This is a genomic window from Nonlabens sp. Asnod3-H03 (assembly GCF_045063665.1).
GTDB lineage: Bacteria > Bacteroidota > Bacteroidia > Flavobacteriales > Flavobacteriaceae > Nonlabens > Nonlabens ulvanivorans.
The window spans coordinates 461372-1283306 of the sequence record NZ_JBEFOD010000008.1 but is presented as its reverse complement, the minus strand read 5'-3'; the positions used below and the strand labels follow the sequence as shown (position 1 = coordinate 1283306).

Here is an 821935-nt window from a genome sequence, read left to right as displayed (position 1 = left end):
TGAGGGCCAGGTAGGTGGTATGTGGTATGTGGTATGTGGTATGTGGTATGTGGTATGTGGTATGTGGTATGTGGTATGTGGTATGTGGTATGTGGTATGTGGTATGTGGTAAATTATTATTTATTTAATCGTTGACGAATTTTAGATCGCAAACTTGTCAACATTTTCTGTATTGTAGTGATTTGTTTACGAATTTCTTCCCTTTGTTCATAGGAGATATACTCACGCATTAAAGCTTTCTCATTTGCTGACACACATTCGTTTGAACTATGCAGTGCATGATTAATATGTTTCACAAATTGCGCATCACTTCCTGGATAACCTTCAGCAATATTAAGTGCTATAGAGTCAGCTGCTCTTCTAAATTGAGAACTTAAGGCATATAATTCTCTTTGCGGAAAATTAATTACCAATTGGTCTACTTCCTCACCAAAACTCATAGCTTTTTGATAGACCAACAAATCTTCAAATTTAAAATGATACTGACTTTTCATAATGTTTTAACTAAACCTCATCCCACATACCACATACCTATAACCTATGCGAAGCGCTTCAAGGTCTCCTTAGTAAACTCACTCAAAACAAGTCTCCCTGAAATCTTTGCTCTCTCAAAAAGTAATTGATCCCAGTTTTCACAACCAGTCCAGAACATCTTTTTCATTTCTGCCATAGCATCTGGATTATAAGTACAAAGGTTTTCGGCAAATGCTTTTATTCCTGCATCCATCTCTTCTGTGGATTCATAAACCTCAGCAAAAAGGCCGTTATCCTTTGCCCATTGCGGTGTGTAGAATTCGTTTGCATTGATAGCAATCTGACTCATTCCTGTCAATCCAAGTTTGCGCTCTACCGCTGGACCTACTACAAATGGCCCGATTCCTATGTTGAGTTCGCTTAATTTAATACTGGCAAATTTAGTCGCAAAGCAATAGTCCGTTGCACTAGCTATACCTACTCCACCACCAACGGTTTTACCTTGTACACGACCTAAGATAAACTTAGGACACTTGCGCATGGCATTAATCACATTTGCAAAACCAGAGAAGAATATCTCTCCTGTTTTTGCATCGTTTACAGCTATTAATTCTTTAAAGCTAGCTCCTGCACAAAAAGTGCGTTCTCCACCAGATTTTAAGATGATCACCTTAGTAGCGTCATCATTACCAGCATCTGTAATAGCTTGCGCAAGTTGAGTTAGAATATCTCCTGGTAGCGAGTTGTGCGCTGGATGGAAAAATTCTATGGTTTGTATTTGATTTTCTGTTGTTGTTTTTACGTATTCTTTAGTCATAGCCGTAGGCTGCATCCGCGCAGGCGGATGTCTCTTTATTTGAGCAACTACCGTTTATGAAATTCACAAACCAAGAAGTTACTCTTGTTAAACTTATATTTTTATTCCCATCATCTCAAAACTCAAATCCCAATCTGAACTCAAATCTATCCACTCTGGATTTTTTTCTTCTATAATTCTTATTTTCCAAGCTCGATTCCACTTCTTGAGCTGTTTTTCTCGTTTAAGACCAAGCTCTTTTGAATCTACTACTTCAAAATACATCAGTTTATCCAAATTATATCTTGCTGAAAATGTGGACGGATGTACTTTTCTCTTATGCTGGCTACTTCTATTCTTAATGTTTCCTGTTTCACCTACATACAATGTTCCATTCTTCTTATTGCTAATTGTATATATGTAGTGGTTCACTCAACTTTTTGTTTATTGCTATAATCGGTTGTCGGTTTCTTTTCATCCTAGAGACATCCGCCTACGCGGATGTTTTGAACAGTTTAACCTATCAGGTTAAACTGTTCAAAATGATGACTCAAATGCTTTCTCTCCAACAAAGTCCACTCATACTTACTCAACGGTCCAAAAACAGCATTCTTAGTAGTTGCTTTTGGATTCTTTTTATAGAAATCTAGATATTCATTTCTAGCTTCTAGCATTTGTTGCTTTGCTGTTTCTAGGTCTTCATGCTTCAGATCTTCTAGCTCGCCATCTTTCATTAATGGCATTTTGTGATTTTGTGGCATTTTATCATAATTCCACAAAGTCGCTGCTACTTTTTCTAGATATTCATCTGGTGTAGCCACTTCAAAATCTTGAATCTCTCCACTAGCAATTCTATAACTCATCTCGAGATGTTCTACCATGTGCTGTGGAGTCATTGTACCCCATTGAGGTTTTGAATTTTCGCTAAGTTTTGATAAAGCAGACTTTATGTAACCTTCCGTAATTTCTGGAAAAACGGTTTGTTTTTTCTCTACCATAGTAAGAATAGTCGCTACCGCTACAAGTGCTGTTGCTTCTTCATCAGTCTTACCATTTTCATAATCTACTGGCTCTGCATCAAAAACTTCTACATACCATTTTACAATTCCCGATGGATGCTCACGACCAGCAACGTCTCTTTCTCGTTTTTCTTTACAAGTCAAGCGTACGTATATCGTGTCATTATGATATAAAGGTCTCAAAAAACGGATGTCTTCTAGACCATAATTTGCACTTACTGGTCCCTTATTAGGGTATACAAAAAGTCCTGCCGCTGCACTGATGATAAAGTAACCATGCGCGGTACGTTTCTTAAAAATACTACCATCTAAACTGGTAATATCTGTATGTGCATAGAAATGATCCCAAGTTAAGTTTGCAAAATTCTGGATATCATTATCAGTCAATGTTCTTTTATGAGTTTCTAGACTCATTCCTGGTTTAATATCTTCATAATGGTATGAGAATGGATGATTCTCTGATTTTTTATAAGCTCCATTAGGCTGATAAATTCCAGTGATTTCGGTAAGCGATGTTGGACTTCCTTGAACAGCACAACGCTGCATATAGTGTTTAATGCCTCGCAGTCCACCCATTTCCTCGCCGCCACCAGCACGTCCTGGTCCACCATGTACTAACAATGGTAATGGAGAGCCATGTCCTGTGGATTGTGGTGCGCTATCTCTATTTAAAGTCAATATTCTACCATGTGACGATGCTGCGTTTATGGTATACGCTTTCGCGAAAGCGTCATCACTAGTTACTACACTGCTCACCAACGAACCTTTACCCATGTGAGCCAATTCAATCGCCTCATCTAGATTTTTATAAGGCATCAACGTACTCACAGGACCAAAACATTCTATTTCATGAGCTGCGGTATTTTTAAACGGTTGATCTTCTCGCATTAAAACAGGTGACATAAACGCTCCTTTTTGGGCGCGATCTCCTAAAATTTCTACCTCATCTAGGTTACCATAAACCATTTGTGCGGTTTGAGCAATTTTTGAGATTTGTGATTTAGTAGTCTCTCTTTGATCGTTATTAATAAGAGCACCCATGCGAGTTTCTCTCAATAATGGATCTCCTATAACGGTTTTAGAAAGTTGTTTTCCTAATGCGATTTGCACGTCTTCCATCAGGTTTTCTGGGACAAGAATTCTTCTAATCGCTGTACATTTTTGTCCAGCTTTAGAGGTCATCTCTTTACGTACTTCTTTTACAAATATGTCAAATTCTGGAGTTCCAGGAACAGCATCTGGTCCTAAGACAGATGAATTTAATGAATCTGCCTCCATCGTGAATGGAACTGATTCTTCTAATAATCGTGGATGTGCTTTTAATTTTCTACCTGTATGAGCACTACCTGTAAAGGTTACAACGTCTTGCGAGTTTACCGTATCTAGAATACTTGTAGTAAGACCACTTAAGAGTTGTAAAGAACCTTCTGGAAGGATTCCTGAATTTATTATTTCGCGCACTACAGCTTCCGTTAAAAACGCTGTTTGCGGCGCTGGCAAAACTACTGCTGGCATACCAGCCATCCAGTTTACAGCACATTTTTCTAACATTCCCCAAACTGGAAAATTGAATGCATTGATATGCACTGCGACACCTTTGCGAGGTACTAGAATGTGATGTGCCATAAAACGACCACCACGCGATAAATCAATAGGATCACCTTCTACGGCATAACTCTGATCTGGAAAGAGTTTTCTCAAACTAGCATTTGCAAATAGATTTCCAAAACCACCTTCTATATCTACCCAACTATCTGCACGTGTAGCACCAGTTTTGTAACTAATGTCGTAAAACGCTTTTTTTCTTTTATTGAGATAAAGTGCTAATTTCTTAATCATATTACCACGTTGCTGAAAGGTCATATCCCTCAACACTTTACCATGATCGCGACCATATTGTAACGCACTAGCAATATCTAAACCTTCAGTACTTGTAAGACCTATGATGTCACCAGTAATGGCGTCATACATATTACGTGTAGATTTCTCTTCACCAGCTTGCCACTGGCCATTGATGTAACTTTCTAAGATCATATTCTTTTTAATAGATGGTTATGATCTCGCTTTCGCGAAAGCATAAATTTAACCTTCAACGAAAATACAAAAAGTGAATGGAAAGACTAACAGTTGTTAGTTATTTTGAATGATGTAATTATCTGATTACTCTTTTATAAATTTAATCATCTTATCTGAGTTAATTGAGCTAACCGAAAGAAAGAAAATACCTTTACCAAGATGTGATATATCTATTCCATTTTGATAAGAAATATTATTTAAAACTTTTTTTCCATTCATATCAAAAATGGAAATAGCAGTGATATCTGAAACTTGGTTACCGGTTAATAAAAGTTTATTATTGACTGGATTTTCAGCCAAAGTGATGTCTAAACTTGATGGTATGTTATCAATGGACATTGTTGCATTACCATATAAGGCAAAATCGCCATTAGGTTTTGTTACTCTTAAAGTAACCGTATTTGCAATAGTATTGATTTCGTAATCATAATTAGTATTTGAAGGACCATTCCAAAACATAAAATAGTCAGCACTAAACCCTAAAAGAGCCACACAATCTGGATCAGGCGGCATAGTGATATCTACTTGCGGATTACAACACATTCCTAAGGCTTGAGCCGAAGATAAAAAAGTAAACCTTTCTGTAGTTGTACCAGCAAAAGGATAACTTACAGTACCAGCTATAGCTTCATTTGAACAAACATAAGTATCAAAACTATAATCTGTTCCTGTATCCGTAAATTGAAGAACAACATCTTGTGTTCCTAGATAGACTATACCAGAAGGTAAGGTTATAGTTCCATTCACATTTAACTCTGTTAAAACCCAATCATTTACTGTAAGCGCTGGATTTTGAGCGTTAATTTTTAAAATGCATAACAAACAAACTACTGTGAAAAGCAATACCTTATTCATAACTGTAAGATTCACCCTTAAATGTACATAAATTTATTGAACATTTTCAATCACCATCGCATAGCCTTGTCCTACTCCTACACACATAGTTATTAAAGCATATTTCTTATTAGTTAATTGAAGTTCTAAAGCAGCACTATAAGCTAGTCGAGTTCCTGTAACACCTAGTGGATGACCTATCGCGATAGAACCACCGTTAGGATTGAGGCGCATATCATCGTCTGCAAGTCCCCAAGCTCTAGTGCAAGCCAATGCTTGCGATGCAAATGCCTCATTAAGTTCTATCACGTCCATATCAGCTAGCGTTAGACCTGCTTTTTCTAATGCTTTATTACTCGCTGTAACTGGACCTATTCCCATAATGCGTGGCTCTACTCCAACTACCGCACTACTTACTACTCTTGCTATCGGTTTGAGGTCATACTTTTTTACAGCATCTTCACTAGCAATAATTGTTGCAGCAGCACCATCATTCAAACCGCTGGAATTCCCTGCAGTTACAGATCCACCTTCTTTTTTAAAGGCTGGACGTAGTTTTGCAAGAACTTCTTTTGTAGTAGTTGGTTTGATGAACTCATCATCTTTAAAGATGATTGGATCTTTTTTGCGTTGAGGTATTTCTACAGCAACAATTTCCTTAGCAAGTCTTCCTGATTGTTGAGCTGCTGTGGCTTTTTGTTGGGACCATGCTGCAAATGCATCTTGATCTTCTCGAGAGATCGTAAATTTCTCTACGAGGTTTTCAGCAGTGTTTCCCATTCCGTCCACTCCATACATTTCAGCCATTTTGTGATTGACAAAACGCCATCCAAAGCTAGAATCGTACATCTTTGAATCAGTACCAAAAGCACTACTAGGTTTTGCAATTACCAGTGGTCCACGAGTCATGTTCTCTACACCACCAGAAATAAAAACATCTCCATCACCAGTTTGTATGGCTCTATGAGCGTGTACAATAGCACTTAATCCAGAACTACACAATCTGTTTACTGTTTCTCCAGGAACTGTAACTGGTAACCCAGCCAATAATCCTGCCATGCGAGCGACATTACGATTGTCTTCTCCAGCTTGGTTGGCACAACCCATGATCACGTCTGCATAAGCATCTGTTGGGATATTAGGGTTTCTATCTACTACGGTTTTGATTACATGCGCTGCAAGATCATCTGGTCTTATAGTAGATAATGTCCCTTTGTAATTTCCTATCGGTGTACGTACACCGTCTATTATATATGTGTTTTTCATGTCGTTCTATTATTTCGCTTTCGCGAAAGCGTATTCAAAAATACAACATCCAGATTTTTATAAGATAATGTTCAATTATTTGATTTTGAGGAATTATCTTGCATATCTAAACCAAAGCTTTTGAAAACCAACTATTTATTTATTGCCATCACCTTCATTTTATGTATAAATGCAAGTGCTCAAATTATCAACATACCTGATAACACCCTTAAAAATCTACTAGTAAACACAAACGTAACTGACACCACTGGTAATGGTGGTGCAGATTCTGATGTAGACACAAACAATGATGGAGAAATTCAACAGTCTGAAGCTAACAATGTTACAACCTTATATTTAGGCTTCAATACTGGTGTTCAATCTTTGGAAGGAATTCAGTTTTTCAACAATTTAGAAGAACTAAGAATAAGAAATAGTCAGGTTAGCAATGTTCCTGTTTTTACAATGAATTCATTGAGATTAATAATTTTAGATGATAATCAAGTTTCTAACATAGACGTTAGCAATCTTCCCAACCTAGAAGTATTATTGCTAGATGACACATTAGTTAGCAACATCGATGTTACTCAAAATCCTAACTTGGAACAGCTTTCATCTGCAAACAATAATTTAAGCAACATTGATGTAACTCAAAATCCAAATTTGCAACAGTTGATACTTAATAACAACTCCTTAAGCAGCATCAATATCACTCAAAACCCGAACTTAGTCGCTCTTGAATTAAACGATAATAACTTGAGCACAATTGACTTAAGCCAAAATTCACTTTTAAGCAAAATAGCCTTAAACAATAACCCAATTAGCTCACTAGATGTAAGCTCTAGTCCTGATATAAACACCTTTGAATTAGACAATACTCTTATTACAAATCTAGATTTATCTAATCAATTAACCATTTATTACTTAACGGTTGTTAACACGCCACTTGTCTCATTTACTGGATTATCAAATAAATTAGAGTTAGACTCACTAATAATTAAAAACACTAGCTTAACTTCATTAGTTATCAATAACAACAGCTCTTTTGTATCTGGTATTGAAATTGAGAACAATTCTTTACTCACTTCTATCCAAATGAATAATAATGATGGTTTTTTTGGTAATAATATTATAAACAACCCCAACCTGCTCAATTTAGAAGCGAATAATAATTCCACCTTTGGATTATATACCGACAATAATGGACTAGAAAACATCAGAATAGAAAATGGTACGCAATTAGATTATATTCAATTCAATAATGAAGCAAATCTCCAAGAATTATCGTTTTTAAAAACAGACACTTCAACATTTGGCAATAACTTTATTATTAATAATTGTATCATAGATCGACTTATTATTAAAAACGGCATTTCAGACGTCATAAATTTTACAGGAACAAATAGTATCAATTACATCTGTGGTGATAATGATGAAATACTAGCCTTATCAGCAACGCTAAACAACGGTGGAATCACTAACGTAAATTTGAATACCTATTGTACTTTTACACCAGGAGGAGATTTACATAAAATCACTGGAGACGTGCGAATCGATTCGGATTTGAATGGCTGCTCCGTAAGCGACACTAGATTTACCGACTTTAAATTTACGGTAGATAACGGTACTACTAGCGCCATATTTTTTGAATCTCCTGGTTATGATTATGAAATTGCTGTACCTCAAGGGAATTATACAATTAGACCAGAACCAGTAGCTCCAGCTTTATACAATCCACTAAACACTTTTAATGCTAACTTTTCAATGGGTTCTCCTGATGTTATACAAGACATTTGTCTAGTTCCTAATGGAAGTGATATAGATTTAGCTATTATAATCGATGAGATTTTACCAGCCAGGCCAGGTTTTGTATCTGGTTACAGATTGATTTGCTCAAATTTAGGCACAGCTGCTTCAAACGGTACGGTCTTCTTAAATTACAATAATAGTCTAGTTCAATATCAAGGATCATCAGAGTCTCCTGCTTCAGTTAATAATGGAATTTTGAGCTGGAATTTGAATACCCTACAACCTGGACAAACACACATAATAACGACAGATTTCAGAATCAATTCTCCAATGGATATTCCTGCTGTTAACGGTGGTGATGTCCTTGTTTATTTTGGGGATATTGCGGCGCCGTCTGGAGTTGCTGATGTAAACACCAGTAACAACACATTTGAATTTGCTCAGACGATTGTTAACTCTTATGACCCTAATGACATTGCTTGTCTAGAAGGAGCTATTCTAGATCCTGCAAACGTAGGTGAAGATTTACACTATAAAATTAGATTTGAAAACACTGGAACGGCTAGTGCTATAAATGTTGTTGTTAAAAACACAATTGACACTTCTAGACTAGATATTACCAGTTTTCAACCTTTAACAAGTAGTCACCCTATGCGAACTAGAATCATAGATGGAAATGTGGTAGAATTTATCTTTGAAAACATCAATTTAGATTTCAACGATGCGACTAACGATGGTTACTTGATTTACAAAATACAGTCATTGCCTACACTTCAATTAGGAGATATGATAGGCAATCAGGCAGAGATTTACTTTGACTTTAATTTCCCAATTATTACAAACGATTATATGGTCACTGTAAATCAAACGGCAAGTTTAAATGATGTAAATTCAAACTCAGTATCACTTTTCCCTAACCCATCATACGGAAAAGTTACCATTAATTCATCCTCTTATATTCAAGCTATTCAAATATTTGATCATTTAGGTAGAAAAGTGAAGTCATTATCAGTAAAGCAAGAAAACTTAGAAATGAACATTGATATTTCTGAATTGAATACTGGACTTTATTTCATCAAGGTGATAAATGAGTCAGGAGAACAAAGCATGAAGTTAATCAAAGAATAATCAATATAAGAGTTTAGAAATGCCTTGTAATTCAATGTAACACTAGAAAATTCATTAAAAAACTGATAAACGAACTTCTTACAGTTCTAGATTCAGTACTTAAAATAAAAAAATGTTTAAATCACTCCAATTAAAAGGCAATTACACGTTACTTTTAGTAAGCCTATTCTTTTCAATAAACGTCTATTCTCAAATTGTCAATATCCCTGATCCAGTTTTAAAAAATGCGTTGACCACCAGAAATGTGGTAGACACTACTAATAATAATATAGGAGATTCTAACGCAGACCTCAATGGAGATGGCGAAATTCAAATATCTGAGGCACTTCAGGTGAGAATGATAGATTTAGGAATAGTTTCTAATACTATAAACTCACTTCAAGGTATAGAAGCTTTTCAAAATATGGAAGCTTTTTATGCTTCTTACAATCAAATAAGCAGTTTCCCGATAATGAACTCTACATCACTGACCGAGTTAAGACTTAGCAGTAATAATTTAACAAGTATCGATTTGAGCATGCTCCCTAATTTGAGTTATCTAGATCTAGAATATAATAATCTTTCTAGTTTAAACATATTGTCTCAAACAAGTTTAACTGAACTATATCTCTCATCAAATAGTCTAACCAATTTAGATTTGACTAATAATATTTCTTTAACTAACCTGAAACTAGATTCAAACCCTATAACAACGCTAGATCTAAGTACAAACACTTTGTTATCTGAATTATTTTTAATGAATACTCAATTAACTTCTCTCGATTTAAGTGCACAGAATTCTATGTTTGAAGTTTGGATCGACAACACTCCTCTTAACTCTTTGACAGGACTTTCTAATCTTACAATAAGCAGTAATCTCGTAATCTCCAGCACTAATCTAACATCTATACAAATGAACAATGTAGATGCTTCTAGTGCACTAGTAGATATCTTCTACAATAACCAATTAACCTCTATCGATATAGTAGACACCAAAGTATTATACTTTAATCTATCAAGTAATAATTCTTTGAACACTTTAAATCAAAATAATTTTGACTGTCAAAATCTCAACATAAGTTATAATAATTTCTTTGAAATAGATTTTAGTGATAATCCTTATCTCAATTCTCTTGATATAAGTAATGAATATAACTTGCAAGAAATTAACTTAAATAACACCACAAATCTTTCATCAGTGGGAATCAATGATTCTGTTAAGAGGTTATTTCTAAAAAACGGACAAAATGAGACACTCAATTTGTATCAACTTACGAATCTAGAATACGTATGCGCAGACAATGATGATTTTCAAAACATTACTAATGCAATTAATAGCTCAAATTCAGGTAATTTAAACTACACAATGAATTCTTATTGCACATTTACTCCAGGAGGAATTCCGTATTTGATAGAAGGAGAAGTGCGCGTAGACGCAGATTTAAACGGTTGCAGCCTTTCTGACCTTAATGAGGTTGACTTTAAGTTTAATATTACAGATAATACGACAAATGAATCTGGCACTTATTTCATTACTCCTTCATTTGACTATGATATATTTTTGAGACAAGGAAATTATACCATTGTACCACAACCATTGATCCATCAATCCTTATTCTCGCCCTTAACTAGCTTTAATGCAAATCTGGATTCGAGTAATACATTGATTACTCAAGATATATGCATCACTCCTACTGGTAATAACATCGACCTATCTGTTATAATGATTGAAGACTTACCTGCGAGACCAGGATTTGATTCAGACTATAAAATTATCTGTAAAAATAAAGGCCTTACAGCAACTACTGGAACACTATACCTTAACTATGATGATTCTAGATTAGATTACATAAGCACCGACCTAGCATTTTTAAGTGATTCTAATGGTACGATTATATGGAATATTCCTTCATTAGAGCCTAATGAAGAAATAATTATAAATATCACGTTTAATGTGAATACACCTATGGAAACTCCTGCTGTTAATGGAGGCGATATTCTTTTTTATGGAGGTACTATAAGTGGACCTACAGGAATTCAAGATACGAATACCTCAAATGACACCTTTGAATATCCACAAACGGTTGTTAACTCTTATGACCCTAATGACATTACTTGCCTAGAAGGAGCAATCCTAGATCCTGCAAACATAGGTGAAGATTTACACTATAAAATTAGATTTGAAAACACTGGAACGGCTAGTGCTATAAATGTTGTTGTTAAAAACACAATTGACACTTCTAGACTAGATATTACCAGTTTTCAACCTTTATCAAGTAGTCACCCTATGCAAACTAGAATCACAGATGGAAATGTGGTAGAATTTATCTTTGAAAACATCAATTTAGATTTCAACGATGCGACTAACGATGGTTACTTGATTTACAAAATACAGTCATTGCCTACACTTCAATTAGGAGATATGATAGGCAATCAGGCAGAGATTTACTTTGACTTTAATTTCCCAATTATTACAAACGATTATATGGTCACTGTAAATCAAACGGCAAGTTTAAATGATGTAAATTCAAACTCAGTATCACTTTTCCCTAACCCATCATACGGAAAAGTTACCATTAATTCATCCTCTTATATTCAAGCTATTCAAATATTTGATCATTTAGGTAGAAAAGTGAAGTCATTATCAGTAAAGCAAGAAAACTTAGAAATGAACATTGATATTTCTGAATTGAATACTGGACTTTATTTCATCAAGGTGAAAAATGAGTCAGGAGAACAAAGCATGAAGTTAATCAAAGAGTAATTATAGCCAATCTTTATTAGTCCTATAAACCACTCCTTTAAAAAGCGCCACCAAATCATCGCCTTTTTTAACCTCAACGATGTTGAAACCTACTTTGGTTTTGGTTTTGTCTAGCGTACATTCTGCTGTGATGTAGTCGCCTTCTTCTAGTGCTTCTATGTGGTTGATGCTGGTCTCTATAGAAACGGCAAATTTACCATGCGTGTTTGATGAAAAACCAAAAGCAGTATCTGCCAGCGAGTATGTAATCCCACCATGTGCTTTTCCCATACTATTGAGCATTTCTGGTCTTATAGTCATTCCCAACTTCACACAACCTATTTCTACAGAAAGGATTTCTATTCCTAACCAAGTTGAGTATGGATCAAGCGAAAGCATTTTTGCTGGAATCTTTTTTCCGTCCATAGTTATAATTCTGTCAATTTAAGTGTCGTATTATAGTTTCTCATGGTAGATGTCACACCAAGCTTCTTTTCAAACCAAGCGTTAGTCATTTTAGTCTTGCCAAAACCTACTCCACAATAGAAATAAATAACGTCATCTATTATTTTAAAAGTTTCCATATCATTTGAAAATTCTTCAGTAGTGTTTACTTTCTCTTGAACAGGACTTTCATTTAAAAAGCCGAAACTCATAAATTTTGAATTCTCTATAGTTCTCGTTTTGAAAGGGCTTGCTTTTAAGGTTTTAGAAATCTCTTCTTGTTCCTTTACCATAACAGGAACAGCTAAATCAAATTCTGATTTCAGTAATTCGCTGATAATATCAGCACATTGCGCCGATTTTAAATCACTACTAAAAAGGATATTTCCAGACTGGATGTAAGTAGTCACTCCATAAAAAGGAGTCTTTTCTAAAGCATTTCTTAACAAAGCCATAGGCAGCTTGTTTTTACCGCCTACGTTAACACCTCGCAATAGTGCTACATATCTCATTACAGTGAGAATTTAGTTCCAGCAGCCTTCATTTTACGTAATATTGGTGAGCATCTATATCGATCTTCTCGATATAAATCATACATCGCGTCCAGTCCGTTTACACACCATTCTATTCCTTTTTCGTTTGCCCAAGTGAGCAATCCTTTTGGATAGTTCACACCTTTAGTCATCGCGCTATCTATTCCTTGAGCCGTTGCTATGTTTAAAAACAAGGCATCTGCTGCCTCATTGATAAGCATTATGAGTACTCGATCTTGAATTTCTTTTATGAGTTCAGGAGATTTTACTGGGTCCGCTTTCGCGAAAGCGTGTTCACTATCCACATTTACATAATCATAAAAACCACGTCCAGATTTGCGCCCTAGCCAGCCGGCTTCCATCAATCGTTTCTGAGTTAACGACGGCTTGTAACGTGGATCAAAGTAGAAAGCTGCAAAAACAGTTTCTGTCACCACATAATTCACATCGTGACCTATATAATCCATCAATTCAAAAGGTCCCATTTTAAAACCAAGTCCTTTCAAGGCATAATCTATAGTGGCAAAACTCGCCATTCCTTCTTCATAAATACGCAAGGATTCACTGTAAAATGGACGCGCCACACGATTGACTATAAAGCCAGGAGTATCTTTTGCTACGGCAACTACTTTATTCCAATTCTCGATAGTAGCCACACAAGTATCTGTGACGTTTTGGGAGGTTTGTACAGCAGGGATGACCTCAACAAGTTTCATTAACGGCGCAGGATTAAAGAAGTGAATTCCTATACAACGCTCAGGTTTATCGAGTGAAGCTGCAATACTAGCGATACTCAAACTAGAAGTGTTAGAAGCTATTATACAGCTGTCAGACACGTGAGATTCCAATTCTTGAAATACCTTTTTCTTAATATCTAGGTTTTCAATAATCGCCTCGATAGTAAGATCCGAGTCCGCTAATTCTTTTACCGTACTTACATAAGAGATATTAGATTGAATGCGAGTTTTCTCAGCAGCATCTATTCTGCCTTTTTCAATAAGTCGGTTCATTATCTTTTCAAGAGCAGCTTGCGCTTTATCCAGTTGCGCCTGATTTACATCAAACAATTTCACTTGACAGCCAGCTGTGGCAGCTACTTGAGCGATACCACTACCCATGGTTCCTGCTCCTATGACTCCTACTTTATTTATATCCATAGATTTAATAATTCACCTTTAATTTTTCGCTATTATTAGTTTCTTTTGCTCACCAAATATAATAAGTTAGTTAGTGAAGTTATTTAATAAACTCATAAGTCTTGACCGGATACAGAATATAAACACGTTGATTATTTACCCTTACAAATAAATTGTTTTGAACTATTGGGCAATAGGACCTAGATTTGTTTATAAGCTCAAGGCATTAAGTTACTTTTATAACTTGCCAACTAAAAAACATTGAACTATGCTTTCTTCTTTTTATGATACTAAAAATTTAAAAGGTGATCTCACTGGTGGTCTAGTCGCTGGTGTTGTTGCACTACCGCTTGCACTAGCATTTGGTGTTCAATCTGGTTTAGGAGCTATTGCTGGACTATATGGTGCTATCGCAGTTGGGATTTTTGCAGCTATCTTTGGTGGTACTGCAACTCAAGCCAGTGGACCTACTGGACCTATGACGGTAGTATCTGCTGCTTTAGTGGTAAAAGCTATTGAACTTACCGGCAGCGTAGAAGCCGCGATGCCTATAATCATACTTACGTTTTTAACTGGTGGGATTATTCAAATGCTTTTTGGCTTTATCAACATAGCTGGATACATTAAATACTTCCCTTATCCTGTGGTTTCTGGTTTTATGAGCGGTGTAGGTTTAATCATTATTTTACTTCAAATATTCCCGCTTTTTGGAATGGTATCGCCTAAAAACACATTGAAAGTTCTAGGTGACATGCCGTTATTATTAGAAGGTTTTAATTGGCAAGCACTAGTATTAGGATCGTTAACTGTATTCATTTATTATACATTTCCTAAAATTACTAAAGCAATACCTAGTGCACTTGTGGCGTTGATAGTTGTTTCTGTTGTTGCTTATTTCTTACCGTGGCAAGTGCCTATCATAGGCGATATCCCATCTGGATTACCTTCTTTAAAATTGAATGGAATTTTAGATATTGACTCGAGTGCCTATGCACTTGTGGCCGAATATGCCTTAGTACTAGCTGTTTTAGGGTCTATAGACTCTTTGCTTACATCAGTCATTGCAGATAATATGACCAAAACAAAACATAATAGCAATAGAGAATTAATAGGTCAAGGAATAGGGAACATGGTTGCTGCGATATTTGGTGGTATTCCAGGTGCAGGAGCTACAAAAGGAACAGTAGTAAATATAAATTCTGGTGGAAAAACGCGCTTATCAGGTGTGTTACATGGATTATTTCTTGCAGCAGTTTTGCTAGGTTTAAGTGGTCTTGCAGCGCATATTCCTCTAGCGGTTCTTGCCGGAATCTTGATTCCTATCGGTTTTAAAATTATAGATACAAAAGGACTTAAGCATTTACTTGCGGTACCACGTGCAGATGCCGTAGTATTAATTATCGTACTGTTGATGACTACATTTGGTAGTCTAATACAAGCGGTAGGTATAGGAGTTATACTGGCATCCTTACTATTTATGAAACGCGCAAGCGATCTAGGAGAAAAAGGACTAGAAGTAGGAACTCTTGCAGGATTTGACGGTGAACAACCTTGGAAAGACGAGCAAGAGTTATATAATACTTTTAAGGATCAAATTTATATAAAGCACCTCTATGGACCGCTGTTCTTCGGTTTCACCTCACACTTTCAAGAAACTATTAAAGCTCTTTCTCCAGAAGTAAAAGCGTTGATAATTCGTCTGGATCGAGTTCCTTACATAGATCAATCTGGTTTGTATGCTTTAGAAAATGCGGTTCTAGATTTAGAAAAACGTGATGTAAGGGTAGTTCTTACCGGTTTACAAGAACAACCTAAAGATAAATTAGAATCGATTGATATCATACCAGATCTGGTAAGTGAATCTGAGACTTTTGAAACTATAGAAGAGGCCTTTGAATACTTAAAAAATCATTTTAAATTATAAAAACGGTTCTATTTTCCCTTAAAAACAGGCTTACGTTTCTCCATAAAACTAGCCACACCTTCAGCATAATCTTCTGTAGAAGCGCTTTCAATCTGTAGTTTAGACTCAAGCGTTAGTTGCTCTTCTACCGTATTGTAAAACGATTGATTCAGTGCTTTTTTAGTATTGGCTAACGCTACTGTAGGTAATGCGGCTAACTTTTGTGCTGTTTTTTGAGCGGTAGCTAGAAAATCTGCGTCAGGAACAGCTTTGTAGATCATTCCCATCTGGTCAGCCTCTGAAGCTGTAATTTTATCGGCAAGCATCATAGCAGCGCTTGCTTTTCCAAAACCTATTAATCTAGGTAAAAAGAAAGTTCCTGCACTATCTGGTATCAAACCGATTTTAGAAAATGCTTGTATAAAAGCAGCACTTTCTGTGGCGATTACCACATCGCAACATAAGGCTATATTTGCTCCTGCACCAGCGGCAACGCCATTTACGGCAGCAACTACTGGTTTTTCAAGGTTTCTAATTTTAAGGACTATCGGATTATAATGATCGTCTAGAATCGCTTTAAAACCTGGGTTCAATTCTGGATCGGTAATTTCTTGAATATCCTGACCAGCACAGAAGGCTTTTCCTTCTCCTACGATCATCACCGATCTCACCTCATCATTTGAAGCACATTGATCCAGTGCATCTTGCATAGCAAATGCCATCTCGCGATTAAAAGAATTGAATACTTGTGGTCTATTTAAAGTTATGGTTGCAACGCCGTTGTCGACTTGTAAGAGTATCGTTGACATATAAAAATCTGTTTTTTTGTAAAGGTATTGGGTTTTCCGCTTTCGCGAAAGCGTAAAGAACACATCTCTGAAGATTCTAAAAAAAAATATATTAAATTTCTTACTTTTATAAAAATTGAGTTATCATGAAATATATCTTAGTACTAATAGTGTTTTTTATATCACTACTAATGAATGCGCAGGCGGAATTAGATTTTGACATGGATGTAACCAACGGTCCTATTGGTGGTTATGCAGATGTGACCTATACTATTACTAATCTTTCACCTAATGACACCTATTCAAATGTCACAATAAATCATCCCGATGCTTTAATCCCAAATATAGTTTTAAACCCTTCTACTATAGGACCTGGTATACAAGTAACCGCTACGGGACAAATACCTCTTTCTGGAGACTCTTACTCGGTAGGACTTTTAATCACACAAGCAACAGCTACAGGAATAATGAACGGTTCTATGATTACAGAACTTTCTGATGGAATAGATTCTATGGGAAATCGAATCGATGATGGTCAATCTGTATATTTCCGCCATGAATCTTCAAGCTATGGAGTTATTTATTTAGATACTAATGGAAACTCGATTTATGATGATGGTATAGACACAACAATTCCTGGAGCAGTTATCAACCTCTATGACGACCAAGGAAATACAGATAGTTTAGTGACTAATGAAACAGGTTGGTGGTATTTTGACAATAGTTTTATAAATACAACTTTACCCGATTATTATGCCGCTATCATAGACGTTAACTCTTTTCCTAGTCCTGCAAATTCATACCATCTAGTAGATGGCCCAGCATCTCCTTTTACACCTAATGGATGGTTTGCATCCAATATTAGAATGAGTCATGGCTATGTGGATGATAATTTTGGAACTATTGAGGCGAGTAGTTTTTTAGATACTAATGGCAATGGTTCTCGAGATAATGGCGAAGTCAATATACCTTACACAAGTTTTGAATTTATTAAAGATAATGATCCGGCGACTAGCGAGGTCATTTTTAACGGTTTTGGCAATACGATAAGACGAACAGATCTAAATCCAGGAGTTCAATTAAATGATATAAATGCAGCTCTCACTGCTCAGCAAGCTTTCTACAACATTACCACGGCTAATTATGACGATATTCAAACCGTTGCCAACCAAATAACCTCAACAGCTTTTGCGGTGACCGAAGTTTCCAGTAGCAACAGAGATACCTCTCTATCGTTAACGCCTATGATATGGCCTAATCCTGGATTTGACAGTACTCTTGAAGCTACCATTAACAATCTACATGCTGGAAATAGCACCGGTACTTTACAATTCAATCCTGACCCTATGGCGTCTATAATCGCAGTTTATGACCGCAATGGAATAGATATTCTGGCAAATGGAACGGCGACGGTAACTTCAAGCGGTTTTAGCACACCATATAATATTATGGCGTTTGGTCAGTATGATTTAGAGGTTGTAATGGCAACTCCTGTCACAGGCGTTCAATTAGGCGATATATTTACTCATAACGCAAGTATTAATCCTAACTCTACTGATAGTGACGCTACTAACAATAATACCTCTGTAGATGTAACTGTTGTCGCATCTTACGACCCAAATGATGTTACTGAAGCAAGAGGTCCTGGTATTCCTATTGATACTTTTTCTACTAACGATTTTTTAGAATATACTATTAGGTTTCAAAACCTAGGAACGGCTAGTGCTCAATTTGTAAGAGTCTTATCTAGCTTGCACCCAAGTCTAGATGAAAGTACTTTTGAAGTCATCGCTACTAGTCATGCGTATTTATATACTAAAAATGGTCGCCAGCTCGATTTCTTCTTTGACAGTATACAACTGCCGCCAGAAGTCGTGGACGAGCCTGGAAGTAACGGCTTTATTAAATACAGAATCAAACCACTTTCTGGCTTTGCCGTAGGAGATCTTATTAGTGCGAGAGCTGAAATCTTTTTTGACTACAATCCAGCTGTGATTACTGAAACTTGGATCACGACTTTTGACGCTCCTGCATCAACTTCTGATTGGCAACAAACCTCTATTTATCCTAATCCATTAGTCGGGAATACATTATTTTTTGAGAAATTAGATTCTGGCCAAGCTCAGCTTTTCTCTCTAGACGGAAAAGAAATTTGGAACGGAAATGTTGAGAATGGACGGATAGAATTTAATGATCTCCATGCTGGTTTTTATATTTTAAAAGTGAATAATAATGATCAGACTATCAGTATGAAGTTGCTAAAGAAATAGTTTTTTGATTTCTGTTACGCTTTCGCGGAAGCGAGATTACTTCAAACACTTAAAATAATCAAATGGCTCTAAGCAATCCTCACACTGGAACATAGCCTTGCAAGCTGTAGAACCAAACTGACTGACCAACTTAGTGTTTTTTGAACCGCAGTTGGTACATTTCACGAGTTTCTTCTCATTGAGAAGTACATCTTTATCGGCGGTTTCTTCTAGTGGTGCGGCGATTCCATACTCTTCCAGTGCTTTACGACCACGCTCGGTAATCCAGTCAGTCGTCCACGGCGGACTCATAATTAATTGTATGTGAGTTGTGTAACCGTGAACTGCAAATGCTCGTTCTAAATCATCACCTATAACATCCATCGCTGGACAGCCACTATAGGTAGGTGTCAATTTTATAGTAATCTCTTTTCCTTCAACTATAACTTCTCGGATTACCCCAAGGTCTACCACGTTTAATACAGGTATTTCAGGATCTTTCACAGATTCTAAAACATCTAATAATTCTTGAGATATGTTATAATTTTGGATCATATTGAATATCGAAAATCGATTGAATTACCACTTACTATCAGGATAAGCACGCTGCATATACTGCATATCGGCTAGAATGTAACCCATGTGTTCACTGTGTAAACCTTCTTTTCCACCTTTTTGGAAATATTCTACTTCCGGAATTTCTAGTGTTGCTGTAGAAAGCAACTCACCTACTTTATCATAGTAGTATTCTTTTAACTGTAACATATCTGGTGCTACACCAGCTTCAATCATAGCATCATCTGCCTTGGTGGTGTGAAACAACTCATCTGTATAAATCCACAGATCGTTTACAGCCTGTTGCACACGTATTTTACTTTCCTCAGTTCCATCACCTAAACGTTTTAACCAATCTCCAGAAAAACGCTCATGATAGCTCGCTTCTTTGATACCTTTAAAGGCCAAAGCTCTTAAGGTCTCGTCTGCACTTTGTTGTAATGCTCCTAAAAACATTCTGTTATAGACATCAAAGAAAAACTGACGTACAATTACATAACCAAAATCTGTGTTAGGCTGCTCTACCAGTAATACATTCTTATACTCACGTTCTTTTCTTAAAAATGCGATATCATCTTCAGTAGACTTATCACCTCTTAATTGCGCTATATACTGGTAAAAACTACGCACCTGCCCTAACATATCTAGTGAGATATTAGTAAGCGCGATATCTGGCTCTAAATTAGGTCCGTGACCACAAAGTTCTCCTAGACGCTGACCAAGAATCAAATAGTTATCTGCCACACCTAAAAGATAGTCGATCAGGTGTTTCTTATTTTCTGTTGATTCAAGGAATTGTGGGTTTAATTCCTTAATAGGCACTGCAGAATTTGAAATCACTTTTGTTTTTGAATTTGAAATGGTTTCCATAATGGATATTGTGGTATTAAATTTAAATCTAAACTGAAATTTAAATTTAAAAGGGTTTATCGTTTATTTATAATAGCAACTAGAATTCTAACAATCTGTTCAGCTTCATCTTGAAGTTTTTTCAAATGCTTAACATCTCCCAAACCAGCTTTTAGTTGAATTCTCAAATTATTGTTACACTCTTTTATTTCTTTAAGAGCAATTCTTAATTTATTAATTTTATCCTTTTCAGTACCAGCTCCAGCAAACTCACTAAAATTTAGAGATACAGAACCTGAGGATCTTATCAATTGTTCAGCATAATATTTAGAAGCATAGGTATTTGCTGGTTTATCAAAAAATAAAACCACATCAGCAGCAAAACTGATTAATCTTTCTTCTAAATCATAAGCCTTACTCATTGCCTTTAAATTTAAATTTCAACTTAAGTTTGGATTTAAGAATTAAAACACATGTAAAAAGCTTTGCTTTTTACATGTGTTTTAATTCTTCAGGTAACTCATAAAAAGTAGGATGTCTGTAAACTTTATCTGTTGCCGGTTCAAATAACTCGCCACTTGCTTCTGGACTACTGGCTGTTATATTTTTAGATTCTACGACCCATATGCTCACACCTTCATTTCTACGTGTATAAACGTCTCGAGCGTTATTCATTGCCATTTCAGCATCTTCGGCATGTAAGCTACCGCAGTGTCTGTGTTCTAATCCGTTTTTAGATCTTATAAAAACTTCCCAAAGTGGAATTTCTTGACTCATATATTTTTTAAATTTAAGTTTAAACTTAAGTTTAAGTTTAAAAATTTGCTCGTACGCTGATTAAATAGCCTGAGCAGTTTGTGCTTTTTGTTTTGCTGCATAAGCAGTAGCTGCTTCACGTACCCAAGCGCCATTGTTCCAAGCGTTACGTCTATCATCTAGGCGTTTTTTATTCATAGGTCCGTGGCCTTTTACTACTTGCCAGAATTCGTCCCAGTCAATTGCGCCAAAATCATAACTTCCCTTTTCATCATTCCATTTTAAATCTGGATCTGGAATAGTAAGTCCTAAAAGTTCTGCTTGTGGTACTGTTTGATCTATAAATTGCTGACGTAATTCATCATTAGTCTTACGCTTCAACTTCCATTTCATGGATTGCTCGGTATGCGTACTTGCCGCATCTGTAGGACCTAACATCATTAATGACGGCCACCACCAGCGATTCAATGCATCTTGTGCCATTTCTTTTTGCTCTTCACTACCGTTACATAGGGATAACATAATTTCATATCCTTGGCGCTGGTGAAAACTTTCTTCCTTACATACACGCACCATCGCACGAGCATATGGACCGAAAGAAGTACTACACAACGGTACCTGATTGATAATCGCAGCACCATCCACTAGCCAGCCTATCGCTCCCATGTCTGCCCAAGTCATCGTAGGGTAGTTGAAAATCGAAGAATACTTTGCTTTACCAGAATGTAAATCTTCATACAATTGTTCACGAGTGATTCCTAAAGTTTCACATGCACTGTACAAATAAAGTCCATGTCCAGCCTCATCCTGCACCTTTGCCAGTAGCGCTACTTTGCGTCGCAATGACGGCGCACGAGTAATCCAGTTCCCTTCTGGTAACATCCCTACTATTTCAGAATGAGCATGCTGGGATATCTGTCTGATGTGCGTCTTGCGATACTTCTCAGGCATCCAGTCCTTAGGCTCAATCTTTTCGTCTCTCGCAATTTTAGCATCAAATTGCGCTTCTAAATTTTTGATTTCTGCTTCACTCATGGTTTATATGTTATTGACGCATCGCATGCGTCGATGATACTTCGTTCATGTTCGCATGCGATGCGAACTTACTTTTCTTTCTATATACTTGTTGCGGTTCCGCTTTCGCGAAAGCGATATAACAACATACTTTTTTTTATACTCTAGACATCGTAGTCTACAACAAGTTTCTTACTCGTTGGTACACTTACACAACTAAGCACAAATCCCTTTTCTACTTCTTCATCAGTCAGTGCATAGTTCACTTTCATGGCTACACTACCTTCTACCACTTTACATTTACATGTACTGCACACACCACCTTTACAGGCATATGGCAAATCTGCTCCAGCACCTATGGCACCATCTAGGACGTTATCATAATCATCACCTAGTACAAAATGAAATTCTTTACTACCGTCTATAATGGTCACATCTACACCATCTACCTTTTTCTCTAGTGCAGCAGCGGCACGGGCTTTATCTGCATCGCTTAATCCGCTTACAAAGAGTTCAAAATGAACATTTTCTTTCTTCATTCCTGCAGCGACTAATTCATCTCTTATTAAGAAAATCATCTCTTCTGGACCACAGATAAAAGCATGGTCTGTATGCGGTGCATTTATTAAAGTTTTAGTAAGCGTTTGTAATTTTTCTTGGTCAAAACGTCCATTAAACAATGGAATATCTCTGTGCTCACGACTTAAGAAATAAAAGACTTCAAAACGACTTAAATACTTGTTTTTGAGTGCTTCTATCTCTTCTTTAAATATAATTGATTTTACGGTTCTATTAAGGTAGAATAACTTGAATTTTGCATTAGGCTCGCTAGCAAGATGTGTCTTAATGATACTCAACATAGGTGTAATTCCACTACCCGCGGCAAATGCGATATAGTTTTTGGCATCATTCTCTTCTGATACTTCGATTCCAAAATCACCACTAGGTGCTGATACCTGTAACAGATCACCAGTCTTTAACTCACGATTTACATAAGTTGAAAATTTACCTTCAAAGATTTCTTTAACCGCAACTTTCCACTCATTATCCAGCGGACTGCTGCATAAAGAATAACTGCGTCGCACATCTTCACCATTTATCATAGCGCGCAAGGTCAAAAACTGACCTGGACGATAGTTAAATTCTTCTTTAAGTTCTTGTGGAACGTCAAAGGCGATTACCGTAGTATCGTCTGTCTCTTTATAGACTTGAGATAATGTTATGTTATGAAAGTTGCTCACAGATATTAGGTCGTTAAGTTTACACAAAACTAACACTTGTTAGTTTGGAAAGCAAGCGCCTTTTTAAAGGATGCATTTTATGGTATCGTTAATTAACCTTTAACGCTATTTTCACGACATCAAATCATTACCTCTCGTATATTGCTATATATGCAATACCCTAATATTACAGCTCCAGATTCCATTTTAAAAGAAGCCGAAAAAGCGATGTCTTTTTATCCTGCCTTAAAGGATACTGAAATAGAATTTAAGTTCAATGATATGGTGCGCAAGAATTTCATGCAAGCACAACCTACTTATAAAAGTATTTTTAGAAGTAAAGAAAATCGCGGTTATATCATTTTAATAAGCAAAGAATTTAAAGTAGAAAATGAAATCTTTACTATAAATGAAATACCAAGCGATGTCCTTACAGGATGGTTGGGTCATGAACTAGGCCATGTCATGGATTATCGTTCTCGATCTACTGTAGATATGATTTTCTTTGGATTAAAATACTTATACTCACATGCACACATTCAAGAAGTAGAACGTGCCGCAGACGACTATGCCGTGCGCCACGGCATGGGTGAATATATTTTAAAGACTAAAGAATTTATTTTAAATCACACGAGTCTGTCTGAGAAATATAAAAAGCACATGCGTAAATTCTACCTATCTCCTGAAGAGATTTTAGAATTGATTAATCGTTATGGAGAAACTGGAGAAAAGCCTAGTCAAGATGAATTAGCGCCTAATTAGTTGGTGAGTTTTTTCCTCATATAAGCTAACATACTCAAAGACTACTCACAAACTCTTCCCATGCTTTAAACTTCTCTTCGTCCATGACTTTTTCCATTTTTACCTGACCGCCTTTTTTCTTATTGTGATCGTTCCATTGTGCAAACGTTTCTGGTTGTACTTTATGAACTTGCACACCTTTTAGTGCCTTGGTTCTTGCTACTTTATAGTTTTTATTAGCTTCTTGTAGCGATTGATCTAGAGCCTCAGCAAGTTCTTTTTCTGAAGTTTCTGTTTCTGTACCTAGATACCATACATGCTGAAAGTTGCCATCAATTTTCTTTGCAGAAACGGTAAACTCTTTAATGCTGGTATTAAATTTTTCTTGCAATTCTGTAATCGCGGTTTCCATTTTAAGAACTGATAACTGACTACCTACTACGTTTAAGAAAAACTTAGTTCTACCAGTTATTTTAATTTCGGCTTTTTCTACGTCTGTAAATTTTATTGTATCACCTATTAAGTAACGCCATGCACCAGATACTGTCGATATGATTAAAGCATAATCGACCTCTGGTTCTACCTCATCCATAGTTAGAACTGGCGCATCATCAGAAATGCTACCATCTTGTTCCACATAGTCTGGTTGAAAAGGCACAAATTCAAAATAAATACCACCATCGGTAATCAACTGCATAGAACTAGATTCTGGACGTTGTTGACAGGCTATAAAACCTTCACTAGCTAGATAGGTATCTACTATCTGAACTGGTTTTGTAAATAGCTTTTCAAAGCTCGAGCGATAAGGTTCAAATGCTACACCACCAGAAGTATAAACCGACAGATTAGGCCATATTTCATGAATAGAATCTACCTTGTGATAATCCATTACTTTTCTAAGCATCATTTCTAACCATGATGGAATACCGCTTAACATACCTATATCCCAATTTTTAGCTTCCTCTGCTATTCTTTGAACGCGCTCATCCCAATCGTCTATGGAAGATATTTCTTTTCCTGGTCTGTAAAAAGAGTCTAAAAACTCTGGAATATTACTGGCAGATATTCCACTAATTTCTCCTATCGTAAAACCATTTTCTTCACTCAAATCTGTAGAACTACCTAGTGCTAGGACTTCACTCTCAAATACATCTGTGGGCAAATTGAAATTAGTCAATGCACTTACCTGTCTGGTTCCTGCAGCTTTTATCGCCGCAATCATCTCATCTGTGACTGGAATTGTTTTAGATTTTTTACCTGTAGTACCACTAGATCTAGCAAGAAAATTCGGTACGCCTGGCCATGCGATATCGGGCTTTCCTTCTTTCATGCGAGACCACCATTGCTCGTCCATTTTGTGATAGTCGTAAAACGGTACCGCTTTCGCGAAAGCGTGCTCCATATCATCTCCTTCTAAAACACTATTAAAGTCATAATACAAGCCGAAAGAAGTGCTCTTTGCCGTTTTTAATAAATGCTCCAATACTTTGCGTTGCGCAACCACATGGTCTGACGTGGCGGTAATCGTCTCGTGAAGATTTAATGCTGTCTTAATAATAGGACCTAAAAGTGCCATGAAATAGTGGTTTATTCCAAAAATAGACCTTTAAACACCTGTGCTAGGTTAAGATTCTGATAAGATTTTAAATATGAATAAAATTAAATTTCGATCCCAATGACTCTAGAAATGTCACTGTTTAAATATAGCCTAATGATACTTAGTAAAGATTTTTGTCGCTTCATTGTAACTGCTTTCAAAGGACATCGCGTTTACATTAGAATCTGCTTTTACGGCATTAAAATAACTCACCATTTTCTCTGTAGGCATATTACCTGTAAGTTCATCCTTTGCCATGGGGCAACCACCAAAACCTTGAATCGCACCATCAAAACGACGGCAACCAGCTTTATAAGCAGCGTCTACTTTTTCATGCCACGTGGTAGGTGTGGTATGTAAATGTGCACCAAATTCTATTTCAGGATATTTAGGAATCAAGTTAGAGAACAAATAGGTAATCGTCTCAGGATCTGAACTACCTATGGTATCAGAAAGCGATAAAATCTTAACGTCCATCTTGTATAATTTCTCTGTCCATTCTCCTACTATCTCCACATTCCATGGATCTCCATAAGGATTACCAAATCCCATCGAGATATAAACTACTAACTCTTTATCATGCTTTTGTGCGAGATCAATTACTTCTTGCAACAACTCCACACTTTGAGCAATAGTTTTATGGGTATTACGCATCTGGAAATTCTCTGAAATAGAGAATGGATAACCCAAATATTGAATCTCTGGATGCTCACATGCCGCTTTTGCACCACGTAGATTTGCAATAATGGCAAGCAGTTTAGATTCTGTTTTAGAAAGGTCAAGTTTTGAAAGAACCTCAGCCGTATCCACTAGTTGTGGTATTGCTTTAGGAGACACAAAACTCCCAAAATCTATGGTATCAAATCCGCATCGCAATAAGGATTGAAGGTATTGCACCTTCAAATCTGTAGGAATCATTTCTTTAATTCCTTGCATTGCGTCACGCGGACATTCTATGATTTTTACCTTTTCCATCAGAGTGTAAAGATAATGTGGATTTAAGGTTTACGAAAACGATTTCAACTTCTTATTTTTAACGCAAAAAGCCTCTTAAAAACTAAGAGGCCTTAAGGTTCAAGCAAAAATTAAGGGGAAGTTTAATTTTCAATTGTAATTTCTTTTCTATCAAATCTGAGTTCAAATATGAATGATAAGAATCACATAATTATCACAACGCCACTTAATTGATTACAACCACTCTTTTTTAAGATATAAACAAACTCAACAAACCTGCAACATCTTCTTGTCGTTCTATATAATATCGTGCGGCAGTATTTACACGTCCTACTTTTACAGTAACGGCATCTTCTGGTAGATCTTGGAACATAAATTCATCAGTCCAGTCGTCTCCAATAGCAAAAACAAAATCTTTTTCTGAACTTAATATATGATTAGTTGCCGCTTTACCCTTGTGAACATTCATACTTTTTATTTCAATGACTTTGTTACCATAAAGAACGCTTAAACCACGGTTGATGCTTAGCTCTTTAATAACGTTAGAGAGCTCTGTAGCTCGTTGCTCACCTAAATCAGGATCTGCTTTACGATAGTGCCATACTAAGGAATATTTCTTTTTCTCTATGAATGTACCAGGAGTACGATCAACATATTTTTGAAGAATAGGCTCTATAGTCGGAAACCAGTCTGTATTCATGGTCTCAGTTAGACGCCATTTTTCATCACCTAGGTTCTTTTTAAGCACTCCATGTTCTGCAATAAGAACCACTGGAATATCCTTAAACCATTCTCCCAAAGTATCTGCATCGCGGCCACTGATAATCACAACTTCAGTACATGGCAATTCATTTAAACCGCGTACTAAATTTAAAATTTCTTCATCTGGATGTGCTTCGCTAGGGTCGTTAACAAAACCTCTTAAAGTCCCATCATAATCTAAAAAGAAGATTCTATTCTGAGATTCTTTATATCGTTGTAACAATTCCTCTTTACAATTAGAGTTTATTAATTTAGTCTTTACCAACTCTTCATTTCTTTTAACGGATTTAAGCTTGTTCATAAAATCTTCTGCCCATTTCTCTACATTGTAGCGTTTCAGGCGACTTTGCATATATTTATTACGTTTTTTTTGCTCAATCACAGGCATCTCTATAGCTTTCTTTATGGTGTCTGCAATCAATTCGAGGTCATTAGGATTAATGAGTAATGCCTCATTCATTTCCTTTGCTGCACCTGCCATCTCACTTAAAATCAATACACCTGTGCGATCAGTACGACAGGCGATATATTCTTTAGCAACTAAATTCATTCCGTCGCGTATAGGTGTAATAAGAGCCACTTCACAAGAAGTATAAAGATCTATTAAGTTGGTAAATGGCATAGACCTATAGAAGTACCAGATAGGCGTCCAACTTACGGTGGCAAATTTTCCATTAATACGTCCTACTAGCTCGTCAATTTCTTTTTTCAATCGTTTATATTGTTTAACGTTTGAACGACTGGGAACCGCTAACATGACTAGTCGCACCTTTTCAATATAATCTGGATATTTCTCTAGGAACCGCTCATAAGCCTTGATACGGTTTGCGATACCTTTTGTATAATCTAGTCTATCAATAGACAGAATCATTTTAGCCTCAGGAGTTTCTTCTTGATGATGATATAATCTGCGTTGTAGTTCACTCTGCGTTATATCTGTTTGTTGTTGGTTCGCTTTTGAAAAAGAAGAAAACTTTTCATAATCAATACCCATAGGAAAGGAATCTACTGTCACGACACGATCTGCCAGAGTGATACTATTAAAACTAGTCGCATAGCCTAAAATCCTACTTACCGAACTTAAAAAATGTCGCTCATAATCATAAGTATGAAACCCAATAAGATCAGCACCTAAAAGTCCATTTAAAATCTGCTCACGCCATGGAATTGTTCTGAAAACTTCAAACGATGGAAATGGAATATGTAAAAAGAAACCAACAGACACATCTGGACGTTCTTCTTTTATAAGTTGTGGCAACAACATAAGTTGATAATCATGCACCCAGACGGTATCACCTTCTTCTAAGTTTTCTAATACTACTTGCGCAAATTTTTCATTTACCCTTTTATAGGATTCCCAATATTTGTTACTAAATTTTGCATATTCCATAAAATAATGAAACATGGGCCATATGGTATGATTGCTAAATCCATAGTAAAAGCCGTCTAAGTCTTCTTGAGACAATGCTACAGAGGCACATTGTTGCTCTTGAACCGCTTTTTCCACAGCACTTTCTAGCTGTGAATCAACATCTTCCTGTATAAGTCCATTCCACCCTATCCATATTCCATTACTCTCTTTATGTACAGATTTAAGTCCTGTAGCCAGCCCACCAACACTAGGAGAAGAGGAAACTTTACCGTTTTCAATGTTTAATTGTAAGGGTAATCTATTAGAAACTATTAATGTTTTTAACATAAAGATAAATCCTTTGGTTTGAATTATTGATTAATCCTTAAATTTCGGAAAAATCTGTTTGCCCTAAAGAAAATTATACGATTATTATGAATAATTTAAATTATGGAATTATAGGTAACTGCCAAAGCGCAGCCCTTATTTCTGAAAAAGGTTCAATTGACTGGTGCTGTCTTCCTATATTTGATTCTGCATCTGTGTTTGCAAAATTACTAGATGACAAAAAAGGTGGTTCTCTCAGTTTTATAATCACTGATGATTATTCTATATCTCAGGAATATCTATGGCAAACTAATATCCTAAGCACCACTTACGATAATGGAATCGATGCGTTTCAGGTAATTGATTTTATGCCACGTTACCAGCAAGAAGATGGCAGTTATTATACGCCGCCAGATATCATAAGATTTATAAGACTGTTGAAAGGAAAGCCCCAATTTTCCGTGCAGTATGATCCACGTCTAGAATATGCTTCTAGTAAAGTATTTACTACGATTGAAGAAGAGTATATCCATAGCCAGACTAAAGATGGTAAATATGATTCTTTGTTTTTATACAGCGATCTCAATTATAGCGACATTGTCAACCAGCAAACTATAACATTGACTGGTAACGCCTATTTATTAGTGAGTTATCATGAGAAATTGAGTCCGCAAAGTCTAGACAGATGCTATCTTAAATTCCAGCGTACTAAAACCTACTGGATGGACTGGAGTGAAAAAACGACTCGCTATCCGATCTATCAAAATGAAATTGTACGTAGTGCTCTTACTCTCAAAGTACTTTCTTATGAAAAATCTGGAGCTGTACTAGCTGCTGCTACCACAAGTTTACCAGAAACCATCGGTGAGGTAAGAAACTGGGATTATCGTTTTTGTTGGATACGAGATGCTTCTATGGTAATTAAAGTCATTGCAGATTTAGGGCATCCATTAAGTGCACGTAAATTTTTACAATTTGTTATAAATACCATACCTGATAAAGATGAAAAAATTCAAATCATGTATGGAATTAATGGTGAGCGTGACCTTACAGAGAGTTTTCTAGACCATCTAGATGGGTATCAGAATTCGCAGCCTGTGCGCATAGGCAACGCTGCTTACATACAGAAGCAAAATGATATCTATGGGATTTTAATGGAGGTTATATATCGCCAGTTTGTAGAATTTGAAACCACTCTAGAAAACCGCGAAGAACTGTGGACCATTATTAAAGGAATTACTAAAATAGTAGAACAGCACTGGCAAGAACCAGATAAAGGTATATGGGAGCTGCGTACAGAAGATAGACATTTCACGTTTTCAAAATTACTTTGTTGGGTCGCCATGGATCGAGCTATTAAAGTAGGTGAAATATTAGGGCGTAATGAGCCTTTGAAAGATTGGAAAACATTACGAGCAGAAATTTATGAGGATATTTACCAAAATTCTTGGAGCGAAGAAGTACAAGCATACACCCAATCTTATGGTTCAAAAGATTTAGACGCCTCGACGTTATTAATGGAACAGTATGGATTTATTAAAGCCACTGATTCTCGTTTTATAAGCACCGTACAAGCAACAGAAAAAGAATTATGCCGCGATGGATTAATGTATAGATATAAGAATCAAGACGACTTTGGTGAGCCGTCTTCTAGTTTTACGATTTGCTCATTCTGGTTTATAGATAGTCTTAACAAAATAGGAGAAACCAAGAAAGCTCGTAAGTATTTTGACCAGTTGTTATCGTACAGTAATCACTTAGGATTGTTTAGTGAGGATATAGATTTTGAAACCAAAAGACTACTAGGAAACTTTCCACAGGCCTATTCACATCTTGCGCTTATAGAAACTGCCATCAATTTTTCAAAAACCATGGAGAATAATTAGTCAAGAAATCTAAATATGCAAATTGTTTAAAAACATTTTATTTTATTAAGGAATCAAAATAGCAACAGCAATACCTATAAAAACTACAATTTGTGTCCATTTCATGGCTGGTGCAAACCAAGTGTAAGTTTTTATGAAACTTGCTGCTTTTCCAGCTAATAGCGCTATTGTATAAAATGTAAGTAATGATACTAACATAAAAACGCCACCTAACATATAGATTTGAATCCAATCTGGATAAGAGTTTGCCATTACAAATTGCGGTAACAATGCGAGAAAAAACAAAGTCACTTTAGGATTGAGCAAATTCATAGTAATTCCTACTTTGTAAAGCTTCCATAGACTTTGGGAAGAAGTTTTTGAATCACCAAATTCAATACTCGCATCTGATTTATAAATTTTAAAAGCGAGATAAAGCAAATAAATAGCACCAGCAATTTTAATAGAATACAACAACCACTCATTATCTCGGATAACAACAGCAAAACCTAATGCAACTACTGATGTATGAACAATACATCCTGTAATTAATCCACTGGCGATGGCAATTCCATATTTAGAACCTCTTGCCACCGATTGTGTGAGAACAAAAATATTATCTGGTCCTGGAGATAATGCCAGAATCAAAGTTGCGATTGAAAAGGATATAAGAGTTTCTAACAAATAATTGATTGAAATATTTACTACTCAAATTTAAACCATTAAAAAAGGCTATCAAACAAATGATAGCCTTGAATAAAGATTCGTGATAATCCTACTTTTCGTATTTGTAAATTTCTTGTTGATTTTGTGGAACAGCTGTGCCGTTTCTTTCAATCACTACGACTTGTAATTGAGTTGAATTAACTACAATTACTTCATTAACAAAAGTCCCTTCTCCGGTAACCGATTGTGTTATCAAATCTCCATTTCTTACCCAAGTAAAACTGGTGGTGGAAAAATCACACGGAGCCATTTGATTCTCTGGAAACCTCTCTCCACCTGTCAAATCAGAATTAAAAGTAATGGTTTGTTCAGTTTGACAATTCATTGTAGGAACATCTACACCTTGATTCTCTACTGATTTCAGAGTCCAAATTCCAACAATATCATCTTGATTTACTGTTTGAACATCATCGTCTGAACCACAAGATGTAAAACTGAAAAATATAACAAGGACTAAAATGTGTACTAAATACTTTTTCATAAAATTAAATTTTGTCGAAAGAAAAACTAACGAGCTTTCCTAATTATTTCTCGATTAATATCCCTAATCAAAGCAGGACCTTCATAAACAAATCCAGTATATAATTGCACCAGACTCGCACCAGCGTTCATTTTATCAATAGCATCTTGTGCGGTCATGATTCCACCTACACCTATTATTGGAAAAGCGCCGTTGCTTTTATCGTGTAAAAAAGCGATTACCTCTGTTGCTCTTTTAGTCAGTGGCGCACCGCTTAATCCGCCGGCTTGTTTTACTAGACTTTCTTCTGATTGTAATCCTTCTCTAGAAATGGTTGTATTACTAGATATGACTCCATCAATTTGAGTGTCTTCTACGATTCCTATGATATCCAGCAATTGATCGTCGGTAAGATCTGGAGCGATTTTAAGGAGTATTGGTTTTCTTTGAGCCTTTTCATTATTTAAGTCTTGAAGTGTTTGAAGTATGTGCGTTAGCGGTTTGCGATCTTGCAGCTCGCGTAATCCTGGTGTATTGGGTGAGCTCACATTTACTGTAAAATAATCTACATAATCAAACAGCTTTTCAAAACAAATGATGTAATCGTTTACCGCATCCTCATTAGGCGTGAGTTTGTTCTTCCCAATATTTCCACCTATTAAGACGTGATTAGATTGGCCTAGCTTTGGATTTCTTTTCAATCGTTCTACAGCAGCATCTACTCCACCGTTATTGAAACCCATTCTGTTTACAATCGCTTGATCTTTCTTTAATCTGAACAATCGTTGCTTAGGATTTCCATCTTGCGGCTTTGGTGTCAGCGTTCCTATTTCTATAAATCCAAAACCAAGATTTGAAAATTCTTTAAATGCTTTAGCATCTTTATCAAATCCTGCTGCCATTCCTACTGGATTCTCAAACTGTAAACCAAAGAGTTCTCTTTTTAAAGCAGGATGATTTTGTTTATAACGCTTTCGCGAAAGCGCACTAAAACCAGGCACTTTGCTCAATAATTTGATGCTTTTAAAAGAAAAATGATGAACTGCCTCTGGATCAAAGGAGAAAAGGAACGGTCGTACTATAGATTTATACATAAGAATAAGGTTGTGCAAATTTACAATCCGTTAGACTTTATTCCATATTTTTGTGACTCTTAAAAATTGACAGATATGAGTAAATATGATGTAATCGTTTTAGGTAGTGGACCTGGTGGATATGTAACTGCAATACGCGCGTCTCAATTAGGTTTGAAAACTGCTATTGTAGAGAAGGAATCTCTAGGTGGAGTATGTTTGAATTGGGGTTGTATCCCTACAAAAGCACTAATTAAAAGTGCTGATGTTTTCAATTACCTCAACCATGCCGAAGATTATGGTCTTAAAGTTACTGGTGTAGATAAAGATTTTAACGCGGTTGTGAAACGTTCTCGTGATGTTGCTAACGGAATGAGTAAAGGTGTACAATTCTTATTAAAAAAGAATAAGATAGATGTCATCATGGGTTACGGTACCGTTAAAAAGGGAAAGAAAATAGAGGTAAAAGCTGAAGATGGTTCTACTTCAACTGTTGAAGGAAAGCATATTATTATAGCTACTGGTGCAAAGTCTCGTGTACTTCCTAATTTACCACAGGATGGTAAAAAAGTAATAGGTTACCGTGAAGCTATGACTTTAGAAAAGCAGCCTAAGAAAATGATCGTAGTAGGATCTGGAGCGATAGGTGTTGAGTTTGCTTATTTCTATAACTCTATGGGAACTGAGGTTACTATAGTAGAGTATGTAGATCGTATTGTACCTGTTGAAGATATTGACGTTTCTAAGCAAATGGAACGTAGCTTTAAAAAAGCAGGCATTAAAATCATGACGTCTAGTGAAGTTACTGGTGTAGATACATCTGGTAATGGCGTTAAAGCAACGGTAAAAACTAAAAAAGGAGAAGAAGTTCTTGAAGCTGATATCGTTTTAAGTGCGGTAGGAATTGAGACTAACTTATCTAACATAGGTCTAGAAGAAATAGGAATATCTACAGATCGTGGTAAAGTACTAGTTAATGACTGGTATCAAACTAACATACCTGGATATTATGCCATAGGTGATATTACAGCTGGTCCAGCTCTAGCTCACGTGGCAAGTGCCGAAGGTATTTTGTGTGTAGAGAAAATTGCAGACATGCATGTAGAACCACTTGATTATGGTAACATACCTGGTTGTACATACTCTACTCCAGAAATTGCGAGTGTAGGTATGACAGAAGCACAAGCTAAAGAAGCTGGTTATGAATTAAAGGTTGGTAAATTTCCATTCAGCGCATCTGGAAAAGCAAGTGCCTCTGGCGCAAAAGATGGTTTTGTAAAAGTGATTTTTGATGCTAAGTATGGTGAATGGTTAGGATGTCACATGATAGGAGCTGGTGTTACTGATATGATTGCCGAGGCAGTTCTAGGTCGTAAACTAGAAACTACTGGTCACGAAGTATTAAAAGCGATACATCCACACCCTACAATGAGTGAAGCGGTAATGGAAGCTGTAGCAGACGCATATGGTGAAGTGATTCACTTATAAAGTAAGATTGATAATAAATCAAAAGCCTCAATTTCTTATTGAAATTGAGGCTTTTTTAATTTGTTTTAGAAATTAAACTTTTAAAATTTAATTCCCATACCTAATGTAACTGTATGTATCCTACCTCTAGATGTAGATAAATTTTGAAGCTGAGTTCTTTTAAGAATATCTCCTTCATACCTTAAATCTATAAAAATACTTTTACTTGCCTGATACCGGACACCTAGTTGAAATCTAGGCATTATAGATCTGTATTGAGGATTATTTTCTCTACCATCATAGAAATTATAACTGCCAGCATACTCAACTGCCAGACCACCGTAAGCAGTCCAACGAGGCGCAAATTGATAACCGTATTGTAAAGATATGGTAGGAGCTAATCTGTAGTATAAACCAGCACTTAATTCCATTTTAAGATTGGAATTCTTATTGATTTGATACTGTGCAAAAAATGCTAGTCTGGTAATTCCATCAGTTTGAGAAAAACCACCTGTGCCCTGAAAATTAGAATAAGTACTTCGCTCTAATCCTTGATTCACTTGCAATCCAAAATCCCATGACTTGGGTTCTGGGAATAAATAAGATAAATCTGTCGATCTCTCTTCTTGCGCGTTTGTAAGTAAGGCACAAGAAAATGCGAGCAGCATAGCCGCAAAAAATTTGTTTTTCATCATTTAGTTTTTTAGTTCAGGAGATAACGATATTTAAAACACAATTATTTGTTAATCAAATTGTTAAATGCTCCCAATTAACAAATGAACATCTCGACCAAAGTATTTTCCTATAAATTGAAATTTTATTTAATAAATTAGATACATTAGGGCCTTAACTAACCAAATTTATAATATGAAAAAACTATTATTAACTTTAATCACCTGTGTATCATTAAGCTTAACTGGACAAGCACAAGAAAAAGGGCTTATTGAAGTGATGGGAAGTGCAGGATTAAATATCTCTAACGTCTCTAACGCATTTGACAATACTAAATCTGATTTCAACTTTAATGCAGCTGTAGGTGCAGAATATTATTTTAGTGATCGATGGGGAATTAAAGCTAAAATTATACTAGATCAAAAAGGCTGGGCAGATGGTTTTGTATCTGATGAATTCGGTACTTTAATAACAGACTTCAGACTCAGCTACACGACAATTCCTGTAACTGGTGTTTTACATTTTGGAAGAAGTGATAATTGGTATTTACACTTTGGAGGTTATGTAGGTTTTCTAAATGATGCAACAGCTCTTGCAAATGACTCGGATGTTTCTGAAGCATTTAGTAGTACCGATTTTGGATTTAATACAGGTATAGGTGTTCGCATTCCTATTTCAGATCAAGCAAAAATATTCTTTGAATACGATGCACAATCCGGATTAAACGATGTATTTAAGGAGAATAACGGTGAAGCAGCTAGAAATGGCCGCAGTAGTATAAATGCAGGAATTGTGTTTAGTCTTTAAAAACATTTTAAAAAATAAAAAAAGCTCTAAAATAATATTTTAGAGCTTTTTTTATTTTTTATTGATCTGTGGCTTTTCTTTATAAAAGACTAGAGTAACTTCTTCACCTACAACAAGACTTGATAATAGATCGATGGTCTCTCCTTTTCCATCAGATAATTTAATTTTTGCTGTATTTGGAGCTTCTTGCCCTTCATTTAATGCTGTGACAGTGATTGTGTTAACTTCTTTTGTAAGTTGTAGTTCTATTTCTTTTTGCTTCTTTACCGTACTATAGGAAGATAAAATATCTTTACCATTTAAAGTGATTTTAATGATATCACCATCTACTGTTCCTGGATCCCAAATCATCAATTTCAAATAATCTTGATTCCATATAATATTTACCTTTTCTCCACCTTTCAATCTATTATCTTCAAAACGACTCATGAATTGATTCATGTCTATTTTTTGCTTAGTGCTATCTGCAATTTTATTAGACTTTGCGACTAATCTCTCAAATCGTTCAGTTCGCTTTTCAATTTTATCAGCAGCGTTAAGACTCAACTCACCATCAATGCAACTCGTTAAGTCATCATAGTAGCTTTTGAAAGTTCCTTCTACTGCAGCCTTACCGTTAAGTTTTCTAGTTTTACCAGTAAAGTACACGTAACAAAAATCAAGTTCGGTAATATCAGACTTGGTATAAATAGTTGAAACCTCTCTAAATTCTAAAGTATTCTTACGATCATTAAATCGTCCAACAATTGACGATTTAGTCTCGTGATCTCCATTCATATCTGTATAAGAATATCCTTTAATAAGACCTTCTTTCTCAGTAAAATTAACTTTATAAGATATAAATGTACTGTCTGGTAATTTCAAAAAACCTAGGTATTCATGTTCTTGTGCATTAGAGAATATTGAGAAGAAGATTACTACAATAAGAAGGTGCTTATTCATTATAAATTATATATTTGGTAAATATAACTAACTAAATTTTCTAATATGAAAACTAAATTGACTCTAGCTCTTATGAGCATTTTCATGCTGGTAAGCACATTAAGTTTTGCTTCTTTCCCAGTAGAACGCAACGTTGTTACTACAGTTAACACGACAACAACTGTTGAGGAATCTACTACAACGGTTACTCTTTCTTCTCCAGCTGCTGCGGCACTTGATGAAGAAATGTGGATTGCAGCTGCTTTATGGTTCTTCTTAGGAGGATTTGCTGCTCACAGATGGTACTTAGGTAGCCCATGGTACTGGAATGTACTTTTCATTATCACTTTAGGTGGTATAGGTATATGGTGGCTAGTTGATGGTATTCAAATACTTTCTGACAACTGGTAGAAATCAGTTCTCGACATTATTAAAAAGGCCACTATTTCTAGTGGCCTTTTTTTATAACTTAAAACTTTTAATGGCTAGTTCATAGCCTTTAAGACCAAGACCACTAATGATCCCAGCAGCATTTTTTGAGATATAGGAGACATGTCTAAATTCTTCCCGATCCATCACATTAGAGATATGGACCTCAATTACAGGAACGCTTATACCTGCAACGGCATCTCCTATCGCTACAGAGGTATGCGTGTAGCCACCGGCGTTAAAGATCACACCATCTACTCCATTTTCTTGAGCAGCATGTAATTCATTAATTAGTTCTCCTTCAATATTGGACTGATAATATGAAAGCTCAATTTCTTTAAAAGCGAATTGTAGCTCTCTAAAATATTCTTCAAAACTTTTAGAACCATATGTTTCTGGTTCTCTCTTCCCTAATAGATTTAAATTAGGACCATTAATGATGTGTATTTTCATGGTTTAAAGATATTGGTAATTACGCTTTCGCGAAAGCGTGAAACAAAAAAAGCAGCCCTGCGGCTGCTTTTTAAATCATCGTTTATAATCTCCTTAGAATTTATATCCTAATGAAATCTGTAAATTTGAATTAGTGATATCATCACCGAAAGTGTCATTATCTTTATACACATTACTTAACCCAATCATATAACGTGCGCTAACATTAAATCCTTCTAGAGAAGTTCCTTCTTTGAATTTATAAGCTAGTCCACCACCTACACTTAGGTCAATAGTTTCTGCATTAAGTTCTTCATCAACATTTTCACCGTTAACTTCATACTTATCACTTACTAAGAAACCTATTTGTGGTCCTGCATCAATAGAGAATCCAGAATCAGCGATATAAAATTTAGCTAACACTGGTACATTGATGTAGTCTAATTTTAATACTTGTTCAACATTTTGCCCTAAAATCTCATCTTCTGATTGTAATCCTTGCGTAGAGTATACTACCTCACCTTGTAATCCAAAAGTGTCGTTGAACATATATTCACCTGTAAGACCTACATGAAAACCAGTTCTACCATCTGCGTCTTCAACACTATCGCCTGTTAATTTTGCAAAGTTAACACCACCTTTAACTCCAAAATCAATTTCTTGAGCTGATGATAATCCAAAAGCAAACACCCCTAAAATTAAACTTAATGCAATTTTTTTCATAATATTTTGATTTTTTATTAGTTCGGTGCAAATATAATTGCGTCCTAAACCGGTATGTATTAAAAAAAATATAAGGAGTCTTAAAGGATGTTAATTGAAAAATGCCAATTATTAACTGTCAACCTTTTAAGCCGATGTATTAATTTTTAATTAACACGACCTCATTATCCTAATTTATAAATAGTAATACTTCTACCTTTACAATTATGAAATGGGAACACAGCATTAAGGACTTTTTGACATACTCTAGATTGGAACGCAGTCTAGCAGATAATACCATAAAAGCTTATAAACGCGACCTAGAGAAGTTTACGACTTGGTTAACAGATTACAAGATATCTCAATCACCGATACACATTACCACAAATACAATCAGAGATTATATTTATGAACTCGCAAAAAACGTATCTGCTAGATCCCAAGCAAGAGCTTTAAGCAGTTTAAAAGCATTTTTCAATTACCTGATTCTTGAAGATTATAGAAAAGACAACCCACTAGAATTAATAGAATCGCCTAAAATAGGTCGCAAACTTCCAGACACTTTAAGCACAAGTGAGATTGACACACTTATTAATTCCATAGATCGATCTACACCACAAGGCGAGCGCAATCGTGCTATACTAGAAACATTGTACGGTTGTGGACTACGCGTGAGTGAACTCATTACACTGAAGATAAGTGACCTATTTTTTGAAGAAGGCTTTATAAAGGTAACTGGTAAAGGAGATAAACAACGATTTATACCTATAGGTGAATTTACTATAAACGTTATCAATCTTTATACAGATGAGATACGTTGCCACATACCTATTAAACCACAACATACAGACACTCTTTTCCTTAATAGACGTGGTGCAGGACTGACTAGAGCAATGATTTTTCACATTATAAAAGAGCTTAAAATTAAAGTAGGTATTACAAAAAAAATTAGTCCACACACGTTCAGACACTCATTTGCCACGCACCTCTTAGAAAATGGTGCTGACCTTAGATCTATTCAAATGATGCTAGGACATGAAAGCATCACCACCACAGAAATATATATGCACGTCGATCGTGCTCACCTCACTAAAATTATGGAAAAACACCATCCTAGGGCTTAGTTATTTTCTATTAAAGTTATGTCAAAGTAGTAGAATTGCTTTTATCTCGCTTACGCGAAAGCTAACTTTATAAAAAAACTAAAACTTATGAAATCTTTAAAATTTAAAAATGGTGATGAGCTATTCCCTATAGGATTAGGAACATGGAAATCAAAACCAGGCGAGGTTAAAAATGCTGTAATCAGCGCTTTAGAATCCGGTTATAAACACATAGACTGCGCCGCTATATATGGTAATGAGAAAGAAATAGGAGAAGCATTTAATGAGGTATTCTCTAAAGGAGAAATAAAAAGAGAAGATGTATGGATTACATCAAAACTATGGAACAATGCTCACTTACCTAAAGATGTAGAGCCAGCGATGAAACAAACGCTCAAGGATTTACAACTGGATTATCTAGATTTATATTTAATACACTGGCCAGTCGCATTTAAACCCGATGTACAGTCGCCAGAAGGTCCTGAAGATTATTTAACACCACAAGAGGCGCCTATCACTGATACATGGAACGCCATGGGAGAATTAAAACGAAAAGGTCTTGCAAAACATATAGGAGTTTCTAATTTCAGCAAACAAAAATTAGAAGAACTTATCGCAAATACAGATGAAGTGCCTGAAATGAATCAAGTTGAGCTTCATCCATTATTACAGCAAAATGAACTTTTTGAGTATTGCAGTAATAAAGGAATACATCTTACAGGCTATTCACCACTAGGTAGTGGAGACAGATCTGAAGGAATGAAACAAGAGAACGAACCTAATATGTTTGAAAAAACTGAAGTTCAAAATATTGCAAATAAGCATAATGTTTCTCCTGCACAAGTTCTAATCAACTGGTCAGCTCAAAGAGGAACTGCCGTGATTCCTAAATCTACAAATCCAGGTAGGATTAAGCAAAATCTTGAGTCTGCACAATTGCAGTTAGATAAAGATGACCTTAAAAACCTTGCCCAACTCGATGAACATTATAGGTATGTAACTGGTAAGTTTTTTGAAGTCGAAGAAAAAGGTTATAAGAATATTTATGACGAATAAACAAATGTTTAATTTAATGTAATTAAACATGTTACATAAAAAATACCCTTTAAAGGGTATTTTTTATGAGCTAGATTTTCTTAACTTTATACCGTAGTAATTAAGCAAAACTTTTTAAGTACGCATTAATTAAAAAGCTGTGAGAGATTTATTTTAATCACATCACTAATTATTATGAATATGAAAACCTGTAAAAAGGTGATCAAAAAGAAAACTCTAGACGTGTAGGGGCGACTAGAGTTTTACTTTATAATAAAAGAGCGCTGCATGATGCAGCGCTCTTTTTAGTTTAAGAAAACATAGCTTAATTACTTTGCTATATTAACAGCTCTAGTTTCTCTTATAACAGTTACTTTAACCTGACCAGGATAAGTCATGTCTGTTTGAATTTTTTGTGAAATTTCAAACGATAACTGTGCTGCCTTATCATCGCTTACTTTTTCACTTTCTACAATCACACGTAACTCGCGTCCTGCTTGAATGGCATATGCTTTTTCAACACCGTTGAAACCAAATGCAATTTCTTCAAGATCTTTTAATCGCTGAATGTACGAGTCTAGTACCTGACGTCTAGCTCCTGGACGTGCACCGCTTATAGCATCACACACCTGTACGATAGGAGAAAGTAATGATGTCATTTCAATTTCATCGTGGTGAGCACCTATAGCATTACAAACTTCTGGTTTCTCACCATGCTTTTCAGCTAGGTTCATACCTAAGATTGCGTGAGGAGTTTCATCTTCTGTTTCTGGCACCTTACCTATATCATGTAGTAATCCAGCGCGTTTTGCAAGTTTAGGATTCAACCCTAACTCTGCTGCCATAGTACCACATAACTTTGCTACTTCCCTACTGTGCTGCAATAAGTTTTGTCCATAAGAAGAACGATACTTCATTCTACCTACCATTTTAATTAATTCTGGATGTAGACCATGTATTCCTAAATCAATCACAGTACGTTTCCCAACCTCAGCAATTTCTTGATCAATCTGCTTTCTTGTTTTTGCAACAACCTCTTCAATTCTAGCTGGGTGAATACGTCCATCAGTTACTAATTTGTGTAATGATAAACGAGCTACCTCTCTACGTACTGAGTCAAAACAAGAAAGAATAATTGCGTCTGGTGTATCATCAACTATAATCTCAACACCAGTAGCAGCTTCAATAGCTCTAATATTGCGACCTTCTCGTCCTATTATACGACCTTTTACGTCGTCTGACTCAAGATTGAATACAGATACACAATTTTCTACAGCCTCTTCAGTACCTATGCGCTGTATTGTATTAATAATAACTTTACGTGCTTCTTGTGTTGCGGTAAGTTTTGCCTCTTCGATAGTACTTTGTACAATACTCATCGCTTCGGTCTTTGCCTTATCTTTTAAAGACTCTACTAATTGTTTTTTAGCATCTTCACCGGACATTCCACTAATAACCTCAAGTTGTTTTACCTGAGACTCGTGCATTTTTTCAACTTCGGCTTGTTTTTTAAGAATAGACTCTCTTTTAGAATCTAAGTCATTTATTTTATTGGATAATTTTTGCTCTAATTGTTTAGTTTTTGCAAGTTCACTAGACACTTTAGACTCTTTATCCCTTGTACGCTTTTCAGCATCGCTCATTTTCTTTTCGCGATTCATGATTTCTTTCTCATGTTGCGATTTAAGCTCTATAAATTTCTCTTTTGCCTTAAAAGTTTTTTCATTTTTAATTTTTTCGCCTTCTACTTGGGCTTCTTTAACTAAAGATTTTGCTTCTTTCTGTGCATCGGCTATAAGTTGTGAGGCTTTGCCTTTTTCAACTATTGATTTTGCTATGAAGTAGCCTATTGCTAGACCTACTATTAATGCTACGATAGCATATATGATTGGTGTCATTGCTGATGTTTCCATTGGTTATTATATATAAAAAAACCTGCACAAGTTGGGTTTTGAATGAACTCCTTAAATAAAGTTTAAGGTTAACTGGTTGATCAAGGATCCGGCTCATAGGTTCGGCTTGCTTTTACAACCACGACTCACCTTTTTTAAAGAATTACGTGTTGAGTTCACCAAAAAATGAAACAAGTGCAGGTAGTAACTGTTTATGTTTAAAGAACGACTAAGATAATTGTTGTGATAATAACTGGCTCAAGACTTCTAACTGTTCTTGTGCCTGGGCTACATCTTCACTACTATCTATATTTATTTGTTCAGCTTTTGCTGCAAATTGAAGAGCACACATTGCTAGAACGTCTTGCTTATCTCTTACGGCATAACTGCTTTCAAGCTGTTTAATCATCGCCTCGATATTTTTTGCTGCTTTACGCAAACCTTCTTCACGAGAAGGATCTATGGTTAGTGGATAAACACGATCTGCAATTGAAATCTTTATTTTTAGTTTATCTGCCACTATGAAGCTATTTGATCTATACACTGATCGAGTTCACGAATCAATGCGTTTATTTTGAGCTTGGTTTTTGTTTTATAATCGTCACTACCCAGCATAGCATTTGCGGTTTTAAGTGCCACAATTCTCTCTTCACTAACTTTTAACGCCTCAACGAGCTCTTTATTATCGTCTTCTAGCAAGGACATTTCAGCCTTTTGCTGTTCATTCTGCGTTTTTAATCGCACATTTTCTTCAATTAAAGCTTTGATTTTAAGCTCTATGGTTGCAATTTGGGAAGAAAGTGTTGGCACTTGAGCAAATTTTATACTGTTCTTACAAAATTAGGATTACCGCGAGACTTATCAAACATTATTGGAACAAAGTTTGAAAGACCAGTAAGAAATCTCTTTGCAAGTTGGCGCAAGCCTATTATATTTAGCCTATGTTACATAAAAAAATAATTTTCTTCTTCTCTTTGCTCGTTGTGTCCAATTTTGGCGCAAGCCAAAACCAAAAAAATATTCCTGAAGGTTATTTCAAGAATCCACTAGATATTGAATTAAAATTATCTGGAACTTTTGGAGAATTGCGCTCTAATCACTTTCATAGTGGTTTAGATATTAAAACAAACCAGCGCACTGGTTTAAAAGTTTATGCTACAGCTTCTGGTTATGTTAGTCGTATTAAAATTGAACGCTATGGTTATGGTAAAGCTATTTACATCACACATCCTAACGGATACACTAGCGTATATGCACACCTAGATAAATTATCTCCTCGTATAGAAGAGTATCTTAAAAAAAGACAGTACGATAATGAAACTTATGAAATCCAACTTTTCCCAACTGATCTTGAATTGAGAGTAGATCAAGGTGAGGTAGTTGCCTTTAGTGGTAATAGTGGCGGTAGCGGTGGACCTCACTTACATTTTGAAATTAGGGACAGTGCTGCAAGACCTATCAACCCAATGATGATGGGTATTAATGTACCTGACACTAAAAAGCCGTTAGTAAAGCAAGTAATGGCCTATCCACTAGATGAAAACGCAACTATAAATGGAAAGAATGAACCTACTCTTTTAAGGCTTATACCTTTAAAAACTGGTGGGTTTAAAACAGAAAAGCTAAATGCATATGGTACGATAGGTATAGGCGTTAATACCAGTGACCGTCAAAATGGTGGTAATAACCAGAATGGTGTTTATCAAATTAAAACCAGCTTTAACGGTACTCCTAATTTTGAAATTTGTTTTGACACTTATGCATTTAGTGAGACTAGATATTTGAATCAAATGATTGATTATGAGTTTTTCAAAGAAAAGAAAAGTCGTATTTCAAAATTATTTATTCCACCAGGAAGTCCATTAAGCCTTTACGGCAATTCAATTAATGACGGTAAACTATCCCTTTATGAACCTGGATCTAATAGTAGCTATCATATTGAAATCAAAGATTACCAAAACAATACCAGTAAGATTGTTGTAGACATCATTAATGATGAACCGCCTACAGAATTATTAGCACCTGATAATGACGGATTAGAATATGTAAGTCATTCAACCACATTCAATAGTAAAATGGGGAAATTTAACCTCACAATTCCCAAAGGTGCTTTATATGAAGACCAACTATTAGAAATCAAAGAAAACTTAGACACCATAACTATTCATAGAGACGTTGTACCGTTGCATAAAAACTTTATACTTGAATATGATATAAGCTCAAAAGCTGGTGATAATCTGGATCAATATTACATTGCACGTATTACCTCATGGGGTGCTGCCTATCACGTTAACACAAAACGCAATGGCAACAAACTGACTGCTTACAGTAAAATAATGGGAACTTATGCCATTACTAAGGATGATAAAAAACCTACTATTAAGCCCATCAATTTTAAAAACAAACAATGGATCAGTAAGAATAAAACATTAAAACTATCTATTGCAGATAAAGACAGTGGCATTGACGGATATCGAGCAACAGTAAATGGCAAATTCATTCTCATGGAGTACGATTATAAAACTGGTATCATCAAACACGATTTTTCAGATAATGTCGTTACAGATAGTGAAAACCACCTTAAAGTCATCGTAACGGACAATGCTGGAAATAGCACTACATTTGAAGCTACGTTTTTCCGCAAGATTTAATTAAGACATTTGAAGACCTACCTTTTCCTCGCTGCATTCCTTTTAAGCCTTATCACAATGGCTCAACAAGCCACTATACAAGGTGTTATTCTAGATGAATTTAATGAACCTGTAAAAGATGTAAATGTATCTATACAAGGCACTACAATTGGAACAGCCTCTAATGAAAATGGATTCTATCAATTAAAAGTGCCTGCAAATCAAAAAGTGGTCATCACATTTACCGCAATAAGTTATAAAGGTGGACAAAAGGAATTAACCCTTAAAAATCTTCAGGTTTATGAATTAAATCCTGTGATGGTTTCAAGTATTGAGATTATAGACACAGTAGTTTTAAACACTACCACACGCGAAGACCTAGAAGGTATTACAACCATAAGTGCAAAGGTGATACGTAAAATCCCTGGAGCACAGCCTGGTGTAGAGAACATTTTAAAATCATTACCTGGTGTAAGCGGCAGTAATGAATTAAGCACACAATATCGTGCTCGCGGTGGAAACTTTGATGAAAATCTCGTTTACATTAATGAAATCGAAGTATACAGGCCATTCTTAATACGCAGCGGTCAGCAAGAAGGATTGAGTTTTGTGAATTCTGACATGGTGCGTAGTGTAGACTTTAGTGCTGGTGGCTTTCAATCTAAATATGGTGATAAGTTAAGCTCTGTATTAGACATTGACTATCGTCGCCCTACAGCCTTTGGTGCAGGAATAGACGCTAGTTTACTAGGTGTGAATGCGTTTGTTGAAGGAGACGCTTTCGAGAAAGCGTTTACAGGAATACTAGGTGTGCGTTACAGAGATAATAGCTTATTAGTAAACTCTAGAGAAACCGAAGCTAATGCTATACCAAGATTCTTTGACGCACAGACCTACTTGACATATAAAATCAATTCAAAGTTAGAACTGGGCTTTCTAGGTAACATTGCGATTAACAGTTATGAATTTGAACCGAAACTTAGAGAAGCCAATTTTGGGACATTACAAGATGTCCAAGGAATTATAATCAATTATGAAGGTCGTGAAGATGACCAGTATGAAACCTATTTTGGAGCCCTTAAAGCTAGTTATGATGCTACCGAAAATTTAAGCCTAAGGTTTATTACTAGTGTTTATCATACTCAAGAACAAGAGCATTATGATATTTTAGCTAACTATGGTCTTGGAAGACCAAACACGGATATAGGAAGTAGTGATTTAGGGCAAATAGATTTTGTTACATCTGTAGGTTCTGAGCTAGAACATGGTCGTAATGACCTAGATGCTCTTATTATGACCGCAGAGCATCGTGGAACTCTGGAAATACCAAGTGAGAAAAAGGAAAACGATCGCCTCGATTGGGGAATTAAATTCTCTAAAGAAGATATAAGAGATCGTGTACGAGAATATAACGTGATCGACAGTGCAGGTTTTAATATAAGACCACCATTTGCTGACCTAGCAAACGATCAACCTTATGAACCTTTTACTGGACCACTCGTTCCTTTTGAATCTACTAGTGCAGATAATGATGTACAAGTGACACGTTATCAATTATTTGGTCAATATAGCAGTCGTGGTTATATCAAAGACACAGAGGTTTTTTGGAACGCTGGGATACGTTCCCATACCTGGAATGTAAGTGGTGACGGCATTGAAAGCACAACACAAACGGTAGTCTCGCCACGTGGTCAACTCGCTATAAAACCAGCCTGGAATAATACTGATATGCTCTTCCGTATTTCTGGTGGACTATATTACCAACCACCATTTTATAGAGAGTTACGTGACCAGCAAGGTGTAGTAAATCCTGCTGTAAAAGCACAAAAATCCATTCATGCTGTAATAGGAAACGACTGGAGTTTTAACTGGATATCTAGCGATGGTAAAAAACGACCTTTTAAATTAACAACTGAAGTTTATTACAAAGATCTGACAGATGTAAATACTTATACGCTAGAAAACGTACGCATCAGGTACAGAGCAAATAATGATGCCGTTGCATATGCCTATGGTGTAGACTTGCGTATTAATGGTGAATTTGTACCAGGTACCGAAAGCTGGTTCAGTGCTGGATATTTAAAGACAGAAGAGAATTTAAATGATAGAGGCTACATCGCAAGACCAACAGATCAGCGATTAAAATTTGCTGCATTATTTCAAGACTATGTTCCTAACATGCCGCATTTAAAAATGTATTTAAACTTAGTGTATAATACAGGCTTACCAGGTGGATCACCTAATTATGCAGACCCATATGATTTTCAGTTCCGTTTACAGGATTATCGTAGAGCAGATATAGGTATTAATTTAGTATTGAAAGACGATAAAAAGTCTAGTAAATTATTCAGCAATTTTGCTGAAGTGACCATTGGTGCAGAGATCTACAACATCTTTGATGAAAGTAACTCGATCACTAATATTTGGGTACGTGACGTTTCTAGCCAGCAGCAATTTGCTATTCCTAATGAGTTAACACCACGAGTATTTAACGTTAGACTGGTAGCGAGATTGTAAAAGTTTAGCTTTAAAATGACGCTTTCGCGAAAGCGTATTAAATAGACTCTAAATACTCTACTAAAACATCCACCACATAATCCAGCTCTTCTTTGGTATTAAAAATAGAGAAGCTAAATCTCAGACTAGGTTTATTTAAATCCTCGTCTGCCAAAACATTAGTTAATACGTGAGAGCCTTTTTGAGAACCACTCTGACAAGCACTACCTTTAGAACAAGCAATTCCTTTAAGATCCATTGTGAAAAGCAACATCGCTGCCTTATCTGCAGGACAAGGAAGACAGACGTTTAATAAGGTAAACGTACTGTTTTCATGATCACCACAGTTACCATTAAATTTCACACCAGGTATTTTTTCTAAAAGCTGAGCTTTAAAATAATCTTTAAGATCTTTAACATACTCGCGTTCTTTTTCTAGATTTTCATAAGCCATAGATAAAGACTTATCCATACCTACAATATTATGCACGCTTTCTGTACCAGCGCGGTAACCACGTTCTTGTGCACCACCTAAAATTAATGGTTTTAAACCGGTACCTTTTCTAATAAAAGCAAATCCAACACCTTTAGGACCATGAAACTTATGAGCACTTACCGCGGTAAAATCAACAGGTAGTTTAGAGAAATCCATTTCATAATGACCGATAGATTGCACACAATCACTATGAAAAAGTGTATTATATTTTTTACACATATTCCCTACTCGATCGATATCTAATTTGTTACCTATCTCATTATTAATATGCATCAAGCTTACAAGAGTTTTTTGAGACTCATCTTTAAGTAACTCTTGTAGGTGATCATAACTAGGCGTTCCACAATCTTGTAAATCTAAATATTCAACATGAGTTCCATATTTTTCTTTACAGTAGTCTACAATATAAAGAACAGCATGGTGCTCAATTTTTGTGGTAATGATACGTTGTACTCCTAGATCACGAACACAACTGTGAATGGCTAGATTATCTGCTTCAGTACCACCAGATGTAAAAATGATTTCTGCTGCTGTAACACCTAGTTGAGCTGCGATGTTCTTACGAGCATTTTCTATTAATGATTTTGCACTGCGACCATAACTATGTGTGCTGCTAGGGTTACCATAAACGTCCTGCATTACACGAGTCATCTCGTCGATTACTTCAGTTCTCATTTGTGTGGTAGCGGCACTATCTAAATATACTTGTCTCATGCCGGCAAAAGTAAAAGAAATGACCTTAAAAATTAACTTTAAAGCTCGAATAGTAATCCTTATTTTTGAAGATATGAAAAAACTGCTTTACCTAATAATCCCTATAGCTTTAATAGGCTGTGATGATGGCGACTTAATTCTAGAAGATTTAGATTTTGAAGGCGCAACTGTTCAAGCATGTGAAATCCCTGACGATGGTGACACATCAGACTATCTATTCTATATGATTAACGATACCGAAACAATATCATTACAGTTATCTACAATAGACGATATTTTGAGTTCTGAGGCAACACATGGTCCATACTCTTTAATTACTAATGATTTAGAATACCGTAAACTTAGTGACGCAGCAGGTAGTGATTATTTTTGTAATGATATACCACCGTCGAGCCCTACTACATTACAAACTTTTATAGGAGAAGATGGCGATGTCTATATTACAACTAGTATTGAAGAAGAAGATAATGATGGAATCAGTGCTGTGGACGAAGGAATAGCCACGTTACAAGACACAGATATGGATGGCCTACCAGATTACATCGATGAAGACGATGATGGTGATAATGTGTTAACTATCAATGAAGGTATTAATCTTACCGACCTTTCTTTAAGCCAAGACACAGATGGTGATGGAACACCAGATTATCTAGATAATGACGACGATGATGATGGTATCCCTACCATACAAGAAGACCTTAACCGAGATTTAAGTCCTGCAAATGACCGTCTTTTAGTCGGGACAGATTTACAACCCTACTACCTTATCAATTCTACAGAAATGGCTAGTCCAGCAATTGACACATTTAGACCACATGAATATTCAAGTACAGCAAATTTAGATATTAGTATAGAAGATTTAACAGCAACTAGTGATAGTCGCGAAATTATCATTGCTTTTTATGAGTTCGGAACATTTGTAAGAACAGTTACAACGACTATAACACCTAATTTCGTTCCTTAGAACATTTATTTAGGATTCTGATAGATGTAAACCTCTGTGGCGCCTCTTCCATATTTCTGAAAATCTGCATCATAATAGGTTATATCACTATAACGATCAAACAAAAATTCTAGTTCTTTTTTAAGCACACCTTCACCTATACCATGAATAAAAACTAGTTTAGGAATGCGTTCTTTACGAGCCCATTCTAGTTTATATCGAGCAGTATCCATTTGTGTATTAAGCTTATCATAGGCGTCCATACCACGTTCACTCTTTACTAATTGATGTATGTGTAAATCCACCTCAATGGCAGGTATTTCTTTAGATTTTTTACGAGAAACCTGTCGCTTTTTTCCTTTTTGAATAGGTACTTCTTCCTTAACAACAACACGGTCTACCTTAAACCTTTGATCTAAAATAAGCTCTGATTCATTATATTCAATTTCAATATCATCGTCAGTAATAATCGTTATTTGTTCCGCTTTCGCGGAAGCGACCACTCCACCAAACTCATCGTCCAACACCAATACTCGATCACCTACTTGAAATTTACTCATTTTCATCAATATTATCATCTTCTCGATTACGACTATAAAGATAAGCAGCAATCATAAGTGAAACTATCCCAGCGACTTGAAAGAACAAAACACCTTTTTCAAAATACATAGAGCACAGGAAAAATAGTATACCTGCAACAAGTGCAATCCCGTTAAATTGTTTTATATTTATCATATTCATCGTCAAATTTACACCATACATCTAATTTAAGTGTACATAATTAATATTTACATGAAACTTTTACGGTATAGGTATGAAAAGCTTTTATTTTGTAGTCGCTAGTTAATAGTATTTATATGAAAAATTTTATTTTAAGCATTCTCGCAGTTCTATTCATCAGTTCATTATCTGCACAGGTATATGTAGGTGATGGATTCATTTATTCAAAAGGAACTAATCTATATGCTAAAGGGAAAATAAATCTTTCTACTAACGGAAAGTTATATTTAAGAAACGAAGCTCAATTAATTCAAGGTGATGATGTAGATAATGAAGGAGCTGGTGTTTTATCTGTATTTCAAGAAGGAACATCAAATGAGTACACTTATAATTATTGGGGTTCACCTGTTGGACAAGCCACCAGTATCGGTAATCAAGATTTTGATTTAAACTCACAAATATATTTTCCTACATTACAAGAAGGGTTTACGGAAACAGGTTTTAATTCAAGTGCTCCTAACGCAGACTTGAGAACTAATCTAGTTATTGATGCCAGTATAGCTACTATTTCTGGTACATCTGACGCGACAGGAACTACGGATGCGCAAGACGCTAGTCTATTACCTGGAGACCCAGTAACTAATCCTTTAAAAATTTCAGGAAGATGGTTGTATAAATATGACACTAGCGGCGCTACTGCTTCTTATGGATCATGGAGAAGTGTTCAAGGTTCAACAGACGTAGAACCAGGAGTCGGTTTTACAATGAAAGGTGTGGTACAGTCTTCTGGTCCTAACCTAGTAAATGTAGGTACATACAGCACATTTTTCGGGCAGCGTTATGACTTTAGAGGCCGACCTAATAATGGAACGATTAACGTAAATGTTAACGTAGATAATGTTGCAGTAGTTGGTAATCCTTATCCTTCTGCATTAGACTTAAAAAGCTTTTTGGAAGATAATGTAGCTTATGATGGGATGGGTGATTTTGACACCAGTATGTCACAGATTGACGCAGTGGTTTATTTCTGGGAATCAAAAAGTACAAGTCATCAGCTTACTGATTACATAGGTGGTTATGGTTCTTATGTGCCTAACGGTTTTGATCCAGGAACAGAAGATGGATATGACAACAATGGTACTTATGTTCAAGCTGCTTATAGTAGATATAATACTGATGGAACACCTTCATCAGGAAGTACAGCTGGTGGTACTGATGGTCTTACTGGACCTATCGGAACATTAAGTAGAAGATACGCACCAATAGGTCAAGGTTTTGTTGTTACAAGATCACTAGTAAGTGGAACAAATCCTGATGGTTTTAATGTATCAGACGGTTTAGGTTCTGTAGAATTTAATAATTCACAACGCGCATTTTACAAGGAAAGCGATGGTAGTCTTTCATTTTTCGCAGCTGCTCCAGGTAGCAACAATAACAATCCTATCAACAGCACACCAGCACATGTATTACCTAAGATAAGATTTAATGTCGCGGTTAATGATTTATATGTTCGTGAATTAGTACTTCAATTCCATACATCAACTACGATGGGTAGAGATATAGGTTGGGAAGCACCTGTTTCACAAAACAAACAAGCAAATGATGTATATATGCCAGTTGCAAATCAAGGATTAATTATTAATTCTATTCCTTTTTCTACAGATAAAAAAGTGCCATTAAGTTTTGATCTTACTAGTAATAGTTCATTTGATTTCAGTATCAAAACACTAGAAAACTTTGATACACCATTTATTCTGTTGCATGACAAACAAACTAATACGATTTATGACTTAAAGAATGGTACATCTACTATTTCTTTAGCAGCAGGAACTATTGATGATCGTTTTGAAATTATTTTTCAAGACCCGACAACACTTTCTAATGATGAAATTGTTAACGCTGAAAAAGAATTTGATATAGTACAAAACAATAGTCGTCAAGAATTAACTATCTTCAATCCTAATGGAATCGAGGTAAGCAACATCTCTTTATTTGACCTTGCTGGAAAAGAACTAATCTCAAGTAAAGAAGGAACTTCTAATAGTGCTTATACTTTTGAAACAAGTAACTTTAGCACAGGAATCTACATCGTAAGAGTGATTACTGCTGACCAAAGAGAAGCTGCTGTAAAAGTGAGTATCAGTAATTAATATGAATATACTAAATGCCGATGATAGCTGGATGCTACCATGCATGAGTAAAAAAATGACTGGAATGGACTGTCCTGGATGTGGTATCCAGCGGTCCATTTCCTTTTTAATGAAAGGCGAAGTTGTTGATGCATTCTTTATGTATCCGGGAATTTACCCGATGTTTTTTCTTTTTGTTTTTCTTACATTTGACTGGTTCTTTAAAATTAAACATGGAGAGAAAATCAAGCTAACGCTTGCCATACTCACCATAGGAACTATTTTAATTAACTATATCATTAAATTAATCTTTTAACCAATCAATCATTATGCAAAAATTAAACACAACCCTAGTTTACATACTATCTGTAGTAGGTTTTATATGCTGTTGCTTCAGTGGTGTCGGAGTGATACCAGCCGGAATAGCCTTTTACCTTGCAAACAAAGGAGTTAAAGAATATGAAGCTAATCCAGAGGCATACTCTAATGGACCAGCGATGAAAACAGCAAAAACTGTTTCATTAGTAGTTACTGTAATAGCAGGACTAATGGCTCTTTATAGTATTTACAACTTTGTTTCTACAACTCCAGAAGAAAGAGCTCAACAACAACGTGAAATGCTAGAACAATTTGGTATGGATCCAGAAATGATGGAAGACGCTGGATATTAATCCGATCTTTTCATAAATTTTATAAGGGAACGCAATGCGTTCCCTTTTTTATTATTTTTACGTTTTAATCAAAATATAAATCATGCAAAAATTAAACACCACTGCCATATACATCCTTTCGGTTGTTGGTTTCTTATGTTGTTGTTTCTATGGAATAGGTACTATTGCAGCCATCATAGCACTAGTTCTAGCAAATAAGGAACTAGCTAAGTACAATGCAGATCCTGAACTTTACAGTAATGGAAAAGCAATGAAAACAGCAAAAACACTAGCTATAGTATCATTAGTTATTTCTCTAATCGGATTAGCGTTTATCATTTGGTTTTATTTCAACCAATGTGAATTTTATGAATGGTATATAGAATTTGCTTTAAATAATCCAGGCGTTACTGAAGAGCAACTAGCTCCATTATACGATGCCATGGAAGAAGCAGGATGTAGATAACATTACGACATCTTTTAAAATAAAAAAGGCTCGCAATTGCGAGCCTTTTTTATTTTAATTAATTGGTTTACTCAAAACTCTTAAGAGTATGAATAATGATATCGATACATTCATCTAGTTGCTCTTGAGTCATTACCAATGGTGGTGCAAATCTAATAATATTACCATGTGTAGGTTTAGCTAGCAATCCGTTATCACGAAGCTTTAAGCATATGTTCCACGCTGTATCACCTTCTTCAGTATCGTTAATCACAATCGCGTTTAATAAACCACGACCTCTTACTAAAGTAACTGTATCAGTAGTCTCTATATATTCATTAATTCGAGATCTAAAGTGATTACCTAATTCACGTGCATTTTGAGCTAACTTCTCATCCTTTACAACATCAAGTGCTGCCATACCTACTACCGCTGCTACTGGATTACCACCAAAGGTACTTCCATGCTGTCCAGGTTTAATGACATTCATTATTTCATTATTTGACAGTACTGCACTTACGGGATAAGCTCCACCAGATAAAGCTTTTCCTAATATCAGAACATCTGGCTGCGCATAAGTTGCGGCTTGCTTTTCACAATGTCCAGCACAATCACATTTACCACATACCGCAAGTAAAGCACCGGTTCTAGCGATTCCTGTTTGTATTTCATCTGCAATAAAAAGAGCGTTGTACTTTTTACAAAGTTCTTGCGATGCTCTCATATAATTATCATCTGGAGTATAAACACCAGCTTCACCTTGAATAGGCTCTACAAGAAAACCTGCCACATTATCTTGCTGCAATGCTTCTTCTAGGGCAGCCGTATCATCATAAGGAATCTTAATAAAACCAGGAGTATAAGGACCAAAGTTCTTACGTGCACCTTCATCATTTGAGAATGATATAATGGTTGTAGTACGACCGTGAAAATTATTCTCGGCAACTATAATTTTTGCTTCATGCTCTGCAACACCTTTTTTCTCATAAGCCCATTTACGAGCAATTTTGATAGCGGTCTCCACTGCTTCAGCACCAGTATTCATCGGCAGTACTTTATCAAAGCCAAAATACTCGGTCATGTATTTTTCATAAACGCCTAACTTATCGTTATGAAAAGCTCGCGATGTTAAGGTTAATGTTTGTGCTTGCTGGTTCATAGCATCTACAATCGCAGGATGACAATGTCCTTGATTTACTGCAGAGTAAGCACTTAAAAAGTCATAGTAACGCTTACCTTCTACATCCCATACATATACACCATCACCTTTCTCAAGTACCACTGGTAGTGGATGATAATTATGTGCTCCATGTTCATCTTCTAGATCTATGTAATGTTGACTTCCATTTTTAGTCGCTGTGCTCATAAGTTGTTTTTTATCTAAGTCGCAATTTACAAAAAGAGCTGTCCAAGACATGAAGCTATAGCTTAAATTTTATAGAAATTATGAGCTACACCTCAGTCTATTCTCTTAAATTTGGACACATGTCAAAAAGAAGAAATCGAGCAAATAAAACCTTTGAAAATGTTCCTGTAGTAGATGCCGGAGCAAAAGGGAAAAGCGTAGCCAAAACTGAAGATGGCGCCGTGATATTTTTAAAAAATGCAGTGCCAGGTGATGTGGTAGACATCAAAACTTTCAAAAAGAGAAAATCTTTTTATGAAGGAGAAGCGACTGTGTTTCACACCCTTTCAGATCGTCGTACAAAGCCGGTCTGCAAGCACTTTGGAACCTGTGGTGGTTGTAAGTGGCAACATATGGCTTATGATAGCCAGCTGTTTTTTAAACAGAAAGAAGTTGTTGAAAACCTTACCAGAATAGGTCATTTAGACTTACCAGAGGTTACTCCTATTGCAGGATCTGCAGATCAGTATTACTATCGCAATAAGATGGAATTCAGCTTTTCAGCCAGCAGATGGTTGACCTTAGAAGAAATTCAGAGTGATGTTCAAATCGAAGATAAAAAAGCGTTAGGCTTTCACATTCCAGGAATGTGGGATAAAATATTGCACCTAGATGAATGTCATTTACATCCTACCATTGGAGAGCAGATAAGGTTGAGTGTTCACGCTTTCGCGGAAGCGGAACATATAGAATACTTTAATCCTAGAGAAAAAACAGGTGTTTTAAGGACATTAATGCTGCGTATGTCATCCATAGGAGAAACGATGGTTGTGATACAATTCTTTAAGGAAGATGAAAATGCTAGAATAGCTTTATTGGAGCACTTGAAAACTTCTTTTCCTCAAATTAAATCGTTGCAGTACATTATAAATGAAAAGGCTAACGATACTATTTATGATCAAGAAGTTATATGTTATGATGGACGTGATCATATCTTTGAAGAAATGGAAGGATTACAGTTTAAAATCAACGCAAAATCTTTCTATCAAACTAACTCACAGCAAGCCTATGAATTATATAAAATCACAAGAGACTTTGCAGGATTAACAGGTAAGGAATTAGTTTATGACTTATATACAGGTACTGGAACTATTGCACAATTTGTAGCAAAGAAGGCTAAACATGTAGTAGGAATCGAATCTGTTCCTGTAGCGATTGAAGATGCAAAGGCAAACGCAGCACACAATAATATAGACAATTCCACATTTTTTGCTGGTGATATGAGAGATGTTTTTACTGCAGATTTTATAGCTGAACATGGCGCACCAGATGTGGTTATCACAGATCCACCACGTGATGGTATGCATAAAGATGTTGTAGCACAATTACTAGCTCTTGCTGCACCACGAATCGTTTATGTAAGTTGTAACAGTGCAACACAAGCTAGAGATCTTGCGTTATTAAAAGAACAATATAAAGTGGTAAAATATCAACCAGTAGATATGTTCCCGCAAACGCATCATGTAGAAAGTGTTGTGCTTTTAGAAATAATAAAATAATTCTATTATGAAAAAATCACTCTTTATCGTTCTTATTATTGCAAGCTTTATAGCCTGTGGTGATAAACAAGATAACGAATCGATACGTAAAGAAGCTCAAATATCAGGTAAAATCACTGCTGTTGACTCAATAGATATTCCAGAAAAATTGGTTACTTATCTATACAATGAAACCAAAGCAGATTATGACCAGATAGAAATTGAAGTAGGGAAAGATGGTGCTTTTACATCTACACTACCGGTAGACAGATCTATGAGTATATCTATATATGGTGATTATGGCGTTCAATTACTGATTAGTCCTGGTGATTCTATTCATATTGCTACAGATGCGAGATTTGAAAAGGTAACGTATGATGGGAAAGGTGGCGATGTCAACACAGCACTTACTGCCTATAAAGACAACAATCCAACAGAGAAATTATTAGAATCTGAAGAAGTCTTATCTCCACAAGATTATGCTTTATTACTAGACAGTATATCTATTGAAGTTCAATCTTATAATAAGGATTTTCTAGCTAATCATGACCAGCAAGTTTTACAAGATTATGTAATGTCTGAAGAGGCATTTTTAATACCTGCAAAAAAACTCGCCTATGCTCTTTATAGTCCACAAGGAGCTGTTGCGTTAAACGATAGTACATTCACAAATAGCTTTAATAATTTACCAGAGTACAAAATAGAATATGACCTCAACACCAATAACCCTGCGATGATTGCAAATTATCTAGGTTATGTATGGGAAGTAGATGCTTTAGAAAATACAACTGAGTCGAGAGAAAAAGCTTTTATGAACCGTTTAATGTCGTTAGAAAACAATGACTACTTAAAAAAGAAAATATTACAAAGTAAGGTAATGAATAAGTTAGAAGACAACAATGTTTCTTTTTATGAAAACCATAAAGATGAAGTTGACCTTGTTTTTAATAATACTCCTATTCTAGCAACAGTGTCACAGAAATATGACGAAGTAAAAAAATTACTTAATAACCCAGAATTACCTGTAGATACAGAGCTTTTAACTTTTAAATCTGAAGATGCTACTCAATTCATAGATGAAATTATAGAAAATGCTGATGGTAAAGTGATCTATATTGATAATTGGGCAACATGGTGTGGACCATGTAAAAGTGAGTTTAAAAATGCCTCACCAGCATTGCATGAGAAATTTAAGGATGATGTTGAATTTGTGTATTTATGTCACCAAAGTAAGGAAGCTGGTTATGTACCTTCTATTTCAAAATTCAAAATCGCTGGAAAGCATTACTTTTTAACTGAAGATCAATCAAGACCTATCTTCAAACAAATAAATTTAGAAGGTTTTCCTACTTACACAATTATAAATAAAAACGGAGACATCGTTTTATCTGACTACATTCACAGACCTAGTTATGCTAAAACTACCGAGATTCTTACAGGCTTAATTAATGAAGAAATATAACTACACTTTATTACTAAGTATTATCCTTTTAATGACTGGTTTATCTAGTTGTGAAAAAGATGATTTATGCGACCCTTCATTAAGCGTGACACCGCGTTTAATTATTAAATTCACTGATATAGGTAATCCGGAAGAATCTAAAGAGGTAGAACAATTACAAATAAGAGAAATAGGTTTTACAGAATTTGCTCCTTTAGACAGTGAAGGTTCAACCTTACTCACCGCCGTTGACTCTATTGCAATACCATTAAGAACAGATAGCAATAACACTAGCTATGAATTTTTCTTAGATGATGATGACGGCACTAATATAGATAGCATAGACTTTAATTATAATCTTGATGAAATTTACATTAATAGAGCATGTGGTTTTAAAATTGTTTATAATGAACTAGGCGCATTCAGATTACCAGAACCTACTGGTGATGAATGGATTATAAACATTCAAGTAGTTACTCCTGAAGTTACATCAAATAACGACATACACATTGAGATACGTCACTAACATATTAATATTACTTGTAGGTTTAGTAGCGTTTTCACAAACGCAAGAGAAAACTGCAGTTGACAGCGTTCAGTATAAACGCACCTATGGTTTGCGGTTAGGAATAGATGCAGCCAGTTTAATACGCACTGGTATTGATCCAGAATATAATGGGTTTCAAATCTTAGCAGATTACAGAATAAAAAATAAGCTATACATCGCTGGGGAATTAGGTAATGAAAATATAGATCGTAATTCTGACAGAATAGATTTTAAAACCAGCGGTTCATATTTTAAAGCAGGTATTGATTACAACTTATATCAAAACTGGCTAGACATGGATAACATGATTTATTTTGGCGCACGACTAGGTGCCGCAAATTTTTCACAGAATTTATTGAGGTATGACTATGCTCAAGACAATAGTTATTTCCCTGTTTTCACTAATGTTGTAGACAGAGAGTTTAAAGGTCTTACCGCAGTATGGTTAGAATTACAACTAGGTATTAAGGTTGAAGTATTACCTAATTTATATATGGTGGCAAACGTGCAGTTAAAGAGAATGATTACAGAAAAAACTCCTGATAATTTTGACAACTTGTATGTACCAGGCTTTGGTAAAACTTATGACACTAGTGAAATAGGTGTAGGTTATACTTATGGTCTGATGTACCGTATTCCATTTTTTAAGAAATAAAAGCATTAAACTATCACACTTATAAAAAAAGCCTTTCAATTCAGAAAGGCTTTTTTTATCTTCTTATATCATAATCTAACTCTATTCTTCTTCTTGACTAAGAGAATTTAATAAATCATTAGATTGAAGTAAGTTATACCATTGCACTACCTTTTTAATATCACTAGCATATACTCGATCCTCGTCATAGTTAGGTAACACCTCACTAAAATAAGACTGTAGTTCTTTCTTACTTACTTTGTGATTGATTGAAGGACCTTGATTTTCTTTTTCAGCAATCTTTTGAAACACTTCCTTAAGCGGTACTTCAGTCTCATAAGTATAAATAGAGATATCTTTAAGTACACTCACGTTATGGTTGATTCCTATTATAGCTGTTTTCTTATCGATTAAAGATTCGACTACAAAACCATTACGGGTTTTAGTCTTTAATTGATATAAACCTGGCTTACCTGTTACTGATAAAATGTTTTCTAAACTCATATTCTTCTTTTTCTGAGGACGGCAAATATATTAAACCTCATCTTTAAAATGGTGATTATTTTCTTCCTTTCACTTCTGGAAAACGCATGCGATAATCGATACTTACTTTTCCTTTAGAAATATTAGCAAGCTTCCCTTTTATTAATCGCTTTTTTAGGGAAGATATTTTATCAGTAAATAAAATTCCTTCAATATGATCATACTCATGTTGAATAACACGAGCCATTAAACCCGTATAAGTCTCGGTTACTTCATTAAAATTTTCATCACTGTATCTAATGGTCACTTCTTCTGGTCTAAAAACATCTTCTCTTACATTAGGTATACTTAGACAACCTTCATTAAAAGCCCATTCTTCTCCATTCTCTTCTACGATATGTGCATTTATAAAAGCCTTTTTAAAAGAACCTAACTGTTCCTGCTCTTCAGGTGATAAATCTGGATCATCTCCAAAAGGTGATGTATCTACCAAAAAAATACGAATAGGCATACCTACCTGTGGTGCCGCCAGCCCTACTCCGCTCGCCCCATACATGGTTTCCCACATATTTTCTAGAACTTTATCTAGATTAGGATAATCAGGTGTGATATCCTTTGCTACTTTTCTTAATACTGGATCGCCATAAGCGACTATAGGATAAATCATGTGTTCTGAATGATTAATTTTAATAATTCTATTTAAAAAGGACTTTTCTTGTCCATAAATGTTTGCAATATAATAGTCGCGGCTATTTCATCTACTAGCGCCTTATTCCTACGCTTGGATTTACTCAATCCACTATCAATCATAGTCTGAAAAGCCATCTTTGAAGTAAATCGCTCATCGACTCTTTCGATAGTTATGTGAGGATATTTTTCTTGTAACGCTTTCGCGAAAGCGTGAATAACACTACCCAACTCACTATCTGTATAGTCCATCTGTTTAGGCTCACCAATGACAATGGTTTCTACATCTTCTGACTTTAAATACTTTTCTATAAAAACCGACAATTCATGCGTCGCAACAGTAGTCAGTCCAGACGCAATAATTTGCATAGGATCTGTTACCGCGATACCGGTTCGTTTTTTACCATAATCTATAGCCAGTATTCTACTCATAAGAACTGCAAAAATAAGGTTATTTGTGAACTAGTTGCTAAAATCGAGCCAAGGCATGAAAACCTATAAATGTTTCCATTTATATTTGTAAAAAATCAAAAGCTTTGGATCAATTACAAAACGTTATAGAAGCAGCATGGGATGATCGTTCCCAGCTAGAGAATGCAGTAACTCAAACTGCTATTAGAGAGGTTGTAGAAATGTTAGATCGCGGTACTTTGCGAGTGGCACAACCTAGTGAAGATGGTTGGGTCGTAAATGAATGGGTTAAAAAAGCAGTAGTTCTTTATTTCCCTATACAGAAAATGGAGACTATTGAATGTGGTCCATTAGAATTTCACGATAAAATTCCACTTAAAACTGGATATGCAGATAAAGGAATACGTGTTGTACCACATGCCGTTGCTAGACATGGTGCTTATATTTCAAAAGGTGTCATAATGATGCCTAGTTATATCAACATAGGTGCCTATGTAGATGAAGGTACCATGGTTGACACTTGGGCTACCGTAGGTAGTTGTGCTCAAATTGGAAAAAATGTACACTTAAGTGGTGGTGTAGGTATAGGTGGTGTTCTTGAACCATTACAAGCCGCACCAGTAATTATAGAAGATGGCGCGTTTATAGGATCTAGATGCATCGTTGTAGAAGGAGTACATGTAGAAAAAGAAGCCGTGTTAGGTGCAAATGTTGTACTTACAATGAGTACAAAGATTATAGATGTTACCGGTGATGAGCCAGTTGAAATGAAAGGACGTGTACCTGAAAGATCAGTAGTGATTCCTGGCAGTTATTCGAAAGAGTTTCCTTCTGGAACTTATAATGTACCATGTGCATTAATCATAGGTAAACGCAAAGAAAGTACTAATAAAAAGACTTCTTTGAACGACGCGTTGCGTGAGTATAATGTAGCAGTTTAGTGAATATACTGCTCATTCAATATAAAATGATAGGTGATGTACTGACCAGTACTATCATCGCAGAGCAGTTAAAAATCATCTATCCAGACGCTCAAATTCATTATCTGATTTCTAAAACAGCACTTGCTGTTGTGGAAGGTAACACAGCTATTGATAAATTTATTTGTGTAGACAATAAAGAGTTTGATAGCTGGAGAGGTGTGTTCACGCTTGCGCGAAAGCTCAAAAAAAACAACTATTCTATTTCCATAGATGCCTATGGAAAAAATAACAGCGCATTACTATCTAGAATAGTGGGCGCTGTTCAAAGAATAGGATATAAAAAGTGGTTTGCACCATGGGCTTACACAACCGCTATAAAAAATAGTCCTGATCCTGAAATTTATAAAACAGGATTATCATTAGGTAGTCGCTTGCTTTTAACCGCATCATTGACTCAAAACGTACAATGGGATTTATTACCTAAAATTCATCTTTCTGAATCCGAAAAGCAGGAAGGTAAGAATTGGTTGATAGAAAACGGGCTTGATTTGAACTCACCTATTACAATGGTGAGTGCTTTAGGGTCTAGTATGAACAAGACTCTACCTTTGATTTATATGGCACAAGTTGTTGACCTAACGGTTCAAAAAACTGGTAGCCAGGTACTTTTCAATTACCTGCCTTCCCAAAAAGATCAAGCTTTTGAAATATACAATGCTTGTCTACCTGAAACACAAAAACATATTTTTATAAACGCAATTACTCCTAGTTTACGTGACTATCTAAAAGTTCTTCACCACTGTACTACTGTAATAGGCAATGAAGGTGGCGCTATAAATATGGGTAAGGCACTGGATATACCTAGCTTTGCTATTTTCAGCCCATGGATCAATAAACGTTCTTGGAACGCTGGTGAAGATGGAAAGAAACACATTTCTGTTCACCTTAAAGACTTTAAGCCAGAACTTTATGGCACAAAAAAAGCGAGTGCTTTTAAAAAACAAGCGCAAGAACTATATCAACATTTTAAGCCTGTGTTAATGTTTGAAAATTTGAAAAAGTTCGTGGATGGGAATTATTAAAATTACCGTCTCAATTAAGATTTTTTCACAATTCCATAAGGCGTGTAGTCCTTCTTTTCAGTGCGAGTAGCTTTTCTTATGGCTAGATTTTTATCTATTGATTCTTGGTTTTTATAACCACGCGCATGGTCTAAATGTAGACATATAGCACTATATCTAATCTGTTTAGACTTAATACCATAATTGAATAAGCGTTCTCCTAGTTCTCTATCCTGTCCGCCATATTGCATACGCTCGTCAAAACCATTTACAGCTTTTAAATCGGTTAACCAGCCACTAGAGTTATGACCATTCCAACTAGCATTAGTAGGTGTTAAACGTTCCATAACTCCTGCCTGAACAAATCCTGAAGTAAGCTTTTGGTTTTTATAAGAAGATGGCAACCCATTTTCTTTCAACCATTTTAAATCAAAACACTTTTGCGTTGCTATATCTTCCTTAGTAATGGATTGAGATAAATCAAGAGGTAATTTATAGTAACCACCAGATAGAAAATATCCTGGCGAACGGCGCTCGTAATGAATCTGTAAAAAGTCTTCTCTAGCAATACAGTCTCCGTCAGTCATGACTACATATGGAGAAGTACAAGCCATCAATGCTTTGTTAAGAATCTCACTTTTTTGAAAACCATTATCCTCATGCCAGACATGAATGATAGGTTTTGAAGAAATGGTTCTATAATGATCTATAAAATCTTTAGTTTCTTGACCACTTCCATCATCTGCAATTACGATTTCAAATTCCCTAAAGATTTGATGCTCATAACTCCACAAGGTTTTTTCTAACCACTCTACTGAGTTATATGTACTAATGACAACAGATATAGACGGATTTTCTATCATAAAAAAGAATAATACTGTAAATTTCGACAAATTTAGTGATTCATAAGCGGTTATATGAATTACAAGTTTATTTTTGCTCAGTAAACCCCAGAACCTACCTGCCATATGTCCAAAGTTTCATTATCTGCTATAGTACCTGCATACAATGAGGCACACAATATTGTTGAAGTTTTAAAGAGTGTTGATTTTTGTGATGAAGTTATCTTAGTAGACAGTAATAGTACTGACAATACTATAGAACTAGCACAACCACATATCACAAAACTATTAACTAGAGAGTACGTACATAGTGCTTCTCAAAAAAACTGGGCAATCCCGCAAGCAAAACATGAATGGATTCTATTAGTAGATGCAGATGAGCGAGTAACGCCTGCATTAAGAGAAGAAATCCTCACACTACTAGAAACTATAGATGATCGTGAAGAAGTAGGTTACTGGATGAAGCGTCGCAACTTCTTCATGGGAAAGCAAATACGCCATAGTGGATGGAAAAATGATCGCGTTATACGTCTCTTTAAAAAATCTAAATGTAAATATGTTGATAAACATGTACATTCAGAAATTGAGGCCGATGGTAAAGTAGGTTGGTTAGAAAACAAACTATTACACTACAAGTATATAAGCATCGATCATCATGTCGATAAGTTACAACGATACGCAGGTTTACAAGCTCGTGATTTTGATAAAAAAGTAGGGAAAATAACAGCCTTTCACGTCGTTATTAAGCCCATGTGGGGTTTTACAAAACATTACTTTGTACAACTAGGGTTTTTAGACGGTTTTGTAGGGTTCTCTATCGCTTACTTAAGAAGCTATGGAATATTTATGCGTTATGTAAAGTTATGGCTTTATCGTCGCGGTCTGGATTAATAATATCTAATAACTCTTTGCCATAATGATTCTCTATCTGTTCCCATTGAACACGTTTTTGATCTAAATTATTATTAGTCTTCTTTAATGCTACTTTTTGCGTTCCCCAAATAGGAATAGGCTCTGGAGCAGGAATTATCGATGCTACTGATTTTTTGTGGTTAAGAATAGTCATTGTTTTAAACCATAAATCATCACTACGCGGCGATATTTTTGTAAATAAATCAATATTTGTTGCGTCTTTATTTAAAATACCTGGTGGATATAATACTAGAAATGCACCTACTGGCATTAACAACAATTCATTCCTTAAAGGCTTTCTAGTAAAAGGCCATTTCAGGTATGGTAGCGCCTCACCATTCTCATAAGTAATTTCACGGCAGTTATGAGCTACAACATGACCTTGTTGTTTTAAATGTGATTGATATAAATTCCCTAAAGTCTCACTAGGATATATTAAATCATCATCTGAGGTGACTAATATTTTATCTGGAAAGGCATCCAAACTATGAATCAATTTACGATGAGAAAACAGATAAGGAGAGAATCTAATTTCAAATACATCACCTACTAGTTTACTTAAATTTTTAGGCACTCGATTTTTAAAGTCGTCATTAAGCCACAACACAATTTTCTCAGGTTGTGCATCTTGTAAAATTAAACTACGTATTGTTAAGTGTAATGTACTTATTCTACTCGGGATAGTTGTCAGAGTTACTATCACAGGTATTTGGTCTGACTTTCTTTTTCTAAGATCCTTAAGACTTTTAAACTTCATCTTTAAAGATGATATTAAAGAATTAGGTATTTCGTTTAATTTCATAATTACTTTTTTCCTTTAATTAAAGATTTAAACTTTTTCTTCAAACGCTTCTTCCGATGAAAAGCTTCTTGAAATTCCTGTGTGTACTTCCACATTTGTGCAATGGTTTCCTCAGGACGCTTTCGCGAAAGCGTAGCATATTCCTTTCCCATTACTTCATACATCCATTTATGAGGTGATAGTCTTTCAAAATTTTTAAGACGGTCATCCCACGGAATCTCATAAAACTTCATGCGGTTCAAATCGACCAAAGCAAATTCATAATGATCACCTACCTTAGTGATTAAGGTGTTTCCTGGTGAATTATCTAAAAAATAAACACCGGACTCGTGCATATGATAAATAAATCTAGTAAACTCTTTTAGAATTTGTTCCTTATCTTCTATTGAGTCGTCATTAATAAGCTCTCGATAGGTAAAATCGCAATTTAATTGCTTTGAAATATAGAAACTAGTACCAAAATTAAACAAGGATTTTTGTTCTAGATAGGCGATAGGATCTGGTGTACCTATTCCTTTTTCCATAAGGATTGTAGCATACTCAAAAGAACGTTGTGCTTTTGATTTTCTTAAAAATCTATATACTATTTTATTAATAGCATTAGGCTTTCTGAATCTCTTAAAATTAAGAGATTCACCATCTACATCAATAACTTTTACCACATTACGTCCATCGTGTAATGACCTTCCTATCTGGTCAAAACGAGTAATCGCTCCTTCTATTGAAGGTTTTAAATATTGATATGAATCTTGATAAACGCTTTTCATGTGTCAAAACTACGAGAAGTTGATAAATACACATCCTTTGTTTTCATTTATCTTTACATCTATACCTACATAAAATAGTAAATCCCGATTTTTGTACCCTAAGAGACCTCGATGATTCAGAAAATAAAATCAAGTTATTATAAAAAGGCAACGTTTAAAAAGATTCTAGGTATGGATCAAAAAAATGATGGCGTTATCAACATACATCGTTATGACGTGTCCAACGTAGGTGATCTTTATTGCGCACCACATCAATACTTTAAAGAACTAGAAGGTAAATATTCTGATATTTTTTTATATAAACGCACTGATCAAAAAGACAGAAATCAGCTAGTAAACGACATCGTTGATAATTCTTTAATTATAGGCGGTGGTGGTTTATTAAACAGAGGAAGCTTTACTAATCAAATGAAATTTTATGAAAAAATAGCCCAGCAAGGAAAAAAAACAGTCTTATGGGGTATAGGTCATAATGAGAAAAAATCCAGTCTTTATGGCAAGATCAATTCATATGATGTGGATGTTACCAAATTTGGAATAGCCGGAACAAGAGATTATAAAATGCCAGGAGAATGGTTACCATGCGTGAGTTGTTTACATGAACTATTTGATAATTCATACAAAACGACACAAGAAATAGGTGTTATTTTCCATAAAAAAACGATTCAGCAACCTAGTATAACTTCAAAATTTAAAGAATACCCTAGCACCTCAAATACTGTTGACCTAGAAGGATTAATAAATTTTATAGGAAGAAGTGAACACATTATAACAGATAGTTATCATGCTATGTATTGGTCCATGTTATTAGGAAAAAAAGTAGCCGTTATTCCTAATTCTTCTAAATTTTACGATTTTAAATACGATCCTGTTTTTACAGATTTTGACAACGCTCTTAAACAAGTTAAGAATGCCACGATAAAGGACGGATTGTTAGAGGAATGTCGTGAGCTTAATCGTAATTTTGCCAAAAGAGCTTTTGAATACCTAGAAGTCTAATAATACAGTAGATTATGCCACGACGCAGTGAACGCGATAGAAACAGAAGAGATCAAGTAAGAGGACGCACTCCTAGCAAGAAAAAGCAAGAAGTTGTAGACTTACCTATGGAAGATGTAAGAGAAGCAGTTACTGCTTTAAAGAAAGGTAAAATTATTCTTTATCCTACAGACACGATTTATGGTATAGGCTGTGATGCCACTAACTATGATGCTGTAGAAGAACTTTATAAAATTAAAGAAAGAGATCCAGCAAAATCACTAATTATCTTAGTAGATAGTTTTGACATGCTAGACCGTTATATTGAAGAAGTGCCAGAGATGGCATGGCAAGTTTTAAAATTAAATAAAAAGCCACTTACTATAATCTATGACAGGCCTAAAGCTGTTGCAGAGAATCTAATCGCCACAGATAATACACTAGCCATAAGAGTGACTAACGATCCAGTATGTCGTGCATTGATCAGAGGATTAAGAAAGCCTATCGTTTCAACTAGCGCAAACTTAAGTGGAGAAAAAACTCCCGTAGGATTTATAGATATAAGTGAAGAATTGAAAAGTAGAATAGATCATATCCTAGATTTACCACTTGCCAAAACTAATGTCCCACCATCATCCATCATTAAAATATCAAATGATGGAACAATGAAAATATTGAGAAAGTAACATCATGGAGCAACTGCAATTTAAAGATGCAATCTCACATCCAGTATTCAAAACCATTAGTGAAGCTGCAGCAGCAATAGGAGTTGACGCATATGTTATAGGTGGATTTGTAAGAGACTATTTTCTCAAACGTGGTGCAAAACAAGATATAGATATCGTCGCAGTAGGCAGCGGTATCGAACTTGCTCAAAAAGTAGCAGAATTGTTACCGCAAAGCACTAAGGTATCTGTTTTTAAAACCTACGGTACCGCCATGGTAAAAACCGATAATTTTGAACTTGAATTTGTAGGTGCTCGCAAAGAAAGTTACACTAGAGACAGCCGCAATCCCATCGTTGAGGATGGTACTCTAGAAGATGATCAAAACCGTAGAGACTTTACCATTAACGCCATGGCTTTCTCATTAAACCCAGAAAACTACGGACTTTTAGTAGACCCATTTAATGGAATGGCAGATCTTGAAAAAAAGATTATTAAAACCCCATTAGCACCGGACGTTACTTATAGTGATGACCCATTACGCATGATGCGAGCCATTAGATTTGCTGCTCAATTAAACTTTAGGATTAACGATGATTCATTTCACAGTATAAAGAATAATGCAAGTCGCATCAAAATCATCACAAACGAACGTATTATCACAGAATTAAATAAAATCATGATGTGTAATGAGCCATCTCATGGATTTATTTTATTAGAGAAAACAGGTTTGCTATCTTATTTCTTGCCAGAGCTTACTGCACTAAAAGGCATTGAAGAAGTAGAAGGTCAGAAACATAAAGACAACTTTTATCATACCCTAGAAGTAGTCGATAACATCTCTCGCAATACAGACAATTTATGGTTGCGATGGGCTGCTTTATTACATGATATAGGTAAGGCGCCGACAAAGAAATTTAGTAAAAAAGTAGGCTGGACCTTCCATGGTCACGAATTTAAAGGAGCTAAGATGGTCTATCATCTTTTCAAACGTTTAAAGATGCCACTTAATGATAAAATGAAATTTGTGCAATTAATGGTGCGCATGTCCTCTAGACCTATAGCAGTCATTGATGAAAGTGCTACAGATAGTGCTGTACGGAGACTAGTCCATGATGCTGGCGATCATATTGAAGACTTAATGACATTATGTGAGGCAGACATCACTACAAAAAATCCATATCGCTTTAAAAAGTACCATAACAACTTCCAAAAAGTAAGAGATAAAATTATAGAAGTTGAAGAACGTGATCATGTACGTAATTTTCAGCCACCAGTTAGTGGAGAGGAAATCATGAAAGCTTTTAACTTACAACCATGTCGAGAGATAGGTATGATTAAAAGCGCGATTAAAAACTCCATCCTCGATGGCGATATCCCTAATGAACATGATGCAGCCTATGCTTTTATGATTGAAAAAGGTATAAAACTAGGCCTTACAAAAGTAGAAGAACTTTAAGAGTATCGCTTTCGCGAAAGCGGAACACAATTGCTATCTTTAACCTATGAAAAGGAATGTTTTATATATTATTCTATTGTATTTGATAAGTTGGAACGCTAACTCACAAATAGACAACGACAGCAACCTAGAACAATTCAATTTATATGTATTGCCACAAGCACAAATTGAGGTTCAACTAAGTTTTGATAGTAGAATACTGCGCAACGACCCTAGAGCATTCTCTGTAACACCAGGTCGAGAAGGAATAGATATGATGGCTATTTATAGAGAAAAACAAGATCTAGAAGAGAAAGAATACATACCTTTTGTAGTTGCTCATTTTGAACGTAAAAGACAGCAACAGCAGGAACAACAACAAAGTACTTTATCTAGACCATCGAGTCTTACCGTTCAAAATCCGTACTATAGTAATTCAAACTACACGCTTCAACAACTACGACGACAGAGTTACTTTAATCAATTATACAGACCTATTTACAGATATTAAATGATCAATAAACAAGAAATTACAGACAGATTTATTAGCTACATCACTATTGATACAGAATCTGACCCTAACAGCGAGACGACACCTAGTACCGAAAAGCAATGGGATCTAGCACGTAAGCTTCATCAAGAACTAACTGACATGGGAATGAGTGATGTGAGTATTGATGAGAATGCATATGTCATGGCTACACTGCCATCTAATGTTGATCATGATGTTCCGGTTATAGGTTTCATATCACATTTTGATAGCACGCCAGACTTTACAGGAAAAAATATCAAACCTCAAATCATCCATGATTATGATGGTGGAGATATACCGCTTAAAGGCAGTGACCTTATTTTAACACCAGACTATTTTGAATCTTTAATTCAATATAAAGGGCAAACGATAATAACCACTGACGGTACTACCCTACTCGCAGCAGATGATAAAGCAGGTATCACAGAAATCATGACTGCAATGAAGATAATGATTGATAATCCGTCTATAAAACACGGTACTATTAAAGTAGGCTTTACACCTGATGAAGAAATAGGACGTGGCGCACATAAATTTGATGTAGAAAAATTTGGAGCAGATTGGGCATATACAATGGATGGTAGTCAGATAGGTGAGCTAGAATATGAAAACTTTAATGCTGCTGGAGCCGTGGTAACATTCCATGGTAAAATTGTACATCCAGGATATGCAAAAGGTAAGATGATTAACTCTATGTACATCGCCCAAGAGTTTATCGAGTCACTTCCTAGAATGGAAACTCCAGAACATACTGAGGACTATCAAGGCTTTTTTCATTTACACAACATGAAAGGTGCAGTGGAAAAAACAGAACTACAATATATTATTAGAGATCATGACCGTGGCCATTTTGAAGCCCGTAAAGAAGTAATGATGAAACTTGTTACTGATTTAAATGCACAATATGATCGTGAGGCTGTAACCATTGAAATTAAAGATCAGTATTTTAACATGCGTGAAAAAGTTGAGCCAGTAATGCATATTGTTGATGTGGCAGAGAAAGCTATGCGTGAACTAGGTATCGAACCACTTATCAAACCAATTCGCGGCGGAACAGACGGCTCTCAATTAAGTTATATGGGATTACCATGTCCTAATATATTTGCAGGTGGCCATAACTTTCATGGACCTTATGAGTACGTGCCAGTTGAAAGCATGATGAAAGCTACAGAAGTTATTGTGAAAATAGCAGAGTTAGTCGCTGTGGACGCTAACAGTTAAACGATTAACTTTAAATTAGATATCGACGCAACGTTATCTCAATAATTACATCTAGTCACTACAAACTAAACTATGAAAAAAATAATTTTAACAGCGATTGCAATTTGTACATTAAGCATTGCTATGGGGCAACAAGAAGAACTAACAGATTCACAAGAACGTATGGAAAGTTTCAATTCTGTTAAAAAACATGAAGTCAGTCTTGATGTTGTCGCAGCTATAGGTGGTTTAGGCATCAACCCAAGATATGAGTATGTTTTAGGAAGGTATTCTGGTGTTGGAGTTGATCTTAATATCGGGATTTTTGATAACGATGATAATTTTGAATACATAGAAACATTTAGTTTAACGCCGTATTATAGACAATACTTCTTTTCAAAAGAAGATTATGGTGCTAAAGGCTTTTATGGAGAAGGCTTTGTAAAAGTTTTCACCTTTGATGACGGGTATTATGAAAATGATATTTTTGGTTCTGGAAGCTACAGGACTGAGTCTTATACCGAGGCTGCCATCGGTGTTGGTATAGGATGGAAATGGGTAAGCGACAGTGGTTTTTTAATAGATGTAGGTTTTGGAGTTGGTCGTAATTTAGGCATTGCGAGTGACCCACAAGATTATGAACTACCTGCCGTTACTGGTCGTGGTGGAGTCAACTTCGGGTGGAGATTCTAATTAGAAATTTATACTTAAAACGAGCCTAGCGGCTCGTTTTTTTTATCCCACAATCCTTAATAACAGCTAACATGGCAAATCCTAAGGCAAAGAACACACAAGAATACATCTCCTTTTTTCCAAAATGGAAATCTCATTTCAATACTATTTACAATGTGTTACAAAACACAGAACTTGAAGAGTCCATAAAATGGGGAGCACCATGTTATACCTTAAAAGGTAAAAACTTAATAGGTATGGTAGGTTTTAAAAATCATTGTGCCGTATGGTTTCACAAAGGTGCTCTTTTAAAAGACAATAAAAATGCATTGATAAATGCGCAACCTGGCAAAACCCAATTATTAAGACAATTACGCTATTGTGAATCTGACATGGTAGATATTGAATTACTTGAAGAATATATTATAGAGGCTATCGCGATAGAAAAAAACAATACATAATGCCAGAGTTACATTTAAAGACTTATATAAAAGCTCCTATTCAAATAGTTTTTGATCTAGCTAGAAGCATCGATTTACACATGCTATCACTAGAACACACTAATGAAAAAGCGGTAGCGGGCAGAACTACTGGCCTAGTTGAGAAAAACGAGACCGTTACCTGGCAAGCTAAACATCTAGGAATAACGCAAAAACTTACTAGTCATATCACTGACGTAGAACCTTATCATTTTTTTGCAGATGAAATGATCAGTGGAGCTTTTAAAAGTTTCAGACACGAGCATCATTTCGAACAATTGGAAAATGGTGACACTTTTATGCGTGATGTATTTTCATACACTTCACCATTGTGGTTTTTAGGCAAAATTGCAGATAAATTTTTCTTAGAAAACTATATGACTAAATTATTAGAGCAGCGCAATTTAACACTCAAACAGGTCGCCGAAGATGGTAGATGGAAAGAGTTGCCCGGTATGGACAAACACTTATAACTAGCAAAGCTTTCTTTTAAGTCTTCAATACAACCTATAACCAGCGACAATTTTAAATATAAAAAGCCCTTGATTTCTCAAGGGCTTTTTATTTACGAAGTAAAACTTCTTAATTTTCTTTAGGTGCTGCAGTTAGCTTTTTAGATAACTCAGTAGAAATCGCTGATCTCTCAAAAGTTATTTTTCCTGCTCCAGTTTCAACTTGAACAGTACCTTTATCTGCATTGATCTGGCTTATTTTTCCGTGTATCCCACTGGACATAATAACCTTATCACCTATTTTAAGAGTCTCTGCAAACTCTTTTTCTTCTTTTCTGCGTCGGGCCTGTGGTCTTAAGATGAGGAAATAAAAAATCACCACCATAAGTGCAATAGGTCCCCATTGCATGATCAAATCTTGATTCATCAATTATGCGTTAGGAGCAGCAGGCTTAGCCTTAGGAGTAACAAATCCTTTGATACGAATAGACTCAGTACCAGATTCAGTGTTTGCCTTAATTGTAACCGTTTTAGTCTGGTTATTAGGTTTTCCGTTAGTGTTAAATTTAACTAACATAGATCCTTCTTCACCTGGAGCGATAGGCTCTTTAGACCAAGTAGGAACAGTACATCCACAGCTACCTTTTGCGTTAACAACGATAAGTGGTGCGCTACCTGTATTTTTAAATTTATATTCATGCTCTACAACAGTACCTTCATCAACAGTACCAAAATCATACTCTACTTGCTCAAATGTCATTGCAGGAAAATCTCCAGCAACTGACTCACGCTCTGCAGCGGCAGTTAAGTTTGCTTCATCAATCGTTGCAGCAGCTTTCTCATTACAACCTGTAATTGCCATTGTAGCTATAGCAGCTACCATTAAAACCAATTTTTTCATAATATAATTTTTAAATTCTTTTTTAGAGTATTGCAAATGTAACTAAAAGAACGATTTACATCAAGCCACGACCTGATTTATTAAGAACACCTTCCGTTTCATATTCTTTAGACAGGTTATCTAAGATACCGTTTATAAAGAAGCTACTTTTAGGAGTAGAATAATCCTTAGATATTTCTAAATATTCATTAAGACTTACTTTAACTGGTATGCTATTGAATTTAAGGAACTCACATTGCGCCATCATGATTAATACCAGATCGATTTGTGCAATACGATCTTGTTCCCAATTAGGTGTTTTTCCTTCAATACGTTCTAGAAACTCTTCTCTATTAAACAAAGTTTTTCTAAAAAGGTCCATCGTGAACTTTACGTCATCCTCATCTTTAATAAGCTCTGGTAATTTAATTTCCTTTCCAGGTTTTATCTTGCGCAAGAACATTATCATAGCAGAGTTTACTAATGGATAATCGTCTGTCCATGTGATATTCTCATCTTCTAAAAAGTCAAGAATTTCATCGTTAGGAGCAATTATGTCTGTATATATTTGAGTTAAGAATTTAAGATCTGCTTTAAGCGACTGATCTGGTTCACTCATATAGATGACATATGTTTTACTCGTTGTAATCTGGTTATACAGATTTTCTACATATCTAACATTAAGATGCCATGGTTTAAGATCACGCTGTTTAAGAGCATCAACTAGAACCTGACTTTCTCGCAGTTTCGTTAGTATTTTATTATCTATAAAATTACGGGTTGGATTAAGATCAGAATCTGTTGCCAGATGACGTTGCTGTCCTTTAATTACTTTATCCTCTGCTAATTTGTGTATTTCTACAAGTAATTGAGTCATGTACAAAAACAAAGAATAGGTCTTTGTCATGCTTTGATTTAAGAAAGTTTCAAATTCTTTAATCTCTGCATTCTCCTGCTTCTGAAAAGCAAAAATGGCTTGCATCACTTTGATACGTAGTTGTCGACGGGTAAGCATAAGAACGTTTTTTAAGTATACGCTTTCGCGGAAGCGTTATTTAAATATTAATAAGGCCCAACGGACCATAATTGAAAGGACAAAGTTACTACTTTACTGGCAACTTATCCACGGTTTTCCTGACGACGAGCATCAATACGGGCTTGTGCAATTTGCAACGCTGCGGTATGAGTAGTCACGCCATTTTGTTGCGCTTTGTTTAAAATCTCGATGGTCGTAGTATATATGTTCTCTGTTTTACGCATGATTTCAGAACGGTCATAACCTTCTAACTCTGCATAAACATTAATAATTCCACCTGCATTGATTAAGAAATCTGGTGCGTAAACAATACCACGTTGTTGTAGAAGCATACCATGTTTACTTTCATCTGCTAGTTGATTATTTGCTGCTCCAGCAACAATATCTGCTTGTAATTTCTGGATGGTATTATCGTTTACCGTGGCACCTAATGCACATGGTGCATAGATATCCATCTTTTCGGCATGAAGATCAGCGCCTGTATAGATTTTTGCTCCGTACTTTGAACTTACTTCTTCTAAACGATCTTGATTAATATCGGCGATATAAACTTGAGCTCCTTCTTGAGTAAGATATTCTACAAGAGTTTCTCCTACGTTACCTATTCCTTCTACATAAACTATTTTATCTTCTAGAACATCGCTTCCATATTTATATTTTGCAGCCGCTTTCATTCCCATAAACACACCATATGCAGTTATAGGAGATGGATTACCTGCTCCACCTTTTTCTTGAGAAATACCGGTAACATATGGCGTTACCTCACGCACTGTATCCATATCACCTGTAGTCATTCCTACATCCTCGGCAGTGATATACTTTCCACTTAAAGAATGTACAAACTCTCCAAAACGACGCATCATTTCTGGAGTTTTTTGAGTTTTGGCATCACCAATTATAACGGCCTTTCCTCCACCTAGATTTAATCCGGTAATAGCACTTTTAAATGTCATTCCACGAGAAAGACGTAAAGCGTCATTTAATGCAGCCCATTCATTGTCATACTGCCACATACGTGTCCCACCTAAAGCTGGACCTAGAACAGTATTGTGAATTCCTATGATGGCTTTTAAACCTGTATCTTTGTCATTACAGAAAACGACTTGTTCGTGATCGTCAAAAGACAACTGTCCAAAAACAGGATCTTGGTTAATAATCTTTTCCAATGTAGTATGTTGAGACATGAATGATTTTTTAATGGCTGTTTTAAATACTCTTAAAAAGCGTGCAAAAATAACGTCATTTTAGCAACTTAACAATAACACTGACTTAAATTCGCGTTTAGAATATAGAAAGTAAATTCTTTGAAGGATTTTTACCTATTATGAAGGAACTTAAAAAGCTCAATAAACTTTTTGTAAAGTACAAGTGGCAACTGCTAGGAGGATTTCTAGTTACCATAATTGCACGAGTACTTTCCATCTTCTTACCTAAATATATAGGTAAAATCATCAACTTACTTAATGATTGGGGTAATGGTAACATTACAGATGAGTCATTTCTCAATGATCAATTGTTATTATACATCGGTATTATTCTAGGTACAACATTACTTTCTGCAGGACTTACTTTTGTAATGCGTCAGTTAATTATTGTGGTATCTAGACATTTAGAATATGATCTCAAAAATATCATCTATAATCAGTATCAAAGATTATCACTAGGCTTTTACAAGCAAAACCGAACTGGTGATCTAATGAATCGTATTAGCGAAGACGTCTCAAAAGTACGCATGTACATGGGACCAGCTTTAATGTATAGTGTTAATATGATTACCTTATTTGCTGTAGTGATACCTGCCATGATTTACACGGCTCCTACTCTAGCTATTTACACCATCATACCACTTCCCTTTTTATCAGTAGCGATATATTTAGTTAGCCGCGAGATTCAGAAACGTTCAAAACTGGTTCAAGAACAACTCTCTAGTTTAAACACAATTGCCCAAGAATCTTTTAGCGGAATATCTGTTATAAAGGCTTACAATTTATCACAGCAAATGAATGAGCAGTTCACTGTTGTTGCAAATGACAGTAAAGAAAAAAACATAGACCTAGCTCGTATTCAAGCCTTGTTTTTTCCTTTAATGGTCTTACTTATAGGCCTTAGTAACATTCTTGTCTTATATATAGGAGGAAAACAAGCAGCAGAAGGCATTATTGAAGTAGGTGTCATTCCAGAGTTCTTAATTTATGTCAACATGTTAACCTGGCCAGTAGCCGTTGTCGGTTGGGTGACTAATATGGTACAACAAGCAGCCGCATCACAAAAACGTATCAACGAATTTCTAGATATCAATCCCGCAATTCAAAACCTGGTTGAAACAGATACGCCGGTTACCGGAAACATCACTTTTGACCATGTGAATTTTGTTTATGAAGATACTAATATACAAGCACTTAAAGATGTAAGCTTCACTATTGAAGCAGGTAAAACATTAGCCATTTTAGGTAAAACCGGTAGTGGTAAATCTACCGTACTTGAATTAATAGGTAGATTATATGATGTTACCGACGGCACTATAATAGTAGACGACTACCCTATTAAAGACCTTAACCTAGATAGATTACGACAGGCTATAGGATATGTACCGCAAGATGCGTTTCTATTCTCTGATACAATAGGTAATAATATTGCATTCGGTAAAAAGGATGCTAGTAAGGATGAAATAATTGAAGCTGCAAAAAATGCAGTAGTTCACAAAAACATTATAGACTTCACTAAAGAATATGATACGGTATTAGGTGAACGAGGTATAACCTTAAGTGGTGGACAAAAGCAACGTGTTTCAATAGCGCGAGCGATTATCAAAAAACCACAAATCTTATTATTTGACGATTGTCTAAGCGCGGTAGACACAGAAACTGAAGAAAAGATTCTAAATAATCTCAAAAAAGTGACTGAAAACACTACCACTATCATCGTTAGTCACCGAGTAAGTAGTGCAAAAAATGCAGATCAAATTATTGTATTAGATGAAGGTCGTGTTGTTGAAAATGGCAATCATGACTCTTTAATTAAAAACAATGGCTATTATGCAGAACTGTATACAAATCAAATGATGGAAGACGATCGTTAAATAATCTAGAATCTAGCGATTCTAAAAAAACATGATAGTTTAACCTTTTTAAATCCCTTTTTAAACCACAAACTATCAACTACTTCACACAATAAACCGATAATCTCTTTCCCATTTAACATTTTTTTATATTTTTGGGCTTATTGACAACCTTGAAATAGCATAATGAGCGATAGAGATTACAAAGATCAAGAAGATATTTTTTCAAAAGTAGTACGTGCAGGACGACGCACCTATTTCTTTGACGTGAGGTCAACTAAAGCAGATGATTATTACCTAACCATCACTGAAAGTAAAAAGTTCACCAATGACGATGGTAGTTTTCACTTTAAAAAACATAAAATTTATCTTTATAAAGAAGATTTTGCCGAGTTTGAAAGTACTCTTGCAGAAATGACACAATTCATCATCAAAGAAAAAGGTGATACGGTCATTTCAGAAAGACATCAGGCAGATTATAATCCGGCTGCTCATGCAACAGAAACGGTACAAACAGAAACTACTGAAGCAGCACAAAGCTTCACAGACGTTAGTTTTGATGACATATAAGTACATCACAAAGATTTCTTAAAGCCTTTCATTTTGAAAGGCTTTTTTTATTTTTAAACTTTAACAACCTACTATGTATAAAGCAATACTGATGGTGGCTTGTCTCGCTTTCGCGAAAGCGTTAACAGCACAAACACTAGTCGATCCTACATTAAGCTATTATTTACCAAATCCATCAACCACTTACAATAGTGAGATTTCTACACCACAAGAAGTACTAGGTTACGTACCGGGAAAATGGCATGTAACGCATGATAAACTCACAGAATACATGCGTGTACTAGCTAGAGAATCTGATCGCATTACACTAGAAAATCGTGGAACCACTTATGAAGGCAGACCACTGTTGCTACTGACAATTACGTCGCCTCAAAACCATGCAAATATTGAACAGATACAGGCTGATCACATAGCATTATCTGATGGCAGCAATGCATCTACCGCAAATATGCCTATCGTAGTTTATCAAGGGTTTTCTATACATGGTAATGAGCCCAGTGGATCAAATGCGGCTCTTCTTCTCGCCTATCATCTTGCTGCTGGACAAGGAGCTGAGATGGATGAATTACTGAATAATACTGTCATACTTTTTGATCCTAGTTTTAATCCAGATGGATTGCAGCGATTTGCTGGTTGGGTCAACCAACATAAAAATGAGAATATAAATCCAGATTCTTATGACCGTGAATATAGCGAGGCATGGCCTGGTGGACGTACTAATCACTATTGGTTTGATATGAATCGTGACTGGCTACCTGTTCAATTACCAGAATCTCAAGCAAGAATTGAGACCTTTCATAATTGGATGCCTAATATTCTAACAGATCATCACGAAATGGGAACTAATGCAACTTTCTTTTTCCAGCCAGGAATTCCATCACGCACGCATCCCCTAACACCAGCAATGAATCAACAGTTGACTCGTAAAATAGGAGATTTTCATGCAGCCGAATTAGATAAAATAGGATCACTTTATTATACTGAAGAAAGCTATGACGACTTCTACTATGGTAAAGGATCAACGTTCCCAGACGTTAATGGCTCTATAGGAATTCTTTTTGAGCAAGCTAGTTCTCGTGGACATGCTCAAAATTCTGAAAATGGAGTGTTGACGTTTCCATTTACTATACGCAACCAGTTTACGGCAGGCATTTCTACACTAAAAGCCGCAGTAAGTATGCGTCAAGAAATCCTAGATTATCACAAAAAGTTTTATGCCGATGCTCGTAAAGAAAATAATAATGGTGCCATCATTTTCGGAGATTATACTGATGCTGGTAGAACTGATGCACTTGCAGATATTTTAATGAGGCACAAAATAGAAGTGCGTTCTTTAAAAAATGATGTCACTAAAAACGGTAAAACTTATAAAAAGGACTTTGCTTACATCGTTCCAAAAAATCAAAAGAATTCGCGATTGATTAAAGCGATGTTTGAAAAACGCACCACTTTTCAAGACAGTTTGTTTTATGATATCAGTGCGTGGACTTTTCCGCTAGCCTTTGATATGGATTATGATGAGAATGCTAGTTTAAATGATGCTATGGATGAAATAGCATATAAGAACGGTATTGGTAAAATAAATTCGTCTGACTATGCTTATCTCATGCCGTGGAATGAGTATAAAACGCCTAAGATTTTAAATATTTTGCTTTCTGAAGGAATACGCGCAAAGGTGGCAATGAAAGAATTTACTATTGAAGGTAAAGATTATGACTATGGAACCATATTAATTCCTGTTCAAAATCAAAAATGGGATGCGTCTGAGTTTGCAGATCGTCTAGGTGATATTGCCATCCATGAAGGCTTAAGCTTTTATGGTGTTCAATCTGGACTTACTAAAGGTATCGATCTAGGTTCTCGACAGTTTAGAGCATTAACCTTACCTAAAGTTGCTTTAATAATAGGCGATGGAGTTAATCCTTATGATGCTGGCGAGATTTGGCACTTACTAGACCAGCGTTATGACATGGTGGTAACTAAGATAGATGTTAATGATATTAATCGTAAAGATTTATCGCGCTACAACACCATTATTGTTCCAGCAACCTATGGTAGCCCAGAAAATGAGGTTGTCGATCAACTTAAAGAATGGACACGTGCTGGTGGAACTTTAATAGGTTATCGCAGTGCGTTAAGATGGATGAGTAGTTCTAAATTGTTACCGCTTACTTTTAGGAGTATCGATAATCCAACAAACAACATCACCTTTGAACAACGTTCTGATTTTTATGGAGCACAAAATATAGGTGGTGCCATTTTTGAAACTCAACTAGATCGTTCACATCCTATCGCATTTGGATTTAAAGATGATCAATTACCTATGTTTAGAAACACACGACTATTTATTGAACCTCATTCAGACTCTTTCAGAAACCCGATACGTTATACAGATAACCCTTTAATGAGTGGTTATATCTCAGACCTGAATTTAGAAGCGTTGAAAAACACGGTTCCTTTTCAGCATAACAATTATGGGCGAGGTGATGTTATAGGTTTTACTGACAACACACAGTTTAGAGCTTTCTGGTATGGAACAAATAAACTATTAATGAATGCTATTTTCTTTGCAGAGGAGATGTAGGTTTTATTTTAAGCTTTAGATTGCTGGGCTGTTAGGATGCTGGGTTAATTAAAAGTAAATAATGTTAGACAATATTATACATGTATTAATAGCTATTTTGAATCTGGTTTGTTTTGGGTATTTAATTCATGTGATTGGTGGATTGATTAAATATAGAAAAAAATGTATTTGAACATAGAAACAAAGCTTTAAGCATTATTATATCAGTTCCAACCATATTCCAAGTATCTAAAAAACAACAAGAAGAATTACAATCATTTAATGTAAAACCTCTAAATTCTAGTAACATAAAGATATCTATTGAAGATAACTGGTTCAGTGATTTGAATGTCATAAGTTATAATTCAAATCAGCATCAACCACGCATAGCGACTTTATCTCACACCGGTCTTATAATGGGAATCGACTATCAGGCTATTTCAATTAATTTCACAATAAATTCAAATCAAGAATATATAAAAGTACAATACTTCAAAAACTATAGAATCTATGGCAATACCATTTATAGAAGTTTAAAATCATCAACTATGCGTATTGAATAGATGAATTAAAAAAGCTCTAACCATAGTTAGAGCTTTCTTTTTAAACATTATTTTCTTTTTTGTTTACGACGTCTTTTCACTCTCCATGGGGCATTCTTATCGACATCGCCTGCCATGATACAACCATACGGCATCACTTTCTCTATCACTTTACCTAAACCAAATTCACTCATTTGACTTCTTACAGAATCAGCGTCTTTATAAGCACTAGGTAATTCAGATATATCAATTTCATTTGAATAAAACCTAATATCTAATCCTTCTGTCTCCTCTTCAAAAATTTGTTCATTCGTTTTATGAGCTAAGTTTCTTTTATGTTGAGATCGACTCATATTTCTACCTGCACCATGAGGAGCAAATCCTAAATTATCATCTGTAGTATCTCCTTCGACAATTAAGATAGGCTCTGACATATTTAACGGTATCAATCGAAGGCCAGTGGTTTAATGATTTTAACGTATCCCAATTTATAAATCAAAAAAGAGGATTTACACATCGCTTTTCTATCTAATTCTGGTCTTGTATTTCAAACAGAGTATTTGGAAAGAATTAGATGATGCATCTTTGAAAAAATCAAATGTTTTTGAAATTACTTATTTAAAACATTCTGAAATTAAGGATTTACATGATTGAAGGTCTTTAAATCATAGAACGATTGCATTAGATTAAGCTTAAAAATCAGATGCCGTTACAGCTGGTTAAAACTTTTTTTATAATAAGATTAAAAATTATAGGACACGATCTCCATTAAGAGCACTACTATCCGGCTGTAAAAGTATCACGTCTTTATTATCTCCTACTACTCCTAACACAAGGCATTCACTCATGAAATTTGCAATTTGTTTCTTGGGGAAATTTATCACAGCAACGACTTGTTTTCCTACCAGTTCATTTTTATCATATCGCGTTGTGATTTGAGCACTTGTTTTTTTAATACCTAAAGGACCAAAGTCAATTTGTAATTGATAAGCAGGGTTTCTAGCCTCTGGAAAATTACTTACCGTAAGCACAGTTCCTACTCGCATGTCTATCTTTTCAAAATCGCTCCAAGAAATCTCCATTAATGCATTCTTAATTTCTCTATCATTTCACGAGATATAGCAACATCTGCTCCATAAGCATCTAACAATAATCCTTTTTCACCATCTGAACATTCCAGTGCATACAATATCATATTATCACCAGGATTAGTCATTCCCTCAAATCTAAAAAATTGCACAACCTCTATATCGCCTGCCTTCCATTCTTTTTTTAAATGTTTAGAATGCACGCCATCTTCTACCAAGTCAAAATCTATCGTGTATCCTTTGGACTGTAAATCCTCTACTGCTTCTGTTACTGTGTCGTATCCTTTTTTCATCTTTTTATTTTAAATTTAAAAAAATTAAAACCAATCTTCACAGGTTTAAAAAAACTTTAAGTAATCTTTTTATGGCTATTTTTTATAATTACGCTTTCGCGAAAGCGTAACAAAAATCATTTTCATACTACTAATAATAAAAAACTAAATGGCTCTAACTCCTTCTACCATGCTGCCTTTAAATACAAAGGCACCTCAATTTCAATTACTGGATACTATTAGTGGTGATATGTTGTCTTTTAATCAAATTAAAGGCAAAAGAGGAACTGTAGTCATGTTTATATGCAATCACTGTCCATTTGTTATTCATGTTAATGAAGAAATTGTAAGAATGGCAAATGATTACAGAATCCTTGGTTTTGGATTTGTAGCGATATCTAGTAATGATATTGAAAGGTATCCACAAGATTCACCAGATATGATGTATAAAACGGCTATGGAAAACGATTATACTTTTCCATATTTATACGACCAAAGTCAAGAAGTTGCAAAAGCATATGATGCGGCGTGCACTCCAGATTTTTATCTTTTTGATAGTGAAGACTTCCTGGTTTATAGAGGTCAACTAGACGATTCTAGACCTGGAAATGGCATACCATTAACGGGACGTTCTTTAAGAGAAGCGATGGATGCCATAATGGGAAATAAAAAAGTCCCTACAGTTCAAAAACCTAGTATGGGTTGTGGTATTAAATGGATCTAATTAAGGTTGCACGTTTTAAAGTTGATGACACCTGATACAGCAACTTTAGGCTTTGAATTATTGACCTAAATGAATCATCGCAAAAATGGCGTAATTAATCATGTCCTGATAATTTGCGTCTAGTCCTTCAGAGACAATGGTTTTACCTTTATTATCTTCAATTTGTTTTACTCTTAAAAGTTTTTGAAGAATTAAGTCTGTAAGCGAGCTTACTCTCATATCTCGCCATGCCTCGCCATAATCATGATTTTTATCCATCATCAACTTTTTAGTAACTGCTACATGATGGTCGTATAATTCTAAAGATTGCTCTAACGTTAAATCAGGCTGCTCTACCACACCTTTTTCTAGCTGTACTAGCGCCATGATAGAATAATTGATAATTCCTATAAACTCACTTTCCTGACCTTCGTCAACTTTAGATTCTGCAAGTGTTTGTAGTCCTCTAATGCGTTGTGCTTTAATAAAAATCTGATCTGTAAGCGATGGCAGTCTTAAAATGCGCCATGCACTACCATAATCTTTCATTTTCTTTGAGAAAAGATCTCTACAGGTTGTAACTACTGCATCATATTGCTGACTGGTCTGGGACATAAACGGATAATATTTTGTGTAAATTTCGGCTTTAAATTTTAAATAACCATAATTTAATGCATACCATCAACTGTAACGGTAGATTAATAGACCTGTCCACACCACGCGTGATGGGTATTGTTAATGTGACACCAGATTCTTTTTATGATGGCGGTAAATTAAAATCAGACTCAGATATATTAAATCAGGTCACTAAAATGTTAACTGATGGCGCTACATTTATAGATATAGGTGGTTATAGTTCTAGACCCGATGGAGTCAACATATCAGTTGACGAAGAGTTGAACCGTGTAATTCCGGTGCTAGAAGTATTGAGTAAAGAATTTAATAATCTGAATATAAGTATAGATAGTTTCAGAGCTAAAGTAATGGACCAAGCAATACAACATGGCGCAAATATGGTTAATGATATAAGTGCTGGAACGCTAGATGAAAAAGTCATAGAAACGGTGGCTCATCATCAAATTCCTTACATAATGATGCACATGCGTGGCACGCCACAAACTATGAAGTCTTTAACTGATTATGACAACCTTATAAAAGATATTAATATTTATTTTTCCCAACGCATTGCTACCGCAAGGGCTGCAGGTATTAATGATGTTATTATTGATCCAGGCTATGGGTTTGCAAAAACAATTGATCAAAATTATCATTTACTTAAAAACCAAAGACTATTAAAATTTCATGATGTACCTATCCTATCAGGTATATCCCGTAAGTCCATGATATACAAAACACTAGACATTAAAGCATCGCAAGCACTTAACGGCACTAGTGCTTTACATATGATCTGCCTACAACAAGAAGCTTCTATCTTACGCGTTCACGATGTTAAAGAAGCCATGGAAGTGATTCAACTATATCATATATTAGAATCAAATTAAACTCTATTTTTACAAAAACCGATACCATTGGAATTACCAGATTTAAGAATTCTCGACGTTATAGATATTTTGTTAGTGGCAGCACTAACCTTTTATCTATATAGACTGGTAAAAGGCACACCTGCAATAAACATTTTTATTGGGATAGTGATTATCTATATCATTTATAGCATTACAGAAACGCTTAAAATGGAATTACTTAGTCGTGCTTTAGGTGCTTTTACTGGTGCCGGAGTTTTTGCTTTGATTGTTGTATTTCAACAAGAGATTAGAAAATTTTTATTAATGCTGGGCTCTACAAATTTTACTTCTCGTAAAGGTTTCTTAAAGCAGCTTCACTTTTTTAAAGATGATATCGATACAGATCATACTGCTGTAGATCAAATTGTAAAGGCCTGTGGTGAGATGTCTAACACGTTTACAGGTGCATTAATAGTAATTAAAAGAGATGGATCACTAGATTTTGTGAAAAACACTGGTGATGAGCAAGATATCGTAGTGAACACTTCAATTATTAAAAGTATCTTTTTTAAAAATTCGCCATTACATGATGGTGCCATGATCATTGAAGGCAACCGTATCACTGCTACTCGAGTTATTTTACCGGTATCTGATAATAGAAGTATCCCTCAACGTTTTGGATTACGTCATCGTGCAGCAGTAGGCGTTACTGAAAGAAGTAATGCCATCGCTATTGCAGTAAGTGAAGAAACCGGTCAAATTTCTCTAATTAATAATGCTGAATTTGAAACTTTTGAGAATTTAGAAGACCTATCTGTAAGGATAAAAAAACATCTCGAGTGAAAACCTGTAAAAATTGTACCACCAGATACTCTAGTAAATTCAATTATTGTCCGCATTGCGGTGCACAATGGTTGGACTACAGACTTACACCTCGTAAAATCACAGCAGAGTTTACTGAACGTTATTTAGGAACTGAAAATGTTTTTATTAAAACTTGTGTTACACTATTCCGATATCCTGAAGATGTTATAAATGGATATATCACAGGACAACGCAAGAAGTATGTTAATGTGATTAATTTCTTCTTTATTAGTTTAACGCTATTCGGAATTCACATATTTGTGCTTAAAAACTTTTACCCAGAATTACTAGGGTTTGACACAGTATCTTCAAATGAAAAAAACGCAGAAGAACACCTTTCCTATTTCTATGACTATATGGGGCTATTAACCTCATTATTCATCCCATTTTATGCATTAACTGGCTGGGTGACATTTTATAAAAAGTCATATAATTTTGTAGAACATCTTGTGCTATTCGGCTATGTTTTTGGATTAATAAATCTGATAACGGTCTTATTAACGCCTGTAATCATTATTACATCTCTGAATTATTTTCAGATGTCTTCGGTTCTATCTATTTTCTCTTTTATTTTAATAGGTTGGTACTATAAAAGGATATTTAAATTATCATTTTGGAAAACGGTTTGGAAAACTTTCTTAATGACCATCCTCTACTTTATTGTACAGTCCATCATCACTTTAATCATAGGTATGATTATAATTGCAGGAATAGTTATTTTTTATCCTGATTTACTAGAAGGTCTTAATATCAAATTGAATGGAACGCAACTGTAAAAACTGTAGAAGTCTCGTATATGCTGGTAAATCATACTGTGCAGACTGTGGTGCAAAATGGATTGAAAAACGTATCACAATGCGCAATGTAGGTGCTGATGTCGCAGACATGTATCTGGGAATAGATACTAAATTTGGACGTAATTTCATAGACCTATTCACTAAACCACACCACGTCATTAATGGATATATAAAAGGTGCCCGCATGAACTATGTGGACGCCATACGATATGTCTTTATCGCTATTTTCATGAGTGGTATCTATATGTTTGTTGTGAAAACTTTTAATATCGACATAACCGCAGGCCTTGCCAATAACGATGAATTTTACAGATCATTAGGTTATACTGAAGAAAGAATAGCCGAAACCAATGTAATGAATGGTAAAGTTTTTGATTTTGTCACTAAGTATCAAGGCTTAATCATTTTCATGACCTTACCTATACTTGCGTTTATTGGACGTATTACGTTCTGGAAAAACAAGAAATACAACTTTACAGAGCATCTGGTATTTCATATGTACACTTATAGTCATTTTGTAATTGTAACAACTCCTATATCAATATTATTGAGTTTTATTAACGTAGATATTTTAATGGCGTGGTCCATGATGGCATACCCAATGCTATTCATATACAATACTTATTGCTATAAAAAATGCATGTATTTAAACTGGCAAGAAGCTATCCTTAAAGCACTTATCGCTATTCTGATATCGGTTGCTCTTGCAATAACTTCATTTTTAGCAGGTATAATAATTACTATAATAGTTGTTGTTATTTATAAAAAATATGTGAATCCAGCTTAAGAATAGATTTACAAATACGCTTTCGCGAAAGCGAACTCACAACAAGCTAATTGAAATTATGCGACCTCTTCTTGAGCAAATTGAACCTCATAAAGATTTTTGTAATAGCCATCTTCCTTTTGAAGAAGTTCTAAATGCGATCCTATTTCAACAATTTGACCAGAATCCATCACAATAATCTTATCGGCTTTTTTAATAGTAGCCAGCCTATGAGCTATAACTATTGAAGTACGGTTCTTTGTAATCTTTTCTGTAGCAACTTGTATTAATTGCTCACTATAACCATCTACAGAACTTGTTGCTTCATCTAATACGAGAATACTAGGATTAGACACATATGCCCTTAAAAAGGCGATTAACTGTCGCTGACCAGAGCTTAACATCACGCCACGCTCCTTGACATTATAGTGGTATCCACCAGGTAATGACGATATGAATTTATGGACGCCTATTTCTTTAGCAGCATTTACAACGTCATCTTCTGTTATATTAACATCGTTGAGTGTAATGTTATTAAGTATCGTGTCTGCAAACAGGAAAACATCTTGAAGGACCACAGCAATTTCTGATCGCAAGCTGTATAAATCATAGTCCTTTGTATTTACACCATCAATTAAAATATCGCCAGCATCTATCTCATAGAACCTAGATAGCAAATTAATGATTGTTGATTTACCAGCACCTGTAGCCCCAACAATAGCCACGGTGTTTCCAGGATTAACTTTAAAACTAATACCCTTGAGTACAAGTTCATCATCAACATAACTAAATTTTACGTCTTCAAAAACAATTTCACCTTTAAGATGATTAGCCTGCACATTACCAGTGTTTTCAATAGTAGAGTCTGTGTCTAATATACCAAATACTCTATTTGCTGCCACCATACCCATTTGCAGCGTGTTAAACTTATCTGCGATCTGTCGTAGTGGTCTAAAGAGCATTTGAGCTAGCTGTATAAACATTACAATCGTACCTATTTGCAAACTAGCATCTTCTAATGTTTCACTAGAAACCATCAACTTAAAACCTAAAAACACAATTAGTGCTATCGTTATACTTGAAGCCATTTCGGCAATAGGGAAGAATATAGAATTATACCACACCGTTTTAACCCATGCATTACGATGCTTATCATTAATTTCTTTAAACTGGTCGTACTCTACTTTTTCACGATTGAAAATCTGAACGATTTTCATTCCAGTTACTCGTTCTTGAACAAATGAATTTAAATTACTTACCTGATTACGCACATCTTCAAATGCCTTTTTCATTGCCTTTTGAAAAACCCGAGTTGCATAAAGTATAAAAGGCATTACAATTAGAGAAACTAAAGTTAGTTGCCAGCTAGAAATACCCATAAAAACAAGAACTACAAGCATTTTTAATAAATCAGATATAATCACAAATAGTCCTTGTGAAAAAATACTTGCTATAGTCTCTATATCACTTACAGCTCTCGTTACCAATTTACCGACAGCACTTTTATCAAAGTACTTCATTTTAAAACTGAGCATGTGACTAAATAGCTTTAACCTCAAATCTCTAATCACCTGTTGACCTAACCAGTTTGCATAAAATATAAATGAAAATTGTAATAACACCTCAAGTAACAGAGCAGCGATCATTACACAAATCACTATATAAATACCACTTAATTCTTGTGGGATAATGTAGTCATCTATTAAAACTTTAATTAAATATGGCATTGCAATAGCAAGACCTGAAAGTAAAATAGCAGAAACAGCTACAAAATAATATGTAGTCTTATATGGTTTTGTATAAGAGATCAGCCTCTTAAACAATTTAAAGTTAAATGCATTACCTGTAGTAGATGCCATAATTATTATAATAAATGTGCAATACTAGATTGCAATTCTTTTTCTTTTTGTGTACCGATTACATATTGACGATCAGCCATTTTGATATGCAATCCTTTTGAGCCAGTTACATTGTAAACGGTTCCATAATTAGTCCATAATCTTATTCCCCATCCACCTACAAAACCATAGTCAATCACTTGTGCTTCTGACAATTCAGACCATTTAAACACCTTTTTAATAAAAGGAATATATCTAACGGTAATTTCATCGTCCGTTATTGTCGTTGTCAAGGTGAGTGATAAAAATAAAACCAAAATAAAACCTATAATAACACTTGGCATAACTTTATCAATAGTGAGTTGACCTAGAAGATCTTCATCCCAATTAAATTGGAACGTTATGACTACTACTAAACCTATAATTATCAGCCACAACCACCACTGCGTAAAACGTTGCTTTTCTTGAAATATAATTTTACCTTTCATAAAAACAGCTCCTCTGGATAATGAATTTTAGTAAGAAACAATCCTCCTGCAGGAGCACTTGCGCCAGCGTTACTACGATTTTTAGAAGCAATTATTTCGTGCAAATCTTCAATTGTTTTTTTACCATACCCGATATCTAATAAAGTTCCAACTACTGCCCTAACCATATTACGTAAAAATCTATTTGCGGTGATATGAAAAATCACTTTATGATCTTTAAATTCAAAATAGGCCTCTGTTAGGTCACAGATATAAGTCTTTACATCAGTATTAGACCTTGAGAAACATTCAAAATCTTTATACTCTGGTAAAATGGCTGCAGCTTCCTGCATTAATTTAAAATCAGGTTTTCTAAACAGGACATAAGCCTGCATTACCTGAAAAGGATCTGGTCTTAATAAAAAATGATATTCATAGGATCTTTTATAAGCATGGAATCGCGCATGTGCATTTTCTACAACAGGTTTCACTTCATACACAGCAATATCTTTAGGCAACCACCTATTTAATCTATAAACTAGATGTTCTAGATCTATTTCTCCTTTATAATCAAAATGGGCTACCATAAATGCCGCGTGCACACCAGCATCAGTCCTACCAGCACCTTGAACCGCTATTTTTTCTCTCAGCATTTTATTCAATCCATCTTCTAAGACTTCTTGCACAGAAATACTTTGTGGTTGTCGTTGCCATCCATGATAAGCTGTTCCATCATAAGCGAGCTCAATAAAATAACGTCTTTTCTCTTGCATCAATACAAAGATAAGTGGATATGCCGAATAATGAATCAGTTTTATAACCAGTAAAGACCTAAGAATGACAGGAAGTATAACCATTACAAAACTCTATCAACACATATTCTCACACTATCTTTGAATTATGAAAATATTACTTCTTTCAGATACACATAGTCATATTGATGATTTCATCATTAAGTATGTAAAACAAGCAGATGAGGTCTGGCACGCTGGCGACATCGGTGATTTAAAGGTTACTGATCAGATTGCAGCAATCAAACCGCTACGTGCGGTATGGGGAAATATTGATGATGATAAAGCAAGAATGCAGTTCCCAGAACATAATCGCTTTAAATGTGAAGGTATGGACGTATGGATTACCCACATAGGTGGTTATCCTGGCAGGTACAACCAGCGAGTAAGACCAGAGATTTATAATAATCCACCAGATCTATTTATTTGTGGCCACTCACACATTCTTAAAGTAATCAACGATAAAAAAATTAATTGTCTTCATATCAATCCCGGAGCTATCGGCATACATGGATTTCATAAGAAACGCACCATGTTGCGGTTTGAAATTAATGAGGGAAAGATTTCAAATTTAGAATTAATAGAGAAAGATCGTTAAAATTGAAAGAGTACAGATGGTAATAATGACGCTTTCGCGAAAGCATAAAAACAAAAACCTGCAAGGTGGCGCCTCGCAGGTTTTTCACTAAATAAACTAAGATACAGTGTTTAACGAAAACGATCTGCAGATTTTACGAGTTGCTCATCCCTACGAATAGCTCTGTTTGCCAGAACTAAAAAAACGATAGATAAGATAGGTAAAAGCATCCCAATGCCTTTCTCAGAAACCGCCGTTTCTCCAGACATAGTTAGCAATCGATAAACGAAAACTCCTAGCAAAATAAGGTTCAATAAAATATTAAGACGGTTAATTACCGTTTGTAACTTTCTGTTATTGTAAATAAATATAGCCACTAGTGATAACAGCGCACTAGCAACAAAGGCACCAAAATAGCTAGACTCATCCATGGCCACAACTTCATTACCTTCTCCATCAATCCATAAACTCACTAAAAAAATAAGACCACCAGAAACAGCTGCTGCTAGTATTAAATAAATGGTTTGAATACGTTGTATCATAAAATAAAAGTAGGCTATTAGCTTTCCTTAACTATTGCCAAAAATAATATATATCCTTAAAAAAGCATAGCCCATATTAATATTTATATGTATTATTGTATCACCGATTGGTTAACCATCTCTTACTAGGTTAACTAACCCCAAAATAATTTCTTATTCTTTCGGTTCATCTATAGAATGATATATCACACACATTATAATTTATGTTTCAAATCGCTGATTTAAAATCAAAAAAGCTACCTGAATTACAGGAAATAGCCAAAGGACTTAACGTACCTAAATACAAGCAGCTCAGAAAATTAGACCTCGTATATAAAATACTAGATCTTCAAGCCGCAAATCCAGATGTGGTGAAAAAACTAGATGTTGAAGCTACACCTGCTCCAGTCGAAAAAGCACCTGTTGCTGAGAAAAAAGAAGCTCCTAAGCAACAGCGCAAGCCCAATCCAAGACCTAGAAAAACGGCTGAAAAGAAAACAGAACCTAAAGAGAACAAGACAAACTCTAATAAAGAGGAAACTAATAAAAAAGAAGATTCTCCTAAAAAAGAGGCTCGCACACCACGTCCTAAGCAAAACGACAATCGTAATGAGAAGTCTGATCGCTCAAATGACAAAAAGGCCAAGAACTCTCAAAACGATAAACGCAATGATCAAAACGGCGATCGCAACGATAGAAATGATCGTAATAGCCGTAATAAAAATCAGCGCAACAATAATCAAAACAACGTTCCCAAAGGCAATAAAGATACCCGTAATCGCTATCGTGATCCTGATTTTGAATTTGACGGAATTATAGAAAGTGAAGGATGTTTAGACATGATGCCTGATGGATATGGATTCTTGCGCAGTAGTGACTATAACTACCTCGCTTCACCAGATGACATTTATGTATCACAATCGCAAGTACGCCTTTTTGGACTTAAAACTGGCGATACCGTATTAGGAATGGTTCGTCCTCCTAAAGAAGGAGAAAAATATTTTCCATTAATTAAAATCATTAAGATTAATGGATTAGATCCTAGTGTAGTTAGAGACCGCGTGTCTTTTGAACACTTAACACCTCTATTTCCTGATGAGAAGTTTAACATTGCAGAACGTCAATCATCCCTTTCAACACGAATAATGGATCTTTTTGCACCTATCGGTAAAGGTCAACGTGGAATGATTGTAGCGCAACCTAAAACTGGTAAAACGATGTTACTAAAAGACATCGCAAATGCAATCGCAGCAAATAATCCAGAGGTTTACCAACTAGTTCTACTTATTGATGAGCGCCCTGAAGAAGTTACGGACATGCAACGTAATGTTGATGGAGAGGTCATTGCTTCCACATTTGATAAAGAGGCTCATGATCACGTAAAGGTGGCAAATATAGTTTTAGAGAAAGCAAAACGTATGGTAGAATGTGGACACGATGTTGTGATTCTATTAGACTCGATAACACGTCTTGCTAGAGCTTATAACACTGTCCAACCTGCTAGTGGTAAAGTATTATCTGGTGGTGTAGATGCAAATGCATTACACAAGCCAAAACGATTCTTTGGAGCAGCACGTAACATTGAAGGCGGCGGATCATTAACAATTATTGCTACCGCATTAACAGAAACTGGCTCTAAAATGGACGAGGTTATCTTTGAAGAATTCAAAGGAACAGGTAATATGGAATTACAATTAGATCGTAATATATCAAACAGACGTATTTTCCCAGCTATAGACTTAACTTCTTCTTCTACAAGACGTGATGACTTACTACTAGATGAACAAGCTATCAAACACATGTGGATTCTAAGAAAGTATCTTGCTGACATGAATGCTGTTGAAGCCATGGAATTTATTTCTCAAAGAATGAGACAAACTCGCAATAACGAAGAATTTATCGCTACGATGAATAGCTAACGATAAACAAATCAAATTTTTAAAAAAGAGCTTATTATTTAATAAGCTCTTTTTTTTTATGCATTTGTAAAAAGGGTAAACTTTCAAACTAATGGATTAGTACTAATAGATTAGATATTAAAAACAAATAATCACTATTTTTAAGGGCATTTTACCCTAAAAATCAAAAAATTGAAACACACCACATTAATACTTAGTTCTTTATTATGTTTAAATGCCTTGGCTCAGGAAAACGAACCTATCCAAGAGATAACAACTATCAAAGCGAAATTTGAGCAAACAATTGACGAAGCAAATCGCTATCAAGATTTTAAAGTAATTAAACAAAGTAAGCTTCAAGAACTTAAAAAACAGACCGTAAAGCGCATCGATGGCCTTAAGGACTCTATAAAGGTATTAGAAGAACAAATAGTAACTAAAGATAAAAAAACGATAGCTTTAGAAGATCAGATCACATCAAAAGATGCTGAATTAGAAAAAATAGACCAAGAAAAAGATTCTATTTCTTTATTCGGTATTATGCTTGACAAAGTCACTTACAATTTAATACTATGGTCTATAATTGGCATACTGCTATTAGCACTCGTTATTTTTATATTTAAATATCGTAGTAGCAATGAAATCACCAACGTATCACAGACCAATTTAAAACTTGCAGAAGAAGAACTTGAAAGTTATAAACGTAGATCTTTAGAAAAGGAGCAACAATTAAGTAGACAATTAATGGATGAGCGCAAGAAAAATACTGGGAATAATTAAACATAGTTTTACACTCCTTAAACTTAAAAAAGGTCGTTCTGTTCAGAATGACCTTTTTTTTATTTAGACCATTATCATAAAAAATTAAAAAGTATTTATAAAAATAACACTCTAAAATATAAGGAATAGGATTACTTTTTAAATAGGATCAACTTTGATAACAAACATATAAATCCCTCTGACTGACAGAAAACAAAAAAGCCTTTCATAAATGAAAGGCTTTAAATTTTAAAAGTAGCAAATACTATAACGCATTAACAAACTTGGCAAGTTTTGACTTAATATTAGAAGCCTTGTTATCATGTATGATATTACGCTTAGCAAGCTTATCTACCATAGAAGTAACTTCTATATAAAGCTTCTGAGCCTCAGACTTATCTTCAGTCTCACGTAATTTTTTAATAGCATTACGAGTTGTTTTGTGCTGGTACTTATTTCTAAGTCTAGCAACTTCGTTTCTTCTAATTCTTTTTAAAGCACTTTTATGATTTGCCATATACTTTCTAAATGTGGTTTTTTAAAACCTAATTTGTTGTAGCCCGTAGGGGAATCGAACCCCTCTTACATGGATGAAAACCATGCGTCCTAGCCGATAGACGAACGGGCCATTAATGTTTTGCTCGTTTAGCGGATGCAAAAATAAGTACTTTTTTCAATCTCGCAAACATCAAAGGCAACTTTTTTTAAAAAATTTTAATAAGCCTTTGCAAATAACACCCTTTTTAAAGATTTATTACCGCTAAAAACACAAATACCTTCCTCATTATCAGCATCTAAAGGCACACACCTGATTGTAGCTTTAGTAATTTCTTTTATTTTATCTTCTGTTTCAATTGTTCCATCCCAATGCGCAGAAATAAACCCACCTTTAGTCTCAAGCACATCTTTAAACTCTTCAAAAGTATCCACTTTGGTAGTATGTGTATCTTTATACTCCAATGCTCGATTATATAACGACGACTGTATTTCTTCTAAAAGCCCCACTACTTTATCCTCTATACCATCTATAGCAGTTGTCTCTTTAGAAAGGGTATCTCGCCTCGCTAATTCCACCGTTCCATTCTCAAGATCTCTAGCTCCTATAGCGATTCTTAACGGAACACCTTGTAATTCATGCTGAGCAAATTTTGCACCTGGTCTTAAAGTGTCTCTCTTATCATACTTCACAGTAACACCTTTTGATCTTAAAGATTTCATCAATCCATTTACCACATTTGTAATCTCATCAAATTGCTCTTCTGTTTTAAAAATAGGGACAATAACTACTTGATTAGGCGCTAAGTTTGGCGGTAAAACCAATCCTTTATCATCACTGTGAGTCATGATAAGCGCACCCATTAGACGTGTGGAAACACCCCAAGAAGTTGCCCACACATATTCTTGCTTACCTTCATTTGAAGTAAATTTCACATCAAAAGCCTTAGCAAAATTTTGACCCAGAAAATGTGATGTTCCTGCTTGTAATGCTTTACCATCCTGCATTAAAGCCTCAATACAATAAGTTTCGTCTGCCCCAGCAAAACGCTCACTCTCAGTCTTAAGCCCTTTGACCACTGGTATCGCCATAAAGTCTTGAGCAAACTCTGCATAAACATCATTCATCTGCTCTGCTTCAGCAATCGCCTCATCTCTGGTTGCATGAGCCGTATGTCCTTCTTGCCATAAAAACTCTGCTGTACGCAAAAATAATCTAGTACGCATTTCCCATCTTACGACATTAGCCCATTGATTAATAAGTAATGGTAAATCTCTATAAGATTGAATCCATCCTTTATAAGTATTCCATATTATAGCCTCACTTGTAGGCCTTACCACTAACTCTTCTTCAAGTTTTGCCTCAGGATCAACTCTTAACTTACCAGGATTATCAGGATCATTTTGTAACCTATAATGAGTTACAACAGCACATTCTTTTGCAAATCCTTCAGCATTTTTCTCTTCAGCTTCAAAAAGGCTTTTAGGAACAAAAAGTGGAAAGTAAGCATTTTGATGTCCTGTTTCCTTAAACATACGATCCAACTCTGCTTGCATCTTTTCCCATATTGCATAGCCATACGGTTTAATGACCATACATCCTCTAACCGCACTATTTTCTGCTAGATCTGCTTTTACAACTAGCTCATTATACCATTTTGAATAGTCTTCACTTCTACTGGTTAAGTTCTTTCCCATGTACTTTATTTTGGCACAAAACTTGATGATTATTATTAAGTTTTGTTAAAAGGTTTATTTAGCCCTCAAAACTACTTATTTTTATACTATCATCATAAATTATTACGCTATGAGAACATCTACTTTAAAATTTCCAAAATTATTGAGCATTTATGCCCTAATGGCACTGATGATAACTATAACATCATGTGGCTCGTTTGATGCGGTATCCTATAATGATGGAATTTACGGCGATAGTTACGATGACGAAGAAATAGATCAAGTGAGCTATGAAGAGAATAGCGGATCTTATTATAAAAATTTATTTGCTGAAAAAGCTGAACAATATGGACAAAACTTTGGTCAGGACAGTGTGTTTACAGATGTAGACAGTTATTCTTCTCAAAGCTATGATCAATCTAATCCAGACTATACCTCAAATTATGGCGGTGGAGAAAGTGGTTTTGGTGAAACTCCAAGTACGGTAGTTATTAACTATTACGATAACGGATGGAATAATTGGGGCTGGAATAGAGGATTCGGTTGGGGAAACTCATGGTATGGTGGTTACGGTTGGAACAATTGGGGTTGGAATCGAGGATTTGGATGGGGAAACCCATGGCACGGTGGATATGGTTGGAACAATTGGGGTTGGAATCAAGGCTTTGGATGGGGTGGCGGATTCGGTTGGAATTATTGGGGTTACAACAACGGCTTTGCTTGGGGTAATCGCTGGGGCAACTATTACAATAGAAACAATTACGCATTTGTAAATGGTAATAGAAATTACTATTCTAGAAATGCCATAGGAAATACTTCAAGAAACTCTAGAGCAACAACTTCGGTGAATAATAGAAATACAACAAGACGTAACGTAGGTAGAGGTACTAACGGTGTAAGTCGAGGTCGCTCAACAACTGCAACGAACTCGCGTAGTACTAGTAGAAATAGCACTGGAGTTTCTAGACGCAGTTCAACGAGATCTAGTAACTCTACAGCAAGAAGCAATTCTTCTAGCCGTAGTAATAGAAGCAGTACAATGGGTCGTTCAAGCTCTAGCTCAAGAAGCTCTTCAAGCTCTACCCGATCTTCTAGTAGTTCATCTGGAAGATCATCTAGCGGAACAAGATCTAGTGGTCGTAGAGGATAGTTTTAAACTCATTATTTTATTATGAAAAAATCAATAATATTATGCGCTTGCCTTTTAGGCGCAGTAAGCAGTTATGGACAAACGATAGCTGATGGATTACTATATGGCCAACAAGGCTCATATGGAACCGCTCGCTATCGTAGTATGAGTGGAGCCTTTGGAGCCTTAGGAGGAGACCTTACAGCCATAGGAAGCAACCCTGCAGGATCTGTCATATTTGCTAACCATTTCGCAAGTGTCTCGCTAGGGTATACCGGTAATCAGACAGACAGTAATTTCAACAGCTCATTTGCAGAAAATAACGATAATGACTTTACCTTAAACCAAGCTGGAGCTGTTTTAGTATATAAAAATCAAAATGAGAACGCAGCTGTAACAAAGTTCTCGTTTGGACTTAATTATGACGATACTCGTAATTACGATAACAATCTTTTTATAGCTGGCACTAATAACATCTCTATTTCTGAATATTTTTTAAGTTTTGCAAATGGAGTCGAACTCGATAATTTTCAATTAAGGCCTGATGAAACCGTTTCTGGCCTTTATCGATTCTTAGGTGAAGATCAAGGATTCGGAGCTCAACAGGGTTTTTTAGGTTATCAATCTTTTGTCATTGATGCCGTTGATAACAACGATGAATTTAATACTGCCTATGTTTCTAATACTGGGACAGGAACATTTGACCAACAACTTTCTCAAAACACTTCTGGCTATCAAAGTAAATTATCTTTTAATGGAGCGTTAGAAATTAAAAACAAATTGAGTTTAGGACTCAACATAAACACTCATTATATAGACTATCAACGTTCTACATCATTTTCAGAACAAAATAACAATGGAGCATTAGTAGATGCTGTAAGATTTAATAATTATCTAGATGTTCAAGCCTCTGGTATCTCTCTTCAAGTAGGCGCTATAGCAAAATTAACAGACGCCATAAGAATAGGTGCTGCTTATGAATCGCCTACATGGTATGATGTAGAAGAATCTATCACACAATCTGTATCTGCAAGACGTGCTGATGGAAGTGGTGGCACCATAACTGAGATTATTGACCCTAATGTAGTTAATATCTTTGCACCTTACGATTTAAGAACACCTGGCAGTATCAGTGGAAGCCTAGCTTACATCTTTGGAAAGAAAGGTCTAATAAGCATAGATTACAGTTCAAAAAACTACTCTAGTCTAAAGTTTAAGCCTTCCAGCGATCCTCTTTTTGCTGAAAACAATCGACAAATCAATCAAGATTTAACGAATGCTGGTACGTTACGTATAGGTGGAGAATACCGAGTTAGCAATTGGTCATTACGTGCAGGATACCGTAATGAGCAGTCTCCTTATAAAAACAAAGATATCATGGATGATCTAACTGGATACAGCTTAGGTTTAGGATACACTTGGGGACAAACTACGCTAGACATCTCTTACGATCGTGCAGAAAGAGATTACAGCCAGCAACTATTTGAGTCTGGCTTAACTTCTAGCGCTGCAATTAATAATGTTCAAAATAACATTATCGCTACCATAGGTTTTAATTTCTAGAAACTATTGGACATAACAAAAAAAGCCTTTGAGAAATCTCTCAAAGGCTTTTTTTGTTAACGAAGATTAAAAGATTCATATTGGTAATATGATTTTGCTTTCGCGAAAGCGAAATACAAACTAATCTATCGTTTCAATGCAAAGTGACCAGTTGCTTCACCTTTTCTTCCATCTTGTTCATACTCTATCTTAAACCAATAATCTGAGCTAGGTAATGGCTGTCCATTATAATTCCCGTCCCATCCAGGTCCTACGGTATCTAGTTGTTTTAACAATTTACCATATCTATCAAAGATGTATAGGGTTGTAATAGGTAATCGATCTGCACCGATGATATTCCAAGTATCATGATAACCATCATTATTAGGTGTAAAGTAGTCCGGATAACCAAATACAAACACCTCAACGATTATTTCACCACAACCAGAACGTTCAGCTATCGTTACATTATGTAATCCTGGTGATACGTTATTAAACACTCCATTGTTTACATATGGTCCATCATCAAGTCTAAACCAGTATTCATCTGGACCTGTTGCAGTCGCGATTATCTGATGATCTACTGCATAGGTTTCTGTTGTTACGTCGACACTATATGCTGTAGGAATACCTGATTGTCTCACATTGGTCGTAGTTGAATTATCACATCCAGTAGCAATGTTAGTAACGATTACTTCATAGTCACCAGGCTCTATTGCATCGTGTGAAGCACTGTTAGAACCTGCGATAACAGCTCCATTTAAAAACCACTCAAAGGTATAATCTGTGTTGTTCAAACCAGTGTCCAGAACCTCTGGACCATTTAATAAAACTCCATTATTATCAATACATAAAACGTATTGTGACAACAGGCTAGGCTGTGGTAATGGATCGATAATTAAATTAACAGTGGTAAAACTTACACAATCTGTGTTATCATCTTCTACCCTTATGAATAAAGTGGTATCTAAACTGTAAGCATAAGTGGATGCTACTGCATTTAAATCATTGTCAGCATCGGCTTGTGACTCATGATAACTCACAGTAACACCTGTTTGAGTACCGATCACTTGAGTAGTAACTGGCGCTAAATCTGCAATAGCATTTCCAGTACCATCGTCACAATTATTTACATCCATAGGCGTAATTACCATTGGTGCAGCAACTGCTTCTATAATAAAGTCCCCTATTGCATAACAGCCAGAAGCATTAGTTAGTCTATAACTTATAGTTTGAGGATTTGCGGTATTAGAATAAGAGTTTTCATCTAATGCATTGGTATTAGTTAAAGCATCTGCATTAGAAGCATAATATAATACAGTCACACCGGTCTGGCCATTTATAATATCGGACTCTCGATCGCTTAAAGAAAATATCGCAACCGTATCACCATCTTCATCACATTCTTCAAGATTAGAAACGGTTGCTATAGCAGGAATAGCATCTACTATTAAATCAAAACTAGTGGTGTTATAACATCCTGTATTAATGTTTTCTACTCTTACATAAATTGTTTCTGGCGAGGATGTGTTATCATAAGCTGTGGCAATGGATGGCGCATCAGCATCTGCATTTGCTTGACTCATATGGTAGGTAAACATAAAATCTGCTGGTGCTAGACCATTAAGAATTGCAGTTTCATTAACCGTTAAATCAAAATTCTCTACACCATCACCACTAGGATCATCACATAATTGTAAATCTGCAGCAGCTGCAATAGTAGGTGCTGGATTTAATATTAAATCAAAACTTGTCGTTGTATAACAATCAGTATTATTAACATTTTCTGCACGAACATAAATTGTTTGTGGACTTGAAGTATTAGGATAGTTTAAGGCTAAAGATCCTGTGTCCGCATCAGCATCTGCTTGTGATGCATGATAAGTCACCTCAACATCAGCAGGTAATTGTGTTCCTAATACCGTTGCTGTTTGTGTAGATAAGTCGAATACTTCAGTACCATCATTTGAAGAATCATCACACAATGTCATATCAGTAACAGGATTTGCAACAGCTGTAGGACTTACTTCAATATCAAAGGTACCCGTTGCATAACAATTCACGTTTCCATTAGGAGAAATTCTAACATAAATGGTTTCAACAGGTGTTGAAATATTAGTATAACTTCCTGGATTAGGAATGGACGCCGTATTCATATCTGCATCCATCTGAGTATTATGATAAGTAATCGTAAAATTTGTTGGATTTTGAGTTCCTAAAATATCAGTTTCATTGCTTGTTATATCAAAAATTTCAAAACCATCGTTAGAAGTATCATCGCACAAATTGATAGTTTGAGCCGTATTAAACACAGCTTGAGGATCAACTCTAATTAAAAATGAAGTTGTGTTATAGCATTCATCGTTAAGTACACTTTCTATACGAACATAAATCGTTTCAGGACCAGTACCTGCATTCATATAACCACTACTAGTTAAAGCTGCTGTATTTGAATCTGCATCAGCTTGAGTACTGTGATAAGAAATACTAAAATCTGCTGGGTTTTGAGCTCCCAACACCATACTATTTCTAGACGAAAGAATAAACGTTGCTATTCCATCATTAGACACATCATCACACGCGATTATATCCATAGGAATATTTGCTATTGGTGTAGGAGAAACAGTGATGTCAAAACTTCCTGTATCATTACATGTAGCATCTGTAACACTTTCTATACGCGCATAAATTGTTTCTGCTGGTGTCTGCACATTTACATAACTAGTAGGATTAGGTATAGCATTTATACCAGCATCAGCATCTAGTTGAGTAGTATGATAAGTAACGGTAAAATCCATAGCCGATTGACTACCCAAGATACCAGCCTCTTGTGAAGTTAAATCAAAAATCTCAAACCCATCATTACTAGGATCGTCACATAAGTCAATGTCTGGAACTGTATTATAAGCTGCACTACCCACAGAGATATCAAATGATTCAACAACCACACACATAGTTGTGCTATCTGTGATTGCTGCATAAATAGTTTGTGGATTTGATGTGTTTGTATATGCCGTAGGAGTTGTTATTGCTCCTACTCCATTCTCTGCATCTGACTGTGTCAAATGATAAGTAATAGGAAAATCTGTTGCTGCAAGACCATTTAATATCTCTACATCACGAGTTGTTAAATCTACTGTAGCGGCTGTTCCAGTAGGATCACAAATGACAAATCCAGATGGAACACCGTTAGTTATTTCTGGAAGTACAGTAATACAAACAGTATCAGTATAGGTACATCCAAAATTATCAATAAATTCATAAGTATAACAATTCACACCTTCAGTAGTAGGCGTTACTGTTATCGTACTTCCTACCGTATTAGTTATAGAAGGATCTGCTAGCCATTGCTCACTGGTCGCGTTAGGTGTAAATGATAAGTCTGCTGGGATAATTGCTGGATTAAAATTAAGTCCCCAGTAAAAAATATAACCATTATCAGACGACAAATTATCTGTAATGTTAATACACCACTGTCCATTAAGCGGTGTACCTACAAAGGTACTATAAGGATCAACTGGTAAATAATCACCTGCTGGCAAAGTAGTTACACCAGCCTGAGCTTGCGCCCAAGTTTGCGTTGCACTTTCTGTAAAAACATAATCAAATCCAGTACCTGGATTTAAATCAGTATCAATATCAATAGGTACTCCTAAAAAAGTTCCTCCACCACCACTTCCATAGGTATGTAAAGAAACAGTTGCTCCGTTAGGTGCAGTAACTGATATATCTAAATCACCTAAATAGGAATGTTCCATATTTAAAAAGATATCTATAAGATCAGATGCGTTAGTCATCGTCGCTCCAGGTGGGAACAAATCAACACTAACACAAGTTTGATAACTGGTTGTCCCATTATCATCTGGTAAAAATGTTCTACCAGTAATAGGTGGTGATGGCGTTATTGCAAATTCTATAGGTGTTACATTACCATTAATATCAGTAGACTCTCCATAACAGATGGTATTATCTACCGCTGCGGTTCCTGTAAAATCTGGATCTGTAGATACATGAACAACGACATCTCTAGATTCTCGATCAGAACAACCGGTTGCATCAGTAACTACAAAGTCTATTAAATAAATACCAGATGTGGTATAAGTTTCACTTTGAATTGCTCCAGCATTTAATCCTCCACCGTTACCTAAATCCCACTCATAGGTAGCTCCAGTTCCGTCAACACTAAAGGTTGCAGACCCATCAAAGTTTACAGTATCACCTTGACAAATACGAACAATCCCATCCGCATCGGGTGCTGGTGTTGTTAAAATTGTAGTGCTTATCGCTTGACAAGGATCAAAACAGCTTATCCCAGCTCTCCATCCTGCACCTGTTCCACTACCATTAGAAGTAAAGGTCACCGTTAAACAACCCGTAGGATTTCCTGCGCTAGCCTGAAACATTCCTGGTGCGGTAGTCGTATTAGTAAAAGTTCCTAATTGCGGCGCTGCTGTAGAATCACCATCATAGATAGTTAACACATCTCCGGTTTGGATAATCATTTGGATAAAGTTGAGCTGCATCCTATCGGTCTGTATACCTGGACAAAAAACGGCATAACCATTTATATTATTTCCATAATCTCCATTTTGACCATCATCATTAAAGGAACCACTACAGGTTACAAACCTGGTAGGAACGCCGTTATTATCGGGCATATTAATAATTCCTTGACCAGTGGCAAATAACCCTATAAAGATTATCGCAATTGTTAATAAATGTCTCATCGTTTTAAATTTGCTTTTTTCACTTTTTCATCTGCTTCTACAAATATGCAGAAAATCCTTAACACCATCTTAACGTAACAACACTTTTCTTTAGTCTAAATCCCTTAAAACACCCGTATTACGTCCGTATTCCATACCTTTGCTTTTTAATATTTATGGCTCCTTTTAGAGCAAATGTGCACATGAAAATAGAAGACTTAATTAATAATGTAGATGATCACGATCATTTATCATCAAACGAACAAACTCCTTTAAGACCTGACGCTTTTGAAAAAAGTGATGCAGAAAAAATAGAAATCATTAAAAAAGATGTCCACCATATCCTTGAAACACTAGGAATGGACATGACTGATGATAGCTTAAAAGGTACACCTAACCGTGTTGCAAAAATGTTTGTGAAAGAAATTTTTGGCGGTTTACGTCCAGATGCAAAACCTAGTGCATCTACCTTTGACAACAAGTATAAATACGGCGAGATGCTCGTAGAAAAGAACATTGTACTTTATTCTACCTGTGAGCACCACTTACTTCCTATAGTAGGTAGAGCACACGTTGCTTATATCTCAAACGGATCTGTCGTTGGACTTTCTAAAATGAACCGTATTGTAGATTATTATGCAAAACGTCCACAGGTTCAAGAACGATTAAACATACAGATTGTACGTGAACTGCAACAGGTCATGAATACAGAAGATGTAGCCTGCGTTATCGATGCAAAACACTTATGCGTTAATAGTCGCGGTATACGTGATATAGAAAGCAGTACGGTGACCGGTGAATTTGGCGGTGCGTTTAAAGATCCTATTGTACGTCGAGAATTTCTCGATTACATTAAAATGGAAACAAAATTTTAATTAGTATAGAATCGTAAGTTTGTAGATAGTTTTGCCCCATAAATTTTATTGGGTAAAAAGCTTTTATATTATGCTTTCGCGAAAGCGTATTTTTAAAAATCAATCACCTACAACTACTTCAAATAATATATAAATCATGGTGCGATATCAAGATCAAAAGCTCCAATTGTACAACTCTCTTACGGGAGAAAAAGAAATTTTTAAATCTATAAACGAAGGTCTAGTAGGTATGTATGTCTGCGGTCCTACGGTATATAGCAATGTACATTTAGGAAACTGTCGTACGTTCATTTCTTTTGACATGATTTATCGTTATTTACAGCATTTAGGTTATAAAGTGCGTTATGTGCGCAATATTACAGATGCTGGTCACCTAACTGATGATGCTGATGAAGGTGAAGATAAAATATCAAAAAAGGCTCGTGTAGAAAAACTAGAACCTATGGAAATCGTACAGCAATACACGCTAGATTTTCATAACGTTCTAAATAAATTCAACAATCTACCGCCTAATATTGAACCTACAGCAACTGGTCATATCGTTGAACAAATAGAAATTATCAAAACAATTATTGATAACGGATATGCTTACGAACGTAATGGATCTATCTATTTTAATGTTCTTAAATTTAATGAGGACCATGATTATGGTAAACTAAGTGGTCGTAAGTTAGAAGATATGATTGCTAATACTCGGGCGCTAGATGCGCAGAGTGAAAAAGATAATCCACAGGATTTTGCATTGTGGAAAAAAGCAAGTCCAGCACACATCATGCGATGGCCTAGTCCATGGGGCGATGGTTTTCCAGGATGGCATCTAGAGTGTACCGTTATGAGTTCAAAATATCTAGGAGAGACTTTTGACATACATGGTGGCGGTATGGATTTAAAATTCCCACATCATGAATGTGAGATTGCACAAGGTGAGGCAGCGCATGGCCACAGTCCAGTAAATTACTGGCTGCACGCTAACATGTTAACGCTTAACGGTAAAAAGATGTCTAAATCTACTGGTAATTCTATATTACCAGAAGAACTCTTTACTGGCGATAATGACTTTATGGAAAAGGCATTTTCACCTAGTGTCGTACGTTTCTTTATGATGCAAGCGCATTATAGAAGTGTTTTAGACTTTAGTAACGATGCGATCCTAGCAGCAGAAAAAGGATTCAATAGATTAAGTGAAGCCATTAAAACTATCGCTGATCTAACATCAAGTAAAGAAACCAGCATAGATGTGCCTGCATGGGTAGAGCGTTGTTATGCAGCCATGAATGACGACTTTAATTCACCTATTCTTATCGCCGAGCTTTTTGAAGGTACCAAAATGATCCATGCGGTTAAAGAAGGTAAACAAACGGCTACAGTTGCTGACATAGAATTGATTAAGGAAACATTTAATGCATTTTTCTATGATGTGTTGGGTCTAGAAACCAGTTCAAAAACGGGCTCTACAGACTCTAAACACCTGGATGGCGCGATGCAATTAATTATAGATTTAAGAACGCAAGCAAGAGCTAATAAAGATTGGGCCACTAGTGACCAGATAAGAGATCAATTAGTTGCTGCAGGTATTCAATTAAAAGATGGTGCAGATGGCACTACTTATACCGTAAAATAAAAATGAAGTATTCGATACTGGCATATCCGTTATTGTGGATTGTAAGGTTTTATCAAGTTGCGATATCTCCTTTCACACCAGCGAGTTGCCGGTACTCGCCTACTTGCTCTCATTATGCTGTCGGTGCCTTAAAAAAACATGGTGCTTTTAAAGGTGGCTGGCTAGCCCTTAAAAGAATACTGAGCTGTCATCCATGGGGCGGCAGTGGTTATGATCCGGTTCCCTGATTTAAGTTTAAGTTTAAGTTTAAGTTTAAGTTTAAAAGCTACATATTTTCCTTTTACTCACTTACAAGTTATTATACCATAAAATAGAAATATATCTAGGTCTCGACTGTCGCTAAACCAAACACGGCTTTTACTTTTATAATAATCATATTATATAACAACTTTAAAATCCGAAAATATCTTAGCCCACATTTTCATTCTTATTGCAAGACAAACTCACTACTCAAAAACTAAAACCTCACAACTAAAATCCTTAATTTAGCCACTCAATAAAAGCATATGTATTCATTAAAAGTTATCTGGAACCCATTAGAAGGGATTGATCTAGGATTTTTTACCATTCATTTTTACAGTTTATCTTACGTCATTGCCTTTGTTCTAGGCTGGTATATCATTAAACCAATTTTTAAGCGCGATGGTGTAGGAATGGATAAGTTAGATCCTTTGTTTATGTATACCGTTATAGGTTGCCTTGCTGGTGCGCGTATCGGGCATTACCTTTTTTATGAGACAGAGGTACTTTTTAATGACCCATTACACGTTTTACTACCTTTTTCTTTAGACCCATTTGAATGGACGGGATTTGCTGGTATGGCTAGCCATGGTGCAGCATTAGGAATCATCATAGCCATGTTTTTTTACAGTAGAAAACATTTAAAAAAACATATGTTTTGGGTATTGGACCGTATTGTAATCCCTACCGCAATAGGAGGAACTTTTGTACGATTAGGAAACCTATTCAATAGTGAGATTAACGGAAAGGAAAGTGGAGATTTCTGGGCTGGATTTAAATTTGTAAGGGATACGTCAGATCCACATGTGGCTGCCGCATTACAAAAAACGGGCTATACTGATACCGATAAAGCCATAGATACGGTCGTAAATAATCCGCAATTTACTGAGGTTCTAGAGTCCATACCTTTTAAACATCCTGCGCAGTTATATGAAGCTATATGTTATGTCGGTGTATTTGTAATTTTATATCTGGTTTATTGGAAAACAGAGAAACGTCATAAACTAGGTTATATCCTTGGCCTTTTCTTTGTTCTCTTATTTACAGTACGTTTCTTTATAGAGTTTATCAAAGCTTCGCAAACAAACGCAGATCAAGAACTGCTTTTAGAATACGGTTTAAATACTGGTCAATTCTTAAGTATACCGTTTATACTGATCGGACTCTTTTTAATGTTTAGTCCTAAAGGGCTATTCAAAAACCCAGAACCTAAAGCCAATGCGTAATTCAATCTTTACTATTATTATTGCTACTATGTCACTTACAGGTTGTCGCGATGAAAAATCTGCTTCCTTAAGTACTGACGAAATCTCTTTCACCAAAGAAGCTACAGGTTACTTGATCAAAAAAGCTACTCGAGATACTATACAAACTCTAGAGGTTGAAATTGCCGATACGGATTATGATATTCAAACAGGATTGATGTACCGTACCAGCATGAATAGTGATCAAGCGATGTTATTTGTTTTTAAAGAAGAACAAGAACTTTCTTTTTACATGAAGAATACGCAAATCGCTCTTGACATCATCTATCTTAAAGCAGATGGCACTATTGTAAGTTTTGTAGAGAACGCAAAACCTATGGATGAAACACTGTTACCTAGTGCTGGATCTGCACAATATGCCTTAGAAATAAAAGCTGGCCTTGCAGAAAAATGGGGCCTAGATGTAGGTGATGTTTTTGTTTGGGAATAGAAATAATCAAGTCTTACTAAGAAATATTCTGTCATGCTGAGTTTATCTCAGCATCTGATTTTACAGCGATGAAGACTTATTTTGCAACTCAATCTCTAGCTTTTCATGATCAGCAGATTCTGAAACGAGTTCAGAATGACAGATTTATTTTTTATACTATAAAACCCAATTTCCAGATAAATCATCCCAATCAGGATTATCTTTTTCTATGAGATTTATTTTCCACTGTCGATGCCAGTTTTTAATTTGTTTTTCACGGGTAATAGCATCATTAACATATTGAAATTCTTCAAAATAGACCAACTTATTAGCGTTGTATTTTTTAGTAAACTTTGATCCTTCCCCTAAACGATGCCTTAATAACCTATCGTCTAATCCTCCAGTCATGCCTGTATATAGTACTCCTAATTTTTATTGGTTAGGAAATAAACAGTATAATTATGATGAGCTCTTTTTGGCATAGATTTTAAATTTACTAAAAAAGACACAACACCTGTTATGCTGAATTTATCTCAGCATCTCTTACTACAGAGACGATGGATGATCATTTAGAACATAACTTAGTTTTACAGCACTAGCAGATTCTGAAACGAGTTCAGAATGACAGTATATAAAAAGAGCTTCTCAAATGAGAAGCTCTTTTAGATTTTTTAGTACGCTATTGCGAAAAAGTAATTCTAAACAACTCACTAAACTAACTTCTATGATTCATAAAAAAAGGAAAACTGTTTCTAGCTTTCCTTTTTTAATAATTACTTTATAATGACTGTGTATCGCATTACAAATGCTAGACTTTAACGAACGCGTTGCAAACGCGCGCGACGTGGGTTATCACTATAAAGGGCTTAATTAACCACTAAAACCTTTTGCAGAATCATTTTACATTTATCAAAATGAAAGTAATAATTAACAGTCGATTCATATTTATTGCCATCTTCTATGTATTCATAATTCAACTTTACAATTAAATCGTTAGAACTAGAACTATAAGTCGTTTTAAAGTAAAATCTGTCCACATCTAAATCGCTGCTTATCAACTCAGATTCTGTTTCTCCATTTTTAAAAAGAGCAGCTCCATTGATTGATTTGATTCCGTTTATGAAATCTTCTGGAAACACAAGATTTTGATACTTTAGAAAATCTTGGAGATTCAATTCATATAAATTTATTTCTTCTTCTGAATTAAAAGAAAGCAAGACTCCTACTGGCATCTTTCCATTATCAAAATCTATATAATTTTGCCATTTGCTAGGCTCGAGAATATCATTTTGAAAATCAAGAAAACCATCTGCATTAAAACAGTTATAATATTCACGATTAGCGGAATTATCAACCTGATTCAAACTTTTACAACTAAAAATCAAAGTACAAACTAACAATATTTTCATCATATTAATCTTCTTTTATGGTTCCAGTTTTGGAAACAGTTAAAACTGGCAATGTGTAATTTGGAGTATATCCATTCGGGTAATTAAATTGTAAGATGTCTTTCGAATATGCAGTGTAATTTACTGAATCATTCTGATTACCTCCTAAAAGTACTATTTTACCGTCCGATGTTATACCTGCCACAAAACCTACATGTCCACCACCTTTTCTACTTTTAGTAGCAATTGCCCCTATTGCAGGTTTAGTTAGGCTTACACCTAATGTTCTATAACTTTTAGCTCTAGCCTTATGTGTAGAATGATCCGCAGCATTTGGCACTGTCTCCATATCGTTTTGTTCCAAAGTCCAATTTACAAAAGCTCCACACCAAGGATTCTCCGTAGGAAGACCTGTTGTTTTCAAGTACTTATCTACTTTGGTTCCTCCATTTCTTTTAGTCTCTTTCACTCCTAATTGAGACCTTGCTGTATCCATCCATGGGGTAGCAGCCATTCTTTCTTGTTCGGCCTTTGCTGCTTCAGCTTTTTGAGCAGCAATCTTTTCGTCGCTTTTTTTAATGTACTCGGCTATTGCTTTGAAAGCGGCAATTAGTTTTTCCTTTTTCTTTACCTTATCGGGATCTGGACCATATCGATCAGGCCCTTCAGCTGCTCTACCATCCGGATCTATCATATTGATAGGGTTGTTCATGGTATAATTATAAGGTGAGAAGTTAGGGAACTGCTCTGCGAGTGGATCTACACTCATCCATATACTTAAACTAGGGTCATAATAGCGTGCTCCGTAATAATACATACCTGTTTCATTGTCCAGTTCTTTACCGTTGAACTTGAACTCGGTCTGGTAATATGATATGGATGTTTGCTCTGCCATGGTTTCTCCAAAGGGTAAGTTAAGGAAAAACTGGTACATATTTCCGTTTGCATCTGTGAGTGCATTTGTAGTTCCTAGATGGTCTGAAAATTACTTCTAACTTTCCTTTTCTATTTCCTAATATCACACGTTAACAACAATGAAACGTATTTTAAATGCTACATTATAACAAACGCGTTGCAAACGCACACGACGTGGCTAAATAAAATAACGAGAACTATTCAAAATCATTTTGTTTTCTATTGCTGAATTTATCTCAACATCTCATTTTATAGCGACGATGGATGATCATATAAAACAAAACTCAGTTTTACAGCGCCAGCAGATTCTGAAACGAGTTCAGAATGACAGTATAAAAAAAGAGCCTCTCAAATGAAAGGCTCTTTTTAAAAATTCAGATGTCTGTAATACGCTTTCGCGAAAGCGTAATTACTACATTATTAATAGTTGATATAAACCCAACTAGCTACATCTTCTGTTTCGGCATCGTTGTACTTAATTACATAGAAATAGGTTCCTACTGGAAGAAGTCCGTCGCCTGCTAATGCTCCTTTATTAGGCACACCAGCAAACTCTTCATAATTAGATGCTTTAGTTTCATAAACAGTACTACCGTTTCTATTAAATACGGTAAGCTCAAAATTAGGATATTGTTCTAAATTAGGAATAGAGAACGTGTCGTTAATTCCATCATTATTAGGTGAGAATCCTTCTGGTATAACTACTTCACATACTTCAACAGTAATGTTGAATGAGGTGTAGTCAAAACATCCTGTAGCGTTGTCTGTAATACGTGCATAGATCGTTTCTTGATCTGTTGATGCATAAGGCGAGCTTAATGCACTTGCTCCACTTTGTGCATTTGCCTCACTATTGTAGTAAGTAATAGTGTAGGCTGCTGCGCTCTGTCCATTTAATACTGCGGCGTCATAGTCTGCAAGTACTAAATCTAATTGATTTGTGATAGGATTAGTAGCACAATCAGACACGTCTGACACTGCTCCTATCGCTGGAGCGCTTAATACTTCTATATTAAATTGTCCTGTCTGGTAACAATCTTGATCTTGAGCGTTTGAAACACGAACAAATATAGCTTCTGGATTAGAAACATTATCATATGCTGCAGGAGTTGTAATCGCTCCTGTATTAGCATCTGCATCTGCCTGACTATTGAAAAAGGCAATATTAAAGTCTGCTGCTGACTGTGAACCTAATATGCCTGCAATTTGAGATGTTAAGTCAAATGTCTCTACTTGATCTGCAGATAAATCATCACAAAGTTCAAGATCTGCAACAGTATTATAATTCACTTCTTGGAAAGTAACATTTACTTGTTCTGTTTTAAAGCAAGAATTTACATTATCAAATACTCTTGCCCAAACCGTAGTACTAGTAGTAACCGCAAAAGCATCTGGTGTTAAAATAGGGTTCATGTCTGCTTGTGCGTCTGCATCACTATTGAAATAGGTCACATCATAATCTGTAGCGACTAGGCCATTTCTGATCTCATCATCTTTGGCTGTTAAGTCAACCGTAACAGATCCTGTATTTTGACAAACAATAATATCTGCTGGTTGAACACTTGTAATTTCTGGTGCCACATCGATACAAACTGTTTCTGTATATGTACAACCGAAACTGTCTGTTAATTCAAAATCATAACAATTTTGTCCTGCTGTAGTCGGTGTTACTGTAATGTCTGAACCATTAGTATTTGTTATATCAGGATTAGTCAACCATAGTTCTGTTACTTCACCTGGCTGATAAGAACCTGCTGTAGGTATGATTGCAGGATTAAAGTTAAGACCCCAATAAAATATATATCCATTATCAATTTGAAGATTATCTACAATATCTAAACACCATAAACCATTTAAAGTAGTACCTACCAAAGCAGAAAAAGGAGTCTCTGGTGCGTAGTTACCTGCTGGCATAGAGGTTCCGCCACCTACTCCAGGAGTAGAAGCATCTAATGTTGCCCCAGCAGATTCTGTAAACACATAGTCAAATCCAATACCAGGAGTTGTTGTACCATCATCTAGGGCATTCCCTAAGAATATTCCTCCACCACTGTTTGGATAATTAAGTAATTCAACTTGAGCTCCATTTGGCGCTGTTAATGTAATGTCTAAATCACCCATATAAGAGTGTTCCATATTAATGAAAATATCTACTAAGTCAGAACCACTTTGGAAAGTTGTTCCAGGATTAAAACCAGTAACATCGATACAAGTTTGATATGCTACACCACTTCCGTCTGGTAAGAATGTTTGGCCAGTTACCGGTGGAGCAACATCAGCAATAAATTGAGTTGTTACTACCTGACCCGATATCGTAGTTGATTCTCCAAAACACAAAGAGGTATCTGCAGCTAGCGTTCCAGTAAAATCTGGAGTAGTAGACACCAATACAGTAACATCTACTAACAATCTATCTCTACATCCTGTAGAATCAAAGGTGACGTAATCAATCTCATATATCCCAGGACCTGAGAAAGTTTGTGAAGCTGTAGTTCCAGAAACTACTGTACCATCTGCTAATCTATACTCATGTGTTGCACCAGTACCGTCAACACTGTAAGTTGAAGTAGCACTAAAAGAAACTGTCTCTCCTTGACAAACTCTTAATATACCATCGCCATCAGGAGCTGGAACTGTAGTCACCACATTAGATATTGTTTGACAACTATCAATACAAGCCATTGTTGCTTGCCATCCTGGTCCTGTACTGGTCGCATTTGAAATAAATCTAAATGTTAGACAACCTGAAGTATTTGCCGCCGAAGCCGTTATTACTGTTGGTGTAATAGCAGAATTAAATACGCCGATTGGTGAACCAGTAGCTGTATCTCCATCATAAGCCAAAAGAATATCACCACTTCCTACATTCCATAAAGTAAAAGTTGCCTGAACATCATCTGTTGGAAAAGGAGAACAAAAAGTTATTGTAAAATCTTCACCATTTGTATAGTCTCCCGCTAAACCGCCAGAATCAGTAAAATCCCCACTACAGGTTACGAAGCTACCGTCAGTCATGGCAAATTCTTGCGCAGTTGCTATCGTGGCTGTAAACAACAAGCTTAAAGTTAAAAGTAATAATTTTTTCATGAGTTAGAGTTTAATCTCAGTTAGTAATAGAGTGTTCTTGCTCTCGCTAAAACACCATGCAAAATAATAAAATAGTATGACACCAAGCTATATCATGAATAATTCTATTAACTTATTATTAAGAATGAACTTTTGTTTTAGATAAAAAGTAAAAAAAAGCTATTAATAGGTATAAAAAAACCGCTGTGAAAAATCACAGCGGTTTTAAATTTAGAGGAAAATGTTCTTATAATTCTTCCTTAGCCGGTTTAGGCTCTTTAGGAAGTAATTTACCATTTGACTTCTCCATAGTATCAAACATGATAGGAGTTGCAATAAATACAGATGAATACGTACCTACTAAAACACCTATAATTAATGCTAACATAAATCCTTGAATAGACTCACCACCAAATGTAAAAATAGCAAGAAGTACAATTAATGTTGTTAACGATGTATTCAATGTTCTAGAGATAGTACTGCTTATTGCCGCATTTACCGTACGTGCAAATTCCCAGTTTGTTCTCTCGTTAATAAATTCACGAATTCTATCAAATACAACTACCGTATCATTCAGTGAGTAACCAATAACCGTTAGTATAGCTGCAATAAAAGCTTGATCAATCTCCATATTGAATGGTAGAATATCATATGTTAAAGAGAATATACCTAATACTATTAATACATCATGGAACACAGCGATAACCGCTCCTAAAGAGAACTGCCATTTACGGAAACGAATTAATATATAAAGGAATACTACAATTAGAGAACCAAAAATAGCATATAGCGATCCTGTTAAGATATCATCTGCAATTGTAGGTCCTACTTGGAAGTTAGACATAATCCCATATTGCTTATCGTCTTTACTCACATCAACAAACGTAGCCATATCCATATCGGCTGGCATATATTGCTTCAAGTTTGCAAATAATTTGTCTTCAATCTCTTTAGTAACCTCAGCATCTACTCCATCAATACCATACTTTGTACTAATTTTCAATTGATTATCTGAACCATAAGTTTTAGCCTCTGCACTTCCGAAAACATCTTCTGCAGACAACATTTTAGTTACTTCAGTAGCGTTAACCGGTTGTTCAAAACGAACTGTATACGTACGACCACCTGAGAAGTCAATACCAAAGTTCAAACTCTTTGTAAATAATGAGATAGCACTAATCAATACAAAAGCAAGAGATATCATGTATGCTACTTTTCTCTTCTTTAAGAAATCAATATTTACATTTCTGAACCAGTTCTTAGTTATAGGTGTTGAAAATGCAAGTGACTTACCATTTTTACCGTACCCATCAATAAATAATCTAGTGATGAAAATTGCCGTAAATAATGAAGTAAGAATACCGATCATTAAAGTTGTTGCAAATCCTTGAATTGGACCTGTACCAAAAATGAAAAGAATTAATGCAGTAAGGAAAGTTGTAATGTTTGCATCAAGAATAGAACTTAAGGCGTTATTAAAACCATCTTTAATACTATCTGCTTGAGATTTACCTTTTGCTAACTCTTCCCTAATACGTTCAAAAATCAGAACGTTTGCATCCACAGATATACCTATGGTCAATACGATACCGGCAATACCAGGTAAGGTCAATACTGCCTTAAGAGAAGCAAGTGCACCAAAAATAAACAAGATGTTCACTACTAATGCAATATCTGCATAAAGTCCAGCTCTACCGTAATAAAACACCATCCAAACTAATACTAGTAATAATGCAATACCAAAAGACCATAAACCACTACTAATAGCCTCTTTACCTAAAGATGGTCCTACTACTGCTTTTTGAATAATTTCTGCTCCTGCAGGTAATTTACCAGCTCGTAAAACGTTTGCTAAATCTTCAGCATCTGCAACCGTAAAGTTTCCAGATATCTGGCTGCTTCCTCCTGTAATAGGTCCATTAGTAATACCAGGTGCACTATAAACAGTATCATCTAAAACTACCGCTATTTGAGACCCATTTTGATAAGCCTCAGTAGTCATGTCTTCCCAGATTTTTGCTCCTTCTGAGTTCATAGACATACTTACTACTACCTGACCACTCATTTCAAAATCTTGACGTGCATCAGTAATTACAGCTCCACCTAATGGCGCTTCACCTTCACGGTTAGAACGTATCGCATATAAGTCTGTAATTTCATATCCTAACTCATCATTTAATACTGGTAAACCCCACGCAAATTTAACGTTACGCAATTCTGCTGGTAATTTAGAACGAACTTGAGCATCATTTAAATAACCTACTATTAAATCTTTATCAGAAGCTTTAAAAGTTGCGATAACTGGACCTGTACCATTACCTGGCGCAAGCATTCTTGATAAGATTGGATTTTGGTCGTAATTGAACTCTGCGTCATCTCCTTCAACATCTGCTGTAACATCATTACCTAAGATATCACCTACTGCATCTACAGCCTCATCTGCAGCATCTTGAGCAGCGTCTGTAACAGCGTCAGCCACCTCGTCAGCTTCCGTAGAATCAGCTGGTTGAGATTCTTGATTTTTTGCAGCTAACTTTTCTGCCCAGTAAGTATCTGCTTCAATCACAAATTGTGAAACTTCTGAAGCCTTGTACACATGCCAGAATTCTAATTGAGCCGTACTTGTTAAGATATCTTCAACACGCTTAATATCTTTTGCACCTGGCAATTCAATTAAAATACGTCCTGAATCACCTAAACGTTGAATATTAGGTTGAGTTACACCAAATTTATCAATACGCTTTCTTAGTACTTCAAAAGCACTAACCATATATTCCTTAAGCTTCACTCTTAATTTAGGCTCAATTTCTGAGTTAGACATATTAAAGTCTATTACTCCATCCATTTCTTGATTAGAGAAAATATCAGGAGAGCCTAGCTTTGCACCATCGATAGCATTAAATTCTTCTAAGAAGTAGTCAAAGTAATCTGCCTGACCATCTTTTATACGCTCATCTGCTCGCTCTAAAGCCGTTCTGAAATCTGGGTCTTTAGATCCATCTGCCATACCTATTAATAGATCCTTTACAGAAATTTGAAGAATTACGTTAATTCCTCCTTTAAGGTCTAGTCCTTTTTGAAGTTCCTGTTCCTTTGCGTCGGCATAGGTAGTATATCCACCCCATACGTCTTTAGACGCAATAGAATCTAGATAAGATTTTGTAGCCTCATCTCTTAGTGTGGCTGCATTTTGATCATCTGCGTTTACAATTGTATTTGCATACGTATCTGCATCTCCTTCTACTTTATTAGTAATAAAAGTATAGGTTAATTGGTAAATACTTACCAATGCAAAAACGATCGCAAAAACTCTGATCAGTCCTTTATTTTGCATAATTAATTGTTTTTAATAAAATTTTTCAATCCGGCAAATATATAGTGAGCCATAGGATTGTATGTGATTTTTTTGATATAAATAATGGTATTCTTTAACGGTAAGAAATAGTTAAAGAAATAGACCTTGGTTAAAGGTTATAAAAAACAGAAAGAAAAAGTCTTTCTTAAGATAAAATGGGTCCAGCTCTCACAGCAGGAACAGCATATGGACGATTTGCTATAGTATGACCTAAAACACAATTTGTGTCCTGCAAAGAATCTATAAAAACAGTATCTAAACTTGGATATAATTCACCAGAAAAAAATGGGTGACTTACTTGAGAACCACGTGAATAATCCTGTTTGATTTCAAATAATAGTGCATTATCAGTATCTGCAAACCCACCTGCATCTTGCTGGATATCATACACATCCATTAACAACACCACTTCATCATCCTGAACAGGAACATCAGATAAAGGTGATTGTTGATTTATAAAGCCAGTAAATGCATCAACATCGATATGATTTTTAATACTAGTCACGCTAAGATCGCTATGGTAACTAATTTTGTAACCACCACTAGGTTGTAGTTCAGTTTTAATATCAACAACTCCAACATCGGTAAGTTGATTCTTCAATAAACTGAGAGAACACTGAACGTCTTCTGTAGAAATTGCATCATTATTAAAGTGTAATACAATTTCCTGATTAGGCATCATAGATTCCTGTTGCTGAACAACAAAAATTGAAATAAGGCCAATAAATATGCCTATGTACCATTTAAAACTCATGCGGCAAATATAACAAAATAGAACGTTCTAGAAATGATGGGCAAAAAGCTAATTCTTCTGCTTACGATAATGATATACCAAGCTGTCTTTTAACTCACGCTTTCGCGAAAGCGTAATACCAGTAACCACTGAAGAATAACATTTCTTCCATAAAAAAACCGCTCTAAAAATAGAGCGGTTTTAAGCTTTTACCAAAGGTAAATATTAGATAAGGCCGTTAGTTACTTTAACACCTTCGGCACTTTCTTGAAGTTTTGCCTTTTCTGCATCACTCAAGTTAATTTCAACAATTTTTTCAATACCGTTGCGACCTAACACAACTGGCACTCCTATACAAAGATCAGAAAGCCCGTACTCACCATCTAACAATACACTACATGGGAAGATTTTTTTCTGGTCACATGCGATTGCTTGCACTAATCCTGACACAGCTGCACCTGGCGCATACCATGCGCTAGTACCTAATAATTTAGTTAATGTTGCTCCACCTACCTTAGTATCTTCTAAAACTTGATTAAGTCTATCTTCACTTAAAAATTCACTAGCTGGCACTGAATTGCGAGTAGCTAGACGTGTTAAAGGCACCATACCTTTATCACTATGACCACCGATTACCATACCGTCAACATCTGATATAGGAGCTTCAAGAGCTTCTGCCAGACGATACTTAAAACGAGCGCTATCTAAAGCTCCACCCATTCCTATGATACGGTGTTTAGGTAAACCTGTTACTTTGTGAGCTAAATAGGTCATGGTATCCATAGGGTTAGAAACCACAATAAGAATTACATTAGGCGAGTGCTCCACTAAACTAGTCGCTACCGACTTAACAATTCCTGCATTAATACCTATTAACTCTTCACGAGTCATACCTGGCTTGCGAGGAATTCCAGATGTAATTACTGCGATATCACTACCTGCAGTTTTAGAATAATCACTAGTAGAACCAGTAATTTTAGTATCAAAACCGTTCAAAGAAGCCGTCTGCATTAAATCCATGGCTTTACCTTCTGCAAATCCTTCTTTAATATCTAAGATGACTACTTCACTTGCAAAGTCTTTAATAGCGATATACTCTGCACAACTTGCGCCTACTGCGCCTGCTCCTACTACGGTTACTTTCATTATTATATTTTTTAAATTTATTAAATTAAATGGTCTATCTGTTGGACTTCCAGCAGATTGTAAAAATACAAAACGGCAACCACAAATTAGAATTAGAGCTTATGAAATAAGGAATATATTAACAGGATTAAATTCTGAAAAATACACTGGCTGTTGCTGTACTATATTCTCCAAAAGTATAGTCTGCATTAATGTTAAATGCTCCTAGAGTAAGCTTTACACCTGCAGTTCCTAAAAAGCCATTGATATCTGTATCTACTGATATTGGATCTTCAACAGTTGCAGCTATAGGAAATATAACTGTATTAGAGGCAAATGTATACGTACCTAGTAAGTCCGTTTGAGTTGTTCCTCTATTATAATTTAAACCACCATAAAAATTAAGAACCTTATAATTAGTACTAACTATTGCTGATAGATTTAAACTACTAATTTGTGTCTCTATGGACTGATTTGCTCCATCAACGACAACTCCATCTTCAAAATCATAGGAAGCGTCTAAACGAGTATAACCAGCAAGAAATGATGCCGCTATAGGTAGCGTTGAATCATCACTAGGTTGTAAAAGTTTAGTAAATTCCCATTGTAGTCCTACCCCATACAAACTGGTTTCTGCCTCCTCAAAGGTTATTTTAGGAACTAACCTTGCTTTTAACTCTAGTCCAGCACCTAATCCTACACCAGCTTGTAAAAAAGCAGTAGGAACAAGATCTAAACCTTCATTACCTAAACCATTTGGTAAATTAATCACATCTTCTTGTAATAAAATCCCACTTGTAGCCTCTCTACTCCTTATTATTAATTGTTGTTCCATAGCGTTTTCTCCTAAAGCTGTCGCAATAGAACGTGGCGCTGTAGAGCCATCGCCAAAACTAACTTCTATATTTGCCGGCGGATTATTAGTGTTATCATAGCTATCTTGAATAATAGCCTCATATTCAGCAGGATCTAGAAGAAAATTCTTTTTACTATCAGGTGCAAATGTACCGTGGGCTTTAACCTGAATTTTAAATTTACCAGGCTTTAAAACTCGCGCGTCATCGTACCATCCAGAACTTAAGTTAAAACTTAATGCCTCACCTGCTGGTGCCATGTAGGAATTTGAATAACGTTCTCCAGCTTCTACACCAGCGGCTAGTATGTCTGAGAATCCGTCTTGAGCAGTTGTAATAATAGAACCTAATAAAACACTTATTAATAAAAAGAACTTTTTCATACCAATCATATTTTGTTTAATAATTACGAAAATAAAGAGTTAATGGTTCAATTAATGAAAAAGGCCCTTTAAATATAAAGGACCCTTTTTATTAAAATAATAAGAAACAACAATTACTATGCGTCAATATTTGCATAGATAGCATTCTTTTCAATAAATTCTCTACGTGGCGGCACCTCATCACCCATTAACATAGAGAATATACGATCTGCCTCTGGAAGGCTATCTATAGTCACTTGTCTTAAAGTTCTAAATTCTGGATTCATCGTTGTATCCCATAACTGATCAGCATTCATCTCTCCTAGACCTTTATAGCGTTGGATATTCACTCCACCACCAAAACTCTCTGCGATTTCATCACGCTCTTTATCAGACCATGCATATCGCTTCTTAGCACCTTTTTTTACTAAATATAAAGGTGGAGTAGCAATATATATATAACCTTTCTCAATCATTTCACGCATGTAGCGGAAGAAGAATGTTAATATTAAAGTAGCAATGTGAGAACCATCAATATCGGCATCACACATGATGACTACTTTATGATATCTAAGCTTTTCTAGATTAAGCGCCTTTGAGTCCTCTTCTGTACCTATAGTTACACCTAATGCAGTATAAATATTCCTAATTTCTTCATTTTCAAAAACCTTATGAGTCATGGCCTTTTCTACATTTAGAATCTTACCACGCAACGGCATAATTGCTTGAAATTCACGGTCACGACCTTGCTTAGCCGTTCCACCTGCAGAATCTCCCTCAACAAGGAACACCTCACATAACGTAGGATCAGTCTCAGAACAATCAGATAACTTACCTGGCAATCCACCACCACTCATCACGGTCTTACGCTGCACCATTTCGCGAGCTTTACGAGCGGCATGACGTGCCTGTGCCGCTAGAATAACTTTTTGCACAATCGTTTTGGCATCATTAGGATTCTCTTCTAGATATGCTTCAAGCATTTGAGAAACAGCTTGAGACACCGCACTGGTAACCTCACGGTTACCTAGTTTAGTTTTAGTTTGACCTTCAAATTGAGGTTCTTGAACTTTTACAGAGATAATAGCGGTTAAACCTTCACGGAAATCATCACCTGCAATATCAAATTTCAATTTATCAAGAAGACCAGACGCATCTGCATACTTCTTAAGTGTTGAAGTTAATCCACGACGAAAACCTGCTAAATGTGTTCCACCTTCATGAGTATTAATATTATTTACATAGGAATGAAGATTCTCTGCATAACTATCATTATAAATCATAGCTACTTCTACAGGGATACCATTTTTCTCGCCTTCCATAGAGATCACATCTGCAATGATAGGTTGACGCGTGTCATCTAGAAAACGTATAAATTCTTTTAATCCTTCTTCAGATTGAAAAACGTCTGTAACAAAGTTTCCTTCCTCATCTTTATGACGTTTATCAGTAAGAATGATTTTAATACCTTTATTAAGGAAAGCTAATTCTCTCAAACGATTTGCCAAAGTTTCATAGCTAAATTCAGTAGTTTGTGTAAAAATACTTCTATCTGGCAAGAAGGTCACATCTGTACCTCTTTTATCAGTATCACCTATTGCTTTAACAGGATACATCGCCTTACCACGTTCATACTCTTGCTCCCATATCTTACCGTCACGGTAAACAGTTGCTTTTAAATGATCAGAAAGTGCATTCACACAAGAAACACCTACACCGTGTAATCCACCAGAAACTTTATAAGAATCTTTATCAAATTTTCCACCAGCACCAATCTTAGTCATTACAACTTGTAGGGCTGAAACACCTTCTTTCTTATGTATTCCAACTGGAATACCACGACCATCATCGGTAACGGTAATACTATTATTTTCATTAATTGCCACTGTAATATTATCACAATGACCGGCAAGCGCTTCATCAATAGAATTATCTACCACCTCATACACTAGATGGTGCAATCCACGCACTCCTACATCACCGATATACATCGATGGACGCATGCGTACGTGCTCCATACCTTCTAGTGCCTGAATCTGATCAGCACCATATCCACTTTTATCGTTTTCTTCGCTCATAATTTGAGTGTAAATTTTACTTAAATTCCGTAACAAACAAATATAAGGAACCATCAAGGTTTATAGGCTTTTGAGCCTTATTTATGACCCTAAGTTATTAACAAATTATTAATATCAAATCTCTTTTTAATTGTTGATTTTTATAACTTACAGTCACTTAAACATCACCACATGAAATACTTTGTTTTTATATTTTCTTTTTTCACGGCAATTAGTGCTACTCAAGCTCAAGAAATAGCTTTTTCTAAAATAGATAAAAGTCCACTAGACGTGGTTATTCACAGAGACGACAACAATCAAGCTATCGCTCGCGTGATTTACAGTAGGCCTGCAAAAAGAGACCGCACTATTTTTGGAGAATTGGTAAAATATGGAGAAGTATGGCGTACAGGCGCAAATGAAGCTACAGAAATAGATTTCTTTTATGATGTAACCATAAACGGAAATTTAGTAAAAGCTGGTGCATACTCTATATACACAATCCCTGGTGAAGATAAATGGACCTTCATTCTTAACTCACAGACTAATCAATGGGGAACAAAACACGATCCTGAAAAAGATGTTTTAAAAGTAACGATGGATAGCATGCCATCACCGCAAACTATAGAAGAATTCTCAATCAGTTTTGTTGAAGATCCAGATGGACTTATTTTGTTTATGGGATGGGATGACACGCTAGTGAACTTACCTATACAAGTTGCTCAACTTTAAGGTATATTTAAATACTTGTGTGTTTGTAAAGAGACGTGCCATTCTGGATTATCCATTACAAACTCTGTAATTAAAGGAATCATCTTTTCACGTACAGACCATTCTGGTTGCAAATAAAGCTTACAGTTTGAGGAAACTTTTTCGGCTTCCGCTTTCGCGAAAGCGAAATCATGCTTATTAAATATTATCACCTTAAGTTCGTGAGCTGCCTCATAGACTTCAGGCAATGGCATTTTCATTTTTTTAGGAGATAGACAAATCCAATCCCAAGAACCTGAAAGCGGATAAGCACCGCTGGTCTCAATATGAACCTGCATTCCTTCACTTTTAAGTCCTTTAGTTAAGGGCCCCATATCCCATGTTAAAGGTTCTCCACCAGTAACAACGATAGTCTTACTGTATTTTGCCGCATTAGCAACAATAGCATCAACCGCTGTAGGTGGATGTTTTTCTGGGTCCCAGCTTTCCTTCACATCACACCAGTGACAACCTACATCACAACCACCTACTCTTATAAAGTATGCTGCTTTTCCTGTATGACTACCTTCACCTTGAATTGTATAAAACTCTTCCATAAGCGGAAGCATTTCACCCTTTTCAACTGCTTGAGAAATTGATTTTTCTAACATACTGCAAAAATAAGACTTATATATAATCGGCGACCATTTATATTCTAGTTAAATTTTTGATCTTCATTTTAATTGAAAATCTTTTATCTTTTATTTGCAAAATGAAAAGAAATATACTGTTACACATTTTATTATTAATAAGTTTTTTGAGTGCCGCGCAGGTAGGAATTAATACAGACACACCTGATGATGGTAGCGCATTACAAATAGAAAGCACTACTGGTGGTTTGGTGCCTCCCAGAATGAACACCTCTCAAATGCTTTCTATACCTACACCACTCGAGGGCAGTATTATTTTCAACACGACAGAATCTGCGCTTTTTATTTTCAACAATGGAAGTTGGGAATCAAAGAAAAATAATTCTAGCGTTGTACTTAACAGAAACTTTGCTGGTTCTGAAACGATTCCATCAAATGGCACCTTCAACAATTTACCTATAGGAGCGTCAACATCAGAAATAGTTGAAACAGACACTGCTGACTTTACTATAAATGGTGACAGCAGCATTACCGTATTAAAAAACGGCATCTATCAGATATCTGGCGGTATATCTATACGCAGTATGACCGCTGGAACTCATAAATATATATTGGCAGCTTTTATAAACGGCTCTCGATCTGGTTATTTAAGTAGAGGTTATACAACTTTACCTAGTTCAGATTACTGGGGTACATCAGGTACAGTAACACTTAAGTTAAATGCAAATCAGACCATCACGGTTGAATTTTGGCTAAATAGCGGCAGTACAGAGAACCTAGACTTTTGTAATATCAGTATCGTAAAACTGAATTAAACTGCAGAGTTTATTGTCTCATAAATTTACAAATTCCCAGACGGGCTAACTTTGTTACGTCTTAATTTGATTATTTTTGATTTTAAATCAACTTATAATGTCAGATAAAGATTCTTTACATAAAATAATAACTGAAGGTTATAACCCAAAAGGTGACTCAATCATCATGGGTGCAGCCATGCTCAACGGTGAAACCTTAACGGGTGCACATGTAAAAATCCCACTTAAGACCATGAACAGACATGGCCTTATCGCTGGTGCAACAGGAACTGGTAAAACTAAAACCCTGCAAATCATAGCAGAACAGCTTTCTCAAAAAGGAATTCCATCTTTATTAATGGATATTAAAGGTGACTTATCGGGTATAGCTGCCGCTAGTGATGGACATCCTAAGATTGATGAACGCCATGAAAAAATAGGCCTTGATTATACCGCACACAATTCTCCTGTCGAGATCATGACCATCTCTGAGCAAGAAGGAATAAGAATGAGAGCAACGGTCAGTGAATTTGGGCCGGTATTGCTTTCGCGAATTTTAGACGTAACAGAAACTCAGGCAGGAATTATTTCGGTAGTATTTAAATATTGTGACGATAATAAATTACCACTATTAGATTTAGAAGATCTTAAAAAAGTATTACAATATGCTACTGGAACAGGAAAAGAAGAGTTTCAAGCAGAATATGGGCGTATATCAACTTCTTCAACAGGAGCGATTTTAAGAAAAATTATTGAACTAGAACAACAAGGCGCAGATCAATTCTTTGGTGAACGCAGTTTTGAAGTAAAAGATTTAGTACGTAGAGACAGAGAAGGACGTGGTTATGTTAATGTAATACGTCTGACAGATATTCAAGATAGACCTAAATTATTCTCAACATTTATGTTGAGCCAACTGGCGGAGATTTATAGCACATTCCCTGAGCAAGGTGATGCAGATCAACCAGAACTCATCATGTTTATTGATGAAGCGCATTTGATTTTTGATCAAGCGAGTGGTGCTTTATTAGATCAAATAGAAAGTATTGTAAAGTTAATACGATCAAAAGGTATAGGTCTTTATTTTGTAACTCAAAATCCTACTGATATACCTGAAGGTGTTTTGAGTCAGTTAGGTCTTAAAATTCAACATGCATTACGTGCATTTACAGCAAAGGATCGTAAAGCTATTAAACTGACTGCTCAAAACTATCCTGAAACAGAATTTTATGATACTGCCGAAGTATTAACTTCTTTGGGAATTGGAGAAGCTTTAATATCTGCTCTAGATGAAAAAGGAAGACCTAGTCCACTTGCGGCAACTCTTTTAAGAGCACCAGCGAGTAGAATGGATGTGTTAACCGACAGAGAGTTAAGTGACCTCATCGCAGACTCTGAACTGACTGATAAGTACAATGAAGAAATCAATCGTGAAAGCGCTGAAGAAATTCTTCAAGAGAAAATAGAAAAAGCAAACGAAGACGAAATAAAAGAAAAGGCTAAAGTAGAAAAAGCCAAAGCTAAAAAAAGCTCCTCTAGACGCACTAGCACTAGACAAAACCCTATTATTAAAGTGCTTACTAGTGCCAGTTTCATAAGAGGTGTCATGGGAATATTAGGAAAAGCTCTCAAGTAAAATTTATAATCATTTTAATCGTTTGTTATCATAACTAAAAGTAGTTTTGCAACTTCAAAAAACCCACCGCATGAAAAAGACTCTCTTATTACTTATCCTAGTCATCGCAGTAGCATCCTGTACTAAAAAACAAAATCCATTTGAATGGAACAAAGATCGAGTAGGACATCTGACTAAAGAAATGATGGTTTATCAATTAGACAGCTTATACTCTAATGATAGTATTGTAAAAAACATCAAAGGTGATGAATTCAGTAATGGACCAAGTGCTATTGAAATTTATGAAAAAGGCGGTAAACATTTGTTGACACTTACACCTGTGGAAGAGGACAGCACATCTACAATCGAATATGTACGCATAAGGGATAATCGTTATACTACAGAAAAAGGCATCACTATTGAAAGCGATTATAAAACGATAAGTTCTGCATACAATGTATCTAGTATTGATAATATGATAAAAGATGCTGTCGTAAGAATAGACGATCAAAATTTTTACTTTACGATCAGTAAAGACTTGTTGCCACCAGAAATCAGATTTGATATGACGGCACCTATTGAAAAAACAATGATTCCTGATACAGCCGCGCCTAAATATGTTTTTGTAAGCTGGTAAAATTATTTCATGAAACAATTATTACAAAAAGCCATACCTAAACTGTATGGCTTTTATTTTAACCTCATTAGCCTATTCTCTAAGAAAAAGGCAGCACAATTAGCTCTAGAAGTTTTCAGTACTCCACGTAGAGGTCGTATTCTAGAACATCAAGCTACATTTTTAAACACGGCACGTCAACAGCGCATCACGTCTGAAGATTGTCTCTATATGCTTTATCATTGGAAAGGTAATGGTCCTACTGTCTTATTAAACCATGGATGGGAATCAAACGCTTTTAGATGGAAATATTTATTTGATGATTTAAAGAAATTAGATTTAAACATTATTGCTGTAGATGGACCTGCTCACGGTAATTCTAGCGGCAAATTATTTACCGCTATTAAGTACTCAAAGGTTATCAAATCTACCATTGAATTGTATGAACCGGAAATAATCATTTCTCATAGTGTAGGCGCGATGGCGACCATTTATAATGAATACCACCATCCTTCTCCTAGTCTTAAAAAATTAATTTTATTAGGTGGCCCTAACTCACTAGAGACAATTATGCAAGACTATCAAAAGCTACTCAGTTTCAATAACCGTGTTTATAATGGGTTAAACGCAACGCTAAAAGAGAAATTTGGTTATGAAATAGAGAAATTTAATGCTGCAGATTTTGCAGTAAATATAGAAGCTGACACATTATTATTACATGCTCAACAAGACGCAATAGTTCCTTGCTCAGCGAGTAAAGCTATTGCAGGACGCATGAAAAATGCTACCTATATTGAGACACAAACAGGTGGCCATAGTTTGCATACTGAAGAAAACACTAAGCACATTCTTGATTTCTTATCAAAAGCTTAATTAGAGTCATTTTAACAGAGTTATTATTGAGATTGAATTATCTTAAAAATAAAAATGGATTCAATTAAGAATAGAGATCAGTATGAAGCCTTGCGTGACCAAGGTTACTCTAAAGAAAAAGCGGCTCGCATTGCTAATACTAAAAAAGCTGGTGAAAAAGGCGGTAAAGCTAGTAACTATGAGTCTAGAACAAAAGATGAACTCTACCAGAAAGCTAAGGAAATAGACATAGATGGTAGGTCCAATATGAATAAACAAGAACTTATAGACGCCTTGCGCAACAATTAATTTATGTCTCGTCAAATCCCTACGATTAAAATTCGTCAGATATTTATTCTGATTGTGATAATGTATATCCTTTACCTTATTGGTAAAGAGCTAGCACCATACCTAGGTGGTTTGCTAGGTGCGATTACTTTATACGTGCTATTAGAACCAGTGCAAAAATGGTTAGAAGCAAAAAAATGGAAACCGTCTGTAGCCTCTTCACTTCTTATCGCATTTTCCTTTGTAATCATATTACTACCTATAGTAGGTATAGGTTTAATGATGAGTTCAAAGGTAAAGACCGCTATAGATAATAGTACTCAAATCACAGAAACCATAAAGTCAAAAGTAGCAGAAACAGAGAATCTTATAGGAGTGAATTTATCTGAAAACATCAATACTGAAGAAGTGAGCAGTTGGGTTTCTAGTAATGTTCAAAATCTTGCCAACTCTAGCCTTACCGTTTCCATTTCTATAGGGATCATGTTTTTCTTATTATACTTCATGCTGGTTGATCGTAAAAAATGGCTTGAAGCAGCATTAGTTTATATGCCATTAAAAGAAAAGAATTTAAAAATTATTGGAAAAGAAAGTATCGACTTAGTAAAATCTAACGCTATAGGCATACCGCTAGTGGCATTATTACAAGGTATCGTCGCACTGATTGGCTACTTCATTTTTGGTGTTGAAAATCCATTTTTCTGGTTTGTAATTACAGTTATAGGAAGTATGATACCTTTTGTAGGAACAGCATTGGGTATCTTACCAGTGACTATATTATTATTTTCTCAAGGAGAAACTGCAGCGGCAATCGGTATATTAATATACGGCGTGATTGTGGTAGGCTCTACAGACAACCTGTTCAGACTCGTTGTTCAAAAAAGACTCGCAGATGTACATCCTTTGGTAACATTGATAGGTGTAGTTGTAGGTGTGCCTTTATTTGGATTCATAGGTTTAATTTTTGGACCACTTTTAGTTAGCTTATTTTTGCTACTTCTAAAAATTTATAAAAACGAATACGGTAAAGAAGGTGAGACCATATAGTCTTGTTAAATCGGTAATTATTTTTTTTAGATTCCTTATTTTTAACACTTAAATAAAATTGAATGAGCAAAACATCTAAACTTCAAGATAAGATAGATAATGTCCATATAGAACAACGTAAAATTTTTATATGGGGAATGGTTAATGATCAAACTGCAAAGCATTGTGTAGATAGATTACTTTATCTAGATTCAGTAAGCCATGAAGAAATTACATTTGTCATCAATAGCCCAGGTGGTTATGTGACTTCAGGTTTCTCCATTTATGATACGATGCAGCAAATTAAAAGTCCAGTAAGCACTGTATGTTCTGGTCTTGCCGCATCTATGGGATCTCTTTTACTTTCTGGAGGAGAAAAAGGACGCCGTTTTATTCAAAAGCACGGTCGTGTTATGATACACCAGCCTAGTGGTGGAGCACGTGGAACAAGTGCAGATATAGAAATCACAGCTGCCGAAATTCTTAAAACTAAAGAACTAAGCGCTCACATTCTTGCAGACAATTGTGGCCAAACATTTGAAAAGGTAATGAAAGACTTTAATCGTGATTACTGGATGGGAGCAGATGAAGCTGTTGCATATGGTATTGTAGATGGAATCGTTTAATAAAACATTTCAAGATATTTTAAAAAGCCACCTTATATTTAGGGTGGCTTTTTAAATTTATGCTATTATGAAATTATCACCTTTCCACCTCGCTATTCCTGTTAAGGAAATCACCACTACCCGTGCATTTTATCGCGATACTTTAGGTTGTGAAGAAGGACGTAGTTCAGACCATTGGGTAGATTTTAATTTCTTCGGTCATCAACTCGTGATTCATATTTCTGACAATGCTCCTATAAACGCAACAAATGCCGTAGATGGAAAAGCTGTGCCAGTTCCTCATTTTGGTGTGGTGCTAGAGTGGGATGTTTTTCACGCTTTCGCGAAAGCGGTTCAAGAAAAAGGCATCGAGTTCATCATAGAACCATATATAAGATTTGAAGGATTGCCAGGTGAGCAAGCCACCATGTTCTTTAAAGACCCTAGTGGTAATGCATTAGAATTCAAAGCGTTCAAGGATATGAGTCAGGTATTTGCTACTTAGACTCATAAACCTGTTCTCCATTTATGAATGTTGACTTTACAGTTGCCTGATGTAATTGAGTTACTGGAATCTCCATGATATTATCATTCAATATCACAAAGTCTGCGACTTTTCCTGGCTCTAGACTTCCTTTTTCTGTTTCTTCAAAATTGAAATAAGCCGCCCAAATAGTCATACCTCTTAAGGCATCTTCTCTGCTCAATGCTTGTTCTGGTAAAAAGCCACCTTCTGGATAACCGCTCGTATCTTGACGAGCTACGGCAGCATAAAATGTCAAGAATGGATTTACTTGCTCCACTGGATAATCTGTTCCTAGTGCGATTCTTTTAGATTGCTTGAGCAATGTTTGATAAGCATAAGCTCCTTTGATACGGTCTGCTCCTACTCGATCTTGTGCCCAGTACATATCACTGGTCGCATGTGTAGGCTGTACAGATGGCAGAATATTCTCTTCATCAAAAAGATTGAAATCTATAGGATCAACAATTTGAGCATGCTCAATTCTCCAGCGTCTGTCTGTTTTATCTTTTAATAATTCTTGATAAGTTTTAAGTACCACATAATTGGCGCTATCTCCTATAGCGTGCGTGTTCATTTGGTATTCTGTTGCTGCAATACGAGCCGCTGTTTCTTTAATGGTTTCTATAGGGCTAAGTAGCGCTCCATAATGATCGTGTCTATCAGAATAAGGCTCTTTCATCGCTGCACCACGACTTCCTAGAGCACCATCTGCATAAAACTTAACAGATCTTACATTTAAACGATCTGTTTTTATAATTCCTTTATTGAGGTAATAATCTAGATTCTCTGGCGTGTTGCTAATCATCGCATACATCTTAACTTTTAAATCTCCAGCTTGTTGTAAACTGTCTATTAACTCTATAGTTTCTCTATATAATCCTGCATCATCTACCGTGGTTAATCCATAACTCAAATTGATGTCTTGTGCCGCCATTAACGATGCGATAGATTCTTGAGTAGTTTCTTTAGGAAAAACAGCCTCTACTAATTCCATAGGATTATCAACTAAAATCCCTGTGAGTTTGCCGTCTTTAATCTCAATAGCTCCGCCAGATGCGTCTGTAGTTGTGGTTATTCCTGCTGCGTCTAGTGCGGCCTGATTTGCAATCATGGCGTGACCGTCTATACGAGTAATGGCGACTGGTGTGTCAGGAAACATTTCATTAAGCTCTTGATTTGAAGGGAATTCTTGAATTTCCCAGTCGTTTTGATCCCAACCACGACCTATGATAAAAGATTTATTTTTCTCTTTTTGGAAACTAGAGATTCTTTCTAGGACCTCATCATAGCTTTTAGTTCCTACTAGATCTACGCGTTGTAATTGCTGTCCTAATCCATAGAAATGGCAATGCCCATCTATCAATCCTGGAACGATGGCTTTTCCTTGTGCATCTATGGTTTGTGTTGTGCTATAGGCTGCCATATCAGCATCAATTCCTGTAGCGAGGATTTTACCATCTTTTACAGCCATTGCTGTTGCCATAGAGAAGTCATTATCTACGGTATAAATTTTTGCATTGGTAATAACTAAATCGGCAGTTGCTTGCTGCTCCTTATTACAAGAAATTAAAATAATAGATAGTGCGAGTAGGTAGATTTTTTTCATGTCCGAAAATTAAGCTATAGAAAACGAACAGAAATATAAAATGCTGTGAAAGTTTTGGTGGAGTATCACATAAACTATATCCTATCGAGGATTGTTTTTAAGCGTGCTTTACCAATGGAACTCATAGCTCCGTATTTCATATTGGGAGAAAACGGCTCTGATTTTGTCATCCCACAGCCTTCTAAACAAAGCCAAATTTTTCCAATTTCTTTATTCCCTGAATTGTAAAATCTTAAGATGTATTCTGACTCTTTTATATCCCAAGTGGTCTCAGACCAATCAAAATTATCAGGATTATTAAAGAACTCTAATAGTCTATTTTTATCTTTTTCAGAAACTGTAGTTGAAGTTAAACGACTTATCAAAAAATCATTTTTAAGTAACTTTACTTTATTAACCTCATCTCTGGGAAACCTATATTTTCCGGAACCAAAATTTTCTTGAAAAGCTTCTTTTTGTTGAGCTGGTGTTTTATACAAATAAAACTCCTCCAACTCATCTTCTGGAATATATCTAGAATAATATTGACCTCTATCAACAACATCTACCACTATAAGAAATCCTATAAAAGCAACTCCAACTAAAATTAAAATTGTTCTTAGTAATGTTTTCATAACACCATGTTTTATTGACTAACAACTATAGAAATCACTGACAACAAAACGTTTAAGACATTACTACTAACGATTCATTCTGGTTGATGTCTTAACTCAAACATTTCACTCATACTACTAGTATATAAAGACAACTTAATGGTAAGTCATACACTTTCGCGAAAGCGAAATTTTAAAAATCAAACTTATATACAGCACCACCTAAAATCTGTAAATTCTGTACTGGATAATCTAGGTAGTACTGATAATTACCACCAGTAAGGTTGTGACCTCTTAAGAAAGCGGTCAACTTAGGATTAATTTTGTAATTGATATCTAGGTTCAAATCTATAAAAGAATCTAAAGTTTCTGTTGCCGTTGTGTTACCGGTTCTGAAAACATCACGTTCTCCGACGAAGTATAGCGTTGTCCCGATGTTCCATTTATCATTGATATCATAGTTACCGACAATATCTGCCGTAAAGGTTGGTAACTGCGATGCTACGTTATCAAAATCGTCGCCATTAGTGACATCATAACTCATGAACTGAGTATTTAAAGTTAGATTAAATTGAGTATTTAAATCCACACTTGCAGATCCTCCAAAAGTCAATGTGTTTAAATCACCATATTGAGTCGCAAATGTATTTGCATAATTGTAGGATGGTCGCTCAACTCCGATTCCTGTAAAAATGGCATTATTATCTTTAGTATAGAAATATCTGTTTTCTTCTAAACTATAACCTCCGTAAAGCTTGTAACCAAAATTAGAAGATAGCTTTCCTTTGATCCCTAATTGTGCATCTACTTGACGATTAGTAGGCGCTACGGTTATTGCTGGAGCGATAAATACGTTCTCATCTGCAAAATTTTGTAATGTATTCATATCTAATCCACCACCGATGACCGTATAAGCAATCACTTTTTCTTCCATCAATATATAGCTGGCATTAATATCTGGATAGACATAAAAGTTACTTTCAGAATTCTCACTGTCTGTGATATAATTTAATCGAGCTCCTAACTCTACTTTAAACTTATCGCCATAAAGATTGATACTAGGATTTGCTCCGATGTTTAAATAAGAATATGCGTCTGGCGCTGGTTGCGATCCTTGTGTATCAAAAGAACCGGTTAAGTAATCTACCTCAACTCCTAATGCAATTTCTTCCTCAAGCACTTCAAATGCTAATTGTGGTTGTAATCTTACTCGAGTTTCTGAACCATCATTACCAGAACTTATATTAGAAAGCCCTACCTCAACTTTTTCTAAAACAGAATCAAAAAACTGTGCTTTACCAGACAGGCCTATCGTTAAATAAGAAGTTCCAGCATCTACCTCTATACCGGTAGGAACACTAGATAACGCTACTGGTGCTACACCATACCAATTTGCGGTTTGATACCTACCACCAGCGGTAATTCCCCAATTTGAATCGCGGTTGCGTTTTCCATAAGATATGTCTAGAGACGTATCTGAAAAATCATCGTCAAAAGCAATGTCATCGATACCACCTTGCGATGAGTTATGATTAAAAAACACGCCTACATCTGAGTCTCTATCTATTTCAAAATTACCTGCAAACTCTCCTAAGATGTTCACGTAATTACCAACACCTAATCGTGCATAATTATCAAAGAATTTTGCTCTTTTAGGAGCTTTGCGTCTAGACAATTTTCCTTTGTCTGGTGTAAAAGTAGATGCTACCGGCACAGAGAAAATGCTATAGGTAACTGGCTTTTTCTTAACCTTGGTCGTGTCAATTACTGATGGTGTGCTTTTAACTTTAAACGCATCACTAATGGTAGGATCATAAGGTTTTACAACCGTAATGGTTCCTCCATTCAATTCACTTTCTTCTTCTACTTGTGCCTGCACATTGCTAAAAGCTATTAATGCGATGACAACTGATATATATGATTGATATAATTTCATAATGCTTCTTATTAATTTCCTGCAGGAACTACTGATGAATTTGTTTTGGCGGCGTTAGTTTTTATAGCGTCTAATTCTGCTTGAGCGCTAGCGACTACTTCTGGGTATTGAGCAAAATTACCAACGACATATTCTAGTATAGTAGTTGCATTTAATGTTTGTCCTTGTGCGTTATAACATTTACCCATAATTACTAAACCTTTTGAGGTCCATAATTTATAACCAGCATAGTTTTTAGTAAGACTTTGCACAGTAGCGATGGCAGCGTCATAATTACTTGCTTTATGTTCAAAATAAGCTTTAAAGTAAGTAGCCTCTGCCGCTAGTGTACCACTTGCATTCAATCTTACCGCTTCATAAGCTGATTTTGCAGCAGCTTCATTTCCTGTTTTCCAACTTGAGCGAGCAATAATCACGTTTGCATCTGATCTTACATTATCACTTATAGTAACGTCTGACATCACCTTATTTGCATAACTCACAGACTGGTTATAATTTTCTTGCTCATAATATGCTTTCATCAGGTTAGATTGTGCATAAATCACATTTTGAGGAAAATCTGCTAGTTGTTCTAATTGAGTGAGCACTGGGATCGCTTTTGCATAAGCTTTATCGCCCAAGTAAATCTCACTTAAACGTGCCAAAGCTTGTTCTGTAAACTCACTGCGTTCTTTATTAATCACATATTCATAACTAGCGATAGACTCTTGTTTTTTATCTTGAGAAAACAATGCTTGTGCTAGATAAAAGTGTGCTTGTAATGCGTGTTTACCATTAGGATATTCTTCTAGATATTTTCTCATGGAACGTGTTGTACCAGACATATCATTTTGTAGATAAGGCTGCTCTGCACTTTCATAAGCCGTATCATCCAACTCAGAATCGCTCACATCTACAAAGTCCAGTGTGCGCACCCATGCGGCATAGTCATTAGTACGGTTTTGATCCACATAAATCAATCGTGCACTACTTACAGCTTCATTTGCTTGTGGCGTACCTGGATATTTTGCTACAACATCTTTAAACACTACTAATGCATCATCTAGTTTTGAATCGTTATAAAGCTGTAACCCTTTACGCATCATCGCTTGCGAGGTGTAACTACTTTGTGGAAATTCATTAATTAATCGGTCATAGGTCTGTATACCTTTATCAACATTATTTGTATTGATGTATGTATTTCCTAATTCATACAACACGTCATCGCGATAAGCAGATTTATTGAATTTATTTAAAAAACCGTTAAGATCTTCAATCTTACGATCATTCTTACCTACAAAACCATATGAAATAGCTTTTTGAAATGCCGCATAATCTGCATTAAAACCATTCATTGAAATGGATTTATTATAAGCCTCCATTGCTGGCCAGTATTGCTTACTTACAAAGTTTGCATCACCTATACGCAGGTAAGCATCATTCAATCTAGCTGGCTCATTATCAATACCAGATTGTTTTGTATAAGCCGTGAATGTATTGATAGCATTAGTATAATCTTTAAGTTTAAACTGCGTGTACGCTAGATCATAATTTAATAAATTATCTTCTTCAATACTATTATTCATTTTCTTCACAGCATTAAAAGCGGTAAGTGCTGCCGGAAAATCATTGAGTTCATAATAACTTTCTGCCTTCCAAAAAGTTGCTTTCTTTTTTAAATCTGCAGACTGCGCATATTGAATGGTTTTATTAAGGTTTTCAATAGATTTTTTATAATCTCCTGATTTAAATTGACTCAAACCTTCATAAAGCGCCACTTTACCATATACATCTTCATTACCAGCAATACGTCCATCTTCCATAAGGCGCAAAGCCTCAGTATAGTTTTTTGAAGAGAAATATGAATCAATTAAGAATTCATTCATCTCTGCATTTTTATCCGTGTTTGGATATTTTTCTAGATAAGCCAGTATTACAGCAGGTACGCTATCATACGGGTTTCCATATTCATAACTGATCTTAGCATAGTTGTAACTCGCATCTTGCTGGATCTGAGCGTCAAAATCCATCTCGCTCGCTTTCTTAAAAGCGTTCAATGCATCTTCACTTTTATTAAGTTTAATATAGCTTTGCGCTAGATGGTAGTATGCATTTTGTGCCGTTTTGTTCTCACCATCTACGATTTTATTAAAAGTCTCTACAGCCTTTTCAAAATCGCCTTGTTTATAATAAGCATATCCTAGCTGATAGTAATCGTTATTATTCAACCTGCCGCGCACACCTTTATATTCTTGTAAATAAGGTAGTGCTTGATCATATTTACCTTGATTAAAAAGACTTTGTCCTATAATTCTATTTAGTTCAGACTGTTCTTGCTTTGTAGATTTAGGCATTTGCTCGGTCGCTAGAGCTATTGCTTTATCAAAATTCCCCAACTTATAATTTAAATCTGCCTGATAGTAAGAAAGCTTTTCATCCTCATCAGGTGATTCTCCAGCTTCATCAAATAAATCACTAGCCTCTTGATAATCGTCGCCTTCATAAGCGATGTATCCTAAATAATATTTAGCCTGCGAGCCATATTCTGGATCATCACTAACTCGATTTAGATAAGGTTTTGCCTCTTCATACTTTTTGCTTTGTACAAGAGTATATCCAGTATTGAAATTGTATCTACTTTTTTGCTTTCGCGAAAGCGTGCTCTCATCAACCTTTTCATACCATTTTGCTGCCTGGTTGTATTTACCATTGTCAAAATAGAAATCTGCCACATCGATAAAAGCCGTATTGCGTTTTGTAGAAGTAGGATACTCTTCAACGAAAGACTCCATAAGCGCGTCTGCATTGCGCTGGTTCAAACGCACGGCACAATTTGCGATGTAATATGCCGCATTACCTTGAATGGCATCATCTTCTACCTGATTTTTTACTTTTTCAAATAAACGTTGCGCTGCAATGTATTGCTGCTCTTGATATAAATCAATCGCCTGATTATAAGTGCGCAGGTCATCTGTAAATATTTTGGACTGTTGTGCGTTAACCTCTATAAAAGAAGTAGCAGCCAGCAACAGAGTAAGCACGATTTTTTTCATAACGGGTTATGTTATTTATAGGAAAGTAAAGTTAAAATCTTACGATACTATAACGTCATAAAGTCTGTTTAATTATTCATAATCTTATTCACAGCATTGTGTAACTTTACAGCAAAACCTATACTTATGTCAGACCACGTTTTATCATTGAACCATGTAGACATCTACCAGCAAGAAAATCTGATACTTAAGGACGTCAACTTGAGTATTAAGAAAGGTGAGTTTGTCTATCTTATAGGTAAAACAGGTAGTGGTAAAAGTTCTTTAATGAAGACACTTTATGGCGATATACCACTTAAAAAGGGCGAAGGAACCATAGTAGAACATAATCTATCGACCTTAAAAGAGCGTGACATACCGTATTTAAGACGTAAACTAGGTGTGGTTTTTCAAGATTTTAAACTCTTAACTGATCGTACAATTAAGGACAATCTCAAATTTGTTTTAAAGGCCACTGGCTGGAAGAAAAAGGCAGAGATGGAAGAGAAAATTGATCAGGTACTGGATAAAGTAGGTATGAAAACGACCGGCTTTAAATATCCGCACGAGCTATCTGGTGGAGAACAACAACGCATTGCCATTGCAAGAGCGCTTTTAAATGACCCAGAACTTATCATTGCAGACGAGCCTACAGGAAACCTAGATCCACAAACTAGTGTCGAGATTATGGAAGTGTTACAACAAATCAATAAAAATGGAAATACCATTCTTATGGCGACACATGATTATGCATTGTTATTGAAATATCCGTCAAAAACTTTAAAATGCGATGGTGGCGAAGTATTTGAAGTAGTTCAAAAAACACTATAAGTTCATACAGATGCAAGAAGTTCGCCCATTTTTTAGCATTATCATACCTACTTATAACGCGTCTTCAACTCTTGCTACAGCTATAGACAGTATTCTTTCTCAAACCTTTACTAGTTTTGAAATTATAATCATGGACGGCGAGTCCAGCGATACTACTGTACAGATTGCCAAGTCTTTTTTGAATCTTGACCATCCTATTTCTATCACCTCTCAATCAGATGATGGAATTTATGATGCTATGAATAATGGAATTAAAAAGGCAAATGGTATATACCTTTATTTTTTGGGCGCAGACGATTATCTTATCGACACTACAGTTCTAGCAGACATTCACCAGCAACTTATCTTAACCAGTACAGATGTTATATATGGTAATGTACAAAGCCCATCATTAGGCTCTAGCTATATGGGTAAATGCGACGATCAATTAATATTTCACAAAAACATTGCACATCAATCGATCTTTTTTCACAGAAGAGTTTTTGAACTCACTGGCTATTTTAATTTAAAATATAGAACTCACGCAGACTGGGCTCATAATATCAATTGGTTTTTTAATTCTGAAATAACAAATCAGTATTTCAACAGAGTTATTGCACATTATGCAGATGGTGGATACAGTTCTAGAACAAAGGATCATTACTTTAGAAAAGACTTGTTTTCAATTTATTATCTTAACGCAATAAATAGAAACAGTAAATTAAAAGTTATTTTTAATATAACGAAAGGATTGTTTTCAAGAATAACTCGATGAGTAACCCTAACATACTTGTTATTATACCTGTGTACAATAAACAGGCTACTATTGAACGTGCTATAAATTCAGTTTTAGAACAAACTGTTTCTTGTGATTTACTAGTTATAGATGACGGTTCTACAGACTATAGCGCTTCAGTTGTTGAAAAAGTTGATAATCCTAGACTATCCTATATATCACAACCTAATCATGGTGTGAGTTTTACTAGAAATAGAGGAATTAAAACTGCCCTAAAAAATGGTTATGAATATGTAGCATTTCTAGACGCTGACGATTACTGGTTAGATAATCACATGGAGCAAATAGAACAGCTGATTGAAAAATTTCCAGAAGCTTCTGTATTTGCAAATAACTATCACCTTAAAATAGGTGAATCGCGATGGAACCGAACTAAATTCAGCAACCTTAAAGATCAAGAGACTCAAATAGTGAAACCTTTTTTTAAGGCAAACTACCTCAACTCTATTTTAAGCTCTTCTAGTTACTGCATGCGTTTAATAGGAAACGATCCTATTTATTACAATGAAGAACTGACGCATACTGAGGACACTGATTTTTTAATAAAAGTCGGGTTAACAAAAACTGTTGCTTTTAATAATAAAGCTACTGTAATTATTGACAAACAAGCAGATAACAGATCTGATGCTGTACACATTCTTAAAAGAACGGTAACCAACTTTGACTGTTATGAAGAAAAATATGAAGCCGTTGAAGGATTAAAAAAATATCTAGACATTAATAGGTTCTCAATAGCAGTAAATTATAGAATGTACGGCCTTATAGAAAGAGCTGTATACTATCAAAGAAAAATCGACTTGGACCATCTATCATGTAAACAACAACAGTTATTAAAAATGAGTCGTTTGCAACTTAAAGCACTTCACAAGACCAAAAAAATTCTTGAAGTAATTGGGTTAGATTTAAGAACTGGCTAAGTCTTTAAATTCATTATAGTCTCTGATGTAGTCATCTTCACTAAACTCCATAGAAGCAACAACCATACATACAGAGCCACTAGAGAAATTCTCTAATTCGCGCCAAACCATGGTAGGTATTAACAGACCTTTATCTGGCTTATTAAGCGTGACAGTTTTTTGCTCATTACCATCATCTAGGACTACATCAAAGCTACCACTTAACGCTACAATAAGCTGTCTCAACTCTTTATGCGCATGACCACCACGTTGTGATGAGCTAGGAACATCATATAAATAGTAGACGCGTTCCATTTTAAAAGGAATGGTATCACCTTCTATGACCGCAAGATTTCCTCTTGGGTCTGTAATTTTAGGAATATCAATAATTTTTACATCCATGTGGTAAATATAACTATAAGTCTGGATGACCTATACGATGACCTTCAAAACCAGTCAAGTAATCATTCATGCCGTGATTAAAAACCATGTATTTATCATATAAATTGCGCCAACCTTTCACATAGCCTTTACGCCACAAGAAAAATACATATTTAAACTGCTTCATTTGTGCTGTCCATAGATTTTCTCTAGCCGCTAGTGCTCCACGTGCATAAATCACTCGATTATTTACTGGTTCATCACTGCTGGTATGAGCATCATGTTTAACAATGGTTTGTGGTACAAATTGAACTCTTAGATTCTTATCAATAGCATCAGTCAAGAATACATAATTCTCACTATCTCCAAATTGAGCACCTAATCCAAATCTTGTGTCAAATTGAATTGAACTCTCATGAATAGATTCTCTTTTAAAAGTTATTTCTGGAGAAAGCACATTTTCTACTTGCTTACGCGAAAGCGTTTCTTCAACAACAGCATAGTTTCTAAAAAGTAAATCTTTCCTTATTGCTGTCTGAAAAGTAATTATCTCGTGTTCACAATGGTTATGAGCTGCAATAACTTTGTCAACAGCATTATCCATAAGAATACAGTCATCATCTAATATCCAACAAATAGCAGCAGAAGCTTTTTCAATAGCAAGGTTGCGACTGCGAGAAAGACCAAAACTGTGATCATTAATAACCTGAATGTTGTCGTATTCTGAGCTAAGGTTTTCGGTTTTAGACTGATTAACAACAATAAGGTGATACTTAATCTCACTTACCTTACATTGAAACATAGCCTCAAGAAAAGACAAATCGCTCCTATTCATCGTTGCGATAAGGATTTGTAAATCTTGATTAGTGTATGAATTCAACAGTGTATCTTTACGTCAAAGATAACTTTTATGCGCATTTTGCTCATAGGCGAGTACAGTGGTTTTCACAATTCTCTTAAATATGGACTTCAACAATTAGGTCACGAGGTAACTCTTGTGGGCGATGGTGATGGTTTTAAAAAATTTCCTGTAGACATAGAAGTAGGCAGCGATTACTTTAGAAGAGACTGGTTAAGAGAAAAAGTTAAAGTAGCCTGGTGGAAACTCACCGGTCATAATCTAGAGGATAATATCCGTTTAGCACGCTTCCGCGAAAGCGAGCATCTTATGAAAGGTTATGATATCGTTCAATTTATCAATTCAAACGCGCTGGGTTGTGAACCACCGATCGAGTGGCAAATGATTGATTATCTTCTTAAAAATAATAACAAAGCTTTTTTAGTAGCTTGTGGAGATGACTATCCATATGCACAGTTTCTAACCAAAAAACATCAAGGCTACAGTATACTGACACCATATCTAGAAGACACTTCTCTAAAAAACCAATATCTCCATACTTTTAAATACCTTAAAAAAGGATATCGAGAGAATTATGATCGATTATTAAGCAAGTGCAAAGCCATCATACCATCTCATACTGATTTTCAAATGGCATTAAGTGACGAGTCTAAATGTGCTAATATGATTCCCAGCGCAATAATTATGGAGCAACTTGAATTGCATCAAAATCATATCGCGCAACCTATAGAAATTTTTATGGGAATTAATAGAGGTAACTATTTTAAAAAAGGGATTCCTTATTTTGAAAAAGCTCTTGATATTTTAAAATCTAAATATGGCCAAAAAGTAAACATCACTATTGCCGAAAATTTGCCTTATGATGAATATATCAAATCCTATCGAAAAAGTCACATCTTACTAGATCAAGCCCTTAGTTATGATCAAGGTTATAATGCGCTAGAAGCTATGGCACAAGGTAAAGTTGTTTTTGCAGGAGCTGGGACGCCATTTTTAAAGGCTTATGAACTTGAAAAGGCTCCACTTATAGATGCAAAACCAGATGTTAATTATCTAGTGCAAGAACTATCTAACCTCATCGAACATCCTGATGAAATTTTTAAATTAGGTAAAGAAGCTAGAGAATTTGTAGAGAGACATCATAATGCTATTGACACTGCTAGAAAGTATCAGGCTTTATATATCGCTTAAAAAAGAAATCCAAAAATAAGTGGATTATCTATTCTTCCACTGGATATCGATACCATTAAAATCTGTCGCAGCTTGTTCTTTTGCCTGTTTAGGAATCATAAATTCGAATTCTAAGACCACTTCTAGACCATCATCTAGATAGAACAACATGGTTTCTTCGCCTTCATAATCACAGATAACAACAGCGTGAATTTCATGAACATTGAAATATTCGTCCTTCACTTCTTGTGGCTCTACAAACTCAAAATAATGCAGTACCCTAGCACCTTTAAAGTAATCGATTTGCTGTAAGTAGATATCTTTTTCCATGTGACAAAGGTAAGGTGTTTTTAAGTAATTGTTTATGAATCATGAGTTATGAAACCTAAGTAAATTGAAAAACCGCTTCAGAATACTGAAGCGGTTTTTCAATAAAAATATGATAAAGTAATTATTTAATTCTAGATCTCACGTTTATCATCAAATCCTTCTAATAATTGCGCTACTCGTTGAACAAACTGTCCACCTAGCGCTCCATTGACTACTCTGTGATCATAACTGTGTGATAAGAACATCTTCATACGTATTCCTATAAAATCACCTTGTGGTGTTTCTACAACTGCAGGAACTTTTCTGATTGCTCCTAGCGCAAGAATACCAACTTGCGGTTGATTGATAATAGGAGTTCCTAATACAGACCCGAAAGTACCGACATTAGTAACTGTATAAGTCCCACCTTGTGTATCATCTGGCTTTAACTTACCATCTCTAGATCTTCTAGCCAGGTCATTTACAGCTTTTGCCATTCCCATCAGATTTAATTGATCAGCATTTTTAATAACTGGTACAATTAAATTACCATCTGGTAGAGCAGCTGCCATACCTAGATTAATATTCTTGCGCTTGATAATGTTATCACCATCTACCGCTATGTTCATCATCGGGAATTCTTTAAGAGCCTTAGCAACGGCTTCCATAAAAATAGGTGTGAACGTCAGGTTTTCTCCTTCTCTTTTTGCAAAGGCGTCTTTATGTTTCTTTCTCCAGTTCCAGATATTAGTAACATCACATTCAATAAAACTTTGAACATGAGCACTAGTTTGAACTGATGCAATCATGTGATGAGAAATAAGTTTCCCCATACGCGTCATTTCAATTATCTCATCACCACCGTTTACACTAACTGGCGCCGCTGGTTTTTGAACTGGCGCACTGGCTGGCGCAGTTGTTTTAGCTTGTGGTGCAGCAGCGGTAGTTGTTTTACCAGCTTTCTTATCTGCTACGTAACTAAGTATATCATTTTTAGTCACACGACCATTACTACCAGTACCTTTTATAGACTCTAGTTCTTGCAAAGAAATATTTTCTTCTTTGGCAATGTTTTTTACTAATGGAGAATAAAAACTATCTGAATCAGTATAATCTACTGGTGCAGCAGTTTCCATACCTTTTTCTACCTGTGCACTTGCTGTCTCAACAGTTATCGCTGCTGGTGCAGTAGTTTCTGTTGCAGCTGGTGCTGGAACAGATGCGTTATCGCCATCTGTCTCAATAATAGCTATCGTCTGGCCTACTTGAACTACATCATCTACTTGAAAGAGTACTTCTACAAGCGTTCCATCCACTTCACTAGGGACTTCACTATCTACCTTATCTGTTGCGATTTCAAGAATGGCCTCATCAGCCTCTATCGTGTCACCTACATTTTTAAGCCATGAAGTAATTGTAGCCTCAGCCACAGACTCACCCATTTTAGGTAATTTAAGTTCAAATTTTGCCATATCGTATAGTAACTATATCGTTTTCTTAGAAGTTGCAAAAGTAAGAATTCTAAAGAAAGAAAAGCACAATTTATCTCGCGTTAGGACTATTTTAAGTTTCAGCTATTCAAGTATCAGCTCTTTAACCTCTCCACGAGAAGAACTACTATCACTTCCTATAATCAAATTACGTTTAAAATTTAAGAAACGATAGGTATATTGTGAGGATGTATTGCCGGCCATAAAGTTGATTATTTCATCAAAGGAAAGTGTGGCCGTATCCCAGATAAATTGTGTTTGAGAATTCCACTTAAGATCAGACAACTGCTTATAAGTAGCTACCTTATCACAAAAACCTATTTGAAGCTTATTATCATTGGTAACCAAAACTCTATATGAGTTACTTGTACTTACAACGCTTTCATTTTCAATAGATTTTGTAGCAATAATACCTTTTAAAGCCAAATCTACTAATGCTTTTTCAATTTTAGACTTCTTAAAATGTTTATTGTAAAACAGCCCCATCGCGCCATAAAAACGCTCTAAGTATTTTCTATCCTTTACAGTACTTTCGCCTTTAAAATGTATAACTTTAAGCTTGCCTAAATAATAATTCTGATAGCCATGTTGTAACGCAGTGTAACTTAGATCAATGTCTTCACCATACATAAAATATATTGAGTCAAAACCACCTAACTTCTCATAAACCGACTTTTTACAAACCATCATTGCTCCTACTAAGACTTCAACCTCTCCATTATCATCTTTTTGTAAATGACTAGCATAATATTTAGAATCATTACCTAAAATCTTTTGTCTAGCTATTTGTGGAGTTGGGACGTTGCGCTTGCTTTCTGGCAGGTAGGTTCCGGTACCATCTATAAGCTGTGTAGTAGTAAATGCTATTTGTGGATTCGCTTTCGCGAAAGCGAGAACCTCATCAAACACAGTTTCTCCAACAACCGTATCGGGATTAAGAATGCATAGGTAATCACCTTGCGCGTGTTGCACTCCAATATTATTACCTTTTGAAAACCCTAGATTTTCATGATTTGTAATCAACTTAACTTGTGGAAAAATGTTTTGCAACATCTCAATACTGTGATCTGTAGAGTCGTTATCAACCACAATTACTTCTGCATCAATATTGTTGACCGCTTTTAGAACACTATATAAACACTGCTCTAGAAAAGCTGCGGCATTATAATTAAGTATGATAATGGATAAATCCAAATTTAGTTTTTTAGCGAGTTTTCATAAGGAACACGATGTAAGATACTGCGCCCCAAAGTAACCTCATCTGCAAATTCTAGTTCATCACCTACAGCGATTCCTCTGGCTATGGTAGATGTGTTCACCTCTAAACCATTGAGCTGTTTAAATATATAAAAATTAGTCGTGTCTCCTTCTATAGTTGGACTGAGCGCAAAAATTAGTTCTTGAACTCCATCATTCTGAATGCGTTGTATCAAAGATTTAATATTTAAATCTTGTGGACCTATACCGTCCATCGGGCTTATTTTTCCACCAAGAACATGATATAAACCTCTATACTGGCTGGTATTTTCTATCGCCATTACATCGCGTATATCTTCTACCACACAAACGATGGTTTTATCTCTATTATGACTGGCACATATCTCACAGATATCGACATCACTTACATTATGACAGTTTTTACAAAATTTTAAATCATGACGCATATTAGTAAGCGCTTGTGATAAAACGTCTGTCTGATTTGCGGGCTGTCGCATTAAATGTAATACTAATCGCAAGGCCGTGCGCTTACCTATACCTGGTAATTGCGAGACTTGATTAACAGCTTCTTCTAATATTTTTGAGGAAAAATTCATGTGCTACAAATATAAGAGATGTGTTATTAGCGATAAGTCTTGTGTGGTAAGGAATTGATCAATTTTAATTTACCCATGAAACGCATCCTATTTAGATATTAAAAAAGTAGTTATTAAATACACCTATAAATAAAACCAGCAATACCACTAAATCACTAAAGCGTTTGTCTCTTAAATTAGAAATTCTATCAGTATTTTAGCATTAAAATTCAATCTGTGTCTTCTACTCAAATTCTTATAACCATTGCGGTATACTTTGCCGTGCTTATTTTGATTTCTTTCATTGTAGGTCGTAAAGGCGATAGCGCTACATTTTTTAGAGGTAATCGCAGCTCGCCGTGGTATGTAGTAGCTTTTGGGATGATAGGCGCTTCATTAAGTGGCGTGACTTTTATATCTGTGCCTGGCGCGGTAGAACTGGGCGCGATGAATTATTTTCAAGTGGTACTGGGCTATATATTAGGCTATGTGGTTATAGGATTAGTACTGTTACCACTGTACTATCGGATGAACCTAACTTCTATTTATAGTTATTTGAACGACCGTTATGGAAGTGCAGCACAATACACAGGTTCTAGTTTCTTTTTATTATCTAGAGTCGTAGGTGCGAGTTTCCGCCTTTACTTAATTGCTGGAGTTTTACAGGATTTTGTTTTTGAAAGTATGGGAATTCAGTTCTGGCAAACGGTTACGTTAACGGTTATACTTATATGGCTATATACGTTCAAATCTGGAATCAAAACGATTGTCTGGACTGATACATTGCAAACTCTCTTTATGCTTATTGCTGTAGGAGTTGCCATCTATTTTGTGTCGGACGGACTAGGTTTAAATGGAATAGGAGAAATCACCTCTTTTATAGGTGATAGTGAGATCTCACAAATATTCTTTTGGGATGACTGGAAAAGCGGTCAACATTTTGTCAAACAATTTATGGCTGGTGCCTTTATCGCTATAGTTATGACAGGACTGGACCAAGACATGATGCAAAAGAACTTAACCTGCCGTAGTTTAAAAGAGGCACAAAAGAACATGTTTTGGTTTACCATCGTATTGACTTTTGTCAATCTGATCTTTTTAGGATTAGGAGTTCTATTGACAGAGTATGCGATATCAACTGGAATAGATGCTCACAAAGACGCCTTATTCCCTACAATCGCATTACAGACCAAAATGGGAATAGGTCTAGGTCTCGTATTTATATTAGGTTTAATTGCTGCAGCTTATTCTAGCGCAGACAGTGCACTTACATCACTTACCACTTCATTTTCTGTCGACATCTTAAAAATAGAAGAACGCTATGAAGTAAAAAAGCAAAACCTACTGCGCAAATTGATACATGTAAGTTTTTCAGTAATTCTTATTCTAGTTATTGTGAGTTTTGAATACCTGATAAAAGATGATAGCGTTATTAATAAGCTGTTCACATTTGCAGGTTATACTTATGGCCCATTGCTGGGGTTATTCTCATTCGGAATCTTGACGAGACTCAGAGTACATCATATCGCAACACCTTTTATTGCGGTAGCATCACCATTTATAGCCTATATACTAAGTTGGCTAGCTCTTGAAATGTTCGGGTTTGAATTTGGCTTTTTTATCTTGCTACTTAATGGAGCAGTGACGTTTATTGGACTACTAACTGCATCCTTATTTACAAAAAACTAATATTGTCCTGTACCTAAAAGTACTAAGGTACAAGCTACCTCAGATGCAATACCAGCTTGATTTAATTTCTCATAGAACTCTGGATTCTCAGTTCCTGGATTAAATATAACGCGTTGAGGCTTTAAACTTATGATGTAATCATAATACTGAGTTTGACGTTGTGCATTAAGGTATAGCGTTACTGTATCAACACCTATAAATGGCAATAGTTCTTTATGAATTTTTACATCGTCCACCATACCTGTGCGCATACCTATGGCCACAGTCTCAATATTAAACTTGCGCAATCTATAGATAGCGATATTTGAATAACGTTCTTCTTTAAGTGACGCTCCAAGTACTAATGTTTTTTTAGACATATTTTAAGATAATTGCTGTAACAATAATACAAATGTATCGTCTTTTAGATGAAGAGGTTGATTACCCTTTGATTTATTTGATTAAGATTGAATTTTATGAAAAAGAAAAGTTCAAGATAACAATCGTATGATTCATAATTAATGGTTAGTGTTATTATACGATTTAGAAAACCCGAGCTTGCAGGCTCGGGTTTTTGATTTGTAAAAGTTTAAGAGATTATCGTAATAATCAGTAATAAAGCTTTATAGGTATATAGCCTGAATATCAAGGCGATCACCATTACCAAAAGAGGCACTAAACGCAGCGTCACTATTCAATCCACCTCCATAAACAGCACCTTGTAAGTGAATACTATGAGTACCTGCTTCTAAGGCGATTGTCATGGATCTAGAATTATAGATATATCCAGTGGTAGTATCACAATTGACATTTGAATATACAACACTAGTCATCCCATAAGATTTTGTAGTATCGGCAGTTGTACCATCTCCTAAATAAAAGTAATTGTGAGCAACCTTTGCCCTACCATCATCTATCATATTTGTTCCATCATATGTTTTAAAATCAACAGCTACATAAAATGTTATTACAACGAGTGCTCTTTCTTCTAGCACAAAGTTTCTAGTATATAATTCTTCTGAATTTAAACCAGAATCAGGTAGAGTTTGTACAACCACGGGCGATGCTAAGTTAGAAACTGAAAGAAGCTCTCCAGATTGTTTTCCTAAAGTCATCGTTCCTTCAGAATCGACCATGACGTTATAATTTGTAGAACCACCTAAATTACGTGAATGACTTGAACTATTTAAGCCATCAACACGTACTGTACTATTAACTCCAGACACATGAAGAGTCTCTTGAGGATTAGTTGTACCAATTCCAACCTGAGCAACGGAAATAGTTGTAACAAACAACACTAGAATTAGTAGAATATTTAATTTATTCATAATTGCACTCTTAAATTTGATAATTTTTAGTTGCCCAACATTGGGGCATTGGCATTTCCTGAACTACAGACACACGCTGCACCAGTCTGAAAATTAATAGTAACTACCTCTCGATCACATGTAGTGTCATTAGGCGCTGGTAAACAAATCTCGTACTCAAAAACTACGTCCCCTATAAACCCAGGGCTAGGTGTATATGTATAATCACCATTGCTTGAAAAAGTAAAACTTTCTCCCGCCGGATCTGGTGAAGAGATTACTGTAAACGTAGATCCTGCTGGACTGCTACTATCTTTTACTGTTCCATTAAAGGTGTTGTTTCTACATCCTTCTTCGTTTTTTGATGATGCATATCGCTGTAAAATTAACATTTTACCATCTCCATGATCATTTGAAGATGCCGTGAAATCAACTCTTGTAATTACTGAACCGACAGGAGCTAAATCCTCTAAAGTAAAAATTGCAATTCCAATCGTCCCATTATTATGGACTACACGACCAGAGTTCCAATAATCGACACCTACTGGAGGAGCATTAAATAAAGGACCACTTTGAGTAGTATTTGGCAATACAAACGTATCCCCTAAAAAAACCTCAGGACCACCACCGGAAGGTTCTCCATAAAACGAAATGTAAAAGCAGTTGTTAGAATTACGCTCTGTTATTGCAATTATCCCACCTTCATTTGACGGTATACCAGGACTATACCTTAAAGTTTGAATTTGTGAGTCAGTAGTTGCTACAGCAGGAAAATCAGTACATATGTCATCGCCATTATGATTTGAAGTAAAATAATGCGTTAAATCTCTATCTTGAAATGATTTCAGAGCATCATCATTCCAATCGATGTTAGAACTATTATTGTTGATTATTACATTTCCATGTCTTATCTCATTTCTACCATGCCCATCTGGCCCTAGACGAGTTAATTCATAAGCAGAAGGAACAGCCATAATATCATAAACCTCAGTGCCAATAGTTATCGATTCTAAAGTAGCTGGCTGATTATTATTAGCCTGAACATCCAACCATTGAAAAGTTACGTCAGTACGAATAGAATTTGCTTGGGACTGACTTAAGGCACTAATGGTAAAAGAAAAAAATAAAGCAATTGTAAAAAACAATTCTAAATTAAGTCTACAAAAAAAGTTTAATCTCATGAATACCTTAAATTGGACTGCAATATTAAAGTAGTAAACTAACTTACTGGTTAAATGTATCTCAGTAAGTTAAAATACTCCATAAATGGGCTGCAATTAACGATTAAAGTTGACAACACTAGGTTATTCAACCCATTAGATAAATAATGTGAAGATGATCTTAAAGAATAAAAATTTAATAAACTACCATTTGATCACAGCACTAGCCCATGTAAATCCACTACCAAAGGCTGCTAATACAACCGTATCACCTTCCTTAACCTTACCTTCTTCCCATGCCTCACATAATGCGATAGGAATGGATGCCGCAGTGGTATTACCATATCTCTGGATGTTATTGTAAACCTGATAGTCTGATAACTGAAATTTCTTTTGAATAAATTGAGAAATACGCAAGTTCGCTTGGTGTGGAACTAGCATATCAATATCACTTACCTCAAGATTGTTTGCCTTTAAACCTTCCATAATCACCTCGCTAAAACGTACAACTGCATTTTTAAACACAAACTGACCGTTCATATATGGATAATAAGGAATATCCTCTTGCGGATTTTCTTCAATTAATTGAGGTACCCAATGGTTAGTAGATGGACCTTTAAGCGATAACTCTAGCGCATGTTTACCTTCACTATGTAAATGTGTAGAAAGAATTCCGTGACCATCCACTTCACTTCTTGAAAGAACTGCAGCTCCTGCACCATCACCAAAAATCACTGACACAGATCTACCGCGAGTGGTAAAATCTAATCCACCGCTATGATTCTCTGATCCTATCACGAGTACATTTTTATACATACCGGTTTTAATAAATTGATCTGCAACTGACAGAGCATATACAAAACCACTACACTGGTTGCGCACATCTATCGCCGGACAGGTATGAATACCCATCAATTCTTGAACTTGTACACCACAACCAGGGAAATAATAATCTGGCGATAAGGTGGCAAACACGATCATATCGATGTCATCTTTTGAGACCTTAGCACGTTCTAGTGCCATTTCTGCAGCTTTAACACCCATGACAGCAGTAGAATTTCCGTCACCTTTTTTAATATGACGTCTTTCCTTAATACCAGTGCGTTCCTGAATCCACGCGTCGTTAGTATCCATTAATTTAGAAAGGTCATCGTTAGTAACTATATTTTCTGGGACATATTTTCCCATTCCGGTAATGCGAGAAGTATACATATTTATCTTTGTAAGGGTCGCAAGATAAGACCTACTCTACATAAGGTACTAGAAGTTTTCCTTAATTTAATATGCATGCATAACAATTTGTTCCCATCAGATTTTCCAGATATACCAGATGCTCGAGTGCATTATGATGGTAACTTTTACGCTTTCGCGGAAGCGCAACAACTACTATCCAAACTACTTAACGAAACACCATGGAGACAAAATAAGATTACGGTTTATGGTAAAGAACACGACGAACCTAGACTAACGCAACTCTATGGCGATCCAGGAATAAAATATGGATACAGCAATATCTCTTATGATGCCTTACTATGGACTACCACATTACAAAAAATCAAAGAAGATGTTGAAAAAGCTACAGGCGCAACTTTTAATATATGTCTAATCAACAGGTATAGAGATGGACAAGACTCCAACGGCTGGCACGCAGATAATGAAAAAGAACTAGGAATCAATCCGGTAATTGCTTCTATAAGTCTAGGTCAAGAAAGGTTTTTTCATTTAAAACATCGTAATAATAAAGACTGGAAATTTAAATTCCCACTACAACATGGTAGCTTATTAGTTATGGCAGGTCAAACACAACATACCTATAAACATCAAATTGCCAAAACGAAAAGACTTATTGATGAACGCATCAACCTTACTTTTAGAAAGATCGTTGAGTTGTAAAATCATTTATACTTATCTTTAAATCAAATTTCATTTTATGAAAATCACATATGTTACGATAAATTTGATTCTTATTTTATTTTCTAGTAGTCTACTTTTTTCATCTGAAAAAGTAAAAAACGATGAGAAGGAATTTCTAATATCAATAGAAATGCTAGAAAACAACGAACTCCAATTAGTTTGTACTGAAGGTTGTGCTTGGGAGACGTTAAGCTTTACCCTATCCAATAATGAAAACGACCGAATGGTAAATACATATGGTCTTAACGTTATAGAAAATCAAGATACTAATCCTAATAAAGGCCTAGCTCTATTTCTATTTTCTGTTCAAAAAAGCGGTAATGGATTGCAGCTCAAAGGAATTAAAGGAACTCGATGGACTGATTTAAATTTCTCTCTTAGAAAAGACAAACCTGCAAGCGTTGATAATGCTGGTGTGACCCTTTAAAATAAAGTTTTCTCAAAACGTAAAGCTTAGGGATTATTTACGACTTCACTCATATGGCAAGAGCAAAAGATATTTTAAAAGACCTAGATGAACGAGCAATAGACCGTATTATAGAAATGGGCTGGGAAGATCGTACGCCTTTTGATGCTATCGAGGCACAGTTTGGCGTTACAGAAAGTCAAGTAATTAAAATCATGCGTAACCAGATGAAGGAAAGTAGTTTCCGTATGTGGCGAGCACGAGTGCAAGGTCGATCTACAAAACATGTCGCACAACGTGATCCAGAAATGGACCGTTTCCGCTGCTCTAGACAACGTCATATATCAAATAATAAAGTATCAAAACGATAGTTATAATCCTTTTAAGGAGCTAAAGGAGCTAAAGGAGCAAATTAAGTTTGCTCCTTTTTTAATGACAACTTTTTTCAACACGTTTATTTTCAGAAAATTATCAAAATAAGTTGTAACAAATTAGTTTTATTACATACTTATTTAGAAATTTGTCTAAATACCTAATTAAGTGAATAGCCTTTTTAAAGCCTTAAATGATCATACCAGAAGAGCGATTCTTGAGCTTCTCAAAGAAAACGACCTCAACGCTGGAGAAATAGCAAATCATTTTGATATTTCTAAACCCAGTATATCGCATCATCTCGATTTATTAAAGCAAGCTGGTTTAGTAACGGCTATAAAAAATGGGCAGTACATCACCTACTCTATTAACACTACAGTTATGGATGAGTTAGTTCAATGGATTATGAAACTTAAAGACTAAAAAAAATGAGAAATTCATCTTTACAAGAAACAGTTATTATCATCCTTACATTGATTCCCTTTATCTATCTAGGACTGGTTTATAGCGATTTACCAGACTCCTTACCTATGCATTGGAATGCACAAGGTGAAGTGGACCATATGGGTAACAAAAGAGAACTATGGTTAATCCCTATCTTACTTACTGGATTGATGTACGTCATACTTAAATATGTACCTAAACTAGATCCAAAAGGTCAAATTAAAAAAATGGGTAACAAATTTGGACATTTAAGAGTTGCTATTACTTTATTTCAGACAGCACTTGCGGTAGGTATTATATATATGTCTACCACTTATAAGGATGGTGATACCAGTTCACCTACGTGGATTTTTATGCTCATCGGACTATTATTTATAGTTTTAGGGAATTACATGCCAGCTATGAAACCTAACTATTTTGTAGGCATAAGAACACCATGGACACTTGAAAATGAGAATGTATGGCGCAAGACACATCGTGTAGGTGCTATTTTATTTATTACATCTGGCATTATAATACTGATCACGTCATTGCTATTTGATATGCAAATCGCTTTCTATGCAACCATTGGCACAGCATTTGCCATAGTAGCATGGACCTTTATTTATAGTTACACACTTTATAAAAAACTACAGTAATCATGAAAAAAATAATCATTTTATTCGCGCTACTTCCTCTACTAGGTTTTTCACAAAACCTATTTGATAAAGGCAATAAAGAAGTAGAAAAAGATCCTACAGAATTAAACATTACAGAAAATGTTCAAGGAACACTATGGTTCCCTGATGGAGAGTCTAATCCACCTCTAGTGATTATGTTAACTGGTAGTGGTCCTAATGATAGAGATGGTAATAGTGTAATGACTAAAAACGATAGTCATAAACAACTTGCACTAGCCTTGAAAAAAGAAGGTATTGCTACCTATCGATATGACAAGCGAGTAGTAACACAAATGAAAAAGAAAAAAGTAGATCCTAATACTAGCTTTGACGATTTTATCACTGATGCACGTGATGTCGTTGCATATTTTGAGAAAGACAAACGCTTTTCAAAAATTTACATCGCCGGTCATAGTCAAGGTTCATTAGTAGGCATGCTAGCCGTTAATAAAAATATTGACGGATTTATATCACTAGCTGGTGCTGGAGAAGTTATTGATAACGTCATTGTCTCTCAAATAGCAGCACAAAGTCCCGGACTGGACACCATAGCGAGAACTACTTTTGATAAAATGCGTGCTCAAGAAGAAATTGTAGAAGATGTAAATCCTTATTTGATGCAATTACAAGGTCCGCAAATGCAACCTTTTATGGAGTCCTGGATGGCGTATGATCCAGCAATAGAAATCGCAAAATTAAAAACACCTGTTTTGATTATTAATGGAGATCGCGATTTTCAAGTATCTATAGAACAGGCAAAAATACTACATGCTGCAGCACCTTCTAGTCAATTAGAAATCATAGAAGGATTGAACCATGTACTTAAAAAAGTAGGTAGCGATGATATAGAAGCTGCCAAAAGTTATACCGATGTAAATTTCCCTATTCATCCTGTTTTAATAGAAAAAATGGTCGCCTTTATAAAAGAATAATTTCTTAATAATTACGCTTCCGCGAAAGCGTGATTTCAACCACACAATATATATAAAGTCGTATTTTGCAATCATTCAAAATACGACTTTATGATTTTTCAAGAGATAGTAGAAAAGGCCATCGACACAACTCCTTTCATCACTAAGGACACCATCGTTTTTGGTTTATTGATGATATGTCTCGCATTGGTATTTTATTCTTCTTCTTTAAAAAAAGGCTTTTGGACTGGATTTTATAAAATTGTACCGGCTTTACTAATGTGCTATTTATTACCATCTATCTTAAGCTCGCTGGGAATTATTGCTCCAGAATGGACTACTATAGCTGAGGATGGTACGGTTACCGAGAATAGCTCATCTTTATATTACATGGCGTCGCGTTACTTATTACCAGCAGCACTAGTGTTGATGACCTTATCTATAGACTTAAAGGCCGTATTTAATCTAGGACCTAAGGCACTTGTTATGTTTCTTACAGGAACGGTAGGAATTGTTATAGGTGGACCAATCGCTATTTTAATTATAGGTTCCTTTTCTCCAGAAACAGTCGGTGGCGAAGGTTTTGACGCGGTATGGCGTGGACTTTCTACTCTTGCTGGTAGTTGGATAGGTGGTGGTGCAAATCAGACAGCCATGCTTGAAGTTTATGAGTTTAATCAAGCAAAATATGGCGGTATGGTTCTGGTTGATATAGTGGTGGCTAACTTATGGATGGGAATTCTTCTTTTTGGTATAGGGAAAGCTGCAAAAATAGATCGATGGTTTGGTGCGGACAGTCGTGCGATAGAAGATCTTAAAAAACGAGTATCCGATTATACAGCAAGTGTAAAACGAGAAGCTACTTTTACGGATACAATGGTAATGTTAGGAATCGGTTTTGGAGCTGTCGCCATAGCTCATTTTGGAGCAAATTATCTATCTGATTTAACAAGTAACATCGATGGAATTTCTGATAATATTTATTTAAGCTTTTTAACCAGTCAATTTTTCTGGATGATATCTATTGCTACATTAATAGGTATCATATTATCCTTTACACCAGCAAAGAGTTATGAAGGCACTGGTGCTAGTAGTATAGGAAGTATTTTTATTTATGTGCTAGTAGCAACGATAGGAATGAAAATGGACTTGACACAAATTGTAGAAAACCCATTATTAATTTTAGTAGGTATAGTATGGATGGCTATCCATGCTGGATTATTAATCCTTATGGCTAAGCTGATTAAAGCTCCCTATTTTTTCCTTGCGGTAGGATCACAGGCAAATGTAGGTGGTGCAGCCAGTGCTCCTATCGTCGCGGCCGAATTTCATCCTTCACTGACTAGTGTCGGTGTATTACTAGCAGTATTTGGTTATGTTGTAGGTACTATAGGTGCTCTTACCTGTACGATTCTAATGCAAATTGTAGCGACATCTTAAAGATTTTTAGAATAACAATTTCAAATGACTATATGGTATAAGTCAAACTTATACATCATATTTGCAGCCCAATAAAAAGCTCATGAAAAACACATTTATAGCCATAATTACTTTATTAATTTTAACTTCTTGCGGTAATGATAAGAACGGTAATCTGATTGTTAATGGAACCGTAGATGGACTTAAGATAGGTAAGTTATACCTACAACAATTGCAGGATACTACTTTAGTAAACGTAGATTCTGTTATTGTAGATGGAGAAGCGCCTTTTCAAATGAGCGCGACTATAGATGAACCACAATTAATGTACTTATATCTAGATAAAAAAGACGGTACCATTTATGATGACAGACTAACATTTTTTGCAGAGGATACGATCATTACAATCAATACAACACTCGATAAATTTGAAACTAACGCAGTCGTTTCTGGTTCAAAAAACCAAAAATTATATAATGAGTTTAATGAGGTGAACAAGCAGCTATCAGAACGTTATACAGATTTATTTAAGCGCAGTATGAATTTGAGTCAAGCAGAGGTAAGAGATCAAGACTCTATCAATGCATTGTCCAGTGATATCAATAAGCATCTGAAAAGAAAAGTAGGTTATGCCTTAAATTTTGCAATGCTTAATAAAGATTATGAAATAGCACCGTTTATACTATTAAAAGAAGGCTATGAAGCAAATCCAGTATATCTAGATAGTGCTTATAACATGATGCCAAAAAAAATTCAGAGCAGTCGTTATGGAAAACAACTGTCTGAATTTATTAAAGAAAGAAAAGAGGAATTATAACTTATTGATACGCTCAATAAGTTCTCCACCTTTAGTTTCAAGATCTGTGCGTACACTTTTTAAGTGAGCTTTACGGTTTTCAACACTTTTGTCGTTCACTTTTGCGATTAATTCATCAAAGACAACGATACTGTCGTCTACAATTGCTTCAGTTGCTGCTACATCTGCATCTGGGTTAGCATCTTGTTGAATTAATGCTGCGTCTATAATATCTCCTATTACAAAGTTGATATCTTGTTTAAGGTCTCTAATACTTGCCATGGTAAATTATTTTATGCAAAAATACACCAAAATTAAACGCTATAGATGAACGCTCAACAATTTTGCCTCATTACTCGATTTCACTAATATATAAGGAACTGCAGCTGGTATTAAAATAGTTTGTGCAGGCTCTAGTTTATGGTTTACACCATTACAAAAAACATCGCAAGACTCACCTACATTCATTAACACCATAAAGCTTTGGTGAGTATTTACCGCAATACGTTTGCATCCTTTGAAGAAAAGATAATCTGTAGTAAAATATTGATTGGTGGCTAGATTCTGTTTTCCCGATTGTATGGGATTATAATCAATCACATGGTTATGAGATTCTTGATAATCACTTACTTCAATAGAATCTTCAATGTGTAATTCCCTTGCATTTCCTAAGTGATCTCTTCTATCAAAATCATAAACTCTATAGGTAATATCGCTAGACTGTTGAATTTCGGCCAGTGTAATACCTGCACCTATAGCATGTATCAAACCAGGTTTAATAAAAAAAGAATCGCCTTCCTTCACCTTGATTTGATTAAATAGATTCATTACGGTATTTTCAGAAATCGCTTTCGCGAAAGCGTCTTTATTACTCTCTTCCTTAAATCCTAGAATCAATCGTGAATCTGGCTGTGCATCCATGATATACCACATTTCAGTTTTACCAAAACTGTTGTGTTTCTTCATAGCTACAGAATCATCTGGATGTACTTGAATCGATAAATCCTGTGCTGCGTTGATATATTTGATAAGTAGTGGAAACTGTTTGCCGTGTAGTTCAATAACTTTTTTACCCAGCAATTCTAATGGAAATTTTTCAATCAACTCATTAAGATCAAGACCGCTGTAGGCTCCAGTATTAACGACACTAACATCATTTTCAACAACTGAAATTTCCCAACTCTCACCTAATTGAGATATGGGTGGCTCTATATTTTTAATGGCATTGAGTTCTTCTCCACCCCAAATTTTTTCTTTAAAAATAGGCTTGAAACTTAACGGGTATAATTTCATTATTCTCCTTTATAGACTACAAAGTTGCGTTCTGTTTCATAGAGTTTTATTTCTATATCGTACTTTGAGTCGAGTTTTGCTTTTATTTTATTATAAATCACATAAGCAATATTTTCTGCCGTGGGATTTAATGTTTTGAAATCTGGGACTTCAATATTTAAATTCTTATGATCAAATGCATCTTCAACCTCAGATTTAATGACATCTTTTAAAATTTTTAAATCTATAAGATATCCTGTTTCTGGATCAACTTCTCCAGTAACACCTACTTCAAGATCATAATTATGACCATGAAAATTAGGATTATTACACTTACCAAATATAGCCGCATTTTTTTGATCACTCCAGTCAGGTCTATGTAGTCTGTGCGCTGCATTAAAGTGCGCTTTACGATATGCCGTTATTCTCATGAGATATGATTATAATATTTATCAAAAATGATCTTAAACCATGCTGTATAAAGATCTGGTTGCGCTATCATGTCTTCTTTAATATCGTTTGCCGTCATCCATTTATAACTTGCTACTTCATCCGGATTAATATTAGGATTTTCATTTGAGTATCCTACCATAACATGATCTAGCTCGTGTTCAGTAAGACCATTGTCAAATGGAGCTATATAGATAAAATGAAAAAGTTCTTTTAGATTTGCTGTCATACCCATTTCTTCTACAAGTCTTCTCTTGCCAGCCTCAATATTACTTTCTCCATCACGTTGGTGGCTGCAACATGTATTAGTCCATAAGCCAGGTGAATGATATTTACTTAGCGCTCTTTGCTGAAGTAATATTTCATCCTTGTCATTAATAATGAAAACTGAAAACGCTCTATGTAAAAGTGCTTTTTCATGGGCCTCAATTTTTTCCATAAGGCCTACTTTTTCATCCTCAGGATTTACTAATATAACGTACTCTTTATTATCCATTATTTTAATTATAGTTTCAAATTTACGAAATGACGTTATATCTTTTCCTAGTCACCATGTTAACAAAAAAAAACCGTCAGAGATCGTCTGACGGTTTTTTTGTTGAACAGAAATTTATTATTTCAATTTCATAATTATAAATTCTGAACGTCTGTTAAGTTGATGTTGTTCTTCAGTACAATCCACACCATTAGAACATTCATTCACTAATTGATACTCTCCATAGCCTCTAGCCGTTAAGCGATTTGCCTTAATACCCTTCATAATTAGGTAAGCTCTCGTACTTTTTGCTCTACGATCACTTAATTTAATATTATAACCGTCAGTTGCACGACTATCTGTGTGTGATCTTATGTCAATAATCGAGTTAGGGTACGCATTCATGAATGCAAGGACTTTTTGTAATTCAATCTCTGCATCATACCTAATATTGTGTTTGTCAAAATCAAAATAGATCATATTAAGATCTAGTATATCATTTAAATCATCACCTACCTTAATATCAACAACCTTATCTTCTACTGCTTTTGCTACAGCAAGTGGTTGCTCTAATGTAGTAGAAACCTTAGGTGTTTGAACAAACTCTTCAGCAATAGAGAAATCTTCTTTTTGCGCTCTTATTGAATAATTCTGCCCACACTCTAGCACAAAGCTGTAAGCTGCGTCCTCACCAACTACTATAGATTTTATTTTCTTGTTGTCTTTATCAAATAGAGTTACTGTTGCAAACGGCATTAATTCACCGTTTTCTTGATTAGTAACTATCCCATTAATATCTACAACACATTTCAAATCTTTAGTTTGTTTGAAACTGTAAATATCATCTAGCCCTTTACCAGATTTCCTGTTAGAACTAAAATATCCAGTCTTTAAACTATCTTTAATAATAAAAGCAAAATCATCATATGAGCTATTGACTGGCTTACCTATGTTGATTACTTCTTTAACAGGCATTCCTTTATCATTAGTTTGCACAACATAAACATCTAAACCACCTAAACCTTGATGACCTGTTGATGAATAATAAAAATCGCCATTATCACTTATAAAAGGAAATAAATCATTACCAATTGTATTCACTGACTTCACATTAACAGGCTCACTGAATTCACCATTTTCATCGATGGTAACATACCAAATATCTGATGTCAATCTATTATTACCGTCGGTCATACTACCTGGGCGATCACTAGCAAAAAATAATCTTTTCCCATCCTTACTTAAAGCTGGATGGGCTGTTGAAAATTCATCGCTGTTAAAAGGTAGCTCTGTAATATTCTCCCATGGAGCAGAGGAGCTCACTCTTGTCGCTTTTAAAATTTTAAGTTTATTGATTTCATCAGAGCTAGTTTTATAACTACGCTTTACATAATTATTTCTAGTGAAGAACATAGTATTACCATCACTTGTAAAAACAGCATTACTCTCGTGAAATTTAGTATTAAGTGCCTTGTTTAATTTTACTTCATCGTTTAATTCTAATGTTGTCGAATCTGCATTGGCTTTATAAAGATTTAAAAACACTCTTTCATTCCATTTGTGACGTCTCTTAACTAAAGATGCGGTATCCTGAGAACTTGCATAAACGATAGTATTTGAATTTGGTAAATAAGATGTTCCAAAATCTTGAATCTCACTATTCATCTCAAGATTTTTTATCTCATATCTACCAGATTGTCTTTTAATCATTTCTAAATAATTAGGCTGATTAAGATAATTATCGAGGTATTGATCTTCCCCTTTTACATCTGCATAAAGGTCCAAAATCTTATCAGCTTTATCATAGTCTCGGATCGCTTTTAAAGTCTGGATATATTTGAAATAATAATTACGATCAATTGATTCCGCATCATACTGAAATACTTTGGCGTACCAAATATTAGCATTTGTGTAATCATTATTGTAATAATAAGTATCTCCTAATTTCTCAAAAACCTCTTTGTTTTCGTATCCATTTTTAACAATGCTTAAATACATTTTTTGAGCATCGATATAAGCAAGGTCTTTATAATCTTGATTAGATTCTTTCACCTTTTCCTTTTGTCCAAAAGTCACTCCTGACAGTAAGACAAATAGTATAAATAGTTTTTTAGTCATAATCTGTATATTTTAAAAGAATCGAGGCGTTATTATTCTATCGTAACTATTGAAAAGTTCAAACCTTACAAATAGCTCATAACTTCCATCATTGTATAAAGCATTTCCTAGCTCTGTAGTTTCTCGATCATATGCAAATCCTATCATCATTTGATCATCTGCTGTTGGTATTAAATCATTATCATCATCAGTATCTCTATAGTCTGGCTCGTCGGTACCATCCGTATTGTTCAGCTCATTGGCTGGATCATTCGTTACCGTAGCTCCACTTGGATCACTGTAACCAGTTGTATCAGCATCAAAAATATCATCCAATCCGTCATTATCAACATCATTACCGCTTGGCATTGTTTCTGCTACTCCGTCATTGTCTAAATCAAAACCTTCTATAGCGTCTATTACGCCATCATTATCACTATCATCATCTAAGTAATCTGGATCATCTGTTCCATCTGTGTTCTCTGGCGTGATTCCTTCTCCACTTCCTGGAGTCGTCTCATAGACATCATCCAATCCATTCATGTCACTATCTACACCACTAGGAACCACATACCCAGATGTTGTTTGTCCCTCAACATTGTCAGGAATACCATCATCATCACTATCTAAGTCCAAGCTATCAGGAACACCATCATTGTCCGAATCCGTACAACTATTTTTAGTTATACTAACAAAATCAATATTAGCTCCGTCGGCTGTTCTTCCGGAAGGAGGAGTTGCTTCAAATTGTAAAGTTGTTTGACTTGTTGTAGCTGTAAACGTCTGACTGAAATAAAACCAAGCTTTTGATCCAATAACACCATCAACTTCCCCTTGAGCAATAGCTGATAAATTTTGACTTAAAATAGAATTACTTGAAGAATCTAAAAGATCAACATCTAAAGTTACAATTTGACCAGTTGCGTGACCAACATCCTCACCCCAGAAAAATGACAAGGTATAAGTTGTTCCTGGCTCAGTATTAATGGTTTGAGACAAAACATTATTAACACCACCTGACAAATTATTATTCCCTAAAACATCTACATATTGGCTTCCATTATAAGCACTAGCAAAATTATTTGAAGACCAAACTGGTGATTCATCACCAACCCAACCGTCTAAATTTTGAGTATACGTCCAACCACGTAATGTGTTCGTATTAAGATTCGTGCCAATAAAAGTACCTGAGGCATCTGTATTTGTGGCGTTAGGAAACTCTGCAAGACTAGAGAAATCTTGATCTTCAAAATTACCATTTATCAATAAATTCCCACATCCTTCCTCTGTATCAATGATACCGTCATTATCATCATCAATATCTACACTATCAGGTACACCATCACCATCCGTATCTTGAAAATCAAGATAATTTGGAATCCCATCTAAATCATCATCATCATTGGTAGGGTCACCATCGTTATTAGCATCCTCACCAATACCTACTGTTGGAAGACCATCATTATCATCATCCTGATCTCTATAATCTGGTTCATCTGTACCATCCGTATTATTAAGTTCTGATCCTGGATCAGATATAGTAGGCATACCATTAGGATCGCCATAACCTGTCAAGTCATTATCAAAAGCATCATCTAGACCGTCATTATCTACATCATTTCCACTAGGAAGAGTATCAGGAACACCATCATTAGTGAAATCAAAGCCTTCAGTAGAATCGGGTACATTATCATTATCTGAATCATCATCAAGATAATCTGGAGAATCTAACGCATCCGTATTAACCGGAGTCACTCCATCACCACTACCAGGCGTTGACTCATATACGTCATCTAATCCATTTAAGTCACTATCCACACCACTAGGAACTATATAACCTGAAGTTGTTTGCCCTTCAACATTGTCTGGAATACCATCGTTGTCAGCATCTTGATCGTATTGATTAATAATACCATCATTATCAGTATCAAAACTATCAACAACACCATCTCCATTTGCATCATTAGCAGGAGTTACGTCTTGATAATTTAAAATTCCATCATTATCAGTATCACCAAATGGATCTACGCCACCATTCTCTACCGTATCTAAGATACCATCATTATCATCGTCGATATCAATAGAATCAACTATTCCATCATTATCATTATCATCACAGGCCATTGAATATCCTATTTCAAGGAAATCATATATACCATTATTATCAATATCGTTAGGTTCAGTATAACCATCAGAACCTTCTCCTGAGGTAACTAAACCATTACCATCTACGGTCTCTGGTGCTGAATTACCTAAAATGCCGTCTCTATCTGCATTCGCGAAAGCATCAATATAACCAGCCTCTAAAGTATCATTACAACCATCACCATCTGAGTCAGAATCTAGATAATCAGGTATTAGGTCTCCATCAGTATCTGGAGCATCTACGAAAGAATGTGACGGATCATTATATAAATTTATACGACATTCATCAAATCGAACGCTGTAAAAACGTTGAGAAGCTGCCGTTGTATTTTTAGTTACCCCAATAGTAAAATTAAATTGAGATACTTCTCTTTTTTGGAAGAAAACTCTATACCTATTATCTATATCAATAGGCTCGATAGGCGCACTACCAGAACCATCAGCTCTTAATTGAATTACGCCGGCTGCTAATTCTTGAGCAACTACCCTTGTAGGATTACCTATACTGTATCCTACTAGATTTTGTAAGCGATAGAATTCACGTACCGTACCGTTACCGTTACTATCAACATCTTGAATGAATCCACCAACTCTATTTACAACAGCCGCTGTAGTAGTTCCTGCATTTACAAATCTTACTTGGAAAGACATTGTTAAATCTCCAGTAGAACCATTTGCATAATTCAATACAGGTTGCCATGCCAAATTATCAGTTGCATTAGTATCTATATTATTAAGTGTAACTCCTGCACTACGTTGCGTTATTTCAATAATAGCATCAACACCAACCGTAGCAGTATTAAATCTATACTGAGCTCCAACAGAACCTGCTGTACCAGAAATCAAAGTTCCTCCAGTAAAGTCATAGGATTGTCCCGTACAATTAGCACCACCATTTTCAAAATCCGGAAAGAAGCCATAGCCTTCAGTTACATCATCTATACCGTCATTATCATCATCACGGTCTTCCTTATCTTTTATACCATCTCCATCTGCATCATCTGGAGCCGTTCTATCTCTAAAATCTACGTTACCACCTTCAGTTAAATCATTATCTGTATCTGGCAATTGTGAGGTTAAATTAATTGTCCCGTTAGGATCACCGTAACCTGTAGTTGTATCTATACTATCATCAAGACCATCACCGTCTGCGTCATTATTTGCAAGTGCAAGAGCAGCCTCAGTAGTATCATCAGTCCCTTGATTATCTGAATTAAGATCTAAATAGTCAGAATTATCTACATTATCCGTATTTACCGGCAAAATACCTTGCTCTTCACCGTAATCGTATGTGACCGGAAGACCATTGACTGTGACATCAGGAACACCATCTCCATTTGAATCCAAAGGTGCCGTATAATCCCCTGTAGATTGTGCTTCATTATTATCTGGAATACCATCGCCGTCTGAGTCTAAATCTAAATGATTAGGTATGCCATCATTATCTGAATCAAGAACCGAACAGACTCCATCAGCATTTAAGCTACAGAAATCAGAATCTTGATAGTTAAGTATACCATCACCATCAGAGTCTACCGAAGGATCACCAAGACCTTGTGACTCAACAGTATCTAAGATACCATCATTATCATCATCGATATCTAAATTATCAAAAACACCATCACCATCTGTATCAATTGGAGGCATACAGGCATCAGCAATCCCATCATTATTAACATCAGGACCATCTTCTCTAAAATCTAAGGTACCGTTACCGTCGATATCTACTGGAGTAGTAGCAGCATAAGAGGAAGCAACCACCAAACCATTTGCAGGATTTACGGTCGCAGGATCTGCACCGTATTGACCAGCATCTCCACCATCAGCATTTTGATCATTATAAGCTTCATTAGCATCTGAACATCCATCATTATCAGAATCTGTATCTAAATAGTCAGGATTATCTAAGCTATCAGAATTTGCTAATGTATAATTCACTAAACCACTATCCTCGTCACCAGTGTTTTGAACACTATCAGGAACACCATCCACACCAACTGGACCCGTCAATTGGCCATTTGCATTAACCTGATCATGACCAGCTTCTACTGCATCGTAAATTCCATCATTGTCAGAATCCAAATCCAAACTATCAATTACTCCATCACCATCACTATCCTTACAAGTGAATACCTCTGTAACAATAAAGACTTTACCATCACCACCATCACCATTAATAGACGGAGAAACAGTTATAGATTTAATCACTGAACCAGCAGTTGCAAATTGTGAAAGCGGATACAATGCAATTCCAATTTCTTGACCTATTGAGGTATTTATGCCCGTTCCAATATAATCACTAGTTAGAACATCTAAGCTACCAATCAGTACTCCATTTGCATCAAATGCTTCTAAATTAAATCCATTATTTAAATTTCTTTCAGAGACCAAAATAAAAGACTCACCAGAAACTGGTATTGGCACATCATAAGTAAGTGTATAAAAATCAGAGTTCAATACAGAACCTGTCAATTCTTGAAAGTGATTAAAATTATTACTACGGAAGGCATTTAATATTATATTGTTCCAATTAGGATTAGAAATATTATTACCAGAAGCCCCAGTACCAGAACCACTAATTCCATTAAAATTTTCAAAAACTACTTGATCACTATTAGAAGCAAAACTTTCTGCATAAGCATCAGGAACAAGAAATTGCGAGTATTGAACACCATTAATTGTAACAAAATTAAGGTCTGCATTATTCGAACCTCCGTTACCTGTAAAATCAAAAGAAGCATTCCCAGAGTTAATCGGACCAACAGTTACTGGAGTCTCAAAACACTCTACAGAATCTAGAATACCATCATTATCATCATCAAGATCTGCTTCATCAAATATTCCATCTCCATCAGAATCAGTTGAAGACTCTGTATCCCTAAAATCAACATCTCCACCTCCATTAACATCACCGTCAGCATCTGGTAAACCAGAAGTATTATTTATAGTCCCATCCGGATCTAAATAATCATCAGAAGTACTATCAACAGCATCATCAAGACCATCATTATCACTATCAGAATTAGACAAGCTAACTCCTGCTTCGACAGTATCAGTAACACCATCGCCATCACTATCTGTATCTTTATAATCAGGAACACCATCCGAATCAGTATCAACAGGAACCAATCCTGTCGTACCATTATCATATGTATTCACCAACCCATCATTATCAGAATCTGTCAAACCGCCTTGAGCAGTAAAATCCTGAGTCCCTTGAGCCTCATTATTATCAGGTATCCCATCACCATCAGAATCTAAATCGAATTGATCAATTACACCATCTCCATCAACATCATACTGATCACTAACACCATCATCATTAGCATCTACAAAGTTAGGGTTAGCTGGCCCATCATCACCAGGTCCAGTGGTAGGGTCAAAATAGTTAAATAAACCATCACCATCATCATCACCTAAAGGATCTCCACCGGATACACCAAAAAGTTCGTCAACATCTGCAATACCGTCATTATCATCATCGATATCGACACTATCATCAATTCCATCACCATCCTTATCACAAGAAGGCAATCTTAAAGAAACAGGATTAGATTCTTGAACATACCCATAAAACCAAGTATTTATTACACGATCATTACCATAATCATCACAAAGCAAAGCTGTATCAGTCCCTAAAGCACCAGGAGCAGCAGGAACATTTTGATCAGGATTAGAACCGTTCCAACCATGAGTAGGACCCAATAAAGGATCTAACAAATCCACTCTCTGATAAGAACCTACAGTAATATTATTCCCACTATTATCACTTTCATCAATACATGATCCAAAAGCTACAAGACCTGAATCATCCCAATATAAACTCTGAGTTGAAAAAGCAGGCGCAATAGCCTCAATTGACAATCCATCAACATTAAACTCTGCATCATACATTGGTAAATTAGTACGACCTCTAAAAGTAGTTACAGTCACACTGACATTCGTATTCTCAGAAACAACAACTCCATTCCCATCTACACCATCCCAGAACAAAACTTTATCACCAGGCTGCTCTTCAAACGACTCAACAACTACATCTGCAGTATTTGGTTGATATCCAGCAACACCATTTAAATCTAAAAGAATTGCTATATCACCAGCAGCATCTAATTTATAAGGTATATAATATGCTCCTGGACATCCTAATATATTACCCGTCACCACTGGAGCAGCAACAGGAGTAGGAACAAAAACATTTTGATCAGGCGAAGTAATAAATACCTTATAACCATTATTTAATCCAGGCGAGGTACTTGAAGGTCTATTAGTAGACATTCTAGAGGTAAGAAAGTCGTTAGCTGGATCAGCATCATCTTCAACCACACCAAATCTATTCATAGACAACTCATAAGCCAAAGGCCTAAAATCAGTAGCGAAATCAACCTTTACAATCACCCCATCATCAGTAAAAGCAAAAAATTCACCTTCTACCGAGGCATCCAAGCTTGGTGTTGGAACATCAGCAGTACCAGCGTTCCCATCAGCATCATCAAACAAATAAGCGATAAAACTCCATTTATCAGACCAAACCCTTCCTAAAATCGGACCAGCAATAGTTCCAACCGTAAAATCAAAATAAGGCATGAAAAAATTCAACTCATTTCCACTTGGAAAAACAAAAGGTGTAACACCACCATCGTCACTTACATAAATCTCGATATAGAAATCACCATCAGTCGATGGATCAAATATAAATGGATTGTAACCATTTGTAACACCACCAACTCCGTTAGGACCATTGAAGGCTTCAAGGTAGGTAGCAATATATCCTGAATCACCAGGCGTAGGATTAATATTATTAGCAGACCCATCATTAAATCTACCTTGCTGGACTAAAGTGTTAGATTCATCAAAAATCCTATAGTATGTAAATCGACCTATTGCCGGATTATTTAACGCCTCTAATCGTTGCAGTGAATTTAAACCAAAATAAAAGTTTTCATTTGCATTATCAACAATCGTAAACCTTATCCTATTAGAATTCGGCGCATTGAAATAAGAACCTCTAATATTATTAGTGATATAAAGAGCCGTACCATTAGTAGGCTCAACACCTGTAGCAGATGGCGTTACCTGTTTGGTTCCATCAGCATACAATAAATTACTAGAAAATAAAAGAAGTGAAAATGTAAAAAACAAAAATTTGAAAAACAAATTTTTGGAATTTTTTGGGGAGGTAAAAATGTCCATATATTGAAATACCTTGTTAAATTCATAAGGTACGACACTGTTTCTTGGGAGAATCCAGCGTGTACAGGCTGCAAAAATAAATCTATTGACACAGCTAGAGTGATTATATATATGAATTAAAAAAAGTATTCGTTTATTAACAATATTTCATCGTTAAATAGCACGTTCATTTTAAATCGTTTTGATAACAACTAAAAATAGATAGAATTAACATTAGTTAAAGCTATTAGCGGTGGTGATAAAACAAGAATAATAAAAATCAATTTAAAGCCTTTTAAACAACTTTAACACCGCGACAATGTAACGTTATATCAATTTTTTCAATAACGCATTAAAAGAGTTTTGACAAACCCTCTTATTCAGTTATCATCAATAATACTTATTGATAATACAGATTAAATAAGAAAGCCTGATGAAAACATCAGGCTTTTATTTACGCTTGTCCCGTAGGACCAAAATTTAACGGAATCGGAGGTTGTTCATAATCCTTGATATCACCATTAGCTTTTTCAAATTTTCGAACATTCTCGGCAAGAGCTTTTGCAAGTCGCTTAGCATGTTGCGGTGTTAAGACAATTCTCGATTTGACTTTACTCTTTGGATTACCAGGCATTATATTAACAAAATCTACAACAAACTCAGACATAGAATGATTTATAATAGCAAGATTACTATACTGTCCTTCCGCTATTTCTGCATCAATTTCTATATTTAATTTATTATGATCTTGTTTCTCCATCTTAATTATAATTAGGTGTTGGCTCTTCTTTAGACGCCATTAGTTTTTCAAATTCTTCCTTAGAACCTACAATTATATCATCGTAATTACGCATTCCAGTACCTGCCGGAATTCTGTGACCCACAATAACATTTTCCTTAAGACCTTCTAACGAATCAACCTTACCACTAACAGCTGCTTCATTCAATACTTTAGTCGTTTCTTGGAAAGAAGCCGCACTAATGAATGATTTAGTTTGAAGAGAAGCTCTCGTAATTCCTTGTAAAACAGGCTCTGCCGTAGCAGGAACAACGTCTCTAGCAACTACTAATCCTTTATCCTCACGACGTAATAAAGAGTTTTCATCTCTTAATTCTCTTGAAGAAATTAATTGACCTAGTTTCAGTGAATCTGAATCTCCAGCATCTTCTACTACTTTCATACCGTAAAGTTTATCATTTTCAACAATAAAATCTTCCGTATGAATCAGTTGGTTCTCTAAGAATACTCCATCACCTGGATCTACTATTCTTACTTTACGCATCATTTGACGTACAACTACCTCAAAGTGCTTATCATTTATTTTCACACCTTGCAAACGATAAACTTCCTGCACCTCATTTACGAGATACTGTTGTACAGCACTAGGACCTTTAATTGCAAGAATATCTTTAGGAGTAATTGAACCATCAGATAAAGGCATACCAGCTCTTACGTAATCATTTTCTTGTACAAGAATTTGATTAGAAAGTTTTACTAGGTACTTCTTAACTTCATCAGTCTTAGAAGTAACAATGATTTCACGATTACCTCTTTTAATCTTACCGAAGGCAACAACTCCATCAATCTCACTAACTACCGCAGGGTTAGAAGGGTTACGTGCTTCAAATAATTCTGTTACACGTGGAAGACCTCCTGTAATATCACCAGCCTTTGCAGACTTACGTGGTATTTTAACAAGAACCTTACCTACCTTAATTTTTTCCGAATCGTTCACCATTAGATGCGACCCAACAGGCAAGTTATAAGATATCTGTGTATCTCCTTTACTATCTACAATATGTAGCGTTGGAATTAACTTCTTATCTCTAGAGTCCGTAATCACTTTCTCTTCATAACCAGTTTGCTCATCCGTTTCAACTTGAAAGGTTGTTCCTTGAATAATATTTTCGAATTTAATTTTACCAGCAAACTCGGAAATAATTACTCCATTAAATGGATCCCATTTAGCAAGAACATCTCCTTTTTTAACTTTAGAACCAGCCGTAGCATATAGCTCAGAACCATAAGGAATGTTATTTGAATTAAGCAACATCTTTGTTGCAGGATGAAGCACTTTAGCTTCTGCAGTTCTGGATATCACAACATTTACCGGATTACCAGTATTATCCTCGCTCTTAACCAGTTTAAGATCCTCAATTTCTAATATACCATCATGCTTAGCAACGATAGTATTTTCTTGAGAAACGTTACCTGCAACACCACCCACGTGGAACGTACGTAATGTCAACTGAGTACCAGGCTCTCCAATAGACTGTGCAGCTATTACACCAACCGCCTCACCACGCATCACTAATTTATTAGTTGCAAGGTTACGACCATAACATTTCACACAAATACCTTTCTTAGCCTCACAAGTTAATGGTGAACGTACCTCTACAGATTCTAAATCTGAAGCTTCAATTATATCTGCAATTTCTTCTGTAATTAATTCTCCAGCCTCAACTATAACAGTTTGTGTCGCCGGGTCGATAACATCGTGAAGAGCAACTCTACCTAGCACACGTGCACTAAGTTTTTCCATTACCTCTTCATTCTTCTTAAGTGCAGAAACATCAATACCTCTCAATGTCTCACAATCCTCCACATTTACAATTACGTCTTGAGCAACATCATGTAGACGACGTGTTAGGTAACCTGCATCTGCCGTTTTAAGAGCCGTATCTGCAAGACCTTTACGTGCACCGTGAGTAGAGATAAAGTATTCAAGAATCGATAATCCTTCTTTAAAGTTAGAAAGAATTGGATTCTCAATAATTTCTCCACCACCAGAGTTAGATTTTTTAGGCTTCGCCATTAATCCACGCATACCTGTTAACTGACGAATCTGTTCTTTAGATCCACGAGCTCCAGAGTCAAGCATCATAAACACCGAGTTGAAACCTTGGTTATCTTCTCTAATGTTCTTCATCGCTAATTCAGTAAGTTCAGCATTAGTAGCTGTCCATACATCAATAACTTGATTATATCTTTCGTTTTGCGTTATAAGACCCATACCATAGTTTCCGCGTATTGCATCAACTTTAGTATTAGCTGCATCAATCATAGCTTGCTTCTCATCTGGTATCATAATATCACCTAAAGAGAATGATAATCCACCACGGAATGCAAAACCATAACCCATGTCTTTAATTTCATCAAGTAAAGCTGCTGTTCTCGGTACATCAGTTACTTTAAGAATGTCTCCTATAATATCACGTAATGCTTTTTTAGTAAGTACTTCATTGATATACCCAGCTTCATCCGGTACCGCTTGATTAAATATCACACGACCAGCTGTTGTCTCTATAACCTCCGCTTTGTAAGAACCATCTGGTTGTAGTAAGTCAATTCTACACTTAACCGGCGCATTAATATCAACACGCTTTTCATTAAATGCAATTACTAATTCTTCAGGACCATAAAAAGTTAATCCTTCACCTATAACTTTATGCTCTGACGTTGAACGACGTAGCTTAGTCATGTAGTAAAGACCCAAAACCATATCCTGAGACGGTACAGCAATAGGGCTACCATTTGCCGGATTTAATATGTTATGAGATGCAAGCATCAATAACTGACATTCTAATATAGCCTCAGGACCTAACGGTAAGTGAACAGCCATTTGATCTCCATCAAAATCGGCGTTAAATGCAGTACACACTAATGGGTGTAATTGAATCGCCTTACCTTCAATCAACTTTGGTTGGAATGCTTGAATCCCTAACCTGTGAAGTGTAGGAGCACGGTTTAGCATAACTGGATGTCCTTTAAGAACATTCTCCAAGATATCCCAAACTACTGGCTCTTTTTTGTCTATAATTTTCTTTGCAGATTTTACAGTCTTAACGATTCCACGCTCTATAAGCTTGCGTATAACGAAAGGTTTATAAAGCTCTGCAGCCATATCTTTAGGAATACCACACTCATATAATTTAAGTTCTGGTCCAACTACGATTACAGAACGAGCAGAATAATCCACACGTTTACCTAATAAGTTCTGACGGAAACGTCCTTGCTTACCTTTTAATGAATCTGATAAAGATTTAAGAGGTCTGTTTGAATCTGTTTTTACAGCACTAGACTTTCTAGTATTATCAAGAAGTGAATCTACCGCTTCTTGTAACATACGTTTCTCATTACGTAAGATTACTTCTGGAGCTTTTATCTCCATCAATCTTTTCAAACGATTGTTACGTATGATTACACGACGGTATAAATCATTTAAATCTGATGTCGCAAAACGACCACCATCAAGTGGTACTAGAGGTCTTAATTCTGGCGGTATAACCGGGATCACTTTCATGATCATCCATTCTGCCTTATTTTCTCTTAGAACGTTAGATTCCTTAAGAGCTTCTACTACTTGCAGACGCTTTAAAGCCTCAGTCTTACGTTGCTTAGATGTTTCATTATTTGCCTTATGACGTAAATCATAAGATAATCCCTCTAAATCGATACGTTGCAATAGATCGATAAGACACTCTGCACCCATCTTTGCAATAAATTTATTAGGGTCAGAATCTTCAAGATATAAATTCTCTTGAGGAAGACTATCTAAAATATTAAGATACTCTTCTTCCGTAAGAAATTCTAATTTTTGAACTGGTTCGCCTTCTTCATTCTTTGCAATACCTGGTTGAATCACTACGTAGCGTTCGTAGTAGATAATCATATCAAGCTTCTTTGAAGGAAGCCCTAAAAGATAACCAATTTTGTTAGGAAGACTACGGAAATACCAGATGTGCGCCACAGGCACAACAAGGTTTATATGTCCAATACGGTCACGACGTACTTTCTTTTCAGTCACCTCTACACCACATCGATCACATACGATTCCTTTATAACGTATGCGCTTATACTTTCCACAGGCACACTCATAATCCTTTACAGGACCGAAAATGCGCTCACAAAAAAGTCCGTCACGCTCAGGTTTGTGCGTACGGTAATTAATCGTCTCAGGTTTCAAAACCTCACCTTTAGACTCTGCGAGAATAGATTCTGGTGATGCGAGACCGATTGAAATTTTTGAAAATTTCTTCTGGGTTGGGGCGTCTTTATATCTAGCCATAATTATGGTACTATTTTTAGTTAAAGCTGGTGAGAGTTATGATTACGCTTTCGCGAAAGCGTAATCATAAAAACCACCGTTAAAAAATTAATCCTCAAGTCTTAAATCTAATCCTAGACCTTTCAACTCGTGCATTAATACATTAAATGATTCTGGAAGACCAGGTTCTGGCATAGGCTCACCTTTTACAATTGCCTCATAAGTCTTAGCACGTCCTATAACGTCATCAGACTTAACTGTCAAGATTTCACGTAGAGTACTAGATGCTCCATAAGCCTCGAGTGCCCATACTTCCATCTCTCCAAAACGTTGACCTCCAAACTGTGCTTTACCACCAAGTGGTTGCTGTGTAATCAATGAATATGGTCCGATAGAACGCGCGTGCATCTTATCATCTACCATGTGTCCTAGTTTCAACATATAAATCACACCTACTGTTGCAGGTTGATCAAATCTATCTCCAGTACCACCATCATATAAGTATGTATGACCGAAACGTGGTATACCTGCTTCATCAGTGTAAGCATTAATCTGATCTAAGGTTGCTCCATCAAAAATAGGAGTAGCAAAAGTTTTACCTAACTTCTGTCCAGCCCACCCTAAAACGGTTTCATAAATCTGACCAATATTCATACGAGAAGGTACCCCAAGTGGATTCAATACGATATCCACAGGTGTTCCATCTTCAAGGAAAGGCATATCCTCTTGACGTACTATACGTGCAACAATACCTTTGTTACCGTGACGACCTGCCATTTTATCTCCTACTTTTAGTTTACGCTTTTTAGCGATATACACTTTAGCAAGCTTGATAATTCCTGCAGGAAGTTCATCTCCTACAGAGATGGTAAACTTCTCACGACGTAATGATCCTTGAAGATCATTTTCTTTAATTTTATAATTGTGAAGTAAATCAGCAATCATCTCATTAGTATCTTTACTTGTAGTCCAAGTACCTGAAACTAAGTGAGTATAATCATCAACTGAATGCAACATCTTAAGTGTATACTTTTTACCTTTAGGAAGAACTTCCTCTCCTAAATCGTTAAATACACCTTGCGAAGTTTTACCACTTACAATTTCGAATAATTTTTCAATTAAACGCTCTTGAAGATTATCAAATTTAGATTGGTAAGCCTGCTCTAATTTTGCAATATCTTCTTTATCCTGAGCTCTTTTTCTCTTATCCTTTACGGCTCTAGAGAATAACTTCTTGTCTATAACAACACCACGTAATGAAGGTGAAGCTTTAAGTGATGCATCTTTTACATCACCTGCTTTATCTCCAAAAATAGCGCGTAGTAGTTTCTCCTCTGGTGTAGGATCCGATTCTCCTTTAGGAGTGATTTTACCTATCAAAATATCACCAGGTTTAACCTCTGCACCGATACGAATCATACCTTGCTCATCAAGATCTGCCGTTGCTTCTTCAGAAACATTTGGAATATCTGGCGTGAGCTCTTCATTACCTAACTTAGTATCTCTAACATCTAAAGAATACTCGTCAACGTGTATAGAAGTAAAAATATCTTCACGAACTACTTTCTCGGAAATTACAATTGCATCTTCAAAGTTATAACCCTTCCAAGGCATAAACGCCACTTTCATATTGCGTCCTAAAGCTAGTTCTCCAGCCTCTGTAGCATATCCTTGACATAAAACCTGACCTCTATTAACTCTATCACCTTTTTTAACAATAGGTTTTAGTGTTATACTGGTTCCTTGATTCGTTTTACGGAATTTAATAAGATTATAAGTTGTTTCCTCTGGCTCAAAGCTAATTGCTTTTTCACGATCTGTTCTATCATATTTAATACTGATGTGTTGAGCATCAACATAGGTTACTTCACCATCTCCTTCTGCATTGATAAGAACTCGAGAATCCGTTGCAACCTGTCTCTCTAAACCGGTACCTACTATAGGTGCATCCACTCTTAAAAGTGGTACAGCCTGACGCATCATGTTTGATCCCATCAAAGCACGGTTTGCATCATCATGTTCTAAGAAAGGAATTAAAGAAGCTGAAATAGAAGCTATTTGGTTAGGTGCAACATCAGCATAAACAACCTCTGTCGGGTCTACTACTGGGAAGTCACCTTCCATACGAGCAATTACCTTATCCTGATCTATTTTACCCTTACCATCTAACGGTAAGTTCGCTTGTGCAATATGCATTCCTTCTTCTTCCTCAGCACTTAAATAAGTAGGCTCCTCTTCAAGGTTTACTACTCCATCTTTAACTGAGCGATATGGTGTCTCAATGAATCCCATACTATTCACTTTAGCAAACACAGCTAAAGATGAAATCAGTCCGATATTTGGACCTTCAGGAGTTTCAATAGGACATAATCTACCATAGTGAGTATAGTGAACATCACGAACCTCAAATCCAGCTCTCTCTCTCGAAAGACCACCAGGCCCAAGTGCAGACAACCTACGCTTGTGCGTGATTTCAGCAAGTGGATTAGTTTGATCCATAAATTGAGATAACTGATTTGTCCCAAAGAAAGAATTAATTACAGAAGATAATGTCTTCGCATTAATCAAATCGATAGGAGTAAATACTTCGTTATCTCGAACATTCATGCGCTCACGAATTGTTCTAGCCATACGCGCTAGCCCAACACCAAATTGTTGTGAAAGTTGTTCACCAACAGTTCTAACACGACGATTTGATAAGTGATCAATATCATCAATCTCTGCTTTAGAGTTAATTAACTCAATAAGATATTTGATAATGGTAATGATATCTTCTTTGGTAAGCACTTGCTTATCCATCGCAATATCAAGACCTAATTTCTTGTTCATTCTATAACGACCAACTTCACCTAAGTTGTAACGTTGATCAGAAAAGAACAATTTATCTATAATACCACGAGCTGTTTCCTCATCAGGCGGCTCAGCATTACGTAGTTGTCTATATATATGTTCTACAGCCTCTTTTTCAGAATTTGTAGGATCCTTTTGTAAAGTATTATGAATAATTGCGTAATCTGCAGACTGATTATCTTCCTTATGAAGTAAAATAGTTTTTGCCTGAGACTCCATAATCTCATCGATATGCTCCTTATCTAAAACCGTATCACGATCAAGAACAATCTCATTACGCTCAATAGAAACAACCTCACCAGTATCTTCATCAACAAAATCTTCATGCCATGTTCTTAAAACACGAGCAGCTAATTTACGGCCAAGATATTTTTTTAAACCAGTCTTTGAAGCCTTAACTTCTTCTGCAAGATCAAAAATACCTAGGATATCTTTATCTCTTTCGAAACCAATTGCACGGAAAAGGGTTGTTACGGGTAATTTCTTTTTACGATCGATATAAGCATACATAACGCTATTAATATCAGTCGCAAACTCAATCCATGAACCTTTGAAAGGAATAACACGAGCTGAGTAAAGTTTAGTTCCATTTGCATGGAAAGATTGACCAAAGAAAACTCCAGGAGAACGGTGTAGTTGAGAAACTACTACTCGTTCAGCACCATTAATAACAAATGTTCCAGAAGGAGTCATGTAAGGAATGGTCCCTAGATAAACGTCCTGAACAATCGTTTCAAAGTCTTCATGCTCTGGGTCAGTACAGTATAATTTAAGACGTGACTTTAAAGGCACGCTATAAGTTAAACCTCTTTCAATACACTCTTGAATGGAGTATCTAGGAGGATCTACGAAGTAATCAAGAAACTCCAATACAAATTGATTGCGAGTATCTGTAATTGGAAAGTTTTCCATGAAGGTGTTATAAAGACCTTCTACTTCTCTTTTATCGGATTTCGTTTCTAATTGAAAGAAATCTTGAAAAGATTTAATTTGGATATCTAGCAGATCAGGATAATCTGCTTTAGTTGTTACCGTCGAAAAATTAATTCTCTCTGTGTTTGTTGCCAGCATCAATGCACGGTATTAAAGGTTAAAAAAAGCGTTATCGATGACGTCTCATCTTTATACGCAAAATGGTCTAAACCTGTGAGCCTTGCTCACAGGTTTAAACCGATAATGTTTAGTTAAGAAGAATTACTTCAACTCAACCTCAGCACCAGCTTCTTCAAGCTGAGCTTTAAGTGCTTCTGCCTCATCTTTAGATACACCTTCCTTAATTGGAGATGGCGCATTATCAACTAGGTCTTTTGCATCTTTAAGTCCAGCACCTGTAAGTTCTTTTACAAGTTTAACAACTGCTAACTTAGCACCACCTGGAGCCTTAAGGATAACATCAAATTCAGTTTGCTCATCAGCTGCAGCGTCTCCACCACCAGCTGGTCCAGCCATAGCTACAGCAGCAGCTGCAGGCTCAATACCATACTCTTCTTTAAGAATGGTTGCTAGTTCATTTACTTCTTTAACAGTTAAGTTAACTAACTGCTCAGCGAAATCTTTTAAATCTGCCATTTTTCTATCGTTTAATAAAATTTATAAATAATTGTTTGCGTACTCGTTAATACTATCTTTCTGATAGTGTCTTAATTAAACCTGCAATTGTACTACCACCTGATTTAAGTGCAGATACAACATTCTTAGCAGGTGATTGAAGAAGGCCAATAACCTCACCAATCATTTCTTCCTTAGATTTGATATTACTTAACTCATCAAATCTATCTCCTACATAAATAGCTTCCTCAATATAAGCTCCTTTAAGAATAGGTTTATCTGATTTCTTTCTAAACGTTTGAATAACTTTTGCCGGAGCATTAGCTACCTCAGAAATCATTATTGAAGTGTTCCCCTTTAACAATTCCGGTAATTCACCGAAATCTTTATCTGAAGCCTCCATTGCTTTTGAAAGCAAGGTGTTTTTAACTACAGAAAGAGAAACATTTGCTTTAAAACAAGCTCTTCTCAAATTAGATGTATCCGAAGCATTTAAACCAGAAATATCTGCTAAATAGATTGTTGAACTAGTACCTAACGTAGCAGTCAAATCTTGAATAACATTTGCTTTTTCTTCTCTTGTCATGATCTAGATTTTTTAGTCGTCTGCAAAACGTTTAGCGTCAATAGCAATTCCAGGACTCATAGTACTAGACATGAATATACTTTTGATGTATACACCTTTTGACGTTGTTGGTTTCAGTTTAACTAACGTATTAATTAATTCTTTTGCATTACCAGCAATTTTATCAGCATCAAACGACGCCTTACCAATTGCAGCATGTATAATACCTGTCTTATCAACCTTAAAGTCGATTTTACCAGCTTTAACATCTGAGACAGCTTTTGCTACATCCATAGTAACTGTTCCAGTTTTAGGATTAGGCATAAGACCTCTTGGTCCTAAAACACGACCCAAAGGTCCTAGTTTACCCATAACGCTAGGCATAGTGATAATAACATCAACATCTGTCCAACCTCCTTTAATTTTATCTAAATATTCATCAAGACCTACAAAGTCAGCTCCAGCAGCAGTAGCTTCCGCTTCTTTATCCGGAGTAACTAATGCTAGTACTTTAACATCCTTTCCTGTACCATGAGGTAACGTTACCACACCTCTAACCATCTGATTAGCTTTACGTGGATCAACATTAAGTCTCACAGCAAGATCTACAGAAGCATCAAACTTTACAGTTGAAACTTCTTTTACCAATTTAGAAGCATCAGCCAACGAGTACATCTCAGAACTGTCGATTTTTGAATGAGCTTCTTTTTGCTTTTTAGTTAATTTTGCCATTGTTACCTTTTTTTAAGCTGGAGATTCCCCACCTTTAACGTTAACACCCATTGATCTAGCAGTACCCGCAACCATTCTCATAGCGCTATCTACTGTAAATGCATTCAGGTCAGGCATTTTATCCTCTGCAATCAATCTTACTTGATCCCAGCTGATAGTTGCTACCTTTTTACGATTTGGTTCTCCACTACCACCTTTAAGTTTTGCTGCTTCTAGGATTTGAACTGCTGCTGGAGGCGTTTTAATAACAAAGTCAAAAGACTTGTCCTTATAAACAGTGATTGCTACTGGTAATACTTTACCAGGCTTATCTTGAGTTCTAGCATTAAATTGCTTACAGAACTCCATGATATTCACACCAGCCGCACCTAATGCAGGTCCTACAGGAGGAGATGGATTTGCCGCACCACCTCTAACTTGTAACTTTACAACCTTAGATACTTCTTTAGCCATTTTTAAAAAATTTCAATTTATACAATTATCAAAAAGTGGAAGCCTTTTGATAATCTAAAACGCAACATTTATATTTTCTCTACTTGCATATAGCTTAGTTCTAATGGTGTTTTTCTTCCGAAAATCTTAACCATAACTTCTAACTTACGCTTTTCTTCATTCACTTTTTCAATCGTACCATTAAAACCATTGAAAGGACCATCTACAACCTTAACGGTTTCACCCATTTTAAACGGAATCGATATATTGTCCACTTGTTCAGCAAGCTCATCGACTTTACCTAACATCCTATTAACCTCACTCTTTCTCAACGGCACAGGCTCTCCACCCTTAGTTTCACCCAAGAAACCTATCACACCATTAACGGATTTAATAATATGAGGAACCTCACCTTCAAGCCTAGCCTGAATCATAATATAACCAGGAAAGTAAACCTTTTCCTTATTTATCTTCTTACCGTTACGAATCTGTACAACTTTCTCAGTAGGAACTAAGATTTGCTTCAAATAATCTTGTAAGTTATGATGAGCAATTTCCGACTCTATATAATCTTTTATTTTATTTTCTTGACCACTAACCGATCTAACCACATACCAATGCATCACTTCATTACTATCAACTGCCATAACGTGGTTTTTAACTATTCTTAATCCAAGAGAAATAATTAGTAATCACTTTACTGAACACTGAGTCAATACCCCAAATAATCAGAGCAAACACTATTGAAAAAACAGCAACCGTAACAGTTAATTTCTGAGCTTCTGACCACGTCGGCCATGAAACATGATTTGTCAATTCGCTATACGACTCTTTTACGTAACTTACTAATCCCATAAATATAGAACTCTATTATAAAATCTCTAAAAGATTTCAGTTATTAATTTCGAGTACAAACTCGATAATGCACGGGTTGAGAGGCTCGAACTCCCGACACCTGGTTTTGGAGACCAGTGCTCTACCAACTGAGCTAAACCCGTATTTGTTAAAAAATAATTCTAACAAAGGGAAAGTATCCTATCTAAAAAAGATAGGATACTTAAATATTAAAATCAGATAATTAATCTAGTATCTCAGTAACCTGACCAGCACCTACTGTTCTACCACCTTCACGGATAGCGAAACGTAAACCTAAGTTTAACGCAATAGGTTGAATCAAATCAACTGTAATTGTCAAGTTATCACCAGGCATAACCATTTCAACACCTGAAGGTAAAGCAATATTACCAGTTACATCAGTTGTTCTTACATAGAACTGCGGACGATAGTTATTATGGAAAGGCGTGTGACGACCACCTTCTTCTTTCTTAAGGATGTAAACCTCAGCTTTAAATTTAGCATGCGGAGTAACAGAACCAGGCTTAACAATAACCATACCTCTTGAAATCTGTGACTTCTCAATACCTCTTAACAAGATACCTGCATTATCACCAGCCTCACCTCTATCAAGGATTTGACGAAACATTTCAATACCAGTAATAGTAGATGTCAACTTTTCAGCTCCCATACCGATTATCTCAACAGGATCTCCAGTATTACCAACCCCAGTCTCAATACGACCAGTCGCTACAGTACCACGTCCAGTGATAGAGAAAACATCTTCAATCGGCATTAAGAAAGGCTTATCCATATCACGAACAGGCTCTTCAATCCAAGCATCAACAGCTTCCATTAATTCAAGAACTGTATTCACCCATTTTTCCTCACCATTAAGCGCACCAAGTGCAGAACCTGAAACAACAGGACCATTATCACCATCATACTCATAGAAAGATAATAAATCACGAACTTCCATATCCACTAGCTCAAGTAGCTCTTCATCATCTACCATATCCACTTTATTAAGGAATACAACAATACGAGGAATACCAACCTGACGACCTAACAAGATGTGCTCACGAGTTTGAGGCATAGGACCATCAGTTGCAGCAACAACAAGAATAGCACCATCCATTTGCGCCGCACCAGTAACCATGTTTTTCACATAATCGGCGTGACCAGGACAATCTACGTGTGCATAGTGTCTGTTTTGAGTTTGATACTCTACGTGTGAAGAGTTAATAGTAATTCCACGCTCTTTTTCTTCAGGAGCATTGTCAATTTGTTCAAAATTTACCGCATTAGAGAAACCAGCATCAGCAAGAACTTTTGTAATTGCAGCAGTAAGTGTAGTTTTACCGTGGTCAACGTGACCAATTGTTCCTACATTTAGGTGGGGTTTCGAACGATCGTACGTTTCTTTAGCCATAATTTATAATCTTAATTTATATTAGTGTTCAATTCAAATACTAACAAGGCAAAACCAAATCAGCATATACAAGTAATGGCCTCAACTAGAGACCTTTTTCTTCAGAGCCAATGACGAGATTTGAACTCGTGACCTCTTCCTTACCAAGGAAACGCTCTACCCCTGAGCTACACCGGCGATTAAACCATTATAGATTTAAGGAACAGAGTTGACCTTAAAAAAACGCGCTTCACATGCACATTTAAAATTAGAGCGAGAGACCGGGTTCGAACCGGCGACATTCAGCTTGGAAGGCTGACGCTCTACCAACTGAGCTACTCTCGCATTTATCGACAACAAAATTGTCAAAAGGTATTCAATATTTCAACAAGCCTCAAACAATAATTTGAGTCAATGTGTGGGGAGAGCAGGATTCGAACCTGCGAAGGTTTCCCAACGGAGTTACAGTCCGTCCTCGTTGGCCGCTTGAGTATCTCCCCAAAAGATCAATTAAGATCTAGTATTTTAAAGAGCCGATGGAGGGACTCGAACCCACGACCTGCTGATTACAAATCAGCTGCTCTAGCCAGCTGAGCTACATCGGCTTTTAATCAATTTTACTTGCGTAAAAAAGCCCGCTATTTCTAACGGACTGCAAATGTAAGAGTATTTTTTAATTCTCAAAATTTTTTTTGAAAAAATTAATGAGAATTCTGTTTTTCTTTTCTTTTTTTGAGTTGGCGCTCTAGTGCATCGGAACATTCATCTATGCATTGCTCAAAGGACTTACATGTTTTTGAGGCAATTAGGTCTTCACCAGGAACAAACAACCTAACTTCAATTATTTTATTTTCAGGAGCAGAAGTTTTTTGAACTTTCATATAAACATCAGCATTTATTATCTTACTGTAAAAATGTTCAAGTTTATCTAATCGTTCTTGAATAAATTCTACAAGTTTAACGTCTGCATTAAAATTTACAGACTGCACATTTACCTTCATAAGCTATTTATTTAATTAATCCTTCTTTGAGCGCGGATGCGCGTTTTTATAAACCCCTTTCAACATTTTCATACTTGAATGGGTGTAAACCTGAGTAGAAGCAAGACTCGCATGACCTAACAACTCCTTAACAGCATTTAAATCAGCACCTTCATCTAAAAGATGTGTAGCGAAAGAATGCCTTAAAATATGCGGACTCGTTTTTACCTTCTCAGATACCTTACTAAAATACGATTTTATAATCCTATAAACAAGAACTGGATACAGTTTATGCCCTTTACCCGTCAAGAACAATTCATTAAATCCGTTAACATTTATCAGATCACGCAACACCAAATATGACTCTAGTTTATTTGAAATAGAGTACAATAAGGGAATAATACGTTCTTTGTTACGTTTCCCCATCACTTTAATACTTCTTGTGGAGAGACTAATATCTTGTAACTTTAAATTAATCAACTCTTCTCTCCTCATTCCGGTAACATAAAACAGTTCAATTAGCAATAAATCCCTAGTTGTTTCAAAATCTGAAGAATCATAGGAATTGTCTAGGATTTGTTGAACTTCTTTTTTTGAAAACGGAATTTGAACATTAATTGCAACCTTTAGACTCTTGTGTTGAGATAAAGGGTGAAAATCAATTTGCCCTGTCAATAATAAAAACTTATAATAGCTCTTCAAGGATGCAACTTTACGATTGATGGTCCTCGTACTTAAGTCATCATCGAGCAAGTTACTTAACCAAGTTCTTATTAGAGGATATGACGCATTTTCTATTTCTATATCATATTCTTCCTTTAAAAAAGACTTCATTTGTTCTAAATCCTTTTTGTAAGCCACAACGGTATGACGAGAATATTTTTTCTCAAAAGATAAGTAATCGAAAAAGGATTGTAATGACATAAAAAAACCGCTAGAAAGTAAAATTAAGAATTTTACCACTAGCGGCCTTTATAAATTTAAGAAATACTAGATGTTTTCTGCATCTCTTAAGTGCTGTATGTAAGAAGCTTTTATTCTTTGAGCTCTTTTAGCAACAGATGGTTTAGTAAACTGCTGTCTTCTACGTAGTTCACGCATCTTCCCTGTACGATCAAATTTTCTTTTGAAACGCTTTAGGGCTCTATCGATATTTTCTCCGTCTTTAACTGGTATTATTAACATAGTGTCATCACCTCCTTTCTTTGGGATGGCAAAAATACATATTTATTTATAATTACAATACTTTTTATCAATTACACTTTCGCGACAGCGGTACAAAAAGACACTAATTACTTTGCAGCTGGTTTATAATCCTTACCATCCATAACCATCTTTGCAATAATTTCACGCATGATTTCACTAGTACCTCCACCAATTGGACCTAAACGGCTATCTCTCCACATACGAGCGAGTGGATACTCTTCAATGTATCCATAACCACCCAGATATTGCAAACATTTATAAATAACCTCATCAGCGATTTTGGTAGAGACAAGCTTGGACATACTAGCTTCCTTAACTGGATACAAGCCTTGATCTAGTTGTTCAGAAATTGAATAATTGAAGTTTTTTGCCATTTCTACTTCACTATACATATCTGCCATGCCATGACGTAAGGCTTGAAACTTATCTATTGTGGTACCAAAGGCGGTTCGCTCTTTCATATACTGAGCCGTATATTCTAAAGCATATTCTGCTCTAGCATGCGCATTAATTCCCATAATTAAACGCTCCAAAGCAAAATGTTGCATGATATAAGGAAAACCTTTCCCTTCTTCTCCCATTAAATTCTCAGCAGGAATGCGTACGTTGTCAAATCCTATTTCTCCAGTGTCACTAGCTCTCCATCCCAGCTTATTCAATTTTGTAGCGCTTATACCTGGAGTATCCCTATCCATAACAAATATGGAAATTCCACGACCATTTGCTTCTGGATCTGTCTTTGCAGCGATAACTAGATAATCGCTATAAACACCATTAGTAATAAAAGTTTTTGAACCATTAATCACGTAATGATCACCATCTTTAACCGCAGTAGTTCTCATTCCTGCAACATCACTACCTCCAAAAGGCTCTGTAATACCTAAGCATCCTATTTTCTCTCCTGTTAAAGTTGGAACTAAGTATTCTTGTTTAATGCGTTCATCTCCTTCTTTAAGCAAGTGTTGCGCTCCTAGAAAAGCTTGAACCCACATCGCTGCTGCGAACCCACCAGAGTTGATGCGTTGCATTTCTTCAAGAAATATTACTGTGTAAAAGAAATCTAAATTTAAACCACCATATTCTTCTGGGTAGTACAAAGCAAAGTAGCCCATTTCACCCATTTTTTCAAAAATCTCTCGATCAATTTTACCCGTTTCTTCCCATCTATCGATATGAGGAACAGCCTCTTTATTGAGAAAATCTCTAAAACTCTGTCTGAAGACATTATGTTCTTCAGTAAAATATTTTGAATACATATAAAGTAGTTAAACTGTTGATTTAGTTAAGTGTCAAATATAGCTGAATTAGCTCTAATTTTTCTTCTGGAAACCTAGAGGTTAACACAACTTTATCCCAACTTTTAAAGCCATCCCTTAGCGTACGCTGTTTAATAAGTTCATCAACGAGATAGTCGTTAAAATAAGGAATACTTAACAATTCATCTTTACTTGCGTTATTAAGAGCAATTCTATTTTGAGTAGAGGAAAGTGTAATGTAAAAATGTTTTTTTAGCTGGATCATAGTAGAATCGGTAAGGCCGTAAACACCTCGCACCTGCTTCATATCTATAAAGCCCTTTAAAAATTCTCGCTCTTTAATGATTCTACCCGATAATGCTGGACCTATACCATAAACTGCCTTAAGCTCTTCTTGTGTAGCAGTGTTAATATCCTTGGCAACAACCTTACGTTCTTTGAACGGAACAAATTTGTTTTGCTTTTTAGGATTAGTAACCCATTCTGGAAATTTAAAATATGGACTAATACTATCTAGCCACTGATCTGAAACACCTGTTACATTTTGAAAATCTTTTTTGGAATTAATCCATTTATCGCTTTCGCGAAAGCGATGTAACCTTTCTAACTCCTCTTCACTAAGTCCCAACACATAACCTCGATAGTCTGTTATATAGTTAGGATTAAAAGGATAAATTTTGTTTCGTTTTGCAATCGCAACAGATTTCAAAGAATCTACTTGTCTTTGATATTCGCTTGTATCCTCAACAATAAGCGGTTGCGATGATCTACTATTTGAAAAAATGTAAATCGCAACAACTATAGACAAGACAATTATTAATATAAAAATCCCTCTTTGCTGTTTACGGTTAAACAAAAAGAGGGATTTAAAATTTTTCATTTATCAAGGATTAGTCGATAGCTTTTGACTTTAATTTGATAGCGCTCATATATCTATTCAGCTCCTTCTTAACCTTAGGAGCTAATAAGACAATACCTATCATATTAGGCACCATCATTGAGAATATCATCGCATCAGAGAAACCGATAACATTACCTAAACTAGCAGCTGAACCTATCACTACAAATACACAGAATAAAATCTTATAAGTATACTCAGTTCTAGTGGTTCTGCCAAAAAGGTATGCCCAAGCTTGATATCCGTAATAAGACCAAGATATCATCGTTGAAAATGCAAATAATACTACCGCTAGGGTTAGTACATATGGGAACCAGCTTATCACTGATTCAAATGCTCCAGAAGTTAATAAAATCGCATCTGCATCATTAAGTCCAGCATTTTCAGAACTTACGTTACCTGTGATAATTAGAACCAAGGCAGTCATTGTACAAACTACCACGGTATCAATAAACGGTTCTAATAACGCCACTAAGCCTTCACTTGCCGCATATTTAGTTTTTACCGCAGAGTGTGCAATAGATGCACTACCTACACCAGCTTCATTTGAGAATGCTGCTCTACGGAAACCTTGTATTAAAACTCCTATAGCTCCACCTGCAACTCCTTCTGGGCTAAAAGCTCCATCAATAATTTGAGTAAATGCCTCACCTATCAAATCAAAACGAGCAAAAATCACCCATAAAGATGCTCCTACATATATCACCACCATAAAAGGAACAATTTTATCAGTCACCTTGGCAATTGATTTAATTCCTCCGATGATTACAATACCTACAAATACTGCCATAAATAAACCAAATGCCCATTTATAACCATATAAAAAAGATTCTGTTCCACCAGTGATATTTTCAACCATTTGAGCAGCTTGATTAGCTTGGAACATATTTCCACCACCAAACGATCCACCGATACACATTATAGCAAATAATACAGCTAAAACCTTTCCTAAACCGGTAAGTCCCATGGACTTCAATCCTTTAGTTAAATAATACATCGGTCCGCCATAAACAGTTCCATCTGGACCGACATCTCTATATTTTACACCCAAGGTACATTCTACAAACTTTGAAGCCATACCTAAAAATCCTGCAACAATCATCCAGAAGGTTGCTCCTGCACCACCAACAGAAACAGCAACGGCAACACCGGCGATATTTCCTAATCCAACAGTAGCAGACAACGCAGCTGTTAAGGCCTGAAAGTGTGATACCTCACCATCTGAGCTTTCATCTCTAATAGTATCTTTAATATCTCCATCGTTAGCAATTTCGTCACTGAACTCATCGATGTGAGCCTCTATATCATCAACGTTATTGATATCTACACCATTTGCAATACCATCTTCACCATAAAGAGTTTCTGCTCCGAATTTCTCTATATCTTCATACTTACCTCTTACAACCTGAATAGCTCTCCATACTCCGGTGAAGTTTATAAACTTAAAATAAAATGTGAAAAATAGTGCTCCTAGAATAAGTGGGAAAAGCACCCAGTAGATTTTTATTTCATCTGTAAAAGGAATTTGATAGAAGACTCCTTGAACATAATCTCCAGTTGCCCAACCAAAGGCATCATCAATCTTTTCATCTAATCCTTTCTCTGCAGCTTCCTGCGCAAAAACAAATGCAGGCATAATAAAAGCCAGCATTGATAAACATACTTTATAAATACGTTTCATTCTTTTTTTGATTTAAATTTTGGTTAAGTCAGCAAGATGCACAAAAATCTTGCTTTTTAAAAGTTTTAAAGGCACTTATGTTACCTCATTGTTAATTCGATAGACCTTCTGTAGGTTCAAAATTTGCTGTGTATTTCCTACAACTATAATTTTTGAACCTGTAGTAAGCATCATTTTAGGATCTGGATTAACGGTATAATTCCCATCTGCTGATTTATATCCTATAATAGTACAACCTGTTTTTTGTCTTAAATTAAGATCAATTATTGAGCAATCTCCATTATCATCAAACATTTGCTCAAAGGACACTTGTTCAAGGTTTACTCCTTCATCACCACCATAACTTAAGTTATCCCAAAACTCAATCAGGTCAGGACTTACAATAAGTGAAGCCATATGCTCTCCACCTATTTTATCTGGTAATATAACATTATCAGCTCCTGCAAGTTTTAGTTTCTTATAACTGGTTTCTTCACTAGCACGTGAAATAATCTTAAGAGATTTATTAAGTTGTCTTGCGCTCAATACGGTAAAAAGATTATCTGCATCATCGGGCAAGGCTGTAATAAGAGTAGACGCCCTTTCTATTCCAGCTTTAATAAGGACCTCATCTTCATTTGCATTTCCTCTTAAAAACATATTACTATCTAACCCACAATCATCTATAACCTCTTGATTCTTCTCAATGATTATAAATTCTCTGTGATAATCTCTTAGCTTCTCAACGGCCTGTCTACCATTGCGACCATAACCACAAACTATAATATGATTCTCCATAGCATCTATATGTTTTTGTTTTCTTTTTTCTCTCATATCTTTCAATGAACTACGTGATATTAAATACTCTGTAATAACAGACACCGCATAACCTACGATTACAACACTAAATAATAAGAGTAAAACAATAAAAATCTTAGTCTGTTCATTTGGAAGCTCTACCTCACGATAACCTACAGTTGAAATAGTTATTACTGTCATGTAAATAGCATCTACCCAAGAGAGACCTTGAATAAATTTAAATCCCAAAACACCTATAAGCAAGATGGTAATAAGTAAGGAAATCGCAACAGCTATTTTTGAACGCACGTGATTAAATTATTTTAGAGATCAAATACAGAGCTTCTTTTAACATACAGCATATCTTTGATTTTGAGCCAAAAGGCGATAATGAGATACACTCCAAAACCTGCTCCCAATGTTGCAAACGTGAAATAAATGAAGGTGATACGTACATTACGAGCACGCATTCCCATACGATCTGCAATACGAGTTGACACATAGAAACCGTACTTCTCCATGTAATGTCTTAAACCTGTAACTATTCCCATGTGGTAAATTTAATGATAAGCGATTAAATTATATACCTCAACTAGATTTATCTCTAAGGAGCGACACACCTATATCACAACTCAAACATTTATTAACATCACAGTAATGTGACTTTAATTGAAGTACGGCTTGCGATTCCAATGCATTATTAATTTCAGTTCGTTTTTTAAACTCACCGACTATAGTATTGGATTCAAATTTTAAGTCATACATCAATTGAAGTAACTCTTCGGTTTTATCCTTTCCGGCAAACTGTGCATGAGCAAATTTTACTGGCACAATGCAATTTATAATTACCAAATCAATAAACGATGCTGTAAGTGATTTTTCTCTAAATACATTTTCTTTATCAAAGACATGATGGGTATCCCAGTAAGAGGACGATTTTACATCAAATAATTTGTGAATATCTTCTCTGGTTTTTGCAAGTAAAACTTCTCCGAAGAGATGTGGCGAGTTATGATAAAGCATGGCTAGTTGAGATATCCGTATCGTAGGATAATTTGCTGGCCTTAACCTGAAAAACTTCATAGGTATTAAAGCAGGCTGTAATTGAAATTTCGCTTTCGCGAAAGCGTATTCATCAACTAACAATTTATAATAACGATCCTTTTTAATATCATTAAGTAATCCTGCCTGACCTAAAAGCGTTGCTTCTAATTGAAACGCGTCTTTTGCAAGTTTGCGTATCGTAGTTGAATCTATACTTTGTGCTAATTGTTCAAAAGCATCGCCGTTAATTTTAGTTCCAAAACTTCTACATAATAATTGAAAAAATAAAGCTTCCCAATCGTTTTGGGTTTGTCTTAATATTTCATTTATATGAATACTGCGCTGTTCTAATCTTTCAAAAAACAACTTTTCAAACCATTGGGCTTTTTTAAAACCATCTACCTCAGCTATGTCATTTTCACAGTTAATGAATTGATCTTTCTTAATCGCAAAAAGTTTTTGATAGCTCTTAACTAATGATTCTGGCACATATTTACTCACTTCTAGCACGGGTATGTTTATCTCATCACGACGAGTAATCTCTGCATCATGTATCCATACCACATGCAATATGACATTATCGTAAGCAGGATCATCATCATGACCATGCAAGTACCAGTCACTTGCTTTTACATGCATTTCCACATTTCCTGCCCATTCCTGACCATCGATTTCTAATCTACCGTTAAAAAAATCGGGACCTGAATGAAAATTGTGTGTTCCTAAAGATTTAACCACGATCGACTTACCTTCTGTGGTTTGCAATTGCTGGCCACTTAGTTTTTTAAACTTCCAGAGATAATGAATAAAATCTTCTTGCATGAACAATCTTAAATTATGTAGGAAGATATGATAATTTTAGTTTTTAGAAAATGAATACCTTGTAGCTTAAACTTTTATTATGGCCGAAAGCTTTCAACTTGAAAAAAACCTAGAACGCATTGTAAGCACTAAAAACAGATTAGATGCTTTGATGATCTCACTCGTCCTAGCAACTACATTTGCTTTCTTTTATAGAGATTGTAAGTTTGAACATGCTCAAATATTCGGATTAGACATTACCCATCATGATCCATACTATCACTATTCTATAGCTATATTGTTGATTACAATATTTGGATTAGTTGGTTCTCATTTTATAGAATACGTTCTTAAAAGAAGTACTTATGATAAACTCGTGCAATCAGAAAATGTGGATTTCAAAGAAATGATTAAATCTACAGTACCAGGTTCTTTCTATGAATTCACTTATCAATTAACCAAATTCAAAAAAAACGATCCGTTAAGAGAACTAGCTGTAGGAGTATTATTGAGTATATTTTTTGCTTCTCATTATATAGCAATACTTCATATCATTGAACGATTTCAAGAACAGTCTACAAAAAGCATCATTATCCTTATTGTTTGTGGAGTTGTTCTTATTGGTCTTTATTATGGCTTTGTAAAATCAATGGGGAAATCTAAAAAGAAACTTGATAAACAAGTGACGCAAAGAATAATCGCATGGATTATCATAATAGCAATAGTAAGTGTAATCTTCAATTTCATTTCATGAAAAAAGCCCCAAAATCTATATTAGATTTTGGGGCTTTTTTGACTTAATTAAATTCTTATTTATCATCTTCTGGATAAGAGCCATCCTCATTAATATATCCTTTTTCAAGCATCCAATCATCGTTAAAAAACTTCCCTACATAACGACTACCATGATCATGGAATAAGATTACTACCACATCATCTTTAGTAAAGCCATGCTCCTTATGAATTTGTTTTAAACCTTTAATGGCTGCTCCGGCGCTGTTTCCTAAAAACATTCCTTCCTCTTTTGCCAGTCTTCTAGTGTAAACAGCGGCATCTTTATCAGTCACTTTAGTAAAACCATCTATGACTTCAAAACGCACATTAAGAGGTAAAATATCTTCACCTATTCCTTCAGTAACATAAGAGTGAATTTCATTCTCATCAAAAATTCCCGTCTCGTGATATTTTTTAAAAACTGAACCATAGGTATCTATTCCCCAAATCTTAACATTGGGATTTTGTAACTTTAAATAAGTTCCTACTCCAGATATTGTTCCTCCAGTTCCTACACCTACTACAAAGTGAGTCACCTTACCTTCGGTTTGTTTCCATATCTCTGGACCTGTACTTTGATAATGAGCCTTACAATTAGACGGGTTATCATATTGATTCACATACCAAGAATTAGGAATCTCCTCACTCAATCTTTTACTGGTAGAATAATAAGAACGTGGATCATCGGGCTCTACGTTAGTTGGGCACACGTGAACTTCAGCTCCTACAGCACGTAGGATATCCATTTTTTCCTTAGACTGCTTATCTGCAAGAACGCATATAAGCTTGTAACCCTTCATTATAGCGGCTAGGGCAAGTCCCATTCCTGTATTACCACTAGTTCCTTCTATGATAGTACCACCTGGTTGTAATCTTCCATCAGCCTCTGCGTCTTCAATCATTGTTAAAGCCATGCGATCTTTTACAGAATTCCCTGGATTAAAAGTTTCATACTTTGCAAGTACAAGACATGGTAAGTCCTCTACTAGTTTATTCATCTTAACTAGAGGTGTATTACCTATCGTACCTAATATATTTTCTACGTATTCCATATTCCTATTTGAAATGCAAAAATAATGTTTTGCATAAGTTCTTAGACCTCAATAGCCATATTGATTTGTTAATTGATTTTAATGACGCTTTTGCGGAAGCGAAATAAAAAGAAACTATCCTCTTAAATAGCTGATTACTCAAATCTCATCGCCTTAACGGGTGATATTTTACTTATTATAAACGAAGGTATTATGAGAACTAATAAACACAATATAAACGTCCCTAAATTAAGAGCAATCACATGCCAAAGTGATAGATAAACTGGCGCCTCAGTGACATAATAGGTTGATGGATCTAAAGTAAATGGACTAAAGAAATATTGAATACCTATCAGCCCTAGACCGATAACATTCCCTATAACGAGTCCTTGTAAAATCAGGCTCATCGCATTATATAAAAAGATTTTGCGGACTAGCCAGTTACCAGCACCTAGTGCTTTTAATATACCTATCATACGTGTGCGATCTAATATAAGAACCAGTAATGCGGTGATCATATTTATGATACCTACGATAAGAATAATCGCTATAATACCATAAACATTAGAATCTAATAATGCAAGCCATGAGAAAATGGTTGGATATTGCTGTATTATGGTTTGACTGTTTAATAGCGAGTCAGTGTTTTGAAATATCTTTATACCTAATTGATCTAGATTATCAAAGTCATCGATAAAGACTTCAAATTTTCCAATTTGGTCATTTTCCCATTTATTAATTTTTTGAATATGCCTTATATCACCTATAATAAATTTAGTATCGTACTCTTCTAGACCGCTATCATAAATTCCTGAAACTGTAAATCCTCTTGAAATGGTCGGATTACCGTTTGATGATGCATTAGGTTTCACAAAATAAGTAGGTGCCTTATCACCTACTTTAAGTTGCAACCTGCGTGCAATATCATCTGATATTAGAATTTCTCTTGTAACACTTTCTAAAGTCATATCAGGCAATGCACCATCTATTAAAAAGTCTTTAAAGTAAGTCCAGTCATAATCGGTACCTACACCTTTAAGAATGATACCTTCAAAATCTTTTTCGGTTCTAATCATTCCACCTAATGTGGCCACTGCTTGCACGTGTACTACCTCAGGAACAGATTCAAACTCTGGATAAAAAACTTGATTTATAGAGATAGGTTTTACAGTTGTAATAGAGTTATTGCGGTCATAAAGGGAAATACTGACGTGTCCATTAAAGGCACTCACTTTTTCTTTTATCTTTTTTTGCAGCCCAACACCAGTAGCAATGGCTATTAACATAACTATCACTCCTATCGCGATTGCTGCAATTGCAATTTTTATAATCGGTGCACTTACGCTATTTTTATAGGCGGCACTACTTTGCACTCTTTTTGCTATGAAATACTCTAAATTCACTTATTCTTTTATGATTTTCAAATATACCATATTAGCTATCGCTTTAACCATGATTTCTTGCGATGCAAAAATCAATCATAAAAATAAAACGACTGCTAAGGCTGAAAAAGTATCTGATTCTTTAGTTGCTAGTCGCAAAGTGATACAATCTAAAAATGCTTTAGAAAACCAACCTACTCCTGCCGCAGACAACATACAACAGTGGATCGCCTTATTTAAAGGACGCAATGTTGCTGTTGTAAGCAATCAAACTAGCGTGGTAAGATCGAGTGTAAAAAACAATAAAACTAACTGGGATGAACCTGAGGTTGTTACCTACACACATTTAGTAGACACCTTATTAAGTCGTGGTGTACTAGTCAAAAAAGTTTTTGCACCAGAGCATGGTTTCCGTGGTACGGCAGATGCTGGTGCGAGCATAAAAGATGGAATCGATTCAAAAACTGGACTACCTATCATCTCTCTTTACGGTTCTAATAAAAAACCTACTGAAGAACAACTTGCAGATGTTGACATTGTCATTTTTGATATACAGGATGTAGGAGCAAGATTCTACACATATATCTCTACGTTGCACTATGTAATGGAAGCCTGCTCCAGACTAGATAAAAAAGTAGTGGTATTAGACAGACCTAACCCAAATGGACATTATATCGACGGACCTATCTTAGAACCTGCGCACAAAAGTTTTGTAGGTATGCATCCAGTACCTGTTGTACATGGTATGACGATAGGTGAGTATGCGCAAATGATAAATGGCGAACGCTGGCTAGAATATGGTTTAAAATGTGACCTGATGGTATTGAAAATGAACAATTATCGAAGAACAGATTATTATTCTTTACCTATAAAACCTTCTCCCAACTTACCTAACGATCAAGCCATAAACCTTTATCCTAGTTTATGTTTTTTTGAAGGAACAGACATTAGTGTAGGTCGTGGTACTGAAATGCAGTTTCAGGTCTATGGATCACCTGTACTTGCAAAATACAGAGACTTTTCTTTTACGCCTACACCTAACGAAGGAGCAAAAAGACCATTGCATAACGGGAAGAAATGTTTCGGCGTAGATTTGAGAAGCTACCCAAAACTTGATCAAATAAATCTAGATTTTTTAATTGACGCTTACGCGAAAGCGCCTTCAAAAAAGAACTTTTTTAATTCATTTTTCACCAATCTAGCCGGTACAGAAAACTTGCAAAAACAAATTGAAGCGGGAATGACCGCTAGCGAGATAAGAGCTAGTTGGGAAAATGACCTAAAAGCTTATGACGTGATGAGGCAACCATACTTATTGTACTAACTTATAATTATTACTTATGAAATCTTTTTTTGAAATTGAGGCCTATCAAGAATTACAAGAACGTATTGATAATATAACCATAGATAGCAATGCGCAATGGGGAAAAATGAATGGTTCACAAATGCTAAACCACTGTCAGGCGCCTATAAAAATCGCGTTAGGTAAATCAGATGTCACCATGAAATCTAACTGGCTGATTAAAGTCCTATTTAAAAAAATGATGTACAGTCCAAAGCCATTTAAGAAAAACGCACCTACACCACCACAGTTTAGAAGTTTAGGGGACTATGATTTTAATATAGAAAAAATAGAATTACAGAAATGGATGAATGAGTTGTGGGAAGATCGCAATAATGAGAATCGTGTGCCGCATCCTGTTTTTGGTGATTTTACTAAAGATCAATGGGGCATCATGCAATGGAAACACTTAAACCATCACTTTGAACAGTTTGGTGTTTAAAAAGTGTAAGTTTTATACTTATTCTCTAACCATATATAAGTAAGTCTTCTCTTTTAGATGTTGAACGATCATGTATTCCTCAGACACTTGAATTATAGCATACATTCTATTCTCTTCAGCATCAGGCTTTATGAATACTAGTTCTTGAGTATCCATATCGATTTGATATTCTTCTACAGTTTGTATACCTGAAATACCTAGAGCAACCTCTTCTTCTGTTATAAAATTAAAGGTTATCATCATACCTATCATCTCATACATTCCACCACCTTCAACACCTTCTGCCGCTTTTACCTCTTGCACCTTCCACTTACCCAATAAAGATTCTGTTTTAAATGATTGTAAGGCATATTTATCTTCAGTTAGATAACTATAAGTTTTTTGATTTTTGAAGTCTCCTTTTACAAATAACAATCTCGCATTTCCAGATTCCATTCTAGCCGTTCCATCGTCCAGCAAAATAAATTTATCACCTTTATCTAAAAGCAAAGTATCGCCAGATTTAGTATAACTAGACTCTTGTACTTCACCCATAAACTGCATCTGATAAATTTCAGTATCTAGTATTTCAAGTTTCATCTCTTGAAACATATTAGTTACTAACCTGATTTTTTCTTCATCAATACTTTCCATAGCGCTACGGTCCAATTCTTTAAAAGACCATAAACCTATATAATCCAAGGACTCTTGGGCTACAGAAACAAAAGAAACCGTAAATAGCAAAAAACAGATAATTAACTTCATTATATAAGGTATGTATTAATAAATATTCAAATAAAGATAGTACAAATAAAACAGCCCTTTGAAATGATTTCAAAGGGCTGTTTTATTTACTCATTAAGCATTTGCCACAAGCGATCTTTCAATTCTTGCATATGAAATTGTGATAACGAAGAAATGAACATATAAGGCGCGCCATCAAAAGCACCTTCCTCATCAAGACCTTCTTTCATTTGCTCCATTAATTCTTCATCCAGCATATCGGCTTTTGAAATACAGACAAATCTATTTTTATCAAGCAATTCTGGATTGTATTTTTTCAATTCCCGTAACAGGATATCATACTCTGCACTGATATCATCTGAATCTGCAGGAATAAGAAATAATAAAGTAGAATTACGTTCTATGTGTCTTAAAAAACGATGCCCAAGACCTTTCCCGTCTGCTGCACCTTCAATAATTCCAGGTATATCTGCAATTACAAATGATTTAAAATCACGGTATTCTACAATTCCAAGATTAGGTTTTAAAGTAGTAAACTCATAGTTAGCAATCTTAGGTTTTGCACTAGTAATTACAGAAAGCAATGTTGATTTTCCAGCATTAGGAAATCCTACCAGACCAACATCTGCCAGTACTTTCATTTCAAATACAGCATCTAGAGATGTACCTTCCATACCTTGCTGTGCATAACGAGGCGTTTGTCTAGTAGAGCTTTTAAAATGCCAGTTACCACGACCGCCTTTACCACCTTCACAGATTACAAATTCTGCTCCATCTTCAAGCATTTCATAAATCACGTTACCGGTTTCAGAATCTTTAACAACTGTTCCTAGTGGTAAATCGATATATACATCATCTCCATCTTCACCAGTACGTCGTTGCTTTGCTCCATTTCCACCTTGAGCAGATTTAAAGTGACGTTTATACTTAAAATGATATAATGTCCATAAGTTCTTGCTACCACGCAAGATTATATGACCACCACGACCACCATCACCACCATCTGGACCACCTTTATCGATGTACTTTTCTCTGTGCAAGTGCGTGCTTCCTTTACCGCCGCGACCTGACTCAAGATGTACTTTAGTATAGTCTACAAAATTTCCTTCGGTCATTGTTTTTTATCTAATGTCTGATAACGGTTCATCGTCATCAGTTAATTGTTTGTATGTAACTCGTGTAAAACTCGTTGTTACCTACTATAAAAGTAGAAACATCAAGATTATAATTTAAAACACCTAAACCTTCCGTTTATTTAACTTCAGTTTTTTATAGTCTTAAAGCTTATCAAACTCCACACTTAATCGAGCTGTTATTTCATCTAGTGCTCCTACACCATCTACTCCATGATACTTATCTTGTGCTGTATAGTAATCTTTAAGTGGCGCTGTTTGCTTGTAATAGACAGCGATACGATCTCTTATCACTCCTTCATTTGCATCATCTGCTCTACCGCTTGCTTTTCCTCTTTCTAATAATCTTTCAACTAGAACTTCATCATCTACTTCTAGCGCAACCATACCGGCAATCTCAGATCCTTTTGAAGCTAATAATTCATCTAATGCCTTTGCTTGCGCATCAGTTCTAGGAAAACCATCAAAAATAAATCCTGCTGCATCTGGTGTTTTTTCCACCTCAGCGTTAAGCATTTTAATGGTTACTTCATCTGGCACTAGGTTTCCTTTATCCATAAAGGATTTTGCAAGTGTTCCTAATTCTGTTCCATTTTTGATGTTATAACGAAACACGTCTCCTGTAGAGATATGAACTAGTCCGTATTTTTCTTTTAAACGTTCTGCTTGGGTTCCTTTTCCGGCTCCTGGAGGACCGAATAAAACAATGTTTTTCATGCGTTGTGTTTGTACGTAAAGTTCAGGCAAATTGCGCCCTAAATTATCATAATCCATGCCGTATCCCACGACAAATTTGTTCTCAATATTTAAACCCACAAAATCTATTTTCAATTCTCGATTATAAACTTCTGGCTTTAAAAATAGCGTCGCTATATGTAAAGCAGTAGGATTGTGTTTTAGCAGCTTTCGCGAAAGCTTGTCAACAGTTAATCCTGTATCTACAATATCTTCTACGATAACAACTGTTCTATCGGTAAGGTCTATATCAACATTTAAAGTCTCTACTAACTCACCAGTGGAAGATGTCCCTTCATAACTAGAAGCTCTTAAAAAAGCAATCTCACAATCATGATTAAACTTGCGTGTCAAGTCTGCCATGACCATGTAACTACCATTGAGTATTCCTAAAAAGACGGGTTTTTTATCTGCAAGATCTCTATTGAGCTGGTATGCGAGGTTGTTAACGGCATCGCTTATTTGAGTTGCCGTTAGAAAAGGTTTGAAATAGAGGTCGTGAATCTTAATCACTTCTTAAATATTTTATGCAAAGATAGTATTTAGTAGGCAGTTGACAGCCGCTGTTGATAGTGCTTCTTCATGTCATTTGATATTGTTGTTCAAATTCATCTTCAAGTTCAAGTTCAAGTTCAATTTATCCTCTTATTTTTGCCTAATGAGCACACCACTTTTTTCTTCACCGTTTACGCTTGGGATTCTGGGCGGCGGACAACTAGGTAAAATGATGTTATACACCACGCGTAAATGGGATATCGCCACTTATGTGATGGATAAAGATGATACAGCACCTGCTTTTGAAGGTTGTACTGTCTTTTTTGAAGGAGATATTATGGACTATCAGGCCGTGATGGAGTTTGGCGAACAAGTCGATGTGTTAACTATAGAAATAGAAAACGTCAACGTACAAGCTCTTCAGGATCTAGAGGATAAAGGTATCGCGGTTTCTCCTAGTGCTCGTGTATTGAACCTAATTAGAAATAAAGCGGTTCAAAAACAATTTTATCTAGATAGCAATATTCCTACGGCTCCATTTCAAATTCATGAACAACCAATTTTAAATCATGGAAAGGACTATCCATTCATATGGAAAAGCGCTGAAGGTGGCTATGACGGTAAAGGTGTTAAAGTGATCCGTCAAGAAAGTGATCTTACCGACTTGCCTAAGGTGGAATGTATCTATGAAGATATGATCGATTTTAAGCTGGAACTGGCTGTAATAGTCGCTCGTAATGCTAGTGGAGATATGAAAACTTATCCTGTGGTAGAGATGGAATTTCACCCAGAAGCTAATCAGGTAGAATATGTAATATGCCCAGCACGTATAGATGATGCCGTTTCTGAAAAAGCTCGTGCTATTGCTCTAGAAGTGAGTGCTGCTTATGACCATGTAGGCCTATTAGCTGTAGAAATGTTCTTAACTAAAAATGGAGACATTCTAGTAAATGAAGTGGCACCTAGACCACATAATTCTGGTCATTATTCTATAGAAGGTTCTGTAACAGATCAGTTTGAACAACACGTGCGTTGTGTACTTGACTTACCTTTAGGAAATACGGATAGTACGGTTGCTGCAGTTATGGTCAACTTAGTAGGTGAAGAAGGTCATACTGGGAATGTGATTTATGATGGTATAGAAGATATTCTAGCCATGCCAGGAGTTACTCCACATATCTACGGTAAAAAACAAACCCGACCTTTTAGAAAAATGGGTCATGTTACTGTGGTGGATAAAGATGTCGCATTAGCACGTGAAATTGCTGAACGGGTTAAAGATCGAATTAAGGTTGTTGCGGAGGATTAATTTGACAATGTGAAAATATGGTAATTGCTTTTCTTAATTGCTATCGTAAAAAATTATCTTTTTATTACTGATTGCAGCTTCAATTACCTTAAGTCCAATAAAGTGAAGAATATTATTCTTTTCTATTGTTCTGATGTTTTTTCATTTTCCAGTAACCATAAATCGCAAAGCCGATTATAATGGTTACAACTAAACAAATAACATATTCAGCACCAGGAGCAAAACCTTCTGCAAGTCGGCTAGTTGTTTTAAAACGAGATGATTGAAACATTATAAAAGTTAAGTCCATACTTCTATATTCAGCATTCCAAATCCCCTACGGTGTACTAGCACTCACCTGCATTACTTTACCGTTGTAAAACTTATTTCCTGTAAGGGCAAAATTCATGATATAGTCTGCCATTTCTGAAGCTGTGAGTGGTGCTTTATATCCGGGAAAGGCTTCTTCTAGCATCTCTGTTTGTACGGCTCCTAGGGCAAGTGTATTGAATGATGGTCCGTTTTCTTTATATTCTTCGGCAAGAAGTTCAAAAAGAGTGATTACGGCCGCTTTTGCACTTGAATAAGCGGCAAGACCAGGAAACTTTGCACTACCTTGAATTCCACCCATGGAGCTAATAGCAACAACATGAGAATCCCTAGTCATTACCGGCAATAACTTTTGCGTTAACGATGCAACACCAAAAACATTTACCGCATAACAGTTCTGAAAATCTTGAGCTGTTAATTCTTCAAAGGGTTTATTCACTAGCATACCTGCATTATGAATCAAGATATCTATGTGATCCCATTTAGCCAGAATGGCTTTTGCAGATTCAATAATACTTTGTTCACTTGTTAAATCACAAGATAAAGACATGATACTATTGCGCTCTAAGGCCTCTATAGAACTTGTTTTTCGCGAAAGCGTTATAACATGATGCCCTGCACCAGCTAATAATTGTGCTAGTTCAAATCCTATACCGCGACTGGTACCTGTAATAACGATATTTTTACTCATTTGCCATCATTTTAAGACGTTCATTATTTAGTACAGCCATGATACCAGGCATTACTGCATCCACTACAGCAGCCATATGTGGAGCGTTTACTTCTGATACTTCATCACCAGGCTGGTGATAGTATTTAAAATTAGTGAAGTCAAACGTACTGAATGTTTGTGCTGGCACTTGAAATTCATTAAAAAATGGATAATTATCTGATCGCATGAATAGATTATACTCTACTGCTTTATCTAACTTACCAGTTACTAGTCTATTATTATTTGCAGCATTAAAAACACTCGCCATGTTGGACTTATCATGTCCAGTTATGTAAGCTATATATTCACGACCTACCATAGGTGTACCTATCATCTCAAAATTGAGCATAGCTACTACATTTTCTTTTTCGGCTTTCATACGTTTTGCAAGATGTTTAGAACCTAGAAGTCCCTTTTCCTCTGCAGAGAATAATGCAAAAACTACAGTTCTTCTATTAAAATCAACTTGTTTTAACGCTTGCGCAATTGCTAAAACACTTGCTGTTCCTGTAGCATTATCATTTGCACCATTTGCAAGACTGTCACCAGCTACCGCTTTCATAAAACCTATATGATCGTAGTGTGCACCTATTACTACTATTTCATCTTTTAAAACACCATCTGTACCTGGCAACATACCTACTACATTAAAAGCTTGAGCACCTTTTGCCTCAAAATCATCAAAGAAGTCACCTTTATACGGTTGTAGGCCTATTTCATGTAATCGGTTTTGTAGATACTTAGCAGCTGCAAGAATACCGTCGGAACCGGTATCACGACCTTCTAAATCATCACTTGCAAGAAAAGCTACATCTGCTGCAATTTGAGATGCATTTGCTTTAGGTATTTTAACCTTAGGTAAAACTTCAGACATAGTACCTGTTGCTTTTTCTAACTTAGCCACCTTATTGCCCTGACTACCACAGCTAGCAATAAGAACTGCTGCCGATAGTATAAGTACCATTCTTTTCATAGTATAATTTTAAAGTTTAAATATAGGTATTTTGTGATGTATGGTTAGTTAGGTTAATAGGTATTTTAATGAAAATGAGTAACAATCATTTCAATCCTAGAAACAAAAAAGCCGAATCTCTCGATTCGGCTTTTCCATAAATATTAGTTGATGTTATACATACATCACTATAGGGTTTTCTATATACGATTTAAACGTCTGTAAAAATGCTGCGCCTGTTGCACCATCTACCGTTCTATGATCACATGCCAGTGTAATTTTCATCACATTACCTACTACAATCTGACCATTCTTCACGACTGGCTTTTGCACAATAGCTCCTACGGACATGATTGCACTATTAGGCTGATTAATGATTGAAGTAAACTCTGTAATACCAAACATTCCTAAATTAGAGATTGTAAATGTACTTCCTTGCATTTCTGCAGGTTGTAATTTTTTATTACGTGCCTTACCAGCAAGCTCTCTTACTTTTGCTCCTATTTGTTGCATACTCATCTGATCTGCAAATGGCAATACAGGAACAAGAAGCCCATCATCTACCGCTACAGCAACACCAACGTGAATATGCTTTGCAATAATTGTATTTTTATCAGTCCACTGTGTATTTACTTTAGGATGTAATCTTAACGCCATTGCTGCCGCTTTAATTACCATATCGTTAAAGCTGATTTTAGTGTCCGGCAATTCATTAATAGCTTTTCTACTAGCAATTGCATTATCCATATCTAGATCTAAACCTAGATAGTAATGTGGTGCAGTAAACTTAGACTCACCCAAACGCTTTGCAATCGTTTTGCGCATTTGTGAATTAGGAACTTCTTCAAAAGTTTCTGTACCAACCGCAACAAATGAACTGGCAGAAGCACTTCCACCTGCACTAGGTTTAAAGTTCTCTATATCGCTTTTTACTATACGTCCATTTTCACCAGAACCAGAAACCTGATTAAGATCAATTCCTTTATCTTCAGCCATTTTCTTAGCAAGTGGAGAAGCAAAAATTCTTCCTGAAGAGTTTGAACTTGAATTTGAGCTAGTGTTTGAACTCGATGAAGCTGGCGTTGACACCTTAGAAGTTTCTTTTTTCTCTTCTTTCTTAACTTCTTTTTTCTCTTCTTTTTTAGGAGCTGCCGCTTTTGCGCTCGCATCGATATTTATTCCAGAAACATCTGTACCTGCAGGACCAATGATTGCTAACAAGGCATCAACCTTTGCCGTTTTACCTTCTTGAATTCCTATTTTTAATAATGTACCTGCATTGAAAGATTCAAATTCCATGGTCGCTTTGTCGGTCTCAATCTCTGCAAGAATATCACCTTCTTCAACAGCATCGCCTTCAGCTTTTAACCATGATGCTACCGTTCCTTCTTCCATGGTATCACTAAGGCGAGGCATATTTATAATAATTACGCCTTCAGGAAGTTCATTATCAGAATTAGATTCTTTACTAGAAGAAGTCTTTGATTCATCAGACTCTTCTTTTTCAGCAGCTGCGTCATTAGAGGCAGTACTAGCTTCTCCACTAAGCAGTCCAGAGATATCTTCTCCTTCTTCACCTATGATACAAAGCAACTGATCTACTGGAGCCGTTTCTCCTTCTTGAACACCTATATGCAACAAAACACCTTCTTGGAATGATTCAAATTCCATAGTTGCTTTATCGGTTTCAATTTCAGCAAGGATGTCACCTTCTTCAACCTTATCACCTACGTTTTTCAACCACGCTGCAACTACACCTTCTTCCATGGTGTCGCTCAATCGTGGCATGTTTACAATCTCTGCCATGAATTATAATTTTGATGGTAAAAATGGATAATCTTCTTGCTCATAAACAGCGTCATACATAACGCTTTTATCTGGGTAAGGAGAGTCCTCAGCAAACTTCTCACATTCTGCAACGCGAGATTTTACTCTTTTCCCCATTTCTTTTATCTCTTCCTCAGTAACACCGTGATCTTTCATCAATCGGTCTTTTATTTGAGTAATAGGATCTATTTTTTGATATTCAGCTACTTCATCTTTGGTACGATAGTGCTGTGCATCACTCATCGAGTGACCTCTATATCTATATGTTTTTAATTCTAAGAAAGTTGGTCCACCACCAGAACGAGCTCTTTCTATTGCTTCAGACATTGCTTCTGCAACTTTTTCTGGATCCATCGCATCTACAGGTCCACACGGCATTTCATAACCTAAACCTAATTTCCAGATATCAGTATGGTTTGCTGTTCTTTCAACACTTGTTCCCATCGCATACCCATTGTTTTCCACACAGAAAACTACCGGTAAATTCCATAACATTGCTAGATTGAAAGCCTCATGTAAAGAACCTTGACGTGCTGCGCCATCACCAAAAAAGGTCAGTGTTACCGCATCTACATTATGGTATTTATCTCCAAAGGCAATACCAGCACCTAAAGGAATTTGTCCTCCTACAATACCGTGACCACCATAGAAACGATGCTCTTTTGAAAAAATATGCATTGATCCACCTAATCCTTGTGAGGTACCCGTTGCTTTTCCATAAAGCTCTGCCATGACTCTTTTAGGATCTACTCCCATACCTATAGGTTGTACGTGATTACGATAAGCAGTAATCATTTTATCCTTAGTAAGGTCCATCGCGTGCAGAGAACCGGCAAGAATTGCTTCTTGTCCATTGTAAAGGTGAAGGAATCCACGAACTTTCTGTTGTATGTAAACTTGTGCTAGTTTATCTTCAAACTTTCTCCAGAAAAGCATCTCCTCATACCAATTGAGAAGTACGTCTTTAGTGACTTTTTTCATTTAAGTGGTTGTTTTAAGTGCGCTTTCGCGAAAGCGAATTAATACAACAATAGTACTACTTAACTTTCACAGCTCAAAGCAAAAATAGACCAAAAAAGGGTAATGAAAAACCTATTGAAGGGTTAAAAATGTCCGAAAACGTTATAGATAGCTCTTATCAAAGATAAGTGGTAGTAAATCTTTAAGGGAATCTGACTTCACAATAGTGCCTGAAGCTCCCATAAAATATATAGGAATAGAATCTTGTTGTCTGTTTTCATATTCTGCAATAGCCTGTCTGCAAGCACCGCATGGTGGTACAGGAACAGTAAGAGAATCATCAATAGGACTTGCTGTAAGCGCCATCATTTTAATCGCCACGCCAGGATATTGAGCACCTGCTGCATAGATAGCTACTCGCTCTGCACAAAGGCCTGATGGGTAAGCGGCATTTTCTTGATTATTACCTGTAATAACTTTTCCATTCTCAAGTAAAATCGCGCACCCTACCGTAAAATTTGAATATGGGGCATATGCATTATGACGTGCTGTAATGGATTGCTGCATTAAAGACTGCACGTTACTATCAAGCTCAGACATATCATCGTAAGCCTCTAGCGTAGTATGGATTTCTATTTTTTTCAAATGATCTAGTATTCTGTATACTCGTCTCCAAAATTGAAGGTCAAGCCAAATCTAAGTGTACCTTCTAAAGGACTTCTTACACGACTAGTAGAGAACAAGTAAGATAAATCGATACCGATTGAAGAAAACTCAAATCCTGCGCCCATGGCTAGAAATTTACGAGCTCCTTTATCATCTGCTTCATTAAAATAACCTGCTCTTAACGCAAAACTGTCGTCATAAGTATACTCTGCGCTTAATGCCCATGTAAATTCTCTAAGCTCTTCACTAAAACCACCTGGTGCATCACCAAAAGATTGAAAAATACCATTAATAAAAGTTACATCGTCATCCTGCCCTGAGATAATCTCGCGAGAAACACCGTTATTATTATCATCTCCATCTTCCCTTATCGGCGGTGTAGGAACTAAAAGTTTATTAACCTCAGCAGTTACTCCTATCTTACTAAAACCGTCATTAAGGATAAAATCGAATCCACCACCTAATGCAAGATTGGTTGGTATGAAATTTTCTTGTCCACCTTCATCGTAAGAAACTTTAGGACCGATGTTAGATATATTAAATCCACCTCTCCAGCGTCCATTAAAATCTGCCAGAGCTAATTCTTCTGATTGATAATAACCTGATATATCAACACCAAAGCTATTTGCTGCGCTTGCATCACTATCCACACCTTGTATTCTCAAATCGCTTCTTAAAAAACGACCTGTTACTGCAAGTGCAAATTGCTCAGAAAGTTTCAATGAATAGGTACCATCTAATACGAACTCGTTAGGACTTTCTTCACGTCCAGGATCATTTTGATCTTGTCTTAAAGTAATACTTCCTAAACTGAAGTACCTTAAACTACCTGCAAAGGCACTATTATCATTAATACGATTTGCATAAACTAATTGTGCAATCGCAATATCGTTCACTAGATTCCCTAAATAAGGAGTGTATGCAACCCCAAATTTATGCTCTCGTAACCCGAATGCGTATTTGGATGGATTCCATTGTTGGGACCATGCATCTGGACTGGTGGCAACACCCATATCACCTAAACCGGCAGAACGTGCATCACCAGCAATTCTTAAAAATGGTAGTGCTGTGGTTATTACTCTTGTATCGTTATCTTGAGCGTTACTTATGCTAGGCACCGCTAAAACTAAAGCGATAAATACTAAAAAAACTTTTTTCATCAATGCTTATTAATCTGAAACAAATATATGTTAATCCTTACGAGTTACAATATCACCAGCTTTTCCACCTTACTGGTTTGCTGATTAGATAACGTAGACTTTACTGTTATCTTATAAATATAGACACCTTTTCCTAATCGCTGGCCAAAATCGTCTGTACCATCCCATGTAATTTCTCTAGAGGTAAAACCAGTCGTCGTCACAGACTGATTCTTACTCCAAATAACTTTCCCAGAAATGGTCATTACTTGTATTTGAACATTTAATGGCTCAAATGGCTTATTATGATTGAACCAAAACTCTGTATAAGTAGTAAATGGATTAGGATAATTAAGGACCCGTTCTAGTTTAATACCGTCATTTTCTGCAACAATGAATTGTATTTCTTGTTCTGCAGAGTTATTGTAGGTATCCCAAGCTTTTAATTTTAAGGTATGCAATCCAGGCTCTAAATCTCTAAGTGGAAAATAAACCTGACCACGAGCAAAGTTATCTACGTCTGCCTCATAATAATCATTGAGTATAAAGGGATCTACATCATTACCGTCTAATGTTGCAGTAATATCATGACCTATACCACTAGATGTGTTAATCCCATTATCATCACTTAAAAAAGCTAAAATAAATGGATTTTCATCTGTAATTCCACCATTTACAAAATTAGTATCATTCATATACAAGTCAATCTCAGGACCTATATCATCGGCAGGAGCGGCTGTATTAACTCCACCTATGCGAACATCTAAGTTATAACCATTTTTATCTTCTTGAACACCATCCCTTTTTGCATAAAAAGAGATCCTACCATTACCTATAGGAACCTGAGTATCGAGCGGCATTACAAAATTTACATCAAAAACACCATTTGTTACCGTAGCCTGACCTCTAAAAAGAACCTCGCCTTGCTGCTTAAAATCTAAAAGAATTAATTGACCCGTCGAATCTCTAGCATCATCATTCCCCAAGGTAGTGCGATCAATTTCTTTATCAAAAACAGTCACTGAAACCTCACCATTATAATTAGGTATTAAATTCCCCTGTAAATCGTGCACCTCTCCACTTAACACAACAGGATCTAGCGCTCTTAACACATCAGTATTACTTGCTATAGGATTTCCATTAACGGCAGTTAATACAACATTAGGATCTGGTATTGCAAGTTTTAAGGCTGGATCACCTATAAACGCAACAACTCTTCTGGTTGCATCATTATTAAGCGCCGGATCTACTTTGGCAAGCCTAAGAGATTCGGCCATTGAAATAGCTTGTGCGTTATTATATGAAAACAAATATTGATCTAGAGTACGATTTAAGGTGACTCCAGTAGAAATAAAGATTAATCGATTAGTAGCTACTAAACCTATCGCACCACCATCTGGATTAAGATATACTTTTTCCCCACCACTAGGTCTTAAAGGATTATCAAATCTTGTAAACTCACAAGTAACAGTTATGAACAACGGTAAATTATTTGGATTACGTAAATTTTCAACAGATGACTGTGTCACAATAAACTCTTGAGCAAGGCCATCTTCATTCCCATGACCAAAATAATTAATCACTAACGAACCTCTTTCAAAAGCATTTTTCACAGCTTCCTCTACGTCTGGATACCTAAAACCACCAGCTGTACTCAATTGCTGATAACTATCCATCATTATTTTACGCACATTATAATCTGGCCTGTTCAATTCTATTTGATCAGCAAGATCATTTACATTAACCTGAAGATTACTATCTGTTTGCGGATCATCGATATCATCTCCTATTAACACAACATCATTGCGCCATCTTTCAAAAGCTGGCTGCGCAGTATAGCTTACAACTTTATCAACCATTTCCCTCGCTTCTGTGATATCGGTAACAATCATACGTCCTACCGCCAGATCCATCAAGTTATTAGTAGCTACATTTCCTTCATTAGGATTCATGTATGTAAAAAAATCATCTGTCACATAAGACTGTGTAAGTGACGTGGCCTCAGCCGTTAGAAATGAAGGCACAATATTTTCTCTTACAGAAATACGGTTTTTATAATCAAAACTAGCGTCACCAAACATATTTAAATACTTCACTCTATTTGCAGGGCTAGAAGCATTATCATAAACATATTTTACAAAATTTCTGATTGCTGCAATATCCTGTTCTCCTTCAGAAAACTCATTATAGATATCTGAAAGAGTCACAACTTTAGTATTTAAGTTACTAGAAGTAATGTGGTAATTTGCAAGTCTTTGGGCTTCACTTTCAAGAAATGATGGAGTAATAATTAAATAATCTATATCCTTAAAATTTCCGTTGCTATCAATAAAAATGGTTCCTTTCAAGTTCTGATTTGCTACTCGTCTATTTGAAACTGAGATAGGGTTAAAAAAATCATTATTATCCACGACAATGTATTCCTTTACCTCACCACCGCTATCTACAAAAGAAAAATTAGCATCACTAGTATTGTTCAAAACGGTCGTGACATTATAAGGATCTGATATATTCCAAACTTCAGAAATGCTAGTAGCGTTAGAAAATTGAAATTGCACAACTCCAGGCTGTAAAGCAGCTTCCGTATTTCTAAACCTATAAGACTCACCTATCCCTACTAAAGATTGAGGCACCTCTAACTCTATATAATCTAGATAGCCTTCGGCACCAGGATTTCCAGAATTATCAAAAGTAATTTTCACATCAACATCATCACTAGAAACATTAATATTATTTGCAATCAATTGTCCTCTTCTTGAAACCAAAGTATTAACACCTGCTAAACCAAAATGACCTATAGTTCCCGCAGACACGCCATTAACCTCACAAGTAAAAGAACTACCAATATCTGATATGGCACCTGTCACTACTTTTAAACTTGCTGGTCTAGAACCTATCACATTGTTAAATTCAAATTCAAAAGTCTGTTCTGGCTCAAAATCAAAACGTTCACCATACCATATGCGACCTATTTGCCCTATATTTCTTTCATCAATTTCATGATGCTGTCTAGCCTGAAAATAATCATAGGTAATTGCAGGAGCACCCATAGGTTGTACAAAAGGCAAAATACGTTTACCATTACCTGAACTTATAGTTATATAATAAAATGATTCATCTATATAAGGATTAATATGACTATCGTTTTCCAGGACATATTCAGAGTTAGCGGCCGTGGCATAAAATAAAATCTCATCACCATTATCAAAACTACCATCATTTTCACCTCGCACACTAATTGCAATCTCCGCAGGATCATAAGCCACAGTTTGAGAATTTACTAAAGGCAATGATGGACCACCATTTCCATAAACTTTAATCGTACGAGGATCAATATCACTCACATTTATACCTAGGCTACTTAAAAAAGACCTGGTGATTCTATGCACACCCGTATTCTCCACTTTAAAGCGGAACCATTCACCTGATGTAAGTAAAGAGTTCCCATAATTAGTAGATTTAGTAGTAAATATTGGTTCTCCATCTGTAAAAAATGGAGTAAAAGATACAACCTTACGATATTGATTTCCATCCTTGAATATAGGAGACACTCTTATTTGTGCATAATTACGCTTTCGCGAAAGCGCATTTCTTAAACTATACTGCAATCCATCAACAATAAATTCTTTATCAAGATCTGCAAGTTCACTGTTTGATAAGACCTCTGTTTGTAAATTCTCTAAAACCAAACTTGATTCATTAACCAAAGATGAAGTCTCAACAGACTTAGAAAACCAAATTTGAGAACCATTAAACTGATATCCATTTTCAAAATACGGAACTAAAACCGTGTAATCACCAATCGACTGTTTTAAAGCAGGCTGCCATTTCAACTCTTCTTTCTGGCCTTGAGCCATTAGTAAAAGGGGAAAACTAACAATTATTAAAAAAAAATATCTCATCAAACCGATAACGTCTATTTATAAAATCTAGTATAAAAAATAAAAACTTAAAAAAATGTGAACACTCATGAAATAAACGGCATTCAAGCTCGTTTAAAAACATGGAACGACAAATGTAATGGGAATATTAACAATTTATGCTTTTGGTTTTCTCCGAAGTTGTTATATTGCGAGACATTTTTCAAAATAATATCTTAAAATGAAGAAGTACTTTGCATTAAAAGCAGTATTTACACTAATCGCTGGTGTGGCACTAGTGAGCTGTGGTGGTGGTGGAAACGATTATTCTAGCACATCTCGAGGAACTGGATGGGACGTTACCGGTAAAAACGGTGGTTTTGAATTAAATACTAAATACAAGGAGCAGGAAACTGGACCAGGATTAGTATTTGTTGAAGGAGGAACATTCACAATGGGACGTGTAAAAGATGATCCTATGCATGATTGGAACAACACTCCTAACCAGCAACACGTTCAGTCGTTCTATATAGACGAAACTGAAGTTACTAATGGTATGTATCTTGAGATGCTAGATTGGATAAAAGGTGTATTCCCTCCAGAAGATGAAGAATATCGTAATATTTACAATGGTGCGGTACCTGACACTCTAGTATGGAGAAACCGTTTAGGATTCAATGAAGAGATGACTAAGAATTACTTACGTCACCCTGCATACCAAAACTACCCAGTAGTAGGTGTGACTTGGATTCAAGCTGTTGAATTTTCAGAATGGAGAACGGATCGTGTAAATGAATTAATTCTTAATCAAGAAGGATTTACGTCTAAAGACGCTTTAGCTAATCAAGAAGCTGGATCTACATTCAGCACTGAGACCTATTTAAATGCGCCTACTCTAGCTTATGGAGGAGATGACGAAAAGACTCGTGGAGGTAAAAGAAGTGAATCATTAGAAAAAAGAAAAACACAAAAAGCTGCAAAGCAAGGTGAAGGTGGCGGCGAGGCATCTGGACTTTACGTAACTCGTAAAGACGGTATTATTTTACCTGGATACAGACTACCTACAGAAGCAGAATGGGAATATGCAGCACTTGCTGAAGTTTCTCAAAGAGAATATAACGCTTATCGTGGTAGAAAGAAATACCCGTGGGATGGTCAGTATACTCGTAGCGGTAAGAGACAAACTCGTGGAGACCACATGGCAAACTTTAAGCAAGGTGATGGAGATTATGGTGGTATCGCAGGATGGAGTGATGATGGAGCAGATATTACTGCTGAAGTTATGACTTATGAACCTAATGAATTTGGTGTATACGACATGGCCGGTAACGTATCTGAATGGGTAGCTGATGTTTATCGTCCTATCGTTGATGATGAATTTAATGACTTTAATTACTATCGTGGTAACCAATACACAAAAAATAAAATTGGAGCTGATGGTATGATTGCTGTCGTAGAAGCTGACTCAATCGTTTATGACACTTTAAGTAATGGTAAAACTATTGCTAGAGCATTACCTGGTGAAATCCAACAGGTAGAAGTTGATGAAAACGAAACTTATTTAAGAACAAACTTTGACAGAAGTGACAACCGTGACTTCCGTGATGGTGACCGTCGTTCTTCTAAGTATTTTGACAACACTGATCAATTAGAAGATAACAAAAGAATGTATGATTCTCCATTGCATACAGTGGACTCTGATTCCTTAGGTACCTTAGACAGACAATACGATCAAGAAAACACTCGTACAACACTTATCGATAATGAAGTTCGTGTTATCAAAGGTGGTTCATGGAGAGATAGAGCTTATTGGTTAGATCCTGCATCCCGCAGATTCTATCCACAAGACATGGCAAAAGATGACCTAGGTTTCCGATGCGCAATGTCACGTGTAGGTTCTAAATCAAAGAAAAACAAAAGACCTCGTAATTAATTCTGCGAATCTTTATAAATTAAAAAGAAGCCCTTATTTTTAAGGGCTTTTTTTATGCATTACTTTTATGAAGGAATTATACCAAATATTCTTAACCAGCAATGGCGTTCAGACTGATACTCGTAAGATAATTGACGGTCAATTATTCTATGCTTTATCAGGGGAGAACTTCGACGGTAATACCTATGTAGAACAAGCTTTAAGCAAAGGAGCTATCCATGCAGTTTCCAGTGACCTGAAATGGGAGAACGATTCTAGAGTCACTGTTGTAAAAGACACTTTAAAAAACCTACAACAATTAGCAACTTACCATAGAAAAAAAATAAACATACCCATTCTCTCTCTAACAGGTAGCAATGGAAAAACAACAACCAAAGAGTTAATCATATCAGTTTTGCACCAGCAATTTAATGTTAAAGGAACTGCAGGCAACCTTAATAATCATATAGGCGTTCCATTAACTCTTTTAAGTTTTAATGAGTCTACAGACATAGGTATTGTAGAAATGGGAGCTAATCATTTAAAAGAAATTGAAACTCTCTCTAACATCACCTTACCCGATTATGGCTTGATAACTAATTATGGTAAAGCACATTTAGAAGGTTTCGGTAGTGAAGAAAATATAAGAATAGGCAAAAGCGAATTGTTTGAACACTTGAGAAAACATAGCAAAACAGCCATTGTAGGTCACTGGGACAAAGAACAATTAAAAAGATCTAAAGGAATCGAGCGTTTTTTAACAAGTAGCGATAGTAAGCTTATCAAAGCTGAGCCCTACATCAGTCTAGAATTTGAAGGCAAACAATGCGACACACAGTTAGTAGGTGAATACAATTATCACAACATGCTACTCGCTGCTGCAGTAGGTCAGATTTTTAACATGAGTACGACTAACATAATAAAAGGGCTCGCTCATTACACACCTAATAACAATAGATCTCAGATCATACAAAAAGGAAAACTTAAAATAATACTAGACGCATACAATGCAAACCCTAGCAGCATGGTTGTTGCTTTAAAAAACCTAAGTAAACAATCAGAACGTAAAAAAATAGCCATTCTGGGCGATATGTTTGAATTGGGGACATACTCGACGACAGAACATCAAAATATTGCTGAGTTAACACAACAGCTTCAAATAGACCAAACTTATTTAATTGGTGAGGCCTTTTCAAAAGTAAACTGTGAACAAGCTCAATTATTTGAAAACCTCGAGAATTTCAATAAGCAGTTTAACATTGACAAAACACAAGAATCTGTACTACTTATAAAAGGATCTAGAGGCATGGCATTAGAACGGATATTAGAGAAAATTAAGTAGATTTAAAAAAAAATGAAAATAATTAGCAAAAAGCTTTTTACAAAAATAAAATTATGTAAATTTGCCACCGCTTTAGAGCAAAAGGTACCTTAGCTCAGTTGGTAGAGCAATGGACTGAAAATCCATGTGTCCCTGGTTCGATTCCTGGAGGTACCACAAAAGGCTGTCTGTTTTAGACAGCCTTTTTTGTTTTCTATAACTTTATTATTACAAAGTCAGTTTATATTTATCACCTTAAAATGTGGGATTAGCTCAGTTGGTTTAGAGCGTTACGTTGACATCGTAAAGGTCACTGGTTCGAATCCAGTATTTCACACAACTTTATATTTATGATATTAGTTATAGACATAGGCAACACTTCGATTAAAATCGCTGCAACGGATAACTATAAAATCATTTCTTACAAGAGAACAACTGAGATCGATTTCATTAATGATTGTAAAAGTGTTATTACACAATTTCCGCAAATAAAAAACGCAGCCCTATGCCAAGTAGGTAGAATCAATCTAGACAAAATCAAACAGTTAGAAAAGCTAGTGTCTGTTTTCAAGATTGAGAACCACATTAAACTACCTTTTACAAATCTGTATCAATCAACAACTTTAGGAAATGACAGAATAGCACTAGTATCTGGAGCCATTTCGAGAATTGAAAAAGAAGAAAGTTGCTTAATAATTGACGCAGGGACCTGCGTGACTTATGACTACATTGATAAGAATTTAAACTATCACGGCGGTGCAATTTCACCAGGTTTAAGATTACGTTATGAATCACTTCATAATTTTACAGCAAACCTTCCGTTATTAACTGCACAAACTATAGATAACTTCATTGGCAATTCTACCACAACAAGCATTCACAGTGGTGTTATTAATGGTTTAGCACAAGAAATAAAAGGCTGCATTAGACAGTACGAACAAAAAAACAAAGACATTAAAGTTTTTATGACCGGTGGAGACGCTCAACTATTGTCAACTCAACTAAAAAGCCGTTTCTTTGCCACGCCTTTTTTGATGCTCGAGGGCATCTATTATTTATATCAATTTAATAAAGACTTATGATCAGAAGTATTTTAATCGTTTTAGTGGCATGTACTTGCTTTACAGGAATGGCACAACAGCGTACTTCATCTCCCTATTCCTTCTTTGGTTTAGGTCAACAAACATTTAAAGGCACAATTGAAAATCGCAGTATGGGAGGAATTCGAACATACAGTGACAGTATACATGTGAACTTACGAAATCCTGCTTCTTACGGTAACTTGAGACTGACTACCTACACCGTAGGAGCTGTCCATACTGAAACATGGGCTGAAACAAATACAGCAAAAGAAACTTACGACAATACAACTATAGAATACATAAGTATTGGTGTACCTCTAGGTAAAAAAGCAGCATTCGGATTTGGACTTATACCTTTTCAATCAGTCGGATATGAGTTAGGAACATTAACAGATGAAATTTACACCAACTTTAAAGGTGAAGGAAGTCTTAATAGAGCATACTTCGGCTTAGGCTACCAGTTAATAAAAGGTCTTAACATAGGTGGAGAATTGAGGTATAATTTTGGAGAAGAAATCAATTCTTCAAGTGTTGTTCTAGCAGACGTACAATTTGGCTCCAATGAAGTTAATGAAACCGACTTTAGTGGCGTTTCATATAATTTCGGTCTACATTACAATGGTAATATTAGTGAAAAATATATCATGCAAGCAAGCGCTACTTTTTCACCTGAAAGCAACATTACCGGTGATAATAATCGAATTTTATCAACTATTGTACTTACCGGACCTTCTGCAGAAGTTATTGTAAACACACAGGACGTCGATGTGCCTCGTACGAAATTTAAACTACCATCTGAAATATCCTTAGGCCTAGGTGTAGGAGAGCGATTAAAATGGTTTGCAGCAGCAGAGTATACGTTACAAGGGACTAGCAGCACTACTAATCGTTCATTTGCGCCAGCTTCAGCGACATTTACCGATGCTGCATCGTATAGAATAGGTGGATATTTTATACCTGACTACAATAGCATCTCTAATTACTGGAAAAGAGCAACCTATCGAGCAGGATTACGTTATGAAGAAACCGGATTACAATTGAACGGACAAGACATAACTGAGTTTGGCATGTCTTTTGGAATAGGAATACCTGTAGGACAAACTAGCGCGTTTTCTAATGTAAATATTGGATTAGAATACGGTCAAAGAGGAACTACATCAAATGGTTTAGTTAAAGAAGACTTCTTTAGCATTTCCCTAGGGTTATCTTTAAATGACAGGTGGTTCCAGAAAAGAAAATATAATTAAGAACGATAAATTAAGTATTATGAACCTTAAAACTACATTTTTAACTTTTGTTGCTGTTATCAGTATCGCTTTCGCGAAAGCGCAAGAAGCAGGAGACTGTAATGTCATGTTGAGCATATTTGCAGAAAATGCAAAAGCAAAAAATTATGACGAAGCCTATAAGCAACTTGGAGACTTAGTAACTAATTGTCCAGATGCTAGTGCAGCCATTTATCAATATGGTGAAATAATTTATGAACACCGTTTAAGAAAAAAAATAGGTGATGAAGGAGCAAATGCTCAAGGATTAATTGATATGCTAAACGCTCAAATCACAAAATTTGGTGATAAGGTAAATACTAGTAAGAAAAAAATTGAAATGGCTAGTAAAATGTATAAGTACGGAATTGGTGAGCAGTCTAATCAATACATGATGTTAGAAGATGTTTTCACAAAAGATCCAGACAACTTTACAGACCCTAACGGAATGATTACCTACTTCAAGTTAGCAGAGAAAGAATACAAATCAAGTAAAATAGATCTTCAGAAGTTATTTGATACTTATGATGCTTTAACTGAAAGAATAGCACAAGTACAAGATGAGCGTTCTACAGTTATTCAACAATTACTTGACAAAAAAGAAACTGAAGGTTCATTAACTGAAAAAGAAGAAAAAACTATTGTTAATCAAGAAAAAAACTTGAAAAACTACAACATAGTTAACAAGAGTGTTAATGGTACACTAGGACAATTAGCAGATTGTGATAAACTAATCCCTTTATATGAGCAAGATTTTGACTCACAGCAAAGCGATGAGAAATGGTTAGGTAATGTATTAAGAAGATTGCAAAGTAAAGATTGTACGGATGCACCTTTATATGTAAGATCAGTAAAAGCTTTACATGTATTAAAGCCTAGTTGGAAGACCGCTTACGGACTAGGGAACATAGCAACTACTCAATCGGAAAAATTTCAATACTGGGATCAAGCGATTGAACTAGGTGCTGATAATGATACAAAATCAAGAATTCACTACAAGAAAGCTGAAATCTTTAAAGGTAAAGGTCAATATGGTAGTGCAAAGAAAGAATATCTTGCCTCTAATGCTGCAAAACCTTCTTTTGGATTACCTTTCTTAAGAATTGCAAACCTAGTTGCTAGCAGTGCAAACAGCTGTGGTACTACTCCATTTGAAAAAAGAGCTGTGAATTGGCTAGCGGCACGTTATGCTGATAAAGCAGGAAGTGTAGACGCAAGTTTAAAATCTACAGCAGCAAAGACTGCAGCTAGTTACAGAGGTAGAGCTCCACAAAAATCTGAGATTTTCATGGAGAAAGCTTACAATTCTGGTGACACTATTAGATTTAACTGTTGGGTTGGAGATTCTGTAAGAATACCTTAAGAATGAAACAACTTATTCACTTATTAAAAATTACAATCACGGCTATGGCCGTGATTTGTGTTTTATCCTGTGATGATAATTTAAAGGCTATTCAAAAAATGCAAATCGCATCTAATGAGCCTATGGGAGAAGTAAAAGAAATGCTTCTTAAACATACTGATAGCGGATTAATTAAAGTGAAAATGAGCGGTGAAACTATGTTAGATTTCTCTAACGATATTTATCCTTACACAGAGTTCCCTGACGGCATTCATGTCGTCGTTTATGAACATAAAAAAGACAGCGTACTAGAAACCCATATAACTGCAGACTATGCTATTATGTATAGTGAATCAGATTTAGTAGATTTGAAAGGAAATGTGACTATAGTCAATCATGACGGAAATACTTTTCACGGAGAACAACTTTACTGGGATCAAACTGCAAAGTGGATTTTTACTGATCAGTCATTTTCTACCCAACTTAAAAACGCATCAACATCTGGCACCATGCTCGACGCAGATGAAGAGTACAATAAAATAACTGTACGAGATAATAACGACCAGTTTTACAGAACACCTTTGAAAAAATGACAAAATTCTTTAAATACTTCCAATACGCTTATCTAATTTTTGCTGGATTCTTTTTAGTTCGCGGTTTTTATGAACTTGAAGAGAATCCTAACATGGCTTATGTATTATGGGCAATGGCTGCATTAGTCTTATTCATGTTTTTCTTTAGGAGAAGATATATCAGTAAATTTGATAATCGCAATAATAACAGCGATTCAAAATAATGCTTACAGCGGTACTGATTATATTCACCATGCTAGTTCTTAGCGCCTTTTTCTCAGGTATGGAAATAGCATATGTATCTTCTAATAAGATACACATAGAGCTAGAAAAACGTCAAGAAGACTTTATAGGTCGAGTTTTGCGCAATCTTACAGCTCACCCATCAAAGTTCATTATCTCCATGCTAATAGGCAACAGTATCGCGCTTGTTGTCTATGGATTATATATGGGAGATTTAGTTACAGAAGAGCTTATTATACCGCACCTAGAACTGACAGAAAGCTTGCAATTAGTCGTTCAAACCATCATTTCCACCTTAGTCATCTTACTAACTGCTGAATTTCTTCCTAAAGTATTTTTTCAAATTTACTCTAACGAATTACTAAAATTCTTTGCGCTACCAGCTTATATATTTTACCTATTATTCACTCCGGTATCTTGGATTTGCATAAAAATATCTGATTTTTTCCTGCGCATATTTTTTAAATCTAATGGTGATAATATACAGTTATCATTTTCAAAAATTGAACTAGGTAATTACATTACCGAACAAATGGAAAGCGCTCAAGAACAGGATGAAGTGGATACTGAAATTCAGATATTTCAAAACGCATTAGACTTCTCTGCTGTTAAAGCTCGTGAAGTAATGGTGCCACGTACAGAAATGATCTCAGTACAACAAGATATTGACATTAAAGAACTAAACAAAAAATTTGTAAATACTGGGCTTTCAAAGATTTTAATTCATCATGAAACCATCGATGACATTACTGGATACGTACACAGTTTTGATTTATTTAAATCTCCCGATGATTTAAACAGCATCGTGCGCAGTGTTATAAACGTCCCAGAGACTATGCTTGCAAAAGACGTTCTTAATCTATTAATGAAACGACGTAAAAGTATTGCCATTGTATTAGATGAATACGGTGGTACATCTGGATTAATAACCGTAGAAGATATTGTTGAAGAGCTCTTTGGTGAAATTGAAGATGAGCATGATTCTGATACTCTAATCGACACTCAAATTAGTGATACAGAATTTAAATTCAGTGCTAGATTAGAGGTAGACACCATCAATGAGAACTACAAACTAGACCTACCAGAAAACGAACAATACGAGACACTAGGTGGACTCATTGTATTTGAAACTGAAGGTATCCCTACAGAAGGTGACATTGTCACTATTGAACAATACAAATTCACGATTCTTGAGACCTCAAATAACAAGATTGACCTTGTTGAATTAGAGATTTTAGACAAGGAATAAGTTAAGGAGTTATCGAGCGTTTGAGAATACGCTTTCGCGAAAGCATATTTATCACCCAACTTACTGCTATAAAGCACCGTTTAAGCTTTAATTATTAGAGGGAAAACACTATTTTCGCCGACACTTTAAAATTAAACCCATTTAAGATGGCCATATTAGGTAAAATCAGATCACAAGGATTAATCCTTATTCTAGTAATCGCTCTTGCATTATTTGCATTTATTATTCAAGGTTTACTGACCTCTAACGGTGCTGCAAAGGCGTCTTCATTAGGATCAGTAGGAAGTACTGAGCTAGACAGAGAAGCATTTGCTCGTAGAGTTGAGGCGACAATGCAACAACGTGGCGCTGGGACATCTACCGTTCAAGCAGTAAATAGCGTATGGGATGCAGAGGTTAGAGATGCTGTTTTAAACATGCAAATCAACGAAGCAGGTATTGAAGTATCTGACGAGGCTGTGAAGAATCAAGTAAAAAGCATGTATGCAAATGCTCCTATTTTCTTAGATGAAAACGGACAGTTCTCTGAAATTAAAATGAACACATTTGTTGCAGACTTAAAAAATAATCAACCAGAACGTTACCAATTATGGTTGCAGGATGTTGAGAATGCAGCAGATCAGTCTAAGCAAACTCAATTCTTTAATCTTTTAAAATCTGGTATTATTGGCACACAGGCGTCAGGAGAAATGGAATATCGCCTGGCAAATGATAATCGTAGCTTTACTTTTGTAAACATACCTTACACCAGCATTGCAGATTCAGAAGTAGAAATTTCAAAATCTGAGATATCTTCTTATATCGCAAAGAACGAATCTAAGTTTAAGTCTGAAGCACAACGCGACATTCAATATGTAGTATTTGAAGACAAAGCTTCTGAGGCAGATAAAGCAGCCATGAAATCTGATATGACTAAGCTATTAAGCTCTTATGAAGAGTTTAGCGAAAATACTAACAGAACCGAAACATACCAAGGTCTTAACACTGTGGAAGACGTAGAAACGTTTGTAAATTCTCAATCTGACCTGCCATATGACGGCTCTTATTTATTAACTTCTAAGTTACCAGCAACCGCAAAAGCTATAGCTGCTTTAGAAGAAGGATCTACTTATGGTCCTTATGAGGATGGTGAATACATGAAAATATCACGTCTTGAAGACAAGAAAACAATCATGGATAGTGTTCAAACTAAACACATCCTTGTCGCATATGCTGGTGCAACGCGTTCAGCTTCTACACGATCAAAAGAAGATGCAAAAAAGGTAGCAGACAGTATTTTTGCAACAATAGGTCAAAGTAATAGTAAGTTTAATGCTAAGTGGGACTACTTCAACGAGAATACTGAAGTAGCTAAAGGTGAAGACATAGGTTGGGTAGTTTACTCTGGAAATGCTAGAAACTTTGCGCCTGGATTCACAAAATTTCTTTTTGAAAATGATAAAGGTTCTGTAGGTATATCAGAAAGCTCTTTCGGTTACCACATTATCCATATACAAGACACTAAAGCACCAACTGAAGCTGTTAAAATAGCGACTATTGCAAAGAAAGTAGAAGCTTCTAAAGCGACTGGAAAGCAATTATTTACTGATGCTCAAAAATTCCAACAAGGTGCTGCTGAAAAAGATTTTACTGAAGTTGCTAAAGAATTCACACTGGATGTAAAGCCTGTAAAAAACTTAAAAGCAATGGATGAGAATTTACCAGGCTTACAGAGAAACCGTTCTGTAGTTCAATGGGCTTTTAAAGAAGGAACAAACATAGGTGATACAGAACGTTTTGAAACTCCTGAAGGATATGTAATCGTGCAATTGACTAGAAAAGCTGAAGCAGGGCTTATGTCTGCTGAAGAAGCTAGCGCAACTGTTACTCCTATCCTACGTAACAAGAAGAAGGCAAAAATGATCATGGATCAAATTACAGCAACTGAAGTCAATGACATCGCATCTGCACAAGGCTTAAATGCTAGAGCAGCAACTGCTGTTAATCGTAAATCGCCTACAATACCAGGAGTTGGTGAAGAGCCTAAAGTAGTAGGTACTGCATTTGGTCTTGCCGAAGGAGAAACTTCAAAACCTATTGCTGGTGAAAAAGGTGTATTTGTTGTTAAAGTAACGGCAATTGAAAACGCACCAGATCTAGGAAGCTATAAAGCAGATGCTAATGAGGTTGCTAATCGTACGGCAAACCAGGCGACATCTAAGTTAGTAGAGGCTCTTAAGAAGTCTATAGAGATTACAGATAATAGATCTACTTTTTACTAGAAAGCAGATTACAGCATATTAAAAAAAGCCACTCAAAGAGTGGCTTTTTTTATTGATGACTCATTCCTTTTTATATTAATAATAAAATATCTCTAACTCGTATCCTAACCCTAATTGTTTCATCGGTCCACCAATCGTTCTGGGATATTGTCTTTCCGATACTTCTCTCCATTCAGCCTTATCGGAATACCTAGAATGAAAATAATCAATAGACTCATTCTTCTTTTTTGGATGTAGTGCAATTAAAGGTACATCATATATATTGTTGATCGTCTTAATGGTATCTCCATTACGCTTTAAATATTTAAACCTAGGAATAGCAAGCATATCACCATTTTCGTCACAAGGACCCATATTCAATATACTCACAAGAATACCTTTATCTGGAAATACTATTTCCTCATTTGAGTAATCCAACTCATACTTAAATTTCTTACCTGAAACTATAAAATCTTTAGTAGGATAATTCAATTTTACAAATGAAGAATCGGAAAGCATTTCATAAAATTGAACGCGAAACAAAAAATTAGTTTCAAGTCTTTTACTTTTAACAGGATATGATTTCTTGCCAGGTTTTTTCTTCATCAATTCATTTGATTGTTCCCAATCAGCATTTTTCTTAATAATTGGCACTGTTAATTGGGTTAACCTCACATCAGTTCTATCATTCTCCTTGATAAGAAACAACCCATATTCTTGCCCGTGATAATGCGGCATACCATCTAACCAATGTTTCTTTCTAGATGGTGGTTGCTTAAGTTTCTTAGTCTTTATAGGTTCACCTTTAAGTACGACTGCATCTAGAAACTGATCTTTTTTTATCAAAATAATCTGATAATCATCTATATCAGACACTTTTATTTTTAAGACCTCATAACCTAGACCATCTAGATATAATTCCCCATCTTTTAACTCTTCAGGTAAAAAAAATGAACCGTCAACATTTGAGTAAATACTATTATCCTCATAATAAACTAGGACATTTGAAATCGGCTCTTTAGACTGGTTATCTATTATCTGATACTCGATTTGAGCATGTAATAAAACTGAATAACTTAATAGAAGTAAGAACAGCAGTTTCTTTATGGCTTTCATAGATAAGTGTTTTTAACCTTAAAAATATACTACTTATCAAAGCAAAAGGCGAGATATTATAAAATCAATTCAATTCTCTAGGCCTCAAGCTTAAGTTTATTTGAGTTTCAATTTCCTGAAACAACATCATCCCATTCCAGAACAATTTCAAATCCTTTAGATTTAAAATAAGCTCGTTCTTCAATATCACCAGTGCACATTATAAAATCGCCACCCCAACCACCTAAACTTTTTATAGCTTGTGTATAATCTGGAAAAAGCTTTTGCTTTACTGGCTCTAATCCTATTAAACTAGAAATGATAACTTCGTGTCTATTGACAACCTCATTAAAGTAAGCTAGATCATTAGAGGCATCCTTAAATCTTTGTGGCATCTCATCCAATTCCTTCCTTAATTCATCCGTAATTAATGAATTATCAAAACGTGCTATAGAGTCTCTACTATTTTGTTTTCTGTTGAGATACACAAAGAAAATAGATTCCATTATAGTGGGATTCCAATCAAATGGTTCAACAATTGGTAGCCCGTTATTATAATTATAGATCAGTCTACTATTTTCAGTAGCACAAGCTATATCATATCCACTACCACCGAAACAAGCAAACTGTAACATATAGGCATCACATTCTAGCCATTGCGCTATAAGGGAAATTAATGTAGAACTAGTTCCCATACCGTATTTTCGATTAAAATCTAATGTCGTGATTGCATTGAATCCATCAGCCATTTTATCCAGCGCTTGAGGATACAACTCTATTGCTTTTCTTAAAATCTCAACAAGTTTAACTGTAACCGCATTATCAGATTTAAAAGTGTCTAGATTTTTCAAAACATTTAAATCAAGTGTAGCTTCAAACCACAAACTACCATCATGGTCATAGCTTTTCCAAGCGAACTGACCATCATTTCTAGAATTAATATTAAGATACTGATTTAACTTCAAAGGCATCGCTAGCGCAGATACGTTATCGAGCACGACATATTCACCTGTGATAAGGAATTTACCATGAGCGCTATATTTCTTTTTGATGACTTCTTTATTCAATTGTTTTTATTTGTCGTTGTGTTTTCTTTAAAGTGCAATACTATTGATACTTATTAATCGATTAGCGCTTTTTTAATTAAAACTATTTGGCCCAAGTGATAGTAACTATGCTCGATAATAGCATCGATATTTCTATAAAAATCACCATACTTAGGATCTACAAAATCTTTTTTAAGTTCCTCGTCAGTTAATCGCTCGACATACAAGGCTAGATCCTCACAATCCTGCCAGAACCGATTTAAAAAACGATCCCAATCTTGTTGTGATTTGATTTCAGGAAAATCAAAACTATATATATCACTAATTTCTAACCTACCGTTTGCAAATACATTTTTAACACCTGCGATATAATAGTGAATATGTTGAGCAAGTGCGGCTATAGTATTAAATGAATGTAATTCAGTAATTGCAACATGCCAGTCTAGACTTATTAACTGGTCTTTATAATTAGTATTGGCAATCCACATTCCATTGAGAAAAACTTCTCTCAAGCGATCAGCAAGGACATTTGAATTAGCCATAACCTCTTTATTTTTTTCTTATATCTGCTAGCATTTCTCGCAATCCTGAGAAACTAGGTGTCTTATCTTGAAAAGCTTTTTTGAGCAATAACTTTTCATCATCATTTGCTCCTATTTGTTCTAACATATTCACTAAATGCATTTTCATGTGTCCCGCCTGTATTCCAGTAGTCACAAGTGAATGTAAAGCGGCAAAGTTTTGCGCCAGTCCACAAACGGCAGTTACCTTCATTAAATCCTGCGCACTTGGATTTTCTAAAATCTGCATGGCAAGTTTAGAAAGTGGATGTAGCGATGTGAGACCACCTACCGTACCTAAGGCTAATGGAAAATCTGCTTCAAAAGTAAAGACATCGTTTTCTACTCTTGCTCTAGTTAAACTTCTATATTGTCCATCTCTAGCCGCATAAGCATGCACTCCTGCCTCAACAGCTCTAAAATCATTACCCGTTGCAATCACTACAGCATCTATACCATTCATAATCCCTTTATTGTGAGTTACCGCTCGATAAGGTTCTACCGTAGCGATATCTACAGCACGAGTAAATTTACGGGCAAAGTCTGCACCGCTCACACCATTAATTGTTCCTATCTGATCAATTTTACACGATACAGATACATTCACCACACATTCTGGCACATAATTACTTAATATACTCATAATTACTTCAGGTATTCCCAGTGAGAACCCTTGAAACTCATTTGCTTTTTCTCTTAGCGTGTTTGCTAGCTGCTCCAGTGTAGTATTGATGAAATTTGCACCCATCGCATCCTTTGTCTCAAAAGTAGCATGCAGTTGATAATAACCAGATAGCACATCGGTCTTGTTTATCAATTGTACGTCTAATAATCCACCGCCGCGTTTTTTCATACTGGCATTTATGGACTGGATAGATTGTAGTAAGTCCGCTTTCGCGAAAGCGTAAAACGCATCCATCTCACCATGTAAACCTTTGTACATAATATGCACTTGACCAGATTTTATCGTCGACTTTATAGTAGTTTTAAATCCACCACGTTCTAACCAAAACTTAGCTGCTTTACTTGCTGCAGCCACCACAGAACTTTCCTCTATCGCCATGGGAATGGTCACCAATTTCCCATCAATTAAAAAATTAGGAGCTAGTCCAAACGGCAAATAGTAATTAGTAATCGTATTCTCACTAAAACCATCATGTAATTCTTGTAGTTTTTGGTCCTGATTCCAGTAACGTGTTATCGTATCATGTGCTATGATATCACCATCAAAATAAGTATCTACTAGCCAGTTAACTTTTTCTGTTTTAGAGAGTTTTGAAAAACCGATTACGGGTGCATCCATTGAAAAAAATTTAAGAGACAAAGATACAATTACAAGCGTTAATCCTAGTTTAAGGATAATGCAATAATCGGCGGGATTTTTGCGATTTTTTCTGTATACTTGATACTTTAACCCATTTTGCAATTACATGATTAAGAAAACACTTTTTGCTGCCCTATTTTTATTGACCAGTTCAGTGATGATTGCACAGCAAAACATTACTGTAGAAGATATTTACACAGGTCAATTCCGTACGGCTGGTTTACAATCTTTGGAATCTTTAAACAATGGAAAAGAGTACATTGTCCTAAATTATAATCGCGATCGTACACAAACCATAGATAAATATAGCTATGCGACTGGTGAAAAAACAGGTACGTTAGTAAGCAGTATAGATCTTAAATTACCGATTCGTTCTTACACTTTAAGTGATGATGAATCTCAAATGCTTATCGTTTCAGAAAGTCAACCTATTTTTAGATACAGTTCACATGATAAAGTACATGTTTATGACATGAACTCTAAAGAATTGACGCTCGTTAGTGAAGAGTTGGTGCGCAGTCCGGCACTTTCTCCAGATGGTAAAAAAGTGGCTTATGTGTTTGAGAACAATATTTATTACAAAGATTTAGCCTCAGGAAAAACTACTCAAGTTACTACTGATGGTATAGACAACAAACTCATCAATGGTGTTTCTGATTGGGTTTATGAAGAAGAATTTGCCATAGTACGTGCTTACCAATGGAGTCCAGACAGTAAGCAAATCGCTTTTATCTCGTTTGACGAGAGTGATGTTCCAGAATTTTCTATGGATGTTTATGGTAACGGACTATATCAAAAACAAGACGTTTTTAAATACCCTAAAGCTGGTGAAAAGAATGCCGTAGTAGGATTGCATGTATATGATCTGCTTTCGCGAAAGCGTAATAAAATTAACTTAAATCGCAATGAAGAATTTTACATTGCAAGAATTAATTACTCGCCTAATGGTAAACTTGCGGCGCAAGTATTGAATAGACATCAAGATGTACTAGACTTTTATTATGTAGACCAATCGGGTAATGCTAGCATTGCATTTACAGAAAAAGATAAAGCTTATGTAGATGTTACTGATGACTTAACGTTCCTAGAAGATGGTAGTTTTTTATGGACCAGCGAAAAAGACAACTGGAGACATATCTATCACTATGATGCTAATGGAAATGAAAAAAAACAAATCACAACGGGTAATTGGGATGTCACTTCTTATTACGGTTATGATGCTAAAAACAAGCGCATTTTTTACCAAAGTACAGAAGACGGAAGTATTAATCGCGGAATTTATTCTATTTCTTTAAAAGGTAAGAAAAAGTCGAAGTTGTCGAACCAAATAGGTTCGAACAGTGCTTCTTTTAGTAGTGATTTCAGTTATTTCATTAACACTTACTCGAGCGCTACTACTCCACCTATGTATACTTTACATACTTCTAAAAAAGGCGAGCAGGTTCGAGAAATTCAAAATAACAATGCATTATTAGATAAACTTGATAATTACAAGTTTGCTCAAAAAGAGTTTTCTACAATCAACATTAACGGGAATGATTTGAACATGTGGACTATGAAGCCTGCAAATTTTGACCCTAGCAAGAAATACCCTTTATTAATGTTTCAATATAGTGGTCCTGGATCACAACAAGTGGCCAATCGCTGGTATGGTGCAAATGATTACTGGCACAGTATGCTAGCAAATGACGGTTATATAGTAATATGTGTAGATGGTCGAGGTACCGGCTACAAAGGAGCCGACTTTAAAAAAGTGACTCAAAAAGAGTTAGGTAAATATGAAGTTGAAGATCAAATTGCGGTAGCTAAAAAAATGGGCGCAATGGATTATATCGACAGTTCTAGAATAGGGATTTGGGGTTGGTCTTATGGTGGATTTATGAGTTCTAACTGTATTCTTCAAGGTAATGATACTTTTAGCACTGCTATCGCAGTTGCTCCGGTTACATCTTGGAGGTTTTATGATAGCATTTATACAGAACGTTATATGACAACACCACAAGAAAATGCAAGTGGATACGATAACAATAGCCCGATGAGTCATGTAGATAAGCTCAAAGGCAAGTACCTACTTATACATGGTAGTGCAGATGATAATGTACATGTACAAAACACCATGCGCATGGTTGAAGCTCTTGTACAGGCTAACAAACAATTTGACTGGGCGATTTACCCAGATAAAAACCACGGAATTTATGGAGGCAATACACGCATCCATTTATTCAACAAGATGACAAACTTTATTCATAATAACCTTTAATAACACTAATCTTAATTAATAATCAAATGGAATATAAATTTGGTGGTTCACTTACGAACCAAAAAACAGTTCTAGGACATCCATCAGGATTGTTCGTTCTTTTCTTTACTGAAATGTGGGAACGATTCTCTTATTATGGAATGAGAGCATTACTTGTTCTTTTCTTAGTCGCATCAGTCTTTGATGAAGGTTGGGGCTGGGATAGAGCTGACGCGTTGACTTTGTATGCTTTTTATACAGGTCTTGTTTATGTAACTCCAATTTTTGGTGGATTAATAGCAGATAAGATTACAGGATATAGAAAAGCCGTTGTTATAGGGGCTTTATTAATGACTTTAGGCCATGCCTCTATGGCACTTGAAGGACTTACAGGAACTTTCTTTTATTTAGGTCTCGTTCTTCTTATTATAGGTAATGGAATGTTTAAACCGAACATTTCATCGATGGTCGGTAAATTATACAAAACAGAAGACAAAGAGAAAGATGCTGGATACACGATATTCTATATGGGTATTAATGCTGGTGCTTTCTTGGGTATTTTACTTTGTGGCTACATAGGTGAATCTGTTGGATGGCACTATGGTTTTGGACTAGCTGGAATATTTATGTTTGTCGGAATGTTGCAATTCTATTTTGCTCAAGAAATTTTTGGTAAAATAGGATTATCTCCTAAAGGCGCTGAAGATTTTGATGATGCGATGGAAGACGCCTTAGAAGAAACTGAAGACGCCATTGAAGACACTATAGAAGAAGCAAAAAGCTCTAAAGTTGTATCAGATCGACTAATTGTAATTGGTGTACTAGCATTCTTTACCATCTTTTTCTGGTGGGCTTTTGAGCAAGCTGGTGGATCTATGACTATTTTTGCTGCAGACTATACAGATCGTGTATTAGAAGGTGATGGTGCATTAATATTTAAGATTTTCAATACACTATTAACAGTAATACCTATGATAATTATCACATGGGTATTAGGTATGTTATTCAAACAGACATATGCAAAGTTTGCTTTATCCAACATATTACTAGGTTTAAGTTTTGTTATCATATGGGCAATTGTAATATGGATGTTATATCGTCAATTCACTGATCCTGCTCCTGAAGTTCCTGCTTCATGGTTTGGAATTTTAAACTCATTCTTCATCATTGCATTTGCACCTATTTTTTCTAAAATTTGGGAAAGTAAATTAAATCCTTCTGGACCCGTAAAATTTGCTATCGGACTAATTCTACTAGGTATTGGTTTCGGAATTTTGGCATTTGGTTCTATGGGAATTCCGTTAGGAGCAAAAACGGCATCGGTAAGCATGATTTTCTTAATACTAGCATATTTGTTCCATACACTAGGTGAACTATGTGTTTCTCCTGTAGGATTATCCTATGTGAGTAAACTATCACCAGGAAAACTAGTCGGGTTAATGTTCGGTATATGGTTTGTTGCAAACTTTATTGCAAATACAGCAGCTGGACTAACAGGTCGATATATTGATCCTATTGTTGAAGATTATGGTATGGCTACATTCTTTATGATATTTACCATCATTCCTATTGCCGCTGGTTTTATAATGTTGGCACTTAGTAGACTTTTGGTAAAAATGATGCACGGAATCAGATAACCACATCTTCCTAATATTTTATAAAAAACGCACCATGGTGGTGCGTTTTTTGTTACCTTGAATTTTCAAAAGAAGGATACCTATGAAATGGATGTTTGTAATGATATTATTAATAGGTTCATTTGCTACCGCACAAGTGAACTGGATGACCATGGATGAAGCGCTTGCAGCTCAAAAGAAAGAACCTAGAAAGATTTTATTAAAGGCATATACAGAATGGTGTACCAACTGTAAGTGGATGGATAAATATGCCTTTGACAAACCAGAAATTGCTGCCTTTATTAATGAAAATTATTACCCAGTAAAATTCGACGCAGAAGGTACAGAAGTGATCAACTATAAAGGGGCTACTTATGGTAACCCGATGAAACAACGTAACGAACGTTCACAACATGAATTTGCTGGATTTATGCGCATTTTTGAATATCCTACATTAGTTTTCTTTGATGAAACCGGACGTATTATCAATCCAGTACCAGGAAAAATGGGACCTAAAAAACTAGAGATCTACATTACCATGCTGGCAGATGAAACGTATAAATCAATAAACACCGGTCAAAAGTGGTCGGATTACCAAGCTAATTTTGTTTATGAACTTCAAGGTGACACAAATTAATAGCACCTTCTTCATAAGTACTTAAAAATTCAATATTCCTTTTTTCACTAGTTAACCTCCAACGGTTTACATAAGTTCTATAATTAGAACCATCTGCAATAATTATTTGCGGTCTTAAGGCAGTTATTATTTTATCTAAATGTATTTTTGGAGAGTGAGACAAAAGTAAAATTGGGGTTTCGGCGCTTTTTATAATCACACCAGACTCATCTAAAACAACTACTTCTGTATCATTAAACTTCACTTTATTATTTAAAGAATCAATAGTTATAATTTTATTTCTATGTAATGAAGAAGATTTAATACGATCTAGAGCTGCCATGGACCTAGTTGAATCCATAGCGTGAAAATCAACTAGTAGTAAAACCTCTTCACGATTACTGATACTTATTACACTACCAGATGCTTGATGCATTACTACCACCTTAGAGTCTTCAGTTTTCAACTTTTTGAAAGACTGAAACCCTATAAAGCATATAATACTAATTATAGCTATATGTAAATTATAACCTGGTTCTTTAATGAGCACTCGTTCTCTCCTACTTTTTCTTACAGAACGATAGAAAAACAACGCACTACTTATCATAAATATGTAAATAAAAATAAGCTCTATGAGATCAAGATGTATTCCTTTAATAATAAACTGATCTTGAGAGCTAATTTTTTCAATGATAGTTACAATCCAATCCAAGCTTAAATTAAGTATTTCAACTAACCAATAAGACGGAATACCTGACCACAAAGATGCTAATAATAGGATTGAGAGCCCTATTATTAATGGCAATACAGGAAGTAATAACATATTACCTAAAAGAAATAGCCCTGGAAACTGATGAAAATAAAAAAGGCTTAATGGTGCAACGCCTATTTGAGCAGCAATGGTTACAGTGCCTATTTTCCAGAAGTAATCAATCACCTTCCACCGTGGTTGTATTAAATTGTATAAAATAGGCTGGATTAGCACGATAGCTATTACTGCAGTATAACTCAATTGAAAACCTACGTGAAATAGTAGCTTAGGATTAATTAATAATAATAAAAAAGCAGATAGTGCTAAGCTATGAAAAATGGAAGTTTTACGATTCACATTCATACCTATCGCAATAAAAGAGAACATAGTTACCGCTCTCATTATAGAAGGTGACATGCCTGTAATTAGAGCAAAAATCCATAACAATATTATTATAACGGCACTTTGTAGCCAGCGACCATTTTTTACAACTTTTAACCAATTCGTAAACCAGCGCAAAATGAGTAAGATAATACCAACGTGTAAACCACTTAAAGCAAGTATATGGATAACACCAGCATCTCTAAAACTTTGCGTGACTGATGACTCCACATTATTGCGTTGTCCTAATATCAAGGCCTGAATTATTCCTAGTGGCTTATCTTGTAAGCCTGATGTTTCAAGAGAATTCATTAATTGATTTCTTAAAGCAATAATCCACGATTTGTTCTCACCGACATAGACATTGAGTATATGATCATCATCGACATAAATCTGCCCATGGACATCAATCAAAGCGAGATACTCCTTATAATTAAAATCCCCTGGATTGCGCTCATCACTAGCTTGACTAATATCATCATAAACAGTAAGTCTATGACCGATTTTGTATTCAACACTATCTGATTTTTTAAATAAGACCAGAACCTTACCTGTAACATTTTTACCATCGATTTCATTAATACGCGCATAAAATCGATCATTGTAAGCATTAGGATTTAACTGATCCGTTAATTGAAACGTAATCATTTGCTCCTTACCGTGTATGGTGTGATTAGAAAAATGATGGGATTGATTAATAGGTCTCTTACTTACCATATTTAACACTCCTAAGGCAATAAGGAAGAATATTACTGAAAAACTAAAAAGCGCCTTGAATACGGTATTAGTTCTACTGAAAAAAATGGAAAAACATAAGACAAGAAAAGATGTGGATAGAACTATAAATGCAATATCTATAGTAATTTGCAGATACATCGCAATCAACAATCCTATCACGTATGCTAACAGTAACCTATAAATAGGATATCCTAACCACTTCATTATATGAAGTTAACAAAATAGTTTCAGAAAATAAAGAAATGCCCTACTCTAATCTACCAGCACTTAAATAGGCATTGAGCCAGTAACCTTCATTCATGGTAGAAACGATTACACCACGTGAGGTGGTAGAATGAACAAAACTAATTTCGGCAGGTGTCGTTTTTACTACTAGTCCTACATGGTTCACTCTAGTTTTGTTTTTTCCTGTAGCAAAGAATAATAAATCACCTTTCTCAACTTGTTTAAAATCAATAGCACTAGCAGCATTATATAAACTAGCACTTGTACGCGGCACCGATTTACCAGCTTCTTTAAAACTTACATGTATAAGACCACTACAGTCCATACCACTGCGTGAACTACCACCGTATTTGTACTTTGTGCCTTTATAACTTAGCGCAGTTTCAATGGCGTCTTTCAGTATTGGCGCTGTCTTTTCATCATCTACTCGAGAAGGCGCTGTGCTAGCTACGGGTTTCTCTACAGACTCTGCTTTCACCTCTCGAGAAGAAGTGTATACTCTATCTGGATAACGTTTTGCTGCTTCTTTTTTTGTGGTAACTATTCTAGGCTTAGAACTCTTACAAGACGAAGTCCCTAAGAGCATCATGCTGGTTAAACTAACAACAAATATTTTTGTTAAGTTGACTTTATAAATACGCTTTCGCGAAAGCGAGAACAACATCATCATACTACTTCTGTGAGTTTTTAATAATTAAAGAAGCTACTTTATCACTAGCACCTATGCCGCCTAGACGCTTTTCGAGCTCATAATAGTCAGCAAAAACGCGATTGCGCTGTGTGGGATTAAGTATCATATCAAGCTCCTTCTTAAGGTTTGTAGCGTTAAAATCTTTCTGTATCAACTCTGTAACGACCATTTTATCCATAATTAAATTAACTAGCGAGATATAATCTAGTTTGATAATTAATTTTGCTATACGATATGAGATAGAACTGCCTTTATAACAAACTACCTGAGGTACTTTAAACAATGCTGTTTCTAATGTTGCCGTACCAGAGGTCACTAGTGCAGCATGACAAAGGCTTAAAATATCGTAAGTACGATTCATCACTAGGGTAACATTCTTTTTTAAAAATGGCTTATAAAAACTTGCTTCCTGACCAGGAGATCCTGCAATTAGAAATTGATAGTCAGGATACTGATCTACCATTTGTAACATAACACCTAGCATTTTACTAATTTCTTGCTTGCGACTACCTGGCAATAATGCTATTAATGGTCTATCGTCTAACTGATACTCTTTTAGAAACTCAACATGATTAACTTGATGATGCTGATCAATCGCATCTATGATAGGATGCCCTACAAAATCGACTGGATAATTATGTTTTTGCTCGTAAAAATCTTTTACAAAAGGAAGTATCACATACATGTGATTGATATTTGCCTTAATGGTTTTTACACGGCTTTCTCTAGAAGCCCATACTTGTGGACTTATATAGTAATGTGTATTAAAGCCTTGAGGTTTTGCCCATTTTGCAATACGTAGATTGAATCCAGAGTAATCCATAAATATGAGCGCATCCGGCTGGTATCGCACTATATCTTCTTTACAATATTTGATGTTTTTGAGAGCTGTACCCAGTTTTCTAATCACCTCAGTAAAACCCATTATTGCACGTTCTTTGTAGTGTATGACCTGCTCGCCACCTACTGCTTCCATAAGATCACCACCCCAAAACCTAAATTGTGCATCTGGATCTTGCTGACGTAAAGATTTCATAAGATTAGAACCGTGCAAATCGCCACTAGCCTCACCTACAATGATATAGTATTTCATATTCTAGAATTCAAAGTACATAACTGCTAGAGCTGCCAGTATTGTGGCCATTAAAACACCACGTGCTTCATAAGGCTGAGCTACTTTTTTAAATTTATAAATTTTTGTAGTCAAGAAAAAGAAAAACAGCAACAGATTTAATACTGCTCCCAGACCTATAAGTCCGCCCATAAAGCCCTTTTCTACCGCGCTTTCCATCATTGTTTCAAAACTGTAAGGAGCAAAGAAGTATACATATAGATATGTACCTATAAAATTTGCTAAAAGACCTAATAGAAAACCTTTTATAATTTTAATTACCAAAATCCCAAGTATTAAGTTCGCTTATATAATGATGTGCCGTCAGATCATATTGTGTAGGTACGATAGAAATATAATTATGAGCTAGTGCCCATTCATCTGTATCTTCTCCTTTATCGTCATTAACAAATTTACCGGTAAGCCAGTAATAATCCTTCCCATATGGATTCGTGCGCTTATCAAATTCTTCTACCCAATAAGCATTTGCCTGACGACAAATTTTAATTCCTTTTATTTCTTCTCTTTTTGCTTTAGGAATATTTACATTAAAAACCACTCCTCTTGCCATTCCATTATGAATAACATTTTCGATTATTGTTTTAATAAATGGTCTTGCAGCATCAAAATCTGCATCATGGTCATAGTCACAAAGTGAGAAACCGATTGCTGGTATACCTTCAATACCTGCTTCTACCGCTGCACTCATAGTACCGCTATATATAACATTAATAGCACTGTTGCTTCCATGGTTAATACCACTAAGGCACAAATCTGGTTTTCTATCTAAAATCTCGTGGCTAGCCATTTTTACACAATCAACAGGCGTACCACTCGTTGTGTATTCCTTATGATCATGACTATGCTCTTTAAATTCTTTTACATGTAAAGTATTATTAATCGTTATTGCATGACCCATTGCGCTTTGAGGACTGTCCGGTGCTACTACAACAACCTCACCTAATTCTCTAGCTATTTCAATTAGCATTCTTATTCCTGGAGCTGTGATACCATCATCATTAGTAACGAGAATAAGTGGTTTTTTAATGTTTTCCATAAAATTTTTATCGAGGTTAAAATTAAGTAAATTAGCGATAGCATATCAATCTCTTGTTATACATTGTGCAATGTAAAGTGGCACGATTTTTACATCACTAGAATAGACAAATGAAAGGACTTATGAATTTTATAAAAAATAACGTGGCAATTGCCATATTAGTTTTGCTCGCAGCTACTGCCAGTTGTAGTTTTACTAAAGATATCGATCCAGGAGATAAAGATAAGGAAGAGCTTTTAGTAAACCTTATATCACATGTATTACAACGCAATCACTACTCACCTGCTGATCTAACAGATGAATTTTCTCAAAAGGTTTTTAAAAATTACATCAATGATTTAGATCCAGCAAAAAGATATTTTCTAGAATCTGATTATCAAGAGTTTGCTAACTATGAGTTTTTATTAGATGATGAAATCAGAGATAGTAGAGTTCAGTTATTTACACTTACTTATGAGAGATTAGAGCAAAGACGCAAAGAAGCTGAGAAGCTATTTTCTCAGGTTATCAAAGAACCTTTTGATTTTAATAAAGATGAGGTTATGGATACGGATTATGAAAACATCCCTTATGCAAAAGATTCAAAAGAACTTAAAAACCACTGGCGCAAGTTGTTAAAATTGAGTGCTCTGGGTAGTTATTATGACAAAATGGAGGAGCAGGAAGACAAGCCTGAAAATGAAAGAAAAACTGCAATTGCCATTGAAAAAGAAGTACGTGATGAAGTTAAGCGTTCTATGGAAGAAAACTTTGACTTCAGTAAAGACATTGAAAGATTAGATTATTTCTCCCTATACTTAAATAGCGTGATGGCTTACTTTGATCCTCACACGAGTTACTTTGCTCCACAAAATAAAGATCGTTTTGACACAGCAATGAGCGGTAAGCTAGAAGGTATAGGCGCTCGATTACAAAAGAAAATGGATTACATCAAGGTTTTAGAAATTATATCTGGTGGACCAGCATGGAGAAGTCAAGATGTAGAAGTAGGTGATGTAATTTTAAAAGTAGCACAAGAAAAAGATACTGTAGCAACAAGTATTGTCGGAATGCGTATTAGTGATGCAGTGGATCTTATTAAAGGTCCTAAAGGAACTAAAGTGATTTTAACTCTTAAACGTGTTGACGGTACAATAGAAGATGTAACTCTAACACGTGATGTAGTTGAAATAGAAGAAACATTTGCAAAGTCAGTAATTGTAAAAGATCTTGAAGGCAGTATTAACTATGGATTGATCAATCTACCTAAGTTTTATTTTGACATGGAAAATAGAAATGGTCGTGCGTCTGGAGATGATATTAAAAAAGAAATCGAGCGTCTTAAAATGCAGGGCATGGACGGTCTTGTGTTAGACTTGCGTAATAATGGTGGTGGATCATTAAGAGAAGTTATAGAAATGGCAGGACTTTTTATAGAAAAAGGACCTGTTGTGCAGGTGGCACTTAAAAATGAACGTACTCAAACATATAGTGATGATGACCCTAGTATTATATGGGATGGTCCATTAGTAATTATGGTTAATGAATTATCGGCAAGTGCCTCAGAAATTCTAGCAGCCGCATTACAGGATTATGAACGTGCTGTTATCATTGGGTCTAAGCAAACATTCGGAAAAGGAACTGTTCAAAATTTTGAAGATTTGAATAGATGGGTGCGCAATAGCGATCTAGGTGACCTAGGAGCCATTAAATTGACTACTCAAAAATTCTATAGAATCAATGGAAAAAGCACCCAATTAGAAGGTGTAAAAAGTGATATCATAACTCCAGATCGTTATAGCTATATTGACATAGGTGAACGTGATGAGGAATTCCCATTACCTTATGATGAAATTCCAGCTGCATCGTATACTAAATTTAATAAGTATATAGATTTTAATAGCACCATTGCAAAATCCCAAGCTAGAATTAATTCTAATGAAACGTTTCAACTTATCGATGAAAATGCAAAATGGATGAGTGATCAACGAGAAGAAAATATAATACCATTAAACTATACAGCTTACAAAGAAAGACTTCATCGTTTAGAAAAAGAAACAGAAAAGTTTGAAAAACTAGAGGACTATAAAAACGATTTATCTTTTGAATATGTAAATTATGAAAAAGAATTAATTGCAAAAGATAGCTTACTTGCAGAAAAGCGTGAACGCTGGCACAAGAGTCTTTCTCAAGATGTGTATCTTGCAGAAGCAATTAACGTACTCAAAGATTTGAAAGTTTCTAATATTCAAAATGCAAGAGTATCTACCATTAAAAATTAATGTCACATAAATCGGCATCATTAACGACTTTAGCGCTCCAAAAATTCAAGAGGAATTTTTGGGGCGTTTTGAGTTTAAGCGTGATTGCTTTTTATATAGTAATCGCTTTATTTGCTTATATCATTGCACCAGACAACACAGCATATGCCAACCAGATGCACCTATCTATTCACTCACAACCACCAGGTTTTGAAGTAAACATGTTAGAGCTTCCTGTGGCTAGTCTTCCTTCTAGTATTTGGGACTGGTGGAATGGCCGCAAATCAAATCAAGAAGAAATACCTTATTCCGAACTAAAAATTGAAAATGGTCGGAGTTATTATAGACCTTATGATGTTAATGGTTCCCAATTAGATTTTGTAGATGCAAACTTTGCTGTAGCAGATGGGATGGAATTATCACGCTTTCGCGAAAGCTACACCTCGCATAAAACATTTCTATTAGGTACTGATAAATATGGTCGTGATTTATTAAGCCGCATGATGATAGGTGCAAGAATTAGCATCTCGATAGGTTTTATCGCCGTTTTTATATCATTAATCATAGGTATTACACTGGGCGCAATAGCTGGATATTTTGGCGGCTTCATAGACACCATCATTATGTGGTTGATTAATGTTACTTGGTCCATACCTACTCTATTAATGGTTATTGCTATAAGCATCGCTTTAGAAAAAGGCTTCTTTACAGTTTTTATAGCGGTAGGACTCACCATGTGGGTAGAAGTAGCCCGTGTAGTCCGAGGACAAATAATTGTCGCTAAAGAATTCCAGTATGTTACCGCAGCAAGAGCATTAGGATTCAACAGTTATCGAATTATTACAAAACATATCTTACCTAATATCATGGCACCTATTATTGTAATCAGTGCAGCTAACTTTGCAGCAGCAATTCTTATAGAAAGTGGTTTAAGCTTCTTAGGAATAGGAGCACAACCACCTATGCCTAGTTGGGGTAGTATGATAAAAGATCACTATCAATACATCATTTTAGATAAAGCTTATCTTGCGCTTGTACCTGGAATAGCAATCATGACACTAGTAATGGCATTCATGCTCTTAGGAAATGCCTTAAGAGATGCGCTAGATGTAAAAACTACTTAATATGAAAAAATCGATCTACGCAATCATACTTATAGTTATCGCTGTATGTTTTTATTTTTATGAAACGCACCGTAATGAAGAAGCTTCTCAGCATATACTTGAACAAGAAAATCAGCAGACTATAAATGATCAAGATGCTGATGGATTCAAACCTTTATCACGTAAAGACTTTTTGCCTAGTTCAAACAATCAGGTCATACACCACAGTACCTACAGCCTCTCTTATAGTGAAAAACATGAGCAAGCCGAATGGACAGCTCATGTACTAAGAGAAAGCGACATTACTAATAATAACTTTAAAAGACCTTATTTTGAAATTGATAACTCAGTAAAAACTGGTGCTGCGCACTGGCGCAATTATAAAAAAAGTGGATATGATAGAGGTCATTTAGTACCAGCAGGTGATAGAACAGGTAGCAAAAAGGTATATGAAGAAACCTTCCTAACATCAAATATAAGTCCACAAGAACACGAGTTCAATGCTGGTATATGGAATCGACTAGAACAAAAAACGCGATACTATGCTAAACGATACGATGAACTATATGTAGTGACCGGACCTGTTTTTAAAGGTAACATGGATGAAATAGGCACAGAAAATGTGACGGTACCATCTGCATTTTATAAAATAATTTATAGACAAGATAAAAGTGGTAATGAAAAAATACTAGCCTTTTTAATGCCTCATAAAGCTAGTAGTAAACCTATCTACGATTATGTTACGTCAGTAGACGAAATAGAAAAACAAACTGGTATTGATTTCTTCTCTCAAATACCCGATCATGTAGAGAATGAACTAGAAGCCTCAAATAGTAGTAAAGGATGGTAATTCTCAATTAAGGGATTACTTGAAAATGAATATGATCATCGTGCCTTACCGCATGACAGCCATGAAACCTTAATTTAGTATTTATATTTTTAATATTTAAGCGTTTGATTAAATGAGGCTCGATAAATACCTTTTGCACCTTAGGATGCGACTGTATTTGCTCAATTAGTTGTTTAGTAAGCTGTTCATTTAACGACACATCTTTATCTACATTGAATCCTAGCGCTTTAGCATAACCGTACTGCCAGTAACCAGCATCTTCACAAGCCTGTGTTTGATTGAACTCATTATCTCGAGGCTCTTCATAAACTCCGTATCCAATTAACGAAGGATTCAAATTGTAATGAGAACCTCTAGTTCCATCCTTATATACAAAAGCCACATCCACTTTGCGCCCATCATTATGACTTAGATGTGGTAATAATGGAAAACCATTTATGAAAGGAAAGCCTGCATCTAGGTACACCAATTGCAATCCATTATATTTTGAATCTCTATAATTATCAGAAACATCTTCTAGAACTGTGTACAAATCATAGCGCACATAATTGCGACATAATAGAACGTACCCCATGTTATGTGGTCGTATGGTTTCATGAAACACTGGCAACATTTTACGATTATCGATACTTGCCGCTATAGGTACTATAGTAAAAATAGAAAAGATGTAAACGACACAGAAAACACTAAGTCTTTTCCATAAAATCCAATTTGATTTACAATATTTAAAATAGCCGAAAACTAGAATCCATATCAATCCACCTACTTGGGTAACTAATGTCAATATTATGACCATTAGAACATGGAATAAACCTTTCAGTAATTTCATAAACTCATTTAATGTTCATAGCTCATTCTATGACCATCTAATTTCACAAAAATGAATAATAATATGGTAAAACCCCATAAACCACTACCACCATAACTCATAAATGGCAAAGGTATTCCAACGGTAGGTAGTAAGCCCAATACCATACCTATATTTACGAAAAAATGTATAAAGAAAATTCCTGCCACACTATAACCATATATACGGGCAAATTGATTCTTCTGTCTTTCGGCCATAATAATCAATCGATAGCATAAGGACATGAATAAGATAATGACTAACGACGCACCTATAAATCCCCATTCTTCACCTATGGCGCTAAAGATAAAGTCAGTTTCTTGCTCCGGCACAAATCCACCTTGCGTCTGTGTACCTTCTAAAAGTCCTTTACCAGCAAAACCGCCACTTCCCACAGCAATAACACTTTGATTAATATTATAACCTACACCTTGATTATCCTCTACCCTACCTAATACGATATCGATACGATTTCTGTGTCTGTCTTCTAACAAGTTATTAAATATATAATTTGTGGAAAGAGAATACAAAACACATACACCAGATATGATTAAAAACAGAAAGATTCTAGGTTTAGGCAATCGCTTTTTATGTCTACGCTTTTGCGAAAGCAAGTAAATAACGGTCATCGCGATTAAAATAATCAATGCAATCCACCATGTTCCTAAAACTAAAGTCCCCAAGAACAAACCTATTGCTACTAATACCAGACTGAGATACCACAAGGATAAACCTTCTCTATGAAGAGCAAAGAAAAATGCGCCGTAGACTAGTGCACTTCCTGGATCTGGTTGTGGTATAATAAACAAAGCTGGTAACGCTATGATAAGACCTACTAGTAGTAAGTCTTTAGTATTTTTAAGTGATATATTAATACCACTTAAAAATTTTGCGACGGCTAGAGCTGTTGCCGCCTTTGCAAATTCACTGGGCTGTAAGGTCATACTACCTAAAGAGTACCAAGATTTTGCTCCGTTTAACTCTTTACCAAAAACGAACAAGCCTAATAATGATAAAAGTGAAATAATATAAATAATACTTCCAAAACGTTCAAAAAACTTCACATCCATTGCCAGTATGAAGCTGATAATTAGAAACGCTAATCCAATCCATAAGATTTGCTTGCCATACAGTTGATCCATATCTAGAATACCATGGTATTGAGAAACTTGAGCAGCAGAGTATATGGTCAACCAACCTATCAATAGTAAGGCTAGATAGATTAAAATGATATAGATATCAAACTTAGGCTTATCTCCTATTCCCATTTTACGGATTTAAAGCATTAGGTTGTGGTGCAATAAGGCCTTTATCCACTTTAGGGTTTATTTCAAAGGGCTCGCCACTATATTGCTTTTCATACTCATACTCTAAACTATGCGTAAGTAAATATTCTTCTAAATCTTTACGAGTAATCTCACCTTTGATATGTTTTTCAATGAGTAAACTGGCAATCTTTGCAGCATATCGAGAACCCCAATAACCATTTTCAACAAATACTGCAATCGCTATTTGAGGATTATCTTTTGGTGCAAAAGCTATAAATACGGAATGATCTGTAAGTTGTGTGCGTTTACCATCAATCTTAACAAAGTTTTCTACGGTACCAGTCTTACCACAAATTTCTATTCCTGGGATTTGTGCATACTTTGCTGTTCCAGTTTTATAAACGGCTGTCATTCCTTCCACTACTGGTTCAAAATGTCGAGCATCAACGGTGGTGTAATTTTTTACTGTATAATCTGGATTATCAATAGGTTCGCCATCAATAGCTTTAATAATATGTGGTCTATAAAAATATCCACGATTTGCTATCGCTGCCGTCATATTAGCCAGTTGTATAGGTGTTGTGATTACCTCACCTTGCCCTATCGCATTTGAAATCGTAGTAGGTGCATACCATTTATATTTATATCGGCTAGAATAGTATTTGCCATCTGGTATTAATCCTGCTCGACCTACCGGAAGATCGTAACCTAAATAATCTCCTAGACCAAAACTAGTAACATGCCTATTCCAATTATCCATTCCTTCTTCAGGAGTGCTTCCTTTTTCTATAATACGTCGGTAAACCTGCGCAAAATAAGCATTACATGATTCGGCAATACCGGTATTTAAAGCAAGAGGTGATTGATGACTATGGCATCCTAATGGTTTTCTACCGCCATAATCATATCCATGATTACACCTCAATTTCTCAGTCGTTGTGATTACACCTTCTTGTAGACCTACTAACGCATTGATAACTTTAAAAGGTGAGCCTGGTGCATACTCTGCCTGAAGAGCTCTATTAACACCAGGCTTTTTTATGGTATCATTAAAAATGAGAACAGAGTTTTTAGAACGATCACGTCCCATCAACAGTGCAGGATCATAATATGGTGCAGTAACTAGAGTTAGAATTTCACCAGTCTGTGGTTCAATCGCAACTATTCCACCTCGTTTATTTTTCATCAATAATTCCGCATATGCCTGCAAGTCATTATCTAATGTTACCGTCAGGTCTAATCCAGAATTAGGTATGGTATCATATCTACCATTTTCATAAGATTCTTTAGGTCGCCCATAGTGATCTCTTATAAAGTGTTTCACTCCTTTTTTACCTCTTAATTCTTGCTCATATTGGAGTTCAATTCCTGCTTTACCAGATAAATCTCCAGATTGATATCGAGGATCTTTTTTAATTTTCTCAGGACTTACCTCACGTATATAGCCTAAGACACTAGCACTATGATCTACCATATATTTACGCAAGGATCTTTTCTGAGCATAAAACCCAGGGAACTTACGTAATTTCTCTTGCAAGGGCGCAAACTCTTCTTGTGTGAGTTGAGGAACGATTACGCTTCCTTTTTGCCATGACCAATCTTTTGCATCCTGAATTTTAGACTTTAATCTAGTCTTATCCATTTGCAATAGCGTGCATAATTGTAGGGTATCAAATTTTTTAAGTTCCTTAGGAATCATCATGATATCGTAAGCGACTTGGTTTGCAACCATTAAATCTCCATCACGATCGTAAATAAAGCCTCGTTCTGGGATGTCATAAATACTTTTAACAGCATTTAATTCTGATTTAAGCTTATATGAATCACCCTTAATTATTTGAAGGTAGAAAACCCTACCTATTAAAGTAAGTCCCACTATGGTTACTAAGAAAAAGAATAATAATCTTTTCATGATTTATTGCGCCATCCAAATAAAACAAACAAAACGACTCCCATAAAGACAGAAGACAAGCCTATAAACAACGTCATTTGCAACACCTGAAGTACCTGACTGATGTTAAAATATATGAGCAAATACAATATTAAATGATGTATTAAAACACCTAGTACAAGTAATAAAGAAAATCGATCTAATGGTGATTTTAAGATTTTAAGGTTCTTGGTAAGATATCCTTCTCCATAAACCAGTTTAAGCAGTACTGGTCTCACGAATGCAAGTGTTAATGAGGCTGCGGCGTGAGCACCACCGGTGTCTTGAAAAGTATCAACAATTAAACCTAGTAAAAAAGATAGAATTAAAAAAGACCATCTGTTATTATCAACAGGATACAACACAATAAATAACAAATAAACTAATGGACTGATATACCCCATAAAATTTACTTCATCCATTACAAATACTTGTAATAATAGTAAGGCTATAAATCGTACGACGTTATTTAACAATGTGCTATTCATTGACATTAATAGTTAGTGTGTCAATAATTTGTAATGGTTTCACATCGCGACTTTTAATCACATATGCAGTCCCTATATCTGTCATATCGTTAAACAGTGCAACATCAATTTTATAGCGACTACCATTTTCTACCAGTTGAGCGTCTCTAATAGTACCTATAAGAATATCTGGCGGGAATGTAGTACTTTGTCTTCCTGTAACTATAGTGTCTCCTTTAGTTACTTTAGCAAGTCTAGGGACATCTACTAAGGACATCATATAAGGATCATTCCCATCCCATGTCAACGATCCTATGACATTACTACCTTTAATTTGTGCGTTTAGAGAAATTTCAGAATTTAAAATCGAGATAACCCTTGAAAAACGATTGCTTGAAATATCAATGATCCCCAAAATACCATTAGTAGTAACCACACCCATATCAGGTTCTATACCTTGATCAATTCCTATATCTAACGTGATAAAATTATCTCGTTTTGAATAATCATTTTTAATCACGCGAGAAGGAAATACTCGATAAGGGACATCTTCAGAAAATAAAAATGTGGTCTCATCACCTAGTAAGGTATCTGCTGTAACTAAAGCTTTCATGCGTAGCATCGCATTTTCTTTACGCAGTTTATCATTCTCTTCTTTCAGATTTAGGTAATCATAAATTCCACTACGAGAACTTAAAAAAGAACCCGTTATATTACCTGTAGAATGTACAAATGAATTGCGATGATAGCTATGCGATTGAACGGTAAAAACAAGTGCAATCAATAATAAGCTCAGGTAGAGCAGCAAGTTTCTGTACTTGATCAGAAAATTGATAATTTGCTGCATCTAGTAACTTTTATTTAGCTAATACACTTTTGTAACGCTCGATATTTTTAAGAGTCAAACCAGTACCACGCACTACAGCTCGTAGTGGATCTTCTGCAATATAAACAGGTAAATCTGTTTTTTGAGAAAGACGCTTATCAAGACCACGCAACATCGATCCACCACCTGCTAGATATATTCCTGTGTTGTATATATCTGCAGCAAGTTCAGGTGGAGTTTGTGATAACGTCTCCATAACAGCATCTTCTACTCGTAAAATTGATTTATCCAGAGCTTTGGCTATTTCTCTGTATCCAATTTTTACCTCTTTAGGCTTCCCAGTAAGTAAATCACGTCCTTGAACGCTCATCTCTTCTGGCGGCACCTCTAGATCTTCAGTTGCGGCACCTATCTGTATTTTAATTTTCTCAGCAGTACGTTCTCCAACATATAAGTTATGTTGTGTACGCATGTAGTAAACAATGTCATTAGTAAATACATCACCTGCAATCTTTACAGACTTATCACATACAATTCCTCCTAAAGCGATTACTGCAATCTCAGTTGTTCCACCACCTATATCAACGATCATATTACCTTTAGGTTGCATGATATCTACACCTATACCTATGGCCGCAGCCATAGGCTCGTGTATTAGATAAACTTCTTTTCCATTAACACGCTCTGCACTATCTTTTACCGCACGCATTTCCACTTCTGTAATACCTGATGGAATACAAATCACCATGCGCAATGATGGAGTAAAAAGCTTCTTTTTTAACGCAGGTATTTCTTTAATGAACATCGAGATCATCTTCTCACTTGCGTCAAAATCTGCAATAACGCCATCCTTCAATGGTCTTATAGTTTTGATATTCTCATGCGTTTTTCCTTGCATCATTGCCGCTTCTTTACCTACTGCAATAATTTTTCCAGTAGTGCGATCGCGTGCAACAATAGATGGACTGTCTACAACGACTTTACCGTTGTGGACTATAAGAGTATTTGCCGTACCTAAATCGATAGCAATATCTTCTGTTAGAAAATCAAAAAATCCCATAAGTGTTAAGGAGGAAAAAGGGTTTAATTACTTGAGCTTTACAAAGCTAACACAATTCTTAGTGTTTAAAGTGTCTTGTACCGGTGAAAACCATCGCAATATCATTTTTATTGCAATAATCTATCGATAATTCATCTTTTATAGATCCACCTGGTTGTATCACGGCATTAACACCTGCATTATCTGCAATTTCTACACAATCTGGAAAAGGGAAAAATGCATCACTTGCCATCACAGCACCTTGTAAATCAAATTTAAAAGACTGCGCTTTATGAATTGCCTGATTTAACGCATCAACTCGTGACGTCTGACCGGTTCCACTAGCACACAATTGCTTATTCTTTGCCAGCACGATGGTGTTAGACTTAGTATGTTTACAAAGCTTTGAAGCAAATAATAAATCTTCTATTTGTGCTTCCGTTGGAGCTAATTCAGTTGCCGTTTTTAAATCTTCCTTAGTATCTGTTTTTAGATTAGCATCTTGGACTAGATAACCATTTAAGCTAGCTCTTACTTCTAGAGCGTTAGTATTACGCTTTCGCGAAAGCGCATCTCCAACAAGCTCCAGCATGATTCTATTCTTCTTACCTTTTAAAATTTCAAGTGCTGCAGGATCGAATGAAGGTGCAATTACTACCTCACAAAATAGTTTATGAATTTCTGTCGCTGTAGCTACATCGATCTCCACATTAGATATTAAAATCCCTCCAAATGCAGATACTGGATCACCAGCAAGAGCGTCTACATATGCCTGGTGAATGGTATCTCTTTGAGCCACTCCACAAGCATTATTATGTTTAAACACTGCAAATGTCGGAGCGTCATCTACAAACTCACTCATCAAATTAACAGCGGCATCTACATCTAGTAAATTGTTATAAGAAAGCGCCTTACCATGTAACTTAGTAAACATACTTTCAAAATCACCATAGAACCAGCCACGTTGATGAGGATTTTCTCCATAACGCAATGGCATGACATCTTGTTGACTCATTTTAAGAGACTTATTCACAGAATCACCAGCAAAATAATTATATATCGCACTGTCATAATGAGAAGAAATATCAAAGGCTGTTGCGGCAAATTCTTTGCGCTGATCTACAGTTGTTGTTCCATTTCCTTCTTCTAGCACGTTTAACAACTTACCATAATCATCCATGGTAGATACACAAAGTGTGTCTTTAAAGTTTTTTGCAGCTGCGCGTATAAGTGAGATACCACCTATGTCAATTTTTTCAATAATATCTTGTTCTGGTGCTCCACTAGCTACGGTCTTTTCAAAAGGATATAAATCGACTATAACAATATCAATTTGCGGTATATCATACTCTGTAAGTTGCGCCACATCACCTTCATGATCACGACGATTTAAAATACCTCCAAATACCTTAGGATGTAATGTCTTAACTCGACCACCTAAAATAGATGGATATGACGTTACATTTTCTACTGGAATCACAGGTATCCCTAAGTCGTTAATAAATTTTTCTGTACCACCAGTTGAGTAAATAGCGATTCCTAATTCGCTCATTTTCTTAACAATAGGTTCTAATCCGTCTTTATGGAAAACAGAAATTAATGCAGATTTTGCGGTGATGTTGCTCATGTTGTGAAATGCTTAAAAAAGTAAGTTGCAAAAGTAATGGATTAGAGCGGTTTTGGTATTAAAAATTAATTCTCAAAACATAATTGTTTTGCACGGTTACTTAACAAATTTTAAGCTTTCAGAAAGCGACTATAAACTAAAGTCTCCAGTAAAAGCAAATTCTACCATATCGCCACTAGGATCAACCGTTCCTTGAAATGATATTTTTTGCTGGCCATTTTGCAAATCTTCAACTGTCGTTTGAGCGTTTGAATAAAACTGCAAAAGAGTATTTTCTTCATTTTCCAAGTCTGTATCGATTACCACAGAGCAAAATGGCAATTGATTTACATTACCACCTTCAGGATAAACTCCGGCTACTAATTGATCTAGATAAAAAAACTGTACAGTAATAAAAGCCCCATTACCTTTTACAACATTATTATCATAGAGCCTTGAACTACTTGTTGCAAAGTTATAAGTCAGTCTAGTACTGTCAAAAAAATCCTCTTTACTCTTGTAAAGATTTGTCATAATGAAAGACTCGTTTTCTACATCCAACTCACCTTGAATTAAATCTGGAGTTAACAAGGTTGCATCATCATCACCATCACAGGAAATAAAGAAGAAAGGTATTGCGACAAATAACAGTTTTAAAAAAGCAGTTTTCATAGTTGTAGTTTTTAAGTTTCCAAAGAAAACTCTTACTAATTCAATTTATTATGAGAATTATATTGTTTAACTTTTTTTTTAACGAAATAAATAATTTGCTCAACGCGCTCAGGAATTAGTAATTAATTTCTGTAACATTTCTACAACATCATAGTCCAATGAGATAACGTAGATTTAACCATCCTAAAATCCGGCTGCAGTAATGCTCATTTATTTAAGTCTTTTAAAAGAAAGTTTCTCTTTTGCATGGAGTGCATTGCGCACAAACTTGTTGCGCACCTTTCTTTCATTACTAGGTGTTACCATTGGGATTTTCTCTATTATCGGTGTACTTGCTGCTGTAGATTCTTTAGAACAAGAAATCAACGACGGATTAAGCTCCTTAGACATTTCTACTATTTATGTTTTAAAAGTTTCTTTTGGACCTACTGAACTAGAGCGCTATCAATATGAAAACTTTCCCAACGTTTCTTATGACGAGTTTCAAATGTTGAAACGCAGTATGGAAGACATAGACGCCATGACTTTTACCATGTTCTCTGCACCCGAAAGCATTAAGTATGAAGATAAAATAGCTACCGGAGTTAGCATCGTACCAGGCACTAATGAGTTTTATGATCTAGAAAACCTAAAGCTTGATCAAGGTAGATTTTTCAGCGAGAGCGAGAGTGTAAGCGGCGCACCAGTTGCTGTGATAGGTTATGAGGTGGCACAAAATTTATTTAAAAACACTAATCCATTAGGCAAAAGAGTGCGCTTGTATGGTAATAAATTTACTATTATAGGCGTGATCAGTAAGCAAGGATCTGGTCTAGACTTAGGTGCTCCTAAGGACGAAAGTGCGTTTATCCCTGTAAATTTTGTTAGAAAAATCTATGGTGATAACAATAAGTCTAAGACGACTGCACTGATTTTAAAACCTAAAAAAGGTGTGGATCAAGATGAGTTTATTGCAACACTAGAGCAAAAACTACGTAATTATCGAGGTTTGAAAAATGATGAAATCAGTACCTTTTTTATCAATCCATTAAAAGGTTTTGCAGACTTTCTTGATCAGGTCACCGGAACCCTAACTATTATAGGTCTTATCATTTCTGGATTCTCAATGTTAGTAGGTGGATTTGGGATTGCAAACATCATGTTTGTAAGTGTAAAAGAACGCACCAACTTGATTGGTATTCAAAAATCCTTGGGTGCAAAAAATAGTTTCATATTGTTTCAATTCTTATTTGAAGCTGTGATTTTAGCCCTTTTTGGTGGTTTATTTGGTCTACTTTTCGTGTGGTTAGGTACCGTCGTCGCAAATTCAATGGTTGAAGACTTTAACTTTATCCTATCTACTAAAAACATCATTCTAGGTACTAGCGTCAGTGCCATTATAGGTCTTATTGCAGGTATTATTCCCGCAATAACAGCATCTCGTTTAGACCCAGTAGAGGCGATACGTACAGGAATGTAAATCATAATATTTCTAAGACAATTAAGTACCTCGTTTTTTAGTCCAGTATGCCCAAATCATTATCTTAGCGGCATGGAGATTAACTTACACAATAAAACGGCATTAGTTTGCGGTAGCAGCGCCGGAATAGGAAAAGCAACAGCTCAACAATTTGCAAGCGCTGGTGCACGAGTAATACTTTTAGCTCGTAATGAAGATAAGCTTAAGGATGTTTTAAAAACACTAGATCAATCACACGGTCAAAACCACGATTACCTAGTAGCTGATTTTTCAAAACCAGATGAGTTAAGTGATGTAATAAACGCTTTCGCGAAAGCGAACCCTATACACATCCTTATCAATAACACTGGTGGACCTGCCGCTGGATGGCTTATCGATGCAGAGGTGAGTGCGCTAGAATCAGGATTTACACAACATATAAAATGCAACCAAATTCTGGCTAAAGCTTGTTTCCCTAGTATGAAAGAAGCTGGTTATGGACGTATTATCAATATTATTTCCACTAGCGTGAAAGCACCTATCGACTTTCTAGGAGTTTCTAATGTAATACGCGGCGCGGTAGCAAATTGGGCTAAGACTTTATCCAACGAACTAGGACCTCATGGTATTACTGTTAACAATGTACTACCAGGTTTTACAGCGACGGAACGTCTAGACGCTATTATCAAAGGTAAAGCACAACGTGCTAATCATAGTGAAGATGAAGCTGCAGCCATAATGAAAAGTTATGTGCCAGTAAGAAGATTTGCAGAAGCTGATGAGGTGGCAAATGCCATCACATTTCTAGCAAGTGAAAAAGCTTCTTATATCAATGGTATTAATTTACCTGTGGATGGAGGAAGAACTAAAAGTCTTTAATAAAGAGATTTTACAATTTTTCAGCACTATTTTTTTATGGTCCAATAAGGCAAGGCGTAAAATACATAGCAGATTTTAAACGATGATTTACTTTATCCTAGTTGCAGTACTACTTCTTCTTTTTAGTTACAGAAGAAATAGAGAATTTAAAAGACGTAAGAAACTCATTAATGGGTACGTTGAAGAACGTCAACTTATGAATTACGACTGGGATGAATTTAACAATCATTATCTAGCCCAAGGATTTCATCAGCAGCAAATAGATGCCGTTAAAACAAGTATTCAAGATTATTCTGCCGTAGCAAAAGAAGCCTTGTTTCCCGAAGACCATATTTATAACGATCTACTGATCAGCAACCACGGAGCAGAGCAAACAGAGATTCTAATAGAAATAGAAAAAAAGTTAAACTTAGACACTATTGATGATGAACTCTTTTCTTCTTACGAACCTATTGTAGATTCATATTTCAAGGTATTAAGAATAGTATTAAATTAGCAACATGTCAAAAAAACTACGCATTAACGGTCACTCGCATTTACTTCCATATCCAGAGCAGATTCCGGATTTCATGCGTGAAAAAGGAATTTTTTGGGTAGATCCTGAACGCAAGAACATGTTACAAAAGGATTGGTCACGTCCTGTTACGGATTCCAGCTTTTTTCTAGATGAAAAACTAGAATGGATGGATAAGTACAAAATAGATCATGCTGTTATCTTGAATCTAAGCCAGCTATATGGAAACGGTTTGCGCCTAGAAGAAATGAAACAGGCCTTGCGTTTTCAAAATGATTTTAATGCAAAGGTGCAACATGATCATCCTTCTAAATTCACAAGTGGTTTTGTGGTTCACCCAGGTTTTGTAAGAGGTGCTTTATGGGAAATAGAACGTTGTGTAAAAGTGCTAGGCATGAAACTGCTTTGTTTACCAACACACTACATGGATACAATAGGTACCTGGCGATGTATTTTTGATGAGGAAAACGAACCCATTTTTGAATTAGCTAGTGAACTAAATCTAGCTGTAGAAATTCATCCTTATGATGGTGAGAAATTTATCAAATTACAAAATACCTCTTGGCGTTTTCATTTGATATGGATGCTCGCTCAGTGTGCAGATGCTTATCACTTTCTAACTTTGAATGGGTATGCTTTTAAATATCCAGGTATGCGCATATGCTTTGCCCATGGTGGACAGCTTGCGCAAATGAACCTCGGTCGTAGAATTCAAGGTTTTGACGGTAGACCTGATTTGTTTGAAGGTAAAACACATCCACGTAAATCAGTAGGTCATCCTAATATCTTTTTTGACACGTTAGTACACGACACTGGTTCACTGAAACTACTGGTAGAAAATCAAGGAGCAAAACAAGTTCTTATGGGACTAGATGATCCTTACCCATTAGGAGAAATGGATAGCGAAAAACAATCTAGTTATCCTGGTAAAATTTTAGACCTTGCTATGGATCGTAAAATCATAAGTCAAGAAGATTATGATGGCATGTGGGATGAACATGTGGTGCGATGGTTATTTGGAGATAACGACACCGCCAAAAAAGAGTTTTACAATAGGATTACTGGATAGATTGACATTAAACATTTGTAGATACTTACTAACCATTTCCAATAATACAATTCAAGTTAGAGAATAAACATGTTTTTCCTACCAACCGACCTAGACGATTACATTGTAGCGCATACCCAAGATGAGCCACAAATTTTAAAAGATCTTACTCGCGAGACACATCAAAAGGTCTTACAGGCCATTATGTTATCTGGAGCTTATCAAGGACGTGTACTGAGTATGATTTCCCATTTAAAAGCACCAATGCGTGTCCTAGAATTAGGAACTTTTACAGGCTACTCAGCACTTTGTATTGCTGAAGGTATGCCTGCTGGCAGTGAGCTCATAACAATAGATATTAATGAAGAGCTTGAAGATCTGGCAGGAGGATATTTTACACGCTTCTGCGAAAGCGCAAATCACAGCATCACTATTACACAGAAAGTAGGTCCAGCATTAGACATTATCCCATCGTTAGAAGGTAAGTTTGATATGATTTTTATAGATGCTGATAAGCCTAATTACATCAATTATTTTCACGCCATTATGGAGAAAGTAAATCCTGGTGCTTTAATACTATCTGATAACGTTTTGTGGCATGGAAAGGTTGTAGAAACGGTTAATCCTAAAGATAATTCTACTCCTATTTTACTAGAGTTTAATCAACTACTAAAGGAAGATCCACGCTTGCAAACTGTACTATTTTCTATTAGAGATGGATTAACTTTAAGTCGTGTGTTGTAATCGATTAAATAAATTCATCAACAACTTATAAAAGGCAGCTCCCAGAAACAATCCTACAAGAGCGCCCACAAGCACATCTAATGGGTAGTGCACACCTACAAAAATGCGCGATGTGGCAAACAGTAAAGGCCATATAAAAAACAGCAGCCACATCTTGGACTTCTTATATTTTGACAATATCAAATACATAAGTAAACTTACCGTCATGCTTACTGCAGTATGTCCAGACCAGAAGCTAAAATTCTCTGGTCGCTGTAAAATATTAATACTATCCAGTAAAACAGGCTCGTTATTAGGCCTTAACCTTGCGACAGCGTTTTTAACTAGGTCTGTTAGACCTATCGCAGTAAGGGTTGCTACAATAACAGTTAGTGAAGCGATGTAGTTTAACCGTTTAGGTAGTTTTACAATAAGTAAAATAAAAAAGGTAATATATAGCGGCAACCAAGTTTCTAAGCTTGTCACAAATAGCCAGAAGGCATCAAATCGATTAAAATAAGAACCATTAATGTATCTAAAAATTTGCTGATCTAATTCAACAAGCCATTCCCACATTAAAACCTTCTTTTAATAGAGCCAGTTTCTTCGATTTGGTCCTTTACTTCTTCTATTTTAGAGGTGATTTGTTTTACGTCTTCTGTAAAGCCGTGCTCATCTGCCGTTTTAGAAATTTCGTTCTTAATATCATCTGTGGCATTACGCACCGTATTCATTGCGCGAGCAATTCCACGAGCGATCTCTGGAAGTTTATCTGACCCAAAGACCAAAATAACCACTAGGCCTACTATCATAAGCTCTGGTGTACTGATAAAAAGAGGTAGACTTATCATATTGCAAATATACTATTTGCACCATTCATAGTTATTTAAGAATGTTATAATTTATCATCGATAATTAAAGAATTCAAAGTAAAAAGTAGTCATTAACCCTTCTGTCACGGATAGCTCTCTAGAAACTGGATAACCTTCAGAATCTAGTACATATTGATAATCAATACTGCGCTCTAATATAGCAGTACCAGTAGAAAGATCGTAATCTAAACGAGTTGCTGGCAAATAACGACTATAAGGAACAAACTCATCAAACATATAAAGCCTGATGATATCATTCATATCTGTAAACGGATTATTATTAAAGTTATAAGTAAAATCAGAATATCCCGTTATAGTAAAGCCATCATTTGCAATTTCTTCAATACGTAAAACATTAAAATTTTGAGAATATTCAAGTCTCAACTCCTCAACTTGTGATGTAACGCCAGATAGATCAGTTTCTCTAGTCACTACCCTATTAAATCTATTTTGCGGATCTATATACAAAGTTTTATGATGCGTAACACCTGCCATGTCTATATAGCTTAACTCAACGTTTGATATAGCTTGCACACTGTCATCGTTTCCGTAAGCTACATTAACATTAACCGCAGGCACTACAGCTTCCTCGATAATTAAGTTTTCTAATTTATTACCGTTACTATAATTGGCAGTTGTAGATTGATTAAGGTTACCTGTCTCCATTATACTAGAAAGTAAATCTAGCCCATTATATATAAAATTTATGTCACGAGTAATGTTAGTTGGTGTATTGATAGCTACCTGTATTGAAGATAGCTGCCTTAAGTCTTGTATAGGCTCTATTACCTCATCTATACCAGAATTTGGATCCTCTAATGATGGATCATCACAACTAAATATGAAAAAACTGAGTATAAAAATAATGCTGTACTTCATATGACGAATATAATGCTTAACCTTATAACACAAAAAAACCAGATTCATTGTGAATCTGGTTTTTAAAAATATTAGTTAAATACTTCTTATTGTTTCATCTCTTCAAACTTATCAACTTTTGGTTCTTGTGGCCATGAGTTATTAGAGGTATCAATATCTGCAGTCTCTAACTTAGGATCGATAACGATTCCTACAATCTCTTTTTGAGTCGCTTTAGATAGACTTACTTCTTTATCATTCAATCTCCAGATTTCTGCTGGATGAGTAGCTGTTTCAGTAGTACCGTCAGCATAAGTGTACTCAATGATAATAGGCATTACTAGTCCACCTGGCTTTTCAACCGTGATTTGATAGAAATACTTAGGCTCTTTCATTGCAGCACGTTGCTCTGCAGTAAAGTTGTCCATCATATAATCTTTTAAATCGCTTACAACTTCACTAGGAGCTTTTCCTTTCATTTCTTCTTTATAGTCTTCACTACCTTCTTTAACCATGTAAACAAGTTGTGGAACTCGATCTTTAGGAATACTTCTTTCTTCAAGGTAGTCTTTCATCTCTTGATTCATATCAGCAGATACATAAAATTTATCTACAGACTTAATTCCCATGTCATTGAATTGAGTGGTATAGAACCAACCTCTCCAGAACCAATCTAGGTCCATTGCACTTGCATCTTCCATAGTACGGAAGAAATCCTCTGGTGTTGGATGCTTAAACATCCATCGTTGAGAATAAGTACGGAAAGAGTAATCAAATAACTCACGTCCCATTACCGTTTCACGCAAAATATTTAAAGCGGTACCTGGCTTACCATAAGCATTAGAACCAAACTGATAAGTATTCAAACCTTTACTCATTATAGGAGCAATATACCTTTGATCTCCTGCCATGTAAGGAACAATTGCTGCTGCAGGTCCACGACGAGATGGATATGCATCCAATCCTTCAATAGACGCTGGATAATTTTCTCCCATATCCTGCTCTGCAACATATTGAACAAATGTATTCAATCCTTCATCCATCCATGTCCACTGGCGTTCATCACTATTCACAATCATAGGGAAATAGTTATGACCTACTTCATGTATAATAACTGATATCATACCAAACTTAACACGATCACTATAGTTTCCTTCTGCATCTGGACGTCCATAGTTCCAACAGATCATAGGATATTCCATTCCTTGATTTTTTGCGTGAACTGATATCGCCTTGTGATAAGGATAGTCGAATGTCATTCTAGAATAAGACTTTAATGTTTGAGCTACAGCCTTAGTAGACCATTGCTCCCATAAAGGATTACCTTCTGGTGCATATATAGATACAGCCATCACATCTTTATCTCCTACTTTTACAGCCATAGCATCTGCAATATAGCGGCGAGAAGAAGTCCATCCAAAGTCACGAACATAATCTGCTTTTAACTTCCAAGTTTTCATCTTAGTTGCACCTGGCATCATCGCTAGCTTTTCAGCCTCTTGTTGCGTACGTATCACTACAGGCTCATCATAAGTACGTTGAGCCATTTCATATCTTCTCAACTCTTCACTACTGTAAACATCTTTACGGTTAGTCAATTTACCTGTTCCATCTAACCAGTGATCTTCTGGTACTGTGATATTAACTTCAAAAGAACCGAATGGTAATGCAAATTCATCACGTCCCCAGAACTGGCTGTTTTGCCATCCTTCAACATCATTATAAACACACATACGTGGATAGAATTGTGCAATCACATAAGCTCTGTGTCCATCAGGAAATTCTTCATAACCACTACGTCCACGTCCTTCAACATGATTATTAACGTTATAGTCCCATTCAATATCAAATTCAAATTTCTTACCTGGAGCAAGTGCTTTAGGCATTTCAACTCTCATCATGGTCTGATTGATCATGTACTTTAAAGGATTACCCTTTGAGTCCAAAACCTTTTTAATATTAAATCCACCATCAAAAGGCTCTGAAAGATACTCACCTGCAAAACCTGCAGGCTGTGCAAATGGAGCTACTCCACCACCTTCAATTAAAGGTGTTTTAGAATCTTTTGCACGCATGTTTTGATCTAACTGTACCCATAGATAATCTAATACATCTGGAGAATTGTTAGTATAAGTAATCGTTTCATAACCATAGATGTGGTGATTCTCATCATCTAATCTAATGTCCATTTCATAATCAGCACGTTGCTGGTAATATTTAGGACCTGGAGCACCACTAGCACTACGATACTGATTAGGAGTAGAAAACTCCTGATATAGCTGGCGGAATTTGTTAATGTTGTAATGTTCTTCTGCCTTAGGCTCTTCTGCTTGTTCTGCTTCTTGAGCAAAACCTGAAAAAGAAACCATCAACATACTGACAAACAATAGTTTAATAGCTTTCATTTTTTTGATTTAGTTTATAGAGTTGCTAAAATAAGAATAATAGATTACTCAAAAGAAATTTAACTAAAACTTCACAGAGTCTATTTTCTTTTTTGCAATCATAAGTAATGTCTTACGCTCACCTTTAATTTTAAGATGCACCATATTTTTCTGATCTTCAAAAAGCTCCATAAGCGCTGTAAATCGCATCTCAATTTCTGAAGGCTCTTGATTCACTGGTATTTCAATATAAAGTACTAATTGATCATTCTCGACCTCTGCACCTAGATATTCAATTAGAATTAATTCTCCGTCCACCTTCACACGCAATCGTGACTTAAAATAATCACCAATTAAAGATTTATGAATTTCTAAGCTACCTTTTTCAGTAAGCACAACACTCTTATCTGCCCTTGCAGAAAGTACGTCCTCAAGGTCGTCAATGAAAAAACGAGAAGTCATTTGTAGAGCACCTACCTTTGAATTGTATTTTACATTAGACACAGAAAGGTAATACTTATGTGCTGTGTTGGTTACGCTTTCGCGAAAGCGTAATTCATCAGCATCATGATTTCCATAAGATGCCTGTGATAGAAATGGCATCAATAAGAATAGGAATATGTATTTCATACAGAAGTAAGGATTTAATCCTTTTAAAATTAGTCTATTGTAAAAGAGCTACGTTTCCTAGATAAACACCATGAAATTCATCACCATTTGTATCTAGTCCATCTACCGTAATAGCATATCCAGTTTGATAAGTCTCCACTCTTATGAATCCGCTTTCTAAAGCTGTTGATGAATTAAACATCGCGGTAGAATCAAAATCGAGACTGTAACTTAGGGATGCGTCTGCTGGCTCTTCAGTGCTCGCAATCTGATAGAGTCCTGTTTGAAAGTTATCTACAGAATTACCATAAAAATTGATTTGCATCAAAACGCCAGCTCCTTCTATTTCATCCATATCGTTGAGTTGTAACCCGTCACCTAATACGGTAACTTCTGTTAATACGCCTGTGCCACCACTAAGTTGAGGCTCTTCTCTAATGGCACCTATGGTTTCAAAATTAGTCGTCTGGTCTCCATAGCAAAAAGTATTTACTTGAATAGGTTGCGAGACCGGTAAGTCATCATCACTATCGCAGGATGTCGTCATTACCAAGGCAGCTGCCATGAATAATAATGTGGTTATTTTTTTCATCATTGTATCTTTTAATTATTGCTTTCTTTCTTTATAGGCTGTTGCAGTGTCTGACAAGAACTGCAGTAAAACGAGTTCATTTTCTGGTTGCATGAGTTGATTATTCAATCCTCGATCTGTTGCAAAATAAATGAAATCGTAAAGATTCTCTTTATCAATATCTAAAAACTCTACTAGATAATCTGCATCAAACTGATTTTTCAAAACTGCAACATCAAAACGTTCTTCAACCGTGTCTGCTGATCCAAAATCAAAATTAATAGCATTTAGTGCCGTGTTTAATACTACTGCTGCTAGCAAACCTACCAGATTAAACATGTTGTAACGTGGCTGGGATTGCATCATAGCCTCATGGCGTATATCATAATCTTCTGGCTGGCGTACCATATCAGACAACGTGTTCTCAGTTCTATCGATTGCTGGTGTCCACATGTTTTGTCCAGAAATTTTTTCGAGTCTAGTGTCTGCCTTTTCAAGTCGTTTGAGGTTTAAGCTGATGTTTTGATCACCTTCTAAGAGTACCTCATCCAGCACATTCACTCCACTACCTAATGTAATTGCAACTACTTTTTCTTTTATGGTACGATCTGTAACTATAAGTGTGACCGGCTCATGATCAACAGATTTAAAAACAATTTTGTCGCCAGCCATAACATCTATTCGATAAGAACCTGTTGCAGATGTTACTGTTACCTCATAACTGTTTTCATTGAAAATAGTAATCCCTTCAACAGGTTCATCTAGCTCATTTTGAATATAACCAGAAATCTGAACGCGCTCTTGCTGGCCTATGGCCATATAAGAGATCAAAAACAAAAGTAGAAACTTATTCATTTGTTGTCTTTTTACGCTTTTTAAATATAACAGCTTGCTGAGATAGAAACTCTAAAAGATCTAACTCATTATCGGCCTGAACAAGATCTTTAGTAAGACCATTATCTTGCACAAAATACCCATATTCAATAAAGTCCTTTTCTTCCAAATCTAGATAATTTAAAAGGTATTCTTTACTGTATTTATTTTTGAGTAATACTAGCGCATTAGTCTCAATGGGCACACTATCATCTTTAGATATATTCTTTACATCAAGGCTTCTCGCAATATTAGCAGTATTTATAGTAGTTGAAAGACCTACCATATTAAATCGTGGCTGACTTTGCTGAAAGGCTTCTGCACGCACCTCGTACTCTTCTGGTTGTCTCACACGATTAGAAAATGTGTTATCAATACGATCAACTGCTGCTGTTTTAATATTTTCAAGAGACACTTTCTCTAATCCAGAATCTACGGTTTCTATTCTTTTAACCGGAATCATAAAACTAGTGGTGCTTAAATTAACGGTCTCTAAATCTTTAACGTCTGGATTAAGACCTAAATCAATTCTCTTTTCTTCAACAACCTTTTCAGACACGTTTAAAGAGAATGATTCAAATTGAATTGCCTTAAAGGATAGTTGATCTCCTTTTTTTACATCGATATAAAACACTCCACTATCGTTTGTAACTGTACCTTCTAGAGAACTGTTGTTAAAAATTGTAATACCGCTTAAATCTGTATTTAATTCTGAACTTATGGTTCCTTTGATCTGTACACGTTGTACTTGGGCATTAGATAACATTCCCAATAACAGAAATATGTAAATGAAATTTTTCATAATTGAATTTATGTTAAGCAATTTAAATCAAATTGCCTTTTAGATAACGATAACATTATCCAATTAATTGTTAAATACCTTTGCTCAAAAGCTTTCTTATGAGAAACATGATTGTTGCAAGTACATCAACCATACATGGCAGTGGTTACCTTCAATATTTGCTAGAAGATTTACTAACTGTTTTTAAAGAAGAAAATATCACAGACCTATTGTTTATTCCCTTTGCAAGACCAGGTGGCATATCACATGATGCGTATACTCAAAAAGTACACCAAGTTTTACAACCTCACGGAATCAGTGTTACTGGCCTACATACCGCAGAAGATAAAGAAGATGCGCTATTGCAAGCAACAGCAATTTTTACAGGTGGTGGTAATACATTTCAACTAGTAAAAGCGCTTCACGATCTAGAATTAATGACATCATTAAGAAAAGTTATTTTTAATGGTACCTTTTACATGGGAACTAGTGCTGGTAGTAACATTTGTGGTCTTAACATGCGCACAACAAATGACATGCCTATTGTAGAACCTGCAACCTTTAAAACCACAGGTGCCCTAGGATACAACATTAATCCACATTATCTAGACCCTATTGAAGGCTCTACTCATATGGGAGAAACACGCGAGCAACGTATTAAGGAATTTCATTTTTACAACGCCATTCCAGTAATAGGACTTAGAGAAGGTAGTTATATTAGGGTGAAAAATGACCAAGAAATTTTACATGGACCACATACAGCTCGTGTATTCCTTAAAGATCAAGAGCCTCTAGAAGTGAAAACCGGATATAATTTTGCACAATTAGTGTAATAAAGTAATTTTAAAATAAAAATAATGGACTTTCCTATTCAACATAAACAGAACGATAAAAGAGGAATCTTTTACATGAAGAAGGACGGCAACACTGTTGCTGAACTAACTTACACCTTAGAAAATCAAATCATGACCATTGATCATACTGAAGTTAACCCAAGTATGGAAGGTAATGGTTTAGGTAGTAAATTGATAGAAGCAAGTTATACTTTCGCGAAAGCGGAAAACTTAAAAATCAATCCATTATGTCCATTTGCCGAAGTTGTTTTTGACAGACATAGTGACTGGAGTGATACTCGTGTATGATACTAAGATTTGAAACAGATCGATTAATTCTAAGGCCTTTTGAAGAGTCTGATGCACCCTATTTATTTGAACTTAATGATGATGAAGAGGTCATGCGCTACACAGGTGACATACCTTTTAAAGATGTAGAAGACGCACGCAAATTTGCTATAGACTACAGTTATAATCCTCAAGGTCAGATTAGAAAATATCATATGGGTAGACTGGCTGTGATACGTAAGGAAGATGATGTATTTATAGGCTGGACGGGACTAAAATATCATGTAGACGGCGACTTTGTGGATACCGGCTATCGTTTTATGAAAAAATATTGGGGTAAAGGATATGCAACAGAATCGACTAGACGCGTATTACAACACGCGTTTGAAGATCATCATTTAAAAGTTGTTGAAGCTCATATACATGAGCATAATTATGGTTCACAAAAAGTAGCACAACGATTAAAAATGAAGTTAGACCATCGATTTTTATGGTCTGGAGTTAAACCTGCGCGATGCTATAAAATCACAAATGATGAATTTAGAAATTCGTAATATTTCTGGTATTGAGACTTATCCAGTACGTCATCCAGTCTTAAGAGCTGGTAGACCTATAACAGATTGTTATTTTGAGGGCGATGATTTAAATACGACCATTCATTTAGGCATCTTTGTAGAAGAACGACTCCATGGCGTTGCAACATTTTTAATGAATAAAGATCTTAATATTGAAGAATTAATTTCGCTAGAACATCAACAGTGCTATCAATTAAGAGGAATGGCGATAAAGGCAGAAATTCAAGGTCAACAACTAGGTAGTCAACTAATTAATCATGCCGAAGAAATGCTGAAGAATAAAAATGTGCTCGCATTATGGTTCAACGCTCGTGAAAGCGCCGTATCTTTTTATAAGAAAAAAGGATATCAAATAGTAAGTGAACCATTTGAAATTGCTACAGTAGGTATCCATTATAAAATGTATAAAGCATTATGAAATTAACAACCATATTCTTTTTATTCATCTTTGCAAGCACTACTGCGCAAATAAGCACTCAGCAACTTACTGGACAAACTACAAATGTTGAGAATGTGCTAGAGTCAAATGCACAAAGTGCGTTCAATAAAATGCGAGCCGCTGCACTTAAAGATGGTATCGATCTAAAAATCGTCTCTGGCTATCGCAGTTTTAATAGACAGCGGCAAATCTGGAATAGAAAATATAAAAAATATGCCGCTCAAGGCCTTGCTCCAGATGCTATATTTGATAAAATCGTAGAATATTCAACCGTTCCAGGAACGAGTAGACATCACTGGGGAACAGACATGGATATTATAGATCAAGGCGCTTCATACAGCGGTGATGTACTAGTACCCAATAAATTCCACGGAGAAGGACCTTTTTGTAAAATGAAAGATTGGATGGAACAACACGCAGCCACCTATGGTTTTGAACTGGTCTATACACTAAATGAAAATCGAACAGGTTTTAAGTATGAACCATGGCATTATAGCTATGCACCGCTTTCGCGTAAGTTGCTCAAAGAATACCTTTCAGAAACCGACTTCTTGATCTTTTTAAGAAGTCAAGACATTCTAGGGATGGAAAAAATAAGCGATGAACGTTTATTAAGGTATTATAACGAACACATTAAAGGAGTGAATCCTTCACTTCAATAAAAAAATGATTCCGTTATTTTTTTTCTAATTTAGGCATGTTATAAAACTAACCATCATGAGAGGCGGATCAGGAAAAATCAGATTATTTATAGGACTAGCCATTGTTGCTTTTGCTGTTCTTAAATATTGCTCAAGTGCAGAAACGAACAACTTCACTGGCGAAACCCAATATGTAGACTTGAGCACAGACCAAGAAATCGCCATGGGATTAAGTGCTGCTCCTAGTATGATTGCTGAATACGGCGGCTTGCATCCAGATCAAAATGCACAAGCTCAACTAGATCGTGTAGGTAAAAAATTAGTCAATAGCAGCATAGGTAGAAATACTGATTATCAGTATGATTTTCATCTCCTCGCAGATGACAGAACAATAAACGCATTTGCATTACCTGGTGGACAGTGTTTCATTACTGCAGCTCTTTATAGTCAGCTAGAAAATGAAGATCAACTCGCAGGCGTTATGGGACATGAAATAGGTCACGTCATAGCAAGACATAGTGCAGAGCGTATGAGCCAGCAAGGACTGGCACAAGGCGTTATCACTGGCGTAAGTGTTGGGACAGATGGCGGCGGCGAGGCAGCAGCCTCTATCGCTCAAATGTTAACCATGAAATATGGTCGTGATGACGAATTACAGAGTGATGATCTAGGTGTTAAAATGATGATAGACGCCGGTTATGACCCTTATGAAATGATAGGTGTCATGGAAATTTTAAAAAATGCCGCTGGACCCAATCGTGCTCCAGAGTTTCAAAGCACGCATCCAGATCCAGAAAACCGTGTTGAACGCATTAAAGAAGCCATCCGTAAATACGGGAAATAATACATAGCATTTATGAGTATCATGTTAGAAAGCAATATTAAAATTTTATGGAACGATGGAAAGCAGTGGCACACCTCGCCATATCACTATTATCCAAATCGTCAACTAGATGCTAATGCAACATTGTTTTACAATAATTGCATGATGACATTGGACTTTCTGTATGAAACTAAAGCACTAGAAGTAGAATTTAATGATGGCAAAACAGTCAACATTTTAGAAGAGTTTATCCAGCGACACGGAAAAAGCATCACCATACGTGACGGAGAAAAAAACACTTATAGCCCATCAACAGATACGATAACTTTTTTTGATACTGACGGAGCAATGTTTCGTAAAAACTTAAGAAAACCGTGGTCTAAACATAATACAGGTAGAGTTTCCAGCGCTTCTCTTCTAGGTCATGAGTTTATACATGCATACCATGAGCAATTCACTCCTCAGGAATACATTAAACGTAAATCTAAAAAAATACTAGGCTGGAAAGTAAAGTTCCCACATTTCCCTAATCAAGAGGAAATACTAGTTACTAAAAACCTAGGGAATCAAGTCATTAAAAAACTGGGCGAAGATGAACGCGAACACTACAAGCGTAACTACTACCCTACGATAAGTCCTATTACTACAGAGCCTATGAGGCTAGATGAAGAGGTAGCTTAAGTGATCCGAAAAAAAGTTCAACCATTAATGAGCTTTAAAAGTTACAATCAAATATAAAATTGTTCTCGACTGAAATTAATGTTTTAAACTCTACTTCAATCTAAGGTAACCTCGCCATTTAGGATATTGGAATGGTTCTACATTCCAGTTAGAATTACCTTTCAAAAAATACAGTTCTACAAGCTCAGTCTGACATTTTTACCCTATTCGAGTCTGAATTCAAATACAATACCTACTCCTCTATCTTCACTCTCATTCCTTCACTGTGACTTGAGAATTCTGGAGCATACATACATTCTAGTTGTGTAATACCATTAGAAAATTGTCCAGCATTGCTGGCTCGCACGTCGTATTCAAAAACATAAGTTCCTTTATTCATCTGATCTAAAAAGAAATGCGTTGCTACATCTTTAGTGCTTTGATAATAGCCTAATCCATCTTGCCATTTATATTTTGAAATCACATCTACAGGTTCAAAACCACTGGCACGCATGTCTTTTAAATGGACAAAATCCATATCAGCATTTGTTTTTATAATGAGTCTTACTGTTATTAAATCGCCTATTGTCAATGGCTCTTCACTAGTTATTTCTTCTAGTTTCTCACCACTATCGGTCATTACTTTTTTGAATAGTTTTTTCTTTACAGATAATGGCAAATCATCATCTACTTTAATCTTATCTAGATCCTCAAAATACTGCCAGTAAAGCGCACCATAACCTGTTACATCACTCTTGTTTTTTACCGTTACCGTTCCCAATTCCTTATAAACCTCAGGGGCATTCATGGTGATTTTAAAGTAACCAGTTCCGGCTTCTTTCTCTACTGCTTTCATCTTATCTACTGGCAATGGTTTATTTCCCCATGTGATTTTATTATTTTCTTCTACGTCCAGCCATTTTCCACCTTGTAGCAATAATGCATATGTAGCATCGGCAGTTGCTTTTGTGGATTTCCACTGGTTAGTTCTTTTATTTTTAAGTAACCATATTTTAAGTTCTTCGACACTATTTAAATCGGCGGTGACTTCTTGAAATGCTTCTATGGCAAGAGCTTGCGTTTCGATATCGCTACTGTACCAGTACCAGCTATTTTTATTTTCTTTCCAGAACATTCCATTTTCATCGCTTTTAACGGCAGTTTGTTTCAATCCTTCCATGATGGAGCTGGCTAGTTTGGTCTTACCATTGCGATGCAGTGTGATGGCCATAAGCAACTTAGTATATAGTGGCTGTGAGGAATATGATTTTTCCGCTTTCGCGAAAGCGTACTCCATAGCCTTCTCTAATACTTCGTCACTGTTTTCTGTAATAGAAACATCAAAACTTCTCGCATACTGATAATGCCAAAACGCATTTCCATAACTATAATCTTTAAGTGTTTGATGGCTTTCTAGATAGCGATTGAATCTTTTTTTCCACTCTGTATCCAGTGCATCTATCGCATTTTTATACATGCGATCGGTCTGTGGCGTGTCATCATTTTTAATACCTAATTTTTTCATGTGACCTAATCCAGCGGCAATGTGACGCGTGATATACTCATTAGTATATCCACCATTAAACCATGGGAAACCACCAGAATCACCTTGTAGCTTTTCTAATTTTGCAAGTGTTTTCTTTTTCTGTTTGGCAGTTTCGGCCAGATCAAATAATGTGGCGATTCGCTGTTGTTTTTGCGCTTCACTTTGTGCATCACGCAGCCATGGCGTGTGCGATAACATCACTGTTTTTAACTCCTCATTTTTCTCAAGCGCACTTACATTGGTGCCGTTTTGTGCCCAACTATCAAAAACGGTTTTTACCTTAGGATTACTCGTTAAAATATGATGTGCCATAGCGTTTGCATAGTAAAGAGAAAAAGTTTGCTCTGCACATTCATGTTCATATTCCATTAAATACGGCAATGATTTAATCGCATACCATGACGGGTTAGAAGTGTATTCAAACACCATTTGATGATGTGCCATCGTACCAGAATCGCTGTTGAGCAAATTATCCATAACAGCAGTTTTAGTTTCACCAGCACGTACCCAAAGCGCTCTCGACTCACTCACCAGCATGCGGTTAGATAGTACCGGCAATGTATTTTCTTCTCCATCAGAAAAGTTTCCTGCAGCAGCCACCACTCGATACGTCACCGCTTGCGTCCCTAGCGGAATTCTAAAAGTCCAGTTTACTGAGGTGTTGCCATCTTTTTCTATGGTAAAATCTCTGTTGTTATTTACGTTGCCTAATTCTACATCAATCGCTTTCATAGTCATGGCGTCGAAGAGCTGCAGTCGCGCTGTTCCATCCATAGCAGCGTCTGACAGATTTGCGATTTTTGCAGAGAAACGTATGGTGTCCGTTTCTCTTAAAAAACGTGGTGCATTAGGTATAACGTTGAGTTCCTTTTGAGTCACCACTAGTTGTTCCAATTGTGCTGTTTTTCCTTTTTTATCGTGCGCTAGTAGTCGTAGTTTCCATTGGGTTAATGCCTCTGGTGAAGTGAATGAGAATTTTAAATTCCCCTTTTCATCAGTTCTTAATTCAGGAAAAAAGAAAGCGGTTTCTTGAAGGTTTTTGCGGGCTTGAACATTATTTAAATTCATTTCTCGTAGAATCAAATCATTTGAAGTGACTCCATCCTTAGTAGAAATAACTATAACACCAGCCGCAGCTCTACTACCGTAAAGAGCAGTGGCTTGTGCATCTTTTAAAACACTAACCGAATTGAAACTGTTAGCATTCATTTTTGCAAATTCCCCACCTGTAACTACTTCACCATCTACAATGTATAGTGGATCATTTGCACCATCTATACTTACAGTTCCTCTTATTCTTACTTTGGCAGCTACACCAGGTTGACCTGAACCTGCATTTACTAATAATCCTGGAGCTTTGCCATCTATAATCATCTCAAAATCACCAACAGGCTCATTTTGAATCATTTCACTAGACATCATTGCTGTTCCATATGCCGTTACAATTACTGCATTTAAACTTTCTTTCATAACAACATTGACAACTTCCTGACTTCCCACTGTAATTTCTTGAGGAGTGTACCCAGCAAACGAAAACGCTAATACATCTTCTGGAATAGCTTGGATAGAAAACACACCGTCAAAGTCAGTAGTTACAGCACGTCCAGAACCCTTAATTAATATGGTAGCTCCTAAAACAGGCTCGCCAGTGGTATCCATAACTTGACCCGTGATAAAACCCTTTTTAGCCTCCAGTTTTTTAAATTTTCTTCTAGTAGTTTCTTTATAATAATTATAGTTGCGATAAAAATTATTAAAACTTAATCCAAAAAAATTAAATGAATCATAACATAAAGAGCTATTGTAATTATTATTTCTAGGAAACTGAACATAGAGCGATTGAGATCTATTATAAGAAGTGTTTTGATAAAGACTAGGAGAAAAAGAATACTGATTATTTCTAATAAATGGCGCATTCCAATTTGCCGTTGCAAACTCATCCAGACTCTTATCATACATACTCGCTAGCACCTCAGCCTGCATTGGAATTTGATTATCATCTTTTATGGTAAATGACCAAGTTTCTTCGCCACCAGGTTGTAATTTATTTCTAAAGCTTTGTGTTTTGATTTGATACTGAGCTACTGGATCTACTGGTTTTTCGACTGTAGCCGTATTAGTTTGTTCAAATCCATTTTCTTTTTGAACTTGTAATTGAATACTTATTTGCTTTCCGTTAATTTGAGACCATGGATATTTTAATTCTGTTTTTCCTTTTTTAAGGAAAATGAGTTTTTCTTCTATCAACTCTTTATCCGTCCATAAGGTAAGTGTTGCATAAACACCGTTCATGGAAGTAAAGGCATTAAAAATAGCGGCTTCCTCTGTGTAGTCACTATATACAGAAATAATTTCAGGTTTTAATGGCTGCTCTAAATTTGCCCAAATTGTCTTTTCTGTTCTAGAGTCTATTACATCATCTTCATTATCAAAACTTTGATCCGATTCTACAGCTTTTATGTAAACATAATAAGCACCATTATCCCAGTTCTCTGTTATTGGAAGCTCTACAGTTGTTAACGAATCTGTAGTGAGCTCTTTTCTAAATATAATAGGTGCTTTTTTCCAGTCGGTTTCTATTTCATCTTTTCTCAATTCGGCATATGGGAATGTTTTGCGGAACGTCGTGTTTTCTATTTCTTGAAACTCGGCTTGCGGTAATCCTGAAGCTATTATAACATGAGATGCTTGCGGTTGCTTGCGTAATTCCACGATAAGTTTACCATTAACAAACTGACCGTTCAAGTTTTTAACGCCTACCTTTAAAGTGTTTTTTTCTGTTGTAAATTGATAAGGCAATTGAGAAGCTATTTGAATAGCATTTGTTCCAACTCGCATGGTTGTGCTAGCACTTCTAGTTTCTCCGTTAAGATCAGTAAGATCTGCTTCTATTTTATAGGTGTACAGCGGTTGATATTCTGAGTCGGCATCTTTATCGTTTTCGGCTAGGAATTTTATTTTAAAAACTCCATCTGCATCTGTGGTGGTTTCTCCTTGTAAAATCACTTTTTCACTATTCCCGTAATAACCACTGCGCCATCTTGCATAATTATAGCTTCTTATTACTTTATAGGTTACTGTTGCGTTAGTTACATTACTACCCAAAAAGGCTTTCCCAAATCCAGAAACCGTAACACTATCACCCAACTTATAAGTTTCAGTGATTTCGTTAAAATCTACTTCAAAAGTAGGACGTTTATATTCCTCTACTTTAAAGTAGATTTCACCATCTTCCCAATCATTTACTGTATTGTAAAAAGCCGTTTCTTCATCAGGCTCGTCAATATATAGAGTAAACTCTCCGGTAAGTACATCTTTAGGAATTTCAAAAGATCCATGAATACTACCAAACTCATTAGTCTTTAACTTAGTTCTATAAATCTCTGTCCCATTGACATCTTCGGCATAGATTTCTAGAAGTTCATTTGAGACAACACTCGATTGCTTATCACTTTCTTTTTTCTTTAATAGAATCGCTTTAAAATAAACCGTTTGTCCTGGTCTATAAATCGCTCGATCTAGATAAGTAAATGTCTTTACATCAAAAATTTCTTGATCTACAGCTACATCATTTTTATCACGATAATATCCATAGTAGTTTGTTGATAAACTATCTCCATTATTGCTAATTAAAACTTCTTGACGACCTCTAATGCTTTTTATATTATACATCGCTATGCCGTCACAATCTGATTTAAAATCCCTTGATTTTTTATTATAAGTTACTTGAATAACAGCTCCTTCTATAGGCTTACCGGTAGTTCTATCTTTTACAAGTAATGCTGTTCCTAGTCCGCTATCTTTTTTAAACAAAGTCAGATTAGTCACTGTTATAAAAGTATGTGCATATTTCACTTCATCAGCTTTATCGGCTTTTGCCATCACCACATAACGACCTTTTTCAATGGCTGGTGCAACATATTCATAGGTGTGGTTAAAAGTGTCGTCGCCTTTAGGTAGTTGAATAGATTCTTTATGAGCTAAATTTTGAGAATCAATTGCTTTATCGATAAACTGTTGATATAAACTGTCTGCAAATCGCAAATCCTTCAAATCTTCATCCACAGAGACTTTAATGTAGTATAAATCAATCTGTTCTACATTCCTATAATTGACTACTCCACGATGTGGCCTGTTGGGAATAATTAAATTTTCTACCTGAACATTGATGCTCGATTGATACATCTGATTTTTCAATTGCTCGCACAACGCAGCTCCATAGGATTTAGGATATAAATCAATAGCTTTATTAACTAATTGAATAGCTTTCTGTCTATGACTATACTGCTGTTCTTCACCTACCTGATTACTTAGATTTTGATGATATAAAGCTAGATAATAATAAGCCTCAGTAACAGCTGGATTAGCATCATAAGACGTTATTATACTTTGCAGTTGTTTTTCATAATCTTCATAAACCTGATAATTTCCTAGCTGATTTTGTGCATACCATAATCGATCAGTAATGACATGAATAAAAGCAGCGTCATTGTTTGATTTTAAATGCATGGCTTCTAGATGTGCATACTGCTGCATCACATCATATTTTGAAAAAACGGTATCTCCAGCTGGCCGTTTTAACTTCAATAAATGTGCTGTGTTGAGAAAAGCATTTTCTTTAGTTATTATAAACTCTTCTTTGGGTTTTGTAAGATTGAAATAGCCGCTTTTATAAAAGTTTAAAGCCTGGTGCGATAATATGTCCAGTAAACTAGGTCTTAGAAAACGTGCTGGCGCCATAGGTCCTATGATAGCGCTGTAATCACTAAGCGGAATCTTAACTAATTTCTCTGGCTGATCTAGAGAAGCCTGATAGCTATTATGAATCTCGCTATAAAAACGTGTTGCATCCCATGTTTTAAAATCTACATCATCATTCCCTACTGCTGTTCTTTGTCTAATTTTCCATTGATTTGCACGAGCATAATCATCTAATAATTTAGCTCTTATTCCGTTATAAATATTCTTATTAGGGAATTGAGCTTTTACGATCATTTTATCCAGCTCAGCGATAATTTTATACTGCGCTTCTTCCTCGTTAATCAATTGGTATTTTGATTTGAATAAGAAAACCTTGATATATTGATCATGATCATTTTTACGTCTAGCATATTTATAAATTTCATCTACTACTTGAGTAGCATCTTCAATTCTATCTTGTAATTCAAATTGCTCTACCTCGCGCCATTTATCGATATAAAAATTTTGTGCAATACCTTGTTGCATCGCAAACAATATTAAAACAGCAGTGATATAGTGGTTAGGTCTCATAATTCTTTAATTCTTGTATAAATCTACACATAGTTCATACCATTCTACAATCTATAATGAGGGAAATAGCCTTTTGAATTAGGGAAATCCTTTTTAACAACTCTATTGATGGCATTGGCTCACTTTTTGATAAATTTAGAGCATGAAAAAAATGTTTTTTATCATATTACTGTTGTGCAGTGCAATGGGTTGGAGTCAGGACGCTTTCGCGAAAGCGGAATCATTATTCAACTCTGAGCAATATGAAGCCGCAAAGCCCATATATAAATCCTTACTGCAAGACAACAAAAAAGACCCCATAATATTGCGCAGACTAGGCGATATTGAATCACATGCTCAACGTTATAAAAAAGCATTTCCATACTATAAAAGATTATTAGATCTAGATGACTCTAATCCAGATTACCATTTTTTATATGGTGGTACATTAGGTTTGCACGCTAAAGAAAGTTCAAAACTTGAGGCGCTAGGTTATCTGGACGATATTAAATTTCATCTTAAAAAAGCGGCTAGCTTAGACCCTAATCATGTAGAGGCTAGATGGGCACTGGTGCAATTATATTGTGAGTTGCCTGGAATCGTAGGTGGATCCTTAAGAACCAGTCGTAAATATGCCGATGAGCTTTTAAAAATATCACCAGTAGATGGTCATCTAGCCCAAGGTTATATTGAAGAGTATGATAAAGAATATCGCGCTGCAGAGAAATGTTATAAAAAAGCCATAGAAATAGGTGGTTCTCTTACCACTTATAAAAAACTGGCCTCACTTTATGAGAAAAAGACTAAAGAGTATCTCAAGGCTTTGATCACATTACAGGATGCGTATGCAGCTCACAAAGAATCCAGTTTGTTAGAAGAAATCTCTAGACTTAAGAAAGATCATGATCTAGTAGGTGATTAAGCTCATAAAGCACTCCATTCCTTAGTCATTCCAGCCTTTTATTAGTAGCTTTACGTCTTATAAAGTTACTTATTATGCGCGTACATTTTATCGCAATAGGCGGCAGTGCCATGCACAATCTCGCTCTTGCGTTACATCATAAAGGTTACCAGGTTACTGGTAGTGACGATACCATTTTTGAACCTAGTAAATCCAGATTGGACAAATACGGTTTACTACCAGAACATATGGGATGGAATTCAGAGAACATTAATGCTGACCTAGATGCGGTCATTTTAGGCATGCATGCAAAAGCCGATAATCCTGAGTTATTGAAGGCTCAAGAACTATGTTTAAAAATATATAGCTATCCAGAGTATTTATATGAACAGTCTAAAAATAAAACACGTGTTGTTATAGGTGGTTCTCATGGAAAAACAACGATTACTTCTATGATACTGCACGTGATGCATTATCACGATCGTGAGGTAGATTATATGGTAGGTGCACAATTAGAAGGTTTTGAAACCATGGTGCATCTTACAGATGATAATGAATTTATGATTCTAGAAGGTGATGAGTATTTATCAAGTCCTATAGATCGTAGACCTAAATTTCATTTATACCAGCCTAATATTGCTCTGATCTCTGGAATTGCGTGGGATCACATTAATGTATTTCCAACTTGGGAAAATTACTTAAGTCAGTTTTCAGAATTTGTAGAATGTATGCGAGATGGAAGTATCCTTGTTTACAACGAGGACGACGAAGCCGTAAAAACGATTGCGGAGGCAGCGACCAAACCTACTCGCAAACACGCCTACTCTATTCCTGCTCATTCCATCATTAATGGAACGACTTACCTAGAAACACCAGAAGGTGATATGCCTATAGAGATTTTTGGAAAGCATAATCTTTCTAATCTCGCAGGTGCAAAATGGATTTGCCAGCACATGGGAATAGATGAAGATGATTTCTATGAGGCGATCGCTTCTTTTAAAGGCGCTTCAAAACGTTTAGAAAAAGTAGCTCAAAATGAGAACTGCGTGATTTATAAAGATTTTGCGCACTCACCAAGTAAAGTAGAAGCTACTACCAGAGCGGTTCATAATCAATATTCAGAACGCAAGCTTATCGCTTGTCTAGAACTACATACCTATTCTAGTTTGAATCCCGAATTTCTAGCTCAGTATAAAAACACACTCGATGCAGCAGATGTTGCTGTGGTGTTTTACAGTCCACATGCGGTGGAGATTAAGAAACTAGAACCTATTAGTGAGCAACAAATTTTTGAATCTTTTGATAGAGATGACCTTATCGTAAAAACAGATCCAACCGACTTTAAAAAATGGTTATTCAGTCAGGATTTTAATAACACAGCGGTTTTAATGATGAGCAGTGGTAATTATGGCGGATTGGACTTTGAGGAGTTAAAAAATGTATTATAACGCTTAAACTTTTAGCCTACAGTCAGTTGTGCCATTTATCGAACTCTACATGATCATTTAAATTGACTATGAGATTTGGTAGCATTGTCGTAAAAATCACAAAAAAGCAATAATGATTAAGAGTCTAATAGTTTATACGTTACTTTCTTTGTTGATTTTCTTCAGCATCTCATTTTTTACATTGTTTAATGATATTCACTCTCCATTAGGTGATATAGACTTAAGTCAAGAGTTTACTATTGGTTTTCCTTTTACTTACTATTACGAGTTCCGGTTAGATGACCATTCTATTCCTAACGCTGGTTGGAATTTAAAGAATCTATTGCTAGATTGTTGTTCAACTTGGTTAACGGTTGTATTCATGGCATTTTTATTCAAAAAGTATTTTAAAAAATGAACGAAGTTTTAAAAAACCTCATCGCTGCCGAATCTAAAGCAGCACAACTGTTTCAAGAAATAGAAAACAGAAGTATCATTGTGGCTGGTAAAACCGAAAAAGAAATAAACACTGAAGTATTTCAACTTGCCGATGAGCTATTTGGGATTAAAAAATACTGGCACAAACGCATCGTCAGAGCTGGAGCAAACACTTTACATCCCTATGACGAGAACCCAGCAGATTTACGAATTCAGGAAGATGACATTGTTTTTTTAGACTTCGGCCCGATACTGGAAGAATGGGAAGCAGACTACGGACGTACTTATGTGATAGGAACCGATCCACTGAAAATAAAATTAAAAAAAGACATAGAAACCGCCTGGCAAGAATGTAGAGATTACTACTTCTCACAAACTGATCTGACTGGTGCGGCTTTTTATGATTATTGCGTTCAAAAAGCGACGGAATATGGCTGGGAATTTGGTGGTCCTATCGCCGGTCATTTAATCGGTCATTTCCCGCATGAGAATCTAGAAAGCGAGAACAAACTCAATTATATCCATCCCGAGAATAATAAAAATCTTTTTGCACCCGATGGAAACGGTAATAAAAGAGAATGGATTCTAGAAATTCACTTTGTAGATAGAGCTAGAGAAATTGGTGGATTTTTTGAGCAATTGTTGGTTTAGAACGATGAATTTATAAAACCATCCTTGTTTTTAAGTTCAAATATGACTTTAATTTTCATTACTAGCAGATTCCGAAATAAATTCGGAATGACAGGTTCAACGGCTGCTCTTAAATATTTACCTTTGTAGCTTAATTCAAGGCTATTGGAAACTCAGTTTAAGTTAGAAGGCGATTTTACTTTAATAGATAATTTATCTACAAAATGGCAAGCGCCATCTAATATTGCGCTTGTAAAATATTGGGGTAAATATGGCATGCAGTTACCTGCAAATCCGTCGATAAGTTTTACCTTAAATGCTTGTAGAACCATTACTACAGTAACGGCTAGTAAAGGAACTCACGGTTTCAGCATTTCTTATGACGGCACTCCTAAACCTGAATTTGCTCCTAAAATTGAAGCTTATTTTAAACGCATTGCCGACTATTGTCCATGGATTGCAAACTATCATTTTGATATTGATACGCACAATACGTTTCCGCATAGTTCGGGAATTGCGAGTAGTGCCAGTAGTATGGCGGCGATGTCAGTTTGTATGATGGATTTTGAGAGCACGCTTACTGGTCAGGAAATGGATTTTCATAAAGCATCCTTTCTCGCTCGATTGGGATCTGGAAGTGCTTGTCGTAGCTTGAAAGGTAGCGCCGTGGTTTGGGGAACGCATGATGAGGTTGACGGCAGTTCACAATACTTCGGTATTGATAAAAGTGACTATCTACATCCTGTTTTTCAGGATTTTCAGGACACGATTTTACTGGTAGATAAAGGTGAAAAAGTGGTGAGTTCTACGGTAGGACACGAGTTGATGAATGGGCACGCTTTCGCGAAAGCGAGATTTGAACAAGCCCACGAGAACCTTTCCACTCTTAAAAAAGCGTTGCAGGAAGGTGATCTTGAGACTTTTATAAAAATTACTGAAAGTGAAGCACTCACATTACATGCTATGATGATGACCTCACATCCTTATTTTATATTAATGAAGCCCAAAACACTGTCGATTATCGAGGAAATATGGGCGTTCAGAAAAGAGACTGGCATACCTGTATGCTTTACACTAGATGCTGGTGCTAACGTGCACATGCTTTATCCACATGAAAATAATGAGGCTGTGCAAGGATTGATTAACAGCAAATTAGCGCAATATTGTCAAAATGGTCACTATATTTGTGATCAAGTAGGCACAGGTGCAAAAAAGTGCTAACTTTAACGCTATGAAAGGACCACTTTTTTATTCAAAGATTTTACTCTTCGGTGAGTATGGGATTATTAAAGATTCTAAAGGTCTTTCTATACCCTATAATTTTTATAAAGGCGCACTTCAGATAAGTGACCATCCTACCGAAGAACAAATTAAATCAAACGGCAATTTATCTCGTCTTACTAGTCATATTGAGCAGTTGATGAAAGAAGATAGTGATTTCCCAAGATTTGATGTTGAGACTTTAAAGGCAGATGTTGCTGCTGGAATGTATTTTGACTCTAGTATACCACAAGGTTATGGTGTGGGAAGTAGCGGTGCTCTTGTGGCATCTATCTATGATAAATATGCGATTGAAAAAATCACGGTTCTTGAGAATTTAACTCGAGAAAAACTGCTGATTTTAAAAGATATATTCGGAAAAATCGAATGCTTTTTCCATGGTAAAAGTTCAGGATTAGATCCTTTAAATTCTTACTTAAGTTTACCAATTCTTATTAATAGTAAAGAAGATATCGAGCCAGCTGGTATCCCATCACAATCGACTACTGGTAAAGGCGCTGTGTTTTTACTAGACTCTGGGATAGTAGGAGAAACAGCTCCAATGGTAAATATCTTTATGGAAAACATGAAGCAAGAAGGTTTCCGTAGTATGTTGAAAGATAAGTTTGTCAAATACACAGATATGTGTGTGGAAGATTTCTTGAGTGGCGATGTGAAAGGACTTTTTGGTAACGTAAAGAAATTGTCTCACGTCGTTCTCGATAATTTTAAACCTATGATTCCAGCACAATTCCACGGCTTATGGAAAAAAGGACTGGACACTGGTGATTACTACTTGAAGCTTTGTGGCTCTGGTGGTGGTGGCTATATCTTAGGATTTACAGAAGACTTAGAAAAAGCAGAACAAAGCTTGAAAGATTATAAACTGGAAGTGGTTTATAATTTTTAAAAACTCATTAAGACATATTGAAAAAGTCCCATCATTTTTTGATGGGACTTTTTTTTGTTTTAGTCTATTTTCTTTTTGACAAAGTAAAAGAATCCAATTCCTAGAATGTTTAAGACTAACATTATAAGAAAGATTATAAAACCTATTTTAGAATAATCATATTTCCATTCCGATTCTGTCCCAAAAAACTCTTTTTGATTCAAGTATATATTATATGAAAACAAAGTGGCGATTGAAATAATAATCAAACCTGTCAAAAGTGATTTTAAGATATAATTTTTCATTTAAATTATTTTGCAATTACCATTCACATCACGGCGCATAATCTATTCACAATAAACCTGTACACCTTATAAAGGTATAAAATTAATGCTTTTCTAAAATCTATATTGTAGAAAAGTCCTACTTATTTCTTTAATAATTTTTAATACTAAGGCATTATTTACTTTTCACATACCATTATCATTTAAAAAACAGAAACTGCTTAACTTAGTCCAGTGAATCAAGAGCAAACATATACCATGAGTACAAAGGCTAGTATAAAAACACTGGTCATAAAAGCATTGAGTCTTTTCTCTACGGTAAGACTTTATAACATCTCTATAATAGCGATAGCGCAATTACTAGCGGCTGTTTTTATTATCGCCCCAGAATTATCTGTTAAGGAGATTGTGCTGGATTATAAGTTGTGGTTGATTATTCTCGCTAGCGCCGCAGCTATAGCAGGTGGTTACATCATTAATAATTTTTACGACCGTGAAAAAGACCTTATTAATAGACCGCAAAAAACCATGCTAGAAAATCAAGTAAGTCGCTCTACCTTATGGACGGTTTATTTTACAGTTAATGCTGTTGCGTTTATCTTAGGACTTATTGTTTCGTGGCGAGCAGGACTCTTTTTTGCCGCTTATATTTTTGCCATGTGGCTCTACTCACATAAAATCAAACGAGTCCTTTTTGTTGGCAATCTTACCGCAGCCCTACTGGCTATTACTCCATTTTTTGTGCTATTCATGTATTACCGTAATTTATATCTAGTCGTATTTGTACATGGTAGTTTCTTATTTCTAATACTTGCGATGCGCGAGCTCATTAAAGATCTCGAAAACTTAAGAGGTGATCTCGCTCAAAATTACCATACCATACCAGTAGTACTAGGAGAAAAAGCAAGCAAGCGTTTTTACACCTTACTAACATTGCTTACTATTATACCCATTACAGCATTGATACTCTATTTTAATATAGGATATATGCGTTATTACTTTGCTTTAATAGGCGGTGCCTTACTAGTATGTTTACCATTATTATGGAGCTCGCGACGTAAAAGAGAATATCTGTTAATACATTTTATACTTAAAATAGTCATTGTAGGTGGCGTGCTTTCTATATTATTAATTGATTTGCCTGCCATCATAGAACGACTTCAAAATTTCTTTTAATGAAAAAAATACTGTCATTTATTTTTCTTTTGTCGGTCGTTCAGGTTTATGGTCAGGAGAAACTAGATTTAGGTGAAAAAGCTCCAGCTATTAACATATCAGAATGGATAGCAAATGTTCCTGAGAATAAAGATTTAGATAACAAATTTAAAGTGCTGGAGTTTTGGACAACTTGGTGTGGACCTTGCTTGGGTGCTGTTCCTCATATGAACGAACTTGTCAAAGAATTTGGAGATGAGATTCTATTTCTTTCTATCACTAATGAATCTTCAGAGAAAGTTAATCGCACTTTAAAAAGAATGGAATTCTTAAGTACAGTGGTTACTGATCAAACTTCATATACGCAACAAGAATACGGTGATGGAAAAAGTGAATACACTGTTCTACCTATGACAGTTCTTATTGATGATAAAAACATCATTAAATGGATAGGACAACCACAAATGCTTGATAGAGATATTTTAGAATCCTTATTAGACGGAAGTATTGAAGAGAGAAATGCCTTTAAAAATAGTGTAGAAGAAGAATATGATGACGTATTGGCTTTTGCTAAGAAAGTGAAAAGGCTGAAAGATTCGGGAATGAACTACTATCTTGAACTTAAAAAAGTTGAAAATAGCATGAATAATATAACCATGAATAGTAGCAGTTTATATATCAATTCAAATGCTAGCATAAAATCATTATTCAGTGAACTGTTAGGCACTTATCCACGTTTCATAGAAGTACCTGAGGAATATGAAACTCAACAGTTTGAAATTATATATAAGAATAAATATCCAAGTATCGATTTTGAAACTCATTTTTTAATTGACGCCACTAACAGATTGAACTTAAAATGGGAAAAAGAAGAAATTATCACTGAAGGATATCAATTATCTATAAAAGATAAATCTAAACTTGAAAAAACCTTAGATGACGCTGGTAATGGTAGATCCGATATTTTTAATGCTAGCATAAACAAAGTTACTGGCGTTAATTATACCAGTTACTCCTTAAAAGAATTAACTATTGATCTATCTAAAACGACCAGATATTTAATTAGTTATGAAAGTAATGATATTGACAAATATGATTTCACTATTGAAACTGGCTCGATAGCTGACATCAAAAAAAGTTTAGAATATTACGGTATAACGATTGAATTAGGTGACGTTAAATCAGTGAAAAATATTTTCACAAAACTCTAATTAGAAATAATGAAGAACCTCATCAACGTGGCACTTGCTCAAATCTCTCCAGTATGGCTAGATAAAAAAGCGACATTAGATAAAATACTTTACACGCTAGAAGAGGCTAAGAAGCAAGATGCTGAATTAGTTGTTTTTGGAGAAGGATTATTGCCTGGTTATCCTTTTTGGCTTGCGCTAACTGATGGTGCTACTTGGAATAAAAAAGAGGTGAAAGAACTGCACCGTCATTATGTGCTAAATAGTATTTCTATTGAAGATGGTGAATTGGATGCGGTATGCGCTTTCGCGAAAGCGAACTCCATAGCCATCTATTTAGGTATTATAGAAAGACCTGAAGATCGTGGTGGTCATAGTGTTTATGCGAGCATGGTTTACATCAATCAAAGTGGAAGTATAGAAAGTGTACACCGTAAATTACAACCTACTTATGATGAGCGACTCACCTGGTCGCCTGGTGATGGAAATGGTTTAGTGACACACAAACTCAAAGATTTTACCGTAAGCGGTTTGAATTGCTGGGAAAACTGGATGCCATTACCACGTGCGGCCATGTATGCGCAAGGAACGAATCTACATGTTGCTTGCTGGCCTGGTAGCGATCATAATACTAAAGACATTACTCGTTTTATAGCACGTGAAGGACGCACTTTTGTCCTATCTGTTTCAAGCATGATGTTTAAAGAAGACTTCCCAGCAAACACACCTCATCTAGAAGCTATTCTAGATAAATGTCCAGATGTGCTTGCTAATGGTGGCAGCTGCATCGCTGGTCCTGATGGTGAGTGGATCATAGAACCACAGATAGGAAAAGAAGAAATCATAACTGCTACTTTAGATTTTAATCGTGTATTGGAAGAGCGACAAAACTTTGACGCGGTAGGTCATTATTCACGACCTGATGTGACGCAATTACATATTAATAGAGAGCGACAATCTACAGTGAGATTTAAAGATTAATGAATAGATAAATCTTAAAAAACAACACTTTAAAGTGCTCGAGTAACTCCTCTAAATTATTCTTTTTGAGGAACTAAATACTTTAGAATTCTTTTTGCAACATCACATTTTTAAAAACTTATCTTTGCAAAAAATTTAATACCATGGGAAGAGGTAATGATGGAGCAAGAGGAAAAGGAACTGGCCGCCAAGGCGGCAGAGATTCTTCTAGCTCAAAAGGTGGCAACAGACGTAATGCTGGAAGCACAGACCATAGAGGAAAATCTCAAGCTAGAGGAAATGCACCTACCGGAAAACCAACAACTCGAGGTGGTAAAAATCAAGTAGTAGGAACATCACGCACAGGTAATCCAGTAACAAAGAAGGAATATATCATGCGTAAAAAATCTGAAGGCGCTAAGTCTAAGCCTGATGATGGAACAATACGATTGAATAAATATATTTCAAATTCTGGAATATGCAGTCGTCGCGATGCAGATATATACATTAAAGCTGGTAGTGTAACCGTAAACGGTAAACCTGTGTCTGAAATGGGTTATCGTGTTAAATTAACTGACGAAGTGAAATTTGACGGACAGAACATACAACCATATCAAAAGCAGTATTTACTACTTAATAAACCTAAAGGTTTTATTGCACCTCGCAAAGGAGAACGTGCTAGTAAAACTGTACTAGACCTAATGCAAAGTGCTGGTGTTGCTAATTTGCACTATGTAGGACGTCTAGGAAGACAGTCTGTAGGTTTAATGTTATTTACTAACGACTTAGAGATGGCTAACAAGCTCAACAATCCTAATCTAGAAATGCGTAAGATTTATCAAGTTGCCCTAGATCGTAGTTTTAAACACGAGGATTTAATGCAATTACGTAATGGAATCGCTATCAACGGCGAAGTCATTGATGTAAAAGAAATTAACTATGTAGAAGATGGACGTAACAATGAAATCGGAATTGAAATACATAGTGGAAAAGACAATATCGTTCAGGCCTTATTTGAGGCAGTTAAATATGAAATTAAAGTTTTAGATCGCGTTGTACTAGGTGGATTGACTAAAAAAGACCTTCCACGTGGTCACTACCGTTCTTTAACAGAGCAAGAAATCATCAATTTAAAGATGATATAAGCTACAATCACTTATAAACACTAGCGTTGTCTAAATTTTTAGGCAACGCTATTTTTTTTGCAATTATTTCAAAAAAAGGAATATTATTGTCCCTTCTTATCGCCATTCAATTTTAATATTTAGGTAATACACTTCTTTCTATTATTAATCTTTTATTGTTTAGCTTGTAGTTCACTTTAAACTACACTTAACCTATCGCTATTGAATACTAAATACATTGATCTCATTGATCAAACGTACTTCTTCCCGACGGAAGAGTTCAAACTAGAAGACAAAACTCTTCATTTTCACGACATCGATCTGATGGAACTGGTGGAAAAGTATGGATCTCCATTAAAATTCACCTACTTACCTAAGATCTCTGATAATATTCAGCGTGCACAGAAATGGTTTAATGACGCTTTCGCGAAAGCGGATTACAAAGCAAAATATCACTATTGCTATTGTACAAAAAGCTCACACTTTAAGCATGTACTGGATACGGCATTAAGCAATGATATACATCTAGAAACCAGCAGTGCTTTTGATATAGATATCATCAAAAAACTAAAAGCTGAAGGTAAAATTAAAGACGATACCTATATCATAAGCAATGGCTTTAAACGTGAAAAGTATATAGACAATATTGCAGACCTAATCAACTCTGGTCACAAGAATTGTATTCCTATCATTGACAACTATGAAGAACTGAACTTACTAACTAATGTTACTGATAAGAAGTTTAAAGTAGGAATACGCATTGCCAGTGAGGAAGAACCAAAGTTTGAATTTTATACCAGTCGTTTAGGCATAGGTTATAAAAACATTCTTTCTTTCTATAAAAATCAGATTCAGGAGAACCAACAGGTATCTCTTAAGATGCTTCACTTTTTCATTAATACCGGAATACGTGATAATGCATATTACTGGAATGAATTACACAAATGTCTCAAAGTATACATAAGCCTTAAGAAAATATGCCCTTCATTAGACAGTCTCAATATAGGTGGTGGTTTCCCGATTAAGAACTCACTTGCATTTGAATTTGACTATGAGTACATGATTAATGAGATTGTAACTCAAATAAAGCAGGTGTGTGATGAGGCAGATGTGGACGTACCACATATTTTTACAGAATTCGGTTCTTTTACAGTAGGTGAAAGTGGTGGTGCGATCTACAAAGTGTTGTATCAAAAACAACAAAACGATCGTGAAAAGTGGAATATGATTAACAGTTCATTTATCACAACTTTACCAGATTCGTGGGCAATAAGTAAACGTTTTATTATGCTAGCCTTAAACCGCTGGAATGAAGAATATGAACGTGTATTATTAGGTGGACTAACTTGCGATAGTGATGACTATTACAACAGCGAGCAAAACGTTAACGCTATCTATTTACCCAAATATCATAAAGATAAACCGCTTTACATAGGCTTTTTTAATACTGGAGCATATCAAGAAAGTATAGGTGGATATGGCGGTATACAACACTGTTTAATACCAGCACCTAAACATATTTTAATAGACCGCGATGAAAATGGCGCTATACAAACTAGAGTTTTTAAAGAGCAACAAAGCTCAGAACAAATGCTCGATATTTTAGGATATTAATATTTTTTATAAACCGATTAACTTTAAACAAATCTTTAATTTCAAGACATGAGCAATTCAAACTATGCAGGAATTCCAGATGAATATGCTGGATTAGATAATGCATCAATTGTTTTAATTCCAGTTCCTTATGATGGAACAAGCACCTGGCAAAAAGGCGCAGATAAAGGTCCAGAAGCCTTTCTAGACGCCAGTGCAAATATGGAATTATACGATATTGAAACGGATACAGAAGTGTATCATCATGGAGTCTTTCTTGCAGATGCTGTTACAGAAAACAGTTCGCCAGAAGCAATGGTAGATGCCGTTCACGCAACTACTAAAAAGTATATTAAGAAAAATAAGTTTGTAACCCTTTTCGGTGGAGAACACTCCATTTCTATAGGTAGTATACGTGCCTTTAATGAAATGTATGAGAACCTAAGTGTACTTCAAATTGATGCTCATGCAGACTTAAGAAAAGAATACGATGGTAGTTCTTGTAATCATGCTTGTGCCGTTTATGAAGCAAGTCAAAAAACAAACCTAGTTCAAGTAGGAATACGCTCTATGGATAGTATAGAAGTAGGTATTAATGATGACGATAAAATATTTTTGGCTCATGAAATGGTTCAAGATGACTACTGGCAAGAAAAAGCTACTGAAGCACTTACAGAAAATGTATTTATCACCATCGATTTAGATGCTTTTGACCCATCGATATGTCCATCTACTGGCACGCCTGAACCTGGTGGGCTTTTCTGGTATGAAACATTAGATTTCTTAAAAATGGTATTTACCGAGAAGAACGTGGTAGGTTTTGACATTGTTGAATTATGTCCTAATCCATCAGAGAAATCATCAGATTTTCTTGCTGCAAAATTGTATTATAAAATGCTGAGTTATAAATTTAAAGATATCGCTCTAGAAGGAGAAGATGGTTATGAAGCAAATAATGCTTTTACCAAATCTGGATTAAAAAAAATGAAAAACATAGAAGATTAATCTTCAAAAACATCATGGGAAAACCTATTACTGATTTTATAGAAAACTACTTCTTACATTTTAACAGCGCTGCACTAGTAGACGCTGCAAAAGGTTATGAAGCACAATTAAACCAAGGCTCTAAAATGCTGGTCTCACTTGCTGGAGCAATGAGTACTGCAGAGATTGGAAAGATCTTTGGCGAGATGATTCGTCAGGATAAGGTACATATCATTTCTTGTACAGGTGCAAACCTAGAAGAAGACTTGATGAATCTAGTAGCGCACAGCCATTATAAAAGAGTCCCTAACTATCGCGATTTAACACCGCAAGATGAATGGGATTTATTAGAAAAAGGATTGAATCGTGTTACAGATACTTGTATTCCAGAAGAAGAGGCTTTTAGAAGACTACAAGAACACATCGTGAAAATATGGAAAGATGCAGAGGCAAAAGGCGAGCGTTATTTCCCTCATGAATATATGTACAAACTACTTTTAAGTGGTGTCCTAGAACAGTATTATGAAATCCCTATTGAGAACTCATGGATGTATGCCGCTGCCAAAGCCAATTTACCAATCGTCGTTCCTGGATGGGAAGATAGTACCATGGGTAATATTTTTGCTAGTTATGTATTAAAAGGTGAGTTAAAAGCGAGCACTGTAAAAAGTGGTATCGAGTACATGACTTTCCTTGCAGACTGGTATACTGACAACTCACAGAAAGGAATCGGTTTCTTCCAGATAGGTGGTGGAATCGCAGGAGATTTCCCTATTTGTGTAGTGCCTATGTTGTATCAAGATATGGAACGTACCGACACACCGTTTTGGAGTTACTTCTGTCAGATATCTGATTCAACGACCAGTTATGGAAGTTATTCTGGAGCCGTACCTAATGAAAAAATTACTTGGGGAAAACTAGATCAAGACACACCTAAGTTTATAGTAGAAAGTGATGCAACTATTGTAGCGCCGCTGATCTTTGCTTATTTGTTAGAGATGTAAATTTTTAATTACGCTTTCGCGAAAGCGGAACTAGAATACAACCTGTAAGTTGCTCAACACATAGCGGTTTACAGGTTTTTTATGCTTAAAAAATTAACTTTTTAGGCGCTTAAAACAATTGAATTCCCATTACATTTAGATACAACTAAGACACTATGAGTGATATTAATATGAGTAAGATTGACAACTTAAATCTAGAGTTTTTACAGCTTAAAGATTATGAAGAGTTAAAGCACGCGATGATAGATTCTTATAGCAATCTACCAGATTCTTACTGGCGAGAAGAACAGATCAAAACGCTTATAAATAAATTTCCAGAAGGTCAAGTTGTCCTCAAAGTGAATGAAGAGATTGTAGCTTGTGCGCTTTCTATAGTGGTAAAGTATGACGATTTTAGTGGTCAGTACACTTATGAGCAAGTGACCGGAAATTACAAGTTCACCACGCACGATGATGATGGTGATGTACTTTATGGAATTGAGGTATTTATAAAACCACAATATCGTGGTATGCGATTAGGTCGTCGCTTATATGATTACCGTAAAGAGCTGTGTGAGAATTTGAATTTAAGAGGTATAGCCTTCGGTGGTCGTATTCCTAACTATCATAATCACGCGAGTGAAATGACACCTAAGGAATACATCGAAAAAGTGCGCAATAAAGAGATTACAGACTCTGTACTGAACTTTCAACTATCAAACGACTTCCATGTTTCTCGTGTTCTTAAAAACTATCTGGATGGCGATAAAGCCTCTATGGAGTTTGCCGTATTACTAGAATGGGATAATATTTACTATACAAAACCAGTTACAGAAACCACAGCATTAAAAAGCACGGTACGACTAGGTTTAATTCAGTGGCAAATGCGTCCTTACTCAGGCTTTGACGAGTTGATGCAACAGGTAGAATACTTTGTAGATGCTGTTGCAGCTTACAGATCTGATTTTGCTTTATTCCCTGAATATTTTAATGCGCCACTTATGGCTGCTTACAATAAGTTGAGTGTTAGTGATTCTATTAGAGAACTAGCAAAATATACCGAGATGATCAGAAACAAGTTTTCTGAATTATCCATTAAGTATAACATCAACATTATTACAGGTTCTATGCCTGAAATCATTGATGGACAATTGTATAATGTAGGGAATTTGTGCCGTCGAGATGGTACGATAGAACGTTATGAAAAAATACATGTCACACCAGATGAGCAAAAAGTATGGGGACTTCAAGGTGGAAGTAAGATCCAGACTTTTGACACCGATTGTGGTAAAATAGGAATCTTGATTTGCTATGACAGTGAATTCCCAGAATTGAGTCGTATTATGGCACAAGAAGGGATGCAAATTCTTTTTGTACCATTCTTGACAGATACACAAAATGCTTATGCTCGTGTACGCCTTTGCTCTCAAGCTAGAGCGGTAGAGAATGAATGTTATGTAGCTATCGCTGGTAGCGTAGGTAATTTACCGGCAGTTGAGAATATGGATATTTCTTATGCGCAAAGTGCTGTATTCACTCCTTGTGATTTTGCGTTCCCATCAAATGGAGTAAAGGCAGAGGCCACAGCAAACACAGAAATGATCTTGGTGGCAGATGTCGATCTAGATTTATTAAAAGAACTGCACAATTATGGCGCTGTAAAGAATTTAAAAGACCGAAGAACAGATTTGTATGAGGTGAGTAAAAAGTAAGGTTTGTCTAGAATTTCATTTGTAAAAGGATTTCTTATAACAATATAAGAAATCCTTTTTTTTATTTAATCATAGGTATAATACTTGGGTAGGTGATTTGCTTACCACGAAAGTTTAAAATAGCAAAAGCTATAGCCAAGATGGCATTTATTATCATCATTACAATTGGTATTAACATAATGCTCGTCATAACTTTAATACCAGGTACTCCTTGATTGAAAATAAGCACAAACCCAATGGCTGGAATTATTATCATAAAAATTAACCACCAAATTTGAAAATTTAATGTACGAGCTCCAATACGTTGTAGACCATTAATTTTATCTTTTTTAGTCATCCACAATATTAAAGGAATAAGAATACTTCCTACTCCAAAAAGAGTTCCTAGAATGATAGATAAATGAAATAAACCTAAAAACTGATGATCTTCATGCTTACCGTAATCAAGCAACTCTTCAATGTTAATATCAAGCGTTTCACAAATAAGCTGCAAGGTTTTACCACGAGGTTCATTTTCATTATTCTCGATACGTTGAATGGTTCGTAAACTGACTTGAGATTCTGTCGCAAGCTCCTCTTGAGACATGCCTTTTTTGAGACGTATTTCTTTGATTTTAGTCCCTACTGGATTCATCTGTTTCATGATTTAAAATTAGTGAAACAAATCTAAGAATGAAGTCATTTGAAGAACAAATTAGATCCTTGACTTGTTTACGTCACTCTTATGACAATCATGTCAAATCACTGATATACAAAGTTTTAATAACCTATTTTAATAAAGCCTCAAAAGTTAGCACATCTATTTTCCCATCTGGGAAAAGATTGTTTTTTGATTCAAAATTGGCCAGAGCTTCCATAGTAGCTTTTGCAAAAACACCATCTAGAGACATATCATAACCTTGTGCTATGAGTTTTTTCTGTATCTCAAAAATCAACACGTTTTTTGCTCCTATGCGTTGACTATTTTCCCAATGATTATTATAGAGTTTCTTCATTAAGTTCTTTTGTCCTATGGTTTTGATTTCTTCTGGACTACTGTGATTATTTTCAAAATCGATTATCTGTTGATTGTTCCATCCATTAGATTTATAACTTGCAGACTGCGCTAGTTTTTGCTCTAGATAAGTAACACGCGCTAATTTATGAGCATACTCTTCTACAGCAAGTGTTGTTTCTAAATCATCATCTTCTGGTAATCTTACATCTATATCATTTGCTGTCCATTGTAACTTAATAAAGCTATTTAAATCGGTAATAGCATCGTGATACATCATGACTACGTCTTGATTATGATATTCTTGATCGATTATCGTTTCTGTAGAGTAATGATATTCTGGAGCATGAAATCGATCCCAGTCTTTATAGAAATCATAGACGATAAATCCTAATATAATTATCAGGATTAAAATAATTAATTGCTTCATGACAGGTGGTTTAATGGTTAGTTATTTCCCCTTTACTTTCTGGTAGTATTGTTTTGGTTAAAAACAGTTCAAAAATAAATATAAATAACACTAAAATGTATTCAATAGCGATAAACCAGCTATTCTCAGTAAAACTTTCACTCGAGTAGGCCGAATAACTAAGAAAGATCGTAAAGCTCCATAGTAACATAAAACGATACTTAGTGAAAACAGAAAATAACAATGGTATGGTCAGGTACCATGGATGCACAGTAGTCGAGAGTATTAAGTAAGTGAAAAAAGAAAATACGACACTGGATAGAAGTATTTCAGGAAATTCATTCTTTCTTACAAAAGATATCCCTAAAATAATTACTAAGGTAATTACAGGTAAAATCTTTCCTACGGTTTGTATAATATTATAACCTGTTACTTGATAACCTATTGCCCTAATGATGTAATATACACTAGCATTAAATTCAAAATTACCAAACCACAATCCTACCGATGCCGAATATTTATCAATCAAGTCTTGAGAGAAAAAAGGAAGAAAGCCTAAAACAACAACAATTAAAACAGTGATGTAATAGATAAATGCTTTTTTAAATTTCAATTTTCTCAAAAGTAAAGGCAACACCATAACTGGTAATAATTTGAGCAATATACCATAACCCATAAAGAGAACGCTTTGCCAATGTTTATAGACGAGTAAGTAATAAACTGACGCTAATAAAAAGAATGCCATCATTCCTTCCCAGTGAAGATTACCTGTAAGTTCAATGATTATAAACGGATTCAAATAATATAGCGCTATTAACCACATGGGCTTACCTAGTAATCTTAGTAATTTAATGCCGTAGATGAAAATGGCAACATCTGCTAGGATAATTAATATGCGCATCCATATTATACTAGCTAGAATACTATCGCCACCCAACAATGCCGCGATTGCAAAGAACAATTGATTTAAAGGCGGATAATTTGTGTAATGTCCACTTGATAATTCGCCCATAGATGCATGCAAGAATGAAGCATTAGGGATATGGCTGGCTCCAGATTTAATGATATCATCTGGCAAGTACAAATAAGGGTTATTTCCATTTAACAATTGATGTCCGTCCCATATAAATCTAAAAAAATCTTGAGACAGATGTGGTGTATTGTCTATTAAAAGTAACCTTAAAATAAGTCCAATAAAAAATATACCGCCAATGAGCGATGCCCCATAAAACCACTTACCGAGAAAATCAGGAAACAGTTTTAAATTTTCTTGAGATCCTTTTTTAGATATATAACTATAACCCAGAAAAGCAACGAAGAGTAGTATATAAACAATGAGTAGGTTTGAAAAATCTTTTCGCGCAAGCGAGAAAAACCACCCATATAAAATTGCGCTAGTAATGGTTAAGATACCGAAGGCATTTGTTAACCTGCGTTCCATTATTGCTTATCTGTGATACTACGGAAAAACACAAAACCAAAACCTATAAATAGCATTAAGTGAAAAGGAAAGAGTCCAAAATCACCACCTTGATCACCAACGATAAATGCCGAGTACATTCCAAATCCAAAGTAGAGCATTAATATACCTTCTAATATCACGTTGCGACTTATTTTTTTCTTGAGGTATTTATTGGTTTTCCAATTGCCTCCTACCGCTGCGAGATTAAACTTAGGTGTACGCACAAACTCGCTACGTTTCCCTAAGTGACCTTCTATTACTGCTATTGAATTGTGCAGTGAAAAACCCATTGCGATTGAGAAAAAAGTGAAAAACATTCCTATATAGCTAATGAAGTTTTTAAAACCGCCACCATACGTGTTTTTGTACATATACCAATAACATATAAAAAATATGATAGTACTTATGACAAAAAAGCTCATCACAATAAAGTACACTCTTAAGTGAGCGTATTCATTCTTTATATAAAGCATCGGTATGCTAAGTAACCCAACAATCAATACGTTTAAAAACATGGTACTGTTTAATAAATGTAAGACACCATGCAGTTTTGTTTTAAAATCTATGTTTGAACTGCCTACGACACGTTTAAACATTTTTCTGAAATTTTCTGCACCACCTTTATTCCATCTAAACTGTTGTGAACGCGCTGCACTAATAACAATAGGAAGTTCTGCCGGTGTGGTAACATCTTCTAGGTATTTAAACTTCCAGTTTTTGAGCTGCGCTCTATAACTTAAGTCTAAATCTTCAGTAAGTGTATCGCCTTCCCAATTACCTGCATCGATGATGGTTTCTTTACGCCATATTCCTGCAGTTCCATTAAAGTTAATGAAGTGTCCTTTTGAATTGCGTCCTACTTGTTCTAAAGTAAAATGAGCATCTAAAGCAAAGGCTTGTATCTGTGTAAGAATAGAATAATCCCTATTTAAATGTCCCCAACGTGTTTGAACAACGCCTATTTCTGGGTCTTTAAAATGAATTACCGTTTTTTTCAGCCAATCTGTTTGTGGTAAAAAATCTGCATCAAAAATGGCTATAAGTTCTCCTTTTGCCTCTACTAAACCTTCTTTAAGTGCTCCTGCTTTAAAACCTACACGATTTTCTCTAGTAATATGAGTTATATCGATACCGGTAGCAGCTAGCTTTTCTACATGTGCTTTAGTAGTAACAACAGTTTCATCTGTAGAATCATCTAAAACCTGAATTTCTAACTTTTCATGAGGATAATCCAACAAGACGATGTTATCTAAAAGTCGCTCCATCACATAAGCCTCATTAAAAACAGGCAACTGTATGGTTACATAAGGAATCTCTGCAGGGTTATCTAGGTTAAAGGTAGGTCCGTCGACTGTGTTTTTGCGAGCTGCCAGATAATTAAATAGTAAATTGAGTTGAGCAAATGCATAGAACAAAATCATCACAAGTGATGTTGAGTAAATTATGATGCAAATCCATTCTAAAATCATTTTTTAAAGCCGTATTTAAATATCCAAGTTAATATTTTAACGCCTGCAAATATAGCACCTTTAACAGTACCCGAAACCTTAGAAACACCTATTCTATTGCGGTATTTCATAGGTTTTTCAACATAAGAATATTTTTTACGCAATGCTTTCAATTGCATCTCTACAGTCCAACCATAGGTTTTATCCTCCATTTCGAGAGCTAATAATTTTTCATATTTAATGGCGCGGAAAGGACCTAAATCTGTAAAACGAGATCTAAAAAGTATCGACATAAGTGTGGTTGCTAGCCAATTACCAAAGATTTGTGGCGCAGTCATAGAGCCTTTTTCACGCAATGATTTTACACGAGCGCCTATGACAAAATCAATATTTTCATCAATAATAGGCTGCACTAACTCTAATAATTGTTCTGGATAATCGCTATAGTCACCATCCAAAAAAACAATAATATCTGTGGTATCGCTTAATTGAGACACATATTCCATACCCTTTAAACAGGCATATCCATAGCCTCGTTGTAGTTCTTCTAGAACTGTGGCACCAGCTTTTTGTGCATTTACAATAGTGTCATCACTAGAATTATTGCTTACTACAATAACTTCAGTAACTAATGAAGGTATATCTTTAATGACCAGCGGTATAGAGTCTGCTTCATTATAGGCAGGTATAATTACTCTAATGATAGGATTAGTGGATTGCAATAGGGAATTTTAAAGGTGGAAAGTTAAGAAATATCAGACTTACATGGCATTGCTTAACGCAAATCGCTCATAGAAAATCCTGGGTGGTCTCTTTTAAATTTGAAATAACTGGTCCAAGCTCCTATCTTCTTACTACTCTCATATTCTTCTACCATAGATAGAGATGATTTTTTATAATAAAGAGCATACCCATGCTGGAGACCTTTTTTAAATTGTTTTTTAATAGTACGGTATCCTTTTTTATTATGACAGGTCCACCAATCTGTTTTCAGATCGTTGGTATAATGTCCTTCAGAACTAATTAAACCGGACTTATACTCGTGCCAATAACCCGTTTTTTGATTGTTAATATAGTGGCCTGAAAAGGATAGATGTTGTTGCTTATCATAAAATTTCCAATATCCATCTTTGGCACCATTCAACATCCAGCCTTCACTGACTAGGTTTCCGTTATTGTCAACTTGCTTTACATACTCTTTTTGCATAGGTACAAAAGGCAATAATGTACTGATGCACAGCATGACTGTTATTAAAAACTTCATCGATTAATTACTTTGGTTGCAGCAAAGTAATCTGTTCTAAATCACAAAGTGTTCACAGAATCTTAAAAGGTTCTTCACGCGGGAATGATGTTATATGGAAAAGGAAATATTTACCAGTTGTTCAAACAATATGATTAAATACGCTTTCGCGAAAGCGTCATAAAACAAACCTTTTTATTCTCTATTTGGATCCTTACCACCAAATTTTGAGAATTTATAAGTGAAGCTAAGCATGAAATACTGGCGTAACACTAAGCTACTGGAATCTGAAATAAAATCTTGTGAAATGGTACGACGTGTGTCTATGACCTGATTTAAAATATCATAAGCTTTAAGTTTTACAACAGCTTTATCTTTTGCAAACTTATATCCCAGACTACCTATAAGTACAAAGGAATCGTTATCAAACTCTTCTGTCACATTACCAAAGACATTATACTCGCCTCGCAATCCCATGATCAAACTCTTAGGCCAGAAAGTCGTTAAATCTATCGCGGCGGTATGGTTGGTAAAGCTTTGATCATCGATATTGTCTAGTGAAAACTTACTAGAATTAAAACTTATATTGTACTCTGTTTCTAACTCAAAAATGTCATCAATGCTATATTCAAAACTTACGTTAGGAGAAAGATTTACATTATTAGTTTCAAAAGAAACACCGTTAGTAAAACCTTTATTTAAAGACAGGTTTGCGTCTAATCCAAGTGACACATCAATAGAACGCTCGTCTTTTTTAAACTGCATGCTATAACCAGAGTACAAATAACCGTTATAAGTGCCATCTACATTTGTATAAGTGGTAGTCCTAACTAAATTATCATCAGTTGTTGTTGTGGCTGCGACTTGATTATTTGTGTATGTAAATCCTGCGCCAGAATAAATACCTTTTCCTTCTTCCCAGTTATAATTATTGAAATTCAAATAAATATTATGAGTATTAGTAGCTTCTAGATCTGGATTACCTTTTATAATGTTTTGAGGATTAGTACTATCTTCTACAGGTTGTAATTGATTAACACTAGGCACATTAATATTATTACTATAATTGAAATAAATCCTACCGAATTTACCAAACTGCTTACTTAAATATGCTCTGATGTAAGGATTAGAAAAAGAACGATCAAAAGAACTGTCTAGCGCAACATTGTCCGTATTTAAAGTTTGATATAAAAGTCCCGCCGTGATTTCCCATCTCGTTTTATCTTTGTTATATGATAACCCTACGCTAGGTCTTTGTTGCGTATTATCAGTTTCAAAATCATTACTTAATGCATCATTAAAAATAGTGGCTTCTCCTGTGACCATATCTCTATCAAAGACATTACGACTTTGCTCTTGCTTATTTGCAGACACACGATAAGAAATATTTAGTCTATAATCATCACTCAAGGATTTGCGCCATGTAGGTGTTATAGAAAAGTTAGTTCCTTTACTTTCTTGATTAATGATTTGATTTTGAATCTCAGTTTCATCAATAACACCATTATCTGAAATGACGCGTTCAGAAAAGAAGTCATTTATAGATTCTGAATCATTGACATTTATTGTCGTAAAAAGAGATATGGAATTTCCTTTCTTCTTAAACCTGCGACTGAAGTACAAATTTGCACCAGCAGTGTAATTATCTGAATTTGAATTATTAGATGTTTCTATGTCAATTTCTTGACCAGTATCATCTTGAGTATTTGAGATACGATTACTCAAGCTATTATTAGAGCTTTGATTATAACTAGGTTCAATACTGATGGTGGTTAAAGTATCCAATTTTACTTCAACTCTCGTATTGATCCTATGAGAGTCTCCCATACTTCTACCTCTAGAAGAAGATGTTGTCGTGAATTCTCGATCTGGCAAAAAAGTAGTCGTTCTATTATTGGTTTGTGTTTCTGTATCGTTATTCCCATAAAAGTAGCTACCAGTGAGTTCTACTTTTTCATCCCAATCATTTGCAAGACTTAATCCCGCTGATCTACTAGAAGTAATACCACCAGAACCACCGAAACTAATTCCGTTGATACCAAAACTTCCATTTGAATTACGTGAAATAGAGTATGCGCTGTTTCCCATGGCATCATAGATTTCATCAAAAGAAAAGCCTGGACTATTAATATTGTTACTACTACCTAAAACACTAACTCTAAAAGAGTCCTTAAAATAATTTACTATACCACTCATAGAGTATCGATCATCAGTACCGGCACCAGCGGTTAATCTTGAGAACCATCCTCTATTTTTATCTTCATCAATGGTGATGTTTATCTCACTCGCATTTGCATCTCCAGCCTCACCATTTGCTTTTTGTTCCTCAGTTTTTGATTCTGTAACCTGTATTTTATCTATGATTTCTTTAGGCAAGTTCTTTAATGCTACTTGAGGATCATCACCAAAAAACTCTTTACCGTTCACTAAAATTTTAGTAACCTCTTTACCGTTTACCGTAATTTTACCATCCTTATCAATCTCTACACCTGGTAATTCTTTAATAACATCTTCTAGATTTGCATCTGCTTTTGTATTAAATGATTTGGCATTAAACTCTAATGTATCTTGTTTTACAGTTACGGGCGCTTTACGTGCATTAACCACAATTCCTTCTAGAAACTCAACATCACTAGATAAATTAATAGTCCCTAGATCAATGATTGTCCCATTTTCAAACGTGATTATCTTATTATATTCTTTATAACCTGTAAATGATGTAAAAAAGTTGAATTCTTTAACCGCAGTATTTCCTACTAGTTTAAAAAATCCATTTTCATCAGTAATGGAGTATGATATTAAAGTTGAGTCTATCTTACTCTCTAGAAATACCGTGGCACTTTGTAATAATTCTTGATTTGTAGAATCCTTCACAATTCCTTTAATTTCAAACCTTTGTGCATGCACAAAAGCCATAGCAAGAATTGCTATTGCGGTTAAAATCAGTCTTTTCATAGTTTAGTTAGCTAGTGGGATGAAATTACTTACATCTTAAAAGTCAAACGTTAATGTTATATCAAAATTGTAGACAAGCAGCTAGTTAAGAATCTTTAAAAATAAAAAGAGCCGGCAATGCCGGCTCTTTTTATATCAATATCTATAGTTTTCTTATTTCTTTCTCATGTATACACTTACAGGCACACCATTAAAGTCAAAATTCTTTCTCAATTGATTCTCAAGGTATCTTTTATAAGGATCTCTTACATATTGAGGTAAATTACAGAAAAATGCAAATTGAGGCTGTGGCGTAGGTAATTGAGTAACAAATTTTATTTTCACAAATTTACCTTTCAAAGATGGCGGCGGATAGTGTTCAATGATAGGTAACATCACCTCGTTAAGCTCACTAGTTTTAATACGTTTAGTTCTATTTTTAAAGACGTCAACAGCAGTTTCAATTGCTTTGAAAATACGCTGCTTATTTAAAACAGATATAAAGACAATAGGCACATCAGTAAAAGGCTCCATTTCTCTTCTTATTTGCGCTTCAAACTCCTTAGCAGTATTAGTTTCCTTGTCAACAAGATCCCACTTATTAACGAGAACGACAATACCTTTACGGTTGCGTTCTGCCAGCCAGAAAATGTTTTGTACCTGTCCATCAAATCCTCGAGTAGCGTCTAATATAAGTATACAAACATCAGCATGCTCAATAGCACGTACACTGCGCATGACACTATAAAACTCTAGATCTTCTTTTACTTTTTTCTTCCTTCTAATTCCAGCAGTATCTACGAGATTAAACTCAAAGCCAAAACGATTATACTTTGTATCAATAGAATCTCTGGTAGTACCAGCAATATCGGTAACAATGTACCTATCCTCGCCAATTAATGCATTTATAAAAGATGATTTACCTGCATTAGGTCTTCCTACTACGGCAAATCGAGGTAAATCGCTATCCTCTCTAACTGGTGTGTCTGGTAACAACTCTACAATTTTATCTAGTAAATCTCCAGTACCACTACCACTGGTACTAGAAAGCGTAAAGAAATCTCCAAGACCCAAATTGTAAAATTCGACAGCGTTTGCCTCACGTTCTGGGTTATCAACTTTATTAACCGCTAGAACCACTGGCTTTTTAACCTTGCGTAATAAATTGGCGACATCTTCATCCATTCCAGTGATTCCGTCCTCAGCGTCGACCATAAAGAGTATAACATCTGCTTCATCAATAGCCAGTTCAACCTGGTGGTCAATCTCTGCCTCAAAAACGTCATCACTACCCAAGACGTATCCACCTGTATCTATTATAGAAAATTCCTTTCCATTCCAGTCACTTTTCCCATAATGACGATCTCTAGTGACACCACTTACCGCATCGGTAATGGCCTCACGACGTTGTATCAATCTATTAAAAAGTGTAGACTTTCCTACGTTAGGTCGTCCTACTATTGCTACTATGCTCATGCTGTTTTATTTGCGGTTGCAAAGGTACGTTTTTGTTATGAGGTAGTGAATAGTAAAAGTGCAGGTTTTTATAACGCTTTCGCGAAAGCGTGTATGCAGAATTCATGAAGTAATTTAATTATTTCTTACGGTCGATAACATACTCTACCATAAGCTCTAGAGATCTTTTATACTCAGAATCAGGATAAGTATTTAAAATTTCCATTGCTTTATCACGGTAATCGTACATTGCTTTAACGGCATATTCTAAACCACCATTATTCTTTACAAAATCAATAACCTCTTTAACTCGCTTTTTATCTCTATTATGCTTTTTTACAGAATTGATTAACCACTTGCGATCTTTTTTACTTGCCACTTGCAAGGTATGGATAAGCGGCAATGTCATTTTTTGTTCTTTGATATCAATTCCCGTAGGCTTACCGATGCGTTCATTACCGTAGTCAAAAAGATCATCTTTAATTTGAAAAGCGATTCCTATCATCTCACCAAATTCTCTCATCTTTTCAACATCAGGAGATCCTGGGGAAACGGCACATGCTCCTAGACTACAACAAGCCGCTATAAGTGTCGCAGTTTTTTTGCGTATAATGTCATAATATACATCTTCAGTGATATCTAATCTACGAGCTTTTTCTATTTGAAGTAATTCACCTTCACTCATCTCTCGTACAGCAACACTAATAATCTGCAGCAAGTCAAAATCGCCATTATCGATACTTAACAACAACCCTTTAGATAATAAATAATCACCTACTAGGACTGCTATTTTATTTTTCCATAGTGCGTTAACTGAAAAAAAACCACGTCTTTTGAGACTATCATCTACAACATCATCATGTACTAAGGTAGCTGTATGAATTAGCTCTATTACAGAAGCGCCTCTGTAGGTACGATCATTTACCTCTCCATCTCCTATCATTTTAGCTACTAGAAAAACAAACATAGGTCGCATTTGTTTCCCTTTGCGATTAACTATAAAATGAGTAATTCTATTGAGCAAGGCGATGCGAGATGCCATAGCTAACTGAAACTTTTTTTCAAAGAGTTCCATCTCGTGTGCAACGGGTGCTTTTATTTGCTCAACTATTTTCATGACTACAAATATACTTACCCTAGGACGAACCTTTTAAAGACTTTTACCTTTTTGAAGGATGAAATTGTAATTTATCAAATATTTAACGTGGTCATTTTCACACTTGAACCGATTAAAATGCAGTACGTCTAAATTTTAAAGGAAATCTAGAAAAAGACAATAATTGTTAAACAAATGACAAGTCGGTTTTTTGAGATATGGCTATATTTAGCCGAAATAATTAAATTACTAGATATGAAAAAAATTACTTTAATACTTGCCCTGATTGCAAGTTGTTTAACTTACGGACAGAGCTCATGTGCTACTGCGGTTGCGGTTAACACTGTTGGTACTAATACAGTATCTGCATACGGTACAGAAATAGCAACCACCTGTACTGGTAATAGCGATGCTACTGGATCTGCATGGTACTCATACACAGCGACAGCAACAGGTGTATTAAACCTTTCTAGTGATCTACCTGCTAATAACAATAATGATACTAGAGTAAATGTTTATACAGGAACTTGCTTAAACTTAACTTGTGCGGGTGGTAGTGATGATGTTTCTTATCCAGCAAACCTAGCTACCAATGCAAACATAAATGTTACTGCCGGAACTACTTATTTTATCGCATGGGATAATAGATGGTCAACTACGGTCCCTTTCAGTTTCACAGCAAGCTTTACACCTGTTACGGGTCCTCCAAATGCAGTTTCTACTCCATCTCCAGTTGACATGGCAACAAACGTAGCAATTGACCCAGCAGACAATAATGCAGATGGTTCACCTGACAATTCAGTACCATTATCTTGGGTACCAGACACGACTGGTTCACCAGCCACAGAATATGACATTTACTACGGAACAGACCCTACAATGCTCAACAATTTAACTGCCGCAACAACTTACACTGCAACATCAGTTAGTATTACAGGAAACCTTTATGCAACGACTTATTATTGGCAAATTGTAGCAATTAATGGTTCTGGAAGTTCAACAAGCAACCCTATTTGGTCATTCACAACGGCAGCTGCTTCTGGTACTGCTCCTAGTAATGCTACCACACCAACACCTACTGATGGTGCGACTATGGTTGTAATTGACACTGCTGATGCTGATGCTGATGGTAGTCCAGATAACGCAGTTGATATTGCTTGGGTTCAGGACGCTACTGGTCAACAACCAAATGCTTATACGATTAGACTTGGAGATTCTCCAACAACACTTCAAACTCTTACCACTACTTTTACAGGGATGGCAGCTAGGTTTGTGAACCAATCTGCTGGCACTACATATTATTGGCAAGTTGTTCCAACTAATAATGGAGTTGAAGCAGTTAACCAACCAATATGGTCCTATACGACTGCAGGAACTGCTTCTGTTGAAGATGATTCTATCAACTTTTTCACAATAAGCCCTAATCCAGCAAATTCTATTATAAATATCATAACTGATGAAAATATTAATTCAGTAGATTTATATAATGCTTTAGGTCAAAAAGTACTTGAAGATATAACCATAATTAACAATCAAATCAACATTACCGATGTTCATTCTGGAATATATTTTTTAAGAGCTACTAGCAATTTAGGCGTGCAAACAGTTCAAATTATCAAAAATTAAATAAGTTTACTTAATCTTAATAAAAAGCGCTCTATTTTTAGAGCGCTTTTTTTATCCTTATGAAATTTCTATTTATACTCTTTAGTTTACTAGCGATCTCTTCCTGTAAAAATGATGATGACCTAATGAACACTGCTTCAAACTTAAAACCTAATGATGCAGTAACTATCTTTATCCCTAATGAAGTCCCCGAAGATTTTATACTAATAACTCCTATACGAAGTGACACTACATATTTAATTAACAGAGAAGGGAAAGAAGTTCATAAATGGTATGCTACAAGCAGCCCTACCTTAATGGCTTATTTAATGGATGATGGCTCATTAATACGCACCGTTTATACAGATATAGATAATGGTATAGCCATAGGAGGAAAAACAGGTAAATTACAAATCATTGATAAAGACAATAATCTCAAATGGGAATGGCTATTAGATAACTCAACTGAAAGTTTACATCATGACATTGCCATATTACCTAATGGTAATTTATTAGCGAGTGTATGGGAAGTTAAAGATGAAAATAGCAGTATATCCAATGGTAGGGATCCACAAAAGCTTTTTGAGAACAGGCTCATCATAGATAAGATAATTGAAATTGAACCTATAGGGAGTAATCAAGCAAATGTAATTTGGGAATGGAGTTTATGGGACCATCTTATTCAAGATTTTGATGCTGCTCAATTAAATTTTGGAACCGTAGCATCGCATCCAGAATTATTTGATATAAACATGGGAGTAGGGATAGCAAATTTCTCTCATGGAAATGGTTTAGACTACATACTAGAACATGATCAGATAGTCTTAAATAGCAGAGAATTAAGTGAGTTTTTTCTTATAGACCACAGCACTACGACTGCTGAGGCTGCTAGTTCTTCTGGAGGGAACTCTGGAAAAGGTGGTGATCTTCTATTTAGATATGGAAATCCACAAAATTTCAAAACGGGCTCTAGTAATGATCAAATTTTTAATGGACCACACGATGGGACCTATGTAGGAAGTAATGTAAACTCGTTGGGATCTTTCTTAATCTTTGATAACTTGGATGGAATTGATTTTTCTACTGTAAAAGAGATTAATGTTCCTATTAGTATAGATGGAAGATATCCCAGTATTATAAATCAAGGCAATGTCCCAGACTCACCTATATGGAGTTATTCGGATACTGCCATATACTCAAAACGTACTTCTGGAGCCCAAAGACTTCCTTCAGGTAATACTCTAATCACCAGCAACTCTGGTTTAATCATTAGAGAAGTAAACCCATTGAACCAAATTGTATGGGAATATAATTTTGAAAATGAAGCCGCAAATCAATTAATGCTGCAAAGTAATGGATTTAAAAACAGAAGTTACCCTGTAAACTTTGCTGGAATACAAGCATTAGAATTGATAGAAGATTAGTAAACGACCTTACTCCTTATTTGCCAGTTGTCCACAAGCTGCATCAATATCCTTTCCTCTACTACGCCTTACATTTACAGTAAAACCATATCGGTTGAGTTCTCGCTCATAAGCATCTACTGCTTGTTTTGACGCTTGTTCAAAACGGGCGTCATCTATGGAGTTATATTCTATGATGTTAACCTTACAAGGTATTACTTTACAAAAATCGATCAACGCATCAATGTCTTCTTTAGTGTCATTGATCCCTTTCCAAACTACATATTCATAGGTTACACGAGTTCCTGTTTTATCATACCAGTAACGTAGAGCATCTTTAATATCCTCTAGAGGAAATTGCTCATTAAAAGGCATGATTTTAACACGCTTTTCATCTATCGCGCTATGCAATGAAAGTGCTAAATTAAACCTAGGCCTATCGTCTGCCAACTTTTTCATCATTTTAGGCACACCACTAGTGGATAAAGTGATACGTTTAGGAGACATCCCTAGACCATCATCACCTGTTATTTTATCGATAGACTTAATGACATTATTATAATTCATTAACGGCTCACCCATTCCCATAAAGACAATATTTGAAAGTGGCCTGTTATGATAACTTCTACTTTGTTGATCTATGGCAACGACTTGATCATATATTTCATCAGGATTCAAATTACGCATGCGTTTTAAACGCGCCGTAGCACAAAACTCACAATTTAAACTACATCCTACTTGAGAAGAAACACAAGCTGTTGTTCTAGTTGGGGTAGGTATCATTACAGACTCTACAGTTAGACCATCATGTAATTTTACTGCGTTTTTAATAGTACCATCTTTACTGCGCTGCATGTGATCTACTCTTATGTGATTGATCACAAAATGCTCTTGAAGAAATGCTCTTGTTTCTTTAGAAAGATTAGTCATGTCCTCAAAGTGATGCGCTCCTTTTTTCCATAACCATTCATACACCTGATTACCTCTAAAAGCCTGTTGACCTTGATCTACAAAATACTCTCTCAATTCATCTTGAGTATATGATCTAATATCTTTTTTAGTTTCTTTCAATGGAACTTTTTATAAATAAAATGCGCTACAAAATTAGACAATCTTGCAGCGCGTTTTAAAGTTGTTGAGTTAAAAATTACTCTTTGATTAATTTTGCTGTTGCCTTACCATTAATAGTTTGCACATTGATAAAGTAGATACCATTTGATACAGCACTAAGATCAACACTGTTACTATTATCTGTAAATTCTCCTGTAGCAATTACTTTTCCAGATAGGTCATATACTTGATAAGAAGCTTCTTGATCTAAATCAAAATTAAAAATATCTTTAGATGGATTAGGGAATACACTAAAATTAAGCACTTGATTCTCTGTTGTACTTAAGGTAGAGTAATAATCACCATCATAAGATGTAGTACCTGTATTATCTGGATCTAACCAATCTTTTAATTGTGTTGCTGCTGTTCCTCCTGTAGCCCAACTTACATTAAATCTACCATAAAAGTCTGGTGCGCCATTGTCATTTGTACCAGAACAAGCTGCACTTCCACCCAGTAATTGTCCTATAATCAGCCCTTGTGGGTTTAACAGACAACTACCTGAAGAACCACCTTCAGTAACACCATAATCCCAATCTGCTATATTCCAACAAGAAATTCCAGAAACTGTAACAAAAGAAGTGCTTTGATCATTTCTAGCTAACTTCATAATATCTCCGCTAGGATGATGAATACTCAATTGAGAGGTCACGCCAGATGTTGCTCTAGACCATCCTGCATAATACAAATCCCATGATGCTGGTGGAGTAGAGTTTAATTCAAATAAAGCTACATCACTAGCTCCTCGATTTGCTCTCAACGTCGCTCCAGCAATCACTCTAGTTGGATTTTGAGCACCAACAGTATTGGAATTGGTCGCACAATCAGGTGTATTGGTATACCAATCAAAACCAAAAGTCCAACCAGTTGCAGAGTAAAAAGAGCTTGCTCCATCACCAGTATTACCTAAACAATGGTCTGCCGTCAAAAAATATGGCGTTCCATCTTCTCTAACATTATTAACCAAGGTACCAGTACAAAGTCCTGCACCGTTGATAATAATTCTAGCTACTGCATGTCTGTAATTATCTCTTATTGTCGACCAATCCTGACCATTTGTAGAACCTTGATTAGGATCACACATCACATCAACATTACATGCTGCAGATTCATTCAGTTTTAAGAAGCTCTCTTCGGCCTCTCCAAAACCTCTATAACCATGCACCACTTCATTAATAGAAATACGCCCTAAACCTCTTACAGAAGCTGGCTCATAATATTCAATCCATACATTATCTCCATAAACAACCCATGTACCTAATATTCCATCTTCTTGATTTTCATTAATTGTATAAGGTCCTATTTTGTCAGTATGATCATCATTGTAAATAAACATTTCTGCGCCTTCAGGAAGATTATATCTATCCATCATAAAATTCATCGTGCGAGCGCCTGTTGATACTACATTCAATCTCCATAGACGATCTCCATTTTCTAACTCAGTCCACTGACCAGAATTAAATAAATCCATTGCTACAGAGAATTTTTTACCAAAACGATAAGGCTTTTTTATAACTTGAGTTGCCTCAATTTCATCTTCGGCAATCATGGATTGTAAGTCAAAAGACGGCATAATTTCAGCTACTGGTTGGGATTTTAAATTGAATGCCCAACTAGGCGGTGTTGTTTGATCAGATACTTGAGCATTTAAATTAAAGGCTACAGTACAAATTAATAACGTTAGTAATATTTTTTTCATCACTGATTTTTAGGGAGTTTAATAAGTTGCAATATACGAGATTAGCACAAAAAAACCGCTTAGAAAAGCTCTAAGCGGTTCGTTGTAAGATTAATTGTATATTATTTAGTCAACTATCAACATTGCATCTCCATAAGTAGAGAATTTATATTCTTCTTTAATAGCTACATCGTAAGCTTTTTTCAATAAATCATAACCTGCAAAAGCTGCTGCTTGCATCATCAAAGTGGATTTAGGATGATGAAAATTTGTAATCATAGCATTTGCAATACTAAAATCATAAGGCGGGAAAATAAATTTATTAGTCCAACCATCAAAAGTATTTAAATGACCATCACTACTTACGGCGCTTTCTAGAGTACGCATGGTGGTTGTTCCTACCGCACATACATTCTTTCTATTATCTATAGCTTTATTTACTATAGCACGTGTTTCTTCAGTAATTTCTGCCTGCTCACTATCCATTTTGTGTTTAGATAAATCCTCTACTTCCACGGGAGCAAAAGTTCCTAAACCTATATGCATAGTTACCGCAGTTCTATGAATACCTTTAATTTCTAAACGTTTTAATAAATGCTTTGAAAAGTGTAAACCTGCAACAGGTGCTGCAACAGCGCCTTCATTAGTTGCATAGATAGTTTGGTAACGTTCTTCATCTTCTTCCTCAACCTCGCGACCTAGTTCTCTAGGAAGTGGAGTTTCTCCTAGATCTTTCAATTTCTGACGGAACTCTTCATAACTACCATCAAATAAAAATCTTAACGTTCTTCCTCTTGAAGTTGTATTATCAATCACCTCTGCTACTAGGCTTTCATCTTCACCAAAGTAAAGCTTATTTCCTATTCTTATTTTTCTCGCTGGATCTACTAGAACGTCCCACAACTTTGTAGTAGGATTTAATTCTCTTAAAAGAAAAACCTCGATACGTGCACCTGTTTTTTCTTTATTACCATAAAGTCTGGCAGGAAACACACGTGTATTATTAGTTACAAAAACATCGTCTTCTTCAAAATAATCGAGAACATCTTTGAACATTTTGTGTTCAATTTCACCCGTTTTTTTATGGAGTACCATAAGTCGCGACTCATCTCTATTTTCTGCAGGATGTTGCGCAATCAAATTTTCTGGTAGTTTGTAACCGAATTGAGATAGCTTCATGTATTCATTTTATATTGAGATAACAAATATACGATTGTGGAATAGGCGTTGTCAAGTAAATCGACACTTAAATTTCTGTGATATTGACATTTACCCGTTTTAAATCGTTCCAAAACTGCGGATAGCTTTTTGTGACCACACCTGCATCTTTAATTAACAATGAAGTCCGACAGGCAACTGGCGCAAATGCCATAGCCATTCTATGGTCATCAAAAGTATCGATTACCACAGGCTCGGCATGTTGTTCTAGAGGTATACAGGTTAATGTTATAGTATCTTGGGTGGTTTCTATTACGCTTTCGCGAAAGCGAGATCCCACATCCTTTAAGGCTGCAATACGATCTGTCTCTTTTATACGTAGGGTATGTAGTCCAGTAAGATGAGCGTCAACACCTAATGCTAAACAGGTGGCAAATATAGTTTGTGCTTGATCTGGCTCATTCACCAGATTAATCACGATGCGTTGCGCTACCTTTTCAGACCTCTTAGTTAATATGAGTTGATTATTATCAAAGCTAGTTTGAACTCCAAATGCCTCGTAATACTCGCTTAACTTACTATCACCTTGGACTGACTCTTTAAAGTAATGTTGTAAAGTTAATTGATAACCTGTGTCCTGTAAAGCTACCCAACTATACCAATAGCCAGCGCTACTCCAGTCACTTTCTACTGTTAATGATTTTTGAGATGTAGAATTTAAAGAACTGATTGAGATCAATTCTGATGGTGATTTATCATCTTTTTCAACTGAAATATCAATCTGTGACCAGTTTACAGTCACGCCTATAGATTGTAGGTGACGTACCGTCATTTCTATATATGGCCTTGAGGTTAACTTACCTATTAACTCAATTTTTAATCCATTGTCCAGCGATGGTGCTATGAGCATTAAAGCAGTTATATACTGACTAGATACACTGGCATCTAACTTAACCGTTGTATCATTAATATGTCCACCTTCAATTTGAAGAGGTGGATAGCCTTCTTCATTTACATACTCAATTTTTGCACCTATAGACCTTAATGCTTCGACTAATACTGCTATAGGTCGTTGCTGCATGCGCTGGCTTCCAGTTATGGTGACCAGACCTTTTTTACTTGCATAATATGCAGTAAGAAAACGCATTGCTGTACCAGCATGACCTATGTCAACATGATTTTTTTGAGACATTAGTGCCTCTTGCATATGTATTGTATCATCACTATTAGAAAGATTGACAATTTCTAATTCGGGATATAGAGCTTTGAGAATAAGCAAACGATTACTTTCACTTTTTGAGCCTGTTATGGTAAAGACAACCTCTTTACTTAACGAGTCTAAGGGCTTTTCTAATAATAAATCCATGACTAGCCTTTGAGCTTATCATTATTGTGATGCCTGTCATGATCACGCTCTGTTTTAATTTGCAGTTTTTTTGCAAAAGCGGTTTCGAGATCAGTTCCTGTTTGATTTGCGAGACATAGCACTACAAACATAACGTCAGCGAGTTCTTCTCCTAGATCTTTGTTTTTATCGCTTTCTTTCTCGCTTTGCTCTCCATATCTTCTTGCGATAATACGAGCAACTTCACCTACTTCTTCGGTAAGTTGTGCCATGTTAGTAAGCTCGTTAAAATAACGCACTCCATGATTTTTGATCCAGTTGTCAACTTGCTGTTGTGATTGTTTTAAAGACATATTTATTATTAATTAAACTACTCCTTTTTCTTACTATCCATTACAATAGTAACAGGTCCGTCATTTACGAGAGCTACTTTCATATCTGCACCAAAGATTCCTGTTGGGATTGTTTTATCCAGCTTTCGCGAAAGCGTGCTCACAAAACTTTCATATAATGGTATAGCCACCTCTGGTCTAGCGGCATTAATAAAACTAGGCCTATTTCCTTTTTTTGTACTGGCATAAAGTGTGAACTGAGAAATCACCAATGCGTTTCCACCTATACCACTGATGTTCAAATTCATTTTACCTTCTGAATCTGAAAAAATGCGCATTCCAGCAATTTTATTTACAAGCCAATCGATGTCTTCTTGAGTGTCTTCTACAGTAATACCAAGTAAAATAAGTAGCCCATGATCTATGGCTCCATGGACTTGACCATCTATAGTAACACTTGCTTCACTGACCCGTTGCAAAACTACTCTCATGGTGTGGTATATTTATCTGCACGATAATTATCCTCATCTCCATTGACAATTTGCACATAGCTCTCATAACGACTCAAATAGATTTCTCCTGTCTCGACAGCTTCTTTAACAGCACATTTAGGTTCTTCAAGGTGTAAGCAATTATGAAACTTACAGCTCTGACTAAGTTCAAAAATCTCTGGGAAATAACCGCCTATTTCTTCTTTCTCTAAATCTACAACACCGAAACCTTTAATACCTGGTGTATCAATAATGCGAGCATTAAAATCGAGATCAAACATTTCTGCAAATGTAGTTGTGTGCTGTCCTTGTTTATGCTGTAAGCTTATAGCTTTAGTTTTTAATTCTAGTCCTGGCTGTATTGCATTTGCAGTAGTGCTTTTACCAGCACCACTATGGCCAGCAAACATGCTGGTTTTACCCAGCATCTTCTCTTTTACTAAATCTATATTTTTACCTGTTGCTGCACTTATCGCAATGCATTCATAATCAACAGATTTATATAACTGCATTAAAATACGCACCTGATCCAGCTCGGTCATCGCTAGCATTTCTTCACCAGTTTCTGGATCTAACACCACTTCATCTTGATCATCGTTATAAGTATCTACTTTATTAAAAAGTAAAATAACTGGAATTTGATAAGCTGCCGCACTTACTAAAAAACGATCTATAAATGAGGTAAATGTAGGTGGATTATTTAAAGTGACTATCAAAAAAACCTGATCCACATTTGCTGCGATAATATGGGTTTGTTTAGATAGGTTTACAGATTTGCGCACGATATAATTATCACGTTCTTCAATCTCATTAATAATTCCTATTTCTTCATCTCCTTTTTTCTCGATTTCAAATTCTACTCGGTCACCTACAGCCACAGGATTAGTACTCTTGATTCCTTGTAGTCTAAATTTACCTTTTATACGACATGAATACATCGCACCATCAGTACCTTTTACTTCATACCAGCTTCCTGTTGATCTATAGACGGTTCCTTTCATTTAAACTAATTGCTTTATTTCTAGAAGTCAAAATTAGGTTAATTATATATAGTGCTGCCAGAACATAAAATCTTTACCGCAATTATTTATTAATTACTTTCTCTTGATGATTGATAGATTCTTGATGAACCGCTTTAAAAACTCTAAGGATAAACTCTTCACTTAAACCTTGTTCTTCACCAGCAAGAATCATTTTACCTAAAATCTCGTTCCATCTTTTAGATTGAAGAACTGCTACATTACGCTCTTTTTTTAAGGCTCCGATCGCATCAGCTGTTTTCATTCTTTTACCCAAAGTCTCAATAATATTGCTATCTATTACATCGATCTGCGCTCTTAAAACACCTAGTTTAGATTGATATCCTACCTCATCATCTTGTTCTTTTCTAATGCGTAAGTCTTGAAAAATTTGCAACAATGTTTCTGGAGTTACTTGCTGTGCCGCATCGCTCCATGCATTATCAGGATCATAATGTGTTTCAATCATCAATCCATCATAATTAAGATCTAGTGCGGTTTGTGATACTTCAAAAATCATATCTCTCTTACCAGTAATATGGGATGGATCGCATATCAATGGAATATCTGGGAAACGTGTTTGAAAATCTACCGCAATTTGCCATTCAGGTATATTACGATATTTTGATTTTTCATAAGTAGAAAAACCTCTATGAATTACTCCTAGGTTTTTAATATTAGCTGTATGAAATCGCTCAACCGCACCTATCCATAAAGCTAAATCTGGATTTACAGGATTTTTTACTAGCACCACTTTATCTGTTCCCTCTAAAGCATCTGCTATTTCTTGTACTATAAATGGACTCACTGTAGATCGTGCACCTATCCATAAAAGATCTATATCATGTTCTAGCGCCAGTTCTACGTGGGCTCTATTAGCAACCTCTGTAGCAGTTAGCAAACCAGTTTCTGCTTTTGCTTTTTGCAACCATTTTAATCCTATCGCTCCTACACCTTCAAAGTTTCCTGGTCGCGTTCTAGGTTTCCAGATACCTGCACGTAAATATGTTACGTCGCTGTCTTTAAGTTCATGTGCAATTCTTAATACCTGATCTTCAGTTTCTGCACTACAAGGTCCAGCAATCACTATAGGATGCTCTAGGTTGTGATTATCTAACCAAGTTCTAAATTCCTTTTTATTTTCCATTTTCAATTCCTTTCAATATCGTTTTTATTCTATTTGTTTCTTCCATATCTTGAAATATGGATTGGTGATCGTTATTTTTTACGCTTTCGCGAAAGCGAGATAAATTCTCAATATATCCATCTAGACTAGCTAGTACATTTTCCTTATTCTGTGCAAATATTGGTGTCCACATGGCTGGAGAACTTTTTGCTAATCGTACGGTGCTTTCAAAACCACTGCCCGCGAGGTCAAATATATCACGCTCGTTTTCTTCTTCTTGAATGACCGTTTTACCTAACATAAAGCTAGAGATATGAGACAAATGTGACACATAAGCAATATGTTTATCATGTGCCGCAGGCGTCATGTATCGCACTCTCATTTCCAGTTTCTCAAACAACTCATTTGCCAATTCTTGCAATTTAAAGGTGGTTTTCTCTACCTCACATATAATTAGCGTTTTTTTGACAAATAAATTTGAGATGGCAGCATCTGGTCCAGAAAATTCTGTTCCCGCAATAGGATGTGCCGCAAGAAACTGCCTCCTGTTTTTATGATTTTCGACACTTTTACATATTGCTTCTTTGGTAGAACCTACATCTATAATTAGTGCATGTTCATTTACTAAGTCGAGCACTTGAGGTAAAACTTTTAAGGTTGCATCTACGGGAATTGAAATGATAACCAAATCTGCATTTTTCAACTCTTGAAATTGTGCCACTTCATCTATAATACCGTTTTGCTTTGCTTTTTCTACATGAGCATCATTGTGGTCAATACCATAAAAAATAGCCTGCGGATAATGAACACGCAAATCTTTAAGTATGGATCCACCTATCAATCCAGTACCTATTAAATATACTTTTTTCATGCCTCGACTTTTTTAGTAACTCTGTGAATCATTTCTTGTATTTGATCTTCATTTACACAAAGTGAAAATCGCACATAACCTTCTCCATTCTTTCCAAAAATGCTTCCTGGTGCGATAAAAATATGGCTCTCATGCAGCAATTGATCTACAAAAGCTTTGTCATCTGTCATTCCATTTGGCAACTTGCACCAAACGAATAAACCACCATTTTGTTCTTGAGGTTGCATCTCTAATTTTTCAGCTAGCTGTATGGTTAAATCTCTTCTGATTTTATAGATTCTATTTTGATTTTCTATCCATACATCAACAGTTTTTAATGCTGCAATGGCGCCTTTCTGAACACCATAGAACATACCACTATCCATATTAGTTTTTACTTTAAGAACTTCTTTAAGTAAAGTACTTTTCCCAGTAAGCATTCCTACTCTCCATCCAGGCATGTTAAATGTTTTGCTAATGGAGTTTAACTCTAGAACTACATCTTCTGAATGAGCTACTTGATGAACACTTATTTTCTCCTCATAACCTACACAACTATAAGGGTTATCATTTACAAGCAAAATCTCATGCTTTTTTGCAAAATGGACTAGTTTTTCAAACAACTCTTTTGAACCTGCAACGCTAGTAGGCATATGTGGATAATTGATCCACATAATTTTTACTTTACTTAAATCAAGTTGTTCTAATTCTTCTAAATCAGGTAACCAATGATACTCTTCTTTCAGAGCATATGTAACGGGCATAGCCTCACATAATCTAGTAGCGCTAGCATAAGTTGGATATCCAGGATCTGGAATTAAAACCGCATCTCCAGGATTAAGAAAAGCCATAGAAATATGTAAAATACCTTCTTTACTTCCCATCAACGGTATAATCTCCGATTCTGCATCTAGAGAAACACTATAATGCGTTTTATAGAACTGCGACATCGCTTCTCGCAGTTCTGGCAACCCTAAATAACTCTGGTAACCATGTGCTTTAGGATCTTGTAACGCAGCCGTTATTGCAGGTATAACCTGCTCAGGAGGAAGTAAATCTGGATTACCTATTCCTGCATTAATGATAGGTTTTCCTTCTTCTAATATAGATCTTACCTCACGCAGTTTAGTCGCAAAGTAATATTCTTGAACGCTATCAAGTCTCGTGGCTGCTTTTATCATAACGTGTGTGATTTATAAATTCCTAGGATTTTTAAAGATTCTACAAGAATGCCTATTTCTAATTGTGCTTCTTTAAATAACTGCAGATTTTTAAACTCAAGATCTGCAACAAAAGAGAATAGAAATGGCTTCTCAATGATCGGAATAGATTGAATTTTTGTAACATTCATATCTAGATCTCCTAATTTGGTTAATATTTTTGCGAGACTACTAGGCTCATGATTAGCGGTAAAATTGATCGTCGCTTTATTAGCTTGTTCATCAATGATACTTTCCCTATTTACTACCACAAACCTAGTCGCATTATTCCTTACTTCTTGAATATCTTTTGCAACCACATCTAGTTCATAAAAAGCAGCCGCTTGTGAAGATGCTATAGCAGCAATTCCCATTTTGCTATCCCTTGCAATTCTTTGTGCGGCAGCTGCGGTATCATCAGTCTCAACCAACTTAATGTGAGAATGCTTTCTGAAAAAAGATTGACATTGTAGTAAAGCCATAGGATGGGACTGCACCTCAAAAATATCTTCAAAAACCTGACCTTTCTGAGCCATTAATTGGTGTTCTATATTTAAATAATACTCTGCTGTGATGCACAGATTTTGTTCCTTTATTAAATTATAATTAGGCAAGATGCTTCCTGCTATAGAGTTACCTATTGCCATTACACCAGTTTGAACGTGACCAGTAGAAACAGCATTGACAAGCTGATCAAATGTGGAACATTCTAATAGCTCAACATTCCCATATAAAATAGACGCCACCTGATGATGATAAGAACCTTGAATTCCTTGTATTGCTACTTTCATTTTATTGTAAAAAAAAAGTCTTGATTAAATCAAGACTTTATTGTTAGTATATTTTAAATTTTCACAATACAGCCTTGTCTTCTATAAAATAGAAGTAAAATCCGTACCAGAAATAAGTTTTTGTGTTCATAATAGATGGCTAAAGTAAAATAGAATTTTTTAAATCAGGAGTTTTTAAAAAAAAATTATATAATTATTTAAAATCTGACGTTATTATTAGGAATAAAATCAGAATTCATTTGTGATATTTATAAGTGAACTAGAGATTTTTATAAATATGCTTTCGCGAAAGCGTGTTAAAACACCAGACCTAATCTTCTCATTTCTTATCTTTACCTGATGTCTATAGAAGTTCAAAACATATCAAAAAATTACGGTAGCCAAAAGACGCTCGATAAAATCAGTTTTTCTATCAAAAGCGGAGAAATTGTAGGTTTCCTAGGTCCTAATGGTGCCGGAAAATCCACCATGATGCGTATTTTAACGACTTACTTAAATCCTAACGAAGGTAGTGCCACCGTTAATGGTCACGATATCTTAACGGCACAAAAAGAAGTTCAAGAATCTATAGGTTATTTGCCTGAGAGTAATCCTTTATATCCAGAAATGTATGTGCGTGAATATTTAGATTTTAGTGCTGGAGTCTACCACATTAAAGATGCTAAAAACCGTATTACACAAGTTATAGAAGAAACTGGACTGACTTCTCACATAGGTAAAAAAATAAGCCAACTATCCAAAGGATACAAACAACGTGTAGGTCTTGCAAATGCGCTATTACATCAACCTAAAGTACTTATCCTTGATGAACCTACTACTGGATTAGATCCTAATCAACTGGTTGAAATACGTCAACTTATTAAAAAAGTAGGTGCGCATACGACCATATTATTATCCACACACATCATGCAAGAAGTAGAAGCGATGTGCGATCGTGTGATTATTATCAATAACGGTAAAATTGTTGCCGACGATTATTTGAAGAACCTTAAAAGTGATGCCGCTCAAGTCATTGAGGTGGAGTTTGACTATAAAGTAGAACCAGAGTTATTGAATCGCATTACTAAAGTAAGAGAAGTAACTGATCTTGTCAAAGAACCTGGTTTCACATATTCTTTAAGATTTGAGACACAAGAGGATATGCGTAGTGCTGTTTTTGATTTTGCACATGATAATGAGTTAAAAATCTTATCGCTTAATAAAAGAAATAAAAATCTTGAGACGATGTTTCAGGAGTTGACTGGTGAGTAGAAATTCTCATCTTTGCACATGCAAAAACCGCAACGTCTTTATTACCTCATTAAATTACAGTATCTAGGATTCCGTTTTCATGGATGGCAAAAACAGCCTGACGTTCCTACCGTGGAAAAGATGGTAAAACGCACCTTGCGATTTGTTCTAGACCACCCTAATTTTAAAGTCCTTGCCGCTGGTAGAACTGATGCTCGTGTGTCTGTAAATGAAACTATTATTGAGTTATTTCTGGATGATGAAGCATTAAATCTAGATACCTTTCTAGCAGAATTTAATTTGAACTTGCCTAGCGATATTAGAGCACTAGCGATAGAAGAAACTAACGCAAAGTTTAATGTCATTCAACATCCTAAAGAGAAAGAATATATCTATTTGTTTTCCCATGGTGAAAAATTTCATCCTTTTTGCGCATCCTTAATGGTGTACATGAAAACAGAACTGGATATTGAATTGATGAAAACCGCTTCAAGACTATTTGAAGGAACACATAACTTCTGGTCTTATACATATAAACCATCCGACACCACCGATACAGTAAGTACTGTGAACAGTTGTCTTATCGAAGAAAACACCTTGTTTACAGCTAATTTTTTTCCAGAAAAAAGTTATGCTTTTAGAGTAACCGGAATGGGTTTTAAAAGACATCAAGTACGTTTAATGATGGGAGCTTTATTTGATCTGGGAATGCATAAAATTACACTTGACGATTTTAAAGAAACTCTGGATGGTAGTAAAAAGATACATTTATCTCATATCGCACCTGCGAGCGGATTAATGTTGTACCGTATGGAGTTAAGCAAAAGTGAATCGTGATATTTTAGTGATGGTTTACATTTATCTTTATCTCATAAAATAAATACCATGAAAAAGATACTTTTACTTCTAGCGATTGCCTTAATAAGCAGTAATCTCTATGCGCAAGATTTTGTAGATCCAGATAAAAGCCCAATGGATGCGGCTTTCTTCCCTTCTCAAGCTGCAAAAAGACAATTTGCAAAAACTGAAGAGCAAAAAATGGCTCTTGAACCACAGATACGTGTTTTATATAGTAGACCATCATTAAATGGCCGCAGCATCTTTCGCACGACAGATAACCGCGAGGATGGAATCACAAAACTAGGTGAGTCATGGCGTGTAGGTGCAAACGAAAGCACCGAATTATTACTTATGAAAGATGCCATGATAGGTGGAAAATTAATTAAAGCTGGTCGCTACTCTATCGTTATTACTCCTAGTGAGAATGAATGGACCGTTCACATCAACTCAGAAAATGATGGTTGGGGAAACTACAGCCATAAACCAGAACTTGATCTTGTTACAGTAACAATTCCTGTAACTAAAGATTCAAAGAGCTTAGAACAATTAAGTATTGCGTTGTACTCACCTAAGAATGACAACACAGTACATTTAAAGATAGGATGGGGAACTTACAGAGCTGAATTGCCTATTGTACTACAATAATTAATTTTTAATAATCAACCTGCCTTCCCAGGTTTCTTGAACGTTTACAGAAACTGGAGCAGACTCTAATATTACATCGCCGTAGCCCACAATGCTACCGGCGATGTTTTGTTTTACATCAATTTGCCAATTGTGTGTGCCGCGATGATAAACTTGCGCATTTTGGATTTCTAGATCACTAGCAAACAGCTGTCCATCGCCAGAATACCATTCTAATGAAGCATTGTTTACTTCACCATTAAGATAAAAGTTACTTAAATTATTAGTTACGATTCTAAAACTATCGACATCTAAATCTAGATAAAAATTACCGGTAGTGTGATATAGGTCTTCTTCTTGGGCGTCTTCAGAATACAAGGTTAAGCTTGGATAATTTAAAGTTCCTATACTACGGGTATCTTCTCCGGTACTGGATCTAATCTCAGTCAAGTCAGGAGCGATAACCGTAACTGTAGTAATTCCATAATCTCTCACTAGATTACAACCATTATTATTGACTATGATAAGTTGATTATCCTGTACCTTTATATCTATATCATTCAATAAATTCTCTCCAGTTTCTACAATCACCTTGTATTCTGGACCTTGCTGCACAAGTAATCTTGTTCTTTCATAAACAAGTACTCTTTCAAAAGATTCTACACTTAATTCTTGACGTACTAAATCACCAGCGGCTTGCGTACAATTCAAACCGTTTTCAGAATCACAACTGGATATAAAAACCAGCAGAAATACTATACTTATTTTAAAAAATGTTCTCATTTCTATAATCTATATCCTATTCCTAGACTAACACCTTCGGCAGCAGCGCCGTGGGACTTCAATGTTAAACTAGCAAACACATGTTCATTAAACCTGCGTTGTAACCCTATTCTATTATAATTTGATGTTTCAAATTCAATTGGTCTATACACATAATAGCCAAACTGCGTTACCACACTTGTTTTACCTAAATGTAATTCATGACCTATAAAAACTCCTACACGTTGGAAATTTTCATCACCTGTTATGCCATTTTCGGGATAACTATTTGCCTGATAATCTCGGTATTCTTTTAAAAACTCTGAAATCATTACTTCTGTTCCAGCATGTAGACTACTTTTAAAACCTATACGCTTGTCTGCATAAAAAGAAAAAGTATAAAAAGGATACTGACCACTACCTCGTACATCACTTTCATTGACACCTATTCTTGCTACCGCATTAAAACTTATTTTCTCTGAGTATGGAGTCTTTTCCCATTTCTTGTATGCTGGTGCTTTATCATAGCCTAGGCTATAATTTAATCCCACATTAAAAAGCCAACTGTTTGTAGAGTTATTAGGAGCTTTTACATTTGCATTTGAGTAGTGAACAATAGTAAATCCTGCTTGAAAACCTATTCCTCTATAGATATTTTCTCTCTTGTAATCAACAAGTAAATAAGTAGAACTGGTGATTCTAGAACCATAGGCGTTATTGCGTGCATTAGTCACTGGATCAAAAGGTCTATTGATATAAGCTAGACCAGTTCCTAAACTAAGCTCTAGATTTCTATTGAAAAAGTAAAAATTATAATGTCCGTATGCAGAATACACTTCTCCTAGATATAAGTTTTTAAGGTCTTGATAGACTGCTGTAATTCCCCAATCTGGATAGTTATAACGTGATTCCCATTCCTTTTCGCCATAAGTCTTGCGATTATAACGCAACATTACACCACTAGGATGATCCGTTATTAAATGTGCTATATCTGGATTATGTTCTAAAATCGTTCCATACAAATAGGAAGCTTCAAAATTACGAACTACTGGTAATTTAATATTTTCAGATTCCTGCGCTAGAGACGCTTTCGCAAAAGCGAGACACAGAAAAACAATAATCCATTTATTCATAGCGCTAAAGTATGAAATAGAATCCTGCCAATTAACCTTTCAAAAATAAGTTTCTCATACTATTCTTACAGTCTATATCCTAATCCTATACTTAAAGCCTCGGCACTTGCTCCATGAGATTTAAGGGTTAAGCTAGTTAGCCAATGATTAGTAATCCTACGTTGCAAGCCTATTCGATTATAAATTACTGATCCATAATTGATTTCATCGTACAGGTATACACCTAAATAGGTGAGCACACTGGTTTTCCCTATATGTAGTTCGTGGCCTGCAAACAAGCCTATTCTAGCTGTTGACTCATTACCTGTAATACCACTATTAGGGAAACTATTTGCCTGATAATCTCGATGCTCTTTTAAAAAATCTGTGAGCATTAACTCGGTACCGGCATGAATTGAACTCTTTTTATTTAATCGTTTATCTACGTAAAAGCTGAAGGTATAAAACGGAAATTGTCCACTACCTCGCAAGTTGCTCTCATTCCATCCATATCTAAGAATAGCATTAACATGAATAGGTTCTTTATATTTTTCAATACTCCATCTTTTATAAATTGGATTTTCTGGCTCTAAGGACCAGTTAAGACCTACATTAAAAAGAAGTGAATTAGTAGATGTGTTAGGCTCCTTAATATTTCCGTTTGAGTAATGAATTAAGGTAATTCCAGTTTGAAACCCTATGGAACCTATTAGATTTTCTTTACGGTAGTTTGCTTGCAGATAGGTTGCACTTGTGAAACGCGTACCGTAGGCTACATTCCTGAAGTTGGTTACTGGGTCATAAGGATTTGTCATATAAGCTATTCCTGTACCAATACTATACTGCAACTGTCTATGGAATGCATAAAAATTGTAGTGCGCATAAGCTCCAAAAGCTTCACCGAGTGACCTGTTCTTTAAATTTTGATAAGAAAAAGTAAACCCAAAATCTGGAAATCCATACAAAGATTGCCATTCCTTCTCACCATAAGTACGTTCATTATAGCGTAAGATTACACCTTCTGGATGACCCGTGATTAAGTGAGCGATATCTGAGTTGTGCTGTAGAACAGCTCCATAATAATAGCTCGCATCTATAGAGAATGAGCTTGAAACAGCTGGCTCATTAGTTTGTGCTAGAGACGCTTTCGCGAAAGCAAACAAAACAAGCACAATGATCCAATTATTCATTGTGCTAAAATATGAAATAGATTACTGCTCTGGAGCTAATTGAACAATGAGCCCTTCTAAATCAGTAGAAATAGGAATTTGACATCCCAAACGACTATTATCTTGCACATGTAAAGCTTCCCAAAGCATAGCTTCTTCATCTGGATTGCGCTCACCTAAATCGTGATCGCTCTTTACATATACCTGACAGGTGGCACACATTGCCATTCCTCCACAAACTGCTTCTACTGGTAGTTCATAAGCTTTACAAACTTCCATTAAATTCATGTTCATATCTGTAGGTGCTTGAACTTGATGCTCTACACCTTCTCTATCTATGATAGTAATATTTACATCTGGATCCATTATGAACCTATTTTTTTAATCACGGCTTTTTCTGCCTCTTTACGAGAACCATCAAAACCATCGATACCACCTACGGTAGTATATTTAAGAACATATTTTTTATTAGGATTCATACGCTGATAAACGCTTTGACACATTAAAGTTGCCTCGTGAAAACCACATAAAATCAACTTTAACTTTCCTGGGTAAGTATTCACGTCTCCGATAGCATAAATTCCCGGGATGTTAGTCTGATAGTCTAAAGTATTATCTACTTTAATAGCGTTTTTCTCTATTTCAAGACCCCAATTTGCAATAGGCCCTAACTTAGGAGACAAGCCAAATAATGGTACAAAGGCATCACATTCAATTTCTTGAAAACGCTTTGCTTCATCGTGTATTGTTATTGTTACAGACTCTACCTTATCACTACCTTTCACATCTGTCACCTCAGCAGGTGTTATCAAGTTAATTTTGTTCTGGGTAACTAATTCTTGAACTTTTTCAACGCTATCTAACGCACCACGGAACTCTTCTCTCCTATGCACGAGTGTCACTTCTTGAGCAACATTTGCTAAAAAGATAGACCAGTCTAAAGCACTATCACCACCACCAGCGATAACAACTTTTTTATCTCTAAAAGCTTCTGGGTCTTTAATCATGTAAGCCACACCGTGATCTTCATAATTCTCTATTCCTTCAATCTGTGGTTTACGTGGCTCAAAAGAACCTAATCCTCCAGCAATGGCTACAGCATTTGCATGATGTTTAGTTCCTTTATTAGTAGTCACTATAAAAGTACCATCTTCTAATTTCTCAATTTCTTCTGCTCGCTCGCCTAAAGTAAATCCTGGTTGAAAAGGCTTTATTTGTTCCATAAGATTATCTACTAAATCACCGGCTAGAACTTCTGGAAAACCAGGTATATCGTATATAGGTTTTTTAGGATATAACTCACTACACTGTCCACCAGGTTGCGGTAGTGCGTCTATTAAATGGCATTTTAACTTTAATAAACCTGCTTCAAAAACGGTAAAAAGACCTGTAGGACCTGCTCCTATTATAAGAATATCTGTTTCTATCATAACTTTATACTACCAACATTAAGGCCAAACGATTGACCTATGCAAAGGTCGGCATCAATTGGATTGTAACCAAGTCAACGGGAAGTATTTGAGTAATGAAAATGATTGAAAACACACTTTTAGTTAAGTAGTGTCAAAAAAAATTGAGGAACAATGACATTTATCAGTTTAACAAAGTAGTGATAAGGTCTAAACACGAGTTATTATAATTATTTGAAAACAGCCCAATCAAATAATCCCAACTCGTGTTTTAGTACGACCTATCCAAAACTAACGTCATTATTAAATAACAGGACGAATATATAATAAAATATATATCCTATAAGCTTAATAGGGTAATAAAATTAAAAAAATTATTTAATCAAATCCTTAAGTGTTTGATTTTCAAGAATCTCAAGAGTATTATCACGAACCTGAGTCATTAATCTATTTACAGCACAAGTTTCTTCATCAATACAATCATCACATTTTTCATAAAAATTGAGACTTACACATGGTAACATGGCTATAGGACCTTCTAGAATACGATGCACGGCCGACATACGCACTGTTGCTGGCGATTGCATTAAATAATAACCACCACCTTTTCCTTTTCTGGATCCTAGAATACTGTTTTTACGTAATTCTAATAAAATTGCTTCTAGAAATTTATGTGGAATATGCTCAGCATCTGCGATGGTACTAATTGATACAGGATCATTATTATCTAGTCTTGCTAGATAAGTTAATGCTTTAATTCCATATTTAGTCTTACGTGATAGCATGGTCAAATGTAGTATTTTCTAGAGATTAATCACTTCAATTAACCTCTAGAAAAAATAATAAAAAGATTATTTAACTGAGATTATTTATAAGTTACCACCGGACAAGATTTGACTATTTTTATGATATCAGATAAAAGTCCACGTGCCGTAACAGCTTTGCCTGCTCCGGCACCTTTTATAACTAAAGGATGTGCGGCATAAGACTCCGAATAAATCTCAAAAAACCCATCACTACCTTGCAATTGCCCGGCAGGGCTATCTTTTTTTACCACTTGTAGAGAAACTTCAAGACTCTTATTAACGACATCAAGTTTACCTAAGTGTCTTAACACCTCATCAGGCTGTAATCGAGATTTATGATGTTGTAAAGGTTTATCTAATTCTGTAATCCTATCAATGAATTGATTTGCAGAAGCTGTTTGTAAATCGGTTACTACTAAGTTTTCAATAATGATATCTGAAAACTCCACTTTTAATCCAGATTCTCGAGCTAGTACAAGCAGTTTTCTTGCGACATCATTACCTGATAAATCTTCTCGAGGATCAGGCTCTGTATATCCCTGCTTAAGTGCCTCTAAAACAATTTGTGAAAAAGGTACTTCTTCTTGAGAAAAACGATTAAAAATATACCCTAAAGAACCGGAAAAAACACCATTAACAGCAAATATCTCTTCACCGCTTTTATGTAAATTACGTATCGTGTCTACTATAGGTAAACCTGCACCAACATTAGTCTCATATTCAAATGACAATTCCCTTTCTTTTAGCAATAAACGTAAGTCATCATAAAATTCTTGAGATAATGTATTTGCAATTTTATTTGCAGTTACTACATGAAAACCTTGTTCCACTAGTTCTGGATAAAAGCGTGAAAGTTCTTTACTAGCAGTTGCATCTACCGCAATGCGTACCTCATCATTAGTCATTGCAAATTCATAAAAAGCATCAGGTCGCCTGGTTACAGATTGTTCAACAAAAACTTGTTCCCAATCCTCTCCAATTCCATCGGCTACTGTCAATACTTTCCGGCTATTTGCTAATCCGACTATTTTCAATTCAACACTTTGATTAATTTTAAAAAAATGTTGACTCTCTAATATTTGCTTAATCAACGTACTACCGACGTTGCCTAAACCAAATAAATATATATGTATGATATTCATAATTAAATTTTAGGCGCACTTTTTCACAAGCGCAATAGGTTCAATTTCTTTTAGATATTTTTTTAATATTTCCTCTACTTGTATGTGCTCTATTAAAAAGGCATCATGACCGTGAATACTATCTATTTCTTGGTACTCTATATCTCTATAATTATTTAATAAGTCAAAAGTTTCGCGATCCTCTAGGGCTGTAAAAAGACCATCGCTATTAATAGCTATTAACCTAATTTTTACTTCACTATTTGCAATAGCCTTTGATATGTTATCATCGTTATTTGTAGCAGCATTTGTAGTGGCTAGTAATTGATTCAACAACTTATAAGCTGGCAGCGTAAACCGCTCTTTAAGACTTTTACCATGATAATTCAACCACAACCTCACTTTAAAATCAGTTGTTATTTCTCTATTAAATTTATACCTTAGGCTTTGTGGAGTTCTATAAAATGTCATAGCATGCTGTCTCGCATCCTCTATCGGGTGAGTTGAATTTGAGAGCAGTCGTTCTTGAATATGACAGTTTGCAATGACCCAGTCTGTTGCTTTCCAATCTGCCGCGATAGGAATAATAGTACCGAATAATTCTGGATAAGACACTGCCATTTCCCAAAGTAAACAACCTCCTATACTACCACCGATGCCTGCATGAATGTAACATACTCTTAGCTCACTTAAAACCTGATAAAAAATACGAGCGACGTCATTTAATCGCCAGTCTTGATAATTATAAATCAAGTGCTCTACTTCTTCATCAAATCCATTTCCCGGTATATTGATAGAAATAACGGTATACCGACTAGTATCAACTACTTTCCCTGAACCTACAATCTCTGACCACCAATCAATTACCGAAGAATTACCAGTTAAAGCATGGTTAATCAATATTATGGGTGCCGTGTGTAATTGACACCCAAAAATTTGATAATTTACATGAACTGTTTGTGCTTTACCAATGCTTAATTTAAAATCTGGTAATTCTATATGGTTTAAAGAACCACTCATTATATCAATACTGATTTATCGATAGTAGAAAAAGCTTCTTCCAGGTCTTTTTTAAGATCTGATATATCTTCTAACCCAACAGATAGACGTATTAAATCTTTAGTTACCCCAGTACTTAATTGAGACTCATCATCAAGTTGCTGGTGTGTCGTACTCGCAGGATGAATAATTAATGATTTAGTATCTCCTATGTTAGCTAATAAAGAGAAAACTTTAGCACTATCAACAATCTTTTTAGCACTTTCATATCCACCTTTCACCCCAAATGTTACAATTCCGCTTTGTCCATTTGGTAAGTATTGTTGAGCGAGTTTATAGTAAGCATTATCCTCAAGTCCTGGATAATTCACCCATTCTACTTCATCTCTATCTCTTAACCATTTTGCTAATTCTAGTGCATTTTGACTATGTTTCTCAATCCTTAAATTCAATGTTTCTAAACCTTGAATAATTTGCCATGCATTAAATGGTGAAATTGCTCCACCTAAATCGCGTAATCCCTCTATACGCACTTTGGCAATAAAACTTGCTTCTTTTAACACATCTGCATATACTAGACCGTGGTAACCGGCACTAGGTTCTGTAAATTCTGGAAATTTCCCATTAGTCCAGTCAAATTTTCCGGCATCGATAATTACACCACCTAGAGCGGTTCCGTTTCCGTTAATATATTTAGTCAACGAGTGAATGACGATATCTGCTCCGTGAGCAATAGGATTTAATAGATAAGGAGTTGCTACGGTATTATCAACGATAAATGGCACACGAGCTTTAGTAGCTTGTGCACTTATCTTTTTTAAATCTAATACATCAAGTTTAGGATTCCCTAGAGATTCAACAAATACAGCTCTTGTGTTTTCTTGTAATGCATTTGTGAAAGCGTCATCCTCGTTAGGATCTACAAAAGTGGTGGTAATACCGAATCGCGGTAAGGTAACCGAAAGTAAATTGTAAGTACCACCGTAAAGAGAGCTGCTAGCTATAATATGATCTCCGGCCCTTAACAAGGTTAATAAAGTTGTTGAGATGGCGCTGGTTCCTGATGCTGTGGCTACCGCAGCAATACCACCTTCTAAAGCCGCAAGTCGTTGTTCTAGAACGTCTACCGTAGGATTATTAATTCTGGTATAGATATAACCTGGCTCTGATAGTGAGAACAAATTTGCTGCATGATCACTATCGTTAAACACGTATGCTGTGCTTTGATATAGAGGTACCGCTCTTGTTCCACCATTGTTTTTAAAATCATGACCTGCATGAAGTGCGTTTGTTGAAAATTTTTGATTTGACATTTTGTTTCTTTTTAAATTAAAAATTGATTTAAGAACAAAACCAAATTGAAAAGTACTTCCTGTCCAGACTTAAAGCCTAGATAGAAAATCAAAAAAGAAACTTGTTAGTATAACCTACTTACATGTGTATCATCTCGTCTCAAATTAATGAGCAGAATGTAGCACCTTCTTAACGAGTGTTAAGGGTTGCTAAGGAGTCGATGGGTCTGTTCCCTCGTCCTTTCTTGATAATTTCAATATGGTTATGAACGTGAGTGTAAAGATTCATAAAACTTTTTGAGACTACCAAACTTTTTACAAAATAAATTCCTACTAATACAGTAGGAATTAGTTATAATAAACTGAATTACAAATTTTTAAAGCAAACGTTAAAATTAAAAGCGATCACTAAACTCTATGAGAATAGTTAATAAAGCTATAATAACAATGCTCACATAGCGCTCATTTTATTACATTTGCACTTCAATTAGGGGAAAGATTTGGCTGCTTGCGACCTCGTTTTCATGTTCGAAAACATAAACGCTAAAACAGTGTACCGCACTCGAGCATACAGCCCTTTTTATCTTCTATAATTATTAATGTCGAGAGCGATTTTTAATTTCGCTTTCGCGAAAGCGCAATATTTAAAATGCCATATTTATTTACAAGTGAGTCCGTAAGTGAAGGACATCCAGATAAAGTTGCTGATCAAATCAGTGATGCCTTATTAGATAATTTTTTAGCCTTTGATCCAGAATCAAAAGTAGCCTGTGAAACTATGGTTACGACTGGTCAAGTTATACTTGCCGGTGAGGTAAAATCAAATACATATATAGACGCACAGCACATTGCTCGTGAAGTGGTTAACAAGATAGGTTATACCAAGGGCGCTTACCAGTTTAGCGGCGATTCTTGTGGTGTAATTTCTTTAATCCATGAACAATCACAAGATATTAATCAAGGTGTTGATCGTGAAAACAAAGAAGAACAAGGTGCAGGAGATCAGGGAATGATGTTCGGTTATGCAACGGCAGAGACAGATAATTATATGCCACTAGCCTTAGACATTTCTCATAAAATACTTATCGAGCTGGCAAAATTGCGTCGTGAAATGGATCAGATTACTTACTTGCGTCCTGATGCAAAATCACAGGTAACTATTGAGTATAATGATGATAACATACCGCAACGTATAGATGCAATTGTTATTTCTACACAACACGATCCTTTTAATGAAGATGATGATGCGATGCTTGCACAGATTAAAAAAGATCTTGTTGAAATTTTAATTCCTAGAGTTATTGAGCAATTACCAGCATATGCTCAAAAACTTTTTAATGACAAAATCACTTACCACATTAACCCAACTGGGAAATTTGTAATAGGTGGACCGCATGGAGATACTGGACTTACAGGTCGTAAAATTATAGTAGATACTTATGGTGGTAAAGGTGCTCACGGTGGTGGAGCATTCTCAGGTAAAGATCCTTCTAAGGTAGATCGTAGTGCCGCTTATGCTTCGCGTCACGTGGCAAAAAACCTAGTTGCGGCTGGCCTAGCAACTGAAGTTTTAGTGCAGGTTTCTTATGCCATAGGTGTGGTAGAACCTACTTCTATACATGTAGATACTTATGGAACATCAACTGTAGATTTAACCGATGGAGAAATCTCTAGAAAGGTTGCTCAAATCTTTGACATGCGTCCTGCTGCGATAGAAAGCAGATTAAAATTAAGAAATCCTATCTATTCTGAAACGGCTGCTTATGGCCACATGGGACGTGAACCACGCACAGAAACGCTGGTTTTTGAATCGCCATATAATGGTCGTGTAGAAAAAACCGTAGAGTTATTTACATGGGAAAAATTAGATTATGTGGACGATGTAAAGAAAGCTTTTTCTTTATAGAATCCTAGAAACTAAAACGTATTTAAAAAACAACGCCTCGTGAAATCACGAGGCGTTGTTTTTTAAATACTAATTTTCAATTAATGCTTTCACTCGATTGAATCGGTTTTTTAAATCTACTGAATCAACCTTATATTTTGACACTTCAATATATGAGGTATCGATTTTCTTAGATTCAAAACCGCTTATAATCTGATAGTATTGAGTTGTAAAATCAATTTTATTATTACCAGGATCATTTGAAGCAAACTTCACTTTATAAAAATTTCCTATTTTAATATCATCAGATATGTAAGCACTAGAACTTCCTGCATACTTTTTCCCTTCTACAAAGAATTCATAATGATAAGAACGCTTACTATATTTCTAGTAAACTGAAGATGTATAATTTACTCGAGCAAAAGTAAATTTGAATGAGTTATCGAGCTCTCTTTCATTTTGTAGCGTTTTAAAATAAAGAAACACAAAAATGGGAATAACAAGCAACCAATAATAGTTTTTAATAGTCTTCCATATATAATCTATTGACTTGTTCATCCATCAATAAACCTTCTCTCCCGTTTTTAAATACTTTTCCCATTCTTTAGAAAATACATGAACACGTTCTGTGGCCATATCATTTGAATCTACTAATGAATAGCCAGCATCTTTCCATGAAAAAATACTACCATAAAGATTAAATATATTCTTGAAACCTGCTTGTAAAGCCTTTTCACCATAATCTTCACTACGTATTCCTACAGAGCAATAAACAACAATAGGATTATCACCTATGACATGCTTTAAAGTATTTAACTTTTTGGCATCAAAATCTTCACCTACCCAAATGGCACCAGGTAAATGACTTACCTCATACTCAGGTTTTTTACGAGTGTCCAAAATGATATATTGATCATATTCCATCTTTAAGGTCTGTACAGTGATATACGGCACGGACATTCTATTATACTGATGCAATAATTCATTGATTTCTTGAGCTTGAATGCTGGTAGAAATGGATAAAAATGATATGAATAGGATTAGATTTTTCATTAGTTATAACGCTTGTGGTTTTCCTTGCAATAGTCGTTCCTCATCTGGTAGGATTTCCATATTATCCCATATTCCAGTTTCTAGTGTTAGTGCATATTCTTGTGGCAAGTTGTGCTTTTTCATTTGAGCAATCGCTGTTTGATGATCATAAACCACTGGAATGTGCCGTGCTTCAAAACCATCTTCATCATTTAATATCATAGCCCATGTGTGTGTTACTCCATCATTTGCAGGCATACCTATCACGCCTGGATTGAGCCATAATAAATTTTCATATTGATCTTTAAATGGCAATCCACAATGACCAGCTATGATAGTGTCTACTACTAAATCTTGGTAACTTTCTATTTTCTCTGCCCAATCGCTGGACTTGAATATGAATTGTGATACATAATCTGCGCTACCATGAACGACTCCTATAGTCCTGCCGCCATATTCAAAAGTGATGTGATCTGGTAAGGTGTTGAAATATTCTTTTGAGTTGGTGTGTAAGTTCGCTTTCGCGAAAGCGTACCAAACATCACTAAATCCGTCACAACGAGAACCTTCTGTAAAGTCACAGCCGCAATCTTCTTGATCATCACGCAATTGGATTTCTACATTACCTAAAATGCTGTATGGATTCCACTCTTGAAAAGTATCTAGAGTTTCTTGCGGTTGACCACAGTAACCTATAATGTCACCGGTACAAATACAATTTTCTGGCTCTATATGATGTTTTCTAGCTATCTCCATCACAGATTGCAATGCTTGTAGATTACTATAAACGCCACCAAAAAGGAGCATTTTACCTCGTTTATGACCTAAATCTTTTACTTTTTGAACCATATGGGAATTAAAAAGAGGATAAAACTAATAATTATACCATAGAAATTAATCCATAGTAATAAAGAATATTTACCGCTGGTATGAATGAGTTGATCTGGAAAAAGCTCAAAAATCAATAATACACCAAAAACCAATCCAGCGATGACAGATAGGAAATAACTAATTTTAGGAGCGTCCATTTTCCATAATAAAAACACTGGCGTGAGTCCTATAACCATTGTACCACTAATCGTTGTGGCACTTAAAATTTCTGCATTTAGAAATACAGGAATCGTTCCTAGAACTGCAACAACAACCATCATTATTCTACCAAAACTGACCGTTTTACCCAAATTTAAATCGATAGTCAGCATTTTTGAGAAACTAGAAAATGTACTATCTAGCGTACTAGCCGCACTGGTAATCATTATAAAATTGATGATAAGCAGTAGTACTACTCCTAGTTTTTTTGCAACCTCAACGGCGGCTTGTCCTTCTAATCCAGCTTGCTGTGCATACACACCTACCATACTAAATAAAACTATACAAATCGCTCCCAATAGTGCTGCCCATAAAAAGCTTTTTCTAGTAATTCTAGGATTACTTATAAAACCACGATCTGTTAATACTGGATCGTGAAATGGGTAACTGAAGCTTTGTAGAATGGCCGCAAAAAATAAATTCAAACCTAATTCCATAGACCAAGTTCCGCTAGTAAACATTTCCCCTACCTGAACATCTGGTTCTGTAAAAATAACGCCTAAAATAATTACCAGTAAAATAGAGAACAATACCATTTGGATTGCATCAGTAAATATAGAACTACTTAATCCACCTTTTAAGGTGTAAGCTAGAGTTAGCAATGTAAAGACAATTATGGCGGCATAATAAGCCGTAGTTCCTATATCACCGAAATAGGTTCCTATCACCATCGTGTTAGACCAGACTTCATTAAATAGTCTAAAACTAATTAATATCGAGAATACATTTACAGCACTTTTACCAAATTTAGAACTCAAAAAATGATGGATGCTTTCAAATCCACCTTGAACTCTCAATTGATAAATTACAATTCCTGCTACCGCAAATGACAAATAATAGCCTGCGTAAGCAACGCCACCTACTAGACCAAACGCCAGTCCTAGATTTGCAGCATTAGTAATGCTTTTTGCAAAAATCCATGAGATGATCAAACTACCTGTAAGCATTACCATACTAGGTTTCTTACCACGATGCTGTGCTTTAAAAAACGTCTCTACATCTTTAGCATATGGCGCCAGTATGAAAAATATCACACTACTCGCTATGATGAGAAGCCATTGTAAGGTTGATGTTTCTTTTAGAAAATCCACTTTTGGGGTTATTGGGTTACTGGGTTACTGGGTTACTGGGTTACTGGGTTACTGGAAATAAATATTTTCAAATTAGTTTTCGATTTCGAATTCAACTTGGATTTCATTACTCATCCCACCATACAGGTACATTAATATCATTATTATTAGTCGCACTAGCTGCTACATTATAATTATCTGCATTAAGCGCTGCTTCTTCTGCAGGATAAGGCATTCTTACCGGTATTAAATTATTATTTAAACTAGCCGATATGTTTTTTAAAACTGGGAAACCAGTTCTTCTATATTCAATCCATCCTTCATAACCATTGATGACACCAGCAATCCATTTTTGAGTAATGATTTGCTCAATAGGATCATTCCCATTTGCAGCATAAGCGGCTGTGGTAGTTAAATAATCCACGGGTAATGTTGTATTCCAATATTCAAAGGCTTGAGTTACCGCAGTTTCATATAAGGTTTGTGCAGGTGCAGTTATCAATCCTTTTTCAGCAGCTTCAGCAAGTAAAAAGTTAGTTTCCCAAGCGGTCATATAATTTGCATCTAGCATTCCTGTGTTCTCTCTGAAGATTGTTCCGGCAAGTGAATAGTCTGCAAGGCTTACTGATGTTGATGAAGCGTCAATACCGTTTAACAATCCTTCATAATCATCGCCGTTCCCATTATTTCCTCTAGGTCTAAAAAGAATGTCGATACGCGCATCATTTAATCCTTCTAGGATTTCCTCCATCGTCTCGCTCATCACAAAATTATTGAAATCTCCAGCTCTCAATCGTGCCATACGGAAGTTGTTAGGTTCACTATCTGTAAAGTTAAAAATGGCATTTTGAGTATTGTCTGCTATGTAATTTCCATCATCATATAATTCTTGTAAACGAGTGCTTATATTTTCTTTATCAGAGATTCTTACTAGCGCCTTTATCTTAAGACTATTTGCTAATCTTACCCAAGCTTGTAAATCGCCATTGTACAATACGTCACCATCTAAAGTAATAGATCCTGTATAATTTTCAATGGCTGCAATCCCTTTGTCAAGATTATCCAAAATCCCATTCTCTTGAAGATAAATATCTTCTTGTAAATCATATTTAGGTTGCACAATCCCATCTAAACCACGGAACGCTTCATTATAAGGAACATCACCATAAATATCTGTAAGTGCAGCGGTCATACAGGCTTTAAAAATCAGTGCTGGACCTTCATAAACCTTAAAAGCCTCGCTAGATCTGGACTGATTAAGGATCAATTCATTATCTCTTAAATTACGATAAAAAATAGGCCATGGATCACCACCTAATTGCGGACTTTTTAAAGCATGTCTATCAAAAAGATTAAAATCTAGTGCTGTCATATGCTGACCTAACAATCCACCGGCAACAAAGCCTTCATAAGACATCTCTTCTCCATAGTTATAAATGACCTGTCTCAACAATAAACTAGGTTGTACAGTTACTGGTGCATTAGAATTAGTATTTATCTCTTCAAAATCTGCTGTACAAGAAGTAATTCCTATACTTATGAAAGCGATTAAAAAATAGTATTTATATATATATTTCATAATGTGTGTTTTACAATTGAAACTTAAGTTCAAACTTAAATTTAGAATTGGATTCCTGCTTTAATACCTATACTTCTAGTAGATGCATATGACATATCCTCTACTCCACTTACAAATCCCTGACCTTGTACGGCAAGTTGCTCAGGATCAAAATGAGGAATTTCTGAGAAGGCAAAAAGGTTTCTACCTATTAGAGAAACTCTCATTTCTGCTCCATCATTAAATAGACCTAAAGCACCTTTATTTAAATCAAAAGAATACCCAATAGAGAACTGACGCAGCTTTAAATAACTCGCATCATATACATTATTCTCCTCGTGATTACGGTCATAAAACTGACGATAATAACTCTCAGCACTTACAGCGGTTGTGTTTTGAACATACACTGGATTATCTGCAGTGCCTGTGTTTACAACACCATTTGCTACGATTCCAGCATCTGGTCTATTAGCTGTTTCCTCTAGCTGTCCACCTACTGCAGCTAGAGCGAGAGTTCTAGAAACTAAAATTCCTCCTTGTCTCCAATCCAGTAAAAAAGATGCGTCCCAGTTTTTATAAGTAAAACTGTTATTGAATCCCATTGTAAAATCTGCATTATAGTTCCCTAGTTTTTTCAACTCAGGATCTGCGATAAAACGACCATCTGCCGTAAGAACAAAATCTCCATTTTCATTACGTAAATAACCAGTTCCATAAAGGTCACCTATACGGCCACCTTCTTCAACTTGATGCCAGACTGTTTGATCTTGACTATCATATACTCTTGAATAGGCTAGTGTTAACCGTCCTTCATCCTGTGGTAAATCCTCAACGATTGCTCTATTAGTCGCAAAGTTTACTGTTGAGCTCCACTGAAAGTCATCAGTACGTACAGGAATCGCATTTAAAACAACCTCAACACCTGTATTTCTAACAGATCCTGCATTTACTACCTGCTGACTAAAACCTGAAGAGATCCCGATAGGTAAAGAAAGTATCTGATCTGATGTTACAGCATTGTAATAGGTAAAATCTACATTCAATCGTTGCTTTAAGAATCTCATATCAAACCCTAATTCAACACTAGAGGTAGTTTCTGGTCTTAAATTCTGATTAGGGATAAAATCTTGATTTGTAAAAGTAGGTTGCGCATTTACAGGTGTCTGTGATATAAAAGTTCCTTGGGTTTGATAAGGATCTGTATCATTTCCTACTTGTGCATAACTGGCTCTGATTTTTGCAAAGTCGATAACTTTAGGTAAGTCTACTACGTTACTCAATATAAAACTAGTCGATACCGATGGGTAGAAGAACGAGGTATTATCTGCTGTAAAAGGTGTAGCTAGAGCGCTGGACCAATCGTTACGAGCAGTTATGTCTAGATACAGGAAGTTTTTGTAGCCTGCTTTCGCGAAAGCGTATAAACTATTAATTCTCTTCTCTGAACGGAAACCGAAACTCTCAATAGGACTAGCGGCATTATTCAAAGAAAAAATACCTGGTTGTGCTAGACTAGTCGTTTGAACCTGAGTAGTTGAGGCCGTTTGACTTAATCTGTTACCACCAATACTTGCGTCAAATGTGATATCATCAAACTGGTTTTTATAATTCAGTAAGAAGTCGGTGTTGATTTCTCGGTAAGTCACGTCATGCTCTGCATAGGCACCGTTTCTAAAACGGTTTGTAGAATAAGACCTTAAGAAACGGCGTTTCTCATTACTATAGTCCATTCCAGTCCTTACAGTAGCAGTCAACTCTGATGTCAACTGTTGAGTTAAAGAAACATTCCCATATAAACGATCACGGCCAAAACTGTTGCGATTCTCATTCAATATAAAATACGGGTTATCAAAGAAAGTATAGTTGAAAGAATACTGTTGTACACCTTCAAGACCAGGCTGCCAGTAGTTTCTTAAATTATCAATATTTAAAGATCGTGGTCCCCATGCGACTAGTGAATAATTTACGTTCTCACTTCCATAACCATTTGATGGCCTATTGTCAGATGCACTATTCACATAATTAATACTGGTGCGGATAGTTGTTTTATCACTAGGCGTAAAATTGAGCTTTGCAGCGACGCTTTGCCTGTCTAAATTAACGCCAGGAATAATGCTTTCGCTACGTAAATCTGTAAAACTAAAACGGTAATCTCCTTTTTCAAAGCCATTAGAAACTGCAATGTTATTGATGAACGTGTGCCCAGTTTCATAAAAATTCTTCAAATTATCTGGATTACTATTGAACGCTGTAGGTGTTATTGATAAACCGTTATATAGAGATGTATCACCACCACGCACAACCGTACCATCTGGCAAGGTGACTGGACTATCAAATTGGGCGATATTGATACCAGCGTCTAATCGTGGTCCCCATGAATAGGTGATGTTATCATTGGTTCCGCCACCTAGTCCATCTACATATTCAAATTGACCGCTATTTCCTTGCCCATATTCGTTTTGGAATTGTGGTAATTGAAAAGCTGTGTCTACAAAGAAACTGGTGTTATAAGAAATTCCTAATCCTTTCTGTTTTCCTCCATTTTTAGTTTCTATAATTATGGCTCCATTAGATGCTCTAGTTCCATAAAGAGCTGCAGCTGCCGGTCCTTTCAAAACAGATACGCTAGCGATATCATCTTGATTTAATTCTCCTGCTCCATTCCCGAAGTCAACTTCTTGAAATCCAGCTGCGGCCTCGTTTGTAAAATTGAAAATCGTATTATTATTTACTGGAGTACCATCTACAATAAATAATGGATTATTGTTTGAAAAACTAGCCTCGCCACGTATGGTGATTTTTGAAGAAGATCCGACTCCTGTTGCACCTTGTGTTACTGAAATACCAGCTACTTTACCTGCCAGATTATCCAGCAAATTGACCGCTTTTACTTCTTCTATTTGGTCAGCATCCAGTGTTTGCACAGCATATCCTAGCTCGCGTTCTTGTCTTTTAACGCCTAATGCTGTAACGATGATTTGATCTAATGAATCGCCTTCTTCTAGAATCACGTCTAGTGTTTGTGCACTAGTGACTGATAGTTTTTGCGATTTATATCCTATAAATGAGAAGACAATTGTAGCGCCTTCTTTTACTGTAATACTATAAGTACCCGTAGATGATGTGGTCGTCCCGTTACGAGTTCCTTGCTCTGCAATATTTGCAAATGCAACCGGTTCACCAGTATTGTCCTTTACGGTTCCTGTAATTGTAATTTGTGCTGTTCCTATTAAGCTACATAGAAACAACATGAATAGAGTAATTCTTTTCATGAAAATAAATAAAGTTGAAAAACACCCAATTAGGGCAATAAAAATCTTAAGCCGCTATAAGATCTGGCGAGCCTTTATTTGCAGGTTGAAAAAGAAACACCTGTTTATTGTAAAAAGTAGATTGCTTGTGGTTATTACGCTTACGCGAAAGCGTATTTAATAACAAAGCTATGATTAAACTACGAGCGTCTTTACCGGCTAGAAAGTGATACAAATCTGCCGTTGAATCAATATCTTGAAGTGTTTTGAGAATTGTAATCTGTCCTTTGTACCTTTTTAAATACTGTTGAAAGCAGTTGGACAATTGATCTGATTGCCACGGTAGGATTTCAAAATTTTCAGCATCAAATTGCGAGTGATTTAACCCTATGAGATATAAACCACCATCTTGTGATTTACCCAAAACAGAATTTCCATTAATTAAAGAATTTGCTGCTTTATGGATTAAATCAACAGATAATAATGGCGTGTCATTTCCGATACAAATCACCGATGTGTAGCCCAGTTTAAAAACATCTTCTATAGAGTTTTTAAATCTTAAACCAAAGCTATCGCCGCGTTGTTCTTTTTCTGTAAAATGATAATAATCAAGCCCAGAATTGCGTACTGTATTAAGAACATGATTATTTAAAACATCCATCACCGCAACGTCTACCAGTGCTTTACTGATAGCATCTACTCTTGCTGATTGAGCAAAAAGTAAAATGGCAGTTTGTGAATGATTATCAATCATATTATGCGACAACACCTTGACAACTACTACCTGCACCAGCGGTACATCCGTAACAGTGTTGAGAAATTTGAATCTTTCTATTATTTATTAAATCCTCGTTGTAATCATCAATATGCTGAATCTTATTGTCGATTTTTAGGTCGAGCATTTGATTAAAATCACAATCATATAGCCAGCCATCCCACGAGATTGAGATGGTATTTGTACACATTACATTCTCTACAGCTGCAGGATTGTAAGCATCTACTAAAGCATACATGTAGTCTTCATAATTCTCACTAGCGACTAGATAATCTAAGAATCGAGCTATAGGTAAATTAGTAATTGCAAAAAGGTTATGAAATTGAATATTAAAATCTTCTAGTAATGCTGCTTTCATATCTTTTTCCATACTCGCCTGATCACCTGGTAAATATGCACCACTAGGATTATATACTAGATCTAGTCTTAAATCACTACCTGGCATTCCATAACCACGCTCATTTAATTCTTGCAAAGCCTTTATAGATTTATCAAAAACACCATCACCACGTTGTGTATCGGTCTTTCCTCTAGTCCAGTGAGGCATAGAACTTACCACATGAATATTATGTTTTTTAAAAAAATCTGGTAAATCGTGATACTTAGGATTTGCTCTTATAATCGTCAAATTAGAACGCACAATAAAATCCTTAATCCCAGCAGCACTTGCTTGTTCTACAAAGTATCTGAAATCTGGATTCATCTCTGGCGCTCCACCAGTTAAATCTAGCGTGTGTGCTCCTGTGGTTTTAATCACATTAACGATTTTATCCATCGTCTCGCGCGTCATAATTTCTTTACGATCTGGTCCTGCGTCCACATGACAGTGAGCACAAACCTGGTTACACATATAACCTACATTCACTTGGATAATCTCAAGTTTTTTAGGTCGTAGTGGAAACTGGTCGGTTGTATCTTTTATTTTCTTTGCAAACGATGGTAGCTCTCCATTAGAAAAAGGCTCTCCATTAAGAATAGCCATTTGCTTATTAATATTTGCTAAGTCTGAATCTCTCTTTTTTAAAGAAGTCTTTGTATTTACAGCCATAAATTATGGTCACTTTTTATTTAATTACGTAGTTATTTCTACTACGGTTTTGCATAAGTAGTCAGAATATCTCACAAAACTGTCACTATTGCGCTATATGTCTAAGTCTAAAGGTAAAATATACGAGCTTGTGGGAAATATTTACAATCATCTCTAAATCTCATAAACGATTGAGAATACAGCAGTATTCCTTTAATGGTATTCAAAAATAGTTTTCAAGTCAATCGAGACGCCTATTAGAATATTTACATTTCTAATTTATTGACTTTATTCATCATTTGAACTCCATGTACTAGTGTTGCTCCAGCTTGAATTGCCCCAGCAACATGAACTGCTTCCATCATTTCACCTTTTGTGATTCCTCTTTTAAGAGCATCTCCTGTATAAGCATCTATGCAATAAGGGCAATGCACAGCATGTGATACAGCAAGTGCTATTAGTGATTTCTCGCGGGCGGTTAATTCTCCTTCTTCAAAGACTTGCCCATAGTAATCAAAAAACTTTGTTCCTAACTCTTCACTCCATTCTGTGATTTTTCCAAATTTTCTTAGATCCTTAGGATCGTAATAGGTCTTATCCATAATTATATTTTGTTACTAAAATAAGTTTATTCATTAAGGCATAAAAAAACCGCTCAACAACAGCTAAGCGGTTTTCATACAAATATATCTTATTTTATTTACGTACTTCCCATACTCTATATCCATATGGTGGAAATGTAAAGTTATAATCTGCAGGAATGTTAGATTTTGAACCTCTAACTGCATCGGTCATTTCACCAACTACGGTTGGTGCTTTAAATTCAACCAGTTGATCTGAAAAGTTTGCTACATAAATAACCTTGTGGTCATCTTTTTGCCTCTCTATCGCATAGATTTTTGAATCTTCAGTAGTATTAATACGTCTATAAGATGCCGCATCTTTACCTCCATTTAATGCTGGATTAGTTGCTTTTAAGGCTCCTAATTTTTCCATCATATTCCATACTTTTCCTTTCTCATGTGGAATTTGATCTTTTTCAAAAAACTTCAATCGTTCTGTCATACCATATTCCTGTCCTGAGTAAATTAATGGCATACCTGGTATCACATATTGTAATGCTAACATTGCTTCACTTGCGTCACCCATTCTTTCAGTAACACTACCGTTCCAGGAATTCTCATCATGGTTGGTAATAAAATTCATTAAAATATCGTCTGACTGATAATTCTCTTCAACCCTTAACATGTATTCATCCCATGAGTTCACATCAGTTTTTCCTTGTGCTAGTTCATTCATAATATGATGACCTTCCCAATTGTAACCCATATCAAAAGCATCTATAAAAAGATCTTTCTTTTCACTTTCTGCAAGCATAAATACTGGCTTTACATCTCTAATAGACTTTGCAGCATAGTTCCAAAACTCTGTAGGAACCTCATGAGCAACATCACAGCGGAAACCATCAACATTAAAAGTGTCTACCCAATAAATCATAGATGAAGACATGGCATCCCATAATTTTTTGTTTTCATAATTTAAATCTGCAGTATCAGTCCAGTCCGTTCCTTTAGGATGAATGATATTTCCTTTCTCATCTTTAGTATAAAAATCTGGATGTTTTTCAATCCATAAATTATCCCATCCAGTATGATTTGCTACCCAATCCAAGATCACAAACATCCCGTTTTCATGCGCTGTTTCTATCAACAAATTTAAATCTGCCTCTGTACCTAGGTCTGGATTAATTTTCTCATAATCTGCAACTGCATAGTAGCTGCCTAGATATTTTGCACGTTCCACAGGATCTTTTATATCTTCTACCATTAGATCTCCTTTAGCTTTTCTATTCTTTTCAGAAATAGGAAAAACAGGCATTAACCAAATCACTTTTACACCTAGTTTTTTAAGTTCTGGAATATCTTTTGTAAACTCATTGAAAGTTCCTTTTTCAGAATATTGTCTGATGTTAGCCTCATAAATGACAGCATTCTCTAGATCTTCATTTGTAATCGGTGAGTATGCACTAGAGGTGTCGTCCTTTACCTCTTCATCATGATCTTTTAAAGCTTCTTTACAAGAGAATAAGGTCATGGCTGCAAAAAGTAAAACAAGCCATTGTGATGTTGATTTTTTCATAAATAATTATTCTTGTGTTGATTCTTTTAATTTGGTTTGTATAATAGCAAAGTTACGTGGTTTTACTTGGATTTTTTTATCAGTCTCAAGCGCATTAAGGACTTTAATATCCATTAAATCAGCATTACTAGATTTAGTAAAAACGTTAAGTAGTATGGCATTTTCATTGAAATACACTGTAGTTTTTTCTCCAAAGTAAGTGCGTTCTAAAACAAACATCCCATTGGTATCACTCAATATTTGAGTTGTCCCATAAAGTAATGACATAGAGTTACGCCTCAATTCTACTAATTCTTGAACCAGTTCCTTTAAATTCAATTCACGTTGAGACAAGTCTTTAAACTTCATCATCTTACGATTATCGGGATCATTTGCACCTATGCTTCCATACTCGTCTCCGTAATAAATTACAGGCACTCCAGGAACAGTCATATTAAATGCTTGTAACATACCCAACCTATCAAAGGCTGTCGTATCACTCATACCTATCTCGCGAGTCCATCCAGCTTTTTTAGCATCTTCTTCAAAAGAAACATCGCCACTAGCATAGCTTATAAAACGTGCTCTATCTTGATTACCTGATATATTTCCCATCAGGTGATGGTGACCATAGTATTCTAATCCTTTATAGAGTGTTTCTGCCAGATTAGAGAAGTCGCCATCTGCTTTCGCGAAAGCGGAAACAGCAGCATCATACTGGTTAAAATCAAATTGTGCATCTAACATTCCTGTGCTTACATAACTGCGTATTAAATCATAAGAACCATAAGTTTCACCTATCTGATAAATAGGGCGATCGGTATTGCTACGCACCTTTTTAGTTAATGTTCTCCAGTACACCTCTGGCACATGTTTAGTAGCATCGTGACGGAAACCGTCCAATTCATAATTAGTCACCCAATAAAGTGCAGAGTCTGTCATTTTCTCAACAACCTCAGGTTTTGAGAAATCTAGTGTAGGCATAAAGGTATCAAACCAAGTTGTTAATCGCTGGTCGTCCCATCGCTCTGTGTTCAAACTACCATCTTCTAGATAAAGGTTTGTTGCCCATTCTGGATGTTCTTTGTATAGTGGATGCTCTTCATGAACATGATTTGCTACATAATCTAAAATGACATTCATATCTCGATTGTGAGCTTCTTCTATGATCTCCTTAAATAATTGTTCATCACCAAAACGATAATCAATTTCAGTATTTGAAATAGGCCAGTAGCCATGGTAACCACTAAATTTTGTTCGTGGCTCAGGCCAAAGTCCATAAGCACCTTCTGGGTTTTGCGTTATAGGCGATAACCAAATAGTGTTAATTCCTAATTCTTCAAAATAACCGTCCTTAATTTTGGCCAATACTCCTGCGAGATCTCCACCCATGTAATTTGCTTTAGGTAAAATTTCTGGATCAGGCACCGGTTTTGTATTTGAAGGATCGCCATCTAGAAAGCGGTCTACCATCATAAAATATAAGACCTGATTATGAAAGTCTGATCGCGCAAGTTGAGATGGATCTTGAACTACATTCCCATCTTGTACAGGAACTAACAAATCATTTGTGCGACCATTTGCATCACTGGCATAGATTCTTACTAATTGTGTTTGAGAATTACGGTTTGTAAAATCCTTTTCTGGCAACTCTACTGTATATGAATTACCGTTTTGAGAAGCACTTATCATTTGGTTTTCATAAAGCACCACAATATTTTCAAGTGCTCCAGTAGTGGTAAATGTAAAGCCATTATCTAGTATTTTACCATATGCTAATTGTGCTGGCGCAGCTGTTCTAGAATTATCTATAACTCTATTAAAACCTCCCATACCGTTACTGATTACTTGAGGCTCACTACCCGTCAACTTTTCTTCTTTTCCGTTTTCAACAAAAATGTATTGAAACTTCCCTTGTGGTATCGTTGCATTATAAACCAATTGACCATTCTCTTCTATTAAATCAACGGTTGACCAGTTTGTGAACTCGCCTTTAAGTTTGACATTTTTTGAGTTACCTGTGTAAACAATAGTCATCATTCTAGAACTACTTTTAAAAACTGGAATGTCATTGCGCACACCATCAGTCCATAAGGTTACATGAGAAACATATGGCGCCACAGAGTCCATTTCTATTTTTAACGGCTCATTGTAATTGCGAGTATCTTCATTAAACAGAATACCTTTACCATAAGTGATACTATCTAATTGATTAACATCCAGTAAATAATCTGAAGTATATACTTCTGTGCCCGATGTAGATGAATAAATAGGCGTGGTCATTGCTTCGATAATACTAGGTCTATTATCACCTGTATTCTTTTCTTCTTTTTCATCACAGCTTATTAGAAAGATTGCGATAAAAATGGTAAATAGTTTTTTCATGTTTTAATTTTCCAGTTAGCTAAATCTCACAGATATACCGAAATATAAAGGCTTACTTCATAAATTTTTAAAAAAATCTTTCTTTTCTTTTTTGATTATCTAAATCAATCACCATACTTGTTTTGCCTGGCACTTTAACAGAATCAGAGAGATTAATTTTTTGATTGGTCAGCACATCAATACCATTTTCTTTTCCATCAATTCCTTCTTTAAAACGATTAAGATTTAAGGTAATAGCTTGAGGATTATTATTAATGATGATCATAACACGGCTCTCATCATTATATCTAAAGTATACGTAACAATTATTTTCTGGTACATACTGTAATAATTTACCGGTATGCAGAACAGGTTTATTTTTACGATAATTCAATAATCTTTTAGTGAAGTCTTGAAAACCTTTTTGATAATCTGTTGGGTTTTTAAAAGCGTTTATTTCATCACCATTCCAGCCACCAGGGAAATCTCTACGTATGTCGCCATCGCCATCAGTATCTCTATTTCCAGCCATGCCTATCTCATCACCATAATATAACTGAGGTATTCCTCGAGTAGTTAAAACCAGAGTCATCGCGAGTTTATACTTCTTTAAATCACCATTATACAAACCATCACCATTGATACGATTTGTATCGTGATTACCGGCAAAAACCAATATGTTATCAATATTTGGATATAAAAAATCATTGACAAAATTATCGTAGACCTTAATCATTCCTTGATCCCAATTCTGCTGATCTTCATCAAACGCCTTCATAATAGCATCGTGAAGCGTAAAATCCATGACACTAGGCAAATAAGTATTATAATCTTGAATGGCTGCAATTTTAGAGTCCTTTTGCCAGTAAGCAATTTGCGACTGATCATGTAACCAGGTTTCTCCTACTATATTAAAATTTGGATACTCGTCCATTACAGCTTTGGTCCATGCTGCGATACCTTTTTTCTCGTTGTAAGAATAAGTATCAACCCTTAATCCATCTAAGCCTGCATACTCAATCCACCAGATCGTATTTTGAATTAGATAATTTAACAATAATAGTTCGCCTTGATTTAGATCTGGCATGCTGCTTACAAACCAACCTTTCTCGGCATAAGTCTCATCAATCTGAGAAGCATTAGGATCCATTTGAGTGGTTTGTCGGTAAGAGGAGTTTGCATATCCATCCACAGGATAATCTTTACCTCTATTATCATCAAATTGATGAATCCAAGTTTGAGTAGGTAAATCCTGCATCATCCAGTGCGTCGCGCCCCAATGATTGGTAACATAATCCATGATTAATTTCATATCACGTTTGTGCAACTCATCTCCTAAACGTTTATAGTCTTCATTACTACCATAACGTGGATCCACTTTATACAGATCACTTTGTGCATAAGTGTGATAAGAATAACGTTTATCATTATCTTCTAATAATGGTGTGCTCCATAACGAAGTAACTCCTAAATCCTCAAGGTAATCTAAATGATCAATCACACCTTGAAGGTCGCCACCATGACGTCCACCTTTGAAGTCTCGATTTACTTTTTCTACAGTATCATCTGTACTATCATTAGACGAATCACCATTTGCAAAACGATCAGGCATGATCAGATATATGGCATCGCTAGAATCAAACCCTTTACGTTGTGCAGATTCCTTTTCTCGTGGTAGCAATTCATATTCCATAACTTCTACCACACCATCGACAGATTCAAGATTAAAAACATAGGTTCCAGCTTCAAATCCTTTAGTATCTACTGTTATAAAAAGGTAATTTTCATTCTCGGTTTTATTAATTTCAATTAAATTAAGATCTGTTGATATCGCTTCATAATTATAAAGATCTTCTCCATACATCATGATTTGAATCTCACTCTTCTCCATTCCAGCCCACCAAAAAGGCGGTTCTATACGTTGTATATCTTGTGCTAGAGACGCTTTCGCGAAAGCGATAATAAAAAGAACACTAAGAATTTGAACTACCTTATTCATATTTTAAGCATTTACCATTTGAGGTTGTAGAGTGATTTCCTCACCATTAATTATCACGTCAACCGGTTCTGTTCCATGCGATGTTACTTGTGTGCCAGATTTATCTACCTGAACATGTAATATCTGATTGCGGAAGTTTAATTTAAAACTAAATCCTTTCCACTGCTCTGGTAACTTAGTTTCAAAACTAGGTTTATCATCGACTATTTTAAGCCCACCAAATCCTTCTACAATACTCATCCATGTTCCTGCCATACTAGTGATATGACAACCTTCTTCAACCTCTTTATTATAATCATCTAGATCAAGACGTGAGGTTCTTAAATAGAATTCATAAGCTTGATCCATGCGGTCCAATTTTGCTGCTTGAATACTATGAACACAAGGAGATAATGAGCTTTCATGAACTGTTAATGGCTCATAGAAATCAAAGTGTTTTTCTAGTTCTTGTTTAGAAAAATGGTCTTCAAAAAAGTAGAATCCCTGAAGGACATCTGCCTGTTTGATATAACAACTTCTTAAAATGCGATCCCAAGACCATTTCTGGTTAATAGGTCTGTGTTTACCTTCTAATTCTTGTACAGGAATAATTTCTTTATCAAGAAAACCATCCTGTTGTAAATAGATTCCTAATTCTTCGTCGATAGGTTCATACATTTGATCTGCAACTTCTCTCCATGATGCAGTTTCTGATCCTGAAAGGTGTGTAAGACCTATGATGCGCTTATAGTCGTCATCATATCCGTCTTTTACCTTATCTAGATTTTCTAAGGCTTGATTGATACACCATTTGGCTAAATAGTTAGTATACCAATTGTTATTCACATTATTCTCGTACTCATTAGGTCCTGTCACACCTAGGATCATATATTTATTTGCTTTTTGAGAGAAAGTAGCACGTTGATGCCAGAATCTAGCGATGGCAATCATGACCTCTAGTCCCATTTCTGGCACATAAGAAAAATCACCTGTATAACGTACGTAGTTGTATATGGCAAATACCATGGCACCGTTGCGATGTATTTCTTCAAAGGTGATTTCCCATTCATTATGAGATTCTTCACCATTCATGGTTACCATAGGATAAAGAGCAGCTCCATTAGAAAACCCTAATTTCTCAGCGTTTTCAATGGCCTTGTCTAGCTGCTCATATCTGTATTTCAATAAATTTCTTGCTACTTGTTGATCTTTAGTAGCCATGTAGAAAGGTATACAATATGCCTCAGTATCCCAGTAAGTAGAACCACCGTATTTCTCACCGGTGAATCCTTTAGGACCTATATTTAAACGAGCGTCCTTACCTAAGTAAGTCTGGTTTAATTGAAAGATATTAAAACGTATCCCTTGTTGTGCTTTAAGATCATCGTCTATAGTAATATCGGCCATTGCCCAAATTTGAGCCCATTGCTCAATCTGACCTTGCAATAATACGTCATATCCGGCTAATGTAGCATGAGTCAAGACTTTTCTTGCAGCATCAAACAATTCATATTGTTGATGATTAAGACTAGAACAGTATCCAGCATACTTTCTTAAGGTTACCGTTTCACGCTCTTGAAGCTCTATACTAGCGGTATGGCGTATTATTTTAGTATTTTGTTCTAGATGATTTGCATATTGCAAATGCTCACCATTCTGAACTAGCTCTGATTGCATGAAGGTACATACATGAAAGTTAGTTTTATTAGTACGGCTGCGTATAAAACCTTGATGATCTTCAGAAATCAGTTCTTCTATTTCCCAAAATGCATCATCCCAATTTGAGTCCTCGTTAGTAATTCCGGCATCTAAATATGGTTGAAATTCTATTTTTACATCACCTTTAACCGCACTAACCTGATAATCAATCACTCCTAACTCATCAATCTCTAAACTCAAAAATCTACGAGCAATTACTTTTATCGCCTTATCATCAGAAAAATGAGCTACAAATGTGCGTTCATACCAACCTTCTTTCATGTTCAACTCGCGTCGGTAATCCGTCACTTTATCTACTTGATTTAAATCAAGCGCTTCTCCATCAACAAAAACATCAATACCTATAAAATTAGGTGCGTTAAGAACTTTTGCAAAATATTCTGGATAGCCGTTTTTCCACCATCCTACTCTTGTTTTATCTGGATAGTAAACTCCTGCGACATAACTTCCTTGAAAAGTTTCACCACTATATTGTTCTTCAAAATTAGCACGTTGTCCCATGGCTCCATTCCCTATAGAGAATAAACTTTCACTTGACTTTACTAAGCCAGGACTCCATCCTTCCTCTATGATGGACCATGCGTTGGGTTTTATATATTCCTGATTCATTACTTATTCTTATTCAATAGTGTGTTTATATAATCTTCTGGCATGTCTGTAAAGTGATTAAAAACTTCATCTGCCTCGTGTAATATGTCTTTTTCTCCTAATCCAATAGAAATCATGCCTGCTGTATTTGCAGCTTGCACACCAGCGACACTATCTTCAAATACGATACTATCTTGAGCATGGTATCCCAGCTGACTACAAGCACTGAGAAACACCTCTGGATCTGGTTTTGCTTTAGTGACATTAGTACCATCTACAATAACGTCAAACAAATTTTTAATGCCTAACTTTTCTAAAATGGGCCTCGCGTTTTTACTAGCACTACCTAATGCGATAGGTTGATTTTTACCCTTTAACTCTAGAAGAAAGTTATGGACTCCAGGCATAATATCTGATGTATCTAATGTTTTAATTAGATCTAGATATTCTTCATTCTTTTGGTCCATTTTCTCCTGAAAAACTTCAGCAGTAATTGTCTTATTTCCCCATTCAAGTATTTTCTTCAATGAGTTTACTCTAGAAACTCCTTTGAGTTGCTCGTTCTCTTCATGAGTAAAGTTGATTCCTAAAGATGCTGCTAACCGTTGCCATGCAATAAAGTGAAATTTTGCAGTATCAACAATAACACCATCAAGGTCAAATATGAATGCTTTTTTATTCATTATCTATAGACGGCTGATACGTAATCGCCTTTTTATTTGTGATTAATAAATTTGAAAATGCAGCAATAATTAAAAATATTCCTGCGATGGTCATAGCGTGTATTGATTCCTCTCCTATTAAGTTTTGTAAGAAGACAACACCACCTATAGCGGCTATGATTTGTGGTATAACGATAAACATATTAAAAACGCCCATCATTAATCCCATTTTATGCGACTCTACTGAGCTTGAAAGCATGGCATAAGGCATAGACAAAATACTTCCCCATGCAATCCCTATTAAACTGAAAGAGATAAGCAATTTATCTGGTTCACCTGGTATGAAAAACATGTATAAAAACCCTAATCCACCTAAGATTAAACTGGCCATATGAATATATTTCCTATTGATACTATTGTATGCAGTATAAAAAGTTAATCCTAGTGCAAACACCATAGAGGTCAATCCATAAATACCCATTTTAGAACCTACATCATCTGAAGCTTCATTATATGATTTATCCTGTTGCTTATACTCTAATGCTTTGGCATCATTTAAAAACACCACTTCATCATTAGCATCTCGCATCGTTATTAATTCTCCATTATCATCAGTTGTAGTTTTAGCAAACTCAATAACATCTGGCTTAGGAGCATTGTAGATATGTGAAGTTAAAGCAGGATTTGCAAGCGTCCACATAGCAAAAAAAGCAAACCAAGAAAAAAACTGCACCACACCTAATTTTTTCATAATCAGTGGCATCAGTGCATAGGTTCCTGATATGGTTTCCCACATTCCTTTCTTTTCTTCAGGTTCTTTTTCGGCGTCATCAAATTGAGCGAGTTCGGCTGGAGAGTATTCTTTTGTTGTAAAGATGGTCACCAAAATTGCTGTGATAAAAACAAAAGCACCAACTCCAAATGCAACCTTAACTGAATCTGGAACAACGCCAGATGGCGCTTCATTTGATATTTCTAATGTATCATTTACCCATTTCGGTAAATTACTGGCTACCCAAGTACCGACACCTATTATTAATGTTTGAACTACAAAACCATAGCTGCGTTGAGATTCTGGTAATTTATCTGCCACCAGAGCACGGAATGGTTCCATAGAAATATTAATAGAAGCGTCTAGCACTAATAAAAGACCAGCAGCCATCCATACCTCAGAAGAATAAGGCATAAATAATAATGCGATAGAACTGAGAATGGCACCTATTAAAAAGAAAGGCCTTCTACGCCCTAGATTTTTATGCCAGGTATTATCACTTAAGTAACCTATAATAGGTTGCACGATTAAACCAGCAAGTGGAGCTGCAATCCATAGTAATGGGATCTCATCTTTATTTGCTCCTAAAGTCTCAAAAATACGTGACATGGTAGAGCCCTGTAGGGCAAAACCGAACTGAATACCCAGAAATCCGAAACTCATGTTCCAAATGTTCCAGAAACCTAACTTAGGTTTTTGCATATCGTTATAATTTATAATGACGATAAGCCTTATGACTTATCAAAACTTAATGTGTGTGAAGAAGATAAGTTTTGATAGTTTGTCTAATTATTTACATTTTTAGACGGTCGCAAGTTAAAAAATTAAGGCGTAGATTCTCTTTCAATTAATGAAGTTTTTACGATAACGGTTTCGTAAGTTTCATCTTCTTGATGATCAGATTCTAATTTTTGAATCAGCTTTGCAGCAGCTAATCCACCCATTTCTTCGCCTTTTTGTCCTATGGTTGTTAATGTAGGACTAGCATACTTAGACAACATACCATCAGTAAAAGCAACGATTGCAACATCATCAGGCACTTTTCTACCCATTCCTTGCAATGCCTTACTAGCGGTTACCGCAAACAGTTCATTAACTGCAAGTAACCCGTCATAATTACCAGCCGTCAGAAATTCCTTTATCTTATCTCCACAATTTTCAATGTCTTCAACTTTTAAAATAGCACTTTCATCTATTTCATAACCTCTTTTCATTAATGCCTCTTTAAAACCTTGAGTACGCAACCTACCTACATTAACATAATCCGGTGTTGAGATCAGACCTAGGTTACGACGGTTTTTACGCAATAAAAAATCGGTAGCTTTATTTGCGGCCTCAACATCATCAATTATGATTTTATCACAGGCGATATCATCTGCAACACGATCAAACATGACAATAGGCATACCTTGATTAGTCACCTCTCTTAAGTGGTGGAAGTCCTGTCGCTCCATAGTCTCTTTAGAAAGACTCATTACAAAGCCATCAATACTTCCATTTGCCAGCATATCCATATTAACTACTTCTTTATCAAAACTTTCACCAGACAGGCATATAATTACTTGATATCCTTTTTCATTTGCCACACGTTCTACACCAGAAATTACCGTCGCAAAAAAATGATGGACTATCTCTGGAATAATCACACCTATCTTTTTAGTCTTTTGATTTTTTAAGCTTAACGCGATATTGTTAGGCTTAAAATTATACTGCTTTGCATACTCTTGAATCTTGGTACGTGTTTCAACGCTAATCTCGTGAGAATCCCTTAAAGCCTTGGAAACAGTTGATATGGAGACCTTTAATTCTTGTGCAATTTTCTTAAGAGTTAACTTTTGAGCCATCTGATCTAAATATTTTAAAAATAAAGAGTTACGCTTTCGCGAAAGCGTAATATAGTATATAATAATTTACTACAAAACACCGAAAACGTTTTCGTAGAATTACATTACGAAAACGGTTTCTTAACATAAGGTTTACATATTTTTGGGGCGTGTGAGAAGAAGATATTAACTATTAATTTAAACTAATTTCAGTAATGAATCAAAAATTTAAAACTGCTTTATTGCTCCTAATCTTACCTTTGCTAGCTGTTGCCCAAAGTGTTATCACAGGAACAATTAAAGATGCAAGTACTGGATTACCTGTCCCTAGCGCCAGTGTACTTGTTAAAGGAACCTCTAATGGTACCGCAACAGATTTCGATGGGAATTACACTCTTAATAATGTACCAGATGGTGCAGTCATTGTTTTTTCTTACATAGGATATACTACTCAAGAAGTAGCTTATACTGGTCAAAGCACAATTGACATTGCACTAGCTGAAGATCCGTCAGAATTAGACGCGATTGTATTAATAGGTTATGGTAGTATTAAACAAGAAAATGTTACTAGTGCTCAAGAAACTATTAAGTCAGAAGAGTTTAATAAAGGTGCCATTACTTCACCAGGTCAATTAATCGCTGGTAAAGCTGCTGGTGTGCAAGTTACGGCTGCAAGTGGTCGCCCTGGAGACGGACCTGTTATACGTGTACGTCCTGGTTCTACCTTATCTGGTAGTCAAGATGCTCTTTATGTAGTAGATGGTGTACCGCTAGATCAAAGTAATGCAAGTTTAAACTCCATTAACCCTAATGACATTGAAAGTATCACTATTTTAAAAGATGCATCTGCAACGGCTATATATGGTAATCGTGCGTCTAATGGTGTTGTTTTAATTACTACAAAAAAGGCTAATTTCAGTAGCGATCTTAAGGTAAGATATGATGTACAGTTTGCTGTTGAAAAGGTAGACAACTATACAGATGTATTAACAGGCGATGAATTTCGTCAAATGGTAGCTGACCAAGGTCGTGACACTTCTATATTGGGAGACGCAAATACTGACTGGCAAGATGCTATCTACCAAAATGGTACTCGTGCCATTCACAACCTTACCATTGAAAAGGGATATGATAACACATCTATCAGAGCTTCTCTAGGATACAATAATGAACATGGTACATTACAGCGCTCTGGTTATGAACGAGCAAGTTTAAGTTTAAATGTGATCCAGAAGTTATTGGATAATAAATTAAAACTGACATTCACTTCTCAACTAGCTCAAGAAGAAATTAGAAATGCAGATACTGGTGCTGTAGGTGCAGCCGTAGTTTTTGACCCGACACAGCCTATATTTAGTGGTAATGACCTTTATGGTGGATATTTTGAATATACAAACTCTACAGGTATTGAGCCTAATGCACCTAGAAATCCTCTAGGGCTTTTAAACAGTTTAGACTCACAATTAGATAACTATCAGGCGAGACTTAACATGAATGCAGAATATAAGTTACCTGTTAAAGGACTTAAATTTACAGGTAATGCTGGTATCGACTATAATGAATTTGACTCTTATTCTTTAAGAGATGCAAATTCTGGGGCAGGTGATCGCGTCGCTTCTAAAAACTTTAGTCGTGGTATAAGAAGAAATAATCTTCTTGATGGTCGTTTTGATTATTCCAGAGATTTAGAAAAACTAAATACACAAATGGATCTTACTTTAGGTAGTAGTGTTCAAACATTTTTTAGACAATCTTTTGATCGTGGATTAGTGAATGGATCACTTGTTGACTTTCTTTCATCTCCAGATGAAAATTCAATTGTAACATTCTTCGGTAGAGCCTCTTTTGACATTAATGACTTGCTAGTTCTTTCAGGAAGTTATTCTCGTAATGGTAGTTCAAGATTCTCTAAAGACAATAGATGGGCAAACTTCTACGGAGTCAGCGGAGCTTTAAAGTTGACGAACACTGACTTTATAAAGAACAGTACCGTTCTTTCACAATTAAAAATACGTGGTGGATTTGGTCAGACTGGTCAGCAAGAAATCAGTGATCCATTTGCTTATTTATCTACATTTACTCCAGGTCAACAAACGGCGGCCGTTCAATTCGGTAATCAGTTTGTAACAACCATACGTCCAGAAGGATCAATAGACTTAGTTTGGGAGACAACAGACCAATGGAATGCTGGTATTGACTTAGGTTTCTTTAACAACCGTTTAACGGGTAGTGTTGATGGATTCTATAGAGAAACATCTGATCTATTATTATTCGGTCCACTTCCGGCAGGTGGATTAGAAAACGGTAGTATTCAAAATGCAGGTTCTACTTTAAGTCGTGGTATTGAAACGAGTATCAATGTAAAAGTTCTTGAGACAGAAAATATGACTTGGAACATTGGTGGAAACATTACATTCCAAGAAATTGAAATTACTGATCTTGCTGGTGCAAATGATGATCCTGTGCAAGTAGGTGGTATCTCTGGTGGAGTAGGTAATAATATTCAAGAATGGGCCGTAGGATCTGATCCTACTACATTCCACGTGTTCCGTCAGGTATATGATCAAGATGGTGCGCCTCTTGACGGTGTCTTTGTTGACACTAATGGTGACAATGTGATTAACGATGCTGACAGAGTACGTTACAAGAAAGCTAATCATGACGCTTATTTTGGTTTAACAACTAACTTCTCTTATAAGAGATTTGACTTAAGTGCTACTTTTAGAGGTGCTGCAGGTGGATATAATTACAACAATGTAAGCTCTAATTCAGCAAACCTTGCCACTATCTTCCCTACGAATACTCAAAATCCGCTGTATCTTAATACTCCATCAGATTTTCTAAACACAGGATTTAGTGATCAAGAAGTGTTTTCTGATTACTATCTTCAAAAAGCTGACTTTGTCAAATTAGATAACGTATCGTTAGGATATAACTTCCCTGGCGACAAAGTGGATATAAGAGCCTCTATTACAGGAACTAACTTACTTACAATTACAGATTATGATGGTGTAGATCCTGAGGTTTTCAATGGAATTGATAACAATCTGTTCCCTAGAAATCGCGGAATCATCTTAGGTCTAGGATTTAATTTTTAAAATTTAAAAAAGCAATAATATGAAAATGTATAAATCGATTATTTTGGTTTTCTTAGGTATGCTATTATTCACAGCTTGTGATGACGTGCTTACTGTAGAGCCAGATGGAGATTCTCTAACAGAAGCTGATTTATTAAAAGACCCTACTACTTATCGCGGTCTTATTGCAAAAGCCTATGCAGGTTTAATGCTAGGTGGACAATCTGGTGGTGATGGTAATGCAGATATTTCTGGAATAGATGGTGGTTTTTCAAACTACTTAAGATTATACTGGAACATGCAAGAACTTACGACAGATGAAGCTATCATCGCATGGAATGACGGTACTATTAAAGATCTTCATGGTCACGTGTGGACAGATGGAAATGAGTTCATCAACGCTATGTTCTCTAGAATCAATTATCAGATTTCTGTATGTAATGAATTTATAAGACTATCGTCAGATGCAAAACTTAACGAGTTTGATGTACCTAGTGATATTAGAGCAGAAGTAGCAGAATACAGAAATGAAGCTCGCTTTTTAAGGGCTTACTCATACTATCATGGTATGGATCTTTTTGGAACAATGCCTTTTAGTACTGAAAACACTGATGTAGCAAATGGTCTAGAAGCAATTAATAGAACGGACTTATTCAACTGGATTGAAACAGAACTATTAGCTATTGAAGACCAAATTGTTCCAGCAGGAATGAATGAGTATGGTAGAGCAGATCAAGCTGCCCTTCAAATGTTATTAGCAAAGATGTATTTAAATGCAGAAGTTTATACAGGAACTGAAAGAAACGATGATGCCTTAATCTATACGAATAAGGTAATTAATGGTGGATATACAATTCCAACGGTACCATATGCGTATAGTTTCTATGCAGATAATGATAGTAACGGTGCACAAAGCGAGTTTATCTGGACTTTAAACTTTGATGGTTTAAATACACAAACATTTGGTGGCACGACTTACTTAACACACGCACCAGTTGGTGGAGATATGGATCCTTCAGAGTTTGGTATCAACGGTGGTTGGGGTGGAATACGTACGACAAAGGAATTTGTTGAGTTATTCCCAGGAATGGAAAATAGCGCAGACCAGCGTGAAACTTTCTTTACTCAAGATCAAAATTTAGAAATTGCTGATGTAGGACGCTTTAAAGATGGGTTTGCTATTCAGAAATTTAAAAACATCGACGTAAATGGTAATGCTGGTAGCGATACTGTAGGAGACTTTGTTGATATAGATTTCCCAGTATTTCGATTATCAGATGCCTATTTAATGTATGCTGAAGCTACTGTAAGAGGCGCTGCTGGCGGAGACTTAAACATAGCCGAAGGCTATATCAATCAACTACGTGAAAGAGCTTATGGAAACACTAGTGGTAATATCACAGCAAGTGATATAGACCTAGATTTTATACTAGATGAAAGAGCTAGAGAACTCCATTGGGAAACGCATAGACGTCAAGATTTGATCCGTTTCGGAAAATTCACGACAGGTAAAGTATGGGCATGGAAAGGAAATGTTCAATCTGGAACTACAACCGCTCCATTCCGTAATTTATTACCTATTCCAGCACAAGAAGTAAATTTAAATCCTAACCTAATCCAGAATCCTGGATACTAATTATAAATAAGCAATACGATGAAAAAGTTTTCAATATTAATACTATCGTTTTTAGCAATTGCTGCTATCACATCTTGTGATGACAATGATTCTGAAGAATTCAATTTAAACACTAATACCGCTGGAGAAATTACATTATCTCCAGGATCTGGAGCATTTGAAGTAACAGAGTTTAATGGTGATGACCTAGCAGAGCGTTTTACATGGAACGCTATAAGCCTTGAAGTACCAGTACAAATAGACTATACTTTACAAATGGATACTGACATGGGTGACTATAGTGCACCACAAATATTAGGAGCTAGTACTGAGACTAATGTTGCCGTTACTTATGAAACGTTAAATGCGGCTGCGATTGCACTAGGTGGAGAAGCAACTGTTGCTAGTAATTATAAATTAAGAGTTGTAGCTACTACAGCAGACCCAGCTGTTAACCCTATAGTTTCAAATGAGGTAAACATCATTATCACTCCTTTTGCAGCATATCCATTCTCAGACTTATATCTAGTTGGAGCAGCTACAGAAGCTGGATGGAGTAATGATAACAACAACCCTGCGTTGTTCCGTGATCCAGCAAACGAAACCGTTTATTATTACACAGGTTATTTCAACGGTGATGAATTTAAATTACTTTCTACTCCAGGTTTCTGGCAGCCACAATATGGTGAGCGCAATGGTGCTGTAGGAGTTAATGATGGTGGTGGTAGTGACCCTAACTCATTTGCTGCACCTGCTGCTGGTTACTATGACTTTGTGGTAGATGTAGATGGCGTGACCAATTCTTCAGAAGGCGCATCTAGTTTCTCTATGACTGCAAACAGTGCTGCAGCTACTGCAACAACGTATATGACTGTAGGAATTATAGGTGATAGTACTCCTGCAGGATGGGGTGCTAGTACAGCAATGAATCAATCTAGCTTTGATCCTCACAAATGGAGCTTAAGAAACGTTACTCTTATATCTGGTGAGATGAAGTTTAGAGCAAACGATGATTGGGCGACTAACTGGGGAAGCGATACTGAATTCTCAGGTCAGGGAACTCAAGATGGTCCTAATGTGCCTATCGCTCCAGGAGCTTACGATATCTTCTTTAATGATTTAGATGGTCGTTACATATTAATTCCAGTTCAGTAATAATGGACTTATAATAATTAAAAAGGGCTGGCAACAGCCCTTTTTTAGATTAAAGACTTTACTATGAAAAATAATTTACTTTTCTTTTTAGCGGTTATAGGATTCGCTTTCGCGAAAGCGCAAGTAACCACAAACCCTTCAACACCTACACAAACCGATCAGGTTACATTAATATTTGATTCTACTGGTACAGCTTTAGAAAATACTACAGGCACTCTGTATGCCTACACAGGTGTAACGATTAACGGAAATAGATGGCAAAACATCATTGTGCCCACATTTAATGATAATAATGGCGCACCTCAATTTGTAAATACAGGTGGAAACATATACCAATTAACACTTGGATCTGATATAGAATCATTTTATAATGTTACTGCTGGTGATGTCGTTAGTGAAATATGCCTAGTTGTAAGAAACGCAGCAGCAAATGCCCAAACAAGTCCAGATATTTTTCTACCTATTTTTCAACCAGGCCTAAATGCATTAATTACCTCACCTGCAGATGGAGATATTTTTACCTTAAATCAAACCATCAATATATCAGGTGACGCTTCTCAAAATGCAACACTTGAATTAAAGGTCAATAATACATCAATAGGCACTGCGACTAGTTCTATGAACATCACATCACCGTATACTTTTAATACGACAGGTGGACACACAATAGAATTAACTGCAGATAATGGAGCACAACAAATCACAGATGCTGTGAACGTTTTTGTTCCTGCGGCAACGCAAACGCAAACAAGACCTGCTGGGCTTAAAAATGGAGTCAATGAGAATGCAGATGGTAGTGTCACTTTTTTACTCGCTGCTCCAGGAAAAACGGATGCTGCCTTAATAGGTGATTTTACAAACTGGAACCTAGACACTAACTTTCAAATGTTTAAAGATGGTGACTACTTCTGGGTAACCGTTCCTAGTTCAAACTTTACTGCTGGACAGACTTTTCAATATCAATATATAGTTGATTATACTTTCAAAGTTGCAGATCCATTTTCTGGATTAATATTAGATCCAGATAGTGATCAATATATCAAGCCTGGTAATTACCCTAATTTACCAACATATCCTACAGGACTTACAACTGGTGATGTATCATTATATACTTATCAAGCGACACCTTATAATTGGACGGTTAATAATTTTCAGAAACCTAATAAGGAAAACCTAGTTATTTATGAACTATTAGTACGTGACTTTTCAGAGAACGATAGTTTTCAAGAAGTAATAAATCGTATTGACTATTTAGAAACATTAGGAATCAATACGCTACAATTAATGCCAGTAAATGAGTTTGAAGGAACGGACAGCTGGGGTTATAATCCTAAGTTTCATGGAGCATTAGATAAAGCATACGGTACCCCAGAAAAATTTAAAGAGTTAGTAGATTTATGTCATTCTAGAGGAATTGCTGTTGTAATAGATGTAGTATATAATCATGCCTTTTCGCAAAGTCCATTGTGTCAACTTTGGTGGGATGAAAATAACTTTAGACCAGCTGCAAACAACCCTTATTTAAATTCTTCTCCTACGCACGACTTTAATGTTGGTTATGATTTCAATCATGAGAGCCAGTGGACCAGAGACTATGTTAAACAGACATTACAATACTGGATCGATGAGTATCGTATCGATGGTTTTAGATTTGATCTTTCGAAAGGATTTACTCAAAACTTCACACTAGGTAATATTAGCGCATGGAGTGCATATGATCAATCTAGAGTAGATATTCTTAACGATTATAAGAACACCATTTGGAATGCAAATAGCAATGATATATACATGATTCTTGAACATTTAGGCGATAACTCTGAAGAGACAGCCTTAGCAAATGCAGGCTTTATGCTATGGGGCAAGATGACTGATGAATTTAATCAAAATTCTATGGGTTATTCTAGTAACAATGATGTTTTTAGATCGTACTATCTAGCTAGAGGATGGAATGACCAGCACCTAGTTGCTTATGCAGAAAGTCATGATGAGCAACGTTTAATGTATAAGAACTTAAATTTTGGAAACGCCGCAAATTCTTCGCATAACGTACGTAGTTTACCTGTAGCATTAGATAGACAAGAGGCTATTGCTGCGATATTATACAGCATACCTGGCCCTAAAATGCTTTGGCAGTTTGGCGAGTTAGGCTATGAGATAGATATTGATCAGAACGGTCGTACAGGTCGCAAACCGATACCATGGACACTGAATTATGATACTGACCAAGACCGCATGGACTTATATAATGTTACTGCTACCATGATAGGTTTTAAAACTAAATATCCAGATACGTGGAACACTACAAACAACAACCTAGATGTGTCTGGAGTTACAAAACGTATTAATTTAAATGGACCGGTCTTTGACGTCGTTGTACTGGCTAATTATGGCATTACAGCCCAAAATGTTAATCCAAATTTTAGTCAAAACGGAACTTGGTATGAATACTTCAGTAATACAACTGTAAATATTACTAATACCACTGCAATGATTAATCTACAACCTGGTGAATATCGAGTTTACTCTACTCAGCAATTACAAGATCCATTAAGTAATGAAGACAGCTCTAACTTAACGACAGGTATAAAATTGTATCCTAATCCTGCTCAAAACTCTTTCAGATTATCTGAAGACATTCAAAGCATGAAAATTTACAACATGAAAGGACAGCAAGTACTTGATTATGAAAAGAACTTACCCAATTACTCTATCGAGAGCCTTACAAGTGGCGTTTACATCATCACAGTTCAAACTGTAAAAGGAAATCACCAAATAAAATTGATAAAAGAGTAGTTAGTCAGACAAATAAGTACTTTAACGATTAGTTTTTCTGGATTGGTCACATTTTAAGTAAAAGAAGAGTATAATCAGATATTTGTAATGCTCAAATAAAGGACTTAGGTTTTCCCTAAAAATTTAAGTACCGATTTAAGTGTAACCTAATACTCTTTTCATAATTCATTCGGTTACGAAAGCCTATCACACGATAGGCTTTCTTTGTTTAACGACCTTTTGTATGAATTTTATACCGTTTATCGATATTAGAAAAAATGTAAGATTTTAATTATCTTTATGCATGCATAATAAACAAATTTGCAGAAGGAATAATTAATTATTCTTATAACTCTTACTCTTTTCAAAAATAGAGTTATGAAGCCCGTTTAACGACGGGCTTTTTTTATTGGTATATATATTATTTGAAAAGTTGTCTTTCTAAAAGAAAAGTAGTGAGTACCACATCAAAATTGCGCTGTATATCAACAGGCATATATTTAATTCTATTTTGACCACAACGTACTCTTAGTTTTTCAAAATAAGCACTTACAGCTTTTTTATAAACTTCTTTTACATTATCTGCATATAAATCGATATGCTCACCAGTCTCTACATCTGTATAACGAGCAGGTTTATTTGTAAAGTCAAAATTTACTTCAGTAGCACTATCATAGGTATGAAAGAGGACTACATCATGTTTATTATATTTTAAATGTCTTAACGCCTCAAACAGTTCTTTTTCTTGGACGTCACTTTGGAACATATCTGTAAAAAGAAAAATGAGAGATCGTCGCTTCATTTTCTCTGCAATCTCATGTAAATATTTATAGGTATTTGTTGTTGTTCCTTTAGGCTTATTCACAACCATTTTAGACAACTGATCTAATAACATATTGTGATGTCTATCACTACCTTTTTCAGGTGCGTAATATTCATAAGAATCACTGTAAACAGATAATCCTACAGCATCCCTTTGTTTTTTGAGTACACTCATTACACTAGCAGCTGCTAGTGCGCTGTATCCTACTTTATTGAGATTTCCTAATTGTTGATTAGAAACTGAAGGATAATGCATAGAAGGGCTATTGTCTATAATCAGATGACAACGCAAATTAGTTTCTTCATCGTATCGCTTTGTGTATAGCTTATCCGTTTTAGCAAAAAGCTTCCAATCTATGTGACGTGTACTTTCTCCAGGATTATAGATCTTATGCTCTGCAAATTCTGCACTAAAACCATGGAAAGGAGATTTATGCATACCAGATATGAAACCTTCAACTACCTGACTGGCTAGTAGCGCAAGGTTTTTAAAGCCTGTAGTTTTATTTAACTCCTTTTGAATATCCATTTTGTGAAGATAAGAGTATCAAGAATATTTGCAAATTATCTTTTTATAAAAGTACTAAGGACTGAAAAGATTCCGCTTTCGCGAAAGCGGAATACTTATCAACCTAATTGTTCTGCATACCTAATAGATTTTAACAACCATCTTACCTTTATTTTTACCATCAAACAAATCAATAAAGGCTTGTGGTATGGAATCAAATCCTTCTACAATTGTTTCTTCATGTTTTAACTTACCTTCTTTTAACCATTTAGACAGTTGTTGAACACCTTCTGGAAAATCTTCCTCGAAATTACGAACTATAAATCCTTGCATTTTAACACTTTTCTTTACCAGTGTAGTCTCTAAACGAGGACCAGTAGGTTGCTCTGTTTCATTATAAAGCGAGATAGCACCGCAATTAATGACACGCCCAAAGCGATTGATATTTTTCATGGCAGCATCTAAGGTATAACTACCTACATTATCAAAATAGATATCGACGCCGTCCGGTGCATATTCTTTAATAGCCGCTGCCATATCATCTGTCGTGTTATAATTAATGGCTGCGTCAAATCCCAGCTGATCAGTAAGTAGCGATACTTTTTCATCAGAGCCTGCAATCCCTATTACCCTTAATCCTTTTATTTTACCAATTTGACCTACTATGGAACCTACCGCACCAGCTGCACCAGATACTAGTAATGTCTCACCTTTTTTAGGTTCTCCTATCCTATTTAATCCAAAATAAGCGGTTAATCCTGTTAAACCTAAAACTCCTAAATAGGCACTTAGAGAGATACTGTCACCATCTACATTACGCAAATTATCCCCAGTATGCACTTGGTATTCTTTCCAATCTAGCATTCCTGTTAAAAAATCACCTTCCTTATATTTTTCATTTTTACTCTCAACTACCTCAGCAACTACAGTGGAAGCGATTGGTTTATTGATTTTGAATGGCTCTATATAAGACTCTTCATCACGCATGCGACCTCTTAAGTAAGGATCAACAGAAACATATTTTGCTTTTAGCAGTATTTCTCCTGATTTAATAGATGGTTGATTTTCATTAATGATTTCAAAATCATTATTCTTAGGTGCACCATCTGGTCGTTGCTTCAATACTATAGTCTTGCTCATGATTAATGTTTTTATTTTCAAGATACCGTAATGGCCATCAACGATGTACTAGCATTGTATTAAATTTTAAACAAATAGGTTAAATATTTAAAAATATAAATCTTGTTAAACTTGAAAAAAAATAAATTAAATGCATAAAAAAGCCTGTTTCTTAATGGAAACAGGCTTTTTATAAATTAAGAACTATAATCTAGTTCAATAATGCGTCTATTGCGTCTGTATATGCATTTTTAGGAGCAACACCTACTTGACGTCCTACTACTTCTCCATTTTGGAAAACAAGAACTGTAGGGATGTTACGAACACCATATTTTGCAGCAAACTCTTGATTTGCGTCTACATCCATTTTACCTACCACGGCTTTACCGTCATAATCTGTAGCTACTTCATCAATGATAGGACCTACCATACGACATGGTCCACACCATGCTGCCCAAAAGTCAACCAATACTGGCTTATCACTGTTTAATACTGTTTCTTCAAAATTTGCATCTGTTATTTCTAGTGCCATCTTACTTGCTGTTTAAAATTCTATATACAAAAGTAATCAAATCCTATTCCATATCACAGGCTGTCACCATTAGACTTACTTATAGCGATATGTTGCTTAGTGATTTGGCCTTAATTCACACCATAATTAATGCCTTGTTCATCTAATAGATCTAACAATTCATTAGTCACATTTACTTTCTTTAAACGACTAGGCATATTCAAAGAGATTTTTTCTTCATGATCTACTAGATTAAAAAATAACTGATGATCACCTTTATGAGTTTCTATGACATCCTTTAACCATTCCACTCTATTCTCAACTACCTCACTAATATGAAACTGAATGGTTAATTTTTTTGCACTGCTAGCCATTAAGTCTTGTAGTTGTTGCATCGCCATAAAATTGATACGTGGATCTGTAGGCTTACCAGTCTTTTTATCAATCCAACCTTCTTTGATTTTTATCTTACAATGGATGAAAGAATTAGGCACTAAAAAGTGTCTAAATTTCAAGTAATCTTCATTGAAAAGTCTGAACTCAAAACTGTCTTCATAATCCTCTACCGTAAACATTCCCCAGCCTTTATTAGTTTTTGTAATACGATGTTGGACATCACTTATCACTCCACAAAAGGTCAAATCTCGATTTACTAAACCATGTAAGTCTTTTAAACTAGAAAGTCCTGTATTACAGAAAAATTCCATCTCCTTTTTATAATCATCGAGTGGATGACCTGAGATATAAATACCTACAACTTCTTTTTCACGTTTCAATTTCTCCATCGTGCCCCAATCTTCACAGATAGGTAATTCTGGTTCTGGAATCTGTACATCACTAGCTTCTCCGAAAAGACTTACCTGAGCACTATTTTCATTTTCTTGATATTTTTGAGCATATTTCACAACTTGCTCTAGAAAAATCTGACCATTATCAGATTGATGGAAATACTGTGCTCTATTTTCGCCTCCTAATCCATCAAAACCACCACTTAAGGCTAGTGCTTCAAAAGACTTCTTATTTGCAGCACGCAGATCAATACGCTTTGCCATATCAAAGATGCTTTTGTACGGACCATCCTTTCTATTTTCAATAATCGTCATTACAGCTCCATGACCTAAGCCTTTCACTGCTCCCATCCCAAAACGTACGGCACCATGTTTATTTACGGTAAACTTATAGTTAGACTCATTAACATCTGGACCCAGTACAGGTAATCCCATATGCTTACACTCATCCATAAATTTAGTAACGTCTTTAATCTGATTCATGTTATTAGACAAGGTTGCTGCCATAAACTCAGCAGGATAGTTAGCTTTTAAATAAGCCGTTTGATAACCTATCCAGGCATAACATGTAGAGTGAGATTTGTTAAATGCATAAGATGCAAACGCCTCCCAATCCTTCCATACTTTTTCAAGTATTTCACGATCATGACCATTTGATTCTCCGTTATCCAAGAACTTAGGCTTCATTTTTTGCAGTGTAGCCATTTGCTTTTTACCCATCGCCTTACGCAAGACATCTGCCTCACCTTTTGAAAAGTTTGCAAGCTTTTGAGAAAGTAGCATTACTTGCTCTTGATAGACGGTAATACCATAGGTTTCTGAAAGATACTCTTCCATACCATCAAGATCATAGCTTATCTCTTTTACACCATGTTTTCTATCAATAAAATCTGGTATATATTCAAGTGGACCAGGACGATACAAGGCGTTCATGGCAATTAAATCTGCAAATTGCGTCGGTTTTAAATCACGCATATACTTTTGCATACCAGCACTTTCATACTGAAATATCCCTATGGTATTACCTTCTTGAAAAAGCTCATAAGTTTTAGCATCATCTAATGGTATAGACTCGATATCGAGATCAATATGGTGTCGCTCTTTAATAATTGCAACAGTGTCTTTAATCTGACTTAGTGTTTTAAGCCCTAAAAAGTCCATCTTCAACAATCCCGCGCTTTCTACAACCTCATTATCAAATTGGGTTACATAAAGGTCTGAATTTTTTGCGGTAGCAACCGGTACAAAATTAGTAAGTGGCGCAGGTGTTATGATCACACCACAGGCATGAACTCCAGTATTTCTTACAGAACCTTCTAAAATACGAGCTTGTCTTAAAGTTTCAGCAGCCAGATCAGATCCTGCTGCGATACCTCTAAGCTCTTCAACCATGTCAGCATCCTCACCACGGAATTTGCTACGAACCTCATTATCTTCAAGAGCAAAAATCTTTTTAAGCTTAGCAAAATCCGGAATTAATTTTGCAATATGATCTGCTTCATTAAGTGGTAAATCTAATGCTCTTGCGGTATCACGTATGGAAGATTTTGCCGCCATGGTACCATAAGTAATAATTTGTGCCACCTGACTGGCTCCATATTTCTCAATGACATAATCCATCACTTTGTATCGATTTTCATCATCAAAATCGATATCAATATCTGGCATACTTACACGATCTGGATTTAAGAAACGCTCAAAAAGTAAGTCGTAATGTATCGGGTCTACATTTGTAATCCATAAGCAATAGGCGACTACACTACCTGCCGCACTACCACGACCAGGACCTACTGCTACATCCATATCTCTAGCAGCTTTTATAAAATCCCAAGTAATTAAGAAATATCCTGGATATCCCGTTTTACGGATCGTTTCTAGTTCAAAATCTAGACGTTCTTCAATTTCTGGTGTAATCTCACCATAACGTATTTTTGCACCTTCATAAGTTAGGTGCCTTAGGTAAGCATTCTCACCACGTTTTTCATTATCATGTTCATCTTGCGCGTCTAGAAACTGTTCTGGAATATCAAACTTAGGTAATAGTACATCTCGTGCTAGTTCAAAGGGTTCTATCTTATCTAGAACTTCGCTAATATTAAGAATCGCCTCAGGCAAATCCTTAAACAAAAGTTTCATCTCTGTAGCAGATTTGTAATAGTACTCTTGATTAGGCAATCCATATCGATAACCACGTCCACGACCTATAGGTGTCGCTTGCTTCTCTCCATCTTTTACACATAATAAAATATCGTGTGCATTTGCATCTTCCTTATGTACGTAATAAGTATTATTAGTCGCTACCATTTTGATATTATGCTTTCGCGAAAGCGATATCAAAACCTCATTTGCTCTATCTTCATCTTCCTGTCCATGACGCATGATTTCAACATAAAAATCATCGCCGAATTCTTCTTTCCACCAAAGAAGTGCTTCTTCGGCTTGATTTTCTCCTATGTTGAGGATTTTTGAAGGCACTTCTCCATACATGTTACCAGTAAGGACAATAACGTCTTCTTTAAACTCTTGAATTAATTTTTTATCAATTCTAGGAACATAATAAAACCCATCTACATAGGCTTTACTAGACATTTTTGCAATGTTGAGATAACCATTTTTATTTTTGGCCAGCAATACGATTTGATACCCATTGTCTTTATGGGACTTATCATTCATATCCTCGCAAACAAAAAACTCACAACCTATAACAGGTTTTAATGGCTTTTTTTGCAACTCATTATCATCATCATTTACTAGGCTCGCATTATGGGCTTTTACCGCTTTTACAAAATGAAAAGCTCCCATCATATTTGCATGGTCTGTCATGGCTACAGCAGTCATGTCATTTGCAGCAGCTGCCATTACTAGATCTTGAACACTTGCAGTAGACTGCAAGATTGAAAATTGAGAATGAGAATGTAAATGTGCAAATTGTGCTTCATTAAGTTCCTCTAGATTTTCTTTAATTTCTTGTTTAGAAAGCTCTGGTGACGCAGATTCTTTTAGTTGATCTGATGCTTTCTTAAGATTAATATGAGTAATCCCTACAGGTCGTATAGGTGCCGGATTCTGTTGTTGAAAGCGTACAAAGTAATCGTCTGCAACGTCTAGTTGTTGTTTTGAATATTGTTGCTTACGTATTAATTCTAAGAAACATCTAGTTGTCGCTTCAACATCTGCAGTGGCGTTATGGGCCTCTCCAAACGGTTGATTAAAAAGAAACTGATGTAACTCTGTAAGTGTAGGTAACTTAAATTTACCACCACGACCACCAGGTATCTGGCATAATTGTGCAGTGTGTTCTGTACAGGTATCTAGTACTGGGATCTCTTGTAAATCGTTTGCGATTTGAGTTCTCTCAAACTCTGCACCAGTAACGTTTAAATCAAATTTTAAATTCTGACCTACTACAAATTTTGCTTTACTAAGTGCTATATTGAATTCAGACAGCATTTCTTCTAGCGGCACACCTTGCTGATCTGCAAGTGCTGTAGAGATTCCATGAATACGCTCTGCATCATAGGGTATATCAAAACCATCTGGCTTAACTAGATAATCCTTGTGCTCAATAAGGTTACCCATTTCATCATGCAATTGCCATGCAATTTGTATCACACGTGGCCAATTGTCTACATCTGTATAAGGTGCATCCCAGCGTTTAGGTAATCCTGTAGTTTCAGTGTCAAAAATGAGATACATAGTAGAATGAGTGTTGCGTTATCGAGTTGTCAAATTGTTATTATTAAGTCAAAAAAACCAGTTATACTCAACCAGTTAATTAACTTAAAAACAGTTATTTAAAAATCGATTAAAATTTAAAATCAGAATTTTAAATATACGTGATTGAAACTCTTTTTAAAAATGTAGTTATGAACAAAAGCAGCAAAAGATTTACTTATTTACATCTAAAAAAAAGACCCTTTTGATGTCTCAAAAGGGTCCTCAATCAATAATCTATGGAAATTATGCTATGCTTTCCATCGCACTTACTTTATTTAATGCTGTTTGCACATTATCACGATGCTTCGTTAACAATGAATTTGTTGACGGCGGCAATGTCATATCTGCAATTATGGTATCATACTCATCTACAGCAGCTTTCTCTCCTCTAATTGCCTCTTCTAACATGCTTTCTTCATTATCTGAGGAAAAGGTAGATTTGATGTTCATCCATGCGCGGTGCGCATCACCTTTTACACTCGTTCCTTTATCTGGAGTTGCTCCATAGTTACGGATTTCATTTTTAAGCTCGTGACCAAAATCATATCGTTCTTGCGCTTGATTTTCAAAAAAGCCTTTTAATCTTTTACTATCTACTTTTTCTTTGGCCAATTTATATCCAGCCTCAGCATCATAATTTTTTTCTAATAATTCATTTAGCTTGTTTGCTACTTCTTCTGTGTAATTCATAATATTAGTTTGTATGGTTATTTAATTAATATACCTCAATATACAGACTGAATACAGTTCAGACCGAGTGATTAACATGGGTTTACACCAAGCTTAATATAGATTTAAGTTTATAATAGCGATACAACCCATTCTTGTTAAAAGACTTAACTTTTGAGATGTAAATAGGGTTAGTTATATACGCTTTCGCGAAAGCGTACAAAAAAAGCGACCTTACAATAATTGCAAGGTCGCTTTACATTAAGTAAATAAGTAAGTTTTATGAACCGCACATCTCGCAGTCATCTCCATTGCTTGCCGCTTCTTTTGCCCGTAATAGGATTTCTTTATATTCTTCAGCCGTCATTTCTTCACTCTCTGTAACGACTTTTGTATTAATAATGTCTGCAGCAGCTTCCATAACTTTTGCAGCGGCTGGAGAATGATCTTCTATAAGTACCGGTGCTACTGCTGGTTGTGCTATTGGAGCTTTTTTAGCTTCTTTAGTTACCGTAAATTTAATAGCATCTACAGCTGCCTTAGTTCTTAAATAATACATTCCTGTTTTAAGACCACTTTTCCATGCATAGAAATGCATTGAAGTAAGCTTAGACGTTGTCACGTTTTCCATAAACAGGTTTAACGATTGAGACTGATCAATGAAGTAACCACGTTGACGAGACATATCGATGATATCCTTCATCTTTAATTCCCATACCGTTTTATACAATTCTTTGATATCTTCTGGAATACCTTCTATCGCTTGAATAGAACCATTATTTCTCATAATCGCATTCTTCAAACTATCATCCCAAAGTCCTAGGTCTACTAAGTCTTTCAATAAGTGCTTATTAACTACAATAAACTCACCAGACAGTGTTCTACGTGTATAGATATTTGAAGTATATGGTTCAAAGGCCTCATTGTTACCTAAGATTTGTGAGGTACTTGCTGTAGGCATAGGCGCTACTAGAAGTGAGTTTCTCACACCATGTTCCATTACCTTAGTTCTTAAATTTGACCAATTCCAACGACCGCTTAAATCTGAATCATTGATATTCCACATATTGAACTGGAATTCTCCTTGTGACATAGGCGATCCTTCAAATGTTGAATATGCTCCTTCTTCCTGCGCCATTTCCATAGAAGCTTCACATGCTGCAAAATATAAAGTCTCAAAAATCTCTGAGTTTAATTTCTTAGCCTCGTCACTTGTAAATGGTAGACGTAACATGATGAAAGCGTCTGCAAGACCTTGAATACCAAGTCCAACAGGTCTGTGACGCATGTTAGAATTTCTCGCCTCTATTACTGGGTAATAGTTGCGATCAATTACTTTATTTAAGTTGCGTGTTACCCTTTTAGTTACTTTATAAAGTGCTTTATGATCAAACGCACCGTCCTTTATGAACATAGGTAGTGCGATAGAAGCTAGGTTACATACAGCCACCTCATCTGGAGAAGTATACTCCATGATCTCAGTACATAGGTTTGAAGACCTGATGGTTCCAAGATTCTTCTGGTTAGACTTATTATTTGCTGCATCTTTATACAACATATATGGTGTACCAGTCTCTATTTGAGATTCTAATATCTTATCCCATAGCTCACGCGCTTGAATTGTTTTGCGACCTTTCCCTTCTTGCTCATACTTAGTATAAAGCGCTTCAAATTCATCTCCATAAACATTATAAAGGTCTGGACATTCATGTGGACACATTAAGGTCCACTTATCATTTGCCTCAACTCTTTTCATAAATAGATCAGACATCCACATCGCATAGAATAAATCACGCGCACGCATTTCTTCTTTACCGTGGTTTTTCTTAAGATCTAAGAAATCAAAAATATCTGCATGCCATGGCTCCATGTAAATAGCAAAAGAACCTTTACGTTTTCCTCCACCTTGGTCTACATAACGTGCTGTATCATTATAAACCTTAAGCATAGGCACAATTCCATTTGAAGTACCGTTAGTACCACCTATGTAAGAACCTCTAGCTCTTATGTTGTGAATAGACAACCCTATTCCACCAGCACTCTGTGAGATTTTAGCTGTTTGCTTTAATGTATCATAAATCCCTTCTATACTATCATCTTGCATCGTTAATAAGAAACAAGAAGACATCTGAGGTTTAGGCGTACCAGCGTTAAACAATGTAGGAGTTGCATGAGTAAAGTACTTTTTAGACATCAACTCATAAGTCTCTATCGCTGCATCTAAATCATCCATATGGATTCCTACAGAAACACGCATCAACATGTGTTGTGGACGCTCTGCAATTTTTCCATTAATTTTTAATAAATAACTACGTTCTAATGTTTTAAACCCAAAGTAATCGTACCCAAAATCACGATTATAAATAATGGCCGAGTTCAAGCGGTCTGCATTATCTTGTATTACTTGATACACCTCATCAGAGATCATAGGTGCTTTTTTCTCTGTACGTGGATTTACATACTCATATAAATCAGTTACCACATCAGTGAACGTCTTTTTAGTATTCTTATGTAAGTTAGAGACAGAAATACGTGCCGCCAGACGAGCATAGTCGGGATGAGCTGTGGTCATCGTTGCAGCCGTTTCTGCAGCTAAATTATCTAATTCGCTTGTAGTAACTCCATCATACAAACCATCGATAACACGCATCGCTACTTTTACTGGGTCTACGTGATTACTTAAACCATAACATAATTTACGTACTCTCGCTGTGATTTTATCAAACATCACTGGCTCTTTGTGGCCGTCTCTTTTTACTACAAACATATTGAACTAGTTTTTTGGGTTAAGAGATAAGGATTCTAATCCCATTCTCTAATAATTGGGTTAACATTTGTGAAGAAAACTTAATTTATCTTCAATACACTATAATGGAACAGCCCTAAGAGCTGTAGGTTTTTTCAGGTTACTTACTAGAAGTCAGCATCTAAGGAGAATGAATCCATTGAATCCTTATCTTCCTTAGTACTGTTCATGACACCTGCTTTTTGGTATTCACCTACTCTTTTCTCAAAGAAGTTAGTTTTACCTTCCATACCTATTAAATCCATAAAATCAAATGGATTAGTAACATTATACACAGGATCACATTCCAGTTCACCTAATAAACGGTCAGTTACAAACTCTAGGTATTGTGTCATTAATTTTGCGTTCATACCTATTAAACTAGCCGGTAATGACTCAGTAATAAATTCACGCTCGATATTTAATGCATCAACAATAATTTCTGTAATACGCTCTTTAGGAACTTTATTTACTAGATGATGGTTGTGTAGGTGTACTGCAAAATCACAGTGCATACCTTCATCACGTGATATCAACTCATTAGAAAAAGTAAGTCCTGGCATAAGACCACGTTTTTTCAACCAGTAAATAGAACAAAATGCACCAGAGAAGAAGATACCTTCTACCGCAGCAAATGCGATTAAACGCTCTGCAAATGATGGGCTTTCAATCCACTTCATTGCCCAATCTGCCTTTAATTTAATAGCAGGAAAGTTCTCGATAGCTCTAAAAAGTTGATCTTTTTCTGCATCATCCTTTACGTAAGTATCGATAAGTAAAGAATAAGTCTCTGAATGAATGTTTTCCATCATAATCTGGAAACCATAGAAAAACTTAGCCTCAGAATACTGTACCTCATTCACAAAATTTTCTGCAAGATTTTCATTCACAATACCATCACTAGCCGCAAAAAACGCAAGGATATGCTTAATAAAATAACGCTCGTCAGAATTCAATGAATTTTGCCAATCTGTAATATCAACTTGCAGATCGATTTCTTCAGCAGTCCAAATACAAGCTTGTTGTTTCTTATACCACTCCCATAAATCATCATGTTGAATAGGAAAAATAACAAATCTGTCTGGATTCTCTTGTAAAATTGGTTCTTGAGTCGTCTGCATGTGTCCTTTTAATTTTCTCGGTTATTTCTTCTGGCTTGAAGAGTAACAAATATCAAAAATCATTGAGAGCAAATCAGCGTCTTAACAATTTGCTTTTAAACAAGTTTTCAACATCATCAAAGCTACTTTAAAATGTTAAAAATAAATTAATTCATTATCTCAAAACACTGTATAACAGTACATTAAAATTTCGTCTAACATTCAATGCATTTAATAGAAACAAGATAATACAAGCCTATATTTTATCACTGATAGACAGCAATATTTAGTCTAATTCCTACATTTTATTTATAAACACAGAAGAATAAGTTATCCACGCTTTCGCGAAAGCGAAATGTTAAAAATTGAAATTTGAAAACGCAGATTTACGATTTTTAGGAAAAATTTTGAGCTATTTCTTCCAACTCCTCATACCAAGCAATTCCGAATTTACGAACGAGAGCTTCCTTTAAAAATTTATAAACTGGAACACCTAATTCTTCACCTAATGTACACGCGTCATCACAAATTTGCCACTTGTGATAATTTACCGCTTTAAAATCGGTGTATTCCTGTATACGCACCGGATAAAGATGACAAGAAATAGGTTTATAGAAAGAAGTTGCCCCATCTCGATAAGCGGCTTCAATACCGCATAATGCCGTACCATCTTCTTTAAAGGTGGTGTAAGCACATTCTGCCCCATTTACTAATGGAGTTTCTAATTCGCCATTTTCACGTTCTATCCACGTACCTTGAGCCTCTATAGCCTCAATCCCTTCAGATCTTAAATAAGGCTTGACTTTTTCATATTCTTTATCTAGAATATCTAACTCTTTTTGCTCCAATGGTGCACCAGCTTCTCCTGCAACACAGCAAACACCTTTACAAGCTGTAAGATTGCAAACAAAGTCTTTTTCTAATACATCATCTGACACGATGGTTTTTCCTAACTGAAACATAAAGGCAAATTTGAAGCTACAAAGATACTAGAAGTCATATTTAATACTGACAGAATATGGCATAGTTGAAAAGAGCTTTAAGACGATGCAGACCTACAACTTAAAAGTCACAATTCGTTAATGAATATTTAACCTTTACTAATCAATACTAAACTATTAAATAGCAGTACTTTTGCGCGCTCAAAACAAGACGATGGAAAGCAATTCTTTTGTAGATTTTTTTGCAGCCTTTGACCTAAAGGAGTTTTTTACAGCAACCATGATTTTATTTGCGGTAATCGATATTATAGGAAGCGTTCCTATTATAATTGACTTACGTCGTAAAGTAGGTCATGTTCAAAGTGAAAAAGCATCTGTTGTTGCTGGTGTATTAATGATTGTATTCTTATTTGTCGGTGAAAGAATGTTGAATTTAATAGGCATTGACGTCAACTCATTTGCAGTAGCCGGTGCTTTCATAATTTTCTTTATCGCATTAGAAATGATTCTAGGTGTACAGCTTTATAAAGACGAGGCGCCAGAAACTGCTGCTATTATACCTATCGCATTTCCACTTATCGCTGGTGCAGGTACCTTAACCTCAGTACTTTCTTTAAGATCAGAATACTCAGTTATTAATATTATTGCTGCTATTATCGTGAACATCATCTTTGTATACATTGTACTTAAGAACTCTGGGTACATTGAAAAACTGATCGGAAAACAAGGTATTAATGTGGTACGTAAAATTTTTGGGGTTATCTTGCTAGCCATCGCGGTAAAGCTATTTACCACAAACATTAAAGAACTTTTCTAAATGAAAATAGTTATATACATATTAATGGCTCTTGCAGCTGCCAGCATTATATTTAACGCTACTAAACTAGATTTCTCTAATCTTTTTAAAGGTGATAGTCAAATAGCAGTTATTAGCATACTCGCTTCTTTGTGTGTACTTATTTTACTGGCGATACTACAAGTATCTCTTAAGATAAAAGATAAGCACGAGAAACGATAGATTAAAAATAACAGACTTACTTATTAAGCTCTAGCACTTTTTGAATCATACGATCTTGTTGATTCAAGATTTTAATTTTTGCCTCAGTATCAAAAAGCTGCTCTGCAAGCGCAGATTTAATAATTGTAGAGATCTCATCTCTATAACCTGGCAACGAAATACTAGTATTGTATAACTGTGCGTATTGAATAAAATCTTCCATGACTAATTCTGGAACACTGTAGGTTTCCATGAAATCTATTTCAGTCATGTTGCGCAAGTTAATACCATCGCCTTGTAAATACCGATTAGCAAACTGATCTGCAAATCCTGTACGAGCAAAATATTCTAGGGTTTGTAAAACATACCCATCTGCAGATGCTACAAAAACGTCTGGAATGATTCCGCCGCCACCATAAACTACTTTACCTGCTGGCGTTGTTCTTTTTAAAGAATCATTCACCTCAATGTTAGCAGCATCTTCTAGTTCACCGTTATTATAGCGATCGATATACTCTTTAAAGTAGTCTTCATTACCATTATCATATGGGCGTTGAATACTTCTACCAGTAGGTGTATAATATCTAGACACTGTTAACCTGACTGCACTACCATCACCTAGTTTAATTTCTTGTTGCACCAGACCTTTTCCAAAACTACGTCGGCCTATAATCGTTCCCACGTCGTTATCCTGCAAAGCTCCAGCGACTACCTCACTAGCACTAGCGCTATTTTCATTAATTAAAATATAAACAGGTTTATCTTCAAAATCACCATCACTAGTAGCATAAGAATCTTTGCGCTCATTATCACGATCCTTTTGAAAAAGGATTAATTTTTTACGTGGTAAAAACTCATCTGCCATAGCGATTGCAGCACTTAAGACACCACCTGGATTATCTCTTAAATCGACTGTTAGGCGTTGCGCACCTTTTTCAATTAAGCCATCTATAGCATCGTTGAATTCTTCTTCGGTAGACTCTGCAAATCGATTAACTTTTATATATCCCATATTTTCATTGAGCATATAAGCCGCCTCGACACTATTAATAGGCACATTGCCTCTTACTACAGACACCTGTTGAACATCATTATCACCAGGTCGCAATACACCTAGTGTAACCTTTGAACCTTCTTCTCCTTTTAAAACATCTGTACTTACAGCACCTGTTCCAAAAAGTGGCTTCCCATCGGCATAAAGAATTTTATCACCACCTTTAATACCAGCCTTTTTACTAGGTCCACCATCTAATACATTAAGAACAGAAATCGTGTCCTGATTTACAAAGAATCTAATACCTATACCCACAAAATCACCTCGCATCTGATCAGCGACGTCTTCCATCTCGTCGTTAGTTATATAGATGGAATGAGGATCAAGATTAGATAATATACCATTTACAGTAATATCAACAATACTATCTGTATTCACATCATCTACATATCGCTGATCTATAATATCTATTAACTTATTAAGTTTACGCTTATTGGCATTACTAGCCATAAGTAATCCATCACTAGACTCACCACTATGCATCGTATAGCCCAGCCCTATTCCTAGCGCTACTGCTATTCCTAAAAACAATGGAAAGTATGCCTGTGATTTTTTCAATATTACAGTTGATTAATTTGTTCTACTTCAACGCCAGCTTTTTGCAGAAATTGCAAACCGCTATCATCTTTATAACCTTCTACATATACAACACGTTTAATGCCACTTTGATGAATCAGCTTACTACAATCTTTGCAGGGTGACATCGTAATATATAATGTAGCACCAGCGCAAGATTGAGTTGATCCAGCTACTTTAAGAATTGCATTAGCTTCTGCATGTAAGACATACCATTTTGTATACCCTTCATCATCTTCACAAAAATTCTCAAATCCACTAGGTGTACCGTTATAACCATCACTTATAATCATACGGTCCCTAACAATTAAAGCACCTACCTGCCTGCGTTTGCAGTGCGATAACTTAGCCCATTCTGCAGCCATCTTAAGATAAGCAACATCATATTTATGCTGTTTTTGATCCTTCAAATTTTCTATTTTTAAATTTTGCATTTCATTTAATAATGCCGCACTATACTATCATTATTACGCTTTCGCGAAAGCGAGGTCAAAAAATCACTTCATTAAATCTACCACAACCACCTGTCAATCAACATAGGTATAACCATTCCTAAAACAATACCTGAAATAACTTGAACCCAATCTTTTCTACTAAAACGGAAGATCCCAGTGAATATAAAGTTTAAAATAAGAACTAATAGCACGATAACTAATTGAGCACCTTCTATACCTATTGCATATTCAAGTAGTAATAAAAACTCATTATCGCTTCCACTGGCCAGCATCTTATAAGCACTAGAGAATGCAAGGCCATGTATTAACCCAAAAAATAATGAAATAGATATAGCTAGCCATGCCGCATTATCGCGGTGCCTATTACCTGCTGTAAAGATGTTATACAGTGCCGTGATTGCTATGGTCACAGGAATTAGAAATTCAATGTACGTACTTGAAAAGCTCACTTTTGCAAAAGCTACAAGCATTAATGAAATGGTATGACCTACCGTAAATGCTGTAACCAGCCATAATAGCTTTTTCCAACTTTTAAAAAGGTAAGGTACTGCAAGTAACATGATAAAAAGGATGTGGTCATAAGCTCTCCAATCTAGCACATGTTCAAACCCAAAAATCACATTTCTTAAAAAATCATCCATCTATTTATAGTTTTAAGGGGTAATAATTCAAAAATAGGATTTTTAGTGATGTGGTATAAAAAAACCAGAACATTTCTGTTCTGGTTTTAAAAAGTACCTCAGGCCGGAATCGAACCGGCACGCCGTGAAGCATTGGATTTTGAATCCAACGTGTCTACCAATTCCACCACTGAGGCCTAAAAATTGGATTGCAAAAGTACATATAATTTTAAATCTCACACCTTATTTAGAGCTATTTTTAAGGACAAAGAATAAAAATATCTGTACATTTGCAGCCTTAAAATCAGGAGTCTAATTCATTTTAAGATGATCAACACCATGACAGAAGCAAAATTATTCGGTTGTAGACAAAGTATGGACCTTGCTAAGGCGGTAGCTGAGAAGTATGGTGCCTCACTAGGCCAGGTTAACTTCTCTACTTTTAGTGATGGTGAATTTCAACCATCTTTTGAAGAATCAATACGTGGTCGTCGCATCTTTATTATAGGATCTACACATCCCAGCAGTGATAACTTAATGGAGTTATTGTTAATGCTAGATGCTGCAAAGCGAGCAAGCGCTAGACATATTACAGCTGTAATTCCCTATTTTGGTTGGGCACGTCAAGATCGTAAAGACAAGCCTCGTGTACCGATAGGCGCAAAAATGATTGCAAAAATCTTAGAAAGTGCTGGTGCGACTCGCATTATCACCATGGATTTACATGCAGATCAGATTCAAGGATTTTTTGAAAAACCTGTAGATCATCTATTCGGTAGTGCATTATTCATCCCTTATTTAAAGAGCCTTAATTTATCAGACCTAACTATAGCTTCACCAGATATGGGTGGTTCTAAGAGAGCATATGCCTATGCAAAAACTCTTGAAAGCGATGTAGTGGTTTGTTATAAACAGCGTCAAAAAGCAAATGTGATATCTCACATGGAATTGATAGGTGACGTAACAGGGAAAAATGTAGTCCTAGTAGACGACATGGTCGATACTGCAGGTACTTTAACAAAAGCGGCAGATGTGATGATGGAGCGTGGAGCAAAAAGCGTAAGAGCTATTTGTACTCATGCCATCTTATCAGGTCAGGCTTATGAGAGAATTGAAAACTCTCAACTAGAAGAACTAATTGTAACCGACTCTATCCCTTTAAGAAAAGAAAGTGGAAAAATAAGAGTTCTTACTTGCGCAGGTCTATTTGCAGAAGTAATGACTAGCGTTCAAAACAATGAGTCTATCAGTTCTAATTTTATCATGTAATTTCAATAATTAATAAATAAACAACAAATGAAATCAATCACGATCAACGGATCTAAAAGAGAAAGCGTGGGCAAAAAGGCAACTAAGGCCCTACGTAATGCTGGATTGGTTCCTTGCGTAATTTACGGAGGAGACGAGCCAGTGCATTTTCAAGCAGAAGAAAAAGCATTTAAAAATTTGGTTTACACCTCTGACGCTATGACAGTTGTTATAGACCTAGGTAAAGATGGTCAATATGCTGCAATTGCTCAAGATATGCAATGGCACCCAGTAAAAGAGCAATTATTACACGCTGACTTTTATCAAATTTTTGATGACAAGCCAGTTACAATGGAAGTACCTGTAGTTACTGTAGGAACTTCTCGTGGTGTACTTAATGGTGGTGTTTTACGTAGAAACAACCGTCGTTTAAAGGTTAAAGCAATTCCTGCTAACTTACCTGATCTAATTGAAGTAGACATCGCGCCTATGAAAATTGGAAATAAGAAATATGTACGTGACTTACGCGTACCTGAGTATGAAATCATGCACCCAGACAGCGTTGTGGTTGTAATGATCAAAACTTCTCGTACTGCTATTGCAGATGATGAGGATGATGATGTTGAAGCTGGAGATGTACCATCTACACAAACAGATGATGTAGCTGCAGTTAAAGAAGATTAATTCTTTACTCAAATACTTACAAGCCGCAAGATTTATTTCTTGCGGCTTTTTTTATAGCTTTGAGCCATGATAAGTGAATTGAAAAATTGGTGGGTGAACCTTTTTAAATCATCTATCATTGAAAAAGAGAACGACATGAAAAAATTTCTAATTATAGGGTTAGGTAATATAGGAGATAAATACACTGAAACGCGTCACAATATAGGATTCAAAGTTCTAGACGAGATTTCAAAGATAAAGGACGCTTCTTTTGAGACCCTAACTTTAGGAGATGTTGCAACTATTACTCACAAAGGAAAAAAAGTTACTTTACTTAAGCCTAGCACCTATATGAACCTAAGTGGTAAGGCAATTAAATATTATATGAATCAAGAATCTATTCCTAAGGAACAAATCTTAGTAGTTACTGATGACTTGAATCTGCCGTTTGGCACATTGCGCATGAAGTCAAAAGGGACTGATGGCGGTCACAACGGATTAAAGGATACACAGATTAAATTAAACACACCTAATTACCCAAGGTTACGCTTCGGTATCTCTGATGAATTCTCTAAAGGCCGTCAGGTTGACTATGTTTTAGGAGAATGGAACAAAGAAGAACTAAAAGCTTTACCAGAACGTATTGATAAAGCAGCAGCGGCGTGCTTATCTTTTACTCATGCTGGACTAGCTAACACCATGAATCAATTCAACGGTAAATAGCTATTCTTTAATAATCTGCTTTACTATTGTTTGATGATCTATTGTTACTTTAATTAAATACATTCCGCTAGACCAATGGCTCAAATCGATTTGAGTGCGAGCTGCAACTATTTCTTGAGAAGTTATAAATCTTCCTGCCATATCGTAGATATCGTATTCAGCTTCTGCAAAAGCGATATTATCTAATTGTAGAAAAACCGATTCTTTTGATGGATTCGGATATAAACTAATGTCATCAAATACATTGTCAATTGTGGAAAGAGTTTGTGTTCCACAAATATCTACAGACCATCCGTTTAAACTACCACCATCTTGATCAGTATCATCTGCAACAGTTAATACCCAATCACCTAGTGCATTTCCTCCATTAAAAGAAGAGAACGTATCTACTGCTAGGATGGTTCCACTTACTGTAGGCGCTGCAAAAGTACATTGAAGTGCTGCCCCATCATCTGTAAATGTAGCTAGTAAGTCATTTCTATTATTACATCGATCTTCTATAATCGTTATTTGAGTACCCGACGGACTGGTTAAATAAATATCAACATCACTCATCCAGGTATGCGACAAGTCTATATTTAATACAATATCGTTAATCACTACATTATCAGTAACCGTAATGATTGTATCAAATGAAGATGGTGGACCCGAACTTATAGTTATAGGGACAACAGTTGAAGACTCGTTAAAACAAACAATATTTGCTGTTCTAAAACTACGACTCGCACTAAAAGGTCCGTCACCACATACATTTTTGTTTCTTACACGCCAATAATAAATGGTATCCTCATCTAGACCAGTCGTTAAAGTATATGTACTTGCTGCAGTTGTTGTTGCCTCAACAATTATATTAAAACTAGAATCTGATGATACCTCTACATCATATTCTTGAGCTCCGGTGCTAGCGTTCCATTCTAAGGTCGGAAATAACGCAACATCAATTGCCATGTCTACTGGCTCAATTAACGTCGTATTTTGAAGACTACTCTCTAACACGTTTAGAGTTAACCCGACAGATCGCATAGTAGATCCAGCAGTTCCATCAAAGGAAAGATTATAATTACCTACCATTGAACTATTAAGACCACTAATGGTAATATTTACCGGCGTATTGTTATTAGTAACAGTACTAGGCGTGATTACAACAGTTGAACCAACAGGTTCACCCGTTAATGAAAGCGTTGTAGGCGTGTTAAAACCATTAAATGTTCTATATGTAAAATCGTAACTGGCATTTGCTGGCAAACAAACGTTTTGCTCAAGCTCAGTGGTGCTCAAAGAAAACTCATCGCTGGTAACTGTGAAGTTAGAAGAGTTTATAGCATAATAAACATTACTATTTGCCTTTACCATTATACGCGCTTGACTGGTAGGAGAAACTACTGGCATAATAACCGTTTGAGTTCCATCATTAGGTGTCGCTACTTCAATAATATCATTAAAATTTAAACCACCATCTGTAGACATTAAAATATCAACACTCATTGTATTAATAGGAGATTGATCTGTACCTGCTACGTCCCAATTAACTACAAAGGCTTCTCCTGTATTGTAACTTACATTAGAATTCTGACTAGTAACAGTAAACGGACCTGCTATGCCATCAACAGTAATATTCATTAAATCTGAATCATTCTGCCCTACATTATTATTATACTTACGGGCAGTGAAAGCAAATTCCATATTTCTAGCTACCGATGGTGTTACTTCGTAAGATGGTGCTAAATTCCCCTGTACAACATCTGATAAGGCAGGAAAATAACGTTCTGGAACCGTTACGGAAGGTAATGACCTATACATCGGACCTTGAACTCGTGTAGGATCTGGCCCATTATTACTTCCTGGATTTTCTGGGTCATTTTGTTCCCAATTATAGACTACTGTCTCCGTCCCTAGATTAGTTGCTGAACCGGTTAGGACAAATGCCGTGCTATAAGGTATGGTATAATCTAAACCTGCATCAACTACCGGAGCTGTAAAAGGAATATTTGTAACTACCGCACAAGAACTAGAAGGACCACTTTTAATATTTGCCGTAATATCTCTAATATTTACATAGTGGAAATAATCATCTGAATTGTTTTGAATATTGGGATTGCAAATACCAGCATAAGCCATTATGGTACTTCCGCTTCCGGGCTCTACTTCGGTCTGACCACTTCCACTTCTACAGTTACTTGATGCCATGGAATGATAACCACCAAACTGGTGTCCCATTTCATGAGCTACATAATCAATATCAAATGGGTCACCAGTAGGGTTGGCACGACCGGTCATACCACTACCTTTTTGACCAGTTACACATACACAACCGATGCAACCGGCATTTCCTCCACCAGAGGTATTAAAATTATGACCTATATCATAATTAGCATTCCCAATACCAGGAAAGCCTTGACTTGCAAGATCGCCATCTATTAAATCTTGTGTTCTATTATTAAAATCGTTAGTGTAAGGATCTAAAGATGTATCACCAAAATATAACAAGGAATCATTATTGGCCACAAAGATCATATTAATAGCAAGATCACGCTCATAAACACCATTCACACGATTCATCGTTATCACTTGTCTTGCTTGAATATTTGCTCTCTTCTGCGCATCTGTACCGTTACCTGCAAAAAGATTTCCATACTCTGCATTACATGAGATGGCAACCCGATAAGTGCGCAGTGAACTATCATTTGTTGATTTAGGAACCACATTTGATATGTTGAGATCAGTTCCAATTACAGAAAGCTCATCCATTAAACATTCAAAATCTTCCTTTACTTCAGGAATTGAAGATCTATCATAAACGATGTACGTATTATGATCTATAGTAAATGGGTCGATATATACTGTAGGTGCACCTGGGACAAACTCGATATTATGAAAACCATGAGAGGTAATTGAAAACCGTATCACATCTGCAGCATCATTTACATTAAGACCTAAATAGGTCTTAATACTAGGATACTTTGCAGATAACGAATTCTCCATTATTTGAGTTTCAAAGATTTCAAAATCATAAAAATCCCCATCAGCATTAGGCATAGACACCACTACATTTGAGTGGCTTGTAGTAAACCGCATTGGCGATCCAGTAACAAATTGTTTTAAACCATCTATATCTAAATTATATGTCAAATAGTTATCAGGTGTAAAATTGCGATTTTCTAGGTTCTCAGTAGGTGTTTGTGAGACAGATTGCCAGAAGTTTTGCGCTTTCGCGAAAGCGAAATTAAACAGCATTACAATCGTTAAAAGATATTTCATAGGGAATAATAAGTTTACAAAATACTTCATGTTTGTGGTCTGTACAAACATTTTCATAAACATGCTGTTTTTTAGTGCAATTCACCGAGAATATTTTAATTTGCATCTACCTGAAAAAAGAGCTCTAATACATTGAAAATATTTGATAACATTGCCTCATATGTGGCAGAAAAAGGCGCTGTAATAACCATAGGAACTTTTGATGGTGTACATCATGGTCATCAAAAAATCCTAAGCCGAGTTACTGAAATCGCGCAGCAGCAATCCCTTACGAGTGTACTGCTTACTTTTTTTCCTCACCCTAGAATGGTATTGCAGCCAGATGGCGATCTTAAATTAATCAACACGATTGAAGAGCGACAGCAGTTGATTGCAGCAAATGGGATAGAAAACGTTGTGACGCATCCATTTTCTTTAGATTTTGCCAGAACTAGCGCACATGATTATGTTAAAAATATTCTTGTCGATCAATTAAAGGCTGCTGTAGTTGTCATAGGTTATGATCATCGATTCGGCAGAAATCGTGCTGCGAGTATTACTGAATTAGAAGAGTATGGTAAAGAGTTTAATTTTAAAGTTGTCCAAATCTCTAAAAAAGAAGTAGAAGAGGTTACTGTAAGCAGTACTAAAATACGTAACGCCATAGAAAATGGTGATATGGAAGTAACTGAAAATTATCTGAATAGACCCTACAGTATTAACGGTAAAATCGTTCAAGGAAAAGCAATAGGTAGAACTATTAATTACCCTACAGCAAATTTAAAAGTGAGTGAAACTTATAAATTATTACCTAAAAACGGAGTCTATATCACTAGTAGCATCATAGATGGAACTGAAGTTTACGGAATGACTAATATCGGTTTCAACCCTACAGTTTCTGACGGATCACAAAAAACCATTGAAACATTTTACTTAGACTTTAATGCAGATTTATACAACTCTGAAGTAGAGCTGTTTTTTCATAAGAGGCTAAGAGATGAAGTTAGATTTAATTCTATTGAAGAGTTAAAAGCAGCAATGAAAGAAGATGAATTAAAGACCAGAACCTATGCACAGCAAATGGGATAAATGGTTGTTCAGGCAAGTAGATAATTCTGCTCTGGTTTTATTCCGAATGTTTTTTGGTTTCTTATTGGCTTGCGAGGCATTTGGACATATAGCGCTAGGAGCGGTTGATAAGCATTTTTTACAACCAAAATTCACGTTTACTTTCATAGGCTTTGAGTTTCTAGAACCTTTACCAGCGCCATTAATGTATGGCTTATTTGTAATGATGGGTATTGCAGGATTATTGGTGATGGTAGGTTTTAAGTACCGTACTGCGATGATTTTTTATGCAATCGCCTGGACTTATGTCTACTTATTGCAAAAAACATCTTACAACAACCACTATTATTTATTGATGTTACTTAACTACATCATGATTTTTTTACCAGCGCATCGATCTGTTTCTATAGATGCAAAATGGAACCCAAGGATACGTAAAGAACACATGAGTAGATGGATTTATTTATTCATCATAGCGTTTTTATTTATCGTTTACTCCTATGCTAGTGTTGCAAAGTTTTATCCCGACTGGATAGACACCTCATTCCCTAAGCATTTAATGAAAATAAGAGCTGGTGATTGGGATATCTTACAGCAGGAATGGGCTCACTGGGCAATTATGATTTACGGATTGAGCTTTGACATTTTAATCGTGCCATTATTGCTTTGGAAAAGAACGCGCATGATTGCCGTTATAGCGTCTTTCTTCTTTCATATTTTTAATTCAATCATTTTTAAAATAGGGATATTCCCTTATCTAGCATTAGCATTTTTAGTTTTCTTCTTTAAACCTAAAACAATACAAAAACGATTCTTAAAAAAGAAGCAATTCTATGACGGTGACGAAATAATTGTACCATCGTACAAAAAGTCAACAATTGCTGTAACCACGGGCTTTTTAGTTATAATGATTTTATTACCATTAAGACATTGGGTAATAAATGACGACGTATTATGGACTGAGGAAGGTCATCGGTTAAGCTGGCGTATGATGTTGCGCAACAGACGTGGTTTCACTACATATTATGTGGAAAATAAAAAAACCGGCAGTCGCAAAGCGATTAATTATAATGACTATCTAACTACTAAACAATCTTACAGTGTACAAACAAAGCCTGATTTTATGTGGCAATTTGCTCAAAAATTAAAAGAATTTCACGCGATGGAAGGTGAAGATGTTGCTGTATTTATTGATGCAAAAGTCAGTGTCAATGGTCGACCTTTACAGCAGTTTACAGATAAAGAAATAGACGTCGCTGCTCAAGAATGGAGTCACTGGTCACATCACGAATGGATTTTACCATCTTCTCTCTATGAGAACAAGGAATAAATGGTAATTTTACAAGCTTAGAATTAAAAACGAATACCATGTTACAAATCGCAGCTATACGCGAGCATAAAGATGCTTTTGCACAAGCGCTTAAAAAAAGAAACATCGACGCAATGCCAATGCTAGAAAACGCTATTTCAGTAGATGAAAAAAGGCGTTCTCTACAAGCACAACTTGATGAGACACTTGCTATAAGTAATAAGCTATCTAAGCAAATAGGCGATTTATTTAAATCTGGAAAAGCTGCAGAAGCAAATCAACTTAAAACTCAAACGGGAGAACTTAAAGAAAAGTCTAAACAACTTAATGAAGAACTAACCACAGCTGTTACTGAGTTACAAAATATTCTATATACCATTCCTAACATCCCGCAAGACAGTGTCCCTACTGGGAATAGTGATGAAGATAACGAAGTTCTCTCTCAACATGGAGTGATCCCTACTTTACACGCAGGTGCAAAACCACACTGGGAACTTGTAAAGGATTATGATATAATAGATTTTGAACTTGGTACAAAAATCACCGGCGCAGGATTTCCTGTATATAAAAGAAAAGGAGCTCGTTTACAACGTGCCCTAATCAACTATTTCCTAGATAAAAACACCGCTGCTGGTTATGAAGAAATGCAGGTACCTCATCTTGTAAATGAAGCCAGTGGTTATGGAACTGGACAATTACCTGATAAAGAAGGGCAAATGTACCATGTAGGTGTTGATGACTTATACCTTATCCCTACCGCAGAAGTTCCTATCACTAACCTTTACCGTGGTGATTTATTAGAATCAAAAGATTTACCTATCGCAATGACAGGCTACACACCATGTTTCCGTCGTGAAGCTGGTAGTTATGGAAGTGATGTACGTGGTTTGAACCGTTTGCATCAATTTGATAAAGTAGAAATTTTACGTATAGAGCATCCTGACCAAAGTGAAAGTGCACTAGACGCCATGGTTGTTCACGTAAAAAATATTTTAGAAGAACTAGAATTACCTTATCGTATTTTAAGACTATGCGGTGGTGACCTTGGATTTACCTCTACACTTACTTATGATTTTGAGATTTATAGTACCGCACAAGATAAGTGGCTAGAAGTAAGTAGTGTCTCTAACTTTAAAACATTCCAGAGTAACCGCTTGAAATTACGTTTTCGCAATAGCGAAGGTAAAACAGAACTGGCACACACTTTGAACGGTAGCTCATTAGCTCTACCACGTATACTAGCTGGTATTTTAGAAAATTACCAGACAGAAAGTGGTATAAAAATCCCAGAAGTATTAAAACCTTACTGTGGATTTGACATCATTGATTAAAACCCTATATTAGACCTATGCGTCATTTATTAATTCTCTTCATACTGTTGTATAGCAGCTTTGGTTTTGCACAAAACCCGAGATTGGCAGAGAATTATATGGACCAAGGAGAATACGGTAAAGCGCTCAAGATTTATAACAAAATCTATGAAGAAAATAAGCGCAATATCAATAACTTATATAAAGTCATTGACATTCATCAGCAATTAGAGCAATACCAGCAGGTAGACTCATTAATTAATGATGCAGAAAAATTCATGCGCAATAATAAAAGTCTCACTATTGAACGTGGCTATAATTTAACGCTTCAAGGTAAAGATTCACTAGCTGCACCCTATTACAATGAGGCTATTGCAATCATTGATTCCTTACCTAATTACACCTATCAAATCGCAAATCGTTTTGAGCGTCGCAATTTACTAGATGAAGCTATTATAGCTTATGAAAAAGGTATGACAGCAAATCCTAATGCTAATTTTAAAATTCAATTAGCAAATCTATATGGACAACAAGGAAACCTTGAAAAAATGTTTGATCAGTATATAGATTTAATTGAAAGTAATGTGTCATATCGTGGTCGTGCTCAAGCTATATTTTTCAGATACATCACAGATGATCCTGATAATGAAGGCAATAGGCTTTTGAGGAAATCCTTATTATTACGCTTACGCGAAAAGCAAAACCCAATCTATAATCAGCTCTTAAGTTGGCTATTTATTCAGCAAAAAGATTTTAAGAAAGCATTCCTTCAAGAAAAGGCTATTTATGTGCGTACTAAAGAAAGTACGGTAGAACTTCAAGAGCTAGCCGTTACCGCGATTGAAGAAAAAGATTTAGATGCCGCCAAAGAGATTCTCGAATATTTAGTACTAGAATCGCAAGTTAGTTCTACTCGTTATATCGCTGAAAGTTTACTGGCAAAAATTAAGGCAGACAATGCTATAGCAAGTGATTATGTGACCGTAAAATCTAATTATGAGCAACTACTAACTAAATATGGTCGCGATGGTCAGACCTTTATGTTACAATTAGATTATGCAGACTTTTTAACCTTTAAAGCTAGCGAACCTGAAACAGCTGTAACCATATTAACAGAACTTGAAAACAAAAGACTAAGCAAGTTTCAAAAGGCTGAAGTAAAAATGTTGCTCGCAGATATTCTTGTATTACAAGAGCAGTTCAATCGCGCGTTAATTTTATATAGTCAGGTTCAGACTGACTTACCTAACGATGAGCTTGCACAAGAAGCTCAATATAGAGTAGCACGCACTAGTTATTATCAGGGCGACTTTCCATGGAGCCTGACACAATTAAAAGTATTGCGCAGTGCTACATCAAAACTTATCGCAAACGACGCTATGGAACTAAGCCTTACTATTAGCGATCACAGTCTCGAGGACACTACTTATATTGCCTTAAAGGCTTTCGCAAAAGCAGATTTAAAACAATATCAAAATAAACGATCAGAAGCTATATCGCTTTATGATCAATTGTTACAAAATCATAAAGGCGATCCCATAGAAGATGAAGCATTGCTCAATCAAGCCAAGTTATATGAAATTGAAGGCAATCTAGAAGCTGCCAAAAACAACTATCAAACAATTATCGACAACTTTGCAGACGGTATTCTAGCAGATGATGCTTTTTATAAACTAGCATTGCTTTATGAAGAGAAATTTGACAATCCTAATAAAGCACAAGCGTTATATGAACGTATTATTTATGACTATGCAGACAGCATACACTTTGTAGATGCTCGCAGACGATACAGACGTTTAAGAGGTGATGAAAACCTCACTGCTTTTTAAAAAAATAATTATGGTAATATATAATGTGACTTGCAACATGGCAAGTCATTTAGAAGAGGAATGGTTAGAATGGATACGTGAACATATTGCACACGTTTTAGGAACTGGACTTTTTAAAGATGCAAAATTAACACGCGTCCTGGTAGAAGAGCAAGATGGCGCTAGCACTTTCTCGATTCAATACAAAGCAATTAGTAGAGAAACTTTAGAAACATATTACTCAAATCATGCCGAAGCATTGCGTAAAGCCGGATTAGATAAATGGGGTAATAATGTTTTATCCTTCCGAACAGAATTAGATGTACTCGATGAATATACAGTGCACACTAATCTAAATTAGGTTTAATATTACATCTAATACTGATAATAAATACTAGCAATTGGCCAAATACAACAAACATAAATCATCTCATAAAGGAAGCGATAAAGGCGTTACCGCAAAAAAACATCTAGGACAACACTTTCTTAAAGATGAAGATGTAGCATTACGAATTGCAGAGGTATTAAGCTATGATGGCTATGACCAAATTCTGGAAATAGGACCTGGAACTGGTGTGCTTACTAAACATGTGATACGCAAAAACATGAAGGTGACGGCACTAGAATTAGATAGTGAATCGGTGATTTATCTTAAGCACAGTTTCCCTCTTGAACATGTAAAGATTGTGAATGACCAAACATTTCAAGTCATAGAAGCAGATTTCTTAAAGAAAGATTTGAAAGAAATCTATGGTGATCAATCTTTTGCGATAATTGGAAATTTCCCTTATAACATAAGCACGCAAATTGTTTTTAAAACCATAGAAAACCGTGAGCAAATTCCTGAATTTGGCGGTATGTTTCAAAAAGAAGTTGCCCAGCGCATTTGTGCACCTCATGGCTCAAAAACCTATGGAATATTATCTGTTCTTGCACAAGCTTATTATGAAGCAGATTATGTATTTACCGTAGGACCAGAAGTTTTTGATCCACCACCACGAGTAGATAGTGGTGTGCTATTTTTAAAACGTAGAGATAATTATGATAACCTCACTTGCTCCTACTCTATTTTAAGACAGGTTGTAAAACTCGCTTTCCAGCAACGTCGTAAAACCTTGAGAAACTCATTAAAAACAATGAACTTACCTGATGAGATGCGTGAGAAAGACATCTTCAGTTTGCGTCCAGAGCAAATAAGTGTAGATGCCTTTGTTGAGTTAGCTACACAAATTGAAAAGTTGTAAGATTTCTTATTGAGTTTACATCTAAGACATCATTAATTTGTTTATGGAAACATAAACTGGCTAATAACGATAGAACTATAAAAGTTGAATTGTTAGAAACAATGTGCAGTGTCAGAACTACTTCAAGTTCGCTTTCAAAATCTATAACCTTTATATTTGCAGCAAGTCCATAAATCATGCAGTTTAATATTACCAAAGATTTTCTAGAAGAAATATGCACGCTTATTGAGAGCGATAATAGTGCGCAACTAGAACACATTCTAGAAGAATTACACTTTGCTGATGTTGCAGAGATTATAGACGAGCTCAATCTTGAACAAGCGGTTTACATCGTTAAACTACTCGATTCTGAAAAGACGAGTGAAGCTTTAATGGAACTGGATGAAGACCAGCGTGATCGCGTTCTTAATGCATTATCTCCTAAAGAAATTGCAGACGAGCTTGAGGAAATGGATACTGATGATGCGGCTGACATTCTCAACGAGCTTCCTGATAACATTGCTCAAGAAGTCATTTCAGAGCTTATAGATGAACAACATGCTGAAGATATCGTAGACCTTCTACGTTATGAAGAAAATAGTGCTGGTGGATTAATGGCCAAAGAGCTCGTTAAGGTAAACGAGAACTGGACCGTTACTGGTTGTGTGAGTGAAATGCGTGCTCAAGCAGAAAATGTTACAAGAGTACACTCCATTTATGTAGTGGATAATAACGATAAATTAAAAGGCCGCTTATCCCTTAAAGATTTATTAACCAGTCCAGCAAACACACCTATTAAAGATGTGTGTAAACCTAAGGTTGATTATGTAACCGTTAAAACGTCTGGAGAAGAAGTTTCTCGTATCATGCGTAAGTATGATCTAGAAGCCATACCTGTTGTAGATGAATTAGACCGATTAGTAGGTCGTGTGACCATCGATGACATAGTAGATTTTATTACAGAAGAAGCAGAGAAAGATTACCAACTTGCCAGTGGTATTTCTCAAGACGTTGAGGCAAACGACAGCATCTGGGATTTAACTAAAGCACGATTACCTTGGCTAGTCCTAGGCCTAGTAGGTGGAATAGGTGCTGCAGCCATTATGGGTGGTTTTGAGCATCTGATTAAAGAATATGCTGTATTATTCTTATTCACACCGCTTATTGCTGCGATGGCAGGTAATGTAGGTGTACAATCCAGTGCGATTATTGTACAAGGTATTGCAAATGATGATTTAAAAGGTAGTATAGGAAACCGACTATTAAAAGAAATATTACTAGCGATGCTTAATGGTGTGATTTTGGCTATTCTATTATTTGCTTACACCTTCTTTGCAGAGCGTGAATTCTTAACCTCTTTAGCCATCTCTACTTCTCTATTTGCGGTAATCATTGTGGCAGGATTAGTAGGTACTTTTGTGCCTCTAGCTTTACATAAAAGAGGTATTGACCCAGCACTTGCAACTGGTCCATTTATTACAACCAGTAATGATATATTTGGTATATTGATATACTTTTTGATTGCAAAGGCTATCATAGGTATTTAGAATTACGCTTTCGCGAAAGCGTATATAACATCAAACAACTACATGAAAACGGCCAGCGTTAAAGAACTCAAAGACGAACTTAAATACAAGGACGAAAAAGAGCTCATGGAAATCGTCCTGCGTTTATCTCGTTTCAAAAAAGAAAATAAAGAACTGCTCACTTATTTACTGTTTGAAGCGCATCATGAAGATGATTATGTAGATAGTGTAAAAGCAAATCTAGATAAGCAATTTCTATCTGTTAACACACGCAATATTTACTACGCAAAAAAAGGAATACGTAAGGTATTAAAAGACGCAAAAAAATTTATACGGTACTCTGGTAATAAGGAGACCGAAGTTGCTATACTCATTCATTTTTGTAAATTACTTCAAGACTTTCAACCCTATTACTCACAAAGTAAAGTGTTGAGAGATATTTGCACTAGACAAATTGTTCTCATTAAAGTGCGTATAAGCACTCTACATGAGGATTTACAATATGATTTTGAACAAGAATTGAACATGATTGATTATTAATAAAATCAACTTATTAATAGTCCCTACTTAATTTACGTACGTTATTCCATCCTATACCCTACATTAATCCATATTTATAAATCGTATTTTTAAACTATGAAAGTACTGCACCTAGATTCTAATCATGATATTCTAGCCTCCATGCTAGAAGATGCTGGTTATACTAATCACTACGACTACACATCTTCAAAAGAAAATATAATAAAAGTTATCAGTGATTATGATGGTCTCATTGTGCGCAGTAGATTCCCTATTGATCAAGAGTTTTTAAAAGCCGCACAAAAACTTAAATTTATAGGTCGCGTAGGTGCTGGATTAGAAAACATAGATTTAGATGTCGCCCAAAAGCTTCATATCGCATGCTACAATGCACCTGAAGGTAATCGTAATGCGGTAGGTGAACATGCATTAGGAATGCTGTTATCTCTATTTAATCACCTGAATAGAGCAGATCAAGAAGTGCGAAATGGTATATGGCTGCGAGAAGAAAACCGTGGATTAGAACTAGAAGGGAAAACAGTAGGACTGATAGGTTATGGTAATATGGGAAAGTCTTTTGCTAGAAAGCTTTCCGGTTTTGATTGTAAAGTCCTTTTTTATGATCTTAAAAATGGATTAGAAGATAAGAACGCCACGCAAGTGTCTTTAAAAGAATTACAATCTCAGGCAGATGTGTTAAGCCTACACACACCACAAACTACCTTAACCAAAGGTATGGTTAATAAAGAGTTTATAGCTGGATTTAAAAAAGCATTTTATCTTATCAACACGGCTAGAGGTAAATCTGTTATCACGGCAGACCTAGTTGAAGCATTAGAGTCAGGAAAAATAAAAGGTGCTGGATTAGACGTTCTAGAATATGAAAAAAGCTCGTTTACATCCTTATTTGATAAGGAAATGCCTTTACCCTTTAAAAAACTATTGAAGATGGACAATGTTTTATTAAGTCCGCACGTAGCAGGTTGGACCATTGAATCTAAATATAAACTAGCACATGTGATTGCTAGTAAAATCATTAAAAACCACGGATTATGAAGGCAAAAGTAACAGGTATAGGAGGCGTTTTTTTCAAATGTGAAGATGTTGCTGCCACTAAAGCATGGTATCAAGAACACCTAGGTCTTCCGGTAGATGATTACGGCTGTACCTTCTGGACAGGACCTACAGAAGAAAAAGCTTCTCAACAATGGAGTCCTTTTAAGAAAGACAGTACTTATTTCAACCCAGGTAACCAAGAATTTATGATTAATTATCGGGTGGATGATCTTGTAAAATTAATAGAACAGTTAAAGGATGCTAGAGTTGAAATCGCTGGAGAAATAGAAGAATTTGATTACGGGAAATTTGGCTGGATTATAGATATAGATGGTCGTAAAGTTGAACTTTGGGAACCTGCTAATGAAGAGTTATTTGAAAAATAGAACATTCTTAATACCTTTAAATTAAAAAAGTATGAGCGATCATGGATACGATAGTACAAAAGATAGTTTTAACAGTGCAAAAGAGGCTGCCAAAGAAAGTTTTGAAGAGGCAAAAGAAGCTGCTTCAAATGCTGCAGATGATTTCAAGAGAGAATATGATAATTTTACTAAAGACATTAACAATAAAAGAATACTTGCTGGAGTATTAGGCATATTCTTCGGTTACTTAGGGATTCATAAATTTGTTCTAGGCTATAATAAAGAAGGTATTATACTTCTTATCGCAGGTGTTTTAACTTGTGGTGGCGCTGGCATCATAGGGATCATAGAAGGAATTATTTATCTAACAAAATCTGAAGAAGAATTTTATCAAACCTATCAACTCAACAAAAAACCTTGGTTTTAGTAATTATTTGTAAAACAACACATTAACAAGTTTAATGTTAAGGTTTAAATTATTTATTGTGTAACATAAATAGTCGTCTTAACTTTGGCTTAACATTAACCTAGTACTTATTACTAATCTAGTGAATCCTCAATGCTTCATATACTAGTTCTTTCTATATCTAACGCCACTGCTGGTCAAATGGCACATGGATTTATGGATTATTTCACCAATGAGCGTGCTCAAATTTATAGTGCTGGACTAGAGCCTCAATCTATTCACACCAATGTAATAGACAGCATGGATGTGGTAGGAATTGATGTGTCAGACTACTCTTCAAATCATATTAATGACTATCAGAAAATTACTTTTGATTACATCATTACGATTGGAGATGACTTAGCAAGTCGTATTCCTAAAACAATTGCTGAAAAGGCTAGCATTATTGACTTTCCTATTGCAAATATAAGTGAGCTTAATGACGGTAATGAAGACACGTTTGCAAAAGCTAGAAAAAAAATCCAAGCTTATTGTGAAGAGTTCATCGAATCTGAATTAAAAAAGATAGAAAAAACAAAAGCAATCAAAAAGGTCAAAAAAAGACTTAATAAAAAGAAGAAAAAACAAGATTAATCTTCTTGAAGTTTAAAATCTAGAGGTAACATTCCACCTACTCTCAATTCTGCCATAAAACCATTAAATTTTATAGCCTTACCTGACAGATTGTTACCGTGTTGATCAACTATAATTTGCTCACCTGTCAGATATATATCTGTTCTATTATTTTTAGAATCCATAATTGGATATTTATCATGCCTAAACCCAACGACGGAGTAAGTTTCAAATTGCTTTACTCGTATATGGTTTTCAACACTTACTGCAAATTTATCATAAAAAAGCACATATCCTTTATCCTGTAATTGATCCGAAGCTAAGGCTCTAAAAAACCTCAACTCACTTACTTTATATAAGTCATTCCTTCTACTTAAATACTTTCTACGTCGTGATGGTTTATCACTTAGTTCTTGAAAAAATGAAGACCCTAAATAATAGGCCTCTTTAAGATGAAAACTTTCTAAGATGGGAACATCATTAGGCAAAACAATACCAGGTCCTGCTCTCAAAACTCTTTTCTCGAACTGTAGTTCAAAATCTATCAAGTCATAACTAATTAAATAGCCTAAATGCTTATTTCTAACCATAATGGGCTTATTGCACCGAGCTGTCATTAAACCTGTTACTGGATTAAAACGCATTTTCACGTCATCTAGATTAAGTATCTTACAGTCAGCAGCTATGGTTGAGGTACCTAGAAAGTATTTTTTAAAATATTGTTCTTTCTTTTTACGCGACCATGGATCTGGATTAATCATCACTGGATCTAACTCATCTGCTTTTTGAGCAAGAGCTACTCTGCTCAAATCAGCTTCTAGCGGATTAGAAAATCTAATGGTTTTATATCCCATCATTCTAATCACTAATGCTGATTTTACATTATCAGGATAATTAAATTTGAAGTTACCATCTAAATCGGTAATAACACCCTTTGAAGTTCCATCGATATAGACGGATACACCGCTAACTGCCTCTTGTGTTAAGGAATCAACGACCTTTCCTTTAAGAACTTGCGCATTGCAATAATGGTGAAAAAAGAATATGGATATTACCAGAAAGAATAATCTCATATTATTCTTCGCTGTCTTCATTATCTCTGAAATATCGCGCCTCCATCTCGGCTTGAAATTCTTCCATAACTGGTTTTACAGTACTTTCAGGCAAGTCTGCAATACGTATGTACATTAGACCATCAATCGCATTATTGAATAATGGATCAACATTAAACGCTATTACTTTTGCGTTTTGTTTGACATACTTTTTAATGAGAACTGGTAAACGCAGCTCGTTAGGTTCTAATTCATCTATTAACCTATCAAATTTATTTAAGTCAGCCTCAGACTCATCAAAAATAAAATCCTTATCAGCATCTTCTAGCTTTACTTTAAACTCTTGCTTAGGCGTGATGTATTGTGCAATGTATGGATCATAGTAATTGCTTTTCATAAACTCGATCATTAATGATTTTGAGAAATTTGAAAACTTATTACTTATACTTACACCACCTATTAAATATTTATGCTCTGGAAAACGCAAAGTACAGTGAACAATACCTTTCCATAAAAGAAATAAAGGCATCGGTTTAAGTTGATACTCTGGTATGATAAACGCACGTCCCATTTCTATAGACTGATTCATCATTTTATATAACTCAGGTTCAAATTTAAACAGCTCGTTAAGATAAAAACCTTCAATACCACGAGCCTCATATATCTCACTACCCATTCCCATACGATATGCACCAGCTATCGCTTTTGCCTCACTATCCCATAAAAACATTTGATGATAATAATTATCGTAGTGATCTAAATCTATCGCCTTATTAGTTCCTTCACCTATTTTTCTAAATGTAATTTCACGCAGTCTACCTATCTCAGTCATTACATGAGGCATTTTATCGCTTTTTGCTAGAAATACTTCATAATTTTTAGATTGTAAAAGACGTTTATCTTCTCTTCTTAACTGGTCGACTTCTTTTATCATTTTTGCAGGATCAACCTGCTTTATGATCTTTTTAGGGCTTTTAGGAAGCTTTATTGTTTTAGGTATATCCTTTAGTTTAGTAGACTCTTTATCATATGCCTTAGAAAGCATATAAGTTTTACGCCTCAAAAAATCAGTAAAACCAGTTAGATTCTCGTGCTCTTTTTGATCTTTTACAGAGATAGCATTACCGATACGCACCTTTATAACACGGCGTTTTTGCGTTAAGGTTTCTGAAGGCAGTTTTGCCGTTCTGAAAGTATCAGATATTTTTGCTAGTCTATAAAATAACCTGCTATTTTTTGCATGAAAATATATCGGGATCACAGGCACCTCAGCACGTTGAATTAATTTCATTGCAGCTTCTTCCCATGGTTTATCTACCACTAATTTACCATCCTTGTATGTAGACACTTCTCCTGCAGGAAAAATACCTAAAGGCATATCAGATTTAAGGTGTCTAATCGCCTGCATAAAACCAGCCGTAGAAGACTTTACATCTTTACGATCCTCAAATGGGTTTACCGGCATTATAAATGGCTTTAAAGGCTCTATACGATGCAATAAAAAATTTGCTATAATCTTATAGTCTGGTCTTTTATCCAGCAATAATTTCATCAACAAGATACCATCAATTCCTCCCAGAGGATGATTAGATATCGTTATAAAAGCACCTGTCTTAGGAATACGTCTTAAGTCTTCCTCAGGTATTTCAAACTCTATTTGTAAATCCTCGAGTAGAGCTGATAGAAACTCTACATCTTTTAAATGCTTATGTCTGTTATAAAGTTTATTGAGCGTGGAAATGCGCAATAATTTCATAAGTGACCAGCCACCAAGAGTACCAAGGAAACCATATTTATCTATATGAATCGCTTTTGCGACCTCTTTTGCTGTTACCAGACCCATTCTTTAATTTAGATAGTAGAACTACAAATATAGTATAATTGATAAGTGCTCAACTCTATCCTTTAACGACTAGCTGTAAAGTTTCTTGAGTACGCTGTCTTAAAAGCACCTCTTTTCCATTTTCTATAGATTCAATTGCATTATCACTATGGTGTCTAATAGTGTAAAGCGATACATCACTTACCGCATTTACTTTATACCTAGCCTCTAGGTCGTCTAATAATTCAGATAGTTTACCATACTTATCTTCTACACATATCGTAAAACTTATAGCAGAGTTCTGTAACAATCCTACCTCCATTTTACTCTCACTTAATTGATGAAAAATGTCGCTGATATTATGTTCTCCAATAAAACTAAAATCACGTGCAGATATTTCTAAAAAAACAAGATTCTTGCGCACAATATAACAAGGTGTCATAGGCTTCAAAGCATCTCCATCTTTAATAACGGTCCCTTGCGATTGTGGATCAAGAAAAGAATTTACTCTCAACTCAATTTGCTTACCTTGAAGCGGTTGTAGGGTTTTTGGGTGTATAACACTAGCTCCATAAAATGCTAATTCTATGGCCTCGCGATATGAAATTTGCTCTAAAAGAACTGTGTTTTCAAACACACGTGGATCGCCATTTAATACACCAGGCACATCCTTCCAAATGGTTACGTGGCTAGCGTCAAGAGCGTAAGCTAGAATAGCCGCAGTATAATCACTACCTTCTCTACCTAAGGTTGTGGTAAAACCATTATCATCAGACCCTATAAAACCTTGTGTTAAAAATAGTTTTCCTTTACAGTTATTTATAATTAATTTCTCAGTTTTTTTCCAGTCTACAGCAGCATCTCTATACTTTTGATCAGTCTTGATCAATTGACGTGCATCCATCCAATCTACGGGAATCTCATTTGCATTAAAATAACTTGCTACAATTTTAGTAGAAAGTAATTCTCCATGACTTACCACTTGATCATAAATAAACGCGTGATTTTTACTTTGATTACGCAACATGGTACCTTTCAAAGATTCTATGGTTGCTTTAAGGTTTTTTTTAAGTTCGCTTTCGCGAAAGCGTATCAAAACATCCTCACCAGCGCCATTAGTTTCTAGATCAGATACAATTTCTAGATGTTTAGCAAATAATTCGTCAATAAGAGTCAAGTATGCTTGATCATTATTTTGATAACAATTAATAATATCCTCTAAAGCATTAGTCGTTTTACCCATTGCAGAAACAACAATCCCTAGGCCATCATAGCCCATCGTTTGAACTACTTGTACAACATTGCGCACACCAGCGGCGTCTTTTACTGACGCACCACCAAATTTAAATATCTTCATTTCTTAATACATAATTATGAAGCGATTCCTCGTCCATTTGTGCAAGATGCCAATCCTCTAAAATTGTTGCTCCTGTATTTTTATAAAATTCTATTGCTCCTTCATTCCAATCCAGCACGACCCATTCTACTCGACGTACTTTTTCCTCAAATGCATATTTCATCACCTGATTATATAAAGCTTTTCCTAAACCTTTCCCTCTTAATTTTTGGGTCACGATGAGATCTTCCAGATGAATTGTCTTCCCTTTCCAAGTTGAAAATCTAGGATAACAAAGTGCAATTCCTTCAATCTTATCATTATAAAAGCATACAAAACATTTAAAAAGTGGATGATCGCCACTACCGTTTTTTATTAAATCGTCAACGGTTATCTCTACCGCATCAGGTTCTTTTTCAAAAGTGGCTAACTCTTGAATAAGCTCTAATACTCTAGGGTAATCATTTATACTAGCTTCTTTTATCTGTATCATAATCTTAAAATTAAGTAAATATATAATAGAGTTAGACACAAATTCTTAAAACTATCTTACTACATCGTTATATGTATGAAGAATATTTTAGGATATTTGCAACACACCTCAAACCAACATGGCACGTAAAAATCAAACCTTAGGAGAATTTATTATTGAAAATCAATCTGAATTTCAATATTCTAGTGGCGAACTCTCTAGACTCATCAACTCTATAAGACTAGCTGCAAAAATGGTTAATCATGAGGTTAACAAAGCTGGACTTGTAGATATTACCGGTAGCGCTGGTGAGATTAATACTCAAGGTGAAGATCAACAAAAATTAGATGTTCTTGCAAATGACACCTTTATAAGAACACTTACTAATCGCGAGATTGTATGTGGTATAGCTAGTGAAGAAAATGATGACTTTATTACCATAGAAGGTCATAAAGAGAATCATAGTAACAAGTATGTAGTTTTAATGGATCCTTTAGATGGTAGTTCAAATATAGATGTTAACGTATCTGTAGGGACTATTTTCTCCATTTATAGACGTGTAACACCTGTCGGTACTCCAGTACAGTTAGAAGACTTTTTACAGCCTGGTAATTTACAAGTCGCTGCAGGATATATTGTTTACGGTACTTCAACAATGCTAGTTTACACAACTGGCCATGGTGTGAATGGATTTACCTTGAATCCAGCATTAGGAACTTATTATTTATCACATCCTAACATGAGATTTTCTGAAGACGGAAACATTTATAGTGTTAACGAAGGTAATTACAATCATTTCCCACAAGGTGTAAAGGATTATATTAAATATTGTCAACAGGATGAAGATAATAGACCTTACACTAGTCGTTATATAGGTAGTTTAGTCTCTGATATTCATAGAAATATGATTAAAGGTGGTATTTACATGTATCCACAAAGCGCAAAATCGCCAAATGGTAAACTGCGCCTTTTATACGAATGTAACCCAATGGCCTTTATTGCCGAACAAGCCGGTGGTACCGCCAGTGATGGCCATACACGTATCATGGACTTAAAGCCAACAGAGCTTCACCAAAGAGTACCTTTCTTCTGTGGAAGTAAAAACATGGTTGCCAAACTAGAGGAATTCATCCAAAAGCACGATAAGTAATATTTTTCTAGTATTTTTACTTCTCAAATGAGAAATGAAAATGAGTAAAATATCTAAAACCCAAAATGCTGCAACTGAAGGTGTAGATAGCAACTCAAAAATAGAGGCCATAAAGAACCTCATTTTTGGAGAAAACATCCAACAGTATAATACGGAGTTTGATGAACTAAAAGCGGACTTGCTGAAGAAAAAGCAAGAATTACAAAGCTTTATAGACGATACACGTGATGAGCTTAGCAAAAGCATTGACAGTCTTTCTACAGATTTAAATATTCGTATCACTGATTTAGAGAACAAGTTGGAAGATAGACTAGACACAATAGAAGATGAAAAAACTAGTAGAGACATGCTAGGCGAAGCTCTTATAGAGTTAGGTAAAAAAATCAAAGCTTAATAACACAATACCGCCATGACAGAAGATGAAAAGCTGGCGTTATTGAAGACGATCTTACTTACGGATGATAGAGAATACGCAGAAAGTATTACTCACAAAATCAATGTTCTAGAAGAAATTTTAAGAGAACGCCATAGGCTATCTGAAAAAGTTTCTCCTATCATAAAGGAACAGTTAGACGATTTCACAAAAAACATTCCTCAAAACTTAGGGCCAGCAATTACTGAGTCATTGAAAATTCAAATTGAAAATTCAAAAGATGAAGTTGTTGAAGCGCTCTATCCTATTTTAGGTAAGATGGTGAAAAAGTACATCTCTCAAGAGATAAAAGTACTGTCTGAACAGGTAAACAAAACAGCTAAAGACACTTTTTCAATGCAAGGTGTTAAACGCAAGTTCAAGTCAATTTTTACAGGAGTTAGTGAAAATGAAATTATAATTAGCGACTTAGGAAACGCAAAAGTTGAACAAGTATTTATCATCGAGAAAGGTTCTGGTATATTAATAGGTAGTTTTCACTTAAAGGAAACAGTAGATGAGGACATGATTAGTGGCATGTTAACGGCAATTAAAGGCTTTGTAGAAGACGCTTTCAAGCAGTCCAACCATGATTTACAGTCTATCGAGTACGATTTATACGAAATACACTTACATAATTTTCATAAGTATTATATTGCAACTGCCGTAAGTGGTACATTTACAGAGACTCTAGAAAATGAACTTGAAAACTTTAACCTTGAAGTCTCACAAGAAATCAATAAAAAGAATCTATTAGATTCAAGAGAAGCACTAGAAGAATTACTATTAACCAGGTATAGTGCTCTTAAATTCAGTAACCAATAATATGATATCAAAAAAAATCGTCATCGTAGGACATTTTGGAGTTGGGAAAACTTCACTTATAAGGCGTTTTGTAGAAGATATATTCTCTGCAGACTACAAAGTAACTATAGGCGTTCATATTCTTAAGAAAACTGTTCATGTTAACGATAAAGAAGTTAACTTAATTCTATGGGATACAGAAGGTACAGATGACATTGAAGAAATTAGAAAAGCGTATTTACTGGGAACACACGGATTCATATTTGTGTGTGATGTGACGCGCCCGGTAACATATCAAAATATTGAATCACAAACTCAATATCTAAAGGATAACTTCAATAAAGTCCCTATTTTAAGTATTGGTAACAAATCTGACCTTTTACCTAAAGGAAGTATATCCGAGAAAAAGGAGGAACTTGAATTTCTAGATATGCTAGTAAGCGCAAAAGAAGGAAACAATGTTCAGCGCTTATTTGAAAAAATTGCTAAAATTTTATCCTAATGGCGATGCATGAACTACAACGTGACTACAGCACAAAAGATTTGCAGTTTATCTCTATTGATAAACAAGGGACCATCCTCACAACTGACCAGCAACTTTTTGAGCTAAAGAAAGACTCTTCGATAAAAAGTTTTCATCCATTTTTTGAAGGAATAGATACTTATTTCTTAGAAAAAAGCGATCATATCAAACTAGAGTGTGTTCATCTAAATGATCGCGTTTTTGATATAGATTTTATAAAAAATGATGATGATACCGCTGTCATCATTTTTAGAGAAGGAACTGATTTCTATAATAGAGTACAACTAATTGCTCAAAAACGCAATGAGTCTATTATATTTCAGGAAACACTGGAACTTAAAAACCAGATATTAAAAGAACAAGAAGAGTTTAAAAACAGGTTCATTGGAAACTTTTCTCACGAACTGCGCAATCCACTAACTTTGGTAAGTTCATTTTCATCAATGCTGCTTAAGACAGAGCTTAACTTAGATCAAGAAATGCTAGTAGGAGCTATAAAAGATCAAAGTGACAAGTTAAGAGACATCCTAAATGACATTATTGATTTATCCATACTAAAAAACAGCTCTTTATCTTTAGAAAGCGAACCTTTTTCCTTAAGAAAACTTCTTAAAAATGTTCATTTAAACTACTCTACAACTTCTACCACAAAGGATCTTAGTATCAATCTAAAAATAGATGAATCTGTCCCTAAGACTATTATTGGTGACAGGAGACGTTTTGAACAAATCATTACTAACTTCTTAGACAATGCATTAAGGCATAACAAAGGAGATAGTATTGAAATCAATATTAAAGAAAATCAAAGAAGAGCAAATAAAGTTAGTCTTAGAATAGAGGTCATTAACAATGACGGTTTAATACCCGATTTCTTAGGTGATCAAGAAATCGAGACGTACACTAATCTTGATAATGGGGACATAGAAAAAACAACCAGCTTAAGCTTCTCAATTGCAAGAGAACTAGCGCAATTAATGGACGGCGAGATTCTCATAAAACCACTAGAAACAGGTGGAACCTTGCAAGTTGCAAATCTTAAATTAGTATTCCCTATACACGATAAAGAAATTATAGAGAAAACTGAAGAAACAACTAAAAACAGTAAAATACACCTTACAGATAAAGTAAGAACTATCATTGCCGAAGATAATAGCGTCACACAAATGACAGCTTTAAAGATATTGGTAAGTACAGGTAACTTTGACAATCGTGTTTTTACTGACCCTAAAGATTTACTAGAAGCAGTTGATAAAGATGATTACGACCTTATACTAATGTCTTCATCAATATCACAAGTCGACGCCTTAGAACTGATTAGTCTGATAAAAGAATTTGCAAATGATCATAACAAGAAAATACCGATCATTGCTGTAACAACAAAAACATCTGCCCCAGAATTAGTAGAATACCGCAAGGCTGGATTTAAAGATGTAGTAAAAAAGCCTTATACAGATGATGAGTTGTTAAACACCATTTATAAAAGGCTTAATCTTAAAAAGTTTAAGTAAAGAAGTATTACTTACGATTCTTATTCAATAAGTATCTGTAATCTTCTAGATTTAAATGACCAGAGAAAATCTCGACTGATCTATCTACTAGATATTTAGCATCTTCATCATTGTAACCGATAGCGGTAGCATATCTTCTCAACAGTTTATGCTCGTTTTCATCCATCGCATGATCAGCAAAAACTATTTTAAATAAATCGTGCAACCACTGGATGCGTTCCTCACTGTCTGTTGGAGGCGTTACTGGATATGCAGATGGGTTTTTAAGTATCGCCGCATAATCCGAATCAGATATATCCAGTTTAGACTTTAAACGCTCTAAAACTACCGTTTCTTGAGCGCTCACATTTTCATGCGACTGCGCAATACTTACTATAGTAGCAAAATGACTTTTATTTCTGGCACTTTCACCAGATTCAAATAAACTTGAGAATGACATATCTATTAATTTAATACCGCAAATATAATAAACACAGTAAGTGTATAAGAGACTTATTTAAGGTTATCTAGCATTTCTTTAACCATTTTCTCTAGGTCATAATCATGGCTCCATGACCAGTCCTCTCGAGCCACACTATCATCTATTGATCCAGGCCAGCTATCAGCAATAGACTGCCTAAAATCTGGTTGATAAGTCACTGTAAAATCAGGCAAGTGCTTAGTAATTTCACTAGCAATCTCTGCAGGCGTAAATGTCATTCCAGCAAGGTTATAAGAACTGCGTTGCTTAATATTTTCTGATTTAGTCTGCATAATAGATACAGTTGCTTTAATTGCATCTTCCATAAACATCATGGGCAAGCTAGTATCTTCTTTTAAAAAACAATCATAGTGATTATTCTTAAGGGCTTCATGAAATATCTCAACAGCATAATCTGTTGTTCCACCACCAGGCAATGTTTTCCAAGATATTAATCCAGGATATCTTATGGAGCGCACATCAACACCATATTTATTATAATAATATTCACACCAGCGTTCACCCGTTTGTTTTGAAATTCCATATACTGTACTAGGCTCCATAACGGTTTGTTGTGGCGTATTCTCCTTAGGTGTTGTAGGTCCAAAAACAGCAATACTTGAAGGCCAGAAAATTTTATCAATCTTACCTTCCTTTGCTATATTAAGTATATGAAAAAGGGAATCCATGTTTAAATTCCATGCCTTTTTAGGATACTTCTCTGCAGTAGCACTTAACATGGCAGCCATCAAATACACTTCATTTATCTCATAATGCAAACACACATCTTCAATAGAAGTCCTATTCATAGCATCAACTATTTCAAAAGGACCAGATTGCATTAATTCTTCACTTCCTTCTCTTATGTCTCCAGCAATCACGTTATCATTTCCATAAATCTCACGTAATCGAATTGTAAGCTCTGTGCCTATCTGCCCACAGGCACCTATAATCAGTATTTTAGTCGCCATAATTAATTTTAAGAATGGTAAAGATACCAACTCTCTATTCTCAAAATCTTAAAATTTACTTGTAATAATTAACATTTTCACATCTCGCTTTCGCGAAAGCGTAAGAGTAATAATTAGTTAACATAATTAAGAATTCTTATTTTTTATTAACTATTATTTAGTTATTATTAGTTTTTATACTAATTAATTGAACTTACATTTGTCTTAACATTAAAAACCATACTATGAAAAAGACACTAATTATCGCAGTTTTTGCGACCGTAACCTTAATAGCTTGTAAAGACAAGGAAAATAAAGAACTTGAAGAAATGGTAGAAGACACTACAGAACAAGTTGAAGAAACTACAGAAGACGCCGAAGACGCTATTCAAGATACAATGACTTATACTAGAGAGAATGTTTCCCAATTAGCTAACGACTTTGAAAGTAATGTAGAGGTTAATGATGATAAAATTGTCTCGATAAAAGGATATGACTCTTATACTGTTTTAAGAACTAATATCTCAGAATTATCAACGACCTCAGAAGAGAATATCAATACCAAATCAGAAAGCTTAAGAACTAGCTTTAATTCATTTAAGTCTACTATTCCAGCATACTTGCGCATTGATGATGTACAAGATGCGATTGAAGATGTAGAGAAAGAAATTGCTGAATTTGAAGAAGAACGTATGGGAGAAAAAGCTTCTACTAAAAACAATAAGGAAAACATGGAAGAGATTCAGGAAGCCTTTGACGATTTAGAAAAAGAAATTATCCAAGCTCGTAAAAAATATGTTGACAATAAAGAAGATGCAATGGAGGAATATATGGAAGAAATCAATAGCAATAGAAAACAAAGTACAACAGAAAAGTACCTAGACGCTACTGAAGAATATAATGAAGAGATGAAGGATAAATAATCTTAACCTTTTTATTAAAATCAAAAAAGTATCTTGATTCTATCAGGATACTTTTTTTATGTCTACAATATAATCATCTTTGTAATTATACGTTTTAAAACTATGCGTTACCTATTCATATTACTGCTCCTTATTTCCTGTGGTGAGACACCAGAAACAGCACCTGTAGTCGAGCAAAGCACAGAAATCTCTTTTGACCCAGCGACATCACGCATGGCTTTAAGAGGTGAAGCCCAGCAATTATCAACTAAATGGGATGCATACCAGACCTTTACAACAGAATTAGAAAACTTTGACCACTCCACGGCGGCGGCACAACGTCTGGCTACCTCAATCGATGATATGATTGTGAGTATACCAGATGAAATTGCAAATCAACCAGTTAAGTCACGATTAAAAGTTCTAGAAACTAGAATAAAATCTTACCATGCTCTACTAACTCATAATGCTTACAGCACTAAAGATCAACAAAAACGCTATGATCAGGCAATAATAGCTCTAGACGAATTTAAAATCCAGATGATGGAAGTATTTGCTCAGCAAAAATCTAAAGAGAATCTGTTAAAGAATCTAGAAGCAATAGAATTAGAGCTAGAAGAAAAAGACAGTATCAATCCCTAATAAAATTCTCTTAATCATACATACTTTCTCAAAACCAGTGCTTAATTTTAAGCAATGGGTAAACCTCTACTACAATTTACTAAGAAAGGAATTTATTGCGCTGCTGCTAGAGTCTATCTTGACCCATGGCAACCAGTTGATAAAGCGCTTATAACCCATGGACATGCTGATCACTCTCGATGGGGACATAAAAATTACATTACACAACACGATAATGTACCCATAATAAAACATCGCCTTGGTGACATCAATGTATCTAGTATCGCTCACGGCGAAAACCTGCTCATCAATAACGTAAAATTCTCATTTCATCCTGCCGGTCACATCCCAGGCTCTAGTCAGATACGTGTAGAACACAATGACGAAGTTTGGGTATTTACAGGAGATTATAAAACCGAAGATGACGGAATCTCAACACCATACCAGCCTGTTAAATGCAACACCTTCATAACAGAATGCACTTTTGGACTGCCTGCTTTTAAATGGCAACAGCAAGCACAAGTAATGGACGATGTAAACAATTGGTGTGCTCAAAATCACGCAGATGGTAAGACATCTGTACTATTTGCTTATTCGCTAGGTAAAGCACAGCGGCTCATCAAACATCTTGACACGTCGCAAATGAAAATCTACTGTCATGGCGCTGTTTTTAAAATGACTGAAGTACTTAGAGAACTCATAAACTTCCCGCCTACTTATTTAATTACTAAAGAAACGACTAAAGAAGAACTCGCAGGTAATATAGTAGTAGCGCCACCGAGTGCCCATGGTAGTCCATGGATGCGCAAAATGGTACCTTATGTTACCGCAAGCGCTAGTGGTTGGATGGCATTTAGAGGAGCACGACGCAGACGCGCAATCGATAAAGGTTTTGTATTATCTGATCACTGCGATTGGGATGGATTATTAAACAGTATTGACGCAACCGGATGCGAAAATGTCATCACTACACACGGTTATCAAGATATCTTTGCCCGTTATTTAAGAGAAGAAAAAGGCCTTAACGCCATCAGTGAACGTACTCAATATGAAGGTGAAAATTTAAATGAAGCCGAAAAACCCATCATTGAGGATGACTCAAAGCCATCTAACACAAACTTTTCATCATCTAAATAGGCGCCATGAAACAGTTTGCAGAGCTCATAAGAACCATAGACGGCACTAATAAAACTACTCTAAAAGTGGCAGCACTAACAGAGTACTTTAAAACCGCTACAGACGAGGATAAACTCTGGACCATTGCCATTCTTTCACATAGACGACCTAAACGCCCTGTAAACACAACACTGATGCGAGAATGGGCGACAGAAATTAGCGGTATTCCCTTATGGCTATTTGAAGAATCCTATCACATTGTTGGTGACCTAGCCGAAACTATTGCTCTAATTCTACCTACCACAAATGAATCTTCTGAAAAATCACTTTCTCAAATCATTCAAGAACTCATTGAGTTGCGTAAAAAGGAAGATTCAGAAAAGAAAGCATATCTACAAGAAAACTGGTTGAAACTCAATTATTATGAGCGATTTGTTTTTAATAAAATAATGACTGGTGGCTTTAGAATAGGAGTTTCTCAAAAATTAATGACTCGTGCGTTATCACAGGCTACAGATATTAATCAAGACGTTCTAGCACATAAACTTATGGGAAGCTGGACCGGAGAAAACACTACTTTTAAAGAACTAGTTTATGAAGATAACGAAGTCGCCATGCGTGGCAAACCGTATCCATTCTATCTAGCCTATGCAGTAGAAAATGAAGTTTCAGACTTAGGCGATGTAACACAATGGAGCGCAGAGCATAAATGGGATGGAATCCGATCGCAAACCATTATAAGAGCTGGAGAAATTTTTGTGTGGTCACGTGGAGAAGAACTAGTGACTGATAAATATCCAGAATTTCAAAAATTTCTAGATGTTATTCCAGATGGAACTGTCATTGATGGCGAGATATTACCTTATAAAAATGGACAAATACTTAACTTTAATGACCTACAGACTAGAATAGGCCGTAAAACTGTTGGTAAGAAATTACTTTTAGATGTACCAGTAGTAATTGTTGCTTATGACTTACTAGAGTGGCAAGGAAAAGACATTAGAGAATTACCTTTTCAAGAACGTAGAGCTTTATTAGATAAATTAGTTCTAGATAGTAATGAGAAAGCAAATTTGATTGAAAGTGATTCTATGTTTCCGCTACTTATTTCAGAAACGATGAGCTTCACAACTTGGGAAGATATTGCCAAGGAAAGAGAACGCAGTGCAGATCGTAAATCTGAAGGATTAATGCTTAAACGCAAAGACAGTCCATATCTAGTAGGTCGCAAAAAAGGAGACTGGTGGAAATGGAAAGTAGATCCTTTTACTATCGACGCAGTGCTCACCTATGCTATGCGCGGTCATGGTCGTAGAGCAAATCTCTATACAGACTACACCTTTGGTCTATGGAACGATGGTGAGCTCGTCACTTTTGCAAAAGCCTACTCTGGTCTTACCGATGCAGAGTTTAGAAAAATAGATGCTTGGATTAAAAAAAACACTTTAGAACGTTTTGGTCCGGTAAGATCTGTAACACCTCATCACGTTTTTGAAATTGCCTTTGAAGGAATCGCACCTAGTAAGCGTCATAAATCTGGAGTTGCAACACGTTTCCCTAGAATTTTAAGATGGCGTACAGATAAACCTATAGAGGAAGCAAATACTTTAGATGATTTAAAAGCTTTAATCCCTAAAGACGGCGGATTTTTAAAGGATGAATAAAACCCAACTTCATAAAATAGCTGAGGATTACTTCGACCAGCAAGGTTGGGAAGCTTTTCCATTTCAAAAAAAGACTTGGGATGCCTTCTTAGCTGGTAAGCATGGATTATTAAACGCACCTACTGGTAGTGGAAAAACCTATGCGCTTTGGGTTGCCGTAGTTCTAGATTACATAAAAAAGCATCCCGATTATAAGAAAAAACCTAAAAAAGGGCTCAAAGCGATATGGATTACTCCGTTGCGGTCGTTAAGTCAGGAAATCGCACAGGCATCACAACGATTTGTAGATGGTATCGATTTGCCTTTTACTGTTGGAATACGTAGTGGTGATACGTCTACAAAAGAACGTACAGCTCAACGTAAATCTATGCCCGATTTACTCATTACCACACCAGAAAGTTTACATCTTTTACTGGGCTCAAAAGACCACGCAAAGATTTTTAAAGATTGTCAAGCTATCATTATTGATGAGTGGCACGAACTTCTGGGAACTAAACGTGGTGTTCAAATGGAACTTGGTATTTCTCGACTTCTAGGCTTGAGTAAAAATATCAGAGTTTGGGGAATTAGTGCTACGATTGGTAATCTAGAGCAAGCTCGTGAAGTGTTGCTAGGTGTTGATGAAAACCGCTTTCGCGAAAGCGTATTAATTAAAGCGAACATCAAAAAAGACATCAAAGTACAATCCATTATTCCGGCAAGTATGGATAAATTTCCATGGCGTGGTCACCTAGGATTGCATTTACTTGAAGATGTCGTTAAAATCATCAATTCTAGTCGTTCCACACTGATTTTTACAAATACAAGAGCGCAGTGTGAGTTATGGTTCCAATCCTTAATGACAAAACATCCTGAGTTTGCTGGTGAAGTAGCAATGCATCACGGATCGATTAATAAAGAAACGCGCATATGGGTAGAAAACGCGATTAGAAACGAAAGCTTAAAAGCTTGTGTATGTACCTCATCGCTGGATTTAGGTGTTGATTTTGCACCTGTAGAAACCATCATTCAAGTAGGCGGACCTAAAGGTGTGGCACGTTTTCTACAACGTGCAGGACGTTCTGGTCACAGACCTGGAGAGACCAGTGTGATTCATTTTTTACCTACGCATGCGTTAGAACTCATAGAAGCTAGTGCGCTGCAAAAGGCTGTCGCAACACAAGCCGTAGAGGATCGACTGCCTTATATTTTATGTTATGACGTGTTAATTCAGTACCTGTGCACACTCGCAGTGTCTGGTGGCTTTTATCCCGATGAGATTTTTCCTGAGGTAAAAAACACATTCTGCTTTGCAGCGATTACAGATGAAGAATGGAAATGGTGTCTGGATTTTATAGTTTACGGTAGTTCCTCTCTACAATCCTATGATGAATATAAAAAAGTAAAAATTGATGATACCGGTCGGTATTTAATTGATGATAGAAAGATAGCCATGCGTCATCGCTTGCAAATGGGAACTATTGTAGGAGCAACACTGGTAACGGTAAAATATCAATCTGGTGGTTATATAGGTAGTGTAGAAGAATATTTTATAAGTAAAATGGATCGTGGTGACGTATTTATTTTTGCTGGTCGCACGCTAGAATTTATTCGTTTAAAAGGGATGATTGCTCATGTAAAAAACACGACCAAAAAAACTAATACGGTTTCTAGTTGGCAAGGTAGTCGCCTGCCGTTAAGTGCACAATTAGGAGAGTTACTACGTGACGAAATGGAAAACTTTCAAACGGGCAAAAAACGCACACCAGAAGTAAAAGCACTTAAAGAAATTATACAGCGACAGCAATTAGAAAGCATCGTACCGCAAAAGAGTGAGTTTTTAATCGAGACTTTTAAAACTCGTGAAGGTTATCATGCCGTTTTTTATCCTTTTGAAGGACGTTTTGTACACGAGGCTATGGCAGGAATAATCGCTTATCGAGTCAGCTTATTAAAACCTATCACATTCTCACTGGCTTTTAATGATTATGGATTTGAAATATTAAGTGACCAAGCCTTTGACATGCAGGAGATTCTGGACAACGATTTACTCACACCAGAGATGTTATCACAAGACTTACAGGCTAGCATGAATGCCACAGAAATGGCTCGTAGGCAGTTTAGAGATATTGCCGTCATATCTGGATTAGTATTCACGGGTTATCCTAATAAAGCGGTAAAAACAAAACACCTGCAAAATAGCAGTCAGCTACTTTTTGAAGTCTTCCGTGATAATGAGCCTGATAATTTATTATTTAGACAAGCGTATACCGAGACCTTTGAACAAGCCATCCAAGAATACCGCTTGCGTGAGGCACTAGAACGAATCCAGGAACAAGAAATCATCTGGAAAGCCTGTGAAAAACCTACACCATTCTCTTTTCCGATCATCACAGACCGCTTACGCGAAAAATTAAGCAGTGAAAAGCTCGCGGATAGAATCAAGCGGATGCAGTTGAAATGGGAATAATAGTTACATAAAAGCGTGAAATTAAATACTAAACCGCTCGATAACCTTTCCTTGTCTTTACTCCTATCAATCGCATTTCTTCTTTAAGAACCGCAACTTGATCATCAAGACTCTTACGATTTTCTTGAGGTTTGTTATCTATACGACCATATCTGGTTATGATATCAAATCCATCTACGGCGATTTCCCAGTATTTATTACTAGAACCTTCTACAAATTCATAACGCTTAAAAGTAAGGTTGCCTTGAGGTCTTTGTGCCGTTTCAGGTTCAAGTTCCGTTTCAAGTACTTCAGGTATTAAAGTGTTTGAGCTTTCATCATTAGACTTTATTTCTTCAACAGCATCTATTTGATTCTCACGTTCGAGTTCAGATTCAAGTTCTTCTGGATCTTCTGGATCTTCTTCTTTCCCTTCTAGTTTTTGACGAATTTTTTCTAGCACACGCTCTGGTTGCTCGAGCCAGTCCTTACTATAGATATGTTGTAATTTCCACCCAAATGCTTTAAGAACTGCTGGTTTTTGACTGTATTGTTCTAAAATATCATCAGTGGCATAGTGTGTAGAACGATCTATTAAAATAGCAAGCTCATAAGACTCACTATCACTTTTACGCAAGGCGAGATCACATTTAAAATGCGATTGACCTATAGCTCTATCAACGATATAACCATCTTTTTCAAGAACAGTTTTAAGTTGATTAATAATTGGTAAGCGTTTTGTTCTTTCTTCTTCGTCGTCATCAAGATGTAAGCTGTCTAAAATACCATTTGCTGACTCTAATTGTCCATCGCTAATAAATTTTGCGTAAGCGAGAAAACGTTTAAAATAATTAGCTCCTTCATTATAATCGTTCTTAATATTTGCCGCGAGAATAGAAGAAACAATAATCATATTGCGCTTTGCACGTGAGAAAATTACATTCAATCGTTTTTCTCCACCACGTCTATTGATAGGTCCAAAGTTCATAAACATCTTACCTTGATTATTAAAACCGTAGCAAATACTCATGATAATTATATCACGCTCATCGCCTTGAACATTCTCTAGATTCTTAACAAATAATCCCACGAACTGATCTTCTTCTGTACGCTGATATTCTTCTTCTAGCATTTTCCCAAAATGTGGATCTTCTTGAGCTAGTTTATCCAGTGCTTCTTCTATCTCGCTTTGTTGCGCCATAGAGAATGCAACAATACCTATGCTTTTTTTCACATCTTCCATAAGAAACGTGCGTACCATATTTGCGATGTAAGTCGCCTCGTCTTTATTAACACGTTTATGATATACCGCATTTTCCATATAATGAAAACTGATGCTGCGCTTGAGCACATCTTGAGAATCTATTTCTTGATCTGGCGTGATAATAGGCTCCAGCGGCTCTATACCTGCATTAGGGATACGACTGTCAGGTATGGTAAGTAAATTGCGTTTATAAAAAGCGGCATTACTAAAACTAATTAAACTCTCTCGACGACTGCGATAATGCCATCCTAGCATGACGGAACTCAATTTTCTAGCGCCTTGATTTAAGAGGCTATCTGCATCCAGCATAATTCCTGTTTTCTCTTCGGTCTCTTCTTCATCTTCTTCTTGATCTGTAGTGTTAGAACTAAAGAAGTTTGTAGGCGGCATTTGCATTTCATCACCTACTATAATCGTTTGATGCGTTCTAAATAAGGATGGAACGCCTTCTTCTACCGTGATTTGAGAAGCTTCATCATAGATTACTACGTCAAATATTGACGTGTCAATAGGCATAGAATCACTGACACTCAACGGACTCATTAACCATACTGGTTTTAAAGTAGTCATTATTTCTTGTGCCTCTCCAGTAGCTAGCTCACGTATGGATTTATAACGCATACTTTTGCCAAACTCATTTTCTAATACACGTCGAGAAGCATTATATTTCTTTTTAAGGATTTTTTCTTCTGGTGTTAATTGTGCTGCAACAGATTCTGTAATGCGCACTTTATTTAAGAACTTATCTCTAATCTTAGAACGTATAAAAGCTACATTAGATTCATAATAACTATCTAGTAAAGCATCTACACTGCGTACGGAACTAGCAAGGATATCTTCACTGGTTTGAGAGAATACAGGCTCTTTATCATAAACCTCTTTTAAAGATTTATAAGCGGTATGGAAAGCGATGTCGCCAGTTTGCCATGGTTTACGGCGCAAGTTATCTTGCATCTCTTTACTTGTAGACTGTAATTGCATGATATAAGGTGTAAAAAGCCCTATAGTATGAATACTAGCCTTACCACGTTGTAATTTATCTTCTATTTGAGAGAGTAAGTGATGATCACAATTTGTAAATAGTTGATTTAAATTCTCATCAAATTGATCAAAATCTAATTTAAAACCTAATAGGCTATTCACATATGATGTATGATCTGTCGCCATCCAGCTTTTAATGATGTCATCAGGATCTAGCTGCTGTTGTTTGATCCATTCATAGTCGCTTACAAAATCTTCTAAACCAAATTTGTTGGCGGCTTCTTCTCGTTGTTGCTCTAAAGATTCTAGTGCTGCATATTCCTCATTTAAGGTCTTTAACACAGACTCTATAGAAGGCGCAATATTATGAGCCCTAAAATTATAAGCAGCCTTAAGTTGATTTTTTATTCTATACCAGCTAGGGTTTAAGAATTTAAAAAAAGAACCATCTAATCGTTGCCATTGTTCTTGAGCAATTTTAGCATCAACAGTATTTAATTTTTGTTTCCAGTTTTTATTTTCTTCTACTAATCTTAAATACAACCTTTTTTGCTTCTCTATTTTTCTATTGAAGTTATCTAAGTTAGAAGCTGCAATCGTGCTGCTATCAAAAATTCCTAACGCATTTTGAGCTACTATTTTTGAAACCTTAGATGCAAAATCAAATTCTAATCGCCATGCGGCAACAGATTGTGTCCTGACAGTAACTTCTTGTTCATCGAGGAGTTCATTGAGACGATCTAACAAACTCACCGTTGCTTCTATTTTTTCTAGAACAACTCCTTTAGAATTAGGTACATCAAGTAATCCTTGAGATAATCCATTTAGCGCATAATCTGAAATATTATGTCCGTGATTATTCAATTTTATTTGAGCAATCATTTCGGTTATCCATGTTTCATTTTCTTTCCATTCCTTATAAAACGGAACATAAATTAACTCGTTATCACTGAGCTTTTCTTTGGTTTGGTAATAGGTAATCAACTCTTGAAACAGCTCAAAAAGTGGTGGCATCCCATCACGCATCGTATCGTGAAAATGCTCTAACTTCCCTAGATGCGTTTCTATTTGATTGATGATTTTTTCACGCTTTCGCGAAAGCGTAGAAGTACTCATATCCTTCTTCATAAAGGCCTCATAGGTATCCTTGAGATTCATTATAAAGGCTTTTTTATCGGTTTGAGAATCGTGGATCAGGCAACACAACTCATCTAGTTTTTTATTTTTCAAACGGTGAAAAACCACATCTAAAGCGGCACGTTTTTCACAAACAAAAAGCACTTTTTGATCTCTAGCTACATAATCAGCAATGAGGTTAGTAATGGTTTGCGACTTACCGGTTCCTGGTGGTCCTTGAATGATATAATTCTCGCCAGACCGAGCTCTTAAAACGGCTTGAGATTGTGTAGGATCTGACTGGATAATGGGATATAAGTCTGCTAAACCACTTTTTTGATAACCATCGAGATTCATTTTCTTGGGCTGCTCACTGAAGAGTTCATCAAAGACCTCATCTTTAATATCGGCTTTTAAAATCTCAGAATAATCTCGTACAAGACTCATCTTACGGTACTTAAAATTACCTATAGTCATGTTACAAGTATCCACTTCCCATACCAAGGGATTTACATCTCCATCATTATCGGTATGATAAAAACTGCGGCGGCGCTCTGCAACAGCAAGATCACTATATGGGTTGATATCCTCATTAATGATATACTCGAGCTCGTTATGCTTTTTGGCAATAAGGTTATTGAAAATAGCAAGCCCTAATGGTTTTACATTTTGAGCGTCATAAGAATAGTCATAACTGCGTGTGCTTAAACCAGAATTACGATTAGAAAGTTTGCGCTTTTTAAGTTTGAAGTTGCGTTTTGCAAGCTTGTGAATTAACTGGATTTTAGGCTTGTCTCTCCATCTTAAATCGATTCCCGTACCACCTAGTGAGATTTGGTTTTTGATGCTTTGAACAAGCTCTTCAATAGAACTGGTTTCTAGGTCTATAAAATCTGGTAATTCAATACCGTATAAATCTTTAAGATAGTAACTTAATACTGGGTTGATCTCTGCCTCAGTATCATTTACATTTAGTTCAAAACGATCTTTAACACCTTTCTTTTTTACCAAACAAACTGGTAATAATAACAGCGGCGAACTGATACGCTCATCTTCACTTTCTTTAAAATTATACCAGTGCAAAAAAGCAACAACAACACGCAATTGATCAAAACCGTATTCATTTTTACTCTTGCGCGCCTCGAGTCTTATTTTATTAAGTGCTGGACTTAAAAATCTGTTTTTATCAAGTTCTAAATATCTATTAAGATTGACTTTTTTCTTTGAAATGAACTGCGTTTGAATATGAGCGTTCCAAAAAATTAAATCTTTTTCAGTGATGTTTTTATAGTCCAGCAACATAGGCACTGAGGCTTCTGTCAAGTTTAAGAAACCACCACGGTCATTAAAGTAAAGCAATTTATTCCTGCGCGAAATATCAAAAAGTCTACGTTTTAATTTATCTAGAATATAGCTACCACGGTCTGACAGATTTAAATTACGGAACCCTTCAGTATCTGTTAAATCAATGTAATTCTCTGGATTGAAATCTCGGTAATTTTTGAGTTTCGCAATGATTTCTTCAAGACTAGGCGCACGATCTTCTCTGTACAAAGGTGTCATTTCCCTAATCACGTGATGTATGGTAGGATGTAAATCTTTGTTATAGAAATATAAGCGCTCACGGTTTTCTATAAAACGCTTAAGCTCGTCAATGTCTCTAAAATCTATACCATATGCGACTGAAGCTAGTATAAAGCCTAGTGTAAAAATCTCAGTAATAGGATCATAATGTCCTGTTTCTAAATCCCAACTTTTATATCGTGCAAGGTAAACAGGCTTAGTAACAGGTTTTTCAAAATCCTCTTGAATCGCCTCATCATCATAGATGTGCTGGTCATAATCATCACCTTCAATCTTACTTATTTCACTATAATTACCACTTACTTCAACCGCATAGCGCTGTTTAGGTTTTTTAAATATCTTGTGCTCTCCTGTTCTAAACTCTTTTCCTTCAGAATCTATGGAGATGATTCTTCCATTAAAGTAAATATCTTCAATAGAATAAATCCCTAACACGAGATTGCGAGACCTCAAAAAATGAGCCTTTTCTATAAGCGGTAATACACGTGCAATAAAATCTGCCGTGGTACTACCGCCATGATCTTTAACCTCATCTAAAAGACTAAAAAAACTTGCTTTATAATCACTCATTATCGTAGATGCTGTTATCTTGGTTTTCATTAACGTTGCTCAAATCCGTCATCGCCTCTTGCTTTAAGTCTTTAAAACTGCGAACGGTAAGTTTGAGTTCTTTTCTAAGAACTCGTTCGTATTCTTCTATTAGACCAAGCAATTCTGCTATTTCTAAGGTATGTGCAATAGGTAGTTTTTCTAATTCGCTATCGATTCTAGCAAAATCTAATAGGACATAAGACAAATAACTTTTTGTACTAGGTGTGGTGTGTTTCAAACGTTCCAACAGTTTAGTTGTATCCACTTCTTTTTCTCTTGCGAAATCTGTAAAAAACTGTTGAGCGAGATTGAGTACCGCACTAGAATTCATCCATTGTGGTCGCAGTATGATTTGTATAAAATCCCTAGATAGTGCTCTAGTTTTTTCTTGCTCAAAAATATCTAGACTGTTGATATCCCATTTTCCCTCTATGAGTTTGTGTAAGTCCTCGTGATATTCTCGAGAGCTGCGCGCTTTTAAATCTAGAGCGATACTACGTATGTATGATTCTGGATGGGTTTGTTGATTTGTGGCTTCATCATCCTGACTAATAATTTCTTTTGCTTGGTCGAGATAGCTTTGCGCATTTACTTCTGACAGACCTGTATTAAGCTTGATCAACATTTGAATGACTGTGTAATGCTCTCGGCATGATTTAAATGCACCTGCATCACAGAAAAGCTCGAGGTATAATTGGAAAACACGTGCAGTTTCAATGATACTATCTTCACTACGAGAATCGTTTGCTAAAGCAAGAATGATACGTTGTGTGATCTCATACTCTCCATCTTCTAATTTATAGAATAGATAATGAGATAACTCGTGCGCTAGTAATGCTTTAAGTTGTTTTTCATCCAGCAATTGCAATATATTACCTGAGAATACAATGTGAGCTTCTTGATCTATAACTGATATGCTTGCGTTTAACTGTAAGCTATTATTCTCTTGATATAATGTAACCTGTGCATCTATATTTAAATCTACACATATGTCTTGCGCCATCTGGTATAGATTGCGATGACTGTCTGTATCGAGTCTGTAGGTGTTTTTAAGAAGTTCTTTTTTGAAGGACTCTATCTGTTGCGTTTTAATTTTCTCATCTTTAAACCATTGCCAGGTCTTTTTCCGACTTTTTAAATGGTCTCTCAACATTTTATGATAAGGAAAAGGCTCTAGAACAGCCGTAGTCTCAATGACATCTTGTGACATGAATATCTTTTACTGCGTGAATATTAAGTTTTAAATTTAAGGATTTAGTTTTTCTTGATGTAAGATTCTATTAGGAAAATAAATGATGATAAAAGCTTTTCAAAAACCAGACTCAAGTTAGATATTTAGCGCTTTATAAGTGTCCAAATTTCCGTACTTTTGCCAGCTTTAAAACACCTGTGTGATGAGTAAGAAATTCAACGAATACAAAGGATTGAACCTACCTGAAGTAGATGAACGCATCAAAAACTTCTGGAAGGAAAACGACATTTTTAACAAGTCCATGACGACTCGTGAAGGAAATGAACCTTTTATTTTCTTTGAAGGACCACCATCTGCAAACGGATTACCTGGTATCCACCACGTTATGGGTCGTACGATTAAGGATTTATTTTGTCGTTTTAAAACCCAACAAGGTTATCAAGTTAACCGTAAAGCAGGATGGGATACTCATGGTTTACCTGTAGAACTAGGTGTAGAAAAAGCACTAGGCATAACTAAAGAAGACATAGGCACTAAAATATCTGTAGAAGAATATAATCAAGCCTGTAAAGATGCGGTATTAAAATACACCGACATATGGAGCAAGCTTACTGATGACATGGGTTACTGGGTAGATATGGAAGATCCATATATTACTTATAAATCTAAATACATGGAATCTGTATGGTGGTTATTAAAAGAAATCTATTCTAAAGATTTGCTTTATAAAGGATACACGATACAACCCTATTCTCCGGCTGCAGGAACTGGACTGAGCTCGCACGAGTTGAACCAGCCTGGAACTTATCAAGATGTTACAGACACAACAGTTACAGCACAGTTTAAAGTAGAAGACCCATCAAAATTACCATTTGAAAACAATGGAAATGTATTTTTCCTTGCTTGGACTACTACTCCATGGACACTGCCATCTAACACTGCGCTTACCGTTGGTCCTAAAATCGATTATGTACTAGCTGAGACTTTTAACCAATATACTGGAGAACCTATGCAGGTGATTCTTGCTGAGAAATTAGTGAGCTACCAGTTTGGCAAGAAGTATGAGCATTTAGAAGGTGACGCTTTCGCGAAAGCGAAACTAGAATACAAATTAGGAGATAAAAAAATCCCTTATCAGTTATTAGGTTCTTGTAAAGGAACTGATCTGGTAAATTTAAGATACGAGCAGTTGTTGCCATATGCACAACCGTATGAAAACGCACAAGATGCTTACAGAGTAATCGCAGGAGACTTTGTAACTACTGAGGATGGTACAGGAATCGTGCACACAGCACCTACATTTGGTGCAGACGATGCGCTGGTTTCTAAACAAGCAAATCCGCCTATTCCACCGATGTTGGTTCTAGATGAAAATCAGAATCCAGTACCGCTAGTAACGCTTCAAGGAAAATTTAGAGATGAATTACCTGAAGTAGGTGGTAAATATGTAAAGAACGAATATTTTGCAGATGGAGAAGCGCCAGAACGCTCTGTAGATGTAGATATCGCGATTGCTTTAAAAGAACAGAATCGTGCTTTTAAAGTAGAAAAATATGTCCACAGTTATCCACATTGCTGGAGAACTGACAAGCCTGTTTTATACTATCCACTAGACAGTTGGTTCATTAAAGTGACGGAATTTAAAGACCGCATGCACGAACTGAATAAATCTATCAACTGGAAACCTAAATCTACCGGAGAAGGAAGATTTGGTAACTGGCTAGCAAATGCAAACGACTGGAATTTATCTCGTTCTCGTTTCTGGGGAATCCCATTGCCTATATGGAGAAATGAAACTGGGACTGAAGAAATGATTATAGGTTCTATAGAAGAACTTACCGCAGAGATAGAGAAATCTGTAGCAGCTGGATTTATGACTTCTAATCCTTTTGCCGGTTTTAAAACTGGCGATATGAGTGAAGAGAATTACAACCTTGTAGATCTTCATAAAAACGTGGTAGACGACATTTATCTAGTAGGTAAAAATGGAGAGAAACTAACACGTGAATCAGACCTTATTGATGTATGGTTCGATTCTGGTTCTATGCCATATTCTCAATGGCACTATCCTTTTGAAAATAAAGAAGAAGTAGAAAACCAACTTAGAAAAGCAGATTTCATTGCCGAAGGTGTGGATCAAACTCGTGGATGGTTCTACACACTACACGCTATCGCTACCATGATAAGTGATGACGTGGCTTATAAAAATGTAGTTTCTAACGGACTTGTACTAGATAAAAATGGACAGAAAATGTCTAAACGTCTAGGTAACGCAGCAGATCCCTTTGAAACCTTAGGTAAATATGGAGCAGATGCTACTCGCTGGTACATGGTGAGTAATGCTAATCCATGGGACAACCTTAAATTTGACTTAGACGGTATCACAGAAGTGCAACGTAAGTTTTTCGGTACACTTTATAACACGTATTCTTTCTTTAGTCTGTATGCAAACGTAGATGGGTTTACGTATAGTGAAGCTAACATTCCATTAGAAGAACGTCCAGAAATAGACCGTTGGGTTTTATCTGAATTAAATACTTTGATAAAAGATACCACAGCATTCTATGAAGATTATGAACCTACAAAGGCTGCTAGAGCCATCACCACTTTTGTGACTGAGAACTTAAGTAACTGGTACGTACGTTTATGTAGAAGACGTTTCTGGAAAGGAACTTATGAGCAAGATAAAATTGCTGCCTACCAGACGCTTTATACTTGTCTTAAAACGGTTGCACAATTAGGCGCACCTATTGCTCCATTCTTTATGGATCAACTATACCGCGATTTAACTAGTGTTTGTGAAAGCAACGCAAGTGAAAGTGTACACCTTGCATTATTCCCTAAAGCAGATGAGTCTCTAATAGACGCAGCTTTAGAAGAAAAAATGCACAAAGCACAAGTGATATCTAGTCTTACTTTATCATTACGTAAAAAGGAAAGCATCAAAGTACGCCAGCCTTTACAGCGTATTATGATACCGGTTCTAGATGTAAAAGACAAAGCACAAATAGAAGCAATTGCAGATCTTGTAAAGAGCGAAGTAAACGTAAAAGAGATAGAGTTAATAGACGATGCTAGCGGAATATTAGTAAAAGAAATCAAACCTAACTTTAAAGCTTTAGGCCCGCGTTTTGGTAAAGTGATGGGACAAATAGCCGGTAAGATCAAAAGTTTTCAACAAGAAGATATCGCTTTGTTAGAAAAAACTGGTCAGAAAGAGGTGGAAGTAAATGGAAATGCAATTATCTTGACCCTTGAAGATGTAGAGATTACATCTTCAGACATAGAAGGATGGCTAGTAGCAAATCAATCTGGAATTACCGTTGCACTAGATGTAACAATATCGCCCGAGCTTAAAAAGGAAGGGATTTCACGAGAACTTGTGAATCGTATTCAAAACATAAGAAAAGACTCAGGTCTCGAGGTAACAGATCGTATCAATATTGTGATACAATCGCAAAATGAGATTGACGACGCAGTTCATTCTAATGAGAAATACATCATGGATGAAACACTAGCAGATGATTTAACATTAATACAAACTGTAGATAATGGTACGATTGTTGAATTTGACGACATTGTGACCTCAATACAGATTAAAAAAATATAGAACATGAGTAATACAGCAGAAAAAGAAAGATATGGAGACGCAGACCTAGCTTACTTTAGAACCATAGTACAAGAAAAAATGGACGAAGCCATAAAACAACATGAGCTTATCAAAAGTGCATATATGAATGACGCCAGCAATGGTACAGAAGATACGGCACCACAGTTTAAGGCATTTGATGAAGGTAGTCAGGTAATGAATAAAGAAACTAGCTCTCAACTAGCCATTAGACAAGAAAAATTTATCCGAGATTTAAAAAATGCGATGATACGTATAGAGAATAAAACTTATGGTATCTGTCGTGTCACTGGAAAGAAAATCAAAAAAGCACGCTTAGAATTAGTACCTCACGCAACATTGAGTATTGAAGCAAAAAACATGCAGTCTTAACAGATTTTGCATTTTATAATTAACTCCTTTTAACTATGGCTCTATTGCATAAATGCCCTGTAGTCAAAAGGAGTTTTCTTTTAAGCATATTTTTGATATTCGCTTTCGCGAAAGCGCAATCACAACGCAATTCTAGTCATATCACTTATGACAACACAGGAATCTCTACAGTTGACATATATCTAGAATCTACTATTGAGCTAGAAATTATTACAATAAAAGAGGAACACATTAGAATAATTGAAAGTCAAGGAGGAGAATACCGAAGTGCAGTTTTGTTAAATACAGCAATATCCAACGACACTTTAAAAATTACCGATCCTTTTAATCCCAGCTTTTCTTTTCCACAAGACAAATTGAGTGCACACAAGATTATAGACGGAAAAGCAACGATTTACCTTCCAGAAAACTTAGCTCTAGATATTAACTCGCGCAATTGCTTTTTAAGTATCAATGGTAAATTTGAATTTTCTTTTATCAATCTAGAATCTGGCAGCTGTTTATTAAAAAATGTACGTGGAGATTTTCATATCGTATCAGTAAACGCGATGGTTACAGTCATCAATCCGTCATCTTACATAGAATTGTCCACAAAATATGGTGTAATAACCGAATTAACTAATGAGTCGATTGTTTATTACAACCAGAAAATAGAAACCATAAATAGCAACATTACTATTAAGGATTAAATAGTATTTTTGCCCCTATCCAAACGCAACTGATGAAGTTATCCAAAGCGATTCTTATTATAATTTTAGTGTTATTAATTGATCAAATTAGTAAGATCTATATTAAACTTAATTATACTCTTACTACAGATTCCAACAACCCTATTTATGATCTTAATAAATTCAAACTCATGTTTTATGAAAATGCTGGTGCAGCATGGGGCGCTGAAATTCCAGGAGAATATGGGAAGTTGATTCTAGTTATTTTTAGAGTCTTTGCCGTTTTTGGTATTGGGTATTGGTTATGGAATAGTATTAAAAATAACGGCCACAAAATTCTTATTATATCCATTGCACTTATTTTCTCTGGTGCTTTAGGTAATATTATTGACTCTATATTTTATGGGGTGATTTTTTCTGGTAGTGATCATGGCGCGGTAGCTACTTTATTTCCTGAAAATGGATATGCACCATTAGGATATGGTAAAGTAGTGGATATGCTTTATTTCCCTCTTTTTGATGGTGTATGGCCAGCATGGTTGCCATGGATCGGTGGAGAAACCTTTTCTTTTTTTAACGCGATATTCAACATAGCAGACTCTGCTATAACAATAGGTGTAATCTTATTAATTCTTTTTAGTAAAAAAGCTTTTCCAGAAAAATCTTAGAGTCTAAAAGCACTTATCATCGCCTCTTTTGATATAGGCTTTGTAATAAAATCGTTTACAATAGCGTGATTACGAGCTTTATTCATTTCTTCAGGATTAATGGTAGAACTTACCACGTTAAGCTTGAGACTACTTTGCTTGAGTTCATTTGCATATGGCTCCAGCGCATCTAGAAATTCCCAACCATCCATAATAGGCATATTAAGATCTAAGAGAACTACCTGTGGTAAAGCTGTTGCATTATTACCCGCAAGAGCTTCTTCAAAATAATCAAAGGCTTGCTTGCCATTTTCAAATACTAATAATTCTTGAGCTAGCTCATTTTTATTGATGAGCATCTTGATCAGACTTACATATAGTTTGTCATCATCAATTATACAGGCTCTATGTATGGTTTTTATAGACATTTATTCAAATCTTATTGAAAACGTACTTCCTTTTCCTAATTCACTTTTAACAGATATATCACCACCTAAAGCTTCAACCTTACTTTTTACTAAAAACAAGCCTACTCCACGGGCATCATCATTGGTATGAAAGGTACGATACATATGAAATAATTTACCTGCATGACGTTTTAAATCAATACCTATTCCATTATCTCTTATAATTAACAGCTTCCGTTTGTTCTTAGATTTAGTCTTAACCACAATCTTCAATGGTCTTTCCAGATCCCTATATTTGATAGCATTACTTATTAAATTTCTGAAAACACTTTCTAAAAATGATGGTACGTATTCTATAGAAAGTAACTCAGCAAAATCATAAGTTACCGTTGCGTTTACCGCTTTAATATCTTCTTCAAAATCTAATAACACTCTATTAAATATAGCCTCTATATCTATATTCTCTTTAATCTTTAATTCCGTATTAATAGTCACGACTTCATTCAGATGATGTAATGTCTGATTAAGACTGAAGGATATATCATTTAAGTAACTATTGAATACCTCAACATCACTAGGCTCTTTAACATCATCAAAGGTCTGTAAGGTAAGTTGCAAATTACTGGCATGAGATCTTAGATTATGAGAAAGTATATGAGCAAAATGAACTAGTCTTTCATTCTGAGCTTTAATTACTAAAGCAGCGTTCTCTACTTCTTGAGTGTTTTTTATATACCGATCTACGCTTGTAAAAACTCCACGTAGACCTACAACTCTATCTTCCTGTAAAAATGGATGACAATTAAATCGCACCCAAAGACGTTCTCCGTCAAACTTATTCATTTCTAAATCTAGAATCGTAGAATTTCCTTTTAATGAATCACCTATCAGCTTTTTAAAAACCTTCTTATTGGCAAAAAATCGAGAAACATTATCGATATTTATTTCATAATCATGAGGAATCCCAAGCAAGTCTCTACTCCCAAAATTGAGAATAATCGCTCCGGTAATTAGATTACAACCATAGCCACCCGTTTGAGTCATCGTAGCTATCTCATTTAAGAAATATGACTTGTCTTCTAAGGCATTTTGAAGACTTATTTCATTATTGTTTTGCATCGTTTTTTAGGGGAAAACGTTTATTTCTAACCAGCAATTTAACCGGCCTTTCTAGTAACAACCGAAAAATAAGGTAAAAGTCGCAAACCACCTAGCTCATTTGCGCACTATCAGTAGTCTTTTAGTAAATTATTGCCTGAAATCGTAAATTTCATCAGGACAGACCAACACATCTAATGGGATATCATTAGGATAGGTTTCAATTTGATAATTTAAAGGTTTAACAAAAGATAAACCTATCTTTAATACCGTTGGTCGGCATTTTTCCAAAAACCTATCGTAAAATCCTTTTCCATAGCCTACTCTATTACCCATAGAATCGCAAACCAACAACGGTACAAATACAACATCTAACTGTTTTTCATCAATTGCAATACCGTTACCATCTGGTTCAGGAATACCCCATTTATTAATCAGAATACGAGTGTCATCAGTCAACAAATAATGACTCATACTGTAATCTAAAAAATTACTTTTTGATAAAATGACATTTTTATCTTTTCCTTGAAGCGCATGAAGTATGAAATCTGTTTGAACTTCTTTATGTTTTTCTATACTTAAAAAAAGATGATACATTTTAAAATCCCAGATATCCATAGTTAACAACCTATTTGCAATCTGTAAACTATAATCTTCAACTTCTTGAGGACTTAAATCTAATCGCAGTTGTTTATATTTATTTCTGAGTGCTTGCTTCTCCATGATTTGCTGTAATATGGAAGATGGCATCACCTTGATAAACCATCGGACTTTGATTTACATTAATGATATATCCGGTCTGATTAGACTTTACTTTGTGTCTAAAAGAACCATATGGATCAGTGATAGTAGCAATGTATTCACCCTTTTCAACTAATCTACCATAAGGCACTTTGGGATGAAATAGTCCAGAATAAGAAGCTCTTAACCACTTTGAACTTTTAACTACGATACTTGCTGAAGTCTCTGGTGGTAATTCAAAAGCTTCATCTAGCATATCTAAATGATGTAATACTCTTTTTGCTCCTTGGACACCTACCCTAACAATATTTTTATCACTCTCAAATGACTTACCACCTTCAAATAATAAATATGTTTTACCTAATTCCATACAGGTATGTCTAAGAGTGCCTTTTAGTTTACCGCTATGAATAAGAAACGGTGCTTTAAAAATTTGAGCTAACTCAAGAGATTTCTCATAACTCGAATCTACTCGCATTTGAGGAGCATTAAAACGCTGTGCTCCACCTGTATGAAAATCCATAACGATATCTACATGAGGTAAAATCTCATTCACAAATTGATGTGCAAATCTACCTGCAAGAGAACCAGATTTATAACCAGGAAAACTTCTATTTAAATCACGACCATCTGGAAACTCTCTTTTCATGTTCAGAAACCCAAAAATATTGAGCACTGGCATACAGATAATTGTACCAGACTGTGGCTTATTGTAACCTTTGGCAATAATCTGACGCACTACTTCAATACCATTAATTTCATCACCATGCAAACCACCAGTAAGTAGCACTACTGGACCAGCCTTGCGTGCTCTACTAATTATTACTGGTACTTCAATAGCTGTTGAAGTATAAAGCTTTGCTTTATTAAAATTAAGCTTGTAACTGTGTCCAGGCTTAATCTCTGTATCAAGTATGTTTATAATTCTTAACGACATTATACACTTTGCTCTATAAACTTGATGATTTCACGAGCAATATTATAGTTAGTAGCTCCTTCGATACCTTCTAATCCTGGAGAAGAATTTACCTCAAGCACTAACGGACCACGTGCACTTTGTAATAAATCTACACCACAAACTCCTAACCCTAAAGATTTTGCCGCACCTATTGCCGTTAACTCTTCCTCCTTAGATAGTTTTATTTGTTTTGCACTACCTCCACGATGTAAATTAGATCTAAACTCGCCTTCCATCGCCTGACGTTTCATTGCGCCCACGACACGATTACCGACCACAAAGGCTCTAAGATCAGCGCCACCAGCTTCTTTTATAAACTCTTGAACGATAACTCTTGACTGCATTGTATTATAGGCCTCAAGAATGGTCTGTGCACTGTCAAAATCTTCTGCGAGATTAACACCTATACCTTGAGTTCCTTCTAATACTTTAATCACCACAGGTGGTCCATCTACCATTTTTAAAATTGCATCTGTATGTTTACCAAAGTTTGTAAAAACAGTTTTAGGCATACCAACACCAGCACTTGATAAACGTTGCAGGCTTTGCAACTTATCTCTACTACGTACTAAAGCTTGCGAACTCACTGTCGTAAAGCAATTCATCGCTTCAAACTGTCGTACAATTGCAGTTCCATAAAAGGTTATAGAAGCACCTATACGTGGTATGATAGCATCTGGTTTATCTAGCTTTTCACCTTTATAGTAAACGCTAGGTTTCTGTCTTTCTAATTTTATATCACACTTTAATGGGTCAATAACTTTGACTTGATGGCCAGCAGCTTCTGCCTCTTCCACCATTCGTTGTGTGCTATATAGCGTTTTACCGCGTGAGAGTATATTAATTTTCATGTAGGCCTTGAAGATAAGAAACATCCTGTAATTCAGAATCAACGATAAATTTAGAAGATAAAAATTTGCGTCCGATAAGCACCGGATATCTCATTTGCTCTCTATTACTAAGCGTTAATGAAATCTTCCATAACTTACCAAAGAGTCTGATGTTAGCCTGCACTTCATACCTCAATTCAGAAGTACCATTACTACTACGCACACTAGTTATTTCATACTCTTCAAACCTCATTTGCTTGCCATGATATTGCTCATGTGCTTCATCCAGTAATGTAGCGAGCAGTATACCGTTTTCTTCAACAATATCAGTACAATGAATACTAGAGGTATAAGCACCCGTATCAATTTTTATATCGAGATTTTCGATTTCAAGTTTAGGAAAGTCTGCACGATCAGTGCGACCTATTATAAGTTTCTTTTTAGACACTATTTATCATCGATTAAGTAGGCAAAGATGCATGTAATTTATGAGAATATATCTTTAAGTAATCGTTAATTGTATCATTTGAAAAACGCTTTCGCGAAAGCGTATAATCTATATCATATGGCATATAATTAACCTTAGGTTTATACAGGCTATGTAAATTTTTAAGACCTTTAAAAATTAAAAAATCATCATGAAAAAGATACTTCTACTCTTACTCTTTATATCAAGTCTCTCGATAGCACAAGAATCCTTACTACAATCTGGACCTATGGTGGGCTACTCTGATTTTAGAGAAGCGCTTATATGGGTACAAACAAAGGCACCTGCAAATGTGAAAATCGGATACTTTACAGGTGATGAAGACATGCGATTTACAGAAACCGTATCAACTCATGCTGATGGAGATTATATCGCAAAACTATATCCGCGAGAAGTTATCTATGGCGCTACTTACACATACAAGCTCTACATTAATGACATATATGTCCCTAGAGATTATAAATTAGAATTTCAGACACAAACCCTATGGCAGTATAGAACAGATCCACCAGATTTTAAAATAGCTTTGGGCTCTTGCAATTTTATAAACGATCAAAAAGATGATAGACCATCGCCATATGGTGGTCATTATGAAATTTTCAATAGTATTTTATCTAAAGATCCTGATCTGATGCTTTGGTCTGGAGATAATACTTATTTAAGAACACCTGATTTTTTAACTGAAACAGGTATTAGATACCGTCACAGAAACACGCGTGCCTTACCAGAACTGCAGGCACTTTTAGGAAGTGTACATCATTATGCCACATGGGATGATCATGATTATGGACCTAACGACTCTGATCGCAGTTATGTACATAAAAAAATTACCGAAAAAGCCTTTAATGATTACTGGGGAAATTTAAACACTAATGCTGCTGGAAATGGTGGTGTCACACAGCACTTCCCTTTTAATGATGTTGAATTCTTTTTTCTAGATGATCGCTATCATCGAGCACCTAATAAAGGTATGGATAACCATAAAGACTATTTTGGAGAAGATCAACTAGACTGGCTTATCGATGCGTTAACAGCTAGCAACGCATCTTTTAAAGTAGTCGTTGCTGGTGGACAGATCATAAGCGATGCGGCAGTTTATGAAAATTATGCGACTTATCCAGGTGAAAGGGAACGTCTCTTAAATCGATTACATGAAGAACGTATTGAGCGTGTTCTATTTATAAGTGGTGATAGACATCATACTGAAATATCTAGATTAGAACGTGAAGATGCTTATCCTTTAATAGATATAACTTGTTCACCATTAACTGCTGGAACTCATCAAGCCAGAGAAGAAGGAAACACTTTACAGGTAAAAGGAGCTACTTTTTATGAACATAATTTTGGAATTATAGACGTTACTGGTTCTTATGGAAATAGATCTTTAAAACTGACTATATATGATACCCAAGGCGATAAAGTTTTTGATTATTCAATTAAGCAAAAAGAACTACAGTACCTTAAAAATTAAACGTATAAAAAAACCGTTTCTTTTTTAAGGAAACGGCCTTGCTTTTTAAATTTTTAGACTTAAAGGGCGCAATCGTATTGCACCATAAGAAACAATTACTTCTTTGGAGCTTGTTTCTTTGCCTTTGGAGCTACCGCAGGCTTGGAAGAAGGTTTACCGAAATTTTTCGGGCCTTTTGCTGGTTTATTTGCCATGGTTTATGACTTTAAGATTATGAAGTAAATGTATTCTAGTTCCAGAATATGCAATTCTTTTTTTAGTTAAATTTTAAGTGCGTTTTAGTTAAAAAAAAAGATATACTAAATTCATAAAAATTTCTTACCTTACTGATGTTCAAAAACATCAATTATGGGTATCAAAAGTTTTGTAGGAAAAAGAACTGGTCAGGTAAGTAATTCAAATCAGGCTTTTCAAGTAAAAGATTTTATGACTCGTAAATTAGTCACCTTTAATCCCGATCAAGGTATTACTACTGTAATGGAAACCTTACTTAAACAACGTATTACAGGTGGACCTGTTGTCAATGAAAAAAAAGAGTTGGTGGGTATTATAAGTGATACTGACCTTATGCATGTAATAGGCGATAGTCGATATCACAATATGCCCGTCGGTGATCGTAAGGTGAGTGATTATATGTCTAAACAGGTAGACACTATAGAAGCAGAAGCAGACATTTTTGAGGCCGCTACTCGTTTCTTAAAAACAGGTCACAGACGTTTTCCTGTAACTGAAAACGGTAAATTAATCGGTCAAATCTCTAGAATGGATGTTATTATTGCTGCCACAAAACTTAAAGGTGAAGACTGGCAAAAATAACTATTACTCTATCGCATGCTTTTTAAGTAATTCTAAACTAGTGTACTTTAAAGCAGCATCGTCAGTAGCCATAAGATTAATTTGAGGAGCGACACCAGCTTTCTCTGCTTCTAACCATCTTAAAATACACAGACACCACTTGTCACCAGGTTTTAATCCAGGAAAACGATATGCAGGATTAGGCGTGGAAAGATCATTTCCTCGTGACTTTGTATAATCTAAGAATTCTTGTGTCATCACGGCACAAACCACATGAGTACCACAATCTTCACTTGCCGAACGACAATAACCATCGCGCCAGTAACCTGTCATAGGATCGTTGCAGCAAGATTCTAATGCAGTTCCTAATACGTTCATTGGTTGATCTGTTTGCATGGTCCTCAGTTTATAAGACACGTTATATTAAAATAAATGAGTCTATTTTTAAGTAAAAAATTACGAGTCTACAATTTTATGCCTTTGCTATTTGTTCTTTAAGAACGTGTAATGGCTGCACTCCACTACCTTTCCAGACCAAATTACCATTTTTATATATCATAAAAGCAGGAACACCACGTACATTCATTTGAGTAGCAAGCGCCTGATTTTTATCTACGTCTATTTTTAATATTCTAACCTCATCTCCGAGATCATCTTTAAGCTTTTCTAATACCGGCATCATGGTCTGACATGGGCCGCACCACGTAGCAAAAAAGTCAATTAAAACTGGTGTATTTGTTGATATGATTTCTTTAAAACTTGCCATCTTTTATTTGTAAAATTAAAATATTTTCAAAATCCACACCGTTATAGAAATGATAAGAAAATAGGTTGATTTTAATACGCTTTCGCGAAAGCGTGCTCTAGAAAATTCCTAACTTTACATCGCTATGGAATTATCACCGCTCGAGGTTCAAATCAGAATCCTACCTTCTACACCAGGTGTTTATCAATATTATGATAAAGATCACAAACTGCTGTATGTAGGAAAGGCAAAAAACCTGAAAAAGCGCGTTTCATCATATTTCACAAAGAATCACGATAGTTATCGTATAAAATCGATGGTTAAGAAAATCGTGACTATTGAACATATCGTGGTTGAAACAGAAATGGATGCGCTATTGCTGGAAAACTCTTTGATTAAAAATAGAAATCCGCGATATAATATCATGTTGCGAGATGATAAAACGTATCCGTGGCTATGCATTAAGAAAGAACGTTTTCCTCGTGTTTTTTTAACTCGTAGAATGATTAAGGATGGTAGTGAATATTATGGTCCTTTTTCAAGTGTTAAAACTGTGCGTGCCTTACTAGATCTTATTAAAGGATTATATCCTTTACGTACTTGCAAATACGACCTAAGTGCAGATAAGATTAATGCTGGAAAATATAAAGTATGCCTAGAGTACCATATAGGTAATTGCGCTGGACCTTGTGATGGTTTAATGAGTGAAACCGCATATGCCGCAAATATTGATAATGTGCGCAATATTGTAAAAGGTGATTATAAAAATGCTGCAAAGCATTTTGAATCACAAATGATGGAGTATGCGGCAAACATGCAGTTTGAAGACGCTCAACGCATTAAAGAAAAACTAGAAATTTTACAGAAGTATCAATCTAAGTCTACTGTGGTTAATTCTAAAATTACTGATGTAGATGTTTTTAGTCTAATATCTGATGAAACACATGCTTATGTAAACTACTTACAATTATCACATGGTGCGATTGTGCGTTCACATACTTTAGAAATCAAGAAAAAGCTAGAAGAGACCGATCAAGAATTACTAGAAATTGCAATCATTGAATTGCGCCAGCGTTTTAACTCTCAATGTAGAGAAATTTATGTGCCGTTTGAGGTAAAGCTAGGTGATCAAATAAAGGTAACAATACCACAGTTAGGTGATAAAAAGAAGATTGTAGATTTATCATTGCGCAACGCAAAATTTTATAGACAGGAACAATTTAAAACTATTAAAATAGTAGATCCAGATAGACACGTTAAACGTCTTATGGCGCAAATGAAAGCAGACCTAAGGCTGGATGAAGAACCGGTTCATATAGAGTGTTTTGATAACTCCAACATTCAAGGAACAAATCCTGTTGCTGCATGCGTCGTATTTAAAAATGGAAAACCGAGTAAGAAAGATTATCGTAATTTTAATATTAAAACAGTAGAAGGTCCAGATGATTTTGCCAGTATGGAAGAGGTCGTACATAGACGCTATAGAAGATTATTAGAAGAAGGCGAGCCATTACCTCAGCTTGTAGTGGTTGATGGTGGTAAGGGACAATTATCTAGTGGTTTAAAAGCTCTAGATAGATTAGGGCTGAGAGGAAAAATCACCATTATAGGAATTGCTAAAAGACTAGAAGAATTATTTTATCCTAACGATCCAGTACCATTATATCTCGATAAACGTTCTGAAACACTTAAGGTAATTCAACAAATGAGAAATGAGGCGCACCGTTTTGGGATTACACATCACCGCAATAAGCGCAGTAAACAAGCTATTGAAACAGAGTTAGACAACATACCAGGAATAGGAGAAAAAACAGCTGTTGAGTTGTTAAGGCATTTCAGATCTGTAAAAAGAATCAAAACAGCTTCTAAAAAAGAAATAGAAGATATTATTGGTGTTTCAAGAGCACAAAAAATCATCGACTTTTATAAGAATGAAAATGAATAAACACATATGGATTGTCTTAGTATTCATTTTCGCGCAAGCGGATTTTTTATATGCGCAACAAAATCAAAAAGCTAACAAGCAAAAAATAGGTCTAGTATTATCTGGTGGTGGCGCAAAAGGACTCGCTCATATCGGAACGTTAAAAGTCATAGACTCGTTAGGTATTAAGATAGATTATGTTGCAGGAACTAGCATGGGCGCAATTGTAGGTTCTTTATATGCATCTGGATACACCGGTAAGCAATTAGATTCTGTGTTTCAGACTATTGATTTTGACGATATAATTTCAGATGACATACCACGTGAATCCAAAACATACTTTGAACGCAAGGATAATGAACGCTATGGTGTGACCTTACCCTTTAAGGACTTTAAAGTACAAGTACCTAACTCACTAAGCAAAGGACAAAATATATATAATTTACTTTCCAGATTGCTCTCTCATGTTAAAGATGTGCATGAATTTAGTGAATTACCAATTCCATTTTTTTGTGTTGCTACAGATGTTGAAACTGGAGAAGATATTATATTAGATAATGGTTATTTACCTCGTGCAGTAAACGCCAGTGGTGCCTTACCTTCCTTATTTGCTCCGGTAGAAATAGAGAATAGACTTTTTATAGACGGCGGCGTAACAGACAATTACCCAGTAGAAAAGTTAAGAGCTTTAGGAATGGACATCATCATAGGCGTGGATGTTCAAGATGGACTTAAAAACAGAGATCAACTTAACGGTGCTTTTGATATTCTTACTCAAATTAATAATTATCGTACTATAAATGCGATGAAAGAAAAAGTATCCTTCACTGATATCTATATTGATCCTGATATTGAAGATTACACAGTCATATCCTTTGATCAAGGAAAAGCGATTATTAAAGAAGGAGAAATAGCTGCATTTAAAAAATTAGACCAACTGCAAAAGCTAATTGATGGAGAAGGCTATCATAGAGAAAAATTACCTGCAGTAACAACAGATAGCATATACCTAGCTCAAGTATATATTAATGGTAATGAAAACTATTCTAGAGCCTACATAAATGGTAGATTTAAAATTGAAACACCTGGTAACGTAGCATATACAGACATCAGAGACGGAATTAATAATTTACAAGCCACTAATAATTTTTCTAAAATTAATTATGAAATTATCAACACACCAGATGGTGCTATTCTAGAAATAGGCGTTATAGAAACTACGGTGCGCAATTACCTACGACTAGGTGTTCATTATGATGAGTTGTTAAGAAGTGCAGCATTAGTTAACCTTACTAGAAAAAACGTCTTATTTGATAGTGATGTCGTTTCTGCAGATGTTATTTTAGGTGACAATGTCAGATATAATTTTGATTATTATATCGATAAAGGTAAGTACTGGTCTATCGGCTTTCATAGCGAGTTTGTTCAATATGAAAAACAGATATCTGCTAGTTTTCTAGAACAAGTTACAGATATAGATATTGATGTCAACTCTATAGATCTAGATTACAACGACTGGACTCAACAACTATTTCTACAAACTAAAATAGGAAATGGGTTCAATCTAACTGTAGGAGCAGAATATAAATCTCTAAGATTATTTACAGAAACATTGGGCACTAATGCTAACACAGACCAGCGCACGATATTTGAAAATAGCAATTATAGTAGTGTGTACACAAATGTACTCTATGATACCTATGACAACCTTTTCTTCCCATCTAGTGGTTGGAAAATAGATGGTGATTTACACATCTATTTATATAATAGTAGCAAGGTAGATAATAACTTTCAAGAATTTTCAATGGCCCAAGTTTCTGTAGGTCATGCAAGAAGCTTTGGTAAATGGAGTCTGCGTGGAGATGTCCTATTTGGTTTACCCATAGGTAATCCTGGCAATAGTTCTTTTGACTTTTACTTAGGTGGTTATGGCGCAAGGCGCATTAATAATATACTACCATTTTACGGTTATGATTTTGTAAGCTTGAGTGGGAACACGGTAATGGGTGGACTTATTGAACTAGACTATGAAATCTTTAAAAACAACCATATCATCTTGAGTACTAATTCTGTTAAGATTGATGATTATCTATTTGAAAAATCAGACTGGTTCAGTACAGATGGTTTTACGGGATATGCTATCGGATATGGACTAGAGACATTCTTAGGACCATTAGAATTAAAATACAGTTTTAGTCCAGAGCAAAGTAAAGGTGAGTTCTATGTAAATCTAGGGTTTCAGTTTTAGTACGCTTTCGCGAAAGCGTATTCTCAAAAGTCCACTTATAAATAATTGACTTAAAGCATGGAATCATCTCAGGAATTTCCGAAATTGCTAGTCATAAAAATAAAAGCTCATGCCTTTTTATCACAAGCTAGGAAAAATACCGCCTAAAAGACACACTGTATTCAGAAAACCAAATGGTGAATTGTATTCTGAGCAGCTTTTTGGAACCATAGGTTTTGACGGTATGTCTACAAACTCATACCACGTCCATAGACCTACTATGGTTAAGGAAATTAAAGGACAGTATTCAGTAAAACCTGAGATTGCTTTAGAAAATCATATTAAATCATATCGATTCAGAGGTTTTCAAGTAAAACCTAAAGCTGATTATTTAGAGAGTCGCACTATAGTTCTTACTAATAGTGATGTCAACATTATACTGGCAGCACCACAAGAATCTATGACAGATTATTTTTATAAAAATTCAGATGCAGATGAGTTGATTTTTATCCATAAAGGATCAGGAACATTGCGCACACATTTGGGTAATATAGATTTTAAATATGGTGATTATCTATTAATTCCACGAGGGATTATTTACCAATTAAGGTTTGATGATAAGGATAATAGACTTTTTATCACAGAGTCCAGAAGACCTATTTACACTCCAAAACGCTATCGCAATTGGTTCGGTCAGTTACTAGAACACTCGCCATATTGCGAGCGAGATTTAAGAAGACCCGACACGCTGGAAACACATGATGAATTGGGTGACTTTTTAATGAAGATTAAAAAACAAGACGAGATTTTTGACATGGTTTATGCATCACATCCGTTTGACGTTGTGGGCTATGATGGTTATAATTTCCCTTATGCATTATCCATACACGACTTTGAACCTATAACCGGACGCATTCACCAGCCGCCACCAGTACATCAAACCTTTGAAACAGATGCGTTTGTGGTATGTAGTTTTGTGCCTAGATTGTATGATTATCATCCAGATAGTATACCAGCACCATATAACCATAGTAATATTGATAGTGATGAAGTACTGTATTATGTAGATGGTGATTTTATGAGCCGCAACGATGTAGATGCCGGACATATCAGCTTACATCCTGCAGGAATACCACATGGTCCACATCCAGGAGCGGCAGAACGCAGCATAGGAAAAACTAAAACTGAAGAACTAGCCGTTATGGTAGACACTTTTAAACCTTTAAAGGTTACAAAAGCAGCACTAGAAATAGCTGATGAGGATTATCATAAAAGCTGGCTAGAATCTAGTCACTAATTTTATAAAAACTAAACTTTACACCATTGGAAAACAACACCAACCAAAACTCTTCTAATCAAAATAGGTCCTGGGAAGATAATAACTATTCTAACTCTGGATACGACAGTTCAAAAAGCCATGAACATAATCAAAATCAAGGTGGACAAAACTGGAGCTCACAACCTTATCGCTCAAAATTACCAGCAGATAATAGTGCCATGGTCCTTGCAATTGTTGCGACCGTTTTATTTGTAATTTGTTGTTGTGTAGGTGGCCAGTATCTAGCTCTTGTCTTAAGTATTATAGGTTTTGCTCTTGCTCAATCTAGTATGACTAAGTATCAGCAAAACCCAGAACAATATGATCCTGGCAGTTATAAAAGAGTTAGTAACGCAAAGACTTTTAATCTAGTGGTAGGTATTGTGAGTTTAATTTTAATTGTTTTAGGTTTTATAGGGCTATTCAGTAACACATTTGATGAATACAACTACTTAGACATGATGGATGAAGATGAAGAATGGTATAATGATGATTATGAATATGAAGAATCTGAGGTTGAAGACGACTGGTATGAATATGAAGAAGAAGTAGATACTTTAAATGAAACAACGGACTCTGTTCAAATAGAAGTTGAAGAATTAGAAACAATTATTGAAGAGATTCCACAAGATTAAAATATGATACCATGAAAGAATCGAGTTTTGGAACGAGTTTTGTATTTCATACTTTGAAACGCATGAAAATGCTTTTAAATCAAAGTATCATGAAAAAATTAATACTTCCTATACTCGCAATATTTATCGCCACAACGGCTTTTATGCCTACCACTGCACCACCAGAAATGGCATTTAAAAAAGGGGAATGGTTCCGTTTTAGAATTCACTATGGCGTTTTTAACGCTAGCTATGCTACCATGCAGGTTAGCGAAGCTAAACTAGAAGGTAAAGAGGTTTATCATATTAAAGGAAAAGGTAAATCTACAGGTTTATTACACCTATTCTTTAAAGTAGACGATCGCTATGAAACTTACATAGATCGCACTACTGTAAAGCCGTATCGATTTATACGCGATATTGATGAAGGTGGACACACTAAGGATATTCAGATAGACTTTAATCATGACACTAGAACAGCTGTTATTAATGATAAAAAGCATAATAAAGTAGAGTCTATGGATATAGAACCTTCTACTCAAGATATGATGAGTGCTTTTTATCATTTGCGCACAATAGTAGATATAAAGACATTAAAAAAAGGAGACGAGTTTAAATTACCCATGTTCTTTGATAAAGAGAATTTTGACTTTAAATTAAAATTCTTAGGTCGTGACACCATTAGAACTAAATTTGGTAAAGTTCCTGCTTTAGAATTCAGACCCTACGTACAATCAGGCCGCGTTTTTAAAGAAGAAGAAAGCCTAACGGTATGGATATCTGATGATGAAAACAAAATGCCTTTAAAAATAAAAGCAAAACTAGCCGTTGGATCACTAACTGCAGATTTAGACGCTTTTAAAGGTTTAAAATATCAATTTAAAACCTTGCCATAGTAGATTTATCGCTACTGTTAACAACATCCTTCTTAAATCAATAGATACGTTTTAAGGTTTCACAGGTATTATTACATTTGTAGAACCTTAAAATGTTTTCATGTCACAGGAAATCAGTCCAGAAATCGCGCAACGTATTCAGTTGTTAGAAGAAAAATTTAAGAATTCAGGTCAGGACATGCTCTCCTATCTAGATGGACTGTTATATGACCAATACATTACTTATTGGGATTACATAAGATTAGACACACTACTAAGTCTACAGGTGCCATCTACTCATTTTCCAGATGAAATGATTTTTATAGGTTACCATCAGATTACAGAGCTTTATTTTAAACTCATTATACACGAGCAATTACAAATTATAGAAAGTAAAGATTTAACAGGTCCTTTCTTTGCAGAAAAACTGCGTCGTATTAATCGCTATTTCGGTATTTTAATTAGCTCTTTTGAAGTAATGATTAAAGGAATGGAACGCGAGCAATTTTTAAAATTCCGTATGTCATTATTACCAGCTAGTGGTTTTCAGAGTGCACAGTTCCGCATGATAGAATTTTACAGTAGTGATTTAATAAATGTAGTACATCCAGATGTTAGAGAACGCTTCCGCGAAAGCGATAACGATAACCTTGAAGAACTCTACAATCATTGTTACTGGAAGCAAGGTGGTATCGATATGCATACCCAAGAAAAAACGCTTACACTAAAACAGTTTGAAGAACGTTACACACCTAGATTCTTGCGTATCGCGCATGAGGTAAAGGACACAAATATTTACCAACGATACCTGCAATTACCTGAAGAAGAAAAAACAAAAGAACTAATGGACGCCATGCGCGCTCATGACCAAAACGCTAATATCAACTGGAAACTAATGCATATGGGAAGTGCCCATCGCTATCTGAGAAAAGAAGGCGATCCTATACAGGCAACTGGAGGAACTAACTGGAAAAAATTCTTGCCACCTAGTTTTCAAAAAATTATTTTCTATCCAGAACTATGGACTCAAGATGAGATCGATAACTGGGGAAAACAATGGGTTGAACATGCATTAAACACAAAATAATAGATGAAGAAATTTCTAGTCATCGCCCTAGTGCTGGGAATAAGCCTTACCGCTTGTAAAGAAAAAGAAGTTTATGTAGAACCAGAGGTTGCTGAGATAGTAGTTCCAGTAATGCAATATGGTTTTGACCTTAATAATTATGAGGTAGTTACCGATACTGTAAAAAGTGGTGACACCTTTGGTAATATAATAGATCCACATCTAGTAGATGGCCAAAGTATTTTCAAAGCTGCCGAAGAACTAGACGCTGTATATAGCGTGCGACGTATACAAGTAGGTAAGCCTTATAAAATTTTAAAAAGAAAAGATAGCCTGGGCACACCAGAAGCTTTTATCTATGAGCCTACTAAAATGGATTATGTAGTGCTCAATTTTGCAGATAGCCTTAAAGCATATAAAGATAAACATCCATTGAAATTTGTCAGAAAAACAGCATCTGGCGTTATCAATTCTACACTGTCAGAGGCAATGGAAGAAGAAGGATTAGGCATGGCGGCTATATATGAATTATCAGATATCTATCGATGGTCTATTGATTTTTTTAGGCTCCAAAAAGGTGATCGTTTTAAAATGATTTATACAGAGCGTTACATCAACGATAGTATATATGCAGGAATTGAAAGTATAGAAGCTGCCGTATTTGAAACAGATAAGACACCATTTTACGCGTTTGATTTCAAGACTGACTCCATAAACAACATCAGTGATTATTATGATGAAAACGGTAAAACATTACGTAGTTTTTTCTTAAAGGCACCTGTAAACTATTCGAGAATATCGAGCCGTTTTACAAAACGTAGGTTTCATCCTGTTCAAAAAAGATGGAAAGCACACAAGGGAACAGATTATGCCGCTGCTTATGGAACGCCTATCGTATCTACCGCAAATGGTGTAGTAATCAAATCTGGGTATACACGCGGTAATGGTAACTATGTAAAAGTTAAGCACAATAACACCTATTCTACTCAGTACCTACATATGACAAAACGCAAAGTAAAGGTAGGTCAGCGTGTGAAACAAGGTCAAGTAATAGGAACTGTAGGATCTACTGGGCTAGCAACAGGACCACATGTGTGTTATCGATTCTGGGTAAACGGAAAACAAGTAGACCCATACAAACAAAATTTACCTAGCGCAGATCCATTGCCTAATGAAAAAATGGAAGACTACCTCAATTTCATTCAACCATTGAAGGACGAAATAGATTTACTTTCTTTTAAAAACGACGACCAAGTACTATGAAAAACATAAATCCGACTGAAACAAACGCATGGCTTAAATTAGAAAAACACTTTGAAGGTTTTGACGATTTCAGCCTCAGAGAAGAGTTTAAAAAAGACACCTCTAGAGCAGAAAAGCTTACGTTAATAGACAAGGATTTTTATGTTGATTTATCTAAAAACTTAATTACCGAGACTACAAGGACTCACCTTACATCACTAGCTACAGAGTGTGGTTTAAAAGAAGCTATTAACTCTTACTTTAATGGAGCGATTATAAACGCCACAGAAAAACGCGCCGTTTTACATACTGCATTAAGAACCCCACAATCTAGTGCAGACAGCAGTGTTGCAAGCAATGTAAGTGACGCCATCGAGAGTAAGCAAAAGATGTTTGATTATGTTGATAGCGTCCTGAACAGTAAAACTTTAACAGCTAGTGGTAAAAAATTTGACACCATTGTTAATATAGGTATCGGTGGTAGTGATTTAGGACCAGTCATGATTTATGAGGCTTTACAAGCGTACAAAAATGACATGACCCTTCATTTTGTCTCTAACGTTGAAGGAGATCATGTAGAAGAAGTTCTTAAAAAAATAAACCCAGAAACAACATTATTTGTCATCGTTTCAAAGTCTTTTGGGACACAAGAAACATTGACTAACGCTACAACCATTAGAAACTGGTTTATTGAAAAAATAGGAGCAGATGCTGTTTCAAATCATTTTATAGCCGTAAGCAGCAATGTAGAAAAAGCAGTCAACTTTGGTATCCATCATGCAAACATATTCCCGATGTTTGATTGGGTAGGTGGTAGATTTTCATTGTGGAGTACTGTAGGTATGTCTGTAGCTCTAGGAATAGGGACTAAAAACTTCCAATCATTATTAGATGGCGCACATGACATGGACAACCATTTCAAAAACACTGATTTTGAAAAAAACATTCCTGTTCAATTAGCATTAATGACCATATGGTATAATAACTTTTATCGCGCACAAAGCGAGGCTATCATTCCATACACACAATACCTTCATAGACTACCTGCTTATTTACAACAGGCCATTATGGAAAGTAATGGTAAATCTGTTGACCGCGATGGCAACTCAGTTACCTATGACACAGGTAATATTATCTGGGGAGAACCTGGTACTAACTCGCAGCACGCATTTTTTCAGTTAATTCATCAAGGAACTAAATTAATACCTGCTCATTTTATCGCTTTCGCGAAAGCGAAATACAATCAGCCAGATCATCACAATAAGCTGATGGCAAATTTCATTGCGCAAACTGAAGCCTTAATGAATGGTAAAACAAGAGCTGAGGCCAAAAAAGATCTAGAAAAATCTGGTAAGAGTAAAGAGGAAATTGAAATGTTATTGCCTTTTAAAGTATTTGAAGGAGATCAACCTACAACGACCATTTTAATTGATGAACTTACACCACAGAGCATCGGTAAGTTAGTCGCTATGTATGAACACAAAATTTTTACTGAAGGTGTTATATGGAATATTTATAGTTATGATCAATGGGGCGTTGAACTAGGAAAAGTTCTTGCAGACAAAGTCCTAGACAACATAGAAAATAAAGAATATGCCGCCCACGATAGTTCAACAACCGGAATTTTAAAGAGATTTGGAAGCTTAAATAATTAATTTTCTGTTTTTCAACGTGTTACGGTTAATAAGTTTTTGATATTCTTAATGTTAACTTAATATTGCAGGCTTTTTTCGTCAGTATTTTTGCAACTCAAACTATAACTGATTGAAAATGAAAAAATCTTTACAATTTTTACTAGCAATTGGGCTTTTGTTAAGCTCCATGGCTGTAACTGCTCAGGTAACAACCTCGAGTATTAACGGTCGTATCCTTGAGGCAGAGGATGAACCATTACTAGGAGCTACTGTAGTTGCAGTTCATGGCCCTACTAATTCAAAATATGGATCTACAACTGATATAGATGGATACTATCGTGTATCTAACATGCGTACTGGTGGTCCATATACTATTACAATTTCTTATGTAGGTAAGAATGAAGTAGTATTAAACGACATTTATTTGCAATTAGGTGAATCTGAAAGAATCGATTTGACTCTTACTGACTCTACTAATGCATTAGATGCGATTGTTATTGACGCGGTACGTGACGGTATTTTTGATTCTGGTAAAACAGGTACTGAAACTAACGTCTCACAGCGTGAGATCAACACGATGCCTTCTGTAACACGTGGTATTGGAGATTTCTTAAGAAAAACTCCACAAGCTACTGTGTCTGAAGGTGGCGCTATTTCTATAGCTGGTCAAAACAACCGTTACAACTCTATCTTTATTGATGGTGCTGTAAACAATGATGTATTTGGACTTGCTGGATCAGGAACTAATGGTGGACAGATTGGTGTTAACCCGATTTCTATTGATGCTATCGAATCTTTCCAAGTAAATGTCGCTCCATTTGATGTACGTCAATCAGGTTTTACTGGTGGTGCAATTAACGCAATTACTAGATCTGGTACTAACGAAGTTGAAGGAAGTGCTTACTTCTATTTACGTAACGAAAGTCTTGCTGGAAAAACTCCAGTTGGAATTAGTGAAGACAACCGTGAGAAATTAGATGACTTTTCTGCAAATCTTTATGGTGTACGTGTAGGTGGACCTATTATTAAGGATAAACTTTTCTTCTTTGTAAATGCTGAAATCCAAAGAGAAGAAGAGCCTAGACCATTTGATTCTGCTCTTTATAATGGGGATAGTAGTATTGCAGACATCAACGCTTTAAGAGATAATTTAATCAACGTATTTGGATATAATCCAGGTGGTTATGAAAACACAATCACTGAATTAAACAGTGAAAAGTTTACTATTAAATTAGATTATAACATCAATGATAAGAACACACTTACTGCAAAGCACAATTATGTAAATGGTGAGTCGATCTCTCCTAGTCAAAGTAGTAATAGAGCGATAAATTTTGCTAACGCAGGAATTTATTTCCCGTCTGAGACTCACTTTTCAACATTAGAATGGAACACTACAAATGGTAGAGATCTTTCTAACAACTTAATTGTAAGTTATACATCTGTAAATGACAACCGTGATCCAATCGGAAATCCATTCCCTAGAGTAAGCATTGAAGATGGTGATGGTGACATTACTTTTGGTTCTGAAGCATTTTCAACGGCTAATATTCTTGAGCAAAAAATCTTCACGATTACAAACAACTTTGAAGTTTCTAAAGGAGCTCACAACATGACTTTCGGTGGTAACTTTGAAAACTATGATATGAGAAACGTTTTTGTAAGACAAAACTACGGACAGTATCAGTTCAACTCATTAGCAGAGTTCAATACTTATTTTGATAATGACCCTTCTAACGATGTTGCTGCAGACTCATACTTCCACTCTTATTCTTTACTAGATCCAGCAGGAACTAGTGGAGATGATATTCAAGCTGCTGCTGCTGCATTTAACTACTCTCAACTAGGTTTATATGCTCAAGACCAATGGAAATTGACTGACAACTTTAAACTTACTTATGGTGTACGTTTTGATGTTCCTTTCTATGATGCAGGTCAAGCAAACGATGACTTCAATGATAGAACTGTTGCTTTATTAGAAGCTGAAGGTAAAGATCTTCAAGGTGCAAGAGTTGGTAAGAAAATTAAAAGTCAAATTCATGTTTCTCCACGTGCAGGTTTTAACTGGGACGTAAATGGAGACAGAAAAACACAAGTACGTGGTGGATTAGGTATTTTTACCTCTAGAGTTCCTCTAGTATGGCCAGGTGGTGCTTATAACAACAATGGTATTGCTGTAGGTGGAACTGCTGCTTTCGGTAGTCAAAACTTTGTTGCAGATCCATTCAACCAGCCATTAAACGGTGCTCCAGCTCCAGGTAGTGGTGCAAATGGTGGACAGATTGACATCTTCTCACCAGACTTCAAATTACCACAGGTAATGAAGTACAATATCGGTATCGATCAAAAGACTAACATTTGGGGACTTATTGTAAGTGCAGATTTCTTATATAATGAGACGATTAACAACGTATTTTATCAGAACTTAAACCTTAAAGATCCTACATTATCACTTAATAATGCAGACGGACGTCCTTTCTATGATCGTGGTGATGAAATTGATGATACTTACACAAGAGTTATCTTAGGAACTAACACTAATGAAGGATGGTCTTATAATGGAACGTTAAGCATCACTAAGCCATATGACAATGGTTTCTCTGGACAAGTTTCTTATTCTTATGGACAAGGTAAATCTATCTTTGAAGGTACTTCTTCTCAAAACAGTTCTCAATGGAGAAACATCGTAACTGTAAATGGTAAGAATACTGCACAGATTGGTAACTCTGCTTTTGCAGTAGGTCACAGAATATCTGCAAACGCTTCTTATGAGTATAAGTGGAATGATAATTTAAAAACTACCTTAGGTGTGTTCTATAATGGACAACAAGGTGGTGCTTTAAGCTACATCTACCAAGGTAGAGATTTATTAAATGATGACTCAAGTGATAATGCTTTATTCTATATTCCTAGAAACGCAAGTGAAATCAATTTAGTTGATAACAATGGCGTATCTGCTGCAGACCAATGGGCTGCTCTAGATGCTTTCATTGAAGGTAACGACTATTTAGATGGCCGTCGTGGTCAGTATGCTGAGCGTAGTGGAGATCGTGGACCATGGAACCACATGGTAGACTTAAAGCTTTTACAAGACTTTAGCTTAAACTTCAATGAGAAGAAACACACATTCCAAGTATCTCTAGACATCTTTAACTTCTTAAACTTAGTAAACAAAAACTGGGGTGAGCAATCATTTGTAAACAGCAGTTTTGGTAACGTAGGTATTGTTGAAGTTGAAAGTAATGGTGTTGATCCTGAATTCTCTTTCAATCCAGACTTTGCAGAAAGTTTTGAAAGAATTGATGATGCAGGAACACAATCTTCAAGATGGCAAATGCAAGTAGGTTTAAGATATATCTTCAACTAAGAAAGATCTTAATACATACATTTCATAAAGAAACCCTACTCAATTGAGTAGGGTTTCTTGTTTATAGTTATTTTTGAATTTAAATTATATCACTATGGAAATTATTAAACACGCACACTCTGGCTGGGCATATATCGTCGTAATTGTATTAGGACTAGCTACTATCAATTCTCTTATTGGTTATTTTACTAAAAAAGAATTTGGTAATAGAGACTTTAGTCTAGCACTAGGTGGTCTTATAGTAACACATATCCAATTATTGATCGGTATAATTTTATACTTTACGTCTCCTTGGTTTGACGCATGGTCTGGTGGGATGAAAGAAGTGATGGGCAACTCTGACGCACGTCTTATGTTAGTTGAGCATCCTTTAACCATGATTATCGCCATTACCCTTTTAACAATCGGGTATTCAAAACATAAGAAAAAAATCGTAAGTAATGGAAAACTTAAAACGCTAGCCATATTTTACTCACTTGCCTTTATTCTAGTCTTAACTAGACTACCTTGGGGCCATTGGTTCTAAGATTATTAAAATTACGCTTTCGCGAAAGCCTTCATATTATAACATTAAAAAGCCTTGTTCCTATGTAAGAACAAGGCTTTTTAATTTATGAACATATTATTTATACTTTTTCTACAGCTGGTAGAATAGCATTTAATACATCAAAAGCACGATCAACGGTTTTCACCTTGTCTATGGTAAGCAATAACCTTAATCCACCTCTAGTTTGTTTCTCTTTCATGCGCAGCACACGTGGTTGCCCTTGTACTGCTTGTAGTATTTTTGAGAATGTTGCGCTTTGATAAAAATCACTTTGCTGATCAGAAATGAAATAACCGATGAGTTTATCCTGCTTCATAATGAGCTTTTCGAGTCCCATTCTTGCTGCTATCCACTTTAATTTAATACTGGTTAATAGATCTTCAGCTTGATCTGGTAAATCTCCAAAACGATCTTCTAGATCTTTTTTAAATACTTCTAATTCAGCCTCATTTTTGAGTTCGTTAAGTTTAGAATACAAAGCCAATCGCTCTGTTATAGAATTAATATAGTCGTCTGGAAAAAGTAACTCAAACTCAGTGTCTATGGTGACATCAGTAACGTGAATTTTTTCGACAGTTTCCTCTTTATATAGATCTTTAAACTCGTTTTCTTTAAGCTCTTCAATAGCCTCATTTAATATTTTTTGATACGTATCAAAACCTATTTCATTCATGAAACCACTTTGTTCACCACCTAAAATATCTCCAGCACCACGTATCTCAAGATCCTTCATCGCGATATTAAAACCACTACCTAGTTCTGAGAAAGTCTCTACTGCTTGTATACGTTTGCGAGCATCATCAGTCATCATATCATATGGCGGTGTGATGAAATAACAAAAAGCTTTTTTATTACTACGACCTACACGTCCACGCATTTGATGCAGGTCTGATAGACCAAAATTGTTTGCATTATTTATAAAAATAGTATTTGCATTCGGAACATCTAAACCACTTTCTATAATCGTGGTTGCAACAAGAACATCAAAGTCACCATTCATAAAAGACAACATTAATTCTTCAAGTTTTTTACCATCCATCTGACCATGTCCTATACCTACTCTAGCATCTGGTACTGAGCGCTGAATCATACCAGCTACTTCTTTAATATTTTCAATACGGTTATGCACAAAAAATACCTGACCACCACGAGAAATCTCATAACTCACCGCATCTCTAATAGTTTCTTCTGAGAATCGAATCACTCTCGATTCTATAGGATGCCTATTGGGTGGTGCAGTTTTAATAACACTTAAGTCTCTGGCCGCCATCAATGAAAACTGTAATGTACGTGGTATGGGCGTTGCAGTTAACGTGAGTGTATCGATGTTCTCTTTAAGAGTCTTAAGTTTATCTTTTACTCCAACACCAAACTTCTGTTCCTCATCTATAATGAGTAATCCTAAATCCTTAAACTGTATCGACTTACTAACTAATTGATGAGTTCCTATCACGATATCAACCTGACCATTTGCAAGACCTTCTAGCACACCTTTACGCTCCTTTGCTGTTCTAAATCTATTTAGATAATCTACAGTCACTGGTAAATTACCTAATCGCTCCTTAAAAGTTTTTGCATGTTGAAACGCGAGAATTGTTGTAGGCACTAAAACAGCAACTTGTTTACCACTAACTGCTGCTTTAAAGGCGGCTCTAATCGCTACTTCTGTCTTACCAAAACCAACATCACCGCAAACTAATCGATCCATAGGTCGATCACTTTCCATATCTGCTTTTACATCTGCTGTTGCAGAACTTTGATCTGGTGTGTCTTCATAAATAAAACTAGCTTCAAGTTCATTTTGAAGGTATCCATCGGGCTCAAATTGGAAACCTTTTTTAGCACGTCTTTTTGCGTATAATTGGATTAAATCAAAGGCGATTTGCTTCACCTTTGTTTTTGTTTTTGCTTTTAGCTTTTTCCAGGCAGGACTACCTAATTTATATACTTTAGGAGCTTTTCCATCTTTACTAGAATATCTAGTTATCTTGTGTAAAGAGTGTATGGACACATATAGAATATCACGCTCGCCATAAACCAATTTAATAGCTTCCTGTTGAGTACCATTCACATCTATTTTCTGTAGCCCACCAAATTTCCCAATTCCATGATCAATGTGTGTTACATAATCACCTATTTCTAAGGTGTTAAGTTCTTTCAGCGTTATGGCTTGCTTTTTGGCATATCCATTTTTCAGTTTGAACTTGTGGTATCTATCAAAAATTTGATGATCTGTATAACAAGCTATTTTTAAATTATGATCAATAAAACCTTTAAAAAGAGTCATAACCACAGTCTCATACTGTACTTGCGCTCCCATATCATCAAAGATGTCCTTAAATCTTTTTGCCTGCTGCGCTGTACCACAAAAAAGATATGAGGTATATCCATTCTCCTCATTCTCTTTAAGGTTCTCAACCAGTAAATCAAATTGCTTATTAAATGCTGGTTGAGGCGTTGTTTGATAAGCAATATTACCAGATTGAGTAGTTAATTCAATAAGATTATATTTTACAAGTTGCTTTTTAATAATGGAAGAGTCACAAAATATTTCTGAAGGCAATAGTTGTCTGACTTCACCCTGCAACTCGCTATACGCCTGTTCTGCCTTGGCAAAAAGAGTATCTAAATTACTATATAGCAATTCAACATTCTCTGCAAAAATCACCGTTTTATTAGATAAATATTGCAAAAAGCTCTCTCGATTCTCCTCTAGCTTTTTATGCTCTACATTAGGTATAATTGAGATTTTTTTAATTTGCTCTTTGGATAATTGTGTTTCAACATCAAACACACGAATGGTATCAATCTCATTACCAAAAAATTCAATACGATAAGGCTCATCATGTGAAAAAGAGAACACATCTAAAATTCCACCACGTACTGAAAACTCTCCAGGCTCTGTAACAAAATCAACTCTTTTAAATTCGTATTCAAAAAGGACCTCATTTGCAAAATCAATGGAAATTTGATCACCTACGGCAATTTTAAGAGTATTCTTTTCTAACTCTTTGCGAGTAACAACTTTTTCAAAAAGTGCATTGGGATAAGTTACAATTACCGCAGGCTTTTTACGAGAGTTGATTCGATTAAGTACTTCGGCACGTAAAAGCACATTTGCATTATCGGTCTTTTCTATTTGATAAGGACGTCTATAACTTCCGGGATAAAAAAGAACTCGATCATCTCCCAACATTTTTTCAAAGTCATTGAGAATATAGGCGGCTTGCTCTTTATCATTTGCAATGACCATGAAAGGCTTTTCTACCTCATCAAAAATAGAGCTCGCTGCGATGGTGAACGCACTACCTTGCAAACCACTTAAATGTGTATGACCTTGAGATTGGGATACCACTTCTCGCAAACTTTGCGTTTGTGAGGCTTGTGCATATTGCTTAAGAATCTTGTTAAAACTCATAATAGAATCACAAAGATAAGCCTAGAAACCAGCATGCTCAAGAATATTGAGAATACTTTAATATAGAAACTGTAACATAGAAGATACCTTTATGCAATGGATAAATTTGATGTATTTGTATTTGGAACTGGTACTGCTGGTCAATTAGTTGCTCAAGAATGTGCTGCCGCTGGCAAAAAAGTAGGCATAATAGATATAAAAGAATATGGTGGCGTTTGTTCACAACGTGGTTGTGATCCTAAAAAATTATTACTCGCCTCTAGTGAAGCCTTTGAATCATCCAAGAATATGAATGGAGATGGTATCACAGGAAAAATTAAAATAAACTGGAAAGATGCATTTAATTATGCAAAACGTTATACCAGCAATATTCCCAAAAACACAGAAAAAAACTTAAAAGAGAAAGGTATAATTTGCTATCACGGTAAAGCAAGTTTTAAAGATGCTCATACCATTATCTTAGATGGTAAGGAAATCAGATCAGAGTATTTTGTAATCGCTACAGGAATGCAACCTTTAAGTCTAGGTATTCCAGGAGAAAAATACACACTGACTTCAGCAGATTTTTTTAACCTGACAGAAGTACCTGAAAAAGTAGTATTTGTAGGTGGCGGATACATCGGAATGGAATTTGGCCATATGCTGTGTAGGGCTGGATCTAATGTGACTATTATTGATAAAGGAGATCAAATTTTAAGCCCATTTGAAACTTTTACCTCTAATTTACTAGAAGAAGAATCTATTAAAATGGGTATAAAGGTTATTAAAAACGCTCAGGTTTCTAGCATAGAAAAAATAGAAAATCGTTATTGCGTTCACTATGCTATAAATAATCAAATACATCAAGTGACTACTGATTGTGTTTTTAACACTGCTGGACGTGTACCATCAATTGATAAATTAAATCTTGCACTGGCTAATGTGGTGGCTGATAAGGATGGCGTATTAGTTAACAGTAACCTACAAAGTACTTCTCAAGCGCATATATATGCATGTGGAGACATTTCAAGTAAAAGCTTACCTCTTACACCTTTAAGCAGCATAGAAGCTAAGGTAGTCGCTGATAATCTTAATGGTAAAAAGAGAGAATTAAATATCCCTGCAATTCCTAGTTCCGTATTCACCATACCACAATGCTCTGGCATAGGACTTACAGAGAATGAAGCAATTGAAGCAGAGAAAACATATCATACAATTGAAAGCGAGGCTAGTGAATGGTTCAACAACCAGCGTATTAACGCACCGCTTTATGGCTATAAAATTATTTTAGAAAACGACAGTAACAAAATATTAGGAGCACACATCGTAGGACCTGAAGCTGCAGAGCAAATTAATATGTTTGCTATAGCCATGAAAGCAAACATGACCTTTGAAGAATTGAAGGACGTGATATTTAATTATCCTACGTGGGGAAATGATATAAAAAGCTTTTAATTACTTATTAGAGTCACGCCATTCCATACACTTTCTATATGGGTTCGTCTTTTTATTTCTAGAACCATGTATTGCTATTGCGATAGTTAGCACACATGCCAGCCCTAATGCCAAATAGGCAATCTGATTAGTTGCCAGCTTACTCAGACCATCCATAGGCTCGTTAAACCTCATGAAAATTGCAACCAGTGCCCATACACCTACTAGAGCAAATTCTCGCATATTGCGATAAACTACCATCGCCATATTCACAATAAATGCTACAAAAATCATGACCATAGTTGCATATACTTGGGTAGTTATTGCAAAGTCAAAGTTGCCATTCAACCATGCCGCTATATTTGCTATAGTAGCGACGCTAATCCATCCCACATAGAGACACAATGGCCACCAAACAAAGGCGATGATAGGAAAAGGCGCATCCCATATCTCCATGTCTAATTTTTTTACACAAATCAATAAACTAACTAAAATACCCAGCATACATATTACCGAAACTCCTACCATTTCATCTAACCAAAATGCTACCCAAGCACTACAAAATATATTTGCGAGTAAAAACCATGGAGCAGTCGTTTTCAAAAAATCTTCTCTATAATCTGTGGGCTGTGATTGTTTCGCTTTCGCGAAAGCGATATAAACACCATATATACCAAACACTAATAGCATTAAGAAAATTAAACCCCATATAGAAAATGCATAACTAGCTGGCGTGAATAAGTTATTATATTCGGCACTTAATTCTCCTACTGTTTTACCGTTATAATTTCCTGTATTTGCAAAGCCATTCCATACAATTAGAAAAATAATACTGATAAGATTGAGTACTGCGATTAGTTTTTTCATGTCTTAAAGATACTGGACTATTGACAACAATTACATTAAGAGTTTTATAAAACTAATGTAGTTCCATCACTTCTTGCTCTACAATTGCAAATATGCGATTACCTTTTTTAGGCTTTAAAGTATAAGTTCCCGTAAAATCACCAAAAGCCGCTAGAATTAAACCAAATTCATTATTGAAAAAACACGGTAATTTAACTCTTTGTCGTCCGACACCTTTCATTTTAATCGACGGGTGAACATGACCAGCGATATTGAATTTACCACTAATCTCTTGCGGATGATGTGTTAAAATCACATCGCCCATATGGAGTTGCTCATAGGTTTTTATGCCAATTTTTTCAAAAATTTCTTTACCTATCACATCGTGATTACCCATAATTAATGCTAACTCTATGGTTTGAGAACGTACCCATTGTTCAAAGAAGTGCCACTCTGCATTTATATAAGAATGAAATAAATCACCTAGAAACCATAATCGCGACGGATTAAATAGCTCAATAACCTCATTAAGTTTATCGTACTCCATATCATCTGCACTGGCAGGAATAGCCATTCCATTTTTACGGAAATGAGCACTTTTACCTAAGTGAACATCGGCAAGTAATATAGTGTCTTGTTCTACCCAATATGCTGCTCCACTAGAGTGAAGCTGAAAAGTTTGCTGAGCAAGAGAAATCGTTAGATACACTTTATAATTATCAGTTGTTAAAATAGGTATCTAGCACCTAGAATTAAATTTCTACCAGCAGCGCTTACACCAGATGAGTATGTTCTATATCGTTGATCTGTCATATTTTCTAGTGTCACATTTAAAGAAAGCGCCTCATTGAGACTATATCTAGATCTTATGTTAAGAGTGTACCATGATGGTGCATATGGATTGCCATTTGAGTCTAAAGCATATAGATAAGGACGACTTTGTTGACTAGGATCTAAATCTTCAAAATCAAATTGACCATTAAATTGAGCAAACAAACCAAGTTTCAAAGACTCTTTTTCATAATTTAATTGCAAATCTCCAAAAGCCGGAGCAACATGTCTTACTGGGATTTTATTACCATCCACTTCTGTTTGTTCTCCTTTTGTAATATTATAATGCCCTATTAAAGAGAATTGATCATTAAGTTTATAATTAAGGCCTAATTCTAGTCCATAAATGCTTGCTTTTTCACCGTTTTGTATGGATTGCACTTGACTTTGCTCTCCTTGATATTCTATAATAGATTGCCCGTTGAGTTCATCATTTTGAGCGACCAGTGCGTCTTTTAAATAAGTATAATAGACACTTGCATCTAGTGTGAGCTTATCATTCCATGTTTTCTTGACACCTATCTCACTATTATATGAATATTCTGATTCCAGATCTGGATTAGGGACTATGACTGTGCCAGGACTAGGATCAAACAATTTACCTAAATCATCGATATTAGGCGCACGAAAGGCCGTACTAAGATTGCTTCTCAATTCCCATTTATTATTAGTAACATAAGTCGCTCCTATTCCGCCGGTAAGTGCTCCGGTATTAATGGTAGCTTCTTCAAATGGGAAATTAAAAAATGCATTGTTAGCCGTGAAATCTGCATCAATCCATATATGATTATACCTTAATCCAGTATTTACAATCATTTGAGAAGACACTTTCCATTGATAACTTGCATAAGCAGCAAGTGATCTCCATGAGGAACCATCTGGATATCTGGTTGCATTTGCCGAGAATACGTTAGTATCTATATCTTGAATATATCCATTAGAACGTACTCGGTTATGAATAAATTCACCACCATAAAATAATGCGTTAGATTCTCTATCACGTCTTTCAAAATCTAACGAAGTGGATATCGCATCAACCTGTTCTTCATTAACAAAGCGTTCTGAATCTTGAAAATCCCTTGTTATACGACTTTCTTCAAAATATTGATATGCCTGTGTTAAAACTGCTTTGTCATACCACTTACCATCACCACGATGAGTCACATTAAAATTAGTCATTAACCATTTTTGTGGACCATAAAACCACTCTGCGTTTCTAGGTTCACCGCTTTCGCGAAAGCGATCTAAAGAGTCATACCTAGGAAAATCACCAGTACCAGAATAAATAACACCTAGTCCAAATTCAAAATCTTGAGTAGGTTGATACCTAAGTTTCTGTAAAATATTAAGTTGGTCATATCTTGTAGGACGCTGGATTAAAGAATTATCATTTACTATAGAAATATCTTGATCATCACGTCGCACGACATAGCTTTCTCTTAAGTAATCATCGGGACCATGAGTACCCATCCGTAAATCATCAAAAAAGTTAACCGTTATACTGGTTGCAGAGGCCCATTTCTCGCCACCGATATTAAAATTTAAATGACCTGTGTTCTCATTATTTGCGCTTGCATATCGCAATAAACCACTACCTGTTATTTGAACTGAATCTTTTTGAAACTGTGGCTTAAGTGTATAAAAGTTCATCACTCCACCTATTGCGTCACTACCATAAACAACACTACCAGGACCTAAAATCACCTCACTACGATCTACACTTAATGGATCGATAGAAATAACATTTTGCAGGTTACCACTACGGAAGATGGCCGTATTCATGCGCACACCATCAACGGTTATCAACAACCTATTAGTAGAAAATCCTCTTATCATAGGACTACCACCACCTTGTTGAGATTTTTGAACAAAAACCTGACCAGACTGCTGTAACAAATCTGCACTAGTTTGTGGATTATTGAAAGTAATTTCTTCTTTATTTACAGCAAATATTTTTTGAGGAATATCTTGCGCTCTTTGCTCAAATTTTGAAGCTGATAAAATTATAGGATTAAAATAATCTGATTGCTGTTGCAACCTGATGAATTTATCTTTTGAAATGTTTGTCTTTATTATTTTAATGGTAGCATATGATATGCTCTGAAAATAGATAAATTCTTGATCGTTAAAAATTTTTAAATCTACCTGACCTTCAATATCTGACACAGCAGATTTTGACTTTGATTTATTATAAACAGCTACATTAACTAACGGCTCATTAGTATCTATATCTACAATCGTAACCACCTGTGCTATGGAAGGAAAAGTAGTTAATATTATAAATATCAATAGTAACTTTTTCACGTATCGAATAGCTGTTTTAAAATCGTTAATGATGTAGGTTTTTTAAAGACGTGCAAATGTATCTGAAAATAATCAATGACCAAATTTAATAGGCTATTGCGCTCTTCTCTATTCATTTTAATCTCATTTATTGCAGCAAAATTCGTGCCCAGAAATTGCTTAATTAAGATACTTTCTTCTATAGTTGCGTGATGAGGTAAAACACCGTTGTTATCAAATGATCCATCTAATAAATTAAAGTATGGTAAATCGATAGTCTCCATATCAGGTTGAAAACCCATATGAGAAGTGAGGTCTAATAATGTCTTGATAGAAAAATTAGCTACAGTATCTGTTTGATCTAAAAATTGAAAAATACTAGATACATAATCATATAAGTATTCATCTGGCTGTTGCTCTGTCAACAACTGCGTTAAGATCTCAGAAAAAAACATGACTATACTACTTTTTATAATGTCTGTATGAATAGTATCATATGCTGGTGTGACGTGAGCTTCTTTAATATACTCTAGCGATCCTTTTCCTTTGTGTTGTGTGACAATGTCTAACTGGGTTAAAGGTTGAAAAAAAGCGATGCGCAATTTCCCTTTACGTGATTTACGTACTCCTTTAAGCATGTATGATTGTGTGCCTAATTCTCTAGTATATAATCGAGCGATTAAATCTGCCTCGCCATACTTAACAGTAGATAATACTATTGCTGGTGTGCGAGTAAGCATTTACCTAACAATCATTAATTTAGAAACTGTAGTCTCTATATTATCATCAGTAGAAATAAATAACATATAAACACCACTAGCTACTTTATTTCCAGAAAAACTACGTGTATCCCATTGAATACTTCCTCCTTGAGAAACTTTTTCAAATACCAGATTACCTTCTATATCAGTAATTTTTACACGCGCTCTATTAGTTAATCCATCAATAGTAACATTACCATCAAATCCAGGACGTACCGGATTAGGAAAGGCATAAACATTCTCAAGATCTTCTTGTGGCTTACTGGCTCTATCTCCTTTAAAAGCAACTAAACCATTTTTAGTTGCAAAATAAATAAGTCCTGTTGTTTCATCTATTGCGATGTCTCTTACTTCATTATCCGGTAAAGGAGAATTGTTTTTTGTAAACTGAAAAATAGTTTCACTACCACTAGGGTTAAATAGAAAAACACCAGAACTACCTGTCGCCACCCATTTATTATTGTTACCGTCCACCTCAATATCCAGTACAGCTTCATCTCTTAATAATTCCCTAGGTATATCATTAATATCTTCAATAATAATAGCTCTAGTATCCTGTATATCATCAGAGAATAAACTATTTACACTAGAAAGCACCCTTAATCCTAGGTTTGAACCTATCCATAATTGGTTGCGTTGATCTATTCTTATCGTACTAATGTAATTATTAATCAAATCACCTTCCTGAAGACCTTCTGTAAGTCTAGAGTATTGATCTAATGACGGATCATAACCTATAAGTCCACCATCTGTAGAGCCAAAAATAATTTTATCATCGCTAGTTACTAGAATTTTAGTTGTACTAGAACCGCTAGAAACTTCTTCATATACCGATCCAACATCAAATGAAGTCCATTGACCAGAAGGGTTTCTTCTATGTAATGCATTATCCACTTGAGATTGTATCACCCATAAATTACCTTGTGAGTCATAAGCACCATCTGGAATTCTTACAAAAAATTCTGATGGTGGCAATATACTCTCTAATGTACTGTTATTAATACCATATTGCGTTCCAGCTACACCGTCTATAAAATCTATCAATCCATTATTCATAGAGTGAACAACTAGATCGTTAGGATTATCTGGGTTAATCGTTACCTTAGGTATACTGCGCAGGCCACTTACTTCTGTATTTGAATAATTGATCCATCCTTCTTCAACAAGATGACTTATTCCCCTAATAGCATTATCTGGAGTATAGAAAACATCATGCGAGCCATAAGTAACCCATAATTCATTAGGTAATGTTTGAACAGAGAAAACCGAGTTAAACGCAGGTCCTTCTGCTATAATAAACTCGTTATCCGTAGGATTTGAAATATTAACTCGCAGCATTCCCGCAGTCTCTGTTCCTATAAATAAATTGTCATTAAATAAAATGGCACTAGTATAATTAAAGCTCTCTCCATTAACATCATCTACCCTGAAAACTTCATTGAAATTTGTGTCATATACCAATACAAAATCTGTTGTAGCATAGGTTATAAAATTTTGATTTACGTGAGCATCTGTAGATCTTGCTGGCAATTGTAATCCGATACCACCAAATGAACCAGACCCATTAGGCGTTCCAACAAACCTGCCTTGTGTAACCGCATAAATACTGCCGTTAAAAGTGGTTACCTCATCCCAACTATCGTTATTAATCTGAGTCCAATTCATGAAATCGAGTAAAAACGGATTAGATATACTTGCTCTTCTCATACCACCATTACTGGTTGCGGCATAAATAAAACCGCCAAATACATCAATAGAGTTAACAGCGAGTTGAGATCCATTATCGCCTATAAAATAAGTATCATCAAACTCTAGCAATTCTAAGTTATAGATAGCGATACCAAAATCTGTTGCCATATATAATAAATCACCTCTCTCAAGAAATTCATTGACACCTTTCTCTACTGGTGATATGGTCTGCTTATCTCTTATAGCGACCACATTTATGACGTCACCAGTCTCTGGCACTACCTGTATCAACCCGTTATTAAAAGCTATTACTAATAAATTCTTTGCTTCACTATAATAAATCTGAGATATGGATTCACCACTCAACCCATTAACTGTTGTTATTGTTTCAAAAGAATTTAAGACCGTATCATATACAAATATTGAATTTTCACTAGCCGCATAGATTAAGTCACCATCTTGTTCTAAATCAATAATATTAGAATACGAAAAAAAGGCTTCCCATTCATTAGAAAAATCTTGAGCTGCTGACCATTGAGACAACAGAATTAAAAACACTATCAATAATCGCTTCATATAAAGCAAACGTCTTTTAAGAATGAATAATATACGGTAAGGTCAAAAATAACCTTTAATAATGAGCCATAAAAAAACCTCTGAAGCATAGTTCAGAGGTTTTAATAATTATGATTACGCTTTCGCGAAAGCGATACTATACAATTCCTTGTGCTAGCATAGCATCTGCTACTTTTACAAATCCAGCAATATTTGCACCCTTAACGTAGTCTACAAACCCATCACTATCCTTACCGTATTCAACACATGCTTCATGAATATCATTCATAATACCGTGTAATTTATTATCTACTTCCTCTGCAGTCCAGCTATAACGCATAGAGTTTTGTGACATCTCAAGACCAGATGTCGCTACTCCACCTGCATTAGAAGCCTTTCCTGGCGCAAATAAAATCTTGTTATCGATGAAATGCTCGATAGCATCAGGAGTACTAGGCATGTTTGCTCCTTCACTTACACACATACAACCGTTAGAAACTAAAGCTTTTGCTTCATCACCGTTTAACTCATTTTGAGTAGCACACGGCAATGCGATGTCACACTTTACAGACCATGGACGTTCACCTTCATGATATGTTGCACTAGGATATTGTGCTACATACTCAGATATACGACCACGTTTGTTATTCTTTAGGTCCATTACAAAGGCAAGTTTATCTGTATCAATACCATCTGCATCGTGAATATATCCACCAGAATCTGACATGGTAACGACTTTACCGCCTAATTGCAAGATCTTTTCTGCAGCATATTGAGCTACATTACCAGATCCTGAAATAACAGTTGTTTTTCCTTTTATGGATTCACCACGAGTCTTCAGCATATTTTCAGCAAAGTATACGTTACCGTAACCAGTTGCCTCTGGTCTTATTAAAGAACCACCATAAGAACGCCCTTTACCAGTAAGTATACCAGTAAACTCATTTCTTAGTTTTTTATAATATCCAAATAAGTAGCCTATTTCACGTCCACCAACTCCTATATCACCTGCAGGCACATCAGTATCTGCACCTATAACGCGTTGCAATTCAACCATAAACGATTGACAAAAACGCATTACTTCACGATCTGATTTACCTTTAGGGTTGAAGTCTGCACCACCTTTACCACCACCCATAGGCAATGTTGTTAAGCTATTTTTAAAAACTTGTTCAAAGGCAAGAAACTTAAGAATACTTAAATTAACAGATGGATGAAATCTTAATCCACCTTTATAAGGACCTATAGCGCTGTTCATTTGTATACGGTAACCGCGATTCACTTGAACCTCTCCACTATCGTCTGTCCAAGGCACACGGAACATAGTTACACGTTCTGGCTCAGCCATGCGTTCTAGCAATTTATCGCTAGCATATTGAGGATTGTTCTCGATAAAAGGTATTACAGCTTCTGCAACTTCACTAACTGCCTGAATGAATTCTGGCTCGTTAGGGTTCTTACTTTTTATCAAATCGATAAAACTTTCAATGTTTTTTTCCATTATTATGATAATAATTACGTTTAAAGAAAACGTTTTCGTTGATAATGCAAATATATATTAATGTACAATAGTGATATAAATTTTGTCATTTATTTAAGTAGTTAAAGAATAGTAACGTTGATAATTCGTTATAGATAAAATGAGCTTAATATAAACTTCATGTTTTAAAGAGGTTATACTATCATAAGTATCCTTAACATTTTATTATATTTGTCGCTTTATCAATGCCATAATCATGATTAAGACCCTACGCTTTATTGGATTTTTTATAGCAGTAATTTGTACTGCACAAACGGTAGATGCACAGTTAGGTATCTCTCATGAAATAGGTGTTATCGCTGGACCTGTTGCCTTTCAATCAGATTATGGAGAACGCTATGATTGGCCTTCTAATAAAGGTAACGTAGGAACCGGTATAGGTTTAGTACATTATATCAACTTTGCATATAGAGCAAATTGTAATTGTTACACTCAAGACACCTATTGGAATGATCACTTTAAAATTCGTAATCAATTAGCTTATCATGTGACCACACTAGATCATTTAAGTGAACTTGCGGATAGACCTAGTCTAGCCGGTTTGCAATTAAGATCTATGACTGGTAAAGCAAAAGTCTTTGAAATAGGAACTCACCTAGAATGGTTCCCGATGAGTATTAGAGATTTTCAAGAAGGTCAACCTAAGTTTGCCCCTTATTTTGGAATAGGAGCTCATTATGTAAACTTCAGACCTGAAGCTACATCAACATTAGGACCTCTTAATAATCCGGTAACAACCTATCCTACCTTTATAGATCGCATAGACACGTCACAAGGTAGCACATTTGCTTTAGTAGGAGACATAGGATTCAGATATAAGATTAGTGAATTAAGTGACCTTTTAGTTTCTAGCGCATGGCATTATTATGACAGTAATTATGTAGATGGATTAAGTCCACGCAATGTTAATAACCGCTCATTTGATTTTATATGGTGGTTTAATGTTGGATACATTTATTATCTATAAACACTATAGTATTTAATATAAAAAAGGCAGCCTATCGGCTGCCTTTTTTGTTAACATGTGCCTCCTAATTAAGCAAAAGCTTGTCTTAAATCTTCTATAAGGTCCTCAATATCTTCTATTCCAACACTTAATCGTATCAATGAATCCACAACACCTGTTTTCTCGCGATCTTCTTTAGGTATACTAGCATGTGTCATACTTGCGGGATGACCTGCGAGAGACTCCACACCACCTAGAGATTCTCCTAAAGTAAAAACCTTTAAATTCTCCACAACCTTAACTGCACTTTCTAATGTACCAGCTTTTGTACTAAAAGAAACCATACCGCCGTAATCCTTCATTTGCTTTTTAGCAACTTCATGATTAGGATGGTCTTCAAAACCTGGCCAGTATACCTTATCTACATTAGGATTTGATTTTAAAGCATGCGCAACAGCTTTACCATTTTCGCAATGTCGTTGCATACGTACATGTAGTGTTTTAATGCCTCGCAACACTAAAAAACAATCTTGTGGTCCAGGAACAGCACCACTTGCATTTTGTATAAAGTACAATCTCTTTGCCAGCGCTTCATCATTTACGACTAGAGAACCCATAACAACATCGCTATGACCACCTAAATATTTAGTAGCACTATGCATAACAATATCTGCGCCTAAATCTATGGGCTGCTGTAAATATGGTGTCGCAAATGTATTATCTACAGCAAGAAGTAATTGGTGCTTTTTAGATATTCTTGAAACAGCTTCTATGTCTATAATATTCATCATAGGGTTAGTAGGCGTTTCTACCCAAATAAGTTTTGTGTTATCATTAATGTACTTCTCAATATTACTTGCGTTCTCCATTCCTACAAAATGAAACTTGATACCAAAGTCTTGAAAAATCTGTGTAAATAATCGATAAGAACCACCATATAAATCGCTAGTAGAAATCACCTCATCACCAGATTTTAATAATTTAAGCACCGCATCAATAGCGGCAAGACCAGAACCAAAAGCAATTCCATAAGCGCCGTTCTCTAAACTAGCCATAGATTTTTCTAACGCATCACGAGTCGGGTTACCACTACGTGAGTATTCAAAACCTTTATGTCCATGTGGCGTGCTTTGTTTAAAAGTAGTTGTCTGATAAATGGGCGGCATTACAGAATTATAGGCTGGGTCTATATTTTCCTGACCGCCGTGTATGGTTTTGGTATTGAACTTCATATTCTTCTTTTCTACACTATAAAGGTAAAAGCTAGTTTTAAAAACGGCTTGCCTTTTAAAATTTATTTAATTACTTTTAATCGCCTTTCTAATAGCAAGAGCATAACCTAGATGTATGCCTTCGTGAATATTATTCATGCTCAATGCCTCTTCTACATTGCGCATTGTGTAACCAGTACTGGTTGTATATTCTTTAAACTCTTTAAAAACACCGTTTTCATAGTCTACTTTAGTTTTTTCGACAAGGTCCACTAGCATGATTTTATACTCTTCTATCTGTTCTTTACTTACCTTACTATCTGGAGTCGTCCCGTTACCGTATTTATCTGCTAATTCTTTGGTTACAGATTTTTCTAGACCTGACAGTCCGTAAACCAGACCTTGTTGCGCTGTGATGCTGTGCACAATATTCCAGATGATATTATTTCTAAAACCTTCTGGAATCAGATTTAATTCATCTACGGTAAGCTGGTCTATAAGGCTTAGAAAGATCTTTCTAGTGGTTAGATTATGTTCAAATAAGTGATTCATATGATTTTGTATTTTAATTACAGTTGATTTTATTCCGCTTTCGCGAAAGCGAAACAGGCAAATTAATTAATATTAAGGCTAAAGATATTCCTTATCAAAAAAGCTATCGTAATTTTGCTATATGAAAAATCTATTCATTTATCTAGATAGCTGTAATACTTGTCAACGCATTAAAGGTGAGTTAGAACTTACTGACGACATCGCTTTACAAAACACAAAAAAAGAACCTGCAACTATAGAGCAGGTTGAATTTCTAAAAGAGCAAGCAGGCTCTTATGAAGCACTTTTTAACAGAAGAGCGCAATTGTACAGAGGTCGCGGTCTTCATGAAAAAGATTTAACAGAAGACGATTATAAAAACCTTTTACTGGATCATTATACATTCTTAAAAAGACCGATTCTTATATATAATAACCAAGCTTATATAGGTAATTCTAAGAAAGTAGTTGCTGCAGCTAAAGAGGCTATTTCATAATGAGCAAAAGGTCGGTCGCCATAATATGTGGCTTTTTAGTAGCGCTTTTTTATGCATTTAATTTTACCGCTGCAAAAGAAGTAACACCAGAATTTGTAGGGCCTTTTGGTCTTGTTTGGTATAGAGTTGTGGTTACCTGTGTCATTTTTTGGATAATAGCAACCATAGTAGGACCTAAGGAAAAAGTACCTCTTAAAGAATTACCTCTACTTGCTCTTGCTGCCTTTTGTGGGGTAGGTTTTAACATGATAACCTTTATGAAAGGCTTATCACTTACCTCTCCTATAAGCGCATCAGTGCTTATGGTAACTACTCCTATAATCGTATTAGTATTAAGTGCTGTTTTCTTAAAAGAACGACTATATGCAAGTCGTATATTAGGTATTCTAATAGGTTTCAGTGGTGCTGCATTATTAATTCTATTATCTAACAGCAGTGGTAGTGAGAATGCTACAAATCCAACTTTGGGTAATTTTTTGGTATTTATTAATGCAATTTCTTATTCATTTTATATCATCTTGGCAAAGAAACTGACCACGCGATATAATGTTTTTACTTTAATGAAATGGTTATATCTATTTGGTGTCATATTCATAACACCTTTTGGTATGATGGAAGGTTTAGCTTTTGATTTTAGCACAGCAAATACAGACACCTTATTATATATAGGATATGTGGTGCTTTTTGCTACTTTCGGGACTTATATGCTTAATATTATAGCAATAAGGACGCTTAAACCTAGTGTTGTTGCTGTATTTGTATATCTACAACCATTACTAGCGACTTTAATAGCTATAGGATTGGATAAAGATGAGATTACTGGATATAAATTAGTTGCTGGTGGACTTATTTTTACAGGAGTATTTATAACTAGTATTCCTAAAAAAGCAGGTTAACTATTTACTGAATTCTTTAATGCTGCTGCCCATTGTAAAGCATCCATTAGACTAGTAAAGGACTTGAATTTAGATTTTACAAATAAGGATTCTAATTTAGAATTAATTAAACCTGGATCTGTATAATTTACAACTCCATATCCCATTAATTTAAAAGAGTAATTTGCAAAATGGAACCAATCTACTGGTTTAACAGAGTATTTATTTATTCTATTTGAAATATAAACTAGTTTGCTACCATCTGTATTATAAAAGGATGTTGCTGCGTTTACTATAGGCTTAGCTTCTTCCCATCCAAAAACTACATTTTTAAAAACTTCAGAAACAATAAAACCGTCAAAAAAATAAAAATTGCCATAATGCATATTTATTTCTTTTAACACCTCTGGATAGAAAACAGATTCCCTAATTGAATTCATACTTAAATATAACAAATAAATATTTGAAAATCAATTACCTGCTTTAAAACCAATTATATTAACTTATTGATATAAGAAAACAGGTTTATCGGTCTTTCGGGAATTGTCCGTGTGCTCTAGTATCTAACTTACTGAGTATTTTAAAGTCATCTGACATTGGGAAATGCTTTATCTTCTCATGTAATTCTGGATGTAGAGATGTGATCTTGCGCTCTCTCAAATTCATCCATGCACCGGTCATTAAACCACGCGCTACATTACGTCCTTTATGATCATAAAAGTTATGTCTGAAACTAAAAAGGCTACCATCTTCACTCATACCAGTCACCTCACAACTCACTGTGATAGGTCTTCCTTGGTGAATTTCTTTAAAATAGAAAATGTTCTCATTAAAAATCACAGGACCTGTCTCATAATGTGCCATTTCTCGCTGCCCAAAATTGTTATCAATTAAAAACGCCATACGTGTATGACTCATGAAGTTTTGGTAAGCACTATTTGCCATATGTCTGTTTGCGTCTAGATCACTCCAGCGCACGTCAAATTCTTTAGTATACATTGCCATCTTTATTTAGGGTAAAGATATTATATGCACGCATAGCAAAAAACAAGTTTGAAGAAAATTTAATTGTTTCGCTTTCGCGAAAGCGAATCTAAAAATATCTTATAATTTAATCTTAAGATCATTTCCTATCCTATAAATATCACCTACCTCTAGGGATACATTTGCAGCAGCGTCTGCGTCACTAGCAAAATCAGGAATACCTGTGAAATTGATATTAGTAGCTTTAATGGTACCGTTAACCTCTAGTTTTTCTGTAAGCCCAGTAAGATTACCTATTCCAACATTTCCATTATCATCTATAATCATTCTATCACTCAATGTTCTAGTACCATCAGTTGTAGTGGCAAAAACTATTCTACCAGGCATATCATCCACGCCTGTGTCAGCAGTTGATGTAACTCCTAATTTTATAGCACTTGCAGTGATATAATTAGCACCATCATAACCTTGAGCCTCCATATTAAAGATATTGGCATTTGTTTTTAAACTTATCCTTCTAGGTGATGTTCTTGTACCACTAGAGCTTCTGATATGAAATGACGTGATATTATCACCTTGACTATAAACGTCTACATCTCCATCCCATCCATTTCCATTATTCCCATGGATCTCTAAAGCTTCAGTAGGCGCAGTCGTATTAATACCTACCTTACCATCATAAGTAATTCTCATTTTCTCACCTAAAATTCCAGGTGAAGTAGTATTAAACCTGAAATCTCCAGGTATAACAGAGCTGCTACCATCCCAAGAAGGATCTACTCCTTGTAGGAAAAACGAAGAAAGTACATAATCAGTTCCATTGTGTGGTAAAGCATATAATGCAGCCACATTATCTCCTGGTAATACAGCGGTAGGAGTTGTGATGTCTCCTCGTGATTTATGTCCTAAAAACCCAAATGTTCCTGTATTAGGAATATTAGAATAATATGCTATATCACCATTATACACCTGTATTTTACGAGAACCACCATTATCGTTATTTGTCGTTACCTGATCAATAATCAATTGACTTTCGTCTGTGATGTATACGTTATTATTAGGTCTATCAGTAACTCCATCACTTAATTTATCTATTTCTACACGTCCGTTTGCAGGATTAGCTTTCCATATATCTTCATTATCATCTGCTACTAATAATCTTAACCATTTGTCGACACCATTCCAATAATAAAATGCCGGCAGCACATCATTTCTAGTTATCGTGTTGTAAACTAAAGTAGATTTTACTAAAGAACTACCATCTGGATTTGTAACTGTTGTAATATCAGTGGTGTCTATTAATTCAACTCTAGGCACTAGTAGACCAGCATCAGAAGAAGCAATATCTAAAGCTGCCTGTGGATCATCAGTTTGAATTCCTACTTGAGCAATACTTAAAGAGGAACAAATAATTAGGCAAAACAAAATTCTAAACATAGGGAAGTTATTTGGCGCAAAAAAAGTAAGAAAAATTGACAATACGCAGTTTTTAACATCAATTAATATTATAATCAATATTTAATCGATGAATAGCGTAAATAACTAATAACGTGTAGCTTTATGAGCCCTTAAGCTTTCTCATTGCTACCCAAAGGTACCAAGCTGTAATGACTGTAGAAAGAACATCAGCAATAGGAAAACTTATCCAAACACCTAATTCACCATATATACTAGGCAATATTAAAATCAACGGTATTAAAATAAACCCCATGCGCAGTAGGGTAAGTAATAAAGCTGGTATCACCTTTCCTATAGCTTGATAATATGCTGCTCCTATAAGTTGAATAGAAATTATAGGTACTGCTATAAATACTAATTTCAATGCAAATGAAGTTTCCTCTATGACCACGGTATTGTCTGTGAAAATGCTAGCTATTTCACGAGTAAAGAAAAAGAGACCTAAAAATATGAGTACTCCTAAACCACAGGCAAATTTAATAGATGTAAAAATCACTTCTCGCACACGTTCCCATTTTTGTGCTCCATAATTATAACCTGCAATAGGTAAGAAACCTTGTGTTATACCCATAACAGGAAACAGCGCAAACATCATCATACGACCGATGATCCCAAACACAGAAACACTCTCTTCTCCACCTAATTCAAACAACACATTATTTAAAATTAAATAAAGAACACTACTCATGGCTTGTCTAGATAGAGTCACAAAACCTAATCCACCTATTTCTTTTAAAATCAACCAGTCAGGTATTAAGTCTTTTAATGTCCCTACTAACTCACTTTTCCCTGAGACAAAGAACCAAGCGACATAAACAAAACACAATCCATAACTTAAAGTTGTTGCCCATGCTGCGCCTTCCATTCCCATTTCTAATTTATTAATAAGAATGTAGTCCAACAATAAATTCCCTACTGATGGGATTAACATGGCAATCATCGCATGTGTAGGTGCACCTTCTGCACGTATAACGGTATTTCCCATCATACATAATGCAAGAATGGGAACTCCATATAGTACAATGCGATAATAAGTTTTTGCAGGTTCAAATATCGCTCCTTTACCACCAAAAGAAAACACTAATGAGTCCATAAACCATAGCCCAAATACAACAGATAGAATTGTAATAACTAAGGTTATCGCTATCTGATTACCAAATACTTTGCGAGCTTTCTCATAATTATCTGCTCCTAGAGCCCTAGATATAATACTTGAACCACCTATACCTATGGCCATCCCTAGAGCGGCTATAAAAAACGAAACAGGTAACACAACATTTATCGCAGCTATGGCAATAGAACCTATCCAATTACCAACAAAAATTGTGTCTACTAAGATATTTAAAGACATTACTAAAATACCTATAGAGGCAGGTAATGCTTGCTGTATCAATAATGCAGATATAGAATCTGTACCTAGTAATTGGGATTTTGTAGGTTGATTAGGGTTCATATATTGTAAAAGTATAGCAAATAAAAAAGACCTTTATTTTGAAAGGTCTTTTTTGTTTATTTCTTATTATAAAAATGAAAACGCTTTCGCGAAAGCACGATTAATCATCTAAGCAGTTACTTCACTCATCGCCCATTCATCAATCCATCGCGATAATACTTTAACCCAATCTGCTCTAGTGTTCAAACATGGAATCACATGAAACTGTTCTCCATTTACCTCATGAAAAATCTCTTCTCCTTCCATAGCGATTTCTTCTAATGTTTCTAAACAATCACTAACAAATGCTGGTGTTACAATTGCCATATTCTTTGTACCACCTAATCCCATTTTTTCAATAGTTCGATCCGTATATGGTGTTAACCATGGATCAAACCCTAATCGTGATTGAAAACTAGTAGAATATGTGCCGTCTTCCATGCCCAGATACTCACCTACTAATCGGGTAACCTCTTTACATTGATGACTATAACAAAATTCATGCGCTGGCGATGGTGTAGAGCAACATTTACCATCCATTTTACAATGACTTTTTGTGATATCGCTTTTTCTAATATGTCTTTTAGGAACCCCATGATATGAGAATAATAAATGCTCATAATCTTTTCCTTCTAGAGATTCTTTTATAGACTCAGAAAGCACTCTTATATAATCTGGATGATTGTAGAAAGGTGGCATTGTAGTAAAAGACATATGAGGAAAATGTTCCTGACGTAATTCTTCTGCTAGAACTAAAATGGTCTCTGTAGTTGCCATCGCAAATTGAGGATATAAAGGAATAATCAATACCTCATCTACACCTTTATCATTCAATTCCTTTAAACCACTTTCTATAGACATAGAACCATAACGCATTGCCAAAGAAATAGGCACACTGGTAAACTCGTCTATTTTTTCTTGTAACCTTTCAGATAGTACAATTAAAGGACTTCCTTCATCCCACCAGATCTTTCCATAAGCTTCAGCACTTTTCTTAGGCCTTGTATTTAAAACAATTCCCTTTACCAAAATTGCTCTCAAAATATATGGTAAATCTATAACGCGCTCATCCATTAAGAACTCGTCTAGATATTTTTTAACGTCTTTAGGGCTAGGGCTATCTGGTGATCCCAGATTTACCAGTAAAACTCCTTTTTTCATAGTACTGCTTTGTGCAAAAATAGAAGTTTTATAGTCGGTATACCTTTTAGATAATTACCTAATTGTAATAATAAAATAAAGGATATTGATAGTAACTCAATTCACCACTGATAAAAAGTATTGACAATTATCCATTTGTAAACATTTAGTACCTTTAACAAAACCATTTTTATGACATCTCAAAGAAAATGTCCTGAATGCAATGAAGAGATAAGAGGTCGTGCAGATAAGCGCTTTTGCAGCGATTATTGTCGCAACGTGGCAAACAATAAACTCAACAGAGACAGTAATGCACTCATGCGCAATATTAACAACAGACTGCGTAAAAACTGGCGAATCCTTAGTGAGCTTAACCCTAAAGACAAGACTAAAACTACACGCAACAAGTTACTAGCAAACGGTTTTGATTTCACCCTATTTACCAGTATTTACACCACAAAGAAAGGTACGGTGTATTACTTTGTTTATGATCAAGGTTACTTACCTATGGATGATGATTCTTATTTAATTGTCAAAAGAGAGACTTGATTTTTATATCATCGTCATTACCTAAGTATCAGCCATTATTAAATAAAAACCCATATAAGTATCTTTATCTATTATCTTTTTAAAGTGTGAGATACAACAAACCACCAAATTCAAAAAAATGAGATCCTTTAAACCTAAATCCCATTTATCATCAGCATTATCGTTTCTAACAATTATTGCCATCATATGGTATGTATTTTATAGTCAGACACCATCTGCAGCAGTAGAAGATAGTTTGCCAGCCACTGAGTGGTCTACGGCAAGAGCGTTAGAACACGTTAAGGCGATGTCTGTACAGCCTCACCATGTAGGTAGTGCAGCCCATGATGATGTAAGAGACTATGTAGTTACTCAACTGCAAGCAATGGGATTGCAAGTTACTACCCAAAAAGGCTACACCATGGATCCATGGGGAAACCTGGCAAATCCAGAAAATATTCTGGCACGTATTAAAGGTTCTCAAGAAAACAGTAAAGCTCTTTTATTATTAAGTCACTATGACAGCGATCCACATTCTAGTAAAGGTGCCAGCGATGCTGCTAGTGGTGTCGCTACCATTTTAGAAGGTGTGCGCACGTTTCTTGCTCAAAATAAACAACCTCTTAATGACATTATAATTTGTATTACTGATGCTGAAGAACTAGGGCTTAACGGTGCAGAACTTTTTGTGAATGAACATCCATGGGCACAAGACGTTGCGATGGTTCTTAACTTTGAAGCTCGTGGTAGCGGTGGACCTAGTTATATGCTTGTAGAAACTAATGGTGGTAACCGCAAGATTATTGAAGAATTTTCAAATGCTGGAGTAGAATATCCAGTGGCAAACTCGCTTGCCTACAGTATATATAAAATGATTCCTAATGATACTGACCTCACCGTTTTTAGAAAAGATGGCGATATCAACGGACTTAATTTTGCCTTCATAGGTGATCATTATGACTACCATACAGAATTAGATAACTATGAACGCCTAGATCGTAATACACTAGCTCATCAAGGTGCCTATTTAATGCCATTGATGAATCATTTATCAAACATCGACCTTAGTGATGAGCTCAAAGTTCCTGAAGGTGATGATTACGTTTATTTCCCTATGCCCATCATTAAAATGGTGAGTTTTCCATTTAAATGGCTGCCATTTTTAATTATAGGTAGCGGTTTATTACTAGTAGTACTCATTGTTTATGGTATTAGAAAAAGACGCATTTCCTTTGGTCAGATTCTGGCAGGATTTGTTCCGTTTTTAGGTTGTTTAATCATAGGGTATTTATTAAGTAACTATGGTTGGGTAGGAATTAAAAGTGGCTCTTTTTATGTCGATCAGCAACATGGTTTTCCATACAACGGTTATTGGCTTATCGCAGCAGCGGCAATGACAGCAGCAACCTTGTGTTTCTTTTTGTATCATAAATATTATAAGAAGGATAATGTAGCTAGTTTAAGTATCGCGCCATTATTTATTTTGTGGCTGGTTTGTTTATTAATAGCATTCCCTGTAGGTGATGGTGGTTTAATACCAGGTGTATTTTTACCAGGTGCCGGATTCTTTCTAGTACCGCTCATAGCAGGATTGCTTATGGTATGGCTCAATATCAACCAGCGCAGACCTAGTTACATTTTACTCGTTATTCTCGCGGTACCTGCCTTGTTCATTTTCACACCGTTTGTCAAAGCATTTCCAGTGGCACTAGGTATGGGAATTTTATTTGTAGCCGCTATTCTTACCACACTATTGATTGGTTTATTAATTCCTATTATTGGACATTATCGCAGGAAAGACCTACTATCCTTCATAGGATTGATAGCAACATTAGTTTGTGTGGGATACGCTTTCGCAAAAGCGGAATTCACACCATCACAACCACAATCAACTAGTCTAGTCTACATACAAAACCAAGACGACCAGACCGCACAATGGGCCACATATGACGAAGTCCTGACAGACTGGACCAAAGCAAAACTGGGAGAATCGCCGGCAGCAGCCAGCGAGCTTAATAAAAACACGATCGATTCAAAATACAGTACCGGTTTCAGCTATGCAGCCACAGCACCTTATAAAGAATTAGCTCCTGTAAGAGTAGAAACATTAATTGATAGTTTACACGCAGATTTAAGAACAGTAAAAATGAAAATCTACAGTGAATCTGTCATCCAGCGTCTAGAAGTGTTTTGCGATACGACTTATGTATTTGAAGACGGAAAAGTAAACGGCAGAGAAGTTTATAAGGCCAAAGTATCTAAAAAGGCTTTACCTAATCGATGGGGAAATCGCATGTTGAGCTATTATGTAACTAACAATGAACCACTAGAATTAGAACTTACTTTTAAAGCTGATGTCGAGCCAGAATTCCAGTTCTATGCAGCGTCATTTGACTTACTTAAAACCAAGGCGCTAGATGTAAAACCTAGACCGTTAGAGCAAATGAGTATGCCGTTTGTTCTTAACGATGCTATTTTAAGAAAACGCTATGTAACACTTAATAGACCTACCGTAGTAACCGATTCAATACCGTCAAATGAATAAGAAAACAATCGGTATCTTAGGTTGTGGATGGCTCGGTCTAGAGTTAGGAAAACAACTTGTTACAGAAGGATTTCCCGTAAAAGGAACCGTACGTCATAAAGATAAACTAGCCAACTTAAAAGAAGTTGGAATAGATGGTTATATCCTTGATTTAAAAGAAGATAAACTCTACGGTGATGTAGCCGATTTTCTAAGAAATATAGATGTGCTATTCATCAACATTCCGCCTGGACTGCGTAAAAATCCAGAAAGTGATTTTGCCCAGCGCATGAAATTGCTCATGACATTTGTAAATACGGCAACTGTTGAACATGTCATTTTTGTATCGAGCACTTCTGTTTTTGAAGATGCGCAAGACATTCCAGTTTATGATGAAAACAGCAGACCTAACAGCACGAGTAGTAATGGCAAAAAAATCTATGCAGCAGAGTTGCTAGTTCAAGACTTCTTTGCCAACACGACGATTTTAAGACCATGTGGTTTAATAGGCGGCGATAGACATCCTATAAAAATGCTCGCTGGTCGTAAGGGCGTTTCAAATCCAGATGCACCAATAAATCTTGTTCATAGGCAACATGTAATTGATATAGTAAAAAAGCTCATAACTGAAGAATTAAAAACTTCTATAGTTCACGCAATTAGTGAACCACATGAATCTAGAAAAAGTTACTATTCTCAAAAAGCCAAAGAATTTGGTTTAGAACCACCACAGTTTGATGAAAATGGTAAATCGGTTGGAAAAAAAATGAAGTCTTTATACCATTAGATGTATTTAAGTTTAAAAAGTAATGAAGCGTAGATTTATTTGGTTAAGTTTTGGAGCAATGCAAAAAAGTAACAAAGCTGTTCAAAAAATAAAATCATTATAAAACTATTCTTAGCTTTCAACAGTGAAAAAATTCCTGTTCAAACATAAATTCAAATTAAGCATCGCTTTTATACTACTCGTGTGGTATACGTTGTTCTTGCCAAAGCAATTATTTGATGTTCCGTACTCGACGGTAATAGAAAGTAGCGATGGGCGTTTGTTAGATGCGCATATCGCCAGTGATGATCAGTGGCGATTTCCCGCGGTAGATAGTGTTCCCTATAAATATAAAAAGTGTTTGTTGCAATATGAAGATGCGCATTTTTATGCGCATCCAGGATTCAATCCAGTTTCTATTGTTAAGGCTTTTAAAGAAAACATGAACGCTGGCAAAGTCGTGCGTGGTGGTAGTACAATTACACAGCAAGTGATTAGGCTTGCGCGAAAAAAGGATAGAAAATACTATGAGAAATTTATAGAGCTTATCTGGGCAACAAGGCTTGAGTTGAGATTATCTAAAGAACAAATTTTAGAACTCTATGCTTCTCATGCGCCTTATGGTGGTAATGTGATAGGACTCGATATGGCGTCGTGGCGGTATTTTGGAAGAAAACCACACGAACTCAGCTGGGCAGAAAGTGCCACGCTGGCTGTTTTGCCTAATGCACCAGGTTTAATTTATCCTGGTAAAAGAGAAAGTCAGCTTAGAGAAAAACGAGATGCATTACTGCTCAAGTTAAAACAGGAAAACATCATAGATGATATGGATTATGAACTGGCTGTTTCAGAATCTGTTCCTACTCGAGATTTTAGAGTACCGCAACTGGCACCTCATTTATTGAATAGAGCAAATAAGCAATACGGCACTCAAAAAATCAGAACCACGATTGATTATCAAATGCAAGAAACGGTCAACCGCATTGTACAAAATCATCATCATATTCTGAAGCAAAACGGTATTAACAACCTCGCCATGTTAGTTCTGGACATTGAAAACCAATCGGTATCTTCTTATGTGGGAAATGCTCCTACTACCAGAGAGCACCAGAAAGATGTGGATATTATTACCGCTCCACGTAGTACTGGCAGCGTTTTAAAACCCTTTTTATATGCCACCATGCTGGATAATGGCGAACTGTTACCTCACAGCCTCGTAAAAGATATACCTACGGTTATTAATGGTTATAACACACAAAACTTTGACAAGAATTATAGCGGTGCTGTTCCGGCTTCACAAGCCTTATCGCGATCACTCAATGTACCTGCGGTGCGCATGCTACGCGATCATGGTGTTACTCGATTCTATGACAAATTGCAAGATTTAGGTCAATCACACATCAATCGTGGTGCGGGAACTTATGGACTGAGTTTGATTATAGGTGGTGGCGAGAGCAGTTTATGGGACATGAGCCATGCTTATCTATCTATGGCAACCATTTTAAAAGACTACACTCAAACGAGTAGTGAATACAATCACAACGTCATGGATGGATTGCACTATGTGGAGGATGATGGAAACGCTTTCGCGAAAGCGGACTTAAAAACAACACCTAATATTTACGGTGCAGGAAGTATTTACCACACATTTGAAGCCATGAAAAATGTCAACCGACCCGAAGGTGAAGAGATATGGCACTTTTTTAATCCCAATCACAACATGGCTTGGAAAACAGGAACCAGCTATGGAAATAGAGATGCCTGGGCGATAGGCGTCACACCGCGATATGTCATAGGCGTATGGACCGGAAATGCAGATGGTGAAGGACGCGCCGAAATGACCGGTATTAAGAGTGCCGCTCCAGTACTTTTTGATCTATTCAATAGGTTGCCACAAGAAGAGTGGTTTGCGCCGCCGTATGATGATATGATAGAAATCGATATTTGTAAAAACTCAGGTTATCTCGCCACACCAGATTGTGAGATCGAGAAACAATGGATTCCTGCCGTAGGAGAACGCTATGATTCTTGCCCATACCACAAACTCGTGCAACTCGATGCTACACAATCCTATCAGGTAAACGCAGATTGCGAAACAGTTTCTCAAATGGTGACTAAATCCTATTTTAATTTACCACCAGTCATGGCATGGTACTACCGTAGAACACATCCCGATTATGAACCACTTCCACCCTATCGAGCAGATTGTGAATCACCTGTAGAAAATGTCATGACTTTTATAAGACCTAATGCTGGAACGACTATCACGCTAACTAAAAACATAGAAGGAAAAACAAACGAGACCGTTTTTGAGCTAGCCCACAAAATTCCTAATACAACAGTCTATTGGTATCTCGACGAGGACTATATAACGAGCACTAAAGATTTTCATGAAATAGCACTCAGTGCAGCTCAAGGAAAACATATAATTACCGCTGTAGATGAGGATGGGAATGATGTGAAAATGAGTTTAAGGTTTAAGTAAAGTATTGGCAATTAAAGGCTAAATAAAAAATTAACGCACACTAAATTCATTCAAATTGAGTTAATTTCATACAACTAAACGACCTTAAATGAAAACTAAGCTTATTACACTGACCGTATTACTGTTATCTTATATTACAGTAAATGCACAAGAGGATACTACAAATTGGTATCAAAACTTACATGTTAAAGTAGGTTATGCAGATAACTTTAGTTTCTCTTCAGATTTAAACGTTGCTGGATATGAAACCTATGTTCCGACGAATGCAACTTTTAGATTGGGATTAGGATATGATTTTAGCTTAGGAAATAAATGGACTTTATCTCCAAGTGCCGAAATAGATTGGATTAGAATAATAGATGAAACGGTTATCACCCCAGATAGTGGATTAGACAGATTCTCTACGTCTAGAACATCATCTGGTTCTGAGCTTAATATTATACTGTCAGCTCCTTTTGAATATCAAATTTTAAGCAATGATAAAAATAGCTTTGGCATTGCCGTTTCTCCACAAATTAACTTCAGATCTTTTAATGATGTCGGACTAGGCACTTCTGTAGATGGAGATGCTAGCAGTAATAGAATCAGATACGAATCTACAGAGCGCAACAGAATATTTAGACCATCATTGTTGCTAGGTCTCAATTACAACTTTAAACTGGGTGCACTTCCTGTAAGAGCTCAAGCGTTTTATAGTCATTCCTTTGCTCCAGCTTACTTTGGAGAATATACGTATTCAAATGATTTTAATGGAGAAACACAAACGGGCGAGTATGAATTTGATGGTCATCAAGCAGGTGTTTCGTTAGCATTTTTCCCATTTGGAAATGGCAACAGAGAGAAAAAAGAAAAGAAAGAGAAAGTAGTTCAAGAAAGAAAAGAGCGAAGTGAGATTAAAGGTAGTAGTAGATTTGGCTATAAAATGGGAGTTAATTTTTCCGATATCACAGCCATCGATTCTAATACTGGTGGATTAAGTGGTTTTGTAGGCACCGAATTATATGGAGGTTTATTCATAGATACAAAAATTAGTAACAAATGGAACCTCCAAAATGAAGCGACTTTTTCCTTCACAGATGAAAACATGTTTTTAGAAATTCCTATCTTATTTAAAAGACAAGTAGGAAGGAATTTTTGGGCTTTTGCTGGGCCCAAAGCCCAAATCGTAGTGAATGAAAGTTTAGAAATCGATAGAAATTTTGGCGCTGGATTAGATTTTGGATTTCAATACGATCTTCCAAAGGACTTTTTCATCGAGGCACGTTATGGGATAGGTCTATCCCGACAAATAAGTGATTTCCAACTAGGTTTTGAAGGCGGAAAGCGTAACGTATTGCGTGTAGGTGTTGGGATTAAATTTTAACTACCACTCACTAAAAGGCTTTTCACTTAAATAAGAATTATAATAACGAGTATCACCAGTAACTTCTTGCGCGATCCAGTTGGGTAAAATAAAAGTTTCTTCTTCAGTTTCTAGTTCGATTTCGGCAACTACTAGGTTGTTGTTTGCGCCGTGAAATACGTCTATTTCCCAAGTATGATTTTCTATAACAATTTCATATCTCGTTTTATCTATCACTCCTGGTAATGCAAGTTCTAGCAATTCCTCAGCCTCAACAATGGTGATTTCTTTTTCCCATTCATATCTTGTGAGACCGCTGTCCGTAGACATTCCTTTTATAGTAATAAAACCTTGAGTTCCTTTAATACGCACTCTTACCGTACGTGCAGGATCTGTAGAAAGATAGCCTTGGGTAATGCGTTTTCCTTTAAGCTCTTCTAAGAAATCTGTATTTTTGACTAAGTACTTGCGTTCTATTTCTAGCATGGTTATTTATTGAAAATGTAATAATAAGTAATTAGTTACAAGTATATGATTTGATCATTATGATTGGAATTTCAGGGTTTAAGTTTAAGTTTAAGTAAAAAACTAAAACCGTTCTCGACTCTCGCTCGAACTGACATACTACAGCTTTTCGTTTCGAACCATTAGACTGAAACTGAGACTATATCCTAAAGCGACGCAATCACCTTTAACTCATCACTTTCTATTCTTGAATTTTCATAACCATTAATGGCTACATAAATCATAGATTGAGCAATTGTTTCTGGTTCGATAGTACGGTATTTTTTAAGAAAACCTATGAGTAAAGGATCAATAAGCTTTTGAAATTTTTTCCACGCACTTTCAAATTTGCGTTGCTCTTCTCGCTCGCCACCTATTAATGCCGGCTGGACATAGTATGTTTCTTTAAAACCTAGTTTTTCAATATCACGTTCCATTTCTCCTTTGCCTCGATTATACATAAACTTACTGTCTGCATTTGCTCCTAGTGCAGATATGGCAATGACTTTTTGCACGCCGTTATGCAAAGCGACCTCGGCAACCTGTACTGGTAAATCATGTTCGATTCGATAGTATTCCTCCTTATCTGGCGTTTTGGCTTGGGTTGTTCCGGTACAAATAAATAAGTGATCAGCTTTTAAGAAATCAGTATAAGTAGCCGGATCAAATAAGTCCACGATATGTGATTCATGTTTGCGGTGGTTGAGTTTAGTACGCTTTCGCGAAAGCGTAATCACACGCTCATATTGTGCATTATCAAATAATAAATTCACTAACCTACTTCCCGTAAGTCCTGTGGCACCGATAACAACAGCAGTATATTTCATTAACATATTTCTAGAGTTAAAGGTAGTAATTTTGCACCATGCACGAATTGGATGATCGCAAAATTATACACGTAGACATGGACGCATTTTATGCGAGCGTAGAGCAACGTGATTTTCCAGAATTAAAAGGAAAACCTATTGCCGTAGGTGGTGGAAATAATCGAGGTGTAGTAGCAGCGGCAAGTTATGAAGCGCGCAAATATGGTGTGCGTAGTGCTATGCCTAGTGTCACGGCCAAAAAGCTATGTCCAGATCTGATTTTTGTGAAACATAGATTTGATAAATACCGAGAGGTATCTTCTCAAATTAGAGATATATTCTTAGACTATACAGACCTCGTAGAGCCTTTATCACTAGATGAGGCTTACCTAGATGTCACAGAGAATAAGTTGAACTATCCTAGTGCTACTGTTATTGCATATGATATAAGAAGACGCATTTATGAAACTACTGGATTAACTGCCAGCGCAGGGATTTCTATCAATAAGTTTGTTGCAAAAATTGCTAGTGATTATAACAAACCTAACGGACAAAAAACAATAACACCTGAAGAGGTGATTCCATTTCTAGAAGAATTAGAGATTAGAAAATTTCACGGTATAGGAAAAGTCACTGCAGAGAAAATGTACTTACAAGGCATATTTACAGGAGCTCATTTAAAAGAACGCAGTCTAGAGTTTTTACAAGAGCATTTTGGTAAAAGTGGCGCTCACTATTATAATATTGTACGAGGTTTACACCATAGTCCGGTAAAACCAGATCGTATTAGAAAATCCCTAGGTGCAGAGCGTACTTTTTCTGAAAATATATCGAGTGAAATTTTTATGAAAGAGCGTCTTACTCAAATCGCTGAAGAAATTGAAAAACGACTTGCAAAAAATGATGTCGCTGGTAAAACGGTTACTTTAAAAATAAAATATAGCGATTTTAAAACGCAAACACGTAGCAAAACCCTACCTCATTTTATAAGAACTAAAGATTTAATACTGGCTACTGCTATTGAATTAATGGAACAAGAAGGTTTCCGTGAAAGTGTGCGCTTGCTAGGTATCACACTATCTAATCTTAATACGGATGTTGAGGAAGCTGATTTTGTTGAAGTTCAGTTAAAATTTATGTTCTAAAACATTAACTAGTAGTTGTAGGAATAAAAGTCACGTTTCCTATAGCTTTGTTAGTATATGACCTTAGAAAACTCCCAATATACTGTTATCAATAGCCACGTCAACTCGCTACCCATGTTATCATGGGAATTAATTAAAAAGCTTTTATGGAATCTTGATAAAGAGATGTTAGAGCACATGAACCATCTGGCACAAGAATATAACTGGCATTTTAATTATTTTCTAGACAGCTATTCCCATTATAAAGGTTACTCTATAGTTATTACCGATCATAATTTTAAAATCCAGTGTTGTTCTGAAAATATCTTTAAAATGACTGGCTATAAAAGTCATGAATTAACGGGTCATTCACCTAAACTATTACAAGGTGAAAAAACGGATCAGAATTCAAAAAGACTCATAAAAAAAGCAACTCAAGATGAGTTGCCTTTTAATACTCGCTTAGTAAATTACCGTAAGAACGGTGAGTTATATGGTTGTGAAATTATTGCTTTCCCTATTTTCAATGGCACTTCTAAAGTCTCTCACTTTATTGCTTTTGAAAAAGAATATTTTGTTTAGCTATTCTATCTCAGTAACTCTTAGTGTATTTACCATTCCTTTATCTGTAACTGGCATTGCTGCAAGATTGATTAAGAAATCTCCTTTTTTGACAAACTTTTTGTCTTTTGCAAATTGATTCACATCCTCAATAGTTTCATCAGTACTTACAAAACGGTCGTATAAAAAGGCTTTAACACCCCATAAGAGACTTAATTGAGTAAGTATACGTGTGTTACTAGTAAATGTTAAAATATGTGCATCTGGTCTCCAGGCGCTAATTTGAAACGCTGTATAACCACTATTGGTCATTGTTGTGATTGCTTTTGCATCAATCTCGTCAGCCATTTTTGCAGCATGATAACAAATCGATTTAGTGATATATCTCTTTGTTTTAATATGCGGCGCACTATGTGGTACATTAATCAAGTCACTGTTTTCAACAGATAAACAAATACTGGTCATTTTTTCTATTACTTGAATAGGATACTGACCTACTGATGTTTCACCAGATAACATTACAGCATCTGCACCATCCATTACAGAGTTTGCTACATCATTAACCTCTGCTCTCGTAGGTGTAAGGCTAGTAATCATTGTTTCCATCATTTGTGTAGCGATGATAACAGGAATACGTGCTTGTTTTGCCTTTAAGACCAATTGTTTTTGAATAAGAGGTACTTCATGTGCAGGAACCTCTACACCTAAATCACCACGAGCCACCATTAAACCATCACAATAAGCTACAATTTTATCGATGTTAGTGACAGCTTCAGGCTTTTCTATTTTAGCGATAATAGGAATTTTATGCTCTGAGTGTTCCTTAATTAAATCTTGTAATTCCATCAAGTCACGGCTATGACGTACAAATGAAAGTGCCATCCAGTCTACTTGCAACTCACAAGCAAATATGGCATCTACGACATCCTTTTCTGTAAGTGCCGGTAATGAAATATCTGTTTGCGGTAAATTGACTCCTTTTTTGGAACGTAGTGGTCCACCTTGAATTACTTTAGTAACTACATCTTTAACACCATCAGTAGAAACTACTTCAAACATTAATTTACCATCGTCTAGTAAAATACGTTCACCAGCTTTTACATCTCTAGGGAAATGCTCGTAATTCATGTAAACACGCTCTGCAGTACCTTTAAACGGCTCTCCAGTAGAAATAGTAATAATATCGCCAGGATTTACAACCACTTCTTCTTTCATGACACCTACACGTAGTTTAGGACCTTGTAAGTCTCCTAATATACCTGTTGCAAATCCGTGTTCTTCATTAAGGTCACGTATCATTTGAACACGTTCTTTTACATCCTCATGATCTGCATGTGAAAAATTAATTCTAAATACATTCACGCCAGCCTTCATCATACCTAACAATACTTCTTTTGAAGAAGTTGCAGGTCCTAATGTAGCTACGATTTTAGTCTTTTTTGTCTTTGGCATTATTCAAAAATTAAATAATCTTTTTGTTTGATTACATGTTCATCTAGCTGGTATGCAGATATCACATGTGGTATTTTGGTTAAGTCGTTAATTAGCTTTTTCAAAGGAAAAAACTCAGGATCCTTTTCTACTTTGATAATGAAGTCTACTCTTGCATACTCCTTAATTAACACTGTTTTTACTTCGGTTTGTTCTTGACTTTCAAAAAGACCGCCACTACTGGTAACGGTATTAAGATTAGCCCAAAATTTATTAGGTGTTAAGTAATAAGTGTTATAGTTTATAACATCATCATATTTATAAACTGGATACCTTACTGTAAAGTTAGGCATGGTCACATCTTGATCTACATCTGTTCTCTTGAAAGACAACCCTAAATACTTATTAACCATATAAGCCATTCTATAAGGCTCAATTGTAGAATGTATTCCTACAAGGGTGTATGGCTCATCGTCACAATCCCATCCATCTAACTTGTAAGTAGCCATATCATCAACTTTACTAACAAATTTAAGAAGACAAACTACAAATTAGTCTTTAAAAATCTTTAATAAATTGATATTTTCTACGAAATGGTTGTCGTTACTGGATTCTAGTACGATTAAGAATTATGCAAGGTGCGAAATAAAGAATTATTGTGTACTTATTTTATCTTGTAAGGCAAAAAAAGCTCTTTTACTTGCTTTTTCCTCAGCCTTTTTCTTTGATGTTGCACGTGCTTTTGCAAGAATTCTATCATCTATAGATAACTTCACAGAAAAGTGTCTGATTTCATTAACACCAGTATCCTCATAGGTATGATAATTAAAAGTCTTCTTGTTTTTTTGGCACCATTCTATTAAAATGCTCTTGTAACTAATAACCTTACCTTCTAATTTCTCGATATCAACATAAGGTTCAATTACCCGACGACTAATAAAGTTTTGAGTTCGCTTATAGCCCTTATCAAGATAAATAGCACCTACTAATGCCTCAAATAAATTCCCATGAACATTTGCTCCGAAATTACGTTCTGGAACTTGTGTTTTTGCAAAATCAATAAGCCCAAAGTCCATTCCTAACTCATTGAGATGTTCACGACTTACAATCTTAGACCTCATCTTGGTCAAGTAACCTTCATCGCCATGCGGCACTTCGTTATAAATATATTCTGCAATGACACTACCTAAAATAGCATCACCAAGAAACTCTAATCGTTCATAGCTAATAGGATTACCATCTGCATCTTTTAAGCTCATGGATTTATGAGTAAACGCTTTACGATAAACATCGATATCCTTGGGAGTTATCCCAGTAATTTTTTTTATTCCACGCGATAGCGCCTCGTCATCTGTAGAGATTCGAGAGGAGAATATTTTTTTAAATCGATTCATTAAAAAGGTATCGCTTAGATTTTTCTAAATGCGATACAGCAGTTGTGACCACCAAAACCGAATGTGTTACTCAAAGCTATGTTTACCTCTCGTTTTTCTGGTTTATTCAATACTAATCTTAATGACGGATCAATATTCTCATCTACGGTAGTATGGTTAATGGTAGGAGGAATTATCCCTTCATTGATAGCCATAACACTTGCAATAGACTCTATAGCACCAGCAGCACCTAAAAGGTGACCAGTCATAGATTTTGTAGAATTAATACTAATGTTAGGCGCATGATCGCCAAAAACAGCTTTTATCGCCTTCAACTCTGCCACATCTCCTAGCGGTGTAGATGTACCATGTGTATTAATATGATCTACATCTTCAGGATTAATGCCTGCATTTTGTAGCGTATTTTTCATTACTGCTATAACACCACGTCCTTCTGGATCCGGTGCAGTAATGTGATATGCGTCACTAGAGAAACCACCACCTATAACCTCTGCATAGATTTTTGCTCCACGAGCTTTTGCATACTCATAATCTTCTAGAACCAGCGCACCAGCGCCTTCTCCTAGAACAAAACCGTCACGTGTCGCATCAAATGGTCGACTTGCGGTTTCTGGACTTTCATTACGTGTTGATAAGGCATGCATGGCATTAAAACCACCCATTCCTGCTTGAGCAACCGCAGCTTCAGAGCCACCAGTTACAATCACGTCACAATGTCCTAATCTAATATAGTTAACTGCATCCAGCATCGCATTTGCACTAGAGGCACAAGCAGATACTGTCGTATAGTTAGGTCCCATAAATCCATATTTTATAGAAATATGAGCCGGCGCTATATCAGCAATCATTTTAGGAATAAAGAAAGGGTTAAATCGAGGCGTACCGTTTCCAGCAGCAAACGCTTTAACTTCTTCCTGAAAAGTTTCTAGACCACCTATTCCTGCGCCCCAGATAACACCGACTCTATATTTATCTATAGAGTCGATATCTAATCCTGAGTCTGCTATCGCCTCATCACCTGCAACCAGTGCATACTGGGCAAAGCGATCCATGCGTCTAGCTTCCTTGCGGTCTATGAAATCAGTCACATTAAAGTTCTTGATCTCACAAGCGAACTTAGTCTTGAAATGTTCTGTATCAAAATATGTGATAGGAGCGCAACCACTCTTACCTGTTTTTAACGCATCCCAATACTCCGTTAGATTATTACCTATCGGTGTAAGAGCTCCCATTCCTGTTATGACTACTCGCTTTAATTCCATGTGAAGTAAATTAAGCTTTTGCTTCTTCTATGTATGAAACAGCTTGACCTACAGTCGCAATGTTTTCTGCTTGATCATCTGGTATCTGGATATCAAATTCTTTTTCGAATTCCATGATCAACTCAACTGTATCTAGTGAGTCCGCGCCTAAGTCGTTTGTGAAACTTGCTTCTGTTACAACTTCATTTTCGTCAACACCTAATTTGTCAACGATTATCGCTTTTACTCTTGATGCAATGTCTGACATAATTTTCTAATTTTAATTTTAAATGAATGGCAAAAATAACAAACTTTGTGATAAAACCACTTTTTAGTTATTTGAGTTAACTTGCCATCGCATTTGATAATGTTATTTTACTCAACTCTATCAGGTGGTTTACAACAAGCTTGCCATAAAAAAATATGAAAAAAATAGTAATTCTAGCATCAGGTAATGGTACTAATGCTCAGGCGATTATAAATCATTTTAGCAAAAATGAATCTGTAGAAATCTCATTGGTTTTATCTAATAAACCACAAGCCTATGTGCTAGAAAGAGCGCAGAAAAATAATATTCCGGCGATGAGTTTTAATAAATTCGCTTTCGCGAAAGCGGGAAAAGTAGAATCTTTATTAAAGGCAGAAAACCCAGATTTAATAGTGCTGGCGGGCTTTTTATGGAAAATCCCAGAAAGTCTCGTAAAATTATTTCCAAAAAAAATTATTAACATTCATCCTGCTTTATTACCAAATTACGGCGGAAAAGGCATGTATGGTATGAATGTGCATCGCGCTATCATTGAAAATAAAGAAGAAAAAAGTGGTATTACCATCCATTATGTAAATGAACATTATGATGAAGGAGCCATTATAGAGCAGTTTACGTGTCCTATTTATCAAAATGATACAGCAGATGATCTAGCCGCACGTATACATGAGTTAGAACACTTACATTTCCCAATGGTCATTGAAGAATTACTTGCTTAATGGAACAAGTACACATATATACAGATGGTTCTTCAAGAGGCAATCCAGGACCTGGTGGTTACGGGATTGTGATGATATGGGTAGGGAAAAAATATAAAAAAGAATTTTCTCAAGGCTATAGACGCACCACTAATAACAGGATGGAATTGCTCGCTGTTATAGAGGCTCTAGAAAAGATTAAAATGGATCAAGTACAAATTACCGTTTTTACCGACAGTAAATATGTAAGTGATGCCGTTAATAAAAACTGGATTGCTGGATGGATCAAACGCAAATGGAAAAACGTCAAGAACCCAGATTTATGGAAGCGTTTTATTAAAGCCTTTAATCGCACACAACCTAAAATGCAATGGGTAAAAGGTCATAATGATCACCCTATTAATGAAAGATGTGACGCACTGGCTGTTGGTGCTGCTCTAAATAAGAGTAATCATCTCGTGGATGAAGGATTTGAAGCTAGTGAGAAAGGCCTATTTTAATTTGCTCGCCATTTCACCCAAATTGTAACAGTTGGATTACTTATAGTATCTGTACCTGTGTTTTGGGCTCTCACATGAATATGGTTTCCAGCGCTAAAGTCAATATTTGCAGTATTATCATTATAAGTACCTCCTAAAAGATTAAAATTGATATTACCTCCCACTATTGTAGTATTACCTTGCCTAATCCTAACGTTAAAAGGTGCTGCAAGATTATTAGTAGCTGTTCCACTTACTGTGTTAGAATTTGACGTAATAGCAATAATAGTCCCATCAAAAGGCAACAAAATACCAGAATTTGCGGTAGTTAAATTACCTGCCATTCTCAGACTTTGACTACCTATATCACCTCCACGTGAAAAAACAAGCGGTGTTGCAGCAATGGTCAACCATTTTCCTCGAGACGCATCATACATATATAATTGATCACCTATTACCGCCATCTGTCCTGTGGCAGCACCAGTAGGTACTGATTGTGGCTCTAGCTCTAGTGCTGGTAAATTGGTTGTGCTCGCTGCGATATCTAGTTCTGCAGTTGGTGAAACAGTATTAATCCCTACCTGACCTTGTATCCATTGCGTAGTTGCTAATAGCGTTAAAGCTAAAAATAAATTTTTCATGAAATCCCTAATTATCATAAATGTTAAGTTTTGCAAATTAGAACCTATAACCTGCTTCACCTAGTTTTCAATCATTTAAACGACAAAAGACTATCTAATGACTACATACTACATAACAGAATCTCAACAACAGGACATCAATTAACTCATGATGATTGTTCTTTAAGGACTGACTAATTCATTACTTTTGCAAAAAAATATCAAGAATGAGCAAACTCGTAGTTGTAGGTACAGTAGCTTTTGATGCTATCGAAACACCTTTCGGAAAAACAGATAAAATATTAGGTGGTGCAGCCACTTTTATAGGTCTAAGTGCTTCACACTTCAACACAGAAGTTGGATTAGTAAGTGTAGTAGGTGGAGATTTTCCACAAGAATATCTAGACATGCTTTCTAATAGAGGTATGAATATAGAAGGTGTTGAGGTTGTTAAGGATGGTAAAACATTTTTCTGGTCTGGTAAGTACCATAATGACATGAATACCCGTGACACACTTGCTACAGAGTTAAATGTACTAGCAGACTTTAATCCAGTTGTACCAGAATCTTTTAAAGATGCAGAGGTAGTAATGTTAGGAAACCTACATCCTGCAGTACAATTAGGCGTTATTGAACAAACGCCAGCAGCAAAGCTAATCATCTTAGATACGATGAACTTTTGGATGGATAGCGCATTAGACATGTTGCATGAGGTCATAGCAAAGGTTGATGTCATTACTATTAATGATGAAGAAGCTAGACAGTTATCTGGTGAATACTCGCTAGTTGCTGCAGCACGCAAGATTCATACTATGGGTCCTAAGTATGTGGTCATTAAAAAAGGAGAACATGGCGCTTTATTATTCCATGAAGAACAAATCTTCTTTGCACCAGCCTTACCACTAGAGGAAGTTTTTGACCCGACAGGAGCAGGAGACACATTTGCAGGAGGATTTGCTGGTTTTCTAGCATCAAGTGAGGATTACAGTTTTGAAAACATGAAGCGAGCTATTATTTATGGTTCTAACTTTGCTTCTTTCTGTGTAGAGAAATTTGGAACTGAGCGCATGCAATCTATCACGCCTGAAGAGATCAATACACGTTTAGAGCAGTTTAAAGCACTGACTAAATTTGAAATAAACGCATAATAAAAATTGATAGAGCCCTCAAATATTTTGAGGGCTTTTTATTTACTTTTGACTTTTAGAATTCATCATGAGCGATCCATTAAAACACGAGTGTGGTATAGCACTTATTAGACTTCTTAAACCTCTTGAATATTATAAAGAGAAATATGGTACGGCATTTTATGGCATCAATAAAATGTACCTAATGATGGAAAAACAGCACAATCGCGGTCAGGATGGTGCTGGATTTGCAAGTATAAAATTAGATGTAAAACCTGGTCAACGATACATCTCTCGTGTGCGCAGTAATGAGGCACAACCTATACAGGATATATTTGCTCAAATTAATGAGCGCATTAATTCAGAATTAGAGGAAAATCCAGAAATAAAAGATGATGTCGCTGCTCAAAAAGCACAAATCCCTTACATCGGTGAATTGATGATGGGACACGTGCGTTATGGTACCTTTGGTAAAAACAGTATTGAATCAGTACATCCGTTTTTACGTCAGAACAACTGGATGCATCGCAACCTTATCATGGCTGGTAATTTTAACATGACTAACGTGTTTGAGTTATTTGACAAATTAGTAGAACTAGGACAGCATCCTAAAGACATGGCAGACACCGTAACCGTTATGGAAAAGGTAGGTCATTTTCAAGATCGTGAGGTTTCTAAACTATATAAAAAATTCAAGGCTGAAGGACTTTCTAAAATGGAATCCTCACCTAAAATAGCTGAACAACTTAACGTTGCCAAAGTTTTAAAGAAAAGTGCAAAAGATTGGGATGGTGGCTATGCCATGGGTGGACTTATGGGACATGGTGACGCTTTCCTATTAAGAGATCCATCTGGTATTAGACCAGCATACTACTATCAAGATGATGAAGTAGTTGTCGTAGCTAGTGAACGTCCAGTAATTCAAACTGCGTTTAACGCACCGTTTGAAGAAGTAAAAGAACTGGATCCAGGTAAAGCTATTATCATTAAAAAGAATGGTAAAGTAAGTATTGAACAAATACTGAAACCACTAGAACGTAAAGCCTGTTCTTTTGAACGTATTTATTTCTCTCGTGGTAGCGATGCCGAGATTTATCAAGAGCGTAAAAAACTGGGGCATTTATTATTCCCTAAAATCATGGAATTCATTGATCATGATATAGATAACACCGTTTTTTCATACATCCCTAATACTGCCGAAACTTCATTCTATGGTATGGTAGAAGCGGCACATGCCGTTTTAAATGAGCAAAAACGAGATGCTATTATTGCTGGAGAAGGTAAACTGACCGCACAACAAGTTGAGGACACGCTTTCGCGAAAGCTGCGAACTGAAAAGATTGCGATTAAAGATGCAAAGTTAAGAACCTTTATCACTGAGGATTCTTCTCGAGACGATCTAGTAGCTCACGTTTACGATGTGACCTATGGTGTTGTAAAAGAAAACGATAACCTAGTAATCATCGATGATTCTATCGTACGTGGAACAACGCTTAAAAAATCCATTCTTAAAATGATGGACCGCTTGAAACCGAAGAAAATTGTAGTTGTTTCTAGTGCACCACAAATCAGATATCCAGATTGTTATGGGATAGATATGGCCAGATTAGAAGGACTAGTTGCTTTTAGAGCAGCACTTGCTTTACATGAAGATCGTGGAACCTATGACACTGTAGAGAACATTTATAAAAAATGTAAATCACAGATAAACTTTAAGGATAAGGATGTTGTCAATTATGTGAAGGAACTCTATGCACCGTTTACAGATCAAGAAGTGTCCAACAAGATAGGTGAGTTACTCTCAGACGATGATTTAAATGCAGAAGTGAAAATCGTTTACCAAACCGTAGATAATTTACACAAAGCCTGCCCTAAAAACTTAGGTGATTGGTATTTTACTGGTGATTATCCAACTAATGGTGGAAATCGTGTGGTGAATCGTGCTTACATCAACTTCTTTGAAAAGAATGATGAGCGAGCTTATTAAATAATAATTACAAAAACCTTTGATTACATAACAAATTTGTTATTCAAACCATTAGCTAGGCTAAGAAATAATATTAAATAAAAAGCCCTTAAGTTTTTATTGAAACTTAAGGGCTTTTGAATTTTGCAGTCAACAATGGCAGTTGACTATTTGCTACTTACTACTTAGCAGCGTTGTATTTCTCTGATACAGCATCCCAATCAATTACATTAAAAAATGCACTTACATAATCTGGTCTGCGGTTTTGATAGTTTAGATAATATGCGTGTTCCCATACATCTAGTCCTAGGATAGGAGTTCCTCCACAACCTACACCTGGCATTAATGGATTGTCTTGATTAGGAGTTCCACACACTTCTAGAGCTCCGTCGTTAACACATAAAAACGCCCATCCTGAACCGAATTGTGTTTTTGCGGCTGTAGCAAATTTATCTTGAAATGCATCATATGAACCAAAAGCACTATCGATTGCAGCAGCAAGATCTCCAGTAGGTTTTCCACCACCATTAGGTGACATTACTTCCCAGAATAATCTGTGGTTGTAAAATCCACCACCATTATTTCTTACCGCTTTATTTTCCATGTCTAGATTCGTAAGAATGTCTTCAATAGACTTTCCTTCTAGGTCAGTACCTTCAATGGCATTATTTAATTTAGTAGTATAACCATTGTGATGTTTTGAATGGTGAATCTCCATTGTTCTTGCATCAATATGTGGTTCTAGCGCATCATACGCATAGTTGAGTTTAGGTAATTCAAAAGCCATAATATATTGGTTTTAATTGATTTATTTATAAAGGATAAATTTAAACACAAACGATGATATGTTAAAATTTCTGATGTTATAATATACTTAATCTTGTAAAAGATTCATCTTCAAAGAATTTATCATAATAAAAAGAGATCCTAATAACGTCACCGAAATCTAATTGACAATTAATCTAAACCTCAAATTAAGGATTAAGTTCAATTACGTTTCAGTTTTTCATCATACCTTTGAGTATGACCTCATCTCCAACTACTTTTTATAGTGCCAGTGCTGGTTCTGGTAAAACTTATACACTAGCGAGAGACTATCTCACGCTTCTTTTTAAATCTCAATTTAATAATCATTATCGCAAGATTCTAGCAGTAACTTTTACTAACAAAGCTGTTGCAGAAATGAAAGAACGTGTACTAGAGCATCTATACAATTTTGGAAAACAATCAGTTCCGGATAGTAGTCTAGGCATCTTTGACCATATAAAAAAAGTTACAGGATTAAATGATGATCAACTCACAAAGAGAGCAACCATCATCCATCAACGCCTTTTACATGACTACTCTGCCTTTGACATAGTTACAATTGATGCATTCAATCACCGCATCTTGCGCACTTTTGCAAAAGACATTGATTTGCCCGCTGGATTTGAAGTAGAATTAGACACAGATTCTTTAATTAATAAAGCAATTCAAAATTTACTCGCTCGTGCAGGTAGGGATAAGGAACTTACTAAAAAACTAGTAAGCTTCTCACTTTCCAAAATTGATAATAATAAAAGTTGGGATGTCGCTTATGATCTGATGCAAATATCTGTATTGATAAAAAATGAAAACCATTTTAAATATCTAAAATCTCTTGAAGGCAAGACCAGCGAAGATTTTGATAGACTTGTTCAAAATCTGAAGCTTAAAAACAAAGACCTAAAAACACAATTAATTGAACTAGCTCAAGTTTTAATTGATAAATCAGCTCAGCAAGGTCTAGAACCTACTGATTTTAAAGGTGGTTCTCGCAGTATTTTTAACACAGTAGTAAAGACTTCTAAAGAGGACATTTCGGTTAAACCAGATACTGCCTCTATTAGAGACTTGATAGCTGGCGATTTATATGCAAAAAGTCAAAAACAATCTATTAAAGATAGCATCGATATTTTAAGGTCAGATATTGCAGATTTTGGTAATGCTTACAAGGCCACTTATGGACATATAAAATTTCATGAAAACATCATTAAAAGTATTGTTCCATTGTCACTTCTTAACGAGTTGATGCATGAAATAAACATTATTAAAAAAGAAGAACAAATTGTACCTATATATGAGTTCAATGGTCTTCTTAGAAATCAAATAAAAGATCAGCCTGCACCTTTCATATATGAACGACTAGGGGAAAAATATCGTCACTACTTTATTGATGAATTTCAAGATACTTCTCGCATGCAATGGGAAAACATGATGCCTTTAATTAGTAATGCAATCCAAAGCATCGACGATTATGGAGATAGCGGGACCTTAATGCTTGTCGGTGATGCAAAACAATCCATATATAGATGGCGTGGTAGTGACGCTAACCAGTTTTTAGATTTATTAAAAGAAGATCAATTATTTGAACTTAATAAAAGTAATGAAACCCTAGAATATAACTGGCGTAGCTATGACAACGTTATTGAATTCAACAATGATTTTTTTAAATTTTATGGTGATTACTTAAATAACGATACTTATAAAAATCTTTATCAAAATTATCTGCATCAAAATGCAACACATAAAAATGGTGGATATGTTCAGGTTGACTTTTTAAACAAAGAAGATTTTTCATTTGACGATGATGAAGATATAATCACTCCATATCCGCAACACGTGCACAGTTTAATCAAGAAAATTGTTTCACAAGGATTTGAACTAGGTGATATATGCATTCTAGTGCGCAAGCACACACAAGGTCATGAGCTTGCTCAATATTTAGTTAAACAAGACATTACTGTAGTATCTGGTGATAGCCTTCTTGTTGAAGCGTCACCGCGTGTACGTTTATTAGTCGAATTCATGAAAATGTCGCATCAACCTGACCAGCAATCTCTTAAACTATCATTTCTTCTTGAATATGTGCAATATTATCAACTTGAAGACAAAAACACATTTATCGTTAATCATATTAATTTATCATTTAATGAGATCTTAGAGGTTGTATTTAATGACGATATATCGTTTATGGAGTCCGCTTTCGCGAAAGCGCCTTTATTCAAAGCAACAGAACAAACAGCTCATGCATTAGGGCTATTTAAAGAGCAAGATTTAAGATTACAATCATTTCTAGAATTAGTATTTGAATTTTCCAATAGTCAAGATGTTTCCCTGTCCAAATTTTTAGAACACTGGGAAAAGAAAAAAGAAAAATTGAGTGTTCCAGCAACGCCAGATCCGCAAGCTGTGCAAATCATGACCATTCATAAGTCCAAAGGTTTAGAATTTCCGGTTGTAATTGTCCCCTATTCCGACACACAAGCAGACTTTTCAATTAAACCTACAGATTGGGTTTCTGTAAGCCCTACAGCTTATGAAGGTTTTGAACACCTTTATATGTCGCTAGCAAGTGAGGCCAAGTTTTATCCTATTCATGCACAGGAAGTATATACAACCCATCTTCATAAAACACAAATGGACCATATTAATGGACTTTATGTTGCTTTTACTCGTGCAGTAGAACAACTATATGTGTGCAGTATTGATAAACCAGAATCCAAAACTCAAAAGGAATCTTCACTAAGACATGGACAGCTACTGAAAAGATTCCTGGAACGTGATACGGCGTGGAATAAAGAAGAAATGGATCTAGTGACTTCTTTTCAAAAAGGTACGCCTATTCAATTAGCCACTAGTAAATCTAGCACACCAACTCTACCATTAGGCAATTATCAGGTTTACTCTACAGGATCTCGCACAGACTTTTCTACCAGACGTGGAATGTTATGGGCTAGTGGTGTTCAAGAAGCTATTAATAAAGGTAATTTACTTCATGATTATATGTCACAAATTGAGTCTATTGAAGACTTACCTGCGGTTGTGTTAAAGATTCAAAATGATGATTACATTTCTTCTCAGGTAAAATCAGAGTTAATTGAAACTCTCAATCTATTAATAAGTCCACAATATTTTGAAAAGTACTTCAAACCTGATTTAAATATCTTAAATGAACGTGGAATTTTAACACCAGAAGGCAAGAAGTTTATTCCAGATCGACTTATAATAGACAATGGTCAGGTAACGATTATTGATTACAAAACAGGCGCGCAACTAGAGAAACATAGAGATCAGCTAGATTATTATGCTGCCTTATTACTACAAATGGATTATAAAATAAAAGAAAAGGTTTTGATATACACCGATGAGTTAAAGGAACTCGTCTGGAATTAAAACAAGTATTGTTTATTACCTTTGAAACACAAAAAAACGCAACTATGTACGGTAGTATGAAAGAGTATCTTCAAAAAGAAATTGAAGAAATTAAAGATCAAGGATTATATAAGAATGAACGAATCATAACCTCTCCACAAGATGCAGTGATAACATTAGACGATGGCAGTGAGGTGATCAATTTTTGTGCTAATAATTACCTAGGATTATCATCACATCCTGAAGTTATTCAAGCAGCAAAAGACACTTTGGACTCTCACGGTTTTGGGATGAGTTCTGTAAGATTTATTTGCGGTACACAAGACATACACAAAGAGCTTGAACAAAAGCTAGCAGATTTTTACGGATGTGAAGACACGATACTTTATGCAGCATGTTTTGATGCAAATGGTGGAGTATTTGAGCCTTTGTTAGGTAAAGAAGACGCCATCATATCTGACTCATTAAATCATGCATCCATAATTGATGGTGTCCGCTTATGTAAAGCTGCTAGATATAGGTACGCAAGTGCAGATATGGCTGATTTAGAAAAGCAGTTAATTCAAGCAAATGAGAATGGAGCACGATTTAAAGTCATTGTTACTGACGGTGTGTTTTCTATGGATGGTATTTTAGCACCATTAGATAAAATATGTGATTTGGCAGATAAGTATGACGCCCTAGTCATGGTAGATGAATGTCATGCAGCAGGATTTTTAGGTGATACTGGTCGCGGTTCTTTAGAGGCTAAAGGTGTTTTAGGCAGGATAGATATCATAACCGGTACTTTAGGAAAAGCTTTAGGTGGAGCAATGGGTGGATACACCGTTGCAAAAAAAGAAATTATTGAGATCTTAAGACAACGATCTAGACCATATTTATTTAGTAATTCCTTAGCTCCTTCAATAGTAGGCGCTTCTATAAAAGCGTTAGAGCTTATAGATTCTAGTACAGACCTTATCGATAAAGTGCAAGCTAACACAGCTTACTTTAAAAAAGGAATGAAAGAATTAGGATTTGATTTTGTAGATGGAGAAAGCGCTATTGTTCCTGTAATGCTATATGATGCAAAACTATCTCAACAAATGGCAGATGCACTTTTAAAAGAAGGAATTTATGTTATAGGCTTCTTTTATCCAGTGGTACCAAAGGAAAAAGCAAGAATAAGAGTACAATTAAGTGCCGCTCACGATAAAAAACATTTAGACAAAGCCGTAAACGCATTCAAAAAAGTAGGACTTGAACTAGGAGTTATCGGTTAAATTAAGAGAAATTAACAATTAATCGACATTTTTACGAAAATTTATAGGTTAAACTCTTGTGAATGCACAATAACAGAGTAATTTTGTTCTGTTGATTAATAAAAAACCCCAACATGAAAAACATATTTAAAATTTTAATGGCATGTACTGTTCTATTTTCAGCTACTAATGTCAATGCGCAAGATGAATCAAATCGTTGGTCTGTTGCAATTGGAATGAATGCAATTGACTTGTATCCAGTTGGTGAGGCTGACCAAGGCCTTGGAGATTACTTTGAAGACTTTTTCGATACAGATCACTACAATTTACTTGCAGCACCTAGTCGTGTACAAGTTGGATACTACGTAGGTGATGGCATCGTTGCTACTGGAGCATTTTCTGTAAACTCAATAGATAAAGTTGGTGATACAAGTATTGATAATATCGCATATTATGCTTTAGACGGTGGTTTAGAATATAACTTCCGTAATATGATAAAACAAGACGGTATCATTGCTCCATTCGTTGGAGTTGGTGGTGGTTATAATTGGGTTGATAATGATGGTTTTGGTACTTTCAATGGTACGGCTGGTATTGACTTTTATGTTACAGAAGGTATCGCTATTAACTTGCAAACGACATATAAGCATGCTTTTGAAGATGCTAATCCAAAACACTTCCAACATACAGCTGGCTTAAAGTTTACTTGGGGTGGTACTGATACTGACGGTGACGGAATCTATGATGATAAAGACGCTTGTCCATCTGTTGCTGGTTTAGAGCAATTTATGGGTTGTCCTGATTCTGATGGTGACGGTATTGAAGACAGTAAAGATAACTGTCCTAACGCTGCAGGTCCTGCTGAATCTATGGGATGTCCTGATACTGACGGTGATGGTACATTAGATAAAGATGATAACTGTGTTAATGAAGCTGGTCCAGCTTATAACAATGGTTGCCCTGATCCTGATACTGATGGTGATGGTGTTGTAGATAGTAAAGACAACTGTAAAACAGTTAAAGGTCCTGCTTCTAACAATGGTTGCCCTACAGATAGAGATAATGACGGTGTACTAGATGCTGATGATAAGTGTCCAGACACTCCAGGTATTGCGTCACTAGCAGGTTGTCCTAAACCAGCTGCGCCTACAGTTGAGGAGCAAGAAAAGTTAAACCAGTACGCAAAAACAATCTTATTTGATACAGGTAAGGCTACGATTAAAGCTGAGTCTGCAAAAGTTCTTGCTGATATTACTGCGATTCTTAAGAAATACCCAACTGCAAAGTTCTCAATTGACGGTCACACAGATAGTGTTGGATCTGCTAAATTGAACCAAAGATTATCTGATTCTCGTGCAAACGAAGTGAAAAATTACTTAGTTGCAAATGGAATTGATGAATTCAGACTTTCTTCAGTAGGTTATGGTGAGGCTCGCCCGGTTGCTGATAATAGTTCTAAAACAGGTCGTGCTCAAAACAGACGTGTGGAAATCAACTTAGTAAACTAATTGATTTTTAAACAATAGTAAAAGCGCCACTTCTCAGTGGCGCTTTTTTTATGTCTAATTTTTTAAGACGTCATAGTTTATCAATATCTTGTACATATGAATACATTCTTACATGACGTTATTGGCTCGCTTTATTCCCAAAACTACAACCTCAGTAAACTTACTTATGTAGTTCCTAGTAGAAGAGTTGCAACCTTTCTTAATAAAACCATTGCTGCTTTTTTAGAACAACCTATTTTCGAGCCTATTGTATATAGTGTTGAAGATTTCATTAGTCACACAGCACAAGTTGAAATTGCAAGCGATGTAGATTTATTATTTGATTTTTATAACAGTTATCTAAAAATAGAAGGAAATAATACAGCAGACTCATTAGATGAATTTATTACCTGGGCACCAACTATTCTTAAAGATTTTAATGAGATAGATCGTTTTCTAGTACCACCTTCAGATTTTTTTAATTATCTAGGGAATTTAAAAGAACTAGAGCAAGGACATTGGTCCATCCTAGAACCCAAGACAGAGATGATTGAAAAATATCTTCATTTCTGGAAACGATTAGAACTATACTATAGCCAGTTTACTAAAGACTGTACCATAAATGGGATAGTTTATCAAGGTCTAGCTTATAGACTCGCTTTCGCGAAAGCGGAATATCAATCCACCCAGTACAGTAAAGAAACACCAATTATTTTTTTAGGCCTCAATGCTCTCAACAAGGCAGAAGAGGAAATTATTAAGATATTTCTAGATAGCAATAATGCCAAAATTTTTTATGACAGTGATCTTTATTTTCAAGAGAATCAATATCACGAAGCTGGTCGTTTTATAAGACGATATAAAAGTCACTGGAATTATTTTGAACAGCACAATTTAAACATAACTAGTAATAATTTTAACGCGCCAAAAAGTATAAATATGATAGGAACATCTGGCCCTATAGGTATGTGTCAGGTGGCAGGTAAACTTATCAATAAGCTCAATCTAGAATCGATTAATCTAGACACCACAGCCATAGTTCTAGCAGATGAAGCTCTTCTACTACCTCTTTTAAGTGCTATACCCGAAAGTGCTAAGCATCTCAATATTACTATGGGATTAACCTTAGATAAAACACCGCTTGCTAGTTTCTTTAATCAGCTAATCAAGCTCAAAGTTGAAGCCACAGATCAAGGTTTTTATTATAAGAATGTAATAGCAGTTTTAGAATCTCACTTTAGCTCTCTTTTAGACCAGACAGCTGTAAAAGAACTTATGAACACAATTCATAAAGAAAATCTAGTTTATATACCCTTTCTAGAGGCTAATCAGGATACTGCTAACTTATACATTAATCAATTAAGGTCGGAAGTTATTACGACAACAAACTTAATTAACTATCTCAGTAATATTTCTGATGCTTTACAATCGAAACTAATCGAAAATGAAAACAAGAGATTAGAGCTCGAACAACTATTAGGTATACACAGTGTCATTGAACAAATAAAGTCAATCATAGATGTGCAGTCAGGTATTACCGATTTAAGAACTATTCAATATTTATTTAAGCAATTTTTACCTCAAAAGAAATTAGACTTTATAGGCGAACCTGTTAAAGGGCTTCAAGTAATGGGACTGCTTGAAACTAGAGCATTAGATTATGAAAACATCATTATGCTATCGGTTAATGAAGGCATTTTACCAGCAGGTAAATCTACTGCATCGTACATACCTTATGATATGAAAATCAAGTTTGGTTTACCGACTTACACAGACAAAGACAGCGTTTATGCATATCATTTTTATAGGTTATTACAACGATGCAATAACGCTAATTTCATATACAACTCAGAAACAAATAGTTTAGGCGGTGGAGAAAAAAGCAGGTTTTTAATGCAATTAGAAACTAGTGGTATTAAAAATCATACGATCAATCATAGTCTGTATGCCAATAAAATTACTACTGAAAAAACAGATACTCTTTCCATTAACAAAGACAATCACTACTTTGACAGACTCGGTAAAATAGCAATATCTGGCTTTTCACCATCTAGTATCACAAGCTATATTTATAATCCAATCGATTTTTACAAATCTAAGATCCTAAAAATTAATGACATAGAAGAGGTAGAAGAAGATATGGCGGCTAATACTATGGGAACCATGATTCATAAAACTCTTGAGTCCTTATACCTACCATATATCGATAAAGTATTAGATAAAATTCATTTTAAAGACATAAGAGAAAGATTAAATAATGCCATCAATACGGCCTATCTGGATAGCTACAACACCATACATGATCCACAAGGGAAAAATATTATTATGTATGAGGTGGCTAGACATTACGTCAGTAAAATGATTGCTTATGATGAAGAGCTTGTAAAAAATGGAAACATATTAATTATAAGAAAATTAGAAGTTCGTTATTCTACAACTATTGAAATTAACTCGATAGGAAGTGTAAAACTTCATGGTGAGGTAGACCGTATTGATGAGCTCAATGGTCAAATTAGAATAATAGACTACAAATCTGGAATGGTTGGTAAATCAAATGTTGGTGTTGAGCCAGATAACTATCAAGCATTAATTACAGATTATGATAAATCAAAAGCTTTTCAAGTTTTGATGTATGCTTTTCTATATTCAAAAAACAATGAGTTTACAGAATGTGTCGCAGGTATCATAAGTTTTAAGAATTTTAAAGAAGGATTTATACCCTACTCGGTTAAAAATGGTAGGTCGTTTCAGCCACGACCTATCGATGTGTTTGAACTAGAGAAATTTGAAGAACAATTACATCAAATAATCATAGAGTTATACAATAAAGATATAGCACTAACCGCAAAGGATCATTAAATGAAAATTGTCTTGAACAACATCATTGATAGAGATCATAGCAAACCTATATTGCTAGATCATTATCACGTACCATCTCAAACTAAATTGCCTGTGATTATTTTTGCTCATGGCTACAAAGGATTTAAGGATTGGGGCGCTTGGGAATTAATGGGTAAGGCATTTGCAAATGCCGGGTTTTGCTTTATAAAATTTAACTTCTCACATAATGGCGGAACTATAAATAATCCTTTGGATTTTCCAGATTTAGAATCATTCGGTTATAATAATTATAGTAAAGAGGTTCAAGATTTGAATGATGTGATCAACTGGTCTATATCAAGCTTATCAGAAATAATAGATACCACTAGTATTAACATATTAGGTCATTCAAGAGCTGGAGGAATAACAACCATTGTTGCTTCACAAAACAAAATAGTTAAAAAACTAGTTACACTTGCATCGGTCAGTGATTATAAGTCTAGGTTCCTTAATGGAGAAGCATTACTCAAATGGAAAAACGATGGTGTTTTCTATGTTAAAAATGGACGCACTCAGCAAGAAATGCCTCACTATTATCAATTCTTTGAGGATTACATTCAGAATGAAGAAAAACTATCTATTAAGAATGCTGCACTAAAACTTAAAGTACCACATTTAATTATTCATGGAGCCAGCGACGAAACCGTTATGATTCATGAAGGACATCAATTACATCAATGGAGTAAAAAATCAGAATTAGTTGTGATAAGGGAAGCAAATCACACTTTGGGAGCGAGGCATCCATGGAAATCCATCTATTTACCTCAACACTTAAGACAAGCTGTACAATGTTGTATCAATTTTTATAAAAAATAGAATACATCTGTGGAGAATACCGGATTCGAACCGGTCACCTCTTGCCTGCCAGGCAAGCGCTCTAGCCAAATGAGCTAATCCCCCAAAAAATCAATTCAAATATAAAGCATCAGAATTGCTATTAATAAATTTTCAAAACTATATTTTCGAAAAATGCCTTCCACAAATTCGATAACACCTAGAAACATTTTAAGTCTTGCCATTCCGGCTATTATCGCTGGTATAGCAGAACCTCTTATCAGTTTAACAGACGTGGCTGTAATAGGTAATATGAAGGATAACGCTGTTGAAGGTTTACTTGCAGTAGGTCTAGTCGGTTCTTTTTTAAGTGCTATTATCTGGACTCTTGCACAAACTAAAACTTCTATATCTAGTATAGTGTCTAACGCATTAGGAAGTAATCAATTAAATAAAATTCATTCTCTTATACCTCAAGTCATTTGGATTAACATCACCTTAGGCATATTAATCTATTTGGTAACCGCACCACTAGCAACATGGATATTTACATTATATAATGCAAAAGGTACAACACTAAATTTATCGATTTCTTATTATCAGGTTAGAGCCCTAGGATTTCCACTTACCCTTAGCGCCTTTGCTATTTTTGGCGTTTTTAGAGGTATACAAAATACATCTTGGGCAATGATAGCAAGCATATCAGGCGCTATAGTGAATGTCATATTAGACTACACTTTAGTTTATGGAATCGATAGTCTTATCCCGGCATATGGTGTAATGGGTGCAGCATATGCTAGTCTAGCTGCACAAATTGTTATGCTTATTATAGCATTGTATTTTTTATATCAAAAAACACCTTTTCGACTACATCAATTAACCTGGAAACCACACCCTAAACTTAGAAAACACATTATTTTAACGGCTAACTTTTTTTTACGCACCGTTGCCATAAATGTTGCCATATTTTTGTCTTACCGCTATGCCTCCGGATATGGAGATGAATATGGTGCCACACACGCCATATTGATGAATATCTGGCTCTTCTTTTCCTTTTTCATTGATGGATTTGCGAGTGCTGGTAACGCTATAGGTGGAAAACTTTTAGGATCTAAAAATGTTCAAGGACTTCAATATCTAGGTAAAACCACCACCACCTATGGCGTTATCGTAGCACTAATATTAATAACTATTTGTGGACTTTTTTACAAAACTATAGGCCATCAATTCACAGATAATGAGACTGTATTTGAATTATTCCTAAGTACATTCTGGATTGTGTTAATTATGCAGCCTATTAATGCTGTGGCCTTTGTATTTGACGGAATTTTTAAAGGTTGGGGCGAGGCTTCTTATTTACGTAATTTACTGTTTGGCCTTACAGCATTTGTATTCATCCCAGCTCTTCTTATCTTAGATTATGTTAATTTTCAATTAAACGCAATTTGGGTAGCCTTTGGATTATGGATGCTAGGCAGAGCAGCCATTCTTGCTATAAAATTTCACTTAAAGATTAAAACAATGCAGAACTAGATTTATTATATCTCGCTTTCGCGAAAGCATAGTCAGAGAATGCATAATATTTCTAATATCTTTGCCATTAATAATTTAAATGATTCTATTAATTATGGAAGATAATTGGTTTATCAGAATCTCTCAATTCATGGGTGGATCTGGAATTTTCTTAGTGATTGCAATTATTCTACTTATCGTAGTAGGATATAACAAATGGAAATCTAGAAGATGAAAAAAGTAAGAATAACTAAAGAATTTACTTTTGAAACTGGTCATGCACTCTATGGATATGACGGTAAATGCCGCAATGTACATGGGCATAGCTACAAACTAGCTGTAACCGTAATAGGAACTCCTATAAATGATGCTAACAATGTAAAGCATGGTATGGTGATAGACTTTACAGACCTAAAAAAGATTGTAAAAGAAGAGATCGTAGACCCATTTGATCACGCAACAGTCTTTAATAAAAACACACCTCACGTTGAGCTAGCTCAAGAACTTAGAGAACGTGGGCATGAAGTTATTCTAGCAGATTATCAACCTACTAGCGAAATGATGATTCTAGATTTTGCCGATAAAATTAGAAACAGATTGCCAGAAAATATTGAATTATTCTCTTTAAGACTGCGCGAGACTGAAACTAGTTATGCAGAGTGGCATGCGAGTGATCAACTATAATAACGTATTAGTGAATATTAATTTAAAAGCCTCACAGATTTTAATGATCTGTGAGGCTTTTATTTATAAGATATCCTGACTTTTCAAGGTTATACCCAATCTTTAGGATTCTTCAAGACTTCAATCAATTGAGCCTCTGGTGTATCAGGTTCTGGATGGTGATCATAACGCCATTGAACATGTGGTGGCAAACTCATTAAAATGCTCTCTATACGGCCATTAGTTTTGAGACCAAATAAAGTTCCTTTATCGTGTACTAAATTAAATTCTACATAGCGTCCACGTCGTATTTCTTGCCAGTCGCGCTGCTCTTTTGTATACGATTTATTTTTTCTTTTTTCTGCAATAGGTGTATAAGCATCTAGAAAATGAGATGCCATATCTTTTTGAAAAGCTAGCCAGTCTTCCATAGAATGACTCTCACTAGCCTTACAATAATCATAAAATAAACCACCTATACCACGACCTTCACCACGATGAGAATTATGAAAATAAGCATCACATTTTTCTTTGAATAATGCATAATCTGCTACCTCATGACGTTCACATACTGTTTTACATATTTGATGAAAGTGAGTCGCATCTTCATCATATAAATAATATGGGGTCAAATCCAATCCACCACCAAACCATGAATCTACAACAGTTCCCTGCTTATCATACATTTCAAAATACCTAAAATTTGCATGAACAGTAGGTACATGTGGATTTACGGGATGTATTACTAGACTTAAGCCTGTGGCATAGAAATCTACATCGCCTACTTTAAAATAAGACTGCATTGCAAGTGGTAATGGCCCGTGAACCTCGCTAATATTAACGCCACCTTTTTCAAATACAGACCCATTTTCAATAACTCTTGTAAAACCGCCGCCACCTTCTTCACGATGCCATTGATCTTCTTTAAAACTAGCTTTATTGTCTATTTCCTCTAGACGACTAGTAATAGTTTCTTGAAGTTCTTTTATAAAATTATAAAACTGTGTCTTAATCATTAAGCGTTAATTTGAGTCTTGTGAGGATCCGGCAGTTTCAGATTCTCTTCATTAATCATTTGTTCTAAGGTGACTCGAGATGCTGCTGTTACTGAAAACGGCAATACTAGTATCACACCTATTATAGGAATAAAAAGCATCCCCATAAACACAATTCCTATTCCTATCGCAATACCTCTATGTCTCTTTACAAAATTGACACTATCTCGATAAGTAAAATGTCTTTCAAGCGTATAATCAATATTTCCAAAACCGGCATAATAAGCTTGGACTATAAAAGCTAACACCGTAAAAACGATACCTACAACCGGTATAAAACTTAACAATAATAAAGGAATTGTTATAGCAAATTCGTAAGCTATATTGCGCAGGTTGATACGTAAGCCACGCCATAATTGCTCCATATTACTAGTATCGCGATGTTCTACATGATTACGAGCATTAGGATAAAAGTGTTTTTCTATACGTTCAGAAACGGGTGACATAAATGGTGCACTCAATGCCATTACTAGATGTTTATATAATATAAACCCTAACAATAAGATGCTTAAACCACTAATCCACTCTGCTACCGTATAAAATCCTTCTTTTCCCCATTCCCATATCCATAATCTAGATATAAGATTTGCTAGGTTATCTGAAAGCCCATATGCAGCTAGCCCAACAATACCAGCTATTATAAAACTGATAGCCATAGGAACTAAAAAGAATTGCCATAGCTTTAACTTACCAATGAGAGAAAACCCATCAGCATAAGCTTTTAATCCTTTTATGATGTTTTTAAACACGTCTAGTATTCTTTTACTGCATCTACAAATGCTTGTGCATTAGGCACAGGTATATTTGGTAAAATACCATGACCTAGATTTGCTACAAATTTATCTTTACCAAATTCGTCTATCATTTGTTTCACCATCTTTTTAATGGTCGCTGGTGGAGAGAACAATCGTGATGGATCAAAGTTACCTTGCAAGGTTATATTCCCGCCAGATAGGTAACGAGCATTACGGGCGCTACAAGTCCAGTCCACACCTAGTGCCGCAGCACCACTTTTTGCCATATCACCCAGCGCAAACCAGCATCCTTTCCCAAAAACGATTACCTCAGTATGTGGTTTTAACGCATCCACAATTTGCTGAATGTACTTCCATGAAAACTCTTGATAATCTACGGGAGATAACATTCCACCCCATGAGTCAAAAACTTGTACCGCATTAACACCATGTTGTACTTTTAACTTCAAGTAAGCAATGGTAGTATCTGTAATACGCTGTAGTAATTCATGAGCAGCCTCTGGTTGCGTAAAACAAAACTCTTTTGCCTTATCAAAGTTTTTACTGCCTTGACCTTGTACACAATAACATAATATGGTCCATGGCGATCCCGCAAAACCTATTAACGGCACCTCATCATTAAGCTCTTGTTTAGTTAAATCTATAGCCTGCATGACATAACTTAAAGAATCTGCCACATCTGGAACTACTACTCTATTTAAATCCTCGGCTGTTCTTATGGGATTAGGCAACCATGGTCCGACACCATTCTTCATCTCTACATCAATGTTCATCGCCTGTGGTATCACAAGGATATCAGAAAAAAGAATTGCGGCATCTGTTCCTATTTGCTTGATAGGCATCACAGTGATCTCTGTAGCTAACTCTGGAGTCTGACAACGTGTAAAAAAATCATACTTCTCTTTTAACTTCATGAAATCTGGCAAGTATCTTCCTGCCTGACGCATCATCCATACTGGTGGTCTATCTACAGTTTCTCCTTTTAGTGCTCTTAAAAATAAATCGTTTTTAATCATTTTGTAATGCTTTTACAGCGGTGACTATCGTGTTTTCTACTGTGGATTTATGTGCCACTTTCACATTTTGAGTATATATTCTTGCCGCTTCTGCGGTTGTTTCACCTATGCATATAGCTAGATGAATATTTTCAGGATTCGCTTTCGCGAAAGCGTGTACACCACGAGGACTGAAGAACATAATTGCATCAAAAATACAATCAAATGACTTTTCCACCGCTACAGAATCATACACTTTTACCTCTATAAAACTTATTTGTGTCGATAAAAGTGCCTGTGGTAGCTCATCACGACGATGCACACCGCAGAAATAGACAAAACTCAAATGACTGTAGTTATTAACTATAATCTGTGCAAGCTGTGCGGCATTAGTTGCCTGTTCCACGATATTAAATCCTTTCTCTCTTAAAAGATTAGCCGTTTTTTCACCTACTACAAATAGGTTTTCAACACGATAATCTAGTGAGATTATAGCATTAATAGCATTTGAACTGGTCACAATGATATGCTCACATTTTACCCCAGTGATATCATAGGCAACCTTATCAATGGCAAGCACGTCATAATGTACTAGCGATAATCCAGTAGCCAGAAGCAACTCTGACTGTGTCACAGATAGCTTTTTAGTAGAAAGTATGCGTTTATTAATGGTCAATTTCTTATTTTATAGACAGAATTGAATGTCGATTTTAATTTATAAAGATAAGTAGTTCTCTATATACCTGTCTATTTTTAAGACTACCTCTTTAAGGTGGAAGAAACTACGGACAATTTGAAATTTTGATAAATTATTTAATTTAAAATACACTTAATCGGATGCTTATTTTAAAAAATATTAGAAGAAAATAACAGCATTAATCAATTGAGCTAAAACCTTTTAAGCAACATTCAAGATATTAAAGTTTTTACAATCAGTAGGTGTTCTAATTTATTTGCAGCATCTTTAACCTTGAAAAGAGTAAAATTGAGTTATTATGGAATTACCATCGTTCCTTCATGAACTTACAGAAGATGAAAACACGCCCAGCCTAGAATATGCGCAGGAAGTTTTTAATCTTTTGGAAGTCAGAAAAGTACGTAAAAAAGAGACCATTCTTTATCTAGGAGATACAGCCACAAAAATTTACTTTGTAAAAAAAGGGATTTTAAAGTGCAGTATCATGGATGACAGCGGCAACTTACATACCACTAGATTTGTTGCAGAAAATGATGCTGTCACAGCAATGGTTAGTTATATAGAGCAACAACCATCAAACATACAAATTGATTGTGTAGAAGATGCCGAAGTATTGTGTTTTAAATATGATGATTTTCAATACATGAGCAAACTTTATCCTGGTCTAGCGACTGCCTTTCATAAAATTATGTTGCGCAGGTATCATGGCCTTTTAGATGAAAAAGCTAGAATGATAAGTAGAGATGCAACGAGTAGATACCTGAAATTCATAGAGCTTTATCCAGCCATTGCAGAACGACTACCTCTTAAGGAGATTGCCTCCTTTCTAGGGATTAGGCAACAATCATTAAGTAGGTTACGTAGTAAAATTGATGAGTAAGCTTTAAGCTTGATTTGAGATTAACTTATCTTTGCTATTCTAAATTATAGAATAGTATGATACTATCCATGACTGGATACGGTAAAAGCGTTACCCAACTTGCCCAGAAAAAGATCACTGTAGAAATAAGAACACTTAATAGTAAGAATCTAGATCTTAATATGCGTTTATCTAATGCCTATAAAGAAAAGGAATTACCATTACGTCAACTTGCTGCAAGTGAACTTTCTCGTGGTAAAATTGATTTTGCTATTCACGTAGAGAAAACTGGAGTTGATAACACGGCGCAATTAAACACACAAGTACTACAATCTTATGTGGAGCAATTGAGAACCGTACAAAGCATTAATCTTAACAATGAAGGTGACGATAGTCGCTTGTTACAAATTGCTTCAAAGTTTCCAGATGTATTTGCTACTCAAATTGAAGAAGTCTCTCAAGAAGATTTTGATGCTATTCATCAAACGGCTATTGAAGCTCTCAAGGCGGTTAATCAATATAGACACGATGAAGGAAAAGGCCTTAAGGAAGAGTTTATTTTAAGAATAAACAACATCAATCAACTTCTAGAGCAAATAAAAGCAGTAGATGAAACTCGTCTTGCAGATATCCGCACGCGATTAGAGAAAGCTGTTAGTGATCTTAAAGAAAAGGTAGATGCAAATCGTTTTGAACAAGAACTAATCTTTTATCTAGAAAAATATGATATCACTGAAGAAAAAGTGCGCCTTAAAAATCATTTAGATTATTTTAAAGAAACACTAGATAATGATATTTCTCAAGGAAAAAAACTAGGCTTTATAAGTCAAGAAATAGGTCGAGAGATCAACACCATTGGCAGTAAAGCAAATCATGCTGTAATGCAACAATTAGTTGTACAGATGAAAGACGAGCTGGAGAAAGTAAAAGAACAAATGTTGAACGTATTGTAATGACTGCGCAACCCAAACTTATTGTTTTCAGTGCACCTTCTGGTGCTGGAAAAACCACGTTAGTAAGACATCTCTTAAAAATTGAAGATTTAAATTTAGCTTTTTCAATTTCGGCAGCTTCTAGAGAAGCTCGTGAAGGAGAAATTGACGGTATACACTATTACTTTTTAGGAATTCCTGAATTTAAAAATAGAATCAGAGCAAATGATTTTATTGAATTTGAAGAGGTGTATAAAGATCAATTTTATGGGACATTAAAAAGTGAGGTAGAACGCTTATGGGCACAAGGCAAAAACGTCATTTTTGACATTGATGTTGTGGGTGGATTACGTTTAAAAAATAAATTTCCAGATCGCTGTATTTCAATCTTTGTAAAACCACCATCTATTAATGAACTTCAAAAAAGACTTAAAAATCGTAAAACAGAGTCTGAAGAAAAAATAGCAATGAGAGTCGCAAAAGCTAGTACCGAAATGGCTACAGCACCACAATTTGATGTTATTATTAAAAATGATGACCTTGAACTAGCAAAACAACAAGCTGAGGACATCGTCAGAAATTTTATTCATAAAAAAGTAGGTCCAGATGAAGAAGAGTAACATCGGACTTTATTTTGGCACATTTAATCCAGTTCACATAGGTCATCTTGCCATCGCAAATTACCTGATTGAAAACAGTGATCTGGATGAAATATGGATGGTGGTAACACCGCACAATCCTCATAAAAAAAAATCAACGCTACTTGACGACTATCAGCGTTTACATATGGTATATATTGCTACAGAAGATTACTTAAAAATTAAAGCTAGCAATGCAGAATTCAGCCTACCACAGCCCAATTATACAGTAAATACACTAGCACACTTATCTGAAAAATATCCCAATAATAACTTTACACTCATTATGGGAGAAGACAATTTAAAAAGTCTTCATAAGTGGAAAAACTATCAAGTGATATTAGAAGATTATCATATTATAGTTTACCCTAGAATTTCACATGGTGACATCCCTGAAGATTTACTTCAACACAAAAGTGTAACTAAAATCGATGCGCCTATAATGGAAATCTCATCAACCATGATACGTAATGGGATTAAAGAAGGGAAAGACTTGCGTTACTTCATGCACTACAAAGTACAAGAGTATATTGAAGAAATGAATTTTTATAAATAAGAGCTTTCTTGTTATTCTTATCACTGTTTTATAAAAACAAAAACCGCCTGTAATCAAATAGATCCACAGACGGTTTTCAACCAACCAATTTTTTACTTTTCTTTTTCAATTACTCTACTAGCATCTATTAATCTAGACTTTCCAGTAGTATTTTTCAATTGAATATATCCTCGCCCTTTAAATTCATAAGTCGTTCCAGACGCAGAATGATACAATTCAATAGTGTTGTCATTAATAACGTAAAGATCGAAATAATCATTGCCTATAAAATCATAATCCATAGTTAAATGCTTGTTAATTGATCCAGGTGTCTCATCTTCTACCCAATATTCCCCTGTGTAATCCCAGAATAAACTACTGTAATTAAGACCATTGACGTCTGTAGAGCTTTTAAACTCGTCTCCATTAAAACCAGGAGTAAATTGTAAATAATTCTCTTCATCAAAATCATTAAGCGCTCCTACATTACTAGTATACACTTTCTCCCATGCTCTATATTCTTGCAAGAAGTACTGAATGTTATCATAAAACAACTGATCATAATTAAAATTGTTACGATTATAACCGTCTAGATAATAAACCGTTCCACGATGCATATCAATCATCTTAATTCTATTATAGTTTAAAACAACAACTGTAAAATCATGCAATCCATCAATGTCATGTAGGATAGAAACTTGATTGTTTAATATCTGATAACTACCTACATCTAGGCCTAGACCAGCTCCAGCACTACCTACGCCTACTAGGTTATTATTTGCATACAATGTTCCAAAATCAAAACTCATCGTAAAAGCTTTGGTCATAAATGGAATATCTGGATTTCCTTGCGTATCATTTAAATCAACATACCATAATTCTTGATTACTCAAGATTTCATTAAGTGTAGGACGATTATCAAAACCATTTCCTATCACTACTTCTGTTTCACAACTTGCGATAGTCACCGCAATCAACAGGCTTCCTAAAATTTTGTAAAATGTTCTCATAATCGTAATATTTAATAGTTACTACAACGTTTGCGAAAAGTGTGCCATTTTTATAACATACTTATTTTCAAATATTTATGTTTTTTCAATTACGCTTTCGCGAAAGCGTAGCTCAAATCCATCTATACAATCATATTCATAACCTTTTAGTGAACAACTGCTTTAAGGCTGTATTGAGCTATCCACTTAAAAAATGGTATTTTTACAGTCCAAGATTAACTTATGGAGAATAACAAAAAATTTGCGGTAATAGGCGGCGGAAGCTGGGCTACAGCCATCGTAAAAATGCTTTGTGAAAACCTAGATCAAGTAGGATGGTACATGCGCAGTGTATATGCTATTGAACACATAAAACGTAACGATCACAACCCTAGCTATTTAAGCTCAGTAGAGTTTGATGTCAATCAATTGAAGTTATCAAACGACATCAACGAAATCGTTGCAGAAGCAGATGTATGCATATTTGCTATTCCTAGTGCATTTTTATATACTGAGTTAGAGAACTTAACAGTTGATTTAAAAGGTAAAATCATCTTTAGTGCTATAAAAGGAATTGTGCCAGAAACAGGACTTATTGTTGGAGAGCATTTCCACGAGCATTATGACATACCTCTAGAGGATATAGGTGTTTTAACAGGACCATGTCATGCAGAAGAAGTTGCCCTTGAACGCCTTTCCTATTTAACCATAGCCTGTGCAGATGAAGAAAAAGCAGACTATGTCGCCTCAAAATTAAGCAGTGATTATATCAACTGTAAAACTACAGACGACATTATAGGAACTGAATATGCAGCAGTACTTAAAAACATCTATGCAATAGCTGCAGGAATAGCTCACGGACTAGGCTATGGAGATAACTTTCAAAGTGTGTTAATGAGCAATTCTATTAGAGAAATGAAACGTTTCATTAAGAAAGTGCACAAAATGAAACGTAATATTAATGATAGCGCTTACTTAGGTGATCTACTAGTAACGGGATATTCTGTTTTTTCTAGAAATAGATTATTCGGGAATATGCTGGGTAAGGGATATACTGTAAGAAGTGCACAACTAGAAATGAGTATGATTGCCGAAGGTTATTATGCCACAAATAGTGCCTATAAAATAAACAGCGAAAAAGGAGCTCGCACTCCTATACTAGATGCCATCTATAGCATCCTGTATGACAATAAAAACCCTAAAAAGGTATTTAAAAAACTGGCTGATAAGCTGGACTAAACTAACAACAGATATGTCAAATATTGCAAACAGCTTCGGAATGGATGAGGCTCTCAAACAACTAGGTATTAAAGATGTAAACCATGGAACTTCTACAGGAAGTGACAACTTTGGTAGTGGACCAGAGATCTCATCATACTCACCTGTAGATGGTCAGTTAATAGGTAAAGTTACCACTACTACACAAGCAGACTATGGTAAAGTTATGGATAAAGCTCAAGCGGCTTTTATATCTTTCAGAGCTATGCCAGCTCCACAACGTGGAGAAATAGTTAGACAATTTGGTAATAAACTAAGAGACCTTAAAGAACCTCTAGGGAAATTAGTTTCTTATGAGATGGGGAAATCTTTACAAGAAGGTTATGGTGAGGTTCAGGAAATGATCGACATCTGTGATTTTGCAGTAGGCTTATCGAGACAACTTAATGGTCAAGTTATCCCTTCAGAAAGACCTGGACACGTGATGAGAGAACAATGGCACCCTATAGGTATAGTTGGTATCATATCAGCTTTCAATTTTCCAGTAGCCGTTTGGGCATGGAACACAGCTCTAGCATGGATTTGTGGAGATGTATGTGTATGGAAAGCTAGTGAAAAAGCACCATTATGCTCAGTAGCCTGTCAAAACATTATTGCGGATATCTTAAAAGAAAATGATTTACCTGAAGGTATTTCATGTATCATTAATGGAGATTATAAAGTAGGTGAAATGATGACTACAGATTCTAGAATTCCATTAATATCTGCTACAGGATCTACTAGAATGGGAAGAATCGTAGGAGCAACTGTTGCTCAACGTTTTGGAAAATCTTTACTAGAATTAGGTGGTAATAATGCTATTATCATCACACCTACTGCAGATTTAAAAGTAGTTGTACCAGGTGCTGTATTTGGTGCTGTAGGAACTTGTGGACAGCGTTGTACTTCTACAAGAAGATTGATTATCCATGAATCTGTTTATGATAAAGTACGTGATGCAATCGTTGGAGCATACGGTCAGTTAACTATAGGAAACCCACTAGATGAAAAGAATCACATAGGACCATTAATTGATAAAGATTCAGTAAACACTTATCTAGCAGCTATTGAGAAAGCAAAGGCTGAAGGTGGAAACGTACTAGTCGACGGTGGTATTTTAGAAGGTGAAGGATATGAAAGCGGTTGTTATGTAAAACCAGCTATCATAGAAGCAGAGAATCATTTTGAAATTGTACAACATGAGACCTTTGCTCCTATTTTATATTTAATGAAATATTCTGGTGACGTAGAAAACGCTATCGGAAAACAAAATGGTGTAGCACAAGGATTATCAAGTGCTATTATGACTAATGAGATGAAAGAAGCAGAGAAATTTTTATCATTTGCAGGTTCTGATTGTGGTATTGCAAATGTAAATATAGGAACTTCTGGAGCTGAGATAGGCGGTGCTTTTGGAGGTGAAAAAGAGACTGGTGGTGGCCGCGAGTCTGGTAGTGATGCCTGGAAAGTTTATATGCGTAGACAAACCAATACGGTCAACTACTCTGATGAGTTACCGCTGGCACAAGGAATCAAATTTGATTTATAGAAATCATATTATTTAGATATAAAATCCGCTTGAGATGTGATTCTTAAGCGGATTTTTTTTGCTTTACAAAAGAGTAAAGAAAATATATACAAGAAGTGCTTATATTGCAAACTTGATAAAAACCAACCAATGAAAAAACTATTATTTACCCTTCTAATCACTGTGATTAGTTTTCAAGCTCATGCTCAAATGCAAGTCGGAAATGTAACTCTGGATTTCGGTCCAAAGATTACTGCCAAAAAAGGTGATGTTACTTACATCGCTGGAGAAAAAAATGGTACCATCTACACACTCGCGAGACAAAAGAAAATGTTCTATGTACAAACATTTGAATCTGGCTCAAACAAGTTTTTAAAAAGTAAACAAATCAAGTTTGATAAAATAAATGGAGGTAAAGTAACCATAGAAGACCTGGCTATTATTGATGGTGAGGTCTTTCTTTTTGGATCATACTATGATAAAAAAGCAAAGAAAAGTGTTTTTGCAGCATACTCTATTGATGAAAAGCTAGTTTTAGGTAAACCTAAAACAGTTCTAGCTGTAGACGTTCCTAAAAGATCACAAAAAGGGGCTTTCTTTTTTGAACCTTCCTATGATGGCGTTAATTACCTAGTGATGCACGTAGGGATTTTTGAAAGAGATGAAAAACTAAGATATGAAATCGCATTATTAGATAAGACGCTTGCTGCGGTACATAATGAAGCCGTAGACTTACAATTTAAAGATCGCAAAGATCTAGAGTTTAGTCTAGACGATTTTGAGGTAAATGAAAAAGGAGACATTTTTGTAGTGGTAAGCGATAGCTACCGTAACAAGGCAAAAAAAACAACTGAGACCAACTTAACTGTTCATGCTTACTATGCCTCAAAAGGGTATGCTAAAGAAGACATAGACATCGATTTAAAAGGTAAAAAAGTACTCAACTGTAATGTAATTAATACTGCAGATGGTAGATTACAGTTAATAGGGTTCTATTCTAATCTTAGAAAAAGTGGACGAGCAGATTGGAGATTAGAAGGGATTTTCGACGTTGCCGTTGAAACCAGCGATAACAGTGTAGTAAAGGAGACTTTTAATGAATTCAGTGTTGAGACCAAAACTAAATTGATAGGTGAAAGACGCGCCAAAAAAGGAAAAGATTTAAAGCCATTTTATCGCATTACACACCTTATTGAAAGAGAAAATGGTGGTGTTATTGTATTATCAGAATGGTACACTACTTATGTAGGTAACACATCTGGTATAGGTCCACTAGCCTTTACTCCTATTACATACAGTACAAATGAAATCATCGTTACCGCTTTAAATCAAGATGGTACTATGGACTGGAGCAATGTAGTACCTAAAGAGCAACAGGTTACTGTAACTCAATTTTCCATAGGCCTCGCTGGCGGAATGACAAATGGTTCTGTAAGCGTAGGTGTTGGAGTATTATTCCCGCTAGCTATACTTGGTGAAGGACCTGAATATTTAAGTAGTGTAGCATTATATGAAAATGGAAAACTAAGCCTATTAGTAAATGATGATCCTAAAAACATAGGGACTACAGATATCGATGACGTTAGAAAAGTACGAAACATTAAAAAAATGATACCGGTAATATTCACTTTTGATGATTCTACTGGTGATATGGAACGTATCGACCCTACAGACTATGAGAAAAACCAGTTAGTAGTTAGACCTTCTGTGACCTATCAAAAGGGCGCTGGAAAATATTTAATATATGGATCTAATAAAAAAGGTGCTCATCTAGGAACCTTAACGATTACCAAATAGTATTAATGTAAATTTCATAACAAAGCCTAGTAATTAATTACTAGGCTTTTTTTATGCGCTTTCGCGAAAGCACAACATAAATAAATCCTTAAAACGTTTACTTTTAACGTTAAATAACCAGTATTAATTATTGTTTGGGCAAATTATTTGGATTTTGTTAAAATCAACATAACTTTAATGAGAATAATCAAAAACAAATAATTAACATGGGAAAACTTAAATATCCTTTAGGGATACTGCTTACCATAATTATAGGTATGTTACTTAACATGCTATGGTGCTGTAATTGCTGGGGCAATGACAATGCTATAGACAATGATAAAACCACACCTGTAGTCATCGAGCAAACGGAAGAGATCAAAAACGTTGGCACTACAGCATCTGCTGTTAGCTATTTAATACTTAAGGATCAGGATGGAAATCTAATAGAAGAAGCAACCAACCACCTCAACTTTAATATTAGTGATTATAAACATTTAGAACCTATCGAGGCCGATGTTGTTAAGAGCTATGGAAAAATCAAAACCTACCTTGATAAACATCCCGATCAAAAGTTTAATATCACTGGGCTTTACAGTTCTGAGGAGAAAAACAACTCTGCTTTCATAAACTTAGGAGAAGCAAGAGCAAATGATGTAAAAAACTATCTTTCCTCATTAGGGTATGACACAACCCATATGGGAATTAAAGGCAAACTATCTGATCAATTAGTCACGAGAAATGGAGTAGTTTACGGACCTGTTAATTATCATTTGAGTGACTTCCCTAGTGGTAAGAGCGCAGTCTTACTAGAAAATGAATTAGATAATCTTGCTGCAGATATTAGAGCAAACCCTTTAGTACTTCATTTTGCAACCGGTGCTTCAACGATAAACTTATCCACCGAGCAGCGCGAGAAAATATCAAAAATGGTCCACTATCTAGATGCAAGACCTCAATCCAGTTTAATATCTGTAGGTCACACTGATAATACTGGGTCAAGATCAACAAATACAACCATAAGTGCAAAAAGAGCAGAATTTGCTAAATCCTATTTAGTCAAGAATGGAATTAATTCTTCTCGCATAGAGTCTAGTGGTAAAGGACCTGATGAACCTATTGCTACAAATGATACAGAAGAAGGAAAAGAACAAAATAGACGTGTAGTCGTAACTTTAAAATAAAAACAAAAAATTAAATAAATATGGATATTTCAAATATATGGTGCTGGCTATGTCCACTCCTTACAGGTATTATAGCAGGAATTATAGGTTACTACTGGGGAAAATCAAATTCTGTAGTAACAAACAATTGTGATGAATGGATTGATAAGAATCGTCAATTACAATCTGCTCATGATAATCTAAAAGCAGATTTAAAATCATGTCAAACCAGATTAGACAATTGTATTAAAGATAAAGAAGCTGCAGTTAGTGCAAAAGTTTCTACTACCACTGGTATGGCTGCAGGAATGGCATCTGGATTTGTTGCTGGCACAGCTCAAGAAGGCAATAATGAATCAAATGATTTACATAAAAGCCAAGGAGTCGCAGTTCTCAATTTTGATGCTGCAGCTGCAAAAACCGCCATGGGTAAAAAAATAAAAGCAGATGACTTAACGACTGTAGAAGGAATAGGTCCTAAAATTGCAGAGTTATTTCATAACAATAATATCAAAACATGGCATTCATTATCTACATCTAGCATAGAAGAAAGAAGGAATGTCCTTAACTCAGGTGGTAAAAGGTTTGAAATCCATAATCCTGAGAGCTGGGCTTTACAAGCAGGTATGGCATTTGACGGTAAATGGAAAGAACTAGCTAAGTGGCAAGATGAACACAAAGGTGGACGCATGTAATTCCATCGTATAAACAATAAAAGCCTAGTAAATATTTACTAGGCTTTTTTATAAGTCTTAATACCAGCAATTTAACCACTATACTGCGCTACCAAAGTAATAAGCACGATAATAATAATCACTGCGAGAATAGCGAGGAAAATTTTCCAGAAGGAATAAGGTCGTTTACCATAAATAGCACCAGTCTGGCCATTTACAAAGAAGTTATATTTTGTGCCATTAAAATTATAAGAACTAATATAAACTGGCAATAAAATATGCTTAAACGTCTCTTCTGATAGTCGCATATCCATATCGCTTATACGCTGAGTGTCACCACCAATGTCACGACGTATCCAATTCTGAGCTATCTTTTCTGCCTCTTTATTGGCCACTAAATGACCATCTCTGAGAGGTATGGTATACTTTTCAGTTACATAACCGGCTAGGTACTTAGTATCAAAGTTTTTTAACCCATCGAGATTCCAGTTGCTTACTTCTCGAGGAATTTGACTACCACGTTGTTTTGTAGCTTTTACAAGTGTGTCATCAACAAAACCATTAATAGTTCCCGCAGCAGGTGACCAGCTAGTTCTACGTTCTTGAACTGTACGTTTATTTTTACCAGAACCTACGGTTTTGGTAACATAATAATAATCTCCTCGTTGACCTTCATAGTCCGCAACTAATTGAGCATCAAAGGTCCAATAAGGGACATAAAGTCCTTTAGTAAATTCTGGATTGATAGTAGCGCGTTGTAAATTATTAGGTGCCCACCATAATCCATCGACCCATTTCTTAAAAATCTGATGTGCTTTTTTTTGATCTAGTTTAAACGGTAAAACCGCTCCAGGCACAATCCAATTTTCTTGATAACTATCCTCAATAATAAGTGGCATAGTGCAGTAAACGCAATGCAATGACTTATAGCTTTCTTCAATGTGCTGGTTTGCCCCACAATTTTTACAGTGCAACATTGATATTTCCATAGAATGCGATTGCGCACCCATTTCTTGCAAATATTTATGTAACTCAAGTTCTTGAAAAAGCTGTTCACTTTGTTCAATCGTTTCTTGATGTCCACAATAATCACAGGTTATCAAATCTGTACCGGGCTCATAGGTAAGCTCTGCACCACAATTGACACAAGACTTTTTACGCTCTGAAGTTTGCGAAGATGTATTTGTTGAGTTCAAATGAATTTCTAAATAAAAATAATCACTAAATAAATGGTGTATTCAAATTGTCAAATACCGTATATCAAGCTAAATGACAGTTTAAAAAATGCAAACTAAAAATACTATTACGGCAATGGTGGTGGCGTATTACTGCCTAGAAAACCTTTCAACTCTTCTACTTGATTTAATGGTTTCCAGCCATCCATACCAGCTTTCCAAATTAAAGTTTCCTTGTTAATCGTACGACTGGCAAATAAAGATTGTAATTGAGCATAGCCTACTGGACCAGCTTGTGCACCATTATGCGCATAATAGTACTGAGTGGCTTGTGGCATAGGCGGCGGCACTTGAGCAGCTTGTTGCTGTTGTTGTGGCATCGATTGCTGTCCACCCATTTGTGGCGACATCATACCACCCATTTGCTGTGCAAGGACAAATCCCATTCCCATTCCCATTCCAGCACCGGCTGTTCCTCCTTCATTAACAGCAGCTGCTTCAATAGCTTTGGCTGTTTTAAATTTAGTAAGCTTGTCTAAATCTAGTTTATCAATACGACTGTATTCAAAAATCTCTTTCTTAAGTTCTTCTGGCATCGATACATTCTCGATGTAGAAACGTTCTAAAGAAATACCTACGCCCATAAATTCTGGTTGCATTACCGCTTGACATGTTTCTGAAAGTTCAGTGGTATTTGCAGCATATAATTCAATAGGCAGGTTTGCCTCTCCTACGGTATCTGTAAATCGAGTTGCTATTAAACTTTTAAGATGCTCATTAATCTCAAAATTGGTAAAATTGTTATCTGTTCCAACGATATCGACAATAAATTTTCCAGCATCAGCAATTTTAAATGCATAGGTACCAAAAGCTCTAATCTCTACCAGACCAAATCGATCATCATTTAAAGTAATCGGGTTTTTAGTTCCCCATTTTTCATCAGTAAATAAATGCGTATTCACAAAATAAACCTCAGCCTTAAATGGTGAGTTAAACCCATATTTCCATCCTTTTAAGGTTGAAAGAATCGGTAGGTTTTGAGTAGTTAAATCATAGGTTCCTGGTGTGAAAACGTCTGCTAGTTGCCCTTCGTTTATAAAGACAGCTGTCTGTCCTTCTCGCACGATAAGTTTTGCACCATTCTTTATTTCGTTTTGGTAACGTTCAAAGCGATGCGCAATGGTATCATCAGTGTAGTCCAGCCACTCGACTATATCTATAAACTCGTGACTTAATTTTTCTTTTATTTTATCAAATATGCTCATGATAATTACTGTATTAAAATTGGTTTTTCAAGTTAGCAAAATTTTAGATGAATCTGCATGCGCCAAAAGGTATTTTTGAAAAGCATTAAATGATCCCACCGACTATTAATATATGCCTTATTAATAAAGCTTGTTTTTGCTATAAATGTTTACGTGAATAGATACTTAAAAACTATTTACTAATTGCGCCCATTTTCTTCAGGATAAAATGTGTGTACAGGATCACTTTGCCACACTTCTTTGGTTTCTACACATAATGCCGTGAGTGGTCCTTTGTATGCCGCAGCGGTATCAATATTCCAAACATTAACAGCATTTACAGGTTCTAATTTACCTAATCGAGATGTTGGTGTATGACCTATAAAGATCTCTTTATATAGCTTTAACCTATTAGGATACCGATCGTTATCTATAGATAAGTTAGGATCTAAACATAATGCAAGCTCCCAAAGTGTACGGTCCCAATAAGGCATGTTATCATAATATTCATATTCAGGCCCTTTTAAGTTATGAAAGCCTGCATGAAAAAAGCCATTATTAGATTTATCGACATAATAGTTTTTTAATCCTTTTTCAAAAAACTCAACGTGTCTTTCAAAATCTTTAGAAGATCTATTTTTGTAACTATCTATGGTACTTTGGCCACCATGGTGTAACCACATGCTGTTTTGAGTTTTAGTTTTTAAGTAATTTAAGAATAACTCATCGTGGTTACCTCTTAAATAAATAGGAGCTGTTTGATTGTTTTGAATACGTTTTCGCTTGAGCGAAATTAAAAATTCAATGACTTCAAAACTTTGAGACCACCCATCTATATAATCACCTAAAAATATTACTAAATCTCTTTCTTGTAAATCAATCTTTTCTATTAGTTGCTCTAGCGCCTTGTAACCGCCGTGGATATCTCCTATTGCTATAGTTCTCATGAATTGTATGTTACTTTTCTTAATACTCTTAAAGCCTCTTTGTAAGCTGCATAAGTATCAGGATATTTTTTAAGTTTTAATTTGTGTAATTTCATTTTATCGATAGGTTCTCCTATGCTGTTAAAATGGCAAATCAGCATCGTCTCTGGTAATGCTCTAAGATCTACCAACTCTTGTTCTGACAGTGCTAAGTCGTTAGATATTTTGAATAATAACGCCAGATTTGTATTATAAATATGATGCAACGTGCGCCTATCATAGTAAGGTGGATTAAATAAAATTTTTGTTTCCAGTGTGTAAGTACCATTAGGTGAAAACCTGAAAATCTGACGTTCTAAAGGATGATATTTTTGTTGCTTACCGATTCCTAATTCTACAAACTCTAAAATACTGAAACTATCGTTATCATAATTAATTTGAACTTCATCTAACGCACTATAGAACAATCTAACTTGCTCATTAACTAATTCGATGTCTACTCTTGAATAATACTGTTGACCATTTTTACTTTTTAGTTTTCCGGACCAGCATAGTACAAATTGTTCTTTAAAAACTTTATAATGCGCCTCTAGACCGCGATTTTTATGAGCCATAAATTCCATAACCCGATCTAAAGTCAGTTCTATATTATTGCTGGCTTGTTTTTCTATTTGAGCTACAAGAGTTGAATTCACATCTTTTACCGAAATATCAAAATTCTTAGGCATAGAGATGCTACCATCTCTAAAAAATACTGCACCACCATAATATTTCCAGATGTTCTTACGTAAAGAAGTAATACTATTTTGAGGTCTAATCGTCACTAACCCTACTACTTTACCAACAGGTAAATGTGGGAAAGGAATGTTTTCATATTGTATTATAGGTGGATTATATAAATAAGCATTTACAAGATTTTGCAATTTTGAATCATCATAAAAGTCAACACCTATAATTTCGTTAGTGGCATCATCTATTCCTATGACTATGTAGCTATTATTTGCAGGGTTTGAGTTAGACAAAGCGCAAATATGCTTCAGAAACTTTGCTTTGCCTTCTTTATTACTGAAGTTTAATTTCAACTTCTTATCATAGAAACTGTTCTCATCGTTATGCGCGAGCAAGTTTTTAATTAGAAGTCGTTTATTGATCATGTGGCCTAAGATAGTTTCAAAAGAAAATAATATGTAGAAAATCCAATTAAACTTAAGTTAAGTGATTTTGTTATTAATAATACATTACATAAAACTGTACATCCCGATCAATTATTCTATAAGTTAAATAGGATTAAATGAATCTATAGATAATAGTCCATTTTTAAAAACAAGAATTCTAACCTCATAGAATTAAAATTATAATCATGTGAAGAATACTATCTTTGTCTACATGCAATTACCACAAGGCAAAAAAATTTATTTTTCCAGCGATAATCATTTAGGTGCTCCAACTCAAGAGTTAAGTAAGCCTAGAGAACGTAAGTTTCTGGACTGGTTAGATATGGTTAAAAAAGATGCAGCAGCTATATTTTTATTAGGAGACTTATTTGATTTCTGGTTTGAATACAAACATGTTGTTCCTAAAAATCAAGTACGAGTATTGGGAAAACTTGCCGAGATCGCTGACAGTGGTATCCCAATTTACTTTTTTGTAGGGAATCATGATTTATGGATGTTTGGGTATTTTGAAGATGAGTTAGGGATTAAAGTTTATCACGAACCTAAAACATTTGTATTTAACGACAAGAGGTTCTTTATAGGACATGGTGATGGAAAAGGACCAGGTGATAAAGGTTATAAACGAATGAAAAAAGTGTTTACAAGTCCTTTTTTTCAATGGTGCTTTAAATGGCTGCATCCTGACATAGGAGTCGGAATTGCTAGATATCTTTCAGTTAAAAACAAACTAATCTCTGGTGATGAGGATGCAAAATTCTTAGGAGAGGAAAATGAATGGCTAGCACAATATGCCAAACGTAAATTAGAAACAAAGCATTACGACTACTTTATTTTTGGCCATCGTCACATGCCCATGGAAATTCCCGTAGGTGATCATAGCACTTACTACAATATAGGAGATTGGATTCATCATTACACGTATGGTGTTTTTGACGGAGACACTTTTCAACTCAAGAAAGAATGAGCGCCCTTAAACTGTTTAATATGCGTTTAATCGATGTTTTTTAACTATTATAAGTAATTCATCTTAATTAAAAGCATTTGAACATGATTCTGAACTAAATTTGAATCATGGCTCAAGAATACAATACAAACATCACAGATCAAATTAACATTTTGATACAAGCTCCTATTGCAGTTGCTTTTTTAGACAACAATTTGCGTTATGTTGCACACTCTGCTAAATGGTGCGAAGATTATAAACTTCAATACACCGATATTAAAGGAATGCATCATTATGATTTATTTCCAGAAGTTTCTGAAGAATGGAAAATAAAGCTTCAAAATGTTTTAAAAGGTGCTGAAGAATACTGTGATGAAGAATTGTTTTCAAGAAAGGATGGCACAGAGCAATGGCTTAAATGGAATGTCAAACCTTGGTACGACTATGATAACGAAATTGCTGGAATGATTATCGTAAGTGAAGATATTACCTCTCAAGTAATCTTAAGAAAACGAGACCAGTTAGATTATAGAATATTATTAAGTGCCTGTACTAAAGCAAGTATTGGCACCTGGCATTATAACAATATTAATGGAGAACTATACTGGTCTAGCGCAACAAAGGCACTACATGAATTACCAGAGGATTATCAACCTGATGCCTCAAATGCAATTTTATTCTATAAAGAAGGTGACTCTAGAAATAAGATTACACAAGCCTTTATTAATTCTCTTACTAAGAATGAGTCCTATGATTTAGAATTAGAATTAATAACCGCAAAAGGAAATTCAATTTGGGTAAGAGCAATAGGTCAAAGTGATTTTGTAGATGGTGTATGCCATCGACAATATGGAACATTTGAAGACATTAGTGATCGTAAGAAGAAAGAACACCAGTCTAAATTAAATTCTGAGAAGTTTCAAAAATTATTTAGAAACTCAAAAGTTGGTGTTGCTATCATGGATGCAACTACTCTTCAGTTACTAGATGTAAACAATGCCTTAGTATCCATATCTAAAATCAATAACGCAGACTTGTTAAACTCATCGTTTGAAGAGCTTATTGATAAGAAAGACTTCTGCATTTGGTTCGATAAGTTACAAAAATTACTAAATCGTAAAAGAGATCACATCAAACAACCTATCAAGTTTCAAGGACCTGATGGATCCATTATTTATACACAAACAATTTGTAATGTACTAGAAGATGAATATGGCGAGCCAGAAAACTTAGTAATTCAAATCATTGATATTACCAAAGAAAAACAGGCTACTCAGGAACGTAAAGTTTTTGTTGATGAAATCATGCAAAAGAATGACCGACTATTAAACTTTGCTTACATAGTATCTCACAATTTAAGATCTCACTCAAGTAATTTTAAAGGGTTAATAAATTTCTATTTAGAAAATGATGATGAAGAGATTAGATCTAAAATCATGTCTATGCTCAACAACTCTAGTGATAACCTAAACCAAACTATTGAAGACCTTAATCAAGTAGTTTCTATACAAACCACTCATATTAATTTTCATTCTATTTCATTATGTGAGTTTGTACAAAAAGTGTTAGGTAGTATATCATTAGAACTTTTAAATAGCGATTACTCAATAACATTAGATATAGAAGATCAATTAAAAATTGATGCTTTTCCTGCATATTTAGAGAGTGCTTTATCAAACCTTATTACCAACAGTATAAAATATAGAGATTTAAATAAATCTCTATCCATTATTATTACTGCAACACAAGATAATGGGGTATGTACGATAAGTGTTTCTGACAACGGATTAGGTATAGATCTATCCAGACATCAAGATAAAATATTTGGAATGTATAAGACTTTTCATAATCACGAGAATGCAAATGGCTTAGGATTATTTATGACTAAAAACCAAGTTGAAGCCATGGGCGGCACTATCTCTGTAAGAAGTGAAGTAGGAATCGGCAGTACTTTCACTATTAAAATTTAATTACCATTTCCTACAGTTTAACTTAAAATAAAACTCTTTAACGATTTTCATTCTTACTTCAATTTATTTATAGTCACATTGATCAATAAATCGCAACTTTAGATCTCTGAAAATAAAATATTATGAAGACTTCTAAAATTTGGATCATAGATGATAATCCTATCGACTCATACATTATTAAAACGATGCTAGAGTTAAATGAATTATCAAAAGATATTCATGTTTTTTCAAATAATAAAGAGGCCTTAGAAAGTTTAGAAGAACTGGATAAAAGTGATTCAACTGATTCTATTCATATCATTACAGAGAATAAAACGAACGCTGTAAATGGATGGAAATTAATTAAAAAAGTATCTAATAAAATAATAGAGCAAAAAGGAAAACTCAATTTGAAATTTCACATGACTAGTGAAAAATACTCAGAAAAAGATCTTAAAAAATTTGCTGAAACAGCACCTCTTTACTCTTTAAACAAAAAGCCTTTGAGATTAGATCACCTGGTAAACATGCTCAACTATTAAGCTTTAATATCTTTAAGCATTAATTGTAAAGTAACATTACCATTCCATTCGTTCTCACTAATGGTATAAGCAATATCAAATTTGTCATCGCTTTTTATAAGGTCAATCTTTTTACCCAGATTAAAACCTATAGCATCAATGGCATGTCTATCATTCTGTTTTTTTACCACTTTGATCTTTAAATGATCTTCTGCTTTCCCTACGCACTTACCATATCCTGTATCCATAACCTTTTCAGTCATAAAAACAGGTCGCATATTACTCGGCCCATATGGTGCCATTTGTTGTAAAATTCGATAAAATTTCGGCGTTATACTTCCCAGTGGTAATATCGCATCAATTTTTATTTCTGGTGTCAGGTGTTGCTTTTCAATAGTAGCACAAACTACCTCTTCAAATCGAGCCTTAAAAGAACGATAATTTTCAGGTTTTAATGTTAAACCAGCAGCATATTTATGACCACCAAACTGCTCTATAAACTCACTACATTGCTCAAGCGCGTTATACACATCAAAACCGCTTACACTACGTGCGCTAGCTGCTAGATACTCACCGCTTTTTGTAAAGACTAGAGTAGGTCTGTAATAAGTTTCAATTAATCGAGACGCAACTATCCCTATGACTCCTTTGTGCCAGTCTTCCTGAAAGACTACAGTAGTAAAAAGTTCTTCCTCTTTATTATTAATAATTTGCTGTTTTGCCTCTTCTGTTATCGACTGATCTGCCTCTCGTCTATCTGCATTATACTCTTCAATTTCTGCGGCAATACGTTGTGCCTCTTTAAAATCATCAGTCACCATTAACTCCACCGCATGTAGAGCGTGTTTCATTCTACCAGCCGCATTGATGCGTGGTGCTATAATAAAAACAACATCAGTAATTGTTAAAGTATCTTTCTTTAATTGATGAATGACTGCTTTAAAACCAGCACGTGGGCTCGTATTAATCACATTCAATCCGTGATAAGCTAATATTCTATTTTCATCTACTATAGGAACTATATCTGCACCTATAGCCGTAGCAACTAAATCTAAATACGGAATTAAAATATTAAAATCCCAATCATTTGCCTCTACCAGCGCCTGACACAATTTAAATCCAACACCACAACCACACAACTCATCAAATGGATAAGAACAATCATTACGCTTAGGGTCTAGAACAGCAACAGCCACTGGTAATTGCTTTCCAGGTCTATGGTGGTCACAAATTATAAAATCAATGCCTTTTTCACTTGCATATGCAACTTTATCAATAGCTTTCACACCACAATCCAGTGCTATAATTAGAGAAAAATCATTATCTGCGGCAAAATCTATTCCTTGATAACTCACTCCATAACCTTCACCATATCGATCTGGTATGTAAGTAGCTACTCGATCATAAAAACTCAATAAAAAGGTAGACATTAATGCAACACTAGTAGTTCCGTCAACGTCATAATCCCCATAAACTAATATATTCTCATTATTCCCTATGGCTTTTTGGATGCGTTTTACAGCCACATCCATATCCTTCATTAAAAAAGGATCATGTAATTCATTAAGATCTGGTCTGAAAAAGGATTTCGCTTTCGCGAAAGCGTCCACACCACGTTGCACCAGCAAACCAGCAAGAAAAGAGTCTATACCTAGCTCTTGAGCCAGTTTCTCTTGTGTTGCTATATCGGGTTGAGGTTTTAAGGTCCAGCGCATAGTTTCAAATGTAATACCAAAATATGATTTGGTTCTTAGTATCACAATTTCTGTGATAGATAATTATTAACTTGCCCTAGAACTTACAATTTTTAATATGCCATTAGTAACTCCATTAGACGCTAGTCATGATCCTGAAACACGTGAACTAGCTGCCTTTTTTAATGAAACCTTAGGTTTTTGTCCTAATTCTGTACTGACCATGCAGCGCAGACCAGCAATCTCAAAAGCATTTATCAATCTTAATAAAGCAGTTATGGCAAATGAAGGTCGTGTGACTAGCGCTTTAAAACGTATGATTGCTTGGGTTTCTAGTAATGCAACAGGTTGCAGATATTGTCAAGCGCACGCCATAAGAGCTGCAGAACGTTATGGAGCAGAGCAAGAACAACTTGATAACATATGGGAATACCGAACGCATGCAGCTTTTAATGATGCTGAACGTGCTGCACTAGATTTCTCACTAGCCGCTAGTCAAGTGCCTAACGCCGTAAATCAAGACATACAAGATCGATTACACCAACATTGGGATGAAGGAGAGATTGTAGAAATGCTAGGTGTAATTTCTTTATTCGGTTATCTTAATAGATGGAACGATTCTATGGGAACAACTCTAGAACAAGATGCAATAGATAGTGGTGATCAGTATCTAGGTAAACATGGTTTTGAAGTAGGGAAACACGTTTAGTCTCCTTATTTCTTTTGGAAAACAAGAAACTGAATACCATTTTTATCATACTCGATAATAATGGTATTCTCTTTTTTATAACCTATCCCAATAAACTCAGTAGTTACTGTAAGGTAACAGCCTGAAGCACTCTTTTTAAGTGTTCCGATGAGACTGTTGTTTTTATACATATTGTATCCAGAATCTGTAGAATGAATTTTATATTCTTTGGAGTTAGTAGTGTAACCTTCATCATCTATTAACTCAACCATTTCAGGTCTTGGAATCGTTTGAGGCTCATCTTTCTCAACTCCATTTGATGGTGTAATCTCTAATGATGGTTTTACAGCGCTAGGTTGCATGACTTGAATAGGTGTTTCTATGCCAGATGGACGATCATCTAATGAAGCAGCTTAAGAATAATTAAGACCATCCAGTGATGTCATCGCATCTCGTACGGCTTCTCGATATGCTTTTTCAAAATTCTTTGTCCGACCTATTCCTTCTTTAGTTTCAAATACGGTAATGCCATTACAATTTACAAATTCAAAAATCATCTTAACCCGTAAACCAGATCTCGTTTCAACTTTTAAGGAAAGTGCATTACAACCAGTCTCATTCAAATCATTTGGCAAGACATCATCAGCCAAGAAAGCACTAATTTCTCGTTTTTTTATCTCAAATACCATCATCTCATTGAGTCGATATTCATTGGGTTCTTGTTGGAAATCATATTGATTATCCACAATAACATATTTATAATTATTAAGATCTTGTGCCTCGCACAAGGCTGTCACTAAAATCAATAAGAATGCTAGTAATCCTTTCATTTTCAACATTTGTCTAATTGTATGCTTTGCTAAAATAGAATAAATTTGTCGCCTAAGATTTTATAAGCCATACAAACTAATTTTAATGAACAAACACGATTTACTTAAAAAGCATTTCGGTTACGACAGTTTCCGACCTTTACAAGAACAAATTATAAATGATGTTCTTGAACACAAAGACCTGATGGTTGTTATGCCTACTGGTGGTGGTAAGTCTATGTGTTTCCAGTTACCATCATTAATGCTAGATGGTATCACCTTAGTCGTTTCTCCACTTATTGCTTTAATGAAGGATCAAGTTGATTCTCTAAGAGCAAATGGCATTACAGCTGGTTATTTTAACAGCTCTCAAGTCGGTACAGAGCAGCAAGAGATGCTACAACTATTAAAAGAGAATCAACTAAAATTACTTTATGTAGCACCAGAAAGTATTCAACTTTTATTACAACATTTAAAGCCTACAGACGTCTCTTTAATTGCGATAGATGAAGCACATTGTATCTCTACATGGGGTCATGATTTTAGACCAGCATACACACAACTGGCTTATCTTAAACAATCGTTTCCACAGGCTAGTTTAATAGCACTAACCGCTACTGCAGATCGCGCTACACGTGCCGATATTAAAAAGCAACTTGCCATATCTCACGCTCAGGAATATGTAGCATCCTTTGATAGACCTAATTTAACTCTAGAAGTACGACCTGGTAACGACCGGTTAGCTCAAGTTCGTCGTTTTCTTAAAAAGTATAAAGACGACTCTGGTATTATTTACTGCTTGAGTAGAAAATCATGTGAAAAACTAGCAGATAAGCTGTCCAGTCTAGGTTTTTCTGCTGCTGCTTACCACGCTGGGTTAGAACATCGCTTTCGCGAAAGCGTACAAGAACAATTCATTAAAGATGAAATTAAGATAGTATGTGCGACCATCGCATTCGGTATGGGAATAGACAAATCTAATGTGCGATTTGTGATTCATTATAATATGCCTAAAAACATTGAAGGATATTATCAAGAAATCGGTCGTGCTGGGCGCGATGGTATTGATGCTCATGCCCTACTATTCCATAGCTATGCAGACATGATTCAACTGCGCAATTTTGCAGGAGATAGTGGTAATAGTGAAGTGCAAATTGCAAAGCTAGAGCGCATGAAACAATTTGCCGAAGCACTCACCTGTCGCCGTCGTATGTTACTATCTTATTTTAATGAATATCTAGAAAATGATTGCGGTAACTGTGACGTATGCCTTAATAAACCAGACTTCTTTGATGCAACATTAATAACTCAAAAAGCGCTAAGTGCTGTTTATAGAATGAAAGAAAGGGCATCACTCAATTTATTAATCGATGTATTGCGTGGTGCACAAAATGCAAGTGTGATCGATAGCGGTTTTCAATCTATAAAAACTTATGGCGCAGGACGTGATATATCATGGAATAACTGGCAACAATATATCATACAAATGATTAATCAAGGATTGCTAGAGATCGCCTTTCATGAATTTAACCATCTTAAATTAACGCCACAGGCACAAGCTGTACTTTTTGAAAAACAAAAAGTACAACTAGCTGTTATCCCTAAACCCGAAGAGCTTGCTGCAAGAAATGCCAAAGCAGCACAAGAAGCCTTGCCTAGTGATATTAATAAAGATTTGTATGCAGGATTACGCAAGTTAAGAATGCAAATCGCGTCCCAAGAGAATCTGGCACCGTACATGGTTTTTAGTGACGCCACATTAAAAGACATCGCCTCTAGAATTCCACTAACAATTGATGAGTTTGAAGATATTACTGGTGTCGGAAAACACAAGTTAGATACCTATGGAGAGTCATTTTTAAAACTCACGCAAGGTTTTAAAATGATGCGCGAGGGCGATTTTATATATCGTGTAGTGATTTCAAAACCTAAGAAGAAAAAAAAGAGCGGTCCAAAAAAAGACACTGTAATGGAAAGTGTAAAGCTCTACTGGGCTGGAAAAACACTTGAAGAAATATCTGAAATTAGATCACTTAAAGTAGACACGATACTATCTCATCTAGGGAAACGATATGTAAGTCATAAAGATGTTGATTTAAATGCACATATTTCACCAGAAGAACTTGCAGAGATTGAACCATTATATGAAAGTTATGAGAAAGAGAATGCACTCAAGCCCATATTTGAAAAATTCAATGGAAAATACAGTTATGGAAAGTTGCGTCTCGCCATGTATTTAATAGAAGCTACAACCACTGTAAAATAATCTACATATGAAAATAGACCAATTAGAACCAGGATACTTTGGTATAGGCATACAGCACGGTAAAACTCCTGAAAACCTAGGTGTCTTATGGCGTAGTGCTCAAAATCTAGGTGCTAGCTTTGTATTTACAGTAGGAAAAAGATATACAAAACAGGCCTGTGACACACATGATATTGTTAAAGCAATGCCTTATTTTCATTATGATACTTTTGAAGATTTTTATAATCACCTACCTAAAGGCGCCATGATTATAGGTGTCGAGCTTGACGAGAGAGCAATAGATCTTCAGAAATTTAAACATCCTCGTAATTGTGTTTATCTATTAGGTGCTGAAGATCATGGACTTACTAATGAAGCTATTGAAAAATCTCATCATTTAATAAAGTTTGATACTCCTAAAAGCTTGAATGTAGCGGTGGCAGGCAGTATAATTATGTATGATAGATCAATTAAAGGCAGTCATATTTATTTAAAAGGCACACCTAAGTAGCCTGCAAGCTACTATAAATACTCAAAAAACTAAAATAATCTGGGTATTAACAATTTAGAAATAATAATCCCTATACCTTTGTTATTATTAATTATTACATTTTATTACAATGAAAGAAGGTACTGTAAAGTTTTTCAACGAGTCTAAAGGATTTGGATTTATCGTTGAAGAAGGATCACAAAACGAATGCTTCGTGCATGTAACTGGACTTATCGATGAGATAAGAGAAGGTGACCGCGTTGAGTATGAAGAAAAAGAAGGAAAAAAAGGAATGAATGCTGTAAACGTAAGAGTTGTACAGTAATAAAGTCATATTTTTTTGTATTCAAAAGCCCTTTCAAATTGAAAGGGCTTTTTTATTTCTATTACTGTTTTAATTAATGACAGCCGCAGTTGCCATCACCACAGCCACTCGTTTTTTTAGATGGAAATAATGATTTTCTAAATAACCAACCTAGTGCTACTAAGACGACAACTGCAACTAATATATATTGTAATAATTCCATTATTTGAGAATTTGATATGCTGCAAGAGCTGCAAAATAAGCTATAACAGTCATAGCTGTAAATTGTATAGCTGGCCATTTCCAGCTATTAGTTTCTCTTTTTACTATAGCTAGCGTACTCATACATTGCATAGCAAATGCATAGAATAGCAATAACGATATACCACTAGCAAAATTAAATAACGGTCCGCCTAGAATAGGATTAACCTCGGCTCTCATACGGTTTTTAATTGTCTCCTCTTCATCACTTCCAACACTATAAATTGTAGCAAGTGTACCCACAAAAACCTCTCTTGCAGCAAATGAGCTTACAATAGCGATACCTATTTTCCAATCATAACCTAGTGGTCTTACTGCCGGCTCTATCCCTTTACCTATATAGCCTATAAAACTGTGCTCTAACTGTTGTGATGCTATCTTATTAGTCAATTCTTCTTCTGATAAATTCTGACCTGCATATTGCTCTTTAACAATCTCTTCTGCATTAGTAAACTGCTCACCGATTCCATGACTAGCTAGCAACCATAAAATCACTGATATTGCCATAATTATCTTACCTGCACCTAATACAAAACTCTTCGTTTTTTCAAGAACTGTGATACCCACATTTTTTAACATGGGCAACTTATAGGCAGGCATTTCCATTACAAAAAAGGCTTTGCGCTTGATAGGTAATATCTTATTAAGCACCCAAGCAGAGAATATTGCTGCTCCAAATCCTAACATATATAATAACATCAAGGTTAACCCTTGCATATTGAAAATCCACCAAACTTCTTGCTCTGGTATTACTAAGGCTATAATTATTAAATAAACCGGTAATCTTGCAGAACATGTAGTAAAAGGGACAACTAGGATGGTAATTAAACGTTCTTTCCAGTCCTCTATATTACGTGTTGCCATAACTGCAGGTATGGCACAAGCAGTACCAGATACCAATGGTACGACACTCTTACCACTCAAGCCAAATTTTTTCATAATGTGATCCATAAGGAACACTACCCTACTCATATAACCACTCTCTTCAAGGATGGCAATGAATAAAAACAAAAAGGCTATTTGAGGAATGAATATGACGATACCGCCAAGTCCTGGAATGATTCCTTCAGATATTAAATCAGTAAAAGGACCTTCAGGAAGCGATGTTTGCGCCCATGAACTTGCTTTTGCAAAAAAGGTATCTATCCAGTCCATAGGATAGGTAGACCAATCATAGATCGCTTGAAATATCAGTAGTAATATCACAAAGAAAATAAGATAACCCCAAACTTTATGAAGTAAAACTCTATCTAATCTAGTCCTTAAATCTTTTGCTTGCGATTTATCTACATTCAATACCTTAGTCAATAGACCATTGATAAACTGGTATCTAACGACTGTTTCCTTGTGTTGCATTTTTTTTAAGTCACTTTCAGACTTAACAGCAAATGAACTCGATTTTAAATCTTCTAAATCCCTATTCCTATCTATTTTACCAAAATTTACATCTTGAGTAATCACCAACCATAACTTATATATTGACTGTTTAGGATAGGCTTTTCTTAAAGTTTCAAAATATTCTGGATCTATAGTAGAGGCGTTTACACAAGGTACAGATTTCAGGTTTTTATATTCTGAAATAGCTTTTTTAAGGTCATCGACACCTATATTTTTTCTAGCACTCACTAACACTACACGAGTATTGAGTTCTTGCTCCATTAATTCTATATCTAGAGAAATAGCCTTGCGTTGCATGCGATCAGCCATATTAATAACTAATATGGTAGGTATTTCTAGATCTTTAATCTGTGTAAACAGAAGCAAATTACGTTTAAGATTCTCAATATCAGAAACTACCACAGCAACATCTGGATAGTCTTTTGAGTTTTTGTTGAGCAACGTCTCAACGACGACACTTTCATCTAGACTAGAGGTATTGAGACTGTAAGTACCAGGTAAATCTAGTATATGAGCTTTTAAACTGCGATCTAGTTTACAAATCCCTTCTTTTTTCTCTACAGTAATACCTGGATAGTTTCCTACCTTTTGGTTTAAACCAGTAAGTCTGTTAAAAAGGGATGTTTTTCCTGTGTTAGGATTACCTATAAGTGAAACATTAATCGATTTACCCATGACGTTTCACTATTATTTGCTGAGCAGTTTCACGCCTTATAGCCAGATAAGTACCATTTATATTAAGATAAATTGGATCTTGAAAAGGAGCACTTTCCATCATCATCACTACATTACCCGGTAAGCAACCCATTTCAAGGAGTTTAAGAGGTACCTGTTCCTCATTAAAGGAAACGATTGTGGCTTGTTCGCCACGTTTTAGATGTGCTATAGTATCGCTCAAAGCTTATTTAGAATAAATTTGAATAAGCAAAAGTAAGTTAAGAAGTAGGAATGAAAAAATTTAGAATCCTAAACTTTTGTTGTCGTCAAAATAACATTTATACCTAGGTAGATTATTTTAATCTATTAATCATGATTTCAAAAGTGGTTCCCTTATCCTTTTTACTCTCTGAAACCCTAATCGTGCCTTTATGATAATCTCTTATAATACGATGCGCTAGAGACAGACCTAATCCCCAACCTCTCTTTTTAGTCGTAAATCCTGGAGTAAAAACTTGATTCCATTGATTTTTAGGAATACCCTTTCCTGTATCAGTAACCGTTATAAAAACCTTATGAGCATCTGCACGCAGATAAACTTTTATAGCTCCTTTACCTTTCATGGCATCAATACCATTTTTTATTAAATTCTCAATAACCCAAGCATATAGTTGCTCATTAAGTTTTACCATAATCGGTTGACTAGGTAAATCAACGTCAAAAACTACCAATTTTGAGCTGCGTGAAGAAATATAATGAACAGCTTTATCTGTCTGATCTACTATATCCATTTCAGACAATGTAGGGATCGAACCTATTTTAGAAAATCGCTCTGTAATGGTTTGCAACCTGACGATATCTTTTTCCATTTCGGCTATATAACTAGGGTCGACATCAGTGTCTTTAAGTAATGTGGTCCAACCTACTAATGATGATAGCGGTGTTCCTATCTGGTGAGCACTTTCCTTAGCCATACCGGCCCAGAGTTTATTTTGCTCACTTGCTTTTGTAGAGCGATAGAAAAACCAAATAACCGCACCGAACAGCACCAATATCAACAACAAAGCCATTGGGAAATACTTCATTTTAGTAATTATAGGACTTTCACCATAGTAAATAGTTTGAAAAGGCGCGCCATCATAGTTAATACGAATCGGCTCATTTTCAGAAGCGTACTCTGCAATTAAAGATCTTAATTTTATAGTATCGTTCATGATATGCTCTGGTAAATTACGAGCCTTCATATCGCCCTTATAATTTACCTCTATCATAGGAATTGTCGTGGTGTTTTCTGTCACGGTAGACCCAAGATTTCCCATTTCGGCCTCTAAAGATTGATTGACTAAATCATCAATGGCAATCTCGTATTCTTTCATGTTCTTTTGCTCACTTTCTTTGAGTTGTTGAAAAAACTCATACGTATTCCAAAGAATAAGAGCTGTGATTATCATTGCAAAGGCTATGATCACCCATCTCAACACATTACGATTTGCTGTAAAATTCATGAAAGCTTTTAAGAAATTTAAATATAGTATAATAAGTCAAACGCGCTCAACATGGTTTTATGATATCAAGGAAAAGGTCTTGTTTAATTCTTATTTCTACTTTACATAAACGCTTTAAAATCCATACCTTTACCATCCTTAAAAAATCACGGTGAAACTAGATCCAAAAGATACAAAAACAGCTCATTTACACAGCGTTATGCTGGGCGCGGTACAACCTCGACCTATAGCATTTGCGAGTACAATTGATGAGGATGGTAATGTAAACTTATCGCCTTATTCTTTTTTCAACGTTTTTAGCGCAAATCCACCCATCATGATTTTTTCACCAGCACGTCGGGTAAGAGATAATTCTATAAAGCATACGTTAATTAATGCTAGAGCAACAGGTGAGGTCGTTATCAATATAGTAAACTATGATATAGTACAACAAATGTCGTTGAGTAGTACTGAGTACGGTGCTGATGTTGATGAATTTGTAAAATCTGGCTTAACTGCAGTAGCATCAGACATGATTGCACCACCTCGAGTTGCAGAAAGTCCTGTTCAATTTGAATGTAAAGTAAAAGAAATTGTAGAGCTAGGACAGGAAGGTGGCGCTGGTAATTTGATTATATGCGAGGTAGTCATGGTTCACGTTAATGATAAGGTCCTAGATGAAGATGGTAAGATAGACCAAGTTAAAATCGACACGGTTGCCCGTATGGGTGGCAACTGGTATTGCCGTTCTAAAGACGCGATGTTTGAAGTACCTAAACCATTGGCAACGCTAGGTGTAGGTGTTGACGCACTACCTGATCACGCAAGAAATAGTACCATACTCACAGGTAACGATTTAGGAAAATTAGGGAATATTGAGGCTATACCAGATAGAGAATCTGTTATCGCTTACGCGAAAGCGGAAAAATTATCAATTTTAGATAATAAAGAAAAACATATACGTGCACAAGAGTTGATCCTAGAAGGCAACATAATCGACGCATGGAAAATTATATTATTATAACATGGAAGTACAAGGAAAAATTAAAGTAATAGGTGAAACCAAATCTTTTGGTGCTAGTGGATTTCAAAAACGTGAACTAGTTATCACTACTGAAGAACAATATCCACAGCATTTAATGTTAGAATTTGTTCAAGATAAAACTAGCTTATTAGATAGTTTTCAAGTAGGTGAACCAGTAAAAGTAGGTATCAACTTGAGAGGTCGTGAATGGCAAAGCCCACAAGGAGAGATTAAATATTTTAACTCTATTGTAGGATGGAGAATAGAACGTGTAGGAGCTACTCCAGCTGCACCATCACAGGAAATACCGCCGTTTGATGAATTTGATCCTATTTCAAATTCAAAAAATGAAGATCACGACGACCTACCTTTTTAAAAAAAAGACAAATGAGATTAGTAAGAACTGATTCTCATAATATCGATTTTAAAAAGTTAGTTGAAGAATTAGATGCATATCTAGCTATTACTGATGGTGAAGAACATGAATTCTATGACCAGTTTAATAAATTAAACCAAATTAAACATGTCGTTCTCTGTTATTACAGGGATTCTATTCTAGCCGGTTGTGGAGCGATTAAAGAATATGATTCTCAAACCGTAGAGGTTAAAAGAATGTATACAGTCACCGGTTTCCGTAATACGGGAGTTGCATCTAGTATTTTAAAAGAAATAGAACAATGGACTAAAGAACTGTCCTACAATAGATGTATTTTAGAAACAGGCACACGTCAGCTGGAAGCTATTGGTTTATATAAAAGTAATGGTTATCAAATTATTGATAATTATGAACCTTATAGAGATGCATTAAACAGTTTATGCTTTGAAAAAAGAATCAGCTAACTCTATAAATTAAAAAATCCCAACCATTACAGTTGGGATTTTCTTTCTTAATAGGTTAGCCTTCAAACAAACTCAAAAAAAGCAATGATGAAATAAATTAGATAAGAAGGCTTCTCAAAGATTAACATTTTTATCTCAAATTGCAAACTTAATCGTCTAAAATCGTGCAAACTCTAGATCATAATCTCATTTTTCCGCATCCTAGCAGTGCTCCAGACCATGGCTTACTTGCTATAGGTGGCGATTTAAGTGTAGAAAGACTACTACTGGCATATCAGTCAGGCATTTTTCCATGGTATAGCGATGGTGACCCTATTTGCTGGTGGAGCCCTGATCCTAGAATGGTATTTGACCTACAAAGTGACGAACCTATGAGAGTCACAAAGTCATTAAAACAAAGTCAACGCAACAAAGGTTATATAATTAAAGAAAATACTTGCTTTACAGAAGTGATGCGTCATTGTGCCCTAGTAAAGCGTCAGGATGAAGCTGGAACTTGGATAAATGATGATTTTATAAGTTCATACTCAAGATTGCATGAATTAGGTCATGCAAAAAGTATTGAGGTTTTTAAAGAGGACGTATTAGTAGGAGGTTTATATGGAATTGATTTACCTGAAAAAAAGATTTTTTGTGGAGAATCTATGTTTAATCTAGCAACTGATGCTAGTAAGATTGCTCTATTACATTTAGTGAAATCCCTTAAATCTAAAGACTACCATTTCATCGATGCACAGCTATATAATGATCATTTACACAGTTTAGGCGCTATTGAAATAGATCGCGAAGTTTTTTTAAGCTATTTATAAAGAATAAAAAACACCCAAGTTTATAAATAAAGAGCGATTTATAAGGTTAGTATAATTTTCCCAGCGATATTCATTTACCAACTGTAATTTTATATTATTACTCAGTGCTCTACCTAGGCCTATAGCTACTCTTTGATCATATCCTGGCTTTTCATTTGCCTGTGCAATAAAAATGGTCTCTATGCTAGATGTTAAGTAAAATTCGGTCGCATCAACGGTTGCACCATTTAGCGGGAAGGATCCAGAAAGTCGATAGCGCCATCGGTAAGTTAGATTTTCGCCTCTAATGCGTTGATCCCACCGCAAACGATGAGCGATTTTGAGGTTATTATATTTCCGTGCATAGACAAACTGCTCTGTAAGTCTAAGTTCTTCAGGACGTTGATCATCAAAAAGCTCTCGATACATCACGCCCATTCCTATCTGTGAATAGAAACCTACTTCATAGCTGGCAAATTGCACAGCTTGAACATGTAAGGCGTTCCATCCATTATTAACAACACTACGATGTTCTAAGGCACAATTAAATTTCCACCTACCACTATTATCCCAGCGCACATTTATTGATGGTTGTACAATATAATTATTTACAACTTGAGCTGTTGAGATTAACGGCATGACCAAAAAGGCAAAAATCCTAAAATAGTATGAAGTCATATTTTAGTTTTTTTACTGCGCGATGCTTTAGTAATATTCCTTCTTTACTAAAAAGTAATTCTTTACGGTAGATTTTATCATTTTCTTTAAAAGCAACAATCAATTCAAAATTATCAAAATCATCATTTTCTAATCGATTAGATATTAGCAAGGCGTCTTGATCATCTATAACGTACTGTTTTTGAATTTTTTCCACTTTAAAACGGGTTGATATTCCCTTAAGCTTATCAGTAATTATGGTGAAAATGCTGGGCTCTATTTGTCTTTTTTTAATAAGCACCTCTATATCAATTACATTACCTTTTTGATCACACTCTACACTATATCTGTAACCACTTAGTTTGTATTTAGCTTCATAGGTAATTAAAGAGCCATCTGTTTCTTTATAATATTTAATCTTCCTGCGCGCCTTACTAATGGTGTAAACGAGGTTTCTCGCACCTGCCGGAAAATCTTCAATATCAATTCGTTCCTCTTGCTCAATTTTATAATTATCGTCTTGTTGAGCTATTGTAAATTCCGCTTTCGCGAAAGCGAATACTAAAAAGAGTATAATTTTATACCTCATCATATCGATGACAATTTATCTCGTGATCATTTACCATTCCTGTAGCCTGCATAAATGCGTACATAATTGTAGAACCTACAAATTTAAAACCTCTCTTTTTTAAATCTTTGGAGATCTGGTCAGAAAGTGCCGTGTTTGCCGGTGCAGTCTTGTAATCTAAAACTTGATTTTTAATAGGCTTACCATCAACATAATTCCATATGTATTGAGAAAAACTACCAAATTCTTTTTGAATCTCCATAAAAAGTTGAGCGTTAGTAATTATAGATTTGATTTTCAATTTATTGCGGATAATCCCAGCATTCATTAATAATTCATCCTGCTTATTCTGATTATAGTTTGCAATTTTTTGAACATCAAATTGATCTAATGCATCATAGTAATTTGCACGCTTTTTTAAGATAGTAATCCAACTCAAGCCAGCTTGCATAGTTTCGAGAATAAGAAACTCAAAAAGTGTCTGATCATCATATACTGGTTTTCCCCATTCCAGATCATGATATGCTTCATATAAGTCATCTCCTAAACACCAGCCACATCTATGTTTTTCCATGCATCTAATTTAAGAACACTGTAGGCATCGAGCAAATCTACTTACATTAGAATCACTTTATTTTTTCTGTTTTACCTTTAACAACTATGAAAAAAACACTTCTACTCTTAACCGTTATTATACTTTCTTCTTGCGGTTCTCAAAAAAATATTGCTACTGACCTGTTAGATAGAACAATAGACGACTGGCACGATGCGGCTACTACGGCCAGCTATGAAGATTATTTTAGTTTAATGACCAGTGATGCTGTTTTTATTGGAACTGACGCAACTGAAAACTGGCAACTACAAGAGTTTAAAACTTTTTCAAAACCGTATTTTGACAAAGGCAAGGCTTGGTCTTTTACACCTCTGGAACGTCACATTTATCAACACAATGGTGTGATTTATTTTGACGAATTATTAGATACTCAAATGGGAATATGCCGTGGTAGCGGAATTTTAAAAAAGGAAAATGGAGTTTACAAAATTGCACATTATGTCCTTTCTATAGCAGTACCTAATGAAAATGCAGCTTCACTTACAGAGCTTAAAAAACAATGGGATAATAATTACAAAAAAGAATTATTAAAAAAGAAGGAGTTTTAACCCATATCTTAATAGAAAAATGATCATCATTATTGATTTAAATAACTATAAGAAGAGATTGATTTTTTCTAATAAGCCCTAATATCGCACTATTCGTCGATTAATTATTCCGATTTATTGTCAGCTTTTTAAGAAATTAAGACATAATTAACAAGTTGTTATTGAATCGTGAACTCTGTCCATTATATTGCGGCACCATTAAAACCATTTTATGAAGTTTTTATCATTACTAATTCTCTTAGGATTCGTATTTACCACAGCACAACCTGGACTCGACAATCCATGGATGGAACAATTAAGAGAACAGAAATCTGAAAATGAAATCACCTACCAAGACATTAAAGATGCAGGTGAAGCTTACTGGGAAACGCATAATAAAAACGCCAAAGGAAGTGGTTACAAACCATTCATGAGATGGCTAGATGCTGCAAAGGCCTATGTGAAAGAAGATGGCACGATACAAGGAGCAGAAGAACTGGAAACAATTCTAAATGAAAGAGATTTTAGAAAAAGTGGCCTTTCTGACAACTCTAACTGGAGTGCAATAGGTCCCTTTTCTATACAAGGTACAGGATCATGGTCTACAGGAACTGGTAGAGCAAACACGGTGACTATAGACCCTAACAACCCAAATATTTATTACTTAGGTTCACCAAGTGGAGGAATATGGAAATCTACTGATGCCGGAGTTTCATGGACACCTATTTCAGATTTCTTATCCCAGATAGGAGTAAGTGCAATAGCTGTAGACCCTACTAATTCCAATATTATTTATATAGGCACTGGAGATGATGATGCAAGAGATTCAAGTAGTATAGGATTATTGAAATCCGTCGATGGTGGACAAACATGGAATAATACGGGACTTACTTTTAGTGGTAATGATGCTAATATTAGTGAAGTGTATCTAGACCCTAGAGATAGTAATAAAATATTCATCTCTTCTAACCTTGGCTTTTATAGATCAGTTGACGGTGGCGTCAGTTTTTCCAGAAATCTTGTAGCTAATGTAAAAAACATCAAACTAAAACCTGGGTCGCCAGACACTATCTACCTCAGCACTAATAATTCGTTTTTTATATCTACTGATAATGGAATATCATTTACCCAACCTTCTACTGGATTGCCTAGCGGTATGAGAAGAAGTGTAATAGGTGTTTCTCCCGCAAACCCTAATTATGTATATCTTTTAATGATTGATGGTAATGCAAATTTATTAGGATTATATAGATCATCGGATAGTGGTTTAGCATTTGTTCGTAGAGATTTTGGATTAGATATTTTAGAAAGTTCTCAAGGATTTTATGATTTAGCATTAGAAGTTTCTCCTACAAATGCTGAGGTTTTATATTCAGGCTGTTTAAACATTTGGAAATCTGTTAACGGAGGAAACTCATTTGTAAAAATTAACTCATGGAGCAATCCAACAGGAAACACATATACCCATGCAGACATTCATCAGATTCGACAATTTGGAGCCGAGCTTTTTGTAATGTCTGATGGCGGAATTTATAGAAGTAATAATGATGGTGGTTCTTTTACAGATTTAACAGCTGGAGCACAAATAGGGCAGTTTTATAGAATAGCCGTTAGCACACAATCTAGCGCACAGGTAATAGGTGGATTACAAGATAATGGTGGACAAGCCAGAAACGGTAATCAATGGAATAATTTTTATGGTGCCGACGGAATGGATGGTGGTATAGATCCTTTAGATTCAAATATACGTTACGGGTTCACACAAAACGGTGGTGGTCTTTATTTTACTAGTAATGGAGGGAATAGCTTACAAGGCTCTATAAATGGACCATCGAATGAAAGTGGTAATTGGATAACGCCATTAAAGGTTGATAGCCAAGGAACGATTTATGTTGGATATAGAGCTTTATATAAAGTTCAATCAGGTGCATTTGTTGCAGTTTCTTTTCCTTTTAGCTCTAACATAGATAATATTGAAATAGACCCTTTTAATGATAACATCATATATATTTCTATAAATAGCGAATTATTCCGTAGCACAAATTCGGGCGCTAGCTTCACCTCAATAAGTAATTTTCCTCAAAACATTTCATCTATAGAGGTGAGTAATATTGATAGTAATATTGTCTATGTTTCTACAGACTTTACTTTTGGTAAAGTTTATAAAAGTATAAATCAAGGGAACTCATTTACGGATATAACAGCAAACCTACCTAGCCTAGGTAAAAATACCATTGCAAGTTTGCCGATGAGTGTAGATGGAGAAATATTTTTGGGAACAACCATCGGAGTCTATAAATATGATGACGTGACTGCTCAATGGTCAACTTTCAATAACAATTTGCCAAATGTAAACATCAGAGATCTTGAAATCAATGGAGTAGACAATGTTCTTACTGCTGGGACTTATGGTAGAGGTATCTGGCAAACATCCGTGACTGCCGGTCCACCACCTACAGATATTGAATTGGTAAGCATAAACTCTTCCAATACTGGTTTTTCTTGTGGAGATACGGACATTGATATTGTAATTGAAAATGGAGGAACAACAGCTATAAATAGTTTCAACCTTGATTATACTATTAATGGTGGTTCTTCTGTTAGTAGCACTTACAGCACTGCAATACCTGCACAAAGTCAAACCACCGTAAGCCTAACAGGATTGTCACTCAATCTAGGTACAAACGACATATCAGTAACGGTGAATACAACAAATGACGCTTTTGCCAGTAACAATAATGAAACCACAACAATACTTAAAAATAATAGTGGTGTCATTAATGATATTCACCAATTTGAAAATAGGAATCTATTAACCTTTAATGAAACTGGCGGAACAAATCAATGGGAACGTGGCATACCAGCAGGACCTATTCTTAATCAAGCCGTAAGTGGTACACAAGTATATGGAACTAATCTAACTGGTGAGCACTCAAATGATACAGTAGCATATTTATATACAGGCTGTTACGATCTCAATGGAGTCATCAATCCTACACTACAATTTGATATGGCATTTGAGTTAGAACAAGATTGGGATTTGATGTATATAGAATACACCATCAATAGCGGCAGTAACTGGAATGTTTTAGGTAGCGCAACTGATCCTGGCTGGTATAATTCTAGCAGAAGTCCCAATAGCGTAAATTGCTTTAATTGTGTAGGAGCGCAATGGACAGGAACAGATGCCGTTATGAAAACCTATTCTTATGATTTGAGCCCATTTAATTCAGAGAGTAACATCACTTTTCGATATGTGTTTATTTCTGACCAAGCAGTCACTGAAGAAGGTGTAGTCCTTGATAATGTAGTCGTAACTGGAACATTAAGCAGCGATAGCAATACACTTTTAGATTCTTATAAAGTTTTCCCTAACCCGTCAAAAGGTGACTTCACACTATCATGGAATGGTAAAGACGCTTTTGATTACAGCATCTATGATGTAACTGGTAAACTGATAAGTTCTAGACTCAACAATACGGGAGAAAGACACTCTATTCATCTTAATAATGTCGCACAAGGAATGTACTTTTTAAACATTTCTACAGCTACAGGTACTGTAACTGAAAAACTTATCGTTAATTAAACAGAGTACGTATCATTTTTTCAATTAAAAAAGCCTGCAATATTGCAGGCTTTTTTAATTGAATACTAGTTAATTATAAACTAAATACTAGAGTAAAAACCTAACAATTATTATCTTGTGTAACATTTATCAAACAGAGTTTACTAACCTCTCAAACTATACAAACATGAACTTAAAAAAAACCTTACTTGCTTCTTGCGCAGTGGCTATTGCAGTCACATCTTGTAAAGAACCAGCAAAAGACTATCCTGGTCTGGACATGACCGCAATGGATACTAGCGTTTCTCCTAAAGACGATTTTTATCGTTATGTAAATGGAAAATGGATAGATTCTACTGAGATACCTGCAGATCAAACAGTTTGGGGTGGCTTCAATAAGCTTAGAAAAGATACTGATGCAGACATGCTTGCTATCCTAGACAAAGCCATGAATGATAAAAACCTTGATCAATCTTCAGATCAAGCAAAAGCAGTTTTTGTATATCAAAGTATAATGGATACAGAAGCTAGAGATAAAGCTGGTTATGAACCTTTATTACCATATCTTGAGCAAATTGAGGCTATTAATTCAGTCGATGAAATACCTGCTCTACTTGCTGAGCTTTCTTCAAAAGGCTTACGTGGCTTTTATGGATTTGGTGTAGGTCCAGACGCTCAGAACACAGATATAAACGTAGCTCAAATGGGTCCTGGTGCTTTGGGAATGCAGCGTGAATACTATGTAGATCTAGATGATGCTGATAATGTTGAAAAACTAGCTGCTTACGAAAAGCACGTTGCACGTATGCTGACATTAACAGGTACTGATGCAGCACAAGCAGCAAATGATGCTAAAACGATCATTGCCATAGAAACACAAATGGCACAACCACGTTTAGATAAAGTAGCTCGTAGAAACCCGCAATTAAGCTACAATCCAATGAGTTTAGATGAATTTAAAACTCTAGTACCATCTATAGACTGGGATGAATATTTTGAAAAATTAGAGGTTAAAGATTTTGATAGAATTATTGTTTCTCAACCAGCATATATGACTGCATTAAATAATATGTGGGATAATAGTAATCTAGATGCTATGAAAACTTACATGCGCTGGACTATGGTAGATGCAGCAGCTACTATGCTATCTACAGAATTAGAGGATGCAAACTGGGACTTTTACAGTAAAACGATGCGTGGTGCAAAAGAACAACGTCCTAGAGATGAGCGCGCACTAGGAACCGTGAACGGAACTTTAGGTGAAGCTCTAGGTCAACTATATGTAAGTGAAAAATTTCCTGCAGAGGCTAAAGCCAAAGCCAAAGAGATGATTGAATATGTAAAGAAAGCATATGAAGTACGCATCAATGGATTAGCCTGGATGAGTCCTGAGACTAAGGTTAAGGCTATTGAAAAACTTAACGGTATGACTATTAAAATAGGTTATCCAGACCAATGGAAAGATTATTCAGAAATGGAAATCAAAAGTCCTGCAAACGGAGGTACTTTATTTGATAATATGCTAGCTGTACAATCTTGGAACTACCGCGATAATCTTAATAAACTGGGAGAAAAAGTAGATAAGACAGAATGGTTCATGTCTCCACAAACCGTGAACGCATACTACAATCCGTACTATAATGAAATTGTTTTCCCAGCAGCTATTTTACAACCGCCATTTTATAACTATGAAGCAGACGCTGCCTTCAACTTTGGTGGTATGGGAGCTGTAATTGGACATGAAATTTCTCATGGATTTGATGATAGCGGCGCAAAATTTGACGCAAACGGTAATATGACTGACTGGTGGACTGCAAATGATAAAACACAATTTGAAGACTTAGGTAAAGATCTTGCAAATCAATATAGTGCTATCGAAGTATTACCTGGTGTTAATATCAATGGTGAATTTACATTAGGTGAAAACATTGGTGATTTAGGAGGTGTTAATGCCGCATATGATGCTCATCAATTATGGATGAAAGATAAAGGTCGCCCAGAAGCGATTGATGGATTTACACCCGAACAACGTTTCTTTTTAAGTTGGGGAACAGTATGGCGTACTAAAATGCGTGAAGAGGCCTTAAAGCAACGTATTAAAGGTGACACACACTCACCAGGTATGTATCGTGGTTATGTACCGCTTCAAAATATCGATGCATTTTATGATGCATTTGAAATTACAGAGGCAGATGGTATGTATATCACACCTGAGAATCGTATTAAAATCTGGTAATAGTATTTTATAAAAAATCAAAAGGCTTTCTTAATAGAGAGCCTTTTTTTATGTCGTTGAATTATATTTAAGCCAGCATTAAAGCTTTTTTTATGAAACAATTTTTACTAGTTGCGTTAGTGGTGTTAGGTTCTGCTTTCGCGAAAGCGCAATCCTCATCAAAACAAGAGTATATAAAAGAAAATTATACTAAAACCATCCACCAGATTGAGATGCGTGATGGAGTTAAATTATACACTCAAGTTTATAGCCCAAAGGACACCTCTAAGGAATATCCGATAATGATGCAACGCACATGCTATAGTGTACGACCTTATGGAGAAGACAAGTATCCGAGTAGATTAGGTCCCAATGAAATCCTGATGAAAGAAGGTTACATATTTGTTTATCAAGATGTACGCGGTAGATGGATGAGTGAAGGAGATTTTGACAACATGCGTCCTAACATACCTGGAAACGACGTGAACAACAAGCAAGATATTGATGAAAGTTCAGACACTTATGACACCGTAGAGTGGTTAATAAACAACCTACCTAACAATAATAGAAAAGTAGGTCAATGGGGAATTTCTTATCCAGGATTTTACACCGCAGCAGCTTTACCAGATGCACATCCAGCACTTGTAGCTAGCTCGCCACAGGCACCTATAGGAGACTTTTTCTTTGACGACTTTCATCATATGGGAGCTACTTTACAGAGCTATATTTTTGCCTATCCAGTTTTTGGTCATCAAACTGAACCTACCACCGAAAGCTGGTATAATGATAAATGGGATCAATTGAGAGCAGCTGGTAGTATGGATGATTCTTATGCATTTAATATGGGCATCGGTCCATTAAAGAATGTAACAGAGAATATATATCCTGATAATTTTTTCTGGAAAGACGTTGCCTCGCATCCTAACTATGACGAATTCTGGCAAAAACGCTCTATTATACCACATTTAGATAATGTTGATCACGCAGTTATGACCGTAGGTGGCTGGTTTGATGCAGAGGATCTTTATGGCCCATTAAATATCTATAAAAATGTAGAACGCAACAATCCTAATAATAAAAACAACACCATTGTCATGGGACCATGGAGTCATGGTAACTGGGCGAGAGAACCTGGTCATCAGATGGTGAACCATATCCATTTTGGTGATAGTTTATCGACTTTTTATCACAGAGAAATAGAAACTCCTTTCTTTGAACATCACTTAAAAGGAGAAAAAAATCCCGTTCTACCAGAAGCATATATGTTTGATACTGGATTAAAGCAATGGGAGAAATTTATGCAATGGCCGCCACAGCAAGATGAAATCGTGTTTAGTTTTGGTAAAAATGGAGAGTTGTTGATTAATAAAAAAGGCGATAAAAAAGAATCTTTCTCATACACCAGTGACCCATCAAAACCAGTTCCTTTTAGAAGTGAAATAACACCAGTTACATTCACACCACGTGCTTACATGACAGACGACCAGCGTCACGCTTCTAGAAGACCAGACGTACTTACTTTTCAAACAGACATCCTTACTGATGACATGACACTTGCTGGAGAGATACAAGCAAACCTAGAAGTAATTCTTAAGGGAATCACTGATGCAGACTTTATCGTTAAGGTTATAGATGTATATCCAGACGACATGAAAAATGAAGAACATACACCAGAGCATGTAACTCTTGCCGGCTATCAACAATTAGTGCGTGCAGAAACTTTTAGAGGTCGTTTTAGAAATGACTTCTCAAAGCCAGAGCCTTTTAAAGAAGGTAAAAAGACTAGTGTTAACTTTCCTTTACAAGATGTATTACATACTTTTAAAAAAGGTCATAGAGTAATGATTCAAATACACAGCACTTGGTTTCCATACATAGACCGCAATCCTCAAAAATATGTAGATAACATATTTGAGTCGACAGAAAGCGACTTTACAACTGGGCAAGTAACTATTACCGGAGCAAGTTCTGTAAGTGTAGGTGATAATAATGGTATTGAAAAACAATTACCTAAACTGAAGCAATAAATTAACCTTTATAAACTTAAAATACAATCCTCAATTTGATAGGGCTAAAACCATATCAAATTGAGGGTTTTTTCTTTTGATCATCATTTAGTTCATGAGAATCAGAAATAACAATGCATTTCATCGAATAATAGATACAGATAGTCCTGATTATTTATGAAAATTTACCATATTCGTCATCCCTAAAACTAACATCAATTATGGATACGACCTATATAGAAAAGCAACAACCTAACAGGTTTATAGCTACATTTTATTTTATCAAAGGTCTATTTAAATTGATTGTAAAAACGTTCTTTAGTTTTTAAAGAACAACTTATCTTAATTGACTTGTTTAAAAAATCCTCTTCCCTAAAGAGGATTTTTTTACTTAATATAATTAAATCATAGTCCGATAAATGATGTAAAAGGCGTGATAATTTTTGTTAGTCATCATGACTAAATTTAATAAAGCAAGTTATGAATGACTAACCCTTAGGTATTGCAGCAATCAACTTCTTAGTATACTCACTTTGTGGATTGCGATAAAGTTCATCAGCTTCATTTTGTTCTTCAACACGACCTTTATTCATCACAATCACTTGATCACAGAAGTACTTCACCACGGCTAAATCGTGCGAAATAAAAAGATAAGAAAAACCAAAATCTTCTTTTAATTCATTTAATAGATTTAATACTTGAGCTTGTACAGAAATATCTAGCGCACTAACCGACTCATCACAAACAATTAATTCTGGTTCTAAGGCAACAGTCCTCGCAATACCTATGCGCTGTCGCTGTCCACCACTAAACTCGTGTGGATAACGATTAAATTGCTCTTGAGTTAAACCTACTCGATCTAGTAATTGCATCACTCGTTTCTTACGGTCTGCATCACTATTACCTATTCCATGCCATTTCATAGGTTCCATAATAGCCTGTCCGACGGTTAATCTGGGATTTAGTGAAGCAAATGGATCTTGAAATATGATCTGTAATTCCTTTCTTAAAGATCGCATTTTACGACCCTTAAGATTTGTGATATCTTCTCCTTTATAAACCAATTGACCACTAGTGATATTTTGTAGTCCTAGTATCATGTTACCTAGTGTACTTTTACCACAACCACTTTCACCAACTAATCCCAATGACTCACCAGCATACAACTTGAGGTTCACACCGTTAACGGCGGTAAAAAATTGTTGCTCCTTAAAAAGCTCTTTTTTAAGTGGATATTTCTTGACTACATTAACTAATTCTAGTAGAGGCTTTTGAGTATATAAAACGCCATGAGCTTTGGCTCTTTCTTCATCAGCTACTACCTCAGAAGGAACAGCGTTTGTCATGAAATCGTTTATAGTAGGTAATCTCTTAAGTCTCGATTCGGTATCTGGTCTTGCAGCGATTAAAGCTTTTGTATAAGTTTCTTGCGCATTTTCAAAAAGTTGATCAGGTGTTCCCATTTCAACAATACGACCTTTGTACATGACAGCAATACGGTCAGCTATTTCGTGGACTAGACCCAAATCATGAGAAATAAATAAAACACTCATTCCATACTCTGCCTGTAGTTCTTTAAGCAATAAAATGATCTCTTTTTGGACCGTTACATCTAGTGCTGTTGTAGGCTCGTCTGCTATTAGGATTTTAGGCTTGCAAGCTATAGCCATTGCAATCATCACACGCTGCATTTGTCCACCACTTATCTCGTGCGGATATTTATTAAAAGTTTGCTCAGGAATAGGCAGTTTTACCTTTTTAAAAAGTCGCAGTACTTCTGCTTTAATTTCTTTATTAGATAATTTGGTATGAGTTTCCAGTATTTCGGCAACTTGATAACCGCATGTGATGGTAGGGTTAAGAGAACTCATAGGTTCTTGAAATATCATACTTATCACGCTTCCGCGAAAGCGTGACCAATCCTTTCCATTAAAGATTTGCAAATCATTATCGAGTATAGATAGCTCTGTAGCATCAATAATTGCATTTTTAACAGGCAATAGTCCCATCAAAGCTTTAGAAGTAACTGATTTACCACTACCCGATTCTCCTACTACAGCAAGAATTTCATTTTCCAAAAGCTCTAAATTAACATCAAATAACACTTGATTTTTTAGATCTCCATTTCTAAAAGAAACATTAAGGTTATTGATAATCGCTAATGGCTTATTTTGTGATGATTTGGTCATCTTTAAGTATAGGTTCTAATCGCAATTTAAGAAGTATTTGAGCTACAGCGATAACGTCTTTTTCACAATATCTAGCAATGCGGTTCACATCATTTTCTTCATAATATACATTGCGTACTTGGGATCCGTCTATATCATCTTTAGGAGACGGAATACCTAAAACACGTGTCATTAATTTTAAGGATGTGAAATGTTTATAGTCGCCAAATTTCCACAATTCCATAGTGTCTAAATGTGGTACTTCCCATGGTTTCTTACCAAAGAGATTAAGCTTTGCAGGTATAGCAATTCCATTAATAATCATGCGACGTGCGATATAAGGAAAGTCAAATTCCTTACCATTATGAGCACAAAGCAAATGATGTCGCCCAGAGAAATGATCTTTTAAAAGCGTACTAAACTCTTCAAGCAATTCCACCTCAGTTCCTGTAAAGCTACGTACTCTGAACTGTCTATATGTACGATCTACAAAATACCCTACAGAAATACATACTATTTTACCAAATTCTGCCCAGATACCAGCACGATCATAAAACTCATCAGGTGTATACTCTTCTTTACGTTGATATTTAGTTTTGTCTGCATAGAGCTGCTGATCTACATGATCCAGTTCATTAAACGATGGGTGTAAAGGAACTGTTTCTATGTCTAGAAACAGAACATTCTCGAGTTTAATGGCATCTAGCATATCAGTTACTATTTACATTCCTAATTCATCTCCAGCGTCATCTTCATCTTCTAAACCTTCATCGCCATTTTTATATTCATCACAGTCTACTATAATAGATAAATTTTCTGGTTCATTGAAATTTGCTTTTGATATGTCCAGATTCTCATCTGCATAAACAGCTTTCATGTAAGAACCCCATATAGGTAATGCCATAGTCGCTCCTTGACCATAACGAGTGCTAGAAAAATGAACAGAACGATCTTCTCCACCTACCCATACACCAGACACTAAATTAGGAACAATACCCATAAACCATCCATCAGAGTTATTTTGAGTTGTCCCAGTCTTACCAGCTATTTCATTTTTAAAATCATAAGGATAACCTGTCACAACACTCTTATAGAATTTATTATTTTTTGCCCAACTACCTCTCAGGCGACTACCACTACCCGATTGTGTAACACCTTGCATTAACTTAAGTGTCGTATAAGCAGTTTCTGGATTCATTACATCCCGTGTTTCTGGAACATACTGAAAAAGTACTGTACCATTTTTATCCTGTATGCTAGTAACAAGTACAGGCGTATTATAGATACCTTCATTTGCAAAAACGCCATATGCGCCTACCATCTCAAATAGACTTACATCTGCAGTACCCAATGCTAGTGACGGCACTGGCGCCATATCTTTAGTATTTACACCTAGGCGACCTGCAAGATCTATAACTGGCTGTGGTCCTACATCATCCATCAATCGTGCAGATATTGTATTTACAGAATGAGCTAAAGCATCTTTTAAAGTTCTGATTTTACCATACTTCCCATCGGAGTTACTAGGTGTCCAGTCCTTTGTGTTTCCGTGTTTACCTGCTGGTATCGTATATTCTCCATCTGGTAATTCTTTACAAGGAGAATACTTCAATAAATCTATCGCAGTCGCATACAAGAAAGGCTTAAAGGTTGAACCAGCCTGACGTACTCCTTTTTTAACATGATCAAATTTAAAATGCTTATGATTAATACCACCTACCCAAGCTTTTACATAACCTGTTTGTGGTTCCATAGACATCATACCGACTTGTAAGAATTTCTTATAGTAGAAAATTGAATCACGTGGTGTCATTACTGTGTCACGCTCGCGACCAGGAGCCTGCCAGTCAAAGACAGTCATCTCTGTTTCTTTATCAAAACTAGCAAGAATCTCTTTTTCTGACTTACCTTCTTTCTTCATTAACTTCCATCGTTCAGAAACCTTAATGGCACGATTAATTGAAGACTCTACTTGCTTTGCTGTGATGTCTCTAAAAGGAGCCGTTTTCAATTTCTCGTTTTGGGAATCAAACTCAAGCTGTAGGTTTGCCATATGTGCTACCATAGCGTCTTCTGCATATTCTTGCATGCGACTATCGATAGTTACATTGATTTTTAATCCATCATTATAGAGGTTATAATTCTCTCCAGTCTCTGGATTAGTATTACTAGCTGCCCAATCCTTTAACCAGTCTCTTAAGTACTCACGGAAATAAGTCCCCATACCGTCGTTGTGACCTTCTGGAGAGAAGTTTAATTTAATAGGTTGTTCTCTAAGGCTGTCTTTAGTAGCCTCAGTCATTTTTCCATTGCGCACCATTTGAACAAAAACCTGATTACGACGACCTAATGATTTTTCTTTAGATATTTCTCTATAAGGATTGTATTGTCTAGGGTTTTTGAGCATGGCTACAAAAACCGCACTTTCTTCTACAGTTAATTCCTTAGGCTCTTTACCGAAATAAATGTTAGAGGCTGATCGTATACCTATGGCTTGCTTTAAAAAATCAAACTGATTTAAATACTGCGTGATTATCTCTTCTTTAGTATACTGTTTTTCAAGACGTGTAGCGATAATCCATTCCCGGATTTTCTGAATTCCACGTTCAATTTTATTACTACTGCGCTGCTCAGTAAAATACAGTTTTGCGAGCTGTTGCGTGATGGTACTTGCACCACCTTTCTGTCCTAAAAAGGCAAATGCTCTAGCGGTACCATATCCATCAATACCACTATGATCCCAGAAGCGCTCATCTTCTGTAGAGACTAATGCATCGATAAGATTTTGTGGTAAGTCGTCGTATTTTACTGGTTTACGATTATCTGTATAGAAGCTACCTAGCGTTTTACCATCTGCCGTAACGATTTCTGTTGCCAGTTCAGATTGTGGGTTTTCTAATATGGTGTGATCTGGTAAAGAACCGAAGATTCCCCAGGCGGTAAGTAAAAACAATAGAATTACCATTCCTATACCTACAAATACTAGTTTCCAGAATAGTTTAACATTCTTCTTAGTCTCTTGCTCTTTTTGAGCTTTTTGTGCTTTAGTTGCTGCCATGTTGCACTTGTTTTTCTATACTATAACCTATATCGAGTACTCCTTTTAACTGAGCAATACCGTCTACAGAACCATTTTTTCTCATTGCATGACGTAAGGTGAGAAGATATGTTCCGCTTTCGCGAAAGCGTACTCCTTCCTTATACCATAATTTATTTTCATAAACATCACTATAGCCTGTGCCTAGGAACTGCCCTTGCGGTGTGGCCATGTCGTACTCTAATGTGTCTGTAACGATTTTTCCTTGTGGAAATTTCATTTCAGCTATTAAATACAAATTGCTATATGCATAATCGTGATTATTTCTCAAATTAAGAAACATATCATATGTGTTAACCGTATCTATAGACTCAATTTTAAAAACAGGCGCTTCTGTAAGACTCCATTGAGCGTCACTAAAAGCTACCGATTGCGTTTTTACAATATTGTGATCGCAAGATATTAAGGTTATACAGCTTAAAATTAAAAGTAAAGTGATTCTCATTACTCGCTTTTCTTTGGTGGTCTATTGCGATTATTAGGTCTTTTTTTGCGCGGTTTATTAGCAGTACCGTCACTTGCTGGTTTAGGTTTTGCTTGCTTATTGTCAGCCCCATTTTTGGGCTTATTTTGATTTGCCGGCTTTCTTCTAGGCTTAGGCTTTGGTTTTTGACCTTTTGACTCTGGTTTTGCATCTTTAGAATGAGATGCCTTAGACGGTGTCTGTTTACTTTGAGAAGTTTTTTTGTTATTACTCTGAGTATTTTTTTGATTAGCACCAGCTGGTCTAGGACCGCGATTATTACGACGCTTTTTGCGTTTTTTATTTTTAGTGGTGGTTTGATCAAAACGAGTTAAACTATCCTGACCTACTACATTCTCAAAATTAACCTCTTCAATGACAACATGCTCTGCTGCATATTCTTCTATACTAGCTACTTTTTCTTTGGCCTTATTTTTAGAAACAATTTCATGTACTTGTGTTGTAGTTAATGTATGCCAGTTCATCCATTCTCCTTCATAACAATACCACATCAGTCCTTTAAAAATATCTATTTTCTGACAGACAGCAGTTCCTTTTTCAGTGTATAATTTCTGGTTTTGTTTGGGAAAGTCTTTAAGTGCGTCCATGTATGAATCTAATTCATAATTTAAACAACACTTCAATTTCCCACATTGTCCAGCAAGTTTTTGTGGATTTAAAGATAGATTTTGATAACGTGCAGCACTAGTAGTTACTGAACGGAAATCTGTTAACCAAGTTGAACAACATAGCTCGCGACCACAAGACCCGATACCACCTAATCTAGCGGCTTCTTGACGCAAACCTATCTGACGCATTTCAATACGCGTCTTAAACTCTGTAGCGTATTCCCTGATTAGTTGACGGAAATCAACGCGTTCCTCTGCCGTGTAATAAAAAGTAGCTTTAGACCCATCTCCCTGAAATTCTATGTCAGAAATCTTCATTTGAAGGTTTAAACGTATTGCTATCTCACGAGCACGCACCTTCATAGGCTCTTCTCTTTCTCGAGCTGCTTTCCATTTATCTACATCTGTCTGTGATGCAATACGATATACTTTAGGTATATCATCTGTTTCATAACGTATCTTCTTTTTCTTCAACTGTACACGTACTAACTCACCAGTAAGTGTAACTATACCTATGTCGTGACCTGTCTCAGTTTGTGTGGCAACGATGTCACCTATTTTTAATTGTAAATTTTCAGAATTAACAAAATATTCTTTACGGCTATTTTTAAACCTTACTTCTACATAATTAAAAGGTGCCTGACCGTCTGGCAATTCCATATTTGCTAACCAGTCAAAAACCGTTAACTTATTACATCCACTAGTACCACAAGTACCATGATTTTTACAACCGCCTGGAGTTCCTCCACCGGTTCCACAACTATTACAGCTCATTAATCCTACGTATATATATTGAAATCCAAGCGATTAACTCACTGGATTGAATCATTGTTATTAAACGTAAATATAGGGAAATAAGTATAGGGAAATAAGCTGCTTTTAAGGAAGTGATTTAATGACATCGTGTAAAAGTATCAAACTCTAATGGTTAACTATACAACATAAAAAAAGCCGCTCATTGCTGAACGGCTTTTTGCTCCTCTTCTTGGGCTCGAACCAAGGACCCTCTGATTAACAGTCAGATGCTCTAACCAACTGAGCTAAAGAGGAATGTGATATACACAACACTAAAGCTATTTCCTTTAGCGAGCGCAAATATAAAACGTTTTTTTATTTGCCGCCAAGTTTTTTAGCGAATAATTGAAAATACTTTAAAAGAAATTTTCAGAAATCGCCTTATACAGGTCATTTCCATTTGCATAGAGCATTAAAGCGAGTAAAATAAATATCCCTATTAATTGTGCACGCTCTAAAAATTTATCTCCTGGCTTGCGCCCAGTGATCATCTCATACAGTAAAAACATCACATGTCCACCATCTAAAGCTGGTATAGGTAAAATATTCATTATAGCAAGTACAAAAGAAATCCATGCCGTACGTTCCCAAAATTTACGCCAGTCCCAAGTATCTGGATACAATTTTGCAATAGTTCCAAAACCACCTAGTTGACTAGCTCCTTTTTTAGTGAAAACGTATTTAAATTGTTTTACATAATCCTGCATGGTCCAGTATCCATGAGAAATCCCTTTATTAATACTTTCTCCAAAACTATAATCCAGTTGGGTTGCACTCGCATAATCAACCGTAGGCTTTTTTCTGAAGCCTATTATACGTCTCTTATTATTTATAAAATCGATAGTTTTAGTTTGTACCATTCCATTTTCATTCTGAATTTTTAATTCAAATGGAGTACTGTCATTAACTACATGATTGATTGCATAGGTATAGTCTGTATTATAAGAAATAGGATAACCTGCCATCTCTACGATAGTCATACCTTCTTTAAGACCTATAGAGTCTGCAATGGTACCAGGCTCAACATCACCTACCTCAAATGGGAATCTAGCCTCTAACGGCCCCATGATGTCTGCATAAAAAACACGTTTACCGATATCTTCTGGTATACCTATATTTACTGGACTTCCATCTCTGATAACGGTGACTGTCTCTACGTCTCTAAAAACAAGTCTATTCACAAGATTATCTGCGATTTGTAAAGTATCACCATCAACTAGCAGTACTTGATCTCCATTCTTAAAACCTATTTCTTGTAATACAGGTGGCATTCCAAAACCAAACTTATAATCTGTTCCCGTTGCTTGCTGTCCACCATAAGTGAAAAAAATCATGATATAAATAAAAAACCCTACAACCACGTTAACAACGACGCCACCCAGCATTATAATTAATCGTTGCCATGCTGGCTTTGAACGGAATTCCCAAGGCTTAGGCTCTTCGGCCATTTGCTCTTTATCCATACTCTCATCGATCATTCCCGCTATTTTTACATAACCACCTAATGGTAACCATCCAATACCGTATTCAGTCTCGCCTATTTTTTTCTTAAACAAAGAGTATTTAATATCAAAAAACAAAAAGAATTTCTCAACTCTCGTTTTAAATAGACGTGCCGGAATAAAATGTCCTAACTCGTGTAAAACGATAAGTAATGAAAGACTCAGTAAAAAATTTATGGCTATTACCAGATATGGATGCATTGCTGTTCTAATTTAACGAGCGCAAAAATAGGCCTTTGCACTCATTTTACACAATCTATAAGGTTAATTGGTAAAGCAATTGCAGCGTTCAACATATAAGTAATACTGTTGTTGTGAATAACTACTGAGTAGGAAAGGTTGTGATTTTTTGAGAATACGCTTTCGCGAAAGCGAGAACTAAAACACCTTAACTTTAAAAAAGCTTTATAAATAATGTAATAATTTTTAAGCCTTTACGAAAGTGTCCGACAAAGACTAGAACAGCTCACAATTAGGTCGTAATTTTGTAAAAAAGTATTACTAATGCTTGAATTTCTGAATAAAAATAAATGGCGAGCACTATTCATGCTCGTATTGAGTACGGTTATTTTTCTGGCTATCCAGCATGCCTTGACTCCTAAAAAAACACTTGCAATATTACAACCAGACCAGTTTGACCCAACGCTGGTAGACGACAGCATGCTTTTTGTGAAAAAATATCATAAAGTCGCTCCATTTAAGTTGATTAATCAAAATGGTGACACGATTACAGAAGAAAATTATAAGAACAAAATCTATGTAGCAGATTTCTTTTTTACCACTTGCCCGACCATTTGCCCTACCATGACTAAAAACATGACCGTATTGCAAGAAGAGTTTAAAGATGATGAAGAGGTCGTTTTTCTTTCACATAGTGTAACGCCTGAGTATGACACTCCTGCTATTTTAAAAGCCTATGCAATTGAAAAAGGAGTACTGGATTATAAATGGAATCTTGTAACTGGTGAAAAAGAACAAATTTATAATCTAGCACGCAAATCTTATCTAGCCGTAAAGGACGCTCCTTATGGTGGTAAGTATGACATGGTACATACCGAGAACTTTTTATTAGTAGACAAAGAAGGTAGACTGCGCAGCCGCTCTTATGATGGCACTAAAATGGAAGAAATTGAAGCTCTCATTGAGGATATATACATTCTTAAAGCTAGTTATGAGGAGTAATTATGCTGCCATACGACCTTCCCAATTTACGTCTCCTGCATATACTTCAAAACCATCATTGACTGCTAATTGAAATTGTGGTGCTGTAGCTGCAAATTGTGCGGTTAAATTATAAGAATACCAGATACTCATTAACATTAACGGGATTTGAATTGCGTCTTTGAATCCTAATTTTGAATCATCCATATGTACCCATCTTTCTAATGGCTGCTCATACATTTTATTCATAATTGCTTTTCTACCAAAATGCTTCTTCATTCTCAAGAAAATCTCTACATCAAACAACCATCTCGTTAAAAACTGCTTATCATATGCTAGTGGAATGATGTCTCTCTTAAACACTTTTGCTCCACATTGCGTATCCTCAATAGGTAATCCTAAAATCATGAAAATGAATAGTTTTACGATTTGAGAAAATAGTTTTCTCAATACGTTACGCTCTATCTGACCTTCACCTTTACCTCTAGATCCATATACCATTGTTAACTCATCATTATTGTGAAGAGTATCTACCAACTTTTTAAAATCTTTAAAGTCGGTAGATAAATCTGCATCGATAAAGCCTATGTAATCGATATCTTCACGATTAAATAAGTATCTAGCACCAGATCTTACCGCTGCCGCTTTACCTGCATTTTTTTTCACATCCACAATACTTACTCTATTAGGAGTTTCTCTTTGCATTGTATTTAATACGTCTAGAGTATTATCTTTACTTCCATCATTTACAAAACATAAATGATAGTCTTCATGAGATTGAATAAAGGCGTTAAACGCAGCTGTATCTATTCTTTTTTCTTCGTTGTAGCAAGGGATGATTATTCCAGTTTTCATAATAATTGATGTTTAATTATGACCCAAAATTACTTGTAGAAGAGGCCTTAAATCGGCTGTTTTCGTTAGGTACGAAAGAAGTGTAGACGAATAGTAATTTACTGTAGTTCAATGCCAGTGAACGGATGCTGCGGTTGTCATATCTTTATCACATCATTAATTGAGTAATATTGAAATTGAAAAAAACCACTAATAAACTTTTAATAGCAGCCTTATTTATAGGGATTGCTTTTCATGGTAGTGCTATATTTTTCACATTAGAGACCACCTATGATGCTTTAATACATTTGTTCTTTGCAGAACATTATGCGACCAGCTGGTTTGAACCATGGAATTATAAATGGTATACCGGCTTTACAGTGATGAGCTATCCACCGCTAGTACATCAATGTATAGGATTACTAAGCTATGTAGGTGGATTAAAGTTTGGAATGTTTACCGTTGCTATTATTGCCATCATACTTTTTATTACTGGAGTTTATCGATTTTCTTTACTCATAACCTCTAGTAGAACGGCTGCTGGGTATGCAGCATTACTAGCGGTATTCTCATCTTCATTTGTAGAGACGCTTCACATATTTGGTCAATTACCTAGTATAATTGGGATTTCTATTTTAATGCATTCTTTGCCTGAAATATACTTATGGCTCAAAACAGGTAGTTATAGATATTACTTTACCTCACTTTCTCTTATCGCTGTAACAGTAACTTCACATCATGTCACTCCTATATTTGGGATGGTATTTTTTATTTTCCCACTAATAGGTATGGTTATTATGGACCATGCTAGAGAACAAGTTGATTCTATTAAGGAGATTACCTTTAGCGTTTTTTTAAAAAGCTTCTTAAAACTCTTTAAACGTATAGTAGGATTTGGGATGTCATCTCTAGTCATTATTATAGGATGTATTTTACCTTATTGGATTAATACCAAGAATAACCCTATAACTCAAGTTCCTATACCACACGGCTCTAGAGATAATTTTTTAGAAGTCACTTCATCGGGATTAGTGTTCTTCTTAATCCCTTGGGGTATTCTATTAATTATCTTGCCTTATATATTTTATAGGTATTATAGTAAACGATATTTGTTTTTTGGCCTATCGATAACTATACTCACTGTGCTAGGTACTGGAGGAACCACACCTATTCCTAAGATGTTTTTAGGTGAAAATGCCTTTAATATTCTAACCCTAGATCGCTTTACATTATGGGCTTCTATAATGTCTTTACCTATGTTAGGTGAGTTTGCCTATCGTTTTATTCAAGGAGATATTAAGATTTTAATACAAGAAAAAATAGGTGCCGTTTATCATAGACTCGCTGGCGCTGTTCTGGCTGGTCTATTTATTTTTATGACCATCTTTACAATGACCTTGGGTTATTTTAGGCCATCGCAACCAGCAAAAATAAAAATGCTTCCTATTGTTAATTTCTTAAGTCAGGACCAGCATGATCACTGGCGATACTTAACACTAGGATTTGGAGATCAAATGGCGTGGCTCGCAGCACAAACTAAGGCATTGAGTGTAGATGGTAACTACCACTCTGCTAGAAGGCTACCAGAACTAACAACTAGACCTATAGAAAGACTAGAAAACTCAAAATTTAAAGGTGTTGAAGGCATAGGTTCGTTACAGCAATTTTTAACCGTTCCAGAAAAATATAATCTCAAATACATTTTTTCAAATGATAAGTTCTATGATCCCATGCTATATTTCTGTGGCTGGCAGCGACTAGAACAATTAGAAAATGGAATCATGGTATGGGAAAAAATGAACGTCCCACCATTATCTAACATCTTGCCGCTAGTTGATGTAGCACAGTGGCAAAAAATATTATGGGGAACTATACCTATACTTACCATTTTAGTAGCGTTTATTTTAAATATTCAGCTCTTAATTACTAGGATGCTTAAATATAAAGAAACAGCACCGGCAGCATATCTTAAAATTCCAGATCCATACACGCCATTTAAAAGTAATCTACTCCACGTCATTCATGCCTGGTCATTATTACTATTAATCATTACTTGTTATGGAATGTATATTTTTTATCTTAAAAATAATACGCAACACAGTCCAGATAATGTAGTACTTGCTTATTACGATGCCATAGATTTTAAAGAATTTGAAAAAGCTCATAGCTTCATTAATCCTGAAAGCGATCTTCCTTTAGACCAGTACATGTTACAAATATCTGTAACAGATGGCCTATTAAGCTCTTATGCAAAGCTAGACAACATAGAAACTATCACATTAAAATCAACAGAAAATACTGTAAGTCTTAAAGTAGACACAGAATGGATTACACCACTTGAAAAAGTAGAGAAAACAGATTATCTTACTGCTATAAAACATAATGGTAAATGGTATGTTGAACCAGAAGAAGTTGAAACCGACCTACCACCTGACCAGCTTTTTACAGAAAATAAAACAGTGTTTTTTAATCAAGGTAGAAGACGCATCAGCACAGAGCAAACTTATCATGAAGATATTCTGAAACAACCATCTTTAGAAATCTTAAACGCACGACTAGTAGAGTTTAATCATCATTATTATATCATAGGAGAAGTTCAAAATATCGATACCGTTCCGGCAGACGTAGTATTAAATGGCTCTCTTTATGATAATCAAAACAACCTATTAGCCAGCCATAATGCAAAATTTGTGGTAAAACATAAGTTAATGCCTAAAGAAATAAGTAGTTTTAAAATCAATTTTGAAGGTATAGCATGGACCAGTATTAACGATTCTATACCAAAATCTTTTGATCCCGATCAATATACACCTGTCGATTTTAAAAACAAACCTGCCATTTTCAATATTCAAGCAGCTGGGAATGTAGCAAACACAGACCTCTACAAAGGCCTATCGATTAGTGACCTTAATATAGATAACGGGAAAATAAAAGGACAACTATTCAATTCTGGTACACAAGAATTGACGATACCTCAACTTATCATTTCCTACTTTGACCAAAATAAAAATTTAGTTTGGGTAGATTATAATTTTGTAAAAGATGCAGTAAGACCACAACGCAAACAAAATTTTGAATTCAACCTGCTTACCGATGCAGAGATTAATGTGCTCAATAATGACATGAGCAACTGCTATGTAAATGGATTACCTAATCAAGACGTTGCAAAAAAAGTAGTCCCAACTAGAAATGCCACATTTAGTGCTTTTCAAAAAACGGACAACGCTCTTTATCCTTACATCAAATTAGAAACTAACGCTTATATAGGGAACCCGAAATAATGAGAATTAAAGCTACATCTCTGCTAATAATCATGCTGTTGATTTTATCAAACAGCATGATACAGGATGCCGTTACTCCAGAATTGGGTATATCACCTTTAAATCATAAGCTTACCTATACAGCAGGTCATAAAATCAACTTGAAGTTTAAGGGAAATAATACCAGTGCACATGACTTATTATTATCTTACAATCTAGGTAGTACAATAGTAAATCCGCAGATGAAAGGCAGCTTTGTTAATTATAAAATTCCTCAGTTTATAAGCAATATGTCTGGTATGGTTAAGTGGCAGTTAGGGAACACCACACAACGTGGCCGTTTTACCATCACACCTGTATCCCAAACTGTAAAAATGGAGACCTACATAGGTCCACCTAGCATCATAGCCGGTAATTCTGATTATAGTATGGCAGTTTCTATACCATTAGACTCACTAGATAATGTTCAAAAAGATGACACCGCAGTTTTATTCAATTATAATAAAGAAACTACTCGCACACAAAACCTATCCACAGTGGATAATCTAATCGCCTTCGATTATATATACAGCACAGAAAAGACAGGAAACATTTTATTTGCTGCAAACGTTGATGAACAGTTCAGTAAAGAATTTACGGTAGAAATTAAAGCCGGATTGCCAGTAGATTTTACGCTTTCGCGAAAGCGTAATCACCCATATGCAGACGGAAATCAACTAGTTACTTTTTATACTTCGATTCTCAAGGATCGTTATAACAATATCGCAAGTGATGGTACTTTAGTTACATTTTACATAACTAATAGTTCAGGTGCCGTGTTACAAACGACTGGAACAACCATTAAAGGCATCGCAACGGCTAGTATGATTCATCCTGAAAAGGCTGAAAAATGGTCTGTAACCGCAGCAGTTGCTGGTATAGCGAGTAGCGATACGATAACCATGGAATTTGAACAGGTGTTTGATAATTATGATATTCAACTTAATGATGGTAATAGAACCATTACCGTAGGACCCTTAAAAAGTTTTATGGGACAAATCATACCTGATGGTGTGACCGTAGAATTAAAGATTAAAGGTAAAAACATCAATGAGAATTACTTGAAACAATCTTATAATGGTCAGGTACAATTTAAATTAAACCCAGATTTGATACCGAACGGTATTTACAATATTGAAGTTATCACTGGTGGTATCTCACGCAAAATTAAAAATGTCAAACTGTGAATAGAACCAATAAAAACATATTGCGTGGTGGGCTTATTGCATTTTATATACTCATAATCGCCTTAATTACACTAGGTATAAGTAGTCTATACAGCTATCTGAATACTGGAGCAGATCGCAGTACAATGTTACATACCGAGCAAATACAAGAGCGGTATTATATTCCCATTATAGAATGGGACACTACAAGTATTAAAGGAAGGCCACTAGATGCTACCACCTTAAAGTCTATTGAAGAAGATTATTTAAATACATGGTACGTAAGAGCGAGAGCATTAAAAAATAATACACTTACTGGTATTGAAGATTATTATACCGCAAATGCTACTACAAAAGTGACTGAACTTATAAATTTCAACTTAAGTAATCAAATAACTGTAGCGATGACTTCTTTAGAGCATCATCCCAAGGTGGAATTTTTTAGTGAAGATGGCCAGTTAATCGTACTTACTGACACAAATGTACTCGAGCATGAACAACTTTATAAGGAAGGAGTCTTTTTAAATAAAACCAGCAGCTTAAACACTTACAAAATCATTTTACTGTTAGAAGATGGATACTGGCGCATCAGACAATTTGTAAAAGTATCTTCACAAGATAGACTTAAGGAACTTTCTTCAAACCCTTTAAATTTAAATTTAAAAGGCATCAATTATTATCCGAAAAGTTCACCTTGGGACACTTTTGGTACTCAGTTTAATAAAGACACTATAGCAACAGATTTTAAAATTATTAAGAACGCTGGTCTTAATAGTATTAGAATATTTGTAGGATATGAGGATTTTGGGAAAGAGCATGTTTCTGCAGACAAGCTTGAGAAGTTGCGTGTATTATTAGATCAAGCACAACTAGCAGATTTAAAGGTGTTAGTCACACTTTTTGACTTTTATGGCAACTATTCAGTAAGCGATTGGACTATGACACAACAGCATTTATTACAGATAGTACAAACGGTTAAGGATCATGATGCACTTCTAGGTTGGGATATAAAAAATGAACCTGACCTAGATTATAGCTCTAGAAATAAAGATGTTGTGGAATCGTGGCTAGAGCATATGATTTATAGAATCAAATTGATCGACGACGCGCATCCCATAACTATCGGATGGTCCAACACTTCCAGTGCAGCCGCTCTAGTTGATCAAGTAGATTTTGTCACCTTTCATTATTACGAGCCATTAAATGAGCTTGAAACTGCTCTAACTGAATTAAAAACAGTTACTGGTCTTAAAAAAATAGCCGTTACGGAGTATGGTGTAAGCTCTTACTCGGGCATATGGAACCTAATGGGATCAAGTGAAGAAGATCAAGCAAATTATCACAAAGAAGCCCAAGAACTACTCGATAAGAATAAACTTGCGTTCATGTCTTGGACTCTTTATGACTTTGAATCTGTACCAGAAAATGTTACAGGAACATATCCATGGCGTAGAAACCCACAAAAATTTTATGGATTTCTAGATTCCAGGGGAAAGAAAAAATCTTCTTTTAAATATATTAGCCAGCATTAAAAGACATCGCTGTTTTATTTTTACGTTGATTGATTTGCTCAAACGTAGTTAGGTACATTTCAGCTATTCTACTCATAGGATGAGATGTTGCTGCTTTAAAATTAGCTTTGGCTATAGCTATTCTATGAGCTTCATTAGTTAAGATTGCTTCTATTGAAAGCGCTAGGCTTTCAACACTTGTAGGATCAAAAAATTCACCTCTATAACCTTCATCTTGTGTCAGTAATGCAAGATCTCCTAAATCTGGCATTACAACAGCTTTACCATAACTACCTGCTTGATGTAAAACTCCTGAACTACCTGTTGTAGATGTATAAGGAAAAACAACTACTGCACTTTCGTTGAATAAAACCGGAACCTCAACTTCTTCTACATAACCAGTAAATCTCAATTGACTCACATTAGCATATTGTTTTTTCACTTGATCTAAATATCCTGGAACATTTGGATTATCCGTTCCTGCAATTACAATTTCTATATTAAGACTTGTTCTTTTTCTTACTAATTCAACAGCTTCAATCATTGATTCTACCTTTTTATAAGTACCGAATTTTCCGAAAGTCATTACCTGTAAAGGTCCATCTGGAATTGTATATGAAGGTTCTTCAGTAGCCACTTCAAAAGTTCCATGAGGTATGAGAACCACATTTTTTGCATTGTACTTTTTTTCTAAGATCTTCACATACTTATTCATCGTCACTGCAACGATATCTGCTTGTAAGATAAGCTTAGTCAGCATGGTTCCCACCATACCGTATAATGTCGTTAAAATTTTATTATTAGTAAATCCAGCACTTCCTAAATCTACTTCTTCTAGAATATTATGTAGTAAAACTATAGTTGGTATTTTTTTTATCTTACATATTAACGGAAGCATAAGACCTAAAGCTGCTGCCACTTTCTTATCTCCAAACTTCATGAATTGAAGATTAAAAAGAATATTATCAGGTTGAGTTTCATTAATTGCTGCAGTTACATTTTTGATATTCCAGTAACTATTAAATGACCAACATTCTTTTACAGATATCTTACAACCATTAGCCTCAAAACTTAAATCTTTAGCGTCTTCAGTTTTATCTGTAAGTAACACTATTTCTGTAATCTCTTCTTTCAATCTAAAGCTTTTAACTAAATGAAAAGCGTACTCATTTAAAGTTACTTTACTAGGTGGATATGCTGTTACAATGGCTAATTTCATGATTGTTGTTTTTAATTACAATGCAAATTTGGTAAATATTAAAGCTGTTTTAGAGATATTAAGATTGACCGTTATTAAGTGTAGATGAATGGCAATTATCTGTAGATAATTGGTTTTATGATTTTTTACTAGCGATAAAATATACAACCTGCATAATCATAAGAATAGTCATAGCTAATATTTGAACGAGCACTACTTGTTCCAAGTTTTTATGATAAAAGATGATAAGAACAACTTGTGCTAGTCCCATAACACCAGATATAATTACTGGCTTATATTTTCCTAAAGACAAGAAGTAATAAGAAAAGATATTTGCAATGGCAAATAAAGAGGTTGCTATAGCATACTTCCATAATAATGGTGCGATATCTGTATAAGCATTACCAAAAAGTATCTCTACTACTAGCTCAGGAAACAAAGCAGTACCTGCAATGATAAAAGCACATAATAAAGTGATATACCCTACGTATTTAAAAAGTAATGACTGAGTCTCTTTTCCTTCTTTTTGTAGTGTAATAACCTTAGGCAATAACAACATTACAAACATCCAGGCCATAAAATATACCACTCTTCCTATAAGGGCAAGTGAGGCATATAATCCAGCCTCTGTGTCCTCAAAATAATGCTTGACTAATAGTATGTCACTGTTGTTAATGATGATTTGCGTCAATTCATAGAAAAGAGTAACTAAGAAAAAACGTTTGATTTGTTTAGATAAATGATTATCGATGTTACCAGATGGTAACTGGATAATTGATGACATTTTAAAGGGAAATAATCCTAATATTAAAGATACCAGAATCCCAATGGCTACTATGAGAATAGGATCTATTTTTAAGACAAAAAGCAATAATAAAGTAAGACCTAATCTGACTAGCATTTCAGATTGATATGTAAGAGCTAGTCCTTTAAAATCATTCTTACCTTGTAGAAATCCACGATTCACACTCATTAAAAAATAAAAAGGAACTGCCACTCCAAAAATGACAAACATATTCTTACTTGTAGTGTGAAAAATTTCTTGTAATTGACCTGAAAATAAAATCAACATAAGACCTGCTATAATACCTACGAGGAGAGATGATTTTAGAATACTTTTCAAAAAAGAAGGTAGTTGTGTGTTTTCTAAAAGCACAGCATATTTTGCTGTTACTAGTTGAAAAGTCATCGCTAGAAAAGATAGAACTAGCAAAAAGGTTATTAAAATAGCAGCATCTGCAAATTGTGCTGGTCCTAACAATCTACCAAGAACCAAATTATAGATATAATTACCACCATTAACTACCAAAACGCTTAACATAAAAAGCTGCTCTGGGGATATTTTTTTTCTCGTCAATGAAGTAATAAATTGCATAACTGTATTTTAAAAGCTTGATTAAGCTATTGATCTAAATCTGTATTCATTATAAATATCTTTATATCCTTTACCAGAAATATAAATGTTTTTATCTGGACGTAAAGAATAAGACATTATAGTCATAAAAGCCGCTACTCCATTTTGATCTATTAATTGTAATCCATCGATATTGATATTAACTTCTGCTTCTTCATCTAGAAGAAAGTGAATATGGTTAATTAAGCAATTAGATGTAGTAGCATTTAAAACTCCTGATAATTGATATACTCCTTCTGTTTTTTTAATCGTAAGTGACATAACTTTATATTTAGATTGTTAGTTGATTTTAATTACATTGCAAATATGCCTCTGAACTTGAGGTCAAAACCGCATATTTCGTTTAGTAGCAATTAAGTGTAGACGAATGAATAATATCTTATGATGAAACCTTTTCAACCTTATTTACAAAAAGCGATTAAGAAGACTTATGTAGCCATCATCGTCTTATTGGCGGCACATTATGGATATAGTCAAAACATGAATGCAGGTTTTGAACTACTTGAAAAAGGTGATTTTAAACAGGCAAAAGTTTTTTTTAAAGACATTCTTAAAGATTATCCAGATAATAAAACAGCTCAATTATGTCTAGGAAGAGCTACGGGATTAAGTGGTAATCCCGATGAAGCGACGACCATATTTGAAGAACTTTTAAAACAATATCCGCAAGATTTTGAAATCAAATTAAACTATGCCGAATCGCTTTTATGGAACAAAAAGTATATTGCTGCAAAGTCTTATTATCAAGGTTTATTAAAAGAAAATGATCAAAGTTTTCCAGCGGTTTTGGGATATGCAAATACGTTATCTAACCTTAAAGAATATCCACAAGCTCAAGATTATATTAATAAAGCACTTGTAATTGATCCAGGAAATCCTAATGCATTAACATCAAAAAAATACATCAATCTAGGCTATTCAAATCAACTAGTACAAGCGCAATCTTATGAGTCTGCAACTCAATTATTAAAAGATAATTTAGAGTTTCTAGAATACGATACAGAAACGCTACAGGTTCTAGCAAACACCTACTTAATAGCTACACAAGTAGACAGTGCTTTAATCACCTATCAAAAAATTAATAAATCTCAAACAGATAGTATTTTATCATTAAATGGGATTTCTCTAGTACAACATTTAAAAGGCAAAGAAAAGACAGCATTGCAATACTCAAAAAAATCAATGTCTATTCTAAACACAACTACACCTAAAAACATTGAGCAGCAAACTATAGAGCGCAACATTCAAGCACTGATATGGAATGGCAAGTACAAAGAAGCAGAAGCTAAATTAAGTGATCAAATAGAACAATCAGGTCCAGAAAACTGGTTGCTAGCATTAAGAGCTACCTTAAATATTTATAAAAGTAATTTTAAGAAGAGTATTAATGATTATAATCAGATTCTTATGACAGACAGCACCTCATTTGATGGGAACTTGGGTAAGTCAAACGCTCAAAAAGCAATGGGGAATTATAAAGATGCTTATACATCTGCAAGTAAGACATTAGAAGTTTATAAGGACCAGAAAGATGCACTTCAATTTATTAAAAACCTAGATCAGCAATTTACACCAGTGGCGACGGTAAAACCTAGTTATAGCTTTGATAACGGAGACAACGAGGCTTACAATCTAGATGTTAACCTAACAGTTCCGTTAAATACAAAATTTGCGCTTTTAGGAAGCTATAATTATAGAGATACTTTTAATGACCAACTCTCTTCTCAAGCGACAACACAACTTTTTCAAATAGGTGCGGCTTATGAGTTTTTACCCAACATCAAGCTTAAAGGAATAGCTGGTATCAATAGCATTAATGCAGATAATAATAGCTATGAAGAATTAACAACTGATATCTCACTTCAAATTAAATCTATTAAACTACAATCCATAGATATTGGATTTAAGAGAAATGTAGAGAGTTTTAATACCGCATTATTAGAGCGCCAACTAGTGCAAAGCAATTATTACATCAATTATAACTTGAGTACTAATTTTAATCTAGGATGGTTCACTCAATATTTTTATACGTCTCAAAATGATGGTAATTCAAGGAACCTTTTGTTTACATCACTATATTATAAATTATTAAAAAAACCATCACTTAAAGCTGGATTGAACTATCAATATATCACGTTTGAGAATCAAGTTCCAACGGTATACTTTAGTCCTAGTAGATTTAATGCCATTGAAATTTTCTTTAACCTTAATAGAAGTATAGATAGCATCAAAAAAGATCAATGGTATTATGATTTAAGCGCTGCAACCGGTTACCAATTTATAGAGGACAACGGCAGACAATCTACCTATCGATTACAAGCATCCTTGGGCTATAAATTTTCAGATCGCACGGCGCTTGACATTTATGGACAGCAAAGTAATATTGCTTCTACAACAGCAGCTGGATTTACATTTACAGAGGTTGGTTTCAGATTTAAATGGTTGTTATCTAATAAACCTTTGTTTGAAACGATTAGAGTTAAATAAAAAAAGGGAGTTTTGATACGCTTTCGCGAAAGCGTATCAAAACAACCCTACTACTCCTACTCTTTTCTACTCTAATATTTAATTAATCAGGAATTTACCTGTGAATTTCCTACCTTGATCTGTTATCACATTAAAGTGATACAGACCTGTTTTAAGGTCAGGAGAATGGTATTGAAACTCTAAATTACCATTTGTGGTTTTAATGCTCTTATAGTCTACGGTACGACCATATAAGTCATAAACGCTAATTTCAATTACTGCGCTCTCAACCGGCAATTGAAAGGTCGTTGTGTTTGTAAATGGATTAGGCGCATTGTTAAGAGTTAACACCTCATCTTCAACATTTTCTATGGAAAGTGTAGACTGATAATCACCTAGTCTTACATCATTTAAATCGATAGAAAAAGAAATTGTATTTGAATAGTCACTAATAACCGAGAATACAATCGTCTTAATATCTGTGTGCGCAAAGGATACCCCATTAGAGTTTATAAAATCAACAAACGCAATATCATAAGTTGTACTAGAGGTGTTTGCTGGTATTGTAAATTTAAAGCGGTCACTCCATGGAATTGATGTTTCTGGTACCAAAATGATTTCTACTGGTTGATCATTTATAATGTCAAATTGTAGAGCTGTATAAGTAGATACATCTAACGTTTGCTCACCAGGTAATAAATGTCTAAATAAATTCAAGTTTCCTTTTACCGTTCCCTGAACAGATGGATTTCGTTCAATATTATGAACGTTTCCTGTCGTGCTAGGCTGTGCATTTTGAACGTTAAAACTAGAAACACTAGCATAATCAGTCAGGTAATCCATTCCCCATGGGCCGTCTGCTAGATATAAAGCATCTTGTTGTTGATTGCTTATCGATAAGGAGAATCCTATGTCAAATAAATTTCCTGTCTGAATACTTATCGTCTCATGTAAATTACCAGATAGATTAATGGATTGACTGATTGCCTGTCGTCCAGAAACTTCTGTGGTTGCAAGATCTCCATTGAAGTTAATACTAGTTGCGCCCGTTTTATTAGTTAACTCTAAATGTAACTGCCCATCCTGGTAATAGCCTGAACTTACAAAAACAGGAGGAATATTGTTTGCAACTGGTGTACTGATTACCGGTGTCGCTTGATTTAAGTTAGCTAAAATACTGTTCGTTAACGCAAATACTTGAGAATAAGAACTACCCCAAATTTGAAAATTGTAAAAGTCACCTGATGGATATTGACCTATTTCCCAAAAACTGAAAAGCTCATTTTGATTAACTCCTAATTTTACTGAAAAGCCTAGAGCATATTCTGTCTCACCAGAAGCTCTAACCAGTTTAGAGCTAATTATTTTATGGCCATTTACAGTAACTGGTCTTATATCTTCTAGTACAGAATTATTAAGTCTGTCACAAATAGCTTTAGAATGATCATAAATAGAACCTGTTGAAGCGGTCGCTAGAACCGCAGCAATTCTATTATTTTGTTCATAATAATCTACTGAAAAAACTTCGGTTGCATTCGTAACATTAACAAGGTCTTGTGGTGTTGAAACATAAGCTGTTTCAGTACCATACATACCTGTAAGTGGCAAGTAACTGTCTAATTGAGCTGTGTTAGTACCAGATTTTAATAGCACTTCTGACTGATTAAATTCAGTTTGAGTTTCTTTATTAGATATGAAGTTTCTTTTAGTTCGTTCAAAATTTCTTTTTGCAATAAGGCTAGCTAGATCACCATTACTTTCTAGACCACCTGTATTACCAGAACTTACGGTAGATGATTTGCTAATGTCTGCATAATTTGAAGTTTTAAGTGCAGTATATGGATTTGCCGTTACATAAAAGATAGCGTCATTAAAATCGTTATCACAGGATCCATAATCTCTTCTAATATCTTCGAAGCCTAGAATAATTCTTTCATTTTCTGGATCTTGCAATAGTACATTATGATACTGTAAATCTGCTTGAGCTTCTGGATTAAAGCTAGGATTAGAAAAGAGGTCCCATTGGGCAGTTCCAACTGCAGCAGTAGATGAGTTCCATGCATTTGCTAGAAGTACCCAGCCTATACCTGTTCCAGCGGGAAAAGTTCCGATTTTAACTTTATCTCCTGTTTGTAAACCACCACCACTATATAACGCTGATACATTAGGGAAGATAATAGTAATTTCTGAAGCAGTAGGTCTGGTCGTTGGTGGATTTGTAATATCATAAGTGTAGAAACCTAGCACATTTTTGTAACCAGCACCTTCACTAACAAATGTCACCCAAACATCTGCAAGGCTTTCAACGATTATGTCTGTTTCATATCCAGAAGTGATATAATGTGGATTATAAGTAGGAACTGGATATCCTTCTGGTAAGGAGTAACCTATCATATCCATCGTAGCAGTATCAACTACATCACTAGGATTTACCAGGTATTGAGGTGTTCCCATAGAATCATAAGTACCTAAGTATTGATAACTCTGACTAAGAACTATATTAGCTAAGAAAAAGACACCGAGTAATAATTTTTTCATCTTGACAATTGTTTAATTTCATGTCAAAACTAAAGGAGATTCAAGGCTGTTTTAATTTAAAACGATGAATCAAAGAGAAGTGTAGATGAGTGGTGTTATTATGAAGTTTAGTGTTTATACCACACTATAGTAAATTTAATCTTTTCATTAATATTGGGCGGTTAGATCTACTGACTGGGATGATGTCTTTTTTAATTAAAACACAGTTATCTTCTATATCAATTATCTTACTAATATTAATCACATAAGAACGATGTACTTTTAGAAAAGTATGGTCAGGTAATTTTCCCTCAATCTTTTTAAGTGTGGAATGGACTATATAATTTTTAGTTTCTGTTTTAATCATAATATAATCTCCCTTTGCTTCTACGAGATAAATGCTGGGCATATCAATCTTAATAAGACGTCTATCGATGTTTACATAAAGTACATCCTCTGTCGACTCCTTCTTAGAAGAATTTGTTTCTTTTTGAGTTGCACTTATACTATTAGAAGCCTTATTGATAGCCTTAATAAAACGATCTTCAGTAAGTGGCTTTATCAAATAATCTACAATACATTCATATTCAAACGCCTCAATTGCAAAATTAGGATCTGAGGTAGTCAAAATAACATTAGGTGGATCTTTAATCGTTTGTATGAAATCTATACCGTTAAAGCCTGGCATATGAATGTCTAGAAAAATTAAGTCTACAGTATTTTGATTCAAATATTTCATAGCATCTATCGCATTAGAGAATTCCTCTAATACGTTAAGGCCTTTCACATCACTACAATACTTTGATATAATTAGTCGAGCCGTAGCTTCATCATCTATAATAATGCATTTCATTCTTTACCTGCTATAAAGTTTTAAGATACTCTGTCATACTATCTAATATTTTTTCAAAAGATTGAGAATGATTAAAATTTTCATCAAGAATCTCATTTTCATATTGTGCAGCTAGTGCGTATCCTTTCTCAAGTCCCAAGATACTTATTTTGTGCTTTAATTTGTGAACTGCTTCAGCAATTTCTGCAAGATTTTTTGCTTTTAGAGCATTATAATAAACCTCTTTTTCTGATGGGAACTCTGTTTTAATAACAGCTAACAACCTCTCTTCAAAAGCTTTATCTCCACGACACAAACTATCAATATATGACCTATTTGGTAATTCCATTATTTCTTTGGTAAAGTAAAATAAAATGTAGTTCCTAGATTTAATTGAGATTCAACCCAAATCTCTCCTTGATATAATTCTACAACTTTTTTAACAATTGAAAGTCCTATACCAGAAGAGTTTACATTGTTTTCAAGTTTTTGAAAGACATTGAATATTTTTTCAAAATACGGCTTATCAATTCCTAATCCATTGTCTTTAATTGAAAACTGCCAATGACTGGATAATTCCTCAACATTTATTTCTATTAAACCTTTCTCTTTGTCATTGTATTTAATTGCATTATCAATTAAATTTTGAAATAATTGCTGTAGTCGGTATTTATCACCTTGTACTACAGGTAATGGATTTAATAGAACAATTTCCACATGGTCTGGAACGTATACAATACTAAGGATTGTGTCAATTAACACCTGTAAGTCTACATCGTATAACAACACCTTTGTTTTTCCAATTGTTGAATACTCTAAAATACCATTGATTAAAGTATCCATTTTTTGAACATTACTTCTTATCAACTCTAGATTATCAATGCCTTTCTTATCTAGCGTGGCTGAATAATCTTCACTGATCCATGATGCTAAAGCATCAATACTACGTAAAGGGGATTTTAAATCATGAGAAACCATATGTGCATAATCGCTCAGTTCCTGATTTTGATGTGAGAGTTCACTTAATAACTCTTCTCGTTGTTGGTTAAATGCAAGTATTTCTTTCGTTTGCCGGTCTATTAAATTAACTAGACCAAAGCTGTCGGAGGTATCATCACTTGAGCGTCCATCGTCTGTTAAATCATAACTTTTCAATGTATTAATGACATTATTAAGCTTATCAATAACTAAGGTTTGAGAATCTGCTCTTTCTTTTAATTCTTTATTTGCTTCAAAGAGTTCTTGCGAACTTATAGACATCGCTCTTTGCAACATAGCAAATTGATCATCATGTGTATTGTAAGAACTATTAATCGCGTCAAAGAAAAGTTTAAAATCTGGGTGTTGGGCTAACTCTTCACCTAGATACTTCCTAATTTGACGTTTAAGTAAAGAGTTCATTATTCGCTTAATAAAGTAATCGTCATGGTCTGATTATGTAATTGACATTTCATTTCTTCATGAAAAGGAGCAATCTCTCCATAAGAGTAAAATCCAGAAATCACAACATCTTGACCTAATACATTGCGCACTTCTTCAATCTCTTCCTCTACCCTTTGATCAAGAACTAATTTTCTACCAATACAACTTACTAAAAGCGCTAATTGAGAAGTGTTTTCTCTAACATCATCTGCCTGCCTAGCAGCTCTTTCTGCCGCATTTGCTATTTGATCGACGTTAGTCATCATTAATTGAACTTTAGAGTTTTCAGGAATATCACCAGCTAAAACCATGGCATTGTCATCTTCTTCTATATTCAAAATCGATCTAACTATAGATTGATTTTGATTTTCAATTTTCACATTGAGAGGATATAGTAAAGCTGCTCCTGGGAGTTCTTTTGATTTTTCTCCTAAATATTTTTTATATAAATCTAGCGCAGGCATATCATCTAACTCGTATAGTATATTGCCTTTAGATTTAGTAACAATTCTTTCTGGCCCAAATGGAATCCATCCACCATGTATAGAGAATGTGGCTTCAAAACTTTCTCCATAAAACCCTATGGCCACTATTTCTCCTGATTTTGGATTACAGTTATATCCACAAATCGTTTTTTCAAATCTAGCATCATCTGCACATAAGCCACCTGTAATCAATAAGTCATCTCCATGAACAGAATTCATTCCTAATGTAAGTTGAGTTCCATTAATGAAACTTCCTTCAGATATAATAAAAACATGTTTTAAATCTTTTGCATCAAATTGTTCTATAAGATGTTTTCCTGTTTTAAAACTGTCTTTTTGCTCATTGAGCACATTTGCCGTTTTAATCGAGAAACGAGTTTTCTCGAACTCAATAGCAGTTATAGAGATTGATTCATCATTAACATTATCATCCATGATATCACCGCTAGTAGAACCAAGTACGATATGAGCATCAGGATACATCGATTGTACTTCTTCAAATATAGTAGGTGATTCTAGTAGGAATCTATTTCCAAAAGCTAACACCAAAGGATTGTTTAAAGTCTTTTGATCACCTATATTTTTCCAAGGTTGATTTTTTAATTTTAAATGCTGATTAATAATCATTTGTTATTTTTTTAATGTGAAAAAGAATGTTGTTCCTTCTCCAACCTTACTTTCTAACCAAATTTTACCTTGATGTAAATCGACAATTTTCTTAACAATTGACAACCCTATACCTGTTGAATCTTTGTTTTTATTTAAAGCGTGAAATATTTTGAATATTTTATCATGGAATGCTGGGTCAATACCTATACCATTATCTTTAATCCTAAATTTATAATGAGTAGTAAGCTCCTCAAAACTTACCTCAATAAGACCTTTATCCTTATCAATAAATTTAACGGCATTACTTAATAAATTTTGAAAAAGTTGATTAATCTTAGTTCTATCTCCATTAATTTCTGGTAGCTCACCATTCAATTTGATTTCAATATGACTGGGCACATAAATCACTTTAATTAAATCAATTAATAATTCATTACAATTAATTTTAGTAAACTCTTTATTAGTTGAATTGAGACTAGAGTAATCTAGAATATCTCCGATAAGCTGTTCCATTTTCTCTAAAGTTTCTTCTATTAGAGAAATATTTGTTAGGCTAGTATCATCATATTTATCAAGATTATCCTCCTTTAACCAGTTCACTAGGGCATATATACTACGTAATGGACTCTTTAAATCATGAGATACGATATGAGCGTACTCATGTAACTCATCATTACTCCTTGCTAATTGTTTGAGTAACAACTCTTTCTGAATCTCTAAACTTTTTAAATCTGTTATGTCTAAGTGAATCCCTATAGAGCCAGTCACATTACCTTCAATATCATAGTTGGGAGCACCACTAATCAACCAGTGGCGTTCTTCATTATTTTTAATTCTTACAGCAATCTCATAAGAACTAGATTCTCCTTTAATTCTTTTTCTAGTTTGCTCTTTAAAAACATGGATATTTTCTTCTTCTAGAAAAAGAGATGACGCTTTTTTTCCTAATACTTCCTCCTCAGAATAGCCACTCATCTCAGTAAAACTTTGATTGACCATCAAAATACTCTCATTAGTATCTACCTCTACCAGCCCTAAATTCATATTAGCAATAATGCTACTATACTTTTGCTTTTGAGTCTCTAGACTTTTACGGTATGAACGTTTTAAAGTAACATCTTTATAAGACCATAGATGTCCTTTATAAGAACCACTCTCAATAATTGGAATAAAATCCCTTTCAAGAATCCTACCGTTCACCATAATCAACTCATCACCGGTCACCATTTCCTTTCTACTCAACACTTCATCAACCCTTTTAATAAAACCCTGAGAATTAACAAATAACTCCTTTGAATTTTCAGCTGCTTCAGAACAGTCAATACCAACCATTTGCTCTGGTGTCATAGGAATCTCAAAAAACTCACAAAATCTATTATTTGTTAAAACGATCTTGCGATTTTCGTCTTCTAATAAAACAGCATTTTCAAGATTTAAAATTAATGTAGAAAGTCTGTTTTCAGACTCAATGAGTCTCTTCTCATCTTCATTGCTTTTGGTAATATCACGTACAATACCTTGAGCCGCCTTAGCTTTACCTTGAGCATCGTAAATGATGCTACAGTTAATATGAACTAGTTTTGTTTGATTATTTTTGGTTCTTATTTTAACGTGTACATCTGTTAAGGAGCCATGTTTTATCAATTCTTGAAAACTGGCCATCACGTTATCATACTCTGTAGGATGAATAAGATTCATGATGTTAATGGACTCTTTTTCAAAGTCTGCTTCAAGTAATCCTATTGCAGGCTCATTCATCTTTAACACATTACCTATCAAGTCAGTAACCACATAAGCATCAACAATATTTTCAAAAACACCGTTTAATTCTGATGTTTTTTCATCTATTAATGATTCTAATTGCTGGTTGGAGTGCTGTAACTTTTGAGTAAGCTCATATAATTCTGCTGCCTTTTGTTCCAGGATTTTTTCAGCCTGTTTACGAGCAGCTTTTTCCCTATCGAGCGCACGTTTTAATATTTCGACATCAGAACTACTCATTAAGTTTTATGGATAGTAAATTTCACTTCAGTTCCATCTTCCTTAATTTTCTCTATTTGAATGTTAGAAGTCATTTCAAAGTGTGCAAATGTTCTATTCATTAATCCCAAACCAAAATGATGCATTGCTCGGCTAGACTTATAAATCATAACAAGATGTTGATCAGATTTTTCAAGAACCTCAAATGTTGGTAATTCGGCATCTGGATATATCTTTCTTACCTCTATATGAATATGATTTTCTATAGAAGAAAGCATCTCAATAGGATCTTTATAAGTAGCTAAAAGTCCAGGATAACTATTTTCAATTACATTAAAAAAATGTTCTCCATAAGCTAGCAGTAATTGATCAATACTTAATCCAGTATTTGCACTCAAATTCTGGATGAGTTGCAGCATCTCAGCAAAGCTATACGTACCTATAGACGTGTAGACACCATTAGAAGGCAGCTGTGATTGTTCAATAATTTGATCAACCATCCCTAACCCAAATTTCTCTTCAACAAGATCAAGAAACTCTGTAAAAACTATTCCTTTCATATTACTTAGGCAATAAATAATTCATTAATACTCCAGTATGACATTAATCTAGAGATCTTCTCTACATACTCTTCATACTTCAAAGGCTTCAATACATATCCAGCAATACCTAAATTATAACAAGCTAGTAAATCTCTCTGATTATTTGACGTTGTTAAGATAATTGTTGGTATATATTTTAACCTATCATCCTTTTTTAGGATAGATAGAAATTCTATCCCGTTGATTTTAGGCATGTTTAAATCTAGCAAAATTATATCAGGAAGCTGATCTTTTTTTTCTAAAATTGATAAGGCCGTCTCCCCATTATTAGCTTCAACAATACTATGTTTCTCATTTAAAGTTGATAACGCTCTATGCATTTTCATTACTTCAATAGTATCATCTTCAATGAGTAAAACCTTTAATCTACGTGCTTTCATGTCTCTTAATATAATAGCAAATTAATGTGAATAATAAATTTGCTCAGATTATATCGATGACTCCACATGTATCTATCGATGGATGACGTTTAAGTGTCGACGAATGGAAAGCCTTTAAAGTCAACTTGTCATATCTCACAATTGGCACAAGGATTGACTACAAAGTAAATACAAATTCATATTTTTCACCGCTCAACTCAGTTAATGTCATTTTTAGGTTATATAGTTCTTTTCTTTGTTTTACGATTATTGTTTAATGCCTTTACCTCTAGTAATAGCTCACAAAGAAATGCAAATCCATATCGAGGTCAGAGACAATCTGTAAGCCCACAAGATTTTGAATTACATTTATTATCACTTACCTCTATAGTTATAAAGGCAGATGGACAGGTAAGCGACAGTGAATTAAGATATGTGCGCAATTATTTCATACAGAGCTATGGAGAGCAGCGTGCCTCTCAGATTTTTAGAGTATTTAATGAAGTCGTTAAAAAGCGAGAGTTAAACGCAGCTCGAATTTGTCAATTTTTAAATGCCCGTACGAGAATTGAATCACGTATTCAAATCCTTCATTTTCTTTTTGGCATTGCTCAGGCAGACGGTAACATAAGTGACTCAGAACTAAGAGTTCTAGAACAAATAGCAGGCTATCTTAGGTTAACACAACGTGACTTCATATCTATTAAAGCTATGTTTGTTAAAGATAGAGATAACGCATATAAGATTCTCGAGATTGATAAAAGTGTACCAGATCACGAAGTTAAAAAAGCGTACCGCACCATGGCCAAAAGATATCATCCAGATAAATTAATGGATATGGATGAAGCCTACCGTAAAGGTGCCGAAGAAAAATTCCGCAAAGTACAAGAAGCTTATGAAACCGTTCGTAAAGAGCGCGGTATGGCATAACGACCATCCATCACATCTCTAATTCAATTCCTGTTGAACGATTTATAAGACATACTATCTTATAAACTCTTCTATTATAAATTCTATTATGGTATTCATCGATTCATAATAATTACATTTTTAGACAAGGCTAAAATTTAATTTACTCTTAACAAATAAATACTTTACCTTTGCCTTATGCATTCGGTCTCAGAAGAAAATTATATTAAAACGATTTATCACCTTCAAGATGGTAAAAATCTAGTTTCCACTAACGATATTGCTGGTGGAATGAATACAAAAGCATCATCAGTTACTGATATGCTTAAGAAATTAGCAGATAAAAATCTAGCAGAGTATATCCCTTATAAAGGAACCAGACTAACACAGAATGGTATCAACTGTGCGACCCAAATCATCAGAAAACACAGATTATGGGAAGTATTTTTGGTTGAAAAACTTGATTTTTCCTGGGATGAAGTGCATGAAGTGGCAGAACAATTAGAACATATCCAGTCTCGCAAACTTATAGATGAGCTAGATAAACTTCTAGAATACCCTAAATATGATCCTCATGGAGATCCCATTCCAGACGCTCAAGGTAATTATGAAAAGACAGCAAAAACCGCTATTTCAAAATTAGAAAAAGGCCAATCAGGTGTTCTCGCTGGTGTGCATGACACCTCGACCCGTTTTTTACAATACTTAGATAAACATCAAATTGAATTAGGTACTCAAATTCAGCTTCTAGAATTAGAGGCCTTTGATGGATCATGTCTTATCAAGACAGATTTAAAAGAGTTACATATCTCAAAAACAATTGCAGACAACCTTTATTTAAAAGTTTTATGATGAAAAAAGTTTTACTATTTATCAATCTATTAATAATCGCCGTAACAACTGCACAAACCAGTGATGACAATCAGGATGCCCTTATAACAGACAGACCAGATGTCACAGAATCTCCATTTACAGTTGGTAAAGGCAATTTTCAAATAGAAACTGGTGCCACGTTTGTAGATAATAGCGAAAATGGATTAAAAATTACAGAGACCGTTTATAATACCACACTTTTAAGATATGGGCTCTCAAATAATTTTGAATTACGTTTAGGCTGGGATTTTTTAAATTCAAACACAAAGGATGGATCACAAGAGCTTTTTGACGTTACGGGCTTTAATCCTCTTTTAATCGGTGCAAAAATTGAAATTACAGAAGAAAAAGATTGGATACCACAAATAGGTTTATTAACCCATTTACGTCTTCCTTTCACGGCGGTAAGCGAGTTTAAACCAGAAGACACAGGCATGGAGTTTATTTTTGCGTTTAATCATACATTAACAAATCAGTCTGGACTAGGTTACAATCTAGGAACTCGTATAGGCGATAATCGTTCACTAGAATATATTTATAGTGTATCATATGGACATTCTATTACAGATAAAATAGGCGTTTATGGAGAACTTTATGGAGATTTCCCAGAAGAAGGCAAATCTGCACATCTATGGGACGCAGGAATAACATATTTGGTCAACAACAACTTCCAGCTCGATGCCACAGTAGGAACTGGTTTTCAAGACAGTAATACTCAACAAGATTTATTATTCAGTATTGGCTTGAGTTATAGAATCTTAAAAAAGTAAAAATCACGCTTTCGCGAAAGCGTAATCACAATACACAATTATGAAAAACACTTTTTACATACTACTATCCATACTGCTTATAAGCTGTGGAACACAAAAGGAAGATAATGGTAAATTAAAAGTCGTTACCACCACAACAATGATTACAGATCTAGTAGAAAATATAGGTGGTGATCTAATCGAGGTTGAAGGTATGATGGGTAGCGGTGTAGATCCTCATCTTTATAAACCTAGTGAAGGTGACATGACCAAACTAGCAAATGCAGATATTATTTTTTACAATGGGCTGCATCTAGAAGGCAAGCTAGTAGATGTATTTGAAAAAATGAATGCACGCGGTAAAGCTACTATAGCTATCAGTAATGCACTAGATAAGTCAACTCTTATAGGTAGTGATTATTTTGCTAGTAATTATGATCCACACATCTGGTTTGACATCAATTACTGGACACAAATGAGTCATTATGTAACTGAAACATTAGTTAAAAAGAATCCAGAAAACAAAGTTGCCTTTGAAAAAAACAGGGATTTATATCTTGAAAAAATTTCTGCTCTTAAAACAGAACTAAGCGATAAAATTAATGAGTTACAACAAGAGAAGCGTATTCTAGTTACAGCACATGATGCTTTCAATTATTATGGTCGTTCTTTTAAATTTGAGGTGGTAGGTCTACAAGGGCTTTCTACGGCTACAGAAGCTGGAGTAAAAGACGTGCAACGCATTACAAAATTTATCATTGAACATAAAATTAAAGCTGTTTTTGTTGAAAGTAGTGTGCCACGACGCACTGTAGAAGCTTTACAAGCTGCTGTTAGAGCACAAAATCATGAAGTTCAAATAGGTGGAGAGCTTTTTAGTGATGCCTTAGGTAGCGCAGGTACTGAAGAAGGTACCTATATAGGAATGTATAGACATAATGTCAACACCATCGTTAATGCACTTAAATAATGAAAACTAAAATAGCTGTAGCTGTAGATGATTTAACGGTCGCTTATAATTATAAGCCAGTATTATGGGATATAGATTTATCTATTCCTGAAGGAGTTTTAATGGCTATAGTCGGTCCTAATGGTGCAGGAAAATCTACCTTAATAAAATCTATATTAGGAATTATAGACCCTATCGCGGGATCTGTTGCAATCTATGGTAAACCCTATACAAAGCAACGTGATAAAGTAGCATATGTACCACAAAAAGGTAGTGTAGACTGGGATTTCCCAACTACCGCACTAGATGTGGTTATGATGGGTACTTATGGCTCATTGGGATGGATTAAAAGACCTGGTGCAAAGGAAAAGAAACTATCTCTAGAAGCTCTTGAAAAAGTAGGTATGCTTGCCTTTAAAAGCAGACAGATAAGCCAGCTTTCCGGAGGACAACAACAACGTATTTTTTTAGCTCGTGCATTAGTTCAAAATGCTGCTATCTATTTTATGGACGAACCTTTTCAAGGTGTAGATGCGACAACAGAAATTGCTATTATTAATATTTTAAAAGAACTGCGTAAAGCTGGTAAAACAGTTATAGTCGTTCATCACGATTTACAGACAGTACCCGAATATTTTGATTGGGTAACCTTTTTAAATGTGAAACATATCGCAACAGGTCCTGTAAAGGATATTTTTAATGATGACAACCTGACTAAAACCTATGGTATTAATTATAAAGTAGCGGTTCAACAATAATATGGACATCACCCAATACTTTACCGACTATACTTTGCGTACGATTACGTTAGGAACTGCAGTTCTAGGCGCTATATGCGGTATGCTAGGAAGCTTTGCTGTATTGCGCAAGCAAAGCCTATTAGGAGATGCCATTTCACATGCTGCATTACCAGGTATAGCGGTTGCTTTTTTGATTACTGGCGCAAAAGATTCTAATGTTTTACTATTAGGTGCTTTAGTAAGTGGCCTAATAGGCGTTTTCTGGATACGAGGCATTACCACTAAGACTCATTTAAAAACTGATACCGCTTTGGGACTTATCTTAAGCTTGTTCTTTGGTTTTGGAATGTTATTGTTAACCTATATTCAAAAACAGCCTAATGCAAATCAAGCAGGATTAGATAAATATCTTTTTGGTCAAGCAGCAACCTTAGTAGAAAGTGATGTATTATTAATGGTCATAGTTACTGGGATTAGCCTCTTAGTGATGCTATTATTCTGGAAAGAATTTAAGCTACTATTATTTGACAAAAACTATGCAATGACTTTAGGGTTTAATACTAAATTCATTGATGGCTTGATAAGCTTTTTTATCGTTCTCGCTATTGTAATAGGACTACAAACGGTTGGAGTTGTTTTAATGAGTGCAATGTTACTCGCACCTGCTGCCGCTGCAAGACAATGGACCAATAGCCTGAGTACTATGGTCATCCTTGCAGCTATATTTGGCGCTTTTTCTGGTGTATTTGGTACTGCTATCAGTGCAAGTCAAAACAATTTATCTACAGGTCCGGTAATCGTATTAGTAGCAGCCATATTTGTTATAGTTTCCTTCTTATTTTCTCCAGAAAGAGGTATCATTTTTAAACAAATTAGGTTGATCAAAAACAGACGTGATCTTCAGCTCAAGAAAACACTGTACTTTATGTATGATATTGTGCGCGATCATGATGATATATCACGACCGCACGCCATTAGGATTTTAAATAGCTTTCAAGGGTTTACTAAAAAAACACTGTCTAAATTAGAAGAGAAAAACTGGATTACTATTCAAGGCCAAAACTGGTCCATGACTGAAGACGGTTTTGAGACTGCAGCAAATTTATACAACAATAATCTACCAGAGTCATGAGTCCTATGATTGACATACAGCTTATAGCTGCCGTAACTGCTGCTGCCTGTGCTATTCCAGGTGTTTTTCTTGTGTTGCGCAAGATGGCATTAATAAGTGATGCCATTAGTCATTCTATTTTACCAGGAATTGTAATTGGGTTTTTTATAACTCATGACCTAGCATCTCCATGGTTAATTATTTTTGCCGCTTTTAGTGGTATCATCACTGTAGTTCTCGTAGAGCTAATTCAAAAAACAGGTCTCGTTAAAGAAGATACCGCAATAGGATTAGTTTTTCCAGCACTGTTTAGTATAGGTGTTATATTAATTGCCCAGAATGCAAACGATGTGCATCTAGATGTAGACGCTGTCTTATTAGGTGATCTGGTTTATGCACCATTTGATAGACTTATTATCGATAATGCCGATTTTGGACCTAAAGGATTATGGACTATTTCAGTGATTCTAGTGATTACACTTGTATTATTGTTCGCCTTCTATAAAGAATTAAAAATAAGCACATTTGATGTTGGTTTATCTAGTGCCTTAGGGTTCTCACCTGTTATTTTACATTACGGGTTAATGAGTGTTGCCTCTGTAACTACAGTAGCAGCTTTTGACGCCGTAGGTGCCATTCTTGTAGTTGCAATGATGATAACTCCAGCAGCTGCGGCATATCTTCTAACGACTGACTTGCGTAAAATGCTAATACTTTCAGTTCTTTTTGGAGTAGGAAGTGCGATAGGTGGATACTGGTTTGCGCGCTGGCTAGACGCTTCTATTTCAGGTTCTATTACAACGGTATTAGGGCTTTTATTTTTACTAATATATCTATTTGCACCTAGTAAAGGATTAATTGCAGTACTGTTTAGACAAAGTAGGCAACGTATAGAGGTTTCATTACTTACTTTTTTATTACACCTGAACAATCACGATAGTGAAAACGAGCGACGTGTAGCACATCTTCAAGAACATATCAACTGGCGTAAAGTAAAGGCAAATTCTGTGTTGCAACTTGCCGAAAAGAACAATATGATTACCATCGATAATCAAATTGTTTCTCTCACAGATAAAGGATTAGAATTTACGGAAAAAGCACTCGACTACATCATCACCAATAAGGATGAAAAAATTGAGGATATGAAAGACGACTTTTTCTTATTTAGAGGATAAATCCAACTTATTTAAAGATCATACAACAAAAAGTAAATCAAAAAAGGACGGAAATAAATCCGCCCTTTTTTGACTTTTAAAAGTTTTATTTCTAAAACTCAGCTTTTCTCTTTTCTAAAAACGCAGTCGTTCCTTCTTTAAAGTCGTCTGTTCCAAAAGATGCACCAAAGCAGTCAATTTCTGCCTGATAACCATCGACTCCATCAATATAACCTGCATTTACCGCGTCAATAGCAGCACCTATTGCTACTGGACTATTACGCATTATTTTTCCTGCGATTTTCTCGCAAGTAGAAATCAATTCATCTTGTGTCACAACGTGGTTTACTAATCCATAAGAATGTGCCGTCGCAGCATCTATCATTCCTGCAGTCATAATCATTTCCATAGCACGTCCTTTACCTACTAATTGTGGTAAACGCTGTGTACCACCATATCCTGGTATGACTCCTAGAGAGACTTCTGGCAATCCTACTCTAGCATTATCACTTGCTATTCTAAAATGAGCAGACATTGCAAGTTCAAGTCCACCACCTAGTGCAAATCCATTTACTGCAGCGATAACAGGCTTAGAACAGTTCTCAACTTTATTAAAAAGTATGTCTTGTCCATGAGCGGCAAGCTCTTTACCTTGTTCTGGAGAGAAGTCTGCGAACTCTGCAATATCTGCACCAGCGACAAAAGCTTTTTCCCCACTACCGGTTAGAATAATCACCCTTGTATTTTCATTATCCTCGGCAGTATCTATTGCCTGACTTAATTCTGCAATGGTTTCTTTATTTAACGCATTGAGTTTATTAGGTCTGTTGATCGTAATGGTTGTGATTTTATTTTCTGTAGCAACTAGAATATTGTTCATGATCTATTATTTTTTACTGTTGTAAAAATAGACATAACCGCAGTGAAGTAAGAATTTGAATCTTTAAAAAAATGATAAGAATTCCTAGTATCGCTTTCGCGAAAGCGGATTTATCGAGATCTAGGTATTTGAACCGTAAATTCAGTCCCTACATTTACTTCAGTAGTCATGGTAATCGTGCCCTTAAAGTTCTCTACGATTTGCTTTACCATCGCAAGACCTAGTCCCATACCACTGTTTTTTGTGGTAAACTTAGGTTCAAAAATTTTAGTTTGATGATCTTCATGAACACCAGTTCCATTATCCTTTACTTTTAAGTAAACATTGTATTTATCATGCGTGACAGACACTTTAATCTCTGGAGACCTATCGGTATCTAACGCCTGTATAGCATTCTTTATCAAGTTAGTAACCACCCTTATAAGCTGTGTGCGATCAAAGATGGCAAACAGTGAAGCCGCATCTTCTTCATAAGTAATATACGACTCATTAAAAATATCTAGCGCAAGCTGTGTCACCATAGGTACATCAGTCTCTTCACTTTTTTGCGCTGGCATGGTCGCATAGGTAGAAAATGCACTGGCAATATTACTCATCACGTCTATTTGCTCAATAAGTGAGTTGCTATATTCCTTGAGCTTTTCTTGTGAATCAGGATCTGCTGGATCAAAACGACGTTGAAAACTTTGCACCGTTAACCTCATAGGCGTCAACGGATTTTTAATCTCATGCGCGACCTGTTTTGCCATTTCTCGCCAGGCTTGCTCACGCTCGCTTGTAGCCAGTTTTACGGCACTTTCCTCTAGTTGGTCAACCATATTGTTATAAGACATTACCAGCGCGTTTAACTCGCCAGCATCAGACTCATCTATTACAATTTTATCATTACGTTGTGCGATATTAATCTCTTTAAAACGATCGCTGATGCGGCTAATAGATTTGGTAATATATTTAGACAAGAAGTAAGCTAACCCTATAGAGAATAAGAACATCAAAACATAAATCCCAGAAAGTCTAGTGAGAAATTCCTTGAGTTCGTAATTCATAAAATCATCATTCTCTAGATAAGGTAAATTAAGAATCGCTATATTTTTAAACTGATTATCAGTTAGATAAGAATAACTAGACAGGTATTTCTTCCCATCTTCTTCAAATTCAATAACATATCGCCTGGTGTCAGAGGTCTTCAAACCTTCCAAAATGATATGATTGATCTGTAGTTCTAGACTATCGGCTTTAAGTTTAGGTTTTGAAGTTTTTATTAAACGACCTTGTAAATCGTACATGTTTACAGGCATACCGTGGATATCGCTTATCCCATAAATTTCTTCTCTGAAAATGAATTGAAGATTTTCTGTGACTACTTCAAAGTCGGTCTTGCGCAGTTCGTAGGCAATTTGTTCTTTAATGGCCTGTTCTTTACGTTGTAATCTTTTAGAATGGTAATCTTTAGCCTGTTCTCTTGATTGATAAATAGACATTCCAGCGATCAATAGACTGGAGATAAGTGTCAATAAAATCATCGCTATAAAAATGCGATTGCGCAGACTGTTTTGGTAGATTTTCATGATACGTAAATGTAATAACTTAATAAGACATTGTAAGGAATTAACAATAATCAAGCCGAAGTCCTTCAATACTTTGTAAACAAAAAATCCTTAGATGAGATCTAAGGATTTTTAAATAATTTACAACTTTGTGTTTAAGTAGTCATGGCTGGGTTTACCCATGTGAAACGAGTGATTTCTTCTGGTATTTTTATACGTTGAGAAACACGCTCCATACGTGCAGGAAGCTTCATTAAATAATCGCGTGCTTTTTCTGCCTCTTCATTCAATCCTTTCATATTTGCGATATCCCACATATCAATCAACTTTTGCATGATATCAATATAATCTTGTGCTGTGTAGACACCGATACGTTGTGCACTGTTTGAGAAATCCTCAAAAGCAGATCCCATAGATTGTCCTGCTTCTCTTAAAAACATAGCAGGCATAACGATTTTATTAACCATCATATCTTTAAAAGCAACCATCATATTATTAGGGTCTACTTTAAAAATCTCAGTAACAAACATGCTGTATGCTTTGTGATGACGCATCTCATCACCAGATATCATACGACACATTTTAGATAGCGCACTATTACCATAACCACGTGCGAGTTTTGCGACACGATTGTGTGATATATATGTGGCTAATTCTTGAAAACTAGTATAAATAAAGTTTTTATAAGGATCACGATCTGTTCCTATATCAAAACCGTCTGCAATTAAATGTTGTGTGGTAATCTCTATCTCGCGCATGTTCACACGACCAGATAAGTAAAGATACTTGTTCAACACATCGCCATGACGATTCTCTTCACCAGTCCACTGGCGTACCCATTTAGACCATATATTACCTTTTCCTTCTACTTGATTAATACCTTCTACATCCATAAGCCAGGACTCATAGGTAGGTAATGCTTCTTCAGTAATGGTATCTCCGACTAGAGCTACCCAAAAATCATAAGGTAGTTCCTTTGCCAGCTCTCTTAATTCTGTAACCTCATCAAAAAAAGTATCTTCTTGAGAGTTAGGTAAAAAGTCTGTAGGCTGCCATATCTTGTCGACCGGAATCAAGTACTCATCCATAAAGGACTGCACCTTACTTTCTAGCGATTGCATCACCTCGATGCGTATATTTTTTAGGGGCTTGATATTCATAAATATATTAATAGACTTTAAAAGTACGTGTTTTAATGTTTAGTTCGCTTTCGCGAAAGCGTAATTACAATAATAATCAGTTATTTACAGCATTTCTTAACTTAAGAATCTATTGCTGTACTGGTTACCGCACCATGTACTACTGATTCTGCCTGTGCTATAACTTCTTCTCCATCACGACCAGCGATAGGTATAGGCTCATGTACCAATACAGAAATCTTATTACCGATACCGTAAGGGAATTTCCCATAGCGATCCACTTTCCATGAGTTGTTTACCGTTACTGGTACAACGACAGCATCTGGTATATATTTAAAAAGCGTTAATAAACCTTTAGTTTTAAAAGGCTTAGGAACACCAGTGCGGCTTCTAGAACCTTCGGCAAAAATCACAACGCTGCGTTTCTTTTCATAAACGTTTTTTGCAAATTTTATTAATGCCGCAATAGATTGTCTTGCGTCCTTGCGATCGATGGCACAGTTCTCACCAATGCGCAGGTTAAGAGATATACTAGGTATTCCTTTTGCTAGTTCTTTTTTTGCAATAAACTTTGCGTGATAATGACGCAAGTGATAAATCAATGGTGGTATATCAAACATACTCTGGTGATTACTCACAAATATATATGATGGCCCTACAGGCAATTCTTCTTTAAACTTAAAGTCAAAGGTGTTGAAAAGCGGCAGCTGGGTTTGCATTAAAAACCAGTTTAAAATGGCAACACTTTTTCTATGGGCGTCATATCCCCATATTTTATGACATATCAACTGGATAGGATGAAAGATCACCAGCATCAAAAAAAAGAGTATAAAATGTAGTATCGTTAAAGGATACGAGATAATTTTTTGCATAGCACAAATATATAATGCAAAAAGTGCATATCCATCGATGTTTGAATCAATTGATATGCACGCATAGTAAAAGGAATGGTGCTGTATAAATAAAAAAGGTTGTGTATTTCTACACAACCTTTTTTATTTCTTAAACTAGAAATGTATTAGCAATTCTCGTTGTAAGCTTCTTTAAGATTTTCAGCAATCATCTCTGCTGGGCGACCTTCAATGTGGTGACGCTCTAACATGTGCACTAACTCACCGTTTTTGAATAATGCCATACTAGGTGAACTAGGTGGAAAAGGAATCATAGCTGCTCTTGCTGCATCTACTGCCTCACGATCTACACCTGCAAATACCGTCACGATATGATCTGGTTTTTTTGCGTTTTCTAAAGACATTTTTGCTCCAGGACGCGCATTTGCAGCAGCACATCCACATACTGAATTTACTACTACTAGTGTTGTTCCTTCTTTACTAATTGCGCTATTTACAGCGTCTGCGGTATATAAGTGTTCAAAACCTGCGTTTCCTAAATCATCGCGCATCGGTTGAACTAATTCTGCTGGGTACATAATATTAATTTTTTACAAAGGTAAAACCTATCTCGTTAATCTACCTGTTAATGATATCATTAAATCTTATGATGTTATTAATCTATACCTTACAGGTCTTAATGATCGATGTGGTTTTTAATACTTAATGGTCAAATCGCGCCTTAACTCTCGTAGCGATGTCTTGCATTTCTTCATCAGATAATGATACTTTATTTGAAAAACGCATGTCTTCCATATCACGTAGTGGTATTAAATGTACATGTACATGAGGAACTTCTAGTCCTATAACGCTCATCCCGATTCTTAAACAGGTTACTTCTTCTCTCAACGCCAGTGCAACTTCTCTAGAGAAATCCATTAGGTCAAAGTAAGTCTCGCTATCGAGGTCAAAGATTTTATTGACCTCTTTTTTAGGAACACATAAGGTATGTCCTGGAGCATTAGGATTAATATCTAAAAAAGCGATAAAGTCCTCATTTTCTGCTACTTTGTAACATGGGATTTCTCCGTTAATAATTTTTGTGAATACACTCATAACTATCCTCTTGAAATTTCCATAATTTCTAGCTTAATGGTTCCTACTGGCACAACAGCCTCGGCAACTTCACCTACTTCTTTACCTAATAAGGCTTTCCCTATAGGAGAATCGACAGATATTAAACCTTTAGTAATATCAGACTCACTTTGTGCCACGAGCTTATAGTTCATGACCATTTTATTATTCAGGTTTTTGATTTTTACATTGCTATGGATAAGGACTTTAGATAGATCTAAATCAGTCTCATCAATAATACGAGCGTTAGAGACTACTGCTTCTAGCTTAGAAATACGCATTTCCAGCATTCCTTGAGCTTCTTTGGCAGCATCATATTCTGCATTTTCACTTAAATCACCTTTGTCTCTTGCTTCAGCGATGGCCTGTGATGCTCTAGGGCGCTCAATGTCTTTAAGCTGTTTTAGCTCGTCTTTTAATTTTTTAAACCCTTCTTCTGTATAGTACGATACGTTACTCATAGTTTTGCTGTTTTAATTATTCACGTTGGCTATTTTAAGACAGCTTCCGCGAAAGCGTATTCTCTAATTCACTCCTACATTTACCAGTAATTGAGAATATAAATAACAAAATCCCATCATTGCTGCGGGATTTCAAAAACAAATATACTAAATATCAATATCATCGTTATACATTTGAAGTCTTTAAAAGAAACTTAATTATGCGTAAAGCGTTTATTATTAGTGTGCTGTTTATCGTATTATCATGCGCAAGTGATGATGACGCTCGCAACAATCCTTTTCTGGTTAACCTTGCCTTTCAGGTAGATTTAAACACCAATTTACCACAGTATGGTGCTTTAAACTTTCCTGGCAATTTTGTAGTGGTTAATAGTGGTGGCTTGCGTGGTTTTGTCATATACCATCCCGGTAACTCACAATATTTTGCCTATGAATTAAGTGACCCTAATCACTCGCCTAATGAGTGTTCTAAAATGACAGTTTCTGGTATCACGGCATCTTGTCCGTGTACAGATGATAATAATGAGTACAGTATCTTTAATGGCCAGCCTACACAAGGTGGCGGACAATATGGTTTAAAAGCTTATCGTGTAGAACGTAGTGGTAATATTATTAGAGTCTTTAATTAAAAAAGGCTCTAATCTAGCGTGATATTTAAAATCACTTCTAGATTAGAACCTGAATGAAGTTTTATTATACTTTTAAAAAGTAAGTGTTACTCCAGTTAAGAAGTTAATACCTGCTTGAGGATAGAATCCATTACCTTCTACAGTTGTGATGGTGCCTGGATTAGAGAAATCGTCATCATAGGTAAAGTAATAACCGTTAGACTCATATTTCTCATCAAAGATGTTATTTACTAGTGCAGTAAGCACAATAGTTTTAAAAACTGATCGTGGCTTAATGGTGTAAATTAAATTGATGTCATTTGTAAAATAGCTGTCTAATTTAGATTCTTGCGCCTCAGTATTACTCATAAACTGCTCACCAACAAACTTACTAAGTAAAGAAACTTGTAGATTTTTTATAGGTTGAAAAACGATAGCATTTGCGGCTACTACTTCTGGTGAAAAAGCGATATCAGTACTGCCTAGATTTTGCAATTCACCATCAAATGATCTTATGGTTTCTTTATTCTTATTGCTGCTTAAAGCTAGATTAGGCTGGATTGTAAGTTTACTATTAACTGGTATTACAGCTTCTAATTCTAGACCTAAACGATAGCTTTCACCACTATTAGTTCTTAATGGTGCACCTACATCATTTAACTCACCACTTAACACTAATTGCTCATTATATAACATTAAGTAACCGTTTGCATTGAAGGAGAAGTTGCCTTCTTTGTGACGCCATCCTAGTTCAAAGTCATTCAACTGTTCTGGTCTGATAGAAGAGTCACTTTCAAAATCGTTTCTATTAGGCTCTCTATTTGCTCTTGCATACGATAGGTATAAATCATTATTATCGTTATACTTATACGTTATACCGGCCTTAGGATTAAAGAATGTGTAATTCTCATCAACTAACAATTCTACAAGATCTGATGTAATCCCAGACGTAGAATAATTTACGTTTCTTACCTGTAAGTCACCATACAATTGAACTTTATCATTAAGCTTATAAGTAGCTTTTGAGAACACAGAGAAGTCATTCTTTTTACCATTACCATCATAATATCGGTCTCTGATATTGCTTTGACTTGCAAATCTTGCCCATATCACTTCACCATAATGATCACCGTCATAATGACTGATGGATGTCCCGAAAATCATGTCTAGATTTCTATTTTTATAATTTGCGCTCGCATTAAAAACATAATAATCATTATCTAACCAGCGACGACGTATTACATCTGTTGTATTTACAGTCTGTCCATCAACTGTTAGTTCATCAAATCCATAGGTAGAAAAGTCATCATCTTCTTTAAACTGCTCAAAGAATCCACGCCCGTAAGTATAGTTCAATCCTATGTTAGTAGACCAGTTTCTATTATAACGCTGGTTCCAGTGTAATTGATAGTGATCTTGTCTATAATCATCTACCTCGTTATCATAAAATTGAGTGACACCATTCTCATCTTCATATTGACCAGCTGGATTAAAGGTTCTGTTTTCTCTAAGCGTTGCCTTATCGATACCAAACCAAGATTGATAAGTAACATTATTACCACCAAAAGTCACCGCTTTAATTAAGGTATTATCATCTACATAAGCACCTTGTAAGAAATACGATTTTAAGTCTGAGGTCGCTCTGTCGATATAACCATCAGATTGTATGTTAGACAATCTACCTGCAATCTCAAAGTGATCATTCATGAGACCTGTTGAGAACTTTACAGTGTGTTTTCTACTATTAAAACTACCTATAGAATTAGAGATTTCACCGCTGGATTCTTTAGAAACTGCATCAGTTAATACATTAATACTTGCTCCAAAGGCACCACTACCATTAGTACTAGTTCCTACTCCACGCTGTAGTTGTAAACTCTCTACAGAAGAAGAAAAGTCTCCTAGATTTACCCAAAATGTACCTAGCGATTCTGCATCTGTATAAGGAATACCATTGATGGTCACGTTAGTAGATTGTGAACTTACACCACGTACTCTTAATCCTGTATAACCTATACCAGCACCAGCATCAGTGGTGGTAACTACAGATGGTAAAAAATTAAGTAGCATAGGAATGTCTTGTCCTAAGTTACGTTTTGCAATTTCCTCTTTAGTAAGGTTACCGTGTGTGATAGGCGATTTTGCATTTACACGTACAGCTTTTACAAGCACCGCATCTAGTTTTTCAGATTTTGTGGTGTCTGCTTCTTGTGTTGTTTGCGCTGTTGCTAGGCCGGTTACGGTTAATGCCATAGCAATTACAACGCGAGATAAATGTTTCATTAGAACTTTTTTTAAGTTCAAATAAAAGGGGCATTTATTCGGTTTGATTAAAATAAAATGTTTGAAGGATTCTCTTGATAAAGATAGTTGCGAAGCCTGCTTCCGCGAAAGCGAAATTATAGCACACAAATCAACTAACTTAAATCTTTTCCCTTAGCGACATTACTCGCCCAGGTTCCTTGGGTATTATCTCAGCCTTTATTTCTAAAAGCACCCCTTGAGATTGGGTGCAAAAATAGTCTGAAAATGTAAATAGAAAAACAAAAAGAGAATTAAATTTAAACGAGACTAGAAACGCTCACTCTCTAAATAATTCCTAAGCCTAAAACTCAATCTCTTTCTCCACCATTTTACCATCACGATCAACGGTTACCATAGTCTTATCACCATTATCAAATGTTGATAATGTGCGCATGTAACTCATCATATCTACTATAGTACTATCACCTAGTTTTACAACGACATCACCTTTCAACAATCCTGCTTTTTGTGCTGGTTTCTCTTCGCTTACTCCATCAATACGCATTCCTTTTCCGGTAAATAAATAATCTGGAACTACGCCTAGGCCTACTTTAAAACGCGGCACTTCTTCACTCTCGTTTTTTGTTTTTCTAAAGGCTAGTTTTCCAGCGTTATCAAACTCTGCAGTGATTCTTAAGATATAATCAGAGATTTTTTGCATCCCATCATAATTCAATTTCTCGGCATCGTCGCCTGGTTTGTGGTAATCTTCATGTTGGCCAGTGAAAAAATGCAATACCGGAATATCATTTAAGTAAAACGACGTGTGATCACTTGGACCTACACCGCTCTCGCTTAGCGCTAGTTCAAAATCTTTATTGACCGCATTTACAATCTGATTCCATCGTGGTGAAGTTCCTGTTCCATATACTGCTAAAGTGTTTTCTTCATTTAGCCTGCCGACCATATCCATGTTAATCATGTAGGTAATAGAATCTAGGGCAATTGTCGGGTTTTTAGTAAAGTAATTAGAACCTAATAATCCCATTTCTTCACCAGAAAATGCCATGAATAAGTAGTTATTCCCTTTTTTATCGCTCGTTTTCAATTCGTAAGCTAGGTCTAACATAACCGCAACACCACTCGCATTATCATCTGCTCCATTATGGATTGCTTCTCCTTCACGATGTAGAGAACCTTCACCACCCATTCCTAAGTGATCATAGTGCGCACCTATTACTACTGTTTGTGCAGCGCCATTATCAATATAACCTAGAACGTTAGTACCTGTAAGAAATGCATCGCCTTTCTCATCTGTAAAGGCAGCTTCTTGATGTGGATCGCTTGAAGGTTTAAAAGAAAAAGTCTGGAAATAAGTTCCTTCATTACCTTTAGGTTCTAGACCAGATTCTTTCATGCGTTTTGCAATATAATCTGCTGCTTGCAATTCATAAGAAGTACCAGTCTCACGACCTTGCAAGTCGTCTGACGCTAGATAGACCACATCGGCTTTCATATTACCTTTTACAGGTTCTAAAGGTTTCACTTCTGTCTTGCAAGAGACTAATAAACAAATGGCTATAAAAAGTGTCGTGATTCTCATATCTAGCTTGTAATTTTGCTCAAAATTAAATCATCCATGAGAACGTTCCTATTTCTAATCGCATTAATGGCTGTTATAAGCTGTAAAGACTCTGTAAATACTGAAGCAGCAGCTACAACTGAAGCAGAAAAAGTCAATGACAATCCATTGATTATGGAAGGTGAAAATCATTTTAAGGATATCCAGCAGGTGACCTTTGGTGGCGATAATGCCGAGGCTTACTGGAGTTTTGATGATAAACAACTGGTGTTTCAAAGCAACAACACCGCTTGGGATGTAGAATGTGATCAAATGTTCTTGATGAATAATGGAGATAGCTTTCGCGAAAGCGTGCCTAAAATGGTCTCTACTGGTAAAGGAAGAACGACCTGTGCTTATTTCTTACCAGATAATGAGCATATCATTTATGCAAGTACGCACCTTGCGATGGATGATTGTCCAGATACTCCATTGAAAGAAAACGGGAAATATGTATGGCCTATTTATTACAGCTATGACATTTTTGTCGCAGATCTAGAAGGAAATATCACAGCTCAATTAACTGACGAAAAAGGTTATGATGCAGAGCCTACTGTTTCTCCGCAAGGCGATAAAATTGTATTTACTAGTGATCGCAGCGGTGATCTAGAATTATATACTATGAATATAGATGGTAGTAATGTGAAGCAAATCACTTATGAATTAGGTTATGATGGTGGCGCATTCTTCTCACCAGATGGTACACAACTCATTTTCCGTTCTTCAAGACCTAAGACCGAAGCTGAAATCAAAGAATATAAAGATTTATTGAAAGTAGGATTAGTACAGCCTACAGAGATGGAACTCTACATTTGTAATGCAGACGGATCTGATTTACGCCAGTTAACGCAGTTAGGAAATGCTAATTGGTCACCTTTCTTTTTACCAGATGGTAAGCGAGTATTGTTCTCTTCAAATTTTGAAGCTGAGCGCGGTTTTCCTTTCAACTTATACATGATCAATACTGATGGAACTGGTCTTGAACGCATCACACACGGTGAAACTTTTGACGCATTTCCCGTATTCTCTAATAATGGAAAATATCTAGCTTTTTCATCTAACCGCAATAATGGTGGTGGACGTGATACGAATTTGTTTATTGCGGAGTGGAAGGATTAATCTTATTCTCTAAGGGCAGACTTAAGTCTGCCCTTAGAGAATGAAATGTTTTCCTATCTTTAAGTTATGTCACGTAACAACCTGCAACTCTACATACATCTTGTTTTTGTCACAAAGCATAGAGATTTTATGATTATGGAAAATTTAGAACTTAAACTCCATAAATTCCTAAGAGAGAAAATGGAAGAGCTTGAAATTGTACCATTGATGATAAATGGCATGCCTGACCATTTACATATTCTACTAAAGATGCCTGCTAAAATTACAGTCTCCTACATCGCTCAACAATTAAAAGGAACTAGTTCTAGATTTATGAATGAGTTGTCTGGAAATCAAGGAATTTTTGAATGGTCTAGAGGTTATGGCGCTTTCACAGTCAGCAAAAAGGACATAACTATGATTTCAAACTATATAAAAAATCAGAAAGAACATCATAAGTCTGGTACGTTAAGTCAAGACTTTGAACAGGTGTAGTTTTCCCTAAGGGCAGAAAAGCAATCATTCTTGAATTCTAAAAATTATTACATCTTTATAATTACGATGAAATAATTGAGAGTTAATTGAATCATTTTTTAAAACAGTGATCTCCATCAAAGATTTAGGACTAACCTTCAAGTTTTTTCCTTTTTCAGATTCTACAGGAATTCCATTCAGAATCACCATTCTATCATTTTTTATTTCCAAAAAATATTCTTTGAATTCTAAAAATTCAATCATTGAATCTCTATCAATATGAATAGCTTTTTTGCTCTTATCTCGTACAACTGATTTTACATTATTCCTATCGAGATAATAGTTTTTTAGTTCAATTAATGATGAGTCTAAATAGATTTTATAATCGTCTGAATACTTTTTTAGGATCCTATCACGATGATAATTTATTTGAATAGTCGAACAACTCGACGATATTAAGATTATAATTAAACCATATAAACAACGTTGCATCTGCGTGAATTTGGTTTAAACATAAAGTTACGGCTTGAGATAATAAAGTTGAAATGAGTGAAAGCTAGTTAACAATGAGTTTCTTGTCTCATCCCAAAGGGCAGACTTAAGTCTGCCCTTTGGAAATAAATTTATGCTATAGTAGCACCATTCACAACGGCATCATCTGGATTTACAAAGACTAGTTTTCCTTCTGGATCTTCGGCAAGGAGAATCATTCCTTGAGATTCTACACCACGTAGTTTTCTAGGAGCAAGATTTGCCAGTACGGTTACTTTACGACCTACTAATTCCTCAGCACTAAAATGCTTTGCGATTCCAGAAACGATAGTTCTTTTATCTATTCCAGTATCTACGGTCATGACCATTAACTTGTCAGTTTTAGGCATCTTCTCAGCAGTAAGAATTTCTCCTACTCGCAAGTCCATTTTCATGAAATCGTCGTAATTAGTCTCGTCTTTTTGTGGCATAAGGTTAGGAATTGTTGCCGCATTTGCAGCTTTAGTAGCTTCTAATTTTTCTAATTGTGCGGTTACCTGTTCATCTTCTATTCTAGAGAAAAGCAACTCGGCTTTATTGATTTTGTGGTTGGATGGTAGTAATGGTTCTGAGCTTGCTACACGAATCCAACTAGTAGATTCCGCATCAAGTAAAGAATAACCGAGCATACTTTTTAACTTACTTGAAGTATGCGGTAGGAAAGGTTCACTTAATATAGCAAGCGCAGTAGTTAATTGCAAACACACATACATAATGTTTTGCACTTGCTCTGGATTTGTTTTAGCTAGTTTCCATGGTTCTAATCCTTCTTCGGCAATGTATTTATTACCTATACTGGATAAGTTCATTAATTCTTGCAATGCTTCTCTAAAACGATAACGATCTAAACTATCACCTATGGTTTTAGGAAATGCTTTGATTTGTTCTAAAACATCTAGATCTCTTTGAGCAAGATTAGCCGTTTCAGGAACAATACCGTCGTAGTATTTATTAGTCAATACTATAACACGGTTTACAAAGTTTCCTAGGTTTGCAACTAACTCATTATTATTTCTCGCTTGAAAATCTTTCCAAGTAAAATTATTATCCTTAGTCTCTGGTGCGTTTGCCGTTAATACATAACGTAACACATCTTGCTGTCCAGGGAAATCTTCTAGATACTCATGTAACCAAACGGCCCAGTTTCTAGAAGTAGAAATCTTATCATCTTCTAGATTTAAAAATTCATTTGCTGGCACATTATCTGGCATCACATAATCGCCATGCGCTTTTAACATTGCAGGGAAAATAATACAGTGAAAAACAATATTATCCTTACCTATAAAGTGCAATAGTTTTGTATCATCCTTTTTCCAGTAATCTTCCCAATTTTTGCCTTCTCGAGCTGCCCATTCTTTAGTCGCTGAGATATAGCCAATAGGAGCATCAAACCAAACGTATAACACCTTACCATCTGCTCCTTCTACAGGAACTGGAATTCCCCAATCTAGATCACGCGTCACGGCACGTGGATGCAAACCATCTGTAATCCAGCTTTTTACTTGACCTAAAACGTTAGCTTTCCAATCCTTAGAATGTCCTTCAACAATCCACTCATTTAACCAGTCGCTATATTCATCTAGTGGTAAAAACCAGTGTTTAGTTTCCTTAAGTTCTGGTATATTACCTGTAATAGCACTTTTAGGATCTATTAAGTCTGTTGCGTTATGAGAAGTTCCACATTTCTCACATTGATCTCCATAAGACTCTGTATTACCACACTTAGGACAAGTACCTACTACAAAGCGATCTGCTAGAAACTGGTCTGCTTCTGGATCGTATAATTGCTCTGTTACTTGTTCTATAAACTTACCGTCATTATAGAGTTTTGTAAAAAAAGCACTTGCTGTATTATGATGCTCTGTAGAACTAGTACGACCATAATGGTCAAAGGTGATCCCAAATTCTTCAAAAGAGTCGCCTATAATTTTATGATAACGATCTACCAGTTCTTGCGGAGTAATACCTTCTTTTTTTGCCTTAATAGTAATGGGAACACCATGCTCATCACTACCACAAATAAAGGCTACATCACTACCACGCATGCGCTGGTAACGTGCAAAAATATCTGCAGGCACATACACACCTGCAAGGTGACCTATATGAACTGGACCGTTAGTATATGGCAATGCTGCCGTAATCGTAAATCGTTGTTGACTGCTCATGAACTTATTTTGAGAGTTGCAAATTTACGATTAATGAAACAGCTATGCACGTGTTTTTATAGCAGGTTGATGGTTATAATGATGCTTTCGCGAAAGCGTAAACACAAATCAAAATATAATCAGAGAGTTATCGTATCAAAAACTGGCTCGAGTACTGATCTGTACCAGAACTAATTCTGTAGATATAATTACCAGATGCTAATCGAGTTTGTAGCGTTGCTTTTATATCGATCTCATGAACACCAGGCATGTAATATTCATTTGCTAACTGACCTATTTGCTGGCCCATGAAATTGTAAACCTTAATATCCAACTTGCGCCCTACATCCATTTTTAGATATAGCACATCGCTGTCCTGTCTATTGACCACAAAGTGTTTAAAATCTTGATTTTCAAAAGATGGATTTGATAAAGTAGTACAATTAAATCCTAAATTTATATTGTTATAATTACCATTAAGCATCGCCTGATCTACCACTGTAGGATCAATACACAACCATTCTTTCATAACGGTAGAGTATATATCTCTAAAGTCTGTGCTATAGATCATATTACCATTTGCATCTAGATTAGTTAAGCTAGGATGCGATCCTATAAAGCCATTACCGTTTAATCCACCACCAAAAAGCATCATAGGTGCTGCAGCGCCATGGTCTGTACCGTTAGAACCGTTTTCTTCTACACGACGACCAAATTCTGATATAGTCATACACAATACTTCATCCTGATTTCCGTAGGCCGCAAGATCTGTATAAAAAGCGTCAATTGAATCTGCTAATTTTTGCATACGATCTGCATGAGTACTAGCTTGATTTGCATGTGTGTCAAACCCATCTAAGGTTACCATATAAACCTTAGTTCCTAATTGACCTTTAATCAATCTTGCAACAATTGCCAGCTGGTCTGCAATGGTATGATTTCCATATGTGGCTTGCGTTGTACTTGCTTGATATGCAGTATTGATAACACCTGCATAAGCAAACGTGGTGTTAGTAGTAGTTCTTAAAAAGCTTAACTGATCGCCATAAGTACATGGTGGCACATTCAACGCATCGTGCTGCCATCCGTTTTGTGCTAGATTATAAAGCTGTTGTGGATCTGCCACAGAAAAGGCATAATTAGTTTGTATACCTTCAAAAGCTAGATTACCTAAACTACCTATTTGTATCGCCGGCGGAATAGCTGGCGGACTCAATAAAAAATTAGGATACTCATTTTCAAAAAATCTACCCATCCATCCGGTTTCTTCATTATTTACAGCATCTGTGCTTGCCCATATATCACTAGATCTGAAATGTGATAAATCCTGGCCTGCATATCCTACACCATGTACAACTTTCATCTCTCCATTTCCCCATCGAGATTGCAAACTACTCATGTATGATGGCAACCCATAGTCTGTCGATAAATTATAGAGGCTGCTTTGAGCAAGTGCGATGTTAGGTCGTTGAGAAGCATAAGTACCGTACTGATTTAATGGGACAATTGTATTCAAACCATCGTTTCCACCTTTCAGCCTTATTAATACTAAAACACGATCATTTGTACTAGATGATAACGCCGCTGTAATAGGGCTAGCCATCGCACTAGAAATCTGAGCTCCACCTAATGCAAATGTTCCTGCACCGGCAATACCTAGGGCTTGTAAAAAAGTTCTACGGCTCCAGGCTTCATGTTCTTCATGATGCGCTTGTGAATTAGGGTCTTGATGTTTTTTATGAGTATCACACATAGCGCTAATTATTTAAGTTGAAATTCTGGCATTCTAAAAATGTGTTGCAGTAATAAAACCACTTGATAAGGAACAGAACCCCATTGAAGATTCCATTGCATATTATCATAATAATTTTGAGGCACATCTCCTTTAAATACTTGTGTTGCTAGAGCATAGTCTGCCGTAGTATGCAATGTTTTTGGAACAAATCGATCCACCATTTCTTGAGCGATAACCGCAGGATCATTATTAGAACTTGCTATAGAAATAACTAGGTTTCTAAATAGCTCTTGATCTAGATTCCATGTGGTCCACATAATATATTCTAGACCTTGCCACCTACCGGTTATCGTGCTGCTATTGATCCAATCGCGATCACCTTGCCATCCTGCAACATCTACTGGATTATAATATTCTTGACCTAAGTTTGCCGAATAATATACCAACACTTCAAGTTGTTGTGGTGTGTATGGAAAATTAGCCTCTTTTATAAAAGTTAAAAAGCAATCTATTGGATCTTTAATAATAGAACCTATAGCATCATCTTCAAAAAAGTGCTCACTTTTAAAAAGCTGTCTTAAAACCGGTACAATTTCCCAGTTCCCAGTGCGGAATGTTGTCGCTAATTGATCAATTATAGTCTGTGAAGGCAACTCTGGACTCACAAAAGCTCTATATATTTTTTTTACGATAAAGTCTGAAATCTCATTTGCTCTAACACTGAAAAGATGATCTATTAAACTGTCATGATCAAAATTAGTAGGTGCACTACCGAAGATTATTTTATCTGTATTATCAAATGTAGAACTTTGAAATACAATAGGCGCGCCCAATTGGGTCCAGCTATTATATCCTGTTAAAGCTCTAGCCGCTTCTACAATATCTGTTTGTGTATAATTATTATTTGCTCCTAGAGTGAATAACTCAAAAAGTTCTCGAGCATAATTTTCATTTGGACTCCATTTATTGTTAAGCACTCCATTAAGATAAACCAGCATGGCCTCATTCTTACCGATCTCTTTAGTAAGCGTTTTAAAATTACCTAAAGCATGAGTTTGCAATAGATCATAATATTGATATAGCCATGATGGCGCTTGATAATCATCTGCCTTAGTCACAAAATGATTATGCCAAAAAAGCGTCATTTTAGCCCTTAATTTAAGATTAAGAGAATCATCAAAGGTTTGTTTCAACCATTCTACCATTTGAGGAAATGCCTCGCTATTAAAATCTGTATAATCAGATTGTGCCCAGTTGCCCCAAACCGGCGCTGGTGTATTCATATAATTGATAGAATCTGTAATCCAAGTATCTACAAATGCCGTAGGTGATTGAGATAAAATGGCATTCTCTTGTGCGACGTCTAGCCCATATCCCAGTCTTTTTACTACATGCCTTATTCGTTGTATATTCCATGGTTTTGTTGTCGTAGGAACATAAGGCAATAAGGTAGCTGTGTTACAAGATGTAAAAGTTTCCATAAGCTAGCACATTAAGTATTAATGATAAAGATATATATTCCTTAACTTAGTTTTAAGACTTTTAGTATAAATTCACGTAGAACACATCAAGCTAAATCACTGATATTGAGAGAATATACATATACCGGTTTAAAAAGTAACGATCATGTACGAATTCTTTGTACAGCAAGAAGCGCTGTTCAGGCTGACTTAAAGCCAGCACATGAGTTATTAGAATCATGGGGTTTACGCGTGAGTTATGGTAAAACTATAGGATCCATAAATCATCAATTTGGCGGTACAACTAGCTTAAGAATTACTGATTTTCAAGATGCTTTAAATGATGAAGATATCGACGCCATATGGATTGCTCGTGGTGGCTATGGTACCGTGCAGATCATCGATGATGTTGATTTTTCCGCTTTCGCGAAAGCGAATTTTAAAAAGCTAATCATAGGTTACTCAGACGTTACGATACTACACAGTCATTTACAAAAGATGGATCTCACGAGTTTACATAGCTTTATGCCATTAGAACTTAAAGACAAATCACAATCTTGTATAGATAGTTTTAAAAAAGCCTTAACAGGTCATTCTCAAAGTATATCTATTGCAAATGATAACAATATAGAACCTCAAGAACTTAAAGCTCGTGTGGTAGGTGGAAATTTATCTATTCTCTACAGTCTATTAGGCTCTAAAAGTTTTACAAATACCGATGGGTGTTTTCTATTTATAGAAGATATAGATGAGTATGTGTATCATATAGAACGTATGATGTATGGACTTAAAAGAGCTGGGCATTTAGATAAGCTCAAAGGTTTAATTGTAGGTGGAATGACTGATATGAGAGATCACAAAATTCCGTTTGGTAAAAATGCGGTGGAGATTATCAAAGACATAACTGCTAGTTATCATTATCCTGTGATTTTTAATTTCCCTGCTGGGCATATAAAAGATAACTGTAGCCTAAAACTAGGCACAGATATGCATGTTTCCATTAAAAAGAATCATATCACTTTCACTTATTAAATTATGGCAGATCATAACGAACTAGGTAAAGAAGGAGAAAAAATAGCTGTGAACTACTTGCTTAAAAATGGATATGACATTCTTACCACAAACTATGTATATCTCAAAGGAGAGATCGACATCATCGCACAAAAAGGAAATACCATAGTCATAGTCGAAGTAAAAACACGTTCCACTCCAGATTTTGGTGATCCACAAGATTTTTTAAAGCCTGCTCAGATTAAAAGACTGGTCTCCACTGCAGACCATTATATTGAACATCATGCTGGTAATGATATCGAGGCTAGATTTGATATTATCGCCATTATAAAAAATAAAGCAGGAACAAAAATCGAACATTTAGAAAATGCTTTTTATCATTTTTAGAAATAAAAAAAAGCAGCCCAAAGGCTGCTTTTTTTTATAGTGTGATGAGATTATTATTCTTTCTCTTCCTTTATAAGATATACATATACAGGAAAGTGATCACTGAAACCATTAGTGAAACTACCATTATTATAGCTACGTAACGGATACCCTTTATAGCGTCCAGATTTATTAGTCATAAAACTAGGATTATAAATTCCAGCATGATAATAGAAGTAACCTTCTTGATCTGCTTTTTTCAATAAAGGATAAGTAAGCATGATCTGGTCAAAAATATTTCCTGCATCTCTGTAAGAAAGCGTGTTAAAACCATCTTTCAACATTTGGATGTATGGATTATAAATCATTTGAGGCTTTACGTCTTCCTGATCTTGTTGTGCATTTAATGTTTTAAGAACACTCTCATTAGTAGGGTCATCATTTAAATCTCCCATGGTCATTATTTTAGCCATTGCATTAGTTACGTGCAAGGAATCGATAATTTGCTGATTTAAGGCTGCTGCTGCAACACGTTTTGCTCTACTACGCATCTCGCCACCACTGCGTGATGGCCAGTGATTAACGATAACACTCATAGGATCGCCATTAAGCTCTCCTGTTACCACTAATTGATCACGAGTAAAAATACGGCGACCACTACCAGGATCTGATATGTCTAAACGTCTCGACTGAGAGTTAATCACTTTAAATTCACTCTTCTTATATAATAAAGCGACATCAATACCACGTCTGTCTGGAGAATCGTAATGTTCTATACCATAATCATAGTCTCTTAATAGCTCGTGGCTCGCAAGGTCTTCAAGCACCTTACGGTTTTCAACTTCACAAACACCTATTAAAGCAGGAGCAGTTCCCGACTTATCTGCACCAATCTTTCTAAGAACACGTGCCATGTTTGTTAATTTCTTTTGATACACGTCTTCTCTTAATCCTTCAGCCATCTCCATCATAGGGCTGGCTTCATCATTGATTGTAGGATCATCTTCTGTATCGTAAAGATTTTCTAGATTGTAAAACGCAACAGTTTGTATTTTATACTGTTTTGTGTCATTGTTATCTTGTTGTGCATGAGACGCTTTAGCGAAAGCGAAAAAAACAAAAGCACTGGTAATGAGATATTTATACATTTCTTTTAATTAACTTAGATTAACATTATGTAAACATTTATACAAACGCCGCGCCAAAGGTACTGTTAACCATAGAAAAACGTACTTTTGCAGCCCATTAATAACGATATATTAATAAACAACTCTTATGAATAAACAAATTAGCAAGTTGATTTTGTTGATTTTACTGGTCTGCGGCTCTATTGCGAGTGCCCAAGTGGTAAAAGGTCGAGTAATTGACGAATCAACCGAAGAACCTATTAAAGGAGCGCTGATTGAAATCTTAGGAACCAAGTTTACAGCAACTACTGATGCTGATGGTTTCTTTAATTTTGCTAGCGGTATCCCACAAGGAGATCAGAAAATGCAAGTTAGTGCAGCTGATCATTACAACCGTACTTTACCTATTGTTGTAAATGAATTAACACCAGTTAATATTGATCCACTTTATTTAAGAGTAGATTTTAGTGATCAAGAACAAACTGCAGGTGTTATTTCACTAACAGAAAATGATCTGTCTGATGACCAGAATGCTGCAAACAATGTATCTGGACTTTTACAATCTTCAAGAGATATCTTCTTAAGAGCGGCAGCATTTGATTTTAGTGCGACATTCTTTAGGCCTCGTGGATTGAATAGTGAAGATGGTCGTGTCCTTATTAATGGACTAACTATGAACAAGATTTTTTCTGGACGACCACAATGGAGTAATTGGGGTGGATTAAATGACTTACAACGTAACCAAAACTTTACTATGGGATTATCTGCTGCAGATAATACATTTGGTGGTTTAGGTGGTGTTCAGAGTATTGACATGCGTGCTTCTCAACAAAGAGAAGGTAGTCGTATTTCATATGCTGCTGGTAACCGTAGTTACACAGGTCGCTTTATGGCAACTTATAATAGTGGCTTGAAAAGTAATGGATGGGCATACTCAATAAGTGCCTCACGTAGAGCTGGAGAAGAAGGATTTATAGATGGTACTGTATATGATGCAAATTCTATAGGTCTATCTGTAGAGAAAAAGATTAATGACAATCATTTCTTAAACTTCACAGGTATGTACACACCTAATCGTCGTGGTAGACAATCGCCAATGACTGAAGAGGTAAAAAACTTAAGAGGAATTACTTATAATCCTAACTGGGGTTATATCGATGGTGAAAAACGCAATAGTCGTATCAGAGAAATTGAAGAGCCTATTTTAATGTTGAACCACAACTGGCAAATCAATGAAAAAGTGAAATTAAATACTAACGTAGGATATCAATTTGGTCGTATAGGAAACACTCGTATCGATAATGGCGGTACTCGTTTAGTAACTCTAGATGGTCAAGATTCTTACATAGGTGGTGCACGTAACCCTAATCCTGATTATTATCAAAATTTACCTAGTTATTTCTTACGTAATGGTTTAGATTATTCTAATGCTTATCTAGCTCAACAAGAGTTTGTAAGTAACGGTCAGTTAGATTGGGATGCACTTTATAGAGCAAACGCTTCATTTACTCAACAAGGAGGAACTAGTGTTTATGCTATACAAGAAGATCGTATCGATGACGATCTTTTAATGGTAAACTCAATTCTTACTGCAGATATTACAGATAATATTTTATTCACAGGTGGAGTGAGCTATCGTAATTTAAAAAGTGAAAACTATGCAAAAATAGATGATCTTTTAGGTGGCGGTGGTTATCTAGATGTAGATTTCTTTGCACAAGAAACCTCTAACATAACACAAGATCAAGCGGCACAATCAGATTTAAACAACCCTAATCGTATTGTAGGCGAAGGTGATCGCTATAAGTACAATTATGACATATTAGTTGATGAGATCGATGCATTTGCTCAAGCTCAGTTTAAGACTAAAAAGGTTGACTTCTATATAGCTGGTAACATCACTCAAACTTCTTATCAAAGAGATGGTAAATTCCGTAATGGTAACTTTGCTGACAATTCTTTTGGAAAAGGAGAACAACTAGATTTTACCAACTTTGGAATTAAGGGTGGTGCTACTTATAAATTAAGCGGTAAAAGCTTTATTGATTTTAACGGAGTTTATTTAACAGATGCTCCTACAATAAGAAGCGCTTTCCCTAATGCCAGACAAAACAATAATACTACAACTGGACTAGAGTCTCAGACAGTATATTCTACAGATATATCTTATATCTACAGATCTCCTATTGTAAAGGCTAGATTAACAGGTTACTTCACACAATTTAAAGATGGTACGGATGTAGGCTTCTATTTTGTAGAAGGTTTATCTGGTGCTCCAACTCAAGATGGTAACGCTTTTGTACAAGAAGTGATGACTAACATAGATCGTCGCAATATCGGTGGAGAACTAGGACTGGAAGTTCAAGTAACACCAACAATTGCTTTAAAAGCAGCTGCTGCATTTGGTACAAATACTTATAGCAACAATCCTAATATCTATTTAAATAGTGATGACTTTCCTAATGTCGATTTAACATTTGGTGATGGAACTACTAATTTAAAAGATTACCACATCGCTGGTGGACCAGAACAAGCTTATCAAGTAGGTTTTGAATACCGTGATCCAGATTACTGGTGGGTAGGTGCTACTGCAAACTTCTTCTCTAATTCATATGTGGACGTTGCACCACTAAGAAGATCAGAAAACTTTGTGACTGATTTAGACGGTTTACCAGTATCAAATTATGATGAAGAAATTGCTAGAGGCTTATTGAAACAAGAAAAATTCAACCCATATGAACTATTAAATGTAGTAGGTGGGAAATCTTGGAAAATAGGCGACAAGTTTGTAGGTTTCTTTGCGACTATCAATAATGTACTAGGTAAAGAATATAGAACTGGTGGATTTGAACAAGGTCGTCTTGCAAATTATCAAGATGTTCTAGACGATAGTAACAACCCAATTGAAGTGTTTGCACCACGTTATTTCTATGGAAATGGTCGCACATACTACTTAAACGTTTACCTAAGATTTTAATAAAATTAATGATGAAAAATAAAATAAATAATATGAGAGCTTTTCATAAAATAATAGCGCTGGCGTTTATCGCCGCTATCACATTTTCTTGTGTAGGAGATGATGATTTTACAGTACCTACATTTAATGACACAACACCAGTTACTGTTGATGGTGTTGTCTTAGACTTAAACACAATTTCCTCGCAAGTTGATCAAAGCAATGATGGTACGGTTACTTTTGAACAAGTACTAAATAATAATGGAGAATTAGTAGACGCCTATGTTACTGGTTATGTGATTTCAGACGATCAAGGAGGGAACTGGTTTAAGGAATTAATTATTCAAGATGCTCCAGAAGACCCTACAACTGGTGTTGCTATTTCGATTGACGTTAACCCTTTATTTACCAGATATGAATTTGGTAGAAAGATATATTTGAAATTAACAGGCTTAACTGCTGGTATATCAAATGGTGTTGTGACTATTGGAGTTGCCGGAATAGGTGGCGATATTGAAAGAATAGCCGCTTCTCAAGAAAGTGACTTTATTAAAAGAGACAATACTATAGCTACTATTATTCCTTTAGAGTTAACTTTTGGAGAGTTTGTGGAAGATGTAACAGAACTTTTATGGATTAGAGTAAGTGACGTACAATTTATCGTTGAAGATATAGATCGTTGTTTTGCTTGTGAGTCAGGAGATAGTTTTGATGGTGAAAGAACTATAAAAAGTTGTGTAGATGAATCAATCGCTAATCTATTTACTAGTACTTTTTCTGACTTTAAAGCTTTAAATATTCCAGACGGGAAAGGAACAATTGACGCTTTAATAACAAGGAGTTTTGATGACAGTGAATTTGTGTTGTATGTTAACACGCCTGAAAATTTTGATATGCCTGGAACAGATCGTTGTGATCCCATACCATTTGTATTAGGCGCTCCAATAGATTGTGCAAATGCAAGTGGTCCTGGAACGAATACTATTTTGAGTGAAAACTTCGAAACTCAGTCTACTGGGGCCGCTGCTATGCCTGCGGGATGGTCTAATGTACAGGAAGCAGGAACTGAAACTTGGGAAGTATATACTTCAGGTGGTTCAAATCCATCCCTAGGAAAAAGTGCTCGTGTAGGATCTTTTAGTTCTGGTGACTCATCTACCATTAGTTGGTTAATTACACCAACTATAGATTTTGACGCACAAACTGGAGAAGTATTCTCATTTGAAACATCAAATAGTTTTTCTGACGCATCTGATTTACTAGTGCTATTCTCGAGTGATTGGGATGGCACTGATGCCAATATTAATTTAGCTACTTGGCAAGAAATTGAAGACGCATTTGTAGTTCCTGATAATGAACTTTTTACAAATTGGGTTTTTTCTGGTAATGTTTCTCTAGACTGTGTAACTGGTTCTGGTAGGATTGCTTTCAGATATAAAGGTTCTGGTGACAGTGCATTTGATGGAACATATGAATTAGATAACATTTCTTTGACGAGCAACTAGGAAAAAGATTATTTCGCTTTAAGCGAAAACATATAAGAAAAGCCCATTGCTATTTGTAATGGGCTTTTATATTTTTAAAAAACACCTAACCAGTAAAGAAACCTTAAATATAAAAATGAAAAACAAACGGATTTTTATTCCTATCATACTGGCAATCTTAATAGGTGGCTATTTTGCATTTAATATAATTGATTGGTTTAGTAATTTAGAATCTGTTGATCAGCCATTGCCTCATAAGAATCTAATTACCAAAATTCAAAAAGAATCACAGCACAAAGAATCCTTTGAATATAAGAGCTCTATAGTATCCATATACAATAGTGGTAAGAATAGAAATGGAACTATTTTATTTGATTTGGGAAGTAATTTTGATATCAACCCTAAATCTATAACTATTAACAAGAAAGAAATTAAAGAACCATCTAGTCGGATTTACAAAGGTTCATTTTTCTTAAATAGAGATCTTCATTTCTCGTTTCCAATTAAAAAACTAACAAATAGAATAGAAATTAGTATAGATGATAACCCAAAAGAAGAGCTATTTATCACTGATAAAAAAGATTATGCAAAAATCATATTACATTGTACTGACTCCTTTAACATAAAGCTCAATCAAGAATCTAAACCATTAGTCTATTTCGATAAATCTAACAGCTGTTCTGATACTATCATAGAATTATATAGCTTCAAAGGAACTAGTTACCTATTAGTTAGTCAAAAGGACTAAACACATACATTTATGCACCATGTCGTGCGCTGGTATCTAATATTCGCAATTCTACTATATAGTAGGCTCATATTATTCCTCATGCAGCACGCATCTGTAATTCGTGAGATCTAATAAAACATTTGTAACGACTATAGAAATCCATATAAACAGTTAGAAATAGCCTTTAGTGTTCTCTAAACATATAATTGAGCGCCCTAAATATATCTTTCAGAAATCGCTCGCAATGACGTTATATTACTAAACACAGTGATCTCCTACTTCCTTACAATAGTAAACTAGTCAACATTATACAAAATCCTAAAATAAAAAAATCCCATCTCAATAAAGAGATGGGATTTAAAGCATTGGTTAGTTAGTAATGCTTAATAATTATCTTTTTGTAATCGTAAACTCAGATCTACGAGACAACTCATATTCTGCAGAAGTACATTTTTGAGAAGCACAATCCATTACTGGGTTTGCCTCACCACGACCTACCGCAGTCAAGCGACTTGCGTCTACTCCTTGCGACACTACATAAGCCACAATTGACTCGGCACGACGTTGTGTAAGTGCAAGGTTATAAGAATCAGATCCTCTGATATCTGCATAAGTCTCTGCCATTACTTCTAGTTCTGGATATTTCTTCATAAATGAAACTAAACGATCCAATTCTAGAGCTGCATCAGGACGGATATTTGAAGCATCTAAATCAAAATAAATTTTGTTTAATATGATTTTCTCATCAATTACCGGTGGATCTGGAATAATAGGCTCCATGTTTACAGTAACCATAGCAGTTGCTTCTTCAGCAACGCTTAAGTCAGATTGTCCACTTTCATACTGATCTTTAACACCACGAGCAACAAATTCTTCATTACACTCTGTAGTAAACATTGCTTTTCCTTCACCATCTGTAGTCTGACTAGGTAAGCTATTACCATCTGCATCTTGTAAAGAAACGATTGCACCTGGAATAGGCTGATTAGTTTGTGCATCAATAGCGGTTACCGTAACAGCAACTTCACAAATTTCGATGCGATTCACTGCATAGATATCATCACTTCCTTTTCCACCTTTACGGTTAGAAGAAACAAAACCTTTACCTGTTTCTTCTGAATATGTGAAAGCAAAATCATCCATTACAGAGTTTACAGGAGAACCTAAGTTAGAAACTTTACCGTCTTTGTATTTAAATACGTCTAGACCACCTAATCCTAAGTGACCGTTTGAAGAGAAGTAAAGTGTACCATCTTCAGCAATCCATGGGAATGAATCATCACCTGCAGTATTAACTGTAGGTCCTAAATTTACTGGGTTTGATATTTTACCATTCTTAAGACTCGCTTTATAGATATCAGTTCCACCTTGTCCACCTGGCGCTTCACTTGCAAAGAAAATTGCTTTTCCATCTGCAGTAATACTAGGATGACCTACACCGTATTCTTGACTTTCTAGAGAAGTAGTTCTTACATCTCTCCACTCGCCACCAGCTTTAACAGCTCTGTAAATATTCAATTTACTCTCGCCATCACTAGCTTTTTCATAATCTCCATCGATATAATCTACACGAGTAAAGAACATATATTTCCCATCAGGTGTAATATCTAATGTACCTTCATGATACTTAGTATTTACATCACCATCAAGAAGTTTTCCTTCACCAGGCATACCATTTTCATCAACAGATGCTTCATAGATATCTAAGTAAGGTTCTTTATTCCATGCATAGTTTGCACGCTTATTATTACGAGCACTTGCAAAGTAAATTTTATCACCTATTTTTTGTGCAGCAAAATCACTTGCTTCACCATTAAGTCCTAAAGCCTCAGCAGTATAAGCTGGGTTCATTCCTGTAATGTCTGCTAGGTAATTAGGGTTTGCTTTAAAGGCTTTAGCACGATCATCATTAGGCACCATCCCAGCAAACTGGTTCATGATAGTATTAGAGAGATCATATTTTTGATTAGCCTTTAAAGTTTGAGCATATCTGTAAAGAGTCTCTGCTTGAGGATTCTTATTAGTAGCTCTTTTATAAAATTGCTCTGCACTTTTAAAGTCACTATTAAAGAAATAAGAGTTTCCTAGGTTAGTATAAACGTGTTGAGAACGCTCTCCATTTTTAATGAGTTTCTCATAAGCTTTTGCAGCATCCACATAACGCAGTTGCTCATATAGTTTGTCTGCTTTTTTAGTTGCATCGCTTTGTGCATTTACTTGAAATGAGCCAGCGATAATTATTAAGAGTAGTAAATATATTTTTTTCATGATATTCTTTCTTTGCTGGTTATTAGAAGAAACGTGGTGATTGCATCACTTTACGAGGGAAATTCAAGTCATAAGTCAAGAAGATCTCATGTGAAGAATTTGCCGCTACCTGTATATCTGATACCACGCGGTCATATGCATAACCTACCTTTACATTATCAGTAAGTTGCATACCTACTAGACCACTGAAAGAGTCTTCATATCTGTAAGATACACCTACTTCAAACTTATTATTAAATAATACGTTTGTGTTTAAATCAAAGCTTAATGGAGAATCAAATGCTCCTTTAACCATTGCATGTGGCTTTAATTTGATGTTTTCATTAATATCAAATACATATCCACCCGTTAAGAAATAATGTTGTGTTTCAGAACCAAAGGTTAAACCGTCCTCATCTAAGTGAGTACTATTTAACATATTAGGAACAGAAAAACCAGCATACCAGTTATCTCCATAAAGGAAAGCACCTGCACCCAGATTTAAGTACTGTTCGTTTAATTGCTCACTAAACAATGGATCACCTGGCTGTGTAGTGTTCACAAAGTTAAGATTCACATCGTGGAATGTAACACCAGCTTTAAGACCTAGAGATAATGTTGTTTTCTTTCCAACTTGTAATTTATAAGAGAAATCTCCATAGAAGTTTTTCTCTTTAACTGGTCCTATTTGATCAGAAATTACAGAAAGACCTACACCTACTCGATCGCCTATTGGAGTACTACCAGAAAAGGTAAGTGTCTCTGGCGCACCAGTTACACCAGTCCATTGTTGACGGTAAAGAGTTGTAAGAGTTAAGCCATCTCTTGTACCAGCATATGCTGGGTTAATGACATTTTGGTTGTACATGTACTGTGTGTACTGAGGATCTTGTTGAGCGTGAAGTACGCTGGTTCCGGACAAGACAAGGAAAATCCCCATGGCAAGTAATTTTCTCATCATTATAGAGTTAGTTTTTTGGGTTGCACAAGTTAGTTTTATGGTTCTAAATATACTACTATGCTATCAATTGCGACTTACATAGTGACCTGATTTTATAATATCTTGCTTTCGCGAAAGCGTAATTTTTAACCTATCCATTGATAATCAACTATTAAAGGCTAAACATTAACATTATACTATATCATCAATTATTTACTTAGAAGACCGAATATAGAAAAAATACATCGCCTATATTGTTTAACAATTTCTTTATAGATTAAAAGCAACGTTTCACAGACGAAATGATTCAATTAGTTTCTACGTAGTATCATATATACAGGAAAATGATCAGAATAACCTCCTTTATAGGTTTTACCAACAAATGTGCGCGCTGGTTGCCCTCGATATTTCCCTTTCCATTGCCTCAACATAATGTCATCAAAAATGTCTGCTTGATGAAAGTATAAAGCATCTGGCACATCATTAATTAAACTGTCACTAACCATAATTTGATCAAAAAGATTCCATTTAAAATTATGATTTAAACTACCTCTATGAAATTTTTTAAGCGGCGCGGTGACATTTTGAAAACCGTGTGGCAGGATTTCATTGCGTATACTATCGTTTTCTGGATCATCATTAAAATCTCCCATTACAATAATATTAGTGCCTTCTAGTAAATGCTTCTCTTGATTAGTTCGATCATTTTGTGGATCTACATGATTGATATGATCCATTAACTGCTTGGCTACAGTTACTCGCTTTTCATTTGTAGAGTCTGCTCCATCTCTTCTAGACGGCCAGTGGTTCACATATATATGTAATGGCATACCAGATAAAAAACCTTTTACATATAATATATCACGGGTACGGTCTGGCTCATCATTAGGCATAGTTACATCGACAGCTATCGGTGTAGATGATTGCACTGTAAATATTTTTTTACTGTACAATAAGGCTACATCAATTCCTCGCTCATCTGGGCTATTATAATGTATGATACCATAATCTCCTTTAACCAGTTTAGGCTGTTGTATTAAATCTTCAAGAACTTTTTCATTTTCCACTTCAGCCACACCTATAATTGCCGGCAACTTACCAGTTTGTAAAACACCTACTTTTGATATCGCTTCACTCAATTTTTGCAGCTTTTTCTGGTAACGTTGTGGTGTCCATTGCTTACGACCTTGTGCTGTAAAATCCTGATCTAGTATATCCTCATCATTGTGAACGTCAAATAAATTTTCTAAATTGTAGAATGCGACGGTATACTGTTCAAATGCCTGTTGTGAAATTGCCAATACTCTTATTTTTGTAGGGATTTCAAATCTAATACATCATCACGCAAATTCTCTCACTATAATAAGAATTACTTTAAGCTTTTATTAATTGTAGAGCAGCTCACTGGCAATCTGTTATCTTTGTTAAATAGTTTTAGAACCATAAATGTTAGAAAGAGAAACACACGAATATGAAAAAGCCATTCTAGTAGGAGTGGTTACCCAGCAGCAGACAGAAGAAAAACTTAAAGAATATCTGGATGAGCTAGAATTCTTAGCTTATACAGCAGGCGCTACTATACACAAGCGTTTTTCTCAAAAAATGCAAAAACCTAATCCTAAAACATTTTTAGGATCTGGTAAAATGGAAGATATAAAGGCCTATGTAGATGCTCATAATATTGATACGGTAATCTTTGATGATGAGCTAAGTCCTGCACAGCAAAAGAATATTGAGAAAATTCTAGAAGTTAAAATTATAGATAGAACTTACTTAATCCTAGATATTTTTGCTCAACGTGCAGAGACTAGTTATGCTCGTACACAGGTTGAACTGGCTCAATATGAATACTTACTCCCTAGACTTGTAGGTCTGTGGACTCACCTTGAGAGACAAAAAGGTGGTATCGGAATGCGTGGTCCAGGAGAAACAGAGATTGAGACTGACCGTCGTATCGTACGTGACCGTATAACTTTACTCAAAAAGAAATTACTTACTATTGATAAACAAATGGCTACCCAGCGCGGTAACCGTGGTAAGATGGTACGTGTTGCCTTAGTAGGTTATACAAACGTTGGAAAAAGCACACTAATGAATGTAATTTCAAAAAGTGAGGTTTTTGCAGAAAATAAGTTGTTTGCAACATTAGACACCACAGTACGTAAAGTTGTTGTAAAAAACCTTCCTTTCTTACTGACAGATACTGTAGGTTTTATACGTAAACTACCTACTCAATTAGTAGAATCCTTTAAATCAACGCTTGATGAAGTACGTGAATCTGACTTGTTATTGCATGTAGTAGATATTGCTCATGGTAGTTTTGAAGATCACATCGCATCAGTAAATAAAATATTAAGCGAGATAGACGCTGTGGATAAACCTACTATCATGGTTTTCAATAAAATCGACCAGTACATTGCCGAGGACTATGATCCAGAAGATTTACTTGAAGAAAGGACCAGTGCACATTACTCGCTAGAAGAATGGAAGCGCACCTGGATGGCAAAAATGGGTGAAAACGTTGTCTTTATATCAGCCATTAATAAAGAAAACATAGACACGTTTAAGAAAAAAGTCTATGATCAAGTTAGAGAAATTCATGTAAAAAGATTTCCTTACAATGCTTTCTTATTTCCAGATTGGGAAGACTTAATAGAAACAGAAGAAGAATAAACACTTTTAAAACATGAAAAAGCCCTTAATCCAGTGGATTAAGGGCTTTTTATTTTAGATAAAATTAAATTAGAACTTATAGTTCAAACCTAATAACCAGTATGATTGTAAATCGTTATCTACATTATCAAAATCAAATGTACCTGTAGGATCCTGAGTCGCCGCAAAATTTACAGCCTCTTGATGATTACCTCTTAAACCAAATTCAAAACCTACACCGATGTTTTTCCATAGTGTATAACCGAAAGAGTTGATCCATGTAAAGTTGGATAAGTTAGAGCTCTTATAGCTTTGGAATGTAGAAAGATTACTCTTAAAGTTAATAGCTCCTATTTGTCTTGTATAATCTGCAACGATTTTTGCACCTAAAGAAGATTCAAAAATATCATCACCACTACTGAAAACAAAGTTATAGTTTAAAGGGTGAATCACCACTACAAGGTTATCTAAAGGAGTCCATGTTGCACCAACACCTAGGTCTAGGTATCCAGGATCATTAAAATTGTTAAGTATCGTAGTTCTGTACTCTCCTAATGTAGAAACAGCAAATTTCTCGCTCAACTTGTAACCATATAATGATTGAATATTAAAAACGTCTGTAGCTTCTTGAAAACTATCATCATCTGTAGCGTCATCTCTATCGTCAAACTTTACCCATTGTAAATTCACGTTTAGATTATTTCTCCAGAAATACTTCTCTCTTTTTAAGTTTGCAAATCCGTTTAATGTAACACCTATGTTACCAGAGTTCACATTAGGAGAACCTTGAGAATACCACTTATCAAAACTTGATAAATTTGCTCCTATAGTACCAAAAGCTCCCTTTTTCCAACCTGGAAGTGCATCTATTTGTGCTTGGATAGCATTTGCTCTACCTTGAATTTGAGCAATAGAATCCATTTTTGACGCTTTTAACGCCTTAAGTTCTTCTTCAGTTTGCGCATAAGTACTTACAGTACAAAGTGCAAATGCAAAAAGTAAAATAATTTTTTTCATAATACTAAATTGAAATGTTATGGCGCGAAATTACCATTTAATTAAAAAAAAGGATTGATTGTCTATTAAAAAACAACTCTATCGATAAACTACTTTTTTTTCTTATAAACGGGTACCGCACTACAGGCCTCGCCGTACATTACTGATTTAGCAACACCATGCAGGCGTTCAGTAATCATCATATAAGCAGTTAGAGGAACTGGCTTATGAGAACAGCCTTTTACGATTACAGGCATATCCATGTATGGATCAAGATTTAATTGATTGATAATCGGACTGTATAGACTAGTTTCTAAATCTTCTAATGAGCCCAGCACTACTTTTTTAGCGACACCAGTTAACTCCATTTGCACTAACATCCATGCCCATTGAGGTATAATGGCGTCTGTAGAGCATTTTACTGCTACATAATGATCTTTATAAGCAGTAAAATCTGTGTTTTTTAAGCTTTCGCGAAAGCGTGATTCTACTAACACAATACCTTCCATCAACCATTGAGAAATATCTAGCTCACTGCGCGGCCCCACAGGATAATAGTCTTCTAAGTCGATGACCTGAAGTTTTGAGTTTGCGACTCTATTAATGATCTCGCCTTCCATGTTCTAGAGCATTCCTAGTTCAAGCTTAGCTTCTTCACTCATAAGGTCTTTATTCCATGGTGGATCAAATGTAATTTCCACCTCAGCATCGTTGACTTCTTTGAGAGTTTTTACTTTCTCCTCAACTTCTACTGGTAGCGTTTCTGCTACTGGACAGTTAGGTGAAGTTAATGTCATTAATATTTTAACGTCAGCATCACTGCTCACCATGACATCATATATAAGGCCTAACTCATAGATGTCCACAGGAATTTCTGGGTCATATATGGTTTTTAAAACCTTAACTACTTTTTCTCCTATTTCTTGTCCGTTGATCTCTTCCATAATTAGCTCAATTGAGATTGATATGCTACTGCATACATTTTAAGTTGTTTTATCATGGATACTAATCCATTTGCTCTGGTAGGTGAAAGATGTTCTTTTAAACCTATTTGATCTATAAAAGCCGTGTCTGCTGCGATAATATCTGCTGGTTTCTGACCAGACCACGCTCTAATAAGTATTGCAATAATTCCTTTAGTAATAATCGCATCGCTGTCCGCACTAAATTTTACTTTATCTTCTTCAAGATCTGCATGTACCCAAACTTTAGACTGACAACCTTTTATGATATTATCTTCGGTTTTGTACTGCTCATCTATAACAGGAACGCTTTTCCCTAGATCTATCATGTATTCATAGCGGTCCATCCAGTCGTCAAACATGGCAAACTCTTCTACGATTTCGTTCTGTATGTCTTGAATGCTAGCCATTATTGTTTTACTGCTGTAATTATAATATCGCCTGATGCGTTTAAAAGTTCTAATCCTTCTTTAGTAGGGCTTACTTCAACAACCTTTGCAAGATGACTCATATAATCTCTCTCGATCTCATTCACATCTCTACACATCATTTTAGTTCCCATTAAAGGACCGATAGTCACTTTTCCTTTCCCTAAGTACTCAAAAGAACCACTATAGTTGTTACATGCTGACTTACCAGATATGCGATTCTCTTCTCCCATCTCAATGGTTAATGTGATATCATGTTCTGAATAATCATTTTCTCCTACCAGTACAACGTCATAACTACCTGCAACATCTTGTTCATCACAACTGGTTAATGTAAAAAGTGTTAGACTAAAAAGTAATGTAAATATTCTCATTTTAATATGTTTTAAGGTATACTGATTAAGTAGTCTTCAAAGATAATGAAGTCTATTAAGACAGCATACTTACTGCACGTTGCAAAGCCTGTACCATAATATCTATTTCTTCTTTAGTATTATAAAATGCAAAACTTGCTCTTACCGTACCAGGTATTGAATAGCGTTCCATAACTGGTTGTGCACAATGATGTCCTGTTCTTACCGCAATACCTAGTTTATCCACAATCGTCCCTATATCATAAGGATGTAGTGTGGTTACATTAAAACTTATTACTGCAGCCTTATTTACTACATCTCCGTAAATTTTGAGGCCTTCGATAGCCTTTAACTGTTCCGTTGCATATATTAATAACTCGTGCTCATAAGCAGCGATGTTATCCATACCTAATTCATTAAGATAATCCACAGCAGCACCTAAAGCAATTCCACCTGCGATATTAGGTGTTCCGGCTTCAAACTTATGTGGTAATCCTGCATAGGTAGTATGCTCAAATGTCACTTGATCTATCATCTCTCCACCACCTTGATATGGTGGTAATGCGTTTAACGCCTCTTCTTTACCATATAGGATCCCTATTCCTGTCGGACCACACATTTTATGTCCAGACATGGTATAAAAATCTGCATCAAGCGCTTGCATATCTAACTTCATATGACCACAAGATTGTGCGCCATCTATTAAAGTCATTGCACCGTATTTGTGTGCGCCTTTAATAATCTCTTCTACTGGATTAGTAACACCTAGTGCGTTAGACACATGATTAACAACGACAAAAGCTGTTTTATTATTCAGCAGTCCTTCATAAGCTTGCATATCTAGCTCACCGCTGTCCAATACGGGTATTACTTTTAAGGTAGCGCCTACTCGTTCACAAAGCATTTGCCAGGGAACAATATTAGAATGATGCTCTACTGCGCTTACAATGATCTCATCATCTTTTTTCACAAAGACGTGGGCACCACTCGCAACAGCATTAATACTATGTGTATTTCCAGAGGTAATAATTACCTGTTTTGCTTGAGGAATATTGAAAAAAGCCCTCACTTTTTCTCTTGCTTCCTCATACAAATCTGTTGCTTCCTGACTTAACGCATGAACACCACGGTGGATGTTTGCATTATATAAGGTATAATACTCAACGATTTTATCAATGACCTGTTGCGGTTTTTGAGAAGTCGCAGCGTTATCAAAATAAACTAACGGTCGCCCATTTACCTCACGATTAAGGATAGGAAAATCAGCTCTTATTTTTTGAATATCTAACATATCACAAAGGTACGATGCGGACTGGGAAAGAGGTATTATTTAAGGAATTATTAGAAGAGTAATTCATATACTTTGAAAATCATTCATCTAAAAAAAATGCCTTGTCATAAAACAAGGCATTTTTTTTAAAATTGAAATAGACAATCACTATAAATCAAACCCAATCTCTACACCTAGCTTCTTTGCAATAAGCTTTGTGATGCGAGATTTAATTTCAGGAATTTTTACACTTTCTAGTACGCTATTTGCAAAAGCAAACATCAATAAGGCACGTGCTTCCTTTTTACCAATTCCACGAGATTGCATGTAAAATAGGGCATCTTCATCAAGCTGACCGATGGTACAACCATGTGAACATCTTACATCGTCTGCAAAAATCTCTAGTTGTGGCTTTGCGTTGATGGTAGCCTTATCGCTTACTAATATATTATTGTTTTGCTGGAACGCGTTAATTTTTTGCGCTACTTTATCTACGAGAACTTTACCATTAAAAACTCCTACAGCTTTATCGTCAAAAATTTGCTTGTACTGCTGGTAACTCTCACAATTAGGTGCTGTGTGATGTACTAGTGTAGAATGATCTACGTGTTGTTTTCCTTCTATAATTGTAACTCCGTTAAGAATAGAATTACAGTGCTCACCACGTTGATAAAAATTCAAGTTGTTTCTAGTTAAAGCTCCACCAAAAGAAAACGTATGCAAACGCACTTCACTATCTGATTTTTGCTCTACACTGGTATGATCGATAAGTGATGCATTAAGATGATCGTTCTGGATTTTATAATAATCCACCATGGCACGCTTATCTGCAAAAATCTCAGTAACACTATTAGTCAATACTTGATTATCACTTAAACTTTGGTGACGCTCTATAATTTGCACTTGAGAATTCTCTCCTACTACCACTAGATTACGTGGCTGTGTCATTAAAGTACTCTCATTACCAGTAGAAAAGTATACAACTTCTATAGGTTTTTCTACCGCTATGTTTTTCCCAATGCTTATGTAAGCACCTTCTCTTGCAAATGCTGTGTTTAAAGATGTTAATCCATCCTTAGGCGCAAGTTTATTGTAATAAGCCTCAATAACAGGACTATATTTCGGATTATTTAAGGCACTAGACATTAAACAAACGTCAAATTTATCGTGTGTAGTCTCAGATAAATGCGAGCTATAAATCCCATCTATAAAAATCACACGATACGCATCTATTTGATGGATTAAATATGGTTTAATATCTCCATATTCAATAGCAGATTCTTTCTTTGGGAAAAGACTATAATCTTTATTAAATAGAGATTTCAGCGATGTATATTTATATGCCTCTTCTTTACGTTGCGGAATGCCCAACTCTTCAAAAGACGCTAGCGCCTCATTACGCAATTGATGTGCATACGTTTCTGTATCGACTTCATTTTCTAAAGCGATAAAAGAAGATAATATTTTGTCTTTAAAACTCATGATTTGTTGTTTTCACGCTTTTATTATTTGTTGCAACTACATTTCTTTAATGTCAGCTTTCGCGAAAGCGAAATAATAAAAACTACACTATTAATTACTAGACCTTAAAGCTGAGTACTAAGCCTCTACTTCTTCTTTAATCCAGTCATAACCGCGCTCTTCTAATTCTTGAGCTAGTTCTTTTCCTCCTGATTTCACGATACGTCCTTTATAAAGTACGTGTACAAAATCTGGCACGATATAATCTAATAAACGCTGGTAGTGAGTAATCACGATAGTGGCATTATCCTCACTGCGCAATTTATTTACACCATTTGCTACGATACGTAGGGCATCGATATCAAGACCTGAATCTGTCTCATCTAATATCGAAAGTTTAGGATCTAACATTGCCATCTGGAAAATCTCGTTACGTTTCTTTTCTCCACCAGAAAAACCTTCATTTAGAGAACGAGATAAGAATTTGCGATCTATCTCTAGCATCTCAGACTTTTCACGGATCATCTTTAACATATCACCAGCCTTCATTTCTTCTTTACCTTGAGCCTTGCGCGTCTCGTTGATAGCAGTTTTCATGAAATTAGTAACTGATACTCCAGGGATTTCAATAGGATACTGAAATGATAAAAAGACACCTTTATGTGCTCTTTCTTCTGGATCAAGCTCAGATATTTCCTCGTTTTCTAATTCAATAGAACCACCAGTCATCTCGTACTCTTCACGTCCTGCAATCACATTTGCTAGAGTAGATTTACCAGAACCGTTAGGTCCCATAATAGCATGAACCTCACCAGCTTTTACTTCTAGATTGATTCCTTTTAATATTTCTTTATCCTCTATTGAGGCATGCAAGTCTTTGATCTTTAACATAGCTGTTATTTAACTTCTTGTATCTGTATTAATTGATGGGCGCAACTACGGCAGCACTTGTTGCTGGTGTTACTTCTATTATTTCTTTTATGATAAGCATTTGTTCCCAGCCTTCACCTGTTTCTAGCAACAATGGATTAGGCACTAATTCTCCTTTAAGAATTACATTTACCATATCAAATTTTGTCTTTTGTAAAGGTAACGCCAGTTCATGGAGCTGCTTTAACTTATCATCTATGCGTACGGCATAAATTTCGTTTTTACTAGTAAGGACTGCGGCGTCCTCTAATAAAATAAACTCACCTTCATAGGTGTTTTCATCTTCTACAAATGACGTGCTTATGTCCTCTGTGGTTGCAACATCCAACGGTTGCTCCTGATTTTTACAAGAGACTGTTGCAATTATTATAAAACATAAAACGAGTAATCGTTTCATAATTAATGGTTTTTGAAATGTTCTATCCTACCGATCCTTCTAGGCTTATTTCTAATAATTTTTGAGCTTCTACTGCAAACTCCATAGGTAGTTTATTTAATACTTCTTTAGAGAATCCATTTACAATAAGTGCAATGGCTTTTTCTGTATCAATACCACGCTGGTTGCAGTAAAAAATTTGATCTTCACCTATTTTACTCGTTGTCGCTTCGTGTTCTACTTTTGAAGTACTGTTACTATTTTCAATGTATGGGAATGTATGTGCACCGCACTCATTACCCATTAACAAACTATCACATTGTGAAAAGTTACGAGCATTTGTAGCACGTGAATTGATTTTTACGAGTCCTCGATAAGAGTTTTGCGATTTTCCGGCACTAATCCCTTTAGAAATAATAGTTGACTTAGTGTTTTTACCTAAGTGAACCATCTTAGTTCCAGTATCTGCTTGCTGAAAATTATTAGTCACCGCGATGGAGTAAAACTCACCAACTGAGTTATCTCCTTTAAGAACACAGCTAGGATACTTCCATGTTACAGCACTACCGGTCTCTACTTGAGTCCATGAGATTTTTGCATTTTTCTCACATAGTCCACGCTTAGTTACAAAGTTGAAAACACCACCTTTTCCTTCGGCATTACCTGGATACCAGTTCTGTACGGTAGAGTATTTAATTTCTGCGTCATCTAGTGCGATTAACTCCACACATGCAGCGTGTAATTGATTTTCATCACGACTAGGCGCAGTACAACCTTCTAAGTAAGAAACATAACTTCCTTCATCTGCAATTACTAGTGTTCTTTCAAATTGTCCTGTTCCACCTTCATTAATACGGAAGTATGTAGAAAGTTCCATAGGACACTTAACACCTTTAGGTATATAACAGAATGATCCATCAGAGAATACAGCACTATTCAATGCTGCATAGTAATTATCACTTTGTGGAATTATAGTACCAAGATATTTTTTTACAAGCTCTGGATGTTCTTGTATTGCTTCAGAAATGGGGCAGAAAATAATACCTTTCTCTGCTAGCGTTTTCTTAAATGTAGTTGCTACAGATACTGAGTCTACTACAATATCCATGGCAACACCGGCAAGCTTCTTTTGCTCATCAAGTGAAATTCCTAATTTTTTGAACGTTTCTAATAATTCTGGATCAACCTCATCAAGGCTATCATATTTAGGCTTAGAATTAGGTGCACTGTAATAAGAAATGGCTTGTAAATCTGGTTTTTCGTAATTTACATTTGCCCAATCTGGCTCTTCCATTTCAATAAACACACGATATGCCTGTAGTCTCCAGTCAAGCATCCATTGTGGCTCATTCTTTTTGGCAGATATGATACGTATCACTTCTTCACTAAGTCCGATAGGAATAGTGTCTGATTTAATATCGGTATAGAAGCCGTACTCGTACTCTTTATTCTGGAGTTCTTTTTCTAATTCTTCTTCTGTGTACTTAGACATAATGCTATGTTTAAAGTTCATAAAACAGCTACACTGTATAATTTGAACTTCTTATTTATTAATTATTGAACAGTAGCGCTTTCACAATACTATTCTACTTATTTAGGCTTATAGAGAAAAACTTTCTCCACATCCACAAGTTCTTTGTGCATTAGGGTTATTGAAGACAAAGCCTTTACCGTTCAAACCACCGCTAAATTCAAGCGTCGTCCCAACGAGATATAAAAAGCTTTTTTTATCAACCACAATGCGCACGTCATTTGCTTCAAAAATCTTATCCGTGTCTGTAGTTGTCTTATCAAATGTTAGATCGTAAGATAAACCACTACAACCTCCACTTTTAACACCTACGCGCACATAATCATTACCTATAGCAAATCCATCCTCACTCATTAATTGAGTAAGCTTAATTTTTGCCGTATCTGATACATTTATCATATGCTTAAAATCCTTATTTAAAATGACTACAAATATACAACAGCCATTTTTGAACATTGCCCTATTCAATTTATAAAATGCATGATTGTATGTCCAATATCTATAGTTTAACAGTTCTTTATATAATCAAGTGCTAACATATCTATTTTTCAATAGCTTAAAGCTCAAATTATACTTTGAAATTTAAAAAAACATCAACTCTTTTCTATCTGTTTTATAATTAAGATGTTTAATTCATTGTAATTTTGCAGCATGATAGAAGATAAAAATCCACAACGTACGTCGATTGAAAATTTAGGTGAATTTGGTTTAATTGATCACATCACACAAAATGTTGAACTTAATCAAGATTCTACCTTAAAAGGTATAGGCGATGATGCTGCTGTTATCAATCATACAGCATCTACTGTGGTCACCACAGATATGCTTGTAGAAGGTATTCACTTTGATTTAAGTTATGTTCCTCTAAAACACTTAGGTTACAAAGCTGTTATGGTTAATTTATCTGATCTTTATGCGATGAATGCGGTACCTACCCAAATAACCGTATCCATAGCTATGTCTAATCGTTTTCCTGTAGAAGCCGTTGAAGAGCTTTATAATGGTATCAAACTGGCATGTAAAATCTACAATGTAGATTTAATAGGTGGAGACACTACTGCTTCTCAAAGTGGTTTGATTATCTCTATTACTGCAATAGGAGAACAAAAGGAAGATGATATTATATACCGCTCAGGTGCTGGAGATAATGATTTACTAGTCGTTAGTGGAGATATAGGCGCCGCTTATATGGGATTACAAATCCTAGAGCGCGAGAAAGCTGTTTATAAAGCAAACCCAAATAATCAACCAGATGTTGAAGCCTATAGCTATTTATTAGAACGACAGCTTAAACCTGAAGCTCGTAAAGACATCCCTAAGCTACTCAAAGAACTAGATGTGAAACCTACGAGTATGATTGATTTATCCGATGGTTTAAGTTCTGAAGTTATTCATTTATGTAAAAACTCTAATGTAGGAATGAAGCTCTATGAAGAAAAACTTCCATTAGACCCTACGGTAATAACGGCTTGTGAAGAATTTAATTTAGACAGTACAACGATTGCACTTAGTGGTGGCGAGGACTATGAATTATTATTTACGGTAAAACAAGAAGACTTCCCTAAAATTAAAGCAAATCCTAGCTTAAGCATCATAGGACATGCTGTACCCAACGGTGAAGGAATTCATTTAATCACCAGATCAGGCGAGCAAATACCTATTAAAGCAATGGGCTGGAATAGTTTTCAAGAATAAAAACCTAATTCACGTCTGTTTTTCTTAACCGCAAGGTCATTGAGAGCACGATTAATACGAGAATATTGATCATTTAACGGAACGATATTACCATAAATATTTGTGGTCATTTGCTTTCCACATTTTACGCAACACATTTCTTGTATGCGGTCATTTACTTGATGAGTAACTTGTAGTTTATGTCCTGTAAAAGAGCATATAGCTGCAGCCTTGATAGGGGAAAAAGATTTTGACATTTGGCTAGTTATTTAAACGAAAGTTGGTTGAACTTCATTTTACTACGACCAATGTAAAAAATATAATTCAAATAAACGATAAAACACTTAATTTAATCGATAAAATGCATATTGCTTACGATTTCACTAGGATGAGTAAGTAATAACATGTGTCCACCTTCAATACTTACACCAGCATAAAGCTCTTGGCTTAACTCGGCCTCGATAATAGATTTTTCAATAACAGTATCACGATTTCCATAGATGTATTGAACGGGCACATCAACATGTCCGAGCTGTGATGGACGATCTCTCATCGCACGCAACGCCGCCATTACAGCTTCTAGAGTAATCTCTTGAGATTCAATCCTCATATTTTCAATAATAGCCTTATAAATTACATGTTCTTGAGGCGTAAAAAGATTATTAATAGCCATAGATACATAGGCATTTTGAAAGCGATCAATTAGTTGGATTGCACGATCTCGCATCATTTTACGGGCTACACTATCAGGTCCCATAATACTGTTCAATAATGTTAAAGAATAAAGTTGTTGAGGATACGCTTTCGCGAAAGCAGATCCTACATAACCACCCATACTATGACCTATAAAATGTACCTTATGAATATCATTTTCCATCAAAAATTGTGAGATTTCAAAAGCCAGATCATCGATAGAGTATTGCGATACCATAGGAGATTCACCATGACCAGGTAATTCAACATGTATAATATTATAGCTGTTTTCTAATAATTTTGCCACCGTATTCCACTGGCTTTTACTACCTAAAAAACCGTGTAAAAGTAGTACACTAGGCTTATTTGAGGACTTATAGTAATAGGTCATTTTCTTCATAAATGCAATATAATACCTGTTCTCTCTCTAGTTCTAATATTTTGTTAATTTTACACTGATCTAAAGCAATACCTTTTCTTTAATGAAACAAATTTATTTTCTTCTTCTAATCAGTTTTACAGTCATGTCATGTCAAAATGATATTGATGATTACCAAGTTGCAAAATCTGAACTGGATATTAGACTGGAAGAACTATTATTAGAAAAATCTGAAGGTCAAGGAATCAACTTTTTTATTCTACCTGAAAGCGATGACTATGCGTCTATACCACAAGACCCATTGAACCCAATAACCAAAGAAAAAGTAGAGTTAGGTAAATTATTACTACATGAAACAGCTAGTGGTGGTAATCCAAAAATGGATGTTATGGCTGGCACTTATGCTTGTGCATCCTGTCATCCTGTAGCTTCTAGCTTTTACTCTGGTAGACGTCAGGGAATAGGTGAAAGCGGCAGTGGATTTGGTGCAGCAGGAGAAAGTCGCGCTTTTGATTTAACCATGCCATTAGACTCTATAGACCTGCAACCTATAAGAGTACCTACTTTACTTAATGTAGCTTATCAAGATGTTGCTTTATGGAATGGTATGCTAGGTGGATCAGGAACTAATGCTGGCACACAATCTCAATGGAGTGACATTCCTGAAAACCACTTAGGATTTCAAGGTCTAGAAATTCAAGGTATGGTAGGACAGGATACTCATAGATTGCAAATAGATGAAAATTTTGCTGATACTTATGGCTATAAAGAAATGTTTGATAGAGCCTTTAGCAATACACAATCTTTTGAAAGATACTCACGAAAGACCGCTGCTCTTGCTCTTGCGGCATTCAATAGAACATTACTATCTAATCGTGCACCATGGCAAGATTATCTTAAAGGTGATTATGCAGCCTTAAGTGAACGAGAAAAAAGAGGAGCTATTTTATTTACTGGCAAAGCAGATTGCATGAACTGTCATACAGGACCAGCTTTAAAAGATCAAGATTTTCACGCATTCGGTTTTGGTCATTTTGATGATAGTAATGACGCTGTAGTATTGGATGATGCTAATTTTGATAATGTAAAAAAAGGTCGTGGTGGTTTTACTAATAACCCTTCAGACGATTATAAATTTAAAACTCCTACACTGTACAATTTAAGAGATGCTAATTTCTATGGACATGGTGGTACATTTAATAGTATTGAAGAGGTTATACGTTATAAATTATCGAGTCAAGTACAGGATAATAACGTTCCTTTATCTCAAATTGCTAGTGAAAAAGGAGCAGTTACACTAACTGAAGAAGAGATTCAAGATTTAATATTCTTTGTCGAGAATAGTCTCTACGACTCTTATCTCACCAGATATGTACCAGAGACCGTGTTATCTGGAAATTGTTTTCCTAATGCAGACGTCCAATCTAAAATAGACTTAGGATGCGAGTAGTTAATAACTATGTGCAAATCTGATCCTTAAAACCTAATGTAAGTGAAATACCAAGCGGTATCTTTATCGCATGAGAAATCCACAGCTTACTAAAGACATTATCATAAAGGAGAGCGCTGACCTTTTTAATACTAAAGGCTATAAAGCAACATCATTAAGCGATATAACCACAGCTACAGGCTTTACAAAAGGTGCAATCTACAAGCATTTTAAAAATAAAGAAGACTTAGAACAACAAGCCTTGCGTAGTTTAAGCAAAAGAATGTTTGATATTCTTAACATAGATCTCAAGAATGCATCAGATTTTACTTCAAAAATGAACGTAATATTTAATTTTTTTGAGAATTACCTAGATAATCCGCCTTACTCTGGAGGATGTCCTTTAATGAACAGTGCCTGCGAAAGCGATGATCTAGATGCTGGTTTAAGACAGCAGTCATTTGGTATGCTTGTCACTTTTAAAACAACTATTAAAAGAATTTTTGATAAGGCACTTAAAAATAACCACATAAAATCTAGCGTAGATTCTGATCAATTAACTGCCGTCTATATAGCAACCTTAGAAGGAGCTATTATGATGAGTAAATTAGAACGTAATAATGATGCTTTAGTAAAAAGCATCTCCTATTTAAAAACGGTGAATAGTGATTTAATATCAAAATAAAAACCCTAATAACTAGAATTATAAACTATAGTTATTAGGGTTATTGTATTGCTGAAAAATCTACTACTTGAGCATGGCTTGCGCCTCATCAATTACTCTTAGCGTTCTTACTTTAAGTTCCTCAATCTCTTCATGCTCTTCTTTTAAAACATCTAACTGTTTATTAACTGCATTTACATCTTTAGGAAGCTTATAATCATAAGGAAACTTCTCAGAATAGTCTCTCATCCATGTCATCATATCATCATGCGCTTTCTGAAGTTCGCTTTTTTTAGACATGATCAAATCAGTGTTAGTAGAGTCCATTTTCTTACTTAATTGATTGCTTAAATCCATTAAGTCACCCATTTTAGGCATAATTACATCATGCGCCTCCATAGATTGTTGCTTTAAATTATCAAAAGCGACCTGTTGTTCTTTGAGCTCATCATTACATGAGGCTAAAAGAGCTAATAATATTAATGTCCAAAGTGATTTCATCTTATACTTGTTTAAAAAGAATATTGTAAGCCTACAGTGATAACATCTTGATTCTTAAGTTGTACACCATTTAGATTCTGTTGTAAAGGTAAGGCATATTCAAATCCTAAACGAGCACCTTTTAATAATTCTGGCGCATAAATATTAAATCCAAAACCAGCATTTAAAGCGTCGTAACCAGAGTTAGAAGTATCTGCAGTTATAACCATTGCCGGATTCAAATCAGGATTAGCTCCTCTAATGCCGCCTTGTATAAGTCCTTGCAACCTACCAGAAACACTCAACCAGTTAGTTGCACGATACGCAATCCAGTTGTTCCAGCCTAGTTGATTCCCTAGTCTATAATCATTTTCATTTTCACCTGTACGGAAAACACCTCTTAATTGAGAACCCCAAGAAAAATAATCTGACTGACCTAAGTAAGTAACAGCAGTAATGGCATCATAAGTACCACTGCCTATTTGCATAGGGTAAGGTAATATCACCTCATTACCCATACTAGCAGGCGTTACATCTTTGTTATCAATAGTTCCCGTAGGTATGGATAAACCTATCTGTGCATGCCACTTATGTGAATCTGTATCTATAAATTTATACATCGCAGATACGGATAGATCTCCAAAACCAGAAGATTCTGTAGTAAACATTCCACCCATAGCTGTCAAATGATCCATGGTCATGTCCATATACATTCCCATAGCCATAAGTGTTAAACGGTCAGTAGGCGCATACATAGCTCCTATCATATGCATATTCATAGGCATCTCAGTAGGCGTTACCATATAATCTCCACCATTAGGCAATAAAACTGATTCATTAGTAACGTCATCATTTGCGCGACGCAAATCTTCCATAGTAGTGGTAGAAAAACGATAAGACACCATCCATTCTCCTTTATTATGAGTATGATCTCCCATAACTGAGATAGGTGCATGCCCATCTGGTCTGTTTGTTGTATAAGAGGTTGTGTTATTATCTTGAGCAAGCATTAAAGTACTTGCACATAATGCTATAATTAATTGTATTTTTTTCAATGTGTTGAGTTTTGTGACCACAGTGTGGCCTTAATAAATAAGTAATGTTATCGCATTAAAGCGATAGAAGAATAAGTGCTTATGTATTGTAAACTCGTGGTGGCGGCTTTATAACGTCCTGAAATCCTATTTTTAATATATATGAATAAGGCTTATTTCCTCTCTTAACGATAACTTCATAAGATGGAACGATATACAAAACCACATCTTGATAATATAACGGACAAAAAGCTTCAATCAACATTGAGATCGCTTGCTCTTTAGAATCCGTTCTGGATTGAGCTTGTTGCAGTTTAAGCGTTTTAGCTAGATAACACTTTCCATCGCAATTAAGCTCTGGCCTATCCGTGTTTTCACAATACTGCTCAATAATCATATCAATATTCATCTCATAGTATGCATAGCAGCCTACTTGATAAACAGGTCGCAAGCTGAATAGCGTTAACAATATGATACTTAATGCTGACTTGATATGATTAATTTTTGTGCAAATTTAATACCTAACACCTATACAATAGTTTAAAAATTATAAAGAATATGGTAATCATCTTGTGCTTAAATTTGAAGTATTCTAAATAATGTCGGTTTCTTGAATTTCCCTATTGCCTTTCATCCTATTTATAAACATCCTTTACCAGATGGCCATCGTTTTCCTATGGTAAAATATGAGCTATTACCACAGCAACTTTTACTAGAAGGAACCGCAAATCAGACAGATTTTTTTGAGCCCAGTAAACTATGTGGTGATATAGATGTATTACGTGTTCATACTTCAGAGTACTTAAAAAACCTTAAGGCCTTAAATCTAGACCGTAAAGCAGCACGCAAATTGGGTTTTCCATTAAACAATCAGCTAGTAGAAAGAGAATTATACATAGCTCAAGGTACAATTGATGGTTGCATAAAGGCATTTGAATACAACATTGCAATGAATATCGCTGGTGGCACACACCATGCTTACACAGATCATGGTGAAGCATTTTGTTTACTAAATGATCAGGCAATCGCTGCTAGATACTTACAACATCATCAGCTAGCAGATAAAATTCTGATTGTAGATCTGGACGTTCATCAAGGAAATGGAACTGCTGAAATCTTCCAAAATGACGATAGCGTATTCACATTTTCCATGCACGGCGCAGGTAATTATCCGTTTAAAAAGGAGTTGTCTGACCTAGATATCGCCTTACCAGATCATACTGATGACAGTAGTTATCTCAATGAACTTCATCATATTCTGCCTGATTTAATTGCTCAAGAACAGCCCGATTTCATTTTCTACCTGTGTGGTGTAGATGTACTAGAAACAGACAAGTTAGGCAGGCTAGGTATGACTCTAGATGGTTGTAAAAAAAGGGATGAGTTTGCTTTGTCCGCTTTCGCGAAAGCGAGAACAAAAAATAATAACCGCATCCCAATACAATGCAGTATGGGCGGCGGTTACTCTCCTGATATTAAATTAATCATTGAAGCACATGCTAACACCTATAGAGTAGCACGAGATATTTTTACTTAGACTATCGCAACCAGGCTTTAGAAGCGGCGCTGCGAGCAAATAGCCAAAGACAAATGGACAACAAAGGAACACTTAAGAAGAAAAACTTATCTGAGGTGTTGATAATACCCCATGAGCCATTAAAGAAATTAAAGCTAGTTGTTATAATAACCGCAAATAACGATACTAAAGATAGTATTACCGCTAGTTTTCTTTTAAATAACAACATTATACAAGCTAATAGTCCAGCAAATACAGCTATTCCATAAACATACATATACCAACCAGGTCTTGATTGATATAACTCTTGTTGTTGTTCAGTCATTTGCTCCATCATTATATCGGGTGCTGCCATTTCTGTGGACCATGCGCCTATTCCCATAAGATTCCATAGTAAAAAGATAATAGCGAGTACCCAGAACCACATCTGGGGTTTTGAACTGTAAGGCATAATTAATTGGTTTTATAGGTTGAAACCTTAAAGTTAAGAAAATCTTAAATAACAAAAATGTAGGTCTTACATTACGGAATTATCATTTTATAGACTTTCTAATAGGATTCATAAAAAAATCGCTTACGAAATCGATTGAATCCTCAAAAAAAAGTACATTAGGATTAGTTTTAAACAGCCAACATTATGAAAGATTCTATGAAACCCGAAAGCCTAATGATGTCCTACGGTTATAAACCTGAATTATCTGAAGGCGCTATTAAATGTCCTATATTTTTAACTTCTACCTTTGTCTTTAAAAATGCAGAAGAAGGCAAAGCATTTTTTGAACTCGCCTATGGAAAGCGTGATAAATTGCCAGGTGAGGAAATGGGATTGATATATAGTCGTATCAATAATCCAGACCTAGAAATTCTAGAAAACAGACTACGTTTATGGGATAAAGCAGATGATTGCGCAGTTTTTGAAAGTGGCATGAGCGCCATATCGACTGTTCTTATGGAGTTTTTAGAACCAGGACAAGTGTTGCTGTACAGTTCACCTACCTATGGTGGAACAGATCATTTCATCAATCACTTTTTACCTAAATACGGTATCCATTCTCTAGGTTTTAAATCTGGAATGAGTAAAGATGACATTATCAAACTGGTAGAAGATGCTGGATATGCAGATAAAGTGGCGCTTATGCATATTGAAACACCTGCAAATCCTACTAATGCTTTAATAGATATTGAAATGTGTCGAGAAATTGCCGATCATTTTTCAACAAGTGATAAAAAAGTCCTCGTAGGTGTCGATAATACTTATATGGGACCATTATGGCAGCATCCATTACAATTAGGTGCCGATATCGTCATGTACAGCGCCACAAAATATATAGGTGGACATAGCGACTTGATTGCTGGTGCCGTATTAGGTAATGCAGAGATTATGCATCGTGTTAAGGTTCTACGAACTTTCTTAGGAAACATGGCTTCTCCACATACAGGCTGGATGTTAATGCGCAGTCTGGAAACTCTAAAAATACGTATGGAGCAACAGCAACGCAATGCTATAGAGGTTGCTAACTTTTTAAAAGGCCATAAAAAAATCACTAAGCTCAATTACCTAGGTTTAATACAACCAGATGCTCCAGATTATAAAATCTACAAAAAACAATATGACGGACCAGGCGCCATGATTAGTTTTGAAATTAAAGGCGGAGAGAAAGAAGCATTTAAATTCTTGAACTCGTTGAGATTAATACGCCTTGCAGTAAGTTTAGGTGGAACAGAAAGTCTTGCAGAACATCCACGTTCTATGACGCACGCAGGCGTAGATGAAAATCACGCAGAATCTATAGGCCTCACGCATTCACTTGTGCGCTTATCGATAGGTGTAGAAAACAGCGATGACCTTATTGCCGATGTAAAACAAGCGCTTGAAGAAGTAAGGATATCAGAAAATGTGATAGTTTAGTTGGATTTGGATTGTTTTGGCATTTTCTTTGCCTAGTGTACTAAGAATTACCACGACACGTTATTAAAATAAATAAAATCACTTTGAAGAAAATCCTTTTTTTTGCTGCAATGTTCCTAGCTATAGCTGCTCAAGCACAGCATAGTCCATCAGAAGACAATGCAATCGAAACTTGCGAAATGCAGCTTAATGAGAAATTAAATTTTATGCTCGATGGTTCTTTTGCAAATGAGAATGTGCTCTTCAAGGAAATTGCAAAATTAAGACCATGTGGCCTCGATGAATTTGATGTGAATTTTTTTGGTAACATGGACGTTTTTAATACCATGCTAGCTCGTATTTCTAAAGAGAAAAAAGTAGAACAAATGACTTTTAACGATCTCTATACAGAGATTGTAAAATTTAAAAAGGCTGATGTTTATAAGGAGATCAGAGAAGTCACTATTGCGAGTGAAAGATTAGGCGAGACTGTAGGGAATATTGAAAACTGGTCACAAGACCTTGCTCTTTTTGAAAGCCTAGGCGCTTCACAAGATGTGATTAACAAAGTTTATAATTACTTAAGTACTCATTTGGACAATGAGAAAACCTATAAGGAGATATTAGGATTGCTTAAAAAACAATCCTAATATCAATATCATTTAATTACCGGTTAAATATTTCTTAGGCGTCGTACCATATTTCTTTTTAAAGGCACTTATAAAATGGCTTGCTGTACTATAGCCCACTTTAAGACCGACTTCATTTACATTATGCTGACCGCTATCTAGGAGTTGACGTGCATAATCCATTTTATGATCCAGTAAAAATCCATAAACGGTATCTCCATACACTTCTTTAAAACCTTCTTTTAATTTTTTAAGAGACAATCCTATTTCCATCGCTAGTTCATTAAGAGATGGTGGATTGGTCATACGTTCAATAATGATTTCCTTGGCTTTTTTAATCTTACGCATATTGTCCTCATCTACTAGAAATGGGCATGCCTCAACATCTGCATCTTCTGGACTATTGAAGTATAAAGACATCAATTCATAAGACTTACCTTTAAAGTATAATCTCTTAATAGCATCGTTCAAATTATAATTCATTAACTGATGCAATGCCACAGCCATGGACGGCGATATACTGCCATCAACATAATATTTCTTATCCTTATTCTCGGCACTTAAGAAACTCACATGCTGTGCATCAGGAGAGAATAACGAGTGGAATTTTTTTATAGAAACTAATACACATATAAACCAAGAATGACCCTTTAAATCTAGATTAATAGGTAAATCTCGAGAAGGATTATACAGCAGATAACTGTTTTGTTCTGAAAGACTTAACTTATAACTACCTTCATTAAATGCTAGATCTACCTGACCTTTTAAACAAAAATGAAATTGAATATAACTATTATCCACATCGTGGTGAAAATGCGCCACGTCATCTGTTTCATTCTTTAATCTTACTACTTGAAATCCTTCTTCAATTAAGGTCACCTCAGCAGCACCTTTAGCGATATTTTCCATTTTCATTCTTATTTATAATTACTCTAAATAGTAGTGTTTTGCTTTCGCGAAAGCGTTTACAACACCATTTATCAGTACAAAATATACATTTTAACTACAAAAGTAACTCATTGCGTTTAAATTGGAACTCATAGCGTTACTTTAATAACGATTAGTCTTATAATTTTGTTTTTCATTATCAAAGTGTATATGGCGGCAGCTCAGCCCAAACATTTTTCATTTTACAGTATAGGTCTCAGTTATCGCAAAGCCGATGCCGAGACTCGTGGACTTTTTTCACTTTCAGAAGAAGGGATCAACAATTTATTACTAGAAGCAAAAGAAGAAGGCATTCCTTCTCTAGCAGTGATATCTACCTGTAATCGCACAGAGCTTTATGGATTTGCACAGCATCCTTTTCAATTAATACGATTATTATGTGAGCATTCACATGGTACGGTAGAGGAGTTTCAAAAAATAGCCTACATTCAAAAAAACGAAGACGCCTGTAATCATCTCTATACCGTAGGTACTGGATTAGACAGTCAGATATTAGGAGATTTTGAGATTATAGGACAGCTTAAAATGGCGTTCAAACGCTCAAAAAAATTAGGCTTGATTAATGCCTACATGGAACGTTTGATGAATTGTGTCATACAAGCTAGTAAGCGCATTAAAACCGAAACAGAGTTAAGTAGTGGTGCAACATCAGTTAGTTTTGCTAGTGCACAATATATTTTAGAAAACTTTCCTGCTGGTGGACCTGCAAAAAAGATTTTGCTTTTCGGAACTGGTAAAATAGGTCGTAACACCTGTGAAAATCTAGTAAAGCATACAGAAAATAAGCAGATCACACTAATCAATCGTACTAAAGATAAGGCAGAACGTATCGCGGGAAGATTTGACTTAATCGTTAAAGATTATGCGCAACTAGAAGAAGAAATTGCTCAATCAGACATTATTATTGTAGCTACAGGCGCACAAAAGCCTACCGTTTCTAAACAGATCATACACACTAATAAGCCTTTACTAATCATGGACCTATCCATACCTAAAAATGTGGATGATAACGTGACAGAATTAGATAATGTAAAGCTTATTCACTTAGACGAACTTTCTAAAGTGACTCATAAGACACTTGAAAATAGAGAGAATTTTATACCTCAAGCTCAGGCTATTATTAAAGACGTTCATGCAGATTTTAAGCAGTGGATGGTTTCTAGACAGTTTGCACCTACCATGCATGCCCTTAAAACTAAACTCTCTACTCTTAAAGATGCTGAAATTAAAAATAGCCGTACAAAATTCAGTGATTTTAATCACGAACAGGCAGACGTACTAGCTGATCGTATTATTCAAAAAATCGCTGGCCATTTTGCAAATCATTTACGCAATGAAGATGAAAGCACTGAAGAGGCGATAAGTTTACTCAATAAAGTCTTTAAACTAGAAGAATTAAGCAGTTATGAGTCTTAAAATAAGAATAGGTACAAGAGATTCACAACTAGCGATGTGGCAAGCCACAACTGTTCAGTCTCAATTAGAAGCTTTAGGTTTTCAAACAGAATTATTACCTGTAAAATCACAAGGTGATCTTAATCTTGATGAGCCACTTTATGAAATGGGCATCACAGGTATCTTTACTAAAACTCTCGATGTCGCACTAGTTAAAGGTGATATTGATATTGCGGTGCATAGTCTTAAAGACGTTCCTACTCAACTACCTAAAGGTATGGTGCAAGCAGCTGTGCTTGAGCGCGCTTCTCAGAAAGATATTTTAGTATATAAGTCTAACTTTAATCCAGATGAAGCCATGACTATCGCAACTGGTAGTTTACGTCGCAAGGCCCAATGGCTTAATATGTACTCACAACATCAGGTTGTTGATCTAAGAGGCAATGTTAACACACGTCTTTCTAAATTACATAGTAATAAAGACTGGAATGCTGCAATATTTGCAAAAGCAGGATTAGACCGTATCGGGTTATTATCGCAATTAAAAGGTAATTATGGGTTTGAATATTCAGACTTAGATAGTTTTGTGCCAGCACCAGCTCAAGGCGCGATGATGATTGCCGCAATGGGACATAATACCGCTGTATTGGAAGCGGCCTCACAACTTAATCACGCTCAAACACAACGATGTGTTGACATAGAACGACGTTTTCTAAGAGAATTAGAAGGCGGTTGTACCGCTCCAATAGGTGCGATTGCTCAAGTGCGTGATAATAAAATTGATTTTACCGGCTGTCTATTAAGTATAGATGGTACGGAACGTATCGATGTAAAAGATCAGATTAACTTGACAGAAACAGATGTTGATTTAGGTCTCGCTTTCGCGAAAGCGCAATCAGAAAAAGTATTTGCAAACGGCGGAAAAGCTTTAATGCAATCCATTAAGTCGGTACTTAATTCCTAGAGTTTTACACTCCTTTTTTATTCAAGACCGTTAAGTTCTTTACCAACTCATTATATTTACGGCTATGAATTGGTTAGATATCGTTATTTGTATTGTTTTATTGATAGGCCTTTGGAAGGGCTATCTCAACGGTTTTTTTGTAGAGCTTACATCTTTACTCGCTTTAATTGCGGCAATTTACGGCTCTATTTATTTCTCAAATTATGCAGGAGACTGGTTGCGCAAACAATTTGAATGGGAAGAAACATATATTACGATAGCTAGCTTTATCATCACTTTTGTCGTTATCATATTTGTAATAAGCTACGTAGGTAAGCTGATTACTAAGTTAATGAAAACTGCAAAATTGGGCTTTTTGAATAAACTAGCTGGTGGTGCTTTTGGGCTTATAAAAATGGCTTTTCTTGCAAGCGTTATATTAATGTTTATAAAAACTGCCTCTGGTGAATTTAATCTTTTAGGAGATCAAACTACCGAAGACAGCTTAGTTTATGAACACATAGAGCCACTAGCACCTTTTTTGCTTCCTAAAATTCTTGCAGAAGCTGATCGCGTAGATCGTAGGATAAGAGGTGATAGAGATGAGAATGAGACACCAATAGATTCTACAAACACATCTGGCAACTTCTAAAACAGAACACTTAAAGATCTGATAAAGGAAGCTTTTTTGCTTTATAATCCAGTTTAAAGAATTCTACAAAACTTTCAGGATTAGTAACATTACCACGTTGAGAGATTAGATCAATGGTGATATTTCTATCCTTAGCTTTATGAGAGAAATCCTCTAGAATCTCTATGATATCATTATCTAAATAAACTGTCTTAGTCACGTCTAGTTCAAGTACAGAGTTTTCAGGAATCTTGTCTAGTTCTTTAAGGATGGTTGCTTTATTGAAAAAGGTAACCTCTTCAGCTAGCGTCATTTTTATTTTTCCATCATTTACATCTTCACCTTCTTTGTGCAAGAAATGTGAATTTTGAAAACTTTTAATTAAGGTAATAAAAATCCCTACTACGAGTCCGATCCCTATTCCCCATAACAAGTCTTTAAATATAATCCCTAAAATAGTTACTATAAAAGGTACCCATTGCTTCCAGCCCAGGCTAAACATTTGTTTAAATGTAGAAGGCTTTGCTAGTTTAAAACCAACAATAAAAAGAATAGCCGCAAGAACAGATAGTGGAATTTTATTGAGTAACGTAGGAATTAAGATAACTGCTATCAATAAGAAAAAACCGTGAATTATAGCAGATAGTTTTGTTTTACCACCTGATTGAATATTAGCAGAACTACGGACAATAACCTGAGTGATAGGTAATCCACCTATCAGACCCGATAGGATGTTACCTGTACCTTGTGCAAATAACTCTCTGTTAGTCGGAGTTACATTCTTTTCAGGATCTAACTTATCGGTAGCTTCTACACATAACAGAGTCTCTAATGATGCTACTAAGGCAATAGTAAATCCTGTTATCCAAACTTCTGTTTTGCCAATAGAAGAAAAATTAGGAAAACTGAATTGTCCTAAGAAGCTATCAAAATCTTTAGGTACTGGAACTTTTACTAAGTGATCTTGAGTAATTGCAAGTGAAGAATCTTTAGTGAATAAATAGAATACTATTCCTATCACAACGGCAACTAATGGACCTTGAATTAAAGTAAATAATTTACCTTTCTTAGATAATATATTGGACCACAGTAGTAAAATAGCCATAGCAATAATAGCTACAACCGTCGCTCCGACACTAATGTTACCACTTATTAATGCATTAAAAGCCTTAAGAAGCTCTGTTAAAGTATTTTCTCCATCCAGCTGTAAGAAAGCAAAATCACCTTCTGGATCTTCATCCATTCCAAAAAAATGAGGGATTTGCTTTAAAATAATAATGATTCCAATACCGGTCAACATACCTTTAATAACAGAAGACGGAAAAAAGTAACCAATGATACCTAATTTACCAATACCGAATAGTATTTGAATAACTCCTCCTATTACTACAGCTACTAAGAAGTTTTCATAACCCATGGTAGTAATGGCTGTCATTACTATAGCTGCTAGCCCAGCTGCCGGACCGCTTACACCTATTTGAGAACCACTAAGAGAACCTACAACGATACCTCCTATAATTCCAGCAATCATTCCTGCAAATGGTGGTGCACCACTAGCTAATGCAATACCTAGACATAAAGGTAGAGCCACAAAAAATACTACGACACTTGCCGGTATATCCTTAGATAAATATTTAAACATTATTCTTTATTATTAATTAATAGTAACACTATCAACTAATGTATAAAGAAAAAACGACAAAAGAGTTAACCTGTAAACAAAAGAAACAGTTCACTGTACTGAATAAGTAAATATGAATTAGAGCTTTTTAATTGTTTCTAAAGTTACCCATGCTTTACTACCGTTTTCTAAAGAGATTCTTGCCCAATCATTGAACTCTTCTAGCACCTCAACTTTTGTTCCTTCATGAATGACAAAACTTGCTGAGCTAGACTGCTTAGGTTCTTCTCTTGCAGTAAACTCTACAGCATATACGATAGCATACTGCTGATTATCCAAGTTATTTTGAGCATAAAAACCTATTATTATTGTAGTAATTACCCCAATAGCAAATAATAACATTAATAGAAAAAACAGCCTTTTCTTACCAGCTGTTTGAGAATAATGATATAGTACAAATAGAAGTATAGAAATGATTAATAGAATAATGCTTAAATATGCCCATTCATCAATGGTTAAGGAACTCGCAACTGAACTTGCTTTAGACTCAAATTCGTTTTCTGGTAAGCTCTCTACTGCATCAATACGCATTTGCTTTGCAAATTGTAAATTATTTAAAACATCTTCATTACTAGGATCTAACATTAATGCCTTTTCATAATTATAAATAGCAGGTCCTACCTGATTAAGTTTATAATAGGAATTACCGAGATTATAATAAACGTCAACACTGTGAACATCAGTTTTAAGTATCTCCTCATAATTTGAGATAGCCATTTGATAATTCTCAGCCGTGTAGGCTTGATTAGCTTTAGCAAAATGATCATCTACTTCACTACCTTGACCACTTACTATAAGTGTCATCAACAAAATCAAAAAGCTTGTCATCCACTTCATAATTAGCGTTTTAATTGTTTATCGATTTCATTAATGACTTTACTAGCTTTTTCAAAGTCTTGTTGCATACCACTATCTGAGGAAGGTGTGTATCTAGCAAATTCACAACTGGCTAGCAATTCTACAAATTCCTTATTAGTTTCTACCGTTGCACCACGCTGTAATAATAACTCACTAACTCTATCCTTAGACATTTCGGCAGTTTGAATATTGAGCTTTGATTTTAAATAATTGTGTAATGACTTTTCTAATGAGATATAAAACTGATCATGATTTCCTAAGTTTTTCTTTGCAGCACTTAAATATTTTTTACTTAGTCTATTTGCAGTTTTCAATCGATTTCCAATAACATCGCTAGCAATAGTTTCTTGTTTGCGTCTTACTAATAAGGCGAGAGGAATTAATAATAATGAACCACTTATAACAACCCAATAAGGTGTTGAATTAAAGAAATAGGTTGATTCTTTATCTATAAAATCAGTAGATGTTTTGATAAAAGCAAATTGCGCATCGTTGCTTATAAAATTTTTATTAGCGCCGGTAGAATTATTAACTGCAGTATTAGAGCCAGATGCTGGCGCAGGACCGTTAACTTCAATAAGAGTCTCTCCACTATTAAGAGTTATAAAAGTTTCTTTTTTGGGGTCAAAATAAGAGAACTCAACCGGTGGCAATATGTACTTCCCACCATATTGCGGCACTATTACATAGGTATCGCTTATAGTTCCTTTCATTCCAGAAATACTAGTTTTAACATCATTGCCACGCTCTGGCTCATAAGCTTCAAGACTTTGAGGAACTTTAAGTTTAGGCAATTCCATTAATTTTAAATTTCCAGTTCCGCCCACTTTAACAACAGCGTTTAAACTTTCTCCTGCATCTAACTGCGCTTTATCAAGTTCCACCTTAAATTTAAAATCACCTACAGCTCCCGTATAACTTGCTGGACGTCCGGCTGTCGGAATGGACTTAACGTTTATTTTTCTACTTCCTGCACTTACTGTTTTTGAAACCGTTTTAAAAACTGTTCTACCAAAAAAGTCTCGCCTATTAGTCGGTACTTCTACATTAATATCTAAGGTTAGAGGCTCAATAACTAATTCGCCAGTTTTCTGTGGATAAAGAACCACTTCTCTTAATTGTAAATAACGATACGGTTGACCTAGATAATTACCGTTTTTAACTTGAGCATTACGATTATCAATATTCAAAGACCAAAAATCTGGATACTTTGGGCTATCAATTTCATTCCATCCACTTACTCCAGTGTTATTTGCCACATACAGTTTGTAAACCACTTTAATAGGTTCATTAAGATATGGATTTGCTTTTGAAACCTCAGCGACTAGGTGAATATCAGTATCTGCTGTAATCTCTTGACTATTTGCATCTTTAGGATCATCAACAGCACCGTTGATAGCGATTTGAAAAGGGACTGTTTTATACTCAGCTCCTTCAAACTCCATAACAGCCTGTTTGATAGTAACCTTTCCTGTCTTATTAGGCTTTAAAATGTAACTATAAGATTTACTCATGCTACTTTTACCATTTACCCATTGTTGAGAAAATGATTGAATAGGACCACTAACTACTTGAAAACCTTCAAAATTAGGTGGCGTAAAATTATCTCCTGCTACATTCATCTTAAACTCTACACGCACGCGTTCATTTATAGCAATTTTATCACGTGTAGGTGTTGCTGTAAATTCTACTTGAGCCATACTGGTCCAGCCAGTTATGATTAACAAACAGAAAATGATTAAATGTCTCATATTACCAGTCTTTCTCTGTTTTAACGCTTTTGCCTTGAGCCTTTTTTGCGTTTACTTTTTCTTGAATCTTTTGTTCTTCATTAGACATCGCCTCTAACAATTGTCTTGCTTGCTGCGGCGTTAATTTACCTTCAACACGCTGTGGTTGCTGTCCTTGATTTTGTTCCTTAGGTTTACCATCACCATTCTCTCCTTCACTATTCTCTCCTTTATCACTTTCTTTTTGATCGCCTTTATCGCCTTCTTGATCTTTACCGTCTTTCTCGTTCTGATCACCTTCATTATCACCATCACTATTCTCATCCTTATCACCTTCTTTGTTATCTTGATCCTTATCTTGATCTTGATCATCATTGCCTCCACCGCCACCGCCGCCATTTTTCTCTTTCTCTTGTTTTGCAAGGGCAAGGTTATAGCGAGTTTCATCGTCTGTAGGGTCATTGCGCAAGGCGTTTTTATAAGCCTCTACAGCTTCATCATATTGCTTATTTTCTAAAAAAGAGTTCCCTAGATTATGATAAATCTTGTGCTTTTCTTCTTTACTTGTAGATGCCTCGGCAGCCTTTTTATAATTCTCTACAGAGTTGAATTTTTTATCGTTGTTATAATATAGCGTACCTAAGTTATAACTAGCTTCTGCTGCGCCAGGTTTAAGTGCAGTGGCCTTGCGATAAGATGCTTCTGCTTGATTAAAATCGCCTTCAGCTGTATATTCTTGAGCTTCTGCAACAGCTGTATCATATGCCTTGTCTAATTCTTTGTTTTGTTGCGCTTTCGCGAAAGCGAGACCTAACAAGCTCAATGCAACCACACAGATAATATGTTTATGACTATTACTCATTGAAAAGGTTTAATTTTTTAAGCCACGCCGTTTTTTTCTCTAAATAAAAGATATCTAAAAATAAAAAGAACAATCCAAAGCCCAGGAACCATTGAAATTGAGATTCAAAATCTGCGTACTGCTGTGATTCAAATTCAACTTTATCAATACCTGAGAGTTCTTCTTTTAATTTTTCAATTACGCTAGCGGTTACTGTACCATCGATATAAACCCCATTACCTACACTTGCTATTTCTTCTAGCGTTTCAGAATTAAGTCTGGTTATAACGGTGTTACCATCTCTATCTTTTTTAAATTCACGTACAATACCATTGCGTTTAATAGGAATGGTTCCACCTTTTTCAGTACCTACTCCTATGGTAATGATACGTATTCCATTTTCTGCAGCTGCCTCAGCATAATCTAGAGCTTCTCCTTCATGATCCTCACCATCAGATATGATGACGAGCACTTTTGAAGCTTCAGTATCTTCACTATAATAACTTTCTGCTAGTTGTATCGCCTCTGCAATGGCTGTACCTTGACTAGAAACTAGATCTGTATTCATAGATTGCAAAAACATTTTTGCGCTACTATAGTCTGTGGTAATAGGCAATTGTGGCACGGCAGATCCTGCATAAGCGATTAATCCTATACGATCACTAGCTAGGTTATTAATGATTTGAGTTACTAGTTGTTGTGATTTTTCTAGACGACTAGGCGCAATATCCTCAGCAAGCATCGATTTGGAAATATCTACTGCAAACACGATGTCAACGCCTTCTCTTTTAACGGTTTCTATTTTTGTTCCAGCCTTGAGATTGACTAATGCGGTTACCAAAAACAAAATTCCTACACTAATAGTGACTAGTTTTAAGATAGGCTTGAACCAAGAACGATCTGGAATTAAATGAGAAAGCATATGTTTTTCTGCATACTTGCGCTGTGCTCTATAACGCCAGTATGATAAAAATATAAATAGCAATACTAGCACCGGAATGATGCATAGTAGCCAAAAGTATATTTTCTCTTCTAATAGATACATAATATTGTTTTCTGAAGTTTAAGCAACCGTTCTAAAAATAGTGTAGCGCAATAGCATTTCTAGCCCTAAAAATCCTAATGCGATGAGCACAAGGATTCTATATTTTTCTTCAGTATTTATAAATTTAAACTCTTCTATTTCTGTCTTTTCTAGCTTGTCTATTTCTCCATAGATTTCCTCAAGCTTCTTATTGTTAGTCGCTCTAAAATATTTACCACCGGTATCTGCAGCGATTTGCTTCATTAAATCTTCATCAATTTCTACTGGCATCATCGCCATGCGAAATTTATTTTTGCCTATTTGAGCAACTGGTGATGGCGCATTACCGTTAGTACCAATTCCTATCGTGTACACCTTAATATCGTACTCTAGTGCTAGTTCACTTGCAATTTTAGGGTCTATAAATCCACTATTATTAACTCCATCAGTCATTAAAATAATAACCTTACTTAATGCTTCACTGTCTTTTAATCTATTGACTGCCGTGGCTAGTCCCATACCAATTGCAGTTCCGTTTTCTAACACACCGTCAAATGCTATTTCATTAATGGCTCTTAATGAGATCATTTCATCTGTAGTAATGGGTGTTTTAGTATAACTTTCTCCTGCATATACTACTACTCCTATTCGATCATTAGGCCTACCTTTAATAAAGTCTGCTGCAACCTTTTTAGTAGCTTCTAGTCGATTAGGTTTTAAATCTTCGGCTAGCATACTTGCACTAACATCTACCGCCAGCACAATATCTATACCTTCAGTTTTTTTAGTCTTTGTAGTAACATCGGTAGTTTGTGGTCTTGCTAAAGCGGTAATAATTAATGCGAGTACAATCAATCTCAATATAAAAAGTAAAGGACGCAAATTTGCTAACCAAGAAGTCTCTACTTTAAAACCCTTCAAACTAGAGATTTGAACTTGAGCTTGCTGTCTACGATGTGTCCAGAGATACCATGCAATTGCAACTGGTATAGCCAGCAATAACCAGAACATTTGCGGATCTAGAAACTCGATACTATTAAACCAGTTTATCATTTACCTGATTGTTTTTTAGAATTTTCAATTTTTGCAATCTCAATAGAACTTAGGATACGTTCTTTAATCAAACGACCATACTCTCTAGATTTATCCTCTTCCTCATCTTCTAAGTGAGTTACAAAAATTTGTTGCATTCCACTATTTTCATTAAAAATCCATAAGTCATACTCATATATCGAGCCTTCAAAATCAAAGGTTCCTGAAAACTCCAGTCCTTTCATTCCTTTATGCTCTAACTCGTTATCTAGCATAACAATATTAGTCGCTCCATCTTGTTCCAGACCACTAGTAACAGGACCGATTAAGTTTTGCGCATTAAGTTCATTAAGCTGTGCACCTTCTTTAAATAAATATGTAGATACTGTAATGGTCAGATCATCGCCATCTTCACCTAATTGAAAGTTATCAAATGCACCTACATATTGAGAAAGCTCTTCGGGAAGTTTATCCTCATCTGTACGCACTAATATATCTGGAGTGGTAATAGCTACTTCTGGAACACCATAACCCGATCGCAACCAGTCCTGCTCATAATACTCGCGTAACTCGTTTCCTAGTATCTTATCCTTAACATTATTTGCTCCTTCAATATAAATCCAACTACCTAACGCAATTATTATCGTAATTAAAGCTAATCCTGCACCTAGCGCAATTTTTTTAGCTTGCGCTTTCAATTCTTGCTTTCTTCTATATTTTGCATCCATCATCAACTCCTCTTCAGTAGGTGGTGGTAGTACCTGATGAATGTTATAGATAATATCGGTTGTGTGCAATCGATCTTCTTTTGCAGTAATGGCATCTGGTGCGACACCAGCAAATTTTACAAGATCTGCTCTTTCTAATATTTCTTTAAGTCGAGTCTCTGTCGTTGATGTAATGTTCATACCACGATCAACCATAACTGTTTTAAGTTCACCTAATAATTGTCCCGTTGTGCTCTCTAAAGCATGTCCATATACCTTAGAGTCAATATATTTTCTAATAATATAAGTCAACTCTGTATAGAATTCTTTAGAGCGTTTTTGCTCTAACAACTGCTGTTCATCTAGTTTTGATAAACGATATCTAGTCCATTCATAAGGCTGTAATGTTTCCTCATAGGTTTTCTTTTCACGCTTTCGCGTAAGCAGATATATAAGTCCACCTAGTGGTAAAAGCAATAGCAGCCACCATAACCAGCTCCAGTCAGTAGGTCTTGTGTCTGGTATATCGATAGCTGGCTTTATGTCAAACATTTTTTGTTTTGCAGTATCCACTTGTACCTCGCGAACTTTTACAAGTATGGAATCCGAAAATATTTTAGCCTCGTTTTTAAGAATGCTTAATTGTGGAACATAATAATCACCAGAATCCCATTGAGTAATCCCATATTGTTTAAATAATCTCAATCGATCATTTTCACGTATTGTGTCTACTGGATAAGACTCTATAACTTCTAACTGACCAAATTTTGCCTGTTCTGGAAAAACAATTAAATCTGTACTTGTAGCATCTACGGTAATACCTAGTTTCACCTCTTCACCCATCAGGATTTCATTACGATCAACAGTAGTTTGTACTGGCTGTTGAGCTAATAGTTGGGTCATGCTTAAAAACCCGAAAAAGAAAATTTGAATCAATTGCTTCATCGTGTTTTAAAATATCCTAATAATTTCTTTGTATAACTTTCTTTCGTTTCTAGATCAATAGCTCCACTATCTGACTTAGTAAACGCATTTTTAAAATAGTTTGCGCACTCTAGGTGATGCGCCGCATATTTATTACGTATCGATTTTGAACTGGTATTTACCATTTGACTTTTACCAGACTCTTGATCTTTAAATTGAACTAGTCCTATATTAGGCATTTCGGCTTCTCTCTGATCATATACACGCACACCAGTGACATCATGCTTGCGTCCTATAATCTTTAAAGTTCTATCATAATCTGTTGCCATAAAATCTGACATTACAAATACAATAGCTTTTTTCTTTAAAACGCCTGCCATAAACTCTAGTGCACCACCTATGTTAGTTGTCTTATGTTGAGGCTCAAATTCAAGTAATTCTCTAATAATTCTCAGAATGTATGACTTCCCTTTTTTAGGCGGTAAAAACAATTCAACTTGGTCAGAAAACAATAGCAACCCGACTTTATCATTATTTTGTAATGCACTAAACGCTAATGTTGCACAAAGTTCAGTGATAATTTCTTTCTTGATTTGCTCTTGTGTACCAAAAAGTGTTGATCCACTCACATCGGCAACCAACATGAGTGTAAGTTCACGTTCCTCTTCAAAAACTTTAATAAATGGCTCACTGTATTTTGCCGTTACATTCCAGTCTATATTTCTTACGTCGTCACCATATTGATACTTGCGCACCTCACTAAAAGTCATTCCACGACCTTTGAACGCACTATGGTACTCGCCACCAAAAACAGCATCACTTAGACGACGTGTTTTGATTTCGATTTTACGGACTTTTTTAAGAAGTTCTTTAGTATCCACTATTAAAATGGGTGGTGATTATTGATTAATGATAATATGTTTATAATCTGACCAAGACTATACGCTAACTCACCACTAATTTAAATGGCGATTACTGTTTATAATTAAAATTATATATCTATGGTACTTCTATCGTATTCACGATTTTATTGACAATATCTTCAGTAGTAAAGTTTTCTGCCTCGGCTTCATAGGTGATCCCAATACGATGACGTAATACATCTAATACTACAGCACGCACATCTTCTGGCACGACATATCCACGACGTTTGATAAAGGCATAACATTTTGCAGCTTTAGCAAGGTTAATGGATCCACGAGGTGAAGCCCCAAAACTGATAAGTGGTTTTAAATCATGTAAACCGTAGTTTTCTGGATAACGCGTTGCAAATATGATATCTAGAATATATTTCTCAATTTTCTCATCCATGTAGACAATTTCAACGGCTTCTTGAGCACGCAAAATTTGATCTATGCTAACAACAGCATTAGGCTCAGGAAAATCTTTTTTAAGATTAGCACGCATAATGAACTGCTCATCTGCAATGGTAGGATAGTCAATTACCGTTTTTAACATAAAACGATCCATTTGCGCCTCTGGCAATGGATAAGTACCTTCTTGATCTACTGGATTTTGTGTTGCCATTACTAAAAATGGTCGTTGCAATGGAAAAGTAGTATCACCTATCGTAACTTGCTTTTCTTGCATAGCCTCTAGTAGTGCACTTTGCACTTTTGCTGGCGCACGGTTAATCTCATCTGCAAGAACAAAATTTGCAAAAACGGGTCCTTTTTTAATATTGAACTCGCCATCCTTCATGTTATAGATTAAAGTCCCCACTACATCTGCAGGAAGTAAATCTGGAGTAAACTGAATTCTTGAGAACGAACCACTAACTGCCTTAGATAATGTAGTAATGGCTAGTGTTTTTGCTAGACCAGGCACTCCTTCTAATAAAATATGTCCACGACCTAATAAACCTATAAGCAATCGTTCTACCATGTATTGCTGGCCTACAATCACCTTATTCATTTCATTAACCAATAAGTCTACAAATTGACTTTCTTGGGCTATTTTTTCATTGATACTTGCTATATCGATAGCGGTATTTTGTTGATCCATAAGTGATGTACTATTACATTCAATCTAACTCGCAAATTGTAGTTTTCTTATCATGTATGCTGTTAATCGTGCGTTAAAAATGCATAAAAAATCGTAAAAATTTAAGAATAATATCAAATTCAAACAGATACCGAGCAAATTGTAGGATAAATAAGAGAAAAGTAGGACTAATTAAGTAATAAGAGTGTGTGAATTACGCTTTCGCGGAAGCGTACTCAAACCTAACTATTGCTTATTTTTGTACAAAGTACTCGCAATGAAAACAGTATTAATTACAGGTGCCACCAGCGGTATAGGACTCGCAACAGCTATAACACTAGCCGAAAATGGATTTGCCATCGTATTATGTGGTAGAAACACGGAAAAACTAGCAGAACTTAAAGAAGAATTAAGTGCGGTTGTACCGGTAGAAACATTAGCATTTGATGTGCGTGATAAAGATATGGTTGCTTCTCAAATAGCAAGCTTAAAAGCACCTTTTAATGAAATAGATATCTTAATCAACAACGCAGGAAATGCCCATGGTCTAGATCCTATTGATAAAGGTAGTATCGATGATTGGGATGCGATGATGGATATTAATGTTAAAGGACTGCTTTACGTTAGTAATGCAATTATTCCTCAAATGCGAGACAGAAAACGTGGGCAAATCATCAACATAGGTTCGACTGCAGGAAAAGAAGTATACCCTAACGGTAATGTTTATTGTGGCTCTAAACATGCTGTAGACGCCATTACTACTGGTATGCGATTAGATTTAAACCCTTATAACATACGTGTCGGCGCTGTAAACCCAGGATTGGTTGAAACTAACTTTAGTGAGGTGCGGTTTAAAGGAGATTCTGAAAGAGCCAATAAAGTATATCAAGGATACCTAGCGTTACAAGCCCAAGATATTGCTGATGTTATTTTATTTGCCGTAACCAGACCTGCGCATGTAAATATTGCAGACTTAACAGTTATGTGTACTGCACAAGCCAGTAGTACTGTGTTGAAGAAAGAGTTATAGACAAGATTGGTCTCAAATTAATACATTAAACATTACAAACAATAGTTTTAATATAGTTCAACTTTAAAACTTAGATTTTCAAATAAACGATTTACACTTTTTATATGTACCCATTAAGACGTAATAGAAGATTAAGAACAAACAACGCTATCAGATCAATGGTTCAAGAGACCATAATATCACCTAATGATTTTATCGTTCCTCTGTTTATAGTAGAAGGAACTGGTATAAAGGAAGAAATCGCCTCTATGCCAGATTACTATCGTTATAGTCTAGATTTACTTAAAGAAGAAGTAAAAACGCTATGGTCTATGGGATTGAAAAGTGTGTTGCTTTTTGTAAAAGTTCCCGACAATCTAAAAGACAATAAAGGAACTGAAGCTATTAATGCAAATGGTTTAATGCAACGTGCTATTAAAACTGTCAAAGATGTAGCGCCAGATATGTATGTTATGACAGATGTTGCATTGGATCCTTTTTCAAGTTATGGCCATGATGGTATAGTAGAAAACGGTGAGATTCTAAATGATGAAACTGCTGAAGTGCTGGCTCAAATGAGCGTCTCACATGCACAGGCTGGAGCAGATATGGTAGCGCCTAGCGACATGATGGATGGACGTATTCTTTATATACGTGAAGCTCTAGAAGAAGAAGGTTTTAAAAATACAGGAATCATGAGTTATAGCGCAAAGTATGCTAGCGCTTTTTATGGACCTTTTAGAGATGCACTGGATAGCGCGCCTGGTTTTGGAGATAAAAAAACCTATCAGATGGATCCTGCAAACCGTAGTGAAGCCATAAGAGAAACACTCATGGATATCGATGAAGGAGCAGACATAGTTATGGTAAAACCAGGATTGTGTTATCTAGATATCGTGCGTGATTTAAAAAACGAAGTTGAAGTTCCTATTAGTGTTTATCAAGTGAGTGGTGAGTATGCGATGCTTAAAGCTGCAGCAGAAAAAGGCTGGTTGAACCACGACGCCGTGATGATGGAACAAGTCACTGCCATTAAAAGAGCTGGAGCTGATCTTATAGCGAGTTATTTTGCTAAAGATGTAGTTAAATTACTAGGTTAAAAATTGTTGATTAACTTTACAAAAAACTATTCATGGGATTACTCCTTATTTACGCAACAGTTTCGATTTTCTTTTCCTTCCTCTGCTCTATTCTAGAAGCGGTATTATTGAGTATCACTGGTACTTTTATGAAAGTAAAAGGTCAAGAAGGTGCTTCCTATATTCCAGCATTAAAAGAACTTAAAAAAGATGTGGACAAACCACTTATTGCCATTCTGACTTTAAATACGCTTGCTCATACGGTAGGAGCAATTCTAGTAGGTGTTCAAGCAGAAAATATGGTAAGTGGTAGTGGATATGACAGTAGTTATTTTGGGATACCATTTGTTGGGATTGTATCGGGTATCATGACCGTTTTAATTCTTGTAGTGTCTGAAATCATTCCTAAGACGATTGGGGCGACTTACTGGCAAAGCCTTGCTGGTTTTACGACTACAGCGTTAAATATCATGATTTTTCCATTAAAATGGTTAGGAATTTTATGGGTATTACAATTAACCACTAAAGCCATTGGTAAAAGCGCTCACATGAACACCATGACTCGTGAAGATTTTATTGCCATTACAGATACAGCAGAGAAAGAAGGCGTTTTTGACCCATCAGAAGGTCAGTATATCAAAAGCCTTATGAACTTTAATCAGATTGAAGTTAAAGACGTGATGACGCCACGATCAGTCATGTTTATGGCGCCGCAGTCTATGAAGATTAAAGATTTCTTTAAAGAAAATCAGGAATTGCGATTCTCTCGTATTCCCGTTTTTGGGACTAATAGAGATGACATTAAAGGATACGTACTTAAAGATCATATTCTAGAAGATATTATACACGATAAACCAGCAGAAACACTTGAAGATTTACGTCGCGAAATTTCTATGGTACCTGCAAATATGCCTATCCCACAATTATTTGAAAAAATGATTGCTACTAAAGAACATATGGCACTAGCCGTAGATGATTATGGTAGCGTGCAAGGTGTCGTTACTATGGAAGATGTCATAGAAACCATGCTAGGATTAGAAATTATGGATGAAAGTGATAATGTTGAAGACATGCAGCAATTAGCACGTAAAAATTGGGAAAAAAGATCTAAATCTCTTGGTTTAGAAAATCCAGAACAAGATTCAAATTTATAGGTCTCATGAAAAAAGCCATTCTCCTTCTTACTATTTTATTGGGAATTACAAGCATGGCTCAACAAACTAATGTGAAAGGTGCATTTCTAGAAAAGTGGAATAATTCAAAAGAATATCTCGTCGCTATTGCACAAGCAATGCCTGAAGATAAATACGACTTCAAGCCTACAAAACGTCAAATGAGTTTTAAAACTCAATTGATACATATTGAAGGCAACATGAAATGGCTGGGCACAACTTACTTTAATCTAGAAACTGTAGGAGAACCAGAAGACCTATCTAATTTATCTAAAGAAGATCTTATTATTGCTCTGCAATCTAGATTTGACGATATATATAATGCTGTAAAAGCTATGGATGCTGGAAAGTTTGAAGAAGTTGTCGAATTTTATGCTGGACCTAAATCTAGATTACAAATTCTTAATCTGTTGCAAGATCATGTTACACATCATCGTGGTCAACTTATCGTTTACCTTAACATGTGCCAGATAGATTTACCTAGATATACCGGCTGGTAGTTAGTTGATGACCTCAGCATCAATCATATACTGCACTATAGCTTCTTTCATTAATAAAGATTGTTCTCCAGCTTTAAGCGGTGGCAAATTCTCTTTTACAATATAATGTGGCCATTTATCATCATCAAAATGTGAAAATTCATAATAGCCATAAGGTTCTAGAACACGACATATCGCAATATGCATCAGTTGGTATTTCTCATCTTTCTGAAACTTGCGATGCAGCTGTCCCAATTCTTGAACTCCTATCATGAACAATATAGCATCTATATCCATTTGTTCTCCATCACTGAATCGCTCTTGAAAAAAGGCAACTGTCTGTGCCCATCGCTCTTTTAATTGTTCATCTCTGCTCATGCTGTAAAAGTACGATGTGTGTTGGGATTATGCTTTCGCGAAAGCGTAATATTTTAAAGCTTTTACAGCACACTAACAATTGCTATTAATGAAAAATGCCGCTCTACATAAGTAAAACGGCATTGTGATTAATAAGACAGTTGCTATTTATTCATCAAGTCTTCAATTTCTTCAATTTCAATAGGTATGTCACGCATTAAATTAAATGGTTCACCACTGCTATTGATAACTACGTCATCTTCTAGTCTAATTCCAAAACCTTCTTCTGGCAAATAGATACCTGGTTCTACAGTAAAGACATTACCGGCTTGCATAGGTTCCCATAATATACCGTAATCGTGAGTATCTAATCCCATATGATGAGATGTTCCATGCATGAAATATTTCTTATAAGCTGGCCAGTCCGGATTTTCGTTCTGCACATCCGATTTATCAAGTAGACCTAGACCTATTAACTCACTAGTCATTATTTTACCTACCTCAACATGGTATTCTTTCCAGAGCGTTCCTGGAACCAGCATTTTGGTAGCTTCGTTCTTGACTCTAAGAACCGCATTATAAACATCTTTTTGACGGTCTGTATAACGCCCGTTTACAGGAATGGTTCTAGACATATCACTTGCATAGTTTGCATATTGCGCACCTGCATCGATCAGAATTAAATCGCCGTCTTTACACTCTTGATTATTCTCTATATAGTGTAATACGTTTGCATTATTACCACTCGCGATAATCGGTGTGTAAGCAAATCCGTCGCTGCGTCTTCTTATAAACTCATGTAAAAACTCTGCTTCTAGGTCAAACTCCATGACACCACGTTTAGTAAACTCTAGAACCCGACGAAAACCAGCATTTGTAATGTCGCAAGCTTGTTGTAATAAATCTATTTCTATCTGATCTTTTACAGCACGCAAGCGTTGTAAAATAGGAGCTGATTTTGCATAATTATGTGCTGGATATTGCGCTTTAGTCTTTTTAATGAAACGATCTTCACGTGACTCCATTTCAACAGCCTGACGGTAGTGCTCATTAGTATTGAAATAAATCGTGTCGCATTGGGTCATCATTTCAAAAAACTTCTTGTCAAAATCATTTAACCAATAAACAGTTTTAATACCAGACACTTCAGTCGCGCGTTCTTTAGTCAGCTTCTCGCCTTCCCATATGGCGATGTGCTCATTAGTCTCTGTAACAAACAACACCTCACGATGCGCTGGGTCTGGGCTATCTGGAAATAATACTAAAATGGTATTTTCTTGATCTGCACCACTTAGATAGAAAATATCTCGATGCTGCTTAAATGGCATTGTGCTGTCTGCACCTGTTGTAAAAATATCGTTTGAATTAAATACGGCTAGACTCGATGGCTTCATTTTGGCCATAAAGTTTTTGCGGTTTTTAATAAAGAGTTTAGGATCTATAGGATGATATTTCATAATTCAATTTGTTGTAAATAGTGGTAGTAAACTCGTATTAAAGCATTTGTATTAAAGTACTTTAAAGCGGCTAGCAAGATACCAATGCTTCAAGAGATAGCAAAGGTTTACAGAAATCTATAACATTTAATATTAAGGTCTTCTCTTACGCTTTTTTTGATTTTTCAAAAAAGTAACTACGAGCAGTAAAATAGCAACTAATACAATTCCGATGATAACATATCTAGCAACGTCCATAATAATTTTAAGATTGTGGTTGATGGTCTTAAGTTACTATAAATAAGTGAGATATTATTCATCTACATAGACACCATTATCTGGTATGGTGTAGAAGTCTGCACCCATATGACTAGCATCTATATCAACATTTGTAAAAATGCGAGGTTTACCTCTAGCCTCTGTAGGTAGATTATTTTCAGTTTTATACCAAGTTAATTCTTCTGGTAGTAATAATCCATTTACTTCTTGCCATTTATTGTACTTAATAAAATGAAAATCGGTTGACTTAGAACCTTGTCCTCTAGTAACGGTATAAGCTAACCATTCCATTTTTTTAGATTCTGGATGGTAATATAAAATGTACTCATCGTCTGGTGAGTCGCCTACATTAGACTGATAAGCAATTTTAATTCCTGGATATGAGATTCCGTCTTTTTCTAAAGAAGCTGTTTCACTGTAAACTATACCATCATCTGCAAGTATGAATGGCATTGTATAGAAATAGAACATCAAATTGTGATAAAATCTTGCTCTGTTCTTAGGGAAATAAGTGCTGTCTTGTGCAAGCCATACCTTACCATTATGTGAACCTATTTGATACTTTTCTATCTCAATAACTACATCTCTAGTTTTTAAATCTGTAGTATGGACTTCATCACTATTTTCTTTGGGCATTTTAAATGTAAGGCTTTGCATAGCGCTCCATTGTGCAAGCCCACCGTGTGTGGCTAGGACATCTTGATATGCTTGAGGATATATAGATAAATCTATTTGCTCAACTGGTGCAATTTCTGTTTGAAGAGGTAATGCCTCTTTTTTGTTTTCACTCTTACAGGATATTAATAAAACACCTGCAAATAAGGTTAATAATATTTTTTTCATGTTGGAAAAGTATAAAAAGAGTATCACGATTATGTTAGGGTCATGGTAAAAAAATGTTAGAATAAGAATTTTAAAAACCGCCTTGCTTATCTTTAAGCACCAAAAAAAACATCCATGAACAAAGTTCTATCCTTTGCCATAATATTTTCTAGTTTCATAGGCTTTTGCCAGAGTCCGAAAGCGACTGCTGCAACTCAAGTTCAACAAGGCCTAGTACAACACCAACAAATGGCGCAAAACTCGCCATTCAAGAATCTTGAATTTAAAAATGTAGGACCTACCGTAATGTCTGGTCGTGTAGTAGACGTCGATGTAAATCCTGTAGACCCTACAGAGATGCTGGTCGCTTATGCCAGCGGTGGATTGTGGTACACTGATAATAATGGAACGAGTTTTACTCCTATAATGGATAGTGCAGGAACGATTAACCTAGGTGATATCGCTGTAGATTGGACTGATAAAACAATATGGGCAGGAACCGGAGAAAATAACTCTAGTCGCAGTAGTTATGCCGGTATAGGTGTTTTAAAATCAACAGATTGGGGAAAAACATGGAGTCAACCTATGCTTACAGACTCACATCACATCGGACGTATTTTGATCAACCCGTCAAATGGTGATCATGTGATTGTTGCTGTGACAGGACCATTATATTCTACTAGTGACGCACGAGGAATTTACACGACTAAAAATGGCGGATCAAGCTGGGAAAAAACACTTTATGCAACAGACATGGCCGGCTTTATAGATTTAGCGCACAGCCCTAATAATTTTAATATTATGTATGCTGCTAGCTGGGAAAAAGACCGTAAAGCATGGAATTTTGATGGAGATGGCGATGCTAGTGCTATTTATAAAAGCACGGACGCTGGACAAACTTGGGAAAAAATCACCACAGAAAAAAGTGGTTTCCCAGTAGGATCTGGAGTTGGACGTATAGGACTTGCTGTATATGATGATAACACGGTATATGCGGTTCATGACTCACAATTCCGTAGGGATAAGGATGACAGTGGAAATAACGCTTTCGCGAAAGCGAACTCCAAAAATGACCTTTCAAAAGATGATTTCAAATCCATGTCCAAAGAAGCTTTCTTAAAACTCGATAACGATAAACTTAACAAGTTTTTGAAGAGAAATGGTTTCCAAGAAAAATACAGAGCAGACAATGTAAAAAACATGGTACGCAGTGGCGATGCAACTCCACTAGATGTTGCAAAATATTTAGAAAACGCAAACACACAACTCTTTGACACACCAGTAAAAGGAGCTGAACTATACCGCAGTAATGATGGAGGGAAAACTTGGAAAAAAACTCATGAAGGTCAGATAGACGACGTGTTTTACAGCTATGGCTACTACTTTGCACAGGTAAGAGTAGATCCTAGTGATGTGAATCACGTTTATGTAATGGGAGTTCCTATAGTAAAATCTGATGATGGTGGTGCCAACTGGAAAAGTATCTCTCGTGAAAATGTACATGCCGATCATCATGCGCTATGGATCAATCCTAACAAACGTGGTCATCTTATTAATGGTAACGATGGTGGACTCAACATCTCTTATGACGATGGTGAAACGTGGATTAAGAACAACACGCCTAGTGTAGGTCAGTTTTATGCAATTAACTATGACTTGCAAAAACCATATCGCATCTATGGTGGTTTGCAGGATAATGGAGTTTGGGTAGGTGCTCATAACGCTCCTGAGGACAGAAGCTGGCACCAGCGCGGTCAGTACCCATGGGAAACTATTATGGGTGGTGATGGAATGCAAATCCAGATTGATTCACGTAATAGCGATATCGTTTATACAGGTTACCAATTTGGTAATTACTTCAGAATTAATCGAGGAACTGGTGACCGCAAATACATACAGCCTAAACATGAACTAGGTGAATCTCCTTATCGTTTTAACTGGCAAACACCTATTTTACTAAGCTCTCATAATCAAGATATATTATATCTAGGTGGTAATAAACTACATCGTTCTATGAACCAAGGTGATGATTGGACAGCAATTTCTCCTGACTTAACACAAGGTGGAAAAGAAGGAAATGTAGCTTATGGTACTTTAACAACCATTAGCGAATCACCATTCCGATTTGGTCTAATTTATACCGGATCAGATGATGGATTAGTGCAAGTTACTAAAGATGGTGGTGCCAACTGGCAAAAGTTAAATGGCGGCTGGCCAGCTAATCTTTGGGTGACAAGAGTGACAGCATCACAACATAAAAAAGGACGCGTTTATGCAACACTTAATGGGTATCGCTTTGATGATTTTACACCTTACATATACATGAGTGAAGATTATGGGAAAACCTGGAACAACATTGGGTCGTCGATACCAACATCATCTGTAAATGTAATTATAGAACATCCTGAAAAAGAGAATATCCTTTTTACAGGAACTGATAACGCTACTTATATAAGCACAGACACAGGAAAAACATGGAACCTACTAACTGGCGGTATGCCACCAGTTGCTGTACACGATTTAAAAATCCAACCAGAAGAAAATCATTTACTGGCAGGAACACATGGTCGTTCTATTTACCTGGCAGATTTGGATGCCTTAGAAATTATAGGGAATGATTTCGCTTTTGCGAAAATTGATAAAACAAGAGCTTCTTCTCGTTACGGTAGTAAAGGATTTATGTGGAGTGAAGGACCAGAACCTTCTATAGAATTAGCTTTTTACAGTCCAGCAGCCGGAAAAGTAAAAATAGAAATCCTCAACGAAAACGGAAAAACGGTTCAAGAACTCACTACAATAGCAGACAAAGGCTTGAACTTCTATGAATATGATGGCTCTATTTCAAAATCTGGTATAAAGCGATTTAAAGACACTCCTAAAACAGCAGATAATGGTAAGACCTATTTACCTGTTGGGAAATACACAGTAAAATTAAGTGGTGCAATGGGAAGCGTTGAGCAAGTTTTGGAAATGGTGGAGTAGATAGAATGTTGAGCTAAGAATCTAGAATCTGTAGCTATATTTAAAGATTTTTTGAAATGTAGATTTCTTGATTTACATTTTAACACATCACTTTAAAGACAAGATTGATTTAAGATCTTATACGACAGGTGAAAATTAAACACTCACAAAATTCCAACACTACCTTAACAGATCCTACGTAAGGAAAAAGAGCCTATTACTACTATAGCATAAGCAAAGTAGTTCCAAAGCTATTAAGATTCAATCCAAATAAGACTGAGCAGACATGCTTTTATCTATAACGATTGAAAATCCAGTGGCTGAAAGTTATCTTTGCGTCAAACTAAAAAATTATACATGAGCGCATTAGTAAAATCTTCTATTGCTAGAAAGTGGATAATGGCACTTTCGGGTCTGTTTCTGGTTGTATTCCTAACACAGCATTTTGTCATAAACATTACGTCTGTAATAGCACCAGACACTTTTAATGAGTGGTCTCACTTTATGGGTTACAACCCATTAGTTCAATTTCTTGCACAACCTATACTCATAGGTGGATTAATTGTTCACTTTGTTATGGGAATAGCTCTTGAGATTAAAAACAATAAGGCACGTCCAGTTAAGTATTCAAAATATTCTGGTAATGCAAATTCAACATGGGTATCTCGTAATATGATTATTACCGGCCTTGTAGTTCTAGCTTTTTTAGGTTTACACATGTATGACTTCTGGGTTCATGAAATGACCGTTAAGTATATCGATGTTCAACCAGAAGATTCAACTCGCTATTTACATGAACTTAAAGAGAAGTTTGTAAGTCCTGTAAGAGTCGGGATTTATGTAGTTTCTTTTGTTTTACTAGCGATGCACTTATGGCATGGATTCAATAGTTCTTTCCAGTCTATGGGAGCAAAAGCAGTTAATAAAGGTGAAGGCTTGAAAAAAGCAACTTATGCATGGTCTGTATTAATACCAGCAGGTTTTATTTTCATCGCATTGTATCATCACTTTACTCACTAATAATAATAAATTATGTCAGTATTAGATTCTAAAGTACCTAAAGGACCACTTGCTGAAAAGTGGGTAAATCATAAAAATCACATTAACTTAGTTAACCCTGCAAATAAACGTAACATTGACGTTATCGTTGTAGGAACTGGACTTGCTGGTGGTAGTGCCGCTGCAACTCTAGCTGAGCTAGGATATAATGTTAAGACATTTTGTTATAACGATTCTCCACGTCGTGCACACTCAATTGCCGCACAAGGAGGAATTAATGCTGCCAAAAACTATCAAGGTGATGGAGATTCAAATTTCCGTTTATTCTATGATACTATTAAAGGTGGTGACTATAGATCTCGTGAAGCAAACGTTCACAGACTTGCAGAGGTTTCTTCAAATATTATCGACCAGTGTGTAGCACAAGGAGTTCCTTTTGCACGTGAATATGGTGGATTGTTAGACAACCGCTCTTTTGGTGGTGTTCTTGTTTCTAGAACTTTTTATGCAGCTGGACAAACAGGACAACAGTTATTATTAGGTGCATATTCTGCATTAAATAGACAAATTAACCGTGGTAAAGTAACACCATTTAACCGTCATGAGATGTTAGATCTTGTTAAGGTTGATGGTAAAGCTCGTGGAATTATCGCTCGTAACCTAGTTACCGGTGAGATAGAAAGACATGGAGCGCATGCTGTTGTAATCGCTTCTGGTGGTTATGGAAACGTATTTTTCCTTTCTACAAATGCTATGGGAAGTAACGTAATGGCTGCATGGAGAACACACCGTCGTGGTGCACACTTTGCAAATCCTTGTTATACACAAATTCACCCTACTTGTATTCCTGTAAGTGGCGAGCATCAATCTAAACTGACCTTAATGTCAGAATCACTACGTAATGATGGACGTATCTGGGTTCCTAAAAATCTTGAAGATGCAAAAGCAATACGTGAAGGAAAATTAAGAGGTGTTGATCTTAAAGAGGAAGATAGAGATTATTACCTAGAGAGAAGATATCCAGCCTTTGGTAACTTAGTTCCTCGTGATGTTGCATCACGTGCAGCAAAAGAACGTTGTGATGCAGGTTATGGAGTAAACAAAACAGGTAACGCTGTTTATCTTGACTTTGCAGCTTCATTCCTTAGATATGGAAAAATAGAAGCACTTACTAGCGGTCATAAAGATGCCAGCGAGGCAGAAATGATTGCCTTAGGTAAAAAAGTCATAGAAAAGAAATATGGCAACTTGTTTGATATGTATATGAACATTACAGATGAGAATCCTTATGAAGTACCTATGAAGATTTTCCCAGCTGTTCACTATACAATGGGTGGATTATGGGTAGATTATAACTTACAAACTACAGTACCAGGATGTTTTGCAGCTGGTGAAGCAAACTTCTCTGATCACGGTGCAAACCGTCTAGGAGCTAGTGCATTAATGCAAGGTCTAGCAGATGGTTACTTTGTATTACCATATACTATAGGTGATTATCTAGCTGACGAGATTAGAACAGGCCCAATCTCTACTGAAACGGCTGAGTTTGATCAAGCAGAAAAAGATACTCGAGCTAGAATCGAGAAATTAATGAATGGTGCTGGTGTACACTCTGTAGATTACTATCACAAAAAGCTAGGTTTAATCATGTGGAATAAATGTGGAATGTCTCGTAATGAAACAGACCTTAAATCTGCAATGGATGAAATAGCTGAGTTGAGAGCAGATTTCTGGAAAAACGTAAAAGTTCCTGGTAGTGCAGATACTAAGAATCAAGAACTAGAGAAAGCAGGTCGTGTTGCAGATTTCCTAGAATTAGGAGAGTTGTTTGCAAAAGATGCTTTAGATAGAAATGAAAGCTGTGGTGGTCACTTCCGTGAAGAGTACCAGACAGAAGAAGGTGAAGCACTGAGAGATGACGTAAATTATGCTTACGTATCTGCTTGGGAATATAATGAGAATCCACGTGACGCAAAATTACACAAGGAAAATCTAGTGTTTGAGAACGTAGAATTGAAAACTCGTTCTTATAAATAATTGAATTTTAAATGTTCCGCTTTCGCGAAAGCGTGACAAACTAAATATAAAAAGTATGAAACTTACTTTAAAAATATGGAGACAGGCTGGTCCTGAAGCCAAAGGAAAAATGGTTACTTATCCACTAGATGGTGTAGATGGTGATATGTCTTTCCTAGAAATGATGGATATCTTAAACGAAGAACTGGTTAATAAAGGTGAAGAACCTGTAGAATTTGACCATGACTGTCGTGAAGGAATCTGTGGATCTTGTAACATGATGATCAATGGACAACCTCATGGACCTCAAAAACTGACGACGACATGTCAATTGCACATGAGAAAGTTTAACGATGGTGATACTATTACTATTGAGCCATGGAGAGCTGCTGCGTTTCCTGTTATCAAAGATTTAATTGTAGATCGTTCTTCTTTTGATAGAATTCAACAAGCTGGTGCTTATGTGTCTGTAAATACCTCTGGTAATACTCAAGATGCTAACTCTATTCCTATTGAAAAAGCAAAAGCAGACGAGGCATTTCACTCGGCTACTTGTATAGGTTGTGGAGCTTGTGTTGCAGCATGTAAAAATGCTAGTGCGATGTTATTTACAAGCGCTAAAGTTTCTCAATACGCCTTATTACCACAAGGTGAAATTGAGGCTACAGATCGTGTTCAAAACATGGTTCGCCAGATGGATATTGAAGGATTCGGTAACTGTACAAATACAGGAGCTTGTATGATTGAATGTCCTAAAGGAATTAAGTTAGAAAATATCGCACGTATGAACAGCGAATATTTAAAAGCAAATATCTAGTAAGTAGTTAAATTACTTAAGTATTAAAAAACTCCATCTTTTAATAGATGGAGTTTTTTTTAATTAATCTTGTTTCATAAATAAAGCTCCTAGTTTATACTAGGAGCTTTATTTATATAAATCATGAAGTACTTATAGTCTAGAACAATACTTTATCTGTTAATAATAAGATACCATTTGAAGTTTGAATAGAAGTAAAGTCTTGGGAGCGGAATTTAACCACTTCACTAAAAGGACCTGTACTAAAAGTAATATCGCTTTGTGAATTCATAGAAGTTGAAACATCAGAACCTAGTGTTGAAATAACTAAACCGTCAGACAGCTCACTTACCTCATAGTTCTCTTGAAATGACAATTGAGTGCTTATCGCAAAGTTGATTGATTGAGCTATATTATTATTAGTATCACCTGCATTCAATCCTGCTAGAAAAGTGTCTACTGCAGCATTATCTGGAACGAAAACAGTAAGTTCTTGAGATAAACCAGATTGAAATTTAGATTCTAAAGTAGTAAAGGCCGTAGAAGCGTCTGCAGAAGCTTCTATTAAAGATTTGAAACTAGAGAATTCAAGGCATTCATTAATAAATGTTCTCGCAGTTGATAGCTCTACAATTTGATCAACAGAATGTACCACTCCATTTACAAACAACATATCTGGTGTGATTACAGGAACTCCATTAATCTTAAGACCATCATGATTAGAAATGATAGACATAACATGAGAAGAAGATTCAAAAGAAGTTTGAGCCATAGTCTCTACAAAAAGCTCTTCTACTGTATTTAAGTCACTAATTAAAAGCTCTGATTGAATCACATGATTTTTAAGCAACTGAGCTAGCTCATCTTGAGGAATTTGATTAATACTAGTCATTCCATTTTGAGAAAGATAATTTTCAAAAGCAACATTTGTAGGAGCAAATAAGGTAATGTTTTCTTGATGTGCTAACCAGTCTTGTATTTCACTACCCAATATAGCATCATTGAATATAGTGTAATTAGAGTCGCTACCTACATAGTCTGCAATTTTTTGAGGAACCTCTTCTTGATAAAGGTCTGCATTAGTTAGTTCGTCTCCACTACAGGAAACAAAGAAAGCGGCGATTAAAGATAATTTTAAAAGTAAAGTAAAGTTTTTCATGATCTTATTGTTAATTGGTGTTATCCAAAATTAGCGCTTCAACCAGTTATTTTGAGTTTAACCGAACGTAAATCGTTGAAAGTGACTGCCAAAGTTTTCCCAATTGATCTATACAAATCACCATAATGCACAGTATATCAATGCTTTAGAGCCCAACGTACTAGTATTATCATGTAATCGTTGTATTATGCATTTCGTCGATTTTATAGCTTATTAACGATTTATTTTGTGTTTTAACAGATTTTAAAATGAAATGGATTAAATTTGCACGCCATTACTAACAATTAACAGTTAATTCACAGTTAGATTAACAAATGTTAAAATCACCCGTTTGTATTTTAACTATATTAGAGTATGCTGAACTCTAAACTACCCAATACTAAAGATTCTATATTCTCCATTATGAGCAACTTAGCTCATAAAAACAATGCTTTAAATTTATCCCAAGGCTTTCCTAGCTTCCCTGTTGACACTATTTTAAAGGATTATCATACCGCAGCAATTAAAAATAATTACAATCAATATGCTCCTATGGCAGGAGTGACTTTTTTAAGAGAATCAATATCTCTTAAAATGTTGAAACTTCATCAAGCTAACTACCATCCAGGTAATGAAATATGTATAACTGCCGGTGCTACTCAGGCCATATTCACTGCAATACAGGCAATAATTCACTCGGGTGACGAGGTAATAGTCTTTACACCAGCATATGACTCTTATGTACCTGCGATACAAATGGCCGGTGGTATTGCGATAGAAATACCTATGAAATTACCCGATTTCAATATAGACTGGCAAAAAGTAATTGATCATATTAATGATAAAACTGCGATGATAATGATTAACTCACCACATAATCCTAGTGGTAAGATGTTAAATCATGATGATATGATACAATTAGAACGTCTAGCGGTTCAACATAACTTAATTGTATTAAGCGATGAGGTATATGAACATATTACTTTTGATAATAACGCACATTTAAGTGCCGCAAGGTATCCTGAACTTAAAAAGCGTAGTTTTATCACAGCTAGTTTTGGCAAAACATTTCATGTCACAGGTTGGAAAACAGGCTATTGTCTCGCTCCAGCATATTTAATGAAAGAATTCTATAAAGTCCATCAATACCTTGTGTTCAGTATTAATCATCCTGCACAAATTGCAATAGCCAATTATATACAAGAAGAAAGCAGATATCTTGAATTAGCATCATTCTATCAACGTAAAAGAGATTTGTTTTTAAATTCGATTAAAGACAGTAAATTTTCATTTGACGCTTCCCAAGGAACGTATTTTCAATTATTAGATTATGCTTCCATTACTGATGAAAATGATGTCGCTTTTGCTAGAAGGTTAACCATTGACTACAAAATTGCTGCGATACCTATATCCGTCTTTATGAATGGCACAGACCCAAAAATGCTACGATTTTGCTTTGCTAAAGAAGACCATGAAATCATAAAAGCCGCTCAAATTTTAAATAGTCTATAATTCGGTTCTTATAAATTAGCAACTATTTTTACAAAAGATAAATTGATTAATGAAATCTAAAGAAGATATAAGAGTAAGTTTAATACAAACACATCTAGTCTGGGAAAACCCTAAGGCTAATCTTGTCGAATTTTCGCGAAAGCTTGAACAACTATATGGTATCACAGATCTAGTCATTCTACCTGAAATGTTTACGACTGGCTTTTCTATGCATCCTGAAGAACTAGCCAGTGATGAAAAGATTTATAAGTACCTTAAAGCTCATGCAAAAAAAGGTGGTTTTGCCATCTATGGTAGTGTCATGTTTCAAGAAGGAAATAGGTATGTAAATCGCGGCATTTTTATGCGCCCTGATGGTACCTACACTTTATATGATAAAAAACACCGATTTACGCTCGCTGGTGAACAAAAAGTATACGACAGTGGGAAACAGCCTGTTATTGCCGACTATCTGGGATGGAAATTTAATTTACAGATATGTTATGATTTAAGGTTTCCTGTGTTTGCTAGAAATACACAAGATTATGATGTGCTTATCTATGTAGCAAACTGGCCAGTTCCTAGAGTTAATGCATGGGATGCACTTTTAAAGGCTAGAGCAATTGAAAACATGTGCTATGCAATAGGTGTTAACCGCACTGGTGTTGATGGCAGTGGTATGGATTACAATGGCCATTCTCAAGTTTATAACGTTTTAGGAGAAGAGTCTATTGAACATCCATGGGAAAACCAAAATATTAAAACAGTTCTACTTAAAAAAGAGCACGTTTTAAAGTTGAGGTCTAAATTGAGATTTCTAGAAGATAGAGATCCGTTTACTTTAATATAACCGTTTCACGCACATCCCAGTTTGCTTGTAACGTAATTACTTCTGGCAAATAAACAACAGTTTCTGGCTGTAATCCTTTTAGAAAATTACCCGTATCGTATCTTCCATTTGCATTGTCATCATAAATGACACGAATTAAATAACTTCCTGGATCCAAATTCTCAAAGGCATATACTCCATTGTCAATAGCTATTTGCTCATTGATCACGGTTAAATCTTCCTTTACTATTTGAACAATTGCTGGCCATTGAGTACCAGATGATAGGGTGATTTCCATATTTCCGTAATCAGATGTTGACCTTGTAGTGCCATTAAAAGCTAAAGTATCGGTAGTCTCGCCATAAAAGTCAATTATTGCACCTGGTAAGACATCTACCTTATAACGTTGCATTTCATTTTTCTCAAAATTTATTGTCAATTCGTTTTTTAATACATCTAATTGAGCGTCAAATTCAATGGCTATAGAGTCTTTATCTATAACCTTAAACTTAGAAAGGTCAAAAGATTCTATAGGTGTACTCGCGGTAAGGACTAATGGATTAGATAACGACAAATCTTTTTGTTTTTTAACAATTAGACTATCTACAAATCGTTCTTTAATTAAAACTCGTTTTGAGTCTTCAAATTCTTTATACTTTACATCTAAAAAGACACTATCCCTATCAATCTCTGGCTGAAACCAAAATTGTAACGTATCTGATTTTTCTAATTTTGTAATTCTAGTTTTAGTAAAAAGGTTCTTTTCTTGAGATTTAACATTTAGAGAATCTAACCTACCTGTATATGCTACATACAACTTAGTTTTACCTTCATGAGTAATTTTTTTAACACTAGGATCTAGTTCTGGTTGAAACATTTTTAATTCATAAACCTCATCACTAGGTACAGTAACAGCCTTTGTCACATAACCTATTTTATCAGTACGCGGATTGAATTTTAGGTCACTATTTTCTTCTTTAACTCCTACTAGTCGGTATTCACCAGCAGCAAGATTCTCCATGGTAAAGGTTTTTAAACTATCCAATGTATTTAATACGTACAACGGCGGTCCTTTAAAAACCAACGAATCCGTATACTCTTCATCCATTTTATAGAGTAATACATTAACAAAGTCATCTGCTTTATAATTGAAGGCATCTGTTATTTTACCATTAAGCTGTAGAGAATCAATATAAGTTCCCGTGCTGAAAACATATCTAAAAAACGGATATGGATTTGATTCATTATTATCGACTATACTCTGCCCAAAATTGAGCGTATAAGTTGTATTAGGCGCTAGTGTATCTGTAATGGTAATGGTCATTTTTTTAGACGCGCTACCTTGTGGTGTTACTATAGGTCTGTTCTTAAGAGGTGGAGAAACAACTAACTGTTTTTGTAAATCTTGTAATTTGATATATTCATCAAAAGTTATTTCAATCTCTTGAGCCTTGAAATTAACACTATAATTATCGGGATAAGCACGTAAGATGACAGGTGGTTCCTCATCTATAGGTCCACCGGTAGGGTTACCACGTTTTGCACATTGAACCAATAAAATGGTAATGGATAAAACTAACGCTATATTTAAAATGGTCTTTTTCACAGTATAGTATAACGACTGCAAGGTACTATGATTATGTAAAAGATAGAAAAGTTTTATGAATTACACTTACAAGGCAGTTTATACTGATATTGCCATTGTGGCTATAGAGATCTTTATATCAGAAATACTTAATAACGCTCTAGCACACAAAACTAATGTCGTACCTGTGGTAATGACATCATCAACTATTAAGACATGTGTGCCTTGAGGTAAGGATCCTACTAGTTGATATGGATTATTAGATTCATCACTACGTTGCGTTTGATTCAATCGTGCTTGGTTAATTGTATTTTTAGTTTTCACTAAAATGTCATCGCGATAACTTGCATTTAAAATTTGTGCAAGCTCATTTCCAAATCCAGCGACCTGATTATAGCCACGTTTTTTAAGCCGTTTAGGATGAACTGGCACAGGTACTACTACATCTACATCCATAAAAAGATCGCATTCAATTAATTCTTGCCCTAACCAAGAGCCTATAAAACTGCTTATTTCTTCTTTTTTACGATACTTTAATTGATGAATCATTTGCTGTACTGCACCTATTTTTTCATAATAAAATAAGCTTGTAACATGTTGGACATCGATACGAGTATAAAAAAGTTCTCGCATTTTTTCATCACTTGTTTTATGAAAATTAGTTAATGGCAAATGCGTACGGCATGAGGTACAAAGCAAGTTCTCTCCAGTAGTAAGAACGCTCTCACAACCTACACACAACTCTGGATAGAGTAAGTTAAAGAAATCATATATCCAGCGCTTCATATATATTATTTAGTACGTTTATAGCGTTAAAAGACTAAAGATAACATTATGGGAACTCAAAAAGACAACCGTTTATTAAAGATATTACTAGGACTAGCAGTCCTATTGTTAATAATCTTAGGAAGTTACACCTACAGAGCACATCATAAAAACGAGGCTATCACTACTCAATTAGGAATTGAAAAAACAGAGATTGAAAAAGCACTCGATAACATCGAAAAAGAATATTTAATAGAAATCGAAAAAGGAACTGCAATCACTAGCGACCTAGAAGCTGCTAAAGAACGCATCACTAGACTTAAAGACTCTGTAAACAGATTAGAACCTAATGTAGCCATACTTGCTAGACTGCGTAAAGAATTAGTAAAAATAAAAGACGAGCGTGAGGTTCTTGCGGCACGTGTTTATGTACTTGAACGAGAAAACGAGACTCTAGTTCGTGTTAAAGACAGCACGCTTCAAGTACTTAATGAAGAAATCATCGCTAGTACTAATAAATCAACAGAAATTGACAACCTTAATGAAAGCATGGCAAAAGCAGCCACTCTTTTACCTACTAACTTTAAGACAAAAGGAGTTATTATAAGAAGTAGCGGGAAAGAAATAGAAAACGATCGTGCACGACGTGTAGATGATTTAAAAGTATGCTTTACACTACCTCAAAATGCACTTGCACCTACTGGTGTTCAGTCTTTTTACTTGCAAGTAATTAACCCAGATAACAATGTGTTAGGACTCAAGAAAAAGCAACAATTTGAAGACCAAGAACTAACGTATTCTAAGGTAGTTTCTTTTAATTACAAGGGCCAAGAACTTGATATTTGTGAACTTGTTCAATCTAACGAGGATGACATCGTTAAAGGAACATATCGCATCAATCTATATAATGGTGGTATAAGAGTCAGTAGTTCAGAACTGGCACTTAGATAAACACTTGTACAAATAATTATTTAAACACGCTTTAGGGCGTGTTTTTTATTTTACGCTTTCGCGAAAGCGAAATAAACAAAATCATATCGTTGCAAAGAGCCTTTTTTTTACATTTGCAGCTATGGCAAAGAACAACGATCAAGATCAGTTTAAAAAAGTACTCTCACATGCAAAAGAGTACGGGTATGTTTTTCAATCAAGCGAAATCTATGATGGATTAAGCGCTGTTTACGACTATGGTCAAAACGGTGTAGAGTTAAAGAAAAACATCAGAGAATACTGGTGGCAAGCGATGACGCAATTAAACCAAGATATCGTAGGTATAGATGCAGCTATTTTTATGCATCCTACGACATGGAAAGCCTCTGGTCACGTAGATGCTTTTAATGATCCGTTGATTGATAATAAAGACTCTAAAAAACGCTATCGTGCAGATGTGTTAATAGAAGACTATTGTGAAAAAAATCTTCAAAAAGCCAATAAAGAAATAGCAAAAGCTGCTAAAAGATTTGGTGAAGATTTTGATGCAGATATGTATCGCCAGACTAATCCACGTGTGATGGGTTACATGAAGAAAGCTACTGAACCTACTGCAAGACTTGCTACTCTTTTAGAGGCTGAAGATCTTGCTGGTGTAAAAGCACTTATAGAAGAACTTGAAATCGCAGATCCAGATACAGGTTCTAAAAACTGGACAGATGTGCGCCAGTTCAACCTTATGTTTGGTACTAAAATAGGTGCCAGTGCAGATACTGCTACAGATCTATATTTAAGACCAGAAACAGCACAAGGTATTTTTGTAAACTTTCTAAATGTTCAAAAAACTGGTCGTATGAAGATTCCTTTCGGAATAGCACAAACCGGTAAAGCTTTTAGAAACGAGATTGTTGCACGTCAATTCATTTTCCGTCAGCGTGAATTTGAACAAATGGAGATGCAATATTTTGTAAAGCCAGGAACAGAACTTGAATGGTTTGAAATCTGGAAAGAACGTCGTATGGCATGGCACAACTCACTAGGAATGGGTCAAGAAAATTACCGTTTTCATGACCATGAGAAACTAGCACATTATGCAAACGCTGCAACAGACATCGAATTTGACTTCCCATTTGGTTTTAAAGAATTGGAAGGTATTCATTCTCGTACAGACTTTGACCTTAAAGCACATGAAGAGCATAGTGGTAAAAAACTACAATTCTTTGACCATGAAGAAAATAAAAGTTACGTGCCTTATGTACTGGAAACGTCGATAGGTTTAGACAGAATGTTTCTAGCTGTATTCTCTAATTCTTTACAAGAAGAAAAATTAGATGGTGGTGGCGAGCGCACAGTCCTTAAATTACCTGCAGTTCTTGCACCAGTTAAAGCGGCTATTTTACCATTATTAAAGAAAGACGGATTACCAGAAATCGCAAACGAAATTATAGACGAACTAAAGTGGTCTATGAAAGTTGCTTATGAAGAAAAGGACTCTATAGGTAAGCGTTATGCACGTCACGATTTGAACGGTACACCGTATTGTGTAACCATAGATCACGATACTAAAGAAGATCATGCAGTTACCGTTAGAGATCGCGATACAATGACTCAAGAACGTATTGCTATTAAAGACCTAAAAAACTATCTAGAAGCCCGTGTAAGCATGAGCGAATGGTTAAAAAAAATCTAATAGATTTTCAAGGATGATTGTTACTTAATACCAATAAAGTTTCTTTCATTAAAGTAAAAAGGTCGCTATAAATAGCGACCTTTTTACTTTAATCTATATATGTTATTATTTAACTCTTTATGAATTTCCTTGTAAAAACATTTCCATTTACATCTATTAACTGAACAAAATAAATGCCTGACTCTAAGTAATTGGTATAAATAGTTGAATCGTTGAACTCAACAGAAATTTGCTTTCCTGTAACAGTAAATAAAATTACTTCATGCAATTCACAATTTTCAACCTGCAAATTATCAGTTGTTAGAGTTGGGTATATAGACACTTCTTCAATACTAGATAATTCATCAATGGATAAAGGCGCTGACTCTGCCACTTCAAAATTATCAACAAACACATTAGTCGCAAGAGTTGTTACATTTCCCTCAAATGCCCAAAAAGCGAAAACTACAGTACTAGAAAAGTAAGAGCTATCTAAATCAACAGAAAAAGTTTCTCCTCCATTTATTATTGTACTAGCACTATCAAAAAACATTAAAGAGGTAAAGGTTGCACCACCATCTAGGGAAACCACTAAATGAATCTCATCGCCTGGATTAAGTGCTTGAAAAGTAGTTGCACTATTATTATTATTAGTAAACGCCATATCCCAACTAACCGTGTAAGAACCTGAAGCAGGCACCATTGATAAATCCACCATCGGACTTATCAAAAAATCCCGCTTAACATTGTTAGTCATATTAATTCTTATTGCTCCTGTAGTACCATTATTATTGAAACCATCTCGCAACCACGCACCACCATTATCTACAGCCCAGCCATCTGTGTACAACACATCTGTGTCCCGAGTCTGATTCCAACCAGGAAGCATAAAACTATTACCTGTTTGATTATTAACAATACCTGAAAAATCCTCAGATAGTACAACTACCTGACTATAAATACTATTATAAATTAAAAAGATGAAAATTGAAAGTAAAATTTTTTTCATAATGACGCTGTTTTAAGAATTAGCGCACAATATATTCAATTTAATAGTGTGAATAGTTTTGTAGATACTTTCACTAGATAAAACACAATAAAAACACTAAATCACATTCATATTTTAACATTCATGACTTTAATTCAATAAATTACAAGTGTATTTTTTGCGAATATGATTTTCCTACATCATGAATCAAGTTGATTTATACTTTCAGTTTATTTAATTCGATAAACGCTAATTTATTTCTATTGATATGTTTTAAAAATAAAAAACACCGTGACTAAATAGTCACGGTGTTTTTCTAATATAACTCTTTTCAAAAGTATATAATTCAATTAAGGTATTACAGCGTCAATAACAACACACAATTCACCTTCCAGTCCTCCTACTGTGACTACATCAAAACGGAATTCATCACCTACAGCTGTTCCTGCACGCTGACATGTTACAGTCACGGCATAATTTGTACCATTTATACCTAATGTACCTGGCCCTACAGCATTTAAGGTAACTGCATCTGTTAGCAACCATATATTACCAGGATTAGATGTCTCATACACCTCTACAGCAGCTACACCAGGTCCACCATTATTAGGAAAAAGCTCTGTTTGTAATTGAGCTTCAGGTATTAATGTTTGTGTACTTCCATCGTCAAAGGTTAGTCCTTCATAATTACATTGGTTTTGATTGTCTGCCATACCATCATCATTATCACAACTTAAAAATAAGATGGACATAAAAAATAATAGCGAGGCTTTAACTAGGTACTTCATAATAATCGATTTTAGTTGTTACTACTAGATTAGGTATTAAAAATAGCCATCCTATTACACGAATTATATAATCAATTGACGTAAAGCTGTTTTCACTCTATGAAATAACGAGTTGATTGTGTTAAATAGGTAAAGAATCTAGTTAATAAGAAAGTTCTAACTTAAAAATAAGCCTTTAACTGTACACTACCGGTGTGAATGGTTCTTGCGGTTTCACTGTCACGTCCACTATAAGAGATATTTAAATCTAGAAAACTAGAAATGTTTTTCTGGAATAATAGATTCCAGGTAAAATTTGTACCTGGCTGTAATCCTTCTAGCATTTGGAAACCTACAGGAGAAAATGCTTGTCCTATAAAATCATTTTTTACATAGCGTATCTCGCCATTAACGGCATAGCTTTGCTCTTTATTAAAAGACCAACTTACACCGATATTCTGTTGATCGAGCATCGCTTCTTCATTGACCACATTTTCTTTAGACTCCAATTCATAAAATACATCTACACGGCTACTATTACCAAATAAATAAGACACTTGAGGCTTGAATAAACGCTCGTTAATTTTAAAATTGCGATTTGTAAAGTTTTCGCTTTCACTAGCGTTAAAACCTGTTTGAGCGTCTAAGGTAAACAACCAGCTTTCCTTAATTTTATGAATAAAACCTAGTTGATGACTTTCTATATCACTACTCAGACTACCTATACTTTGCAAGTTTTCATTTGCACTACTGATGTAGGTGTAATTAGTAGTATACTTCTGTTTACCACGATTAAAAAACAGGCTGTTTCTAAAATTGAGATTTAGTCCTAGCTGATTATCTCCTGTACCGAAAGGATTCAAATCAAACGTAGCTCCTTCTCTCTCTACCATACGATCAATCAAGTAACTGGTCTGATTATAGAAGTGAGATAACACCTTTTTATAACCATCGCTTTGCGACCACGAGCTGGGATTTAAGGTAAGCGTTTGAGAAAACTTATTTTGATGTGTAGGCACAAAGACCTGATTGGGCAGTAAAATGCGCACAAAGCGCCCTTGATCTTGAAATTGTGCCACTTCAAACTCATTTAAATCTTGTATCCCATCGCCGTTATAATCTATCCAGGTAAAAGTTCCCTGTCCTGGATTAACAGCTACATAAGTAAAATCCTGTCGTGGTATCGTAGAACTGTTGGTCTCATAAGTCGTATTCCACAATACTTTTTTATCAAAAAATTTGCGCTGGTATTGTAGTCTGCTATTAAAAGACACCTCATCTTCTATAGTTTCTATTTCGCTTTTAAGCACACGATAATTTGCATAGATCTTTAAAGTACTCAACTCATCTTTAATAGGTTGTGATCTTATGTAATAATTATTAGACCTGTTAACACGCTCTAGATTGCCCAATCGCAAACTATCATTTACACGATTTCTATAACCTACTTCTACAAAAACAGCAGTACTATCTCCTACTCCAGTATAGACTTCATAACCTGCAAAACGTTGAGATAATGCCGTCAGACTGCGATCAGCAAGCACGGTTTGCTGATTATCTTCTGTCTCATATCGAGCACCTATCCATTTATTATTGAACCGTTTTACCACATCAGCATTGGCTCTGTAAAATTGTGATTCTAGAGCAGTAGCGTTTGTGTTGAGTACGCTTCCGCGAAAGCGTGCTGTCCATCCACCATCACGATATACACCATTTAAGTTGTGTCTATTACCACTATAACTATCAGAAAACTCGAGATGTTCTAATTCATAAGTAGCTCGTAAGGTGGAATCTTGCACATAATCCAATCCAATTGTAGAAAAGAGTTGATTACCGGTGATGACGTCTAAGTTCCAATCACGATTAAATTCGATATTATAAACGCGCTCTACATTACGAAAGTTTTGGTCAATATAATCAGACTTTACACGAGCTCTTAAAGTGGTAAGTGAGTCCTTTTTCCATAGCTGCTGTTGCACAGCGAGTTTTACAGCAACACCACGATTATCATCATCATCTATGCTTGAAAAGCGATTCAAGTCATTACTGCTGGCTGCAATTTCAGTATCTAGAATAGTGGTTTTAGAAGGTGCATAACGGGCTTTAGCACCTGCAATTGTTATGATTTCTGGTGCAAATAATCTAATCACAGGTGCAAAACTACCTTGCGACACTCCTGCGATAGGCGCCACATATTCATAAATATTTGCAATCGCTTGGTCATTTACAAGCACATAATCTCCTTGATTCTCACCTACAAAAGAGAATCGTACATTGAATAGCTCATCATTAGAATCTTGCGAAAAAACAAATCGTTCTACACCAGCAATGGTTTCCTTGCGATATAGGATCTTGTTTTCAGAAAATGTGTCCTCTACCGCACTAGGTGCAATAGCGAGATCTTCATTATCTCCTGCGGCAGCGAGAATGGTAACTTGATCTTCTGTTAAATTTTGTTGTAACGGCTGATTTTTGGCATCACTCTCAGTATAGATGTAGGTTTCTACCGCTAGTTTATCAGTCTCATAGCCACCTTTTGCATAGCCTACAAAACGGGTGAAATTACGTTCACTGTACTGATATTCTATAGAAATACGCATTTCACTGGTAATAGGAAACGTAGCATTAAAGCGCACCTCGCCAGCGTTATAATCTATGACATAGTCTGCATTTTCACCTCTTGTAAGCGGCACACCATTTACAAAAACACGCTCACTACCAGAGACGACCAGTATAAACAACTCACCATTACGACCGGTTAATTTATATGGACCTTGGTTACCTTCTTGACCAGTGAATCTGGAGATATTAAAAATACCACGTACTAAAGCACCAGCTGCCTGAACATAGCCTTGAGAATTATCGCCTTCAAATTTGATCTGACCAGAGATTCCTTGTACGCGTTTTGTAAAATTATTGAAGTAAGAATCTGATTGTTGTAAGTCTACATCTCCTGCTCTTATGTTCCAGTCATCACTGTAGAGTTCTATAAAAATCTGGTCAAATTCATCGAGGCGTTGTGAATAGCCATTCTGAGTTTGTGGTACGTTTGCGTCTTGAATGGAAGCACGCAAAGAGACTTTATCAGATAGCGCACCAGAGATTCTCAAATCCAGTTCTGAGTCTACGACTGAGTTTTGATTATTTCCTACTCGCAATCCTCGTGTAATAGAGCCTGTGGTGTTCAATCCATTAAATGGCACATAATTGCGCTGCACTGTAGGTTGTCGCATGGCAACTACACGTTCTTGAGCCGTTTCATTTTCTAGAATAATTTTAGGATCGTATAGCTGGTAAGTTCTGGTTAAAAATTCTGGAAATGGTAAGAACTGTATATCTATAGAATCTGTTTTTATCGCGGTAGCATCTTTAATACTTAGCATCGCTTTTATAAAATCTACCTGATAAGCTGTTGAATCTACTGGCATGCCGCGACTATCTACTATCTTGAAATAGGATGGATTGATACTGATGCTATCCAATTTTATACTGTCTGTCACCGCACGACGCACTTTTTTCACATTTACATACTCTTGTGCACTGGCTGCTGCCATGATGAGAGTAAAGAGAAATGCAAGTGCGTGTTTCATGCAAGATTAAAACAGATTCTCTTCAAAAATATTTTAAATCCACGTGGTAAAGCGGTTTTATAGTGGGAAATGATGACTAAGTAATAAAACAACCACTGGACTTAAGTCGTATCGCTCAACTACTTCTATAAAAATACTTTTAAATTTTTCTCGTTATTCTCTTATTGCTCAACTAGTTTCTATAATTTTATAGGAATTCTAGTACTAACCACACCTACTACCTATTTCTATGAAAAAGTTAATCCTCGCTCTTTGTACTGTCATGCTTCTTTTTGCCTGTAAAGACGACCAGCAAATCAATACAGAAGAAAACGTCAACACCTTCTTCAAGTTTAGAGAATATGTGGCACAGGTTTCTGATAACGTGATATCTGCTCGAGAACCTATCATTATACGACTTAATGAGCCTGTAGAAAGCTGGAAGGTTGATATGCAGCTGGAGAATGATATCATGACGCTTTCGCCTAGAGCTAATGGAATAGTAAAGTCCTTAGATCATCAGACCATCGCTTTTGTACCCGATGAACCACTGGAACAAGACACTAAATATAAAGTGAGTTTTAAACTGGGAAAAGTAAAAGACGTCCCAGCAGATTTTAAAACATTTGATTTTGAGCTTAAAACCATTAAACAAGATTTTATAGTACGTACAGAACCGGTAAGTTCTTATGATAGTAATTACCAATTCATCTCTGGTAGTATCATCAGTAGTGACGTGATGACTTTAACTAATGCTGATCTTTTATTAAAAGCGACATTAAACGGCAAAGAGTTGCCTATTAAAATTCTTGATAATAATGAATTAGGAAAGTATTTTGAATTTAAAATAGATAGTATAAAACGACCTGTTGAAGATGAAGAGATAGAAGTAAGCTGGAATGGTAAATCGATAGGTGTCGATAGCAAAGGTGATAATGTGGTGCGCATACCTGGTAAGAATTCTTTTTCTGTTACAGATATAGAACTGTTTAACAACGATTCACAATATATACTGGTCAATTTTTCTGATCCTTTACAGACTGGACAAAATCTAGATGGGTTGATACAAATTGAAGGTGTTGATAAATATAAATTTGAAGTTGACGGCAATGAGGTTAAGTTATACCCTAATAAAACCGTTACCGGAAGTAAAAAAGTTGAGGTCTTTACAGGCATAAAAAGTGTCGATGGGTATAACCTTAAATTTCCTTTCTCTAGTTACATTGCTTTTGAACAGGTAGAACCTGCTGTGGAATTAGTGCGCAACGGAACTATTTTACCTTCTTCTCAAAACTTAAAAATCAATTTTAAAGCCGTGAATCTTAAAGCGGTAGATGTTTGGGTTTATAAAGTTTATACTAACAATGTCCTGCAATATTTACAAAGCAATAACTTAAGCAATAAAGGTAATTTGCGCAATGTAGGTAGACCGGTTGCACGCGACGTGATCGATCTAGCCGGTAGTGGTAAAGATGTTACTAAATGGAATGTCTTTTCAATAGATTTAAGCAAGATCATTGCTCCAGATCCTGGTGCACTATATCGTGTAGAGTTTAAATATAAAAAAGCCTATAGTGCCTACAATTGTGATGACAGTACACTAGAAGAAACGGAAGATGAAGAAGAGATCGATTTTGACGTTTCTTTTGAGTCTTCTAACTGGGATAGTTATCAAAACTATTACTATGATGACTATTACTATGATTATGACTGGAGCGAGCGTGATAATCCTTGTTCAAATTCTTTTTATCGCAATAAAAGCGTTAGTACTAATGTGCTTGCTAGCGATCTAGGAATAACGGTTAAACGTGGTGAGAATAATACCTATCTGGTTGCTATCAATAATATCTTGACGACTAAACCATTGGGCGGCGCCCGTGTTGAATTATTTAATTTTCAACAACAAGAAATTTATGAAGGACGCACTAATGCGCAAGGACTACTCCATATCGATTTAAGAGATGAGAAAGCATTTTTTGCACAAGTGAGTTATAATAATCAATTTGGATACGTCAGGTTAGATGATGGTAACGCATTACCAGTAAGTAAATTTGACACTGCTGGAAAAAACTTAAGCAATGGTCTTAAAGGATACATCTATGGTGAACGTGGCGTATGGCGACCTGGCGATCACATTTATCTAACATTTGTATTAAATGATGCCGATAATAAATTACCCAACGGTCATCCTATCAAACTAGAATTGCGCAATCCAAATGGTAAAATCACCCATCGAGAGGTTTTAAAAAATGGATTGAATAATTTTTACCAATTTGATCTAAAAACAGATGATGAAGCACCTACAGGAAACTGGAATGCACGCATAGAAGTAGGTGGTTCTACTTTTAATAAAACACTTAAAATAGAAACCATTAAACCGAATCGACTTAAGGTAAAACTCGATTTTGAAGATGAGATTTTAAAATCTGGAAAAGCAAGTACTGGAACTCTAGAAACCATGTGGTTACATGGCGCAACTGCAAAAGGACTTAAAGCGGATATTACTGCAAAGTTATATCCTACTACTACAAAATTTGAAGATTATAACAGCTACGTCTTTGACGATCCGTCACGCTATTATGATACCGAAGAAGTTGAAGTATTAAATAGCAGCGTTAACCAGCAAGGACAGGCTAGTTTTACTTTCAAACCAGGCATGTCTACAGAAGCTCCTGGAATGTTGAAAGCAAGCTTCTTGACTAAGGTTTATGAAAACGGTGGAGATTTCAGTACAAACGTAACTACCAAAATATATTCACCTTATGACACTTATGTTGGTCTAGATGTACCACCAGGAGATAAACGTCGTGGAATGCTAGTAACAGATCGTGACCATAAATTTGATGTAGTAACTGTTGATGAAAATGGAAAACCTAAAGCAACTAAAAACCTAGAAGTAAAAGTTTATAAGGTAAACTGGCGCTGGTGGTGGCAAAGCTCTTCAAACAGTTTATCACGTTATGAATCTAGAGAATATAAAGAACTTATTATGCAAACCACTGTATCTACTGGTAGTAATGGTAAAGGCGACTTTAAATTCAATCTAGAATATCCAGAATGGGGACGATATTTAGTGCGTGTATACGATCCGACCAGTGGACATGCGACAGGTAAATTAGTTTATGTAGACTGGCCAGGTTGGGCTGGAAAAAGTCGTAAGACAGACCCAGAAACCGCTTCCATGCTTATTTTTAATGCAGATAAAGAAAAATACGTAGTAGGTGAAAATGCAAAAATCACTTTCCCTAGTACTAGCGATGGTCGTGCACTAGTCACCATAGAAAATGGAACAGAAGTGCTCGATGCACAATGGGTAAACACCACAAAAGATGAAACTGTAGTAAATATACCTCTCAACAACCTTTACGTTCCTAATGTATTTGTGCACATCACTTATTTACAGCCACATGCACAAACCGCAAACGATCTTCCTTTAAGAATGTATGGTGTGATACCGCTTCTAGTAGAAAATAAAGCTTCACATTTATATCCAGTGATCAATATGCCAAATGAGCTCGCTCCAGAAAGTCAGACGACCATAAAAGTGAGTGAGAAAAACGGTAAAGCCATGACCTATACCATTGCCGTAGTTGATGAAGGACTATTAGATTTAACAAATTTCAAAACGCCTAATGCTTGGGACACCTTTTTTGCTCGCGAGGCTTTAGGAGTAAAAACATGGGATATTTTTGACGATGTAGTCGGCGCTTATGGCGGCCGTATCGATGCTGCCTTTGAAATAGGTGGTGATGGAACTGCACAAGATGCCAAAGGGAAAAAAGCAAATCGCTTCACACCTATGGTCATTCACTTAGGGCCATTCCAGTTAGAAGCTGGCAGCAGTAAATCGCACACTATCGATATTCCACGTTATGTAGGTTCTGTGCGCACCATGGTTGTAGCCGGTAATGATCATACAGAATCTTATGGAAATGCAGAGAAAACTACTGCGGTTAAAAAACCATTAATGATGTTGGCTTCGCTTCCGCGAAAACTATCTCCTGGGGAAACAGTAAAGTTGCCTGTTACCATCTTTGCAATGGATAAAAAAGTGAAGAATGTAAGTGTAACCATGGAGAACTCACCATACTTTGAATTTTTAAATGGGAATTCTCAAAAGCTAAGCTTTACAGAAACAGGTGACCAAATCGCATATTTTGATGTCAAAGTGAATTCACAAGCTGGTATTGCAAAACTTGAACTTAGAGCCAGCGGTAACGGAGAAAAAGCAGCTTACAGTACTGAAATTGATATCGTAAATCCTAATCCATATACAACCATATCAGAAAAGGCAGAGGTTGCCGCTGGCGCAACAGTTAGCGTTCCTATAACGCCATTTGGAACTGGTGGAACTAACAGTGCCCAAGTCAGTTTTTCTAGTTTACCATCTATGGATTTAGGTCGTAGATTGAGTTACTTGATCCGTTATCCACATGGATGTGTGGAGCAAACTACCAGTGCTGCCTTCCCGCAATTACACTTGAGTAAAGTTGTGGATTTGACCAGTACTAAACAAGCAGCAACGAGTAAGAATATTAAAGCCGCAATTAGAAAATTAGGTCGTTACCAACGTTCTGGTGGTGGATTCTCTTACTGGCCTGGATATGGTAGTGCAAACGATTGGGGAACAAGTTATGCTGGCCACTTTTTAATTGAAGCAGAGAAAATGGGATACACCATACCTATATCCTTCAAGTCAAACTGGATAGCCTATCAAAAAAGAGCTTCAAAAGAATGGCGTTATACAGAGTGGAATGACATGCATCAAGCATATCGACTCTATACACTAGCACTAGCCGGAGCGCCAGATTTATCTTCTATGAATAGATTAAGAGAAACCAGAAATCTGTCTAATGAAAGTAAATTAAGACTAGCCGCGGCTTATGCACTGGTAGGTCAACAAAAAGCGGCAAATGAGTTGGTCTCTAATTCAAACATAGATTTTAAACCTTCTAGATATGATTATAGAACCTATGGATCACCACAGCGCAATCGTGCTATGGCTCTAGAAACCATGATTCTATTAAAAGAAAATAGCAAGGCAAGAAATCTTGTAGAAGACCTCGCAAAAGGACTTGATTCTCAAAAGTATTATAGTACACAAGAGACGGCCTATTCCCTACTCGCTATTTCAAAATATGCAGATTTTATAGGAGGAAAAGGCATTGACGTTAGTTATAGTTTTAAAGGGAATTCTACATCTGTTTCAAGTGGTAAAAGTTTAGCCAGTCGTGATTTAGAAATAGATACACAAGAGACCTCTATATCTGTAACTAACAATGGTGAAAACAGTATTTTCATCACTACGGCAACCACAGGAAAATTACCAGTAGGTGAAGAAAAGGCAGTGAAAAGTAAGTTATCTGCAATCGTAAGCTATACGGATAGTAACGGTAAAGCGATTGATATGAATAATATCATACAGGGAACAGAAATCACAGCAAAAGTGATCATCACAAATACGACAGGCCTATATGTAAATGATATCGCTTTAAGCCAGATTTTACCTAGTGGTTGGGAAATAGTCAATACTCGTTTTACAGAATATGGTGACAACACAAGCAACAAAGCTGAATATACCGATATAAGAGATGATCGAGTAAATTATTACTTCAGCTTACAAGCTAATAAGTCCATCACCTTTGAAACGGTTATCAACGCAAGTTATCTAGGTAATTATTACCTGCCAGGTATACAGTGTGAAGCGATGTATGATAACGAGTATATTGTGCGCAATAAAGGACAATGGGTTGAAATTAAGAGGTAAGTAAAATTTATTTGTTTTAAAGAGTTTAAAAATGCCTCCATACTACGCCGTTATATTTACCTCAGTTAAAAAAGAAAATATTCCTGAGTACGATTCTATGGCGCGGCTAATAGAAAAACTTGCGCAACAACAATCTGGATATAAACATCACGAATCTGCCCGTGAAGAAATAGGCATTACTGTTTCTTACTGGGATTCCCTAGAAGCAATAGACCAATGGAAACAGCAAGTGGATCATCAAATGGCGCAACGCTTAGGTAAATCTGATTGGTATAAATGGTATCACGTGCGCATTTGTAAAGTGGAACGTGAGTATAGTTTTGGGCAGGAATAGGAATAAAAAATAATACTTTTGATAGTACAAAACACTTAGAATATGTTTGGAATTAAACACATTAAATTTGACTCAATGACGTATGTTCTTCATTATAAAAATGGAAACATACAAAAGGAAGGAAGAGGTCTTTCATTCTTCTATTTTTCTCCAAACAGTTCAATAGTAGCAATACCTATGGGAAGTAATGACTTGCCATTTGTATTCAATGAGTCCACAAATGACTATCAAACCGTCACTATTCAAGGTCAAATAAGTTATAAAATCAGTGATCCTAAAACTCTTGCCGACGTTCTAGATTTCACCGTTCAAGATAATGGTCAATACAAAAAGAACGATATTGAAAAGTTAAACCAAAGAATTATCAATGAGGCACAAACAGCCACCTCTGCTTATATTCATGGAATAAAATTGAAAGAAGCTATACGTTCTGCAAAATCGATTGAAGAAAACATTACTCATGGACTCAAAACATCAAATGCCATAGGAATGCTAGGAATAGAAATTCTAGGCGCTAATATTCTTGCTGTCCAAGCAACACCAGAAATGTCTCGAGCACTAGAAACAGAAACTCGCGAAAAATTACAACAAGAAGCGGATCAAGCAATTTATGAAAGAAGAAACTTTGCTGTTGAACAAGAACGAATCATCAAAGAATCAGAATTAAACACTGAGATTGCGGTTGAAGAGAAACAAAAGCAAATCGCCGAGAAAAAAATGGAGTCAGATGTTCAGAATGCTGATAATCAAAGAAAGCTTAGAGAAATGCAACTAGATGCTGACATTTCTGTAGAAAACCAGCGAAAATCATTAATCGAACAAAAAACAGAGAATGATAAGAAAGAAGCTGAAACTAAAGGTTATGTTTTAGAAACAACTCTCAAACCTTATCGCGATATGGATTGGAAGACTTTAACTGCCTTAAATAACAACTCTGATCCACGATTTAACATTTCTCTTGCTTTTAGAGAACTAGCTGATAATGCTGGGAAAATAGGGAATTTAAATATTAGTCCAGATTTATTAGATTCCATTCTTAATGAAAAGAAAGAACTCAAATAATGAAATTTGAGTACGCGATAATTGTTAAAAGTAAGACTCGTTTAGAGTCTCTTATTGAACGATTTAACACCAAAGCACAAGCAAAATTTTACATAGAAAGTTTAGGAAGTGATTTTGAAGAATATGAAATTGAAGATGCCATATTTAAAAATTCTTTAAACTCTTTACAGACTCAACTTTCTAAGTTTATTAAGAATAAAACAATCGATAGGCAATTTGTTTCTTCATACATCTTTTCTAATAAAAATATCATTATAGTAATTGGTCAAGATGGTCTCGTGGCTAACACTGCTAAGTACTCTCAAGGTCTACCTATAATAGCTGTAAATCCGGATACGGATCGATACGACGGTATCCTGCTACCTTTTAATACTAATAATTTTATTGAAGGTGTTGAGCGTGTGATGACTCAAAACTATCAGTCAAAAAAAATGAGCTTTGCAGAAGCAACATTAAATGATGGACAAAGATTACTAGCATTTAATGATTTGTTCATAGGAGCCTCTTCTCACGTTTCAGCTAGATATAAAATCACGTTCAAGGATCAAACCGAACAACATTCTTCAAGTGGAATAATTGTGTCTACACCTGCTGGTTCTACAGGATGGTTAAGTTCTATTTTTAATATGGCCTATGGAGTGACTAAAATGTTTGAGAAAGACCTTGTATCTAAACAGCCTAAATTAAGAGGTAGCGATTTACTTTTTGCTGTTAGAGAACCATTTAAAAGTATAAGAACGCAAACCGATTTAACCGCGGGAATAATTAGAAACGACTCACTAATCATCGAATCATTCATGCCTACTAACGGAATTATTTTTAGCGACGGAATTGAACAAGATTTTCTAAGATTTAATAGCGGCTCTGTTGCCACTATAAAGCAAGCAAAAGAATCTGCAAATATTGTTATTCTATAACCTACAACAACTTCTTCAACTCTTCTAGAATGCGAGAAGTCTCTATAGAATCAGTAATATCTTCATAGCCGTCCACTAATTGATTACCAAAAATAGAAGTAGGAACTAATGGATAAGTTATTCTATTAACAGTAAGTTGACGTTGTATAGGCTGCGCATAAGGTGCAAAACCAGCATATGGATGTGTGTTTCCCCATAGGGTAATAACAGGAACACCATACATCGCTGCTAGGTGACCATTACCACTATCCATAGCAATCATAGCATCGAGATTTGAAATAAGACTGAGCTCTTCTTCAAAATCTAAATTACCTGCTATTGAGATAATATTATCTGCACTGCTTGCCATTTGAGCTAGATCACTAGTTTCTTTTTTGCCACCACCAAATAATAATAAATTGACGTTAGGCATTGCAGCAACCTTTTGAGCAATTTCAGTAGCTTTTTCTAGACCTACAGCCTTAGTACGATGTGCAGCAAATGGTGCAAAACCTATCCATTTAGAAGAATTTTTGCCTACTTTTTCAAGTATTTGAGCAGAAATGGATCTTTTTGGAAGAAACTCGTCTTGTTTTAAATGAATTTCAAAACCTAGATCTCGCAATACATCTGCATATCGCTCTGTACTATGTTTAAGAGGTTTAAAAAATGATGAGTTATCAATTAATTGCTTTTTTTCTGCGCGACCTTTATTAATAACAGCGTTAGGTATTCCCATCATAAATGTACGCAACATTTTAGTACGCAAGACATTATGAAAATCTGCAATAGCTTGTGGTTGAAGTTCTTTCAATTCTTTCGCTAATTTCCACAAACCGGGAATTCCTTTGTGTATATCGTCTACTTGAGCCTTTATAAACGTAACGTTAGGTATTTGTGATAAGATGGGTTTAAATCGCTTTCGCGAAAGCGTAATCACCTCAACACTAGGATAATCTCTTTGTAAAGCAAGTAAAACAGGCACACACATAGCCACGTCACCCATGGCACTGAGCCTGATAACGATAATGCGTTGCGGTAAGGCCATATTATTTACGTGCTCTCAATACCGGATTAAGCTCATCATCATTATACATCTTCATTTGCTTATACACTTTCATGTATTTACGACCATGCGCGATGTCTTCTAACAATTGATCTAGAGCAGTAGAAAGATCAATACGTTGTTCTAATAAAATGTCTAATTTTTTCTGACAGGCATCAATATGTGATTGAGAAGCATCTGTACGTGTTGCCTCTTCATTCATGTGATAAATCTTTAAGGCTAGGATAGATAATCTATCAATTGCCCATGCAGGACTTTCTGTATTAATAGTGGCGTTATCCTTAACGGTAACATCTGCATATTTATCTAAAAAATAACTATCTACATACTCGACCATATCTGTACGATCTTGATTACTAGCATCTATCTGACGTTTTAAAGTTAGTGCTGCAACTGGATCAATGTTAGGATCACGGATGATATCTTCATAATGCCATTGTACCGTATCAATCCAACACTTGCGATATAATAAGTGCTCTATAAGATCTGTATTACGATCATATGCATTTTCAAAAGGTTGATCAACTGTATTTACAACGTGGTAAACATCGATGACTTTTTGAAAAATAGCATTGGCTTTATCTGAGAACATAATTTGTTATTTTAAGATACAAATATAAGTCTCTTTAGTCAATTTTAGGGTTTGATTTAATACAGTAAAAAACTGCCCAACAGCAGTAAAACAGGAATCCAAAGAAGAATTTCTTTAAATATTTTATGATTTATTGCGTGCACTGCTCTTGCGATAAATACACTTAGTGGTAATATGAGAAATAAATATCCACCATTACAGAATGATTCAAAATCGATTAAAAATAAAGCAATACCACATAAACCCATAAATGTCATAATAGTAAATCGTGGTCGCACACTTTGCTGTATATCAATGAGCTTTGTCAAGTAAATAAATAGTCCAAACACAGAAAAGATAATCAGAAAAAACAAGATGATTTCTTGACTTTGAAATACTGTATACTCCCATAAATATGAAGTTTTATATGAGTCCCATAACGAAGAAATGACGTGGTTTTCCCACACATAATCATAGGTAAATAATAAAACCCATACACAACCCAATGCAATAAATGGTGTCGCCCAGTGCCTGAAGTCATTGCGCACATAAAGAAATATAGAAACAAAAACCAAGAGATATAATAAGGCGCTCCAATGATAAAAGACGGTCGCTATAGCTATCCAAAAGGTAGCGTCAAAAATCTTTTTTATAATTGAATGTCCTGTTTTAAGACTCAATAAACGACGAATTGCTAGCAAAACAAAGAACAATGCAACCATAATATGCAGCGGTACTTTAAATGCAAGATAAGTGAGTGATAAAATTGTAGCACACCACAACACATAACTGGATGAAGGTGTTAAATCATTTTTAGACACAATAAATTCAACTAGAGCAAGGCTTCCCGACAAAATTAGTATAGCAATAAGTTCCCACCATTGTCTTTGTGGATCCCATAATATTGTAATTAATACCGTCAAGACTACTATAATGAACACCATCAAATAGTGAACAGGTCTAGAAGTACTAAAAAAAGTAGAAAGCATATGGTTTTTTGACTATTTTTGCATCAGTATAAAGCAATTTACAGTAATGAAAGAATTTTTTGAAGGAATCGCATACTTTTTTGAAGAGATATTATTAGCTCCATTTTCAGCCCTAGCTGAATTAGAGTTAGAAAACTGGTGGTTAGCAAATACCGTTTCATGGATTTGTATTGCAATTTTAATAGTAGCTTTAGGTTACTGGATTAAGCAACTACGTATTTTTGAAGCAAATGGTGAGGAAGACCACACACAAACTGCTCATTCTTTCTTAGGAAAAAATCAGAAATAACTATTAACCACTATAGGTCAAATCCTATATCGGTTCTATAATACATCCTATCAAAGTGTAGTTTATCTACATTCTGGTAGGATTTTTTTAGTGCCTCATTGAAATCTGTACCATAAGAAGTTACTGTCATAACACGTCCACCATTAGTAACTACTTTACCATCTTTTACAGTCGTACCTGCGTGAAAAACAATACTGTCTACTACCTCATCTAGTCCTGTAATCTCCATTCCTTTATCATAAGCTTCAGGATAGCCACCTGCAACACACATTACTGTTGTTGCACTGCGCTCATCGATCACTAGATTTTCTTGATCTAAGCTAGTCGTGGCAAAGGCATTTAAGTGACTTAGTAAATCACTTGAAATACGTGGAAGAACAGCTTCAGTTTCTGGATCACCCATACGTACGTTATATTCTATAACAAGCGGTTCTTGATCTACAATCATTAGACCTATAAAAACAAATCCCTTGTAGACTAAGTTTTCCTTTTTAAATCCTTCTATCGTTGGAATTACAACTTTTTGCTCAATTTTTTGCATCAGCACATCATCTGCAAATGGTACTGGAGAAACCGCACCCATTCCACCAGTGTTTAAACCTGTGTCGCCTTCACCTATACGTTTATAATCCTTTGCAGTGGGCAAGATTTTATAAGAGTCACCATCTGTAAGAACAAAAACGCTCATTTCGATTCCGTCTAGAAATTCTTCAATCACAACTTTATTAGATGCTGCACCAAATTTTCCACCTACCAGCATTTCTTCAAGAGACTCCTTTGCTTCTTGGGCATCAGAAATTATAAGAACACCTTTTCCACCAGCGAGTCCATCTGCTTTTAGAACAAATGGTGGCTTTAATGAATCAATAAACGCCATTCCTTCTTTAAGTGATGTGGCTGTAAAACTTTTATAGGCTGCCGTAGGAACTTCATTGCGTTCCATAAATTCTTTTGCAAACTCTTTAGAACCTTCAAGCATGGCAGCTTGTTTAGATGGTCCTATAACGTTAACATCTTTAAGAGCAGCGTCTTCTTGAAAGTAATCATAGATTCCTTCTACCAGTGGTGCTTCTGGTCCTACTACTACCATTTGCACATTATTCTCAAGAACAAATTCTTTAATCGCCTGAAAGTCAGTCACGCCTAGCGCTACATTAGTCGCTATTTGAGCCGTACCAGCATTTCCTGGAGCAACAAAAAGTTGAGAAAGTAAAGAGCTTTTTGAAATTGAATATGCAAAAGCGTGCTCGCGGCCACCGCTTCCTAGAATAAGGACGTTCATTAGGTTGTGTTTAAGAATGCAAAAATAAGTTTTACCTTGCTCAATATTGCTTTAAAATTTAAAATGCCACTACAACTTTTTGACAACATATTAAGATGGCAAGGTTTCCCTATTCAGGAAGCCAAATCTCGTTTTAAACAATTATTAAATAACACTGATGAATCTATAGAACAACTTAAGAAGGCAATTGTTCAACATCATTTAAAGCATAACAACTTCTATATAAATCTATTAGACAACAAGCCTACTGACTGGGCAAAGCTGCCAGTACTTACTAAAAGAGATTTACAGCAACCACTTCATGAACGATTAAGTAACGACTACAGCTCAAAAAACGTTTTTAAAGGAAAAACTAGTGGTTCTAGCGGTCATCCTTTTACTTATGCAAAAGATAAATTTGCACACGCGATTACTTGGGCTGCATTTCATCATGCCTATAATGAACATGACATTGACCTCAACACGTCTTTACAGGCTCGTTTTTATGGGATTCCATTGAGTGGAAAAGGTAAATATGTAGAACTCCTTAAAGATTACGTGAGTAATCGCAAAAGGTTTCCAATTTTTAATTTAAATAATGCGATACTAGAGAAGTATGTATCACGCTTTCGCGAAAGCAAATACGAATACCTCAACGGTTATACCAGTAGTATCGTACTACTAGCAAAATACTGTCGTGAAAAAGGCACAACTCTCAAAACCTACTGTCCAAGTCTAAAAATATGTATCGTAACCAGTGAAATGCTTTTTGCAGATGATCGCAAGCTCCTCAAAAAATGGATAGGTGTTCCCATTGTGAATGAATATGGAGCTAGCGAGGTGGGATTAATTGCTATGGAAAATCCACGAGGAGAATTTGTTCTGAACCAGCAAAATCTATTTATAGAAATAGTAGATGAGGCTAATCAACCAGTTACAGATGGCACTATAGGTCGTATACTCGTTACAGATTTATATAACCTAGCACATCCCGTGATACGTTATGAAATAGGCGATTTAGGTAGTTTAAAAACACTAGAAAATGGTACAAGAATTCTAGAAAACCTACAAGGTCGTACCAGTGACATCGCTAGATTACCTAGTGGTAAAGTAGTTCCTGGATTGACCTTTTATTATGTCACAAAATCGATTATCAATGAAGATGTCAACATACTAGAATTTATAGTCATTCAAAAAACAGAAGCGTCTTTTGAAATTCAATATGTGAGTTCACAGGAAATGGATGTCTCTCAAAAAGTTAAAGTCCAAAAAGCTATGGATGAATATCTTGAACCTGATTTAGCCGTCGCTTTTACACGATTAGATTCCTTAGATCGTAGTAATCGTGGGAAATTGAAACAATTTATGAGCGAAGTGGATTAGGTATCGTATTCACCATTCCAAGGAGCAGAAAAAGCAATAGTAGAACTTGGTTGTAATTCAATAGTTTGGATTTCATCATCTGGAATAAGTCCAAATTCAAACCCATCAATTATTGTTGAAAATGGTTTGACTTCAATACTTCTAAATTTTAATTTACCTAATGGCTGTAATAATTGTAACAATAAACGCTCTGATTCCCCAATCTGGACATCTTTAGTTTTACCTATAAACTTATATAAAACCTCCAAAAATTTACCATTATTATCGAATAGATAAACTACCACATACTCTAAACGAGACTCTTGCCAATTTTCAGCCTGAAAGCCATTTGGAAAAACAAAGGTGTTATAACCGAAGAATAATCGGCCATCATTAAGTTCACCTAAATAATGTGTGTGATAATCTTCTTCTCTTTCAATTAAAATTTTATCAGGAAACCAATTCGTATGTGTCGAAGATTCCTTTTGCTTTTTTTCAAACGAAACTATCATTTTCTTCTTTACAAGAAACTGCTCATAAAAAAACAACATCATATTCCAATAGCTCTTCATCGCTGAGTAACCGAGGTGTTTTCTATAAACTGCATAGTTATGCTTAATCAACTCTATTTTATTTGCAGACAGTCCATCGCTTAGTCGATAACTAGCAATAGGCTCTTGAATTCCTATAGCAAATTCTGCTTTTTTAAGAACGTCTAACCACATGGCCCAATCTTGCCTTTTGCGCAATGATGGAATGGTTATTTTACCCAATACAGCAGCGTTATAAATGCCTGTAAGATTGCCTAGATAATTGGTTTTATGCAGTTTATCATAAGTCAGTTTTTCAAATACTTTATGAACTGAGATAGGCTGATCTGGACTGGTTTTAAAGATCTCATAAGCTCCATAACATACGGTAGCGTTTTGAGATTTCATAGCGTTGATTTGAGTCGTAAGCTTTTCTGGTTTCCATATATCATCTGCATCTAGAAAAGCGATGTAGGTACCTGATGCTTTTTCAACTCCTTTGTTCCTGCTTATTCCTGCACCAGCGTTCACGTCATTACTTAGAGTAACGAACTGTACATCTTTAGTGCTTTGTTGTTGTGCATATGATTTTGCAATAGCGAGACTATTATCATTACTTGCGTCATCAATTGTGATAATTTCTATAGGTCTGTATGATTGATGAATGATGCTGTCCAGCGCTTCTTTAAGAGTTAAAGCACTGTTATACGTAGGCATAATGACAGATACAAGTTCCATCTAATAGGCTTTTTCTTCACCCATAAATACGTTTGCCACAGTTTTAAAAATAATCTTTAAATCCATCACTGTACTCCAGTTTTCTATATAGAAAATATCATTGCGCACACGACCTATGATATCTTCTTCTGTCTCTACCTCGCCACGATAACCGCTTACTTGTGCAAGTCCTGTAATGCCTGGTTTTACAAAATGACGTACCATAAACTTATCGATGCGTTCTGCATACATATGTGTGTGACTGACCATGTGCGGTCGTGGTCCTACAACACTCATATCGCCTAGAAATACATTGAAAAATTGTGGCAGCTCATCTATACTGGTTTTGCGCAGGAACTTCCCTATTTTAGTTATGCGATGATCTCCACGTGTGACTTGGTGTAAATCTGCGGTCTTATTGGGCACCATACTGCGGAATTTATAACAGGTAAACTCTTTATAGTCTAGTCCATTACGTTTTTGTTTAAAAAACACAGCTCCTTTAGATTCTAACTTAATGATGATGGCCACTATAGGTATTAACCAGGATAAAACTCCAACTATTACCAACAATGAAAAGGCAATATCAAATGATCTTTTTGCTAGTTTATTTACTGGATCATCCAGTGGAATTTGCCTTAAAGATAATATGGGTGTTTTACCATAATACTCATAGTGTAACTGTTTAGAAAGCACCGCAGTTGTGTCTGGTAGAAATTTCAGAGTACGCAGATTGTTGTCTGCAAAATCTGTTAGTTCAACTAATTGCTCATTAGTTAATGCAGGTACAGAACAAAATATCTCATCTACATTATTTTCAATTACCCAATCTGTAAACTCTTGAATATTAAAAGAGTCGTTTGTATCAAACAGATTTTTGAGTCGGTATCCATAATCAGGACGCTTTGCAAAGAAGTTCTTGAGTTGTTCTGTGTCTTTATTTGCCCCTAAAATCGCAATATGTCTTAGGTTACCGCCTAATACCTTACGATAGTTTCTAAACAAGAAAAAGATACTCACCTTAATGGTCGCTATGGCAGCCATGGCAGCACCTATGTATTTAAATATAAAAACAGAATCTCTATCCAACTGATAATAGTAGCCAAAAAATGCAAAAACGATAAAAGCAAAAAACACCGATTGTTTTGCGATACGCAACATCAACGTGATGAATTTAGTATTGCGATGTATTTGATAAAAATCAAATTGCATAGATACTATCACCCAGCATATACCTATGAAAATCCCAAAAGTGAGTAAGTCAAAACTACTATCAAAAAAATATCCCGCACCAGCAATGATCAGGCACAAATCTGTTAAATACAGAAAAGGTCTAATTAGTCCCGAATAACGGCCATCTCGATAGGATATACTATCGTCTGATATGTTTTGTAAAGTCTTTGTGCTCACGTTTTTCTAGATCTTCTTTAGAAAGTGTTTTAAAATATTCAAATGTAATGCGCATTCCTTCTTCCCTATGGACTCTAGGTTCCCAGTTAAGTAATTCTTTAGCTAGTGAAATATCTGGCTTTCTTTTTAAAGGATCATCCTGAGGTAATTCTTTATAAACCACTTTCTGATTAGTACCAGTAAGTTCAATTATTTCTTTTGCAAAATCGCCTATCGTAATCTCGTGCGGATTACCAATATTTACTGGATCACTGTAATCACTCAAGAGTAATCTATAAATTCCTTCTACTTGATCGTCTACATAACAAAAAGAACGCGTTTGTTTTCCATCTCCAAAAACGGTGATATCTTCTCCACGCAAGGCCTGTCCCATAAATGCAGGAATAACGCGACCATCATTCAATCGCATTCTAGGTCCATAGGTGTTAAAAATACGTACGATGCGTGTTTCTAAACCATGAAAACGATGGTATGCCATGGTTATGGATTCTTGAAAACGTTTTGCCTCATCATATACACCACGAGGTCCTATGGTGTTTACGTTTCCATAGTAATCTTCACTTTGAGGATGGACTAATGGGTCTCCATAAATCTCGCTGGTAGAGGCGATAAGTATACGTGCATTTTTAGCTTTAGCAAGACCTAATAAATTGTGAGTTCCTAAGGATCCTACTTTTAAAGTCTGGATAGGAATTTTTAAATAATCTATTGGGCTAGCTGGACTGGCAAAATGTAAAATATAATCTAACTCACCAGCAACGTGCACATAATTACTCACATCAGTATGATAAAACTCAAATTGTTCTAATGGAAAAAGATGTTCTATATTTTTAAGATCTCCTGTAATTAGGTTATCCATTGCTACCACGCGATAACCTTCTTTTATAAAGCGATCACATAAATGCGAACCTAAAAAGCCAGCTGCGCCAGTAATAAGAACTCTTTTCTTCATCGAGTAAAATTGTGGTTAGAGCTGTAAATATAGGGAAAATGGCTGGTAGCACCGTATACTAGCTGTCCAGTAATTCTGTGAGTTGATCTACCCAATTGTCTAATATAGGTTTGCGTGCAAAGTGTTGGGTTACATAGCGTCTGGCGTCCTTACCTATTTGCAAGGTCTCATCTTGATTTAATCGCCAATTTTCTAATTGATTGACAGCAGTTTCAACATTTGCAGTATTGAGATAGCAACCTGCATTTGCAAGTTCCATCACCTGTTTTACTTCAGACTTTGCATTTCCTAGAACTAGAGAAGGCTTCTTGCTAGCCATCATGCCTAACAGTTTAGACGGCATTACAGTATCGAGCACTTCGGTTTTTTGAAACAAAAAATGTGAATCAGCACTACACAGTAAATCTGAGAGTTCTTCAAAAGGAACTGGATCGTAAAAGTGAATATTTTCTTGGTTTGTAGTATCCTTTAACTGCTGGTATTTTGCTCCAGCACCTACGATGATAATGTCATAATGTTGTTGTGGTAACGCTTTCGCGAAAGCGGAGAAAAAATCCCAATCTTGCTTATCTCCTACATTACCACTGTAAAGCAATTTAAATTTATCACTGCGTAAGTAAGAATGTTGCTTTGCTGTCTCTGGATTTACTTGATTTTCATCAATCCAGTTAGGTAAGTAATAATGTGACTGGCTGGTTTTGGATTCCAGTTTTGCAATCATATTATGACTTATAGTACTAATCGTGTTTGCCTTATTTAAAATGCGTTTTTCAAGACCAAATAGATACTTGAAAATCAACTTTTTTCCACCACTAGATAATCCCGATTGTAATGCGGCATCAAATTCAAAATCCTGAATGTGAATCCAGCTTTTGGCTTTGTGACTTCTTGCATGATATCCTGCAAGCCATGCACTAGCTGTAAACGGAATAATAGAAATGACTAGATCTGCTTCTTTAATCTTTCTCAAATTGAAGAAACTTCCTTTTGTAAAGCTTAAAATATGAATGATGCGTTTTAAAAAAGTAGGCGTTTCTGGCACATACTGCTTATAACGGTAGAGTTTTGCACCTTTATATTCTTCTTGAAGATAACTAGGCTGGTCTTGATAGGCTTGCGCTATTTTCCACTGTGGATAGTATGGAAAGGCTGTAACTACATTTACTGTCGCGCCAGCAGTTGTTAATGCTTCTACCATTTGAGTAGAATACAGGCCTATGGCTGTATCTTCTGGCGCATAGTTGAGCCCTATGAATGTGATGTGTTTTCCTTTTAAACTCATCTATCTTTTATCACTTGTGCTGGACTTCCTAGACATATTTTACCTGCTGGAAGGTTTTTAAAAACGCTGCTGCGTGCGCCTACTAATGTGCCGCGGCCTATAGTTATTCCTGGTGCAACATAAACGTCTGTTGCAATCCAGCATTGATCTTCTATAGTAATTTTATGGCCATAGATATCAAAATATACCGCTTGTGGATCGTGTGTTCCTGTACAGATGTATGATTTTTGAGATATCACTACGTGGTTCCCTATTTTTATTTCGCCTAGACTATAAAGCACCACATCATCACCTATCCAGCTATAATCACCTATAGAAACTTTCCATGGGAATTGTGTTCTAACCGTAGGTCTAACAATCACTTTTTTACCGATTTGAGCTCCGAATGAACGTAATAAAAATCTGCGCCAGCCGTACATAAATTGCGGTGACCAAGCAAATAGTGTACTTTGTACTAACCACCATAATTGCACCGTTACCGCACCACGACCACGGAAGTTGGGCGGTAATTCAAACTGGTCTAGTTGCTGGTAGTTTTTCAAAAAGCTGTAGTGTTAAGATTGCAAGGTAATTATTTTAACTAACCTAAGCGTTTGTTGATAGTAGATTAGATATTCTTTCTACAAAGGAAGCTTCTGTAAATCTATTATTGGCAAATCTACTATTGAATATACCTTTTTGCTCAACCTGATTAAGTGTTAATAGCTGTAATTGTTTCATAATAGAAGCAACATCATAGTTTTCTAGCAATGCACCGTTTTTGTCATGTATAATATCGCTTATCCCAGGTGTTCTGGTCGCAAGAATAAAATGCCCGTAAGTCATTGCTTCTAGTATAGAGATAGGTTGTCCTTCTTCTAGTTGTGTGGGAAGGCAGAAAACGTTTCCCCATAAAAGTAAATCTCTTTTCTTTTCTCCACTTACAACACCTAAGTATTCACCGCTTTTCAATTGAGCAATTTTGTCACTAATGTTTGTGTTATTAAACGGAATGTTACCTGCTATTTTAATTTTAAGATTAATGTCTAGTGATTGTAATTTTAATAAAGCATCTATCAAATTATTAATTCCTTTTTCAGGTAGTAGATTGCTTATAAAGATTAATTTAATTTCTTTATAGTCCTTCTTACTTTCTAATTCACTAAGGGATATTGCGATATCTTCTTGAATAAAGTTATGCTCAACATGAATATCAGAATCTTTGAAAAAAGGTTGCATATTGACTTTCAGCGATGGTGAAAGAACTATCGATTCATCAAAACACTTGATTGTTCTTGAATAGAGTTTGCGCTTTAACCCTTTAAGGCTCGCATAAACGTCTTTAACACTATTCCCATGTAAATGGAATAATGATTTTCTTTTAAAAAGCTTTGCTGTTAAAACAAAAGGCAAATACTTCATAACACCAAAAAAGGTCTGTCCTGGTGTCATATAAATGATATCGTTCTTAAGAATTTTATAGATCTTACAATAGAAAAATAAGAAGTTAAGTTTGCTAAAACTAAATTTCCCAAGCTCTGAAGAGACATTAGTAGAGTGCTCTGTGTTGATAAAATCTACTTGATGACCGTTTGCACAAAGTCCTCGCAATAATGCAGCATTTGAAATACTTAAACCGGTTATAGGATCGGGAAAAGGTCCTATGATCAAGACTTTATTTTTATGAATTAACATAATTAGTTCTTACCTACATTAAGTTCTTCAAAAACATTCTCTACTTGTTTTTTCTTGGTGCTTTCAATCAAGTATTTACTATTCTTTAAAAATAACAAGTTTGCAAAAAAGCTAAAGAAAATAACTCCTTGCTCACGTTCTAAAATATTTTCTGAAAACATTACTATACAATAGAACGAAACAACTGCAAGCGCGAGATAATTTTTATTTGAATATGCCTTAATTAAACGTATTCCTACAAATAGCAGGAAGAAAATAAGGCCTAGGTATCCTATATTGAGTATAAAACCTAAATACTGATTATGAGAATTATACTGACTGTCTGAAAGTGCAAAAGCTTCCTTTTCAACATAACAATTTACAAGATGATTTTTTCCATCTCCTAATCCAAAGCCAAATATCCCAGCGTCTGATGTGATATCTACTGCACAATCATAAATCTTCATTCTTATGTTAGTTGAAGTCAACTCATCATGATTGTTTTTATTAATCTCTAGTAATTCAGAGAATTTACTATTGACTTTAGGGTGAAAAATAATAACACCAATTACTATCGTAACTATTGAGCCATAAAAAATCCAAAGGCTTCTATTTTTAAAAAGAACGACCAGTAAGGACATAATCATTACTAAACCTAAAATAGGGCCTTTTTTAATCATTATGAGTAAAAATAGAATAAGCACTAAATCCATTAACAATAGGATACACATATTTCTAAGAGACAATCCTTTATGAATAAGAAATAATGAGAAAATTATTGCAATAGCTACGTGCATGCTTAGATAAATAGGATGAATATTCCATCCATAAATATCTGATCTAATAATATTTGGAAAGTGCTGTACTGAGTCTACAAAATTATAATGTGTATAAAATTTAATGAAAAATGCAAGGTTTGCAATAAGTACAGTAGTGATAAAAATCCACATAAGTTTATGGATATTCTCAAAAATATAATTGAGATGCTTAATAGAAATAAGAGAAAAAATCAATGGGAATACTATAAGCGACGCTCCAGTTTCTATTTTTCTAAATCCATAACTTAAGTCGTCAGAATAAGTAAGACTTATTAAATAAACTATAAATACAGAAGCATTTAAAAGAAAATATCTCCATCTAAATTGTTGCTTACAATAGTAACTACTCCATATAGAACCTATCACAAATAGAACGATACAAACAGGCCTCACAGGAGAAGGAATTACAGGAAACGCAAACATCATAGCGGTTAAAAGCCATAAAATAGTGTTACTATGTTTCTCTATTAAGATTTTTGCACCCATACTTTTTTGTAGAAAAATAAATTTACAAACGCTAAAATAACTTTAGGTAATAGATATAGACCTATAAATGTTCCTATAAAGTAAGCAAATCCATTTGTAAAATCTCCTCTTAACAAGAACAACAAATGCATCGCAAAGTAAAAGGCGATTGATTTTTTAAATAGATTAGAACTATTAAGCCAAGTTAAGAAATATACTATACTCAATGCGAGTACTATAGCCATAAAAATAACTCCTATGATACCAAAATTCATGTAGCCTTCAGCAATATAAGGATTAGATAGGTTTGCAAAATAGAAATCATAGTGATCTATTACATGATTCCCTACTATTAATCCCGATGCATCTGGTTTTGCAACCCATAAACTTCTAGGCACAAAAAACAATAAAGCACTCAATAATTGATACCCATAAGAAAGCCCATCAAATTCTACGTGCTCCATCACTACTCCTATATTTATAAATGCATCATAGTTTAGTGACATGTATCCTTCACTCAATTGATTTTTTGCAAACAGTAAACTAGGGTTACTTAATATTTCATCAAATCCATAATCAATATGCGTTAGAAATTGAGAAAGTGGAAAGCCTATAATCATTACCACAAATAAGAGAAGTGTTGATTTCACATTACTGTTGAGTAGTTTAGGAACAAATAAGAATAATAATAAAAGATAAATAGGTCCTAGTGCATTTCTTTTCTCTGTTAAAGGGTTTTTAAAGAGTAATACCAATGCGATAAGAAAAAACAACATTGCCGTTGCAAGGATCCATTTTTGCGTATTAATTTTTGAATTTTTATAATAATCTATGCATAGAATTACTCCTGCAAGTGGCATTAAGAATAATACCTTTTTAACAATGAGAAGATAGCTAACACTATATGTAGAAGTTAACCAACTAGGCCTAGAAAGTTCATCTAAAAAAAAATCATAGTTAATGATAAGGACTAATATACTTAAGACGATAAAGAAAAAGATGTTAGATAACGAGTACGACTTCCTAGTAGGTATTTGCTTCTTCAGTTTTATGTAATCCTTACCAGCTACATAAAATAGGAAAAATACAATGTTAAAGATGGCTATAAGACCATTAGTCTTAATGAAAATAAGTTCTGAAAAGGGAAAGTGATGTGTAAAGGTAGGTGCCTCCATCATATTGAACTCACTAATCTGTGCCAGCGGCGCTACTAGAAAAAACAAAAAATTAAACACAATGTAGGTGCTTAAAAAAGGACTATACCTGCGCTCAATAAAAATATGGTAATAAGTAATGAATGTAAGAATGAGAGCATTTCCCATAAAACTCATCCATAGAGATAATGAGGTTTCTAATGTCGCAAATAGAAACACTGTTATGGACAGGTAAATAAATATGAAAAAATTCCTTAGTAACACCTATTGATTTTATTTAAGTAAATTAATAAATGTTGCTGTCATAGCCTCTATAGAATATCTAATCCTACAATCCTCAACTATTTCTTTTCTAAGCTTCAACCACTTTTCTTTATTTTCAAAAAATGAAATAAGACCTTGAGCAAGACTATCTTCATCATTTGAATTAAAAAATTGTGCATTAAAAGCATCTTTTACCGCTTCTAATTCTGGACTATGATTTTCATCACGTGCTATAATCATAGGCACTCCATAACCTAGACTTTGAGTTATACTTAAACCTACATAACCAGGAGATGCGCTTAAAAGAGACTTCTTATAATACTCTTCGAGTATGCTCGCCTTAGTAACCTCTCCAGGAATTAATACTCTATGTTCAAGTCCATCCTTTTTACTTAATTCCAGCAATTTTGCACGTTCTGGTCCATCACCTATAATTACCAGTTTGGTAGCTTCTGGAAGTTCTTTAAGAGCTTTCTTAAAACCGTTATAAAGTAAGAGCGGTTTCTTATCTGCAATTAAACGGCCTACATAAATAATGTCATTGACCTCAGTAGCAGTATCGCTAGACATTTGATCTTTAAAAAGAACCGCATTAGGTGCTGCTGTAATCTTTTTATAAGGCATTTTAAGTTTAAGTTCTTCCTTTTGCTGTTCTGTATAAACTATGATTTCACTAGCAAGTGATCTCATAAGATGACGTAAGTTATCTGATTTTGATTTCTGTCCAGATCGTGGCCATGCATGTCCCCATAGTATAGTTCGCTTTCGCGAAAGCGATCTCAACAACAATATTGCCCAATGCGAAAGAACTCTTGGATTTAAACTAAGTACGAGCACGTTATCCTTAAAAACCTCTTTCCAAAATCCGGTTTGCCACAAAAATCGACGACCCAATAAGTAATGGTTATTTATATGTTGATGAAGTTTAGATTGTGTGGTAGTAGTAATCGTTTTGTCAAAAAAAAACTGTCCTCCATAAAGTGTAAAATCATCACCCAACTCCGTACTTATTTTATCAAAAACCTTGATTCTATAAGCTGGAATTACTGTTTGTATGACGACTAGTTTACCCATTATTTTACAAGAGTATCTATATCTTTTCTAAAAGCGATAATATTCTGAAATGCAAAAATCTCATAGCGCAATGGTCTATCAGATTTATAAGTAATAGGTAAAAAACCTGATGGTAAAAGTCTGTATAGATTAAAGTTAGGTAACAATTCTACAAAGTCTTTCATAAATACACCACTATAGACATTCATCTCATTAAATTCAAAATGAATTACATCCACCAGATTATTTTTTAATAATTCGCTAGCTCCTTTAAGACATTTGTACTCATTTCCTTCGGTATCAATTTTGAGTAAGTTGATATGTTTGATATGCAATTCTCGAGCAACGCTATTCAAAGTATCGAGTTCGATTGGGACTTCTACCATCTGCGAGTTATGGATATCTGTAATCACCTCAGCATACAAAGAAGCGTGGGAAGATCCATTATCTTGTGCATAATCGTAAATGACAGTTTTAAGTTGTGTGTCAGACAGTCCTTTAGGAATCACTTTAATCTTATTATTGTTTTTAAAGCGTTCTATGAGTTTGTTAGAAGTATTAGGATGTGGTTCAAAACAATAAACTTGCTTTGAGTAATCCATATAGAATGCTGTATAGTTTCCATCATTTGCACCTACATCAAGTACTAAATCTAAACTATGATTTTTCTTAAGAAAGTCAATTAAAAATTTCTCACCACTTACACTAAAGCTAGTATAATTAAGAATTCCCATTCCTCTTAAACCTACATGAAATAGGAAATAGTTTAATTTAAAAAAAATCTTTTTAGAGAATATATGAGCGTAAAAAGCAAGAATTTTATTCATTTAGCATGGTTTCGTTAGGTGTCTTCCTTAGATAAAAGTAAATACATAAAAGTAGCATAAGACCTTCTACAAATGTAAAACTATATATAGTAGCCTTTATGCCATAAGAAGGCACAAAATAAAAGTTGAGAATAAGCGTCGCTATGGCTCCTAAAACAAGAATTCTAAGTCGGTTTTTATATAGTTTTGAAGCTGGCGCAAATAAAGATAAATACAGCATATTTAACCCAGAGAAAACAACAATTAACCCTAGAACTTTAAATAAATTAACGTTCTCTATTATGCGAGTATCTTCATATAGTAGGGAGATGATATGATTACCAAAGAAATAGATCACCCCATAACCTGTAAGTCCTATTAAGGTAATTGTTGGTATTAAAAGCATCATCATTTTTTTCTTTTGGGGCCAGCTTTTACGAGACATGTAGGGATAGATAGCTTGATAAATAGGCACGTACATATTCTTTGCTGCTAGAATTAATTTTTCAAATGCACTATAAACTCCTACTACAGCATCACCGGCAAAAAAACCAAGAATCAAGCCATTTGCAGCAACACCTATTTGAGAGGCTACATTAGAACTAAAAACTTGAAAACTTTCTTTATAGAATTCTTTAGTGCCTTTAAAATGTGGCCATTGCCATGACACGTATTTAAGACTTATCATAAAGCTTATAATTCCTGCTATTATGAAACCTATAGAATTAAAAACAGGAACTTTAATAAAATCATCAGGACCAGTAATGAATAAAAACAATAGTGTAGTGAAAATTGTCTTTGCAATTACATTAATAATTGTGATCAATCTCATTTTTTCAATTCCCTGAAAAAACCAAACTGGGAAAATGGCTTGTCCTATTACAACACCATAACTCAACAAATAAACAGCCCAGTTTTGAGAAAATCTTTCAAAACTAAAAACCACAGTCATAAGAATTAAAAACACAAATATTAATAAAATCATACGTGCCCAGAATACCTTAAAATAAATTTTAGAGTAATCTCCATTTTGAGATTTGATTAATGATATTTCTCGAGTAGCCGTTAGGTTAAAACCAAAATCTGTAGACACCACGCAAAAAACCATTAAATACTGTGCTAGCATTACCAGACCAAACTTCTCAAGACCTAATTGGCGTTCTAAAAAAGGGATAATTAGTAGTGGTAGTAAATAATTTAATCCTTGAAGAATCACTAGTGCGCCGTAGTTTTTGGCCACGGTTTTCTGTTCTCCTGAAAATTTACCTTTCCTTAGTAGCATTTATTATGTTTAGCTCAAAGTAATAATAGTTTATAATTAATATCGACTCCAATTGCCTGTTTCAAAAGTATCAAAAGAGGCTGTATCTAATATTTGATTTGTAACGGCATCATAGACTACTATATTAAAACCTCTCTTGCTTTTATTAATTAATTGATCTACATTATTAATATAGATCTTAGAATAATTACCAGTATTAAAACTAGCACTCTCCATTCTTATATAAAAATTTCTCTTATCATTGGGCTGCATCTTATTGATGATAGCCATTGTATCTATTTTTTCCTCAACGTATCCTCTATAATTATTAAATAGACCAGTATAAGAAACTCTAAATTTATCTTTAAAACTGATTTGAGAACCTAGTTTTTCAAAAGCTATAGAAGTACTTTTATTAATCGCATCCATAGCAGTTACGGCAACGTAAACGTCCATATTACTTAAATAGTTTAGGTAATCGTCAAAATCATCTATTTTTTTAAGTGAGTCTGCTGCATAAAATCTTGAGGTTAAAACTTCATAGTCTTTACTCTTCTTAATTGGGTTAAAATTAAATTCGTTGTCTAGATAATTAGATAAATGTTCAGATACTTTTTGCGCTCCATAAACATTTGTATGTCCACCTTCCATATCAACTTGAGCATCAAATTTGATTGTTTTTAATAAGGTAGTATCAGTATAATTTATAAATGGTATGCCTTGAGACAACGCTATTTCTTCTACTGTTTTAATATGTTGGTTGCGAGATGCATTAATATTATATGGAGCATAAGTTAAAACAAGAGGTATATTATTATCATTAGCTAACTCAATAATTTTATCAAGGTATAACCTACTCTTAACGGGTAAATCAGCCTTAGTAACATTAAAATTCTCTATGACTTTAGGTGTTGTCTTATACAATGGAGTAAAGCCTTTCAATAATCCATTTTCTTTACTTTTAAAATCTGTGATATTAAATTCTTTCCATCTATTATGATAATTATAAAAAGGATTAACACCTTCTAGATTATCTTCAAAAGCAACATTTTGCGCTTTTATTTTATTTAAAGTCAACGGTAAATCATCAAGACTTAATTTATTAACTCCATCTTTTTTATATTCATTATTTTCAGAAATATAAAATGTTTCTAAAACAATGACTTCTGGCTTTTGTGTTTTTAAAACTTCAATTAGATAGTGATAACTTAACCATAATGGTTGTTCATTAGATGCAAAAACATATCCCTTAATGCCATTTTCCTTATAAAATATAGCTGGATTAAAGGTACAAAATGCGTGTGACGATCCTAAAAACACGACGTCTATAGAATTATCTTCTAACTCATAAAAGCCTTTAATCTTAGAGGTGGTATTCCACGGTAGTTTATCTCTCTTAGGCGTAAATATGGTGCTTAATTCAACAAAAATCCATGCAGCCAGAATAACCAGAAACAACAACCTCAAAAATCTATAAATCAAAGTCTTTCTCATTAAAATTGAAAGTATATAAATTCATCTACATTATACTCAGAACCGTAATATCCAAAAATTAAAATAAAGAAAATAGTAGATAAGTAAACGATATAGCGCGTTGCGATGTGCTTTCTATATAACCACGTTCTTATAGGGTATCTTTTATCAATAGACCAAAAAGCCAGTAATCCTATGATAAGTAAGATTGCAAGTGTAAAATCTTTTGAATCCAAGCCTAGCTCATACATTGAGCCATCAAGCAATTGATAAAAAGATAGGTTCATACTGTTGCTTATTACTAGCATCGCTTTTTCAAATGTTTCTGCTCTAAAAAAGATCCAAGCAAAGCTTACTAGAACAAAGGTCCAAACTCTTTTAAAAAATAAAACATCAAATGAATTCTCTTTAATTTTCATAAACGAATTCATTTTGCTTCTTGATTTCTGAGTCCACAAATCAATCATTTGGAAAATCCCATGCAGGAATCCCCAAATTATAAAACTCCAAGCTGCTCCATGCCAGAAACCACTCACCAAGAAAACGATCATAATATTTACATACCATCGCCATTTACTAACTCGATTTCCACCTAATGGTATATATAGATAATCTCTAAACCAAGTAGTTAAAGAAATATGCCATCTACGCCAAAAATCGGGAATTGATATCGCAAAATAAGGCTGATTAAAGTTTTTCATTAAATCATAACCGAGCATTCTAGCACTACCACGTGCAATATCTGTGTATGCAGAGAAGTCTGTGTAAATCTGGAATGAGAAAAATATAGTTGCAATAATGGTCTCAAAACCACTATAAGAACCTGGATCGCTATATACCTGATTTACAACTACAGCAAGCCTATTTGCAATAACAACCTTCTTAAAGATTCCCCATACCACAAGTCCTAAACCACTTCTAATTCTACTATAATCTAAGCTAATTACCTTATCAAGTTGAGGTAACAAATGAGAAGACCGCTCAATAGGACCTGCGACTAATTGAGGGAAAAATGAAACAAATAATGCATACTTCCCAAAATGATGCGTGGCTTTTATTCTATCAAAATAAACATCTAACGAGTAACTTAAAGCCTGAAAAGTGTAGAAAGAAATACCTACAGGTAATAAAACATCAATATTTTCAAAGCCCCATTCTACATGAATTAATGAAAAGAAATCAGCAACTGCCGAATTCAAAAAATTAAAATACTTAAAGAAAATAAGAATTCCTAAATTAGAGACTAAACTCAAGGTAAGCCATAGCTTCTTCCTTTTTATTTTAAGCTTTTCACTTAACTCGCTTTGATTTACTTTACTGATTAAAATTCCGCTCAAATAAGTAATTACTGTGGAAAGCAGCATCAAAAGCGCATATTTTACATTCCAAGACATGTAAAAAAAATAGCTTCCTACTAATAATAAAATCCACCTCAACTTATGAGGTAACACATAGTATAACAGTGCTATAACTGGAAAAAACAATAAATAGGATATGGAAATAAATGACATATGTATCGATTATTTCAAATAAGCTTCATACATCATCTCTACACCTTTTTCAAGAATTATCTCATGTTTCCATCCTAATTTATGCAGTTTTGACACATCTGTAAGCTTACGTGGTGTGCCGTCTGGTTTTGTGGCATCCCAATCAAGTTTACCTTGATATCCTACAGTTTTTTTAATCAGTTCTGCGAGGTCTTTTATAGCGATATCTTCTCCGGTTCCTATATTGAGGTGTGTATTTCTTATGTCTTTTTCGCTTCCTTTTACATCAGCAAAGTCTTTGTTTTCCATCAAGTACACACAGGCTTTTGCCATGTCGTGCGACCATAAGAATTCACGCTTAGGAGAACCTGTTCCCCATAAAGCGATGCCATTTTCTGTGATACCGTGTTTTTGTAATACCGCTTTCGCGAAAGCGATATCATCAATACCTAAATCATCCATTAATGCCTGCTCATTACCATCCATTAATAATTTACCTAGGTGCATTTTACGAATTAGCGCTGGCAGTACATGTGATTTCTCTAAATCAAAATTATCGTTAGGACCATATAAATTAGTAGGCATTACAGAGATAAAATTGGTGCCATATTGCAAGTTATAGCTCTCACACATTTTGATACCAGCGATTTTTGCTACCGCATAAGGCTCGTTTGTATATTCTAGTGGTCCAGTAAGTAAACTGTCCTCTGGCATAGGTTGTGGTGCCATTTTAGGATAAATACAAGTGCTTCCCAGAAACAATAATTTCTTAACTCCATTTAAATAACTATGATGAATCACGTTATTCTGGATCATGAGGTTTTTATAGATAAAGTCTGCTCTATAGGTATTGTTTGCTACAATACCACCTACACTAGCCGCTGCAAGAAAGACGAATTCTGGTTTTTCAGTTACAAAAAAGTCTGCTGTGGCTTGTTGATTTGTAAGGTCTAGCTCTTTGTGAGTTTTAAGAACAAAATTTGTGTAACCTAATTTTTTTAACTCACTAACGATAGCGCTTCCTACTAGACCACGATGTCCAGCGACGTATATTTTTGAATCTTTATTCATTATTCAAAGTAGTTGTTAATTCTATAACCACCACTTTTCAAATATTCTTCTCGAGACATTAAATGTAAATCACTTTTCATCATGTCATTAACGAGTTCTTGAAGGGCGATTTCTGGAACCCAACCTAGTTTTTCTTTGGCTTTAGTAGGGTCACCGATTAATAAATCTACCTCTGTAGGACGGAAATATCGTGGATCTACGGCTACTACTTCTTTACCTATTTCTAGCTGGTAATCTGGATTGGAGCAGGACTTCACCGTTCCTTTCTCGTCCACGCCTTCACCATTAAATTCTAACTCAATACCTATGTATTGAAAAGCCATACGCACAAAGTCTCTTACACTAGTCGTTGTTCCTGTAGCGATAACCCAATCTTCTGGCTCATCGTGTTGTAAGATCATCCACATCATGCGTACATAATCCTTAGCGTGTCCCCAATCTCGTTTTGCATCTAGGTTACCTAAATACACTTTATCTTGAAGTCCTTTTACGATTTTAGAAGTCGCACGAGTAATTTTTCTAGTTACAAATGTCTCTCCACGTACTGGAGATTCATGGTTAAAAAGAATCCCATTACAAGCAAACATACCATAAGCTTCACGGTAATTTACCGTTGCCCAGTAGGCATACATTTTTGCCACCGCATATGGACTGCGCGGATAGAATGGAGTCGTTTCTGATTGTGGAATTTCTTGCACCTTACCATACAATTCTGAGGTAGAAGCTTGATAAACTTTAGTCTTCTTTTCCATTCCTAGCAAGCGTACAGATTCTAGGATACGTAACGCACCTATTCCGTCGGCATTTGCGGTGTATTCTGGCATTTCAAAAGAAACTTGTACATGTGACATAGCCGCAAGATTATAAATCTCGTCTGGCTGAGTTTCCTTGATGATTCTAGTCAGGTTAGTCGTATCTGTAAGGTCACCATAATGCAATTTGAACTTCACATCAGTCTCGTGTGGATCTTGATACAGATGATCGATACGATCTGTATTAAACAATGAAGCACGGCGCTTAATACCGTGTACTTCATATCCTTTTTTTAATAAAAACTCACTTAAATAAGCACCATCCTGACCGGTTACACCAGTGATTAATGCTACTTTATGATTCTTTTCAGACATATTCTAATTGTAAAGCTGTAAAAATAAGGTTTCCTTAAGACTTATACCTAGCCACTACCTTATCTAATCCATCGCTAATAGATGGAGTTGAATAATTGAAAACCTGTTCTGTTTTTTTACAATCCAGCACACTATAAGCTGGTCGTTTTGCATCCGTTTTAAAAGTGGCTACTGGATTGATAGTTTTATTTAAATCTAATTTTTGATTTATCGCTTTCGCGAAAGCGTACCACGTCATCTCACCTTGATTTGTAAAATGGTAAATACCGTAATTCTTAGGGTCATTATCAATTACATGATTGATAAAATTTGCCACATCTATTGCACTGGTAGGTGAACCAGTTTGCGTATTCACAATGTTTAACTCCTTTACATCAGTACCTGCTACCCATTTGAAAAAATTCTTGCCATTTGCTGCATACAACCAAGAAATTCTAAAAATATAATGTTTACCATTTACTCGAGAAATGGCTTTTTCTCCAGCTAACTTACTGGCTCCATAAACGTTTATAGGATCTGTGTCTTGATCAGGTTGATATGGCATTGCTGCATCGCCTTTAAAAACATAATCTGTAGAAAAATGAACGAGTGTTACGTGGTATTGCTTAGCAATTTGAGCCATTTTTTCAACAGCAAAAGCATTGATTTTAAATGCTTTTTCTTGTTCGGTTTCGGCAAGATCTACAGCTGTGTATGCTGCACAATTGATGATATAATCGGGTTGTACCGTTGCTATCTTTTTATGTAAGCTTTGTGAACAGGTGATGTCTAATTCTTGACTTGAAAATGCATAAACATCACAACCAGATAAAGCATTTTTTATCGCGGTAGCTAACATTCCGTTTGCTCCTGTGATGAGAATTTTTTTCAAGGGTTTGTATTTATCAAACATCGTCTTCTACAAGCTCAGACTGACATTCTAATTATAATTTTAAAAAATCTAATTTTCCATCTTTTTCAGATAGTAAAACAGCACTATCTGGTAATTGCCAATCTATATTTAACGTTGGGTCGTCATATCGTATCCCAAATTCAGTCTCTGGTTGGTAAGTGTTATCTACTTGATAATTTACGATTGCTGTATCTGACAGGACAGAAAAGCCATGCAGGAATCCTCTAGGAACTAAGAGTTGTTTATGATTATCACCACTTAATTCAATGGTGAAATGTTTTAAAAAGGTTGGAGAATCTGGTCTGTAATCTACTGCTACATCAAGAATTTTACCTTGTACACAACGCACTAGCTTTGCTTGAGCAGCATCTCCTTTTTGTAGATGTAAACCACGTAGCACTCCATAGCTTGAAAAGGACTCGTTATGTAATACAAATGGTGTATGATTAGGAAACGCTTTCGCGAAAGCGTATTTATCATGTCTAATACTGAAATAACCGCGATCATCACCAAAAACAGGTGGCTCGATGATGTAGCTGTCTTTTAACGGAGTTTCTTTTACAATCATTTCTCTGTAAGTCTCATCAAATAATCTCCATAACCACTTTTTATAAGAGGTTGTGCGAGGTTTTTGAGTTGTTGCTTCTCAATATATCGTTTGCGATAAGCTACTTCTTCTATAGAGCCTATTTTTAAGCCTTGACGCTGTTCGATTACTTGTACAAACTGACTGGCTTGCATTAAGGATTCAAACGTTCCTGTATCGAGCCATGCAGTTCCTTGATCGAGCACATTTACTTTAAGTCTGCCACGATTAAGGTATACGTTATTGATGTCTGTAATTTCTAATTCACCACGATGTGATGGTTGTATATATTTTGCAATTTCTACTACCTCATTATCATAGAAATAAATTCCGGGAACGGCATAGTTTGAACGTGGCTCTATAGGTTTTTCCTCTATGCTGGTTACTCGCATATTTTCATCAAAATCTACCACACCATAGCGTTGTGGATCATTTACATGATAAGCAAAAATAACTCCACCTTCTGGGTTCACACTTTCTTGAAGTGCTTTTTCAAGACCTGTTCCATAGAAAATATTATCTCCTAAAATTAGAGCAACACTATCTTCTCCTATGAAATCGGCGCCTATAATAAACGCTTCTGCCAGACCATTAGGATTTTCTTGAACAGCATATTCAAACCTACAGCCCAATTGAGATCCATCGCCCAGTAAATTTTTAAAAAGTGGTTGATCTTGTGGTGTAGAGATGATTAATATTTCCTGAATTCCTGCACTCATTAATGTTGAGATAGGATAATATATCATAGGCTTATCATAGATAGGCATTAACTGCTTACTCACACTTAAAGTAAGTGGATGCAGTCTAGTACCACTACCACCGGCTAGAACTATTCCTTTCATGAGTTATATTTTTTGAGATACCATTCTACTGTTTTTTTGATTCCGGTAGTAAAGGTTTCTGCCGGTTGCCAATTGAAATCATCTTCAATCTTTGATGGATCAATTGCATAACGGTAGTCATGTCCTGGACGATCATTTACATAAGTTATTTGTGCCGCATAAGGTTGTCCATCTTTACGAGGTTGAACCTCATCTAATATGGAACAAATATGATTTGCAATATCTATATTCCTTATTTCGTTTTTTCCACCTATGTTATAATTCTCTCCTTGACTAGCTTTTTCTAAAACAGTATGTAAAGCTTGACAATGATCTGTTACATATAACCAATCACGCACGTTTTTACCATCACCATAAATGGGAATAGAATCACCATTTAATGCTTTTCTTATCACGACAGGTATTAACTTCTCATCATGCTGTCTAGGTCCATAGTTATTGCTACAGTTTGTGATTACCGCAGGAAAACCATAAGTATGCACATAACTCATTACTAAATGATCACTGGCTGCTTTACTGGCACTGTACGGACTGCTAGGAGCATAAGGTGTTTTCTCTGTGAAAAAACCGTCATCTTCTAAGCTTCCATAAACCTCGTCTGTAGAGATGTGGAGAAATCTAGATTGTTGTTGTTTTGTGCTAAAATCAGGTTTAAAAACTCGTGGTTTTTCCATCCATAATTGATAGCTAGCATGCAACAAATTAAAAGTTCCGTTTACATTAGTTTCTATAAAGACCTGAGGATTTTCAATACTATTATCTACATGGGACTCTGCCGCGAGATGATACACTTTATCAAATTGATAGTCTTCAAATAGCTTATTAATAAATACCGCGTCGCATATATCTCCTTCTATAAAAGTGAGACGATCATGCTTGAAGTTATGTGCAAAACCTAGGTCTGCAGCATAGGTAAGCTTATCTAAATTATAAATGTGGGCACCGGTATTTGTAAGTAAGTATTCAATAAGATTACTTCCTATAAAACCTGCTCCACCGGTAACTAATATTTTAAGCATTCTCTTTTTCGTAGTTTTTCAAAAACCTCCAAACTAGCGGGAATAATGCAATTAAAAGTCCAAATCCTAGACCTATAAAAGCTCCTTTAAGTCGGTAATGCCTTTTTTCTATCGCACCTTTTTTGATATACTGAGAAACGACATTTATGGTGCTACTATAGCTATACTTATCTTGTCTTACACTAGACATTTGATAGAGTATATTTCTTTTTTGATCAAATAGGTTTTTTAATGCTTCAGATGGTTTTTGATCTCCTAGGTATAAATTAGTGCCATTTCCACCTTGTACATCACTAGATTTAATAGCTGTTTGATAAGCCGCGATTAAAGAGTCTAGTTCTATTAATTGATAACTCATAGATTTAAGATCAAAATCTGCCGTTTCTTTAAGTGCTTGTTGCTCTGACTTTATGATTGAGTTTTCTTTTACTCTAATTACATCATCTATTAAATTTTCAAGAACCGTTCTATCTTTAGATGCTACTTCAATTAATTGATATTGATAGTCTTGATCACGTTTTGCAGCTTTAAAACCTTCAAAAGTGAAGTTCTCTAAAGCCATCGTATCGGACTTTCTAGCCAGTTGATCATATTCTTCTAAAAGTTCTGTATCATTAAACTCTGGACGTATACTTAACGAAGTGATTTTTGAAGTTTTATCTTCAGAGGTATTTAATTCTTGAGATAACTTTTCAAAGTCTTCTTGTTCTACTAACGACTGATAATAATTAATGTTAGAAATCAATTGACCAGCACTTTTAAAATTGGGCTGCACTACTATTTGAGCTGTAAATTGATCACCAGATTTTAAATTTAAATACCAACCTAACGCAATACCGGCAATAGAAGTAATTGCGATAATGATTAAATTTTTCTGAATAAAAATCAGGAATAATATTAAAAAGTGACCTATCCCTTTGAGTAGATTACCTACACCAGTAAATATATTTTTAAATCCATTACTAATCCAGACAAAAACGGGAACTAAATCTACTTCTTGCTCTTGATTATTCTGTGGTTGGTTTTCCATGAAAATCGATGATTTTATTTATTCAAATATAATTGAAGTTTATTTCTACCTAAAAACGATAATAGGAGGCTTAAATTATAATTCTGTACTTATTTCTGAAGCAACACTGTTCTCCATGATCTGTTCAAGGATTTTTTCAGTAATGACGTATACTGGTTTTACTCCTGTAAGACCTAATCCACCACTGGCAAGTGTATGACCTGTTTTTAAAGGATTATCACTAGCATAATATGCATATCGCACATTAATCTTTTTATTGATACTGCGACGTACTCTAGAGGCAGCTTGTATCGCTTTTTGATAATGTGCACCTTCCATCTCTAGACCTATCACACGCCAGCTCGAACTATAGAAAAATTGTAATAGATCTTTATTTTGTAAAGATGTCCCTAATACAGTAACCATAGAACCGGCTACTACATTAATACCATCTGTTTTTAAATCTTTTTTAGTCAGTTTATTTTTAAATGGATAGTTGTCTGCAGTACCTTCAAAAACGTGGGCATCTGGAACCATGATATCTCCTTTATCACCTTCTAGAATACCTGCTTTACCCATGATGTTAATTGACTTCATGTTCATTAAATGCAGCTTACCATTCTCATCTTTATATGGCTTTAACAATTCATCCATGGTCTCATAAGCTTGTTCTCCAAAAGCATAATCCATGACTATAAGCACTGGCTTTGTGTTTTCCTCGCTTTCGCGGAAGCTAACTGAACAAAAGTCTACATCCATGTACTGGCACTGAGACATATCAAAAATCTGTACGTCTATATTAGTACCGCTTTCATCCTTAAGGTAGGACATTCCATTTGCGAGCGCGTGCTTTTTAATAGCATCGCGATCTTTTTTTGCAGCGTCATTACTAAGAGTCGCAAACAACTCCATGCGGTCACTATTTTTAAGCTTTGCCTCAAGTGCTTTAGGACCGTAAAGTGAATTCATTACACTGTGCAGATTTGCACTAATGATATGTAATGGTCTATCAAAAAGATTGTGGTCTACTAGATGTTGCTTGATGCGTAACGCCCATTTATCTCCATGAATATGGTGACCCAGACGTTCTCTTAAAACAGGAGAGAATGTCACCAATCTCTTTTCCCCATCTAGGATTTCCTTCTTTGCAAGATTACCTAAATGATAGATGGTACTTAAAAACTGATGAGGATTTTTTGCAGTTGCAAAATCATTATAAACGCTCATCACTTCTTCAAAAGTGCGCCCTAATATAGTTGCTACATGTGTAACGGCAACTTCTTTTTCTTGCTGTGTTAGTTTTGTTTTTCCTATTACTGCTTCTAGACATTTCCAGTCGCGAGTTGTACTACCATTATCACCGACTAGTACTTGCTTCATAATCTTATGAGATTCTATCATAAGAAAAGTTAGGTGCGTCAGTATATCATAAATCTCTGAGCGTCCTCGAGTAACCTCTATATTCATCTGGTGCTTATCGATACGATAGCAGTTGCGACGTCTCTTTTTAGGAATAATCGCTTTAAAATGAGAACCTTGATAACCTTCATCACTAGTTAAATTGATGTAAGAACACTCTTCAATACCTTCTGGTAAACGGTCCATTACGTAAAGCAAACCACTAAGTTCTATTTTCTCCTCAGCAATAGAGCCGTAGATCTCTGGCCTTAAGGTAAGGAGTGATTCTCTTAAAGATTCTCCACTCACGCCCATAGGTTTATAAAAGCCACGATTAAATAAATGTCGCATGGTTATATACATGCGTTCAATGGCATTAGTACTTTCTTGGGCTCTTGTCCGTGGTTCTACGTTAAGTATAGGCATATAATAAATTTCCTAGCAAAGATAGTTATTTAACTAGTCTATACAGCTATAACAACTATTTGCAGCCTGTTATATGATTGTAAAATTAATTTTAGAAAATTATTTAAATTATAATCTCTCTAAGACCTCAGCGATCTTACGATCATTAGAGAGTCGCGGTAACTTATTTTGTCCACCTAGCTTACCTATGGTTTTCATGTATTGCTTAAATCCATTTTCAACAACTTGCTTAATAATAAGAGGTTGCAAAACTTTACCAACTATTAAATCATCGTAGTAACTATTTTGCTCGCGCATTTTAAGATCTAAAGTTGCTTTAAACTTTTCCAGGTCTTTAGGTTTTCCACCAAACTCTATAAACCACTCATGATAAGGTAATTCATCATTATCTGGGGCAAGTTGTGGTGCAACAGTAAATTCATTAATCACAACATTGTGTATGGCAGCGGCTTCTTTCATGGCATGCTCTACTTCTTTACCTATGACATGTTCTCCACTTGCACTGATGTAGTGCTTGATACGACCAGTTACTATAACGCGATACGGACTGGTAGAGGTAAAAGCAATTGTATCACCTATGTTATATGCCCATAAACCAGCTGTTGTAGAAATAATAAGCACATAATTCACACCGATCTCCACCTCACCTATAGTTAAACGTGGTGCATTTTCTTCAAAAAATTGATCTGCAGGAATAAACTCATAAAAAATTCCAGCATCTAATAACAATAGCATTCCTTTCACATCTTGTTTATCTTGATATGCAAAAAATCCTTCACTTGCTGGAAATAGCTCAATACTATCTACTTTTCTACCTATAAGCTGTTCAAATTTAGGCCTGTATGGCTCAAAATTCACACCACCATAAATGAAAAGGTTGAATTCTGGAAATACATCACCTACTTTTTTGCCAGTACGTTGTACAATGCGTTCAAAATACATTTGTACCCAACTAGGGATTCCAGAAATGATACCCATATTCTCAGGTAAGGTTTCATCAATAATTGCTTCTACCTTAGTTTCCCAATCTTCAATACAGTTAGTTTTCCAGGAAGGCAGACGGTTTTTTTGTAAGTATCCCGGTACATAATGGGCTACAATTCCACTTAATCTACCTAACTGAACACCATTCTTATCTTCCATTTCAGGACTACCTTGCAAGAAAATCATTTTGTGATCTACAAAAGCTGCTTTACCTGTCTCGTGGATGTAACTTAAAATGGCATTACGAGCAGCATTGACATGCTCTGGCATAGATTCTTTAGTAATAGGAATATATTTTGCACCACTAGTAGTCCCAGAGGTTTTTGCATAATACAGTGGTTTTCCAGGCCATAAAACATCTGATTCTCCGGCCACAACTCTATCTACAAATGGCCTTAATTCTTCATAATCTCTTACGGGTACTTTTTCAATAAAAGTAGCGTGTGAATCTATATCTTGAAAAGAATGTGCTTTACCGAAAGCGGTATTTCGAGCAGTCTTAATGAGATGTTTAAAAACCTTTTCTTGTGTAGCCACTGGTTGAGTAGACCATTTACGAGTTTGCCTATCAATGATAGCTGCAAAAACCTTTGCTGCGAATGATTTTATTGACATTACTGAAAGTTGATAAAATTAGTTGGGTCTTGTGGATAGCCGTCCATCCACAATTCAAAATGTAAATGTGGTCCATTAGTTAACTCACCCGTATTACCTACAATTCCGATTACCTCACCAGCTTGTACTTGATCGTTTTGTTTTTTACTCAATGTAGCCATGTGCTTATAAACGGTAATTACACCATAAGAATGTTCCATAAGTATGGTGTTTCCAGTGTCTGTACTCCAACCTGCAAAAATCACTGTGCCATCTGCCGCAGCTTTTACTGGTGAATTTGCTGCAGATGTAATATCTACGGCATAATGTTTTTTTTCTGCATTAAAACCATCTGATATAGTACCAGTTACAGGTGTAAAGAATATAAAGTTAGTACGACTAGTTGCTCCTTCTATCACGTTAAACTTATCCTCACGATCCACTTCTTCTCGCAATAAGCTATCTTCTTCAATAGGGATTGGTAAGTTCTCTTGATTTGCAGTTTCTACTTTTGCAATACTGTCTATTCTAGCATATTCTGCGGCAGTGATGTTACCACTTAACACCATTTGAATACGATCATATTTTTGTTGTTGCAATTGAATTGAGGTCAGTAAAGAGTCTGTTTTATTTTCTAGGGTTATAACATCTTTAGTAAGTTTAGTACTGGCATAACCAGGTATGAATTCTCTTAACGGTGTAAATGCTATTAAGACCGTAGTTAATCCTATAAGGATGATAGCAGATAATACTGTAACTATAAAAACATTTAATCTAGTTAAGTTTAAAGAAAAGCGTTCTTCAAAAGTATCATCATTGAGCACCACCATTCGATAGCGATGCAACCATTTTCTCTTAAGTTTTCCTTTTTCCTTTTTAGTAGCCATGAGCGTCTTTAACGAATTTCAAAGATAAAATAATATAATAGCTCGCACGTTATTTCTATACAATGCTATTCTTACTAATCATCAACTTTAAGTATGCTTTAAAATTGTCTTCTTAAGGATAATTATAGCTCAATAGGAATGGGCTACCCTTTTACTTTCTATAAAACAAGTAATTTTAACGTCATTATTAAAAGTTTGAAAGAGTTCATTGTATCTTTGTAATGTTTTTAAAACACATATTATGTTAGCAAACTTTATTTTAGGAATGCCTGGTTATGGTAGTATTATATTAATAGCGCTAGTAGTGTTATTAATTTTTGGAGGTAAAAAAATACCAGAATTGATGCGCGGTTTAGGTGGTGGAATTAAAGAATTTAAAGACGCTACTAAAGAAGACAAAGCAAATAATGATCAAATAGACTCTAACAACTAGTCTAAATCATACCATATTAAAAGCCCTTTCAACAATTTTGAAAGGGCTTTTTTATTTATAATCACAAAGTGTTATTTAATCTTCTTGGGATATAAATTTCACGCTTTTTAATATCGATTCTAGTTCAAAAAGGTAATTGCGTTGCTTTGCACTAGGTGCAAAAATGTAACCTTCTATAACTAGCCAGTTATTTTTTTCTTTGTTATAAATCGCATAATTAAGAAAAGGTCCAGACATAAACTGTCCGCTAACTTCCCATAATCCTTTTGTTTCATAAGCAAATTTACCGTCCACCTGACTTTCATTTACATAAGGTGAGAAAGCACGTTCAGTTATAAATTCTCCATTATCCACTGGCACTTTTAAAGAACCTACAGAATCTCTTACTTTAGTAATACTAGCTACGACATTAGAATCTTGAGGAATCTTATCACGATCCACTTCATAGATCATAATATCCATCGTACCTTCTTTAATATTGCGTCGCAACCAGAAAAAATCTTTATCATCTGGTGCCGCATATCGGTATGATCTAGGCGCTATCAGTTCAATGCCAAATCGTTCTTTAATCTGATCAACATTAAGCCCTACTTTTTTCATCAAGCGTTGCTTTTCCTTAATCTCACCATCATTAAATATGGTTTTAATTTGCTGTGCATTAGTAATGATTTGTTCTATAACGCCAGCAGCATCTTTACCTCTTATGATAACACCAGTCTGTGGATTTGCATATAATCCAGTCGTGACGGTTACACCTGGCTCCTTATTAGAAGTCTCAACCTTTAAATAATTACGGTTTTTCATCAACAATCCTGCAAATGAATCTGGCTCTATCTGGTTAAGAGAGAACTGTGGTTCTTCACGCACTAATCCATCTACAGGTGCTGCTAGAATCTGTCTAATACTATCACCTACTTCATTCTCCCATAAATCATTGTCAATCACTAATAAAATATCATTCATTCTACCAGCGCTATCTGTTACGATTACCGGCGCATCGTTGCAACCAGTTAATGTGATCATTGCGAGAAATATGTAAACTATGGATCTCATAAGAGTATTATTTAAGTTTTAAAGTGGTACCTGGTTGTAAATCTTCGGTTTTACCAGGATTCAATTTTCTAATTTGAGCAATAGTTATGCCATAGGTGTTTGCGATTTTCCATAAGCTATCACCACTTTTTACTTTATAACTACCAGGTGCTTTTTTTGAACTAGTAGAGCCACTCGTAATAGGTTTTCTAGGATGTATATACAACCGTTGTCCAATTTTTAAATTATTACTACGCAGGCTGTTCCATCTTTTCAATTGGCTAACTTTCACTCCATATTTATTAGCAATTTTACCTAGATAGTCTCCATTTTTAACTCGATAAACGACACGAGACTCTGCTTTAACGAGTTCTGGTAAAGGTTTTTCTTTTTTGTCTAATTCTGCTTTCGCGAAAGCGTATACCGCATCCTCACTACTCACAAATTTCCCTGCTGCTCTTACCGGCAACCTGAGATAATAATTTCTACCAGATACTGCTGGAATGATATCTAATTTATAACTAGGGTTATGAAATTGAATAGTTTCTATATCCTCATCAGTAAATTGAGCAACATGCTCTAGGGAAATCATTTTCTTAACACGTATGGTATCAGTTGCGATTGTTTTATATGCTGTTTGTGCAGGTTGAAAACCATGCTCACTTGCATAAGTGTATAAATATACCATAGCCTGAAATGCAGGTACATAACCAGCGGTTTCCCGTGGTAAGTAAGGTCTTAAATTCCAGTAGTTTTTATATCCACCACTACGTCTTATGGCTTTATTCACATTTCCGGGACCAGAGTTATATGCCGCTAATGCTAGATCCCAATCTCCATAGATATTATATAAACTCTTTAAGAATTTACATGCTGCTTCTGTAGATTTTATAGGGTCCATGCGTTCATCAACATAAGAATTTACCTCAAGATCAAAATCGCGACCTGTAGCAAACATGAATTGCCATAATCCGGTAGCACCTACCCTACTTTTTGCTCTAGGATCTAATGCACTTTCCACTACAGCTAGATACTTCATCTCTAGTGGAATATCATATTTATCTAACATTTCCTCAAATAGCGGAAAATAATAATCGCTCAAAGTCATTAAACGCTCCATATAGATACGTTGATGACTCAACTTTTTATTGATTAATTGTTCTAGTACAGGATTATAATCTATTTGAAAAGGTGTGGTCTCATTAATACGTTTCAGACGTGCTTTAAGTGTGTCTGTAGGTAGCGTTTTCATAACAGCCTCACTATAATCCATTTGTATAACTTCATCATACATATAATCATACATATCATTGTTATACAGCTCTTTAAGTAAGTTCTCATCAAATTTATCTACCTCGGGATATTCATTAATCGCAGCAGTAGCAATTGTTATTACAGGAATATTTACCATAGAGGTAGTGTCAGTTACTACATCTATAGTTGGTTTTATAGAGTCTGTTACAGTTGTAATTTGTTGTTCTTTTTCCTGATTTTTTTTGAATTCTTCATAGGTGATTATACGTCCTGTAGTAGTCGTACTATCAGGTGAGACTTGCGCCATAGTCACCATAGATAACGCAAAAAAGAATAAAAAGAATTTATACATGTATTGTTTTAAGAATTAATCTAATATGGCAGCAATACCAGGAAGTGTTTTACCTTCTAGCATTTCTAGCATTGCACCACCACCGGTAGAGACGTAACTTACTTGATCATCAAAACCAAATTGTTTTACCGCAGCAACAGAATCACCACCACCTACTAAAGAAAATGCTCCTGCAGCAGTAGATGCTGCGACAGATTTACCTAAAGAAATAGTACCATGAGAAAATGGCTCAAGCTCAAAAACACCTGCTGGACCATTCCATAAAATAGTTTTGGCCTGCATTAATACAGTATGAAATTGTGATCTAGACTTCTCTCCTATATCTAATCCCATCCAACCATTTGGGATAGCGTCAATAGCTGCATTATCTATGGTTGCGTGCTCAGAAAAAGCATCGGCAGTAATAGCATCTACAGGTAAGTGTATGTTAGTATTTTTTGATTTGGCTTTTTCAAGAATTTCAAGTGCTAATTCCATTTTATCGTCTTCACAGAGAGAATCCCCTATTTTACCACCTTGCGCTTTGATAAAGGTATATGCCATACCACCTGCGATAATAAGATCATCAACTTTATCGAGTATATTTTCAATAACGGTAATCTTAGATGAAACTTTTGCACCACCTAAAATCGCTACGACTGGTTTATCTGGAGTTTCCAACACTTTATTCAAGCTCTCAATCTCTCTTGTCATTAAGTGACCAAAGCATTTTTCATCAAAATATTGAGCAATTATTGCTGTAGATGCATGTGCTCTATGTGCGGTACCAAATGCGTCGTTTACATATACGTCTCCTAATTGAGATAACGCTTTCGCGAAAGCGGAATCACCAGCAGTTTCTTCACTATGAAACCTTAAGTTTTCTAATAAGAGAACTTCACATGGCTGTAGGTTTGCAGCTGCTTGTTGAGCGGCATCGCCTATACAATCGTCCACAAACTTTACCTGAACACCTAATATATCAGTAGCAGCGGCAACGATGTGCTTTAAAGAAAATTCTTCTTGATTTCCTTTAGGGCGACCTAGATGTGACATAAGTATTACTGAGCCTTCATCTTCTAGAATTTTAATGATGGTATCTTTTGCCGCAAGGATACGAGTCGCATCCGTTACTTCAAAATCATCATTGAGCGGCACGTTAAAGTCAACTCTTACTAAGGCTTTTTTATCTTTAAAATTGATATCGTTAATAGTCTTCATAGTTATATGTTGTGAATGGTCACAAATATAGCGGTTATGATACAACCTCGCGCCTATACTTTTATATTTGCATTATGCGATATCAAGATATCATAGGACTAGAACATCTTAAGACACATTTACAAACCACGGTTGAAAATGGTAGGATTGCACACGCGCAATTAATGGTAGGTCCTACAGGAAGTGGTGTTTTACCACTAGCACTGGCGTATGCCAGAAGTATATTATGTAATTCTAATAATGATAGATGTGATGCCCAAATGGATCAAATCGCACATCCAGATTTACATTTTGCTTATCCTGTAGCAAATAATGCAAAGATTAAAGCCAAAGCAGTATCTGATGATTTTATTGCAGAATGGCGAGAGTTTTTAAAAACACAACCTTATGGTAGCCTTGCAGATTGGTATCAAGCCATTGAGATTGAAAAAAAGCAAAGTAAAATAGGTGTTGATGAGGCTAAAAGAATAGTTTCTAAATTGAGTCTCAAATCCTATGAAGGTGGATATAAAGTTTTAATAATTTGGGGTGCGGATAAATTAAATACCGAGGCTTCTAACAAATTATTGAAACTGATTGAAGAGCCACCGGCAAAAACAGTCTTTTTACTAATCGCTGAAGATGAAGATCAAATCATCAATACTATTAAATCGAGGTGCCAGCTTTTACATGTTCCTAAATTAAATAGTGAATCTATCGCTAATGGATTACTTGAAAGAAACGGTTTAGAAATAACACGTGCTCAACAAATCGCAAGACAGTCAAATGGTGATTATAATAAAGCTGTACAGTCCATTCATAACATATCTGAAGATACTGATTTTGAAAAATGGTTTGTAACCTGGGTGCGTACCGCATTTGCAGCACGTGGTCGCAAGTCTGCAATTAACGATTTAATTGCGTGGGCAGATATGATAGCCGCTACTAATCGAGAAACTCAAAAACGCTTTTTATTGTATTGTCTAGAATATTTCAGACAAGCAATGCTACTTAATTACAAAGCAAATAGTGCGGTTTATTTAACACCGCAAATGCCAGATTTTAAATTAGAAAAGTTTGCTCCATTTATAGAAGGTCATCGTATACAACCTATAAGTGATGAAATAGAGAAAGCTATTTACCATATTGAAAGAAATGGTAATGGTAAAGTCATTCTAACAGACCTAGCAATAGGACTTACTCGTCTTATTCATAAATCTGCTTAAAAGTAGTTAACATGTTGAAAATTAGGAATTAATTATAAAAAGGTAGTAATTTTACCTTTCGTTAAAAATTCTTTCTGTTGATTACTTATTCAGGTCCCATTTTAATTTTAGTTTTTTTGCTGTTAACAATAATTATTTCTGCTTATGAAAAATTATTTGTTTGGAATAAGACTCTCAAGGATTATGTAGAAATGTATAAAAACCATCTACCGCCTTTTTTAGTGAAACTATCCTTAATTATAATTTTAGGCCTTGAGATAATTGTGACCTCATTCCTAGCTTTGGGAATTTATGATATCATAGTTGATCAAGATATCTCCTTGAGCGAAATAGGATTAATTATTACAGGAGTTCTTTTCTTAATTCTACTTATCGGATTAAGAATTTTACAGGATTATCGTGGCGCAGGTAGAACAGCCATTTATTTTCTTCTCGTCGTTTTTGGTCTATTTTGGATACAATCAATATAAACTATTGTTTTTATATATAAAATAAATTAAGTTTATTAAAAACCTACTGATTAAAGCAATCTAAACGGCATTTTAAATAATATTACACATAACTACCATAACCTATGTAAAAGCCTCTTAAAAGGCTTTAAAATCGTTTTTTAAGGACGTAAACTAGTGAAGATGGTTCTTTAGTGAAGACCGCAGAACAATTAGATAAAAAACCTATACATAAACCATAAAGAAAGGAAAATTTTCTTTTCTGATAACGTGCAGATAATATGGAAACATATAAACTGTCAAACCACATCGGTTTTGTAGTTATTAATTCAAAACGGTCTTGAAAGATATTTCTTATAGCTTCTTTATTGAAATGATATAAGTGTCGAGGGACGTCATATCCAGCCCATTCTTTTTTAAAATATTTTGCATCAAATGAATCATAATTAGGCAGTGCCAAAATTAGAATCCCATCTTTTGTTAACCAGTTTTGGATTTGATTAATTTGCTGTTCAAAATCAGGCACATGTTCAAGAACGTGATACATACTTATAACCTTAATACTTTTTGGTTCTATAGAATCCGTTTGATTTAAAAGTTCGATTCCTTTTCTCGCGGCAAATGATCTTGCTTTTTCACTAGGTTCATATCCTATAGCATCATAACCCGCATTTTTTAAAATGGCTACAACATCACCTACTCCAGCACCTATATCCAAAATTTTTCCGTCGATTGCATACTTTGCAATTAACTGTTTTTTGCTTTTTAGGTTCCACCTTTTAGCAAACTGATAACATTTTGCAAAAAAAGAGGTTTGAGAATCATCGTGAGATAGATAATCCTCACTTTCATAAAAAGCTTCTAAATGCCTAGGTTGAGGAATCGTTTTAAGAACTGCGGAAGAAGGATCCCTATATAGTTCAAATGATTCTTGAGTCAAAAAATAGTCTTTTAAAGAAAGAAAATGCTCTGAGTAATTATTGTTTTTTTTCATTGTTTCACGTGAAACTATCTTCCCATATGTACTAATAACACCGAAATATCACTAGGAGAAACTCCCGAGATACGAGATGCTTGAGAAACTGTAGCTGGTTGAATTGCTGTTAACTTTTCGCGTGCCTCATAGGAAAGAGACTTAATAGATTTAAAATCATAATCAGATGGAATTTTCACATTTTCTAATCTGTGTAACTTATCAGCATTATCTTTTTCTTTTGCAATGTAGCCAGCATATTTTACATGAACTTCAACTTGTTCTAGAATATCATCATCTAGATCATTAGTTTCAAGATATTCTTTTACCTGAGAAATAGTTTTGATACCCTCTAGATTAATCTGAGGTCTGGAAAAAACTTTAAAAAGCTTATCATTTTGAGTAACTTGTTTAGTACCCTTAGCTACTAACAGATTATTCATTTCTTTAAAATCATAACTTGTATCACGTAAAAACTGAACCATTCTTTCTGATTCTGTAGCTTTACGATCTACTCTTTTGAGAGCTTCATCAGTAACAATACCCAATTCAACAGCTCTAGGTGTTAACCTTAAATCTGCATTATCTTGTCGCAACAACGTTCGATATTCAGCTCGTGATGTAAACATTCTATAAGGTTCCTCAGTTCCTTTAGTAATTAAATCATCTACAAGTACACCAATATAAGCTTCATCTCTTTTTAGAATGAATGGCTCTTCTTCTCTTATTTTACGAACTGCATTAATACCAGCCATTAAACCTTGAGAAGCGGCTTCTTCATATCCTGTAGTACCATTTATCTGACCAGCAAAATATAAACTATCAATAAGTTTGGTCTCTAAAGTATGTTTTAACTGAGTAGGTGGAAAATAATCATATTCAATAGCGTAACCTGGTCTGAAAAACTTCACTTTTTCAAAACCAACCACACTACGTAAAGCTTTAAATTGTACATCCTCAGGTAAAGATGTACTAAAACCATTTACATAAACCTCACAAGTATTCCATCCCTCAGGTTCTACAAATAATTGATGTCTATCCTTATCAGCAAATCGATCTATTTTATCTTCAATACTAGGACAATAACGAGGACCTAAAGATTTAATCCTACCATTAAACATTGGAGATCTATCAAAACCTTCACGCAATAAATTATGAACCTCGGGACTGGTATAAGTCATATGACAATCCCTTTGAGACTTCAGAGATGTAGTAAGATTACTGTAACTAAATTTAGAAGTAATTGCATCGCCTGGCTGTGGCTCCATTCTCGAATAATCTAAAGAACGACCATCAACACGAGGTGGAGTACCTGTCTTCATACGGCCGGATTCAAAACCTAAATCAACTAACTGACCTGTAATACCCGTTGAAGCACGCTCACCTGCCCTACCACCACCAAACTGTTTATCACCAATATGAATCAAACCATTCAAAAAAGTACCATTAGTAAGAACTACAGCTTTAGATCTAATTTCAATACCTAAAGAGGTTCGAACACCAACTACTTTGTTACCTTCAATAACTAAACCAGCAACCATTTCTTGATAGAAATCAAGTAACGGAATAGCCTCCAATTGCAACCTCCATTCTTCAGAAAAGCGCATCCTATCATTTTGTGTTCTAGGAGACCACATAGCAGGACCTTTAGATTGATTAAGCATTTTAAATTGAATAGCACTCTTATCTGAAACTATTCCACTCAATCCTCCTAAAGCATCAATTTCTCTAACAATTTGCCCTTTTGCAATACCACCCATAGCAGGGTTACAAGACATTTGTCCAATAGTTTCAAGATTCATAGTAACCAATAATGTACTAGAACCCATATTTGCAGATACAGCTGCGGCTTCACTTCCTGCATGTCCTGCACCAACAACTATTACATCATATTCTTTATCAAACATACCTATTGTTTCACGTGAAACATTTTAATTTTTTCATCTTCTTTTAGTCGCATAGTACTTTTTTCGATATCGGTTTTATCACCAAAACCAATAAGGTGAAGCAGCCCATGAGACATAACTCGTAACAGCTCATCGTCAAAGCTTACGACAAAATCCTTAGCATTATCCTTAACTCTATCCACAGAAATATATATTTCCCCATGAATAAAATCATCATCGCAATAATCGAAAGTTATAATATCCGTTAAAGTATCATGATTTAAATACTTCTGATTTATTTCCAATAGAAAATCATCAGTACAAAAAACATAGGACAAATCACCTAAAGATTTATTTTCAGATAAAGCAACAGCTCGTAACCATTTTGAATATCGTACTTCATCTGATAATTCAAAATTAAATTGATAATTAAAGTCTACCATCTTCTTTAAAATACTCCTTTACCTTCTGTTTATATTGCTGTTGCAAAGGTAGTACTTGTCTATTTAAAATCTCCTTACTATTAAAATACATGGATGCATCTGGTAAAACAGCATTGGTAGGATTGTTGAAGTCTTTACGATTAGTATTTCCTTCTCTTTCATCCTCCTTACCTTGTTGCAATCCTGCATCTTTTAACTTCAATAAATCATGTTGTATCTCCATCATTTGATTTTGAACTTCACGATTAAAACCTTGATCTAATAGCTTACGCTCAACTGCCTTCATCTTATCAGTAATGTCATCAACGATTCCTTCAAGACCTTCCTGACGAATCATATCCTCTAATTGATTTCTCAATTCCTGTTGTCTTTTATAAATCTCATAAATCCTTCCACTTTCTTCTTCTGATTCCTTATATCCACGTTTCTCTTGACTATCACCAGATCCATTGTCATTTCCATCTTTTCCACTCGTACCATCACTACCCGATCCTTCACCATTAGAACCTTGACCGCCTTCACCACCTTGACCACCTTGGCCAGATTCACCAGTACTTCCTTTACCGTCTTTACCGCCCTGACCGCTTTCGCCACCTTCACCAGATTGACCACCTTCACCCGACTGACCTTCTTGACCATCCTTTCCTCCTTGACCAGGTGGACCAGATTCTCCAGGTTTACCTTCGCCAGGTTTTTTTCCCTCACCATCACCAGGTTTTTTACCATCGTTACCTTCCTTACCGTCCTGCCCATCTTTCATCAAAGACTCCTGTTTCTTAATAATGTCTGGTAACTGAAAACCTGAACTTTGACCTTCACCAGGTTCTCCTTCACCTTTACCAGGTAAAGCCATCGCATTATTCATAGCATCCATAGCGCTGCTAAGTAGATTTGCTAGTTTATTAGCACCATTCAAAGTGAACTGCTGTGATATCTGTCCTTTATTCATCTCAAAATCACTTAGTTGTACCAAAGATTTATCTATATAATAGTAAATGTCGGTTACTTCTCTATTTATTTCAATTCCCACCTCAGGATTACGTGATGCAAGAGCAAATAAACTGTCATCGACATGTTTAAATGCTTTCTCAAGATCCTTTTGGATTTTAAGTTTTTTACCAAAATTTGGACTGTTTCTATTTAGATTCTTAACACCATTAAGAACGTTTTCTTGTTCCTTTGAAAACACAATCAGGTTATCTAATATCTGACGCAACATATCTGCATCCTCTTTCAATTTCTCAGATTTACCCGAACTCATTTGAGCTTTCATAGCTTGAGCTTGCTCTTTCATTTTATCTGCGGCACTTTTTTGTTTTTTACTAGCATCAGGCGTTTTAGAATTCTCAAGATCATCACTAGATTCCTGCTGTTCTTTTTTTATCTCTGGTGAGTTAAGTGGATCAAAATCTAACTTCATAGGTTTTTTAAGACCATTGTTTTCCTTCTCGAGTTCCTGTAGTTCCTTTTCCCATTTCTTATAAGCTTCATTTAACTTATCCTGTTCAGACTTCTTATTCTTATCACCTTCTTTTTTTGATTGATCTTCTTGCTGTTGTGCAATGTCCTTCAGCTTATCAATCATTTGCTCATACTTCTGCGTAACGTAATACATTTTTGTGAGCTCTAGCAATTGTTTTAAATTACGCTTTTGCTGCTTTGAATTCTTTTGAGCCTTCTCTATTTTTTCTTTAAGATCTTCTTTACTTAACTTATCTTGGTACTCTTGAAGCTCTTTAAGTAATTCTTCATTTTTCTTAATCTCTTCTTCACTTTGCTGTAAACGTTCTTTTAAAGCCTCTTTCATAGGATCTTTTTCAGGATTAGACTTCTCTAAATTATCCCTCATTTTTTCCATTTGTTGACGCATTTCACGTTCCTGCTCTTGTTGATTTTTAAGAGCTTGTTCTAATTTTTTCTTATCGTTAAAACCACGTTGTTTTTTCTCAATTTGCTCTTGACTTATTTCTTTAAGTTCTTCTTGTTGTTTTTCTTGTTCTAATAATGATTTCTCTAACTCTTCTAAAGATTCTTTTTGATCTTTTAATTGTTTTTGCTGTTCCTCTTCTTTTGTAGATTTTTTGAAACCATAAACCTGACTCTTTGCACTTTTAAAATTATTAACAACATCATTATCAACTACTTCAAAATAAAATTGATAATTTTTACCGCCTTTTAAGGGTAAATTACCAGGAAAAGTGAAAAGAAATTGATCAAATGTTCCACGATTCTTTCCTATCTCATAAATCTTCTGACTTGCGTTATTATCGCTTTCAAAATAAACAAGTTGTATCCTTTTAATCCCATAATCATCAGCTACTTGACCTCTGAAATAAAGAATATCTTCTTGAATACTATCTTTCTTCATTTCCATTTTTAATTCTGGATAATCATCCTTAGTAACTTCAATTTTAAAATTCAATTCTTCAAAATCCCTTGCATTCACATTGGATGTTGAGATAGCATATTTAAGTGGTTTTAATATCGCTTTCGCGAAAGCGAAATCATTACCATCCTTCTCAAACGATTCTACAGTATTAGTATATTTAAAATCTACATGATCTGTCGCAGCAGTTTCTAATTTCCAAGTAATCTTAGTTCCCTGTGGAACCAGAGCATTTCCAGTGCTTTTTATAACCTCATCTTTCTTACCAGTATAGGATGGATAGTCCATCAATAATTCAAATTTATTAATGGAAGGGACAGCATCGACAGTAAGTTCAAAATTCTCACTACGCACTTCATTTGCTTTAAGATAAAATGGAGTGTCTGCAGATGGATTATTAAATACAAAACTAAATCTACCTGGAGCGTCTTGAGTTAAATAATAAGTTTGATTATTAAAATGAATACTTGCGTTTTCAGGAATTGTTCTTCCTGAAACTTCTACATTAAGTTTGAAATCACGTTTTTGTAAAGTATTCAAATCTTCATTAAGCAACTTAAAAGTGAAAGGTGCTGGTGGGATGTACTCATTGTTAAAGTCTGCTACACGTTTTGTACTTTCTGTTAGTACATCATTATTACCAGTGAAGAAAAGTGCAGCAATAATTAACAATGGAATAGCAAGATATTTTAAATATGCCGCGTTCTTTTTAAAATCGATGGCGAGAGAAAAAGGAATAGGTTTGAGCTCTTCACTCTTCTGATTAATACTGGCCCAAGTAAGCTCATCATCTCCTCCATTTTTATGTAATTGTAATATGTTGATTAATTTATCTGATACTTCAGGAAAATGAGTTCCTATCATATTACTGGCATCTCTAAAATCAATTCCTGAAAATAATTTGAATAGTCTTGCTAATGGTATACCAATAAATTTAAACAATAATGCTGCCTGTACTAATACAAAAAGACCAAATAAAATTGTTCTACCTGTAGAGCTCAACCATAAAAAATGCTCGATAACAGCAGTAAATAGAAAGTACAATAATCCTATCGCTAGAAATAAAATAATACCACGAATGATCTCATTTGTGTAATATTTTTTAATAAAAAGTTTGAGCTTGTGCTCTATGATTTGAAAGTTATTCATCACTTAATATGTCGTCTACGTAGGGTAAATATAACGCAATGAGCACGATGTTTATGATATGGTGTATATTAGAACTTGTTCTTTAAGAAAATAACGCCCTTAAAATTTCAATAGTTTAATCATCCTACTCATGAAAGATCTCAAATACCTAACCGCATATATCGTTCCTATTTTGTGCGTGATTGGTATTTATTATAGAGGATCTGCTTTATATATTACCCCATTGATGGTTTTTACAATCGTACCATTAATTGAACTAATCATGCCATCTTTAACTAGCAATTTAGATGCGGAAAGTAAAGAGAGTAAGTTAAAAAATAAATTATTTGACATCTTATTGTGGTTAAATGTACCTATCATATTTAGTGTTCTTATTTATGGTTTATACGTGTACTCTATCAGTAATTTTGAAACTTATGAAGTAATAGGTTTAATCTTTACGTTAGGAATAGTGGCTGGTAGTAATGGAATTAATGTTGCACATGAATTAGGTCACAGACAAGAATCGTGGGAACGTTTTCTAGGTAAAATATTGTTATTACCTAGTCTCTACATGCATTTTTATATAGAGCATAACTATGGACATCATGTAAATGCTGCAACACCTGAGGACCCAGCTAGTGCGCGTTACAATGAAAGTCTATATGCATTCTGGTGGCGTTCTGTTATCAATCAATATAAAAACTCATGGAGTATTCAAAATAGATTATTGAAAGTAAACGATCAATCATTCTATTCAGTAAAAAATGACATGCTTTGGTACACAGTTATACAATTGAGTTATTTAATTATTATAGGTATTTCATTTTCTTGGATGACTTCTATAATTGCATTATGTATTGCTGTAGTCGGTTTTAGTTTGCTAGAAATTATAAATTATCTAGAACATTATGGGTTGAGAAGAGTACAGAAAAAGTCAGGCAGATATGAAGTAGTAAGAGAAATACATAGCTGGAATTCTAACCACGCGCTGGGTAGAATTTTGCTTTATGAACTTACTAGACATAGTGATCATCACTATAGAGCAAATAAAAAGTATCAACTTCTAGATTATCATGAAAACAGTCCACAACTACCCTATGGATATCCTACTATGATGGTTATTGCTACGATACCACCATTGTGGTTTTCAATTGTTAATAAACATGTGCCACAAGAAATGATAGAATTATCTGAAAATAAAAATAGACATTTATAATCGTTATATATTGTCCTACCATAGCTATAGAGAACCACTTTCTTGAGAAAGTCTTAACTGTTAACACTGAACTCATAACTTACAAATATTATCTTTGCAGCCTTAAAAACGGCGATAATGAGCACTTCAGTAAGAGTAAGATTTGCACCTAGTCCTACGGGACCATTACATATAGGTGGCGTTAGAACAGCATTGTTCAACTATTTATTTGCAAAAAAACACAACGGTACTTTTGTACTACGTATTGAAGATACAGACCAAAACAGGTATGTAGAAGGTGCTGAAGATTATATTATTAACGCTTTAAACTGGTGTCATATTCCTTATGATGAAGGACCAGGAAAAGAAGGAGATTGTGGACCTTATAGACAAAGCGAACGCAAATCAATGTATAAACAATATGCGCTAGACCTTATAGAAAAAGGTGCCGCCTATTATGCCTTTGATACTGCACAAGAATTGCAAACCGCTCGTGAAAATGCAGAAGCAAAAAAGGAGACTTTTATATACAATCATAACAATCGTAACGATTTTACCAATTCTCTAACCTTATCTAGTGATGAAGTAAAAGAACGTATCAATCGTGGAGATGATTATGTGATCCGTTTTAAGCCAGAGTTGAAAACACTACACATGTTTGATGAAATCCGTAAAGGGATTGAAATAGACACCTCACTTATCGATGATAAAGTACTATTTAAAAGTGATGGAATGCCTACCTACCACCTTGCTAATGTGGTAGATGACCATGATATGAAAATTTCTCACGTGATACGTGGTGAAGAATGGTTGCCTAGCATGGCATTGCATGTATTGCTTTATGAAAGCTTTGGATGGGAACGACCTAAGTTTGCTCACCTACCATTAATACTTAAACCTACCGGAAAAGGAAAATTAAGTAAGCGTGATGGTGATAAAATGGGCTTTTCAGTATTCCCACTAGAATGGAAAGATCCTAAAAGCGGAGAAATATCTACAGGTTTTAAACAAGATGGTTTTCTTCCAGAAACAATGATCAATATTTTAGCTTTCTTAGGATGGAATCCAGGAACTGAACAAGAGATTTTCAGTCTAGATGAATTGGTTCAAGATTTTAGTCTTGATAAGGTAAATAGTTCTGGTGCAAAATATGATCCGGAAAAAGCTAAATGGTTTCAGCAACAATGGTATGTTGCACAAGATGATGCTGTTATAGGTGCCGCTTTTGCGAAAGCGTTAGAAGAAAAAGATATCGATTATGGATCACAGGATTATGTGAATATAGTTTGTGGTCTAGTGAAAGAACGTGCTGTTTTTACAGAAGATCTTTTTGAACTGGCTGGTTTCTTCTTTACTGCACCAGATTCATATGATGAAAAAGCAGCTAAAAAAGCTTGGAAAGAAGATACTTCTAACATCATGACAGATGTGATTAAAATTATCGAAGACTGCACTGATGATAGCGCTACTGGTTTAAGTACTGCAATTAAAGGCTGGATTACTACTCAAGAAATGGGATTTGGTAAAGTAATGATGCCATTAAGACTTGCCCTAGTAGGTAGTTTAATGGGACCAGATGTATTTGAAATAGCAAGTATGATAGGTAAAGATCAAACTATCGCTCGCATTCAACATGCTATAAAGAAGTTATCTTAAAAATAAAAGCGAACTCCAGCGGTGATATAACTCATATTACCGTTGAGTTCTTCGCTTAAGGCGTTTTTACCATTTAAAACATCTAAAAATGCATAGTGGTAGTGAGCAGAAAATCTAATCTTCTCTGATCCACCACTTAAACCGACAATTCCATTAATATTTATTGGCGATGTTTCTTGAAAAGAAGCAACGGTAACAGCGCTACTACCTGTAATTATGCTGTCTTCATACCTTTTATCTGCTACTTTAAATTCACCATTAAAAGATACGGCTGGTCCTATTTCTAAAGAAAGATAATCTCTATTATCAATTTTATAAGCCCACAATAACTTAACCTCTGCACCTATAACACTCATGTCTATATCATCAAGTGTTAACGCTTCTTGAACAGAAAATTTATTATTAAAAAGGTGTATTCCAAAAATCATATCCCAATAAGGTCTAGAGGATCCTCTGGTTTCTAATCCAGCGCTCCACCCTACTTTACCATCTACCGCTACATCATCAGTGTTTAAACTAAAAAAGGTAGCATCTAGAGCTATACCTAGTCTATTATTTGAAGCTTGTCTTCTTTGAGCCTGAGCAACTATATTGAAACCACAAATGAAAATAATAATAAATAAACTTCTCATAATTAAATTAAAAGCTAAACATAATAATAAAAGAACTCAGAGACTAAATAGAAAGCAAACAATATCATTATTGTTTACCTTGGCTACAAATTCTTTAAAAGAAATAAAAGATGAAAAATACAATCCTTACATTTTTTCTGATTATCCCATTGATTTCTATAGCTGCAAAGTATTATCCCGGAAAGGCTGTAAAGACCGACGGAACAGAATTAATAGGTTATTTTGAAGAACCAGATTTTGCAGCTGTTAAAAAAATTAAATTTAAAAGTTCTTTAGATAGTAAGAAACAAAAATTTCTATCAGTAGAATTTTCTACACTTGAATTTACTAAAGGCGAAGAGCTTGTGAAATATGAAGTTTTATACTACATGCAGGCAAAGTTTTTAAATTTTAAGAAACTAAAAGTGAGTAAAAAGCCCATTTGGTTTAAAGTTATAGAAAAGAATATTGATGGTGTATCTATTTATGTGGCTTGGGGAAAATCAAATGACGGCCGCGGAAACATTTCTTACAGCATGACTTCATACATGAAACTACCTGATGAAAAAGAACTTAAATATCTTCAATATGAAGGAAGCTCTATGACTGAAATTAAAATTGGATTTTATAAAGCATTCACCAAAATCATAGATTATTATTTTAAAGATTCATGTCCTGAATTACTGACACATGTCACAAAAGATCTCTATAAAGAAAAAGGAGTTTTAATGTTGACAGAGCTTTATAAAGAACATTGTAAATAGTGCCTGTAACTTTTTTAAATAAAATAAGACTAATTGTACTGTATCTTTAAACAAACTTAAAACACTAACTATGGGACAATTAATTTTTCCAATTTTAGGAGTAATCATACTTCTACTAATTTTCAGTTCATTTTTTACGGTAAAGCAACAAACAGCTGCTCTAATTGAGCGTTTTGGAAAATTTACCAGTATGCGTCATTCTGGACTTCAGTTTAAAGTGCCATTAATTGATAAAATTGCAGGACGTATTAATCTTAAAATTCAACAACTAGATGTTATTGTTGAAACTAAGACAAAAGATGATGTATTTGTTCGTCTTAAAATATCTGTACAATTCCAGGTTAGAAGAGAAAAAGTATATGATGCTTTTTATAGATTACAAAACCCACATGACCAGATAACATCATATGTATTTGATGTAGTACGTGCAGAGGTTCCTAAAATGAAACTAGACTACGTTTTTGAAAAGAAAGATGATATTGCCATTGCTGTAAAACGTGAATTGAACGAGGCGATGATGGATTATGGATATGACATCATTAAAACGCTTGTAACAGACATTGATCCAGATATACAGGTAAAGGCAGCTATGAATCGTATTAATGCAGCAGAGCGCGAGAAAACAGCTGCTGAATATGAAGCTGAAGCAGATCGTATCAAGATTGTTGCAAAAGCACGTGCCGAGGCTGAATCTAAACGTTTACAAGGTCAAGGTATCGCAGATCAACGCCGTGAAATCGCTCGTGGATTAGAAGAAAGTGTCGATGTTTTAAATAACGTAGGTATCAATTCTCAAGAGGCAAGTGCTTTAATCGTAGTTACTCAGCACTATGATACTTTACAATCTTTGGGTGAAGAAACTAATTCTAACCTTATTCTTTTACCTAACTCACCACAAGCTGGTAGTGATATGTTAAACAACATGATTGCTAGTTTCACTGCAAGTGCACAAATAGGTGAGCAAATGAAAAAAACTAATAAAAATAAAGAAGGAGATGAGGCAAATAGAAATAAAGATTCTGATGGATGGCAAGATTAATCTTATAGATCTATTTTATTAAATAAAAAAAGCACCGCAATAGCGGTGCTTTTTCATTTCTTTTTCAATGCAATTTTATCTTCCTATTAATTTGTTGACCGTTTTAAGAATCACCGCTTTCTTTGCAATAGAACTTACAATACTAGTTAATACTGATACTGCAGAGAAGCTTTCCTTTACTTCATTCAGATTAAGTTTCATGGTCTCTTGATCAACCTGCTTTTGCAGTTGTAAATACCTTAAATCTCTATCTATTTCGTCAAAACTATTATAAACTCTCATACTTGTCAATTTTTATATCCTCATTTGAATTGAAGAATTGCTGGCTGGTCTTGCGCAATAAACTTTTTTCAATGACTGGCTTCATAAATAAAGCTACTAGTATAACGAGTAAAAAATAAAATAATCCAACGATTAAATATCCAAGAGCATCGTTATCTAATAAATCACCAATGTAGATACTGGCTGCAAGACTTAAAAATAGAATTGATATCAGTAAAAAAAATCCCAATAGCAATTTATGGCTGCTCGATATCACGCCACTCATTACTTTTTTATAAAGATCGAGTTTATGATAGTTAATAGATGATTCTATAAAACTTTGAGTAGCGGTGGTAAATTCTTGAATATTCTCACTTATACCTTTTCCCATATATCAGATTTATACCGTGGTTTTTCCGTTTACCTTAGGCTTCTGTAATTTTGCATTTTGTGCTCTTAACTGCTCTAATTTTCTTTCTAACGAAACAATTGCATCGTCAGCTTTAAAACTTGCTGTTGATAATGCAGTCTCGATGCGCTCATCTAGGGTACCCTTATATTCAGTGGCCTTAGTTGTTAAAGTATCATAAGCAGTTTGTGCTTGATTTTTAATATCCTTTTGCGCCTTATCAGCCTTTTTCTTTAATTTCTTTCTAGTTTTCTCACCACTTTCTGGTGCATAAAGTAAGCCTGCAGCTATTCCTATTGCTGCTCCTGCTGCTAGTGCTACTAATGCGTTTCCTGTCTTTGCCATCTTCGTTTAATTTATTGATTATTAATTGATTCAAAGATAAACACACTGTATGTGGTAATACGTTAATAACCGGTTAACAATTATGGTATATATATTAAATCCTTCTTAAATCAACATAATTATTACTAATTGTAGTTAAAATAAGAAGGATTTTATAAGATACGCTTTCGCGAAAGCGTAATTATTCAAAATATTTAGAATATACTAGTCCTCTAGCTTTGCCCAAGTATCTCTCAAGGTTACTGTACGGTTATATACCATTTGATCCTCTGTAGTATCTGGATCAACACAGAAATATCCCATACGTTGAAATTGTACAATGTCACCTATTTTTAAGTTTTTCATTGCAGGCTCTGCCATTGCAGTAATAACTTCTAGAGAATTAGGGTTCACAAATTCCATAAAGTCTTTTTCCTTATCAGTATCTGGTGATGGTACTGTAAATAAACGATCATAAAGGCGTACTTCTACAGGCACTGCATGTGCAGCACTTACCCAGTGAAGTGTACCTTTTACCTTGCGCATACTCGCTTCAGTGCCGCTACCACTTTTAGAATCTGGATCATAGGTGGCGTAAATCTCTGTAATATTACCGTCTGCATCTTTAAGGCAACCTTCACCTTTAATGATGTATCCGTTCTTAAGACGTACTTCTTTTCCATTTTTAAGACGGAAGAATTTCTTATTTGCCTCTTCTCTGTAATCTTCACGTTCTATATAAAGTTCTTTGGAAAAAGGAACTTCTCTAAAACCACGAGACTCGTCTTCCTGACTATTTTCTGCCTGAAGGATCTCTACCTGATCGTCTGGATAATTAGTAATAACCAGTTTTACTGGATCTAATACACACATCACACGATCTGCAGTTTTATTTAAATCATCTCTTAAATGAAACTCGAGATGGTTCATATCTACTAGGTTATCACGTTTTGCGATTCCTATAGACTCTGCAAAGTTTTTTAATGATGCTGGAGTGTAACCTCGACGTCTTAAACCAGATATGGTCGTCATACGTGGATCATCCCATCCGTTAACTACACCAGCTTCTACCAGTTTTTGAAGTTTACGTTTACTAGTCACAGTATGTGATACGTTTCTACGGGCAAATTCACGTTGTTTAGGACGTATTTTATCTTTATCGATAACTTGATCAAGGAACCAGTCATAAAGCTCTCTATGAGGCTTAAATTCAAGCGTACAGAAAGAATGTGAGATTTGCTCGAGATAATCACTTTCTCCATGTGTCCAATCGTACATAGGATAGATTTTCCAGTCAGTACCAGTTCTATGGTGTGCTTTATCAACCACACGATACATGATAGGATCGCGCATGAGCATGTTATTAGACTGCATATCAATTTTAGCACGCAGGATGTGTTCTCCTTCACCATATTCTCCATTCTTCATACCTTCAAAAAGTGCTAGATTTTCTTCCACACTTCTATTACGGTAAGGTCCATCTACTCCAGGTTGAGTAGGTGTCCCTTTTTGAGCGGCCATTTCTTCACTAGATTGAGAATCTACATAAGCTTTTCCGTCTTTAATCATTTTAACTGCCCAGTCATAAAGCTCTTGAAAATAGTCTGACGCATAACACAGATTATCCCATTTATAACCTAACCATTCTACGTCTTTTTGAATCGCAGCTACATATTTTGCTTCTTCTTTTGCAGGATTAGTATCATCAAAACGCAGATTTACTGGCCTGTTGTACTTCTCTCCTAGCCCAAAGTTTAAACATATTGCACTAGCGTGACCTATGTGTAAAAACCCATTAGGTTCTGGTGGAAAACGGAAACGTAATTTATCTTGAGAAAGACCATTGTTTAAATCGTCTTCTATAATGTCTTCTATGAAGTTATTAGGTTTAGTAGTATCACTCATGGCTCTTTTCAATATATTTAGATAAAACAAATTTACAGCTTATTTCAGTCCTAACCATACTCATAGTATCTTTACCACATGCATACAATTATACTTGAAAACGTAAAGGTTTATACTAACCATGGATGTCTCGATGAAGAGGCTATGATAGGTAGTGAATATCGTGTAGATCTAGAAGTAACTGCTGATCTATCAAAAAGCGCTAAGACTGATGAACTGGGTGATACCGTGGATTATGTTTCACTTAATAGAATTATAGTAGAAGAAATGGCGATACGTTCAAAATTACTGGAACAAGTCGCACAAAGAATACTGGATCGAGTTCTGAGTGAAGAGCAATTAGTACAAAAAGCGCATGTAAAAGTGGCAAAAATCAATCCTCCTATAGGTGGTGATGTGGCAAGTGTGGTCATTTCTATGCAGCAAAGTCGCTAGAAGTCAACACTAAAGAGCGTTTTTGATTAATAATAGTGATAAAGACAACTTTTTTGTTATTTTTGCGGGCGTAAAAGGCGTCTTGGCCGAGCGGCTAGGCATGGGTCTGCAAAATCTAGTACAGCGGTTCGAATCCGCTAGACGCCTCTGGAATCCTCAATCTTTATTGATTGGGGATTTTTTGTTTTTAAATGGAGTCTATAGTAAATAAATTTTTATCACAGATTAATCCCTAAGCAATCTAATATTACTAGGTAATAAGAAATCGGTATCATCATAAATAGGGTTACTAACGCTACACTTTTCAGTTAAAAGTGTATAATCCGCATCTCTAGTTTCTAAAATCCATATTAGACTACCACTTTGTAAATTTCCATTGTTATCAGGAACAAGAGTTGAGTCATAAACAATAGACAGCTGTCCTATTTTACTTCTTCCACATGCATTCGCTATAGAAACAGGTTCGTAATAGGGAAATTGTACTATATTCCATGTGTCCAATGAATTTGCTCCTATGATATTTTGATTATTTTGAATAATATTAGAATTAATTGAAGTAGAATAATCAGCGCTAGTATTAGATTCAATATCATAAATTAATTGACTATTTTGATAAAATTTATAAGTCACTGTCAACTTATCTTCGTACCTATGACCGTTACCAAATACTTCAATATTGAAATCGTCAGGAACTTGAGTATTTTTGACAACATTTATCTCTAAACGATTTGTACCGTCATCAAATACCCAATTTCCTAAAAATTTGTTTAAGTCACCGCTAATGTCTTTAAAATAAGTGTAGTCAGGTTCGTCTGATAAAAGTCTGTTAGGATTTATTTCTCTTAATGAAATCTCATTAAGTGTTTGAGAAAAACTTATATTAATGCTTATAAAAAATAGTAAAACTGATAATTTGTACATAATTAATTTAATTTAGTCCATATCTGATTTCCAGAATCATCCGTAGTATCTGATTGATATACGTCAATACCTGGTTTTAGACCTTTTATTATACGATTTATAAAATTTAAATACTTACTAGTAATTAAAGCAGTTTTTTCAACATCAGTCATACTAGAGTTAAATTGGTTTTCTGACGCCGTTAAGACTTGCTGGTATTGTTTGTAATCAAAATAATGACTTATTTTAGGTATTCCATTTTCAGGTAAAAATGATTTTGGAACCTCTGCTAATTGACTTCCAATTAAAGGCTGATTCATAAAATTAGCGAAACTTATAGCATCACTAGTGTTTCCAATTTTAAATGCAAATATGCTTCCATTAGTAACCGTTATCATGAAAATATCTTCATTATTTGAAGAGGTTGGAAAATTTTCCGACATTCTTTTATATAACCTAGAAAAGTTAGAAAAATCAGCAAAACTTGGTACCGGCATTATTGATTTTCCATCCGAATTTTCTGTATTATGATGCATGTGTATAAATCCTTCTGTATTTGGGTCTGATGGATTGGGAAAATTTGTAAAATCAAAACCTGTTGCGGTACTGGGTAATGGCGCCCCTATAAAAAGGGTATTACCAATTCTTATAAAAGTTGAACCTTGCTCCTTGTTACTGCTATTTAGTTCACCTTTCATTCTAATAATTTCATTTCTCACACTTTGTTGACTAGTCTGCTCATTAAGTTTTATTTTATTAAGATCAATGAATGGTTGAGTAAGGAATCCTCCTCCGTTTCCAGTAGTTCCTCCCATTACAGGAGTACCAGTACCCCAAGTACTATTACTAGAACCGTCGCTAGAACCACCACCGCCACTATTTGGATTAGAATCTAAAAAAGTAAATGGTATTTGATATGTAGTAGTTGTACAAAATTCTTCTACAGTCCATATTTCCATATAACAGTCGCAGTCATCGACTGCCTCACTTTTCCAATAACCTATCCATTCGCAATTTGTAACGGATATAGTAGTTTTTAATAAACCACTATCATCATTACTCAAGAGTGTATAACTTGCTGTTAAAGTATTATCCCCATTATCTATATAACTTAATAAATATGTAAAAAATGATCCATTAATATCAGTTACAACAATGTTTCTTAAAACACCATCATTTAAAGTGTTTATAGTATTGAAAGTATATGAGGTAAAAGTATTATTATCATCAGTAACGACCTTAGCACTGCTATCTAGTATGGTGTATGAAGGTGTGTTGTTAGTTGTTTTCTGTGAAAAAATAGATGTAGCTTCATTCAAGGTTGTAAACAGATCTCTATTACCAGTAGAGTTGATAATTTCTTCTTTACTCATTTTAGTTACTTCAAAAGGAAAGGGAACACTTATGGTACTATCTTTTAAATATTCATCCTTTTCACAAGAAACTAAAACTATTGATGCTATGATTAAAAAGCATAATAATCTAATGGTTGTTTTCATTTTTTGGTTGAATTAGATTACAAACATCAAAAAAAAAAAAAAATGACAATAACCTAATAATCAGCTATTAAATTTATATACTATCATTAACAATAAGAGTCTCCTCCACACCTTCTAGTTCAGGAGCGATTGGTTCTGGTAATTCTGGAATAATGTGCAGTTGCTCTTCTACCTGATTAGTTACACTAGGAAAAGCTCCTTTAAAAATAAGTACCGCACCACTAATCATCATTATGATAGCTATCAATCTTTTTAATAGAAATATACGATGTGGTGTGAGGTAACGATTTAGGCTTTTTGCTAGCACTATTTTACATAGATCAACAATAAAATAAGTGACTAATACTGCACCAAAAAAGGTGATAATTCTATTAGAATCATTCTCTAACTGAGGACTAAAAACGACTATTAATCCTAGCCAAAATCCTAAGACACCTATATTGATAAAGTTGAGGAAAAAACCTTTTATAAATAAAGAAAAGTAGTTGTTTTTCTTTACAATAAGTACTTTAGGATCAACCTCTTTAAGATAAGATTTTCTAGTTTTTACAAAAGAAACTATACCATATATCGCAAGTATAGAACCGCCAAAAATATAAAGTCCAGGATCATCTTTTAACTTCTCTAAAATAGAGGAAGTCATAAAATATGCTGCTAGTAAAAAAATAATATCTGCAAGAATAACTCCTATATCTAGTGCTACTGCAGCTCTAAATCCTTTAATCGCACTGGTTTCTAGTAATGCAAAGAACACTGGTCCTATGAGAAAGGCCATTAAAAATCCCAGCGGAATTGCACTAAGAACATCTTCGAGCATATAATTAAAAGGTTATTGCTCAAAGGTAAAAATTAATGTTGGGTTTTCTTATACCTGTGTGTTGATAATTAACACGCTTTCGCGAAAGCGTAATTACAGGAATTTTTACTTAATAAGTTGTCTTAATCCCTTATCTCAATACGTCCACCTGCAAAAGTTTTTTTAGAAATTTCTTGTGGATTACCATAGACTATAACATCACCGCCTGCCTGAATATTAATATCTACAGCGTTAGTGGCATATACTTCTACTTCTCCACCAGCTCTAAGTTTTACTTTGGTACGTTTTGATTTAAGATCTTGGTTCTCTACAATTCCACCAGTATTGACGTTAACGATTTGTTGATCTACAGTACCACTTACTTCAGTAATTCCACCAGATACGGCTTTAATCTCAAGATATTCTACCATTACACCAGCTTTAACTCGAGCGCCTTCTTGTACTCTAATCTCTAATTGTGGTTGTTCTATAAGTTCATTAGACGTGATAAAGGCACCTTCATTTCCATCAATTACTTTTAAATCTGTGTAGTGAACATGGACAAAAGTTTCTGTACCATCAAATTGTTTATCAAAAGCCATGCGTATTTTCAAAGTTCCATTTTTGTGAACATACTCTACATCACTAGCATCGTGACCAGAAATAACAATTTTATTAACGTCAGATTTTACAAGATTAACAGTGATTAAATCATAGACTTTAATAGTATCAAAGTTACCTAACTCAACTTCCCTAGGGTTTTGAGAAAAACTGAATGCCGTAACAAATAAGAACAAAAATAGAGTTGAAATTTTCATGTGTATCATTTTTATAAAGATGTCATACAAATGATTTTGTTACAGTAAACGAAAAAAGGTAGTCTATCATATGACAAACTACCTTTCATACTAACCAAAAAAACTCTACTTTTTTGAAATGATATTTTGATATTTAGGGAATATCTAAAATATCTTTATGTACTACTTTTTTCAGGGGAAAAATGTAAATACACTTTCTTAGTTAACTAACCAGGATAACCGATACAAATATCTAGCCTTTTACCTAGGGTAGTTAAAATGTGATTTAGTAAAATTATTTTATAGATTAAAATACAAAATCATAGATGAAATACAGTAAAAATGGTTTTTACTATTATCATTAAAATTTAAAACCGTCTTATCTTCTTTTAAAAATATAATCGATTGACATCTGATCACTATAAACTTGTGCTTTAAGGCTATCGTTTATAATAGAATATTTAATGTGAGTAGGAAACTCATTTTCTAAATTTACTGCTGTAAAACTTTTACTAGTAAATTCTTTAATTTCAAAAATAGTAGGAGATTCATTGACACCTGTAACTTGAAGTACCCATCTATTATCATTTTTAACTAATATATTAAGTGGCTTGATAGCTAATTTTTCTTCAAAAACAGTGTCGTTTTCTTCTAGAGTAAAACCATGACCTAAAAAGCTTCCATCGATTTGCATCCTCCAATTTTCAAAAGTACTTCTACCATCTCTATCATCTACTCTTTGCCATTTACCTTGTAACCAGCTTAACTGAGGTCCTTTAGAAAAATCTCTCTTACAAGAAACGAGTGAGCATATCGTTAATAATAATAATATTCTTTTCATAACTAGTGTCTTTTACCTTTCCAGGTTCCACCATATTTATAAAAAGGTAAAGACTGGTGATTTTCTGTGCAGGTCTTGCAACAAAAAATCCAGTCTTTACCTTTAGTAATCTGTATGCGATACATAACTGTATCTTCTTTTTTACAGGTATAACAATGCTTAGTTTTCAACAGCTTCTTTACTACCTATCATCCAGAAATCTAGATGTTTCTTAACAAGATCTGCATTTTTTACTTTTACATAAACCTCGTCACCTAATCTGTAAGCGTTTTTAGTCTTGCGACCTATCACTGCAAACTCTTCTTCTACAAATTCATAACTATCATCATCTAGATCTCCTAAACGTATCATTCCTTCACACTTATTAGAAATAATTTCTACATAAATTCCCCAATCGGTAACTCCAGAAATAACACCTAAGAACTGCTCGTCTTCATGATCCTTCATGAACTTAACCTGCATGTACTTGATAGAATCACGTTCTGCCTTAGTAGCTAGAATTTCCATGTTAGTAGAATGGTGACACTTTTCTTCATAGAGCTCTTCACTTACACTTTTTCCTTTATCTAGATAATGTTGTAATAGTCTATGGACCATCACGTCTGGATAACGACGTATAGGTGAAGTAAAGTGAGAATAATAATCAAACGCTAGACCGTAATGACCTATGTTTTGTGTAGAATACTCTGCCTTGGACATGGTTCTAATAGCAAGTGTATCGACCATGTTTTGCTCTTTATTCCCTTTTACATCACTCAATAATTTGTTTAAAGATTGAGTAACATGTTTGCGATCTCTTAAGTCTAGTTTATGACCAAAACGAGTCACAATTTTTGCAAGTGCTCCTAGTTTTTCATCATTAGGCTCATCGTGAATACGATAAACAAAAGTATGTTTAGGATCACGTTTTCCTATAAATGCAGCTACTTTTCTATTAGCCAATAGCATAAATTCTTCAATTAACTTATTAGCATCTTTAGAGGTTTTAAAATAAACACCTACTGGCTCACTGTTATCATTAAGATTAAATTTAACCTCAGTTTTATCAAAGCTTAATGCACCTTGTACCATACGTTCATTACGCATCTTTTTTGCGATACTGTCTAAGGTAAGAGTTGCTTCTACAATGGCAGGATCTGCAGTTGTATCTTTTTGAGTAAGTGATATGTCTGCAGGAATTTCTCCTTTACCAGTCTCAATAATGTGCTGTGCTTCTTCATAAGCAAAACGTTGATCTGAATGAATGATAGTACGACCAAACCACTGTTTATAAACCTTTCCACTATCGTCCATTTCAAATACAGCAGAAAAACAAAGTTTATCCTCGTGTGGATTTAAAGAACATACACCATTTGATAATACCTCTGGTAACATAGGTACTACTCTATCAACTAAATATACAGAAGTTGCCCGTTCATATGCTTCATCATCTAGTGGCGTTCCTTCTTTTACATAATGACTTACATCTGCAATATGGATTCCTATTTCATAATGACCATTTTCTAATTTTTCAAAAGAAAGTGCATCATCAAAATCTTTGGCATCTGCTGGATCAATAGTATAAGTAAGCGATTCTCGCATATCGCGACGTTTACTTATTTCTTTATCTGTTATGGTTTTATCTAGCTGGTCTGCATATTCTTCTACAGTTGTAGGGAATTCATATGGCAAACCATATTGTGCTAGTATAGCGTGAATTTCAGTATTATGCTCACCAGGTTCTCCTAAAACAGCTTTTACTTTACCGTTAGGTGAATCTTGCTTATCATTCCATTCTACAAATTCAACTAGAACTACTTGTCCATCTTTTGCACCATTAATCTCGCGACCTGGTATAAAGAAATCTGTTTGAATTTTTGGATCGGTAACGTTTACAAAAGCAAATTTTTCATGTACTTGTATAGTACCTACAAATTCAGTTTTCTTACGTTCTATTACTTTAGTAATTTCTCCTTCAGGCTGTTGACCTCTTCTTCTATGATAAACATATACTTCTACCTGATCACCATTTAAGGCCTGACCTAATGAACGACGCGGAATCATAATATCTTCCTGTAATTCTTCTGTAATAACATATCCCGTACCACGTGTACTGATATCTATAGTACCGGTATAATAATCAATTGCTTTTATTATTTTAAACTTACCACGACCTGTTTCTTCAATTTGAGCTTTGGCTTTTAATTGGTGAAGTCTTTTTATAACTTGATTACGTGTACTAGCGTCTGTTATTGAGAGCTTTGCACATATTTGTTTATAATTAAAATCCTTATTAGGTTCTTGTTTTAATACATTCAGCACTGATTGACTGAGGTTTTGAAACTTTGTTTTTGAGTTTCTTTTTTTCTTCTTCTTCATATTCTATTTATACTTCTACAAAGTTAATCTTTTAAAACTCTGAGAGATTATAACTCGTTTATACTTTGATTATTAATGATTTAATATACCGTTATTAACAATTATTTAAGAAATAGCTGTAACTTTGTATGATGTTAGTCGTCTTATCGATAACAATATTGGAACAAATGGAAACTAGAAAGCCTCTAAAATCAACTTTACTATTTATAGGGATCTTTCTTGTGGGTATACTTCTAGTTGTTCTTTTTGTTAATAAAGCATTGGATACAGAACACACTGTAGATAGTTTTGAGGAATCTTCACCTCTTATTGAAAATACAACGACTACTAGTGCTTAACTAGATATTACTTATTAAATAATCACCAATTTATATCCTAGTTAGATTCAATACTTAACTTAGAAATCAATCTATCGATATTTTTTAAAAGTGATTATTAAAATATTTATAAATCATATCAACTACACCATGCATTTACTATTCCAAAAAGAATTTTAAAGAAATTCTTTTGTTCCACAATATTGATTCGTTTCTTCTTTAATCATCGTATTGAATTTTTATCGTTTTCAACGTTATCCACATTATAAACAATATCATTTTTTCTTTTTTAAAAATTTAAATAAAATTGATGATGATGATGTAGTGTGAATAGCGGTATATCTTTTTACTAAATAATTAGGAACTTGTTACTTTTACAACTTATCGCTACTTATCCACATGTTATACTAACGTTAACTAATTGTAAAGTAAGTTTCTAATGTAAACGAGCTAGGTTTATACACAGTTGTTGACAACCCTTATTCACATCAAAATGTACATAAACTAGCTATATATTTTATGTTAATGAACATCATTTTAGGTCTGAAAAGTCAGTCTTAAATAGGTGAGTTATATTTTGGTTATCTCAATTTTAAATGGATATGGGTTATTAAACCTTCACTTCCTAATGTTTTCTTTCAATTGATATCAACAGGTTATCTATTGTTTATGAATAGTGTAAAACCATCGATGTTAATAACCCTAGATTATCAATAACTAGACTTAAATTTGTATCATAAAACACCGCTATCATGAACATCTCTATAGGAAACGATCACGCAGGACCAGATTATAAACAAGCTATTGTTAATATGCTTAAAGAAAGAGGTCATCAAGTAACTAATCATGGAACAAATACTTTAGATAGTGTTGATTATCCTGACTTTGCTCACAAGGTAGGGCAGGATGTTGATAACCACGCGGCAGATCTAGGTGTAGTTATTTGCGGTAGTGCACAAGGTGTCTCTATGACCGTTAATAAGTATCAAAATGTTCGTGGCGCAGTATGTTGGACCAAAGAAATTGCAGGACTAGCACGCGAGCACAATAATGCAAATATCATCTGTATACCAGCACGTTTCACTTCTATACCACAGGCTATTGCCATGGTAGAGACTTTTTTAGATACAGAATTTGCAGGTGGACGCCATGCAAATCGTGTGAATAAGATAGCTTGTTCATAAGTACGCTTTCGCGAAAGCGGGATACTCCACAACATAGTAGATGATGTTGTTATCTGGTGGATCACTAGCTGATTATTTTCTACTACTTTTTATATTTATAATACTACCTAGTGGTATACTATTTTTGATTACTAGGTATTTAGTATTTAGGTATATATTTTTAACAATGGAAAATAGATGGTATAGAATTTTTACTGGCTTGTTGTTTTATATATTATCATTAACTGTAGTGATCTTGTGTATTTATTTTTATAATTACTAGTATGAATCTTAATAAAAGGCAAGAGTATCTAGATCTAGGTAATGCATTACCTAATCAATATTATCACTTAAAATTTGATAATCATTGCTATTGGCGCATTGCTTTAGACAATACTTTATTTGCAAAATGGAGTGAAGTAGTACCAGCTCCAGCTTATAGAAATATTACAGAGGATCAATTAGATTATGCAATCCATTTATTAAAAAGCTATCAAAAAGACGAGCAACTTTTATTAGAACACAATCGTATATCTTTAATTTATCGCGGTAAGAAATAGTACGATAATTAGACTATACAAATAATAATTAATTTAAATAGGTGAGTCACGATTTGTGATTTTCATTTGTGTGTAAAGTGAATATGAGAAAAGAAGCTTCTATTATAATACATCAATTAAGAACAGCGGTTCATCCTCAAAAGAAATTGATGGAGATATGGCGTGATCTTGAAGAATTTGATGAAAAAGATCGAGAAGAAACACTGGATGATTTAGATGCTAGACGTCAAGAACTTATGGCGACTGGCGATGAAGAATTTGGAAATATGCTAGAGAAAATAATTACTGACATAAGAATAGGAGTGAAGCCACCGCAACCTAAAGTGGTTCCAAAACAATTTTAAAAATGGAAGTAATAGTTAAATCATTTTCTGACTTTAATATTCAAGAATTATATGATGTACTACAATTGCGTACTGAAGTTTTTGTGGTAGAACAAGACTGTGTTTATCAAGATATGGATGGTAAGGATCAAAAAGCTATTCATATTGTAGGATATGTAAATGATAAACTTGTAGCTTATACTCGTGTGTTTCAACCAGGTGATTATTTTAAACAAGCTAGTATAGGTAGAGTAGTCGTAAATTCTAAAAATCGTGGCGCGGCCTACGGCCAGAAAATAATGAATGCGAGTATTGTTTATTGTAAAAATCAAGGATTTCCATCCATAAAGATATCTGCTCAATGTTATCTAGATAGATTTTATAAAGATTTAGGTTTTATGAATACGGGCGAGAAATACTTAGAAGATGGAATTCCTCATCAAGCGATGACTTTAGAATTTTAATTATGTCCTTTACTGATTTACAGCAACAATTTCCATTTTTTAATAAAGTACTAGTAGAAACCATTAATCGAGAATGTGACATTATTACTGTGCCTCATCATCAAGAGATTTTACGCAAAGGTCAGTATGTAAAGGTGATACCAGTGGTATTAAAAGGACTGTTGCGAGTTTATACTACCCATAATGATAAAGAATTATTACTATATCATATAAAAGCAAGTGAGAGCTGTGTGATGTCCTTTGCAGCAGGTATTAAAAATGGAACCAGTGAGATTTATGCACAGACATTAGAAAATACAGAAATACTTTTACTACCTGCAGACAGACTTAAAAAATGGCTGCAGCAATATCCAGAGTTAAATCTACTTTTTAACTCACAATATGAGATGCGCTATGCAGATTTATTAAACACTATAGAGAATATGGTGTTTCATAAAATGGACGAGCGTATTTTAAATTTACTGCACGATAAAGCAGCATTAACTAATTCTCAAATAATTAAAATATCTCATCAAGCGCTTGCAGACGATCTGGCTACATCTCGAGAGGTGATTAGTCGTGTTTTAAAAAAATTAGAGAACGATAACAAACTTGTTTTATCACATCAAACTATTAAAATTCTTTAGTTGTGACATAAGTCACTTTTTAAGAACGTACACTAGACTACTATTGTATCTCATTTTAAAAGTATAAGTCATGAAGAAGAATTTAGGAAACATCGATAGAATAGTAAGAGTATTATTTGCAGTAATAGTATCTATTTTATTCTTTACTAATGTAATAACAGGTACACTAGGAATTATTTTATTAATTATAGGTGGTGTATTATTAGCCACTAGTTTTATGAACTTTTGTCCATTATATGCAGTTTTAGGGATTAATAGTTGCCCAGTAAAAAAGTAAACAACAGACATAAAAAAAGCTCAATACTTTGAAAGAAACCTTCATCATATTGAGCTTTTAATAAAAGTAAAATTTACTTAATCATCATGATGTCCATGACCGTGATGACTTTTATTACCAAATGGCTTCCATATGATTCCTGCACTTAAGATAAAACCATCTGTAGGCGCATAAATTTCATTAAAAGTAGGTACTCCAGTAATATCTGTAGTGACAGTAGGAGAGTAGCGGCTTTGTCTTCTATCTGTTAGATTTTCAAAATTCATATATAGATTTCCCCAGTCAAAGTTTTTCATAACCAGCAGACCCATCAATAAAAAATCTTGAGAATCTGAGCCATCAAATAAAAGTTGTTTACCAGTATAATAGGTTTCATAACCTATGCGCCATTTCTCATTTTCATACATAATAACGCTACCGGCATTATGTTTTGCAGTCAGTGGTTTTTGAGGATTACCATCTAGATAATTAAGTTGAGTGTCTATAAGTGCATAGTTTAAGAACCATTTAAAATCTTTATAAGAGAATTTAATATTAGTCTCTGCACCGCGACTGAAGGTAAAATCTGTTGCATTTGAATATTTAAACATTCCTGGACTAGTGGCACTGCTATTGAGTAACAATCCGTTATCTATGGCGGTTAAATAAAATAATTGATTAATCGAGAAATTAATCTGATCAGTAATAGCAAACCCATAATCAAAATCTAGATTCATACCATAAGAGGTCTCTGCCACTAATTCATTTTTGTCTATCGCCATTACATTTTGAAAATTCAATCTTTCAGCATCCTCAGTAAATAAATCTGGAATTTTATAACCTAATCCACCACCTAAACGACTTGTAAACCTTCCATCACTTTTATATAATAAAGATGCTCGAGGTAACACAAAAGCACCCCAATCTGTTGTAAAATCTGTACGTAGACCAGTTTCTAATATCCAGTTATTATTAAGATCTGTAATGTTATTTACAAAAGCACCTATGGTAGTATCTTTTTGATCACGTTCATTAATCTGCACGTCTTCGTCAAAGCTAGATGTATATAAATTAGCTCCCAAAACCCAGTCAGTCTTTTTAGAATTAGTTTTATAATTTACCTCAGTAAATGTGTTGACCTGATTACCTTTAAAATCCATATTAGGAATTAGTAGTTCTCTATTAAAATAGGCAACACTATTTTTAAACTGGAAGCTAGAATGATCTGTAAGTTGAGTATCCCATACCGCTTGTGTACTTAACCTGCGCGATATGTTTTGTTCTAGATAACCATTATTATTGCCATCTATAGCATCTAGATTTCCACCTTTACGATCGTCAAATGTACCGTTAAGACCTAGCCACAAGGTTGTTTTCTCACTAGGATAATAAAATACCTTAGGATTTAGTGAAATGGTACGCGCTCGAGGTAAATTTGAATAATTATCTCCATCTGGATCATACTCTTTTTGAGAATTTGCGCTTCCATAAAGCGTCATTCCCCATTTATCATTACGTGCGCTGTAAAATACGTTTCCAGTAACTCCTAGGGCTTGTGTCCCTACTAACATTAAATCTAGCTCTGCCTCATCATCTGGCGTTTTAGACTGCATATTTACCAGTCCTGCAATGGCACCACCACCATATAGTGTAGAAGAACTTCCTTTAATGATTTCAAATTGAGAAATATCTAATGGTGGTACTTGCATGATACTTAATCCACCAGCAAAACCACCGTAAAGTGGAAATCCATCTTTTAACAACTGTGTATATCGACCATCTAACCCTTGTATACGTATGGATTGATTTGCACTGCTTTGAGAGGTTTGTTGCATCTGTATACCGGTGCTTTCTCTCAGTACCATAGCAATATTAGTACTGTTCATTGCTGTTTTTTCAATAAGCTCTTCTCCACCTATAAATTCTACTCGAGTAGGTGTGCGTTTAAAACTACGAGAAGATCGTGTAGACTGTATGACGATTTCTTCCAGTTCGCCTTTTGCCTCGTGTAGTTGAAATGTATAATCCAGTTGATCTGGTATAACAGCAGTAACGGTTTGTTTCTCATATCCTATAAAAGAAATAGTCAGTTCATAAGTTCCAGCCTCTAGGTTGTTAATGGTTCCTTTCCCGTTGATATCCATCATCGCACCTTTTTGGAGATTTTGGATGGTAGCGTTTGCACCTAGTAATGGTTCGTTATTTTCTTCAGATACCACAGTGATGTTGACATCATAGGTTGTTTTGGATTGCGCTTTCGCGAAAGCGTAACACAGCAACAACATGCTGCATAAAATGATTTTTTTCATGTAAAATGTTTAAATAGACTAAAATAAAATGAGCACAATGCTCTTGAAGTTTCTAGCTATTTAATTGTGGTGGCTGCAAGATAGAGCCATCAAACCCGTCATAAACAGGACTGATATAAAAAGAAATTTGTGAATTAATTACCGGTAGTACTATAAACTCTAGTGGCTCAAATTCAAAAGAGATCACATGAACAGAGCAGCAATTACACTGGCAAAATGGTGAGCATTCATCTTCATGATCGTGATTATCATGGTCGTCGATATCTACAGTTTGTTCTACCTCATCATGCTGCTCCATATTACCATCATTACAAGGCATGATGTTGAGTCCTAGAAAATATATCGAGAAGATAAATAATATAACTTTCACAAGACAAAGATACTAAAGCAATCAGAACTATTTAGTAGCTCTTTTTAAGCGATCATTAATGGATTTTCCTAGGTCGTGATCTGGTAATCGTTGTGCTACAATCATGTCTAGATCTAGTTGATCTAGCTCGTGCATTGCGTTATATAATCTAGATGCAGCCTCTTTTAAATGTCCGGTTTTAGATAAATAATTTACCTGCGTTACTGCATAATCTGGATGATCTGTAGAGTGGAGTAGAAGTCCTATTTTTTTACCAGCATGTAGAGCGATAAATTCACTTATGTCATCTACTAGATAAGTTGCCGTACGTGGTGCATAATGCTTCTCGAGCATTCCTGGTGCATTGGGTGCTTGCTCTTTATTATTTTTTACAGTGACAGGTCCTATGATGGACGTGATATCTTCTAATGATATAGAGCCTAGTCTATAAACAACGGCCTTTTCATTTTCAAAGCCTATGATGGTGGACTCGATTCCGTTCTCGCAATTACCACCATCTAATACCATTTCTAGAGAACCATCAAAATAGTTTTTTACATGCTGTGCCGTCGTAGGACTAATATGCGTAAAAGGATTTGCACTAGGTGCCGCTACTGGGAAATCTAAGTTTCTTAATAATTCTAGGGTTAACTCATGCTGCGGCATTCTAATCCCAACAGTATCTTTTCTGGCAGTGATGAGGTCTGGAACATCATTCTTTTTAGGTAAAATAAGTGTTAAAGATCCTGGCCAAAAAGCTTGTGCTAACTGCTGTGCCTTCTCAGGAAAATCTGCTGCCAGTTCCATTACTTGCTCCATGCTATGAATATGCACTATCAGCGGATTGAAAAACGGGCGTTTTTTCATCTCAAAAATCTTCTTAATGGCAGTCTCGCTATAGATATTTCCAGCGAGTCCATAAACGGTCTCGGTAGGAATAGCAACGAGTTCTTCTCTCTTGAGAATTTCGGCAGCTTTTAAGATGTCTTTTGAAACTAGTGTCATGATGCTTTTCCTAAACGTTTTAGGTGCTGCAAATATCGTTGTTATGGTTTATATTTTATTATTTCTCAAGCGCAGAGTTAACCCTACACTCGAGAAATTATAACGATGATTATGACGGTGATTCATCTAATAATACTTCTTCTTCAACCAAAATGCCACACGTACCAGTAATATCAATGCGGGAACTTCTACCAGTGGTCCGATCACACCTGTAAACGCCTGACCAGAATTAAGTCCAAAAACCGCAATAGCAACTGCAATCGCCAGTTCAAAATTATTTCCAGCTGCAGTAAAAGCAATTGCTGCGTTTTCACTGTAGGACGCACCACGATATTTACTGATAAAAAATCCTATCAAGAACATGACTATGAAATAAATCATTAAAGGAACCGCAATCAATAACACATCAAACGGAATTTCAACAATTAACTCACCTTTTAATGAGAACATTAAAATAATAGTAAGCAATAATGCCACTAAAGTAATAGGTGAAATAGCCGGAATAAATACGTTTTCATACCATTCTTTACCACGAGCTTTCACAAGAAAGTAACGACTTAAAATTCCCATTAAAAATGGAATTCCTAGATAGATAGCAACACTTTCTGCAATGGTCGCAATTGATATATCTACAATTGCACCGTCAAAGCCGAAATAAGGCGGCAATACGGTTATAAACAACCATGCATAGAATGAGTATGCAAAAACTTGAAAAACGCTGTTTAAAGCGACTAATCCAGCTCCATATTCAGGAGAACCATCTGCTAGATCATTCCATACTAGTACCATGGCTATACAGCGTGCTAGACCTATTAAAATAAGTCCCACCATATATTCTGGATGATTCTGAAGAAATATTAATGCAAGTGCAAACATCAATACGGGACCTATTACCCAATTTAATAAAAGTGAGATACTTAATATCTTAGTGTTTTTAAAAACGACTGGTAAGAGTTTATAGTCTGCTTTTGCTAGCGGTGGATACATCATTAAAATTAATCCTATTGCAATGGGAATATTAGTCGTTCCACTACTCATGTTGTTAATAGAAGTAGCTATACTAGGTATATAATAACCTAACCCTACACCTATTGCCATGGCTAGAAATATCCATAGGGTTAAGTATTGATTGAGAAAGCTTAGTTTTTTAGTGCTCATAACTTAATTTCTGAAAATACGTATTTTAATTCACTAGCTATTTGAAGACTACGTTCTTTATACGCAGCTGCTTGTCGGTCAGTACCATCAGCGATTTTAGGATCTTCATAAGTTATAGGTATTCTAGCTGAAGCACCTAATATTAGTGGACAACCTTGATCTGCACTCGAGCAAGTCATAATGGCTGCAAATTGCTGCTGTACATTAAATGCTGCATTGAATTTCTTTGAAAATCCAATAATAGGATGATCGGTCTCATCATATCTGATGCTGTAAACAGGATTTTCATCTTGTGATAGTTTTTCAACTTGAAAACCTGCATCTTTTAAAGCTTCAGTAACTTCTGGAAATAACGCTGTAGCTTCTGTACCACCAGAATAACATTGTAAATTATTGATACCATAAAAACTTCCTATAGCCTGTGCCCATGATTGTGAGAGGTGACTACGTCGGGAATTATGAGTGCAAATAAAGTTAAGATTAACCTTTTGTTCATTGTCAATTTGACTTTGAATATAATCTTTAAGTTGGTCTAGGATACGCTTTCGCGAAAGCGTAATTCCATCAATATTTAAGTCTGTAATGGTTTGTTCTAAAGTAGAAAACATCATTTTATATTTTAAGTTAACAACAACCAGATCCTGGCGCACATGTATTTTGGGCTTCAGAAAGTTGAACTTTAGGTTTTTTTAATTGTTCTGGTGGTATACCGCAGGAATCTTTGGCAAGACAATCGGTCAATTTATTGGTAAGTAGAAAGTGTTCACCATTGTAATCGATACCAAATTTACCAATTGTTCCCGCTTGATATTCTACTTCTATTTCTACATCTGGTAGGCCTAATTTATCCTGAGATAGCTCTATAATAGAAACTAATTTTTCTGGATGTAATCGATGATCATAATCGTTTGCTTCCCATAGTTGAAAATTAACTACAGTTTCTAGACGTTCTGTACCACCACAATCTATAAAGTGTTTTACAACTTTACCTACCTCAGTTACATGAAAGTGTGATGGTACCAGACTACCATCTGGTAATTTAAATGCGATTTGTTCTAATTGTGATAGCTGATTTTTAAATGCGGATAGTTTCATAGTATTTCTTTTATTGTAATATTACGATTAATAAATTCAAATTTTTTTAGCAACAATTTGTGTTGTTATCAGTTTCAAGATTTAATAAAGGAGATAGTAAGCTTTTCATGACGTCCCATTTCTCATAATCTAAACAATAACAAGTACTAGTGCCTTCTATATTTCCTTTAATAAGTCCTGCAGTTTTAAGTGCTTTTAAGTGTTGAGATATAGTAGGTTGTGCTAGTCCTATTTCTAAAACTAGATCACCACATATACAAGTATCTTGTTTTAATAAGTATTGTACAATGGCTATGCGTGCAGGATGACCCAATGCTTTTGCCATTTGAGCCATTTGATTTTGTTGCTCTGTAAATATTTCAGTTTTAGTTGTCCCCATATTCATCGCAATATTACGATGAAGTGATTAAATAAAAAAGAATAATTGCTTTTAATTTTTAGGAGGATCTATTTTAGTGATGTAAAGTTCGACTCTACGGTCTAGTTTATCAATACCACCTAATGGTCTAGTCCTTCCATATCCCTTAAACCTCATACGTGTGTGTTTTACACCACGACTGCGCAATATTTTATATATAGCTAGTGCTCTAGCATGGGATAGATTTGATTTTTTAGTATCTCTATTATATGCGTCTGGATAGGCAGGATTGATACAGCATACATGTCCGTGTATTTCAAAATGAATATCTTCTCTAGCGATTAAAATTTCTGCAACACGATCGAGTAGTGGCTGTGATTCTTCTAAAATCGTAGAACGACCTTTATAGAATAGAATATTCTCTAATCTAATGACCTGACCCTTTTTAAGTTTTTTACTTAAAAGAGACTTAAATGGTTCTTTAGTATTATCAATAGGTGGATCGAGTTTAGTAGGGATATCTAAGAATTCATCTTCTTCGACGACTTCTACAGATACTTCTGGCTCAGTTGTATTACTGGTTTTAATTACTTCTGTACTACTCGGGTTCTCTAAGATAGCAGCGACGACTTTCTTTTCATAGATAGGTATCTCTTTTACCTCTTCTATGGTAAGTTCTTGTTTGCGCAATTTTTTAATGGCAACTCGTTTGGTTTTATCTGCGCTTAAAGAGAATTCGACATCTACACGACGGTTTTGAGCTCTTATTTCTTCAGTTTCTTCTTGATCTAATTCTTCTTCAAGAGCTACTTCTCCTAATCCTTCTACTTTTTTAGAGATGTTCTCTAGTTCTATATCGTGGTTTTCTAACCACTTAGAGACAGTTTCTACTCGTCTATTAGATAAGTCTAAATTATACTCATAACTACCTCTATCATCACAATACCCTAATATTTTTACGGTAAGAATGGGTTTATAAATAAGATCATCAAAGAATGACGTGAGTTGTTTTCCTTCACTAAAAGAGAACTGATCTTTATCCACATCAAAATATACAGAATGTGTGACTGTGATTTGTGAACTAGCACAAAAAGCAGTAAGGAAAGCACATATGTATAGTAATCGCTTCATTCTTATTTTAAAATTCTGTTGTATTTGTTTTGATCTTCTAGAACATTTACAGCTTCTAAAATTTCTGGATTGAATTTTAATTGATAGTTATATAAACCGTCACGATAGAAATATCTTTTAACGATTTCATCAGTTAAAAGGCTCATGATTTCAGCCTTTTTATCTTTCATATCCTTTTTCTTAGCATTATTAATCGCTTCTTGCATAGCCTTATAGCTAGAGTTAATATCATCATCTAGTTCTTCTTTCTCGGCAGTTTTAAATGCTTTTGCAAATGCAGACTCTGTTTCAGTATTAAAATCAAATCCTTTTCTCTCAACCCAATTAACAAAGTCATTAAAATCGGTATCCGTGAATCTAAAACTATCCATATCTGCTACCTGATGATTATAATAATACTCTGTAGCATAGTCAAAGATGGCGTTATCTCTAAGTAAGGCTGTCGTTATAGGTGAGTAAGCTGCGCTTGCTAATTCAATATCTGGTTGTACACCACCGCCATCATAAACGGTACGACCGCTATTTACAGTTTTAAAGGCGTTATAATCTTCTTTTTTAGTGCGCACGGCATTTCCATCTTCATCGCGATTCCAGTAATCTAATGCTTGTATACAACGGCCACTAGGTGTATAATATCTTGAGATGGTTATTTTTACTTGTGTACCATAGGATAGTGGTTTAGGACGTTGTACTAGTCCTTTACCAAAACTACGAGCACCTATTACCACACCACGGTCATAATCTTGTATACTACCACTTACTATTTCACTGGCACTGGCACTGCGTCCATTAATAAGTACAGCCACAGGTATGTCTGGATCATACGCAGGACGTTTTGTAAGGTATGTTTTATTATACTGTTCAACAACAGATTGAGTACTGGTTATCAGTTTGTCTTTCTCTATAAAAAGATTAGAAACAGCAACCGCTTCACTTAATAAACCACCAGGATTGCCTCTTAAATCAAGTATTATTTTAGTAGCTCCTTTTTCTTTTAACGCTACAATTGCAGCCTTAGTTTCTCGAGAAGCTTTCTCATTAAATTTAGATAATACCACATATCCTATTTCTGGGGTTGCCATTTCATAAAAAGGAACGGCATTTACCTCAACTGCCTGTCTTTTAACTTTTGCTGATTTCTCTTTTCCCTGTCGTTTATAAACGATGGATATTTCTGTATCTGCACTACCTTTCAATAAATCACCGGCATTTTCTTTATAGTCCGCTAGCTTGATGCCATCTATTTCTATAATCTCGTCACCTGCTTTAAGTCCTGCAACATCAGCAGGATGGTCTTTCCATGGTTCTACTATAATCACTTTATCATCTCTAGTGCTTACTACAGCACCTATACCTGTGTAAGCGCCACGTCTATTAATGATAGACTTCTCAACTTCTTGTTCTGTCCAGTATTTAGTATAAGGATCCAATTCTGACAGCATTCCTTCTATGGCGTTATCCATTAAGTCTGCTGGATTAGTCTCATCTACATAGTTCATATTTAGCTGTTTATACATTTCTGTGAAAATCTCAATCTGCTTTGCGATTTCAAAAAAGTCATTTTGAAAACTAGCTGTCGTAAAGAAAATAGACGCTCCTAGAATAGGAAGTAAAATCTGTCTTTTAATATTAATGGTACCTTTCATAGTTTTTAACGGTTCTATACGCGTTGCAATAAATATAGGATAAAAACGGTAGATGACTCATTTTCTTGCCGTTTAGTAGCTATTTATAATAGAATACAATTAAAATGCCAATTAATCTTCTAATTGTTGATGTTGCTTGTTTAACTCGATGATTAGCTTTTTAATCAATTGTTGAACGGTTTCAAATTCAGGCATTTTAGGAGATTGAAAAAGAAACATCATTTCAATACTTTTTCCTTTAGGAGTTATTAAGTCATGTTGATTTAAACGATAAGCTTCTCTCAACAACCTTTTAATACGATTGCGATCTGGTGCTTTTTTAAAAAATCGTTTTGAAACGCTGACACCTATTTTATGAGGTTGATCCATGTTTATGAGATTATAAACACAACGTATAGGTCCTTTACGTATAGAAGAACCTTCTGTAAAAAGTAACTCTATAGATTTTTTACTTTTAAGCTTAGTCTCTTTTCCTAGGGTGAAACGCATGATGCAAAGATATGTTTTTAAGAGAATGCTATGATTGAATTTAAGACAACAAAAAAGCAGCTGTAATTAAACAGCTGCTTTTTCAAAATCTAATGGCTGATAACTTACTCTTGTAAAGACCAGTTGTTATTTTCTTTATCCACATCTGCCATGTTATTCATAGGATCAATTTCAACAGATTTTATAGAACGCATATCCACACCGTCTAATTCTAGCTCATAGGTTGGGTAAGCCCAAGCCCAATCATTTAAAACAGTCCAGTTATTGGGTACGGCTTTCTCACCACGCATTTCTTCTAACGGTATGTAAAACCATTTCTCGCTTCCATCATTCATGGTTACTTTAATATCTAGTGGCATAGGCATTAAACCATTACGCTTTAATGATACCACGCTCATGCCGTCTAGACTGCTTAAGTTCTCAATAGAATAATCGATCACGTTTGTAGTCATAGTCCAGTCTCTTAAATACCATTCTAGGTCAAAACCACTTATGCGCTCAGCAACACGTTTAAAATCATTAGGTTCTGGATGCTTGAATTTCCATGTGTTATAATATTCTTTAATTACTTCATCACGTTTTTCATCACCAATAATGTAGCCTAATTGTGCTAAAAAAGTAGCACCTTTATTATAAGCACTAGCACCATATGCACCATTATACTCATAACGATCAGCATGTGTGGTTTGAGGTTGTTCTTTACCAGAATTTGCTAGACCTAGATAACCTCTATAAGAACCACTATTTGCAGTACCTTCATCTTCTCCATTAATGTAAGCCATAGCTTTATTAGAAATAAAGGTGGTAAAACCTTCATCCATCCATTCATGTTTTGCCTCATTAGTAGCAAGAATGTGATTGAACCACGAGTGTGCAAACTCATGAGCAGTAACGCCCATTAAACTACCATAGCTGCGTTCTCCTGTGATTAAAGTACACATGGCATATTCCATACCACCATCACCACCTTGTATCACACTATATTGCTTATAAGGATACTCACCGATGTGCTCGTTGAAGTATTTCAACATTTCATTAGTCTTAGGCTGTAGTTTTTTCCAGTTTTCTTTAATCGCATCATTATCCTTGTATAAAAAGTGAAGTTTTACACCATTTGCACCATTATATACATCATGGATAAAATCTGGATCTGCGCCCCATGCAAAATCATGTACCATAGGTGCGTTAAAATGCCAAGTTAATTTACCGTCTTTACCTTTTGCAGGACCAGAGTTTGCTTTATCATAACCGTGACCTATGTCTTTTGGGTTTTGTAAATATCCAGTTCCACCTACAGTATAATCTTTATCAAGTGTCAATTTCACGTCAAAATTTCCCCATACACCATGAAACTCGCGTCCTATGTATGGACTTGTGTTCCATCCGGTAGCGTCGAATTCTGCCATTTTAGGAAACCATTGTGTCATGGATAGTGCAACGCCTTCTTTGTTATTGCGACCACTTCTACGTACTTGAACAGGAACCTGACCGTTAAAATCTAGTTTTAAAGTAGTAGACTGTCCTGGCGCTAGAGCTTTGGCTAGTTTTACAACTAAAACAGTTCCTTCTTCTTGTGGTTGAAGAGCTGTACCATCTTGTGTCATGTTTGAAACATGTAGATAACCTATTTCATTAGGTTCTAATGCAGCAATTCTAGATCCAACACGTCTATCAGGATCTGCAATGGTGCGAGATCTTACATCCATTTCACTACCTGGTTGAAAAGCATTGAAGAATAAATGATAATAAACTCTGTCTAAAGTCTCTGGAGAATTATTTGTGTAAACTAAGGTCTGTTTTCCCGTATATTGATAACGGTCCACATCCATATCTACATCCATCTTATAGTCTACAGCTTGCTGCCAGTAACCGTTTGCATTGGTGCTTTGGTTAGCTACAACATCTTTTGAAGATCCACAACTTGCAAGTATAACTGCGGTGGTGAGTAGTAAAATGATTTTTTTCATTTGATTGTTGTTGAGTAATTAGGTTATAAATATACCGCTTTCGCGAAAGCGTAAAAAGAAAAGCCCGTCCATATTAGGACAGGCTTAACAATATTATTTAAATACGGCTTACATTTTAGACGCCATAATCAAGGCGTTGTAAAGGTTTGCCATTTTACCTGAAGTAGTAATTTCTTGGAATGGCTTAGTATCTGCTCCACCACCAACATTTACACGTGCCATAGTTGTTAAACCACTGTCCATAATGATGTGTTTTACCTGACTAGCAGAAAGTTTAGGGAACTGTGAACGTATTACCGCTGCAACACCAGCAACTGCTGGAGAAGCCATAGATGTTCCACTTGCATTGCGATATTCATTTAATGGTGCTGTAGAATAAATCTGTGCCCCAGGACCAAAAACGTCTACTGTTGCTTTACCATAGTTAGAGAAACTTGCTGGCATGTCTGCACCGTAAGATGAAGCAAGAGCACCTACTGTAAGGAAATTATCAGAGATCTCTGGTCCTGCAAGTTCTTGATCTTGTGGATATACTTGAGTAAAATCTGTATCTGTTCCTTCATTACCAGCTGCGTTTACAAAAAGTACATCTTTACTTTCAGCATATTTAATAGCATCCCAAACAAATTCTGGGTTTGAAGAATGGTATTTACCAAAACTACCATTGATAACCTTAGCACCGTTATCTGCTGCATAGCGTATTGCTGCTGCGATATCTTTATCATACTCGTCGCCCATGCTTACGGCTCTTAGTACCATAATTTTTACATTATTTGCAACACCATTTACACCTAGACCGTTATCACGCTCTGAAGCGATTATTCCTGCAACGTGTGTACCGTGAAATGCATCTGCTTTTTCTGGGTCTGGACCGCTGTACTGGTTGTCTCCCCAAATTTCTCCAGGAGTATAAGAATAAGGATTATTACCTGGCATCGCATCTTCACGATAGTTGGATTTTAACTTTTCGCCATTTAATAGGTTCGTAGCATCTGTAATGTAATCACCTAGGACCTCTTTTGCCTGTGCAACAGACTCAAGACCTTGACCAAAGAAGAAACTCAATGTTCCTTTTGCGTTGTTTACCGTTTCATCTTCAGAACTGATTGCAGCAACCTCTGCTGGTGTATAGTCTGACTTGCCTAAGTGTGCACTCACAACTTTATCAGCTTCAACGATTTGCTGTAGGATACCTTCAAAACGTTCTTTGCTTTGTGTCGCTTGCGCTAGTTTTGCATCATACTCTTTTTGAGCTTTTGCTACGATATCTGCTGGTAACATAGCTTTATCTCTTACAATACGCTCATACTCTAGATTCTCATCAACGATGTTCCCTAAGAAGTTCCATCCATGTACATCATCGATGTATCCATTTTTATCATCATCGATACCATTTCCTGGGATTTCATCTTCATTAGTCCAGATTACACCATCTAGATCTTCATGCTCGATGTCAATACCTGAATCTATTACTGCAACCACAGTAGTAGTTCCCATGCGACCTTTAAGGATTTCAGTATAAGCCTTATTAACACTCATTCCAGGAATGGTGTCTGTCTGTAGGTCTAGATCCTTCCAGTTTTTTGCCTCAACATCAGACATTGCAGTCGTTTTAATAGGTGTTGAGTCTATGTTTTCAATAGGTGGAGATACGATCGTAAATCCACTACCACAACCAGCTAGCATACCTGCTGCCGCTACGGTTAACATTGTTTTCTTAATAAAGGAGTAATTCATGATTTTTAATTAAATAAGTCGTTAAAAGTAAGGGATTTATCGAGACGCACACCTTTTTCGGTGTGTTTCACGGTAATTATTTCATTATTAGGGTCGTGTTCTAGGATGAGGTAATAACCTTTTGTGGCAGCTTCATTAAGAAATTTTGCTTTCTCATCGAGAGTAAGTAATGGTCTGGTATCATAGCCCATTACATAAGGTATAGGTATGTGTCCTGCAGTAGGCAAAAGGTCTGCCATGTAAACTAAGGTTTTATCACCTATAGTGATGTGTGGTATCATCATCTTTTCTGTATGACCATCAACAAAAAGGATATCAAAATCCATTTCGTTTTGTGTTGCAAAAGAGCTGTTTTGTTTGATAAAATTTAACTGGCCACTTTCTTCTATAGGCTTAATGTTTTCTGTAAGGAAAGATGCTTTTTCTCTCGCATTAGGTTCTACAGCCCATTTCCAATGCTCTTCATTAGTCCAAAATTTTGCATTTGCAAACGCAGGTTCATAAAAATCATTCTTTTTTTTCTCTATCACACCACCACAGTGGTCAAAGTGTAAGTGAGTTAAAAAGACGTCTGTAATATCATCTCGAGAAAAACTAGCTTTCTTAAGAGAGCTGTCTAAGTCATAGATATGATCCATAAAATAATAACCAAAGAATTTCTCTGATTGTTTATTTCCCATTCCGGTGTCTATCAAGGTTAATCGATCACCATTTTCTACCAGCAAACAACGTGCTGCCATATCGATCATATTATTAGAATCTGCTGGATTAGTACGTTGCCATAAAGACTTAGGGACGACACCAAACATGGCGCCACCATCCAATTTAAAATTACCAGCTTCTATAGAATGTATTTTCATAAAATGAATCTCTTTTATAGGTAGTGCAATTTAAAATTTTGTTACATCAAAAGTCTTGAAATTGCGTTAAACTACTTTTATAATATTAAATTGAAATAAACGGGATGAATTATAAAGGATGCACATTTTTTAATTTTTATCACTCTATGTTATATAAATACGCTTTCGCGAAAGCGTAAATCACGTCATCATTTAATAAAAGGTCGTAATTTTCAGCCAAAATAGAGAATATGCTAGAACTAGCTGGAATTATAATACTAGGAATACTTGCACAATGGATGGCGTGGCGATTTAAAATACCAGCCATTCTACCTTTAATAATTATAGGTTTATTAGTAGGTCCTATTGCATCTTTATATACAGAAGATGCATCTAAATTAATTGAACCTATATGGAATGGACAGCAAGGCCTATTTCCCGGCGAGAGTCTTTTTTATTTTGTATCGCTAGCGATTAGTATCATACTTTTTGAAGGTGGACTTACTTTAAAGAAAGAAGAGATTCTTAATACAGGACCGGTGATAGGTAAATTAATATCGGTTGCGGTGATCATTACATTTGCTGGTGCCGGTGTTGCGGCGCACTATATTTTTGGCCTTAGTTGGGAAATTGCGTTATTATTCTCAGCATTAATTATTGTTACTGGACCTACTGTAATCACACCTATTTTAAGGAACATACCGCTTAAAAAGGATGTGAGTTCTATATTAAAATGGGAAGGGATTTTAATTGATCCTATAGGTGCTTTATTTGCGGTACTGGTATTTGAATTTATAAGCGCAAATGCTGGTGGAGAGTTTACATTAGTAGCGCTTGAGGAATTTGGTAAGATTGTGTTGTTTGGATTCTCTTTTGGATTCTCATTTGCACATGCATTGGCATTTTCTATTAAGAAGAAGTTGATACCTCATTATCTATTAAATGTATTTACACTTGCGGCTGTTCTAGGAGTGTTTGTTCTTAGTGATTCTTTTGCACACGAGTCTGGTTTATTAGCTGTAGTTGTTATGGGTATGGTTATGGGTAATATTAATTTACCTAACCTTAAAGAACTACTTTATTTTAAAGAGTCGTTGAGTGTTTTATTGATATCGATTCTGTTTATACTTCTTGCAGCAAATATTAATATGGAAGATTTGTACCTTATCTACAGATGGGAAACGGCAGTATTGTTTGCAATAGTATCCTTTATCATACGTCCATTAGGTGTATTTGCTAGTTCGATAAATAGTGGTTTAAAAATTAATGAGAAGCTATTTATATCATGGGTTGGGCCTCGCGGTATTGTAGCGGCAGGTATTGCGTCACTATTTGGTTCTAAACTGGTTACACAAGGTGTTGAAGGAGCAGAGTATATCACACCGCTCGTATTTATGATTGTATTAGGTACCGTATTATTAAATGCAACAACTGCCAGATTGTTTGCAAAAATTGTAGGTGTGTTCTTGAAGCAATCTGATGGTATTATGATCGTAGGAGCTTCAAAGTTCTCTAGATTAATAGCTAGTTATTTAAAAGTACATGGACGCAGTGTTGTACTAGTAGATACTAATACTAATAATGTGCGTATTGCAAAAGAAAAAGGATTGGACGCTGTAGCTGCAGATATTTATAGTGATGCCATAACCGATGATATTGAATTTAATAACATAGGTTTTCTAATGGCGCTAACAGGTAACTCGCAGATTAATGATTATGCACTAGAGCGTTTTACAGCACGTTTTGGAGAAAATGGCGCATACCGATTAGTTCACTCTACTGAAGTGAGCAATCCTGATGAAAATCCTACTAGAGGTCTGTTTTCATCTACCGATGATTATGTAAACATGATGGAAGTAGCACGTTATTATGGAGAGATACATGAAATCACCATTAAATCACAAGAGCACTATGAAGGATTGATTGAAATCACAAAAACTGATGAAAACATCATTCCTTTATTTATAAGAAAGAAAAATGAGATAGATATTATACCATCTACATCACTAGATATGGAAGTAGAAGAAGATAGTAAGCTGGTTTATCTAGGTAAAAAAATTGTAGTGCAAGCGAGTGGTGATGTGGTCATGGAATAAAGGAAAACATTATTATAATATAAAAGGGACAGAATTAATATTCTGTCCCTTTTTTTAATAAAAATTAGACTTAAAAATTAGTCTAGAGTTACCATAAATTCATTTGAAAAATATGATGTATTATCATCTTCAACAATAAACTGGATGGTATAATCTCCATCTATAAAGAAATTACGGTTTAAGTTTAAGGTTAACACATTAGCATCATGGAATCCTCTTCTACCATTAACTGCCGAAGCTACTAAAGCCATTCCTTCAATCGTACAATCACCGGTTAAAGTATTTATTGGGAAGATATCGCTAGCTAGATATGTTCTTGAAATAGTAGGGTCTACTATGTTAGTTATTTTTACATTGTAGTTATCTTGATTATTGTAGTCGCTATTTGTTGAGGTTCCTTGATCACGTAACCAGAAACGACCTCTAGGTTGTATGATTCCTCTTTCACCAGAATTTGAGCATATAGATCCAGTAAGAACACCAGATTCAATATATGGTACGTGATTATCAATACTAAAGACACTTCTAGGTTGTGTAAGTGTATTAGTCTGTGTATCTGTTGTGATTCTAGTATATGCCTCATTAGTAAACAGACCTATTTCAAATGGGTAATTGTATTGATAATTATCTGCAGTGGTAGGAAGTATAGTTCTTACGTTTTTCCCAACCTCAAAGTCGATTTGAGTTGATGTAGCAGTTACATTTAATAATGGTACACTATCATTTTCTATGATGATATAACCACTTAAAGGTTGAGCAAAATCACCAAACTCTGTATTGCCCTCATAAATCACTTGGTAAAGATGATTTACTTCAGTATCTCGAGAAAATAAAGGGTTCCCTGGTGTATGTGTAAAACCTAGTGTTGTTACGGATAAGGTAGGACTAGTATAGTCTTGTCCATTTCTCGTACGTGTAAAGAACATATCATATTTAGTTCCTTTTTCTAATCCGCTAATGGTGTTAGATGACGTTTGTTGAAAGTTCCCAGTACCTGATAAGGCATAACTAATTACAGTAGTAAAATTAGGATCACCTTCAGATGTGGTGCTCAAGGTGACACTGGTAGTCGATTTACTTTGCACTGAAATCTGTAGGTTAGTTAGTCCACTATCTGTAGGCGAATCTTCTTCACTGCTACATGAAAATAAAACGCTTAAGACGATGAATAGGGATAATAATTTTTTCATAGATTTTTTTAATTTGAGCGCGAATATACATTACAACACTCAATATGTAGGAAATCATTTATAAGTAAGTTCTAAGAATTCTTCAAACAGCAAAAAGGGACAGAAAATTAATTCTGTCCCTTTTTTAGATTTTATATAAATAGCGGTTTTTTATACCACTTTCAATTAATCATTCAATTTCAACACTGCCATAAATGCCTGTTGAGGTATCTCTACATTACCTACCTGGCGCATACGTTTTTTACCTTTCTTTTGTTTCTCTAGAAGCTTACGTTTACGAGAGATATCACCACCATAACATTTTGCCGTTACGTCTTTACGTAGGGCTTTAATAGTTTCACGAGCAATAATTTTTGCTCCTACAGCAGCTTGAACAGGTATATCAAATTGTTGTCTAGGGATGAGTTCACGCAGCTTTTCTACCATCTTTTTACCTATGGTATAAGCGTTGTCAGCATGTATTAAGGCACTTAAAGCATCTACAGGTTGTGCATTTAATAAAACATCTAATCTTACAAGTTTAGAAACACGCATTCCTATAGGCGCATAGTCAAATGATGCATAACCTTTAGAAACGGTTTTTAAACGATCATAAAAGTCAAAAACAATCTCGGCCAGTGGCATGTCAAAGGTAAGTTCAACACGCTCTGTAGTTAAGTATGTTTGATTAGTAACTATACCACGTTTTTCAATACATAAAGACATCACATTACCTACAAAATCTGATTTTGTAATAATTGTTGCTTTAATATATGGTTCTTCAACTCTATTTAAAGTAGAAGGTTCTGGTAAATCACTTGGGTTATTAACGATGATGCGAGCATCAGGTTCTTTATTAGTATAAGCATAATAAGAAACGTTAGGCACAGTTGTGATAACAGTCATATTGAACTCTCGTTCTAGACGTTCTTGAATGATTTCTAAGTGTAACATACCTAAAAACCCACAACGGAATCCGAAACCAAGTGCAGCACTACTTTCTGCTGCAAACACCAAAGATGCGTCGTTTAACTGTAGTTTTTCCATACTAGAACGTAAGTCTTCATAGTCTTCAGTATCTACTGGATAAATACCGGCAAAAACCATAGGCTTAACGTCTTCAAAACCTTCAATCGGATTTGTAGTAGGGTTTGAATGATCTGTTATAGTATCACCTACCTTTACTTCTTTAGCCTCTTTAATACCGGTAATTAAGTAACCTACATCACCCGCTTTTATTTCTTTTTTAGGAACTTGATTCAATTTCAAAGTACCTATTTCATCAGCATAATAACTCTCGCCAGTAGCGACAAATTTGATGTGTTGTCCTTTTTTTATAGTTCCATTAATAACCCTAAAAATAGTCTCTACACCACGGAACTGGTTGTATTGTGAGTCAAAAACTAAAGCCTGTAACGGCTCATCAACATTACCAGTAGGTGCAGGAACACGTTCTATAATTGCGTCTAGAATATCTTGAATCCCTAGACCTGTTTTTGCACTAGCAGGTATTACTTCACTAGGATCACATCCTAATAAATCAACGATATCATCTGTTACCTCTTCTACGTTTGCACTAGGTAAATCTACTTTATTAAGTACAGGTATGATTTCTAAATCATTTTCTAGTGCTAGATAAAGGTTAGAGATTGTTTGTGCTTGAATACTTTGCGCAGCATCAACAATTAAAAGAGCACCTTCACAAGCTGCAATTGATCGTGAAACCTCATAAGAGAAATCTACGTGACCTGGTGTATCTATCAGGTTAAGAATGTATTGCTCACCATCAGGTGCAGTATAATCCATTTGAATCGCATGCGATTTTATCGTTATACCGCGCTCACGTTCTAAATCCATATTGTCTAGTAATTGTGCTTGCGATTCACGTTTTGTAACCGTATGGGTAGCATCTAACAGTCTGTCTGCCAGTGTGCTTTTACCGTGGTCAATGTGTGCGATGATACAAAAATTGCGTATGTTCTTCATAGTCCGTTAAATACTGCTGCAAATATAATCTAATTCCTTGCCCAATTTTTTAAGGAGCTTTCCTATTTTAGAGGCTCTTTTATTTATTGCATGAAACTGATATCCATTTTATTACTATTCACTTCTTTAAGTACGTTTGCTCAAATTAATCTTACAGGTAACCTTATCGATTCTGACGGTGCTCCCATTGCTTTTGCAAATGTGGTACTTCTCGATGTAGAAGAGGGAACTTTTAAATACGGTACTTCAACTGATGAGACAGGAAACTTTTCTTTCCCTAATGTAATTAACGGCGATTATAATTTCAATGCCTCTTTTGTGGGTTATGTTACGCTTTCGCGAAAGCTGACTCTACAAAAAAACACTGCTCTTAACAATCTCACCTTAGAAACAGATGCTGCGCAATTAGACGCTGTAACAATCATCGCAGAGAAACCAACTATAGAGCGCAAGTCTGATCGTCTTATTTTTAATGTTGAAAACACAACCTTAAGCACAGGAAATGCATCACAGATTTTACAATCTACACCAGGAGTGTTTGAAATGAATGGTACTTATACTGTAAAAGGTAGTGTAGCCCAAGTGTACATTAATAACAAACGTGTCTATTTAAGTAATGAAGAATTAGAGCAATTATTAAGTGGATATAGCGGTGAGAATGTAAAAAGTGTTGAAGTTATTCATAATCCACCTGCTCGATATGATGCAGAAGGTGGCGCAGTAATTAATATCGTTACTAGTAAGAATGTCTCATTAGGCTATAAGGGCTCGTTAACGGGTAAGTATGAAATAGACACTTTTGCAAAATATAATATCGGTACCAGTCAGTATTATAAAAATAACTGGCTTAACGTGTACGCAAATTATAATTTTAATCCACGTAAAGACTTGACTCTTGAAGAATCTCAAGTAGGTTTTTTTAATAATGATGGAACAAGAAGCTCTCGCTGGTTTACTGATTTAAATAGTGTCTCACGCAGTCAGTCACATGCATTCAATACCATTATAGATATCAATATTAATGAGAAAAACAGCTTATCTATTTTAGGTTATCTAGGATTAGACAATGGTAGAGAGGTAGATACGGATGTGAACACCTTAATCTTACCACAAGGAGGAACTATGTTTAGTGGTTTTAATACGGATTCTAGTACGGGACGCGATGCCACTATTGGTTCTCTTAACTTAGGATGGAATAACATTATGAATGATAATGGCGGTACATTAAGTGTGGAAGGAAGTTACTTTTTTACCGAAGTAGACAATGCGCAAGACTTTTTCAGCACATTTTTTGATGACACGCAAACTACATCTAGTACAAACAGTTTCAATACCGTAGGTTTTCAAGATATAAATATATTTACTGCAAAAGCAGATTACCTTAATCAGATCGGTGCTTATTCACTATCTGCTGGATTAAAATATTCTGATATTTCATCTCAGAGTAAACAAGATTTTTTTGATACCAATATGGGTAGTAGTATAGACCCGTCACTATCAGACAACTATTCTTATGATGAGCATATTTATGCAGCATATGCGCAATTAGAAAGAGAATGGACTGAATGGTCTTTTACCGGAGGATTAAGATTAGAACAAACAGATGTCGTAGGAGATAGTGAAACTTTAGGCTTAGTTAATTCTCAAAACTACCTCGGCTTTTTTCCTAATATATCGGTTACTCATAATCTTAATGAAAAGAATGATTTATCGTTAAGTTACAAACGCTCTATTGAAAGACCTAGGTATGGTGATTTAAATCCATTTAATAACTTTATAAATGATAATAATATAGAGTCTGGTAACCCTAATTTACAACCGGCCTTTACTAATAAAGTAACACTAGGGTGGACATACGACTATGAGTTATTTGTAGATGCTTACTACATTTATACTAAAGGTATTTTAGATAATTTACCTTTTCAAAATAATAATACAAACGTGTTGACCACACAAAGCGCTAATCTGAATTATGAATTTCAATATAGCGTTGATGCAACACTTATAAAATATCCTACTGAAAAGTGGACTTCTTTAACAAGTGTAAGTGCTTTTTATATGGAAAATGAATTTAAAGCAATACAATCAATTAGTGAGAACCAAAGATTAAATACTACAGGGTTTTTTATTCAAACACAGAATTTATTTGAGCTTTCTAAGGATGGCACATTAAATATGTTGATAGAAGCAGATTATATTACTAGCATTCTTTTCGGTTCATACAAATATGAGAATATGCTAGCCAGTAGCATAGGCTTTTCAAAAAGATTATGGAATGATAGAGCTATATTAACAGCAAAGTATAGTGATATATTTCTTTCACAAAACCAGCCTTTTGTAAGTCGGTATGCAAATCAAGATAATCGCGTGTTAACCATTCCAGAAACTCAATTAGTTACTATAGGATTTACTTATAAATTTGGAAACTTTAGATTAGATAATCGAGAGCCAGAAGCTTCAGAAGAATTAGAACGTACTGGTAAAAAAACTAAAGGCTTATAAAACGCATTAATTCTCTTCAATTCAAATTAGATTATACCTTATTTTTGCAACATGCCTAAAATAGGAGATATACAATTACCCGATTTCCCACTACTACTTGCACCTATGGAAGATGTAAGTGATCCACCTTTCCGCGCACTTTGCAAAGAAAATGGAGCAGACGTGGTCTACACAGAATTCATATCTAGTGAAGGATTGATACGTGATGCCGCAAAAAGCACCATGAAACTAGATATCTATGAGGCAGAACGTCCTGTAGGAATCCAGATTTTTGGTGCAAACCTAGACTCGATGTTACAGTCTGTAGAAATCGTAGAACGTACTAAACCAGATATTATAGATATCAACTTCGGTTGTCCAGTGAAAAAAGTAGTTTCTCGTGGTGCTGGAGCTGGGATATTAAAAGATATAGATCTTATGGTATCTCTTACAGCTGCCATGGTAAAACATACAGATTTACCTATAACGGTAAAGACTAGACTAGGCTGGGACGACGACTCTATAAAAATTGTTGAGGTTGCAGAGCGTTTACAAGATGTAGGTATTAAAGCGATATCTATTCATGGCCGCACACGTGCCCAAATGTATAAAGGAAATGCAGACTGGAAACCTATTGCAGCTGTAAAGAATAATCCTCGCATGCACATTCCAGTTTTTGGTAATGGAGATGTAAATACTCCAGAACGTGCTTTAGAAATGCGTGACGATTATGGACTGGATGGTGCTATGATAGGTCGTGCGAGCATAGGTTATCCATGGTTTTTTAGAGAAGTAAAGCACTTTTTTGAGACTGGAGAGCATATGGCAAAACCAACTATGCAAGAGCGTGTAGAGGTCGCAAGACGACATTTAGAAATGTCTATTGCTTGGAAAGGAGAAACTTTAGGTGTCTTTGAAACCAGACGTCATTATACTAACTATTTTAAAGGGATTCCTAATTTTAAAGAATACCGAATGAAAATGGTTACCAGTGATGACTCTAAAGGTGTTTTTGACACCTTTAATGAAGTACTCGATAAGTTTGGTAACCATAGATTTGATTAGATTATAGATAAGGCTTAATTAAATAAAAAGGGTTCTATTTAAATAGAACCCTTTTTATTTGAAACACATAATAGATATACGTTTTTATTGAATTTGATCAGGACGTCTTATATGTGCAGAGTTTGAACAATTTGAATCATGACAATTCATGCGATGAAGTACTTTTTTCTTATCGATATTCTTAGATTGTGGCGTATTAACTGTGGTGTTTTCATTTCCTGACGCAGCTATAGCAACACTAAACATAAAAAGTAATGGTAATAAGACTAGTTTTAAATTTTTCATTGAAGAGATTTAGTGATTAATGCTAAATATAGATTTTTTCTGACAGAAAAACCTTCGATCAGTCTCATTCTTTTAATTACTAGGCCTATTGGATTATAATTTTGCTTGAGAAAGCAACGCTTCATTGATTCGTCTAGATGCGATATAACTTGCTATAATACCTAATATGGATGTTGTCCCTATGGCAACAGCAACATTAGTTAAGACCATTTCAAAAGGATAAGGAAGTCCTGGCGCTATATAAAGAAGACTATATTCTATCTGTAGGTAAACAAAGGCAACACCTATAAAGAGACCTATTAATCCACCACTTATCGTCATTAAACTACCTTGAATAAAAAATATTTTACGTAAAGATTTCACACTAGCGCCTAAATCTAATAAGGTTTTTAAGTTTTGTTTTTTATCCAGAATCATCATGATTATGGACCCTAAAACATTAAATAGCGCGATGATTAGTACTAAAGTAAAGATCAGATAAACAGCAAGGTTCTCTGAATTAAGCATTTTGTATAAACCATCATTCATTTGAAGTCTATTTTTAATAACTATAGGGACATCAAATAATGCTTGTATTTCTTCTCTTATTTGATCTTCGTCAACATCAGGAGAAATTTTAATCTCTAAGCTACTTGCCTGGTCACCATTATAATTCAATAATTTTCTGGCAGCTGCAATGGTTGTAAAAATATATTTACTGTCTAGATTTTCATTAATACTAAAAACTCCCGTAGCGACAACATCAATCTGACTAAAAGAATCCCTATAATTTAAAGCGTTAATCGCATTTTTTCCAGGTTTAGGCACCATGATTTGTAAAAACCTACCATAATTATCTACTTGTAAAGAAAGCTCATCAGATATTGCTGCACCAGCGACAACTTGTAAATCACTGTTGCCTAGCCAACTACCTTCTAGTAATATCGTGTCTGTTTTTATGATTTGGTCATAATTACTGTCGACACCTTTGATGTAAGCGATGTCGTTTTTACCATCATAATGTAAAAAAGCTTTTTCCTCAATGGTAGCACTTAGTAATGTGATACCCGATATGTTTTCTAGTTCTCGCTTTCGCGAAAGCGGAATCTCTATAACTTTACCATTTAAAGGAGTAACCTTAAGGTCTGGATCAAAATAACTACTAAACTCTGTACTAAAACTTTTTAATCCTGAGAATCCAGAAAGCACAATGAATAAGGCAGCTGTCCCAACAATAGTTATTATAAAACTAAGTATGTTGATAATGTTAATGGCGTTTTTACCATTTTTAGATACCAGATATCGCTTTGCGATGTAATAAGAAAAGTTCACTAAGATTTTTTTCTGCGCGGCAATATATTTGGATTTTCAATAGGATTGTTAAGACCTTTAAGCTCTCTATCTATTTGATCCATATACTCAAGAGAGTCATCATTAAAGAACTGTAATTCAGGCATGCGGCGTAACTGGTGACGTACCTTTGCAGCTACTTGATGTCTCAATTCTGGTCCTATTTCTACAATTTCTTGAACAACGGCTGCAGCCTTATCTGCAGGAAAGACGGACAGGTACGCTTTTGCATATCCCAGATCGGGTGTTACCGTAACCTTAGTTACAGATACTAGTAAGTTCTTAACGGTGTTCTTTCTTAAAAAATCCTGTATTACAGAAGATATGTCCTCTTGAAGAATACCACTAATCTTTTTCTGTCTATTACTTTCTTCCATGCGACAAAGGTAAGCAAATGGTTTTGTGATATTTTTGAAAAATAAATTAAAGAGTTATGTTAGGAAAAATTGAGCATTTAGGAATTGCTGTTAAAGATTTAGAAAAAGCAAATCAAACCTATGAGAAACTTTTAGGAAGGAAACCATACAAAAGTGAGGCTGTAGAAAGTGAGCATGTAATGACATCATTTTTTAAATCTGGAAAGAATAAAATTGAGTTATTAGCTGCTACTCATGAAGATAGCGCTATTGCAAAATATATAGAAAAAAGAGGTGAAGGTATACATCACGTTGCTTTTAACGTTAAAGATATTAAAGCAGAATTAAAAAGATTAGAAAAAGAAGGATTTAAAATTTTGAATCACGAGCCTAAGAAAGGTGCTGATAATAAATGGGTTGCATTTATTCACCCCAAATCTGCCAATGGTGTATTAGTAGAGTTATGTCAGGAAATTGAAGAATAGTTTGTACAACAAGAATTATAGTTTAAATTTGCAGACTTTTTAGGACATACTATTCCATAAAAATAGTTGTCGGGCCTATAACTCAGTTGGTTAGAGTATCTGACTCATAATCAGAAAGTCCCTGGTTCGAGCCCAGGTGGGCCCACAAGTTTAAAAACCTCAGATTTAAATCTGAGGTTTTTTATTTTATAAGAGTGATTTTACTTCTGTAATAAAATGTTTAATAGAATCGTTATAGAATAAAATGCGAACCTTTTTAAATGAATATGAGATAAATTTCAGGCTCTTTTCAAGTCTAAAAACCGTATTTCATCGACGAAAAGCGTTGTTTTTAAACTTTACATCAAGTTCACATTACTTTTTTGCGCTAATTCAATTAAAGTTTTACTTTCGCATTCGTTAAAACAACTATGAGCAATATTCTTTCACTTTCCCTAACAGTGTTAGTACAGCAAGCAACACCACCTGTTCCTAAGACGGGTATACCGCCACCTGTAGGAGACGTTCCATTGGATGGAAATATATGGTTCTTAATAGCAAGTGCTGTTATTATAGGCGCTATTACTGTTTATAAAAGCCGCCGTAGAGCGTTATAAACCCATTAATCTTTTTACATATTTACCGATAACGTCAAATTCTAAATTGACGACGTTATTCTTTTTTAATGTTTTAAAACCTGTGTGCTCATACGTATAGGGTATTATAGCTACAGAGAATTCATTAATTTTAGAGTTAACCACAGTAAGGCTGACACCATTTATACAGATGCTACCTTTTTCAATAGTTACGTTATGTAAGTCCTTATCGTACTCAAAAGTAAATATCCATGAGCCGTCTTTATTAATAATGTCTTTACAAACTGCTGTTTGATCAACATGACCTTGAACGATATGACCATCTAGCCTAGCGTTCATTTTCATAGCCCGTTCTATATTTACAATATCACCTATATTAAGTGCACCTATATTTGTTTTCTGTAAGGTCTCTTCAATTGCGGTAACAACATATTGATTACCGTCAATGGCAACTACCGTTAAACAGACACCATTGTGTGCAACACTTTGATCTATTTTTAACTCGCTAGTGATATTACTCTCTAGTGTTAAGTGTAAATTTGTGTTTTCTTTTTTGAGTTGAATAACTCTTGCGGCAGACTCTATTATTCCTGTAAACATAAGTGATGAAAAACCGTTACTTTTATCTTCTCAAAAATACGGCGAAAAACAAAGCACCGCATGAACAAAAAGCAAAACATTAGAGTAGGAATCTCATTAGGTGATCCTAATGGAATAGGTGGAGAGATTATTTTAAAAGCATTTGAGAATAATCAGATGTTGGAGCTATACACTCCAGTGATTTTTGCAAGTACAAAACTTTTATCTTACTATATTAAAACTTTAAAACTTAATATTAAAATTCATGGCATTACCTCGCTGGATGATGTTGTGGATGGTAAGGTAAATGTAGTACGATTAATTAAAGAGCCATTTAGGGTAAACTGGGGAACAGTTGATCCTGTTGCTGGTGAACTAGCGGTACGTAGTTTAAAGGCGGCAACAGAGGCTTTAAAATTAAATCAAATCGATGTTTTAGTGACGGCTCCTATTCATAAAGAGTCTATACAATCAGAAGAGTTTAAATTCCCAGGTCATACCGACTATCTTAATCAAGAGTTAGAAGGGGAAAGTTTAATGTTTATGGTTTCTGAAGATCTAAGAGTAGGATTACTTACAGATCACATACCCTTAAAAGAGGTTCCTAGTCAAATTACAGAAAAACTTATCAAAACAAAAATAGGCACCATTAAAGAGTCGTTGAAGAAAGATTTTGGAATCGTTAAGCCTAAAATTGCTGTGCTAGGTATTAATCCTCATGTAGGAGATAATGGCGTTATAGGCACAGATGACCAAGAATCATTAATTCCTGTTCTAGAAGAATTGAGAAAAGATGGTACGTTAATATTCGGACCATATCCAGCAGATAGTTTTTTTGGAAATAAAAAACATTTGCAATTTGATGCTGTTTTAGCATCTTATCATGATCAAGGATTAGTGCCATTTAAAACGATTACATTTGGTTCTGGTGTCAATTATACTGCAGGATTAAGTCATGTAAGAACTAGTCCAGATCATGGAACTGGATTTGATATTGCAGGAAAGGGAAGTGCAAATCCATCTTCATTTATGGCGGCTATACATACTGCGGTCACTGTTTTTAAGCACAGAAAGATGTATGATGAGCTATCTGCAAACCCGTTAAAAAATATTTCTAAGAAACGTAGATAATATTAACAATGTATTTTTAATAACTTTTATTATCTTTGCCCGCTCGTTTAACGAGGAAGATTATGGAACTCAAAGATTTTAATATTTCCTTTGTCGGTTTAAAGCAGGGGAAACATCAGTTTCTATATGAGGTTGATAATACGTTTTTTGAAAATTTTGGTTTTGAGGACTTCAATAGTTCTCAGTTAAATGTTGAAGCCACATTAGATAAAAAATCCACTATAATGGAATTGCATCTAGAAGCTTCAGGTTCAATTAATGTCAATTGTGATGTTACTAATGAGCCATTTGACTTGGATATTGAAACAGAAATGGATGTCATTATTAAATTCGGTCCAGAATATAATGATGATAATGAAGAACTACTCATTTTACCACATGGCGCTTATGAATTAAACATAAGTCAATTTGTGTATGAAATGTTGGTGCTAGGTATTCCATTGAAAAGAGTTCATCCAGGAGTAGAAGATGGATCGTTAGATTCAGATTTGCTCGATAAATTGGAAGAGCTGCAGCCGAAAGACCTTGATATTATAGAAGACAATAAAGAAAGTACTGATCCCAGATGGGACGCATTAAAAAAAATACAAACGGATAATAATAAATAGCCATGGCGCATCCTAAGAGAAAAATCTCCAAAACAAGAAGAGATAAAAGAAGAACTCACTACAAAGCTAGTGTTCCACAAATTGCAACAGATAGCACAACTGGTGAAGCACACCTTTACCACAGAGCACACTGGCATGAAGGTAAATTATATTACCGCGGTAATGTATTAATCGACAAAACAGAAGAAGTAGAAGCATAGTTTGCTGATTTATCAAATCAGTAGAAAACAAAGCTTTTCTTTACAAATTCATAAAAAATGACACGTTTTAATTAAAAACGTGTCATTTTTATTTATTTCTGCAAGTTTTTCAGTAGCTTTCACGGCTCTAATAATTACTAGAATCACCTGTATGAGTAACATCAAAGCGGCGATTACTGCAGTAGGCGGCTATGTGCCAGACTACAAGCTTACTAACGCTATCCTAGCGACTATGGTTGATACAAATGATGAGTGGATCACTACTCGTACTGGTATCAAAGAACGCAGGATTTTAAAAGATAAGGATAAGGGAACCTCGTACCTTGCTATTCAAGCGGCGCTAGACCTTATCAAGAAAAAAGATTTAGATCCTTTATCTATAGATTTAGTCATAGTAGGAACTGTGACACCAGACATGCCCGTAGCATCAACGGCTGCTTATGTAGCAAGTGAGATAGGTGCGGTTAATGCATTTTCTTATGATTTACAAGCTGCATGCTCTAGTTTCCTTTATGGAATGAGCACTGCAAGCAGTTATATTGAATCTGGTCGCTATAAAAAAGTACTCCTTATAGGCGCAGATAAAATGTCTAGTATTATTGATTATAAAGATCGTACTACATGCATCATTTTTGGTGATGGCGCTGGAGCTGCTCTATTTGAAGCTACTGAAGATCAAAAGGTAGGATATGAAGACGAAATATTAAGAAGTGATGGCGTAGGTAGAAACTTCTTGAAAATTGAAGCTGGAGGTTCTTTAATGCCAGCAAGTCATGACACTATAGATAATAACCAGCACGTTGTATTTCAAGATGGAAAAAACGTTTTCAAATATGCAGTCTCTAATATGGCAGACGTCGCAGAGAAGATTGTTAAACGTAACAATCTTACTAATGAAGATGTGGATTGGTTAGTACCTCATCAAGCAAATAAGCGTATTATAGACGCTACCGCTAAAAGAGTCAACTTACCAGATGAAAAAGTAATGATGAATATAGATCGCTATGGAAACACCACTAGTGCTACATTACCATTACTATTAAACGAATATGAATCTCAATTAAAAAAGGGTGACAAGTTGGTGTTTGCCGCATTCGGCGGTGGATTCACTTGGGGCTCTATTTTATTAACATGGGCTTATAATAGCTAATCATAACCACTTAAATTATGGATATAAAAGAAATTCAAAACTTAATCAAGTTTGTAGCAAAATCTGGAGCTAGCGAGGTAAAGCTAGAAATGGATGACGTTAAAATCACAATTAGAACTGGATCAGACTCTAATGAAGTGACTTATGTACAACAAGCAATGCCTATGCAAGCAGCACCTATGCCACAAGCAGCTCCTGCAGCGGTACCAGCTGCAGCACCAGCAACAGAGGCTGCACCAGTACCAGCAGCAGATGATAACAGTAAATATGTTACTGTAAAATCACCTATTATTGGTACTTTCTATAGAAAACCTTCTCCAGATAAACCACTTTTCTGTGAAGTAGGAGATAGTATTAAAGAAGGTGATACACTTTGTATTATTGAGGCTATGAAACTTTTCAATGAAATTGAAAGTGAAGTTTCTGGTACTATCGTTAAAGTTTTAGTAGATGATTCTTCTCCGGTAGAATTTGACCAACCATTATTTTTAGTAGATCCTTCTTAATTAATAAGAAGGATTTTTTGTGGATACGCTTTCGCAAAAGCGTAAATACCACATTTACACTAACATAAAAAACGTATCATGTTTAAAAAAATATTGATAGCAAATCGTGGTGAAATAGCTCTTAGAGTTATTAGAACCTGTAAGGAGATGGGAATCAAGACAGTAGCTGTTTATTCTACTGCTGATGCTGATAGTCTCCATGTTAAATTTGCAGATGAGGCTGTTTGTATAGGACCACCACCTAGTAACTTATCTTATCTTAAAGTTTCTAATATCATTAGTGCTGCAGAAATTACAAATGCAGATGCTATTCACCCAGGATATGGATTCCTTTCTGAAAATGCAGATTTCTCTCGTATATGTGGAGAGCACGATATCAAATTTATCGGCGCTAGTCCAGATATGATTGCAAAAATGGGAGATAAAGCAACTGCAAAAGAAACCATGAAAGCTGCTGGTGTACCTTGTGTACCAGGATCTGATGGTATTATTGCAGATTTTGACGATTGTAAAAAAATTGCTTTAGAAACTGGATATCCTGTCATGCTTAAAGCGACTGCCGGTGGTGGTGGTAAAGGTATGCGTGCTGTATGGAAAGAAGAAGACCTACTAGCAGCTTGGGAAAGTGCTCGTCAAGAAAGTAAAGCTGCGTTTGGTAATGATGATATGTACATGGAAAAACTCATTGAGGAGCCACGTCATATTGAAATTCAGGTTGTAGGTGATTCTTATGGAAAAGCATGTCACTTAAGTGAACGTGACTGTTCTGTACAGCGTCGTCACCAAAAATTAACGGAAGAAGTACCTTCTCCATTCATGACAAAAAAGTTGCGTAAGGATATGGGAGAAGCTGCCGTTAAAGCTGCAGAATTTATTAAATATGAAGGAGCTGGTACGGTAGAATTCTTAGTGGATAAGCACCGTAATTTCTACTTTATGGAAATGAATACTCGTATTCAAGTAGAGCACCCTATTACAGAACAAGTAATAGATTTTGATCTTATAAGAGAACAAATTTTAGTTGCCGCTGGTGTAAAGATATCAGGTAAGAATTATGAGCCTACATTACACTCTATAGAATGTCGTATTAACGCTGAGGATCCTTATCACGATTTCCGTCCTTCTCCAGGTAAAATAACTACACTTCATGCACCAGGCGGTCATGGTGTGCGTCTAGATACTCATGTTTATGCAGGTTATTCTATCCCGCCTAATTATGATTCTATGATAGCAAAGTTAATTACTACTGCACGTACACGTCAGGAAGCAATTGATAAAATGAAAAGAGCTCTAGATGAGTTTGTAATTGAAGGTATTAAAACTACAATTCCTTTTCATAGACAGCTAATGGATCATCCAGATTATGTTGCAGGTAATTATACCACAGCATTCATGAATGATTTTGAGATGGAAGCAAAGAAATAAAAGTAAATTTCCAAATATTAAAAAGTCCCATATTACAACTAGTAATATGGGACTTTTTTTGAAGGCTAATTCAATTAATCTTTATTACATGTCGTTTGTACTTCTAGCGCTCGTTCTTTCCCCCATGATGGTGTAAAGCCAGTTACTACTTCTTCATTAAATAATAAAATAGCTTTATCAATGAGATTACAATAAGGTGTGATGTCTTTACCAAAGTATTTTGCACTACCCATCAACCACTCTGCTCTAGAAAGTGCAACTCTAGGATTTTCCGGCGCTATATTATAAGCTTTCTCATATAAGGCCGTTGTTTCTGCAGATAATTTCATTCCAAATGTTTTTGCATCATAGGTAATCCAGCAAGTATTTAAAAGCCCTTGTAAAACCATTAATTCTGGATTATTTGTAGAAATTGCCTTGGCATCGTTAATATAGTTTTGTGCTTTTTTCATGTAAAGCACAGTCTTGTCTTTTGGATTTTGTCCCCAAGAGCTATTTATATTACATAGCGCCACATAATAGGCTGGTTCCCATCTATCAGACTCGGCAGCGGCGACTCTTTCAAATTGTTGCGATGCAGCGAGTAAATCTGTTTTCATAAGCTCTAATCCTTTAATCATTGCTTTTTCATAGCCCGATTGAGCGTTTATAGAAAGAGTTAAGAACAGAATAATAAGAGTAGTAATTGATTTCATAATAAAGGTTTTAGAAGTTGTTGATATAGTAAATATGCTGTGTATTACGCTTTCGCGAAAGCGTAATCAACCCAACTGTCGTATCTTGATACTGAGTTGTGCAAAGCAAAATTTTATAGATTATCTAGTTGATTGTCATTACTACCTAGCGTCCAAAAGAAGCCTACAAAAATAAATCTGTCTGCAGCCTGACCTATCGATCTACGATCAAAATTGCCCATCTGATCAGGTGTATTACTGTATTGATAATTAAAGATATTTTCCCTTCCTAAGATATTTGTCACTGATAGGAATACGATTTTTTGTTGATCGATGAGATATGCCCAGTTTAAATTTAAACTTTGAAAAGATGCAGTTTTATCATTAAGAAAACCTTCTAGGTTAGGATTAGTAAATGTTCTACCACTAGTATAATTGTAGGTAATACCTATTTGTGATTTTAAATCCTCAACCCAGTACTTTCCTACCGCGCTGAAGTTATGTGAACTGGCAAAATTAGGCGTTGCAGTTTCTTGAAAATTAAGGTACTGTCTTTCAGTATCTAGATAAGAGTAGCTGATCCAGTAGTCTAAATTTTTAACAGTTTTCTCATCGCGCCAAAATATATCTAGTCCAGTCGCATAGCCATCTCCATTTACCTCAAAATTACTATCAAATTGTGGTCTGTCAGTATCATAGGTTAATAGACTAGAATAGTTTTTGTAGTAGGTCTCTGCACGTAGCATGCGACCATCTTTTTGATATAAAAAATTAAGGATATAATGCTCTGCACTTTCTGGTGCTAGTTTCTCATTATATTGAAGAATATTATTTTGAGCCTGCTGATAGAACTGCCCATAAGCAATAGATGCCTGCCAATTCTTAGATACACTTATGGCAGCGCTCAATCTAGGAGATATAAGTAACTCTTCACTTAAGCCATAATAATCTGCTCTTACACCAGCTTTAAAGGCAAGATCTTTAGATAGAAAAACTTCAGCCTCTGTAAAAACGCCTGAATTAGAAGAATTAACAGATGATTCAAAAGCGTTATCTTCTATAACAACACCTTCTTTATAGTTGATGAGAAACTGTTCTACACCGTAGTGGATTTTAAAGTAATTATTGTAACGCTTACGCAATTTTATTTTTGCATGTAATGCATTTTCTCTAGTGTCCACATCTGTACCTGCAACGTTAATGTCATTACGATCATGTGCTAGACTAAGACCAGTTTCCATTTTCCAATCATTGTTAAGACGCTGCTCATAGTTTAAATTCCCGTAGTAATTCCCGTTTTTAAGTCCAAAGAATATTCCATCCTCTATATTAATATCTTTTTGTAGGATACTAAAATTACTATAAGAATAAGCACTGTAAGCCTTAAACATCCCTTTCTCGAGTTGATGTCTATAGACAGCTTCACCACTAATAGATTCATATGGATCTTCAAACTGATTGTTTTGCGGTATTAACTGATTATAAGGACCTAGGTTAATATAACTAGCATTAACACTAACACTATTCTTTCCCCATATTTGTGTATTTCCCACGCCGCCACCGACACTCATGATTTGTAAGTCTGTTTTTTCCTCTGTAGGTATATCAGTGGTATTTAATAATAATACACTCGATAGAGCGTCACCATACTCTGCACTGTAACCACCAGTAGAAAATGATATTCCATCAAATAAGAAAGGAGAAAACCTTCCTCGTGTAGGTATATTTCCAGTAACTGGCACAAAAGGGCGGAATACTCTACTATTATCAATAAATACTTGAGTTTCCTCACCACTTCCACCACGTACAAAAAGACGGCCATCATCTGGATTTGCACTCGTTCCTGGAAGTGTTTGCAATGCATTGACAAAATCACCTACTGCACCAGCCGTGGTTACTATATCAAGTGGTTTAAGTGCGCTCGCCTTAGAACTGTCTCCAGCACTTAAAGTTCCAGCATTTAGAATCACAGAGTTAAGACTATTTACGCTTTCGCGGAAGCGTATTTCTAAACCATTCAGCTCTCTAACGTCAGATTGCTGGATATAATCTTCATAGCCTATAAAACTGGCGACTAAGGTTACTGTAGAAGTTTCAGCAGTTTCAAAAGAGAACTTACCATCTATATCGGTCGTGGTGCCATCATAAGTTCCTTTTAAATAAACATTTGCTCCTAGAACGGGTATGTTTTTTTCATCTATAACCTGACCGCTTACAATGGTCTGTGCTAGACTGGATATTGATAAGGTCATAATTAGTAATAAGAAAAGAGTTTTCATAGGTCATGGTTTGATGATACAAACATCCTATGAAATAAGGCTGATTACTATTCTCTTTTACTGAGTTGTTGATTTTTTAAACTGAGTTGTCTAAGTTTTAATTGCTCTTTAAAACTAATTTTACTTTTTGACCAGGATCAAGTTTCTCAAAAGAGTTAAATAACAAGGTTTCATCCTGACATGTAACTTGAATAAGATAATCTACTCCTTTAAAATAAGCGCTCTTTACAATTGCATCAACGCCTATTTCATTAACAGTAAGCTGTTCTGGATAGCATATGATTTCTTTAGTATTATTGAACCATCCTACAGGAATGATATTTACCTCGTTGAATAAAGAAGCTCCATATTTATTTAAGGGCTTTTGATAGCAATCAATTGTTTTTCTATGATCAATGACTTGACCATTGCGCATGATGATAGTTTCATGTGTGAAAGGCAATACATCATCCTTATCATGTGTAGCAATCAAACATGTGATGTTCTCTTTTCTCAAATAAGAAAAAAGGCTACGTCGTAAATCGTTTTTTCTAAAATTGTCAATATTGGAAAAAGGCTCATCTAATAATAGAACCTTAGGCTGTTGAGCGAGCGCTTTAGCAATTGCTACACGTTGTTTTTGTCCGCCGCTTAGTGTTTTAACCTTACGATCTTTAAAGTCGCTCATATCGACTATATGAAGTAAATCTGTAATGCGAGTTATTCTATCATCAATCTGTATAGAAAGATGTTCACCTACATTTTCAAAAACGGTAGTGAATGGCATTAAATCAAATTCCTGTGGAACATATTTCATCATAGGATGTCCTGGCACGAGATGAAAATCTGCACCATCTAGTATTTTACCTTCAAAAGTGATCTCTCCACTTTCTTCTTGCAGTAAGCCGTAAATTAAGTTCAGTAATGTACTTTTTCCACAACCGCTTTCTCCTATGAGTGCCACATGTGTTCCTTGTTCAATTTTCAAATTGATATGATGTAAGGCTTTACCTTGTGGATAAGAAAACTGAACGTCTTTTAAATGTAGCATGCTACAAAGGTATTTGCTAGAAACTAAAAAACCCATGCAATTTGCATGGGTTTAATATTATTGAGCAGATGTATTAATCTAAAACATTGTTTTGATAGATATTAACGGTACCACTATCCTCATTACTGATAATTAGAAGTGCTTTGTCACTGCCGCTTTCTTCTCGCGGAATCATTAATAAACTTTCTGGGGCTTCATCACCTATTGGCTCTAGCCACGTTAGGAATACTGGATTATTTGGGTTTGTGACATCATATAATAGAACACCATCTGTACGTTCCATTGCTACAGCGAGTATATATCTATTGTTTATAGAATTAGTGTTTGATGTATTACTTTTTATTTCTAAAACAGCTACTGCTTCTGGCTCAGCACCTTTATCATCACTACGTCCATCTTCATCATTGAATCGTGTAGGGTTTATATTTAAAGTGTTTACTGCTATACTATTTCCACTATCATAAACAAGGTTTCCATTGGTATCCCAAAAGCTGAAGCTACGAGCACCGTATCCATAAATTATATCATAATCTCCGTCACCATCGATATCACCGTTTGCAGTTGTTGTCTTTAATCGACCGATATTCTCATCCATTTGTAAACTAACTGCATCAGGAAAAGCTGTTGGGTCTAAAATAAGGTCCTTAATTCTTTCTTCTTCAGAATATCCATCGTAATCGCGAGCGTCTCCTTCATTTGCTGTAACGATCAATTCTTGCCCATTTATTGTAACGATATCCATTCCGTCTGGATGATAATAAGAAAGTACAGGCCAATTTTTTAATTGGGTTACACCATCTCTATCACTGGCATCTATGCTATTTAAAGGGTTATTATAATCTTTAACACCATATGCTTTTACATAATTTATAGCTGCAGTATTAACGTCTATACTCATTAGAGCATTATTTTCTTGGCAAGTTACATATGCGGTATTCCCATCTTCTGATACAACTATGTACTCTGGTTCTAAATCTTGAGCTACAGTGGCGCCTGGGCCATAAATACGAACGCCATCATTTTTTAAAGATGCCTCTTGATTATTTAAACTCGCAAAATTGATTAATTGTATCGCTCCATTTGAAAGTGTGATGATACCTACTGTTCCTTCAGGATCAATGGTATAATCATCATTAGGCTCACCTTCACAGGCAACAAGAATTTTTTCACCATCTGGTGTAAAAGTAACCATATCTGGTAATGCTCCCACAGTATAACTATTTAATAGGGCTTGACTATTAATGTCATAAGTAACGACAGTACCATTAAGCTGCTTATTGTCATTTTCTACCGCTACGGCAATTATACCATCACCAACTGCTACACTATTAGGAGCTCCACTACTTAATGAAATAGCTGGTTGTTCCATTGGAATGCTAGGATTTGATAAGTCATAAACATTAATCTGATTTGACTCTGCATTTATAACAAATAGCTTCTTACTGACGATATCATAGGCACTTATTTCAGCACTGCCTTCACCACCGACTTGAATAGTTGCAGCTCTTTGAAAATTTACTTCAGTAGATAGTGAGATTTGATCATTAGTATCATCATCATTATTACAACTACATAATATAATTGCAATTAAGGCATAAATAATTTTATTCATTTTATTGATTTTTTGGCATGTACAAAAAAAAGTCTTCAATAACTGAATGGTGTTAGCTAAGTCTTATATGATGGTTTATAAAAGATTATATAAAGGTTATGCAATAAAAAAACCCATACTATTTGCATGGGTTTTAACAATTATCTTCTAATGAAATCTAAGATTTACATTTTTACTCTTGTACTAAGTTCTGGTAGTTCTTCAAATCCCATATTAAATAAGGCAAAACTATAAATATCTGTTTGTTCTTGAATTACTTGTGCGGTTGATTTACCTGCACCGTGACCAGCATCAGTCTCTATTCGTATTAAGGTAGGAGCATCTCCAGCTTGTTTAGATTGCAGTTCAGCAGCAAATTTAAACGAGTGTGCTGGAACGACACGATCATCGTGATCGCCAGTAGTTACCATCGTCGCAGGATAAGAAACACCTTCTTTAATATTGTGTAATGGAGAATATCCTTTAAGGTATTCAAACATTTCTGGATTATCCTCTGCAGTTCCATAGTCATAAGCCCATCCTGCACCAGCAGTAAACTTATTATATCGCAACATGTCTAACACACCTACTGCTGGGAATGCTACACCGGCTAGATCTGGTCGCTGTGTCATCGTTGCACCTACTAATAATCCACCGTTAGAACCACCTTGGATGGCAAGATATTTTGTGGAGGTGTAATCGTTATCTTTTAACCATTCTCCTGCAGCTATAAAATCATCAAACACGTTTTGCTTTTGCATTTTAGTACCAGCGTCATGCCATTTTTTACCATATTCACCACCACCGCGTAAATTTGCAACGGCATAAATACCGCCCATTTCCATCCACGCAGCTCTTGAAACTGAAAAACCAGGATTAAGTGAGATGTTGAAACCACCATAACCGTAAAGTATTGTTGGGTTTTTACCATCTAGTACTAATCCTTTCTTATGTGAAATAATCATAGGGATTTTAGTACCATCTTTAGAGGTGTAAAACACTTGCTTTGATTCATAATCCTCACTGTTAAATTGAATCTCTGGTTTGCGATATAGTTTTGAATCACCAGTAGCGATGTCATATAAATAAGTACTTCCAGGAGTGGTATAATTTGTAAAGCTATAGTAAAGTGTTTTATCTTTCTCTTTAGCGCCAAAACCGCCCACATTTCCTATTCCGGGTAATTTAACTTCTCTAACAAGAGTACCATCATAATTATACTGTTGTATTTTAGATACGGCATCTACCATATACTCTGCAAAGATGTATCCACCACCTGTAGATGGTGACAGCACATTTTCTGTTTCTGGTATCACGTCTACCCAACTTTCTTGAGTAGGATTAGAAAAATCTGTCGATACTATACGTTTATTAGGCGCATTATAATCTGTTACCAACCATAACTTAGAACCTTCATTATGCAGTAAATAAGTGTTGGTATCAAAATTATCTAGAACGGTTACTAGTGGTGCATTGGGTTTATTTAATTCTTTCATAAACATCTTACCACCATTAGTAGATGTACTTGCAGAAATGACTAAGTAGTTTTGATCATCAGTAACGCCACCACCAACATATCTATACTTTTGATCTGCTGTACCACCGAAGATAACTTGATCTTCACTCTGTGGTGTACCTAACTTATGATAATACAGTTTATGCTGATCTGTCATAGCACTCAGCTCACTACCGTCAGGCTTATCATAACTAGAATAGTAGAAACCATCATTACCTTTCCAAGACATTCCAGAAAATTTCACGTCTTTTATGGTATCTCCTACTTGAGTTAAATCTTTAGTGTTTAAAACGATAATTTTTCTCCAGTCACTTCCACCTTCTGAGATGGCATAAGCAAATAGAGATCCGTCTTTAGTGAAAGAAGTACCACCTAGAGAAGTCGTTCCATCTGTTGAAAATTGATTAGGATCAAGAAAAACTTCTGCATCTTCCATTTTTCCGTTAGTAGGAAATCGGTATATCACATATTGATTTTGTAAACCGTCATTTTTATAGAAATAAGAGTAGTCACCTTCTATAAAAGGAGCCCCTATTTTCTCATAGTTCCATAATTCTGTAAGTCGATTTTTAACGCTTTCGCGAAAGCGTATCTGATCTAAGTAACTATTAGTAACTTGATTTTGTGCTTTAACCCATTCACCGGTCTCTGCACTACGATCATCTTCTAGCCAGCGGTATGGATCTGGTACATCTGTACCATGATAATTATCAACATGATCTACTGTTTGTGTGGTAGGATAAGTAATTTCCATTTTTTTTGAATCCTGTTTTTTGTCTTCACAAGATACCAATGCCATAAGAACAGTGGCTGCGAGAAGTGTTTTTTTCATAGTTAGTTTTTTATTAGTTGCTGTGTGGTTGAAGTAGTATTAGCATTAATTTTAATAAAATAAATACCACTTTGTAAATCAGTCACATCAATCAATGATATGTTACTATATTCCATTAATAATCTACTATTGATATCATAAATTTCAACTTTTTCTATGGGTTGAGTACTTAAAATATTGATAAATTCTGAACTAGGATTAGGGTAAATAGAAAAACCATCTGTTGCTAATTGATCATAAGTAGACAGTACACTGTCTGTATAGACATAAACACCATCTTGTGTACTAATAGTGCTAAATCCGCCACTATAACCAGTATCCTCATCTAAAAAAGCGACGTCAACATGTTGATCTGTACTTACATTAGTCCATGTAATGCCGTCATCTGTAGAGTAAGCGGTACCTGCTAGTGCAGTATCACCGCCGGTACTCACCACTCTAGAAGAGTTAGGGATATAAGCAATAGCACCACCGTATGGGAAGCCTGTGCCAGAGATGTTTACTGGATTCCATGTGGTTCCAGCATCTTGTGTTATAAATAAGTTACCAGAATTATCTTGAATCATTCCTTTATTTGCGGTACTAAAAGTAATATCTCCACTTAAATTTGTTCCACCGAAATCACTAAGTGGTGTATTAAAAACGCTCCAATTGTTTCCCATGTTTGCAGAATGATAGACTCTTCCTGCGCTAGTAGTAAACCAAATGTTATTACCTAAATGAGTATACTGTGCTAGATAACCTACCTCGTTGGTTAAAGGCGCAGGTATGTTTGAACTAGGAACTCTAGTATAACTAGTACCACCATTTGTTGTCGTGTATATTTCCCAATAGCCGCCTGCGGGATCGCCTATGGCTACTCCATCTGTGGTATTAAAGAAGTGAACTGCGTTTGCAAAGCTACTCGTACTATTGAAAGCTGCTCCAGTTTGACGAGTCCATGTGGCACCTGTATCTGTAGTTTGCCACACACCACCTATCTGACCTGAAGCACGTGGATGAACGGCTATGTATGCTGTTGTTGCACTTACACCAGATATGTTAGAAATTCCTAATGCGCTATTACCTATATCTACAGTACTAGCACTCCAGGTCATTCCACCATCACTAGTGGTTGAAAAACGTTGTATGTTATTGTTGGGATTAAGTCCATCATAACCTGTTGCCCATGCGACATTATCATCAACAATATGGATTTTTGAGAGCCCTGTTGAGGTTATTGGGAAACCAGAGGACCTTTCTGTCCAGAATTGTGCTTGTGAATAGAATGAAGTAAGAAATAAAAATAAGAGTAAACGTGATACCATATAAAAAACCGCTTTTAACTGAGGTAAAGTTAGTTAAAAGCGGTTAGTTTAAAATGTCAAACTTCTATTATACCTTAAAGGTTATCCTACTAAATTGTGTTGGATTAAATATTGTGCAATCTGTACGGCATTAGTAGCTGCTCCTTTTCTTAAATTATCGGATACAATCCACATGTTAAGAGCATTTTCTCTAGAGTGATCACGTCTTATGCGACCCACAAAAACATCGTCTTTTCCGTGAGCCATTAATGGCATAGGATAAAGGTTCACATCTACGTTATCTTGCACAGTAACGCCATCAGTATCTGCAAGGATTTTACGTATGTCGTTTTCATTATACTCTTTTTCAAACTCTAGATTTACTGACTCTGAGTGGCCACCTACTACGGGAATACGCACCGCAGTCGCCGTTACAGCAATTGTACGATCGTCTAGAATCTTTTGAGTTTCTCTTATGAGTTTGAGCTCTTCTTTAGTATATCCATTTTCTTCAAAAACATCACAATGTGGAATAGCATTTTTATGAATTTGGTAAGGATAAGCCATTTCATCTTTTTTGCCGTTGTACTCGTTTTCTAGTTGCTGTACCGCTTTTACGCCAGTTCCTGTAATAGACTGATAGGTAGAAACGATCAATCTTTTAATACGATATTTATCATGCAACGGTGCTAGAGCCATTACTAATTGGATGGTAGAACAATTAGGATTTGCAATGATCTTATCTGATCTTGTTAAAGAACCAGCATTGATTTCTGGAACTACTAATTTCTTATCACTGTCCATACGGAAAGCGCTAGAATTATCGATTACTGTTGTGCCTACGGCTGCAAATTGTGGAGCAAACTCAAGACTTACTGATCCACCAGCAGAAAATAGCGCAATATCTGGTTTTAATTCAATAGCCTGTTTCATGCCTACTACCTTTATCTGTTTACCCTTAAAAGTAATTTCAGTACCTACAGATTTTTCTGAAGCTACAGGAATTAGAGTTGAAACATTAAGGTTGCGTTCTTCTAGAACTTGCAACATGACCTGGCCTACCATTCCGGTAACGCCTACTACTGCTATTTTCATGTGAATAAATTTAATTTGCTCAAAAGTATATCCTAGAATTGATTTGACTCCTAATATTTTCAAAAATTGACAAATAAAAAAGCCGTTCTGTCAAAACAGAACGGCTTAATACAAATACTTAGATTAAGTATTTATTAGTTTTTAGCTTTTAATACATCACGTATTTCAGCAAGAAGTTCTTCTTGAGAAGGACCTGCTGGTGCTGCTGGAGCCTCTTCAACTGGTGCTTTAGACCTGTTGTACGCTTTAACAATCATGAAAAGAACAAATCCAACTATGATTAAGTTGATGATTGTATTGATCCATGCTCCATACTGGATAGCATTTTCTGCAACTGCAACAGAACCATCTGCAGCTAGTTGAGCTTCACTTAAAATAATTTTTAAGTCTTCAAAACTCATTCCTCCTGCAAAATGACCTATGATAGGCATCATAATCATCTTTACAAATCCGTTTACTACAAGACCTACTGCTCCAGCTAATAATACTGCAACTGCAAGATCTAGGACGTTACCCGTCATAATAAAATTCTTAAACTCTTTTAACATGTTATATAAATTATGGTTAATGACGTGCAATTTAGATATAGAAACTGTGATTTGTTAAAATATTCTAAATGATTTTTTGCAAAACTGCAAAAGCAACGACGAAAGTGCTTTAAAAAACGACGAAATAACTACTGAGTATAAGTTCGCGGTACTCGCTTTTGAATACCTGTAAGGATTTCATAAGAAATGGTTCCAGCTTTTTCTGCCATATCTCTTGCGGTAAGCTGTTTGTCAAAGATGATGACTTCATCTCCCGCATGACAATCAATGTTGGTGATGTCAACCATAAACATGTCCATACATATTATCCCTAGAGTAGGCGCAAGTTTTCCATTGATTGAAACATGTGCTTTGCCATATCCATAAATACGGTTAATACCGTCACCATGTCCTAATGCAATTACTGCATACCTAGTTCTTTCATCAGCGATGAATTTGCGATTATAACTCACGCTTTCTCCAGCCTCAATCCACCTGGTTTGTGATATAACAGACTTTAAGGAAGCTATAGGTATTAATTCAGCGTCAAATTTTTGATCATTTCCATATCCATAAAGCCCTATACCTGATCGGACCATAGAGAAATGAGCATTTTTAAAATTTAAAATACCACTAGTATTAGACTTATGTTTTAAAAAAGGGTATGGTAGTGCTTTTTCTAATCGAGCATTAACTTCTTCAAATAGTTTGATTTGCAAATTTGTGAAATTACTCTCATTTAAATCTTCACTTGCGGCTAGATGCGACTGTAATCCACGAACCTTTATAGCTGAGTTAGATGTTACTTTAGAAATAACTTCATCAATATCTTTGAAATCTATACCTATTCTATTTAAACCTGTATTAAACTCTAAATGTATAGGGTAAGATTGTTGTTGTTTTGTCTTTGCAATTGTGATAAAAGCATCTAGCATTTCTAGACTATAAATTACCGGCTCAATACATCGATTTATACATGTATCTAGCATAAAGGTTTGCGCGTGTAATACTAGAATAGGTTTTTGAATACCATTATCTCTCAATTCGACAGCTTCTGACACATAAGCAACCGCAAAATAATCAACATTTAATTTTTGAAGGTGTTGTGCAATTGTAACGGCGCCATGACCGTAAGCATTTGCCTTAATTACAGCCATAAACTTAACTCCAGACTGAAGTTTACTTTTCAAATAATGAAAATTATGTTCTAGTGCAGCAAGGTTAACTTCTAATCGGGTACCTTGTAATGGCATTAAGATTTGTTTTTTTGTGCTACTTCCTCTGGATCTTGAACATCTAGCTCTTTTACTTTATGAGCAAGCATTGCTTTATAGTAAGCACCACGACTTAAGGGTTCATATTCTTGTTGCTCACCCAGCATGACTACATTTTCATCATTGGTTTTGCGATAGCTAAATTGTGCTAGGTTTCCTGTTCTAGTACATACAGCATGTACCTTTGTGACATACTCTGCAGTGGCCATAAGTGCTGGCATAGGTCCAAAAGGGTTTCCTTTAAAATCCATATCTAGTCCAGCAACGATTACTCTTATGCCACGATTTGCTAGATCATTACATACGGTAACAATCTCATCATCAAAAAATTGAGCTTCATCAATACCTACTACATCGCAATCTGCTGCTAGTAATGGAATATTTGCTGCTGCAGGCACAGGTGTACTTTGTATTTCATTTGAATCGTGAGAAACTACGTTTTCTTCATCATATCGCACATCAATAGCCGGTTTAAATATTTCTATTTTTTGTTGGGCAAATTGAGCTCTTTTGAGTCTACGTATCAACTCCTCAGTCTTTCCTGAGAACATGGAACCGCAAATCACCTCGATCCAGCCGAATTGCTCTTTATGATTTACCGTGTTTTCTAGAAACATTTTGTAATTTACAGGCGTTAAAAATTGGGACTGCGATTCTCGCAAATCAGTTTCAAAAATACAATAAAACCAGCGGCATATTAAACCATTATGAAAAAGAAAATAGCAGCAGATCTTACTAGTCTCGCACACCGCATTCTACAAATGAAGAATAAGGAAGATATTCACGAGTTACAGTCAGTAGCCAAAGAGTTATATGAAAAATTGACTATTCTTTCTTTTACTGAAAAACATTTTGGTGATGTACAACCTACCGCAGGAACTGTTGAGGTACAAGAAAAGATAAAAGAGGCATTTACCGCTGCACAAGAAGATGTAGAAAGTGTAACGCAAGAGGTAGAGCAAGCCATGGAAAATGCAAAGTCAAATGCAGAGGATGCTTTCTCTAATCCAGATTTAAGTGACCTTTTTGTCCCTGCAGATGAGGATATGAGAGAAGAGATTGAATTGCCAGGGATTTCAACAATCCATAAAATGGTGGATGAATTTCCAGAAGAAGAGATTGAAATTGATTTTCCTAAACCTACTTATGAGAAAAATGATATGGAAGATCTAACTGCTGGTTATGAAAAAATGCCAGAGTTTGAACGTAAGATTAATAACCAATCAGAAAAAGGCCAGTCCATTAATGATCGTTTAAAAGCAGGCTTGAAAATAGGCATGAATGATCGTATAGGATTCATTAAACACTTGTTTAACGGTAGTGATCAAGACTATAATCGTGTGTTATCCCAATTAAATACGATGGAAAGTAAGGTTGCCGCTCAAAACTTCATCATATCGATGGTAAAACCCGATTATAATAATTGGGAAGGAAAAGATGCTTATGTAGAGCGATTTATGCAAATAGTTGAGGCAAAGTTTGATAATTAAGCCTCTATGAAATATTTCTATTGGATTGCCACAGGTTTATTATGTGCCTTAATGCTATGGTCTGCAAGTATGTATTTACTGCAGTATGATATGGTGACAGGTTTCTTTAAATCTTTAGGATTTCCCACCTGGATTATTTATCCATTAGCCGTGTTTAAAATAGCAGGTGTTGCAATGATTTTATGGAGAGGCAATCGCTGGTTAACAGAATGGGCCTATGCAGGCTTTTTCTTTGATATGTTACTAGCAATGGGAGCTCACTTAGCTTTAAAAGATGGTGGCTATACTTTTGCGTTAATCGGTTTGCTTTTACTTTTTTCCTCTTATTTTACTGGTAACTTGGTTAGGAAATGGGTGAGGTAGTATACGCTTTCGCGAAAGCGGAATTTTAATGATTGATATAAACCCAACCTACTCTAGCTTCACTACCATCATTGAGGTCTAGCTGCCAAAAATACGTGCCTACCGGTAATACCTTACCACTATTATGTAACAATCCACTATTAGGATTTCCATTCCAGTCGTTTAAATATCCTGTTGTTTCATAAACAATACTTCCATGACGATTGAAGATTTTGAGTTTGCTATCTGGATACAGTTCGATACATTCTATAACTAGAGTGTCATTAATACCATCATTATTAGGTGAGAATCCTTCTGGTATTTTTAAACAATCAGGCCTGGTAAAAGCAATTGCAGTATTGTTTTCTAAATCAATATCGGGTAATAAATTGCTGCTATATACGTTGACAACATTAATAAAATCTCCTGGTATATTAAAGTCTACAGTTATTTGTAAAGTAGCTGTGCTACCTACGATCATATCGCCTACTGTCCATAAGCCAGATAAATTATCAAAACTACCTGTGGATGTATTGTGCGATAAATAATTATAACCGCTAGGTAAAAACTCTTCTACAATAACGTCAGTAGCAGTAGCGCTACCTAAATTTTCAACGAGAATAGTAAAGGTTACACTACCATTCACATCTGGTTTAATATTGTCAACGGTTTTAGTAACACTTAAATCTAGAACAGGTAATACCTCTAGAGTAGCAAATGCGGTAGAAACATCAATATTATTAAGTGCAGAGAAGTTTAAAAAACTGTTTGTGTAGAACCCAGCTTCTGCACTGGTCACTTCAACGGCAAAACTGACTTGTTGCGTTCCTGCTGGAAAACTAAGATTTTGAATACCTATTAAAGAAGTACCGATGGTATCTATAAAAGTTCCCGATGCATTATTTTGATCTACCCAATATGCATTACCAGATAGTGTAATCTCTGGTGATAGATTATCTATGAATGTAATATTATCTTGAGCTGGCAGACCTACTGAGTTTGTAAGAGTGAACGTTAAAATTGATGTTTGTCCTGTAGTTATAATTGCTGGGTCAAAACTTTTTGAAGTTTGAGAAGTAAGAACAAACAGACTTGAAATCGAAATGTTAGAATCTGGTGTGTTTTCTCCTTGTTGTGTCAAATCTGGTTGAGCTTCGGCACGGTTTTCAAAACTACCTCCGTAAGATGGTGAAGTGACTGGAATGCGCACTTGTATAGTAGATCCGGACTCCATATAAGGAATCACACCTTCTATAAGGTTTCCAGTAACGTTAAAAGTAGAAATACAAGTTGCAGTACCGGTGATAAGTGAGCAGGTAGGCGTGCCTGTAATAATAAAATCGGGATGTAGTAGATCTGTAAAGTCAATATTGTTAGCATCAGTACTGATGTTAGAATTAGTGATGTCAACAATCCATTCTAGTGGCGAGTTAATAGGCGCAGATGTTATGGATGGATACGTTTGTACTACTAGATCAATACATGGAACCATAGGAGTGGCGACTCCTGCACTGGCAGTTGCGATAACAGAAAGACTGGAGTCCAGAGCAGACATTTCTAAGTTATCTTGGACATTTGTGGATAGTACAGAGCAAATAGGAGTCCAGTCTATTATTTTTTCATAGGTAACGGTACTATTTGCTGGCATGATAAAACCATCTGTATCTAATATCTCCCAGAAGGTATCTCCTTGAGAGTTAGCAACACCTATATTTTCATTTAGATTTGATGGACATACTGCTCCACCAGTCGTACTTGTACATATAATAGATTGTAAAATACCGGTTCCTTGAGAAAATTGAGTGTCTTTAAATTTAATATGGTGTGCAATGGTATCTACATTGCTCATTATTATTTCATAAGTAACATTACCATAAGGATATGGGCCAGCACCAGGTGCCGGATTAGTTTGATTTTCAACAATTTGAATAATTGGATTATTAGGGATGTCTACACAAGGAGTTATAGGTAGACCAAGAATACTATCACCGTCAAAATCATTTGATAAATCGCAATCGATCAATGCATTGTCATTTTCAAACACTATTCCACGCACGCTACAAACAGGAGCAACACCACCTGTTGTGCACTCTGGTGGTATGAATCTTACCGTTGTCCTAACAGTAATGCTTGAATTAGCAGGAAAGATAAAATCATCTGTCAGCCATCTAAAGTCTGGTGTGGTTACTATATTGATGTCCGAGCAATTAATGGCACCTGTGGTACTGAGGCAGTTAGTACTTAAAATTTCAATTCCGGTATTTAAAGTGCTCGTATTGATAAGATAAGCGCCACCCGTGATATCAAGAGGTCCATTATTAGTAAAGGTAAAGTCAAAGGTGACAATATCAGTCCAAGCACTAAGTGTACCTGCTATTGGGCTAACTTTAGTTACCTGAGATGTTAAGTCAGTACAAGGACACGCGGTGTTTAATAAAGCATCAGTTGCTATCAGATTATTTGTACTGAAACCAGTATTATTTACATAGGATTGAATATTAACTCGATTCCCGATTTCTAAAAGTTGATTAGGCGTTAATCGACTACAATCACCTTCTTCAATTTTGTAAGTAATACTTAAAGTAAATGATGCACCTGCAGGAAAAACAATTTGCTGTCCATGGTTATAAAATTCAAATTGATTTGTAAGATTGACACTAGATGTAGGATTAATTCCAGATAGTGTTGGGCAATTCATTCCATTACTACTTACACAAGTTAGATTCTCTAAAGTGATAATAGCACTACCAGCTCCATTAATATTTTGAGCGGCAATTAAAAAATTTTGTAGCGGATATTCAATACCAGAATTGTTGAGAATGGTCATCTCATAGGTAACAGAGTCTCCCCAACTTGCTAAAGCTCCATTGCTTACAGGAGTAATTTGACTTTGCGTAATTTGAAAATCGATAGGTCTTTCAGTCATAATAATGCTTATCACTGATGTATTAGTAGACGGATTTGTGTCCGTCGTACCTGCCGGCGGACTTACTACAACAGTAGCCGTTGCACCGCCTAAAAATATAGGCGAGGCTCTTACTGTTACTAATATCTCAATACTAGAAGAATTGGGCATATTAGGTAAAATACCATCAATCGAACTTCCTAAAATATTGATTGTCGCTGGTGATACAGCACCACCTAGATTATTTTGAGCAACAGCACTTTCTATGTTATTTACAGAACTAAGTGATAGATTAAAATCAGCATTAGACACAGGTGCACCTGTATTACTAATGGTGACTAAATAGGTATAACGTTCATAAAAATGTGCTTGCGATATTGAACTTCCTGTAAGATCTTGAGCTTCAACAGTGGTTGAGAGGTCCGTAGTTTGACCATAAACTGTGGTCAAGCTAAAAATAAAAATGACTATGGTTAGTAGATATTTCATAAAGATTGGTCTGGTTATAAATATAAGATGACTTTTCTTACCAATGGTTGCGTGATGGTTTAATAAATCATTATACTTAATTTTACTCCTGTAAAACTAGGGTTTTGAGAAGTGTGTATAAATACGCTTTCGTGAAAGCGTAATTCTCATAATTATTGGTTATCCAAAGCATAAAAAAACACTATGAAACTTTATCTAGTACCTACACCTATAGGAAACCTAGCAGATATGACTTATCGTGCTGTTGAAATACTGAAAGAAGTAGATCTTATCCTAGCCGAGGATACTAGGACCAGTGGTAAGTTGTTACAACACTATGAAATTAAAACGCCTATGCTTTCATATCACATGCATAACGAGCATAAAATTGTAGACCATGTGGTAGGTCGCATAAAAAATGGAGAGAAAATGGCATTAATAACTGATGCAGGTTCACCTGGCATTAGTGATCCAGGTTTTCTAATCACTCGCAAAATGCTAGAAAATAATCTAGATGTAGAGGCATTACCTGGCGCAACAGCCTTTGTGCCAGCCTTAGTGGTGAGCGGCTTACCATGTGATAAATTTGTTTTTGAAGGGTTTTTACCAGTGAAAAAGGGACGACAGAAACGGTTAGAGTTTCTTAAAGAAGAACGACGCACTATAGTTTTTTACGAGTCACCGCACAAGCTTTTAAAAACTCTAGCAGATTTTAAAACACATTATGGAGGGAATTCTCGAGTGTCAATTTCAAGAGAAATCACAAAAATGTTTGAAGAGCATTATCGTGGTACGGTAGATGACGCCATATCACACTTTGAACTTAAAAAGCCTAAAGGTGAATTCGTTATGGCCTTAATGATTGATTAATGTTAAATAGACATGTCTTTTGTCGTTGTAATGTGTCATTAATCTAAAATTTCTTTAACATTTTATTTACATTTAATTAAAGCTCTATTTTACGCGCTCATAAAGCACTCTCTAATTAATTTAAATAACCTCATATGAAATTGAAATTACTCTTATTATCCATGTTAATGTCTTTAACATGTATAATGACACAAGCGCAACCGCCCAATGACACCTTTGCTGGTGCCATACCTATAACAATTCCTGTGCAAGGAGCAACTTCTCCGCAGTTCACGTTGCCATTTACTACAGATGGTACAACGGATAGTGGACAGGATAACGTAGGTTGTTCAGCCTCTGGTAATGACCAATTCTTTACATGGACAGCTACAGAGCTTACTTTGACATTTACATCTTTAAATCCTGGAAGTCCTGGAATTGCTATTTATGATGCTGTTTCGGGAACTCAGATTAGTTGTTCAAATACGTTCGTAACTAATGCTTTGCAGTCTGGATGGGCTTTAGGTGATAACCTTGTAATTCAGATCTATGATTTCAATGGCTCTAGTGCAGACGTTGCCTTTGATTTGTTTACAATACCATGTCCGGCGCCTAGCGGTTTAAGCGAGGTTGAAGGAGCAACATCAGCTGATGTTTCATGGACTAATAACTCTACATCTACAGATACGGTATTAGAATATGGACTAGACCCATTAACGGCTGGTACAGGTACAATCATAAATATTCCTGGTGGAGCAACCACGGTTAATATACCAGGTTTATCTCCAGAAACAGATTATGAATACATTTTAACCCAAGACTGTTCTGCTGCTGGAAACGGAAGCTCAGTTGCTGCTACTGGTTCATTTACTACTACTGCGTTATGTCCATTACCTACATCTTTTGCAGCTTCTAATATTACTGCTACAACATTAGACTTAAGTTGGGTAAATACTAGTTCTTCTACTGTTTCTTCTGTAGAATATGGAGTTGATGGCTTTACAATAGGATCAGGTACAGTGGTTGCTGCTGGTGCTAACAGCGCAAGTATCACTGGATTGATGCCTAATACAGACTATGATTTTTATGTAACACAAGATTGTACTGCAGCTACAAATGGATTATCTGTTACAGAAGGTCCGTTAAGTGTTGAAACATTATGTGCTGCTTTTGTTCCAGATTATTTAGAAACTTTTGACAGTTTTGTGCCTAATTGTTGGGAAGAAGCATCTAATGGGGACTTAACGACTGGACCTACGACATTTGGTTCTGGAGATTGGGGATCTGAAGAATTTGCTCATGCAGCAACTTCTGGTGGTGGTGCTGTAAATGTTAATCTTTTTAATGCAAACACTTCTGACTGGGTTTTAAGTCCATTATTTGACTTATCGGCTGGTGGCTATGAAGTAAATCTTGATGTCGCTCTTACTAGTTATAACAGCACTGCTGCTGACGTAATGGGATCTGATGATGAGGTTGTGCTAGCTTATACTTTAGATGGTTCTACATGGACAGCAATTCAAACTTGGACCGCTGCAAATCAACCTGCAACTGCTGGTGAAACATTTAATGCAGACATTTCTACCATTACAGGTAGTACCGTTCAATTTGGTATTTATGCTAGTGAAGGAACAGTTGATGATACAGAGGATTATGATTTTCATATCGATAATTTTCAAGTGAGAACAATACCTAGCTGTTTAGATTCTAATAATCTACAGTTAGTATCTGCAACTCAAACAACAGCAGATATAACATGGGATAGTAATAATTCTGGTACAGCTGGTAATTTTGAATACTTATTGGATACTGCAAATTCTTATCCTACAGGACCAGGCGCGATGGTAGCTCCTACTGGTACTTTAACTGGTGTAACAGGTACGACTTTACCTGTAGCGCAAGCTGGACAAATTACAGGATTAATGCCTAGTACAGATTATGATGTATATATAAGAGAAATCTGTACAGGAACTGATACTAGTCCATGGTCTGCCGCACTTGCTTTTACTACTGCTTGTGCACCAATAACTGATTTTAATGAAGATTTTGATAGTGTGTCTACACCAGATTTACCTTCTTGTTGGTCATTCTTTGCGACTGATATAGCTACGGGAACAGATCCTTATGTAAGAACTTCAACTTCTGCAGACAACTCTGCACCTAACGGTATCCAGTTATATAGCGGTAGTGCAAACGGTACTACAATTCCTGCTGATGTTTTATTAATTTCACCAGTGTTAAGTAACCTTAATGCAGGTACGCACAGAGTAAAATTCTTTGCAGATATCACGGTGGCTACTTCTACTGTTGAAGTTGGTACAATGACTGATCCTAATGATCCTACGACATTTACTGCATTGGGGACATTTTCACCTACAACCACGCATACTGAGTATATTCAGAATTTTGATACATATGCAGGTACTGATACCTATATCGCCTTTAAACATGTGTTTGCTTCTACTTTTGATAATTTGTATTTAGACAATATAGTTTGGGAAATGATCCCAGCATGTCAAGCACCTTTAGATATCACATTATTATCTGCTACAGATACTATGGCAACTATTGGCTGGACTAATAACAACGGATCTACCGTTTCTAGCATCACTTATGGTCCTGTTGGTTTTGATCCTACTATGACTGGAACAACAGTTGCTGGTGGAGCAGATACGGCAACCATAACTGGTTTAACAGGTGAGACTAACTATGATTTTTATGTAACGCAGGATTGTAGTGCTACAGGTGATGGTTTATCAACTCAATCAGGTCCTCTTAGTATACAAACTCCTTGTGCTGCGATAGCTGCACCTTATTTTGTAGACTTTGAAAACTTTTCAGCTGCAACATCTGGTTTTGTAAATGATCAATGTTGGAATGAAATAAGCTCTGGTGCTTACGACTGGGCTATAGATGCTGCAGGAGGAACAACTTCTTCTAACACTGGTCCTTCAGGAGCGTTTAGTGGTACTACATTTATGTTTGTTGAAGCAAGTAATGGGTCTAATGGAGATGTTGCTACTGTGCTTTCAAGAGCTGTAGATTTATCAGCGCTTACTGCACCATCAGTTACTTTCTATTATCATATGTATGGAGCATTTATTACTGATTTAACAGTAGCAGTTTCTACAGATAATGGAGCAACTTTTACAACAGAATTGACAATTACTGGTCAACAACAAACAGCATCTGCAGATCCATGGGAACAAGCTATTATTGATTTGTCTAGTTATGCCGGACAAACAGTTATTGTAGCGTTTACAACTTCTAAGTCTACCATGACAGGTAATACCTATGAAGGAGATGTTTCAATTGATGATGTTAGTTTTGATGAATTACCAACATGTAACGATGTGTCTAGCGTAACAGTTGATTCTGTAACAGCAGATTCTATAACAGTAAGCTGGACAGAAAATAGTATTCCACCTGCGACTGCTTGGGAAATTATAGCGGTACCATCAGGAGATCCTGCACCTGCTGTAGGAACTTCTAATGCAACATCAAACCCATTTGTTATCATGGCGCTTACGGCAGAGACAGCATATGACGTGTATGTGAGATCTGACTGTAGTACAACTTTTGTGGGACCTATTACAGCAACTACAGATTGTGCTGTAATTGTACCAGATGCGTTAGAAACCTTTGATACTTTTGTTCCTAACTGTTGGGAAGAAGCATCTGATGGTGATTTAACTACAGGTCCTACAGGATTTGGTTCAGGAGATTGGAGTTCTGAAGAATTTGCACATAACGCTACAAGTGGTGGTGGTGCTGTAAATATCAACTTATATCGTAATGTAGCCTCTGATTGGGTTATATCTCCATTGTATGACCTGTCTGCAGGTGGATATGAATTAAATTTAGATGTTGCGGTAACTGACTATAATAGTTCAGCAGCTGGTGTAATGGGATCTGATGATCAAGTTGTTCTTGTTTATACTACTGATGGTACTACATGGACCGCATTACAGACATGGGATGTTAGTAATCAACCAGCAACTGCTGGTGAGACTTATAATGACGCCTTAACAGGTATTACAAGTGCGACTGTAAGATTTGCAATATATGCCACAGACGGTGCAGTTGATGATGCAGGAATTGATTATGATTTCCACATTGATAACTTCCAGGTGAGAACTCCACCTTCATGTCCGGATACTTCTAACCTTACTTTAGTAAATAATACAGATGTTGCCGCGACAATAAATTTTGATAGTGGTAACGCTACAAGTGCAGGTAACTATGAGTACTCGTTGACAACCGTTGCAGGTACTGCACCAGCAGTTTCGGGAGCTTGGACAGACGTAGCAGGAGCGATGCCTAATGTTACTTATACCATTAATGGTCTTACTGCTCAAACAGAATACTTTGTTCATGTTAGAGAAGTTTGTGCCGTTGGTGATGAAAGTGCGTGGAGTACAACGCCTATAAACTTTACAACAGATTGTGGTGCAGTAACTATGTTCCCAGCAGCAACTGACTTTACTAATAATGTGCCTAATGCATGCTGGAGTGAAGCTGGCGATGGTGAAATAGCAACTGGACCTACTGGTATAGGAGCTTCTAACTGGAAAGATGGTCGTGCATATACTAATGGTGTAGGAACAGTAGTTCCTAGTAACGTAATGAACCTTTATAGACTAGGTGATCGTGAGTGGTTAATTTCTGAAACTTATGATTTAACTAGTTTAACTACTAAGGTTTTAACTGTTGAAGTTGCTGTTACCGATTATGCTTTCAGCGGAACTTCTACAGCTGCAGATACCGGTGTAATGGGGTCTGATGATTCAGTAGATTTATTAATTACTGTTGATAATGGATTAACATGGACATCACTTGATGCGTGGAACGTTGGAAATCAACCAGCTGTAACAGGAGATAGTTATTTCTATGACTTAGCTGCTTATTCTGGTACGGTACAGTTTGCATTTTTAGCTAGCGATGGTGCAGCAGATGATACTGAAGATTATGATTTCCACGTAAGTAGATTTGTTGTAGATGCAACTGCAGGAAATGAAGATATTGCGTTAGAAAATTCAGTGTCCTTATATCCTAATCCTGTATCGGGAGATTTGATGACTATCAACCTAGGTAACGTGCCGGCTAGTCAAGTTTCTATTGCGATCTTTAATACATTAGGTCAGCAAGTAATGACTAGAGAATTTGACAATGTATCAAATAACACTATAGTAATGGACAACTTAAGTTCACTTACTTCAGGAGTATATCTTTTAAATATTTCTAACGGTGATTCTACTGCTGTGAAACGTTTTATTAAACAATAGACTTAATTCTATTCAATTAAAAAGGAGCTCAATTTGAGCTCCTTTTTTGTTTTATACGCTTTCGCGAAAGCGGAATTTTAAAATAATTATTACTTTTTAAATACTAGTTTTTCTGATCTACCTTTTTTGAAAATCTTATTACTATTATATTTTCCGGCACGTAATTTCTTTTGTTCTTCGATAGGTAGTTGAATGATTTCTTTGCATTCATCGCTACAGCAATTTTCCATTTTGTCTTTGCAAGAATTACATTGAATAAATAAAAGGTGACAGGCTTCATTTGCACAGTTGGTGTGCAGGTCAAATGGAGTACCACATTGATGGCAATTTGCAATGACTTCATCACTGATTTTTTCAGCCAGTCTGTGGTCAAATACAAAGTTCTTGCCTTTAAACTTGTTCTCAAGACCTTGCTCAGTGACCTGCCTATGATATTCTATAATTCCACCTTCTAGTTGGTAGACGTCCTTAAAGCCTTTATGCTTGTAGTAAGCACTAGCCTTTTCACAACGTATTCCACCAGTACAATACATCACTAGTTTTTTATCTTCTTTGTGGTCTTTAAGTTTATCCTCAATATAATCTAGACTATCTCTAAAAGTGTCCACATCTGGCGTCCAAGCATTTTTAAAATGACCTATTTCAGACTCATAATGGTTGCGCATATCTACCAGTACTGTGTCTGGATCAGCTATTAATTCATTAAACGCTGTTGCATCTACATGAATTCCTTTATTAGTAACATCAAAGGTTTCGTCGTTTAGGCCATCTGCTACAATCTTGTTACGCACCTTAACTTTAAGTTTTAGAAAACTTTCATTATCCTGCTCTCTAGCAATATTAAGACGTACATTTTCTAGAAAATCTATACTATCTACAAAAGACTTGAACTCTTCAAAGCGGTCTCCCGGAACTGAGAGTTGTGCATTAATCCCTTCATGAGCAACATATATTCTACCCAGCACATCCATAGGATGCCAGTGTAAAAATAAGTGGTCTCTAAAAAGTTGTGGATTACCGATCTGGTGGTACTGATAGAAAGATATCGTTAACCGCTCTTTTCCAGCGGCACGTATAAGTTCTCTTCTTTCTTCAGCACTTAATTTGTTATACAGTTGCATGCTATAAACATTTTTAGTGTTGAGCGGCAAAGGTAATATTTTAAATAAAAATAGAACTTAACACACTTTTGATTATGAGTCATTAAAAATCAGGTAGATAGACGGTAATTTAAGTGCTTTAACAAAAAATTAAGGCTTGTAGGTGTGGAACTACAAAAATGATATACCTTAATAGCTTGATAAATTATAAATCAATCAAAATGAAAATAAAATTACTATTACTTCTATTAATTTTTGCGACTGGTTTCTCTAGTGGTCAAGTTGTTGTTCAGGAAGACTTTAATGCAAGTACCTCATTACCCACTGGATGGACTTCAAATGGATCAGGTACCTCAACTCAATCTTGTGATGGAAATAGTTTTAGACGAAATGTTTATAACACTGGCGGTAATTCAACAATGACTTTAACCACCCCAAATCAGGTTGCAAGTTCAAATGGAAACGACATATCTGTAAGTGTCGACTATAAAGTAGTGGATTGGTCTCTCGCAACATCACCTACACCTGCAAATTTCGGAACTTTAGAATTACAATTTTCTATCGATGATGGATCAAACTGGACCACCTTTTCTACAATAGATTCTAGTAATCATATTGTATCAAATACATGTGCTCTCATTTCTGGAATTATTCCCGCTGCCAATGTGCCTATTGGGTCTGATGTAAAAATTAGAACCCTTAACACTTACAATTCAGGTGATTATTATATGTATAACGATAATTTTACTGCTGTGCAACTAGGAGCTTGTCTATCGCCTATGGCACTTGATGCTGCAAACATTACGTCTTCATCTGCTGACCTTTCTTGGACGAGTGGTGGTAGCGGTGAATCCTCTTGGGAAGTAGAATACGGCATAGATGGCTTTACTCAAGGTGCAGGAACTACTATTACTCCAGCAACTAACCCAGTAAGTACAACAGGATTAATGTCTAATACTGATTATGATTACTATGTAAGAGCAAATTGTGGAGCTGGTGATTATAGTGAATGGGCAGGCCCATTTAGTTTTACAACTCTTTGTGCTGCTGAAATCCCAGATTATTTAGAAGATTTTTCTTCTTACATTCCAGGTTGTTGGGTAGAAGCTGTTGACGGTGATCCTGTAAATGGTCCGAGTTCTTTAGGCTCTAGCAATTGGGCTGAAGAAGAATTTGCACATTTAGGATCAGGTCTTGGTGGAGTAGATATAAATATCTATCAAACTGGCGATATAGAGTGGTTATTATCACCACAGTTTGATTTAAGCGCTGGTGGATACGAAATTAATCTTGACGTGGCTTTCACTAACTATAATGCCACTACACAAGGCGCCTTCGATGCAGATGATGATGTGAGACTGCTTTATACTTTAGATGGAATCACTTGGAATACTATTGTACAATGGAATGCAGCCAATGGAAATACACCGGCTGCTGGTGGTGAAACTTTTAATGCTGACTTATCTGCGATCACAGGATCCAATGTTCAGTTTGCAATTTATTCTGATGAAGGAGCTACGGCAACTGGTGATAAAGACTTTCACATTGATAATTTTCAAGTAAGAACAATACCTTCTTGTCAAGAACCTACCAATTTAGCAGTAACAAACATTACGGCAACATCTGCCGACCTAGGATGGACTGTTAGTGGAAGCGCTGAAACGATATGGGATGTTGAGTATGGAGTTACAGGCTTCACACAAGGTGGAGTAGCAAGTACAATAGTAGATAACACCTCAAATAATCCATACAATGCAAGTGGTTTAACAGAAAGTACAGATTATGACTTTTATGTTAGAGCACACTGTGGAGTTGGTAATGAAAGTGCATGGGCAGGACCTTTTAGCTTTTCTACTCCAGCATCTTGTTTAATTCCTACCGTATTATCTGCTGCAAATATTACAGCAACTTCTGTAGACCTTTCTTGGACTAGCGGTGGTAGCGGTGAAGCATCATGGGAAGTTGAATTTGGTGTTGATGGCTTTACTCAAGGAGCTGGTAATATTATTACTCCAGCTACTAATCCTTATAATTTAAATGTATTGACAGCAAATACAGCTTATGACTATTATGTAAGAGCAAATTGTGGTGGTGGAGATTTTAGTGAATGGGTTGGCCCTTATAGTTTTACAACTCCTTGTGTAGCTTTTAATATTCCCTTTACTGAAAATTTTGATAGTTCAACTACTGGAAGTTCTTCAAATACAAATGCTCCTAATTGTTGGAGTTTTATAGACTCGGGATCTGGTTACGTTTATGTTTATGATAATTCTGCAACAAATGTTCAGTCTGGAGCTAAGTCTTATCGTTTTTATAATGGATTTGATTCTTCTGGAGACTATATGCTTGTTTCTCCTGAAATAGCTGAGTTAACAACTGACGGTGTACAAGTACAGTTCAGTGCTAAAGGAGCTAATGGACAAGAACTAGAACTAGGTACAATTACAGATCCTAATGATGCTTCAACCTTTACAGTTTTAGCTACGACTACTTTAACATCTTCATCTTTTGAAAATATAGAAATAAATATCCCAACTAGTACTGATTCTTATTTTGCAGTAAGACATGGACAGACTGGCACATTTGATTCTTATTATTTAGATGATTTCAGTTTTGTTGAGTTACCTAGTTGTGTAAAACCGACATCATTAAATGTAACTGGAATTACAGCAACTTCAGCAGATTTAACTTGGACCTCTGGAGGTAGTGGAGAGTCCTCTTGGGAAATTGAATACGGGATTGATGGATTTACTCAGGGAACCACAGATGGAACTATTGTTTCGGCTACTTCAAATCCTTATAGCCTTTCAAGCCTTTTAGAATCTGCAGACTATGATTACTACGTAAGAGCAAATTGTAGTGGTGGAGAATTTAGTGAATGGGTAGGACCTTTTAGCTTTACAACACCAGCATCTTGTCTAGTTCCTTCGATGTTAAGCGCTTCAAATATTACTTCATCTTCTGCCGACTTAAGTTGGACATCTGGAGGTAGCGGCGAGTCTTCTTGGGAAGTTGAATACGGAATCGATGGATTTACTCAGGGAACAGGAACGTTAGTTTCTCCTGCAACGAATCCTCAAAGTATATCTGGTTTAATCGCATCTGAAGATTACGATTATTACGTACGAGCAAACTGTGGTGGTGGTGATTTTAGTGAATGGGTTGGCCCATTTAGCCTTACGACTGCATGTGACTCTGTAAATTCTTATCCGTACAGTGCAGACATGTCCACTCATTTACCTAGCGATTGCTGGAGAGAAGCTGGTTCTGGAGAGATTGTAGATGGCCCATCCGGAACATCTTCTGACTGGAGAGGTTCGCGCAGTTATACTAACTTAAATGGAGATATAGTAGCTTCTAACCTTATTAATCTTTTTAGTGATGTCGATAGGGAATGGTTAATATCTGAAGAATTTGACATCAATATAAGTGGTCTAGAGTTAACAATTGAAGCGGCGTTAGCAGATTGGAAATCAACTGGCGATTATAATAGTAGTGATACAGGAGCTTTTGGGTCTGATGATCAGGTGGATCTATTAATAACCACAGATGGTGGTATCAACTGGACATCATTGTTAACTTGGAATGCAGCTAATGAACCAGCAGTTACAGGTACGACGTACATTATTGATTTATCTTCTTACTCAGGTGTTGTTCAATTTGCATTATTTGCTTCAGACGGAACAGTTGATGATACGGAGGATAGTGATTTTCTAGTTGGGAAGTTTGAAATTGCAGTACCATCTACAGACTACATTTGGAATGGAGCATCTTGGAACAATACTCCAGAAGGAAATATTACTACAAATGATAACATGATTGTTCAAGTGGGAACAACGCCGTCTTTAACAAGTGCAATAAGTGTCGGTAACCTGACTCTAGAAGCTGGAGCTGCTTTAGAAGCAGATAACGGTGACATTACAGTTACTGGTAACCTAGAAAACAATGGTTCTATTACAGGAGCTAGCCAAGTAACTTTAAGTAGCGCTACAGCAAGTGTTACAGGAGCAGGAAGTATGACTAAGCTAACCGTAGATGCAACAGGTGATGTTACCATGAACGGTATGCAGTCTATTTCTGAACAGTTAGACGTGGTTTCTGGAGGACAACTAGACGCAAATGGAAATATTACTTTAGTATCAAATGTAATGGGTACTGCTAGAGTTGATGCGGTAGATGCAGGAGCCATTACCGGTAATGTAAACGTTGAACGATATATTCCTGCTGGTAATAGGGCGTTCAGATTTATAGGATCTACAGTTTCAGGACCTAGTGTTTATGATAGCTGGCAAGAAGCTGGTGTTAATGCAACAGGTTATGGAGTACAGGTAACTGGTACAGCCGGAACTGCTGGAACTGTTAACGCAACAACCGGACATGATGAAACTACTACAGGAAATGCTAGTATGTTTAAATGGGATGCATCAAATCAATCATGGACTACCGTTACAAATACAAAAACTGAAATATTAAATGCAGGTGATTATTACCGTTTATTTGTAAGAGGTGATAGAATCACTGATCTTGCTGCAGCAACTTCGCCAGCGCATACAGAAACTACATTAAGAGCTTCAGGTTCATTAATGACAGGTTCAATGACTGTAACACCAGGTATTGCATCAGGTGAGTTCTTTGCTTTTGCAAATCCATATCAGTCTAAACTATCTACAGAAAATATTGTAGCTACAGGAGTAGGTGCAGATATGTATTATTGGGATCCAGCACTAGGAGAATTCGGTGGTTACTCTGCTATTCCTTATGCTAGTGCATCTGGTACGGTAGGATCTGCAGGAGTTGCGACTAATGTTTTAGACGCTGGACAAGCTGTGTTTTTTGTTGATAATGGTGGATCTGCATCTGTTGCAATTGCAGAGTCCAACAAAGTTGACGGTACTACAAATGGTGGCGTATTTAATGTTGCACCACTACAACAAGCGTTAAGGCTTAAAATTTATCAAACAAGCCGTTTTAATAATGGTCAAACTGAAAGTGATGGTCTTTATCTAGACTTTAATGCTGCTCATAATGTTAATGTAGATTCAAATGATGCAATTAAACTTAATGGACTCAATGTTAATATGGCGATTGGAAAATCAACAGGTGAGTTACTTACTGTAGAAAGAAGAACACTTCCTTCTGTAAATGAAAGCTTAGAATTAAATATCACTAACTATTTAACTACAGCATATACTATTAATGCAACTGTTGATGTATTACCAGGTCTTACAGCATATCTTAAAGATAATTTTACGGGTGCCATGACAGAGTTAGTTCAGGGAACGTCTACCGCTGTAGACTTTACAGTAGATATGAATAATGCTCAAAGCCTAGATGCACTGCGTTTTGAATTAGTTTTCCAAGTAGTAACGTTAAGTAATGAAGATGTTGCTTTTGGATCTAACCTATCCATTTATCCTAATCCTGTTAAAGGTGATACGGTTACCATTAACATTGGCAACGCATCGGTAGAAAAAGCACAATTGCAAGTATTTAATACACTAGGACAACAAGTGATGTCTAATGATTACAATAACCTATCCAACGGTGTTATTGAATTAAGCAACTTATCAGATCTTAGTAATGGTGTATATATAATCAATATTTCTAGTGGAGACGCAACGACAACACGTCGCTTCATAAAGGAATAATTGTTATTTACTTTATTTATAAAGGAGCTCTTTAAGAGCTCCTTTTTTATTTTTCACGCTTTCGCGAAAGCAGAATTTTCATAAAGTTAATAACCCAAATCAACTTTCATTGTTCTAATAAATAATGGGTTGTATTTTTACAGCAAATAGAATTAAAATGGCAGATAAGAAAGAAGATAAAGAGAAGGAAGCAAAATTAAAAGCATTAAAGCTAACACTAGATAAATTAGATAAAGCATACGGTAAAGGTGCCGTTATGAAAATGGGCGATAAGCAAGTTGTTGAGGTAGAAAGCATACCTACAGGATCACTTGCATTAAACGCTGCGCTAGGAGTAGGCGGTTACCCTAGAGGTAGAGTAGTAGAAATTTATGGACCAGAATCTTCTGGTAAAACAACACTTACATTACACGCTATTGCCGAGGCACAGAAAGCAGGTGGTATTGCAGCTTTTATTGATGCAGAGCACGCTTTTGATCGATTCTATGCAGAGAAGTTAGGAGTTGATATTGATAATCTGATTATTTCGCAACCAGACCATGGTGAGCAAGCATTAGAAATTGCTGAAAACCTTATAAGATCTGGAGCAATAGATATTATTGTAATTGATTCTGTTGCCGCTCTTACTCCAAAAAGTGAGATAGAAGGTGAAATGGGAGATAGTAAAATGGGACTTCATGCACGTTTAATGTCACAAGCATTACGTAAAATGACAGGTACTATTTCCAAAACTAACTGTACCGTAATGTTCATTAACCAATTAAGAGAAAAGATTGGTGTCATGTTCGGTAATCCAGAGACGACTACTGGTGGTAATGCATTGAAATTTTATGCTTCGGTTAGATTAGATATTAGAAGATCTACTCAAATTAAGGATACTTCAGGTAGCGTCTTAGGGAATAAAACACGAGTAAAAGTGGTAAAAAACAAAGTAGCACCACCATTCCGTACTGCAGAGTTTGATATCATGTATGGTGAAGGTGTTTCTATATTAGGTGAAATTATTGATCTAGGTGTTGAGTATGAAATTATCAATAAAGCAGGATCGTGGTTCTCTTATGAAGACACTAAGTTAGGACAAGGAAGAGATTCTGTTAAAAATATCCTTAAAGATAATCCAGATCTAGCCGATGAATTGCAGGCTAAAATAATGGAAGCTATAAGGCTGGTTAACAGTTAGATATTTATAACTATTATAATCTATCGCTTACTTTTGACCTGTAAAGGAAAAAGTAAGCGATTTTTTTATGAGCTTAACGCAACCTTTCAATAGTTAATGCATCTATGCAATAGAATAAAGAAGATGAACATGAAATATTTTTTTATAATAATCACTATTTTGAGTCTACTTACTTTAAGTAGCTGCGAGATCTCGGATGACGGTCTTAAGGTTTCTTATAGTTTAGTGGCAGTTGATAGTGTACAAATGCCATCCACATTTGATTTTGGGGAGACTTATTACATACCAGTTTTTTATACTAAACCAACTGATTGTCATGTGTTTGATGGTTTTAGTGTAACAGCAGATCTTAATGTGCGCAATATCTCAACCGTATTGGCTCAATTAGACTCTGGTAACTGTACTACCGGTGATTCTGTAATTGTCGAAGAGCAAACTTTAAGATTTACAGCCGCTAGTAATGGTAGCTATGTTTTTAGATTTTTCAATGGTCTAGGACCTAATAATGAAGAAACTTATTTAGAATATACAGTTTTTGTATTGGAATAATTTAACAGTATCATGTGGTTCTAAAAGAACTTATTAATGAATGCAAGAAGCATAATCGCAAGGCACAGAAAGAAATCTATGATAGATTTTCTGGAAACCTTTTTGCGAGCTGTTTGAAGTATGCACCTAGTTATGAAGAAGCACAAGATGTATTACAGGATACTTTTATTGTCGTTTTTAATAAGATAGATCAATTTAAAGATGATGGATCGTTTGAAGGATGGTGTAGAAGGATTGCTGTAAATACCGCATTACAACGGTATCGTAAAAAAAAAGTTTTTAATCTAGTTAATGAAGATCAGATTAAAGATGTGCAAGATGAGGTTGAAGAAATAGAAGATATAGACCTTAATAGTCTATTGAATATGGTACAACAATTACCAGATAGATATAGAATGGTTTTTTCAATGTACGTTCTTGATGGTTATTCTCATAAAGAAATAGCTAGCATGATGGAAATAACAGAAGGAACATCAAAGTCTAACCTCGCGAGAGCTAGACAACATTTAAAAGAAATGATTAATAAATGGCGTATTAATAACAATTGCAACGCCAGTTGAATAGAATGAGTGATAAAAAGAACATAGATCGTTTATTTCAAGAACGCTTCAAAGATTTTGAAGCAGCGCCGCCTATGGCTGCTTGGGATAATATTGAGAAACAACTCGATGGTAAAAAACCAGTCGCGGTATTTCCTCTATGGATTAAATGGATAGGGATTGCTGCCGGAATAGCTCTATTAACTACACTAGCATATACTGGTTATTCCAGCTTCAAAAACAATACAGAGGTAGACCAGCAAATTGTTACAGAAATTAATGACGTAAATAGCAACTCTTCAGATGAAGAGACGCTAGATGGTGCGGTTAACAAGGACAATTTATTTCATAAAAACAACGCTGATGATAATCTTGTTTTAGATAATTCAAGTTCAAACACAGTATCAAATACTGATTTAGTAACTAGTGATGATAAATTACTTAATGAAGCTGATAAAACTAATGTTGCTCATTCGGGCACAACTGCTTCAAATAGTGATAAAGCAAGCATAGGTAAAGATGCATCTCAAAAATCTATTATTAATAATAGCAGTTCAGTTAATCAAAAGACATCATATACAACCACATCTGATAATCAACCATCTAGTGATAACATAAACCGTGTTAAGAATAAAGCAATTAAAAATGCTGATGAAACTAGATTTGCAATCAATCAATCTACTAAACGACCTTATATAGCAATCAATGCTACTAATTCAAATGAACACAGTCAGAATTCTGCAAGTAACACTGCACAATCTGAGAATAAAGATGGTCAGGTTAAGACAGCGTTACCATCAAATACAGATATAGCAGCGACTACCATACCTCAAGACTCTACCTTAACAGGTAAATCTTTAGAAGATGCTGTCGCCCAGCAAGAAGAAGATGAAAATGAGAAAGACGCAGACGCAATTCCATTTAAGAAGTGGAATGCTTCTAGTGTTATCGCACCTATTTACTCTAGTACGATGGGTGGATCATCCATTGATCAAGAATTTGCAGATAATAATAAAGCAGCAGGATTAAACCTTAGTTATGGTGTGAGTGTAGGCTACAATCTATCATCACGTTTATCTGTGCGCACAGGTGTGCATAAAGTTAATTTAAGCTATACGACTAACGATATTGTCTATGGTGTTACTGTGCAACCAGGTGATGTGCAATTACTATCTGTAAACTCTTATGATAGAAATGCAGTATCTAATCCAGGTGCTGTCTCAACAGCAGATTTAGGTAGTTCTTTTTCTCAAGAATTTTTATCAGACAATACCTTCACAGGTTTTCAAGGAGAAATATCTCAACGATTAGGCTATCTAGAAGTACCACTAGAATTAAAGTATAAGTTGTTAGACCGCAAGTTGAGCGTTAACGTCATGGGTGGATTAAGTGCTTTATTCCTTACAGATAATAGTATCGCCGTTACTAATAATACTTCAAAATTAGAATTAGGTGAAGATGATAATTTTAACTCCTTTAATCACAGTGCAAACTTTGGGTTAGGTATAGATTACCTATTTACAGATCAGCTAGGTATCACTGTTGAGCCTATGTTTAAATATCAGCTCAATGCATTAAAAGAAAACACAGCAGATTTTAAACCATTTAATGTAGGTATCTATAGTGGTATCACTTACAGATTTTAAATCATAGACCGGTCATTGCAGGTCGCAAATAGTTAAGTTGAAAAAGAAGAATATTGAGGTTGGTTAAGTTAAACTCAATTATTTTGCAATGATGATGAGAACCGTTCCAGTGCCATGGAGCGGTTTTCTATTTAAGATCGTTTTCGAGAGATGATAAGATGATTGTTCTCACACTTTCGCGAAAGCGTATTTTATCTTCCTTTAAGTTCATACCAGCAGTATCAATAGCTTTATGAGTAAGAGCACGCATTTTTCCCGGTCCGCCATAGAAGAAATGGAAAGGAAAGCGCTGCTTATTATCAAATAAAGTAACTGGTAATACAGGAATCTCATGCTCGATAGCAAGTCTGAAAGCGCCATCTTTAAAAGAGTCTAATGTTACATTCATATCATCAGGTACGCCACCTTCTGGAAAAATACAAATACCGACACCAGTAGAAAGTCTAGCGCGTGCTCTATCAAAAACGGCTTTACGACTTCTGGGATTATTGCGATCTACAAGTATACAGGTGCGCTTATAAAAGAAACCGAAAATAGGAATCTTGGCCAGTTCAGCTTTACCTACAAAAACAAATGGGTTTTTAGAAACCAGTAACATGATCATAATATCTGTCATGCTGGTGTGATTTGCTACCAGCATATAACTCTGTCCTTTTTGCATAGGCTCTTCACGTTTAATAATGGGCCAGAAACCCATACCGTAAATAATTATAGCTGCCCAAAATCGAGCGATAGCAAAAAAGATATGATACGTTTTTTCTGAAATAGTGAAGACAACCAGTATAGGAAATAGTATAATGATAGGAACTCCCATCAGTATATAGAACCATACACGGTATAAAGGCATCAATATGTAGCGCAACCATTTCAAGCCACCAAAAATAGAAGAAATTATGAGGTAACAATCGATTCCTACCGTTTAATCTAGAGTGTTATAAAAAGCTTATCGAATTAGATATAATATCTCTTAATAGGTTCCATTTATGGTGTCTAAAACATAAAACAGTCTATTAGGCTTATCCGGATGTGGTCTTGAACTTTAAATCATTTCTATTATTAATGCTTGAAAAGACTTTATTTAAACAATAGTTTGTACTTAATACTTTGCGCATAATAGTGAGAGTAATTTACCTTTGCAACTCAATACAATGACCATGTCTAGAATACTTACCGGTGTACAATCTACAGGAACTCCACATTTAGGAAATTTATTAGGAGCCATTTTACCAGCTATAGAAATGTCTGCACAAAAAGAAAATGATGCTTTTCTTTTTATAGCAGACTTGCATTCACTTACTCAAATTAAAGACGGCGAGACTTTAAGAGAAAACACTTATTCTACAGCTGCAGCATGGTTAGCTTGTGGTCTAGACATAAATGAGACTACTTTTTATAGACAAAGTGATGTACCGCAGGTAACTGAGTTGAACTGGTATTTAAACTGTTTCTTTCCTTATCAGCGATTAACTCTAGCGCATAGTTTTAAGGATAAAGCAGACCGCTTACAGGATGTAAACGCTGGATTATTTACCTATCCTATGCTTATGGCGGCAGACATTTTATTATATGATGCACAGGTAGTACCTGTAGGGAAAGACCAACTGCAACATATTGAGATTACTAGAGAAGTAGCAGGTAAATTCAATAACGCAATGGGAGAAACTCTCATAGAACCTGAAGGTAAAATTCAAGAAAGCACGATGCTCGTACCTGGTACAGATGGTGATAAAATGAGTAAGTCCAAAGGGAATTATATCAATATATTCCTAGCAGATAAGAAGCTGCGCAAACAAGTCATGTCTATAGAAACAGACAGTACGCCACTTGAAGAACCTAAGGATACTGAGACTTGTAATGTATTTGCACTGTATAAAATAATCGCTACAGAAGATAAAGTTGCAGCAATGAGAGCAAACTATGCGGCAGGAAATTATGGTTATGGTCATGCAAAGCAAGCTCTATTTGAGGCTATTTTAGAAAAATTTGGACCTATTAGAGAACGCTACAATCACTTTATGGAGAATAAGCAAGAGATTGATGCTGCTTTAGAAGCTGGTGCTGCAAAAGCTACCTTAATCGCAAATGCTACATTGAAACGTGTTAGGGAGAAGTTGGGATATTAATAAACAAACCAACTGATTAAATACTGTCATTATAGGCAAAGTGAGGCAATTTACTTTTCAGGAATTTCTCTTTATAAAGCGATAACATTTGGCGATATTGTTCTTGTAATTCGACTAATTTTAAACAGGTAAGGAGCACTCGTCATATGGCATAAAAGTTAAATAATGTTAACTAGTTTTTTTTCTTACATAATTTGAACTAGATTTAAGTTCCCCATGATTAATATATAGTAGAACAGTTAAATGGTATCAAATCCTTGATTACTATTAAATTTATTATGTATGTTCAGGAAGAATTCTTCAATTTTTACCATTATTGGTTTACTCTTGTTTACTTTAATTGCGGTCACTTCATGTGAGAAGGATGATGTCATTACTCAAGAAGAGAAAGACTTTATGTTTCCTAAATTGAGTGGAAGCGTGATCACCGTTGACCAATTATTAAAAAACCCAGATTTAAAAGATAAAGTTCTTGCTCTATCTAAAGGTTCCATAAATAAATCAGGTGTCACTGGTATACAAATTGATACCAGTCGTATAGAAGTTATGGAATCTAGTGATTTCACTACTTATACATTTCAAATTGTACAGGACAGTATTGAAAAGCAATCCATTTTAAAAAATTACATGCTAACTATAGTAAATGATACATTGCAGGTGCAACACCTAGTATCCTATCCAGTATAGGTGATAGAGATTATGACATGGATAACATAACTATACAACGAGTATATGGAGACAGTTTAATCTCTCAATTTCAAATGAAATGTGGTGGACAGCCTACATATCAATTATGAAGATTGTTTTGTAACGTACTGTAGTGGCACAGGAAGGCATACAGACCCTAATGATCCTAATTGTACGGCTAGTGATAAAGGTGGAATGAGATGCGTTACTCGATGGATTACCATCACGCATACAGATGATCCATGTGACACCGGTGGCGGTGGTGGTTCTGGAAATAGTAATCCACCTTCAGGAGGAGATAATGGTGTAACTAGCGGTAGTCCACCAGATGATGAGGAGCCGGATAAATCTATTATAGGAATAGGTCCTAATGATGGTCTAGATTCAATTAATAATCTAGAAACTGATCCTTTATGTGAAGATGTTGGAAAACGATTCAATGAAGAAGAATTTAAAAATAGGATTGAACAATTGGACGACAAATTAGATGAAACTTAAGGAGTATGGCTTTGTAGAATCTGGTCCTGATAATTTTGTTGCTGTAGAATCATCATTAGATAGAACCGCAATAACCAATGTTCCTATAGATAGTACAACTATAGGAATGATGCATACACATTATGATAATTATCCTAATGGAGATTTTAGTGTAAATGGTACTCCTATGATGACAGCCACTATAAAAGTACCATCACCAGGTGACGTAGGTGTCTTTTTAAAGTTATTACGTAATGCAGCTGCAAATAATATTCCATTAGAAAAAGTATATGTAACCATGATATCCTCCAAAGGCAATTATACGCTCAAGTATGAAGGTAGCGCATTAGACATTCCATCTGGTGGTTCTGTAAATATGTTAAGTCCTGAAGACTTTGAAAAGAAATATGCCAAGTATGTTAAAGACTTTGGTAAACAGAGAGGACTTTTAAAATTTATAAAAGATGAAATGGCTGTAACAAATGTTGCACTTTACAATACAAGGTATAACGGTAAAGTAAAAAGATATTTTTTATATGGAAATAAAGATAAAATTGATGATGAAACATGCTATGAAAATTAAAACACGATATTACCTAACTTTTCTCATAATTCTTACTGTTCAACTTTCCAGTTGTCAGGTAATTATGGACTTAGAAACATATGCTGTTTACGCAGATGATCAAGAAATTAGTATCCCAGATGATGTGACCTATATTAAAGATGTCAATAATTCTCTAGCACCATACCTAGGCACTTTTATAGGAACGTACAATGGGAATACAATAACCTTTACCATAACTAAACTAACAGAAACAGATTGGATTACCCGTGATATATTAAATATTAAATATAAAATTGAAGATGCAAATGGTAACATATTAGTACAAACCTTTAATTTCCCTGATAATTCACATGATATATCTGGAATATATCTCGATTCCCAAGGTCAATATATAGCATATTACCATGGTTTTGATGCCACAGGTTTTGATGAATGTGGACAGAGTGGTACTTTTAGTTTATATATTAATCCTTTATCATCTAATCAAATGAAAGTATATCTAGCTAATTCTACAGATATCTTATTACAAGATGATTGCCCTAATGGTGAGACTCCACATGTTTTTCCTGCAAACGTTATGTTTACTTTGACTAGGATTTAACGATATGAACCTAACTATAAAAATTAGTCAATTAATAATTATGTTATTATTTGTTTGTTCTTATGGACAACAAGCAATAAGTCTAGAGCAAAGAGCTTATTATTTTGATAATGACCTTGATTTACCTAGCGATGTTACCGAGATTAATGATGTAGATCATGTACTTGATGATTTTTTAGGAACCTGGATAGGTACTTATAATGGGAATACTATTCAAATAGTAGTGGAGTACGAAAGGCATACCAATCAATATAGTAATATAACTCATGATGTAATCAATTTCACGTATGTGATTAAAGATTCAAACGGTAATGAGTTAGTCAGTTCTTCAGATCCTGAATTAGGTCGGGCTTATGGTTTAAGCTACCAGATGGATGGAAGTTATAGACTTGAACTGCCAGATCCATGCAGTCAAGATAGAAGTATTGTTATACTTCCTTTTCATGACCCTAATAGTATTACTAATTCTAATATGGTAAAGACTAAAATGGAATTTGCAATTTTATCTACTAATTTCTCTGGAATGACTTCAAATGAAAGCCCTAACCTCAATTGTACTTCTGTAGCAAGTTATCTTCCTTATTTTAAGATCTTAATTTTTGATAAGCAATAATGTAAATAGAGCAGATTTACTTAAAGAATAATGGAACGTACAAAGGGAATTAAAACACGATATTACCTAACTTTTCTTATGATTATTACTGTTCAACTTTCCAGTTGTCAGGTAATTATGGACTTAGAGACATTTGCTATTTACGCAGATGATCAAGAAATTAGTATCCCAGATGATGTGACCTATATTAAAGATGTCAATAATTCTTTAGCACCATACATAGGTACTTTTATAGGAGTACACAATGGGAATACAATAACCTTTACAATTACAAAAATTACCGGACCTTTTGCTGATATTGTTGCAGATCAACTAAACATCAAATATAAAATTGAAGATGTAAATGGTAACGTATTAGTACAAACTTTTAATTTCCCTGATAATTCACATGATATTTCTGGAATATATCTCGATTCCCAAGGTCAATATATAGCATATTACCATGGTTTTGATGCCACAGGTTTTGATGAATGTGGACAGAGTGGTACTTTTAGTTTATATATTAATCCTTTATCATCTAATCAATTAGATCTCTATCTAGCAAATTCTATGGAAATTCTATTACAGGATGATTGTCCTAATGGTGCTACTCCTCATGTTTTCCCAGTAAATGTGGTGTTTTCTTTGACTAGGATTTAAATCTACGCCAGCATAAACATCTTCCCAGGCAGTGGTTTTATCACACCTTTTAATTCCATACTCATCAGTAATGATGCTACTTGATGAACAGGCTTATTGATGTTTATTGCTATGATGTCTAGGAGTTCTTTTTCGTTTTCTTTTAAGTAACGGTAAATCAATTTTTCGTCCTCATTGAGTTCTACAAAAAGCTGTTTTTGCACACCAGTATTGCGCTCTTTCCAGCCTAGAATGTATGGGATATCAGCCGCTTTGGTGAGTAAATGAGCTTTGGACTGTTTGATGAGCTCATTACAACCTATAGAATACTTATCCTTTACACGACCTGGCACAGCAAATACTTCACGGTTATAACCAGCAGCGAGATCTGCGGTAACCAGTGAGCCACCTTTTGCAGCACTTTCTATAACAACCGTTGCCTCACTCAATCCAGCGATAATGCGATTACGACCCAGAAAATTTTTTCTGTCAAAGGTTGCCGTGTGCCAAAAGTCCGTTACAAAACCACCGTTTGCCATCATTTGCTCATTGTAAGCTTCGTGATTTCTCGGGTAAGTTTGATTCAGTCCATGGGCGACTACAGCCACAGTCTGTAAACCATATTTAATAGCCAGTTGATGTGCAAGAATATCAACACCATACGCATAACCGCTTATGATTAGTGGTTTTAGTGGAGCAATTTCTTCTATAAATTTTTCTAGAAAAGCAGCACCAGTTGTGGTGATCTGACGTGTTCCTACTATACTCAAGGTATAGGGATTGTTCCAGTCTATGTTTCCTTTTTCAAAAAAAATAATCGGTCCATCCACACAGTATTGTAGGCGTTCAGGATAATTGTCTTCATAGTATATTCTGGTGGTGATCCCTTCTTTATGGACGTATTCCAGTTCTTTATCGGCCTTGGTAAATAAATCTGTAGCCTTTATAAACTGTGCTTTTTTATCGCCTATTCCTTCAATTGCGGCTATTTCTCGCATCGATTGTTCAAAAACCACCGTCGCACTACCAAAGGTTCTGATCAACTTTTTGGCCATGATATCACCTATAAGAGGTGCTTTTTTAAGCGCGAGAATAGAACGTAATTCTTGGTGATCCATTCTATAAATATATAAAACCGTTAGTTAAAAATAAACGGATTAGGATCTAGAATCATATTTTTATAACTCGCTAACTCTTCTTGTGCAGCAACACCAGGAAAATCGCCACGATAATCTCTCATATCTGTCATTACCTGAAAGTGTAGATGTGGTGAATAACCACCATTTTCTTGTGGAGTTCCCAGAGTTGCTATTTTCTCGCTTTCGCGAAAGCGGACTCCAACTTCCCAATCTGCCATATCACTAATGGATAAGTGTCCATATAGGCTGTAGATTTTCTGGCCATTCCAGTCATGTTCTAAAATTATGGTAGGACCGTAATTGCCAGCATCATCATTATGTGCAAAAGAGTGAACCACACCATCCATTACGGCATGAACACTAGTGCCAGCTGGAGCCCATAAATCGATTCCCATATGTACATCACGAGTAATTCCAGATTGAAAACGAACATTTTTGCGATATAAGGCACGTTGTTCTAGATAACCACCGTGGGCAACATAAGATTGATGCTTGTCTCTTTTTTCTGCTAGATATTTTTCAAATACTGCGATATCACTCACATCATTTTTATCCCAAAATGAATTCTCAACAGATAAATTAATGGGGAAATAACCTTTGCTACCTACCGATGGATCAATAAGATGTCTTTTAATAATCATGCTGCACAGAATTTTTACTGCAATTTATGGAAATGATCAGAAAACACGACTGCTTATTTTGGGTAGGGTTTGCTATTGATAACAATGAATTATTACTGTATTTTTAAGGCAAATAAAAGTTACATGATTAATAGAACGGTAAGTAGTGTAGAAGAAGCACTGGAAGGCGTTAAGAGTGGTATGACCTTTATGGTGGGCGGTTTTGGCCTATCTGGAATCCCGGAAAACAGTATTGCACAACTGGTAAAAACAGGTATTACTGATTTAACGTGTATATCTAATAATGCTGGAGTAGATGATTTTGGATTAGGTTTACTATTACAAGGGAAACAAATCAAAAAAATGATATCCTCTTATGTAGGAGAGAATGACGAGTTTGAAAGGCAAATGCTGAGTGGTGAACTTGAAGTAGATTTAATACCACAAGGAACATTGGCAGAACGATGTAGAGCAGCACAAGCTGGAATTCCTGCGTTCTTTACTCCAGCTGGTTATGGTACTGAAGTAGCCGAAGGAAAAGAAGTAAGAGATTTTAGTGGGAAACCACATATTCTAGAACATGCATTTCAAGCAGATTTTGCTTTTGTAAAAGCATGGAAAGGTGATGAGGCTGGTAATCTTATTTTTAAAGGAACCGCTCGCAATTTTAATCCGGTTATGGCTGGTGCGGCAACAATCACGGTTGCTGAGGTTGAAGAACTAGTTCCTGCAGGAACTCTAGATCCTAACCAAATCCACATTCCTGGAATCTTTGTAAAACGTATTTTCCAAGGAGCTAAGTACGAAAAGAGAATTGAGCAGAGAACTGTTAGACAGCGTGATTAATTTTTAATGTGCTGATGTGACAATGTGCTGATGAGTAATAATAATGGTATGCAGAAAAATGTAATTTTAGAAAAATCGACAGAGTTTGCATTAGAAATTATTTCATTCACGGCAAATTTGAAAAAAGAAAAGCATTTTGAAATATCTAGTCAGTTATTTAGAAGTGGCACAAGCATAGGAGCAAACATTAACGAATCACAAAATGCTGAAAGTAGAAAGGACTTTGTTCATAAATTAAAAATCGCAGCAAAAGAAGCTTCTGAAACCAGATATTGGCTATATCTGTGCACGAAATCAGACAGTTTAATATCGCCTAAACCCGATTTGCTGGGACAGTTAGAAACAATTGAAAAACTATTATCTAGAATTATAGCCACTACTAAAAGTAGGATGTAACTCAGATAATTAATAATACCATTTTTGTGTTTATATAAAATTAACACATCATCATATTAACAAATTAGCACATTTACATTATGTTGACTAAAGAACAAATTGCACAAAGAATCGCAAAAGAAGTAAAAGACGGATATTACGTAAACCTAGGAATAGGGATCCCAACTCTAGTCGCAAACTATGTGCCGCAAGGAATAGACGTAGAATTTCAATCAGAGAATGGAGTATTAGGAATGGGACCTTTCCCTTTTGATGGAGAAGAAGATGCCGATGTAATTAATGCAGGTAAACAAACCATTACCACATTACCAGGAGCGAGCTTTTTTGATAGTTCTATGAGTTTTGGGATGATTCGTGGGCAGCATGTAGATTTAACTATTCTAGGAGCCATGGAAGTTGCCGAAAATGGTGATATAGCCAACTGGAAAATACCAGGTAAAATGGTAAAAGGAATGGGCGGTGCCATGGACTTAGTAGCAAGCGCTGAAAACATCATCGTTGCCATGATGCATACCAATCGTGCTGGAGCTTCTAAATTATTAAAGAGATGTTCGCTTCCACTTACAGGAGTCAATTGTATTACTAAAGTAGTCACTAACATGGCTGTGATGGATGTGACTGATAAAGGATTTGTGCTTCTAGAACGAGCACCTGGTGTAAGTGTTGAAGATATAAAAGCTGCTACTGAAGGAAACTTAATTGTGGAAGGAGAAGTTCCTGAGATGGTGATATAATTGATTATTTCAAAAAATAAAAAAAGGGCAAACGTGAGTTTGCCCTTTTTTATATTCTATTTTAAATCTACACCTCATCAAAATTAACTTTCACCTTAGCACTAGTCGGGTAAGCTTGACATGCTAGAGAAAGTCCTTCTGCAATCTCACTGTCTGTAAGGATGGCATTTTTGGCCATTTGAGCGCTGCCTTCTTCTATTTGACAAATACAAGAACTACAAATTCCGCCCTGACAGCTGTATGGCGCATCGATATCATTTTTAAGCATGACATCTAGCATGTTGTCACTGCGCTTCATTGTGAACGTATGCTCTTCATCATCTAGGATTACGGTAACCTCAGTTAAATGTGAGTCTTCTGTGATTTCTATTTTATTCTCTTTAGTAGAAAAAAGCTCAAAGTGTATGTTTTCTTTAGCTATAATCTCTTTTTCTACAAGATTATCGGTCGTCATGGTGATCATGTCTTCTGGGCCACATAAATAAGCGTTTGCAAAAGCATAATCTGTACAATCCTGCTTCAAGAAAAAGTTTAAATTTCCTTTTGTGACGCGACCAAAAAGTTCGCCATCACGTTCTTCTCTAGAGAAACTATAACGTACGATAAAACGATCGCCATATTGATCTTGAAGATCATTAATTTGTTCAAAATAAATAGTTTGAGAAATACTTTGATTCCCATAAATAAGAGCAAACTTACTATCCGGTTCTGTTTCTAGTACCGTTTTTATAATAGAGATAATAGGTGTGATACCACTACCAGCAGCGACACCTAGGTAGGTTTGTGCATTTGTAGATTTTTCGTGAACAAAAAGCCCTTCTGGTGCAGCTACATCTAGTTGATCTCCAGCACGCAATGTCATGGCATAGCTAGAGAAGACTCCTTTTTCTACGGCTTTAACAACGACACTCCAGTGATTCTCGTGTGGTGCACTAGAAAGTGAATAAGCACGTCGTACTTCTTTACCATCTATAGTTGCTTTTAAGGTTAAATACTGACCAGATTGATAATTAAAATCTGAAACCAGTTCTTGTGGTATGTCAAATCTAATTTCTACGGCCTGTGGTGTGACCTTAGTAACTTGTTGTATAGTGAGTTTATGAAATTCCATGGGGCTACTTTTAACGGCTGCAAAAATAAGAAAGGAAAATTGACCTGTAACATTTTTACAACTTTTGTAACTAATACTTCAAATTCACTAACCATGATCAAAAAATTTATCAATCTAGAATGGAAAAGCTTCTTTAGAAGTGCAGCGTTCAAACAGAATCTAGCCATCAAGATTTTAATGGCCTTTGGGGCGTTATATTTTATAGTTGCTTTTGGAGCCCTAGGTGTAGGAAGCTATTTTATCATTGAAGAGTTTATTGAAAAAGGTAAAATCGTTGCAGACAACCCTTTTCAAGTCGTGAACGGCTTTTTAATATACTGGGTTTTTGCAGACATAGGTTATCGATACATGCTTCAAAAAATGCCTGTTGCAAACATAAAACCCTTATTGTATTTGCCGTTTAAAAAAGGAAAGATTGTCAATTATGCACTAGGTAAAACTGTTATTTCCTTTTTTAATTTTTTACCAGCATTCTTTTTTATTCCTTTCAGCGTTGTTTTAATTGCACAAGGTTATAGTGTTATAGGAGTTATAGGCTGGCATCTAGCGATGTTATTTATCACTCTAGCCGCTAATTTTCTTAATGTATTTATGAATAATATGGATAAAGTATTTTATCCAGTACTAGCGGTGATAGCAGGTTTAGGATTGTCCCAGTATTATGGTCTTTTTGACATCACTGCATATACAGGTCCTATGTTTATGTTCTTTTATGAAAACGCTTGGGCATTTATAATTCCATTATTATTATTCATAGTGACTACATATTATGCATACCACTACTTTATCAAACAATTATATCTAGATGAAGGGTTAAAAGCTGTTGCAAAAGAAGCTACCACAGAGGATTTAAGTTTCTTAGACCGCTTCGGTAAACTATCTACTTATCTAAAGAACGACATTAAACTTATTAAAAGAAACAAGCGTGCAAAAATGACCTTTATCATGGGCTTCTTCTTTGTCCTTTATGGATTGTTTTTCATGAATGATCTATATTCTAGTATTAATGGTATGAAGGTCTTTGCAGGACTTTTTTGTACCGGTGGATTTTTATTCAGCTTTGGTGGATTAGTGCCTAGCTGGGATAGTAGTTATTATAAATTAATGATGTCGCAAAATATTCCCTACAGAGAGTTTTTGCTTAGCAAATGGTGGCTTATGGTCGCAGCGACTGTGGTAAGCACTTTACTGTGTACGTTCTACTTATACTTTGGTCTAGACTGGTGGTTCGGGATGCTCGCAGGTGCTGTTTATAACATTGGCTTTAATAGTTCAGTGGTTTTATGGGGTGGCGCATTTGTAAAAACACCTATAGATTTAATGACGACTAAAAAAGCCTTTGGTGATTCTAAGGCGTTTAATGCAAAAACACTTTTATTGTTAATTCCTAAACTAGTACTACCAGTGGTGATTTACTACGCATTTGCGTTAACTATAAATGAGTCAGCTGGATTTATAGCTATTGCAGCGACTGGAGTGTTAGGATTGCTTTTCAGAAATAAGATTTTTGATATGATAGAAGACATTTATAAAAACGAGAAGTACGACACGATAGCCGCTTATTCTCAGAAAAACTAAGAGTAGAGCATTAATTAGATATAATACGCTTTCGCGAAAGCGTCATTACCACAACAATAAAGAACACAACTATTATGATTACTATAAATAACCTTTCAAAACAATATAACGGTACTAAAGTTCTAGACATCGAAAGCCTTGAAATTCCTAAGGGACAGGCTATAGGTCTAGTTGGAAATAACGGTGCTGGTAAAACGACCTTGTTTTCATTATTACTAGATTTAATTCAACCATCTAGTGGTCATATCGTTTCTAATGATGTGAGAATCGACCAAAGTGAGGACTGGAAACCATTTACTAGTGCTTTTATAGATGAGAGTTTTTTGATAGGTTACCTTACTCCAGAAGAGTATTTTTATTTCATCGGTGAGTTGCGTGGACAGAACAAAGCAGATATCGATGCACTCATCGCTAGCTACAGTGATTTCTTTAACGGTGAAGCTGTAGGTCAAAAAAAATACTTGCGTGACCTATCAAAAGGTAACCAGAAAAAAGTAGGTATCGTCGCAGCTTTAATAGGAAAACCACAAGTTGTGATATTAGATGAGCCATTTGCAAACCTAGATCCATCTACACAAATCAGGTTAAAGAAGATTATTAAAGATCTTGCAAATGATCCAGAAGTAACGGTTTTAGTATCTAGTCATGATTTAATACATGTTACAGAGGTTGCACAAAGAGTGGTGTTACTAGAGAAAGGAAGAGTCGTAAAAGATATTGAGAAAAGCAGTGCTACTTTTAAAGAATTAGAAGACTATTTTATTGGTATATCAGAAATTCATGCGCCAGTTGCTACTGTGTTAACTGAAGAAGAATAATGATGAATGCTATGATAAAAATGTACGTTATTCATGTTGTAATTTTTATAGCTATTTTCTTTATAGCACGATATATCATATCACAGTATGTAGTGGATCCAACTTTCTGGATTACAGTAATCCCAGTGGCATGTGGTTGGTTACTTGCACCAAAGCCTCATGTAGAAGAGCATCAATCTGGTAAGCAATATGGTTTAAGAATCGTGTTTTCAAATAAGATTATCAAGTTGTAGTTATCTTTGCATTAAAATTGAAGTCATGAGTGCCAAAATTAAAATGTATCTAGTCTATGGTGTTGTGTTTTTAGCATTGTTTCTAGGGTTATGGGTTTTATCAGGGTATATCTTTGAACCAGATAGCACCATGCGCAAATTAACTCCTATAGTAGCTTCAATTATTCTGTCTCCTAAACCACATGTCGTGGAGACTCAATCAGGAAGACAATACGGGTTAAAGAGTCTTTTCTCAAAAAAAATCTACTGGTTTAAAGATTAATTATACTCTAATAGTTCGGTTGATAACTTCCATTTGGTCATTTTCTTAGTTAAGGGATAAAAAATCCTTATTTTTACGACCTTTCACAATATCTATGCTGTTTAAGCAGTTATGATAGCTAGATAAAAAAGGAGCTTTTGAGAACCACACTTATTAACATTTTAACGTTTTTACTTCTACTAGTCATAGTCACTAGTTGTAGTCGTAAAAAAAACTCATTTGTAAGTCGCAATCTACACGCGGTTGGAACTGAGTATAACGTACTTTATAATGGTGATCTCGCCTTGCAAGCTGGACTAGATGAACTAGAAGCAACATATAACGAGGACTATTGGGATATCTTACCGGTAGAACGTATGCAATTAAAGCAAGAGGTATTTCTTCCAGGACAGAAACCGGCAAATCCTAATTTTGAAAGAGCCGAAGAGAAAGCTGTAAAAGCAGTTCAAAAACACTCGATTTTTGTTAATGAAGAAGAGTTCAATCCGCAAGTTGATGATGCTTATCTATTGCTAGGTAAAGCTAGGTACTACGACCAGAGATTTGTCCCAGCGTTAGAGGCATTTAATTACATCTTGCAATTCATGCCAGAAAGTGATCAACTTAATCAGGCAAAAATATGGCGTGAGCGCACTAATATGCGCTTAGAGAATAACGAAACCGCCATCATTAATCTTACTAAATTACTTAAAGAAGAAAGTGAGATTATAGAAAATGAAGATCTAGCAAATGCAAATGCGACACTTTCTCAAGCCTTTTTAAACTTAGAACAAATAGATAGCGCATTGATTTACATGAATCGTGCAGCAAATCTCACTAAGAATAAAGAAACCATCGCTCGCTATAAATTTATAGCAGGACAGCTTTTTGCAAAGGCAGGACAGCGAGACAGTGCCTTTGTAAAGTTTGATCAAATCATAGAAATGCATCGCAAGGTGCCACGTCGCTATTATGTGCATTCATTTATTGAAAAAATAAAACTCTTTGATAATAGTACTGATAGTGAAGTATTATTGTTAGAAACTTTAAATGACCTAGAAGAAAATCGTGAGAATCGCCCATGGTTAGACCATATTTATTCTCGCAAGGCGATATACTTTGAGAATAGAGATTCACTCAACGATGCGGTAACCTATTATAATTTATCACTAAGGGCAAAAGGTGGAACAGATCAATACTTGCGAGGTAACAATTATAGTGCATTAGGTAAAATAAGTTTTAACCAGAATAAATATGCTGCAGCAGGTAAATATTATGACAGTGCCATGGTTAATTATGTTGAGCGCAGCCCAGAGCATCGATTGGTAAAAAAGAAAAGAGATAATCTAGAAGATGTTATTCTTTATGAAGAAAGGCGTCGCAGCGCAGACAGTATTTTTAATGTGTTGGACATGTCTACTGATCAACAAATCGCTTATTACAACGAGTACATCGCAAAATTAAAAGCAGAGGAAGAGCGACTAGCAAAACTTGCTGAAGTTGAAGCATTAAAAGAAGCTCAAAATCAAAATGCATTTCAAACCATACAAAATAATAAGACGACTAAGAGAGGTAACGCAGGACCGGCTTTTGGCCCTATAGGCGGTGCACCTTCAACACCTACACTTTCAGGTACTCCTACATTTTACTTCTATAATCCACAAACCGTTGCCCGTGGAAAGCAAGATTTCCGTAGAAAATGGGGAAAACGTAAATTAGAAAATAACTGGAGACGCAAGAATAAAAAAGATGATGGTGGTGGCGAGATTGTTATAGAAGAAGATGAAGCACTCGTAGAAGAAGAGGTAAGACCAGAGTTTACTCCAGAGTTTTATATCGATCAATTACCAGAAGGGATGAGTGTGCTAGATAGTATTGCGAGCGCTCGTAACTTTGCATATTACCAGCTAGGTGTTATTTATAAGGAGAAATTTAAGCGCAATGATTTAGCAATAAGTCGTTTAGAAAATCTAATTACTTTTGAGCCTGCTGAAAAACTGTTGCTTCCAGGATTATACAATTTATACCTTATATATAATGAGAGTGGCGCTTTCGCGAAAGCGGATATATACAAAAGCCGTATCATTAATGAATTCCCAGATACTAGATATGCACAGATTTTATTGAATCCAGACGCGAAAATAGAAGATAATGCTAGTCCTAGTGCTGTATATAAAAGACTATACAAAGAATACGAGAAAGGCAATTATGAAATCGTGGTCACTAATGTAGAAAGATATGTTACCTTATTTAACGGTGATCCTATTGTACCTAGATTAGAATTATTGAAAGCTTTTGCCGCAGGAAGATTGTATGGTTTCAAAGAGTACAAACGAGGAATCGATTTTGTCGCTCTTAACTTTCCCAATACTGAAGTTGGGAAAAGTGCACAGAAGTTAGTATTAGAGGCAGAAAAACTTAAAATAGCCGAGGCTTTTATGCCAGAGCAAGGTCTTTCTGATTTTAAATTAATATATCGCATTGAGAAAACTAATTATCAAAAGTTAGAACAACTTAAAGATCAATTAGAAAAGGCCATTGAACAAGAGAAATATGGATTTACAGTATCTGTAGATG

721 protein-coding genes, 13 tRNA genes, 1 other RNA gene, 1 pseudogene and 2 riboswitches (1 of these 738 only partly in view) are annotated in these 821935 nt (G+C 35.4%); of the genes and pseudogenes, 320 read left to right on the top strand and 416 right to left on the bottom strand.

Annotation, left to right across the window (positions count from 1 at the left end; genetic code table 11):
- Positions 1-116: 116 nt before the first annotated feature.
- The 6 genes from ACJJVI_RS09025 to ACJJVI_RS09000 form a co-directional block, all read right to left on the bottom strand.
- On the bottom strand, positions 117-494 hold the full coding sequence (locus tag ACJJVI_RS09025; RefSeq protein WP_042271310.1) for a four helix bundle protein: 378 nt from the start codon (positions 492-494) through the stop codon (positions 117-119).
- A gap of 44 nt (positions 495-538) precedes the next feature.
- Positions 539-1291 carry an enoyl-CoA hydratase/isomerase family protein gene (locus tag ACJJVI_RS09020; protein ID WP_405351530.1) on the bottom strand — a complete coding sequence of 251 codons (753 nt, stop codon included), beginning with the start codon at positions 1289-1291 and terminating at the stop codon, positions 539-541.
- 93 nt (positions 1292-1384) lie between these two features.
- A complete protein-coding gene (locus tag ACJJVI_RS09015) occupies positions 1385-1702 on the bottom strand; it encodes a GIY-YIG nuclease family protein (protein ID WP_405351528.1) in 318 nt (105 codons plus the stop codon).
- An 83-nt stretch (positions 1703-1785) separates the two neighbouring features.
- Entirely contained in the window at positions 1786-4323 is a 2538-nt protein-coding gene (gene paaZ / locus ACJJVI_RS09010; RefSeq protein WP_405351527.1) for a phenylacetic acid degradation bifunctional protein PaaZ, read from the bottom strand.
- 126 nt (positions 4324-4449) lie between these two features.
- Positions 4450-5220 (bottom strand): T9SS type A sorting domain-containing protein, encoded by a 771-nt coding sequence (locus ACJJVI_RS09005; protein ID WP_405351525.1) that lies wholly within the window; start codon positions 5218-5220, stop codon positions 4450-4452.
- A 33-nt stretch (positions 5221-5253) separates the two neighbouring features.
- Positions 5254-6465: an acetyl-CoA C-acyltransferase gene (locus tag ACJJVI_RS09000; RefSeq protein WP_036581612.1), complete on the bottom strand. Its 1212-nt coding sequence runs from the start codon at positions 6463-6465 to the stop codon at positions 5254-5256.
- Between the two features lie 120 nt (positions 6466-6585).
- On the opposite strand from ACJJVI_RS09000, the gene ACJJVI_RS08995 reads away from it, so the two are divergent.
- Both ACJJVI_RS08995 and ACJJVI_RS08990 read left to right on the top strand, forming a co-directional pair.
- The gene (locus ACJJVI_RS08995) at positions 6586-9321 is read left to right on the top strand and encodes a T9SS type A sorting domain-containing protein (RefSeq protein WP_405351523.1); all 2736 of its coding nucleotides are present in this window, start codon (positions 6586-6588) and stop codon (positions 9319-9321) included.
- A 112-nt stretch (positions 9322-9433) separates the two neighbouring features.
- Positions 9434-12064, top strand: a complete 2631-nt coding sequence (locus tag ACJJVI_RS08990; protein WP_405351521.1) for a T9SS type A sorting domain-containing protein — start codon at positions 9434-9436, stop codon at positions 12062-12064.
- On the opposite strand, the gene ACJJVI_RS08985 is transcribed toward ACJJVI_RS08990, so the two are convergent.
- From ACJJVI_RS08985 to ACJJVI_RS08975, 3 genes are read right to left on the bottom strand one after another with little or no spacing between them, the layout of a single operon-like run.
- Entirely contained in the window at positions 12065-12469 is a 405-nt protein-coding gene (locus ACJJVI_RS08985) for a PaaI family thioesterase (RefSeq protein WP_042271293.1), read from the bottom strand.
- 2 nt (positions 12470-12471) lie between these two features.
- Positions 12472-12999 (bottom strand): DUF1697 domain-containing protein, encoded by a 528-nt coding sequence (locus tag ACJJVI_RS08980; RefSeq protein WP_405351519.1) that lies wholly within the window; start codon positions 12997-12999, stop codon positions 12472-12474.
- Complete coding sequence (locus tag ACJJVI_RS08975) at positions 12999-14177, bottom strand: 3-hydroxyacyl-CoA dehydrogenase NAD-binding domain-containing protein (protein WP_405351517.1); 1179 nt, start codon at positions 14175-14177, stop codon at positions 12999-13001. Before ACJJVI_RS08975 ends, ACJJVI_RS08980 begins: the two co-directional genes overlap by 1 nt.
- 247 nt (positions 14178-14424) lie before the next feature.
- Between ACJJVI_RS08975 and ACJJVI_RS08970 the strand changes: the two genes are divergently transcribed.
- A complete protein-coding gene (locus ACJJVI_RS08970; protein WP_397303499.1) occupies positions 14425-16080 on the top strand; it encodes a SulP family inorganic anion transporter in 1656 nt (551 codons plus the stop codon).
- Positions 16081-16088: 8 nt separating this feature from the next.
- Here ACJJVI_RS08970 and ACJJVI_RS08965 read toward each other — a convergent pair whose 3' ends face one another.
- Positions 16089-16868, bottom strand: a complete 780-nt coding sequence (locus ACJJVI_RS08965) for an enoyl-CoA hydratase-related protein (RefSeq protein ID WP_405351515.1) — start codon at positions 16866-16868, stop codon at positions 16089-16091.
- 125 nt (positions 16869-16993) lie between these two features.
- Between ACJJVI_RS08965 and ACJJVI_RS08960 the strand changes: the two genes are divergently transcribed.
- A complete protein-coding gene (locus ACJJVI_RS08960; RefSeq protein ID WP_405351513.1) occupies positions 16994-19117 on the top strand; it encodes a T9SS type A sorting domain-containing protein in 2124 nt (707 codons plus the stop codon).
- A 36-nt stretch (positions 19118-19153) separates the two neighbouring features.
- Here the strand turns inward: ACJJVI_RS08960 and paaD are convergent, their stop codons facing one another.
- From paaD to paaE, 6 genes are all read right to left on the bottom strand, one after another.
- On the bottom strand, positions 19154-19651 hold the full coding sequence (gene paaD / locus ACJJVI_RS08955) for a 1,2-phenylacetyl-CoA epoxidase subunit PaaD (RefSeq protein WP_348021723.1): 498 nt from the start codon (positions 19649-19651) through the stop codon (positions 19154-19156).
- Between the two features lie 24 nt (positions 19652-19675).
- A complete protein-coding gene (paaC, locus tag ACJJVI_RS08950) occupies positions 19676-20521 on the bottom strand; it encodes a 1,2-phenylacetyl-CoA epoxidase subunit PaaC (RefSeq protein ID WP_405351511.1) in 846 nt (281 codons plus the stop codon).
- Between the two features lie 56 nt (positions 20522-20577).
- Positions 20578-20922 (bottom strand): four helix bundle protein, encoded by a 345-nt coding sequence (locus ACJJVI_RS08945; protein ID WP_405351510.1) that lies wholly within the window; start codon positions 20920-20922, stop codon positions 20578-20580.
- A gap of 70 nt (positions 20923-20992) precedes the next feature.
- Complete coding sequence (gene paaB / locus ACJJVI_RS08940) at positions 20993-21277, bottom strand: 1,2-phenylacetyl-CoA epoxidase subunit PaaB (RefSeq protein WP_036581638.1); 285 nt, start codon at positions 21275-21277, stop codon at positions 20993-20995.
- Between the two features lie 60 nt (positions 21278-21337).
- Positions 21338-22291 (bottom strand): 1,2-phenylacetyl-CoA epoxidase subunit PaaA, encoded by a 954-nt coding sequence (gene paaA, locus ACJJVI_RS08935; protein ID WP_397303480.1) that lies wholly within the window; start codon positions 22289-22291, stop codon positions 21338-21340.
- 143 nt (positions 22292-22434) lie between these two features.
- Positions 22435-23511: a 1,2-phenylacetyl-CoA epoxidase subunit PaaE gene (gene paaE, locus ACJJVI_RS08930; RefSeq protein WP_042295753.1), complete on the bottom strand. Its 1077-nt coding sequence runs from the start codon at positions 23509-23511 to the stop codon at positions 22435-22437.
- A 150-nt stretch (positions 23512-23661) separates the two neighbouring features.
- Between paaE and ACJJVI_RS08925 the strand changes: the two genes are divergently transcribed.
- Positions 23662-24252 (top strand): hypothetical protein, encoded by a 591-nt coding sequence (locus ACJJVI_RS08925; RefSeq protein ID WP_042248313.1) that lies wholly within the window; start codon positions 23662-23664, stop codon positions 24250-24252.
- A gap of 34 nt (positions 24253-24286) precedes the next feature.
- Here ACJJVI_RS08925 and ACJJVI_RS08920 read toward each other — a convergent pair whose 3' ends face one another.
- From ACJJVI_RS08920 to ACJJVI_RS08910, 3 genes are all read right to left on the bottom strand, one after another.
- Complete coding sequence (locus ACJJVI_RS08920; RefSeq protein ID WP_348021726.1) at positions 24287-25807, bottom strand: GH3 auxin-responsive promoter family protein; 1521 nt, start codon at positions 25805-25807, stop codon at positions 24287-24289.
- A 132-nt stretch (positions 25808-25939) separates the two neighbouring features.
- A complete protein-coding gene (locus ACJJVI_RS08915) occupies positions 25940-26803 on the bottom strand; it encodes a hydroxymethylglutaryl-CoA lyase (protein ID WP_405351507.1) in 864 nt (287 codons plus the stop codon).
- A 229-nt stretch (positions 26804-27032) separates the two neighbouring features.
- Positions 27033-29243, bottom strand: a complete 2211-nt coding sequence (locus tag ACJJVI_RS08910; protein ID WP_405351506.1) for a bifunctional alpha,alpha-trehalose-phosphate synthase (UDP-forming)/trehalose-phosphatase — start codon at positions 29241-29243, stop codon at positions 27033-27035.
- 86 nt (positions 29244-29329) lie between these two features.
- Between ACJJVI_RS08910 and ACJJVI_RS08905 the strand changes: the two genes are divergently transcribed.
- Positions 29330-31108, top strand: coding sequence for a glycoside hydrolase family 15 protein (locus tag ACJJVI_RS08905; protein ID WP_405351504.1), 1779 nt, complete (start codon positions 29330-29332; stop codon positions 31106-31108).
- A gap of 45 nt (positions 31109-31153) precedes the next feature.
- On the opposite strand, the gene ACJJVI_RS08900 is transcribed toward ACJJVI_RS08905, so the two are convergent.
- The 3 genes from ACJJVI_RS08900 to ACJJVI_RS08890 all read right to left on the bottom strand — a co-directional run bounded on the left by ACJJVI_RS08900 (position 31154) and on the right by ACJJVI_RS08890 (position 33367).
- A complete protein-coding gene (locus ACJJVI_RS08900; protein ID WP_405351502.1) occupies positions 31154-31771 on the bottom strand; it encodes a LysE family translocator in 618 nt (205 codons plus the stop codon).
- A 91-nt stretch (positions 31772-31862) separates the two neighbouring features.
- Positions 31863-32294: a lipocalin family protein gene (locus ACJJVI_RS08895; protein ID WP_042271250.1), complete on the bottom strand. Its 432-nt coding sequence runs from the start codon at positions 32292-32294 to the stop codon at positions 31863-31865.
- Positions 32295-32320: 26 nt separating this feature from the next.
- The gene (locus tag ACJJVI_RS08890) at positions 32321-33367 is read right to left on the bottom strand and encodes a quinone-dependent dihydroorotate dehydrogenase (RefSeq protein WP_405351500.1); all 1047 of its coding nucleotides are present in this window, start codon (positions 33365-33367) and stop codon (positions 32321-32323) included.
- Between the two features lie 75 nt (positions 33368-33442).
- Here ACJJVI_RS08890 and lpdA point away from each other — a divergent pair, with 75 nt between their 5' ends.
- On the top strand, positions 33443-34834 hold the full coding sequence (lpdA, locus tag ACJJVI_RS08885) for a dihydrolipoyl dehydrogenase (protein WP_405351498.1): 1392 nt from the start codon (positions 33443-33445) through the stop codon (positions 34832-34834).
- A gap of 80 nt (positions 34835-34914) precedes the next feature.
- On the opposite strand, the gene ACJJVI_RS08880 is transcribed toward lpdA, so the two are convergent.
- Positions 34915-35505 carry a hypothetical protein gene (locus tag ACJJVI_RS08880; protein WP_405351497.1) on the bottom strand — a complete coding sequence of 197 codons (591 nt, stop codon included), beginning with the start codon at positions 35503-35505 and terminating at the stop codon, positions 34915-34917.
- Between the two features lie 175 nt (positions 35506-35680).
- Here ACJJVI_RS08880 and ACJJVI_RS08875 point away from each other — a divergent pair, with 175 nt between their 5' ends.
- The gene (locus ACJJVI_RS08875; protein ID WP_405351496.1) at positions 35681-36292 is read left to right on the top strand and encodes a porin family protein; all 612 of its coding nucleotides are present in this window, start codon (positions 35681-35683) and stop codon (positions 36290-36292) included.
- A gap of 51 nt (positions 36293-36343) precedes the next feature.
- Here the strand turns inward: ACJJVI_RS08875 and ACJJVI_RS08870 are convergent, their stop codons facing one another.
- Positions 36344-37234, bottom strand: a complete 891-nt coding sequence (locus tag ACJJVI_RS08870; RefSeq protein ID WP_405351494.1) for a hypothetical protein — start codon at positions 37232-37234, stop codon at positions 36344-36346.
- 45 nt (positions 37235-37279) lie between these two features.
- Between ACJJVI_RS08870 and ACJJVI_RS08865 the strand changes: the two genes are divergently transcribed.
- A complete protein-coding gene (locus ACJJVI_RS08865) occupies positions 37280-37624 on the top strand; it encodes a TM2 domain-containing protein (RefSeq protein WP_042248282.1) in 345 nt (114 codons plus the stop codon).
- Between the two features lie 51 nt (positions 37625-37675).
- Here the strand turns inward: ACJJVI_RS08865 and aroQ are convergent, their stop codons facing one another.
- Together aroQ and ACJJVI_RS08855 are read right to left on the bottom strand one after the other, a co-directional pair.
- Positions 37676-38095 (bottom strand): type II 3-dehydroquinate dehydratase, encoded by a 420-nt coding sequence (gene aroQ / locus ACJJVI_RS08860; protein ID WP_042248279.1) that lies wholly within the window; start codon positions 38093-38095, stop codon positions 37676-37678.
- Positions 38096-38188: 93 nt separating this feature from the next.
- Positions 38189-38797, bottom strand: coding sequence for a porin family protein (locus ACJJVI_RS08855; RefSeq protein ID WP_036581673.1), 609 nt, complete (start codon positions 38795-38797; stop codon positions 38189-38191).
- 206 nt (positions 38798-39003) lie between these two features.
- Between ACJJVI_RS08855 and xerD the strand changes: the two genes are divergently transcribed.
- Entirely contained in the window at positions 39004-39900 is an 897-nt protein-coding gene (gene xerD, locus ACJJVI_RS08850; protein WP_405351492.1) for a site-specific tyrosine recombinase XerD, read from the top strand.
- Positions 39901-39987: 87 nt separating this feature from the next.
- A complete protein-coding gene (locus ACJJVI_RS08845; RefSeq protein WP_036581678.1) occupies positions 39988-40935 on the top strand; it encodes an aldo/keto reductase in 948 nt (315 codons plus the stop codon).
- A gap of 308 nt (positions 40936-41243) precedes the next feature.
- Here the strand turns inward: ACJJVI_RS08845 and rny are convergent, their stop codons facing one another.
- The 4 genes from rny to ACJJVI_RS08825 all read right to left on the bottom strand — a co-directional run bounded on the left by rny (position 41244) and on the right by ACJJVI_RS08825 (position 43616).
- Entirely contained in the window at positions 41244-42827 is a 1584-nt protein-coding gene (gene rny / locus ACJJVI_RS08840) for a ribonuclease Y (RefSeq protein ID WP_397303440.1), read from the bottom strand.
- 44 nt (positions 42828-42871) lie between these two features.
- Positions 42872-42982, bottom strand: a non-coding RNA gene (gene ssrS, locus ACJJVI_RS08835) — 6S RNA.
- A gap of 53 nt (positions 42983-43035) precedes the next feature.
- On the bottom strand, positions 43036-43326 hold the full coding sequence (locus ACJJVI_RS08830; RefSeq protein WP_036581681.1) for a cell division protein ZapA: 291 nt from the start codon (positions 43324-43326) through the stop codon (positions 43036-43038).
- Positions 43326-43616: a hypothetical protein gene (locus ACJJVI_RS08825; protein ID WP_036581687.1), complete on the bottom strand. Its 291-nt coding sequence runs from the start codon at positions 43614-43616 to the stop codon at positions 43326-43328. Before ACJJVI_RS08825 ends, ACJJVI_RS08830 begins: the two co-directional genes overlap by 1 nt.
- Before the next feature lie 131 nt (positions 43617-43747).
- On the opposite strand from ACJJVI_RS08825, the gene ACJJVI_RS08820 reads away from it, so the two are divergent.
- Together ACJJVI_RS08820 and ACJJVI_RS08815 are read left to right on the top strand one after the other, a co-directional pair.
- Positions 43748-45457 (top strand): M23 family metallopeptidase, encoded by a 1710-nt coding sequence (locus ACJJVI_RS08820; RefSeq protein WP_405351488.1) that lies wholly within the window; start codon positions 43748-43750, stop codon positions 45455-45457.
- A 57-nt stretch (positions 45458-45514) separates the two neighbouring features.
- Positions 45515-47953 carry a TonB-dependent receptor gene (locus tag ACJJVI_RS08815; protein WP_405351486.1) on the top strand — a complete coding sequence of 813 codons (2439 nt, stop codon included), beginning with the start codon at positions 45515-45517 and terminating at the stop codon, positions 47951-47953.
- Positions 47954-47990: 37 nt separating this feature from the next.
- Here the strand turns inward: ACJJVI_RS08815 and ACJJVI_RS08810 are convergent, their stop codons facing one another.
- The gene (locus tag ACJJVI_RS08810) at positions 47991-49142 is read right to left on the bottom strand and encodes a cysteine desulfurase family protein (RefSeq protein WP_042271224.1); all 1152 of its coding nucleotides are present in this window, start codon (positions 49140-49142) and stop codon (positions 47991-47993) included.
- Here ACJJVI_RS08810 and ACJJVI_RS08805 point away from each other — a divergent pair.
- Entirely contained in the window at positions 49141-50106 is a 966-nt protein-coding gene (locus ACJJVI_RS08805) for a hypothetical protein (protein WP_052408396.1), read from the top strand. The genes ACJJVI_RS08810 and ACJJVI_RS08805 overlap by 2 nt on opposite strands.
- Before the next feature lie 5 nt (positions 50107-50111).
- Here ACJJVI_RS08805 and ACJJVI_RS08800 read toward each other — a convergent pair whose 3' ends face one another.
- Positions 50112-50645, bottom strand: a complete 534-nt coding sequence (locus ACJJVI_RS08800; protein ID WP_036582114.1) for a Smr/MutS family protein — start codon at positions 50643-50645, stop codon at positions 50112-50114.
- A 297-nt stretch (positions 50646-50942) separates the two neighbouring features.
- Between ACJJVI_RS08800 and ACJJVI_RS08795 the strand changes: the two genes are divergently transcribed.
- The 4 genes from ACJJVI_RS08795 (at position 50943) to ACJJVI_RS08780 (ending at position 54050) form a co-directional block, all read left to right on the top strand.
- Complete coding sequence (locus ACJJVI_RS08795) at positions 50943-52955, top strand: T9SS type A sorting domain-containing protein (protein ID WP_405351484.1); 2013 nt, start codon at positions 50943-50945, stop codon at positions 52953-52955.
- 1 nt (position 52956) lies between these two features.
- Entirely contained in the window at positions 52957-53250 is a 294-nt protein-coding gene (locus ACJJVI_RS08790; protein ID WP_036581701.1) for a DUF2752 domain-containing protein, read from the top strand.
- Positions 53251-53263: 13 nt separating this feature from the next.
- A complete protein-coding gene (locus tag ACJJVI_RS08785) occupies positions 53264-53605 on the top strand; it encodes a CCC motif membrane protein (RefSeq protein WP_036581704.1) in 342 nt (113 codons plus the stop codon).
- A gap of 82 nt (positions 53606-53687) precedes the next feature.
- On the top strand, positions 53688-54050 hold the full coding sequence (locus ACJJVI_RS08780; RefSeq protein WP_036581707.1) for a CCC motif membrane protein: 363 nt from the start codon (positions 53688-53690) through the stop codon (positions 54048-54050).
- Between the two features lie 67 nt (positions 54051-54117).
- Here the strand turns inward: ACJJVI_RS08780 and rocD are convergent, their stop codons facing one another.
- A complete protein-coding gene (gene rocD / locus ACJJVI_RS08775) occupies positions 54118-55395 on the bottom strand; it encodes an ornithine--oxo-acid transaminase (protein ID WP_036582116.1) in 1278 nt (425 codons plus the stop codon).
- 119 nt (positions 55396-55514) lie between these two features.
- Between rocD and rlmD the strand changes: the two genes are divergently transcribed.
- Genes rlmD through ACJJVI_RS08755 form a run of 4 tightly spaced genes read left to right on the top strand, consistent with a single transcriptional unit; the run spans position 55515 to position 59555 of the window.
- Complete coding sequence (rlmD, locus tag ACJJVI_RS08770) at positions 55515-56933, top strand: 23S rRNA (uracil(1939)-C(5))-methyltransferase RlmD (RefSeq protein WP_405351481.1); 1419 nt, start codon at positions 55515-55517, stop codon at positions 56931-56933.
- Positions 56934-56940: 7 nt separating this feature from the next.
- The gene (locus tag ACJJVI_RS08765) at positions 56941-58374 is read left to right on the top strand and encodes a TlpA family protein disulfide reductase (protein WP_405351480.1); all 1434 of its coding nucleotides are present in this window, start codon (positions 56941-56943) and stop codon (positions 58372-58374) included.
- Positions 58361-58879, top strand: coding sequence for a DUF6452 family protein (locus ACJJVI_RS08760; RefSeq protein WP_036581711.1), 519 nt, complete (start codon positions 58361-58363; stop codon positions 58877-58879). Before ACJJVI_RS08765 ends, ACJJVI_RS08760 begins: the two co-directional genes overlap by 14 nt.
- On the top strand, positions 58863-59555 hold the full coding sequence (locus ACJJVI_RS08755; RefSeq protein WP_042295729.1) for a DUF6048 family protein: 693 nt from the start codon (positions 58863-58865) through the stop codon (positions 59553-59555). The genes ACJJVI_RS08760 and ACJJVI_RS08755 overlap by 17 nt, the downstream gene beginning before the upstream one ends.
- Before the next feature lie 81 nt (positions 59556-59636).
- Here the strand turns inward: ACJJVI_RS08755 and ACJJVI_RS08750 are convergent, their stop codons facing one another.
- Genes ACJJVI_RS08750 through ruvX form a run of 3 tightly spaced genes read right to left on the bottom strand, consistent with a single transcriptional unit; the run spans position 59637 to position 61136 of the window.
- Positions 59637-60038: a DUF5606 domain-containing protein gene (locus ACJJVI_RS08750; protein ID WP_036581717.1), complete on the bottom strand. Its 402-nt coding sequence runs from the start codon at positions 60036-60038 to the stop codon at positions 59637-59639.
- Positions 60039-60093: 55 nt separating this feature from the next.
- A complete protein-coding gene (gene def / locus ACJJVI_RS08745; protein ID WP_348021745.1) occupies positions 60094-60684 on the bottom strand; it encodes a peptide deformylase in 591 nt (196 codons plus the stop codon).
- A 32-nt stretch (positions 60685-60716) separates the two neighbouring features.
- Positions 60717-61136 (bottom strand): Holliday junction resolvase RuvX, encoded by a 420-nt coding sequence (gene ruvX / locus ACJJVI_RS08740; RefSeq protein ID WP_036581722.1) that lies wholly within the window; start codon positions 61134-61136, stop codon positions 60717-60719.
- 104 nt (positions 61137-61240) lie between these two features.
- Here ruvX and ACJJVI_RS08735 point away from each other — a divergent pair, with 104 nt between their 5' ends.
- Both ACJJVI_RS08735 and ACJJVI_RS08730 read left to right on the top strand, forming a co-directional pair.
- Positions 61241-62056: a 2,3,4,5-tetrahydropyridine-2,6-dicarboxylate N-succinyltransferase gene (locus ACJJVI_RS08735; RefSeq protein ID WP_036581723.1), complete on the top strand. Its 816-nt coding sequence runs from the start codon at positions 61241-61243 to the stop codon at positions 62054-62056.
- Positions 62056-63120: a glycosyltransferase family 9 protein gene (locus ACJJVI_RS08730; RefSeq protein WP_042271211.1), complete on the top strand. Its 1065-nt coding sequence runs from the start codon at positions 62056-62058 to the stop codon at positions 63118-63120. Before ACJJVI_RS08735 ends, ACJJVI_RS08730 begins: the two co-directional genes overlap by 1 nt.
- A gap of 14 nt (positions 63121-63134) precedes the next feature.
- Here the strand turns inward: ACJJVI_RS08730 and ACJJVI_RS08725 are convergent, their stop codons facing one another.
- Positions 63135-63962 (bottom strand): glycosyltransferase family 2 protein, encoded by an 828-nt coding sequence (locus tag ACJJVI_RS08725; RefSeq protein ID WP_036582118.1) that lies wholly within the window; start codon positions 63960-63962, stop codon positions 63135-63137.
- 105 nt (positions 63963-64067) lie between these two features.
- Between ACJJVI_RS08725 and ACJJVI_RS08720 the strand changes: the two genes are divergently transcribed.
- A complete protein-coding gene (locus ACJJVI_RS08720) occupies positions 64068-64832 on the top strand; it encodes a glycosyltransferase family 2 protein (protein ID WP_317290905.1) in 765 nt (254 codons plus the stop codon).
- On the opposite strand, the gene ACJJVI_RS08715 is transcribed toward ACJJVI_RS08720, so the two are convergent.
- Positions 64786-65655, bottom strand: a complete 870-nt coding sequence (locus ACJJVI_RS08715) for a glycosyl transferase (RefSeq protein ID WP_405351476.1) — start codon at positions 65653-65655, stop codon at positions 64786-64788. The two genes, ACJJVI_RS08720 and ACJJVI_RS08715, sit on opposite strands and share 47 nt — an antisense overlap.
- Before the next feature lie 2 nt (positions 65656-65657).
- Positions 65658-66422 carry a lipopolysaccharide kinase InaA family protein gene (locus ACJJVI_RS08710; protein ID WP_405351474.1) on the bottom strand — a complete coding sequence of 255 codons (765 nt, stop codon included), beginning with the start codon at positions 66420-66422 and terminating at the stop codon, positions 65658-65660.
- A 111-nt stretch (positions 66423-66533) separates the two neighbouring features.
- Here ACJJVI_RS08710 and ACJJVI_RS08705 point away from each other — a divergent pair, with 111 nt between their 5' ends.
- From ACJJVI_RS08705 to ACJJVI_RS08670, 8 genes are all read left to right on the top strand, one after another.
- Positions 66534-67421 (top strand): hypothetical protein, encoded by an 888-nt coding sequence (locus ACJJVI_RS08705; RefSeq protein WP_405351473.1) that lies wholly within the window; start codon positions 66534-66536, stop codon positions 67419-67421.
- A gap of 14 nt (positions 67422-67435) precedes the next feature.
- Positions 67436-68086: an L-threonylcarbamoyladenylate synthase gene (locus ACJJVI_RS08700; RefSeq protein ID WP_081908537.1), complete on the top strand. Its 651-nt coding sequence runs from the start codon at positions 67436-67438 to the stop codon at positions 68084-68086.
- 4 nt (positions 68087-68090) lie between these two features.
- A complete protein-coding gene (locus tag ACJJVI_RS08695) occupies positions 68091-69524 on the top strand; it encodes a CCA tRNA nucleotidyltransferase (protein WP_405351471.1) in 1434 nt (477 codons plus the stop codon).
- A gap of 46 nt (positions 69525-69570) precedes the next feature.
- Positions 69571-70014 (top strand): hypothetical protein, encoded by a 444-nt coding sequence (locus ACJJVI_RS08690; RefSeq protein WP_146128671.1) that lies wholly within the window; start codon positions 69571-69573, stop codon positions 70012-70014.
- On the top strand, positions 70015-71256 hold the full coding sequence (gene pepT / locus ACJJVI_RS08685) for a peptidase T (protein WP_405351469.1): 1242 nt from the start codon (positions 70015-70017) through the stop codon (positions 71254-71256).
- A 72-nt stretch (positions 71257-71328) separates the two neighbouring features.
- Positions 71329-71928 (top strand): hypothetical protein, encoded by a 600-nt coding sequence (locus ACJJVI_RS08680; protein WP_405351467.1) that lies wholly within the window; start codon positions 71329-71331, stop codon positions 71926-71928.
- A 71-nt stretch (positions 71929-71999) separates the two neighbouring features.
- On the top strand, positions 72000-72368 hold the full coding sequence (locus ACJJVI_RS08675) for a DUF1801 domain-containing protein (protein ID WP_348021754.1): 369 nt from the start codon (positions 72000-72002) through the stop codon (positions 72366-72368).
- The gene (locus tag ACJJVI_RS08670; protein ID WP_042271197.1) at positions 72368-72859 is read left to right on the top strand and encodes an SRPBCC family protein; all 492 of its coding nucleotides are present in this window, start codon (positions 72368-72370) and stop codon (positions 72857-72859) included. The genes ACJJVI_RS08675 and ACJJVI_RS08670 overlap by 1 nt, the downstream gene beginning before the upstream one ends.
- 109 nt (positions 72860-72968) lie before the next feature.
- Here the strand turns inward: ACJJVI_RS08670 and yajC are convergent, their stop codons facing one another.
- The 4 genes from yajC to ACJJVI_RS08650 all read right to left on the bottom strand — a co-directional run bounded on the left by yajC (position 72969) and on the right by ACJJVI_RS08650 (position 75938).
- Complete coding sequence (gene yajC / locus ACJJVI_RS08665) at positions 72969-73265, bottom strand: preprotein translocase subunit YajC (protein ID WP_036581753.1); 297 nt, start codon at positions 73263-73265, stop codon at positions 72969-72971.
- A gap of 3 nt (positions 73266-73268) precedes the next feature.
- Positions 73269-73739 carry a DUF1573 domain-containing protein gene (locus ACJJVI_RS08660; protein WP_036581755.1) on the bottom strand — a complete coding sequence of 157 codons (471 nt, stop codon included), beginning with the start codon at positions 73737-73739 and terminating at the stop codon, positions 73269-73271.
- A gap of 55 nt (positions 73740-73794) precedes the next feature.
- Positions 73795-74733, bottom strand: a complete 939-nt coding sequence (locus tag ACJJVI_RS08655) for a transcription antitermination protein NusB (protein ID WP_051788677.1) — start codon at positions 74731-74733, stop codon at positions 73795-73797.
- Between the two features lie 104 nt (positions 74734-74837).
- Complete coding sequence (locus tag ACJJVI_RS08650) at positions 74838-75938, bottom strand: Glu/Leu/Phe/Val dehydrogenase (protein ID WP_042295716.1); 1101 nt, start codon at positions 75936-75938, stop codon at positions 74838-74840.
- Between the two features lie 140 nt (positions 75939-76078).
- Between ACJJVI_RS08650 and ACJJVI_RS08645 the strand changes: the two genes are divergently transcribed.
- The 3 genes from ACJJVI_RS08645 to ACJJVI_RS08635 all read left to right on the top strand — a co-directional run bounded on the left by ACJJVI_RS08645 (position 76079) and on the right by ACJJVI_RS08635 (position 80966).
- Entirely contained in the window at positions 76079-77833 is a 1755-nt protein-coding gene (locus ACJJVI_RS08645) for an ABC transporter ATP-binding protein (RefSeq protein WP_405351464.1), read from the top strand.
- Between the two features lie 165 nt (positions 77834-77998).
- Entirely contained in the window at positions 77999-78382 is a 384-nt protein-coding gene (locus tag ACJJVI_RS08640; protein WP_036581765.1) for a PUR family DNA/RNA-binding protein, read from the top strand.
- Between the two features lie 73 nt (positions 78383-78455).
- A complete protein-coding gene (locus ACJJVI_RS08635) occupies positions 78456-80966 on the top strand; it encodes a M14 family metallopeptidase (protein WP_405351461.1) in 2511 nt (836 codons plus the stop codon).
- 589 nt (positions 80967-81555) lie between these two features.
- Here ACJJVI_RS08635 and ACJJVI_RS08630 read toward each other — a convergent pair.
- The 3 genes and pseudogenes from ACJJVI_RS08630 to ACJJVI_RS08620 form a co-directional block, all read right to left on the bottom strand.
- Positions 81556-81948, bottom strand: a pseudogene (locus ACJJVI_RS08630) (RtcB family protein); the annotation flags it as partial.
- Between the two features lie 288 nt (positions 81949-82236).
- The gene (locus ACJJVI_RS08625; RefSeq protein WP_348021801.1) at positions 82237-82569 is read right to left on the bottom strand and encodes a tRNA-binding protein; all 333 of its coding nucleotides are present in this window, start codon (positions 82567-82569) and stop codon (positions 82237-82239) included.
- On the bottom strand, positions 82569-82868 hold the full coding sequence (locus ACJJVI_RS08620; protein ID WP_042297343.1) for a hypothetical protein: 300 nt from the start codon (positions 82866-82868) through the stop codon (positions 82569-82571). The genes ACJJVI_RS08625 and ACJJVI_RS08620 overlap by 1 nt, the downstream gene beginning before the upstream one ends.
- A gap of 148 nt (positions 82869-83016) precedes the next feature.
- Here ACJJVI_RS08620 and ACJJVI_RS08615 point away from each other — a divergent pair, with 148 nt between their 5' ends.
- Positions 83017-83571 (top strand): thioredoxin family protein, encoded by a 555-nt coding sequence (locus tag ACJJVI_RS08615; RefSeq protein ID WP_042271184.1) that lies wholly within the window; start codon positions 83017-83019, stop codon positions 83569-83571.
- A 57-nt stretch (positions 83572-83628) separates the two neighbouring features.
- Here the strand turns inward: ACJJVI_RS08615 and ACJJVI_RS08610 are convergent, their stop codons facing one another.
- Complete coding sequence (locus ACJJVI_RS08610; protein WP_042248215.1) at positions 83629-84165, bottom strand: DUF1599 domain-containing protein; 537 nt, start codon at positions 84163-84165, stop codon at positions 83629-83631.
- A 56-nt stretch (positions 84166-84221) separates the two neighbouring features.
- Between ACJJVI_RS08610 and folP the strand changes: the two genes are divergently transcribed.
- The 4 genes from folP to ACJJVI_RS08590 are packed head-to-tail and all read left to right on the top strand — an operon-like array spanning position 84222 to position 87461.
- Positions 84222-85052 carry a dihydropteroate synthase gene (folP, locus tag ACJJVI_RS08605; RefSeq protein ID WP_405351458.1) on the top strand — a complete coding sequence of 277 codons (831 nt, stop codon included), beginning with the start codon at positions 84222-84224 and terminating at the stop codon, positions 85050-85052.
- 27 nt (positions 85053-85079) lie between these two features.
- The gene (locus ACJJVI_RS08600; protein WP_036581850.1) at positions 85080-85856 is read left to right on the top strand and encodes a diadenylate cyclase; all 777 of its coding nucleotides are present in this window, start codon (positions 85080-85082) and stop codon (positions 85854-85856) included.
- A complete protein-coding gene (locus ACJJVI_RS08595; RefSeq protein WP_193743791.1) occupies positions 85853-86653 on the top strand; it encodes a DUF3667 domain-containing protein in 801 nt (266 codons plus the stop codon). The genes ACJJVI_RS08600 and ACJJVI_RS08595 overlap by 4 nt, the downstream gene beginning before the upstream one ends.
- On the top strand, positions 86637-87461 hold the full coding sequence (locus tag ACJJVI_RS08590) for a DUF3667 domain-containing protein (protein WP_036581855.1): 825 nt from the start codon (positions 86637-86639) through the stop codon (positions 87459-87461). The genes ACJJVI_RS08595 and ACJJVI_RS08590 overlap by 17 nt, the downstream gene beginning before the upstream one ends.
- Positions 87462-87517: 56 nt before the next feature.
- Here ACJJVI_RS08590 and ACJJVI_RS08585 read toward each other — a convergent pair whose 3' ends face one another.
- From ACJJVI_RS08585 to truA, 3 genes are read right to left on the bottom strand one after another with little or no spacing between them, the layout of a single operon-like run.
- A complete protein-coding gene (locus tag ACJJVI_RS08585) occupies positions 87518-89299 on the bottom strand; it encodes an ABC transporter ATP-binding protein (RefSeq protein ID WP_042297349.1) in 1782 nt (593 codons plus the stop codon).
- Positions 89300-89304: 5 nt separating this feature from the next.
- Entirely contained in the window at positions 89305-89766 is a 462-nt protein-coding gene (locus tag ACJJVI_RS08580; RefSeq protein ID WP_042271171.1) for a hypothetical protein, read from the bottom strand.
- Positions 89763-90518 (bottom strand): tRNA pseudouridine(38-40) synthase TruA, encoded by a 756-nt coding sequence (gene truA / locus ACJJVI_RS08575; RefSeq protein ID WP_042271167.1) that lies wholly within the window; start codon positions 90516-90518, stop codon positions 89763-89765. The genes ACJJVI_RS08580 and truA overlap by 4 nt, the downstream gene beginning before the upstream one ends.
- 124 nt (positions 90519-90642) lie before the next feature.
- Between truA and ACJJVI_RS08570 the strand changes: the two genes are divergently transcribed.
- Positions 90643-91134, top strand: a complete 492-nt coding sequence (locus tag ACJJVI_RS08570) for a metallophosphoesterase (RefSeq protein WP_036581865.1) — start codon at positions 90643-90645, stop codon at positions 91132-91134.
- Positions 91135-91244: 110 nt separating this feature from the next.
- Here ACJJVI_RS08570 and ACJJVI_RS08565 read toward each other — a convergent pair whose 3' ends face one another.
- Positions 91245-91655, bottom strand: coding sequence for a DUF4293 domain-containing protein (locus ACJJVI_RS08565; protein WP_042271164.1), 411 nt, complete (start codon positions 91653-91655; stop codon positions 91245-91247).
- A gap of 203 nt (positions 91656-91858) precedes the next feature.
- Here ACJJVI_RS08565 and rho point away from each other — a divergent pair, with 203 nt between their 5' ends.
- Both rho and ACJJVI_RS08555 read left to right on the top strand, forming a co-directional pair.
- Positions 91859-93553 carry a transcription termination factor Rho gene (gene rho, locus ACJJVI_RS08560; protein WP_348021797.1) on the top strand — a complete coding sequence of 565 codons (1695 nt, stop codon included), beginning with the start codon at positions 91859-91861 and terminating at the stop codon, positions 93551-93553.
- Between the two features lie 171 nt (positions 93554-93724).
- Positions 93725-94312: a hypothetical protein gene (locus ACJJVI_RS08555; RefSeq protein ID WP_405351453.1), complete on the top strand. Its 588-nt coding sequence runs from the start codon at positions 93725-93727 to the stop codon at positions 94310-94312.
- A 244-nt stretch (positions 94313-94556) separates the two neighbouring features.
- On the opposite strand, the gene rpsT is transcribed toward ACJJVI_RS08555, so the two are convergent.
- The 3 genes from rpsT to proS form a co-directional block, all read right to left on the bottom strand.
- Positions 94557-94808, bottom strand: coding sequence for a 30S ribosomal protein S20 (gene rpsT, locus ACJJVI_RS08550; protein ID WP_042271162.1), 252 nt, complete (start codon positions 94806-94808; stop codon positions 94557-94559).
- 39 nt (positions 94809-94847) lie between these two features.
- Positions 94848-94919 (bottom strand) — tRNA-Glu (locus ACJJVI_RS08545).
- Between the two features lie 86 nt (positions 94920-95005).
- A complete protein-coding gene (gene proS / locus ACJJVI_RS08540) occupies positions 95006-96484 on the bottom strand; it encodes a proline--tRNA ligase (protein WP_405351450.1) in 1479 nt (492 codons plus the stop codon).
- A gap of 109 nt (positions 96485-96593) precedes the next feature.
- Between proS and ACJJVI_RS08535 the strand changes: the two genes are divergently transcribed.
- Complete coding sequence (locus ACJJVI_RS08535) at positions 96594-97613, top strand: hypothetical protein (protein WP_405351448.1); 1020 nt, start codon at positions 96594-96596, stop codon at positions 97611-97613.
- 21 nt (positions 97614-97634) lie between these two features.
- Entirely contained in the window at positions 97635-99155 is a 1521-nt protein-coding gene (locus ACJJVI_RS08530) for an outer membrane protein transport protein (protein WP_348021794.1), read from the top strand.
- 125 nt (positions 99156-99280) lie between these two features.
- Here the strand turns inward: ACJJVI_RS08530 and ACJJVI_RS08525 are convergent, their stop codons facing one another.
- Positions 99281-103861 carry a T9SS type B sorting domain-containing protein gene (locus tag ACJJVI_RS08525; RefSeq protein WP_405351446.1) on the bottom strand — a complete coding sequence of 1527 codons (4581 nt, stop codon included), beginning with the start codon at positions 103859-103861 and terminating at the stop codon, positions 99281-99283.
- 182 nt (positions 103862-104043) lie between these two features.
- On the opposite strand from ACJJVI_RS08525, the gene folE reads away from it, so the two are divergent.
- The 5 genes from folE to ACJJVI_RS08500 all read left to right on the top strand — a co-directional run bounded on the left by folE (position 104044) and on the right by ACJJVI_RS08500 (position 108271).
- Complete coding sequence (gene folE / locus ACJJVI_RS08520; RefSeq protein ID WP_042248377.1) at positions 104044-104715, top strand: GTP cyclohydrolase I FolE; 672 nt, start codon at positions 104044-104046, stop codon at positions 104713-104715.
- A 136-nt stretch (positions 104716-104851) separates the two neighbouring features.
- A complete protein-coding gene (gene cysS, locus ACJJVI_RS08515; protein WP_042271152.1) occupies positions 104852-106336 on the top strand; it encodes a cysteine--tRNA ligase in 1485 nt (494 codons plus the stop codon).
- A gap of 2 nt (positions 106337-106338) precedes the next feature.
- Positions 106339-106563: a membrane protein insertion efficiency factor YidD gene (gene yidD, locus ACJJVI_RS08510; protein WP_036581885.1), complete on the top strand. Its 225-nt coding sequence runs from the start codon at positions 106339-106341 to the stop codon at positions 106561-106563.
- 279 nt (positions 106564-106842) lie between these two features.
- Entirely contained in the window at positions 106843-107802 is a 960-nt protein-coding gene (lgt, locus tag ACJJVI_RS08505; RefSeq protein WP_317290849.1) for a prolipoprotein diacylglyceryl transferase, read from the top strand.
- Positions 107795-108271 carry a DUF192 domain-containing protein gene (locus tag ACJJVI_RS08500; RefSeq protein ID WP_405351443.1) on the top strand — a complete coding sequence of 159 codons (477 nt, stop codon included), beginning with the start codon at positions 107795-107797 and terminating at the stop codon, positions 108269-108271. Before lgt ends, ACJJVI_RS08500 begins: the two co-directional genes overlap by 8 nt.
- Positions 108272-108427: 156 nt before the next feature.
- Here the strand turns inward: ACJJVI_RS08500 and ACJJVI_RS08495 are convergent, their stop codons facing one another.
- The 9 genes from ACJJVI_RS08495 to gyrB all read right to left on the bottom strand — a co-directional run bounded on the left by ACJJVI_RS08495 (position 108428) and on the right by gyrB (position 122126).
- Positions 108428-108658, bottom strand: coding sequence for a GIY-YIG nuclease family protein (locus tag ACJJVI_RS08495; RefSeq protein WP_405351441.1), 231 nt, complete (start codon positions 108656-108658; stop codon positions 108428-108430).
- A gap of 458 nt (positions 108659-109116) precedes the next feature.
- On the bottom strand, positions 109117-109659 hold the full coding sequence (locus ACJJVI_RS08490) for a hypothetical protein (protein WP_405351439.1): 543 nt from the start codon (positions 109657-109659) through the stop codon (positions 109117-109119).
- 4 nt (positions 109660-109663) lie between these two features.
- A complete protein-coding gene (locus ACJJVI_RS08485; protein ID WP_405351437.1) occupies positions 109664-110572 on the bottom strand; it encodes a TIGR02594 family protein in 909 nt (302 codons plus the stop codon).
- 401 nt (positions 110573-110973) lie between these two features.
- A complete protein-coding gene (locus ACJJVI_RS08480; protein WP_405351435.1) occupies positions 110974-113640 on the bottom strand; it encodes a gliding motility-associated C-terminal domain-containing protein in 2667 nt (888 codons plus the stop codon).
- A gap of 226 nt (positions 113641-113866) precedes the next feature.
- Positions 113867-116953, bottom strand: coding sequence for a protein translocase subunit SecDF (secDF, locus tag ACJJVI_RS08475; RefSeq protein ID WP_405351433.1), 3087 nt, complete (start codon positions 116951-116953; stop codon positions 113867-113869).
- Positions 116954-117119: 166 nt separating this feature from the next.
- Positions 117120-117728, bottom strand: a complete 609-nt coding sequence (locus ACJJVI_RS08470) for a hypothetical protein (RefSeq protein ID WP_405351431.1) — start codon at positions 117726-117728, stop codon at positions 117120-117122.
- Between the two features lie 204 nt (positions 117729-117932).
- Positions 117933-118853, bottom strand: coding sequence for a malate dehydrogenase (mdh, locus tag ACJJVI_RS08465; RefSeq protein ID WP_036581898.1), 921 nt, complete (start codon positions 118851-118853; stop codon positions 117933-117935).
- A gap of 127 nt (positions 118854-118980) precedes the next feature.
- On the bottom strand, positions 118981-120069 hold the full coding sequence (locus tag ACJJVI_RS08460; RefSeq protein WP_405351429.1) for a DUF6588 family protein: 1089 nt from the start codon (positions 120067-120069) through the stop codon (positions 118981-118983).
- 116 nt (positions 120070-120185) lie between these two features.
- Positions 120186-122126 (bottom strand): DNA topoisomerase (ATP-hydrolyzing) subunit B, encoded by a 1941-nt coding sequence (gene gyrB, locus ACJJVI_RS08455; RefSeq protein WP_036581900.1) that lies wholly within the window; start codon positions 122124-122126, stop codon positions 120186-120188.
- Positions 122127-122297: 171 nt separating this feature from the next.
- Here gyrB and ACJJVI_RS08450 point away from each other — a divergent pair, with 171 nt between their 5' ends.
- On the top strand, positions 122298-122837 hold the full coding sequence (locus tag ACJJVI_RS08450; RefSeq protein ID WP_042248176.1) for a DUF2911 domain-containing protein: 540 nt from the start codon (positions 122298-122300) through the stop codon (positions 122835-122837).
- On the opposite strand, the gene ACJJVI_RS08445 is transcribed toward ACJJVI_RS08450, so the two are convergent.
- Positions 122834-123466, bottom strand: coding sequence for a 7-carboxy-7-deazaguanine synthase QueE (locus tag ACJJVI_RS08445; protein ID WP_405351427.1), 633 nt, complete (start codon positions 123464-123466; stop codon positions 122834-122836). The two genes, ACJJVI_RS08450 and ACJJVI_RS08445, sit on opposite strands and share 4 nt — an antisense overlap.
- A gap of 101 nt (positions 123467-123567) precedes the next feature.
- Here ACJJVI_RS08445 and ACJJVI_RS08440 point away from each other — a divergent pair, with 101 nt between their 5' ends.
- The 8 genes from ACJJVI_RS08440 (at position 123568) to ACJJVI_RS08405 (ending at position 129746) form a co-directional block, all read left to right on the top strand.
- The gene (locus ACJJVI_RS08440) at positions 123568-124260 is read left to right on the top strand and encodes a hypothetical protein (protein WP_405351425.1); all 693 of its coding nucleotides are present in this window, start codon (positions 123568-123570) and stop codon (positions 124258-124260) included.
- A gap of 97 nt (positions 124261-124357) precedes the next feature.
- Complete coding sequence (locus ACJJVI_RS08435) at positions 124358-125875, top strand: helicase HerA-like domain-containing protein (protein ID WP_405351423.1); 1518 nt, start codon at positions 124358-124360, stop codon at positions 125873-125875.
- Between the two features lie 70 nt (positions 125876-125945).
- A complete protein-coding gene (locus ACJJVI_RS08430) occupies positions 125946-126491 on the top strand; it encodes a hypothetical protein (protein ID WP_042248164.1) in 546 nt (181 codons plus the stop codon).
- A 9-nt stretch (positions 126492-126500) separates the two neighbouring features.
- The gene (locus ACJJVI_RS08425; protein WP_397303308.1) at positions 126501-127343 is read left to right on the top strand and encodes an alpha/beta fold hydrolase; all 843 of its coding nucleotides are present in this window, start codon (positions 126501-126503) and stop codon (positions 127341-127343) included.
- Between the two features lie 54 nt (positions 127344-127397).
- Positions 127398-127631: a Rho termination factor N-terminal domain-containing protein gene (locus ACJJVI_RS08420; protein ID WP_036581916.1), complete on the top strand. Its 234-nt coding sequence runs from the start codon at positions 127398-127400 to the stop codon at positions 127629-127631.
- A 3-nt stretch (positions 127632-127634) separates the two neighbouring features.
- On the top strand, positions 127635-128657 hold the full coding sequence (locus tag ACJJVI_RS08415; protein ID WP_405351420.1) for an AI-2E family transporter: 1023 nt from the start codon (positions 127635-127637) through the stop codon (positions 128655-128657).
- A gap of 62 nt (positions 128658-128719) precedes the next feature.
- Complete coding sequence (locus ACJJVI_RS08410; protein WP_036581920.1) at positions 128720-129262, top strand: ClpP family protease; 543 nt, start codon at positions 128720-128722, stop codon at positions 129260-129262.
- A gap of 67 nt (positions 129263-129329) precedes the next feature.
- Positions 129330-129746 (top strand): VOC family protein, encoded by a 417-nt coding sequence (locus ACJJVI_RS08405; RefSeq protein WP_348021778.1) that lies wholly within the window; start codon positions 129330-129332, stop codon positions 129744-129746.
- On the opposite strand, the gene ACJJVI_RS08400 is transcribed toward ACJJVI_RS08405, so the two are convergent.
- From ACJJVI_RS08400 to ACJJVI_RS08385, 4 genes are all read right to left on the bottom strand, one after another.
- Entirely contained in the window at positions 129739-131373 is a 1635-nt protein-coding gene (locus ACJJVI_RS08400; RefSeq protein WP_348021777.1) for an amidohydrolase, read from the bottom strand. The two genes, ACJJVI_RS08405 and ACJJVI_RS08400, sit on opposite strands and share 8 nt — an antisense overlap.
- Before the next feature lie 74 nt (positions 131374-131447).
- A complete protein-coding gene (locus tag ACJJVI_RS08395; RefSeq protein ID WP_193741947.1) occupies positions 131448-131987 on the bottom strand; it encodes a hypothetical protein in 540 nt (179 codons plus the stop codon).
- A 172-nt stretch (positions 131988-132159) separates the two neighbouring features.
- Positions 132160-133902 (bottom strand): hypothetical protein, encoded by a 1743-nt coding sequence (locus tag ACJJVI_RS08390; RefSeq protein WP_405351418.1) that lies wholly within the window; start codon positions 133900-133902, stop codon positions 132160-132162.
- A gap of 11 nt (positions 133903-133913) precedes the next feature.
- Positions 133914-136934 carry a tetratricopeptide repeat protein gene (locus ACJJVI_RS08385; protein WP_348021775.1) on the bottom strand — a complete coding sequence of 1007 codons (3021 nt, stop codon included), beginning with the start codon at positions 136932-136934 and terminating at the stop codon, positions 133914-133916.
- 126 nt (positions 136935-137060) lie between these two features.
- On the opposite strand from ACJJVI_RS08385, the gene ACJJVI_RS08380 reads away from it, so the two are divergent.
- The 3 genes from ACJJVI_RS08380 to ACJJVI_RS08370 are packed head-to-tail and all read left to right on the top strand — an operon-like array spanning position 137061 to position 139436.
- Complete coding sequence (locus ACJJVI_RS08380) at positions 137061-137744, top strand: cell division ATP-binding protein FtsE (protein WP_036581927.1); 684 nt, start codon at positions 137061-137063, stop codon at positions 137742-137744.
- A 10-nt stretch (positions 137745-137754) separates the two neighbouring features.
- Positions 137755-138498 (top strand): glycosyltransferase family 2 protein, encoded by a 744-nt coding sequence (locus ACJJVI_RS08375; protein WP_348021774.1) that lies wholly within the window; start codon positions 137755-137757, stop codon positions 138496-138498.
- Positions 138495-139436, top strand: a complete 942-nt coding sequence (locus ACJJVI_RS08370) for a glycosyltransferase family 2 protein (protein WP_052403537.1) — start codon at positions 138495-138497, stop codon at positions 139434-139436. The genes ACJJVI_RS08375 and ACJJVI_RS08370 overlap by 4 nt, the downstream gene beginning before the upstream one ends.
- Here the strand turns inward: ACJJVI_RS08370 and ACJJVI_RS08365 are convergent.
- Complete coding sequence (locus ACJJVI_RS08365; protein ID WP_036581930.1) at positions 139422-139817, bottom strand: FdtA/QdtA family cupin domain-containing protein; 396 nt, start codon at positions 139815-139817, stop codon at positions 139422-139424. The two genes, ACJJVI_RS08370 and ACJJVI_RS08365, sit on opposite strands and share 15 nt — an antisense overlap.
- 13 nt (positions 139818-139830) lie before the next feature.
- A complete protein-coding gene (locus ACJJVI_RS08360) occupies positions 139831-140676 on the bottom strand; it encodes a glycosyltransferase family A protein (protein ID WP_348021772.1) in 846 nt (281 codons plus the stop codon).
- A 30-nt stretch (positions 140677-140706) separates the two neighbouring features.
- Here ACJJVI_RS08360 and ACJJVI_RS08355 point away from each other — a divergent pair, with 30 nt between their 5' ends.
- Positions 140707-141846, top strand: a complete 1140-nt coding sequence (locus ACJJVI_RS08355) for a glycosyltransferase (protein WP_405351415.1) — start codon at positions 140707-140709, stop codon at positions 141844-141846.
- 24 nt (positions 141847-141870) lie between these two features.
- On the opposite strand, the gene ACJJVI_RS08350 is transcribed toward ACJJVI_RS08355, so the two are convergent.
- The 4 genes from ACJJVI_RS08350 to recR all read right to left on the bottom strand — a co-directional run bounded on the left by ACJJVI_RS08350 (position 141871) and on the right by recR (position 145438).
- On the bottom strand, positions 141871-142155 hold the full coding sequence (locus ACJJVI_RS08350; protein WP_042248123.1) for a hypothetical protein: 285 nt from the start codon (positions 142153-142155) through the stop codon (positions 141871-141873).
- A 131-nt stretch (positions 142156-142286) separates the two neighbouring features.
- Complete coding sequence (locus ACJJVI_RS08345; protein WP_405351413.1) at positions 142287-143606, bottom strand: dihydrolipoamide acetyltransferase family protein; 1320 nt, start codon at positions 143604-143606, stop codon at positions 142287-142289.
- Positions 143607-143708: 102 nt separating this feature from the next.
- Entirely contained in the window at positions 143709-144818 is a 1110-nt protein-coding gene (locus ACJJVI_RS08340) for a glycosyltransferase family 2 protein (RefSeq protein WP_405351411.1), read from the bottom strand.
- Positions 144819-144820: 2 nt separating this feature from the next.
- Positions 144821-145438 (bottom strand): recombination mediator RecR, encoded by a 618-nt coding sequence (recR, locus tag ACJJVI_RS08335; RefSeq protein WP_036581944.1) that lies wholly within the window; start codon positions 145436-145438, stop codon positions 144821-144823.
- 216 nt (positions 145439-145654) lie between these two features.
- Here recR and ACJJVI_RS08330 point away from each other — a divergent pair, with 216 nt between their 5' ends.
- On the top strand, positions 145655-147106 hold the full coding sequence (locus tag ACJJVI_RS08330; RefSeq protein WP_405351409.1) for a sodium:solute symporter: 1452 nt from the start codon (positions 145655-145657) through the stop codon (positions 147104-147106).
- Here the strand turns inward: ACJJVI_RS08330 and ACJJVI_RS08325 are convergent.
- The 4 genes from ACJJVI_RS08325 to ACJJVI_RS08310 all read right to left on the bottom strand — a co-directional run bounded on the left by ACJJVI_RS08325 (position 147103) and on the right by ACJJVI_RS08310 (position 150764).
- Entirely contained in the window at positions 147103-147465 is a 363-nt protein-coding gene (locus tag ACJJVI_RS08325; protein WP_405351407.1) for a CoA-binding protein, read from the bottom strand. The two genes, ACJJVI_RS08330 and ACJJVI_RS08325, sit on opposite strands and share 4 nt — an antisense overlap.
- 243 nt (positions 147466-147708) lie before the next feature.
- Positions 147709-148413 carry a hypothetical protein gene (locus ACJJVI_RS08320; RefSeq protein ID WP_405351405.1) on the bottom strand — a complete coding sequence of 235 codons (705 nt, stop codon included), beginning with the start codon at positions 148411-148413 and terminating at the stop codon, positions 147709-147711.
- Between the two features lie 26 nt (positions 148414-148439).
- Entirely contained in the window at positions 148440-149573 is a 1134-nt protein-coding gene (locus ACJJVI_RS08315) for an Ig-like domain-containing protein (protein ID WP_405351403.1), read from the bottom strand.
- A gap of 183 nt (positions 149574-149756) precedes the next feature.
- A complete protein-coding gene (locus tag ACJJVI_RS08310) occupies positions 149757-150764 on the bottom strand; it encodes a 3-oxoacyl-ACP synthase III family protein (protein ID WP_405351401.1) in 1008 nt (335 codons plus the stop codon).
- 75 nt (positions 150765-150839) lie between these two features.
- Here ACJJVI_RS08310 and ACJJVI_RS08305 point away from each other — a divergent pair, with 75 nt between their 5' ends.
- From ACJJVI_RS08305 to ACJJVI_RS08270, 8 genes are all read left to right on the top strand, one after another.
- Entirely contained in the window at positions 150840-151445 is a 606-nt protein-coding gene (locus ACJJVI_RS08305) for an alpha-ketoglutarate-dependent dioxygenase AlkB family protein (RefSeq protein WP_405351399.1), read from the top strand.
- Between the two features lie 37 nt (positions 151446-151482).
- Positions 151483-151893 (top strand): hypothetical protein, encoded by a 411-nt coding sequence (locus ACJJVI_RS08300; protein WP_405351397.1) that lies wholly within the window; start codon positions 151483-151485, stop codon positions 151891-151893.
- A 53-nt stretch (positions 151894-151946) separates the two neighbouring features.
- Positions 151947-152243: a TIGR03643 family protein gene (locus ACJJVI_RS08295; RefSeq protein ID WP_106200866.1), complete on the top strand. Its 297-nt coding sequence runs from the start codon at positions 151947-151949 to the stop codon at positions 152241-152243.
- A gap of 169 nt (positions 152244-152412) precedes the next feature.
- On the top strand, positions 152413-152667 hold the full coding sequence (locus ACJJVI_RS08290; protein WP_042297054.1) for an autorepressor SdpR family transcription factor: 255 nt from the start codon (positions 152413-152415) through the stop codon (positions 152665-152667).
- Between the two features lie 5 nt (positions 152668-152672).
- Positions 152673-153326, top strand: a complete 654-nt coding sequence (locus tag ACJJVI_RS08285; protein ID WP_042271111.1) for an SdpI family protein — start codon at positions 152673-152675, stop codon at positions 153324-153326.
- A 2-nt stretch (positions 153327-153328) separates the two neighbouring features.
- The gene (locus tag ACJJVI_RS08280) at positions 153329-154279 is read left to right on the top strand and encodes a S9 family peptidase (RefSeq protein WP_042271110.1); all 951 of its coding nucleotides are present in this window, start codon (positions 153329-153331) and stop codon (positions 154277-154279) included.
- 90 nt (positions 154280-154369) lie between these two features.
- Positions 154370-155698: a DUF819 domain-containing protein gene (locus tag ACJJVI_RS08275; RefSeq protein ID WP_042271108.1), complete on the top strand. Its 1329-nt coding sequence runs from the start codon at positions 154370-154372 to the stop codon at positions 155696-155698.
- Between the two features lie 82 nt (positions 155699-155780).
- On the top strand, positions 155781-156494 hold the full coding sequence (locus ACJJVI_RS08270; protein WP_036581964.1) for a DUF4369 domain-containing protein: 714 nt from the start codon (positions 155781-155783) through the stop codon (positions 156492-156494).
- Here ACJJVI_RS08270 and ACJJVI_RS08265 read toward each other — a convergent pair.
- From ACJJVI_RS08265 to ACJJVI_RS08120, 30 genes are all read right to left on the bottom strand, one after another.
- The gene (locus ACJJVI_RS08265) at positions 156489-156755 is read right to left on the bottom strand and encodes a hypothetical protein (protein WP_036581966.1); all 267 of its coding nucleotides are present in this window, start codon (positions 156753-156755) and stop codon (positions 156489-156491) included. The genes ACJJVI_RS08270 and ACJJVI_RS08265 overlap by 6 nt on opposite strands.
- A gap of 39 nt (positions 156756-156794) precedes the next feature.
- Positions 156795-157766 carry a type I phosphomannose isomerase catalytic subunit gene (locus ACJJVI_RS08260; RefSeq protein WP_042271106.1) on the bottom strand — a complete coding sequence of 324 codons (972 nt, stop codon included), beginning with the start codon at positions 157764-157766 and terminating at the stop codon, positions 156795-156797.
- Entirely contained in the window at positions 157766-158176 is a 411-nt protein-coding gene (locus ACJJVI_RS08255) for a 6-carboxytetrahydropterin synthase (RefSeq protein ID WP_036581971.1), read from the bottom strand. The genes ACJJVI_RS08260 and ACJJVI_RS08255 overlap by 1 nt, the downstream gene beginning before the upstream one ends.
- A complete protein-coding gene (gene idi / locus ACJJVI_RS08250) occupies positions 158173-158691 on the bottom strand; it encodes an isopentenyl-diphosphate Delta-isomerase (protein ID WP_036581974.1) in 519 nt (172 codons plus the stop codon). The genes ACJJVI_RS08255 and idi overlap by 4 nt, the downstream gene beginning before the upstream one ends.
- Before the next feature lie 117 nt (positions 158692-158808).
- On the bottom strand, positions 158809-160788 hold the full coding sequence (locus ACJJVI_RS08245) for an OmpA family protein (RefSeq protein ID WP_348021760.1): 1980 nt from the start codon (positions 160786-160788) through the stop codon (positions 158809-158811).
- Between the two features lie 12 nt (positions 160789-160800).
- A complete protein-coding gene (locus tag ACJJVI_RS08240; RefSeq protein ID WP_405351393.1) occupies positions 160801-168051 on the bottom strand; it encodes a carbohydrate binding domain-containing protein in 7251 nt (2416 codons plus the stop codon).
- Between the two features lie 484 nt (positions 168052-168535).
- Positions 168536-168841 (bottom strand): DUF3467 domain-containing protein, encoded by a 306-nt coding sequence (locus tag ACJJVI_RS08235; RefSeq protein ID WP_036582216.1) that lies wholly within the window; start codon positions 168839-168841, stop codon positions 168536-168538.
- 1 nt (position 168842) lies between these two features.
- Positions 168843-173150: a DNA-directed RNA polymerase subunit beta' gene (rpoC, locus tag ACJJVI_RS08230; RefSeq protein WP_405351391.1), complete on the bottom strand. Its 4308-nt coding sequence runs from the start codon at positions 173148-173150 to the stop codon at positions 168843-168845.
- A gap of 87 nt (positions 173151-173237) precedes the next feature.
- Positions 173238-177050: a DNA-directed RNA polymerase subunit beta gene (gene rpoB / locus ACJJVI_RS08225; protein ID WP_317290804.1), complete on the bottom strand. Its 3813-nt coding sequence runs from the start codon at positions 177048-177050 to the stop codon at positions 173238-173240.
- A gap of 123 nt (positions 177051-177173) precedes the next feature.
- The gene (rplL, locus tag ACJJVI_RS08220) at positions 177174-177548 is read right to left on the bottom strand and encodes a 50S ribosomal protein L7/L12 (RefSeq protein WP_036582224.1); all 375 of its coding nucleotides are present in this window, start codon (positions 177546-177548) and stop codon (positions 177174-177176) included.
- Positions 177549-177600: 52 nt separating this feature from the next.
- Positions 177601-178113, bottom strand: a complete 513-nt coding sequence (gene rplJ, locus ACJJVI_RS08215) for a 50S ribosomal protein L10 (protein ID WP_036582227.1) — start codon at positions 178111-178113, stop codon at positions 177601-177603.
- A 12-nt stretch (positions 178114-178125) separates the two neighbouring features.
- Complete coding sequence (gene rplA, locus ACJJVI_RS08210; protein ID WP_036582230.1) at positions 178126-178824, bottom strand: 50S ribosomal protein L1; 699 nt, start codon at positions 178822-178824, stop codon at positions 178126-178128.
- Between the two features lie 12 nt (positions 178825-178836).
- Entirely contained in the window at positions 178837-179277 is a 441-nt protein-coding gene (rplK, locus tag ACJJVI_RS08205; RefSeq protein ID WP_036582232.1) for a 50S ribosomal protein L11, read from the bottom strand.
- Positions 179278-179345: 68 nt separating this feature from the next.
- Entirely contained in the window at positions 179346-179903 is a 558-nt protein-coding gene (gene nusG, locus ACJJVI_RS08200) for a transcription termination/antitermination protein NusG (protein WP_036582235.1), read from the bottom strand.
- Positions 179904-179913: 10 nt separating this feature from the next.
- Positions 179914-180111 (bottom strand): preprotein translocase subunit SecE, encoded by a 198-nt coding sequence (secE, locus tag ACJJVI_RS08195; RefSeq protein WP_036582238.1) that lies wholly within the window; start codon positions 180109-180111, stop codon positions 179914-179916.
- Between the two features lie 70 nt (positions 180112-180181).
- A tRNA-Trp gene (locus ACJJVI_RS08190) sits at positions 180182-180254 on the bottom strand.
- An 80-nt stretch (positions 180255-180334) separates the two neighbouring features.
- On the bottom strand, positions 180335-181522 hold the full coding sequence (gene tuf / locus ACJJVI_RS08185) for an elongation factor Tu (RefSeq protein WP_036582240.1): 1188 nt from the start codon (positions 181520-181522) through the stop codon (positions 180335-180337).
- A 105-nt stretch (positions 181523-181627) separates the two neighbouring features.
- Positions 181628-181699 (bottom strand) — tRNA-Thr (locus tag ACJJVI_RS08180).
- A 74-nt stretch (positions 181700-181773) separates the two neighbouring features.
- A tRNA-Gly gene (locus ACJJVI_RS08175) sits at positions 181774-181846 on the bottom strand.
- A 74-nt stretch (positions 181847-181920) separates the two neighbouring features.
- A tRNA-Tyr gene (locus ACJJVI_RS08170) sits at positions 181921-182001 on the bottom strand.
- 31 nt (positions 182002-182032) lie between these two features.
- A tRNA-Thr gene (locus tag ACJJVI_RS08165) sits at positions 182033-182106 on the bottom strand.
- Between the two features lie 96 nt (positions 182107-182202).
- The gene (gene hpf, locus ACJJVI_RS08160; RefSeq protein WP_042245895.1) at positions 182203-182502 is read right to left on the bottom strand and encodes a ribosome hibernation-promoting factor, HPF/YfiA family; all 300 of its coding nucleotides are present in this window, start codon (positions 182500-182502) and stop codon (positions 182203-182205) included.
- 15 nt (positions 182503-182517) lie between these two features.
- The gene (locus ACJJVI_RS08155; protein ID WP_405351387.1) at positions 182518-183405 is read right to left on the bottom strand and encodes a tyrosine-type recombinase/integrase; all 888 of its coding nucleotides are present in this window, start codon (positions 183403-183405) and stop codon (positions 182518-182520) included.
- A gap of 66 nt (positions 183406-183471) precedes the next feature.
- A complete protein-coding gene (gene rpsU / locus ACJJVI_RS08150; protein ID WP_036582246.1) occupies positions 183472-183666 on the bottom strand; it encodes a 30S ribosomal protein S21 in 195 nt (64 codons plus the stop codon).
- 107 nt (positions 183667-183773) lie between these two features.
- Positions 183774-184943: an acyl-CoA dehydrogenase family protein gene (locus ACJJVI_RS08145; RefSeq protein ID WP_036582249.1), complete on the bottom strand. Its 1170-nt coding sequence runs from the start codon at positions 184941-184943 to the stop codon at positions 183774-183776.
- A gap of 22 nt (positions 184944-184965) precedes the next feature.
- Entirely contained in the window at positions 184966-185823 is an 858-nt protein-coding gene (locus ACJJVI_RS08140; protein WP_405351384.1) for a helix-hairpin-helix domain-containing protein, read from the bottom strand.
- 10 nt (positions 185824-185833) lie between these two features.
- Complete coding sequence (locus tag ACJJVI_RS08135) at positions 185834-187513, bottom strand: alanine/glycine:cation symporter family protein (RefSeq protein ID WP_405352610.1); 1680 nt, start codon at positions 187511-187513, stop codon at positions 185834-185836.
- Positions 187514-187597: 84 nt separating this feature from the next.
- Entirely contained in the window at positions 187598-188608 is a 1011-nt protein-coding gene (locus ACJJVI_RS08130) for a potassium channel family protein (RefSeq protein ID WP_405351383.1), read from the bottom strand.
- Positions 188609-188622: 14 nt separating this feature from the next.
- Positions 188623-188850 (bottom strand): PspC family transcriptional regulator, encoded by a 228-nt coding sequence (locus ACJJVI_RS08125; RefSeq protein WP_036582257.1) that lies wholly within the window; start codon positions 188848-188850, stop codon positions 188623-188625.
- Between the two features lie 37 nt (positions 188851-188887).
- Positions 188888-190165, bottom strand: coding sequence for a DUF2851 family protein (locus ACJJVI_RS08120; RefSeq protein WP_405351381.1), 1278 nt, complete (start codon positions 190163-190165; stop codon positions 188888-188890).
- 79 nt (positions 190166-190244) lie between these two features.
- On the opposite strand from ACJJVI_RS08120, the gene ACJJVI_RS08115 reads away from it, so the two are divergent.
- The gene (locus ACJJVI_RS08115) at positions 190245-190898 is read left to right on the top strand and encodes a hypothetical protein (RefSeq protein WP_405351379.1); all 654 of its coding nucleotides are present in this window, start codon (positions 190245-190247) and stop codon (positions 190896-190898) included.
- A 55-nt stretch (positions 190899-190953) separates the two neighbouring features.
- Here the strand turns inward: ACJJVI_RS08115 and ACJJVI_RS08110 are convergent, their stop codons facing one another.
- Both ACJJVI_RS08110 and ACJJVI_RS08105 read right to left on the bottom strand, forming a co-directional pair.
- Positions 190954-191970: a PLP-dependent cysteine synthase family protein gene (locus tag ACJJVI_RS08110; RefSeq protein WP_036582261.1), complete on the bottom strand. Its 1017-nt coding sequence runs from the start codon at positions 191968-191970 to the stop codon at positions 190954-190956.
- Positions 191971-192104: 134 nt separating this feature from the next.
- The gene (locus ACJJVI_RS08105; RefSeq protein ID WP_405351377.1) at positions 192105-193352 is read right to left on the bottom strand and encodes an ABC transporter permease; all 1248 of its coding nucleotides are present in this window, start codon (positions 193350-193352) and stop codon (positions 192105-192107) included.
- Between ACJJVI_RS08105 and ACJJVI_RS08100 the strand changes: the two genes are divergently transcribed.
- Positions 193333-194655, top strand: a complete 1323-nt coding sequence (locus ACJJVI_RS08100; protein WP_397303221.1) for an exo-beta-N-acetylmuramidase NamZ domain-containing protein — start codon at positions 193333-193335, stop codon at positions 194653-194655. The genes ACJJVI_RS08105 and ACJJVI_RS08100 overlap by 20 nt on opposite strands.
- A 16-nt stretch (positions 194656-194671) precedes the next feature.
- The gene (locus ACJJVI_RS08095) at positions 194672-195115 is read left to right on the top strand and encodes a DUF1569 domain-containing protein (RefSeq protein ID WP_317290792.1); all 444 of its coding nucleotides are present in this window, start codon (positions 194672-194674) and stop codon (positions 195113-195115) included.
- A gap of 18 nt (positions 195116-195133) precedes the next feature.
- On the opposite strand, the gene ACJJVI_RS08090 is transcribed toward ACJJVI_RS08095, so the two are convergent.
- From ACJJVI_RS08090 to ACJJVI_RS08080, 3 genes are all read right to left on the bottom strand, one after another.
- The gene (locus tag ACJJVI_RS08090) at positions 195134-195859 is read right to left on the bottom strand and encodes a hypothetical protein (RefSeq protein ID WP_405351375.1); all 726 of its coding nucleotides are present in this window, start codon (positions 195857-195859) and stop codon (positions 195134-195136) included.
- A gap of 86 nt (positions 195860-195945) precedes the next feature.
- Positions 195946-196953 carry a GTPase ObgE gene (obgE, locus tag ACJJVI_RS08085; RefSeq protein WP_036582272.1) on the bottom strand — a complete coding sequence of 336 codons (1008 nt, stop codon included), beginning with the start codon at positions 196951-196953 and terminating at the stop codon, positions 195946-195948.
- A 162-nt stretch (positions 196954-197115) separates the two neighbouring features.
- Positions 197116-198219 (bottom strand): adenylate kinase, encoded by a 1104-nt coding sequence (locus ACJJVI_RS08080; protein ID WP_405351373.1) that lies wholly within the window; start codon positions 198217-198219, stop codon positions 197116-197118.
- A 145-nt stretch (positions 198220-198364) separates the two neighbouring features.
- On the opposite strand from ACJJVI_RS08080, the gene ACJJVI_RS08075 reads away from it, so the two are divergent.
- Positions 198365-199510, top strand: coding sequence for a 5-(carboxyamino)imidazole ribonucleotide synthase (locus tag ACJJVI_RS08075; RefSeq protein WP_405351371.1), 1146 nt, complete (start codon positions 198365-198367; stop codon positions 199508-199510).
- 112 nt (positions 199511-199622) lie between these two features.
- Here the strand turns inward: ACJJVI_RS08075 and ACJJVI_RS08070 are convergent, their stop codons facing one another.
- From ACJJVI_RS08070 to porU, 8 genes are all read right to left on the bottom strand, one after another.
- Positions 199623-199781: a hypothetical protein gene (locus ACJJVI_RS08070; protein ID WP_193743633.1), complete on the bottom strand. Its 159-nt coding sequence runs from the start codon at positions 199779-199781 to the stop codon at positions 199623-199625.
- Between the two features lie 45 nt (positions 199782-199826).
- Complete coding sequence (locus tag ACJJVI_RS08065; RefSeq protein WP_405351368.1) at positions 199827-200510, bottom strand: SDR family NAD(P)-dependent oxidoreductase; 684 nt, start codon at positions 200508-200510, stop codon at positions 199827-199829.
- Entirely contained in the window at positions 200503-201504 is a 1002-nt protein-coding gene (locus ACJJVI_RS08060) for a M20/M25/M40 family metallo-hydrolase (RefSeq protein ID WP_405351367.1), read from the bottom strand. The genes ACJJVI_RS08065 and ACJJVI_RS08060 overlap by 8 nt, the downstream gene beginning before the upstream one ends.
- Before the next feature lie 153 nt (positions 201505-201657).
- A complete protein-coding gene (locus ACJJVI_RS08055; RefSeq protein WP_405351365.1) occupies positions 201658-203289 on the bottom strand; it encodes a pyruvate dehydrogenase complex dihydrolipoamide acetyltransferase in 1632 nt (543 codons plus the stop codon).
- 3 nt (positions 203290-203292) lie between these two features.
- Complete coding sequence (gene pdhA, locus ACJJVI_RS08050; RefSeq protein WP_036582284.1) at positions 203293-204291, bottom strand: pyruvate dehydrogenase (acetyl-transferring) E1 component subunit alpha; 999 nt, start codon at positions 204289-204291, stop codon at positions 203293-203295.
- Positions 204292-204432: 141 nt separating this feature from the next.
- Positions 204433-204915, bottom strand: coding sequence for a cytidine deaminase (cdd, locus tag ACJJVI_RS08045; protein ID WP_042269675.1), 483 nt, complete (start codon positions 204913-204915; stop codon positions 204433-204435).
- Between the two features lie 5 nt (positions 204916-204920).
- Entirely contained in the window at positions 204921-206096 is a 1176-nt protein-coding gene (gene porV, locus ACJJVI_RS08040) for a type IX secretion system outer membrane channel protein PorV (protein WP_036582290.1), read from the bottom strand.
- A gap of 44 nt (positions 206097-206140) precedes the next feature.
- Positions 206141-209932, bottom strand: a complete 3792-nt coding sequence (gene porU / locus ACJJVI_RS08035; RefSeq protein WP_405351362.1) for a type IX secretion system sortase PorU — start codon at positions 209930-209932, stop codon at positions 206141-206143.
- Between the two features lie 244 nt (positions 209933-210176).
- Between porU and gldJ the strand changes: the two genes are divergently transcribed.
- From gldJ to ACJJVI_RS07980, 11 genes are all read left to right on the top strand, one after another.
- Positions 210177-211868 (top strand): gliding motility lipoprotein GldJ, encoded by a 1692-nt coding sequence (gene gldJ, locus ACJJVI_RS08030; protein WP_036582295.1) that lies wholly within the window; start codon positions 210177-210179, stop codon positions 211866-211868.
- A gap of 67 nt (positions 211869-211935) precedes the next feature.
- The gene (murF, locus tag ACJJVI_RS08025; RefSeq protein WP_405351360.1) at positions 211936-213189 is read left to right on the top strand and encodes a UDP-N-acetylmuramoyl-tripeptide--D-alanyl-D-alanine ligase; all 1254 of its coding nucleotides are present in this window, start codon (positions 211936-211938) and stop codon (positions 213187-213189) included.
- 83 nt (positions 213190-213272) lie between these two features.
- Positions 213273-213345: transfer RNA gene (locus ACJJVI_RS08020), tRNA-Phe, on the top strand.
- 85 nt (positions 213346-213430) lie between these two features.
- Positions 213431-213505 (top strand) — tRNA-Val (locus ACJJVI_RS08015).
- A gap of 13 nt (positions 213506-213518) precedes the next feature.
- Complete coding sequence (locus ACJJVI_RS08010; protein WP_405351358.1) at positions 213519-214250, top strand: type III pantothenate kinase; 732 nt, start codon at positions 213519-213521, stop codon at positions 214248-214250.
- Positions 214247-215497, top strand: coding sequence for a hypothetical protein (locus ACJJVI_RS08005; RefSeq protein ID WP_042245861.1), 1251 nt, complete (start codon positions 214247-214249; stop codon positions 215495-215497). The genes ACJJVI_RS08010 and ACJJVI_RS08005 overlap by 4 nt, the downstream gene beginning before the upstream one ends.
- 19 nt (positions 215498-215516) lie before the next feature.
- Positions 215517-216878, top strand: a complete 1362-nt coding sequence (locus ACJJVI_RS08000; RefSeq protein ID WP_042269751.1) for a hypothetical protein — start codon at positions 215517-215519, stop codon at positions 216876-216878.
- Positions 216879-216880: 2 nt separating this feature from the next.
- On the top strand, positions 216881-217450 hold the full coding sequence (gene lptC / locus ACJJVI_RS07995) for an LPS export ABC transporter periplasmic protein LptC (RefSeq protein ID WP_042269671.1): 570 nt from the start codon (positions 216881-216883) through the stop codon (positions 217448-217450).
- Positions 217447-217653, top strand: coding sequence for a hypothetical protein (locus ACJJVI_RS07990; RefSeq protein WP_042245854.1), 207 nt, complete (start codon positions 217447-217449; stop codon positions 217651-217653). The genes lptC and ACJJVI_RS07990 overlap by 4 nt, the downstream gene beginning before the upstream one ends.
- Positions 217653-218921, top strand: a complete 1269-nt coding sequence (locus ACJJVI_RS07985; RefSeq protein ID WP_042269669.1) for a hemolysin family protein — start codon at positions 217653-217655, stop codon at positions 218919-218921. The genes ACJJVI_RS07990 and ACJJVI_RS07985 overlap by 1 nt, the downstream gene beginning before the upstream one ends.
- 146 nt (positions 218922-219067) lie before the next feature.
- Positions 219068-221182: a peptidylprolyl isomerase gene (locus ACJJVI_RS07980; protein WP_042269667.1), complete on the top strand. Its 2115-nt coding sequence runs from the start codon at positions 219068-219070 to the stop codon at positions 221180-221182.
- 75 nt (positions 221183-221257) lie between these two features.
- Here ACJJVI_RS07980 and ACJJVI_RS07975 read toward each other — a convergent pair whose 3' ends face one another.
- The 4 genes from ACJJVI_RS07975 to ACJJVI_RS07960 all read right to left on the bottom strand — a co-directional run bounded on the left by ACJJVI_RS07975 (position 221258) and on the right by ACJJVI_RS07960 (position 225165).
- Positions 221258-222277, bottom strand: a complete 1020-nt coding sequence (locus ACJJVI_RS07975) for a hypothetical protein (protein WP_405351355.1) — start codon at positions 222275-222277, stop codon at positions 221258-221260.
- Positions 222278-222384: 107 nt separating this feature from the next.
- Positions 222385-223323 (bottom strand): GYDIA family GHMP kinase, encoded by a 939-nt coding sequence (locus ACJJVI_RS07970; RefSeq protein WP_405351353.1) that lies wholly within the window; start codon positions 223321-223323, stop codon positions 222385-222387.
- Between the two features lie 53 nt (positions 223324-223376).
- The gene (locus tag ACJJVI_RS07965; RefSeq protein WP_405351352.1) at positions 223377-223844 is read right to left on the bottom strand and encodes a DUF1572 domain-containing protein; all 468 of its coding nucleotides are present in this window, start codon (positions 223842-223844) and stop codon (positions 223377-223379) included.
- Between the two features lie 7 nt (positions 223845-223851).
- Positions 223852-225165 (bottom strand): hydroxymethylglutaryl-CoA reductase, degradative, encoded by a 1314-nt coding sequence (locus ACJJVI_RS07960; RefSeq protein WP_042245841.1) that lies wholly within the window; start codon positions 225163-225165, stop codon positions 223852-223854.
- Positions 225166-225292: 127 nt separating this feature from the next.
- On the opposite strand from ACJJVI_RS07960, the gene ACJJVI_RS07955 reads away from it, so the two are divergent.
- The 3 genes from ACJJVI_RS07955 (at position 225293) to ACJJVI_RS07945 (ending at position 229678) form a co-directional block, all read left to right on the top strand.
- Positions 225293-227446: a S9 family peptidase gene (locus tag ACJJVI_RS07955; protein ID WP_405351349.1), complete on the top strand. Its 2154-nt coding sequence runs from the start codon at positions 225293-225295 to the stop codon at positions 227444-227446.
- A gap of 26 nt (positions 227447-227472) precedes the next feature.
- Positions 227473-229062 (top strand): peptide MFS transporter, encoded by a 1590-nt coding sequence (locus tag ACJJVI_RS07950; protein WP_317290771.1) that lies wholly within the window; start codon positions 227473-227475, stop codon positions 229060-229062.
- 82 nt (positions 229063-229144) lie between these two features.
- Complete coding sequence (locus ACJJVI_RS07945) at positions 229145-229678, top strand: thioredoxin family protein (RefSeq protein WP_405351347.1); 534 nt, start codon at positions 229145-229147, stop codon at positions 229676-229678.
- Here the strand turns inward: ACJJVI_RS07945 and ACJJVI_RS07940 are convergent.
- From ACJJVI_RS07940 to surE, 5 genes are read right to left on the bottom strand one after another with little or no spacing between them, the layout of a single operon-like run.
- Entirely contained in the window at positions 229641-231731 is a 2091-nt protein-coding gene (locus ACJJVI_RS07940) for a ComEC/Rec2 family competence protein (protein ID WP_405351345.1), read from the bottom strand. The genes ACJJVI_RS07945 and ACJJVI_RS07940 overlap by 38 nt on opposite strands.
- Before the next feature lie 43 nt (positions 231732-231774).
- The gene (locus tag ACJJVI_RS07935; RefSeq protein WP_405351343.1) at positions 231775-232422 is read right to left on the bottom strand and encodes a C40 family peptidase; all 648 of its coding nucleotides are present in this window, start codon (positions 232420-232422) and stop codon (positions 231775-231777) included.
- 1 nt (position 232423) lies between these two features.
- Positions 232424-233536 carry a lipid-A-disaccharide synthase gene (gene lpxB, locus ACJJVI_RS07930; RefSeq protein ID WP_405351341.1) on the bottom strand — a complete coding sequence of 371 codons (1113 nt, stop codon included), beginning with the start codon at positions 233534-233536 and terminating at the stop codon, positions 232424-232426.
- A gap of 3 nt (positions 233537-233539) precedes the next feature.
- Positions 233540-233839, bottom strand: coding sequence for a hypothetical protein (locus ACJJVI_RS07925; RefSeq protein ID WP_051788698.1), 300 nt, complete (start codon positions 233837-233839; stop codon positions 233540-233542).
- The gene (surE, locus tag ACJJVI_RS07920; protein ID WP_036582334.1) at positions 233829-234611 is read right to left on the bottom strand and encodes a 5'/3'-nucleotidase SurE; all 783 of its coding nucleotides are present in this window, start codon (positions 234609-234611) and stop codon (positions 233829-233831) included. The genes ACJJVI_RS07925 and surE overlap by 11 nt, the downstream gene beginning before the upstream one ends.
- Positions 234612-234721: 110 nt before the next feature.
- Between surE and ACJJVI_RS07915 the strand changes: the two genes are divergently transcribed.
- From ACJJVI_RS07915 to ACJJVI_RS07905, 3 genes are read left to right on the top strand one after another with little or no spacing between them, the layout of a single operon-like run.
- Positions 234722-236872: a carboxy terminal-processing peptidase gene (locus tag ACJJVI_RS07915; RefSeq protein WP_405351338.1), complete on the top strand. Its 2151-nt coding sequence runs from the start codon at positions 234722-234724 to the stop codon at positions 236870-236872.
- The gene (locus ACJJVI_RS07910; protein WP_397303146.1) at positions 236872-237975 is read left to right on the top strand and encodes an ABC transporter permease; all 1104 of its coding nucleotides are present in this window, start codon (positions 236872-236874) and stop codon (positions 237973-237975) included. Before ACJJVI_RS07915 ends, ACJJVI_RS07910 begins: the two co-directional genes overlap by 1 nt.
- Position 237976: 1 nt before the next feature.
- A complete protein-coding gene (locus tag ACJJVI_RS07905; RefSeq protein WP_036582340.1) occupies positions 237977-238804 on the top strand; it encodes a DNA/RNA non-specific endonuclease in 828 nt (275 codons plus the stop codon).
- Between the two features lie 7 nt (positions 238805-238811).
- Here ACJJVI_RS07905 and ACJJVI_RS07900 read toward each other — a convergent pair whose 3' ends face one another.
- The 8 genes from ACJJVI_RS07900 to ACJJVI_RS07865 all read right to left on the bottom strand — a co-directional run bounded on the left by ACJJVI_RS07900 (position 238812) and on the right by ACJJVI_RS07865 (position 247459).
- Complete coding sequence (locus ACJJVI_RS07900) at positions 238812-239633, bottom strand: hypothetical protein (protein ID WP_405351336.1); 822 nt, start codon at positions 239631-239633, stop codon at positions 238812-238814.
- Positions 239634-239641: 8 nt separating this feature from the next.
- Positions 239642-240919 carry a rod shape-determining protein RodA gene (gene rodA / locus ACJJVI_RS07895; RefSeq protein ID WP_405351334.1) on the bottom strand — a complete coding sequence of 426 codons (1278 nt, stop codon included), beginning with the start codon at positions 240917-240919 and terminating at the stop codon, positions 239642-239644.
- A 1-nt stretch (position 240920) separates the two neighbouring features.
- Positions 240921-242831 carry a penicillin-binding protein 2 gene (mrdA, locus tag ACJJVI_RS07890; RefSeq protein ID WP_405351332.1) on the bottom strand — a complete coding sequence of 637 codons (1911 nt, stop codon included), beginning with the start codon at positions 242829-242831 and terminating at the stop codon, positions 240921-240923.
- Positions 242828-243337 (bottom strand): hypothetical protein, encoded by a 510-nt coding sequence (locus ACJJVI_RS07885; RefSeq protein WP_042269646.1) that lies wholly within the window; start codon positions 243335-243337, stop codon positions 242828-242830. The genes mrdA and ACJJVI_RS07885 overlap by 4 nt, the downstream gene beginning before the upstream one ends.
- The gene (mreC, locus tag ACJJVI_RS07880) at positions 243330-244163 is read right to left on the bottom strand and encodes a rod shape-determining protein MreC (RefSeq protein ID WP_042245829.1); all 834 of its coding nucleotides are present in this window, start codon (positions 244161-244163) and stop codon (positions 243330-243332) included. The genes ACJJVI_RS07885 and mreC overlap by 8 nt, the downstream gene beginning before the upstream one ends.
- Before the next feature lie 10 nt (positions 244164-244173).
- Positions 244174-245202: a rod shape-determining protein gene (locus ACJJVI_RS07875; protein WP_036582354.1), complete on the bottom strand. Its 1029-nt coding sequence runs from the start codon at positions 245200-245202 to the stop codon at positions 244174-244176.
- 58 nt (positions 245203-245260) lie between these two features.
- Positions 245261-246808, bottom strand: a complete 1548-nt coding sequence (purH, locus tag ACJJVI_RS07870; RefSeq protein ID WP_405351330.1) for a bifunctional phosphoribosylaminoimidazolecarboxamide formyltransferase/IMP cyclohydrolase — start codon at positions 246806-246808, stop codon at positions 245261-245263.
- Between the two features lie 129 nt (positions 246809-246937).
- On the bottom strand, positions 246938-247459 hold the full coding sequence (locus ACJJVI_RS07865; RefSeq protein ID WP_405351328.1) for a hypothetical protein: 522 nt from the start codon (positions 247457-247459) through the stop codon (positions 246938-246940).
- Positions 247460-247661: 202 nt separating this feature from the next.
- Between ACJJVI_RS07865 and ACJJVI_RS07860 the strand changes: the two genes are divergently transcribed.
- The 5 genes from ACJJVI_RS07860 to ACJJVI_RS07840 all read left to right on the top strand — a co-directional run bounded on the left by ACJJVI_RS07860 (position 247662) and on the right by ACJJVI_RS07840 (position 252082).
- Positions 247662-248918 carry an ABC transporter permease gene (locus ACJJVI_RS07860; protein WP_036582359.1) on the top strand — a complete coding sequence of 419 codons (1257 nt, stop codon included), beginning with the start codon at positions 247662-247664 and terminating at the stop codon, positions 248916-248918.
- 72 nt (positions 248919-248990) lie between these two features.
- Positions 248991-249776 (top strand): SDR family oxidoreductase, encoded by a 786-nt coding sequence (locus tag ACJJVI_RS07855; protein WP_036582362.1) that lies wholly within the window; start codon positions 248991-248993, stop codon positions 249774-249776.
- Between the two features lie 82 nt (positions 249777-249858).
- Positions 249859-250272, top strand: a complete 414-nt coding sequence (locus ACJJVI_RS07850; RefSeq protein WP_036582364.1) for a hypothetical protein — start codon at positions 249859-249861, stop codon at positions 250270-250272.
- Between the two features lie 4 nt (positions 250273-250276).
- Positions 250277-251359, top strand: a complete 1083-nt coding sequence (locus tag ACJJVI_RS07845; RefSeq protein WP_036582367.1) for an amidohydrolase family protein — start codon at positions 250277-250279, stop codon at positions 251357-251359.
- A gap of 69 nt (positions 251360-251428) precedes the next feature.
- Positions 251429-252082, top strand: a complete 654-nt coding sequence (locus ACJJVI_RS07840) for an O-methyltransferase (protein ID WP_405351325.1) — start codon at positions 251429-251431, stop codon at positions 252080-252082.
- On the opposite strand, the gene ACJJVI_RS07835 is transcribed toward ACJJVI_RS07840, so the two are convergent.
- The 8 genes from ACJJVI_RS07835 to ACJJVI_RS07800 form a co-directional block, all read right to left on the bottom strand.
- Positions 252065-252637, bottom strand: a complete 573-nt coding sequence (locus ACJJVI_RS07835) for a phosphatase PAP2 family protein (protein ID WP_405351324.1) — start codon at positions 252635-252637, stop codon at positions 252065-252067. The genes ACJJVI_RS07840 and ACJJVI_RS07835 overlap by 18 nt on opposite strands.
- Positions 252637-252912: a twin-arginine translocase TatA/TatE family subunit gene (locus ACJJVI_RS07830; protein ID WP_036582374.1), complete on the bottom strand. Its 276-nt coding sequence runs from the start codon at positions 252910-252912 to the stop codon at positions 252637-252639. The genes ACJJVI_RS07835 and ACJJVI_RS07830 overlap by 1 nt, the downstream gene beginning before the upstream one ends.
- Positions 252913-252966: 54 nt before the next feature.
- A complete protein-coding gene (locus ACJJVI_RS07825) occupies positions 252967-253812 on the bottom strand; it encodes a hypothetical protein (RefSeq protein ID WP_042296009.1) in 846 nt (281 codons plus the stop codon).
- 86 nt (positions 253813-253898) lie between these two features.
- Positions 253899-256196 (bottom strand): M1 family metallopeptidase, encoded by a 2298-nt coding sequence (locus tag ACJJVI_RS07820; RefSeq protein ID WP_405351321.1) that lies wholly within the window; start codon positions 256194-256196, stop codon positions 253899-253901.
- Positions 256197-256259: 63 nt separating this feature from the next.
- Positions 256260-256805 carry a DUF6702 family protein gene (locus ACJJVI_RS07815; RefSeq protein WP_405351319.1) on the bottom strand — a complete coding sequence of 182 codons (546 nt, stop codon included), beginning with the start codon at positions 256803-256805 and terminating at the stop codon, positions 256260-256262.
- Positions 256806-256839: 34 nt separating this feature from the next.
- On the bottom strand, positions 256840-257376 hold the full coding sequence (locus tag ACJJVI_RS07810; RefSeq protein ID WP_405351317.1) for a hypothetical protein: 537 nt from the start codon (positions 257374-257376) through the stop codon (positions 256840-256842).
- A gap of 15 nt (positions 257377-257391) precedes the next feature.
- Positions 257392-258210 carry a hypothetical protein gene (locus ACJJVI_RS07805; RefSeq protein ID WP_405351315.1) on the bottom strand — a complete coding sequence of 273 codons (819 nt, stop codon included), beginning with the start codon at positions 258208-258210 and terminating at the stop codon, positions 257392-257394.
- Positions 258203-259030 (bottom strand): carboxypeptidase-like regulatory domain-containing protein, encoded by an 828-nt coding sequence (locus ACJJVI_RS07800; RefSeq protein WP_405351313.1) that lies wholly within the window; start codon positions 259028-259030, stop codon positions 258203-258205. The genes ACJJVI_RS07805 and ACJJVI_RS07800 overlap by 8 nt, the downstream gene beginning before the upstream one ends.
- Positions 259031-259128: 98 nt before the next feature.
- Between ACJJVI_RS07800 and pepE the strand changes: the two genes are divergently transcribed.
- From pepE to ACJJVI_RS07765, 7 genes are read left to right on the top strand one after another with little or no spacing between them, the layout of a single operon-like run.
- Positions 259129-259842, top strand: coding sequence for a dipeptidase PepE (gene pepE, locus ACJJVI_RS07795; RefSeq protein ID WP_317290753.1), 714 nt, complete (start codon positions 259129-259131; stop codon positions 259840-259842).
- Positions 259843-259866: 24 nt separating this feature from the next.
- On the top strand, positions 259867-260151 hold the full coding sequence (locus ACJJVI_RS07790; protein WP_036582396.1) for a GNAT family N-acetyltransferase: 285 nt from the start codon (positions 259867-259869) through the stop codon (positions 260149-260151).
- The gene (locus ACJJVI_RS07785; RefSeq protein WP_405351311.1) at positions 260148-260684 is read left to right on the top strand and encodes a GNAT family N-acetyltransferase; all 537 of its coding nucleotides are present in this window, start codon (positions 260148-260150) and stop codon (positions 260682-260684) included. The genes ACJJVI_RS07790 and ACJJVI_RS07785 overlap by 4 nt, the downstream gene beginning before the upstream one ends.
- A complete protein-coding gene (locus ACJJVI_RS07780) occupies positions 260665-261123 on the top strand; it encodes a GNAT family N-acetyltransferase (protein ID WP_235183331.1) in 459 nt (152 codons plus the stop codon). The genes ACJJVI_RS07785 and ACJJVI_RS07780 overlap by 20 nt, the downstream gene beginning before the upstream one ends.
- Positions 261120-261806 (top strand): M15 family metallopeptidase, encoded by a 687-nt coding sequence (locus tag ACJJVI_RS07775; RefSeq protein ID WP_405351309.1) that lies wholly within the window; start codon positions 261120-261122, stop codon positions 261804-261806. The genes ACJJVI_RS07780 and ACJJVI_RS07775 overlap by 4 nt, the downstream gene beginning before the upstream one ends.
- Positions 261807-261861: 55 nt before the next feature.
- On the top strand, positions 261862-262629 hold the full coding sequence (locus ACJJVI_RS07770) for a M48 family metalloprotease (protein ID WP_036582405.1): 768 nt from the start codon (positions 261862-261864) through the stop codon (positions 262627-262629).
- Between the two features lie 12 nt (positions 262630-262641).
- Complete coding sequence (locus tag ACJJVI_RS07765; RefSeq protein ID WP_152556230.1) at positions 262642-263289, top strand: hypothetical protein; 648 nt, start codon at positions 262642-262644, stop codon at positions 263287-263289.
- A 232-nt stretch (positions 263290-263521) separates the two neighbouring features.
- On the opposite strand, the gene ACJJVI_RS07760 is transcribed toward ACJJVI_RS07765, so the two are convergent.
- Complete coding sequence (locus ACJJVI_RS07760; RefSeq protein WP_405351307.1) at positions 263522-270085, bottom strand: MG2 domain-containing protein; 6564 nt, start codon at positions 270083-270085, stop codon at positions 263522-263524.
- A 142-nt stretch (positions 270086-270227) separates the two neighbouring features.
- Between ACJJVI_RS07760 and ACJJVI_RS07755 the strand changes: the two genes are divergently transcribed.
- The 14 genes from ACJJVI_RS07755 (at position 270228) to ACJJVI_RS07690 (ending at position 285594) form a co-directional block, all read left to right on the top strand.
- A complete protein-coding gene (locus ACJJVI_RS07755; protein ID WP_317290748.1) occupies positions 270228-270986 on the top strand; it encodes a tetratricopeptide repeat protein in 759 nt (252 codons plus the stop codon).
- A 74-nt stretch (positions 270987-271060) separates the two neighbouring features.
- A complete protein-coding gene (gene murC, locus ACJJVI_RS07750; RefSeq protein WP_405351305.1) occupies positions 271061-272413 on the top strand; it encodes a UDP-N-acetylmuramate--L-alanine ligase in 1353 nt (450 codons plus the stop codon).
- Positions 272414-272525: 112 nt separating this feature from the next.
- Complete coding sequence (locus ACJJVI_RS07745; RefSeq protein WP_405351303.1) at positions 272526-272810, top strand: hypothetical protein; 285 nt, start codon at positions 272526-272528, stop codon at positions 272808-272810.
- On the top strand, positions 272807-273481 hold the full coding sequence (locus ACJJVI_RS07740; protein ID WP_405351301.1) for a M24 family metallopeptidase: 675 nt from the start codon (positions 272807-272809) through the stop codon (positions 273479-273481). The genes ACJJVI_RS07745 and ACJJVI_RS07740 overlap by 4 nt, the downstream gene beginning before the upstream one ends.
- Positions 273482-273625: 144 nt before the next feature.
- Entirely contained in the window at positions 273626-274681 is a 1056-nt protein-coding gene (locus ACJJVI_RS07735) for a diphosphomevalonate/mevalonate 3,5-bisphosphate decarboxylase family protein (protein ID WP_405351299.1), read from the top strand.
- Between the two features lie 10 nt (positions 274682-274691).
- Positions 274692-275630: a mevalonate kinase gene (locus tag ACJJVI_RS07730; RefSeq protein ID WP_405351297.1), complete on the top strand. Its 939-nt coding sequence runs from the start codon at positions 274692-274694 to the stop codon at positions 275628-275630.
- Between the two features lie 497 nt (positions 275631-276127).
- Positions 276128-277069: a geranylgeranylglycerol-phosphate geranylgeranyltransferase gene (locus tag ACJJVI_RS07725; RefSeq protein ID WP_348021865.1), complete on the top strand. Its 942-nt coding sequence runs from the start codon at positions 276128-276130 to the stop codon at positions 277067-277069.
- The gene (locus ACJJVI_RS07720; RefSeq protein ID WP_405351296.1) at positions 277069-278259 is read left to right on the top strand and encodes a TlpA family protein disulfide reductase; all 1191 of its coding nucleotides are present in this window, start codon (positions 277069-277071) and stop codon (positions 278257-278259) included. The genes ACJJVI_RS07725 and ACJJVI_RS07720 overlap by 1 nt, the downstream gene beginning before the upstream one ends.
- 9 nt (positions 278260-278268) lie before the next feature.
- The gene (locus ACJJVI_RS07715) at positions 278269-279219 is read left to right on the top strand and encodes a carbon-nitrogen hydrolase family protein (RefSeq protein WP_405351294.1); all 951 of its coding nucleotides are present in this window, start codon (positions 278269-278271) and stop codon (positions 279217-279219) included.
- Between the two features lie 143 nt (positions 279220-279362).
- Complete coding sequence (locus ACJJVI_RS07710) at positions 279363-280343, top strand: pseudouridine synthase (protein WP_042245773.1); 981 nt, start codon at positions 279363-279365, stop codon at positions 280341-280343.
- Between the two features lie 201 nt (positions 280344-280544).
- Complete coding sequence (locus ACJJVI_RS07705; protein ID WP_042296037.1) at positions 280545-281936, top strand: decarboxylase; 1392 nt, start codon at positions 280545-280547, stop codon at positions 281934-281936.
- Between the two features lie 48 nt (positions 281937-281984).
- Positions 281985-282920: an agmatinase gene (gene speB / locus ACJJVI_RS07700; RefSeq protein ID WP_397303068.1), complete on the top strand. Its 936-nt coding sequence runs from the start codon at positions 281985-281987 to the stop codon at positions 282918-282920.
- A 14-nt stretch (positions 282921-282934) separates the two neighbouring features.
- Complete coding sequence (locus ACJJVI_RS07695) at positions 282935-283903, top strand: deoxyhypusine synthase family protein (RefSeq protein ID WP_036582440.1); 969 nt, start codon at positions 282935-282937, stop codon at positions 283901-283903.
- A 155-nt stretch (positions 283904-284058) separates the two neighbouring features.
- Positions 284059-285594, top strand: coding sequence for a bifunctional GNAT family N-acetyltransferase/carbon-nitrogen hydrolase family protein (locus ACJJVI_RS07690; RefSeq protein WP_348021868.1), 1536 nt, complete (start codon positions 284059-284061; stop codon positions 285592-285594).
- 61 nt (positions 285595-285655) lie between these two features.
- Here ACJJVI_RS07690 and ACJJVI_RS07685 read toward each other — a convergent pair whose 3' ends face one another.
- From ACJJVI_RS07685 to ACJJVI_RS07645, 9 genes are all read right to left on the bottom strand, one after another.
- Positions 285656-286237 (bottom strand): helix-turn-helix domain-containing protein, encoded by a 582-nt coding sequence (locus tag ACJJVI_RS07685; protein ID WP_081957833.1) that lies wholly within the window; start codon positions 286235-286237, stop codon positions 285656-285658.
- 124 nt (positions 286238-286361) lie between these two features.
- Positions 286362-287018, bottom strand: a complete 657-nt coding sequence (locus tag ACJJVI_RS07680; protein ID WP_036582444.1) for a peptidoglycan-binding protein — start codon at positions 287016-287018, stop codon at positions 286362-286364.
- A gap of 10 nt (positions 287019-287028) precedes the next feature.
- Positions 287029-288438, bottom strand: coding sequence for a glycosyltransferase 87 family protein (locus ACJJVI_RS07675; RefSeq protein ID WP_405351290.1), 1410 nt, complete (start codon positions 288436-288438; stop codon positions 287029-287031).
- Positions 288438-289928, bottom strand: coding sequence for a glycosyltransferase family 2 protein (locus ACJJVI_RS07670; RefSeq protein WP_317290733.1), 1491 nt, complete (start codon positions 289926-289928; stop codon positions 288438-288440). Before ACJJVI_RS07670 ends, ACJJVI_RS07675 begins: the two co-directional genes overlap by 1 nt.
- The gene (locus ACJJVI_RS07665; RefSeq protein ID WP_036582453.1) at positions 289925-290629 is read right to left on the bottom strand and encodes a glycosyltransferase family 2 protein; all 705 of its coding nucleotides are present in this window, start codon (positions 290627-290629) and stop codon (positions 289925-289927) included. The genes ACJJVI_RS07670 and ACJJVI_RS07665 overlap by 4 nt, the downstream gene beginning before the upstream one ends.
- 53 nt (positions 290630-290682) lie before the next feature.
- The gene (locus ACJJVI_RS07660; protein WP_317290731.1) at positions 290683-291171 is read right to left on the bottom strand and encodes a hypothetical protein; all 489 of its coding nucleotides are present in this window, start codon (positions 291169-291171) and stop codon (positions 290683-290685) included.
- A 174-nt stretch (positions 291172-291345) separates the two neighbouring features.
- Positions 291346-294105, bottom strand: coding sequence for an outer membrane beta-barrel protein (locus ACJJVI_RS07655; RefSeq protein ID WP_405351287.1), 2760 nt, complete (start codon positions 294103-294105; stop codon positions 291346-291348).
- A 153-nt stretch (positions 294106-294258) separates the two neighbouring features.
- Positions 294259-295560: a ribosome biogenesis GTPase Der gene (gene der, locus ACJJVI_RS07650; protein WP_042245766.1), complete on the bottom strand. Its 1302-nt coding sequence runs from the start codon at positions 295558-295560 to the stop codon at positions 294259-294261.
- A gap of 118 nt (positions 295561-295678) precedes the next feature.
- Positions 295679-296656, bottom strand: coding sequence for a polyprenyl synthetase family protein (locus tag ACJJVI_RS07645; RefSeq protein WP_348021872.1), 978 nt, complete (start codon positions 296654-296656; stop codon positions 295679-295681).
- A gap of 234 nt (positions 296657-296890) precedes the next feature.
- On the opposite strand from ACJJVI_RS07645, the gene ACJJVI_RS07640 reads away from it, so the two are divergent.
- Positions 296891-298261 (top strand): T9SS type A sorting domain-containing protein, encoded by a 1371-nt coding sequence (locus ACJJVI_RS07640; protein ID WP_042296041.1) that lies wholly within the window; start codon positions 296891-296893, stop codon positions 298259-298261.
- Positions 298262-298320: 59 nt separating this feature from the next.
- Complete coding sequence (locus ACJJVI_RS07635) at positions 298321-299664, top strand: aryl-sulfate sulfotransferase (protein ID WP_405351283.1); 1344 nt, start codon at positions 298321-298323, stop codon at positions 299662-299664.
- A gap of 9 nt (positions 299665-299673) precedes the next feature.
- Here ACJJVI_RS07635 and rlmN read toward each other — a convergent pair whose 3' ends face one another.
- The 11 genes from rlmN to ACJJVI_RS07580 form a co-directional block, all read right to left on the bottom strand.
- On the bottom strand, positions 299674-300714 hold the full coding sequence (gene rlmN, locus ACJJVI_RS07630) for a 23S rRNA (adenine(2503)-C(2))-methyltransferase RlmN (protein WP_348021874.1): 1041 nt from the start codon (positions 300712-300714) through the stop codon (positions 299674-299676).
- Positions 300715-300790: 76 nt separating this feature from the next.
- A complete protein-coding gene (locus ACJJVI_RS07625) occupies positions 300791-302452 on the bottom strand; it encodes a T9SS type A sorting domain-containing protein (RefSeq protein WP_405351281.1) in 1662 nt (553 codons plus the stop codon).
- Between the two features lie 105 nt (positions 302453-302557).
- Entirely contained in the window at positions 302558-303610 is a 1053-nt protein-coding gene (gene queA, locus ACJJVI_RS07620; RefSeq protein ID WP_042269595.1) for a tRNA preQ1(34) S-adenosylmethionine ribosyltransferase-isomerase QueA, read from the bottom strand.
- A gap of 67 nt (positions 303611-303677) precedes the next feature.
- The gene (locus ACJJVI_RS07615; RefSeq protein WP_348021876.1) at positions 303678-304955 is read right to left on the bottom strand and encodes a 3-phosphoshikimate 1-carboxyvinyltransferase; all 1278 of its coding nucleotides are present in this window, start codon (positions 304953-304955) and stop codon (positions 303678-303680) included.
- Between the two features lie 2 nt (positions 304956-304957).
- Positions 304958-305287, bottom strand: coding sequence for a nucleotide pyrophosphohydrolase (locus ACJJVI_RS07610; RefSeq protein ID WP_042245744.1), 330 nt, complete (start codon positions 305285-305287; stop codon positions 304958-304960).
- Positions 305288-305304: 17 nt separating this feature from the next.
- Positions 305305-305757 (bottom strand): D-aminoacyl-tRNA deacylase, encoded by a 453-nt coding sequence (dtd, locus tag ACJJVI_RS07605; RefSeq protein WP_348021877.1) that lies wholly within the window; start codon positions 305755-305757, stop codon positions 305305-305307.
- Positions 305754-306758 carry a ribosome small subunit-dependent GTPase A gene (rsgA, locus tag ACJJVI_RS07600; protein ID WP_042296050.1) on the bottom strand — a complete coding sequence of 335 codons (1005 nt, stop codon included), beginning with the start codon at positions 306756-306758 and terminating at the stop codon, positions 305754-305756. Before rsgA ends, dtd begins: the two co-directional genes overlap by 4 nt.
- An 82-nt stretch (positions 306759-306840) precedes the next feature.
- Positions 306841-307923 (bottom strand): bifunctional 3-deoxy-7-phosphoheptulonate synthase/chorismate mutase type II, encoded by a 1083-nt coding sequence (locus ACJJVI_RS07595; protein ID WP_042245738.1) that lies wholly within the window; start codon positions 307921-307923, stop codon positions 306841-306843.
- Positions 307913-308773 carry a prephenate dehydrogenase gene (locus ACJJVI_RS07590; RefSeq protein WP_036582497.1) on the bottom strand — a complete coding sequence of 287 codons (861 nt, stop codon included), beginning with the start codon at positions 308771-308773 and terminating at the stop codon, positions 307913-307915. The genes ACJJVI_RS07595 and ACJJVI_RS07590 overlap by 11 nt, the downstream gene beginning before the upstream one ends.
- Positions 308770-309933, bottom strand: coding sequence for a pyridoxal phosphate-dependent aminotransferase (locus tag ACJJVI_RS07585; protein ID WP_405351276.1), 1164 nt, complete (start codon positions 309931-309933; stop codon positions 308770-308772). Before ACJJVI_RS07585 ends, ACJJVI_RS07590 begins: the two co-directional genes overlap by 4 nt.
- On the bottom strand, positions 309930-310742 hold the full coding sequence (locus tag ACJJVI_RS07580; protein ID WP_405351274.1) for a prephenate dehydratase: 813 nt from the start codon (positions 310740-310742) through the stop codon (positions 309930-309932). The genes ACJJVI_RS07585 and ACJJVI_RS07580 overlap by 4 nt, the downstream gene beginning before the upstream one ends.
- Before the next feature lie 339 nt (positions 310743-311081).
- On the opposite strand from ACJJVI_RS07580, the gene gldA reads away from it, so the two are divergent.
- Genes gldA through ACJJVI_RS07565 form a run of 3 tightly spaced genes read left to right on the top strand, consistent with a single transcriptional unit; the run spans position 311082 to position 313457 of the window.
- Complete coding sequence (gene gldA, locus ACJJVI_RS07575; RefSeq protein WP_405351272.1) at positions 311082-311993, top strand: gliding motility-associated ABC transporter ATP-binding subunit GldA; 912 nt, start codon at positions 311082-311084, stop codon at positions 311991-311993.
- A gap of 18 nt (positions 311994-312011) precedes the next feature.
- Positions 312012-312809, top strand: a complete 798-nt coding sequence (locus tag ACJJVI_RS07570; RefSeq protein ID WP_405351270.1) for a tRNA pseudouridine synthase A — start codon at positions 312012-312014, stop codon at positions 312807-312809.
- 48 nt (positions 312810-312857) lie between these two features.
- Positions 312858-313457, top strand: coding sequence for a DUF2911 domain-containing protein (locus ACJJVI_RS07565; RefSeq protein ID WP_397303009.1), 600 nt, complete (start codon positions 312858-312860; stop codon positions 313455-313457).
- On the opposite strand, the gene ACJJVI_RS07560 is transcribed toward ACJJVI_RS07565, so the two are convergent.
- From ACJJVI_RS07560 to ACJJVI_RS07520, 9 genes are all read right to left on the bottom strand, one after another.
- The gene (locus ACJJVI_RS07560; protein ID WP_405351268.1) at positions 313458-314219 is read right to left on the bottom strand and encodes a GIN domain-containing protein; all 762 of its coding nucleotides are present in this window, start codon (positions 314217-314219) and stop codon (positions 313458-313460) included. It lies immediately after the preceding gene.
- A gap of 2 nt (positions 314220-314221) precedes the next feature.
- The gene (locus tag ACJJVI_RS07555) at positions 314222-315331 is read right to left on the bottom strand and encodes an acyloxyacyl hydrolase (RefSeq protein ID WP_405351266.1); all 1110 of its coding nucleotides are present in this window, start codon (positions 315329-315331) and stop codon (positions 314222-314224) included.
- Positions 315332-315396: 65 nt separating this feature from the next.
- Positions 315397-316500 carry an acyloxyacyl hydrolase gene (locus ACJJVI_RS07550; RefSeq protein ID WP_405351264.1) on the bottom strand — a complete coding sequence of 368 codons (1104 nt, stop codon included), beginning with the start codon at positions 316498-316500 and terminating at the stop codon, positions 315397-315399.
- Between the two features lie 21 nt (positions 316501-316521).
- Positions 316522-316845, bottom strand: a complete 324-nt coding sequence (locus ACJJVI_RS07545) for a 2Fe-2S iron-sulfur cluster-binding protein (RefSeq protein WP_036582522.1) — start codon at positions 316843-316845, stop codon at positions 316522-316524.
- A complete protein-coding gene (locus ACJJVI_RS07540; protein WP_042269574.1) occupies positions 316845-317909 on the bottom strand; it encodes an NAD(P)/FAD-dependent oxidoreductase in 1065 nt (354 codons plus the stop codon). Before ACJJVI_RS07540 ends, ACJJVI_RS07545 begins: the two co-directional genes overlap by 1 nt.
- A 353-nt stretch (positions 317910-318262) precedes the next feature.
- Complete coding sequence (locus ACJJVI_RS07535; RefSeq protein ID WP_036582526.1) at positions 318263-318673, bottom strand: Rrf2 family transcriptional regulator; 411 nt, start codon at positions 318671-318673, stop codon at positions 318263-318265.
- Positions 318674-318753: 80 nt separating this feature from the next.
- Positions 318754-319836, bottom strand: coding sequence for a hypothetical protein (locus ACJJVI_RS07530; protein WP_042269572.1), 1083 nt, complete (start codon positions 319834-319836; stop codon positions 318754-318756).
- A 9-nt stretch (positions 319837-319845) separates the two neighbouring features.
- Positions 319846-320835, bottom strand: a complete 990-nt coding sequence (locus ACJJVI_RS07525) for an alpha/beta fold hydrolase (protein ID WP_042245713.1) — start codon at positions 320833-320835, stop codon at positions 319846-319848.
- Positions 320835-322127 (bottom strand): O-acetylhomoserine aminocarboxypropyltransferase/cysteine synthase family protein, encoded by a 1293-nt coding sequence (locus ACJJVI_RS07520; protein WP_036582534.1) that lies wholly within the window; start codon positions 322125-322127, stop codon positions 320835-320837. Before ACJJVI_RS07520 ends, ACJJVI_RS07525 begins: the two co-directional genes overlap by 1 nt.
- A 126-nt stretch (positions 322128-322253) precedes the next feature.
- Positions 322254-322361, bottom strand: a riboswitch (SAM riboswitch).
- Between the two features lie 394 nt (positions 322362-322755).
- On the opposite strand from ACJJVI_RS07520, the gene metK reads away from it, so the two are divergent.
- The gene (metK, locus tag ACJJVI_RS07515) at positions 322756-324012 is read left to right on the top strand and encodes a methionine adenosyltransferase (RefSeq protein ID WP_036582537.1); all 1257 of its coding nucleotides are present in this window, start codon (positions 322756-322758) and stop codon (positions 324010-324012) included.
- A 69-nt stretch (positions 324013-324081) separates the two neighbouring features.
- On the opposite strand, the gene ACJJVI_RS07510 is transcribed toward metK, so the two are convergent.
- The 16 genes from ACJJVI_RS07510 to ACJJVI_RS07435 all read right to left on the bottom strand — a co-directional run bounded on the left by ACJJVI_RS07510 (position 324082) and on the right by ACJJVI_RS07435 (position 345838).
- Positions 324082-324267 (bottom strand): hypothetical protein, encoded by a 186-nt coding sequence (locus ACJJVI_RS07510; RefSeq protein ID WP_405351260.1) that lies wholly within the window; start codon positions 324265-324267, stop codon positions 324082-324084.
- A 285-nt stretch (positions 324268-324552) separates the two neighbouring features.
- Positions 324553-325044, bottom strand: coding sequence for a rhodanese-like domain-containing protein (locus ACJJVI_RS07505; RefSeq protein ID WP_397302983.1), 492 nt, complete (start codon positions 325042-325044; stop codon positions 324553-324555).
- A gap of 3 nt (positions 325045-325047) precedes the next feature.
- Complete coding sequence (locus ACJJVI_RS07500) at positions 325048-325872, bottom strand: metallophosphoesterase (protein ID WP_042245700.1); 825 nt, start codon at positions 325870-325872, stop codon at positions 325048-325050.
- A complete protein-coding gene (locus ACJJVI_RS07495) occupies positions 325857-327203 on the bottom strand; it encodes a sodium:solute symporter family transporter (protein WP_405351257.1) in 1347 nt (448 codons plus the stop codon). Before ACJJVI_RS07495 ends, ACJJVI_RS07500 begins: the two co-directional genes overlap by 16 nt.
- Positions 327204-327309: 106 nt before the next feature.
- A complete protein-coding gene (locus ACJJVI_RS07490) occupies positions 327310-328761 on the bottom strand; it encodes a SusD/RagB family nutrient-binding outer membrane lipoprotein (protein WP_405351255.1) in 1452 nt (483 codons plus the stop codon).
- 41 nt (positions 328762-328802) lie between these two features.
- Complete coding sequence (locus tag ACJJVI_RS07485) at positions 328803-332012, bottom strand: SusC/RagA family TonB-linked outer membrane protein (RefSeq protein WP_405351253.1); 3210 nt, start codon at positions 332010-332012, stop codon at positions 328803-328805.
- 46 nt (positions 332013-332058) lie between these two features.
- Positions 332059-332745: a DUF2064 domain-containing protein gene (locus tag ACJJVI_RS07480; protein WP_036582551.1), complete on the bottom strand. Its 687-nt coding sequence runs from the start codon at positions 332743-332745 to the stop codon at positions 332059-332061.
- Position 332746: 1 nt separating this feature from the next.
- Positions 332747-333814, bottom strand: coding sequence for an arsenosugar biosynthesis radical SAM (seleno)protein ArsS (arsS, locus tag ACJJVI_RS07475; protein WP_036582554.1), 1068 nt, complete (start codon positions 333812-333814; stop codon positions 332747-332749).
- Between the two features lie 245 nt (positions 333815-334059).
- Positions 334060-334395, bottom strand: a complete 336-nt coding sequence (locus ACJJVI_RS07470) for an arsenosugar biosynthesis-associated peroxidase-like protein (protein ID WP_006796759.1) — start codon at positions 334393-334395, stop codon at positions 334060-334062.
- Positions 334396-334489: 94 nt separating this feature from the next.
- Positions 334490-335932: an alpha-amylase family glycosyl hydrolase gene (locus ACJJVI_RS07465; protein WP_042296065.1), complete on the bottom strand. Its 1443-nt coding sequence runs from the start codon at positions 335930-335932 to the stop codon at positions 334490-334492.
- 6 nt (positions 335933-335938) lie between these two features.
- The gene (locus ACJJVI_RS07460) at positions 335939-338296 is read right to left on the bottom strand and encodes an alpha-amylase family glycosyl hydrolase (RefSeq protein WP_405351249.1); all 2358 of its coding nucleotides are present in this window, start codon (positions 338294-338296) and stop codon (positions 335939-335941) included.
- Positions 338297-338363: 67 nt separating this feature from the next.
- Positions 338364-340274, bottom strand: coding sequence for an alpha-amylase family glycosyl hydrolase (locus tag ACJJVI_RS07455; protein ID WP_042269557.1), 1911 nt, complete (start codon positions 340272-340274; stop codon positions 338364-338366).
- Positions 340275-340277: 3 nt separating this feature from the next.
- Positions 340278-342581 carry a glycoside hydrolase family 65 protein gene (locus tag ACJJVI_RS07450; RefSeq protein ID WP_405351247.1) on the bottom strand — a complete coding sequence of 768 codons (2304 nt, stop codon included), beginning with the start codon at positions 342579-342581 and terminating at the stop codon, positions 340278-340280.
- Positions 342581-343243, bottom strand: a complete 663-nt coding sequence (gene pgmB, locus ACJJVI_RS07445; RefSeq protein ID WP_405351246.1) for a beta-phosphoglucomutase — start codon at positions 343241-343243, stop codon at positions 342581-342583. Before pgmB ends, ACJJVI_RS07450 begins: the two co-directional genes overlap by 1 nt.
- Positions 343236-344696 carry an MFS transporter gene (locus ACJJVI_RS07440; protein ID WP_036582568.1) on the bottom strand — a complete coding sequence of 487 codons (1461 nt, stop codon included), beginning with the start codon at positions 344694-344696 and terminating at the stop codon, positions 343236-343238. Before ACJJVI_RS07440 ends, pgmB begins: the two co-directional genes overlap by 8 nt.
- 122 nt (positions 344697-344818) lie before the next feature.
- The gene (locus ACJJVI_RS07435) at positions 344819-345838 is read right to left on the bottom strand and encodes a LacI family DNA-binding transcriptional regulator (protein ID WP_042296070.1); all 1020 of its coding nucleotides are present in this window, start codon (positions 345836-345838) and stop codon (positions 344819-344821) included.
- A gap of 194 nt (positions 345839-346032) precedes the next feature.
- On the opposite strand from ACJJVI_RS07435, the gene ACJJVI_RS07430 reads away from it, so the two are divergent.
- The 4 genes from ACJJVI_RS07430 (at position 346033) to ACJJVI_RS07415 (ending at position 354457) form a co-directional block, all read left to right on the top strand.
- Positions 346033-348915: a SusC/RagA family TonB-linked outer membrane protein gene (locus ACJJVI_RS07430; RefSeq protein WP_405351244.1), complete on the top strand. Its 2883-nt coding sequence runs from the start codon at positions 346033-346035 to the stop codon at positions 348913-348915.
- 19 nt (positions 348916-348934) lie between these two features.
- On the top strand, positions 348935-350530 hold the full coding sequence (locus tag ACJJVI_RS07425; RefSeq protein WP_317290695.1) for a RagB/SusD family nutrient uptake outer membrane protein: 1596 nt from the start codon (positions 348935-348937) through the stop codon (positions 350528-350530).
- Between the two features lie 18 nt (positions 350531-350548).
- Complete coding sequence (locus tag ACJJVI_RS07420; RefSeq protein ID WP_348021900.1) at positions 350549-351664, top strand: SusF/SusE family outer membrane protein; 1116 nt, start codon at positions 350549-350551, stop codon at positions 351662-351664.
- A 63-nt stretch (positions 351665-351727) separates the two neighbouring features.
- The gene (locus ACJJVI_RS07415) at positions 351728-354457 is read left to right on the top strand and encodes an alpha-amylase family glycosyl hydrolase (protein WP_405351242.1); all 2730 of its coding nucleotides are present in this window, start codon (positions 351728-351730) and stop codon (positions 354455-354457) included.
- A 400-nt stretch (positions 354458-354857) separates the two neighbouring features.
- Here ACJJVI_RS07415 and ACJJVI_RS07410 read toward each other — a convergent pair whose 3' ends face one another.
- The 8 genes from ACJJVI_RS07410 to ACJJVI_RS07375 all read right to left on the bottom strand — a co-directional run bounded on the left by ACJJVI_RS07410 (position 354858) and on the right by ACJJVI_RS07375 (position 367417).
- A complete protein-coding gene (locus ACJJVI_RS07410) occupies positions 354858-355787 on the bottom strand; it encodes a DUF58 domain-containing protein (RefSeq protein ID WP_042296075.1) in 930 nt (309 codons plus the stop codon).
- Between the two features lie 120 nt (positions 355788-355907).
- The gene (locus ACJJVI_RS07405; protein ID WP_405351239.1) at positions 355908-356906 is read right to left on the bottom strand and encodes an NADP-dependent oxidoreductase; all 999 of its coding nucleotides are present in this window, start codon (positions 356904-356906) and stop codon (positions 355908-355910) included.
- Positions 356907-357096: 190 nt separating this feature from the next.
- On the bottom strand, positions 357097-357417 hold the full coding sequence (gene trxA, locus ACJJVI_RS07400) for a thioredoxin (RefSeq protein ID WP_042287338.1): 321 nt from the start codon (positions 357415-357417) through the stop codon (positions 357097-357099).
- Positions 357418-357527: 110 nt separating this feature from the next.
- The gene (gene dnaE / locus ACJJVI_RS07395) at positions 357528-361880 is read right to left on the bottom strand and encodes a DNA polymerase III subunit alpha (protein WP_405351237.1); all 4353 of its coding nucleotides are present in this window, start codon (positions 361878-361880) and stop codon (positions 357528-357530) included.
- A gap of 264 nt (positions 361881-362144) precedes the next feature.
- Entirely contained in the window at positions 362145-362591 is a 447-nt protein-coding gene (locus ACJJVI_RS07390; protein WP_405351235.1) for a PA2169 family four-helix-bundle protein, read from the bottom strand.
- A 259-nt stretch (positions 362592-362850) separates the two neighbouring features.
- On the bottom strand, positions 362851-365337 hold the full coding sequence (locus ACJJVI_RS07385) for a ribonucleoside-diphosphate reductase subunit alpha (RefSeq protein WP_405351233.1): 2487 nt from the start codon (positions 365335-365337) through the stop codon (positions 362851-362853).
- 146 nt (positions 365338-365483) lie between these two features.
- The gene (locus tag ACJJVI_RS07380) at positions 365484-366476 is read right to left on the bottom strand and encodes a ribonucleotide-diphosphate reductase subunit beta (RefSeq protein ID WP_036582597.1); all 993 of its coding nucleotides are present in this window, start codon (positions 366474-366476) and stop codon (positions 365484-365486) included.
- 374 nt (positions 366477-366850) lie between these two features.
- A complete protein-coding gene (locus ACJJVI_RS07375) occupies positions 366851-367417 on the bottom strand; it encodes a DUF3109 family protein (protein ID WP_036582599.1) in 567 nt (188 codons plus the stop codon).
- 193 nt (positions 367418-367610) lie between these two features.
- On the opposite strand from ACJJVI_RS07375, the gene ACJJVI_RS07370 reads away from it, so the two are divergent.
- Positions 367611-368213: a MarC family protein gene (locus ACJJVI_RS07370; protein ID WP_006796739.1), complete on the top strand. Its 603-nt coding sequence runs from the start codon at positions 367611-367613 to the stop codon at positions 368211-368213.
- The gene (locus ACJJVI_RS07365) at positions 368214-368414 is read left to right on the top strand and encodes a hypothetical protein (protein ID WP_036582602.1); all 201 of its coding nucleotides are present in this window, start codon (positions 368214-368216) and stop codon (positions 368412-368414) included.
- A gap of 16 nt (positions 368415-368430) precedes the next feature.
- Here ACJJVI_RS07365 and ACJJVI_RS07360 read toward each other — a convergent pair whose 3' ends face one another.
- From ACJJVI_RS07360 to ACJJVI_RS07345, 4 genes are all read right to left on the bottom strand, one after another.
- Entirely contained in the window at positions 368431-370005 is a 1575-nt protein-coding gene (locus tag ACJJVI_RS07360; protein ID WP_405351231.1) for a S41 family peptidase, read from the bottom strand.
- A gap of 2 nt (positions 370006-370007) precedes the next feature.
- Positions 370008-370433 carry a dCMP deaminase family protein gene (locus tag ACJJVI_RS07355; RefSeq protein ID WP_036585207.1) on the bottom strand — a complete coding sequence of 142 codons (426 nt, stop codon included), beginning with the start codon at positions 370431-370433 and terminating at the stop codon, positions 370008-370010.
- A gap of 101 nt (positions 370434-370534) precedes the next feature.
- Positions 370535-371119, bottom strand: a complete 585-nt coding sequence (locus ACJJVI_RS07350) for a HupE/UreJ family protein (protein ID WP_042245656.1) — start codon at positions 371117-371119, stop codon at positions 370535-370537.
- Positions 371120-371213: 94 nt separating this feature from the next.
- Positions 371214-371295 (bottom strand) — tRNA-Leu (locus ACJJVI_RS07345).
- A gap of 130 nt (positions 371296-371425) precedes the next feature.
- Between ACJJVI_RS07345 and ACJJVI_RS07340 the strand changes: the two genes are divergently transcribed.
- From ACJJVI_RS07340 to pth, 3 genes are all read left to right on the top strand, one after another.
- On the top strand, positions 371426-372367 hold the full coding sequence (locus ACJJVI_RS07340; RefSeq protein WP_036582609.1) for a ribose-phosphate pyrophosphokinase: 942 nt from the start codon (positions 371426-371428) through the stop codon (positions 372365-372367).
- A 27-nt stretch (positions 372368-372394) separates the two neighbouring features.
- Positions 372395-373030, top strand: coding sequence for a 50S ribosomal protein L25/general stress protein Ctc (locus ACJJVI_RS07335; protein WP_042245653.1), 636 nt, complete (start codon positions 372395-372397; stop codon positions 373028-373030).
- A gap of 135 nt (positions 373031-373165) precedes the next feature.
- On the top strand, positions 373166-373732 hold the full coding sequence (pth, locus tag ACJJVI_RS07330; protein ID WP_202963369.1) for an aminoacyl-tRNA hydrolase: 567 nt from the start codon (positions 373166-373168) through the stop codon (positions 373730-373732).
- Here the strand turns inward: pth and ACJJVI_RS07325 are convergent, their stop codons facing one another.
- Positions 373733-377047, bottom strand: coding sequence for a reprolysin-like metallopeptidase (locus tag ACJJVI_RS07325; RefSeq protein WP_405351228.1), 3315 nt, complete (start codon positions 377045-377047; stop codon positions 373733-373735). It lies immediately after the preceding gene.
- Between the two features lie 75 nt (positions 377048-377122).
- Between ACJJVI_RS07325 and ACJJVI_RS07320 the strand changes: the two genes are divergently transcribed.
- From ACJJVI_RS07320 to ACJJVI_RS07265, 12 genes are all read left to right on the top strand, one after another.
- Entirely contained in the window at positions 377123-378058 is a 936-nt protein-coding gene (locus tag ACJJVI_RS07320; protein WP_042269522.1) for a bifunctional riboflavin kinase/FAD synthetase, read from the top strand.
- Positions 378039-379367, top strand: coding sequence for an HTTM domain-containing protein (locus ACJJVI_RS07315; RefSeq protein WP_042269520.1), 1329 nt, complete (start codon positions 378039-378041; stop codon positions 379365-379367). The genes ACJJVI_RS07320 and ACJJVI_RS07315 overlap by 20 nt, the downstream gene beginning before the upstream one ends.
- A gap of 38 nt (positions 379368-379405) precedes the next feature.
- Positions 379406-380677: a serine--tRNA ligase gene (gene serS / locus ACJJVI_RS07310; protein WP_042269518.1), complete on the top strand. Its 1272-nt coding sequence runs from the start codon at positions 379406-379408 to the stop codon at positions 380675-380677.
- Positions 380678-380694: 17 nt separating this feature from the next.
- Entirely contained in the window at positions 380695-382485 is a 1791-nt protein-coding gene (locus tag ACJJVI_RS07305) for a tetratricopeptide repeat protein (RefSeq protein WP_405351226.1), read from the top strand.
- A 10-nt stretch (positions 382486-382495) separates the two neighbouring features.
- The gene (locus ACJJVI_RS07300) at positions 382496-382825 is read left to right on the top strand and encodes a DUF4286 family protein (RefSeq protein ID WP_036585209.1); all 330 of its coding nucleotides are present in this window, start codon (positions 382496-382498) and stop codon (positions 382823-382825) included.
- A gap of 40 nt (positions 382826-382865) precedes the next feature.
- On the top strand, positions 382866-383708 hold the full coding sequence (gene rsmA, locus ACJJVI_RS07295; protein ID WP_405351225.1) for a 16S rRNA (adenine(1518)-N(6)/adenine(1519)-N(6))-dimethyltransferase RsmA: 843 nt from the start codon (positions 382866-382868) through the stop codon (positions 383706-383708).
- Between the two features lie 176 nt (positions 383709-383884).
- Positions 383885-385234 carry a magnesium transporter gene (gene mgtE, locus ACJJVI_RS07290; RefSeq protein WP_042245628.1) on the top strand — a complete coding sequence of 450 codons (1350 nt, stop codon included), beginning with the start codon at positions 383885-383887 and terminating at the stop codon, positions 385232-385234.
- A 42-nt stretch (positions 385235-385276) separates the two neighbouring features.
- Positions 385277-385753, top strand: coding sequence for a hypothetical protein (locus ACJJVI_RS07285; protein ID WP_036582638.1), 477 nt, complete (start codon positions 385277-385279; stop codon positions 385751-385753).
- Positions 385754-385849: 96 nt separating this feature from the next.
- Positions 385850-386788: a 2-hydroxyacid dehydrogenase gene (locus tag ACJJVI_RS07280; RefSeq protein WP_042269515.1), complete on the top strand. Its 939-nt coding sequence runs from the start codon at positions 385850-385852 to the stop codon at positions 386786-386788.
- Positions 386785-387174: a VOC family protein gene (locus ACJJVI_RS07275; RefSeq protein ID WP_405351222.1), complete on the top strand. Its 390-nt coding sequence runs from the start codon at positions 386785-386787 to the stop codon at positions 387172-387174. The genes ACJJVI_RS07280 and ACJJVI_RS07275 overlap by 4 nt, the downstream gene beginning before the upstream one ends.
- 31 nt (positions 387175-387205) lie before the next feature.
- Positions 387206-387580 carry an NINE protein gene (locus tag ACJJVI_RS07270; RefSeq protein WP_405351220.1) on the top strand — a complete coding sequence of 125 codons (375 nt, stop codon included), beginning with the start codon at positions 387206-387208 and terminating at the stop codon, positions 387578-387580.
- A gap of 132 nt (positions 387581-387712) precedes the next feature.
- Positions 387713-388192, top strand: coding sequence for a hypothetical protein (locus ACJJVI_RS07265; RefSeq protein WP_405351218.1), 480 nt, complete (start codon positions 387713-387715; stop codon positions 388190-388192).
- Here the strand turns inward: ACJJVI_RS07265 and ACJJVI_RS07260 are convergent.
- The 4 genes from ACJJVI_RS07260 to ACJJVI_RS07245 are packed head-to-tail and all read right to left on the bottom strand — an operon-like array spanning position 388189 to position 392874.
- The gene (locus ACJJVI_RS07260; RefSeq protein WP_193741916.1) at positions 388189-389244 is read right to left on the bottom strand and encodes a carboxypeptidase-like regulatory domain-containing protein; all 1056 of its coding nucleotides are present in this window, start codon (positions 389242-389244) and stop codon (positions 388189-388191) included. The genes ACJJVI_RS07265 and ACJJVI_RS07260 overlap by 4 nt on opposite strands.
- Position 389245: 1 nt before the next feature.
- Positions 389246-391066 (bottom strand): lysophospholipid acyltransferase family protein, encoded by a 1821-nt coding sequence (locus ACJJVI_RS07255; protein WP_042296107.1) that lies wholly within the window; start codon positions 391064-391066, stop codon positions 389246-389248.
- A gap of 55 nt (positions 391067-391121) precedes the next feature.
- The gene (locus tag ACJJVI_RS07250; protein WP_405351216.1) at positions 391122-392402 is read right to left on the bottom strand and encodes an aspartate kinase; all 1281 of its coding nucleotides are present in this window, start codon (positions 392400-392402) and stop codon (positions 391122-391124) included.
- On the bottom strand, positions 392389-392874 hold the full coding sequence (locus ACJJVI_RS07245; RefSeq protein WP_036582657.1) for a GNAT family N-acetyltransferase: 486 nt from the start codon (positions 392872-392874) through the stop codon (positions 392389-392391). The genes ACJJVI_RS07250 and ACJJVI_RS07245 overlap by 14 nt, the downstream gene beginning before the upstream one ends.
- Before the next feature lie 118 nt (positions 392875-392992).
- On the opposite strand from ACJJVI_RS07245, the gene fbp reads away from it, so the two are divergent.
- The 5 genes from fbp to ACJJVI_RS07220 are packed head-to-tail and all read left to right on the top strand — an operon-like array spanning position 392993 to position 397250.
- Positions 392993-394003, top strand: a complete 1011-nt coding sequence (gene fbp, locus ACJJVI_RS07240; protein ID WP_042296112.1) for a class 1 fructose-bisphosphatase — start codon at positions 392993-392995, stop codon at positions 394001-394003.
- A gap of 40 nt (positions 394004-394043) precedes the next feature.
- On the top strand, positions 394044-394397 hold the full coding sequence (locus ACJJVI_RS07235) for a fructose 1,6-bisphosphatase (RefSeq protein WP_036582664.1): 354 nt from the start codon (positions 394044-394046) through the stop codon (positions 394395-394397).
- Between the two features lie 15 nt (positions 394398-394412).
- Complete coding sequence (locus ACJJVI_RS07230) at positions 394413-395240, top strand: hypothetical protein (RefSeq protein WP_042269508.1); 828 nt, start codon at positions 394413-394415, stop codon at positions 395238-395240.
- Positions 395215-395721 carry a Rab family GTPase gene (locus ACJJVI_RS07225; protein ID WP_405351213.1) on the top strand — a complete coding sequence of 169 codons (507 nt, stop codon included), beginning with the start codon at positions 395215-395217 and terminating at the stop codon, positions 395719-395721. Before ACJJVI_RS07230 ends, ACJJVI_RS07225 begins: the two co-directional genes overlap by 26 nt.
- Positions 395721-397250 carry a response regulator gene (locus tag ACJJVI_RS07220; RefSeq protein WP_405351211.1) on the top strand — a complete coding sequence of 510 codons (1530 nt, stop codon included), beginning with the start codon at positions 395721-395723 and terminating at the stop codon, positions 397248-397250. The genes ACJJVI_RS07225 and ACJJVI_RS07220 overlap by 1 nt, the downstream gene beginning before the upstream one ends.
- 7 nt (positions 397251-397257) lie before the next feature.
- Here ACJJVI_RS07220 and ACJJVI_RS07215 read toward each other — a convergent pair whose 3' ends face one another.
- Both ACJJVI_RS07215 and ACJJVI_RS07210 read right to left on the bottom strand, forming a co-directional pair.
- Positions 397258-397689 (bottom strand): TerB family tellurite resistance protein, encoded by a 432-nt coding sequence (locus tag ACJJVI_RS07215; protein WP_042245605.1) that lies wholly within the window; start codon positions 397687-397689, stop codon positions 397258-397260.
- A gap of 53 nt (positions 397690-397742) precedes the next feature.
- Positions 397743-398681 (bottom strand): NAD-dependent epimerase/dehydratase family protein, encoded by a 939-nt coding sequence (locus ACJJVI_RS07210; protein WP_036582678.1) that lies wholly within the window; start codon positions 398679-398681, stop codon positions 397743-397745.
- Between the two features lie 224 nt (positions 398682-398905).
- Here ACJJVI_RS07210 and ACJJVI_RS07205 point away from each other — a divergent pair, with 224 nt between their 5' ends.
- From ACJJVI_RS07205 to ACJJVI_RS07185, 5 genes are all read left to right on the top strand, one after another.
- Positions 398906-399583 (top strand): hypothetical protein, encoded by a 678-nt coding sequence (locus ACJJVI_RS07205; RefSeq protein WP_042245601.1) that lies wholly within the window; start codon positions 398906-398908, stop codon positions 399581-399583.
- A 102-nt stretch (positions 399584-399685) separates the two neighbouring features.
- Positions 399686-400204 carry a hypothetical protein gene (locus ACJJVI_RS07200; protein ID WP_405351208.1) on the top strand — a complete coding sequence of 173 codons (519 nt, stop codon included), beginning with the start codon at positions 399686-399688 and terminating at the stop codon, positions 400202-400204.
- Between the two features lie 54 nt (positions 400205-400258).
- Positions 400259-401320: a ligase-associated DNA damage response exonuclease gene (locus ACJJVI_RS07195; RefSeq protein WP_405351207.1), complete on the top strand. Its 1062-nt coding sequence runs from the start codon at positions 400259-400261 to the stop codon at positions 401318-401320.
- Between the two features lie 5 nt (positions 401321-401325).
- A complete protein-coding gene (locus ACJJVI_RS07190) occupies positions 401326-402963 on the top strand; it encodes an ATP-dependent DNA ligase (RefSeq protein WP_405351205.1) in 1638 nt (545 codons plus the stop codon).
- On the top strand, positions 402956-405412 hold the full coding sequence (locus tag ACJJVI_RS07185) for a ligase-associated DNA damage response DEXH box helicase (RefSeq protein ID WP_405351203.1): 2457 nt from the start codon (positions 402956-402958) through the stop codon (positions 405410-405412). The genes ACJJVI_RS07190 and ACJJVI_RS07185 overlap by 8 nt, the downstream gene beginning before the upstream one ends.
- Positions 405413-405440: 28 nt before the next feature.
- Here the strand turns inward: ACJJVI_RS07185 and ACJJVI_RS07180 are convergent, their stop codons facing one another.
- Together ACJJVI_RS07180 and ACJJVI_RS07175 are read right to left on the bottom strand one after the other, a co-directional pair.
- Positions 405441-410936 (bottom strand): AAA domain-containing protein, encoded by a 5496-nt coding sequence (locus ACJJVI_RS07180; protein WP_405351201.1) that lies wholly within the window; start codon positions 410934-410936, stop codon positions 405441-405443.
- On the bottom strand, positions 410899-412137 hold the full coding sequence (locus tag ACJJVI_RS07175; RefSeq protein ID WP_405351199.1) for a M48 family metalloprotease: 1239 nt from the start codon (positions 412135-412137) through the stop codon (positions 410899-410901). The genes ACJJVI_RS07180 and ACJJVI_RS07175 overlap by 38 nt, the downstream gene beginning before the upstream one ends.
- A 184-nt stretch (positions 412138-412321) precedes the next feature.
- On the opposite strand from ACJJVI_RS07175, the gene ileS reads away from it, so the two are divergent.
- From ileS to ACJJVI_RS07155, 4 genes are read left to right on the top strand one after another with little or no spacing between them, the layout of a single operon-like run.
- Complete coding sequence (ileS, locus tag ACJJVI_RS07170; protein ID WP_405351197.1) at positions 412322-415729, top strand: isoleucine--tRNA ligase; 3408 nt, start codon at positions 412322-412324, stop codon at positions 415727-415729.
- A gap of 3 nt (positions 415730-415732) precedes the next feature.
- Positions 415733-416119, top strand: coding sequence for a TraR/DksA C4-type zinc finger protein (locus ACJJVI_RS07165; protein ID WP_036582709.1), 387 nt, complete (start codon positions 415733-415735; stop codon positions 416117-416119).
- Between the two features lie 35 nt (positions 416120-416154).
- Positions 416155-416808: a hypothetical protein gene (locus tag ACJJVI_RS07160; RefSeq protein WP_405351195.1), complete on the top strand. Its 654-nt coding sequence runs from the start codon at positions 416155-416157 to the stop codon at positions 416806-416808.
- A gap of 32 nt (positions 416809-416840) precedes the next feature.
- Positions 416841-417455 (top strand): lipoprotein signal peptidase, encoded by a 615-nt coding sequence (locus tag ACJJVI_RS07155; protein ID WP_036582712.1) that lies wholly within the window; start codon positions 416841-416843, stop codon positions 417453-417455.
- On the opposite strand, the gene ACJJVI_RS07150 is transcribed toward ACJJVI_RS07155, so the two are convergent.
- The 6 genes from ACJJVI_RS07150 to ACJJVI_RS07125 form a co-directional block, all read right to left on the bottom strand.
- Entirely contained in the window at positions 417452-417862 is a 411-nt protein-coding gene (locus ACJJVI_RS07150) for a response regulator (RefSeq protein WP_036582713.1), read from the bottom strand. The two genes, ACJJVI_RS07155 and ACJJVI_RS07150, sit on opposite strands and share 4 nt — an antisense overlap.
- Positions 417863-418960 (bottom strand): ATP-binding protein, encoded by a 1098-nt coding sequence (locus tag ACJJVI_RS07145; protein ID WP_051788701.1) that lies wholly within the window; start codon positions 418958-418960, stop codon positions 417863-417865.
- A 129-nt stretch (positions 418961-419089) separates the two neighbouring features.
- A complete protein-coding gene (locus ACJJVI_RS07140; RefSeq protein ID WP_348021925.1) occupies positions 419090-419662 on the bottom strand; it encodes a 5-formyltetrahydrofolate cyclo-ligase in 573 nt (190 codons plus the stop codon).
- Positions 419637-420617, bottom strand: coding sequence for a succinylglutamate desuccinylase/aspartoacylase family protein (locus ACJJVI_RS07135; RefSeq protein ID WP_042269496.1), 981 nt, complete (start codon positions 420615-420617; stop codon positions 419637-419639). Before ACJJVI_RS07135 ends, ACJJVI_RS07140 begins: the two co-directional genes overlap by 26 nt.
- On the bottom strand, positions 420617-421489 hold the full coding sequence (gene rimK / locus ACJJVI_RS07130) for a 30S ribosomal protein S6--L-glutamate ligase (RefSeq protein ID WP_036582718.1): 873 nt from the start codon (positions 421487-421489) through the stop codon (positions 420617-420619). Before rimK ends, ACJJVI_RS07135 begins: the two co-directional genes overlap by 1 nt.
- A complete protein-coding gene (locus ACJJVI_RS07125; RefSeq protein ID WP_394805723.1) occupies positions 421479-421919 on the bottom strand; it encodes an ATP-dependent zinc protease in 441 nt (146 codons plus the stop codon). Before ACJJVI_RS07125 ends, rimK begins: the two co-directional genes overlap by 11 nt.
- Positions 421920-422106: 187 nt before the next feature.
- Between ACJJVI_RS07125 and ACJJVI_RS07120 the strand changes: the two genes are divergently transcribed.
- Positions 422107-423426: an alkaline phosphatase D family protein gene (locus ACJJVI_RS07120; protein WP_405351192.1), complete on the top strand. Its 1320-nt coding sequence runs from the start codon at positions 422107-422109 to the stop codon at positions 423424-423426.
- A gap of 348 nt (positions 423427-423774) precedes the next feature.
- A complete protein-coding gene (locus ACJJVI_RS07115; RefSeq protein WP_405351190.1) occupies positions 423775-424242 on the top strand; it encodes a CBS domain-containing protein in 468 nt (155 codons plus the stop codon).
- A gap of 3 nt (positions 424243-424245) precedes the next feature.
- Here ACJJVI_RS07115 and ACJJVI_RS07110 read toward each other — a convergent pair whose 3' ends face one another.
- Together ACJJVI_RS07110 and trxA (ACJJVI_RS07105) are read right to left on the bottom strand one after the other, a co-directional pair.
- Complete coding sequence (locus tag ACJJVI_RS07110; protein WP_042295339.1) at positions 424246-424617, bottom strand: DUF2237 family protein; 372 nt, start codon at positions 424615-424617, stop codon at positions 424246-424248.
- Positions 424618-424693: 76 nt separating this feature from the next.
- Positions 424694-424987: a thioredoxin gene (trxA, locus tag ACJJVI_RS07105; protein WP_405351188.1), complete on the bottom strand. Its 294-nt coding sequence runs from the start codon at positions 424985-424987 to the stop codon at positions 424694-424696.
- Positions 424988-425111: 124 nt separating this feature from the next.
- Between trxA (ACJJVI_RS07105) and uvrC the strand changes: the two genes are divergently transcribed.
- The 10 genes from uvrC to ACJJVI_RS07055 all read left to right on the top strand — a co-directional run bounded on the left by uvrC (position 425112) and on the right by ACJJVI_RS07055 (position 439759).
- Entirely contained in the window at positions 425112-426911 is a 1800-nt protein-coding gene (gene uvrC, locus ACJJVI_RS07100) for an excinuclease ABC subunit UvrC (protein ID WP_036582730.1), read from the top strand.
- Positions 426904-429138, top strand: a complete 2235-nt coding sequence (locus ACJJVI_RS07095; RefSeq protein WP_397302835.1) for a patatin-like phospholipase family protein — start codon at positions 426904-426906, stop codon at positions 429136-429138. The genes uvrC and ACJJVI_RS07095 overlap by 8 nt, the downstream gene beginning before the upstream one ends.
- A 109-nt stretch (positions 429139-429247) precedes the next feature.
- Positions 429248-430414 (top strand): homogentisate 1,2-dioxygenase, encoded by a 1167-nt coding sequence (locus ACJJVI_RS07090; RefSeq protein ID WP_042245579.1) that lies wholly within the window; start codon positions 429248-429250, stop codon positions 430412-430414.
- Positions 430415-430440: 26 nt separating this feature from the next.
- Positions 430441-431070 carry a CCC motif membrane protein gene (locus ACJJVI_RS07085; protein ID WP_036582734.1) on the top strand — a complete coding sequence of 210 codons (630 nt, stop codon included), beginning with the start codon at positions 430441-430443 and terminating at the stop codon, positions 431068-431070.
- Between the two features lie 89 nt (positions 431071-431159).
- Complete coding sequence (locus ACJJVI_RS07080) at positions 431160-431945, top strand: DUF3108 domain-containing protein (RefSeq protein WP_042295380.1); 786 nt, start codon at positions 431160-431162, stop codon at positions 431943-431945.
- 100 nt (positions 431946-432045) lie between these two features.
- A complete protein-coding gene (locus ACJJVI_RS07075; protein WP_042269490.1) occupies positions 432046-433011 on the top strand; it encodes a tryptophan 2,3-dioxygenase family protein in 966 nt (321 codons plus the stop codon).
- A 3-nt stretch (positions 433012-433014) separates the two neighbouring features.
- A complete protein-coding gene (locus ACJJVI_RS07070) occupies positions 433015-434253 on the top strand; it encodes a peptidoglycan DD-metalloendopeptidase family protein (protein ID WP_405351183.1) in 1239 nt (412 codons plus the stop codon).
- Positions 434250-435887 (top strand): glucose-6-phosphate isomerase, encoded by a 1638-nt coding sequence (gene pgi / locus ACJJVI_RS07065; protein WP_317290648.1) that lies wholly within the window; start codon positions 434250-434252, stop codon positions 435885-435887. Before ACJJVI_RS07070 ends, pgi begins: the two co-directional genes overlap by 4 nt.
- A 115-nt stretch (positions 435888-436002) precedes the next feature.
- Positions 436003-439233: a carboxypeptidase regulatory-like domain-containing protein gene (locus ACJJVI_RS07060; RefSeq protein WP_317290647.1), complete on the top strand. Its 3231-nt coding sequence runs from the start codon at positions 436003-436005 to the stop codon at positions 439231-439233.
- Between the two features lie 94 nt (positions 439234-439327).
- Positions 439328-439759 carry a hypothetical protein gene (locus tag ACJJVI_RS07055; protein ID WP_036582746.1) on the top strand — a complete coding sequence of 144 codons (432 nt, stop codon included), beginning with the start codon at positions 439328-439330 and terminating at the stop codon, positions 439757-439759.
- A 100-nt stretch (positions 439760-439859) separates the two neighbouring features.
- On the opposite strand, the gene mfd is transcribed toward ACJJVI_RS07055, so the two are convergent.
- Positions 439860-443198: a transcription-repair coupling factor gene (gene mfd / locus ACJJVI_RS07050; protein WP_405351180.1), complete on the bottom strand. Its 3339-nt coding sequence runs from the start codon at positions 443196-443198 to the stop codon at positions 439860-439862.
- Positions 443199-443294: 96 nt separating this feature from the next.
- On the opposite strand from mfd, the gene ACJJVI_RS07045 reads away from it, so the two are divergent.
- Positions 443295-444632, top strand: a complete 1338-nt coding sequence (locus ACJJVI_RS07045) for a dihydrolipoyl dehydrogenase family protein (RefSeq protein ID WP_405351178.1) — start codon at positions 443295-443297, stop codon at positions 444630-444632.
- On the opposite strand, the gene ACJJVI_RS07040 is transcribed toward ACJJVI_RS07045, so the two are convergent.
- The 6 genes from ACJJVI_RS07040 to gdhA form a co-directional block, all read right to left on the bottom strand.
- Positions 444633-445478, bottom strand: a complete 846-nt coding sequence (locus tag ACJJVI_RS07040) for a hypothetical protein (RefSeq protein ID WP_405351176.1) — start codon at positions 445476-445478, stop codon at positions 444633-444635.
- Between the two features lie 52 nt (positions 445479-445530).
- Entirely contained in the window at positions 445531-446166 is a 636-nt protein-coding gene (gene pdeM, locus ACJJVI_RS07035) for a ligase-associated DNA damage response endonuclease PdeM (protein WP_405351174.1), read from the bottom strand.
- Positions 446167-446183: 17 nt separating this feature from the next.
- On the bottom strand, positions 446184-448592 hold the full coding sequence (locus tag ACJJVI_RS07030) for a TonB-dependent receptor domain-containing protein (protein WP_405351173.1): 2409 nt from the start codon (positions 448590-448592) through the stop codon (positions 446184-446186).
- The gene (gene recO / locus ACJJVI_RS07025; protein WP_042295327.1) at positions 448589-449311 is read right to left on the bottom strand and encodes a DNA repair protein RecO; all 723 of its coding nucleotides are present in this window, start codon (positions 449309-449311) and stop codon (positions 448589-448591) included. The genes ACJJVI_RS07030 and recO overlap by 4 nt, the downstream gene beginning before the upstream one ends.
- Positions 449312-451597: a T9SS type A sorting domain-containing protein gene (locus ACJJVI_RS07020; RefSeq protein ID WP_348021937.1), complete on the bottom strand. Its 2286-nt coding sequence runs from the start codon at positions 451595-451597 to the stop codon at positions 449312-449314.
- 136 nt (positions 451598-451733) lie between these two features.
- A complete protein-coding gene (gene gdhA, locus ACJJVI_RS07015; protein WP_042245556.1) occupies positions 451734-453077 on the bottom strand; it encodes an NADP-specific glutamate dehydrogenase in 1344 nt (447 codons plus the stop codon).
- A gap of 235 nt (positions 453078-453312) precedes the next feature.
- Here gdhA and ACJJVI_RS07010 point away from each other — a divergent pair, with 235 nt between their 5' ends.
- Positions 453313-454083: a THC0290_0291 family protein gene (locus ACJJVI_RS07010; protein WP_042245553.1), complete on the top strand. Its 771-nt coding sequence runs from the start codon at positions 453313-453315 to the stop codon at positions 454081-454083.
- Positions 454084-454151: 68 nt separating this feature from the next.
- Here ACJJVI_RS07010 and ACJJVI_RS07005 read toward each other — a convergent pair whose 3' ends face one another.
- A complete protein-coding gene (locus ACJJVI_RS07005) occupies positions 454152-455294 on the bottom strand; it encodes a PLP-dependent aspartate aminotransferase family protein (protein WP_042295323.1) in 1143 nt (380 codons plus the stop codon).
- 66 nt (positions 455295-455360) lie between these two features.
- On the bottom strand, positions 455361-455825 hold the full coding sequence (locus ACJJVI_RS07000; protein ID WP_397302798.1) for a DinB family protein: 465 nt from the start codon (positions 455823-455825) through the stop codon (positions 455361-455363).
- 121 nt (positions 455826-455946) lie between these two features.
- On the opposite strand from ACJJVI_RS07000, the gene ACJJVI_RS06995 reads away from it, so the two are divergent.
- Together ACJJVI_RS06995 and ACJJVI_RS06990 are read left to right on the top strand one after the other, a co-directional pair.
- On the top strand, positions 455947-456300 hold the full coding sequence (locus ACJJVI_RS06995) for an ArsC/Spx/MgsR family protein (protein ID WP_348021939.1): 354 nt from the start codon (positions 455947-455949) through the stop codon (positions 456298-456300).
- Positions 456300-457196 (top strand): DMT family transporter, encoded by an 897-nt coding sequence (locus ACJJVI_RS06990; protein WP_317290635.1) that lies wholly within the window; start codon positions 456300-456302, stop codon positions 457194-457196. The genes ACJJVI_RS06995 and ACJJVI_RS06990 overlap by 1 nt, the downstream gene beginning before the upstream one ends.
- Here ACJJVI_RS06990 and ACJJVI_RS06985 read toward each other — a convergent pair.
- From ACJJVI_RS06985 to hemH, 5 genes are all read right to left on the bottom strand, one after another.
- Complete coding sequence (locus ACJJVI_RS06985; protein WP_042295317.1) at positions 457193-457615, bottom strand: hypothetical protein; 423 nt, start codon at positions 457613-457615, stop codon at positions 457193-457195. The genes ACJJVI_RS06990 and ACJJVI_RS06985 overlap by 4 nt on opposite strands.
- Before the next feature lie 85 nt (positions 457616-457700).
- Positions 457701-458174: an acyl-CoA thioesterase gene (locus ACJJVI_RS06980; RefSeq protein WP_348022301.1), complete on the bottom strand. Its 474-nt coding sequence runs from the start codon at positions 458172-458174 to the stop codon at positions 457701-457703.
- Positions 458175-458279: 105 nt separating this feature from the next.
- On the bottom strand, positions 458280-459596 hold the full coding sequence (locus tag ACJJVI_RS06975; protein WP_052408374.1) for a hypothetical protein: 1317 nt from the start codon (positions 459594-459596) through the stop codon (positions 458280-458282).
- A 121-nt stretch (positions 459597-459717) separates the two neighbouring features.
- Positions 459718-461070 (bottom strand): MATE family efflux transporter, encoded by a 1353-nt coding sequence (locus ACJJVI_RS06970; RefSeq protein WP_405351169.1) that lies wholly within the window; start codon positions 461068-461070, stop codon positions 459718-459720.
- A 108-nt stretch (positions 461071-461178) separates the two neighbouring features.
- Positions 461179-462210: a ferrochelatase gene (gene hemH / locus ACJJVI_RS06965; protein WP_405351166.1), complete on the bottom strand. Its 1032-nt coding sequence runs from the start codon at positions 462208-462210 to the stop codon at positions 461179-461181.
- Between the two features lie 171 nt (positions 462211-462381).
- Between hemH and ACJJVI_RS06960 the strand changes: the two genes are divergently transcribed.
- The 5 genes from ACJJVI_RS06960 to ACJJVI_RS06940 all read left to right on the top strand — a co-directional run bounded on the left by ACJJVI_RS06960 (position 462382) and on the right by ACJJVI_RS06940 (position 469855).
- A complete protein-coding gene (locus ACJJVI_RS06960) occupies positions 462382-462738 on the top strand; it encodes a hypothetical protein (protein WP_036582785.1) in 357 nt (118 codons plus the stop codon).
- A 118-nt stretch (positions 462739-462856) separates the two neighbouring features.
- Complete coding sequence (locus ACJJVI_RS06955; protein WP_405351164.1) at positions 462857-465262, top strand: M28 family peptidase; 2406 nt, start codon at positions 462857-462859, stop codon at positions 465260-465262.
- Complete coding sequence (locus ACJJVI_RS06950; protein ID WP_405351162.1) at positions 465255-466028, top strand: NAD(P)H-binding protein; 774 nt, start codon at positions 465255-465257, stop codon at positions 466026-466028. Before ACJJVI_RS06955 ends, ACJJVI_RS06950 begins: the two co-directional genes overlap by 8 nt.
- A 124-nt stretch (positions 466029-466152) precedes the next feature.
- Positions 466153-468492, top strand: coding sequence for a penicillin-binding protein 1C (pbpC, locus tag ACJJVI_RS06945; protein ID WP_405351160.1), 2340 nt, complete (start codon positions 466153-466155; stop codon positions 468490-468492).
- Between the two features lie 88 nt (positions 468493-468580).
- The gene (locus ACJJVI_RS06940) at positions 468581-469855 is read left to right on the top strand and encodes an autotransporter domain-containing protein (RefSeq protein ID WP_036582792.1); all 1275 of its coding nucleotides are present in this window, start codon (positions 468581-468583) and stop codon (positions 469853-469855) included.
- Here ACJJVI_RS06940 and ACJJVI_RS06935 read toward each other — a convergent pair whose 3' ends face one another.
- On the bottom strand, positions 469856-470320 hold the full coding sequence (locus tag ACJJVI_RS06935) for a CYTH domain-containing protein (protein WP_405351158.1): 465 nt from the start codon (positions 470318-470320) through the stop codon (positions 469856-469858). It abuts the gene before it with no gap.
- Positions 470321-470505: 185 nt separating this feature from the next.
- Positions 470506-471165 carry an NAD-dependent epimerase/dehydratase family protein gene (locus tag ACJJVI_RS06930; protein ID WP_405351156.1) on the bottom strand — a complete coding sequence of 220 codons (660 nt, stop codon included), beginning with the start codon at positions 471163-471165 and terminating at the stop codon, positions 470506-470508.
- A gap of 38 nt (positions 471166-471203) precedes the next feature.
- Here ACJJVI_RS06930 and dinB point away from each other — a divergent pair, with 38 nt between their 5' ends.
- Both dinB and ACJJVI_RS06920 read left to right on the top strand, forming a co-directional pair.
- The gene (dinB, locus tag ACJJVI_RS06925) at positions 471204-472289 is read left to right on the top strand and encodes a DNA polymerase IV (protein WP_036582797.1); all 1086 of its coding nucleotides are present in this window, start codon (positions 471204-471206) and stop codon (positions 472287-472289) included.
- A 57-nt stretch (positions 472290-472346) separates the two neighbouring features.
- Positions 472347-472850, top strand: a complete 504-nt coding sequence (locus tag ACJJVI_RS06920; RefSeq protein WP_081866574.1) for a PAS domain-containing protein — start codon at positions 472347-472349, stop codon at positions 472848-472850.
- Here the strand turns inward: ACJJVI_RS06920 and pyk are convergent, their stop codons facing one another.
- The 5 genes from pyk to ACJJVI_RS06895 all read right to left on the bottom strand — a co-directional run bounded on the left by pyk (position 472851) and on the right by ACJJVI_RS06895 (position 477163).
- Positions 472851-474281 (bottom strand): pyruvate kinase, encoded by a 1431-nt coding sequence (gene pyk, locus ACJJVI_RS06915; RefSeq protein ID WP_036582798.1) that lies wholly within the window; start codon positions 474279-474281, stop codon positions 472851-472853.
- Positions 474281-474769 (bottom strand): IPExxxVDY family protein, encoded by a 489-nt coding sequence (locus ACJJVI_RS06910; RefSeq protein ID WP_036582800.1) that lies wholly within the window; start codon positions 474767-474769, stop codon positions 474281-474283. Before ACJJVI_RS06910 ends, pyk begins: the two co-directional genes overlap by 1 nt.
- A 144-nt stretch (positions 474770-474913) precedes the next feature.
- Positions 474914-475654, bottom strand: a complete 741-nt coding sequence (rnc, locus tag ACJJVI_RS06905) for a ribonuclease III (RefSeq protein ID WP_036582802.1) — start codon at positions 475652-475654, stop codon at positions 474914-474916.
- Positions 475655-475668: 14 nt separating this feature from the next.
- Positions 475669-476916, bottom strand: coding sequence for a beta-ketoacyl-ACP synthase II (gene fabF, locus ACJJVI_RS06900; RefSeq protein WP_036582803.1), 1248 nt, complete (start codon positions 476914-476916; stop codon positions 475669-475671).
- 10 nt (positions 476917-476926) lie between these two features.
- Positions 476927-477163 (bottom strand): acyl carrier protein, encoded by a 237-nt coding sequence (locus tag ACJJVI_RS06895; RefSeq protein ID WP_015361896.1) that lies wholly within the window; start codon positions 477161-477163, stop codon positions 476927-476929.
- A gap of 155 nt (positions 477164-477318) precedes the next feature.
- Between ACJJVI_RS06895 and purN the strand changes: the two genes are divergently transcribed.
- On the top strand, positions 477319-477882 hold the full coding sequence (gene purN, locus ACJJVI_RS06890) for a phosphoribosylglycinamide formyltransferase (protein ID WP_405351151.1): 564 nt from the start codon (positions 477319-477321) through the stop codon (positions 477880-477882).
- Complete coding sequence (gene rnhA / locus ACJJVI_RS06885) at positions 477882-478361, top strand: ribonuclease HI (protein WP_036582809.1); 480 nt, start codon at positions 477882-477884, stop codon at positions 478359-478361. Before purN ends, rnhA begins: the two co-directional genes overlap by 1 nt.
- Here the strand turns inward: rnhA and ACJJVI_RS06880 are convergent.
- On the bottom strand, positions 478358-478981 hold the full coding sequence (locus ACJJVI_RS06880; RefSeq protein ID WP_042295300.1) for a hypothetical protein: 624 nt from the start codon (positions 478979-478981) through the stop codon (positions 478358-478360). The two genes, rnhA and ACJJVI_RS06880, sit on opposite strands and share 4 nt — an antisense overlap.
- Before the next feature lie 206 nt (positions 478982-479187).
- Between ACJJVI_RS06880 and ACJJVI_RS06875 the strand changes: the two genes are divergently transcribed.
- Together ACJJVI_RS06875 and ACJJVI_RS06870 are read left to right on the top strand one after the other, a co-directional pair.
- Positions 479188-480108 carry a PfkB family carbohydrate kinase gene (locus tag ACJJVI_RS06875; protein WP_036582813.1) on the top strand — a complete coding sequence of 307 codons (921 nt, stop codon included), beginning with the start codon at positions 479188-479190 and terminating at the stop codon, positions 480106-480108.
- A 67-nt stretch (positions 480109-480175) separates the two neighbouring features.
- Positions 480176-482074 (top strand): amidophosphoribosyltransferase, encoded by a 1899-nt coding sequence (locus ACJJVI_RS06870; RefSeq protein ID WP_348021948.1) that lies wholly within the window; start codon positions 480176-480178, stop codon positions 482072-482074.
- Positions 482075-482234: 160 nt separating this feature from the next.
- Here the strand turns inward: ACJJVI_RS06870 and ACJJVI_RS06865 are convergent, their stop codons facing one another.
- Entirely contained in the window at positions 482235-482840 is a 606-nt protein-coding gene (locus ACJJVI_RS06865) for a superoxide dismutase (RefSeq protein ID WP_405351147.1), read from the bottom strand.
- A 236-nt stretch (positions 482841-483076) separates the two neighbouring features.
- Here ACJJVI_RS06865 and ACJJVI_RS06860 point away from each other — a divergent pair, with 236 nt between their 5' ends.
- The 5 genes from ACJJVI_RS06860 (at position 483077) to ACJJVI_RS06840 (ending at position 492650) form a co-directional block, all read left to right on the top strand.
- Positions 483077-486247 carry a UvrD-helicase domain-containing protein gene (locus tag ACJJVI_RS06860; protein ID WP_405351145.1) on the top strand — a complete coding sequence of 1057 codons (3171 nt, stop codon included), beginning with the start codon at positions 483077-483079 and terminating at the stop codon, positions 486245-486247.
- 44 nt (positions 486248-486291) lie between these two features.
- On the top strand, positions 486292-487488 hold the full coding sequence (gene kbl, locus ACJJVI_RS06855; protein WP_405351143.1) for a glycine C-acetyltransferase: 1197 nt from the start codon (positions 486292-486294) through the stop codon (positions 487486-487488).
- Between the two features lie 113 nt (positions 487489-487601).
- On the top strand, positions 487602-488975 hold the full coding sequence (locus ACJJVI_RS06850) for an OmpA family protein (RefSeq protein ID WP_348021951.1): 1374 nt from the start codon (positions 487602-487604) through the stop codon (positions 488973-488975).
- A 96-nt stretch (positions 488976-489071) separates the two neighbouring features.
- Positions 489072-491813, top strand: a complete 2742-nt coding sequence (locus tag ACJJVI_RS06845; protein ID WP_405351141.1) for a PD-(D/E)XK nuclease family protein — start codon at positions 489072-489074, stop codon at positions 491811-491813.
- Positions 491814-492650, top strand: coding sequence for an alpha/beta hydrolase family protein (locus tag ACJJVI_RS06840; protein WP_405351139.1), 837 nt, complete (start codon positions 491814-491816; stop codon positions 492648-492650).
- Positions 492651-492660: 10 nt separating this feature from the next.
- Here the strand turns inward: ACJJVI_RS06840 and ACJJVI_RS06835 are convergent.
- Positions 492661-492734: transfer RNA gene (locus ACJJVI_RS06835), tRNA-Ala, on the bottom strand.
- A 69-nt stretch (positions 492735-492803) separates the two neighbouring features.
- On the opposite strand from ACJJVI_RS06835, the gene ACJJVI_RS06830 reads away from it, so the two are divergent.
- The 3 genes from ACJJVI_RS06830 to ACJJVI_RS06820 all read left to right on the top strand — a co-directional run bounded on the left by ACJJVI_RS06830 (position 492804) and on the right by ACJJVI_RS06820 (position 494804).
- Complete coding sequence (locus ACJJVI_RS06830) at positions 492804-494141, top strand: MATE family efflux transporter (protein WP_405351138.1); 1338 nt, start codon at positions 492804-492806, stop codon at positions 494139-494141.
- Between the two features lie 79 nt (positions 494142-494220).
- On the top strand, positions 494221-494355 hold the full coding sequence (locus tag ACJJVI_RS06825; protein ID WP_262496445.1) for a hypothetical protein: 135 nt from the start codon (positions 494221-494223) through the stop codon (positions 494353-494355).
- On the top strand, positions 494352-494804 hold the full coding sequence (locus tag ACJJVI_RS06820; protein ID WP_042269441.1) for a 6-carboxytetrahydropterin synthase: 453 nt from the start codon (positions 494352-494354) through the stop codon (positions 494802-494804). Before ACJJVI_RS06825 ends, ACJJVI_RS06820 begins: the two co-directional genes overlap by 4 nt.
- Before the next feature lie 89 nt (positions 494805-494893).
- On the opposite strand, the gene hemF is transcribed toward ACJJVI_RS06820, so the two are convergent.
- From hemF to ACJJVI_RS06800, 4 genes are read right to left on the bottom strand one after another with little or no spacing between them, the layout of a single operon-like run.
- On the bottom strand, positions 494894-495796 hold the full coding sequence (gene hemF / locus ACJJVI_RS06815) for an oxygen-dependent coproporphyrinogen oxidase (protein WP_348022302.1): 903 nt from the start codon (positions 495794-495796) through the stop codon (positions 494894-494896).
- A gap of 2 nt (positions 495797-495798) precedes the next feature.
- On the bottom strand, positions 495799-496587 hold the full coding sequence (locus ACJJVI_RS06810; protein WP_317290611.1) for an EI24 domain-containing protein: 789 nt from the start codon (positions 496585-496587) through the stop codon (positions 495799-495801).
- Positions 496588-496589: 2 nt separating this feature from the next.
- Positions 496590-497609, bottom strand: coding sequence for a uroporphyrinogen decarboxylase (gene hemE / locus ACJJVI_RS06805; RefSeq protein WP_036582838.1), 1020 nt, complete (start codon positions 497607-497609; stop codon positions 496590-496592).
- On the bottom strand, positions 497602-498264 hold the full coding sequence (locus ACJJVI_RS06800; protein ID WP_052408370.1) for a uroporphyrinogen-III synthase: 663 nt from the start codon (positions 498262-498264) through the stop codon (positions 497602-497604). The genes hemE and ACJJVI_RS06800 overlap by 8 nt, the downstream gene beginning before the upstream one ends.
- Positions 498265-498583: 319 nt before the next feature.
- Here ACJJVI_RS06800 and ACJJVI_RS06795 point away from each other — a divergent pair, with 319 nt between their 5' ends.
- From ACJJVI_RS06795 to nadD, 4 genes are read left to right on the top strand one after another with little or no spacing between them, the layout of a single operon-like run.
- The gene (locus ACJJVI_RS06795; RefSeq protein WP_317290609.1) at positions 498584-499165 is read left to right on the top strand and encodes a Crp/Fnr family transcriptional regulator; all 582 of its coding nucleotides are present in this window, start codon (positions 498584-498586) and stop codon (positions 499163-499165) included.
- A 56-nt stretch (positions 499166-499221) separates the two neighbouring features.
- Entirely contained in the window at positions 499222-500097 is an 876-nt protein-coding gene (locus ACJJVI_RS06790) for a YicC family protein (RefSeq protein WP_042245470.1), read from the top strand.
- A complete protein-coding gene (gene gmk / locus ACJJVI_RS06785) occupies positions 500097-500696 on the top strand; it encodes a guanylate kinase (protein WP_036582845.1) in 600 nt (199 codons plus the stop codon). The genes ACJJVI_RS06790 and gmk overlap by 1 nt, the downstream gene beginning before the upstream one ends.
- A complete protein-coding gene (nadD, locus tag ACJJVI_RS06780) occupies positions 500683-501270 on the top strand; it encodes a nicotinate (nicotinamide) nucleotide adenylyltransferase (RefSeq protein WP_405351134.1) in 588 nt (195 codons plus the stop codon). The genes gmk and nadD overlap by 14 nt, the downstream gene beginning before the upstream one ends.
- Before the next feature lie 92 nt (positions 501271-501362).
- Here nadD and ACJJVI_RS06775 read toward each other — a convergent pair whose 3' ends face one another.
- Positions 501363-502259 (bottom strand): nicotinic acid mononucleotide adenyltransferase, encoded by an 897-nt coding sequence (locus tag ACJJVI_RS06775; protein WP_397302720.1) that lies wholly within the window; start codon positions 502257-502259, stop codon positions 501363-501365.
- Between the two features lie 222 nt (positions 502260-502481).
- Here ACJJVI_RS06775 and ACJJVI_RS06770 point away from each other — a divergent pair, with 222 nt between their 5' ends.
- From ACJJVI_RS06770 to ACJJVI_RS06750, 5 genes are all read left to right on the top strand, one after another.
- Positions 502482-503477 (top strand): NAD(P)H-dependent glycerol-3-phosphate dehydrogenase, encoded by a 996-nt coding sequence (locus tag ACJJVI_RS06770; protein WP_405351132.1) that lies wholly within the window; start codon positions 502482-502484, stop codon positions 503475-503477.
- Positions 503478-503490: 13 nt separating this feature from the next.
- Positions 503491-505044: an aldehyde dehydrogenase family protein gene (locus tag ACJJVI_RS06765; protein ID WP_042245967.1), complete on the top strand. Its 1554-nt coding sequence runs from the start codon at positions 503491-503493 to the stop codon at positions 505042-505044.
- Positions 505045-505173: 129 nt separating this feature from the next.
- Positions 505174-506820 (top strand): hypothetical protein, encoded by a 1647-nt coding sequence (locus tag ACJJVI_RS06760; RefSeq protein ID WP_036582857.1) that lies wholly within the window; start codon positions 505174-505176, stop codon positions 506818-506820.
- Positions 506821-507026: 206 nt separating this feature from the next.
- Positions 507027-507983 (top strand): OmpA family protein, encoded by a 957-nt coding sequence (locus tag ACJJVI_RS06755; protein WP_042269433.1) that lies wholly within the window; start codon positions 507027-507029, stop codon positions 507981-507983.
- 20 nt (positions 507984-508003) lie between these two features.
- Entirely contained in the window at positions 508004-508657 is a 654-nt protein-coding gene (locus ACJJVI_RS06750) for a helix-hairpin-helix domain-containing protein (protein WP_036582860.1), read from the top strand.
- A gap of 71 nt (positions 508658-508728) precedes the next feature.
- Here ACJJVI_RS06750 and ACJJVI_RS06745 read toward each other — a convergent pair whose 3' ends face one another.
- The 4 genes from ACJJVI_RS06745 to ACJJVI_RS06730 all read right to left on the bottom strand — a co-directional run bounded on the left by ACJJVI_RS06745 (position 508729) and on the right by ACJJVI_RS06730 (position 513135).
- The gene (locus tag ACJJVI_RS06745) at positions 508729-509832 is read right to left on the bottom strand and encodes a DNA helicase PriA (protein ID WP_405351129.1); all 1104 of its coding nucleotides are present in this window, start codon (positions 509830-509832) and stop codon (positions 508729-508731) included.
- A 107-nt stretch (positions 509833-509939) separates the two neighbouring features.
- Positions 509940-511076 carry an SPFH domain-containing protein gene (locus ACJJVI_RS06740; protein ID WP_036582864.1) on the bottom strand — a complete coding sequence of 379 codons (1137 nt, stop codon included), beginning with the start codon at positions 511074-511076 and terminating at the stop codon, positions 509940-509942.
- A gap of 179 nt (positions 511077-511255) precedes the next feature.
- Entirely contained in the window at positions 511256-512002 is a 747-nt protein-coding gene (locus tag ACJJVI_RS06735; RefSeq protein WP_042245454.1) for a metallophosphoesterase family protein, read from the bottom strand.
- Complete coding sequence (locus ACJJVI_RS06730) at positions 511999-513135, bottom strand: ATP-binding protein (RefSeq protein WP_317290601.1); 1137 nt, start codon at positions 513133-513135, stop codon at positions 511999-512001. Before ACJJVI_RS06730 ends, ACJJVI_RS06735 begins: the two co-directional genes overlap by 4 nt.
- Positions 513136-513367: 232 nt before the next feature.
- Here ACJJVI_RS06730 and ACJJVI_RS06725 point away from each other — a divergent pair, with 232 nt between their 5' ends.
- The 3 genes from ACJJVI_RS06725 to ACJJVI_RS06715 all read left to right on the top strand — a co-directional run bounded on the left by ACJJVI_RS06725 (position 513368) and on the right by ACJJVI_RS06715 (position 516590).
- Positions 513368-514120 (top strand): UDP-2,3-diacylglucosamine diphosphatase, encoded by a 753-nt coding sequence (locus ACJJVI_RS06725; protein WP_405352606.1) that lies wholly within the window; start codon positions 513368-513370, stop codon positions 514118-514120.
- Positions 514121-514227: 107 nt separating this feature from the next.
- A complete protein-coding gene (locus ACJJVI_RS06720) occupies positions 514228-516069 on the top strand; it encodes a PAS domain S-box protein (RefSeq protein WP_405351126.1) in 1842 nt (613 codons plus the stop codon).
- A 122-nt stretch (positions 516070-516191) separates the two neighbouring features.
- Positions 516192-516590: a response regulator gene (locus tag ACJJVI_RS06715; RefSeq protein WP_036582871.1), complete on the top strand. Its 399-nt coding sequence runs from the start codon at positions 516192-516194 to the stop codon at positions 516588-516590.
- Here ACJJVI_RS06715 and recJ read toward each other — a convergent pair.
- The gene (recJ, locus tag ACJJVI_RS06710) at positions 516587-518284 is read right to left on the bottom strand and encodes a single-stranded-DNA-specific exonuclease RecJ (RefSeq protein ID WP_405351123.1); all 1698 of its coding nucleotides are present in this window, start codon (positions 518282-518284) and stop codon (positions 516587-516589) included. The genes ACJJVI_RS06715 and recJ overlap by 4 nt on opposite strands.
- 97 nt (positions 518285-518381) lie before the next feature.
- On the opposite strand from recJ, the gene ACJJVI_RS06705 reads away from it, so the two are divergent.
- Positions 518382-518972 (top strand): carboxymuconolactone decarboxylase family protein, encoded by a 591-nt coding sequence (locus ACJJVI_RS06705; RefSeq protein ID WP_006796605.1) that lies wholly within the window; start codon positions 518382-518384, stop codon positions 518970-518972.
- Between the two features lie 5 nt (positions 518973-518977).
- Here ACJJVI_RS06705 and ACJJVI_RS06700 read toward each other — a convergent pair whose 3' ends face one another.
- Together ACJJVI_RS06700 and ACJJVI_RS06695 are read right to left on the bottom strand one after the other, a co-directional pair.
- Positions 518978-519313 carry a hypothetical protein gene (locus ACJJVI_RS06700; RefSeq protein ID WP_042269421.1) on the bottom strand — a complete coding sequence of 112 codons (336 nt, stop codon included), beginning with the start codon at positions 519311-519313 and terminating at the stop codon, positions 518978-518980.
- Positions 519314-519364: 51 nt separating this feature from the next.
- Positions 519365-519781, bottom strand: coding sequence for a hypothetical protein (locus ACJJVI_RS06695; RefSeq protein ID WP_152556224.1), 417 nt, complete (start codon positions 519779-519781; stop codon positions 519365-519367).
- An 85-nt stretch (positions 519782-519866) separates the two neighbouring features.
- Between ACJJVI_RS06695 and recQ the strand changes: the two genes are divergently transcribed.
- The 3 genes from recQ (at position 519867) to ACJJVI_RS06680 (ending at position 522820) form a co-directional block, all read left to right on the top strand.
- Complete coding sequence (gene recQ, locus ACJJVI_RS06690) at positions 519867-522026, top strand: DNA helicase RecQ (RefSeq protein ID WP_405351121.1); 2160 nt, start codon at positions 519867-519869, stop codon at positions 522024-522026.
- Between the two features lie 7 nt (positions 522027-522033).
- Entirely contained in the window at positions 522034-522516 is a 483-nt protein-coding gene (locus ACJJVI_RS06685; RefSeq protein WP_042269416.1) for an RNA methyltransferase, read from the top strand.
- 109 nt (positions 522517-522625) lie between these two features.
- Entirely contained in the window at positions 522626-522820 is a 195-nt protein-coding gene (locus ACJJVI_RS06680) for a cold-shock protein (protein ID WP_036582883.1), read from the top strand.
- Between the two features lie 201 nt (positions 522821-523021).
- Here the strand turns inward: ACJJVI_RS06680 and feoB are convergent, their stop codons facing one another.
- The 3 genes from feoB to ACJJVI_RS06665 all read right to left on the bottom strand — a co-directional run bounded on the left by feoB (position 523022) and on the right by ACJJVI_RS06665 (position 526620).
- The gene (gene feoB / locus ACJJVI_RS06675) at positions 523022-525133 is read right to left on the bottom strand and encodes a ferrous iron transport protein B (protein ID WP_317290593.1); all 2112 of its coding nucleotides are present in this window, start codon (positions 525131-525133) and stop codon (positions 523022-523024) included.
- Entirely contained in the window at positions 525126-525356 is a 231-nt protein-coding gene (locus ACJJVI_RS06670) for a FeoA family protein (protein ID WP_036582889.1), read from the bottom strand. Before ACJJVI_RS06670 ends, feoB begins: the two co-directional genes overlap by 8 nt.
- 112 nt (positions 525357-525468) lie before the next feature.
- A complete protein-coding gene (locus ACJJVI_RS06665; protein ID WP_348021967.1) occupies positions 525469-526620 on the bottom strand; it encodes a HAMP domain-containing sensor histidine kinase in 1152 nt (383 codons plus the stop codon).
- 151 nt (positions 526621-526771) lie between these two features.
- Between ACJJVI_RS06665 and ACJJVI_RS06660 the strand changes: the two genes are divergently transcribed.
- The 4 genes from ACJJVI_RS06660 to aat all read left to right on the top strand — a co-directional run bounded on the left by ACJJVI_RS06660 (position 526772) and on the right by aat (position 529272).
- On the top strand, positions 526772-527623 hold the full coding sequence (locus ACJJVI_RS06660) for a flavin reductase family protein (protein WP_397302688.1): 852 nt from the start codon (positions 526772-526774) through the stop codon (positions 527621-527623).
- Position 527624: 1 nt separating this feature from the next.
- Positions 527625-527999: a DUF3127 domain-containing protein gene (locus ACJJVI_RS06655; RefSeq protein WP_036582897.1), complete on the top strand. Its 375-nt coding sequence runs from the start codon at positions 527625-527627 to the stop codon at positions 527997-527999.
- Positions 528000-528010: 11 nt separating this feature from the next.
- Entirely contained in the window at positions 528011-528463 is a 453-nt protein-coding gene (locus ACJJVI_RS06650) for a GNAT family N-acetyltransferase (protein ID WP_405351117.1), read from the top strand.
- Positions 528464-528627: 164 nt separating this feature from the next.
- A complete protein-coding gene (gene aat, locus ACJJVI_RS06645; RefSeq protein WP_405351115.1) occupies positions 528628-529272 on the top strand; it encodes a leucyl/phenylalanyl-tRNA--protein transferase in 645 nt (214 codons plus the stop codon).
- On the opposite strand, the gene ACJJVI_RS06640 is transcribed toward aat, so the two are convergent.
- From ACJJVI_RS06640 to ACJJVI_RS06630, 3 genes are read right to left on the bottom strand one after another with little or no spacing between them, the layout of a single operon-like run.
- Positions 529267-529929, bottom strand: coding sequence for a DUF2490 domain-containing protein (locus ACJJVI_RS06640; RefSeq protein WP_042269414.1), 663 nt, complete (start codon positions 529927-529929; stop codon positions 529267-529269). The two genes, aat and ACJJVI_RS06640, sit on opposite strands and share 6 nt — an antisense overlap.
- A complete protein-coding gene (locus ACJJVI_RS06635) occupies positions 529910-530500 on the bottom strand; it encodes a hypothetical protein (RefSeq protein ID WP_405351113.1) in 591 nt (196 codons plus the stop codon). Before ACJJVI_RS06635 ends, ACJJVI_RS06640 begins: the two co-directional genes overlap by 20 nt.
- Positions 530487-531050 (bottom strand): DNA-3-methyladenine glycosylase I, encoded by a 564-nt coding sequence (locus ACJJVI_RS06630; protein WP_042269410.1) that lies wholly within the window; start codon positions 531048-531050, stop codon positions 530487-530489. Before ACJJVI_RS06630 ends, ACJJVI_RS06635 begins: the two co-directional genes overlap by 14 nt.
- Positions 531051-531136: 86 nt before the next feature.
- Between ACJJVI_RS06630 and ACJJVI_RS06625 the strand changes: the two genes are divergently transcribed.
- The 4 genes from ACJJVI_RS06625 (at position 531137) to ACJJVI_RS06610 (ending at position 539423) form a co-directional block, all read left to right on the top strand.
- Complete coding sequence (locus ACJJVI_RS06625) at positions 531137-531637, top strand: nuclear transport factor 2 family protein (protein ID WP_405351111.1); 501 nt, start codon at positions 531137-531139, stop codon at positions 531635-531637.
- Positions 531638-531848: 211 nt separating this feature from the next.
- Positions 531849-535202, top strand: a complete 3354-nt coding sequence (locus ACJJVI_RS06620; protein ID WP_405351109.1) for a T9SS type A sorting domain-containing protein — start codon at positions 531849-531851, stop codon at positions 535200-535202.
- 166 nt (positions 535203-535368) lie between these two features.
- Positions 535369-537417: a M13 family metallopeptidase gene (locus tag ACJJVI_RS06615; protein ID WP_397302669.1), complete on the top strand. Its 2049-nt coding sequence runs from the start codon at positions 535369-535371 to the stop codon at positions 537415-537417.
- A gap of 92 nt (positions 537418-537509) precedes the next feature.
- On the top strand, positions 537510-539423 hold the full coding sequence (locus ACJJVI_RS06610) for a CocE/NonD family hydrolase (protein WP_405351107.1): 1914 nt from the start codon (positions 537510-537512) through the stop codon (positions 539421-539423).
- 467 nt (positions 539424-539890) lie between these two features.
- On the opposite strand, the gene ACJJVI_RS06605 is transcribed toward ACJJVI_RS06610, so the two are convergent.
- From ACJJVI_RS06605 to rseP, 7 genes are all read right to left on the bottom strand, one after another.
- The gene (locus ACJJVI_RS06605; protein ID WP_042269406.1) at positions 539891-541591 is read right to left on the bottom strand and encodes an ABC transporter ATP-binding protein; all 1701 of its coding nucleotides are present in this window, start codon (positions 541589-541591) and stop codon (positions 539891-539893) included.
- The gene (locus ACJJVI_RS06600) at positions 541569-542279 is read right to left on the bottom strand and encodes a 3'-5' exonuclease (protein ID WP_042269405.1); all 711 of its coding nucleotides are present in this window, start codon (positions 542277-542279) and stop codon (positions 541569-541571) included. Before ACJJVI_RS06600 ends, ACJJVI_RS06605 begins: the two co-directional genes overlap by 23 nt.
- A 12-nt stretch (positions 542280-542291) precedes the next feature.
- Complete coding sequence (locus tag ACJJVI_RS06595; protein ID WP_405351104.1) at positions 542292-544628, bottom strand: penicillin-binding protein 1A; 2337 nt, start codon at positions 544626-544628, stop codon at positions 542292-542294.
- The gene (locus tag ACJJVI_RS06590; protein WP_405351102.1) at positions 544615-545112 is read right to left on the bottom strand and encodes a gliding motility lipoprotein GldH; all 498 of its coding nucleotides are present in this window, start codon (positions 545110-545112) and stop codon (positions 544615-544617) included. Before ACJJVI_RS06590 ends, ACJJVI_RS06595 begins: the two co-directional genes overlap by 14 nt.
- On the bottom strand, positions 545112-546533 hold the full coding sequence (locus ACJJVI_RS06585; protein ID WP_405351100.1) for a stage 0 sporulation family protein: 1422 nt from the start codon (positions 546531-546533) through the stop codon (positions 545112-545114). The genes ACJJVI_RS06590 and ACJJVI_RS06585 overlap by 1 nt, the downstream gene beginning before the upstream one ends.
- Positions 546534-546735: 202 nt before the next feature.
- Positions 546736-546809: transfer RNA gene (locus tag ACJJVI_RS06580), tRNA-Asn, on the bottom strand.
- Positions 546810-546910: 101 nt separating this feature from the next.
- Positions 546911-548257, bottom strand: a complete 1347-nt coding sequence (gene rseP / locus ACJJVI_RS06575) for an RIP metalloprotease RseP (RefSeq protein ID WP_405351098.1) — start codon at positions 548255-548257, stop codon at positions 546911-546913.
- Between the two features lie 303 nt (positions 548258-548560).
- On the opposite strand from rseP, the gene ACJJVI_RS06570 reads away from it, so the two are divergent.
- Positions 548561-549238 (top strand): SCO family protein, encoded by a 678-nt coding sequence (locus tag ACJJVI_RS06570; RefSeq protein ID WP_036582934.1) that lies wholly within the window; start codon positions 548561-548563, stop codon positions 549236-549238.
- Here ACJJVI_RS06570 and ACJJVI_RS06565 read toward each other — a convergent pair whose 3' ends face one another.
- On the bottom strand, positions 549239-550072 hold the full coding sequence (locus ACJJVI_RS06565) for a dolichyl-phosphate beta-glucosyltransferase (RefSeq protein ID WP_042245412.1): 834 nt from the start codon (positions 550070-550072) through the stop codon (positions 549239-549241).
- Between the two features lie 176 nt (positions 550073-550248).
- Here ACJJVI_RS06565 and ACJJVI_RS06560 point away from each other — a divergent pair, with 176 nt between their 5' ends.
- Genes ACJJVI_RS06560 through ACJJVI_RS06550 form a run of 3 tightly spaced genes read left to right on the top strand, consistent with a single transcriptional unit; the run spans position 550249 to position 556048 of the window.
- The gene (locus tag ACJJVI_RS06560; RefSeq protein WP_405351096.1) at positions 550249-553332 is read left to right on the top strand and encodes a hypothetical protein; all 3084 of its coding nucleotides are present in this window, start codon (positions 550249-550251) and stop codon (positions 553330-553332) included.
- Between the two features lie 32 nt (positions 553333-553364).
- Positions 553365-554537, top strand: a complete 1173-nt coding sequence (locus ACJJVI_RS06555) for a hypothetical protein (protein ID WP_405351094.1) — start codon at positions 553365-553367, stop codon at positions 554535-554537.
- On the top strand, positions 554534-556048 hold the full coding sequence (locus tag ACJJVI_RS06550; RefSeq protein ID WP_405351093.1) for a cellulase family glycosylhydrolase: 1515 nt from the start codon (positions 554534-554536) through the stop codon (positions 556046-556048). The genes ACJJVI_RS06555 and ACJJVI_RS06550 overlap by 4 nt, the downstream gene beginning before the upstream one ends.
- Here ACJJVI_RS06550 and ACJJVI_RS06545 read toward each other — a convergent pair.
- The 3 genes from ACJJVI_RS06545 to ACJJVI_RS06535 all read right to left on the bottom strand — a co-directional run bounded on the left by ACJJVI_RS06545 (position 556035) and on the right by ACJJVI_RS06535 (position 558900).
- Positions 556035-557246 (bottom strand): glycosyltransferase, encoded by a 1212-nt coding sequence (locus tag ACJJVI_RS06545; RefSeq protein WP_036582946.1) that lies wholly within the window; start codon positions 557244-557246, stop codon positions 556035-556037. The genes ACJJVI_RS06550 and ACJJVI_RS06545 overlap by 14 nt on opposite strands.
- A 115-nt stretch (positions 557247-557361) precedes the next feature.
- Positions 557362-558600, bottom strand: coding sequence for an oligosaccharide flippase family protein (locus ACJJVI_RS06540; protein ID WP_036582948.1), 1239 nt, complete (start codon positions 558598-558600; stop codon positions 557362-557364).
- 21 nt (positions 558601-558621) lie between these two features.
- Positions 558622-558900 carry an STAS domain-containing protein gene (locus ACJJVI_RS06535; protein ID WP_042245409.1) on the bottom strand — a complete coding sequence of 93 codons (279 nt, stop codon included), beginning with the start codon at positions 558898-558900 and terminating at the stop codon, positions 558622-558624.
- Between the two features lie 123 nt (positions 558901-559023).
- Between ACJJVI_RS06535 and ACJJVI_RS06530 the strand changes: the two genes are divergently transcribed.
- On the top strand, positions 559024-561126 hold the full coding sequence (locus ACJJVI_RS06530; protein WP_405351090.1) for a tetratricopeptide repeat protein: 2103 nt from the start codon (positions 559024-559026) through the stop codon (positions 561124-561126).
- Positions 561127-561204: 78 nt separating this feature from the next.
- On the opposite strand, the gene ACJJVI_RS06525 is transcribed toward ACJJVI_RS06530, so the two are convergent.
- From ACJJVI_RS06525 to ACJJVI_RS06490, 8 genes are all read right to left on the bottom strand, one after another.
- A complete protein-coding gene (locus tag ACJJVI_RS06525) occupies positions 561205-563643 on the bottom strand; it encodes a DUF4114 domain-containing protein (protein WP_405351089.1) in 2439 nt (812 codons plus the stop codon).
- A gap of 124 nt (positions 563644-563767) precedes the next feature.
- Entirely contained in the window at positions 563768-564475 is a 708-nt protein-coding gene (locus tag ACJJVI_RS06520) for a LytR/AlgR family response regulator transcription factor (protein WP_405351087.1), read from the bottom strand.
- Positions 564476-564485: 10 nt separating this feature from the next.
- On the bottom strand, positions 564486-564803 hold the full coding sequence (locus ACJJVI_RS06515; protein ID WP_042295241.1) for an Hpt domain-containing protein: 318 nt from the start codon (positions 564801-564803) through the stop codon (positions 564486-564488).
- Positions 564803-565855 (bottom strand): ATP-binding protein, encoded by a 1053-nt coding sequence (locus ACJJVI_RS06510; RefSeq protein ID WP_042269385.1) that lies wholly within the window; start codon positions 565853-565855, stop codon positions 564803-564805. The genes ACJJVI_RS06515 and ACJJVI_RS06510 overlap by 1 nt, the downstream gene beginning before the upstream one ends.
- Positions 565855-566988 (bottom strand): FIST signal transduction protein, encoded by a 1134-nt coding sequence (locus ACJJVI_RS06505; RefSeq protein ID WP_405351085.1) that lies wholly within the window; start codon positions 566986-566988, stop codon positions 565855-565857. The genes ACJJVI_RS06510 and ACJJVI_RS06505 overlap by 1 nt, the downstream gene beginning before the upstream one ends.
- Before the next feature lie 3 nt (positions 566989-566991).
- Positions 566992-568971 carry a PAS domain S-box protein gene (locus ACJJVI_RS06500; RefSeq protein WP_405351084.1) on the bottom strand — a complete coding sequence of 660 codons (1980 nt, stop codon included), beginning with the start codon at positions 568969-568971 and terminating at the stop codon, positions 566992-566994.
- The gene (locus ACJJVI_RS06495; RefSeq protein WP_405351081.1) at positions 568971-569510 is read right to left on the bottom strand and encodes a heme NO-binding domain-containing protein; all 540 of its coding nucleotides are present in this window, start codon (positions 569508-569510) and stop codon (positions 568971-568973) included. The genes ACJJVI_RS06500 and ACJJVI_RS06495 overlap by 1 nt, the downstream gene beginning before the upstream one ends.
- A gap of 5 nt (positions 569511-569515) precedes the next feature.
- Positions 569516-569932 (bottom strand): response regulator, encoded by a 417-nt coding sequence (locus tag ACJJVI_RS06490; RefSeq protein WP_036582979.1) that lies wholly within the window; start codon positions 569930-569932, stop codon positions 569516-569518.
- A 204-nt stretch (positions 569933-570136) separates the two neighbouring features.
- Here ACJJVI_RS06490 and ACJJVI_RS06485 point away from each other — a divergent pair, with 204 nt between their 5' ends.
- The 7 genes from ACJJVI_RS06485 (at position 570137) to ACJJVI_RS06455 (ending at position 576417) form a co-directional block, all read left to right on the top strand.
- A complete protein-coding gene (locus tag ACJJVI_RS06485; protein WP_036582980.1) occupies positions 570137-570841 on the top strand; it encodes a molecular chaperone DjiA in 705 nt (234 codons plus the stop codon).
- Positions 570842-571018: 177 nt separating this feature from the next.
- Positions 571019-571672 carry a metal-dependent transcriptional regulator gene (locus ACJJVI_RS06480; RefSeq protein ID WP_042245394.1) on the top strand — a complete coding sequence of 218 codons (654 nt, stop codon included), beginning with the start codon at positions 571019-571021 and terminating at the stop codon, positions 571670-571672.
- The gene (locus ACJJVI_RS06475) at positions 571672-572463 is read left to right on the top strand and encodes a transporter (protein ID WP_405351077.1); all 792 of its coding nucleotides are present in this window, start codon (positions 571672-571674) and stop codon (positions 572461-572463) included. Before ACJJVI_RS06480 ends, ACJJVI_RS06475 begins: the two co-directional genes overlap by 1 nt.
- A gap of 40 nt (positions 572464-572503) precedes the next feature.
- On the top strand, positions 572504-573412 hold the full coding sequence (locus ACJJVI_RS06470) for a metal ABC transporter solute-binding protein, Zn/Mn family (protein ID WP_405351075.1): 909 nt from the start codon (positions 572504-572506) through the stop codon (positions 573410-573412).
- The gene (locus ACJJVI_RS06465; RefSeq protein WP_405351073.1) at positions 573412-574149 is read left to right on the top strand and encodes a metal ABC transporter ATP-binding protein; all 738 of its coding nucleotides are present in this window, start codon (positions 573412-573414) and stop codon (positions 574147-574149) included. The genes ACJJVI_RS06470 and ACJJVI_RS06465 overlap by 1 nt, the downstream gene beginning before the upstream one ends.
- Before the next feature lies 1 nt (position 574150).
- Positions 574151-575263 carry a metal ABC transporter permease gene (locus tag ACJJVI_RS06460; protein WP_036582989.1) on the top strand — a complete coding sequence of 371 codons (1113 nt, stop codon included), beginning with the start codon at positions 574151-574153 and terminating at the stop codon, positions 575261-575263.
- Positions 575260-576417, top strand: coding sequence for a metal ABC transporter permease (locus ACJJVI_RS06455; protein ID WP_036582991.1), 1158 nt, complete (start codon positions 575260-575262; stop codon positions 576415-576417). The genes ACJJVI_RS06460 and ACJJVI_RS06455 overlap by 4 nt, the downstream gene beginning before the upstream one ends.
- Before the next feature lie 91 nt (positions 576418-576508).
- Here the strand turns inward: ACJJVI_RS06455 and ACJJVI_RS06450 are convergent, their stop codons facing one another.
- The 7 genes from ACJJVI_RS06450 to greA form a co-directional block, all read right to left on the bottom strand.
- Complete coding sequence (locus ACJJVI_RS06450) at positions 576509-577276, bottom strand: enoyl-CoA hydratase/isomerase family protein (protein ID WP_405351070.1); 768 nt, start codon at positions 577274-577276, stop codon at positions 576509-576511.
- Positions 577277-577386: 110 nt separating this feature from the next.
- Positions 577387-578844, bottom strand: coding sequence for an ATP-binding protein (locus ACJJVI_RS06445; RefSeq protein ID WP_405351068.1), 1458 nt, complete (start codon positions 578842-578844; stop codon positions 577387-577389).
- Positions 578845-578978: 134 nt separating this feature from the next.
- A complete protein-coding gene (locus ACJJVI_RS06440) occupies positions 578979-579983 on the bottom strand; it encodes an acyl-ACP desaturase (protein WP_036582997.1) in 1005 nt (334 codons plus the stop codon).
- Between the two features lie 101 nt (positions 579984-580084).
- A complete protein-coding gene (locus ACJJVI_RS06435; RefSeq protein WP_036582999.1) occupies positions 580085-580834 on the bottom strand; it encodes a 1-acyl-sn-glycerol-3-phosphate acyltransferase in 750 nt (249 codons plus the stop codon).
- 146 nt (positions 580835-580980) lie between these two features.
- Positions 580981-581391 (bottom strand): BrxA/BrxB family bacilliredoxin, encoded by a 411-nt coding sequence (locus ACJJVI_RS06430; RefSeq protein ID WP_006796555.1) that lies wholly within the window; start codon positions 581389-581391, stop codon positions 580981-580983.
- A 124-nt stretch (positions 581392-581515) separates the two neighbouring features.
- The gene (locus ACJJVI_RS06425; RefSeq protein ID WP_042245374.1) at positions 581516-581908 is read right to left on the bottom strand and encodes an HIT family protein; all 393 of its coding nucleotides are present in this window, start codon (positions 581906-581908) and stop codon (positions 581516-581518) included.
- A gap of 2 nt (positions 581909-581910) precedes the next feature.
- Entirely contained in the window at positions 581911-582387 is a 477-nt protein-coding gene (gene greA, locus ACJJVI_RS06420) for a transcription elongation factor GreA (protein WP_405351065.1), read from the bottom strand.
- 200 nt (positions 582388-582587) lie between these two features.
- On the opposite strand from greA, the gene ACJJVI_RS06415 reads away from it, so the two are divergent.
- Complete coding sequence (locus tag ACJJVI_RS06415; protein WP_036583017.1) at positions 582588-583016, top strand: hypothetical protein; 429 nt, start codon at positions 582588-582590, stop codon at positions 583014-583016.
- 72 nt (positions 583017-583088) lie between these two features.
- Here the strand turns inward: ACJJVI_RS06415 and ACJJVI_RS06410 are convergent, their stop codons facing one another.
- Together ACJJVI_RS06410 and ACJJVI_RS06405 are read right to left on the bottom strand one after the other, a co-directional pair.
- A complete protein-coding gene (locus tag ACJJVI_RS06410; RefSeq protein WP_405351063.1) occupies positions 583089-585278 on the bottom strand; it encodes a TonB-dependent receptor in 2190 nt (729 codons plus the stop codon).
- Positions 585279-585410: 132 nt separating this feature from the next.
- Positions 585411-585506: riboswitch (TPP riboswitch) on the bottom strand.
- A 94-nt stretch (positions 585507-585600) separates the two neighbouring features.
- Entirely contained in the window at positions 585601-586842 is a 1242-nt protein-coding gene (locus ACJJVI_RS06405) for a M28 family peptidase (RefSeq protein ID WP_405351061.1), read from the bottom strand.
- Positions 586843-586878: 36 nt separating this feature from the next.
- Between ACJJVI_RS06405 and ACJJVI_RS06400 the strand changes: the two genes are divergently transcribed.
- Both ACJJVI_RS06400 and tnpA read left to right on the top strand, forming a co-directional pair.
- The gene (locus ACJJVI_RS06400) at positions 586879-587979 is read left to right on the top strand and encodes a TolB family protein (protein ID WP_405351059.1); all 1101 of its coding nucleotides are present in this window, start codon (positions 586879-586881) and stop codon (positions 587977-587979) included.
- A gap of 66 nt (positions 587980-588045) precedes the next feature.
- Positions 588046-588453, top strand: coding sequence for an IS200/IS605 family transposase (gene tnpA / locus ACJJVI_RS06395; RefSeq protein WP_042269362.1), 408 nt, complete (start codon positions 588046-588048; stop codon positions 588451-588453).
- Between the two features lie 24 nt (positions 588454-588477).
- Here the strand turns inward: tnpA and ACJJVI_RS06390 are convergent, their stop codons facing one another.
- The 4 genes from ACJJVI_RS06390 to ACJJVI_RS06375 all read right to left on the bottom strand — a co-directional run bounded on the left by ACJJVI_RS06390 (position 588478) and on the right by ACJJVI_RS06375 (position 594323).
- Entirely contained in the window at positions 588478-588642 is a 165-nt protein-coding gene (locus ACJJVI_RS06390) for a hypothetical protein (RefSeq protein WP_193743770.1), read from the bottom strand.
- A 413-nt stretch (positions 588643-589055) separates the two neighbouring features.
- A complete protein-coding gene (metG, locus tag ACJJVI_RS06385; protein WP_405351057.1) occupies positions 589056-591128 on the bottom strand; it encodes a methionine--tRNA ligase in 2073 nt (690 codons plus the stop codon).
- Between the two features lie 127 nt (positions 591129-591255).
- Positions 591256-592860 carry a DUF1501 domain-containing protein gene (locus ACJJVI_RS06380; RefSeq protein WP_405351056.1) on the bottom strand — a complete coding sequence of 535 codons (1605 nt, stop codon included), beginning with the start codon at positions 592858-592860 and terminating at the stop codon, positions 591256-591258.
- 8 nt (positions 592861-592868) lie between these two features.
- Positions 592869-594323, bottom strand: coding sequence for a DUF1800 family protein (locus ACJJVI_RS06375; RefSeq protein WP_405351055.1), 1455 nt, complete (start codon positions 594321-594323; stop codon positions 592869-592871).
- 105 nt (positions 594324-594428) lie between these two features.
- Between ACJJVI_RS06375 and ACJJVI_RS06370 the strand changes: the two genes are divergently transcribed.
- Both ACJJVI_RS06370 and ACJJVI_RS06365 read left to right on the top strand, forming a co-directional pair.
- Entirely contained in the window at positions 594429-595334 is a 906-nt protein-coding gene (locus ACJJVI_RS06370) for an LD-carboxypeptidase (RefSeq protein ID WP_405351053.1), read from the top strand.
- Between the two features lie 3 nt (positions 595335-595337).
- Positions 595338-595700, top strand: coding sequence for a YraN family protein (locus ACJJVI_RS06365; protein ID WP_405351051.1), 363 nt, complete (start codon positions 595338-595340; stop codon positions 595698-595700).
- A 53-nt stretch (positions 595701-595753) separates the two neighbouring features.
- Here ACJJVI_RS06365 and ACJJVI_RS06360 read toward each other — a convergent pair whose 3' ends face one another.
- A complete protein-coding gene (locus ACJJVI_RS06360; protein WP_042245356.1) occupies positions 595754-596827 on the bottom strand; it encodes an endonuclease in 1074 nt (357 codons plus the stop codon).
- 127 nt (positions 596828-596954) lie between these two features.
- Here ACJJVI_RS06360 and ACJJVI_RS06355 point away from each other — a divergent pair, with 127 nt between their 5' ends.
- From ACJJVI_RS06355 to ACJJVI_RS06345, 3 genes are all read left to right on the top strand, one after another.
- Positions 596955-599783 (top strand): carboxypeptidase regulatory-like domain-containing protein, encoded by a 2829-nt coding sequence (locus tag ACJJVI_RS06355; RefSeq protein ID WP_405351049.1) that lies wholly within the window; start codon positions 596955-596957, stop codon positions 599781-599783.
- Between the two features lie 11 nt (positions 599784-599794).
- Positions 599795-601267, top strand: a complete 1473-nt coding sequence (locus tag ACJJVI_RS06350; protein WP_348022004.1) for a DUF5689 domain-containing protein — start codon at positions 599795-599797, stop codon at positions 601265-601267.
- Positions 601268-601382: 115 nt separating this feature from the next.
- Complete coding sequence (locus ACJJVI_RS06345) at positions 601383-601994, top strand: hypothetical protein (RefSeq protein ID WP_405351047.1); 612 nt, start codon at positions 601383-601385, stop codon at positions 601992-601994.
- Positions 601995-602366: 372 nt separating this feature from the next.
- On the opposite strand, the gene ACJJVI_RS06340 is transcribed toward ACJJVI_RS06345, so the two are convergent.
- The 3 genes from ACJJVI_RS06340 to ACJJVI_RS06330 form a co-directional block, all read right to left on the bottom strand.
- On the bottom strand, positions 602367-604244 hold the full coding sequence (locus ACJJVI_RS06340) for an OmpA family protein (protein WP_405351046.1): 1878 nt from the start codon (positions 604242-604244) through the stop codon (positions 602367-602369).
- Positions 604245-604266: 22 nt separating this feature from the next.
- Positions 604267-605181, bottom strand: a complete 915-nt coding sequence (locus tag ACJJVI_RS06335) for a type IX secretion system membrane protein PorP/SprF (RefSeq protein WP_036583061.1) — start codon at positions 605179-605181, stop codon at positions 604267-604269.
- Positions 605182-605474: 293 nt separating this feature from the next.
- On the bottom strand, positions 605475-606464 hold the full coding sequence (locus ACJJVI_RS06330) for an endonuclease/exonuclease/phosphatase family protein (RefSeq protein WP_042245342.1): 990 nt from the start codon (positions 606462-606464) through the stop codon (positions 605475-605477).
- Positions 606465-606609: 145 nt separating this feature from the next.
- Here ACJJVI_RS06330 and hflX point away from each other — a divergent pair, with 145 nt between their 5' ends.
- The gene (hflX, locus tag ACJJVI_RS06325) at positions 606610-607836 is read left to right on the top strand and encodes a GTPase HflX (RefSeq protein WP_405351045.1); all 1227 of its coding nucleotides are present in this window, start codon (positions 606610-606612) and stop codon (positions 607834-607836) included.
- Positions 607837-607905: 69 nt separating this feature from the next.
- Here the strand turns inward: hflX and ACJJVI_RS06320 are convergent, their stop codons facing one another.
- The 11 genes from ACJJVI_RS06320 to ACJJVI_RS06270 form a co-directional block, all read right to left on the bottom strand.
- Positions 607906-608832, bottom strand: a complete 927-nt coding sequence (locus ACJJVI_RS06320; protein WP_036583067.1) for a DUF3078 domain-containing protein — start codon at positions 608830-608832, stop codon at positions 607906-607908.
- 89 nt (positions 608833-608921) lie between these two features.
- Positions 608922-609431: a DUF2480 family protein gene (locus tag ACJJVI_RS06315; protein WP_405351044.1), complete on the bottom strand. Its 510-nt coding sequence runs from the start codon at positions 609429-609431 to the stop codon at positions 608922-608924.
- A gap of 3 nt (positions 609432-609434) precedes the next feature.
- Positions 609435-609755, bottom strand: coding sequence for an iron-sulfur cluster assembly protein (locus ACJJVI_RS06310; RefSeq protein ID WP_006796533.1), 321 nt, complete (start codon positions 609753-609755; stop codon positions 609435-609437).
- Between the two features lie 2 nt (positions 609756-609757).
- Positions 609758-610183, bottom strand: a complete 426-nt coding sequence (locus tag ACJJVI_RS06305) for a SufE family protein (RefSeq protein ID WP_036583073.1) — start codon at positions 610181-610183, stop codon at positions 609758-609760.
- A complete protein-coding gene (locus ACJJVI_RS06300; protein ID WP_405351041.1) occupies positions 610183-610575 on the bottom strand; it encodes an META domain-containing protein in 393 nt (130 codons plus the stop codon). Before ACJJVI_RS06300 ends, ACJJVI_RS06305 begins: the two co-directional genes overlap by 1 nt.
- A gap of 55 nt (positions 610576-610630) precedes the next feature.
- The gene (locus tag ACJJVI_RS06295) at positions 610631-611845 is read right to left on the bottom strand and encodes an aminotransferase class V-fold PLP-dependent enzyme (protein WP_405351039.1); all 1215 of its coding nucleotides are present in this window, start codon (positions 611843-611845) and stop codon (positions 610631-610633) included.
- Between the two features lie 147 nt (positions 611846-611992).
- The gene (gene sufD, locus ACJJVI_RS06290; protein ID WP_036583082.1) at positions 611993-613306 is read right to left on the bottom strand and encodes a Fe-S cluster assembly protein SufD; all 1314 of its coding nucleotides are present in this window, start codon (positions 613304-613306) and stop codon (positions 611993-611995) included.
- 117 nt (positions 613307-613423) lie between these two features.
- Positions 613424-614176 carry a Fe-S cluster assembly ATPase SufC gene (gene sufC / locus ACJJVI_RS06285; RefSeq protein ID WP_036583083.1) on the bottom strand — a complete coding sequence of 251 codons (753 nt, stop codon included), beginning with the start codon at positions 614174-614176 and terminating at the stop codon, positions 613424-613426.
- A gap of 28 nt (positions 614177-614204) precedes the next feature.
- Positions 614205-614612, bottom strand: coding sequence for a component of SufBCD complex (locus ACJJVI_RS06280; RefSeq protein ID WP_405351036.1), 408 nt, complete (start codon positions 614610-614612; stop codon positions 614205-614207).
- A 22-nt stretch (positions 614613-614634) separates the two neighbouring features.
- Positions 614635-616083 carry a Fe-S cluster assembly protein SufB gene (gene sufB / locus ACJJVI_RS06275; RefSeq protein WP_042269346.1) on the bottom strand — a complete coding sequence of 483 codons (1449 nt, stop codon included), beginning with the start codon at positions 616081-616083 and terminating at the stop codon, positions 614635-614637.
- Between the two features lie 108 nt (positions 616084-616191).
- A complete protein-coding gene (locus ACJJVI_RS06270) occupies positions 616192-616521 on the bottom strand; it encodes an iron-sulfur cluster assembly accessory protein (protein WP_036583087.1) in 330 nt (109 codons plus the stop codon).
- A 252-nt stretch (positions 616522-616773) separates the two neighbouring features.
- On the opposite strand from ACJJVI_RS06270, the gene thiL reads away from it, so the two are divergent.
- Positions 616774-617817, top strand: a complete 1044-nt coding sequence (gene thiL / locus ACJJVI_RS06265) for a thiamine-phosphate kinase (RefSeq protein WP_348022010.1) — start codon at positions 616774-616776, stop codon at positions 617815-617817.
- Here the strand turns inward: thiL and ACJJVI_RS06260 are convergent.
- Together ACJJVI_RS06260 and ACJJVI_RS06255 are read right to left on the bottom strand one after the other, a co-directional pair.
- Positions 617808-618053, bottom strand: coding sequence for a hypothetical protein (locus ACJJVI_RS06260; RefSeq protein ID WP_036583090.1), 246 nt, complete (start codon positions 618051-618053; stop codon positions 617808-617810). The two genes, thiL and ACJJVI_RS06260, sit on opposite strands and share 10 nt — an antisense overlap.
- A gap of 92 nt (positions 618054-618145) precedes the next feature.
- Complete coding sequence (locus ACJJVI_RS06255) at positions 618146-618889, bottom strand: alpha/beta hydrolase (protein WP_348022011.1); 744 nt, start codon at positions 618887-618889, stop codon at positions 618146-618148.
- Positions 618890-618971: 82 nt separating this feature from the next.
- On the opposite strand from ACJJVI_RS06255, the gene ACJJVI_RS06250 reads away from it, so the two are divergent.
- Both ACJJVI_RS06250 and ACJJVI_RS06245 read left to right on the top strand, forming a co-directional pair.
- Positions 618972-620318 carry a cytochrome c peroxidase gene (locus ACJJVI_RS06250; protein ID WP_348022012.1) on the top strand — a complete coding sequence of 449 codons (1347 nt, stop codon included), beginning with the start codon at positions 618972-618974 and terminating at the stop codon, positions 620316-620318.
- A 70-nt stretch (positions 620319-620388) separates the two neighbouring features.
- Complete coding sequence (locus ACJJVI_RS06245) at positions 620389-620982, top strand: TetR/AcrR family transcriptional regulator (RefSeq protein ID WP_405351032.1); 594 nt, start codon at positions 620389-620391, stop codon at positions 620980-620982.
- 63 nt (positions 620983-621045) lie between these two features.
- Here ACJJVI_RS06245 and ACJJVI_RS06240 read toward each other — a convergent pair whose 3' ends face one another.
- From ACJJVI_RS06240 to ACJJVI_RS06230, 3 genes are all read right to left on the bottom strand, one after another.
- Complete coding sequence (locus ACJJVI_RS06240; protein WP_036583100.1) at positions 621046-621462, bottom strand: hypothetical protein; 417 nt, start codon at positions 621460-621462, stop codon at positions 621046-621048.
- An 11-nt stretch (positions 621463-621473) separates the two neighbouring features.
- A complete protein-coding gene (locus tag ACJJVI_RS06235) occupies positions 621474-622496 on the bottom strand; it encodes an alpha amylase catalytic subdomain protein (protein WP_036583102.1) in 1023 nt (340 codons plus the stop codon).
- A gap of 79 nt (positions 622497-622575) precedes the next feature.
- Entirely contained in the window at positions 622576-622944 is a 369-nt protein-coding gene (locus ACJJVI_RS06230) for a hypothetical protein (RefSeq protein ID WP_317290537.1), read from the bottom strand.
- A 141-nt stretch (positions 622945-623085) separates the two neighbouring features.
- On the opposite strand from ACJJVI_RS06230, the gene ACJJVI_RS06225 reads away from it, so the two are divergent.
- Complete coding sequence (locus ACJJVI_RS06225) at positions 623086-624012, top strand: histone deacetylase (RefSeq protein WP_348022014.1); 927 nt, start codon at positions 623086-623088, stop codon at positions 624010-624012.
- A gap of 1 nt (position 624013) precedes the next feature.
- On the opposite strand, the gene ACJJVI_RS06220 is transcribed toward ACJJVI_RS06225, so the two are convergent.
- Positions 624014-624418, bottom strand: coding sequence for a hypothetical protein (locus ACJJVI_RS06220; protein WP_042295374.1), 405 nt, complete (start codon positions 624416-624418; stop codon positions 624014-624016).
- A gap of 210 nt (positions 624419-624628) precedes the next feature.
- Between ACJJVI_RS06220 and ACJJVI_RS06215 the strand changes: the two genes are divergently transcribed.
- A complete protein-coding gene (locus ACJJVI_RS06215; protein WP_405351030.1) occupies positions 624629-625900 on the top strand; it encodes a cystathionine gamma-synthase family protein in 1272 nt (423 codons plus the stop codon).
- Positions 625901-625983: 83 nt separating this feature from the next.
- The gene (locus ACJJVI_RS06210; protein ID WP_405351028.1) at positions 625984-626529 is read left to right on the top strand and encodes a hypothetical protein; all 546 of its coding nucleotides are present in this window, start codon (positions 625984-625986) and stop codon (positions 626527-626529) included.
- 12 nt (positions 626530-626541) lie between these two features.
- On the opposite strand, the gene ACJJVI_RS06205 is transcribed toward ACJJVI_RS06210, so the two are convergent.
- Entirely contained in the window at positions 626542-627417 is an 876-nt protein-coding gene (locus tag ACJJVI_RS06205) for a helix-turn-helix transcriptional regulator (RefSeq protein ID WP_042245303.1), read from the bottom strand.
- 189 nt (positions 627418-627606) lie between these two features.
- Between ACJJVI_RS06205 and hemA the strand changes: the two genes are divergently transcribed.
- The 3 genes from hemA (at position 627607) to ACJJVI_RS06190 (ending at position 630446) form a co-directional block, all read left to right on the top strand.
- The gene (gene hemA / locus ACJJVI_RS06200) at positions 627607-628872 is read left to right on the top strand and encodes a glutamyl-tRNA reductase (protein ID WP_036583110.1); all 1266 of its coding nucleotides are present in this window, start codon (positions 627607-627609) and stop codon (positions 628870-628872) included.
- The gene (gene hemC, locus ACJJVI_RS06195) at positions 628862-629815 is read left to right on the top strand and encodes a hydroxymethylbilane synthase (protein ID WP_042245301.1); all 954 of its coding nucleotides are present in this window, start codon (positions 628862-628864) and stop codon (positions 629813-629815) included. The genes hemA and hemC overlap by 11 nt, the downstream gene beginning before the upstream one ends.
- Positions 629816-629879: 64 nt before the next feature.
- Positions 629880-630446, top strand: coding sequence for a CvpA family protein (locus ACJJVI_RS06190; protein ID WP_036583114.1), 567 nt, complete (start codon positions 629880-629882; stop codon positions 630444-630446).
- 10 nt (positions 630447-630456) lie between these two features.
- Here the strand turns inward: ACJJVI_RS06190 and ACJJVI_RS06185 are convergent, their stop codons facing one another.
- From ACJJVI_RS06185 to ACJJVI_RS06145, 9 genes are all read right to left on the bottom strand, one after another.
- Entirely contained in the window at positions 630457-632067 is a 1611-nt protein-coding gene (locus ACJJVI_RS06185) for a SulP family inorganic anion transporter (RefSeq protein WP_042269329.1), read from the bottom strand.
- A gap of 117 nt (positions 632068-632184) precedes the next feature.
- Positions 632185-632943, bottom strand: a complete 759-nt coding sequence (locus tag ACJJVI_RS06180) for a tetratricopeptide repeat protein (RefSeq protein WP_405351025.1) — start codon at positions 632941-632943, stop codon at positions 632185-632187.
- A gap of 2 nt (positions 632944-632945) precedes the next feature.
- Positions 632946-634715 (bottom strand): BatD family protein, encoded by a 1770-nt coding sequence (locus ACJJVI_RS06175; RefSeq protein WP_405351023.1) that lies wholly within the window; start codon positions 634713-634715, stop codon positions 632946-632948.
- 1 nt (position 634716) lies between these two features.
- Positions 634717-635556 carry a tetratricopeptide repeat protein gene (locus ACJJVI_RS06170; protein WP_036583131.1) on the bottom strand — a complete coding sequence of 280 codons (840 nt, stop codon included), beginning with the start codon at positions 635554-635556 and terminating at the stop codon, positions 634717-634719.
- On the bottom strand, positions 635549-636580 hold the full coding sequence (locus tag ACJJVI_RS06165) for a VWA domain-containing protein (protein ID WP_405351022.1): 1032 nt from the start codon (positions 636578-636580) through the stop codon (positions 635549-635551). Before ACJJVI_RS06165 ends, ACJJVI_RS06170 begins: the two co-directional genes overlap by 8 nt.
- Positions 636581-636598: 18 nt before the next feature.
- The gene (locus ACJJVI_RS06160) at positions 636599-637612 is read right to left on the bottom strand and encodes a VWA domain-containing protein (RefSeq protein WP_036583136.1); all 1014 of its coding nucleotides are present in this window, start codon (positions 637610-637612) and stop codon (positions 636599-636601) included.
- Entirely contained in the window at positions 637609-639201 is a 1593-nt protein-coding gene (locus ACJJVI_RS06155) for a hypothetical protein (RefSeq protein WP_202963545.1), read from the bottom strand. The genes ACJJVI_RS06160 and ACJJVI_RS06155 overlap by 4 nt, the downstream gene beginning before the upstream one ends.
- 38 nt (positions 639202-639239) lie before the next feature.
- Positions 639240-640103, bottom strand: coding sequence for a DUF58 domain-containing protein (locus ACJJVI_RS06150; protein WP_036583140.1), 864 nt, complete (start codon positions 640101-640103; stop codon positions 639240-639242).
- Positions 640104-640221: 118 nt separating this feature from the next.
- Positions 640222-641226, bottom strand: coding sequence for a MoxR family ATPase (locus ACJJVI_RS06145; protein ID WP_036583142.1), 1005 nt, complete (start codon positions 641224-641226; stop codon positions 640222-640224).
- 256 nt (positions 641227-641482) lie between these two features.
- Here ACJJVI_RS06145 and ACJJVI_RS06140 point away from each other — a divergent pair, with 256 nt between their 5' ends.
- From ACJJVI_RS06140 to ACJJVI_RS06125, 4 genes are all read left to right on the top strand, one after another.
- Positions 641483-642235, top strand: coding sequence for an SDR family NAD(P)-dependent oxidoreductase (locus ACJJVI_RS06140; protein ID WP_405351019.1), 753 nt, complete (start codon positions 641483-641485; stop codon positions 642233-642235).
- Between the two features lie 104 nt (positions 642236-642339).
- Positions 642340-643314: a porphobilinogen synthase gene (gene hemB, locus ACJJVI_RS06135; RefSeq protein ID WP_036583146.1), complete on the top strand. Its 975-nt coding sequence runs from the start codon at positions 642340-642342 to the stop codon at positions 643312-643314.
- Positions 643315-643346: 32 nt separating this feature from the next.
- Positions 643347-644447 (top strand): CNNM domain-containing protein, encoded by a 1101-nt coding sequence (locus ACJJVI_RS06130; RefSeq protein ID WP_036583148.1) that lies wholly within the window; start codon positions 643347-643349, stop codon positions 644445-644447.
- Between the two features lie 5 nt (positions 644448-644452).
- Entirely contained in the window at positions 644453-644965 is a 513-nt protein-coding gene (locus tag ACJJVI_RS06125) for a DinB family protein (protein ID WP_348022027.1), read from the top strand.
- Here the strand turns inward: ACJJVI_RS06125 and ACJJVI_RS06120 are convergent, their stop codons facing one another.
- From ACJJVI_RS06120 to ACJJVI_RS06110, 3 genes are all read right to left on the bottom strand, one after another.
- Positions 644966-645322, bottom strand: a complete 357-nt coding sequence (locus ACJJVI_RS06120) for a hypothetical protein (RefSeq protein ID WP_036583154.1) — start codon at positions 645320-645322, stop codon at positions 644966-644968.
- A 143-nt stretch (positions 645323-645465) separates the two neighbouring features.
- Complete coding sequence (locus tag ACJJVI_RS06115) at positions 645466-646758, bottom strand: aminopeptidase P family protein (protein WP_405351016.1); 1293 nt, start codon at positions 646756-646758, stop codon at positions 645466-645468.
- 291 nt (positions 646759-647049) lie between these two features.
- Complete coding sequence (locus ACJJVI_RS06110; protein WP_405351014.1) at positions 647050-647859, bottom strand: DUF6503 family protein; 810 nt, start codon at positions 647857-647859, stop codon at positions 647050-647052.
- 114 nt (positions 647860-647973) lie between these two features.
- On the opposite strand from ACJJVI_RS06110, the gene ACJJVI_RS06105 reads away from it, so the two are divergent.
- From ACJJVI_RS06105 to ACJJVI_RS06090, 4 genes are all read left to right on the top strand, one after another.
- Positions 647974-650820 (top strand): WD40/YVTN/BNR-like repeat-containing protein, encoded by a 2847-nt coding sequence (locus tag ACJJVI_RS06105; RefSeq protein WP_405351012.1) that lies wholly within the window; start codon positions 647974-647976, stop codon positions 650818-650820.
- 336 nt (positions 650821-651156) lie between these two features.
- On the top strand, positions 651157-651819 hold the full coding sequence (locus ACJJVI_RS06100; RefSeq protein ID WP_348022030.1) for a succinate dehydrogenase cytochrome b subunit: 663 nt from the start codon (positions 651157-651159) through the stop codon (positions 651817-651819).
- Between the two features lie 12 nt (positions 651820-651831).
- A complete protein-coding gene (locus tag ACJJVI_RS06095) occupies positions 651832-653835 on the top strand; it encodes a fumarate reductase/succinate dehydrogenase flavoprotein subunit (RefSeq protein WP_036583167.1) in 2004 nt (667 codons plus the stop codon).
- Between the two features lie 55 nt (positions 653836-653890).
- Positions 653891-654631: a succinate dehydrogenase/fumarate reductase iron-sulfur subunit gene (locus ACJJVI_RS06090; protein WP_036583169.1), complete on the top strand. Its 741-nt coding sequence runs from the start codon at positions 653891-653893 to the stop codon at positions 654629-654631.
- Positions 654632-654770: 139 nt separating this feature from the next.
- On the opposite strand, the gene ACJJVI_RS06085 is transcribed toward ACJJVI_RS06090, so the two are convergent.
- Entirely contained in the window at positions 654771-655769 is a 999-nt protein-coding gene (locus ACJJVI_RS06085) for a fasciclin domain-containing protein (protein WP_348022032.1), read from the bottom strand.
- Positions 655770-656123: 354 nt separating this feature from the next.
- Here ACJJVI_RS06085 and ACJJVI_RS06080 point away from each other — a divergent pair, with 354 nt between their 5' ends.
- Positions 656124-657260, top strand: a complete 1137-nt coding sequence (locus tag ACJJVI_RS06080; RefSeq protein WP_042269317.1) for a methionine aminotransferase — start codon at positions 656124-656126, stop codon at positions 657258-657260.
- Positions 657261-657309: 49 nt separating this feature from the next.
- On the top strand, positions 657310-658089 hold the full coding sequence (locus tag ACJJVI_RS06075) for a nitrilase family protein (RefSeq protein WP_042269315.1): 780 nt from the start codon (positions 657310-657312) through the stop codon (positions 658087-658089).
- Here ACJJVI_RS06075 and ACJJVI_RS06070 read toward each other — a convergent pair.
- A complete protein-coding gene (locus tag ACJJVI_RS06070) occupies positions 658076-659674 on the bottom strand; it encodes an Ig-like domain-containing protein (protein WP_405351008.1) in 1599 nt (532 codons plus the stop codon). The two genes, ACJJVI_RS06075 and ACJJVI_RS06070, sit on opposite strands and share 14 nt — an antisense overlap.
- A gap of 78 nt (positions 659675-659752) precedes the next feature.
- The gene (locus ACJJVI_RS06065) at positions 659753-660439 is read right to left on the bottom strand and encodes a ComF family protein (protein ID WP_036583180.1); all 687 of its coding nucleotides are present in this window, start codon (positions 660437-660439) and stop codon (positions 659753-659755) included.
- A 48-nt stretch (positions 660440-660487) separates the two neighbouring features.
- Between ACJJVI_RS06065 and ACJJVI_RS06060 the strand changes: the two genes are divergently transcribed.
- Both ACJJVI_RS06060 and ACJJVI_RS06055 read left to right on the top strand, forming a co-directional pair.
- Positions 660488-661369, top strand: coding sequence for a hypothetical protein (locus ACJJVI_RS06060; protein ID WP_042245265.1), 882 nt, complete (start codon positions 660488-660490; stop codon positions 661367-661369).
- A 121-nt stretch (positions 661370-661490) separates the two neighbouring features.
- Positions 661491-663038: a glycine--tRNA ligase gene (locus ACJJVI_RS06055; RefSeq protein WP_348022036.1), complete on the top strand. Its 1548-nt coding sequence runs from the start codon at positions 661491-661493 to the stop codon at positions 663036-663038.
- Between the two features lie 109 nt (positions 663039-663147).
- Here the strand turns inward: ACJJVI_RS06055 and ACJJVI_RS06050 are convergent, their stop codons facing one another.
- The 3 genes from ACJJVI_RS06050 to ACJJVI_RS06040 form a co-directional block, all read right to left on the bottom strand.
- The gene (locus ACJJVI_RS06050) at positions 663148-664026 is read right to left on the bottom strand and encodes a T9SS type A sorting domain-containing protein (protein ID WP_405351006.1); all 879 of its coding nucleotides are present in this window, start codon (positions 664024-664026) and stop codon (positions 663148-663150) included.
- Between the two features lie 329 nt (positions 664027-664355).
- Positions 664356-664793, bottom strand: coding sequence for a hypothetical protein (locus tag ACJJVI_RS06045; RefSeq protein WP_036583183.1), 438 nt, complete (start codon positions 664791-664793; stop codon positions 664356-664358).
- Between the two features lie 161 nt (positions 664794-664954).
- Positions 664955-668362 carry a hypothetical protein gene (locus ACJJVI_RS06040; protein WP_405351004.1) on the bottom strand — a complete coding sequence of 1136 codons (3408 nt, stop codon included), beginning with the start codon at positions 668360-668362 and terminating at the stop codon, positions 664955-664957.
- A 229-nt stretch (positions 668363-668591) separates the two neighbouring features.
- Between ACJJVI_RS06040 and ACJJVI_RS06035 the strand changes: the two genes are divergently transcribed.
- From ACJJVI_RS06035 to ACJJVI_RS06020, 4 genes are read left to right on the top strand one after another with little or no spacing between them, the layout of a single operon-like run.
- Positions 668592-674108 (top strand): alpha-2-macroglobulin family protein, encoded by a 5517-nt coding sequence (locus ACJJVI_RS06035; RefSeq protein ID WP_405351002.1) that lies wholly within the window; start codon positions 668592-668594, stop codon positions 674106-674108.
- Between the two features lie 31 nt (positions 674109-674139).
- Positions 674140-674442 (top strand): antibiotic biosynthesis monooxygenase, encoded by a 303-nt coding sequence (locus tag ACJJVI_RS06030; protein WP_317290507.1) that lies wholly within the window; start codon positions 674140-674142, stop codon positions 674440-674442.
- Positions 674443-674484: 42 nt separating this feature from the next.
- The gene (locus ACJJVI_RS06025; RefSeq protein ID WP_042269303.1) at positions 674485-675504 is read left to right on the top strand and encodes an SPFH domain-containing protein; all 1020 of its coding nucleotides are present in this window, start codon (positions 674485-674487) and stop codon (positions 675502-675504) included.
- Complete coding sequence (locus ACJJVI_RS06020; RefSeq protein WP_042269301.1) at positions 675504-676421, top strand: NAD(+)/NADH kinase; 918 nt, start codon at positions 675504-675506, stop codon at positions 676419-676421. Before ACJJVI_RS06025 ends, ACJJVI_RS06020 begins: the two co-directional genes overlap by 1 nt.
- Position 676422: 1 nt before the next feature.
- Here ACJJVI_RS06020 and ACJJVI_RS06015 read toward each other — a convergent pair whose 3' ends face one another.
- Genes ACJJVI_RS06015 through ACJJVI_RS06005 form a run of 3 tightly spaced genes read right to left on the bottom strand, consistent with a single transcriptional unit; the run spans position 676423 to position 679026 of the window.
- Positions 676423-677448, bottom strand: coding sequence for a glycosyltransferase family 9 protein (locus tag ACJJVI_RS06015; RefSeq protein WP_405350999.1), 1026 nt, complete (start codon positions 677446-677448; stop codon positions 676423-676425).
- A 1-nt stretch (position 677449) separates the two neighbouring features.
- Complete coding sequence (locus ACJJVI_RS06010) at positions 677450-678058, bottom strand: DUF4254 domain-containing protein (protein WP_036583198.1); 609 nt, start codon at positions 678056-678058, stop codon at positions 677450-677452.
- 56 nt (positions 678059-678114) lie between these two features.
- A complete protein-coding gene (locus ACJJVI_RS06005; RefSeq protein ID WP_042295166.1) occupies positions 678115-679026 on the bottom strand; it encodes a DUF6427 family protein in 912 nt (303 codons plus the stop codon).
- A gap of 46 nt (positions 679027-679072) precedes the next feature.
- Here ACJJVI_RS06005 and ACJJVI_RS06000 point away from each other — a divergent pair, with 46 nt between their 5' ends.
- Positions 679073-679315, top strand: a complete 243-nt coding sequence (locus tag ACJJVI_RS06000; protein ID WP_036583203.1) for a DUF6341 family protein — start codon at positions 679073-679075, stop codon at positions 679313-679315.
- A 10-nt stretch (positions 679316-679325) separates the two neighbouring features.
- Here ACJJVI_RS06000 and purD read toward each other — a convergent pair whose 3' ends face one another.
- Positions 679326-680597, bottom strand: a complete 1272-nt coding sequence (gene purD, locus ACJJVI_RS05995) for a phosphoribosylamine--glycine ligase (protein WP_317290504.1) — start codon at positions 680595-680597, stop codon at positions 679326-679328.
- Between the two features lie 63 nt (positions 680598-680660).
- Here purD and ACJJVI_RS05990 point away from each other — a divergent pair, with 63 nt between their 5' ends.
- Entirely contained in the window at positions 680661-681959 is a 1299-nt protein-coding gene (locus ACJJVI_RS05990) for a phenylacetate--CoA ligase family protein (protein ID WP_405350997.1), read from the top strand.
- Here the strand turns inward: ACJJVI_RS05990 and ACJJVI_RS05985 are convergent.
- The 23 genes from ACJJVI_RS05985 to ACJJVI_RS05875 all read right to left on the bottom strand — a co-directional run bounded on the left by ACJJVI_RS05985 (position 681956) and on the right by ACJJVI_RS05875 (position 708101).
- Positions 681956-683206 carry a glycosyltransferase family 2 protein gene (locus tag ACJJVI_RS05985; protein ID WP_405350995.1) on the bottom strand — a complete coding sequence of 417 codons (1251 nt, stop codon included), beginning with the start codon at positions 683204-683206 and terminating at the stop codon, positions 681956-681958. The two genes, ACJJVI_RS05990 and ACJJVI_RS05985, sit on opposite strands and share 4 nt — an antisense overlap.
- Complete coding sequence (locus ACJJVI_RS05980) at positions 683207-684595, bottom strand: undecaprenyl-phosphate glucose phosphotransferase (RefSeq protein WP_397302435.1); 1389 nt, start codon at positions 684593-684595, stop codon at positions 683207-683209.
- On the bottom strand, positions 684558-685547 hold the full coding sequence (locus tag ACJJVI_RS05975; protein ID WP_042245233.1) for a UDP-glucuronic acid decarboxylase family protein: 990 nt from the start codon (positions 685545-685547) through the stop codon (positions 684558-684560). The genes ACJJVI_RS05980 and ACJJVI_RS05975 overlap by 38 nt, the downstream gene beginning before the upstream one ends.
- A gap of 58 nt (positions 685548-685605) precedes the next feature.
- Entirely contained in the window at positions 685606-686829 is a 1224-nt protein-coding gene (locus tag ACJJVI_RS05970) for a WcaI family glycosyltransferase (RefSeq protein WP_405350992.1), read from the bottom strand.
- Positions 686826-687371 (bottom strand): putative colanic acid biosynthesis acetyltransferase, encoded by a 546-nt coding sequence (locus ACJJVI_RS05965; RefSeq protein WP_405350991.1) that lies wholly within the window; start codon positions 687369-687371, stop codon positions 686826-686828. The genes ACJJVI_RS05970 and ACJJVI_RS05965 overlap by 4 nt, the downstream gene beginning before the upstream one ends.
- Positions 687372-687414: 43 nt before the next feature.
- Entirely contained in the window at positions 687415-688503 is a 1089-nt protein-coding gene (locus tag ACJJVI_RS05960; RefSeq protein ID WP_405350989.1) for a glycosyltransferase family 4 protein, read from the bottom strand.
- A 2-nt stretch (positions 688504-688505) separates the two neighbouring features.
- Positions 688506-689786, bottom strand: coding sequence for an O-antigen ligase family protein (locus ACJJVI_RS05955; RefSeq protein WP_405350987.1), 1281 nt, complete (start codon positions 689784-689786; stop codon positions 688506-688508).
- A complete protein-coding gene (locus ACJJVI_RS05950; RefSeq protein ID WP_405350985.1) occupies positions 689768-691183 on the bottom strand; it encodes an O-antigen polymerase in 1416 nt (471 codons plus the stop codon). Before ACJJVI_RS05950 ends, ACJJVI_RS05955 begins: the two co-directional genes overlap by 19 nt.
- A 9-nt stretch (positions 691184-691192) precedes the next feature.
- Positions 691193-692257, bottom strand: coding sequence for a glycosyltransferase family 4 protein (locus ACJJVI_RS05945; protein ID WP_405350984.1), 1065 nt, complete (start codon positions 692255-692257; stop codon positions 691193-691195).
- Positions 692257-693063 (bottom strand): FkbM family methyltransferase, encoded by an 807-nt coding sequence (locus tag ACJJVI_RS05940; RefSeq protein ID WP_348022052.1) that lies wholly within the window; start codon positions 693061-693063, stop codon positions 692257-692259. The genes ACJJVI_RS05945 and ACJJVI_RS05940 overlap by 1 nt, the downstream gene beginning before the upstream one ends.
- Positions 693056-694324 carry an oligosaccharide flippase family protein gene (locus ACJJVI_RS05935; RefSeq protein ID WP_405350983.1) on the bottom strand — a complete coding sequence of 423 codons (1269 nt, stop codon included), beginning with the start codon at positions 694322-694324 and terminating at the stop codon, positions 693056-693058. The genes ACJJVI_RS05940 and ACJJVI_RS05935 overlap by 8 nt, the downstream gene beginning before the upstream one ends.
- 36 nt (positions 694325-694360) lie before the next feature.
- Complete coding sequence (locus ACJJVI_RS05930; RefSeq protein ID WP_348022054.1) at positions 694361-695797, bottom strand: hypothetical protein; 1437 nt, start codon at positions 695795-695797, stop codon at positions 694361-694363.
- Entirely contained in the window at positions 695797-697287 is a 1491-nt protein-coding gene (locus ACJJVI_RS05925) for an MBOAT family O-acyltransferase (protein ID WP_405350981.1), read from the bottom strand. Before ACJJVI_RS05925 ends, ACJJVI_RS05930 begins: the two co-directional genes overlap by 1 nt.
- Positions 697288-697296: 9 nt before the next feature.
- Positions 697297-698337, bottom strand: a complete 1041-nt coding sequence (locus ACJJVI_RS05920) for a GDP-L-fucose synthase family protein (RefSeq protein ID WP_405350980.1) — start codon at positions 698335-698337, stop codon at positions 697297-697299.
- Positions 698337-699464 carry a GDP-mannose 4,6-dehydratase gene (gene gmd / locus ACJJVI_RS05915; RefSeq protein ID WP_405350979.1) on the bottom strand — a complete coding sequence of 376 codons (1128 nt, stop codon included), beginning with the start codon at positions 699462-699464 and terminating at the stop codon, positions 698337-698339. The genes ACJJVI_RS05920 and gmd overlap by 1 nt, the downstream gene beginning before the upstream one ends.
- Positions 699465-699498: 34 nt before the next feature.
- Positions 699499-700335 (bottom strand): dTDP-4-dehydrorhamnose reductase, encoded by an 837-nt coding sequence (gene rfbD, locus ACJJVI_RS05910; RefSeq protein WP_405350977.1) that lies wholly within the window; start codon positions 700333-700335, stop codon positions 699499-699501.
- A gap of 52 nt (positions 700336-700387) precedes the next feature.
- Positions 700388-700924 (bottom strand): dTDP-4-dehydrorhamnose 3,5-epimerase, encoded by a 537-nt coding sequence (gene rfbC, locus ACJJVI_RS05905; RefSeq protein ID WP_405350975.1) that lies wholly within the window; start codon positions 700922-700924, stop codon positions 700388-700390.
- Entirely contained in the window at positions 700921-701784 is an 864-nt protein-coding gene (rfbA, locus tag ACJJVI_RS05900) for a glucose-1-phosphate thymidylyltransferase RfbA (protein ID WP_036583235.1), read from the bottom strand. The genes rfbC and rfbA overlap by 4 nt, the downstream gene beginning before the upstream one ends.
- Positions 701781-702803, bottom strand: a complete 1023-nt coding sequence (gene rfbB / locus ACJJVI_RS05895) for a dTDP-glucose 4,6-dehydratase (RefSeq protein ID WP_405350973.1) — start codon at positions 702801-702803, stop codon at positions 701781-701783. Before rfbB ends, rfbA begins: the two co-directional genes overlap by 4 nt.
- Positions 702796-703833 (bottom strand): hypothetical protein, encoded by a 1038-nt coding sequence (locus tag ACJJVI_RS05890; protein WP_405350971.1) that lies wholly within the window; start codon positions 703831-703833, stop codon positions 702796-702798. The genes rfbB and ACJJVI_RS05890 overlap by 8 nt, the downstream gene beginning before the upstream one ends.
- 75 nt (positions 703834-703908) lie before the next feature.
- Positions 703909-705636, bottom strand: a complete 1728-nt coding sequence (locus tag ACJJVI_RS05885) for a DUF6909 family protein (RefSeq protein ID WP_042269259.1) — start codon at positions 705634-705636, stop codon at positions 703909-703911.
- 108 nt (positions 705637-705744) lie between these two features.
- Positions 705745-707235 carry a GH3 auxin-responsive promoter family protein gene (locus ACJJVI_RS05880; RefSeq protein ID WP_405350969.1) on the bottom strand — a complete coding sequence of 497 codons (1491 nt, stop codon included), beginning with the start codon at positions 707233-707235 and terminating at the stop codon, positions 705745-705747.
- A complete protein-coding gene (locus ACJJVI_RS05875) occupies positions 707235-708101 on the bottom strand; it encodes a M23 family metallopeptidase (RefSeq protein ID WP_036583243.1) in 867 nt (288 codons plus the stop codon). Before ACJJVI_RS05875 ends, ACJJVI_RS05880 begins: the two co-directional genes overlap by 1 nt.
- A gap of 238 nt (positions 708102-708339) precedes the next feature.
- Here ACJJVI_RS05875 and ACJJVI_RS05870 point away from each other — a divergent pair, with 238 nt between their 5' ends.
- Complete coding sequence (locus ACJJVI_RS05870; protein WP_105072209.1) at positions 708340-708534, top strand: twin-arginine translocase TatA/TatE family subunit; 195 nt, start codon at positions 708340-708342, stop codon at positions 708532-708534.
- Positions 708535-708609: 75 nt separating this feature from the next.
- On the opposite strand, the gene ACJJVI_RS05865 is transcribed toward ACJJVI_RS05870, so the two are convergent.
- From ACJJVI_RS05865 to ACJJVI_RS05855, 3 genes are read right to left on the bottom strand one after another with little or no spacing between them, the layout of a single operon-like run.
- A complete protein-coding gene (locus ACJJVI_RS05865) occupies positions 708610-709587 on the bottom strand; it encodes a DUF4837 family protein (protein WP_036583245.1) in 978 nt (325 codons plus the stop codon).
- 7 nt (positions 709588-709594) lie between these two features.
- On the bottom strand, positions 709595-711172 hold the full coding sequence (locus ACJJVI_RS05860; protein WP_405350967.1) for a LysM peptidoglycan-binding domain-containing protein: 1578 nt from the start codon (positions 711170-711172) through the stop codon (positions 709595-709597).
- A 15-nt stretch (positions 711173-711187) separates the two neighbouring features.
- On the bottom strand, positions 711188-712372 hold the full coding sequence (locus tag ACJJVI_RS05855) for a phosphoglycerate kinase (protein ID WP_036583249.1): 1185 nt from the start codon (positions 712370-712372) through the stop codon (positions 711188-711190).
- 74 nt (positions 712373-712446) lie between these two features.
- Here ACJJVI_RS05855 and ACJJVI_RS05850 point away from each other — a divergent pair, with 74 nt between their 5' ends.
- Together ACJJVI_RS05850 and ACJJVI_RS05845 are read left to right on the top strand one after the other, a co-directional pair.
- Positions 712447-713577 (top strand): DNA polymerase III subunit delta', encoded by a 1131-nt coding sequence (locus ACJJVI_RS05850; protein ID WP_036583252.1) that lies wholly within the window; start codon positions 712447-712449, stop codon positions 713575-713577.
- Positions 713578-713693: 116 nt separating this feature from the next.
- Positions 713694-714047, top strand: coding sequence for a hypothetical protein (locus tag ACJJVI_RS05845; RefSeq protein ID WP_152550767.1), 354 nt, complete (start codon positions 713694-713696; stop codon positions 714045-714047).
- A gap of 127 nt (positions 714048-714174) precedes the next feature.
- Here the strand turns inward: ACJJVI_RS05845 and ACJJVI_RS05840 are convergent, their stop codons facing one another.
- From ACJJVI_RS05840 to ACJJVI_RS05825, 4 genes are read right to left on the bottom strand one after another with little or no spacing between them, the layout of a single operon-like run.
- The gene (locus ACJJVI_RS05840) at positions 714175-715020 is read right to left on the bottom strand and encodes a class I SAM-dependent methyltransferase (protein ID WP_405350964.1); all 846 of its coding nucleotides are present in this window, start codon (positions 715018-715020) and stop codon (positions 714175-714177) included.
- A gap of 14 nt (positions 715021-715034) precedes the next feature.
- On the bottom strand, positions 715035-716906 hold the full coding sequence (mnmG, locus tag ACJJVI_RS05835) for a tRNA uridine-5-carboxymethylaminomethyl(34) synthesis enzyme MnmG (RefSeq protein ID WP_405350962.1): 1872 nt from the start codon (positions 716904-716906) through the stop codon (positions 715035-715037).
- A gap of 2 nt (positions 716907-716908) precedes the next feature.
- The gene (gene ybeY, locus ACJJVI_RS05830) at positions 716909-717328 is read right to left on the bottom strand and encodes an rRNA maturation RNase YbeY (RefSeq protein ID WP_042245159.1); all 420 of its coding nucleotides are present in this window, start codon (positions 717326-717328) and stop codon (positions 716909-716911) included.
- Positions 717315-720863: a hypothetical protein gene (locus tag ACJJVI_RS05825; protein WP_405350960.1), complete on the bottom strand. Its 3549-nt coding sequence runs from the start codon at positions 720861-720863 to the stop codon at positions 717315-717317. Before ACJJVI_RS05825 ends, ybeY begins: the two co-directional genes overlap by 14 nt.
- A gap of 130 nt (positions 720864-720993) precedes the next feature.
- Between ACJJVI_RS05825 and ACJJVI_RS05820 the strand changes: the two genes are divergently transcribed.
- Positions 720994-722061, top strand: a complete 1068-nt coding sequence (locus ACJJVI_RS05820) for an alkane 1-monooxygenase (RefSeq protein WP_405350958.1) — start codon at positions 720994-720996, stop codon at positions 722059-722061.
- A gap of 117 nt (positions 722062-722178) precedes the next feature.
- On the top strand, positions 722179-723696 hold the full coding sequence (gltX, locus tag ACJJVI_RS05815) for a glutamate--tRNA ligase (protein ID WP_405350956.1): 1518 nt from the start codon (positions 722179-722181) through the stop codon (positions 723694-723696).
- Here gltX and ACJJVI_RS05810 read toward each other — a convergent pair.
- The gene (locus tag ACJJVI_RS05810; protein ID WP_042295133.1) at positions 723693-724328 is read right to left on the bottom strand and encodes a hypothetical protein; all 636 of its coding nucleotides are present in this window, start codon (positions 724326-724328) and stop codon (positions 723693-723695) included. The two genes, gltX and ACJJVI_RS05810, sit on opposite strands and share 4 nt — an antisense overlap.
- Before the next feature lie 110 nt (positions 724329-724438).
- On the opposite strand from ACJJVI_RS05810, the gene ACJJVI_RS05805 reads away from it, so the two are divergent.
- On the top strand, positions 724439-725071 hold the full coding sequence (locus tag ACJJVI_RS05805; protein WP_036583270.1) for a hypothetical protein: 633 nt from the start codon (positions 724439-724441) through the stop codon (positions 725069-725071).
- A 70-nt stretch (positions 725072-725141) separates the two neighbouring features.
- A complete protein-coding gene (locus tag ACJJVI_RS05800; protein ID WP_042269238.1) occupies positions 725142-726110 on the top strand; it encodes an SPFH domain-containing protein in 969 nt (322 codons plus the stop codon).
- 75 nt (positions 726111-726185) lie between these two features.
- Here ACJJVI_RS05800 and ACJJVI_RS05795 read toward each other — a convergent pair whose 3' ends face one another.
- The 4 genes from ACJJVI_RS05795 to ACJJVI_RS05780 form a co-directional block, all read right to left on the bottom strand.
- The gene (locus ACJJVI_RS05795; RefSeq protein WP_036583274.1) at positions 726186-726392 is read right to left on the bottom strand and encodes a DUF6327 family protein; all 207 of its coding nucleotides are present in this window, start codon (positions 726390-726392) and stop codon (positions 726186-726188) included.
- On the bottom strand, positions 726379-726762 hold the full coding sequence (locus tag ACJJVI_RS05790; protein ID WP_042245145.1) for a phage holin family protein: 384 nt from the start codon (positions 726760-726762) through the stop codon (positions 726379-726381). The genes ACJJVI_RS05795 and ACJJVI_RS05790 overlap by 14 nt, the downstream gene beginning before the upstream one ends.
- A gap of 9 nt (positions 726763-726771) precedes the next feature.
- Positions 726772-727125, bottom strand: coding sequence for a YtxH domain-containing protein (locus tag ACJJVI_RS05785; protein WP_042245142.1), 354 nt, complete (start codon positions 727123-727125; stop codon positions 726772-726774).
- Between the two features lie 204 nt (positions 727126-727329).
- On the bottom strand, positions 727330-729009 hold the full coding sequence (locus tag ACJJVI_RS05780; protein WP_405350953.1) for a glutamine--tRNA ligase/YqeY domain fusion protein: 1680 nt from the start codon (positions 729007-729009) through the stop codon (positions 727330-727332).
- Between the two features lie 78 nt (positions 729010-729087).
- On the opposite strand from ACJJVI_RS05780, the gene folB reads away from it, so the two are divergent.
- Positions 729088-729444 carry a dihydroneopterin aldolase gene (gene folB, locus ACJJVI_RS05775; RefSeq protein ID WP_006796430.1) on the top strand — a complete coding sequence of 119 codons (357 nt, stop codon included), beginning with the start codon at positions 729088-729090 and terminating at the stop codon, positions 729442-729444.
- Between the two features lie 76 nt (positions 729445-729520).
- Positions 729521-729591 (top strand) — tRNA-Cys (locus ACJJVI_RS05770).
- 78 nt (positions 729592-729669) lie between these two features.
- Here ACJJVI_RS05770 and ACJJVI_RS05765 read toward each other — a convergent pair.
- The 6 genes from ACJJVI_RS05765 to rnr form a co-directional block, all read right to left on the bottom strand.
- Positions 729670-730365: a DUF6705 family protein gene (locus ACJJVI_RS05765; RefSeq protein WP_042245138.1), complete on the bottom strand. Its 696-nt coding sequence runs from the start codon at positions 730363-730365 to the stop codon at positions 729670-729672.
- A 2-nt stretch (positions 730366-730367) separates the two neighbouring features.
- Positions 730368-731843: a hypothetical protein gene (locus tag ACJJVI_RS05760; RefSeq protein WP_405350952.1), complete on the bottom strand. Its 1476-nt coding sequence runs from the start codon at positions 731841-731843 to the stop codon at positions 730368-730370.
- A gap of 73 nt (positions 731844-731916) precedes the next feature.
- On the bottom strand, positions 731917-732660 hold the full coding sequence (locus ACJJVI_RS05755; protein WP_405350950.1) for a LysE family translocator: 744 nt from the start codon (positions 732658-732660) through the stop codon (positions 731917-731919).
- 122 nt (positions 732661-732782) lie between these two features.
- On the bottom strand, positions 732783-733457 hold the full coding sequence (locus ACJJVI_RS05750; protein ID WP_036583285.1) for a head GIN domain-containing protein: 675 nt from the start codon (positions 733455-733457) through the stop codon (positions 732783-732785).
- A 358-nt stretch (positions 733458-733815) separates the two neighbouring features.
- Entirely contained in the window at positions 733816-734277 is a 462-nt protein-coding gene (locus tag ACJJVI_RS05745; RefSeq protein ID WP_042269223.1) for a DUF6265 family protein, read from the bottom strand.
- A 159-nt stretch (positions 734278-734436) separates the two neighbouring features.
- On the bottom strand, positions 734437-736635 hold the full coding sequence (gene rnr / locus ACJJVI_RS05740) for a ribonuclease R (RefSeq protein ID WP_036583287.1): 2199 nt from the start codon (positions 736633-736635) through the stop codon (positions 734437-734439).
- Between the two features lie 167 nt (positions 736636-736802).
- Here rnr and ACJJVI_RS05735 point away from each other — a divergent pair, with 167 nt between their 5' ends.
- The 7 genes from ACJJVI_RS05735 (at position 736803) to ACJJVI_RS05705 (ending at position 740365) form a co-directional block, all read left to right on the top strand.
- The gene (locus tag ACJJVI_RS05735; RefSeq protein WP_160165400.1) at positions 736803-736973 is read left to right on the top strand and encodes a hypothetical protein; all 171 of its coding nucleotides are present in this window, start codon (positions 736803-736805) and stop codon (positions 736971-736973) included.
- 731 nt (positions 736974-737704) lie between these two features.
- On the top strand, positions 737705-738136 hold the full coding sequence (locus ACJJVI_RS05730; RefSeq protein WP_042269217.1) for an RpiB/LacA/LacB family sugar-phosphate isomerase: 432 nt from the start codon (positions 737705-737707) through the stop codon (positions 738134-738136).
- A gap of 263 nt (positions 738137-738399) precedes the next feature.
- A complete protein-coding gene (locus ACJJVI_RS05725; protein ID WP_036583290.1) occupies positions 738400-738675 on the top strand; it encodes a hypothetical protein in 276 nt (91 codons plus the stop codon).
- Between the two features lie 83 nt (positions 738676-738758).
- Complete coding sequence (locus ACJJVI_RS05720) at positions 738759-739019, top strand: hypothetical protein (protein WP_042245122.1); 261 nt, start codon at positions 738759-738761, stop codon at positions 739017-739019.
- Between the two features lie 2 nt (positions 739020-739021).
- Positions 739022-739462 (top strand): GNAT family N-acetyltransferase, encoded by a 441-nt coding sequence (locus ACJJVI_RS05715; protein WP_405350948.1) that lies wholly within the window; start codon positions 739022-739024, stop codon positions 739460-739462.
- A gap of 2 nt (positions 739463-739464) precedes the next feature.
- Positions 739465-740088 (top strand): Crp/Fnr family transcriptional regulator, encoded by a 624-nt coding sequence (locus ACJJVI_RS05710; protein WP_405350946.1) that lies wholly within the window; start codon positions 739465-739467, stop codon positions 740086-740088.
- A gap of 70 nt (positions 740089-740158) precedes the next feature.
- The gene (locus ACJJVI_RS05705) at positions 740159-740365 is read left to right on the top strand and encodes a DUF2892 domain-containing protein (protein ID WP_405350944.1); all 207 of its coding nucleotides are present in this window, start codon (positions 740159-740161) and stop codon (positions 740363-740365) included.
- 77 nt (positions 740366-740442) lie between these two features.
- On the opposite strand, the gene ACJJVI_RS05700 is transcribed toward ACJJVI_RS05705, so the two are convergent.
- The 13 genes from ACJJVI_RS05700 to ACJJVI_RS05640 form a co-directional block, all read right to left on the bottom strand.
- The gene (locus ACJJVI_RS05700) at positions 740443-742653 is read right to left on the bottom strand and encodes a TonB-dependent receptor (protein ID WP_405350942.1); all 2211 of its coding nucleotides are present in this window, start codon (positions 742651-742653) and stop codon (positions 740443-740445) included.
- Positions 742654-742705: 52 nt separating this feature from the next.
- Positions 742706-743023, bottom strand: coding sequence for a DUF6660 family protein (locus ACJJVI_RS05695; protein ID WP_405350940.1), 318 nt, complete (start codon positions 743021-743023; stop codon positions 742706-742708).
- Positions 743024-743050: 27 nt separating this feature from the next.
- On the bottom strand, positions 743051-744007 hold the full coding sequence (locus ACJJVI_RS05690; protein ID WP_405350939.1) for an L-threonylcarbamoyladenylate synthase: 957 nt from the start codon (positions 744005-744007) through the stop codon (positions 743051-743053).
- Between the two features lie 126 nt (positions 744008-744133).
- On the bottom strand, positions 744134-745165 hold the full coding sequence (arsB, locus tag ACJJVI_RS05685; RefSeq protein ID WP_397302318.1) for an ACR3 family arsenite efflux transporter: 1032 nt from the start codon (positions 745163-745165) through the stop codon (positions 744134-744136).
- A complete protein-coding gene (locus ACJJVI_RS05680; RefSeq protein ID WP_405350937.1) occupies positions 745162-745773 on the bottom strand; it encodes a low molecular weight phosphatase family protein in 612 nt (203 codons plus the stop codon). Before ACJJVI_RS05680 ends, arsB begins: the two co-directional genes overlap by 4 nt.
- Positions 745774-745789: 16 nt before the next feature.
- Positions 745790-746260, bottom strand: a complete 471-nt coding sequence (locus ACJJVI_RS05675; protein ID WP_036583311.1) for a DUF6428 family protein — start codon at positions 746258-746260, stop codon at positions 745790-745792.
- A 46-nt stretch (positions 746261-746306) separates the two neighbouring features.
- Positions 746307-746639, bottom strand: a complete 333-nt coding sequence (locus ACJJVI_RS05670) for a helix-turn-helix transcriptional regulator (protein ID WP_036583313.1) — start codon at positions 746637-746639, stop codon at positions 746307-746309.
- 51 nt (positions 746640-746690) lie between these two features.
- Positions 746691-747749, bottom strand: a complete 1059-nt coding sequence (locus ACJJVI_RS05665; protein ID WP_405350934.1) for an OmpA family protein — start codon at positions 747747-747749, stop codon at positions 746691-746693.
- A gap of 2 nt (positions 747750-747751) precedes the next feature.
- Positions 747752-749395, bottom strand: a complete 1644-nt coding sequence (locus tag ACJJVI_RS05660; protein WP_405350932.1) for a S41 family peptidase — start codon at positions 749393-749395, stop codon at positions 747752-747754.
- Between the two features lie 111 nt (positions 749396-749506).
- Positions 749507-749884 (bottom strand): ribonuclease P protein component, encoded by a 378-nt coding sequence (gene rnpA / locus ACJJVI_RS05655; protein WP_405350930.1) that lies wholly within the window; start codon positions 749882-749884, stop codon positions 749507-749509.
- 104 nt (positions 749885-749988) lie between these two features.
- Entirely contained in the window at positions 749989-751851 is a 1863-nt protein-coding gene (locus tag ACJJVI_RS05650) for a M1 family metallopeptidase (RefSeq protein WP_405350928.1), read from the bottom strand.
- 108 nt (positions 751852-751959) lie between these two features.
- The gene (locus ACJJVI_RS05645) at positions 751960-753588 is read right to left on the bottom strand and encodes a S8 family peptidase (protein ID WP_405350926.1); all 1629 of its coding nucleotides are present in this window, start codon (positions 753586-753588) and stop codon (positions 751960-751962) included.
- 5 nt (positions 753589-753593) lie between these two features.
- Positions 753594-754448, bottom strand: a complete 855-nt coding sequence (locus ACJJVI_RS05640; protein WP_405350924.1) for an MBL fold metallo-hydrolase — start codon at positions 754446-754448, stop codon at positions 753594-753596.
- A 230-nt stretch (positions 754449-754678) separates the two neighbouring features.
- On the opposite strand from ACJJVI_RS05640, the gene ACJJVI_RS05635 reads away from it, so the two are divergent.
- A complete protein-coding gene (locus ACJJVI_RS05635) occupies positions 754679-756523 on the top strand; it encodes a sodium:proton antiporter (RefSeq protein ID WP_036583325.1) in 1845 nt (614 codons plus the stop codon).
- Positions 756524-756600: 77 nt separating this feature from the next.
- Here ACJJVI_RS05635 and ACJJVI_RS05630 read toward each other — a convergent pair whose 3' ends face one another.
- The gene (locus ACJJVI_RS05630; protein ID WP_405350922.1) at positions 756601-757713 is read right to left on the bottom strand and encodes a hypothetical protein; all 1113 of its coding nucleotides are present in this window, start codon (positions 757711-757713) and stop codon (positions 756601-756603) included.
- A 165-nt stretch (positions 757714-757878) separates the two neighbouring features.
- Positions 757879-759678 carry a translation elongation factor 4 gene (gene lepA / locus ACJJVI_RS05625; protein WP_006796409.1) on the bottom strand — a complete coding sequence of 600 codons (1800 nt, stop codon included), beginning with the start codon at positions 759676-759678 and terminating at the stop codon, positions 757879-757881.
- A 90-nt stretch (positions 759679-759768) separates the two neighbouring features.
- Between lepA and ACJJVI_RS05620 the strand changes: the two genes are divergently transcribed.
- Both ACJJVI_RS05620 and dusB read left to right on the top strand, forming a co-directional pair.
- Positions 759769-762180, top strand: coding sequence for a TonB-dependent receptor domain-containing protein (locus tag ACJJVI_RS05620; protein ID WP_405350920.1), 2412 nt, complete (start codon positions 759769-759771; stop codon positions 762178-762180).
- Positions 762181-762231: 51 nt separating this feature from the next.
- Positions 762232-763224 (top strand): tRNA dihydrouridine synthase DusB, encoded by a 993-nt coding sequence (dusB, locus tag ACJJVI_RS05615; protein ID WP_042245094.1) that lies wholly within the window; start codon positions 762232-762234, stop codon positions 763222-763224.
- Positions 763225-763308: 84 nt separating this feature from the next.
- On the opposite strand, the gene ACJJVI_RS05610 is transcribed toward dusB, so the two are convergent.
- The 3 genes from ACJJVI_RS05610 to rbfA all read right to left on the bottom strand — a co-directional run bounded on the left by ACJJVI_RS05610 (position 763309) and on the right by rbfA (position 765215).
- A complete protein-coding gene (locus ACJJVI_RS05610; protein WP_036583344.1) occupies positions 763309-763509 on the bottom strand; it encodes a hypothetical protein in 201 nt (66 codons plus the stop codon).
- A 93-nt stretch (positions 763510-763602) separates the two neighbouring features.
- Positions 763603-764820 (bottom strand): ABC transporter permease, encoded by a 1218-nt coding sequence (locus ACJJVI_RS05605; RefSeq protein ID WP_405350917.1) that lies wholly within the window; start codon positions 764818-764820, stop codon positions 763603-763605.
- Positions 764820-765215, bottom strand: a complete 396-nt coding sequence (rbfA, locus tag ACJJVI_RS05600) for a 30S ribosome-binding factor RbfA (RefSeq protein WP_036583349.1) — start codon at positions 765213-765215, stop codon at positions 764820-764822. The genes ACJJVI_RS05605 and rbfA overlap by 1 nt, the downstream gene beginning before the upstream one ends.
- Before the next feature lie 56 nt (positions 765216-765271).
- Between rbfA and mce the strand changes: the two genes are divergently transcribed.
- The 3 genes from mce (at position 765272) to ACJJVI_RS05585 (ending at position 766275) form a co-directional block, all read left to right on the top strand.
- Complete coding sequence (gene mce / locus ACJJVI_RS05595) at positions 765272-765679, top strand: methylmalonyl-CoA epimerase (protein ID WP_036583352.1); 408 nt, start codon at positions 765272-765274, stop codon at positions 765677-765679.
- Positions 765680-765750: 71 nt separating this feature from the next.
- Positions 765751-765824 (top strand) — tRNA-Ile (locus ACJJVI_RS05590).
- 265 nt (positions 765825-766089) lie between these two features.
- Positions 766090-766275: a hypothetical protein gene (locus ACJJVI_RS05585; RefSeq protein WP_042269198.1), complete on the top strand. Its 186-nt coding sequence runs from the start codon at positions 766090-766092 to the stop codon at positions 766273-766275.
- Here ACJJVI_RS05585 and ACJJVI_RS05580 read toward each other — a convergent pair.
- Entirely contained in the window at positions 766270-766854 is a 585-nt protein-coding gene (locus tag ACJJVI_RS05580) for a riboflavin synthase (protein ID WP_042269196.1), read from the bottom strand. The two genes, ACJJVI_RS05585 and ACJJVI_RS05580, sit on opposite strands and share 6 nt — an antisense overlap.
- 60 nt (positions 766855-766914) lie before the next feature.
- Here ACJJVI_RS05580 and pdxA point away from each other — a divergent pair, with 60 nt between their 5' ends.
- The 6 genes from pdxA to accC all read left to right on the top strand — a co-directional run bounded on the left by pdxA (position 766915) and on the right by accC (position 771853).
- Complete coding sequence (pdxA, locus tag ACJJVI_RS05575; RefSeq protein WP_405350914.1) at positions 766915-767964, top strand: 4-hydroxythreonine-4-phosphate dehydrogenase PdxA; 1050 nt, start codon at positions 766915-766917, stop codon at positions 767962-767964.
- A 62-nt stretch (positions 767965-768026) separates the two neighbouring features.
- Positions 768027-768572, top strand: a complete 546-nt coding sequence (locus ACJJVI_RS05570) for a DUF177 domain-containing protein (RefSeq protein WP_036583361.1) — start codon at positions 768027-768029, stop codon at positions 768570-768572.
- Between the two features lie 2 nt (positions 768573-768574).
- Positions 768575-768772 carry a 50S ribosomal protein L32 gene (gene rpmF / locus ACJJVI_RS05565; protein ID WP_036583364.1) on the top strand — a complete coding sequence of 66 codons (198 nt, stop codon included), beginning with the start codon at positions 768575-768577 and terminating at the stop codon, positions 768770-768772.
- A gap of 151 nt (positions 768773-768923) precedes the next feature.
- Positions 768924-769922, top strand: coding sequence for a beta-ketoacyl-ACP synthase III (locus tag ACJJVI_RS05560; RefSeq protein ID WP_036583366.1), 999 nt, complete (start codon positions 768924-768926; stop codon positions 769920-769922).
- Between the two features lie 17 nt (positions 769923-769939).
- Complete coding sequence (accB, locus tag ACJJVI_RS05555) at positions 769940-770428, top strand: acetyl-CoA carboxylase biotin carboxyl carrier protein (RefSeq protein WP_405350912.1); 489 nt, start codon at positions 769940-769942, stop codon at positions 770426-770428.
- Positions 770429-770506: 78 nt separating this feature from the next.
- The gene (gene accC, locus ACJJVI_RS05550; RefSeq protein WP_036583371.1) at positions 770507-771853 is read left to right on the top strand and encodes an acetyl-CoA carboxylase biotin carboxylase subunit; all 1347 of its coding nucleotides are present in this window, start codon (positions 770507-770509) and stop codon (positions 771851-771853) included.
- A gap of 74 nt (positions 771854-771927) precedes the next feature.
- On the opposite strand, the gene ACJJVI_RS05545 is transcribed toward accC, so the two are convergent.
- The 10 genes from ACJJVI_RS05545 to ACJJVI_RS05500 form a co-directional block, all read right to left on the bottom strand.
- The gene (locus tag ACJJVI_RS05545) at positions 771928-772548 is read right to left on the bottom strand and encodes a hypothetical protein (RefSeq protein WP_405350909.1); all 621 of its coding nucleotides are present in this window, start codon (positions 772546-772548) and stop codon (positions 771928-771930) included.
- Between the two features lie 113 nt (positions 772549-772661).
- Complete coding sequence (locus ACJJVI_RS05540) at positions 772662-774806, bottom strand: TonB-dependent receptor (protein ID WP_405350908.1); 2145 nt, start codon at positions 774804-774806, stop codon at positions 772662-772664.
- Between the two features lie 97 nt (positions 774807-774903).
- Positions 774904-775836 carry an ABC transporter ATP-binding protein gene (locus ACJJVI_RS05535; protein WP_405350906.1) on the bottom strand — a complete coding sequence of 311 codons (933 nt, stop codon included), beginning with the start codon at positions 775834-775836 and terminating at the stop codon, positions 774904-774906.
- Between the two features lie 73 nt (positions 775837-775909).
- Entirely contained in the window at positions 775910-777448 is a 1539-nt protein-coding gene (locus ACJJVI_RS05530) for a choice-of-anchor I family protein (RefSeq protein WP_405350904.1), read from the bottom strand.
- A gap of 164 nt (positions 777449-777612) precedes the next feature.
- Positions 777613-779775, bottom strand: a complete 2163-nt coding sequence (locus ACJJVI_RS05525) for a prolyl oligopeptidase family protein (protein WP_405350902.1) — start codon at positions 779773-779775, stop codon at positions 777613-777615.
- A gap of 2 nt (positions 779776-779777) precedes the next feature.
- On the bottom strand, positions 779778-781082 hold the full coding sequence (locus ACJJVI_RS05520) for a T9SS type A sorting domain-containing protein (RefSeq protein ID WP_405350900.1): 1305 nt from the start codon (positions 781080-781082) through the stop codon (positions 779778-779780).
- Between the two features lie 81 nt (positions 781083-781163).
- Positions 781164-782156 (bottom strand): aspartate-semialdehyde dehydrogenase, encoded by a 993-nt coding sequence (locus tag ACJJVI_RS05515; RefSeq protein WP_405350898.1) that lies wholly within the window; start codon positions 782154-782156, stop codon positions 781164-781166.
- A gap of 134 nt (positions 782157-782290) precedes the next feature.
- Positions 782291-782704 carry a large conductance mechanosensitive channel protein MscL gene (gene mscL, locus ACJJVI_RS05510; RefSeq protein ID WP_405350896.1) on the bottom strand — a complete coding sequence of 138 codons (414 nt, stop codon included), beginning with the start codon at positions 782702-782704 and terminating at the stop codon, positions 782291-782293.
- Between the two features lie 128 nt (positions 782705-782832).
- Positions 782833-783936, bottom strand: a complete 1104-nt coding sequence (gene alr / locus ACJJVI_RS05505; protein WP_405350894.1) for an alanine racemase — start codon at positions 783934-783936, stop codon at positions 782833-782835.
- Positions 783936-784574, bottom strand: coding sequence for a thymidine kinase (locus tag ACJJVI_RS05500; RefSeq protein ID WP_036583393.1), 639 nt, complete (start codon positions 784572-784574; stop codon positions 783936-783938). The genes alr and ACJJVI_RS05500 overlap by 1 nt, the downstream gene beginning before the upstream one ends.
- Before the next feature lie 90 nt (positions 784575-784664).
- Here ACJJVI_RS05500 and ACJJVI_RS05495 point away from each other — a divergent pair, with 90 nt between their 5' ends.
- Positions 784665-785447: a hypothetical protein gene (locus tag ACJJVI_RS05495; RefSeq protein WP_348022090.1), complete on the top strand. Its 783-nt coding sequence runs from the start codon at positions 784665-784667 to the stop codon at positions 785445-785447.
- Positions 785448-785453: 6 nt separating this feature from the next.
- Positions 785454-785810, top strand: a complete 357-nt coding sequence (locus ACJJVI_RS05490; protein WP_042269175.1) for a DoxX family protein — start codon at positions 785454-785456, stop codon at positions 785808-785810.
- 25 nt (positions 785811-785835) lie between these two features.
- On the opposite strand, the gene ACJJVI_RS05485 is transcribed toward ACJJVI_RS05490, so the two are convergent.
- A complete protein-coding gene (locus ACJJVI_RS05485) occupies positions 785836-789183 on the bottom strand; it encodes a gliding motility-associated C-terminal domain-containing protein (protein WP_405350891.1) in 3348 nt (1115 codons plus the stop codon).
- Between the two features lie 183 nt (positions 789184-789366).
- On the opposite strand from ACJJVI_RS05485, the gene rsmI reads away from it, so the two are divergent.
- Together rsmI and ACJJVI_RS05475 are read left to right on the top strand one after the other, a co-directional pair.
- Positions 789367-790032 (top strand): 16S rRNA (cytidine(1402)-2'-O)-methyltransferase, encoded by a 666-nt coding sequence (rsmI, locus tag ACJJVI_RS05480; RefSeq protein ID WP_036583401.1) that lies wholly within the window; start codon positions 789367-789369, stop codon positions 790030-790032.
- A gap of 134 nt (positions 790033-790166) precedes the next feature.
- Positions 790167-795296 (top strand): choice-of-anchor J domain-containing protein, encoded by a 5130-nt coding sequence (locus ACJJVI_RS05475; RefSeq protein WP_405350889.1) that lies wholly within the window; start codon positions 790167-790169, stop codon positions 795294-795296.
- A gap of 89 nt (positions 795297-795385) precedes the next feature.
- Here the strand turns inward: ACJJVI_RS05475 and ACJJVI_RS05470 are convergent, their stop codons facing one another.
- Positions 795386-796417: a rhodanese-related sulfurtransferase gene (locus ACJJVI_RS05470; protein WP_036583405.1), complete on the bottom strand. Its 1032-nt coding sequence runs from the start codon at positions 796415-796417 to the stop codon at positions 795386-795388.
- A gap of 200 nt (positions 796418-796617) precedes the next feature.
- On the opposite strand from ACJJVI_RS05470, the gene ACJJVI_RS05465 reads away from it, so the two are divergent.
- From ACJJVI_RS05465 to ACJJVI_RS05445, 5 genes are all read left to right on the top strand, one after another.
- Positions 796618-802044 (top strand): fibronectin type III domain-containing protein, encoded by a 5427-nt coding sequence (locus ACJJVI_RS05465; RefSeq protein WP_405350886.1) that lies wholly within the window; start codon positions 796618-796620, stop codon positions 802042-802044.
- Between the two features lie 157 nt (positions 802045-802201).
- Positions 802202-803224, top strand: a complete 1023-nt coding sequence (gene recA / locus ACJJVI_RS05460) for a recombinase RecA (protein ID WP_036583413.1) — start codon at positions 802202-802204, stop codon at positions 803222-803224.
- Positions 803225-803353: 129 nt separating this feature from the next.
- Complete coding sequence (locus tag ACJJVI_RS05455) at positions 803354-803773, top strand: hypothetical protein (RefSeq protein WP_405350884.1); 420 nt, start codon at positions 803354-803356, stop codon at positions 803771-803773.
- A 14-nt stretch (positions 803774-803787) separates the two neighbouring features.
- On the top strand, positions 803788-804333 hold the full coding sequence (locus ACJJVI_RS05450) for an RNA polymerase sigma factor (protein WP_042295084.1): 546 nt from the start codon (positions 803788-803790) through the stop codon (positions 804331-804333).
- Positions 804334-804338: 5 nt separating this feature from the next.
- Positions 804339-805958 carry an outer membrane beta-barrel protein gene (locus ACJJVI_RS05445; RefSeq protein WP_405350883.1) on the top strand — a complete coding sequence of 540 codons (1620 nt, stop codon included), beginning with the start codon at positions 804339-804341 and terminating at the stop codon, positions 805956-805958.
- 127 nt (positions 805959-806085) lie between these two features.
- On the opposite strand, the gene ACJJVI_RS05440 is transcribed toward ACJJVI_RS05445, so the two are convergent.
- Positions 806086-806772 carry a 1-acyl-sn-glycerol-3-phosphate acyltransferase gene (locus ACJJVI_RS05440; RefSeq protein ID WP_042245031.1) on the bottom strand — a complete coding sequence of 229 codons (687 nt, stop codon included), beginning with the start codon at positions 806770-806772 and terminating at the stop codon, positions 806086-806088.
- Between the two features lie 340 nt (positions 806773-807112).
- Between ACJJVI_RS05440 and trpS the strand changes: the two genes are divergently transcribed.
- The 7 genes from trpS (at position 807113) to ACJJVI_RS05405 (ending at position 811663) form a co-directional block, all read left to right on the top strand.
- Positions 807113-808081 carry a tryptophan--tRNA ligase gene (gene trpS, locus ACJJVI_RS05435; protein ID WP_042269158.1) on the top strand — a complete coding sequence of 323 codons (969 nt, stop codon included), beginning with the start codon at positions 807113-807115 and terminating at the stop codon, positions 808079-808081.
- A 282-nt stretch (positions 808082-808363) separates the two neighbouring features.
- Positions 808364-808768, top strand: coding sequence for a hypothetical protein (locus tag ACJJVI_RS05430; RefSeq protein ID WP_348022097.1), 405 nt, complete (start codon positions 808364-808366; stop codon positions 808766-808768).
- Between the two features lie 84 nt (positions 808769-808852).
- Entirely contained in the window at positions 808853-809266 is a 414-nt protein-coding gene (locus ACJJVI_RS05425) for a hypothetical protein (protein ID WP_405350881.1), read from the top strand.
- Positions 809256-809828: a hypothetical protein gene (locus ACJJVI_RS05420; protein WP_042245022.1), complete on the top strand. Its 573-nt coding sequence runs from the start codon at positions 809256-809258 to the stop codon at positions 809826-809828. Before ACJJVI_RS05425 ends, ACJJVI_RS05420 begins: the two co-directional genes overlap by 11 nt.
- A complete protein-coding gene (locus tag ACJJVI_RS05415; RefSeq protein WP_405350880.1) occupies positions 809818-810411 on the top strand; it encodes a hypothetical protein in 594 nt (197 codons plus the stop codon). The genes ACJJVI_RS05420 and ACJJVI_RS05415 overlap by 11 nt, the downstream gene beginning before the upstream one ends.
- 40 nt (positions 810412-810451) lie before the next feature.
- On the top strand, positions 810452-811024 hold the full coding sequence (locus ACJJVI_RS05410) for a hypothetical protein (protein ID WP_152557857.1): 573 nt from the start codon (positions 810452-810454) through the stop codon (positions 811022-811024).
- A 30-nt stretch (positions 811025-811054) separates the two neighbouring features.
- A complete protein-coding gene (locus ACJJVI_RS05405) occupies positions 811055-811663 on the top strand; it encodes a hypothetical protein (protein ID WP_042245016.1) in 609 nt (202 codons plus the stop codon).
- 2 nt (positions 811664-811665) lie between these two features.
- On the opposite strand, the gene dprA is transcribed toward ACJJVI_RS05405, so the two are convergent.
- Both dprA and ACJJVI_RS05395 read right to left on the bottom strand, forming a co-directional pair.
- A complete protein-coding gene (gene dprA, locus ACJJVI_RS05400; protein WP_348022099.1) occupies positions 811666-812760 on the bottom strand; it encodes a DNA-processing protein DprA in 1095 nt (364 codons plus the stop codon).
- Positions 812761-812780: 20 nt separating this feature from the next.
- A complete protein-coding gene (locus ACJJVI_RS05395) occupies positions 812781-813422 on the bottom strand; it encodes a peptidoglycan DD-metalloendopeptidase family protein (protein ID WP_405350878.1) in 642 nt (213 codons plus the stop codon).
- 123 nt (positions 813423-813545) lie between these two features.
- On the opposite strand from ACJJVI_RS05395, the gene ACJJVI_RS05390 reads away from it, so the two are divergent.
- The 3 genes from ACJJVI_RS05390 to ACJJVI_RS05380 all read left to right on the top strand — a co-directional run bounded on the left by ACJJVI_RS05390 (position 813546) and on the right by ACJJVI_RS05380 (position 815377).
- Complete coding sequence (locus tag ACJJVI_RS05390; protein ID WP_405350877.1) at positions 813546-814247, top strand: CoA transferase subunit A; 702 nt, start codon at positions 813546-813548, stop codon at positions 814245-814247.
- Between the two features lie 48 nt (positions 814248-814295).
- A complete protein-coding gene (locus ACJJVI_RS05385; RefSeq protein ID WP_405350875.1) occupies positions 814296-814643 on the top strand; it encodes a four helix bundle protein in 348 nt (115 codons plus the stop codon).
- Between the two features lie 80 nt (positions 814644-814723).
- Entirely contained in the window at positions 814724-815377 is a 654-nt protein-coding gene (locus ACJJVI_RS05380) for a CoA transferase subunit B (RefSeq protein WP_042294211.1), read from the top strand.
- Between the two features lie 67 nt (positions 815378-815444).
- Here the strand turns inward: ACJJVI_RS05380 and ACJJVI_RS05375 are convergent, their stop codons facing one another.
- Positions 815445-816488 (bottom strand): 2Fe-2S iron-sulfur cluster-binding protein, encoded by a 1044-nt coding sequence (locus ACJJVI_RS05375; protein WP_405350874.1) that lies wholly within the window; start codon positions 816486-816488, stop codon positions 815445-815447.
- Positions 816489-816581: 93 nt separating this feature from the next.
- Between ACJJVI_RS05375 and ACJJVI_RS05370 the strand changes: the two genes are divergently transcribed.
- The 5 genes from ACJJVI_RS05370 to ACJJVI_RS05350 form a co-directional block, all read left to right on the top strand.
- Positions 816582-818066: a DUF5687 family protein gene (locus ACJJVI_RS05370; protein WP_317290416.1), complete on the top strand. Its 1485-nt coding sequence runs from the start codon at positions 816582-816584 to the stop codon at positions 818064-818066.
- A 74-nt stretch (positions 818067-818140) separates the two neighbouring features.
- Positions 818141-818884 carry an ABC transporter ATP-binding protein gene (locus ACJJVI_RS05365; protein ID WP_042244998.1) on the top strand — a complete coding sequence of 248 codons (744 nt, stop codon included), beginning with the start codon at positions 818141-818143 and terminating at the stop codon, positions 818882-818884.
- 11 nt (positions 818885-818895) lie between these two features.
- A complete protein-coding gene (locus ACJJVI_RS05360; RefSeq protein ID WP_146128639.1) occupies positions 818896-819117 on the top strand; it encodes a hypothetical protein in 222 nt (73 codons plus the stop codon).
- 25 nt (positions 819118-819142) lie between these two features.
- Positions 819143-819379 carry a hypothetical protein gene (locus tag ACJJVI_RS05355; RefSeq protein ID WP_405350871.1) on the top strand — a complete coding sequence of 79 codons (237 nt, stop codon included), beginning with the start codon at positions 819143-819145 and terminating at the stop codon, positions 819377-819379.
- A 137-nt stretch (positions 819380-819516) separates the two neighbouring features.
- On the top strand, positions 819517-821935 hold the 5' portion of the coding sequence (locus ACJJVI_RS05350; RefSeq protein ID WP_405350870.1) for a tetratricopeptide repeat protein. It continues 197 nt past the right edge of the window; only the first 2419 of its 2616 coding nucleotides appear in the window; its start codon is at positions 819517-819519; the stop codon falls past the right edge of the window.

Excerpts from the sequence above, each read along its gene's own strand:
- ACJJVI_RS08000 (WP_042269751.1), top strand. The coding sequence starts at position 215,517 with ATGAACCTTAAAACTACATTTTTAACTTTTGTTGCTGTTATCAGTATC.
- ACJJVI_RS07730 (WP_405351297.1), top strand. The coding sequence starts at position 274,692 with ATGAAAGGACCACTTTTTTATTCAAAGATTTTACTCTTCGGTGAGTAT.
- cysS (WP_042271152.1), top strand. The coding sequence starts at position 104,852 with ATGGTGCGATATCAAGATCAAAAGCTCCAATTGTACAACTCTCTTACG.
- ACJJVI_RS08260 (WP_042271106.1), bottom strand. The coding sequence starts at position 157,766 with ATGAAATTATACCCGTTAAGTTTCAAGCCTATTTTTAAAGAAAAAATT.
- ACJJVI_RS08440 (WP_405351425.1), top strand. The coding sequence starts at position 123,568 with ATGAAAAGAAATATACTGTTACACATTTTATTATTAATAAGTTTTTTG.
- rlmD (WP_405351481.1), top strand. The coding sequence starts at position 55,515 with ATGTCAAAAAGAAGAAATCGAGCAAATAAAACCTTTGAAAATGTTCCT.
- ACJJVI_RS07975 (WP_405351355.1), bottom strand. The coding sequence starts at position 222,277 with ATGAAAGCCATAAAGAAACTGCTGTTCTTACTTCTATTAAGTTATTCA.
- ACJJVI_RS06770 (WP_405351132.1), top strand. The coding sequence starts at position 502,482 with ATGGAGAATAACAAAAAATTTGCGGTAATAGGCGGCGGAAGCTGGGCT.
- hemE (WP_036582838.1), bottom strand. The coding sequence starts at position 497,609 with ATGATTAAAAACGATTTATTTTTAAGAGCACTAAAAGGAGAAACTGTA.
- ACJJVI_RS08915 (WP_405351507.1), bottom strand. The coding sequence starts at position 26,803 with ATGGAAAAGGTAAAAATCATAGAATGTCCGCGTGACGCAATGCAAGGA.
- ACJJVI_RS06695 (WP_152556224.1), bottom strand. The coding sequence starts at position 519,781 with ATGAAAGGATTACTAGCATTCTTATTGATTTTAGTGACAGCCTTGTGC.
- ACJJVI_RS08970 (WP_397303499.1), top strand. The coding sequence starts at position 14,425 with ATGCTTTCTTCTTTTTATGATACTAAAAATTTAAAAGGTGATCTCACT.
- ACJJVI_RS06600 (WP_042269405.1), bottom strand. The coding sequence starts at position 542,279 with ATGCTAGATGCCATTAAACTCGAGAATGTTCTGTTTCTAGACATAGAA.
- ACJJVI_RS05990 (WP_405350997.1), top strand. The coding sequence starts at position 680,661 with ATGCCACTACAACTTTTTGACAACATATTAAGATGGCAAGGTTTCCCT.
- ACJJVI_RS07335 (WP_042245653.1), top strand. The coding sequence starts at position 372,395 with ATGAAATCAATCACGATCAACGGATCTAAAAGAGAAAGCGTGGGCAAA.
- ACJJVI_RS07780 (WP_235183331.1), top strand. The coding sequence starts at position 260,665 with ATGAATTTAGAAATTCGTAATATTTCTGGTATTGAGACTTATCCAGTA.
- ACJJVI_RS06685 (WP_042269416.1), top strand. The coding sequence starts at position 522,034 with ATGAAAATAGACCAATTAGAACCAGGATACTTTGGTATAGGCATACAG.
- ACJJVI_RS08640 (WP_036581765.1), top strand. The coding sequence starts at position 77,999 with ATGAGCGATAGAGATTACAAAGATCAAGAAGATATTTTTTCAAAAGTA.
- ACJJVI_RS06015 (WP_405350999.1), bottom strand. The coding sequence starts at position 677,448 with ATGGCCTTACCGCAACGCATTATCGTTATCAGGCTCAGTGCCATGGGT.
- ACJJVI_RS08695 (WP_405351471.1), top strand. The coding sequence starts at position 68,091 with ATGGAGCAACTGCAATTTAAAGATGCAATCTCACATCCAGTATTCAAA.
- ACJJVI_RS08235 (WP_036582216.1), bottom strand. The coding sequence starts at position 168,841 with ATGGAGAAACAAGATCATAATAAATTAAATATAGAAATTGATGCAGAA.
- ACJJVI_RS06435 (WP_036582999.1), bottom strand. The coding sequence starts at position 580,834 with ATGCAAAAAATTATCTCGTATCCTTTAACGATACTACATTTTATACTC.
- ACJJVI_RS06605 (WP_042269406.1), bottom strand. The coding sequence starts at position 541,591 with ATGACCAAATCATCACAAAATAAGCCATTAGCGATTATCAATAACCTT.
- paaC (WP_405351511.1), bottom strand. The coding sequence starts at position 20,521 with ATGGAAACCATTTCAAATTCAAAAACAAAAGTGATTTCAAATTCTGCA.
- ACJJVI_RS07535 (WP_036582526.1), bottom strand. The coding sequence starts at position 318,673 with ATGCTATCACGTAAGACTAAATATGGAATTAAAGCATTAACTTATCTA.
- ACJJVI_RS06920 (WP_081866574.1), top strand. The coding sequence starts at position 472,347 with ATGACCTTAGAAAACTCCCAATATACTGTTATCAATAGCCACGTCAAC.
- ileS (WP_405351197.1), top strand. The coding sequence starts at position 412,322 with ATGAGTAAGAAATTCAACGAATACAAAGGATTGAACCTACCTGAAGTA.
- hemA (WP_036583110.1), top strand. The coding sequence starts at position 627,607 with ATGGCGGCAGCTCAGCCCAAACATTTTTCATTTTACAGTATAGGTCTC.
- ACJJVI_RS07020 (WP_348021937.1), bottom strand. The coding sequence starts at position 451,597 with ATGAAGCGATTATTGATAGTGTTTTTAATTCTGTTGTCTCAATGGTCA.
- ACJJVI_RS06650 (WP_405351117.1), top strand. The coding sequence starts at position 528,011 with ATGAGATTAGTAAGAACTGATTCTCATAATATCGATTTTAAAAAGTTA.
- ACJJVI_RS07985 (WP_042269669.1), top strand. The coding sequence starts at position 217,653 with ATGCTTACAGCGGTACTGATTATATTCACCATGCTAGTTCTTAGCGCC.
- ACJJVI_RS06510 (WP_042269385.1), bottom strand. The coding sequence starts at position 565,855 with ATGAACTCTTTACTTAAACGTCAAATTAGGAAGTATCTAGGTGAAGAG.
- ACJJVI_RS05620 (WP_405350920.1), top strand. The coding sequence starts at position 759,769 with ATGAAACTGATATCCATTTTATTACTATTCACTTCTTTAAGTACGTTT.
- ACJJVI_RS05470 (WP_036583405.1), bottom strand. The coding sequence starts at position 796,417 with ATGCAACTGTATAACAAATTAAGTGCTGAAGAAAGAAGAGAACTTATA.
- paaB (WP_036581638.1), bottom strand. The coding sequence starts at position 21,277 with ATGAGTCAAGAAATTCCACTTTGGGAAGTTTTTATAAGATCTAAAAAC.
- ACJJVI_RS08680 (WP_405351467.1), top strand. The coding sequence starts at position 71,329 with ATGAAAAAAATAATTTTAACAGCGATTGCAATTTGTACATTAAGCATT.
- ACJJVI_RS08495 (WP_405351441.1), bottom strand. The coding sequence starts at position 108,658 with ATGACTGGAGGATTAGACGATAGGTTATTAAGGCATCGTTTAGGGGAA.
- ACJJVI_RS06935 (WP_405351158.1), bottom strand. The coding sequence starts at position 470,320 with ATGCTAGAAATAGAACGCAAGTACTTAGTCAAAAATACAGATTTCTTA.
- recJ (WP_405351123.1), bottom strand. The coding sequence starts at position 518,284 with ATGCGCTGGACCTTAAAACCTCAACCCGATATAGCAACACAAGAGAAA.
- ACJJVI_RS07965 (WP_405351352.1), bottom strand. The coding sequence starts at position 223,844 with ATGGCTAATTCAAATGTCCTTGCTGATCGCTTGAGAGAAGTTTTTCTC.
- ACJJVI_RS07810 (WP_405351317.1), bottom strand. The coding sequence starts at position 257,376 with ATGAAAAAAATAACCACATTATTATTCATGGCAGCTGCCTTGGTAATG.
- ACJJVI_RS05635 (WP_036583325.1), top strand. The coding sequence starts at position 754,679 with ATGCTAGAACTAGCTGGAATTATAATACTAGGAATACTTGCACAATGG.
- ACJJVI_RS06280 (WP_405351036.1), bottom strand. The coding sequence starts at position 614,612 with ATGAAACGATTACTCGTTTTATGTTTTATAATAATTGCAACAGTCTCT.
- ACJJVI_RS08295 (WP_106200866.1), top strand. The coding sequence starts at position 151,947 with ATGGCAAGAGCAAAAGATATTTTAAAAGACCTAGATGAACGAGCAATA.
- ACJJVI_RS05855 (WP_036583249.1), bottom strand. The coding sequence starts at position 712,372 with ATGAAGACTATTAACGATATCAATTTTAAAGATAAAAAAGCCTTAGTA.
- ACJJVI_RS06830 (WP_405351138.1), top strand. The coding sequence starts at position 492,804 with ATGCCTTCCACAAATTCGATAACACCTAGAAACATTTTAAGTCTTGCC.
- ACJJVI_RS08365 (WP_036581930.1), bottom strand. The coding sequence starts at position 139,817 with ATGGATGTAAAAATTATTGATATTCCTAAAATTACAGACCCAAGAGGA.
- ACJJVI_RS05585 (WP_042269198.1), top strand. The coding sequence starts at position 766,090 with ATGAGCAATATTCTTTCACTTTCCCTAACAGTGTTAGTACAGCAAGCA.
- gmd (WP_405350979.1), bottom strand. The coding sequence starts at position 699,464 with ATGTCTGAAAAGAATCATAAAGTAGCATTAATCACTGGTGTAACCGGT.
- metG (WP_405351057.1), bottom strand. The coding sequence starts at position 591,128 with ATGAGCAGTCAACAACGATTTACGATTACGGCAGCATTGCCATATACT.
- murF (WP_405351360.1), top strand. The coding sequence starts at position 211,936 with ATGAAGGAATTATACCAAATATTCTTAACCAGCAATGGCGTTCAGACT.
- ACJJVI_RS06270 (WP_036583087.1), bottom strand. The coding sequence starts at position 616,521 with ATGATAAATGTATCAGATACGGCAAAAATTAAGCTTACTCAATTAATG.
- ACJJVI_RS07845 (WP_036582367.1), top strand. The coding sequence starts at position 250,277 with ATGTCAAAAAAACTACGCATTAACGGTCACTCGCATTTACTTCCATAT.
- ACJJVI_RS06955 (WP_405351164.1), top strand. The coding sequence starts at position 462,857 with ATGAGATCCTTTAAACCTAAATCCCATTTATCATCAGCATTATCGTTT.
- ACJJVI_RS06400 (WP_405351059.1), top strand. The coding sequence starts at position 586,879 with ATGAGAACGTTCCTATTTCTAATCGCATTAATGGCTGTTATAAGCTGT.
- ACJJVI_RS07590 (WP_036582497.1), bottom strand. The coding sequence starts at position 308,773 with ATGAAAAAAGTATATTTAATAGGTACTGGATTGATAGGTGGATCCATA.
- ACJJVI_RS07460 (WP_405351249.1), bottom strand. The coding sequence starts at position 338,296 with ATGAAAAAACTATTTACCATTTTTATCGCAATCTTTCTAATAAGCTGT.
- ACJJVI_RS06720 (WP_405351126.1), top strand. The coding sequence starts at position 514,228 with ATGGCTCAAGAATACAATACAAACATCACAGATCAAATTAACATTTTG.
- ACJJVI_RS08350 (WP_042248123.1), bottom strand. The coding sequence starts at position 142,155 with ATGGAAAAAGATATCTACTTACAGCAAATCGATTACTTTAAAGGTGCT.
- ACJJVI_RS06375 (WP_405351055.1), bottom strand. The coding sequence starts at position 594,323 with ATGGAAACTTTTACATCTTGTAACACAGCTACCTTATTGCCTTATGTT.
- rseP (WP_405351098.1), bottom strand. The coding sequence starts at position 548,257 with ATGCATCCATATCTGGTAATAGCCATAAATTTTTTACTGAGTCTTTCA.
- ACJJVI_RS07270 (WP_405351220.1), top strand. The coding sequence starts at position 387,206 with ATGAGCGATCATGGATACGATAGTACAAAAGATAGTTTTAACAGTGCA.
- recQ (WP_405351121.1), top strand. The coding sequence starts at position 519,867 with ATGAACAAACACGATTTACTTAAAAAGCATTTCGGTTACGACAGTTTC.
- ACJJVI_RS07315 (WP_042269520.1), top strand. The coding sequence starts at position 378,039 with ATGCACAGCAAATGGGATAAATGGTTGTTCAGGCAAGTAGATAATTCT.
- ACJJVI_RS07370 (WP_006796739.1), top strand. The coding sequence starts at position 367,611 with ATGGAAAGCAATTCTTTTGTAGATTTTTTTGCAGCCTTTGACCTAAAG.
- ACJJVI_RS07905 (WP_036582340.1), top strand. The coding sequence starts at position 237,977 with ATGAAAAAATCGATCTACGCAATCATACTTATAGTTATCGCTGTATGT.
- ACJJVI_RS08585 (WP_042297349.1), bottom strand. The coding sequence starts at position 89,299 with ATGGCATCTACTACAGGTAATGCATTTAACTTTAAATTGTTTAAGAGG.
- ACJJVI_RS06430 (WP_006796555.1), bottom strand. The coding sequence starts at position 581,391 with ATGTACCCAGCAGAATTAGTTCAACCGATGCGCGATGATTTAGGAAAC.
- ACJJVI_RS06495 (WP_405351081.1), bottom strand. The coding sequence starts at position 569,510 with ATGAAAGGAATAGTTTTTACAGAGTTTCTTGATCTTGTTGAAGAGAAA.
- ACJJVI_RS07790 (WP_036582396.1), top strand. The coding sequence starts at position 259,867 with ATGGACTTTCCTATTCAACATAAACAGAACGATAAAAGAGGAATCTTT.
- ACJJVI_RS07340 (WP_036582609.1), top strand. The coding sequence starts at position 371,426 with ATGATCAACACCATGACAGAAGCAAAATTATTCGGTTGTAGACAAAGT.
- queA (WP_042269595.1), bottom strand. The coding sequence starts at position 303,610 with ATGAAGCTATCTCAATTCGGTTACAAACTACCAGAAAATTTGATTGCG.
- ACJJVI_RS05925 (WP_405350981.1), bottom strand. The coding sequence starts at position 697,287 with ATGTCATTTATTTCCATATCCTATTTATTGTTTTTTCCAGTTATAGCA.
- ACJJVI_RS08395 (WP_193741947.1), bottom strand. The coding sequence starts at position 131,987 with ATGAAAACATTACTAAGAACAATTTTAATTTTAGTTGGAGTTGCTTTT.
- ACJJVI_RS06530 (WP_405351090.1), top strand. The coding sequence starts at position 559,024 with ATGAAACCTTTTCAACCTTATTTACAAAAAGCGATTAAGAAGACTTAT.
- ACJJVI_RS07470 (WP_006796759.1), bottom strand. The coding sequence starts at position 334,395 with ATGGATAAGACCTATTACGATCCTAAGGATCTAAGAAAATTTGGAAAA.
- ACJJVI_RS07755 (WP_317290748.1), top strand. The coding sequence starts at position 270,228 with ATGAAAAAAATGTTTTTTATCATATTACTGTTGTGCAGTGCAATGGGT.
- ACJJVI_RS05800 (WP_042269238.1), top strand. The coding sequence starts at position 725,142 with ATGGGACAATTAATTTTTCCAATTTTAGGAGTAATCATACTTCTACTA.
- ACJJVI_RS08375 (WP_348021774.1), top strand. The coding sequence starts at position 137,755 with ATGCAAGAAGTTCGCCCATTTTTTAGCATTATCATACCTACTTATAAC.
- ACJJVI_RS07305 (WP_405351226.1), top strand. The coding sequence starts at position 380,695 with ATGCGTCATTTATTAATTCTCTTCATACTGTTGTATAGCAGCTTTGGT.
- ACJJVI_RS06055 (WP_348022036.1), top strand. The coding sequence starts at position 661,491 with ATGGCAAAGAACAACGATCAAGATCAGTTTAAAAAAGTACTCTCACAT.
- ACJJVI_RS08655 (WP_051788677.1), bottom strand. The coding sequence starts at position 74,733 with ATGCTTACCCGTCGACAACTACGTATCAAAGTGATGCAAGCCATTTTT.
- rsgA (WP_042296050.1), bottom strand. The coding sequence starts at position 306,758 with ATGAAAGGAACCGTCTATAGATCAACAGGAAGCTGGTATGAAGTAAAA.
- rplL (WP_036582224.1), bottom strand. The coding sequence starts at position 177,548 with ATGGCAGATTTAAAAGATTTCGCTGAGCAGTTAGTTAACTTAACTGTT.
- ACJJVI_RS08425 (WP_397303308.1), top strand. The coding sequence starts at position 126,501 with ATGAAACAATTATTACAAAAAGCCATACCTAAACTGTATGGCTTTTAT.
- ACJJVI_RS07485 (WP_405351253.1), bottom strand. The coding sequence starts at position 332,012 with ATGAAAAGAATTACTCTATTCATGTTGTTTCTATGTAGCTTAATAGGA.
- ACJJVI_RS07250 (WP_405351216.1), bottom strand. The coding sequence starts at position 392,402 with ATGAAGATATTTAAATTTGGTGGTGCGTCAGTAAAAGACGCCGCTGGT.
- ACJJVI_RS08620 (WP_042297343.1), bottom strand. The coding sequence starts at position 82,868 with ATGAAAAAAGGATACGACACAGTAACAGAAGCAGTAGAGGATTTACAG.
- ACJJVI_RS06100 (WP_348022030.1), top strand. The coding sequence starts at position 651,157 with ATGAGCGCATTAGTAAAATCTTCTATTGCTAGAAAGTGGATAATGGCA.
- obgE (WP_036582272.1), bottom strand. The coding sequence starts at position 196,953 with ATGACCGAAGGAAATTTTGTAGACTATACTAAAGTACATCTTGAGTCA.
- trxA (WP_042287338.1), bottom strand. The coding sequence starts at position 357,417 with ATGGCACTAGAAATAACAGATGCAAATTTTGAAGAAACAGTATTAAAC.
- ACJJVI_RS06220 (WP_042295374.1), bottom strand. The coding sequence starts at position 624,418 with ATGTGGTTCTGGGTACTCGCTATTATCTTTTTACTATGGAATCTTATG.
- ACJJVI_RS06735 (WP_042245454.1), bottom strand. The coding sequence starts at position 512,002 with ATGAGAACTATAGCAATAGGAGATATCCACGGCGGTTACAAGGCGCTA.
- fabF (WP_036582803.1), bottom strand. The coding sequence starts at position 476,916 with ATGGAATTAAAGCGAGTAGTCATAACAGGAATGGGAGCTCTTACACCG.
- ACJJVI_RS09005 (WP_405351525.1), bottom strand. The coding sequence starts at position 5,220 with ATGAATAAGGTATTGCTTTTCACAGTAGTTTGTTTGTTATGCATTTTA.
- ACJJVI_RS08810 (WP_042271224.1), bottom strand. The coding sequence starts at position 49,142 with ATGAGACAAGTATATTTAGATAGTGCCGCTACCACACAAATGAGAACT.
- ACJJVI_RS07160 (WP_405351195.1), top strand. The coding sequence starts at position 416,155 with ATGGCTCTATTGCATAAATGCCCTGTAGTCAAAAGGAGTTTTCTTTTA.
- ACJJVI_RS06460 (WP_036582989.1), top strand. The coding sequence starts at position 574,151 with ATGGACATCACCCAATACTTTACCGACTATACTTTGCGTACGATTACG.
- ACJJVI_RS08815 (WP_405351486.1), top strand. The coding sequence starts at position 45,515 with ATGGCTCAACAAGCCACTATACAAGGTGTTATTCTAGATGAATTTAAT.
- ACJJVI_RS06240 (WP_036583100.1), bottom strand. The coding sequence starts at position 621,462 with ATGAAATCACTTTGGACATTAATATTATTAGCTCTTTTAGCCTCATGT.
- dinB (WP_036582797.1), top strand. The coding sequence starts at position 471,204 with ATGCACGAATTGGATGATCGCAAAATTATACACGTAGACATGGACGCA.
- ACJJVI_RS05970 (WP_405350992.1), bottom strand. The coding sequence starts at position 686,829 with ATGAGTTTAAAAGGAAAACACATCACATTCATAGGGCTCAACTATGCG.
- ACJJVI_RS07265 (WP_405351218.1), top strand. The coding sequence starts at position 387,713 with ATGCTTCATATACTAGTTCTTTCTATATCTAACGCCACTGCTGGTCAA.
- ACJJVI_RS06515 (WP_042295241.1), bottom strand. The coding sequence starts at position 564,803 with ATGGAATTACCAAATAGGTCATATATTGATAGTTTGTGTCGTGGAGAT.
- purH (WP_405351330.1), bottom strand. The coding sequence starts at position 246,808 with ATGAGCAACATCACCGCAAAATCTGCATTAATTTCTGTTTTCCATAAA.
- ACJJVI_RS08270 (WP_036581964.1), top strand. The coding sequence starts at position 155,781 with ATGAAAAACACATTTATAGCCATAATTACTTTATTAATTTTAACTTCT.
- ACJJVI_RS05805 (WP_036583270.1), top strand. The coding sequence starts at position 724,439 with ATGAAAAATACAATCCTTACATTTTTTCTGATTATCCCATTGATTTCT.
- ACJJVI_RS05750 (WP_036583285.1), bottom strand. The coding sequence starts at position 733,457 with ATGAAAATTTCAACTCTATTTTTGTTCTTATTTGTTACGGCATTCAGT.
- ACJJVI_RS06870 (WP_348021948.1), top strand. The coding sequence starts at position 480,176 with ATGAGCGATCCATTAAAACACGAGTGTGGTATAGCACTTATTAGACTT.
- ACJJVI_RS07820 (WP_405351321.1), bottom strand. The coding sequence starts at position 256,196 with ATGAAAGCTATTAAACTATTGTTTGTCAGTATGTTGATGGTTTCTTTT.
- ACJJVI_RS06105 (WP_405351012.1), top strand. The coding sequence starts at position 647,974 with ATGAACAAAGTTCTATCCTTTGCCATAATATTTTCTAGTTTCATAGGC.
- ACJJVI_RS06895 (WP_015361896.1), bottom strand. The coding sequence starts at position 477,163 with ATGTCAGACATTGCATCAAGAGTAAAAGCGATAATCGTTGACAAATTA.
- ACJJVI_RS05810 (WP_042295133.1), bottom strand. The coding sequence starts at position 724,328 with ATGAGAAGTTTATTTATTATTATTTTCATTTGTGGTTTCAATATAGTT.
- ACJJVI_RS07405 (WP_405351239.1), bottom strand. The coding sequence starts at position 356,906 with ATGAGCAAGACTATAGTATTGAAGCAACGACCAGATGGTGCACCTAAG.
- ACJJVI_RS06520 (WP_405351087.1), bottom strand. The coding sequence starts at position 564,475 with ATGAAATGCATTATTATAGATGATGAAGCTACGGCTCGACTAATTATA.
- ACJJVI_RS06755 (WP_042269433.1), top strand. The coding sequence starts at position 507,027 with ATGGGAAAACTTAAATATCCTTTAGGGATACTGCTTACCATAATTATA.
- ACJJVI_RS07135 (WP_042269496.1), bottom strand. The coding sequence starts at position 420,617 with ATGTCGTTAAGAATTATAAACATACTTGATACAGAGATTAAGCCTGGA.
- ACJJVI_RS05725 (WP_036583290.1), top strand. The coding sequence starts at position 738,400 with ATGAATCTTAATAAAAGGCAAGAGTATCTAGATCTAGGTAATGCATTA.
- ACJJVI_RS05500 (WP_036583393.1), bottom strand. The coding sequence starts at position 784,574 with ATGTTTCTAGAAAACACGGTAAATCATAAAGAGCAATTCGGCTGGATC.
- ACJJVI_RS08355 (WP_405351415.1), top strand. The coding sequence starts at position 140,707 with ATGCGCATTTTGCTCATAGGCGAGTACAGTGGTTTTCACAATTCTCTT.
- ACJJVI_RS06820 (WP_042269441.1), top strand. The coding sequence starts at position 494,352 with ATGAAAAAAGTAAGAATAACTAAAGAATTTACTTTTGAAACTGGTCAT.
- ACJJVI_RS07960 (WP_042245841.1), bottom strand. The coding sequence starts at position 225,165 with ATGGATGCACCCGTAATCGGTTTTTCAAAACTCTCTAAAACAGAAAAA.
- gldA (WP_405351272.1), top strand. The coding sequence starts at position 311,082 with ATGTCTATAGAAGTTCAAAACATATCAAAAAATTACGGTAGCCAAAAG.
- ACJJVI_RS07350 (WP_042245656.1), bottom strand. The coding sequence starts at position 371,119 with ATGGATGATTTTTTAAGAAATGTGATTTTTGGGTTTGAACATGTGCTA.
- ACJJVI_RS08805 (WP_052408396.1), top strand. The coding sequence starts at position 49,141 with ATGCCGGCAAAAGTAAAAGAAATGACCTTAAAAATTAACTTTAAAGCT.
- ACJJVI_RS06865 (WP_405351147.1), bottom strand. The coding sequence starts at position 482,840 with ATGGCTTTTGAATTACCTAAACTCAACTATGCGTATGATGCGCTAGAA.
- ACJJVI_RS06245 (WP_405351032.1), top strand. The coding sequence starts at position 620,389 with ATGAGAAATCCACAGCTTACTAAAGACATTATCATAAAGGAGAGCGCT.
- ACJJVI_RS05520 (WP_405350900.1), bottom strand. The coding sequence starts at position 781,082 with ATGGTATCACGTTTACTCTTATTTTTATTTCTTACTTCATTCTATTCA.
- mnmG (WP_405350962.1), bottom strand. The coding sequence starts at position 716,906 with ATGTTTGATAAAGAATATGATGTAATAGTTGTTGGTGCAGGACATGCA.
- rnpA (WP_405350930.1), bottom strand. The coding sequence starts at position 749,884 with ATGCGTTTCACCCTAGGAAAAGAGACTAAGCTTAAAAGTAAAAAATCT.
- ACJJVI_RS05415 (WP_405350880.1), top strand. The coding sequence starts at position 809,818 with ATGAAAATTAAAACACGATATTACCTAACTTTTCTCATAATTCTTACT.
- ACJJVI_RS07150 (WP_036582713.1), bottom strand. The coding sequence starts at position 417,862 with ATGTCTATAAAAACCATACATAGAGCCTGTATAATTGATGATGACAAA.
- secDF (WP_405351433.1), bottom strand. The coding sequence starts at position 116,953 with ATGCAAAATAAAGGACTGATCAGAGTTTTTGCGATCGTTTTTGCATTG.
- dusB (WP_042245094.1), top strand. The coding sequence starts at position 762,232 with ATGCCTAAAATAGGAGATATACAATTACCCGATTTCCCACTACTACTT.
- ACJJVI_RS08095 (WP_317290792.1), top strand. The coding sequence starts at position 194,672 with ATGAAATCTTTTTTTGAAATTGAGGCCTATCAAGAATTACAAGAACGT.
- ACJJVI_RS06630 (WP_042269410.1), bottom strand. The coding sequence starts at position 531,050 with ATGGAAAAACATAGATGTGGCTGGTGTTTAGGAGATGACTTATATGAA.
- ACJJVI_RS07075 (WP_042269490.1), top strand. The coding sequence starts at position 432,046 with ATGTCACAGGAAATCAGTCCAGAAATCGCGCAACGTATTCAGTTGTTA.
- ACJJVI_RS08890 (WP_405351500.1), bottom strand. The coding sequence starts at position 33,367 with ATGTATAAATCTATAGTACGACCGTTCCTTTTCTCCTTTGATCCAGAG.
- ACJJVI_RS06910 (WP_036582800.1), bottom strand. The coding sequence starts at position 474,769 with ATGGCTACTTACAAGTTAGATGGATGGGATTGTGACGATGAGCCATAC.
- ACJJVI_RS08895 (WP_042271250.1), bottom strand. The coding sequence starts at position 32,294 with ATGAAAAAGTATTTAGTACACATTTTAGTCCTTGTTATATTTTTCAGT.
- ACJJVI_RS06665 (WP_348021967.1), bottom strand. The coding sequence starts at position 526,620 with ATGAATTTTACAGCAAATCGTAATGTGTTGAGATGGGTGATCATAGCC.
- ACJJVI_RS05530 (WP_405350904.1), bottom strand. The coding sequence starts at position 777,448 with ATGAATAAAATTATTTATGCCTTAATTGCAATTATATTATGTAGTTGT.
- ACJJVI_RS06875 (WP_036582813.1), top strand. The coding sequence starts at position 479,188 with ATGAGCAAACTCGTAGTTGTAGGTACAGTAGCTTTTGATGCTATCGAA.
- ACJJVI_RS07045 (WP_405351178.1), top strand. The coding sequence starts at position 443,295 with ATGGATAAATTTGATGTATTTGTATTTGGAACTGGTACTGCTGGTCAA.
- ACJJVI_RS08430 (WP_042248164.1), top strand. The coding sequence starts at position 125,946 with ATGAAAAAGACTCTCTTATTACTTATCCTAGTCATCGCAGTAGCATCC.
- ACJJVI_RS06250 (WP_348022012.1), top strand. The coding sequence starts at position 618,972 with ATGAAACAAATTTATTTTCTTCTTCTAATCAGTTTTACAGTCATGTCA.
- ACJJVI_RS06075 (WP_042269315.1), top strand. The coding sequence starts at position 657,310 with ATGAAATCTAAAGAAGATATAAGAGTAAGTTTAATACAAACACATCTA.
- ACJJVI_RS07545 (WP_036582522.1), bottom strand. The coding sequence starts at position 316,845 with ATGGATCCAGATGTAAATATTACTATCATAGATAGAGAAGGTGTAGAG.
- ACJJVI_RS06825 (WP_262496445.1), top strand. The coding sequence starts at position 494,221 with ATGATTCTATTAATTATGGAAGATAATTGGTTTATCAGAATCTCTCAA.
- aroQ (WP_042248279.1), bottom strand. The coding sequence starts at position 38,095 with ATGAAAATACACATCATTAATGGTCCTAATTTAAATCTATTAGGGAAG.
- ACJJVI_RS06490 (WP_036582979.1), bottom strand. The coding sequence starts at position 569,932 with ATGAAAGCACGTAGATTAAAGGTTTTACTCATTGAAGATGATACTATT.
- rho (WP_348021797.1), top strand. The coding sequence starts at position 91,859 with ATGTTTCAAATCGCTGATTTAAAATCAAAAAAGCTACCTGAATTACAG.
- ACJJVI_RS05465 (WP_405350886.1), top strand. The coding sequence starts at position 796,618 with ATGAAAATAAAATTACTATTACTTCTATTAATTTTTGCGACTGGTTTC.
- ACJJVI_RS07210 (WP_036582678.1), bottom strand. The coding sequence starts at position 398,681 with ATGGCGACTAAAATACTGATTATAGGTGCCTGTGGGCAGATAGGCACA.
- ACJJVI_RS07660 (WP_317290731.1), bottom strand. The coding sequence starts at position 291,171 with ATGAAGTTTTTAATAACAGTCATGCTGTGCATCAGTACATTATTGCCT.
- ACJJVI_RS05545 (WP_405350909.1), bottom strand. The coding sequence starts at position 772,548 with ATGAAATCAATTACTACTCTTATTATTCTGTTCTTAACTCTTTCTATA.
- ACJJVI_RS07215 (WP_042245605.1), bottom strand. The coding sequence starts at position 397,689 with ATGTCATTCTCAAGTTTATTTGAATCTGGTGAAAGTGCCAGAAATAAA.
- ACJJVI_RS08490 (WP_405351439.1), bottom strand. The coding sequence starts at position 109,659 with ATGAAAATATTGTTAGTTTGTACTTTGATTTTTAGTTGTAAAAGTTTG.
- ACJJVI_RS07180 (WP_405351201.1), bottom strand. The coding sequence starts at position 410,936 with ATGAAAACCAAGATAACAGCATCTACGATAATGAGTGATTATAAAGCA.
- dnaE (WP_405351237.1), bottom strand. The coding sequence starts at position 361,880 with ATGTATCTCATTTTTGACACTGAAACTACAGGATTACCTAAACGCTGG.
- ACJJVI_RS06060 (WP_042245265.1), top strand. The coding sequence starts at position 660,488 with ATGGGAACTCAAAAAGACAACCGTTTATTAAAGATATTACTAGGACTA.
- ACJJVI_RS07690 (WP_348021868.1), top strand. The coding sequence starts at position 284,059 with ATGAGTGATATTAATATGAGTAAGATTGACAACTTAAATCTAGAGTTT.
- ACJJVI_RS07885 (WP_042269646.1), bottom strand. The coding sequence starts at position 243,337 with ATGAATAGCACATTGTTAAATAACGTCGTACGATTTATAGCCTTACTA.
- gltX (WP_405350956.1), top strand. The coding sequence starts at position 722,179 with ATGAGCACTTCAGTAAGAGTAAGATTTGCACCTAGTCCTACGGGACCA.
- purN (WP_405351151.1), top strand. The coding sequence starts at position 477,319 with ATGAAAAAAATAGTAATTCTAGCATCAGGTAATGGTACTAATGCTCAG.
- ACJJVI_RS08870 (WP_405351494.1), bottom strand. The coding sequence starts at position 37,234 with ATGAATAAGCACCTTCTTATTGTAGTAATCTTCTTCTCAATATTCTCT.
- ACJJVI_RS07760 (WP_405351307.1), bottom strand. The coding sequence starts at position 270,085 with ATGAGACCTAACCACTATATCACTGCTGTTTTAATATTGTTTGCGATG.
- lepA (WP_006796409.1), bottom strand. The coding sequence starts at position 759,678 with ATGAAGAACATACGCAATTTTTGTATCATCGCACACATTGACCACGGT.
- ACJJVI_RS05665 (WP_405350934.1), bottom strand. The coding sequence starts at position 747,749 with ATGAAGCGATTACTATACATATGTGCTTTCCTTACTGCTTTTTGTGCT.
- ACJJVI_RS08865 (WP_042248282.1), top strand. The coding sequence starts at position 37,280 with ATGAAAACTAAATTGACTCTAGCTCTTATGAGCATTTTCATGCTGGTA.
- ACJJVI_RS06095 (WP_036583167.1), top strand. The coding sequence starts at position 651,832 with ATGTCAGTATTAGATTCTAAAGTACCTAAAGGACCACTTGCTGAAAAG.
- ACJJVI_RS06010 (WP_036583198.1), bottom strand. The coding sequence starts at position 678,058 with ATGTTCTCAGATAAAGCCAATGCTATTTTTCAAAAAGTCATCGATGTT.
- ACJJVI_RS07455 (WP_042269557.1), bottom strand. The coding sequence starts at position 340,274 with ATGAATAAGGTAGTTCAAATTCTTAGTGTTCTTTTTATTATCGCTTTC.
- paaA (WP_397303480.1), bottom strand. The coding sequence starts at position 22,291 with ATGAGTGAAGCAGAAATCAAAAATTTAGAAGCGCAATTTGATGCTAAA.
- ACJJVI_RS08925 (WP_042248313.1), top strand. The coding sequence starts at position 23,662 with ATGCAATACCCTAATATTACAGCTCCAGATTCCATTTTAAAAGAAGCC.
- rocD (WP_036582116.1), bottom strand. The coding sequence starts at position 55,395 with ATGAGCACAGCGACTAAAAATGGAAGTCAACATTACATAGATCTAGAA.
- lpxB (WP_405351341.1), bottom strand. The coding sequence starts at position 233,536 with ATGAAATACTATATCATTGTAGGTGAGGCTAGTGGCGATTTGCACGGT.
- ACJJVI_RS05540 (WP_405350908.1), bottom strand. The coding sequence starts at position 774,806 with ATGAAAACTCTTTTCTTATTACTAATTATGACCTTATCAATATCCAGT.
- ACJJVI_RS05795 (WP_036583274.1), bottom strand. The coding sequence starts at position 726,392 with ATGAGAGTTTATAATAGTTTTGACGAAATAGATAGAGATTTAAGGTAT.
- ACJJVI_RS07090 (WP_042245579.1), top strand. The coding sequence starts at position 429,248 with ATGCCTTTTTATCACAAGCTAGGAAAAATACCGCCTAAAAGACACACT.
- ACJJVI_RS08010 (WP_405351358.1), top strand. The coding sequence starts at position 213,519 with ATGATATTAGTTATAGACATAGGCAACACTTCGATTAAAATCGCTGCA.
- ACJJVI_RS06840 (WP_405351139.1), top strand. The coding sequence starts at position 491,814 with ATGAAAATTGTCTTGAACAACATCATTGATAGAGATCATAGCAAACCT.
- hflX (WP_405351045.1), top strand. The coding sequence starts at position 606,610 with ATGTTAGAAAGAGAAACACACGAATATGAAAAAGCCATTCTAGTAGGA.
- ACJJVI_RS07990 (WP_042245854.1), top strand. The coding sequence starts at position 217,447 with ATGACAAAATTCTTTAAATACTTCCAATACGCTTATCTAATTTTTGCT.
- ACJJVI_RS06590 (WP_405351102.1), bottom strand. The coding sequence starts at position 545,112 with ATGAGAATCACTTTACTTTTAATTTTAAGCTGTATAACCTTAATATCT.
- ACJJVI_RS06380 (WP_405351056.1), bottom strand. The coding sequence starts at position 592,860 with ATGTGTGATACTCATAAAAAACATCAAGACCCTAATTCACAAGCGCAT.
- rny (WP_397303440.1), bottom strand. The coding sequence starts at position 42,827 with ATGGAAACATCAGCAATGACACCAATCATATATGCTATCGTAGCATTA.
- ACJJVI_RS06125 (WP_348022027.1), top strand. The coding sequence starts at position 644,453 with ATGAAAAAAGCCATTCTCCTTCTTACTATTTTATTGGGAATTACAAGC.
- ACJJVI_RS07375 (WP_036582599.1), bottom strand. The coding sequence starts at position 367,417 with ATGTTTCAGTTAGGAAAAACCATCGTGTCAGATGATGTATTAGAAAAA.
- ACJJVI_RS08140 (WP_405351384.1), bottom strand. The coding sequence starts at position 185,823 with ATGAAAAATTTTAAATCCCTCTTTTTGTTTAACCGTAAACAGCAAAGA.
- arsB (WP_397302318.1), bottom strand. The coding sequence starts at position 745,165 with ATGAGCACTAAAAAACTAAGCTTTCTCAATCAATACTTAACCCTATGG.
- ACJJVI_RS05785 (WP_042245142.1), bottom strand. The coding sequence starts at position 727,125 with ATGGCAAAGACAGGAAACGCATTAGTAGCACTAGCAGCAGGAGCAGCA.
- ACJJVI_RS06020 (WP_042269301.1), top strand. The coding sequence starts at position 675,504 with ATGAAATTTGAGTACGCGATAATTGTTAAAAGTAAGACTCGTTTAGAG.
- ACJJVI_RS05930 (WP_348022054.1), bottom strand. The coding sequence starts at position 695,797 with ATGAGAAAGACTTTGATTTATAGATTTTTGAGGTTGTTGTTTCTGGTT.
- gmk (WP_036582845.1), top strand. The coding sequence starts at position 500,097 with ATGACTGCGCAACCCAAACTTATTGTTTTCAGTGCACCTTCTGGTGCT.
- ACJJVI_RS05580 (WP_042269196.1), bottom strand. The coding sequence starts at position 766,854 with ATGTTTACAGGAATAATAGAGTCTGCCGCAAGAGTTATTCAACTCAAA.
- dtd (WP_348021877.1), bottom strand. The coding sequence starts at position 305,757 with ATGAGAGTAGTTTTGCAACGGGTCAGTGAAGCAAGTGTTACTATAGAT.
- ACJJVI_RS08920 (WP_348021726.1), bottom strand. The coding sequence starts at position 25,807 with ATGGCACTTTTAGGTCCTATTATTAAGACAGCATTAAATCTTCACGAG.
- ACJJVI_RS08500 (WP_405351443.1), top strand. The coding sequence starts at position 107,795 with ATGCGTAATTCAATCTTTACTATTATTATTGCTACTATGTCACTTACA.
- ACJJVI_RS07875 (WP_036582354.1), bottom strand. The coding sequence starts at position 245,202 with ATGGGATTTTTTGATTTTCTAACAGAAGATATTGCTATCGATTTAGGT.
- ACJJVI_RS05675 (WP_036583311.1), bottom strand. The coding sequence starts at position 746,260 with ATGAAACTATCCGCATTTAAAAATCAGCTATCACAATTAGAACAAATC.
- sufB (WP_042269346.1), bottom strand. The coding sequence starts at position 616,083 with ATGTCTAAGTACACAGAAGAAGAATTAGAAAAAGAACTCCAGAATAAA.
- ACJJVI_RS08975 (WP_405351517.1), bottom strand. The coding sequence starts at position 14,177 with ATGGATATAAATAAAGTAGGAGTCATAGGAGCAGGAACCATGGGTAGT.
- pgi (WP_317290648.1), top strand. The coding sequence starts at position 434,250 with ATGAAAAACATAAATCCGACTGAAACAAACGCATGGCTTAAATTAGAA.
- rplK (WP_036582232.1), bottom strand. The coding sequence starts at position 179,277 with ATGGCTAAAGAAGTATCTAAGGTTGTAAAGTTACAAGTTAGAGGTGGT.
- ACJJVI_RS06930 (WP_405351156.1), bottom strand. The coding sequence starts at position 471,165 with ATGAAATATACTGCTGTTGTTATCGGTGCCACAGGACTTACGGGAAGT.
- ACJJVI_RS07060 (WP_317290647.1), top strand. The coding sequence starts at position 436,003 with ATGAAAAAATCTTTACAATTTTTACTAGCAATTGGGCTTTTGTTAAGC.
- ACJJVI_RS05640 (WP_405350924.1), bottom strand. The coding sequence starts at position 754,448 with ATGAAAATACATTCTATAGAAGCTGGTAATTTTAAATTGGATGGTGGC.
- ACJJVI_RS05840 (WP_405350964.1), bottom strand. The coding sequence starts at position 715,020 with ATGAAAAAAAACAATAATTACTCAGAGCATTTTCTTTCTTTAAAAGAC.
- ACJJVI_RS08720 (WP_317290905.1), top strand. The coding sequence starts at position 64,068 with ATGTCCAAAGTTTCATTATCTGCTATAGTACCTGCATACAATGAGGCA.
- ACJJVI_RS08645 (WP_405351464.1), top strand. The coding sequence starts at position 76,079 with ATGAAGGAACTTAAAAAGCTCAATAAACTTTTTGTAAAGTACAAGTGG.
- ACJJVI_RS08405 (WP_348021778.1), top strand. The coding sequence starts at position 129,330 with ATGAAATTATCACCTTTCCACCTCGCTATTCCTGTTAAGGAAATCACC.
- ACJJVI_RS07110 (WP_042295339.1), bottom strand. The coding sequence starts at position 424,617 with ATGCAAACAGATCAACCAATGAACGTATTAGGAACTGCATTAGAATCT.
- ACJJVI_RS06345 (WP_405351047.1), top strand. The coding sequence starts at position 601,383 with ATGAAAAACAAACGGATTTTTATTCCTATCATACTGGCAATCTTAATA.
- rpmF (WP_036583364.1), top strand. The coding sequence starts at position 768,575 with ATGGCGCATCCTAAGAGAAAAATCTCCAAAACAAGAAGAGATAAAAGA.
- ACJJVI_RS05715 (WP_405350948.1), top strand. The coding sequence starts at position 739,022 with ATGGAAGTAATAGTTAAATCATTTTCTGACTTTAATATTCAAGAATTA.
- ACJJVI_RS07115 (WP_405351190.1), top strand. The coding sequence starts at position 423,775 with ATGGGTATCAAAAGTTTTGTAGGAAAAAGAACTGGTCAGGTAAGTAAT.
- ACJJVI_RS07430 (WP_405351244.1), top strand. The coding sequence starts at position 346,033 with ATGAATCAAAAATTTAAAACTGCTTTATTGCTCCTAATCTTACCTTTG.
- ACJJVI_RS07625 (WP_405351281.1), bottom strand. The coding sequence starts at position 302,452 with ATGAAAAAAATATTACTAACGTTATTAATTTGTACTGTAGCCTTTAAT.
- ACJJVI_RS07785 (WP_405351311.1), top strand. The coding sequence starts at position 260,148 with ATGATACTAAGATTTGAAACAGATCGATTAATTCTAAGGCCTTTTGAA.
- ACJJVI_RS07645 (WP_348021872.1), bottom strand. The coding sequence starts at position 296,656 with ATGAAAATAGTTGAGCAAATAAAAGCACCCGTTGCACACGAGATGGAA.
- ACJJVI_RS08820 (WP_405351488.1), top strand. The coding sequence starts at position 43,748 with ATGTTACATAAAAAAATAATTTTCTTCTTCTCTTTGCTCGTTGTGTCC.
- ACJJVI_RS06205 (WP_042245303.1), bottom strand. The coding sequence starts at position 627,417 with ATGGAAAATATCGCTAAAGGTGCTGCTGAGGTGACCTTAATTGAAGAA.
- gdhA (WP_042245556.1), bottom strand. The coding sequence starts at position 453,077 with ATGGAAAAAAACATTGAAAGTTTTATCGATTTGATAAAAAGTAAGAAC.
- ACJJVI_RS08880 (WP_405351497.1), bottom strand. The coding sequence starts at position 35,505 with ATGAAAAACAAATTTTTTGCGGCTATGCTGCTCGCATTTTCTTGTGCC.
- arsS (WP_036582554.1), bottom strand. The coding sequence starts at position 333,814 with ATGGCTGTAAATACAAAGACTTCTTTAAAAAAGAGAGATTCAGACTTA.
- ACJJVI_RS06535 (WP_042245409.1), bottom strand. The coding sequence starts at position 558,900 with ATGTCACTTACGATTAAAAAAACAGAAGGAGTATATCAATTATCAGGA.
- ACJJVI_RS06545 (WP_036582946.1), bottom strand. The coding sequence starts at position 557,246 with ATGAAATTAGCCATTGTAACAGCATATCCACCTAGTAAAGTAACTTTA.
- folE (WP_042248377.1), top strand. The coding sequence starts at position 104,044 with ATGAAAATAGAAGACTTAATTAATAATGTAGATGATCACGATCATTTA.
- uvrC (WP_036582730.1), top strand. The coding sequence starts at position 425,112 with ATGGAATTATCACCGCTCGAGGTTCAAATCAGAATCCTACCTTCTACA.
- ACJJVI_RS06980 (WP_348022301.1), bottom strand. The coding sequence starts at position 458,174 with ATGTATACTAAAGAATTTGACGTGCGCTGGAGTGATCTAGACGCAAAC.
- ACJJVI_RS06700 (WP_042269421.1), bottom strand. The coding sequence starts at position 519,313 with ATGCAACCTAGCGCTGTAAAACCATCATTAGAGATTACACCATCAAAT.
- mce (WP_036583352.1), top strand. The coding sequence starts at position 765,272 with ATGTTAGGAAAAATTGAGCATTTAGGAATTGCTGTTAAAGATTTAGAA.
- ACJJVI_RS05975 (WP_042245233.1), bottom strand. The coding sequence starts at position 685,547 with ATGAAGAAAAGAGTTCTTATTACTGGCGCAGCTGGCTTTTTAGGTTCG.
- ACJJVI_RS08715 (WP_405351476.1), bottom strand. The coding sequence starts at position 65,655 with ATGAAATTAAACGAAATACCTAATTCTTTAATATCATCTTTAAAGATG.
- sufC (WP_036583083.1), bottom strand. The coding sequence starts at position 614,176 with ATGTTAAAGATCAAAGACTTGCATGCCTCAATAGAGGATAAAGAAATA.
- ACJJVI_RS06475 (WP_405351077.1), top strand. The coding sequence starts at position 571,672 with ATGAAAAAAGTTTTACTATTTATCAATCTATTAATAATCGCCGTAACA.
- ACJJVI_RS07950 (WP_317290771.1), top strand. The coding sequence starts at position 227,473 with ATGGAATATAAATTTGGTGGTTCACTTACGAACCAAAAAACAGTTCTA.
- ACJJVI_RS08120 (WP_405351381.1), bottom strand. The coding sequence starts at position 190,165 with ATGCAAGAAGATTTTATTCATTATCTCTGGAAGTTTAAAAAACTAAGT.
- ACJJVI_RS06880 (WP_042295300.1), bottom strand. The coding sequence starts at position 478,981 with ATGAAAAATTTATTTTTAGCTTTAACGCTATTAGCAACTACGCAATGG.
- ACJJVI_RS06295 (WP_405351039.1), bottom strand. The coding sequence starts at position 611,845 with ATGTTAGATATTCAAAAAATAAGAGCTGATTTTCCTATCCTTAATCGT.
- ACJJVI_RS05630 (WP_405350922.1), bottom strand. The coding sequence starts at position 757,713 with ATGAAAAAATTATTATCCCTATTCATCGTCTTAAGCGTTTTATTTTCA.
- ACJJVI_RS07390 (WP_405351235.1), bottom strand. The coding sequence starts at position 362,591 with ATGAATTACACAGAAGAAGTAGCAAACAAGCTAAATGAATTATTAGAA.
- paaZ (WP_405351527.1), bottom strand. The coding sequence starts at position 4,323 with ATGATCTTAGAAAGTTACATCAATGGCCAGTGGCAAGCTGGTGAAGAG.
- rplA (WP_036582230.1), bottom strand. The coding sequence starts at position 178,824 with ATGGCAAAATTAACTAAAAAGCAAAAAGAAGCTCATTCAAAAATCGAC.
- ACJJVI_RS05385 (WP_405350875.1), top strand. The coding sequence starts at position 814,296 with ATGCAGAAAAATGTAATTTTAGAAAAATCGACAGAGTTTGCATTAGAA.
- ACJJVI_RS07900 (WP_405351336.1), bottom strand. The coding sequence starts at position 239,633 with ATGAAATTACTGAAAGGTTTATTCCATGTTCTAATGGTCATAATATTG.
- murC (WP_405351305.1), top strand. The coding sequence starts at position 271,061 with ATGCGCGTACATTTTATCGCAATAGGCGGCAGTGCCATGCACAATCTC.
- ACJJVI_RS06465 (WP_405351073.1), top strand. The coding sequence starts at position 573,412 with ATGAAAACTAAAATAGCTGTAGCTGTAGATGATTTAACGGTCGCTTAT.
- ACJJVI_RS06160 (WP_036583136.1), bottom strand. The coding sequence starts at position 637,612 with ATGATAAACTGGTTTAATAGTATCGAGTTTCTAGATCCGCAAATGTTC.
- ACJJVI_RS06450 (WP_405351070.1), bottom strand. The coding sequence starts at position 577,276 with ATGAACAATATTCTAGTTGCTACAGAAAATAAAATCACAACCATTACG.
- ACJJVI_RS06455 (WP_036582991.1), top strand. The coding sequence starts at position 575,260 with ATGAGTCCTATGATTGACATACAGCTTATAGCTGCCGTAACTGCTGCT.
- lptC (WP_042269671.1), top strand. The coding sequence starts at position 216,881 with ATGAAACAACTTATTCACTTATTAAAAATTACAATCACGGCTATGGCC.
- ACJJVI_RS06990 (WP_317290635.1), top strand. The coding sequence starts at position 456,300 with ATGAGCAAAAGGTCGGTCGCCATAATATGTGGCTTTTTAGTAGCGCTT.
- ACJJVI_RS05570 (WP_036583361.1), top strand. The coding sequence starts at position 768,027 with ATGGAACTCAAAGATTTTAATATTTCCTTTGTCGGTTTAAAGCAGGGG.
- rfbC (WP_405350975.1), bottom strand. The coding sequence starts at position 700,924 with ATGATTGTAAAAGAAACTCCGTTAAAAGACAGCTACATCATCGAGCCA.
- ACJJVI_RS07680 (WP_036582444.1), bottom strand. The coding sequence starts at position 287,018 with ATGAAGCAATTAATTATTTTAATCCTGATAATTATATTAGGATTTATC.
- pepT (WP_405351469.1), top strand. The coding sequence starts at position 70,015 with ATGATCAATAAACAAGAAATTACAGACAGATTTATTAGCTACATCACT.
- ACJJVI_RS07275 (WP_405351222.1), top strand. The coding sequence starts at position 386,785 with ATGAAGGCAAAAGTAACAGGTATAGGAGGCGTTTTTTTCAAATGTGAA.
- ACJJVI_RS05850 (WP_036583252.1), top strand. The coding sequence starts at position 712,447 with ATGCGATATCAAGATATCATAGGACTAGAACATCTTAAGACACATTTA.
- ACJJVI_RS07710 (WP_042245773.1), top strand. The coding sequence starts at position 279,363 with ATGGGAAGAGGTAATGATGGAGCAAGAGGAAAAGGAACTGGCCGCCAA.
- ACJJVI_RS06185 (WP_042269329.1), bottom strand. The coding sequence starts at position 632,067 with ATGTTTAAATATTTATCTAAGGATATACCGGCAAGTGTCGTAGTATTT.
- ACJJVI_RS07595 (WP_042245738.1), bottom strand. The coding sequence starts at position 307,923 with ATGGAAAATAAAAAGGAATTTAGAACTTGGTTAGATAATCACAACCTA.
- ACJJVI_RS06975 (WP_052408374.1), bottom strand. The coding sequence starts at position 459,596 with ATGTTTAGAATTTTGTTTTGCCTAATTATTTGTTCCTCTTTAAGTATT.
- ACJJVI_RS07865 (WP_405351328.1), bottom strand. The coding sequence starts at position 247,459 with ATGAAAACTGCTTTTTTAAAACTGTTATTTGTCGCAATACCTTTCTTC.
- ACJJVI_RS06415 (WP_036583017.1), top strand. The coding sequence starts at position 582,588 with ATGCGTAAAGCGTTTATTATTAGTGTGCTGTTTATCGTATTATCATGC.
- ACJJVI_RS05380 (WP_042294211.1), top strand. The coding sequence starts at position 814,724 with ATGTTGACTAAAGAACAAATTGCACAAAGAATCGCAAAAGAAGTAAAA.
- ACJJVI_RS07615 (WP_348021876.1), bottom strand. The coding sequence starts at position 304,955 with ATGGATTTATTATTAGAAAAGCCCTTAGACTCGTTAAGTAAAGAGGTT.
- ACJJVI_RS05445 (WP_405350883.1), top strand. The coding sequence starts at position 804,339 with ATGAGTGATAAAAAGAACATAGATCGTTTATTTCAAGAACGCTTCAAA.
- ACJJVI_RS06540 (WP_036582948.1), bottom strand. The coding sequence starts at position 558,600 with ATGCAATTTATTACTTCATTGACGAGAAAAAAAATATCCCCAGAGCAG.
- ACJJVI_RS06610 (WP_405351107.1), top strand. The coding sequence starts at position 537,510 with ATGAAACAATTTTTACTAGTTGCGTTAGTGGTGTTAGGTTCTGCTTTC.
- ACJJVI_RS07480 (WP_036582551.1), bottom strand. The coding sequence starts at position 332,745 with ATGATTGATAATCATTCACAAACTGCCATTTTACTTTTTGCTCAATCA.
- ACJJVI_RS06305 (WP_036583073.1), bottom strand. The coding sequence starts at position 610,183 with ATGGCTAGCATTCAAGACATACAGAACGAAATCGTAGAAGAGTTTGCC.
- recR (WP_036581944.1), bottom strand. The coding sequence starts at position 145,438 with ATGAATTTTTCCTCAAAAATATTAGAAGAAGCTGTTAATCAAGTCTCG.
- ACJJVI_RS08985 (WP_042271293.1), bottom strand. The coding sequence starts at position 12,469 with ATGGACGGAAAAAAGATTCCAGCAAAAATGCTTTCGCTTGATCCATAC.
- ACJJVI_RS05705 (WP_405350944.1), top strand. The coding sequence starts at position 740,159 with ATGAAGAAGAATTTAGGAAACATCGATAGAATAGTAAGAGTATTATTT.
- ACJJVI_RS05985 (WP_405350995.1), bottom strand. The coding sequence starts at position 683,206 with ATGGAACTTGTATCTGTCATTATGCCTACGTATAACAGTGCTTTAACT.
- ACJJVI_RS07945 (WP_405351347.1), top strand. The coding sequence starts at position 229,145 with ATGAAATGGATGTTTGTAATGATATTATTAATAGGTTCATTTGCTACC.
- ACJJVI_RS07140 (WP_348021925.1), bottom strand. The coding sequence starts at position 419,662 with ATGGAGAAGCAAGCACTCAGAAATAAATATAAACAACTGCGATTAGAT.
- ACJJVI_RS08460 (WP_405351429.1), bottom strand. The coding sequence starts at position 120,069 with ATGAAAAAGTTCTTTTTATTAATAAGTGTTTTATTAGGTTCTATTATT.
- ACJJVI_RS07260 (WP_193741916.1), bottom strand. The coding sequence starts at position 389,244 with ATGAGATTATTCTTTCTGGTAATATCCATATTCTTTTTTCACCATTAT.
- pgmB (WP_405351246.1), bottom strand. The coding sequence starts at position 343,243 with ATGAATAAAAAAGCATTCATATTTGACCTTGATGGTGTTATTGTTGAT.
- ACJJVI_RS05885 (WP_042269259.1), bottom strand. The coding sequence starts at position 705,636 with ATGCCTATACTTAACGTAGAACCACGGACAAGAGCCCAAGAAAGTACT.
- ACJJVI_RS06335 (WP_036583061.1), bottom strand. The coding sequence starts at position 605,181 with ATGAGAAAATTACTTGCCATGGGGATTTTCCTTGTCTTGTCCGGAACC.
- ACJJVI_RS08660 (WP_036581755.1), bottom strand. The coding sequence starts at position 73,739 with ATGAAAAAATTGGTTTTAATGGTAGCTGCTATAGCTACAATGGCAATT.
- ACJJVI_RS06310 (WP_006796533.1), bottom strand. The coding sequence starts at position 609,755 with ATGGAAGAGATCAACGGACAAGAAATAGGAGAAAAAGTAGTTAAGGTT.
- ACJJVI_RS05865 (WP_036583245.1), bottom strand. The coding sequence starts at position 709,587 with ATGAGATCCATAGTTTACATATTTCTCGCAATGATCACATTAACTGGT.
- ACJJVI_RS07825 (WP_042296009.1), bottom strand. The coding sequence starts at position 253,812 with ATGAAGTACAGCATTATTTTTATACTCAGTTTTTTCATATTTAGTTGT.
- ACJJVI_RS06215 (WP_405351030.1), top strand. The coding sequence starts at position 624,629 with ATGAAAGATTCTATGAAACCCGAAAGCCTAATGATGTCCTACGGTTAT.
- ACJJVI_RS06360 (WP_042245356.1), bottom strand. The coding sequence starts at position 596,827 with ATGTATAAATATCTCATTACCAGTGCTTTTGTTTTTTTCGCTTTCGCT.
- hpf (WP_042245895.1), bottom strand. The coding sequence starts at position 182,502 with ATGAAGGTAAATGTGCAGTCTGTAAATTTTAATGCAGACGTTAAACTT.
- ACJJVI_RS05940 (WP_348022052.1), bottom strand. The coding sequence starts at position 693,063 with ATGAATAAAATTCTTGCTTTTTACGCTCATATATTCTCTAAAAAGATT.
- ACJJVI_RS07850 (WP_036582364.1), top strand. The coding sequence starts at position 249,859 with ATGATTTACTTTATCCTAGTTGCAGTACTACTTCTTCTTTTTAGTTAC.
- ACJJVI_RS08710 (WP_405351474.1), bottom strand. The coding sequence starts at position 66,422 with ATGAAAAGCGTTTATCAAGATTCATATCAATATTTAAAACCTTCAATA.
- ACJJVI_RS08115 (WP_405351379.1), top strand. The coding sequence starts at position 190,245 with ATGGCCGAAAGCTTTCAACTTGAAAAAAACCTAGAACGCATTGTAAGC.
- ACJJVI_RS06045 (WP_036583183.1), bottom strand. The coding sequence starts at position 664,793 with ATGAAGTACCTAGTTAAAGCCTCGCTATTATTTTTTATGTCCATCTTA.
- ACJJVI_RS08690 (WP_146128671.1), top strand. The coding sequence starts at position 69,571 with ATGAAAAGGAATGTTTTATATATTATTCTATTGTATTTGATAAGTTGG.
- ACJJVI_RS07165 (WP_036582709.1), top strand. The coding sequence starts at position 415,733 with ATGAGTAATACAGCAGAAAAAGAAAGATATGGAGACGCAGACCTAGCT.
- ACJJVI_RS06180 (WP_405351025.1), bottom strand. The coding sequence starts at position 632,943 with ATGAAGTGGATGACAAGCTTTTTGATTTTGTTGATGACACTTATAGTA.
- ACJJVI_RS08155 (WP_405351387.1), bottom strand. The coding sequence starts at position 183,405 with ATGTCATTACAATCCTTTTTCGATTACTTATCTTTTGAGAAAAAATAT.
- ACJJVI_RS05355 (WP_405350871.1), top strand. The coding sequence starts at position 819,143 with ATGAGTGCCAAAATTAAAATGTATCTAGTCTATGGTGTTGTGTTTTTA.
- ACJJVI_RS08875 (WP_405351496.1), top strand. The coding sequence starts at position 35,681 with ATGAAAAAACTATTATTAACTTTAATCACCTGTGTATCATTAAGCTTA.
- ACJJVI_RS08700 (WP_081908537.1), top strand. The coding sequence starts at position 67,436 with ATGCCACGACGCAGTGAACGCGATAGAAACAGAAGAGATCAAGTAAGA.
- rnhA (WP_036582809.1), top strand. The coding sequence starts at position 477,882 with ATGGAACAAGTACACATATATACAGATGGTTCTTCAAGAGGCAATCCA.
- hemH (WP_405351166.1), bottom strand. The coding sequence starts at position 462,210 with ATGAAAAAAGGAGTTTTACTGGTAAATCTGGGATCACCAGATAGCCCT.
- ACJJVI_RS05395 (WP_405350878.1), bottom strand. The coding sequence starts at position 813,422 with ATGATTATTAAAAGACATCTTATTGATCCATCGGTAGGTAGCAAAGGT.
- hemB (WP_036583146.1), top strand. The coding sequence starts at position 642,340 with ATGTACCCATTAAGACGTAATAGAAGATTAAGAACAAACAACGCTATC.
- ACJJVI_RS06640 (WP_042269414.1), bottom strand. The coding sequence starts at position 529,929 with ATGACTTCATACTATTTTAGGATTTTTGCCTTTTTGGTCATGCCGTTA.
- ACJJVI_RS07955 (WP_405351349.1), top strand. The coding sequence starts at position 225,293 with ATGATTAAGAAAACACTTTTTGCTGCCCTATTTTTATTGACCAGTTCA.
- ACJJVI_RS05710 (WP_405350946.1), top strand. The coding sequence starts at position 739,465 with ATGTCCTTTACTGATTTACAGCAACAATTTCCATTTTTTAATAAAGTA.
- ACJJVI_RS06480 (WP_042245394.1), top strand. The coding sequence starts at position 571,019 with ATGCATTCGGTCTCAGAAGAAAATTATATTAAAACGATTTATCACCTT.
- ACJJVI_RS05490 (WP_042269175.1), top strand. The coding sequence starts at position 785,454 with ATGAAATATTTCTATTGGATTGCCACAGGTTTATTATGTGCCTTAATG.
- pepE (WP_317290753.1), top strand. The coding sequence starts at position 259,129 with ATGAGAAACATGATTGTTGCAAGTACATCAACCATACATGGCAGTGGT.
- ACJJVI_RS07120 (WP_405351192.1), top strand. The coding sequence starts at position 422,107 with ATGAAAAAGATACTTCTACTCTTACTCTTTATATCAAGTCTCTCGATA.
- ACJJVI_RS08325 (WP_405351407.1), bottom strand. The coding sequence starts at position 147,465 with ATGTCTAAAAAAACATTAGTACTTGGAGCGTCACTTAAAGAAGAACGT.
- ACJJVI_RS06050 (WP_405351006.1), bottom strand. The coding sequence starts at position 664,026 with ATGAAAAAAATTTTACTTTCAATTTTCATCTTTTTAATTTATAATAGT.
- ACJJVI_RS06035 (WP_405351002.1), top strand. The coding sequence starts at position 668,592 with ATGAAAAAGTTAATCCTCGCTCTTTGTACTGTCATGCTTCTTTTTGCC.
- ACJJVI_RS06320 (WP_036583067.1), bottom strand. The coding sequence starts at position 608,832 with ATGAAAAAAATTATTTTACTTTTTGCATTTGCACTTTGTACTGTAAGT.
- xerD (WP_405351492.1), top strand. The coding sequence starts at position 39,004 with ATGAAATGGGAACACAGCATTAAGGACTTTTTGACATACTCTAGATTG.
- rfbA (WP_036583235.1), bottom strand. The coding sequence starts at position 701,784 with ATGAAAGGAATAGTTCTAGCCGGTGGTAGTGGTACTAGACTGCATCCA.
- ACJJVI_RS07720 (WP_405351296.1), top strand. The coding sequence starts at position 277,069 with ATGAAAAAAATACTGTCATTTATTTTTCTTTTGTCGGTCGTTCAGGTT.
- nusG (WP_036582235.1), bottom strand. The coding sequence starts at position 179,903 with ATGGCAGTTGATAGTAATGAAGTGATGCATTGGTATGTGGTTAGATCG.
- ACJJVI_RS08275 (WP_042271108.1), top strand. The coding sequence starts at position 154,370 with ATGATTTTTCAAGAGATAGTAGAAAAGGCCATCGACACAACTCCTTTC.
- ACJJVI_RS06155 (WP_202963545.1), bottom strand. The coding sequence starts at position 639,201 with ATGACCCAACTATTAGCTCAACAGCCAGTACAAACTACTGTTGATCGT.
- pdhA (WP_036582284.1), bottom strand. The coding sequence starts at position 204,291 with ATGAAAAAAGTCACTAAAGACGTACTTCTCAATTGGTATGAGGAGATG.
- ACJJVI_RS09025 (WP_042271310.1), bottom strand. The coding sequence starts at position 494 with ATGAAAAGTCAGTATCATTTTAAATTTGAAGATTTGTTGGTCTATCAA.
- ACJJVI_RS06350 (WP_348022004.1), top strand. The coding sequence starts at position 599,795 with ATGAAAAATAAAATAAATAATATGAGAGCTTTTCATAAAATAATAGCG.
- paaD (WP_348021723.1), bottom strand. The coding sequence starts at position 19,651 with ATGATCCAAAATTATAACATATCTCAAGAATTATTAGATGTTTTAGAA.
- ACJJVI_RS08705 (WP_405351473.1), top strand. The coding sequence starts at position 66,534 with ATGATTCAGAAAATAAAATCAAGTTATTATAAAAAGGCAACGTTTAAA.
- ACJJVI_RS06730 (WP_317290601.1), bottom strand. The coding sequence starts at position 513,135 with ATGATCAATAAACGACTTCTAATTAAAAACTTGCTCGCGCATAACGAT.
- ACJJVI_RS06985 (WP_042295317.1), bottom strand. The coding sequence starts at position 457,615 with ATGAATTCAATTAGGGAATCTGTTTTCTATCCAGAGGTGTTAAAAGAA.
- ACJJVI_RS08310 (WP_405351401.1), bottom strand. The coding sequence starts at position 150,764 with ATGTATACTTCTCGCATTACCGGAATGGGAAAATATGTCCCAGAAAAT.
- ACJJVI_RS05790 (WP_042245145.1), bottom strand. The coding sequence starts at position 726,762 with ATGGGAAAAGGTATAAGTGAGAATATTCAAGAATTTACCACCGCTACT.
- ACJJVI_RS05525 (WP_405350902.1), bottom strand. The coding sequence starts at position 779,775 with ATGAAAAAAACACTTCTCGCAGCCACTGTTCTTATGGCATTGGTATCT.
- ACJJVI_RS05860 (WP_405350967.1), bottom strand. The coding sequence starts at position 711,172 with ATGTATAAATTCTTTTTATTCTTTTTTGCGTTATCTATGGTGACTATG.
- ACJJVI_RS07230 (WP_042269508.1), top strand. The coding sequence starts at position 394,413 with ATGACAGAAGATGAAAAGCTGGCGTTATTGAAGACGATCTTACTTACG.
- ACJJVI_RS05495 (WP_348022090.1), top strand. The coding sequence starts at position 784,665 with ATGAAAAAGAAAATAGCAGCAGATCTTACTAGTCTCGCACACCGCATT.
- lpdA (WP_405351498.1), top strand. The coding sequence starts at position 33,443 with ATGAGTAAATATGATGTAATCGTTTTAGGTAGTGGACCTGGTGGATAT.
- idi (WP_036581974.1), bottom strand. The coding sequence starts at position 158,691 with ATGGATAATAAAGAGTACGTTATATTAGTAAATCCTGAGGATGAAAAA.
- ACJJVI_RS05660 (WP_405350932.1), bottom strand. The coding sequence starts at position 749,395 with ATGAAAGGTACCATTAATATTAAAAGACAGATTTTACTTCCTATTCTA.
- ACJJVI_RS05430 (WP_348022097.1), top strand. The coding sequence starts at position 808,364 with ATGTTCAGGAAGAATTCTTCAATTTTTACCATTATTGGTTTACTCTTG.
- ACJJVI_RS08905 (WP_405351504.1), top strand. The coding sequence starts at position 29,330 with ATGAATAATTTAAATTATGGAATTATAGGTAACTGCCAAAGCGCAGCC.
- ACJJVI_RS07915 (WP_405351338.1), top strand. The coding sequence starts at position 234,722 with ATGAAAGGACTTATGAATTTTATAAAAAATAACGTGGCAATTGCCATA.
- ACJJVI_RS06315 (WP_405351044.1), bottom strand. The coding sequence starts at position 609,431 with ATGGAAGGCGAGATCATTAATAGAGTCGCAAACTCAAAACTTCAGGTC.
- ACJJVI_RS08565 (WP_042271164.1), bottom strand. The coding sequence starts at position 91,655 with ATGATACAACGTATTCAAACCATTTATTTAATACTAGCAGCAGCTGTT.
- ACJJVI_RS06405 (WP_405351061.1), bottom strand. The coding sequence starts at position 586,842 with ATGAGAATCACGACACTTTTTATAGCCATTTGTTTATTAGTCTCTTGC.
- ACJJVI_RS07685 (WP_081957833.1), bottom strand. The coding sequence starts at position 286,237 with ATGAAACAGATGAATCCAGTAGGGACTAAAATCAAAGAAATACGTCTC.
- ACJJVI_RS07980 (WP_042269667.1), top strand. The coding sequence starts at position 219,068 with ATGGCCATATTAGGTAAAATCAGATCACAAGGATTAATCCTTATTCTA.
- ACJJVI_RS07835 (WP_405351324.1), bottom strand. The coding sequence starts at position 252,637 with ATGTGGGAATGGCTTGTTGAATTAGATCAGCAAATTTTTAGATACATT.
- ACJJVI_RS08530 (WP_348021794.1), top strand. The coding sequence starts at position 97,635 with ATGAAAAAATCAATAATATTATGCGCTTGCCTTTTAGGCGCAGTAAGC.
- ACJJVI_RS06500 (WP_405351084.1), bottom strand. The coding sequence starts at position 568,971 with ATGAGTAGTTCTGATGTCGAAATATTAAAACGTGCGCTCGATAGGGAA.
- secE (WP_036582238.1), bottom strand. The coding sequence starts at position 180,111 with ATGGGATTAGTAAGTTACGTAAAAGAGTCGTATAGCGAATTGACAAAT.
- ACJJVI_RS05455 (WP_405350884.1), top strand. The coding sequence starts at position 803,354 with ATGAAATATTTTTTTATAATAATCACTATTTTGAGTCTACTTACTTTA.
- ACJJVI_RS05475 (WP_405350889.1), top strand. The coding sequence starts at position 790,167 with ATGAAATTGAAATTACTCTTATTATCCATGTTAATGTCTTTAACATGT.
- ACJJVI_RS08670 (WP_042271197.1), top strand. The coding sequence starts at position 72,368 with ATGCCAGAGTTACATTTAAAGACTTATATAAAAGCTCCTATTCAAATA.
- ACJJVI_RS06025 (WP_042269303.1), top strand. The coding sequence starts at position 674,485 with ATGTTTGGAATTAAACACATTAAATTTGACTCAATGACGTATGTTCTT.
- ACJJVI_RS05610 (WP_036583344.1), bottom strand. The coding sequence starts at position 763,509 with ATGAAAAATTTAAAACTAGTCTTATTACCATTACTTTTTATGTTTAGT.
- porU (WP_405351362.1), bottom strand. The coding sequence starts at position 209,932 with ATGGCTCAAGGCCAGAAAGAAGAGTTGAAATGGCAGCCTGCTTTAAAA.
- ACJJVI_RS06760 (WP_036582857.1), top strand. The coding sequence starts at position 505,174 with ATGAAAAAACTATTATTTACCCTTCTAATCACTGTGATTAGTTTTCAA.
- ACJJVI_RS05420 (WP_042245022.1), top strand. The coding sequence starts at position 809,256 with ATGAAACTTAAGGAGTATGGCTTTGTAGAATCTGGTCCTGATAATTTT.
- ACJJVI_RS07635 (WP_405351283.1), top strand. The coding sequence starts at position 298,321 with ATGAAATTTCTATTTATACTCTTTAGTTTACTAGCGATCTCTTCCTGT.
- hemC (WP_042245301.1), top strand. The coding sequence starts at position 628,862 with ATGAGTCTTAAAATAAGAATAGGTACAAGAGATTCACAACTAGCGATG.
- ACJJVI_RS06145 (WP_036583142.1), bottom strand. The coding sequence starts at position 641,226 with ATGGATCAACAAAATACCGCTATCGATATAGCAAGTATCAATGAAAAA.
- ACJJVI_RS08580 (WP_042271171.1), bottom strand. The coding sequence starts at position 89,766 with ATGAAAGGTAAAATTATATTTCAAGAAAAGCAACGTTTTACGCAGTGG.
- mfd (WP_405351180.1), bottom strand. The coding sequence starts at position 443,198 with ATGAGTTTTAACAAGATTCTTAAGCAATATGCACAAGCCTCACAAACG.
- ACJJVI_RS06620 (WP_405351109.1), top strand. The coding sequence starts at position 531,849 with ATGAAGTTTTTATCATTACTAATTCTCTTAGGATTCGTATTTACCACA.
- ACJJVI_RS06090 (WP_036583169.1), top strand. The coding sequence starts at position 653,891 with ATGAAACTTACTTTAAAAATATGGAGACAGGCTGGTCCTGAAGCCAAA.
- rsmI (WP_036583401.1), top strand. The coding sequence starts at position 789,367 with ATGAAACTTTATCTAGTACCTACACCTATAGGAAACCTAGCAGATATG.
- ACJJVI_RS08960 (WP_405351513.1), top strand. The coding sequence starts at position 16,994 with ATGAAATATATCTTAGTACTAATAGTGTTTTTTATATCACTACTAATG.
- metK (WP_036582537.1), top strand. The coding sequence starts at position 322,756 with ATGCCATATTTATTTACAAGTGAGTCCGTAAGTGAAGGACATCCAGAT.
- ACJJVI_RS08415 (WP_405351420.1), top strand. The coding sequence starts at position 127,635 with ATGTCTCGTCAAATCCCTACGATTAAAATTCGTCAGATATTTATTCTG.
- ACJJVI_RS06715 (WP_036582871.1), top strand. The coding sequence starts at position 516,192 with ATGAAGACTTCTAAAATTTGGATCATAGATGATAATCCTATCGACTCA.
- ACJJVI_RS08255 (WP_036581971.1), bottom strand. The coding sequence starts at position 158,176 with ATGAGAATAACGGCATATCGTAAAGCGCACTTTAATGCAGCGCACAGA.
- trpS (WP_042269158.1), top strand. The coding sequence starts at position 807,113 with ATGTCTAGAATACTTACCGGTGTACAATCTACAGGAACTCCACATTTA.
- rpsU (WP_036582246.1), bottom strand. The coding sequence starts at position 183,666 with ATGTTAATAATACCAGTTAAAGACGGAGAAAATATCGATAGAGCCCTA.
- ACJJVI_RS06000 (WP_036583203.1), top strand. The coding sequence starts at position 679,073 with ATGAAAGAATTTTTTGAAGGAATCGCATACTTTTTTGAAGAGATATTA.
- ACJJVI_RS07525 (WP_042245713.1), bottom strand. The coding sequence starts at position 320,835 with ATGAGTGGTTCTTTAAACCATATAGAATTACCAGATTTTAAATTAAGC.
- ACJJVI_RS07855 (WP_036582362.1), top strand. The coding sequence starts at position 248,991 with ATGGAGATTAACTTACACAATAAAACGGCATTAGTTTGCGGTAGCAGC.
- ACJJVI_RS05735 (WP_160165400.1), top strand. The coding sequence starts at position 736,803 with ATGGAAACTAGAAAGCCTCTAAAATCAACTTTACTATTTATAGGGATC.
- ACJJVI_RS07860 (WP_036582359.1), top strand. The coding sequence starts at position 247,662 with ATGCTCATTTATTTAAGTCTTTTAAAAGAAAGTTTCTCTTTTGCATGG.
- pth (WP_202963369.1), top strand. The coding sequence starts at position 373,166 with ATGAAAAAATTTCTAATTATAGGGTTAGGTAATATAGGAGATAAATAC.
- ACJJVI_RS08485 (WP_405351437.1), bottom strand. The coding sequence starts at position 110,572 with ATGTACCAGTTTTTCCTTAACTTACCCTTTGGAGAAACCATGGCAGAG.
- kbl (WP_405351143.1), top strand. The coding sequence starts at position 486,292 with ATGTACGGTAGTATGAAAGAGTATCTTCAAAAAGAAATTGAAGAAATT.
- pyk (WP_036582798.1), bottom strand. The coding sequence starts at position 474,281 with ATGCCAAAGACAAAAAAGACTAAAATCGTAGCTACATTAGGACCTGCA.
- ACJJVI_RS06795 (WP_317290609.1), top strand. The coding sequence starts at position 498,584 with ATGGAATTACCATCGTTCCTTCATGAACTTACAGAAGATGAAAACACG.
- rplJ (WP_036582227.1), bottom strand. The coding sequence starts at position 178,113 with ATGACAAGAGAAGAAAAAGCAAATGTTATTCAAGATTTGACTGCTACG.
- ACJJVI_RS07420 (WP_348021900.1), top strand. The coding sequence starts at position 350,549 with ATGAAAAAGTTTTCAATATTAATACTATCGTTTTTAGCAATTGCTGCT.
- ACJJVI_RS06470 (WP_405351075.1), top strand. The coding sequence starts at position 572,504 with ATGAAAAACACTTTTTACATACTACTATCCATACTGCTTATAAGCTGT.
- ACJJVI_RS05650 (WP_405350928.1), bottom strand. The coding sequence starts at position 751,851 with ATGAAAAAAATCATTTTACTACTCACCACCGCAGTTATACTTGCAAGT.
- truA (WP_042271167.1), bottom strand. The coding sequence starts at position 90,518 with ATGCAAGAGAAAAGACGTTATTTTATTGAGCTCGCTTATGATGGAACA.
- ACJJVI_RS06030 (WP_317290507.1), top strand. The coding sequence starts at position 674,140 with ATGCCTCCATACTACGCCGTTATATTTACCTCAGTTAAAAAAGAAAAT.
- ACJJVI_RS07095 (WP_397302835.1), top strand. The coding sequence starts at position 426,904 with ATGAATAAACACATATGGATTGTCTTAGTATTCATTTTCGCGCAAGCG.
- folB (WP_006796430.1), top strand. The coding sequence starts at position 729,088 with ATGCATACAATTATACTTGAAAACGTAAAGGTTTATACTAACCATGGA.
- ACJJVI_RS07465 (WP_042296065.1), bottom strand. The coding sequence starts at position 335,932 with ATGAAAAAATCAACATCACAATGGCTTGTTTTACTTTTTGCAGCCATG.
- ACJJVI_RS08385 (WP_348021775.1), bottom strand. The coding sequence starts at position 136,934 with ATGAAAAAAATCGTGCTTACTCTGTTGCTGGCTGCTACTTCTTTTATA.
- ACJJVI_RS06190 (WP_036583114.1), top strand. The coding sequence starts at position 629,880 with ATGAATTGGTTAGATATCGTTATTTGTATTGTTTTATTGATAGGCCTT.
- accC (WP_036583371.1), top strand. The coding sequence starts at position 770,507 with ATGTTTAAAAAAATATTGATAGCAAATCGTGGTGAAATAGCTCTTAGA.
- ACJJVI_RS05410 (WP_152557857.1), top strand. The coding sequence starts at position 810,452 with ATGTTATTATTTGTTTGTTCTTATGGACAACAAGCAATAAGTCTAGAG.
- ACJJVI_RS06635 (WP_405351113.1), bottom strand. The coding sequence starts at position 530,500 with ATGATGAGGTATAAAATTATACTCTTTTTAGTATTCGCTTTCGCGAAA.
- ACJJVI_RS08090 (WP_405351375.1), bottom strand. The coding sequence starts at position 195,859 with ATGAAGTTAATTATCTGTTTTTTGCTATTTACGGTTTCTTTTGTTTCT.
- ACJJVI_RS07000 (WP_397302798.1), bottom strand. The coding sequence starts at position 455,825 with ATGAATCACTTATTTGAACATAATCTAACCACTAGAAAGATCTTTCTA.
- recO (WP_042295327.1), bottom strand. The coding sequence starts at position 449,311 with ATGCTTACTCGCACACCAGCAATAGTATTATCTACTGTTAAGTATGGC.
- def (WP_348021745.1), bottom strand. The coding sequence starts at position 60,684 with ATGATTTATCCTATAGTCGCTTATGGCGATCCAGTATTAAGAAAAGTA.
- ACJJVI_RS06255 (WP_348022011.1), bottom strand. The coding sequence starts at position 618,889 with ATGAAGAAAATGACCTATTACTATAAGTCCTCAAATAAGCCTAGTGTA.
- ACJJVI_RS08625 (WP_348021801.1), bottom strand. The coding sequence starts at position 82,569 with ATGGAGATTTCTTGGAGCGATTTTGAAAAGATAGACATGCGAGTAGGA.
- ACJJVI_RS05375 (WP_405350874.1), bottom strand. The coding sequence starts at position 816,488 with ATGGAATTTCATAAACTCACTATACAACAAGTTACTAAGGTCACACCA.
- ACJJVI_RS07585 (WP_405351276.1), bottom strand. The coding sequence starts at position 309,933 with ATGATAAAAGCAGCCACGAGACTTGATAGCGTTCAAGAATATTACTTT.
- ACJJVI_RS07675 (WP_405351290.1), bottom strand. The coding sequence starts at position 288,438 with ATGGAACGCAGGTTAACAAATGCCTTCGGTATCTTAACCATTACTAGC.
- ACJJVI_RS07415 (WP_405351242.1), top strand. The coding sequence starts at position 351,728 with ATGAAAAATAATTTACTTTTCTTTTTAGCGGTTATAGGATTCGCTTTC.
- ACJJVI_RS06040 (WP_405351004.1), bottom strand. The coding sequence starts at position 668,362 with ATGAAACACGCACTTGCATTTCTCTTTACTCTCATCATGGCAGCAGCC.
- sufD (WP_036583082.1), bottom strand. The coding sequence starts at position 613,306 with ATGAGTTTTAAAGACAAAATATTATCTTCTTTTATCGCTTTAGAAAAT.
- proS (WP_405351450.1), bottom strand. The coding sequence starts at position 96,484 with ATGGGAAAGAACTTAACCAGTAGAAGTGAAGACTATTCAAAATGGTAT.
- ACJJVI_RS07450 (WP_405351247.1), bottom strand. The coding sequence starts at position 342,581 with ATGAATCAGGAATATATAAAACCCAACGCATGGTCCATCATAGAGGAA.
- ACJJVI_RS08345 (WP_405351413.1), bottom strand. The coding sequence starts at position 143,606 with ATGGCAAAATTTGAACTTAAATTACCTAAAATGGGTGAGTCTGTGGCT.
- ACJJVI_RS08300 (WP_405351397.1), top strand. The coding sequence starts at position 151,483 with ATGAAAATCACATATGTTACGATAAATTTGATTCTTATTTTATTTTCT.
- ACJJVI_RS08445 (WP_405351427.1), bottom strand. The coding sequence starts at position 123,466 with ATGTTAGAAAAATCAATTTCTCAAGCAGTTGAAAAGGGTGAAATGCTT.
- ACJJVI_RS08990 (WP_405351521.1), top strand. The coding sequence starts at position 9,434 with ATGTTTAAATCACTCCAATTAAAAGGCAATTACACGTTACTTTTAGTA.
- ACJJVI_RS08675 (WP_348021754.1), top strand. The coding sequence starts at position 72,000 with ATGGCAAATCCTAAGGCAAAGAACACACAAGAATACATCTCCTTTTTT.
- rfbB (WP_405350973.1), bottom strand. The coding sequence starts at position 702,803 with ATGCTTAAAATATTAGTTACCGGTGGAGCAGGTTTTATAGGAAGTAAT.
- mscL (WP_405350896.1), bottom strand. The coding sequence starts at position 782,704 with ATGTTAAAAGAGTTTAAGAATTTTATTATGACGGGTAACGTCCTAGAT.
- ACJJVI_RS06300 (WP_405351041.1), bottom strand. The coding sequence starts at position 610,575 with ATGAGAATATTTACATTACTTTTTAGTCTAACACTTTTTACATTAACC.
- ACJJVI_RS06860 (WP_405351145.1), top strand. The coding sequence starts at position 483,077 with ATGACCTCATCTCCAACTACTTTTTATAGTGCCAGTGCTGGTTCTGGT.
- ACJJVI_RS08420 (WP_036581916.1), top strand. The coding sequence starts at position 127,398 with ATGGATTCAATTAAGAATAGAGATCAGTATGAAGCCTTGCGTGACCAA.
- ACJJVI_RS08855 (WP_036581673.1), bottom strand. The coding sequence starts at position 38,797 with ATGAAAAAAATTGCATTAAGTTTAATTTTAGGGGTGTTTGCTTTTGGA.
- ACJJVI_RS06165 (WP_405351022.1), bottom strand. The coding sequence starts at position 636,580 with ATGTATCTATTAGAAGAGAAAATATACTTTTGGCTACTATGCATCATT.
- ACJJVI_RS07775 (WP_405351309.1), top strand. The coding sequence starts at position 261,120 with ATGAAATTAACAACCATATTCTTTTTATTCATCTTTGCAAGCACTACT.
- ACJJVI_RS06120 (WP_036583154.1), bottom strand. The coding sequence starts at position 645,322 with ATGAGCAGAGATGAACAATTAAAAGAGCGATGGGCACAGACAGTTGCC.
- ACJJVI_RS07005 (WP_042295323.1), bottom strand. The coding sequence starts at position 455,294 with ATGAAGTTCAATACCAAAACCATACACGGCGGTCAGGAAAATATAGAC.
- ACJJVI_RS06065 (WP_036583180.1), bottom strand. The coding sequence starts at position 660,439 with ATGAAGCGCTGGATATATGATTTCTTTAACTTACTCTATCCAGAGTTG.
- ACJJVI_RS05690 (WP_405350939.1), bottom strand. The coding sequence starts at position 744,007 with ATGACACTAGTTTCAAAAGACATCTTAAAAGCTGCCGAAATTCTCAAG.
- ACJJVI_RS06625 (WP_405351111.1), top strand. The coding sequence starts at position 531,137 with ATGAAAAAAACACTTCTACTCTTAACCGTTATTATACTTTCTTCTTGC.
- ACJJVI_RS08060 (WP_405351367.1), bottom strand. The coding sequence starts at position 201,504 with ATGAAAAGAATGGTACTTATACTATCGGCAGCAGTTCTTATTGCTAGC.
- ACJJVI_RS07770 (WP_036582405.1), top strand. The coding sequence starts at position 261,862 with ATGAGAGGCGGATCAGGAAAAATCAGATTATTTATAGGACTAGCCATT.
- ACJJVI_RS05920 (WP_405350980.1), bottom strand. The coding sequence starts at position 698,337 with ATGAATAAAGATTCAAAAATATACGTCGCTGGACATCGTGGTCTAGTA.
- ACJJVI_RS06790 (WP_042245470.1), top strand. The coding sequence starts at position 499,222 with ATGATACTATCCATGACTGGATACGGTAAAAGCGTTACCCAACTTGCC.
- ACJJVI_RS06995 (WP_348021939.1), top strand. The coding sequence starts at position 455,947 with ATGAAAAATCTATTCATTTATCTAGATAGCTGTAATACTTGTCAACGC.
- ACJJVI_RS07570 (WP_405351270.1), top strand. The coding sequence starts at position 312,012 with ATGCAAAAACCGCAACGTCTTTATTACCTCATTAAATTACAGTATCTA.
- ACJJVI_RS07800 (WP_405351313.1), bottom strand. The coding sequence starts at position 259,030 with ATGAAAAATTTCATTTACATATTTCTGTTATTGGGAATGTTATCTAAT.
- porV (WP_036582290.1), bottom strand. The coding sequence starts at position 206,096 with ATGAAAAAAGTTTTTTTAGTATTTATCGCTTTAGTTTTAGCGGTGCCT.
- ACJJVI_RS08370 (WP_052403537.1), top strand. The coding sequence starts at position 138,495 with ATGAGTAACCCTAACATACTTGTTATTATACCTGTGTACAATAAACAG.
- ACJJVI_RS05730 (WP_042269217.1), top strand. The coding sequence starts at position 737,705 with ATGAACATCTCTATAGGAAACGATCACGCAGGACCAGATTATAAACAA.
- ACJJVI_RS07425 (WP_317290695.1), top strand. The coding sequence starts at position 348,935 with ATGAAAATGTATAAATCGATTATTTTGGTTTTCTTAGGTATGCTATTA.
- ACJJVI_RS06615 (WP_397302669.1), top strand. The coding sequence starts at position 535,369 with ATGAACTTAAAAAAAACCTTACTTGCTTCTTGCGCAGTGGCTATTGCA.
- ACJJVI_RS05485 (WP_405350891.1), bottom strand. The coding sequence starts at position 789,183 with ATGAAATATCTACTAACCATAGTCATTTTTATTTTTAGCTTGACCACA.
- ACJJVI_RS06775 (WP_397302720.1), bottom strand. The coding sequence starts at position 502,259 with ATGAGAACATTTTACAAAATTTTAGGAAGCCTGTTGATTGCGGTGACT.
- rpsT (WP_042271162.1), bottom strand. The coding sequence starts at position 94,808 with ATGGCAAATCATAAAAGTGCTTTAAAAAGAATTAGAAGAAACGAAGTT.
- ACJJVI_RS08005 (WP_042245861.1), top strand. The coding sequence starts at position 214,247 with ATGATCAGAAGTATTTTAATCGTTTTAGTGGCATGTACTTGCTTTACA.
- ACJJVI_RS08750 (WP_036581717.1), bottom strand. The coding sequence starts at position 60,038 with ATGAGTTTAGAAAACATTTTATCAGTAACAGGTAAGCCAGGTTTATAT.
- ACJJVI_RS06845 (WP_405351141.1), top strand. The coding sequence starts at position 489,072 with ATGAATACATTCTTACATGACGTTATTGGCTCGCTTTATTCCCAAAAC.
- ACJJVI_RS07245 (WP_036582657.1), bottom strand. The coding sequence starts at position 392,874 with ATGATACAGATAAAAGAAGCTAGTATAAATGATTACCCTAGAGTATTA.
- ACJJVI_RS06970 (WP_405351169.1), bottom strand. The coding sequence starts at position 461,070 with ATGAACCCTAATCAACCTACAAAATCCCAATTACTAGGTACAGATTCT.
- ACJJVI_RS06655 (WP_036582897.1), top strand. The coding sequence starts at position 527,625 with ATGGAAGTACAAGGAAAAATTAAAGTAATAGGTGAAACCAAATCTTTT.
- ACJJVI_RS08125 (WP_036582257.1), bottom strand. The coding sequence starts at position 188,850 with ATGGGAATAGTTACAGGTTTAAGACATTACATGGAGAAGTACGGTTTC.
- ACJJVI_RS08795 (WP_405351484.1), top strand. The coding sequence starts at position 50,943 with ATGAAAAATTTTATTTTAAGCATTCTCGCAGTTCTATTCATCAGTTCA.
- ACJJVI_RS06765 (WP_042245967.1), top strand. The coding sequence starts at position 503,491 with ATGTCAAATATTGCAAACAGCTTCGGAATGGATGAGGCTCTCAAACAA.
- ACJJVI_RS08265 (WP_036581966.1), bottom strand. The coding sequence starts at position 156,755 with ATGGCAAGTATTAGAGACCTTAAACAAGATATCAACTTTGTAATAGGA.
- ACJJVI_RS07365 (WP_036582602.1), top strand. The coding sequence starts at position 368,214 with ATGAAAATAGTTATATACATATTAATGGCTCTTGCAGCTGCCAGCATT.
- ACJJVI_RS06340 (WP_405351046.1), bottom strand. The coding sequence starts at position 604,244 with ATGAAAAAAATATATTTACTACTCTTAATAATTATCGCTGGCTCATTT.
- accB (WP_405350912.1), top strand. The coding sequence starts at position 769,940 with ATGGATATAAAAGAAATTCAAAACTTAATCAAGTTTGTAGCAAAATCT.
- ACJJVI_RS08780 (WP_036581707.1), top strand. The coding sequence starts at position 53,688 with ATGCAAAAATTAAACACCACTGCCATATACATCCTTTCGGTTGTTGGT.
- ACJJVI_RS06750 (WP_036582860.1), top strand. The coding sequence starts at position 508,004 with ATGGATATTTCAAATATATGGTGCTGGCTATGTCCACTCCTTACAGGT.
- ACJJVI_RS05645 (WP_405350926.1), bottom strand. The coding sequence starts at position 753,588 with ATGAATTACTCCTTTATTAAGAAAACAATGTTAACCGTAGCGGCAGCA.
- ACJJVI_RS07745 (WP_405351303.1), top strand. The coding sequence starts at position 272,526 with ATGATTAAGAGTCTAATAGTTTATACGTTACTTTCTTTGTTGATTTTC.
- yajC (WP_036581753.1), bottom strand. The coding sequence starts at position 73,265 with ATGAATCAAGATTTGATCATGCAATGGGGACCTATTGCACTTATGGTG.
- ACJJVI_RS08380 (WP_036581927.1), top strand. The coding sequence starts at position 137,061 with ATGTCAGACCACGTTTTATCATTGAACCATGTAGACATCTACCAGCAA.
- ACJJVI_RS08435 (WP_405351423.1), top strand. The coding sequence starts at position 124,358 with ATGTCAGATAAAGATTCTTTACATAAAATAATAACTGAAGGTTATAAC.
- ACJJVI_RS09020 (WP_405351530.1), bottom strand. The coding sequence starts at position 1,291 with ATGACTAAAGAATACGTAAAAACAACAACAGAAAATCAAATACAAACC.
- ACJJVI_RS07935 (WP_405351343.1), bottom strand. The coding sequence starts at position 232,422 with ATGATGATGTTGTTCTCGCTTTCGCGAAAGCGTATTTATAAAGTCAAC.
- ACJJVI_RS06960 (WP_036582785.1), top strand. The coding sequence starts at position 462,382 with ATGACATCTCAAAGAAAATGTCCTGAATGCAATGAAGAGATAAGAGGT.
- ACJJVI_RS08760 (WP_036581711.1), top strand. The coding sequence starts at position 58,361 with ATGAAGAAATATAACTACACTTTATTACTAAGTATTATCCTTTTAATG.
- ACJJVI_RS07530 (WP_042269572.1), bottom strand. The coding sequence starts at position 319,836 with ATGAATATCATACATATATATTTATTTGGTTTAGGCAACGTCGGTAGT.
- ACJJVI_RS07640 (WP_042296041.1), top strand. The coding sequence starts at position 296,891 with ATGAAAAAAATTACTTTAATACTTGCCCTGATTGCAAGTTGTTTAACT.
- ACJJVI_RS05365 (WP_042244998.1), top strand. The coding sequence starts at position 818,141 with ATGATTACTATAAATAACCTTTCAAAACAATATAACGGTACTAAAGTT.
- speB (WP_397303068.1), top strand. The coding sequence starts at position 281,985 with ATGAGCAATTCAAACTATGCAGGAATTCCAGATGAATATGCTGGATTA.
- ACJJVI_RS07440 (WP_036582568.1), bottom strand. The coding sequence starts at position 344,696 with ATGCAAAAACCTAAGTTAGGTTTCTGGAACATTTGGAACATGAGTTTC.
- ACJJVI_RS08285 (WP_042271111.1), top strand. The coding sequence starts at position 152,673 with ATGAGAAATTCATCTTTACAAGAAACAGTTATTATCATCCTTACATTG.
- ACJJVI_RS06390 (WP_193743770.1), bottom strand. The coding sequence starts at position 588,642 with ATGGTGATTCTGAATGGAATTCCTGTAGAATCTGAAAAAGGAAAAAAC.
- ACJJVI_RS07610 (WP_042245744.1), bottom strand. The coding sequence starts at position 305,287 with ATGTCTTTAAAACAATCACAACAGCAAGTTGACAACTGGATCAAAAAT.
- ACJJVI_RS08110 (WP_036582261.1), bottom strand. The coding sequence starts at position 191,970 with ATGGAATACGTAGAAAATATATTAGGTACGATAGGTAATACACCTCTA.
- ACJJVI_RS07505 (WP_397302983.1), bottom strand. The coding sequence starts at position 325,044 with ATGAAAAATCTAATCCTATTCATATCATTTTTATCCATTTCTACCAGC.
- ACJJVI_RS07255 (WP_042296107.1), bottom strand. The coding sequence starts at position 391,066 with ATGGGTCTGGTAACAGCAAAAGAGGTCGCAAAAGCGATTCATATAGAT.
- ACJJVI_RS07765 (WP_152556230.1), top strand. The coding sequence starts at position 262,642 with ATGAGTATCATGTTAGAAAGCAATATTAAAATTTTATGGAACGATGGA.
- ACJJVI_RS07580 (WP_405351274.1), bottom strand. The coding sequence starts at position 310,742 with ATGAAAGTAGCAATACAAGGAATTCAAGGTTCTTATCATCATCAGGTG.
- ACJJVI_RS07285 (WP_036582638.1), top strand. The coding sequence starts at position 385,277 with ATGAAAACGGCCAGCGTTAAAGAACTCAAAGACGAACTTAAATACAAG.
- ACJJVI_RS08765 (WP_405351480.1), top strand. The coding sequence starts at position 56,941 with ATGAAAAAATCACTCTTTATCGTTCTTATTATTGCAAGCTTTATAGCC.
- rimK (WP_036582718.1), bottom strand. The coding sequence starts at position 421,489 with ATGAAAATTAATATACTCTCACGCGGTAAAACGCTATATAGCACACAA.
- ACJJVI_RS08075 (WP_405351371.1), top strand. The coding sequence starts at position 198,365 with ATGAGCACACCACTTTTTTCTTCACCGTTTACGCTTGGGATTCTGGGC.
- ACJJVI_RS05440 (WP_042245031.1), bottom strand. The coding sequence starts at position 806,772 with ATGGGAGTTCCTATCATTATACTATTTCCTATACTGGTTGTCTTCACT.
- ACJJVI_RS07325 (WP_405351228.1), bottom strand. The coding sequence starts at position 377,047 with ATGAAAATGTTTGTACAGACCACAAACATGAAGTATTTTGTAAACTTA.
- ACJJVI_RS05680 (WP_405350937.1), bottom strand. The coding sequence starts at position 745,773 with ATGTTTTCTACTTTAGAACAAACCATTACAGACTTAAATATTGATGGA.
- ACJJVI_RS08910 (WP_405351506.1), bottom strand. The coding sequence starts at position 29,243 with ATGTTAAAAACATTAATAGTTTCTAATAGATTACCCTTACAATTAAAC.
- ACJJVI_RS07385 (WP_405351233.1), bottom strand. The coding sequence starts at position 365,337 with ATGTTTGTAGTAAAAAGAGACGGCCACAAAGAGCCAGTGATGTTTGAT.
- ACJJVI_RS08525 (WP_405351446.1), bottom strand. The coding sequence starts at position 103,861 with ATGAGACATTTATTAACAATTGCGATAATCTTTATAGGGTTATTTGCC.
- ACJJVI_RS06585 (WP_405351100.1), bottom strand. The coding sequence starts at position 546,533 with ATGAGCTGTAATAGTTGTGGAACCGGTGGAGGAACTCCAGGCGGTTGT.
- ACJJVI_RS06005 (WP_042295166.1), bottom strand. The coding sequence starts at position 679,026 with ATGCTTTCTACTTTTTTTAGTACTTCTAGACCTGTTCACTATTTGATG.
- ACJJVI_RS05760 (WP_405350952.1), bottom strand. The coding sequence starts at position 731,843 with ATGAAAACAACCATTAGATTATTATGCTTTTTAATCATAGCATCAATA.
- ACJJVI_RS08450 (WP_042248176.1), top strand. The coding sequence starts at position 122,298 with ATGAAATACTTTGTTTTTATATTTTCTTTTTTCACGGCAATTAGTGCT.
- ACJJVI_RS07490 (WP_405351255.1), bottom strand. The coding sequence starts at position 328,761 with ATGAAATATATATATAAATACTATTTTTTAATCGCTTTCATAAGTATA.
- ACJJVI_RS07185 (WP_405351203.1), top strand. The coding sequence starts at position 402,956 with ATGAATAAAACCCAACTTCATAAAATAGCTGAGGATTACTTCGACCAG.
- feoB (WP_317290593.1), bottom strand. The coding sequence starts at position 525,133 with ATGGGTAAATCGATTAATGTTTCACTTATAGGTAATCCTAACACAGGA.
- mreC (WP_042245829.1), bottom strand. The coding sequence starts at position 244,163 with ATGCAGCAAATTATCAATTTTCTGATCAAGTACAGAAACTTGCTGCTC.
- ACJJVI_RS05880 (WP_405350969.1), bottom strand. The coding sequence starts at position 707,235 with ATGTCAATAAAATCATTCGCAGCAAAGGTTTTTGCAGCTATCATTGAT.
- ACJJVI_RS05890 (WP_405350971.1), bottom strand. The coding sequence starts at position 703,833 with ATGGAAAACCAACCACAGAATAATCAAGAGCAAGAAGTAGATTTAGTT.
- ACJJVI_RS08785 (WP_036581704.1), top strand. The coding sequence starts at position 53,264 with ATGCAAAAATTAAACACAACCCTAGTTTACATACTATCTGTAGTAGGT.
- ACJJVI_RS06365 (WP_405351051.1), top strand. The coding sequence starts at position 595,338 with ATGGCAGATCATAACGAACTAGGTAAAGAAGGAGAAAAAATAGCTGTG.
- ACJJVI_RS08650 (WP_042295716.1), bottom strand. The coding sequence starts at position 75,938 with ATGTCTCAACATACTACATTGGAAAAGATTATTAACCAAGATCCTGTT.
- ACJJVI_RS05935 (WP_405350983.1), bottom strand. The coding sequence starts at position 694,324 with ATGCTACTAAGGAAAGGTAAATTTTCAGGAGAACAGAAAACCGTGGCC.
- ACJJVI_RS07280 (WP_042269515.1), top strand. The coding sequence starts at position 385,850 with ATGAAAGTACTGCACCTAGATTCTAATCATGATATTCTAGCCTCCATG.
- ACJJVI_RS08280 (WP_042271110.1), top strand. The coding sequence starts at position 153,329 with ATGAAAAAAATAATCATTTTATTCGCGCTACTTCCTCTACTAGGTTTT.
- ACJJVI_RS06505 (WP_405351085.1), bottom strand. The coding sequence starts at position 566,988 with ATGATTATTAATCAGCATTTAAAATTAAAAAATCAACCTTGGAAAAAT.
- ACJJVI_RS05670 (WP_036583313.1), bottom strand. The coding sequence starts at position 746,639 with ATGGGGACAACTAAAACTGAAATATTTACAGAGCAACAAAATCAAATG.
- trxA (WP_405351188.1), bottom strand. The coding sequence starts at position 424,987 with ATGGCAAGTTTTAAAGAAATCATATCAACAAATACACCAGTTTTAATT.
- ACJJVI_RS07070 (WP_405351183.1), top strand. The coding sequence starts at position 433,015 with ATGAAGAAATTTCTAGTCATCGCCCTAGTGCTGGGAATAAGCCTTACC.
- ACJJVI_RS08410 (WP_036581920.1), top strand. The coding sequence starts at position 128,720 with ATGAGCAAAACATCTAAACTTCAAGATAAGATAGATAATGTCCATATA.
- ACJJVI_RS06355 (WP_405351049.1), top strand. The coding sequence starts at position 596,955 with ATGAATAAACAAATTAGCAAGTTGATTTTGTTGATTTTACTGGTCTGC.
- ACJJVI_RS08065 (WP_405351368.1), bottom strand. The coding sequence starts at position 200,510 with ATGAGTAAAAATATCGTTATTACAGGTACCAGTCGCGGTATAGGATTT.
- mdh (WP_036581898.1), bottom strand. The coding sequence starts at position 118,853 with ATGAAAGTAACCGTAGTAGGAGCAGGCGCAGTAGGCGCAAGTTGTGCA.
- ACJJVI_RS06130 (WP_036583148.1), top strand. The coding sequence starts at position 643,347 with ATGGGATTACTCCTTATTTACGCAACAGTTTCGATTTTCTTTTCCTTC.
- gldJ (WP_036582295.1), top strand. The coding sequence starts at position 210,177 with ATGAAGAAGTACTTTGCATTAAAAGCAGTATTTACACTAATCGCTGGT.
- ACJJVI_RS07715 (WP_405351294.1), top strand. The coding sequence starts at position 278,269 with ATGAAGAACCTCATCAACGTGGCACTTGCTCAAATCTCTCCAGTATGG.
- ACJJVI_RS07190 (WP_405351205.1), top strand. The coding sequence starts at position 401,326 with ATGAAACAGTTTGCAGAGCTCATAAGAACCATAGACGGCACTAATAAA.
- ACJJVI_RS05405 (WP_042245016.1), top strand. The coding sequence starts at position 811,055 with ATGGAACGTACAAAGGGAATTAAAACACGATATTACCTAACTTTTCTT.
- ACJJVI_RS06950 (WP_405351162.1), top strand. The coding sequence starts at position 465,255 with ATGAATAAGAAAACAATCGGTATCTTAGGTTGTGGATGGCTCGGTCTA.
- ACJJVI_RS06565 (WP_042245412.1), bottom strand. The coding sequence starts at position 550,072 with ATGAAAACTGGAATAATCATCCCTTGCTACAACGAAGAAAAAAGAATA.
- ACJJVI_RS05360 (WP_146128639.1), top strand. The coding sequence starts at position 818,896 with ATGATAAAAATGTACGTTATTCATGTTGTAATTTTTATAGCTATTTTC.
- ACJJVI_RS06175 (WP_405351023.1), bottom strand. The coding sequence starts at position 634,715 with ATGAGACATTTAATCATTTTCTGTTTGTTAATCATAACTGGCTGGACC.
- ACJJVI_RS07555 (WP_405351266.1), bottom strand. The coding sequence starts at position 315,331 with ATGAATAAATGGATTATTGTTTTTCTGTGTCTCGCTTTTGCGAAAGCG.
- ACJJVI_RS08055 (WP_405351365.1), bottom strand. The coding sequence starts at position 203,289 with ATGGCAGAGATTGTAAACATGCCACGATTGAGCGACACCATGGAAGAA.
- ACJJVI_RS06080 (WP_042269317.1), top strand. The coding sequence starts at position 656,124 with ATGCTGAACTCTAAACTACCCAATACTAAAGATTCTATATTCTCCATT.
- ACJJVI_RS07235 (WP_036582664.1), top strand. The coding sequence starts at position 394,044 with ATGAGTAAAATATCTAAAACCCAAAATGCTGCAACTGAAGGTGTAGAT.
- ACJJVI_RS05755 (WP_405350950.1), bottom strand. The coding sequence starts at position 732,660 with ATGCTCGAAGATGTTCTTAGTGCAATTCCGCTGGGATTTTTAATGGCC.
- ACJJVI_RS06595 (WP_405351104.1), bottom strand. The coding sequence starts at position 544,628 with ATGGCAGCAACTAAAGCACAAAAAGCTCAAAAAGAGCAAGAGACTAAG.
- ACJJVI_RS07540 (WP_042269574.1), bottom strand. The coding sequence starts at position 317,909 with ATGATAGAAACAGATATTCTTATAATAGGAGCAGGTCCTACAGGTCTT.
- purD (WP_317290504.1), bottom strand. The coding sequence starts at position 680,597 with ATGAACGTCCTTATTCTAGGAAGCGGTGGCCGCGAGCACGCTTTTGCA.
- ACJJVI_RS07910 (WP_397303146.1), top strand. The coding sequence starts at position 236,872 with ATGTCACATAAATCGGCATCATTAACGACTTTAGCGCTCCAAAAATTC.
- ACJJVI_RS08790 (WP_036581701.1), top strand. The coding sequence starts at position 52,957 with ATGAATATACTAAATGCCGATGATAGCTGGATGCTACCATGCATGAGT.
- ACJJVI_RS05560 (WP_036583366.1), top strand. The coding sequence starts at position 768,924 with ATGAGTAACATCAAAGCGGCGATTACTGCAGTAGGCGGCTATGTGCCA.
- ACJJVI_RS08305 (WP_405351399.1), top strand. The coding sequence starts at position 150,840 with ATGCATAACAATTTGTTCCCATCAGATTTTCCAGATATACCAGATGCT.
- ACJJVI_RS08400 (WP_348021777.1), bottom strand. The coding sequence starts at position 131,373 with ATGAAAAAAATCTACCTACTCGCACTATCTATTATTTTAATTTCTTGT.
- ACJJVI_RS06445 (WP_405351068.1), bottom strand. The coding sequence starts at position 578,844 with ATGAAAATCTACCAAAACAGTCTGCGCAATCGCATTTTTATAGCGATG.
- ACJJVI_RS07145 (WP_051788701.1), bottom strand. The coding sequence starts at position 418,960 with ATGCAAAACAATAATGAAATAAGTCTTCAAAATGCCTTAGAAGACAAG.
- ACJJVI_RS05720 (WP_042245122.1), top strand. The coding sequence starts at position 738,759 with ATGAGAAAAGAAGCTTCTATTATAATACATCAATTAAGAACAGCGGTT.
- ACJJVI_RS08610 (WP_042248215.1), bottom strand. The coding sequence starts at position 84,165 with ATGTCCCAGACCAGTCAGCAATATGATGCAGTAGTTACAACCTGTAGA.
- ACJJVI_RS07670 (WP_317290733.1), bottom strand. The coding sequence starts at position 289,928 with ATGATTTTAGAATGGATTTGCATCATAATTTACTCAACATCACTTGTG.
- ACJJVI_RS08470 (WP_405351431.1), bottom strand. The coding sequence starts at position 117,728 with ATGAGTTTTAAATGGTACATAGGCATATTTATTGGCCTTATTTCAATT.
- thiL (WP_348022010.1), top strand. The coding sequence starts at position 616,774 with ATGATAGAAGATAAAAATCCACAACGTACGTCGATTGAAAATTTAGGT.
- ACJJVI_RS09000 (WP_036581612.1), bottom strand. The coding sequence starts at position 6,465 with ATGAAAAACACATATATAATAGACGGTGTACGTACACCGATAGGAAAT.
- ACJJVI_RS06555 (WP_405351094.1), top strand. The coding sequence starts at position 553,365 with ATGCTGTTGATTTTATCAAACAGCATGATACAGGATGCCGTTACTCCA.
- ACJJVI_RS06525 (WP_405351089.1), bottom strand. The coding sequence starts at position 563,643 with ATGAAAAAATTATTACTCGGTGTCTTTTTCTTAGCTAATATAGTTCTT.
- ACJJVI_RS06570 (WP_036582934.1), top strand. The coding sequence starts at position 548,561 with ATGCTTGAATTTCTGAATAAAAATAAATGGCGAGCACTATTCATGCTC.
- surE (WP_036582334.1), bottom strand. The coding sequence starts at position 234,611 with ATGGAAAACATTAAAAAACCACTTATTCTCGTTACTAATGATGATGGT.
- ACJJVI_RS08320 (WP_405351405.1), bottom strand. The coding sequence starts at position 148,413 with ATGAATAAATTAAATATTCTACTAATTCTAGTGTTGTTTGTTACAACT.
- nadD (WP_405351134.1), top strand. The coding sequence starts at position 500,683 with ATGAAGAAGAGTAACATCGGACTTTATTTTGGCACATTTAATCCAGTT.
- ACJJVI_RS06940 (WP_036582792.1), top strand. The coding sequence starts at position 468,581 with ATGAAAACTAAGCTTATTACACTGACCGTATTACTGTTATCTTATATT.
- ACJJVI_RS06440 (WP_036582997.1), bottom strand. The coding sequence starts at position 579,983 with ATGAATATCAAGCCCCTAAAAAATATACGCATCGAGGTGATGCAATCG.
- ACJJVI_RS06410 (WP_405351063.1), bottom strand. The coding sequence starts at position 585,278 with ATGAAACATTTATCTCGCGTTGTAATTGCTATGGCATTAACCGTAACC.
- ACJJVI_RS08635 (WP_405351461.1), top strand. The coding sequence starts at position 78,456 with ATGTATAAAGCAATACTGATGGTGGCTTGTCTCGCTTTCGCGAAAGCG.
- ACJJVI_RS06425 (WP_042245374.1), bottom strand. The coding sequence starts at position 581,908 with ATGAGTGTATTCACAAAAATTATTAACGGAGAAATCCCATGTTACAAA.
- ACJJVI_RS05765 (WP_042245138.1), bottom strand. The coding sequence starts at position 730,365 with ATGTACAAATTATCAGTTTTACTATTTTTTATAAGCATTAATATAAGT.
- ACJJVI_RS07435 (WP_042296070.1), bottom strand. The coding sequence starts at position 345,838 with ATGGCTCAAAAGTTAACTCTTAAGAAAATTGCACAAGAATTAAAGGTC.
- dprA (WP_348022099.1), bottom strand. The coding sequence starts at position 812,760 with ATGGATCACCAAGAATTACGTTCTATTCTCGCGCTTAAAAAAGCACCT.
- ACJJVI_RS05745 (WP_042269223.1), bottom strand. The coding sequence starts at position 734,277 with ATGAAAAGAATATTATTATTATTAACGATATGCTCACTCGTTTCTTGT.
- ACJJVI_RS07175 (WP_405351199.1), bottom strand. The coding sequence starts at position 412,137 with ATGTCACAAGATGTCATTGAGACTACGGCTGTTCTAGAGCCTTTTCCT.
- tuf (WP_036582240.1), bottom strand. The coding sequence starts at position 181,522 with ATGGCTAAAGAAACGTACGATCGTTCGAAACCCCACCTAAATGTAGGA.
- ACJJVI_RS08100 (WP_397303221.1), top strand. The coding sequence starts at position 193,333 with ATGAAATACTCTAAATTCACTTATTCTTTTATGATTTTCAAATATACC.
- ACJJVI_RS06110 (WP_405351014.1), bottom strand. The coding sequence starts at position 647,859 with ATGAAAAAAATATTATTAACCTTATTTGCAGGTGTTTTATTAATATCC.
- ACJJVI_RS07155 (WP_036582712.1), top strand. The coding sequence starts at position 416,841 with ATGAAGTTATCCAAAGCGATTCTTATTATAATTTTAGTGTTATTAATT.
- ACJJVI_RS06085 (WP_348022032.1), bottom strand. The coding sequence starts at position 655,769 with ATGAAAAACTTTACTTTACTTTTAAAATTATCTTTAATCGCCGCTTTC.
- ACJJVI_RS07010 (WP_042245553.1), top strand. The coding sequence starts at position 453,313 with ATGATTAAGACCCTACGCTTTATTGGATTTTTTATAGCAGTAATTTGT.
- ACJJVI_RS08145 (WP_036582249.1), bottom strand. The coding sequence starts at position 184,943 with ATGTATTCAAAATATTTTACTGAAGAACATAATGTCTTCAGACAGAGT.
- ACJJVI_RS08615 (WP_042271184.1), top strand. The coding sequence starts at position 83,017 with ATGGCTCTAACTCCTTCTACCATGCTGCCTTTAAATACAAAGGCACCT.
- ACJJVI_RS05780 (WP_405350953.1), bottom strand. The coding sequence starts at position 729,009 with ATGAGTGATACTACTAAACCTAATAACTTCATAGAAGACATTATAGAA.
- greA (WP_405351065.1), bottom strand. The coding sequence starts at position 582,387 with ATGAGTAACGTATCGTACTATACAGAAGAAGGGTTTAAAAAATTAAAA.
- ACJJVI_RS07040 (WP_405351176.1), bottom strand. The coding sequence starts at position 445,478 with ATGAAAAAACTAATCGCAGTACTCAATCTTATCAGTATTATTTTTCTA.
- alr (WP_405350894.1), bottom strand. The coding sequence starts at position 783,936 with ATGCCATTACAAGGTACCCGATTAGAAGTTAACCTTGCTGCACTAGAA.
- ACJJVI_RS07380 (WP_036582597.1), bottom strand. The coding sequence starts at position 366,476 with ATGCAGACGACTCAAGAACCAATTTTACAAGAGAATCCAGACAGATTT.
- rodA (WP_405351334.1), bottom strand. The coding sequence starts at position 240,919 with ATGGGAATAGGAGATAAGCCTAAGTTTGATATCTATATCATTTTAATC.
- ACJJVI_RS05945 (WP_405350984.1), bottom strand. The coding sequence starts at position 692,257 with ATGGGTAAACTAGTCGTCATACAAACAGTAATTCCAGCTTATAGAATC.
- ACJJVI_RS06170 (WP_036583131.1), bottom strand. The coding sequence starts at position 635,556 with ATGAGTAATAGTCATAAACATATTATCTGTGTGGTTGCATTGAGCTTG.
- ybeY (WP_042245159.1), bottom strand. The coding sequence starts at position 717,328 with ATGGTAGACTTTAATTATCAATTTAATTTTGAATTATCAGATGAAGTA.
- ACJJVI_RS07550 (WP_405351264.1), bottom strand. The coding sequence starts at position 316,500 with ATGAATAATTGGATCATTGTGCTTGTTTTGTTTGCTTTCGCGAAAGCG.
- ACJJVI_RS08390 (WP_405351418.1), bottom strand. The coding sequence starts at position 133,902 with ATGAAATTATATCAATCATATATATCAGTTGTCATCGCATTAATAGCT.
- ACJJVI_RS05955 (WP_405350987.1), bottom strand. The coding sequence starts at position 689,786 with ATGGGTGCAAAAATCTTAATAGAGAAACATAGTAACACTATTTTATGG.
- ACJJVI_RS05700 (WP_405350942.1), bottom strand. The coding sequence starts at position 742,653 with ATGAAAAAAATCATTTTATGCAGCATGTTGTTGCTGTGTTACGCTTTC.
- ACJJVI_RS07840 (WP_405351325.1), top strand. The coding sequence starts at position 251,429 with ATGTTTTTCCTACCAACCGACCTAGACGATTACATTGTAGCGCATACC.
- ACJJVI_RS07205 (WP_042245601.1), top strand. The coding sequence starts at position 398,906 with ATGAAAAAGACACTAATTATCGCAGTTTTTGCGACCGTAACCTTAATA.
- rnr (WP_036583287.1), bottom strand. The coding sequence starts at position 736,635 with ATGAAGAAGAAGAAAAAAAGAAACTCAAAAACAAAGTTTCAAAACCTC.
- ACJJVI_RS06850 (WP_348021951.1), top strand. The coding sequence starts at position 487,602 with ATGAAAAACATATTTAAAATTTTAATGGCATGTACTGTTCTATTTTCA.
- ACJJVI_RS07740 (WP_405351301.1), top strand. The coding sequence starts at position 272,807 with ATGAACGAAGTTTTAAAAAACCTCATCGCTGCCGAATCTAAAGCAGCA.
- recA (WP_036583413.1), top strand. The coding sequence starts at position 802,202 with ATGGCAGATAAGAAAGAAGATAAAGAGAAGGAAGCAAAATTAAAAGCA.
- ACJJVI_RS05825 (WP_405350960.1), bottom strand. The coding sequence starts at position 720,863 with ATGAATAACTTTCAAATCATAGAGCACAAGCTCAAACTTTTTATTAAA.
- ACJJVI_RS08480 (WP_405351435.1), bottom strand. The coding sequence starts at position 113,640 with ATGAAAAAATTATTACTTTTAACTTTAAGCTTGTTGTTTACAGCCACG.
- ACJJVI_RS07300 (WP_036585209.1), top strand. The coding sequence starts at position 382,496 with ATGGTAATATATAATGTGACTTGCAACATGGCAAGTCATTTAGAAGAG.
- ACJJVI_RS08315 (WP_405351403.1), bottom strand. The coding sequence starts at position 149,573 with ATGAGATTAAACTTTTTTTGTAGACTTAATTTAGAATTGTTTTTTACA.
- mgtE (WP_042245628.1), top strand. The coding sequence starts at position 383,885 with ATGCAGTTTAATATTACCAAAGATTTTCTAGAAGAAATATGCACGCTT.
- fbp (WP_042296112.1), top strand. The coding sequence starts at position 392,993 with ATGGCACGTAAAAATCAAACCTTAGGAGAATTTATTATTGAAAATCAA.
- ACJJVI_RS08245 (WP_348021760.1), bottom strand. The coding sequence starts at position 160,788 with ATGACTAAAAAACTATTTATACTATTTGTCTTACTGTCAGGAGTGACT.
- ACJJVI_RS05535 (WP_405350906.1), bottom strand. The coding sequence starts at position 775,836 with ATGCTACATTTAAAAGACGTTCAGTTTTCTTATCCACAAGGTAAAGCC.
- ACJJVI_RS07055 (WP_036582746.1), top strand. The coding sequence starts at position 439,328 with ATGGAAATTATTAAACACGCACACTCTGGCTGGGCATATATCGTCGTA.
- ACJJVI_RS08945 (WP_405351510.1), bottom strand. The coding sequence starts at position 20,922 with ATGAGTAAGGCTTATGATTTAGAAGAAAGATTAATCAGTTTTGCTGCT.
- ACJJVI_RS07410 (WP_042296075.1), bottom strand. The coding sequence starts at position 355,787 with ATGGATATTCAAAAGGAGTTAAATAAAACTACAGGCTTTAAAAACCTT.
- ACJJVI_RS08800 (WP_036582114.1), bottom strand. The coding sequence starts at position 50,645 with ATGAGTAAATTTCAAGTAGGTGATCGAGTATTGGTGTTGGACGATGAG.
- ACJJVI_RS05370 (WP_317290416.1), top strand. The coding sequence starts at position 816,582 with ATGATCAAAAAATTTATCAATCTAGAATGGAAAAGCTTCTTTAGAAGT.
- ACJJVI_RS07200 (WP_405351208.1), top strand. The coding sequence starts at position 399,686 with ATGCGTTACCTATTCATATTACTGCTCCTTATTTCCTGTGGTGAGACA.
- folP (WP_405351458.1), top strand. The coding sequence starts at position 84,222 with ATGCATACCATCAACTGTAACGGTAGATTAATAGACCTGTCCACACCA.
- rbfA (WP_036583349.1), bottom strand. The coding sequence starts at position 765,215 with ATGGAAGAAAGTAATAGACAGAAAAAGATTAGTGGTATTCTTCAAGAG.
- ruvX (WP_036581722.1), bottom strand. The coding sequence starts at position 61,136 with ATGAGTAGAATACTGGCTATAGATTATGGTAAAAAACGAACCGGTATC.
- ACJJVI_RS06140 (WP_405351019.1), top strand. The coding sequence starts at position 641,483 with ATGAAAACAGTATTAATTACAGGTGCCACCAGCGGTATAGGACTCGCA.
- serS (WP_042269518.1), top strand. The coding sequence starts at position 379,406 with ATGTTACAAATCGCAGCTATACGCGAGCATAAAGATGCTTTTGCACAA.
- ACJJVI_RS06680 (WP_036582883.1), top strand. The coding sequence starts at position 522,626 with ATGAAAGAAGGTACTGTAAAGTTTTTCAACGAGTCTAAAGGATTTGGA.
- rpoC (WP_405351391.1), bottom strand. The coding sequence starts at position 173,150 with ATGGCTAGATATAAAGACGCCCCAACCCAGAAGAAATTTTCAAAAATT.
- ACJJVI_RS07565 (WP_397303009.1), top strand. The coding sequence starts at position 312,858 with ATGAAAAAGATACTTTTACTTCTAGCGATTGCCTTAATAAGCAGTAAT.
- ACJJVI_RS08980 (WP_405351519.1), bottom strand. The coding sequence starts at position 12,999 with ATGAGATATGTAGCACTATTGCGAGGTGTTAACGTAGGCGGTAAAAAC.
- ACJJVI_RS08535 (WP_405351448.1), top strand. The coding sequence starts at position 96,594 with ATGAGAACATCTACTTTAAAATTTCCAAAATTATTGAGCATTTATGCC.
- ACJJVI_RS07815 (WP_405351319.1), bottom strand. The coding sequence starts at position 256,805 with ATGAAATACATATTCCTATTCTTATTGATGCCATTTCTATCACAGGCA.
- ACJJVI_RS06260 (WP_036583090.1), bottom strand. The coding sequence starts at position 618,053 with ATGTCAAAATCTTTTTCCCCTATCAAGGCTGCAGCTATATGCTCTTTT.
- gyrB (WP_036581900.1), bottom strand. The coding sequence starts at position 122,126 with ATGAGCGAAGAAAACGATAAAAGTGGATATGGTGCTGATCAGATTCAG.
- ACJJVI_RS08725 (WP_036582118.1), bottom strand. The coding sequence starts at position 63,962 with ATGATAGAAAATCCGTCTATATCTGTTGTCATTAGTACATATAACTCA.
- ACJJVI_RS05515 (WP_405350898.1), bottom strand. The coding sequence starts at position 782,156 with ATGAAAATAGCAGTAGTAGGCGTTACCGGAATGGTAGGCCAGGTCATG.
- ACJJVI_RS07830 (WP_036582374.1), bottom strand. The coding sequence starts at position 252,912 with ATGATAAGTCTACCTCTTTTTATCAGTACACCAGAGCTTATGATAGTA.
- ACJJVI_RS05960 (WP_405350989.1), bottom strand. The coding sequence starts at position 688,503 with ATGTTAATTCATAAAAATAAAGTCTTGATCATAGGACCTTTTCCCGAT.
- der (WP_042245766.1), bottom strand. The coding sequence starts at position 295,560 with ATGAGCATAGTAGCAATAGTAGGACGACCTAACGTAGGAAAGTCTACA.
- rnc (WP_036582802.1), bottom strand. The coding sequence starts at position 475,654 with ATGAATCGATTTAAAAAAATATTCTCCTCTCGAATCTCTACAGATGAC.
- ACJJVI_RS05875 (WP_036583243.1), bottom strand. The coding sequence starts at position 708,101 with ATGGCTACTAAAAAGGAAAAAGGAAAACTTAAGAGAAAATGGTTGCAT.
- ACJJVI_RS08590 (WP_036581855.1), top strand. The coding sequence starts at position 86,637 with ATGGAACGCAACTGTAAAAACTGTAGAAGTCTCGTATATGCTGGTAAA.
- ACJJVI_RS06725 (WP_405352606.1), top strand. The coding sequence starts at position 513,368 with ATGCAATTACCACAAGGCAAAAAAATTTATTTTTCCAGCGATAATCAT.
- lgt (WP_317290849.1), top strand. The coding sequence starts at position 106,843 with ATGTATTCATTAAAAGTTATCTGGAACCCATTAGAAGGGATTGATCTA.
- ACJJVI_RS07220 (WP_405351211.1), top strand. The coding sequence starts at position 395,721 with ATGGCGATGCATGAACTACAACGTGACTACAGCACAAAAGATTTGCAG.
- ACJJVI_RS07805 (WP_405351315.1), bottom strand. The coding sequence starts at position 258,210 with ATGAATAAGTTTCTACTTTTGTTTTTGATCTCTTATATGGCCATAGGC.
- ACJJVI_RS07940 (WP_405351345.1), bottom strand. The coding sequence starts at position 231,731 with ATGAAGTGGTTAGGATATCCTATTTATAGGTTACTGTTAGCATACGTG.
- ACJJVI_RS07695 (WP_036582440.1), top strand. The coding sequence starts at position 282,935 with ATGGGAAAACCTATTACTGATTTTATAGAAAACTACTTCTTACATTTT.
- mrdA (WP_405351332.1), bottom strand. The coding sequence starts at position 242,831 with ATGAAAAGATTATTATTCTTTTTCTTAGTAACCATAGTGGGACTTACT.
- yidD (WP_036581885.1), top strand. The coding sequence starts at position 106,339 with ATGAAGTATTCGATACTGGCATATCCGTTATTGTGGATTGTAAGGTTT.
- pdxA (WP_405350914.1), top strand. The coding sequence starts at position 766,915 with ATGAACAAAAAGCAAAACATTAGAGTAGGAATCTCATTAGGTGATCCT.
- ACJJVI_RS06115 (WP_405351016.1), bottom strand. The coding sequence starts at position 646,758 with ATGAAATATCATCCTATAGATCCTAAACTCTTTATTAAAAACCGCAAA.
- ACJJVI_RS07080 (WP_042295380.1), top strand. The coding sequence starts at position 431,160 with ATGAAAAAATTAATACTTCCTATACTCGCAATATTTATCGCCACAACG.
- ACJJVI_RS08965 (WP_405351515.1), bottom strand. The coding sequence starts at position 16,868 with ATGTCAACGATACTCTTACAAGTCGACAACGGCGTTGCAACCATAACT.
- tnpA (WP_042269362.1), top strand. The coding sequence starts at position 588,046 with ATGTCACGTAACAACCTGCAACTCTACATACATCTTGTTTTTGTCACA.
- ACJJVI_RS07560 (WP_405351268.1), bottom strand. The coding sequence starts at position 314,219 with ATGAGAACATTTTTTAAAATAAGTATAGTATTTCTGCTGGTTTTTATA.
- ACJJVI_RS06740 (WP_036582864.1), bottom strand. The coding sequence starts at position 511,076 with ATGAGCATATTTGATAAAATAAAAGAAAAATTAAGTCACGAGTTTATA.
- ACJJVI_RS07195 (WP_405351207.1), top strand. The coding sequence starts at position 400,259 with ATGGGTAAACCTCTACTACAATTTACTAAGAAAGGAATTTATTGCGCT.
- ACJJVI_RS05820 (WP_405350958.1), top strand. The coding sequence starts at position 720,994 with ATGAAAGATCTCAAATACCTAACCGCATATATCGTTCCTATTTTGTGC.
- ACJJVI_RS06485 (WP_036582980.1), top strand. The coding sequence starts at position 570,137 with ATGTCATTTTTAGGTTATATAGTTCTTTTCTTTGTTTTACGATTATTG.
- ACJJVI_RS08845 (WP_036581678.1), top strand. The coding sequence starts at position 39,988 with ATGAAATCTTTAAAATTTAAAAATGGTGATGAGCTATTCCCTATAGGA.
- ACJJVI_RS07520 (WP_036582534.1), bottom strand. The coding sequence starts at position 322,127 with ATGTCAAATCAAAAATTTTCAACAAACGCACTTCATGCAGGTCATGAT.
- ACJJVI_RS07500 (WP_042245700.1), bottom strand. The coding sequence starts at position 325,872 with ATGGTTCAAAAAGTAAAAGATTTAGGTCATAAACGAGGTAAAATGCTC.
- rpoB (WP_317290804.1), bottom strand. The coding sequence starts at position 177,050 with ATGCTGGCAACAAACACAGAGAGAATTAATTTTTCGACGGTAACAACT.
- ACJJVI_RS07655 (WP_405351287.1), bottom strand. The coding sequence starts at position 294,105 with ATGAAAAGACTGATTTTAACCGCAATAGCAATTCTTGCTATGGCTTTT.
- ACJJVI_RS08070 (WP_193743633.1), bottom strand. The coding sequence starts at position 199,781 with ATGTTTCAATCATCTCGTTTTAAAACAACTAGCCGACTTGCAGAAGGT.
- ACJJVI_RS05390 (WP_405350877.1), top strand. The coding sequence starts at position 813,546 with ATGATTAATAGAACGGTAAGTAGTGTAGAAGAAGCACTGGAAGGCGTT.
- ACJJVI_RS06705 (WP_006796605.1), top strand. The coding sequence starts at position 518,382 with ATGCCATTAGTAACTCCATTAGACGCTAGTCATGATCCTGAAACACGT.